Raw genomic sequence first — 922,746 nt, forward strand, 5'->3', positions numbered from 1 at the left:
TTAAAAATGATTCCGTATCTCTCTACAATTCTGGTCCTTATGTTTATCGGCTGGAAAAATAGACATAAACCACCGATTGAACCAAAAGCATTGGGACTACCATATTTTCGTGAACAGCGTTTTTAATTCTATTTGTCTATTAAAGGAGGTGATAATTCCTTAAAAAACCAGTAATTTCATTTTAAAATCTAAGGGGGATTTAGATGAAGATAAAATGGCTAGGAATGATCGTGCTTGTAATCATTTTTTTCATGTTTGCGGCTTGTTCTCAAGAAAGCTCTCAACCTGCAGAATCATCGCCGCCAGAAGAAGAAACAGAAGCTTCAACGGAAACAACAGAAATGCCAAGAGTTGCCTTTGTCTATATTGGTGTGCCTGGAGATGGCGGTTGGACATTTGAACATGATAAAGGAAGACAAGTAGTTGATGAAGCATTCGGAATCACCTCAACAACTGTAGAAAATGTACCAGAAGGCCCTGATGCTGAGCGTGTCATCGAGGAGCTCGCTCAAGATCATGACGTTATCTTTACAACAAGCTTTGGGTATATGGATCCAACTGTAAATGTAGCGAAAAAATACCCAGATGTTGTCTTCATGCATGCAACCGGATATAAAATAGAAGACAATTTAGGTACATATCAAGGTAAAGGCTATCAACCAGGCTATTTAGCCGGAATAGCAGCAGGAAATTTAACGGAAAACAACAAAATTGGCTATGTTGGCGCATTTCCAATTCCAGAGGTTATTTACACAATAAACGCCTTTACATTAGGAGCTCAAAGTGTAAATCCTGATATTGAGGTATCTGTTGTTTGGAGCAATACTTGGTTTGATCCGGCTACTGAGAGACAAGCAGCTATTACTTTACTAGATGAGGGAGTCGATGTTCTCGCAAACTATCAAGATTCCCCTGCAGGTATCCAAGCTGCTGCTGAGCGGGGAGTTTGGGGAATGGGGAATGACTCTGATATGAATAAATACGCTCCTGATACGTATGTGACAAACCCAACACTAAACTGGGGACCATATTATGTAGATGTTGTCCAAAGCATAATCGATGGTACTTGGGAACCAGGTTCATACTATGGCGGTTTAAAGGAGGAAATGGTCGACCTTGCACCATATGGAAAGAATGTTCCACAAGATGTTCAAGCTGCTGTGGAAGAGAAAAAACAAGAGATCATCGATGGTAGTTTAGAAGTTTTCACCGGGCCAATCACCGACCAAACTGGAGAAGTAAAGCTGAATGAAGGTGAAACCATGCCATTAGAAGATATATTAAGCATGAATTGGTTTGTGAAAGGTGTAAAAGGTACGATTCCGGAATAAGAAAGGATGACAACATTGATTGTAAAAGACCCAGTATTAATTCATCTATGGCATCCGGTATTATTGTCAAATGAATTAAATGAACAGCCTAAAGCTATTGAAATATTAGGAGAAAAAGTTGTGGTTTTTCGAACCTCTCAAGGTGTTTATGCCTTTAAAGATTTATGTATTCACCGGGGCGTTCCGCTTTCTCTCGGGAAAGTCGTCAATGATGAGATTATATGCCCTTACCATGGATGGACATATAATAGTTGTGGTACATGTACACGTATACCTGCCTTACCTGAAGGAAAAGCTATTCCGACAAAAGCAAAAACCATTACCTATTATTGTACTGAAGAGCTTGGTTTCATATGGGTTTGTTTAGGAGAACCGGATATGTCAAAGCCAAAAATTGGTGAACTAACATCTGACCGTTCTCAAAATAATCAGGTAAAAATGGGTCCATATGAATTGGAAGCAGCAGGTCCAAGAGTGATTGAAAACTTTTTAGATGTTTCCCATTTAATGTTTGTCCATGAAGGATTATTAGGTGATAGTCAATTTCCGGAAATTAGTGACTACCAGGTTTATCAAAAAGACGGTGTCCTGATATCTGATGAAATTGATATTTATCAGCCTGATCCTGACGGGAGAGGCCATGGTGTACATGCAAAATACACATACAAAGTGTTTCAACCCTTATGTGCCGGATTTAGAAAAAGCATTGATGATTCAGACGAATTCTTTGATTTATATCTTATTGTTTTACCCATAAATGAAAAGAAAAGCAAAGCATATATGGTCATGGAGCGAAATTATGCACTTGAGGAGGATGAAAATATATTTATACAATTTCAGGATCTATTAATCGAGCAAGATCGCATAATTGTCGAAAACCAAAAGCCTGAATTGTTGCCTTTGGACCTTCAAGCCGAATTGCACTTGAAGAGTGACCGTGTGAGCATTGCTTATCGAAAGTTCCTGATGGAAGTAGGACTAACGTTTGGAACAGAGTAAGCTAAATAGAATCTAAAAAAATAGTATGAAAAACTAATTGAGAACTTCCAGAAATGGTTGTTCTTTTTTAAGGGTTTATGTCGTTTTATGTCTAATCGAAAATAAAGTACGGAAAATAGTAAATAAATATTCAGAATAGACAATAACCACTCAAAATCGAAAATATCCCAGCAAAATCGAGAATAAGCTCGTATACTAATTTTCCTTCGACAAAAAATATACATGATCATGATCAACTAGATACTTTAGAACCAAAAATAAAAATATAATACTAGTATTTCAGTCAAATTACCTGTTTTCTATCTCTCGTCACATCCTTTTTTACTATAAAAATATAATATTAAAGATAGAAACAACCATATTTTAATTCAATAAGATCTGCTAATAATGTCAAAATGATAGGATTTCTCTGCTATTAAAACAAAATTAATATCACAGTACAATAACAATATAAATCTATAAAATATGGGAGGAATGTAATAATGAATCTAAAAAAGAAAGTAATATCTGTGTCACTATCAAGTCTATTAGCTTTTGGCGCAATGACAGTTGTTTCTTTACCAGCCGGTGCAGTCGGTAATGGGCCAAACACTGGTAATGGATCCATCCAAACATCCATTCTACATACATATGATAGTTTAGTGGAGTATTTAAAAACGCAGGATAACAAGCAGGATAAAATGGAGCTTGAAGTCATTGGTCAAACGGTCAAAGGCAGAGATATCTACATGGCGAAATACATTTCAAATCCCCAAAATCCAACTATTTTATTTCTAACACAGCAACATGGAAATGAGCAGTTGACAACAGAAGGAGCACTTGAATTTATTAAACACTTGGGAACAAATAAAACCAAAGGTGTATTAGATAATGTGAATATCCTAATCATTCCGATGCTTAATGCAGATGGAGCAATGGGAGACGTTAACTTTTCATTGGATGATTACTTAGCTGATGGAGATCGTCACTTAACTCGTTATAATGCCAATAATGTTGATTTAAACCGTGAACATGATAAAGTTCCAAGTGAAATGGAACCAGAGGCAAGGGTTCTACATGAAAATGTTTTTGCAAAGTACAACATTGATTATATGATCGACCTTCACCATCAAGGTACTCGAAGTGAAACTGAAGGTGAGCTTGTATCCGGTTCAATTTTGTATCCGACAAATGCTAACGTAAAACCTGAAGTCCTAGAGGGCTCGAAAAAACTAGGTTCAGTTGTCTATCATGCCCTTGAGAATACCGGATGGGGTCATATTGGAAAATACAATGGGGGTAACGGTGAAAATATAGGACGTAATGGTGCAGCAGTTCGATATGACATCTCTACGCTATTATTTGAAATGCGTGGAATGTCAGATCATTATATTGAATCTTACGCTCTTGGCCAAAAAAGCAATGGATATTTAATTAAACAAACAATTTCAACATTAGATACTACTGTCAGAGCCATTGCAGATGGTTCAATTGATACCGCAGATACGAGTTTTTGGGACACTTTGCCAACACAGACAAATCGTCCAAATGAAGAATCTGACGAATGATAAAACCTGATATGAGCACATCCACTATATAGGATGTGCTCATTTTGTAAGTTTGATAGAATCATGTAAATTCGATAACATCCAACCGAAAAAATACAAAACACTATGTCGAAATATCTAACATTTCATTTGACAAGCTTAATATAACCTATGGTAGTATAATGATGTGCTTTTTATACACAAATTTACCAAAAAAAGGGGGCAACACTTTGAAAAAACTTCGTAGTAGTTTTTTATTCATCATGGTTCTTTCACTTGCAATGATTATTACTGCTTGTGGCGGTGGTAATGAAGGTGGGACAAGCGGTGCTGGTGAAGAAGGCGGCACTGATGGCGGGAAACAAAACCTTAGCCTATTAACTGGTGGTACTGGTGGTACATATTATCCACTTGGTGGACAAATCGGAAATATTATTTCTGATAACACAGATGCAAATATTACACCTCAAACATCAGGTGCTTCTGCAGAGAACATGGAAACTTTGAGAAATGGTGAAGCAGAAATTGCTTTCTCTCAAACTGACATTGCTTCTTATGCTATTGAAGGAAAAGAAATGTTTGATGGCGCTGCTATTGATAACATTCAAGCAATTGCATCTCTTTACCCTGAAACAATTCAACTCGTTACAACTGCAGATAGTGGTATTAAATCAGTTGAAGATTTAAAAGGGAAATCTGTATCTATTGGTGCTCCTGGTTCAGGTGTATTCATCAATGCAATGCAAATTCTTGAAATCCACGGTTTAACAAATGATGATATTAAAGCTCAAAACTTATCATTTGATGAGTCTACTGATGGAATCCAATCAGGTAATATTGATGCAGCATTTGTAACTGCAGGTACTCCAACAGGAGCAGTTGAAGCATTGTCAGCACAAGAGGACGTTGTGATCGTTCCACTTGCAGATGATAAAATTGCGGAACTAGTGGAAAAATACCCGTATTACTCTGAAGATACGGTACCAAGCGGTACATACAAGCTTGAATCAGAAGTAAAAACTGTTGCTGTTAAAGCAATGCTTGTTGCTTCAAAAGATCTTGAAGAGAATTTAGTTTATGAGATGACAAAAGCAATGTTTGAAAACACTGACCAAATCACTCATGCAAAAGGAGAGCTCATTAAAGCTGAGACTGCATTAGAAGGCTTAGGTGATATGGAGCTACATCCTGGAGCAGCTAAATATTTTGAAGAAAAAGGCATTTCAAAATAAAAGCTTTTTACAATGTCGATAGATCGCTTGAGCGGTCTATCGATTTCATATGTTTTATGTATGTAAGGGATGGGTATTATGAAATTGAAATTAGTATTAATGATCTTACCTCTACTTTCGCTTATCGCATTTTTAATTTTCTTTCCTTATAAATCAATTATTGCCTTTACATATGAAGATAAAGACGAAATTCTCGCTTATTTACCATTAAAGAATGAAGACACCTTTCAAATTAAATACACCCATTCCATTCACCTCTCAGATGTGATTGAAACATATTTCGCCTCGGAAAATGAGATCACGCTAAAAGAGCTTTCTTACAAAGATTTTGCAGTTGGAATGCCCTCTAACGCCGAAGGAGACGAGGTATTTGAGGTAAAAAATGGTACATACTATATAACAAATATGAATCGTCACTTTCTATATATAGATTTAAGGCTCGGACAAGTGAGAGCGGATCATCGAATGATTTATAAGGACCACACATATACATTATCTAATTTTATAAAACCAGGAACCTGGATAAGAATATCACCACAAAAAATTTCATATTGGGAGCAATTGAAAGGAGTGAACATCAGTGAGCAATAAAGAAGAAATAAAGACTTTAACTGAAGAAGAGCAACAGGCACTTTTAGAGAAATATGATCCTGAGGCCGGAACAAGGAAGCTTACTGGAATTATTGGTTGGATAGCATTTTTAGGATTATTAGCATTCTCTCTATTCCAATTGTATACTGCCATATTTGGTGTGTTTACAGCACAAATACAGAGAACTGTTCACTTAGGCTTTGCCTTATCTTTAATCTTTTTACTATTCCCTGCTAATCGGAAGAAACGTCAGAAGGGGAAACTTCAGATTGCGTGGTACGACGGGATACTAGCTTTATTAAGTGTTGCCGTTGGAGCTTACTGGCCAATATTTTTTAATGACTTAGTTATGAGTGTTGGGCGTTTATCAACAATGGATTTCGTTGTTGGGATTATTGCAATATTGTTGGTTTTAGAAGCAACAAGAAGAGCTGTCGGTCTTCCTATTACGATTATTGCCGTTCTTTTCCTGTTATATGGATTGTACGGTCAATTTATGCCGGGGTTTCTGGCGCATAGGGGATTATCCTTAGAGCGACTTGTTCAAACAATGTTCTTTACAACTGAAGGTATCTTAGGTACACCACTTGCTGTATCTTCAACTTTTATTTTCTTATTCCTTTTATTTGGTGCATTCCTTGTTAAAACAGGGGTGGGTCAATATTTTAATGATTTAGCTGTTTCGATTGCGGGTCGAAGAATTGGGGGACCTGCAAAAGTAGCTATTTTCTCCAGTGCACTTCAAGGTACAATTAGTGGAAGCTCTGTCGCAAATGTTGTTACATCAGGATCTTTTACAATACCGATGATGAAGAAACTTGGATATAAGAAAGAGTTCGCCGGAGCAGTAGAAGCAGCAGCTTCAACTGGTGGACAGCTAATGCCGCCAATCATGGGTGCTGCCGCATTCCTGATGGTAGAGTTTATTGGTGGAGGCATTACGTATTGGGAAATTGCCAAAGCTGCTGCAATACCTGCAGTTCTTTATTTTGCAGGTATATGGATCATGACACATTTTGAAGCAAAAAGAATTGGCTTACGTGGTTTAACAAAAGAAGAAATGCCTGATCGAAAAGAAGTAATTAAGAAAATTTACTTATTACTACCTATTATTTCCGTAATTGTTTTATTAATGTCAGGTGTGATCGTTACACATGCAGCACTTTATTCCATTTTAATTGCGATTATTGTTGGACTAATTAATAAAGAAACAAGAATGGGACCTAAGGAATTTGTATTAGCACTTGTTGATGGTGCCCGTTCAGCATTAGGAGTTGCTGCAGCAACAGCCGCAGCCGGTATCATCGTAGGTATTGTAACGAAAACCGGACTTGGTTTAAAAATGGCTAATGGATTAATTGATCTTGCCGGTGGATACTTAATTCCTACATTAATGCTTACAATGCTGGCAGCATTAGTATTAGGAATGGGATCACCAACTACAGCAAACTATGTTATTACATCAACAATTGCTGCACCAGCTATTATTTTATTAGGTGTTCCTGATTTATCAGCTCACTTATTCGTGTTCTATTTTGGAATCATTGCTGATATTACACCACCTGTTGCATTAGCAGCATTCGCAGCAGCAGGTGTGGCAGGAGGAGAACCATTACGTACGGGAGTAAATTCTGCAAAACTAGCCATAGCTGCTTTCATAATCCCGTATATCTTTGTCCTTTCTCCACAGTTACTCATGATCGACACAACATGGTTTGAGTTAGTCTGGGTAATCATCACAGCATTCTCAGGAATGATAGCGATTGGTGCAGGTATCATCGGGTATTGGTTTAGAAAGTTACACTGGGCTGAACGAATTATCGCGATCATTACAGGATTGCTTTTAATCTATCCGGAAGGAATCTCTGATATAACCGGAATCATTACCTTCGTTGCATTACTTGCACTCCAAATCTTTTGGAAACGAGATAAAGAAAATACATTAAAAATGTCAAATTAGCAAGCATAACCTGAATTCACATTTAGTGGATTCAGGTTTTTTACTATAATACTTATTAATAATGAAGCTGGTTATTTTTTAAAATATAGGGAAAAGGGACCCAGATGATTCCAGGTCCCCTTAAAGGTACATCACATTATTGGTTTCGAAGTTGATTTTCAGCCATAGCGACTAAACGCTTTGTCATTTCACCACCAACCGAACCATTTGCACGAGCGGTTGTATCAGCTCCAAGTTGTACCCCAAATTCATTCGCGATTTCCTCTTTCATGGAATTCAGAGCATTTTCTGCACCTGGCACGACCAATTTATTTCTTGCCATTGTACAACACCCCTTTGAATGGATTAGGAACTTTAAGCACTGATATCAGATGCTCAATTTTAATTTGCCCAAAATGCTAAATAATATCATTCTGCTTTCAGAGCTCTGTATAACCCTATCATGAAAGGGAAACTTATATGTAAAGGCATTAATTACGTAATGTTATAAAGGAGGAAAACGGTCGATGGATATGTTTGAAAAATTTCCAGTTGCACATTTAGATTCTGATCAACTACAAAAAATTCTCACACTAGAAACCGAACTTCGCAATGAAACAAATGAGAACATTGTATTAATTGCTTATGATGAAAAAGGGGAAGAGTAGACTCTTTATATTTTTTTGTAAAATTATCCAAAATTATGTTGATATTTCCTATCTATTCTTATATGATGATATCTATTGAGTTAAATTTCTCTGTAATTAAAAAAATTCCCCGCTCAGTTATACTGGGCGGATTTTCATTTTTTCATTTTGTCTACTTTTGTATATACGCACGTATACTAGATTAAGAGTGACATAGTTTGATAGTCTTAAATTCATCTGATTTGAGGTGTAATAAACATGTTTTCCCAAGAAGAGAAAGATGCATTATACAAAGTGATTGCAACAAGAAGAGATGTGCGGAGTTTTAATAATAAACCGGTACCTGCCGATGCTGTAGATCGAATATTGAAAGCAGCACATCAAGCACCATCAGTAGGATTTATGCAGCCTTGGAATTTTATTTTAATTGATTCCAACGAATTGAAAGAAAAGCTTGCATGGGCTGCTGATAAAGAACGAAGAGCTCTTGCTATTCATTATGAAGGGGACGAAAGGGCATCAGCATTTCTTAAATTAAAGATTGAAGGAATTAAGGAAGCTCCGATTACGATCTGTATTACATGTGATCCAACTAGAGGAGGAGCCCATGTGCTTGGGAGAAATTCAATTCCGGAAACTGATATGATGTCAACAGCTTGTGCTATTCAAAATATGTGGTTAGCTTCATGTGTAGAAGGCATAGCGATGGGCTGGGTTAGTTTTTATAAAAAAGCAGATATCCGCGAAATTTTAGAAATACCTCCACATATCGATCCGGTTGCTCTCATTTCATTGGGTTATACAGATGTTTATCCAAAGGCACCCATCTTAGAATCGGCAAAATGGGAAAAGAGAAAGGATTTACAAAACTTAATCTCTAAAAATAAATGGGTGGGACCAGAGAAATAAACATACCTCAAGATACACATGACTTATATTTTTTTATGTGTATCTTTTTTAGAGAAAATTCACAGAAATTATTGTTATAAAGGAGTCATTATTTACATGAAAGAAAATCAATTAGTACATAAGCATGAGGAAACCCTTTTTATTATCTGTGTGATCACAACATGTTTAGCTGCTTTATATTTACTAATATCTATTGTTGGTGTTTTTATTTTTTTAGCGTTTGCTCTTCTTTCCCTTTTTTCACACGTTATTTCAATGTCACATATTCAGTTAAATGGTGTTAGACTTCGTGAAACACAGTTTCCGGATTTATATGAAAAAGTTGTACACCTTTCAACGAAAATGGAATTAAAAAATATTCCAGAGGTTTATATTCTTGAATCTGGTGGTTTATTAAATGCGTTTGCGACAAAAGTACTTGCTATCTCGGGAAAAAATATGGTTGTTTTATATTCTGATTTTGTTGATATCGCCGATGAATCCCCAGATTTTGATATTGATTATATTATTGCACACGAACTTGCCCATTTAAAACGAAATCATATTACAAAAAGTATCTTTGTATCGTTAGCTATGTGGATTCCATTCTTGGGGACTAGTTATCTGCGAATGGCTGAATATACCTGTGATCGAATGGCTGCTTTTTATACAGAAAAACCTCAAAATGCAATCAATGGATTATTAATTTTAGCAGCAGGAAGACGATTATATAACAAAGTCAACTTGAATGATTTTTTAGAGCAATATAATGAGAAAAAAGGATTTTTTGCAACACTAACAGAGTTAGTGTCAACTCATCCGCCAATTCCAAAAAGAATACATGAAATTGAAACATTTATGAATGCTGATAACCAACCAACAGTAACATTAGTAAGTAAAACAAAACAAGTTGTCTTTATCATTGTCCTGGTTTTCTTCCTGTTGCCTGGGTTATTTATAGGGTTAACCGTAGGAACTGCATTCGTAATCTCCAAGCTTGATTTCTTAAGTGGATTTGCAGATCCATATAGCTACGAAGAAGAATATAATTATGAAGACGAACCTTTAATGCAATCAATTGTTGATAATGATCCGGAAACAGTTGAACAATTATTAGAGGATGGGTCAGATCCTAATACGATTAATGAATTTGGCGAAAGTGCACTAATGGTTGCCATTATGAATGAGAAACTGGATATTGTTCCAATGCTTCTTGAATATGGGGCAAATCCGAATCATCAGGATGATTACGGATGGACACCGTTAATGTCAGCCGTTGTTGCGGGTGATCTTGAATCAGGAAAATTACTGCTCGAATCTGGGGCTGATCCAACATTACAAGATACTGATGGCTTGTCAGCAATGGACTATGCAAATGATTATGATAATCAGGAATTTATTCAGTTACTTGATTCGTATCTAAATGATCCTAGCATGTTCTAACAAGCTTCAGTTATATCATGAATAAAAATAGTGAAAAGGATGAACATAATCAGGTTCATCCTTTTTTATATAGTCTTTTTTCCGGGATGGTTTAAAGATATGATCCATCACCTTAAGTCAATTTATTTTTCATAAGAAGAAAATTATTATATGATCGTATATACATATAATGAACAATAGGAGGCTTACTTTATGGTAACTGAAGTCTATTTAAATGATACACCTATATCTATAACCAAGTACGAAGAAAAATCAGTTAATAATCTTATTCAAATATCAGTAGAATTCCTTGTTACTAGTGACGATTATCATGACATCACGACTTTATTATACAGAAATACGTTTCATGTAAAAATACCTGAAAGAAATATTACTTTTCATGGGGTTATAAATAACTATTCCACTTCCTTGACAAATTTATATAAAGAAAACCAAGTATCAACATTTTCTTTACAAATCATTGAACAGTTAAAATAGAGAGGCGATAAAATGAGGTTAAGTATATTAGATCAGGCACCTATATCTTCAAACCAGACACCTCGTGACGCGTTACTGGAATCATTACAATTAGCCCAAGCAGGTGAGCGTCTAGGGTATACTCGTTTTTGGATTGCTGAACATCATGATTTAGCAGGATTGGCATGCTCATCACCTGAAGTAATGTTAGCTTATATTGGAGCAAATACAGAAACAATTCGCATTGGTTCGGGAGCTGTTTTATTACCATATTACAGACCTTATAAGGTAGCAGAAACATATAACATGATAGCTACTTTATTCCCTGATCGAATTGATATAGGGATCGGCCGTGCACCGGGGGGTTCAGCAGAAGCAACAAATGCGTTATCAGACCAGTTTCTCCAACAAGTGTGGGATTTACCAAAATCTATAATGGAGTTACTTCATTTTATTTATAACGACTTTCCATCAGATCATGAATATGCCAAAGTTCAAGCAGCTCCACTTCCTGACAAAGCTCCAGAACCTTGGCTCCTGGGGACAAGTAAAAAAAGTGCCCTATTAGCTGCAAAAACAGGATTAAGCTATGCATTTGGGCAGTTTATGAGTGATAATGACGGTAAAGATATTATTAAACAATATCTTGATCATTTCAAACCAAAACGAATAGAAAACCAACCCAACGTAATTCTGACGGTTTCAGTGATTTGTGCAGAAACGAATGAGAAAGCGGAAGAAATTGCGTTAAGTTCTCTATTATGGTCTATTCAAAAAGAGAAAGGAGAAGGAACAAAAGGTGTTCCTTCTATTCAAGAGGCAATAGAATATCCTTATTCCGAAGAAGAACAGCAAAAAATTGAAAAGATAAAACAAAAAATGATCATTGGTAACCCGTTAGAGGTAAAACAGAAGTTAATCGATATTCAAGCTTCTTATCAAGCAAATGAAATCATGCTTGTCACAATCACACATTCGCCTGAAGATCGTCTCACATCTTATCAGTTAATTGCAGAAGCATTCATGTAACATGTATAATCCATCTTTTATCGCTCATTCTATAGTAGAGAAGAGTGTATAGATGAGGAGATGGCATAATGAAGGGTTATGATATTACACATATGATCGTAGATGATGGATTATATGGAGAAGAAACTGTGACAACTGAATTCACTCATAAAAATAAAGATTATAGTATCACGTTTAAAAAATCAGATCTCGAAATTTTAAATAAATGGGTATTTGAAAACAATACCTCACTCCCGACAAATCTTTCAGATGAATTGATTGAACTCATTCGGGATGAAGTGAAGAAGAAGATAAACGAATAACCTCAACAAGATGATGTTACCCCTTGTTGAGGCTTATCTTTATATTGAAAAAAGTAAAGAGTCTTTCAGTACAGTTATTTCATCTTTTTGTAGCCCATTATCAGCACTTTCAAAAGCTATTTTTACTAGCCACCTCGTAAATGGAGCAACATTCATTTGTTCAATTTCTTCTAGACTGTAAAAACCTGCTTCATCTGACTCAATTCCATCAGGAACCGGATCACCATTTATATAATCCATTGTAAAAGCAATATAAACATTATGAATTTGGCGTGGGAGGTCACGAAGTGCAACAATCCTATTTACTTTTGCTGTAATACCAGCTTCTTCTTTGACCTCTCTTTGAATCGTTTCTTCAATATTTTCAAATTGTTCAATATATCCGCCAGGATTAGTCCAATATCCTTTACCAGGATCATGAGCACGTTTCACAAGGAGAATTTTGTTTTCTCTAATTACTAACCCTCCTACACCGATACTATAATCTCCCCAATATACAAACTCACAACCTGAGCATGCTTTTCTTTCTACACCATCGATTACTCGCAAACCCATTTGCGAACCACATTTCATACAAAAGTTTACTGACAAATTCATCATCCTTATTCTTATAAATTCTTTTCTTATATTCTCCAATGACGTCACCATTCCCTCCTTTTGTGGAAAATGAGGAAGAATTACAACGAATCAAGAAGAAAAGTAGCATATTTTGCGCTTGCCCAGGAAATGTTCTTGGTATATTCCCATTACCTATCATGAATAAATTCATGGTAAACTGTATACTGACATTTATCTTAAAATAGTTAATCCGCTTCAAAGGAGGCCAGACATTGAATATTAAACTAAACCATCAAATCATAAAAGAAGTGTGTGGCATAACATCCTTTAAACGGGGAAGTGCTTTTTATCATGCAAATAAAGTAGTCTTTGACTCTTATCAAGACCATCAATATAATGCAACAGTCACTGGGACAGAAGACTTTTACGTTACAATTAAACATGAGGGAAAAGGAGAATTTAAAGCAGAGTGTACTTGCCCAAAGCTAGCATCTTTTGATAAAGATTGTCAGCATATTGCGGCTGTTTTGTTATCAATCTATGAGCAGCAAAGGAAAGGAACAATGCTAGAAGATTCTGAATCGTCAACCGAACAATTGACAGAAGGATTGTTTGGCTTATTTAATGGTTCTCAATTCCGAGCAAGCAGACATCAAGATCACTTTGAAAATCGTGAAGTGTTGGAAACAGAATTTGTTTGTAAGCCCATTAAAGGAGAAGACGGGCATTATTTACTTGGAATAGAGATAAGTATTCATAACCAAAAAATTCAACATATCCGTAGATTCTTAGAAAAATTAAAGAAAGGAGACGCTATCCAGCTTTCTTCTTTTACTTTTTATCATGATAAGCATTGCTTTCTGAAAGAAGATGATGTGATTTTACAACAACTAATTCAAGTTGTTCATGACGAGAAAATTTATAATGAACATAGGTTAACACAATCCAAACTTATACTAATTCCACCGACTTCATTTGGAAAGCTATTTCCTTTGCTCTTACAAGCACCACTCGTGAAGTTAGAAAATGAGAAAAAACGTTATCTAAGGATCATTCAATCAAAGGATTTGCTCCCTATTAATTTTAGTTTGGATAAGACTCACCATAACGGCTATGAACTATTGATTAACGGTTTGGAAAAAATGGTAGTCCTACAACCATATCAATGTATTTTATATGAAAATACGGTTACTTTTCTAGAGAACGAAGATTCAATTCGATTATTTGAGATGCAACAGATGCTCAAATCCTCCGGGACTAATCGACTCATGATTCCTCAAAATCAAATAGCGACTTTTCTTGAAAAGGTGGTACCAGGACTCCGTAGACTTGGAAACGTATCATTTACAACCGAAATGATAAATTTGATGATAAAAACACCATTAGTCGCAAAACTGTATTTAGATCGAATTAAAAATCGGTTATTGGCAAGCCTGGAATTTCAATATGATCATATCATTCTTAATCCTCTTGAAACTCGTGAGCCACCAACGAATACATTGCTCATGAGAGATCTGGAAAAAGAAAATGAAATTTTAAGGTTGATGGAAGAGGCTATGTTTTCTCAAACCGAAGAAGGCTACTATCTACAAAATGAAGAACTAGAATATGAATTTTTACACTATCTTGTGCCTAAGCTTCAGAAGCTTACACAAATCTATGCTACAACAGCGGTACGCTCTCGTCTCTTTAAGGAAAATGTGAAACCGCAAATACGTATTAAAATGAAAAAGGAACGGATAAATTGGTTAGAATTCAAGTTTGAAATAGAAGGATTTGTAGATAAACAAATAAAGGAAATATTGGAAGCCCTTGAAGAGAAAAGGAAATATTATCGATTAAAAAACGGCTCATTGCTTTCTTTAGAATCAAGAGAGTTTCAGGAAATACAACGGTTTCTCCAATCTCCTTTTCTCCAAAATCAACGTTTATCTGATGGATTGGATATACCTTTCGAGCAATGTATTCAACTTCTTGATTATGTTGACAGCAGTGAATCATTTCAATTAGAAGCCTCTTTTAGAGAGTTTCTTCAAACAGTGCGGGAACCTGGAAGCCTTGAATTTCAAATACCTGAGAGTTTGGAGTCAATTCTTAAGGACTATCAAAAAACAGGATACAAATGGATGAAAACCCTTGCCCATTATGGATTTGGAGGAATATTAGCCGATGACATGGGATTAGGGAAAACTGTCCAGAGCATCGCGTTTATTGTGTCAGAGCTTTCATCTATTCGTGAGACAAAAAATCCTGTTCTCATTGTATGCCCATCATCACTCACCTATAATTGGCTAAGTGAACTTCTAACTTTTGCGCCGGAGGTACAGGCTATCGTGTTAGATGGCAGTAGAGCAGAACGGGAATCCCTACAAAAGGATTTAACAAATATAGATGTTGTCATTACGTCGTATCCTTTATTACGTAAGGACATTAAGTGGTATGAGAAACAAGATTTTCATTCCGTATTTTATGATGAAGCACAATCATTTAAAAACCCTCTGACCCAAACAGCACGGGCTGTAAAAAAAATAAAAGCAATCAACCGTTTTGCTCTTACAGGTACTCCAGTTGAAAATTCAGCAGAAGAGCTTTGGGCAATTTTTCATGTTGTGTTTCCACAGCTGTTTTTAGGATTAAAGGAATACAGTCAGCTAACAAATAAGACGATATCACGCAGAATTCGGCCATTTTTATTAAGACGAATAAAAGAAGAAGTTTTACACGAATTTCCGAAAAAATACGAAGAAACAGATACTGTCGAGTTGCTTCAGGAACAGAAGAAGCTGTATGCAGCATATTTGGCAAAGCTTAGACATGACACACTTAAACATTTAGATAAAGATACAATTCGAAAAAACCGAATTCGAATTTTAGCAGGGATCACACGATTACGACAAATTTGCTGTCATCCAAAACTCTTTGTAGACGGATATAAGGGCAGCTCAGCAAAATTTGAACAGCTCTTTCACCTCATTGAGGAAGCAAAACATGCCGGAAAAAGGGTGCTCATTTTTTCTCAGTTTACAAAAATGTTAGAGCTTATAGGAAAAGAGCTCACATTAAGAGGACTTTCATACTTTTATCTTGATGGACAAACACCCTCCGAGGAGCGGGTAGAAATTTGCCAACGATACAATGCAGGGGAAAGAGATTACTTTCTCATTTCATTAAAAGCAGGAGGAACCGGCCTGAACTTAATGGGTGCGGACACCGTTATCTTGTATGATACATGGTGGAACCCTGCAGTAGAAGAGCAAGCAGCCGATCGTGCCCATCGTATTGGCCAGAAAAACTCTGTAACCGTGTTAAAACTTATTTCAAAAGGTACGATAGAAGAAAAGATGAATGAGCTCCAAGATAAGAAGAGAAATCTGGTCGAAGAAATCATTGAATCCAACAGCGAGATGTCTTCAACACTTACAGAAGAAGATATCAGAGAAATTTTAATGCAATAAGCCTTCAATCAAAGATTGAAGGCTTTTCCCTATGCTTCCTAAAATTGGCGTATTTATTCCTGTCTGCCATCTATTATACTAGAATAATAGATGAACATAGTTTTTCTAAAGAAGGAGGGAAGCGACTTACTGCAACATTATGTTAAAACAACTAAAGAGATTTGTTCTCTCAATTATGACTATTATCCTTTTATGTGTCATTGGTGTTATTATAACGGTAGAATATTGGAGTCACACAGAAGCAGGGAAGGTTCCTGTAAAAACCGGTGTTTTATTACATGCAGTCGATCAACGAATTGTAACATCCGGTATGAAGGTCCCTAAAATCTTTACAGGTTCTGGTGAATCCCGTTTTGACCGTAAAGATATGACCATTCCAATGTCAGATGGGGCAAAAATACCGGTCAGAATCTATCAACCTAAAGCAGAAGGTCCACATCCTATCATTTTATATTATCATGGCGGAGCTTTTTTAGAAGGCTATGGAAACATTCAAACACATGATAATATCGTCCGGGCACTTGCCTCTAAAACAAATAGTGTTGTTATTTCTGTCGGATATCGCTTAGCACCTACATATCCTTTTCCAACTGCAACCGAGGATAGCTATGAAGCACTGGCCTGGGCAAAGAAACATGCTGATCTAATTGATGGAGATTCTTCTAAACTAGCTGTAGTGGGAGATAGTGCCGGAGGAAATTTAGCGACAGTCGTCACGATGATGGCCCGGGATAGAAACGGACCAAAGATTACCGCTCAAGCATTATTATATCCGTTAACTACGTTTCAAGATGTTTCATTTCCTTCACGTCAAACATATGATAGCGGCTATTATTTTATATCAAGAAGTGTTATGGAAAAAGCTAGAGAAAATTATACCCCTGATGAAAAAATGTGGTCAAATCCCTATACATCACCACTTGATGCCAACCTTAACAACCTTCCTCCAGCGTTCATCATAACAGCTGAGTTTGATCCACTTCGCGATGAGGGAGAAGCGTATGGAAAACGTTTAGCTGACTATAATATTCCAGTTACGGCGACTCGGTATAATGGTGTCATGCACGGGTTTGTTTCATTATATGAGGTTATGCATAGAGGAAAACAAGCATTAGATGAAACAGCAACATTTTTAAATACAGCTTTTTGGGAACAACCAACCTATCAATCTTATAACTTTACAATCAATGAAGAGCAATCCACGATGGAAAAACTTCAAGATCGGGGAGAAGCCTATGCAATTGGAGCTTTTTTGATAGGAAAACAGGCCTTTTCATTAATGACATCTTGGTAAAATAAAAAAAGGATGATCAAGTTATATGTTGATCATCCCTTTTTCACTTATATTTCAAAATCTACAACAACAATATCAGAAAGACCGATCTCTTTTAAGTAAGAAACAGCTTCCTGGTGTTTTTCATGTGGACCATATGCTTCAAGAGCCTGCTTATCTTCAAATCGTACTGTAAGACCTACTTGGAATCCCTGGCTCCTATCTGAAAAGTTTAAACCCGCTTGAATATCGACAATTCCGGAGATTTCATTTTTTAAATTTTTCAGCTTTTCAATCGCTTCTGTTTGTTGCTCAACAGACGTTGTCTCGTTAAATTTAAATATCACTATATGTTCAACCACTGCTACTCCTCCTAATATGTACACCTATTTTACTTTTCCCTTTTATTATTGCATAATTCAGAAGAGATGTTCAATTAAAAAAGGATTGTGTATAAGAAGAAGGAACGCTATAGTTAAATGAGCTTAGAACTATTAATAAAGGAAGTGTAAACTTGATTAACATAGAAATACCTAAAAGTGATGTATCGATTATTAAAAGAAAGCAGCCAGTACAAGAGAATACACCTGTCATAAAATCAATTCAAGGATTTATTGATCTTCATGAAATCCCAAGAGATAAAGGCGGAGTGATCTTGTTTTACAACAGACAGGATGAGCTGTTATTTGTCGGCAAAGCTAGAAAACTAAGACAACGTGTAAAAAAACATCTTGAAGACACCGTTTCTCCGTTAAAAAATCATCGAGATGAAGTTTTTCGCATTGATGTTTCTATAGTGGAAGATCCGATGGAACGTGAAATATATGAAACGTATATCATCAATACATTACAAGCAAAATACAATGTAGACAAGGTGTTCTTTAATTAATAAAAAATCGGGTACTATGCAAAGTTGCATAGTCCTTTTTTCGTTTCAGGAACAATGAAAAGAGTATAATTTCTCAGGCTGGAAAATTGAGAAGCTGAATGTCTTATATTAGACTAATCAAAGAATAAAGAGTAAGAAAGAGGTGAATATCATTAAGCTAAGTGTTCTGGACCAATCAGTAATTAGAAAAGGGGAAACAGCAAGTATATCTTTTAATCAAACTCTAGAACTTGCAAAGTTTTCTGAAGATCTGGGATATACACGGTTTTGGGTAGCAGAACATCATAATACAAGCGGAATTGCAGGGACATCACCAGAGATTTTAATCTCACATATTGCTGCAAATACGAGTACTATCCGTATTGGTTCTGGCGGAGTACTTCTTCCACAATATAGTCCATATAAAGTTGCTGAGAATTTTAAGCTACTAGAAACTCTTTACCCTAACCGTATTGATCTGGGGATTGGCCGTTCACCAGGAGGGTCTCCTGCAACCCGATTAGCATTAACGGATAGTTTACGAAAAAGTATGAATGAATTCCCGAGGCAAATATCAGACCTACAAGGATACTTAGATGACTCTATACCTGACTCTCACCCTTATCATAACGTTAAAGCCTATCCTGTTAGTGATGGATTACCTGAACTTTGGATTTTAGGCGTCACACACCGTGGAGCAAGACTATCAGCAGAAAAAGGTACGGCATTTACATTCGGACATTTTATCAACCCGGAAAATGGATTGAGAGCAATGGAAACATATCGGGAGAATTTTCAGCCGTCAATTTCTCTAAAAACTCCAAAGACCAATGTATGTATCTTTGTTATATGTGCACCTACACAGGAAAGGGCAGAGGAGATCGCCATAAGTCAGGATATTTGGTTATTATCCGTAGAAAAAGGGTTAGATACACATATTCTGCCTGTTCACGAAGCGAAGAATGTCAAACTAACTAAAAAGGATAAAGAAAGAATCGTGGAAAATAGGAGAAGAATGGTAATAGGTACACCTAAGAAAGTTCGAGAGGAAATCATTCGATTACGTGATTACTATAAGACCGAAGAGTTTATGATCATCAATAATACCTATGACTTTCAAGAAAAGTTGCAAACATATAGGTTATTGGCAGAACAATTTCTCTAAAAAATGCGGGACATATGTTGTCACCGCATTTTACCTTTACCGTTTTTTCTTTTTATCATTACCTAATGGCTGATTCTTAACTTTTTTCTCAAGAACCACATTTACTTGAACAAGATCTTCAATAGTCTTTACGCTTAAAACCTTCCCTTTACGCCCTTTAATTTTTACCGCATCGTCCTCAGAAGGAACATGATTCAATAACTGACACAACAAAACCGTATTTTCTTCCACAAAATGAACAACTGCCACTTTTCATTTCTCCTTTTTATCAATTTGTCAAAAAAGGATTTCTAGAACTAATCTCCATTTGTTAGTACATTGTTATATGATATGAAACTATGTATAAAAAGACACAGATATTGTTTGAATGTTAAATCAAAGGAAAATCATGCTAATATAGATAAGGTTACATTTCCAGAATAATAGACAAAGTTTTGAGGTGCTTTTGTGGAAAACAAATTTTTAAGAGGAACTTTTTTCTTAACTGCAGCAACACTTATTTCAAAGGTGTTAGGGTTTATTTATATCATTCCCTTTACTGCGTTAGTTGGGATACATGGTTATGCATTATACCAGTATGCTTATAAACCTTATACGATTTTTTTAAGTATATCTACAATAGGATTACCCTTAGCGGTATCCAAATTTGTTTCTAAATGTAATGAGCAGGGGAATTATAAAGCAGGACTCACTCTATTGAGGTATGGAATGCTGCTTATGACGGTCAGTGGTATTATCTCTTTTACCATCCTTTATTCACTCGCTCCTAGCTTAGCCAGGGTATTATCAGATCCTGACAGCTTATCAGGGAATACTGTTGAAGATGTTGAGTATGTGATTCGCCTGGTCAGTTTTGCATTATTGATCATCCCGCCAATGAGCATTCTTAGGGGTTATTTTCAAGGAAGTCAATCCATGGGACCATCAGCTATTAGTACAGTTCTAGAACAGGTTGTCCGAATTATTTTTATTTTGGCTGGCGCATATACAGCTATACATATTCTGAATCAATCCATTAGAAATGCCGTAGGATTAGCAACCTTCGCAGCCTTTATTGGTGGAGTAGCAGGGTTTGCTGTCTTGATTGTCATACTCTTATCACGGAAAAAATTAATAAAAAAACAAATGGAAGAAAGCTCAATGAACGAGAATATAGCAATATTACCCATGTTTAAAGAATTAATTGGTTATTCGATACCATTTGTTGTAACCGGCTTAACCATTCCTATTTACCAGAACATAGATACATTCACAATAAACAAGTTATTTCGACTTATCGACTATACATTATTAGAAGCAGAGAAGATAAATTCAGTTATTGGCTTAACCCAAATTCTTATAATGGTACCAGTATCATTAGCTACAGCTTTCGGCATGTCATTAATTCCCGGTATAACATCATCTTTTACAAACGGAAAGTTCGGTGAGGTTCAACATAAGATTACCCGCACATTGCAAACTCTCATGTTTTTTATTTTACCTGCTGCAATAGGATTAACTATTCTTAGCAAACCTATATTTTTGATGATCTTTGGCAATAGAAATAGTCCTTATCTAGGTGGAGAGATTATGCAAGCTTATTCCATGGCATCTGTCGTTTTTGCTTTATTTACTGTTACAACAGCGATTATTCAGGGGTTAAATAAACAAAAGAAAGTCATGATCGGAATATTGATTGGAATCATCGTAAAAATAGTTTTAAATATTATTTTAATTCCTACTTTTAAAGAGGTGGGACCTGTTATAGCTACTTATTGTGGTTTAATCTTGTCTGTCTTGTATAATGTGTATTTTATTCAGAAAACCATTGGCTTTGACTACAGGACTTTGTTTAAAACATTGAAGCCTATTATTTTCCTTTCTGTGATCATGTCAATAGCTGTGATATCTGTGAAATTATTAACAGAAAATTGGCTTCTTGGGAGTCATAGTACATATGTCAATGCATGTATCGTTTCAATTGTAAGTATTGTGACTGGGGCGCTCGTGTACTTAGGGATAGGAGTGAAAAGCAATCTTTTGAATGATTTAGGAATAGCTAAGTATAGAAAATATAAAAAAGAGTAACAGAAGATTTTTAATCAGAGGCTGAACGAAGAATATTTATTATAATTGAGAATTATCTCTAAAAGCAAAAAGGTGATCTACACACATAATCAAATGATAGTTGAAAATGTGCAGTAGATCATAAGCTTTTAGCAGGAATGCCATTTCTTAAATCGAATTCAATTCCTCTTCAAAGTAAAAAGTATTTGGGTATTCTTTTAGCGTATAAGAATATCGCTTCATATTTGCGACGTAACTGCTATTGCTTATCGTTACAATTTCATTAGTAGCCTTAAGACGAACTTTTTCATTGACTTCATATTTATTTTGTTTATTTTTCACAACGTTCCAACTTTCTTTGTAAGAGATATTAATATTATCTCACAAAATAAGTTATTTAGTTTGAATAGAAGAAAATATTTTGCCATAATGACTATTTTGATTTTACAGGGACGCATATTTCACAATAAGGATTAGTATTTATATCACCAATGTATCTTTCCATAATGGGTTTGTTATCGATTTCAAACTCATTGTTTTGGATTGCTAAAAAAATATTTTCATATGCTTTTTGGATAGCTACTGCTGTATGATTGACTTGGTAAACAAGGTATTTTCCACCTGAAATTTCATTTTCACTAATTGTTTCATCTATCTCATAGTTTTCTGAGATCACAATACATGCGTCAAATCTGCAGTTTTCAGGTTGCGTGGTTTCAGGGTTGTCTTGTGGAATGCCGAACAGGATTGCTGATTCAAGAAGTTCATTTTCTCCAGCCCACCTTTTTAATTTCTCCATCACCTTTATGTTTTCGGGCCCATATGGACCAACTCTTCGTACATAAGCTACACGATAGTTTGGAATTGTTTCAGTTTTACATTTCATTTAGACATACTTCCCTTCATTGTTGATAGGTACATTTCGAATGTAGCATGCTTAAAAAATTATTTACACTTTATTTTTTAAAATTTTAGAAATTCTGTATAATATTGTTATTATTATTTCAAAAGCGGAAAAGCAGTAACAATTTAACACATTCACAGTCGAAACATACTACAGGGAGGATACTAGAGATGAAAATTTTTCCAAGATTAGAAACAGATAGATTAGTATTAAGAGAAATTTCAAGGGAAGATGCAGAGGGCATATTCGCTTGTTTTTCTAATGAAAATGTTATGAGATATTATGGTCAAGAAACGTTAAATAATCTAGAGCAAGCTGAAGCATTTGTCGAATTCTTTGCAAACAGTTATAAAGAGAAAAAAGGAATTCGTTGGGGAATTGAAAGAAAAGGAACACATGGAATAATCGGCACAATTGGATTTAATTCTTGGTCTCCAAAACATAAACGAGCAGAAATAGGATACGAAATACATCCAAAACAGTGGAGAAAGGGTTTCACTTCCGAATCAATCTTAAAAGTAATCCAATATGGTTTTGATGAATTAGGCCTTACTCGTATAGGAGCTGTTGTTTTTACAGAAAATGAAGCTTCTAATCAATTGCTTTCCAAAGTAGGATTTCAAAAAGAAGGGATTCTTAGGAATTATATGTATCAAAATGGAAAGCCACATGATACATATATTTATTCCTTAATAAGAAATTAGGCTAGCGGGTACATTTCAAAAAATCCTAGAGGACGATGGAGGCAATAAGTAGAATAATCTAATGTTAGAAGTGTAGGTGTGATCTTAACTATTTGGTAAGAGGATGAGAAAATAATGGATGCTACATTTAACATGGAAACAGCTGTATTTAATTATAGGGTAGCAGCAGTTATGATAGAAAAAAATCATGTGCTAGTGCACAAACAAGTAAATGGTCAACATTGGGCTTTACCAGGGGGAAGGGTAGAAGTACTAGAAGATTCACGAACAAGTATTACGAGAGAAATAAAAGAAGAGCTGGGGTTAGATATAATAGTAAATAATTTGCTGTGGTTTACTGAAAATTTTTTTGAATATAATCATAAAAATTTTCATGAAATAGGCTTATATTATGGAGTTTCATTTAAAAGTCAACCTAAATTTAGTAGCGAGGCTTTTTATGGGGATGAGGGTGAAAGACTAATTTACAAGTGGACTCCAATTGATGAACTGGGAGATCTAGTACTTTACCCTGAATTTCTTAAAAGCTCACTAAAAAAGTTACCAATGTCAACCGAGCATGTTGTTATCGGTAAAAATTTTTGAGTTTTAGACTTAGCTCCCTAGAGCTTTACTTGGTGTTAATCAATCGTGCAGAAAGAGATTGTATTTAGGAAGAGTTACAATTCTTCTAAATGATCTCTTCCTGCTTTTTATAGAATGATAAACTTATACAGCAACGAGAGTTAATTTTTCATAGAAAAAAACACAACGAGGATCAAGCATTGTTTTCAGGTTTTTACTATAATTAAAACAACTCTAAAATCATGAGGATGTAGCACATGGTTACTTCTAGCCGGAAGGAGGATAGAACTTTTATGCATTTTTAGAGTTATAAGAATTGTAAGCGTTAACATATTCTTGATGATTTATCAAAGGATGTATATCATTGTGCAAAAGTTAACCGCCAAGGAGGAATTTCAAGTGTCTTTCCACGAAAAAAAAGTATCTATTCTTGTCATTTTCGTTTTACTGGCAGGTTTAATGTCGGGTTGCAGTTTTACAGTAAATGGTGCGAATACGGGGGTTAAAGACGGGAAAATTCAGCTTCGAGTTACCTGGTGGGGATCTCAGGATCGCCATGATAAAACCTTAAGAGCTATACAATTATTTGAAAAAGAAAATCCGGATATACACGTTATTCCTGAATTTACAGGTTGGGACGGCTATTGGCAAAAATTAGCGACTGCAGCTGCAGGTAAAAACCTGCCTGACGTTATTCAAATGGATTATGCTAAATTAATGGAATATATTGATCGAGACCTTATTGTCGATATGAACTCATATGTTGAAACAGGTACACTTGATTTGAGTGATGTTGGTAAGGCGTATATTGAAGGAGGATATGTTGATGGTAAGCTTTACGCTGTTAATTTAGGCACGAATTCTCCAGCGATTGCGTATAATCCTGAAATGTTTAAAAAAGCGGGAATAGAAGAGTTTAAGCCCGGTTATACATGGGAGGACTTCGCTAAAATCTCCATGCAGCTCCAAGAAAAAATCGGGGAAGGTATGTATGGTGCAGGAGGAGTAGCAAATGTTCTGCCATGGTTTAACATTTATTTAAGACAACATGGCTTTGAAGTTTATAACAGTGATGGAACGGGACTAGGATATGAAAATGACAAATTACTCATAGACTTCCTTCAATATTGGGATGAGTTGTTAAAGGATGGCATCGCAGCACCTCCAAAGGTAACATCGGCAATACAAGGCCTTGAAGATGAGTTAATTGTTCATGAAAAGTCTCCTTTTCTTTGGTTTCACAGCAACCAAATTATTGCTTTACAGCAATCAGCCGGAAAGGATATTAAATTAGCTGTTTTCCCAAGCACTTCTGGTGGAAAAGAGGGACTCTATTTAAAGCCGTCTCAGTTCTTCTCAATCTCAAAAGATTCAAAACATAAAGAAGCGGCTGCTAAATTTGTTGATTTTATTACAAATGATATAGAAGCCAATGAATTACTTGCTGCCGAAAGAGGGGTCCCTATTTCAAAAAAAGTTCGGGAACATTTAAGACCAAAAATGAATGATGCAGGGAAAGAGATGTTCGACTATGTTGAACAAGTTGAATCCCATTCAAGTCCAATTTATCCACCTGAACCACCTGGATCAGGTGAAGTGGGTATATTGTTTGATCGAATCATAGAGCGATTAAATTATGGAAACATCAGTGTGGAAGAAGCGGCCACTCAATTTAGGGAAGAAGCGGAAGAAATATTAACTAAAAACAAATAAATATTTTTTAGACCGTTGGAGGTGTGAATATTGAAAGCGGATACAAACACAAAAGAGATATCGAATATTGAAGTAGTTACTCAACAACGTACAAAAGTCACTAATTTGAGGAAAAGTTTGAAAAAGGAATGTACAGCTCTTGCGTTTATTTCACCATGGTTACTTGGATTTCTTGTTTTTACAATTGGTCCAATGATTGCTTCACTCTATTTGTCTTTTACGGATTATGATATGTTAACAACTCCAAAATGGATTGGTCTCGAAAATTACATCAATATGTTTACAGAAGACCCGCGATTTTGGACCGCTCTTAAGGTAACGTTTACGTTTGTATTTATATCTGTGCCATTAAAGCTTGCGTTTGCTTTGTTTGTGGCGATGTTATTTGTAAAACCTCGGCGTGGAATCGGTGTTTACCGGGCTGTTTATTATGTCCCATCAATCGTAGGCGGAAGTGTAGCAGTCGCCGTTATGTGGAAGCAGCTGTTCGGTTTGGAGGGAGCAGTGAATGGCTTTCTTGGTTATTTTGGAATGGAAGGACCAAACTGGATTGCAGATCCGAACTATGCTTTGTGGACGTTAATACTTCTCGTTGTTTGGCAATTCGGCTCTCCAATGTTGATATTTTTAGCCGGACTGAAACAAATTCCAGTCGAACTTTATGAGGCTGCTGCAGTTGATGGTGCAACCAAATTTAGTCAATTTATAAGAATAACTCTCCCGATGCTGACGCCTGTCATCTTTTTTAACTTAGTCATGCAGGTAATTGGTGGTTTTATGACCTTTACGCAAAGCTTTTTAATTACTGCAGGTGGTCCACTCGACAAAACGTTATTTTATGCGGTGTATCTATATGAGAAAGGATTTACTTCTTTTCAAATGGGATATGCATCTGCAATGGCGTGGATTATGTTAATCATTGTAGCGATATTTACAGGATTGATCTTCAAGTCATCTTCTGCATGGGTTTATTATGAGTCGGAAGGCGGGAAGTAAAAATGAAAAAATCGACAAGAAGCTTTGTCTTTCACTTTTTCACAATAAGTATCGGTTTTGTCATGCTTTATCCAATTTTGTGGACATTGGCTAGTTCTTTAAAACCAGAATCAGAAGTATTCAAAAATGCAGCTTCCCTGATTCCTAACGCCCTGGAATGGGGAAATTATGTGCAAGGCTGGAAAGGTTTCGGAGGTATTACATTTGGCTCTTTCTTTTTAAACTCAGGACTTGTAACATTACTGGTAGTAATCGGTACACTATTCTCATCTTCATTAGTTGCTTTTGGATTTGCCCGTTTGGACTTCAAGTTTAAGCGTGTATTGTTTATCTGCTTGTTAGGAACAATTATGCTTCCGACACAAGTCACTTTAATCCCACAGTATGTTTTGTTCCACAATCTTGGATGGGTTAATACATATAATCCTTTAACGTTACCAGCTTTCTTTGGTGGTTCTGCGTTTTTCATTTTTTTAATGATCCAGTTTATTAAAGGTATTCCAAGAGAATTAGACGAGGCAGCCGTTATTGACGGATGCAGCACTTTCGGAATCTTTTACAGAATTATCCTGCCGTTGATGAAACCGACATTGGCAACCGTTGCTATTTTTTCTTTCTATTGGACATGGGACGATTTTATGGGACCATTAATTTATCTAAATGACCCGAATTTATTTACAGTATCTCTAGGCTTACGATTGTTTTCCGACCCATCATCTGTGACAGAATGGGGACCGTTGTTTGCAATGTCAATCGTTTCGTTGTTACCGGTGTTTATCATCTTTTTGTTCTTTCAAAAGTACCTCGTAGAAGGCATTTCGACAACCGGGCTAAAATAATCATTAGAAAGTGAGGCAGGAGAGGTAATGGTGAAAACATGTAATCTAGCTTTCTACCGAAATAGGGGCAATCCTAAATCAGATAATTTTGATTTCCATTCTCATTCGGATTTTGAAATTTATATGTTTCATGAAGGGAATTGCAACTATTTAATCAATAATACGGTTTATTATTTGCAACCAGGGGATATTATTCTGATGAATGGATTAACTCTTCACCGCGCGAATCCGTTGCCACCTGAACCATATGAACGAAGTGTTATTCATTTTTCTTCTGAATTGATTCAATCAAACGTAGACGTTCTTGACTTTCCTGAATTATTAAGCCCTTTCAATACCTTTAACAATTGCTTATTTCGTAATATACCGGGTGATCTGCTGTCACGCATTGAGAAGTTGATCGAAAAAATTGCAGATTTATATGAAGAGAGCAAGCAAACATCAATGATGTATGACATGGCATTAAACAACCGTTTTAGTGAGGCAAAAATGCAAACATTGGTGATTCAACTGTTATTTGAAATTTTCGAACTAAGTCAGACTCACTTAAATAGACTGATTCAAGTTGAATCTGAAAAGGCACAACATGTAAGAAGGATAATCTTGTGGATTGAACAGCATTATCATGAAAATGTAACATTGGACAGTATTGCGAAAAGCCTCATTATCAGTAAATATTATATGTCCCATATATTCAAAGAGGTAACTGGAGGAACCATTATAAAATACCTTATGGGATGCAGAATAAATCGAGCAAAAAGACTGTTGCAAACTGAACCAAAAAAGTCAATATCAGAAGTAGGGTTAGAAGCTGGATTCAAACACACTTCTCATTTTAGCAGAATCTTCTTAGAAAAGACTGGAATGACTCCATCAGATTATCGAATAAAATATTGTAAAACTCAACAATTATCTTCAGCAACAGAAAATACGTTTTATTTAAACGATAGAAAAGGGCAAAGTGAGAGAGTTTGCTCTACGATCGAATTAAATTAAAAAGATAATATCTAGATGGAATAAGGATTTTGGCTTACATTATTAGCATTTTCGATCGCAACCATGCATTGTACTGCCCCCCAATTATTAGACACAATCGAACAATTGGGGGGCAGTGATTCTGCTCTCGGTTTAAACTATACACACTATACTATTAAAATAACAATGGTACATCAGCTAATATAAAAGCTGACTATTAACATTTCTGGTTTATTTCGAAGACAGAGAAATATAGAGAAATGCCGATAGTCAGCTAAAAGAAAGGACTGAATAAACGTGATTTTAGAAGTAATTGCGATTTCTTTAACAGATGCAAAAGACGCACAAGAAGCTGGAGCAGATAGAATTGAACTGGTCACAGGAATAGGTGAAGGTGGATTGACACCGAGCTATGGGATGATCGAGCAGGTTTGTGGCGAAATAAACATACCGGTAAATGTGATGATCCGTCCGCACAGCCGCTCATTCGACTACAATCGTGATGATGAAAAAACAATGGTAAAAGATATTCAAGTATGCAAAAAGCTTGGGGCAAGTGGAATTGTCATCGGTGCACTTACTGAAGACCGTTCTATTAATCAAGAGACATTAAATCGACTGATTGACGCATCAGATGGGTTGGATATTACATTCCACCGTGCATTTGATGAAGTGCTAGATCCCATTAGATCTTTAGAAATTTTAATGTCCTATAAAGAAATATCACGAATTTTAACGTCAGGTGGAAAGAATAAAGTCCCTGATGCTATTATAGAAATTCAATCATTAATACAACGATCTGCTAACTCTCATATTGAAATAATGCCAGGATCTGGTTTGACACCTGGTAACTTATCGCAATTTATGGATCAAGTCAATATCTCTGAAGTTCACTTTGGATCAGGAGTTCGGCATCAATTAAGTTTTTCAGAATTTATTGATCCAAATAAAATTAAAAGCATAAAAGAAATAATGAAATCCTTCACATAAATAATGTAATCATTACGGAAATATTATTCTTTACATAAAATCCATGGTAGGCATAGATATTGGATGTACTAACATAACAATTCTTAGATTAGATGGAAAAACCTAAAATACCCAGTCTGAATAATACAAGAGGAGAAGACGGACCTGAAGTTGTTAACGAAAAAATGGCTTATTTAGTAAGAATTGATATCACTGTTTTGATGTCTAATGATTTCAAAAACATTATTACGTAAAATATAAATTTGACGTAATAAACATTGCAATTTATAATGAAAGTATCGAAAAATCGTCTCGAGGTGTATTTTATGGCTTCAGAATCACAGCAACAGCATTATAAAAAATTACAAGTGCTGCTCAAAGAATTACCTTGGTATGTTGAAGAATACATTGATCATAAACGCAGAAAGCTTTCCGCAGCATCTTTGCTTAATTACTGCCATGATTATAGGATTTTCTTCAATTGGATCATGTCTGAGCAACTATACACTGGCAATCTAAAAGATATTCCATTAGAACTGTTAGAAACATTAACCGTTCAGCAAGTTGAAAGCTTTTTATACGTATTACAGTACGAACTACATAACAAAGAAATTACCGTCAATCGTAAATTATCAGCTTTAAAGTCCCTATTTAACTACCTGCAAAACATCGCTGAAACTCGTGATCTTAAGCCATATATCCAGCGAAATGTTATGGCAAAAATAGAGTTTAATGAGCTAAAAGACAGCATGGAAACAATCGCAAACAAAATTGAAGGAAAAATTCTCCTTGGTGATGAATATGAAAAGTTCCGCCGGTTTATTGCTCATGATTATGGCGAATTAACTAAGGAAAATAAAAAGCTATTTAACTTTTACCAACTAAATCAAGAACGCGATACGGCCATTGTTTCCTTGATATTAGGCTCAGGACTACGATTATCAGAGGTTGTAAATCTGGACCTAGATGACATAGATTTCAGCAAGTATACAGCACGAGTAATCCGTAAAGGAAATAAAGAACAATTCGTTTTCTTCAGTAAAATTGCCATGGATGATCTTCAGGAATATTTAAAAATTAGAGAAAATCGCTATAAAGTCGAAAAAAACAACAAAGCCTTATTTGTAGCAGCTCCGATGGGTCCAAAAGGAAAATCCAGACGCCTAACAGCAAGATCAATTGAGAAACTGATTGAAAAATATGCTGCAGCATTCGGAAAACCATCGTTATCTGTACACAAATTAAGGCATTCATTTGCTACAAGATATCACTCAGAAATCAACGATGTACCAAAGTTACGACGCCAACTGGGGCATTCGTCAATTCAAACAACAATGATATATACGCATATACGTAATGATGATTTAAAAAGTGCTGTGGATCGAATGGATATGCCTAAGGACCACATAGATTAAAGTGGTCTTTTGGCATAATTTTTTATTCTAGTTAACATAATATATATTATACAAAGTTAATTCAAAATGATAAAATCTATCTCAAAAACTAAGATTACTTAAGTAATTGAGACAGAATAAATTTTTAGCATTTATAAAGATATTCAATAAACTTATTTATTCGGAACAATTGTAACACCTAATTCTGCAGCACGAATTTCTTTTACATTTATAAGCTCTGTTAATTCGCTCGCACTACCAGTAACAACAACACCTAAAACCTTGATATCTTGAGGAGAAATATTCGAATGTTCTCCTTTTAGATACCTATATATACGTTCATATTCTCCATAATATTTTCCACCTTCATTATTTAAACCTGCTTTAATAGATTCGATAAATCTCTCTTCATTTTTTTCCGATTCATCTTCATTAGTAAAAATGTGATCAAAACCATATATATATGTAGATATCTCCGGCAAACTAGGTATTACTTCTGTTTTATCACTTTTTTCAATCGTTACCTCCCCCCCTTTTAAACGCTCTAAATCTGTGTATGTATCAGCCCAATACCACTTTAATGTTACGTTATTTGGTAAGAATTCTCGAACTTCATTAGGTGTATAGCTTTGGTCAAATGATAGTCCCATCTCCATTAATGTTTCACTTGGGTAGTCCTTAAGATTAATAAGATCATTTCTTACATAATCATAATCTACACTTGGGTGATAAAATTGCATCATTCTTTGTTTTGTTTCTTCATCATAAGACCTATTTTGCCCATCTCTCCTATCAGCAATTTGAAACTGTCGATCTCCCTCTACACTTCTTACTCCTCCAAATATACTGTAATTAAACACTTGATCACCCCAATTAACTGGTGTTCCTTCTATTTCTTTGTATCTATTGTAGGATATTGTGCCATTGAACAAATCTCTTCCTATAAATTCCGGACCTAACTCCTCTACGTTTGGACGGGTAATTTGATTAAAAAGTTCAACATCTTTCATTGCCTTTTCTTGATTCCATCTTATAAGCGAAAGCCAACTAAATCCTAAAACCACAAATAGTATTAAAACAACTATAAACGTGATACAAATGGTTCGAAGAGTACTGATTAGCTTTGCTTTTTTCACTATTTTATCGTAGGTTTTGTTTGAATTATTTTCATTAAACAGATCATTAAGCTCCTGCTCTTTGTTAGTATTCTCTTTATCATTCATATTTTTCTAACTCCCTTCTATATATTTCTTTAAACGCTTCTCTCGCCCTGTACAAATATGTTTTTAATGTTCCTGGATTAAGATCCAGCATTTCAGCAATTTCCTCGTAGCTTAGCTCCATATCATATTTCATGACTAATAGTTGTTTATACAGGGGCTTTAATTGATCAAGTATGATTTGAATATCGTTTCTTAGTTCTTTGTTATGAATATAATCTTCCGGTAATGGTGCTTCATCAACTAATTCATAATTTTCGAACGATATTTGTATTTGTTTTTTCTGCTTCCGGCAAAGATCGTAATAACGATTAATTGCAACGCGAAATAGCCAACTAAACACTTTACTTGTATCCACAGAGTCCATGTACAACAAAAATTTGTACAATGCATCCTGTACAATATCTTCAGCATCTCGAGGGTTTGCTCCAATCTTGATTAAATACTTAAATATAATGTCTGATTTATTACGTAATAATTTGTGCAGATCTGCTTCCTCAATCAATAACTCCCCTCCTTCCGCTTATATAACGTATATAAGCTAAGAAAGTTAACATAAAAAAGAATTATTTTTCAATTAATAGTTAAAAGTCTGATACTTATGAAGTTCAAAATGATATAAAACCACATTAAAAATCACATACAAAAGAGCTTAGAAATTTTCCTAAGCTCTTTGTCATTTATCTTTATCTCAAAACCGAATGATAAATATCTACACTTCTTGAATCATTTCCACTCTGTTTCCAAAAGGGTCTCTGAACTCAAAACGATCAAAACCTGGGATCGGGACTCCTTCAATTATCTGAATTTTATTTTGTTCTAACACATTTCTCCAGTATGATATATCCTCCACTTGATAAGCTAAATGGGCTTTTGTTTGTAAACGGTCAAAACCATCTTCTGTACCTATATGTACATCTCTATCTCCGACTTTTAACCAAAATCCTCCACGCCCCTTTAGTGATTCGGGCTTCTCCCTCTCAGGTAAACCGAGAATTTCACAGTAGAAATTTCTTCCCACTTTTTCAGCCCCTTTTGGTATGGTTATTTGAGCATGATGTAAACCTAGAATCATAGAATCTCCCCCAATATCATATACTTTTCTTTTACCAATAGCATAAAAATAAAATTGACCTTTTCAGAAATGTAATGATCTAACTATTCCACTTTAAAATCAATACTATATTTATCACTTAATGACTGTTTTACGTCATTCGATATATCATATTGTAATGTTATGTTACCCTTATCGTATTTATATTGCTTAAATATGTTCTTTTCAGCGATGATCCAGTCTGATTCTTCTTTGTGAAATATAACATATAAATATCTTTTATAATTCTTTTCCGCTTCAACAGCTACATCCTCCACTGAATATAAGATAACAGTCCGATGATCAGCAAATAATGGCTTAAGTTTCTCTATAACAATTGGTCCTTTTTGGGCAGCTGTCTCATTCAAAGAATCATCAGTTAATGTAATTGAGCTTTCCTTTCCTAAAGTTCCAAGATACGTCTCATAGTCACCTATATTAAAAGCGGATATATGTTCTCTATATGATGCTTCAATTTCAGCAACAGTTTGCTCGCTTTCGATTTCACTGAGCAATTTACTATTCTTCATTCGAGATCCACTTGCCAGAAATGGTGCAAGCACTAGAAGGAAAATTAAACATAAACATACACCAGCTAGTGTCATTCTAAATGCTTTATATCTATATTTTTTTCGACGATGATTTGATTGACGAGAAATATTGCTCTGAATTTGATCTTTAAGTAAAGCTTTTCTGTCGTTGCTCCAGATAATTTCATTGTTTAACTTATGTAACTTTTTATCTAGTGAAAGACGTGATTTCTTCATAGTCTTCCTCCTTTAACAACAACTTCTCAAGATTCTTGTTTGCTCTGTGTAAGGTTGTCTTAACCTTTGATTCAGTCCAATTTAATATCTCTGCTGTTTCTCTTATAGAGAATCCCTGAACCTTTCTTAAAAGGATCACTTGTTTTTGAGCCACTTTTAATCCATTTAAGGCATCTAACAAACGTTTACTTTCTTCTTTCACTTCAACGATCTTTTCCGCAGAAGGATAAACCTTAGTTTCTTTTGAAAGTCCATTTAGTAATCTTCTTATCTTTGATTCTTTTCTAAAGAAATCCATTGTACAATTGTGGGCTATTCGAAACAAAAAATTTCTCACCTTATTTTTATCATTTATATGTATCTGATATTGATATGCCTTTAAAAATGTCTCTTGCAGTATATCTTCTGCAGTTTGCGACTCCTGCACCATAGAGAATATATATTTAAAAAGTGATACGCTATATTCTTCATACCACCACATGAATTCATCTTCATCTGTACACTTCATCAAAACACCCTCCGCGGATTACTTGCTAGCTAGACGTATCGTTCGTTTGCGTTCTGACACTTCCAAAATTTAGCACCTTCTTAAAATACCATATAATTACATTCTTTTAAACAAACATTGTATTTATATTTACAGAGAATTAGAGAAAAGCTTTAGCATATGATGTTTTTATAAAATAACAGTTGATTATTCAAGGAAGAAATATACCGTATTTAAGTTATTCAATAAAAAAATCCCGATTTATTAAATAAATCAGGATAAATGTATATTATAACTGTTTGATTTTTTCCTCATACTTCGTTTGAATTAACTTCGTCATCTCACCAGGTTTACCGTGACCAATAAGACTTTTACCTTTAATTTCAATAATCGGAGTTATTTCAGAAACTGTTGCTGATGTAAACACTTCATCACTACTTAATAAGAAGTCTACTGTTATCGTGGTTTCTTCAACCTCAATCCCAAGTTCTTTTGCTATTTCAAGAATCGTAAGTCTAGTAATTCCGTTTAATATAAGATTATTTGCTGGAGATGTATATAATTTATTATGTTTATAGACAAATACATTTGAGACACTACCTTCTGTTACAATATCTCCTCTATGTAATATCGCTTCAAATGCACCGTCTTTATTTGCTTTTGTTTTCGCTAATACACTTCCAAGTAAATTTAAGCTTTTAATATCACATTTTGTCCATCTTTCATCCTCGTGTAAAATGGCAGAGGCACCTTTCTCCATTAGTTCGAGTGGTCTTTTCGCCTCTTCAACATAAGCAACTAAATGGGGTTTTAGTTCTTCTTTATTATAAATATGGCTTCTTGGTGCAGTACCTCTCGTTAATTGTGTATACACATATCCGTTTTCTATAGAGTTTCGATTCAATAGTTCTTCAAACATCGACTCCAGCTGCTCTAAATCCAGTGCTGAATCGATATCAATTTTTCTGGCACTTTCGATATAACGGATTAAATGCTCTTTTAATTTAAAGTACTTTTTATTGTAAAATCGAATTACTTCATATACTCCGTCTCCAAATTGATAACCACGATCATAGATTGATAGTTTGACTTCATTTTCATCCAAGAACTGATCATTTACTAAAAACTTCTTCATCTTATCCACCGCTTTCTTAAAAACTGAAAATATTTATGATAAAAGCACATCTCGCCATAATGAAATGTGCTCATTCTGTATATAATAAGCTAGTTTAAAATTCTTCATATGTTGCAGGATCTTGATTATTCAATCTGCCATCAGTTCGAGACATTGAGGAGATTTGGGCCATTTCTTCTTCATTCAGGTTAAAATCAAATATTGAAATGTTCTCCAGTTGTCTTTCAGGGGAAGCGGATTTAGGAATTGATATAGCTCCTACTTGATAATGCCAACGTAATATGACTTGTGAAACAGTCTTCTTATGAGTATCTGCAATATGCTGTAATGTGCTAATCTCCAGTACATCATTTGCACGGGCTAACGGACTCCATGACTGTGTAGCTACCTGATGATTTTCATGCCACTTTCTTTGCTCCGCTTGATTAAAAAATGGATGTAATTCAATTTGATTCAAACTAGGTTTCACACCCGTTTCCTGTTCAAGACGTTCCATATGTTCAGGTAGAAAATTACATACACCGATTGAGCGGATAAGACCTTGTTTTTGTGCGTCAATTAGCGCTTGCCACGCTTCCACATAGTGATTTTGCTTCGGGTTCGGCCAATGAATAAGGTAAATATCGTAATAATCCAAATTCGCACGAAATAGTGATTCTTGAATCGCGATCATGGCTTTTTCATACTCTTGATATCTTCCTGGCAGCTTAGACGTAATAATTAATTCTTCTCTTGAAACAGAACTTCGTCTAACCGCTTCACCTACTGTACCTTCGTTTTCATAATTGTAAGCGGAATCTAGCAAACGATATCCTACTTCATCAATGGCATATTGGATCGATTGAACTCCTTGATTCCCTTTTAAATTATATGTACCTAAACCAACAACAGGTATCGTTAATCCATCATGTAACGTTATTTCAGGAATTAATTTGTCCATTTTATTCCTCTCCCTTCGTATTTTAGGTTACCATAATTTTGCATCTTTTTCATAGATTAAATGTTCTATATCATACTGTAATGAAACAATGATGAACATATCTACATTTTTATTTATTCCACAGCATCTCAGCTAATTCATACAATGAGCTTTGCTGTTTTATCCGATAGTAACGACCCTCTTTTTGTATATAACCCTTTTTGGAAAATTGTGAAACAACATGCATTAAGTGCCGATAAGATACACCCAAAAACTCACAAACTGTTACATGCTTCTCTTTATAAATACCATCGTCAGAAGTCTGTAAAATAAATTCAGCCAAACGATTTTCAAGTGGAAAAGATAAACTTTGTGAATACTTAGAAGCCATATTCGTTGCTTTCATACTTAAAAATTTAGTTAATTCCCTAAGAAAAACCACATCTTCTAATAATGTCTCACGACAGCTATGAAAAGGAATAGCAAAACATCTTGTCTGTGTAGAAGCTTGAATCCCTTTTGTATAATAAACATCATTTAATAATTCCATTTCTCCAATATAATCATTAGCATTGATAAAATTGATTAAAGAGACTTTTCCGTTTTGATGTGTGACATATATCTTTGCTTTTCCTTCAATTACATAAAATAAATAAAATGGTCTTTTTCCTTCTTGAATAATCCATTCATCCCGTTCATATTCATGTACTTCAACAAATTCTTCAATTGGGAACGAAAATAACTGGTTAATCGAATGATCTTTTATAAATCTTTGTTTTTTCTCATTTTTATAAATTTCCATTATACACCCCAAAATATGAGATATCTCCTATTATGTTACGCAAAGATATTATATCATCCAATTAAAGGAGAGAGATAGAATGAATACACAACACTGGATGAGCAGGCAATATTTTAGTTTTTTTGTAACATGGGGGATCTTCCTACCCTATTGGACAGGATGGATGATCTCTGCAAAAGGAATGACGATTTCACAGGCTGGTTTGATCATGAGTTTAGGACTTGTTGTAAGAGGCGTTTCAACATTATTTATTTTCCCTTATTTATCAGAAAAGCTAAATAATAAAACAATTTTAAATGGTACAGCAATCGGCACTCTCGTAGCTCTTATCTGCTGTATCCCGGCGAATTCGTTTTCTAGTTTACTTATTGCAACCCTTGTATTGCATATTTTTTACCCAACATTGATGCCTGCATTAGATAGTACCGCTGGCGTACTTTTGCAAAGAAAGCAATTAAAAAACTATGGGAAGAGTAGATTATGGGGCTCTATTGGATTTGTCGTTGCCGGTATCACCTTAACATTCTTTACCGGCTCTTTAGGTGATGAGGTGATATTATGGGCATTGTTAGTTGGAATAGCAGCATTTCTAATCCTTGGGTTTATGGAAACTCCAAAAGTTTTATTAGAAAAGCCTCAAAAGGATCCTTCCATAAAAGAGAGCATAATAGATTTGTTTCGGAGCAGTCACTTTGGAGTAGTACTTGCCATTGTTATATTAATACAAGCTGCACATGCTTCTTATTACAACTATGGTTATATATATTTACAAGAAATTCATGTACCAAAATATCTCATTGGATCCATTATTAACATTGCCGTACTCGCGGAAATCATTTTCTTCTCAATAGCAGATAAGTTCTTTCATAAATATTCGGTTAGTACTTTACTAACATTAGCGGCATTGGGATCAACCATACGCTGGATCATCGTGTTCAGCTTTCCAAATGTGATGATGTTTAGTATTTCACAACTATTACATGCATGTTCATTCGCGATGGCTCATTATGCTTTTATGAAATACTTAATAAAAAATATCCCAAATAGACAGATACCAAAAGCACAAGGATTATACTCTGCATTGGCACTTAGTTGGAGCACTGCAGTCTTTACGATTTTCGGAAGCTATTTATACGAAATAGAGCCAAGATTTGCATTTATTGGTATGGTTTTAAGCACCATTCCAGCACTTGTCCTCATATTTTTTTATCGAAAAGTTGAACACAAAAAACAATCTGAAGTTCCTATATCGAGATACGTAAATGAATGAAATGTTATGAAAACTTGAAGAAAAAAGAAGCCTTTTGATTTGAGGCTTTTTTTATTTGGTGTTATGATCTTTTCCTTTACCTTTTGCTTCCCTCTCATTACCCCTTTTAAAATTACCTGTAATCTTGGCCATCACTAATTGTACATCTTTTTCATTTTCTGCTTCGTTAACTTTCCTTAAAAACTTCTCCGCTTCTTTCCCTTTTAAGATTTTTACTTGGCTCCCATAGTACTCTAAAAAAATGGTCTTATCTTTATTGACTCGGTAACTAAAAGGAGTTTGATCTAATTGATTTCTTTTATCAATTCCACCCATTTTACACACCTATTCTATTAGTTTTTACGCAACCTGCTCTTTGATTAATATTTCTTAAAAAAAGATGATATCTACCAAGACATCATCTTTTTTAAGAAATGATCTTAACTAGTAATCTATCCTTAATGTTTACCCTTGATTCATAGCACTTTCATCCATATAAACGACTTCCCAAATGTGACCGTCTAAGTCCTGGAAACCCCACCCATACATAAATCCATGATCTTGTGGGTCATTTGAGATTTTACCTCCTGAAGCTACAGCCTTATTTACCAACTCATCAACTTGCTCTCTACTATCAGCTGATAAACATAAAATTGCTTCAGCAGAAGTGGTAGAGTCCACGATTTCCTTCTTACTAAACTCTTTAAAACGATCCTCAGTCATGATCAAGGCAAAGATATTGTCACTGATAATCATACTTGCTGTGTTATCAGTGGTGAATTGGGCGTTGAATTCAAAACCTAACGAACGGAAGAAGCTAGTTGAATTTTTTACATCTTTCACTGGTAGATTGATAAAGATATTCTTGGACTGAAATGCCATTTTTATCACCTCAAGGTAAGATTAAGACGTGCAAAGTAATCTATCAAAAATAGTTTGATAGATTCATAGTAGGAAACTGAAAAGGATTAAGGATATAGAAACGTTTTTAGATAAACTACCTTTAAAATCTCCGCTCCCTAAGCGCATATCTATATACAGTATTCGACTACCATAATTAAATTCCTTTAATTATTATTCTCCATTACGATTCTTTTTTTGTAACTTCTATTTCATGATTTACCTTTATTAATAAAAAATCTATTTTTAGAAAAGTATCTAATTAATGGATTAAAGACGCTCTCATATTATTAATATCATTTTCAACATAGCATTTTAAACAGGAAAGCATATATACCCAGCCTTCTTTTTGTCCCATCATTTTATTAACTACTTCAGGGTCTTCTTCTTTCAAACCGGATTCGCTAACCTCAATAATCGTACTTCCATTATCCGATTCTTTCAGTATTATTGTTACGAACGTTTCTTCGTTGTGTTCCTCGCCCCATGAAAAAGCAATTTTCTTATTTTCTTTAAGCTCTAACACATTTATTACTCCTTCTGCATGATATTCATCATATTTTAATATAACCTCCTTGCCTCGTTCCCACCTTTGGGAACTTGATGAAAACCAAAAGTTGCCGATTTTCTCCGGATCTACTATTGCTTCAAATACCACATTAGTTGGTTTAAGTATTTTCATTTTTGCAGTAACTTCTGTATTCATTAACATCACACCTTTTCTTTATTTATGTTCTAGGGATCGGTCATCTAAAAATTCTTTTTATTTCTTTAAAATTCCTTTTTTGTATCTGATGTTAGTGATGAAAAAACACTGGCGCTGAATCAACATTGTTTAACCAAATATATTCCTTGCCATCAAGCCCGTTCTTTACAAAAACATTTCCTTTAGATTCTTCATCTGTTTTTCGAATCCAAGTTAGGTAGGATTCAATCACCTGTGGATCCTTATCAAGTTCATTTTTCTTAGGACTAGTTAGTTGTTTTTGATCTTTTGTTTTTAGATCAATAAGGTAAAGTGATGTATACATTGTTGGAACTGGTCCTTCATTCCAATCTTTGTTCTCCTTTGCACGAGCCACAATTATTTTAGCTGAAGAAAACCATTCTAAGTCAAGATCTACATATCCATCTGGTGTATATTTCTTTTGTTGATTCGATACTGGCATGTCTTTAATTGTCGTGTTCTTGTTTTTCACAAAAAATCTTCCTTCACCAGAAATATAAGCCAGCTGATCAGTAGATGGTGACCACTTTACCCAATCCTCATATCCCAGCATTTTTCCCACAGATTGAAATTCGTCCCCTTGTTGTGATAATACACACAAAGTATTACTATCCATTGACCAAGATGCTGTAGGGACTGCTATAAAACTAAGCCACTTTCCATCATAGCTCCATTTGAAATAGTCAGCATAAATGGAAAATAAGTCGGGTAGTTTAGTATCTATCGTATAAAAATGTTTCATTTTTTTATGATCAAGATTTGCATCAACCGGTATTTTAAAAAGTTCAATAGGTCCCCATCCAGTCGGTAATAAATTGGCTTGTGAGGAAACAATAAAGTCTTTCCCATTCGGAAACCATTCAAACCCGCTAACACCTAATGAAACATTCTGAAATCCATGTGGACGATTCTTTTTAAACTCCGTGACATTTAACACACCATTTGAAGTGTATGCTAACTGATTGGTAATCGGAGACCACTTAAAATCAGATGTTTCAATACCTTCATATGGTTGGTAGTTTTCTTTTTCTTTTGTATCATAGATAAACAAGTTTGATTTTTCTCCATGTTGATCACCGTCAAGATAGGCTATAAATCGTCCATCATACGACCATTTAGGGGAATAAACAAATCTTCCCTTTGTAAGTTGTATTTCTTGTTCTCCGTCTATTATCCACAGTTGGTGATCGCGAATAAACGCAGCTCTAAGTGGTACTTCTGCATTCACTCCTGTAGAAAATAGACAAGATGTTAAGAATAACAGCAATAGAATCCTATGTCCCACGAAAAACCCCTCCTGCTTTTAGGTTGTCCTAAACATTTTTAGGGAATTCACCTATTGTAAGGGGTGGGTATCCTATGTAATTAAATAAAGAATGTAGCTGCATATTTAAATAACCATTCTTTGGCTATACTATTTTTAACGTCCTAAATTCTGATAGATAAAAAGGTTGAATGGAATGGAACAAATCTCAAAAAGTCAGCTATTTTCTTTGATGTTATTATATGAAGTTGGTAGTACAACATTGTTTGCCTTAGGTATTGGAGCTAAACAAGATGCTTGGATCGTGATCATCATTGCCACTGTTATTAGTTTGGGTTTGGTATGGATTTTCACTGAGCTTCAAAACCATTTTCCGAATCAAAATTTAGTAGAGATTTTACAGAGTCTATTAGGAAAGTGGCTCTCAGTGCCAATTATTCTCCTTTATGCGTTGTATTTCTTTTCAAGCGCAAGTTTTAATTTTTATGAATTTGGCGAAATTATTCGGACTACATTTCTTGTAAATACACCACAACTAGTAATTTTAGGTGTTTTTATGTTTACTACTATTTATATGATCACATTAGGATTTGAGGTCATTGCGAGAACAGGTGAAATTTTAATGCCTGTTCTTATCATCTTTTTAATGACAACTTATTTTCTGGCTAGTATCTCAGGTACACTTGATCTACAAGAGATATTGCCTGTTTTAGAAAATGGAATTAAACCTGTTTTAAAAGAAGTCTTGCCTGTCATTAACTTTCCATTCGGGGAAAGTGTTGTTTTCCTTATGTATTGGCATTTTATAAATAAGAAAGAGTCTGTACGTAAAATCGCTTTACTCGTTGTCTGTATAACAGGTGGAATTCTAATTCTAACGAACTTAATGATCATTACGATGTTAGGACCAGAACTAGCGGCGAAAGCTGAGATTCCCTTATTAAGAGTTCTTTTTGATATAAATATCGCAGACATTATTACGAATTTGGATATTATCGGGGTTATCGTCATCTTTATTGGGGGCTTCTTCAAAACTGTTCTTAACTTTTATGCAGCCGTATTAACAGTTACAACCCTTTTTAAATTCACGAATAAAAAATGGATGACAATAATAATGGGGTTAGCTTTAATTGTCTATTCAATTACTTATTTTGAAAATATTTCGTTTCATAGATGGGTGGGGTTCGAATTTAATTCAACTTATATACATGGTATTTTTAGCTTTATGCCGATATTCATAGTACTTTTGAGTTGGCTTAAACATAAAACAAAAATCTAAAATAAAAAGGTGAACTCTATGTTGAATTTACAATCTCTTTATGAAGCTGGTATAGTACCGATCATTCTGATTATTGGAGGATCGCTATATATTGCAATCCTCATATTATTAAACATTTATTATGTTATCTATTTTCTTATTAAACGTTTTTTTCACAAAACAACATCTTAATCTTCGGACTTTAATGGCTCTTTTAAAAGTTCGCGTGCCCCAATATCTGCTTGTACATTAACATTTACAGCAGCATTTTGAAATTCTCCTTCCAACCAGCTACCTTTTATTTCCTTCCACTTCTTGGGTTCTTTCTTATTCAATGTTGTCCCAAATCCAAAAATATCTGAATTATATTCTTTTTGTGCTTTTTCAACAACATGAACAACTTCTTCTTCAATTAGGTTTTTCAATTCTTTTTCTAATTGATTTAAGTATTCGTACTGCTCTTTTCTCGTTGATAACGTTCCTGCACCTTGCTGTTCAACCAGTATGCCAGATGTTTTAATATCTATTGTAAAAGAAATTCTACCTCCTTTTATATCTGGTTTTATCTTCGTTTTTGTTTCTCTGATTTCAACCGACACAAGCTTATTTTCCTCCATTATAGAGGGAATTGTAAGAATGCCACTATTCACCTCGCCAATAATCCAATTATATCCACGTGCTTCTTTTTCATTAAGATATCCAACCACTTTGTCTTCTTTAATAACAGCTCCGCCCGTAAGCTTCACTTGTTGCGTATTCTCTGACAACGTTCCATTTGATGGGGATTTTTCTGACATTTCCAATACTCCAATAACTGGATTAGTACCTTTAGATAATGATTTTTTATAGAAATCATTTAATTGGATGACTGTTACATCAAAATTTAATTTTTGATTTTCATGCAGACTCTCCAGAGAGTTTGCTGGTACTTGTTCAATGCCCTGATTATTTATACTAAGGATTTGTCGGGCCTGCATATCTTTTGCTATACAAATCCATACATATCCCCGCGATTCTTTTCCTCTCGTTATCGCATCTAGAACAGGTAGTATTTCCTCTTTTGCTAACTGTTCGCCGATAACAATGACTTTATTATGTGCATAAAAATTGTTACGATCAAATTTTTGATTCACATTTCTTATTGCTTTATAAACAGTATCCCCAGTCGAGGAAATGACTTTAATAGGAGGTGTAGTGCCCCCTCCTTCCGGCTTTAGTGCAGAAGGATTTGCAACTTGAGATGTAAAGAGTATTTCACCTGTTTCAGGATTTCTATCAATTCCAATTGCACTGACAATGCCTATCTCTTTCAATTCTCTTCGATCCCAACAACCAACTAATAAAAACAAACAGCCTAAAATGAAAACAATACGCTTCATTTCTCTTCACTTCCATTTTCCCTTGTTGAAGCTTTGGGCTTTTGGTTCGTACCCTGACGATTTGTCTCATGTTCCCATGTAATGGATTGTGGTCTTTGATTCATCTTCCAAAGCGGGGCTCTTATTAACGTATCTTTCCACTCCCGTAAGATAATTGGAGCATGTGGTGCTAAATAGGGTGTACCGAATGAACGTAAAGAACACATATGAGCTAATATGATTAAAAATCCAATTAATACACCATATAAACCAAGAATTCCTGCAAGCAATACGAAAAATAACCTTGATAATACTACAGCATCATTGATGGCAGGGACAATAAAACTTGAGATACCTGTTAGGGCCATTGCTATAACCATAGGGGCACTTACAAGACCAGCCTGTACTGCTCCTTCACCAATAATTAAAGCACCAACAATTGAGATGGCTGAACCTACAGGTCTTGGTAAACGAACCCCGGCTTCTCTTAGAATTTCAAATGCAGTACCAATTAATAATGTTTCAATCAAAACAGGAAATGGAACGGTTTCCTCAGCAGCAGCCATAGATGTTAACAAAACTGTTGGAATCATGGCATGATGATAGCTAGTAAGTGCAACATAAAATGCAGGAATTGTGACGGTAAGGAACAATGCAAGCAGCCTTAATAATCGAATCGCAGAGGCAAAATAAGGACGTGAGTAATAGTCTTCACTAATTTGAAAGTTTTCAACAAACATGTAAGGAACAGATAAAACAAATGGTGTACCGTCACATAATATAGCTACTTTCCCTTCCAATAACCTTGCAGCAATAATATCAGGTTTTTCACTATTCCCAACAGTAGGAAAAATGGATGTTGGATGGTCTTCAATGAGTTGTTCGATATATCCCGACTCTAAAATAGAATCAATATCAATTTTTTTTAATCTTGCTTTTACTTCTTGGACAACCTTTTTATTGACAATCCCCTCAATATAAGCAATACGTATTTTTGTATGAGTTTGTTTACCAATTGTAAACTTTTCAAAATAAAGCTTTGAATTAACAATTTTTCTTCGAATTAATCCTGTATTAACTTCAATATTTTCAGTAAAACCTTCTCTTGGTCCTCTTACAACTGACTCTGTATCAGGTTCTGAAACATTTCTCATTGCAAAACCTTGTGCTTCAATTATCAGGGCAGCATCTGAACCATCTATGAATAATGCAGCCTTGCCTGATAATATTTGGTTTACTACCATATCAATTGCTGAGTGTTCTGAAAGACTGCCAACATCTAATACATTATTTTTCACAATATCTAAGTTGCTTTTTTCTGAATAAGTCATCTGGTTATTGTTCAAGTTTAGTTCTTGTAATGGTTTTACAACAAATTCGTTAATGTATTCATTACTAGATAAAGTTGAAAAATAACAAATGAACACTTTTACAGGTTTCTCAATAAAAACAACAATCTCTCTAAAAACAATGTCATCATTTGTTTCAAGGAGTTCCTTTACCTTACTAATATTTCTATCAATATTTACTTCAAACTTTTCGTTATTTTCTAACACATGCTTGTTTTGAGAATTCGTATACGTAGGTTTATTTTTTTTTCGATGGGAACGGAATTTTTTAAACACTTCGATACACCAGCCACCTTCAAAACTTTGAATTATATAGTATTATTTGCCATCATAAGAAAATTTATCAAAGATTGTATTTCCTTATATAGATGACTAAGAAATACAATCCATGAGATCAAGAATAAAAAAACGCCTCAAATCCATTTAAAATAAGGATTTAAGACGTCTTAGTGCTTAGTAACTAATGATGAATCATCTATATATTACGTTTCTATAGGTGTTATTAAATTACTAACATCTTACATATTTACGTTTGAAACCAAGCTTCCCTCTATCTATTTCCTTTTGGATATTATCTGAAGCAAGGAGAATACTGCTTTTCTTCTTGTCCCGTTTGATCTCAACTGGTCCAACTGCATTCGCGGTTTGGACTGCCTTTTCATGTAGAGGCAAGTAGGAAACTGCTACTGTATACATAAAATTATTCATAGCGGATTTTGTTCGATCAGGAGAATGGTGAATTGTTTTTTCTATCTGGTCAAGCATACCGGCAATCTTGTCTGCGTTAAATTCAGCGTCTGACCGATTCCCTAAAAGCCAGCAGTAACAGCTCCAGCCTGCTGACATTCTAAGTTCCTCACCGCTTTCAATCCATTTATCTGCTACAGTTTGCGCTATATCGGTTTCAGACAAAGTAACTGCAACAACATAATCAGACAACATATAGAAATACGCAGCATCAATCCAACGGTCAAAGTCTGCCTCAGTCATGATTGTTGGATCTGCAATAATACCGGCAAAATACATAGCATCATAGTTACCTGTCTCGTATAGCTGCTCTGCTAAAGGCTGATTTTTTCCGATTTTCTTTGCGATCGGCTTCATCGCTCCTGTAGCTACGCCAAAAACCGGTTCATGTGCACCATTTCTTATATAAGTATTTTTTGTTCGTTCTTTTCCTAGAGCTTCCAGTTCCTGCATAACTGTAGTGAAATCCATTAATTGGCACAACCCTTCATGATAAGCTTCTTATTGATTTTACCACGATCTCCTTACATTTGTTCAGGAGCTTTAATTCCTAATAAACGTAAACCTTCTTTTAGAACGACCGTTACTGCCTCTACTAATTGTATTCTTGCATTTTGATTTTCGTCTTCCTCTAAAATTCGAACAGAACCATAGTATTTATTAAAAGCTTGTGCAAGATCAATCGTATATTTCGCAATTTGAGAAGGATCAAACTGGGCATGTGCCTTCATAATCACTTCTTCGAATTTCATTAATAAGGATATCACTGACCAAGCCTTCTCATCTTTATAAGCATCTATGGAAACAGAAGATTGATCTTTTCTTTTCGCCTTTCTTAAAATAGAGCATGCACGTGCATGCGTATATTGTACGTAAGGTCCAGTTTCTCCTTCAAAAGTTAACATTTCTTTTAGAGAGAATTCAACATCGTTTAAGCGGTAGTTTTTTAAGTCATGGAAAATAACCGCCCCAACCCCAACCATCTTTGCAACTGCCTCTTTCTCATCAAAATTCGGGTTACGTAATTCGATATTTTGTGCTGCAAGTTTAATAGCTTCTTGAAGCACTTCCTCTAAGAGGACAACCTTTCCTTTTCGTGTTGACATCTTTTTCCCATCCTTCAACATCATGCCGAATGGTATATGGTGCATATCTTTTGACCACTCATATCCAAGCTTGTTTAAGACGTGAAATACTTGTTTAAAATGAAGAGATTGCTCACCACCTACAACATATAATGCTTTAGAAAAATTATATTCTTTTTTTCTGTATAGAGCTGCAGCTAAATCTCTCGTAGCGTATAAAGTAGCTCCATCTGATTTTTTAATTAAGCAAGGCGGTAGATCATATTCATCTAATGAAACTACCATTGCTCCTTCTGATTCTGACAACAGGCTTTTTGTTTCAAGCTCTTTTACAACAGCATCCATCTTGTCATTGTAAAAAGCCTCTCCATTAAACGAATCAAATTCAATATCCATAAGATTATAAATTCGTTCAAATTCATTTAATGAATCGTCACGAAACCATTTCCACAGCGATAATGCTTCTTTATCACCGTCTTCCAATCTTTTAAACCAAGATCGAGCGTTATCTTCAAGCTCTGGAGTATCTTCAACTTCTTCGTGAAACCGAATATATAAAGAAAGTAACTCCTTAATCGGTTCCTGCTTAACCCTATCTTCATCTCCCCATGTTTTATATGCTGTAATTAACTTTCCGAATTGTGTACCCCAGTCACCTAAATGATTAATTCTTATTGGGGTGTAGCCACATTTCTCCATAATATTTGCTAAAGAGTTTCCGATTACAGTTGAACGTAAATGTCCCATTGAAAAAGGCTTTGCAATATTAGGAGATGATAAATCAATTGTAACTTTTTTATGATTGCCAATCGATAATTTTCCGAAATTGTCTTTTTCGTTAAGTACTTTCATGACTACTTCATTTCCTGCCTTTTGCTTTTCTAAAAAGAAGTTCAAGTAGGGGCCAACAACATCTACTCTTTCGATATACTCATTGTTAATGAGAGAACTTATCTCTTGTGCAATTTGGGCTGGAGCTTTCTTTAACTCTTTTGCTAATACAAAACAGGGAAATGCATAATCACCCATTTCTTGTTTTGGAGGAACTTCTAACTTTTTGCCGACTTCATCTTTTGATAAAGAGCTAACTCCTATTTGAGTTAAGGTTTCATAAATTGTAGAAATAACGATCTGCTTATACTTCATTATTCATGCTCCTTTGTTTTCAGTTGTACTTCATTACATGAAAGAAATTAGAAAAACGCGGCTTGTCGAAAAGTCCTAATGGCGAAAGGCTTAGTTCTTCTGATACTATCATCCATAAAATGTATATAAAAAACCCCCGTCTCTAAATATATTAGAGACGAGGGTTAAACTCGCGGTACCACTCTATTTGCTAAAATAGCCTGCTTGAAATTGTAACGGTCATGACCGGACTTATCTACATGATGAGATTTCAATAAGCCTTCTCCGAGGTGCGCTTCATAATCAAGTTCGTACCAGGCTCCCACCATTCCCGGCTCTCTATATCGAATTGTGATTACTATTCTCCTCTTCTTAGAATTATCCTTTATTAAAATGTTATTGCATATTATACATCATAGTTTACTTAAAAATCCAATTCTTTTTATTATTATTTGTTTATTTCTTTTCCTCAATTGTTCTTTTCGTTAAATGATCATTTAAAGTGTTTTGACACTAACATGATGATAAACTAGGATTAGTCTAGTAAAACTTAACAAATGGTAGGGTGTTCTCAATATGAAAATTTTATTAGTTGAAGATGATAAAACGATTGCTTCAGGTTTGGAATATTCATTACAAGCGGATGGATATGAAACAGTTACATGTCATAATGCTGAATCAGCAAAAGCAGTCGTCAGGGAAAGATTAGCAGAAATAGATTTATGCTTGTTAGATTTATCCTTACCAGATGGCAGCGGTTATGAGTTGTGTGAAATGGTAAAAAACCGGAGTGATAAACCCGTTATCTTTCTAACAGCATTAGATGATGAAGTAAATGTTGTGATGGGATTAGATATGGGAGCAGATGATTATATTACGAAGCCCTTTCGTATTCGCGAGCTTATCTCGCGGATTAAGTCTGTTTTCAGAAGATATGACAAACAAATACAAACAAAACCAAAAACAATAATAGAACTTGAAAATGTCCAAATTAATACGTTGGAAGGGAAAGTTTATAAAAACGGTGAAGAAATATTGCTTACTGCACTAGAATATCGGCTTTTTTTGATTTTTGCCAATCATATTGGACAAGTATTAACAAGAAACCAGCTTTTAGAACGGATATGGGACGTTGCTGGTGAATTTGTTAATGATAATACACTCACAGTCTACATTAAAAGACTGCGAGAAAAGCTTGAGGATAACCCCCGTAATCCTATGATTATTAAAACAGTCCGTGGTATGGGTTACAAGGTTGGTGATTAAGAATGCTGCGTAATCGTGAAATACAAGTCTTATTGATTATTCTGACAAGTATTTGTTTGACTTCAACAGTCCTGGCAATTTTCTTTTTTTCTTTGCCTGTGGCGTTATACATATTTTTAACAACAACGATCTTCGTGATTGTTTTTTTCTTTTTTACCAAATGGCGGTATCGGGAGATTGAGAAGCTTTCAAACTATTTGCGTAAAATAACAAACGGAGATTATAACCTGGATATCCGTGATAATGCTGAAGGTGAATTAAGCATTTTAAAAAATGACATTTATAAAGTTACATTAATGCTTTCTGAACAAAGCTCATATTTGCAACAAGACAAAGTACGGTTAACGAATGCGATCTCAGACATCTCTCACCAGCTAAAAACTCCATTAACATCGATGATGATGATGGCTGATTTATTAAGTCATCCAACTCTTGACGTTGCTAAACGGAAAGAGTTTACTCACAACATCCAAGCACAATTGGAAAGAATTGAATGGCTCGTCTCTTCACTATTAAAGTTAGCCAAAATTGATGCAGACATTGTTCAATTTAAAAAAGACACTGTTCCCGCTAACGTTTTAGTACAAAAAGCTGTACAATCTGTCCTTATCCCAATGGATATCAAACAGGTCTCTTTAAAGGTAAGTGGTGATGATGTTTCATTTCTAGTTGACTTGAATTGGACCTCAGAAGCCCTTATCAATATTCTGAAAAATTGTATTGAACATACTGGTGAAGGCGGATCCATATCAATATCTTTTGTTGAAAATACTTTATACACAGAATTAAAGATTCAAGATTCAGGAAAAGGAATTTTAAAAGAAGACCTTCCATATATTTTCAAACGATTTTATAAAGGCAAAAATGCCGGAGAAGAAAGTGTCGGAATCGGTCTGGCTTTGTCATATAGCATTATAAAGAGTCAACATGGGGACATTGAAGTGAAAAGTGAGATTGGAAAAGGAACAACTTTCTTAATCAAGTTTTATAAACAGATCATATAGAACTTGAACGAAAAATCTCTCTAAGTGACTAAAATGTCACTAAAGAGTCACTCAATCGTCATTTTAGGCAGATATACTAAAATCACAAATGAACTGGAGGTAATATAATAATGAGTATTCTACAAATAGAAAATCTGTCTAAAGTGTACGGTAAAGGTGAAACCGCTGTAACAGCATTAGATAATGTGTCATTCTCAGTAAACAAAGGTGAATTTGTCGTCATTATCGGCCCATCCGGATCTGGAAAATCAACTTTGCTTCATTTACTTGGTGGAGTAGATCAACCTACAAGCGGTAAAGTGTATATTGATGGTACCGATTTATACAATTTAAATGAAACACAGCTAGCCATCTTTAGAAGAAGACAAATTGGATTGATCTATCAATTTTATAACCTTATCCCTATTTTAACGGTTGAAGAAAATATCACATTACCATTGCTATTGGATGAGCATAAGGTCGACAAAAAGCAATTTGATGAAATTGTTGAAAAACTGGGTTTGAATCTTCGTCTAGGTCATTTACCTAATCAGCTATCAGGTGGTCAGCAGCAACGTGTATCAATAGGTCGAGCATTAATAAGCAATCCTGCGATCATGCTGGCTGACGAACCTACAGGTAACTTAGACAGTAAAAATAGTGAAGAAATCATGGAACTTTTAAAAATGTTTAACAAAACATTTAATCAAACACTTATTGTCATCACACATGATGAACGGATAGCCCTGCAAGCCGATCGCATTATTTCCATTGAAGACGGAAGAATTGCCAAGGATGAGGTGATTCGTTCATGAATATAGTAAATAAGTTAACAGTTAGACATTTAAAAAAGAATAAAAGAAGAACACTTATAACGATTATTGGCGTGATTATATCAGTTGCCATGATTACGGCTGTTGCAACCTTAGGAGTTTCGTTTCTTGATTTTATGAAAAGACAAACCATTGCCTCCTCTGGTGAATGGCATGTGCAATATAAGGATATAACCAAGAAACAGCTGGAATCGATTGCAGCTGATGAAACAACAAGTAAACTAGTCATTGCGAATGAACTTGGTTATTCTCCTTTAGAAAACTCACAAAATAGGAACAAACCCTACTTATTTATTCAAGAATACAATGAACAAGGCTATAACCAATTTCCGATTGAGGTCAGCGAAGGGCGTCTTCCTAAAACTGCAAATGAGGTCATTATTTCTGATGAGATTATTCAAGATGCTAAAGTCGACTACAAAATTGGTGACAAAATCACGCTGGAAATTGGACAAAGGCTCGTACCGGGAGCTGAATCTCCGTTAAAACAAAATGATCCGCTCCAACAAGATGAGGAGATCGGAAAAGAAACTCTACAAATCGAAAAAACGGAAACCTTCACCATTGTAGGAATGATGAAACGACCTATATTGGAACCGACATGGTCTCCTGGATACACAGTGATAAACTATACAAATTCTACATTATTAACTCAAGATGATTTACTAGATGCCTTTGTTGTTATGAATAAGGTGGATGGATCACTGTATAACAAGGTAGAAAAGATCAAAAAGGAAAATAAAATCGACAAAGTGGAATATAATGATGCACTACTGCGCTATTATGGTGTTACAGATAATGATAATTTAAGAACAACCTTATTTTCTCTAGCAACAATTATTATGGTCGTCATTATTATAGGCTCTGTAGCATTGATATATAATGCTTTTGCCATTAGTGTTTCTGAACGGGCAAGACATTTGGGAATGCTTTCAAGTGTAGGTGCAACGAAAAAACAAAAGCGTAACTCTGTATTTTTTGAAGGCAGCCTTATTGGTTCAATTAGTATTCCAATTGGACTGATTGCTGGACTTGGTGGGATTGCCGCTACCTTTTGGTATATTAACACATACCTTAAAGGTGCTATAGGAGATGGTGCTGAAAATCTGGAAGTTGTTGTGACACCCTATTCTTTCCTTATTGCTTGCTTTGTTTCGATCATTACGATTTTTATCTCAACTTATTTACCTGCACGAAAAGCATCAAAAATCTCTGCCATTGACGCCATTCGTCAAACACAGGATATTAAATTAACAGGTAATACGGTTAAAACATCTAAACTCGTCCGAAAAATGTTCGGGATGGAAGCCGAAATTGGCTTGAAAAACGTAAAGCGTAATAAAAAAAGGTATCGGGTAACTGTTTTCTCACTGATCATAAGTATTGTTCTCTACTTATCTGTCTCTTATTTCACAGATAGCATAAGTAAATCTGCAGAGCTATCACAAGATGGAATTAAATATGATATCCAAGTATCTGGAAGTAACATGACAATCGATGAACTAAGACCTTTCTCCCATTTCGATGCTGTCATCGATGCTAGTTTACAAACTAGAATTCAACTAAACGCAGACATCCAAGAAGAATTACTTCCTGATTTATTGATGGAGATGATTGAAAAAGATAACCTTCCACTCGATAATGGAAATTATGAGTATTACGTAAACTTGTATGGTTTGGATGAAGCAAATTTCCGGGAATATGCGGAATCAATTGGAACGGATGTAGCAAGTTTCACAGATTCAGATAAACCAGCAGCTATTGTTATCGATAAAATTTCTTATCAAGATTTTACCACAGGTAATTACATTGAAACTAAATCGATTGAAGCAAAACCTGGTGAAAAGATTGATGTAGTATTAAAAAACTATGAAACAGAGGAGCATGTATTATTACCTGAACTAAAAATTGGAGCATTAACTGATCAAGTTCCATTTGGGGTCATTTCATCTCGCCTGGGCGGTTTAGATATGATCGTACCGCAAAAAACGATGGACAAACTAACAAGTGGTAATGAACAAGTAAAACAGATGGTTGAAACTTATCTATTTTTAAATAGCTCTGATCCACTGACAACACAAAAAGAAATCGAAGATGCCACCACTTCGGATGTAAATATATACAATGTATACAAACAAAAACAAAATGAACAACAGCTTATCCTCTTTCTTTCTGTGTTTACGTACGGCTTTATCGCTTTAATTTCGTTAATTTCAATCGCAAATATTTTTAATACGATCTCTACAAGTATTTCATTACGAAAAAGAGAATTTGCCATGTTAAAATCTGTTGGGTTAACTCCAAAAGGATTTAATAAAATGATTTATTATGAAAGTATTTTTTACGGTGTAAAGGCATTATTATTCGGTCTCCCAATTAGTGGGGTTGTGATGTTCCTTATATATAAGTCAGTACAACGTACATTTGAATATGGTTTTCAGCTTCCATGGTTGAATATCTTATTCGTAATTGCAGCGATTTTTATTATCGTTGGCTCTGCTATGCTTTACTCCATCCAAAAGATAAAAAAAGAAAATATAATTGATGGGTTAATACAGGAGAATATTTAATAGTTAACCAGGTGGTCATTAAATATCCACCTGGTTTTTTCCTACTGCCTCAACCTCGTCTAATTACATGAATCTCGGACTTTCATTCTTTAAACATAGTGGTTTTAAGTGCTACTTTTTGAATGGAGTAATGAATGGAAACTCGATTATTTGATATTAGTCTCTTCCGTGTGTGCCATTAGAATTGATACCATTTTGATTGATTACTTCCCCGAGCTTTTCATCTTGTATATTTTCATTTGGTGGAGACATTCCAGATTTTTTTTCAAAATAGATAGCTATAGCCCCTATTATTAAAACCGGCATTAGTATGAATAACCAAATCATCAAAACACCTCTTTTATAAAAATATATTTCTATTTATTTTTCTTACACCCTTATGCACAGAAACCTTTTTCGACCACAGTTTTCATAAACCATATCACTTCCATAAACGCTTATAAGTTACTTTACGATTTTCAAGCTTTAATAAATACACATCAGGATTGGTTAGATTTTTCCAATCATCAAAACCAAAATTATTGTTATAATGCTTAAGAAGTAATGACATTAAATTACCATGAGTAACAATAATGGTATTATTAGCTTCATTTTCGAAAACTTCTTCCACAATCTCAAGTATTCTGTTCATTGCTTCTTGACTTGATTCTCCGCCTTCATATTTTATTTCCATATCATCAAAAGTTAATTTTAATTTATGTAACCAATCAGTAAGATTATTGCTGCTCAGTACACGCTCAGTCAAATTTTTATTTACTTCAACCTTCAAATTAAGCCTATTAGCCAAAGGTTGAATTGATTCAATTGCACGTTTATAAGGACTAGAAATAATATGGTGTATATTTATTTGAGAAAAGTAACGGGATAGTTCCAAAGCTTGTTTATGACCAATTTCTGTAAGCGGTGATTCAGGATGTTGCCCTTCTGCTTCACAATGCCTAACTAGATAGATATTTTTCATAATTTACACTCCCAATTATCTATAGTCCCCTAATTAGTTCCATACCTTTTAGCTGCTTTGATTCGAGCACGTTCTGCTTCAACCTCACGATTGCGTGGCTCTGCATTGGTTACAAGTGTATTTAGTAGATTCTTAGATACCATTGCAATCTCATTAACTGCCTGATTAAAAACTTCTTCATTTGCCATTGATGGCTTGTTATATCCACTAATCTTTCTGACGTATTGAAGAGAAGCCGCATGAACCTCCTCATCAGTAGCTGATGGGCTGAAATTAAATAGTGTCCGGATGTTTCTGCACATACGTTATACACTCCTTATTGTAATGATTATTACATAATTGTTTTCCACAAAGAATGCCTAATAACCTTTAACTCTAATTAAAATAATATTTCTATGATTGATCATTACATTTTCCAATCATACTCCATAAGATTTGCAGCTTGTATGGCTCGTTCGTTTCCTAATAATTTTTCAACCACATACAAAGACATATCAATACCAGCTGATACCCCTGCAGATAAAATAATTTTCCCATTATCGATATAACGAGCATTCTCAACGATAACAGCAGATGTAGGAGCAACTTCTTTTAGCTCATTTAGCGCATTCTGATTCGTTGTAAGTCTTAATCCTTCTAACAAATTTGCTTTTGCTAATAATAATGCACCAGTACATACAGATAATACGAGTTCGGCTTCATTAGATTTTTCATTTATCCAGTTGGTGAGGTTCCGATTATGCATTTCTTTTCTTGAACCCCAACCTCCAGGAATAATCAGAATATCAGGAGTCGGGCAGTTATGAATGGAGTAGGTGGGGTTTATACTAAGGTTACCTAATGCATGAACAGGGCGTTTTTCCTCTGCTACTGTGTACACTGAAAAGTCATGTCCTCTATTGCTTCCTACTAGAAACACCTCATAAGGACCGGCAAAATCCAAAATTTCAACATATTCATATATCAAAATCGCAACATTCTTTGGTCTTATAACACTATTCATTTCATCATCCTCATAAAGTAGTAAAGCATTTGGTAAAATTCCAAATGCTCTCCATTTCTATTAAATAAAAACATATTTTATATTTCTTATTTAAAGCGCCAAATTGTTAAGGGTTAAAAATCATATGTTCAATGGGATTATTTACAAACCATGATTATATTTCCATCCAGATCTTCAAAGTTGAACCAATGTCCATTTTCGATTTCAGTCGTTATATGAACATTTTTTTGTTTCAAGTAATCATATGTTCTTTTAATATCATCTGTTAGAAGTTGAACAGCTGGAACTTTATGTATATGTTCTGGTGCAAATATTTTACTATCAAGTATAATATTTTGTCCGTTTAACGGTAGAACATATATATGCCCAAAGTGTATTTCTCCATCTTTTGGAAAGCATAATATATCGCAATACCAATTACTTGCTTGTTCAATGTTACTAACCGGAATAAAAACACCGCCAATTTTATCTAAGAACAAATTATTCTCACCTCAAATATTGTTATATAATGACAAATCATTCACTTCAAAAAATAGAGTAAAGTTAACTAAACTTTTTCCCAATCGGTGTTACGATTCCGTCCATACTGATAGAATTTTTCTTTTTCCAGTAGTTTTCTAAGTCTTCTTCACTTTTATTTTCAGCCCACTTTTGGAGAGTATCCCGCTCACCATGATATGAATAAAAAGGGACACTAAATCCGCATGACGTTTTTACTGTTTCAATTCTTGCGTGTACAATTTGACGTGAACCAGGAAGTATTTCAAAATGTTTAGCCATATTATCCCATTCCGGCGATTCAGGCAATATTATCTTTCCTTTACCATATAGTCGTAGAATCATAGGAGGTCCTTCAAAGGCTAAGAACATAAACGTCACTCTACCGTTATCTATTAAATGGGCACTCGTTTCATTTCCACTACCCGTTAAATCTATATATGCTACTTCATTTGGTGAAAATATCCTCAGAACATCATAGCCTTTTGGAGATATGTTAACATGTCCCTCTTCATTTAGAGGTGCTGAACCTACGAAAAAGATTCTTTGTTTTTTAATAAATTCTTCATGTTTTGGAAGTATAGATGAATATACAGTTCCCAATGAAATTCCTCCTCGATACACAAATTTAATAACATTCCATTTAGAGAAGCGTTCGTCAGCGTATTATAAAATATGAAAGATGTTCTCCATACATACCTCTGATGTAAGAATGCAACTAATAATAGACCGTTGTTCTTTCCTCAAGTAAGGTGCTTAAAAAGGGACACCGCTTCTACGTTGCCCCATTTAGTACTAACCTTTGTGTATTCTTAACATTGAGTTAGCGTTTAACTGAAATTCATAAGGAACTTTAACTTCTTCAACTTTAAAACCATTACTCTCCAAATAACTAGTTACTTTTTCTAAATGTTCATATCTTTTTCCTTCTAAATCTACTAATGGAAAAATTCGAACCTCCTCTTTCGTCACCCTTACCAATTCATTTATTGAATCTATATGAAATTGGTAATCTAATCGATCTCCATACATAAATAGAAAATGGGCAGACAGAAGTATATCAAACTCTTCATTCCCAAAGGGTAAAGTTGGCAGTGTAGCGGGAATGTATTTTTTGTCGGAATCTTTCATATCCTTGGAACATTCTTGCAGAGCATTTAAACGATGATTCCTTAGCCCGTCAATATCCTTGAAATAATCCCATTTAAAATTCTTTTGGGCTTTATGCATATGTTCCATAGCATGGTCAATATCCTGAATACCTTTTCTTCTTAGGTCTTCAGTAGAATGAAAGTAGGCAATGTCACAGGCTGTTACATCTAAACCTGATCTGTTACCTACTGCTGTAAATGAACAAGCCCCAGCTGGACAATCAAGTATTTTCTTTCCTTTCAAATCTTCAACTTTAAGCAGGAACATATTCAAGTATTCTTCATATGTTCTCCCAATAAAAATAATTCTCTCTAGATCTAACTTTGTACTCTGCTCAACTTCGCTCATCTAACCTCACCTCATCTATAAGATTACAAACATTTTATCATAATTAAATGGTAACTTTAACCTTTTTTTAGTGAGTTTCCAATAATAAAAAACGCATGACTTTTAAAATATTGTCATGCGTTTTTTATTAAAACAGGTATTCCAATTTTTCAATTTTCATCTTCTTAAGGCAATGATTAAGGACATTTTTATCAATTTCATTCACTAGTGAGTATTTCTCTTTATAAATTGCATAAATAATTTCTGTTACTTCTTCCTTACTTAGTTTAGTTTTGTGTAAATTCTTAATAAAAAGATTAAGTGGTATTTCTTCCACCTCATCATGAAGTGCTGGTTGTAAATAGTTGATTTCGTCGTATATATCATAGTTATTTCTTAAAAAAAATCTATTTCTTTTAATGCAATCTTCCCTTTCTTTCTGGGTATGTACCATTTCTTGTGTTTCGGTTTCCAAGATAATAGCTCCGAGTGATGAGTTACCCGCTGAAATGGCATCTTTCTTAAGTAACTCTTCTATTTTCAATAGTGTTTTCGTACCTAACCCGTTACTTCGCACATGTGGGTTCGTTACAATGTATACAATGAATCCTGTATTCACATTAGCAAAATAGTGCCCTGTTGCAAATGATACCAGTTGATCACCATCTAACCCCATCAGGAAATGAAAATGATTGGGCTTATTTAATTTTGTCAATTGCAAACTTCTGAGAAAAACCTCTTGTGGTTCTCTCACTTCAATTGGAAATGCTTGATCATATAATTTCATAGCTGTTTCAAAGTAAAATAAATGATTCTCTGTCATTTCGATCCATTTTATTGCCATGATATATCCATCTCGTTTCATCTATTTCATGCTGGGAATTCAACTTGCTCTTTAAACGTTTAGACAAGTTACAATTACAAGTCAGCCTGTACCTCTTGTACCGTCTCTTCTACTTCAATTCGACTGATTTTTTCACGACCGTCTTTTATTGCTTTCAATGTTTTATGAGCGATTGCTAGAGGTAAACGGCAGAACAATAGTATGGGCCTTTTATTGATACTCTTCATATATTCATTTGCCATGTTTAAATTTTCATTGGCATATGCCATTAACTCAATCTGACTCCAACCATTTGGAAGAAATCTTACCCCTCGCTGATCCAAATCTTCATCCTGGTTGCGCAAAATATTAACTGCCTGTAATCCCCGTCCATATCCAATGGCTAAATTCCGATCTGTTTCAATTCCGTCATGCCATTTCCAAAGATCTGATAACATAACCCCTACAAGACCAGCAACATAATATGTATAGTCATCTAAATCTTCTCTTGTTTGGATTTTCCAATTAGCCTTTGCCCATTTCGCCATCCCTGCAGCCATTTCGCTTGTTGCTTCTTGTATATTCTTTTTCGCCCCGTCTGGAGCTAGCAATAGCCAATCTGCTAGACGCAATGTCACTTCTGGTAGTACTTCAGCATATGGGCCGACTAAAGCACTATATTTTTGATGACTAAAATTATCTTCAAGTAATAACTGGCTAATCTCTGAAAGTAAATAAGCTTTCACATCATTAGGCATTTCTTCGTGGTCTTCAATTTCATCAATAGCACGCATTGCTAAGTAAGCCACTGCTACTGCATCTTTCAATTCTTTCTTTAAAAACATAATCGGTATGTAAAATGTTCGACTTGTTACCTTTAGTACTTCCATTGCCTCTTTAATCAATACCTTTTGTTCATTCATCAATAATCCTCCGTTTAGGTCTGAAATTGGTGCATTCCTTACACAAGCATTTGTCTAGATGGTAGAAGGTGACGAAAAAAATGAACACCATAATTATCATAAGAATGTATATACTAACGAGTATATCTTTGGTAATATTTTGAAATATAATCCTACACATCTGATGTGGACTTTCCAATTACATTTCATTTGATTTTCAGAAAAAATATACCATTTTAATAACCAATTTCCTCGACTATCTACTATTTCATCATACTAATTATTTCAAATAAATGAAACGAACTCAAATATTTTCTTTAATAAATAAACGAAACTTTTAAGTTTCCAATTTTGTAATTAGATCGTTTAGTTTTTGATGTGCGTATTCCACTTAAGAAGAATTCGTTTTGCTCACATTATTTGAATAAAACAAGACTGTCATACAATTAATAACATGCTATGATTATTAAATCAGTGTGTAGAGATATTGGTCAAATAATATGTTCAAAAATATATGCCGCAAGATACATCTGCCATCTGAAATATTCATTTCGGAGGGTTCAACTATGTATAAGGAAGATAGACTTCCTCAAAATTAGAAGGAAGATAAAAATTAGAGTGACATAAAATAGAGAAACCCAAGATTAATTGGATTCCTCTATCTAAAGATGATTATTATTTAGCAACATCACGGTTCCAGTGACGATGACTAGAAATAGCTTGTACAAGGTCCTGAGCAAATTTATTCATATTTTCATCTTCAAGTATTACTCCCGGATTGTCTCCCATCACACCCTTTGGTAGCCAGCTAATGCCTTCACTTGACGCCCCGATGGCTTTGAAATGAGAGAATGCTTCATTAATAAAATAGGCAGCTTGTTCTTTGAATTTTTGACTTACATCTTTTCCACCAGCAGCATAAATAGCATCAAACAGCACTGAATCGCTAGTTAAGAATGTATGATCAACAATTAGTTCTGTGCCATCAATCCCTTTCTGAATTCCAAGTTTATCACTGATCACTTCAACTATAATTCCTTCTGCTTTTAAAGCATGACAAACCTTTACTACATCTTCCCCATTAAAATTAGAGCCGATAATGACTCCAACTTTGCGAGTATTCGGCAATATTTTTGTATTTAACTGACTTAAAGCAGGAGAGGTTTTTGTTATGTTTGATCCACCCTCTTTAGGTGGTGTAGCACCAATTGATAATGCAACGACAGAGGCTAACTCTACATTAACATTCGCAAACATATCAACTACCTGCTGCTGAACAGATTTGCTTTTCACTTTTCCCAGCTCAAAGGAAAACGCATCAATAATATGTTCTTTCTCAGGTTCGCTCATGCTGTTCCAAAACATTGTAGCTTGTGAGAAATGATCTTTAAAACTATTACTTCTACTTTGAACCTTGCGCCCCTCTACTTTTTCCTGATAATGCACATAACCTCCTTCCTCTTTACTTGCAGGATCCGGAGTATTCGCTGCTAGAGAATTTTTATGATAGCTTACCTGTCCAACGTTAATGGTTTGACGTCCGTAGCCATCCCGTTGATTATTATGAAATGGACAAACTGGACGGTTTATTGGCAGCTCATGAAAATTCGGCCCTCCAAGACGAAGTAATTGTGTATCTGTATAGGAAAATAATCGCCCTTGCAGCAATGGATCATTTGTAAAATCAATACCTGGTACGACATGACCTGGATGAAATGCTACTTGCTCCGTTTCTGCAAACACATTATCTACATTCCGATTTAATGTCATCTTTCCAATGATTTTGACTGGTATATCTTCTTCAGGCCAAATTTTTGTTGGATCAAGTACATCAAAATCGAATGTAAATTCATCTTCTTCAGCAATTAACTGTACACCTAGTTCATACACCGGATAATTTCCGGCTTCTATTGAATCCCACAAATCTCTGCGATGAAAATCAGGGTCTTTACCGGCAATTTTTTGTGCTTCATCCCACACTAGTGAATGAACACCTAAAACAGGCTTCCAGTGAAACTTTACAAAATGTGCTTTCCCTTCATCATTCACAAACCTAAATGTATGGACACCAAACCCTTCCATCATTCTAAAACTTCGCGGAATGGCACGATCTGATAAATGCCACATGATCATATGGGCTGATTCTTGATTATTTGCTACAAAATCCCAGAATGTATCATGAGCACTTGCTGCTTGAGGAATCTCATTATGGGGTTCCGGCTTGACGGCATGGATTAGGTCCGGAAACTTAATGGCATCTTGAATGAAAAAGACGGGTATGTTATTTCCAACTAGATCATAATTTCCTTCTTCCGTATAAAACTTTGTCGCAAATCCACGAACATCTCTTACTGTTTCAGCTGAACCACGTGACCCCGCTACTGTAGAAAACCGTACAAAAACTGGTGTCTTTACAGCTGGATCTTGTAAGAACTTCGCTTTTGTATACTTTTTCATTGATTCGTATATTTCAAACTCTCCATGTGCTGCAAATCCACGAGCATGAACAATCCGCTCAGGAATCCGTTCATGATCAAAGTGAGTCATTTTTTCACGAAAATGAAAGTCCTCCATTAATGTTGGTCCGCGTTCACCAGCTTTTAAAGAAAACTCATCTTCTGACACTTTAAGTCCTTGATTTGTTGTTAGTTTTTTTTCTTCATCCCTAACTCGGAACTGTTCCAATTGTTCATTTTTATTGTTCTCATTCTTTTTTCCGTTGCTATTCATAGAAACGCTCCTCCCATATGTTCGTTATATGTAAAAAACATTACATTACTTCGTACCCTCATATGAGTAGGAGCAAACGGGACTTTTGGAAAATCTCTATTTAATTATTCATAGTATCGTTTCTTTATAGTAATATATTAAAGTGCTAGTCATTTCTCTTAGTGGTTCAACTTATAAACATATTGTTTAGAGTGTTATTTAGATTCATAGCGAATCATTGTCCAAAATCCAATATCGCTAAAGCCCAATCTCTTGTATATTTTTCCTGCAGCAGGATTATCGTAAAATAAACAAAGTGATTTCCCCTCCGATAATAATTCATTGCAAAGCTTTTCCATACATTTTGTCGCATATCCCCTACGTTCATAGCCTGGTCTTGTCCCTACACCAACGATCATCGCAGATTGAGAGTTTTCCGCTGTCGAAGACGCTGAGGCCACCATTATTCCTTGTTCATTTCTGACAATATACGTTCTCCCTGTTTTATATGTTTCAGCACGTTCTCTTGCTTCAACACTAAAAGTACCTGTACTAAATTCAGGTATTGACCGTAACATCTCCACATTTTCTTCATAATTTAAAGGCTGTAATTTATCTACTTGTTTCATTTCAACTTCAGAAACCTCATAACTTAAACTTGTGCATTTAGCATAATATGTTTCACTATGTTTTCTAACCTTTCTATTTATTAATCGATGAAGAGGCTCAACTACATGCTTTAAACCACTTATTTCTATTTGATCATGGTTATTGTTAATAATTTCTGCAAAGCCTTTTATATCATAATTTTGTTCACTAAAAGGGATATAATTTTTGTCGTAACGTAATAAAACAGCAATCAATCTTTCGCTTTGAAATTGTCCCCAAATCTCTTGAATATCAGAATCATATCCAAATGCTTCAATATCACCTATAATAAATAAATTTTCTGCCGGCTTATGACCAATTAGCTCCATTACTACTTCATGGTCTTCTTTATTTAACTTACGAATCATTTTACTTCCCCCAATTTTTTGCCATTCTCTTGATAAAATTTCAAATTTACACTTTTTGTTCATTGTACCTGTTTCCAATAAGTATATGGTCCGTTACTTTTTAGAGTTGCATTTTTTGGTATCTGTTTAATGATCAATAGGAGATTAAGCATATCAACAGATGATGCCAATGAGTTTAGTAGAATTAAAAACTTCAATATTGGTGTTAACAATCCAAACACACTTAATAATAATGGTAGAATGACTGAAATAATGATGAAAGGAGCAATTGTAATGAGAATATATCTTGATTTTGATATCTCTTCTTCTGTTATCACAAAACCACCAAACATCGTTATCCCTACAAATGTTTTGTCTGATTTATTAAATTTCGGAATAAAAATCAAATGCAGCAACTCGTGAAGCACTAAAAGTAAAAATAGCCATAAAATAATACTTAAATTAATTGTTAATGATATTGAATCGGATGTCAGTCCAAAATCGCTCAAAGAAATATTGGAAAAAACATTTATTACTCCAATAGCGATAATTGCATTGACTATCATTAAAGGGACAGATAACAAAATTGAGCTAATTAGATTCTTTGGTTCTTTTATAGGTATCCACCCGTTACTAATCAGGTCCAAATGTAAACTTTCTTTACTTTTTGGAAACTTATTAAGTATCTTCATTAAACTCCCCCTTTAAGTATCTTCCAAACCACTTATCCATTTTAACATAAATATCCAATTTCCTTGAAGAAGTTATTCTAGAAAATAGCTCAAAAATATCCCTTTATAATGACAGATACTTGATAGTGAAGATCAAAATTTAGTTAAGAATTTCCTATCTTGGCAGGATTAAAATTCTTTTTGTTGAATACATTTGCATTATAGATGAATAAAGAGGAGACAAAAAATGGATAAAAATTATGATAAATATATTAACAATGCAATTGATTGGGCTAAAGGTCATTTGAATTCTAGAGAATATTGTTATATTTGCCTGGCTTTTGTAGAGGATGCATTAGAGAGAAGTAATAACATTGAAATCTTTGGTGGAGATACTGCAAAAGAATCTGCTGACTTATATGAAGCTAATATGCATACTAGTATGCCTCCTAAGGGAACCTTTGTTTTTTATGATTGCTTAGGAGTAATTAATGGTGAGAGAAAAAATTGGGGCCATGTAGGCTTGTCTATAGGTAATGGAGAGATTATACATGCTTGGGATAAGGTGAAAATTAATAACTACCTTGATGTAGAAAAATTAACTACTGCTCCAGGTTGGGAAAAACCAAAGTTCATTGGATGGGTAGCACTTGAGCGTATTATGGTTGGATATCAAAGCAAAATTTATTAATGAAAAAGCGAATGTGTAAAAATGTACTTGAACAAACATGAACGTTTAACAAGACAATATAGAAGCTTGGACTATTAAATTAAAATATATGTTAGGACACCAACTTTTTATAGACTAAAATAATGCATCCACAAATAAACGTTACTGCAATAAACGTTATTATGTATAGAAAAGGAGAACTACTCTTTCCAAAGGAAACTTCATTCTGAAGTGTATCAACCCTATCCCACGCACCCGCTATATCTGGTTTGTAATTCCTTGTTTTTATATAACCGACTACCATCATAGTAACCATATAGGCGACATGAATGACAACTGAACACATAATTGCTTGAATGACTGTTTTCATTTTAGATTCCCCTTTCTCAAATATTTCAATTTTTTCTTACTACTTAGATTATTCCTCAATAAAACTATGTATCAATTAGCTATAAAGTTTCAACTTAATATTCACTTAAATTTTTTATGATTAATACTAGTTCAGCCAAATCATTTACTGTGAAATCTGCTTTAACATTTTCCCATTGAACATCTTTTTTCCAAATTCCTTTCATACCAACATTTTGAGCAGCTTTAACATCATTTTTAGGATGGTCCCCCAAAAATATGCTTTGTTCAGGTGATGCATTAAGTTGCTCTAAGGCTCTAATAAATATTTTTGGGTCAGGTTTCTTTAATCCTTCCAATTCCGATACCAAAATCACTTCAAAATAATTCTCAATTCCTAACGCTTTAATATTATCCATTTGAAATTGTCCATATCCATTTGTTATGATACCTAATTTAAGATTGCTGCTCTTTAATTCTTCCAACATTTGAATTAAGTTATCAAATGGGACACAGTAATCTTTAAATTCATTGATATAATCTTGAAGCAAGCCTTCCCATGTTATTCCTGATATTTGGAATTCTTGAGATAATTGTTGATATACTTTGTCTTTCCAAACATACCCACGATTGTCGAGTTCTATAAATCTTGAAATGTATGTCTCTTTTGGAATATGATTTAGGCATTTATTTAAACGCTGGTACTGATTATGTATGAATCTTTTTATTGACTCATCTCGATTTAACAAAGTTCCATCTAGATCAAACAAGACGGCCTTAATCATTTAACCAACTCCCTTATTTAATAATTCTTTTTAAATCCTAAAGAGTAGTCAAATATGAAAAGCACGTTAAAAAATTAAAACGCACCTATCAAGATAAATTATTTAAGTTTATATTACTTCATATATTTAGCAACCAACTCATAGCATCTTTCTCTTGTAAGAGTTGCTTGTGTTGCTACATATTCTAATGATTCTGTCGATCCACCTTCATATTTTAGTGAAGCTACTTTTGCGGCTTCATCTCTGTGTGTTACCCAGTCCCTTTGTTGTTTTCTTATCTCTCCCATTTGACCTGTGTCAAGCTGATCTTTTAACACTCCATAGATTTCGTTCAATTCCTTATCCCACTTTTTATATCTTTCCACCTCTTGTTCTTCCATCTCAACCATTGTTGTTTTAGCTTCTGTGTATCGGTCTGATTCTTCCATTTCATTTAGTTTCTTGAGATATACATCCTTTTTACTTTCCATCACTTCATTGCTGGTATTATCGGATTTCAATGGCTCACCATCTTCATTACTTGTAGATGCCTTTTTTGACATACCTCCTTGTTCTTCTAGCTGATTTTTGCCGTTTTTCTCATCAAAGGAATTTTCAGTTTTCCTTTCATCTTTATTTGTTAAATCGCTGTCAGCATTAAGAGCGGAGTTATTATTCGAAGATTTAGCATTTGATTCAACAGATGACTCTCCACATGCAGTCAATAAACCCAATCCAACTGTAATAGATACTATTAAATATATACGACTACTAATCATTTAAATTCTCCTTGTATACAATAATTAATTCATAAATATTAACGGTGGATATCCAGCCTCCCCTAAAAAATATGTAACTAGTGTAAACATTAACATAAGGAACCCTGTTAAAATTATAGGCAATGATGACAATTTATTTGTATGATATTTTAATATTAATACTCCTACCATAAGGCTTGTTGAACTTAGGAATAAACACAAGATAGCACCTATTGCATTATTCATTTTAGATAAAATCGCACTAAAATACAAAATTAGGAACGTGGATTGTAGGATTATTCCTATTGTAAATAAACTTCTCACCATGACATCCTCACCACCCATAAGTCAATAATTCATCCCTTAACCTTAATAACTATTGTTTCAAATTTCCTGACGCTGCTCAACTGTTTAATCCAAAGATAACTAAAAAAGCACTAACCTTATATAAGGAAAGCGCCCGATTATAGTTTTTTAGTGTTTCTTAATAGCCTTTATAATCAAAAAATTAGGTTGTTTTATTAGCCGCTCATAACTCTCGGGATTTAGTGATTTGAACTCTATTGTAGGCTTAGGTTCGACTATTCCTTCAATCGAAAAATAATCCAGTGTTTTATTTATTATTTCATTCAATGGCCTTCGGTAAAAAGGAACATCTATTAATTTCCCTTGCCTTTCCCACTGGTCAACAATTAGCTCTTTAGAAAAATACTCTTGATTTTTGGAGAATTTAATATCCATAAATGGATGGTGTATGGAAAATTGTAATATTCCTCCTGGTTTGATCATCCTTTGAAATTCACTAAAGGTTTTATCCCAATCTTTAATATAGTGAATGACAAGTGAACTGATTATGTAATCAAAAGATTCATTTTCAAAGGGTAATTCTTTTTCTAAGTCTAAATTTAAAACTTTCGCTCTGTTTCCAACACGCCGTTGAGTGGCTGCTACCATTTCCTTACTTATGTCTGTGGCAGTTACTTCTGCACCAAGTTCTAGTAACTTGGCTGTATACCAACCTGCAGCACAGCCTGCATCTAACACTTTCATGTTTGTTAAATTTTTTGGGAGAAGATTTACCATTGCAGGTCTTTCGTAATGAGCATTAAATGCATTTTTTGTATCAACATTATGTTCATAATCGCTTGCAAGCTGGTCGTAAGCTGCTTTTACGCTTATTTCCATATCTATCCCTCTTCTCTATATCTATCAAATTTTTCAACACCAAGTCCCATCTTTATACTTTATACGGTTTCCATAATGCACATGCCAATGTAGATGCTTATTACTCTGATACTCTCCGATATTAGTCGATACCGTACAAGCGCCATATTGATCATTTACTTGCTTTGACACGATTTGAATAACTTGAAATAAATCTTCAACGATACTTCTCTCATTAATATTAAAGTCTACTAAAGATGTGATGTGTTTTTTAGGGATTACAACGATATGTACATCATAAAAAGGACGGGTATGATAAAAGGCTAAAGTTTGATCGGTCTCTAAAACTTTTTCCACAGTCGTCTTACCGCTTAACACCTTGTCACAATAAAAATCTTCAACACCATTCGCCATATAAACCAACTCCCATTTTTTCTTTCTACTATGATATACGGTGAATTTGTTCTTTCTCCTTCGTATTTAAAGATATATATGCATATTATTTCATTAATTATTGTTACATTTTTAAATTACAGGTTAGAAGTAAGATACTTGAGACCCTAGTTCTCTATTATACAATATTAGACATTCAAGCTCTCTTGACCAGCCCTAATGAAAAGAGCACAGGCTACTGCGCTCTTTTTATAATTTCCTTATCTTATTATAACTTACACAATGTGTTTCTTTACTCGTTAGCTGCTGTTTGTACTGTTTCGGTCTTGGAATCAACACCTAAACCCAAATCCAGCAATCCGTTCCCCTGGTGGCGCCTACTGTAATTTAATGAGATGGTTCTTTTAATTAGTTGAGCGTACACTTCAGCTTCAGTAAGAGAACGGTCAAATTCTTTTTCACATTGTTCAATAATAAGAGCAACAGCTCCTGATACATGTGGGGTCGCCATAGATGTTCCAGATAAGACGGCAAATTCGTTATTGAGATATGTTGAAATAATTTCTTCACCAGGTGCAACAAGATCGATCACCTTATTGGTATTGCTGAATGTTGAAATCTCCTTCTGTAAATTAACCGATCCTACTTGTATAACTTCAGGATATGCTCCCGGATAGGCAAACTCATCTGTTTCATGATTTCCATCCCCTTCATTACCGGCAGCACATACGACAAGAATTTCTTGGCTAATTGCTTCTTGAATTGCCTTATGAAGATCTGGATGATCATCTTTTCCTCCTAATGACATCGAGATTACTCTCACACGCTCACCATTTGGTCCTCGCCATTTTGTTGCATATCGAATGCCCTCTGTCACCCATTTTGTTTCTCCATAACCTTGACCTGAGAGCACCTTCAAAACAAGAAGTTTTGCTTTAGGTGCAACACCTACTACACCTTTATCATTTTCTTCAGCACAAATCGTCCCACATACATGGGTACCATGCCCATTATAATCTTTTATGTTTTTTGGATCTCCCATATCATCTGTTGTAAAATTATACACATCAATAATTTGATTTTGAAGCTCGAAATGACTGGAATCACATCCTGTATCAAGAACAGCAATAACATTTCCATTACCAAAATAACCTTGCTCCCATGAATTAGGTGCACCGACTAATTTAATACCTGGTGGAATAATTTTTGTATCTTTTAATACAGTTTGAATAGTAAAAGGAATTAATCCAACTTTACTCATTGTGATTCCTCCTTTATTAAAAGTGACATAATTCCATATATCCTTATTATCCAATAAAACTTCTGATAATTTTATTTTTTTCGCACCTTTTGTTATAATTTGTATTATAATTTACTTGTAAGCACTGTTTATTGACGTCTTCCTTATAGGAGGCGTCTTTTCTTTTTTGACTTTCTTTTTAAATCATCTATGTTTTTTAACCCAATTGTGATGGAAGAGAAAAGTGTGGCAGCAGCAACTAACAATTTGACAAGAAGCTCTAACCACTCCAACACGAATACCACCTCCTTTTTACACAAATAGCCCTACACAGTAACAGGATGACTGGTAAGGCTGGTTTTCTAAATGAAGAAGACTCTCACTTGGAAATAAGGATATTTATGGAATATATGTCAATTTTAATTGTATCATGACCAAGCTTATTTAGCATTACTATTATGAATTTTCATACAATTATACTGTATACTTGATATGAAATCCCTTACTTAATACCTACAACCACTAATTAAGTATATTTCTTTATAATTAAAATACATATAATTTGCTTGGAGAGAATTTCCTAGTACCAATTAATTTACGTTTATGACATTAAAGCAACCCGTAACAAAAACAACGAATCCCTTCTAGTGATTACCAAATCTTCCAAATTAAAAAATAGACACCAGCTCTTTTGTATAGGGATGACGATCATCACTAAATAGATGCTCTTGATTAAATTGATCCACAATCTCGCCTGAATTCATGACTATTATCCGTTGACTCATCTGGCTAACTGCCGCAAGATCATGAGAAATAAATAAATAAGAGAGATTTAATGTTTCACGAAGTTCAGTGAGTAAAGTTAAGATAGCCTTTTGTGAGATAACATCAAGACTTGCAGTCGGCTCATCTAATACAATGAGTTCTGGTTCTATACTTATAGCACGGGCAATCGTTACACGCTGCTTTTGTCCTCCACTTAATTCATGAGGATATCGATTAGCCAATTCTGATGGCAATCCAACCGCATCAAGAAGCTGTGAAACAAACTGCTCCTTAGAGGTATAGAAGAAATGATTTAGATTCAGCGAATGGTGGTATTGTTCATAAGGGTCAATCAGTGAATCCTTTATTTTTAGTTTAGGATTTAAAGCAGCTGAAGGATTTTGAAACACAATTTGGATTTTATTTCGATAAGGATGCAGTCGACGTTCGTCCAATTTCTCAATCGCTTCACCATGAAATAAAATGGATCCGCTATCTATTTTTTCTACCCGTAATAAGCAACGTGCCAGCGTACTTTTTCCACATCCGCTTTCTCCAACAAGTCCGAGACATTCACCCTTATTTAAGTGAAATGAAACATTCTTCAGTGCTTCCTTTCCTGATTTAAATGTCTTTTTTACCTCTTTAATCTTAAGCAGACTCATACATGCTCCACCTCCTCTAATCCTGATCGCAGACCACTACCTAAAATAGGTGCAGCAGAGATAAGCTGCTTTGTATAAGGGTGACCTGGATGATCAAGGATACGATGCTTATGCCCTTTTTCAACAATTTGTCCATCCTTCATGATGGCAAGTCGGTCAGCATACCGCCTCACATGACGCCAATCATGGGTGATAAATAAAATCGTACAACCTGTTTCTTTTTGCCTCTTTGCCAACAGCTCCAGGATTCTATGACCTGAAACACTATCAAGTGCAGTTGTCATTTCGTCAGCTATGATTAAGTCTGGTGATAACAAAAGAGCGATTGCAATGGAAACCCTTTGCAACTGGCCTCCACTCAATTGAAATGGATAACGTTTGTATAATGTTTCATCTAACCCGACAGATTCCAGAGCGTCAATGGAATGTTGTTTTCTTTCTATTTTATCCTTTATGCCATGTGTTTTCTGGTACTCGTCAAGATGCTGGCCAATTGTTCGAAAAGGGGTGAATGAGCCCTGATAATCCTGGAAAATATACGATACTTTACGTCCACGAATGTTTCTCATGTCTTTTTGTGTGTAGGTCAGCAGATCCTCACCTCTAAAAAGAATTCTTCCGGTTACCTTTAAATTCGGCGACAGCATTTGCCCGATTGCCTGAGAAAGTAAGCTTTTACCGCTACCACTTTGGCCAACAAGCGCAAACCATTCCCCTTCTTTAATCGAAAGAGATACAGTATCTACAATATTCTTTTCTTTACTCGCAATTGATAGTTGTTCAATCGATAATATCACTTACCGCACCTCTTTCTTCACATCAAAAATATCTCGCAAATAATCTCCGAGCATATTCGTTAACAGCACAACAAGTACAATAGCCAAACCAGGATAGACCATTAACTCAGGTCTTGATTGAAAATAAGAACGAGAATCGTTTAACATCGCACCCCACTCAGGAGTTGGCGGCTGTACACCAAGTCCAATATAAGAAAACGCAGAAATAAGCAAAATAATCTTTCCTAAATCAAGGCTGGCCAGAACCAAAACATGACCAACTATATGAGGAAACAAATGCTTGCGCATAATTTTCCATGAGGAAAGTCCATTGATTTTTGCGATTAAAATATATTCCTTTTGAGATTCTGATAATACTGTACTTCTTACTAACCGAGCATAACTAACCCATTTAACAAATACAATCGCAAGGACCAGATTACCAATTCCCGGGCCCATAAGACCGCTTAATACAATTGCGACAATTGTATCAGGAAATGATAGAAATCCATCAGCAATACGCATAAAAATCTTATCAACTAACCCACGTTTATAACCGGAAATAAGACCAAAAGGGACACCAATAATGAGAGCAGCAACTAGTGCCAGTAAACTATATCCAATGGTCTGCTGTCCACCCAGCAATAATCTTGTCAATACATCCCGGCCAAGTTGATCCGTACCAAACGGATGCAGAAGACTCATTCCTAGAAGCCGTCCATCCAGATTGGTCAAAAATGGATCATGCTTTAAGTATAAGAAAGTATAGATTGTAACCCACAGAAACATGATAATGGCCAAAAGGAGCACAATCATTTTCCAACTGGATTGTTTACCTTTCAGTACCTGTAACGACATTGCTTTCATCAGTTGGTCTCCATTTCTTTTAGCTTCAATTCAGGATTTAGATAGCGATACGATAAATCTACACATGTATTCACAACAAAAACGATCATTGCCATAATTAAAATATATCCTTGGATAATCGGATAATCTCGTTGACGAATGGCATCGATCACCAGCTTCCCAATTCCCGGATACGCGAATAATACCTCAATAACGACTACCCCGCCGATTAGACTTCCTAAACTAACCCCAAACACTGTAATTACAGGTGGGAGACTATGGCGAAAAGCATGCAGCACAAAAATACGTCTTTCTGACAATCCACGTGCTCTCGCTGATCGAACAAATTCCTGACTTAATGAATCTAGTAAACTTGAACGTAGTAAACGAACATAAACACTTGAAATAGCTAATCCAAGTGTAAACGAAGGTAAAATTATCGACGAGAATCCGTCCCGTCCCATTGTTGGGAACAAGCTAAATCGTACACCAAATAGATCAATTAAAATTAAACCTAACCAAAAACTTGGTACAGCAGCACCAAGTATTGATAATGTACGACTTACTTGATCAATCCAGCTATTGAGATAAAGAGCAGAGAGCGAGCCTAGTGGAATCGCCACTGCCAGCATGACAAATAACGAACCTAACGATAATTCGATTGTGGCTGGGAGACTTTGCAGAAACATTTCCATGACAGGTTGACCTGTAACATAGGATGTACCTAAATCCAACTGGATGAATTTCATTAACCAGTGTCCATATTGAGCAAGCAAGGGCTTATTAAAGCCCATATCCTCTCTCAATTCCTCTACCTGCTCCTGACTAACTGATAACTCATCGACATTTAGAATTGTTAAGACAGGATCTCCAGGAGCTAATCTTACAAATAAGAAACTAACAAATGTAAGAAATAACATAAAAAGGAGAACTTCAATGAATTTTCCTGTAATAATACGAAGCATATTACTTCACATCCAGTTTATTGGTAATCATGTAATATTCACTACGTGTGGTTACCCACTTTTCCACTTTGTTTTCGTTATAAGCAACAATTGTAGAAGGATGTAAAACAAACGAGTTAATCACATTTTCATGAACATAATCTGCTGCCTGCTCTGCAAGCACAGCACGGTCTTCTTGGTTTACTGTTTGGTTCAGCTTGTCAATAATTTCCGTTAACTCCGGCTCATGGGCACCACTAAAATTAAGTGCACCAGTTGGATGATATGTGGCATTTAAATAATAGCCCGCATCTCCACGAGGAGCTGTTAAATTACTATAGGTAGCCAAGTCCCAATCACGATTTGACGCCATATATTCTTCCGGAATATCAATCTGACGGATTTCTACATCAATTCCAATTTGTTTTGCATCAGATTGAAAGACTTGAGCAATTAAAGGTAAATCTGCTCTAGCACTATAGGTTAATAGAGTAAAAGAAAGTTCCTCTCCGTCTTTTTGCATTTTGCCATCCTCAAGTGTGTAGCCAGCTTCCTTCAAATACTTAATTGCTGCTTCTTTACCTGTTTCACTTTGTTTATATGATGGAGCAAACGGTAATGATGGAGCAAATGGACCAACCGCAGGCTCTGCATAACCTAATAAAATCGTATCCACAATCTTTTGGCGATCGATCAGTGCATCAACAGCACGGCGAACATTTACATCCTGTAAGCTTTTTCGCTCCATATTCATGGTCATCTGATGAACGCGGAATGTCTCTGTTGCTTCCACCTTCATGCCTTCTTGTTTGCTTAATGAATCTAAGCTTTCAACCTCTGGACGATACACAATATCCACTTCTCCAGACTTAAGAGCAAGAGTTCTGGCATTTGCATCCTCATTAAAGGCAAACGTAACAGAATCAAGATTCGATGGTCCGTCCCAATAATCATCATATCGTTCAAGCTTAAGATTGCTTCCCGGCTCAAATGAGGTTAAAGCGAAGGGTCCTGTCCCAATAGGATGATTTATAATGTCTTCTTCTGTAACATCTATAATAGATACATTTGGGTTTACAAGTTCAGAAATAAATTCAGGGAAAGGCTGCTTTGTTTTGATATGTAATGTATATCCATTTGCCTCAATCGTATCAATTTTCAATGCATTTTGTATCGCAACACTTTCTTTAAGGGCACGTTCAAGTGATGCCTTTACAGCATTAGCATCCATCTCTTTTCCATTGTGAAAAGTAATTCCTTCTCGAAGATTAATTGACCAATTGACTCCGTCCTCACCGCTCCAATCCTTTGCAAGCCAAGGGGCAATCGTTAAGTTTTCCTCATCTAATTTTACTAGCGTTTCTGTTATCCCTGCTCTTAGTGGGACATAACTTGTATCAACATGGGGATCAAGAGAATTTGTCGAAAAATTATATAGAAAGCTGATATGCTTACTGTCTTCTTTTTGGCTGCTATTGCTCGCGTCTGTACAAGCTGTTAAGATGCTTGCAATAATCAATAAGATACTGAGTTTCATCATAATTCCACTGTTATACTGTTTTTTACTTCTAATTAATTTCATTATTATACTCCCTTTACAACCGTAATCATTCCGTTTTAAATAATATCGTAATAATTTCGATTTATCAAGAGCTTTATATTTTAATAGAAATTTATTCAAACAACTTTAGGAAAAGCTGGTTTTCAACGATATGATTCATTCTAATGAAACTTTTCAATCAGCTAAGGTTTTAACAAGAAGCGACCTACGTCTCCAAGCCTTGTCGCTAAAAATCAAATATCGAATGAGGACTATACAATTATTAAGAATACGAAAACTGAAACAATTAGAAAGCCTCTAAGTAAACTTAGAGACTTCTTACTAACCTTTAAATTAGCCTTATAGCTTACATTAATTACTCTACCTACAAAAATTCTCCATTTATTAGCTGGTAATCTAATTTAGGATTATGATCCTATTTTTAACTTATCTACGATTTTATTAGGATCATATTCTTGAAACACAGGATTCTCTCCGCAAACCATTAAACCTTGACCCCAATCAACATGGACATTTTTCACAGGCAAATCTGAGGGATCACGATATTGAAAGAGAACATTTCTTCTAGTCCGATTACTTTTGTTACTTTGTGATCCGTGAACTGTTAAATAGTTAAAAAATAACACATCCCCCGCTTCCGCCGGACATGGTGTACCTAGTTCAATCGGATATTCCTTATGATTTAAATAATGCTGTCCCCTATGTTCAAGAGGTCCACTTTGATGGGATTTAGGTATAACATGTAAACATCCATTTTCAATGTCAGCATTGTCCAAATGTACACTAGCAGCCAACATAGTATGTTTCTCATGAGGAAAATATGGAAAGTCTTGATGCATAGGAAAGGCTGCCCCTTTTTCTGGCGGCTTTACTAACATTTTAGAGTGATGTAGTTGAACATTCGGACCGATTAGTTTTGATAAGATCTCTATCATATTCTCATGTAAAATTGCCTTGATAAAAGAAGAATCGTGGTATTCAAGATTATGAAATCCCTTTAATACAAGCTTATGAATTTCTCTTTCCGAAACAAAATCCCCTTGCCATGCATGGTTACTGTCAAGTTTTGCTTCTGCAGCTTTTTTAATAATATTGTCAACTGATTTGCGCATTTCTTCTACTTCATGACTATTAAAAACTCCTTTAACAAGCAAATAACCATTTTCATGATAATATTCAACATCATTTCTTGTTATCATTTTCTCTCCCACTTCCATCAAATAAATTTGTTTACAGCTAGTTGTAATCCCTAACGTTAAATGTCTTTCACATGGATCGATTGAGAATGCTAAAGTTTAGTCCTGATTAAGAGAATTCTCTATGTGCTTCTTCAATATGTTACATTCTAATATTTTCTTAATCTTCTTACTTAAGAACTTCATTCTGTTTTCTGATTTGCTCTTTTGATAAGCCTTTGATGTGTCACCAAAATATGCTTCTGCTTTCTATTCTAAGTTTTAGTGGACTGAAAATTTTCCGATCTATTTCTTGTAGAACCACCTCCTCCATCTCCCCAGCCAATCGTTATGAGAAACTCACAAAACTATCTTTTCTTATGTATCCTACATTCTATTGATGCTTTTTGGTGTGAATATGCATTAGACATCTTAATATAAAGATTAGCCAGTGTCTTCCACAAAATAAACCGCTTACATTCCGAGAGTTATGAACGTTTTAGTGATGTCATGTTGTTTATTATCTAATCTAACCTAATAAAAAGTCAATAATTTTCTGTGAAATTCACAAAATACCACTAAAAAACACATAAGAAACTTCATAAACCTTAAAATGGATTATCCACACCTATCCAGTTTAATTTAAACGTCATTTACATGAAATGCCTTTCTTTGCTCAACTCTATTTTTTATAATGAGTAATATGATATCTCTCCATTTCAAGATTGAAACATTTCGCACCTGGCATATATTCAATTAGCATTTTAAATAAAGATTCTCTAAAGCATTTAAAGCATTTGTTGAATGTAACTACTAATACTTTTTTTCTTGTAAGGATTAGGAAACACTTATTAGCTAATCTATTTTTTTACAATAACTCTTATGATAAAAAAAGAGACCAAATGTTTAAATATGGTCTCTTTTTTAATATAAAATAAAGATTTATATTCCAGACAATTATGAAGAATTACAGTTGACATATACCTCTTCTAATTCCAAATTTCATTAAGCTCTTTCCGGAATATCCCAATGAAACGGATCCTTAAACAATGTCCAATCTACATCAAATTCATCACTACTTAATAGACAAGCATCTAATTGTTTCGATACCTCTTTTTCATTCATATCTGTCCCAATAAAAACCAACTGAGTCATGCGATCACCAAATTCCGGATCCCATACAGCTTTAATATGAGGATTTTCATTTAAAATAAGCTCTTGCTCACCAGCTGGCATAGCGGCTACCCAATAAGCCACAGGTTCTATTCCGATAGACGGACCTGCTTGTGAGACAGAAAGAGCAAATTCATTTCTCGTTGCACACCAGGCAATTCCTTTTACCCTCACAATATTTTCAGAAAGTGAATGCATGAGTTGATAAAACCTTTCACTATGAAAAGGCAGCTTTCTTTTATAAACAAACGATGTAATGCCATACTCTTCTGTTTCCGGCTGATGCTCCTTATGGCCGATTGTCAGCTCTTTTATCCACCCTGCAGATTCACTTGCTTTCTCAAAATCAAAAAGATTTGTATGAAGAATATCTGCTGGTTGAATTTTGCCTTTGCTTGTTCTGATTATTCTTGCTTCAGGTTGAAGTTTGCGTAGCACCCTTTCTAAATGCGCCAACTCTTCTTCACTTACAAGATCACATTTATTGATAATCAGAACATCACAAAATTCAATTTGATCGAGTAATAAATCTGCGATTTCACGATCATCTGCCTCGCTTAGGGCTTCTTTTCGGTCAAGCAGACTTTCTCCCGATCTAAAATCCTGCCAAAATCGGTTCGCATCAACTACAGTGACCATTGTATCCAGCTTACAAAAACGGGTAAGATCAATCCCCAACTCCTCGTCTATGTATGAAAAGGTTTGAGCAACAGGAACTGGCTCACTAATTCCTGTAGACTCTATGACGATATAATCAATGTTCCCTTCAGACGCAAGTTTTTCAACCTCGATCAGCAAGTCTTCTCTTAAGGTACAGCAGATACAACCGTTTGACATTTCGACCAATTTTTCTTCTGTTCTTTTTAATCCCCCGCCTTGCTTGATGGTTTCTGCATCTATGTTTACTTCACTCATGTCATTCACGATGACAGCTACCTTTAAACCCTCACGATTTTGAAGGATGTGATTTAAAATCGTTGTTTTTCCCGCTCCTAGATAACCACTTAACACTGTTACAGGAATTTTTTTCATATCTAGAACCTCCTATTAATTTTTAAAATTGCTTAAGTCAATTTTTCACAAGTTATGAATATAGGTATTTATATAAGAGGAAGACAACCTAGCTTCAAATCTATTTTGATAGATCATGTAGAGACCTTTTTTTCACATCCTTTGCCGAAAACCAATGCCAGCCAATTTCTCTCTTCTCCACATAACCTAAACCTGAAATGGATAATGGCAGACAAATAGCAGGACATTCTGTCTGGATACTTCTTCTAAAAAAGAGAATCTTGTTTGCATCCCAATAACTGGAGCTACCTCTGCTGCTATGTGGGATGCAAGATGTTGAAGTGTACAGGGATCATTAAGAATATCTGAAGAAACTAACAACCTTTCTCCTTCTGACTGAATTGAGACAGTCAAATGACCATCTGTGTGACCGGGCGCATGCTGAAGGAAAATTCCGGGATAAATCTCGAAATCTGAAGAAACAAACATCAATTGGTCTTTAATGGTCTTTAACTTCCCAAATTCCATTGATAGCGGTTTGTTCATCCAGTAAGCCCATTCTTCCTCTCGTATCACATAATTAGCTTTTGGAAATACTGGAACACCTTGATGAGACACCCCACCAATATGATCAATGTGAGCATGGGTAATGATAACTGTATCAATATCCTCAGGAGATATCCCTTCATGTTGAAGGCATAGTAGTAATCTTCCTCTCGTTGGGAGATAATCTTCTCCGAATCCAGCATCCACCATTACTTTCTTCTCTCCTGTATCAATTAAAAGAAAATTAAGAGGTGCATCAAATTTATCCGGGATATGGGCAATGAGATCTGCTGGTGTATCAGCAAAAAAGAACTCTTTAGATACCGGGAATGCTCCGTCCGATAATACGGTAATTTTGAATGCTCCGAATTGAAAACTCCAGTTTTCTACTTCTTTTTTCATATAGCACCGCCTATAGAAAGAATGATGTGATGATTTTGCTACGTCTTCAAGAATCAAAACAGCCTCTATTGCAACATGATAGATGGCGCTTTGTTTCACTTTCCTCCTTCCGAGAGATATTTGTGGCAGAACAAATTTTTTTTGAAGATCTTGTTGGAATCTAAAATTAATGTTAGATTATATGTACATATTATAAATCGTAACGATTACGTTTTGCAAGAGGTAGTATTAGACTCTATCAAATTATCTACGGAGGTACTTATAAATGATTCTTTCCAATCAATCTATTAAAAGAAAATTATTAGATCAGGAGTTGAAAATTGCCCCTATTTCTAAAACACAATTTCAACCTGCTTCTGTTGACTTGCGTTTAGGCAACCACTTTTTAGCTATCGATGAAACGTCAGTACCCTATCTTTCATTAGATAAATCTTTTGATTATAGAGAGTTTTACGAAGATAAAATCCTAATTCCTCCCCATGGTTTTATCCTTGGCACTACTCTTGAGTGGATTAAGCTCCCAAACAACTTAACAGCATTTGTGGATGGAAGAAGTTCAATTGGAAGACTTGGACTTTTCATTCAAAATGCAGGCTGGGTTGATCCCGGATTTGAAGGGAACATCACACTGGAATTGTACAATGCAAATCAGGTCCCAATTGAGTTAACTTCCCGCAGAAGAATTTGCCAACTAGTCTTTGCTGAGCTTGATCAGGAGGGCCCTGCTTATTGCGGTAAATATATAGGGCAGGACAGAGCCATTCAAAGTCGAATCGATTTGGATGAAGAATGCAGAAATCAGTATCATCCTGAAAACTTATTTAAGGAGTTTGATTAAATCAAAAATTCGATTAAACGGTTATCACAAGAAAAAGCATGAGAATAAATCACTAATTCTCATGCTTTTTTGGTTGTTTCTATTCATTTTCCAGAGTAACCTCTATATTCCTGACTTTGGACTCTTAACTTCCATTTCTTAACTCACAAATATTTTTCTACGATCATATGCAAAGAAAATCATTATCACACCTAATCCTGCACAAATCATATACATAGATGAATACGAGTAAGTATCAGCTATGGGCCCCATTATGACACTACCTAGTGATACGCCTAAATCCGCCATAGCTATAAATAATCCCAATAAAACATTTCGATTATCATGAGGTAATACAAAGCTTAAATACGTGGTTAACGTAGGATACAACAAAGCCTGAGCTATTCCCATTAAACAGGCACCTACATAAAAGAGAATCGCTCCCCCATTTAGAGCAAAGCTAACACACAGTGCTGCTATTGCTAGTAGAAGCATATTTCCCATCATAAAAGATGAATGCCATTTCCCGTCAGAGGGAATTTTTTTTCTTAAAGTAAAACGGGAAATCACAACAGTCCCCGCCATAAGCATTAAAAAAATACCAGCGTTACTGCTTGTTAGTTGTTCAGCATATAGAGGTATGAAGGTAGTTATCGCACCAAATACAATAGAACCACTTAACATAAGAACACTACATTTTAATAAATACGGATTTTTTACTAACTGACCAAATGAACTGAACCTATTTACGCCTTGAAAAGAGTTTTCCCTTATCGTTTCTGTCTCCGCTTTATCTATTTGAGCACTATAGCCCACCAGCCCAGTAATGACAGCAATTGATATCATTACTAGTGCAAAGTATTCCCTTCCTCCCTGCCATATCCCTAATGCAAGTAATGGACCAATAATTCCTGGTATATATGAAAATAAAGAATAAAGAGAAATTCCCTGAGAGCGATCTTCTTCTGGCAGTGCATCAATAATTCCTAACTGTAATGCCATTGAAAAAAAGGCAGTCGAAACGCCTTGTAACATGCGAGCAACCAGGTAGCCACCTAGTCCAGTAATCGTATATAAAATCAAGGCCATACCATTAATAATTAGAATAATTCTCAATACTTTTATCGGTCCATGCTTTTGAATAATATGACCTGACCATGGTCTAAAAAACATGGTCGTAAACATATAAGCCCCCATAATCAGTCCGATTGTTGTATTAGTAGCTCCTAATGATTCTCCTTTTAAAGGAATAAGGACATTTAATAGAGAATTTGCACTAAAATAAAGAAGCACCAAAACATACAACCGTATAAAGGGCCAAGACAAAGCTCCATTCAAGATCGATTCTCCCCCAGTTCTATACCAAATCAAACTAGATAGTTGACATCATTAAATCGTTATGATCGAATGTAATAATCTTCTTGCATACGCTGACTTAACATCCTTTAAGTGTTCGATTTTAATTATTTCTTCAATCTGACCTTCCTTAAAAATAATGACTCTATCACAAATATAGGCAGCAGCTTGTATATCATGCGTAATAAATATATAACTCATGTTATACATTCTTTTTAATTCCTTAAGTAAATCAAGGACTTGTGTTTGAACTGACACATCTAGAGAACTGATTGCCTCATCTAATAAAATACAAGTTGGTTCTGTTGAGATTGCTCTTGCAATACATACTCTTTGAACCTCTCCTCCTGATAATTCATGGGGGTATTTGTTTCGATAAGATGCAGGCAATCCAACTTGATTTAATAGATTCTTACTCTTTTCTCTCATCGCTTGTTTACTATTCTTTTGAATTTTCATAGGCTCCATTATTGCCTCTTCAACGGTAAAGAACGGATTAATAGAAGATTTATAATCTTGGAAGACAGCGCTTATATGACCTAACCTCACTTTTCTATCGACTACATTTCTTTCATTGAAAAAAACATGTCCACGATCAGGCTTTTCAATCCCCATGATCAAGCGGCCTAATGTTGATTTTCCGCTCCCACTTTCCCCGATAATACCAAGACATTCTCCACTGTCACACTCAAAGCTGACATTCTTTAAAACATTCTGCCTTTTTACAGAAAACAAACCGCCTTTTTTATAGGCTTTCTCAACAGAATCAACCCTTAGCAACGACAACCCCTCCCCCTATTAACCTCTTAAAATGACTACTTAAAGCCACTCTAGTAGAAATCAAATATTTCGTATATTCATGTTTGGGTTGTACAAATATAGCTTCAGTATTACCTCTTTCAACAATTTCTCCATTCTTCATGACTAAAATATCATCCGCGATTTTTCTTACAACACCCAAATCATGTGAAATAAATATCATCGAGCATCCCATTCTTTCCCGCAATTTCATAAATTGGTCGACTACTTCAAATTGTGAAATCGTATCTAGAGCTGTTGTCGGTTCATCAGCAATAATAATATACGGCTCCAGGACAAAAGCTAATGCAATCATGATTCGTTGCAACATTCCACCTGATAATTGATGTGGATATTTGTTCATAATTTCAGTGGGGTTTTTCAACATAACGCTCTTCATAGCTACAGTCATGCTTTCTTCTATTTCTTTTTTACTCCAATTGAAATGTTCTGTTAAGGTTTCTCTTAGATGAACACCAACCACACAGGATGGGTCAAATGCACTCATCCCATTTTGTAAGATCATACAAAAATTTTTCCCCCTTTTCTTTCTCATCTCTCTTTCAGAAAGCTGGTTGATGTTTTCACCTTTAAACAGGATGTCTCCAGTTTGTTGCAGAGATGGTCCATTTAATCTCATAATAGCTCGACAAGTCACAGACTTTCCGCTCCCACTTTCTCCTACGATTGCCAGGCAACTCCCACCCTTTAAGTGGAATGAACTATCTTGAATAATCTTTTTACCAGAATGAGCGTCCCATACTTTTAAGTTGTTTACCTCTAAAATATTCATGATCTAATTAGCCACCTTTTTTTCTTGAACATTCGTCTTAGAAAACCCTAATTTATGTTTATTGGTGTTTTTAGAGTTTACTAATTTTGGATCTAAAGCAACTTGAAGTGAATCAGAAAAAAAATTAAACACCGATACAATAATCACGATAGCAAGCCCTGGAGCTACCATTAATTCGGGTCTAGTAAACATCACTTCCCTTGCTTCATTTAACATCATTCCCCATTCAGCATGAGGTGCTTGAATTCCTAATCCTAAGAATGAAAAACCAGAAATTTGCAAAATCATCGACCCAATCGATGCACTAGAAATCACGGCGATGTCAGAAAAGGTAACCGGAATAATATGCCTGCAAATGATGTTGATTTCACTTAAACCGGAGGCTTTGGCGAATTTAATGTAATTCAATTCAGTATACTGCATAACAGATGTTCTAATAATGCGAGCAAACCATGACCATTTGATTAAAGCAAATGCAATAAGGATGTTTTCAAGGCCCACGCCTAAAATACCAATAACCGCTAACGCCATCACATATCCCGGAAAAGAAAGCATGATGTCACATATTCTCATAATGACTGCATCTATTTTCCCTCTGAAATAGCCAGCCACAAAACCTAAGATTGCCCCGATTAATACCGATATAAAGAGAACAACCAAAACCCATAAGACACTTGGCCGAACACCATAGATCAATCTGGACAGGACACATCTTCCAAGGTGGTCGTTGCCTAACAAATACTTCCATGAGGGTGAGGCATAACGCAGACTCATCTTGATTTCATTAGGATCATGTGGTGAAAATACCGGTGCAAAAATGCCAACAATAATGGTGATCATGATAACGACCAAAGATATGAGAGCTAATCTATCTTTACATATGTTTTTCAATATTCTCATTTATAGATCATTCCTTAGCTTAGGATTCATCGCAACATTGATAATGTCAGAAAGTGTATTAAACAAAACAAACGATGCTGCAAGTATAAGAACATATGCCTGGATAATAGGGAAGTCTCTGCTTAGAATGGCATTAACACTCAACGTTCCTAATCCCGGCCAGGCAAAAACATTTTCTACTACGACAGTACTTCCCAATATGATAGGGATTGCCATACCAAATATTGAAATGGTTACTTGCAATGAATTTCTAAGAATATGCAGGATGATTTTCTTCTCTGATAACCCTGATGCCCTCCCATACAAAACATAATCCTCATTTAAATTGCTCAACATAGAGGTTCTCACATTTCTAAAATAAATACCTGCATAGCTGATAGTGATGACAAACACTGGTAAAATATAACTTTTATATGAATCCATTCCGTTTGTTGGCAGTAGATCTAATTGAACTGAAACATACCAAATCAAAATGGATGCTAACAAATACGACGGCATTGCCGTTAATAAAAATGATAATCCTCTGATCGATTTATCAATCATTTTTCCTTCTTTCAGTGCACATATAACACCTAGTAGAATAGACATGAAGATAATAAAAACAGATGATACGACTGTTAACTTTAACGTGTTTATAAATGCAGGACCTATTAATGACCACACTTGTTCTCCATTAATATATGAATCTCCAAAATCTAACTGTAAGGAGGCGAAAAGCCAATCAAAATATTGAAGGAGAAATGGCTTATTCATCCCTAACTCTTCTCTCGTTTGTTCTAATAATTCATCTGTTATCTGTGGAACACCTTGAGCTTGTAATACGACTTCAGCAGGATCTAATGGAGAAAGATTCATTAAGACAAACGTCAAAAACGAGATGATCAATAGTAAAGGTACAGAAATGAGTACCCTCTTGATAATGTAACTTCCCATAGACAAACCCCTTTTTTATCAAAACTAATAAAATATTTACAATTCTAAAATAAAAAAGGAGGAAATTCCCCCTCTCTATTTAAACTCCATTAACTCAAACGGCAGCTCAAATTGTGTTTGCTTGAATGAAAGCCCATTTAGGCTAGATGGGGCTACTACTGTCACACTTCCATTTGAAATAGGGATAAACACTGCTTCCTCATGAACCATTGTCAATATATCTGCATATAATGATTTTCTTGTTTCCTCATCCGTTGACACCATAACTTCATCAATCTTCTTGTACAATTCGTCTGCATTTTCCATGCCTTTGGTGGTATGTAAATATGAAGCATCTGATGTAAAAGCAGAGATAGTACTTTGTGGGTCGTAAGCTAGCCCCCAAGTTTGGTTGAATAACAAATCATAGTCACCCGTTGACCTTCTGTTCGCAATAGAGGTTGACTCCTCACCTATGATCTCCAACTCAACTCCAATTTCTTTTAATGAAGCTTGGATAAATTCAGCCTGAGTTTTTTGAGAAGAAGAATTGCTATCATAATAGAGGTTCATAACTAACTTTTTGCCGTTTTTCGTTCTAACATCACTTCCATTCTCTAAATCCCAACCAGCTTCTTCCAGTATCATCTTCGCTTTTTCTAAATCATAGCTTCGTTTCTTTAAATCAACATCACCATAATTGACGTTCTGAGAAAATAGTGTATTGGCTACTATTTCAGTACCATTCAATATATCTTTTGTAATGGTTTCCCTATCAATTGAATACCAAATCGCTTCACGAACAGCTTTTTCCGTAACTGGATAATCCGTTTTACTACTATTTGCCACAATCATTTTTGTATTCATTGGTTCACTTCTAACAAGTTGGTAATCACCTGAATCAACTAATTGATTCATCGCTTCAACATCAAGGCTATCTGCACCCCGATCATCCGTAAAGACAAAGTTGACTTCTCCTTTTTTCATGGCTAAGAACGTCGTTTCCCCTGCTGGAAGAACTTTAGAGGTAATGGTCTTTATTTTAGGTACACCACCCCAATATTGATCATTTGCTTTAAACGTCGCATACTCTTCTGTTTTATGTTCGGCCAAAATGTATGGTCCAGTACCGTTAAAACCACTTACCCCATCTTTTGTTCCATTATTAATGAAATCTTTAGGGGAAATAAATACATACGGCCTGGTCATCGATAATTCAACCAATGTAGGGTAATAAGGTTCTGATAGAATGATTTTAACTGTATATTCATCTACAACATCCACACTATCAATTTTTGTAGATAACTTAATCCAAGCATGTTTTTCTGCATTTTCTTGTACAGCATCGATATTTTTCTTTACTGCATCTGCGTTAAAAGGTTCGCCGTCATGAAATTTCACATCTTGTCTTAGTTGGAACGTGTAAACTTTTCCATCATCTGAAATCTCCCAAGATTCAGCAAGCAATGGTTTGATTCCATCTTCCGTATTTTCAACTAATGATTCGTAGACTTTCCCTTGAGCAGGCATTGAACCCGTATACATATGTGGATTCATATCGTTAATATCTTTAGCAGAAGCATAGATTAAATCTGTTACACTATTATTTTTTTTAGTATCCCCATTTTTCTCACTACTAGAATTTTCTGCAGAGCAGGCAACTAGAATAGAAAAAAACAATACGATTATGGATGCTAACTTACACTTTTTAACGATCACTGTACTTCTCTCCCTTAACGTTATAAGCTTAAAAACTGGTAACTAAAAAAATTTACATGTATAGGAACCTCTCCTTCCTTTAATTTGTAGCTATTCTTATTTGAAACTTCCTTCACATACCTTTTCAAGAATCTAGCTTTTCACATTTCCTCCTTTTTACTTAATCCTCCACATTAAAACGTAAATATTACGATTTATCGAATAAAAAATAGATACTATTACATTTATCCAACACACAAACCGTAATGGTTACTATTTAAGATAGTACTATGTAAATAAAATACTCGTCAACTACATTTTTGGATATTTTTACCGTTTTATAGATGTACCTCGATACATTTCCATAACTAACTCATTTTTACACAATAAACTCATTTACAATTCGTTCTGCTGCTTTTCTTGCTCCTGAAATATTTCTAGAGACTGGACCAATTTCCAGTTCCGCTAATGCTCCTGAGACAAATAGATGTGGACACCATTCGAGTTTTTGATTGATAATTGGATATCCACAACTTGCACATTTCAAATTTTCGGTATCAATTAATGCTTTTAACCAGGATTCTTCTGGAAGATTCGAGTTGAATCCTGTAGCCAACAATACAGTTTTAGTAGCGAGGCTATTGCCACTTTTAAGATGTAAAACATTTGACTGATCTTGAGAACTGGTCGTTACCACTTCATCACACTTCACTTTTAATGAGCCTTCTCTTTCTAGCTTTCTAATTTTTTGATAAATATCATTCGGCATGGAGCCTCTGTTTCGAGCAAGCTTAATTTGTTCTCTGCGCAAATCATAGTCAGTTATCTTTGAGAATGATTTCATAAACTTCGGACCTAACCATCCTGGGTCACTATCAAATCCGTGGACACGTAGCTTATGCCTGGTAAGAAGTGTCACTTCTCCTGGAAAAATTCTACATAGATTGATCACAGTGTGTGCTGCTGTAATCCCTCCGCCAACTACCACAATGGAAGGTGTTAGTTCACTTAGGTTCGAAAGTTTTTCACTAAAAATATGTTTTACGTCATTCGAGGATTCCTTTACCCACTCAGGAATATGTAGTTTTTCATTAACGCTCACACTAAGAACAAGATTTTTGGTGATAAATGATTGACCATCATCTGTTTGAACGATCCATTTATCAAAATCCCGATATACATGAATCACTCTTCCTTTCTTCCAACATTTTTTTAACTGAGCTTGCTGAAGAACCTTGTCACAATGTTCATTAAATACTTGAAGAGAAGGGCGTTTATATTGACCATAAAAAGCCGTATAATCAGTTGTGTTTTTAAAATTTTGCAGACTAAATACTGGAACATCAATATGATGAACAGACGGAGAACGCAGATACTCCATACCAATCTTATCAGTATATGTCCTCCATTTTTCCATCGGTTCATGATGAGGGTCAATGATTATAAGGTTTTCAATCGTTGTTTTTTCATTCTTAATTAAGTAATTGCCAATAGTACAACCATGAATCCCTCCACCTATTATTATCCATTCATACATAAAAGCTCTCCTCCAAGACAAATCGTAATAGTTACGTTTTGAATTGTACTATACTCCCTTAGATAAGAGCAAATGTTAATCGATTATCTCTTTACAGATAGCTATGAAAAAATCTTCAACTTCATGTAAAATACATGTGATCACTTCTAGAAAAAAATAGTCTATTTGCATTTCATTGAAAAAAAAGATAAAATAACTTTTAAATCGTAATCATTACGTTTTATTCCTATTCATAAATATTTAAATAAGGAGTTGTTTATAGTGGCGAAAAAATCAAAAATTGTAAAAGAAAGAAAACGACAAGAAATGGTGAAAAAATACGCAGAGATAAGGAATGAGTTAAAGGCAAAGGGTGATTATGAAGCATTAAGAAAATTACCAAGAGATTCTGCACCTACCCGATTGCATAACAGGTGTGAAATTACCGGAAGACCTAGAGGATATCTCCGTAAGTTTAAAATGTCAAGAATCGCTTTTCGGGAATTAGCTCATAAAGGTCAGCTTCCTGGCGTGAAAAAGTCAAGCTGGTAACAGCGCCTAAAATTGTTATCAGGAAGAAGGTGTTGAATTGTCATGCTCGACCATATGTATCGTCAGGCTATTATAGATCATTACCGTCATAAGCGTAATTTCAAGGAATTATCAGGTGAAAATGTCCTTAAAGTGCATTACAAAAATCCAACTTGCGGAGATGTAATCATCCTGTTTATTGAAGTTGAACATGACTTAATAAAAAATGTAGCCTTCCTTGGTGAAGGGTGCAGCATAAGTATGGCATCCTCTTCTATGATGACAGTGCTCATTCAAAATAAAACACTAAGAGAGGTTACTTTATTGAGAAAAGCGTTTGAAGAATTAATTCGTACTGGAGAGATAACAAACGAACATATTGATTTAGGAGATAGTATCTCGCTGCAGGGTGTTCATCAATTTAAACCAAGACATAATTGTGCTTTAATGCCTTGGCAAGCATTAGATAAAATGTTTAGAGTGAAGTAACATACCATCCACTCCAATTAATACTAAAAAAGGGCAGTTCCACATCTATTTTTTGGACTGTCCCTTTTTTGAAAATCTATGAAAAAATATAAGGATTTTTTGGTGTATCAATGGTCTCAACACTATTTACATGAATAACAGGTATATAATTTTGGCTCTCTTCCTTTACTTTTAACGTCCCCTTCATCCGAACCCACGTATTCTTGGTTAAGTGAAACTCATTACTATTCTCAAGCTTAAATCCACTTGCATGTGCATCAGCTACACAGTGGGTAACTTGAAATCTAGCAATCACTTTTTGTGTTTTGGTCATAAATTGATCTTCTGCAATAAACCCTTCTATTTCAATTATTTTCCCTTCAAAAACCTCTGGATATTCCGATAGAATCCCCATATAATTAGCAAAACCTATATCATCGAAACGAATAACAGGAAGACTCATCATACTTTTTATGTCACTATCCCCTAGTTTCTTTTGATCTAGACCAGCATATTGGATGCCCCGCTTCACTGCTTCCTCAGCCCCAAAGGTTTTATAAGGCATCATGAGCCCTGTTAAAAGCGGAACTGTAATTATTCCAATAGACAATATAGACTTTATTGAAAGCCCCTCTTCTTCATGATGACATCCCCAAGGACTGCAATGAGTATGATCAGGCTCTGCATCAAGTGGTCTAAAAATTCGGGGAACTTGAAAGAAAAAAAGAATCAAAAAAAGGACGGAAGCGAATTGACTAAAATGAAGATAATTAGGGTGGATAAAGTTTGTCATCTCTCCCGATTGATGCAAAATAAAAATAAAACTGGCAAATACCAATAAAATAAGAGCTTTTATTGCTTGTCTCTTTTGTAAGGTCATTGATGTGTCTCTCCTTTATATCATGGGGTGAGCTAGTAATAAAACGGCAAGAACAGTAACCGTTATAAGTATCGTTAGCGTCATAACAAAACGAAATTTGAAGACAGACAGTAACATGATCGTATTCTTTAAATCTAGCATTGGGCCATAAATTAAAAAGCCAAGTAACGAAGTTTTCGGAAGAAGGTGATCAAAAGATGCTGCAATAAATGCATCCGCTTCTGAACAAAGAGATAATAGATAAGCTAGCCCCATCATGACAAGTGTTGATCCTACTAAACCATTGCCTAGATCTAAAATAGACTTTGTTGCGATAAACGTCTGAACGAAAGCTGCTAGAACTGCTCCAATAATTAAAAATTTTCCCATATCAAAAAATTCATCAATAGCATGTTCGATCATAGCCCGTAATCTCGTTGGCAATGGTTGCTTCACTTGTTGTTCCGGACCATTAGAATTAAAAGAATTCTTCGTTAGTTTCAATTGATTTTGTTGGAATAGAGCACAGATCATGGCTGTTATCATCATAGCAATGATCAACCCTAAAACCATTCGTAATAACGCTATTTTCGTATCCTCACCAAAAGCCATATAGGTAGAAAAAATAACTAACGGATTAATTAATGGTCCTGTTAGCAAAAAACCAACACCTGCAAAAAGAGGCATTCCTTTTCCAACCAACCGGCGAACAATTGGAACTATTCCACATTCACATGCCGGAAATAGTGCACCAACAAGACAACTCATGATAATCGCTAGAAACTTGTTGCGGGGAATGAATTTGCTCAATTGTTCTTCTGACACAAAAACTTGAATAATTCCTGAGATCATAACCCCAAGTAAAACAAAGGGTAACGCTTCTAACAAAATACTAATAAACACCATATTGAAGGTTAAGAAAGAATCTGAAAAAAAAGATTCATTAAGCCTTATCCCCTTATGAAAGTAGAAGAGCAATAAGCAAGAGCCAAGAAAAGCAAAACCAATTAATTCGCTATTGGCTCTTGTCCTCATTCTATACATCCTTTACTTTTCATTTGCATAAATAGTACCTCCCGAAGTACATGCGCTTTTCTGTTTGCTGTCTGATTCAACCACTTTTTCTCACGGATTCAACCACTTTTCTCGCAAATTCAACCACTTTTTCACTCTTTCCAACCAACTTTTCTCTTTTTCCGACCATTTGGCTTGTTCTCATCCCTCCATACGTCAACTTGCTCTCGGATTCAACCACATCTTTATCAATCATTCTTCCATCCCACACCCTAAAAAAGAGAGCCAACAATGTTATGGACGCTCCTTTTGAAGTTTTATAGCCCCCATTTCCTTCTATATTTATTTTTCAGTGTATATTGGCTCCTTAAATGTTCTTTCCCAATCTTGTTTTATTTCATTCGTATCCAGATTGACACCAATCATGACTAAATAATATTCACCCTTAAATGTTGACGGTTCCCAATTCACACGATTCATGACACATTGCATTGAATATGTACCTTCTTTTATATGAAGATATCCCTTTGCCCGGAGCAAATGACTTTTCCATCTCTTTAAAAACTTCTCAATTTGTTTTGTTGTTGTTTGTGTTGTTAGGGGAAGAGAGATGCTTTTTATTCGAGAAAAGGATGTCCGCTTTTCATTTGGTATTTCGTCACTTCTTTTCATGTTCAGCCTCATTACACTCGAACTTTTGCTGAAGAAAATGTCGTTTACATCTACTGCACTGAATGTTGTGAAGATAATTGGTGATAATGCATTTTCTTTTCTTAAAAGCTTTTCTACCTTTTTCTTCTTACCCTCTGATACTAAGTCTGTTTTATTGACGATAAGATAATCAGCCACATTTATTTGTTTTTTTGTTGTTCTAACCAGATCACGGTCTGATTCAAACAAATTATGATAAGAGAGAATATTTTCTGCATCCACAATCGTTACAACCTTTTCTAAGTGAAGAAGGTGAAGTAGGTCAGGTTCTGTTATCGAGTCAACAACCTCCTCTGGATCTGCCACCCCTGTTAGCTCAATAAATAGCACATCCGGTTTACGTCTCAGAAGCGTTAGGAGACATTCCGTAACTTCACTTTTCTTATTACAGCACATACACCCGTCTAGTAATTTTTCTAAATGACTATTTTTTAACATTCCAGAAATACTTTCTCCATCTGTATCTGTCTTTCCAATTTCATTCATTAAAACTGATGGGTTTATATTTTTTTCATTACATATATGTAATAAATTCTTTAATAGTGTTGTTTTTCCACTTCCTAGGAATCCGCTTAAGATATAGACTGGTATTTTGCTCATTACTTTCCCTCCTTTACTATTACAATACATATATACCTAACACAAATCGAAACTATTCCTATTAAAAATAATTTGTTTCTTCTTGACTTATTGAGTAATACAATAAAGGTAGAAAAAATAAAAGAAGCTGATTCAAATGGGTAAGAATCAGCTTCTTGCATTTCATCTATATGAAATTAAAATGTTCTCTTTCCTTATTCTTTTACAATAATTAATTCTTTTTCAACTGAAAGTAAGTTTGAAACCATTTTGTTAATCGCACTAAATAAAGCTTTTACCGATGAAGTCATAATATCTACGTCAATACCGCAGCCCCAGTATATCGTACCATCTTCTGCAGTTATCCCTACATATGAAACAGCTTTTGAACCAGATCCAATTTCTAGAGCATGCTCTTTATAGACTAAATCTTTATAATCAATATTTAAATGATTTTGAATGGCGTTACTAATCGCATCAAGTCTTCCATTTCCCTCACCAACCAACTCATGTATTTCATTATCCATCCGAACGGAAACAATCGTCTCATATTCTCCATTTGAGATAAAATTATAATGAATAAATTCAACTGGTGTATTAATATTCACATATTCATCGATAAAAATATCATAAATTTCATTTGGCATAAGCTCTTTGTGCTTACGGTCTGATACATTTTTCACGCTATATCCAAAGCTTTCACGCATTTCAACAGGCAAGTCAAGACCATAAGATTGTTGAAGGATATAACCGATACCACCCTTCCCTGATTGGCTATTAATGCGGATAATATCTCCTTCATATTCTCTGCCAATATCCATTGGGTCAATTAATAGATAAGGAACATTCCAATGCTGACATTCTTTTTCTTCTCGCCATTTCATCCCTTTCGCAATAGCATCTTGATGGGAGCCTGAGAATGCAGTAAATACGAGTTCACCACCGTATGGGTGTCTTTCATGAACAGTCATTCTCGTCAATTTTTCATATATAGAAATAATTTTTGGGATATTATCAAAGTTCAGTTTTGCATCTATTCCATGTGAAAACATATTTAAGGCAAGTGTAACAATATCAACGTTTCCAGTTCTTTCTCCATTTCCAAACAGTGTTCCTTCAACTCTCTGCGCACCTGCAAGCATCCCTAGCTCTGAGTCTGCCACACCAGTTCCTCTATCATTATGAGGGTGGATGGAAAGGATCACATTGTCTCTGAAATGAAGATGATCACTCATGTACTCAATTTGACTAGCGTAAACGTGCGGCATGGACATGGATACCGTTGCTGGCAGGTTAATGATGACCTTATTTTCAGCGGTAGGCTTCCAAATATTTAGAACTGCATTACAAATCTCAAGTGCAAATTCCATTTCTGTACCTGTGAAGCTCTCTGGGGAATATTGAAATTGAAATTGCCCTTCTGTTTCAGCAGCATACTTTTTAAGCAATTTTGCACCATTTACTGCTATATCAATAATTTGTTCTTCAGATTTCCTGAATACTTGCTCACGTTGTGCAACAGATGTGGAATTGTAAAGATGAACAACTGCTTTTTTTGCACCTCTTAACGCTTCAAATGTTTTACTTATAATGTGTTCTCTTGATTGTGTTAACACTTGAATGGTTACATCATCTGGAATAAGATCTTGTTCAATTAACGTACGTAAAAAAGCATATTCTGTTTCCGATGCGGCAGGAAACCCTACTTCTATCTCCTTAAATCCTACTTCCAATAGCAATTGAAAATATTCTAATTTTTCCTCCAGACTCATCGGAACGACCAAAGCCTGATTTCCATCACGTAAATCGACACTGCACCAAGTCGGAGCTTCTGTAATATACTCCTTTTCAGTCCATTTCAAGCTTGTTACTGGGGGCATAAAGTATCCTCTAGCATACTTATTTGTATTTTCCATGATAACTTCCACCTTTTTTTAAATTAATTTTCAATAAAAATAAAAAAGCCTGTCATCTCATAAGAGACGACAGGCTTAGCCTACGTGGTACCACTCTTTTTGGTTCATATAATAAATAAAATGAACCCGCTTAATGACTTTATTACGGTCGTCATCCGTTAAGACCTACCTATATCAGTCTTACCGCTCCCGGGCGAGTTGGGGAATGAATTGACTGTCTTGCACCAGCCGACAGCTCTCTGAACAATTGTGAATCCTTAATACTCCCGATCAAAGCGTTTCATTATTAGATTTATCTGATTTTTCTAATCTTATAATGAATTTAGAAAATATTCAAGACCTTATTGATATTTTTTTGGGAAAATAATTTCACTCTCTACATTCTTATCATTAGTCTTCATATAAAAAACACCTACAGATTAAAGTTCTGCAGGTGTTTTAACTATTATTCTTTTAAATCTTCAATAGAATCAATGTCCATATATGCAGGAACAACTAGACCTGTTTTTGCTCCTTCAAGGTTTTCACCTAGATCTTCGAAGTCACCTTCATACTTTTCATATTGATCAGCATGTGTTAATGGTAACCATCCAGCTATATGTGCATCGACACTACCATCAGCTACACCAGCCCACATTGGACCAGCTTCAACTTGACTTAGTGTTACTTCATATCCTAAGTCAGTTAATATTTTTGCCACAACATTTGTGCTAGCAATTTCACTATCCCAAGCAACATATGCTAGTTTAACCTCTTCACCATTTCCTTTTTCAGCACCTTCTGTCCATTCCGCCACTTTGTCCGCATTGTCTTCCACCCATGCAGCTGCAGCTTCTTCAGGTGAAGTACCATCTTGAATTGCACTCATTACTACACCCATTTCATCAGGTGTCCAGAAGAATTGATCTAAGACTTTGTGTACACCAGGCAGGTCTTCTGCTAAGCCGTTACGTGCAATAGAATGAATATTTTCTGCTTCCCCATAAACACCCTTAGGATCTTCTAAGTATTTTAAATCAAACTTAGAAAACATCCAGTGTGGTGTCCAGCCTGTCACAATAATAGGTTCTTCTTTCTTATAAGCCTTTTGAAGAGCAGCAGTCATCGCAGCACCTGACCCTTCTACTAATTCCCAGTCAGTTAATTCATACTCTTCAAGAGCAGATGAAGTTGCCTTCATGATACCGGCACCTGGATCAATACCAGTGATTTTGTATTCTACGCTTTCTCCAACAGATGCTGTGCTTCCTTCTGAGTTTGATGAATCGTTTGATGTTTCTTCACCACCACATGCAGCCAGACCAAATGTAAGACCCAATGCTAATGTTGCTTTTGATAATTTTGTAAACATTCTATTGTCCCCCTTTAAGTTTTTACATCCTATTTGGATGAATCTATTAAAAACTTACACGTACAAAACGTACGGAAGTTTTTTATGCTTTTTTCCCAATATTCTGCGTAATTCGATCAAGTATAATGGCTATAATAACAATCGCTAATCCAGCTTCAAATCCCGTACCTGTTTGTAACTGTGTCACTGCCCGATAAACATCTGCTCCAAGTCCGGGAGCACCAACCATTGAAGCAATAACAACCATCGATAAAGCGAGCATGATGCTTTGATTTATACCAGCCATAATAGTCGGCATCGCTAACGGAAGCTGAACCTTTATTAATTTTTGACGAGTGGTTGACCCAAACGCTTGTGTTGCTTCAATCAAGTCTTCTGGGACTTGTTTTATTCCGAGAATTGTTAGACGTATAGTGGGAGGCATCGCAAAAATAACAGATGCTACAACTCCAGGTACAACACCAATATTAAAGAAAAAGATTGCAGGTAATAAGTAAACAAACGCAGGCATTGTTTGCATGAAGTCGAGAAGTGGTGTCACAATTTTACTGACTAACTCACTTTGCGAAGCCCAAATTCCGATCGGAATACCAAGAATAATAGATATACCAACTGATGTTAAGACAAGGGCAATCGTATCGAGCATATTTTCCCAATATCCTAAGTTATCTATCAGTAATAACCCTATAAATGTAAATAACGCAATCTTCCAATTACATACTTTCCACGCGAGTACACCAACAAGAACAGCTAAAATAATCGACGGAATGAAACCGAGACCCAACACAATTCCTTCGACAAATGATTCCAAACCAATTGCAATTCCTTCAAAAAATGGTTCAAAATGATCAACTAACCACTCGATGAAAAAATCAATCCATGCTCCTATTGGTAGTTTAGGCAATAAATTTTCCATTATAAAACCTCCCTTTCTTCAGTAACAGGGAGCTCTACTTTTTCCGTATCGTTTATATACGTATCATTGCCTGCTAGTGCACCAATGACTGCACCTCTGATCACAATTCCTTTTAACCTGTTGTTTTCATCAATTACTGTTACTGGAATTACAGCATCTGAGACATCATCAAAGAGATCAACTAATAAAGTATCAGGTGACACAGTTTTTACGTCTTTTATAATAACTTCATTTAACGAAAGTCCCTTTTCAATTGCTTGTTTTGCATCTTGTGCAGAAACAGCTCCAATTAGTCTTTTTTGCTTATCTACTACATACACAGTAGAGATGGCATGGTCCTGCATCAGTTTTAATGCGACTCGCGGACCTTTTTCTAGCTGAACTGTTTCGGGACGTTTCATCACATGTGCAGCCGTGAGTACTTTCGATAAATCCACATCTTCTACGAATCTTTCAACATATTCATTTGAAGGGTTCATAAGAATTTCTTCAGGAGAACCAATTTGAACGATGTTTCCATCTTTCATTAACGCAATGCGATCACCTATTCGTAATGCTTCATCCAAATCGTGTGTAATAAAAATAATTGTTTTCTCCATTGTCGATTGGAGCTCAAGTAATTCATCTTGCATATCCTTACGGATGAGCGGATCTAATGCACTAAAGGCTTCATCCATTAACAATATGTCAGGATCATTTGCTAAAGCTCTCGCAAGACCGACACGCTGCTGCATACCGCCACTTAGCTGGCTTGGAAATTGTTGTTCATATCCCTCAAGTCCTACAAGTTTCAAAGCTTCCAATGCTCTTTTCTTACGGTCTGATTTTTCAACACCTTGAATTTCAAGACCATATTCTGTATTTTCAAGTACTGATCGATGTGGAAACAAAGCAAATTTCTGGAAGACCATACTTAATTTTTTTCTTCGTACATTTCGTAGCTCTTCTTTGTTCATTGATACAATATCTTCTCCATCGATCAACACTTGACCACTTGTAGGCTCTATTAGTCTGTTGAACATACGAACAAGTGTAGATTTCCCACTTCCCGAGAGACCCATAATCACAAAAATTTCTCCAGGATACACTTCAAAATTCGCACGGTTCACACCAACTGTTGAACCTGTTTCTTTTAAAATCTCCTGTTTTGATTTTCCTTGTTTTAAAAGTTGTGCTGCTTTTTTGGTATTCTTCCCAAATATTTTCGACACATCTTTTACGGAGATTTTTACCGTTTTTTCTTCCATATTCATTTTTTCACCTCTATATATTCACTAGATAAAACGTGACAACCATCAATTTTATTCTGTTTAGCCCTCCATTCAAATGAATTGTCCGTCTCATGTAACTCGCTCTTCTATTATAGAAATATTACAAAAAGATTACAAAGCCCATATATGCTCATATTCGCTCGTAAACTTTGTACAGAAAAAACTGTACGTACTTTACATACTTGATTCTTATAAATCCTTCCATATGCTTCACTTTCTTTATCTTTACTTTCAGATTAGAAATGGGTAGTCTATACATATAAAGTGAGACTTCCATCAGTGGAGGTTTACTTCATCTCCACTGATGGTTAGCGAAACTTATCGGATCTTTACGGGCAATTATCAGTTATTTCCCAATATCTTCTTCGCTACTCTCGAATCTTGTAGTAGAAGACTTACTGCCCGTTAAGAATGGGATAACAGGTTTATAGGATGTGAAAGAGTTTGCAGGAAGGTAAAGACGAACTTGAGAGAGCTCGCGAACGTGTAATTGAAGCAATATCACAAAACATGAACTTATATGGTGTTACTCCTTCGATAGGAAGGCTTTGGGGTCTTCTCTATTTTCAAAATGAACCTATGACATTAGATGAAATGAAGAATGAATTAGGGATGAGTAAAACGAGTATGAGTACATCTGTAAGAACCTTGATGGATCTCCATATGGTCGATAAAGTGTGGAAAAAAGGAATTAGAAAAGATCTTTATGAGGTGGAAGAAGACTGGTACCAAACGTTTATTGATTTTTTCACCATTAAGTGGAGAAGCGGTGTCATGATAAATGTTAACGCAATTGAAAAGTCTCTTCAGGAACTAAACAAACTTCTTGAACGTCCTGGCATTTCTGCGGATGATAAAGAAACGGTAAGACGTGATATTGGGAAATTACATGACGCATTAGATTACTATAATTGGTTAAATAGATTGGTTGATACGTTTGAAACACATGAAATTTTCAAATACATCCCCAAACAGAAAGAAGACACATCGCAATAATTATGGGTCTTCTTTCTTATTTTAAGCGATTAAAATATCTTGTAAAGTTTTATTAAGCGTATCATATGTAAAATTGAATCCTTCTTTTTGAAGTCTTTCCGGTATGACCCAACGACTTTTCAAAACAAGCTCAGTTTCCGTTCGAATGAGGATTGATCCTAACTCGAGCATCCATTTAGGTGCAGGGAAACCAAAAGGAACGTTCATCATACTTCGAAGATTTTGCATCAGTTCTTGGTTTGTCACAGGGTTAGGAGCAGAGCAATTAAATACACCTTCAAGATCTTTTCTATTTTGTAAAAAGAGGACAACCCTGAACAAATCTTCTACATGGATCCAGCTGAATTTTTGATGACCTGATCCTTGATTACCTCCTAGGCCAAACTTGACTAAGTTTTGGTATGGGACCATAACTCCTCCATTTTTTCCCAAGACGATTGCAATTCGCAGAGCTACTTGCCTTGTGTTTGGCAGATTGAATGAAAAAAAGGCTTCTTCCCAAGCAGTCGCTACGTCTACGGAAAAACCGGATCCAACCTCACCATCAGTTTCTGTCATTGGACGATCCTCAGCATGACGGTAGATTGTAGCTGTACTGGAATTGATCCATAATTTAGGTGGAGCTGTACAACGTTTCATTGCTTGTCCTAATTGGTTCGTTGTCATTAATCTTGAATTCATAATTTCTTGTCTGTTTTTCTCATTATATCGGCAATTCACTGATTTTCCTGCCAGGTTTATGAGTAACTCAGCATGATTCAACGCCTCCACAATAGCTTCTTCATTTTCCCACGAAACATGCTGTGGACGTCTTGATATTATGGTTACATCATAACCGAGTTTGATAAATTCCCGCTCAAAAAATTGTCCAATAAAACCCGTTCCCCCGGCTATTACGACTTTTTTGTTCATTTTCACCATCCCTCACATACCATTAATACCTAAAGCTTACCATATGTTTAGTCTGTTAAGGAATGTTAATTGGCGACCTTATCCTTTTAAAGAGTAAGAAGTCTTTTTGTGAATGTCCAGCTTTCTCCCTCTAACATGATACCATTGAAGACAAAGGACATAGATTATTCCCAAATCAATAAGATCCCCACCATAGTACATAACCATCGCACCTATTTCAGCATCATTCCGGGAAACACCTAAAGGTGGATGCACATATATTATTTTTGAAAGTATTCCATGTGCTGCTATAGCTAAAATTAAGATCGTAGCCCGGTATGTAAACGACTTTTTATGTGCTGTTGGATCAATACATAGAATTGAAAAAGTGAATGCATAACCTGCCAAAAACATATGGAGATGAATCAGATTAGCTACAATGACATTTTCATGCATGAGCGAAAAGAGGTCTGTTGAATAAAGGAGCCATAAACCTCCCACATTTAAGATCGTTGTTACGATTGGATCTGAAAGTATCTTAAATGGCCAACATTTTAGTATGGCTGCCACCTTCCTAGCATATTTCACAGGCAACATTTTAAGAAGTAAGGTTATTGGAGCTGACAAAACTAGAAGAAACGGACCCAACATTCCTACCAGGATATGTCCAATCATATGAAACATAAAATGGTGGTGGGCTTGACTTGCTACAGGTCCAACAACTCCCAACCCTATACATACGATTCCGAATACCCAACAATAAAATTTGATGATCGGCCACTTCTTCTTTTGATAATACAAGTATATAGTTGCTGCTAAATAACCTACTCCTAGTATGAAAAGAAATAGTAAAAATAGCTCACTATAAGGAATTGCACTTTCATGGTGAAGATTCTTGATCATATTTCATTTTCCCTCTATTCGCCTTTTCTCGATCTCTAGTCTTATACACCAGTATTATTCCCAATATGATCATGATGATCGCAATACCATTCCAAATCAAATCATAGACGATCACTGTGTCGACATAACGTATTTGGTGAATTCTCATTAATTTGTGTTGAATTGTCCCATCATATAACTGAAAGCCGCCTGACCCAATCAAAGAACCTCCCCACCATCTTTTCAAAGAGAAAATCCCTTTACGGCGTAGATCTGCGAACATAAATAATCCCATCACTGTAGCAAACCAGCTAAAAGCATGAAAAAGTCCATCAGATATTAATCCAATTTCCGTTGTTGATTGATCATAGAAATGATGCCAATGTAATAATTGATGAAATAAAGTTTCATCGATAAAAGCTACAAATCCTATTCCGAAGAAGATTCCAGCCCAAAGGTTTCTTTTACTATCCAAAATGTGAGAACCCCCTTTATATTGTAATGACAATATTAAAGTATTGACTTTACAATCACATTCCTATACCAGTGTCTAAGCGAAAGAAAAAAGGCTAAACTCATTATGATAGAGCTTAGCCTTTTTCATATTTAGCGTCCTTCTTGCATATATTTCATCCACTTTTTTAATCTAATACCACAAATACCATACCCAACTGCTGAAAGAATAGTTAAACCACCAGATAACTGCCATAACAAATCCTGTGAAGAAACTATACTATAACCAACCCCAATAAGACCAATTAAAGCAAGTTGAAAGCATCGTTTCTTATTATTTTCAATAATGGTAAATTGAAAAAGTCTCCTTTGTTCCGTTTCTTTTACCATTTCGTACTTTTTAGGAGCTTGGAGGAAATCAGTAACAGAATGAATGATTTTAAATAGTGGTTGAGATTTTGCCCATTGCCATAAAAAAGACCATTTATTATTTCCTTGTGACTGTAACCATTTCATAAAAACGGGTTTACCTAGCTCTAGCAATTCTTGATCCGGAACTAAGTTGCGTAAATTACCTTCAATAGTGACAACAGCTCGCCCTAAAAATACAAACCTAGTTGGAACTTGAATCGGTAATGCTTGTATGAGATCATTCATTTCAAGTTTTAATTTGAGTAGGTCTGCTTCCATTAGCTGTGATGGATCAAAGGATACAAGCTCTTCCATCAATTTCTCCATCGTTCGGGAATTATCCTGGGAATGTAAAAATTCTAAATGATATAAACATTCTACTGCTTTCGTATAATCTTTTGCTAGTACACTACCGATTAAAGTTTGGAAGTAAGTAGCATCCTTTTTTGAAATCTCCCCGACCATCCCTAAATCTAACATAATAACTTTTCCTTCTGATGAAAAAAGGATGTTCCCTGGGTGAGGATCAGCATGAAACAAACCAGGTTCTAACCATTGTGGAAGAAAAGCACTAATTAACCGTTTAGCCAGCTCTTCCCTGCTAAATGGTAACTGATTAATTTGCTGTTCATCCGAAAGTCTTATTCCCTCAACCCATTCCATGACAAGGATTTTTGATGTACAAAGATCTTTATAAACAGATGGGATTTGCACGATATCAGAGGACGACTTATAGCGCTCCTTAAAATATATAAGTGATTTCATTTCCAATTGAAAATCAAGTTCTTGTTCAATCACCTGCTTTAATTCATTGAACAACACGTTAAAATGAATAAATCCCTTTGGAACTGGCACAAAGTGATCAGCAAACCAAATGATGATTCTTAAAGTACGAAAGTCAGTTTGAATAATGGATTGAATGTGAGGTCGCTGTACTTTAATCGCAACCGTTGTTCCATTCTTCAATACTCCTTTATATACCTCTCCAATTGACGCGGAAGCGATCGAATGTTGATCAATTGATTGTAAATGGTAGTCAAGACTTTCACCCCATTCATTTTCCAATTGTTTTTTAATCTCATCCCAGTTTGAAGGAGGGACCTTATCGGTTAAATCTTGAATTTGACTGATAAAAGCATGTGGAAGCAAATCTGAACGAATACTCAATATTTGCCCAATTTTGATTAGTAGGCCCTCTAACTCAAATAATGTTTTTCGAAACTTCTTACCAATCTCAAGCCATAATTTTTCCCAATCAGAATCAGATTTTTTCCTTAATTTATACCAGTAGATTTTGAGAAAAATCGAGAAAAATAATGTTAAAACTTTGTAGATTCTTTTCCATTTACTTTTCACTGCCATCATAATACCTCTTTTAGATTTAATGACAAACTGCTAGGTAACTCATTATCAATTATTATTCAAATTATACCATTTTTTACTAATCCGTACCCTTAGTTTATCTTTTAAAGGATGATAACCTTTTCAAAAGAAATTAACATTTGAATTCAAAACAAATGTCTTTTCAAATTGCTGAAAAAGGATTAAGATAGGTCTATGAATTGGCAAAGGGGTGAGATCATTGAGACATCGTTTGCTATTTAAATCATTCTTTTTGTTATTGATCTTCATAACTAGCATACATCTCGTTTCAATGTCGCAAGTACATCATCCTATTAGTCTAGGCAAAGTCATAGCCGTAGAAAATGAAGCAGCAACTGGATATACTTTACTTGAAGAAGATCAAAAACATTTCGATTTTTATGGCATTTTACCGGAAATTGCATACACAGTACTAATTGCAATAGCGTTATTGCTTTATAGCTATTTTACTACTTGGAATCAACGAATAAGGCAATTTTTGTATGCTGTTTATTATCAATCATCTTATTTTTCTAAAGATCGTTTATATCAATCTTCCTTAATAAAATCAGTTTAAAAATTGGAGGTTATATAAATGATGTTTATTTTAAGAATGTTACCGATCGTGTTGTTTTCAGTTACAGCCTTAAGTCTTTTTACGTACCAAGGTATTGAAATTGTTCACGCATTTACAGACTATTTCCAAAAAAAATAATGAAAATAAGGGCTGATCCACTGCTTTATGGATCAGCCCTTTTGACTTTTATTTACCTGTTTCCTCTTTCACTTCTATCCATGTTTCCTTTACAGAGCCGGCATCTTGTTCATCAATCACAAACGAACCGTTACTATATCGATCATTCGCTCTTAATGTAGAGACATCAACACTTTCAATAACACCTTTTTCTGATTCAAGGAAAAATTCCTCATTTTGATAAACAATCGCAGCACCGACAATTCGGTGTGGATTATTTTTAAGTTCTCTTAACATGATAAGTCCACGTTTTGCTCTTGAAGACTTTTCAAAGTCATTTATGGACATTTTTTTCACTGCTCCTCTTTGCGTAGCAATGACTAAAAATGCCTTCTTATCCCGTTTTAACATACTTCCGCTTACAACATAATCATCCTGCTTTAAGTTAATACCTTTAACACCTGCAGCACGAGGTCCAACGATATTCACTTCTTCTTCTTCAAACCATAATCCATAACCAAGATGTGTGACTAAGAAAAGATCTTCCTTGCCTGATGTCAGATGAACATCGACCAGGATGTCATCACCTTTAAGATTAACAGCAACAAGAGGTTTAGAATACCTCTGTGCTTTATATACGCTAAGCTCAGATTTTTTCACCATACCTGATTTTGTCACAAATGTAACAAAGTATGGTTCCTCAAAGTTTTTAACTGGGATCGCCTTGATAATTTCTTCATCGCGTTCAATTGGAATAATATTAGCAATATGTTGTCCAAGGTCCTTCCATCGTATATCAGGCAGTTCATGTACCGGACAGTACAGGTAATTACCTTTATTTGTAAACAACAGCACAACATCTGTTGTATTAATGTCGATTTTAGAAAGTAAACGATCTTTTTCTTTCATACCAAAATCCTGCCCATTTGATGCTGCATAAGATCTTTGGCTTGTTCGTTTTACATAACCGTCTTTAGTAACAGTTACGATCACATCTTCAGATGCAACCATGACTTCAAGGTTTATCTTTATTTCTTCAATTTCTGCTTCAATGACCGAGCGACGATCATCAGCGTATGTTTTCTTCACTCTTTTTAGATCATTTTTAATGACTTTAAGAAGGACTTTCTCATCATTAAGAATATTAATTAATTCTTGAATTTTTTTAGCCAGCTCTTCTGCTTCATTTCTTAACGCTGTTATATCTGTATTTGTTAAACGATACAACTGTAATGAAACGATTGCTTCTGCTTGTGGTTCTGAAAATTGATATTTCTTAATTAAATTATCCTTTGCATCTCTTTTATCCTTTGAAGCACGGATTGTCGCAATCACTTCATCTAAGATAGATAAAGCCTTAATTAGCCCTTCAACAATATGCTGTCTTTCTTGTGCTTTGCGCAGCTCATATTTTGAGCGATTTGTCACAACTTCCTTCTGATGACCAATATAGGCATCAAGAATAGAAGGTAGGCTCATCAACATTGGACGGCGATTATGGATTGCGACCATATTAAAGTTATAAGTTATTTGCAAATCACTGTTTTTATATAAATAATTTAGAACTCCAGCCGCATTGCCATCCTTTTTTAACTCAATGACAATTCGTAACCCGGTACGATCTGTCTCATCACGTACTTCGGCAATCCCTTCAACCTTACGTTCAATTCTAAATTCATCGATTCGCTTAACTAGATTTGCTTTATTCACTTCAAATGGAATTTCAGTAATCGTAATTTGCTGTTTTCCACCACGAATCTCTTCTATTTCCGCTTTACCACGAACAATAATTTTTCCTTTACCTGTTTCATAGGCCTTCTTTATCCCGTCAACACCTTGAATAATCCCACCAGTTGGAAAATCTGGACCTTGAATTACCGTCATTAATTCATCAACTGTACATTCAGGTTTATCCATTCGTTTGATGACGGCATCAATTACTTCACCTAAATGATGTGGGGGGATATCTGTTGCATAACCAGCAGATATTCCCGTCGAACCATTGACTAATAGATTTGGAAACATAGCTGGAAGAACTAAAGGTTCCTTGCTTGTATCATCAAAGTTTGGAACAAATTCAACTGTTTCCTTTTCTATGTCACGTAACAATTCTGAAGCAATCGCTGATAATCTTGCTTCTGTATAACGCATTGCAGCAGGTGGATCACCATCAATACTCCCATTATTTCCATGCATTTGGATCTGTAAATTTCTGACTTTCCAGTCCTGGCTCATCCGAACCATGGCTTCATAAACAGATGAATCACCATGTGGATGGTAATTACCAATAACATTCCCAACTGTTTTTGCTGATTTACGGTAGTTCTTATCATTTGTATTCCCGTCAACATGCATTGCATATAAAATTCTTCGTTGTACAGGCTTTAATCCATCACGCGCATCTGGTAATGCACGATCTTGAATAATGTACTTACTATAACGTCCAAAACGGTCACCAAGCACATCTTCAAGAGGTAAATCGCGATATACTTCTACTGAATTGCTCATTGCCTATACCTCCTCTGCGACCGATAAATGCTCATTTTCTAATATATTTGTTTCTTCATCAAGACCGAATGCTACATTGTTTTCAATCCATTTTCTACGTGGTTCAACTTTATCACCCATAAGTGTTGTGACACGCCTTTCAGCACGAGCTGCATCATCAATTTTGACACGAATAAGCGTTCTTGATTCCGGGTTCATTGTTGTTTCCCAAAGCTGATCTGCATTCATTTCACCAAGACCTTTATAACGTTGAATCATATAACCTTTTCCTACCTTAGAGATGGCATCACTTAGCTCATCATCAGACCATGCGTACTCAATAACTTCCTTTTTGCCTGAACCTTTACTTACCTTGTATAAAGGCGGCAGAGCAATAAATACTTTTCCATTTTCAATTAGCGGTTTCATATAGCGATAGAAGAATGTTAATAACAGTACTTGAATATGAGCACCATCTGTATCTGCATCAGTCATAATAATGACTTTATCATAATTTATATCTTCTAAAGTAAACTCTGCTCCAACACCTGCTCCAATTGCATGAATAATTGTATTAATTTCTTCATTCTTAAAAATATCTGCTAATTTAGCTTTTTCTGTATTGATAACTTTCCCTCTTAAAGGAAGTACTGCTTGGAACCTTCTGTCCCTACCTTGTTTTGCAGAACCTCCTGCAGAATCACCCTCAACAAGATATAGTTCATTTTTTAATGGATTACGTGATTGGGCAGGTGTAAGTTTACCGCTCAATGTCGTTTCAGAACGTTTTCGCTTTTTGCCGCTCCGTGCTTCCTCACGTGCTTTTCTGGCAGCCTCTCTAGCTTGAAACGCTTTAATCGCTTTTTTTACAAGAAGTGTACCTGCGTCAGGATTTTCTTCTAAAAAGTAAGAAAGGTTTTCAGAAACAATGGCATCAACTGCTGATCTTGCTTCACTTGTCCCAAGCTTACCTTTCGTCTGACCTTCAAATTGTAAGAGCTCTTCAGGAATTCTTACAGATACAATCGCTGATAAACCTTCACGAATATCAGAACCCTCTAAATTTTTATCTTTCTCTTTTAGTAATCCTGTTTTTCTTGCATATTCATTAAAGGCTCTTGTCATCGCTGTTTTAGAACCTGCTTCATGGGTTCCGCCATCTTTTGTCCGAACATTATTAACGAATGATAAAATATTTTCTGAGTACCCATCGTTGAATTGAAAAGCAAAATCAACTTCAATGCCATTTTGCTCACCTTCAAATGAAACCACCGGGTGTAGGGCATCTTTTTCTTCATTTAAGTAAGTGACAAATGCTTCAATTCCTGTCTCGTAATGGTATACCTCTGATTGATCATGTCGCTCATCAATTAATTCAATTTTAAACCCTTTCAAAAGAAAAGCAGATTCGCGAAGACGTTCACTTAATGTTTCAAAGTTATAAGTTGTCGTACTAAACATAGTTGGATCAGGTTTAAAATGAATTTTTGTACCTGTTTTGTTGGTTTTTCCTTTTTTCTCTAAAGTTGTCACAGGCTTCCCGCCGTTTTCAAAGCGTTGTTCATAAATAAAACCATCGCGTTGAATAGTTACAACAAGCCATTCTGAGAGGGCATTAACTACTGATGCCCCTACTCCATGTAAACCGCCACTTGTTTTATATCCACCTTGCCCGAACTTTCCGCCTGCATGAAGAACCGTTAAGATGACTTCAGGTGTTGGTTTTCCTAGTTTGTGCATACCAATCGGCATACCTCTACCCTTATCTTGAACAGAAATACTGTTATCTTTATGTATTTTGACTATTATATGATCTCCATGTCCTGCTAAAGCCTCGTCCACAGAGTTATCAACGATTTCGTAAACGAGATGATGCAAGCCCCGGCTATCTGTACTACCAATGTACATACCAGGTCGTTTTCTTACAGCCTCAAGACCTTCGAGGACCTGAATCGCATCATCATTATATTCAAACTGTTGCTTCTTTCCCAAGCGACTAAACCCCTTTCAGTGACAAACAATTAAATCTTTTTCACAATAGAACGCATGTTTTAGTATTTTATACAATAATTTGCAGATCGACAACCCCCACAAATGAAGAGAAAATCAAGTAAAAGTTTTCTAACATTATTATCTTACCACTTACCTCATATCCATGCTTTATTGTATATGGTAATTTGGTTTTAGGAAACATTATTCGCATAATAAAATAAAAATCCTTGTTTTTACAAGGATTTTCTTCAAAAAAGAACAAATAAATTACTTTGTCATAGCATGCTCAACCTTAATACAACGATTCATGATAACGGTTTTATGATTGTCTTTCAGCAATTGATAGGCTTCTTCGTTTTCTAACCCGAGCTGTGCCCAGTATACATCTGCATCAATTTTCAAAAATTCCTGAGCAACTTCCAACAAATGTTCTGAGCGGCGAAACACATTGACGATATCAACATGACCTTTTATATCAGTTAATGAAGCTACTGCCTTTTGACCTAATACTTCATCTACAGTAGGATTTACAGGAATAATCTCATATCCTGCATTCTGCATCGCTTTACTTACCATGTATGATGTACGCTCTGGATTATTAGACAAACCGACAACTGCTATCGTTTTACTATCCTTTAAAATTTGGCAAATTTCTTCTCTAGTTGGATTTTCAATCGACATTTTTTCCATCTCCTTTTCCTCTATCATAACAATATAGAAACTTGGCAAACAATGATTTTGCCTTCGACAACAAGGAGTTTTGCTTCCTTTGTATGGAATTGAAACTTAACTCTTATACTATATACGACGTTTGAATATTACTTATAACATGAGTGTTTTTATCTTTTTTTATTCTCTCGTAGTGTTTTTATCAATTATCATGATAGAATATAAAAAGAATATGCAAAGGAGTACATATATGATTGAAGCCATTATTTTTATATTAGCTTATTTATTAGGTTCCATTCCATCCGGCCTTATAGTAGGCAAACTAGGGTATGGGATTGACATACGTGAACATGGGAGCGGGAATTTAGGTGGAACGAATACTTTTCGAACATTAGGAATAAAAGCAGGTTTACTTGTCACAGGAGCTGATATATTAAAAGGAACACTTGCTGCTGCTTTACCTTTATTATTCGGTTTAGACCACTTGCATCCTTTATTAGTTGGGATCTTTGCCGTTGTTGGCCACACATATCCAATTTTCGCGAAATTTAGAGGTGGAAAAGCAGTTGCTACATCTGGCGGTGTACTTTTATGTTATGTACCGTTATTATTTATAACGATGTTAGCCTTCTTTTTTATTGTTCTTTATATCTCAAAATATGTTTCACTTTCATCTATGCTCGCAGGAGTTTATGGAATCATTTACAGCTTATTTACAAAAGATATTCCACTTATCATTGTGATAACGTTGTTAACTTCATTTGTTGTCTATCGCCATCGTGCAAATATTAAACGAATTATCGATAAGACAGAGCCGAAAGTAAAGTGGCTTTAATAAAGAAGATAAAGTAAACAGGATACTATTTCTGTTTTACTACATCTTCTTTTTTATTTTCGCAATGTTCATCATTAGCCCTAACAACACATCTATATTATAATTAAGATAAGTTTATAAAACATAAGGAGTGTTAGGATTTGAAAATTACCATTGATAACAAAGCAGCAGATTGGTATATAAATGAATTACAACTTGAAGAGGGTGACACTGTTCAGTTTTTTGTTAGATATGGTGGATGTAGTAATGTACAAAAAGGATTTTCACTTGGAGTTGTGAAGCAAAATCCTGAAGAAATAGGATCCAGTGTAGAAAGTAAAGGAATTACGTTTTTTGTTGAAAACCGTGATTTATGGTATTTCGATCAACATGATTTACATGTTGATTTAGATGAAGATGCTGAAGAACCTGTATTTCAATATCATTAATTCAGTGTATTTGAAAGAATTTTTATAAAGTAACAAGTGGGGAAATTTCACACGTTCTATATACTAATGAAATTCCCCCCCCCTTGTTATGTTTTTTGTATTTTAAATCGTTCAATATGGTCTTCTAAACCGTATTCTTTTAATATAGACATTTGTATGTTCCCCATTAAATCGAAGTGAGGATATTGTTTATAATGGTGAATCCATTCTCTCTTTAATCCGTATCGAGATCCCCATTGGGCTAATTTGTCAATATCCTTGCAGCCAACTTTCGTTACACAATGACTATTAGGAAACCGGTCATCTAACCAAAAATGAGTTAAAAACGCGATATTTCCATGATCAATTTCTTGTTTCCAACTATGTAATTCCTTTCGGGAAATGCCAAATGCCATTTATTTTTTCGCCTTCTCATAAGCTTCGTGCCACTCCGGGAACATCTTTTTGAATTTAACAGGTCTAAATGTTTCTTTGTTCACACAAACATGACTAGATTTTGCTTGAACAGCAAGGTCACCGCTTGGTGAAAAGATTTCATATCCATACACACTTTTTATCCCGTTATATTCCTCAATCCAGGTGTTGATTGTAGCTGTTTCACCGTAACGCATTGGCTTTTTATAAGAAATTTCCAGGTCAATAACTGGTGATATTATCCCTTGCTCTTCCATTCCAGCATAAGAAAACCCCAGATCTTGTATAAGTTTTGTTCTGCCAACTTCCATCCACACTAAGTAATTTGCATGGTATACAACACCCATTTGATCTGTTTCGGCATATCGAACTTCAATCTCTGCTTTAGATATATGCATTCTTTCTTCTCTCCTTGTTTCCGTAATCCTATTATCAATACTTCAAACAATGATAACATAAGTTTTTTTTGGGTGCTAAAGAAAACTACCAGATTGGTGAGGCTAAATGGTAAGCGTAGTTCGTAAGTTCCTTAAGAAGGTATAAAAAATAAACCAGGCTGTAAAAGCCCGGTTTATCTATTGATCATAACGATAGTTATTTTCGCGCGCTTGTGCTTCATCCTTAATTTCATTGCGCATTGCATTGATACTTTCTTCCCGGCGAAGGTTTTTAGCTTCAATGCGTTCACGCTCTTCAGAATTAGCAAATGCCATTGAATCCTGCGCTTCTTCAATATTTTCTATTGTGTTTTGTACCATGCTCTGAAGCTTTTCTACGTTATCAGAACGATCATCAGGATTTGGTTTAGTTTGTTTTGTCATCGTGTATCCTTCCCCTCATTGTGGATTGTCACCTAAAACTCATGAAACAATGTTAGTCTGCATGTTTGAAGAAGATTTTAAACACGTTTTTATATTAATAGTAAGAATTGAGTTTCCTGAAATTACTCGCCTTTTGTTTGAATCACTTGAGCATGTTTTCCCGATGTATCCTGCATTTGATTCCCTTTATTATTACCGAAACCGCGTGATTTTGTCCCTATATGACTTGGAGTAAAGTGATTCTGTTGATTATTATGATTTGCCATTGTTATCGCCTCCTCAACAAATAGAATACCCTGCGGGAGAGAAACAATAACTAGAAAAGCCTGTTAATATTAATCCAACCTTTTTAGAATACGTTGCTCCCAACGTTCCTCCAATAAATCAAGTGCTTCCCGATCCTGTAATAATTGTTGCTTATTTTCCTTTACTAACTCTTCAAATGACTTTTTTCTCGTCTTTCTCATGTTGCCTTTCACCTCCGACATATTTAATAAAAGGATACCCAATTTTCTGACATTTTAATCAATTATTTATTGAAATTTAATCTATTGGAAAAATTAAAAACCGAACCTATATTGGCCCGGTTTAAAGATTATTAAGAAATTCATTCATTTGATCATACGTTAATGCTCCAACAAATTTTGTTTGAATAACTCCTTCTTCATCTACAAAATAAGATGTTGGGTATGAAAGCACTTCGAACTGATTATTGATTTGTCCCTTTTGATCTAATAAGACAGGGAAAGTCAACCCTAGTTCACTCACAAATTTATCTACTGTATCTATATTGCTTTCAGAATTGGTAAGGTTTACAGCTAAAACAACTACATCACCATTATGTTCATCCTGAATTTTTTGCATATCAGGCATCTCAGACCGACATGGCGGACACCATGTAGCCCAAAAATTGATTATTACCTTTTTCCCTTTTAAACTTGATAAACTCATGCTGTCTCCACTAAGAGTGTCTAATTCAAAATCAGGTGCAGCACTGCCCTCAGACACACCTATTTTTGGAGAATTTGGATTGATTGCAAAATAAATCGCATATCCTATCAGAAAAACTAAAATAGAAATTGCCAAAACCTTTTTCATTTATTTACCTCCTAAAGAAAAGACAACACAACAAACCTGATTAATTGAAATACTACCGTGAAACTCACAATGATTATAAATAACGATTTGATAAATTCCTTAAGCTTTATACTTTCTTTTCGCAATTTCCACATTAAAAACAGGACACCTGCTAAAAGTCCAAGGTAAAATCCATCTTGACCACCTGTAAAGAATAACCATCGGGTTGTTAATAAAAGCTGTGGTTCAAATAAAACAATACTGAATTTATATGTAATAAAAAGAATAAACCAAAAAGTAAAATATTCTCGCTTATAAAAAGTCTTTACAATTGAATCAGAAATAAAAGCATCTAAAATAAAATATGTGGCTATGATTGAACATAAGTAAATCAGCAGGATATATTGGATTGTAAATGGTCCAAGTTGAATGGCATCGTACATACAAAAAAAGGTCCTTTCAAGTGTAATACTTAATAGTACTTCATCTCTCATTTAAGCATGGTTTTATTAAAAGGACAATGGAAACGCATTAGAATTCTCATTTTAGACATAATGTGAATAAGAGACGTCTTTTTTCAATAACATGAAGTCAATTGAGAAGGAAATTCGTCATCTGAAGACACAACAAAAAAGGGAACGATCCAACCCGTTCCCTTTTTACTTATATTATGCTTTTAATTTATCACGCAATACCATTTGAAGGATTCCGCCGTGACGATAGTAGTCAATTTCAACTTCACTATCGAAACGAACTAAAACTTCAAATGTTGTTTTGTTTCCAGCTTCATCAGTAGCTGTAACGTTCACGAAATCACGTGGTTTTACTGTTTCATCGATCTCAACTTCAATTGTTTCCTTACCAGTTAAACCTAGTGTTTCTGCACTGTCTCCGTCTTTAAATTGAAGAGGAAGTACACCCATTAATACAAGGTTACTACGGTGAATACGCTCGAAGCTTTGAGCGATAACTGTTTTAATTCCAAGAAGGTTTGTACCTTTTGCAGCCCAGTCACGTGAGCTTCCCATTCCGTAATCATTACCAGCTAATACAACAAGACCAGTTCCATCTTGTTTGTAATCCATGCACGCATCATAGATTGATTTAACTTCACCAGTTGGCCAGTAAGTTGTATAACCACCTTCTGTGCCTGGAGCTATTTGGTTTTTGATACGGATGTTTGCAAACGTACCTCTCATCATAACTTCGTGGTTACCACGACGAGAACCATAAGAGTTAAACTCTCTTGGTGTTACCCCGTTTTCTTGCAGATAACGTCCAGCAGGCGTATCTTTACCAATTGAACCTGCAGGTGAAATATGGTCAGTTGTAACAGAATCACCGAATTTAGCAACAACTCGTAAGTCTTTTAATGTTTCTACTTTACCCGGTTCTGCTTCTAAGCCTTCAAAGAATGGAGGGTTTTGAATGTATGTTGATGACTCGTCCCATACATATAATGCTTCATCAGTTGTTTCAATTTCATTCCAACGAGCATTATCATCAAATACTTGCTCATACTCTTTTCTGAATAGCTCAGGAGTTACTGTTTTGTTGACAACTTCATTAATTTCATTTGTAGTTGGCCAGATGTCTTTGAAGAATACATCTTTGCCATCTTTGTCCTTACCTAGTGAATCACTTTGTAAATCAATATCAACAGTACCTGCTAATGCATAAGCAACAACTAGTGGCGGTGAAGCCAGGTAGTTACCCTTTACAAGCGGATGAATACGACCTTCAAAGTTACGGTTACCAGATAATACAGATGTTACTAATAAATCGTTAGCAGCTACTGCTTCTTCGATTTCATCTGCAAGAGGACCTGAGTTACCGATACAAGTTGTACAGCCATACCCTACAAGGTTGAAACCAAGTTGCTCAAGGTGTGGAAGTAAGCCTGAGTTTTCAAGGTATCCAGTAACAACCTTAGATCCTGGAGCTAAAGATGTTTTTACGTATTTTGGTACTTCCAAGCCTAGTTCTGTTGCTTTTTTCGCAACAAGACCTGCAGCTACTAATACGTACGGGTTAGATGTATTAGTACAACTAGTGATTGCCGCAATAGCAATTGCACCAGTCTTCATGTTCGTTTCATCACCGTTTTTGAATTTAACAGTGATTTCTTTGTTAATTTCAGTCGCTTCTAAACCAAAGCCTTGGTTTCCAGCTGGAGCAACTAAATGTTCATGGAATTTATCCTTCATCATTGAAAGCGGAATTAAATCCTGTGGACGCTTTGGACCAGATAGGTTTGCTTCAATTTCAGTAAGATCGATTTCAACAACTTTTGTGAAGATTGGATCTTCATTATCAGGTGTGAAGAATAATCCATTCTCTTTACAATATTCTCCAACCACTTGAATTTGCTCTTCATTACGACCTGTTAAGCGCATGTAATTAAGAGCTTCTTCATCAACTGGGAAGAAACCGCAAGTTGCTCCATATTCAGGCGCCATGTTTGCGATAGTCGCACGATCTGCAAGTGGTAGTTGTGCTACTCCAGGACCGAAGAACTCAACGAATTTACCAACAACACCTTGTTGACGTAATACTTGAGTTACTTTTAATGCTAAGTCAGTAGCAGTCGTTCCATTCGGTAGCTCACCTGTTAATTTAACCCCGATAACTTCAGGTACAGGGAAATAAGATGGTTGTCCTAGCATTCCAGCTTCCGCCTCGATACCGCCAACACCCCATCCAAGAACACCAATACCATTGATCATTGTTGTATGAGAATCAGTACCAACTAATGAATCCGGGAAAGCCTCAAATTCACCATCTTCGTTTTGTACTGCATGAACAACATTTGCCAAGTACTCCAAGTTTACTTGGTGAACAATACCGGTTGCCGGTGGTACAGCACGATAGTTATCAAATGATTTTTTTGCCCAGCTTAAAAATTTGTAACGCTCGGCATTACGTTCAAATTCAAGATCCATATTGAATTGAAGTGCATCAGGAGTTCCAGCTCTATCAACCTGTACAGAGTGGTCAATAACCAGGTCAACTGGAATTTCCGGGTTAATTTTATCAGGATCTCCCCCCATATCTGCCATTGCTTTACGTAAAGACGCTAAGTCAACAACAGCTGGAACACCTGTGAAATCTTGTAAAATTACACGTGATGGTTTAAAAGGAACATCAATTTCTTTTAAATCGTTTGTTCCCCACTTTGCTAGGTTTTCAACATGTTCTTTTGTAATAACTCTGCCATCTACTTGGCGCAGAACAGATTCTAAAAGAACTTTCACAGAATAAGGCAGACGTGAAACGTTACCAATTCCCGCATCTTCTAGCGCTTGTAATGAATAGTAGTTGTACTTCTTTCCATTTACCGTAAAGTTTTTACGAGCTTGGAAAGCATCTTGTTTCGTAGTCACTTGATTAGTCATAAATTCTCCCCCTTAAAAAGATCAAGGATCGACATGTGTCGAAGGATGTTACCCCATTTTTAATATTTTTCACAATTTAATCTTAATACAACTAGTAACATAAGTAAATAACAATGATGTTATTGATATGTATAAGGTTTCCTTATGAAAGCGTACTAGTTTTACTTTTCTACTATACCAAATTTTGAACTAAAAAGGAGAAAAAACTTTTCATTTTTTTCTAAATTTTTTCATATATTTAGAATTCATCTCTTTTGGATTGTTTCCTATGAATTGAGACAAGCTAATTTTTAAGGTGGGAGGTGATGCATAAATGGCTAAACGTAAAGCAAACCACGTAAGAATGGGTATGAATGATGCAAGTGCACAGGGTATTGGTACAGGATATAATGAAGAGTTACAGAATGAACCACTAACAGCTGCTCAGAAGCAAAACAATAAGAAACGCAAAAAAAACCAATAATTATTCTTTAACAGAACAAAAGCGCAAGCGCCATGATCAGCCTCGGGCAAATAAGACGCATTTTATAATTTCCTAGACGATGACAAAAAACGACGGCATCCCGTCGTTTTACTTAGTTATTCTGACTGATTAACATCGCGGACAATTTGTTCAAGGTCACGTTGATATTGCTCTAACCGTTCCCTCTGTGTTTCAGACGCATTTTCCAAGGCATTATTAATTTGTTGATATGCTTCGTTCACTTCTTCTGTAAGGTGTTTCAATTGATGCCCGTAATCTGCACGATCTTTAACAATATTATCATAAGCATCAAAGGCTTGTGTTGCTCCTTGTTGAGCTGCTTGGAATGATTGCTGGTTATTTTTATTATAAGGCATTATCATCACTTTCCTTTCATTATCTATTAAAAACCATATATTAGGATGTGCATTTATTAAAAATTTTATTCATTCTTCACATCGCATGTTTTTTCATTTTTGACTCATCCTAATATGTAGGAGGGATGAAAATGACCAACAAAAATACAAGTAAAGATATGCGTAAAAATGCACCTAAAGGGAACAATCCTGGTCAACCGGAACCTTTGGATGGTTCAAAAAAAGTGAAAAATGCAAATCACACTCGTCAAAAGAACAATCAGGGTCATGATATGTAGAGAAGAAAGAGAATGGAAAATCCATTCTCTTTTTTCATTCACATTTTCTTCAATTGGCGGTTAAGTCTTCACCAATATCAGATTTTTTGAATATTGTAAATGTTAAAGGGATCTAGTTTTATTAGAGAAAAGTCGTTGGGGGTCAATTAATATGAACAAAAAAAAATGTTCAAATCCTATGGACATTCATGGTATTGAGGAATGGATGTCTCAGTTTTTTACAGATCCATTTACTAGTTTACTAGATGAACAAACGTTTCGACTTGATTTATTTGAAACAGGTGAAGATTTTATTGTGGAAGCAGAAATTGGGGAAGCTATTTCAACTGAAATGATCAACATAACCGTGAATAGGGAACATCTCTATATCACCGTCTTAGAGGGCAATCAAGAAAAACATGAGAAAAAAAGAACGGTTGTCCTTCCTTTTTCAATTGAAAGGAAAAAAATAACTGCGTCCTTCACTAATGGTATCTTAGAAATTAGAATATCAAAATCCATTCCTTCCAGTCCTCCGTCTCCATTTATCATCATTAACGGATAGAAATAGTAACCGATTCCATTATTGACTAAACGTATAAAAGACTCTCCATAATTAAAGGAGAGCCTTCTTATCAAATTCTTTCATGTATCATTTCCCTCGATTTGTCTTTCCTCCTGATTTTGGACACTTATTGATATATGTTTAAGATCTGAATTTCCGCATTTCATACACGGCTGCTCTTGATCATGTAATAACATACATTTGGAGCAATAATATTTTATCATCAGGAAATTCCCCTTTTTCAATAAATATATGTGAAAAAGGTGTATTTGTTTCATTCTTCAATTAAATGTTCATAACTATTTTGATACACTTTGTCTAAAGAATCAATTTTGTAAATAAAGAATTCATGGTCTGAATATTCATCAAGTTTATTTACTATTATATACTCATCTCTAGCATTTTTAGCTTTTTCATAAGATGTGAAGATCCCAAGAATATTTGAGCTTTCTCCACATTCAGAACAACCCAGGTCTAAAACGACGTAATACATTGCATTTCACCTCTGATTTTTAACTTCATCACATTGGAAGTGTAACAGATACGACGGTTCCTTGACCAACAATTGAATCGATTTCGATTCTTCCCTGATGATTTTCAATAATTTGAAAACTAGTCATCAGGCCAAAGCCTGTTCCTTTTTCTTTGATTGAATAATAAGGTTCACCAATGTTTTTTAGGCGTTCATTTGGAATTCCACGTCCATTATCTTTCACTTTGACTTTGATGATGCCATCGTTAGCAGACAAGTTTATATAAACCGTTCCTTTTTCTTCGAGTGCATCTAAACCATTTTGAATGATTTGATAAAATACCTGCTTAAGCTGATTTTTGTCACCTCTAACAAGTGGGTTAGCTGCTACATTTTCATACTTTATTTCTTTATTAACTAAAATGGCTTGTGTATTTAAAAGAGTGATGACTTGATTGATCAATTCATCTATATTGAGTGTTTCGTTTTTTTCTTGCTGAGGTCTAGCCATCGTTAGAAACTCCGAAATGATTTCCTCTACTCGATTCAATTCGTCTCGAACAATTTTCATATACTCTTCATTACATTCTTTCGTTTGAGAAAATAACTGGATAAAGCCTTTTATTGATGTTAACGGGTTTCGAATTTCATGTGCCACAGCAGCGGCAAGTTGTCCAACAACTGCTAATTTTTCAGACTTTTGTAACAGCTTGTCCTTCTCTAATCGACTTGTAATATCACGAGATATAGATATCAAGCCGGTAATTTCCCCAGTTTTTTCATCTGCTATAGAACGAATACTTGATTCCACCCAAATATATGTATCATTTTTATGTTTAAATCGATAAGTGATAAGAATAGGATGATGATTTTCCAGTAAGGACATATGCTTCTTTTGAACATAGGAAATATCTTCCGGATGAATATATTGATATGGAACATCTCCTGTTAGTTCATCAGTATCATATCCCAGAATTTGGGTAATCGATGGTGAACTGTACAAAAATCTTCCATCTGGTAAATACAAATTGATAATATCTGAAGAGTTATCAGCTAACAACCTATACTTCTGTTCATTATCCGTTAGTACCCTTTCCAGATTTTTTTGTTCCGTTATATCGTATATTTGAGCTAAAAAATATTTTTTTTGAGCATCTGGATCTTCAATCGAGGTAACGTTTAACGATCCCCAAATAATTTCACCAGATTTGTGAAAATATCGTTTTTCCATCTGATAGGATGGACGTTTTCCGATAAAAACTTCATGATATAACTGCATATCAAGTTGATAATCTTCCGGATGAGATATTTCTCTTAAGGTTACTTCATCCCATTCTTCTTTCGAATATCCAATAAATTCAAAAAAGGCTTCATTTGCCACATTATCTTTGAAATTGTATTCAAATATCATTTGCGGAATTCTAGATTGAAAAAAAACTTTTTCTAAAATTGACGATTTTAATCTCATATTACATCCGACCTTCACTTACTATTAATTGTAAATTTATTTCCACTGAAACTACTATATCAATTTTCTGATAGAATAACCATGTATTTTGTATGATATCCCAAAACTGAACTATTCTCCTAATGGCTAATAGGAAAGATGATGTGAATGAGGCTTATTGCAAATAAACAAAAAAAGTTGACATCTTCTATAGATTGTCAACTTTTTATAAAAACATTAATTATTAATCAAACCGAAACCAACCAAAATCAAAATGACACCCCGGCAAAAATATAAATGTCACTTTTTGTTTACCTGAAATCTTTTCTAAATCGAAGACCTTTTGTTCAAACTTTTCGGATTTTGTGAATTCGATGATTTGTTTCGTTTCCCCTTCTTCACCTGCAAAAGAAACTTGAATTGTGTTTTTATCATGATGGGATCGACCGTAGATGGTCAATTTTGCTGCTCCTTCACCGGTAAAAAGCATATCATCAAACTCAAGAGATACATTGTTTCCAATACCTTCTACACTGTTTTCTTTCATCGTAAAAGTATCGCCATATATATGATCACATTCAGTTGCCATAATTTTTTCAGTCGCTTTGTTCTTTTTTTCAAATATAAAACCTTTTATGTGCACCTTTTGGTTGAGCACAAAGCATATTGATGAAATACCATGAAGGCGCTTGGATAATTGATATGTTTCCTCTTGATAAACATTCCATTTTGAAGGTTTTTGATAAATAACATCTGCAAGTAATTGACTGCCTTCTTCATCTGGCATACCTTCCCAAATTTGGAGCGGGTATTGTTCACTTGATAAAGCAAAGATAGGAATTGTTATCGTATCAGAGCCGTAAGAGCCAAAATCAATTTCCCAAAATCCAACCTGTGTTTCTGCATCCCTGCTGGTTGCCACCCCCCGCTCGTTTCCATTTGTTACTTCACCTTTGCTATAATCATACAGTCCTGCAGAAATAAATTCATAAGGGTCTTTATATGCCTTCCCAAGTCCCTCTGTCTTAAATTCCAATTGGGAAATGAGCCTGATCTTACCGCTGCCATTTTTACTTGTACATCGAATCCGAAATTCTCCATCTCCTAAAGCGGTAACTAACGCTTTCCTTCCATTACCTGTAACTTTTGCAATATTTGATTTAATACCTGATTCATTTACAACGCTCCATTCAACATCTTGATATGTTGCGTTAAGAGGATAAATATTTGCATATACTTCCATTTCAGTCATATTTTCATTAAATAACTGACCTGACTCACTGATTATCTCGATTTTTCGTACAGGTATTTCATCGTTGTTTCCCAAGACAATTGGCATTTCTTGATTTTTTACATTTGCTGCAACACCTTGTAAAGATCCATTTTGAATTGAGATTGACTCAATCTCAATTGATTGAGTATCTAATCCGTTTGAGGAAACTTCGATCATAATCTTACCTGCTTCTAATGTCGACGCAATTATGGCCATTAATTTACCACTAAATAATCTCCTGCTAATTCCTTTATACTGATCATAATCTGTACTATCACCATTATCCAATCCAACTAATCTACCAGCACCAGAAACGTGTACATCCACACGATTTGACGCGTCTTCAACAGGATTACCATGTTCATCATCCAATGTGATTTCTACAAAAAGTAGATCTGTCCCGTTTGCTATTACGTTTTCCTTATCAGGCTGCAGGGAAATGTACTTTGCATCTCCAAACGACCTTCGTACATCCATAGCAATTTCTTTCCCTGTTTCATCATAGGCAATAGCTTTTAATTCGCCTTCTTCGTAAGGAATCTTCCACCACCCGACAAGGTTCTCACCTTTTTCATGGTCAATATCGTGTGTACCAATCTTACGTCCATTAAGTTGTAATTCAATTTTCGGTGCATTGGAACAAACACGAATATCAACCAATTGACCTTTATTAAAATTCCAATATGGAAAAATATGTACCATAGGTGCTGTTTTATAATTCGTCCATGCTGATTGGTAGATATAATACGAGTCTTTCTTAAAAGTAGCTGTGTCAATCTGACCGAAATACGAGTTTTTGGTGTGATATGGTGTAGGTTCTCCTATATAATCGAAACCTGTCCATATAAATTGTCCGAGTGAAAATGGTGTATCCCTTTCTGCCAGAATACAAGCTTCAGCGGACCTAGCTCCCCAACTTGTTGAACTATTTCCAAGTGCTGAACATTGCTCATCATCATCTGCGAGAATTGATTTTTCAAAAGGGAAATGATAGATTCCCCTGCTCTGCACAACGGATGCCGTTTCACTGCCATAGATCACCCAATCAGGATGTTCTTCGTAATGTTTTTGATAGTATTTTTCAGCATAATTATAGCCTGCTACCTTCACGATATCTGCACATTTTTGGGCATTTTCCCAAGGCATATAATTCGATCCAATCGTAACGCTTGCATTTTCCTTCGGATCAAATTCTTTTACATACTGCATTAACAATTTAGTAATTTCCTGACCTCTTTCATCCGCATGAGTATCATAAATCTCATTTCCAATACTCCACATTAGTAAGCTTGGATGATTTCTGTCTCTCATTACCCAGCTTTTCACATCATGATATGCCCATTCCTTAAAGAATCTGGCATAATCATAGGGAGTTTTTGGCCGCTCCCACATATCAAAAGCTTCCGTCACAACAAGAAAACCCATTTCATCTGCTAATTCCATCAATTCTTTTGCAGGCATATTGTGTGCTGTACGGATGGCATTAACACCCATTTCTTTCAGAATATCGAGTCTTCTTTTTAAAGCTGTTTTGTGAAAAGCAGCTCCTAGTGCTCCTAAATCATGGTGTTCACATACTCCGTTTAATTTCATCTTTTTTCCATTAAGATGTAACCCGTTGCTTGGATCTAAATTAATTTCTCTAAAACCAATTTTTTGTGTAATTGTCTCAATTTCTTGATAACTACCTTTACTTCTATTAACCAAAAGCAACTGCGTTTTTAGTTCATAAAGATGGGGAGTATCTGTGTCCCAGAGTACTGGATTTTCAACTTCTAAAACTTGTTGGTTAATCGAAGTTGAAGAATCTGTACTTATCTCTTCTTTAGTGATGGCAATAATATGATCTTCGTCAAGAAGAACATGTGAAATAACAACATCATGATCATGGTTGATTTCAGTGTCCACTTCTATTTGCCAGCTATGTTCTTTCTTTTTAGTAGATATATAGATTCCATCTGTCACAATATGGTTTTTGTTTCTTATCTTTAACCATACATTTCGATATATACCGGCTCCTGAGTACCACCGACTGTTTGGACTTTGATGAACAACTTTAACTAAAATTTCATTTTCACCATCTATTAATACTTCTGTAATTTCATGTTCGAAAGAAGAATAACCGTATTTCCATTCACCTACATACTGATTATTTACATAAAGAGATGAATCCATATAGACTCCATCAAAGGCTAAAAGAACTTGTTGATCCTCTTTCTTTACCTTGAATGTTTTCCGGTACCATCCAATACTGTTTTCATACAAATTTAAGGTATTATAAATTAACCAATCATGAGGAATATCAATTGATTCAAAGCTTAATGAAGATGGATCTTGAGAACTGTCTAGACTGGTTTTTGCAAACTCCCATCCATTATTAAAAAGTTCCTTTTTATTCATATTGTAAACTCACTTTCTATATTATTCGTAACAAGTAAAACTGACGAAAATTGTAAAGGTTATCATGTTACATAATAGTAAAAAGCTATTTAAAATAATTCGGATATGATCGTTTTAAATATTCCTTATCAATAACCGCCAGCATTAAATGCTCTTGCATCAACTTCTCCGCTTTATCAGGGTTTTTCTCTTTTATTCCTTCAAAAATTTCTTTATGTTGCAAGTAAATGGTATACCAGTTAAAGTCAGTCGCTAACCTGAGCATTCTGCTTCGATTAAAGTGAACATTCATTTGTTGAATAACTGACCATATATTATACTTTTGACACCCCATAAAAATGGTCTTATGATATTCCTCATCCAGTTCAAACATTTTTCGGTAATCCTGCTGTTCAATACAAACTTTTTGCATGCTGAGATTCATTTCTAATGTAATTAGTTTATCTTGAGGAAATGTTTCACAAGCTAATCGAATGACCGCTCTTTCCAAATGCTCCCTCATAAATCTTGCTTCTTCCACTAAATTTAAGTCGATTAAAGAGACAAACGTTCCTCTTTGAGGAAATACGTTTAATAGCCCCTCTCTCGAAAGGCGTAAAAAACTTTCCCGAACCGGAGTACGACTTACATTGAATTTTTCAGACATCTCCTTCTCTGAAATACTTGTACCTGGTGCGAGTTGTAAATTTAGTATTTGTGATTTTAGTTCTTCATACACTTGATTGCTTGTTGAAGATCTCGGTTTATGGTCTATATACATTTGATACTCTCCAATCATCTAATGTAACAGTTTTCTATTAATCTATTAAGAAGTTCTTACCTTATAAATTTAACGTCCCACGTTTTTTATTCTTTTGTGCTTTGACTTTTTCTAAGCTGTCCCAAATGCCAAGCAGATACATTATACCTAGTGCACGATCGTATAAGCCGTATCCCGGTCGAGCTTGTTCTCCCCAAATCATCCTTCCATGATCTGGTCTCACATATCCTTTAAAGTTTGTCTCATGTAAAGCTTTAACAATTTCATAAATATCTAAGGATCCGTCAGAGCTTCGATGGGAGCTTTCAGTGAAATCTCCGTTTTCTTCGATTTTCACATTTCGTATATGAGCAAACGGTATCCTGTTTATGCTTGAAAAATACCGCATGATCGCGGGAATATCATTATCAGGATTTACTCCAAGTGAACCAGAACATAATGTTAAACCGTTCGAAGGACTATCCACAAGATTGACAATCCTCTTTAAATTCTGAAACTTCGTCACGATTCTTGGTAATCCAAAAATTGACCATGGAGGATCATCAGGATGAATGGCCATTTTTATATCATGTTCCTCAGCCACAGGAATTACTTTCTTTAAAAAGTATTGCAGGTGTTCAAATAAATCTTCTTCTGTTACATCTTTATATAATTCAAATGCTCTCTTAATTTTTTTAATTCTTTCAGGCTCCCAACCTGGTAGTGAAAAGCCATTTGCAGAGTTTTCAACATTTTTTATTAAAACTTCATGATCTACACGTTCAATCTTTTCCTTTTCATAAGCAAGTACTGTTGATCCATCAGGTAACACCTTAGCCAGATCAGATCTAATCCAATCAAAGACAGGCATAAAGTTATAACAAATGACTTTTATTCCAGCTTGTGCTAAATGACGAATTGTTTGTTGATAATTTTCTATATAATGATCACGTGTTGGTAATCCCAGTTTAATATCTTCATGTACATTTACACTCTCAATTATATCAAGGTTTAAGCCTTTTGCATTTATCTCTTTCTTTAAATCGAAAATTCTATCCAACGGCCACACCTCTCCAGCGGCTATATCATGCAGTCCCCCGACGATGCCATCCATTCCCGGAATCTGTTTTATTTGATCAAGGGTAACACTATCATCTTGACTCCCAAACCAACGAAACGTCATTTTCATTTTTTCTGCCTCCTTATATACTTACTAAATCGAATTTATATGTATACTATTCATACTAGTATGGTAGTTTAGTTATTTTACGTTTGAAATTTATTATTTAGCATGAATCAAATTTTCATTAGATAGAAATGTTATTTGTATCGCTGGAAAATAGGACTTGAGTTTTTCCGCTAAGTATTCCATCCCGGGTTCTTCGCTGGCAGCATGACCAATCATGATTAAGAGCTTTTTCTTACCTTGAACTCCTGCGTCACGTATATATTCCGGTGTTTCCCACTCCTGACCTTCTCCAGTGATAATCAAGTCCACGTTTTCTTTTTCGAATAATGGGATGGCTGTTTCTCCACCTCCTCGAAAACCAACTGTAAGTCCTATCCTAGCGCATTCAAGGCTCAAATCTCCTACAACTCGAACAAAAGGAATAGAAAGTTTTTCTTTCACATACGCAACGATTTTTTCACCTGACATAGGTGGGATAGCCAGAATAGATGATGTGTGATTATGTCTCTCTAAATAGCCGTCCCACTCTAATCTCTGAATAAGCCCTTCTGTTATTAGATCAGGCGTGTATTTGTGAATATAGTCATGAAATCGGTAAATAGCGATTCCTGAGTTTTTAATTAGTTCAAGCTTTTCAGCATATACTCCATTATTTTTTAAGACTTTATCGTTTTGATTATGACTGTAAAATATTCCTTCATGTGTTATTATCATGTTTGCACCTATTTTTTTGGCATGTTTAATAGCAAAATGTGATGCGACAAATGTTATAAGTATTCCATTTACCTCATCATCACCATTTCCAAATAGGAGCGAGTCTACTGTTGATTCCATATTCTCAACTGGAGACTCTAATTGTTTCACAACATCTGTTACTTTTATTCCCATCATGTTCCCCTCGCATTATTGTTATCATTTTATAAACTACTCCAGTTGTTGATCTGTATGTTTTGAACTCGTTTTCAGAAAGTTAGTTTCAATATCTAAAAGCATTTCCTTTGTATTAAGGGCCAAGAGATAAAAGACAATGCTTGATACAAAAAGAATTAAAAAGTCAGTTGTAATTGTCGTAATAAATGCTAGGATAAACAGGATCAACATATTTCCCACTGTGTTTTTCACCTTCATAAAACTGTAATAAACAGATAGCTTCCATATATCTCTCATTCTAAATTTAAAGCGCGAACTTATTGCAACAGCATTTAATATCAACATAGTCCATAAGACGATCAGAACGAAAATCACTATCGATAAAATTTGATTTAATTCTGTTGGTGTTTGGCGAAGATACTGTAAATCAACGATTAAAATAAAGTAAACCAAAAGAATTGGGAACCAGATGGATAAAATATCTTTTATATTCTTTTTAAATCCGTAGAAAAAGTCATGTGTTGGAGAAAGCTCTTTCGTTCTCACAAGTTTTTCCATAGAATAGTATAAAGCTGCTACAGCTGGACCTGTGGGGATTAGAGCTAAAAAGTACAGGAGAATGTTTGAAAATGAAGGTTCTAATGTCATAAAGAAAAAAATAAACAGTCCATTAGTTAAGACAAAATAAATATTTGTTAATAGAAAAGCATAAACATAGTTAGTAAATGTATATAAAATCCCTTGACCAAATTGATTCTTTTCATCCATTATTGTTCACCTGCTTTTTAGTAGAGGTTAACTAAACGTGATATGAGTCACGTTTAGTTAACCTCTTTATTAGATTATTTATTAGCGTCTTTATACGTTTTATTTGCTAGATCTACGTATTGTTGCAAGCCTTGACCCTCTAATTCTTTTACAAATGCATCGAATTCACTTAAATCACGTTCACCTAAGATAAATTTCAATGTATTTTGATCAGTAAAATCTTTTAATGGCGTGCTTAATAATGTTACTTGTTCTCTATCTTCAACTGTGTAAGGAATTGGTGGCTCTGCAGGAACGGTTGTTTTTCTATTTGCCATATCCTCTTGGAACTTGATCTCCTCTTCACTCATCATAGATCGAAGAAGGTCAGTTGTTCCACCATAAGCAAATACTCCTCCTGAGAAACCATAATCGATACGTAAGTCTTTCGTTCCAGCAGGGTTTAAGCCATTATAATTAACCTCTTCAACCAGAGTTCTAGTTCCATCTTCAGCCTTTGTAAATGTCGTGCCTTCAACTCCCCATTTAGTAAACTCCTGACCTTCATCACTATAATATAACCAATCAATGAATTGAAGGATCGCGTCAAAGTATTCGCTTTCTTTAGCTTTAGAAGAAATCATTACCCCATTTTCTAATCTTGAACCGCCCATTAAATCTCCAGCAGGTCCACCAGGAACAGTTATTTTCGCAATAGAATAATTTCCTTCACCTAACGTTTTGTCCATATCAGTTCGATGTTGAACAACTGTTTGTGAGTTTCCATTAATGATAAATGACTTGCCTGTAACAAACTTCTGAACAGCCTGATCATCTTCTTGAGTAAAGCTTTCTTTATCCAATAGACCTTCTTCAACTAATTTATTAAAATAGGTTAGCAATTCTTTATACTCATCTGTTGTTGCTGTTGGTACGAATTCATCCTTAGATTCGTCATATGTTAAACCATTTCCAAAACCCCATCCGGCTTTTGTGCCGAAGTTAACTGCGGCAATATTTAGTGTACTATTGAAAGTAAATCGATCAGAAAAAGGTGTAACATCAGGATATAATTCCTTTAATTGTTTCATTGCTGTATACAATTCATCCCATGTTTTTGGAATCGCAATATTATGCTTTTCGAAAATATCTGTTCTTACAATTAATGTATAATCTGGCCAAACAGCTTCATGTAAACCAGGTAAAACGTAGAATTTTCCATCCTTCTGACGAAGTCCTTTTAATTCATCTTCAAGTTGCCATTTCTCCACTTTTTCCTTAAAGTGAGGCATTTTGTCCATGTAATCACTTATAGGTAATGCTGCGCCAGAAGCAACAAATGGTGCTTCTTCACCTGGATAAGTTTTTGGAATTATTAACGGTGCATCACCAGAACTAATTAAAAGACTACGTTTTTGAGGATAATCACTTAAAGGAACAATTGTTGGTTTTAATGTTACATTCGTTGTTTCTTTAATATGATCCCATAACAGCCAGTCTTCCTTGTATGGATATGTAGGTTGATCCATGTAGAGAATTGAAAGATCAAATTCTTCACTAGATTTAAAAGTATCACCTACATTGTATGATTCCATCGCTCCTTTTTGATTTACGTTCTTCTCCTCTGAACTTGATGTTTCATTGTTTGAACACCCAGCAACAACAAGTGCTGACAAAGCCAATACACTAAATGTCGACTTTAACCCTTTTAGACCTTTCCCCATTTCTTTTCCTCCCTTTTTTTGGTTTTGTCGATTTAACATAAGCGTTTTTATCTACTTAGGCGATAAGACGCTCATTAAAAGAAAGATAATCCCTTCTCTTAATGAGAGTCTCATTGCTACTAAGTAAACAATGAAGCTTTTATTAAACGCTTTTGTATTTTACTTAACAGATCCGAGCATTACTCCCGATACAAAGTATTTTTGTACAAATGGATAGATTGTTAAGATCGGTAAAATTGTTAAGACCATCGTAACGGATTTAATGTTTGCCGATATTTGAGTTAAATTATCAGCAGAAGAGGCACCGGCAGATGTTGCTCCAGTCACACCTGCTATCATATTTCTCAAATACATCGTAACAGGGAATAACTCTTTTTGATCTAAGTATAAGAATGCTGGAAACCAAGAGTTCCAATGTCCTACTGCATAAAACAAAATCATTGTTGCAATAACTGCCTTACTGAGGGGCAGAACAATTTTCAATAAAATTCCATACGTATTTAATCCATCGATAGAAGCCGCTTCCTCCAATTCTTCTGGCATATTTTCAAAAAATGACTTCATAATTAACATGTTATAAACACTGATCGCACCTGGAATGACGATGGCCCAAATTGAGTTACCAAATCCTAAACTATTAATTAACACATAGTTAGGTACTAACCCACCATTAAAAAACATGGTAAATACGGCGAAAAATGTTAAAAACTTTCTACCTACTAAACGTTTCTTTGATAATGCATAGGCAAAGATTGTTGTAAGGAACATAGAAATCGCTGTTCCTACAACTGTATATACAACTGTATTTTTATAATTGATCCAAAACATACTATCTTGTGCAATTGTCTTGTAAGTGTCTATATTAAATCCTCTAGGGAAAAGAGTAACTTTCCCTGCATTGATATAGGCCTCACTACTAAATGATTGAGCGATTACATTTAAAAAAGGGTAAAGTGTACAAAAAACGATGATGATTAAAATTGATACATTGAAAACTTTAAATATTTTATATTGTTTTGACTCTTTCATTTTATCAACCCCCTACCACAAGCTTCTTTCAGTTAATTTTCTAGAAATTCCATTAGCTGATAATACTAAGACCAAGCCTATAATAGATTCAAATAACCCGATCGCAGTTGCATAACTAAAATTACTAGATTCCAAACCAACTCGATATAAATATGTTGAGATAACATCTGATGTTTGATAAGTTAATGGGTTATATAAAAGTAAGATTTTTTCAAAGCCTACTGCCAAGAAACTCCCGATATTTAGAATTAGTAAAACAACAATTGTTGGAAGAATTCCTGGTATTGTGATATGAAGAGTTTGTTTCCAGCGATTTGCACCATCTATTTTGGCAGCCTCATACAATGATTCATCTATTGTTGTTAGTGCTGCTAAGTACAAAATTGCTCCCCATCCCATCGTTTGCCATATCTCTGAAGTTACATAAATGGTTCTGAACCATTCTGCTTGTTGAATAAAGTTAATCTTTTCACCCGTGAAAAATTCCACAATCGAATTGATAGTCCCATTAACTGCTGTTAATTGCAGAATCATTCCTGCTACAATAACGATTGATAAAAAGTGAGGTAAATATGATGCCGTTTGAACAAACTTCTTGAATTTTTTCGCTTTAATTTCATTAAGCAATAAGGCAAAAATGATCGGCATCGGAAAACAAATAATAAGTGTTAATCCACCAAGCATTAGGGTGTTTTTAAACACATTCCAAAATGTTGGATCATTGATAAACATCTTAAAATAATGTAGGCCTACCCAAGATTCCCCGTAAATTTTACCTCCAGGCATAAATCGTCTAAATGCAATAATATTCCCAAACATAGGTCCATATTTAAATATGATTAAGTAAATGATGGGTAGAACTAGCAATGAGTACAGCTGCCAATCCCTTCGTATGATAGTTCCCAAAAAAGCTAGTTTACTTCTTTTGATTACAATATTTGATTCCCCACCTGTTTCGACTTTAATTTCTGCCATATTAATCCCCCCACTCTTTTCACAAAATAATTAAGAACAAAAACAACATATCTTTGAAGCGCTTACAAACAATTCGAGAGTTTTATATGTTTCTGTTTGATTACAAATGAATATTAATAATACTAGTATGGTAGTAATATGAAATAGGATAAATTTACAACCGAAATGTTTATATGAGCAATAAAATTAGTGGAGCAGGTGTTTTATGCGACATTCTGTAAAAAAAACAATATTATATTACTGTCCTGCCCCATCCATTTGGTTATATTAATTTTTTCTACTACTTAAATACTAGATTTGCATTTCTTCTTCATTTGAGATATTTATCGCGTTAAGCTGTGCAAGTAAGCATAACTCAGCAGCTTTAAATGTATGCTCTTGAGTCATCGCATTCTCCGTTCCATTTAAGCAGTCTAAAATATGTGAACCGAAATATGGAAATCCCACTTTTCCATTTACATTAAAATGTTTTTCACCAACTTCATTGACTAGATACAAGTGACTACCGCTTTTTTCTCTTGCAATATCAACATATTTTCTTAATTCTATATAGCCTTCTGTACCTAAGATGAGTGTTCTTCCATCTCCCCAAGTACTTAGACCGGTCGGAGTTAACCAATCAACCCGGAAATAACCTGTTGCTCCATTATCAGCAATTAAATTAGCATCCCCAAAATCTTCAAGCTCAGGATATTTTGAATGTTTGTAGTTTCCTACTTTACTATGGACCACTCTTGCGTCTTTAGCTCCTGTATAAAATAAAAACTGTTCAATTTGATGACTTCCGATGTCACATAAAATTCCGCCATAAAATTCTTTTTTGAAGAACCAATCCGGTCGATGATCTGGATTAGTACGATGTGGACCTGTGCCCATCACTTGAACAACATCTCCAATTGCACCTTGCTCAATAAGCTGCCCTGCAAAAATGGCACTTTCATTATGAAGACGTTCACTATAATAGACAGCCCAAATGAGTCCAGTTTCTTTCACTTTATCTTTGGCAGCTTGTAATTGACTTAATGTTGTAAAGGGTGCTTTGTCAGTAAAATAGTGCTTACCTGCATTCATGGTTCTCAAACCTAATTCACATCGTTTAGATGTAATGGCTGCACCGGCAACTAACTGAACAGAAGGGTCCTGAAGAACTTCTTCCTCAGATACAGCAACCTTCACGTTTGGAAAAATTCCACAAAATCTGTCCACCTTTTTTTTATCAGGGTCATACACCCATTTTAATTCAGCACCAGCCTCTATTAATCCATTACACATTCCATAAATGTGTCCATGATCAAGTCCAATAGCAGCAAAAGCAAATTCACCTTCTTGAACAACAGGTTCATATTTACCTATTGGCGCATAATTCATGCCATCATGTGTTTGCATAATATCCTCCTTGACTCGCTTTATTTACTCGTATTTACCACCTGTTGTAATTTTTGTATCAGAGAAATTTTCAATGCTCGTTGTTTTCTCATAAAAACGTTTAACATGTGCAAGTATTCCTTCACGTGTATAAAAAGGATCATCTACTGAAAGAGGTAATGTTACGCGAACACCTTCATTTGCAGACTTGTAAATGGCTGTAATGAGTTCTAATGTATTACGTCCTTGAATACCATCAACAAGTAAACACTCTTGGCCATTGATGGCTTCTAAGAACTGATTAATTTGTCCAGTGTGGCCTTCATGTTCAAGTAATGGACATTCATCCCAAAATTGTTGAATCTTCGTTTCGATGTCAGTATCACTTTCTTCGTATGGAAATCCATTCGCTCGAGCCTTTTGCGCTTTCACCTTCCATGGAACAGAAACTCTTGCTTTTTCCCCTTGAAAAATAAGCTGCTGTTCTTCACCATGATGGACAACAGAACTCGTCACTTGTGCTAATCCTCCATCTTCATACTGTAAAATGGCAACCGACAGATCTTCAACCTCTGCATTATCATGTAATGTATTTGAAGAAATAGCTACGATTTCTTTCGGCATTCCCATCATCCATTGCAACATATCAATATGATGAACAGCATGATTTAACGTACAGCCTCCACCTTCTTTTTCCCAAGTGCCTCTCCACCATAAATCATAGTAACTATGACCTCTCCACCAATAGGAATCAATTTGTGCATGAGCTATTTTCCCAATTAATTTCTGGTTCAGTACATGACTTAAATTCATAATTGGATTCATAAAACGATTTTGAGCAACAACAGATAGTAGTCTATTGCTTTCCTTAGCTGCCATAATCATGTCGTCACATTCTTTTAATGAGGAAGCCATTGGTTTTTCAACCAAAACATGTTTACCCGCTCGAAGAAAGTCAACAGCTAGATTTCTATGAGTAAAAGGTGGTGTACATATTGAAACAGCATCAATTGTTGGATCATCCAATAATTCACTGTAATCGCTAACAATTTTACATTTTAAAGAGAAAGTTTCTGCAAGTGTCCTCGCTTTGTCTGGGTAGATATCTGCTAATGCAACGATTTTACATTTTTCCGATAAAGTATCATACGCTTTAACATGGGCAGAAGCTATTCCACCGGCACCGATAATGGCTATATTAATCAAGGGACCATTTCCTTTCCGAATAGAAGATTAATAATATCCTAGTAATACTAGTATGGTAGTGAACTTATAAAAAAATGTTATGTCATTTCAAAATATTAGTAAATAAGGCGACTATGTTCATCCTGGATACCGGAATGTCTAAAGAAATACGTATTGATACGATCTCTCCACTCAATTGCATTTTCTAATTGCATGTTAAATCGATCTAATACATTTTTATACCGATAGGAATCTATGTTTTGCTCAAGCTGTTTCCACTTTTGAATCATATCCTGAACCTGTTCAACCCCTAAAAAGTGTGTATCGTAAATATGTTGAATAACCGTCTTACCCGATTTTAATTGATGACGATAAGGGACATGATGGAAAAATAATAATAAATTATCCGGACACGTTTCAATTGAATCATATAGACTGGCGTTTTCAGGATAATATTGTGAAGTATATCCAGTTCCGTCTTTTATCGTTCGATTCACTCCTGTACCAAAGCAATCTGAAAAATGATACGTTCCCCACAATGAGTATTCATACCCTTCAATATTAGGTCCATAGTGATGACCCGGATTAATCATCCAGCCAACCCCAAGCGGTGCCGTATAATTCTCATAAATCTCCCAAGAATGAAGAAGCATTTTCGTAATAGTTGAAACAACTTCATCATCATGACCAAATGTAATACGAACCCACTCATTCGCAATTTCCTCTGATGTTAAGTCGGTATTCCAAATTAAACGGCCATAGCCAAAAAAGTTTGCTTGAGCAAGTGTATTTCCTGTCCAGTTCATATCATTTCCAATATTAGATACAGCTGTGATACCACTATATGTTAGGTCAAACTGTGATCCATCTACAATCGATTTGATCGTGGTTCCTTCTCCCTTTGCGTGCGTGTCAAAGTCCAAAACTTCCTTCCATTGTGGAACAAGGAAGCATAAATCTTTTTGTTGTCCCGTATATTCTTGTGCCACTTGAAATTCAAGTACATGGTTTGTGTTCTGCAGGGCACCAAATAAAGGGGAAACAGGTTCTCTTACTTGGAAATCCATTGGACCATTTTTAATCTGGAGAATAACATTATCCATAAACTCTCCGTCTAATGGTTTAAAATGATCATATGCCGCTCTTGCACGATCTGTTTTTCGATCACGCCAATCTTGAAGACAGTTGTAAACAAAACATCTCCAGAAAACAAGTCCACCAAACGGCTCAAGTGCTTTAGCCAGCATATTTGCCCCATCTGCATGTGTACGATTATATGTAAAAGGCCCGGGACGATGTTCTGAATCCGCTTTCACAATAAACCCGCCAAAATCAGGTATATGTTGATAAATCTCTTTTGTTTTCTCGATCCACCATTGCTGTACATCTTTATCCAAAGGATCTGCAGTTGGAAGATTACCAATTTCCATTGTACTTGCATAATTAACACTTAAATATGTTGTAATACCATAACATCTCATAATATCAGCAATTTCTGCAACGCTTGGTAGCATTTCTTTTGTAATAAGATTAGTCTCCACTTTGTGCACGTTTACATTATTAATGGATAAACTGTTAATTCCGACTGAAGATAACAATCTAGCATAGTCTTTGATTCTTTTTATATCATGTATAAATTCATAGTCTTTATAGAAAATGGAATCTCCAGAATATCCCCGCTCAATACTACCGTCCATATTATCCCAATGATTAATCATTCGAATTTGGTTAGACGGATTTTCTATAATGGCTAATTCATTAAGGTTTTCTCGCATTTGCATAAGTCTTAAGAGATGAAATGCTCCATATAACACACCTTTATCCTGTTTTCCAATTATCGCGATTGTATGATGGTTTTTGTATGTAATCGTTTGAATAAGGTAGCTGTCTTCTTGTAAATGATCTAAAACTGTTGTATTAATACCATAATCTTTTAATTGGTTATTTTCATAAGTTGCTAAAACAATTGATGGTTTTTCTAGTGGGACTGCATGTACTGATGGAGGGTGTATCATCGAAGTAATACCTTGTACCAGCTCTTCTTTAGCTGCCTGAATGATTTGTGAATGATCTAAAAAGATGAGAGTTTCGCAATATGTCTGATAATGTTCTTTTATTGAGCTGTCAAGCTTATTATATTGCAGCCAACAATGATACGCTGCTTCCAAAGTTTGTTCTTTGATTTGGATATTAGTGGAATTGTTCAAAGGATTACCCCTTTCCTTTTAATTTAGGATGACTCTACAGACAGAGTCATCCTCCTTTTTATAAAAAGAATTTAAACCGTTACATTTGCCAATGTTTCAATAATGTATTGGTTTACCGTTGCTTTTAAACGCTCTTGTCTACCTGAAGCATTTTTAATTTCTGTTAATTGTAGAGCATATTCTTCAAGCTTGCGAAGGTTTGTTTTTCCTTCAACAATCTCTAGTCCAATTCCTTGTGTATAACTGCTATATCTTTCTTCAATAAAGTTATCAAGAACTTTATCTTGGATTAATTTGTTCGCAACTTTTGTACCGATTGCAAATGTGTCCATTCCGGCAATATGTGCATGGAAAAGATCTTCAGCTTCAAATGATCCTCTTCTTACTTTTGCATCGAAGTTTAATCCGCCTTTTCCTAAGCCATCATTTTTGAGAATCTCATACATTGCTAATGTTGTAGAATATAAATCTGTCGGGAATTCATCCGTATCCCAGCCAAGTAGTGTATCACCTTGGTTTGCATCAACAGATCCCAGCATATTGTTTTCGCGTGCAACACGTAATTCGTGTTCGAACGTATGACCTGCAAGTGTAGCGTGGTTTGCTTCAATATTAAATTTAAAATGGTCTGTAAGATCATATTTTTGCAAGAAAGCTAATCCAGTCGCAACATCAAAATCATATTGGTGTTTAGTAGGTTCTTTTGGTTTTGGTTCAATTAGGAATGGTGCATCAAAACCGATTTCTTTAGCATAGTCAACTGCCATATGGAAGAAACGTGCAAGGTTATCTAATTCTAAGCCCATGTTTGTATTAAGAAGTGTTTCATAGCCTTCACGACCACCCCAGAATACATAGTTTTCCGCACCTAGCTCTTTTCCAACTTCAAGCGCTTTTTTCACCTTTGCCGCTGAGTAAGCGTAAACATCAGCATTGTTAGAAGTAGCAGCCCCATGAACATAACGTGGGTTTGTAAACATGTTCGCTGTATTCCAGAGTAGCTTCGTTTTGCTTGTTTTCATATATTCTTTAATCATCGCAACAATAATATCTTGATTTTTATTTGATTCAGCTAATGTTGCTCCTTCTGGTGCAATATCTACATCATGGAAGCAGAAGAATGGTACATTTAGCTTTTCGAAAAATTCAAATGCAGCTTCAACACGAGCTTTTGCTAAATCTAAGCCTTGCAAGTGATTCCATGGGCGAACAGCTGTTCCAACACCGAACGGATCGGAACCGTCAGCAGTAAATGTATGCCAGTATGCAACTGAAAAGCGGAGTAAATCCTCCATTTTCTTTCCGTTAATGACTTCCTCAGGATTATAGTATTTAAAAGCTAGAGGGTTTGCAGAACCAGGTCCTTCATATTTAATTTGGTTAACGTTTTCAAAATAAGCCATGTTTTTTGCCTCCCGATTAACTAAACTTAAAAACTCCCAAACTACTGTTAACGCTTTCAATAATAGAGCATTAACATACAACAATTAGCTTTTTGGTTGTCTTTTAATATAAGTTTTATTCTTTTGTTCCTTACACCAATATAATAACACCTCTAAGTTAGTTTGTCTATTGAATAAACTAAGTTTTTTTATTTTTTTTCAATCCTCGTCAATTATCTACAATACATGTCTGGAATTTCGCTAAAATCATAGAACTACACGTATGTTAGACACCTGAATAAGCCATAAATCCACCATCAACCGGTACACTTATTCCTGTAACGAATTTACTTGAGTTCTCATCGATTAACCATAATAATGTACCTAATAAGTCATCTGGATCTCCCAGTCTTTTCATAGGAGTGTGTGCTAGAATTTTTTTCGTTCGGTCAGTATAGCTGCCATCCTCGTTTTTCAATAATTTTTCATTTTGTTTCGTTAAGAAAAATCCTGGTGCAATTGCATTTACACGAATACCTGTCTCAGCCATATGGACCGCAAGCCATTTTGTGAAATTCTCAATTCCGGATTTTGCTGCACTATATGCAGGTACCTTTGTCATAGGGCTTGGTGCACTCATTGATGAAATATTGATGATCGTTCCTTTTGTTTCAATCATTCTCTTCGTAAATACTTGAGTCGGAATTAATGTGCCGATAATATTCAGATTAAAAACAGACTGAAAACCTTCTGTCGTAAGGTCAAAGAAAGTCGTAATATCTTTATTTTCTAAATCTGACATCTCAAAGATTTCCTTCGTTGTTACCCCCTTCGGATGATTTCCTCCGGCACCATTTATTAATACATGGTAGTCACCGTATACTTCAAAGATCTTTTGCTCTGCTTTTTTTACACTTTCAATATTAAGTACGTCACACTCGATAGCTAGTGCATCTCCACCAGCTTGAATAATTTCATTCACAACTGCCAAACCTTTTTCGTATGTACGGTTTAAAATAGCGACCTTCATTCCTTGTCGAGCTAATTCAATAGCCATACGACCGCAAAGAACTCCTCCGCCACCTGTAATAACTGCTACTTTACCTTTTAAATCTTCATATATTGGTAACATATTTTCTACTCCTTTTAAAAGTTAAAGTTCATATTATGTAATGTTTAACGCTTACATTTTTAATCATACAAACCATTTTCCAGATTATTCATAATGCATCTCTTTGTTTAACCATTAACCTAAGTATATGTGAACTTTTTCAATTTTCCAATAGAAAAAGTTATAAAATTAAAAAAAGAAAGAAAAAACTATATTAATGATTATATAAGAAAAACAGGTGAGAAGATTCACCTGTTTTTGAAAATTAGAATTAGAATTTAGATTGATAGTTATCAATTTCCCATGAATGTACTGCTGTACGATAGCTATCCCATTCTGCTTTTTTAGCAGATACGTATTCGCCATATACGTGCTCACCTAATGTTTTGCGGCCGATTTCACCATTTTGGAATTCAGCAATTGATTTTTCAAGGCTTCCTGGAAGATTTTCAATTCCAAGTTCTTCGCGACGCTCTTCTGTCATGTGGAAGATATCTTCATTAATAGAAGCTGGAGCTTTTAAGCCTTTTTCAATCCCTTCAAGACCAGCAGATGCGATAATCGCAAATGTTAGGTATGGATTTGCAGATGGATCTGGACAACGAAGCTCAACACGAGTTGCCATACCTTTTTTAGCTGGAATACGAATTAGTGCTGAACGGTTTGATGCAGACCATGCGATATAGCAAGGTGCTTCATATCCAGGAACTAAACGCTTATAAGAGTTTACTAATGGATTTGTTACAGCAACAATGTTTTTCGCATTTTCTACTAAACCTGCGATGAATGAATAAGCTTCATCAGATAATTGTAATTCATCTGCTTCATTATAAAATGCATTTTCCCCATCTTTAAAGAATGACATATTTACGTGCATACCAGAACCGTTGATTCCGAAAACTGGTTTTGGCATAAATGTAGCATGTAAGCCGAATTTTTGGGCAATTGTTTTAACAACCCACTTATAAGTAGTAGATAAATCTGCTGCACCTAAAGCGTCAGCATATTTAAAGTTAATTTCGTGTTGACCTTCAGCAACTTCATGATGAGAAGCTTCGATTGTGAAGCCCATCGCTTTTAATGCTCGGTAAATTTCTAATCGTACACGTTCACCTAAGTCTTTTGGTGATGGCTCAAAATAACCGCCATTATCATCTAATTGTTGAGTTGGGTTTCCGTCTGCATCTGTTTTGAATAAGAAGAACTCTAATTCCGGACCAACTGAGATTGTGTAACCTTTATCAGCTGCACGCTCTACTGTCTTTTTTAAAACATTACGAGTATCACCCTCGAAAAGAGTTCCATCAGGGTTCACAGCTGAACAAAGGAAACGCGCTTCAGAATATCCTTCTTCAACAGACCAAGGTAATACTGCAAATGTTGTAAGATCAGGTTGTAAGTATAGATCTGACTTGTTAATTGGAGAGAAACCTTTTACAGAAGAACCGTCAAACATTTGTTTCCCTGCAACAACATCATCGAATTGCTCTACAGTAACAGTCACGCTTTTTAAAATACCCTCTATATCTACAAATTGTAGATGGATAAGCTCTACACTTTTAGAGCTGATAATTTCTTTAATTTGTGCAAGAATTTCCGTATCATTTTTACCTTTTGAAATAACCGCTTCACTCATGTTAGATAACCTCTCATTTCTACGTCGTTTTTTATAACATGAGTTTATTATATTTAAAGATTGTAAATTTGACAAGTGTTTTTCCGTTAAATTTTCTGTATTTTTATAATATTTTTATAGAAAACGGTTACATCCATCTCACTTTTAGATAGATTGCTACATATATCATTCATTAGCAAATATCTGTAAGAGAAATTAGAGGATTCCACTAATATTTATACAGTGACTTTTATATCTTTGCATTTCACTCAAATTATTAAAGTCATATCTTTTCTGAACAAAAAAAGAACCTCTCAAAACCAAGGTTCTTCTAATCGTTATAATTAATCATCCTGATCATCAAGTTCAAACTCCAGAATCTCTTTTGTTTCAGCATCAATCGTTATTTCCGCTTCTCCTGAGGAAGTTTTAAACTCCATATCATATACGTATCTGCCATCATCTTCATCTAATTCAATTTCATGAAGTTCGCCATCAATTTTTGTTTTTGCTATTTCAATTGCTTCCTTTTCTGTAATTATTGCTTTATTTGATACGTTTTTTGAATTGACATCATCATCATTGTCGTCATCGACTTTTTCATCGACTCTGTTAATTTTAGCTGTTGTTGCATCAATGTATAATTCATAATCCTTTTGATCTTTGTCAATTTCTACTTCATAAACAGGCTGACCGTTCTGATTTTCCAGTTCCACACTTTCAACAACTCCATCAACCTTCTTTAAGGCTGCCTCTTTTGCTTTATCGATCCCTATTGTTTCATTATTTTCTTGTGCGTAGCTGTTATTAATAGCCACTGCACCACCTAATACGACTACCGCTGCTAATGAGATTGTCATCAATTTCTTCATTTCTTTATTCCTCCTTGGTTGTTTTGTTTCTTACATACTTAACTTTAACCAACCTATATGAGAGGAAAGGGAAAGGAAGATTAAAAATTGATGAGAAAACTCTAAGATTTCTTAAGAATCGTCTTCATCATCTTCCTGATCTTCCCAAGTAACGGTAATCGCCTGTTTTTTATAGGCATCTATTTGAATAGTTGCTTCTCGATCATCATCGGTTTCAATTTCAATTAAATAGTAAGGTGTTTGACCGCTACTTTCAATAAAGTCAACATCATCTACTTCGCCGTTAACTTCATCCAAAGCCAAATGTATGGCTTCTTTTTCTGATAAAAGTCTTGAAGAGGTTTTCGTTGAATTTGTAACTTCTCCTGTATAAGGATCGATGGTTAGTGTGTGTTCTTCATTTTCTCTTTGCACAATGGCCTGATAATAAGACGATGACTCAGATTGAATTAGTTCAATTGATTTGAGCGTACCCTGTGATGAAATTTTGGCTTTCACTGCATCTTCCTTTAAAAGATTATCATTATTTTTATCAGGTTTTTGTTCACTATTTTTTTCTTGTTGTGTGATAGAAACAACATCTCCACTCGTTGCATGAATGACAATAAGATATGTTCCTGTTTCTGCTTTCAAGACAAAATGATATTCGTTATCTTTTTTCGTTGTTTCAATAATTTCACCCGTATATTTTTCTAATGCCCTTTCTTTCGCTTCTCCTTCTGTTAAAGCTTGAGCTTCTGATGTCTGACCCCATAGTTGAACTGTAGCAAGAAGAACCACTCCGACAATGGCAATACTTCCTATAGTCATGAACCATTTCTTTCTATTCATATGTCACCTCCATTTTTTATAAGGTTTAGTATAAGATAGAAACATGAGAATTTACTGAGAAGGAAGAACAGGCTTTTCGAGTTCTTTTTCTAAAAGGTTAGTGTTACAGTTGTTCCTATTCCTTCGACACTTTCGACTTGGATGTGAATATTTAAAGCTTCTGCGATTTCCTTGGCCATTGAGAGTCCTAACCCACTTCCTCCTTGCTTTCTGGTTCGAGCTTTATCAACCCGATAAAAACGATCATAAATTTTAGGTAGATCATTTTCAGGAATACCAATCCCTCTGTCTGCAATTCGGATACTTGGCCTCTCCCCGTTTTTCTCTATATAAATAGAAATCTTCTCTTCACTATACTTTCTCGCATTATCTAGAAAAATAAAAAGCAATTGCTTTAACTTCTGGGAATCTGTTACTGTATTAATCACTTCATCGGTATTTACTTCCACTGTTCTGTGATATGCATTTTGAAATATTTTCGATGATTCCTTCACTAGCTCTGTAATATTTACTTCTTTTTTATCGATATTCCATTTTTCATCATGTTTAGCCAATAGAAGGAGCTGTTCGATCATGTCACTCATTCTAACAGCCTCAGAATGAATGGCCTCAATTGACTCATCCATTACTTCAGGACGTTGTTTCCCTCTTCTCTTCATTAAATCTGCATAGCTTTCAATAATCGTTAAAGGAGTTTTCAGTTCATGTGATGCATTTGATACAAATTGCTCCTGCTTTTTGAAGTTCGTTTGCAAAAGATCGATCATTTTGTTGAAGGTAATTCCCATCTCCACAAGCTCATCCCTTGATTTTTCTTCGAGTTGAATTTTTTTGAATTGTCCACTTTCCTGTATATCCTTCATTGTTTCAGTCATTGTTTTGATCGGTCGGGTGATTAAATTGCTTAAGAAATGAGTTGATAAAAGAACAGGAATAACAGAAATAATAGTGGTTGCAACTAAAACAATTCTTAAAACAGATAGAATCTCATTTGTTGTAGTTATGCTTTTTGTTACTTGCAAATTTACAATACTACCATCTGTCCAAATAATTGGACTTGAAGCGAAAGCATATTGGTTATTCTCAAATTGAATGATTTTGCTTTTTTCCCCTGTAAAATATGTTCCTTGCATATTATCTAATGTTTTTTCAGAAGGCGAAGCAATCTTTGCAACTGATTTACCCTCAACTGACAATACATGAATCATTCCATCCACAGGTACATATGCGCGCAGCAATTGGTTAGGATCTACTTGCTTTATTCCTTTACTAACTTCATTTGATATCTTCTCTGTTTCCGCTTTTATTTGTTCCAGCTCTTTTTCAATCATCATGTTGTTAAACACCATAAAAATCGATGTGTTCATTAAAAGAATAAGCAAAATAAATAGAAAGGCAGTATATAAGTTTATTTTATCTCGAAGCTTCATTTTGCTTCCTTTAATACGTAGCCGACTCCACGTACTGTATGAATTAAAGGATAATCAAATGGAAAGTCAATTTTCTTACGTATGTAGCGGATATATACATCAACAACATTTGTATCACCAAAATAGTCATATCCCCAAACCGCTTCTAGTATTTGCTCACGGTTTAGAACCTGCCTTTGGTTTCTCAGAAGAAATAGAAGTAAATCAAATTCCTTAGGTGTTAACTCTATTTCATGTTCACCTCTTAGCACTTCACGTGTTTTTTCATTCACCTTTAATTCTCCGGCAATGAACCATTCATCAAGATCCATTTGTTCATTTTGATGAGCTGGCCTGGAGCTCATTCGCAACACAGCGCGAATTCTCGCAAGTAGTTCCTCCATTTGAAAAGGCTTTGTAATATAATCATTCGCTCCTAAATCCAAGCCTGAAACTTTATCTTCAACAGATCCTTTCGCCGTGAGCAAAATAACAGGAGTATACGGATCTTTCACCCTAATTCGGCGAAGAAGCTCAATTCCGCTTAATCCGGGTAACATCACATCTAATAAAATTAAATCAAAGCTTCCTCTTCGATACGCTTCCAATGCGGTAACTCCATCCATCGCTTTTTCAATTATGTATCCTTCATAGCCTAGCTCCAGTTCAAGCAATCTTACTATTTTCTCTTCATCTTCAACAATTAAAATTGATTCTTTATTCATTAGAACCTCCTTTAATCTTTTCATTTTATCTCTCTTATATCGTTCCTTCCTCATCATATCAAATAGCAGTAGCCATTTTCTATTTTAGAACGTTTAATCATCGGCAAATTTTTATCATTAAAGCACTTCTTTTGACTTTCGATTTAGCAATATGTAAGATAAGAGCGCAAATTACATATTGAAAGGGGCCACAAAAAATGGCGCAATCTTTAAAAGGAAAAGTCGCTCTTGTTACTGGAGCCGGGAAAGGAATTGGACGTGCAACTGCAATTGCCCTTGCTCATGAAGGAGTAAATGTGGGGTTATTAGCACGAACAGAACAAGATTTAGTGGAAGTAGCGAAGGAAATTGAAGCTCTTGGAGTGAAAGCAGCCTATGCTACTGCTGATGTTTCTTCTATAGAAGAAGTAAATGCTGCTGTTGAAAAACTAAAAACTTCTCTAGGTCCAGTCGACATTCTTATCAACAATGCCGGCATCGGGAAATTCGGTAAATTCCTTGAACTTGAACCAGAGGAGTGGAAGAAAATTATCGACATTAACTTAATAGGTGTTTATTATGTTACACGTGCTGTATTACCTCAATTAATTGACAAAAATGGTGGAGATATTATTAACATCTCTTCAACCGCAGGTCAAAAAGGTGCTCCTGTAACGAGTGCTTATAGCGCTTCAAAATTCGGTTTATTAGGACTTACTGAATCGCTTGCCTTGGAAGTTCGCAAACATAATATTCGCGTAACAGCTCTTACACCAAGTACTGTCGCGACTGAGTTAGCTTATAAAGAAAATCTTACAGATGGAAATCCGGAAAAAGTGATGCAGCCGGAAGATCTTGCAGAGTATATGGTTGCACAACTTAAACTGCATCCTAGAATCTTTATTAAATCTGCTGGACTTTGGTCAACAAATCCGTAATGCTTATCCATTAATGGGCTGTCCGATTATTGAAAGGGCAGCCTATATTTTCTACTTTTTTAATCTTCTTAAACATAACTCCATGAAATGAATATTATTCCATATTTGATAAAATCAAGAGTTCGTGTAAAATTAAACATATTATCCATATATTTTTATGTAGAAACTTCATTTATCATTGCTTTTTATTTACATCACACATTGTTTTTCATACTATTAAGGAGGTATGAGTGTTGAAAAAAGCTTTAATTAACATTGATTACACCTATGATTTTGTTGCAGAAGATGGTGCACTTACCTGTGGGAAACCAGGTCAAGATATCGAAAAGGAAATCTCATCTATTACAAAAGAATTTATAGAAAAAGATGCGTTTGTTGTGTTTGCAATTGATCTTCATGAAAAAGAGGATCATTTCCATCCTGAGACAGCATTGTTTCCACCACATAATATCCGTGATACAAAAGGAAGAAATTTATATGGAGAGCTTCAAGATCTCTACAAAAGCAACCAAGAAAAAAGCAATGTTCAATGGATGGATAAAACACGTTATAGTGCTTTTGCGGGAACAAATTTAGAAATAAAATTAAAAGAACGAGGTATCACAGAGCTTCACCTAGTTGGTGTTTGCACAGACATATGTGTTTTACATACTGCTGTGGATGCATACAATAAAGGATTTTCCATTGTCATACATAAAGACGCTGTTGCGAGTTTTAATGAAGCAGGTCATGAGTGGGCTTTGCAACATTTTTCTTCATGCTTAAATGCTAAAGTGATTTAACATCATACTTAAATACATATTTAATGAACATATGGTCCCTCCATTTTTCATTAAATAATGACCACTACGGTCTATGTGAAAAATTGAACGAACTTGGAGGAGAAAAATGAATACACATTACGAAGATGATAGTCTAGCTCTACATACAGACCTTTATCAAATTAATATGGCTGAATCGTATTGGGAAGATTCCATCCATAACCGAAAAGCAGTATTTGAAGTGTTTTTTCGAAAACTGCCTTTTGGAAATGGCTATGGTGTTTTTGCAGGACTTGAAAGAATCATCCAATATCTTGAGAAATTTCAATTCTCAACTAGTGACATTGAATATTTACGTGAAGAATTAGGATATAAAGATGATTTTTTACATTACTTAAGTACCCTCCGATTCACTGGAAATGTTTATTCAGTACAAGAAGGGGAAATGGTATTTGGAAATGAACCTATTATCCGAATTGAAGCCCCTTTAGCCGAGGCACAATTAGTTGAAACAGCCATATTAAATATCGTCAATTATCAGACACTTATTGCGACAAAAGCAGCAAGAATTAAGCAAGTCGTTGGTGATGATACGGTTATGGAATTCGGTACTCGCCGCGCACACGAATTAGATGCTGCTATTTGGGGAACGAGAGCAGCATATATCGGCGGATTCCACGCTACATCTAATGTAAGAGCAGGGAAGCTGTTCAATATTCCTGTTTCCGGTACACATGCTCATGCTTTTGTTCAAGCATACAAAGATGAATATGTCGCTTTTCATAAGTATGCACGCCGTCACAAAGAATGTGTGTTCCTAGTTGATACATATGATACGTTAAAATCCGGTGTTCCAAATGCAATTAAAGTAGCAAAAGAATTAGGAGATAAAATTGAATTTAAAGGAATCCGTCTTGATAGCGGAGATCTTGCTTACTTATCTAAGGAAGCAAGAAAAATGCTCGACCAAGCTGGTTTTCATGATACAAAAATCATTGCTTCAAATGATCTGGATGAATCCACCATTATCAACCTAAAATCACAAGGTGCCAAAATTGACATTTGGGGTATTGGAACAAAACTGATCACTGCTTTTGATCAACCTGCACTCGGAGCTGTCTATAAGCTGGCATCAATCGAAGATGAAAACGGTGAAATGATTGATACGATCAAAATTAGTGGAAATCCTGAAAAAGTATCAACACCAGGGTTAAAAAAGGTTTATCGAATCATTAATACGTTAAACCATAAATCTGAGGGTGACTATATTACTTTAGAGCACGAAGATCCTGAAAGTGAAGAAAAATTAAAAATGTTCCACCCTATTCATACGTTTGTAAGTAAATTCGTTACAAACTTTGAAGCCAAAGAATTACATCATCTTATTTTTGAAAACGGATCACTTGTATATGACTCTCCTACCCTGCAGGATATGCAAAATTACACAAGGGCGAACTTAGAGTTATTATGGGATGAATATAAACGTGCCCTACATCCGGAGGAATACCCGGTTGACTTAAGTCAGGAATGCTGGGAAAACAAAATGAGAAACATCGAAGAAGTAAGAGAAAAAGTATCAGAAATGATCAAAAACAATAGGAAATCCTAAAATAACTTCAATTGGAGGCGTAAAAATGAGTTTACAAAAAAGAATTATGAGTGAACTACATGTAAAAGAAACGATAAATCCAAAGGAAGAAATCAAAGCACGTGTAACGTTTCTAAAAGAATACTTAAAAACAACAGGTGCTAGAGGCTTTGTTCTTGGCATTAGTGGCGGCCAAGACTCTACTTTGGCTGGACGTTTGGCTCAAATAGCAGTTGAAGAATTACGCAGTGAAGGATATCAAGCAACATTTACGGCTGTAAGACTTCCATATGGTGTTCAAAAGGATGAAGATGATGCACAATTAGCCCTTTCATTTATTAATCCAGACAAAAGTGTTGCTTTTGACATATCTAATAGTGTCGATGCATTTGCCAATGACTATGAAAAATCAATGGGCGAACCGCTCTCAGACTTTAACAAAGGTAATGTAAAAGCACGAACAAGAATGATTACTCAATATGCGATTGGCGGCCAGAAAGGCTTGTTAGTTATTGGTACAGATCATGCTGCAGAGGCAGTTACAGGATTTTTCACAAAATATGGTGACGGTGGTGCAGACTTGTTACCACTTACAGGACTAACAAAGCGTCAAGGTAAACGTCTGCTACAAGAATTAGATGCGCCAGAACGCTTATATCTCAAAATACCAACTGCTGATCTACTGGACAACACTCCCCTGCAGGCAGACGAAACAGAGCTTGGTATTACATATGACCAATTAGATGACTTCCTGGAAGGAAAACAAGTCGACGCCGAAGTAGCTGAAAAAATCGAAAAACGCTACCTGATTTCACAACATAAGCGCGAAGTACCGGCCTCTATGTTTGATGAATGGTGGAAAAAATAAACAAGACCATACAAAAATACTCAAGATGCAGTGTCTCTTGAGTATTTTCATTTTAAAAGACAATGTTAGAATGTAAAACAAATAAATTGACGATGTTAAGAAAAGAGCCAATAATGTTTATATGATCCCATCAAGTTACGTCAGGAGAGAACACGATGACAAATATTGAAGAAAAAACATGTAAAGAGTCCCTAGTTATTAAGACAAGTAGAGTATTTCCATTAGATACAAATAACCATAATACATTATTTGGTGGTAAATTAATGAGCTATATCGATGATGTTGCCTCGATTTCAGCAGCCATGCATTCAAGATGTGAGGTTGTAACAGCCTCGACAGACTCTGTTGATTTCTTAATTCCTATCCGCCAAAGTGACTCTGTTAGTTTAAAATCGTATGTATCGTCTGTTGGCCGTTCATCTATGGAGGTTTTTGTTAAAGTAATTGCTGAAGATTTAAAAACAGGTGAACGAAAGCTTGCAGCTACATCCTTTTTAACTTTTGTAGCACTAAATGATCAAGGCAAACCCCAACAAGTTCCAAGAGTCATTCCGGAATCAGATGAAGAAGTAATGCTATTTAATACAGCAAAACAGCGTAGAAACGTCCGAAAAGAACGCCGTGAGCATAGTGAAGCTTTCGCTAATGTAGTGACGTTATAGATGGTAAGTCAAAAAAAATGCATCCAATTGTTGGATGCATTTTAACATGAGAATAATTGAGAATAGTTTGAGAATTGAAAATTAGTTTAAATAATTATTTTACTTCAGCTGGAACAGCTAAACCTAAGCCTTCAGCTATACGAGTTCCGTATTCCGGATCTGCTTTGTAGAAATGTCCAATTTGACGTAATTTAATATCGTCTCTTTCAACTGGTTTCATTGCAGCAACAATATTAGACACTAAGTGTGCGCGTTGCTCTTCAGTCATAAGGCGATATAAGTCACCTGCTTGCGTGTAGTGATCATTATGATCATATGCTACACTTTCAGCTACTCCTGATACCGGATATGCTGCTTGTTTGTTTTCTGGTGTTTCAGTTGGACCACCTAAGCTGTTTGGCTCATAGTATACTGATTTTCCACCATTATCATCAAAGCGCATTTGGCCATCACGTTGGTAGTTCTTCACTTCATTTTTCGCACGGTTAATCGGTAGTGCCTGATGGTTAGCCCCAACACGGTAACGGTGTGCATCATGATAAGCGAACAGACGTCCTTGAAGCATTTTATCTGGTGATACATCAATACCAGGAACTAATGTACCAGGTGAGAATGTTGCTTGCTCAACCTCCGCAAAATAGTTTTCAGGGTTACGATCTAACACCATACGGCCAACTTCAATTAATGGATAATCTTTTTGAGACCAAACTTTTGTAACATCGAATGGATCCCATTTATAAGTATTCGCATCTTCTAAAGGCATAATCTGCACATATAATTTCCATGCAGGGAAATCGCCTTTTTCAATTGCGTTAAATAAGTCTTCTGTATGATAATCTGGATTTTCACCAGCAATTTGTGCTGCCACTTCAGGAGATATGTTTTTAACACCTTGTTCTGTTTTGAAGTGATATTTAATCCACACTCCATCACCTTCTGCATTTGTCCACTTAAACGTATGACTACCAAATCCATGCATATGTCGTAATGTCGCAGGAATTCCACGATCAGACATTAAGATTGTTACTTGATGTAAAGACTCTGGAGATAATGACCAGAAATCCCATACCGCGTTAGGATTTTTTAAGTGTGTTTGTGGATCACGTTTCTGAGTATGAATGAAATCAGGGAATTTAATCGCATCACGAATAAAGAATACCGGCGTATTGTTACCTACGATATCATAGTTCCCTTCTTCAGTATAAAACTTAACCGCAAATCCACGTGGGTCGCGGACTGTATCAGCTGAACCATTTTCACCTGCAACTGTTGAAAAACGAATAAATAATGGTGTACGTTTTCCTACTTCAGAGAAAAGATTTGCTTTCGTGTATTTTGTCACATCATTCGTTACTTCAAAATAACCATGTGCACCTGCGCCTTTCGCATGAACCACACGCTCAGGAACACGTTCTCTGTTAAAATGTGCAAGCTTTTCTAAAAGGTGTACATCTTGCAATAATGTTGGGCCACGATTTCCTGCTGTAATTGAGTTCTGGTTGTCCCCTACTGGAGCACCCCAGCTTGTAGTTAGTCTGTTATTAGTCATTTAAGAATCACCTCATATTTTGTTTGTCTATGAATCTATAATAACATGTCTCAATTAAAAATCAATACTTTTTTATAATAATTATAATTTAATAGTTAAAATTATATTTAATCTATTATTAAAACACGCCTGAAACACTTAACTTCTCTATATTATTTTGATAAGGATTGAAATATGACAACTATAATTTATTCTGTTTATAATCAATTAATATTTATCAATTATCAATTACTTTTACAAATTTATCTAATGTTATGTAGTATTAAGTTTATAACGAATATTTAAGTTTACATAATAATGTTATTGTATTTTTTAAATAGTTATTACAATAAAAATAAAAAACAATTACCTTTCACTCCATAAATACAAGTCTAATTCTTCAAATATTAAAATGTCTGAAAATTCATACCAATCTTTTCAACCTTGTTTAACAACAGAAGATTTAACATTTTTAAATATGGGCATTTGCTGTTGCACTCCCACAATAACCTACATACCTTTATAAAGATTACTTATTTCTTTCTGGTTGGTGATATGAAAGAAATCAATAAGGAGTGTTTGTGAAACATGTATTCATACCCCTATGTTTATAAAAATGAGCCTGTATCAAAATTCTATTATGGAAATCATTTGTCAAATCCTCTCTCTTATATGCTTTACCATAATTCAGATCAACGTCAACCGAACCTTGAGAGGAGGATAACATCGCTTGAGCGTCAATCTGATCGTCAAACTAAAGAGCTAACCAGGCTTAATAATGAAATAAAAAGATTAAATGAAGAAAATCGCAGGATGAACCGTGAAATAACCCGCTTAAATGAACAAGTCAATCGTGTTAATAATAGAGTTGAACAACATACTCGAAGACTAAACCGTCTTAACCAAAGGTTACGTGCAGTAGAAACTAAATTCAGTCTACCTTTCACTCCAGATGATGGTGGCTTCTAAATCTAAAATAAAAGCATTAGTTACAATAGGGTGAATTACACCCTATTTTTTGTTTTCATTAAACATAAGAACACATATTTAAATATCAATTGTAATACAATTACATCATTATTTAATTCTCTTAAAACAACAGCCTCCTCTTATAACACCTTTGGTCTTAGAAGCAGTTCTCTTCACATTTCCTTTTTTTCTATTTATGATTATAGGTTTACTATTATTGTCCTGGCTGCCCTCACTCTTACGATAATTACCCAAAAGTATCCCTCCATAAAATTCTTTTCTATATATTATAAACAGTGTTAATCTTTATGGATTGGACTAATTGACAATTAATATTGATTCAGTAGAACTTCGATTTTCTATTACATAACATTTTGTAACTGGATTTACTTTCTTAAATGAGACAATAATCATTTTCACGTCTTGATATGGATGATTAATTAAATCAAACTTAGAAGGGATAGGGGATGTTTTTGGGTGTGAATGATAGATACCTAGTACAATTTCTCCCTTATGAAATATTTTATTAAATGTTTTTTGAACGCTTTCCTTTCCAACAAAATAACGTTTTTCAGATTTAGATTCATTTTTCAATCTCCATACAGAAGTAACTTCACCATTCACTCCTGAAACTATACCGCATGCTTCATTTGGAAGTTCCGTTTTGCAGTGTTGTATCATTTCTTCAAATACATATCGAGGAAATGTTAAGTTATTTTTTTTCAAGGTCTTTACCTCTATGCACTGAGGGATTTGACTCTTCACGGCCACCCAGTTCTTTTTGTTGTTGGATTTCTTGAATGCTCGAGTCGTTGTTCATATTTGAAGTCGGTTTGAATGTAAGGTTATTTGTATGTTCTGAAGCTACAATTGAGTTTCCTAGCGCTTTATTTTTAGATACATCCTTTGCTTCGTCTTTATATTTGTTCCTCAATTCTATTCTCTTTGGACCTGTAGGTGGTAAAAAACTTGCTTTTTGTGTCTTTTTAGAAACACCATGATAAAAATTTGCAATATCATTGCTAATTAGTTCGGTAACTTTAGGATAAAGATTTTTAGAAGAAATTGAAGTATGAATGATGTTTCTTAATTGTTGGTAGCTATTGGGATGTAGAATTTCTTTCTTATTTCCTTTATTACTATTTATTATTACCTTTAATTCTGACAATTCTTCTTTTATCTGATCAACTGTGGATGAATCCATTAATTGCTTACCAATTTCATTATTAATTACCTCTTTTATACCTCGAATTATCTCATCTTGATCCTTATTTACCAATGTCTCCATACACTTTTGTAAATCAGTGATTGTATGATCCAATTTATTCATTTTCTCAGAAAGAGTTTTAACATTTTCCATCAATTCTTTTGTTTGACTGTTATACTGTTCAACAGCTTTTCTTAATTTTTCTTCTATCTTTAACATTTGTCCTGTTATAGATTGATGCTCAAACTTCATAGATAGGTAGTCATTGGCGACATTTCCTGATTGGGCTGTTTCTAATGTTTGTTTAAAAATAGATAGCTTTTGTTTTAAATTTTCAATACTGTTAATTTTCTCTTCGAATCTATCCAAATTTTTATCCCCCCTTTAGATATAGTCATTTTCCCTTGAGACATTAACACAATTTTACATTTTGATCCTTCTATTAAGAACCAATTTTACTACTATTCATATGCTACAAATGTATAGAAATTATCTTAATTCGGAGGTGTTTGCAATATGCAAGCAAAAAATTTAACAGGAGGACAGGAGCTCCTTTGCATTAACACGACAAAGGTATATGACTGGATTCTAAATGAGGCAACATTTGATTTAACATTTACTGATGAAACTCTTCCTATTGTTGGTGAGGACCCCTTAACATGTGATGAAATTACAGGTCCCGTTACAGTTGAAGTTACACCTGGTCCAGTCGAAGTTCTAAATCGTGAAGATAGAGAATTTGTAATTGATGGAGCGTTAGTCACTCTTCAATTGGTCACAATTCGAAAGAACTTCACTGTAACATTCTTCTTCCCAACTGCAACTGGTACTGAGGTCGCTTCGTTTGATTTCGCACGCTGTGAACAAGTTGTTTTATGTGCACCAGAAGGTACAGACATTGAAGTTACGTATAGTGAATTAGACAGCTTTATTTGCTCATTTGAATGTGATTTTCTTACAGATACATTCGATGCTCTTGTAACAGTCCGTACATGTCAAAGCATTCAGTCAACTTTCCCTGTAACACTTGAGATTGTTGCTGACTTCTGTCAACCTAGAGACATTCTACCAACACCAGCTTGCCCGACACCTACAATGCCGCCACAATGTCCGGTACTATTCCCTGATAATGGTGATGACGGGGAATAATTGTGCATATGGATAGAGAGAGGAGATGATCCTCTCTCTATTTTTACTGAAGGAGTGCCATTCATGAAACAAAACAACTTGTTAAAACTTCAAGAAATGGTGAAGGAACACGAACATAAGACAATAAATTACTTAAATGAAATAAAAAAATTAATTAATGAATCAAGAGAGGATAATAATAATGTTCAATTAATTAGCTATTTTACATATTCGGTAAATATTTCACATCGTTTGGACGATGAGAATTTAATTATCGGTTCATATATTATCCATAACATTGGACAGAAACAAATTACAAACCCTTATATTTGTTTACAATTTAGCCAAAGCCACCCTTTTCAATTGTCAGGCAAAATCATTAGCGCGAAGCAACAAAATTCAAATATAACGGACGGCTGGGAACGGCTAAACAAATCATCAGATAAAGATGTGTACTTTCTAAAGCCCATCAATAAAAATAACATTAATCCTTCTCAAATGATTTCTTTTCAAAACTTCCAACTAAAATGGCTTCCCTCAAAGTCCTATACAGGAAATATATTAGGATTTTCCTATAGCGATGAATTTAAGGAAGGTATACCTGCCATAAATTCTATTAGTATTAGCGGAAATAGTTAATGGAGGGATTTGATGGTGTTTAATGAGGAAAATGAAAAATTGATAGACGAATTAGCTAAAAGCATTGTCCAGGAATTAACCAATCTTAAAAAAAACGACAACAGTTCCATTCATATAGAAGGAAATACCCTATTACTACTTATTCTATACTTATTTAATACTCGTATATCCTCAAAAGATATGAGTACAGCAACTAAAGATATGATTATTTCTGATGAAATTATTGAACAATTTGAGAAGATGATCGATAAGACCGAAGACAAGTTTGAAGAAATTATCAAAATACTTAAGACAAATACCTAAATAGTTCCTTTTGTATTTGAAGTCAAATGGGAGTGATAACAGTGGAAAACACTATGCTTCAGCAAAAGCTTATTCATATGAAATCAGAACTTAGTAGGTATAAAGCACAAGTGGAAGACTATGAAAACAACTATCATTATTCGCAATTAAGAAAACTAAAGCATGCGAATGCGAACCTTCTCGAAGAAAAAAACTCAATATCATTGCAATTAGATATAACTAAGAAAAAAATTGAAGAATTACAAAATAGCTACCAATTGCAAGTGGGTAAAAATAAACAACTAGAATTTGAATATATCCAAACTTCTACAAGATTAAAGAAAGAAATAGAGACATTGATAGAACAAGACGTAGAAAAGAACAAAGAAATCTCTTATTTAATAGAAAATAAATCTAAATTAGAAGCTATAAACAATAAATTAAAAGCAGAGCTATATTCTCTAAAAAATGAAATAGTAAAAAAACAAGAAATAGTAAAAAAACAAGAAATAGTAAATGAAATAGAATTAAAATATACTAATCTACAAAAGGGAAATCAAAAAATCTCACAAGAATTAAGAGAGTATCGTGCGAATTACGAAGAAGCATTATTACAGAATGAAAACATCAATATAGAGAAAACAGAAATCGAACAAAAATTATTAGACTTAACGAATGCTGTGAATAATGAGAAAATGAAGCTAAAAACAGAGATAGAAACAAAAGAAATCTCTATTGAAAAACAAGCTGGAGAAATTAATCAACTTAAGGAACAAATTGACTCAACTAAATTAGATCGTCAACAATATGAGGAGTTAATTAATATAAAAGATAAAGAAATACTTCAAAAGAATAACGAATGTGATTTTCTTAAAAACATCATTACGAAACTAAATGAAGATAAACTCCAGGTGAGAACAAACGGGGAACAATTACAGGAACAAATTTACCAATTAAAAAAAGGAAATGAACAAATACTTCAAACACTAATCGAAACGAATAAAGATAAACATGAACTTAACGATATGAAAACTATCTTACACTCGATTTCAAATGAAATATATGCATTTAAATCTGGCCACTCTAAAATAAATGAGCAGATTGAGAAGGTTCAACAAGATATTGATTCATTTTTACCAAAATTTGAGTTCATTACATCTGCAAACGATGACACGATGGTCTTATTACAAATTGAAAAGCAAATAAAAAACTTAATAAATGAATCGATTGACTATGAGATAAAATTAGACACACAAATTGTAACCCTGGACAATCTTGAAAGAAACGTTCAAGAAGTAACTGAGGAACTAATGAAAATGGAAACAGATAAGAACGAAGATCAACATTTTTAAAAAATTTAATACTACCTTATGTAGTGATGTTTAACCGTACATCTGTATGTTAGAAGATAGCTGTCAGAATTGACAGCTATTTTGATCCTTTTTCTCCAAGAAATTCATTCACACAATTAATAATATTCTCCTGAATTTCTCTCGACATGGTTGGTGAGATCGGTAGAGCTAATATACGTTTAGCTATAGTTTCGGCAAGCGGAAAATCTCCCTCTTTATAATTTAAATAGCTAAATGCTTCTTGGAGATGTAATGGGACAGGATAGTATATAGCTGAAGAGATCCCTTTTTCCAATAAATAAGCGGAAAGTTCATTACGCTCATCTAATTCAATACAATATTGATGAAAAGTATGTTCCCTATTTTCATATATCTTAGGTTTTTTTAAAGACTTATGAATATTTTCTGTATAGTTTTTCGCAATTTCTTTTCTCAAATGCAGAAAAACATCAAAATATTTCAATTTCACTAATAATATAGCTGCCTGTATTTCATCAAGTCTACTATTCATCCCTATTAAGGAATGCAGATATTTTTTATCACTGCCATGGTTACGTAGCATAAACATATTTTTGTAAAGATCTTTATTATTTGTAACAACTAAACCAGCATCTCCAAAAGCTCCTAAGTTTTTTGATGGAAAAAACGAAAAGCAGCCAATATCACCAATAGAACCTACCCTTTTCCCCTGATATTCTGTCCCTATAGCTTGACATGCATCTTCGATTACCTTTATGTGATGTTTCTTCGCTATTTCCATAATTTGTGACATCTTTGCAGAAAGGCCAAATAAGTGAACAACTATAATCGCTTTCGTCTTGGGAGTAATGGCTTTTTCCATTTTGTAAGGATCAATATTATATGTCTCCTCATCTATGTCAGCAAAAACTGGTTTAGCTCCAGCTTGGGCAATGGCTTCAGCTGTTCCAAAGAAAGTGAATGGTGTTGTAATGACTTCATCACCAATACCAATACCTAGTGCTTTCAATGCAATATATAATGCATCTGTACCGTTTGCTACTCCCAGTGCATAAGATACGTTTAAATAGCCTGCTAACTCATGTTCAAGCTTTTTACCCTTTTCTCCTAACACATATGCTCCACTTTCAATTACGTCTGTTACAGATTTTATTATCGACTGACCCATTAAATTAACTTCTTCCTTTAAATCAACCATTGGGATAAAATTTTGTTGGTTTTGTTCTTCCATTATATTACCTCCTTCCATCTTCACTACCTCTCTTAATTTTTATTTACCTATGCCAGAATAACGCATTCCCAATTCTTCGATTTTCTCTTTTGATAATTTATTTCGACCATCATATACAAATGTACATTTCGTGAAACTTTCAAAATCTATTTTTTTAAATTCGTCATGATAAGCTTGAAGAATGATGATATCAATTTCAGAAGAAACTGTTTGATCATTGATATCAAATGGAATTACATCATATTTTATTATTTCTTCATTTTCAAACAAAGGATCTGCTACAAATACCTGGACATCTTTTTCTTTCAGGATTTCGATAATTGCCAGTGATGTAGACTTTGTTGTCTCCTTTACATTTTCACGATAAGATAAACCCAAAATAAGTATATTCTTTTTTTGGAGTGATCCCATTTCTTTTTCAATTTTTGAAATTGCATAATCAGACATACGATCATTTATTTTTCTTGATAAAGGTGTCAGACCTTGAACTAATCCTTTATTGATAAAAAAGTAAGGATATATCGGAATGCAATGGCCTCCCACCCCAATACCCGGTTGATGGATATGTGAGTATGGCTGACTATTACTTGAATCAATTACTTCCAATATATTAACATTCATATTATCTGCAAATTTAGCTAGGTCATTAGCTAGAGCAATATTAACGTCTCGGTAGACACACTCTGCGACTTTGGCAAACTCTGCTGTTTCTAATGAACTTACCTCAATGATTTCACAATTAAGCGTTTTTTGATAAAATGCTGATGCTCTCTTTAAACTTTTCTCTGTAAGACCACCAATTATCTTCGGATAATTTTGTAAATCCTCTATGATTCTATTTGAGTAGACTCTTTCCGGACTATAAGCTAAATCAAAATCAGTGCCCATTCGTAATCCTGAAACTTCCTCTATTTTTTTTCCAAATCTATTTCTTGTATCTCCTGGCGGCAATGTTGTCTCAAAAATTACCAGGGTACTCTTTTTAACCCCTTTCCCAATTTCTTCCACCGCAGAATCAATATACCTATAGTCAACGTGATTCTTATCATCTATTAATACAGGAACTATCACGATTACAATGTCAGATTGAGCTACAGCTTCTGATGTTATTGTAGTGGCAGTTAATGTTTTATTATGATGAGCATTAGCTACTAATTCCTCTAGACCCGGCTCATTTTTTACATGACTTATTCCATTATTTACGGATGATACGACTTTTGGATCAATGTCTGCCCCTAATACTTTACAACTGTTATTTGCAAATACTGCTGCCAAAGTAAGACCAATTTTACCAAGACCAACTACAGCTATATTATGCAATAATTGATTTTCAGCTATCACTTTGTCTACCTCTTTTCTTTGTTAATTAGTTCCTTATCATTAGTCTATGTAAAGAAAAGTAATCTGATTGGACTTTCATTTTGAAAAAGAGGCTTATTTTTAGAAATTCAATTCATTTTATATGCATAATATTATGATCTACAAATATCATAAAATAGGATCTGTAAAGCCTTTATTATTAAGAGGTGATGAAATAATGAATAATGTCGCTTTAATTGGTGAAGGTGGTCACTCTTCAGTAGTGATTGACATTATTAACCTGCAGCAAAAATATAAGATTTTCGCTGTATTTGATGATAAGTATCATACTCTTCAAAAACATAACAATTGCTACTATGGACCTGTTAGTTCAATGAAAGATCTAAAGAAAAAAAACAATTTTAAGATCATAGTTTGTATTGGGGATAATAAAATTAGAAAGAAAATAATAAACCAATTAAATATTAGTCTTGAAAGTTTTGAAACTTTTATTCACCCTTCCGCTCAAATAAGCAATAAAACCAAAATTGGCAAAGGTACAGTTATCATGCCAAATGTTGTGATAAATGCCAACTCAAATATTGGTAACCACGTTATCTTAAATACATCATGTGTTATAGAACATGATAATGATATACAAGATTTTGTCCATATTTCCCCTTCAGCAACTCTTACTGGCAACGTTAAAATCGCCGAAGGGACACATATTGGAGCAAATGCAGTCCTTATTCCTGGTGTATCTGTTGGAAGATGGACTATTATTGGTGCAGGATCAACGGTTACACAAAATATAACTGATGAGTGTACAGCAGTTGGTTCGCCAGCCCGAATTATTAAAGGAATTTAGTTGTATTCCTAATTTCTTATATAAGACGCCCACAAATTCGCAAAATCCCTTAAAATTTTATCTCCTGTGACTGTATAAAGAGCATGTAACAAATATATATGAATTGGATGGTAAGTTGCATAGATTTTAGGATCCATTTTATAAACAATATGAGCTAAATCATATGTTGAATATCCACCAATGTCATAGTATCGAAGTATTTTCTTAGTCGTTTTTATCCCTTCATAAAAATACTTCTCTGCAAGCAGTGCATGTTTTTTGTTAACACTTAATGTTACTTTCCACCAATCATACAGACCAAGAAGGGTAAATAAAAATCCGTTCAGCGTATAAGAAGAAGGTTCAACCGGATATTTTTCGAAAATTAAATAGTTAGTTAGAGACTCATCAATATCTTTTAAACTCGTTAAAGTTCCCCCTTCTTCAATTGGTTTTAGAAGAAAATCTAAACATTTATTCCCTTTATTAATATATTTCTTATTATTAGTAACTTCAAAGGCGCGCGCATATACACTTAATGCTTGACCTTGTGCCATACCAGATATCCAACCTGGTTTAAATACTTTCCTATAATAATGAAAAGTGAAAGGAAAAGGCAAAGAACCATTGGATTCCTGCAGTTCAGTTAATAGGTCAACAGTTTTAGAGAATTGAGATACAGTGACTTCTCCTCTTTTATACCTTCCATGAAGTGTGAGCGCAAACTGACTTACCATGATAGGATTGTAGTAATAATCGTTCCCATATTTGACTTTAGGTATTCCGTCTGGATCAAATAGAATGGATTGGCTTTCAATATATTTTTTATTAGCGCCCCAATTTAAATAATCTTCTGTTGGATTGTAATTTTTTATATAAGAATGAAAATTTTGCCTTCCTTTATATTCTACAAGTGTATCATCTACTAATTTTTGATAGTTAGCTTTATAAGTGAAAGGTGGCCAATTTTCCACTGTATACACCTCTTCCAATAAAAACATTAGTTTTATAACATTTTCAGTCTACCTGTTTTTTGATATAGCTTTATTCATCACATTAGCAAGTTGTGATGTTAGCTTTTTTCTACTATAATTTTGAATCTCACTAACATTCGGTGTGAATGTACCTGTTTTCGTTTTCCATTCTTGATATGCTTTCTTAATATAGTCAATCGACTTTTCAGGGTAAGAAGAATCTATGACGGTGCCTGTTGCAGTTTTTCTAATAATATCTGCTGGAACCCCTTTAGGAGGTACTAATGCAAGGATTGGTTTCTTTAAGTTGATTAATTCAAATATTTTACTTGTTACTGTTTGATTTCCTTCTTGAGGGTTAATTAATAATAGTAAAAGATCTGCAGAAGCTGCCATATTTAAGGCATCACCATGGTGGATATACCCTGTGTTTTTTGTTATTTTTGTTAATGTCGGTCCAATGTTTTTAACAGGGTCACCAACTATTAATAATTCAATTTCATGTGGGTTTATTACTTTTCTAGTTAAAGCTTCTTCAAGAAGAGTAAAAAATTTCATTGCAAATGACTTTCTAATTCCGTATAAAGATCCCATATAACAAATTGTAAATTTTTTATTACTTGATCTTACTTTTAAATTTGTAAAATCCATTGGATCGTACCCATTCATGATTGTATGAAATTTATTTCTAGGTAGCCCCCCTGATAAATTGTTTAATATATCACATATATGATCACTTACTGAAATAACACCATCTGCAACAGATAATACATGTTTTTCTAGCCTTTGATTATAATTTGTTAGTTCTGCATCAAAACGTCCTTTAATGAATGGGTTTGTCGTCCATTCGTCTCTAAAGTCAGCAACCCAAGGTGTATTCGTGCGCTTTTTTAAATTTAATCCGATAACATGCGATATATTTGGTGGAGCAGTTGTATAGATTACATCAATATTTTCTTTTTCAATGATCTGAAGTCCTGCTTTAATAGCTTGAGGGTACCATCCCTTTTTGAAATCTTCTTCTCTTACAAAAGGATTACCCGGAATTACTTCACAATTTGGTAATCTTATTACTTTACAATTGGCTGGAATTTCATTGAGCATAGTTGGATCTTTTCTTATATAGTTTGATTTTTCAGGAGCAAGCACAATTGGTAAATATCCGAAAGAAGGTAGATATTTAACAAATTTTAATGTACGCTGACTAGCACCTATTGGTGGGAAAAAATAACTGATGATCAATACTTTTTTCATATAAATAATCCTTTCTGAATCGTTTATAAACTGTTATAAACTGTTATTAACTGCCTTGCAATTTTTTCTGGAAGGTGGTTATTTTCAGCATAGATCCGTCCTTTTACACCAAGCTCATACCTTAATTTAGGATTCTTTATTAAATCATAAAGTTCTTTCTCTATCGTATGGGGGCTAGCTGAAATGACCGGAAGTCCCGATGGATACTTTTGTTTTAAGTCATCTCTTACATAAGAAATAACAGGTTTCCCCATAAGCATGCTCTCTATTGAAACTGTTCCGTAAATCCCTAATCGGAGCTGATCAACAACTATATCTGCCTTTTTATACCAGTTAACTACTTCTGCATTTGACATATTTTCAATAAGTTTAAAATCAAAGTCTACTTTCGTTTTCAAATTATCAATGGCCTTTAAAATGAATTCAGTACCTTTAATTCGGCGATCACTTGGTGCATGAACAATAAGCGGTCTAGTATTTCTTTCACTTGGATATAATGGTTGGAAATTACTGCCCTCTACAGATGCTCGAACAATATATATTTTCTTAAAATAACCATATACATACTCTAAAAGCTCATGATCAGGCACAATGACTGTATCAATATACTGAGACACATTTGCGAGTCTAGACGTAATAAGGTCTTCATTATAAAGTTTTACAATTGCAAAAGGATTTTTCTGTTTAGCAATGGAAAATCGTCTAACTTCTGAGCCCCAATAACTCATGATCATTTTCTTTCCCATTTTTTTCAAAAGCGGTAAGTCTGTATAAAAAGCACTTGTAAATGACTGTCCTCCATGAAAATGAAAAATATTATAATAATTTATTTTCTTCTTAGCAAAAGCATGCATATATTTTTTCCTTTGATTAACAGGTATATTAGATATCGGAGAGGGAATATCGATGGGATATTTAAACTTTGATTCATAATAATTACAAAAGGATGAAGAAACACCTAATTTTTTTAGTTCTAAAGATTGTGTGCTCATTTGACCTGCAGGATTATATGGTAAATGCAGAACACGACCTATTCTTTTTAAATCAATCTGTTCTGATGGTTGCGGGATAATGACCTTACTGTTTAGCTTTGACATGTTCCTTTCTCCTATCTTTATTGATGTTCACTCCTATTGGCAGGATACGAAAATTAAGTGATATTGGCACGGCATATTACCACTATCATGAAAAATCACCACTATTGTTACATACCACTATTAGGCATTGTGTTTAAAAAACAGGAAATAACATGAGTTTGTTCTTCTGCGGTTAAATTAGAACCAGACGGTAAGCAAATACCATTAGCAAATAAATGTTCAGAAACATTCTTTTCTTCATTTGAAAAGAATTCACATTGTTTAAATAAAGGCTGCAAATGCATCGGTTTCCATACAGGCCTTACCTCAATGTTATGTTTTAATAATAAGGTATTAATAATATTCTTGGATTGAATACCAGTTACTTTTTCATCAAGAGTTAATGTTGTTAACCACCTCGTAGAGAATCCATATTTTATTTCAGGCATAAATGTAATTCCCTTTATATTGGATAGTTCTTGATAGTATTTTAAATATATATTTCTTCTTTCTTGAATTCTTTTTTCTATTACATTTAACTGTGCTCTTCCGATCGCTGCCAAAATATTACTTAGACGATAATTATAGCCTATCGAACTATGCTCATAATGAATGGCAGGATCTCGTGATTGAGTTGCAAAAAAACGTGCTTTGTCTAAGGCTTCTACATCGTCAGAGATTAGCATTCCACCACCAGATGTTGTAATAATTTTATTACCGTTAAAAGAAAAAACCCCGAATTTTCCGAAAGTTCCACTCGCTTTGTTTTTATATGTTGCCCCTAATGATTCTGCTGCATCTTCAATAATCGGCACATTGTAGCTTTTACAGATATTCACTAGAGGGTCCATATCTGCACTTTGACCGTATAAGTTTGTAATGATAACTGCTTTTGGTAACTGCCCTTTGTTCTCCATACTAACAAACGCTTTTTTTAAGGATTTTGGACACATATTCCAGCTTTCTAATTCTGAATCAATGAAAACAGGAATTGCCCCTAAATATAGAATCGGATTAGCACTTCCTACAAAAGTAAGTGATGAACAAAATACTACATCTTCTTCTTTTACACCTACTAGTTTTAAGGCTAAATGTAGTGCAGCTGTTCCTGAACTTAAGGCAAGTGCACCTTTTGTGTTTACATAGTCTGCAACTTCTTTCTCAAAAGCATCAACATGAGGCCCTAATGGAGCGATCCAATTAGAATCAAATGCATCAATAACATAGTTAATTTCATCACCACTCATATGAGGAGGCGAAAGAAAAATTCGATTGTTTTTCAAATTGTCACCTTCCTTAAACATTGATCTTTATACTCTTTGCAATTATTTATGTTGAATTATGTTTACAATAACACTTCGTAATTGATCTGGATTTTTAATAATTACCTCTTCGAGTTTATTTAAATCTTGTTTAATATCAAATGAGTCCGTCTTTGTAGGTAAAGCAATCACAATATGTGGATGCTCTGTCATCTTGGATTTTTCATGTTCATAAAATAGTGTCTCAGTCAATTTTTCACCAGGGCGAATACCTGTGAATTCTATTTTTATTTCTTTTTCTGGCTCATACCCGTATAACCTAATTAACTTTTTAGCTACATCAACTATTTTAATAGGTTCACCCATATCTAATACAAAGATTTCTCCACCTTCAGATAGTGCCCCAGCCTCCAATACAAGTTGAACAGCTTCTGGTATCGTCATAAAATAACGAACCATGTCGGGATGTGTTACTGTTACCGGGCCTTTTGCTTCAATTTGTTTTCTAAAAATCGGAATAACACTTCCCCTGCTTTCTAACACATTTCCAAATCTGACAATAGAAAATTTGGTCTTACTCATTTTAGAGTAATACTGAATAATCAATTCTCCTATCCTTTTTGTCATCCCCATCATATTAATAGGCTGGACGGCTTTATCCGTTGAGATGAATACAAATCGATCAACATTAAAGCGATCTGAAATCTCTGCCATATTTTTAGTACCGAACACATTATTCCGAATTGCAGAACCTTCACTTATTTCCATTAAAGGTACATGCTTATGGGCTGCTGCATGAAAAACAATTTGAGGCCGATATTTAGTAAATACTTGCTCTACTAGTCCCCTATCTTGTATGTCAGTAATAATCATCTTCGAATCCAACTCTGGATATTTCTCTTTAATTAACATACCAATATTAAAAATACTGTTTTCACCATGTCCTAGCAGGATAATTCTACTTGGATTACATTCCGCAACTTGTTTAGAGAGTTCACTTCCAATAGAACCACCAGCACCAGTAATTAAAACTGTTTTATTTTTAAGGTATTCCTTTAGCCGTTTAGTTGGCATTATCGGTTCTCTACCAATCAAGTCCTTTAAATCGATTTCTCTTAAATTATCAAGCGAAATATCAGATTGAATTAATTCTTTTACAGGTGGTAAACTTTTTACATTTGCTCCTGTTTTTTTACACTCATTAACAATTTCAGTCATTTCTGATTTAGTTAAAGATGGAATAGCAATAATAATATCTGTTATTCTATATTTTTCTACAACATTTTTTATATTCCCCCTATTCCCAATCACCGGAATTCCGAATAACTCCATTTTTTGTTTGGATGGATCGTCTTCAATAAATCCAATTGGGGAATAATCTAAATCTTCTGACCTTAGAATTTGTTGTGCTATACGTGTACCTGCATCCCCAGCGCCAATAATTAGAGCTCTTTTTTTATTAGACTTAGTTGAAGTAAACGATTGTTTTTTTGTCATTTGTAATAATCTGCATCCACTAATTGTGACTATTGAAAATATGAATATAAGAGGTAATGTATAAAGCAAGTTAGATCCAGTTAGAAAAATAAATGAGTAAATAAGAAAAACAAAGTTAGATATTACAATTGCTGCTATAGATGTACTAAATTCTTGAATACCCGAGTATTTCCACATTGTCTTGTATGTTCTAAATTTAGATAGTGAACAATAACTAACAAACAAATAAAAAAACCAGGATAAGAAAATCTCATAGTTTAATACTATGTTATCCCCTTCAACTGATTGAACAAAAAGAAATGATAAAAAATAAGAAATACTAAGGAGTAATAAATCCAAGAAAGGTAAAAGAAATGTTTTAAATCGATAATTCATCGTTCAAAATCCCCCGTAGTTTCAGTTTTTAGTTAATAAATTTTATTCACTGATTACCATTTACGTAAGGGACAATTATCTACATGATAAAAATTTAGGTATCACTTACCTATTATTATTTATGTTAACCAAAAAGTTTAGTAACCATTTTTTCTATAAAAAATAGAATATTATACATTCTATTTTTTATAGAAAAAAGGAGGAGTTTTTTTGAAAATCCTTACGGTTGTAGGGGCGAGGCCACAGTTTATTAAAGCATGTATGCTCTCTAAAATAATAGTACAAGAGCCTGATTTACAAGAGATAATTGTTCATACTGGACAACATTACGATGTGAATATGTCTGATATTTTTTTTAATGAACTTAAGCTGCCAGTTCCAGATTATCACCTAAAAATTGGTTCTGGATCCCATGGTAAACAAACCTCTAAAATGCTATGTAAGCTTGAAGAGATTATGGTAGAAGAAAAACCTGATATTGTACTTGTATATGGTGATACAAATTCCACATTAGCAGGTAGTTTATCAGCTGCAAAACTTAATATTCCTATTGCACATGTGGAATCAGGTCTTAGAAGTTACAATAAAAAAATGCCTGAAGAGATTAATAGAGTTGTAACAGATCATCTTTCAACTTTATTTTTTTGCCCTACTCAAACTGCAGTTAACAATTTAAAAAAAGAAGGTATTAATCACGGAGTATATTTGACTGGAGATATTAATTATGATGCACTCTTATTCTATAAATCGTATGCACTAAACCATTCAACAATTTTATCAGATTTAAATCTAACTAAAGAAGAGTATTATCTTGCTACTATTCATCGGGCAGAAAATACAGATAACTATCATCGACTTAAAACAATTCTCGAAGCATTTAATGAATTGGATATGAAAGTCATCTTTCCTATACACCCTCGAACAAAAGAGAAAATTAAACAAATGAATTTATTGAATTTACTTCATTCTTCCAATATAAAAACCATTGAACCACTTCCCTATTTTGATATGATTCATATTGAAAATTTCGCAAAAGCGATATTAACTGACTCAGGAGGTGTTCAAAAAGAAGCATATATGCTACGGGTACCATGTATTACACTTCGTGATGAAACAGAGTGGACTGAAACTGTTGATTCTAAGTGGAATACATTAGTTGGTGCATCAAATTTAGGTAACATTTCACATGCTATAGCAAATGTTAAGAAACCTTCTAATTATCCTGCAATCTTCGGAGACGGTCATTCCTCCAAAATCATGACTAACATTTTATTAAACTTCAAATAACTGAGTCATTTTTAAACATTATAAATAACAAATCCAGTGTGAAACCATGTCGACACTGGTTTTGTTATTTACAATTTATTACTGCTTTTGTTTTGCTGGTACCCCAACAACGATTTCATCATCTAATATATCTTTTGTCACAACTGACCCTGCTCCCACAATCGTTCTCTTCCCAATACTTATACCTGGCAAAATAGAAGCATTATTACCAATTTTTGCTCCTTCTTTTATATAAGGACCCTTTAAATTATAATCTTTCGCTCCCATATATTTATCATTCGACATCGAGACACATGGACCAATAAAAACTTGATCTTCTAAAACAGTGTCACCAGTTACATATGCTAAAGTTTGGATGGTACACCTTTTTCCTATTCGAGTATTAAGTTCAATAATGGCCGATCTTCCAACTACAGTCTCTTCCCCTATGATGACATTCTCTCTAATACTTGCCTGATCACCAATAAAAACATTTTCATTAATGACAGTATTCGAATAGATTGATACTAAGTTACCTATCCTAACTCCATTATTAATGACTACTGGTTTATCCACTCTGTTTATTTCCCTCATTTTCCGATTGCCACCCGGGATAATACCTAATACACAATTTGAGCCAATTTCTACATTTTCTCCAATTTGAGTATCTTTCAGGATTACTGTATTGTGACCAATTTTTACATTTTCACCAATAATAGCTCCCTCTTCTATCACAACATTTTGACCTATTTTAATACTTGCAGGATAGTTTTTCATAATTGTCCTCCTATTCTTTTAAAGAAAGGCTGCTATAACTTTCAAAACAGTAAAATCAGTCTAGAAATTCAGAATCTATGTAAGACAATCGCCAATTTTTCATATGAATCCAACAAAGACAATAACTCTATTTATCCGTACAGCATAAGCTAAGAAGTAGAATTAAGGCAACTAGGAGGTATTATATGAAAGTCGGTGTAATCGGAATTGGAAATATGGGAGAAAAACATGTATTAACATATTCCACTTTAGCTCAGTATTGTAATCTGGTTGGAGTCTATGATAATGATCTAAAAAAATCAACACAAATATCAAAAAAATATAATATTTTAATGTTTGAACATGTAACAGATTTACTAAAAGAAGTAGATGCTGTAAGTATTGCTGTTCCAACCGAATTTCATTATGAGATAGGATTATTATGTATTCAACATAAAGTCCATATATTAATGGAAAAACCCATTGCCTTTTCAATTGATCAAGCAAAAATACTAAAAGAAAAAGCTGATAAAGCTGGAATAAAATTTCAGGTTGGACATATTGAACTATTTAACCCATTAATTCAAGTTCTAAAAAACAAGATGACACAAGCTGAAATTCTTGCCATATATATGCACAGAATGAGTCCATATAACGAAAAGCTAAAAAATATTGATGTTGTTCAAGATTTAATGATCCATGATCTTTATATTTTGGAAGAACTACTTGATGATGAAATTACTACATTTTTTTCGATGGGCAACATAATTGAAAGTACACCTAAACATGCAATGGTACTTCTTAAATCCTCTAAAGAAGTAGTAGCACATATTACTGCAAGTTTCAAAGCTCCATATAAAAAAAGAATGATACAAATTTTTCAAGAAAATTCATATATAGAAGCCGACTTATTAAAAAATGAAATTAAAGTGATAAAATCGAATAATGAAACAAGTAACACATCCATTATTCATACAGAAACTCATCATGTTCCATCAACATCTCAACCTCTGAAAAATCAGCTGCTAAGTTTCATTAATTGTATTAAAAATGATAACGATCCTAGAGTTACAGCAATTCATGGGATTAAAGCACTTGAGATCTCAAATGCGATAAGTCGTTCTTTACTAAAACACAAATAACTTCTATTTTGATATTGTATGTTCAATTTTTCAAAAAAGTAGTTAAATAATTCCTTGTAAATAAAACTTTAGACTATATCAATGATTTATTTGTTTAAGGATAAAAGAATATTTTTTAATTGTTCAAAATACTCATTTATTAAACTGAGTTAGAAGGGAGATTATCATGAGGGTCCTTCATTATGGTTTCGGCGGACAGATGATCACTATGTGTGAATCCCTAAAGAAAATTGGTGTTAATTCTAAATCCTATCATATGATGAGTTCAACACAGAAATTTAAGGCAGATGTTTGCTTTGAACAAAAGGAGCTTACAAAAGCACAATTAAATCGCATACTAACAGATGCAAGTAAAGAATTCGATGTATTTCATTTCCATTTCGGTAGGACATTTATGTTTGACAGAAGCGATCTTCCCCTTTTAAAGGCACAAGGTAAGAAATTAATTGTTCAACATCGTGGTTCTGATGTCCGCAGAATTTCTATTGCGAGAAACTTTAATAATCCTTATGTTCAAATAAAAAAAGGATTCTCAGATGAAAATAAGAGAATTTCAATTTTAAAACAATTATCAGCTTCAATTGATCACGCTATTGTTGCTGATCATGAACTTAAACCATATATAGAGGGTTTCTATAAAAAAATACATGTCGTTCCCCAAGCGATTCATTTAGATCATTTTCTTCCAAAATATCCTTCACTACATCAAGAGAAACCTCTAATAATCCATTCTCCAACCCATTATAAAGTTAAGGGGACAAAACATGTATTAGCAGCTGTTGATCGACTACAAAAAGAAGGGCATCGTTTTAGATTTAGACTTCTAACAAAACTTTCACATGAAGAAGCTTTAAAATTATATCGAACAGCAGATATCGTGATTGATCAATTGTTAATCGGCTCTTTTGGAGTTTTTAGTTTGGAAGCCATGGCATTAGGTAAACCAGTTATTTGTTACCTTCGGGACGATTTAATAGAGAAATATCCGCAAGAATTACCTATTGTAAATGCGAATCCTGATACATTGTATTTGAATCTCAAATCTTTATTAGTAGATGCCAAAAAGAGGCATCACTTAGGTCAACAAGGTAGAAATTATGCCGAGGCACATCATGATTCGGGAATAATTGCAAAAAAATTAAAGCAAATCTATGAGGAAATTTAAATACTATAAAGTACAATATATTTTTCTTAATCTTTATCTTCAATATTATTCATTAAAAAATTTGCATATTTTATGGGAGTAAAATAAGTAGCTTTCCATTCATTAAATAATGCTGCTTCTTTGAATGTTATCCTCAAATCACGAAAATTGCATTCGATAAACATTGGAATACCTTTTTCTGTGATTCCTATATCCAGTCCTAAATCAGCAAGGTTCGTTAATTTCCCGTCAAGATGTTGTGCAATCTTTAATGACAATGACCTAATCTTAGCTAGTATATCGTCTGTATTCATTTTTAGATGATTTAACACAATTTTAGGGTCATAACATCTCCCTCCTGAAGCTACATTCGTTGTATATTTACCTAAATTTGCAACCTTGCATACTATGCCAGTCACTTGCCAATTTCCGAGTTCATTTTTTTGGACAGAAACTCTAAAATCAAATGGTTTATCTTCATATGTTCCTAATTGAATTCTTTGTTGAATAATGTTGGTTGGATTAAGGATAATTTCGTTTACCTCACTAGCCCAGTTGCCATTTAGTGGAATATTGTATTTTTTTTTGCCATTAATTACTAAACCAACATTGTCACTATGCCTCTTTATTCGTGTAATCCCTTTACCAAGGGTTCCGTAATTTGGTTTTATGATAAGATCTTCGTACAAATTGATCATCTGTAAGAAGTTATTTTTGTTTGTCTTACGGGTTTCAGGTAAAAAACGCTTAAACTTATCCTCCGCTTCTAAGTATTGATGAATTGTAAGCTTAGAAATCTTTGTAAATGCATTATAGAATTTGATACCTTCTTTTTGAAGTGAAACTATTTTCTCTTGCTCTCTTCTATGGTACAACAAAACCCGGTTATGGATGATCATAGGTGTCTTTATTATTTTGATTGTGTAGTGATTATGTTCATCTTTAACCAATGACTTTACATGTTTTTTTCCTTTGGCAAGATCAGCTAATCGAAAAAAACATGGTGTCAATCCATATTGAGCACAAGCCTCTTCATAAAAAGGTATACATTCATTGGTCTCAATTCCCCTTTGAATTTTATTATATAGATAGGCACTTACTAAAATTCCAATATTCTTCTTCATATGTTATCACCCATAATAAATTTTTACCTTACTCTCAATTAGCCTTATAGAATTATGTTAGGAGTAATGAATATGGAAAAGTATAAGATCAATAACAAATTTCATAAAAATGAGCTCATCATGAGAGATCCCTACTTAAAGCAGCATATTCCTGAAACGAATATTTTAACAAAGAATCATCTTACAAATTTATTAATTAAACACAAAAAAGTTGTAGTAAAACCAAGTAGAGGTTCTCTTGGAAATGGTGTCATTATGATAAATGAAATCAACCCACAAGAATATGAACTTTTATATCCCGGAAAAAAAACAAAATATATAAAAGGGATTGAGGTACTCTATACGTACCTAAAAAAATTAGAACATCCTTCCATTCCATGTATTGTTCAATATTATATACCTTTGGCAAAGATTTTTGGGTCACCATTTGATCTCAGGTATATATCACAGCTATATAAGAATGAATGGCTCATAACAGGAATGTATGGCCGGATTGCAAAAAAGGGATATGCAGTAACAAATTTTGAACACGGATCTAAAATAATAACTGTAGACGAAGCTCTAAAAATTTCAAATATCAAAAATATTGAACTAATTGAATTTCAATTAAATTTAGAAAAAATTGTTTTATCTATTTCAAGATGTCTACATGTATATTTTACAAAGCAAACAATTTGGGGCTTAGATATAGGGATTGATGAAAAAGGTGAAATTTATGTAATTGAAGTAAATGCAGCCCCTCAAATAAAAGGTTTCCTTGAATTAGAATCACTAAAGCCCATGTATAGAAATATACATCGCATTCAAAATGAAACAAAAAAATAAGCAATCAATGTTTTTACTAAGTACTAATGGTGAAATTCCTTATTTCCCCACTATCACTCAAAGAATTTTTAATGTTGTTGTTTTTAAAGTATTGGCCACTAAAGGGTGTTTAAAGTGGCCCCTTCTATTTAAGAGTGCAATGGTAAATCAGCTATATTTTAATGGATTAAAAGTGGTTATTTGATTTGGTAATTGCACTTTCGGATAATGATTTGTTATGAAATCAGATGGTGACATTGATGCTCTTTTCACTTGTTGCTTTATTTTTTTATTTCTTTTATTGTGATTCTGATTTTCCTTCGAACCTACCCTTTGAATTGTTTCATTAAAACCGTCTCCACTAAGAGATGATAACTGCTTTTTATTCTTAAACTCAATTTTTCTTTTTCGATTTAATTTGCTGGGTATTTTAACTTCTTCATTTACTTTGATTTCACCTTCCGGTTTTTTTTCAAGGAGAGCTAATCGTTCCATTAATTTATGAATATTTTGTGTATTCGCTTCACTCTTTTCTTTCCATACTTTGATTGCCTCTTCGAGTTCAAAGATTTTTGCCGTATAGCTTTCATCTTTTTCATATATTCCTTGTAGCCTTTCATAAATATCTGATATTTGCTGTCCACTAATCACATCATTTTGTACGTCCTGATGAACCTGAACATCCTGCAAATGTTTAAACATATTATCAAAGTGACTTAATTTAATTTCTAATTCACTTACCAAGTTTTGTAAATTGGTTATATCTTGGCTATACTTTTGATCTTCATTAGGTTCCTTTTCGCTTCTTCCGAATCCAAACACCTATTTCACTCCCTTAAGTTCATATTGAAAAGTTCATCTTTTAAACTATATGAAGTTACTTAATAAAAAGTGATTATTATGATGACATATGACTTCGTATCGTTATTATTAAATAATGTACATGGACTATCCTTTTAAACTATTACTTTTATCTATTTTTCAAAACCAATGACACTAATACAAGCATAAATTCAAGTATTTCATATTGTATAATAGGAAAAACATTTCCTAATATTGTATTGAAAGGAGATTTAAAACTATGGGTGTTGGTGCTCTTTGTACAGTAACTGTAACTGGTACAGTTACTGGTACTCCTATTGGTCCTTTGGTTGTTCAGGTTCCGATGACAGATGATGGTTTGATAGATGTAACAATTCCATTAGGTGGTTTGCTTGGAGATCTTGTTCTAGTTAATATTCCTTGCCCAACGATTGACGACATTGAGATTGTTGTTGGAGCTGTCGTAAGTTTAACTATTTCTGTTACAGAGGGTTAAACTTGTTCTATTATTAAAGAATGGCCACCTCTATTTTTTAGGGGTGGTTACATTAGGTGATGAAAATGAGTCTAGTAGTAATTGGAATATGCATTCGTGACGATAAATTGATCGGGTTAACAACAGAAAGAATAAGAAAATACATTGAGTATTTTCCTTATGAATACGTAGATTTTATATGCTTTCACTGGGATAAAATAGACGTAGTTAATTATTCAGTAGCAGGAAAAAAATTTAATAGGAAATCTCTAGAATGGGACGATGGTATATATCCTCTACCACATGTCGCCTTTATACAAGGCTTTTTAAATAAAAATATTATAAATAAATTAAAAGATATATTCGGAGTAAATCTCTTTAATAATTTTTTATTTGATAAGTGGGAAGGGTGGGAATTTCTCTCAGCTCACAAAATAATTAAACAACATCTACCAATAACTCACAAAATTCAACTTGAGAGATTAGCTTTACAATTAAATCTATTCAAAGACTTTTTAATAAAGCCAAGTATCGGCAGTAGTAGTGGTGGGATAATCCGAGTACAGTCTCGAAATGACGGTACCTTTGATGTTTTTCACTCAATTAAGAATGAATGTGTATTGATAAAATTCGATACAATAAAAGAATTGATGAATTGGATTGAACCAAAGGTTAAGAATGGACAATATATTCTTCAACAAGGAATAGAAACCATAAGGTATAAAGATAATGCAACTGATATTCGATTAAACATGAACAAAAATTCTAACGGTGTTTGGGAAAAGTCCATTGTTTTTTTCCGGATTTCCTCTAATAACAACATTGTTGTTCCAAAGAAAGTATCTCGTATTTATACATTTGACCAATTGCGTAGTTCTTCCTCGTTCCTCCCAGAAGTTGACGTAAGAAAATTAGAATCCCAAACTGATTCCATTGGAAATAAAATCTGTCAGGCATTTGATCAAGCTGGATATCATATGGCAGATTTAGGGATTGATTTAGGGTTAGATATGAAAGGTAAATTATGGATATTTGAAGTTAATCATATTCCTTATCCGGCTTTGGGATCAATTCATGATCCTTCTGTATATAAACCTCTCGAATATGCTCTATTCTTAGCAAAAAATAAAAGTAAATATTAGTTGGTATCCTTATATTCATATAAAAAGGATACCTTTTTATTTTTTTAATCCTGACAGACATGTTTGTCAATACTTTTTTTGAGGAATATTAAATTGCTATTAATCCATTTCTACATAAATAGTAATTTACTATTTACATCATATTTCCTATTATTTACTAAAATATGTATAAAAAAATTTAATTAAAAATCATTTTTTATTTTTTAAAATATGTTATGCTTTCGATATATTGATATAAAGGAGATAAACGATCTAATGCTAGGAGCCTTACTTATTTTTGTACTCCAACTCATATATGTTCCAGTCCTAACGATTAGGACCATTCTTCTTGTAAAAAATCAGACTAAAACTGCAGCAGGTGTTGGACTGTTAGAAGGAATTATTTATATTGTTAGTCTAATTTTTGTTTTTCAAGATTTATCTAATATATATAATATCATTGCATATGTTGTCGGCTTCAGTGTTGGCCTCTTGCTTGGTGGTGCATTAGAGCGGAAATTGGCAATTGGATATATTACCTATCAAGCAAATATTCTTGATAAAAATATGGATTTAGTGAATTCTTTAAGAACCGCTGGCTTTGGTGTTACTGTTTTTGAAGGAGAAGGAATTAATACCGCTAGATTTCGATTAGACATTGTTGCAAAACGTTCTAGAGAAAAAGAATTATTACTAATAATAGATCAATTTGAGCCAAAAGCATTTTTAATGTCTTATGAAATTCGTTCATTTAGAGGTGGCTATTTAACTAAATCCATGAAAAAAAGAGCTATCTCCTTCTTTAAAAAGAAAAAAGCTATTGAAGAAACAAATAAATAATTGGTGATTAGGCGAAATGAAATTGGTTTTTTCATACCAAAAGCTCTTTTCGCCTTTTCTTTTACCCAAAATCATGAAAACCCCGCCAACGCCTTAGCATATTCTAATGGCGTCATCATCAATTTTTCATACACCCCTTTAGGCATATTTTTCTCCTTTATTTCTGCACCATACCCTCCTTGAAGCTCCAAGATCCAAATTTTTAACTCTTTATCGACAATTAAATCAAATGCTACATCACCTAAATGGTGTCCACATTCTTCAATATATTCGGCTGTTTTTATGCAAGTTTTTATCATTTCGTTTTGTATAGAGAAAATTTGTTTGTTAGATAACCCGTAATATCTTGCAAATGCATAATAACTTGGCAATACGTCTATTCTGTGATTGGCATTTGTTATAATGCTTCCCTTTTTTCCAATTCTCGCCATCATTCCAGGTGAACCCCATTGTTTTTCCTTACCCTTCTGTAAATATAAACGAAAATCAATTATTGATTCACCAACAGTAAAAGGGATGGCTTGTTGTATTAAATACTTTTGTTTCATCTTATAGGTTACATATTTCAATAGAATATGCTCCTGAAATATCATTTTAATATGACCATGTATATTCTGTAGCTTATATGCATCACCGCTTTTTTCAATTTTTATAATCCCCTTCCCTTGGTATGATTGATTTGGCTTTAAATAAACTGCACCAAACTCATTAATCATTTCCAAAAAAGAATGTTTGTTTACTAACTTTTTTGTCTTAGGAACATAGTTTGAAAGAGATGGATGCTCAGATAGTTTCTTATACTGATACCATTTGGAAAAATGATCACTATAAAAAACTTTTTGACCTATGATATTCGTAAAATAGTTATAACCTCTTCTGCTCATTGAACTTTTACTAATCATTACTGCATTTGGCAAAGGAAATTCCGCTGCAACCCAAGCTTGTTTTCGTGGATGAAAATAATACCCCTTTATCTCCTTTTTCACTGAATTCACATCATTTTCTGCAAAGACAAAAAACAAACCATTTTGTTTCCAAGAATCTTTTACCCGATATCGCAGCTTTGATAATACTTTCTTTGTCAAATATTTCTTGTCCCTGCATCCCATAATGCCAATAACCGGTCCAACCACTAGTGTGTCATGATCGAACTTACCTTCATAGTGGAAAACAGACGGAATGACAAATTCATTTATTTTTGCAGGTATCTTAACCTCACTATTCTTAATTGAAGGATCTATCTCAATACGACAGCTTTCTTTGCCAGTCCCGAAGTGAAGATTAATAGATGAGTACTTGTCTAGTTTAAGCGAATGAAAAAGTTTACTATTCACATAAATTGTTTTGTCGTTACTTTTATTTAGGATTATTTTACATTTCATATTCATACCTCCAAGTTTCTTACTAAATGTGATTAAGATGGATCGCCCTAATTGCATCTAACATAGTTACATATCCATACATCAAAATATTACGAGAATAAACTATTAGGAGTTTGAAAGTAATTAAAGGAGTGGATACAGTCTATGGAAGGTGTAGGAATCATAGTACCTCGAAAGATTTATAGACAAATTCCTAATCTAAACGGAAACCATAAAACGATGTTTATGCTTTTTGAACGTGCTGCTGCAAGGAATAATCTAATTCCTTGTTTTATTCGATTAAGACATCTTCACCCGGACAAAAAAAGTGTTGTTGCGTATGTTCGTACAACTGAAGGATATAAATTGATGAGGGTTCCTCGGCCGAAAGTTAATTATTCTAGAATACTTGATCGACATCCTGTTATAAGGAAAAGAATTTATGACCTTTACCGAGCGGGAGTAACAATTTTTAATGTACCTAACTATGACATTGAAAAATTCAACATTCACCAACTGCTTAACCGTGATAAAAGCATACAAAAGCACTTACCACATACAGAACTCCTCACACAGCAAAATCTCATGAAGATGCTGTCAATGTATAATAGTGTTATTCTAAAAAAGAATTATGGTGAACGTGGAATTGGTGCAATGAAAATTGACAAGGATATCAAGCATTGTACACTTACTTATAAGCCAACAAACAGTACTGTTTTTGAAAAAGTGAAATTTACAACGGAGATACCAAGCGTTGTTCTCGAACATATTGAAAAGAGAGATTATGTGATTCAGGAAAGAATTCCATTGGCTACTTTCAAAGGAAACTTCTTCGATATGCGTGTTGCCTTACAAAAGGACGGTACCGGTATGTTTAAAGTTACTGGTATTATGTGTAAAGTGGCTAAAGACAAGAGCTTTTTAACAAATGGATCTCAAGGCGGAAAAACATGTAGACTCGAAGATATTTGTCCGAAATCATTCCCTTCCATATCTTGTGATAGACTTAAGCGGGACATTTGCAACATGGCGTTATTGATTGCTAATAATTTAGACAAACATTTTCCGCATCTTGCAGATTTGGGTTTTGATATTTGTGTCACAAATAAAGGAACTCCTTATTTTATTGAATGCAATTTTATATCAGATTATGTTGGGGGACTTATTCATCAACAAAAACTTCTTCACGAAGAATGGGGTGCAGTTTTTTCTACTCCACTTGATTATGCACGTTATGTGTTAGATCAAAAAAATAAATCAATATAATGACGCTTTTGAAAATAGAGGACTGATCATTCAGTCCTCTATTTTTTATCCCTTGAGCTTACTTAATAATCCTCTAAATGAGTTTCTCATCGATGTTTTGATTAAGATGATGGTATTTTTGTCTGCATGGTTCTTTAAAATTCTCATTAGATGATCTTCATGTTTGACAGAGTATATACTGTTTGGGTCCATTCCCAATTGTCTTGCTTTCGTACCAATTTCTTTTGCTTGATCGCCTATTGTAATAAGGTAGTCAATATTATGCTTTACTATAAGTGTTCCGATTTTTTGATGTTCTTCTTGGGAATGTGCTCCCAACTCTTCTATATCACCTAAAACTGCAATCGATTTTTTTTCTTTCGATACTTGCTCCAACACTTCCAGTGCTGCTTCGATTGACGTTGGATTTGTATTCCACGTATCATCGATGATTGTACTGTTGTTAATACCAGGACTTAATTCTAAATGTCTTTGAACTGGTTTATACGTTTTTAACCGTTCAATCGCAGTATTGACATCAATACCTAATAACTCAGCAGCTGCAATAGAGAAGACAGCATTATAGACATTATGTTTACCAAATCCAGGTACATATCCTACATATATTCGCCCACGATTTCCGATCATATATTTCATCCCAGCTTGATCATATTTCATCTTAAGAATTTTGTAATCAGCAACATCTGATTCTCCAATGTAAATCAGCTTACCTTTAAATTTGTTCGTCCTTAGTTTTCTGGAATAGTGATTATCTGCATTTAAAATCATTGTTCCACCAGGATGAACAGCTTTCAGCATACTTTCTTTTTCTTTAAAATATTCGTGATGATTTTTAAATCCTTGTAAATGATCTGTACCTATGGTCGTAATCAACCCAATGGTTGGCTTAAAATAACTTGCTGTTTGCAAAATATGACCTGGTGAATTCACACCCATTTCAATAATTGCCGCATCGGTTTTGTCATTGATTTCAAGTAAATAGTTTAGATTATGAGATAATCCGTTTTGACTTAATACTGTTTTAACAATATTTCTTTCAGGTGACAAAATATGTGCAATCATTTCTTTCGTTGTTGTTTTTCCACATGTCCCAGTTACACCAATTACCGGAATTCGAAACATCTTGCGATAATAATGAATAAATTTATAGAATGCTACCCACACATTTTTAACATAGACAATCGTATAAGATGTTGGAAAAAATGCTTCAACCTTTTTTTGATCAGTCACAATGATACAGGAGGGTAAATTAGTTGGAACTTTAAGTTTTTCACGGTAAAACACTAACGTATCTTTTGTTATTTTATGATTATTTCGTGTAGCTACGTTTCCAATCTTTGCATCTGCATCTCCCCTTACTAAAACACCACCTATAAGAGGACCGACCTTTCTAAGCAGCAAGCTTTTCATAATAAACAACACACTCACAATGTTTTTTATTATTAGTGTATTAGCTCCCCCCTATAATTGTATCGGCATATATATCGATTTTTACCAATTCTTTATTTAAACAGACACTTTAATAGTAAATACATATAGTAATACATAAACGAAAAGGAGATAAAAGTATGATTCACATTCACTTAGATAAAAAACGTTCAATGTCTATCCATTTGCATTCATCCTTTAAAAAACACGTTCAAAGGTGGAAACAACTAAAGATTCTTTATGGAATAAAAGAAGTGTCTGTCACTCCCTTGTTCTCAGGTGCTGTTCCTGAGGATAAATGTTACTTAACGTTAGATGTTATCAGGATTCTGGATTTACCTGTTAGCACACCTTATGAAATCAAATTTGATAAGAATAAGATGATTATCGGTCCCTATATAGGAATCCTTGCTGCCGTTACAAAGGAGAACTTACAGCAAAGCATTCCTTATCTATCAGTCTATGTAAAAAATTATGAGGAAATTGGGGGTACAATCATTGTCTTTTCCTTGGATGGGATCGACCATGAAAACGAAACAATCACCGGACTTATGTTTGATCCCAATAGTAATAATTGGATAGAAGGAATTTTCCCCTACCCACGCTCTGTTTTTTCATGTGTGGAGACCAGCTTAACAGAGAACTGGTCTACGTATTTATATACAATGGAACATCTTCAACAAAAACTCGGTAAAAGAATTTTTAACTATCCTAATTTTGATAAATGGCAAATGTATCAACTTTTAAAAGGGAGATTACAAAAATACTTACCTAAAACAGTGATCTACTATGAACCCGAAGTTGTATGGAAGATGTTAAAGGAATATCCTTCACTATATATAAAACCAATTAACGGGCGGTTAGGTAAATATGTCCTGAAAGTCACGCGTATTTCTAGTGGAGTTATCGTAAAGTATGGTCGTCATTCAAAAAAAGTTAAACATTTCAAATCATGGAGTTTATTCAAATTTTATCTTCGAAGAATATTAAAAGAGGAGACTTATCTCATTCAACAAGCCATTGATTTAGTTAAATGTGATGACCAAATCATTGATTTTCGAATTATTATGGTTAAAAATAACCAAGGGAAATGGGAAAATATCGGTGCATTTTCAAGATATGGAGGAAAAAACAGTATTGTAAGTAACATTACAGCCGGTGGAAAAGCAGAGATTGGCGGAACAACTTTAAAAACAGTTTTTGAACTATCGATCAAGGAAATGATTGATTTAATAAACCATATTCATAATCTCATGATGGATGCCATTGCAATCCTTGAAGAGGATGGTTATCATCTTGGAAACCTTGGATTTGATATTGGAATTGACCAAAGCGGTAAGATTTGGATTATTGAAATTAATAATCAAAATCCTGATCATTATATTGCGGTAAAAGCTAACAAACCAAACATCTTATTTCAAGCAAAATTAACAAATATTCTTTATGCAAAAACTCTTTCAATGAGCTTCGAATAAAGATTATGTCGCTTCTTACCATTTAGGTTCTATGACAACCTTTTTCATCAAATTTATATCAAGACACTGCACAGCACAAATGCAGGTTAAATCCACCTTCACACATATTTCTGTTCGTTCAAGCCTTTCCACATCGCAAATTTCTTCAGCAGGGTATCCAGTTAAAGAAAGTGGACGGAGCAGCGAAAGGATCCCAAACTTTTCTCTTGTATCTACATGTTCGATTCTAAAAAAAGGTGTACAAAAATCATCATCTTTTCCATTATCATTAGCCTTCACTCCTGAAACCTGAAACAAACCGCTATCTGTGTATAATAAAAACGGAATCGTATCTACCTTAATAAGTTTTGAAAGAAGGGTACTAAAACAACTTGTTGGACAACCGCCCAACGAATCTTGTTGACGTTTTAATTCAAGAATTGCATGATATACTGATTTTGTTTTTTCATGTTTATTGTTGTCCTTCATCGTCTCCCTTCCTTTCCTACGCCCTTTCTTTTATGTTATTACTTGGTATGGGCATTTGTGCAGAAAAGGTATTTACTTGTTCGCCTTGGCTAAATAGACAGCATATTGAACTAGTTTTTTGGCAACATCCATTTCTCGATGCTTTGAACCGGGGCGCCAATTCACTTCATAAATCCATAGTTTTTGATTTTCATCAATACCGATATCAATTCCAAGTTCATCAAATTTATGATGATACAGACTTTCAAAATGCTGTGAAAAACAAATGGAAAAATGCTCTAATAATCTTTTCATATTATAATATTCATCACCAAATTCTTCGATTAAAAATGGTTGAAGTTCACCTCTAAACCCACCGCTTGAAATATTGCTTATCATTTTTCTATTTGCACTAATTCTTGGATATATAAGAGTTGTTTCCCATTCACCTCTTCCATTTTTTTGAACATGCAGCCTAATATCATACACCAATCCTTCTTTTGTTGAGCTTTTAATAAAAGGTTGAATGATGTAGCGAGTTGTTAATAAATAATCAAGATAAAGGATAAGTTCATTCTTTTCAAGAGTTTCGTTATGATTTCCATTAAGCACAAGATATTGATTTGTGGTTATTTTATCTATAAAAATTACTCCCTTTCCCCCACTACCTTTAATAGGCTTGATTACTAGTCTTATATGGTTCTCAAAATGATCAAAGATCTCTTCTCCCCTATTCAGAATAAAAAAAGGAATAACATAATGAGAAAATTGTTTTCCTTCTATAATTTTCTGATAAACCTTTAATTTATTTCCTACTGAATAACTTGTAAATAGACATCTATTTTTCAAATAACTCCATATTTGTTTTTGTTTATCATTCTTAGGAGATTTACTGTTTATAATAATATCCGGCAAGTCTCGTAGCTGTTGAATCCACTTTCCATTATCATATCTCCATCCATTAATTTTATGGTCAACCATATCAACTGTTCCAAAAGAAAAATAAAAGAAATCAACACCTTCCATTTTAGAAACCGCCGCACACGCATAAGCCTTTTTTACATATACAGGATCTTTTCTTGAATGAAGCATTCCAATAACAGTCATTTAATCACCCTTTATAGTGGCTCAATAATAAATTTCATTTCCTTTAATGCTTGAAGAGCAAACTGTTTAGCTTCTTCTTGAGAATGTGCTGTTGCCAGAACATAGGCATATCGGTCACCCATCGATAATGGAGGTGTTAAGATACTCCCTTTTCTAGGTTTTACATAAACCTCTTTTACACCAACATGTTTTTTTGCACGGTTTTTACCGGTAACCTTTAGAAGAACACCTTTCGTTTCAACTGTTACATATCGAACATAGACATATTCAGTCCTAGTTTTTTCGATAATAGGCTCCTTACCCAAATGCAGTTTTACGATTTCTTTTACGTAATTGATTCCTGTACCGTGATAAATGATTTTATTCATTGCTCCACCAGATATGCGCGGGTTTATTTCAATCAACTTCCATTCTTTGTTCACATAACGGAACTCTAAATGACAACTTCCATTTTCAAGTCCGATCTCTTTTATAATCGTATTTATCGCTATTTCTAAATCAGCATATTGATCCGAGCTTAAATTTGCAGGGAACTGGTAGCCTAAAACAATAAACCTTTTCTTTCTTAAAACGTCTTGTTCAAGGATGCATACAATTGTTAGTTTTCCTTTGCAAACAATAATTTCGGCCAAATATTGGGGACCGTCAATATATTCTTCTACTAAAATAGGATCCTTGTCTGACACTTTATTCAATTCTGTTAAACCTTTTTTAAATTCAAGAAGATTTGTAGCAAGAATGACATCTTTCGATCCGTTAGATTTAGGAGATTTAAGTACTAATGGTAAGTATTTTTCCTTCGATTGGGAAAATTCTCTGATAGATTGTTTTTTATCGTAAAAAAAAAATGTGGTGTGTAAGATAGAGATTTGAGTTTTTCTCTAAACAAAGCCTTATCCTCCATTATTACGATTGCTTCTTTTGTAATCCGCCCTACTTGTAAAGTTTCAGAAATATCAACTGCGATTGAAACAAATGGATCGATTAAACTTAAGCATGCTTTTACATTTTTGCCTGCAGTCATAAGTTTTTGAATTTCTTCTATTAATAAATTCTTATCTTCTAGACTCTTTATATATATTAACTGATGAACTTCAGGAAATTCCTTACGTTGGTTAAGAAATTTTAACCGATCTGTATATAATACCGTAAAATATCCCATTTCTGATGCAGCCTTTAATGCTTCTCTACTCGTGCCTGACTTGTTACATCCAATGAAAACAATCGTGTCCATTTTCTCATCTCCAATAAAAGTACCTCTTCTTATAAGAACGAATACATTAGGTATAGGTAAACCAATAAGTAGAAGTGAATGGTTGAGCTATTTCACAAAACACCCATCCTGCATCCTTATAACCACCTATATTCATCCTTTATGATATGGGTGTTAGTACTAATTTAGAATGGAGCAAGTTTATGTATAGAAGAATGATAGGTATTTTTATTCCTAAGCACCATTATGAATCAATGAAAAATGAATATTCCCTTCATCCATCCTATGCCCAATATGAATCTACTGCAGAATTTTATCAACTTTCCGTTTGTTTTCTTTGTTCAGATTGCAGATTATACTCCAATGATATCCATGCCTTACTAAGAGATACGGAAAGCAATAAGTTCAAGGAAAAGAGTATACCTATACCAAAAGTTGTTTATAATCGAGCTCATTTAAATAACAAAAAAGTACGGCAAACACTATTTCATTTTATTCAATCAGGTTCAAAGGTATTTAACTATATATCAATAATGAATAGTAAATATTTTGTTCACCAATTATTAGAAAAAGAAGAACATCTTATTCGTTACCTTCCAACTACTTTAAAAGGCAACGGCAAAAACTTAGAAAAAGCTTTACAGCATATGGAGAATTTTTTTGTAAAACCTTGTTACAGCAGTATCGGGAAAGGAATCATGAATATACAAAAAGAAGTGGACGGTGATTGGTATCTTTATAAAAAGCATACGACAAAAAAAAGCTGGGAAAAAAGTTTATTTAATTCGGTCGAGATAAATAGGGTAAAAAGACTGTTTAAACAACATCCTTTTATTATCCAAGAAAGAATACCTTTAGCGACTTTTCAAAACAGACCATTTGATTTAAGAGTTGTCGTTCAAAAAGATGGTATAGGTAAATGGGTCATCAGCGGAATTGTTGCAAAATTAGCACCAGAAGGTCATGTCATTACAAATGTGGCAAGAGGAGGAGAAATTGGATTACTTCAGGACTACTTTACACACAGAGAAATCTCTATTCAAGATATCCAAAAAAATATCAACACACTTGGTGTTGATATAGCAAAAGCACTTGAAAAGAATTGGCCTCACATAGCAGATTTAGGATTAGACGTTGGTATTACTGAAAATGGTACTCCATATTTCATTGAATGCAACTTAAGAGGTCAATATGGTGCATTTAGAAAAAAAAGGGATTACTTGCCATTTTGGGAGAAAATACATGATACACCAATTGAATATGCGAATTATTTGATGAATCAGATTGATTGAACAAAATTATCTGCGTATTATTATATTTAATTTATTTACAAATAGGCTAGCCATACTTCCAAGTATTGAACTTCTTATAATATCATATGGATAATGTACTCCTGCCCATACACGAGATAAACCGATGAAGAAAGAGGAAGTAAATAAAAATTTGCCCAAAGATTTGTTATACAAATAGGCTGTTGTTGATACAGCAAATGCCAAGAGTGTATGTTTGCTTAAATAAGAAGAGTCTTGCAAAGATGATAACAAGACATTCGCATTGCGAGTAAGATAAGGTCTGGGACGGTACTTAATTTGATTCAAGAGCTTTTTGAGACCTAATGTCATGATTACTGATGCGATAGATTCAATTGCAATCTTTTTATTTGAGTGTTTCGTACCGAATTGTAAGACGAGAACAAAAATAAACAAGTAGCGTAATTCATTTGATGCAAATACCATGAGTCGATCTAAGAAAAGATTTCTGCCTGCAAATCCATTGATGATGGAAAATAATTTTTGATCCATTTATTCTTCTCCTTATGTAAAACATTCCCCAGATATTATTCTCAAATAAAACATAGGTATGCAAAAGAAAATTCATTTCGAAATGATAAATAGCTTAGCCAACGAGCATAATAGGTATTGAAAAACAAAAGAGGAGGACATAAAATGACAAACCGTAATGATAATCGTGAACGAAAAAACAAATATCCAAATAACAAGAAACAAGATGCTGAATTTTCGAAGGATCTTTCAATTAGAAGTGAGATCACAAAGAAGGATTTAAATAAATAACTAAAAATAACGGGTATCATTTGGTACCCGTTACTTATTATCTCCTTTTTGATCGGCGATTTCTTGACACTGGTCTTTGATGATTTTGTTGATTTTCCTCTTTTCTATTACCATTGTCAGATCTGTTTTCTCTTTTCACTCTACCTCCACGCTCATTTGGCCGCTTTGCCTTTTTTACCTGCTCTTTTCTCTCTTGTTCATAATCCTCCCGATCAGGAACACTAATTCCTTTTATCACTTGTTTTTCCAAGTTTAGATGAATTCCTTTTTCAATCATTCGTAAAAAGTCCATATCCTTCGGAGCAACTAATGTATAGGCAACACCTGTTCCGCCTGCACGACCAGTCCGGCCGATTCTGTGAACATAGCTCTCAACATCATGAGGAATATCATAATTATAAACATGTGTAACACCTTCTACATCAAGTCCTCTTGCGGCTACATCTGTTGCTACTAAAAATTGAATTTTGGCTTCACGAAATCGCTTCATAGCTTTTTCTCGTTTTGCTTGCGTTAAATCACCATGAAGTTCATCTGAATCATAGCCATTAGCAAGTAATGCCTCTTGCAGTTTTTTGGCACGAATTTTTGTCCGACAAAAGATAATCCCTAAGAAAGGACGATGCTCTTGTAATAAATGCAGCAAAGTAGCTTGTTTTCTCCGGTCTGTTGTTTCAACAGCTATTTGCTTTATTTCATCAACTGTTATTCTCTTTGCCTGTACTTGTATGTTTAAAGGTTCTATCATATATTTTTTTGCAAGAGATTTGATTTCGTTTGGCATTGTTGCAGAGAATAACATCGTTTGTCTTGTTGAGAGTGTTTCATAAATAATGTCCTCGACTTCAGGAAGAAAACCCATATGTAACATTTGATCTGCTTCATCTAATACAAGCATTTGGACAGTCGATAAATCAATCGTTGCGCGGCGAATATGATCTAATAACCGACCTGGTGTTGCTACAACAATGTGTTGAGCTCCTTTTAATTTCTTCAACTGATGTTCAACATCCTGACCACCATAAACAGCCAAAACGTTGAGTCCTTCCACATTTTCAATCATCCGTTTTATTTCTTTAGAAATTTGCTGAGCTAATTCCCTTGTTGGAGTTAAAATAAGGGCTTGTACTTCGTCATTTTGTATATTAATTTTTTCAATAATTGGAAGGACAAAAGCAAGGGTCTTTCCTGTCCCGGTTTGGGCCTGTGCGATAACATCTTTACCTTCTATAACCTTCGGAATGGTTTGTTCCTGGATTGGTGTCGGTTGTGTAAGTCCTAATGATTTTAATGTATAATTAATTTCTTTTCGTATTCCTAATTGTAAGAAATCAGCCAAGGTTTATCACATCTTCTTTCTATTCATACTAATTGTTAGTTTTTCCAAACAACAGCTAAATAACTATACCATATTAACAACCTGATTTCATAAAATCTTATGGAAATAGAAAAGAGGCAGACCTTTTCAGACTGCCTAACATTACTCTTGTATAACTAAAACTGAAACTTATCTTGAGACATTGTTTCTCTTAATAAATATTTTTGAATTTTTCCGCTTGCATTTCGAGGGAGCTCGTTAACAAAAACATATCTTCTTGGTCTTTTAAATGGCGCAAGCTTATCTGAATTCTTTAAGAATTGATCAAGCTGCTCCCCTGTAATCTGCTGATCTTTTTTTACTATAACAGCAATTACTCTTTCTCCCCAAAACTCATCAGGTTCACCTAAAACGGCCACATCTAAAATTCCTTCATGCTCGTATAAAGCATCTTCTACTTCCCTTGGATATACATTTTCACCACCGCTAATGACCATGTCGTCTACTCGATCTGCCACAAACAAATAGCCGTCCTCGTCGAAGTAGCCTAAATCACCTGAATGATACCATCCTTTGTACATCGCTTCCTCGGTAGCTTCTTCTCTATTATAATACCCAATCATCATACAAGGACCCTTTACAATAATTTCTCCAATTTCTCCAGAGGGAAGGATGTCATCTGGATCTGATGGTCCTTCCTCATTTGGTTTGACTACCCTTATCTCATGATTAAAACAAGCTCTTCCAGCAGATCCTGCTTTAGATAATTGCTCATCTGTTTCTAAAAATGCAATAGCAGGTCCCATTTCTGTCATCCCGTATGCTTGAACAAGTTCGATTCCTAATTTTTCTTTACAAGCTTTGACTAATACCGGAGCCATTGGAGCTGCACCATACAAGCCAACTTGTAGTGTAGACAATTCATATTTCTCCAATTCTTCCTGAAGAAGCATATTCCACATTGTAGGAGCAGCAAAGAGCATCGTGATTTTTTCATTCTCAATTGTTTCTAATGCCTGTTCAGCATCGAAATGATGCAGGATGACATTTTTAGCACCTGAATGTACCCGTGGTAAAAAGCTGCAATGCAGCTCTGCGCAATGGAACATCGGCGCTGTTACTAATCCGATATCCTTTGAAGTAATTTGCAGCGCATTGATACAAATTAAACTTTGTTCAATCATATCCCGGTGGCGGTGCATAACCCCCTTTGGTCTTCCGGTTGTACCACTAGTGTACATAATAGCATACGTATCATTTTCACTAATTTCACAATTTGGATTTGTTGTAGGAGAATACTTGATGATGTCTTGATAAGAAGAAGCATAAGGTGATGTTGTCTCATCGATGCTCCAAAACAGTATCGTTGGAAATCGATCGTGTATTTTCGTGATTTGTTCTTCTAATTCTTTCTCGTAGATCACGATTTTTGGAGCAGCATCCATTAATATATACGAAATTTCATCAGGCTTTAAACGAAAGTTAATCGGATTAATAATCGCTCCTATTTTTGCTGCTGCAAAGTACGCTGTTCCCAATTCAAAACAGTTAAATAACAATGTAGACACCCTGTCCCCGTTTCTGACACCGGAAGCTAACATGGCATGTGCAAGTTGATTGACTTCAATATTCCATTCTTCAAATGTACTACGTACTCCTCTCGTTTTGTCTACTATAGCTTCTTTATTCTTATATTTACTTACCGTTTGTTCAAATAACTCACCGATTGTAACATACATTTTCTCTCAACCTCCACATGAAGAGTAAGCGTTTACACAAGTCTTATATATGTATTTCAAGAAAAAGAAAAAAATTCCTCTGTTTGACAAGAACATTTTTCTACGTACACAAAGAGTCTGCCTTTTATGACAGACTCTGAATGACTTTAATCTTGTTTTACATATTCTTTAAGAGGTGAATTGATTTCTACTAATCCTTCAACAACCAGTGAGGCGATCGTATATGCACCTTGTTCTTGTAAATGTGTATTATCTTTTTTTCCTTCTGGAAAATGTTTATATTCAAATGGTTCCAACCACAAAAATATTTTTTTAGTATTTTCCGGTCCAATTTTATTAAATAGCTGCTTGCTTTTAGTTGTTAAATCTATTAGTTCCACATTTTCTTCAACAGCTAATTCCTTCATTGCACTAGGATAATTTCCATGTGAATCTATAATGTTCCCCTGCTTTGAAAAATTTCTTCTTTCAACTGGAGTAACGAGTATAGGAATTGCTCCTTTTTCCCTTGCTTCGTCAATGTATTTTTTTAAATACATCTTATATGTTGTAAATGGATCTGTGTACCGCTTGACATCTGCCTTTTTTGCATCATTATGACCAAATTGTATGAATAAATAATCGCCTTTCCTTATCTCTCTTTTCACCTTTTGAAATCTTCCCTCATCATAAAAGCTTTTTGAGCTTCTTCCTGGGATGGAAGCATTGTGAACAACAACCCGTTCATGAAAAAAATCGTTTAATTTTTGTCCCCAGCCCATTCTAGGTGCTAACTTTGGTTTATAAGTGGAAACTGTCGAATCTCCAATAAGATAAATATGAATTGAATCTTTGTCTCTTTTTTTCATTATAGCAACCGAATCATCTGAAAATAGGAACAGAAAGATCATTAAACAACTAAATATAATAACAGTAAAACACCAAAACTTCCGTTTCAATCAGGATTTCCCCTCCTTTAACCTTATTTTTCTCAAATACACTATAAAAAATGTACCTTGAATAGGGCTTTAAAGTAAAGAAAAAATAGACTAAAGAGAGTTGACATGAGGATAAAATTTATATATCATATATTTGTAAACGCTTTCAAATATGAGGTGATTTTAATGTGTGAAATTGCAAAAGAAAAATCCAAATCTGAAATTATTACAGCCTTAATCGACCATAATGTATTTAAAATGCCTGATGGAAGACAATTTTATGAAGCTTCCGAAAATGAGCTTAAATCGATTCTTTATACACATTCTGATATAAAGCATATATGTTAACTTATATATTTAATCAAGGCCATAATTAAGGCTATTATTTTTTTGGGTATAGCACCTCCTTTTCATACAAACGATAAAGAATAACATGACAAGGAGGTCCATCAATGAAAAAAGAACACTGTGAGGAAGAGATGGATTATCTCAATCATTATCTCAATGAACAAATTACTCGGATATGTGTTATCGAGGAAGATGAAAGAATGAGAGAAGAATTAGTAAAAAAAGATAATGAGTAAGCACCCATTATCTTTTTTTGCTTTTTTATGTCCCAATGTAGTTGTTTTGATTCACTCATACACTTTTGCAACAAAAATAGATTGTTGTTCATTCTCTTTTGCCAATTCTTTTGAGATGGTACTTGTTAAACTATAATTGCCTTTAGCATCATGCCCTAATTCCCATATCATCATACCGCCAAATCCATGATCAAGAGCTAGATCTGTTTTCTTATTAATTGTTTGTATTCCATTATAATGATAAGTTGTTCCATGCATCTTTACAGTATCACGTTGAGCGTTTTCCGGATTTTCTTTTACAATGGCTCCATATGACATTTGGTTTATTGAGACATCTTCCGGTTGTGCATAAAAAGGAACACCTAAGATCAGTTTTTCTTTTGATAATTTGTGTTTATCAAATAATGTTGACCAGTAGACTACAATATCTTCAGCAAATGGATAGGGAGATAAATTTGCGGCATTATATTCTCCGTCCCATTGTCCGTCATATGCCATAATATTTACATAATCAACATAGTTGAACATCTCCGGTTTAAACACTACTGATTGAATTTCTGTGCCTGTTACACTATGAATCTTTGAATATACGGCGATCGATAATTCTTTATCAAGCTTAGACAACTTTTCATCTAGTGCTTGAATGAATATATTCAAGTTTTCTGCATCCTCATTCGATCTCGGATGTTCAAAATCAATGTCTATTCCATCAAGGTTTTCTGTCTTTGTTAGTGAAATAAGTTCATCTACTAATTTTGTTCGTGAAGTGCTGTTTGAAATTGCTGCCCGAAAATAATCATACGACTCTCCACCTTCAATGTGATACCAGCCACCGACTGCTAATAAAACTTTTGTTTTTTGTTCATGTGCTTTTTTTACCATCGCCTTTAAGTTCGTTTTAGCTGTTTCTCCGTTCAATAAGACTCGTCCATCCTTTGCAGGGTGTGCGAATGAAAAAATCACATGTGTAAGATCTGCATAGTCAATTGAGGACGGATCTCTAAAGTCCTGCACATAACCAATTAATACTTTTTTCTTTTCTTCTTGAATTTGGGGTGTTTCCTTTAAAGTAGGGTTTTTTTCTGACTTTGGTGCCTTTGTTAAGACCTTAGAAACATTCGATTTCTTTTCACTATTATTTTGATATAGGATACCGGAGAAGAAGCCTCCTGTAAATATGATCAAGATCATTAGAATTTTGATGATGTTTTTCCTCACATATTTCACTCCTTAGAAAAACAAAGTTATCCTAAAGATCGTAACAAAAAAACACTCATCCTTTCGATGGTAATATTAGTTAAAATCCTTACGTCTTTACAAGAAGTTCAACTATGACATTTTCAATCCGCTTCCTTTTGCGATCGGATGCCATTAAGTCGTACGCTGTAAAAGTAAACTTAGGCAGGACAAGCATGTTTTCTTTCCATAATTTCTCCAATTCTTGTAAAACCATTGCTTCTGCTACTGACTTTTCATTCTTCACTTTCAACTTAATATCAATTAAAAAAAGCTCCTTCTGTGTTACCTTATATTCGAGTATATCATCAGATGAAAGCATGATTGCTCTCCGAATAAAATCAGGGAATAGCATATGTTTCTTCCCTGTTTGTTCATGAATTCCATGAAAAATATCATCACATCGGCCATCAATCCGCTCCAAGGCTAAAAAATGTGAACCACAAGGACAAGGTGTTTTCCTCTCAATTAACACATCATTTAATCGATAGCGTATTAATGGCTGTGTCCTTCTAGTAAAATCAGTAATTATAGGAACAAAAATCCCTTTTTCTTTATCTAAATATTCCTTTTGAATAGCTATTATATCTTCGTTCATATGTAAAACTCCATGTGAGCAGGTTGTTGCTAAAAATCCTTCTGTTGCTTGATACACTTGATGTAGATTTTGTTGAAATATCTCCTCAATAAAAGTTTTATCAACATCCTCTAAAACCTCTGCAACAGAAATGATCTTTCCTGGAGTAATATCAATGAGGTTGTTTCCTTTCCACTCTGCGATCATACGCAGCATAGATGGTGGTGCAATGATAATCGTCGGTTTCAATTCATGCAACCTTTTTTGGTGAGTTTTCAGATCTTCAACTAAATCAAAAAAATGGAAACTTATTTTACTACTTTTTGTTGATTCATATAAATTATTGTTAGCACGTAAGAAAAAAGCGATTTTATGCTCATCCATTAGACTTCCTGGTAGCAGCTTTGCAAGGACCTCTCCAGCCCACATCGCTGATTCTTTTTCGCTCACTAAAAACAACCCTCGATTTCCACTTGTTCCGGAGGATAAACCAATTGAAACATGATTGATTTTCGGAGAAAAATCCCTTGTTTTCTCAGCTTTTGCTGCCAATTGAAAGGCTTCTTTTTTTGTTATACCTGCTGTGTTTAATTCGTCAAAATGATCCATCATTTCTCGCTTAGATATGACGGGTAAAGTTTCCCATTCAAGCTGATGATTCTGGTAATAGTTTTGATAAAAAGGAGAATGTGTTAAAACAAATGCTAAATGCTTTTTAATTTTTTTATTTTGATAAACTTGAATGGCCTTTCTTGATGAAAAACGCCTTATATGTTTTGACAGAAGATATTGTTTTAGGAGTACAAGTTTATTCATATATATATCCCTCTTTCACCAAGTTCCATGTCTTTTGACAATGGGTTGGCAAAATATCAATTTCAGGTGAATTTTTTGAAAGTTGATGTAGCATATTAATGTTTTTCTTATATGCCGTTCCATCCTCAATGAGCAAATTAGTGATTTTATGAGGAAATAGCAGCTCTTCATATGCCTGACTAGTCCAGACTGCATCCGCACATAGTAATACTTTTTTTCCACTTTCCAAGGAAACAAAAATCCCCAGTTGACCGATTGCATGGCCTGTTAAATCGATAGCAAAGAGGGATCCATCCCCAAATACATCAAAACCTTTATGAAACGGTTGAAACTGACTGCTTAATGATATCTCAGGAAGTTCATCAATAAAGTCCATTCTTTTATCCATGTCTTCAGGTAGTAAATAAACTAAGCAACCTTTTGTTAAAGCTTTAACTTTATTAAATTGTCTAATATGGTCATACGCCTTTTTAAAGGTTAAAATTTTCGCAGATGGAAAGTCCTTTAATCCTGCTGTATGGTCACCATGGAAATGAGATAGAATAATATATCGTATTTCTGATGAATGAATCCCTTCATTCCATAATTGGTTTTTTATCGATTGTGCTTCCGAGAAAAAAACAGGAGTTAATTTTGCATATATAGAATAAGGAAATGATTTGGTAGCTTCTAGAAACTTCATTGAATATCCTGTATCAAATAAAATGTACCCTTTAGTTGGATGCCTCAATAATGCTACTGTTGCAGGGAACTTCATTTTCTTTAAAGATCCTTTAGGGTTAACAATCTTTTCAGGATGTGTGCAATATCCGCATTCAAAGAGCTTAAGCATTTCAATTGGCATGATTTTTCCACCATTCAATAAATTCATTTGTGCCTTGTTCAATCGAAATAGCCGGTTCATACCCCAATTCATCTCTGGCTTTTTCAATTGAAAGTGTTTGTGATTGTGATAATACACTAACTGTATATCGAGTTAATAGAGGCTCTTTTCCTCCTATCACAAAGGTGGAGATATACTCTAACATGTTTGCTAGAAAAAACGCTTTGTTAAATGAAATTTCTTTGTACGTAAAGGATTTCCCTAATCTTTCCATAACCAATTCTATCATGCTATATAAATTGACTCGTTCACCATTTGTAATATTGTATTTATGTCCAAGTGTAGCATCACTAGATGTTAAACAGAGAAGTATGGCATCCACTACATTTTCTATATAGGTCATATCAATTTCGACTTTCCCTGAACCAATCTTCGGAAACATTCCTTTTTCACACACTTTAATTAATCTAGGGAAAATAGCTTGATCACCAGGTCCAAATAAAGCCCGTGGCCGAAGAGTAATTGTCGCAAGACCATTTTGAAATGCTCGATCGATTTCAAGCTCTGCAAGATATTTCGTTTTAGCATAATGGTTTACAAATTTGCTTGGTAATGCTTGATTTTCTTTTACATCTATTCGTTCGTCATAATGAAAATAAATACTTGGTGTTGAAATATGTATTAATCGTTTTACTTTCCATTTTAAACATCCTTCAATCACATTCTGCGTTCCAACCACATTTGCCTGATAAAAATCCTTGTATTTTCCCCAAGGTGAGGACAGTGCTCCACAATGGATCACATAATCCTGCTTTTCACAAAGAGCCAAGATCAAATCTCTGTTGTCCAATGCACTCGGAACAAAACGGATACCATTTTTGATTAATTCGTCACCGATCTTTTCATTTCGACCAGTCCCTGTTACGTCATATCCCATTGAAGCAAGGCGTTTAGCTACTTTCAACCCTAAAAATCCTGTTGCTCCTGTAACAAGCACTTTCATATTTCATCACCGTGTTTTAGTTCAGTTACAAATACTTTTAATCTAGTATTCAAGAATAATACCTCCGATAGATAAACCTGCAGATGTTCCTAATAATAATACTAGGTCTCCCCGTTCCAATTTTCCAGATCCAATAGCCTCATGGAAGGCCAGTGGAATAGATGCTGCTATGACATTTCCGTAATTCTCGATTATGCTCATAAACCGCTCTTCTTTAACACCCAGTTTTTTTCGGATAATTTTCATTGCGGACTTACTAGCTTGATGAGGAATGACCATTTGCATATCATGTATAGTTAATCCAGTTTGTTGAAACAATCCTTCTAGAAAATCAGGTAACTTTTTATAGGATAATTTAAATATTGCCCGACCATCCATATCAAATAAAAAATCATTCGCAGATTGATCACTATAATTTCTTGGGTGAATTTTTGTTCCACCGCCTCTTATCTCTGAAAATATAGCCCCTTCACTGTACGTTTCCATTTTCGAGGCGATGATCCCCGATGCTTCATTACTGTGAGACAAAATAAATGCACAAGCACCATCTCCAAATAATATACTGCTTTCATGTTGACTCCAATTTAAACCAACAGAGGATATCTCGGAAGAAACGATTAGCACATGTTGAAATCTTTTTTGATCAATTGCATATGACATCATGTCCAGAGCTGTTACAAAGCTAAGGCATGTTGAGTTAAAGTCAAAGCAAGGAATTCCTGAGTCTTCTAAACCTAATTGTTTTTGTATTAATGAAGCATTACATGGTATAGCCTGTTCATTTGTTCCGCTTGCACTAATAATACAATCTAGATCTGACAATGATATATTTGCATCTTCGATGGCTGACTTTGCTGCTTCTGCCCCCATGTATGATGCTGTTTCGTTCTCAACAAAATACCTCTGTTTCACACCAGATTTTTTCTCAGACCAGCCTTCTGTTTTTCCAATTATTACATCAATTTCTTGAGCATTCACGATCCGTTTAGGTACATAGGATCCAGTACCAAGTATTTTTACTTTTCGTTTCATTTTCACTTACACCTCATTCATCCAATCCATCTTATCTATATCTTTATGATTCAGATTCTTAATTTTACCATTTTTTCCACTAATTAAGGAGGGATATTTACTTAACAATAAAAGAAAAAGGACGTTTCCCATAAGGATAACGCCAAAATATATATCTTATTTAACTTTTTCACCAGCTTTAAATTGTTTCAAGATTTTTGTGAAAACATATGCAGTTATTGCAATCCCAAAATCAATGAAAAATAAAAATAGTTGATTCATTCCATTATTAAATTCAATGAATCCTATTTGAGTTTCTAATGTTGCAAAACCAAATGCAAAAATAGCACTTAATACAATCGAATATAGGATAAAACTTTTGTTATGATTTGTACAATATTGATAGACAAGTAAAAATCCTACAGGAAGTGCAGAAGCAGTCATGTTGAGAGCATAAGGCAATAAAGGCGTTAAGAAAAATTTATGAACAAATAAACCATTTCTTGAGATCATGATATCTATATATGTCCAAAGCACGTGAACAGTGTATCCAAAAAAGAATACTTCAAACAATCTTTCTCGATCTACAGTGAAGTAAAGTAGAAATAGAGGAATGATCATTAAGGAAGCAATTATCCAGAACTGCCATGTTCCAAAACCGGAATACTCATTCCAGAATGAAGAAAATAATGAAATTAACTGTTGATTATTTTCTTCAATTTTCTGCCAGTATTCATTAATAGTCATAACCTAACCACCCTAACAGCTCAATTGATGTCAAGCATAATCATGTTTTTAACTTGTCTTTGATTGAATTAATCTCCTTTATGTACGTCAAGTGTAGTAAATATAAACTTAGTTTGAATGAATGATTGTTCTTCTATTCAAAAATTACTCGCCTCTTTTTTCTAATTCATTCCCTATATCGATGTTCGTTCATTTCCTTCAATGATTACTTCACCCAATCTAAATAATTTCAAACAGTTGTATAAAATTCTTGACTAGTTTCTTCATTTCATTAGATAATACTCATAAGTAATATAATTTCAATATGGAGTTTTTCATCATGGGACAAAGAGGACGAAAACAAGGTTCAATTGGAGTAAAAAGTAAAGCGATATTACTTTCTATTGCAACCGATGAATTTGCTACAAATGGCTTTCATGAAACAAAAATTAGTACCATCGTAAAAAAAGCGGGTGTAACTCAACCTACTTTTTATTTATATTTTCATAGCAAAGAAGCTATATTTCAGGAACTAGTCTCCCATTTTCGAACTAAGCTGACAGACTTAACTAAAGAAAGCAGACTTGAATCAGGTCTAGATGTAAACACCCTTCCAGGGAGAATAGTCGTTGGACTTTCTGCTATCTTCCACTTTTTAGACGAGGATCATCAGTTAACCAAGATCGGCTTTTTTATTTCAACAGAAGCTGATGATATAAAAAGTCAAATTGCAGATCTAATAGCAAGTAATTTGGTTTCAGAACAGAAAGATGGATATTTTCGTAAAGATATTGATATGAGAATTGTTGCGGATGGATTAGTCGGTGTAATTGAACGACTTACTGTAACAAGTCTTTTTAAAGGACTTAAAAAACCTGATGAATTAGCAAGAGAAATTGTAGATCTTTTTTTGTATGGCTTGCAGAATCAATAACTTCGATACCTTATATAAATGGGGATGATCATGATGAATTCATTGGAATCGATAAAAAATGAAGGTTTGGATTTAGAGTGGATTAAACTGATGAAATTTGCTTTAGAAATTGGTTTGTCAATAGAAGAAGTTCAGAACTTTTTAAATAAAAATCGAAAAAGTTAATTTCACTATTACATATATGTATAATTAGTAATTAGCATAAAAAAAGGATCGTTATGAACAATCCTCAAGAATTTCACATTAACTGCTATATGAACTAAAAAAACCACTAGATTTCCCTTTTCTTTTATAATACTGATGCCCGTGCTTTGATGGATGATGATGCTTTGAGTATTTTCTTCGATTAAAATCACTTGAGCTATGTTTTCCATGAGATTTTTTGTCTAATAAAGATTTTAGTATTTTATTTAACATGCTATTATCTCTCCCTTTTTATACTTACTTTCAAATTTATTTCCAAAATACTTTTAACTTTAATACATCTTTTATAAACTCTTCAATTGAAGAGTTATTTCTTTGGTTATACCATCTTTGAATGGTTTCCAAAAGCCAAATCGGGATCGCCTTTCCATCAACTAAGTGATAATATTCATCATAGGCTTTTTTCAAATGTTCCCATCGATGATCATTTCCCGGTTTTAAGTATTCTGATACATCAATTACTTTTGCTCTGCCGTTCTGAAGTAAGATGTTTTTCAAATGAATATCTCTTGGATTTAGATTCTGTTGTTGTGCATAAATTCGTGCATCCTCAACATCTGCAATTGCCTGTGACGGAATATGGATACCTTGAAGTAGGCAGTCATAAAGTGTAATACCAGATTCAAAACTTAATACTAAATATCTATCATAAGCTCCAAAACATTTGGAAAAGTAAGGTGAGCCATTTAATTCTTTATAGACTTTCGCTTCTGTTTGAATTTTATCCCTTTTCTCCTCTGCATATAGCTTAAAAGCATATGATGGTTCATGAACATATTGAAAAACAGCAGCGTCTGTACCAATACCAATACAACTTAGATCATGAACATTTCCTGAAATCGTTACTGGTTTATTGTTAGTATTTGATGTAATTTTTATTTGTGACAATAGTTCATCTACTACTAATATATCTTTCTCCATACTATCACCCAATTTCTCCTATAGTAACATTTCGTTTTTGTTGGAAATTAATTATGCTGCTAAATATGCTTTTCACTCACTCCCATTCAATAGTATAAGCTAAAAGAAAGAATTCCTTACTAAAAGAAAAAGACCTTTACCGATGATGGTAAAGATCTAAAAAAAGACCTTTACCAAATTGAAAAATCAATTGGCAAAGGTCTCGCTAGCAATAATTATTGCCAACAAAGCCGGGGTATGAACCCGAAATGACGACTTTGTTTAACAGCTACTCCCCTTTGGAGGAATTAACGTTCATTTAACTTACTACCATTTTAACAGAATTTTCACATTAAGTCAATTTTGAATAAGCCAAAGAAATTTCTCATCTATTCTTTATTTTAACCAATGGGAAGGAATATCTAAAGATGAAGGTAATTTTGTATGAAGATCTCCATTGGCCGAATTAATTTGCGCTTGTGTTAAAAAAATACTCCCACTTAAATTTGCTCCACTAATATTTGCGTCTCGAAGGTCAGCACCAATAAAATCAACATACCTTAAGTCAGCATCTCTTAGATCACATGCAATAAGAAAAGCTCCCCTTAAATTTTCTCCTCTAAGATTTGCGCCCCTTAAATTTGCGCCAATCAGTTCGATTCCTTTTTTCAATTTCACCTTTTGTTTTTGACCGTTCTTTTCTGTAGTACGCACAAATACACTCGTACTATTTAATACATCATTAACAAATGCTCTATGTTGTAATAGATCTATTTTTAATATAGACTTCGGATTTAAATAGGTGAGGTGTTCAGTCTGTTCTATTGCTTGATGTATATCTTTATGTATTTCTCTTGCTTCTTTTCTATTTAGAGCTTCATATAAATAACGAAGCATTTCATGAAGTTGTTGCATGATTGGGAAGACATCAAACATTTCTTTTGCAATTTCTTTTTTGTTTTTCCACTCATTCCCATTATATGTTACTTGTGAAACCTTTTGACCTGCACCGAAACATTCGTAAACAGTACAACCGCGAAATCCATTACTTCTTAAATTCTTATGAATGCTACATCGATAATCCGACTGAAGGTTACCACATGGTATGCCACTGTCCTTATCATAGGCAAAATCTGCGGATTTCATATAAGGCAAAGCTACACAACACAAGCCAAAGCAATTTTCACAATCTGCACTTAGGTCTTTTAACTCTGTTGCTTTTATACTCAAAACTTCCACTTCCTTATTACTTCTACTGGGAAATTTTAACAATAAGAATAACCGGAGTATGTTTACCATCTCCGGTTAATTCTTCATTAAACATTATTATTGCACTAACTCGTCCACTGATTGCTTTTCGTAAATTCGTTTGATCGCTTCACTAATTAATGGCGCGACGGATAACTCAACTAATTTGTCAATACGCTTTTCTTCCGGAATTGTAATTGAGTCGGTTATAACCAATTCCTTTATTTTAGAACTTTGGATTCGTTCAATTGCAGGGCCGGATAAAACCGGATGTGTACAACATGCATACACTTCTTTTGCCCCATGCTCTACTAGTGCATTTGCGGCTAATGTTATGGTACCAGCTGTGTCGATAATATCATCAATTAAGATTGCTGTTTTCCCTTCAATATGGCCTACGATATTCATAACCTCTACAACATTTGGTCTTGGACGTCTTTTATCAATTATCGCAATTGGAGCTTTCAAACGATCTGCTAATTTACGAGCTCGTGTAACACCGCCGTGGTCTGGTGAAACAATGACAATATCCTCTAAGTTCTTATTTATGAAGTATTCCCCTAAGATTGGAACACCTAATAGATGGTCTATTGGAATATCAAAGAAGCCTTGAATCTGGGGTGCATGTAAATCAAGAGCAATCACACGAGTAGAGCCTGCTCTTTGAAGTAGATTTGCCACTAGCTTTGCAGTAATTGGCTCCCTTGCTCTAGCTTTACGGTCCTGTCTGGCATATCCGTAATATGGAATAACCAAGTTGATTGTTTTTGCAGATGCGCGCTTTAAGGCATCTACCATAATTAATAGTTCCATTAAATGTTCATTTACAGGATTGCTAATCGATTGGACGATGTACACCTCATCTCCACGAATACTTTCCTCAATGTTAATTTGAATTTCTCCATCACTAAAACGAGTAACAGAACTCTTCCCTAATTCAATCCCAAGAATTTCGGCAATCTTCCTCGCTAACTTGGGATCAGAGTTAAGCGAAAATAGTTTTAAATTAGAATCTGCATAACGACTAGGCATGGTAAAGTGAAAACCTCCAGTTGGACTTATAATTTGTGGCCATGTTATTGATAAGAATTGATTTTTTATCATTATTAAATGAAACGGAAATCAACAGGAAATTTAAACAAGCCTCAAAATGAGTAATTTACATACCTATTTTACACTATTCGGTTTGTATTCAACAGAGACTTCACTATAATTCTTTTATTTTTTGTGAACTCTTTTTCATAAAGTAGTCATTGGCCGTAAAAAATACGGGACCTAATGAGATCCCGCATTTTGACTTTTTTTTTATCTATTGTTTACAAGCAGTTTTTTTCTCGTGTACTCAGCTGCTAGTACCATTACCTTTAACGCTGCAATCGTTTCTTCTATTCCGCGTGTCTTTAATCCACAATCAGGATTTATCCAGAACAATTTTGGATCCAACACTTGAAGTGCCCGATCAATATTTCTTAAAAGCTCCTCAACTTTTGGCACTCGTGGACTATGTATATCATATACACCCAGTCCAATCCCTTTATTATATGTGGTTTCTTCAAAAGCTTGGATTAATTCTCCGTGACTTCTTGAAGTTTCAATAGAAATAACATCTGCATCAAGCTCATCAATGGTTGTAATAATATTTTTAAAATCTGAATAACACATATGTGTATGAATTTGTGTCTCATCTTGCACGGATGTTGTTGCAAGCTTAAATGCATAAACTGCTTCATTAAGGTAACGATCCCAATTTTCACGTTTTAGAGGTAATCCTTCTCTAATTGCAGGTTCATCAACTTGAATCATTCGGATACCGTTTTTCTCAAGGCTATCAACCTCTTTTCTCAGTGCCAGGGCAATTTGATTGGCCACATCGAAACGGGAAATATCATCACGAACAAATGACCAATTTAATATAGTTATCGGGCCAGTCAGCATTCCTTTAACAGGTTTTGATGTTAGTGATTGAGCGAATACCGTTTCCTTTACCGTCATTGATTCCTTCAAATCAACATCACCATAGATAAGTGGCGGCTTCACACATCGTGATCCATATGATTGAACCCATCCAAACTTTGTAAATTGGAATCCTAATAGTTTTTCTCCAAAATATTCAACCATATCTGTACGTTCGAATTCCCCATGAACCAAAACATCCAGACCTAATTCTTCTTGAATATCTATCCATTTTTTAATCTCTGCTTTTATATATTCCTCATATTCCGCATCGGTTAACTCACCTTTACGCCATTTTAAACGTTGATTTCTTACTTCTTTTGTTTGAGGAAAGCTTCCGATCGTTGTCGTAGGAAGTATTGGTAACCCAAAGGTATTAGCCTGTAATTCCTGACGAACCGAAAAATCCGCTCTCCGGCCTACATCATATACATGAATGTTTTTTATCGCATCTTGTACATCCGAATTGTTTCTAAAAGAAGAATGGTTTAAAGATTGAATAGCTGTAGTACTCTCTTTCAGTTGTTCTTGTATGGATTCAATGCCATTATTTATTGCTTTTGTTAAGACAACAACTTCATTTATTTTTTCATCAGCAAAGGATAGGGCATTTTTGAGAACCTCATCAAGTGCTTCTTCATTTTTTACAGTTACTGGTACATGTAACAAACTTGATGAAGGTTGGACGATTAAACGGTCGTTTGACACAAACTCTGATATTTCTGTCAAAAGTGAATGTTGCTCTTCGAGTTTACAGCGCCAAATGTTACGGCCATTGACTACACCAGCTGCTAACACTTTATCATTCGGAAAACCAAAGCTTTTTAAAGCATTAAGGTGATGGCCGCCATCATGGACAAAATCAAGTCCTATACCATGAACTGGTAATGAACAAACTTCTTTGAAATATTCAATATGATCAAAATACGTTTGTAAAATCACATGAACATTTGGTGCTGCTTCATGTAACTGCTGATAGACTTCACGGAGCAGTTCAAGCTCTTCATAAGTAATATTTGTCGCTACTATTGGTTCATCGATTTGAACCCACTGGACACCTTCTGTTTGTAATTGCTGCAGGATTTCAGCATAAAGCGGGACAAATCTCTTTACTAAATCATGAAACTCAGACTTTTTGTATCCTTTTGATAGTTTTACAAAAGTCACCGGACCTAAAATGACTGGTTTTCCTTCAATATTCAACTTCTGTTTTGCTTCTTTATAAAATGTAAGTGGACGGTTTTCCACAAGTTTAGGCTCAGCATTATTTAACTCAGGCACAATATAGTGATAATTTGTGTTAAACCATTTTGTCATTTCACAAGCAACTGCACCTTTATTACCTCTTGCCATATCAAAATATGTTTCTAAAGAAACTGGGCCAGTCGTGTAATCAAAGCGATCTGGAACAAGACCAAACATTACAGCTGTATCAAGAACATGATCATAAAAGCTGAAATCTCCTATCGGAATTAAATCAATACCTTGCTCTTTTTGTTTTTTTAGATGTTGTAAGCGGATCTCTTCCATTTGGTTTATAAAAGTCCCTTTATCAAGATTACCTGCCCAGTATTGTTCAAGCACCTTTTTCCATTCACGTTTTTCACCAATACGGGGATATCCTAAGTTCGAGCTTTGTATTTGACTCATTGTATTCATGCACTCCTATCATTTGTATTATTGCCCCAAACAAAAAATCTCTCTTTTCAAATTAGAAAAGAGAGATTCATACGCATAGCTAACTAGAGTTGAGACATTCCGGCTTTCTCAACACGTATTCCTCACTCCTCCCTATACATCCGTAGGTACAAGCGCATATAACAGGCAGGTCTCCTGACTTAGGTTCATGGCTTCTTATTCCTTCCCATTTCATATTGAAATAGTGGTTATTAATAAGTTGCTCCCCATTACAGTGGCGGGACCGTGCCGGATTTTCACCGAACTTCCCTTTTAAGCTGTGATAGTATTCACAGCACCTGTTACATTTGATATGTAATTTTCAGACGATTTCTTCTTCTAGTATCTAAAAGACCTCTCTATTTTAAATAGAGAGGTCTTCATTTCAATGAAATCCCCTCTTATTTGTCAAAGCCATACACTTTGCAGGAATTAGCACCTTTTCAACGAATAAAAGTTGAATGGTTGCCGGGCTTCATCGGGCCAGTCCCTCCGCCACTCTGAATAAGAGTATTTTGATAATTAATGATATTTTGAATTTAATAGCATATTAGCATGAGAAAGGTAAAACTGTCAAAAAGATTTTCATTATTTCACCAATTTAAAATAATATTTCAAGTAAATAGTAGAATCGTGAGCATTTTTACTTTTCGTTTAATTTCTTAAAATTATAATTCCCCCACTGATGAAGGCCGTTCTTTTGCCTTATCTGCAGCACTTGCATTTTTCGTTGCTTCTTCTTTATTTTCAGCCATTTCTTCGACTGTTTTAATTTTTAATCGAGCAGCACCTTTATAATTTTTCGTTGGGATAAGTTGTTCTGTTTCGAGACGATATTTTGCTTCCGAAATTGCTTTAGAATATTGTGGTAACCATTTTTCCTGTGCAACTAATAGTTCATCTGTCATTTGCCATATTTCTTTCGGATTACATACCGCTCCTACTAATGGGTCCATCATCATCGCTTGACGTAATAGAAAGTCATCTCCCTTAACAGCTGCTTCCACTGCTAATCGTTGAACAGAAATACTCACATTACATACAGCAGCACACCCAAGCGGAAGATCACCTACATGTGGCATATTGATTCCATTTCGATCGACATAACCTGGGGCTTCAATTATTGCATCGTCAGGAAGATTTGTGATAACCCCGTTATTCACTACATTAAAATGTCCTCGATAAACTCTTCCTGTTTCAAGTCCTTCAATAATGTACGAACCATGTTCCTCACTGCGGTTCTCCTGTTTATATGTAAGAGAAGGCTCCTTCATCCAATTTGGGAAATCTGTCTCAAACCAATTCCTTCCCTCTGTGCACACACGTAAATATCCACCTGTTTCACCATTTATCCATGAGCCTAAATCTATCCATTCCTTAATCTCATCCGTGCGTTTTCGATACCATGGGATATATTCACTTAAATGTCCATTTGATTCTGTAGAGTAATAGCCAAATCTCCTTAACATATCAATTCTAACTTTTTCTGTTTTACGAAACTCAGGATGTTCCTCAAATGCTTCTAAAAGATTTCCTGTTAAATCTTCTCCCTGATGTTTCACACTAATGTACCAAGTTTGATGATTGATCCCTGCACAAATAATGTCGATCTCTTCTTTTTTATAGCCTAACACTTCTGCAATTTGTCTATGTCCGCCTTGAACTCCATGACAAAGTCCGATTGTTTTCACACCGCCATATACATTACAAGCCCAAGTAATCATAGCCATTGGATTTGCATAGTTTAAAAGGATACAATTCTCCTCTGCTACTTCTCTAATATCCTTACAAATCTCCAACATTTCTGCAATTCCGCGTTGACCGTACATAATTCCACCAGCACACAATGTATCACCAACACACTGATCGATTCCATACTTAAGTGGGATATCAATATCTAATCCAAAGGCCTCAAGTCCACCGATTCTTACAACCGAAAAAATATATCTTGCTCCTCTTAAGGCTTCCTTGCGATTAGTTGTAGCATGAATCTTTATATCCAATCCATTTTCATTAATATCGCGTTGACACAGTTCTGTTACCATTTGAAGGTTTGAAGGATTAATATCTGTAAAAGATACTTCAATATCTTGAAATTCAGATACAGATAACAAATCACGTAAAAGTCCTCTAGTAAACCCTATACTTCCTGCGCCGATAAAAGAAATTTTAAATGACATATAAAGAAAGCACTCCTTTTCATTTTATTATTATCATTTTAACAACAGAAGATTGAATACGTTTCCAATATCATAACTTTCTCAAAGGATTTCATGTCAAAAATCCTAACTTTTATAATATAAAAATAGGATGACCATTCCATTGGCCATCCCAAATTCAGTAATTTATTTTTTGAATTGACTTTTTTGCTAATTTTCTGTATTCATTAGGAGTTTGCCCTGTATATTTTTTAAATAACATACTAAAATATTGACGACTATTTACACCAACATAATGTGTAATCTCAATTACAGGTATCTCTGTTTCTTTTAACAACATTTTTGCTTTTTGGATTCTGAGCCTGGTTAAATAGTCCAAAATCGTACACTTCATTTGTTGTTTAAAAATACGGTGCAGATAGCCTGAATGAAGGCTCACCGCTATGGCAACATCTTTGATTTGGATATCACGATCATAATTTTGATGAAGGTAATCAACCGCTTGTTTCACATAAACATTTGATTGCTGACTTAAGTCATATTGCTCATTTTCATCCTTGTTAATGATCATTCTCGATAGCTGAATTAAAAGCTGACTAAATAATAAATAGACCATCGGATCTTGTATAGATCTTTCATTATCAAGTTCCAAAACTAAAGTCTTTAAAGAATGATAAATCTCATCCGGGTCCTTAAAAACAACATATGGTCTTTTTAATACTAGAAATCGATTTAAACTAACGGAATGGTCGGTTAATTCCTTTATCGATGGAAAACTTTCCACTTTTGAAACAAAAGTGAATTCAATGTTTAACATTCGACACGGGCTACCTTCTTCAACAAGTAAACGATGGGGAACATTTGCATCAAGGAGAATCACATCCCCCTTTTTCATCTGAATCGTTTCTTGCTCAGCCTCTACTACACATTGACCGTTTATCACATACATAATCTCAACTTCTTTATGAGCATGGAAATCCATGTGATGAAAATCCCACTGTTTAAAATAATAAGCGTTTACTTTTGGATGATAGTGATTGGTGAGTAATTCATGCTGATAAAGACTAAAATTACTCATATGTCCTCCATATTCGAATCGATCGTATTTTCGTAACCTACTATTCTATTAAACCATTTGGATACACAATAACTTTTAAGCTTTCTTTTTTATTAAGTCTAGCCCGTTCCATCGCTTCTTTCGTTTCGTCAAGAGTATAGCGATCTGTAATTAAACTATCTAAATTGTAATTTTGCGATGCTAAAAACTCAATTCCTTGATTATACGTATTTGCATATCTAAAGATTCCGAAAATATCTAATTCATAATCCGCGATAAGTGGTACATTTAATGGGATTTCATCTTGTGGCGGTAACCCAACAATTGCTAATTTGCCACCTCTTTTTAATGATTTTAGAGCTGTTTGAAGCGCTTTGGGATTACCAGCAGTTTCAAAGCAAACGTCAACACCTTTTCCTGCAGTGATATGCGCAATTTCTTCATTTGGATCCTGCTCCAAAACGTTTATAACATGTGTAGCACCTAGCTTTTTGGCAGCCTTCAATCGATTATCCTCTAAGTCCGTTACGATAATTTTCGAAGCTCCAAAAGCTTTTACTGCCGCTATGGCTGTAAGACCAACAGGTCCCATTCCCATTATAGCCACTGTTGAACCAGGTTGAAGTTTAGACCTTTTTGCTGCATGAATCCCCACTGAAAAAGGCTCAACAAGTGATGCTTCTTCAAATGATAGTTCGTCAGGTATTGGAAATAAGAAATCTTCTCTGTGCTTTATATATTGAACAAAGGCGCCGTCGATTGGAGGGGTTGCTAAAAATTGTACATCCGGACAAAGGTTATATCTCCCTTCCTTGCAATATTCACATTGTCCACATGTAATCCCCGGTTCAATCGCCACACGATCACCGATTTTCAACCTGGAAACTTGATCTCCAACCTCTACAACTATACCTGCACATTCATGACCCAAGATAATCGGTTTTTCAACAACATATCTTCCTATTTTTCCATGTTCATAATAATGAATATCAGACCCACATATTCCAACAGCCATTACCTTGACTAAAACTTCATTTCCTTCAACCTTTGGAACAGAAATTTCTTGGACTTCAATCTCATAGGGTCTTGTCATTACTGCCGCTTTCATGATAGTTGGAACCTCTACCTTTTCTACACTTTTGATAACAGATTGATTCGACATATCTCTACCTTCCCCTTTCTTAATCCCTATAACGAAAACGCTTTCTATTTTACTTTTAAAAGAAATATCATCGCTGAATAGCTGGGTGTATCTAAGATTTTAATTCTTGTCCCTACTAGAATAACACCATTTTCAAGAACAAAAAAGTGAAAAATCATCATTCAGGTGAAACAATCGATTAACATCATTCGTTTCATAGATGAATAACAAACAAAGGGAGCTGTTTCACTTGAAAAACATTAAAAAATTATCAGCAACTGTGTTAACTGCATCTGTCCTATTATTAGGAATTCCTGCTGGGGGAGTAAGTGCTCAAGAAAATGTCAATTATTCTATTTTTGACCTATCGGGTACATTAAAAGAAGGATCCAAGGGAGAAAATGTAAAAATCATGCAACGTGCATTAAATAAAGAAATGGGTGCTGAATTATCTGAGGATGGTATTTTTGGTCCTAATACAAAAACAGCTGTAATTGCCTTTCAAAAATCAACGAAATCGCTAAAAGTCGATGGAATATACGGACCAAAAACACATGAAGAACTTTCGAAGAAAATCAACTCTTTCGGCTTTGAAAACACTATTTTAAAAATGGGCAGCAGAGGTGAAGCAGTGAAAACACTTCAAAAAGCATTAAATGATATGAGCTATGACGTGAAAGTAGATGGAATATATGGAGCGGAAACGAAGGAAGCTGTTATTACATTTCAAAAACGCTTCCCGGACCTTGTAAATGATGGAATTTTTGGACCTAAAACTAAGGCAGTTATGGATAAGGTTTTAAATGACTAATATGTAGTAAAAGGCGATCAATTTTCTGATCGCCTTCATTATTCTCTAGATGTTGTTAAACACTTTATCAAACCCTATTTTAGAACGTTTAATCAACTCTTCACCTGATTCACTCGGTTGTTTAGGAGTTAATACTTCTTGTGATATTGGACCGCTATAGCCAGTTTTCTTTATACTTTTCAAGAATAAAGGTAAATCAATTACGCCTTCGCCTGTATAAAGCCGATCATTATCCTTAAGCCCCTCCACAGGTAAATCTGCTGCATCATTTATATGAACATGAACAATTTGCTGCTCATTTAAGTTGGATAAGTCTTCACTCGAGAGGCCTGTTGTATACCAATGATACGAGTCTAACAATAAGCCTACATTCGGTAATCCTATCGCATCAATTAATTGCAGTGTTTCCTCTTGTGTCCATATAAAAGGATTTGTCCAGGTGTTTCTTAAATGGTGTGGACCAACATACTCCAAACCAAGTCTCACATCATATGAACCTAGAATTTCCGCACAAATTCTCAGACGTTTTACTGCTAAACTCATAAATTGGGCTGATTTTAAGTCAGTTGAAGGTAAAATATACGTACAACATCGAGTACAACCTAAATCTTGTGCTGCCTTAGCTGCCGAAGCAAGATTGACTAAATCCTTTGAAAATTTTTCATGAGAACTTCTCCATTCAACTGGTAATCCTATCGCTCCTAATTGAATATTATTAACTTGTAATATCTCTTTTGCTCCTATTAGTCCATAGACTTCAATTATATCCTTTGCATCAAGATCAACAGATTGAAAAGAGTATTCTGATGCTAACTCAATAAATTGTTTATCATCTGTGAATGATCCTAATCCGGCTTTTGTTAATCCCCTTAACATCAACTATCACCCTCTTTAAGGAAATTTGAAAAACATACTCGTCTTAAACCTATGATCATCATTTGCTTAGCTAAGGAATTTCTCAATAACTAAATCTCCCAATCTAAAATGACTTCACGTCCTGTTTGGGATGATTCATAGATCGCATCTAAAATAAGATTGTTCGTTAACCCTGACATTACAGAGGTAATCGGTTGTTTTTCTTCAAGAATACACTCAATAAAATGTTTGCTTAGTTGAATGCGTTCATCTTCTTCAAGATCCTTCGGGGTAAGCTCGAGATCAATAGCACGATCGAACTGTTCAGTTAAAATCTTTGCTGAATTCCCATCAAGTGATGCCCCGCCTTCAGTACCCATTAAGTGAATAAAAGGGTTATTGCTAGTAGCCATATGTACAGCCCAGCTAACTTCCAGGGAAAGTGTTGATCCATCCTCCATTTTGATTAAAGCTGTGGCCAGATCTTCAACATCATATTGTCCATTCCAATTTGGAGTTCCCCAGGTTCCTATTCCTTTCTTTCTTGGTCCGAATTCAGCATAGGTAGACCCGTAAACGGAAACCGGTTTTGGATTACCCATTAAATATAGCCCTAAATCTAACATATGAACACCGATATCAATTAATGGTCCCCCACCAGCTTCTGATTTGGTCGTAAACCAGCTTCCCCAACCCGGGATCCCTTTTCTACGATACCAGCCTGTTTTGGCATGATAAATCTTTCCTAACGAGCCCTTTTCTACCTGTTCTTTAATTTGCTGGATTTGCCATTGCCATCTCATTTGATGTGCAACCATGACGATCCTTCCTGAATCCCGCTGAGCCCTTACAATTTCTTTTGCCGCTTCGCTATCGATTCCCATCGGTTTTTCTATTAACACATGCTTACCTGCTTTTAACGCTTGTAATGCTAGTGGAGCATGCCATTTATTAGGTACTCCAATGATTACTGCATCTATGTTGGAATCATGAATTAAATCCTCTGCACTATTAAACACTTGATGTACTTTATATTCAGTTGCCCTTTGTTCTGCCAGTGGAAGATAAGCATCAGTAATCCCTTGCAGAATGATTGAATCGGTTAATTGTGAGAATGTACTTAAATGAACATTTCCAATAGCCCCTGCACCTATGATACCTAATCTAATTTTTTGACTATTCATGTAAAAAACCTCCTTACTCATAATTCCTTTTTTCAATGTAAAAAAAACGCTTACAGATATGGTAAAATATAATGGATAAAAAAGCAGATCAGTTTTTCATCTGTTTATCTCATTTTTTCTGATAGGAGGAAACGGTTAATGACCACTTTTCCCATGTATTTATCTGAATATCCTAATATGAACACATCATTTCCGTTTCATCTATCTATTCATAGAATTAAAGATCAGTTTCCTTCACACCGTCATGATTATCTTGAATTCTCATTCGTTATTGATGGATTCGGAACTGAAATGATCAACGGAAAAAACCATAAGATGGAGCCCGGTACCTTCACGTTTATTCTCCCTTACCAAATACATAAACTATCTGCTGAAAAAGAATCAACATTGGTTTTATATAATTGTATGTTTGATTTAGCATTACTTCATCATTTAGGATTACAAGACGCATTAATTAATACAGAAGATCTTTTTTTAGATCCGTTTATCAAGATAGATGCTCAAGATTTCCTAAAAATGAAGAGCATCTTAGAAGAAATGCTTGAAGAATACACACAAAATAAACCGTATAAAGACATTTTAATAAAAGCTAAGCTTGCTGAAATTATGGTCATTTTTGAACGATTGAGACGTACGCAAAATGCCTCTGCAGCCACTAGTAAAAAGGCAACAAAAAAAGGAATCATTTGGGATGTTATTCAATACATTCATATACATTATCAAGATGATATTACTTTATCCAATTTAGCAATTAAATTTCATGTGAGTGTTCCATATTTAAGTGAACTTTTTAAAGAACACGTAGGTCAAAACTTTGTTCATTTCTTACACGAAGTCAGAATTCGTCATGCATGCAGCCTATTAACATCAACAACCATTTCTGTTACAGATATAGCTTTAGAGGTCGGATATCGTTCTTTCCAGACATTTTCACGTGTTTTTCGTGATCAAAAAAAGGTTTCACCAACAACTTATCGTAAAAAAAACCTACAACATAGGAGCATGGAAATGTAAACAAGAAGCCAATTCTTCTTTTTGAAAAAACTACATCATCCAACAAAACTACTAATCTATAAAAAATGAAAGCACCCTTGTTTAGAGTGCTTTCATTTTTTAATTAGATCAATTTACTTTTGAGAGTTGATCTTTTAAATAATTAATGCTTATTTCCACACTTTCAAGTGGGGAACGTTTACATTTATCTTGTTCTACAACCACCCATTCAACTTTCGCTTCATCAAGAGTATGTAAGATTGCTTCTAGATTAACCCCACCAGTTCCTAATTCTGCAAAAGTTTTATCAGAATCAGTTGTCATATCCTTTAAATGGATCAATGGCATACGTCCTGTATATTTTTTCATCCAATCTACCGGATCTTCACCAGCTAGTGTTAACCAATATACATCTAATTCAGCCTTAACATACTCTGGATTTGTCTCATCAAATAATCTTTCAAGATGTGAGCAGCCTTCTCTTTTTTCTAATTCAAAATCATGATTATGATAGCTTAGTGCGATTCCTTCTTCTGAACAGCGTTCTCCAACTTTATTTAAAGTTTGCGCAAGTTGATCATATTCATTTCTTCGATCCTCAACTAAGTATGGACAAACAATGTTTTTACAATTAAGCGTTTTCAAATAAGCTAATTCATCTTCTAAATGTTGTTCCATTCTTTCTAATGAGACATGACTGCTCACAGCAACTAATCCAAGATTATCCAGAGTTTGTTTTAATTCAACAGCTTCCTTGCCATAATACCCAGCCAATTCAACTCCATTAAATCCCAGTGCTGCTACTTTTTCTAAAGTACCATAAAAATCTTGCTCACACTCATCTCTTAGTGTGAATAATTGAACAGCTATTAATTTTCCCATTATTTTTTCTTCCCTTCATGCTAGTCTCATTTTTATCATAACAGAACTATTTAATAAATACATATAAAAAATATCAAATCAATTTTTTGTGTTTTGTATATCTACTCAATACATTTAATCCCATAATGAAACACTTAGAATGACATTTCCTCGTATAATGTATTCAATCCATTATTAACCATATAAACAATTCTTTACATTTTTTAAAAAATTGACTACACTAACAATATCCCTTCCGAAACATTCGCTTGTTGCGGGACACTTAACCAATGTACGGATCGGAAGGGATTAGAGGAGGTTAAACATATGTTTAACCTCCTCTTTTTTCTAGAATATGTTGATAAGCATTTGTTTGTTTAATAATGGAAAATTTTTAGGAAAATTAGTGCTTATTAAAACGTTTTCTGCTATTATTAGAATATATATTTATTTTTAAATAGCCAACTTATGATTGGTGTCTTCTTTGGGAGGAGCTATTATGTCACGTACATATGAATTTGTATACTTACCAACAGATGTTGGGACGATTCGACTTGATATTTTTTATAAACATTCCATGTTTCACGTTCAAGCTGAATTGAATGATTTGATGACGTCTTCTTATGATCGAAAGAAAGTGGAAGCTGTTAAAAAGTCATTACTCCTCTTAGCGAAAGAGCATCATGCTTTTGGCCATCATGAGTAGGTCAAACAAAATATATTAAGTTAAATATCAAATAATTATAGGCAGTAATGCAATAAGTATTATTAATTGCGTTAGCTGCTTCTTTTAATCCTTTATATGGTTAGGACAAGAGGTGAATAAAGTGTTAGAAGGTTGGTTCCTTTGGTTTATCTTGTTTTGGGTTGTATTTCTTGTATCTATGCTTGCTATTGGCGGCTACTTTATGTTCCGGAAATTTTTACAAAGATTACCTAAAGAAGATGGAAAATCAGATTTGGATTGGCAAGACTACTATTTAGAAAAGACAAGACATATGTGGAATGATGATGAAAAAAACTTGCTAGAAGAGTTGGTAGAACCCGTACCGGAGCTGTTTCGAGATGTTGCAAGAGCTAAAATCGCAGGAAAAGTTGGTCAATTAGCCTTAAAAGAGCAAGCATCATCAATCAATTTAGATTTAATTATAAGAGGTTATATTATGGCAACTCCTAAACGTGATCATAAATTTCTTATGAAAAGACTTACTGAAAAACAAATTGACTACTCTGAATATAAAGCTCTTTTTTAATGACTAAAGCCAATAAAGAGATCCGAAATCTAATGATTCCGGATCTTTTTATGTAATTCAGCATGATAAATTATTTATGGTTATGGTTATTCGATAAATGATGTTCTTTCTGGACTCGTAAAAAAGCACGATACATAGCAATTCGCCATGGAACAATCATTCCAAAAGCTAAAATCCAAAACATTCCACTTAGTTCCCCTACATCAATTGTAGTGCTAAGAAAGGACTTCATGATGATTCGAATAATTAATAAACCTATTAATATGAAAGCAAATGCCTTAGATCGTTTTAAATAAATGTTATTATCTCTAATTTCAAAATTTGAAGTTTTAATTAAAAAAATAGAAAAAAACATTCCTACAAATAATGCCTCAAAAAATTCCGCTGCTGTTACGCGAAAAAAAGGATGAATAAACATCAACGCACCTGTACTCATAAAGATCGGTGGCAAAATAATCTTTTTAGCTGATGCAGGTTTTTTAGCAGATTTAAAACGAATGAATAATACAAATAAGGCCATTGCCACAGCAATGAACGATGAAACAACCGTTAACAATAATATCAATCCTTTACTAGTTAACTCTACATGTACTAGTATAAACGAATTTCGAAAGGATACCTAGAAAATCTCTAATAAAAATAACATAACACACAGAATAAAAATTTCTCCAAATAGATCTGTTCGGACTTAAAGTAGGAAAACATCTAAAGATAAAAACCATTTAAGAAATAAATATCTTAAATGGTTTTTAATCTATTATCCTAATACTCGATCAATCGCTTCTAATACACGATTTTCATCAAACGGTTTTACAATGAAATCTTTAGCTCCTGCTTCAATCGCTTCCACAACCATTTTTTGTTGTCCCATTGCAGAGCACATAATAATTTTTGCATCTGAATATTGCTGTTTGATTTCTTTTAGAGCTTCAATTCCATTTTTCTCTGGCATTGTAATATCTAGAGTAACCAAATCTGGCTTTTCCTTTTCGAAAAGTTCAATAGCCTGAATCCCATTTTCAGCTTCTCCTACAATTACATGGTTTGCCTTTTTCAATATATTTGACAAAGTCATTCTCATAAACTTGGCATCATCAACAATTAAAATTCTAGCCATGCCTAGCTCCTCCTCATACATGATGAGAAAAACCCAGCTGATCGTCTGTATATTTATCAGACGAAAGCCTTAGTTTTTCTTATACTATCAGATTTGATCTAAAATTCTGATAATATAAAAGAAAGATTGAACCCTCAATCCCTCTTATAGAAGGCGATTGACATTTGACTTAATTGGAGGCTATCTCTAATTTCTTTTAACCTTCAATGCAATATCTATCACACATATGACCATTATATCAAATTTATGTCTTAAATATAGTAAAAATGTCACTAAAATAGAGCAAAAGATTAAAAACCAGTGAATCCCCCAAAAATCCTTGTTAAGAATATAATAATAGATGTCATTATGTCAAAAAATAACAGAATCCCCATAAAAATCATGAGATATCCTCCGATTTTCATTATAGCCATGTTATGCTTTTTAATCCAACCAAGCTTCCCGATAAAAAAGGATAATACCAGAAATGGAACTGCAAAGCCTAATATATAGGCAATCATATAAAGCATTGCGGATCCTGGATTTGTTGCTGCTAACCAAATTACTGCAGAAAGTATTGGTCCCGTGCATGGTGTCCAGCCTGCTGCAAAAGCCATGCCAATAAAGAATGTACCTATATAGCCTGTAGGACGGTTTTTAAATTCAAACCGGTGCTCTTTCATTAAAAATTTCGGGTTAAATACTCCAATTATCATGAGTCCAAATACGATAATTAACAAAGCTCCAATTTGTCTTATTAAATCTTGATAATTTTGAAAAAATTCTCCTATAAAAGAGGTGCCAAACCCAAGTGCTATAAAGATTGAAGAAAATCCTAATAAAAAGAAGACTGTATGTAATAAACTTCTTTTATGTAATAATGCATTTTCAGATTTTAATTCACCAACCGATACTCCTGTTATATACGATAAAAATGCCGGATATAGTGGTAAACAGCATGGAGAAATAAAAGATAAAAAACCCGCTCCAAAAGCTAAAAATATATTCACATCTGTCATATTACTCCTCCTAAAGAGAATGTCTTCTCTATTCTAGCAAAAGTTCTATTATTTTAAATGTTTCTTTATGTGACATTTTTATGTCAATTCCATATCTTATGGTAAATTTTCCTTTTCATTCCACCTTATAACCATTTATAATAGAATCATTGCTGTTTATATCATATGTTTGAAAATGATATAATAGAAATAGCTAATCTATTCAAAGAAAGGACAAGTTCTCGTGTCTAAACAAGAAATGCTTCAAATGATTGAAAAGAAACGAGCCGAGCTAATTGACATTGTCCTACAAAATGGGCTGAATTCTAACATATCAATTAAATATAGCCAAGAGCTTGATGTATTATTAACACAATATATAAAAAAAGATTTACCTCATAAAAAACAGGTTTGTTCATAAATCAAAATGAAAAAGCACATTAAACGTGCTTTTTTTATTTTAACCAATACGTTTGAGCGTATCTTCAAATTCCTCATTCTTAAGTTCTTAAATATTATTTCCCCTTTAAAAAATGCTTCTTTAGATATGTATAATAACCATAATTAAGACATATAATCTAACAACCCATTAGGAAGGAGGAAAAACCATGAATAGTCGGATTTTCTTATTCCTAGCAACAATTTTCAGTGGTTTTGCACTTATTCGAATTCCTTTAGCAGACACATTTCTAGCTAGTATCGAACCTGTTACAACGATAATTGGTGTATTAGCGATTCTCATATTCTCACTTGTACTTATTTATTATGGTGTTAGAAATTTGTTTAGTAAATAGAAGTATGGGAAAGTACTCCTTGAGTGCTTTCCCTTTTTACATACGTGCTAACTACTAAACAAAACCGCAATCAATTGATCGCGGTTTTGTTATCTATATCATCTTTCGTTTAACTTTTTCAGAAATTCTAAAAAGTGATGATTAAACTAGAATAAGACTTCAATTAGGCATGATCATTTAAAAAAACTTCTAAATCATTTATAATTTTGACACATACGTCGCTATTGCTCTTTGCACATCATAGATACTTTTGTCTTTTTTAAATTGTTTCGAAACTGGATTTGCCGTACTAGATATCCAGATTTTTAACTCTGCATCTAAATCAAAGCTCCCAGCAGTCTCTACGCTAAAATGTGTAATACTCTTATAAGGAATAGAGTGATATTCAACTTTTTTACCAGTAACTCCTTGCTTGTCGATTAGAATTAACCGAGTATTAGTGAAAACAATTAAATCACGGATTAATTTATAAGCTTTTTCAACTTTTTCATTTTCAATAATTACTAACTCTAATTCTTTTTCCACTGATTTTATATCAACTTCTGAAACATTACCCATTAACCCATCTAAAATACCCATATAAACCTCCAATATTAAAGTGATTAGAATTAATATTCTTTATAGCTTAAATTTCCCCTTCTTTACATGATTATTTTATTCCTAAGTATTATGTTTTAAGCCTCTTACAGTATATTCATTCATATTACTGGTTAGAAAGTGAATGAATCAAAATAATATTAAGTAAAAGAAAAACTGGAACAATAAAAACCACCTTATTTGAACTGCACCCCAAAAGTTAGAGTAAAGAATCTAACTTTTGGGGTGTTTTATTAATGTCTAGATATGATGAAAAATTTAAGCTTATGGAAGTGAAAGAATATCAAGAAGGACAACTTGGATATAAACTGTTAGCTAAAAAACATTACATTAAGTCACATAAGCAAATGATTAATTGGGTGAAAAATTACGAGAAGTTTGGACCTGAAGGGTTAATGAGGAAAAAGCAGAACAAAACTTATTCTGTTCAATTCAAGCTGGATGTTATAAGCTTTATGGAAAGAACAGGATCTTCAGTAATCGACACAGCCCTGGAGTTTGGGCTAACAAATCCTCCTATGATAACTGCGTGGAAGAAAGCCTTTTTGGAGGGTGGTGCTGTGTCTCTGGATAGACCGAAAGGACGGCCACCTATGTCTGATAAAGCTAAGAATAAAGAAAGTAAAAAAACAATTCAAGATAAAGAAATGACCTACGAACAAAAGTTGGAGAGAGAAAACGAGCTTCTTCGGTTAGAGGTAGAATACTTAAAAAAGTTACAAGCTTTTCAGATGAATCCGGAAGGTTATCTCGAAAAGCACAGGCGGCATTATCGTCTGAACTCAAAGAAAAGTTCAAACTAAAAGACGTTCTAAAAATAGTAGGAATTCCGGAATCTTCCTACCATTACCACATGAAAATGATGATGAAGGAGAATCCCAATCAGGAACTTGAAGAATGTATTCAATCCATATTTGAGGATCATGAGGGTAACTATGGGTATCGTCGTATCTATTCGAACTTAAAGCAACGTGGTTTGATAATTAATCACAAGAAGGTACAGCGCATAATGAAAAAACTTGGGCTCAAATGTGATAAATTCAGTAGAAAAACACGTAAGTATAGTTCTTATAAAGGAACTGTTGGAACAATTGCCAAGAACCGCATTAACCGTCGTTTTCACACAAGTTTGTGTCATCAAAAATTAACAACAGATATCACAGAATTCAAGTGCTCAGATGGTAAACTTTATTTTAATCCAATCATGGATATGTTCAATAGTGAGATTGTTTCGTATGGGATAGGTATGCGACCAAACTTAGAATTGGCCATAAAACCTCTCGAAGAAGCTTTGGAAATTGTAAAAGAATCAAAGTACAGAACCACTATTCATTCCGATCAGGGCTGGCATTATCAACATAAGAAATGGACAAAGACCCTAAAGAAACATAAGGTGTTCCAGAGTATGTCACGAAAGGGAAACTGTTTAGATAATTCACCGATGGAAAACTTTTTCGGATTAATAAAACAGGAAATGTATTATGGGGAAGCAGCCTGCTCATTTGAAGAATTAAAAAAGAGAATTGAAGAATATATCATTTATTATAATAACAAGCGCATAAAGCAAAAATTGGCAGGCATGAGTCCGGTTCAATTCCGTATCCATACCAGCCAATTAGCCGCTTAATATAAAACTCTAACTTTTAGGGGTCACCACAATTGTTAGTTTCCAACAAAATAGTGGTTTTGGATTGGTCTAATGAAAAATACAGCAAAAATAAGATCAAAATTCCAATAAAAAACCCTTTATCCTTTTTCATGAAAGATTACGCATAATATATATCAAAACAAGAACATTATTTCTTGTTATAGCAACGCTTTTCTTATTTTTCAATTTATACATTTGTGACATCATTTGATTAATTTTCTTTTAAGATGGTTTCATTCCCATTTACATCAAAACGTTGATATAAGGGTTTCTTATAACATTTCCGACCACTTTTCTGATAAGAAAAAAAATATAACATACTGTCATTCTATTTATCCATATTATATAGTAGTTTTCGGTTGTTTATGCAGCACCATTATTTCTTATACTCTCCAAAAGCCAACAACACCTGTATGGGCTAAGACAGTTATAATAGGAGCAATAGTCTCTAAGTAGCCTTTTTTATTACGATAAAATTGAAATTTTTAAAATTAAATATTATTCCATATTTTCTACAAAAAGTTATTGTTGGATTTAATAGGAAGTTGTATAATAAACTCTGTTATTATAAATTTAATAGTATTTTAGTACTAGGACGGAGAGAGAAATGAGTCAGAATATCCATTTAAAACAGAATCTTGATCAACAACAACAAGCAATTTTAGCATCAGAGTTTGACAAAAGAAAAAAATCAAAAGTCGTTACCTTCTTATTATGGTTTTTCCTAGGCACATTCGGAGCACATCGCTTCTATACAGGTCAAACTGGTTATGCTATTGCAATGTTACTTTTAGGATGGGCAACACTAGGAATTTGGCCATTAATTGATGGAATTGTTTGTCTAGTCAGCAAAGTTGATAGTATCAACGAAGAAATCGAAAGAGATATTATCGCACAACTTTCAACAATCAATAAGGCAGGATAAGTTTTTAACACACGATTTAACAAGTCGTGTGTTTTTTTATTCCCTTCATAAATAATATCCCACCCTTAATACAATTAGGAAACATTACTCATGAAATAGTCCATAAAGTAATTATAAGTTAGGATTCAGCAAAAGTTAGCATAGTGGCCTAAATGGCTCAACTTCCTAAATCATGTGAACATTTTGTTAAAAATTTCCTTCCCCTGATTTTCGACAACAAAATCAATCTCAATATTTTACAATCAGATAGTGTTTTTTAATCAACACAATATTCAAAAGTGAGGATGGTTTGCAAATGAAAAAATTTGTCTTTACGATTGACTCCGATGAGGTTGTAATTTATGCAAATGGTATTCTTAATGCTTCTGCTGAGATAATAAGAATCGCAGATAGTAAATCAAAAATTAAATTTATAGGTGTTAGATATTAAAAATATTAATTGAATCGCTTTGGGCACATAGACTACAAACACTGTGTGCCTATTCCTCTGTAAACAAATTATCTCAACTAAAATTAGCCCTTTCCATTTTTTCTCATGACATAAATTTACAGATGATTCAATCAAAATAAATACACCCTAATTTGGGTGTTAAATAGCTCTTATAAAATTTTTATAAGTATATGTTTCTTTACCTTCAATTCCATTTTGATTTTTAAAAATGATTTGAGATCGCACAATATTCTCATCATAAGAATACACTAAATATCCTCTGGTTTTCCCACTTGGTAATACCTCAACTAGATCAAATTCCGGGTTAACCTCAGATATATCTTCAAAACGATTAATAAACCTTTCTTCTATTACTTTTAAATCCCTATCTTATAACCTTATAGGTGGAAATAATCTTAAATCAAGAATAAGAGTAAATAAGACTTTTTTCATCATTATTCCCCTCTTTATGTAAAGACATTGATAATTATACAAGAAGTAAATTTTTGTATAGTTTTGATTACTTATAAACGTGGATTTAAATGCTAAAATACACCTTTAATCATGACTAAGAGATGTAAGCAGTGAAAGACAACAACGAGTCAACAACTCAGAAGTATAAGATTAACCAATGCTCAACTATAGGTACGAATGGTATTAATATCACATGGTTCTTTACTGATATTCCAGAAGATGATCGTATGTCTAGGGAAATATTTAAGGACCTTCTTATTAAAGAAATTATGAGATAAAACACTTACTTTTTGATCTTAGGTCTTTTCATAATTACTCTTTTTTTCAACAAGGAAAATTCTAATTTGTTTTAACTGCTGACGTTTGTTTATCATATTCTTTTTGGTTTAACCTTTAGCAAAAAAATGATAAAGATACTCTTCATATACATCTTCTAATAACACAAAAAAACACCTTCCTGATTAATCTATCATCAGAAAGGTGCTCGAATCCATGCTATAAGAAAGATAAAGCAATCTATTTTAAAAATCCAGAAGAAAGATTCACCCAAAAAGGTTTTTTAACTTAGGATTTTAAATTATATAATCGCATATTATCTTGTTATACCAACGCTTTTCTTATTTTTGCATTTTATTCATTTGCGACATCATTTGATTAATTTTCTTTTGGGATGGTTTCATTCCCATTTGCATCATCATCATTTTTAGCATTTGTTCGTTAATTGGTGGATTTTTCTTCAGGTAATTCATCATATATTTACGCGCAATGAAAAATCCTAGTGCAACTCCAGCAAGTAGAGCTAGAATGCCTACTAGAATAACAACCCATAATTCCATTGGTTTTCCTCCTTCATGTTGTCTATCTTACAGTGTACTAAATCAATAGCTATTATACAACATTTGAACTATAATTTCTCTATTTTTCAGCCAAAATTTCTTTCTTTTATAGGGTTTAACCAACCATATCTTTCACCTTTAAAATCCATTGCTAAAAAACAAGGATCAAACTTTCTTAATACTTCAAAAAATATCGTCTCTGCTTCAAAACTTCCATCAGAAGAAAGTTCAAGATGCCGGTTTTTTACAATGAGGGTAGCGTTTCCGACATTTCCTTTTAATGCAATCTTATGTATATGATGGAACATTTGATAATCTGTACGTTTTGATAAATGAGTTCCTAGTAATTGATGTATAAATAAAGCTGGTACTGGTTTAGAAATATACTGAATTTGTTTTTCAATTGTACTTCCATGAGCTGAACGAGCTGTTGTCCAGTGAAAGTCTTGAAACAGATGGTAGATTTTAGATTCCCGTCCAAAATAGTGACTTGCAAACTCTTCTTCTATTAAATAAATATAATAGTGTCTCACCATTTCACTCTCCCCAACCATTCTATTTCTCTAATTATATAAGAAGTCAAAAGAAATAATTGTCTTAAACTGGAGAGAGAAGCCACTATTTTTGTCGAACAGTTCTAGTTAGAATCTGGTTAAACTCATTTTCAATAAGAAATAGGAGGAATAATAGTCCTCCTCCTGTTTTTAGTGAAGATCTTTCCTTCTCTCATTTTTGATTTTTTGAGGTGTTACATCATTCCCATTTGGATCAACAACTGTAACTCCTTTAAGTGTAGTTTTCATAGAAGAGCGAAAAGCATCTAAATATTCCCTACGTAAAGCCTGTTGTTCAACTTTTTCTTTATCTGTTAAGCCTTCTGTCTTTGATTTCTTAGATAATTTGTTTATTCGATCTATTTTAGATTTTGGTAACATCATTTTACTCCTCACATTATTAGTATATACTTTGTACATTGTGTAAATAGTTATAGAATATAAGCATTGCCACAAATGTCATCATACTAAATAGAGAAAAAAATAACAACTTTCTAAACTCATGTCTCATCTAAATTTCGATGATTTTTTTCGAGGTGCTCTTTGTATCTTCTATGGACTGTTGCTTTGCTAACATCAAATCCTAAACCTCTCAGTGTTGCAGCTATTTCCTGAAATGTTAGCTTCTTATCTCTTAGTTTAATGATTTCATCAATTGGTACCTCGATCTTCTCACGTCCTCCTCCTTGTTCTTGATTCTTTAAATTATCCTGAGGATTAAAACCATTCTCTATCGCTCTCTGCATTCCTCTTTTAATCTTGTAATTTGTCAGTTTTCTTTGAAATTCTTCTACTGTTGCAAGAATACTCAGTATCATTGAATCTGTTTCGGATAATTCAGGCTCTCCTTTTTCATTTAAGGTGAATACTGTAGCATCAAATTTCTTTATTTCATGTAAGAGTGCAATTTTAGCGTGACCACGTCCTAACCTAGTATCATCCTGAACTAATAATACAGATGCTTTCTTGTCTTTTAACAATTCAAGCGCTTCAATCATTCCACCACGATCAACATCATATCCACTATGTCTTTCTTCTATTACTTTAATAACCTCCATACTGTGAGTCTCCGCTAGTGAAAGAAGCTCTTCTTTTTGTCTATCAATTGAAGTATCCTGTGTATCTTTCTCTGTACTAACTCGACAATAAATAATTGCTTTCATTTCTGTCACACCTATCAGATCATTCTTTATTGTTTTATTCGCTCGCTATCTGTTGAAATTGATGGATTTCTTCCTTTTGTATAGGTACAAAAACGATGTCCCCTGGAGCTATGGTAGTTGAATGAATATGATTTTTCTCCTGAACCCATTTGACAAAATCCTGTTTCGAAATACTATGTTTATCTTGAAACTGATCTGCAATCGACCAGAGACTATCACCCTCTTTGATTTCGACTTGGTGATAATTCTCTAAGCTGTCTGTTTTATTTGTATAAGTAATTCCTGCTGTAATGGCTAATAGAACAACAAAAAAAGCTAGTATGTAAGATAAAGATTCTTTTTTCATAATAACACCCCGTAAGAATATTTGTTCGTATTTATATTTTAAGTATAGTGCGAACAACTGTTCTAGTCAAGCGTTTTTTCGAACTTATGTTTGTATATATAGGTAAATGATGCTATAATAAACATAAATTAGAGGATCCGAGGTGTCACAGAGGATGACAAAACTATCAAAAAGACAACAAGATATTTTAAGCTTCATAAAAGATGAGGTCCAAAAGAAAGGATATCCACCTTCTGTCCGGGAAATCGGTGAAGCTGTAGGTCTGGCATCAAGTTCAACTGTCCATGGACATTTAGCTAGATTAGAATCCAAAGGATTAATTAGAAGGGACCCAACAAAACCTAGAGCAATTGAGATTTTAGAAGAAGAAACACCCCATATTCCAAAGAGTAACGTGGTAAATGTTCCGGTTATCGGAAAAGTCACTGCAGGGCTTCCTATTACTGCTATCGAAAATGTAGAAGAGTATTTCCCTTTACCAGATCGCTATATTTCTGAAGATGAACATGTCTTTATGCTAGAAATAATGGGTGAAAGTATGATTGAAGCCGGTATCTTAGATGGCGACTTAGTGATTGTTCGCCAGCAACAGACCGCAAACAATGGTGATATTGTTGTTGCTATGACAGAAGACGACGAAGCGACGTGTAAGAGATTTTTCAAAGAAAAAGATTATATTCGTCTGCAACCTGAAAACTCTACTATGGAACCTATCATTTTACGAAATGTTAGTATCTTAGGTAAAGTAATTGGCGTTTATCGTACAGTACACTAGGCTTATCTTAAATGATAAGCTTTTTCTTGTTTTAATATAAAAACAAAAAAGCCTCAACAAATTGGCGAGGCTTTTTCTATTCTATTAATACATTGACATGTATTGTTCTCTTTCCCATGGGTGTACTTGAGTACGGAACATAATTTATATCTAAAATACACTATATAGAGATATCTATATAATAGTAGAAACTCGGATTTTATTGATAAAAAATCATCTATTCGAAAATGGGATATAAATAAAAGTGAATGGTTTTTGGTCATTGTTTGGTCTCGATTTTGGTCAGTCTAACCGATTACAAAATGGTGCCACTTTCCATTGGACGCATTACAAGTAAAGCCCGGGGGAATGCAGAAATGAATAAAAAAAAATATATATTTGTTTGGCTTTTGGTTAAAGTTACACTTGTTTTATTTACATTATTTTGCGGCTTAACAGTTTGGGCTTTGTTCCAACATGAAGCGTATGAAGTTTCCTCTGTATTTTTTATTTTGTGGTTAACTTTCGTTTTATTTATAAATTTCAAGGAGCATGAATATTTCAAAATCAAAAGCCCCTCCAATTAAGGAAGGGCTTTTTGTTTTGGCTCTGTTTGATTTTCTTGTTAAACTAACTAGCAAATTTTTTTAACAAATATGGTATATTTTTTAACCACTTCACTCAAAATATACTGAAAAGAATATGTATAAGTATCTAATTTGTTCGTAAGAAAAAATAAATAAAAAGGTGAGTTAATGGAATTCATGAAGTATGAAGGTGAATGGTATGTCTGGATATTAGTAATAATTTCGGTATTTTCTGTATTACTTATGCCTAAAAAAAATTTAACATGGGTGGGAATATTTATTACTTTTGGAGTATCAGGGCACATAACTTGGTTGTCCGATTCCATTGTAGGGGGTGCAATAGACTTATTCGACCTAGCAAAGAAAAACAGTATCGAACTTAGTGATGCTTTTTTAATTAGCTTCGTTCCTCCATGTATATCGACTATTTATGTTAATTTCTATACCCCCCAGAAAAAGTGGGCTTTTGCATTAATTTTCACATTGTTGTCTTTTGTTTTGGAAATAGGCTTAGTTAAATTCGGATACATGGAAAATAAAAATTGGGAAACACTATATGGAATACCTGTTTATTTTATATTTTATAGATTCTTTTTTCCTTGGTTTTTAGGGTTACTTTCAAAAAAGAAAGTCAAAATAGATTCTTGAACAAACGTGTGCTTTAATAAACAAGAAAAAAAAGGACTAATTGAGTCCTTTTTCTATTAAATATCAAGATTAAAATATAACAAAACAATTTATTTAAATAATGTTTCGAAAGTATTCTTACCACATATACCATCGACAGTTAAATTCTTATCTCCCTGAAATGTTCTCACTGCATAATAACATCCATTCCCAAAGATTCCATCAAAACCTTTAGGATCATAACCTAAGCAATATAGCATTCCTTGGATAATTCTTGTTATATCCCCTACTGCACCTCTTGACACTGTACGAATTTCAGACTTTGTCTTTGAACCCCATATACCGTCGATAACTAACTTTGCTCTAAATTGAAGGTTTAACTCAGTTTGTAGCCCTTTAATTGCTGCTTTTTTTGTTTTCGCACCAAATAGACCATCAACTACTAATTCAGTACGATAGTTATTATTTAACCATTTTTGAAAATTATCGATATATCCTTTTTTATCTGTTATTGTAGGATTTTTAACGACTTCGGATTTTACTTGCTCTTTTCGATTAATCGTTTTACTGCTGCCGTTCATTGTTTTCACAACATCATTAATGAATTGATCCCAAGTGATACCATGTTTATTTAAAGCATTATGTGGATCACTTCTGCGCTGTGGATCAAGTGTCGCATGTGCAACAATTTCTTTCTTTGGATCTAAATCAAACTTTTTACAAAGGTATGCGTGATACCATACATATCGCTTATAAGCTTCTCCAAAGTTAATACTACCACCATAGCAAAGCTCTGTACCAATCATACAATCATTGGCATCATCACCAAATAAACGGTTGTCATTCGGCTTAGTATATCGAACATGCCATGCTTTTTCATTAAGTGGAACAATCTCTAAAATATATTTATCATCGATGAAAGTATGTGCGCTTGCTGAAGGTTGATGATTATTAAAATAATCCCTATTATTATAAGCTGTACTTCCGGGGTTTCCGGTATCGTGAGCGACTGCTGCTCTAACCTTTTCGATTTTTTGACCACTTCTCGCTTTACCTTTTTTTATATAATCTCTAGTAATTTGATAAGACATCACTCATTACCTCCCTTTTTATCTTTCAATCTTTCTTTTACATTTGTGTTCTTCCAAACTGCATATATATTAATAGCCAAAGCTATTGTAGCTGCTACCAGAACAACAAAAGCATCAATGCTTTCCTGTGTAAACCATTCAAAAGAAATTCCAATTGTTCCAAAGAACATTAATAAAGCTGTTAAAAATCCACCTAATAAAGTAGCAATATCCTTTTTCATATTTAAGCATCTCCTTTATTTTCAATTGTGTCTAATCGCCTATGTGCTTGCTTTGCGGATTCCTCAACCCTTGTAATTCGTTCACTGTGATCATTTAATTGTATTTCTTTAGCTTTTAAATCAAGCAAAATATTATCCACACCCCTACGGATATATCCTAGTTCAACTTTTAATTCTGCCCTTTCTTGTCCATCATCTTTAACTGATTTTGTTCTATTGAGTTGGTAAACCTGATAACTAATTACCAATCCAAATGCTGCAATTAATATCCCTACTTCTATTGTCAATGTCATCAAAACCTTTCATAAAATATAAAAACCTAGCCATAAAGACTAGGTTCGATAGTTTATTCTTTTACAAGAGATACTGTTTTAACACTTCTTGAATCAATGATCACTTCACCGATTAGGACAACATGATCATTGGTTTCACTGTTCTGCGCTTCCTTTAATTGTGTGAATATCTCTTGGACATTGTAATTATCAACCTCGGTTGTATGAACTTCACCACTATGTTCAATGATGATGATTTTCATTATTTATCTTCCCCTTTCGCTTTTTCAGCTTTTAATGTATCAATCTCTTTTTTCAACTCTTCGTTTTCAACTTTTAGATTTTCATATTGTTGTAATACATTTTGTAATCTTTCTTGGAAATCTGCTGATTGTGCCGCAAAAACCGCTCTTTCTCTTGAAATTCTTGCTAGATCATTTGAAATTGCATTCATCGCTTTTTCATTTAGAATATTTTGATGTTGTAATAATAAATCCTTTTCATCGAATTGTTGTTGTGGTTGTTGTTCTGTCATTTTAACCTCTCCTTTTTATGCGATTTGTCCTAAGACTTCAATGACATCATTATATTTTTCTTTCAATTCCTCGATTTCTCTTTTTTGTATTTTTACAACATGCCATAGAGTTGAAATCATTGAATAGGTATCTACGTTGCTACCATTACTGATTGGTGCTGGCATCATTTCAGCAATTCCACCTATTCTAGGTTTATCATATACCCCGGATTCAACATCAGAAATCATGTGATATTTGGATATATTAACGCTATCCAATAACATTAGCGCCTCTTCATCGGTAAGATCTGTTATGTTAGTTTTCAATAATGCCGATGAGTTATTTCTAAAAGCAGATGCTATTAAAGCAACACCATATGTTGCTACAGGACTATCCTTTCTAGCACTAAACTCTAATTCTTTGTTTGTTCCGTCATAAAAAAATCTTCCATATGAACCATCATCATATTGAGAACTATAAGGATAAACCCTTGCATAGCCACTGATATGTTTTAAAGTACCTTCAACACCGCCACTAGAGATAAGATTACGACTAGCAACAATATCCCCATTAGTGTTGATATAAGCCTTACGTACATTATCCCAACGCCATTCATATATGTTATTAACAGAATCATCATTTCGGACTGTCCATGTTCCACCAGGTGCAGTTAAAGAAATTGTTGGATCATATCCAGAAGATTGTGAAATGATTTCAATACCACCAAATGTTGAAGGATCTAAATACTGCCTAAAAGAGCTAGAATTGATAGTTACATCATCATTTAGGTTTGTTATTCCATTAAGATTAATTGCCCCTAAACCTACATTCGGACTGTAATCATAAGGAGTTAAATTAATATCACCATATTTTGATACAAGATTAAGAGGAGCAGACGATCCCTCAGCTGATAATGTCATTTTACCGAATTGTGCATATACCTCGAAATCCCTATTAGCCCCAGAACGTATTATACCGGCTGATTGATCACTTTGGTTAGTGATGGTTAAGTTAGCATGACCATCTACATTTTTTATTTTGATTGGACCATTCATATTCGGAATTCTAACTCCGCCACTAGGAGAGATTAACCATTCAGCAGCCCCCGCAACGGTTACCCTTGATGCATCTGAAGTCATTAACATGAAATCATTCTCTTCATCACAGGCAAAACCTAATCTTTCAACCCCACCAGATACAAAATTTAATTGTTGATGGCTCAGATCATTTTCATCAGCCCAACTGTCCATGAATATGCCATCTTCACTAAAAGCAAATCCACCTCTGGACTTAAAAGCGAATCCATATCTACCTAATTCAAATTCACTATATAGATAATTTACATTAGAAGCATTTTTTCTATATCTTTGATGTAAAAATTCACCCGATGAAATTAATGATTGATCTTTTGTACCATCTGTATAGGTATAAACAGAAGTAAATTCAGCCCCTTGAATGGTCGTAGATGAATTCCCTACAATCGATTGAATAGTAGAACCTGTGATGGTTACCCCTTCTATATCAATTGCTTTTAAAATTCCAGTTGTGATCTTACTTGCATCAAGATTCGCGATCTTTGCATTCGTGATCGTTCCATTAGCAATTTTAGCATTCGTGATAGCTAAATCCGCTATCTTCGCACTATCAACTGCTAAATTAGCAATCTTCGCATTAGTGATCGCTGAACTTGCAATTTGAGCCGTTCCAACTGCTAAATTTCCGATCTTTGCATTGGTGACTGCTAGATTTGCGATTGCTCCTGTACCTACGGCTAAACTTGCAATTTTTGCAGAGGTAATCGCTAAATCATCAATCTTCCCTGTGGTAACTTCAAGATTTCCTATCTTCGCTTCTGTGATAGCTCCATTTGCGATGGCTGCATTTCCAACTGCTAAGTTTGCGATTTTGGCTGAAGTGATTGCCGTATCTGCTATTTTTGCATTGGTAACCGCTAAATTTGCGATTGCACCATTAGAAGCCGTTACTGAATTAGCCGCCATTTGATCTGCCGTTACTGAATCAGCAACGATATTTCCACCATGAATTATGGTAGAACCAGTAGGTCTAAATGGTGTTGGTATAGTTTGTGTAACATCTTCAACTTTTTCCAATTGAAAGGCATCCCAATATACTGTTCTAGCTTCTGAATCTTGGGTTCTTATATATACAGATACCTTTGCAGTATTAGCCGGAGCAGTAGCCGCTGAATATAATCTTGTCCATGAATTATTTTGGTCAATGGTTTTCGATCCATAGGTAGAAGTTAATGCATTTCCAGAAGAATCCCTAAATACAAGAGAGATAACTAATGATGCAGTTGTATCATAAGGTCTTAATGCATAAACACTAGCTATCCATCTTTCACCCGGTTTCGCATCAACAAAACCATTTGAAGTTTCTATATATTTATAAGAATTCGCCGCGCTATTTAATGTTTTTAAAGAATACCTACCAATATAAGCATGGTCTTGTGTTATTTCACAAATAGAATTATTTCCACTTTGCCCAGGTGGTTGTACTCCTAATCCGAATTGATCTAAAGTATCCCATCCCGGCGGCATCACATTACTACTAGAAGTATAAATTACATCAGCACTTATGAAATCTATCTGTGCATTGGTGATGGTAGCATTTGCAATCTTAGCACCTGTAACCGCTAAGTTTTGAATGGCTCCTGTCCCGACTGCTAATTTAGCAATCTTCGCTTCTGTGATAGCTCCATTATCGATCTTCGCATTGGTTACTCCAAGATTAGCAATCTTTGCTCCTGTAACTGCCAAATCTTGAATAGCACCTGTACCAACTGCCAAGTTTGCGATCTTCCCATTTACAACTGCAAGATCATCAATCTTTGCTGATGTTACCGCTAAGTTTTGAATCTTAGCTTCGGTTATGGCTCCATTAGCTATTGCCGCATTACCTACAGCTAAATTAGCGATCTTGGCTGATGTAACTGCTAAATCATCGATCTTACCATTCGTAACTGCAAGGTTTTGTATAGCTGCCGTTCCAACTGCAAGATTCGCAATCTTGGTTGAAGTAACTGCTGAATTCGCTAACTTTTCAGCATCAACCGCTAGATCTGCTAGTTTCGCATTGGTTACTGCATTAGAACCTAATTTCGTTTCTGTTACTGCTCCACTTGCTAATTTAGAAGCATTAACCGCCAAATCTGCTAATTTACCATTTGTAACTGCCCCAGAACCTAACTTTGTTTCTGTGACCGCTCCACTACCAATTTTCCCCTCTGTCACCGCTCCATTTGCAAGCTTAAGAGCATCAACCGCTAAATCGGCTAATCTTGAATTGGTTATTGCTCCACTACCAACTTTTAGCTCTGTAACTGCACCATCTGCGATTTTTTGAGCCGTTACCGCTAGATCATCTAACTTATCATTGTTAACTGCTCCATTTGCGATCTTAGAAGCATCAACGGCTAAATTTCCTAACTTAGAATTGATAACAGAACCATTGGCCATCTTCTCTGCTATAACTGCTAAATCTGCCAATTTCCCTGTTGTGATAGCACTATTTCCTACTTTAACCTCGGTAATAGAACCATTTGCTAATTTATTTGCATTTACTGCTAAATCAGCTAATTTTCCATTCGTAACCGCTCCACTACCTATCTTACTTTCGGTAACTGCAAGATCAGCCAATTTTGATGCATCAACCGCTAAATCGGCAAGCAAATCATTTGTGATGGCTCCAAACATGATTTCATCCGTTATAATCCTTGCCGTTTGTGCTGAAGCTTCTAAACTGAAATCACTAGCATTTCCATGAGTATTTACACCCCTCACTTTGTAATACCATTGTTGATTGGTATCAACAGAATGAGTGTAACCAGAAGATTTCCCCCGATATATGAGATTAGATGGATCTGGTGTAAAATTACTCAATTGAGAAGCATATAACTCATATTCAGCAACATATAATTCACTTTGGAATGTCCAATCTAATAAAACAGTTTGAAACAATCCACTAGCCGTTAATGTTGGAACATCTGGAATAATATCTGGAAAATCAGAACCATCAATAGGTCCCGAATCTCCCCCACTCTCCCATATGCCCTCTTTATCATTGATCTTCGCTTTAATGGCTTCAATTTCTCTTTCCTCATCGTATAATTCTATGAACTGCCCCATTTCCACCTTACCAACGTCATGGGGATTCGACACATCATACTCATAAGAAATAATTCGTAATTCTACTTCAATCGGTTCTGCAAAATTACGATCAATGGCTATATTCGTATCTCCTAAACTCACTTTCTCGAATTCATAACCATCAATATTTTCAAGTAATAAACCATCGATTGTGTAATTAGCAAACTGTTTAGATTGAATTTGAAGGTTATTCCAAGTATCAAGTAATAATTCTTCTGGATCTTCAATATCACCATTTTCATAGAACCCAAAACGATGTCTACGGCTTCCATCAGAATTCTTGTAACCGAATTGAGAAAGAGCCTTTGGATCTCCTACCCATTCCTGTCCTAAAGGCTTGTCAACAGGATCACCATTAGCAACAGACCATTCAACATCTGCGAATGTGATCTTTCTTGTATATCCACCATCTTCTGTTTCAAGACTTTTCCCACGACCATATAAAGCTGTTTTAACATAAGACTTTTTATTGCGACTGATTGCAATAATATCTTTGTCTATTTCCCATCGCTTACCTGTATCAGCTCCACGTCTGGGAAGAATATCTATATATCTCCCAACTATTTCATTATCTAGGATTTCGATCCGATCCCTTAATTCTCCACCCCATGTGTTAAGAATCTTCTCTATGGCATCTTTAACACTAATATAATAATAGTTGGTAGAATTGATCCCTAATGGTGCTACTGTTCCCCTCTGCCATCTAGTATTGATCAAAGCCCGATCTAGTGCATCTTCTGCGGTTGTATCATAAGGGCGAACATCTTCTAAAGGCTCATCCACTAATTCCATGAAAGAAGGTTCACAGATTGCATGGATCTCTGCCCCTTCTTCACCATCAACACTTTCAGTTTCCCTAATAATGAATAATCGGAAATACCCATCCTTATCCATGAATGCAACTTGGTTATCTTCCTTTACATGCACAGAATCTTCATGAGTAGCCGGTACATTAAATTCAAAAGTCGAACCTCGGTTCAATTCTTCTTTAAAGGGTGCATTCCAGAAAGGACAGGCTGCATGTTCTTCGTCTTGATCTGGTTCATTTGATAATACCGCTAATAAATCGTCGTTATCATCAAAAAGTAGTAGGTCTGACATCTTCCCACCTCCTAAAAAGAATTAAGCGAACCGAGGTTTATAGGTTAAATCACTTACCGATGTAAGGGCATCATCTATAATCAATGTGTTACTGCCTTTATCGAGAGAAAACCAAGTTGAAGAAATATCCAGAGTAGGCATTTGAACATTTCCGTTAATCAAAACTTTTCTTTTAGTAAAATCTAGTTCCAAAACATCTCCAGCAGAGAAACCGAAAATAACTCTTACAAATTCACCTGTTAAATTTTTGGTAATTTTATAGTCTGTAGCAGAAGCAGAAAATGTAGCCGTAATTATAAGATTTTTATTTTTTACACCATCATTATTTACGGTTATAGTTCCTGCATCATCAGTAATAGTTTTTTCTGGTTTGTATTTATAAGGGTTCCTCATAAATGGTATTGTCCCACTAGTGATAAAATAATGTTCATCATCATCTATATCACCATTCAAATATGCATAATATGTTGTATCTGGTTCATCTGAAAAAATAACGGGAACTACTTCACCTTCTACTAAAATGGCATTTAGTTGATCCATTTTATCTCTAATATCCTCTAAACCATCAGTTTCTATAATGTAATCAACTTCTAAAGGCTTATCAGGTAGTCTTTTTCGAACATAATAAGAACCATCCCTAGAAGGCATGGTTACTGTTTTTGTTTCTATATTGACTAATCCTCTACCTCTAACTTTCAGAACCCTAATAGGAAGAGGGATGCCCTTATAAGTCATACTTAAACTCAATTTGTTCTCCCCCTTAACTGTCTTAGTGTCCGATTTTTAGTGCCTGTTTGTAACTTTGTCATATCTCCCTGAATACTTTCGGCTATAACTCTACCGTTTAATAAAGATTGAACAATTATCTTTTCTGGTAGTTTTGAAATGGCTTCAGCTATAATACTTGCTATGTTTGTTGAATCTGCATTATTAGAAGAACTAATATTATTTATTCCAGTTGTCAATTGATCCACTTTTGGAAGGTCTGGAATTGATGCAGCCGCCATATTATCAGAAGCTTTTTGGATGTCTCTTACCATCGAGTTGATACCGATCTCAAAGCCTTCTCCAGTAAATACACCAATTTGTTTAAATACTCTTGAAGGAGAATGAATTCCTAATAATCTTTTTGCTCCGCTAATGGCATCATTTACAACACCTCTCACACTATTGACAACACTCCATGCCATGCTTTTTACACCATTTATTAAGCCTTGGATAATGTTTTTACCTATGGATCTTAAATCTACCCCATAAAGGAATGATTTTACGTTATTCCAAATATCTCTAATATTATTGTAAACACTATACATTCTCTCTCTAACTGTGCTGATCATTGAGGAAAATCTATTACTAACTGTTGAAACTATATTATTCAAAGCATTAGAAAAGAAAGATTTTATATTTCCCCAAATGTTACTAATCGTATTTTTAACATTATTAAAAATTGTTGAAATGTTGTTTTTTAAGGTGTTAAACCTACTAACTACATAATTTACGATTGTGGAAATCATATTATTAAAAATGGCTTTTATCCCATTCCAAGTATCAGAGAAAAACTTCTTAATGGAATTCCATACATCGGAAGTTGTTTTTTTGATCTTATCCCAATTGTTTATAATTAAATAAACAAGCAGCCCTACTACTCCAGTAGCTATTGAAAGCATTTCATCCCAATGTTCCGAAAAGAATTTTTTGATAGAATCCCAAACTTTTTGAGATGTTTTTTTAATAGATTCCCAAATATCAGAAAGCCATTTTTTTATAGAATCCCATGTTTCCGATGTAGTTTTTTTAATGGATTCCCATGATTCAGCGATAAATTTACTCAATCCATCCCAAGTCTCTTTCGCTTTTGCTGAAATGGTGTCCCAATTTTTATATAGTAATACTCCAATAGCTATTATTGCAGCTATTGCAGCAACGGCTATTGCTATAGGTGCTGCAATAGCTCCTATGCTAACTCCTAACGTTCCTGCTAGGCCTATAATTGCAGTAATTATAGGTGATAAAGCCAGAAACACACCCATCAAAATCCCTAATACTGTAACTATTGCTGTGATTGTTGCTGCTAATTGAGGGTTTTCAGAAACCCATTCAGCAATTTTTGTGACCACATTAGCAATCATTTGGAATAATGGTTGTAATGATTCATTAAGCTTTTGAATCGCTTGTTGCATTTGAACAGCAGGATCATTGTCCAAACCCTCTACAGATTGATTTAATTGATCCTGATTCTCTTTAGTTGTCTTTAGGTGGTTATCCATATTTAGAATAGTGTCGGTGATATTAGTCCCTTGGTCTTCCCACATTGTTCCGAATATAGAAACTCCTAAAGCGTTTCTTTTGGTCTCATCTTCCACTTTGAGCAATTCTTGGGCTACTGTTTCCATAGCCTTTCGCCCTGTTTCTCCACCTTTGGCGACCTCTTGACCCCATTTTTGAAGCTCTTGCTTTGAAATGTTAGTGCCTTCTAGTAGTTCTGCTGTAGCTTTTGGAACTTCTTGACCGAATTCTTCAAGTTTTATTCTTCCTTCTTTTAGACCGTCTAAAAGGTTATCAATATTCCAAGTTCCGGTTTCAACTCCAGCAGCCATAACTGCTTGAACTTCCTGTGCATTAAATCCTGCATCTGTAAGTTGTTTGCCATATTCTGCGATAATATCTAATTGTTCTGGAGGGAAGCCTATCTTTAAAAGTGAATTGGTTAAACCTAATGCTTCTTCATTTGTTATATTAAGCTCTTTTGATATTTCATTTGTTTCTTGAATAAGTTCGGTGAAATCAACACCTGCATAGGCAGTTGCGATAGTTCCAGCACCTTTAACGATTGCTGCATTAGCTTCATCGCTTGCATCCTTATTTAATGCCCATTGTCTCCTTACACCTTCTAAAGATGATTCTGCATCAATTCCGTATGATTCTACTGTTTTAATTGACGATCTAACAGATTCTATAGATTCTTTAGGAACTTCCATAGATATTTCTATCTTAGTATTTAGAGAAGAGGTATCAAGAGCTTTGTTGACTGCTCCTGCAATACCGCCCCCTGCTGCAATTGCACCAAGAGTAGCTGTCATTTCTGAGCTCATATCTTTCAATGAATCCTTGGCTTCTTGTGCTTCTTTTTCTACTTTATCAAGATCTTTTCGAAGATTTTTTAGACTTGATCCATCATCTACTGAAGCAAGAGCTTTTTTGAACTTATTCAATTCCGCTTCTGTAGATACAATCTCTCTTTGAAATGCTCGATATTGTTCTTCTCCTATATCTCCGCTTTTGAATTGCGCGTCTACTTGTGATTGAGCATTTTTTAGTTGTGATAGTTTTTGAGTCGTATTTTCTACTTGATCACCTAGTAGTTTTTGTTTTTGTGCTAGTAATTCGGTATTGTTCGGATCAAATTTCAATAGTTTATTTACATCTTTCAATTCTGATTGCAAATTAATAGAACGTTTATTTACACTTTGGAGTGCTTTATCGAGTCCCTTTGTTTCACCATCAAGTTCAATTGTTATTCCTTTTATTCTTTTAGCCATGTTCTCACCTACCTTTCAAACAAAAACAAAAAGCCCCAACTATTGTTGAGACTTCAAAATTTATCGAAATCTTTTTGATTGGCTTTCCTTGTTCTCTTCTTCTTGGGATTCTTTTGATCAATGTATTCCTCTATATAATCCAGAATCATACCTATTGTCATTAGTTCCATATCATCAAGGGTTAAACCAACTGACTTGACCATAAAATAAAAAGAGTCTGTAGTGATTGGATCACCGTTAGACTCTTTATTTTCTATTTTTTTTTAGTTTGTAAGGAACTCAATATCAAATCATTTAATTTCGGCAAAATTTCCATGATAGGAAATTCGTCAAATTCGTCTAACCAGTCCAAAGGCTCTCCAATAGACTTATCAGCCGTTTTCGCTAATACCCAACAAAGATTATAGAAAACTTCCATATCTAATGATTTGATTTGCTCATATGTTAGTTTTTTTCCTTTAATCTTTGACAATTGTTCCATTTTCATAATGTCAGCGAAAAAATCCTCATTGAATTGTGTTTTATATCGTAAAGGAGTTGCCCCTGTAGATTTGAATTTCACTTCTCGTCCATCTATTACTAATGTTTTTTCCATTTCTAATTACCACCTTATGCTGTTGTAGTACCTTCTACTGCGGTACTCTTAGCCGATTCAATACCAGAATCACTAACTGCTGTAATTTGGTATGAGTAAGTTGTTGAAGCTGTTAAATCACTATCCGTAAATGTAGTTGTTGCAGATTCTCCAACTTTTTCACCATCACGATAAATATTGTATTTTGAAATCCCACCCTCAAAAGTAACAACATCCCAATTTAAAGGGATTGTCGATGCTGTTGCATTTCCTGCTGTTACATTGGTGGGCGCATTAGGGTGTAGAGTAAACAGCTTTATACCAATTGTCATAAACGGTTGCAGTTGTTTCTGGAGTAGTTTTTGTTTTAACTGCTAAGTCTGTACTTCTTGCGCTTGCAATGAACGTTAATTCGTTTGGTTGTGGCTCGACTGTATCGGTAGTAGTGGAACCAGATAAATTAGGGCGGTTAGCTGCACAATTGTACATTACATGTCTTGTTGCTTTTACATCACCATCAAATTCAAACAGAAAAGCGAATGGTTTCCCCTTTGCGTTCGCTTTCTCAGTTAAAACTTTGTCCGTTTCATGTTTCTCTTCCCCTAGAACATCTATAGCAAAGGATTCTGGAATATTAGCAATACTCAATGTCCCATTATAACCTTGGTTATTTGGTGCTTTATAATAAAGCATATCATCAGCATAAAATTCGATCATATCCCCACGTGCTTCTAAACTTAATTCGACTGAACCAGGCAAAGGAATAGGTGTGTCATATGTGATAATCCCACCACTTTCAGTATATGTTGCATAATGTGCGTTCTTAATACCATAATTCACTTTGTTTTCAGGCATTCTATATCACTCCAATTTGGTATATTTTCTGAAATAAATCTTGATCTTTGATGTAAGTTTCATCACTCTCATAAGGAATATCATTAGCATCAAATATGTCCTCAATTTTCTTTTCAGCAGCGAGATCTTTTTTAACTGTGTAAAGCTCAACATTCACGTTTTTCACTTGTTTGTAAGTCTTGTTATCCGCATGAAAATTATCTGAATCGAATTCAAGATAGGTAATAAAAGGCGGATCTGGAGCAGGGTTGTTTTCAGTTACTTTAAAATGAGAATAAGCTACTGAGAAACCAGTCGCTTTTAATAATTGTGCTAATTCAGTTAAAGTCATCCTTTGATCACCTTCTCAACCTTTTTCATAAATTCATCAATTGCTTTATCCTCTGCGGGTGCAATATGCGGTGTAGATTGAGTCCTACTTCCATCCCTATTTACATGACCATTTTCCAACAAGTGTGTTAGTTGATAATCCGTCCGATTATAGACGACTTGAGCTGTACCAATCTTTTTTCTAGCCCATCCTTTGGCATAATCTCCAGTTTGTTCTGGACTAGTTATTTTGAGGTTTTTAACCGTTCCTTTTGCCACTTCTACCTTAGATTTTTCTAAACCTTCTTCTATTTCCGAAGTATATTCACTTAAAGCTTGAGCGATTTCCCTAGAAAGAGAACCTATTCCTTTTGATTTAGCCATTCTTGATCGCTCCCGTAAGACGTATTTTTTCGCCTTTTGTTTGAGTACGGATAATGTCATATATATCATTGTTGTATTTGAATTTTGTTTCTCCGTTGTACTCAAAGTTATAAACCTCAAACTTTTTTTCTGGTTTAAGACCTAGTGCGCCTGCTTGATAATATTCAGTAGTGCTAATATCGAATTCATTAGCGAAAACTTCTCGCTCTTGTGATTGTTCGATTTGATTTCCTATTTCATCTACTGTGATTGTTATAGACAATAAGAAAATAACATCTTTATGGCGCATAAGGATCACTCGCCTTGTAATCTCCATATAATGAAAGGTGCTGTTTTAGCATTATATAAGATTGATTAAAGCGATCTGCTTCTGGATTGTCATATCCAAAATTCGCTTTAGCATATGTGATTATAGCTCTTTTTATAATTGCATCTGGTTCCGCTGGAGGTGTCGGATTGACTTTTCCTTCGAGTATTCCAGCTTGGATTAAATCGATTTTAGAAGAGTCTATCAACCCTTGAACCTCCATATCGAAAACCGTATTAGATGCACTAATTCGCAATGCTGTTTTCACTTCATCAAGTAAAGTCATTTTCATTCACCCGACTTGTCTAGCTCTTTTTGAGCCTTGAAAGCTTCTTCTTTCCCTTTGACCTTCTCACCGTTAGAAAGCTCATAATAAGCTCCGCCACTATGTTTAGGGAACTCATTTTTATCTGGTTCTGGAGTTTCCTTTTTCGGATCTTCCGAAATTACTCCACCTTCTAAATGACCTTTTTCAATCAAAAAGGCGATCCTTTCCTCATCATCATGAGAATAAGAATCGCCTTCGTTGTAAGGTTTTAAATTGTCCGCTTTATCGAAGAAGGGAATTTTTACCTTATAAGACATCTAAATTACCTCCTTATGCTGCGGCTGCTTTTTGAATAACTACAAGAGAATTTTTATCTACAACTTTGCCATCTACTAACATAACAGATTTCATGATTTCATCCTCTGTATCGTTATCAGTATATTTTTTGATACCCATTTGATAGTTTGTATTTAAAATGTAATCTTTGTAGTTGAATAAGAATGCAACATTATCACCAGTTGCAGCAGTTTTGAAGCTTCCAATATAGTTACAAAGAATAACTTGTCGTCCTAATAAAGTTCTTTCAGGTCGTCCACCAATTCCATAGTTTACTCTTGCAATTGGCTGCCCATCATTATCAACCATACCGATAAAGCCCATGAACGTCTTCTTTGTCATTGTCCATACTGCTCCATCTTCGTATTCAAGTGGAAGTGCTGCTTCTGCTTCAACGATAGTTTCATATTTAAGAGTAGCCGCTGTGATTAATTGATCAGTTGCAGGAGTTTCAGCTAGAATTCCTTTTGGTTTTCCAGTACCATCACCACTAATAATTGCTTGTTCAATCGCTTTTGTCATTGCTTCTGCAATGTTATTTACAATAGTCGTTTCAAAGATTGCAAGACTAACAGTATCTACTTCAAGAGTAACAGCAACCGCACAACGTAACTTGTGGTATGCAAATGTAATAGATCCTGTAGACTTTTTCTGTTTGTCGCTTCCTGCTCCTTCAGCTACCCATGTTGCAACTGGTTTTACAGAAGAAGTTGGGACAGTTACCCCACCTTTAATAGATGTGCGAGTGACTAAAGGTAAAATCATTCCAGTAGCTTCTAATTTTTCAACGATTCTATTAAGAATAGTGTTCGGAATAACTGACCCTACATCAGTTGTAGCTGTAATTGCATCTGCTCTTAACTCTTTTGGAATTGTTTCACCAGTTAAAACGAAGTTCATGAAAGCTTTACGGTATTCCATTGTATCTGTTGGATCTATTTCATCATTACGTTCTTCTTTATTTCCACCAGTATTAAAAGTTTCAATTTTCCTTACTTCACCTTGACCAGATTCGATTTGCTTTGTTTCATCTAATAAACGCTGGCGAGTTTCTAAATCTGCTAATTCATCATTTAATTCTCGAACTTCTTTTTCTAAATCTTTTAGATTAACATCTTTGCTTCGCTTTTCATCTTTTAAAATTTCGTTGATTTCTGCTTTTCTTTCTAAGATCTCTTTAATACGGTTCATTTAAACCACTCCTATAAATTATTTAAAATGTATATTCTTGAACGCAATTCTGCTTTTTCATCTTCAATGTAATGTTTCAAAGGATCATAGCCCCTTGCACTAACTTCGCTATCTGGATAGGCAGGATAGGCAACGGCTGAAACTTCGAATAACTTTGCTTTCGTGACTGTTCGCAACATCAAATCATCATCAGGTTCTTCTATCTCTTCGTTGATCATTTGAAAGCCAAAACTTACTCCATCAACGTCACCCCGTTTAATAGATTTGAAAGAATCATCACCTAAATTAGTGTTAGGTAAATCCAATTCAAATCGAAGTCCTATAGGATCTTCAGATAGCCTTAAGGTGTTGTTTTTGGTTCGCCCTAATACTTTAGAAACATCATGTGACCATAAAAACCGCTGATCATCTTTTTGTAACGAATCAGCGAAAGCACCTTGTTTAAATTGTTCTCTGAACTTACGATAAAAGCCCATGACATGCGATTTTTGCCCCCACTTAACGGCATAACCAAATAGACTTTTATTGCCATCATCGTCTTCACGAAATTCAATTTTCTGTGTCAGTATTTCCCTTGTCTCCGTTTTCTCCATTTCCATCACCCCCTTTACTTGCATTTATTTCAGCAGTATCTAAACGTCTTAAAGGTTTATCTCCACCCTCTAAAGGTGCTAAATTAAGGATTTTCCGCCATTCGTTTGGAGTCATCGCTTGTCTATCTACCATTTTTTCTAAACCTAATTTAGTAGCCATTGAAGCATATTGGAGACTAATAGACTCAAAAACAATTTTGTTTCCAAATCCTCTTTCTCTCCTAGAAAATAACTTCCTAGTATATTCGTTTGCTAATTGCATCGCTACTGGTTCAATAACTGACTCATAATAAGCGTTCCATTGATCTTCTGTGTAATCAGATTGGACGATAGACTTATTGGTGTTGAAAAAGTTATAAATCCTCTCAACGGTTCCATTCATTTGTTTATCGTCTGGAACAAAGCTTTTAGGTTCTACTTGCTTTGCATCTGCTTTAGCATCTGTGGCGGCAGCCCCCACGACTTTACTATCAGAAGACAAGAAGTTATTAACAAAACGTTGTGTTTCTGCTTCAATGTCTTCTGGTCTTAATGTTTGATTAAACTTAAGTAACCATCTAATAATATTTGAGTTTTTAATTGCTTTAATTAGCCCTTGATCAATCGTTTTTACAATGTCCATTAGATCCGTTAATGCATCTTGAGGGCTATCACCAAACATATTATGACTGTTAAAGTCTTGCCTTAAATGAATAACATCAGCATAGGGAACAACCATTTTTGAACCATCTTCAAAATAAAAACGGAGATACATATCACCTAAAGCCCCTTCTAGCATTTCAACTTCAATGGCAGGGATAGGATATATCTCCGTTGGTAGCAATGTGTTCGTATCTCTTTTGATCAAGGCGAACGCATTATTATTTAGTTCTAACTGAACGGCTAACTTTTCTTGCAACATCTGTCCACTCATTAAAGGATTAGGATCTATCAAGAGCATTTTAATGTTGATATCTGGACTATCTAAAAAACCATTAGCATTATCTCGAATGTGCTTTCCTATAAGCTTTCCAATCGCCTTCGCTTTCGGACGTATACAAGCCCTTACGATATCACTTTTATAAATGCTGCCTTGCCAAGCATAAAACCCATCACCAAGATCATTAATGAGCTTATAACCTGTTATCGTTTGATTTGTTGATGCCTTTTTACCGAACATCCATTGTATTAAACCAATTTTAATCACCCCCTTAAATTAAATTTTCATATTCTGCTTGTTTATCATTAAACACTACATAGGCATTTAACATACACGCTAAACCATCTATACGCCTTCTGTGATTTGTACCCTTTACAGGTTGTATAGTGTTGTTCTTTTCGTCAACATGAATAGATGTATTTGTTAAACACCATTTTGTAATGGGGTTGTTTTCATAATTTATTCGTTTTTTCTCTAATTCTGCTTTTAATAGCTTCATAGGACTTGATAGGGTTTGTTTTCCTTGAGCGACTGGTATCATAGACTCTTTACCAAAGAAGTTTTGCATTTCCTCAACCCAATAACGTGCTGACCATCTATCATATCCATTCCAAGGAATGTAAACATCATATTCTTGCTGCATTTCTACGAACCATTCTGTCACATATTTATGATGGACTGTATTTCCTTCTGTGGTTCTTAACAAGCCCTTTTCATGCCATAAATCATATGGAATTTTATCTTCATTTGTTCTTTGTTCTAAAAGATCTTCTGGCAGCCAATACATATGTTTAACATAAATTGAAGGATCATTAGGAACTTTGAACATTATGCAAGCTGCTGTTAAATCTACCGTTTGTGATAGATCCGCACCACCAATAGCATAGCGTGGTTTTAATTCTTTTATATCGAATGTATTTGGATTATTCGCTTCTTCAAAACTCAACCATGCTTCTGTAGATGTTTCTCTGACATTAAAATCTTTTGTTAATAAGTTTTTAACAAGCATCGAGTTAGCTTTTGCCTTATTAACTTTCGTTTCAAGCTGATCAACCTTTTTTACAGTTCCTAAAGCTGGATTTGCTTTTTTCCACATTGCAGGATCTTGCCATTCGTTTCTATTATCCAATTCATATATGATCGGAAGATATCTGTCGTCTTTATATCCATCCGGATCATCAAAACCATTCAATAACATTTCCGCTTCTTCATACTTCATGTCAAAAACAGATTCACGAATAGTCCCTGCTGTTGTTATCATTATTATTAGAGGTTGTTCTCTCGCACTTGTACCATCAACAATTACGTCATAAAGGTTTTTATCTCTCCAAGCGTGAACTTCATCCAGAGAAGCTCCATGTACGTTCAAACCATCAAGAGTATCACTATCACTTCCTACTGGTTTAAAAACACTATCGTTAAAATCAGCATTCAATTCTTTTACTAGAGTTTTAATACGTTTAGACAAAACAGGGCTTTTCTTGACCATTCTCTTTGATTCAGACCATACGATTTTCGCTTGTTGTTCCTTTGTGGCAACTGCATATATCTCCGCTCCGCCTTCTCCATCTGCAACCTGTAAATATAAACAGATCCCACTAGATAAAGTGGATTTCCCGTTTTTCCTTGCCACGACCAAAAAGACCTCACGATATTTTCGTGTGCCGTCTATTTTGTGTACAAAACCGAATGTTGCAGCTAAAAATGCATGCTGCCATAATTCAAGATCTATAGGAGATCCAGCCCATTTCCCTTTCGAATGCTTACAGAAGTTTTCTATAAATTCAATAGCATGATTGGCTTTTTTAGGACTGTATTCATACTCAGATTTATCATCATGAATATCATCAACCAGTTTTTTATAAATCCTTCTTACTTTATCCCCTACAACTTCTTCCCCTGACTCAATTTTTTTGTAGTAATCAATAATTGGATTATAAGCAAGAGGATATCTCTTTCTAAGCTTCATTTGTTTTCCACAAACGATTCAAAACCGTCATCATCGTCAGAGGTATCAACATTTAATCCGTCTTTAGGAAGAAGGGCGAAAAGTTTCTCATATGCTGAAGTATATCTATTGATCATAGTGTTATATGACTTTTGGGCAGGGTTTTCTACTACCATTCGCTGTGATCCATTAACAAAAGTATAAGTTGCACCTTTGGTTTTAATTGTATCTTCTAAAATTTCAAGAGTTATCGTCATAAAAGCAACTCTTTCAATTAATCTTTGTACTACCTGTTTCTTATCTTCTTGCAAGTTTTCGAAAATTTTTCTATATCTCTCTATTTCTTCTTTGATTAATTCATCTTGTTTTTTCTTGCTCAATTTCGCCATGTTTTTCACCCTCCTTTTTTAAAAAATGACCATCCTTAAACCCCTCTGAAAATTGATCCCCCCCTCATATAAAAAATGACCTGTGTATTTTTTGAAAGTCCATCCATCGGTTTCCTTGAGGTGGAGTAAAAAATAAAAAATAGGGGGGAGTCCACTTTTTTTGGGTGCCAATTTTCATAAAAGTATTGTCCTAATGTAAAGCTTTAGTTATCAAAATAATCTTGTGTTGGACTTTTATTATTTAATAAAGTCTCTTTTCTTAATTACTTCTTGAATTAATGCACCTGTTACTGCAAGAAGTTTTTTTCTTCTATACTCTTTTTTACTAATACTTTTTCTTTTATAAATTGAAATCCATATAAAAGAAAGGCTTCAACAATAAAAACATACATTAGTTGAATTTTTTTCATTCGGACTAATGAAGCTACTCCAAATTTTTGCAAGTAATAAACCAACCCATAAGTAAACAATCCATCTACAACTAAATTCAGCAGCATATACCTAAGAAATTTTCCGTACGTCCATTTTAAAATCCACATAGAACCGACTAAAAATGGTCCCCACATAAAAGGGATAACCCCTGACATCTTAGGATGGAGTGTTTCATACCACCACCACCATCTCCTTTTTTTGGCGATAAAATTAACAATCCTAACCACCAAAGAAATAAACAAAGCAGCAGGAAAAAATCGTTTAAAAGCATCTTTTCCTAACAACGGTACAGAAAACCACGGAATTATCATCAGTAGTAGTAACAATGATTTCGAATACTTCATATATTTCATTTATATATGAACCTCCTATTCAATCCATCAGAAATAATATCCCCAGAATAGGAAAAATATAAAAGTAACACCATCTATAAACTCCATAAAAAAAGAGACGAATATTATTTGTCACTTTTTCATTACCTTCTTCAACAAAACTGCTTCGATAGCTCAATAAGAAAACAACATGCTTCTTTAACAGAGCCTAAAAATAAAAAATACCTCCTGTCTTTAAAAGAACGGTATTAACACCTTTGTACTAGACTTCCATCAGCATCAAACATTAATCCATCAACTACTGGACTGTATTTATCATGGTGTTCTTTATTGTGACAATCTTGACAAAGTAGCTCTAAGTTATTGAAATTCAAAGTGATATCAGGATCATTTATGTTCTGTGGTGTAATATATAGTTTATGGTGAACTATTTTCCCTGTCCCTTGGCATCTTTCGCACAATCCATGTTTTAGATTGAAATAAGACTTTCTGCACTTCTTCCAAGCTGTTGATTGGTAGAACTTCTTAGCATATTCTTTCATCCAACCACTTCCCTTTTACTAAAAAGACACCATCCATAATTGAATGATGTCCTCTTGATATATTTCGTTAATACCATATTAGCACCTCTAAAACAAAATGCTCTGCCGTTCTTCTGCCAAATATCTGCCTTTTATCTGACAATCAGATAAAATTACGAAAAATTGATATTAATATGCTAATAAAATCATTTTTAATAAAAACATAATTAATCAACTTATATTTAATAAAAATATATATAACAAAAACTACCAAGAACAACAAATTAAAAATTAACAAAGACCAAAAAAGTCTACGTATTGAATTAGTTAACTCTTTATATGGATTTAGAAGGTATATCTTTTTTATTTCCTCTACTTCGCGTTCAGGAATTAATGAAATTTCATTTATAAAATGATTAAATTGATCCCGTGTAAGTTCAAACCTTTTTTCAGAAGAGTTCTTAGTGATTACGTAAAATACAAATGAAAACACGAAGAGCACCAATAGAAAAATCAAAACAAAAGATAAACTGATATTCGTTAAAGATCTGAAAATAGTTGTAACTATGATAATCAGAACTGACAGAATGGAAGCTACAATTGAATTACTAACTTTATCTGTTTGTTCATATATTACTTTTGAAGCACTCATAGCCTCTTTCAATAACTGGTCTTTGGTCTTAAAAAAATCTTTTATATTGTCCTCAATATAATGATTATAATAATGATTTATTGTCTTCCATATGTTTTCTAACTTATTATCAAATACTGTTATGTTATCCTTATCATTCATATACAATGAAATAACTTTTTTTATTATTATGTACTTCTCAGTATATTTTTTTTGTGATATTAAAAACAAAAAAACATGTACCAAAGTTTGATAATTCTTGGTTGTAAAACCTTTTTCCTTTGACATGTTGATGTTTTTTTCACCTCTGATTACATAAAAATCACCTTCTAACTTATCTGAGAGACAATCTAGCATTGTATAATAAAACTCATTTCTAATCATATTAATCAAAGGTACTACTTCTTTCATTTGATTATTATCTTTAATGACAAAAGAATAGGGATTATAAATCATTGTTTGGTTTGACTTCTTATTATTTGACAAATAGAAATCTAAGTGATCTGTTATCTCAGGGTCTAGTTTCTTTAAATGTATAACCTTTTCAGCAATTTCGTTATTAACGTTCACGAAATTCAATAGTTGCGTTTCAAAATCAATAGTATTTACTACACCAATGTTTAATTTATTCTCTCTGTTAGAATGACTAAAATTCTTTAACGATTCTATAACAGAATTTTGTTCAAAGAATATCAAATCCAAATTCTCAACTTTTTTAAATGATATTTCTTTTTGAATATCAAGTGTGATGGAATCAATTTCCTCAATATGAGTACTTCCTCTTTTCAAATCCTCAATTACATCTTCAAATGGGTCACCAAGAGGATTTAATGAGTAAGTAAAATGATTTATACGTTTCCCTATTGCTTCAAAGAGGTCTAAAGACAATTTATCACTTAGTGAAATGACAATCATGTTGGTGTCCTCTAGGATTTCATATGGTTTGCCCTTGAGCAAAGCAAGGATATCGATATACTCTTCATATATAGTTAATACATTTACTTCACTCATGGCTCACCTCACCTTTTTATTTTACGTCTTTTTTAAATCCTAGAGATTTATCAATTGTTATTACCACGTTTTTTTCACTATCAGTTTTTACATTTATTTTCCCTATTACTCCTCGATTAAATCTAAAAAAAACTTGATTTTTTTCGGCTCTATACCTTACAACATTATCATCCCTTGTAGCTGTAAATGTTGTCTGATGATCTGGAAACTTTTCTAGATACCCATTAACAAAGTCATTTGAAGAATTTCGGATAAAAATCTCCCTATCCACCATATCATTAGGAACAGTATTCTCAAAGACATTTCGTATTGAAGTCCTTAATTCAATTCTTGATTCATTTGAAAACTCTCTGTCAATTGATTCAATTATTTTGTGGGATTCAACATCAGGAAGTATATTTAATACTTTCTCTTTTGCTTCTCTAATTACCTGCCTTGTAATTATCCTATCATTTAGTAGTTCTTGTGCTTGTAAATATGTTTCGATAAAAAAGCGAGCTGGTTCTCCTTCTTTTTGTTGTTTATCCATTACAAACAAATCCGCTTTTTTGCTATCTTCCTCATACTTTGTCTTAATAATTGCACACTTATGTACCCTGTCGTTAGAATCCGGTAGTATATTCTCTAACACCTTGACTGTTAATGTAGAAATATCAATCTGTACTCCACTTTTAGGATCTAGCTTAATTATAAATATACATGGATCTTCATTGAATTCAACCTCTAATACAAAAAAAGTACCACTACTATTTGAGCTTGAGTTTTTCATGATTTTAAAAAGATTTTCTGTGAGCTCCTTAGATAGTTTTAAGAATTCTCCATCAGATTTGCTGACTGCATATCTACTTACTTTAGTTTTTATAGTGGCATCAGTGTCAATAAATTTACAACTTTTAGTCGATTTCCCCTCTCTTGTCTCTAAAAAATGAGTAGTAAAAAAATCAATGATTGTGCCATGATCCTCATTTAAAGGAAAAATCTTTTCGGAGACTTTTGGTCCAGATTCCTGCAGATTAAGTGCATTGATTGCTAGTCTTTTTATTTCAATATTTCTTTTTTCACTCAATTTGATACCTCATTCCATTTATATTCTCCTATTAATATACCAATTACATACAAATAATTGTTACTTTCGACAAAAGCAGACAAAAAATACCCCTACAAAAGATAGGGGTATAAGTCAATTTTTATATACTTCTATTTTCAATATAAAAGCAAGCTTGTAAAATATTCTCGCTTTTAGTCGATAATACCTTCTTTCACTAAAACCAATTTCATTATAAACTTCATAATCGAATGTTTCTTCATCTTCTAAGTACCGTTTGTAAATTATCTCTCGTTCCATTTTAGTTAATCTATTTACACCACGAATGACCCATTCCAAGTAACGATAACGTTCACGTTCTCTATCCACATTGTCAATCGCTGCATCTTCTGTTGATGAATGAAAAGCATTGGTGTTAGATGGTGGGACTAGTGAATAAGTTGCGGTCACTTTGGGAAGTTTCTCATCTGGAACAGTAAGTAAATAAAAACGATATTTTTCAAGTGCAGCTTCAACTGCCTCTTTTGTTTTTTCACGATCTATTTCAGGAAGCCTAAATGATAACTGATTTCCCACCTTTAGATCCCTCCTATATGATATAATTCTATTGAGTTGATCAGGAGAAATCTTGATCTTTTTTTGTTTTTTAGATAAGTTCATCACTTTCGCTATCTTCTTTTTCTTCTTCCTCTATCTCTTCATTTTCAGAAGCTATTTGATCGATTGTAACTTGATCAACATTTGCAACCCCCTCTTTACCAACATTGTATTTAATTCCCTCACGCTGTTCTTCGTTAAAATCATCAATATCCATTTGTGATTCTACAATAGTAAGAGTTACATCTGATCCAGCTTTACGATAAAAATTGAATGATTGGTCCGAAGAAGTGTCACCTTTTACAATGAATTCAAGAACAGTTTTTTTACTATCTTTAGTAGTTTTATTGAATTCACAAGTTAGTTTTTGATCTACTCCTTCAATCTCCAGCTCAACTACTTCTCTCGTAAGCTTGCTGATTTCTGGTTTCTTTTCATCTTCTCCTTTTACCCAAAATACTACTTGTTCCTTTTTACTGTCTTTAATTTGTTTATTGAAATGTGCTTTTAAAGTTAATTGCATGTTTTTTCTCTCCCTTTTTGTTTTATTATTTCGAATTTTCCTTGAAATGCGAATTAATGTTTATAAATCCATTGAATTTTTCATAGTTCTTATGTCATAATTAAATTACATAATTATACATTTTTGTGATGAAAAGGGCTTATTATGACAACTTATCAATCCTTAACTAATAAAATTGAATCTTTAAGAAAATTAATGATTGAGACAGCTAGGATACATGGTCATACATCACCGAAAACTATTAAAATCAGTCAAGAACTAGACATGCTCTTACTTTTAATCATTAAAGAAAAGAACTCTAAAGACATATAAAGTTGCTTATGTGACTGTTTTCACGCGAACTACGAACTATTTTTGTCGAAACCCTTTCATTAATATAGGCAATGTTACATAATTGTTAAATAAACTTATAATTGAAAGGGTAGTTATCATGATTCCAATAGAGCTTATATGTCGTGAACTCAAACGATTAAGGGATGATTATAAGAAATGTGAAAATACTGAAATCAAGAAACAGATAAATAGTGATATAGAACTTTTAAGTGAAGCTCTATTTTTGTGTGACCATCCCTCAAAAAATGATAACTCTTAAACAAAACTTACAATTTAACATTTCAATTCGGAAATTACTCTGTGATTTTGAAAAAAAAACTACATTATTTTTTTATCTTTGTAATAAAAAATCCAAAAAACAAAATACTAAGCATAATTACTTTACTATTTTTATTGGAGGATCGTTTTGGAAAATAATAATCGTAACATAAAACAAACTCAGGAAAAATTCGAGTTACCCACTATATGGTCTGAATTTATGAATGATACAATGTCTATTTTTTCACTTATGGAATCGGCGGCACTAACCAAAGATGAAGAAGAATTTAAGAAGATACAAATACTTGCTGATAGTATTGGAAAATCGATACAAAAAAAATCAGCATTATAAATTCTCATTCCACCAGTGAGTTATTTTACTGGTTCTTTTTGATTCTTCCCTATTTCTCTTTTTATATCAAATGAATAGTTTAACGAAGTACGAACTAACCGTTTATTCCTTATCTCCTTCATAATTTTCCTCTTTTATAAAACCGCATCTATAAACAACCTAATATTTGGGTATTATATCTATGAGGTGATTATCATAGATAAAGAAAAACTTAAACTCACATCTGCCGAAATAGGTACCTTATGGGGCCAATACGTTAATGGTACTGCCGTTGATATTGTGAACAAATATATGCTTTCAATAATAGAAGATACAAAAATTAAATTACTTTTCGAAGATGCAATAAGCACATTTTCAAAACAGAAGCAACAAATAGCTATATTTATTGAAAATGAAGGATTTCCTGTTCCTATTGGATTTAACGAGTCAGATCTTAACAAGGGATCTAAAAGGCTTTTCTCAGACATATTCTGTTTACACTACTTACATATTATTACGTTGCACGGACTTTTAGGGCATACTACATCACTATGTTCTTCAGTTAGAAATGATTTACGCAAATTTTATGATAACAGTGATAGTGAAGGTAAAAGAATGTATCATCAAACAACTGATTTACTACTAGAAAAAGGACATTTCCAAAGAGACCCTACCATTTATCCAGAGGCAAACCCTGAATTTATTTCTGGGCAATCATTTACAGATGGATATTTCGGTGACAAACGTCCTTTAGCTGCAACCGAAATAATTGCTCTTTCTCTAAATTTAAAAAAGAAAATCTTAGAAAAATCTCTTTCAATAGGATTTAGTCAAGTAACACAAGATACAGAGGTTAGGAAATTTTTAAAAAATACACAAAAAGTATCTGATAACCAAATTCAAGCACTGGGTAAGATTCTTAATAAAGATAATTTACCAGTTCCCATGTCATGGGAATCAGAAGTTACCACATCACAAGATGCTCCTTTTTCAGATAAGTTAATGATGTATCACATTGGCTTTTTATTACAGGCTTCACAGAATTATCACGGAGCAGGACTGGCATCGGCAATGAGATCAGATCTTGTAATTAATTACGAAAAGATAATCCTAAAGAATATTATGGTTACGAAAGATTGGTTTAATATTATGACAAAGAATAAATGGTTAGAGCAGCCACCACTTGCTCCAAATAGGAAAGAGATTGCAAAAGATAAATAACTTTATTAGCCTCCTGCTATCAGGAGGTTTCTTCTTCTTTTAAAGATGTTATGTCGCAATTTCCATCTATTCCGCTTTCCGCATTTTAGCTACCCAACAAGTAGAAATTGTATTTTCAACAAATATTCTCCGATTAAAATTATCTCGATCAAATGTTTTTCCATCTGTTGTAAATTCAGTTAAAGGGTAAATAACCTCAAATCCCCTCTTCTCAAGATCCAGAATTGCTCTAGCAGCTTCTTCCTTTTTTCTCCGATGAATTACCACTGGTTTCATTTTGCCACCTTCTTTTCAGATGGGTTCAAAATTGCATTTATTACTTCGGCTTGATATTTCGTAATATCTACAAATGGGCTATTTCGACAATGTATCATTCTTGAAATTTGAGCTATTAAATAAGCATCAACAACATTATCACTAGAATGACTAAAACCAAAATGTTCTTTTACTGCATTCATAACGGCTTTCTTTTTTTCTTTACCAGTTAGTCTTTTTTTGCTTCCTTTTTCTCCTTCCCACCCAGTAACATTGACGAATTTTTTTACTGCATTTGGAGCTACTTCATGATAAGGAATTTTTCTTTTGAATAGCTCATTTCTAATGCCGTGATGAATACCTCCAGCAAACATTGCTTTTTTGTGTGTCAAAGGGAAAGCCCTCTATGCATACCGAATCATCTTTCTTTACATGCTGCATAATTCCATAAATAAGAGTTGTCATTCTTCTTGGATCAACATCACCGATACCAGTTATTTCTTTTGCTACTAAAACATATCCGTTTTCATCTAAAGCAACAAAACCAGTTTTAGTTGATGGATCAATCCCTATGAATCTCATTTTCTACTCTCCTTTACTCCAAAACTTTGAGGTTCACGAATGAAAGTTTGCCCTTCCACTTCGATTTTTGTTGGTTCGCCCTTTTTAACTTTTAGGATTTTAATTACCTTTGTCATTATGTCTCCTTTGCTTTTGATCATTGACAACCACCCTTTCAAGTTAATATTTTTTACCTCCATGTCTGTAAGATCTTTCTTTGTTACGATTCATTTTTTCAAGAATAGCTTTTTCAAGATCAATCTTTTTAGATCCACAAAGATCGAAGATTCTAATGCAAACATCTGCTAATTCTTCAACGAAATTTTCTTGATCTCCCTTTCTATCAGCTTCTAAAGCTTCGCTTACTTCGCTATGAATCAAGGCTAATAAAGTTCCTGTTTCCCTTGGTTCGTTATGCCAACCTTTGCTTTTGGCTGTTTTATAAGCTTGTGAACACAAATTATTAATCATTACAATTCTCCTCTGTTTGTCTTGTTTTAGACCTTGTTTTAAAAGTTGAATATGACATATCTAAAGCTTCGATACAGACGTTTAAATAACATGCTAATGTGTATTCACACCCAACAAGGTTAAAACTGCTGTATGAAGCTTATAAAGCTTTATTTTTCTCTCGTCTTTCTTTTAATTCTTTAACAGCCTTATATCTATCTCTCATTCTTTGAGATTCGTCATTTGCGATATCATATAATTCCTTATCGCTTAATTTAGAGAAATCCATTTGATCACTTCCTTGGCAATTCATTAAATCTTTGAATCCATCCTTGGAACAAAAGTCTGAAATCATTTAATCCTGTATCTCGACCTTTAGCGAATGTTTGTTGGATCACTTTTCCGCCCATTGCTGTATCGCTAGGATCATGCCATAAGAATTCAACCATGTCTGCATCTTGCTCAATTGATCCAGATTCTTTTAAGTGTGAAAGTTGCGGTTTCAGTTCTTTCTCGAAAGCCCTCGACATTTGGGAAAGCATTATAAAGCAGCAATCCAAATCCATAGCAATACGTTTAGCTTCTCCAGTAACATTTCCAATTGCTTGAGATCTCGATTCACCGTTCTTTTGCGGTATTCTCATGATCTGCAAGTAATCAACGGCAATAGCTGCAATTCTTCCGTATTTCTTTTTGAATTGTTTAGCTGTTGCTCTTACTTCCTCGATTGTCACTCCTGCGCTATCTTGAAAATGTATCGGCAAGTATTCGAAGTTTTCATAAGCCATTTCGACTAGGTTTCTTTCTCTTTCATTCAAATTCTTTGTTTTAATCTTGTTGAAACTTACTCCAGTTGAATTAGAAATCATCCTGTCGATTAAAGATTCTTTTTTCATTTCTTGAGAAAATATTAAAATTACTCCTTTATGCTGCTTCGCCATTCCGTAAATCCTTTGAAGTAACATGGCAGTTTTACCAACAGAAGGACGACCAGCCAAGACCCATAACCAACCTCGCCAAGCTCCATGCGCCCATTTATCAAATTGTTCAAATCCTGTTTTAATAAATTCATTTTTCTTTGCTAGATATTCAAAATAATCACTTTTACTTTGAGAAAAACTTTTCATTCTAGCGTTGTCCTGTGGTCTTAACTGTGTAACTAGTTGTTCAACATATGAAAAAAATTCTTCGTCTGATTCATAATCAGCTCTGGACATATCACCAATAATTACAGAAGTATCTTTGATTCTTCTCTCCATCGCTTTAGAACGAACTGCTTTGGCATAAAATTCAACGTTTGCTGTAGTAGGGCAAGATTCCGCTAATTGAGATAAATAATTAACCCCACCAACATTTTCAATCATTTTCGTTCTGTCTAATTCTTCTGTTACGGTTACTAGATCAATAGGCACACTATTCTTTTCTAGCTTCCTCATTGCTTTGTAAATTTCCCTGTGTCTACCAATTTGAAAATCTCGGTCTTCAAGGAAAACAATTTGATCAAGAACATTACTATCTAGGAATACCGCACCTAAAACGGATTGTTCAGCGTTTAGATCATTAGCTCCAGTCGAATTCATTAGGATCATTCCCTTCCATAATCCATTGTTGGAACTCTATTTCTTTATCTCTGGTAGCATCGTTAGGGTGTGCCACCTTTTCTATATTTCCGTTTACTTGATTTACTTTAGGTTTTTGAGCTGCATTCATTTTTATAGCAAGTTCCCCAAATTTATCTCTTAGCTTTTTAGCAGATAGAACATTGGTCTTCCAAAATGAATCAGTAGTAACCCAATCCATCACTTTTTTTGCAAGGTGTTTGTCTACTCCATCAAGTTCTACTAACTTTCTAAATTCATCCGCCCATTTCTGTAAATTTGCTTTTTTAGTTAAATGTCCAACACCAGCTTCTTGAGCAACCTTAGAAACTCGATCATGAAAGTAAACAGCCATTTTAAAATAAGTGTTTTCCTCGTCATACGTTTTTTGTTTGCGAGGTATTTTTTTAATATTTTCTTTCTTTCTTTCTTGGGGGTGTAATTGCACCCCACTTTTGCCGTGTAATTGCACCCCAGTACTGCCGTGTAATTGCACCCCACCTTGTTCTGCCGTGCTAATGCACCCCACTGAATCTATCCATTCTTCATGATTCTTATTAAATTTCAATACATTTGCCCCTCTCTTACCTCTCCCAACGACAATGATGAATTTTCTTTCAATCAAATTTTTAAGCTCTTTACCTACGTTTTTTCTATCCTTACCTCCAAGAGATTCAGATATAAAGGAACTTGATAGTTCATGTTGTTTTCGTTTGAAACCGTAAGTGTAACGCCATATAACCATGATTATTTTTAATTGTGTGCCGTTGAGATTGGTCTTTACTATTTGTTCTAAAATCTCATTGGCAATCCGAGTATATCCATTTTCAGTTTGTGGGCTTGCCATTAAGAATCATCCGTTCTTATAAATCTTTATATAATGCAGATCCCTTTATTTTTCTTCAATTTCTTTAGGATCTATATTGCTTTCAATAGCAAACATCGTAATGTTTATATTTGCTTTTTCTTTTAACTTTTCTTTCAATTCCTTGTTTTCGGTTTCTAATTTTTCAATTCGTGCATTTTTTTCTGTGATTAAACCAATAGCTTCTTTTATAAAATTAGCCATTTCTTTGGTAGTCATGAGATAACCTCCAATTTATAATTCAAATCACATATCAATCCATATTTCGATAACTCACGTTTTACTGTCATTTCTGCAAGTGCTGGCATGTTGTTTTTGCTTGATAGATGTGTTAGATATATTTTTTTTGTATGATGGTCTACAAGTCCACTTAGCGCTTTAGATGTCTGTTCATTACTTAAATGTCCTATATGGCTTAAAATCCTTGCTTTAACGCTGTTAGGATAATCACTAACTTCTACCATGTTCGGCTCATGATTTGATTCAATAATGTAATATGTTGAGTGTTCCATAACTTTCATCATTGCTTCGTCAACTTTTCCTGTGTCCAAGCAAATTGATACCTTTTCATTGCTTTCGTAGTCAGTAATTGCATAGCCTACTGGATCAAAAGCATCATGATGTGTTTTGAAGGATTCAATAAAAAAATCTTCAACATTAAAATCATTACCAGAAGAGAAAGACCAACGAAGTTCTTCATCTACTCCTTTGATTGACTTCCATTCATTTTCAGCAGCAAAAACAGGTATTTTATATTTGTTAGCTATCGGTAATCCTTTTACGTGATCCGAATGAGCGTGTGTAATCAAAATAGCTTTGATTTCATTTGGCTTAATTCCAACTTCTAAAAGCCTTTTCTCAATTTTTGTTTTGGCAATACCACAATCAATTAAGATTGCAGCATCACCAGATTTAATTGCTATTGCATTTCCAGAAGAACCGCCTGCTAAAATATCAATTTTCAAATCTATCACTCCAATTCATCAGAATCCGCTGCTTGAGCTTCTTGCATTTCAAGCTGCATTTCAAGAATATTTTTCAATCCCACTAAATCTGATATGCTAGGATTTTCACCGACTTTAGGAGCATGCTTGGAGATATAATCAGACATTTCTTCTTTTGTTTTCACTCCTATTCTTTTAAATAAATTATTGATATCCGATCTTATTTTTTTTATTTCATCATCAGTTTGATTCGTCGCTTCTTCGTTTATAGGTTTAGAATCTAAAACATCTTGATTCGGAGTGATGTCTTTTCTCTCTTTAGGCTGATATTCAGGAATATCATTTTCTTGATTGTTTAGTTGAATTTCTTCATCACCGAAATCTAAACCATACTGCTTTTTTAATGCCCGTTGCTGCACATGTTTTCCGAACATATCAGAAGTCCATTTTTTCCAGTTATCTTTATTTTGTCCAGTAAACATATGTTCAACTTCTTCTATATCCAAAATTACCGTAACTGGTCTATATCCAGCTCTATAAGCTATCGAATAAGCTCCGATGATTTTGCCCCTAGGAAAACCTATTTCATGTAGAACTACCTCTAATTCCTTTGTTTCCTTGTTCATTGCAACTTTAAATTCATCATTTTCATGAACCATTTGTGTATCTGGTGGCTGGAACCCCTCTTGCTCTCTTGCTTTTGATAGATAAGCTTCTGCCGCAAATTGAATACGAGCTGTATTTCCATATTTAATAAAGAAAATTTCATTTTTAAATGGATCTAAACCATATGCAGCAGCCTTATGAGCGAACAAAAGGAATTCTTGGTCATTAGCTGTAGGTGCGATTGAGTTACGAATCACTTGCAAAACTTCAGGCTTGAATGCTTCGTTTATTTCTGGTGTATATTGAGTAATTTGATTTTTTGACATAATCATTTACCTCCGATTTTTGGAATTACTTTTAAAGTGTTAGTAAATCTATGAACTAAATGCATTTCATCATCAAGGTTTTTAGCGACTAGCCAATTTTCATAATTCAATCCAAAGGACTTGATGATTTTCTTTTGCTTAACTGTTGGATTTTTACCTTGCTTCATTCGCCATCAACCTCTATTTTCAATTCTTGACCAGCAACTACTTTACAAATTATCAACTGTCCATTCGGTTCCTTGAATTTCGTGATTGATTCAGCATTATCAACGAATGTAGGTGTTACAATATCGCTTTGAGTGCTTAGAACGTCCCTAAGTTCTAAACCAGCTCTAATACTTTCCGAAAGCGATAGTTTGCTATATGGTTTGTCATCCATCATGATTTCGAAGTCTGGCTTTTGTTCTCCATCGCCTTTGTTTTGTTTGAATAACCGAACGGACAATGTAGTAAATAGTGATTGAACTTTTTCCGCCTGTAGATCCGCTTCTTTTGCCTTGTATTCTTTGATTGTGTCCAGAATAAGGATTGATTCATTAAGTGATTCAAGAGTTGCTTTTTCTTCTTGTTCCGCTTCATTTACTTGTTTTTGTAATCTCTCAAACTGTGAATATTTCTGAACTGCTTCTCTTAATGGCTGACCAGAAGCATTAAGTTTTTTGATCTTTTCCATAAGCTCGTTATTATCGATATATTCCATTTCATTTAGTTTTTCTCGAAGTTCCAAACGTTTTTTTAATAATGCGTTGTGATTTGCTTTATATTGTTCCATTCGCTTCTCTTTATCTTCTTTAACAGCTTCAATAGATTCTTCATCTAAAGGACGTTTGCAAGTCTTGCAGCATTCATCAATAACTTCATTTTTAAGAGGAATCCAATTGTGTTTTGAAATATCAATTTGATCTTGCAAAGATTGAATTTCAGCAGAAACTATATTGTATTCTCTGTTAACATCTGCTGAATGATCATATTGTTTTTCAAGTTCTCTCACTTGCTTATCGATTTGTGAAAGCTCTGCTTTTAAAGAGTCTAAAGGAGCTACTTCTTTAGGAAGTTGATCAAGTTGTTCTTTTAATGTTTTTGTCCGACTTTGTGCAGCAATATATTTTTTATCAAGATTTGTTTTATTAGAACTATGAATCTTTTTAATATCTTCTAAAGAATGCTTTTTCAATAGATTTCCTAATAGTTCGGATTGAGTAGGTAATAATTCTTTTAGAACTTCTTTGTTAGCTGGAGAAGGAACATATTGCAAAATCATTTCACGCTGTTTTTCCCAATGTAATTTTGGAAAATAACTAGGGTTGAATAATGACAGAAACAAATTCCTATCAAATAATTTTTCAACCATTTCATTAAAATCTTTTGCTTTGGAAGGAACCTCATTAATGAAATATTGCGCCGCCTTCCCTTTCTTTAATCCACGTCCTAAAAGAATAGCTTTATTATTAACTGAAAGAAGTAACTGAACCAATGTTTGCTCTGCTTCATAGGTAATAGGTGTCGGATCTAACTTGCTTCCAAGCGTGTCTGTGCCGTATAATAACCAACAAATGGATTCAGGGATTGTTGATTTTCCCTTTCCGTTATCAGCGAAGATCTTAGTCAGGTCGCCAAACTTAACTTTAAGATCTTCGTGGACTTTGAAATTCTCTAACTTTAATTCTGTGAATTTAATAATCATTTTTCCGATTTCCTCCTACCATTCTTTTTTACAAGATTCCAAAATGCTTTAATGATTCAAAAATCACATAACCAATTCCACCTATAACAGCTAAAGACAATAAGGCGTTAAATATGAAAATCACCCAAAACATTTTTGTTGTTTGTTTGAATTCAGTATCAAAATTGTTCACTCTTGCTCACCTCCTTCAAGTGGATTTTCAATCATATATCCAACCGTGACGATTTCTCGCAAATCCGTTGAATGTTCAACACCTTCAAGCTTTAAATGTTCATCACCATCAGCAATATAATTCAAAAGAACTTTATCAACTTTCAACGATTTCACCCCTTTCAAACTCGCTCTTAGTGATAGAGATAATAAAATCAAAATATTTATCATAGTTTCTTTGTCGTAAAAGAGCTAAATAAGTTAGTCCTTCTGAAAGAGTAGCCCACCACGAAAGCCTATATTTTTTGAAGAAACTCCTATGATCTAGTAGGACTGTATCTCTGATCAGATCATTGAAATTAAACTTATAAACGTGAGTGACTAACTTTTGATAGGAAGCTAGGCTTTCAAGCATTAATTCATCTGGTTCTGTTTGTAAAACCAGCCACTCTAAACCATTGACTCCTTCCTTGATCTTGTCTTCATACATTTCATTTTCAAGCCTGCAACAAGCTCCAATTACTTTCCATGTGGCTAAAAAACCCATTGTTTGCACTCCTTTCTAAATTTTGAGTTTGCCTTTAGATGCTGCATACAGAAACATTAACCGATGTTCTAGTGACATTGAAAACCATTGTCTAGGTGTTGTTTTCATTTGGATTCTCCCTCCAATTCAACATCGTATTTGATAGCCATTTCTTTAACGATAGCTAAATATATCTCTAGCAATCTCTTATCTTCTCCAATAACATCTAATTTGGAAACTTTATCAATTTTAAAGGTTGCCATACCTTCAAAAGCCATTTTCTTTTTCTTGTTGGTGACACGGATGGAAAGATTTGCACCTGCTCTATTCTCTAGCAATTCATAACTTTCATTTCGTATATTGCGGTATTGCTCATATCCTCCAGTTTTCTTAGCGATTCTATTGACGATTTTAGTTGTTTGCTTTCTCCAGTCATTAGGATTTAGAGCAACAATATCAGAAATATTTTCTTGCCTTTTTTCAGTTTCAACTAATCTTTTTTCGACGTGAGTTAATCTTTTTTCTTGTTCCACAAGCTGATTGATAGATATTTGGAGTATTTCTAGTTGCGATTTTGGTTGTTCGGATTGATAAGATCCATTTTTTCTTATAGATGGAATCACTTCTATTGCTAACCAATCTTGAAATTGCTCTGCTATTTCGTTTGATGCTTTGAAAGCTAATTTATAAACAAGTGGTTCTGGGATAAAATCACCTTTCCCAACATCTTGGGAAACATATCTATTTAAATATCTATTAACTGTTTCCCACCTGATATATTCTTTATTGTTTTTTATTTGAGTGAATCCCAAGCTTGTTGCAACTTGTTCAATATCGAATAAAATTTGATCCTTTTCTATTTTTGCAGCAACTTCAAATATTTCATTTTTGAATGTATGTAATTGATTCATTTTGTTTCTCCTTTCTCTTTAACTAAATTCGAACAAATATCAATGTTTTTTCTAATCCACTCAATAACCAAATCTCTTGGAAATAGAATCCTTTCTCCCACTTTCATTTTGGGGAAATCAGAACGATTAATAATATGTGCATCTAATGTTTGAGGACTCACATTAAAGATGTGCTTTGCCATTTGTGACTTGCTCAACATGAAAGGTAAATCATATTCTTTCTTACGTTCCTCAACTATTGCTTCTACTACATCAGAAAGAATTTCATGTATCTCTTTTCTTAATGAATCTGGAATTGTTTTTAATGAGAATTCAAACATCGTTTTCGCTCCAATCCTCTATTCATAATTTACGACTTGTATTTCCGTCATTTTAATTAAATTTAAATCTAAACTTAGTGTAACAGCTATCTTTGTAAGAGTTTCAATACTTGGTGAATATCTTCCGTTTTCTAAATCTGAGATGTAATTCCTAGATAAAGATGTTTCTTCTGCTAAATGATGCTGAGTTTTACCTAACTCTTTCCTTTTATCCTGGATAATTTTACCTAACGTTTTCTTGTCTATCATTTTGTGTCACCTCCTGTTTATAATGTATTGTATTTCCGTCATTTTGTAAAAGTCTAAAATAGAGCAAAATCAAGCAAATAAGCGTAAAATCAAGAAAAATACTGGTTATACCGTCATTTTACTTTAAATTACTTGTATTTCCGTCATAATATGATTTGTATTTCCGACTTTTTGATAGTATCATGGTTCTATAAATTACTGGTTTATCCGACTTTTAAGGAGCGAAAAATTATGACTGTAGGTAAAAACATTAAATTTTTTAGAAAAAAAGCTGGAATGACTCAAGTTAAACTTGCAGAAAAAGCAAACATTTCACGTTCGTATTTAGCTGATATTGAAAACAATAGATATAACGTGAGTCTAGAAGTACTAGGTAAGATTGCTAAAGCATTGAATGTAAGTACTTCAGTTCTCTTGGGTGAAGATGAAGAACTAACTAATGCAGAGGTTTTGCACATGGAAAAAAAACGCAAGATCCTTGAAATGGTTAATAAATTAACTGATGATGAAGGTTATTTTCATGGAGAATATAGAAAAGAAATTTTTAATAAGATTATAAATTCTCCTCTAGATATGTTTAGTGTTTCTGATATTAAACTTTCTGACAGATATATTGAAATGATGAAGGACTTCTTTGATTCTCCTAATGATTATTCAAGTCTAGAAGCAAAAGAATTCATTGAAGAATTCAATACTATTTTTAATTACAGAACTATAAAGAAAGCTCTAGATTCAACTTATACAGATGTCTTTGATATTGAAGATAAATTCGATAGATTTGTAAAAAAACACAATGTTAAACACATTTCCAATTCTAAAATTGAAGTTCCAATATTAGGTTCTATATCTGCTGGACAACCAATTGAACAAATAGAATATATTGAGGGATACGAATTAGTCGAAGCAGAAGATCTTAGGGGTCGAAACGCATTCTGTCTACAGGTAAAGGGGGATAGTATGATAGGTGATGGAATTTTTGACGGTGACACTGTAATTGCTGTGGAACAACAAGTGGTAACCTCTTCTGATATTGCAGTTGTGGCTATTAACGGTGAGGAAGCTACTTTAAAACGTGTCAAATGCGAGGATGGTATGTGCATTCTTATGCCATCAAATCCATCTATGCAACCTCAGTTAGTTCCAGCAAATAAAATTCATATATTAGGAAAAGTTATTCAATCAAGAAGACATTTTGAATAAGGAGAGTGTTAATAATGGCTACATTTCGAAAGCGTGGAGATAAGTGGGAATATAGAATCTCGTACAAAGATCCCTTTTCTCAAAAATATAAAGTTAAATCAAAGAGTGGATTCAAAACAAAAAAAGAAGCACAAACTGCTGCTTCTGAAGTAGAACTAGAATTAGTAAATGGTTTTGAAAAACATAATTCATTAATAACTTTAGAAAACTATTTAAATGATTGGTTACACAAATATAAAAAAGATAATATCAAAAAAAATACGTTTATCTTACATCAACAAAATATAAAAAATCATATTCTCCCCTATTTCAAAAAGATTGTTATTAAAGAAATAAAACCAATTATGTATCAAAAATTTATTAATCATTTAACTGAAAAAGGTTATAGTAAAAGAACTGTCGAAATTGTTCATGGTACAATGTATAATGCATTAGAAAAAGCAGTAACTATAGGTAAGTTAGAGAAAAATCCGTGTGTAGGTGCTACTGTTTCAAATAAAAATAACAATAAGAAAAATGAACTAGAGTATTTGCCATCTGAAGACATTACCCTCTTCCTTCAAACTGCATACAAATACAATTATATTTACTACATCTTCTTTCGCGCTTTAATCGAAACTGGAATGAGAAAGGGTGAAGCTGCAGCATTACAATGGACAGATATTAATTTAAAAGAAAACTATATTGATATTAACAAAACTTTAGATTTTTCTGCTAAAACAAAAGAAGATTTATTCGGAGAGCCTAAAACGTTCGATTCAAAAAGAAGAATTTCAATCACACAACCTTTATCATCTGCATTACACAAACATAAAAAATGGCAATTTGAAAATAAAGAAGTTTTGAAGGATGAATATAAGCACGATCTTAACTTAGTGTTTTGTCGGATGGATGGAGATATCTTACCTAAATCTACTCTTTTTAATGCTTTTAGTAGAATACTAAAACAAGCTGGGTTAAATAAACTTCCTATTCATTCTTTAAGACATACGCATGCTGTACTTCAATTAGAAGCTGGAGCAGATATGAAGTATATACAAGAACGTTTAGGTCATAAAAGTATGATGGTTACAGCAGATATATATTCTCATATCAGTAAAAATCTTGACCAAAAACGCATTAATCAATATGAGGAATACATGAACAACATTATTGAATTAGATATATAAACCAAAATTATTTTGGTCAAATTTTGGTCATATTAAAACCTCGCTTCCAATATCTCAGTTCGACCAAACAAAGAAAAAAGCCTCAATACCAGTGGTATCAAGGCTTCATGTTATTAATACATTGACATGTATTGTTCTCTTTCCCATGGGTGTACTTGAGTACGGAACATATCCCATTCGATTTCTTTCGCTTCAATGAAGTGTTCAAATAGGTGCTCACCTAACGCATGTTTCATTGTGCTGTCAGCTTTTAATAAATCTAGTGCCTGTGCTAATGTCGCCGGTAAATCCACGATACCATTTTCAACACGCTCTTCTTTTGACATAACATAAATGTTGCGGTCAATTGGTTTTGGAGCTTCAAGATTATTTTTAATTCCATCAAGACCAGCTGCTAATAAAACACTCATTGCTAAATAAGGGTTTGCTGCAGGGTCAACACTACGCACTTCAACACGTGTACTTAGGCCGCGAGATGCCGGAATACGAATTAATGGACTTCTGTTTTGCGCAGACCAAGCAACATAACAAGGTGCTTCATAACCAGGTACAAGACGTTTATATGAATTAACCGTTGGGTTTGTCACTGCTGTAAAGGCAGGAGCGTGCTTAATTATACCTGCAATAAATTGTCTTGCAGTATCACTTAATTGCAAGTCTCCGTTTGGATCTAGGAATGCATTTTCACCTTTACTGAATAAAGATAAGTTACAGTGCATACCTGAACCATTAACACCGAATAAAGGTTTTGGCATAAATGTAGCATGCAAACCATGCTTGCGAGCAATTGTCTTAACGACTAGCTTAAATGTTTGAATATCATCACATGCTTTAATTGCAGAAGCATATTTAAAATCAATTTCATGTTGCCCCGGTGCAACTTCATGGTGAGAAGCTTCAATTTCGAAGCCCATTTCTTCTAGTTCTAGAACGATATCACGACGGCAGTTTTCACCAAGATCAGTTGGTGCTAAGTCGAAATATCCGCCATTATCATTAAGTTCCAGAGTAGGCTCACCTTTTGCATCTAATTTAAATAAGAAAAATTCTGGTTCTGGCCCTAAGTTGAAATCAGTAAAGCCAAGTTCTTCCATTTCAGAAAGAAGACGGCGTAAATTATTACGTGGGTCTCCTGCAAACGGCGTTCCATCCGGATTATAGATATCACAGATAAAACGTGCTACTTTTCCTTTTTCAGCAGTCCAAGGGAAGATTACAAATGTATCTAAATCTGGATATAAATACATATCAGATTCTTCAATACGTACAAACCCTTCAATTGAAGAACCATCAAACATCATTTTATTGTCTAGTGCTTTATCTAGCTGACTTGTTGGGATTTCAACGTTTTTGATCGTTCCAAGAATATCCGTGAATTGCAAACGGATATATTTTACATTGTTTTCTTTTACCAAACTCACTATATCTTCTCTTGAATATTTAGCCACCCTTAAAATCTCCTCTCCAATTTCAAAAAGTTTATATTCAATTTTTCATTGCTACTATATTAATTAGTGGAAAAATCTCGACATGTCTCCATGTCTTAAAGTAGGTCGATTAAAACGACCTGCTTGCATGAGCTCAGATTTAAGAAGCTTTCGTAACTCTGAATCGCTTATATCAGGTTTTTCAACTGTTTTAGGTTGCTCTTGTTTTTCTTCAATATGTGAGCTATTGCGAGAAAAGATCTCTTTTATTCCCGCTAAGTTGACACCCTGTTCAATCAAATTACGAATCTCCAATAATTTATCTACATCGTTAAAAGAAAATAATCTTCTATTGCTCTCCGTTCTAGCTGGAAAGATCAATTCATTTTCTTCATAATAACGAATTTGTCTTGCAGATAAATCTGTGAGCTGCATAACAATTCCAATAGGAAATAGGGGCATTGAGCGTCGAATATTATCACTCATGTTATTCGCTCCTTTTAGTTAACTAATTTCATTATAACCTATGTAACATTATGTGTCAATCAAATGTCAGCTTACATAACATAGAATTCTATATCTATATTGGTAGTTAACTAACAATCGAGATTAAGTTTTTGTCTATTAAGGAATCAACAGCGGAACAAACCGCAATTTTCACATGAGTGTATGTTAGACCGCCTTGTACATAAGCAACATATGGTGCTCGAATTGGACCATCTGCAGACAACTCGATGCTGGCTCCTTGAATAAACGTGCCTGCCGCCATTATGACATCATCTTCATACCCAGGCATATAATTCGGGTATGGAGTTACATGAGAATTAATTGGTGAAGAATACTGGATTGCCTGACAAAAGGCGACCATTATGTCTGGATCATCAAACTGCACAGACTGTATCAAATCAGTTCTCGTACTGTTCCACATTGGACTAGTCTTTAATCCGAGTTCCTCTAATAATCCTGAAGTAAATACTGCTCCCTTCAAAGCTTGTCCAACTACATGTGGAGCTAAAAAGAATCCCTGGTACATTTCCTGAAGACTATATAGGGAAGCACCAGCTTCAGCTCCGATGCCCGGAGATGTCATTCTATACGAGCATGCTTCGATTAAATCTTGTCTTCCAACAAGATAACCACCTGTTTTAGCAAGCCCACCACCTGGGTTTTTAATCAGAGATCCAGCCATTAAATCAGCGCCAACATGACAGGGTTCTAACTCTTCTACAAATTCACCATAGCAGTTATCTACAAAAATGACAATATCTTCTTTTAAAGATTTAACAAACTTTATCATTTCCCTTATTTCTGCTATTGTAAACGATGGACGTGTGGCATACCCTTTTGATCTTTGAATTCCAATCATTTTAGTTTTGTTTGTTACAGCATGTTTTACTGCGTCATAATCAACTGCTCCATCTTTCTTTAATTCTACAGTTTGATAATCGATTTGAAATTCTTTTAATGAGCCAATCCCACTACCTCTTATCCCTACAATCTCCTCAAGTGTATCGTATGGCTTACCTGTGATATAAAGAAGTTCATCACCTGGTCTTAATACTCCAAACAACGCGATGGATATGGCATGAGTACCTGAAATTATTTGTGGTCGAACTAATCCTGCTTCACCACCAAACACGTCAGCATAAATTCTTTCTAACGTATCCCTTCCAATATCATCATAGCCATAACCTGTAGTTGGGATAAAGTGAGAATCACTCACTCTATGCTGTTGAAAGCTTTTTAAAACCTTGAACTGATTCAATTCACTTATTTTGTCTATCTCTAAATGAATAGGTTGTATCTTTTTTTCCACTTTTTCAACCATTGGTGACAGCTTGTTACCATATTTCAAAAAATCAAACATCTTTTAACCCTCTCCGTTATACTTCTCTAGTTGTGAATGAATGGAATGTTCAGGAAGAACAAAACCTTCAATTTCATACATTTCACTTTCTTCAATAAAGTGTATTTGTTCAATTAATGACTCTGTTTTTAATTGGGAAATCAGTCTCCCTTCATTTGAAGGCACAAGAACAGAGTAATGTTTCATAGAATTCTTAGCAACCATTTCAACCTTAGCTAATAAAAGTTCCAGATCTTTTTCATTAAAGGCTGAAATTTTCACATAGTCAGCAGAGGGAGAAGGTACAAAAGAATCGGGAGTAAGATCCTTCTTATTATATACTGTTAAAATTGGCTTATCCGATACTTCAAGTTGATCCAATAGTTTATAAACAGTTTTTTCATGGTTTGAATAGTCTTCGTTAGAGCTATCTACTACGTGCAAAATAAGATCAGCTTCTTTAACCTCTTCCAAGGTGGAGCGAAAGGCCGCAACCAGAGTTGTTGGTAAGTCTTGAATAAACCCGACAGTATCTGTTATAAGTGCTTGATATGTAGAAGGTAACAATACCTTACGAGTCATTGGATCCAATGTAGCAAACAATAAGTCTTCTTCAAAACTTCCTGCTGTTGTTAAACGGTTAAAAATCGTTGATTTTCCTGCATTTGTATAACCTACTAACGCAATTTGAAACGCCTGGTTTTTCTTACGACGCTCCCGGTAGCGATTTCTATGACGAACAACAGTTGAAAGTTGTTGTTTGATTTCATTAATGCGATTTCGGATATGTCGACGATCCGTTTCCAATTGTGTTTCACCGGGTCCTCTTGTACCAATTCCTCCCCCTTGACGTGAAAGAGCAATACCTTGACCTGATAATCTTGGGAGTAAATATTGTAACTGTGCCAATTCTACTTGAAGTTTTCCTTCTTTAGACTTTGCACGTTGAGCAAAGATATCTAAGATCAGCTGTGTACGATCGATAACTCTTACATTTATTATCTCTGATAAATTTCTAAGCTGACTTGGAGACAGCTCATCATTTAAAATTACTATATCAGGACTAAGTTCTTCCACAAGATTTAATAATTCATCAACTTTTCCTTTTCCAATATATGTAGCAGGATGCGGTCTCTCTCTTTTTTGAGTTAATTGAATGAGGACTTCACCGTTTGCCGTTTTCGTTAATGAAGCGAGCTCATCCATCGAATATTGAAAGTGTTCATCTTCCATTGTTTGTAACTGACACCCAGCCAATATAACCTTTTCTTTAAGTGAGTCTACTGTATTTTTCAATAAAAAACCATTCCCTTACGCTATTTTAGCAATCTAATCATACCAAATATTTACGTTGTTCACTAATTATTTCTATAGTATAGACATAATTCTTGCGGAAGTATTCCGGAGATTTCAAGTAGATTGGAACAAAATCTAACAAAAAAAACATTGACCTTTAGCTTATTTCCCATTTAAAATTGTCTGAGCTATAAAAAGAGCAACCTGGAGGAATGGACATTGACTTGGGAAGTTTTAAGTATAATTGGCACCATTGCATTTGCTATAAGTGGCGCAATTGTTGCAATGGAAGAGGAATATGATATTTTAGGTGTTTATATCTTAGGAATTGTCACCGCTTTTGGTGGTGGTGCTATTCGGAATCTGTTAATTGGAGTTCCTATTTCAGCCTTATGGGAGCAAGGACTATTATTTCAAATCGCTCTATTTGCAATGACATTGGTTTTTTTATTTCCACATCGTCTATTACAGCACTGGCACAAATGGGGAAACCTGACAGATGCTATCGGCCTTTCTGCATTTGCTATACAAGGTGCTTTATACGCTGTTGAGATGGAACATCCCATTAGCGCAACCATTGTTGCAGCTGTTTTAACCGGAAGTGGCGGAGGGATAGTTAGAGACTTATTAGCAGGTCGAAAACCTCTGGTTCTAAGGGCTGAAATATATGCATTTTGGGCGATCATAGCCGGTTTTTTAATCGGATTCAAGGTAGTGGATCAATCATACGAGTTGTATATCCTTTTTCTTCTCATTGTCGTTCTTCGAGTTCTGTCCTATACATATAAATGGCGACTACCGAACCGGAGATTTCATGTGCCATCAAATAAAAATACCATGGCAGGATAAAAAATTCCCGACTATGAGTTGATCTTGTAACTGTCCATCTTAGTCAAAAAAAGGCAACTCAAAATTTGTAGAGTTGCCTTTTTATCACTTACGCACTTAACAGCCTGTTTGGTGCTTTTTTTGTTTGATTTATTTTACATTTAATATATGTTTGAGTTGTATCAAACATATCTGCCACATATAACGTAGCTCCGTAAAATGTTTTATCATTTGACATTTCCTCGTTCACAATATATTCATAAATTGCTGATTCAATATCAATTAAAAAAGGTAGCACACGATAATTTTTTACAATTATTTGATAAAGTTGTATTATTAAAAACGGATTTTTATTGTATTTTTCAACTAAACCATTAACTCTATATTCATTAAGTGACAATCCATTTTCTACAAGATCCTTTAACTCTTCTAAAAATAATTTGTTATCACTCATTCTGATCACTCCTTCTTATACTTTGTATTCTAACATCGACGGACTTTTTTTGAAAGCGTTACCAACTTTGAATTCAATAGCTTTTTTCGATTAAATTCTTAATCTTCTATGCTGATTTCATATCACTTTGCATTGTTATTCATTAATGGTTATACATACACATTACAATGCTAGGAGCAAAAGATTTTAAGACATTACATAATTAACTCATTGGCTTTTTATACATATACTCTAAACCTTTGCTCTTATATCCTAGAAAAAGTAATTGCAAACACATTTTTATGACACGAGAATAACTTATTAAAAATGTCTTTAAAAAGGTGTGAAGAAATTTGAAATGGAGAAATTATGGATTATGGATGTCTGTTGCATCCGTATTATATATGGTTTTTAGGGACTTAGGCCTTCAAATCGACCTCACTAGTTGGGAAACATATGTCACATCTATATTAGGGATCCTTGTTACACTAGGGATTATTTCAAATCCTGAAAGTGGAAGAGGTTTTTTTAATGCAAAAACACCTTCACAACTTCCAGAACAATCAGTGAATAGTCAACAATCACTACAGCAAAATACTGTAACAAATGAGACGAATGCCGAAATTGAATCAGATGAAATGACACCTGATCGTCAGTATGTTCCTTATGAAAAATAATAAAAAAAGATAGCCTCCACATCGGGCGGCTATCTTTTTTTATTATTTTTCAATTTTCTCAACTTTAACAATACCATCAATATGATTTTCAGACTCAACATAAGCTAAAATTTTATCGTGAACTTTTATTGAATCGGTTATGGGATATTTTACACGATCACGGTGAAAATGTATTTTTGACTTTCCATCAACAGATTCCCCGAAGTATTGGTTTCCATCAACTTCTGTAATGATGTATGTAAGGGTTTTGTAATTTTCCAAGGAGTCGGAATTAACTGCAGTTTTCTTTGTTTCTCCTCCTTTTGGAAAAGGATACAATAGCACGATCAATAACGTGGTTAATATTACAACTAGAATGATTAATAAAGTAACCTTCGTTTTCATCATTACCTCCATTAAAACAATAAAAGTCTTATCAATTAGAACGTTATATGAAAGATATATTTAGAATCAAAGAAAAACAACAGGAAGCTCAAGCTACTTTTCCTGTTGATGTAGGATTAATTCTCATCTGAAATGACTAAATCCTGACTTTTTATTGTCAAGAGATCTTCTCTGTGGTACTTGTCGGTTAATAATAACCTCATGGCTTGGGATCGAATCGACTTTTCAATTATATTTCGAACATAACGACCGTTACTGAACTTTGAGGGGTGTGTTACTGATTTAACACTCATTAAATGTTCTTTCAATTTCATAGCTGCATCTTGATGAAACTTATATTCTCTTTCTGTCATCATTAAATTCGAGATTTCCATTAAATCATCAACCGAATAATCCGGAAAATCAACAACTAATGGAAACCTTGACAATAAACCCGGGTTCAATGATAAAAAATGTTCCATTTCTCGAGGATATCCAGCTAATATTAAGACAAAATCATGCTGCTTATCTTCCATATGTTTTACTAAAGTATCTATTGCTTCCTTTCCAAAGTCTTTCTCTCCACCTCTTGCAAGGGAGTATGCTTCATCAATGAACAGTATACCGCCTAGAGCCTTTTTTACGAGATCTCTTGTTTTTTGTGCAGTGTGACCGATATATTCACCAACAAGATCAGCCCTTTCAGCTTCAATAAGATGGCCTTTTGAAAGGACATTCATTTGAAAAAATAACTTTCCTACTAGTCTAGCTACAGTTGTTTTACCCGTCCCTGGATTACCTTTAAACATCATATGGAGTGCTTGTTTGCCTGCTTTCAGCCCTTGCTCTTCACGTTTTTTATTAATAAAGATCCACGCATATATTTCTTTTATCATTCTCTTCATCTCATTCATACCGACAAGCGAACTCATCTCTTCTTCTATTTCATTTAGGACTGCATGTTTAACCTCAAGCCTTGGAATTTTTAAATCATAAGAAGAAGGACTAACTTCTATCTTTTCTTTTGACTGATTATTTAAAATAATGTTTATCTGTCCATTTGTCTTGTATGTGACTGCTTGATCCCGTTCCATAGATGTCCACCTCACAATCTGCTCCGATTAAAGAAAAGGCTTTTTAACCATATGCTAGCCTCTTCTAATCTATTTATTTCGACAAGTTCATTAAGATCAAATATAAAGGAATTGTTGATTATTTACGAAAACACAAGAATCTTGTTGCTTTTTGCGCTTTCCCAAGAAATATTCATTCCTTTTATTTATATGCTGATAATTTCAAGTTACAACCTAAGCCATTAGTTTCTATATAAAATGTATGAAGTGACATGCAACTAAATGAGGACTTTTTGCAGTGGAAGGAAAGATAAATAAGAAAAGGAGTTGATGAATGAATCATCAACTCCTTTTCTTTATTACTGCTCCAGTTCAATTTGAATATTCTTTTGTGGCGAGAATGTAGAAATTGCATGTTTATAAATTAGTTGTTGTTTTCCTTCTGTTTCTAATAAAACAGTGAAATTATCAAAGCCTTTAACAAGACCTCTTAATTGGAAGCCATTAAGTAAAAAAACAGTGACAAATGTGCCATCTTTACGTAATTGATTAAGTACTTGATCCTGAATATTAATTGATTGCTTCATGTTTCGTCCTCCTCTTTTCTCTATACCTTTTAATTCGATTAAAGTTGAAGCTTTCCTGCTATGTATGAAAAAATTTCATCCACCATTTGTTCGTTTTTTATCGGTGGTATCATATCAAACCATTTTACATCCATTTTGTTCCGAAACCATGTTAATTGCCGTTTTGCATATCTCCTGGAATTTTGTTTTAACTGATTCAGCGCTTCATTATACGATACTTTCCCATCAAAATAATCATATATTTCTTTATATCCAATTGCTTTGATTGATTGTGTATCCCGCAGACCTTGATTATAAAGGCCTTTTACTTCATTAATAAGGCCATTTTCAACCATTATATCCACTCGATCATTTATACGCTGATACAGGAGGTCCCGATCCATTGTTAAACCAATAAGAGCCACATCATATAACAACTTATTCTCTTGTTGTTTTAGATGCTCATGCATTGGAATTTTTGTACAATGAAAAATCTCAAGTGCTCTTATCACTCTTCTTGTATTGTTTGGATGGATCTTCTCGGCTGATTCAGGATCAACTTGAGCTAATAATTGATGAATTGCCTGCTCACCTTTTTCACTTAGTTCCAATTCAAGTTTTTTTCGGAATTCCGGATCAGATGGGGACTCCGTAAACTGATAGTCATATAGTACAGATTGTATATAAAGGCCTGTCCCTCCGACTATCATGGGCATCTTGTTTTTATCCGTTATTTCGTTAATTAAAAATCTGGCTGTTTCCTGAAATTCGGCTACTGAATAAACATCATCAGGTTTCTTAATATCAATAAGATGATGTGGAATCCCTTCCATTTCTTCCTTGGTAATTTTAGCTGTACCAATGTCCATTCCTTTATAAATTTGCATTGAATCACCACTAATTATCTCACCATTTAAACGATGGGCAATTTCAATACTAAGTTTAGTTTTACCGACTGCTGTTGGTCCAATAATGACAACAAGTTTCTTTCTTTCCAAACATAACCACTCTTTCAAAGCAAATAGATTCTACGTTCATCATCTTATCATGGGAACGAATGGAACACCAGTTTATTGTTGCCGTTTTAACACAATTGTAAACATAGGAGGCGAATTGTTTTTTAGTTTACATAATAATATTATATTATATCCTCTACGCGTTTCAACAATGTAGTATCATTCATACTACAGATAGAATTCAATCCTATATTCCCAAATAAAAAGCCCTCATAATGAGGACTTAACGCTTCCTGCTTTTATACTTAATTTTTTGAACCAGCTCAATATAAGAATCCAACAGAACAAAAGGCCAAAAAAGGATTGTGAAAATTGCCTTAATACTAGTAACTTTTCTATATTTATAAAATGAGAAGACGATTCCAATCATCATGTAAATAATTAGTTCAATAAACATGACAATTCCTCCTTTTTCGGTATTATATTCATCCATTACTTATTCAGTTCGTTAAAAATTAGAAAAAACATCATTTATCCCCAATGAAGCACAAAAGCGGAAGCACCTTGAACAGCCTAGGGTAAATAAGATGATTTAGAATAGAAGATTTCTTTGCCTTCAGTTCTAAATTGGCTAGGCCCTGGCGTTGAATGTCGCGCACTTATCCACAGTTCAAAGAATTTTAAAGTTTTCTAAACAATAAATCGAGTAGGATGCGCCTCACGGCGCCGACCTCTCTTCTCTAGCTCTTTATCAAGTTCATTTAGAATGATATTACTTAGTAGTGGACTTAAAGGCCACCTAGTGGTGTACCTTCATGATTTTCTGTTACAACTCCATTCTCCATAATTCCCCTGATTGAAGATCTTCTGATTAATTTGAGCGTGGGTTTGTCTAGAGGCTTCTTTTAGATTCAAACGTCACCATGGATATCCTTGCTTTCAACTAAAATGGTACCTATAACCCGTTGCACATAACGGAATTTCACCGTATAGTTGATGCACATGCCTGGCACACAAAAAAAGGCAAAACCTAATTATTTAAAAGGTTTTACCTAATATAACTAAACATTATAGGTTTAAATATACACTTTCATTAAAAATTAATTAAAATCGTAAAAATATTTATAAAAGAATACTAATAATCTAACATTGAGCAGTTTGTTTATACAGCTATATTTTCATTCTTATTAAAATATTTTTTTTCGATCTCTTTCTTCTTTTAATATTTCTACAGCTTCACGGAAACGTTGTGAGTGTATAATTTCACGTTCTCTTAAAAATCTCAAACTATCATTTAAATCCGGATCATCTGAAATGTCTATTAACCATTGATATGTAGCTCTTGCTTTTTCTTCCGCTGCTATATCCTCATAGAGATCAGCAATTGGATCTCCTTTCGCTTGGATATAAGTCGCAGTAAAAGGAACGCCAGCAGCATTACTATAAAAAAGTGCACTGTCATGATTAACATAATGTTCTGTTAATCCAGCTTCTTTTAATTGCTCCGGTGTAGCATCTTTTGTTAATTTATAAATCATAGTTGCAATCATTTCTAAATGGGCAAATTCTTCAGTACCTATGTCATTTAATAATCCCACAACTTTATCAGGAATCGTATAACGCTGATTTAAATAACGTAGTGCTGCTGCTAATTCTCCATCAGCTCCTCCGTATTGCTCCATAAGATATTTAGCAAGTGTAGGGTTACAAGTACTAACTTTTACCGGATATTGTAATTTCTTCTCATAATACCACATAAACTCTCCCCTTTCTTAAACTAAATTTGCCAGGGCCATGGAGTTGTTCCCCAACTCCAATTCGCATCGGTATAACTATTACCATATTGTTGAAGAGGTCCATATTTTGTTTCAAAATTCATTTTTAATTGTTTTGCATACTGAGCACACTTATTAAATTGCACCATAGCCTGTTGATCATCAGGGTGTGTATCAAGATAAAGAGTTAATTCAACAAGTACGAAGTCAATAGCTTGAATTTCTTCTAAATCTTCGTAATATTTTGGAGGTAGTTTCTTCATAATTGATCCCTCTTTTTTTCTTTATACGGATTTTCATAATAATCCCAAAATGCTGGCCACAATGTTCCTTTTTTTAAGGCTTCTGATGGGGAGAACTGTTTCATATTTGGTGGTTGAAACCCTATATATAAATTTGGAGGGGTAGAAAAGTATTTTAATTCAATTGGACTACAGGGGTCATACAAGCCATGAAAGGGTTTATAAGCTTTAAAAGTAGTGTATGCTGATTTACTACTGTTCATATGAGACCTCCTATTTTAAAGACTTTAATAAAATTATATGCATCAAAATTCTATTCATGTTAACCACTATAGTGCAATAAAACGCATGGAATAAATGGATTGAAAAAAGCTTAATAAAAAAAGGTAAAACCCTTATAAATCAAGGATTTTACCTATTAAATATTACATCACACGCTTAAACATCTTTTCCATTTCATAAGTTGAATAATGGACAATAATTGGCCGGCCGTGAGGACATGTAAATGGATCAGAAGACCTTCTCAACGTCTCCAACAAAGCGAAGATCTCATCATTTCTCAAATGATGATTTGCCTTAATGGATGCTTTGCAACTCATCATAATGGCTGCTTCTTCTCTAAGCTTTTTAATATTAATTTTTTTCTCATCAAGAACTTGTTGTATGATCTCCTCAATTGTTTCAGCTTCTTCACCTTTTGGAAACCATTGCGGATGTGAGCGGACAATATAACTATTGCGACCAAATGGTTCTAAGAAAATTCCAATACTAGATAAAGTTTCTATATGTTCTTCAATAATCATTGCCTCGTCATTCGAATACTCAAATGTTAATGGAACTAAAAGCTCTTGAACCTCAGACTGAATTTGACCAACTTTTTCACGATAAAATTCATACTTGATTCGTTCTTGTGCTGCATGTTGATCAATGATAAAAAGACCTTGATCATTTTGCGCTAATATATATGTTCCATGCATTTGACCGATGGGATATAGAGGAGGAACACGATTTTCTTGATCGAAAATTACTTCATCCTCATCTATTTCCGGCTCCACATTATGAGTAGGCTCAATCTCTGAAACATGTTCATTATATTCAAGTGCTTTTGTTTCTTTTTCATCTTGGTCTTGCTCCATTTCACTATTATCCAATGGATATAACGGTTCTGCCTGGATAGGCTGGTTGTTTGTTGTTTCTTTTACAAAGGAACTTTTCACTGAATCATAAAACATTGGCTCTGTTCTCGTCACTGCTTCTGCATGATGTTCAAATGTGAATTGTTGTTGATGATCTGTTGGCTTTATTGCCTTAGTTTTGGGAATTTCAACTGAAGGAATAAGCTGTTGCTTCTTAAAAACGTCCTTTATTCCATTCGTAATTACTTCATTTAACTCCGCTTCCTTACTAAGTCGAACTTCAAGTTTTGAAGGATGCACATTTACATCTACTAGTAACGGGTCCATGTTAATTTCTAAGAAAACAATAGGATAACGACCAATTGGAAGTAATGTATGATACCCCTGTTGAATCGCTTTTACTAATGGATAATTTTTAATAAAACGACCATTAATTATTGTTGAAATATAATTTCTCGAAGCTCGAGTCATTTCTGGTAATGCTAAAAAGCCATTAATCTCAAAATCTAATGATTCCAACGATAGTTTCTTCATTTTTTTTGCTATCGAAAGGCCATAGATTGAAGATAAGACTTGACGAACATCACCATTACCAGTTGTATGAAGAAGCTTCTTGCCATTATGGACTAGTCGAATGGAGACCTCGGGATGTGCAAGAGCAATTCGATTGACGATATCTGTAATGTTTCCTAGCTCTGTGTGTACTGTTTTCATATATTTTAGTCGCGCAGGTGTATTAAAAAATAAATTTCTTACCGAGATATCCGTTCCTTTTCTGCTGGAGGTTGACTCATGTTTTTCAATTTTCCCGCCAGATAAAATAAGGTGTGTACCAGCACCTTCACCAGTACTTGTCTTCATTTCCAATAACGAAACAGAGGCAATACTTGGCAAAGCCTCCCCCCTAAAACCTAATGTTCTTATACGGAACAGGTCATTTTCATCTTTTATTTTACTTGTAGCATGACGATGAAAAGCATTAAGACAATCATCCGGCTCAATTCCGTCTCCATTATCAACGATTCGTATTTTACTTAAGCCAGCTTCCTCTATATCAATTTCAACGATTGTACTATTAGCATCAATTGCATTTTCAAGTAATTCTTTCACAACAGATGCCGGTCGCTCAACTACTTCCCCGGCAGCGATTTTGTTTGAAAGCATATCGTCAAGACGTATTATTTTCCCCATGTCCTCACCGCCCTTAATTTATGATCGTTTCTTTATAACTATTTAACTTTTTTCTGTAACTGATAAAGCTCATTCATTGCATCAAGAGGTGTCATCTCCAGCAAATTCAGCGATTTTAAAAGGTCAAGAACTGATTTTTCCTTTTTAGACAGAACAGGTTCTTTTACCGGTACAACTTGTTCATCAGGGAATAAAGAAAGCTGTGAATCTGTTAAGGAATCCTCTTTTATAACTGCTTTTTTCATCTTTGGCAATGTTGTTGTATCTGAACGATCTTGTTCTAATTCGGTTAATATCTGTTTTGCACGCTGTATGAGTGAAGATGGAAGATCAGCAAGTTCAGCCACATGAATACCATAGCTTTTATCAGCTGCTCCCTCTTCGATTTTATGGAGGAAAACAACTTTCCCATTTTCTTCGATCGCTTTTACGTGAATATTTTTTAATGAGCTTAATTGTGTTTCAAGAATCGTTAGTTCATGATAATGTGTTGAAAATAATGTTTTTGCACCAATATGTTCATGAATATGTTCAATAATTGCTTGGGCAAGTGCCATCCCATCATAGGTCGATGTGCCTCTTCCAATCTCATCAAAAAGGATTAAACTTTGGGATGTTGCATGGGCAATTGCATTTTTCGCTTCCAGCATTTCAACCATAAATGTACTTTGACCGGAAATGAGATCATCTGCTGCTCCTATTCTTGTAAATATTTGATCAAAAATTGGGAGCACGGCTTCAGAAGCAGGGACATAACATCCGATTTGCGCTAATATCGCTGTTAATGCAACTTGGCGCATATACGTGCTCTTACCTGACATGTTTGGCCCAGTTATGAGAAGCATTTGGCGTTCCTGACTGAAATAGCAATCATTTGCTACATATTCTTGAGAGTCCATCACCTTTTCAACAACTGGATGACGACCATCTTTTATAAATAACTCGTTATTATTTGAAAATATCGGCTTACAATAATGACGATTTTCACTAACTGTAGCAAAACATTGCAAAACATCTAGTTCACTTAAGCGTTTAGCCAATTCTTGTAGTCTTGGAATATATTGCTTAACATTCTCACGAATTTCTACAAATAATTGATATTCAAGTTCCACTATTTTTTCTTCCGCCTCTAAAATAAGTGATTCTTTTTCCTTAAGAGCTGGTGTAATAAATCGCTCAGCATTTGATAAGGTTTGTTTTCTTTCATATTGGCCATCTTCCAAAAGATGAAGGTTTGCTCGTGTTACTTCGATATAATAGCCAAATATTTTGTTATAGCCAATTTTTAACGACTTAATTCCTGTTTTTTGACGCTCTTGCTGCTCTAATTGAGCAATCCATGTTTTTCCATTACGACTGGCATCACGATATTGATCCAATTGATAATGATATCCATCTTTAATGATATTACCTTCTTTAATAGAAAGTGGCGGATGATCAATAATACTATCTTCAAGAAGTCTCGCTAAATCATTACAAGCATCGAGTTTTCTTAAAGTAAAGTGTTCATTTTGTAATCCTGAACAAAGTTCCGTAATGAAGGGAACTTGTTGCAAGGATTTTTTTAACTGTATTAAATCTCTGGCATTTACATTACCGAACGCAACTCGTCCTGCTAATCTTTCAAGATCATAAACTTCTTTAAGCAACGCTCTTAAATCTTCTCTCTCAAAGTAGTGATCTATAAGAGTATCAACAATATTCAGCCGTTCTTCTATCTGCTCTCGACTAACCAGAGGCTTGTCTACCCATTGTTTTAACAATCTGCCCCCCATCGCTGTTTTTGTTTCATCTAAGAGCCATAAAAGAGAACCTTTTTTTCCTTTTGAGCGGATGGTTTCAGTTAATTCAAGATTTCGCTTTGAAAACAAATCAATTTTCATTGCATCTTGAAGATAGTACACTTTTACATTTTGTAAATGATCCAGACTACGCTTTTGAGTCCGTTCAAGATATGTGATAAGTTTTGCAAATGTTGAAACAAGGCGTTCATCGTTTACATCTCTTACTAATGGTTTAAAATTGTCATGAATTAAGGATTCGGACTGATAGGACAAAGTTGCTTGGCATCGATCAATTAATTGTTTTTTCCATTGTTCCTGTAAGTCATTTGACATGACTATTTCTTTAGCACCTACAGAATATATTTCATTGAGTAGTTCATCAAAGCTCATGCAGAGTGCCACAAGGTTCTCGCCTGTTGTTAGATCACTAAGAGCTAATCCGAATTGAGTTCCAAAGACTGATATTGAAGCAATATAGTTATTCTCTTTTTCCTGAATGCCTTTTCCATCCATCACAGTTCCAGGTGTAATAAGTTGGACAACTTCTCTTCTTACAACACCCTTGGCCTGTTTAGGATCCTCGGTTTGCTCACAAATTGCCACCTTATATCCTTTTGATATAAGCTGTTCTATATAGTTTGGTGCAGAATGGTAAGGAACTCCACACATCGGAATTCTTTCTTCACCACCACCGTCGCGACTAGTTAATGTAATCTCTAGTTCTTGTGATGCAGAGATTGCATCTTGAAAGAACATTTCGTAAAAATCTCCTAAACGAAAAAATAAAAAGGCATCTTCATAATCTGCCTTAATCTTTAAATATTGCTGTATCATCGGCGTATAAGTAGCCATGTTGAACCTCCAATACCACAGTTAACGTGCATTTTTTCATACATTCCATTATAACATAAATCGACAAATTGCTGTGATATTGACTAAAAGGGAATTTACGTAAATAATACTCTATTATTATGTATTTAAACACTAAAAAACTAGGAGGTTGCTTTCCTCCTAGTTATTCTTCTACATCTCCAACTAAAAATTCCGGATTTAAATCTTCAAACTCGTCATCTAATTCTTCTTCCCAGTCTTCATCATCTTCGCAGCCTTCTGGATTCACGTGAACACATACTTTTGTTTCACCAATAACTTCAGCAAGGTGTTCGCGTTCAGCTTGAACGATAATCTTGTTTCCATTAGGTGAAATCGTTACTTCCAGACAGTTTGGTTGTTGAAGTGCCTTACAGATAACTTCATGCTCATCGTCAAGAAAATTATCATCTTTATATCTCAATTTTATGATATCTACATATTCTACGCGTTCTGTTACAACTTCTGTTTTTGTATTTTCGTTGTAAGAATACCATACGTTAATATCATAAGTACCTTCTACTTCAACTGTTCTGCCATTCTTTTGAGCATCATAATTATGGTTGATGATCCAGCCACCTAAAATGCTCGCTGGTTTTTGCGATGGTGCAATCGTATGTGTGCATTGTGAAAATTTACGTCCTTTTGCAACAACAGCTTTCGTAATAATTTCTCTGTATTCAGACATTCGAGCATACCCTCCTCAATAAATCTTCATTTAATCCTATGCTAGGCTAATAACAGATGTGCTAAGTAATTAAATGAATTCATGACATGTTACGCCAATACCCGTAACGTATAGTACATTGTATGCTAGGGTTACAGAATATGTGCCTAAAAATAAAAAAAGGTGCTTGGATAATAATAAAATAATGGCCTATTTTTATTGTTGAATGACACAGTAATTTAAAAGCCTTTTCAGAAGAATGTATGAGGAATTAGAAATACTTATTCCTCATTTTGTATAAAACAAAAAGGGATCCGAATAAAAACATTCGAATCCCTCATAAATGCAGTAATTTTGTTTTCGTGATCAAGAACAACTACTACCAGGAGAATTTCTTAGTTTAGATCCTGTTTCACCTTGTAGTAAGTCTCCGCCAGTTGACGTAATGATTTCATTTGTTACTTTATTAGAAATTGTATGTGAAACTAACTGAAGCAAATCATTTACTTCCAGCTGTGATTCTTTAAACTCTTGAATAATTGGAATCTCATCTAATTCGTTTTGAATTTTATCAATCTTAGCCTCAACTTGTTTTAGCGCTTCGTGTTTTCCATAATGTTGGAAGTTAACTGCTTGTTTTTGAAGGCTTTTAATACTTGCAATCATTTCACGAATTTTTTGATTTTCATTAAGTTGTGCTTCTGCACGTTTAAAGAAATCAACTTCCTTTGATTCAGAAATCATTTGTGCAAGTTCACGTGCTTTAACTACGATATCATCTTTTGTATAAGTTGTTGTCATCTTATTTCACCTCAACCGCTTCTTCTACCATTTCTCCATCTAATGTCCATGTTTTTGCTTTTGTAATTTTCACTTTAACAATTTTCCCGATTGCTGACTTAGGTGCTCTAAAGTTTACTAGCTTACTTTTCTCAGTGTATCCTGCTAAAACTTCAGGATTGTTTTTGCTTTCACCTTCAACTAATACATCGACTATTTGGCCTTCATATGCCTTTAACTTCTTGGCAGAAATCTCATTAACTACCGCATTTAAACGTTGAAGACGTTCCTTCTTCACTTCCATTGGTACATTATCCTTCATTTTCGCAGCAGGTGTACCTTCACGTGGAGAGTAGATGAATGTATAGGCACTATCAAATTCCACTTCACGATATAATGAAAGTGTTTCTTCAAATTGCTCGTCTGTTTCATTTGGGAAACCGACAATAATATCTGTTGTTAGAGATGCATTTGGCATTGCTTCTTTAATTTTCCCAACAAGCTCTAAATAGCTTTCACGTGAATATTTACGTGCCATGATTTTTAATATTTCCGAGCTGCCTGACTGAACTGGTAAATGAATATGATCCAAGAGATTTCCACCCTTTGCCAGCACTTCAATTAGATGATCATCAAAATCACGAGGGTGGCTCGTTGTGAAACGGATTCTAGGGATATCGATTTTATGGATTTCGTCCATTAAATCACCTAGTCCATATTCAATATCCTCGAAATCTTTACCATAGGCATTTACGTTTTGACCAAGAAGTGTGATTTCCTGATATCCTTGTGCTGCTAAATGGCGCACCTCTTGGATAATTTCCTCAGGACGACGACTACGCTCTTTACCACGTGTATATGGAACAATACAATACGTACAGAATTTATCACATCCGTACATAATATTTACCCATGCTTTAATATTCCCTTTACGTACTTTCGGAAGATTTTCAATAACATCTCCCTCTTTAGACCACACTTCTACAACCATTTCTTTTGAAAGATATGCCTCGTTTAAAATTTGAGGTAAACGGTGGATATTGTGTGTTCCGAAAATCATATCAACAAATGGGTGTACTTTTAGTATACGGTTAACAACTGATTCTTCCTGTGACATACAGCCGCAAACACCTAATAATAGATCAGGCCTTTGCTTTTTCAATGTTTTAAAATGACCTAACTCACCAAAAACTTTGTTTTCTGCGTTTTCACGAATGGCACATGTATTAAGCAAAATAACATTTGCATCTTCGACACCATCAGTTGGCTCGTAGCCCAGAGCCATAAAGATTCCAGCCATTACCTCTGTATCATGCTCATTCATTTGACAGCCATATGTGCGAATATAAAACTTGCGGCCTTGTCCCATTCCTTTGAATTCTTCAGGAATAGAGAAGCCATCATATTTTACTTCTTCTTTTCCACGTTTCTTCGCATCTTTTAAAGAAGGTGGCATATATACTGTTTGGAAATACTGGCTGTAGTCCTTATCGGATTTTTTGTCCGAAGGAGTTACTTGAGTGCTTTCCTTACGTTGTTGTTCGTTCATTGTGTTAATCTCCTTTCAATTTGTCTATTAACAGCAAAACATCACTTTAAATTTTAACATCAACTCATTTATTATTAATAAATCGTACGAATAAATTTAATCATTCCCACGTACAACATAAAAGTATATCGATTATCTATAAAGAATACAATAATAAACACATACTGACTTAAATTTTACACGTTTTCAACCGAAAAGGCTAATATCGTTTTATGGAAATTCACAAAATATTATTATTCCAGATATCCATAATATAATTATGTAAACTATATATTTATAGATGAAGACCCTTTAATAAAAACAAAGGCTTTCATCTATAATGGCATATAAATGATAATGTAAACTTCTTCTTTTATTTAACGCTATTCAAACAAAAAACTAATCTTTCCTGATTTCCATTCCAATCTGGCATCAAATGTTTTCTCCCCCTTTTTAAATCCTTTGATGACATTTGTTTGTCCTTCATTTAAAAGCTTCTGTACATTAGTTTGAGAGATTTTTTTGCCAAGGATCTTCTTTGAAATGGTAAATTTACAATGATTCGTTTTATAATTTGTACAGCCGTAAAACTCCCCCTTGTCAACTACATTACCTTCACATAACACACATTTCCCGGCTTTTTTTCCTATTGTAAAACGTGAAGAAGTTCGTTGTATTGATTCAATTTTTAAGCCTTCAAAACTCCATGTCGTTGAAACCTCAATTGCATCAGATACTATTTTCTTTGACAGTTTTTTCGTTTGTTCCATAAAAACAGAAGGTGATGCATGCCCGTCACCAATCTCAGATAATCTTTGTTCCCACTTTGCCGTCATTTCTGGTGACGCCAAAATATGATCACCAATCGCTTGGATTAAAACTTTTGCTTTATCTGTTGCGAAAACTTGATTTTTCTTTACCTCAATATATTTTCGATCTTTAAGCATAGTGATAATTCCAGCTCTTGTTGCTTCTGTTCCAAGACCTTCTACTTTACTTAACACTTTTTCGAGCTCATCATTATCTAAATATTTCCCCGCAGTTTTCATTAACGTGATTAATTGACCTTCTGTATACCGTTTTGGTGGTTGAGTTTTACCTTCCTTAGTATCAATTTTTTCTACGATTCCATCATCATTTTTTTGTAGATTTGGAAGTATTTCGTCTTTTTCCTTATCATCCTGGTAAATGACCTTACGCCAACCTTCTTGAATTTGTTGTTTCCCTTTTGTAATAAATTCAGCACGTCCATCAACTAAAGTGATAAGAGTCGAATAATCGAATATTGCCTGATCATAGTGAGCAGCAATTAATCTACGAACGATCATATCATATATTCTTTGTTCATCTGCTGATAGTTTCTTAGGATCTCGCACTTGTTCAGTTGGAATAATAGCATAGTGATCCGTCACCTTTTTTTCATTAACATAACGGGAATTAGTAAGAATTGATGATTTAGGTAACGGAAACATATGACTATATTCATCAAACACACTTAATTTTTGCAAAATGTCTGGAAATTGCTCGGCTTCTCCCTTAGTTACATATGTTGAATCACTACGTGGATAGGAAACAATTCCCTTTTGATAGAGCGACTGAACAATATCCAACGTTTTCTTTGGAGAAAATTTGAACGCCTTGTTAGCGGTTGCCTGTAGAGATGATAAATTAAACAAGAGCGGTGGTTGATATTCTTTTCGTTCTGTCTTTACATCTTTAATGACAGCTGGCTTTCCTTTACAAAATGCTGCTATCTTACTCGCAAGCTCTTGGTCCATTACACGTGTTTGTTGATCTTTATGCCATTTCCCTTTGTATTTTTTCCCGTTTATCTTAAACGTGGCAATGACTTCCCAAAACGGTTCCGGTTTAAACTCATCTATTTCTCTTTCACGTTTCACTATTAACGCGAGAGTTGGTGTTTGTACACGTCCTGCAGAGAAAACATCATTCATTCCATGGTTTTTAAGAAGAAGAGAGTATACTCTTGAAGCATTCATACCTACTAACCAATCTGCACATGCACGAGAATACGCTTCATAAAATAAATTTTTTGTTTTTTCATCATCTAATAATTGGTTAAAACCTTCGTATATTGAAGCAGGTGTTAATGACGAAATCCACAATCTTTTGATTGGTTTTTTCACACCAGCCAAATGAATAATATTTCGAACAATTAACTCTCCCTCACGCCCTGCATCACCTGCATGGATAATCTCTGTGATACCTGGATTAGTAAGAAGTTGTTTAACAATATAAAACTGCTTTGCTTTGGATTTCGTTACCTCGTATCGAAACTTATCAGGTATAATCGGTAACATTGGTATGGACCATTTTTTCCATTCAGGTTTATAAGCTTCTGGTGGGCTTAATTCAGTTAAGTGTCCAATCGCCCATGTGCAATAGGCCCCATTAGGAAATAGTTCATTTGGTTTTATCTCAAAATATCCATCTCGTTTTATTCGTTGAAATTGTGCACAAAGGGTTGAAGCTTGATCAGGCTTTTCGGCAATAATTATTTTCATAACTTTCCTACACCTACTAATTTACAAGTCTTTTTTCTAGTTTACTTTATTTTTTCTTTTATGAAAAATAACAGAAAATTAATTTTACACGAAAATATGTCTTATTAACATATTAAATTTATATTTTCACTTAATTAACTAACATAGTAAAAGGGCTGATGAATTACCATCAGCCCTTTTGTTATTTCACATAAATTCTGCAACTAATTTATTAAATTCTTCTTCATCTATCTCCAGGTCGGCTTTTGAAAGCGGGATATCGCTGTAACCATTGATCATATCTTGATATGATTTTTGCTCTTTATTTTGATAGATCAGTCCTGTTACTAATCCATTATTTTTCATTAGAGTTTGCATAGCCTGCTCTTTATTGTGAGGGTCATAATCTTCAATAGTACTAAGCTTAGTTAGATTTTCTTTAAACCAGTCATATGTGTTTACTTTATTGTAAGTTACACATGGGCTAAATACATTAATTAATGAGAACCCTTTATGATTAATTCCGGCTTCAATTAGTGCAGTTAAATCTTTTAAATCAGTTGAAAAACTCTGTGCAACAAAAGTTGCTCCTGCTGTTAATGCCATTTCCATGACAGAAAGTGATGATTCAATTGATCCTTGTGGTGTACTTTTTGTCACGAACCCTGCATCACTTCGTGGTGAGGTTTGCCCTTTTGTAAGACCATAAATTTGATTGTCCATAACAATATAAGTGATATCAATATTACGGCGAATCGCATGGATGGTATGGCCCATCCCGATTGCAAAGCCATCACCGTCTCCTCCAGAAGCAATAACAGTTAAATCTTTATTTGCCATTTTTACTCCTTGAGCAATTGGCAAAGATCTACCATGAATACCATGGAAACCGTATGAATTGATATAGCCTGAGATACGTCCAGAACAACCAATACCAGATACAACAGCTAAATTTTCAGGTGTAAGACCTACATTAGCGGCAGCACGCTGAATAGCTGCTTGAACAGAGAAATCACCACAACCTGGACACCAGTTTGGTTTTACATTATTACGGAAATCTTTAAATGTTGTTGCTGCCATGTTAGATCAACTCCTTGCTTCTTGTATGAATTTCATGAGGTAAGAATGGATTTCCATCATATTTTAATAGGGATGATATTTTGCCAGCATGTCCCACATTCATTTTTAATAAATTTGCCAGTTGACCTGTTGCATTATTCTCAACGACAATCACTTTTTTAGCTGCCTCTACTAATGGCAGCATTTCTTCTGTTGGGAATGGGTGAATTAAGCGAATTTGTGCATGGTTTACTTGGATTCCATCTGCTTCAAGTCTTGCCATCGCTTCTTCAATAGTCCCTCTAGTTGAAATGTAGCCAACTAATAAAACATCAGGATTTTCATGGGAAACATTTTTATGAACTGGATTCTTAAATTGTAGAGTGTTTAATTTTCTTAAACGTTTATCCATTTGATCTACACGATTACTTGCTGATTCCGAAGGCTTGCCTGTTTCATCATGCTCTACACCCGTTACATGGTGAATACCATGTTTCATACCAGGAATAACACGTGGTGATACACCATCCTCGGTTACTTCAAACCTTTTAAAATATGCCTTATTTTCAGCTTCTGGTAAGTCATCAGATACTAATTTTCCGCGACGGATTTCAATTTTACTATAATCTAATGGCTCAACAGTTTGTTTTCCTAATGAAAGTTGTAAATCTGTTAAAAGAATAACAGGAACTTGGTACTCTTCGGCTATGTTAAAAGCTTCAATCGTGTCATAAAATGCTTCTTGAACTGTACTTGGAGCCATAACTACTTTAGGTATTTCTCCGTGTGTACCATAAATCATGGCCATTAAGTCAGATTGCTCTTGCTTTGTTGGTAATCCGGTACTTGGTCCACCTCGTTGTGTATCAATAATAACAAGTGGTTGTTCAGTCATACCGGATAATCCGATTGCTTCCATCATGAGAGATAAACCTGGCCCAGCTGATGCTGTAAATGTACGTGCTCCAGCATAGTTGGCACCGATCGCCATTGTACAGGCAGCAATTTCATCTTCCGTCTGAATCACTGCTCCACCAAATTTAGGTAATTTTTTAATTAAGTATTCCATTATTTCAGAAGCGGGAGTTATAGGGTAGGCAGCCATAAAGCGTGATCCACCTGCAATAGCACCTAATGCAATAGCGTCATTACCGATCATAAACATACGCTTTTTCCCATCTGCTTTTTCTAAATATAGATCTTCACGGTTATATTCAAGCTCTTCTTTTAAATATTTTGCACCCGTTTCGATAGCTTGCATATTTTTGGCAACAATTTGTTCACCCTTACGACCATAAATTTCTTGCACCACTTCGCGATATTGGGTTGCATCAATATCTAAAATGGCACTTGTCGCACCAATTGCTACCATGTTCTTCATTAGCGATGTTCCAAGTTCAGTGGCAATTTCAGAGAATGGGACAGAATAAAGAGTTACACCCTCATTCTCAGGAATTGTTGGTTTAAACTTAGTATCTGCAAGGACAATTCCTCCATCACGAAGCTCATGAAAATTAACATCTATTGTCTCTTGATCAAACGCTACTAATATATCAAGCTCGTCTGAAATAGCACGAACTTGTGTTGTACTTACACGGATCTTGTTATTTGTATGTCCGCCTTTAATTCGAGATGAAAAATGGCGGTATCCATATAAATAATATCCTAGTCGGTTTAATGCAATAGAGAATACTTCCCCTGTACTTTCAATACCCTCACCTTGCTGTCCACCAACTTTCCAGGAAAGTTGACTAATCATGCCCTCTACACTCCTCAATTATGCTTTCATTTGTTTATCTATTTTCTTTTAGATTACATCACATTAAGTATACCAACTTTTATGTAATTGTTGCGATGCAGCCCAAAACTTAGTAAAATGATTGGTTTTACACTAAACGTATTCAATTGTAGACCTTACCAGGAAAAAATACAAGACTTTAACTAAAATATTAAAAAGAAAGATAATCAGCTAAATTTTGAAAAAGAAACTTTTTCACTTGTGAATCAGAATAATGTTGCAGTAACTCATTTCCTAAAATCTCATAACAGGAATAATTTTCAAGTCCAACTATCGTTTCATCTATTCCATCAAAATCAGAACCAAACCCAATTTGATTTTCTCCACCTAATGAACACAAATAATCAATATGTTTTAGTAGATTTGATATAGTTGGTTCAGGTTGTTCAGACGTAAAAAAAGGAACAAATGTAACACCAATAACACCTTTCTTACGAAAAAGAGCCACGATTTGTTCATCTTTTAAATTCCTTACATGTGAACATATAGTATAAACATTTGAGTGAGTAGCAATGGGGTAATCCGCAAGATCTAATGCTTCCCAGAAGCTTCTTTCACTAGCATGCGATAAATCAGTCCACATCTTTTGTTTATTTAAATAGCGTATAACTTCTGTCCCAAAGTTTGTAATGCCCGCATTTCGCTTTTCTAACACACCGTCTGCCACTAGGTTAGCATAGTTCCACGTTAACCCTACAGACCGAACACCAAGCTCATATAGGAGCTCAAGGTTACCAATTTGATCGCCTATTGCATCACATCCCTCAAGTGTTAAAATGGCACCAGTTTCTCCATCCTTTAAGCCTGCTAGATCTTCCTTCGTTTTAATAAGTTTAATCTCGGGATATTTATGAAGAATCTTTTGGTAAAAAATATTGATTTGTTGTTGTGCTACAGTTAACCTTTGGACAAATGGAATATTATCTGGAACAAAAATGGCAAAGCATTGGATATTCTTATTAGCTGTTTTAAGTTTTGATAGATCGACATGTAACCGATTATCATAAAACACATCTAGTTTTGGATTTTGCCAGAGCTTAAAAAGCATGTCACAATGTGCATCAAAGATTTTCAAGACTACTCACTCCTTTATCTCACTTTTACTAATTTTTTATAAAAAAACAGGGTTTGACTCATTGAGTCAAACCCGTTTCATGTTCTTTCATAGAGTTTATTATCTCGGCTCTACGATTAGTTTTATGGCAGTACGCTCTTCACCATCTATTTGAATATCTGTAAAAGCAGGAATACAAATTAAGTCCACTCCACTTGGAGCTACAAATCCTCTCGCAATTGCTACAGCTTTTACTGCTTGATTAAGGGCTCCTGCTCCAATTGCTTGGATTTCGGCAGCACCTCTCTCCCTCAATACTCCGGCTAATGCACCAGCAACTGAATTAGGATTTGATTTTGCTGAAACCTTTAATATTTCCATTTCTAGTTCCCCCTTTTTTCAATGAATCCTTGAGTGTTCATTAGAACAATCTTTGGTATATTTTGTTTAAAAGGACCTCCCCTAAATCCCCTTTAAACAGTGTTAGTTATATATCCATTGCTACTATATTCACTAGAGTTGGAATATATTCCTGCTTGTTCGCACATTATTTCGAAAAATTCGCACTTATACATAAATTCATGTTCTTACTCAAAGAACATGTGATCATCATTAATAAGAATACGTTCAATTTTACTGGCTTTCCCAGTTTTATCATTCACATCAACTACAACACCACTTAGCTGAGTTCTACCCTCTGCTACATCATGACGAACCGGAAGGCCCGTTAAAAAGCGCTTTAAGATCATTTCCCTGTCAACACCTAAGATTCCATCATACGGACCTGTCATTCCAACATCTGTTATGTATGCAGTTCCTTTATCTAATATCCTTTCATCGGCTGTTTGAACATGTGTATGTGTCCCTACAACTACCGATGCCTGTCCATTTAAATACCAACCCATCGCCTGTTTTTCACTGGTTGCTTCAGCATGAAAATCCACAAAAATGACTGAAGTCCGCTTTTTAGCTTGTTCTATTAATTCATCAGCTTTTTTAAAAGGACAATCTGATGGTGGTAAAAATGCACGTCCTTGTAAATTTATGACTGCTATTTCCTTTCCACCTACTGTTATAAAGGTCATTCCTTTTCCCGGATTATTTTCAGGAAAATTGGCAGGTCGTATCATTTGTGTTGTATCATCAATAAATTCAAAGATGTCACGGTTATCCCATGTATGATTTCCCATTGTGATTACATGTGCACCTTGTTGTATAAATTGCTGATACATCTTCTCTGTAATACCTCTACCATGTGCTGCATTCTCTCCGTTTATAATGACAGCGTGTGGCTGGTATTTTGTTTTTAACTTTGGTAAGTATTCCTTCACCATATCCCGACCTGGTGATCCAAAAACATCCCCGATAAATAATATTTTCATTTATGTACCCTCTTTACTATAAAGTATTACAACTAGTGTTGCACAAATTAGTGCAAAAGTGCAAGCGCCTTGGTCAGTCTAGGGCAAATAAGATGTAAATGAATAGAAGACGTTCTTTTTCTTCAATTCATTTACGTCTTATGACCTCGAGGGGCTAGGCGCTGGAGCTGGATGTCTAAGCTCTTATCCACTGTTCAAGAATTTCATCATTTCCTAAACGCGTGCAAAAATAAAGTGGCGCATCTCTGCACCACTTTATTTTGCATATTCAACAGCCCGAGTTTCACGGATTACCGTAACTTTAATGTGACCAGGATAGTCGAGCTCTTCTTCTATTCGTTTTCGAATGTCTCTTGCCAAACGATGTGCCTGTAAATCATCTATCGTATCTGGCTTAACCATGATTCGTACTTCACGACCAGCCTGAATAGCAAATGATTTTTCAACACCTTCATAGGATTCAGAAATCTCTTCTAGCTTTTCTAAGCGACGAATATAATTTTCAAGAGTTTCACTGCGTGCACCAGGTCTTGCAGCTGATAATGCATCAGCAGCAGCTACAATGACAGCAATAATTGAATTTGGCTCTGTATCGCCATGGTGTGAAGCAATACTATTAATGACAACAGGATGCTCTTTATACTTTGTAGCTAATTCAACACCAATTTCAACGTGGCTTCCTTCAACTTCATGGTCAATAGCCTTCCCGATATCATGCAATAAACCTGCACGTTTTGCTAATAATTCGTCTTCACCAAGCTCAGCAGCCATTAAACCTGATAAGAAAGCAACTTCCATTGAGTGCTTTAGTACATTTTGACCATAACTTGTTCTGAATTTCAAACGACCAAGTATTTTAATCAAATCAGGGTGGAGACCATGTACCCCTACTTCAAATGTCGTTTGCTCACCGATTTCACGAATGTATTCATCCACTTCTCGACGAGATTTTTCAACCATTTCCTCAATTCTTGCAGGGTGAATCCGGCCATCCTGAACTAGCTTGTCTAAAGCTATTCTAGCTGTTTCGCGTCGAATTGGATCAAATCCTGATAAAATGACAGCCTCAGGTGTATCATCGATGATTAGGTCTATACCTGTAAGTGTTTCAAGCGTACGGATATTACGTCCCTCTCGTCCGATAATACGGCCTTTCATTTCATCATTTGGAAGATTAACAACAGACACGGTTGTTTCGGCTACATGATCTGCTGCACATCGTTGAATAGCAAGTGACAGGATTTCTTTAGCCTTTTTGTCAGCCTCTTCCTTAGCTCGATTCTCACTTTCTTTAATCATGATTGCAATATCATGTGTGAGTTCATTTTCAACCTTATCAAGAATGATGCTTCTTGCTTCATCTCGTGTAAGGCTGGAAATACGTTCAAGCTCTGTTTGCTGTTTACGCACAATCTCGTCCACTTTGCTTTCCATCTCTTCAATATGCTGTTGTCTTTCATTCAGAGAACCTTCTTTTCTCTCTAGCATAACCTCACGTTTATCTAAAGACTCGTCCTTACGGTCAAGATTCTCTTCCTTTTGTAATAAGCGATTTTCTTGTTTTTGAAGCTCATTGCGTCTTTCGCGAATTTCTTGTTCAGCATCTGTGCGCAGCTTATGGATTTCATCCTTCGCTTCAAGAAGTGCTTCTTTCTTAGTAGCCTCCGCGTCACGTTTTGCATCTTCAAGAATCTGCTCTGCTGCACTTGTAGCGCCAGCAATCTTCGCTTCGGCAATAGATTTTCGAACAAAATAGCCAACAACTGCACCGACGATTAGGCCAAGCAAAATGGAGATGATTATTGATACTACGTCCATCATTACACCTCCTCTTGCTATGAACTTGTTTTTCTAGATTAAAGTGTCGGCATGTACATTGTTCAATTATAAGTTGTCAACATACAGCTCAAAGCCTTTTTTTCATGTGGAACTCTTTGCGTCTTTACATGAGTCGAAATAAGACAATATCAAGTACCAACATTTTCTGCTTTCAAAATGCTTCAATCATGATTCTACAAAAATGTAAAATATACATCTCAATTGTAAATCTGTGAATTTTTATTGTCAAGCCCGGTAACATAATGTTTACAGGCATTTTGAGAGCCACCTTATTATAAATAGTCGCTCCAAACCTAGAAATAAGGTTGATTTTTGTAGAAATATGTCACAATATATAATACCCTTAAAATAAATAATGTATAAGAATACTTCTTTATGATTCAGAAAGTCTTCGTTTTTTATTTATTTTTGCATAATAAAAAAGGGCAAAATTGCCCTTTTATTAATCATTATTCTCCTAATAGATCCATTTCTTCCTGACTTTCATCTGGAGCAATAACTTCTTCATCCAGACCATAGTGTTGACGAATCTTTTCTTGAATTTCTAAGCGAAGTGCAGGATTTTCCTTTAGGAATTGTTTTGCATTTTCTCGGCCTTGACCTAAGCGTTCTTCATTATATGAATACCATGATCCACTCTTTTGAACGATATCAATTTCTGAACCAAGATCAATTATTTCTCCCTCTTTAGAAATCCCTTCTCCATACATAATATCAACTTCAGCCACTTTAAATGGAGGTGCAACCTTATTCTTCACGACTTTAATTTTTGTTTTGTTCCCAACCATTTCATTTCCTTGCTTAAGTGTCTCAGCACGACGAACTTCTAAACGAACAGAAGAATAGAATTTTAGTGCTCGACCTCCAGGAGTTGTTTCAGGGTTACCAAACATAACGCCTACTTTTTCACGAATTTGGTTAATGAAGATAGCAATTGTTTTTGATTTATTAATTGCACCTGATAGCTTACGTAATGCTTGTGACATTAATCGAGCTTGCAGTCCAACGTGAGAATCACCCATCTCACCCTCAATTTCAGCTTTTGGTACTAATGCTGCTACTGAGTCAATAACAAGAATATCAACGGCACCACTACGAACAAGTGCCTCAGCAATCTCTAGTGCTTGCTCACCTGTATCAGGCTGTGAAAGCAATAATTCATCAATATTAACACCTAATTTTTGGGCATAGACCGGATCTAAGGCATGCTCAGCATCAATAAATGCTGCTTGACCACCTTGTTGTTGAACTTCTGCAATTGCATGTAGAGCAACCGTTGTTTTACCAGAACTCTCTGGTCCATATATTTCTATGATTCTACCTCGAGGATAACCACCAATCCCTAACGCTGCATCAAGAGCTAAAGAACCGCTTGGAGCAGTTGATACCTTACGATCTGTTTGCTCTCCTAATTTCATGATAGAACCTTTACCGAATTGTTTCTCTATTTGTTTTAACGCCATATCTAAGGCGGCTTGACGATCGCTCACAAAATTTCCTCCTTAAAATCAATCTATAATAAATATAACGCTTTTTCATTCGTTTGCCAAGTAAAAAGTCGAACATTCATTCGATTTTTTTCTGGGTAATAAAATATAAAAATATAATTTTCCGCTAACAGAAAACGTTAAAATAAGCACCAGCTTATCAAACAAAATTTAATTTTAACTATTTTTATATTGTTCTTTCAAAAGCTCATTCGCCTTCCTATCTCTCAAGCAATTACATTTAAATAAAAAAAAGCCTGTTAAGCTTCGCTATTAGACTTTGCATAACAGACTTCATTATATCATTCTATTTCATTTAATAGTTTGACCAAATAGTGACATCCATACTTTGCCGTTCTTGTACGGATTCCTTTTCTTGAACCGGCTAAGTTTAAAGCATAAACGTTCGTTTGATCCTTGTCGGCGATACCAATGAACACTGTTCCAACTGGTTGTCCTTCATGCGGTTCAGGTCCGGCAGCACCTGTAAAGCTTATACCAATATCACTATTAAGTAGTTTACGAACCTGTTCAGCCATTTCCTTTGCACATTGTTCACTTACAGCTCCGTATGCCGCAAGAGTTTCTTCTTGTATATGTAAAATTTGTTTTTTCACTTCATTCGTATAGGAGATAATACTTCCATTAAAAACTTGAGAGGCACCTTCCAATGAAGTGACTAGCTCTGAAAACATACCGCCAGTTAAACTCTCTGCTGCAGCAATTGTTTTTTTCTTTTTAACCAATTGTGCCTTTACCTCATTTATAAGAGTTGTTTCATTATATCCATAGAAAAAGTCACCTACACGAACATTAATCTTTCTTTCTACTTCATCTAGTAATTTTTGAGCAGTTTTTTCATCTGGATGCTTTGCCGTTAGTCTAAGAGTGACTTCACCATCAGCTGCTAAGGGAGCGACAGTTGGATTTGTTTGTCCATCAATAAGATCCTGTATATCAGTTTCAAGTTGAGATTCACCAATACCGAAATATCTTAACACACGTGAAACGATTTTATCCTGAATCCCTAGTTGGTTTTGAAAGAATTCTCTTCCATAGTTTTTGAACATTGGGCTCATTTCACTTGGTGGACCAGGTAAAAGCATATAGATCGTTTGGTCGGCTTCCAAAGCCATACCAGGTGCCATACCATAATCATTTTTTAATATCGTTGAACCCTCAATAACAAGTGCCTGCTTTTTATTATTTTCTGACATCGTCCGTTTAGTCCGGGCAAAGTAATCCTCAATACTCTCTAAAGCAGCGTGATCAAAGACAAGATTTTTACCTAATGAATTAGAAATCGTTTCCTTTGTTAAATCATCTTTGGTTGGACCAAGTCCACCTGTAAAGATAATAATATTAGAACGTTCTTTTGCAATCTTTATTGCTGACTCAAGCCGAACAGGGTTGTCTCCCACAACAGTATGGTAATAAACATTTAAACCAATCTCAGCAAGTTCCTTTGATAAAAATTGAGCATTGGTATTGGCTATTTGACCTAATAACAATTCTGATCCAACAGCAATAAGCTCAGTACGTATATCCATTACATATCCACCTCTTGCCTATATAAGTATTATTTAGAATTAACAAAGGCTTGTTTATTTTTCATAAAATAATCCCAACCTGAGATGACAGTGAAAAATGTGGCAACCCATAGTGCAATTGTTGCAAATGGGATGTTCATTAATTCAAATGGTAGATTATGCAATAATAATGCAGAGATTGCAATGATCTGAGTCCATGTTTTTATTTTCCCTAACATGTTTGCAGCAACAACTTCTCCTTCTCCAGCTAATACCAAACGCAATCCAGTAACAGCAAATTCACGGCTAATGATCAGAATAACCATCCAAGATGGAGCAAGTCCGAGCTCAACTAAGATAATAAGTGCCGCTGATACTAATAATTTATCTGCTAGTGGATCCAAAAATTTTCCGAGATTTGTAACTTGATTGAGCTTTCTTGCATAATAACCATCAATCCAATCAGTTGTGGAGGCTATGATAAAGATTATAGCTCCAACAAAATGGGTAACTAAAATGGTTTCAGTCCCAAAAGTAAGCTCTCCCCAGTTAAACGGAACTAACATGATCACCATAAAAACTGGTATAAGTAAAATTCTTGAAATCGTAATCTTATTCGGTAAATTCATTTATTTTTCCTCCGTAATCTTTTAACAATAATGATAACTAAAATGGGACGACTCTTAAAAAAGGTATAATCCTTATCCTAACATATCTCAGCAAATTAGTTAGGATAAGGACCGAGCCCCCCTTCAATTGAGTCTGTCCCTATTCTTTCGTATAAATTATGGTTATATTTTGAGGTGTTTTCTTTGTATCCTCATATTGAACAAGTTCACCATTGACCTTCAAATCAGTTCCGGGAACATTTCCCACACGAACTGTAATCTCGGATTCAGCGGTAAAATCATTTACTTGAGATTTACCTTGTGCTATTTCAGCCCCAAAGAATGTCTTACCTTTACCATTTTTTATGCCAACCCATGTACGGTCTTTTGCAATTACCTCAAGCTCAAACTTTTCAGATCCGGTTAATTCATATGTCGTTGTTGAACCTTCTACACCTTTTACTGTTAATGTCTGAGATGGTGTTTCCGGCTCATTAGTTTCAGCTTCTTCTTGAACAGCCTCCTCATTTTCCTGTGCAGGAGCCTCTTCTTCATTTTGTTCTTCATTTGTTGCTGAGTTTTCTATTTTTTCAAACTCAACATCGCTTGTTTGATTTTCTGACTGATCATTTGCTGTTTTATCTTCAGCAGCATCTTGTCTCCATAACCAGAGGAGAATTGCCACAATAATAACAACTGCTACTACTGCCAATTTTGGAAGTATCTCTATAAATTTTGAAGCTGATTTAGGTAACTCTTTATGTGTTCTCACTCTCGATAATTGCTCAGGAACATCTTCTTTGTATGTACTTGGTACTTCATTTTTGTATTCCTCAAAAAGCATTTCAGGATCCAGGTCAACAGCCTCAGCATATTGCTTCATAAATGCTCTGGCATAAAATTTTCCAGGCATCATTGAATAATTGCCCTCTTCAAGACCAATTAAGTATCTTTTTTGAATTTTGGTGATCTCCTGGAGATCATCCAAGCTCATATTTTTCTCTTCTCTTGCTTGTTTGAGTCGATTACCTAGTTCACTCAACCGTAACACCCCATAACTAAAAGTCAAATCCTGAGAGTCCTGATGTGTCAAACATCATTGGTGGATTTTCTACATCTTTATATGTAATTTCTTCATCAGGTTCATTCCGGATTTCTATTATGTAATCAAAATCATCAATTGTGTACTCTGTATTTTGGACAAAAATATCAGGATGTTCAACAACTTTCGTTGCAGAAAGCCGCATAATTTCTCTTACCAATTGAAAATGTTTTTCTGACCCTCTTCTTGTTGATACGATTCCATCAATAATAAAGACATTATCTTCACTATATTCATCCGCTATTAACTGACTCCGAATCGTTTGTTTTAACAATGTCGAAGAAACAAATAACCATTTCTTGTTAGCACATACACTTGATGCAACAATGGATTCAGTTTTTCCTACCCTTGGCATTCCTCGGATTCCAATTAATTTGTGTCCATCCTGTTTATAGAGTTCTGCCATAAAATCAACTAATAACCCAAGTTCATCTCGGACGAAACGAAATGTTTTCTTGTCATCTGCATCTCTTTGGATATATCTTCCATGCCTTACTGCCAATCTGTCACGCAGCTTTGGTACTCGTAGCTTTGTAACTGTTATATTATCCATTGTATTTAAAATTGATTCAAGTCTACGTACTTGATCATTGCTTTCACACTTAAGTAATAGGCCGCGCCTGGAATCATCGACCCCATTAATCGTAATAATATTAATTGACAGCATTCCCAATAAAGAAGATACATCACCTAATAGTCCGGGCCGATTTTTTTGGATCTCGTATTCTAAATACCATTCAAATGGCAAAGAAAGCCCCCCTTATAATAACCACTACCAACTATAATAAATGATTTTACTAAAAGAAGAAAGTATGAAGACAATGAAATCAATGAAAAAGAGAGGATCTCTCCTCTCTTAATGTGAACCGTTATTTTGAACAAGCTTTACCATCATACTAGCAATAGCATGTTGCTCTTGTTCAGATGCTACACTCCATAAATCTGCGAGGACTTTTTCTTGTGGATTTTTAGCTTCAACTTGCTTTGCTAAATAATCCCCAATCTCGAACGCTAAGTTGTTTACTACTTGCTCGTTCATACCCTCATTTTGAGCATGGTTTAGACGATCACCTAAAAAATCTTTCCATTCATTCCAATTTTCTAAGACAGACATAGGAGTTCCTCCTTTTTAATTGATACAAATTTATTGTTCCAAGAGGAGGTTCCATTTATTCATCATTTTTTAGATCCATCCACCATTTACAGAAATAACTTGTCCTGTAATATAAGAAGCATTTTCAGAAGCTAAAAAAGACACAGTATTAGCAATTTCCTCAGGCTGACAAAGTCTCCCAAGTGGAATTTCTTCTGATAAGTTCCTAATTTCTTCTTCGGTAAAATGAGATAACATTTTAGTTGCAACAGCTCCTGGTGCCACTGCATTGACTCTTATTTGACTGGGCGCAAGTTCTTTTGCCAGTGCCTTTACATATGCATTTTGGCCGCCTTTTACCATTGAATATAAGACCTCACAAGATGCACCGGTAATTCCCCAAATGGATGATATGACAATGATGTTGCCGGATTTTTTTCTTATCATAGAAGGGATGAGTTGCTGTACTAATTTAAAAGGGCTTGTTATATGTAATTGGACCATATTATCAATATCATCATCATGCAAATCGGTAACTAATCCGTATAAGCTTATTCCGCTGTTTAGCACAAGTAATTCAATTGGCATTCGGATTTGCTCCAACAAAGCTTGAACACCTGTTTTTATTGTCAAATCGGCTTGAACAGGAATAATGTTATTAGAGTAGGATTTTAATTCTTCTATCGCTTGAACATTTTGGTTGTAATGTACGTAAATAATGTAGCCATCTTCAATGAGCTTTTTTACAATGGCGGTTCCTATTCCGCCGCTTGCCCCAGTCACTAATGCATATTTATCCATAAATACTCCTTAATTATTAAGAAATCTTCCATTATTCTATCATATTCCCATTCAAAAAAGGCCTGACAATAGCAGACCTCAGTGAAATAATTATTTAGGGACGACCTGACATACTGAAAAGAGTGACTCCTCTACAGATTCGTTCAGGACATTTGTCATATCTTCTTTAGAGAGTGATTCCAGTGTTGGTACAACATCAAATAGATTCATTTCATTAAATGCATAGCGGGTAAACTGATTGGCGATATATTCAGGAGAATTAATCGCTCTTAAAAAAGCACCAATTTTTTTCTTTTTCGTCGCTTCAAAAGTTGAGAAGTCAACACCATGATTTTTTGCTTTAAATAATATATCCTTAATTTTTTCGGCTAAACGGTCCGGATCCACAGTGTCACCGCCAATCATTGCAAATCCAAAGCCACTTTCTTCTGTATAATCATAACTAAACGTATCGTCAATTAAACCTTCTTTATATAGCTCTTCATGGTTTGTTGAGCTTTTACTAAACAGCATATCAAGAAGAATATTCATGGAAAGCTCATATTTTAATAATTCTGCACCAGTTCTGTTTGGCTTTTTGGCTTTTAAACCTACTAAGCACTTTGAACTTTGTACGTTCATTTTTAAAATTTCTTTTTCTTTAAACACAGTTTCTTGTTCAGTAGGAAATTCTCTTTTTATTTCAGATTGTGCTGTAAAATTCTTTTTTTGTTGATTCTCTCGGACTTGCTGTAAAATTTTATCAGGGTCAACAGCTCCGACAACAAATAACAGCATGTTACTTGGATGATAAAAAGTATGGTAACACTCATAAAGAGAATCTTTTGTAATTTTTGCAATTGAATCGATTGTCCCGGCAATATCAATTCGAACAGGATGTTGATGAAAAAGATTTTGAATGAGCCCAAAGTATAAACGCCAATCAGGGTTATCATCGTACATATTAATCTCCTGCCCGATAATTCCCTTTTCTTTTTCTACCGTCTTTTCAGAAAAGTAAGGTTCTTGAACAAAGTCAATCAATGTTTCCAAGTTTCTTTCCACTTGACTGGTACTCGAAAATAGATATGCTGTCCGAGTAAAAGATGTAAATGCATTTGCTGATGCGCCTTGTTTACTAAATTGTTGAAAGACATCCCCATCTTCTTTTTCAAATAGCTTATGCTCTAAAAAGTGTGCGATTCCATCAGGAACTTGGATCATTTCATCTTTGTTTAATGGAACAAAAGTATTATCAATTGATCCGTATTTCGTCGTAAACGTTGCATATGTCTTATTAAAGCCTTTTTTAGGCAGTACGTACACATCTAATCCATTGTCCATCTTTTCGTAGTAAAGAGATTCCTGTAACTGCTCAAAATGAATAGGTTTTGTCATGCTGTTCCCCCCATTCCTTTTAAGAAGTAGATTGTATCAAGTTCCACTTTCTTTGCAACTTCTACAACCTCTTCCATCGTTACTTTTTCAATACCTTCTAAATATTCTTCAAAAGAGCGGTTTATAGATGCAATGACATTATGATAAACAATTTCAACTAATCCGTACGGTGTATCCACTGTTTCTAACAGCTGATTTCGAATTACCGCTTTCGTTTGTTCAAATTCTTGATCTGTAAATTCACCATTTTTCATAGCAGCCATTTGTTCTTTAATAATAGTTACGGCTTTTTCATAATTTTGAAACTCAATTCCTGACATCACCATTAAAAGGCCTTTATGACTCTCTACTCTTGATGCTGCATAATATGCCAAGCTTGCTTTTTCACGAACATTGATAAAAAGTTTTGAGTGGGAGAAACCGCCAAAAATGCCATTAAATACTTGAAGTGCATAATAGTCATCATCTCGGTAGGTACAGTTTGTTCGATACCCGATATTTAACTTACCTTGTTTTACATCTTGCTCTTCAATGACTTCATTTTCTACCACTTCATTCCTTTCAGTTGGATGAACAATATTCTGTGGTGTATTCTTTATTGAAAAATAATTTTCTACATATTTTTCTACCTCTTGGCGATCAATATCACCTACAATATATAGATCTATTTTGTTATGCAGTAACGTGTTTTTATAATAATCGAAGAGCGATTGAGCTGAGATTTCATCAATGTCTTTTAATTCTCCGTTAACATGCAATGCATAAGGTTCATTTTTACACATTTCTTGAACAAGTCTAAGATTGGAATATCTCATTTTGTCATCATATACAGACTGAATTCTTTGCTTTAATGTTCTTTTTTCTTGTGTAACATATTCTTCTTGAAAAATTCCACCATCCGTAACCGGATTTAGTAAAATGTCAGCAAGTAACTTTAAAGATTTTTCTAATAGTGGTGCAGAATCAGATAAAAACTTTTCATTTGCCACTTCCATTCGAAAGGTAATAATATGTTGTTCACCTTTTTTTGATAAATCAACATTTAGTGTTGCACCATAAAGTTCATCTAAGTGCTGTCTTAAACGGGTACTTGTGGGGAAGTTTTGCGTACCTCTTTGAAGAACATACGGTAATAACGCTCTGTATGTAACATCTTTTTCATTTAATGGCGCTAATAACTTTAAAACAATTGTATTCGTCTTAAATTTGGATGTTGTTATAGTGTGTAGCGAAATCCCATGAATATCTGTAAGTTGTTCATCAATATAAGACATGAAGACCCTCCTTTTATGAATTCATTGTTAGTAATTATATCAATACGAGGATAATAAAGGAAATAATACACATTTACTTATATCTTTACTCTAAATAATCATCCATATACCTTTTGAATGAAAGTACAAGACAGTTCTAAGTTTAGAACTGTCTTTGTTTTAAGCAAGTTTTGGAAGTTGACTTGGATCTTTTTCAAAGTCCTTATCCGGCTTTATAAAGAGCATCACAACCATGACAGCAATGACACTTGTGCCGGCAGATATATAATAAACAAGATGTTCACTAACGGACATCAGATAAGAAAATACCGGCGGTCCCGCTGCAACACCAATAAACCGCATTGAGCTGTATATAGAAGTAATTGTACCTCGTTGTTCTTTCTCGATTCCTTCCGTTATTAATGCATCCAGGCTTGGTAATGTTATCCCTATTCCAACCCCAGTTAGAACCAAAAAGGAAATTAAAAAGATTAATGAGTGTTGCACTCTTAAAGCAATAAATGAAAATGCCACTAAACACATCCCGATAATAATGACACTTTTCATCAAATGTCTATTTTGACCAATTTTCTTACCTGAAAAATATGAACTAATAGATAGGGCTAATAATGGTATGGCTAAAACTAACCCTTTTTTAACCCCATCTATTGCATATTGCTTTTCAAGCAAATCTGAAAGGAAAAATAATATACCAAATAGAACAAACATAATGGTACAGCCCACTGCAAAAATGGCAAATAACCATTTACCATCCTGTTTAAAGATACCTTTTACACAATGTGCAAATTCTTTAAAGCTTTGTTTTTCATCATCTTCCTGTTTTGGTACCTTTACTAAGAAAAATACAAGCAGCACACTGATTAAACTGAAAAATGGAATAAACCAAAAAGGCAAAAACCATACAAATGCAGCTAATACTGCACCTATGATTGGGCTTAAAACCTTTCCAGCAGTATTTGCTGTTTCAGTTAATCCAAGACCTGCACTTATTTGTTCATCATCTTCAAACATGTCCCCTATTAATGGCATAACAACAGGTGCTGCACCTGCAGAGCCAATACCTTGTAATACACGTCCTAAGAGGATCACGATATATGGATCATCCATCTTCCATGAAGCCCATCCGGAAACTGCTCCACCTACCCCAGCTATGATTAAACAAGGAACCATTACAACTTTTCTACCAAACCGGTCTGATAGATATCCCGCAATTGGGATTAATAAAATGGCCACAATTGAATATACCGTAATGATTAAAGAAACCTGAAAAGCATTTATCCCTAATTCTTTGGAGATCTGAGGTAAAACAGGAATTAACATAGAGTTTCCTAACGTCATGACAAGAGGAACAGAAGATAATGCAAGTAAATCCAGCTTCTTTCGTGCTTCCATATCGCCTTCACCTGTCTACTTTTTATTTTGTTAACAAGTTCATTTTGCGTTAAATGAAGCTAACATATACTGGAATTAAGTTACATCTAACTATCCGGTGCTTATTTAGATACAAAAGAAACTCTCTCCAACATTCGGAGAGAGCTAAATTTTATCTTTTTCCTTTTTCATATGGTGTTCCAAGAGCCTTTGGTGAATCAGCACGTCCGATAAATCCTGTTAATGCCAGGATGGTTAACACATAAGGAAGAATTAATAAATAAACGGACGGAATGTCTTTTAAAAACGGAATGGTTCCTCCAATAATACTCAATCCTTGTGCAAGACCAAAGAATAATGCTGCTCCCATCGCACCAAGTGGATGCCATTTTCCAAAGATAACAGCTGCAAGTGCCATAAATCCTTGACCACTTATTGTTGCATGACTAAAATCTCTAGAGATGATTGTAGCATACACCGCTCCGCCAATACCCGCGAATGCACCACTTAATAAAACACCTATATATCTCATTCTTGTTACATTAATCCCCATAGTATCAGCTGCCATTGGATGTTCACCTACAGAGCGTAAACGAAGGCCGAATGGTGTTTTATAGATCACATACCAAACGATAACAGCTAAGATAATAGCCAAGTATGATGTAATATATCCTCCGGAGAAGAAAATCTTACCTATGACTGGTATATCGCTTAACAATGGAATGTCCATCTTGTTAAAACTAGTTGAAATACGGTCTGTTTGACCTTTTTCATAAATGTTTTTTACGAGAAAAAGGGATAAACCTAAAGCTAAGAAGTTAATTGCTACACCACTAACTACTTGATCTGCCTTAAATGTTATCGACGCTACTGCATGAAGCAGGGAAAAAAGAGCTGCTGCCACCATTGCAGCCAAAATGGCAAACCATGGCGTTGCTTTACCCAATATATCATCAAACTGTAAATTAAATACAATACCAACAAATGCCCCAATAATCATTAATCCTTCAAGACCTATGTTAACAACACCGGACCGCTCACTAAATACGCCACCGAGTGCGGTGAAAATAAGTGGAGCTGCTACAAATAAAGCTGTTGGGATAATAATTTCTAATGCTTGCAATATGCTCACTTATTTCCCCTCCTTTTTAAAACGAAGTAATATCCAACGGATAAAATAGCTTGATGCTACAAAGAAGATAATAAGTGCGATAATAATCTCAACAAGCTCATTAGGTACTCCTGCTTCTGATGGCATATTGAGAGCACCAACTTTTAAGCCGCCAAATAATGCTGCAGAGAATAAAATACCAATAGCTGCATTCCCTCCAATAAGCGCTACAGCAATTCCATCAAACCCGATTCCAGTAAATCCGCTTTTTACAGACACATACTCAAAGGTTCCTAAACCTTCCATAGCACCAGCTACACCTGCAAAAGCACCAGAAATGACCATTGAAAGGATGATGTTTCGATTAACATTCATACCAGCGTAATGTGCGGCATCATGGTTAAATCCTACAGCTCTTAACTCAAAGCCTTTTGTTGTTTTTTCAAGAAGAAACCACATAATAAATGCAGCAATTAATGCGATAAATATTCCGTTGTGCATTCTGGAGTAATCTGTAATATTCTCAAAAAATTCTGAACGTAATGATGCAGAAGGATAAACTTTTTCTGATGTATCACTATTGTCAGTTAAAACATTTCTAATTAAATAATTTGTTACGTGCAAAGCAATATAGTTCATCATAATTGTTACAATAACTTCATGAACTTTGAATCGTGCCTTTAAAAGACCCGGTACAAATCCCCAAAGTGCCCCAGCTAAAGCTGCAACAATGATAGCAAGAGGAAGATGAATGAAAGCTGGCAATTCAAAAGCTACTCCAACCCAAACAGCTGCAAACCAACCTACTATTACCTGCCCTTCAACACCTATGTTAAATAGGCCTGTTCTGTAAGCAAATGCAACAGCTAACCCCGTTAAAATATATGGTGTTAATTGTCTGACTGTCTCACCTATATAGTAAGAATCACCGAACATTCCATACCAAAGCGCATTATAACCGGCTATTGGATTATACCCGCTTACCAACATAATAATTGCACCACATAGAATACCTAAAATTACAGCGATAACAGGGATTAACAAATTCATATAGCGATTTAAGTTCATAATTAATTACCTTCTTTCTGACGTTTACTACCCGCCATAAGGAGTCCTAATTCTTGTTCAGTTGTTTGTTTAGGGTCAACGATATCTACAATTTCCCCTTCATAAATAACTGCAATTCGATCACTAACATTTATGATCTCATCTAACTCAAAAGAAATTAACAAAACAGCTTTGCCGTTATCACGTTGTTCAATAAGACGACTATGAATAAATTCAATTGCTCCAACATCAAGGCCACGAGTAGGCTGTGCTGCAATTAACAAATCCGGGTTGCGATCAACTTCCCGGCCAATAATCGCTTTTTGCTGATTACCACCAGAAAGTGCTCTAGCTAGTGTAGAGGTACTCGGGGTCCTCACATCAAATTCTTTAATAAGGCTTTTTGCTTTATCATAGATTGTTTTAAAATTCAGTACACCTATTTTGGAAAATGGTTGTTTATAGTAAGTTTGTAAGACCATATTTTCACCGATAGGAAAATCAAGAACTAAGCCGTGTTTATGTCGATCTTGAGGAATATGACCAACACCTGTTTCTGTGATTTTTCTAGGGTGCATATTTGTGATTTCTTTATTATTTAATTTAATAGTACCAGAAGCTACTTTTCTTAATCCTGTAATGGCTTCGATCAGTTCAGATTGACCATTTCCATCAACACCAGCAATACCTACGATTTCCCCTGAACGCACTGATAAAGTTAAAGAATTTACCATGGGCACTTGACGATTATCTTTTACTATTAAATCAGTGATCGTTAATACATCATCTTTAGGTTTGGCTGTTGTTTTATCTGTCTTGAATGAAACTTCCCGGCCTACCATTAATGATGCTAACTCGTTAGGATTTGTGTTCGCTACATCAACTGTTCCAATTCCTTCACCTTTACGTATAACTGTTACACGATCGCATACTTCCATAATCTCTTTAAGTTTATGGGTAATTAAGATGATCGATTTACCTTCTTTAATAAGTGTTTTCAAAATTTGAATTAATTCTTTAATTTCTTGAGGAGTAAGAACAGCAGTCGGTTCATCAAAAATTAAAATTTCTGCACCTCTATATAAGGTTTTTAAAATTTCAACACGCTGTTGCATACCTACGGAAATATCTGAAACTTTAGCTGTTGGGTCTACAGCAAGACCATATCGCTCTGATATTTCTTTCACTTGTTTCTCTGCTTCCTTTATACTGACGGAAATACCTTTTTTGGGTTCATTTCCTAATATAATGTTCTCTGTAACTGTAAAGGTGTTAACAAGCATAAAATGTTGATGAACCATTCCAATCCCTAAATCATTTGCTATATTAGGATTTGTAATGTTCACTTTCTTTCCATTAACTCGAATTTCCCCTTTTTCAGGTTGATATAGACCAAAAAGAACATTCATTAATGTTGATTTTCCAGCTCCATTTTCACCTAAAAGAGCATGAATTTCGCCTTTTTTTACTTGTAATGTAATATTGTCATTTGCTATTATGCCAGGAAATTCCTTACGAATATTCAGCATTTCTATTACATAATTCAAATTTGTTCACTCCTTTTCCTGAACAACATTAAGGTAGGTATAAAAATTTTCCATTTTGATCACTCTCAAGCATTGTTTGCAAAAAAGTATACTGGTATGAAAATCACCAAATGTAAATCCACTAAATTATTTTTTTTACGTCTTTAAATTCCCCAAATAGTTAGAAGATTTAAATTTATTGATTTTCAGGAATAAAGGCTGACTTTTACTATGCTTCTTACCCTCTATCTAAAAGCTTGTAAATGAGCCAATGGATTGAGGATTCTGAACATTTGAGTAAGTCAGCCCTTATCTATTAATTATTTCGTTGGTACTTCGATTTCGCCATTAACAATTTTTTCTTCGTATTCTTTAACTTTTGCTTTTACTTCTTCTGATAAGTGTTCATCACTTGGAGAGATACCGATCGCTTCTTCTTCGATACCGTATTCAATCACTTCTCCGCCTGGGAATTCACCAGCTTTTGCTTTTTCAGAAAGGTCTTGAACAGCAACATCTACTCGTTTAACCATTGAAGTTAATGTGATGTTAAATTCTTCACCATCTTTTGTTTTACCGTTTCCTTCTTCATGTTGATCTTTGTCAACGCCAATTACCCATAATTCACGGTCTGGGTCTTGAACTTTTAAGTCAATCGCTTCAGAGAATACACCATTACCTGTTCCACCGGCTGCATGATAGATAATATCAGCACCAGATCCGTACATGCTTGATGCAATTGCCTTTCCTTTATCAGCTGCATCAAAAGCACCTGCATATTGTACATCTACAGTTGCATCAGGGTTTACAGCTTTAACGCCTTCTACGAAGCCTACTTCAAACTTTTTAATTAAATCCCCTTCAACACCGCCAACAAATCCAACTTTATTTGTTTTTGTTGTTAATCCTGCTACTACACCAACCAGGTATGAACCTTGGTGCTCCTTAAATGTAATGCTAGCTACATTAGGTTTTTCTACAACACTATCAACAATTGCAAAGTGAGTATCTTTTTGTTGTTCTGCAATTTCTTCAACTGCTGGCTGCAATAAGTATCCAATTCCGTATATTAAATCAAATTTCTTACGTGCCAGCGTATTTAAGTTTGTTACATAATCCGCATCACTTTGGGATTGGGAATAGTCATAACCGTCAGTTCCCTTTTCAAGACCGTTTTCCTCACCGAATGCTTGTAATCCTTCCCAAGCTGATTGGTTGAACGATTTATCATCAACTCCACCAACATCTGTTACCATTGCTACTGTAAACTGATCATCAGCTGCTTCTTTGCCGCCTTCAGAGCCAGCACCTTCATCATTATTTCCTCCACCGCAGCCTGCTAGTAAAGTACCAGCTGCTAAAAATAAAGATAAAGCTAGTCCATGTCTCTTTTTCATTTTAAAACCCCCTAAAAAATATAGTATAAGTATTAAACTAAACAAAAAGTTACAGTCTATACGAGCAAATCACCTCCTTACAATATAGACCATGCACATTCGTTATTTTAAACAACCTTTAGGTTTAAAGCACGAAACAGTGGAGATTTGCTTACAAACTTTATGTACGAATCTAATTCTTTTTTTAAAAACTGAATTTCTCTATCTATTCTGACCTATAAACGCTTTCTTACAACATGAAAACTAAAGTGATCTGCTCTAAAATAGTTTAATGAGTATAGAACCGGTTGATCTTTGTCATCATAATGCATCTGTTTTAACAAAAGCAACGATGTTTCAGGATCACATTCTAAAATGGGAGAAATTTTTTCATGATATCCGATTGGTTCAATATGAGTAACAGCATAACTTATATATATATTAGCGTTATCCTCGAGTAATTTAAATAAAGATTCCTGTTCATGGTCAAATGTATCAGGCAATACAGATGTAGGTATTTTGTCCAGGCAGTAAACAACAGGTTCGCTGTTTGCTGTTCGAACTCTTTCAAGTAAAAAGATTTCTTCATCTCTTTTACACTTGAACTTTTTAATTTCATCTTCTGTTGCCCCTGTAATAGAGGATGAAAGAAAAACTGTACCTGGCTTTAGGGTTGCTTGTTCAATCATTGCTGTCACACTATTTAGCTGTTCAATACCGGATGTGAATTTTGGTTTGGAATTCACGAAAGTACCAACGCCGTGTCGCCTAATGATAACGTTTTCTTCTTCAAGTGTTCGTAGTGCTTCCCTTAATGTGGCTCTACTGACACCTAAGCTCTTGGAAAGCTCAAATTCAGATGGAAGTTTTTCTTTTTCTCTATATGTACCATTCTCAATATCTTCTTTTATTTTATCAATCACTTGTAAATACAAATGTCGATTGTCAGACTTTATGGTCATTGATATATCCCCCATTTTACCCACTATGTATAAGAGATCAGACATCTGATGTTATACCTTACTCTAATCGAAAATACTATATCATGTTTTCACCTAGAAATAAATAGAAACAATGAAAATTGTCGAAATAATTAATGTTGTCAATATATATTGTATAGTTTGTTCCCTAGTTATATTTTCATACCGATACTGATACTTTGTATTCATCCTTACTTATCGTACTCTTATTGTCGTAAAATGTCGATAAAGAAAATTAGAAAAACAAAACATTTGTCTAGTATAAGCGGAAGTAGATCTCTTTTCTTATATCTAACTCCTTTAATAAAGTTAAACTTTTTATAGTAAAAAAACTAAACATAGATGGACTATTTCACCATTTATGTCTAGTTCTTATTTCACGATGTTAATTCTTCATGTTTTTCTTTGGAAAGTAAGACGTCGCGTGGTTTAGATCCTTCATACGGTCCAACAACTCCCCGCTCTTCCATTGCATCAATCAATCTAGCTGCCCGAGTATATCCGATGCGAAAACGTCTCTGGAGCATAGATACTGATGCCGTTTGCATATCAACGACAAGCTGTACAGCATCTTCATATAAGTCATCCTCAACTTCTGTTTTAGATTCAGTTACTTCAGTTGGAATCATTTCTTCTTGATACTGAGCCTTTTGTTGAGCAATTACAAAATTCACTGTTTGCTCAACTTCTTCATCAGATAAAAATGCACCTTGGACACGAACCGGCTTTGATGCACCAACAGGAAGGAAAAGCATATCTCCTCGGCCTAGTAGCTTTTCAGCTCCTCCCATGTCTAATATAGTTCTTGAGTCTGTTTGTGAAGAAACACTGAATGCAATACGTGAAGGTATATTCGCTTTAATAACTCCTGTGATTACATCAACAGACGGACGTTGGGTCGCAATAATGAGATGGATACCCGCTGCACGAGCCATTTGTGATAGCCTTGTAATGGAATCTTCCACATCTGACGAAGCAACCATCATTAAATCTGCAAGCTCATCAACAATCACTATAATGTAAGGAAGCTCCGGTTGTTTAGCTTCTTCTTCCAGATTATTTCTCCTGATAATCTCATTATAACCTTCAATATTTCTTGTTCCTGTATGTGAAAAAAGCTCATATCTTCTTTCCATTTCGTTTACGACTTTTTTAAGGGCCTGTGACGCCTTTTTAGGATCTGTCACAACAGGAGCTAATAAATGTGGCACTCCGTTATAAACATTTAATTCTACCATTTTCGGATCAATCATCATTAATTTGACTTCATGTGGTTTTGCTCTCATTAAAACGCTGGTAATAATTCCATTAATACAAACACTCTTACCGCTACCTGTAGAACCTGCTACAAGTAAATGAGGCATCTTATTAAGTTCAGCTAAAACCGCATCACCTGATATGTCTCTTCCTAAACCAATTAAAAGTTTTGCATCCGGACGGTCATTTGCTTTTGATTCTAGTACCTCTCTCAGAGAAACCATTGCAATTTCAGAATTAGGTACTTCTATACCAACTGCTGACTTCCCGGGGATCGGTGCTTCAATACGAATATCTTTCGCCGCTAGAGCCAATGCCAAATCATCACTTAAGTTAACGATTTTGCTCACTTTGACACCTACATCAGGATATACTTCATACTTTGTCACAGCAGGACCTAAATGAACCTGTGTTACTTTTGCTTTAACCCCAAAACTTTGAAATGTTTTTTCGAGCTTTCTTGCATTTTCATAGATGTTTTTCTTATCTGCTTGTTGCGAATTATGCTTTGGTGCTTTTAATAAGTCTAATGGTGGAAGTTTGTAATCCTTATTTTCCACTTCTACAAAAGCCATTGGTTGGATCACCTCTTGCTCTTGGTTTGATACTTCTGTTAATTGTTCATGATCACTTTTCGATTTATTAGACACTGCCTCATGTTCTTTTGGAGGACTATTTGTTGAATTCTCCATTGTATGTATAATCATTTCTTGGTGATTTTCACTATCAGAAAAACTTGAGATTATTGGCTTAAGTTCTTCCTTATCCTCCAACAATACTTCGTCATCTTCAGTTTCTTCAAGTTGTCTTTGCCGTTTTCTTTCCTTTTGTTTTGTACGCTTCTGTTTGATTGCTCCTGGAATACTTTTCATGTCATCCAAAAAACCAAAGATCTGATTCTTCATAAACATTCCAATTGGTCTGAGAATTTTTGCAACTGTTACCTGTAAAGACCTTCCAGTAATAAGGATCATACCAATTACAATTAAGACTACCGAGATGATTCTCGATCCAGCTTCTGCAAATAAGTAATAAGAAGAGGCAAATAAAATGGCACCAAGCATTCCTCCACCTAAATCAACATTACTAGCTTCACCCTTGACGTCCATCCAAAATAGTTCCAATGTATTTGAAATAACACTCGGGGAAGCAAACGTACCATTATGTGACAGCATTTTAAATAATGTGACATGACTTAATAGCAATAGTGATGCTGTAACACAATAAATTCCGACCATCTGCCTTGTAAACAACCTCGGAATTTCCCTTTTCCAAATTAAAAACAAGGAAAATAAGACGATCCCAATTAAAAATAGCATGTACCATTCACCGCTGAAAAAGCGAAATAAGTGCACAAATGTAGAACCAACAAACCCCAATTTTGATATTGAGATGAGAGAGATCGCCAATATAATTAGACCTGTCAATTCAAACTTTAGTGTTCTTTTCCAATCATCCTTTGACTTTCTTTGTCTTCTTTTTCTCTTAGTCATTTCCATCACCTGTTATTTAATAATCTTTTTTATGTAGCCAAAGGCTTTTACTATTTTATTTAATATGATCTGCAATTAAAAGAAGAAAGCAGCCGTATCTGGCTGCCTCTCCTGAATATAGTTTCTTTTATTATACCACATACCTTTTAATTGATCGAAAACGACATTGTAATTTTTTGCCCCGGGCATAATTGAGAGTCAAGATAATGTTGTGGATCACTGCTCATTAAGCGAATTATTTCATATTGGGAGTTATCCGTTTGTTGAACGAGAAGTTGAACACCATTTAATTCAATGATTGATTGCTTTTCAAAGTCAGTTCCAACCGAAGGGAACATTAGTTCTTCAGGCATCATTGTATAGTATATCATTGTAACACCTGATCTTCATTATTTTTTTCCAACATACTGTTGAGTTTTTGAATTGCTTGACCTACGCCGCCGACCTCATCAATTAAACCGTATTCAACAGCATCTCTTCCTACAACATTCGTTCCGATATCTCTTGTTAAGTTGCCTTTTGATAACATTAACTCTTTAAATTTTTCTTCACTAATGCCTGAATGGCTCGTTACAAAATTAATGACCCGTTCTTGCATTTTGTCTAAATATTCAAAAGTTTGAGGAACACCAATTACTAAACCAGTTAATCTTACAGGATGAATTGTCATTGTTGCTGTTTCCGCAATAAAAGAATGATCACAAGAAACAGCTATTGGGACCCCAATTGAATGTCCTCCTCCTAAAACAATTGATACTGAAGGTTTTGATAAAGATGCAAGCATTTCTGCAATTGCAAGTCCTGCTTCCACATCTCCTCCAACGGTATTTAGGATGACAAGCAACCCTTCTATATTTGGGTTTTGTTCAATGGCTACGATTTGAGGAATAACATGCTCATATTTTGTTGTTTTATTTTGAGGGGGCAATTGAATATGTCCTTCAATTTGTCCCACAATTGTTAAACAATGAATTTTTGAATCATTTCCCATTTGAGGGACATTGGTTTGACCTAGCTGTTGAATTTTTTCAACAATCGAACTTTCTTTATTTTCCTGTTTCTCAGTATCCTCATTCTTTATGTAATGGTCATGATTTGCCATGTTATCCATCCTTTCTTTTTCATTCTGTTTGTAGTATTTACAACCTTGTTGTTTTCATACAGAAGGAAATATAGATGACATCAACACATCACAGTTTTGTTCCTAACGTTATAGAAACAAAAAAAGCATTGAAAAATCAACGCTTTTTTAACATTTTATCCTACTACCTTAACGGGCAGTAAAATTTCACTTTATATTTCCATTATAATTGGTAAAATCATTGGACGTCTTTTTGTCTTTTCATATAAGAATTGATTAAGTGCTTCTCTAATGTTTAATTTTAGCTGTGACCATTCAATTGAATGTTCCTGCATGCTTCGATCAACGATCGTCGAAACCACATTTGTTGCATTTGTAATTAGTTCTTCTGATTCTCTTACATATACAAATCCTCTTGTTATAATTTCCGGACCGGATATAATTTGTTTTCTTTGTTTATCCAGTGTTACAACAACAATTAAAATACCATCCTGAGATAATAATCGGCGATCGCGAAGTACAATATTACCTACATCCCCAATTCCTAAACCATCGATTAATACATTTCCTGATGGAACTTTTCCGCCTGTGTACACATGGTCACCTTTAAACTCAACGACATCACCTTTCTCAACCAGAAAGATATTTTGAGCATCAATACCAACTTGTTTGGCTAATTTCTCATGTGATTTTTGCATTTTATATTCCCCGTGCACAGGGATAAAATAAGTTGGCTTTGTTAAGTTCAGCATCATTTTAAGTTCTTCTTGGTGTCCGTGCCCTGACATATGTATTTGCTTTTGCCCAAAGACAACATTTGCACCAGCTCTGCTTAATATATCAATTGTTTTTGAGAAAACAAGTTCTTGTCCTGGAATTGGAGTAGCAGCTATTAACACTGTATCCCCAACTTTTACATTTACTTGTTTATGAGCCTGTTTGGCCATACGTGAAAGAACAGCAAGCGGATCACCGTGATTGCTTGTCGTTAAAATCGCAATTTCCTTTTCAGAATGTTTGTTAATTTCATTTACTGATATAAACACATCTTCTTCAACAGAAATATACCCCAGATTAATAGCTAAGTTAAGAATATTTCTCATATTTTTCCCAACAACAGCCAATTTTCTATTATTTTTAATTGCAGCATTAATTACTTGTTGAATACGATATAAATTAGAAGCAAATACAGCAACAACAACCCTGCCTTCAGCATTATACATAACATCTGAAATTTCTCCGCCAACAATGGCCTCTGAACCAGAATACCCCGGCTTTTCCGCATTTACACTATCAGATAATAAACAAAGTACACCGTTTTCACCGAGACTAGCAATTTTCCCAATATCCATCTGACTATTTCCAACTGGTGTTTGATCGAATTTAAAATCGCCTGTATGAACGATTGCACCCATTGTTGTTGAAAAACTAATTCCCACAGAATCTGGTATACTATGATTTGTTCTGAAGAAGGAAACAGTGGTACTATCAAACGATAATACGGTTTCATTATCAACCTCTTTAACTAAAACCGTCTGTCGCATTTTATTTTCTTTTAGTTTTTCGCCTACTAAAGCAAGCGTAAGCTTTGTCCCATAAATAGGAACACTAATTTTATTTAGTAAATAAAAGATGCCACCTATACTCTCGTCATGACCATGTGTTAAAAAGATCCCTTTTACTCGATCTTCATTGTCCTTTAAATATGTTATATCCGGAATGACCATATCAATTCCCAACATTCCATCCTCAGGATACATAAGACCAGCATCCACAACAAAAATGTCAGAATTAATTTCCACAACAAACATATTTTTTCCGACTTCTCCCACACCGCCTAAAGCGATTAACTTTATATTCTCTGTCTTTTCCATGAAAATCCTCCCTACTGAAGTACCCGTTCAACGTCACTTAGAAATATTATAACTGAAGAAAGAATTGGAATACAAGGAAATTTTAGTCCTATAATATGCATTGTCCTCTCTTGATTAGGCAGGGTTAAAAAAAGGAACTAAAAAAGATGCTATATTTAAGCACCCTTTTTAGTTCCCCTTAAAAAAGGTCAAACTATTACCCTAAATTATTTTGGATAACATTCATTAATTCGCTACGTTCTGAACTTGTTAATGGTAATAGAGGAAGACGGACTGATCCGACGTCCAACCCTTTAAACTGTAATGCTGTTTTTACTGGGCCAGGGTTTGGTGAAGTAAACAACTGCTTCATAATTGGTAATAACTTACGATGTTGTTCTGCTGCAGCTACAGTTTCACCAGATAGAAAGGAATTTATCATAGCTTGCATTTCATTCCCGATAATATGAGAAGCTACAGAAACAATTCCATCAGCTCCTATTGCAAGAGCCGGTATAGTTAACGCATCATCGCCTGAGTAAACAGCAAAATCTTCTTTTGTATTTGAGATAATTTCAGCCATGGCTTCCAAGTTTCCACTTGCCTCTTTTACTGCAACAACATTAGGAAACTCAGCTAAACGAATGATTGTATCTACTGACATGTTGATAACACTTCTACCTGGAATGTTGTATAACATTACCGGTAATGAAGTTGATTCTATTATTGCTTTAAAATGTTGATACAACCCTTCTTGACTTGGCTTATTATAATATGGCACTACAAGCATTATGGCATCAACACCAGCTTCTTCTGCTTGTTTTGTCAATTTTATTGAAGCTGCTGTGTTATTACTACCTGTTCCCGCAACAACAGGGACTCTACCATTTACTTCTTTCACGGTATGTTTGATAAGAGCAATTTTCTCCTCATTACTTAATGTTGGAGATTCCCCTGTTGTCCCTGTGACTACTAATGAATCTGATCCATGATTAATGAGATAGTCAATTAACATAGTCGTTTTTTGAAAATCAATGTTATTATTTTTATCGAATGGGGTTATCATTGCTGTAGAAACTTTTCCAAAATGACTCATTATTACCTTCACTCCTTTTGCTGCACTTTGTAACTAGATGCTATCTTACTTATTCATATAATGTAAAGTAAGATTTCTATTTTTTATGTTAGAAAATCATTTATCTCTATTTTGATAGATCAAAGGCTTCATGTAAAGCATTAACCGCTTTATTCATATCATCCTCTTTGACAAGCACCCAAATTGTTGTATGACTATCAGCTGATTGAAGGATTTGTATCCCTTTTTCAGACAGAGCCGTTACAATTTTGGATGTTACTCCCGGAACTCCCATAATTCCTGCACCTACTGCAGAGACCTTCGCACACTGTCTTGTAATTGTCGGTTCATATCCGAGATTCTGTAAAACTTCAACAGCTCTGGATGTTACTTGATCTGTTACAGTATAGATAACTGACTTAGGGGTGATATTGAAAAAATCAACACTTATCCCTTCCATTGCCATTGCTTTAAATACTTCAGTCTGTACACTATACTGTCCTTCTTTTGCGGTTACTTTTATTTGTGTTACATTTGAGACATGGGCAATTCCCGTGATCAATCTCTCGTGAACATCACTGCCCTTTTTATCAGTTTGATTAGAAGAGACTAAAGTACCTGGTAATTTAGAGTAAGTTGATCTTACCCGAATTGGTACTTCAGCCTGCATTGCAATCTCTACTGCTCGGGGATGTATTACCTTTGCTCCCTGATAGGCAAGGTTGACAATTTCTGTATACGTTACCTTAGATAAAGATTTTGCATTTTCTACAATTCTTGGATCTGCAGTCATAACACCTTCTACATCTGTAAAAATATCTACAAACTCAGCGCCAACCGCTGCACCAATAGCTGCTGCAGAAGTATCACTGCCTCCTCTACCGATTGTTGTCATATCGCCATTTGTTACAGAAGCGCCCTGAAATCCGGCAACAACAACTACATCATGTTGGGAAAGAGTTTCTACCAAACGTTCACATTTCATCTCTAAAATTTTTGCATTCGTATGCTCATCATTTGTTACAAAACCTGCTTGAGCACCTGTTAATGATGTTGCTTTAATATTATTATCATTTAATAAACTAGAAAATACGATAGACGAAATAACTTCTCCACATGAGAGAAGCATGTCTTGTTCTCTATTAGAAATATTACTCAACTCACCATATACCAAGCTTAATAACGTGTCAGTTGCGTATGGGTCACCGCTCCGTCCCATTGCTGAGACAACAGCAATAACTTTATATCCTTCTTTTATCGCATCCTGTATATGACCAAGTGCCATTTTTCGTCCGCGATCATCTTTTACAGATGTTCCGCCAAATTTTTGAACAATAATTTTCAATGTTAACACCTCTACTATAGACGTGAGAGAAGAGAGCTGGTGATATACCATGCTCTCTTCTTCAAAGAGTTAAACTAGTTGTAATTTCACTAAACTTTCAGCGATTTGAACCGAATTCCATGCAGCACCCTTTAATAGGTTGTCAGAAACAATCCACATGTGGAAACCATTATCACGGTCTAAATCTTTACGGATTCTTCCAACAAATACATCATTTTTACCTACACAGTTAGCCGGCATTGGATAAATTTGTTGTGATGGATCATCTTGCAATGTAATTCCATCAGATTCTTTTAATAATTCTTTTACTTGTTGAGCAGAAACACCTTCAGCATCTACTTCAATATACACCGATTCAGAATGACCTGTTTCAACTGGTAAACGAACACAAGTTGCTGCAACATGAAGTTCAGGCATACTCATTATTTTTTTCGTTTCGTTAATCATTTTCATTTCTTCAAAAGTATATCCATTATCTTGGAATTTATCAATTTGAGGAACTGCATTAAATGCGATTTGATAATGTTTTTCGTCACCCTTTACAGGAAGAATTTCAGGTGTGAAATCATCACCATTTAATATCGCTTTTGCTTGTTCCTTCAACTCATTAATTGCAGCTGCTCCTGCACCTGAAACTGCTTGGTACGTAGAAACAATTACTTTGTTTAGGCCGAATTGATGACGGATAGGCTCAAGAGCCACAACCATCTGTATTGTTGAACAGTTTGGATTTGCAATGATACCTTTATGTGATTTTAATGCTTCTTCATTCACTTCAGGAACAACTAATGGAACATTCTCATCCATGCGGTATGCACTTGTATTGTCTACAACAATTGCCCCACGCTTTACTGCTTCTGGAGCAAGTTGTTTTGACACACTTCCACCCGCTGAGAATAGCGCAATTTGAACACCTTCAAAACTTTCAGGAGTTGCTGTTTCGACAATATATTCTTCATCTCTGAACATTACTTTTTTTCCTGCTGAACGCTCAGAAGAAAGCAAAGTTAATTTAGAAATTGGAAAATTACGTTGTTCTAATGTGTGAAGCATTTGTTGCCCCACAGCCCCTGTTGCTCCGACTACTGCTACATGATAACCTTTTGCTTCCATTAAACACTAGCTCCTTCCAGCTATATTTATTTTAAAAATACAGCTACAAATCTTTTACGTACTATTCTATCACAATAATTGTCGAATGGATGAAAAAATTTGATTCTTTGATTGAATTATGAAATTATTCTTCTAAATCTCGAAATTTCTCAACAACAACCGGTTGATATTGTTTTCCTTCTAATGCAGCTAATACAGTATCAAGTAATGCTTCCATTCTTGCAACCATTGAATTTGGTTTTTTATCAGGTGCATCCTGGCCAAATGGAATAAAATATATATCTTTTGTTGCCATTAACCTCATAAGGTTTACTCCATTTAAACCCAGTGCATCATTTGTAGAAATGCCTAAAACAACAGGTCGATGGGTTCTTAAGGTTGCTTTTGCAGCCATCAACACAGGCGAATCAGTGAGTGCATTAGCAAATCTACTCATTGAATTACCTGTTAGTGGAGCGATCACCATACAATCTAACGGAAGTTTAGGTCCTAGTGGTTCTGCTGCAACAATAGAGTCGATCACTTTGTTTCCAGTTAATTCCTCTATTTTTTCAACCCATTCTCCCGCTTTTCCAAAACGAGTTGTTGTGTTCTTCATTGTAAATGTGACGACCGGGATAACATCTGCTCCCTCATCTAATAATGATTTGATTTGTGGATACACTTCCTCATATGTGCAATGAGAACCCGTAATACCAAATCCAATCCGCTTACCTTCTAATTTCATGAAGATAACCCCTTTCCATCTATCTTTAACTCATTTAATAGCTGTGTTAATACATTCGCTACAATTTGCCCGGCTGTTTTTGGTGCCACTATGCCCGGTAATCCTGGAGCTAATAGTGCTTTAATCCCTCTTTTCTCAGCGTATCGAAAATCGGTTCCTCCTGGTTTTGAAGCAAGATCGACAATTAATGTATGTGCCGGCATATTAGAAATCACCTTAGCTGTTACGATCATAGCTGGGATTGTATTTATACACACATCGATGTCTGTTACCTTATCCTCAAGATGATCAATATGAAAAGGCTCAAGGCCCATTTCAGTAATCCTGGCTAAGTCTGCCGTATCTCTCGCACCTACTTTAACTTTCGCTCCTAGTGCAGAGAATGTTCTTGCCACACTCATTCCTACTCTTCCTAACCCTAATACAGCAACAGTTGAGCCATGTATCGTTATATCGGTATGTTGGATGACCATCATGAGCGTTCCTTCAACTGTTGGAATTGAATTGTAGATTGCCACATCATCCCTTTTAAAAAGTTGAACTAATTTTTTATTTGTCGATTGAACGAGATTATCTAAATATGCATTTGAAATACCTGAATAAATGGTACAATGAGAAGGTGTTTGATTAATTAACTCTTCAGTTAAAATAACCTCTTCATTTGAAAAAACAGTTTCTACAATCCCCTCTTGATTCGTACCAGGGATAGGCAAAATAATCGCATCTATTTCTTGAAATGGAACCTCATCCATCTTGACTTTTGTTGCACCAGTAAAGCCATGGTCCAGTTGGTCAAAACCAATGAGAAAAAGCTTTGTATCAAGTTCAGTTAATTTACGGATAACTTCTAGCTGTCTGGCATCACCACCGATTACAGCTACATTTAATCCTGTTAACATATTGTATGTTCACCTTCTTTTGCTTGTGTTTCTGTTATAGTTCCTTGAGATCCTAGGATAACTTACTTCAACATACTATGTAGAAATCGACATATGGGTGAATAAACAGATGAATAAAAAGAAAGAGGATACATATTAAATGGGAGTGATTGAACCTGCAGTTTTATCCAAAAAAAAATCGATTGGCCAAATGCCAATCGAAGAAGTGTAGTTATGATTCGATTTTATCAATTTGTTCATCAGGTATATCAAGAATGATCATATCTGTTCCTATCTTTTTAATATGATGCCATGGAACCCGTATCTCTTGGCCCTGTTTTCTTAAACCAAACCATTTTAACGAAGGGATGATTAGTGTTGTAATTTGTCCCGTTTGTTCATTAATCTCCAAATCAGTTTGACCAAGAACACCTAATCGTTCTGCACGTTTCACATCAACAATTTCTTTTCCGGATAGTTCACTAAGTCTCATGTCCATTCCTCCTTACTACTATCTTATCAATTAACCTCATAAAAAAATGCCTACAATTTATAAGAAAAATAAATCGTAGGCATCTTTAATTAGGATTGAAGTTTTTTTGGTAAAGTACCTTCAGGACTAATAAGAGCAACTGAATAAGTGTCAGTGAATACCTGATTAGCAAGTGTATTCACACTTTCTTCACTTACTTCATTTACTTTTTCAATAATTGAATCTAATGAGCGGTGATAACCAAGTAAAAGCTCATTTTTCCCATTTCGGCTCATTCGGCTGTTCGTGCTTTCCAAACTTAGCATAAGACTACCCTTCATTTGCTCTTTACTATTAGCTAATTCTTTTGCAGTAATACCTTCTGCTTTTAACGTCGCTAATGTTTCCTGAATCGTATCAAACAAGAGATTAAGTTGCTTACTTCCTGTACCGCCATAGATAGTAAGAAGACCGTTATCTTCGTATGAAGAGTGGTATGAGAAAACAGAGTATGCAAGACCTTTTTGTTCACGAACATCTTGGAACAAACGGCTACTCATACTTCCACCCAAAATATTGTTTAGTACGATTAAACTATAAATATCATCATGGCCCACTTCAAGACCGTTAAATCCTATACATAGATGAGCTTGTTCTGTATCTTTTTGTCTAGCCAGTTTTTCGTCATGAAAGCTTGGTTTTTCAAATTCACGTTTCAATGAATTTGTTTCATATGAACCAAAGAGTTTTTCAACTTCTTTAATAAAGCCTTCTGTCACGTTTCCGGCTACAGATACGACCACATTTTCGGGAGTGTAGTGATTGTTCATGTACTCTCTCAATGTGTCACCATTAAAGGAAGCTAAGGTCTCTTCTGTTCCTAATATTGGATATGCTAAAGGATGGCTTCCATATGTAGCTTTGCTTAAAATATCATGAACAATATCATCTGGAGTATCTTCATACATTTTAATCTCTTCATATACAACATTCTTTTCTTTTTTTAATTCATCTTCATCAAAAGTTGAGTTAAAAAACATGTCACCTAGTACATCCAGGGCATAGCTGGCATGATCATCTAGTACTTTAGCATAGTAACAAGTATATTCTTTTGAAGTAAAGGCATTTACTTGACCACCAATACTATCAAAAGATTCAGCTATTTCTCTTGCCGTTCTAGTTTTAGTTCCTTTAAAGAACATGTGCTCAAGAAAATGGGATACCCCGTTATTCTCAAGGCTTTCATTTCGAGAACCTGTTCCAATCCATACACCAATTGCAACAGATCGAACAGTAGGAATATTTTCTAACACAATTCTTACTCCATTTTGACACGTATATTTTTTGATCAAAAGTGTTCCTCCTTCTTAGTTGTTTAATTTGTTTTTGGATTATCTCTAAATAATCGTTCCTCATCAACGAGCATTGACACTGAACCAAAGGAATAACCTTTTTGCTTAATGGACAATATTAATGTTTCTAAACTCTCCGATGTTGAAGATGTTGGATGCATTAAAATGAGTGCACCATTATGAACTTTACCCATTACTCGTGAAACTAACACATGTGGTTCTGGACGCTGCCAATCAATTGTATCCACACTCCACATAACAGTTTTCATTTTCATCTCATCTGCAATTTTTACAACTTCATTTTTAAAACTGCCACTTGGAGGAGCAAACCAAGTTGGGGTAATATCTGTAACCGATTTTATCACTTCATTCGTTTTTGACAATTGCTCTCTTATTTTATTTGCAGAGAGCTGACTCATATCAGGATGTGTATAAGAATGATTTCCTATTTCATGTCCGGCATCAACTATCATCATCGCCATATCAGGGTTTTCTTTCACCCATCTTCCTTCTAGAAAAAAGGTAGCTTTAACATGGTATTTATTTAACGTTTCAAGCATGTCAGGAATATATTCATTTCCCCAAGCTACATTAATAATAAAAGATACCATCGGCTTGTCAGGATGACCTCTATAAATTGGCTCAGCCTTCAAATCCTCAAGGTGTACAGATGGTTTAACTTGTCGATAAACAAGAAGGTTTTCATCAAAAGTGCCCTTCGCCTTCATCTTTTTATATGACTCATCAATATCAACTTCTAATCCATTATACCCCGGGGTAGATTTCCATACTTTATGTATTTCTGCATTTTGAGCTGGAATACTGTATTCCTTGGCTTTAGCTGAAATTTCCTCATACAGCTTATCTTGGTGTTTTGCAACTGTCACATCTGCTTTTTTTATTTGATCAAGATAGGATGTGGTAAATGGATTTTTAATAAAGCCAATGGCTACAGTTATGATGAAAATAAAACCAACAACTTGAATGATTTTCCTTTGCATTATGTATCCCCCTTTTTACTAAAAAATATGTAAAAAGAGGACAAGGTAGAACAAAAATGGTGCTTGTTCCGTAATTGAGTTACAGAAGTATTAAATTGAAAAAGAAGCCTGGTTACCCACGGCCTCCTATCATGTCATCAACCTTGTTGTTCAGGTTGATTTTCTTTTTGTTCCTTAAGAACTGCTTTTCTCGATAAATTTACACGACCTTGTTTGTCAATTTCAGTTACTTTTACTAATAGTTCGTCACCAATTGACACAACATCTTCAACTTTACCGACGCGCTCTTCAGCCAGCTCAGATATATGAACTAAGCCATCTTTTCCACTGAAGATTTCAACGAATGCTCCGAATTTTTCAATTCGTTTTACTTTACCTAAGTACATTTGTCCGACTACAACTTCACGTACTAAGTCTTCGATAATTTTCTTCGCTTTCTGGTTCATTTCTTCATTGACAGAAGAAATGAATACTGTTCCGTCTTGTTCAATGTCAATTTTAACGCCGGTTTCTTCAATGATTTTGTTTATCTGTTTTCCGCTTGGTCCGATAACATCTCGAATTTTATCCGGGTTTATTGCCATCGTTAAGATCTTAGGAGCATATTGTGATAACTCACCTTTTGGTGTAGAGATGGTTGCCATCATTGACTTCAGAATTTCCATACGACCTTTTTTAGCTTGTTGTAAAGCTTCCTCAAGAATTTCACGAGATAAGCCATCAATTTTAATATCCATTTGCAGGGCTGTAACACCTTTTTCAGTTCCAGCTACTTTAAAGTCCATATCACCTAAAGCATCTTCCATACCTTGAATATCTGTTAATACTGTGTAGTGTTCACCTGATTTGACAAGTCCCATCGCAATCCCTGCTACTGGAGCTTTAATTGGAACACCAGCATCCATCATTGCAAGCGTGCTGGCACAAATACTTGCTTGAGAAGTAGAACCATTTGATTCAAGTACTTCTGATACTAAACGGATTGTATATGGAAAGTCTTTTTCAGAAGGGATAATAGGCTCTAAAGCACGCTCTCCTAGTGCCCCATGTCCAATCTCACGACGTCCTGGACCTCTCATTGGTCCAGTTTCCCCAACACTGAATTGCGGGAAATTATAATGATGCATAAAACGTTTTGATTCTTCAATTCCTAATCCATCTAAAATTTGCACATCACCTAAAGCTCCAAGTGTACAAATACTTAACGCTTGTGTTTGTCCACGTGTAAATAAACCTGACCCATGTGTTCTTGAGAGTAGACCAACTTCTGATGAAAGTGGTCTGATTTCATCTACTCCACGTCCATCCGGTCTAATTTTATCCTCTGTAATTAATCGGCGTACCTCTGCTTTCACAAGCTTTGACAATATTTGTTTGACCATTTTGATTGTAGCTTCGTCTGCCTCTTCAGCTTCAAACTTCTCGACAACACTATTTTTCACCGCATTGATTGCATCCTCACGCGCATGCTTTTCCTGAACTTGAATGGCTTGCAGAAGCTCTTTTTCAGCAAGATCACGAATACGTTTTTCTAAATCAGCATCAAGATCAAAAAGCTGAACTTCTTTTTTCTCTTTCCCTACTGCTGCAGCTACTTCTTCCTGGAAAGCAATAAGACGTTTTATTTCATTGTGACCAAACATAATTGCTTCCAACATTGTTTCTTCAGGAACTTCATCAGCACCAGCTTCAACCATGTTGATTGCATCTTTCGTTCCGGCTACTACTAAATGTATATCACTTTGTTCTGCCTGTTCTACATTAGGATTAATAACAAATTCATTATTAATTCTTCCAACTGTAACTCCGGCAATAGGTCCCTCGAAAGGAATATCAGACACACATAATGCTAAAGATGAGCCAAACATTGCTGCCATTTCTGAAGAGCAATCTTGGTCAACACTCATGACAATACTAATAACTTGTACTTCATTTCTAAAGCCGTCAGCAAATAATGGTCTAATTGGGCGGTCGATTAATCGACTTGCTAAAATAGCCTTTTCACTTGGGCGGCCTTCTCGTTTAATAAAACCACCTGGTATTTTACCAACAGCGTATAAACGCTCCTCATAGTTTACTGTGAGTGGAAAAAAATCAAGAGGTTTTGGATCTTTTGACGCAGTAGCAGTACTTAATACAGCTGTATCACCATAACGAATCAGTACAGATCCGTTTGCTTGTTTAGCAAGCTGGCCAACTTCAACTGTTAAGTTTCGACCGGCCCAGTCTATGGAAAACGTTTGTTTATCTTGTCCCATATATGTAAAACTCCTTCTCTTTTTTAATTGCGTTATGTAATAGTATGAACCATTTAATTTCAACATATCAGCATAGTTTTTATATGTAAATAGATTTTCGACAACTTTTAAAAAGCAGCTAATTTATTTACAAAAAAAGGTGTAGAATCATCTATTTTATTGCAGTTTTATATACACTAAAAAAGCGGGAGGAATCCCGCTTTTAAAGTAATTATCGACGTAATCCAAGCTTGTTGATTAACTCACGATAGCGAGTTACGTCTTTATTACGTAGGTAAGTTAATAAGTTACGACGTTTACCTACCATTTTTAATAGACCGCGACGAGAATGGTGGTCTTTTTTGTGAACACGTAAGTGATCGTTAAGATTATTGATGTCCTCAGTAAGGATAGCAATTTGAACCTCTGGAGATCCAGTATCAGACTCATGTGTTTTGTATTGAGCGATAAGTTCGTTTTTACGTTCTTGTGTGATAGCCATCCTTTTCACCTCCTTATTTTGCAAAACCCCAATTACCGAGCAAACGTTGGTGACTCGATTTGCCAAGCAATGGTTTTAAACTACATCAATTAGAATACTATTTTTCTAAAGATAATGCAAGGATTAAACCATCTTTTTCTGAAAGAATTCTTGACTCTGATCTTTATCCTTAGAAATTTGTGTAATTAACTCCTCTACATTATGGAACTTCTTTTCACTTCTTATACGTTTATACCAAAAAACTGATATAATTTCACCATAAATATCACGTTTAAAATCAAAAATATGAACTTCAATACTTGGTTTTACAGCTTTTTCATCTTTAAATGTAGGCTTATACCCAATATTACACACACCCTCATAGACTTGATCTTCCACCTTGATTGAAACTGCATATACACCAGTTGGAGGAAGTAAGAAGGTTTCTTCCACCTCTATGTTTGCTGTTGGAAAACCTATTGTTCTTCCACGTTTATCCCCATGGATAACTGTTCCTGTTGCAAAATGAGGTCTACCAAGTAAGGTTTCAGCATATGCTACATCTCCACTCCGGATGACCTCTCGTATAAGTGAAGAACTTACTTTACGGTCATGATCTGTTAACTTTTCAACTGTTGTATGTAAAAATTGACCTCTTGAATGAAATGGTATAGTCTCCATCGAACCTTTCCCAAGGTGGCCATATGTAAAATCAAATCCAGCAACAACATGTTTAACATTAAGATCAATAATAAATTCATCAACAAATTGTTGAGGTAACAAAGCAGCAAATTCTTGTGTAAATTCTACTACATATAATAGATCTACACCTAGTTGCTCAATTAATTTGATTTTTTCATTTAAAGGTGTTAAGTATTCAATGTCTTCTTGTTTTCTAAGAACTACCAGAGGATGTGGATGGAATGTCATAACAGCACATTTCATTCCAGTGTTCTCCGCAATTTCCTTTGCCTTTAAAATAACCTTTTGATGGCCTTTATGAACCCCATCAAAATACCCCAGGGCCATAACCATCTCATGTTGTTCTGAACGTTCTATATGATGTGGGTGAGACAGGTTAATTTGTTTCACAGTCAACTTCACCTTTTTCAATTATAATGCTGTCAGTAATTAATAAGTACCTTAAGCCTCATTATATAAGACTTTTATCGGCTTCATAAGGTGACTTTTTGTCGGATGCTTTGAATATATAGCTAAACATTGGTGTTCTTCATTAAAGATAGTTATTGGAGAACCAGCTTCTATGTCATGAAATTGTGTTGGTAGCTCTAATACTGCACCATTTTTCACTTTCTCTGCTAGAGTATCATGGATTAGTAGTTTCGGCAAATTATTAAGCGCATTTCCTATTGGGAGTAAATATTTTTGCAGTTCATTTTTTTCAACAGCTTCCTCAATTTGCTCAAATGTAAAACACTCACTTAAATGAAAATTACCTGATTTTGTTCTAATAAGATGTGACATATGTGCCGGAAATCCCAGTCTTTCCCCTATCATGACGGCCAATGTTCTAACATATGTACCTTTTGAACATGTCACACGAAATCGAAATGTAACCAGTCCATCCTTTTGTATTACATCACCAAGCAAAACAAGCTCATTAATTGTAATAAGTCTGGCTGGTCTATCTATTTCAATCCCGGCACGTGCATATTCATAGAGTTTTTTACCATTTACTTTTACAGCCGAATACATTGGCGGAACTTGTTCAATTGTACCGACCATCGATCGTAATACATCTTCAACCATCAATTTCGTTATCGGGGATTCTACACTTTTTCTTTCTACCACTTCTCCCGATGCATCTTCAGTTGTTGTAGAATAACCAATTGTTATTTCAGCCTCATACGTCTTCGTAGCAGCAGTTAAATATTCAACTATTTTTGTTGCTCTTCCAAGACAGATGGGAAGTACACCAGTAACATCAGGATCCAATGTTCCTGTGTGACCAACTTTTTTTGTTTTTGCAAGTCTTCTCATCTTTGCTACACAGTCATGAGATGTCATTCCTGCCGGCTTATTTAATAAAAGCACACCTTCCATTATCATACCTCCGACTTTCAGATATTCAACACAAAAGGGATAGACGAAGGTGTCTATCCCTTTGAAAGGAGTTATTCCTCCTCTTTATTCTCTGCATTTAACTCATGTAGAAGAGTTTCAATTCGATTTCCATAATCAATCGATTCATCAAATTCAAATTGAATTTCCGGTGTTTTTCTCAGGCGAATTCGCTGGCCAATTTCTGAACGGATAAACCCTTTGGCTTTCGCTAGACCTTTTAACGTATTTTGACGTTGTTCTTCATCTCCTAAAACAGATATGAAGACTTTTGCAATTTGTAAATCTCCGGAAACATTTACATCTGTCACAGTAACAAAGCCTATACGAGGGTCTTTAATTTTACGACCAATAATATCCCCTAGCTCTTTTTTCATTTGTTCTCCGACACGGTTTGCTCTTAAGCTCATGTCAATCACCTCTTAACTTAAAACCATTCAAACATTGTAACTGTTCTCTCTATTTCAGGAAAAGAATCAATAAATTGTAACACACGCTGCAATTCTTTCTCTGTTTGCACTTTAGATGTGCTTATAGCTACTATTCCAAATTTCGTATGTTGCCATGTATCCTGATAATCTATTTCAGAAATAGAGACATTGTACTTTTGTTTGATTCTTGTTAGAACTCGTTGTAAAACGGCTCTTTTATCTTTTAATGACTGTGAGTCATAAATCAAACATTCACAATCAACATATCCAATCATTTACGTTCAATTTCTTCCATAACATATGCTTCAATAACGTCGCCTTCTTTGACATCATTGTAATTTTTAATTGTAATACCACACTCATAGTTTCTTGCTACTTCTTTGACATCATCCTTGAAGCGTTTAAGTGTATCAATTTCTCCTTCAAAAATAACGATACCGTCACGGATTAAGCGCACTCCGCTGTCTCGGGTGATTTTCCCTTCTGTTACATAACAGCCTGCAATTGTCCCAATTTTAGAAACTTTGAAAGTTGTACGTACTTCTACTTGACCAATGATTTTTTCTTCAAATTCAGGATCAAGCATCCCTTTCATTGCAGACTCAATTTCTTCTATTACTTTGTAAATGATACGGTGAAGTCGGATATCCACTTCTTCAACGTCAGCAGTTTTCTTAGCACCTGCATCTGGTCGTACATTAAAGCCAATTACAATTGCATTAGATGCTGCTGCCAAAATAATATCTGATTCAGTGATGGCACCAACGCCAGTGTGAATGATTTTAACTCTAACACCTTCAACATCAATCTTTTGTAAAGCGGCCGCTAAAGCCTCAACAGAACCTTGAACATCAGCTTTAACAATTAAATTAATATCTTTAATTTCGCCTTGCTTAATTTGCTCAAATAAGTCGTCAAGACTTAGTTTTGACCCTTCACTTCGTTGTTCATCAAGTTTCTTCTGAGCTCTTGCCTCTCCTACTTGACGTGCTGATTTTTCATCTTCAAATACCATGAACTGATCTCCAGCTAATGGAACATCATTTAAACCAGTAATTTCAACTGGTGTAGAAGGTGCTGCTTCTTTTACACGGCGACCAAGATCGTTCACCATCGCACGAACACGACCAAATGTGTTACCAACAACGATAGGGTCACCAACTTTTAGTGTACCATTTTGAACAAGAAGTGTAGCAACTGAACCTCTTCCTTTGTCCAGTTGTGCTTCAATAACTGTTCCAGTAGCACGACGGTTAGGGTTTGCTTTTAATTCTTCAACTTCTGTTACTAATAAAATCATTTCCAGAAGATCATTGATACCATCACCAGTTAATGCAGATACAGGTACAAAGATAGTATCTCCACCCCATGCTTCCGGTACTAGTCCATGTTCTGTTAATTCCTGCATAACACGATCAGGATTTGCTGTTGGTTTATCAACTTTATTAACTGCAACAATGATCGGTACTTCCGCTGCTTTTGCATGGTTTATTGCTTCAATTGTTTGAGGCATAACACCATCATCAGCTGCTACAACTAAAATCGTAATATCCGTTATTTGAGCCCCTCGAGCACGCATAGTAGTGAAAGCTGCGTGACCCGGTGTATCTAAAAAGGTGATTTTTTGATCATTTGCAACAATTTGGTATGCACCAATATGCTGTGTAATACCACCGGCTTCGCCTTCTGTTACTTTAGTATTTCTTATAGAATCAAGAAGAGTTGTTTTACCATGGTCAACGTGTCCCATAATTGTTACAACTGCTGGACGGATTTCAAGATCCTCCACACGATCTTCTTCTTCATATTTTTCAAATTCTGTTTTTTCAAACACAATTTCTTCTTCAACTTCTACACCGTATTCACCGGCAATTAATTCAATTGAATCTTTATCAAGCTCCTGGTTAATTGTAGCCATCGTACCTAATAAAAGAAGTTTTTTAATAATCTCTGAAGGCTCTTTTCCAAGTTCACCAGCTAGCTCACCAACAGATAAGCTACCTGAAAACGTAATTTTCTCTGGTAGTTCTTTCTTTGGTTTAGGTTGCTGAAAACTTTGATTACCTTTATTTTTTTTATTATTCTTTTTCCCTTTTTGATTAGAAGGCTTGTTTCCAGGCTGATTTGCTTTTTTGTTTTGATTATTTTGAGTTTGTTTTTTGTTATTTGAAGGCTTTTGTGCATTATTTGTATTGTTTGTTTTATTTGTATTATTTGTATTATTTGTATTATTTGTATTATCCACTTGTTTCCCCGGTTTCTTTGTTGATTCATTTTTTGTGCTTTCATTGTTCGTTGCTTTATATTTTTGATCAAGCTTTGTAATAACATCATTTTCAATTGTTGACATATGATTATTTACTTCTACGTTCATTCCTTTCAACGTAGTAATAATGTCTTTGCTAGATACATTCGTTTGTTTCGCGTATTCATATACTCTCATTTTTGACATACGTTCACCCCCAAGAATATTAATCGAGCAAGGTTTTTAACTTTGCAGCAAAGCCTGCATCATTTATCGCTACAACGACTCTCGCTTCTTTCCCGATTGCTTGCCCTAACAGGTAGCGATCTTCAACCAATTTAAAGGGGACCTGATAAAACTTACATTTATCTGTTACCTTTTTCATTGTATTAGCGGATGCATCTTGTGAAAGAAGAACAAGCTTAGCTTTTTGTTGTCTAATCTCTTTAACAACAAGTTCCTCTCCCGAAATAACTTTTCGTGCTCGATTTGCTAAGCCCAATAAGGACGTCCATTGTTGCTGCTGTTTCATTTATTTAATGCTTCTCCTTCTCAGCCAATTGGATCAACTCTTCATATATTGATTCATCTACATTAGCTTTAAGATGATTGGCAAGAATATTTTTCTTTTTCGCAAGCTGGATGCTCTCTTTGTCAAGAGTGATGTAAGCACCTCGTCCGTTCTTTTTACCGGTTAAGTCGACAGAGACATCGCCTTCCTTTGACCGGACAACACGGACCAGCTCTTTCTTACTTCTCATTTCTCCTGTTGCTACACATTTACGCAAAGGAATTTTGCGATTGTTCATGTGATTTCACCTCTTATTCACTAAGCTCAGGTTCTTGAACACTTGTCAAAAGCGGTTCATCATCATCAACATCCAAGATTGATTCTTTTGCTTGAACTGGATAAATCCCTGCTTTTTCTGCATCAGATTCACTCTTAATGTCGATTTTCCATCCAGTCAATTTTGCAGCTAAGCGAGCATTTTGTCCCCGCTTTCCAATTGCTAATGATAGTTGATAGTCAGGTACAATGACTGTTGTTGCTTTTTCTCCTTCATCAACTAGCACCTCGACTACTTTTGACGGACTAAGTGCATTGGCAACGAACTCTACAGGATCCTGAGACCATTTGACAATATCAATTTTTTCACCTTTAAGCTCATTTACAATCGCTTGTACACGTTGGCCTTTTGGGCCGACACAAGAGCCGACGGGATCAACTTCAGGATTTTCAGAATGAACAGAAATTTTTGATCGGTCACCTGCTTCACGGGATACAGATTTGATCTCAACTGTACCATCATATATTTCAGGAACCTCAATTTCGAACAATCTTTTAAGTAAGCCCGGATGTGTTCGTGAAACGAAGATCTGTGGCCCTTTTGTTGTTTTTTCAACTTTTGTAATAAATACTTTAATCCGGTCATGTGGTCGATATGTTTCGTTAGGCATTTGTTCACTCACAGGTAAGAGTGCCTCAATTTTCCCTAAACTTACATAAATAAACTTATTATCAATACGTTGAACAATACCTGTCATGATATCTTCTTCACGATCGATAAACTCACCATAAATAACTCCGCGTTCAGCTTCCCTTACACGTTGAGTCACAACCTGTTTAGCAGTTTGAGCTGCTATGCGGCCAAAGTCTTTAGGAGTTACTTCCATTTCAATAACATCATTCACTACATAGTTCGGGTTAATACTTTGTGCTTCACCAAGTGAAATTTCTAAACGAGGATCATAAACCTCATCAACAACATCTTTTCTGGCAAACACTTTCATAGTTCCTGTTTCACGATTTAAATCAACACGGACATTTTGAGCTTGATTGAAATTACGCTTATATGCAGAAATTAACGCCGCTTCAATTGCCTCAATAATAATTTCTTTGCTAATGCCTTTTTCCTTTTCTAAAATTGTTAAGGCATCTAATAATTCACTACTCATTTTAACGGCTTCCCCCTTAAAAAATAAGCTTCATGTTAAACTACTTTTGTCTCATCTTTCATGAAATTTAGAAGAGACTATTGTAAGGTTATAAATAGCCAAGGTTATTCCTTGTCTATATTCAAAAGGTGACAGCAAGACGAGCTTTAGCCACTTTATTATAAGGGATTTCAACTTGTTTCTTTCTAGTTTTAATCGTTACAGTGACTGTAAGCGTTTGACCATCGAAATCAGTTAAGACACCTTCAATAACCTTTTCTCCATTGATAGGCTCATATGTTTTGATGTGGACTTGTTTTCCGATTGCTTTTTTAATATCAGACTCTTTTTTTAATGGTCTCTCGGCACCAGGTGAAGAAACCTCTAAAAAGTAGTTATGCTGAATCGGATCTAATTCATCAAGCTTTTCACTTAATCGCTCGCTTACAATTCCACATTCTTCAATATCAATACCTGTTTCAGAATCAATGAATAATCGTAGAAACCAATTAGAACCTTCTTTTACAAATTCAATATCAACTAATTCAAGGTTCATGTCCTCTAATATAGGTGAGACTAATTGTTCAACGATTTCTGTTACTTTTTTGCTCATTCTTTTCCTCCTTGTAAGAAAAGCGCTTTGCCAAGTTTAAAATATCTCATCATTTTTACTACGAGGCGGGACTTCATTTGCGCTACTTTACATTTGAACAATAGCAGTTAACACCTTTAGCTGCTGAAAAACCCTGCCTTGTGAGCAGGGAATGGTATGTAGTATACTATCCGAATGACGAGGGCCATTACAATACGAAAGAGTGGGTGATTACCCCACTCTTTTCCTCTGCTTATCGCTAGCATTTCCATTAAAAGCATAACATAACCATACTTTTTATGCAAATTATTTAGAAAAGCGAAAGCGACCGGTTAGCGACCTATGAATAATCTAAAAGCCAGATTAAAATAAAGATAATTGATTTTGATCTGGTAACTCATCAAGGCAACCATGGTTATTAAGATACTCAATGATGGTTTTTGACACTTTTCCACGTTGCTGTAAATCCTCTTTAGAGAGGAATTCACCGTCTCCTCTAGCTTTCACAATGTTTATTGCAGCGTTTGTTCCTAGTCCGGGAATTGAATTAAATGGTGGTATTAAACTGTTACCATCAATAATAAACTCATCTGCACTTGAACGATAAAGATCAACCTTTTGAAATGAGAACCCTCTCTCACACATTTCCAACGATAACTCGAGCACCGTTAGAAGGTTTTTCTCTTTTGGTGAAGCTTCTAATCCTTTAAGATTAATTTCTTCAATTTTTGCACGGATTGGTGTTGGACCTTTTACCATTGTATCGATATCAAAGTCATCAGCACGAACTGTAAAGTAAGCTGCATAATATAAAAGTGGTAAATGAACCTTGAAATAAGCTATTCGAACTGCCATTAATACATAAGCAGCAGCATGGGCTTTAGGGAACATATATTTGATCTTTAAGCAAGAGTTAATATACCATGAAGGGACTTCATTTTTTTTCATTTCCTCTTCCATTTCTTCTGTCAGCCCTTTACCTTTACGAACAGATTCCATAATTTTAAAAGCAAATGATGGTTCAAGACCTTGATAAATTAAATACACCATAATGTCATCACGACAACCAATTACTTCACTTAGTGTACAAGTCTTGTTATGAATAAGTTCTTGCGCATTTCCAAGCCATACATCCGTTCCATGTGACAGACCTGATATTTGTACTAATTCAGAAAATGTTGTCGGCTTTGTATCTTCTAACATTTGGCGGACGAATCTAGTTCCGAATTCCGGTATTCCAAGGGTTCCGGTTTTACACATAATTTGTTCCTCAGTTACACCAAGTGATTCCGTACCACTAAAGATTTTCATAACTTCAGGGTCATCAGTTGGAATGGTCTTAGGATCAATACCACTTAAATCTTGAAGCATACGAATAACGGTAGGATCATCGTGTCCAAGGATATCAAGTTTTAACAAGTTATCGTGGATGGAGTGGAAATCAAAATGAGTTGTTCTCCATTCTGATCCTGTTGCGTCAGCAGGATACTGAATTGGTGAAAAATCAAATATATCCATATAATCAGGTACTACGATAATTCCACCGGGGTGTTGGCCTGTTGTTCTTTTTACACCGGTACAGCCTTGAACTAGGCGATCAACCTCAGCACCACGATAGATTAGATTACGATCATTCGCATACCCTTTCACATAACCATAAGCCGTTTTTTCTGCAACAGTCCCTATCGTACCTGCACGGAAGACATTATCCTCACCAAAGAGAACTTTTGTATAGTTATGGGCTGTTGGCTGATATTCACCTGAGAAGTTCAAATCAATATCGGGAACCTTGTCTCCTTTAAATCCAAGGAAAGTTTCGAACGGTATATCATGTCCATCTTTTGTATATTGAGCCCCGCATTTCGGACATTCTTTGTTTGGTAAATCGAATCCGGAACCAACTGATCCATCATTAAAAAATTCAGAATGCTGACATTCAGGGCAAACATAATGAGGGGGCAATGGGTTAACCTCAGTAATTTCTGTCATTGTTGCCACAAAGGACGAACCGACAGAACCACGGGAACCTACTAGATATCCATCATCAAGAGATTTTTTTACCAACTTATGAGAAATTAAATAAATAACCGCGAAACCGTGTCCGATAATACTTTTTAATTCTTTCTCTAAACGGGCTTCTACCAATTCTGGAAGGTTTTCACCATATATACTTCTTGCCATTGAGTAACTCATTTCACGGATTTCTTCATCAGCACCCTCAATTTTCGGAGTATACAGGTCATCCTTTATTGGTTTTATTTCTTCAATCATATCAGCAATTTTATTTGTATTTTCTATGACAATTTGTTTCGCTTTTTCACTACCTAGAAATGAAAAGCATTCAAGCATTTCATCTGTTGTGCGGAAGTGAACATCAGGCAGCTCATGGCGGTTCAATGGATTGGCTCCACCTTGAGAACTCACCAATATTTTTCGGTAGACTTTATCAACTGGATTTAGATAATGTACATTTCCAGTTGCAACAACAGGTTTTTCAAGTTTTTCTCCAAGTTTAACAATGTTTGTGACAATCTCTTGCAGAGATGCCTCGTCTTTAATGTAGTCAAGTGCAATAAGATGCTTATACACATCCAAAGGGTGTACTTCCAAATAATCGTAATAGGCCGCTATTTCTTCAACTTCCTCGGGAGATTTTTGCATCATCCCTTCAAAAACCTCTCCCTTATCACATGCCGATCCAATAATTAGACCTTCGCGATACTTATTTAATTGAGAACGAGGTACACGAGGTACACGATAGAAATAATTAAGATGAGAAATTGAAACTAATTTAAATAGATTCTTTAACCCTGTTTCATTTTGAGCAAGTACTGTCGCGTGGTATGGGCGAGAACGTTGATAAGCATTGCCTTTTCCCATATTATCATTAAATTGATTATGGAACTCAATTCCTTTTTCAGCAGCATCCTTCAACATTTTTATTAACAAGTAGCCAGTTGCTTCTGCATCATATATGGCACGGTGATGTTGAGTAAGCTCGATATCAAATCTCTTACAAAGAGTGTTAAGACGATGATTTTTCAGTTCCGGATATAAAAAGCGACCAAGCTCTAAAGTATCTATAACAGGATTTTTAGCTTTTTCTTCACCTAGAAGCTTTTTGTATCCTACATTTAGAAACCCCATATCAAAGCTGGCATTATGAGCAACTAAAATGTCCTGGCCAATCCATTCCTTAAACTTCCGTAAAACGATATCAACATTAGGAGCATCTCTTACCATATCGTCTGTAATGCCGGTTAGTTCAATCGTTGTGGCCGAAAGAGGATGATGTGGATTAGCAAACGATTCAAATCGATCAACAATTTCTCCATTACGTACTTTAACTGCAGCAAGCTCAATTATCGTATCATAAACAGCAGAAAGCCCAGTTGTTTCAACATCAAATACGACAAATGTTTCATCTGGCAAGTAGCGGTTATCATCGTTATATGCAATAGGAACTCCGTCATCAACTAAATTGATCTCGACACCGTATAAAATTTTAATACCATTCTTTTTTCCTGCTGAATAAGCTTCCGGGAATGATTGTGCAACAGCATGGTCTGTTAATGCAATTGCAGTATGCCCCCATTTTTTCGCTTGCTCTACATGTTTGCTAATAGATGTGACAGCATCCATCTGACTCATAGGTGAATGCAAATGCAACTCTACTCTTTTTTCACCTTCAGGAGTACGGTCTTGTCTTTCTTGTGGAGAAATCTCATTAATATCATTTGCTATCATTACTAGGTCACGGACAAATGTATCATTTTGAATACTTCCACGTACTTTCAGCCACATGCCTTTTTTAACTGCTTGTACCAATACGGCATCTTCTTTATCTCTTGCAAACATTTTGACTAGTATTGAGCTTGTGTAGTCAGTGATTTTGAACGTTAATAATGTTCTACCGCTTCGAAGCTCTTTTGTCTCAGCATCAAATACATAACCTTGAATCGCAATTCTCCGCTCTTCATCCTCAATTGATGCCATTGTTCTTATCTCTTCATCGTCTTTTATTGTATAACCAATCGTCAGTGGACCTGTTAACTCCGGCTGACTTGACTCTTCCTTCTCAGCGTTTTCCATATCAGTTAAAGCTTGAAGCCCTCTTGCCTTATCCTCTTGAAGCTTTTGCTCCTGAAATTGCTTAATTTCCTCTTCAGTTACGGCCACTGTCGTATCTAATAGAAATGCCGGGAAGCCGAACTGTTGAAAGCTTTCCTGAATTAATGAAGCATATTTACGCTTTATTGTCATTGCTTCTGTATCGGTTTTCGTTTTCACAATGACTTTCACTCCTTGAAGAGTGGGCTTTTGTTCATTAAGCAGTGCTAACATTGGCGGTGAAATCCCATCCATTTCCTGAATACAAATTGACCAATAATCTTGAACTAACTTTTCATCAAAAGTAGTGTCTCTTGCTTCAAAACTAAATGAAACATCTGCTATATGTGAAAAGGCTTTTGATAATTTTGTATGAAATAAATGGTATACATTGAAGGGCAATATCTTTTCAAACTGAAAATGGAAATGCCATTTCTTTGATTGTTTATGAACAGTTAAACGAGCAATTGAACCATTTCTAAAATGGACAACTGCAGCATCCTCTGTAAGATTTATTTGCTGAAGCAAAAGTTGAAATCGATCAACTTGGTTTGCTTGCATATCCATTTTTGTTCCCCCTCTCAAATAAGCATAGAGATTGTTCTTTCACAATTGAAGAGGCTGCCTCATTTTAGACAATTCCTAAAAGGAAATAGTCCTGTTAAATCGAGTCAGCCTCTTCTTGTCATTTTATTATTTTAACATGGTTTTAACTTAGGAGTAAGCTTTTTTAGTTTCCAAGTAGTTCGGTTATTTTAACTTGAAGATCATTTATTGATACTTCAAATGATTCACCAGTTTTACGAAGTTTCACTTCAACAATGCCTTCATCAGCTTTTTTCCCCACTGTAATACGCACTGGTATTCCGATAAGATCTGAATCTGCGAATTTTACTCCTGCACGTTCTTGACGATCGTCTAGAAGCACTTCATATCCGTTTCGGGAGAAATTCGAGTATAATGTTTCCCCCAGATCCCTTTGTGTATCATTCTTTACGTTTACTGGGATGATGTGTAATTGGAATGGAGATACTGAATCCGGCCACAAAATTCCATTTTCATCATTATTTTGTTCAATAATTGCGGCTAACGTTCTTGATACTCCAATTCCATAGCAGCCCATAATCATGGGTTGAGAACGGCCATTTTCATCTAAAAATGTCGCATTCATAGCATTACTATATCGAGTTCCTAATTTAAACACATGACCTACTTCAATACCCTTTGCAAATTTAATCGTTCCCTCACCGTCAGGAGAAGCATCTCCTTCCTGGATAAAACGAAGATCTACAAATTGAGACACTGTTGCATCACGATCAATATTTACACCTGTATAATGGAATGGCTCTTCGTTTGCTCCGCACACACCATTAACAATACAAGCAACTGCGTGATCTGCAATTACTTCCACTTGATCTGATACATTAATTGGACCGACATAACCCGGAGTACAATGTAACACTTCTTTTGTTTCCTCTGCAGTTGCCAATTCAACAACAGAAGCTCCATATACATTTTTAACCTTAATATCATTTACTTCATGATCACCACGTACAAGCACAAGGACAAATTTTTCGTCAACTTTGAATAAAACTGATTTAATGCATTTTTCTTTTGAAACTTCTAGAAAACCAGAAACCTCTTCAATCGTTTTTTGGTTTGGCGTTTCAATTTTCTTTAGATCTACAAATGCTTCACTACTTTTCTCATATGTTGTGATAACAGGTGCCATCTCGATGTTTGCAGCATACTGAGATGTATCAGAATAGGCAATTGTATCTTCCCCAATATCAGATAAAACCATAAATTCATGTGTATCCGTTCCACCCATTGCACCTGAATCAGCAATAACTGCTCTAAAATCTAATCCACAACGCGAGAAGATATTCTGATAGGCTGTAAACATTTTTTGATAGCCTTCATCCAAACTCTCATTTGTTGCATGGAATGTATATGCATCTTTCATAATAAATTCACGTCCTCGTAATACTCCAAATCGCGGACGCTTTTCATCACGAAATTTTGTTTGAATTTGATATAAAGCCAAAGGAAGACGTTTATATGATTTTACTTCATCTCTAACAAGGCTTGTAATCATTTCTTCATGAGTAGCTCCAAGTGCAAATTCCCTATTATGGCGATCTTTTAATCTCATTAATTCTGGTCCGTAGGAATACCAACGTCCAGATTCTTGCCATAATTCACTTTGTTGTAGAGCGGGCATTAATAATTCCGAAGCCCCTGCCTTGTCCATTTCTTCACGTACTATTTGTTCGATTTTTTTCAGAACTTTGTGCGCTAAAGGTAAGTAGCTATATACACCACTCGTGTTTTGTCTAATAAATCCTGCTCTCAGCATAAGCTGATGGCTTTTCACTTCAGCATCAGCCGGAACTTCTCTAAGAGTAGGAATAAACGTCATACTTTGTTTCATTACGAGCACCTCTATTTTAAATTAACTTTTGTTTATAGAAATAAGCGTTGGATATCATTCCACGTCACAACTAACATTAACAGCATTAATAACGAGAAACCGATAAAATGAACGATACCTTCTTTTTGTCGATCGATAGGCTTTCCTCTTAATGCTTCAATAAATAAAAATAATAAACGTCCACCATCTAAGGCCGGAATAGGTAATAAATTTACAATACCTAAATTAATACTCAACAGAGCAGCCCATCTTAAGAGGTTCGTAGTACCTGACTCAGCAACTTGATCTGTCATGTCATAAATACCGACAGGTCCTGATAGCATATCGATTGAAAATTGACCAGTTACAAGCTTCCCAAAACTAATTAATATTTCTTTTGTCCAAGTAAATGTTTCAACAAATCCATATTTGAGGGAGCTTCCAAAAGATTTATCAACAGGATTATACGCACCAATGCGCCCAATCACATTCTCGCCTACTTTTGTTGCTTCAGGGATCACTTCATAGCTTAACATTTCACCATCACGTTCAACTTCAAAGGTTAATTCCTTGTCAGGACTTTCCTGAATAATTGAAACGACACTTTCCCAAGTAGAAGTTGCTTCTCCTTCAATCGAATGAATGACATCCCCTTCTTGTAGTCCAGCTTTATTCGCGGAACCATCTGATGTTAACTCACCTAATTTGGCTTCATTAACCGGCGCTCCTTGGATAAATCCAAGAGAAAACAAAATAACGAATGCCAGGAGGAAATTCATAAAGGGACCAGCAAAAATTGCTGCAATCCTTTGACCAACCGTCTTGGATTGGAACTGTCGGTTAAAAGGAGCAATTTGTGTTTGTTGTCCATCCACAATGAAATAAGACGTTTCACTTACTTCGAACCTTTTTAAAAATTCATCTTCCCCATGCTCATAACCCGAAATGAACATGCTATGCTCCAAATCTACATTTTCAACTTCAATGATTCTAGCATTTGGATATTTTTCTTTGTTATTTAATATGATTTTTTCTACTATTTCTTCTTTATTAAAAAGTAAGCCCACATTATGACCCGGCTTTACTTCAATTACCTCGGGATCTTCTCCAGCCATTCGGACAAAACCGCCAATTGGCAGTAGACGAATCGTATAAACTGTTTCATTCTTCTTGAAGGATAATATCTTAGGACCAAAGCCTATTGCGAATTCCCGACAAAGGATGCCTGCTCGATTCGCAAGTATTAAATGGCCGAGCTCATGAAAGAAAACCAGAGCACCGAAAATAAGAACAAACGCTATCACTGTATTCATTTTGTATGACCACCTTTATGAGATTAATGTTTGTACAAAATTTCGAGTTTGTTGATCAACTTCCTGAATTTCCTCCAACCCAGGATGTGCGATGTTCTCATGCTTATCCATTGCTCTTTCAATAAATTCCTCAATTTGAAGAAACTTAATTTTCCCATTTAAAAATGCAGCTACAGCCTCTTCATTTGCTGCATTTAGAACCGTTGGCATTGTTCCACCTATTTTACCTGAATCATAGGCAAATTGTAAGCATTTGTATCTGTTAAAGTCTGCTTTTTCAAAGTGTAATTTCCCAACTTCCCATAATTCCAGTCTCTTCGAATTTTTCACTTGAAATCGATTAGGGAAAGTTAAAGCATATTGAATTGGAACTCTCATATCAGGTGTTCCTAATTGTGCAATAGTACTGTGATCTTGAAATTCGACCAAGGAATGAATGATACTTTCTTTATGTAATAAGACATCTATTTTTTCATAAGGAATGTCAAAAAGCCAATGAGCTTCTATAACCTCTAAACCCTTATTCATCATTGTTGCAGAATCAATTGTAATCTTTGCACCCATTGACCAGTTAGGATGATTAAGTGCTTGCTCCACTGTTACATCTGTTAGTTCTTCTCTTGTTTTATCACGAAAACTTCCTCCTGAAGCAGTAACAATCAGCCTTTCGATATTTTTGGGGTTTTCACCTTGGAGGCATTGAAAAATTGCTGAATGCTCACTGTCTACTGGTAAAAGATCAACACCATATTTTCTAGCATGTTCTGTTACTAGATGACCTGCTGTTACGAGAGTTTCCTTGTTTGCTAAGGCAATCGTAATTTTGTGTTCGATTGCCTTTAATGTAGGGACCAGACCAACACTACCGACAACAGCATTAACCAAACAATCTACTCCATCGAAAATAGCTGCTTGTATTAGAGCGTTCTGCCCATAACCGATCTTTACCTCTTCATTTGGTATTTCTAATTTTAATTTTTCATATGTTTCTTTATCCTTAACAGCTACAAAACGCGGCTGAAATTGACGAATAATGTTAATTCCAGATGAGATATTGCTTCCAAAAGACATGGAAATCAATTTAAATTGATCTGGGTGTGCTTTGATTACATCCAATGTTTGTAAACCTATTGATCCTGTAGCACCCAAAAGACTAATTTTTTTCACGAAGTCACTTCCAATCAAAAATGAAATACGTTTGCTTGGACTTATAAACTAAATAGGATACTTAAAAAATGCATTAAAGGTAAAACAAATAATAAACTGTCAAAACGATCAAGAATTCCTCCGTGTCCAGGGAGGATAGTCCCTGAATCCTTTACTTGATAGTGTCGCTTAAATGCAGATTCAACAAGATCTCCTATTTGTCCAAAAATTGAGAGGAAAACGGTCATAATTATAACAATTACATAATTATCAAACACGTTTGTAAAATACTGATAGATACATGCAAAAATAGCCGCAAATACCACGCCACCTAGTGCACCCTCTATTGTTTTATTTGGACTTATTTCAGGCCAAAGTTTATTTTTCCCCAATGATCGTCCAACAAAATATGCACCTGAATCTGTCACCCATATTAAAAGTAATGCATAAAACACATGATTTAAATCAATATTTCTTGTCTCAATAAAAAAGTAAAATCCAATACCTAAATAAAATACAGCGATTACTACAAATCCTACGTCATCAAAGGTGAATTTATTTTTTGCCAGAACTGTATATGTCAAAAGTAACAAAAGCCCGAGCAATGCAAATTCAGCTTTTGAGAAAATTAAATCATTTATTAATGATATATAAGAATTTGGTATTAATAGAACCCATAATATTAATAAACTAATGAACCCGGGAAAACTTGCCAGCGATATTTTTTTCATTCGTAATAATTCATATAATCCGATTGACGCAAGCAAATAAACAAATATCGTAAACGGCAGTTTCCCGTAAATAACAAATGGAAGAAATAAAGCAGCAGCTATAAAAGCTGTTAAAATTCGTTGTTTCATTTTTTTACTTCATCACCTTTATACGCCACCAAATCTGCGGCCTCTATGTTGATATGTGTGAATGGCTTGTAATAAACATTGCTCATTAAAATCAGGCCAAAGTACATCAGTAAACCAAAATTCTGTATAAGCAAGCTGCCATAGCATAAAATTACTTAATCTTATTTCCCCGCTTGTTCTAATTAACAAATCAGGGTCAGGTAGTGTTTGTGTCATTAAATAATTCGAAAAAATACCTTCATCAATTTCTTCTTTTTTTAATTTTCCTGATTCTACCTGTTTAACAATGTCCTTTACTGCAGCAATGATTTCCGTACGGCTGCCATAGTTTAATGCAAAATTCAAAATAAGCCCATCATTATCTTTCGTTTCCTCAATTGCTTTATTCACAGCTTTTAATGTGTGCATTGGAAGTTTATTCTTATCTCCCATTACACGAACCTGAACATTTTCTTCAATTAATTCAGGTAGAAAAGTAGTCAGAAATTCCTCCGGTAATTTCATTAAATACTCTACTTCAACCTTCGGCCGTTTCCAGTTTTCAGTTGAAAATGCATATAATGTAAGAGCATTAACCCCCAGAGCATTAGCCTGCTTAGTAACTCTTCTTACAACCTTCATACCCTCATGATGGCCGGCAATTCTTGGAAGTGCACGTTTTTTCGCCCATCTCCCATTACCATCCATTATGATCGCAATATGGTTGGGTATTTCCCCCTTTAATAGTTCCTCTTGATTTATTATTTGTTCGTTGGATAGATCAGGAGATCCTCTCCATTTTTTAAATATGTTGAGCATGTGATTCCTCCATCACCCAATAATTCCTGTTTCTCATTTTACTTTGATGACGTTAACAGTATTAACAAAAAAACCCCCTGTAAACATTAGAGGGTCTTTTCATACCTATTGTACATATTTTTTGTCGATTAGGAAACTGAAAATTTCCATAAGCGAATGGAATTTTAGAATTCAATTCACGAATGAATTAAACTTCCATAATTTCTTTCTCTTTATCTTTAGCAACTTGGTCAATTTTAACGATGTATTCATCAGTTAATTTTTGTACATTTTCAGTATTGTTACGTAATTCATCTTCTGTGATCTCACCATTTTTTTCAAGCTTTTTCAACTCATCATTGCCATCACGTCTAATATTTCTAATCGCAACTTTTGCTTCTTCACCATATTTTTTAACCAATTTAACAAGATCTTTTCTTCTTTCTTCAGTTAACGCAGGAATTGATAAGCGAATTAAAGAACCATCGTTAGCAGGTGTTAAACCTAGATCTGATTTTAAAATTGCTTTTTCAATATCACCAAGAACAGTTTTGTCATATGGTTGAATGACTAATAGGCGTGCTTCCGGGACACTAATAGAAGCAAGTTGATTAACAGGTGTAGGTGCACCGTAGTAGTCAACAGAAATTTTATCAAGAAGATTTGCACTTGCACGCCCAGCCCTTACAGACGCTAATTCACGACTTAAAGAACCAACAGCTTTTTCCATTTTTTCTTTTGTGTTTGCTAATACTTGTTTAGCCATGATTATTTCCCCCTAACAATTGTTCCGATATTTTCACCAGTTACGGCACGTTTAATATTTCCTTCTTCCATAATTGAGAAAACAATTAACGGTATATCATTGTCCATACATAGAGATGATGCAGTAGAATCCATAACTGCTAAACCTTCTTTAAGAACATCCAAGTATGATAGTGTCTCATATTTTACTGCATCTTTATCAACACGAGGATCTGCACTGTATACACCATCAACATTGTTTTTAGCCATTAGAATTACATCGGCCTCAATTTCCGCAGCACGTAGAGCAGCCGTTGTATCAGTTGAGAAGTAAGGATTTCCTGTTCCAGCTGCAAAAATCACAACTCGTTTTTTCTCGAGGTGACGAATTGCTTTTCTTCGTATGTAAGGTTCTGCAACCTGCCTCATTTCAATCGATGTTTGTACTCGTGTCTGAATACCTTGTGTTTCAAGGCTATCTTGTAAAGCCAAGGAATTCATCACAGTCGCAAGCATTCCCATATAATCAGCAGTTGCACGATCCATTCCCATTTCACTGCCGATCTTTCCACGCCAGATGTTTCCACCGCCTACAACAACCGCAACTTCCACATCTAATTCTGCAATTTCTTTCACTTGTTTTGCAATTGATTGTATAACAGATGGATTTATTCCAAAACCATTGTCACCTGCAAGTGCTTCACCACTTAATTTAAGTACAATACGTTGATACTTAGGTTTACTCATGATTACCTCCAACTCTCTATCTGCTCTTAATTTACATGTCCTACATTTATCTTGTGTTCATCTCGAAAAGAAGGGAACACTGGCTGTGTTCCCTTTCTCCATTATAAGAAAATCTTCTCTAGTTTAAACACAAAATTATATCAATGTGTTTACTATTATTTTTTAACTTGGCTCATTACTTCTTCAGCGAAGTTATCTTGACGTTTCTCGATTCCTTCACCAACTTCATAACGGATGAAAGTTTTTACAGTTGCGCCTTTAGACTCAACAAATTGTTTTACTTTTTGATCAGGATTTTTAACAAAGCTTTGATCTAATAAGCAAATTTCTTCAAAATACTTACCAAGACGTCCTTCAACCATTTTAGCAACGATGTTTTCCGGTTTACCTTCGTTCAATGCCTGCTCAGTTAAAACTTTACGCTCATGCTCAGCTTCTTCAGCAGAAACTTGGTCACGTGAAACATATTTTGGGTTAACAGCAGCAGCATGCATCGCAACATCTTTAGCAGCCTCTTCATCAGTTGTACCTTCTAATAGTGTTAATACGCCAATACGTCCGCCCATGTGAAGGTATGCACCGAAAGCATCATTATCAGTTTTCGATAATACTGAAAAACGACGAAGAGTGATTTTCTCACCAATTTTTGCAATTGCTGAGTTAATGTAATCTGCTACTGTAGTTCCATTACTCATTGTTTCAGCTAAAGCAGCTTCAGCATCAGCAGGTTTCTTTTCTAATAAGAAATCAGCTAATCCGTTAATCAATTCTTTGAAACCTTCATTTTTTGCAACGAAGTCAGTTTCAGAGTTTACTTCAAGGATAACAGCTTCATTTCCGTTTACTTTCACTAGAGTAGAACCTTCGGCTGCAATACGATCAGCTTTTTTGGCTGCTTTCGCAATACCCTTTTCACGAAGATAGTCAATTGCTTGATCCATATCTCCATTTGTTTCAGTTAACGCTTTTTTACAATCCATCATTCCAGCGCCAGTTTTTTCACGTAATTCTTTAACCATTTGAGCAGTTACTGCCATAACGGTATTCCTCCTTAAGGTCATATAGGTTTGGGTTACACTAAATCATTCAATAAAAATAGAATGTTCTCATCATTATGTTAGGTTACATCTTATGCTGTAATACATAACATATTGGATTATTCACTTAGTATGTAGCTTGCTTTAAAAAAAGGTGATAAAAGGTCAAATCCCCTTATCACCTTTTGCACATTAAGCAGGTGTTACTGTTTCTTCACCTTGTTTAGATTCTAAAATTGCATCTGCAATTTTTGCAGTAAGAAGTTTTACAGCACGAATTGCATCATCATTTGCAGGAATTACATAATCAATTTCATCCGGATCACAGTTTGTATCAACGATACCAACGATCGGAATGTTTAATTTACGAGCTTCTGCAACAGCGATGCGCTCTTTACGAGGATCGATAATGAATAATGCATCTGGTAATTGCTTCATGTCTTTAATTCCGCCTAGGAATTTTTCAAGACGCTCAAGCTCTTTGTTTAGTTGTACTACTTCTTTTTTAGGAAGTACTTCAAAAGTACCATCTTCCTGCATTCTTTGAATATCTTTTAAACGTTTGATACGTTTTTGGATTGTTTCAAAGTTAGTTAATGTACCACCTAACCAACGTTGGTTTACAAAGTACATACCAGAACGTTCTGCTTCTTCTTTCACAGAATCTTGCGCTTGTTTTTTCGTACCTACGAAAAGAATTGTACCACCTTCAGCTCCAAGTTCTTTAACGAATTTGTAAGCTTCTTCAACCTTTTTAACAGTTTTTTGAAGGTCGATGATGTAAATTCCGTTACGCTCTGTAAAGATGTAACGTTTCATTTTTGGGTTCCAACGGCGAGTTTGGTGACCGAAGTGAACACCAGCTTCAAGCAATTGCTTCATAGAAATTACTGACATGTGTTTGTTCCTCCTAAATGGTTTTTGATCTCCTCCGCTTATATCATCTTTAAGCATAACTGTTCTTTTTAAGCATATGATGTAAAAATAACAGCACCAATACTTAAATCTATAAGCGTGTGTAATAACACCAAAAATTAATATACCACATTGAAATATGACAATCAAGAGTAAAGTGAAGAAACTTTACAGGTTCATCATAACTTTGTCATATAATATAGAGAATAGTCTATAATTGGCGGAATTTAAGAAGTAGTTCAACTTCTGTCTTTCCTTTATTTAACCTTTTTGCAATCTGTTCAACAGTATATCCTTGTTTATAAAGATTTATTGCCTCAATCTCAAATGGAGGCTTATTTTTATTGGGAGTTTGTGTGATTTCAACAATGTCTTCCATGTCGTCTATCCCTGACAAATGTCCAGGCAATTCTTTTGAGTTTACTTCTAACTCCGTTTTGTTGGGAGCCTTTGATTTCTGTTCCGTTTCTGAATAGGAATTTTGGTTTAATTCAATCGCTTCTTCTTTCATTGGGTCCGGTATTCGTTCATTTGAAGATCTTAACAAAGTTTTAATAAGTTTTTCGTTTTCATCCTTCATATCAATTAAAAAACTTGTCATTGAATTTTCTGTTTCTTCAAGAATTTGACGTTGTGTATCTGAAAGATTCTTCATATTTGAATACTTCATATAAAGGACGATAATAAAATAAAAAGCTACTACATGGAGTAGTAAACTTAATAATAGTAAGATAGTAGTTGGCATAGGCATCCTCTCTTAACCAAAAAAGTCAATTTTTTTCCCCTTATAAGGATGGTCAGGATTCTCCTCTTTTTTTTGTTCTTTTTTCTTTTTCTTATTTTGCTCATGATGTTGCTGTGACTGATCTTTCTTCAGTGATAATTTATCACTTTCATTATTTTGTGAAACCTGAGTTCTTTTTAAGTCTACTTCCTTTTGAATAGAGTGTGCAAGTTGATCTTGAATTTGCTGATTTCTTTGATTTAAAAGATCTTGTATCTTACCAGCATCATGTGTTCGTGGTAGAGCAATTTGCATTTCAATATTTTTGAGGCTTATATTAGTCACACCCTTATGATTAGTAAGATATCTCGTTAGACTAATCTATGGTGATTTGTATTTATCATTTATTCTTAGTGGATTACATTTTCTAATATTTTTCGTAACTTGAATAATGCTTTTGAATGAATTTGAGAAATTCTGGATGTTGATAGATTCATAACTTGTCCAATTTCAGTTAATGTTAATTCCTCTTTGTAAAAGAAGCTGATAACCAGCTGTTCTTTCTCACTTAGTTGTGTGATCACTTCCGATAATTGTGCAATCAACTCGTCGTATACCATCTTTTCTTCCGGTGTTTTTTGATTATCATCTTTGACTGTGAAACCAATACTTTCACCATCTTCTTGATCAAACAATTGATCGTCAATCGAAAGAACATTCGCAAAGAAGCCCTCATTCATTACACCAACAACTTCTGACTCAGATAAACCCAGCTCTGCTGCAATTTCCTTTGAAGATATATTTCGAAGATGCTTTTGCTCCAATTTATCAATAACAGCTTCTACACGTTTCGCTTTTTCTCTTGAGCTCCTTGGTAACCAATCTTCTTTTCTTAAACCATCAATTATTGCTCCACGTACTCTGAAAGAAGCATATGTGTCAAACTTTAAATCCCTATTAGGGTCAAATTTTTCTAAGGCATCATATAATCCGAAAAGTCCTAAACTCATTAAGTCATCTTTAGTCACATTTTTTGGGAGTCCTACAGATATTCTTTGAACATGATAAGATACAAGGGGCATATATTTTTTGATGAGTGCATTACCAGCATGTGCATCACGTACATCAATCCATTTTTGCCATATTACATGTTCGTCGGTTTGTGTCAATTGTGTCATTTTTATCCCCCTGATCAACATAAATATCATGAAAAGATCTTCATCTATCTATTCTTTGTTATTTAGTCCCGTAACTTGATTGTTCCAGGATTAAACCCTATATTATTTTTGTCCCTTGGTTGACAGTCCGAATCATTAATTCAGATGTTTTGGGATCAAATTCAATTGTTCTGCCGCTATTTCCACCCACATCTTCATTAAGAATCGGGATATTATATGTCTGTAGTATTCTTCTTACTGCTTCTACGTTTCTAGGTCCTATTCGCATCATGTCATTTGATGATTGAAATTGAAACATTTGAGCACCTCCAGCCACTTTTGCATGGAGAAGTCTCATTTTCGCTCCTGAACCTACTAATTTATTAATTAATAACGGGATTGCACTATCTGCATATTTAGCATGATTAATAGTTGTTTGATTTGCAAGCGATGAGTCAGGTAACATAATATGTGCCAAACCTGCTATTTCATTGATTTTATCAAAAAGGATTAGTCCTACACATGAACCTAAACCTGAAGTCCTTATCCTATTTGGAGATTTCACAATATTGAGGTCAGCAATACCTACTTTAACAATTTCAGACAGTTCATTTTTCATGATTAATACCAAGTGCATCAAATAACTTTTTGAAAGAATTCGGATCAGGTAATAAAAAGAAATGCCCTTTAACAGAATCTATATCAAGCTGATCTTCTTCCTTAATCGCAGTATCAATAATGATTACGTAATCACTTACATGCGATAATTCAATTAAACCATGAGTAATCACTGCACCAAACATATCAATTGTTAAAGCCGGAACAGAAGGATATATCATTAAATCTGTTAAATCTGATAATGATGATAAGTAGGATCCAGTTAAAATATTCCCGAGCTCCTGAAAAGCAGATAATCCCAACTCACTATAAGGTGTTTTTTTCAATGAAAAATCATCATCAGCTATTAACTTTTTAATAAACCGCTCTGCTTGTTCAATACTAAGAACAAAAAATAGTGAACCCGGGATATCACCTTCCATTCTTAAAAACACACTTGCAACAACCACTTCTGGTCCACCAACCAGTTCCATAAGCTCATTAAAAGAAATTACCTTTACATCGGGTACTGTCATATCAATCTTTTTGTCTAGTAACATAGATAAAGATGTAGCAGAATGTCCGGCACCTATATTGCCGACCTCTTTTAATATATCTAAATGAGTTGGCGAAATTGATTTTGTATAATCCATGTCTTTTCTAAATACCCTGAAGTGCTAGTGTTTGATCTGTTTTTAATACTTCATCAAGATCAATCATCACAATTAAACGCTTTTCTAATTTAGCAACACCTTGAATGTATTCAACCTCTACAGAGCCAACAACTTCAGGTGCTGGTTCGATAATATCCTTATGAATATCAATAACATCATTTGCTGCATCCACAATAAAACCAACTTCAATGTCTTCTTTAGAAACAATGATCATTCTTGTACTTTCAGTATCTTCAAGTTCTTGAAGACCAAATCGTTTTCGGAGATCGATAATTGGTGTAACAACACCACGCAAGTTAATTACTCCCTTAATAAATGGAGCTGTCCTTGGAACTCTTGTAATATGCTCAACTTTCTCAATTGAACGTACTTGTTGTACAGGAATTCCATACTCCTCGTCCTGCAGTTGAAAAACAATGACTTTAAGGTCTCCAACTAAATGTTCACTCATTGTAAATACCCCTCTCTAGACATACCCCTATCTATTTACTTCTCTTTAAGTCAACCTTCATCGTGCTTAGTTAATTATTTAATAAGAGCATTACAATCAACAATTAATGCGACTTGACCATCTCCTAAAATAGTCGCTCCCGAAATAGCAAAAACAGAATTCAAATAATTCCCTAACGTTTTCAATACAATTTCCTGCTGTCCAATGAAAGAATCAACGACTAATGCAGCCATTTTTTCTCCTTTACGGACAATAATTAACGAAACAAAATCTTCATCTTCATTTGCACAAGGAACTTCAAAGATTTCGGACAAAAAGACTAATGGTACAATTTTACCTCTAAAATCAATGACTTTTTGATTGTGCGCTTGTAGAATATCTTCTTTTTTAATTACAGCCGTTTCAATAATAGATGATAATGGGATAGCATATTTTTCATTACTTAATTCAACTAACATCACTGAAATAATCGACAATGTCAGTGGCAGCTGTATAGAAAATAATGATCCTTTACCTTCTTTTGCATCAACTGAAACAGTACCACCTAGAGATTCGATCGTACTCTTTACTACATCTAATCCAACACCCCGACCTGATATATCTGAAATCTTGTCAGCTGTTGAAAAACCAGATGAGAAAATCAGCTCATAAACTTGCTTATCCGTTAAAGTAGCAGCTAACTGATCTGTCACCACACCACGATCCAATGCCTTTTTAAGTACACGTTCACGATTAATACCTGCCCCATCATCCTCAATTTCGATAAAGACATGATTTCCGCTATGATACGCACTTAATACTACATGGCCTTCCTCACTCTTACCGTTTCTTACACGTTCCTCCGGCATTTCGATTCCATGGTCAATCGCATTGCGCAGTAAGTGAACAAGCGGATCTCCAATTTCATCAATTACTGTTCGGTCCAGTTCAGTTTCAGCTCCAACAATGTCCAAATGAATTTTTTTATTTAAATCTTTCGCTAATTGTCTAATCATTCTAGGGAAACGGTTGAATACTGTTTCAACTGGAACCATTCTCATATTTAAAATAATGTTTTGTAAATCACCTGAAATCCTTGACATTCTTTCTACCGTCTCATTAAGCTCTGAATTATTTAGATCTCTGGATATTTGCTCCAATCTCCCACGGTCAATAACAAGCTCTTCAAAAAGATTCATCAAGATATCTAAACGTTCAATGTTGACACGGATTGTTTTGGAACTTGTGGCAGCAACCTGTTTTGTTGCTGTTTTCACTTCCTCTTTTACCTGTTCAACTTCTTGTTTTTCAGGAGTTTCATGTTGCTCTCCTGTGCTTATTTCAGATACAGCTGCCGAGACATGATCAAGATCAATTTGTCTTACAATAACATCTTCAATTTCTGACACTTTCATTACTTTGTTAATTAGATCTTCTGAGGATTCTTTTGTAACAAGTGCTACAGTAAATTCATGGTCAAATTTTTCTTCCTCCAAAAGCTCAACTGATGGAACAGATTTAATGACCTCACCAGCTTGTTCTAAAATTTCAAACACCATAAATACTCTTGCAGCCTTTAATAAACAGTCAGTTCTTAATGTAATAGTTAATTCATATGGAGTAAAGCCTTGCTCCATTGATTGTTGAATAACAGCATTTTCATAATCGTCATAAGATCCAATTGATTGCATTAAATGTTGCGGAGCTAATGCGGTATTCGTATCAGCTGTTACCGTTTCACCGTTTTCAATTTGCTTTAACATTTCTACAACTTTTGAAACATCTTTTTTCCCGTCTCCACCTTCAGCAATTGAGAACACCATTTCTTCTAAGTCATCTACAGATGCAAAGACAACATCTAAAATCTCAGCTGTCACTGTAAGCTTTTCATTTCTAATTGCGTCAAGAACGTTTTCCATTTGATGTGTTAAGTTAGCCAAATCTTCGTACCCCATCGTGGCACTCATACCTTTTAATGTATGGGCAGACCTGAATATCTCATTCACAATTGATAGATCCGTAGGATTTTTCTCTAATTCTAGTAATTTTTCATTACATGATTGTAAATGCTCTTTACTTTCTTCAATAAATACTTCCAAATATTGATTCATTTCCATACGGTAACACCCCTAAGTTTCGAGTTGAATATCGGATCAAACAACCAGGACACTGTTGTTTAGTAAAATATAAGATTTTATTTATTAGTATGTTGGTGAAAGAAAATGTAAAATGACTTCAGCAATTTCTTCCACATTTGCAACTCTATCAACTAAATTTGTTGCAACAGCTGATTTAGGCATTCCGTAGACAACAGAAGTCTCTTCTGATTCAGATATAGCCTTCACAACTCCTTTTGACTTCATCTTTTTTAACCCTTCTGAACCATCAGAACCCATTCCTGTCATAATGACAGCAATTTTGCGATAATTGTTTAGTTCACTTACAGATTCAAACATTACGTCAACGGATGGTCGATGACCATTTCTTATGTCTGATTGGTCTATTTTTATTGTTAATGCTGAGCCTGATTTCACAATTTTCATATGTGATCCACCAGGAGCAATATATGCCGTTCCTTTTTTTACAACTTCTCCATTGACAGCTTCTTTTACATCAATCGAAGAGATTGTGTGAAGCCTGTTAGCCAGTGACTGTGTAAAGCCTTGAGGCATATGTTGAACAATAAAAATTGGTGCATTAAGATCTGATGGTAATTTTGTTAATACATGCTGTAAAGCTCTCGGTCCTCCTGTAGAGGTCCCAATACAAACGATCGATTTACCCAATCTGTCATTGTCGAAAGAAACAGGACTTTGGCTATTCTTTGAGTCTATTTTACTATAACTTGTAGTTTTTTGTAATAATTGATTGTTTAATTTCTTTAAATTTGCAGATTTCGCAAGAATAACTTTATTTTTCAGTTCTTCCTTGACCTTATGTAGGTCTAAAGATATAGACCCTGAAGGCTTAGGAATGAAATCAAGAGCACCATATTGCAATGACAAAATCGTATTTTCAGCCCCATCTTTTGTCGTACTTGAAAGCATGATCACTGGCCTTGGACATTTTTTCATAATGATTTTTAAGGCTTCTAATCCATTCATGATAGGCATTTCAACATCTAAAGTAACAACATCCGGATTAAGCTCTTCAATTTTAGTTAAGGCATCCGCTCCATTTCTAGCTGTCCCTACCACTTGAATTTGTTCATGTTCAGAAAGAAAATCAGAAATTAACTTTCTCATAAAAGCTGAGTCATCGACAACTAAGACACTTGTTTTTCTCATAAATGTTACCTGCCTTTCATGAAGAAATGCTTTAGTTTCGAAATAAAAGGTGCTTCTTCTTGAATTTTTTCAATCGTATTCTTCTTTTCTAAATAATTTTGTGAAATCATTTTTAATGCTTTGCTTGCCTGACAACCAGGTTGGAAAAGAATGAAAGGTTTTTGATCGATCACAGCCTTCATAATAGTAGAGTCATCAGGAATTGTTCCAAGTAGAGAAACTTCTCGTTTTAAGAATTGATTGATCGTCTGTTCTAATCTTTTATACGTAGTTTCACCAACTTTCTTATTGAAAGCTCGATTTACGACAATAGTGAATGGAATTGTCCTATTATTTACACAAACATTTTTTATTGCCGCGTACGCATCTGTCATAGAAGTAGGCTCAGGAGTAGTAATCACGATAATTTCATCAACAGATAATAAAAAACGCAAGCTGTCTTCTGAAATACCGGCCCCCATATCGAAAACAATATAATCGTATAATTTAAATAACAATCCAAGTTGCTGAAGAAATCGTTGAAACTTTTCTTCATCCATTGAAAAAATAATACCAAGTCCTGTTCCACCTGAAATATAGTCCAGTCCATTTGGACCGGTAGAAATAATTTCTGAGAGCAACATATCCTGATTGAAGAAATCAACGATTGAATATGCAGAACTTTCTCCAATTAATATATCGATATTTCCCATACCGATATCTAAATCGAATAATAATACTCGTTTCTTTTCTTGTTGTAATGCTAACGAAAAGTTAAGTGAAAAGTTTGACTTTCCCACTCCACCTTTTCCACTCATAACAGCAACAGATTTTGCTTCTGTTTTTAAACTTTTCAAACGTTCTCTTAGACGCTGTGCTTGATCATATGACATTTTTCTTACCTCAACATTTGTTCGACTATACGGTCTCTTGTAGCCACTTCGATATCATCCGGAACATTTTGTCCATGAGTTGTATATGCAATGCCTTTTTTCGTGTTTATCATGACATCAAATAGTGATCCTCTTGTTGATGTTTCGTCCAATTTTGTAAAGATAAGCTTATGAATTGGAATAACAGAAAACTGTTTAAATACGGCAAACATATCAGTTGGCTTTGCCGTTGCGGCTAAAACTAAAAAAGTTTCCATTTCATCATCAAAGTCAATAATTTTCTGCAAATCAGAAACATATTTAGGCTCCAGAAAATTTCGTCCTGCCGTGTCAATAAAAACATAATCATACATTGCTAATTTCTGTTTAGCTTGTTTAAAGTCTTCAGTCGTATAACAAATTTCAATTGGAACATCCAGAATCTTTGCATACGTTTTTAATTGATCAATCGCTGCAATCCGATATGTGTCTGTTGTTATAAATGCAACCTTCTTCTTTCTTTGAAGAACACATTCAGCAGCAAGTTTTGCAAGGGTTGTTGTTTTCCCAACTCCTGTAGGACCGATAACATTAATGTATTTTCGCTTGTAAGAAATACCCCCGAATTCAAGATCTGCCAGGTGATGAGCAAAAAACTCATGTTGCTTTTCAAGTAATTCTTCCTCCGATATGTCACCTTTACGTGCATACCAAAAGTCTAAAAGCTCTGCCATCAATTGACTTCTTAATACGGGTGATATTTCCTGTTCAATCATATTTTCCAGCACTTTTTTTAAAGGCTGTGGATACATATTGATTTTTTCATTTGTAGAAACAGACTTAAGCAACCTTTTCAAATCACTTAATTCATCTAATAGTTGTAATTGATCAATATTTTTTGGTGAATTTGTTTGTACTTGTTGTGCTATATCTAAACCACTATCTTTGATGAGAGGCATTGATGCTTCTTTCCTGACATTTTTTACAGTCTTCGGTTCAATTGGGCTAACATCCGGATCCATTGCAGCAATCACTTCAATTTTCTTTTTAGTGAAGAACCCCAAAAATCCTCCGGTTTGAATCATTTTCGAGTTTAATATGACTGCATCGTTACCCATTTCGCTTCGGATTTTTTTCATCGCTTCTTGCATAGATGTTGCGACATACTTTTTTACCTTCATTCTACATTCACAACCCCAATACTCTGTACTTCAACATTTGCTTCCAGCTCATTGTAAGACAAAATAGGAACTTGAGGAAAATATCGATCTGTTAATTGTCTTACATACATCCTCACAGCAGGAGAACATAATATGATCGGTGTTTGCTGCTCGAGTGATAACATTTCAACTTCCTTTGCAACTGATTCTATAATCAACTGTGAAACATCAGGACTTAATGATAAGTAATTGCCATGTTCGGTTTGTTGTACACCATCAGCAATTAATTTTTCTACTTTACCAGATAAAGTTACGACCTTCAGGATATGGTCCTGTTCAGCATATTGTGCAGTTATTTGCTTAGCTAAGGCTTGTCTTACATATTCCCCCAGTAACTCAGTGTCCGAAGTCATTTTTCCAAAATCAGCTAAGGTTTCAAAAATAATCGGTAAATTTCTAATGGACACTTTTTCACGTAATAACTTAGCGAGTACTTTTTGAATCTCACCAATACCAAGTGGAGTTGGCGTAACTTCTTCTACTAAAATAGGATAGGTTTCCTTTAAATGATCGATTAATTGTTTGGTTTCTTGTCTGCCTAATAATTCATGCGCATGTTGTTTTATGACTTCTGTTATATGTGTTGATACAACAGATGGCGGATCAACAACTGTGTAACCATACATTTCGGCTGTATCCTTTACTTCATCTGTAATCCATTTCGCAGGTAATCCAAAAGAAGGTTCAATTGTATCTATCCCTTCAATTGAATCATCTTCTATTCCGGGAGCCATAGCTAAATAGTGATCTAGTAAGATTTCTCCCTTTGCCAATTCATTTCCCTTGATCTTCAAACGATATTCATTAGGTTGTAACTGAATGTTATCTCTTATTCTTACAACAGGAATGACAATACCTAGTTCAATAGCTAACTGTCTTCTAATCATAACTACCCGATCAAGTAGATCTCCACCCTGATTTGTATCAGCAAGAGGAATTAAGCCGTATCCAAACTCAAATTCAATTGGATCAATATTTAGCAGGTTAACTACACTCTCTGGACTCTTCATTTCGTCCATTTCTATCTCTTGTTCAATTTCTTCTTCATCAGGCACGTTTTGTTCTTTAGATTTTGTAATCATATAGCCTCCAATAGCGAGCAATGCTGCAATTGGAAGTGTTAATAGAATACCAATCGGAGTAAAAATACCCAATAGAAAAATGGTCCCTGCTGCAACATAGAGCATTTTTGGATAAGCAAATAGTTGTTTTGTAATATCAGTACCAAGATTTCCTTCCGATGCAGCACGTGTTACTACAATTCCTGTTGCAGTGGATATTAATAATGCCGGAATTTGGCTGACAATCCCATCACCGACTGTCAGCATTGTGAAATGTGTGGCCGCCTCAGCAATCGGCATACCAAGCTGCATCATGCCAATAATGATGCCAAATAACATATTGATTAATACCATGATAATACCGGCGATCGCATCACCTTTTACGAATTTACTGGCACCATCCATTGCCCCGTAGAAATCAGCTTCATTCGCGATTTTATCTCGTCTTTCACGAGCCTGTTGCTCAGAAATCATCCCTGCATTTAAATCAGCATCAATGCTCATTTGTTTACCAGGCATCGCATCAAGTGTAAAACGGGCAGCTACTTCTGATACACGCTCAGAACCTTTTGTAATAACCACAAACTGAATAACAATTAAAATAATAAAAACAACAAACCCGACCAAAACATTTCCTCCGGTAACAAACGTTCCGAAAGTTTCAACCACTTTTCCTGCATCACCTTCTGCTAATATCGCTCTAGTCGTTGACACGTTTAGGCCTAAGCGAAATAGAGTCAATAGAAGAATTAATGAGGGAAAGATTGAAAATTGCAATGGCTCATTCATATTCATTGACGTAAGAATTACTAATAGTGCAAGAGATATATTTATAATAATTAAAAAGCTTAACAACCAGCCCGGGAACGGAATGATCAACATTGCCACAATTAAAATAACACTAAGTAATACAGATAAGTCTTTTCCGGACATGTTTTTTCTCTCCTTAAACCCAATCAATCTATTGAATTAGTAGATATAATCACTATTATGAAATAGATTTCGCTTGATATACATACGCGATAATCTCTGCAACAGCCTGAAAAAACTCATCTGGAATTGCTTGTCCAATATCTACCTGAGCATAAAGGGCTCTTGCAAGGGGGCGATTTTCTACCATCATGACATCATTCTCTTTTGCGATTTCTTTTATTTTTTGTGCAACCATGTCTACTCCCATAGCGACAACATAAGGAGCATCCATTTTTGTTTCATCATATTTTAACGCAATAGCATAGTGAGTTGGGTTGGTGATGACAACATCTGCTGTAGGAACATCCTGCATCATTCTTCTCATCGCCATTTCACGTTGCCTTTGCTTTATTTTTGATTTTATGAGCGGGTCACCTTCAGATTTTTTATATTCATCCTTAATGTCTTGTTTAGACATTCTTAGGTTTTTTTCATAGTCATATTTCTGATACATATAATCCAGCAATGATAATAATAGTAGAGCAATCGACGCAGATAGCCCCATCTTAACAGTTAATGACCCGATAAATTGCAGTGACTGCTCCACAGTCATTTGTGACAATCTCAATACATTATCAAGTTCTAGCCATAAAACAGAAAATGTTACAACTCCAACAAAGGAGATTTTTAATAACGATTTAACCAGTTCAACTAACGCACGTATTGAATAGATCCGTTTAAAACCTTGGATTGGATCCAATTTATTTAGCTTCATCTGAATAGCTTCAGTTGAAAATAAAAAGCCTACTTGCAAATAATTTGCTAAAACCCCTGCAACCAAAGCAACGCCCATAACCGGTGCTAAAATCATAGTTGCTTGATAAGCAAGTGTTAAAAAAACGTCATGAACATTTTGATTTGTTACATCAATTAATAAATAATCTTGGAATATACCTCTTAGCATAATAAGTATACGATCTCTCATGAAAGCGCCAATGAATAAAAATGATAAAAAAACAGTAAGAAGTGAAAGTGCCGTATTTACATCTGCACTTTTAGCTACCTGACCTTTTTTTCTTGCATCCTGTTTTTTTCGTGGAGTAGCTTTCTCGGTCTTTTCTCCAGAAAAAAACTGCAAATCTAATCTAAGTAGGTTGATTGCCTCCACCTCCGAACAACTCCATTAAACCACGCATTGTATACGTCATCGTCTCAAATAATTGTGACATTAATAAAAATAATGCGCTCATTGTTAAAATGAGCATGATAAAACTAACAATAATTTTCAAAGGCAATCCAACAACAAAAATGTTCAATTGAGGAACAGTTCTTGCAACAATTCCTAAAGCTATATCTACTAAAAAAAGCGATCCTACCACAGGAATTGACATTTGAAAAGCAATGATAAACATTGAATTAAATGAAGTGATAATAAACTCAATAATATTTTCATTACCCATTGGAAGAAAAGGTTGATTTATTGGCACAAATTGATAGCTGTAATATATACCATCCAATAAAAGGTGATGTGCGTTTGTTGTAATAAGTAATAATAATGCAAAAGTGTACAAGAATTGACCTATTAGCGGGCTTTGTGCTCCTGTTTGAGGATCAATTACATTCGCTATAGCAAATCCCATTTGAAAATCGATAAAGCTGCCGGCAATTTGAACTGCAACAAGGATAAAGTATGCGGAAAATCCGATCGCAAGGCCCAGTAATACCTCTTTTAAAATAAGCATGAAATACTGACCATCAACTTCAATAGGCGGCGGGTTTATAGAAAAAAACATGATCCATGCTAAAAAGAAAGAGAAACCAATTTTATGTGTATTAGGAATATTTCGATATGAGAAAAAAGGCATTGTTACAAAAAAAGCCGTAACCCTCATAAAAATCAGAAGAAATGCAGGATAATTTTCCAGTAAAGTTACCATTTTATCCTACAAACCTATTTAAATTTCCAAAGATATCTTGAGCATAAGATATAAGAGTAGTCAACATCCAGGGGCCAAAAAATATTAAGCCTACTAATACGGCGACGATCTTTGGGATAAAGGCCAGTGTTTGTTCTTGAATTTGTGTTGTAGCTTGAAAAATACTTACAATAAGTCCAATGACTAATGCTACTAACAAAAGAGGTCCACATATGATCAGTACAGTATAAACAGCTTTTTCAGCTAATGAAATAACAAACTCGGAGCTCATTCATTCACACCCTTCTAAAAACTTTGTAACAATGACTTCACAATTAAATACCAACCATCTACTAATACAAATAGAAGAATTTTAAAAGGCAGAGAAATCATAACTGGTGGTAACATCATCATTCCCATGGACATCAAGATACTTGCAACGACCATATCAATAACTAAAAACGGAATAAAAATCATAAAACCAATTTGAAAAGCGGTTTTTATTTCACTTATAGCAAAGGCAGGAACAAGAGCAGTTAATGGTATTTCTTCTATGGAATTAGGATTTTCTATGCCAGCATAATTTAAAAATAAAGCTAAATCTTTTTGCCTGGTGTGCTTGCTCATAAATTCTTTGAAAGGATTTGCAGCTCTTTCATAAGCTTCTTCGAGACCTATTTCCTCATTAAAAAGAGGCGTTAACGCCTGTTCATTTACTTGAGAAAATGTAGGTGCCATTATGAAAAATGTTAGAAACATAGCTATACCGATTAAAACTTGATTCGGTGGCATTGATTGTGTTGCAAGTGAAGTACGAACAAATGACAATACAATAATAATTCTTGTAAAGCAAGTCATCAATATTAAAATACTGGGTGCAATAGATAATACCGTTAATAATAATAGAAGCTTTACAGAAGTACTGACGTCTTCCGGGTTACTATTATTAAAAAACTCCATAAACTCATTCATTCTTCTTTAGACCCTTTCTTTTAATATCATTAAACTGTTTTGTTCGTTCTTCCTTTATTTTTTGTAATTGTTCATTTAACTTTGTTGAAAAAACTGGTGTATTAGAGTTTGAAATGGTTTTCTTCCCTTTTGATTGCTGAACAATTGTTGAAGCTAACTTTTGGAATATATCTTTCGAATCAATGACCGTTTCTTGTTTTCTCTCGAAGTCTTCAATAATGCTCTTACTTTCCTGCTCATCCTCAATTTCCTTTAACAAAGTAATCGACTCGCCAACTCCGACAACTAACACGTGTTTTCCGACTTTTACCATTTGAACTGATTTATTTTGCCCTAGATTTGTTCCGCCTAAATTCACAATAGTTTGCCCTTGCTGAAAAACACGATTTTTCTTGGTGACAAACTTCAATAAGATATATATAAGAAATATAATAAAACCTAAAGCAAAAATCATCTTAATAAAATCCCATGCAGTTATCGAAAGTGCATCCCCCTGTACTTCGGTTTCTTCATTTTGTTGCACTTCATCTTGTATTCCCGGGTTTTCATTTAATTGATTTTGATTATTTTCTTGCTCTTGCTTATTTTCTTGCTCTTGCTTATTTATATTTTCATATACACTTTCATTTGGTGAGTCCTCCGCAACTACAATCGCTGTAGGTTGCGGAGCAAAAAAGATAAGAGCTATTACCGTCAATAAGAGGGTTTTTCTATGAAGCAAAGTCTCTCCACCTTTAACTTAATGTTTTTCCAATAGCCTCTAAAACACGATCAGCTTGGAAAGGTTTTACAATAAAGTCTTTAGCACCAGCTTGAATAGCATCAATAACCATTGCTTGTTGCCCCATAGCCGAGCACATTATAACTTTAGCATTGCTGTTAATTTTTTTAATTTCTTTTAATGCTGCAATTCCATCCATTTCAGGCATTGTGATGTCCATCGTTACTAAATCTGGTTGATGTTCTTTGTATTTTTCTACAGCTTGTGCACCATCAGCTGCTTCAGCTACTACTTCATACCCATTTTTCGTTAAGATATCTTTAATCATCATTCTCATAAAAGCTGCATCGTCTACTATCATAATTTTGTGTGCCATTTTCCCCACTCCTACTTAACAATTTATTTTAGTTTGTTTAATCGTTCTGATTGACTAATAATATCTGTTACACGGACACCAAAGTTCTCATCAATAACAACAACTTCCCCTTTTGCAACAATCTTGTTGTTAACTAGTATATCAACATGTTCTCCAGCAAGTTTATCTAATTCAATGATAGAGCCTGAAGATAATTCAAGAATTTCTTTTACGGAACGTTTTGTTCTGCCTAATTCCACCGTAACCTTTAAAGGGATGTCTAACAGCATATCTAAGTTTTGCATTCCCTGCTGTTGATATGAAACTTGCTCAAAAGAAGCAAATTCAGCAGGTTTTACATTAACTGAAGGCTGTGGCCTTTGTTGAATATGCTGCCCGGGAACAGATTCGTACATTGGTTGTCCGAATTGTTGCTGGTACATTTGGTTATCAAAACTCGGCTGTTGTTGATGCATTTGTTGCTCATATACAGGTTGAGCATGTGAGTTACTCTGTTGAGTATCATTTTGATATGAATGTGTAATCTCAGGTATCGGTGCATGTGTCACAGCTTGTGGCTCTTGAACCTCTTTAATTGCTTCGGCAGTAGCAGCAGCCTCCTGCTTTGGATTAATTAATTGATCTATAAGATACTTGGCAAAATGTAATGGCAATAATTGCATGATATTTGAATCAATTAATGTTCCAATTTTTAACCTGAAAGATACCTGCACAAATAATTCTTCATTTGGTATTGTATTTGCATCTTCCGTTTCATTTGCATCTAGAAGTTCTACACTTGGCGGAGAGATGTCTACCTTTTTATTAAATATGGTTGACATAGATGTTGCGGCAGAACCCATCATTTGATTCATTGCTTCTTGTACTGCACTGACTTGTATTTCCCCCAACATTTCATCAGGGTTTGTTCCGTCTCCACCGATCATTAAATCTGCAATAATAGCTGCATCGCTTTGCTTAATAACCAACAAGTTGCTTCCTGAAAATCCTTCTGTATAATTCACTTCTATTGCAACATAAGGATGTTGAAATTGTTCACCTAATTTATTTTTGTGAATGATTGACACGCTTGGTGTCGTAATTTCAACCTTTTGTTGTAAAAGAGTTGATAAAGCTGTTGCTGAGCTTCCAAATGAAATATTTCCTATTTCACCAATTGCGTCTTCTTCCATTGCGTCAAAATAATCTTCATTATTTAAACGTTCTTCTGTCTCCACAGGATTTTCTTCTTCATCAATACTTGAGCCTTTTAATAGCGCATCGATTTCATCCTGCGATAACATATCATTACTCACCATCTTCGTCACCTCTCGATAAGTGGTCAATAATTTGAACCGCTAATTTTTTGTTCATTTTTCCAGGTTGTCCTGTAAACTTTGGCTTATCACCTATTTTAACCAACAATGGTTGGTCAATGGCACAATCTAATTGAATGACATCACCAAGTTGTAATTGAAGAAAGTCTTGTATTGATATATCTGATGTTCCAAGCTCAGCTGCAATTGTAAGATCAGCAAGATTAATTTGTTTTTTTAATGCATCTATCTCATATTGCTTTGGCTCTTTTCTGTCAGATTGCATCCAATAATGCACAGATAATTTCGGAATAATAGGTTCTAAAACAACGTGCGGAATACACAGGTTTATCATTCCGCTTGTTTCTCCCACTTGAATATTCAAGGATATTACAACAACCGTTTCATTAGGGGAAACCATTTGTAAAAACTGTGGGTTAACTTCAAATTCCAACATACTTGGTTCAATTTCAATTAATGATTCCCATGCCTCTTGATAATTATCTAATGATTTCTCAAAAATATTTGAAATAATTTTCGTTTCAATTTCTGTTAAATTTTCTATTTTATTAACACTCGCTCCGATTCCACCCATAATTCGATCCATCATAGCGTATGCTATATTAGGATTAACTTCCATAAGTACTCTGCCTTCTAATGGAGCTACTTCAAAAATATTTAAAACCGTCATTTTAGGAATGGATCGGATAAATTCCTCATATGGCAGTTGGTCAACAGATCCAACTGTAATCTGTATATATGTGCGTAATTGAGCTGAAAAATAAGTAGTTAAAAGTCTAGCAAAGTTTTCATGAATTCTTGTTAAGCTTCGGATTTGATCCTTTGAAAAACGTAAAGCTCGTTTAAAATCATAAACCTTTACTTTTTTACTCGACTCTTCTTTTTTCAGTTCATCTGCATCCATCTCACCAGTTGAAATGGCGGATAGCAAGGCGTCAATTTCACTTTGTGATAAAATATCACCTGCCAAAGTTTTCACCTCCTATTTTGTTTTAATGTTCAATTATTGAAGGATATAGGATGTGGTATAAACCTTTTTGACCTTGCCTTCTTGCATTAATGCATTAATTTTTTGGGATATGGACTCTTTGAGCTTATTCATTCCTTCGGTTCCTTCTAATTGTGTAGCCTCGATATTAGCTAGCTCTGAAATAATAATATCCTGTGCTTGGAAAGAACGCTGTGTTAATTCTTCTTTTGCTTTTTTTGAATCTGTTTCAATTTTAAATGATATGCGCACAATATTACCACTGGATAAATTTGTGGTTATTTCGGGTATATCAACAGATGCCTCAACAACTTCTTCTATTGAAGGTTCTTTATGCTCATCTTCATTTCCTAAAAATTTAGTAACGACTACTAGTGCTGTAACACCAATTAATGTAATAGACCCTAAAATAACTAGCATAATGGTTAAAAGCTTCTTATTCATCACCAAAAACCTCCGTGTCTTTTTTCAAAGACAAAACATTGATATCCCGATAAAAGGAAGAAATTTTCATAGTCACCTCATGCTGAGGTTCTCTTACAACATATTTATGACCATTCGTTAAGGTTATGGTTGTATCAGGAAATGACTCAATCACTTCAATGTATAAAGCATTTAATGTAAATGACTTTCCATTCAACCTTGTTAATTGAATCATATTTACAGAGGCTAACGTAAAAGTTCTAAATGTTAGCCTCTTCCCCCCTTGTTATCGTTTTAGACCCATTAATTCTTGTAAAATTTCGTCTGACGTTGTAATAATTTTTGTATTTGATTGGAATCCACGCTGTGCAACAATCATTTCTGTGAATTCTTCTGATAAATCTACGTTCGACATTTCTAGAGCACCTGCAATAATGGAGGCTGCTCCTTCAGTGCCTGGTGTAAATAGCTCGTCTAATTGAATACCATTTCCGTCTTTATCAACTGATCCAGAGTTTGAGGATTCTCTATAAAGGTTTCCACCCGCTTTTTCAAGACCTCCTGCATTCGCAAAGTTCGCAATTCGGATTTGTCCTGCAACATTTAATTGTCCACTGCTGTTAACAAACGTCACTGTTCCGTCAGGTCCAATAGAAAAGCTCTGTGCATCCAGAGGGATTTGAATTAATCCTGCTTCACCACTTAATGATTCAGACCAACTTGGTTTTAGTAAACTTTCCGCTGCATTTTCAAAGGTAACAACTGATTGAGCTACTTGCTCTAAATCAACTTTAAAGTTTGAAATTTTGTCCATTAGAGCTTTAGCCGTATCAAGGTCTGTTGTAGCAATAGTACCTGAGGCTACAACAGTTGACGGATATTCTCCAGGTTGTAGTTGTTTTACTGTTGTAGATATTTCACTAATAATTTCAGTAATAGGTTGAGTATTATTGAAACCAGTAGTTGTATTTGTAATACTATTATTTAGCATTGCCACACTTTCAGTTACTCCACCTGTATCATTAAAGCGAATTGCTATATCCTTAAAGCCTTTATTTGTATAATTACCAGCACCCTCTACATAATTTTTAAAATCAGTATGTGCTGCTGTTAATGCGTTATGAGCTGAAGTCAAATTTGAACCAGATGCGACAGCATCATTGTATTCATTGTATGCACTAATTAGAGTATCTGTTTTCTTTTCTAAAACTTTAACTGCATCTGTAATGTTTTTATAAGAACCTTCAAATTGAGTTATGCTTGTTAAAGCATTATTTCCTTTTGTAATATGGTCTGCACTAGGTAATGACTTTTCACCAGTTTCACCTACTAAAAACAAACCATCAGAGGTCACTAAATATCCCCGGTCATCTAAATAGAAGTTTCCAGCTCTTGTATAGCTAAGATTCATCGAACGGTCGATAGCACCTGTTATAATGTTGTCACCAACTTGATTACCACGATCTATACCAACACGTGCCAAATCTGAAATTGTAGCAACTGGGAAGAAACCATCACCAGATAGAGCTAAGTCTAATGTTCTTGCTGTCGTTTGTGTTGCACCTGTTGTATGAATAACATCTATTGATGATGTTTGAGTTCCTAAACCAATTTGCTGTGCGTTTGTTCCTCCACGAGCGCCATTTGCTGCACCAGCTCCAGAAATTTGTTGACTAATTAGGTCTTTGAATGTTGTACGAGATTTTTTAAATCCATAGGTATTTACATTCGCTATATTATTTCCAATAACATCCAGTTTTGTTTGGAAGTTTTTCATACCACTTATACCTGAATACATTGAACGTAACATTTTACTCTCTCCTCTTTTATTGGACAATGTTGTTTCGGTCAATCCACAACATAAGCTTCCTTATTGGACCAGCTTTTTTAATCCATAATGATCGTTCCATTTATATTTGTGAAAATCTGTGATTTAGCTTCTTCCTTATTCATTGCAGTTACAACTGTTTTGTTACTAGCACTCACAATCAAAGCAGCATCCTGCAATATAATAAGAGAATCTGTAACTCCTTTATGCCGTGCCTCTTGAATTTTCTCTTCTATTAAGTTCCATTCATTTATAGAAATATTTATCTCTCTCTCTTGGATTCTTAATTGTGCATGTTTACTTATCTTGAGTGACTGATTTTGTACATCTCCAAGTACTTCTTTAAACGAAGGTTGTGACTTTGTAACATTGGTCTTATTCGTAATTAAGCCTAGTGGGTGAGAGTGAACTTGTTTAACCTGCATTACCATCACAACTCCTCTATTCTTCAGGCTTGCTAATTTTCACAACTAAATTACTGCTTATTTCTTTTCCATTTTCAAGCTCAAGAATTATTTCATTATTTTTTTGTTTGATCGCTTTAACAATTCCAACTTCTACACCCTCAGAGTCAGCATCCGACCACTCTACTGATTTACCAATCATTTCTGAATATTTTAAAATTGAATCAGTTTTCGTTTGAGAATTAACGAATTTTTCCAACAAAGAATTCATGTTAGTCATTTGTTCTAGTGAAGAAAAATTTGCCATCTGAGAAATGAATTCTTTGTCTTCCATTGGATTCAATGGATCTTGATTTTGCAGCTGTGTCATAAGTATTTTTAAGAATTCATCTTTACCAAGATTTGAACCAGAGCTTCGAGTTTGAGTCCTGTTTGATAATAATAAACTCGAGTCGATAGATATAGTCATTAGTAAACCTCCCTAAATTGAAAAATTTAATGCTTCTTGAAGCGAGTCTTTAAAATTCATATCATTCTCTTCTTCATTATTAGAGGATGAATTTTTATTTTCCTTTTCAGTTTCCTGCTTTGTATCGTTGTTATCTCTAAAAAATTTAGGGATATCATCAGTAAAAATATCAAATTTTTCAAATTCAATATTCATATTAGGTAAAGCTTGTTTCAACTGAGATCCACTGTGTTCTAAAAGCTCTTTAGCTGATTGAGTAGCTGCAATAATTTTGGCAACCATTTCACCATTTCTTTGTTGAACAATTTTAATTGTTATTGACCCTAAATGTTCCGGTGTTAATTTGATGACGAATCTGCTTGTCCCATTATTTAATAGTGAGAATTTACTATTCTTTAATAAGTCCACCATTTTATTTGTTAATTCTTCTCTTGTTGAAGTAATTGTGGGTTTATTTTCGCCTACGGTCATAAAATGGTCTGTTTTAATAAATTTCTCAAGATGAATTGTTACAGTTTCTTCTATAAGATTAGAAGATTTCAACGGAACATTTTTGGTTTGAAGTAAAGACAAATTTGTATTATTTAATTGATTAGTAATTTTTGTCGATTCACCAATATTGACTAATTTTGACAGTAAATTTTTAATTTCCCCTAAATCATTAGAAGACAATAGTTTTTGCATGTTCTCAGTTGCATTTGAATTGTCTAAAAGATTTTTATTGAGCAAATCTATTGCAAGAGCTTTGTCAGATAATTTTCCTGTAACGCTTAAAATTTCACTTAAGTAGCGTAATTCATCCAAAACTTGCACCTTTGCATTACTAATTAGAATTTGTCCTTCAAGCAAGGCCTTATCTTCAAGTTTCATGTTATCAAGCTTAAGAAATATGTTTTGAAAGGTAAGTACTTGCGGAGGTTCATAGCTTTCAAAGTCGATTTTTAAAAGCTCATTTAAATCAGTCATTAACTGGTTTGTATCAATCTCATCATTCTTTTTAGATAGTGTCTCAATTTTTGTTACTAATGCTAACACTGTAATACCCAATGGATACTGATCTGTAGAATCAAATAAATTATTCATTAATCCAGATTGATTAAACAATTCATTTAATTTAGTTTGCAAAATTGAAAGATACTCATTAAGGTCTTCCCCTGTGATTTCTAAAATATCTAAATTCTCGTCTTGTTCATCTAAAATTTCTTTTATTACATGTTTTACTTTAGTTAATACATTATTTTTATCCTCTTGATTCGTTTTTTCAGCTGTAGACGTTCCTCCCTTAAGGGCAGAATCAACATAATTCTTAAAACTACTACTGTTTTGTACCTGATTTGTTTTCTTTAAAGGAGTGCTTTGAATATCAAAAGCAGTAAAAACCTTCACCTTATATATCCACCTCCTTTCTACTCTGAGTTTGATGATAAAAGATTAGTAAACTTTACGGCATCCTCAACAGACATTTTAGCCAAAATATCCGCAACTTGTTTGTCATCAAGAGACGACAGGATTAATAAGGCATCATCTTGCGTAAGGTTTGGAATAATCTCCGCTGCTTTTTTACTGCTCATATTATCATAGAGCTTACCAATATCTCTTGATTGGCTCTCTTCTTCAGCTTTTGCTATTTCTTCTATTTGTTTTTCTAAAGAACTAATTTCCTGTGTTAGTTTTTGAGCTTCCTTTTCTTTTGCTCCAACATCACTTTCTAATGCACTAATCATAGTTGCTTGTTCTTCGATCGTTTTCTCAAGTTTTTTGTTTTCTTCCTGTGTTTCTTGTTCTTTTTCCGCAATCACTAATTCATCAGGATTTTCTTTCTCTTTATTTACTAAGTTTTCAACAACCGGAATACTTGTGATCGTTGACTTTGCTTTTCCTATTACGTCAAAGCCTGCAACAGATAAAATAATTAATACTAGTGTTAGTGTAAAGACAACCGGAATAAAGATTACAAAGAAAAACCATTGAAGTTTACTATATTCCTGCTTTTTGGTTTCCATCTGCATTCACCTAATTTCCACGGTACATATAAGTTTGAATCGAAAGGTCATCCATAAACTTATTTTCAAGCTGTTTTGAGTGATGGACATATTCGTTAAACTGTTTTTCTTTTAGCTTTTCATACTTCTTTAATTCCATATTTTGATACAGAAGTTTCGTCTGCTTTTCATTCATTCTATTGCGAGTTAAAAAAACCAGATTTTGATAATGGGAAATGGTTTTTTCAATGTTTGTTACAAATTGTTGATAATGTCTAATTTCTTGTACAGACATTCCTGTATTAAGTTTTAAAAGCGTATTCTCCTCCAGTACCTCTTTTTGTTTTAGAGATTCATAGAGTTTGTTTGCCACTGTTTCAAAATCATTAACAGACTGGTTATACTCCGCAAGAGATTGTTCTTTTTCATTTTCTTTAATATCCATTATTTTTTGAAATCGAAAATGAATTGACATTAAAAATCACCTTTTTCAATCAACTGATTAAGCGAACTAATACTTTGTTCAATGGAAACTTTATCTTCAACATTTTGTTTCAAATATGAAATGATTTTTGGATAATACTTAATTGCTTCATCTATTTCTCTAGATGAACCTCTTTTGTATGCACCAATATTGATTAAGTCTTCAGAGTTTAAGTATGTGGATAAAAGATCTCGTAGTTTCGATGATGAGCTTTTATGCTCGGAATCAACAATTTGATTCATAACACGACTTATACTTTTCAACACATTTATTGCCGGGAATTGGCCCTTATTTGCTAGCTGCCGGTCTAACACAATATGCCCATCTAGAATTCCGCGAACAGTATCAGAGATAGGCTCATTCAAATCATCACCATCTACTAAGACTGTATAGAAAGCTGTAATTGTTCCAAGTTCATTCGTACCAGTACGTTCTAACAATTTGGGCAAAATAGCAAATACAGACGGTGTGTATCCTTTTGTCGTTGGGGGTTCGCCAACGGCAAGTCCTATTTCACGCTGAGCCATTGCAACACGAGTAACTGAATCCATCATAAACATTACGTTCAATCCTTTATCACGAAAGTATTCAGCTATGGCAGTGGCAGTGTAAGCTGCTTTCAGTCTCATTAATGCAGGTTGGTCAGATGTAGCAACAACGACGATTGATCTTTTTAATCCTTCCGGACCTAAATCCCGATCAATAAACTCACGTACTTCCCGACCACGTTCACCTATTAACGCGATTACATTTAAGTCTGCATTTGTATTTCTTGCAATCATACCCATTAATGTACTTTTCCCAACACCACTACCTGCAAATATACCCACACGTTGACCTTTACCCACAGTTAAGAGACTATCAATAACTCGCACTCCGACTTCCATTTTTTCATGGATGGGTGGACGTTTCATTGGATTTGGAGGTGATTGATCTGTTGGAACGCTAGCTAAGCCTTTCGGTAGTGATGACTCATTTAAAGGTAAGCCAAATGAATCTAGTACTTGTCCAATCAGCCCTGTACCTACTTTTACAGTTAGAGGTTGTTCTGTTGCCTCAACAATACTTCCGGGAGAAATATGTGTTACTTGCAAATAAGGCATGAGGAGAACACTTTCATCCTTAAAGCCAACAACCTCAGCAGGAATTTTTCCTTTATTCGTAGATCCAGCATAAATGTAGCACAAGTCACCAATTGAGCTTTCCGGCCCTCTTGATTCAATCATAAGACCAACCACTCTTTTTACTTTTCCGTATCGTTTATAAGAATCTAATGCGTCGATTGCATGTACTAAATCTGCTGCTCTCAGGTCATACCACCTCTTACCCTAGTAAATCCATTAATTGTTTTTTTAATTGTTCTAATTGTGTGTCAATGCTGACATCTATTCGTCCAAAAGCAGATTCTATAAAACAATCATGCTCGTTTAATTCTGCATTAGCATAGATATTAAAGTCTGTGTCATTTGTCACCAATGTTCTTAATTCGTCTTTTTGACTTAAAACGAATTCGTAATAAAGAGGATGGACGTGAATTTTAATATGTTCATATTCCTTCACTTCGTTTAGACCCTTTTTGACAAGAGGGAGAAAATGATTAGGTGATTCCGATAATTTAGCAGCTATGATTTTTTCAGCAATTTTTATCGAAAGTTCTAATATGGCATTTTCTGCTGAGTGGATTTTTTCGTCATAATCACGCTTAGACAATTCGATGACATGATTCGATTCTTCAATCGTTGACTGGTATTGTCTCAATGCTTCCTGTCTACCAAGTTCTAAACCTTCTGCATATCCTTCTTGTTTAGCCTGTTCGATTAATTGTTCATGTTCCTGATCCCAGTTACTCTTTTCGAACTGTATTTGCTGTTGAATGATTGAAGATTCTTCCATAGCCTTTTGGATCATTTGGTCTGCATCATTTTTTGCAGATTGAATGATAAAAGAAGCCTCTTTTAACATTTCAGGGTTATTTTCATTCAATTTGTCTTGGAGAAGTGTACTAATTGTTTGAACAGCAATTTTTTTTCCCTCTTCATGATGATTTGTATATTGTGACTTTATCAGCCTAGACAATAATATCATCTCCTCCACCACGGGCTATGACAATTTCTCCGGCTTCTTCAAGTCTTCTAATCACTCCAACAATTCTTGACTGAGCCTCTTCAACATCGCGAAGTCTAACAGGTCCCATAAATTCCATTTCTTCTTTAAATGTATCTACCATACGTTTAGACATGTTCTTATAAACAACTTCGCGAACTTCCTCACTGGCCACTTTAAGTGAAAGCATTAGGTCTTCATTCTCTACATCTCTGATTACACGTTGTATTGCACGGTTATCGAGCGTAACAATATCTTCAAACACAAACATTCTCTTTTTAATTTCTTCCGCCAAGACAGGGTCCTGTATTTCAAGAGAATCTAAAATCGTTCTTTCCGTAGTCCTGTCAACTCCATTTAACACTTCAACTACTGCTTCAATTCCACCGGTTTGTGTGAAATCTTGAGTAACTGTAGATGATAGCTTTCGTTCAAGAATTTGTTCAACTTCATTAATAATTTCCGGAGCCGTTCGATCCATTACAGCAATCCTTCTTGCAACATCAGCCTGTAGCTCTTGCGGCAATTCAGATAATATTTGACCAGATTGAGCAGGTTCTAAATAAGACAAAATAAGTGCAATTGTTTGTGGATGCTCATTTTGAATAAAATTTAATATTTGAGAAGGATCTGCTTTCCTTGCAAAATCAAACGGTTTTACTTGTAAGGATGAAGTAAGCCTATGAATAATGCTTGTTGCCTTCTCAGAACCGAGGGCTTTTTCCAGCACTTCTTTTGCATAAGCTATACCACCCTGTGAAATAAACTCTTGTGCCATCGCAATATCATGAAATTCTTCTATTATTTCTTCCTTCTTCTCGGCTTCGACTTTGCGAACACCGGAAATCTCTAAAGTAAGTCTTTCAATCTCTTCTTCAGATAAATGTTTATAGACAGATGCAGACACCTCCGGACCTAAAGAGATTAAGAGAATGGCTGCTTTCTGTTTACCTGTTAATGCGTTATTATCTTTTCTTGCCAAGTCTCTAACCTCCTAGTCTTCGGATATCCAAGTGCGTAATAAATTTGCAAAATCTTCCGGATTCTCTTTTGCCATTTTTTCAAGTTGTTTTTTACGGACAGTTGTCTCTGATTCAACTTCATTATTAATGTCCGGGACATTAAACGTAGTTTTAACAGGGATATCATCCTCTTCATATTCTTCTTCACTTTCCTTTTTCTTTCTTATAAGAAGAATGATAAGAATAACGATCGCTAATAACAAGACGCCTCCAATGATATACATCCATAAAGGAATCGTTTGACCTGCTTCTGTTTCCTCAGTTTGAAGTTTTCCGTCAAATGGTTGGACTGATACAACAATTTTAGAGGCAACTTCCTCATCCGATAGCGGCTCTTCTGAAAAATCCTTATTAATAGATGTTCTTACTACAGTAGAAAGAATTTGTTGAATATCTTCTTCTCGTTCTGGTGTAAATGATAGTGGATCTTCAGGATCTGGTGGTTCAACCATAACTTGAATTCCCAAATCACGAATTTTATAAGGACTTTCAACAATTTGTTTATTTATACGATTCACTTCGTTATTAATTCTTTCCTCAATTCGCTCGTAATCTCCATCACCTGAAGTTTCTGTTGTCGCTTCATATCCTGGAACATCCGTTTCACCAGTTCCATTCACACCACCTGCTGCTGCAGCTCCATTACCAGTGTAAGCCTCAGTTATTCGTTCAACACTTACAGCTATTCCTTCGTCTTCCCCTTCTACAACAGGTGAAACAAGGTTTTCTTCGCGATTTTCTTGAGTGAAATCAATATCAGTTGTTATTGCAACTACTACCTTGTCTTGTCCCATCATTGTACCTAATAGTTTCTGAACATCTCTTTGTATATCTTGTTCGATTTGTGATTTAATTTCCTGTTGTGACGCATAGCTTGTACCAGGTGAAGTATTTTGGCCACCATTTAAATCATAATAGTTAAAATTCTGATCCATAATGACGATATTATCAGTCGTAAGGTTTGGTATACTTTTTGAAACCAAATGAAAAAGTGCATTTACTTTTTCCTGATCCAGCTGAGCCCCAGGTTCTAAATTAAGAACTACTGAAGCAGAGGAACCTTCTTGTTGATCACCAACAAAAACTGATTCAGTTGGAAGGTTAATCATCACACTTGCATCTTTGACTCCGTCTATTCCTTTCATTAAATTAGCCAGCTCAGTTTGTGTTGCCTTAAGTTTTATTACATCAAACTCTTTATCCGTCATCCCAAAGCCGGAATCTTGACCAAAATATGAATAGTCAATCATTCCAGAATCAGGAACACCTTCCGCAGCTAACTCAACCATTAAAGTATCGACCATCTCGTTAGGTACCATAATTGATGTACCGTTGTTAGAGATTTCTGATTGTACACCTTTAGCATCAAGTGTTTCTTTTATTTGACCAGTTTCAGCTGGAGAGAGATTTGAATAAAGAGGAACTAAATTTGGTCTGGACATAAAGTAAGTTAGTAACCCAACAACCACAAAAAACAATATTATACTTGAAATAATGATTGATTTTTGTAACTTACTCTTCTGTTGCCATACCCCGGTTAGTTTGTCTTTAAAAGTTAATAATTTTTCGTTCATTCCATAAAATCCCCCGGTTACAATGACATTTGCTAGTTAGTAATCAAAGTATTTCAGTAGAGTTTTTATACTAAACTTGCATTCTCATCATCTCTTGATAAGCTTCTATTGCTTTATTTCTTACTTCCACAGCAGTTAGTAGTGTAATACTGGATTTCTGAGAAGCAATCATCACATCATGAAGTTCTACATTTTTCCCTGTTGCTAGTGCTTCTGTCATTTTGTCAGACTCTAACTGTGCTTTATTAACATTATCAATTGCTTGTTTCAGAGTTTCCCCAAAGCTAGTCTTACTATCTGTTTGATTGGTATTTATTGAAGTATACTTAGGTTGTATTTGAACGGGCTGATTTGTTAACTGGAAAGGATTAACACTATTTATCATAACTATCACCTATTTTCCTATTTCTAGAGCTTTCATTAACATTCCTTTGGATGCATTCATTACAGTAACGTTAGCTTCATACGATCTTGTGCTGCTAATAAGGTCGACCATTTCCTTTAATGGATCAACGTTAGGCATTGCTACATAACCTTCTTCGTTTGCATCTGGGTGTTCTGGATCATATACAAGTTCAAAGGGAGTTTGGTCCTCGGTAATTTCGGTTACCTTAACTCCCCCTTCCGTTTCTTTTGAGCCCATTGCCTTATTTAAAAAAGAAGAAAATTGATTTCCTTGAGGCTGAGTTACAACCATTTTCCTACGATACGGTTGCCATTCTCCATTCACAAATTCTCCTCTTGTCGTATCCATATTGGCCATATTTGAAGAAATAACATCCATTCTTACTCGTTGTGCAGTTAAGGCTGAACCGGATGTATTGATTGATTGAAAAATCGACATGGTTAATTGCCACCTTTTATAACAGTTTTCAATGAGTTAAATTTGCCACTTAATCTCTCAATTAGTGCATTATATTGAATTTGGTTCTTTGCCATTTCGGTCATTTCATGATCTATATCAACATTGTTACCATTATGGTTATAATTCGTATTATTCTTTGTTACGATTCGATAACTGGATGAATCTGAACCACCGAATTCTATATGCTTGCTATTTGTTTTATTTGCTTGGAGCTTTTGCATTTCATTTGATAATACCGCATTAAACCGAACTTCTTGGGTTTTATAATTCGGGGTATCAACATTTGCAATATTATTCGAAATGACTTTTTGCTTTGCAGTTGACTGTGAAATGGCTTTTTCTAGGCTTGTAATAGTATTTGAAAATAAATTCATTGATATCCCCTCACAAAAGTAAACATAGTTACGTATCATATAGTGTCGAAATGTGTTAATTCCTATCTAATTGTATGAAATAATAGTCTTAAAGTCTATTAAGACTTTGTAAAAAAAAGTCGGATTTTCTATCTATTTTAAAAAGAGGACTATTGTACTACGCTTTTTTTACTGCATGCGCGTGTACGCAAGTTTAAAAGAGGTTCTGATTAATCCTTTTATAAGGTATCATATAATTCGACAAATCTATACATATAATTTTTTTCCAATTTTAATAATTGTAATACGCCTGTAATATAAAAAGAGGATGATCATTTGATCATCCTCTTTTTACAAAATCTTTAATTTGTTTTCATTTTTTCTAATTCAACCAAAAACTTGGCATTCAATACTTTAATATACGTTCCTTTCATACCAAGTGAACGAGATTCAATAACACCGGCACTCTCTAATTTACGAAGTGCATTGACGATAACTGATCTTGTAATTCCAACACGATCAGCAATCTTACTCGCAACTAATAATCCTTCATTACCATTTAATTCTTCAAAGATATGTTCAATTGCTTCTAATTCACTATACGAAAGTGAACTGATAGCCATTTGAACGACCGCTTTGCTACGTGCTTCCTCTTCAATTTCTTCTGCTTTTTCCCTTAAAATTTCCATACCTACCACAGTAGCACCGTATTCTGCCAAGATTAAGTCCTCATCAGCAAATTGCTCTTGAACTCTTGCTAGAATTAGTGTTCCAAGGCGTTCCCCTCCACCGATAATCGGGACAATAGTTGTTAACCCATTTTCAAATAATTCACGGTTTTCCACAGGGAAAGCAGTATATTCGCTATAAACATCAATATTTGAAGATGTTTCAGTGATGTTAAAAAGATTATTTGTATAACCTTCCGGGAATTGGCGATCTTCCAACATTTTTTTCATGCGTTCATTTTCAATTTGTTGATTAATCGCAAAACCTAATAATTTACCTCTACGACTGACAACAAAGATATTCGCTTCAATTACTTCACTTAGTGTCTCTGACATTTCCTTAAAGTTTACTGGTTTTCCTGCCGCTCTTTGAAGCATCGCATTAATCTTACGTGTTTTTTGTAATAAAGACATGTATGGTTCCTCCTGTAACATATGAAATTATATGTACTATAATATAAATTGACTTAAATCTTTATTTTTTGATATTTTACCTAGTTTATCTTCTACATATTGTGGAGTAATCACAATCTTATCAAGGTTAATATCAGGGGCTTCGAATGATAGATCCTCTAAAAGTCGTTCAAGTATTGTATGTAATCTTCGTGCACCTATATTATCAGTATCCTGATTTACATCAAATGCTACTTCAGCTACTTTACGAATAGCTTCGTCAGAAAATTCTAATTCTATACCTTCAGTCTCAATTAAAGCTCTATATTGCTTTAATAATGCATTATCCGGTTCAACTAATATTTTCACAAAATCTTCAACGCTAAGTTTTGTTAGTTCTACCCGAATCGGAAATCTTCCTTGTAATTCAGGAATAAGATCGGATGGCTTCGCAATATGGAAAGCACCTGCTGCTATAAATAACATATGATCTGTCTTTACAGACCCGTACTTCGTTACAACGGTTGATCCTTCAACAATAGGTAGAATGTCTCTTTGTACACCTTCTCTTGAGACATCAGCGGATCCACCTTTTGACTTGCCGGCAATTTTATCAATTTCATCAATAAAAATAATACCGGTTTGTTCCGCTCTTATGACGGCTTCTTGACTCACTTCATCAAGATCGATTAATTTACTAGCTTCCTCGTTCGTTAATACTTTTCTTGCTTCTCGAACAGTCAACTTTCTTTTTTTCTTTTTCTTAGGCATTAAACTTCCTAAAGCATCCTGCATATTCATGCCCATTTGTTCCATACCCGAACCTTGGAGCATATCAAACATTGAAGCTTGTTGTTCCTCAATCTCAACGGTGACATAATGATCCTCAAGTTCACCTAATGCTAGCTGATGAGCAATTCGACGGCGTTTTTCCTGCATAGATGTATCATCAAATGACTGGTCATCCTGTTCATGTGATTGCTGATTAGCTGCACCGAATAACATTTCAAGTGGGTTTTTCGCAGTTGATTGTTTTTTCTTTCCGGGAACGAGCAGCTCAATTAGCCGCTTGTTTGCATTTTCTTCAGCAAGCCCTTTTACATCAGATATTTTTTCTTCCTTTACTAATCGAACCGCTGTTTCTACTAAATCTCTAACCATTGATTCAACATCTCTACCGACATACCCAACCTCAGTAAACTTTGTTGCCTCAACTTTAATAAATGGAGCATTTACAAGCTTTGCAATTCTTCTTGCAATCTCCGTTTTCCCAACACCTGTAGGTCCTATCATAAGAATGTTTTTTGGCACAACTTCTTCTCGCAGCTTTTCATTTAATAAACTTCTTCTATAACGATTTCTCAATGCAACTGCTACCGCTTTTTTTGCATCCTTTTGTCCTATGATATATTGATCTAATCGTTCAACAATTTGTTTTGGTGTTAGTTGGTTATTCATTTAGCGCTGCCTCCCTTAAATTAAAGTTCTTCAACAATAATATTCAGATTGGTATAAACACAGATTTCTCCAGCAATTGTTAGAGCTCCCTCCGCAATCTCACGAGCAGTTAACTGATCACCTGAAAATCGCTTTAAAGCCCTGCCTGCAGATAAAGCATAGTTACCACCAGAGCCAATAGCTAAGATACCATCGTCCGGTTCTATCACTTCACCTGTTCCTGATACTAGTAATAGATCCTTCTCATTCATGACAATCAGCATTGCTTCCAGACGCCTTAATACCTTGTCACTTCGCCATTCTTTTGCCAGTTCTACTGCAGCACGTTGTAAATTTCCATTGTATTCTTCAAGCCTGCTTTCAAAGAGTTCAAATAATGTAAAAGCATCAGCAACAGATCCTGCAAATCCAGCAATTACTTTTCCATTAAATAATTTTCTAACCTTTTTAGCAGTATGCTTCATTACAACTGCATTACCTAACGTTACTTGTCCGTCACCTGCCATTGCAGCCTTTCCATTGTGATGAATAGCAAAAATTGTTGTCGCATGAAATTGAGACATTTTTCTACCTCCAATATTAAGCTTTAAGCTCGAGGGTGATGGGCCATATACATTTTCTTCAAGTGTTCTTTTGTTACATGTGTATAAACTTGAGTAGAAGATAAATGTGAATGCCCTAGCAATTCTTGAACACTTCTCATATCAGCACCTTCATTTAATAAATGTGTAGCAAAAGTATGCCTAAACATATGTGGGTGAATATGCAGAATTGATGAGACATTTTTTATCATCCTATTTAGAATATGTCTTATTCCCTGGTCTGTTAGCGCTTCACCACGATGATTTGCGAATAAATAGGGATGGTCTTCCTTCTGTTTGCTCATTAATATTTTCCGTCCATCATACATATAACGTTCTACTGCATCTTGAGCATAGGCACCAAATGGAATGTATCGTTGTTTTCCACCTTTACCAGTAACAAGTATTGTTCCGATAAAAAAGTCAATATCAGAAATCTTAATCCCACAACATTCACTGACACGAATTCCGGTGCCATATAAAATTTCAACTAATGCTTGGTTTCTTTGTCCTAAAGGAGTGTGAATATCCGACACGGAGAATAATTGCTTAATCTCATCTTCATATAGAAACTGAGGGATTTTCTTCTCCTTTTTAGGGATTGAAACAAGTAAAAAAGGATTTTCATTGAGAATACTTTCTCGTATAAGAAACTTATGAAAACTTCTTAATGAGGAAATCTTTCTTGAAATTGTTTTTCTAGAATACTTTCTTGTATGTAACTGAGTTAAATATAACCTTGTATCATTATATGTAATTTCTTCTAGATGTAGGATTGCTTGTTCTTTCATAAAGGAAAAAAAATCTTCAATGTCTGTGGTATAATTCACAATTGTATATTTTGAATAATTTTTCTCAATTTGTAAATATTCAATGAACAAATTTAAATAATTCTTAACATTTGTCACTCTAGACACCTCACAACAACACAAAAGGGCTACTAAATGTTATCACAACAGTAGTAGCCCTTGCAAATTATTTCTATAAATCTTTCGAAATTTTTTGAATTGTTTCCAGCGCTCGCTTTGCATGCAATTCATTTCGTTCTTTTTTACCTTTTATTTGTTTAGGAAGTGGAGCAAATATACCAAAATTCGCATTCATTGGTTGGAAATTGTCCGCATTTGTAGATGTAATATATTTTGCCATACTTCCAATCGCTGTTTCATTAGGAAATTCAACCAACTCTTTATCTAAAATAAGATGTGCTGCATTTATCCCTGCCACTAATCCAGATGCTGCAGATTCTACATACCCTTCAACACCAGTCATTTGCCCGGCAAAGAACAGATCTGTACGATTTTTATATTGATAAGTTGGCTCTAACAGTCTCGGGGAATTGATAAATGTATTACGGTGCATAACACCATATCGAACAATTTCAACATTCTCCAATCCCGGAATAAGGGACAGCACCTCTTTTTGAGGACCCCATTTTAAGTGTGTTTGAAAACCAACAATGTTGTAAAGTGTACCAGCTGCATCATCCTGCCTTAATTGGACTACGGCATATGGTCTCTTCCCTGTTTTAGGATCTTCCAATCCTACAGGTTTAAGAGGACCAAACAACATTGTCTTCCTCCCTCTTTGAGCCATTACTTCAATAGGCATGCAGCCTTCAAAGAAGATTTCCTTTTCGAATTCTTTTAATGGCACAGTTTCTGCAGCTATTAATGCTTCATAAAAACGGTCGAATTCCTCTTCAGTCATAGGACAATTTAGGTAAGCTGCTTCTCCCTTATCATAGCGGGACTTCAAATAAACCTTGTCCATATTGATGCTATCCTTCTCAACAATTGGTGCAGCAGCATCATAAAAATACAAATACTCCTCACCAGTTAATGACATTAATTGCTCTGAAAGTTTCTTCGATGTTAACGGTCCTGTAGCAATGATAGTAGGACCATTTGGTATCTCCTGAACTTCTTCATTTACTACTGTTACATTAGGGTGTCCCTTTACTAGCTCTGTTACCTTTTGAGAGAATTCATGTCGATCTACTGCAAGTGCACCACCTGCCGGCACAGCACACTCATCAGCTGCTTTTATAATGACAGAGTCTAATAACCGCATTTCTTCTTTTAACACACCGACAGCGTTTGTTAAATTATTTGCTCTTAATGAATTACTACAAACTAACTCTGCGAATTTATCTGTGTGATGTGCAGGTGTTTGTTTTACAGGTCTCATCTCATATAATCGAACTTTTATTCCTCTTTTTGCTAATTGCCACGCTGCTTCACTACCAGCTAAACCTGCTCCTATTACATTTACCATTGGTTCATGATTCATTTTCACCTAATCCTCCAACTACTTATATGAACAATAAATATATTTATTTAATATGTATTATTCATTTATGTTTTTGAAATCATCCGTCATTACTTTGTTCCTTAAAAAAAGTGAGCGTTATTCCGCTCACCTATTGTTGCTGTTCCTCTTTATAGTCACATTCCATACATTGTACTTGGATGCCTTTTTTAAGTTTTTTCTCAACGAGCATGTTACTACATTTTGGACAATTTCTTGCAATCGGTTTATCCCATGAGAGAAATTCGCATTCAGGGTATTGATTACACCCATAAAAAATTCTGCGTTTTTTTGATTTTCTCTCAACTATCGTGCCTTCCTCACAGTTCGGGCATTTTACCCCAATTTCTTTAACGATCGGTTTTGTATTACGACAATCCGGGAAATTTGAACAGGCCATAAACTTTCCATATCTGCCCATTTTAAAGACCATTGGGTGACCACATTCCTCACAATCAACCCCTGCAGGCTCATCTTTTATTTCAATCTTCTCCATTTCATTTTCAGCCTTTTCAAGCCTCGGAGAAAAGTCTTTATAGAAATTATCGATGATCTTAATCCATTGAATATGTCCATCTTCAACTTCATCAAGGCTATTTTCCATATTTGCAGTGAATTCCACATTGATAATTTCAGGGAAAAACTCTCTAATCAACTCCAACACAATTTCGCCTAATTCAGTTGGAATAAACCTCTTATTATCTAATGTTACATACCCTCTTTTTTGAATTGTATCAAGTGTAGGTGCGTAGGTGGACGGTCTGCCTATCCCAAGCTCTTCTAACGTTTTAACAAGTCTTGCTTCAGTATATCGAGGCGGTGGCTGAGTAAAATGCTGGGAAGGCTCAATATCTTTAGAATAAATTTCATCCCCTTCCTTTAACTCCGGAAGTAATCGATCCTTTTCCTCTATTTGATCATCAGTTCCCTCAACATACACTTTCATAAAACCAGGAAATTTAATTTTTGAACCATTCGCTCGGAATAATACTCCATTGTTAACTAAATCAACACTCATTGTATCGAGTATCGCTGGAGCCATTTGACTGGAAACAAACCGTTCCCAGATTAATTTGTACAATCTTAATTGATCCCTGCTTAAAAATTCTTTTATGCTGGCAGGATCGCGTAATGTTGAGGTTGGACGGATCGCTTCATGAGCATCTTGAGCATTCGTGTTCTTTTTAGCAGACTTAGCGGTAGTACCTAAAAACTCTTGACCATATTTATCTGTAATATAATTTGATGCTTCAGACTGGGCTGTCTCGGAAATTCTAGTTGAGTCGGTTCTCATATAGGTAATTAAACCAACTGTTCCTTCTTTTCCTAAATCAATTCCCTCATAAAGTTGCTGAGCAATCATCATTGTTTTCTTTGCTCTGAAGTTTAATTTTCGGGCTGCCTCTTGTTGTAAAGTAGATGTTGTAAACGGAACTGCAGGGTTTCGTTTACGTTCTTTCTTTGTTACTTTTTCAACTGTAAATTTGTTCTCTTTTATAATTTCCAGAACTTCTTTTACTTCTGATTCTGTATTTAATGCTTTTTTCTGGCCATTTATTCCGTAAAAAGATGCTTCAAATTCTTTTTGCCCTTTTAAAAATTGACCTTCAATAGACCAATATTCTTCAGGTACAAATGCTTTGATTTCATTTTCCCTATCAATAATCAGTCTTACTGCTACTGATTGTACACGACCAGCACTTAAACCTTTTTTAACTTTTTTCCATAATATAGGGCTTATCTTGTACCCAACCAACCGATCAAGGACACGTCTTGCTTGTTGTGCATCAACTAAATCCATATTTATAGATCGGGGATGCTTAAAGGATTCTTTAATAGCGTCCTTGGTAATTTCATTAAACACAACACGACAATCAGAATTAATGTCTACATCAAGACTATGAGCTAAATGCCACGCAATCGCTTCCCCTTCGCGATCCGGGTCAGCCGCTAAATAGACTTTTTTCGCTTTTTTTGCTGCTGTCTTTAATTCTTTTAGTACAGAGCCTTTTCCTCTGATTGTAATGTATTTCGGCTCAAAATTATGTTCAACATCTACGCCAATTTGACTCTTTGGCAGATCTCGAACATGTCCCATTGAGGCCTTTACTTTATACTTTTTCCCTAAGTAACGCTCAATCGTTTTTGCCTTCGCAGGTGATTCTACAATCACTAAATAATCCGACATGCCTGGTATCCTCCTTAAGAGGTATTCTCTCTTTAGTATTTCTTTTTAAGTTTTTATCTGTTATATAAATTAACGAAGCATATTCAATACGTGAGTAAAGATTTTAATTTTGCTCTCACTTAATGCATGGAGCGTTTTAAAATGTTAATCCTATACTGAAATCTCCACTATTATTAAATATTCCTATAAGGTTTGTCAAACATATTAGAAATAAATTACCCTAATCATATACCAATTCTTAAAGAAAAAACATGAATATTTTAACTAAATTAACATTTTTTTCGTTCCTTTGTTTCATTTATTAGCATCTTTATCCCAGGAAATTCTTCTATAATATGTGAAACATCCTGTACTAGCTTTGCACCGTTTTGGATTAATTCATTTGTACCTCCACTGTATTCATCAAAAATAGAACCTGGAACAGCGAATACTTCACGATTCTGTTCAAGTGCCTGTTGGGCTGTAATAAGTGACCCGCTTTTTTTCTGAGCTTGTATAATAATCGTGCCCTTTGAAAGACCACTAATCAATCTATTTCTCATCGGAAAATGCCATTTTTGAGGTGGAGTAGATGGAGGATGTTCTGAAAGAATGAGATGTGAAGTCATGATCTGTTCTGCCAGAGGCTGATTTTGTTTAGGATATAAATGATAAAAACCTCCGGCTATTACAGCAATGGTTTTACCATCTTGATTAATAGAAAGTGTATGTGCCAATGCATCGATTCCTTTTGCCAGTCCACTTATAATCACCCAATTATTTAAAATCAATGGTTTTATTATATATTCCAGTGCAGATCTACCATATTGACTCGGGTTCCTTGTACCTACAACACTAATGCTTTGTGGTGAATGAGATAGTTCAATATCACCTTTGTAAAACAAAAATGGTGGCGGATCAGAAATCTCTTTTAATAAAGGTGGATATGCCTGGTCATATAGAGAGAGAAACATGATATTATCTTTCTTATATTGATTTTCGAGGGCTAAGAATGACAGAGAATGATATTCTTTTTTTATAGCTTGAATTTTTTCTTTTTTTAACTGAAAGTATGATTCCCATTCATGGTCTTTCAAATAAAAAAAGAGCTTGAGCGTAGGGTCTACACTCATAATTTTACGAAATAACTGCTGACTAACTCCCTTACAATGAGCTAATAAAAACAATTCTTTATTCATATTTCCCTCCAATTTTGCATGACAAATAGGAACAGGAAAAAACCTGTTCCTACTATTAAATTTATTAATGTGTTTTACATTTTTCAAGTAACCCTTGTTCTTTTAATACAGAGATAAGCGTTTCTCCCATAACAGATGGAGTATCAGCCACTTTAATACCACAAGCATTCATTGTTTTAATTTTTTCTTCAGCAGTACCTTTACCACCTGATATGATTGCACCTGCGTGACCCATGCGCTTTCCTGGAGGTGCTGTTTGACCACCTATGAAACCTACAACAGGTTTTGTCATATTTGCTTTTACCCATTCTGCCGCTTCTTCTTCAGCTGTACCACCAATTTCTCCAATCATAATGACAGCGTATGTGTCTTCATCTTCGTTGAAGGCTTTAAGGACATCAATAAAGTTTGTACCGTTAACAGGGTCCCCGCCGATTCCTACAGCAGTTGATTGACCAATACCAGCTTGTGATAATTGATGAACTGCTTCATACGTTAAAGTACCGGAACGAGATACAACACCAACATGTCCTTTTTTATGGATATATCCAGGCATGATGCCGATTTTGCACTCTTCAGGAGTAATAACTCCCGGACAGTTTGGTCCTACTAGGCGAGTTTTCTTTCCTTCCATGTAGCGCTTCACTTTTACCATATCCATTACAGGAATATGTTCTGTAATACAAATGACCAAATCTAATTCTGCATCTACACCTTCCATGATCGCATCTGCAGCGAATGCAGCAGGCACGTAGATAACAGATGCATTTGCACCAGTCGTTTGTACTGCTTCTTGAACTGTATTAAATACAGGCACCCCTTCTACCTCTGTACCACCTTTACCAGGTGTTACTCCTCCAACAATATTTGTTCCATACTCCAGCATTTGCTTTGTATGGAATAACGCTGTTGAACCAGTGATACCTTGTACAATAACTTTTGTATCTTTATTAATAAATACACTCATGTTTGTCCCCTGCCTTTCTTACTTCACTAATGAAACGATTTTTTGTGCGCCGTCAGCCATAGACTCTGCAGAAGTAATATTTAAACCGGATTCATCTAAAATTTTCTTACCTAATTCAACGTTTGTACCTTCAAGACGTACAACAAGAGGAATTTCTAAGCCGACCTGCTTAGTCGCTTCTACTACACCTTCAGCTATTACATCACATTTCATGATTCCGCCAAAGATGTTAACGAAAATTCCTTTTACATTCTGATCAGAAAGAATAATTTTGAATGCTTCTGTAACTTTTTCTGCAGTTGCACCGCCCCCAACGTCCAGGAAGTTTGCAGGTTCGCCGCCATAGTACTTAATAATATCCATTGTAGACATAGCAAGACCGGCACCGTTTACCATACAGCCAATATTACCGTCTAAAGAAATATAACTTAAGTCATATTTAGAAGCTTCAATTTCCTTTGGATCTTCTTCTTCAAGATCACGATATTCTACGATATCTTTATGGCGATATAATGCATTTGAATCAAAATTCAATTTTGCATCTAATGCCATAACCTTTCCATCACCAGTTATGACTAAAGGATTAATCTCTGCGATGGAACAATCTTTTTCAACAAACACTTGATATAGCCCCATCATAAACTTAACAGCTTGACCAACTAATTCTTTTGGAATATTAATATTGAATGCAATTCTTCTAGCTTGATAGCCTTGTAGACCAACAGCAGGATCAATAACCTCTTTAAAGATCTTCTCCGGTGTTTGTTCTGCTACTTCCTCAATCTCTGTTCCACCCTCTTCAGAAGCCATTAAAACGACACGAGAAGTAGCGCGGTCCAATACTAGACCTACATAATATTCTTTCTTAATATCACAGCCTTCTTCAATAAGGAGACGCTTTACTTCCTTACCTTCAGGACCTGTTTGATGTGTAACAAGTGTTTTTCCTAAAATTTCTTCTGCATATGTACGTGCTTCGTCAAGGTTTTTCGCAACTTTTACCCCGCCTGCTTTACCTCGTCCACCTGCATGGATTTGCGCTTTTACCACTACTACATCTGTTCCAAGTTCTTTTGCAGCTTCAACTGCTTCATCTACAGAAAAAGCAACTCGTCCATTAGGTACAGAAACTCCGTATTTGCGAAGGAGTTCTTTTCCTTGGTACTCATGGATATTCATTTGCCATCCTCCTAACCAATTTGCATAAAAATTAGACTGCGCTTTCATTTTATATAATAGTTCGAACCTTGTCTACATTTACACACAAAATAGTAAAATTCAAGTTAATTTTTATTTTTTTAGTATATAAGAAAATACAGATTCCACAGACTTTTTACCCAGATAAAACATAGAACCTATAGTATGATAGAATCAGCGAGTCACTATCATACTATAGGTCTATTAGAGATATTACTCATTCTTCGCTTTTATTTCCTTCTCTAAGTTATACACAAAAGCAAATATTTCTGCTACAGCCTCATATAATTCTTCTGGAATTTGCTGGTGTATCTCAAGTTTTGATAAAAGCTCTACAAGGGCCTTATCCTCATGTAGGTGAATATCTTTATGTTTGGCTTTCTCAAGTATTTGTTCTGCAACAAATCCACTACCTTTTGCAATTACCTTTGGTGCCTGCTCATTTTCTTTGTCATATCTTAATGCAATCGCCTTTTTTACAGAATCTTTATTCATCATATTTTCACATCAACTCCAGTATAAGGACCGAAACCACTCGTTATGTTTACTTGCTCTTTATGAGGTTGGTTTGCTACTGCATCAAATGTTTTAACATGGATAGCAGATAATTTATAGTCCATTTCTTTTAAGAGTTCTTTTAGTCCTTCAGAGTGATTGGATATAATAGGTTTTATATTTTCTAAATTGTTTGTGATGCTAATCGTGATCACTCTGTTTTGTATTTGTACATCAACCATCATTTCTTTAAGAGTCGGTAGCTGTAAATAAAAAAGAATACGGCAAAATGATGGGTCAATTTTCCCGTTTTCTTGTTTTTTACCGTGCCATTGTATGGTTAAATCAGTATTACTTAATGGAAACAAAGGAACTTGTGTGATCATCTGAGTTGTAGGACCTAAATCTTGTTGAAGTAATGTTTGGCCATTCAATCGTTGGATAAGTGAATCAATCTGATCTTTGACCTTTGCAAGTCCTTCACCTTCTTTACTAACAACCAATAGCATCTCCCTTAGTGCTTGTATCTCATTTGTAATATCTTTTATTGTCAAGCGATTCTCTCCCCCTAACTCAAATTGCTTTACTGAGAGGAGGGCATCCGAATTTTGCATGAGGTTTAATAATGATTGTTGCAATTGTCTAACAATATTTGATGGCTGATCCAGTCCTTGCAATGAATGAAATAAAGTGCCGATTTGGTTTGCTAATGAGACATTGGATTGTGTTTGCATGAGGGACTTTATCACATTTTCTGTTAGTGGATATTCTTGTTTAATTGCAAATTTTGCTGCCTCCACAAAAGCTGATGCAGCTCTTTTTGGTGTATTCTTCAGCATTTCTATAGCATCTAGCAGTTGCTCCTTGGTAAATGGAATGTGATCTTTTGCTAATTCACCAGTTAATAATATATTTTCTTTTGATGTCTTTTGCTGAAACATTGTAAGCAAATCTTTTGCGACTGACTGGTTTGTCAAATGATTTACTTGCTTAATGATCTTTAATTGTAACCCCTGTTGTTCAGATCCCTTCACACGAAACCAGTAGCGGTCGAAGGAATTTAATGGAGCTTCAAGCTGAGCAACTAACTTTGATTGACCTATTTGAATTAAGGCCTTTTGATCAGGAAAGAGTTTAAGTACTTGCCCTTGAACTACTTGATTATTTGTTAATGTCAACTTATTTGTTGACCTATTCATTTGTCCAATAGAATCATTAAGAAATCCTTTCATAGCTGAAAGTTGAATCATTTTCTTTCTCTCCTTAAATCAAGGATTTTGAAGCTCTTTAATTGGTGCGAAGCTCTTTAATTGGTGCGAAGCTCTTTCGATGGTGCTCAGTAACTCCATGTATATTTAAAGCCTCTAAATGTTGTTTTGTTCCATACCCCATATGTTGATCAAATCCATACTCGGGGTATTGATTCGCAATGTCTACCATTATTCGATCTCGAGTAACTTTTGCAATGACTGAACTTGCTGCAATTGAAATACTTTGAGAATCACCCTTTATAATTGATAATTGTGGAATCTGTACATTAAGTTTCATAGCATCTAAAAGTAAATATGTCGGTGTTTTCGAAAGATTTTCAATTGCCTTTGACATAGCAACCTTCGTTGCTTCATAAATATTAATTTCATCAATAATTGATGGAGAAACAATTCCAACACCTATTGCTACAGCCTGTTCATGAATCATGTCATAAAAGCGTTCCCTCACCGATGCTGTGAGTTTTTTAGAATCTGTTAAACCAGGAATATAGCAATCCTCTTTTAAGATCACAGCAGCTGCTACAACAGGGCCTGCCAACGGTCCTCGACCAACCTCATCAATACCTGCAATTAAATGAAATCCATTCTTTTTAGCTTCTCTCTCAAAGCGTAGCATGCTATAAAACTGACTTTGTAGATTTTTCTGCTGCTCATATTGTTTGTACCACTTTTCAACTAATTGCTGCACTCCTTTTCTATGATCAGCCTGACACTCAATTAGAAATGGATCAGCTTTATTTGTTATAGAAGAAAGCTTTTGTTTAATTTCATTTGTAGTTAATTGCATTTATTGTTTCTCCTTATTTCAGCATATTGTTGTTTTTTGATATGTATCATTTTAAATTATATATCTACTATATCGGCATATAAGATAATAAATAAAGACCCGCATCTTATCAGCGAGTCAATTAAGTATTAATCTTTTATAAAATCTGCAGGTGTTTCAAAAGATAACCTTCCTAATTTATCTGTTCGAATTTCTCTTAAAATGAGCTCAGACGTTTTATCATAATCAATATACCCACCTGACATCATACAACCACGCTTTTTACCTATTTCATCGAAAAGTGGAACAATTTCATCAGAAAGATATTCTAAATGAAACCGTTCAACCAGTCTATTTGGATAATGTTCTTTTAAAAATGTTAATGCAAATACAGTTATGTCCTGCAAGTTCAAGATAGCATCTTTTATTGCGCCTGTAGTTGCAAGCTTTTGACCTACAAGTTGATCCTCAAATTTAGGCCATAGTATTCCCGGTGTGTCCAAGAGCTCAAGCTCGTTCCCTACTTTTACCCATTGTTGGGCAGTTGTAACACCAGGTCGATCTCCAGTTTTTGCTATATTTTTCTTTGCAAGTCTGTTAATCAATGTTGATTTACCTACATTAGGAATCCCAATGATTAAAGCACGTATCGCACGAGGCTTAATTCCCTTGGCAGCCATTTTATCAAATTTTTCCTTTAATAGAAGTTTTGATAAAGAAGTAATTTGCTTTAATCCTGTACCGGATTGAGCGTCAATTGCAATTGCAGGAATATCCTGTTCTTTAAAATATTCAATCCACTGTTTTGTAATTGCTTCATCCGCCTTATCAGCTTTATTCAATAACACAATCCTTGGTCTGGATGAAACAATATCATCAATCATTGGATTTCTAGATGACATTGGAATTCTAGCATCAACAAGCTCAAAGACTATATCAATTAATTTAAGTTTTTCGGTAACTTGTCTTCTTGCTTTAGCCATATGTCCTGGAAACCATTGTATTGTCATAATTACACCTTCTTTTTTCTTACTCGACGAGACGAATTTGTGAGAATGGCCAATAGACTAAACTCGTTTTCCCCATTACCTCTTCAATTGGTATCGTTCCTATATGTCTACTATCTTTACTTTGCCGTCTATTATCACCCATAACAAACAGATGGCCTTTGGGTACCGTAGATTCCCCTGTAATGCTTTCTAAATCAAAAGGCTCTGTTAAAGGACCATCTATGAGTTCAGTTTTATATTCATCAAGATACGGTTCTTCATATTTTTCACCATTTATATATAGCGTGTCATTTTTATATTCAACATGATCGCCTGGTAAGCCAATTACTCGTTTAATATAATCCTTATCGACCGTAGCATGGAAAACAACGATATCAAAACGTTCAGGATCACCTATTTTATATGAAAACTTATTCACAATCATTCTATCTTGTGTATGTAGTGTTGGCATCATTGAATATCCATCAACTACAATAGGTGCAAAAAAGAAAGATCTTATGATTGCCGCTAAGATGACAGCGATAGCTAAAGCTTTTATCCACTCTAGAACTTCATTTTTCTTTTTTGTCATATCTTCACCTGCTTCTAGCAATCATTATGTCCACTGTTTGTTTCTTGATATACACGTATTATTTGGCATATTATTATTTCTATGTAACAGTATTTTTATTTTAAAATAATTAAGGAATGACATTATTATTGAAAAAGGAGCTTGTTAAGCAACAAGCTCCTTTTCAACTATACAGACAGTTTTAACTGACCCATATATGTTAGGCTTAGGGTAAACTAAGCTGTCTTATCGAATTTCTTTAATACGCGCAGCTTTACCACGTAATTGACGTAGGTAGTAAAGTTTTGCACGGCGAACTTTACCGCGGCGAATAACTTCTAGCTTCGCGATCTTTGGTGTGTGTACAGGGAAAGTACGTTCAACACCTACACCGTAAGAGATCTTACGAACAGTAAATGTTTCGCTAATTCCACCACCACGACGCTTAATCACAACACCTTCAAAAACCTGAATACGTTCACGAGTACCCTCAACGATACTAACGTGTACACGTACAGTATCACCAGGACGGAAAGAAGGTAAATCAGTTTTTAATTGTTCTTTTGTGATTTCTTCAATTAGTTTTTGCATCGTTTTCAACTCCTTCCAACAGATGCTCATTCCAATATTTATTGATTGCAGCGGAACATCGTTTTAAAAGACTTGCATATTATACATCAGCAAGTCACGAGATTTATCATACCATATCACTACATCGGGTGCAATAGCTAGTTTCCATTTTGCCATTTTTTAATGATCGCTTTTTGTTTTTCTGTTAGCGGGTATTTTTCCAATAGGTCCGGACGACGTTCAAAGGTTCTTTTCAGAGACTGCTCCTCACGCCACTCAGCGATTAATTTGTGATTTCCTGATAAAAGTACTTCAGGCACTTTAAGGCCTCTAAAATCAGCCGGTCTTGTGTAATGCGGATGCTCTAGTAAGCCGGAACTATAAGAATCTAAAATAGGAGAGTCCTCGTTTCCCAGAACACCGGGAAGGAGTCGGACAATACTATCTGTTATGACCATTGATGCGAGCTCTCCTCCGGTTAAAACAAAGTCACCTATAGAAATCTCATCTGTCACAAGATGTTCTCTAATCCTCTCGTCATAGCCTTCATAATGTCCACAAACAAAAAGAAGGTGATCCTCTCTGGCTAATTGTTCTGCTTTTGCTTGTGTAAACCTTTCACCCTGAGGGCAAACCAATATTACCTTCGGCTCTGAGTTATGCTGTTTGCGTATGTCCTCTACAGCATCAAAAATAGGTTGTGGAGTTAATACCATCCCAGCTCCCCCGCCATAAGGATAATCATCAACATTTTGATGTTTATTTGATGAATATTCACGAAAATTAATCACATTAAATGTAACAGCTTCTTTTTCCTGAGCTTTTCTAAGAATAGATTCATTTAATACTCCATGAAACATTTCTGGAAACAAAGTTAGAAAATCAATCTTCATTAATCAAGTAACCCTTCCATTGGTGTGATAACGATCTTCTTTTCATCAATGTTGATTTCTTTTACAATTTCTTCTATGTAAGGTACAAGCAAGTCTTTTCCTGCTTTTCTTTGAATAACCCAAACATCATTTGCACCTGTTGCCAGAATTTCACGTATTGTTCCGATTTCTTCCCCGCTATCTGAATACATCTTACACCCTATAATTTCATGGAAGTAGTATTCACCTTCTTCAAGCTCAGATAATTGAGATTCTGATACTTTTAATAAAGAACCTTTAAAAGGCTCGACATCCTGAATAGAGTGCAATCCCTCAAACGTTAATAGGTCGAAGTTTTTATGTACACGGTGAGTGTCAACAATGACTTCTATCGGATCAGTTGATCCTTCCTTAAAAATAAATAAAGTATTTCCGGGCTCATATCTTTCTTCAACAAAATCTGTTTTTGAAATAACGCGTACTTCTCCTCTAATACCATGTGTATTGACTATTTTACCAACATTAAACCATTTTTCAGCCATATTTATCACCTCAGGCGTATTTGATCCACTATACCATCTTTTATGACAATGCTCTTTTCTTTCATTAGTTCATCCCAATTGTCACCAATATTCAAATCAATTATAGCATCTACTTCTTTTTCTTTTATTTCACTTCCGATTGGCAATGTATGTACCTGCTCTAGTTGAAACTCTACTAGCTTGATTTTTTCACGTCGTTTTTCTATTTCTTTTAAAAATTGCGTCGAAAGCTGCTTACTTGTTTTCTCCACCTTTTTATATTCAAAATACAGTTGATCACATTCTTGTTCGATCAACTTTTTTCGCGAAGAAAATTCTTTTATTAATGATTGCTTACTAGTTTCCGTTATCATTTGTTTAACAGTCACGCGGTGGAGTATTTTCATTATTGTTCCTCCCCTTTTAAAGCTTAATACCTACTAAAGCGTAAGCACTCACCAACTTTTATCAAATGTTGTAAAGTATTAGAAAAACTTGGCTTGTCGCCAAGTTCTAATGGCGAAAGCCTTAGGTTTTCTAATACTATCATCCATAAAATTTATATAATTTCCGATAGTACAAAAAAAGGGGAGGAACCTCCTCACCCTTTTTTAGTCGTTAATCTCTAGTTGGATTCGTTTAGATGAATTAGATCCCGCTGCATAAACAACAGTTCGAATGGCTTTTGCGATCCTTCCTTGCTTACCAATCACTTTACCGATATCATCCTTATGAACAGAAAGGCGGTATATCATTTGATGCCCTTCTTCATGTTCAGTGATCTCAATCTGATCTGGCTTATCAACAAGCGGCCTCACAATTGCTTCGATTAACTCTTTCATCTTAACAGTCATTACTTGCTGTTTTTAGCGTTATGGAATTTTTCCATAATGCCTTCGTTAGAGAACAAGTTACGAACTGTATCAGATGGTTTTGCACCATTTGACATCCATTTTAGTGCTAATTCTTCATTGATTTTCACTTCTGCTGGTTGAGCAACTGGGTTGTAAGTTCCTACAACTTCAATGAAACGTCCATCACGTGGTGAACGAGAATCTGCTACTACGATACGATAAAAAGGAGATTTTTTTGCTCCCATACGTTTTAAACGAATTTTAACTGCCATTTTATAAAGCACCTCCGAAAATGTTTCAACAAGATAGTATATTATCAAATAAGTTATATGATGTAAAGGTTTTTTTCTTGTCAGTTTTAAAAAACCTCTAAAAACAGTGTAAATTACTACATTTTTGCACAAAAATCATCTTGCGTTTCAGTAGATTTCAAATCCAATTCATTACATAAATGGAAATTTAAATCCACCTTTTTTCTTACCTTTTGTCATGCTTGTCATTTGCTTCATCATTTTTTTCATATCTTCAAATTGCTTTAATAAACGGTTCACTTCTTGAACAGTCGTACCGCTACCTTTTGCAATTCGTTTTTTACGTGAAGCATTCATCATTTCAGGATTGGACTTTTCAGCCTTTGTCATTGATTTAATAATAGCCTCAACATGACTTATTTGCTTTTCATCAACCTGTAGGTTTTTTAGTCCCTTCACCTTGTTTGCACCAGGTAACATGCCAATAAGATCCTCTAAAGGTCCCATATTGCGAACTTGTCCTAACTGTTCAAGAAAGTCATCAAATGTAAAAGATGCTGTACGCATTTTTTGTTCTAGTTCTTTCGCTTTTTCTGCATCAACATTTGTTTGAGCCTTTTCAATGAGTGTTAATACATCACCCATCCCTAAAATTCTAGATGCCATACGTTCAGGATGAAACGCTTCAAGAGCATCCAGCTTTTCTCCTAGACCAACAAACTTAATTGGTGTATTCGTTACAGAGCGAATCGATAATGCAGCACCGCCACGTGTATCACCATCAAGTTTTGTTAAAACAACACCGGTTAATCCAAGCTGTTCATTGAAACTTTTAGCTACGTTAACTGCATCTTGTCCAGTCATTGCGTCAACAACAAGGAAAATTTCATCAGGCTTGGCAATTTCTTTTACCTGTTCAAGCTCTTCCATTAGATTTTCATCTATATGAAGTCGACCAGCTGTATCAATGATCACATAGTCATGATGCTCTTGCTTTGCATGCTCTAATGCTTTTGTTGCAATTTCAACCGGACTTACTTGATCTCCCAAGGAAAATACAGACATATCTAATTGTTTTCCTAATGTTTGCAGCTGCTTAATAGCTGCTGGTCGATAAATATCTGCCGCAACAAGCAATGGATTTCGATTATGTTTCTTTCTTAAGAGATTTGCCAGCTTACCGGTAGTTGTTGTTTTACCTGCACCTTGTAAACCAACCATCATAATAACTGTCGGTGGCCGATTTGATACCGCAATCTTACTTTGCTCTCCACCCATTAATTCGGTTAGCTCATCTTTAACTACTTTAATGACCTGTTGTCCAGGAGTTAAGCTTTTCATAACTTCTTGACCAACAGCACGCTCAGTTACGCGCTTAATAAAATCCTTTACGACCTTGAAGTTAACATCTGCTTCTAAAAGGGCAAGGCGCACTTCGCGCATCATTTCCTTTACATCCGCTTCAGTTACTTTTCCTTTGCCGCGAATTTTGGCCATTGTATTCTGCAGTCGGTCGGCTAATCCTTCAAAAGCCATAAATGCCGCCTCCTAATCTAATTTCTCAAGTTCTTGAAGTAAGACTTCATACTGATTATGATTTGCCACTTCAGCAGAAAATTCACGCAGTTTTGTCATGATCTTCTGTCGCTCTTGAAACTTTTGAAATAATAGTAGCTTTTCCTCATATTGCTCCAACATTGCTTCAGTTCGCTTAATGTTATCGTAAACAGCTTGTCTACTAACACTGTACTCTTCCGCAATTTCACCAAGGGAGTAATCATCTAGATAGTATAAGGACATATAGCTCTTCTGCTTAGGGGTTAACAATGATTGATAAAAATCAAATAAATACGTTAACCTCGTTGTTTTTTCAAGCATCATGCCTTTTCACCCCTTTGTTAAGTGAATTACCTTTACAACATATAAGTCTACATACGAAGCATTTTCTTGTCAAGTAGTATAAAGGCATATAGTAGAAAAACTTGGCTTTTCGCCATGTCCTAATAGTTAAGTCTTAGATTTTTATACGATCATCCATAAAATTTTTATATTTTTTGATCGTATAAAAAAGCTAACCAAGGTAAGGTTAGCTTAATAAGAATTTATTCTTTCTCTTGTTCCTCAATAATACCTGAGAACAGACCGTACACATATTGCTCAGTATGAAACTCTTGTAAATCATCCATCTTTTCACCTAAACCAACAAACTTCACTGGAATATCCAGTTCACCTTTAATAGCTAATACAATACCACCCTTAGCTGTACCGTCTAATTTAGTAAGAACAATTCCTGAAACATCTGTTGCTTGTGAAAATTGTTTTGCTTGTGTCATCGCATTTTGACCTGTTGTTGCATCCAATACAAGTAATACTTCATGGGGTGCTCCAGGGATCTCACGTTCTATCACACGTTTTACCTTTTCAAGCTCCTTCATCAAGTTTACTTTGTTTTGTAGACGTCCGGCTGTGTCACATAATAAAACATCTACTTGTCTAGCTTTAGCAGCTTGTACGGCATCATACATAACAGCAGCAGGGTCTGAGCCTTCCGATTGTTTGATTACATCAACGCCAACTCTTTCTCCCCATACTTCCAGTTGTTCAATTGCTCCTGCCCTAAATGTATCTCCAGCTGCTAAAAGAACTGAATTACCCTCACCTTTTAATTTATGGGCTAATTTTCCAATTGTAGTTGTTTTCCCAACACCATTAACACCTACGAATAAAATAACATTTAGTCTGCCTTTTTCAAGGTTTAATTTGTTAATAGGTTCGTCATCACTGTCACCTTCATAAATTTCAATTAGTTTTTCAGAGATGACAGCTTGGACATCCTTTGTATCTTGGATGTTGCGTCGCTTTACTTCCATTTTCAACTCATCAATTAAATCCATAACAGTAGCGACACCCACATCTGCACTAATTAGAAGCTCTTCAAGTTCCTCAAAAAAATCTTCATCTACTTTTCGATATTTCGCCACTAAATCATTCATTTTACCCGCAAAAGAATCTCGGGTTTTTGTTAAGCCCTCTTTAAATTTTTCAGTTACAGCATCTGTTTGTTGAGTGATTTTTTCTTTTAATTTCTTAAAAAAACTCATTCTGTTGTTCGTCCTTTCGGCTAAGATTGAACTAATTCCTTTGTCTCTTCTAATCTAACTGACACAAGCTTTGAGACACCTGATTCCTGCATCGTTACTCCATATAATACATCCGCTTCTTCCATGGTACCTTTACGATGGGTGATGACAATAAATTGAGTTTCATGACTGAATTTCTTTAAATATTGCGCAAATCGATGTACATTTGCTTCATCAAGAGCTGCCTCAACTTCATCAAGTACACAAAACGGAACAGGGCGGACTTTCAGAATCGAGAATAATAATGCTATAGCTGTTAATGCACGTTCTCCTCCAGACAACAGTCCAAGGTTTTGCAATTTTTTACCAGGCGGTTGAGCAACAATATCAACACCTGTGTTTAACAAATCATTGGGATCTGTCAGCTTAAGTTCCGCTCTTCCCCCACCAAAGAGGGCTTGGAATACAGCTTCAAAATGTGATCGAATCGCATTGAAGGTTTGTTCAAACCTTTTTTTCATTTCATCATCCATTTCATCAATCACTAGGTAAAGTGTGTCTTTCGCTTCCAGTAAATCATCACGTTGCTCTGTTAAGAATGTAAAACGTTCAGAAACACGTTCATATTCATCAATCGCTCCTAAGTTTACCGTTCCTAACTCATCAATTGCAAGTTTGATCAGTTTAACACGTTTTCTCGCTTCATCCACTTCAATCTCAAGTGTGAATTTCTCTTTTGCTCCTTCAAAGGATAAAAAGTATTCCTCACGTAAATGATTAAAGCGATTATCGAGTTCAACGTCCAGGCGGTTCAGCTTTACTTCTTCATCTTTAAGGATTTCTTGCAATTGCTTATCCTGACGTTTTATCTCTTTTAACTCGCTTTCTTCAAACTCAAGCTTGTCTTGTAACTGAAGACGTTCTTCTCTTCTACTTGCAATTAAATCGATTGTTTTATTCTTATCATGAAGCTTCTTTGTTGCCGCTTCTTCCAGTTTTTCTTCTCCGGATGAACTTGACGTCATTTCATTTGATAAAAGAGAGTAATCATCAGTTGCTTCGTCATGCTTTAGTTGAGCATGGTTCAGATCCTCATGAATTCTTTCTACTTTTTCTTTTTGATTTTCAAACAATTGTTGTTTTCCTGCTAGGATAACTTTTAATTCTGTTAGTTCAGCCTGAAGCTCATCTTTTGAGGTTTGCTGTGTGTTTTTCTTTTCAGACATTTCCTCAATTTTTTGATCAAGGTCAACTATTTTTGTTGACACTTCTTGAAGTTTAGCCTCAAGCTCTTTTTTGCGACGATCAATCCGATCCTTTTCAGAATCAAACGCTTCTCTTTCTGAGTCATATAATGTTAAATGATCATTAACATTTTTTTCATTTAATTCAATTTCACGGATATCACTTCGTATTCTTTGTTCTTCTAATCTAAGGGTTTCACCTTTTGAGCGTAAATCCTCTAATTGACTTTCTTGTTTTACAATGATCTCCTTCGAAGACTTTACATCAATTTCAAGTTGTTCTGTTTTTTCTTCCATTACCGTCAGCTTTTCCGCAATTTGTTCAACTTCACGTTGTCGACTTAAGAGTGAATTGTTTTTTTGCTTAACAGCTCCACCAGTCATCGAACCCCCTGGATTTACAACATCTCCTTGCAGAGTTACAAGCCGATAACGATAATTCATTAATTTTGCAATATCATTTGCACCTTTTAGATCTGATGTAACAATGACTGTTCCTAGTAAGTTTGCGATTATTGATTTAAATCTAGGTTCATACTCCACTAGACTTGTAGCGATACCGATAAAAGCCGGGTGATTTTGAATCATATTCAAATCATGCTTATTGATAGCACGCTCTTTAATAACTGACAATGGGAGAAACGTAGCTCGACCATATGAGTTTTGCTTTAAAAATTGTATCGCTTTTCTTGCAGCACTTTCATCTTCAACAACTACATGCTGCATAGAGCTGCTTAAGGCAATCTCGATGGCCGTTTCAAAGTCTTTTTCCGTCTTAATTAATTCTGCTACAGCACCATGAATTCCTCCGAGTTTGTCTTTGGCCTTTAGAATTTCTTTTACTCCTTGAAAAAATCCAGCATAATCTTCCTGCATTGATTCTAATACTTCTTTGCGTGACCTTGTTTGTTGTAATAATTGATAAGCCTGATATAATGCCGATTCTTTTTTTTGATAAGTATTTTTAAGGTTTTCTAATTTAGCTGATGTGTCTCGGAAATTTTTTATTTGATCGGATAATTGTTTCTCAACCAGTGCATAGTTTGCTTCAATCTTTAATTTTTTTTCTAAAATTACAGAGCGTTCTTCCACATAACGTTTATTTGATTCTAGTAATCTTTCATTTTTTCTTTCTTGTTGAGTTAATTGTTCATTTAAATATTGAATCTCATTTCTTGCTGTAGCTTGCTCATTTAAGAGTTCAAAGTATTCACTTTTCAATTCTTCAATTAGCTCTTCTATATTTTGATTATATGATAATGCCATCTTTTGCTTTTCTGATAATTCTTTTTTGATCCGTTCCAATTCATTTGAATAAACGTCAAGAAGCATTTCTTGTTCTGATTTTTCATGACGTAATTGGGCTATTTGCGTTGTATAGTCTGCTATTGTTTTTTCTAATTGAGCTTTATTTTGATGGGCATTTTTCTTTCTCTCTTTTAGGACTTCTTTTCTACCTTCGAGCTTTTCTAACTCCTCACTTGCAAGTAAAAGAACCTGTTGAAGGTCATTAATTGAGTCATCTAAAGCACTCACATGATCTTTCATCTGTTCAACTGCTGCTTCCTTTTTTTGCATGGTAGCTGAAAGATTTCCTTCTAAGTCCTTGTTTTTTTCTACAGATTTAGAGAGATTTTCATATTTTTGATGAAGTTCTTCTATTTCAATCACTGTTAAGGCAACTTCAATCTGTTCTAGTTCTTCCTTTTTTTCTAAATAATCCTTGGCAATAGATGCCTGCATTTTTAAAGGTTCAACTTGTCCTTCCAACTCATGAAGAATATCATTTACACGATTTAAATTTTCTTGAGTTTCAGCAAGTTTATATTCTGCCTTTTTCTTTCGAGATTTATATTTTAAAACACCTGCAGCTTCTTCAAAAATCGAACGTCTTTCTTCAGATTTACTGCTTAGGATTTCTTCTACTTTCCCTTGGCTTATGATCGAAAATGCTTCTTTTCCTAATCCTGAGTCCATAAACAGGTCAACGATGTCTTTTAATCGACAGCTTTGTTTATTAATGAAAAATTCGCTTTCTCCTGAACGGTATACACGGCGGGTTACACTTACCTCATGATAATCAATAGGAAGAAAATGATCTTCATTATCAAGCGTAAGGGTTACTTCAGCTACATTTAAGCTTTTTCTCGAATCGCTTCCGGCAAAAATAATATCCTCCATTTTTGCTCCGCGCAGAGATTTAGCCGACTGCTCTCCTAGTACCCATCTAATTCCATCGGTTATATTACTTTTCCCACTACCATTAGGTCCAACTACTGCAGTAACACCTTTGACAAAATCTACGGTGACTCTTTCAGCAAAGGACTTGAATCCAACAATATCCAAACGTTTGAGGAACATTGTGATCCTCCTTACTTATTCTTTTTTCTAATGTTTTCGTCAATTGTGTTTTATATCATCGTAATTATGACAAACTCCTCCATATTTTATCATAATTTGTCGACATAACTTAAAGTTTTTTTTATCGATAAGAGTTTTAAATAGATAAACCTTAAAAAAGGACAACTCCTTCAATTTCGTATGTTGTTTATCATACGATTCTAAGGTTGTCCTTTTTACTTGATTCTATTTATTTATTTGTTGCAGTTTAGATAGTGCCTCTTGGGCAGCATGCTGTTCCGCTTCTTTTTTTGACTTACCGCTACCTGTACCATACACCTTGCCATCCAAAGAAACAGTGGAGACAAATTCACGGTTATGAGCAGGACCTTTTTCATGAAGGATTTTATATTCTAATATTCCCTTTGTATCTCTTTGAACAAATTCCTGAAGTTGGCTTTTGAAATCCATTACATGCGAAAAGGCTCCTTCATCAACTTTCGGAATAACAAACTTATCCAAAAATTGAACGACAGCATCAAGACCTAGATCTAAATAAAGTGCTCCAATAAATGCCTCAAATACGTCAGCGAGTAAAGCAGGCCGAGAACGCCCTCCTGTCATTTCCTCCCCTTTACCAAGTAACACCAAACTACCAAATGAAAGAGAATTAGCAAAACCAACCAGTGAAGGCTCACATACGATCGCAGCACGTAATTTTGTTAATTCTCCTTCACTCATCATTGGATATTTCTTGTAGAGGTATTGAGAAATCGTTAATTCAAGTACAGCATCACCTAAAAACTCCAGCCTCTCATTATCTTCATATGGTTTTTTTCGATGTTCATTAACATATGAGGAATGAGTAAATGCTTGGTACAAGAGTTTTTCATTTGCAAACACATGTCCAATATTCACTTGGAATTTTTTAAACTCTTCCGCTTTTTTTGCAAAAGAGCGTCTCTCTTTATAATTTATATGTCTTGCCATAGCTTGGACCTCCAATTTAAATACGAAAGCAACTCCATGTTTAAACTTGTATAAGACACTTCATAATTGAAGGTAATTGTCATTGTCCCCTTGAATTATGAAGTGGCTTATGAGCTGTGCATGTGTTACCAGTAGTATACATCATGCTAAGAATAAAGCATAGAAGCCTAATACCAGCAAAAATAATTTTTAAAGGCTAAAGAAAGGGGGAAAGTCCCGTAATACCTACGGGACTTCTTTAGCAACATTACTGTTGGCTATTTATGTAGTTAACAGCGTCACCCACTGTACCGATTTTTTCTGCATCTTCGTCAGAAATCTCCATATCGAACTCATCTTCAAGTTCCATAACAAGCTCAACTACATCAAGGGAATCTGCTCCAAGATCATCTTTAAATGAAGACTCTAATTTTACTTCAGCCTCATCTACACCTAGACGGTCAACGATAATCTTTGTTACACGTTCTAAAACATCTGCCATTTTCCTTCACCTCCCCTCAAGTATTATAGATGATTTTATTATGAAAAACTAGGTTTGTTTCTAGTATTTTATTTCAATCAGTTTTCTTCACTAGTTTTCCTTATCACGATCAAGGAAATACAAAAAATTACATCACCATTCCACCGTTAATATGAAGAGTTTGCCCAGTGATATATTTGCTTTTCTCCGAAGCAAGGAATGTTACTGCATTCGCTATATCACTTGGCTCTCCTAAAGCTGCTAATGGAATTTGTTTAAGTAAATCCGCTTTGATATCGTCATTTAACTCATCTGTCATGTCTGTTGTAATAAATCCGGGAGCTACAGCATTTACAGTAATATTTCTTGACGCTAATTCCTTGGCTGTTGTTTTTGTTAATCCAATTACTCCCGCTTTTGCTGCAACATAATTTGCTTGACCAGGATTTCCACTTACACCAACAACAGATGTAATATTAATAATTCGGCCATTTCTTTGCTTCATCATTTGTCTTGTAACTGCTTTTGTACAAAGAAATACACCTTTTAAATTTGTGTCGATAACTTCATCCCATTCCGAGTCCTTCATTCTCATGAGAAGATTATCTCTTGTTATTCCTGCATTATTTACAAGAATATCTAATTGCCCAAATTCCTTAATCACTTCTTTTATCATTTGTTGAACTTCATCACCATTAGATACATCGGCTTTAATAGCGATAGCTTGTCCGCCACTTGCTTTGATCTCATCAACAACCTCATTAGCTTTCGCTTCGTTTCCGGCATAGTTAACAGCAATACTAGCTCCATTCTTTGCAAGATCCAATGCAATGGCTTTCCCAATTCCACGTGATGCTCCGGTAACTAAAGCAACTTTATTGCTTAGCATTAAGCTTCCCCCTTCATTTTGTCTACAGTTACATGTAAAGATTCAAGATCAAATATATTATAAACCGATGCTGATCGATCAATTTTTTTCACTAATCCAGTTAAAACTTTACCAGGTCCAATTTCGACAAATGTTGTCACACCATTTTGTATCATTGTTCTTATTGATTCTTCCCATCTTACAGGTGAGTATAACTGTTTGACAAGTAAATCCTTAATTTGCTCGTGACTTTCTACCGGTTTTGCTGTTACATTTGCTATGACCGGTGTAGAAGCATCATTAAAATTAATTTCAGATAATATCTGATCAAACTTTTCTGCTGCAGGCTTCATTAATTCAGAATGAAACGGTCCGCTTACAACTAATGGAATAGCTCGTTTTGCACCATTTTCTTTTGCAAGTGCAGATGCCTTTTCAACCCCTGCAGCTGTTCCGGAAATAACGATTTGGCCAGGACAGTTTAAATTCGCTAATTGAACTGAATCGCCATTTTCAGTTACATTGTTTGTGACCTTTTCCAATTCCTCTGCCGCCATTCCCAAGATGGCTGACATTGCTCCCTGTCCTGCAGGTACAGCCTCATCCATATATTCCCCGCGTTTTTTTACAGCATAAACTGCGTCTTCAAAATCCAGTACACCTGCAGCAACTAGAGCCGAATATTCCCCTAAAGAATGACCAGCAACATAATCAGCATGGATATTAAATTTCTTAACATATTCTAAAATGGCGATACTTGTTGTTAGTAAAGCAGGTTGAGCATTATAAGTTAATGTTAATGTATCTTGTGGTCCTTCGAAAATAAGTTCCTTTAATTTCTGTCCTAATTTTTCGTCGGCTTTTTCAAATATTTCTTTTGACTCAGCAATGTCTTGATAGTAGTCCTTTCCCATGCCAACTACTTGTGATCCTTGACCTGGAAATAAAAAAGCGATCTTCGTCATCTTGTGTTCCTCCGTTTCCTATCCCTTTATTGAAGAAAGAATTGTACCGGATACATCATTTGATACCATTTCTCTTGTTTGACGGATAGCATTATAAATTGCATTAGCATCCGATGATCCGTGGGCTTTTATCACAGGGGCTTTTAAACCAAATAGAGCAGCACCGCCATATTCAGAATAATCCATTTGCTGTTTGATTACTTTTAATTGGGGTTTTAACACACCTGCAGCAAGCTTTGAAGTGAAATTACTTGTTAAAGCAGATTTCAGCATCGAAAATACAGAAAGGGCTGTACCCTCGATTGTCTTTAGGGCGATATTTCCTGTAAATCCATCTGTAACGACAACATCTGCCACAGATTCCATCAAATCTCTTGATTCAATATTTCCGATAAAGTTAACATTCGCTTCTTTTAACAGTTCAAAAGTTTGCTTAGTTAACTCATTCCCTTTCTTATCTTCTGTCCCAACATTCAAAAGACCCACACGAGGGTTATTAATTCCTCTAACCTTTTCAGCATATACCGATCCCATAATGGCATATTGAAGTAAGTGTTCCGGTTTTGCATCAACATTTGCACCTACATCTAAAAACAAAAAACCTTTACCATCCAGTGTTGGTAATGTTGGCGATAATGCAGGCCTTTCAATACCCTCAATTCTTCCTACAACTAATAATCCAGCTGTCATGAGAGCACCTGTGTTTCCTGCTGAGATACACCCGTCTGCTCTCCCTTCTTTCACTTCATTTGCCATTAAGACCATTGATGAATTTTTTTTACGACGTACTGCTCGAACAGGCTCATCTGTTCCTTCGATTATTTCATCAGTATGTATAATGTTGATTCTTGTAGAATCTGTTAAATAAGTTTTTATTTTATCTTCCTGACCAATAAGCGTGACCTCTAAATCGGGAAATGCAGCTATAGCTTTCATGACACCTTCAACTACCGATTTTGGTGCATGATCTCCACCCATTGCATCGATCGCTAGCTTCATTATGTAACCTACCTTTGTGTTTGATTAGAGCGATACATTTCGAACTCACCAGAAAAAACCAATTCACTTCCGACAAAACTATTTACTTCTACCATTGTGCGTTTTTGTTCTGAATCATTTTTCACCATTTTTGCTTTGGCAATGACACGCTCATTTTCTTTGACTTGTCTTGTAAAATGAATATTCGCCTTTGCTGTTAATGCCAATTCATCATTTATCATCGCTACAGCCAGTGAGTTTGCTTGTGCAAATAAGTGGTGGCCCCTGGCAATTTGGTTCCTGCTAAATACATGCTCTTTTTTAATTTCCAAAATAGAAATTGCAGACTCATCCAGTTGTAAGTCTATAACTTCTCCAATTACTTCTTCTATCGGTAATGCCTTTACTTCATCATCCAATTTCTTTTCAGCGACATGTTTTATTCGTTCCCTTAATTCAGGTATGGATAATTCTAACCTATCCAAGCGTATCGTTTGAATGCTAACTTGAAACTTCTCAGCTAGCTCTTCATCGGTTATGAATGGTGTGTTAGTAATTGTCTCCTGTAATAAAAGCTGTCTCTCTTTTTTACTTTTTCTCATGATATCAATGACACCGTCCGAACTATTAAGACTAGGTACTAATAGTAGTATATAGATAAAGAAAACAGATTGCAACTGTATTGCCATCTGTTTCCTTAGAAAAAGTTATTAAACTATCATTAATCCAGCTTTTCACCCTCTAGTATGCCTGATTGATGTAAGTATACTCTTAATGGTTCATATTTTTCTTCTTCCCAAAAAGCCTTCGACTGAATAAGTTCTGCTGCATCTTGTCTTGCCACTTCCAATGCACGATAATCATGTACCATATCTGCTACTTTAAAGATTGGCATTCCACTTTGTTTTTTTCCAAAGAAGTCACCAGGTCCTCTAAGTTCTAAATCACGTTCCGAGAGGACAAATCCATCATTTGTCTCTGTCATGATTTTCATTCGTTCTTTTCCAGTTTCTGATTTAGGATCTGCAAGCAAAATACAATATGACTGTTCACTGCCCCGACCTACCCGACCTCTTAATTGGTGGAGTTGAGAAAGGCCAAACCGTTCTGCATCATAAATAACCATTGTTGTAGCATTCGGAACATTGACACCCACTTCAACGACAGTTGTAGATACCAATACATTTACTTCATTTTGACTAAAGCTTCTCATTACAGAGTCTTTTTCATCTGAAGAGAGTCTTCCATGCATGAGACCAATTTGAAATCTCCCTTTATAGTAAGAAGTCAACATACTGTGAACATCAAGAGCATTTTGGACATCCAACTTATCAGATTCCTCAATCAATGGACAAATAACATAAGCCTGGCGTCCTTTTGATAACTCTTTTTCAATAAATACGAGAATCCTCTCAAGCATAGAAGGTTTTACCCAGTAAGTTTCGATTGCTTTTCTTCCGGCAGGTAACTCGTCAATTATCGATACATCCATTTCCCCAAAAGCTGTTATAGCTAATGTTCTTGGAATCGGTGTTGCTGTCATAAATAATACATCTGTATGTTCTCCTTTTTCACGGAGCATTCGTCTTTGTTCCACACCAAAGCGATGTTGTTCATCTGTAATAACAAGACCAAGTTTATGAAACTTTATATCATCCTGGATTAAGGCATGTGTTCCAATCAATAATTGAATCTCATTTTTTTCAACTTTTTCTAGCAATTCTCTTCTCTTTTTCCCTTTAACTGAACTCGTCAGCAATGCTACAGTTACATTATATGGCTCAAAAAGTTGGACGAGTGAATCAGCATGTTGCTCTGCTAAAATTTCAGTTGGAACCATAAGAGCCCCTTGATAGCCGGATAACACTGCAGCATAAAAAGCGATAGCAGCTACAATGGTTTTTCCAGAACCAACATCTCCTTGTAATAATCGATTCATACGGTATGGAGATGTCATATCCTGTAAAATCTCATTCACCACTCTTGATTGTGCTTTTGTAAGCGGAAAAGGTAATGAATCAATAAATTGCTGGTGTTTCTCCCTTGAAAATTCATGCATAACCCCTTTTGACTGTTCACGTTGTATTTTTCTTAACGCCTGCATTTTAAGTTGAAATAATAGAAATTCCTCATACACAAAACGTCTGCGCGCTAATTTTAAATCTTCCTTTTCATGGGGCGTATGAATTGTGTAAAGTGCTTCTCTTCTGGTTAACAACTTATATTTTTGTAACAGATCATCAGGGAGAATTTCTTCAATATCTTTTAAATATGTTGATAAGGCAAGTGAAACAAACTTTTTTATCCCTTTTACTGTAAGTTTACCCTTTATAGAGTAAACCGGCTCTATGCCTGATTGTTCTTTCTTAGGACCGAACGATAATTGCTGGACGGTAATTGTTTGCCGATGCTTGTCCCATTTTCCAGTTACTGTAACAGTTGAATCAATGGTAAGTTTATTTTTAAAGTAAGGACGGTTAAAACAAACAACTGATAAAAGGTACTTTCCAACAAGTAAACGAAATGTTAACCGTGAACGTTTTTTTCCGAAAAAGGTAAGTGAAGCCTCACTATGTACCCTTCCTTCAACCGTTACTCGCTCATCATGCTTAACATCTTCTAAGTCTCGCAGACTGTTATCATCATATCGATATGGAAAATACTCCAGCAGGTCTTGAATTGTATAAATCCCTACATCATTTAATAATTCAGATGTTTCACTTCCTACACCTTTTAATTCAGAAATTGGTTCTAATAATTTATTCATCACCATTAAATTTGCGTCTTCCATAAGCCATAAGATCTTAGCTGTTGACCTGTAGGAGCCGCAGCTAACCCTCCTTATTCAGTTACTTTAAGCAAAGACAAAGAAGCAGAACTTGATTATGTTCAATATGCTCGTCTACCCTTTTATTTTAAATAATGTTCTTATCTTATTATTTACTATTGTTAACAGAACGGGAACATTCGTTTCCTACATTTTCATTTTAACAGAAATAAGGAAAATCAGCATGTCTATAATTCGTGGTCAGCATTCCAAAAAATATAATTAATAAAATCTTGTTAATAAACAACAAAAAACCCAGAAATCCGGGTTTTTTGTTGTTTATTATTCAACTGAAAATATATAGGAATATAAAGGTTGATCCCCTTTATGCACTTCAACTTCTACGTCCTCATACATTTCTTCAACAAATTGTAACAGCTGTTCTGTCTCCTCTTCTGTTGCTTCTTCACCTTGAATTATCGTAACAATTTCATCATCTTCGGAAATCATCTCAGTGAGAAGTTTTTTAGAGGCAGCTAATTGTTCCCGATCTGTAATAACAATTTTACCGTTTGATATACCCATAAAATCGCCTTTAGCAATATCGAGTCCATCTATATTTGTATCACGTACGGCATATGTTATCTGACCACTCTTCACATGCTGCAATGCTTCATTCATCAATCCTTCAACTTCTTCTGCCTCAGCTGTTGGATTAAACGCCAGTAATGCAGCCATTCCTTGAGGCACTGTTTTAGATGGAATAACGATAACATTTTCTTCAACTACTGATGCTGCTTGTTGAGCTGCCATAACAATATTTGAGTTATTTGGTAAAATGATAATATTTTCGGCGTTTACGTCATGAATAGCCTTAACAATATCCTCAGTGCTTGGATTCATTGTTTGACCGCCTTCAATGACTTCATTTGCCCCAATGCTTCTAAATAACTCTGCAATACCTTTACCCATTGAAACAGTTACAATACCATACTTATTTTTTTCGGCTTTCCTTACTGTTGGTGCAGTCTGTTGGTGTTCCCCAACTATATCGGTATGTTGCTGTCTCATATTTTCTATTTTCATATTGATGAGGTTTCCATATTTTTGCCCGTATGACAGTACTTCACCTGGATATTCAGCATGTATATGTACTTTTGCCAATTCATCATCAGCAATAACTAATAATGAATCACCGAATTCACTTAAGTCATTCCTAAACATTTCTTCATCAAAAGGTGTTTTGTCAGCTTCAAAGCGCACCATAAATTCAGTACAATATCCGAACTCTATATCCTCTGTATTAATATGACCTTGAACACTCTTATGGTGCTCTGCATTCACCAGCTCATCCATAGATGGTATTGTGACATGTGCGGTAGTAAGCTTTTCCCCTTTTAGAACTGCTAAAAAGCCTTCATATACAAAAACCAAGCCTTGGCCGCCACTATCTACCACACCTACTTCTTTTAATACAGGTAAAAGCTCAGGAGTGCGCTTCAGAGAAGCTTCCGCTTCTTTTAAGGTTAACTCCATAACCTTTGTGATAGATGTCTCAGTCTCCGCTACATGTACTGCAGTTTTTGCAGCATCTTTAGCAACAGTTAATATTGTCCCTTCGACAGGTTTCATAACAGCTTTGTAGGCAGTATCAACACCAGCTTGAAGAGCAGCTGCAAACTCAGTTGCATTAATGGATGCTTTTTGTTCTATGGATTTAGAAAATCCTCTAAATAATTGTGACAGAATCACACCGGAGTTACCTCGGGCACCCATTAAAAGGCCCTTTGAAAGCGCATTCCCAACTCTCCCGATATGATCAACATTATTGTTTTTTACTTCTTTTGCGCCTGATGTCATTGATAGATTCATGTTTGTACCAGTATCTCCATCTGGAACTGGAAATACATTGAGCGCATCAACTAATTTTGCATTATTGGCTAGGTGGTTCGCACCTTGCAAAATCATCTCTGCAAACTGCTTACCATCTAAGGTTGTATTAGACACAGGTAGTTTCCTCCTTAACTACGGGTTCGCAACACGAACACCTTGTACAAAAATGTTAACAGAATCAACAGCAAGTCCAACCGTCTGATCTAACGTATACTTAACTTTTGTTTGAACGTTATGTGCGACTTCAGAAATTTTTGTACCATAGCTGACGATTATATACATATCTATATTAATTGAATCGTCATCCTGACGAACGATTACGCCTCTGCTAAAGTTTTCTTTTCTTAGGATATCCGTAAGACCGTCTTTTATTTGATTCTTTGATGCCATTCCAACAATACCATAGCAGTCAATAGCTGCACCACCTGCAATGGTAGCAATGACTTCGTTTGAAATATCGATTTGTCCGTACTTTGTTTTTAATTCAATGGACATATTAGTTCCCCCTTTGGAATTGTTCGCACTGGCTACAGTTATTTTACTATAAGCCCAGAAATTTTAAAAGCGATTATAAGTCCGAAGTATAAATACAAGTACTTCTATTATATACAACAATACTTAAAATACTATGTCAAGGAAAAATTCTTGAAAGACTATTGTAGAAGTATTGCATTCTAATGACAGTTATGATAAATTATTAAAGTATCTCATGGCTATGTACATGACTATTGTAAAATATGTAGTGTTTTTTTGTAGTAAGGAGGGAATAACATGGCACGTAAATGCGTTGTTACTGGTAGAAAAACTCGCTCAGGTAACTCTCGTTCACACGCGATGAACGCTAACAAACGTACTTGGGGCGCAAACCTTCAAAAAGTTCGCATCTTAGTTAACGGAAAACCAAAAAGAGTATATGTATCTGCTCGCGCTTTAAGATCAGGTAAAGTTGAGCGAGTTTAATTTATTAAGCTTACTCAAAAACTTATTCTCTTATCTTTGAGAATATAGATACTATAAAGCGAAATAAGAAAGAAGCACCGATAATTCGGTGCTTTTTTCTTAATCTTTTTTAAACGAACCGAGCATTGCTCGAACAATTCCTCCTAAAAACTTCGGTAGCTTAATCGTATAAAATTTCATTGTTTCCCTCCTCAACCAATCATTAAACAAGGTTAAAGCTTGTTCAAAGGTGCTAGAAGCGTCAAAAAATGGTATGAATCAGTTCCTTAGCATTATATTCAGTTCCCGTATAAAAAATGACGCTATCTTACGCATAGAACAACAAGTTAATCTCGGCTTCTTATCATTAATAATATGCCCTCTTGAAAAGAAAAAGTACCTACATCACCAATGAGTTCATTACTAATACATAATGTGGAGCCAAGCCTGATATGACAGTTTTTTAATGGATATTTAAATCCATCTAATGTTAAACCATGTATATCAGAAGTTATGGCAATAAATGAGATATAGTCCCACTCAATTTTCCTCTTTACTTTATATGTACCTGATGTGTAGAGCGTGATTTGATTTTGTTGATCGATTATGTCAATTTTCGATAGAGTTGAAGTGGATTTTATAAGAAGGTGAATATTCCCAAGTAAATGGTCAAGCCTCCCCCCTGTTGCTCCAAAGATATAAATTTGATCAGGTTTTTGAGAAATTGCCCAATCTAGTGCTATTTCAGTATCAGTTTTATCCTTTTCAGAAGGAAGTGTGTTTAAGTTCGGTATTTTTGTCTTTAAGTTTTCATGTTCTTTATATGATATTGAATCAAAATCTCCAAACGCATAATGTAAAGGTATGTTGAGATCTAAAAGATAACGGGACCCTCTATCAATTCCAACCCAGATCATTTCATCTGAATGATATTTAGTCAAGTCTGCAAGGTTTTCTTTAGGTCCTCCTGCTACAAGAGATATAGTTGTCATATATGTGCCTTTCACCCATCTATATTTAATATTAAGGATATTTTTCAGTTGGTTAAAAAATAAGAAAAAAGCCTGACACTACTTTCGGTGTCAGAACTTTCATTCTCTTACATATTATCATCATAATCATATCTAAAACCATCTAATTGAGCGGTTTCCCCATTGTTTTTAAGCTTTTGTAATACTGTTTGATATTGTTCAAGTTCCTGGTAATCAGTACTGGAATTTGAAACAGCTTTTAATGCTTGTTCAATAATTACTATATCTTCCTTTGAAAAATTCATCGTAAAAAGCCCCCAGTTATATTTATTTAATCATTAAATAGGATGGTTTACTTTGTACGAATTTATTATTACTTAGGAAAGAACAGCTTGTTTTAACGTTTGAATCGCTTGGTGCCGATCAGGATTGTTGTAGATAAATGATCCTGCAACAAGGACATTCGCACCTGCTTCAACACATAATTTTGCTGTTTCTTCGTTTACTCCACCATCAACTTCAATGTCGATAGAAAGATTTTTTTCTTTTACTATGTTTGCTAATTGCTTTATTTTTGGTAAAACTTGAGGGATAAATGTTTGACCGCCAAATCCAGGATTGACTGTCATAAATAAAACCATGTCAACGTCCTCTAAAACATGAACAATTGATTCAATCGGGGTATGAGGGTTTAACACAACACCTGATTTCACACCCTCAGATTTTATTAATTGCAGTGTACGATGTAAATGTGTACATGCTTCCACATGCACAGTTATAATATCTGCACCAGCTTTCGCAAATTCCCCAATATATTGATCCGGTTTTTCGATCATTAAATGAACATCTAGAGGAAGCTTTGTAACGGGACGAATCGCCTCTACAATCAACGGTCCAATTGTAATGTTCGGCACAAAGTGGCCATCCATTACATCAACGTGGATGTAATCTGCCCCCCCATTTTCTACATCTTTTACTTCCTCTCCTAATTTTGCAAAGTTTGCCGATAAAATTGATGGAGCAATTTTTATCATACTTAATACCTCGGCTTTCTCTCTTTAATTTCTTCAACAAATGTTAAATAGTGATCATAGCGATACTGTGGAATTTCGCCTGCTTCAACAGCATTTTTCACTGAACATTTCGGCTCTCTTACATGAGTACATCCCCTGAATTTACAATCTCCACTTCTTTGTCTCATTTCAGGGAAGCAATAGGTAAGATCTTCTACCTCAATCCCTGTAAAATCTAAAGAGCTAAACCCTGGAGTATCAGCTACAAACCCCGTTCCTACCGGAATAAGTTCTACATGCCGTGTTGTATGCTTTCCTCGGCCAAGGTGAGAAGATATATCATTTGTTTTAAGCTCTAAATCAGGTCTAAGAACGTTCAATAGTGATGATTTCCCCACACCAGATTGTCCGGCAAATACAGAAATATGGTCATTAAGAAATGGTAACAAGTCTTTATCTACCGTTGATTCTACTGTTGAGGTTAAAAGAACAGTGTATCCTGCATTTTGATAGTCTTTTGCAAAAGACTCTACCCTTTCTCTTACCTTATCAGATGGAATCAGATCTACCTTACTTATAACAATAATCGGGATAATATCATTCGCTTCTATTAACACTAAAAAACGATCTAATAATGTTGGACTAAAATCCGGCTCAACAGCAGAAAAAACAAGGATCGCTTGATCAACATTACAAATTGGCGGTCGAACTAATTCATTTTTCCGTTCAAAAACTTCCAAAATATAACCTTCGAGATCATTTTCAGCCTGGTACACAACCTCATCGCCTACAAGAGGTGTGATTTTATTTTTACGAAACACACCTCTACCACGACATTGAATTAATCTTTCCTTGTCTTGCACATAGTAAAAACCACTAAGAGCCTTTACAATTTTCCCACGTGGCATGGAAAACCTCCTTGATGATCTTCATCAAAATTTTATAATTATTCTCTAAGCTTAAAATGGGAACATAATTTTTTCATACCAGTTACTCATCTGCCGGGTATTCAATTTTTTCTGATGAGTGTACTTTTCCATCAACGATTATTTGATAATACGCATCATCTCCCGGGTTGATGGTGAAATTTAATGTTTCCTCTCGGGGACTGGTTATTTTAAATGTCCTATATGCTTCAGAAATTGAATGTTCCGCATCATCAATATTGATTTCAACAGTCAATTCTGCCCCTTCTTGTTCCGGTTCATACGGTATTTCAACTTTTCTTGTCACTGTTTTTGGCGGCTTAGCTTTAGGGCCGGAAGAATAAACTAACTTTAATGTTGTATCCTTTGGAACAACTTCTGTTCCGGGTTCTGGTAATTGAGAAATTAAATTCCCTTCAGGAACTGTATCAGAGTTCTCTTCTGATATATTAGGTATAAAACCATATTGAGTCACATATTCATCTATTTCAGACCTGTTTTTCCCAACTAAGTTTTCAATCTTAATTTGTGCTGGCCCTTTACTGACAACTAATTCTATTTCGGTTTCAGAAGGTACGACTTCTTCACCTACTTCGGGACTTTGTGAAATAATCCTGCCAGCTGTTTCATTTTCGTCTGTTTCTTCCGTTACCTTTATGTTTTCAAATCCTTTTAACTCAAGAATAGATTTAACTCTTTCAATCGAACGCCCAACATAATCATCTAAAACAACCTTTTCTTTTCCTGTACTTTCATATATGGTAATTAAAGAACCTTCTTTAACGATGTTATTTGCTTCGGGTTCAGTTTTAATAACATGTCCTTCTTCAATTTCTTCATCAGTCATAAGAATTGGTTCCTCTCCGACATCAAAACCATGTTCAAGCAGGATTGTAACAGCTTCTTCATATGATTCTCCCGTAAGATCAGGTACTTCTACGTCCTTCGGTAATAAGAATTCCGGAACAATAAAGAATGCGGCAACAATTGAGATAATGATTACGATAAAAGTGGTAATAATAAATGTTGCGACCTTACTTTTTTTCTTCTTTGGCTTTTTTTCTTTCTTACCTTTTTTAGAATCATTATTTTGGGTTTGTGGACTTGGTTCGGACTGAACAGTAGGTTTTCTTACAATTGTATCGTCAGCCTTAAAATTCTCAATGTTTTCATTTGTAATGATAGGTATAGCTTTCGTTGCCTCTTCATCATCAGGAATAACAAAACGAGGCTCTGATAGTCTTTTAACATCAAAAGCTGTTTCCAAATCATTTTCCAATTCTTCAACATTATCATATCGATGAAAAGGATCTTTAGCGGTTGATTTGATTATTATATTTTCAATACTTTGAGGGATGTCTGGATTCCATCTCTTTGGTGATGGGGTTTCCGACTGTAGGTGCTTTAAAGCAATGGAAATAGCAGACTCTCCATCAAATGGTAATCTACCAGTGAGTAACTCAAAGAAAACAATTCCGATAGAATAAATATCTGATTTTTTATTTGCTAACCCGCCTCTTGCTTGTTCAGGAGATAAGTAATGAACAGAACCTAAAACAGAGTTTGTTTGTGTGATCGTAGTTGCACTTAATGCCATGGCTATCCCAAAGTCAGTTACTTTCACATTCCCATGATGATCAATCAAAATATTATGTGGCTTAATATCACGATGTATAATTTGATTATCATGTGCATGTTGAATAGCCGAAGCAATTTGAACCATAATACTTACAGCTTTTCTTGGATGCACAGGTGCAAATTGTTGTATGTACTGCTTTAATGTTTGTCCCTCTACATATTCCATAACGATATAATAAATGCCATCTTCCTCACCAACATCATAAATGCTTACGATATTTGGATGAGCCAAGCTTGTTGCAGATTGGGCCTCTCTTCTAAACCGCTTGATGAATTCATCATCATTAGAAAAATCAAAGCGCAATACTTTCATTGCCACTTCTCTCTCTAGAATCATATCGCGTGCAAGATAGACGTTCGCCATCCCGCCTCCACCGACCACTTCTAGAATTTTATAACGGCCACTAATTCTTTTACCTATCAGCACGAGTCTTCACCTAATTTATGTGCCGTCTTTTTTAGCATGATTAAAGAGATATTGTCTTCTCCACCATTATCGTTTGCTAATTGAACCAGTTCATGGGCTGTTTTTGTAAGATCATCTGATTGAGACAGTTCTTTTTCTAATATGTCATCTGTAACTTTATTGGATAAACCATCAGAACATAGTAATAATAGATCATTATCGTCCATTTCAATGGTTTTTAAGTCCAGATCAACATTTTGTTCTGTTCCAAGTGCTCGTAAGAGAACATTTTTTCGAGGATGATGTTCAGCATCTTCTTTAGAAATTTGTCCTGATTTTACCAACTCATTTACAAGAGAGTGATCCTGTGTGATCTGGTTAAAGCCACTATTATTCAATAAGTAACAGCGGCTGTCTCCAATATGACCGATTGTAGCATATGTTTTTGTTACTAAAGCTGTAACAATTGTTGTACCCATTCCTTGACATTCAGGGTGGGATACTGAGTGCTCATAAACAGCTTTATTTACTTCAGCAACCTTTTGTAGTAACCAATTTTCTGCTTCACCGGGTCCATTTATAGCAGGTTCTTCTTCCCATAGTGTCTTAAAAGTTGAGATTGTCATTTGACTGGCAACATCCCCTGCCAAATGACCTCCCATTCCATCGGCAACTATTGCTAAAATACCGGCGTTGTTTTGAAAAAACCCTACAGAATCTTCATTATGTTGCCTAACTTTTCCCCTATCCGACAAAAAAACATGATCCACCATGGTCACCTCGTCTCCTCTTTACGCTCCTTAGCTCGAAGTTGTCCACACGCTGCGTCAATATCATGTCCCTGTTCTCTTCTTGTAGTGACATTTACACCGTGCTTTTTAAGCGTATCTTCAAATAATGTGATTTGTTCTTTTGGTGTACGTACATAGTTTCTTTCAGGTACATAGTTTACAGGGATAAGATTAATATGACATTTTAAACCTTTTACTAACTTTGCAAGCTCTTCAGCATGCTCAACTTGGTCATTTTCTCCGCCAAATAACCCGTACTCAAAACTAACACGTCTACCTGTTTTGTTAACATAATATTTTACTGCTTCCATCAAGTCCGGAAGCTTATAAGCTCGATTAATCGGCATAAGCTTTGATCGCAATTCTGTGTTTGGTGCATGCAATGAAATAGCAAAATTGATTTGCAGTTTTTCATCTGCAAATTTATAGATTTTCGGGATAATACCACTAGTCGATACAGTAATATGTCTTGCACCGATATTTAAGCTTTTGTCATGATTGATAATCTTCAAGAAAGACATCATTTCATCATAGTTGTCAAAAGGTTCTCCGATCCCCATAATTACAACATGACTAACACGCTCTTCAAATTCATCAAGTGCTTGCTGTACCTTTACGACTTGTGCCACGATTTCTCCTGCTTCAAGATTTCTTTTTAGTCCACCTAATGTAGAAGCACAAAATGTACAACCAATTCTACAACCAACTTGAGTGGTTACACAAACAGAATTGCCATAATCATGTCTCATTAAAACAGTTTCTATCGAATATCCATCATGAAGTTCAAACAGAAATTTTATCGTACCATCTTTAGATGTTTGTTGAATAATTGTTTTTAATGTTGTTAACGTAAAATGCTCATTTAGAAGTGAACGAAGACTTTTAGATAAATTAGACATGTCATCAAAGCTGGTGGTACGTTTTATATAAAGCCACTCAAAAATTTGATTTGCACGAAAAGCCTTTTCTCCCTGTTCTTTTAACCAATTTTCAAGCTCATGTAGTTCTAATGAATAAATGGAGGGCTTACTTTTTTTCTCCAAGTTGTTCTCTTTCGATCTTGTTGTATTTATCTGTTCCATTTTAACCCTTCTTTCGTAAACATGCTATATAAAATCCATCTGTTTCAAAGTAATGCGGAAGTAATTGTACCTCACCATTATGAACATAAGGATGAAGTTTTTCCGGAAAATTGTTTATAGCTGATTCATCACGTTCAAAATTTGGGTGTTCATTTAAAAATGCTTCAACAACACCTCGATTTTCTTCTTCATCCACAGTACATGTACTATAAACTAACACACCATTTGATTTTAATAAAGGTGCAACAGATGCTAAAATATTCTTTTGTAGTTCTGCCAGCTTAAGAACATCTTGTTGAGACTTTGTATATTTAATATCAGGTTTTCTACGGATCACACCAAAACCAGAACATGGTGCATCTACTAGGATCCTATCAAAGCTCTCTTTTTTAAATCGATCTCCCGCTAACCTACTATCCATTGTTTCAGCTTGAATATTTTTCAGGTCTAAACGATCAGCTTGCTGCTTTATCAGCTTTACTTTATGCTCATGAAGGTCTAGAGAATGAACAATGCCCGTACCCTTCATTAATTCAGCTATATGAGTAGATTTCCCGCCTGGTGCCGCACAAGAATCTAAAATAGTCTCATTTTCTTTAGGGTTAAGAGCCCGTGCAACTAACATCGAACTTTCATCTTGAATTGTTAATAGTCCTTCAGAAAACGCTTCGGTAAGTGCAAGGTTTCCCTTCATTCCTTTTATAGCATCTACCGCCAAATCACCTTGCTCTACGCTTATATCTTTGCTTTGTAATTCGCTAATTATTTCATGAACTGTTTTTTTTATTTGATTAACGCGTGCTGTTTGTGATGGTGCCAGTAAATTTGACTCACACATCTTTTCCGCTTCATCAAAACCGAATTGTTTTATCCACTTTTGTACCAGCCATTTTGGGTGACTTGTTTTAATTGATAATCTTTCAACAGGTTCTTTTATTACGTTAATATCAGGAATACCTTCCCGCTGAACAGACCTTAATACTCCATTCACAAAGGAAGAAATTCCTTTGTGGCCTCTTTTTTTAGCAATTTCTACTGCTTCAAAGAAAATGGCACGCTCCGGCACTCGATCTAAATACACCATTTGATAAACCGAAATTCGTAGCAATACTCTTACCCATGGCTCAATTTTTTTTGACTTCTTTAAGAAACCCTCTAAATAAAAATCAAGTGTATCTCTTCTTTGTAATGTACCATACACAATCTCTGTTAAAAGTGAAATGTCTTTTGAATTTACTTGATGCTTTTTTATCATTGAATTTAATAACAAGTTGCTGTAGGCTTGGTTCTTTTCTATTTGTAATAATATTTCTACAGCAACATCACGTACAGTCATTTGTTTTTTGTTATTCATTGCCTAATCTTTCACCCACATTCATGGTTGTCCCTCGTAAGAATTCTTCTCCAGTCATCTTCTTTTTACCAGAAGGTTGGAGCTCGGTTATTTTGATCGCTGTTTTATTCCCTGTTGAGACAACGATCCCATCCTCTTCTATCAACAGAATTGTCCCTGGGTTTACATCTTCATTACTTTGTACCTTTTCTCCCCACCAAATTTTTATTAATTGATCTTGATAGGTTGTGAACGATACTGGCCAAGGATTTAATCCTCTAATTTGGTTGTAGATTTCTTCACCTGTCTTAGACCAATCGATTCGTTCTTGTTCCCTTTTTATATTAGATGCAAAAGTAGCTTTTGTATCATCCTGTTTCTGAGGTGTTATATTCCCCTTTATTAAAGGAGGCAGTGTTTCTAATAGTAATTTCACACCTGCTGTACTTAACTTGTCATGTAATAAGCCAACAGTATCTCTTTCATCTATTTCAACTTCAATTTGAGTAAGAATATCCCCTGCATCAAGCTTTTCTGCCATATACATGATGGTTATACCTGTTTTAGTCTTCCCTTGAAGAATTGAATAATGAATAGGAGCTCCTCCCCTTAGTTCAGGTAAAAGTGAAGCATGCACATTGATACATCCATACTTTGGAGCTTCCAGAAGCTCTTTCGGTAAAATTTGTCCAAATGCAGCGGTGATAATTAGATCAGGTTCTAGTGCTAAAACATCCTGAACTTCATGACGAATTTTTTCAGGCTGTAGCACTTTTAAATTGTGCTTCTCTGCTTCAACCTTTACAGGAGGCGGAGTTAAGAGCTTTTTTCTTCCTTTTGGACGATCGGGTTGTGTAACAACACCAACAATGTTATAGCCTTCTTCAATGAGGCTTTTTAAGATAGGAACTGAAAAATCAGGAGTTCCCATAAAAACGATCTTAGTCATATATGTCATCCTTCCGTGCTTTCTAATTCATCTTCCGTTATGTACCTTTCCACCTTTGATGTAAAAAGAATACCTTCTAAATGGTCTATTTCATGCTGTAAAGCCCGGGCTAGAAAACCTTCAGCTTCTATTATTCTCATTTTCCCTTTTTTATTATAAGTTCTTACCTTTATGTAATCAGACCTGCTCACGTCTCCATATAACCCTGGAAAGCTTAAACAGCCTTCCGGACCGGTTTGAGTACCACGCTGCTCTATAATAACAGGGTTTATTAATTCAATCGTTCCGTGATGATCATCTATATCAACAATCGCGATTTGCTTGGAAAGCCCTATTTGCGGTGCTGCTAATCCAACACCATCATTCTCAATCATCGTATCATACATATCTGCCAAAAGCTTTGAAAGCTTCCTATCAAAAATTTGAACCTTTTCACAAGGCATCTCTAAAACTTGTGCTGGATACATCACTATAGGTTTTACTGCCAAAAAAATACCTCCAGACAAAATAATTTCTATATTTAAGATAACTACATCATAGTATTAGGACTTAAATCAATCGTAATCATTAAATCATTTGAACTCATTTCCTGCTGAAAATGTTCGATAATTTTCCTTAACGTTTCATGTAAGTTTTTTTCCCGTTTGTATTTTACCATGCATTGATAGCGATATCTATCATTGATACGAGGGATAGGAGATGCAACAGGTCCAAGAATTTTTGATTCATTTGAAACATTTCTTCTTAAGAACTGAACAATCTTGTCAGTCACTGACACCACTTTTGTTATTTCAGGATGGGAAACCGTCACTAGGGCAAGGAAGTAGTATGGTGGGTATGCATATGATTTTCTTAAAGACATTTCATGCTCATAAAAGGCATCATAATCATATTTGCTTGCTAATTGAATACTATAGTTTTCAGGAGTATAGGTTTGAATGATGACTTCTCCCGGTAATTCATGTCTACCTGCTCTTCCACTGACCTGTGTGAGGAGTTGGAATGTTTTTTCAGTTGCTCGAAAATCGGGCAAATGCAGCATTGTATCTGCCGTTAAGACACCAACTAATGTAACATCCGGAAAATCCAGACCTTTTGCAATCATTTGAGTTCCAAGTAAGATATCCGCTTCTTTATTTCCGAATTTTGACAACAACTTTTCATGTGCGCCTTTTCGACCAGTCGTATCAACATCCATTCTAATTATTCGAGCCTCTGGCATTACTTTTACTAATTCCTCTTCCACACGTTGAGTACCTGTGCCGAAGAAACGGATATGTTCACTTTGGCATTCTGGACATACATTTGGCATATGTTCCTCATGTCCGCAGTAATGACATTTTAGCTGCTGCCCGAAACGGTGATATGTCAATGAAATATCACAATGAGGACATTGTATAACAAAACCGCAGTCACGGCACATGACAAATGATGAGTATCCGCGTTTATTTAAGAATAAGACCGATTGTTCATTTTTTTCTAACCGATCTGTTAGCTTTTCAATTAATGCTGTTGAAAACATCGACCTGTTTCCACTTCTAAGCTCTTCTCTCATATCGATAATATCAACCGACGGCATTGATCTTTTGTTTACACGTTCTTTTAATGTTAAAAGCTTGTAAACATCCTTTTGCGCTCTTGCAAAAGTTTCTAATGTAGGTGTCGCACTGCCCAGCACTACAGGGCATTGATGAAATTCAGCCCTATATATGGCCACATCCCGAGCATGATAACGCGGATTTTCTTCTTGTTTATAACTAGATTCATGCTCTTCATCAATGATAATCATCCCCAAGTTCTCAAATGGAGCAAATATAGCAGATCTTGCTCCAACAACTAATTGCACTTCTTTTCGTTGTATCTTTCTCCATTCATCATATTTTTCCCCTGTTGACAGTCCGCTGTGAAGTACAGCGACCTTAGAACCAAACCGACCCTTAAAGCGATTAACCATCTGTGGTGTAAGTGAAATTTCAGGTACTAAAACGATTGCTTCTTTACCATTATTTAAAACTGCTTCTATCGATTGAAGATATACCTCTGTTTTTCCACTCCCTGTTACTCCATACATGAGAAACACATGATGTTCATCATTTTCAACTGCCGAAAGGATTGGTGCTATTGCCTGCTGCTGTTCATTATTTAATGGCAAAGCTTTTGTTTTCTCAAAAAGACGATCTTGATAGGGATCCCGATACACTTCTTTATATTCTTCTACTAATATACCTTTGGAGATCAATGTCTTTAGTGTCGCATCTGATACATTTGTTACAGCTAATAAATCTGCAGCAGGAATGATACGAATGTCATTTTCCTTTAAATACGTCATTACTGTTAGTTGTTTCTTCGCATTTGAATTAACTGATTTGATTTTTTCAGCCAATTGATCAAACGAACAATTAAGTTTTACCATTCTAATCTTCTTTTTTTTCCCTTTTTGCTTTACCTTATAAATCAGTTCGAGATAACCGTTTTTAATATCCTTTTGAATGATCCGAAGAGGTACATCCTGTTCAATTTCTTTCATATCAACTTGATTTTTTTTGTTAAAAAAAGGTTGAAGCTGGTCCGATAAATGTTCAATAGATTGATCTGATGTAAGAGTTACAATTTTTTCATATTTCGCCTTCATTGCTGCAGGAAGCATTGCCTGAAAAGCAGAAATTTTAAAGCAAAGGGTTTTTTCTGTTAACCAATGTCCCACCTTTAATAATTCCGGAGTAAGGCAAGGTGTTAAATCTAAGCATTCTGAGATTGCTTTTAGGCGATCAAATTCAGAAGAATTCTTTGTCTCAACAACAAAGCCCTGTACTTTTCTTGGACCAAAAGGAACGATAACCCTCATTCCTGGTGTTAAAAAGTCTTGCCATTCTTCAGGAATTTTATAGTCAAAGGACCTGTCAGTTTGCATAGCCGGAACATCTACAATGACACTTGCATATTTCATTCCTTAACACCCTTTACTAAACTTTGAACCTTCTCAAGAAGCTTTCTTGCAACTTCTGTTTTTGTCAAAAGTGGAAGTTCAGTTTTAGTTAGATTCCGATCATAAATTGTTACGATATTTGTATCTGTACCAAACCCTGCTCCTTCAGTCGTTATATTATTTGCTACAATCAGGTCTAGGTTTTTGCTTTGCAGTTTCTTTTTTGCATATTGCTCAAGGTCATTTGTTTCTGCTGCAAATCCTACTAAAATTTGTTGTCTTTTTTGCATTCCCAGCTCTTTTAAAATATCTGTTGTTTTCTCCATCTCAATCACTAAGTGGTCCTGACTCTTTTTCATCTTTTGTTCAAACGTATGAATAGGACGATAATCTGCGACCGCTGCAGACTTTATCACTACATCAGCATTAGGATAGTAGTTCATCACCTGCTGATACATCTCATCTGCTGATTCAACTTTAATTACATCAACATAATTAGGGAAGTCAACAGATGTTGGACCTGTAATCAACGTAACATTTGCTCCTAATTTCGCAGCTTCTTCGGCAATGGCATAGCCCATTTTTCCTGATGAATGATTTGTAAAATACCGAACAGGGTCTACCTTTTCTCTCGTAGGTCCAGCTGTAATTAGCACTTTTACATTTTTTAATGGTTCACCATGTTCTTGCTTCTCAAAGTAGTTTGATACGAGAGTTAAAATTTTTTCTGGCTCCTCTAATCGTCCTTTTCCTATATAGCCACAAGCTAAAAACCCTTCACTTGGTTCAATAAATTCATACCCATAGTTATATAAAGTTTGGATATTTTTTTGCACAGCAGGGTTGTCATACATATGGACATTCATAGCAGGTGCAATCCATACCTTTGCAGTAGTAGCTAACAATGTAGTTGTTAACATATTATCTGCAATTCCATTGGCTAATTTTCCAATAACATTGGCTGTAGCAGGCGCTACTAATACAAGATCTGCCCAATCGGCAAGATCAATATGTGCAATGACTTTAGAGTTTTTTTCATCAAAGGTGTCAAAAAAGACATCGTTTCGAGATAATGCTTGAAAGGTTAATGGTGAAACGAATTCCATAGCTGAATGACTCATGATCACTTTCACCTCTGCACCAGCCTGTACAAGTTTACTTGTTAATGCTGCTGCTTTATAAACAGCAATTCCTCCGCTCACACATAATAATATCTTCTTACCTGATATCATTTTTCCCACCAACTTTCATGTATCCTTTTTTGTATGAATGAAACGAAAAGAAAAAGGATGACACAATAGGGTCAGCTCCCACATAATAAAGCAATATATAGTTCTTCACTAAAGGTAAAGTCTATATATTGTCTTAGTGGGATCTGACCCTAAGCTCTCCGTCATCCTCTACTACCGCTCATTATTTTTCAGTACGATTATAATTAAGAAGTCCGGCGTTGATCTCTTCCAGTGCTTTCCCTACATACTTGAATGAAACAGGTTTTTGAATTTGCTGATCACTTAGCTCCTGCATTTCTCGGGCACGTTTTGCCGCTACTGTTACAAGTGTATATTTAGAATCTAATTTATTCATAAGTACATCAATAGAAGGGTATAACATTTTATTCAACCTCCAGAATTTTTTTGTATCTAGGTGCTACACGCTCACGGCGGCAATGTTCTGCCAACACAATCGCTTTTATACGATCACATGCTAGTAAAACATCATCGTTTTCTACAACATAATCATAGGCATCCATCATAATAATTTCTTCTTTTGCCACTCTCATTCTGTTATTAATTAACTCTTCGGATTCAGTTCCTCTAGTTACGATTCGGTTTTTCAGTTCATTTAAACTAGGTGGACTTAAAAAGATAAACAATCCTTCAGGAAATGCATTTCTTACTTGAAGAGCACCTTGAACTTCTATTTCTAGAAATACATCTTTACCTTCACTTAGCGTTTTTTCAACGTAGTCAACAGGTGTACCATAATAATTCCCTACATACTCTGCCCATTCCAACAATTTATTTTGTTCAATCAAGGCTTCAAATTCTTCTCTTGATTTGAAAAAATAATCCACACCGTCAACTTCACCTTCACGTGGTTTTCTGGTTGTCATCGAAATGGAATATTCAAATGCCGTATCTTCTTGTGAAAATAGCTCTTTTCTAACCGTTCCTTTTCCTACACCTGAAGGTCCTGATAGGACGATTAATAATCCTCTTTCTTTTATCAATGCTTCTGTTCCCTACCCTTCATCTGATAGCTCATCTTTATTTGAAAGCCTCTGAGCAACTGTTTCTGGCTGAACAGCGGATAGGATGATATGATCGCTGTCCATTATTACAACTGCTCTTGTACGACGGCCATATGTAGCGTCGATTAACATACCTCTATCTCTTGCGTCTTGAATGATTCTCTTAATTGGAGCTGATTCAGGACTAACAATAGATATAATACGGTTTGCAGAAACAATGTTCCCGAAACCGATATTGATTAATTTAATGCTCATTCAAATGCTCCCCCTAATTAGGACAAAACTATTTTTGCCTTATAAGCCCTTTTATAATCAATGGTTGTTTATGCTTATTCAATATTTTGAACTTGTTCTTTCAATTTTTCAATAATACTTTTTAATTCAACAACATTTTTTGCAATTTCACTATCATTAGCCTTGGAACCGATCGTATTTGCCTCCCTATTTAACTCTTGAACAAGAAAGTCCAACTTACGTCCAATAGGTTCACTAAAAGTTAATGAATCCCTGAATTGTTGAATATGACTATGTATTCTTGTAATTTCCTCCATTATGTCAGCTTTATCAGCAAAAAGTGCTACTTCGGTAAGAATTCGATTTTCATCTAATTTTCCTGATATAAATTCTGCAACACGATTACTAATTCGTTCCTGGTAATTGCCAACAACAATTGGAGCAAACTTCTCTAACTGATCGTTAATTTGACTAAGCATAGTCAACCTTTGATTTAAGTCAGCAGCTAAATGCTCACCTTCAACTTTTCTCATTAATGATAATTCCTTAACAGCAGAGTTTACTAACTCCAGAATTCCATTTTCCAAAGCATTACTAGAAACTGACTCCTTTTGTACATCGATAGCACCATCTAAAGTAAGTATATGCTGCAATGAAAGTTGTTCATCAATTGAAAAACGACTTTTTATTTGTTGAAGAGAAGAAACATATTGATCTATTAAATCCCAATCAACTTGAATGGATTTTGTTGTTAGAACTTCCCCTTCAACATTTATGTAGACTTCAATACGACCTCGGCTTATGGAATTTGATATGAGCTTTCTTATTTTATCTTCCATATACATAAGCTGTTTAGGCATTTTTAACTGAATATCCAAAAACCGATGATTTACAGATTTCATTTCTACTGTAAATAGACAGGATTGAATATGCCCACTGGCACGGCCAAATCCAGTCATACTTCGTAACATTATGTATCACTCTCTTTCTAAGAAAAGCAGAAACGCTTGTTGGATAACTTTATTATACTTTAAGGTTGTTTACCTATTATTAAAAGGAAAGGATTAAAGTATAAGAAAAATTAAGGCTTTCGCCATTAGGACTTTAGCGAAAAGCAAAGTTTTTCTATATATAAAATAGCATGGTAGATTGTCAACAAGCAAAGGGGATGACTTTTTGGGTCACCCCCTTTTGGATTATATCATAGTCTTTGTGCTTTTTCTTGTTAAAAGTGATCCTGCAAGTAAAAAAGTTGGAATAGCGGATAGTCCAAGGATTAACAACCAATCTCTGGCTAATATAGGCAGAGTGTGGAAAATCGGCTGTAACGGCGGATAATAGATAACCACAAGCATGAGTAAAATTGACGAAATAACAGCACCAATTAAGTACATATTGCCAAATGGGTTTCGTTCAAAAATGGACTTTTCACTTCGACAGTCAAATACGTGAATTAATTGTGCCATAACTAATGTAGCAAAGGCAATAGTTTGCGCATAAGCAAGATCATCTGGGTTACGATAATATACAATCATAAAAGCTGCCAATGTTACGATACCAATTAGGAATCCACGTGATACAACTTTCCAGCCCAGCCCTCTCGCGAAAACTCCTTCTTTAGGATGTCGCGGTTTTCGATTCATTAAATCCCCTTCAGGTTTATCCAATCCTAACGCCATAGCCGGGAGTCCGTCAGTGACTAAATTAACCCAAAGAATTTGAATTGGAACCAATGGCAAAGGTAGTGCTAATAACATAGCAAAGAGCATAACCAATATTTCTCCAACATTTGATGCAAGGAGATAACGGATGAACTTACGTATGTTTTCGTAAATATTTCTACCTTCTTTTATTGCTGATTTTATTGTGGCAAAGTTATCATCAACCAATATTAATGAGGAAGCTTCTTTTGCCACATCAGTACCGGTAACTCCCATAGAAATTCCGATATCAGCAGCCTTTATTGCAGGTGCGTCATTTACACCATCTCCGGTCATCGCTACAATATGGCCTCTGCTTTGTAGTGCCTTAACAATTTTCAGCTTATGTTCAGGTGAAACACGAGCAAACACATAAACATCATCAACAATCTCCTCCAGCTCTTCAACAGATAGGTCTGACAAATCTTTTCCTTCCATCACTTTCCCATTTTGAGGGAGGATATTAAGCTGTTGTGCGATTGCCTTCGCTGTAATGATATGATCTCCAGTAATCATTACCGTTTTGATTCCTGCATCACGACATTCTTTCACAGCTTGTTTTACCTCAGGACGCGGTGGATCAATCATTCCTTGTAAGCCAATAAATACGAGGTCTCTTTCCGCTTCAAAGCTTGTATTAATTTTCTCATTGGATTTTAGAGGTTTAAACGCAACAGCAATCGTTCGTAACGCTTGGGATGCCAGTGATTCAATTGCTTGCTTTACTGTAGTATCGTATTTACTATTGAAATTCTCTTGCCGTTCATTCCATAAGATATATTTTGAAACACCTGCTAAAACATCCGGAGCTCCTTTCGTTACGACAAATTGATTTCCCGATTTATCTCGCACAATAACACTCATCATTTTTCGCGATGAATCAAAAGGGAATTCTTCTATGACTTCAAAATTTTTCAGTAACGTTTCTTTTCTTAACCCTGCTTTCATTGCAGCGACTAATAGAGCTCCTTCTGTCGGATCACCATCAAGTTGATATTGTCCATCATTTTCTTTTATCGTTGCGGTATTACATAATGAGCCAAAGGTTAAAATTTGTTGTAGCGTTTTTGTCTTTGTTGCATCAACCGGGTCACCATCCCTTAAAAATTCTCCATGAGGATGGTATCCTGTCCCGGTAATATTCCACACTTGATCACCTGACCATACATGTGTTACTGTCATTTTATTCTGTGTCATTGTCCCGGTTTTATCTGAACAAATAACAGAAGCACAGCCTAATGTTTCTACTGCAGGAAGTTTTCGTACGATTGAATTTTGTTTGATCATCCGCTGAACACCAAGAGATAGTGCTACCGTTACAATAGCTGGAAGCCCTTCTGGAATAGCAGCGACGGCTAATGACACACCAGCTAAAAACATATTATAAAGATCATGTCCTTGCAGAACCCCAATACTTACAACAAGTAATGTCAAAAATAGAGCGACAACAATTAATATCTTCCCTAATTGCTCTAACCGCCTTTGAAGAGGGGTTTCCATTGTTTCAGCATTCTGAAGGAGATCAGCAATTTGTCCCATTGCCGTATTCATTCCTGTTCCAATCACGACACCAATACCAGAACCTCTTGTAACAAGTGTTCCCATGAAGACCATGTTTGTTAAATCACCAAGACCAACATTTTCACCTGCTATCGGCTGTGTTGATTTTTGGACAGGTAAGGATTCTCCTGTTAGGGCTGATTCTTCCACCTCTAAACTCTTTGTGTCAATTAATCTCATATCTGCGCCAATTCGATCACCACTCGTAAACTTAACAATGTCACCAGGTACTAATTCCTTCGAAAGAATTTTTTCCCACTTACCATCCCGTAACACGGTTACTTGTGGAGCAGATAGCTCTTTTAAGGCTTCTAAGGAACGTTCAGCACGTCTCTCCTGAAAAAAGCCTAAAACACCATTTACAATCACTATTGCAATGATTGCAATGGCATCAATGTATTCTCCTAAAAGTCCTGAAATTAATGTTGCTGCAAGTAGTACAAGAACCATAAAATCTTTAAATTGATTTAGAAATATAATAATAGCTGAAGGTCGGTCAGCTTCTTTCAATTCATTAAGCCCAAATTTCTGTGTTCTTTTTTGTACCTCCTTATTCGTTAATCCTACATCACGATCTGAATGAATGGTATCCATTACTTCATCTGATCTCATTTCATGCCACTTCATGAATCACCTGCACACCCCTTTAAGACGAATTTTTCACTTTCAAGGATTCTTTTTCATTGATTGACCTTGTAGTTGCCAAGCCTATAAGACAACTTATTCAGCCTCGTCCTAAAACATGCTATAATCATGTAGAAAAGTTATGAACCTGAAGCTATTCAAGCTTGAAAGGTAAAAAATATACGTTCGTGACCTTTTATCTCAACATAATGTCTTTATTAGAAGGAGTTATTGCCATGTCATATGATGGTCTATTTACATATACGATTACTGAAGAGTTAAGAAATGTACTCTTAAATGGAAAAATCACAAAAATTCATCAACCTTATAAATATGACTTGATCTTTCAAATCAGATCAGGAGGAAAAAATCACAAGCTATTTCTTTCTGCTCACCCTAGTTACGCTAGGCTCCATTTAACAAATGAGAGTTATGAAAACCCTAGTGAGCCTCCTATGTTTTGTATGCTGCTTAGAAAGCATTTAGAGGGTGGTGTTATTGAGCATATTAAACAGCCTGGACTGGAGAGAATCATCATTTTTGATATAAGAAGTCGTAATGAGCTCGGTGATGTGAGTATTAAGCGATTAATGGTTGAAATCATGGGAAGACATAGTAACATTATTTTGGTCGATAGAGAAAGAGATATGATAGTAGACAGTATAAAACATCTATCGCCTGCAGTTAACCGACATAGAACTGTATTACCAGGTCATCCATACGTATTACCGCCGGAACAAGGTAAAACAAACCCATTTGAAGCTAATGAGGAGATTATTCTAAAGAAATTAGATTTTAATGCAGGGAAAATAGATCAGCAGATTGTTCAGCAGTTTTCAGGAATATCTCCTTTATTTGCTAAAGAAGTAACTCATCGTGCCGGTCTTGTTAATCGTAAAACAGTTCCAGAAGCTTTTTTAACACTTATTAATGAGATCAAAGAAAATAGAATCCATCCCGGCATCTATGAACAAAATCAAAAAGAACTATTTTATATGATCAACCTTACCCATTTAACAAACATGAAAAATAAGACGTTTTCAACGCTATCTGAACTCTTAGATCGCTATTATTACGGAAAAGCAGAAAGAGATCGTGTAAAACAGCAAGGAAATGACTTAGAACGCTTTATGGTAAATGAAAAGAAAAAGAATGAAAAGAAAATTAAAAAGTTAGCTGCAACATTAGACCAAGCTGAAAAAGCAAATGAATTTCAATTATATGGTGAGTTACTTACAGCCAATATATATGCGATTAAAAAGGGAGATAAAGTAGCTGAAGTCATTAATTATTATGACGAAGAAAACCAATCGATTCAGATTCCGCTTGACCCGCAAAAAACACCATCAGAAAATGCACAAAGATATTTCTCGAAGTATCAAAAGGCAAAAAATTCAGTCGAAGTTGTGCATGAACAAATTCAATTAGCACAAGCGGAAATTAATTATTTCGAAGGGTTAATTCAACAAATTGAATCAGCTTCCCCAAAGGATATAGAGGAAATTCGAGAAGAATTAATGGAAGGTGGTTATTTAAAACAAAGACAGTCTCGTCATACGAAAAAGAAAAAAAACCTAAAGCCAATATTGGAGCATTATCTTTCATCTGATGGGACAGAAATGATCGTAGGGAAAAATAATAAACAAAATGAATACTTGACAAATAAACTTGCTGCACGTGACGATGTATGGTTTCACACAAAGGATATTCCAGGTTCTCATGTTGTGATTCGAAGTAGCACCCCATCAGAACAAACAATAATTGAGGCAGCAAATATTGCAGCATATTTTAGCAAGGCAAAAAATTCCAGTTCAGTTCCTGTTGATTATACGGCAATAAGACATGTTAAAAAACCTAGCGGATCAAAGCCTGGTTTTGTTATTTATGATCATCAGCAAACAGTCTATGTTACTCCGAATGAAGATCTTGTCTTTCACTTACGAAAAAGTTGATTTTAAAAAACATCGTCATTCTCAGGCGGTGTTTTTGTCATTTATTTTATTTTCTTTTCACACCTTTGTTTGGTAATATGAGATTTGGATGTTTTCAATTATTTCCATTATTTTATTTTACTAAAGCCTACGCTAAGTAAAAGGAAGGATGTTTGATTTGAATAAAAATATTGCGTATGTATATATCCTTTCTGGTGCAGCATTATGGGGTATGATTGGCTTATTTGTAACGTTTCTTTATGAAGCTGGTTTTTCTCCGACCCAAGTGGTTGCGATTCGTGCAATATCTGCCTCTATTTTTCTTTTATTCTTTGTTTTCTGGAAAAAGAGAGAAGCCATTAAAATTAAACTTTCTGACAGCAAGTATTTTGTAGGAACAGGTGTAATTAGTATCGTTTTTTTTAATTGGTGCATGTTTGAGGCAATAAAAGAAACTTCAATTTCAGTATCAAGTGTACTCCTGTATACCGCTCCAGCGTTTGTTATGATTTTCTCTAGATTTTTATTTAAAGAACTATTTACAATCAGAAAAATTTTAGCGCTCCTTATTACCTTTATTGGTTGTATTCTTGTTATTGGACTTTTCCAAAACACAAATGAGTCAGTAACTATTTATGGTCTTTTAGTAGGATTAGGATCAGGTTTCTTTTATGCGTTATATAGTATTTTCGGTAAATTTGCCCTTATAAAGTATTCATCTGTAACTGTGACAACCTATACATTTGTTTTTGCTGCTATTGCCATAACTCCGTTTAGTGGACTTTGGCATGTTGGAACTATCTTTACGAATCTAGAAGTTTGGCTTTCAATTATTGGACTTGGCCTTTTCTCGACACTGTTAGCGTTTTTGCTCTATACCAAAGGGTTAGAGAGTGTTGAATCAGGTCGAGCCTCAATCCTGGCAACAGTAGAACCAGTAGTCGCTACTTTAATTGGATTCCTCGTCTTTCAAGAAAAGTTAAGCGTATGGCAATATGTTGGTATTATTGCTGTTATTATGGCTGTATTCATTGTTCACGAAAAGAAAACAAATCATACTGACATCAAGCTACAAACTTTAAAAAATGATATCTAATAAAAAACGAGGAATATGAATCTGTGATATTCATCTCCTCGTTATTTTTGTTGCTTATTTAGCTGTCTTTGATCATATAACCGATCGAGTTCGTTAATATATTCTTCGTCAAATTGACTTGATAGATGTTCACAAATTTCTTTTGCCCGCTTTGGACTAGCTCCATTTGTTGAAACTGAAATGGAAAGTCTCCCCTTTTTCACTGACTTAGGTACTATAAAATTCCCTTTCGTCATATCACTTGCTACATTTACCAACTGGTGATTATTCACATTCTCAGACACCCACTCGTTTACGGCAGGGTCATTTGTAGCAGCAACAATAATAAATGCTTGCTGTAAATCTGAAAGTTCGACCTTTTTTTGCTTCCATAAAATTTGCTTTTTTTGACTTAAATCTTCTATATCATTAATAATTTCAGGGCTAATAACAGTTATATTTGCTCCTTCATCTAAAAATAATACAAGACGTCGATAAGCAATTTTCCCTCCACCAATAACTAAAACTTGACGATTGTTTACATCAATGTGAAGAGGCAGCATTCTACTTCTCCCCTTTAAAAGTATATGATCCATCACGATTGTCAATTGCTTCTAGAACACGCTTTGTAAAAAGATCCAGAAGAATTGGGTGTGGTCCAAGATAGGAACAAACTTCGATATGACGCTCGGTCCAATCAAATGCTTTTATTGTTTGATCGATCTCTTTTTTTAATAAGCCGGTAAAAATTAAATACGGAATAATAAAAATTGATTGCTCTTTTGATTGATGAATATCCTCAATCATTTTCTTAAAACGTGGTTCTGCGGCTGTTAAGAAACAAGTGTATACTTTTTTGATTTCTGAACTTTCTTGTAAATAAGAAGATATTTTGTTTAAGTCCCGGACAACGTCTTTATCACTACTTCCTCTACCAACAAGAATAGCAATGGAAGAATTCTTTATGGGGGATTTTTCATTCACCTTGTCCATTAGCATATCTGCAAGGAGAGGATCTACTCCTATCGGTTTACCGTACGTCACATGTACATTCGGAAATGCTGCTGATACATGGGCAACTTCTACAGGAATATCACTTTTAGCATGTGCAGCTGTTAATAATAATAGCGGAATAACTGCAATAGTTGTTGCACCCTGCTCCACACATGTTTTAAAGCCCTTTTCAATCGATGGTTCAGCTAATTCCAGAAAACATACCTCTTGAATTTGTGCATGAATTCTAGGTTTAACCTTTTCGATAAATTCAACTGCCTCCTTGCGAGCTTTAGGAACTCGGCTTCCATGACAAACATATAAAACAGCTTGCTTCATAGCATTAGAGCCTCACTTTGTTCATAATCTGAGATCATATTCTCATACCAACTGAGATGTTCTCTTAGAGAAACAACTTCACCGACAATAATCATACTGGGATTTGTAACTTTTTGTTTGATAACTTGATCATAAATATCCTCAAGAGTTCCTGTTACTGTTTTTTGAGCATTTGTTGTTCCCCAGTGAATAACTGCAACAGGGGTATGTCTATTTCTTCCATGTTTAATAAGCTGTTCCTGAATATATGGCAAATTACCAACACCCATATAAATAGCGATTGTATCGATTCCCTTGGCTAATGATTCCCATTTCATTTCTTCATCATTACCTTGTTTTTTATGCCCCGTAACAAATGCAACACTTGCACTTAAATCTCGATGAGTAACTGGAATGCCGGCATAAGCAGCTGCTGCAACACCTGAAGTAATTCCCGGTATGACTTCATATGGAATACGATGTTTTTTTAACGCTTCAGCTTCTTCTCCTCCACGTCCAAAAATAAATGGATCTCCACCTTTAAGTCTTGTCACGATCTTACCCATTTTTGCATAATTGATTAAACAATAATTAATCGTTTCTTGCTTCATTGTATGATAGTTTGGTAGCTTCCCACAATATACAAGCTCACAATCTTTTTTTGCATGTTTAAGAATTTCCTTGTTTACTAATCGATCATATAAAATCACATCTGATTGTTGAATGCATTTTAGAGCTTTAATCGTTAATAATTCCTCATCACCAGGTCCTGCTCCAACTAAAAAAACCTTTGACATGAAAGCTCCCCCCATCTTTTTACTGAAAAGAAGATATTTTTTAACGTAAATGAAAGTAATAGCAATTGACCTCAGCCAATTGCTATTATCATTAACATATTAATTTTGAATTAAGCCTTTTTCTAATAAAAAATTGACAATTTGCTTTACAGATGCTTCTATATCTTGAGATTCAGTATCAACAGTTATTGCAGGATTTACCGGCTCCTCATATGGTGAATCTATACCTGTGAAATGCTTAATTTCATTATTTCTCGCTTTTTTGTATAAGCCCTTTGGATCACGTACTTCACATTCATCTAGTGAGCATTTAACATAAACTTCAAAAAATTCATTATCAGAAAGAATGTCTTTTACTTGTTGTCTGTCTTCACGAAATGGTGAAATAAATGCAGTTAGCACGATTTGGCCACTGTCTACAAAAAGCTTGGATACTTCACCGATACGGCGAATATTTTCTTTTCGATCATCATCTGTAAAACCTAAGTCTTTATTTAATCCATGACGGATATTATCGCCATCAAGAACATATGCCTGAATGTTTGATTCATACAAGTATCTTGCAAGTGCATTAGCTAATGTTGACTTTCCAGATCCTGAAAGACCAGTAAACCATAAAACATAGCTTTGGTATTTATTCTTTTCTCTTCTTTCTTCTTTTGTTACAGATGCATCATGCCACACAATATTATTCGCTGTCATGCTAAATGACCTCCTTTTTTAAGAATTAACCGTCTCTCTCATTCCTCTAATTAAAACTTCTACAACTTCTTTACGACTGAAAGTGCTTGGAGGCAGTTCTCCATTTCTTAGCATTTCGCGAACTTTTGTGCCCGATAGAATAACACGATCTTCTTTACCATGTGGACATGTTTTAGATGAAGCCATACCTTCACATTTTATGCAATAGAAGCTATGTTCAAAGAACATCGGTGTAATTCCCAGTTCATCAGCTGTAAAGTTTGAGAAGATCTTTTGAGCATCATATGTTCCATAGTAATCGCCAACACCTGCATGGTCTCTACCAACAATGAAGTGTGTGCAACCATAATTTTTACGAACTAGTGCATGGAAAACAGCTTCACGTGGTCCTGCATAGCGCATTGCAGCCGGGAAAACTGCAAGGTGTACACGATCTTCAGGGTAATAATTCTTTAACAATACTTGATAGCTCTCCATACGGATATGCGCAGGAATGTCATCAGATTTTGTTTCTCCTACTAATGGATTTAAAAATAAACCATCAACTGTTTCCAATGCAGTTTTTTGAATATATTCGTGTGCACGGTGAACAGGATTACGTGTTTGGAATCCAACAATTGTTTTCCAGTTTAATTCTTCAAATTTTGCTCGAGATTCTTTTGGATCTAAATAGAAATCAGCAAATTTTTTCTCTGGACGATTCACAAGTGTGATTTCTCCACCTACATATACATCTCCACGTTCAAACATTTTTTTCACACCAGGATGTGCTAAATCATCTGTACGATAAACATTCACAGCTTCCTTTTGTTTATCAGGTGTAAAAATATCCGAAATGTTAATTGTGCCATATGTAACTTGGTTTGACACAAGGCGAACTTCCTCACCGATTGAAAGTGTTGCTGCTTCTTCCTCTGTTACAGGTAACGTAATTGGTATGCTCCAGACAACACCATTTTTCAATTTCATATTCTCAACAACAGATTCATAATCTTCTTGAGTTAAAAATCCTTCAATTGGACTGTATCCACCAATTGCAATAAGTTCAAGATCACTAAGTGAAATGGCATCAATTTCAATTTCGTTTTGAATATGTGACACATCGGTTCCAATAGATAATTTCTGAATTAAAGTTCCTCCATGTGGAAGTAAGCTCATTGTTCAATTCCTCCAAATTTAAATGTAATATTTTGTTTGAAAAATAAATTCGTCTCCCTATCAAGACAAAACCAATGCGAATAATAGGGATTGAATTATTAAATTCCCCCGCCCTCTTCATGAACGGTACGTTTTTCCTGTTTACTTGCCTTCATAAGACTATTTGCGCCTATTGTAGCAAGTAATAAACTTCCTAACACAAAGATTGTATATAAGTCACTTTCTAAAAACAATTTCACTAAAAAATAAGACATTGTTAGTGAAACAAGTGGGGAAATTAGCCAAACCATCAACATATTTTTAACAACTTTTTGTTGAAGAACATTTGTACCTGATTTTGCAATTCCAATTCCTAATATAGAGGAAGTTGTAATTTGAGTTAGCGGGACTGGAATTCCGAAAATGGATGCGATCGTAACTAATGTAGCTCCTGTACCTGATATTAACACACCCTCAATTTTAGAAAAACTCGTGATCTTTTTTCCATTTGTTTCAAGAACACGACGTCCTAAAAATAATGCACCAAGAGCAACAAAGATTCCACCATATAAGGTCCCTTTTGAAACTGTTAGAATACCGGCACTTACTAATGGTCCGACAGCATTTGCCACGTTGTTCATTCCCGCTGAGAAGGCCTCAAAAAACCCTGCAAATATCAGCAAATAAGTAATCAGCTTTCCTTGAAAATTATACTTTTCATTAAGCTTAAATTTATGAAGTATCATGATAAATATATAGGCGATAACAAAAGCGAAGATAGGAACAATAAACCAAAACATAACAATGTAAAGTAAATTATTCACAAATAACGCCTGATAGGCAATTCCCACACCTACAACTGCTCCTACGGTAACTTCACTTGTAGATAGCGGAATACCTAATAGATTTGATAAAAACAAGGAGAAGGTTGCTGAAAAAAGGATTATAATAACCAGTTTTATCGAAATTAGTGAGGTAGGAATGATTCCCCCGCTAATTGTTTTAACAACTTCTCCACCGCCAATAACAGCTCCTAATATGACACCTATTCCGCATAAAATTAAAGCATTTCTTGGTCGCACAATTGCTCCTGATCCATATGCAACACCCATTGAGGCCGCAGCGCCACTGGCACCAATATTCATTGCAAAAAAGAAGCTGATTATGATGGCAATGATCTCTAACATTTATTTATCCTCCTACTGGTGGAGGCCGCATTCTGTTTTCATTTGCCCTGACCATCTTCCTGATCTTAAATCATTTTCATCATATGCCGGCTTCGTGCAATGAAAACAACCAATACTAGGGTAACCTCTGTCATGTAATGGATTATATGTTAGATCGTTTTTATGAACGTATCTCCATACATCTTTCCATGTCCAATGAATGAGTGGGCAAATCTTTACTGAATGAAAGCGATCATCCTTATTAATATAATTTACATGTTTTCTTGTCTCAGACTGTTCACGTCTCAAACCTGATATCCAAGCTGTCGCACCGTTTAAAGTAGCAGTTAACGGAACAATTTTTCGGATATTACAGCACTGATTAGGATTCGTTTCCCACAATTTGTCGCCAAATTGCTCAGCTTGTTCTTCCAGTGTTAATTCAGGTTTCTTTAACTCAATATTCAATGATGGATACTTTTCTTTTACTTTATCAATAAGTTCATATGTTTCCTTAAAGTGAACATCTGTATCAAGGAAAACAATTTTGGCATCAGGTTTTACCTTTGAAATTAAATCTATTAAAACGATTCCTTCAATACCAAAGCTACATGCATAGACAACCTCTTCACCGTAATGGTCGTAAGCCCAGTTTATAACATTTAAAGCACCTTTATATGTTTCATCAACTTCAAAATCATTACTTGGTTCTGACCAGTTTTCATATGTTAACATACGATTCACCTCTTTCTTCCATACTATTAAACTCGGATTTAAATACCCTTTATTCATACGTTAATACTCGGGATTAAGTGTAAAACCTATCAACATAGTATGAATTATACACTTAATCTGTGATTTGACAATACATTTGCATGGTGAAATTGAAATATTTTTATTTTTAGTAAAACTCCATTAAATGCTAGTTAATAGGACTTCAGTCAAATAACCTGTACTATTACTATGAATAAATATAATCTGTCATATTAATTCAAAATTTTAGCATAATTTAAATAAATGTCAACCCGAGTTTCTTGATCGGATTAATATTTTTAATAACTCAAAAAGCGTTTTGTTAGTATCAACAAAACGCTTTTTGAGTTATTATTTGCTTTTAACCTTCAAGCCATTTTTCAGATGCTGGATTTTCTCTCCACATCTTCAACTTATTAATATCCTGTTCTGTTACATATTCTTCTTTTGCAGCAACTTCCACAAGTGTATCGTAATCACATAATGAGTGGTTTTTTATACTTGCTTCATTAAGCTTTGATTTTCCAAGGGCAAGATCATATGTGAAAATCGATACAACCCCAAGTACATCACAGCCTGCAGCACGAAGAGCTTCCACTGCTGTAATAGCACTATCGCCTGTTGAAATTAAATCTTCTACCACTACAACTTTTTGGTTTACAGAAACCTTACCTTCTATTTGATTTCCTTTTCCATGTCCTTTTGCTTTACTACGTACATAACACATCGGTAAATTCAATTTATCACTTACCCATGCTGCATGTGGGATCCCCGCTGTAGCTGTACCTGCTACAACTTCTACCTCTGGGTAATAATCTTTAATCAAAGCTGAAAGGCCTTCTGCTATGTCTGTACGAATAGAAGGGAATGATAATGTGAGGCGATTATCACAGTAAATTGGTGATTTTAACCCACTGGACCATGTAAATGGATCGTTTGGTTGGAGATATACTGCCTTGATTTCTAGTAAGTGTTTTGCGATTGTTTGTTTCATTCCCCGATTTCCTCCCAAGCTTTTTTTACATTCAAATAGGCTTTATAAGGATTCTCAGCCTTTGTTATACTTCTTCCAACGACAATGGCTGTTGATCCTAGACGACGCGCCTGACCTGGTGTTGCTATTCTAGTTTGATCATCTGATGAATCATCTTTCATTCGAATACCTGGAGTAACTGTCATAAATGAAGTTCCTAAGTTTTGATTAAGAGATTCTACCTCATGTGTTGAACAAACAACTCCCTCTAGCCCACTTTCTTTTGCATTTTGAGCATAATGAAGAACAACTTCATTAATATCACCTTTAATAAGAAGCTCTTCATCTACCATTGATTGAGAAGTACTTGTTAATTGGGTTACAGCGATACAAGCAGGACGCTTCTTACCTTCAGGTGTTCCGGCTTCTAAGCCTTCAATTGCTGCCTGCATCATCTTTTTACCGCCAGCTGCATGAACATTGACTAAATCAACATCAAGTTTAGCTAATCCGTGCATCGCCCGCTTGACAGTATTTGGAATATCATGGAGTTTCAAATCAAGAAAGATCTTATGTCCCAATTGTTTTATATGTGAGATAATTGATGGGCCTTCTTGATAGAATAGCTCCATCCCTACTTTCACGTATAGCTTTTCATCTTCAAACTTCTTTAAAAACGTTTCAACTTCTTGTCGGTCTTGAAAATCAAGAGCTATAATGAGGGGTCTGTCCATTTACCTTCCAACTCCTTCCGATACATTCCGTTACATGTTGAAAACCTAACTCATGTAATCTCGATGGCAATTGCTCGATGATTTCAGGACAAACAAAAGGATTAACAAAGTTTGCCGTACCAACTGCAACAGCACTTGCACCTGCATATAAAAATTCAATTACATCGTCTACATTTTGAACGCCGCCCATCCCAATAATCGGTATGTTCACAGCCTGGCTCACTTCATAGATCATACGAATGGCAACCGGCTTAATAGCAGGACCAGATAATCCACCTGTTTTATTCGCAATAACAGGCTTGCCTGTTTTTAGATCAAGTCTCATTCCAATAAGTGTATTGATCATCGTTAAACCATCTGCACCTGCTTGCTCAATTGCTTTAGCCATTTCAACGATGTTTGATACATTCGGGGACAGCTTTACATATACGGGGACAGCTGATACATTCTTCACAGCTTTTGTAAGCTGTGCTGCAACCTCAGGAATTGTTCCAAATGCAATCCCACCCGTTTTTACATTTGGACATGAAATATTTAATTCAAGAGCATGAACATTTTGTGCATGACTGATTTTGTCGGCTACATAGACGTAGTCCTCAATTTGAGAACCTGCAACATTTGCAATGATCGGAACATCGTACTGCTCAAGCCAGGCTAATTCTTCAGAAATGACTTTTTCTACACCGGGATTTTGCAGACCAATTGCGTTTAACATTCCAGCTTCTGTTTCTGCTACACGTGGAGTAGGGTTACCAAAACGAGGCTCCTGTGTACTAGCTTTTATCATAATTGAGCCAAGCTGGCTTAAATCATAAAAGTTGCTGTATTCTCTCCCAAAGCCAAAACATCCGGATGCTGGCATAATAGGGTTCTTTAGTGATAATCCAGGTAAGTTAATATCTAACATGTTATAAAACCACCTCTCCAGCTTTAAACACAGGTCCATCACTACAAACTTTTTTGTAGCTGGTTCCAGTTGGATCATCACCCGTGTGACATACACATGCGAAACAAGCTCCAACGCCACAGCCCATTCTTTCTTCTAGTGAAAGAAATAGTGGTTTATGACCATGAAGTTTTTCTAATGCTCTTAACATTGGAGTTGGCCCGCAAGAAAACATTGTATCGAACTGCATGTCGTGATCTTTGATTGCATCTGTTACAAAGCCTTTATACCCAAAAGAACCATCATCAGTTGTGACAATTGTTTTTCCAAGGTTGGAGAACTCTTCCTCTAAGAACACAGCATTTTCAGATTGAAACCCCAGAACATGTTGCACTTTTACACCTTTGGCTACTAATTGTCTTGAAAGCTCAAGCAATGGTGGTACACCAATTCCGCCTCCAACTAATAAAGCTGTCTGACCGCTCTCAACCTGCTCAATCGGAAATCCATTCCCTAAAGGTCCTAAAACATCCACTACATTTTCAACGACCTTTTGAGAAAGGAGCTGAGTGCCAGCCCCTTCTGCTCTATAGATCATAGTAAATTGTTTTTTCTCTTTATTGATTTCAGAAATACTAATTGGTCTTCTTAAAAGAGGTGTTGTTCCTTCTGATACCTTTAAGTGTACAAACTGACCAGGATTACCCATTTCTGAAACTAATTCACCTTGCAGTGTTAGCTGAAAAATATGTTCGGCTATTTTTTCATGCTTTGTCACGACCATGAGTTCTTTTTTTATCACGTTAAGCTCACCTCTAGTTGCTTCTTGATCTTAGGCATTGTATCTGTTGAGAATGTCATAGATTCTAAGACTCGTAAAATGGCTACAGCTGTATCTAATGAAGTTAAGCAAGGAATACCATTTTCTACAGATTCACGGCGAATTTTAAATCCATCTCTGGCAGGTTGCTTTCCTTTTGTTAATGTATTGATGACAAATTGCGCCTCACCTTTGCGAATAACATCAAGTAAATTCGGTTCATCTGCACCAATCTTATTGACTACTTTCGCTGGGATATTATAGGTTCTTAAATAATCAGCAGTTCCACTTGTCGCAAGGATTTGATATCCGATTTGATGGAACCTTCTTGCAATCTCCAAACCTTCTTCTTTATCTTTATCCGCAACTGTTAATAACACAGATCCATGATTCTTAATTTGAATTCCAGATGCAACTAGTGCTTTGTAAAGAGCTTTTTCAAGAGTTACATCTTTACCCATTACCTCTCCGGTTGATTTCATTTCAGGTCCTAATGTGATATCAACTCTGCGTAATTTCGCAAATGAGAAGACAGGAGCTTTTACATAAACACCTTCACTCTCAGGATGTAAGCCTGTATCATATCCAAGTTCTGTTAATTTCGCACCAAGAATGACTTTTGTTGCTAAGTTTGCCATTGGCACTCCTGTAATCTTGCTTAGGAATGGAACAGTTCGGCTTGAACGAGGGTTTACTTCAAGGACATAAACTTCACCTTTTGAGAGTACAAATTGGATATTTAACAACCCAACAATATTTAAGCCTTTTGCAAGCTTGATTGTGTAATCAATAATGCTGTTTTTGATTTCCTCTGATAAAGATTGTGGAGGATACACAGCGATCGAATCTCCTGAGTGAACACCAGCGCGTTCAATGTGTTCCATAATTCCAGGAATAAGAACTGTTTCTCCATCGGAAATTGCATCAACTTCAATTTCTTTACCTGTTAAATATTTATCGATTAAAACAGGGTGCTGCGGGTTAATTTTCACTGCATTGTTCATGTAGTGTAAAAGCTCAGCCTCCTGGTATACGATTTCCATCGCACGTCCACCGAGTACATATGATGGTCTTACTAATACCGGATAGCCAATGCTGTTGGCAATCTTAACAGCTTGTTCTACTGATGTTGCTGTTTTTCCAAGTGGCTGTGGTACACCTAGTGTTGCTAAAGTGTGCTCAAATTTATCTCGATCCTCAGCACGATCTAAATCCTCGAGAGATGTTCCAAGGATTTTTACGCCTCTAGCTTCTAACTCATCAGCAAGATTTATAGCTGTTTGCCCACCGAATTGAACAACTACACCCTTTGGTTTTTCTAAATCGATAATATGCATAACATCTTCGATTGTTAATGGTTCAAAATAAAGCTTATCTGAAATACTGAAATCTGTTGAAACTGTTTCCGGGTTGTTATTTACGATAATAGCTTCATATCCAGCTTCTTTTATCGCCCAAACAGAGTGTACTGTAGCATAATCAAACTCCACACCTTGGCCAATTCGAATTGGACCTGATCCAAGAACAACGACACTTTCACGCTCAGTAACAATAGATTCGTTCTCATCCTCATAAGATCCGTAGAAGTAAGGTGTTGCCGATTCGAATTCCGCAGCACATGTATCAACCATTTTATAAACCGGGATAATATCCGCTTGTTTTCTTAACTCGTAAACTTCGCGATCATTTGTATTCCATAGTTTAGCAATCTCAGAATCTGCAAAGCCCATTTCTTTAGCTTTTTGTAATGTTGTTAATTCATAAGGATTTTCTTTAAGTTTCTGTTCAAACGAAATGATTTTTTCAATTTTCATTAAGAAGAATAAGTCAATTTTACTCCACTCATGAATGGTTTCTTTACTTACACCTCTTCTTAATGCTTCTCCGATGTAAAATAATCTCTCATCTCCAGCTTTACGAATACGTTTTTCAATGAGCTCATCCGTAAATTGATCTGAATCGTTTAATCGTAGATAATCTACATCTGATTCTAAAGAGCGAACTGCTTTTAACAGTGATTCTTCAAGAGTACGTCCTATAGCCATTACCTCACCAGTTGCTTTCATTTGAGTACCTAAACGACGGTTTGCAGACTCAAACTTATCAAATGGCCAACGAGGGATTTTAGAAACAATGTAGTCTAATGCAGGCTCAAAACATGCATATGTTCTACCTGTAACTGGGTTTTTCATTTCATCTAGAGTTAAACCGACAGCAATTTTTGCAGCAAGTTTAGCAATTGGGTAACCAGTTGCTTTAGAAGCTAACGCTGATGATCTACTTACACGAGGATTAACCTCAATAATGTAGTAGTTAAAGCTATCCGGATCTAGTGCTAGCTGAACATTACATCCACCCTCAATTTTTAAAGCACGGATAATTTTTAATGATACATTACGTAGCATTTGATATTCGCGGTCGCTTAAAGTTTGACTTGGTGCAAAAACGATTGAGTCACCAGTATGAACTCCAACTGGATCAAAGTTTTCCATGTTACATACAACGATGGCATGGTCATTTGAATCACGCATTACTTCATACTCAATTTCTTTAAAGCCTGCAATACTCTTTTCAAGAAGACACTGTGTTACAGGACTGTTTTTTAACCCGCTCGTCACGATTTCTACAAGCTCTTCGTCGTTTTCGCAAATGCCTCCACCAGTTCCGCCTAATGTATAAGCTGGTCTTACAATGACTGGGTAACCAATTTGTTTAACGAACGCAAATGCCTCATCTAAATTATGGATAATTTCACTCTCAGGTACCGGCTCATTTAGCTCATTCATTAATTGTCTAAATAAATCACGATCCTCCGCCTGCTTAATCGCTGATAGTTTTGTTCCTAAGATTTCTACACCACACTCTTCAAGTACACCAGATTCAGCAAGTTCAACTGCCATGTTAAGACCTGTTTGACCACCTAATGTTGGAACAAGTGCATCCGGGCGCTCTTTACGAATAATATTGCTTAAAAACTCTACCGTAAGGGGCTCAATATATACTTTATCTGCAATTTCTGTATCCGTCATAATTGTTGCAGGGTTTGAGTTGACAAGAACAACTTCATATCCCTCTTCTTTTAGTGCGATACACGCTTGTGTTCCAGCGTAGTCAAACTCTGCTGCTTGACCGATGACGATCGGACCTGAACCGATAACAAGAATTTTATTGATGTCTGTACGTTTTGGCATTATAGAACCCCTTCTTTCTTCTTATTAGCTTCAATCATCAGATTTAAAAATTGATCAAATAATCCGTTCGCATCTTCAGGGCCTGGTGAAGCCTCTGGGTGGTATTGCACTGTAAATGCAGGTGCTTGTTTATGTTTTAGACCTTCAACTGTTCCGTCATTTAAAGCAACATGTGTTACTTCTAATCCTGTATCCTTAATTGAATCTTCCCTAACTGTATATCCATGATTTTGTGAAGTAATATCTACTTTGCCAGTGCTTAATTCTTTTACCGGATGGTTAGATCCACGGTGACCGAATTTCATTTTTTCTGAATCCGCTCCACATGCTAAGGCAAATAATTGGTGACCTAAACAAATTCCGAATAATGGAACTTTCCCTAAAATACCTTTAATCATTTCAATTGCTTCAGGTACATCCTTTGGATCTCCAGGACCGTTTGAAAGCATAATTCCATCTGGGTTAAGTTGTAATACTTCCTCTGCTGTTACATTATGAGGAACAACAACGACGTCACAGTTACGTTTATTTAATTCTCTTAAAATTCCGTGCTTCATCCCGAAATCAACTAAGACTACACGATGTCCTCTACCTGGGCTTGGATAGGCAGTTTTTGTTGAAACCACTTGAACTTGATTAGTAGGAAGTTCTGCTCCCTTTAGTCTGCTAATAACTTCTTCCGGATTTGCATCTGCAGAAACGATCGCACCTTTTAATGTACCGTGCATACGAATGATTCTTGTTAACTTACGAGTATCAACTCCGGCAATTCCCGGGATATTTTTCATTTTAAAGTACTCGTCGATTGTGTATTCACTTCTCCAGTTTGAAGGAAAATCACAAAATTCTTTTACAACAAACCCATTGATAAATGGCGTAATTGTTTCAAAATCATCTCTATTAATCCCGTAGTTTCCGATTAACGGGTATGTTAGTGTAACAATTTGACCACAGTATGAAGGATCTGAAAGAATCTCTTGATAGCCAGTCATACCTGTATTAAATACGACTTCTCCGAAATTTTCTTTATCACTTCCAAATGCTTCACCTAAAAATACTGTTCCATCTTCTAAGATTAGTTGTCTTTTCATACTGTGATGCCTCCCTTTTCCCATACAATGTTTCCATCTACGATTGTTAATGTTGGCCAGCCTTTACAATTCCAGCCTGTGAATGGTGTGTTCTTTCCTTTTGATAAAAATTCACTTGGGTCAATTGCTGCTTCTGTTTTTAAATCTACCACTGTAATATCAGCTGTTTCTCCAACTTTAAGTACTCCTCCAGTTAAACCAAATGCTTTTGCAGGCTCAATTGTTAAGAAATCAACTAGTTGTTTTAGTGTGAATTTCTTTGTTAACACGAAGTGTGTATATAGTAACGGAAATGCTGTTTCTAATCCGACAATTCCAAACGGTGCTAACTGCATACCTTCTGCTTTTTCTTCTGCTGCGTGTGGTGCATGATCTGTTGCGATGAAATCAATTGTTCCATCTAATAGACCTTCAATTAAAGCTTCTTGATCTGCTTTTCCTCTTAGAGGAGGGTTCATTTTAAAGTTCGGATCAAGTCCTGGTATATCATCTTCACATAATAATAAATGATGTGGTGTTACTTCAGCTGTTACATTTATGCCAGCACGTTTTGCATCTTTTACAACCCGTACAGATTCTTTTGTACTGATATGGCACACATGATAGTGACAGCCTGCAGCTTCCGCAAGAAGAATATCCCTTGCGATATGTACAGACTCACATACAGAAGGAATTCCATTAATACCATGTTTTTCAGAAAATTCACCTTCATGTACTGACCCTTTATTAATTAACGTATTTTCCTCACAGTGTGCAACAATCGATGCACCGATTGAAGCTGCTAGTTTCATTGCTTCAAGCATTTTCCCGGCGGATTGTACCCCTACACCATCATCAGTAAAGGCAAATGCCCCTGCTTCTTTTATACTTTTAAAGTTTGTTAATTCTTCACCAAGCTGTCTCGTTGTGATTGATGCGTAAGGTAAGACTTTAACAACAGCAGTTTCTTTAATACGATTTTGTAACCACTCCATCTGCTCCTTTGTATCAGGAACAGGACGGGTATTTGGCATTGGTGCGATTGTAGTAAATCCGCCTCTAGCAGCACTTCGTGTACCTGTAGCAATTGTTTCTTTGTGTTCACCGCCCGGCTCTCTTAAATGGACGTGCAGGTCGATAAAACCAGCTGAAATGAATTGCCCGTCAACTGAAATGATTTCACAACCATCTGTTGAGAGTTTTTCTCCAATTTCAATAATCTTACCGTCTTCCACCTTTACATCAGACTTTTTCAACTCACCAAGCTCATCTAAAATTAACCCATTTTTAAGAACAAATAACATGTTTCATTACCTCCTGATTTTGCTCAATTTGTTGTAAAGCTCTCTTTAAAACTGCCATTCTAGCGAAAACACCATTTTCCATCTGTTTAAAGATTCTTGATCGCTCACATTCTATCAAATCTCCATCAATTTCAACTCCACGATTGACAGGTGCTGGGTGCATGATAATCGCATGCTTCTTCATAAGTTTTTCTCTTTCTTTTGTTAATCCAAATTCATACAAGTAATCTTTTGCTTGATCTTTTTCTTCATGTCTTTCATGCTGAATTCTTAGAAGCATCACAACATCTGATTCTTGGATTGCAGTATGAACATCCACATATTCACCATAGGTGTTTGTTGAATCTTGCCATTTACTTGGACCGGAGAAAAGCACCTTTGCTCCCAATCTTGTCAAAACTTCTGCATTAGATCTTGCAACACGGCTATGTCTTATATCACCATGTATTGATACTGTCAAACCTTCAAAATGACCAAATTCTTGCTTTATTGTAAGTAGATCTAACAATGATTGGGTTGGATGATGACCACAACCGTCTCCTGCATTTATAATTGGAATTGATACTTTGTCAATCAAATTCTCAAAAAAGTGATCTTGCTGATGTCTAATTACCACGGCATTTGCACCAATGGATTCTAGAGTTTTTACAGTATCATACAAGGTTTCACCTTTTTGAACACTTGAATGCTCTGCTGTAAAATTCAATACTTGAAGTCCCAATTTCTTTTCAGCTACTTCAAAACTGAATCTTGTTCGAGTACTTGGCTCAAAAAATAAGTTTGAGACAAAAACTGTATCTGACGGCCTCCAACCATTCCCTAATTTATATTGTTCTGCATCGTTTAAGATTGAGTGAATTTCCTCATTCGTAAGCTGGTTCATCGTTAATACGTTTGACATGCCCAACCACTCCTATAATCTTATTTATTTTTTAATTTCTTATAGAAAAAACACCCTGATTTTTTTCAGGGTGTTTGAAGGTAGAGCAAATGAAGGTATGGTATACCTTTGTTTGCCTTACACCCTTTTAAGCCTCTCTGGACTATTCTTTAAAAGATCTAAGTCATTCTCTTATGCTGTTTCTTTATTTATTGTTTCATCTTTATCAGCTGGCAGGACTAAGTTCAATACGATTCCAATAAGGGCTGCTAATGCCATACCATGCAAGTCTATATTACCTATTTTCAAAGTTGCTTCACCAATTCCTATGACTAAAATTACAGATGCAATAATGAGATTTCTTTTGTTTCCCAGATCTAATTTGCTGTCAATCATCATTCGTAATCCTGAAGAAGCGATAATCCCGAATAATAGGATTGATACACCACCCATAACTGGTGAAGGGATTGAACTGATTAGCGCTGAAATTTTCCCTATAAATCCGAAGATGATCGCTAGTACTGCAGCACCCGCTATAACAAAGATGCTATAAACTCTTGTAATGGCTAATACTCCGATGTTTTCTCCGTATGTTGTGTTTGGAGGACCGCCAATTAGTGACGCGATCATTGTTGCTACACCATCACCTAATAATGAACGATGTAAGCCTGGCTTTTCAATATAATCTCTACCTACAACCTTACCTAAAACTAACTGATGACCGATATGCTCTGATATTGTTACAACAACAACAGGGACCATCAACAGGACAATGTCCAGTGTTATTGATGGTGTATAATCAACAAATGGAAGAACAAAGTTCGGCACTTGGAACCATTTTGCTTCAATAACACTTGTATAATCAATGATGCCAATTGCTAGAGAATAGATATAACCTCCAACAATTCCGATTAACACTGGTATTAGGTTGAAAAAACCTTTAAGAAAAATTGAACATAAGATGGTAATTAATAATGTGACTAATGCGGCTGAGAAATATTTTAAGCTATATTCACCAGCAGGATCATTTGTTGCCATTCCAACTGCTGTACCAGCTAAGCCTAATCCGATAACGATAATAACAGGGCCGACTACTACCGGAGGGAGGATTTTCATAATCCATTTATGTCCGGTTCCTTTAATAAGCAAGGCGATTATTCCATAAACTAAACCCGCTAAGAAGCTCCCAACCATTGCTGCCCCTATACCTGCAGATGCTTTTGCAACAATAATTGGTGTTATAAATGCAAACGATGATCCAAGATATGCAGGTACTTGGCCTTTAGTAATTAATAAAAAGGCGATTGTGCCGAGTCCGCTTGAAATTAAAGCTACTGCCGGGTCTAATTCAACTAGAAACGGTACAAGGATTGTCGCACCAAACATTGCGAATAAATGTTGAAAACTAAGTGCAAGCCATGTTACTGGTTTTGGCGTATCTTTTACGTCTAAAACGATTTGATCTTCTTTCATGTATTAAACCTCCGGTGTTATTTCAATCTTTGTTAGCATGTATGTTTGAAAGAAATGTTTGACATTAAACAAAAAACCTCTTTGCTATTAGGGCAAAGAGGTACAAAAAGATAAGCAGTCTTATGTTGACTACATCTTTATGTCCCCTTTGCTGCCTCTCTGGACAAATCTTTAAAGGGTATACTTATTCATTTTCATGTATTGTAACCTGATCTTGTTGATCAGCTTCTTTTAATTCGACAACTATTTTTTCAGAGCTTGATGTTGGGATGTTCTTCCCTACATAATCTGCACGAATTGGCAATTCACGATGCCCTCTATCTACTAACACAGCTAGTTGAATATTTGCAGGTCTGCCAATGTCCACAAGTGCATCCATAGCTGCTCTTACTGTTCTGCCTGTATATAAAACATCGTCAACTAAGATGACTTTTTGGTTTGTTACATCAACCGGAATATTAGATCCCTTTACCAGCGGTTCTTGATCATCTGTTTTTTTTGACAGATCATCTCGGTAAAGAGTGATATCTAATTCGCCAATGGCAATCTTTTTACCCTCTATCTGCTCGATTCGTTCTGCAAGTCTATTTGCAAGGTAAATGCCTCTTGTTTTAATACCTACTAAGATGCTATCTTCAATCCCCTTATTTCTCTCGATAATTTCGTGAGCAATTCTTGTTAACGCTCTGCGGATTGCTTGTTCGTCTAATAAAACTGCTTTTTGAGACATCATCATTCTCCTTTCGTTTTTAACCTCTGAAAACGAAAAACCCTCCCACCGTTTACAGTGAGAGGGTCAACGAAGACATAATCATCCTAAGTCAAAAGACTTTGATGTCTTATCCGTTTTCCTTCTCAGCCTCACGGGACTGTGTTAAAGGTTCTTCTTAAGTTATTTACATTATGACAAACATGTAGAAATGTGTCAACGATTATTTTTAATCTGTTCCAAAACATTTAAAAACTCTGCTGGTAAGGGCGCTTCAAACTCAAGGTATTCCTTTGTTCTCGGATGTTCAAAACCAAGGATTCCTGCATGAAGTGCCTGTCCATCAATCGGCAGTGTCTTTTTAGGTCCATATTTCGGATCACCTACAAGTGGATATCCGATGTATTTCATATGAACACGAATTTGATGAGTTCTTCCTGTTTCAAGTTGACACTCTACAAATGTATATTGTTCAAATCGGTCTATTACATGAAAGTGAGTGACCGCTTCTTTACTGCTAACATTGGTAACTGTCATACTTTGACGGTCAACTTTATCACGGCCAATTGGGGCATTAATTGTTCCATGATCATGCTGGATGTTTCCGTGTACAAGTGCTTTATATCGGCGAGTAACTGTTTTATCTACAAGTTGTTGCACTAGGGATTCATGTGCCATATCATTTTTTGCTACCATAAGTAATCCGGATGTGTCTTTATCAATTCTATGGACAATGCCAGGTCTTAAGACACCATTAATTCCTGAAAGATCTTTGCAATGGGCCATTAGACCATTCACTAGCGTACCACTCATATGACCCGGCGCAGGATGAACAACCATTCCTTTCGGTTTATTAACCACTAACACATCCTGATCCTCATAATAGATATCCAAATCCATTTCTTCTGCAACAACATCTAGTGCTTCTGGTTCTGGAATTTCGACTACAATGTTATCATCCACTTGGCATTTGTAGTTCGTTTTTATTAATCGGTCATTTACTTTAACTAATCCGTCTTTAATCCAAAGCTGTACTTGAGTTCGAGACCATTCATTATTTACTGTTGATAAAAACTTATCAATACGTTCATTTTTATACTCTTCACTTACTTGTATTTCAACGATGTTCATTAAGCTTGCTCCTTCTTTTTCCCTTCAAAAAACAACATATGGATAAATAATAATCCAACTCCAATACATAAAGCAGAATCGGCTATATTAAAAATTGGGAAGTCATATGAAAAGATATATGTATTTATAAAATCGACAACTTCTTTGCGAAATAAACGGTCAATGAAATTACCAATTGCTCCACCCAGCATAAATCCTAACGCAACACCCATGACCTTATTTTCCTTCGTATGTTTTTGGATATAATAGATTAACCCCACAATGACGAGCGCTGTGATAATGTAGAAAAACCACATTTGTCCTTGAAGTATCCCCCAGGCTGCTCCCCGGTTACGATGGGATGTGATATAAAAGAAATTTTCAATAACAGGAATATGATCACCAATTTCCATATTCTTCACAATCAACCATTTTGTTAGTTGGTCAATAATGATAATTAAACCGGCAATTATGTAATAATACACATTCTCCCCAACTTTCTATGTTCTATTTGTACAAGGTTTATCCTTATGAATTGTACCATAATAAAAAAGAAAGCTAAAGAAGTAGTAAAATGATCTTCTTTTTTGCAATAAAAAGCCCAAATTACTTACCATCAAAAAGTAATTTGAGCTTTCAATTAATAATCGCTGCCTGTGATATATGTTCCTTCATGAGTATAGTCGTGTTGGGGAAGAGATTTTCTTTCAAATAGTTCCTGGAAAAAGAAATCATATTTTGTTCTGGCTGTTGGGAGTATTCTTAATTTTTCAAAAGGTATTTCTTCACCGGTTTCTTCACAATACCCGTAAAGTCCTTTATCAATTTTCATTAAGGCACGTTCTACATCTTGAAGTTCCTCTTTTATATGATGCATCAATGTATGACTTTTACCTTGATGATCGTCACAAGTCATTTCAAACAAACTGTGATCAAATAAACGGGCTCGCAGTTCTTCTTTCATCACTTGTAATTCATAGCGAATACCAGAAAATTTATTCAAGATGGACAACTCCTTATCCTTCTCATGATGTTAATATAGTTTTGCCCGAAAGTATCTTGACTCACCCTGATAAGAATTTTCCTGTGCATGTAAAGGCTGTTAACTTTGATTTTCGGCCAACTAATTGTTTAGATATGTATTTCTTACCCTGCTTTCATTTGCTCCAAACACTTTTGTAAAAAAATGGGCGTGTACTTCTTTATTACAATAAAAGCCATATCCTAAAATGGACATGGCTTTTTAGCGTTAATAATGTTCTTTAACAATTGACGCACATCGTGTACATAATGTTGGGTGATCTTCAACTTGACCAACTTCAGGAGTTACGATCCAGCAACGTTCACATGTTTCACCTTCAGCTTGTGAAATAACGATTTTAACAGTATCAAACGTTTGTGCATGTTGGGGAGCCACAGCATATTCTCCTGCAATTTCAAACCCGGAAACAATAAATAATTGTTTTAAATCTTCTTCTACTGAATCCAGTAATGCTTTTGCATCTGCATTTGGATATAGAGAAATGCTTGCTGTTAACGATTTTCCAATAACTTTTTCATTACGTGCTACTTCTAATGCTTTTAACACATCATCACGTAGGGACATAAATGAATCCCATTTCTTTTCTAGTTCATCTGCCTGTTCATACTCTTTTACCTCAGGCATATCAACAAGTTGAACACTCACTTCTTTAACAGAGTCAATTTGTTCCCAAACTTCATCAGCTGTATGTGGAAGGATTGGTGTTACTAATTTAACTAGTGAAAGTAATGTTTCATAAAGCACCGTTTGAATAGCACGACGCTCTTGATTTTCTTTTGATTCAATATATAGTACGTCTTTTGCAAAATCCAGGTAGAATGAGCTTAATTCAATTGTACAGAAATTGTGAACTGCATGATAAATTGCTGCAAACTCATATTGATCATAGGCTTCTCTAACTCGTTTCGTTAGCTTATTAAGCTTTACAAGCATGTAACGGTCAACATCACGTAAATTTTCCAAGCTTACTGAATCTGTAGTTGGATTAAAATCACTTAAGTTTCCTAATAAGAAACGGAATGTGTTACGAATTTTTCTGTATACTTCAGCAACTTGTTTAAGAATTGCATCTGAAACACGTACATCTGCCTGATAATCAACAGAAGCTACCCATAAACGAAGAATATCTCCACCAAGTTGGTTCATAACTTTAGCAGGAACTACTGTATTACCTAATGATTTACTCATTTTCCGTCCTTCTCCATCAAGTGCAAAACCGTGACTTAGAACACCTTTGTATGGCGCTTTTCCAGTAACAGCTACAGCAGTTGATAAAGATGAGTTAAACCAACCTCGATATTGATCAGAACCTTCTAAATATAAATCAGCAGGTCTTTGGAGATCTTCTCTTTCAAATAATACAGCTTGGTGTGATGAACCGGAATCAAACCAAACATCCATAATATCATTTTCTTTTGTAAATTTACCGTTCGGGCTGCCTTCATGTGTAAATCCTTCTGGTAAAAGATCTTTTGCTTCACGCTCAAACCAAATATTAGATCCATTGTCTCTGAACAAGTTGGACACATGCTCAATCGTTTCATCTGTAATAATTGGTTCACCATTTTCAGCATAAAATACAGGGATCGGTACACCCCAAGCACGTTGACGGGAAATACACCAATCTCCACGATCACGAACCATATTATAAAGACGCGTCTCCCCCCATGCAGGTACCCATTTTGTTTCATTTACGGCTTTCAATAGATCATCACGGAAATCTTTAATAGAAGCAAACCACTGTGCTGTTGCACGGAAAATAGTTGGCTTTTTCGTTCTCCAATCATGTGGATAAGAGTGTGTAATAAATTGAAGCTTTAATAATGCTCCAACTTCTTGAAGCTTTTCTGTGATTGGTTTATTTGCTTCATCATAGAATAGTCCTTCAAAGCCCGGTGCATCCTTTGTCATATATCCTTTTTCATCCACAGGACATAAAACATCCAAGTTATATTGTTGACCTACAACAAAGTCATCTTCCCCGTGACCAGGTGCCGTATGAACACAACCAGTTCCACCTTCACTTGTTACATGCTCTCCAAGCATTACTAATGAATCACGATCGTAAATTGGGTGTTTGGCTACAACACGATCAAGTTGGGATCCTTTTACTGTTTGATCAACTTCATAATCTTCCCATCCAATTGTTGAAGCAACAGATTCTACTAATTCTGATGCAACTAGATATTTTTCACCATCTACTGTAATGACACTATATTCTAGTTCAGGGTGAACTGAAATCCCTAAATTAGCTGGCATTGTCCATGGTGTTGTCGTCCAAATTACAATTTTCACATCATTTGAAAGAACACCTTTACCATCTTTCACAGGAAATGCTACATAAATTGATGGTGAGCGTTTGTCTGCATATTCAATCTCCGCTTCAGCAAGTGCTGATTCACTTGATGGAGACCAATATACTGGTTTTAACCCTTTATAGATATAACCTTTTTTCGCCATTTCACCAAACACTTTAATTTGTTGTGCTTCATATTCCGGCTTAAGTGTCACATAAGGGTTTTCCCAATCACCACGAACACCAAGTCGCTTAAATTGCTCACGTTGACCATTGATTTGCTCCCATGCATACTCTTCACAAAGCTTGCGGAACTCAGCTACAGACATTTCTTTTCTTTTAACTTTTTTGTTTTTTGTTAAGGCTGTTTCAATCGGTAAACCATGTGTATCCCAACCAGGTACATAAGGAGCACAATATCCACTCATAGATTTAAAGCGTACAATAAAGTCTTTTAAGATTTTGTTTAAAGCATGCCCCATATGAATGTCACCATTGGCATATGGAGGGCCATCATGTAAAACGAAAAGAGGACGATCTTTTGTTCGTTCCTGTACCATTTCATAAATCTTCATGTCTTCCCATTTTTCTTGGATTAATGGCTCTCTTTTAGGCAAATTCCCTCTCATCGGAAAATCTGTCTTTGGCATCAAAAGGGTATCTTTGTAATCCATTTAGTATTCCTCCAAATTCTTTCATTTTAATTTAGCTATTTTCTGCTTTCTATCTCATAAGATTAATTCCAACCTCATGAAAACACAAAAAACCTTCTCATCCCTACAAGGGACGAGAAGGTTATCTCGCGGTACCACCCTATTAGATTAAATATAATATTTAATCCACTCCATCATTCGTAACGTGAATGTATCGCCATAGCTTACTTATTAGATATGTTCAGCATGGAACTCCAGGGTGATCTTCATCTTTTACCCTTATTTCGAGCTTCCACCATCCCCGATTCGCTTAAATAAGGTTGCTAAAAGACTACTGTCCCTTTCACCGTTTAACTTTTGTGTTATAAGTTTTTCAAAAAATATCTACGTTTCCGTATTATATGCGATAAAAAAACAAAAAGTCAAGTTTAGCTTTTTGTTTCCTCTGCTTCACCAAAAACAGGTTCAACTTCATACTCTAATAAATGATCCCAATCGTCATTTTTAAGAAGGTCAAGTTGAGCTTCAATCAACATTTGGAACCGAGTTCTAAATACTTTAGATTGCTTTTTAAGTTCTTCAATCTCCATCGCGATTTTTCGTGATTTTGATAATGATTCATTAATAATACGGTCAGCATTTTTCTCAGCTTCTTTAATGATAAGCTTTGATTCTTTTTGAGCGTTTCGCTTCACTTCTTCTGCTGCTTCTTGAGCGATCACAATTGATTTATTCAATGTCTCTTCAATATTGGTAAAGTGACCTAATTTTTCATTTAATTCTGTTACACGAGACTCAAGTTCTTTCTTTTCGCGGATAATCATCTCGTAATCTTTTATGACTTGATCTAAAAACTCATTTACTTCATCCTCATCATATCCACGAAACCCTTTATTAAATTCCTTATTATGGATGTCTAAAGGTGTTAAAGGCATGGATGCCACCTCCAATATGTAGTGAAATAGTTAATCCTTGACAACATTATAAATCATATTTCGACATGTTTGTTGAAAATCCTGCTATTTCTTTTAAATTATTTTATTATATGATAGCACAAACTTTATTTTTGTTTCCTAACGACAATCCTAACTCGATCTTTTTTCGTTCTTCCTTCAATGGAAGTCAATTTACTTCTTCCATATCCTCGTATTGATAAAGTATCTCCTTCTTGACATTCAAACGAAGCTGAATCAACGACTTTCCAATTCACCTTTACATGGCCATTGGTGATCAAAGGTTGAATTTTTTGACGTGATAAATTATATATAGCTGCTCCTACCACATCTAGTCGTAACGAAGAAACAGTTGTGACCATTTCTTGAACCTCTTCTTTGTTAGGAATGAATTGATAAGAATCAATTTCTTTCAAAGATATCTTCGCACGGCCAATCTCGTTAAAATTCGCACTAAGATACTCAGAGATCTCGGTCGCACATATAAAGTGAACTGTATCATTATGAAAACGAATGTCGCCAAACTTACTGCGTTTTAATCCAAGGCTCATTAAAGATCCTAATACTTGCCTATGTTGCAAGGTAATAAATTTAGAGGCATATTGTACTTCAAACAAAGCCAGTTTAAAATCTTCCTCTGATACTTGATAATAATCAGGATAGAGGAAAGCACGCTTTCTTTCTGTATCCTCAACACCACCTGAAAAGGATACCTTCACATCTAAATGTTCTCCTATAACAGAAGAGACGATTTCCTGTTCACGAGGATCTAAAAAATCTGTTAATTTTGGACTGTATTGATTTAGAACGTTTTCTTTCCACTCTACTACTTGATCAATAAATTGCCGTTCTTCATGTCGAAAATGTTGATAAATTTGATTCATAATTCAACTCCGTTATATAAAAAGTGTCACATACTAAATATGAAAATTAGTTCGATCCCTTGGTCTAACCGCAGTTCAAGAAATTTATCATCGTTCCAATACGATAAAAAAGAGGGACTATACTAATAGTCCCTAGCCAATCATTCTAAATATTGAAGAAACCCCATATTGAGCAAAACGTAAAGCTAAGATTGCGACAATTGGTGAAATATCAATCATTCCTAATGGAGGAATAATTTTTCGGAAAGGCTCTAAATACGGTTCACAGATTTTAGCCAAGAATTGGCCAAAACCTGATTCTCTAGCTCCAGGAAACCACGATAGTAATATGTATACGATAAGCGCATACGAGTAGAACGTGATTAGAGTGTTAATTAAACTTAACAATATACTCATGTTTGCCTACCACCTTTGATGATCATCTTCTGATACTAATTCAGATATTGCTCCCGATACATCCACATTATCAGGGGTGCATAAAAAGATATCGGTGCCAATTCGTTGAATATCCCCACCTATTGCATAAACAGTACCACTCAGAAAATCCACTATCCGTTTTGCTTGATCTCTTTGTATACTTTGTAGATTAACAACGACAGCACGACGATTTTTTAATTGATCGGCAATTTCCTGTGCTTCTGCATACACCCTAGGCTCGCTTAAAACAACTTTAGACGATTTCTGAACACTTTGCAAACTTACAACATTTTGTTTAGTTGATTGTGGCGTTTTATTTGGAAAAGTCTGTGGCTGTGGAGCCTCATATTGCGGTTCTTTCATTTCAGGTTCCTCATATTCATATTCTTCGTCATCTAAGGCAAAAAAGCTTTTAAATCTATTTTTAATTGACATATTATACACCTCCAGTTTCGTTTCCAACAAGTGACGTACCAATTCTTATATATGTCGCACCTTCCTCAATCGCTATCTCATAATCATTTGACATTCCCATTGATAACTCGTGACAAGGTGCTGATGGTAATTGTAAAGCCTGTACATCATGTTGAAGTTGTCTTACCTTTTTAAAGCAATTTCTTATAACTTCTTTATCTTCTGTGTTTGGCGCCATTGTCATTAGCCCAACAACTTGAATATGTTGATAATGAGTTAACTGCTGAATAAAATCAACAAGTTCCTCTGGTGAACAGCCATGTTTAGACTCTTCTCCAGAAGCATTTACTTGTACAAAACATTTCATTGGTTTGGAAGATCTTTTATCAATTTCTTTCGCTAATGACAATCTGTCAAGAGAATGAATGAAATCAACTTTATCAATGATGTTTTTCACTTTTCGTGTTTGCAGTGAACCAATAAAATGCCAGATTGGATCGTTTCCTAGTTCTTTTACCTTTTCATTCAGTCCATCATCACGGTTTTCACCTAGATGACGGACACCAGCTTCAAGAGCTGCCTTCGCACGTTGAACACTTACATATTTTGTTACGGCTATGACATTTATTTTATCTGGAATTCTGCCAACTCGTTGACAAGTAGTTTGTATTGTATGCTGAATAGCTTTGTAATTATCCTGAATGTTCATTTGTTAGAGGGTAACCTCCTCATTTATTCCAATAAAACTGAGCATTCTACCTGTTTTCCCATTATCTCTTCGATGTGAAAAAAACAATTCTTTCTCACAGCTTGTACAAAGGTCTGAAACTAATACGTTTTCTTTGAGAATGCCTGCATTTCTTAAATAATATTCATTAAGAAGCTTTAAATCTAGTTGATATTTCCCATTAGCCAATGGTTTATAGGGTATTGGTTTATAATCTAATACCCTTTTATCAATTGATGATATAACACGATCATCAACGACATAGCAGCAATCTCCTATTGAAGGGCCTATGGCAACATAAATATCGTCTGCATCTATACCTTCATTTAACCGCCACTTTCTCACCATTTCACCAGCTATATCTTTTACCGTCCCTTTCCAGCCTGCATGTGCTAACCCTATAAGAGAGTGTTTTGGAGCAATAAAGTACAAAGGAACACAATCTGCAAAACAAAGGGATAGCATAACTCCTTTTTCAGTCGTATAGACGCCATCACAAGCAGCTAATCCATCTTCGTAATTGAGTCTTCCCTTCCCACAACTGGATTTGTTCACCTTCATTATCCTGTTTGAATGAACTTGTTCAGCAAAGACCCATTTTCTGATTGGAAACGACAGTGACATCGCGAGAACTTCTCGATTTTCTCTAACATCTTCCGACTGATCATGTACATGAAGACCAAGATTTAAAGATGTAAAGTTCCCAGTACTAACACCACCAGATTTTGTAGAAAAGCCAACTGACAGACCCTTTATTAGCCTATTCCAATCTGTTAAAGTTAGATGGGTAGCGTCTATTTGCTCAAAAACATTAGCTTTCATAAATGTTCAACCCTTATTTTCGACATTTAATGTATACTATTACTCTTTATTTTACCACATTTTCCCCACTACGTTTAGTATTGAGTGAGAAATTATTCATCTTGTATCTCATTTTGTCGATTCATTCTAACTAAAATGACATCTTCTCCAATTTTAACTATATTTCTCCAAGGAATGATAAATTCTTCTTCTTTCCCAAAGAAACCCAGCATTCTCCCATTCCCGTTAATTATAATAGCTTGTATTTTACCTGTTGTAACATTAATATCGAAATCTCCAATATTCCCCAACTTTTTCCCATCCGAAACGTTGACAACATCTTTTGTTTGGAACTCAGAAATATACATAAGCTTCCCTCCAATGTCCTTCATCGGTCGTCACAATTCACTAACTCCCCTCATACATATCTATGTTAGTTAGGGTACGAACTATTCAAAACAAGTAAATTATTTCTTGTATTTTATAATATAAATGATAAATATCACGATCTAGACACCACATCTTTATGTCTAGACTGACTTGGATGGATGTCCTGTCCTTCGGCAGATCTTTAGAGGCAGTTGTCTCCCAATTATCTTCTTCGCTTCTCTCTAATCTAAAGTGGAGTTTTACTGCCTGTTTAATGGATAAACAGAAAAAGGCTCCTCATAATGAGCAGCCCTAGTTTTGAATATTTTTATTCATTTGTTTGATTGCAGCTTTTTCAAGCCTTGACACTTGTGCTTGAGATATTCCGATTTCTTCGGCAACTTCCATTTGAGTTTTACCTTGGAAGAAGCGTTTTCTTAAAATTAACTTTTCCCGACTATTTAGGCGTCTCATGCCTTCTTTTAAAGCTAATTCCTCAATCCATTGAATATCGCGATTCTTTTCATCACTTAACTGATCCATAACAAAGATTGGATCTCCACCATCATTATAGATTGGTTCAAACAGTGACACCGGGTCCTGGATAGCATCAAGAGCGAACACAATCTCCTCATGAGGCACATCAAGCTCTTTTGATATTTCCTCTGCAGTAGGTTCCCTAGATGTTTCACTCATGAGTCGTTCTCTTACCTGAAGTGCCTTATAAGCAATGTCTCGAAGTGAGCGGGATACCCGGATTGGGTTATTGTCTCTTAAGTATCTACGGATTTCTCCGATAATCATTGGTACAGCATATGTTGAAAATTTGACATTCTGGCCTAAGTCAAAATTATCGATGGATTTCATTAATCCTATACAGCCAACTTGAAACAAATCGTCAACAAACTCTCCTCTGTTGTTAAATCGCTGGATTACACTAAGTACCAATCTTAAGTTGCCATTTACCAGCTCTTCTCTTGCTGATAAGTCTCCGTTTTGCATTTGCTTAAATAGTTCTCTCATTTTCTCATTCTTAAGAACTGGAAGTTTTGAGGTATCTACTCCACAAATTTCGACTTTATTTCTTGTCACATTTTTCCCTCCTAACAGGAGTTGCTGTACAGAGTTAAGTATCTCCTCGACAGGAAAAAATATGCACAAGCTATATAGGTCAATTGAAGTAGATATCCTCATCTTTATTGATATATTAGGCTTTGATAAGATAAAAAAATTTTTTACACCATTTTATTAAATTCTTTTTGCAATCTTTTAATAATTCTTTTTTCAAGTCTTGAAATATAGGATTGGGAAATTCCAAGCATATCTGCAACATCCTTTTGGGTTTTCTCTTCTCCACCCTGTAACCCAAATCGGAGCTCCATAATTTGTTTTTCTCGATCATTTAATTGCTGAAGAGCTTTTAAAAGCAATTTTCGATCTACGTTTGCTTCCAAATCCTTTGTAATAATATCATCTTCTGTTCCTAATACATCAGACAATAATAATTCATTTCCATCCCAGTCAATGTTGAGCGGTTCATCAAAAGACACCTCAGAACGAAGTTTGTTGTTTCTCCGTAAATACATTAAAATTTCATTTTCAATACAGCGGGATGCATATGTAGCAAGTTTAATTTTCTTTTCAGGATTAAATGTATTAACAGCTTTAATTAATCCAATTGTACCTATACTAATTAAATCCTCAATATTAATTCCTGTATTCTCAAATTTTCTAGCGATATACACAACAAGTCTAAGATTTCTCTCAATTAAAATTGATCTTGCCGCCTGGTCACCAGATGGTAGCTTTTGCAATAATACTTCTTCCTCTTCTTTCGAGAGAGGTGGCGGTAATGCTTCACTGCCTCCTATGTAGTATACCTCATCAGATTTAATACCAAGTTTTATTAATAGCTTATACCATAAGTAAGTAAGGTGTAATTTTAATTTCTTCATTTTCCTCCCCCTCAAATCATAATTAATGACCAGTATTACATAACATTTACTAAATAATTTTCAAAAGAAATATACTCTGACGTACTAAATGGTTCTTTACAGAGTATGATAGAAGTAACATCACTAAGATACTTGCTGAATCGATGGTCCCTGAAGCATTTTCGGATGAACAATGCATTCATACGCATCCTCAGAGGATAATGTGGTACGGTTTAAACCAATAATTGTTTTTTGAACCTTTATGGTTTCATTTTTGGTTTCGATACAAACTTCATCAGGTTTAAAGCCTAAGAGAAATTGATGCTCACTTCCTACTACGCGATAAGGGATAATACGAACCCTATGTTCCCAAGCATGACCTTCGTTTTGTTCGCTCATTGCTTTCATTACATCATCCTGGATAGCTTGATGAACTAGAAGCTTTGGAAGAAATTCCTGTACTTTTAATGTATCGATAATCATGACAGGACTTCTTGTAATAGGATCAAACAGTTGGTTTCCACTATCAATAAGTCCTTTCAATGAAAACTGAATATTATCCACAGTAATCTGTACCTTTACTAACTGGTCATAATGGATTTTTTTAGTTTCAATTCCTTCTATGCTATTTCTAGCAAACAACCATAATACAGGAAAACCAATTAGAACAAATAACCAGCTAATTGGGTGACCAAAACCAGTCGAATTTGTCATTAAAACCCCTTCTAAATATGTCATTTCCTGCTGTAAAAAATAATGTATTCCAATCATTCCACCGCCAACCAAAAAGGTTACAAAATAAAAGGTAAGCAGTCCTTGGAAGAAGAAACGGAATCTTTTAAAACCAAAAGCTGACAAAACCATTAAAACGGATATACACATTTTTCCTAATGGATGATTTGCAAGAAAAGCTAATGGTGTAAACATCATTATTACAATACTTGATCCAATAAGAGCTGCCAAAACCATTCGTAATTTATTTATTTTCCTTTTTAACACGATTGCTGTTAGAACAAGTAGAAGTAAATCAAAGGAAAAGTTTAAAAGCCAAATTACGTCTAAATAAATAGACATCTGTTACTCCTTTCCCCCGTGTCATACGAATCCCTCCTATTATCTATCCCATTTTATAGTAGATCAATAGATGAGCACCTGTTGGAACTAGTATAAATCCAATCCAATAGGAAGTCTGTCATTTACTGCCGAGAAACAGTAAGTATTTTTGATAGATTATCAGAATTTTTGTCGACAGGTTAGAATCATAGAAAAAGGGGAAGTTTGAGAAAGAATCGTTTACTGTCTTAATCAAAAGAAGGTGAAAACAGAAAAAAAGAGTGCCAAAGGCACTCTTTTTTATCTGCGTTTGTTTCTATTTCTTAAAAATGTAGGTATATCCAATGCTTCATCTGTTTGTTGTTGAACATTACCTCGACTGATTGATTCTTGAACAGGTTCCTCACGATGAGCCTCACGTTTTGGAGCTGGTTTAGACACTGTACCACCATTACTACCAAATGAACGAGTACTTTGCGGCTTTAACGGGTTCATTTCTTGTTCAGTGAATCCAGTCGCAATAACTGTAACAATGATTTCATCTTTAAGGTTTTCATTAATAACGGATCCAAAAATCATGTTAACATCTTGATCTGATGCTGTAGCGACGATATCGGCAGCTTCCTGAACTTCATATAAACTTAAGTTCATTCCACCAGTAATGTTCATTAGTACACCTTGCGCACCGTCAATTGATTTTTCTAATAAAGGACTTGAAATAGCTTTTTTAGCGGCCTCAGCAGCACGGTTCTCTCCAGTTGCAACACCAATACCCATTAATGCTGAGCCACGGTTTGACATAATCGTTTTCACGTCTGCAAAATCAAGATTTATTAGACCAGGTGTAGCAATTAAATCTGAAATACCTTGAACACCTTGTCGCAATACATTATCCGCTTCTCTAAACGCCTCAAGCATTGGCGTATTTTTATCGACAATTTCAAGTAGTCGATCGTTAGGAATCACGATTAAAGTATCAACAGATTCCTTCATAGATGTAATTCCGCCTGCAGCCTGCATTTGACGTTTACGACCTTCAAATGTGAAAGGTCTAGTTACAACACCCACTGTCAATGCCCCAAGATCTTTTGCTATCTGAGCGATAACAGGTGCTGCACCTGTACCTGTTCCACCACCCATACCAGCTGTTACGAATACCATATCCGCGCCTCTAAGCGCTTCTTCAATTTGTTCTCTACTTTCTTCAGCTGCTTTTTTACCAACCTCAGGATTTGCTCCTGCACCTAATCCTCTTGTTAGTTTTGAGCCAATTTGCATCTTTATTTCAGCTTTAGATAAATTTAATGCTTGAGCATCTGTATTAACTGCAATAAATTCCACACCTTGAACTCCGTGTTCTATCATTCGATTAACAGCGTTATTACCACCGCCACCAACTCCGATGACCTTAATGGTAGCTAAGCCGTCAATATTTGTATCAAACTCCAACATGCAAAATCCTCCTAATCCATCAAATGACTTCTAATTGATGTTAACTATTCAAAGAAGTAGCCAAAAAATTTCTTCACTTTGTTTACTTTTTTATCTTCTTGTTGCTTTTGAGGTTTTACTCTCTGTTGTGGCTGTGGTTCTTTTGAGGCAGCAACCTCTACTGCATCAACCATAACATTTGATCCTATTTTTCTGCCTTGAATTTTAGCATTTTTATATGCAAATTGGATTAGACCCACTCCCGTCATATATTGAGGCTCTCTAACACCAATATAATCAGGACTTGCGATTCTCACACTATTTTGAAGGACTGCTTGTCCTAGTTCTAAGACACCTGGCATTTTTACAGTGCCGCCAGTTAATACATATCCTCCCGGTAGTTCTTGAATTCCAAGTCTACTAAGTTCATGTAAAATAAGTTCGTAGATTTCTTCCAATCTTGCTTCAATAATGTCCGCAAGCTCTAATTGATTAAATGTTCTTTTTTGATCTGACCCAATTACAGAAGCATCAAATATTTCATCTTCTGATGCATGGTCATAAAAAGCATGTCCATACTTCACTTTAAGACGTTCAGCTTCATCAGTTGTTGTACGTAGACCTATTGAAATGTCTTTTGTGATATTTTCACCACCGACTGGAAGCACACTAGTTGCAATTAAATGATTTTGATCAAATACTGCAATAGTTGTTGAACCGCCACCAATGTCAACTAATGCAACACCCAGGTTCTTCTCATCTTTGGATAATGCAACAGAACCTGCTGCCAATGGCTGTAAACAAATATCTGTTATTTCCAATCCGGCACGTTCTACACATCGTAATAAGTTATGTAAAATCGTTTTAGATCCAGTTATGATCGCGCCTTCCATTTCTAAACGTACACCAAGCATACCTCTAGGATCATTTATTTCATCTAGCCCATCCACGATAAACTGCCTTGGAATCACATCTATGATTTCCCTTTCTGGTGGTATAGAGACAACCTGAGCAGCCTCAATAACTCTTCTTACATCCTCATTTGATATCTCACGATTTTCACTGGAAACAGCAACAACTCCATGACAGTCTTGGAGTTGAACATGGTTTCCTGTTACACCTACCACGACTCGTTTAAGGGAGATTCCAACCATTCTCTCGGCCTGTTCTACCGCTTTTTTAATAGAATGAACCGTTTCATCAATATCTACTATAGATCCTTTTCTTATTCCTTCTGATTTCACATTACCTACACCAATAATGTTTAAAGTATCATTTGTCATTTCACCAATAATTACTTTAACACTGGATGTACCGATGTCAAGACTTACAAATAATTCATTGTTGTTCATTCTAAGGCACCTCCCTATCTATCAATACTTTCTATTCTATTCTTTACAGAACAACATGACAATGAATCTAGGTTTACAGGTTTGTTACAAAATTATTTTTTAAGATAAACTTGATTTTTGGCTTCACTAGTGTTTATTCGTCAAATACTTAATATTTCCTTTAATTTATTCAACTTTTTTCAGTTTTCCACGAGAAATTGCCCACTTTGAGATTAATATCCTCCTAATTACGGCAATGTTTTGAAAAAGCCTAACACCAAACGCAAACACAGCTACTAAATATAAGTCTACACCAATATGGACGCCGAGAAAAGCTAAACTTGCAGCCAAAATGATGTTAAAGAAAAAACCGGAAACAAATACCATTTCATCATAAATATCCTGCAAATGCGCTCGGATCCCACCTAATAAAGTATCAAGAGCTGCTAATATGGCTATTGATAAATAATTAGAATATTCGGGGGGAATTCTTAATTCTGACACTAATCCTAAAAATACTCCTAATATGAGACCAAGAATTGGCAGCCACATATTAATCTCCCCCTTCAATTATCTCTTTAGGCTTCATATTCCGAACACGAATCGAATCCTCGTATGCAGGAACGGTCAATTCATCAATTGGATCAGAGATTGTTAAACTTAAATTATCAATGGCAAAATCTTCGTCCGTTGTTGAAGCATTCATACGGTTATAAAGCTTGTCCACATCTTCTGAGATGACTTTAATTTCTATAGGATAGGAGTGCAAACTAAAATTATCTATTTTTGTTTGTCCATTAATATCTCTTATTACCGTTGAATTTATCAGGCGCCTACCTTGAATAGAAATCTCTTTTGCACCATAAGAATTTAATTCATTTATCAGACGTTTTAGTAAATCGGGAGAAATATCTTGAATTTCTATCCCTAGAAGCTTTTCAGAAAACAACTTATCAATTGTTATAGTTATACCTGAACCTGTTACTTCCGTAAGTCCTGCATCTTCCTTTAAAACGGCTAAAGTTTCTTTAAGAGCATTTTCAGGATCTGCACTGTCCTTGTTTTCATGAGACTCAATAACTTCATTATATTTCCTTATTTCAGATAACAATTCTAATTGAAGCTGCTGTTCCTTTTTCAAATCCTCTCTTAATTGCCACATATCGCGTGTATCTCTTTCAATCGGATTTTTTATTGTTTGATATTGAATTCCAAGCATTAACCCAAAAACCATCGTTAAAATTGTAAAACTAAGCCCTTTTTTTCCATTTGTTCCCTTCACCCAACCACCTATCAGTCTTAGAAAAACACGACTTGTCATCTGTATGGATGAAGTCGGTATTTTTCTTATACTTTTATCCTTTATTCAGTTTATACATTTTTAAAGTATAAAATAGACATTTAAGAATCTCTTTACAAGACAGGACACGTATTATGAAGAACTTTGCTCTTGAAGTAAAGGCTCCATAATAATTTGGTCTTTTTTCTCTAAAGTAACAACAATATTATCATATGCTAGTTGATCGACAATACCTCCATTTATATTCAATGCAGGTAATAATACATTCGGATCACCTATAGCTGTAATAACAAAAGGTGCAGGATATTGATTTCCATCAACCGTAACAACAGGGCCATTGCAATATATATACGAATGACTTGATAATCTTTGACCGTTTATAGAGATTGCGTCTGCTCCTGAGATGTAAAGCTCATTAATTACATTGAATATATGACTTTCATGAACAATGTAATTGTTGACATTTTCTCCTTCGGGTACATAAGATGCATCCTCTAAAGTAACCTGTACGCCTTTTCCTTCTACTGCCAAGTCTCCTACATACATTCGAAATTTCTCTACATCTTCAACAAGATTATAGTACACCTGCTTCTCATCTTTTAAAGACTCTTCAATATTTTTAACTTCATCTTGTTTTTTGTTAAGTTCTGCTTGAAGTTCTTGATTTGTTTCTTCTTTTGCTATGAGTTGCGACCTTATCTCGTATTCACGATTCCATTGTTCAGTTGTAATGGAGCCATCACGGCTTTTCTCTTTAGTTAGCTGATACGAATATGAAATTAGAAAACCAAGAACAAGAAGAATGAGTGAGAAAATGACATAGCTACCTTTCATTTTCATTTATTGTCTCATCCTCCTCCATAGTTGTTAGTGGTGTAAAAGATTCAAAATACGTACCAACTTCAAAATGTATGATTCCTTTACTATCTTCGTCTAACTGACTGACTATTTTAGAGTAAGTATTCATTTTCTTTGAAAAAGTTCGAACAGATGCCATTACTTCATATCCATCATTCATATAAAGATGAACTAGCCAAGGATCTGTTTTATCTGGAGTATGGTGAATTTCAGAAATAGAATTGAAAATACTTGGAGACAATTTCTTTAATTCACTCATCATTTCTTTTATATGCTCTTCTTTTTTCCAACCGATTAAAACCGGAGCATCTGCTGGAATATTTACAGTTCTTTCCTTAAGAACTTGTCCATTCTCAAGTATCGGCCTATATGCCTCTTGATCCTCAAGGTATGCCATACTTTCATATTCATTAACAACCAATACAACTTGATTCGGGAATTTTTTCTCTATCGTGGCTTTTTTAATCTGTAAATGCTCTTCAATAGATTTTTGAACATTTTTTGTATTAATATTCCAGAAGCCTGATGAGGTTGTTATTTCACTCAAATTGATAATTTCTTTTGCATCAACATGAACATTTCCTTCTACTTTAATACTGCCTACTTTACTTAATGGAGATTGAAAATAAATAACTAGTAATATTAGCAGAAAGAAAATAGATAAGAATGAAATAAGCCTTCGGTTCGTTTTCTGTTTTCGCTGGTGCTGTAATTTCGGTATGCGGTCTTCTAACGAAACAACTTTTTTCTCCAATCCGTTTCACCCCACCCTAGATGAATGAGTCTAGGTAGATTTCTTTAAGTAAATAATTCTGACTTTTAAGTTAATGAAATTCTAACAATCTGATCGTATAAAATAAACGGCATTTTAAAAATGCCGTTTATAAATCAAAAAAGATCATTTAGCCATTTTTACATTAGTCATTATAACACAATAAAAGGAAATAATGGGGAGTATTGTGTCTAATTACGGCCAATTATTTCTACTTCTGTTTCCATCCTTATGTCGTATTTTTCGAGGATTGTTTTTTTAACAAATGCAATTAAATCAAGTACATCTTGAGCAGTTGCTCCGCCTGCATTTACGATAAAATTACCATGCATTTCAGAGATTTTCGCTCCCCCCAATTGGTATCCTTTCAGCCCTGCAGCTTCAACTAATTGACCTGCATAGTTCGGCAGAGGATTGCGGAAAATACTACCTGCACATGGATAGTTCCACGGTTGGGTGTCTCTTCTATAATCTTTATTTTTTTGCATGACAGCAACTATGTCTTCTTTTTCCCCTGTTTTCAATTGTAAAACAGCTTCAATACATATCCCTGGTCGTTTTTCCTGAAGTATCGACGTTCGATATGAAAAATCAAGTTCTTCATTTGATAACCATTGTATTGTACCATCATTAAATAAAATGCGTGCTTTTACAACAATATTGGACATGTCTGACCCGTGTGCACCTGCATTCATATATACGGCTCCACCAATGGAACCAGGAATTCCACTTGCAAACTCTAATCCGGACAATCCCTTTTTACTAATTATTGTTGCAAGTCTAATAACAGAACAACCTCCACCAACTGTGAGGATTTCTCCATTTAGATCAAAGTCATCCATTCCGGCTCCAAGTTTTATAACTACTCCTTCAATTCCTTTATCTGCAACAAGCAAATTAGACCCTCTTCCTATGACCGTCCATTTAACATTTTTATCTTTAATGATTTCTATTGTTTTGCATAAACTATCTGTACTATTTGGTTCTACATATATATCGGCAGGACCACCGATTTTTATTGTTGTATGTTTGGCTAATGGTTCATTTTCAAGGACTTTTCCAATATTCGCTTCTGTTAACTCATTAAATAAAGTTTTCATACTTTACCTCCTATTCACGTAAATCTTTGCTGTTTTTATTTAGATATATCTTTTAATACATCATATAGCCTACTTGCGGCATCTGGTATACCTAAATCTTTCGATGCTTTCTTCATTTTATTGAGTTTGAGTTCGTTGAGTAAAAGATTGTCTATTTGAGATATTAATTTTTGACCATTAAGATCTGATTCCTTGATCAAAATAGCTGCATCATGATCACTTAACGACCTTGCATTCACTTCCTGGTGATTTGCTGTTACGTATGGACTTGGAATAAGAATACTCGGTAAGCCCAGTGCTGTAATCTCAGCTAGTGATGTTGCACCTGCTCTTGAAACAATTAAATCAACAGAGGCTAATACTTCAGGCATATTGTGTATAAAAGGTTTAATGATTACATGTGCTGATTGGGTTAATGATTTCACTTCCTCAATCACCTCATCATAATGCACTTCTCCTGTCACATAGACCACTTGATATGGCTTTCCTTCTAAAGAAGGAATCATTTCCAATACAGCTTCATTTATTGCTTTTGCTCCACGGCTTCCCCCGAAAATGAGGACTGTTTTCTTGTTTTTGTCCAGTCCAAGAGATTCTCGCCCTTTAATTGCATTTTGCCCGATCACTTCTGAAGCACGTGGATTTCCAGTTAATACAACCTTATGTTCTGGAAAATAACTTCTTGCCTCTTCAAAACAAATTGCCACCTTATCAACATACCGGGATAAAAACTTATTTGTTATACCTGGTAAACTATTTTGTTCATGAATCACAGTTGGAATTTTCAATTTGGAAGCAGCATAAACCACAGGCCCGCAAACATATCCACCTGTTCCAATTACTACATCTGCTTTAAAATCTTTTAAATATCGTTTGCTTAATGAAACAGCTGTAATAAAACGCGTTATTGTTTTTACATTTTCAAGAGATATTTTTCTTTTAAAACCTGAGATTTCTACTGATTTAAAAGGAATTCCCGCTCTTTTCACAATATTATGTTCCAAGCCATTTTCCGTGCCAATATATAAAAACTCAACATCTGAGTGATGTTTTTTTATTTCATTAATTAACGCTAGTGCCGGATAGATATGTCCTCCGGTTCCCCCACCACTTACTACAACTCTCATTCTCTTTCCCCCATTAACTACAATTTAGGTTTTTTATAATTTTCCAATCATACACTATGTAAATATAATAAGGCTGACCATTAAGGACTGCCAGAGATTAATGAAACCTCATGGATCTGTCACTTACCTACGTCAGCCTCAATACCTTTATTTTAAATGATAAACAACCTTTGATAAAACAAATTTCGCTTAATACTTTGAATATCTGCTTACATTTAATAATACTCCCATTGCCATTAACATTAAAGTGAGTGAGGACCCGCCATAGCTTAAAAAAGGAAGTGTAATTCCTGTAACCGGCATTAAGCCTGTTACAACGCCTATATTGATCATCACCTGAATAGCAACCATTGTAATAATGCCAATGGCTAAAAAGCTGCCATATAAATCCGGGGCACCGAGGGCTATTTTTACTCCCCTCCAAAGTAACAATCCAAACAACAAAATGACTAATGACCCTCCTATAAAACCAAGTTCCTCTGCTAATATTGCAAAAATAAAGTCTGTTTGAGGTTCAGGTAAATAGAAAAACTTCTGGCGGCTTTGTCCCAGGCCTTGACCAAACAATCCTCCTGGACCAATCGCATAAAGAGATTGGATAATTTGGAATCCACTTCCCAATGGATCTTCCCATGGGTCTAAAAATGATGTAATCCTCTTGATTCGATATGGTGCAGATAATACGAGACCAACAAATCCTGCAACTCCAAGAAGTCCAAGCCATACAAAGTGAATAACTCTTGCACCGGATACGAAAATCATGACAATACAAGTACCTACCATAACTGTACCTGTTCCCAAGTCAGGCTGGAGCATGATAATACCAAACGCTGTAAAAACTAATCCTAACGATGGCAACAGACCTTTTTTAAAGGATGTAATTTTTTTCTGATTTTCTGATAAAAATTTAGCTAAAAATGCTATCATGGCCAATTTCATAAACTCAGAAGGCTGTATAGAAAAAGCTCCGACTCCAATCCAGCTCCTTGAACCGTTTCTTTCCATACCAATTCCAGGAATTAATACCGCGATTAGTAGAAAAAAACAAACAATGATGAGCATTTTTGCCCAGGTTCTCCATGTCCAATAATCAACATTCATTAAAAAAAACATAGCAATGACACCAACACCGGCAAATAAAAGCTGGCGTTTTGCAAAGAAGAACGAATCATCGAATTTATACGTAGCCCACACAGCACTTGCACTGTATACCATTATCAGGCCAATTGTTAAGAGTAATAAGGTAAGTATAACTAAGATAAAATCTGGAGTAGACCTTTTCGCTGACAACGCCGAACACCCCTGTATCAGTTTATTAAGGGCTGTATGGCACATAGAACATGTCATATTAATAGCTACTAAACTATAGCATTAAAAGAGAAATCAACAATAATATCTTACAATGTGTATAAACAACGTCCACATCACAAGTATTAAGGCTGATTCAATCGTACAAGCCCTTATTTAAGCTTATGCACGGCTTGAATAAAAATGTCTCCTCTTTCTTCAAAAGTTTTGTATTGATCCCAGCTTGCACATGCAGGTGATAACAATACAACATCATCATTTTCAGAAACATTAAACGCCGCAGATACAGCTTTTTCTACATTATCGACACGTTTAATATGTTCTATTCCACTTTCTTTTGCTATTCTCTCAAGCTTTGGTGCTGTTTCGCCAAATAAAATCATCGCTTTTACATTTTTTAAGAATGGTTTTAATTCATCAAACTCATTTCCTCGATCAAGGCCGCCTGCCAGCAAAATCGTAGGTGATGAAAAGGCTTGAAGTGCTTTACTTGTAGCAAGGATATTTGTAGCCTTTGAATCATTATAAAAGCGTCGACCTTCAACAGAATCTACATACTGAAGGCGATGTTTAACACCTTGAAATGTTGTCAGTACTTTATAAATTGCCTCATTTGAAACATCTCTTAATTTTACAGCAGTAATCGCTGCAAGAATATTTTCTAAATTATGTTCTCCTGGTAAAACGATATCTTTAATATTAATAACCCTTTCACACTTAAACCAAATACACTCATCTTTGATGTATACTCCATTTTCAAGTACACTTGATGCTGAAAAGTAGATTTTTTGCGCCCTAGAAGTTTCTGACAATGCGTAAACTTCATTGTCATTTTTATTAATTATTGATACATCGTCATTTGTTTGATTTTCATAAATTTTACCTTTTGCATATACATATTCATCTTTCGTTCCGTGATAATCTAAGTGTGCATCAAAAATATTGAGAATCATCGCAATCGCAGGTTTAAAATCAATTGTTCCCAATAGTTGAAATGATGATAGCTCCATTACAATAACATTTTCTTTCGTTGCTTTTTCTGCTACTTCGCAAGCGACAGTCCCAATATTTCCGGCAATTAATGGTTGTTTTTGATCCACTTTAAGCATTTCGTAAATAAGAGTGGTTGTTGTTGTTTTACCATTTGAACCAGTGATAGCAATAATATCTGCTTCTGATACTTTATAAGCAAGCTCCACCTCAGTTATAACCGGTAGATTTTTTTCTTTAGCACGGACAATTAAGGGATTTGAATAAGGAATACCCGGATTTTTCACAATAATGTCAACAGGGTTCTCGTCAATTAAAGATAACGGATGGCCCCCTCCAACTACTTTGATCCCCAGGCTCATTAATTCTTTAACACTAGAGTCTTCCTCTGTAGCTTTTACATCGTTTACTGTAACATTTGCTCCAAGCCGATGTAATAATTTAGCGGCCGCTAAACCGCTTTTTGCTAAACCTATTACTAATACATGTTTATGTAGATAATCTTTCACGTTTTTCAATTACAACCACACCTCAATATAAATTCCAAGTACAGCAAATAAAAGACCAACCGTCCAGAACGTTACAACAACTCTCCACTCGGACCATCCAACTAATTCATAATGATGATGAAGAGGACTCATTTTAAAGACTCTTTTTCCTGTCGTTTTAAATGAGATGACTTGAATAATAACAGATAAGGTTTCTATTACAAACACTCCGCCAATTAATACAAGTAAAATTTCTAGTTTTGTTAAAATTGCAATAGTTACAATAGCTCCACCCAAAGCCAGAGATCCAGTATCTCCCATAAATACTTTTGCCGGATGAGCGTTAAAGACTAGAAATCCTAAAACCGCTCCAACAACAGCAACTGAGAATATTGCTACATCATATTGTGACTGATTCCAAGCCAAAACAGCAAAAGCACCAAACGCAATTGCGGCTGTTCCAGATAAAAGCCCATCTAATCCATCAGTTAAGTTAACAGCATTTGAACCGCCAACTAACATAAAGATGACTAAAATCACATATCCCCAACCCAGATCAAATGAAACAGATGTTCCAGGAATTGAAATTTCTGTAGAAAAACCATATTGTGTGAACACTAAATAGAAAATAACTGCAATAATAACTTGACCAAGCAATTTTTGTCTAGACGTTAATCCAAGGTTCCGCTTCATGACAACTTTTATAAAATCATCTAAAAAGCCAAGTAAACCATATCCGAACGTTACAAACAATAAAAGGTACATTTCTACACTAAGTTGAGAAAACTTACCCGTCATGACAATCGTTGTAATGATAATTGAAATAATGATCATTACTCCTCCCATAGTAGGAGTTCCCGATTTTTTTTGATGTGATTTCGGTCCTTCTTCTCTTATACTTTGACCAAATTTCAATCTTCTTAAAAACGGTATAATGATTGGGGATAGCAATACACTTATTAGAAATCCCATAACGATCGTAATTAAAATCACCTGCTCTAACATGAGTACACCTCCCCAGGAAAACCCGATTTGTTTTCATATACAAGCGTATCTTTTACGACAATATCATATGAGGTATTTTTTTTATTATGTTTTTCTAAATGTATTTTTTTCTTCATCTTATCAACTTCTCTTTCTAATTTGTTACCTATTCTTATGAAAGGTCCTAACAACTAAATTCATTTTTTTATTACTTTAAGGGCAATTTCTCTGTCATCAAAATCAATGATATTTGTTCCTATTTGTTGATATGTTTCATGCCCTTTACCAGCTATGAGGATAACATCATCTTTTTTAGCGTTTGAGATAGCGTAAGATATAGCCTCTTCTCTATTAACAATTGATGTATAATGTTGCCCCACTACACCCTTTTCCATGTCAAGCAGTATACTTTTCGGATCTTCACTTCTAGGGTTATCTGAGGTGAAGATAGGCTCTTCACAATTTTCCACAGCAATCTTTGCCATTAAAGGTCTCTTGGTTTTATCTCGATCACCACCACAACCTATGATACAAAAGATCCTTCCTTCTGCAAATTGCTTAATAGTCTGCAGAACATTTTCCAGACTATCAGGAGTATGGGCATAATCTACGATAACAGTAAAATCTTGACCACCATCAACTAATTCAAAACGTCCCCTTACACCATCCATCGATTCAATTGCTTTTACGATTGTTTCTAAATCAATAGAAGAACATAGTGTAGCAGCGACAGCAGCTAGAACATTATAAACACTGAACTTTCCAACCATTTGAATCGTGACAAATTCAGTGCCAACTGGAGTAATAAGCTGAAATGTAGTACCTTTTGACGTCATTCTTATATCTTTAGCCATTATGTCTGCATCACTGTCAATTCCATATGTAACAATCTTAGCAATTGTCATCTTTTTAAAATCTTCTGATGCTTCTTCATCCCCATTTAATACTGCATATTTCATGCGGTCATGTTCAAATCGATTTCCTAATTGTGCAAACAATAGGCCTTTTGCATATTTATAGGCTTCCATTGTTTTATGATAATCTAAATGGTCCTGTGTTAAATTTGTAAAAACAGCTACTTTAAAGTCACAACCATGAATTCTCCCCAGATGCAGGGCATGGGAAGAAACCTCCATCACTGCATGTGTCACATCAGCATCTTTCATTTCACGGAATGTTTTTTGAAGTGTCAAACTCTCAGGTGTCGTGTTTTTCACCTCTTTTTGTTTTTCACCTATTTTCATATACATTGTACCGATTAAGCCGGTTTTTTTATTTGCTTCATTTAAGATTCTTTCTATGATATGAGTTGTAGTTGTTTTGCCGTTTGTTCCGGTTACACCTATAAGATGCATTGAATGTGTAGGCTGACCATAGAAAATATCAGCAAGCACTGCCATAGACCTTTTCGTATCCTTTACAAGAATAACAGGAATTGTAACATCCAATTCTCTCTCGGCAAGGATAGCTGCTGCACCATTTTCAACAGCTTTATGAGCATAATCATGTCCATCTACTGTGTACCCTTTTATACAGATAAACAAGCTACCCGGCTTCACTTCTCTTGAATCCATTTCAATAGAACCGATAGTTGGATTTGCTGTAGATATTGTTAAATCATCATGCAAATATGTAAGTAATTCCTTTAACTTCATCTTTATTCCTACCTTCATCACTTGTTTCAATTCGTCTTCATAGAAAGACAATAATAAATCAATCTTTCATTATGTATGTATTTTTTCTCCGTACTTATTTTATCTTACTTATGAGAAAGAAGCCATCTTTCCTTTCATTTTCTTACGAAAAAGGCAGGAAATTTATTTAACCTGCATTTTTTAACATAACAACAAAAAGAAAGCGTGCCAATGCAACTTTTTTTTGCAAAAGGCAAGCTTTCTTCATTCATTCATTTTGTTTTGATTTTGTTTCGTTTTCCTCACCTAAATATACTCTTAGTGTAGAACCTTCCTTTACTTTAACACCTTCATTCGGGGATTGTTGCACAACAACATCTCCTTCACCTGACACATCTAGATTTAAATTCACAAATTGTTCAGCAAGCTCTTTTTTTGATAACCCTATAATATTCGGTACTTCGACAAGTTTTGTGTCTAGCCAGTTATACTCTTTTTCAATTTGACCTTTTCTAGGCTTGACCCCAATTTCAGGTAATACATCTCTCATAATATTACCAACGATAGGCGCAGCAACTGTCCCACCGAATTGAACAGTATCCTTAGGATTATCAACAGCCACATACACAACAATCTGAGGATCATCTGCAGGTGCAAATCCAATAAACGAAACGATATGGTTATTTTCCATGTAACGACCATCTTTTACTTTTTGAGCTGTACCGGTCTTACCACCAACACGGTATCCATCTACAAATGCATTTCGTCCGGAACCAAGCGCCACTACACTTTCAAGAGCATAGCGAATCTCCTTTGAAGTTGCTTCTGAGATGACCTTTCTTTTTGCCTCAGGTGTATTTCTGCTAATTACTTCATTTGTAAGAGGGTCGACCCACTCTTTTGCAATATATGGAGTATAGAGCACACCTCCATTTATCGCAGCTGAAACAGCTGCAACTTGTTGAATTGGGGTAACTGATACACCTTGCCCGAAAGCGGTAGTTGCCAGTTCAACAGGCCCCACCTGTTCGGGCTTAAACATAATACCGGTTCCTTCCCCCTGAAGATCAATACCTGTTTTTTGCCCAAACCCAAAGTCTTTAATATATTTAAATAATGTTTCTTCACCAAGTCTTTGCCCTAACTCCACAAAGCCCGGGTTACAGGAATTTTGGACAACTTCCAAGAACGTTTGATGGCCATGGCCTCCCCTCTTCCAACATCGAAGCCTCGCTCCATCAACTTCTACAGATCCCGAATCATTGAACTCATCTTTCTCTAAATCTACTTTCCCCTCTTCAAGAGCTGCAGCTAATGTAATAATTTTAAAAGTAGAACCCGGCTCATACGTACTCCATACCGGCAGATTTCGATTGTAAATCATAGGATCTACTTCCTTAAAATTCGAAGGGGCAAAATCAGGTCTACTTGACATCGCCAATATTTCACCATTATTAGGATTCATAGCGATGGCTATAATTCCATCCGGATTATAGGTAGCCTGGGCATTATCCAACTCTCTCTCCACAATTGTTTGTACCCTTGAATCGATGGTTAATTTCAAATTGTCCCCATCAACAGGTGCTGTATAATCATCAGCTTCATCCGGCATCCTTTTTCCTTTGGCATCAGAATAAAATTTCACATAGCCTTTTTGCCCTTTTAACTGCTCGTCATAGTATGCTTCAAGACCTAATAAACCCTGGTTGTCTATACCGGCAAATCCTAATACATGGGACAGATAGCTTCCAAAAGGATAATACCGTACAGAATCTTCGGCAATATAGACGCCTTTAATATTTAAATCTCGTACTTCATTTGCTTTCTCATGTGATATTTTTCTTCCTTCAGGATTGATCTTCTCAATTGAAACCTTCTTCGTAATATGACTATACGCTTTTTCTTCAGACATATTTAATACTGCTGCTAATTGCTTTGCAGCATCTGCCGGATCCTCAATTTGCCTTGGTACGACATATATCGTTGGTGCACTCATATTTGTAGCGAGTTTTACACCATTACGATCCAGAATTTCTCCGCGCTCAGGCTCAAAAGGTATATTTCTACTCCATAAATCTTTTGCACCTGAGGTCAGTGTATTCCCAAGAAAAAATTGAACATATCCTAGACGTATATCAATCACTAAGAAAATGAGAAAACCGAAAAGCAACGTCAAAGCAAGACGTTTTCGAACGGTTACATTTGATACCCGCATATCCTTTTATTCCCCCTTGTCTAGGCTCGTTCAAATATATATGCTTGTACAAGGGAAGGTAGAACAGAAAACGAGTACTATAAACCACTTTCAGCTATACACCTTACTTTTCATTTTACATAACACAAAAAAAGAAGAACAGAGCATTATTGATATACTAAAATAGCGATTTAACAATCATCTATTCCGTTAACAAATTTAGCCCTGTTCTGCTTATTTACTTAATCTGTTGCTTCTTTATTTTTTTCAGTTTTTACATCGGAAGAACTTAGTGTAATCGTAAGAACGTCTCCCTTTTTCAAAACTGTACCCTTCTTAACACTTTGTTTTGTTACGTATCCGGACCCTTCAGTTTTTATTGATAAACCTAATAGATTTCCAAGCTTCATCACATCTCGTTTTGACCAGCCATTTAAATCAGGTATTTTCACATTTTCTGAGGTTTGAATGAGTATTTTTTCATTTGACATCATCGCAGTACCGACAGTTGGGTATTGAGAGATTACTTTTTTTCCACTGCCAAGTATTATTGGTTCCAAGCCTGACTCTTTTAACTGATTCACCGCATCCGTCGGACCTAAATCAACGGTGTCAGGTAGTTCAATTCCGTCTGAAGTCGTTTGTGACTGATTATTTGTGTTCACTTCTTCAGTTGGCTCAATTTGCAAATATTGCAAGCTATTTTTCATAACAGTATTAAAGATCATCGACACTGGTACTGAGCCAGCCTTCCCTTTTAAATCAGGCTGTTGGACTGCAACATAGACTACAAGCTCAGGGTCTTCCTTAGGTGCCATACCTAAAAAAGAAAAAATATAATTATCATGACCTGTCATATAGCCTTTTCCATTTGGGTTTGGAATTTGGGCAGTTCCGGTTTTTCCTGCTACTTCATATCCATCAATTCTATATGGTTTACCAGTACCACCTTCTGAACTTACAACTGTTTCTAAAATATCGAGTGTTTCTTTTGCTGTTTTTTCCGAGATCGGCTGAGAAACAACTTTTGGACTGTTTTCTTTTACAATCTCATCTGTGTCTTGGTCAACAATTTTTTCAATGACATAAGGCTTCATCATTTTCCCATTATTTCCAATGGCAGTTGCCGCTTGAACTAATTGAATTGGTGTAAAAGCAGACGCTTGTCCAAATGCAGTAGATACTTTGTCAATTTCATAATTGAAGTTCATTTTACTCTCAGCTTCGTTTGGTAAATCAATCCCGGTTTTCTTAGTAAAACCGAATTTATCTAAGTATTGATAGAACCTATCTGTGCCTAATGCATCTTTAGCTAAAATGGAGAAACCGACATTAGAGGACTTTTGGACACCCTCGTTAAATGTTATAACACCCCATCCTCCACGTTTATGATCTCGAACAACAGAAGGACCAACAGCATATGAACCTGATTGGAAAGTTGCATTTCCATTATAGACCCCTTCTTCAATCGCAGATGCCAGTGTAAATATTTTCATTGTTGATCCCGGTTCAAAAGGATAGGAAATAACATCATTATAATATGAGGTGATATCTCTTGTATTAGGATCAAAACTTGGGCGCTGGGCCATAGCTAGGATCTTTCCTGTCTTTGGGTCTGCTACGACTGCTATTATTTTTTCTGGTGAATATTCCTCCACTACTTGATTCATAGAGTCTTCTAGAAATGTTTGTATTTTTTGATCTATCGTTAAATAGACATTATTGCCATTCTTTGGAGCAACAATTTCATCATCACTATTAGGAAGTTTCCAATTATATTGATCTTTTTCGAATTTTATATAGCCATCTTCCTCATGAAGATATTTTTCCAACGTTTTTTCTAGCCCCATCATACCAACGGTTTCTCCGGTATCTTCCTGGTTTTGAGCATATCCAATTAAATGAGAAGCAAACAAACCATTTGGGTAAAAGCGTTGTGTATCCCTATTAAACGTAATTCCAGGGAGTTCTAATTCTTCAATTTTCTCCTTTAGAGTGTGACTAATATCTCGGCCAGCTGAACCAAATTCCACCTGGTACAAGTCTTTTGATAGAACTTCTTCAACTTCATTTACTTCCATATCAATCAATGGTGCGATTTTTTCAGCCGTTTCTTGAACATCAACTACATGTTGAGGGTTTTCAGGATCAGTCGTTATTTTATCATCTAATATTGCAACAAGTTTATAAGATGATTTATCTTCAGCAATTACTTCTCCTTTTCGGTCAAGAATCGAACCTCTTTTAGCTTCAATAGTCCTTTGGCTTTCATACAGCTCTTCCGCTTTTGCAGCAAGAGCTTGTCCATGAACCGAACCAGTTGATTGAATATAAAAGAAACGAATGAAAATAGTAAAAAACAGCACTCCAAATATTAACGCCAAAAAAGCAGCGCCTCTATTCATGTTCTTATTTTTTTGAGTCAATTTCATACTAAACCTCCTACGGTGTATCATACCACCTAATGTGACAATTGAATAGGATAAGAATGAAGAGGATGACTCAATATTCCGGGTCATCCTCTTCTTGTATTTTTACTATTAATTTTGTACACTTTTGACGTTATTTTGATCTAATGTAAGCCCAAGCTCTTTTGCCTTTTCCCATATGCGGTCATATGTACTTAATTCCTCTACCTGAACATGGAGGTCACTGTTTAACTTTGTTTGTTTTTCAATCTGAGCTTCAATCTCTTGAATTTCGATGTTCGATTGGTAAACAGAATAAGAATTCGTCACAATCGCAATAGCTCCGATAACAAATAAAGAAACAAATACTAAAATGAGAAATTTCTCTCCTGGTGTAATTGAGGCTCTTCTCTTAATAATAATTGGTTCTTGTTTTGGCATGTGCTGGATCTGTTCTTGTCGTTGTTGCTCTAATTTCATTGCTAAATTACTCATTTTATTGCAACCTCCTTTATTTTTTAAGTAATCTCTTCTTATAATTTTTCAGCAATACGTAACTTAGCTGATCTTGCTCGATTATTTTCTTCAAGTTCCTGTTCACTTGGCAAAATAGGCTTCCTAGTAATAACCTTCACTTTAGGCTCATATCCTTCAGGAATAAAAGGCATATTCCTTGGGAGTTCGGGTGGTGTAGCAGCTTCTTTAAATGCAGTTTTGCAAATGCGATCTTCCAGGGAATGGAATGTAATCACACTGACTCTCCCCTGTGGATTTAGCAACTCAATTGATTGAGCAATAGCTTCCTCAAACACTTTTAATTCGTCATTAACCGCAATTCTTATCGCTTGAAATATCCTTTTAGCAGGATGTCCACCTTTTCTTCTGGCTGGTGCTGGAATTGCATCTTTTATTAGTTCAACTAATTCGCCGGTAGTACGAATTGGCTGTATCTCTCTGTGAGATTCGATCTTTCTTGCAATCTGTTTTGAGAACTTTTCTTCACCATATCGAAAAAAGATTTTAACTAACTGTTCATAAGACCAAGTATTAACAACGTCATATCCTGAAATATCTGATTGCTGATCCATTCTCATATCCAATGGCGCATCATGATGATAGCTAAACCCGCGTTCAGGGGTATCCAGTTGTGGTGATGAAACACCTAAATCAAATAAGATTCCGTCTACCTTTTCTACTTCTAATTCAGCCAATTTTTCAGCCAAATATCGAAAATTACTTTTAATAAACGTTACTTGTCCTTCATACGAAGCTAGTTTTTCTTTTGCATTATTCAGTGCTACATCATCTTGGTCAAATGCATATAAATGACCTTTTTTTGATAGCTTTGAAAGAAGATAGCTGCTATGGCCTGCTCCACCTAGAGTGCAATCAACATAAATCCCGTCTTCTTTAATATTTAAGCCATCCACAGTTTCTTTTAATAACACAGTTGTATGTTTAAACATAAGTTGTACCACCTCTTCAAATCAGTTTCCTACTTTAGATGCCAAATCATTGGAAAGATATTTCTATCCTCAATTTTTTGTCTATCCTTAGCTTGTCCATTTTCATTTGTTTTCTGCAAAGTGAAGATTAGAGATCAAAATCAATCATATTTTCCGCAATTTCCTCAAAAGAATCTTCCTGTTCAGCAACATAATTTTCCCAAATGGACTTACTCCATAGCTCAATCCGATTTGAAACGCCTATGACAACACATTCTTTCTCTAGTTTTGCATATTGAAGTAATGGTGTGGCAATGTTAACACGACCTTGTTTGTCAATCTCACATTCAGTCGCACCTGAAAAGAAAAATCGAGTAAATGCACGAGCATCTTTTTTCGTTAGCGGGAGTGCTTTCAGCTTTTCTTCAATTATGTTCCATTCACTCATTGGATAAACAAATAAACATTGATCAAGACCTCTTGTAACAACGAATGTTTCCCCAAGGCCTTCCCTAAACTTTGAAGGGACGATCATTCTGCCTTTTATATCAATGGTGTGATGGTATTCTCCCATAAACATGCTCGATGTCCCCACTTTCTCTCCCTAACTCACCACTTCCCCCCACTTATCTCCACTTCTATTCTACATTTCTTTTCACAAAAAAAAAACCCTGTAATCACAGGATTTTCAAAAAACTTTTATTTAAATTTTGACAATTTTATGTTTTCCATTAAAAGAATATGACAAGTTTAGCAGTTCTCCTACAAATTCCGGGCCGAACTTGTTTAAATAGTAATAAATATTCCATATTCTTTCTTGCGGATGCAAACTTGGTAATAATTCTAATTCAATGGCTTGAAATTTTGATAGCATCACATCATGTTTTTGTCTTTTTCTTTTATCAACTGTTTTTGAAAAGAATTCGAGATGATCCTGAATAAATTCACCGTTTTTTTTCAGCACAGGTTTTAAGCTTGGATCGATTTCAAGTGCTGCTTCTACTAATGATGAATGAATCTCTGCTATATTTAATTTCGCTTTTTCAATAAGCGGGTCCATATCGATTGGTGTTTCCTTTTGAAGAAATCGCTCTATTGCGCTCTCGACTCCTTCATCCAATACTTCCTCAATCCTAATCCCTGTTTCATCGATATTTCTTTCTATTGCTCTTTCAAGAAATGTCATTTGTATTCTAGGCAATACAGGCGGCATTTTCATTTCAAACAACGAAAACACTTTTTTTAATTCTGCCCAATATGTTACTTCACCAGGCCCGGCAATAAACGCCAATGTTGGAAATAAATACTCTTGCATCAACGGTCTTGTAACGACATTATTACTAAACTTCTCTGGAGAAGTTTCAATTAAATCTATTAATTCAGCCTTCGAATACGTTAAACCAATCTCCGATATATGGTAGGCATCATTTCCTCGTCGTTCAAATAAAAATCGTTCACCATTATGATGAAAAAAGAAATTTGCACTTTGATCACCCATTTCAATAATGGGGTTATATTGATGTTCGCGCATTTCTATCTGCTGTGATTGAACCGCTTGATAAATTTCCTCATTACGATCAACGATTGCTCGAAAACAGGATTTCTCCAATAACTTTAAATCTGGATCCCCTGAATTTATAAGAACAAGTCCGGTATCACCGAAGAGCTTTAGTATGAGCTTTTCAAAAAATTCAACATATGTCTTTGAGCTTTCCACACACACTTTCATAGTACCAATTAACTGATTTGAATAATCTGTTTCTCCGAATGCTTCAAATACCTGCTCAATCCATTCAATTGTTTTATGTTTGTTTAAAGGTTGTTCAGAAACAGATTGTTTTTTCAAAGGATTCTCATTAATGGCTAATTTCTTGGCCATTTTATTTTTCTTAATAAAGATATGATTAATTTCAGCAAAATCATGATCTTCTCCAGCTACCCAAAATACCGGAATAACAGGTACACCTAATTTCTGTTCTTGTTCTTTTGCAAGTTTTATAATCGTTATAATTTTATGTATTGTATATAGAGGACCTGTTAATAATCCCGCTTGTTGACCGCCAATCACAACTAAACTGCTTGGATCTTCTAACCTATTTATATTCTCCAATGTTTTCTCATTATGGTCTAAACATCGATTTGTATATTCTCTTAAATAAGTCGACAGTTCCCTACGCTGAAAGGAGCGTTTTTTCAAATCCTCTGCCCTGCTTTGGAAAACATCAGGTGAGTAAACATGATAATCGAAAAATAGTCCGTGATTTATAGTTTGATCTTGTATGTCGTTGACTAACTGGTTCGAAGAGCGTAGGGAGAGTTCAACAATCTCCATATAAAACTTCCTTTCTCGATTAAAATCTTATGCTGGCTATTTTTGAGCGATTTTATTCCCTATAAAGGAAATATGTTTTTTATCACTCCAGATGTAAAGCCGAGTACAGTTAAAATAATGTAACCTGCAACAAAAAGTAAAAATGCAGATCTCCATGTATTTCTTGCTACCCTCTTTATAGAAGGGTTCTTAAATTTAGTCTTTTCAACATAATAGAAGAACAAGATTAAACAACCAATACCAAGAATAATAAATAGTAAAAATGATTTCTCAAAAATAGCAATGAAATGAAAATGCACTGAAACAATAAAAAAAACTGTTGAAAGATCAATTGTTAGAAGAATCGACTTTCTTTGATTATCTATAAAGATGCGTATGATAATATACAGCAAAAATAGACTGATTATTGGCAGTGTAATTAATATTGAAATAATCCAGTTTATGAAGCCACCCATATGTCCACCTCTCTACCTGACTTCGATCCCTTTAATGGCAGTGAAAAGAAATGATACATGAGGGATGCTTTTTCCGTTTGCATTTAAAATCAAATAACCTAAAATTGAATCAATTTCAGTTTTGCGTTGGTGATGAATATCTCGAAGCATAGATGATTCATTCTCAGAAGTTGAAGTACAAATTCCACACACATGGTCCCATAGTTTATCTTTATCTTCCATTCCAAGAATTAATATGACTTCTTCAAAAAGCTCATAAAATAATTTTTTATAATATTTATTGGTCAATAATTCTCCATTTTTCACTCGTAACAATGCTGTTAACGGATTTATAGTAGCATTGACAATTAATTTTTCCTTTAACATTTTTTCCCATTCAGACAAAAATACAATTGGAAAGTGATTTATCTGTTCGTTTCTCAATAGGGACAGGTCATGAATTGGCTCAACTTGATCTTGATATAACGCAAGCTTTGTTAAACCTTCTCCTGTATGGTGAACAATATATTCATTTACCTTTAAAGCTCCGTGCTCGGCTATCCCTACAAATACGCGATGATGTAATAAAGAAGCTAATTGACTTACATGTCCCATTCCATTTTGCAGAAACACAATCGTTCTAGAGCTAAGCTTTTTTAGGTGATTTATTATTGTTTCTAAATGGTATTGCTTTACAGTTATGATTAAAATGGACTCCTTATAACTTGTTTCCGATGTCGCACATACATTTGCAGTATGATAAGAATTCCCTTTAACCATCTGAATTCCTAAGTTATTAATCTGATCAGCCTGTTCTTGCCGCTTCGTATAAAGTGTAACTTTATGCTTTTTCGAAAGATAATACGCATAAAGAAGACCTAAAGAACCTGCACCAATTACACCAATTTCCATATAATTCACCTACTTATTTAATACAATAAACACCCTTCCATTATACGTAATGATCGTTTTTTTACATTAATCAGCACCATCATATCAAAAAAAACAACACTTATACTAGAATTTTGCCTATATTATTCTGATGAACAATAAACATGGATATGAAAGCGTTAAATCTTTTTCATATCACGTACTTCGCTCTGCATGATATAATAGTATTACCTATTAATTTCATCTATTTTACATGATCTTTTCTAGATTATCGCATCAAGGGGGAAAAAATATGTTAAAAGTTGAAAGATTATTAGTCAATTATAAAACATTAGAGGAGTTTAAAAAGTTTAAAGAATATGGAATTCAAGAACTATCAATGCTAGAGGATCTTCAATCAAACATAATTGAAGATGACAGCAACTCTCCATTTTATGGAGTTTACTTCGGAGATAAACTTGTGGCCAGGATGAGTCTTTATCAAGTTGACAAAAAATTCGACCAATACTTCCAACCCCAGCAAGATTACTTAGAATTATGGAAACTGGAGGTACTTCCTAATTACCAAGATAAAGGCTACGGAAGATCACTTGTTGAATATGCTAAATCTTTTCAACTACCCATTAAAACGAACCCCAGAGTAAAATCAAGTGAATTTTGGTCAAAGATGGGTTTTGAGCCTGTTAAGTATGATATGGATCGGGATAAAGGAGAAAACCCATTAGTATGGTATCCAGTTGGAACTACTCAGCAATAAATTATTTCGACTTTTAGTCCGTATTCTAACTTGGTTTTAATAGTACAGAAATACAGCACGGAAGAAGTATAGTCCCCGTGCTGTTGTGTTTTCTCTTTTATTTTTCTACCCTCTCAAGGTTACCGTTTTTGTCCATTTGAAATTTAACCTTTCTGCTCCTTTCATCTTCTTGCAGAATCACCATTTTTCTAGCTCTATCCATTATTTCAATTAAAGCTCGATAATCCTCTTCAACTATTTGAATATGATTAACAAGTGATTGTTTTTCCTGCTGAAGCTCAGCTATTCTTCTTTCCAAACTTTGGATTTTATTTTTCAATTGACTATTCTCCTCTTGGACAACCTGAAGAGATGGAGCCTCTTCATATTGTTGAAGAAAGGAAATAAGCTCTTTTATTGTATTTTTCGATTGAGAATCAGTCGGGATTGCAGGAGCTTCTCCGGCTACTTCATCATGAGATTCAGTAAGATCTTCTGTATCTTGTGAAATATGTGTTCTTAGTTCTTTTCTTTGTTTTTTCGCAACTTCAATTCCTGTTTTATATTGTTTTCGAACATATGAATTCCATCTAAACCCACAAGCTGCAGGTGTTCTGGATAGTTTGCGTCCAACTTCCTCAAAAGCTGCAAGTTGGGTAGCCCCTTCTCGAATATGTCTCAACACAACTTCAGCTAACAATAAATCTTCATCATGTGTCCACGCATCTTGACGAGTAGTTGTCATGATATCTCCCTCCATAAATTACTTTTTTCTATACATATGCAGCTAATAGATTAAGTAGACTAAATTACACTCTATTATGTATGAAAAAAGAGGGGGACAAATCTACCCTTTTATATTTAAAGCATTAAAATCAAAATGGTAGAATATTACTGATGGTTATTTAATCTCAACATATATTCCATAACTCGTTGAACTTAATACATAAAAAAGCGTAAGAATCTAAGATTCTTACGCTTTTAAGCTGTTACAAATGTATTATTTGCTAACAACGTCTTTTCCTTTGTATGTCCCACATGCTTTACATACACGGTGAGCAAGTTTGCTTTCACCGCAGTTTGGGCATTCTACCATACCAGGTACTTGTAGTTTAAAATGTGTACGACGTAGTCGTTTTCTCGTTTTAGAAGTTCTTCTAAAAGGTACAGCCATTATTCCCACCTCCTTAAAGAGCATTACGCATAAAGAAACCGATTAGAACCGGTTCAATCGCTGTTGTTAAGCTATAAAAAAATAATTAGCTTTCTTCATTTTCGAAGAAATTTGCCAGTCCAGCCAACCTGGGATCAATCTTTTTGTTTTGATCTTCTTCAGAAATAACTTCCCAATCTTTACCGGCTTGAGGAGCAGCACCTTCTTCATTTGTTACATCATCACAGAACACTTGCATTGGAATTTCAACCACTATGATTTCTTTAATAATGGGGATTAGATCAATCACGTCACCCTCTGGAAGATAAAAATCCTCTTCCGTTTCATAGTCTGATGGTTTTAATAAGAAAGTTTCCGTTGTATCAATTGAAAATGGATACGGAACATCCACTAAAGTTCGAGAACAAGGTAAAACCATTGAACCTGAAATTGATAAGTGGAATGTAGCTTTGGTCGAACTAATATCAGCTCTTCCTTTAACATTTACTAATGAGATGTCTCGAATATCCGAATGAGTTCTAACCAAATCACTTAGATCAATTTCTTCATCAATCTTTAGCCCCTTGCTTTGCAATTGATGTAGTTGACTAATTGTCCATTTCAATACATATCACCTCAAGGCAACAAAGGTAATTATAGCCTTCGCAATTATATTTGTCAATATTTTTTCTTTACAGTGTAAGTATACATGATAATCTATTTATTTCAAAATATAATTAGTACATTCATTGATGGTTTGGTATATTTAATTCATTTCTCTTTATTATTTTTCATTTTTCAGAAAAACTTTCGAACAAGATGAGATATAATGATAAGAAATTGGTTATTGTGATAGTAAATAACTATTTTGAAATTATAGTAAAATGTGGTGAGAATATGAATGTTTTAGGAATTGTAGTTGAGTACAACCCATTTCATAACGGACATTTATTTCATTTAAATGAATCTAAAAAAATGACGAATGCTGATATTGTTATAGCGGTTATGAGTGGATATTTTTTACAACGCGGCGAACCAGCAATTGTCTCAAAATGGACGAGAACTGAGATGGCTCTTGCCAGCGGTGTTGACTTAGTGGTTGAATTACCTTATGCATTTGCCACCCAAAAGGCTGAAACATTTGCTAATGGTGCTGTTTCAATTCTTGATGCCCTGTACTGTGATTTCCTCTGTTTTGGGAGTGAGACAGGAGAAATCGAGCCTTTTTTAGCTACAAAAGAGATGTTATCAAAAGCAGAAAAGAATTACGAAGAACTTATTAAACACTATATAAAAACTGGTATTAGCTATCCGAAAGCGCTAACACTAGCTTTTCAGAATCTTCAGTCTAGAGAACATGATTCATGTTTTATAGATCTTTCATTACCTAATAATATTTTAGGTTATCATTATGTTAAAGCTATACATGACCAGGAATCATCCATGAAACCAACAACAATAAAGCGTACGTCTGCCGGATATCATGATCTTCATTTCCATTCACCAACAATAGCTAGTGCAACTAGTATACGAAAAGCAATTTTTTCAGATAATCGAGAAATTGGCGCATATGTTCCTAATCAAACATTTAACCTTTTAAACGATTATGAAAGACAACATCAAATTCTTCATCAATGGGAATGTTACTTCCACCTTTTAAAATATCGTATAATGACAATGAGCTTAGATGAAATTAACGCAATCTATGAAGTTGAGGAAGGTCTTGAATATAGGTTGAAACAACAAATTCAAAAAGCTACAAGCTTTCAGGAATTTATGGAAAGAATGAAAACAAAGAGGTATACCTGGACAAGACTACAAAGATTATGTACACATATATTAACTAACACGACTAAAAATCAAATAAAAAGTCAAACCCTTCAAAGATCTCCTTATATTCGGTTATTGGGAATGTCATCTAATGGCAGGGAATATTTAAGCACGCATAAAAAAAAGATGAAGTTACCAGTTATCTCAAAACTTTCAACGTTTAAACATCCAATATTAGATCTTGATGTAAAAGCTGCAAATACATATTTTATGATTATGCCTGAGCCTTTACGTTCCGAACTTCTTCAAAAAGAGTTTGCCACACCGCCTATTCGGATTGAAAAAATTTAAGAGAAAGGAATCCCTTTCTCTTAACGATCATCTTGTATTTGATTATGCATTTTTTTGCTCCAAATTATTTAGGTATTCAATCGCTTCATCAAACGTATCCACAGGGATTATTTCCATGTCAGTCCCAATCTTTTTCCCTGTTTCAACAGCCTCGTTGTAATTTGATGCTTGATCCCCGTTTTCATTTGGTGCAAAGAAAATGTCAATTCCTTCTTTATCAGCAGCAACAATTTTCTGTGATATACCACCAATTGGACCAACTATCCCTTCAGCATTTATCGTACCGGTACCAGCAATTTGATAACCTTTCGTTAAGTCACCTTCGGTTAACTGATTGTAAATTTCAAGTGACATCATGAGTCCTGCTGATGGACCGCCTATTTCCTCTGTCTGAAGCTCAATTTCAGGCTCTACATCCATTTGTCGATCTGTCACCAGTGATATTCCCAACCCTATTTTTTCTGGTTGATTCGGGAATGCTGACAAGGTTACTCTAACTTCGTCCCGTTTTCCTTCACGCTCAAAAGTTATAATTACTTCTTCTCCCTCTTTCTTTTTCGCTACATATTCAATAAATTCTTCAGCAGTTTGAAACTCTAATGAATCTACTTTATAAATCCGGTCTCCCACCTCTAATTTTGATGCAGCAGGCATATTTTTTATCACCCCATCTACATAAATACCATGGAATGAATATTCTACTTTTTTATTTGCTTTTTCATACGCAACAGATATAGCTGCTTCTTGAGACACTTCCATCATATGTAATTGTCTGTTCATATAATCTTTATCAGACTCATCTTCCCTCTTTATGTCTTCTAAAGGGTGAATATAGTAAAATTCGTTTACCTTTGCCCACACGTATGTTAAAGGATTCGCACGACCAAAACGAACTGTTGTTAAGGAAAAGCTGCCTTTTTCATCATCAAAACCATTTTCAACCTTTATTATTGGTTCAAGTTCAGACGCCATACCAGGTTGGGTAATGTAAAAAGGAAGCTTTATGAAAGACATAATTAGCAAAACAATTGCTAATACCAAGCCTGAACGCAAAATTGTTCTACTCTTCATCAGAGTGATTCTCCTTCCACTTCTCAATCAAATCTTTTATTTTAGGAATATGCTGTTTAGCTTCCAATTCTCCTATCTCAATGATTTCCTTAATGTTAGTAAATGCCCGTGAGCTGTACTGTTCAACATGTGGTCTAATCATTACATCAGAAGCAATTTCTCTATGATGTACTAGTTCATCCTGCATAATATCCAGACTTTGGAGAATTACATCAAATATTGAGGTGATATCTTCATTTTTTTTCACATGTGATACATCGACTGCTATCACAATATCAGCACCCATAGATTTCACAACCGACACAGGCACCCGGTCAACTACTCCACCATCCACCAATAGTTTACCATCAATTTTTTCAGGAACAAAGATCCCTGGAATAGCAATACTAGCACGAACTGCTTCTGCAACAGGTCCACTATTAAATATAACCTTTTTTCCATCATATAAATCTGTTGCCACAACGGCAACAGGTATATCTAATTCCTCAAATTTTTTTTGGTGAGTAAATAATCGAATAAGTTCTTTTACTCTGTTTCCAGAAATAAAGCCCATCTTTGGAACAGTGTAATCTAGATAGTATCTTCGCTTAAATGCTAGAGCAAATTGATATAGTCTTTCCAAGCTAATTCCAGCAGCATAGAAACTTCCGACTAATGCCCCCATACTACTTCCCGCAATAAGGTTAATGGGTATTCCTTCATCTTTTAAAACCTTCAATACACCTAAGTGTGCGAAGCCTCTTGCTCCACCTGATCCAAGCGCTAGTCCTATTTTAGGATCTCGTTCCAAGGAGAATCCCTCCTTACTTTGTCTATGCTTATTAAGAAATGATTGTACATTCATACTTTAACGTTTTGTTAGGACTATATTATTCAAGCATTATCAAACTAATGTATAAACTGGTGTAACATTCTTGTGGTCTAAAATATACACCTATTTACGTATATTGAATTAATGAGAACTGTACAAGTACTTGAACTTTTATTTCTAAGGAACTTGTTGCTTAAAAGATACTAGGGGGCGTCATATTTTGAGTTTTTCATCAAAACTAAAGACAATGTTCATCGCCATTTTTATTAGTGGTTTAACGATTGCGATTATTCTCAATCCTAAGGAATCACTCGATGCTTCTCTAAGAGGCTTAACCATATGGTGGGAAGTTGTCTTTCCATCATTACTTCCCTTTTTTATTGTATCAGAACTTCTTATCGGATTTGGGGTTGTAAGATTTATCGGAGTTTTATTAGAACCATTAATGAGACCTGTATTCCGGGTTCCAGGGGTTGGTGGATTTGTCTGGGCAATGGGAATGGCCTCCGGTAATCCGGCCGGTGCCAAGCTTACAGCAAGAATGAGACAAGAAAAACAACTTACAAAAATTCAAGCCGAGCGATTAGTTTCTTTTACAAGCTCCTCGAATCCTTTATTTATCTTTGGGGCTGTGGCAGTAGGGTTCTTTGATAAACCTTCCCTTGGGATTTTATTAGCAGCTGCACACTATCTAGGAAATCTTTGTGTAGGGCTTACGATGAGGTTTTACGGAAAATCTGATGATACATTCAAAAATGGTAAGAAGAGGCTTTTTCCCTCTCCTTCTCAAGCATTTAAAGAGCTTCATTCAACAAGGGTCAACGAAACCCGACCTCTAGGGAAAATGCTTGGAGATGCTGTTATCTCGTCCATACAAACCTTATTAATGATTGGTGGGTTTATTATCCTTTTTTCAGTATTTAATAAAATCTTAGCCATCATTCATGTTACACAGCTGATCGGTGTTGTTTTTTCTGGCGCCTTATCACTTTTTCATATCGCTTCAGATCTTAGTGTTCCTTTAATTACTGGAATTTTTGAAATTACACTAGGTAATCAACTTGTTAGTGAGACAAACGCTAGTTTGCTTGAAAAAGTTATGATTGCAAGTTTTATCTTAGCCTTTGGAGGATTATCTATTCAAGCCCAAGTTGCAAGCATTTTAGCTGATACTGATATTCGGTTTAAACCCTTTTTTATTGCAAGAATTTTGCAAGGTATTTATTCTTCAATTATCGCATTTCTTCTCTTTAAGCCAATATATCTCAATCTGGAATCATTTAACACTAGCGAATTACCCGTTATGTTAATGAAACATGGACCAGGATTGGCTAAAGTTTATTGGGAAATGATTGTACAAAGTGGTCCGCTCATTACAATTATTTCGTTACTTTTCTATATTTTTCTATATAGTAAAAGAAATGTCTTTACGAAAACGAGTTAATTGCACGGCAAAAGGTGAGGGGGCCTCACCTTTTATATGTTTGAAAATTTTCTTTTCAATGCCATCTCCACAACTTCAGGGACTAATTCTGAAATATCCCCTTTGTATTTAGCTACTTCCTTTACAATACTTGAGCTTAAAAATGAGTATTGATTATTTGTCATCATAAAAAAAGTTTCAATATTGTCATCTAGTACACGGTTCATAGACGTAATTTGCATTTCGTATTCAAAGTCTGATACTGCTCGCAAACCACGTAAAATAGCTTGAGCATTTTTTTCACGAACATAGTCTATTAATAAACCCTTGTAAGATTCGACAATAACATTTGGGATTTCTTTTGTTACCTCCCGAATAAGTTCACACCGCTCTTCAACAGTAAAAAGAGGTTGCTTTGAAGAATTATTTAGCACACAAACATATACTTGATCAAAAACCTTTGCTCCCCTTTTTATAATGTCAAGATGTCCGAGGGTAATTGGGTCAAAACTCCCAGGACATACAGTAATACTACTCATGACTATTCCTCCCCCTTTTTATATTGATAAATTGAAATGGAACTCATTCCATATGTTTCATGCTTTACTTGTATAAAATGACCAATTTCATGATCCAGATGAACATCTGAACCATGTTCAGTAATAATGAAGCCATTTTCAGTCACGACATTATTATCACTCAACTTTTCAATAAGCGCTTTCAACTTTTGTTGCTTATAGGGTGGGTCTAAAAAAATTAATTGAAATTGAAGACTTCTTTTAATGATAGCCTTAAGTGCTCTTTCCGCATCATTTCGATAAACTTCGAAACTGTCTGCTTCTATCTGACATAGTTCTAAATTTTTATGTATTGTTTGAATTGCCTTTGTCTCACGATCAACAAAAACACATTTCTCAATTCCTCTACTCAGTGCTTCAATGCCTAAGCCACCACTTCCAGCAAAAAGATCTAAGGCAATTCCTCCATCAAAATAGGGGCCAACCATATTAAATATAGCTTCTTTCACTTTATCGGTTGTTGGCCTTGTTGTCACACCTGGTACAGCTTTCAACTGGCGACCTTTAAAATTTCCTGATACAACTCTCATCTGTTTCACCACTACTTCTAATTTTTACTTTTTAAGATATGTAATATGCATCAAAAAACTTGACTTTTCCCGCTTCCTATCGCGAAGATATTTGTTTCCTTATACTCTCGTTCATATTTTTACCGATCGTATAATGTGGATTGAAATCAATTAACCAAAAAGAATCCACTTTCAAGTTTCACTTTATCCTACCACAGCCATTCTATAGGATACAAACATTTCCTTTCTAGACGTACTTAGTCATTAAAGCCTTTAAATACCTTAGTATGTTAAAAGAATTTTTTTGAAATTACTATGTATACAGATAGATGAATTGGTGATAATGAGTAGTAACAACATCGATTCGTTGATGTTGTTGCCAACCGCGGAGAAGACTTACGTTTCCCCATAAGTTCTTCCTCCGGTTTCTCCTCTCCCTTTGCCTTCAGCCTTTAGGAAAAGGTATTGAAGGACCCTGCAGGATGTATCTGTAGGGTTTTTTTTGTCCTGTTCAACGATTCAACTATCTTAACAAATTTAATATAAGAATAGACACCAAAATTAGTACACTACCCTCTTAACTTTTTACTAGGTTCATGCTATAGTGATATTCGGTAAAATGTACGGATAAACAAATCTTTAGGGGGATAAATATGATTCAACGATTCATTGAACTTGGTGAAGGATATTCAGATATTTATGAGTTAATAGAAACTTCCAAGGCTAATCAACATAGAGTGACTCAGTTAATAGCATTACATACGAAACGTAACACAAAAGAAGTTACTTCACTTGTTGTTATAATGAAGCCAACAGATCCTGGAAATTTTCAAGCTATTTATATTTGTCGTGAAGGAATTTCTAATCCAAATTTTATTACAAACAAACGTTATGAGTTATTTAAAGAACTTGCAGAATTATTACATAAACAAATTATTGAAATTGAAGTAAAACCTTCATCAATGTTTAACGAAATAGACTTATATTACCAGTATTTAATTGGTATTCTCCGTTTAAATCACTTATTACCACCATTACAGTAAACACTATCTTAAAATAGCTGTAAATAAAAAGAATGTTTGAAGGTGACTTTACCCTCAAACATTCTTTTTGTTTATAGCCCTATCTTATAATCGTATTCTTTCGCTTTATCAACCTTTGATTCAAATTCAAGCTTTAGAAATGGTTTATATGAAGGTTCAACATGTTTAACAAACGAGTAGGATGACAGTCTTTGAATCGTTTGCTCCACAACATCCATATTGCAATAAAGCACAACATATTTTAATCGCTTTGAAACATAGTGTACATTGCCAAACTTCCTAAGCATTTTTAGTTGCTTTAATGTATGAAGCCAAACTACAATACCTTGACGCTTTTCAAACATACTCATTCTCCCTTAATATCTAAACAGAATGTATAATTAAATCTAATCATTAAAAGTCTAGCAAAAATTTCGACTTCAAACAATATTTTGACAAAAATTAATAAGAAAAACACGACTTACCGCCAAAGTGGAGGAAACCGATGTTTTTTCTTATACATTAAACCTTAAGTAAATAATACGAGTGCTAGACTCGTTTTATGAAACTTTACAACCGCAGCTTCCTCCGGTACCACAGCCTCCACCACAGCTTGATTCGAAAAATGGATTCCCGGTAGGAACTTTTATATGAACAGAAACAGCTTGACCTATTTGAACACTGATTTCATCTAGTAGGGACTGAACTTCGTTTTCCGCTTTTTTAAAATTTGCGACATGATCATTTAAATCCACGGTTCTTTTAACATCCCGCAACTCTTTTGTAATTTTTCGATAATCTGGATGATATTTACCGAAGCGTTGAACATCTTCATATAGATCCTTAATTTTCGTGAATTCACTGATTAGTTGCTGTGCTTCTGTATCATTTTTTAATATTTGATAACAACGGCGATACTCTTTTACAATCTCTGATTGAAGTACCCAGTTCGCAAGTTGTTCTGCTTGATCTATTATCTTTGTGCTTTCAAGTGTAGCAAACATAGAGTTTTAGCACCTCCGTTATTCATTTTAACACGAATAACAGAAAATGAAAAATAATAGCGTCATTTCATTATCGGTCTTATCTAATGTTAACGTTCCATGATTTTTTCAATTGATAATCAGCCGAATCATTATGAACAACCTCTATCATAAGATGATGTTTTCCCTTCTCTAACCCCTTTATAATAAAGGCAGCTGTGAAGATTTCATCGACTTTTTTACCGTCAACATACACTTGCATATGGCCTTCTCCATTAACATTAGTCCCGCCTTTTTCCTTAAAAGTAAAGGATGGGATATAACATTCCACATAAATATCTTGACCTCGTACATGGTGATTAACAACTATGTCTTTAGACTGTTTTAGACTAGAAACTTCAATTGCAGATTCTGTTGCTTCCACAATCTCAAGTGGCACAACGCTCATACTTCCTTTCGGTCTGGGCTTATCCTCAACACACCCTGATAAAACACATAAAAAACATGCAAACATTAAAACAAAACGATTCATATTCATAAGCCTCCTTTATTTTTATTGTTTACAGAGACTTAGAAAAACATGAATCGTTTCAAAGAACTTATTGGATAACAATACGCAAGCAAGTTTTTAATCTTGCTGTCTCATAGATTGGAACATCGCGATCATCATAGATGCCATCTGGACAGAGTTAGAAAATTGTTGAACTTTGTGTGGAATTGTTTTTTGATAATAATTCATCATATTTAGCTCCATTGAATCAAGATCACTGGGATTTCTGGAAAGTTTTCGATACCAATACGGTTGTTCTCTTATAAATCTTACACGTTCTTCATTTGCCCGAATGTATTCTTGAACATCCTTCCTCATAGCTTCCCCCTACCTTATCAATAGTTACTTTTTTAATCCTTTCTAAATGAAAAAGGATGTTGACTTGAGGTAGAAGAGTTCTGGCCGGATCCTTTAGAACCAAATTGATCAAACAATCCTTGTAATGTTGAAATCGTACTACTCACATTGGTTAGATGATGATTAACTGTATTCATATCCATTTTCTTTACAGCAGTGAATAATTGATTCATAAAATCTGCTTTACTTGTTTCATCTTTTTCTTTTGTTTCAGTAGATTGTTCGTCTTTATATTGTTGCCATATCATATCGTTTTCTCCAAGTAGATACCAATCTTCAAATACTTCTTGCCAGTCTTTATTCCCCTTTCGAACTTCTTGAATAAGTTTTGGATGCTTTTTCACAAAATCTTTAAACTGTTGAACGGATGGATGGTTTTTTTTCGATGTCATTTCCTCACCTCATTGATACATTTGCCTATAGTATCTTATTTTCTAATCAGCAAAACTGTTCGCCCAATATTTTTTAATATTAATAAAATAATGAAGAATTGAAAATCAAATGAAATATTTGGTAAAATAGCACTAACCAAAAGGAGAGGGTAAAAAGATGAAAAAAGAGAAACTGTTGCAATTAACTAAAGAAGTAATTGATCAAGCAAGTGAAGAAGATCAATATGTAATCGAACTTTTATTAAATGGGTTAAAAAAGAAACAATATCATGAACAAGGATCCTACATAGGTGCTCTCCTTCACGCCACATCTGAATATAGAGATGAGAAATTTTATATAAAAATACCCAATACACCTATTATACAAAATTCATTAAATATTGTTCATGGAGGGATTACAGCTACTCTGCTTGACTCCGCAATGGGCGGACTCGTTCATCACATTCTTCCACCTGATAAGGCTGCAGTTACGACCGAAATTAAAATAAACTATGTTGCTCCAGGTGTTGGAAAAGAACTATCTTGTATCTCACGTGTGATTCACAAAGGAAATAAAACAGTTGTCACAGAAGGTCAGGTATTTCGAGATGATGGAACTTTAATTGCTCATAGTACCGCTAGCTTCTTTATAATAAACAGGCAATAGTCGTGTGATTTTAAAAAAATAAGGTGTCAAACCATTCCCTTTAATGGGTTTTGGGTTTGACACCTCTTTAAAATACTTACTTAATTTGAATTCCAGGTTGTTATAAAATTTTGAGTGTAGTATAGACCATCTACACCGACCCCTAGATGAGTAAAATCTTCATTCAATAATGTATCACGATGTCCCTTGCTATTTAACCAACCTTCGCTAGCTGCAATACCATCAACATACTGCGCAGCAATGTTTTCTCCAGCCATTTGGTATTTTATCTCTTGTTTTGACAATCTATTGACAAGACTTCCCTCAGTAGGAGATTCGTGTGCAAAATAATTATTTTCTTTCATGTCCCTGCTGTGTAAAAATGCAACTTCTGAAGTAGCTTGATCCCATTTTACTCTTTCTAAACCATGCCTTTTACGAAGCATGTTCGTAATAGATAGAATTTGTTGTTCAGCACCATCTTCTATTCTCTCCCATTTTTCATCCGTTATTTCTTGAGGCTTAATCAACTCACCACGATAAGTCACTTCATAAGATCTCTGTTTTATAAAAGTTTCAGCGTCTAACAATCGAATACTTGATAATATACCATCAAACTTATCAATATATAATTGAACATATATATCGCCGATCTTTATCGTCGGTCTGGTATTCATATCCTCTTCTGAAAATTCAAATCGATAGGAGTTTCCTTCAAACTCTAATGACAGACTAGACGAAACAGGTTGAATTTTAAACACATCCTGTACAGATTGTCCAATTTGAAAAGGTTTTACATTAACTTCGCTACCAATTGCATAAACTGTAACAACTCTTTGATTTAATATTCCTATTTGGATATATTCGTTTTCAGATATATCGTAAATCCACCAATCATAATCATAGGCAGAAGGATCAATCCTGTCAGGTTCACCAAGAAGTGCTGTAATTTCCTCTGAAGATTTTTCCATTAAAGACAAAACGCCTTCATTTGGTACAGTTTCCTTACCCACATCCGATTGCTCTTCTTCCGAGTTTGTTAATTCCTCATTTGAGATTTGCACATTTTCTTCTTCATGTTGCTCATTCGGAGTATATTGGCCGTAATAAATAAATAGAGTATAACTAATAAAAATAATAACAAAAATGATAATAGTCCTACTAATAACACGCAGTTTGCCCACCTCCCTTTAATTACCTTCTGTTTTTCTATCATTATATGTGACCTTAAAATAGATATTCTGGTTATACATTCCAGCATCCACGAACATAAATAAGCTTAACTAAACTCTTTCTTTCATTATTACCACGACAATTAAATCTAAAACATGAACAAAAGTCTTACGAATATTGCCTTACTTCCTAATCTTTTTATTTTTATTGTACCAAAATTGTGAGTAAATGGTGATTAAAAAGCATTGTATAAGTCATAATTAAAGAGAGATTCATTAATAACTTTCTATAAAGGTGTAATTTTCACGTCTACTCTGTTTTTTGGGGGAAGGAAAACATTTCCCAATAATAGAAGTTTCACTTTGCCACACCCATAACTGGCAGTAATATTTATCTTTAATTGTATTTTTTTGGCCGACTCTGTTTCTAAGTTCTTTTGTTTTTCTTTTTTCTACAACTGCCAGTAATGGTCTGGTAAGGTCAACTAACTATTATTGGGAAGGAAAACATTTCCCAATAATAGAAGTTTCACTTTAACTTTTACATGTATTTAAGCTATAATAAATTACGTGAAAAGGCTTTAGGAGGGAATTTAGATGAGAATGGAAGATACAGGTATAGAGGGTATTAAGATAGACTTATCACGTTTAGATGAACTTATGGATGAGATTGGTTTAGTTCGTGCGGGGCAATGGGATTATGAGCGAGTTACATATGACCGTAAGATTGAAACAAAAGGTGATATTTTCTACCTCCGTGTTCAGGCATATGCTGTTGAAGGAGATATTGGCGGAAGACATGCTGTTGTAAAATTAATGACACCGCTTTTAGGCAAACATTATTATCCACACGGTGTTGAATATGGCGAGGGTGAAGATTTCCCTGCAGCAGTTGTAAACACTTCCAAGAACTTACTTTCACAAGTTGCAGAAGAACTGAAAAAAGTTCAATCCTAGTATCCACAAATTGTCCAATATGAAAAAATAATAAAGCAGGGTCTAGTACCTGCTTTATTATTTTTTGTCTATCATGTAATTTTCATAAAATTAATACTTTATATATTGTATGGTATAGCTATCACCTAACAGGAACTCTACCAAGACACATGCTGGATTTTTCTTGTTATTCCTCCTCTTTTTGAATTTCCCAAGTAAAGAATTCGCCATCTTTTTTTGTACAGATTAAACCTAATTTATCAAATAGTCGTATTGACTCCTTGTCCTGTACTTCACATTCCATTACAACCTTTTTCACAGCCATCTGATATGTTAACCAGTCAATAAATGCATCTATTGCCTCATATGCTATTGATCCATCTGTTGTAGCTTCTTCAATATGATAAGTTAATCTTACATTTTGTTCTTGAACTGGTTTCCCTTGCATAACGATATCTCCAATTATTTTTTTCTCTTCATATAATATAATCATCCATACACCACAGTCTAAATCCTTATCGTCCTTTTCTAGACTTTCGATATAGTAAGGCAAGAAACCACGCACATAAGCAGAAGGCCAACTGGCGGGAATTTCTATGGGAGAACGTTTATCAAGTTCCTTTCGATGGAAAACTAATGATTTGGCAATATCAAGTGAACAGGGTATAATCATTAACCGATTTGTTAAGATTTCAATCAATCCATCCTCTCCCCTCTTTGTATTTTCAGCATACCTGGGAGTAACTATATAATCCATACATATTCATCATTCCATATACAAATGAGGAATTTCACCTTTACATAAACTAAATAAGTGCAGGATAGAAAAAAACCTAAAGGATACCTTTAGAGGGCAAAAAAAAATGGTTTAGAATATTTTATTCTAAACCACCTTGAAAATATGTTTAAAATCCTAATATTGCTTTAATAACTGATGTTGTTTCTCCACCATGATAAAAAACATATAAAAGTAAATACACAGCAACACCTGTTATGGCAGTAAAAAACCATACGATACTTGTTATTGGACCAAGTTTACGATGCTTTTGATAATTTTTTTTGTAGCCTGTAATTAAAGATATAATACCTAATACAGCACCGACAGTCGCTAATGTAATATGAAAAACAAGAAAAACTGTATAGTAGATTTTGATTTCATCAGGACCCCCAAATGCTGTGTTACCAATAAAAATGGTTCGTGAGGCATAGATAATAAAGAATATTATTGCAGCAATCGCAGCTCCAAACATGACTTTCATATGTGCCTCAATATTACGCTGCTTTATTAAATACCATCCAATTGCAACTAATATTGCACTAAGAACGATAAACGAAGTACTTATAGTAGGTAAAATAGGTAAAGATGTATTCATACATGAAATCCTTTCTTTTAATACAGCTTTTAATTGGTATATCATATGTAAAGACTGACGAACATTTAGTCAGCCTCATAATTATTTTATAGGATCAGGTGAAAAATTCTTATTTAAATCAATTTCATCTTTTTCTCTTTCTCTACGAGCCCATTGGAAGAAGATATATGCAAGAATGGATCCATATACAATTTCCTGGATAATTTTCATAAGGACACCACCCAGTTGTTGATCTTCAACAATCGGTAATGTGTTAAACATTTCCGGTCCTGTTAAATTTAAACCTGACAGCATATCAGCTGGTACACATAACTGCAATGCATTCAACCATGCTTGTGGTTCGGAATAAGTTAAATAAAGAGGGTCACTTGCAAAAATAATTAGTGCACAAGCGGGTGTTAATAACACACCATCAGCAAATATATAGCCAACTTTTTTTATCCCTGATAGTGACTTCCAATCTGGTAATGTAGTAAGCAGTGGCCACCACATACACAATGCTCCAAAAAATATAAGCGTTGTCATGACTGAATGATAAATTGGATCAGTTTTCACAAAGTCAAATACTAATGGAACATGATAAAGAGAAAAAATTCCATTAAAGAAGATAAGTGCGACAATTGGATTAGTAAAAAGTTTTATAACAGGCTTTACAATTGGTCGGTACAATATGGATTTCCATAACCAGTCAGGGATTCCTAAAATAAGTAATGGTGGTACAACCAAATATAAAACAGCCATCTGTGTCATATGTGCACTAAACATAATATGTCCCAAAAGATCAACAGGACTACCTTTACTAATATAAAGAAAAAGTATTGCTAAAACAAACAGCAACTGTTGCTTGAGAGGAACAGTTGAGCTTTCTTTAAATTTTGTTCTCCAAGGCCCTATAATCATAAAATAAAGCGCAGTGATCAATAAGATCACAACAATAAAATATGGACTCCATAAAGCGCGAAATCCAAATATATCAAAGCTCATTAAAATATCAGCTCCTTAAGCTAGTCCTTCAAAGTTATTATACACTTCCATATATTTTGTAGCAATGAACGTTCTATGACAAATCCGTTATAAATATTGCACTAAAAAAAGCAATTGGCATCCATTTGCCAATTGCTCTTTCAAAATAATTACCACCAGATTATAGTAACAAACGTTAGTACTGTTAAGGCAGCTACTCCTACTCCTGAGAATAAGAACAGTGCTGGAGTCTCATGACCTTTGTGGCTCATATGCATGAAATAATAAAGTTGAAATATTACCTGTATCACAGCAAGAGTAATGATGAACGGAATCTTAAACCATTCCCCAATTCCATCATAACCAACAGCGATAAAAGCAACGATTGTTAAGAAGATCATCATACCAAAAGTAACCACTTGGTGTTTCATATCTTCTGCATTTTTCTTACGTCGATAGGCTAAGTCTACTTTTGGGTTTGCTGAATTGTGATTATTTGCCATCAGTTTATCCCACCATTCCCATTAAGTATACAACTGTAAAGATAAACACCCATACTACGTCGATAAAGTGCCAATATAAACTTGCTACGTAATATTTAGGCGCATTGTATAAGCTTAGTCCACGTTTTGCGTTTCTTACAATTAGTGTAGTGATCCAAAGTAGGCCGAATGCAACGTGAAGTCCATGTGTTCCAACTAATGTATAGAAGGATGAACCAAGTGCACTGTCAGTAATTGTAAAGTGAAACTCATGAACATAGTGATTGAACTCATAAATCTCCAATATTAGGAAGGCCAATCCTAAAAGAACTGTTATGATCAACCACAATTGCATTTTTCCAAAATTAAAGTTTTTCATGTGATACATTGCGTAAACACTTGTTAAACTTGATGTTAAAAGTAACATTGTTGCTGCAAATACAAGTGGTATCTCAAAAAGTTCTTGTGTTGTTGCTCCTCCTGCGTTTGATTCCCTTAAAGCTAAGAAAGTTGCAAAAAGGGTTGCAAACAACACAGTTTCTCCACCTAGAAATAACCAAAAGCCAATAAATTTATTTTTTCCTTCGAGGGTAGCTTTTTCAGGCGCAGCCGGATAGTTTTCAGCTGTTAATTTCTCTTCAACAGATGCCATTATGCTTTCCCTCCTTTATCTTCATTAAGTAAATCTTCTTTATGGATGTGATACCCATGATCATCAATTACTGAACGTAAGAACATACATCCAAACGTAATTAGGAAACCTACAATAATTGCAGGAAGTCCCCATCCGTAATCTTCGCGGTACATTAACCCAAAGGATACGATGAATAAACCAAATGACATAATAAACGGTAAGATTGAACCATTAGGCATATGAATGTCACCAAGTGGTTCTGCCGGTGTCATTTCTTTATTACCTTCCATCTTTTCAATCCATAATGGATCTAATCCACGGACAAGTGGAGTTTGTTTAAAGTTATATTCAGGTGGTGGTGAAGAAATTGCCCACTCTAGAGTTCGGCCGTCTCCCCAAGGGTCTCTTCCAACCTTTTTACCTTTGACAGCTGTAATAACAATATTAATTAGTAATAGAATTGTTGCTGCCGCCATTAAGAAAGCACCTATTGTACTTATAAAGTTCCCCATATCTAAACCTTGACCTGGCAGGAAAGTAAATACACGACGAGGCATACCCATTAGTCCAAGGAAATGTTGAATAAAGAAGGTTAAATGGAAACCTGTAAAGAATAGCACAAAAATGACCATATTTAACTTTTCATTTAACATCTTACCAAACATTGTTGGCCACCAGTAAATAGCACCAGCGAATAATGAGAATACTACCCCACCTACAATTACATAGTGGAAGTGAGCTACTACGAAGTAACTATCGTGATATTGATAGTCTGCTGCAGCTGCTGCAAGCATAACCCCTGTAACCCCACCCATTACAAACGTAGGTATAAATGCTACTGACCATACCATAGGAGATGTAAATCGAATTGATCCACCCCAAATAGTAAATAACCAGTTGAAAATTTTTATACCTGTAGGAACGGCGATAGCCATAGTAGCCACTGCAAAAATAGCGTTAGCAATTGGTCCTAATCCTGTTGTAAACATGTGGTGAGCCCAAACCATGAATCCTAAGAATCCAATTAATACAGTTGCAAATACCATGGATGAATATCCAAACAAGCGTTTTCTAGCAAATACCGGAAGAATATCTGAAAAAATACCGAATGCAGGTAAAACTAAGATATATACTTCTGGGTGTCCGAAAATCCAGAAAATATGTTCGAATATTACTGTATTACCACCTAATGCAGGATCAAAAAACGCTGTACCAAATAGTCGATCAAACATTAAGAATGCTAAACCTACTGTTAATGCAGGGAAAGCAAATAAAATAAGTGCAGATGCAACAAATGTAGTCCATGTAAATAATGGCATACGCATATATGTCATTCCAGGTGCACGCATATTGATAATTGTAACAAGGAAGTTAATCCCTGCAATCAATGTACCTAAACCTGAAACCTGTAAACCTAATAGGTAAAAATCAACACCATGCCCTGGTGAATCTAATGCAAGTGATGCATAAGAAGTCCAACCAGCATCTGGAGCTCCATCTAAAAACCAACTTAAGTTTAAGAAAACTCCTCCAAAGAAGAATAACCAAAAACCTAAAGAGTTCAAAAATGGAAACGCAACATCACGAGCTCCAATTTGTAATGGTACAACCGCATTCATTAATGCGAATAATAACGGCATTGCAGCTAGAAATATCATTGTTGTTCCGTGCATTGTTAGTATCTCGTTATACAAACCTGCACTAACAAAATCATTATTCGGAACAGCTAGCTGAATGCGGATCAGCATTGCTTCTAATCCACCAACAAGGAAGAAGAAGCCACCGGATATCAGGTAAAGGATGGCGATTTTCTTGTGGTCTACTGTTGTTAAGTAGTCCCAAATCGTCGCACCGACCCCTTTTTTCTGAGTTAACGTGCTCACAGTGTTACCTCCCTTTTCATTTTGCTCAATAATTAATTACTAGAGACTTTTAATCCCATTAAGTATTCAGTAAGAGCATCAAGCTCTTGATCCGTTAATTCATCATATGTTCCTGTCATTTTATTAGCAGGCTTATATGTCTCAGGATCTTCTAACCATTTTCGAACATTTTCTTCATTATGTTCTAGCACACCTGCTACACGGGCGCGTTCTCCAAATGTAGCTAAGTTAGGAGCAGTTCTTGCTGCAGCTGGTCTTTCATCTGTTGGAGAAACTGCATGACATGCGATGCAACCTTTTTCCTCAAATAGTTGCTCACCTTGAACAGCTAAATCTGTTGAAGCAACTGCTTTTGCATTTTCCATATCAGAGATCCATTGGTCAAACTCATCTCTTGAAACAGCTTTCACTTTAAAATCCATTAGTCCGTGTGAAGGACCACATAGCTCAGCACATTTACCGTAGAAATACTCTCCAGCTTGGTCAGCTCTTTCTGAGTCAAATGTCAACCACATTTTGTTTACATTGTCTACGTTAGTATCCATTTTCCCACCTGCAGATGGAATCCAAAATGAATGCTTTACATCTGATGCAATTAAGTTAAAGTAAACTTTCTCATCAGTTGGAACAATCAAATCTTGACTTGTAATTACTCCGTAGTCAGGATATTCAAATTCCCACCAATAAAGATTTGCACGAACGTTAACTACGATCGCTTCTTCAGGTTTACGGTTCTCATCATCAATTGCATCTACTTCTGCAAGTTTAAATGTTGCTGAAACAACTGGAACAGACAAGACAAGTAGTAAAAGAATAGGAATAACAGTCCAAATGATTTCTAGCTTATGATTCCCTTCAACTTGTACAGGAATGTTGTTCTCTTCCCCTTTACGTCTACGGAATCTAACGACAACGTAAATGAAGATTACTGTTACGACTGCAATGACAACAACCATAATAAGTGTACTTAACACCATCAGGTCATACTGCATATCCGCTACTTCACCAGCAGGCTTAAGCGTGGAAAGAAACGGTTCACCACAGCCGGCCAAGACAAGCGTCAATAATGCAAATAGTGATAATAGACGCCACTTTGTCAGCCATTTTCTCATAGCCAAATCAAACCCCTCTTTCAGTAATTTAAAATTCCTATCACTTTAACATACAGGAACTTTTTATAAGTAAATTCTTATTAAGAAAGAATTTATAAATTAAACAATGGTAAAAAGCACCATTGATACAAACAAGATTGTTAAGTAATTAATAGAGTAAACAAACATTTTTGTCGCCCATTTTAATTCCAGGTCTTTATTATTAAACCCTTTTATTCCAAGTATAATCCAGCCCAAATTCAACAAAGTAGCTAGAATTAAAAAACCAATCCCAAGTTCATATAAATAGAACGGTAAAGGTAGAAGACATGCAATCCATACCATGATTTGACGTTTTGTAATATCAAATCCATGAACAACTGGGAGCATAGGAATGTTTGCAGCACGATACTCGTCAGTCCTTCTCATTGCTAATGCTAAAAAATGAGGTGGCTGCCATATGAACATAATTAAAAACAGCACCCATGCCATGACACTTAGATTTGAATCAATTGCCGCCCATCCAATTAAAGGTGGAACAGCACCTGATATACTACCAATTACTGTATTAATTGTATAAAGACGTTTTGACCACATAGTATAAAGGAATACGTAGGTGACAACTCCAACCATTGAAATGATAGTAGCGGTTATTGTTGTCATAAGCATAAAAGCAAGTCCTACTGTTAATAGAAATATCCCAACCCATAACGCATAGTAAGGATTCATTTTTCCTGTGACAGTTGGTCTTTCTTTCGTTCTCTCCATCAAATAATCAATATCTCGGTCATAGTAATTGTTAATTGCACATGATCCTGCAATAACCAGCGAAGAACCGATTAAAGTAAATAAGACAACGTCTATATTGGCTAAAAATCCTTTATTACTAAAATAAAGAGCTAGCCAGATACCAGTAAATGTAGTGATTGCATTGGAATTTACAATCCCTACTTTTATTAGTGCAAGGAAATCTTTCCAAAGGGTTGTTTCTTGTATATCATTTGAATGGTGCGTAACAGTTGCATCATTCAATGCTTTTGTTTCAGCCAACTATATACCTCCTTCCCCCTTCATTACATTAGGAATTCGTATATTCCTCTGTAAATCACTTTCTTATTTTGATTTAGGGTAATTCTGATAATGACATCTTAGAAAGCAATATATGAAGGCGGTTCCAACATATAAATTTTCTACATCTTATGATACTAAAAAAATGATAATTTAAAAACGGTCTACTTGATATTAAAACATAATTCTTCCATCAATTGTGAATAATTTATGAAGTATTTTTGTCGAAATTGTGAAAGGTCATTCATACAAAAAAATGACTCTACGCTTAGGTTACCCTATTTATCATAATTTCTTAATGGTTTCTTTTTTAAACAAAGTGTTTATGTATAAAATCGAACACATATCTAGTTCTAGCAAAATCCTTCTGAATATTCAACCCTTTCTATCCAAATAAGAAAAATTTTTTATGAATTTTCATTATGTTTTACATTTCATATTTCTTACGTATTCAAAAGGAGTAAAGCGCTTCACAAAAATATCTAATAACTTTGTGAACTTTTCCTTCATTATATTGTCTTTTTCTTCTACATTGTGTACTATACGATGAGTATTTACTATTATTTATACCAATTATATAAGTAGGTGAACATTTTGCAACGTGCTCTTAAATGGTTCTCAATTTTCACAACCATTATTATGTTATTCGTGTTAATTGGTGGAGCCCTTGTGACAAAAACTGAGTCAGGTGCAGGATGTGGAGATTCTTGGCCATTATGTCATGGTGAACTTGTTCCGAGCCAAATTACTTTTGAACTTGTAGTAGAATTAAGTCATCGACTTGTTAGTGGACTTGCTGGAATTGCTGTTCTCATACTTTCAATTTGGTCATGGAAAAAAATAGGCCATATAAGAGAAACGAAATTTTTAGCTGTTCTTTCTATGTTTTTCTTAATACTACAGGCTTTGATTGGAGCAGCGGCAGTTAAATGGGGACAATCTGACGCTGTACTTGCTCTCCATTTCGGGATTTCACTTATATCCTTTGCATCAGTGTTGCTTTTGACATTACTAATTTTTGAAGTGGATAAAAAATTTGATTCGAAAGCGCTTATAATTGACAAAACAATGAAATTCCATATGGTCGGTATTATAGTCTATTCGTATATCGTTGTATATACAGGTGCCTATGTGAGACATAAAGGAGCAAGTCTCGCATGTCCTAAATGGCCAATATGTAGTAATAGAGCTAACGGTCTCCCTACTACATTACACGAGTGGATCCAAATGGGACACCGAATGGCAGCAGCTATTATTTTTATTTGGATCACCTATACAGCTTGGCGTGCTCTAAAATACCATAGAAACCAAAAGGTCATCTATTGGGGTTGGATAATTGCGTTTATATTAGTTTCAATGCAAGTAACCTCCGGTGCATTGGTGGTCCTTACCGGGTTAAACTTATATGTATCTTTAGCACATGCCCTTATTATTTCGTGTTTATTTGGACTACTTAGCTACTTCCTGCTACTAGTAAGCAGGAGTAATATTAACGCTGAAATAAGATCTACAAATGATCAAAACTTTTCATAATAAAATATGGTATACATAAAAGACAAAAATGGACATGAAGATAATCGCTCTGGTGCTCATGTGAATTTTTGTCTTTTTATCTTTTGTCTAACTAACAATTAAATCTCCTTTCAAGCATATACCCTTCAAATGCAAATGAAAAACACCTCGTGTTTTTCATTCCTCCGAATTCTCCTGTATAAAACTATTTAAACAAAAAGTCATATTATCGTTCAAATTTATATAATAGAACAAAAATAAAAAGACTAACTAAAAAGTTAGCCTTATACAGGTTAGAAGCTTTTAAATACCGATTTTTCTCTTGGTTGGACAGCCTTGATATCAGGTACATCTTTTTGTTCAGTTCGAGTAGGCTTTTTATATATTTCTCTGTAATTCGTAAACATTGAGACATTTACTAAAAGCCCCATTGAAATTAGCAATAATAGTATTGAAGATCCTCCATAACTAATAAAAGGTAAAGGCACCCCAGTTATTGGAATAAGCCCTGTTAAACCACCTAAATTTATCATGGTTTGTATAGCAATCATACTTGAGATCCCTACAGCCAAAAGTGTACCGAAAGGATCCTGACATTTACGGGCTACAGCAAACCCTTTTAATACAACAAAAGCCATCAAAATTATTACAAAAAGCACACCTAAAATTCCAAGTTCTTCAGCAATAATTGCCATAATAAAGTCTGTATGAGATTCAGGCAAATAACCATACTTTTGAACACTTTGTCCTAAACCAAGACCTTTAAGCCCGCCAGATCCGATTGCATAGAAAGAGTTCACTAATTGATAACCTGCTCCCCCTTCGTTCCCGAACGGATCAGAAACACCTGTAAAACGACTAAGCTGTTCATCACTGAAAAAACCTTTTATAAAAATATACGGAGTCATTAGCAATGCAAACAAAAGTAAAAAAGAAATAAGTTTTAACATACTTTTGACTGCCATACCAGATGAAACTATCATACAAACGGCTATCATTCCAATGATAAATGCAGTACCAAAATCAGGCTGAATGACAACAAAAAAACATATTAAACCTGTAAAAATAAGGGGTGGTAAAACACCTCGACCAAATTCATCAATATATGTCTGCTTTTTATCATACACTGCGGCTAAATATATAATAACACTCAATTTAACAAATTCACCTGGCTGTAGACTCATTCCGCCTACTTTAATCCAACTTTGTGCATTACCGGCAACATGTCCAATAAAAAACAAAGAAAGTAAAAGGCCAATTGAACCAAACACAATAAACTTTAAGATTCGCCCGTCTAAAAATGCTCTATATGGAAGAATCATCATGACCAAAAAAGCTAATCCGCCTGCAATAAGTGCAAGCTTTTGTCTTTGGAAAAAATGATCCGGTTCAAATCCATAACGGGCAACTGCAGTTATCATACTTGAACTGTAAACCATCACAAGCCCGAATGAGCAAAGTAATATAACAGCTAATATTAATGAATAATCATATGATTTTATTATTTTTTTCACCATTTTTATCTCTTCCTTACTTAGAAACATGAAGTCAATCTAGTTGTTTTCATTTTACTATAACTTCGACTGAAAATGAGTAAAAACCTTTAAAAACATTACTTTATTCATATATTTGAATAAATGATTAAAAAAACCCAAACTAATAAAATCAGCTTGAGTTTTTAGTCATTATTTTGTTGTAAATGCATCATGTAATGCAGACAACTCTCGCTCCAATGTATCGAGCAGATCTTTACCCTCATGTTCCTCTACAAGGCCAAGTCTTACAGCAAAGTCTATTTCTCTAGATAAACCAAACATTTGTGTATCTAAAACCTCTTCATAAAGTGGACATTGAGGCATTGTTAAATTATCCATTTGAACCTTGATCAGTCTCATGATCTTATCAGCATCTGCCTTAAGTACCGCAAGTGCTTTATCTCGATGATTAACAGCAATCTCAGACGCCAATTTAATCCCTCCGTTTCCGAGCGATTACCCTATTATATATTTTAATATTAAGCCCATTAAGAGAAAAAAGCAAGGACAAACCGCCTAAAGAAAAAGTTTTGCTTAAAATAAAAGAGATCGTTAAGTAATTGTGTTCAAATATCCCAATATATGTGACAAAATTTACATAAAAGCTTATACTTATTTTGATGAAAAGGGGTGTACATTGAATGAATTCAATTATTTTAATAAAAGGCAAGGTGGATTATCAAATCACTTTAGATCCTGGTGTTTGGATATTTGATGATAGAAAAATTGATCTAACAACATATTTTCAACAAGACCAAGTAGAAAAAGATGAACTGGAAGAATATACAAAGGCTGTTTCTAAACATTGGGAAAGGGAAATTAGAGAAGGTGCTGTTTTTCCTCCAACACTTAAAACTGAACAAAAATACGAAAAAATAAAAATTTTAACTGGAACTTTTGGAATACCGTTTAAGCCTTTCCTTTTGAATGCTGAGGTTCACGATGATGCTACAGAGGTAAAATTAATCACAAAAGATCAAGAAATTACAGTACCTCTTTCCGATGCTCATCAATTAATTTTTGGATTTAGCAAAGAAGGTAAACCACTAACAAATGATGGACCAATCCATGTCTATTTTGGAGATGGGTCAAATTTAAAAAATCCGATTAAAAACATAAAAGAAATTATAATCCAATAACATCCATCGGAAAATGAGCCAACTATGGTAGTTAGCTCATTTTCTTTTCTGCTACTAGAAAAAGATAGCCCTCAGAGCAAATCTGCTGCTAATTGTGCTAACCCCGAACGCTCACCTTTCACTAATTTTACATGTCCTGCAATTGGTTGATCTTTGAATTTTTCCACCACATAGGTTAGTCCATTGTTATACTCGTCTAAATACGGATGGTCTATTTGTTCCGGATCTCCCATTAAAACAATTTTACTACGTTCCCCTACCCGAGTTAAGATTGTCTTCACTTCGTGTTTTGTTAAATTTTGAGCTTCATCAATAATAATAATTTGGTCAGGAATACTTCTTCCCCTAATATATGTTAATGCCTCTACTTCAATAGACCCCATACCTGCCAAAATGGCATCTAGTTCACCTGGTTTTTTCGTATTAAAAAGATATTCTAAATTATCAAATATAGGTTGCATCCAAGGTCTGAGCTTTTCCTCTTTTTCTCCGGGAAGAAAACCTATATCTTTTCCGACTGGAACAATAGGCCGGGCAACAAGCAACTTTTTATAAGTGCCTAAATCTTCTGTTTGCATAAGTCCAGCCGCTAAAGCAAGCAATGTCTTTCCGGTACCGGCTTTTCCAATTAAAGTGACTAGTGGCAAGTCCGTTCTTAGCAAAAGTTCCAATGCCATTGTTTGCTGAACATTCCTGGGTCTTATCCCCCAGATATGATCATGGTCAAAAACCAGACGTTGAATTTTTTTCCCTGTATGATCTACCTTTCCAATTGCTGATGAAGATCCGCCTAAAGCATCTTTCATAATGACAAATTGATTAGGATAGAAAGGATGATTTGTAATTTCAGATAAAATCAATTCATTTTTTTCGTAAAATCGATTTAAATTCTCCCCACTTATATATAAGTCAAGAAAACCTGAATAAATATGATCAATCTCAACCACTCGATCACTTAGAAAATCCTCAGCTATTAGCCCAATAGCATCCGCTTTGACTCGAACCAACGTATCTTTACTAACTAAAATTACTGTTCGTCCATCTTCCTTCGTTTGCTCCTCTAACGACAAGTTCTTTGCTACAGCTAAAATACGGTTATCATTCGTTTTCTCAACAAAAATCTCTTGCAACTGATGAAATGACCGATGGTTAAGTTCTATTCTTAATGAGCCACCATTCGTCAATGGGATCTTTTCATGTAATTTCCCTGTTTCTCTAAGTTGATCAATCAGTTTTGAAACTTGTCTAGCATTTCTGCCGATCTCATCCATATAGCGTTTTTTTGAATCCACCTCTTCCAAAACGACTGCTGGAATAACAACCTCATTTTCCTCAAATGAAAAAATGGAATTCGGATCTTGCAATAATACATTTGTGTCTAGAACATAAATCTTCCTCAAACCTCCGCCTCCTACTCCGTTGCTATTTTTTTATGGAGTGAAACAATTAGGGTGAAAAAAGTCAAGCTGTGAATGAAGCGTTGCTAAAATATATGAAAGAATGAATAAAGATAGAAGGTTTATTAGACAATAAAAATTAAAAAGCAGGAAAAAACCTCTTTCAGCACTTTCATATTGTTCATTCTAGAAACAAAAGTGTTATATCAAAGATATTCCTGCAAGATTAACACCATATTCTACCATTTAGTTATTCAGAATAAAGGAGTGATGACATGAAATTTTTACTTACGATATTGTTAATTTTGACCCTGGCCGGATGTACTACTAATCAAGGTGCTCCAAAAACAGATCAAGAAAAAGATAATGGCAGCGAGCCGATTAACGTTAAAAATAGTGTAGAAGAACATGTAGATCGTAAGTCCGGGCAGGAAATTTCAAAACATCTTGTAGATCTTGCAAATGAAATTCCTGAAGTAAATGATGCGACCGCTGTAGTTCTGGGACCCTATGCTGTAGTCGGCATAGATGTTAATTCCAAACTGGACCGTAATAAAGTGGAGACAATTAAATATACAGTAGCTGAGAGTCTTATGCATGATCCATACGGAGCTAGAGCAATTGTAATCGCTGATGCTGATACAAACGTTAGATTACGTGAAATGGCCAATGATATACAAGAAGGGCGGCCGATTGTTGGAATACTTGATGAATTAGCCGCAATTGTCGGTAGAATAGTTCCGGAAATACCAAGTGAAATTCTTGATAATCAACAAAAACAACCTACCAACCAAAATAATGATCAGTTAAATGAAAAAGAACAACAAAAATTGGAAAAAGAACAACAAGATCAGTCCAACAATCATTTAAATAAGTAAACGATAAAAAGACTGCCTATTCCCTATCCTAAGACCTTTTATCATCTATTTGGTAAAGTGATCTCTTGATGGTGATTCATATGGCAGTCTTTGTTTTATATATGATTCTTCAATGCATCTATTACTTGTTTATCAAGTTTTGCAGCTGCTTTTTCGTCATATGTTTTTTCATATTGGGGTACGGTCGAAATTTTTGAACCATAGAACATAACATCTCTTACTTCTATAATAGATAGTTCTACCACTACTAGTTTTAATGGAACATTCTTTAATTTTTCAATATTTAGATGTGCATTTCCATTAATCGAGTATGTTGATTCGTTAGCGATTAAAGTTAAAACAACAGCAGGATGTTTCTTTATATTCTCAACAATTCTCGACTTTTGATCTATCGCAATTAATATACGATTTTGATCTGGTGCAAATACCCATGAAAGTGCACTTACATTTGGTGAGCCTGTTTCATGATCGATTGTAGATATTGTTACAAAACGTTCTTTTTGTAACTCCTGAAATAATGGATCGATGAGTGCTGTTTCTACTCTATTTGCCATTTCAACCCTTCCTTTCCACTTTATACAAATATCATACCTGTTTTTTTCACTTTGTCCAACAAAATATATTCAACTAAATCTTTTCATCCTTCTGTGGTATAATAATTTTGTATAATCAACCAAAAAAAAGGAAATCCCTTATTTATATTCATAAAGAAACAAACCAGGCAGATTATCTAATAGAGGTGTTTTATGAGAGTGAAATGTGTTATATGTGACCTTGTGGAATCAATAGTGGATGAAACTTTAGTCGCAAAAAGATTAAGAAATCGCCCCATTCATACATATATGTGTACTACATGCCAAGATCGAATTACAGAGAAAACAAAAGCCAGAGTGGCAACTGGTAAGTTTCGCTTTTACCGTGATAAAAAGAATGACGACAATTGGTAAGAAATCGATTTGAATTCTTTCAGGATTCATCAGTAGTGTTGCTTAGGGTTTATGATTAAAAGTTACTCAGTTAACAAATAAAAAGAGTAAGACCGGGTTTTGATTGCAAATCCTGGCCTTACTCTTTTTTAATTAACGAACATCTTCCGCTTCTTGATTTTTAGATTGATGAAGACGGATCTTGTAAATAATTAGAATTAGAGCTGCTACTACTAACCCTTCTGCAACAGGTAAAAAGATTCCTAAAAATGTCAGTACAGTACAGCCAAGCGCTAAAAATGTATATATAACAGCTGACTTTAATATCGGTAATTTTTTAGCAAATCCCAGCTTATAAACTAAAATGGATAGAAACAAAATTGTCAAGTACAACATCCACATTCCTACCTCTGGATGATCAATTACTCGATATAAGCTTGGAAAAAAAGACAATCTTTCTGAAACATCCATCAACTTGTCCTCCTTTATAAATAAAACGCAAGGCGCTCGAGGCTAGACACCAAAACTAAGCACAAAATTTCTTATATCAATACACCTTAAAGAAATAGGCTGATTCAAAACCAAAGAATCCTCCAGTAGAATCAGCCTTATTACTTCGAATTTTTACATACCAGCTAATTTCTTTTTCTTAGCTGCTTTTTCACGTTCATTTTTATCAAGAATTTTCTTTCTTAATCTAATGGATTCCGGTGTTAGTTCACAGTATTCATCATCATTTAAATACTCTAACGCTTCTTCCAATGACATAATACGTGGTTTTTTCATCGTACTCGTTTGGTCTTTTGTAGCAGAACGGATATTTGTCTGTTGCTTCATTTTACAAATATTAACGACTAGATCATTTTCACGAGTATGCTCTCCCACGATCATTCCTTCGTATACATCAACACCTGCTTCAACAAAAATGATTCCTCTGTCTTCAACACCTTGGATACCATATGTTGTTGATTTCCCATTCTCCATTGAAACAAGTACACCTTGACGACGACCGCCAACTTTACCTGGCTGCATAGGTTGGTAGCTATCAAAAGTGTGGTTGATAATACCAAAACCACGAGTCAAAGACATAAACTCTGTAGAATAACCAATTAGACCACGTGCAGGAACATTAAAGATCAAACGAACTTGACCATTACCGTTATTGATCATATCAATCATTTCGCCTTTACGTGCCCCAATTGATTCCATGACACCCCCTGTATGTTCTTCAGGGACATCAATTTGCACTCGCTCAACAGGTTCACATCTAACACCGTCGATTTCCTTAACGATAACTTCCGGCTTAGATACCTGTAATTCATAGCCCTCACGACGCATATTTTCAATTAATATTGAAAGATGCAACTCCCCACGTCCTGAAACAACCCAAGCATCAGGAGAATCAGTTGGGTCAACTCGTAAACTTACATCAGTTTGAAGCTGAGATAATAAACGTTCCTCTATTTTACGAGCAGTAACAAACTTACCTTCACGACCAGCAAATGGACTGTTGTTAACGGCAAATGTCATTTGTAAAGTTGGTTCATCAATACGTAAAATCGGAAGAGCTTCTTGATGTTCAACCGGACAAACTGTCTCTCCGACATTGATGTCTTCCATACCCGATACTGCAACTAGGTCTCCAGCAATTGCTTGCTCAACTTCAACACGCTTTAATCCTTGGAAACCAAATATTTTTGATACACGGAAGTTCTTAATTGAACCATCAATTTTCATAAGTGAAACTTGTTGCCCTACTTTCATTGTTCCACGGAACACACGACCGATTCCAATACGACCAACATAATCATTATAGTCAAGTAATGCTACTTGGAATTGAAGAGGTTCCTCTTGATTGTCGAATGGTGCTGGAATATGATCGACAATAGCATCGAATAAAGAAGCCATATTTTCCTCTTGATCAGCAGGATCCGGACTAGTACTAGCTGTTCCATTGATCGCTGAAGCAAATACAACCGGGAATTCTAATTGATCTTCATTCGCATCAAGTTCAATAAATAAATCTAAAACTTCATCAACTACTTCTGAGGGACGAGCAAAGTCACGGTCAATCTTATTAACTACAACGATAGGTGTTAAATTTTGTTCTAAAGCTTTCTTCAATACGAATCTTGTTTGTGGCATACAGCCTTCATATGCATCAACAACAAGCAAAACACCATCAACCATTTTCATGATACGTTCTACTTCACCGCCAAAATCAGCATGCCCTGGAGTGTCCATGATGTTAATGCGACTGTCTTTATAATTAATTGCTGTATTTTTTGCTAATATTGTAATTCCACGTTCACGCTCAAGATCATTTGAGTCCATTGCACGTTCAGCAACTTGCTCATTTGTACGGAATGTTCCAGATTGGTGTAACAATTGGTCAACCAAAGTTGTTTTCCCATGGTCAACGTGGGCAATAATAGCAATGTTGCGAATATCATTTCGAAGTTTCACTATTTCATCTCCTAAAAATGTATAATAACAAGAAAAAGCATCTAAATCCTATTCTTGCTGTATTCTGAGGTAATATATTCATTATTTCAAAATCACCTTCGATATTATACCATAAACAATCTAGAAAAGCTGAAAGTTTTTAAGTAAACTGTAGAAAGATGTAAAAATATCTGTTATAAGGTTGGGAGCTGTCTGTATAATGAAACCAGGAAAATGGATTTTTCTCGTATTAGCTATTTTAGCAGCTGTATGTATGGCTGGTATTGGAATTGCCATTGGCGAACGAAGCATTGTTGGGATCCTGTTAGCTATTATCGGTTTAAACGGTGTAATGGCTACAGGTTTTATTTTCAAAAGAAAAATGCGTGAAAAAGGTTTAATTTAAAACAAAAAGAAGGGATCAATTAGATTCCTTCTTTTTGTTTTAAAGAGGTAAAACTGAAATCATGTATTCCTTTTGTGTTACTACATCTTTCTCCACTTTAAATTGTTCAAAACCACATTTCCCTAAAAATTGCATCCAAGAATCCCGCTGAATTGGGCACCCTGCAAACAATACTCTATAACCTTTTTTCGATAATTCTTCCTTATAATGAGCTATTATCATCTTTCCAAAACCTTTGTGATGTTTTGAAGGATGAATTAAGATGGTTCCAATCCAAGGCTTTTCATTCGACGGTGACCACTCAATCATAAAGCTGACACCTACATTTTTGTCAGACTCATCACACCAGATTCTCCACTGTCCTTTATACATAGAGTAAGAAAGTAAATAAGTCTCCAGCTCGACACTCACACATTCCTCTTCCTGCCACTCCGGACTAGCATCTATTAATTCCTGAAAAAATGGGAGGTCTTTTGACTGAAGTTCGCGCGCCTTAATTCTCGTCACTTATTTAAATATTCCTCTATAATATGTTGATGCAAATGCTTTTCACCGATAAAGAAGCTGTTTTTGGAGATAATGTCTAGCGGCTCTCCATCTAGTGTAGACACGCTACCACCAACTTCCTCTATTAAGATAATGCCCGCTGCGAAATCCCATGGAGCCAATCTCATTGTTATGTAAGCATCTAATCTCCCTGCTGCAACATATGCGCATTCAATTGCAGCGGAACCATAGGAGCGTGTTCCCCGTACCTTTTTTACAATTGGTACAATAACATTATGATCAAATCGTTTATTTTCTGTTACCCAAACCGGGTTTATACTTATAACTGCTTCCTCAATTTTAACTTGATCAAGCTTAGGCAGAGGTATTTCATTCATATAGGCTCCATTACCCTTAAATGCATGATAAAGCTCTTCATGAACAACATCATAAATTAGACCTATGTATCCGACACCATCACCATAAATGCCAATTGATATCGCAAAATTACGCTGTTGGTGTACAAAATTCATCGTTCCATCAATTGGATCAATAATCCATACAACTCCATTAAGATCCGTTACCTCATCACCATAGCCTTCTTCTCCAAGAATCCGATGATCGGGATATGTATCTTGTATTTTACCAATAAGAAATTGCTCTACTTCCTTATCCATATTTGTTACCAAATCATTTGGATTTGATTTATATTGAATAGAAAGTGTTGATTCAAATGATGATCTAATGATCTCTCCGGCTTCTTTTATCCATTTTTTTGCGTGTTGATCAATTTCATGCCAATTCGTCATTTTGCTACCTCTTTTCTATGTATCAATCCTACTTACTATTTTTAGGATACTGTAATGAATTAACTGAAATCAAGTAAGAGTACCTTTATCGCGCAGATAAAAACGAACCTATTCGCGAGGTTCGTTTGCAGATAAACTTATCTCCATCTAGGCCTGGAGCTTCATCCACTCTTTTCTTAACTTCTCTAATTTTTGTTTACACTCTATTTTTTTCTTTTGATCTTTATTTTGCATTGCCTCATAAAGGGTGGCTAATTCGTAATCAAGTTCGAGTCTTAACACCCCAATACGATTATTCATCATTTTCTGACCACTCGTCTTTACAATTTGTTTCATTTTTACCGCCCCTTTCATTCTCTTGATTTTATAAGTAATAACTAAGCGATTTCAAAGAGTCAATTTAGGTTTTTAATAGTTTTTTATATAATATGTGTATATAAAAAAAGTTGGAACTGCTTAGACGAAATTGTGTATATACCTAGTAAATACCACCTAAATGAATGTTCAAAACGTCGTTTCAGTTTCATAAATAGATGATATCAACAAAAGAAATGAACACAATTCATTGTGAAAAAGCCAATCATTGTTTATAATTAATAATTATTATAAAAAGAGAATTTATCTAACTAGGAGGACGCATAAGATGAAAGAATTTAATGGTTTTACTAAAGAGGATTTTAATTCATTTACTATAGATGGTCTTGAAAATAGAATGGATGCTATTCGTGAGAGGATACAACCAAAATTTAAAGAACTTGGACAAACCTTAACAGATGATCTTTCCGCCAGCCTGCAGACTGAAATGTTTTTGCATATTGCCAAGCATGCAAGAAGATCAGTTAATCCACCAAAAGACACCTGGTTAGCGATTGCCGGAAATAAACGGGGATATAAACAACATCCTCACTTTCAAGTTGGTTTATTTGATGACCATTTATTTATTTGGTTGGCCTTTATTTATGAGTTACCTAATAAAGATGGAATTGCGAAAACATTTATAACACATATCGATGAATTTAATAAGCTTTCTTCAAAAGATTATGTCATTTCTCTCGATCATACAAAAAAAGATGCAAAGCCTTTTGAAGAAATTGACTTGAACCGTTCTTTGGAACGTTTTAGAGATGTTAAGAAAGCAGAATTTCTTATCGGCCGCCACTTTCGAGCAGATGATCCAGTAGTTCGAAACGGTAAACAATTATATGAAATCATCAGGGAAACCTTTAAAGAGTTAACACCATTATATAGACTTTCATTTAAGTAATTATTATGGGTAAAATGTTAATTGAGTTTTTATAAAATTTAAAAGTCTGATCCAAAATGATGGATTAGACTTTTAACGAGTTAAGACATTCTAATTGTATGTTCATTGCTATCTTTTGCCTTTTTTATAACCTTGTATGATGAGTATCCACTAACTTCTTCAAACTCGTTGCAAATTGTTTTTTCTTCCGCTTTACTTGGAACAATTTCTTTAAACCTTCTATAAACAGTAAGCAACTCGTTACGTTCAATTCCTTTTTCATAAACCTTTTCAATGCATTCAAAAAACTTTATCACATCGACAATTTCCTCTGTACTCCAATCAAGGGAGATAGGATATTGATAATCCATTACATAACCTCTTTCTTATGTTTTCTAACCCAATAATGTTCCCGGATGCTATGCATAACTCTTGAACAGATAGGCTCTTTTACTAACCATATAATTTGTCCCGCCATTAAGAAATCCACCATCAATCTTACCATTTTTTATATATTTTATGGCATCTTCACTAATATAATTTTTCTTTTCACCATTTTGTAGGAAATAGTATCTATTTTAAATTATTTTTATATACCTTTATCATTTTAGACTTAGTATAAAAAATGTTGACTGAGCTAATTGATAACGATATAATTCATTTGTTTTATGTTAAATAAATAGTCAGATTTCGACACAAACTCTAATAATAGAAAATGTAACCGAAACTGAAATAATTCGTTTATCGGCATATATACACAAAATTAAAATTTCATCATGTCCTTTACGTGATAAACATTAACAATAAAAAAGAAAAGAAGGTGGAAATACGTTGTCACAATATGAAACACCATTGTTTACAGGTCTAATAGAACACGCAAAAAAGAATCCAATTCAATTCCACATACCAGGTCATAAAAAAGGTGCAGGTATTGACCCTGAATTTAGGGCTTTCATTGGTGATAATGCACTATCTATTGATTTGATCAATATTGGACCATTAGATGATTTACATGCACCTAAAGGTATAATAAAAAAAGCTCAGGACTTAGCTGCAGACGCATTCGGAGCCGACCATACCTTTTTCTCTGTACAAGGAACAAGCGGAGCCATTATGACTATGGTGATGGCTGTATGTGGCCCTGGAGATAAAATTATTGTCCCTAGAAATGTACATAAATCTGTTATGTCGGCTATTGTCTTCTCCGGGGCTACACCGATTTTTATACATCCGGAAATTGATAAAAGATTAGGGATCTCTCATGGCATCACGACAGATGCAGTTGAAAAAGCACTTGAACAACATCCTGATGCAAAAGGAGTATTAGTTATTAATCCAACATATTTTGGTATTTCCGCAGATTTACAGAAAATTGTTGAGATTGCCCATTCATACTCTGTACCTGTATTAGTAGATGAAGCACATGGTGTACACATTCATTTTCATGAAGACCTGCCTTTGAGTGCTATGCAAGCTGGAGCAGATATGGCCGCAACAAGCGTTCATAAGCTTGGTGGTTCTATGACTCAAAGCTCAGTTTTAAACGTAAGAGAAGGGCTTGTATCGCCTCAGCGGGTGCAATCTATTTTAAGTATGATGACTACAACCTCAACATCCTATTTATTATTGGCGTCACTTGATGTAGCAAGGAAAAGATTGGCAACAGAAGGTCATGAATTAATTCAAAAAACAATTGAATTAGCTAATTACACAAGAGGCCAATTAAATGAAATACCAAACATATCTTGTATAGGAAAAGAAATTATCGGGACAAAAGCTACCTTTGATTATGACCCCACCAAATTAATTATTCCTATTTATGAGCTCGGAATTACAGGCTATGATGTTGAAAAATGGCTACGGGAAAATTATCAAATTGAAGTGGAATTATCTGATTTATATAATATACTTTGTATTATTACACCGGGTGATACGAAAGAGGATGTAGATATGTTAATTCGCGCATTAAAAGAATTATCACATCAAATTCAAGTAACCCAAGACCAGGCAAAATCTAAGGAACGAATCTTTTTACCGGATATACCAGTTCTTGCATTAACCCCTCGTGATGCATTTTATGCTGAAACAGAAGTAATTTCCTTTAACGAATCTGCCGGAAGAATTATAGCGGAGTTTATTATGGTTTACCCACCCGGTATTCCAATCTTTATTCCCGGTGAAATCATTACAGAAGAAAATTTAACATACATTAAGAAAAACTTAGAAGTGGGTTTACCTGTACAAGGACCAGAAGACCCCACATTAGATACTTTAAGAGTCATTAAAGAACACCGTGCTATCAGGTAAATGATGAAAAAACAAGGACAGACTCCCAAGAATATACTAGTTCTTTTAAAAGATCTAGTATATTCATACTTAGGAGACTGTCCCTTTATTTTACTTTACTATATATTATGTGGTACCTATTTAATTGATCTCTACTTTTACTACATTTTGGTTTTGGTTACAACAATCCTGATGACTACATTTCCCATACAAAGTTGTCACTTTTTCACCTTCAATATGACCAATTGTAGAGTTGCAGTGCTGACATACGATTGTTCCCATCTCCATACCCCTTTTCAATCAATTTTACACTCTCAAAACCTCTAATTCTATGAAAGCGTATAACATTTCTTAATTTCATAATAATATAACACATTTAATTCGTCAATACCTAATTTGTATAACTTAATTAATCAATTAGTCATAACAATACAAAAACGTCACATTATTCAGAAAATAAGCAAATACAAAATAGCCATTAAATATCCTTTTATACATTCGTTATGTTAGACATGTTCTTACATGAACAACAAATTTTTCATATTATAATTCCTCTATTTTCTCCAATGTGTCATACTCATACTATAACAAAGAACAATAGCACTTTGTATGAGATAACATACGTTATAAGAGATGAAATAGAAAAAATAATCGCAGCTTTTCTTTTTTCCATCAATGTCAGAGCAATCAAATAGGAGAGATAGAAAAACATCAGCAGCAAAATGGACTTAGCTAACAAACTGTCTTTATTAGATAACCATTCAATTACACTGTATCCACTCCATAATATTATATGTATACAGGATAGTAAACTTAAAGTAAATTTCATTTCACTACACCTCTTCAATATGTATGAAAACGGACTACATTATAGAATACCCTACATCAAAATAGGTAATTGAATTGGAAATTTTAAGTATTTGTATAGGTAAAACGTAATATTTTTCATTTATGTAACAAATAGATGACAAGAGAAGGTTAAACCAATATATATGATAAAATAGTTATAATTTAGTCTTATTGTACGTATCTAGTTAAATATAACCTTGCTGTACATACTATTTTGGAACTATTTAAATTATTTAGAAGAGGTGGACATGGATGAAAAGATCAATACTTATTATTTTCATTATTCCAGTCGTTGTTCTTTCCTCCTGCAAAAACATTATAAATTCAGATGTGCCCACAGATTTCACTCTTAATAGAGATAAACAAATCGTGTTTTTTTCTGATGATAAAAATATTGATAGAGAAGCGATTTACTATGATGCATTATTAGTCATTAAAGAAGATTTTCCAGAAGAGTTTGAGAATATGAGAGTGATTTCTGAAAATATGGATAAACATTTATATGAGGTCGATACATACCCTTCCCTTTTAGTTGTCTCAAAAAAGGAAATTCTTGTACAAATTGAAGGAACAGTTTTATCGAAAGAAGAAATTTTAGAGCCAGTTTCTAATGCATTATTAGAGTGAGAAAAGGCATTTCATTAGCTCCTTTTAAAAATCGAACAATAAAAAGATGCTAACTTTGAAGTTAGCATCTTTTTATGATTATTTTACAATATGGATTGGGCTACCGATTGCAACTTCAGCAGCTTCCATTGTAATTTCACCTAATGTAGGGTGAGCGTGAATTGTCATAGCGATATCTTCAGCTGTCATTCCAGCTTCAATCGCTAAACCAAGTTCTGAGATCATATCAGACGCACTTGGCCCAGCAATTTGTGCACCAATAACTAATCCATCTTCTTTACGAGTAACAAGCTTTAAGAAACCATCAGTATCATTTAATGATAATGCACGACCATTAGCAGCAAATGGGAACTTAGCAGCATTTACTTCAATTCCATCTGCTTTAGCATCTGCTTCTGTATAACCAACAGATGCAAGCTCAGGCTCAGAGAAGACAACAGCTGGAATACCAAGGTAGTCGATTTCAGCTTTTTCTCCTGCAATTGCTTCTGCAGCAATTTTTCCTTCATAAGAAGCTTTATGTGCTAATTGAGGACCTTCAACAATATCACCAATTGCATAAATATTAGATATATTAGTGCGGCATTGCTTATCAATTTTGATAATTCCTCTATCAGTCATTTCCACTCCAACTTGCTCTAAACCAAGTTCATCAGTGTTTGGACGACGTCCTACAGAAACTAATAAATAATCAGCTTCGATCGTTTTTTCTTCACCATTTACTTCAAATGTAACTTTCACGCCATTTTCGTTTTCTTCAACACTTTTTGCTGACGCTTTTGTGTGAATTTCAGCACCTTTTTTCTTAAGGTTGCGTTTTACGATAGCGCTCATTTGTTTTTCAAAACCTGCTAGGATTTCATCCGCAGCTTCAATGAACGTAACTTCTGTTCCAAAGTTAGCATATGCAGAGCCAAGTTCGATTCCGATTACCCCTCCACCGATGACAACTAGCTTTTTAGGAATTTCTTGAAGGTTTAATGCGCCTGTTGAATTGATTACTCGCTTCGTATATTTGAAAGTTGGAATCTCAACTGGGCGAGAACCTGTTGCAATGATGCAATTTTTAAATTTGTACGTTTGTGAAGATGTTTCATCCATCACTTTAACTGTTTCATTATCAACGAAGTACGCTTCACCAGAAACGACATCAACTTTATTACCTTTAAGTAATCCGGCTACACCGCCAGTTAATTTTTTTACAACACCTTGCTTGAATTCTTGAACTTTAGAAAAATCAACTGTTACGTTATCAGCTTTAATACCCATTTCTTCAGAGTGTTTAGCTGTTTCATAACGATGACCGGCAGCGATCAACGCTTTTGAAGGAATACAACCTACATTTAAGCATACTCCTCCAAGTGTTGCTTTTTCTACTACTGTTACCTTTTGCCCTAATTGAGCAGCGCGGATCGCTGCAACGTATCCGCCTGGGCCTGCTCCAATGACAAGAGTATCTGTTTCAATCGGGAAATCTCCAACTACCATCGATTACGCCTCCATTAAGATTAATTGTGGATCGTTTAGTAAACGCTTGATGTGGTTAAGAGCATTTTGAGCTGTAGCACCATCGATCATTCTGTGGTCGAAGCTTAAAGATAAAGCTAGAACCGGAGCTACAACAATCTCTCCATCACGAACAATTGGTTTATCAGCAATACGACCAATACCTAAGATCGCAACCTCAGGATGGTTAATAACAGGTGTAAACCATTGTCCACCAGCCGAACCAATGTTTGTAATTGTGCATGAAGCACCTTTCATTTCATTTGGTGCAAGCTTACCTTCACGTGCTTTTGTAGCTAGTCCATTAATTTCATCTGAAATTTCAAAAACAGATTTACGTTCTGCATTTTTAACAACCGGTACAAGTAGACCTTTTTCAGTGTCAGCCGCAATACCGATGTTGAAATAATGTTTTTGAACAACTTCTTCTGTTTTATCGTCAAGAGATGTATTAAGAACCGGATACTTTTTAAGTGCTGAAGTTAGAGCTTTCACTACGTACGGTAAATATGTTAACTTAATTCCTTGCTCTGCTGCAACATTTTTGAATTGCTTTCTGTGAGCAACTAAATTTGTTACATCCACTTCATCCATAAGTGTAACGTGTGGAGCTGTATGTTTAGAGTTAACCATCGCTTTAGCAATTGCTTTACGGATTGGGCTCATTTTTTCACGAGTTTCAGGGAAATCTCCTTCTGGAATCGCTTGTGACGCAGCTGGCTTCGCTTGTTTTTCTTGTGCTGCAGATGGTGCTTCTTCAGCAGCCGGTTGTGCTGCTACTCCTCCACCTTGAAGGAAGGAATCAACATCCTCTTTTAGTACGCGACCATTTTTACCGCTGCCTGATACTTGAGTAATATTAACATCTTTCTCACGAGCATATTTACGTACTGATGGCATAGCGATAACACGCTTGTTCGGATCTACTTCAACCTCTGGTTGTACACCTTCTTGTTTTTCTTGTTTAGGCGCTTCTTCTTTTTTCACATCCTGGCCAGCCTCGGCAGTAGATTGAACTTGTGCCTCTGTTTTTTCTTCAGCTTTAGGCTCATCATCACCGTGATCGCCTTTAAATTTCAGATTTTCATAACCAGGTGCATCAAAGGTAATAATCGTTTGACCTACAGTCGCAACTGTACCTTCTTCAACGTTAACTTCTGTTACTGTCCCTTTTACTGGTGATGGGATTTCTACAACTGCTTTATCATTTTGTACTTCAGCTAGGACATCATCTTCTTCAACTTTGTCGCCTGCTTTTACAAACCACTTTACGATTTCACCTTCGTGGATACCTTCACCGATATCAGGCAGTTTAAATTCGAATGCCAAATCATTCTACCTCCTAAGTAATTGTGTTATGTCAATTATGATTTATGGATCAAATTAAAAATTGATTACTTTTTTAGCTGTTTCAAGAATATCTTTATAAATTGGAAGCCATACATTTTCAGCTTCAGTAAATGCGTAAACAGTATCAGGTGCTGTTACACGTAATACAGGAGCTTCTAAGCTTAAGATTGCACGTTCATTAATTTCAGCAACAACGTTAGCTGCTATACCAGCTTGTTTTTGTGCTTCTTGAACAACAATTGCACGGCCTGTTTTTTCTACAGAAGCAATGATTGTTTCGATATCTAACGGACTTATTGTACGTAAGTCAACAACCTCAACAGATACACCATCTTTTTCTAATTCTTCCGCTGCTTTTAATGATTCATGAACCATTGCACCGTAAGTAATGATTGATAGGTCTGTACCTTCACGTTTTACATCTGCTTTACCAATTTCAATTGTATATTCCTCTTCTGGAACTTCTTGACGGAATGAACGATATAATTTCATGTGCTCTAAGAAAACAACAGGATCGTTGTCACGAATAGCAGAAATTAATAAACCTTTTGCGTCATAAGGAGTTGAAGGAATAACTACTTTTAATCCTGGTTGTTGAGCAACAAGACCTTCTAAGCTATCTGCATGAAGTTCTGGTGTATGTACAAATCCACCAAAAGGAGAACGGATTGTAACCGGTGCTGTCCAACGACCGCCTGAACGGTAACGCATACGTGCTAATTGACCACTTAAAGAATCCATTACTTCGTATACAAAACCGAAGAATTGAATTTCCATTACTGGACGGAATCCAGTTAAACCAAAACCAACTGTTAAACCACCGATACCTGACTCAGCAAGTGGAGTATCGAATACACGATCTTCACCAAATTCTTTTTGAAGTCCTTCCGTTGCACGGAATACGCCACCATTTACACCAACGTCTTCCCCATAAACAAGGACGTTTTCATCGTTTTTTAATTCGGTGCGTAATGCATCAGTGATGGCTTGAATCATTGTCATTTGTGCCATGGCTTACTTCGACTCCTTTGCTTTGTATATTTCATATTGCTCTTTTAAGTTATAAGGCATTTCTTCGTACATGATTTCCATCAAGTCCGTTACCTTTTGTTTTGGATATTTATCCGCTTTTTGGATTGCATCTTTGATATCTTCTTTTGCTTGTTCGATTGTTTTGTTTTCTTCTTCTTCGTTCCAGATACCTTTGTCTTCTAAGAATTTGCGGAAGCGTACCAATGGATCTTTTGCTTCCCACTCATTTTCCGTTTCTTTTGTACGATATCGTGTTGGATCATCTCCAGCCATTGTGTGTGGGCCATAACGGAAAGTTAAAGTCTCGATTAAAGTAGGACCTTCACCGTTGACAGCACGCTCACGAGCATCACGAACAGCAGCATATACCGCTAAAGGATCCATTCCGTCTACTTGCACACCTACAATACCAGCAGCAACAGCTTTTTGTGCGATAGTTTGCGCAGCAGATTGCTTTTCAACTGGAGTTGAAATCGCATAACGGTTGTTTTGAACCACGAAGATAGCAGGAGCTTTATAAGCACCAGCAAAGTTAATTCCTTCATAGAAATCACCTTGAGATGCACCACCGTCACCTGTATAAGTAATCGCAACTGCTTGTTTCCCTTTCTTTTTAAGTCCAAGAGCAACACCAGCTGTTTGGATGTATTGTGCACCAATAATAATTTGTGGTGAAAGACAATTTACCCCTTCAGGCATTTGGTTACCATGGAAATGTCCACGTGAGAATAAAAACGCCTGGTATAATGGTAGACCATGCCAAATGATTTGTGGAACATCACGATATCCTGGTAAAATCCAATCTTCTTTTTCAAGAGCAAATTGAGATGCAATTTGAGAAGCTTCTTGACCAGCTGTAGGAGCATAGAAACCTAAACGTCCTTGACGGTTTAAAGAAATGGAACGTTGATCAAGGATACGAGTATAAACCATGCGACGCATAAGCTCTTTCAATTGCTCGTCACTAATTTCAGGCATTGCCGCTTCGTTTACGACTTTACCTTCTTCATTTAAAATTTGGAATGTTTCAAACTGCTTCGAAATAGCTTCAAACTGTTTCTTACTGTCAACAACAGCGCTTTTTGTTTTTGCAGCCATCTTATAACCTCTTCCTTTCCGTTTTAAGAGTTGCCCAAATTTGAATGACTTTACATCATTTCAACTTGAACATATTTAGTATTAGTAAGAGAATTCCATTATTCACAGCAATAGGTTACCCTAAAATCTTTTGGATGACACAATTTTTTTGAATTCAACTCTTCTTACCGTTAATACCACTCATGAGATGTATAAAACGTTCTCTATGTATGGTCTATGAACTTTATAAAGTCCACACTGTATTAGTTAAAATTTTATATAAACTAATACACGTTAACAATTCATTTACAAGTTTACACTAATATTTTCTCCTCCGTCAATTAGTTTGTATAAGGATTTTTAAAGACAATTCTTTCTGAAAACTCAAATCAAATAAAACTGTATTATTACAAATGTATTATCTGTAACAGTGTTGTTGGTACAGTTGCTTCGAGGTCAACCTTTTTTCACAAATTGTTTTTCATAGTAAATCTGTTTAAAAAAAAAGAGAATGACTCTTTGTTAAAGTCATCCTCTACTCATTTTCATTTATTTCAACATCCAGTTCAGCTTGTTCATAGAACGTCATTTTTTGTTCATTATATTTCTCTGTATATTTATTGAATTCCTCATTTTGCTCCATAACGCTTTTATAAGCTGCATTAATTTTTGAAATTTGCGCATCTAATTCTTCAATAGTTAAATCCTCTTTTTGTAATATTGTATATAATTCCTTATCTAGTGTAAGAGAGGTTTCATAATTCTTGAAAAGCGTTTCATAGGATTTATATCGATCTTCCATTGTCTTTTTTAGCTGATTTGCAGATTCTCTTAATGCTTCATCTTTAATATTAGCTATATCATCAGTAATTTCTTCAAATTTTTTCTTTGATGACATAATACTATCATTCTCAGCTTTAATTTTGCTCTCACGTTCTTCAACAACCGTTATCGCTTCTTTTGACAAGATTACAACTTGATCAAATTCGGTCATACCTAAGTCCATAATTTTGTTATAAAGTTCAGATTCCTTCTTTTCAAGCTCAAGTAGTGGTTCCTGTTGTTCTTTAAATGTGTCTTCCAGTGAGGCAACCTCTTCTAATGTTTGATAGATATTTTCTTCCGGTGAGGGACCTAAACAACCTGATAGTAAAATAATACATAAAAATAGCATTAATACCGTATGTTTTTTCATCATTTTTAACAAATTCCCCCTAATCATTCAGACAGTTTCTACTATAATCTGTTCCATTTATTTGCACAATCTTTTTTTGATATTTTTGGAATTAAATGGAGAGATTTGAATTCGTCTTCTATTGTTATCAAATATATGAATACTTGTCTTTTCATTAGACCATCTTTTTAACTAAAGCTTCTTTAGGCATCTGTCTATACACTTTTACCTAAGTGACATAATGTGTACTATACGTCTCGGTATGGCGTAATGATTTCGAGGAGGTACTTACAATGCATTATTACGACTTTGGAAATCACGAAGGATGCGGAAATTATGATTACGGATTTGCAGCTCCTGTTGGCTATGGCAATGGCTTTGCATTAATAGTTGTATTGTTTATCTTGTTAATAATTGTTGGGGCAGTATATTTAGGTTGTTAATATTTGTAGAACGTGGATATCTACATTTTTGATCATCCACGTTTTCCTTTTCGTTTCTTATCCGTTCATTTATAATCTAAGTATATATTATTGTGTTATGGAGACTTTCTACATACAAAGATTAATATGTAAAAACAATAAATTTGTCACCGTGTTAAAAGGAGTGTTACACCATGATTACAATGGAAGATATTATTAGAGAAGGACATCCAACGTTAAAAGAAGTAGCAAAAGAGGTTTCTCTACCTGCATCTGATGAAGATAAACAAATATTAAAAAAGATGCTTGAATATGTAAAAAATAGCCAAGATTCTGAGATAGCTGAAAAATATGGACTACGACCTGGGATTGGTCTTGCAGCTCCCCAAATAAACGTGTCAAAACGTATGATTGCTATTCATACCTTGGACGAAAAAGGAAACCAACACAGCTATGCACTCTTTAATCCTAAGATTGTTAGTCATTCTATTGAAAAAAGTTATTTAACTTCGGGAGAAGGCTGCTTATCAGTGGATCGTGCTGTTCCTGGTATTGTTCCTCGTTTTGCTCGTATTCGTGTAAAAGCAACTACCCTCGAAGGTGAACAAATAGATGTTCGTTTAAAGGGACTTCTTGCGATCGTCTTTCAACATGAGATTGATCATTTAAATGGCGTAATGTTTTATGATCATATCGATAAAAACAACCCACTTCAAGAACCTGAAAATGCGATACCAATTGAAAGGTAAGCAAGGACAATATGTCCTTGCTTTTTTAGTTCACCTAATTATGTAACCTATCTTTCCTACCTTTAAAAGGATTTAACAACAGTAAATAATTCCCACTAATCAAAATGCAAAAGAAATGTCCCTTCTCCATATACTATAACTGCATTAATATGGGACGGCTCTTGATGAAATTAAAAAGGAGGTAATCAATTTGCTGAAAAAATTAAAAAAATCACTCCGCGAACATATAAACCAGTTACTTAAAAGAAAATTTATAGCTTAAACCTTGTCATATATGGTTTTAATGGATAAAAACAAAAATTAAAAAGTGTTCAAATATATATTCGGATAAAAAAGAACTCCCTACACTTTTGTTGATATACTTGGCTTGAATAAGAATATCGAATATAATAGAAAAAGTTAGTCTAACATTCGGTAGTTAAGGAGAGATTTGGTAAATGATTTTTAAAGTGTACTATCAAGATAAAATTACTGAGGTGCCTGTTCGAGAAAGAACAAACACTCTATATATTGAAGCAACATCTGAAGAGGATGTTCGATCTAAATTAAAAGAGCGCGGGTTTAACATCGAATTTATCACTCCAGTTGATGGGGCATATTTAGAATATGAAAAGCAAAGTGAAAACTATAAAGTATTGGAGAACTGATCGTTATGAAATTTGTAAAAAATGACCAAGTTGCAGTTTTTGCATTAGGCGGACTTGGTGAAATTGGTAAAAACACGTACGGTGTTCAGTTTCAAGATGAAATCATTCTTATCGATGCCGGAATAAAGTTCCCGGAGGATGAACTTCTTGGTATTGATTATGTCATTCCTGATTATTCGTACCTAGTTAAAAATGAAGATAAAATTAAGGGATTATTTATTACGCACGGACACGAAGATCATATTGGGGGTATTCCATATTTACTTCGTCAAGTTAATATCCCTGTTTACGGTGGGAAATTAGCGCTTGGTTTACTTCGAAATAAATTAGAAGAGCACGGCCTTTTACGTCAATCTAAATTAATTGAATTTCAAGAAGACGACATTATTAAGTTTAGAAAAACATCTGTTACGTTTTTTAGAACAACACATAGTATCCCTGACTCCTATGGAATTGTTGTCAAGACACCTCCTGGTAACATCGTACATACTGGTGACTTCAAATTTGATTTTACGCCTGTAGGTGAGCCAGCTAACTTAACAAAAATGGCTGAAATTGGCCGAGACGGTGTATTATGTTTACTCTCAGATAGTACAAATAGTGAAATCCCTAACTTCACAATGTCTGAAAGACGTGTTGGGGACAGCATCCATGAAATTTTCCGGAAAGTAGATGGACGAATTATATTTGCAACATTCGCATCAAATATTCACCGACTACAGCAAGTAGTTGAAGCAGCGGTATCTCATGGGCGTAAAATCGCAGTATTCGGTCGTAGTATGGAAGCAGCTATTCAAATCGGACAAGATTTAGGTTATATCAGTTGCCCTAAAGATACATTTGTTGATGCTCATGAAATTAATCGAATGCCAGCTCACAGAGTAACAATACTTTGTACAGGTAGCCAGGGTGAACCAATGGCAGCTTTATCACGTATTGCTAATGGAACTCATCGTCAAATACAAATTATACCTGGAGATAATGTTGTTTTCTCTTCTTCACCAATTCCAGGGAACGCACTTAGTGTAAGTAAAACAATTAATCAACTTTTCAGAGCCGGTGCTGAGGTAATCCACGGACCATTTAATGATATCCATACGTCAGGTCATGGTGGTCAAGAAGAGCAAAAACTAATGCTTCGTTTAATGAAACCGAAGTATTTCATGCCAATACACGGTGAATACCGGATGCAAAAAATGCATGCTAAACACGCTGTTGATTGTGGTGTGGAAGAAGAAAATTGCTTCATCATGGATAACGGGGAAGTTTTAGCTATCGGTGATCGTGAAGTTGGAATAGCTGGAAAAATTCCTTCGGGAAATGTATATATTGACGGAAGCGGTATTGGAGATATCGGAAATATCGTGCTTCGTGACCGTCGTATCCTTTCTGAGGAAGGTCTTGTAATCGTTGTTGTGAGCATTAACATGAAAGATTTCAAAATTGCAGCTGGGCCTGACATTATTTCAAGAGGATTTGTGTATATGCGTGAATCAGGCGATTTAATCAATGATGCTCAAACACTAATTACTAAACACTTAAATAAAATTATGGAACGTCGTACAAGTCAATGGTCTGAAATTAAAAACGAAATAACAGATACCCTTTCACCATTCTTATACGAGAAAACAAAACGTCGACCTATGATCCTTCCGATTATTATGGAAGTTTAATTAAAAATACAAAAGCCGTCACTCAAGTGACGGCTTTTGTATTTTTACCCAAGTAATCGCTTTTCAAAACGGTTGATATCTGTATCCGCTCCGATAACGATAAGGATATCATTTTTTCTAATAATCTCATTTGCTTGCGGTGAAACGATAATATCTTTATCCCTTTTCATCGCTACTATATTGATTCCATATTTTGCACGGATATCCAAATCAATAATAGAATGACCATTAAGTTTTTCATTTGCAACAATTTCTACAATACTGTGTTCATCTGACAGCTCCAAATAGTCTAATACATTGTTTGAAATAATATTATGGGCAATCCTTCTCCCCATGTCACGCTCAGGATGAACAATTCGGTCTGCCCCAATTTTAGAAAGTACTTTTTCATGATAATCATTTTGAGCTTTTACTGTGATATGTTTCACTCCAAGTTCTTTTAAGATAAGTGTTGTCAAAATACTAGCTTGTATATTATCACCTATCGCAACGATTACATGATCAAAGTTACGTATACCTAAACTTTTTAAAACTGTTTCATCAGTGGTATCTCCAACAACAGCGTGTGAAGCAATATTAGCAAATTCATTCACCTTATCTTCATCTGTGTCAATCGCCATAACTTCCATGCCTTCTTCACTTAACGCACGACAGATACTACCTCCAAACCGCCCAAGTCCAATAACTGCAAATTCTTTTCCCATAAGTACTCCTCCACATACCAACCATTAGAAAATCTCGGTTTGTTGTCAATTTGAATGGTAATAGCCAAATTTACTCCATAAGATCCTTCATAACATTTTCATGCCAAAGATCGTTTAATGCTTTCTAAAAAATCGTACCATAAATCAGAATTCTTTTACAGAAGAACTAATCATCATACAACAGGAATTATGATAAAATGGAAAGAATAAATGATGACATAACCGAAATGGTTTACATGCTTAAGTTTTGATTATTTGGTGATATTCACTGGAGGATTAGATATTGAATAAAATTAAAGCGACCATCTTCCCCTATATTATTGGTTTTTTAGGTGGATATATTTTTTATCTTTGCCACATTCCACTCGCATGGATATTAGGGCCTATGACCTTCTTGATCTTATGGCGATCTATTTTTACGGATTATGATCAATTCTCACAACCTAGTATTTTAAAAAACAGCTCTTTTATTATACTAGGAATATCTTTTGGTCTTTCTTTCACAAAAGAAACCTTTCTTCTAGTAGGACCTTATATACTACCTTTTTTAGTTGTTACAATATTATTGATTATCATTAGCGTGATAAACGGTGTCTTAATTAGTAAAATTGTCAATATCGATCGAAACACAAGTATTTTCGCATCCATACCTGGTGGATTAACTGAAATGGTTGCAGCAAGTGAATCTGTTCAAGCGAACTCATCTCTTGTAACAATTTTTCAGACTGTTAGACTTTTAACTGTCGTTTTTTTGGTACCCTTTACAATTCAACATATGTTTAGCACAAATCAAATTGCACAAACAATTGTTACTACGGATGTTAACACAAGTAATTTAGCGTTTGGTTGGTATATACTAGCTGGCTTAGTTGGATGGAGCCTTAGAAAAGTTTTACCTGCAGCATTTGTTATTGGACCACTCCTTACGACAGCTTTATTAAATATCATCGGCTTGAATTTACCTGTATTTCATGATTTTTTACTTGTTTTTGCTCAGGTATCTATCGGTGTAGGTTTTGGTTTAATGATTACATTTCAAGATCTAAAAAGCGGAGGAAAATATTGTGGACTTTATTTACTATCAACTATTTTATTAATTGGAGCTAGTTTTGGATTTGGTTATGTGTTCACTCTTATAACGGATATAGATATAGGAACGGCGATGCTATCATTCGCACCAGGCGGTCTTGTTGAAATGGTGTTAACCTCATCTACAATAGGTGCAGATCCTGCAATAGTAAGTTCCCTGCAATTCATCCGATTAATTTTTATTATTAGCTTTGTTCCTTCTATATTGAAATTCAGTATAAGTAAAGTACAAAATAAACATTTAAGTACATAAAAAGTACGCACATCTTGTTATAACCAGATGTGCGCTTCTTTTAATTTTTCACTCTATCCATTTTCAATTTACTAATTACTGCTTTTATTTGAAAATAATCGATGTGATTTGGTAAGTTTTCTTTAAGCGGCTTTAATAAATCCGCCCCAAATTCTTTAATTTTATTTTTTATTATTTCTTCTTGCTTTTCAGTAAGAATTCTTGACCAATCAATAGATTGACCTTCTTCAATAGCACGAATAATATGATTTTGAACGGTGATTTCGGTTAACTCTCGTTGTTCGCTAATTTCTTTAATCGTTACGTCTTCAATAAACAATTGAAATGTTATAAGGTGGCTTGGCGTTTTATCGTGGTTTTCAATTACTTTTTTGCTTATAACTTGAGCACTGGACTTGGTTCTTTCTACCTTAACATACTCACAAATAGCAGAAATAAATACCTCTCCATAGCGTTCTAACTTTGTTTGAGCAACACCCTTAACTTCCAGAAAATCCTCATCATTTGTTGGACATTTATTACTCATATCCCTTAAACTACTATCCGAAAATATTATATAAGGTGGGACACCTAATTCTGTTGCAAGATCTCTCCTTATTATCTTCAACTTATCAAATAATTCATCATTCACTTGGATAGCTTGAACAGTCATTTGTTCTTTTTTGAACACTTGCTTTTTCTCCACCAATACCTCTATAGCCTTCTTCGTGAGCAGTATTACAGGATATTGAGCATTTGTTAATGACAAGTATCCTTCAGCTATTAAAAAATCAATAAAATCAACAATTTGTTTTTCTGTTTTACTTTTCATAAGGCCGTATGTTGTGAGATTATGAAATTCGAATTGAGATATTCGTTTATTATTCGATCCTCTCAATACTTGTGCAACCATTGTTTTACCGAATTTCTCATTCATTCGCTTTACACATGAAAATACCATAAGGGCATCTCTGGTCACTTCAATCTTAGTACGCGTATCACGGCAATTCATGCATTTCCCACAATCCACTTCAGGGATTTTTTCACCAAAGTATTCAACTATATAGGATTGGATGCATTTTTCTGTATGACATAAGTCCACCATTTGCTGAAGCTTTTGGTATTCATGGATCTTCTTATCATGATTCAGGCTTGATTGCTCAATCAAAAACTTCTGAAGCTGTATATCTTGTCCTGCAAACAAAATAAAACATTCACTCGGTTCACCATCTCTTCCGGCGCGTCCTGCTTCTTGATAATATGCTTCAATATTTTTGGGTAGATTATGATGAATGACATAACGAACATTCGATTTATCAATCCCCATACCAAATGCATTCGTAGCAATCATAATCTGAAATTCATCAAACAGAAATTGATCCTGTTGTGCAGCTCTGGCATGTTCAGACATACCAGCATGATATTTACCGCATTCAAATCCGCTTTTCTCTAGAAAATTTGATAATTCATCAACTTCCTTGCGAGTTGCTGCATAGATAATGCCTTGTTCACTTGGATTTGCTTTTAGATATTTCAAAATAAAATCGCGTTTATTTTCACCTTTTATCACATTAAATGTTAAATTATCCCTTGTAAAACCAGTAACAAATGTATGCTCCTGATTTAGATCCAACAACTGACAGATATCTGCTGTTACTTCTTTTGTTGCTGTAGCCGTTAAGGCAACAACCAACGGTTTTATTTGTAGGATCGAAATCATATGTGCGATATTTCTATAGCTTGGTCGAAAATCATGCCCCCACTGTGAAATACAGTGTGCTTCATCAATTGCTACCATGGAAATCGGTAGAGAAACAAGCAGGTCACGAAATGAGGCAGACTCTAATCTCTCTGGAGCGATATACACGATTTTGTACTCACCTGCGCTCAATTCGATTATTCTTTCTTTCAGTTCTTCTGAGGATAAACTGCTATTTATAAAAGTAGAAGAAATACCAACACTTGTCAGTGCATCTACCTGATCTTTCATTAGAGAAATTAACGGTGATATAACAATCGTAATCCCTTCCAGTAATAATGCTGGAATTTGATAACAGATTGACTTTCCCCCACCAGTTGGCATAATAGCTAATGTATCATTGCCTGCCAATAAATTTTTTATTATATCCTCTTGTCCTTTACGAAAAGAGGTATAACCAAAGTATTCTTTTAAAAGTTCTTCTGCTTTTTGAAACATTTCATCACCCTTGTATTAATTGGTCCTATCGTTTACATAAATCTAAGTATAACACGAGAATCATTTTCCGTAATTTTAGTAATATTGAACTTTTAAATGATAAAACTACTATTTAAGGTAATCAAAACAACCAAAATATATTTTAGTTCATCGAATTATGATAGTGAATATTGTTTTTGGGTTTATTGAGAAAAAAATAACATTTATTACAGAAAAAGAAAAACTAACTCATTTCCCTCCGAATGAAGAGTATGAGTTAGTTATTAATTTATTTATAAATCCATACAGCGCCTGCCGAGTTGTCTTTTGCTTCGCCAATCACCTCAAACTTTAAGCCATGATTTGGAATAAGTCGACCAGCATCCGGGATTACAGAATCGATATACTTATTGGAATCATCAAACTTTTTCACTCCTTTGAGACCTACAAATTCGTATGCTCCACGTGTAGGAGAATCCACAAAGAAACTTGGCGTTTTATCCAATGAAAACGCAGCATCTGCAATTTGATAACGAGTACTTTGAGCTACAGTTTTCTGTCCGTTTAATGTACCATAGACCGCCTTAGGATGTGAATCAACAACACCAAGGAAACCTTGGCCCGGATGAACACCCACCCAGTTATCTGTGTAGCTTTCATCTGCGTACCAAACTAGCAAACCTGTATTATATACTGCTTCACGAGAATATGCTAAAGCTTTATCAGATCCAGCGTAGTTTCTCCACTCAAGATAGTAATGATTATTCGCTTTTGAAAACCCGTTAGAAGTAATAAATCCATCTAATGTTACTAACGCTTCACTTTCTGCATCATCTGAAAAAATTTCTGTGCCATCAGCTGTAACTGAAATGTTATCAAGAGCAAATCCTTGTGGAGCTAAGCCTCCATCTGTTACATATTCGAAAACAAGTTTAACCTTTTCACCTGCAAATTGACTCAAATCATATGTTTTTTCCACCCATTTACCATTTGTCGTTTCCATACCACCTTCAGTATTTTCATCACCGATTACGTCTAACTGAACAGTTTGTCCATCGCTTGTTACAGCATTTACATAGACATAGTCATAATCATATTCAACTTCAAACCATTGCAACGCCTTAAATTCTGCAGATGTTGCATTTGTTAAATCAAATTCCGGTGTTAGAAGATTTGTATGAAGGTCGTCACCTTTTGTGCTGTAGTAATAATTCTCCCCTCCAGCTTCATCAGGCAAGAAACCCTTAACATTTTTCTGTGGTAAATTTACTTTTACTATACCAGGGTTCTTTGATTTTGTTACACTTTGATCAATATACGATGCAATACCTAGTTTCGTAATCTGTTCATAATCTACCTCTAATATGTTTGCCCAATTACCTCCCATAGTCGTTTGGAAGAACTCCTTATTTTGCGGAGAAAAACTTGTAGGGGCTGTTCCAGCAATTTTACCATTCCAGCTTCCACCACTCATGATCGACCATGAAGCAACAGGCTCACCTTGCCCTGTATATTGTGTATCGTATTCATCTGGCAACCCTAAATCATGACCAAATTCATGTGCGAAAACACCAACGGCTCCATCCTCGGGTTGAATTGTATAGTCAAACGCACCCATTTGACCTCCCCAATAGTCAACATTAGCTTGAGATCCAGGGATAGAATAGACGCCATCTAATGTCCAGCGATGAGACCAAACAGCATCATCTCCAAGCTGTCCTCCACCCGCTTCTTGACCTGTACCTGCGTGAATAATCATAAGATGATCGACTAAACCGTCTGGTTCATTTTGATTTCCATCACCATCTAAATCGTATAAATCAAACTCATCAAATTCGGATAAATCTATTCCATTTTCAACCGCAGCATCCAACGCCTCTTTTACTAAATCACGCGGCCCCTGAGGATCCAAGTTGTCATGTCCTCCTTCAGGGTTATCATCACCATAGTCAGCTGCCTTACCTGGGACTGTCAGCCAATCTGATACCGTACCATCTACCGTATAGCTTCCACCTGACTGTTCTTCATAATATTGTTTAAACGTTTTCACTTTGTCTCCGTTAAACAGTTTGAATTCTTTATCACCAAACATTAACTTTTCATAATGCTCTCGATTAAAGTCTTCAGCATACATATATCCATCTTCTTGAACAACATTATTGTGTTTAAAATCTTCAAATTCAGTCAAAAGAACTAAAACCTTATCCTTGCGGACATCGCCATTGTAAGGTGCCTGCTTTGCTGATTTTACTTTCACTGCACCATTTGGTTTACCTTTTTTATAATTTTCATGACCTTTGCTAAGTTGTTTAGCTAGCTTGTCCTTTTGTTTTGTAAGAAAATCCTTTGTTTTCTTGTCCATTAACACTTCATCTTCATGTTTATCAGATACCTTACCAGGCTTCTCACCTTGTTTTTTCTCAACATATTCCTTTACTGCATTTTTCACTTGCTGACTACTAGCATTCTTCGAAACAAGACCTTGTTCTTTTAATGAGTTTGCTAATCTTTCTTCAGGAATAATATTCCAATCAATAGGTGCAGATTCTTGTACTTTACTCACTGCTTGGACGTTTGAACCATTAGGTAAATATGTACTAAATAAAAGTCCCCCCATAACGACCGAGCTCGCGGTAATTTTTAACGTGGTTTGCCACCGCCTGTTTTTCTCCTGTTTACCCCTATTCAATTTCCTCACTTAAATCCCCCTTCATTTAGTAGAAAGTCTTTAGAATTCAAATGATTCTACTAAAATTATTAAATACTACAACATTATTATAATCCTTATATGAATATAATAAATAGTTCGAATATTCTATTTTCTGAAAATTAAAATAAGTTCTTTTTCCCTATATTCCTCTCATTATCTAGGTCATTATAAGTAGTTTTACAACTTCAAAAATAACTTAATTTATCAATATTCCTGGCAGTTTTTCTCACGAAGAATATTACTTTGTCAGACAAACAACACGATTTCACATGGATTATTTTGATTTGGCCTCTCTACTTTAAATTACTTTAGCTTTAAAGCTTTTAACTATTAAAGAATATTATTCTAAAAAATATATTGAAAGTTAAATATTACATTTATGACAAAGGAATGACGTTCTCTTTTCAACTCGAGGAAAGCCCCCAAAAAACAACAAAGTTCTACAAACTCTATATATAAGTTATGATGAAAAGAGGTAGTATAAATTATGTTTTCAACAACTGAAATTGGAATAGATCTAGGAACAGCCAATATACTTGTTTATACAAAAAACAAAGGAATTATCCTGAACGAACCATCTGTAGTCGCTATTGATACTGTTTCGAAGAAGGTATTAGCTGTTGGTTCTGAAGCCAAAAACATGATTGGAAAAACACCAGGCCAAATTGTAGCCGTTAGACCGCTAAAAGATGGTGTTATCGCTGATTATGACATTACCACCGATATGTTAAAACATATAATGAGAATTGCATCAAAAAAGCTAGGAATGTCCGTAAGAAAACCGACAGTTGTTGTTTGTACACCTTCAGGAGCAACCTCTGTGGAAAGAAGAGCAATACAGGATGCAATACGTAGCTCAGGAGCTAAACAAGTTCATTTAATTGAAGAACCTGTGGCGGCTGCCATTGGTGCTGATTTACCAGTAGATGAACCGATCGCTAACGTAATTGTTGACATTGGCGGAGGGACTACTGAAGTAGCAATTATTTCATTTGGCGGTGTTGTTACGTGCCACTCCATTCGGATAGGCGGAGATCAATTAGATGAGGATATCATTCAATATGTACGTAAACATTACAACCTATTAATTGGTGAGAGAACGGCCGAACAAATGAAAATGGAGATTGGTTATGCATTAATTCAACATGAAAAGGAATCAATGGAAATCAGGGGTCGGGATTTAGTGACAGGATTACCAAAAACAATAACTGTCACATCTACCGAAATGCAAGAAGCAATGAAAGAGTCACTGCTACACATTTTAGAAGCAATTCGAGCGACACTAGAAGATTGCCCACCGGAATTAAGTGGTGATATTGTAGACCGTGGTGTCATCTTAACCGGAGGCGGTGCATTAATGAAGGGACTGCAAGAATGGGTAAGTGAAGAAATGATTGTCCCGGTTCATATAGCTCCTAATCCGTTGGAATCAGTTGCAATAGGTACAGGCAGATCTCTTTCTGTGATAAACAAATTACTAAGAGTAGCAAAGTAATTCAAAAATTAACAAGATAAAAGGATTAAACCTACTTCATCAAAGGAAACATGATACAAGTAGGTTTAATCCTTTTTTATTATAAATATGAGCCTCTTTTCTATCTTTCCAAGAATTTTCACAAAATAAGTTGCATCAATTCTTTTATTCATGAATACATTATATCTGGTTTACTAGTGGTAAAAAGTTATGATTTGTTTTTTATTTAATCAATAATACCTAAGGAGGTACATGAGTGAAAGATCTAAGTAGACGTTTTATCATCAGTTTAACATTAGCGGTTATTATTATGGGTGGCATGAGTGTTTCACTAGCAAATATGCCAGGTACTCCTACTGATAATGATGAAATTGTGCAAGCTGTCAGCGAATAAGAAAAAGTGAGGTTTTTAGGAAGTATGTTTATTGAACATAAAAACACTACTCAACATATCATCCCATTTTCATTTCCTATTACTGCTCTGTTTTTATTTTTTAGCGGGTGGGGAGGCTCCTATACAATTCCCGTCTTTGTTATTATTTTAATGTTTGGATTCGCATATTCATTTGTATCGATGATGAACAAAAAGGCTTTAATTGGATCGATTATAAATCTCTATGTAATCGGAATATTAATGTTTGGAGGTGCAGTATTGTATTTTATCGGGTTTGCGGCTGATATATAAAATATACATATAAAAAAAAGCATTCAAGGGGTTAATGTCTACATTACCCTACTTGAATGCTTTTAATTACTCACTAAAAGCCCGATCACCTAAAATTTTATACGTGATATCATCGGAAGGTGGATTATGCAATCCTGCCCTCACATCACGATAATACCTTTGAAGAGGATTTGAAGAGTACAAACTTTGACCGCCAACTATTCTCATTGCTAAATCAACTACTTCTACTGCTGTGTTCGTGACAATCATCTTTGTTATTGCTAAATCGTAAGCCAACTTCCCTCTCTCCTGTTGAGGTGATTCATCCCATTTATCAGCTGTGGTATATAATAATGTTCTTGCAGTCGTTAACTTAATATCTATTTCCGCGATCTTCCGCCTTACCTCTGGCACCTCTTTAATAGGATGAGGCAGGCTTGTCGGCTGATAGGTTTTTGCAAAACTAACAGCTTCATTTCTCGCAGCAAGAGCTATTCCAATGTAACAGGCTGGAATATGAAGCAGCCATCCTTGAGCTGACGGTCGCTCCTTCTTCTCTTTTCTTTCAACTAAAGCACTCTCCTGAAGGCGAACATTAGTTAAGATAAGGTCATCACTTCTTGTTGCACGCATGCCAACAGTATCCCACGTTTCTTCAATTACAACTCCCGGTGTTTCTCTAGGGATTAGAAAATCCCCGATTTCACCTGTTTCTTCAATTGTTGCAGGAACAATAAAATAATCAAGAGCTGGAGCTAATGATGTAAAGATTTTTTTTCCGTTAATAATCCAAGTATCGTTTTCTCGAACTGCTGTCGTCTCCGGTTTTCCTCCTCTCGCCGGACTTCCTGAGTTAGGTTCTGTTGCAGCACTATTAATTAATGTTTTATTTAATATGACATCTTGGCAAACACGCTTATATATCTCTTCATCCCATTTTTTTGTTGCGTGTAAATGCATCATTAACCCTAAATGCCAACCTAATGACAAAGCAGTCGCACCATCACCCTGCGCAATTTTTTCCTGAACTAATAAAAATTCATATAAACTTAATCCATGTCCCCCGAATTCTTTAGGAATGGTAAGCTGAAGGTATCCTTCTGTCTTTAATGCATCAAAATTTTCAAATGGAAATGCTCCATTCCGATCATAATAGTCTGCTCGTTTAGCGAATTCCTTAGATAACTTTTCTGTTTTCATTAGCCATTTTCTTTGATCTGATGTTTTAATAAATTGTTCATCCAAATAATTCACGTCATCACCTCGTTACTTCCTATTGTATTCATTTTCCATTCTAACTGAAAGTAATTTAACTTATGAAAGGGCTTTAACATTTCATCTATTGATTTGTTTTGTTACAATAATAATGAAATGAGTTTAGCAGTTTTTACATATTTTCCTGATAAGAAGGAGTGTTTAATTTGACAAATTTTCAAAAAAGCTTGGAGAAATATGCGGACCTTGCTGTTCGTGTAGGAGTTAATCTTCAACCAAACCAAAATTTAACAATAAACGCATCAATAGAAGTAGTTGATTTTGTTCGCCTTGTTGTAAAAAAAGCATATGAGGCAGGTGCTCGAAATGTTTATGTTGAGTGGAGCGATGATGTGATCACTCGAACTCGTTTTGAACTTGCTTCTGAAGAATCTTTAAGCGATTATCCTGAATGGAAAGCAAGAGGTCTTGAGACTTTAGCTGAAAATGATGGTGCATTTATGTCCATTATCTCTTCTGATCCTGATCTTTTAAGCGGTATAGATCCAAAGAGAATCGCTGCATCGACCAAAGCTGCCGGAATGGCACTATCAAAGTATCGAAATTATTTACAAGCAGATAAAGCTAGTTGGTCTGTTATTGCAGCTGCTTCAAAGAAATGGGCACAAAAGGTCTTTCCAAACGAACATGAAGACAAACAAGTTGAAAAGCTATGGGAAGCTATTTTCAAGACAACTCGTGCGGATCAGGAAGATCCTGTCACAGCTTGGAATCAGCATAATGAAAACTTACATACAAAAGTGGATTACTTAAATAATAAAAAGTATAAAAAGCTTCACTATAAAGCTACGGGAACAGATTTGACAATCGAACTTCATGAAACTCATACCTGGGTTGGGGCTGGAAGTGAAAATGAAAAGGGAAATTTCTTTATGGCAAATATGCCTACAGAAGAAGTTTTTACGGTACCACTACGAAATGGTGTAAACGGTATTGTGAAAAGCACAAAACCTCTAAGCTATAGCGGAAATTTAATTGATAATTTTTCACTAACATTTGAAAATGGAAGAATTGTTTCTGTACAAGCAGAAAAAGGTGAAGAAGTATTAAAACAACTTGTTGAAACAGATGAAGGTTCACACTATTTAGGAGAAATTGCATTAGTTGCACATGATTCACCTATTTCTCAATCCGGTATCCTTTTTTACAACACACTTTTTGATGAAAATGCATCAAATCACTTAGCAATCGGAAACGGTTATGCATTTTGTGTAGAAGGCGGAAAGAAAATGTCTCGTGAAGAATTAGAAAAAGTAGGTGTAAATTCCAGCATAACACATGTTGACTTTATGATCGGTTCAGCTGACATGAATATTGATGGTATCAGAAAAGATGGAACATCTGAAGCGATCTTCCGAAATGGAACATGGGCTTTTTAGTTTTATAATGGGCTGACTGTTGTCAGCCCTTTTCATAAGGAAAAACAGGACAATAGTTTATTTGTATAGATAAGGAGTTTTTTTATGAAGCAAGTCGAAGTATATATTTTATCTGGTTTTTTAGGTGCTGGAAAAACCACACTTCTTCAAAATATCCTTTCAGAGGAACAACAGAATCATCGTAAAATAGCCGTCGTAATGAATGAACTTGGTGAAGTCTCAATCGATTCAAATATGATCCCTGAAGAGACTCCTCTAAAGGAACTGCTAAATGGCTGTGTTTGCTGTACGATCCAAGGGCAGCTTGAAGTACAGTTAGAAAACATGCTTCGAGAATATGACCTCGATGCTATATATATTGAAACAACTGGTGTTGCACACCCAATCGAAGTCTTGGATGCCTGCTTGTCCCCGCTTTTCGCAGAAAAACTTGAAGTAAAAGCCATATTAACAATAGTGGATGCAAATAGGTGGCAAAATCGAACCGGTTTAAGCATTCAATTACGTAAATTACTGATCGAACAAGTTGAACATGCAGATGTTGTTCTTCTTAACAAAGTTGATTCTTTATCTGAAAGTGAAAAAGCAAAGATCGTCTCTGAAATACAATCAATAAATCCAACGGGTAAACTGTTTATGACTGAATTTGCCAGAATTCCTCTATCATCCATTCAGATAAATAAAATGAACAAGAAGCAACAACATGAACAAGCACATGTTCACAATCATCTTCACCTAAGAAGCTATGTACATACTTTTGCTAATCCGATCGATTTAGAAAAATTTGAAGATTTTTTGAGAGAGATGCCTGATACAATCTTTCGTATAAAAGGCTATATTCGTTTTAGTCATTCAAAAGAATCATTTCTTTTTCAATATTCCTACGGTATGCCTCTATATATGAAGGAGCCAGTGAATCGAAAACAAACTCTTGTATTTATTGGAGAAAACTTAGATCATTCCATGTTACAAAAGCAGCTAAATACTCTAGTGATTTAAGCTCAAAACAAATAAGCCAAGCGTCTATGTTTAGATGCTTGGCTTATTAAAACATTTTTTAAATGTAAAGTTCTTTCACTTGTTTTTGAACTTGTTCATCTTCAAGAAATTCATCGTATGTCATTTGTTTATCTACAGTCCCGTTTGGTGTTATTTCGATGATACGATTTGCAATTGTTTGGACAAATTGGTGGTCATGAGATGTAAAAATCATTGCACCTTTATAAACTGTTAAACCATTATTTAACGCTGTAATAGATTCTAGATCCAAGTGGTTTGTAGGCTCATCTAATAACAGGACATTCGCTCCGCTTAACATTGCTTTAGATAGCATGCAACGAACTTTCTCTCCCCCGGATAAGACGCTTGGTTTTTTCAATACTTCTTCTCCAGAAAATAACATTCTTCCCAAGAACCCGCGTAAAAAGCTTTCACTTTGATCATTTGGAGAATATTGACGCAGCCAATCGACTAATGTTGGCTCATCACCTTTGAAATACTCTCCATTGTCTTTTGGAAAATAAGCCTGTGACGTCGTTACACCCCATTTAAATGTCCCGCTATCAGGCTCCATTTCTCCCGCTAAAATTTTAAATAATGTAGTAATCGCAATCTCGTCACGACCAACTAACGCAATTTTATCTTCCTTGTTCATAATAAAGCTTATATTATCTAAAACTTTTACTCCATCTATTGTTTTAGATAATCCTTCTACACGTAATACATCGTTTCCGATTTCACGTTCTGGTGTGAAGTTTACATATGGATAGCGACGGGAAGAAGGTTGAATATCATCTAGGGTAATTTTGTCTAATAATTTTTTTCTTGATGTTGCCTGTTTTGATTTAGATGCATTCGCACTAAATCTAGCAATGAAGTTTTGAAGTTCTTTAATTTTTTCTTCTTTTTTCTTATTTGCTTCCTGGCCTAATTTTAATGCTAATTGACTTGACTCATACCAGAAATCATAGTTACCAACATAGATTTTGATCTTAGAAAAATCAAGATCAGCAATATGTGTACATACTTTATTTAAGAAGTGACGGTCATGTGATACAACGATAACCGTATTTTCAAAGTTAATAAGAAACTCTTCCAACCACTGAATTGCATGAATATCAAGGTGGTTTGTCGGCTCATCTAGTAACAGAACATCAGGTTGGCCAAATAATGCCTGTGCTAATAAAACCTTGACCTTATCTCCACCCGTTAGTTCAGCCATTTTTTTCGAATGAAGCTCTTCAGTAATTCCCAGACCTTTTAGAAGTATAGCTGCTTCACTTTCAGCTTCCCATCCGTTTAGTTCGGCAAATTCTCCTTCAAGCTCAGCTGCTTTCATTCCATCTTCATCTGTAAAATCTTCCTTCATATAGATCGCGTCTTTTTCTTGCATAACCTCATAAAGACGTTTATGCCCCATTATGACTGTTTTTAGAACTTCAAACTCTTCGTATTCAAAATGGTTCTGTTTTAATACCGCTAATCGTTCCCCCGGTGCCATACTCACATCACCAGTTTGAGCTTCAATTTCCCCTGATAATATTTTTAAAAATGTCGATTTTCCAGCACCATTAGCACCAATTAATCCATAACAGTTACCAGGTGTAAATTTAATATTTACATCTTCAAAAAGCTTTCGATCACCAAATCGTAAGCTAACATTTGTCACTTGAATCATATAACTCCTCCATTAATAAAGGGTTGTCTACCCTATTTCTTTAAAAGTAAGTATTTTTACTACTATATATACTTTTATGGACATGCCTATTATAATGGATAATCATAGTGATAGCAATGAATACAACAAATCAATCCACTCTTAGAAAAAAGAAGATTTTTTAATAATACCTATTCACTATTTGCTTTTCCCTTTTATTTCTGTTATGATAAGTAAGAATTATTTTTGTTCGGTCTGTAAGGAAAGAATAAGTGGTTTAAACTTTTCGCCTTTGATATCTAATTGAGCAAGGATAGTAATAAAACGTGGAATTTCCACACAGGAGGCAACAATTATGCAACAAGGTACAGTAAAATGGTTTAACGCAGAAAAAGGTTTCGGTTTCATCGAAGTTGAAGGTGGAGACGACGTATTCGTACATTTCTCAGCTATCCAAGGCGAAGGATTTAAATCTTTAGACGAAGGTCAAAAAGTTTCTTTTGACACTGAGCAAGGTCAACGCGGTCTTCAAGCAGTTAACGTTACAAAATTATAATTAACTGATTGATATAAGACATGAAGGTCTCTATTTTAGAGGCCTTCTTTTTTTTATAAAAAATCCGCCGAGTTATAGTTATACTTATACTCAACATTTAAAATCATTCATTTAGTCGATTAATCTTCGAAATTTCTTGAAAATAAAAAAGCCACTCAAAAATGAGTGGTCGAAGTCTTGCTACAAGTATTAAAATGGTACCTCTAGCATACCACATAATTAAAAATAAACCTAATTCTTATCCTTCCTTTTACTCTATTCCTCTTTTTAAGTATATTTCATCTGAAATTTGTTAACGATTTTAGGGTATAGAATGGAGGTTTACATTAATGTTTTCAACACGTGGGGATGCACATAAATTATACTTGAAATTTAAAAGGATATCAGACAACGGTGAACCATTACATGAATTAAATGAACTAAGAGAAATATCTACTATGAAAACATTTTATAAAAAAATCGATACCGCGACTTTGGAGAAAATCTATTATCGAATGTTAAAAGAAAAAAATGGAATGGGAATGATACCTGTTTTTGTTTCGGCAGGACCATGGCTGCTGTTTCTATTCTCCAAACAACTTCAAGAATTTTTATTCACAAACGGAAGTATGCCATTTTTTATTTTCATTACAGTTTATCTGTCCATTTTAATCCTTAGCGTTATCTTACACTTTAGAGAAAAGGCATGGGCAACCATACATTTGACCTTAATTGAGCATATTCTGGAAGGTCGGAATAACAGCTTTATTTAAAAAAGCATGCATAGTTTGCACGCTTTTTTAGATTGCAGCTTTTTTATTTTTCCTAAAAACAATAATGGAGAATATAATCCCGGTCACGATTGTTGTTAAAGTTGATATCATGGCATTCACATTTGTCGTGACAAACAAGGAAGGAATATCACCATATACAGTGTCCTCCATTGTTAAAAATAGACAGAGAAACATATTATTTGCTGCATGAGCACCAATTGAAAATTCGGAACTATTTGTTTTGATAGAAATATAGGTCCATATAAAGCCCATAGAAAGGTAATCTAACGCAACCCAAAATGCTCCATATTCCATCTCAGGATTAAAGAAATGAAGACTTCCAAAGATTCCACCAACAATAATAGTTAAAATAATTGGATTTTGTGTAAATTTCCCTCCCCACTGCAGTAAAAAGCCCCTAAACAATAATTCCTCGGAAGTTGTTTGAATAGGTACAAGGAAAATAACAGCTACTAATAACCATAGAAACCTCGACAAATCAAAGTCATTCAAGTGATAATCATTAGGAAAAATTATAAAATCAATAAAAGAAAAAACACCCAGAATTATAAGGAAAACCAGAAAGCCATACCCAATTTTTCCCCAATTAAGCTTATCGGCTGGGGTAATGATCGAAATAAATCTTCTTTTTAATATAAATTTAACAGCAATAAATAACCCAATAACCAATAAGATACTCTGAAGATGCAATAAATAAAGGTCTACAAGCGGATCTGTTACTAAACCTGTTTCGATATCAAGAAGGCCAGGGTTTATGACTTCACCAATGATTAAAGCAACTATGTATGCAAGAGTACCTAAAATAACCATAAAAGCTAATATAACAAGAAGTGAACTAATATAGCGTTTATGAGAATTTTTTCCTTCTTCAATTTTTATAAAATTTTGACTCATCATCAATCTCCTTCATGAATGTTTTATCTTACTAATTTTAACTTAGTTTTACATAAATTAACATCATAAAAGATTTTAGCTCCGTTTACTTTTTTTCATTAAACATTCAAATGATCTAACGATGCTCCATGTATGTTCATTTACTTTACCAAAGTCTTCAATATCCCAATATAAACTTAGGATAGAATGGCAAAAGCCCCATAAAATGATTCGATCTTTTTTTAAAAGTAATTGGTCAACTAGTATGTCAATCCGCCTTTCCAAAACCTCTAAATAATTCTCCGAAGGTACTTTATTCAAGAGAAATTGAATAACATCATATTCTCTTTCTCCAATTAGGCCTTTAGGATCGATAGCAATCCATTTATGATGATTTGAGAATAAAACATTATGATGATGAAGATCACCATGAAGCAAAAATAACTTTTCAATTGAACTTGTAAGTTCTGAGAAAATTATTTCTGCTTCAATTAACATATCAGCTGTAATCGGTCCAATTCCATCCTTATGATGGAAACGAATCTTTTTAAACTCTTCTTCTCTTTGAAAAATAGTTAATATTGAACTTTTTGGTGGAACATCAGTCCACAAATTTTTCATAACATTCGCCATAATGAATGTTGCATCTTCATCATTGTTAACGGTATATAGCTTTTCTCCCGGCGAAATATGTTCCAAAACTATTATCCCTTTATCAACCTCTACATCTAGTAATCTTACTATCGTACTACTCTGTAAATAGGTTAACGCCTCAACCTCTTGTAAAAATTCTTTTCCATGGGGCACAACAAATTTTACAACAATAAAACTACCATCTTTTTTTACTGCAGGAGCAACAAAATTATAAGATAATTCATATGGTTGGAGAATGTCACAATCCCATTTTAATTCACAGTAACGCTTTAAGTCATCAAAATCTTCTAGCCATTTATCTCCTTTTTGCTTATGAATTGACTTTATAGTCCTGACAAACTGATCTGGTAAATAACTCATCGCTTCCCCCATAACTTTTATTTAACTATATATTCGATATCCTTCTCTACAATCCTTTTCGTCTTAAATTGACCGTTATTGCCAAAAGATACGATTTACTTAAACAAAAAAACAAACTATGGTAAAATAGATTATCTTAATCATATGAGGAGCCGCAACATGAAATTACATACACTTATTGAATATTGTTTACTTATTCTTTTTTCCGGAATTTATTTTGCATTTCTTGGCTTTCAATCAAATGGAATTACCTTTATTATAGGTGTAATCTTTATTTACATCATTATCACATTGTTATTGAAACGGATTCTCCCGCATTACCATATCGAAAATAAAAAACTTTCAATATTAGTAAGTGTCGCTTTAATAAGTGGAAGTGTATTTATTACAATGCTTGTTTTAACGATTTTAGCAACTTGATGATAAACTATTCTTCTGTATTTTCAGGTGGTTCTTCTTGCTGTCTTCGCTTTCTTTTTAAAATGAACCAAATGACAATAAGAATGCCACCTAACACAATTAATACTGGTATACTACCTACAATAAATACAATAACTGAAGAAATGGCTCTTATGACGAAATTTAGAGTTTCCATGAATTGCTTTTTCGTTTCATTCCATGTATTTAAGTCATTGTTTTCAAGATCGGGAACATTGACCTTACTCTCTTGTATATGAATTGTTATGGTTGCTAAACTTACCTGATTATCTAAATAATTCATTCTACCTTTTATTTGTTCTATTTCTTCCTGAACAGCAGCTAAATCATTTGATATTTTTAATAGGTCCTCTGTTTTTTCTGCTTTCTCCATAAATTCAAGTAAACGCTTTTCAACCACTTGTTTTGATTTAAGTCTTGATTCCAAATCTACATATTCTTCTGTCACATCTTGACCATTTATGGATTCATCAATTACTTTTGTACTTTCACTTTCAACAGTCTTTAAAAATTCTTGGAATTTTTCTTGTGGAATTCTTACCGTAATTGTCCCTTCCATTAATTCATCTTCTACTGAATATGAATTTGTACTTACGATATAACCGTTATTTGTTTGTAGTTCCTGTTGGATAGAGGATATAGCTTCAGTATAGCTGTTAACTTGAATAGAAAGGTTTGCTGTATAAATGACCATTCGATCACTCATATTTGTTACCTGAGAATTAGTTTCCGTTTCCTTTTGTTCAGCAGGATCTGACGTTAACTCTGCCTTGTTTTCTGTTTCAACTGTCTTTTCTTCTACAGCATCACCTTCAGATGCATAATTAGCTTGACCTGCTTGACTGTCTTCGCTAGAAGTATTGCTGCATCCGCCAATAACCATCGCTAGTAAAAATGAACATATGATAAACATCCAACTTTTCATTACTCAACACTTCCCTTATAGGTTGTAATCTCTTAGAAGTAGACGTATGGAAAGCTCAAATGTTACAAAAATGTGAAAAAAGAACAAAAGCGCAAGCTCCTTGATCAGCCTCGGGCAAATAAGACGCAAATGAATAGAAGATGTTCTTTGTCTTCAATTCATTTGTGGCTAGACCCTAGAGGAGCTAGGCGCTGGAGCTGGATGTCGCACACTTATCCACAGTTCAAGAATTTTATAATTTCCTAGACGATTAAAAAGCCGACACCTATAGTATCGACTCCTTGTTTTACTCTGTTTTTTGAAAATGATCAAATGGATAAAAAATGAATTCAGACTTACCAAGTATCCGGCTTGATTCAATAAGACCCAATCCGTTTCGACTATCCATGCTATTTAAACGATTATCGCCCATCACAAAATAACTTCCTTCAGGTACTTCAACCTCTTCAAAGTCTCCTGTTAACATCATTCCTAACTGGTCAGCTTCTTCACGATTTTCTGTTAAATAAGGTTCCTCTATAAGCTGATCATTCACATATACTTGTCCTTCTTCAGCACGAACCTTATCACCTGGTAATCCGATTATCCGCTTTACATAACGAATATTTTCTTCTTCACCATCAATAATAACAATATCTCCCTTATTAACTTCACCGATAAATTTTAATGTTTTATTTACAAATAGACGATCACCATCATGTAATGTAGGGTCCATTGATGAACCTTCTACAAGATACGGCTCAAATAGAAAGAAACGAATAATCATTGCAAGCCCCACTGCTAAAACGATGGCCTTAGTCCATTCCCATATTTTAGATTTTGTTGTTTCAGTTTCTGTTTGTGACATGAAAAGTCCTCCTAAATTCAATCCTCTTCTATATTATAACTCTTTATATGCCTATTTGTTAAATATTTAAAAATCCTTTATCTTATATTGAATGATACTTCAGAAAAGAATATATAACCATAAAAAACAAGCCCTAATAGTTTTACTAGGGCCTGCTTCTTAATATTTTATTTGGTTAGTCAACAACCTCCAGCTCTACATCAATATTTCCTCGTGTTGCTTTTGAATAAGGGCAGAATTCATGAGCTTTATCAACCAGCTCCTTTAGCTTTTCTTTTTCAATGCCTGTCCCTTTTACTTGTAAGGTAACCCCTATTTTAAAACCATCATCTGTATCATCTTTCATTAAAGATACATTTGCTGTTACTTCAGATTCGAAATGAACTTTTTCTCTTTTTGCCATTAATTGGAGGGCACCATCAAAACATGCAGAATATCCTGCTGCAAATAATTGTTCAGGATTTGTAGCATCAGGATTTTCTTTTGCCTGAGATGAACCAGGCATAGCTAATTTTAAGTTAATTTTCCCATCAGAAGACTCTACTCTTCCATCTCTACCACCTACAGCTTTTGCAGTTGATGTAAACATTGGTTCTGACATGAATATTTTCCACCTTTCCATTTTCTTTAGTTTGACCATTACTAGAATGTACCCTATTTTACGAATTCCTAATCAAAAAAGCTGATTTGTTTCGAGTTTATCCGAGACAAATCAGCTTTTTTATTATTCCTTAACTGGTTTTTTCAAAACCCCAAGCATTATAGCTGTTATAACTGCACCAATCACAATGGCAAGAAGATATAAAAATGGATTTCCCTCTACCAATGGAATAACAAATGCGCCACCATGAGGAGCACGTAAACCATTTCCAAAAAACATTGCTAACGCCCCGGCAACAGCTGAACCTGTTACAACTGAAGGAATTACACGGCCCGGATCTGCTGCTGCAAACGGAATTGCCCCTTCCGTAATAAAGGAAACACCCATTATATAACATGTAATACCTGATTGACGTTCACGTTTTGTAAATTTATTCTTAAATAAAGTTGTTGCTAAAGCGATTCCCAGCGGAGGAACCATACCACCAGCCATTACTGCCGCATGTGGAGCAAAATTTCCTGAATCAATCATCGCAATACCAAATGTAAAAGCAGCTTTATTGATAGGACCACCCATATCAATTGCCATCATTCCACCCAACAATAATCCAAGTAATACTAAGTTTCCAGTCCCTAATCCACCTAAGAAATCACTAATTCCAGCATTTAAAGCACTTACAGGTTTGTTTACCACAAAGAACATAATCATACCAACAGAAAGGATACTTAATACAGGGTATAACAAAACAGGCTTGATTCCCTCTAAAGATGCAGGTAATCCTGAAAGTACTTTCTTTAAAAGAACAACAATGTATCCTGCTAAGAAACCAGCAATTAATCCACCTAAAAATCCTGCCCCACCTTGAGCTGCCATAAATCCACCAACCATACCGGGTGCTAAACCAGGGCGATCAGCAATACTTAACGCGATAAATCCGGCTAATACCGGCACCATTAAACCAAAGGCATTTCCGCCGCCAATCGTATTTAAAGCTTCTGCAATAACATTATGTGAAGGGTCATTAGGATCTGAAGCATGAATGCCAAATAAGAAAGATAGTGCAATGAGAATACCTCCACCAACAACAAATGGAAGCATGTTTGAAACACCATTCATTAGATGTTTATAAAAACCTGTTCTTTCACTGCTGCCCTCTTCTTTTCGCCCTTCACCTGTTCCTTTATATATAGGAGCATCTTGTTTAACAGCTCGATCTAGAAGTTCCTTTGTTTTACGAATTCCGTCTGCTACAGGAACGATGATAACATGCTTGCCTTTAAAACGTTCCATTTCAACTTGCTTATCTGCCGCAACAATAATGGCGGTTGCTTCTTCAATTTCTGACGCTGTTAAAACGTTTTTCGCTCCACCAGAGCCATTTGTTTCAACCTTAAAAGAAAGATTCATTTCTTTTGCTTTTTCTTTTAACGCGTCTGCTGCCATATACGTATGGGCAATTCCAGTTGGACAAGCAGTAACTGCAAGGATTTTCCCTTTACTAGTACCTTGTACATCTCCATCCTCATCTTGAACATCGTATTTGTCGATAGTAGCCAAAACTTCCTCAACTGATTTTACAGCCATTAATTGATCTCTAACTTCTTGTTTCATTAAAATACTGGATAATTTCGACAATGCTTCTAAATGAGTATTGTTCGCACCATCTGGAGCTGCAATCATAAAAAATAAATAGCTGGGCTGACCATCTAATGACTCGTAATCAACACCATCAACTGATCGGCCAAAAACAATGGACGGTTCTTTAACAGCTGCAGTTTTAGCATGTGGGATGGCAATCCCATCACCAATGCCTGTTGTACTTTGCTTTTCACGATCTAATACAGCCTGTTCGTAAGCAGCCTTATCAGAAAGCTTGCCTGCGCGGTCTAACACTTCCACTAATTCATTTACAACATCGATTTTTGAAGATGATTCGATGTTTAGTTTAATTGTATTTTTAGTTAATATCTCTGTAATCCTCATCTTACTTCCCCCTCTATAAAGTCTTTACATCTATCTGAGGCAATAGTTCTTCCATCTTCTCTTTTGTACAAAGCTCGAGTGAAAAAGCTGTTGCACTTCCCGAAGCTACTCCAATCTTAAAAGCCTCTTCAATTGGATGATTTGTAGAATAGGCACTTATAAAACCTCCAACTACAGAATCTCCTGCCCCAACTGAATTCAACACTTTCCCTTTTGGAACATTTGCCACAAAGCTATTTCCTTCAGTTACAAGCAATGCACCTTTTTCAGCTAGTGACACAATTACATGTTGAACTCCTTGAGAGACCAGCTTCTTCGCGTATACATGTGCTTCTTCCACCGTTTCAATTTTTGTATCGAATAATTCGCCCAACTCATGATGGTTTGGTTTGATTAAGAAAGGTTTTCCTGACACAACTTCTTTCAATGCATCTCCTGAAACATCTGCAACAACTTTTATCTTTTTTTCATTACAAATATCCATAATTCTCTTATATATGGAGGATGGTAATGTGCCAGGAATACTTCCTGCTAATAAAACAATATCATGACGATCCATGTCTTCAAATTGCTGTAAAAACTGATCTAATTGCTCATCTGACACACTTGGACCTAAACCATTGATTTCTGTTTCAACATCGGTTTTTAATTTAATGTTGATTCGTGTATCACCAGATACTTTTACAAATTGATGATTAATTTTCTCAGCAGTTAAAAAATCTTCAATAAAAGCACCTGTAAAACCACCTAAAAACCCTATTGCCTTAGATTCTACACCTTGTCGTTTCATTACTCTTGATACATTAATTCCCTTTCCACCGGGAAACTTAGAATCATCTGTCATTCTATTCAAAGAGCCAAGTTCAAATTGTTCCAGTTTAACAATGTAATCCACCGAGGGATTTAGCGTAACAGTATAAATCATGAATTCACTACCTTTATTGCTTTATTTTTTTATATGGATAAAGGTTTTTTCTTCTTATATCCATTACAGGTAATTTGTAGTTTCTCAATGCAAATAATTTTGTAAGCGAATTCACCGCTTACTTACACCTTATTATACTTTCACTTTCAGTCAAAATCAATCGAAAAATCTCAAAAACTATCAATTTTTTATATCTATATAATATTTTATCAGTCACAAACAATCATATTTCAGAATTTAAATACTATTGCTACTATATAAACGTTGGATATCACAAACTTTCGAGCAATTTCCTTATTAATGAAAAACAAAAAACCTCACACAGAAATTAATCTGATTGTGAGGTACCCTTAATTTATTCAAATTTATTCATAACGTAAAGATTCTATTGGACTTAATCGGGCTGCTTTATTTGCAGGAAGCATGCCAAACACAATTCCGATAATCATGGAGAAAAGCAGTCCACCGACAACAACTTCCCACGAAATCAATGGTGGCCATCCAGCAAAAATGGATACGATATTTGCTGCCACAGCACCTAAAATTATACCTATAATCCCTCCGATTAGAGTGAGGGTAACAGATTCAATTAGGAACTGGGTTAGAATTTGCCGCTTTGTGGCACCCAGTGCTTTTCGTATTCCAATTTCCTTCGTTCTTTCTGTTACAGAAACAAGCATAATATTCATAACACCAATCCCTCCAACAACAAGGGATATTCCCGCAATTGAGCCAATGATTAATGTCATTATTGTTGTAATTTGTCCTATTCCTTCTGCCATTTCTTCCATATTAAACACTTTGTATGACTCTTCTGTATTATGTGAGGTATTTAGTAGAGTTGTTGCCTTCTCGCCAACTTCTTTCATCACATCAGCATTCATTGCTTGTAATGTTACTTGGTTATATTCATTTTTACCAAAAGAATTACGGAAAGTGTTCCAAGGAATATATACTTCCATAGCTCCAAAGGCAAATAACCCACTAGGTTTTTCCAATACTCCAACAATTTCAATTGGCTGACCTTTAACCCAAATAACCTCACCTATTGCAGACTTATCATCGAAAATTTCTGTGCTTAGCTCATGGCTAATAACACCTACTCTCGTTCCTCCTATATATTCACTTTCTAATAGGTTTCTGCCAGATTGAACATTTAAATTATTCACTTCCATATATGCTTGGTTTACACCATAAACACTTGTATCAGCTGTTTCTTCACGGAAACTTGTTTGAAAATATTCGGTTGATGATGCAACGACTTTTTTCACTTCAGGAATCTCACTTAATGCATTTACATCATCTTGGGTGAAAGCTGCATTCATATAGGCATTTGGGTTTGATAACATTTCTTCTTCACTTGGTTCATAATATACTTCTATAGTATTCCCCGGGCCTGTTATCGAAGTTTTTAATAATTGTTCGCCCCCCTGTCCTATTGCCACAACAAGGATGACTGACGCAACACCAATAATGATCCCTAGCATAGTTAAAATGGAACGTAATTTATGAGCGAGAACTGAGCTTAATGCCATTTTAATATTTTCCATTAAACTCATCTATACTCTCCCCCGCTCTTCATCAGAGAGAATAATTCCATCTCTAACTGTGATAATTCGATTTGCGTAATCTGCAACCTCTTGTTCATGGGTAACAAGGATGACAGTGGTACCTTCTTTGTTCAATTGTGTAAATTGCTCCATAATGGAAATACTTGTTTTGCTATCCAGAGCACCTGTAGGCTCATCAGCCAAAATAATTTTCGGTTCATTCACGATTGACCTGGCTATAGCAACCCGTTGTTTTTGTCCACCAGATAATTCATTTGGCAGGTGATTCATTCTTTCACCTAAACCTACCTTTTCAAGAGCTTGTTTTGCTCGTTCCTCCCGCTCTTTCTTCTTGTACCCGGCATAAACCATTGGAAGTTCCACATTTTTCAAGGCAGATAACCTGGGTAATAATTGAAATTGTTGAAAAACAAATCCGATCGAGAGGTTTCTTACTTTTGCAAGCATTTCATCCTTGTATGTTGAGATGTCCTCTTCATCTAAAAGGTAGGTTCCTGAAGTGGGATTATCCAGACAACCTATTACGTTCATTAAAGTTGATTTTCCAGAACCCGATGGACCCATAATGGCAACAAATTCTCCATTATTAATCGTAAGATTGATATTTTTTAACACGGCTAACGTATCTTGACCTACTTTATAGCTTTTTGTAATTGATGTTAACTCAATCATTTTTCGTTCACTTCCAAGTTATCCCGGACTTCTTCTGAAGGGTTAAGAATGACTTTTGATCCTGATTTAAGACCTGATTTAATTTCCATATACTCATTACTGGCTGTTCCAGTTTCGACCTCATTATATACGGCTTTTCCTTCTTCAACGGTGTATACGTAGTAGTTTTCACCATCCTGTTTTACAGCCTCTAGTGGCACAGCTACTGCAGAGCGTTTCTCTGTTTCAATATCCATAATTAGCTTAAATCCGGGCTTAGCCTCAATATTTTTATCATCAATAGAAACTTCAATTGAATATTGAACAGCCGTTTCTTCACCTGATATCGCTGTTTCACTTTGTACTGGTAAATAGCTAACTTTCGCTACTTTTCCCTTCCATTCCTTGTCAGCAAGTACATCTGAACGCAAAGTAACGGCTTGCCCTTCATTTATTTTCAAAGAATCATATTCCGATATTGTCCCTTTCACCATTAATTCTTCCGAATTACCTATATGTAAAATAGGAGCTTGTGAAATCCCTTTTATCGCGTCTTCATTAATAGTAAGAACTGTTCCAGCACTTTCACTTTTGACGACAAGATCTTCAAGCTTATTTTCAATCGTTTCCTTTTGAAGTAGAATCTGCCTTGCATCAAGATCTGCGACCTTTAAATCCGTCTTAAGCTGATCGCGTTCAGCATCAATTTGCTTTTCAGCTTCCTTTTCTCCTACTTGTTCCTTTAAATCCTTTTCTTTATCATCTAAATCATCAATTTGATCTTTAATTCGATTAATTTGTAAATAGGAGGATTCAAGGGAAAGCGCATTTTGTTCTTTTTCTAATTGCAACTGTTCGTTTTCATATTTTATTAATGGGGTGTCCTCAGCTACCTTATCACCTTCTTTTACAAGGACCTCGGCTACCTCACCATTTTCAGGCACATAATAGACAAAGTTTTCATGACTTAAAGAAAGTGTACCGGGAACCATCACATTCCCGGTCAATTCGCGTTTCTCTACAGTCTCCGTCTCCACTGAAAGGACTTCCTGATTTGATGCCCTGTAGATGTTTACTCCAACTAATAGTATGATCAAAGACACTACAGCAATTGAAATCCAAACTTTTTTCTTCATTAAAATTGTGCCAGCCCTTCTAAAGCTCCAGAGGCTGCAGCAAAGATAAGACCTAATACAAAGAAGATAATTGTAATTGTATATGCTGCCGGTTTAGAAAGTTGCGCTACTTTCACTAGACCGATTCCAAGTAAAATATAATACCAGATTTGAAATACCTCGATTGCACCTAAAATACCACCCATAACACCTTCAGCACCTACAAAACTGTTAAGACTTGTAACCATAACCATTGAATCTGATCCAATAGCATAAATAATAAGCTGGTTTAATACTTGCCCAATAGCTGAAATAAAACTTGTAAAAATGATTAATGAAAACATTTGTTTAAATGTAACTGGTGACTTAGCGATCTTCGTGATTCCAAATAATATACCACCAACAATTAAATATCCAATCGGTGTACCGAACAATGCTCCAATGCCACCGAAGATAATCCCAAACATTTTTGAAATTTCTATTTGATCAGCCGGCATTCCTTCCATGCCCGGCATTGTTGCGTAATCAACATTTAAAGCGGCTAAAACACCCACAAGCGCACCTAAAATAGAAAGAATAATTAAAGGAATCCAAATTGTCGGTTTTTCACGCATTCTTTCAAACTGTTCCCCCGGTTGAAAAATCATTCCAAATAATGATGGTTTCTTTGTTTGTATAGTTTCTTGTTCCATCTTTTTTCCCTCCAAAATATATTTTCATATACTTATACGAGGGTGATTGGAAATAGTTTCATAAAATAGGTGTTTATTTGAAAAAAGTTTCTGAGAAACTAATTTCCATTAAAAAAACTCTTAAGTACCATCACCTATATAACCTTCAAATATACCTTCGTGAAGTTTATATAGGAAAACGAACTTAAGAGTATGAACCTATCTATTTTCTTGGAAACTATTTTCTTCTTTATACAAATCTTTTCTTGCGACACCCGATTCATGAGCAGCTTTGACAACTGCTTTTCTAACTTTTTCAACAACCTTTTGATTAAAAACACTTGGTACAATATATGTTTCACTTAATTCATCATCTGAAACAACGTCCGCGATTGCTTTTGCTGTAGCAATCTTCATCTGTTCATTGATTTCTGAAGCCCGGCAATCTAATGCACCTCGAAAAATGCCTGGAAAGCATAAAACATTATTAATCTGATTTGGATAATCAGAGCGTCCAGTGGCCAATACTTTTACATACGGTTCTGCAATTTCCGGATCAATTTCCGGATCTGGATTTGCTAATGCAAATACAATAGGATCCTTTGCCATTGATTGAACGTGCTCTACTGTTAAAACTCCCGGTGCAGATACTCCGATAAAAACATCAGCACCTTTAATGACATCTGTAAGCGAACCCTTTAAGTTATCCGGATTAGTCATCTGAGAAAAGGCTGTCCAGTTTTGATTTTCATAGGATTCATTTTTGTTGAGGGCACCTATGCGATCAACTCCAATAATTTGACGGACACCTGCTGCCAGTAACATTTTGGCACAAGCTGTCCCTGCAGCTCCCACTCCATTAAGAACAACTTTAATTTCTTCTATATTCTTTCCTGTCAACTTCAATGCATTATAAAGCCCTGCTAACAATACAACAGCTGTACCATGCTGATCATCGTGAAAAACAGGAATATTTAATTCAGATTTAAGTGTTTCCTCAATTTCAAAGCACCTCGGTGAAGAAATATCCTCCAAGTTTATACCGCCAAATACAGGTGCAATCGCTTTAACAATTTTTATGATCTCATCAGGATCTTTCGTGTCAAGACAAATTGGAAATGCGTCAACATCTGCCATTTGCTTAAACAGCATTGCTTTCCCTTCCATTACCGGCATCGCAGCCAATGGACCAATATCACCTAGGCCTAATACGGCTGTACCATCTGAAACAACCGCAACCGTATTTCGCTTTATTGTTAATGAGTGAGCTTTTTGCGGTTCCTCTTCTATCGCACGACAAACCTGTGCAACACCTGGAGTGTAGACTCTTGATAAATCATCGCGGTTTTTAATAGGATTTTTTGGTGTAACTTCAATTTTCCCTCCAAGGTGCAAAAGAAATGTACGATCGGAAACCGAAATGACTTTTACCCCTTTTAGTAACCCTAGAACATCCATTACATTTTGACCATGTTTCTGATTTTTTACTGTTATCGTAATATCTCGTACTGTTTGGGTTTTGCTTGTAGAGATCACATCAATCCCTATTATATCTCCGCCAACTTCACCTATTACTTTTGCAATTTCACTAAAGGTAATTAAGTTTTTTTGAAAATGCAATCGAATAATAATATTTGTGCTAGCATTACTTAATTGTGACATCTCTGACCTCCATATCTTTTACTTTTAAAGGGGGATATTCAAAAAAATGATACAAAACTTTCGTTGTAAGCGTTTTAAATATCCTATTCCCATTTTAGTACAAATTTTATAAATTGTAACTGTTTTCTACTTGTTTATCTAAAAACTAATTTTTACAAACAAAAAACCGGCACCCTTTTTGTTAAAGGGTGCCGGTATCATCATTTTATGGATGAACAGCTTCTAAAATTTGATCATTAAAATAGACAACATGTGAGAGAATGGTTTGACCTTTCATCTTCTTCAAAGATTGTTTTGCTTCTTCTTCATTATCAAACTCATACATTTTAATATTCTCTTCATCATACAAGGTTATGACCCACATTTTCCTGTTGTGCCTCCAATAATTAATGGATTTAAAAATAATTTTACTTCCACCAAAAATAATATCTCTAATTTTAACTATTGTAAATAGGTAGACATATATTTTACATAATGTTCAAATTTATGAACTATAGCATTGAAGCTAGATTACTTAAGTTTTATCACAGTTCAACGAAAAAGAAAAAAAAGCGTCAGGTCAACGCTTTTTTAACCTACTTCTAACATATTAAACTGTGCTTTCACTAATCCATAGTAAATACCTTTTTTCTCCATCAATTGTTGATGACTTCCCTGTTCCATAATATAACCATGATCAAGGACAATAATATTATCAGCTTCTCGAATGGTTGAGAGTCGATGAGCTATCATAATTGCAGTTCTTCCTTTTAAAAGTGTTCTCAATGCATGTTGAATTTTCACTTCTGTTTCTGTATCAATACTAGCAGTTGCCTCATCTAGGATGATGATGCGCGGATCTGCAAGCAATGCTCTCGCAAATGAAATTAATTGTCTTTCACCTACTGATAAAATGTTCCCTCTTTCTTCTACCTCAGTAAAATAGCCATTTGACAAATTTTTAATAAAATCATCCGCACCTACTGCTTTAGCTGCTTCAATAACATCTTCATCAGAAGCCTCAGGACGACCAAATCGGATATTATCAATAATCGTTCCAGAGAATATAAAAGTATCCTGAAGAACAACACTTATTTGTGACCTGAGTTCCTGAATCGATAAATCTTTTATATGAATGTCATCAATTTTTACCTTTCCAGCTGTTGCGTCATAAAAACGACTAATTAAGTTCGCGATCGTCGTTTTACCTGATCCTGTATGTCCTACAAGGGCTACTGTTTGCCCGGCATCAATGGTAATAGAGACATCATGTAACGCCTTTCGAGAGGAATCATATGCAAATTCTACAGATTCAAACGTTATTTTCCCATCCATATTTGTAAGAGAAATTGGACTATGAGATTCAACCACAAACGGTTTTTCATCCAGGAATTCAAAAATCCTTTCAGAAGAAGCCATCCCCATCAGCAACTGATTATATACCTGCCCTAAGCGTGAGATAGGCTCCCAAAACATTCCTAAATAAAAGGCAAACGAAACGAAGATTCCGATCGTAATTGATTCATCTGCTATTAAACTAGCACCGTATGCAATTAAAATCGCTGTTCCAATCGCATTCGTCATTTCAACCATCGGCGTAAACATTGCATTTCTTTTTGTTGCATTTTGCCAAGCACTGAAGTTTTCACTATTCACTCCATCAAAAAATTCTATGTTCTCTTTTTCTTGTGTAAATGATTGTGTTACACGAATTCCCTGAATGGACTCATTTAAATGAGAATTTAATTTTGATTGTTTTGATCTTACTGTTTGCCAGGAACGACGTATTTTTTTTCGTAAGCTTGTAGAAATAAAAAACATTAATGGAACAATAATTAAGATAGCTAACGTTAGTTGTGGACTTAACGTAAATAATAAGGCCACAACACCAATTAAAAGGATAAAATCCATCAATAGATTAATAACACCACTAGTAAACAATTCCTGAAGTGAATTAATATCATTCATAATTCGCACAAGAATCGAACCGGCCGAACGTTGATCAAAAAATCGGTGTGACAAGGTTTGAACATGTGTAAATAAATGCTTCCGTATATCATATATTACATTCTGCCCCAGCATATTCATCCATTTAATGCGGAATTTATTTGCAATATAAGACAAAATATACAATCCTGCAATTGTAACAACTAATACTGTTAATAGATTTATATCTTTATTAGCAATAGCATAGTCAAGTGTATACTTTCCAATTAAGATTGGTGCAACTAACCTGACAAGTGCTGAAATGAATACCGCAACAAATGCTGCTGGAAGCAAGTTTTTTGAGTACGGCTTTAAATAGCTGAAAAGTCTCCACATTTGCTTCCAGTTAAATGGTTTATCAATAATTGTGTCTGTGGAATAGTGAAACCTTTCCAAAATTTTTTCTTTTTTTTGCTTATGATCCATTATTTCACCTACCCTGCCGTTGACTGTAAAACAGCCTTTTGGTCCTTATATTGAATATCATAAATTCGTTTGTAATAGCCATCATTTCTTATCAAATCTTCATGTTTTCCTCTTTCTGTAATTAAACCGTTTTCAAGGACAAGAATTTCATCAGCATGTTTTAAAGAAGAAATTCGATGTGCAATAATGAAAGTCGTTCTACCTTTCATGACTTCTTTTAACGCTTTTTGAATATTAAATTCTGTTGTCATATCAACCGCACTCGTGGAATCATCTAAAATTAAAATACTTGGATTTAAACAAATAGCCCTGGCAATTGCAATCCTTTGTTTTTGTCCACCTGATAAACCTAACCCCCGCTCACCAAGCATTGTGTCATATCCATTAGGAAGTTCCATAATAAAGTCATGTGCCTGTGCTCTTTTTGCTGCATCAATAATGGTCTCCATTGAAGCATCTGGTCTGCCATATGAAATATTGGATTTTATTGTGGAAGAAAATAAAAATGATTCTTGTAAGACAACTCCAATATTTGAACGTAATGCATGTAAGGAATAATCTCTAATATCTTTGCCATCGATAACAATCTGCCCACTTGACGGAGTATAAAAACGTGTTATCAGTTGAGTTAAGCTCGTTTTTCCAGACCCGGTTGCACCAATTAATCCTATCGTTTTTCCAGATGTTGCGGTAAATGAAATGTCATTTAAGGCTAGCCCATCCTCATCCTTATACCGAAGGCTAACGTGATGAAACTCCACATTGCCATTTATCTTTGTCTCGGAAATTGATGTATCCATATCTCTAATCGTCTCATCGGCATCGAGAATTTCCAGCAATCTTTCTCCAGAAGCTTTTGATTGAGAGAATAGATTAATAACAAATCCCAAGTGCATAATTGGGCCCATTAAATACCAAACTAAGCTAAAAAATGCGACAAGTTCACCTGGTTGAAGACTCCCTTGAATGACTAAAATACTTCCGTATGCGAGTAAGGCAACAACACAAATATTACCTATTAGCTCCATAAGTGGGAAAAACTTCGCCCAAACATATGAAGTTGTTAAAGATTTTTCTTTATAATCCCCATTTGCTTGATTGAATTTCCCTATCTCAAATTCCTCTCGAGAAAGTGCTTTTACGGTTTGAATCCCACTAATATTCTCTTGAACATTTGTATTCAATTTCCCAAACGATTTACGAATATTCCGGAAGGCCGGATGAACTCTTTTATCAAAACGATAAACTGTCAAGGCTAAAAACGGTAATGCAGCAATTGTAGCAAAAGTTAATGGTACAGAATAAATAAACATTACCGTTAATGTCCCACAAACTAAAAGGATAAAACGAACTAGTTCTGAAAACCCGAAAGATAAAAAGAAACGAAATCCTTCTACATCTGCAGTTAGCCGGGACATTAAGTCACCCGTTTTTGCATTGTCATAATACATAAAAGGCAACCTCTGGAGCTTCTCGTACAATGCATTCCGAAGCCGGTACACAGATTGAATTCCAAACATATCTCCTAAATATTGATGAAAAAATGCAGATACCCCTTTTACAACCATTAATGCTAAAAATCCACTTACAATCCATGGAATATATTCATATTGTCCTTTTAAAACAATTTCATCAATTGTTAATTGAAGAACAATTGGATAGACCACAGTAATGGTGGTAATAAATAAAACAAAAAACAATGACCATAAAAAATACTTTTTATATGGCCAATAAAAGCTTTTCAGCTTTTTAAAGGTTTCCATATATACCCTCCCCGTTCACATGTTCCATTTATAATCACATTATCTATAAATATAACGTGATACGTTTAAATATATCGGGAATCGAAATATTTTTCCATATATTTATCTGAATCTTTAAAAAAACACAACTATAGAATGAACAGACCTACTCCAAAGGACGGAAATTAGAAAACATACTAAACCTAATTAGTGTTAACTATGTACAATATATACCCTCTAACTCCGCTTCATCACGACATTCTTAATCTGCTTATTACTATCACGATCCTCCCTTTTTTTATGTTAAACTAAGAACATGTTACTTTTTCCTGAAGGATGTGTCATATTGAAAAGGTTAAAAATCGTCATCCCTATTTCAATTATTGTCTTTATTTTTGCGATTAGAATTCTTGATCAAAATTATGGTGAGGATATTACAATCGGCATAAGAACCTTAATTGCGTTAGGAGGAGCTTTATTTTCTGGTTTAATCTCCTATTTTCTATTTCCTGGAAATCAGAATCAAAAACAACATTAATTATTATTTCGAAGGTTCATCAATTATGTTAACCTTCTAAATGATGATCCTATCCCATAATTCTTTAAAATAAAAAAACCAGCTAATTCAACAATTGTGAAATTAGCTAGTTTAGAAGATTTATACATTATAGTGATCAATAATTGATTGAAGTTCTTCAGCCATATCTGTTAATGATTTTGCAGCCATCGTAATTTCCTCCATGGAAGCAAGCTGCTCTTCTGTTGTTGCAGCAACTTCTTCAGAAGTGGCTGCACTTTCTTTTGCAATAACAACTAGTTCACTGGCTGAAGTACTTACTTCCTGTACTGCAGCAGAAATTTGCTGCACAACTGCAGATACTTCTTCAATCTGTGGAGTCATCCTATTCATTCGATTCATTATTAAATCAAACTTTTCTGAGGTTTCTGTTGAAATAGAAAGCCCTTGTTCAGCGTTTTGGGATACCTCATTCATAACCTCAACAGATTGGTCAGTATCATTTTGTATTGAAGAGATAAGTGCAGAGATTTGCCCTGCTGAGTGTTGAGATTGTTCTGCCAATTTCCGTACTTCATCCGCAACAACTGCAAATCCTTTCCCATGTTCTCCAGCTCTTGCAGCCTCAATAGCTGCATTAAGTGCTAATAAATTTGTTTGATTCGCAATATCTGATATTGCGTCTAATATTTTTCCAATCTCTTGAGAACGAATAGAAAGCGACTGAATGACCTTGTTAGATTCAGTAACCGAGGCATGAATAAATCTCATCTGTTCTAAGCTATTCTTTACATATTCCCCACCGATTTCAGCTTCATTTATTGTATCTTGTGCTAAATTCGAAACACTTTGAGAGCTTGAAGAAATGCGAATAACACCTTGAAGAACTTCTTCTAATGCTGCATTATTTGCCTCGATTTTTAAAGTTTGTTGTTCCGCACCTGCAGCAACCTCTTGGATAACTTCTGTTACTTGTTTTGTCCCTGCCGTTGTTTGATCGGCACTTGCAATTAGTTCTTCAGAAGATGCACTAACTCGTTCAGAAGCAGACTGTAAACTAGTGATCATACTACGCAGGTTTTCAACCATTATTTTAAAGCTTTTAGACAGTTTACCAATCTCATCATTTGTGTTTGTATCAACCTCTACACCTAAATCACCATTCGATATACTTTCAGATGTGTGAATCAACTTACGAATCGGCTGTAAAATTGATCTTATAATCATAAAAATGATGATCCCGCCTACTACAAAGGAAATAATAATGACAATTAAAGTGTCTTGCAGAATTCCATTAGCACTCTCTGTTATTTCACTTGAATAAAGCGTACCAGCAATTTTCCATCCAGTAAGCTCATTTGTAGTAAAATCCATTTGCATATCATTATGATCTAATTGATAGGCGAAAACGCCCTTTTCACTTTCAAATAATTTATTTACCCAAGTTCCTTTAACCTTTTCGCCTTGCATCGTTGGATGAATGATATAGTTTTTAGTCTTATCAATAATCGCGACATATCCTTCACTCCCTACCTTTACCTCACTAGTCAACTCACTTAGAGAGTTAATATCAATGTCAACCGCTATAACACCAGAGGCATCGTTAAGAACTTTTGCAAACGTAACAGATATTTCATTTGTGTCGGCATCAATATATGGATCTGTTATGACAACTTCCCCCTTATTTTCCATTGCCAGGGTATACCAAGGACGATCTCTTGGATCATAGTCATCTGGTAACTGAACAGACATAGGTGAAACAACCATATCCCCTGTATTAAACCCGATATAAATCGCCTGGGCACTTGGCTTTGTTTGGATATATTGATTAAATTTCATCATGATTTTCTCTATGTCATCAGTTTCTACTTTTGCATTAGCTGCTTTTGCTGTTTTAGCAAAATATTCGATATCCTCTTTTATTGGCTCAAGTTGTGTATTTAAAGAAGAATTAATAAGTTGTACACTTTCCCGGGCGGTTTGTAACATACTTTTTTCCAACTCTGATTGCGCAGATTTATACGAAATTAGTCCTATCAAAGAACTCGGTATCAGTAATATAGATACAAAAGCAATGATTAATTTTTTTCTTATTGTTAAATTGGAATTCCATTTTTTCAGAATTTTTTTTATACGCTCGAATAAGTCTTTCATGATGCCATTCTCCTCTTTTTAATATGTAACTTTAAAACGTTCATTTCCATCGTTATATTAGACTAACAATCCTATAGGTCAATCATACTATGTCGAACTCAATTTGACTACAAAATAATCTCAATTATGTATATTCGGAATTTAATGACAACTCATTAATATTTTACTATTATTATTTAATACCTAAGTTTTATTAAGAAAAGCAAAAAAGAGATACAGCCAGGTTATATTTTCACCTAAGACTGTCCCTCTAATAAATCAAGCAATCGTATATCGCTCATAAAGATCATTTAAAGAATAACATTCTTTTTGACGAAGTTTATTTACGTAAATACTCCAAAGTTCTGCCGTTAATTTTGCGTCATATAGAGCGTGATGTCTTCCATGGATTGGTATACCATTATGCTCACAACATTCTTCAAGAGTGACCAACTTTTGATCAGGTTCTGCAATTCGATACAAAAAAGACATATCAACAAGACGGTGTTTAAACGGAGCACGATATAACTTCCAAGATGCATGTTGAAGAAAAATTTTCTCATGATTTGCATGATGTGCGACAAGCGTATAGTCTTGAGTAAATTGAAAAAATTCAAATAGTACCTCAGATAATAATGGAGCATGATCCAACTCTTTGTTTGTTAAACCTGTTAGTTGACTTATTTCTTCAGAAATCTTTTTTTCTGATCGGACCAAAGAATAAAATGTCTCTTTCTCTTTGATCTCATCCCCCTTAACCTTAACAGCACCGATCGAAATTATTTGATCTCCTTGATCAGGGTAAAACCCGGTTGTTTCAATATCAAACACAATGACATTAAGGTCTGTAAGCGGAATATTCAACGTTTCTTCAACCTTCATTTCACGCTGCAATTGTCTCATATATGCAACTTGCTGATGAGATTGCCTTCCATGCGATCCGCCTAGCCTTCCTTTCATAAAAAAGAACGGGTCAAATGTCATGATAAACACCCTTTATCAATAATCCCTTCTACATAATAATGAAGTTTTTTTCCATCCCTCAAAATGCTTTTCATGTCACGTTTTTCTTCCTTTGACATCTTTTTTATATTCAAGTAATGGACATCATCATATGAGGTAGCACTTTTAAATAATATCACTCTGTATTTAAGTAGTTTTTCAAAGTTATGCTTGTAATAGAGCATATCATTTTTGTATCTTTCAATTTCAGATAGACAATCTAACCTGTCTATAGTTGAAGTTTTTAAAATACCTTCTTTCATTGCCAATACTCTTATAGCATTTACATAAGGTAAAAATGCTGTTTTCTTTAAATCAATCGATCCTTTGTATTGACCGCTTTGCTCCACGTAAATTTGCCCCAGTGGTCCTACGGATTGTTTAATATGTTGTATATTATCCATAAGCCGCTTCAAAAGCTTGGGCTCCTGCTGTTGATAATCATAGATGATTTTCTTCAACTCTTTCACAAGATCATTATCTCCTATCAAACTCCGGGAATCATAAAAAATTTGCAAATATCTTATCGACTCCCAACTTCTTTCATCCATCCAATGATTAAGCTGATCTTTCCAATCCTGAAATGATTTACACCACAAGGGATTTGAACTCATAACTTTTCCTTCACAATACGGATAACCGATAAGAAATAATCCTTTAGATATTTCTTCACCAAGCTTATTAAAATACTCCTTTGCCTGATTAGATTGTTCCTCATAAATTAAACCATGATCCTGATCACTTATAATTCCTTGTTCATAACGCCCTCCACTTCCTGTTATAAACCAAGAATAAGGACATGGTGGTTTTCCATAAGTTCTTTCATGATGAAAGAGTGCTAATTGACTAGCACTCCTCATCATCTCATCATGAAATTCATTCAAAACTCTAGTTTCAGACTCATAATTGTGGATATGTTCGTCTTTCCATTTTTTAATTGATTCATAGGAATCGAAATTTCCTTTCATGAGAGACACTTCCTCACGTTTTGTCAAAATGAGTGTTCTAGACCACTTATCCTGATTATGAACCAACATTTTGATCTTTGGAAGCAAATAATTCCGGATAACCATAGCTACCATGCTCACTCATGTCTAATCCCATTACTTCTTCTTCTTCAGTTACACGCAAACCGTTCATCACTTTTTTCGCAATAGCAAGGATGACAAATGATACCACAAATGCGTAAATTCCTGAAACAGCTACACCCATGAATTGTACACCTAATTGATCGAAACCACCGCCGTAGAATAGACCCGGTTTACCAACAGTAGCTAATTCGGGTGTTGCAAAGAATCCTGTTGATAATGTACCCCAAACCCCTGCTACACCGTGAACAGATAATGCAAAGATCGGATCATCAATTTTTCTCTTTTCGAAGAATCTTGCACTATAGAATACTAGAATACCGGCAATAAATCCAATGACAACTGCTGCCCATGTGTCAACAAATGCACATGATGCAGTTATTGCAACTAATCCTGCCAATGCACCGTTAAGCATAGTAGGTACATCTGATTTTCCTAAAACCATCCAAGAGATAAGAAGTGCTGCAACTGCACCTGCCCCGGCAGCTAAATTTGTGTTTAGTGCAACAAATCCAAAGAATCCATCATCAACCGCTACAGTACTACCGGCATTAAATCCAAACCAGCCTACCCAAAGAATTAATACTCCTAAAGCTGTAAAGACTTGGTTATGTCCTTGAATATTGTTTGCTGAGCCATCTTTATTGTATTTTCCGATACGAGGTTTCAAAAGAATTGTGGCTGCAAATGCTGCCATTGCACCCGTTAAGTGAACAACAGTCGATCCTGCAAAATCTTGCTTACCGTGTTCAGCCAACCAGCCGCCACCCCAGATCCAATGAGCTATAACAGGATAAATAAGTGCGGAGAAAAGAATAGTAAATACAAGATAAACAGATAATTTAGCACGTTCTGCAAATCCACCTAAAGCTATCGTTATTGAGATACAAGCAAATGCACATTGGAATACAAAGAATACTGCTGTTGAATAACTTGCGCCTTCTGCTTGAGCTCCTGAATAGAAGAAGTCTGTTAATCCAACGAAAAAGTTACCATTTCCACCAAATGTAAATGCATAACCGACTGCCCAATAAACTAATGATGCCAGACCAACTGTGAAAATTGTTTTACCAGCAATATGACCGGCGTTTTTCATTCTTGTTGATCCTGCTTCTAGTAAAATAAACCCACCTAACATAAAAATAACTAAAATTGCACCTAACATAATCCAAACACTATTCATCAAAAACAAAGTGTCTTCCATACCATTTCCTCCCGTCTGTATACATAACTTAAGATGTTAGAAAATATAACATCTGTTTCTTATTTACTATTCTATACGATATTTCATAAGTGTCAACCTGTTTTTTAAAGTTTCTGATAATTATATGTAAGAATATCTAACATGTTTATAAACACAATAAATAAAAAAACACCTCAAACAAAATGAGATGCTTCATAAGACGATTCATTGTTTTATGATTTTCTTCCTTTTCATTTCCTTACTAAAGTCCTTAAGAATTGAAAACGACATCGCTATTAGGACAAAAGTTAGAGGAAATGCACTAACAATAATTGCTGTTTGCATCGCATTTAATCCACCTGAGAGCATTAAGACGACCGCGGATGCTGATAAGAAAAATCCCCAAACAATTTTCACGATGTTTGGCGGGTTTAAGCTTCCGTTAGTGGTTTGCATTCCTAAAACAAATGTAGCTGAGTCAGCTGATGTCACAAAGAATGTGGTAATTAACATTAGCGTTATGACAATTAATAATCCTGTTAGCGGTAATTGGTGATAAACAAAGAATAGTACCGTCTCCAATGTCTGACCGCTTACATCCAGCCCTTCAAAAAACTCATAGTAAATACCGGTACCACCAAATACAGCAAACCAAAAAACACAAACAAGTGTCGGTATAACTAATACAGCTATCATGAATTCTCTCACCGTTCTCCCCTTCGAAACACGAGCAATAAATGTTCCTACGAATGGTGCCCAGGCTATCCACCATGCCCAATAAAAAATCGTCCAATCTTGAATCCATACAGCGTTTTCCTCATTAAATGGAGCAAGTCTTAAACCCATACTAGGTAAATTTTGAATATAACTACCTAAAGTTGTTGTAAACAAATCCAATAAAAAACGAGTAGGTGCCAGAAATAAAAAGACGATAAGAAGAATAACAGCCAGAATTAAATTTGCATTACTTAAATATTTTATCCCTTTTTGAATACCTGTCGTAGCTGATAACATAAATAAAACAGTCACTATTGAAATAATAACTAACTGTATCGTAAAAGAAATCGGAATTCCTGTTATATAGTTTAGTCCACTATTAATTTGTGCAGCTCCCAGACCAAGAGATGCGGCCACTCCGAAAATCGTAGCAAATACAGCTACAACATCAATAATTATTCCCAGTGTTCCGGTTGCGCGTTTCCCGAGCAAAGGAGTTAATGTTACACTCATCAAGCCAGGTTGCTTTTTTCTGAACTTGTAATAAGCTAACACTAATGCAATCACTGCGTAAATAGCCCATGCATGGAAGCCCCAATGCAAATACGTATAGCGTAGTGCCACCTTTGCAGCATCAGCGGTCCCTCCTTCTCCGATGGGAGGACTCGCAAAATGTGATACTGGTTCCGAAACTCCAAAAAACAATAATCCAATACCCATCCCTGCACTAAATAACATCGCAAACCAAGTAGGTCGTTTGAATTCCGGCTTTTCATCATCAGCACCTAGTCTAATTTTTCCATACTTACTAAATATTAAAAACAAAGCAAAAATCAAAAAGAATGTTGCCGACAACTGATAAAACCAACCAAAGCTACTTAGAAAATAAACCTTCGTTTTATTCATCATTTCCCCAAGATGAACAGGAGCAACAACACCCCAACCAACAAATAATGTTGCAATTACGATAGAAATCCAAAAAACCTTTGTTACTTTTTCCATTAGATTGTTCTCCTTTTGAAGTAAATCATAGAAAAAATTTTAAAAATTGTATGTGTATTCATTATGTAGCATTTCTCTTTTTTATAAGAATTACTAATCTCTTCTAAATTGAAAATTAACCCATTTTTCTAGAACTAACATAATACCGTAGCTTTAGAGTCAATATTATGCACCACTCCATTCAATCAATTTACTTAAATTTGGCTTAACTCAATGAAAGAGCTATAATATTAATGCAAAATAAAACCTTGTATATGGATAATGAAAGAGGTATTAATATGAACATTATTGAATCAACAATCGAAACACTGGAAGATCCATTTGGTATCCTATCTGGCGAACGTTATGAAATTTTCCTTACATTAGAAGTTGATGAGGAGGATGAGTTATATAGTGAATATGGCATTAAATTGAAACTAATCTTTGCCATTGATCAAAACGAATCAAAAATTGCTCAGTATGATTTTATCGATAACACAACAGAAGAAGTATTAGATTTCGCTTTAGAAGAAGAGGAAGAACAGCAAGTAAAAGCCTATTGCGAGAAACTTGTGGCAAGATTATAAACAAAAGAGGACAACTTAATGTTGTCCTCTCAAACTACCTGTTTATTCCGCGTAAGTTTTCTTACGAAAATTAGTTCATTCTGTTTAGGCACTTTCCTTACGATTAAAATTAGCTGGATGATAATAATAACCAATACTGATTTTTTGTAGACCAAGTATCGCGGAGTCCAATTTGTCGCAAACTTCCCTTTATATTTTCTTAAACCTTTAAAGTTATAGTATTTACACCCATTCAAAAAAGCATATCTTGCCAATTTCTCCTGGTAAGGTGAGCCGGGATCTATTCCGACATTAGATAGAGGAGACATCCCCAAACCGCAAGCTGAGTATCCTTTTTCTTTCGCCCAAAGAATAGTTGAAATGAACACCATATCCATCGTCGCTCTCGGACTGTGTTTTCTATATCTCATTAAATCAATACTTATCGTTTGCTTCTGTTGATAATCAGAAGGAAGACTAGCAAACGCTAATAAAGAGCCATTAGGATCACGAAATAAGGCCACTGAAAAATGGCCGATATAATCCTCAGAAAAAGAACTTACTGAAAAACCTTTTTCTTTACGATCATTTAACCACTCATCTGAAACAAATTGCATTTCCTCTAGTAATTCTTTTCTAAAAGGAGGATGAACAACTGAAAAACTATAGCCTTCCTTCGTAAATTTATTTCTTATGTTTCGCATATTACTGAATTTTTTTCCTTCAGTAGCAAAGGTATTTAAATCAACTTTTGCCTCTTCTCCAATTTTAAATAAACGATAACCTCGCTTTTGATAATTTAAAGAATACTGTTCAGATGCTTGATAGAAAATCGGTGTCATACGTTGCTTTAAAGCAAATTCAAAAAACTCCTCTATTCCATCATCAAGCTTTTCTTTATCACCAATCGGATCACCTAAAACGAATAGCTTTTTCCCCAGTTGTTTATATGAAATTAAGACCGAATCATCTTGCGCTAGGAATAACTGTTTATCTTCTAAAAAAAGCAAATGTGATAATGTATTTCCACCAAATCTTTTTATAAAAGATAAAGTAAAAGAAACATTGATTTTATGGTGATCCTTCTTGAGAAAATTGGTTAATAGAAAGGTTATTACGACTATGATAGTAAAAAATATGACAATTGCAATAAACAATACTCTTGATCCTCCTTTTTCCTCTATAAAAGATAACACATTCACTTATTTTAGAAAATAGATTTCAACATCAGTTTTTTTGGCATAATTTAACCGGTTTAGGAAAATGTATAGATAGGCTGTTACCTTTAATACTTTTTTCGATCTTAAAAAAGGAGTGGAGAAAATGAATGTAAATCGAGCGAAAGAAATTGCAAATATGGGAGAAATGGTGAATGTACAATACGAAGGTGAATCAATTTATATCCAATCTGTAAATGAGGATCAAGGAACTGCTCGTATTTTCTCATTGAGTAATCCCCAAGCTGAAAAAAATGTTCCAGTGGATGGGTTAATTGAAGAATAAATGGACTGACATTTGTCAGCCCATTTTAAATTATGCTTATAATTTCACTACGTCTTCTGCTTGAGGACCTCTGTTACCCTCAACTATGTTGAACTCAACTTTTTGTCCTTCTTCTAACGTTTTAAAACCTTCACTAGTTATAGCACTGAAATGAACGAATACATCATTTCCTTCAGCAATTTCTATAAATCCAAAACCTTTTTCTGAATTAAACCATTTTACAGTACCAGTTGTTTTCATAAGTAGAACCTCCAAAGATTTTTTCAACCGTTGCTCTATATTATTACTAGAATATATTATGATCAATTGTTATATATTGAAATTGCCGTTACTCAAAACAACGAAAGCCCTACCTCTCTTCCGTCCTTACGGCTCCTAGTCCGCGCCAGTGTGAATTGAAAGCACATTATATGTTTCATCCACAAATCACTATAAAGTGAGGATTTTTAACAAGCATAAAGATTTATTATAGATCAATATAATGCTGTTGTCAAATCAAATCCCCTCTTATCTAATACTCTTGAAAAAATTACGAAAATAAAACTATGGAGAAGGATTACCCGCCACTAACAGGAGGAATTAACGCTACTACATCTCCGGCTTTAACCATATCATCATCAAGAGCATACTCTTCATTCACAGCAATCATGACATTTTCTAAATTTCCTATGTCATAGGCGGATAATATATAATCTCTAATGTCCTTCACTGTTGTCTCGATTCTTTCAATACTGATGCTTTCTTGTCCAACCTTTTCTTGTAAATGAGCAAACAAAAGTACTTTTATCATTGATCTACCTCCATCGGCTTTCCTTCTGGATAAGGCGTTTTTTCTAATTGATCTCCTATCCAAGCCTCTCCGCTTTCCCAAATTTCTTTTTTCCATATTGGAACAATTTGTTTAATTCTTTCAATCGCGTATTCATTTGCTGCATAAGCATCTTTACGATGTGGGGTTGACACAGCAATTACAACAGCAATTTCTGAAATCTCTAATTTCCCGATTCGATGAGTAATCGCTACTTTCGCGTCACTCCATTTCTCTTTTATTTCTTCCCCTATTTGTTCGAGCTTTTTCACTGCCATCTTTTCATATGCTTGATATTCAAGTGATAAGGTCCGTTTTCCATATGTAAATTCTCTTACCGTTCCAGTAAATGTTGTAACAGCTCCGGCTTCATTTCGTATAACTTTATTAGTAATTTCTTCTATTGAAATTGGATTCTTTACAATTTCAAACATTTGCGTTATCAATATATTCACCTACTTCATTTATCATAAGCCATTCAATACACTTATCACGAGAAGAAAAGATTAGATATTTTTCTCTAACTTCGTGAGGTAATGAGAAACTGGCCAATACACATGTAATATTAACTGTTTTTTTTAACATCGGCAGATCTTCTTTAGATCGAAGCAATACAACTTTAGGATATTCCTCGAATTTAAAGCCCTCAATTAAAATTACATCTAAGCAAAATGTATTATACAAAGATATCATCTGGGAAAGTGTTAATTTAATCTGATTTGAAGATAAAATAAAAGATTCATTTCCTTCGACAAACGTTACTTGCGCGCCTGCTTCACGATGTTTTTGAGTATCTTTCCCATTATCATTTTGGGTTAATTCTCCACCATGCCCATGATGCTTTATGGTACCTACCTTTAATTTATATTTAACCGCTTCTTTAATATACTCAGTGACAAATGTCGTTTTTCCACTGTTTTGGTATCCGACTACTTGAAGGATTCTGCCCAATGCGTGTCACTTCCTAATTGATCTTCAAATAATAAGAGATCAATCATATCTCCTGTTTTATATCCTCTTGTTCCTCCCGGCAAGACAATAAAGACATTAGCATCAGCTAATGATGATACGACATTCGATTTATCCAAACCAACAGGACTTGCGATAACTTGTCCATCGATTAGTTGAAAAGATCCTCTAACAAACCTTGTAAAAGGATTTGGCTTTAAGAAATCCTTTCCTAAAATAGCTGTAACCTTTTGCAAATGTGGGCGGGATGAGTATAAGTAATGTCGAACAATTGGTCGAACAAACAACTCAAAACCAACATAACATGCAGATGGATTACCAGAAAGCCCGAATAATAACTTACCATTGTATTCAGCTACCGTTGTCACACTCCCAGGTCTCATGGCAACTTTATTAAATAGAACATTAGCTCCTAAACGTTGATAAATATCCGGCAAATAATCATAATCTCCAACAGAAACGCCACCGGTTGTGAGTAGAATATCTACCTCTTCCAACGCGTCTACTACAGCTTTATAGCAAGTTTCAAAGTCATCGGCTAATTTACCGAGGTATATCGGTCGTGCCCCAGCTCTTTTTGCCTGCGCTTCTATCATAAATGAATTACTATTCCTTATTTTGCCGGGTTCAAGCGGCTCACCAACTTCCAATAACTCACTACCTGTTGCAATAATGCCAATACGCGGTTGCCTTACTACTTGAACCTTTTCATAACCAAATGTAGCGAGTAATGCAATTGTTCCCGGCGTGATACATGTACCTTTTTTAACAAGTACACTTCCTTCTGGTGTATCTTCACCTTTAAAAGATACATTGTCACCTTTATGAAAGGGTCTTTTTATCGACATATATACTTTATTGTCCTTCTTATAAACCTTCGTTAATTCCAACATAACAACTGCATCACTGCCACAAGGCATTTGCGCACCTGTCATGATCCGGATCGCTTGATTTTGACCAACACTTTCCTTGCTAACACTACCGGCACCAATTTCATCAATCACTTCAAATACAACAGGTTGATCAGCTTTGGCATTAGCTGTATCATGCGCTCGTATAGCAAACCCATCGTAGGGTGAACGATCAAAAGGTGGAACCGGATGAGTTGCAATTAAATCCTCTGCTAAATACCGTCCATAACTTTCCTGAAGAGAAACTTGCTCTATGTCCCCGACAGTCACAAAACTCATCACTTTCTTTATTGCTTCTTTTACTGGTAATGGCTTTCTTTTTTCAATCATATAATCCTCTCCGCCACAAATATAGTTTACTATTTAGATTCTGATATTTTATCATTATTTAATAGCATACCATAATCTTTTGGTGAGTTTATGTTACTAAATATCTTAGGATCTATATTTAATTCCTTTTCCGTCACAAACAATACGTTAACTTGATTTAGAAGTGTCATCATTTTTCGGTCTTTATTCACTAATTGTTTTTCAATTAGTGGAAAAACGGAGTGATGATATACTCCAACTAAGGGATGTAACTTTCCTTCAATATTTGGAATAATGACTTTCTTACCTGAAGAAATATAAGCTAGTAATTTTTGAATTAATTCTCCAGAAATGAGTGGAATGTCACATGACAATATAACAAACCACTCAGACACTTCGTTTTTCATCGCAGTATATATCCCAGCTTTAGGGCCATCCCCTACAAATTGATGATCATCAGTTATTACTTTTACTTGTGTTTCTTCAGTAAATTTTGTTAAAAGATTTTGATGACTTATGATAATCTGTTTTTCAGTAGTATCTATTAAAGCCTCCATCGAATAGTGCCAGAATTTTTTCCCATGGTATTCTGCAAATGCTTTAGGTTGACCAAATCGCCTTGATTCTCCTCCCGCGAGTAAAACCCCTATTATTTGTTGCATTTTCCATCATCCCCCTGATTTTTTAACTTGGAATTAAAAAAGTCAGTTACCGACATATGGTAACCGACTAGTTTCATTTTTTACCGCTGTCCATTCACTATCATTAAAGCGTAGATTGTCCCGGCTTCCAGTTTACAGGACAGAGCTCTCCTGTTTGAAGTGCTTGAAGTACCCGTAATGTTTCATCAACATCACGCCCAATATTGTTGTGATTTACAACTGCATATTGAAGTTCTCCACCTGGATTTATGATAAACAACCCTCGAAGGGCAATTCCTTCTTCCTCAATTAACACACCATAGTCACGTGAGACAGAGTGATTTGTATCAGCCGCTAAAGAATATTTAATAGCACCTAAACCATTATCTTTTCGATCCGTTTTAATCCATGCCAAGTGCGTGTGAATTGTATCTGTTGATACACCAATCACTTCTGCATCCAATTCTTCAAATTCTTCATAACGGTCAGATAGTGCAGTAATTTCAGTCGGACAAACATATGTAAAATCCATAGGATAAAAAAACAAAACAGTCCACTTATCATTTTTCATGTTGTCTTCCAGGTTCACCTTACCAAATTCTTTCGTAGCTAATACAGCGTCCATTTCAAATCTTGGAGCTTGTTTTCCAACCATTCGTTCTGTCATTATACCATTCCTCCTAATCATATGATACCTAAGAAAAGCGCCTTGATAGCTCCAATGGCTAGTCGCTTGCGCTAGACACCAACACTAAGTTTAAAATTTTATACTTACTTACATTTTCCGGGCTTTATATATATTAGATGTAAAAGGAGACAATTATGGAACAAACCCTTTTTGTAGTTTAAGCGATATTCAAATCTACTATTCAAATTGCCCGTAATTTACGACAAATGAGCTTAAATCCTTCATTTTTGAACAAAATATGTTTAACATGGTAGATGGAGGGTATGAATAATGTGTTCTTTCTTTAAAAATTAGAGTGTATTCCAGCTATAGCGTGCACTTTGAAAGAACCTCTATTTTGAGAAAGGATGTTGAATGATGGATTTTATTGAAAATATTGAGTGGTCAGTGCTCATGACCAATGCAGGAATCATTATTTTGAAGTTACTTGGAATCATTATTGCTTTTTTAATAGTTAAAGCAATTGGAAACAAAGTGATTAGAAAGATGTTCAATAGGTTACAAGAACGTGAAAATATATCGAATGGACGAGCTTTAACGTTACACAGTTTGACCTTAAATATTTTTTCCTATGTGTTAATTTTTATTTTTATTGTCATGATCTTTCAAGTATTTAATTATAATGTTTCTGCTTTAATAGCTGGAGCAGGTGTTGTAGGATTAGCGATTGGCTTTGGAGCTCAAGGATTGGTTAGTGATGTAGTGACTGGTTTTTTCCTGCTGTTGGAAAAGCAAATCGATGTTGAAGACTATGTAACTGTCGCGGGCTTTGATGGGATTGTAGAGCAAGTAGGACTTCGTACTACACAGATTAGAGGGTTTGACGGTACACTTCACTATGTTCCAAACAGGGAAATAACTAATGTAAGCAATCATTCACGTGGAAACATGAGGGCATTAGTTGATATTGGTATATCCTATGATGATGATATCGACAAGGCAATTTCAGTATTACAAGTTGTATGTGATAAACTTTCTGCAGAGGATGAAAATATTGTGGATGGTCCAAATGTTTTGGGTGTGCAAGCACTTGGATCTTCAGATGTTGTCATTAGAGTTCTTGCAAAAACAAAGAATATGGAGCAATGGGCAGTCGAGCGTAATCTTCGTAAAGCAATTAAAGAAGCATTTGATGCTAATGAGATTGAAATTCCATATCCCCATCAAGTGAACGTGGAGAAAAAATAAATTTCATTCAAAAAGAGCCTGAATAACCTTGAGGAGACCCCCGAAAGTTAGAGTTTTATATTAAGCAACTAATTGGCTGGTATGGATACGGAATTGAACCGGACTCATGCCTGCCAATTTTTGTTTTATACGTTTATTATTATAATAATTGATATATCTTTCAATTTTCTGTTTTAATTCCTCATATGAACATAGTGCTTCCCCATAATACATTTCTTGTTTCATTAATCCAAAAAAGTTCTCCATCGGTGAATTATCTAAACAATTTCCTTTTCGTGACATACTCTGGAAAACTTTATTTTCCTTGAGTTTTTTCACCCATTTATTATGTTGATAATGCCAGCCTTGATCAGAATGTATAGTAGTTCTGTACTTTGAATTCTTCACAATTTCTAGTGTATCTTCTAGAGGTTCAATGACTAAATCTAGTGTTGGGTGACTGCTTATCCCATAAGATAGAATTTCGCTATTGAACATATCCATGAATGGATTAAAGTACAGTTTTCCATCAGAACACTTAAATTCTGTGATATCTGTTGTTATTTTTTGATGGCACACATTTGTGTGAAAACGGCGATTAATAAGGTTCTTCGCGACAGTTCCAATAGTCCCTTTGTAAGAACTATACTTGCGTGTTTTTCGTGTAAACTTATTTCCTTTGAGTCCGAGCTTTTTCATAATTCGTTGAACCTTTTTATGATTTACTTTTAAGTTACGGTTTTTCAATTCTAAATGAATACGTCGGTAACCGTAATTGCCGTCATGGTCCTCAAATATGGATTGAATACATTCTTCAAGATTTTGATCTGGATTCTCTTCCTTCATTTGCTTTATATGATAGTGATACGAAGATTCAGGAATATCAACTATCTGTAGAACATCTTTTAATCGGAATTTTTCTTTGAGTTCGAATGATAACGCTGCTTGTGCTTTTCTAGATAGCTTTCCGGATCCATCTGAAAAGCTTGTAACTTTTTTAAGTATTCTACCTCTAAGCGAAGAAGTTCATTTTCTTTCTCTAATTTTTGTTCGTACGTCAATTCTTTTTCTTCTGCAGGACTTTTGCTTTTTTTGTTCTTGGCTTTATCAGACATGCGCGGTCTCCCTTTCGATCTACCCAGGGCTTCAGTGCCACCTTCCAAAAAAGCTTTCTTCCATGAAGCTATTATTGGAGGATTTGTTAACCCAAATTGAAGGGCAGTTTCCGTCTCTGAAGAACCTGTACTCTTCATAAAGCTTAATACATTCAGCTTGAATTGAACAGGATATGTTTCCTTATATTTTTTCCTCATCAACCCATCTATCCCAAACTTCTCGTATACTTTTACCCACCGCTTAATTGGAGAACTGTTTTTTATATTATGTTTCTTTGCCAAAAGGTCATATCCTAATTTCCCTTCTAGATACTCTTTTACGATCATTAACTTAAATTGTTCACTATATTTAGTCATAAAAATACACCCCAAATGTTAGATTTTACTCTAACTTTTGGGGCGCATTACACCTCAGGCTCTTTTTGTAGTTTGCAACATTCTTTGCTATTAACGATTTACTTTACTTTCAACCTGTTGGCAGATTTCATCTGCTGATAAACCACTAGCTTGAATAACTGAACCAGCAGTTACTGCATTGCTAATCCCCATTACGTTGGAATCTTGACCAGTGATAACACAGCAATCACAGCCTTTTGCATCATTTTCATTGTTTAATTGGACAACATCATACCCTTTTTCTTGTAATGCTGAAGTAACATCAGATAATGACTGTTCTACACCGATTTTTGCCATCATTTATCCACCTCCTACAAGTATTGTGTACACAGTTGGATAAAATATACTTTGTAAATTGGTGATAATTGTGGCTATGAGCGAAATATATTAGTCCTTAAGATTTTTATCTTTGATTTTAATGATTTATCAACGATTCTCCGGTTTTATCTCCGATTATTGAATTTTATCTTCGATTTTTATGATTTATCTACTATTAGACATCATTCATCAAAATCCCACACCACGGATGAACTCAAAAAAAAGCAATTGGTTCCCACCGATTGCTTTTTCATATTATTGGTTTGCTTTATAAGAAATATATTTACACATTATATCAACTGCAACTCCAATGGCTGATTCATCTGGTTGTAATTTCGCATGATGTAACCCATATGGCGAGCCTACACCTAGCCAAAACATAAAGCCTGATATTTGATCAACCATATATCCAAAATCTTCACCTGTCATCGCTTCTGTACACTCTCTTACATCATAGCTCGTCTGATCTGAGATATATTCCATAAATTCTCTCGTTAACATCTCATCATTGTCAACTTGATGATACATTGAACCATAATCAATCATTGTTTTACATGAATAGCCTATTTCGATCCCTTTTACAATTGCTTCGATTCTTTCCTTGACTTTATCCATAGATTCTACAGATAAAGTTCGTATTGTACCTTCTAATCTTGCATTCTCGGCAATGATATTTTGTACTGTTCCACCCGTTATTTTTCCAATAGTAATAACAGCACTGTCTAATGGGTCTATATTACGGGCGATAATTGTTTGAAGCTGAGTAACTAATGAACACGCAGCTACAACCATATCATTTGTTGTATGAGGATATGCAGCATGTCCGCCTTTTCCTTTCAGATCGATAAACAATTCTGATGTGTTAGCAAAAAGCAGGCCTGGTTTTGTTGCAATTGTTCCAACTGGGAGTTCTGGAGCAATATGGAGTGCTGTGATTATATCAGGTTTCCATTCTGTAGCTATATCACTATTTAACATTGGCTCTGCTCCACCTGGCCCTTCCTCCGCCGGCTGGAATAAAAATAGGACATTATCTGAAATAGGATTCTTAACAAAATGTGTTAATATACCAATCGCTATTGTCATGTGAAAATCATGTCCACATGCATGCATGCATCCTGGATGTTCAGAGCTAAAATCATAGTCTGTTTCTTCTGTTATTGGCAGCCCATCGATATCTGCTCGATAGCCAATCGTTTTTTGTGGATTGGTTCCTTTCACCAAAGCAAATATACCCGTTTTCCACGTTTTCACTTCCAAACGGTGTTCCGGAAATTGTTTTAAGAGATTTAATAGATATTGCTGTGTTTTAAATTCCTGAAAACCAATTTCAGGAATCCGATGTAGATCCCTGCGTATTTGAATAAGGTGTTCTGTCCCCAAAATGACCAATCCTCTCTATACAGAAGAGGATGACTATACGAAATAGTCTGCTATATAGACCATCCAGAGTCATCCTCACCATTCTTATAATTGTCTTAGTTCTTGCATAATTTCAGTTTTAGATTGAGTTTGAGCATCGATATCTTTGATTTTTCGGGCTGGTGCACCGTATACAACTGTATATGGTTCAACGTCTTTTGTTACGATTGATCCAGCACCTACAACAGCACCTTTACCAACTGTTACACCTTCGAGAACAACACAGTTAGCACCAATCAAAACATCATCTTCGATAACAACCGGTTTTGCTGAAGGCGGTTCAATAACACCTGCCAATACGGAACCTGCACCAATGTGACAGTTTTTACCTACTGTAGCTCGTCCACCTAAAGTTGCGTTCATATCAATCATTGTACCTTCTCCAATGACAGAACCGATATTGATTGAAGCACCCATCATAATAACAGCATTATCCCCAATTTCAACTTGATCACGGATAATCGCACCTGGCTCGATACGTGCTTTAATTCCTTTAAGATCCAGTAAAGGAATAGCTGAATTACGACGGTCATTTTCAATCACGTAGTCTTCAATATTTGCTTTGTTGCTTTCTAATGCTGCTTCAATTTCAGCCCACTCACCAAAAACAACCCCTGTGTTACCAGTAATAAATGTTTGAGAAGAATCCCCAAAGTTAATTCCTTCAAGGTTTCCTTTAACATAAACCTTTACAGGTGTTGATTTTTTACTGTTTTGTATAAATGAGATAATCTCATTTGCATCCATCATGTTCATATGTATTTCCTCCTTGTACTATGTCAGTCATTCTTTACTGTATCAAAGGATCAAACTGTTGACAAGAGGTCTGCTAAATTTGTCATATTGTCGAATTCTTATTTTTCTAATAACATTCATCCCTTTGATGTTCTTCCACAATTTCGACAAAAGCTTTTACTTGTTTTAATTCAAAGGAGGACTCAAAACCCAATAACCAAGTATTCCTTTCAATTGGCTTCCCATCTTCTTCAAGAAGTGGTATTTTAAACACCTCCTGTTCGTCATCCTTTAATGTGACGGAAGGGAGAATGGCATATCCGATTCCATTCAACGCCATTTGTTTACAGGTTTCAATTTGATCAACAACAATCGTTCTCTTTGGTGATGTATTGAATTGGCGATGCCACCAGTCTTGTATTTCTTGATAATACGAGGAATCGCTTTTAAATTGAATAAAAGGTCTTTCAGTATGGAGGACTTCTTCAATATTCTGTATCTCGGTATCTACCAGGTAAAGCGTGTCTGTTAACAGATGTTTTTTCATCCCTTTCCATTCAGGATTTCCACGTATAATTCCTAAATGAACATGATCCTCATACATACTTTTCAAAATTTCACTACTCCACCCGGTGATGAGTGATATTTTTGCATGAGGATATTTTCTAACATATGTTTTTAATACACTTGGTAGCCAATGTTGTCCAATGATAGAAGCCACTGCAAGCTTTAATGTTCCGTGTACCTCACCTTCCAGCGCTAGTATTTCTTCTTTTACTTTGTCTTCTTTTAAAACGACTTCTTGTGCATAAGCAACAATTTTTTCACCCGCTGGAGTTAGAGTAAGGCCCTTTTGTGATCTGATAAATAATTGTAATCCCCAAGACTTTTCAATTGTTTGTAAACGCTGTGATAATGCTGGTTGAGAAACAAACAATCGTTCAGACGCTTTTCTCATATTCATTTCTTCTGCTAAAACAACCAGCATTCTAAGTTCGGAGGTTTGCATCCACTCACCCTTTTATTTAATAAGTTTTCCTTATAGCAATAATTAAAATAATGCTAATTTAGTTATGAGATATCAATTGTATCATAAGGATATAGGTGACTTTTGTAAAGGATTTTTTATACAGCTTTTAAAAAGATCATAAAAGAAGGACTGCCTAACAGATTTGGGCAGTCCACATTATATTTTTTCCTTTTTAGGCAAAAATGTGATCAAGATAAAGCTTAAAACAGCAAAAGCTAATATAACTAAAAAAACATTATGAAGAGCCATTTCAAGGCCTTCTTGGAGGATCATTTGTGCTTGTGAAGTTAGTGATGTTCTTTGTTGATGATCTAAAATAAGTGTTGTCGAATCGAGGTTTAATTCATTATTTACACCTTCACTTTTAAAGAATGAAATCAACTGACTGTTTATAATCCCGCCTAATAAAGCTGCGCCAATAGTGCTGCCAACATTTCTCATAAACATATTAGTCGCTGTTGCAACTCCTCTTTTATTCCACTCAACCGTACTTTGAATCGAAACAATAAAGGCTGTAGTAGTTAGTCCCATACCTGTACCAATTAAAAAAGAACCAAAAGCAGCAAAGACCGGGCTATCACCGCTTGATAGGAAAATGAATACAATGCTTCCCAGAATTAGTGATATTCCACCAAATATAGAGGTTGTCCTAAAGCCAATCTTCAATATGGCCCTGCCTGATATCATTGCGGCAATTGGCCAACCAATCGACATTGTTGTTAAAGTGAATCCAGCTACAATTGGCTTTTCTTCCATAACTCCTTGTACAAACGTTGGGAGGAATGACGATAATCCTATTACGATAACTCCAGTAGTTAAGGATGTAAGATTTGCTACTAAAATAGACCTCTCTTTCCAAAGCTCAAAAGGCATCATTGGTTCATCAACTTTTCTTTCATAGAAAACAAAAACAATAAAGCTAAATATTGATAGCAAACACAGCAATAAGACTGGTAAGGAAAGCCAATCAAAGCGAACTCCGCCTTCTACTAGGATAAACATAAAGGAGGTGACAGCAATTGTTAAAAAAATAGCACCACCATAATCAACCTGAGGTTTACGTTTTTCTATATTTTCTTGTAGAAATAAATACAATCCTATAATAGCAAGAATTCCAAGGGGAATATTAATCCAAAAAACAAATCTCCAACTAACAAATTCCACTAACAATCCACCTATGGCAGGACCCATAATCGCTGAGATTCCCCACACACTGGACAGATACCCCTGTATCTTCGCTCTTTCTTCTTTTGTATAAATATCACCAACAATGGTTGTGGCAATCGGCATTACCGCACCTGCACCAAAACCTTGCACAAAACGTGCAAAAATAAGCATTTCCATTGATGAAGCCATTCCACATAAAATTGAACCAATTAAAAAGATGACAATACCAATGGTTAAGACTGGCTTCCTGCCAAATAGATCAGATAACTTTCCATATATCAATACAGTAACAGCATTCATTAATAAATACGATGAAAATACCCAGCTATAGAGGGAAAAATCCGCTAATTCTGCCACGATGGCAGGCATGGCTGTTGCCACAATTGTCGCCTCAATTGCTGCCATAAACATTGCTAACATTACTGTAGCAAGCACATAGGGTCGCTTTGTTTTACGTTCCTTTTCATTTAAAACAAACTGTTCTTGTCCCATTGAAATAATACCTTCCTTTTAGAAAAACACGACACACCGCCAAGGATGGCGGAAGCGATGTCTTTTCTTATACTATAATCTATACATAGTTAAACTTTCTTAAAGTATAAAAAAGGACTGTCATTTGTATTGCAAAATGTGGACAGTCCCTTTATTCATCATTCAATCTTTCTACATAGTTATTCACTATCATTGCCATTATTAGCAAGTTGAATTTGTTTTTTTACTTTTTTTAGTATTGCTCTTCTTGTGAATATTCCTTCAAAAATGTTGTTCTCATTTATCACACAAACAAACGGATGATTCACAACAAGGTCTAACCCTTTTTCAATGGTATCATGTAAATACAACCTAGGGATATCCGTATTCATCACTTCTTCGACCTTCATATTCTCTAACTTTTCAAATTCGATTCGTTCCAATCCGAAAATATTGTCCATTATTAAATTCATCCCAATAAGACCATGTAATGTAAATGTCGAATCCAAAACAGGAATGGCTGTATAGCCTGTTTTTGTTAATACTAGTAATGCATGCTCTAAATTATTACCTATCTGGACATGTGCTACTTTATCCCCTGAAATCATTAAATCTTGTATAGTTAAACCCATCAATTCATTGGCACCTAAGCTAAACATGTTGTTCTTCCTCTCTAAAAAAGCTATTTTTATCCACAAAGAGGTGTGTTAAAGTTTCCTAATCTATCATATCATAAAATGATTTTCTATTTCTTCGTTTACTCTCCTATATTCTGAAAAAGATAAGAAAACGTAATATTTTAACTGTTGTGATCCGTTATTTACGAAACATACAGCTATACAATGTGCTTTTTCTGACGACAAAAAAATGATACTCTTCCAGGAGTATCTACTTATTCAAGACTATTTAATTCTCATTTGGTATATCTATTTGCATAACTAAAAGCTGTGTAGGATTCCGGTTTTATTTTTGCCTCGATTCCCATAGCCTCAATTCTTCCAGTCATTTCTTGAATCAATTCCTTTGTCATTCCTCTTCTACCAATATCCATGTGTATCTCAAAAATTAAATCTGCTCCCTCATCTGCAAACGGAATTAATATATCTGATAATTCCATTAAATATTTAGAAATAAAATAGTAAGCAATTTCCTGGCTAAGTGCAGTTTCCATTGAGATCTTTTCTCTAATGCTTGTAATCGGCCGCTTCACAGTATGATTTTTTAAGCAACCCCATGCACCTTTACCAACCCTATGAAGGTGGATAGCTGTAATAAACTTTGTTTCCGTTTGATGAACATGTGAATCTGACCCTATAGACAATACATATTCTGAACGTGGGTCCTTTAACATAAAGCCTTTTATACGCTCAAGCACTGTTTGAAAGGACATCTTCTTCTCAGAGACATTATAAAAGGTGAAAGAATCGTTCATCTTACAACTCCTTGTCATGTTTCATTGTTAGTATTTTCGAAAAAAAAATTTCCGTTACTATACTGTATGACGAAGACAAGACATAATATGAATAAAAAATAGCCATACCGGTGGTATGACTATTTCCCTTTACTTGTTTCAATGTTTCTAATGGACTCCTGACATTGAGTACAGGTAAAGATCACATTTTGATTAGATTGTGCTGTTAATGATTCTGAAAGTGGTCCTTTTCCTTGACAAAATGGACAAATAACAAAAGGATCTTTTTTCATTTTGCCTCCTCAGTTTTAACACTTTTATTGAAGGAGATCGAAAATTTCCATAGCAATCATATCAATATTATCGAATTGATATGATTGAGGTTTTTCACCTTTTTGATAAACCTCAAGCTCAAACGTACTATTTTTGTCAAAATATTTTACACTGCAACGTTTTTCACCTTCAACCTCAAAAAAGCGCTGGACAGGTTCTCCTGAACCAGAATTTTCTTGAAGATTTTGAAGTCTTGTAATAATACCTAAAAGTTGTGACACCAGATATCCCCCTTCCGGAAGAGTTAACGTATAACTAATTCCTTCGTTTTATTGTTTACTCTACCACTCATTCTATCCACTAAACGACGATTCAATAATCAGCATCTTACTTTTGTGCCATGTCAATTTTACACTATGTATGTAGGGATTTCCAAGGAAATTATCAAAGTATGTTAAACTTCCTTTATTTTATCCACTTTTTCAACATATTATATTAAAATGTCGTTTATTTATTTACCCTTGGAGCAGTAGCCTGTATAATTGTAACACATATTCCTATGATGTTCATAAAACAGATGATATTCTAAAAAATATGTTTTAAATAACTAAATAGGAAATATTTATTGTTTGGGGAGATAAACGTGAAAAAAATAATTGTATATTCTCAGCCAAGTTGTCCACCTTGCCAAATTGTTAAACAATTTTTAGATCATCATAATATCACTTATATTGATAAAGATATTAGTGTCGATAAAAATGCACGGAACACCCTTGTTGAAGATTTACAATCATCGTCAACACCAACTGTTACTGTTGACGACCAGGTTGTTATTGGGTTTGATTTAAAAAAACTTGAGAAACTATTAGGTTTGTAAAAGGAAAAGAAAAAAGCTTGGTGACCAGCCAAGCTTTTTTCGCTCTATTAAAGGGGTTTGGGGAAAACGAGAGTTTATGACTAATCAAGTTCCTACGTAGCAATAGGCAGTAGTTGATTATCTTTCTCATTTATAATGATAATGATTATCACTTTCAATGTCAATTGTTTTTTTCATAACTCACATAATTTTCTCATAGAAAAAATTATGTGAAATTGTTTTTGAGTAAAAATAAGGTAACAAGATCTGGCTTAAGTGTTGATTTAAAAGGTATCTTCCTTCATTATGATCATCAACTTTTTGTGTATCCTCTTCTGAATTTATTGTAACTTTAACTTCTTGTCCATTTGTTTTATTTTGTCCAATTTCTTCTAAATTTTTTGCATAGTTTTTAATATCAGTTACCATTAAACCTTTTTGTGTTTTCGTTAATTTTACCCACTCATAATGATCATCATAGCTAACAGGACCATCATTAGAGGCAGGGAAAAATTCATAAACAACAATTTGGTCATTTTCTTCTACAATCTTTGTCTTTTCGTCATAGGTAAAAAACGGAATCACGTAAATTGGAAAATCAGTACCATAAACAATATATTTCCCGTCTTCTTCAAACAGATTTTTCTTTAAATATTGGTTTGTTATATCTTTATTAAAATATTCCGAAAGAATTTGGACCATTTCTGCTTTTTCTCTTGGCTTTTCTGATAATGATTGTTGTGCTTTAAAGGCATCTTGTAGATGAGATAAGATGTTTTCTCGATTCAAACTTCCTAGATCTGAAGCAAATACTGGATGAGAAAACACTAGGAGAATAGCTATGATAAGTAAACTGCAACATACTTTATATTGTCTCATTCTTATTCCATCCTTTCTCATTAATGATTTGGACAATCTTTATCTCTTCCCTATTTTACCAACAAATTTGTCAATATAGAGGTGTGAACGTTCGCAAAATACAATCAAATTATGACAACAACTTTCATTATTCTCTACCCATTTTGACAAAGGTCTAATCAATCTTTAAAAATTAAGAACAAAAGCGCAAGCGCCTTGATCAGCCTTGGGCAAATAAGCCAATTTAGAATAGAAGGCGTTCTTTGCCTTCAAGTCTAAATTCGCTTATGACCTCGAGGGGCTAGGCGCTGGAGCTGGATGTCGTGCGCTTATCCACAGTTCAAAGAATTTTATAATTTCCTAGACGACAAAAAAAACAGTGAACTATTGTCCACTGTTTACCATGATATTGTAAAAGCCAAATAAAAAATATATGCTAATGAAAGAACTGCTGCAATCATATAAGTCAGAAAAACAGGATTACGCGAATAAGGATGCTCCTGCACCTTCTCATTTAATTGTGTATCATATTTCGCTTTTCTTTCACTAACAAGCTTACCTACTTTAAAGGTATATATTAAGCTTGTTACTAATATTAGTAATGCGATTACACCAAGAACCATTGTTAAATAGGTCATCCTGCTGTCACCCCTTTTATATATAGGATGACTCACACAATAAATAAATATGCTTTGGAAAAACTTATAAAAGACCTTCTTCTTCATAGAGGTAATCATAAGACAAATCAATAAATAGATAATGCTTTTGGTTTAAGGGAAAGGAAAATGTCCGAATCAATTCTCCCGTTTCAATATCACTGTATACATCACTTAAAAACCCTTTTTGATCAAATCTCATTCTCATAATATTTGCTAAGAAATAAGGTCGCCAACTCCAGTTATTTAAGTAATATTGGGGCTGAATTTGCCAATAATTCTGTTTGAAAATGTTAACGGATTGTTGAAAACCATCTTCATCACAAATATAAATTCTAAAACTACAGTCATCAAGCTGCTTTGATAGCTGCTGTAGCAGATCTTCGTAATCAATAAATTGCTTCCCTATTTTATGAAGCACTTGTTGCACACGGTTGTTAAAGGCTTCCGTAAAAAGATAAAGATTTTCAAGCTTCTTTTTCTCGGAGGAAATATATGTCTGGAACTCATATTTTAGCATATCTTTACAATCATCAATTTCTGCGAATTCCCGTTGTGGTTTATTTAAGTAAAATCCTTGATAATAACGGCCGCCGTTCTTCCACGCATATTGAAGCTGAAAATTGACCTCAATATCCTCATACAGCAATGTAGCCCCAATTTTCCTTGCTAAAAGGGAGATTGAATAAAGTACATCATAATATGATTGGGATGGAGAACTTAATCTTAATGGCTGTAGATCTATTTTTAAAATATCAGGGGATAAAAGACCAATCCGATCAAGATTACTGCTTGCCTTACCTATATTATCAATCGCTACTTTAATACCGTATGTTCTGTAATATAGTAAAAGATGATAAAGTTGTTCAATATCACCTCGAAAATTATGTTCGGTAATCTCTAATACAATCTGATTAAGTTTTAACCCTTTTTCCTGTTTATCCAGTAGGATGTTTAAAAAACTTTCACCATGATCCATCATTAATAAGTTTGCATCACGGTTAATAAAGAGGTGAAGATGCGATTCCTTTAATTCCAGAAACTCATCTATTGCATTATGTAAGATAGAGTCGTCGACTTCAATCCGATATTCATCTGGAATGTTTTCATCCTGGAAAAATTCACCCAAACTTTTAATTTCATGATTTAGTTTTATTCTTCCTAATACTTCATATCCGATAATTCTTTGTTCATCAGCGCTGAAAATGGCTTGGTAGTAAGGTATAACCTTATCTATATTCGTTAACACATCTAACGGATCCATTGCAATCCCCTCACATATCTCTATCTGTATCAACATTATTATAGCATATTAAGGAAATGATTAGATGTATTTATACTTTGTGAACAATGGTTTCACTTAATTTAATAGATGTGTCAACGACATTAGACTTAATTCTCAGTACTAGAAAGGATGTTTATTTAACCATTGAGCACCATCCATCGTAATACATTCTCCATTAATATAAGCTGCATCATTTGAAAGAAGGAAGGATGCTAATGCTGCAATTTCCTCAGGCGTACCCAAACGACCTAGTGGAACACTATCAATCGTTCTTTTCGCCGCTTCCTCAGATTCCCATAATCGCTCTGCTCCACCTGTTCTTTCAATTGGTCCAGGTGCAATAGCGTTCACCCTTATTCCATATTTTTTTCCCCATTCTACAGCTAAGGTTCTCGTCATTGATAACACTCCGGCTTTAGCAGCAGCTGAATGAATAACACCTGCACCGGCTCCCCATGCATATGTAGCCACAATGTTTATTATCGAACCTTTTTTTTGCTTTTCAATCCAGTATTTTCCTACAGCAGATGAACAATAGAAAGTACCATTTAGAACAATATCAATGACAGATTTCCACCCATTAATTGACAGCTTTTCAGCTGGACAAATAAAATTTCCTGCAGCATTATTAATTAATGCATCTATTCTTCCACATGTTGAATCAACGTATTGAATCAATTCTGATACTTTTTCTGGTTCTCTTATATCTGCTTGAAAAGAAAAAATTTTCCCAGTTTCCCCTTCGATATCTTTTTGAGCCTCATCAAGTCTATCCTGATTTCTCCCAACTATAACAACATTAGCCCCTTCACTTGCAAATCGCTTTGCCATCACTTTTCCCATACCGCTAGAACCACCAGTAACAATTATCACTTTATTTTTCATCTTCTTCCCCCTGCCCTTTTATGAATGACTATTCATTCATCATTTTATCATAATTTTGCCTTATTATCTAATAAAACTGAAGGTTCATCTTTACTTTTTAAATAGAACTTAGTCATAAAACCGTGCTATAATTTAGTATAAAATAAATGATCTATTGAAAAATGTTTGAGAATGGTTGGTATTTAATGAAAAAACTTTATTCAAGAAGATCTTTTCTTAAAGGACTTTTTTCCATATCCATTGGAGGGATCTTAACTGGAGCCGGCGGATATACATATGCTCGATATTTAGAACCTGGTTTCTTAGATATAAATCAACTAAAAATTACACATCCTACGATCCCAAAATCGTTCGATGGATTTAAAATTGTTCAATTCAGTGATACTCATCTTAGTGAATACTTTACGATCGGCAGACTAAGAACAATCGTCGATAAAATAAATGATCTTTCACCTGATTTATTGTTTTTCACCGGAGATTTAATGGATGAGCCTAATCAATATACACAAATAAATGAAATTGTTCCTGTACTTGAAAAATTAGAAGCTCCTTTTGGAAAATTTGCTGTTTATGGAAATCACGACCATGGAGGATATGGAACTGATATTTATCGAAACATTATTACAACGTCAGGTTTTACATTACTCCAAAACCAAGTGCAAAATATTTCCATGATAGATGGACATAAAATTTCCGTTTCCGGGATTGATGATCTAATGTTAGGGAGACCAAGTTATGAAGGAACTTTAGGTAACTTAAACAAACATACATTTAATATTTTATTGGCACATGAACCGGATGCTGCTCTTGAGTCAAAAAAATATCCAGTACATTTACAATTGTCAGGTCATAGTCATGGGGGTCAAGTGCAGGTACCTTTTTACGGCCCTCTTATTACCCCTCCATTCGCAACTGAATATTTTGAAGGAATGTATAATATTGATAATATGAAGCTATATGTTAATAGGGGCTTAGGAACAACAAGACTTCCTTTTCGCTTTTTATCAGTTCCGGAGATTACACAAATAACTCTTCATTCTGAGTAAGAAAAGCACAAGTACATATTTTATACTTTCTAAACTCAACATAAAGGACAATTTCTAAGAAATTGTCCTATTAATACTTTAAATTTTTAACTTATTAAGTTATAAGAAAAGACATCGACTCCTCCATTCTTGGTGTTAAGTCGTATCTTACTGGATTTTCAATTATTCTTCATCCTCTAGCACTTGATAGGCTTTACTAAATAATGTGAGCTGGCTATCAACTAATGCTTCATGTTCATTGCGTTTAACGTAATGGTAAACACCATGTTGATCTTGTTCTCTTGCCTTCACATTATCAGCTAAGTTCAGAGCAAGTACCTGGTTTAGACGCATTTTTATATGCCCCTCATAGATAGGGAACAAAATTTCAACACGTTTTTCCATATTCCTTGTCATTAAGTCTGCCGATGAAAGAAAGGTCTTCTCTTCACCATTATGATGGAAGAAATAGATTCTGCTATGTTCTAAAAATCGACCAACAATGCTTCGAACTCTAATATTTTCACTTACGCCCTTTATACCTGGTCGTAAGCAGCACGTTCCACGGATGATTAAATCAATCTGCACACCTGCATTCGATGCTTCATAAAGTTTTGTAATGATCACTTTATCTGTTAATGAATTCATTTTTGCAATAATACGTCCGTTGGAGAATCTCTTTTGAAATTGAATCTCTTGATCTATAAATTTTATAAAATCTTTTCTAATATCAAAAGGTGCCACTGAAAGATGATGAAACTCAGGCTTTTCAGTGTAACCACTTAAATAATTAAAAAAGTTTGTTGCATCAATTCCGAACTTACGCTTGGAGGTGATAAGTCCCATATCTGTATAAATTTTTGCTGTTTGATCATTATAATTACCTGTGCCTAAATGAACGAAACGCTCAATCCGATTATTTTTTCTTCTTACGACAAGTGTTATCTTACTGTGCGTTTTTAAATATGTCATTCCATAGATAACATGACATCCGGCCTTTTCTAATTCCTTAGCCCACTGTACATTATTTTCTTCATCAAAGCGAGCCTTTAGTTCAACTAAAACTGTTACTTGCTTACCGTTTTCAGCCGCACGTTTTAATGCATCTATAATTGGCGAATCTCCACTAACCCGATACAATGTTTGCTTAATCGCTAATACATCCGGATCATCAGCAGCATCCGAAATAAACTCTACTACCGGTTCAAATGATTCATATGGATGATGAAGAAATACATCCTGTTCTGAAACTTTTTCGAAAATATCCTCATCTGAAGAAATGTCCACCGGTGGCTGGGGAATTAGAGCTTCAAATATTAAATCTTCTCTTAGTTTTGACATTTCCTTTGCAAAGCTAAATAGGAAGGTTAGGTCAAGAGGTCCATCAATTTCATATACATCTTTTTCATGGATTTCAAGTTCTTCAGTTAAATAACGCAGGATGTTTTGGTCAAATCTATTTTTTTGAATTTCTAGCCGAACCGCAGCTCCCCATTTACGTTTCTTTAACTCTTTTTCTATCTCTTTCAGTAAATCCCGAGCACCTTCTTCATGAATTGTCATATCCGCATTTCTTGTAATCCGAAAAACTGAAACTGAAACTACTTTATACCCCTTAAAAAGCTTATGAATAAATGTACTGATAATATCTTCTAATAAAACAAACCGATTTTGATCAGAGGAAGTATGTAATTTTACAAATCGTTCGAGAACAGCTGGAACTTGAACGATTGCTGTCTTATAGCGATTTTCCTCGAACTCATCGTTATCTTCAATGACAATGGCTAAGTTTAAACTTTTATTGAGCAGCATCGGAAATGGGCGATATGCATCCACTGCCATAGGTGTTAAGACAGGGAAAATCTGCTCATCAAAATATTCCTCGAGAATTTTATATTGTTCGGATGTTAAGTCAGACATATGTAATATTTCGATGTTTTCTTCCCGTAACTGTGGGATAAGCAAATCATTGTATGAATCATATTGCAACCCAACTAGCCTATGTGCATTTTGAGCAATTTGATTTAATTGTTGTTTTGGGGTCATCCCTGCTTTATTCTCAGGCTTATTAAATCCAGCCTTTACCTGATCTTTTAATCCCGCTACACGAACCATAAAAAACTCATCTAAATTAGAGCTGAAGATAGCTAGAAACTTTAACCTCTCAAATAAAGGGTTATGCTCATCTAAAGCCTCTTCTAAAACACGTTCATTAAATGCAAGCCAGCTTAATTCTCTATTGTTATAATAAAGCGGACTTTGAAGATCCAAAGCTTTTTGATTGATTGTATTCATGTACCTTCACCCTTTTTCGACAATTTCTATTGTTTCATAATAGCACTAAGGGACTAATTCAATTGTAAATATTTTGTAAATTATTATTAATTTTTTGTAAATAGGATCATTTTTGTCATGATCCCCTTTAAAATGTCCTCCTCAGGAAAAAATAATTGTTATTGACCTTTTCAATAGTTTTTCTAAATGCTTTTTTTGCTTTTCAGCTTGATATTGTTCGGGTTTCCAATCATGATGACATGTAACAGTAAAGGTTAATCCTTCTTTATTTGTATGTAAATCAATGGATTTAATAATATTTCTTTTTGTTGCATTTAAGCTGTAAGCAAATTTTAAGATTGCCCCTAATATCCTATATGTTTGTAACTCTTCTCTTGAGAACCATTGACTATATGGAGTAACATACCGCTTAAATCCTGACTTGCTTGTATAAGAAGCGATGAGGGCAACAATCATACGATCTTTATGAAATAATCCATCAATTGTACGATTTGCTAATAAATAAAACGTGTGCTGACTGCTTGATTCAGAATCGATATATGATCCAAGATTATAAACAAATGCACCCCGTTTTAAAAACAATTTATCCTCCTTTGTTGTTGAGATAACTCCAGCTTTATTTAATAATTCCGTTATCATTACAGCACTATTTGTAACATGAAAAACAAGATTCAAATTAACATTATAGTCTGTTGCAAGCTCATAAAAGCTTTCCTCAATAATATTAGGAAAAACAGAAATACCAAATTCCTTTGTTAATTCCTCAAAGAAAACTCCATCACGTAACCCTTTTCGACTTAAGGCAAAATGGTCCGCACCTACGATGCTCATTAACTGACGAAACACCTCAACAGCAGGTATAATAATATCTGCACGATCTTTTGAAAGTCCTTCTACCTTTTGCAACTCGGTAAATGAAAGGGACTGTAGATACTGATTCATTTCAAAAACATCTACTCTACTCATTAAATATTGATGAACCCCTGCAATAGGATAGGCAACGTATTCCTGATGAATTTGGACCAGGTTACGTGCACTACCTCCGATACCGATAATTGGTAGACATTTATCTTTCACCCATTCTAACTGGTCCATTTGATTTTTAATAAAATTACGAAGGGTTATTAATTCTGATTCAGTGGGAATTTCCCCAGAAATAAATTGTTTTTTTAATGATAAAGCCCCAAAAGGAAAGCTATGATAGTTAATTAACTTCCGGTCATGAAAGTACGTTACTTCTGTGCTTCCTCCACCAATATCAATGGTGATCCCACTCTGAAAGGGTGTTGTATTGACCACAGCTAAATAACCAAAATAAGCTTCTTCATATTCAGATAGGATTTGAATTGTAAATTTAGTATCATTATATACGCGTTCAAGAATTTGCTGTTGATTTTTTGCTTGTCGAATAGTAGCAGTTGCAACACACTTTACATCATCTAAAGAATGATGGTTCGTAACTTCCCTAAAACTTAATAGTGAATCAATAAGTATGCGAATACCGTCCTCTGTTAAGTCTCCTTCATCCGAAAGAAAATTTCGTAACCGTGCAACAACCTTAACATTTTCTATTTCTTTTAATCTACCGCTTTTCTCACGTAAATAAATAACCAAACGCATTGTATTTGAGCCGATATCAACAATTGCATATTTTTCTCTATCCAAATTCAACACCCTTATTTTCAGATTAAAAAATATATTTACTTTTGCACACAAGTCATTGAGCTTCAACTTTTACAGATTATCAACTAAAAGAAAAATAAACAGTCATAAATTAATGTACATTATAACATATCCATTCATAAGGTATATTAAGTTTTAACCTACAAAATCCCTGTTCCTTGGGCAATTTAATTCCAACTGGAGTGAAATTAATGATTCATACTGTTCAACGAGGAGAGTCATTGGCCGTAATCGCTGCTAATTATCGAACATCAATACAACAGCTGATAGCTGTTAATCGTATTACCAATCCAAATTTACTTTTTATAGGTCAGAAAATTACAATACCGGGTCTACCTGATCCTAACAGTATTCCCTATTCTATAGTGATTTCAATCTCACTGAAAAGGTTAACTTTATTAATGAACGGACAGGTAATGAAACAATATCCTATTGCAGTTGGTAAAATGGTTACTGCAACTCCTGTAGGAGACTTTGTAATCGTAAATCGGGAACCAAACCCTGGAGGTCCATTTGGAGTAATGTGGCTTTCTTTATCCAAAATACACTATGGTATTCACGGTACAAATAACCCTGCTTCTATTGGAAAAGCCGTATCACTTGGATGTATCAGAATGTATAATGAGGATGTAGTGGAACTGGCTTCCCATGTTCCAAATGGAACTAAAGTTTCAATTAGACCTTAAGATTTTATTAAGATTTTGTAATTAACGTATCAAAATGAGTAATATTACCTTATAATGACAAATGGAATATTGTCATATAAGGAGCGAACCAATGAAAATCTTTCGTAATCGAAATTTTGTGAAATTGTTTTTTGCAGCCCTTTTCTCTCAAATGGGAACAACGATCGGAAACATGGCTTTTGCCTTTTATCTTTTAGATCACTTTAGTCATCAACCTTCTTACGCAACAATAGCTGAATTAATGTATTCACTACCAACCATCCTTGTGTTTTTTATCGTCGGCGTTGTTGCAGATCGATTTGATCGGAAAAAAGTGGCTGAAAATTGCGATTGGATTCGAGCTGCCTTAACAGTTCTTCTTTTTGGAGCTCTTTTCACTAATTCTATTCCATTTATTTTTCTCGTGTTATTTTTAAGAAGTGCTGTTACAAAGTTCTTTTTCCCTGCAGAGAACAGTCTTGTACAAGGAATATTAAATAAAGAGCAATATGCCCAAGCAGCAGGATTAAATCAAATGCTTTTTAGTATCTTTATGGTGTTTGGAGTTGGTTTAGGTGCTGCTATTTATAAAACAGTTGGCATTCATGGTGCGGTCATTGTAGATTTTATAAGTTTTATTTTTTCTGCTTTGTTAATAAGATCATGTCAAATCCCTACTTCTGCACGACTGCCTAATGGGAAAGTAGACTGGAAAGATGTAAACATAAAATCATCTCTTGGTGACTTTAAGGATGGTATTCTTTACATTATCAAAAATCGATTGTTATCCGTCCTTATTTTCGGATTTTTTATTTTCGGATTTTTCAACGGGGCTTTTGCTATATTACCAATGTTCACCATGAAATATGAGTTATCACCAGAAAACTATGAATGGTATGCTTCCTTATTTGCTGTTTCCTTAGGGTTTGGATTATTAACAGGTAGTGGATTAGGGACATTAATTGCATCAAAGTTCAAGCCTCATCAATTAATGATTTTCCCTATTTTCTTAACAAGTTTACTCATTTTCTTTTTAGGCTTTACAGATAAACTTTCTATCTTCCTTGTCATCGTGTTTATAATTGGGACATGCCTGGGACCAATTAATATTGCTATAGGTGGATGGATGCCAAAAATAGTACATCCGAAGCTAATGGGACGTGTCAGCGGTTGGATTGACCCTTTAATGATGTTCGCTCAATCCGCAACACTCGGATTAATTGCACTCCTTTTTCCTAAGTTTATTCAAGAAATTGATTACTTATATTATGGTATTGCATTTGTCATATTATTGGTTTCTCTATTCTATGCCTTTACCTTACCTAAGCTAAGCGAAGCTTTTGAAAAGAAACAAAAACTACTACAACGCAAACAAAAAACACAAAAAACAAGTAATATCCCATCTATGTAAAGAAAGTGTATCTGCTCAACTGTTATACAATTGAGCAGATACACTTTTATTTATATACTATCAGAAAGTATATAAATTTTATGGATGATTGTATAAGAAAAACTTAGGCTTTCTCCATTAGTACTTGGCCACAAGCCAAGTTTTCTAACCTTTTCAATTGTAACTGTTTATACAATAATACGAAATAGCTATTGAATTATTCAAAATAAATACCGTAACTTGTTGCATTTTACTCTTTACTAAGTATAATTTAAGTAAGAAAGTTATAAAATGAGAGTGTAAAACGAAAAGGAGAGAACCAATGCAGGATCATAATCGACTCGATCCAAGTCAACAACAATCTACAGAAAACCTCGCCCGTGCTATTTATGTTGTAAATAGACATGCAAAAACTGCGCCAAACCCTAAATTTCTCTATGCATTAAAGAAAAAAGCATTATTGAAACTTGTCCACGAGGGGAAAGCTGTAAAAAAAGGACTTCATTTTTCAAATAATCCTAAATTTAGCAAACAGCAATCAGATGTTTTAGTTTCAGCTGGAGAGTATTACTTTCATATGCCTCCTACAAAAGATGACTTCGAAAAACTTCCACATTTAGGTTCATTAAATAAAACCTATCGAAATCCCAAAACACATATGTCTTTAACAAAGGCTAAAATCCTCTTACAAGGTTATGTTGGTATGAAAGAAGAAAAAAAGCCGGCTCAATCCTTTCAATCAAAAAAAACACGTACATATGAAAAGCCCGTGTTTAAAAGATTAGGTGAAAGTTACAGGTAATATAATGGCCACACTTTGGAAGTACGCACTTTTATAAGGGGCTATTTTCCACATATATTCTACCATCCTAAAATTTTTCTATATTTTAACAAAAGGCTATCATGTATATGACAACATGATAGCCTTTAAATTATAGGATATGTTTGTCTATTTGCTCTACAAGAAGATTTATTTCTGGTTTGCTAATTTGCGCACTAGCTCCAACCTTTTGTCCTTTATGACGAAGGTCATTTGTGATTAACGATGAAAAAATAACAACCGGAAGAACACTTAGGGACTGATTTTCTTTAATTTGCTTTGTTAGATGGTGTCCATCCATTTGCGGCATTTCAACATCTGTAATAAGAAGTTGTACTTCATCTTCAATCGCTTTCCCAGATTCTACAATTGAAATTAAATAAAATAAGGCATCCTTGCCATTTTCAAAAAACTCAATATTTTGAAAACCTGCTTCATTTAACGTTTCCTGGAGTAACTTTCTAAGAAGTGGTGAATCTTCAGCAACTACAAGCTTCTTTTCAGATCGCTCTCTTTCGCCTAATTTTTTCACATTTTCAATGTTAATCCCAGAATCCGGATTTATGTCAACAACGATCTTTTCAAAATCCAATAGTAAAATCATTTGATCATTCATTTTTACAACACCGGTTATTTGACTTTCTAGCCCCTGGTACATTCCAGATGGTTTTTCAATATGTTCCCAAGAGATACGGTGGATTTGTGTAACAGAATGAACATGAAAAACCAATTTCGTTTGATTAAATTCAGTTACAATATATTTTTCTTCTAAGGGTCTATCACTTTGTGGATATCCCAGAGCTTTCGCTACATCCACCACAGGAAGAATCTCCCCCCGGATTTCTATAATTCCTTCCACATTTGGGTGAGAATGTGGAATTTTAGTAACTTGTACAGGCTGAATAATTTCTTTAACTTTTATTACGTTAATACCAAACTTACTTTGTCCAATACTAAATTCAACTATTTCCAGCTCATTTGTGCCACTTTCAAGTAAAATACCTTTTTGTTGATCCATTTAAAACTTCCTTCCATGAAGATACATTTGTATATTTTATATCGGCATATTATTGAAAAATTATAGCCTCTTTTTCATATAGTGTGAATGATAGGAAAGAAGTATATTAGATTTTCATCACAAGTACTTCCATAAATAAAGCTTTGTTTAACTTCCAAGTTTCTTCATCAATATAAGAAATTTAATATTCTTTCATCTGCTAAATTTGTATCAATCGGACCTTTATTCATATCTCGGCCATATTGCCACAACCAGACATTGGCTCTGCATGATGGCGTTGCAGGATTAAATCTTGGTGCCTTTCTTTCAGTTGAAGTTCCCGTTTCAGGTTCAACACTCCAAAGTATTGTTTGTGTTGCAATGTCATTATTATCTTTAACTGCCTGGCAAAATGCCTGAGCAAAACTTCCTCTTTCTGAATCATGATAAAATCCTGCTCTATAGCCTGATGGAATAAGGGTTTCCGCCCACCCACGTATCCATAAGGCATCGACATTATGTAAATTCTCTAGATTCGCAAACAATACTGTTTCTTTCGGAAAACCTAACCTCCTTGCATGATATACTGCATTTCTACATGCAACTTGAGCATGTTCGTAGCCTATTTCTTCACTAACGACATTATATATTGGCAAAATCTTAATTCCTTTATTTCTAAGAAAGTTAATTTCCGTTTTTGTTAAACCAATTGACACATTGGGGACTTCTGTTAGATATCTCCCCCAATATTTTGGTAATCCAAAATTTTTTCTTACCCAAATGAAGAAATCCTGATTAACCGGGCTAGTAGAATTTACTCCCCAAACCTTACGTGCCAGAGACATCACGCCCTTTCTCTCCAAGCTCTAAACATATATATGTATGGCTATGGTTGTCTAAAGCATGCAAACAAATAAAGTTTGATCTTTTTTTACATTAAGCTTTTTGATTTTATGCATTTGTTTCACCAACTAAGGTCATAACAATTTATTTAATCTCCTAAAATGTACATGTTTCGAATATATTAATGCCATCCTAGATGTATATGATCGAAATTTTTACACTTCATAAATTAAAAATAATGCAAAGTTGTAACACTCCTGATATAATCCATTTGTAAATTGTTTGAATTCAATTTACGGGTTGGGTTGAGGGTTACACACATAAGGAAGGGTAACATTGGAAAAGTTTTTTCGATTACATGAAAACAAGACCACTATAAAAAAGGAAATACTTGCAGGGACAGTATCCTTTTTTACGATCGTCTACATCGTTGTTGTAAATGCTTCTATATTATCAGATGCAGGAATACCTTTAGAGGCTGGAATTATCGCAACAGTTCTGACTTCAATAGCAGGTTGCCTTATTATGGGTTTCTTCGGAAATACTCCGATCATCCTTGTACCAGGCATGGGTGTCAATGCTCTCTTTACGTATACAATTGTCATGGGAATGGGACTAACATGGCAAGAAGGTTTAGCAGTTGTGTTTGTATCCGGAATTCTTTTTACTCTAATTGCATTTACAAAGCTGTCTGTCATTATTTCAGAATCTATTCCTCTTTCATTAAAAGAAGCAATTACAGTAGGTATTGGTTTCTTTTTAACATTTATTGGATTGCAAAAGGGTGGAATTGTTGTTCTTAATAGTGATACCTTTGTTGCTTTAGGAGACTTTAGTCAACCCGGAGTGATCGTGACACTTTTAACTTTACTCATTACGGTTGGCTTATTTACCAGACAAGTCCCTGGTAATTTTCTAATCAGTATTTTTGCCGGTACTATTTTAGCTGCATGCTTTGGTTTGCTGGAAGTTGATTTTTCGACTAAACCACATGAGGCTTTTCTTGTCTACAAGGATGTCTTATTTGCCATGTCATTTAGCCGTATTGTGGATCTTGCATTTTGGACTGCTACTTTTTCTTTAACAATGGTTATTGTTTTTGAGAATATTGGGCTAGTATTTGGTCAGGTTCATATGATCAATCGCCCTGATCGCTACAAACGTTCTTTTCAAGCTAATGCCTTATCTACTATCACTTCAGGCATTTTCGGATCAAGTCCAACTGTTAGTACAGTGGAGACTGCAGCTGGGATTACTGCAGGTGGAAGAACGGGTTTAACATCCATTACAACAGGTTTGCTCTTTTTAAGTTCTCTGTTATTTTTACCTATTATCAAAATAATCCCGGATAGTGCTATTGCACCAATTCTCATTTTAATTGGTAGCTTAATGATACAAAATATCCAACACATTGATTTAAATGATTTTAGTGAAAGCTTTCCAGCTTTTCTTATCATTGCTTTAATTCCATTCACTTACAGTATCGTAGATGGTATGGCATTTGGTTTTATTATGTATCCTATATTAAAAGTCATTTTAAAAAGAAAAGATGAGGTAAAACCAGCTCTCTATATTATCGCTTTGCTATTTTTATTTAATTTTGTTTTTCATATTCTTCACTAAGGCAGACACTTGTCTGTCTTTTTTACATTGCCTCTTTTACTTCTTATCTTTCGTATAAAATTTATTCCTTTTCACAAAATAAAGATACTGTGAAAAAAGTATATTAGAGGTGAAACATGCGAAGATATGTTGTATTCTTATTAACATTATTAATGATGACAGCGTGCAACAACGTGAACGAGGATGAGGCTATAAGTGAAAAACAAGAAGAGGGATTATTACAAACCGGAAATAATCGGGTCAAAACAAATGATGATCTTCTTTTAGAAGCAAGAGAAGAAGTAAATTATGATAATGATCGAGATCCTCTTCATCCTACACAAGCAGAGGAATTAGTAAAAGAGAAGCTTGGAGTTAGAAGAGATAGGAATACGATCGTACAATACGATCATGTTGAAGATGGGAATTATATAGTACATGTGTACTCTCTTGAAGGTAATCGCGAAAAAAGTGAAGCATGGTATATGGTTGATTTACAAACTAGAACAGTCGAGACGCTTGTTCGTTAAAGTTCTCGTGAATGGGGCAGCTCATGTAAAAATGAGCTGCCCCTCACTATTTTCCAATCACTCTCTCTATGTGGACATTCACCTATTTTTGACATTTGCATATTGTAACCGTGAAGGTTTTATGAGAGGAGAATTACACATGTATCCATACAATCGTCAGTTTACAACTCCCGGTTTCCCGCCATTTGGACCTCCTGGCGGCGGCTTTGATCAACAACCACCATATGGACCACCGGGTTTTCAAGGAGGACCTGGTCAAGGTGGCCCCCCACAAGGGCCTCCACCTGGTGAGATACCACCATTGCAATCCCAAAGTCAAGTAGGAACTTTTGCAGTTGATCCCGGTGGAATCCGTAGATGTTTATTCCGCTTTACGTACATTCGTTTAAATAATGGTCGTGCCTTTTGGTTTTATCCTACATTTGTAGGTCGAAATTCAGTTGCAGGCTATCGCTGGAGAAGACGTCAATATCGTTGGGTTTACTTTGGAATTGACCTTGATCAAATCCGCTCGTTTAGTTGTTAACAGCAAAATCATGAAGGATTGTCATATGTGCAACCTTCATGATTTTTTATTTTGACTCATAAGTAAAAATTGTAAAAATAAAATCACCTTTATCTGTACATAGTAATTTTGCAAGACCAAATATTTATTAGGGGGACCCTATCATGACAAAGCGTAATATTAAAACAAAATCCGGACTTCAGACGGCTAAACCTATAACAGATCTTGAAATTTCTAAAGATCTTACAACCGTTAATAAAAAAGCAGAAAAGACTCGTCCTCAAAATCAGTAATTATTACAATAAAAAAGGTTCTCATCTACATGATTCCGTAGTTATGAGAACCTTAACCTTTTACAGTTCATAAGCATATTTTGTTAAAAATGCTTGTCTTCGTTTTGCTTGTGAAATAATTGTTTGTATTTCATTTTTATAAAATTTAACATGGGCACTTGAAAGGGCAAATAGCATTTCATTTTCCAGCTTATCTATTAGCGCTTGTTCTTCTTTGGTTAATAATGTTTTTTCTTCACTCATCATTATCACCTCAATAGTTATAAAATCACATTTTTATAATTATTCGTACGTTAGATCACCTTTGTGTCGGTCATTCTAAATATGGAGGTTTATATTTATTGTTATTCTATGTATTACCTAATCTTCTTCTTACACCATTTACACTTTACCCTTTTATTTTATTTTCATACCTAAACACGTTTAAAGACATATACTCAATATCAGAAAAAAAGGTGACATGTCCAATAAAAATGGTAAAATAACTCCTATATATTTATTTTATAGATATATGCCAAGCCTTAAAGCAATCATATCAACCTTGCACACTATCTTTAGGAGGATTTATATATGGAACATTTAGTTAATTCTAAAGTAAAACAAATAGAACTCTCAGGCATTAGAAAGTTCTTTAATCTTGTAGCAGATTATGAAGATGTTATATCTCTCACAATTGGACAACCTGATTTTCCAACACCTGAGCATGTAAAAGTTGCAGGAATGAAGGCAATTGATGAAAATTTTACTACTTATACTCATAATGCCGGGTTGATTGAGTTAAGAGAAGCTGCTAGTCAATTTTTGAATAAAAAATATGGTTTAACCTATTCTCCAAATAACGAAATCATTACAACCGTTGGTGCTAGTCAAGCAATTGATTGTACGTTCCGTACAATACTTGAGACAGGGAGCGAGGTCATTTTACCTAGTCCCGTATATCCTGGATATGAACCGCTAATAAAACTCGCTGGTGGAACTCCAGTCTACGTTGATACAACGAAAACTGATTTTAAGTTAACTGCCGAACTTTTAGCTCCATACATAACAGAAAAGACTAGATGTATTGTTCTTCCTTACCCGTCCAACCCAACCGGAGTGACACTTACTGATGTAGAATTAAGAGAAATAGCAGATCTTGTCAGGGGAAAAGATATTTTTGTTTTATCAGATGAAATATATAGTGAATTAGTTTATGAAGGATCTCATCATTCTATCGCTAAACATATACGGGAACAAACTATTGTTATTAATGGCTTATCTAAGTCACATAGTATGACTGGATGGAGAGTCGGCTTTGTATTTGCTCCTGAAGCTATCGCCAAACATCTATTAAAGGTTCATCAGTACAATGTTTCCTGCGCTACATCTATATCTCAAAAAGCTGCCTTAGAAGCTTTAACGATTGGAATAGATGATGCTAATGTTATGAAGCATTCATACCAAGAACGTTTAGATTATGTGTACGATCGATTAATTCAAATGGGATTCGATGTAGTAAAACCGAATGGAGCTTTTTATTTATTTCCCAATATTAGCCAATTCAAGCAATCTTCGTTTGATTTTGCACTATCATTGGTGAAAAATGCTGGAGTTGCTTTAGTACCCGGCAGTGCTTTTTCGGAATATGGAGAAGGATACGTACGCCTATCATACGCTTACTCAATGGAGCAATTAAAAAAAGCAATGGACAGAATGGAAAACTACGTAACAACCCTTACATGATCTTTTTTATTCGTTTTCAATCAACCGTTAACTTTCTGAAACAGCGGCACTTGCCGTTGTTTCAGCTTAACGAAAAATTTTATCCACATGGCAATATAATTGTAAATATACTTCCTTTTCCTACTTCACTTTCTACATACATATTACCGTTATGGTTTTCAATTATTTTATATGTAATCATTAACCCTAAACCATTTCCCTTTTCCTTCGTCGTTAAGAAAGGTTCACCTATTCTCTCAAGAAATTCAGGAGGAATCCCTTCTCCTTCATCCTTTACAATAATTTTAACAGAGTGGTTGATTTTCTCTGTCAATACTTTTACTTTACCGCCTTTAGGCATAGCATCTATTGCATTTTTAAACAAATTAATAAATACTTGTTTTAATTGATTTTCATCGCAATTGATTTGCAATTCCGGGAAAGAATGCTCTTGTAAGATTGAAACATTATTCATATTCCCTTGTGTTTCTAGTAGAATCGCAACGTCATTGAGTAATATTACCAAATCCGTTTTTGTAAATTTTGTTTCCTGTGGCTTTGCTAACATAAGAAGCTCACTTAATATCATTTCGATTCGATTGAGCTCTGAAAAAATGATATGAAAATATTGACTATGATTAGAAATATCCGGTTGCATGATTTGCAAAAATCCTTTGATGGATGTTAATGGATTACGAATTTCATGTGCAATACCTGCAGCCAGCTGCCCTGCAATTGATAATTTTTCAGATCTAATCATTAACTCTTCTGTTTTTTTTCGGTAAGAAATATCACGCAAAATCACTTGAACTGCTTTTTCCCCATAATAGGTTGTAGGAATGCATACCATCTCAGTATATATGGTTGTTTCTTTTGAAATTAACCAAGATTGCTTTGTTAGTTGTACATCTGACGTTCCGTCTAATATATGTTTTAAAGAATTTCTCATTGTCTGATGATCGCCTGGATGTAAATATTCATAAATATTACGTCCCAACATATCTGGATAATCTTCGGCCTTAAAAAGCTTCACACCTGATTCATTCATAAACACCCATTTATCTTTATGAATAACTGCTATTGTATCGATTGAATTATCAATGAGCCTTTGATATCTTTCTCTACTTTTCTGGAGGATCTTTTGAAAGTTCCTTCTAGAGGAAATGTCATTCATAACTACCAGCTCAGCTGAGTCCCCTTTAAATTTCGTTAGCGAGGCCATTATCTCCAGATTGATTTCACGGCCATCTAACGTGTGCCAAGTTTCTTCAATAATACCGATTTTTTCCCCTTTGTATAATCGATATTCTCTATTTTTTATGACATCATGATATCCTTTATCCGTAAAATCGAATGTATGTTTCCCAATTAGCTGTTCCTTTGAATGTGCCCCTAATAAGTCCTGAAATGCTTGATTGACGAAACAAAGCTTTCCCTTCTTTGATATGAAAACAGGTGTAGGCAAATCTTCTAATAGTATACGGTCTTGACTCACAAATTCTTTATCATTCGATTTGGTTAAGCTATTCTGTTTACGGTCAGTCAAGCGGGTAGCTGCTTTGGTTAATAATCTCATTTTGAGGATGATTTCCTGCTGAACACCTTTAACTTTGCTGCGGATAAAGTCAAGATCAGCTTCAAACCAGACATATTTACCTGATTTAGTAAAAAAACGGAATGAGCAAGGATGAAGATGATGCTCATTATAAAAGTAACTTTCTACTAAAAATAAATCCTCAATATGTAAAAATTCCTTCATGTACTTACCGATCAGTTCAGAACTTGAATAGCCCAGTAATTCTAATGAATTGGATGAAATATATTGAAAGCGGCCATTTGAAGAGACAACAGCATATAGTTCTAAAGACTGACTCACTTCCTCTTGACGTACTAAGCCTCTTTCCATTCGTTCTCCCACCTTTTTCGTGACCTCTATACTAGTTCATAAGTTTTATATAACGAACAAATAACTCGATTATTTTAACCTTAATAATTCTATTTCTATAGTAAAAAATCCTTTTTTAAGCCCGTATGTTTCTTAAAAATAAGTTTACATTGTTCTGTAAGTTTGTCAATCTATCAAATTTCATTATTCTATTCTTTTTTGAAGAAATCATAAGAAAAAAACTTGGCTTTTCGCCAAGTTTTTAGCCTTTATATTCCCCATTATTTTTAGACGCTTTTTCTATTTTAGCCTTATCTTTATGAATTTTATTTGCAGCAGCACTTCCAAATTCATGGCTAAATTCCGAATCAAGTACACTGGAATCAAAGCCTTTTTTATTTTTTTGTTGTGGATCATTTTTTTTCGTTCGTTTTGCCATTTTTCTTCACTCCTTTCACATGCTTAACCTTATTTTGCGATAGGAAGAATGAAATATGTGATAAATAAATTTCCATAAATAGCAAAAGAAGAGGGAATTATTCCTCTTCTTTTGCTATTTTTTCTGAATCAATTTCGGTTGTGGTGACATATTTCTTTTGTAGGTCTATATAAGCCTTAATAACTCTGTTTGCTATATATTTGTTTACAGAATCACGGTCATTACTTGCCCATGGTACAACAACGCTAAAAGCTATTTCCGGATTATCGGCTGGATAATAACCTACGAAGTTTAAGTTGTTCGTTTTCTTACCCCAATATTCGCGTTTTGGACCATAGTAATTTGTTTGTGATGTCCCAGTTTTACCTGCAGCATCATATTTAATGTATTTTGAAGCAGTACCACCCGCTGATTGTACAACCATTTTAAATCCTTGTTGAACACGTTCAACTTCTTCCGAAGTATTGTTTATACGATTTAATACAGTAGGAGACTTATCTACAGCAATTGGCCCTAGTGTTGATTCTTCAACAGGGGTATGGATACTTGTGACGATTCTCGGTTGAACACGTGTACCACCATTAGCTATAACAGATACGTATTGAGCCAATTGAAGTGGTGTATACGTATCGAACTGTCCAATCGAAATGTCCAGAAGCTTACCAGCAGCATCAGGTGTACTTAACAAACCAGCTGATTCCTGAGGCAAATCAATACCCGTTGGAACTCCTAAACCAAATTGTGCGAAATAATTACGAAGCTTTTGGAAGTCCTCCGTTGACACATTTAATGGACCATGAGGAACATATTTTACATCTGCAATTCTTAAAGCAACATTAAACATATAAACATTTGATGACTTCTGTAATGCAGTTAAATCAGTAACATAATTGAGAGTACTATAAGAACTTTTTGGTGGAGTTCCTTTGAAATACATTGTTTTATCAACAAATCCTTGCCCAATAGGCATCCCATCCTGATAACCAGCTAGCACTGTTGCACCCTTTACAGTTGATCCAGCCTCATACTGAGTAGCAAAGGCACCATAAGCAAAGTCAAGCATTTCTCCACTTCGGTCATCTGGATCAAGCATCTTTCCAGCCATTGCTAATACATCACCTTGATACGGATCCATCATCACGACAAATGCCCGATCCATTAGAAAGTGACTTCTACTGGCTTTGCGGAGCTCTTCTTCAATGATTTTTTCTACTTCCATCTGCAATTCCATATCAAATGACAGCTTCAAATCATATCCGCGTTGTCCTTCTTCAACAACTTGTTCGGAAACAATATTCCCATTATTATCAGAAATATATTCTATTTTTGCTTTTTTAGGATTTAAATAATCTTCATATTGATATTCAAGATAACTTTTTCCTACACGTTCATTTCTTGCATATCCTCGTGCATTGTAATAATCCTGACGTGATTGAAGAATACCCTGTTCAGCTGAAGTTACTCCACCGAAAATCGTTTGTAAGGAATCATATGGGTATTCACGTCCCCAATCTGTAATAACATCCACTCCAGGAAGCTGTTCTAAATGTTCAGCAACAAGTGCAACCTCATCATCTGTCAAATTTAGCGATTTTACAACTTGTGGTTCATATTGGTAGCCTGATGAAAAACGTGTGTAAATATAAGCTAGCTCCATATCTTCCAGGCTGTTCTTAATTTTATTAATTTCAGCTTCCGGAACACGTTCTACTTGTAGTTTATATGTTTCAGATGGTTCTAACTCCAATTCACTTTCAGCTAATAATTCCTTTGCTTTTGTTGGATTTGAAGCTAACCAAAAATCGCGAATATCTCGTTCCTTAAGCTCTTCTTCTAAGTATTCGGGTTCATAGCTAATATACTCTGCAAGCTTAATGGCCGTATTGATTTTGTCTTCTGCTTTTGTCGTCTTATCAACGGTATAGGTAATCGCCGGTACCCTTTTGTTATCAACAACAACACGGTTGTACCTGTCATACATTTTCCCACGTGGAGCAGGCAGACTTGCGTAATCTGATTCAGTTTTTGAAACTTCCTTCGAAAATTCTTCCCCTTGAACAATTTGAACGACTCCTAATCGAACAATTAAAGCAACAAATAACAGGAAAACAACAAAAAAGAACACATTGGTCCTTATATACCTTGATTTTCTCAGCTTTCGTTGTTCTGATTTACTTGTGTTTTGTTCTGTCAAAGAACTCCCTCCTATCTAATGTTTTTTCTATATAAAAAAAGTGATTTATAAAATTAGGCTACCCTTTATTTTACCACTAATAAACAAGAAGAGATAGATTGCTTTATGACATTCATGTGAAAGACGAAAAAGTGAAATGAACTTAAAAGGCTGCCCATTTTTAATTGGGCAGCCTTTTATATTTAGACGACTTTATTTTAGGAAAAGTTTCAAAAAAGATTATTATTTGTGCTTTTTCTTCAAATTTCTTCCCATAATTTCACTAAAGCTTGTGTACCTTTATCTTCAAAACCAGCTTCAGCCATTTTCTCGTACAATTGATGTGCAAGTTCCAATCCAGGAGTATAAAGGTTCATTGTATTTGATTCATCAAGTGCAATGCCCATATCTTTTATAAAGTGCTTAATAAAGAAACCAGGTTCAAAATCATCTGCCAACATACGTGGTGCAAGATTGCTTAATGACCAACTTCCTGCTGCACCGGTCGTAATACTTTTCAGTACATTTTCAGGTTCCAGCCCTGATTTTTTCGCGTAAGAAATCGCCTCGCAAACACCGATCATACCTGAAGCGATAGCAATTTGGTTACACATTTTTGTATGTTGACCAGACCCGGCTTCTCCTTGATAGACAATGTTTTGTCCCATCTTTTCAAACAGAGGAAGACAATAGTCAAAAGCTTCTTTATCACCGCCAACCATAATCGCTAACCGTGCTTCTCTAGCTCCTATATCTCCTCCAGATACAGGGGCGTCAAGAGAATATATATCTTTTAATTTAGCCTGTTCATATATCTTTTTAGCCAACGAAGGTTGTGAGGTTGTCATATCGATAACATATGTACCAGGTTTTGCCGAGGAAACGATCCCATTTTCTCCCAAGTATACTTCTTCAACATCTTTTGGGTAGCCAATCATGGTAATAATGATTTCACATTCATTAGCTAGTCCACTAATAGAATCCATCCAAACGGCCCCTAATTTTATAAGATCTTCTGCTTTTTCCTTTGTTCTTGTATAGACACTTAGAGAATAACCTGCATGTAATATATGTTTAGCCATGCTTTGTCCCATAACACCTAATCCAATAAATCCAACCTTTTGTTTCATCAGTAACTCCTCCTTGTTTTTTATGGACATTTTCATTACTTATTACTCTGTAACTTGTTTTGTCTGGGTTGATTTTCGGTTAATTAAATTGACTTAACCATACCTCCATCAATTAAGAAGGTTTGACCAGTCATAAAACTATTATGATCAGACAAAAGAAATGCAACATAATTTGCGAATTCCTCAGGTAAACCATATCTTCCCAAAGGAATCGTTTTTCTCATTTTATCTTCTATTTCCTCTTTTGAAATCCCATTATTTTTGGCTGCTGTTTCATCCAGAAACGCTACCCGGTCTGTTGCAATTCGGCCGGGTGCCACCGTATTTATTAGTATTTGATATGGAGCAAGTTCTGAAGCCAATGTTTTAGATAAACCGATTATTCCAGTTCGAAATGTATTTGATAAAATAAGACCCGGAATAGGCTCTTTTACTGATGAAGAGGCGATATTGACAATTTTGCCACCATTTTGTTTCATGTGAGGTAAAACCGCTCTAATCATCCGAATATAACTAAGCAGATTTAATTCAAACGAATGCTGCCAATCTTCATCTGTCATTTGTTCAAATGTTCCTGCAGGTGGTCCTCCTGCATTATTAACTAAAAGATCAATGGATCCCAGATCGGTTACTGTTTTTGCAACCAGGCTTTCGATTTCCAGCTTGTTTTTTATATCACATGTTTGATAAATTATACGAGCATGACTTTTCTTTCTTTCAAGCTCTGCTTTTATCTTCTCCAGTTTTGCCTGGTCACGGCTGGATATCATTACATTAGCGCCTTGCTCAAACAATTTTTCAGCTATTGCCTTACCTAAACCTTGGCTCGAAGCGATTACTAAGGCATTTTTACCTTTTAGATTAAGATCCATTTTTTTCACCTCTTATGTATAATAATATATTTTATCATTACATGTATGAGTAGTGAGACTTTTTTCAGTAGAAGCTGTACTGCCCGTGAAATATAAAACAAAAACTCCCATCGTTTGATGAGAGTCTAGGATTTACGTAAAATATTCAACTTTTGCTGTAGGAAAATAATGATCAACATAATCTTCAAGTGTTTCTCGAAGTTCCTGTTCTTGATCCTTTGGATAGATATATTTTCCGATTCCATACCTGCCCCATTTATATCTTCTTTCCTCTTCATTTAACTCCAGCTTTGTTTTAGGATAATTTTTTTGTATCACTCTTTTTGCCGGTTTAGTGAAACGATGCTGAATCATCTCAAACGTGATATCATCTCGAACCTCTTTTGGCAGGGATGCATCGAGTTTTTCAAATAACACTTTGTATCCTTCTTGCCATCCTTCGTGAACATATATTGGAGCAACTATAAACCCTAGAGGATATCCGGCTTTCGCTACTTTTACGGCAGCTTCAATACGCATATCCAGCGGCGATGTTCCAGGTTCAAAATTTTTAATAACATAATCAGCATTTATACTAAAACGAAATCTGGTTTTGCCATAATGTTTCGCATCTAACAGATGGTCTACATGATGAAACTTCGTTACAAATCTAAGTCTTCCCATATCGGTTTGTCCAAAAAATTCGATGGCGGATTTTAGTGAATGTGTAAGGTGGTCAATTCCAACTATATCTGATGTACACGAAGCTTCAAAACGTGTGACTTCAGGTGATCGTTGCTCCATATAATTTTGAGCTTGTTCAAGGATTTCATCAACATTTACATATGTGCGAATATACGGTTTGCTTCCCATTGTTGTTTGTAAGTAACAATAATGACAATGCCCCATACAGCCAGTGGCTAATGGAATGGCATATTCCGCCGAAGGTTTTGAGCTATCAAATTCCAATGTCTTTCTTACCCCAACGACAAGAGTTGATTTTGCATTCCGGTATTGTTGTAAGTGATTCTTACCAGGTATATTACGAACCTGGTTATGTGAAGTCGTTTCCCGAATTTCCAATCCCATCTTCTCAAATTTTTCTTTCAATTCAACACCACGGGGATATTCCAAAGCTCTTGGTTCTATATAAACTAATTGTGGAACAAACGGTTTAATCATGATTGTACCTTCCTTTGTTAAAAGTCACTAAAAAGAACTATACATCATTAAAATTTGCATTTCGTTCCACCCTTAGTCTCAAAAATAATTTCCTATTTAATCATACGTTTCATAATCGAACAATTGGTTATACAATTCTTCTGCGTCTTCAAAGCTGGAAAAAACAGCATCATCTTCTGTAAGCGGATGGTATGCATCATGAAGAAACAGAGCAAACTCTTGGTTGTTATGAGGATGTTCTACTATCTCTGCTTTTTCAATATTCGCTACATTGACAGCATGGGGATTTCTGTAAATAACATATACCTCTTCTCCTACTCTAAAATTGTTCATTATGGCACCTTCCTTCATTTGATAAAGGTAGTTTTCCCTATTGATAAGTAAATACACAAAAAGGACAGGCATTTTCAGCCTGTCCTTCTTAAGACATTAATTTATTTGAAATGTTTCTTTTACAAATGCAATAACTTCTTCTGTAGTATCCATAGATAATACAGTTTCTTTAATGCTTTGAGCTTGTTCTTTTGATAATCCTTTAATTTGTGTACGTGCAGGTAGTATTGATGTTGCACTCATTGAGAATTCATCAAGACCTAGTCCCAGCAGTAATGGAATTGCGATTGGATCGCCTGCCATCTCACCACACATACCAGCCCATTTCCCTTCTTTATGAGCTGCTTCAATAACCATTGAAACAAGACGTAAAATTGCAGGACTATATGGTTGGTATAAGTATGAGACACGCTCGTTCATACGATCGGCTGCCATTGTGTACTGAATTAAATCATTTGTTCCGATACTGAAGAAGTCTACTTCTTTTGCAAATTGGCTTGCCATAACGGCAGTTGAAGGAATTTCAACCATGATACCAATTTCAATTGAATCAGATACTTGAACTCCACTTGCAACCAGCTTTTCTTTTTCTTCTAAAAGAATTGCTTTTGCTTCTCTAAATTCAGAAAGGGTTGCAATCATAGGGAACATGATTTTTAGGTTTCCGTAGCTGCTAGCACGTAGTAGCGCACGTAATTGAGTACGGAAGATATCTTGTTCCTCTAAGCATAAACGAATTGCTCTAAAACCTAAGAATGGGTTCATTTCTTTAGGAAGATGTAAGTATGGTAGTTCTTTGTCTCCACCGATGTCTAACGTACGAACAACAACCGGCTTATCTCCCATTCTTTCAAGAACTGTTTTGTATGCATCGTATTGCTCCTCTTCAGTTGGAAGCTGATCTCTTCCCATGTATAAGAATTCAGTACGATAAAGTCCTACTCCTTCTCCACCGTTTTCTAATACACCTTTTACATCATCAGGAGTTCCGATGTTTGCTGCAAGCTCAACGTGTTGACCATCTTTTGAGATTGTCGGTTCATTAACAAGCTTTGCCCATTCAGCTTTTTGTGCTTCGAATTTTGCTTTTTTCTCTTCGTATTGTGCAATTACATCTGAAGATGGATTGATAATGACATCACCATCAAGCCCATCTACAATAACCATTACGCCATTCTCAATAGAAGAAGTTGCCTGCTTCGTACCAACAACCGCAGGAATTTCCATTGATCTTGCCATAATAGCTGAATGTGATGTACGACCACCAATGTCAGTTGTAAATCCTTTTACAAATTGACGGTTTAACTGAGCTGTATCAGAAGGTGTTAAATCTTCAGCAATGATCACAACTTCTTCTGAAATTAAGCTAGGGTTAGGAATCTGAACACCTAACAAATGAGCGATAACACGTTTTGTTACATCGCGGATATCTGCTGCGCGCTCCTTCATATATTCATTATCCATTGATTCAAACATTGAAACGAACATGTCTGCTGTTTCTTTCATTGCAGATTCTGCATTTACACCATCTGTTTCAATTTTATCTTTCACCGGACTTAATAATTCAGGATCACTTAAAACTAGTAAGTGAGCAGCAAAAATTTCTGCTTTATCTGCACCTAATTCACGGTTAGCATGCTCTTTAATTTTTTCAAGCTCAGATTTTGATGTAGCAATTGCCGCTTCAAATCTGCTTTTCTCTGCATCTTTATCTGTTACAGTTTTTTGTTCTATCTTTAATTCTGGTTCTTCTAAGCGGTATGCCTTTGCAATTGCAATACCTGCAGAAGCTCCAATCCCTTTAAGGTTAGTACTCATTATTCGCCTAGCCCTTCATTTTTAAATGTTTCTGCTAATCCTGCAACTGCATCTTCAGCATCTGAACCAGCAGCAATAATCTTAATTTGAGATCCTTTTGGAATACCTAATGACATAACACCCATAATTGATTTTAAGTTAACACTTTTACCATTATATTCTAAGTTAACATCTGAATCGTATTTGCTAGCAGCCTGTACTAAAACTGTTGCCGGACGTGCGTGAATTCCTGAATCTGCTGTTACTGTGAATGTTTTTTCTGCCATTTTCATCAATCTCCTTTAAAATTCAACATTTTTTTCAAGTTTTTATTTTATCAGCCACACTAGTCAAATGACAAGTGTGGCATCTTTTTTCTAATCAAATTAATCTTCAATCGAAATTACATCAGCATCTTTTGCTGTTACATTACCTTGCGCTTGAAGCTTAATTGATTGACCATCTTTTAGGTTTGTAAATACGATTGGTGTCATTACCGATGGTGCATTACTCTTTACAAAATCAAGATTTACTTCAAGTATTTTTTGACCTTGCTCAACAATGTCACCTTCCTGAACAAACGCTTCAAAACCTTCACCTTTTAAGTTTACTGTATCAATACCAAAGTGAATTAATATTTCTTTTCCACCATCAGATTGGATCCCAATCGCGTGTTTAGTTGGGAATACATTTAGAATTTTACCATTTACAGGTGAAACAACCGTTCCATTTGTAGGTAAGATAGCAAAACCATCTCCCATCATTTTTCCAGAGAATACTTGGTCAGGAACTTCTGTAATTTCTTTTATTTCTCCAGTAAGTGGCGCAACAAATGTTTCATTTACAACTTCATTTTTAATTCCGTCAGCAACTACATCTTCCACTTGCTCCTGAACTTCCTGTTCTTGTGAATGTGTTCCTGTTGCTTTTGGACGTTTCCCGGACATAACGTCTTGGATTTGAGTTTTTAAGTTGTCCGATTTAGGACCAAAGATTGCTTGAATATTGTTACCAACTTCAAGTACACCAGAAGCACCTAATTTTTTCAAACGATCCTTATCAACGTTTTTACTGTCATTAACAGTTACACGTAAACGAGTAATACAAGCATCTAAGTGCTTTATATTTCCTGATCCGCCTAGAGACTCTAAAACTTGTGATGGTAAATCACCAGTAGAAGGTTTTGCTTGACCTTGATCAGAAGTCTCAACATCTGCCGCTTCACGACCAGGTGTTGCAAGATTCCATTTACGGATGGCAAAACGGAACCCAAAATAATAAATGACTGCTAGTACCAAACCTACTGGAATTACATACCACCAGTTTGTTTGAGGATTTAATACCCCGAATAGTAAAAAGTCGATTAATCCTCCGGAGAACGTCATCCCAATTTTTACATCAAGGATGTGCATAATCATAAATGATAACCCAGCAAATAAAGCATGGATACCAAATAACACTGGTGCAACGAATAAGAAAGAGAATTCAAGTGGTTCTGTAATACCTGTTAAAAAAGAAGTTAATGCAGCAGAACCCATCAAACCTGCAACAACCTTTTTGTTTTCTGGTTTTGCTTCATGATAAATCGCTAGAGCAGCAGCTGGTAATCCGAACATCATGAATGGGAACTTACCTGTCATGAATGTACCTGCTGTTAAGTCTTGAACTCCGTCACGAATTTGCGCAAAGAATATTGTTTGATCACCACGAACAGTCTCACCAGCAGCATTAACATAACTGCCAAATTCAAACCAAAATGGTGAATAGAAAATATGGTGTAAACCAAATGGAATTAGTGAACGCTCTATGATCCCGAAGATAAGGGCTGCCAATGTTCTGTTTGCGTCTAAAAGATTAGTTGAGAATGCATTTAACCCTGTTTGAATTGGAGGCCATACAAAGTACATCGCAATCCCTAATAATACTGTAGAAGCAGCTGTTACGATTGGAACAAATCGTTTCCCTGCAAAGAAACCTAAATATGAAGGTAATTCAATTGTAAAGAAACGATTGTACATTGCAGCAGCAATCATACCAACAATAATACCTCCAAATACCCCTGTTTGAAGGGTTGGAATACCTAAAACGTTTCCGTAAGCAGCTCCATTATTAGCTAAAAAGTCGGTAAGTTCCTGTCCACCTTCTGGAAGAGTCCCTACCCCTTTAAGAATACTGCTCATGGTGATGTTCATAATTAAGTAACCAATTAACGCTGCAATACCTGCAACTCCATCTCCATTAGCTAGACCGATGGCTACACCAACGGCAAATAATACCGGGAGATTTGAGAATACTATATTACCCGCGTTTTCCATTACACTCGCAATTAACACAACCCAATCAGCTGTTAAGAATGGAGCTAAATCAGTTAGTGTTGGATTTTGCAGTGCATTACCTAATGCAAGTAATAATCCAGCAGCAGGTAGTAATGCAACTGGTAACATTAGGGCACGTCCAACTTTTTGCAGGACGCCAAATGCATTTTTAAACATAAAAAAACCCTCCTATTTCATTACATATTTGCTTAATAAAAGTCTCTTGAAGCCAAAAACACTCTTAATATTAACCGTTTACAATCTCCCTACACTGAGGTATCAAATACAAAAAAGGCATGGTGAACATGGTTTTCATCTGCTATTAGGTATAGTTCCCCAAAATAGCAAATAAAAACACTTTGTTCACTCATGCCTGATCGAATCAGTAACACGTGAATAATATCGGTTACAATTATTTATTTGTTAATCGGTATAAGTGTATTGTTAAATAAACTGCTTCAGCTTCATAAACAGGTCTTTGTAGCACCTGTTGCATCACTTTTATCATTTTCCAAGAAGTATTGTAGCATAAGGGATATTCCTTTTTCAACAGAAAAGATAATTTTTCTGGTTCTGATACAGTTTCACCAGCGTTAACTCTTTCTATCGTATAACGAAGATGACGAATTAATCGAAGATAATTCACACTGTCCCGATCCACTTTCACCTTAAGTGAATCCTCAATAACCTCAGTTAAACGGCTGATTAATTGTGAATATTGATTGACTTCAGATAATGGTTTATTAGAAATGGCGCTATGAATATGAAGAGCAATAAAGCCTATTTCACCTTCCGGCAAGTCAACAGATAACGACTTATTTAAAAACTGTATAACTTCTGTTGCCAGCTCATATTCAAAAGGATAAAGCGATTTCGTTTCTAACAAAAAGGGATTTTTCAAATCCATCCCTTGTTGCAAACGCTTTAAAGCGAAAGTTATGTGATCGGTAAGTGCGATATGGATATGTTCATTAAGCGGCGTTTCCACACGTTCAAAAATATATCGAATAGCATCTTGGACAACTTCGAGCATGTCTTCATCAATGTCTGATAATAACATTTTATATTGCTCTTGTTCTTTTTGGTTTGTAAGTACAAACATTTTTTCATAGCTCTCTTCTTGAATAATGTCACCATTCTTTTTACCGAAACTTATACCTTTACCTATTAAAACCACTTCTCCGTAAGAGTCATGTGAAGCGATCAATACATTGTTATTTAATGTTTTTTTTATTTTAAAGGACTCCTTCACGAAATCCACAACTCCTTTACATTCAATCTTACATATCGTACAAAAGTTAAGCATGGACGTCAATGAATTTGTCGATTTTTGTAGTAAATAATTATTATATTGATTTTAATACTATGGAATTATTTTTGTTATATAACTTTATTACACCTGTAAAATACTAGTTATTATGAGTAGGGTTCCGCTATACCGTACATTTATTTAGGAATAAAATCAAAAGCTGGGGGAAGCTATAGAAGAGGTGACCAACATGCGAAAATCATTGATCATGATTCAGCTATTTTTTTTTATAGGAATTATGACATTAAACCACGCTCGAGCTGCAGAACAACCAGACGTAAAAGTGCTAGATATAGAATCTAATTCTGTTATACTTGAGAAAGAAAGCTCAGTACTATTTGATCGTGAAGTTCAAAGTGCAATAAAAGGTATAAAAAATATTACAATTCAAGCTAGCCCCCTTCCTAAAAAAGGGTATCTCATTAAAGTTCCTTTAACCAATCCAGTAAAAGTGAAAAATAAATGGTTTGATGACTTTATTACAGAGGCATTGATTGTTTATAATTTAGAGGATAAAACCCAGCATAGACTTATTTTATATAATGATGAAAACACACCAGTCTTTTTTGACATCTTTTTTGAATTCACAACCCTATCTAAAGAATTAAATTTAGAAATGAACGGTGAATAAGGTACAAAGATACTGCTACATCTCCCACTTTGTGTTATAATTAAATCCGGATTGACCGTGGATGTTGCCGCATCCACAGTCTGCAGTTTCTTATTGGACCTAACCTTTGGACATAAGTAGACCTCTTTCATAGGGTCTATTTTTTTTGTGAGAAGGCTAAAATAGCGATAATTAATGAGGCGAATGTAAACATTGAAATTAAACTTTCATAAATCGTCAACAAGCATCACCTCCTTCCAGAAGGGGGCTTGTTCGATCCTAATGAAACTGCAATCTAATTGTACCATACCACGCCTAAAATTAGAACACACGTTCTTACTTTGGTAATATTAGCCTACATCATATCCTTTTGATCACCACTTTTGGCTTTTTTACTTCATCTATTATGTTTGAAGCAATTTTTACTTTTGCTAAAATTCCTTTTAGAATCTCATCGTCGTCTGCATTTTTATTTAGATATATTTCTGAAAAGTCTTGAATAGCACTAGCTAATAATTCAACAGCCCTTTCCTGTTCACTTTCTTTTATTCCTTTATTATCTTTAACATAATGTCTGATCATTTCATTGGTTATCTCCTTAATTCTCCTAGCTTTTTCGATTGTTGTCATTCTCTCTCCCCCATCCATCATCAATAATTTTTTTCACTCATTACTAATACTCATCATACGCTATTCAATGTTCAATTATGGCAGAAAATAATAAGAATATACGTTCGTATTTGCGGGTAAAAGAATGTATGTTCGTATATAATAGAAATGAATACATTGGAGGTGGATGAAATGAATTATTTTTTCACACAGAGCCTGGAGCAAAACCATCCGATCACGATTATTTATATTGCTAAGGATCGTTCAATTACTCAAAGAAAAATCATCGTAAAGAAAGTCACACCAAACAGATTAATTGCATACTGTTTACTTCGCAGGCAAATAAGGACCTTTTCAATTGATCATATTTTATCAGCAGGAATCCAAACATCTTCAAAAGCTGTATAACCTTATAGTGATTACTTCGACATGTAGCCCTCTTTCCTCATTTTACATTTTCAATAGCTTGTTTATAGGTTTTACCCTGTGTTATTGGGGTAATACATAATTGAGCGCGTTACAATTGACATTACCTATAACAAACACAGCTAGACGCATAAACACGTGGCGCGGCCTAGGAGCCGCAACGATATAAGAGAGGCAGGGCTTATATCATAAAGGCGTCAATAAATTCCCTTTAAAATATTCCTCCATTTACATAGGAATTTAAAACACAAAAGAGGCTGGTCAGTACGGTAAAATCATACGTACTGGTCAGCCTCTATCAATGATTAACAACTTGTTTTTATATGGACAGCTCTTTAGAAAGTGTGTACACACCTTCCTGAATTGGATCCCTTTTCTTCAAAATTTCAATAATATCATGATCTACAATTTCCTGTTTTTGCATTCCAATCGCCCTACCTGATTTCCCTTCCAGTAAAAGCTCTATCGCTCTTGCTCCTAATCTAGATGCTAATACACGATCAAAGCAGGTTGGAGTTCCTCCTCTTTGAATATGTCCTAAAACAGAAATTCTTGTTTCCAATTGGTAATTATTCAATAATTCTGCCGCAAGCTCACCTGCGGAACAAACGCCTTCAGCCAACACAATGATGGAATGTTTTTTTCCTCTTTCAATTCCTTTTTTTAGCTTTGCAACTATATCTTGGATTTCATACGTTTTTTCAGGGATAATAATTGACTCCGCTCCTACAGCTAAACCAGAAAACAAGGCAATATCCCCGGCGTGACGCCCCATTACTTCAATAATAAACGTTCGATCATGAGATGTAGCAGTATCTCTAATTTTATCAATACTATTAATCACAGTATTTAACGCCGTATCATATCCAATGGTATAATCTGTTCCGGGAATATCATTATCAATTGTTCCAGGCAAACCTACACAAGGGAACCCTTTCTCTGATAACTTCGCAGCTCCTCGATAGGAGCCGTCACCACCGATCACAACAAGTCCTTCAATTCTTAGCTCTTTTAACTGTTTAATTGCTTTATATTGTGATTCATCCTTCTTAAATTCTTCAGATCTAGCAGAGTATAAAATCGTGCCACCTCTGTGGATAATATCACCTACTGATCCAAGTTCCAGCTTTTTCATCTTTCCTTCCATTAATCCAGCGTATCCTTGATAAACCCCATATACCTCTAACCCCTCATGGATACCTTTTCTTACTACAGCCCTGATCGCCGCATTCATCCCTGGTGAATCTCCCCCACTTGTTAGAACAGCTATTCTCTTCAAGTAAATCCCTCCATTCTTGAAACCATTTTTATTTATATCCTGGAAGAAACAAATAAGCCTTAGTTATAAATCTAGTTTTATTTCATTTTCAATAAATATATTCACCATTAGGGAGTGTATATATAACTTTTTCACCAAATAATTCCTTCTTTATAGATTTTCCTAATTTTCTTTTTCTAATCAATAGTCTTCTTTAAACGATTCACAACCATAATGGTAACTTGTTTAAATCATTGATATAAAGTAAGGAAATAAATCTTTAGTACCTAAAAAGGTGACAAGAACGTTTTTATACGCTCTTATCACCTTTTTATCTTTTCACTGGACGATATCCTGCTTCTACCGCTTCTTTTTCTGTACAAAATAACTCTTCAGGCTTTGTCACATTATAGGAAGGAGATTGCATTGTATGATAAATCTTTTCTCCTTTTGAATTTATGTTTCCTTTAATCGTACAACCAGAATTAACTGTATCGTCATTTTCAACTTGTGTTTCATCTTGAAAGCCATTTTCTGTCGCATAGTTTTCAAGACTCCAAATCCCTACTTGTTCATTTTGGGCTTGTTTTTGAATTTCATTAAATTCATCAATATATTTTGTATTTGGTTCAAACACATACGCCACCCTAGCTAACCCTTTTTCCAATAATAGTTTATTGAGCATCTGATTATCATGATAAACGTATGCGAGCAAACGCCCATACTTGTCTCTTTCTCCTATACCGAGTTCAACTTGTATTTCTTCACCATTTAATTTTTCTTTCATATAATTGCTTGCTTCAGGTCCGAATGGCTGGACCTGCTTTGTTGGATGAACGGTTTCAGGTGTGTCTACCAGCAACAGTCTAATTGTTTCCTTCTTTCCACTAATCATGACGTGAAGTGTATCTCCATCTACCACTTTTGTTACTTCAGCATCCAATAAGGTCGAATTTGTTTGTTCACTTCCACAACCGATTATTAGAGTAAAAGTTAAAACAAGAAGGAAAAAACTGTATAATCTATTCGTATTTTTCATTATCAATAACTATTACCTATTTATAACGGTAAACTCTTTCGGAAATTTTGTTAATGTTTCATACCCTTGTTCTGTAATCACTACATCATCTTCAATCCTCACGCCACCTATTTTAGGTAAATAGATTCCCGGTTCAATTGTATACACCATTCCAACTTTTAAATATTCATCATTTGTAAAACTCATCGAAGGATACTCATGAACATTGATTCCTAGCCCATGACCTAGACGGTGTGGAAAATTCTCACCAAATCCTGCATCTTCTATTATATTTCTTGCAATGGTATCTAAATCACCAATTCTAGTACCCTCTTTACTTGCTTCTAATGCAGCCATTTGCGCTTTAAGTACAGTTTCATAAATGTTTTTTTGTTCTTCAGTAGCTGTTTTATAAACAACAGTTCTTGTTATATCTGAACAATATCCATCCAACACAACTCCAAGATCGAACAGAACAAAATCCCCTTCTTTTAACACCCTTAGCCCAGGATTTCCATGAGGATCACCAGATTTTTCTCCGAATAAAACCATTGTAGAAAAAGACATCTCACGGATACCTTTTTTCTTTAATTCATACTCAATTGTTGCTAAAACTTCCATTTCGGTGACACCTGTTTGTAAGGCATCTATTCCGACTTTAACTCCAAAATCTGCAAGCCTGGCCGCTTCTCTCATGATTCTTATTTCATCTTTATCTTTTATTAAACGAAGTTGATTTAATTTTTCTTCTGCTGACACAATTAGAGGATTACCAGTAATTTCTAGTAATTCTTCTGCACGACTGTATGATGTCACATCTTTTTCGATGGCAACTTTTTGAATAGAAACTTGACGCTGTTTTAAGGCGAGTGCAATTAAATCCCAAGGATTTTCGTGGTCACTATATCCTATCACTTCAAAAGACCATCCTGCAGCCCTCGCTTGGTTCACTTCCATATTTGGACAAACAAAAAATGGATCCTGCTCTTTAAATAGAAAAACCCCCATTAAACGTTCATGTGGGTCTGTATAAAACTGCGTGAAATAGAATACATTTTCCTTTGATTGAACGAAACACAAATCGATATCTTGATCTTGTAGCCACTCCATTACTTTATCTAAACGCTGATTCATCTTGTCACTACCCTTCAAAAAACTTCATTTTTTATCATAACAATGAGTAGTAGAAAGTACAATCGAACAACTCAAAAACGATTCAATCTTCTCATATTGTATTTTTAAGCTATCTGTATACATTTTTCATCCGATAAAGAAAGAATAAATCCTTATATTGTTATGAATGTAAAAATGGTGGTTAGAATGAAAGGCAATAGAACATATCTAAAAACAAAAAAAATTATTATTTTTGGAAATAAATTAAACGAAAAGCAGGAGGTTATGGGACGTGGAAAAGAAAGTTGTCATTATTGGTGGGGGTCTTGGTGGTATGTCTGCAGGCATTCGTCTTGCCGCGGATAATTATGATGTTACTATTTTGGAAAAAGGAGGACGTCTTGGCGGTAAATTAAATAAACGCGGAGGTATGGGGTATACCTTTGATATTGGCCCCACCATCTTAACGATGCCATGGGTGCTTGAACAACTTTTCCGTCATGTAAACAGAAATCTTTCTGACTACATCCATATAAAAAGAATTGAACCTCAATGGAAGACCTTTTTTGAAGATGGAACTGTTATAGATTTAACATGCGACATTCCGGAATTAATTAAACAACTGGAATCTGTTTCAAAAGATGATGCCAATGAAGTTTTTAGCTATTTAAACTATTGCAGCAAAATGTATGAATATAGTCTAAAAAGTTTCTATAAAAAGAGTCTAACCGGTTTAACAGACTTACGATCCATGCATAGTGTAAAGGAGCTTCTATTTATGGATCCGCTGAAAACGATAAACCAAGGGACAAAAAGATTCTTCAAAAACAAAAAGCTTCAACAATTATTTAACACTCTCACCATGTATATCGGTTCTTCTCCATATCATGCACCAGCCTTCTTATCTCAATTAGCTCATATACAATTAGGTCTAGGTATTTATTATGTAGAAGGCGGCATGTTTCAAATTGCCGACGCTATGTCCAGAGTGTTGCATGAATTGGAAGCAGATGTACACCTAAACGCTCAAGTAAAAAGAATTTTAACCTCTGGAACCAAAGCTACTGGAGTTGAATTGGAAAATGGAATTGTCATTGACGCTGACCTTGTTATTTCTAATTTAGAAGTTATCCCTACATACAAGACTTTATTGAAAGATTCTTTGAACAGTAAACAACTTAAGCAGGAGGAAGAGAAATTCCCTCCAACAGTGTCAGGTTTCGCTTTATTACTTGGTATAAAAAAGAAATATCATAACCTTACACACCATAACTTTTTCTTTTCAGATAATCCCGATAAAGAATGCGATCAAATCTTCAATAAGGGTGTTCCAGCAGATGATCCGACCATATATGTTGGTATTTCCTCGAAAACTGATCAATCCCAAGCACCTCAGGGAAAGGAAAACTTCTTTGTTTTAACACATGTACCACCATTATGCGAAGGAGAGTGCTGGGAAAATAAAAAAGAAAAATATCGCAAACTTATTTTTGATAAGCTTGAACGAATGGGTATAAAAGAACTTCATAATAACATCGAGTTTGAATATACTCTAACGCCAAATGATTTTAAAAATTTATACGGATCAAATGGAGGATCTATGTACGGTGTTGTCTCAGATCGCAAAAAAAATGGCGGTTTTAAATTTCCAAGCGAAAGTACACTTCTGAAAAATCTATACTTTGTTGGGAGTTCCACCCACCCTGGAGGAGGAGTTCCCTATGTCACTCTCTCAGGTCAATTAACTGCCGATCTTATCCTTTCTAAAGATATTAAATCCAATCTTAAAAAAGAAATAAGCTAAACCTCTTGCTATCATTGACATAGGAATTTAATGGTTCTTCTACTTTTTTAGTAAGGGAGTTACAGGACGATTTCATCAAAATTAAATTGTAATCTGTTTTTAACATTTCGTTGATACTACAAAAGTTCTTTTTCTTGTATAATAATCCTATAAAGCAATCTTTCTTCCTATTAAGGAGTTGTTCTTTGTGCTTCAATGGGTAAAACGTCATTTAATTTTAGTACTTTGTATTATAGGGATTCTTTCTCCATTTGTAGGTATGATGTTAATAGATATCTTTTATTTTAGTACGATCGTCGGGTGGATCATTGGCTTTTGTTGCTTCGTTACATCCTATATCATCCTTAGCAAACGCCCTGATGAAGAAGAGATTTCCGTACAAACTTCAGAAGAGACCGTTAAAATGTAGCACTAAATAGAGAGATATCTCAAAGATATCTCTCTTATTTTATTCACCTCTTAATAAACGTAATCCATTTAAGATGACTAAAATTGTACTTCCTTCATGTCCAATAACACCCAAAGGTAAGTCCAGTACTTGAAAGAAATTTGAACAAATTAACAACGTAATAATAGACATTGAAAACACAATATTTTGTTTAACAATCCGATTCATCTGTTTAGATAAAGTAAATGCCGAGGTTAACTTGGAGAGTTCGTTTTTCATTAAAACGATATCAGCAGTTTCAAGAGCAACATCTGTTCCTTCTCCCATTGCAATACCTACATCTGCTGTTGCTAGTGCCGGCGCATCATTTATTCCATCACCGATCATCGTTACATTACCGTACTTTTCTTTCAATAACTTAATTTCTGTAACCTTATCTTCTGGTAGGCATTCACCTTTAAATATGTCGATATTTAGCTCTTTCGAAATGGCCTCTGCTGTTTCAACACTATCTCCGGTTAACATTACAGCTTTAATTCCATTGTTTTGCAACTTTTTAATAGTAGCTTTAGCCTCATCCCTTACTACATCCTTTAAAGCAATGATTCCAATGATTTCATCCTCACGTTGAACATATACAATTGTTTTTCCATCTTTCGAGAGAGTTGTATTTATACCTATATGAAAGGTGTCTGCTGCATCTCTTCCAACAAAATCTGCTTTTCCAATTTTCCACTGTACACCATGAATATCTGCCTTTACACCAAAACCTGATTTTTCATCTACAGATGTCATTTTTGCTACTTCAGTAGGGAAATCCTGATTGATTTTTGCAACAATTGCTTTTGCAAGTGGATGGTTTGATTGATTTTCAATTGATAGTACAGCTTCATAAAATTCTTGAAGATCTACATCATCTAATGTCAGAATATCCGTTACTTCCGGTTCACCCTTAGTTAATGTACCTGTTTTGTCAAAAACAACAACATTTGTTTTACTTAATCTTTCTAAATGCATACCACCTTTAAACAAGAGACCTTTTCTTGCACCATTTGAAATTGCAGATAGTGTAGCAGGCATAATTGATGCAACAAGTGCACAAGGAGAGGCAACAACCATAAGCACTAACGCACGGTAAATTGTTTCATTCCAACTCCATCCCAGTAAGTAATGAGGCAATACCATCATTAAAGCAACCATCATTAAAACAGCTTTAACATAAGTCCCTTCGAATTTTTCAATGAATTGCTGGGATGGCGACTTTTCTGACTGTGCTGATTGAACAAGGTCAAGTATTTTCTGAAACATCGTTTCTGTGCTTTTTTTCGTCACTGAAACAGTAATGGAACCATTGCCATTTACTGTTCCAGCGTACACTTCATCATTCAACTCTTTTTCAACAGGCATTGACTCACCAGTTATCGCAGATTGATCAATTGACGTTTTACCTGACAAAATATATCCGTCCGTTGCAATTCGTTCACCTGGTTTGACTAAGATTGTATCACCAATAGTTAACGTAGACACATGTACGCGACGTTCTTTTCCATTGATTATGAGTAAAGCTTCTTCAGGCTGCAAGCTCATAAGTGCTGAGATTTCACGATTACTTTTGTTCATTGTATACGTTTCTAACGCACCACTTAATGCAAAAATAAAAATTAGTATGGCTCCTTCAGCCCAATACCCAATAATAGCAGAACCAATTGCAGCAAATATCATCAGCAGTTCTACATTTAATGTTCGCTCTGCTATGGTTTCCTCAATCCCTTCCTTCGCCTTTGCAAATCCCCCAATAACAAAGGCTAATATAAATAAAGGAATTGCTACTTTCTCATTTCCTTGCGAGTTTAAGTACCAGCCAATCCCAATTAGAATACCGGAAATAATAGCATTAATTAATTCAATATGTTCTACCCATTTTGTATAAAACTGATTTTTATTTGATTCGATATGATGTTCAATTTGTGTAACATTATTTATTTCCATGTTCTCCACTCCTCTAATTGAGAATAAGATTCATCATCATCTCCTCAATATTTTCGCAACTTTTCTTTTTAAAACCACTTAAAACACTAATAAATTAAGATATAATATGATTATAACAAATGACAGTTCTTTTTCAAGTAATAATTATTATAATTATTACTTTATAATAATTATTGATAACGATAATTCTTCTCACTATTTCTCATTACCCATTTGAATAATGATTTAAGCTAATAAAAAAAGAAACAGTCCCATATGTCCTGTTTCTTAAAGTTGATCAATTAATTGTTGCAGCATGTCAGCTGTAACTGGACCTAATATCTTTTTTGTGATTATTCCTTTTTTATCAATGATAAAAGTAGTTGGTATACCAATAATATTATATTTTTTCGCAACCTCACCATTCACATCTAATGGAACAGTAAATGGAATGTTTGACTGATTAATAAATTGAAGGACTCCTTGCTTACTTTGCTCTGATGCAGTTAAGTTAACAGAGATTAATTCAACATCACCACCTTTTTCTTTGTCGAATGTTTGTAATTCTGAAATTTCTTCCTGACAGTATGTACACCATGTTGTCCAGAAGTTCAACACAATTATTTTCCCTTTTAAATCCTCTAATTGAATACTTTTATTTGAATTGGTTTCCAACGTAAAATCACTTGCTTTTTCACCTACATTTAAGGCACTTACCTTTGAGACATTACTTATTGCAAATCCAATGATCAGGTAAAGTGTAAAAACAATCTGATAACACCTTTTTTTATTCAATAGAATCACCTTCCGTTGATATACTTGTTATTACTTTTACCAACAAAAAAAAAGGTATGTATACATATCAGCATACATACCATTAAATGGTTAATTTTTTTCTTAAAAAATATACACTCACACCCAACTTATTACAAATCGTTACATAATGCATGAGCATAAGAAGTACTGCCCCCATATTCATTCCGAGAATTATACCCTTCATTTGAAGTGTTTCCATTGATCCAAGTACATACATCATCCCAAATGAGATTACATGTGACCACACAGTATGGAAAAGAGCCTCCTTAACCAGTCCTAGTCCAATTAAATAAGCCTGCATCGGAATAATAAAGAAATGAAATAGAAAGTAAGGCCATAGCAGCTTTAAATAAAAGGATGCTGCAGTAGAATCAAAGAACAAATGTGTCAATGGTTCAGCATAAACATACATGACTACCATTGAAACTGTTCCATATATCATCGTAATCATCATGGATTGCTGCAGAAGCCGAATTAGTTTATTTGTTTCATTATTCGCGTAAGCTTCAGATACATTTGGAATTAGCATGACCATTAAGGAATGTCCAATAAAAGCCGGAAAGAACCCAATTGACATCGCTACACCTGCGAGCATCCCATAATGTTCATTTGCCATAACAGTGGAAAAACCTGCTGCTATTAATGCTCCCTTGACTAAAAAGGGCTGTATTGCATGTGTTAAAGAATGAAATAGCCTTAAACCAGTTGTAGGAAATGAAACAGCAAACAAGGCACGACGAACCTTGCTGCCTCTAATAAATTTCTTTTTTTCTTTACTAAGAATTTGAACTTCTATAAAATACATGGCGACTAAATAGGTACATACAAGCAGCTCACTTCCTATTAAGGTGGCTAATGCTATTAACAGTGCTACTTCTAAGTTAAAATGAAAAGATTGATAAACCCAGTACAAAATAGCCAATTGAACAACTTTTTTAAGAAAGTTAGAAACGGCTATTTTGCCCATATGCTGAACACCCATAAAATATCCTTTTGCGATGGATGAAAACGCAATCACAGGTATAAGCAAAATAAAAAGCCATTTTACATATGGATGGTATCCTTGAAAGATCGGTAAGTACGGCAATACGATTGCTGCAAAGACCGTAAACACACAAGTAAAAATAATGGTTAGAGTTAATGTGTGTTTTAACATATGATAATGTGTTTCACGATGTTTCTCAGCAATAAACTTTGAAATAGAAACAGGGAGCTCTAGACTTGCAATTATGACAATAAAGAAGATGATCGGCAGAATAGACATGTACATCCCCATACCTTCTTCACCAAGCTCCCTCGCTAAAATCATATTAACGACAAACTCCAAGCATTCTCCAAAAAAGGCGGCGATAACTAGCAATAATGTTCCTTTTACAAAATTATTCATGATGTCTTTGTCCCCTTATCTTTTACAGTCCGTTTGTAAAGAATATGAGACAAGGTTCTTAAATAAAACAAGCTTACGTACTTTTTATTAATTTTTACTTTTGTCTATCTCATTCATCATATACTAATCAATAACACCCGTTTCGGAAATGACAACATCAGCATGAACATCTACCGCTAGCTCTGGAATCCTTTCCCTCCACTCTTTAATTTTAAATGTACGAATTTTTGAACGTAGTTCATCACCGATTCCAATTGGATCGATCTTCAGCTCCTTAAACTTTTGAATTAAAGCAGTTGATTCTTTTTCCACTTGATCCTCAAATGCCTTTGCAAGTTGTTCCTTTATTTTTGGCGTAATCATTTTTCCGGTGTATTCATTAATAAATCCCTCAATCTTCACATCAATTTTTACCTTTAGCGGATTGGTAGAAATGACCTTTAGTTTTCTTGAAGAAGATATACTTTTAACTACAGCTGATTCTTCTGAATCAGGAACTTCTACGATGTGTGAGCCCTTTGTATATTGATCTGTAAGAACTTTAAAAAACAACAATTTATTATTCGGTATTTCTCCTACCACTTTTTTATCGTCCATTAAGACAAGTCCATCAATTTCAACGCTTCCGGTTTGTTCATTTTTCTTTAAGATAGGGAGGAATGGGTCCTGTCCTTCCGAATAATGTTGATACAAAAACAAATGGAGATTTGTTCTAGGTAAATCTCTACTTAATTTATTATGTAAAATTAAGTTTGTTAAATATTTAGCCGCACCAATAGTGGCAAATTCTGCTTCCAATATGTTATTAGCATCATTTCTTGTTACAGCTAACAATAATCTTTCTCCAATGGATGCATCGCGCTGCAAGGTATCAACTATCTCAGATAATCCTTGTTTTGCTAATTTTTCGCCGAACAGGGCAATTTGCAGCTTCCCAATAACTAATGGATCTGGAGATTGCTTCTGCATTTCTGATAACACATCTCTACTAAGCTTTGACTCGGATACCATAAGATAATCTGTGACAGGTTGATCTTTCATGTATGTATTAACATTTGCAGACCCCCGGATTTTCCCATCTTCTGTTAAATCAAATCCGACTGCAACGACTAAATTCACATCATCAATAACTTCCTTTTCCACACAACCAGATAGGAGAAGGAACATAACCATCGTTAATAATAACTTCTTCCTCATCTTTTTCTCCCCTTTACTTTTCTCATAATCATATTAAAAATATAGATAAACGGGATATAAACAAACATCATATAAAAACCAAGTTGACCTACAAGATCATTTAAAACATTGATATGTTCTCTTGTTTTGGAAAAGGAAACGACTAAAAATGCTCCTAGCAGCACAATGAGGAGGACTATTTTTTGATTCACTTTAAATGTATCTTTTAAACACCTGCTGGCACACCATAAAGTTAGACAAATATTAGGCAAAATAATTAAACACCAATTCGCAATCCCTATATATTCGAAGCGTTCAACAAAAGGCATTTCAACAATTTTCCATATTGTCAATGTAGCCCATACATTTTTTTGCAGCTGCTCTTCACTAAAATAAGCAAGCGAAACCAACATAATTAATGTGTAGATGACGGTACTAAACGCAACAGCTATATGAGCCCACTTTTTTGATTTTTCAGGGTTTTTAATAAACGGATAAAAAACAAGTAATGCCTCAAATCCGACGATCGTTAACGACATATTTTTTGTGGACTGTGCAAAATCCTTAATTGAATGATTTAAAGGTGGAGCAAGGTTACTTAAATCTGAAAATTCAAGTGGAAACAGAAAGATTAACAATACATAGCCTGGAAGAATAACTCCAAAGAAGCTGATTCCTGTGACAACCCGAAATCCACCAGAAATGATATAGTATACAAGTAGTAGAAAGACAAGTGTAAACGCCCATACATTCAAATCTTGAAACATCCATACTTGAACAATTTCGATATACGTTCTGAGAACTGTTATGGCTAATAAACAAAAGTAAAGAGCTAAACCAACACTCAACAATCCTCCAATCCATTTACCAAAAAGATTTCGATGAACTGTGATTACATTTCCACCTGAATCCTTTAGAATCTTATAAAGCATCCATACGGAAATATGGACTAGGATACCAGCTAAAATAACACTAATCCAAGCATCTCTTCCTGTTTTTTCAGCCACAATTCTTTGAAACCCTAATACTCCAACTCCAAATTGAAGTGAATGAATTAAATAAAAGACTAAAAAATGAGATACTTGAAAACGTTCAGCTATCTTAATCATGGTATCACCTCACTTATTCATCAATATCCTTGTTTTGCTTGGCTTTTTTAATTGAAAAGCGAATTGGCTTTCCAGGTCGTAATTGTTGAGGACGCTTTGCCATTAAGGAAAATGGCAAACGAATTAATGAATCTTTCATATCAGCTGTCCTTGGTGGATAGATCGGCTCTAAAAATGGTCTTCCCAGCGATGTTAACTTCAACAAATGGGTTGTTAAAAAACAAAAACAAAGCACAATCCCTAATAATCCTAGCCACTCAGCAAAAAGCAAAAAAGGGAATCTAAGCATTCGAATCGTATTGCCCATTGCATAAATAGGAGTAGTAAATGAAGCTAGTGCGGATAATGCCACAATAATAAGCAAAATATTACTTGTTAATCCTGCTTCAACAGAAGCAGTTCCGATAACAATCCCTCCAACGATACCGATTGTCTGACCAACCTTTGTTGGAAGTCGTGCTCCTGCTTCCCGTAATAGTTCAATCGTTAGTTCTAAAAATAACGCTTCTAATAAAGGTGGTAATGGAACCTCTCTGCGAGATGAAATAAGTGTATTTAATAAGTCATTAGGTATTAACTCATAATGATAGGTTAAGGCAGCAACATAAATGGGTGTAATTAAAATCGAAAATGCAACGGCAAACAATCGAACAAGCCGGATAAATGACGCATTCACCCAATTGTAGAAATAATCATCAAATGCTGAAAAGAATTCAACTAAAGTGGTAGGTCCAATTAGTACATGTGGTGAACCATCTACCATAACACCTACTTTTCCTTCAGCTAGAATAGAAGCAACCCGATCAGGTCTTTCTGTATCTAATAGCTGAGGAAATGGTGAATTATGATTATCTGATATCATTTGGGTAATAAACGAACTATCACTTATTTGATCAAATTCAATTTCATTTATCCGCTGCAAAACAGTTCGGAAGTTCTCTTCATCTACAATTTCTTCAACACATAAAATGGCGACTTTCGTTTTGGAAAGATCTCCTATCTGAAGCTCACGAATTCTTAATTTCTCATCAGGTATTCTTTTGCGAATTAAATTTATGTTAGATTCAATCGATTCTACAAATGCTTCTTTTGGCCCTACAACACTAAATTCGACCTCTGGAAGTGAAACATCACGTGCTTTATTAAGGGTTGCCTTTATGAGTAAACAATGAATACCATATTCTGTTAACGTGACCATAATATATCCATCAAGCAGCTTGTCTTTAATTGTGTTTGTATCTGTCGTTAGAAGGATCTCTTCGATTGGAATAGCATTCTTCAATTCCAAAAGTGATTTCCAATCATTACTTTTTAGTGCCGGCATTACCTTCTTTTGAAGAGTCTCCGTATCAACTAATGTACGAAAATACGAGAACCAATATTGAAAATGATCATTCTTATCACTGTATTGAATAAAATCTGAAGACCTTCTCATTTTATTGACCACTTGTACAATCGGTTCCTGCACTATGTTGTTATTCGACATTTTATTATCCATTTATCCACTTTGCACGCTCCATAACATTGTTTTTTTTTAGGTTTCCAACTTTTGTTAGAATTATACAGATTAAGTCTTTTGATAGTATAGAAAATACAAAAGGAGCACCTGATTAGGTGCTCCTTTTATCCTTATATTATTTTGCAAAACGATGATTTCCAATTGTAATAGTTACTTCTCTTGAAGTAATCCAAGTGCTTTTCGCTGTTTTGGGATTATAAAAATAGAGAGAACCGTTCCCCATTCCACGAAATGCTAATGCTTCTTTCACAGCTTCTTTTGCAGAAGTATCTGCCGGTTGATTAATGGCTCCGTTTTGAACGGGAGTAAAAGCATAATAGCCTTGATCTTTTTGATATATAACACTTTTTATATCATTCGGAAATAATGAACTATCAACTCGATTTAATACAACAGACGCAACTGCAACTTTCCCTGCATAAGGCTCACCCTTTGCTTCAGCATGTACAAGCCTTGCTAATAAATCGATCTCAGCATTTGTTACATTCTGTGGTATAACTAATTTCTCACCTACTAATAATAAATGTGATGTTTTATTGTTTGTTGACATTATCGATTTAACAGGTACTCCATATTTTTTACCAATGTTCCAAAATGTATCACCTGTTTTTACTTGATGTGTTGTTGCAGCATTAGCTTTTGATTGTGGTGCAGTAATCGCTACAAGCGATAAAGCTAATGTTGAAACAGCAACAAGTTTTAAGACCATTTTTTTCATAGGTTTGTTACCTCCTAAAGATTCACAAATTAATATTTTGAATTCTTGTTGTCCTTGCCACATACACAAGCCTAACAGGATCACTCTACAATAGCACTCCTCAAAATCTGGTAGACTTACCATAAGTTAATAATAGGTTAACGGACAAAAAAAATAGAGCCTAGAAGAAGTGGTACTAACTTCTCGGCTCTTTTAAATAATGATAGACAACATGTCCACCTTGTTTCGCAATTCCGCGAAAATATTTAAAATCCTCACGCGCTACGAGAACATCACGAAATGGCAAGAATTGTTCTTTTGCAACATGATATTCGTGTAATTCTCCATCTTTTAATTTATTAAGAATGTCATTAATCGTTTGCTTGTCCATCATCTTTCCTCACTTTATAAGCATTCAATGCTTCATTATAGAAAAAGGGGTATTTATTTGCAAGGATCTTAATTAGATGTTTTTAACCAAGTTTCCAATCTCTTAAACTCCCTCTTGGCATCTTCCATTCCCATCATGTATAAATTTTCAAGTTTGGTTTGATTTCTCTCAATTCTGCCCACTTTCAATTTTGAGCTTGGCCTAATCACAAATATTTTACCTTCTTTTTCCTGTTCCTTAATATGTTCAAGTGTATCATTGTACATTTTATATCTAGCTAAGATGGCTTCAATTAATTTAGGGTATTGGCGATATGATTTATTCATTAACCACCTAATGTTTGATTTTTTCTTGAAGTAGGATTCTTCTCTTGTTAGCACAATTATATTACGTTTGTTACCATCTTCTTCCGCTTTTTTAATTGGAATAGAATCAGTGATCCCTCCATCCAATAATTGTTTTCCTTTATATTCAACAACAGGAGCGATAAAAGGTAATGAACTTGATGCACGGATTACGGTTAACATATCTTTTCCATAGTCCTTTTTATTAAAATAAACGGGTTGACCTGTTTGACAATCGGTTGCCGTTATGACAAATTCTTCTGTACCCTTATAAAAGGTATCATAGTCAAATGGAACAAGTAAGTTGGGAATTTCATCAAATATAAAATCCATGCCAAATAATTGACGATGCTTTATATAGTTTTGAAGAGAAATATATTTTGGATGTGTAACATAATCTATATTTACCTTACGATTTCTCCCTCGTTGTCTCGATAAATAAGAAGCCCCAAAGCATGCACCAGCTGATACACCAATAACATATGGAACGTACAAATCCTGTTCCATAAAAACCTCTAAAACACCAGCTGTATAAACCCCTCGCATCCCTCCGCCTTCTAATACTAAACCTGTGTCATCCATGTTGAACGCTCCTTCGCTTAAACTCTTTTTTAATATAACATAAATAACTTTTTTGATCAGTTATTGAGTTCTACTAATCATCGACTCTTTGCTTTTATGTGTGAGGTAAAAAGGCATTTGTCATATTTTTGAAAAGATAAGTAAAAACGCTTTACTTACGAAAAAAAATAGTGTTAAATAATTCTAATAGAGATTTTCTATTTATTCATTAGCGCCCTTGGCTCACGGCGTTAAGCGTATACAGATGATTAGAATTATAAAGAGATAAAAAATTTTAATCGTATAAGAATATGTAAAGGAGCGAGGCAATGAAAATCGCTAAAGTTGGCAGTATCATTGAATTTAAAGACGGTTTAACAGGTGTTGTTGAGAAAGTAAATGAAAATTCCGTAATTGTTGATCTCACGTATATGGAGAATTTCCATGATTTAGACCTTGATAGACGTACGGTTGTTAATCATAAAAACTATAAAATTATTAAAGATTCATTTTCTTAATAGAAAAGCGGCGAGAAGGATGATTGATCCTTCTCGTTTTATTTTTCACCTTTACTATCTGGAATTGGAGACAAAAAAGTTTGCCCGCATACTTTACACGCATAGTCACCAGCATATTCTCCCAAAAACCGCTGTTCAATCTGAAGATGTTTACACTCTCTGTTTCCCTTTTCCTCCCATTCCTTTCGCAATTTAGCAGCTTCATGGAACTCCATTATATACACCTCCAAAATAAATCCCTTTTTACATATTCCTATTTTATAGGTTTTTATTAGATGCTATGCTATCAATCAGAATGAAGAGAAAATTCACGATAAAAAACATTGCTGCAAAATGAATTTGGCCCATAATATTTGCAAGGAATAGATTACTTTATAAGGGGGGCAAATAAAAGATAGTTGCATACACAATATTAAGAAATAATTGTGTCAGGAGTGAAAAAATGCTTCAGTTTACAAATAATAAAACCAGCCCCTTCCCCCTTAAAAACCAAGCAAAAGTAGAGATGAATAATTCTACTAATAAATTGGGTGGCTCAACAAACTACATTAATGGAAAAAGTAATTCTCCCAAAATAAAAATGACAACTATTCCATTTTCCAGTTATATTCACATTGATTCTTTTCTTCACAATCCTATCTATGGAAATAAAATAAAACAGAATATACAACTATTTGAGGAAAAAAAAGATAATCAACACGTTGATCAACAGCAATTTACTACTACTACGTATTATCAGGATCAACCATTTTGCAAACTTGTCAGTTCCGATATCCGGTTAATGACTGATTTAAACAAAAAAGGGATAAAACAGAATCAGTTAATTGAGACTTTACCAAATAACTTTACACCGATTCACACTGGACAGTCCACCTCAACAGAAACTGTTATTGATTCTGAACTAGAGGATACTCAAGTTTATCCCCAAACACTACTACCAATTGTTCTTGGTGAGTACCAAACAGAAATAGTTATTCATACAACCATTCCGTTCAAAAAAGGGATTACAAACATTGTTGATGTTACCAAAGAAGTAGTAGTAACAAACTGTAAATTTCTACCCACGGATTATTCTCTTGATTCAAATAAAATGAAACGACATGTTTCAAAAGGAACATTATTTATTGAAGGCTTTATTGATGAATCAATAGAATTTATTCCAGCGTTAAATTCAGACCAAAAACCGCCAAGAGAATGGATTAAAAAGATCTGTTACCAAATTGATCAGGTGCTTATTATTGAGCTGCAACTTCTTTTGCTCCAGCAACAGGTTATTAATTCTAGTAGTTCGTCTAGTTAAAGCCAAAAACAGAACACCTAACAAAAAATTCCACTATTAAACTAGTAATATTCATCCAAGCATAAAAGAAGAATTTGTATATCCTATTGTATAAAGTTTAATTCTTTAAATAGTTAGTAGGAGGGAATTTTAATGGGTTTTTATCCTAAAAGTAATGGTAAATCAAAGTGTGTTGGTGCAAATAATAAGTGTGAAGTGAAGGCTCGTACAGAGACACAACTTCCTGTTTCAACAGGTCCAGCTGTTGTGAATCCAAACCTGGTTAGTCCGCTAATCAAGGTTCCTCTTGTTTTAGCTGAGCCTACTATCCAAGTCGTAGTAGAAGCGGATATTCCGCTTAATCCTCCAGCAGGCGAAATTAAACGAGTTTTAAAAGATGTATTTTTAACTCAATGCAAACTTGTACCTGTTGGACCTTTCACAGAAATTGGTGATACAGGATTCTTTACTTCTGCAGGAGCTAAATTATTTGTAGAAGGTTATATTCGTAAAAACATTGAATATGCAACAAAAGAATGTTACGGTTCAGTCCGTACAACTACAGCAAAGGTACCTTTCTCAGGTTTTGCTGATATTTCTGGGGAATTATTAAATGATCCAATCTTTGGTTTTGGAGAACAAAGAAGAGCTCAATTTATTGATCCTGTTGGTTTAGAATCACCTCGTTTAGATAAGTACTTCTTTGAAAATAGTGTACTTTACAATGAACAGCCATTCTGTGAGCTTATCGGAGCTGATTTCTTTGAATTAGACTTTTCTCCTCATAATTACAACGGACCTGCTAAGAGCTTTAGCACATTACGTGAAAAAATTGTTATGGACCTTACTTTAAAAGTCCTACAATTCCAACAAATTCCTCTTAATGGAGATGCTGATGAGTAATTTATTCCGATAAGGAATTGATTTTAATCAATAAACTTTTATAATATGACATTGTAATTTTACTAAATATAAAAAAGATAAGTTGAGTAATTCGTATACTCAACTTATCTTTTTTTGCTTATCTATTATCTACTGTTTCAGGATACAAATCATGATTCATTAAACGGTATTGTGCCATTTCCTCATATTTTGTTCCAGGCTTTCCATAGTTTGTGTATGGATCAATTGAAATGCCACCACGTGGAGTAAATTTCCCCAATACTTCTATATAGCGAGGATCCATTAGTTCAATTAGATCATTCATAATAATATTCATGCAATCTTCATGGAAATCTCCATGGTTTCTAAAGCTGAATAGATATAACTTTAGCGATTTACTTTCAACCATTTTTTTGTCAGGAATATAGCTAATATATATTGTGGCAAAATCGGGTTGATTTGTTATTGGACATAATGATGTAAATTCCGGGCAATTAAATTTAACAAAATAATCACGATTAGGATGCTTGTTATCGAATGATTCCAGAATATCAGGTGAATATTCAAATAAATATTTGACTCCTTGATTCCCTAATAATGTTACATCTTTTAATTCTTCGTTTTTTCTTCCTGCCATGATTTGGCCTCCTTACATTCTTGATTACACACCACGTTTGTTTCCCCATACTAACGTATGAAGCTGTGGTAAAACACGCACAGCATTTAAATCTGAATCTAATATCACTTGGTCAATGAGCCACTCATATTTTTTAAGTAAGTGTTGAACTAGATGCTCTGTATCAGAACCATGAACATCTTCATTTCCAACCTGCAGGTAAAATGGAATGTCTCGATAACGTTTATGAACATTCTTTGCATAAAAAAGATCTTGTTCGTTAAACACAACAACCTTTAAACTAATAGACTGAGAGGTTTCTTCTCTCGTTAACTTTTGAATAATGTGATCGAGTTTTTCAAAATCGGTCTTCATACCAGAGCTAGGCGGCTTAGGTGAAATAGTTAAATCATCAATTTGCTTTAACCACTCTTGGTAATGACTGCCTTGTGTCTCAATTGCAATCTGCTTTCCATTATCTTTTAGCAGGGTAACGAACTCTTGAAGGTTTCCTAGAAGAGCTGGATTTCCTCCTGAAATGGTGACATGTGAAAAGCGGTCTCCACCTAATTCAACTAACTCTGACCAAATCTCCTCTGCTGTCATTTGTCTTATATCATCTTTGGCTGATCCATCCCAAGTAAAGGCAGAATCACACCAGCTGCAAGAATAATCACATCCCGCAGTACGAACAAACATTGTTTTTTGACCAATAACCATTCCTTCACCTTGAATAGTTGGGCCGAATATTTCTAATACCGGTACTTTTTTCACACTTGTTCCTCCTTATTTTTCGGGCGGAACACAACATAGCTAGTCGGTGTTTCTCTTACGAAAACTTGAACACATTTAGGTTTATTTTCTTTTGTATTCAAGTCTTTTTGTATCACTTCATATATTGCTCTTGCCACACCTTCAGTTGTTGGAAAATAATTTGAATCTTTATCTGAAAAAAGATCTGTATGTTCATTTAATAGTGAGTGATCAAATCGGTTATGGATTAATTTTTTTAATGAAGCAAAATTCACTAAAAATCCAGACTCATCAAGCTCATCCCCAGCAATGGTAATGTTAACAAAATACGTATGGCCATGGACTTTTTGACATTTCCCTGCGTCCTCATGTGGTATATAGTGTGCTGCAGCAATATGCATATCTTTATTTAATTCAAATTGGAAGGGATGCTGAACTTGAGGATATATTTGTTGCATCATTGCTCCTTCACCTCACGATCAGACAAGTACTCATCAAGTCCTTTTTGACGTAATTCACATGCCGGGCATTCCCCACATCCCTCTGCAATGATGCCGTTATAGCATGTAAGTGTCTTATGGCGGACAAAATCGAGAACACCAAGCTCATCTGCCATTTGCCATGTCTCAGCTTTATTAATCCACATGAGTGGTGTATGGATGACAAACGAGCGATCTAAAGCTAGATTTAACGTCACATTACATGATTTCACAAATGCATCACGACAATCTGGATAGCCGCTAAAATCAGTCTCACAAACACCAGTTACAATATGTTTTGCCCCAATTTGATTTGCTAAAATAGTGGCAAACGATAAAAACAAAAGATTACGGCCAGGAACAAAAGTTGATGGAAGTTCTCCTTCCTTTTGTTCAATCTCAATATCCGATCTTGTTAATGCATTTGGAGCTAACTGATTTAATAAGGACATATCTAAAATATGATGTTGAATCCCCAATTCTTTCGCAATAGACTTGGCAACCTCTATTTCTAAGCTATGTCGTTGATTATAATTGAACGTTACAGCCACAACTTCCTTAAACTGCTTTAACGCCCAAAACAAACAAGTTGTGCTATCTTGTCCACCACTAAAAACAACAACCGCTTTTTCATTCTTCATCTAAACCGTTCCCTTCTACATGATCTTTCGTGTATAACAGTGAGTATTTAACATAAACTTTACATATTAGAAATTTTTAAAAAATATATTTACAAAATAAAAAAACACCTTCGAATTCATTTTCGAGGTGTTTGCTATAGTTCATCTATAATAAAACTTATATCTCAGGTAAAAGATATCATAGTTTTTTATAGAGGGTTTAGCTAGAACCTCTCCCGATTTTTCAAAATCGGATTTTTGTTAAATTTTCAACTAAGAAAATATATCACGAATATATTTTTTTTGCAATGAATTTATCTATGGAGGAGTTCGTATGTCACTGAAGCAAATCCTCATCCGTGTTCGAAGCAGTTTCTGGTACTTACCGACTGTATATAGTATCATTGCCTTTATTTTAGCAATTATCAGCATGGTTATTGATAGATTTATTCTGTTACATGATTTTACTACAATGATACCAAATGTCTTTTTATCAGATGTGAATCTTGCACAAACCATTCTTAGCTCTTTATCAACTTCACTATTAACTATGACCACTATAACGTTTTCATCAATTCTCGTCGTTTTAACTACTTATCTTTCTCAATTTTCACCCAGAACTCTACAAAATTTTATCACTGATCATCATACTCAGCGTGTACTGGGTATTTTTATAGGTGGATTTATTTATACAATCATTTTATTACTGCTCGTTAGAAATAATGAAGATCCTTCATTTTATATTGTTCCAACATTTGCTATCATTGTCTCCATTATTTGCTTAGGAATGTTCGTTTTTTTCATTCATCATGTCACAACATGGATTAAAGTAAGTAACTTAATTTTTCACATCACTCAAAAAACGATTCAATCGATTCATAAACAATTTGTTGATGAAGAAAACTATAAAGAATATCCACCTTGGGAAAATTGGGAGTTTGATGAAATTCAATCGCTTGAACCTTATTTAGTATATAGCAAACGCTCGGGCTATATTGAATATATTGAATTTAATAAATTAGTGACACACTCAACGAAAGATAATCTCATCATTAAAATAGAACAGGATTTAGGGAAATATGTTGATGAATATACCCCGCTGTTCTCGATTTGGCGGCTTAAGGATAAAAAACAAGCAGAAATATATTTATCATATATTACGATTTCAACTGATCAAGAGCCTTTCCAAGATGTTCATTTTGGTTTTCAAAAACTTGTTGAAATTGCCCTAAGAGCAATTTCACCTTCCATAAATGATCCATATACCGCAATAAACAGCATTAACCACTTGGCTAAAATTTTATCTTTACTGGGTAAAAAACATTTAGCAACACCATTTTATTATGATCAGCATCGTCAATTAAGAGTCATCTATGAAAGGCCTGGCTTTGATGACTATTTATATGAATGTTTTTATCAAATACGACATTACGCAAAAGAAGATGTTTCCGTTATGACCGCCATCTTAAAGGCATTGACATACATTGCACAAGAAAATTCTCCTTTTATTAAACAAGCTGTCTGGGATTTTTCATATTATATCGTTGAGGGTTTAAAAGAAACGAAATGGTTATCGAAGGATCAAGCCTACTTAAATAATCATCTAAAAGACATTGCCAAGGCTTGTCAAAAGTTTAACAAATCGGATGAATTGCTGTTGATAGAAAAAAGGTGAGAATCTCACCTTTTTTCTTAATGATCTTCTTTTTTACCTGCATCCTGTGCAAGCTGATCAAATGATTTTACTTTACCATGAGGATTTTGTGATTGCTTACGTACAGTCCACTGACGTTCTTTTTGGGACTTGGATTGTGTCATAATAACTCCCCCAGGTTACATTTTAGCCTCTATTATGAAGCTTTTTTATGATATCCTCAAAAGGGAAATTCAATTCTCACTTATAAATCTTTCGAGTGATGTCTCCCTCTGCCGAAAATTAGAAATAACCCGATAATAATTAAGATAGCTGGCCAAAAGGAAAGAATGTTAAAGGTAAAAAGATTTTGTATAAGAAAGACAACACCTAATCCAGATAATATAAAAATGGGGATAAGCAACCCCACCTCTTTTCCACCAAATAACCATAATTCAAATAAACCAAATGCAACGGCGAAAAGATAAAAAGGCCATGTAAAACCGGAAAATGACCAATTTGTCATCTCTTCAAACATAAAGAGCAAACTTAATACAAATAATATACCTCCAGGAACCAACAATCCCGCTTGCTGCTTTTTGCCTCCACTCAAAAAGAATCCTAAATGAAAACCTACTGAAACAAACAACAAAATAATTGGCCAGGAGACATTCCATAAATTACCTATTAGTCCAAATGATTGTAATGAAAAGAATAGTCCTAACCCAATTAAGCAGACACCATAAAAAACTTTACCGTTCTTCATAAGTTCCCTCCTCTCACTTTGTATAACTACTATCTCTATGTTACGTATAAATATGGGAAAAGTTTCAAAAATAGAAAAAAGAACCTACATGATGTAAGTTCTTTTCACCTTTATGATGTGGCTATTTTTTTATCGAGTAGACTTGTTGTCGAGACAACTTGTGGAACTGTTGTGATTTCAAGGGAACGAATGTGATGGTTTTCCATTTCATGAACTTTAAAAATATGGGAACCAAATTCGATAAAATCACCCTTCTTAATATCATATCGTTCTGTCAATACCCAGCCACCAATAGTATCAACGTCAGAATCATCGATTTCTACTCCTAATAATCCATTCACTTCGCTAACTAGAACTTTTCCATCAATAATATATCTGGAATCAGATATCTTCTGAATTAAAGGTACTTCATCCGCATCAAATTCATCACGAATTTCTCCTACGATTTCCTCCAAGATATCCTCAACAGTCACTAGACCAGCTGTGCCTCCATATTCATCAATTAAGATGGCCATATGAATTCGTTCTCTCTGCATTTTCAACAAAAGCTCATGAATTGGAATTGACTCTATCACCTGTATAATAGGTCGAACATATTTTTCAATTGAAAAGGCTTTTTGGTTTTCCACTTGTATAAGATCTGTAAAAATTTCTTTAATATTGACGATACCAACAATGTGGTCTTTATCTCCATCTACGATTGGGTATCTTGTATATTTCTCATCTTTGATAATTTCAAGCTGCTCATGAATATGTGCATCAATTGATAAAGATACAATTTCGGTACGCGGCACCATAATTTCTTTGGCAATTCGATTATCAAACTCAAAGATTTTATTAACATACTTAAATTCAGATTGATTAATCTCCCCACTTTCATAGCTTTCAGAAAGAATAATTCTTAATTCCTCTTCACTATGTGCCAGCTCATGCTCTGAAACAGGTTTAAATCCGAAAAGACCTGTAATAAATCGGGCTGATCCGTTTAATATCCAGATAAATGGGTACATTATAAAATAGAAAGCCATTAAAGGTTTTGCGAACCATAAACTAACAGCTTCAGCCTTTTGAATAGCAACTGTTTTAGGTGCCAACTCTCCGACAACTACGTGTAAAAACGTAATTGATGTAAAGGCGATTGCAAATGATAACACAGTAGCTACAGATGTAGGCAGTTCATATTGCTGAAACAAAGGTTTTAGCATATGTTCAATCGTTGGTTCTCCTAGCCACCCCAAACCTAAAGCTGTTATGGTTATCCCTAACTGACAGGCAGACAAATATTCGTCAAGATTACTAATGACTTTCTTTGCAGCGCCTGCCTTTTTGTTTCCTTCTGCAATTAATTGGTCAATACGAGAGCTCCTAATTCTAATAATTGCAAATTCAGAAGCAACGAAAAAACCCGTAAGAGCGATTAAAATTGCAACAAGCAACAAATTCACTATGTCCAAATAAGCTTCCTTTCTCCGTTTTCAACGGAAAAGGAGTCACCTCCTGAGAGTTAAATCATACATAAAATGTTTTATATTAATTCACATGATCATTATCTGCGTCCGCTTGGAGTACAATAAGGGATGCGATAATTATATTTATTTTTAACACTGCCCCATATTATCACCCCACAGTTTTAGTTAGAATTATCATAATATGAATGAAACTCTTCAGTCAAACATAACACTTTGCCGATTTCTTAAATAAATATGTGATAATTCGTTTAATAATACCTTTTCTAATGAAAAACCACTCAATATGACCCGAAATGAACATATTTACCACATTTCAAGAAATGTTGGATAGATTTTAAAAAAAAGCACTAATACCCAGTACTTAATAAAGCACCCTTTTCCTTTAACATTGAATCTTCTTTTAATCATATACTCAAACAAAAAACCCGCCAATTGGCGAGTAAGATAAGATTACAATAATTTCACAGTATTATCGAAGTCCCTATATGATTCTAAGTAAAAGTCCGCTCCTTGTGAATGATTTTGAAAAAGGCATGTCAATATTCCAATTTCCTTTGCAGGTAGTATATCCAACAATCGATCCCCTATTGCTATATCTAATTTATATTTCTCATGTAAATATCGATATGAAGCTGAATCAGGTTTTCGCGGAAAACCATCATCACCTGCTACAATTTCCTGAAAATAATCATTCCAATGATAGTAGTCTAAAATTAACTTTACTTCATCTCTCGGCTTATGTGTCATAATCACATTAACATCTGCTTTTATAAGAATGTTTTCAACATAAGGAAATGGCTTTTTCATTTTTGGAGAAAGAGATTTTTCTTTCTTTTTAAACGTATTAATCTGTTCTTCTGACAAATTAAAGTGATTTGCCGCATGACGAAAAGATACTTTAAGCTGTTTAAGAATGTCTTTTTTCTCTGCTCTCTCACGCAAAAGGTCATGCATAACAAGAGTAAATGCAGGATATGTATCAAATAAAGTTCCATCAAAATCCCATAAAATGTTCATTTTACTCACCTGTTATTACTTAATTTTTCATTCCACGGTATGTGCCGGTAGTTAATTCTTTTATATATGGTTCCAGATCCGGCATATTTACATCTTTCGCCAATTTTATTGCATATTGAATATCATACGGTACTCTGACAAATTGAATAGAAAAAGGAGCTTCATCTTTTGACTCGTATTCACCTTCTAAAATAACATATGCTGCAGAAGTATGGTCAAGAGGGTTGCCAACACTTCCCGTATTAAAAAGAGTTTTTCCGTTAAGATGCTGAATAAAAGCATTATGAACATCACCATAGCCCACAACATCAGGATTACCCATCGAGTGTCCTGTGTATTCTGTGTTTTCAAACATACTAAGACGCTTTTCTATCGAATCCCAAGGTTGTATACGAGTATATAAACTGAACGGTGAGGCATGGAATAATCGGATCGTTTTGCCACTCATATAAAAATCAATCGAAAAGGGTAAAGATTCCAAATAAAGATTCTGTTCGTCTGATAATTGCTTTTGATGCCATTTTAATGCCTCAAATTCAGTATCCTTGGTAATAAAATCATCCCAATTCCCCTTCAATACATGCTCACAGGTTTGTTTGATTTTTTCAATTGATCCAAAAGAGTCCGGACCTTTACCTACTAAATCTCCAAGACAAAAAATCCTTTTAATTCCTCTTCTTTCAATGTCCTCCAATACAGATATCAACGCCGGCATGTTTCCATGTATATCAGAAACTAAGGCAATTCGTTCCATATAATAATGCCTCCTTATCACGTCTATAGCAGCTTGTCCTTTTATTTTCCTGAAGTGGAATGCAACATTAACTGCACGACGACTTCAGTATATTGGTTTCTTTAGTGTAGCACAAACCTATGATTAATCCGGCACTTTTTTAACGATTAATAACACAAGCATTCCTAAGCAAATATATCCAAATATAGGATACAAAGATGAAATTAAATAACTATATCCGATCTTACTGATAAATGCCGCCAAACACAAGATCCCACATACAATAATCATTCTCGGTACATTTATAATTGAAACAATTTGTCTTTCAAGACCATACAGATTTCCAATAACTGATGTAAAGACCTCTCCATATATAACGGCTATGTATATATAGTAGACGGCATATATTGTTGATTTCATTACCTCTGCCATCGGTATATCAAATTCAACTACATTTGGTAATGTAGAGAGAGCAATATGACTGCTTACTAAAATAACTGTTAATAAAAACCCTCCCAACATGCCCCCTCTTTTTAATATTTTTTCATCATTTACTTCATTAGCTAAAGGGACAAGCACAGCTGAAGCCATCGTTAAGTTAAAGGCAGCATATGAAAAACTTGAAATAATCCATTTATATGAATCAGATGATTTGTTTGGTCTGAATTCAAATGATTCAATTGAAAATGCTTGTACAGCTAACAATAAACTAAAAACAACTAGCATTGGAACTACAATTAGATTAACACTAAAAAGACCCTTTACTCCGAAAGTCATGACTGCAATCGTCAACAATATAGTAATGATCACACCAAGTCGAACTGATAGGCCTAGCTGTTCTCTAAAAATAGCTCCTGCTCCTGATAACATGATGGAGGTTAAACCTAATAACACGATAAGCATAAATATATTTACAAATCTTCCAAATCTAACCCCAAATAAATAAATCATAACATCCTGGTACGAAGTAGCTCGTATTCTTTTTGATAAGATGAGCAGTTTTGTTCCAACAAACATAAAAAGTATTCCAGCTAACAGGATACCAGCAAGTCCAAATACGCCGTATTTTGTAAAAAATTCAACAATCTCTCTTCCTGTCGCAAAGCCAGCTCCCACAACAGTCCCTATATAAACAGCAGCAATTTGGAAAGGAGCAATCCACGATCTTCTCATCCAGCACACCTCACTATAGTTAACAGGCTTGTATCATTATATGAAAGAAAAACAGGAAGATTCTAGTTCCTTTTGAATACCATTTAGAAAAAATTTCTTGAATCAAAATAGTTGAATGTCAAATTTGGTCAAAGTATACTATAGTCAAACAAGGTCAAACAACTGATCATTTTTATCCCATTGGTCAAAGTTGGTCAAGACCTCCATCATCAAAACTATTTGAAAAAGGAGTTTTTAATATGCAATGCGAAAAATGCAAAACAAACAAAGCTACTATTCATTTAAATATTCAAATAAATAAACAACAAAAACAACTAACGTTATGCCATGAATGCTATTCATCGTATAAACAAGCAATTCCTATTGGTTCTGGAGGATTTTCTTCTATTCCTTTTGAGCAATTTTTTAAAGGGTTTCAGCCTGATCCAACTGAAATGGAACAACCACAAAACAAGCAAGTCGGCGGCGGCATCCTTGATCAATTAGGCCGTAACTTAACTTCTGCTGCACGTGCAGGTCTCATTGACCCTGTCATTGGGCGCGACGAGGAAGTAGACAGGATCATCGAGATTTTAAATCGACGCAATAAAAACAATCCTGTACTAATTGGTGAGCCAGGTGTCGGAAAAACAGCTGTTGTGGAAGGACTTGCCTTAAACATTGCTAATGGAACTGTACCTGCAAAGCTTGCTAACAAAGAGGTCTATTTATTAGATGTTGCATCACTTGTCGCAAGCACTGGTATTAGAGGGCAATTTGAAGAAAGAATGAAAAAGTTACTTGACGATTTACAAAATCGTAAAAATATCATTCTATTTATTGATGAAATTCATCAAGTAGTCGGTGCAGGATCTGCGGAAGGATCTATGGATGCGGGAAACATTTTAAAACCCGCTTTAGCAAGGGGGGAATTACAATTAGTTGGAGCTACTACCTTAAAGGAATATCGTCAAATTGAAAAAGATGCAGCCTTAGAAAGACGTTTTCAGCCCGTTATTGTTCATGAACCATCTCTTGAAAAAGCAATCGAGATCCTTAAAGGTATTCAAGGTAAATATGAGGACTTTCATCAAGTTAATTATTCGGAAGAAGCCATCCAAGCCTGCGTAAATCTCTCACACCGCTATATTCAGGATAGATATTTACCAGATAAAGCCATTGATTTACTTGATGAGGCCGGTTCAAAAAAGAACTTAATGCAAGTCACTCCTTCAGTTGCTGAAATAGAAAAACGATTAATTCAACTTAGAAAAGAAAAACAGGAAGCAACAAATACTGAAAACTATGAAGTTGCAGCAAAATTACGCGATGAAGAAAATAAATTAACAGAACAATTAAATCATAGTGAAGACAAATCCGACAAGCTTACGGTTACTATTGAAGATATTCAAACAATCGTCGAAAAGAAAACAGGTATTCCTGTAGGCCAACTTCAACAACATGAACAATCACAAATGAAGTTTTTAGAACAAAACCTTTCCAATAAAGTAATTGGTCAAGAAGATGCCGTTAAAAAGGTGGCAAAAGCTATTAGACGAAGCAGAGCTGGTCTTAAATCAAAAACCAGACCAATCGGCTCCTTCCTATTTGTTGGTCCTACAGGCGTTGGTAAAACTGAGCTCACAAAATCATTGGCAAAAGAATTATTCGGATCAGAAGATGCAATGATACGCCTGGATATGAGCGAGTATATGGAGAAACATGCAGTGTCTAAAATTATTGGTTCTCCTCCGGGTTATGTTGGTCATGATGAAGCAGGACAACTAACAGAAAAGGTTCGTCGCAACCCATATAGTATTATCTTGTTAGATGAAATAGAAAAAGCACATCCTGATGTTCAGCATATGTTCCTTCAAATATTAGAGGATGGCCGTCTAACAGATAGTCAGGGACGGACGGTAAGCTTCAAAGATACTGTTATTATTATGACAAGCAACGCCGGAGTTGCAGAAAAACGTGTGACTGTTGGCTTTGAAACTCAATCGAATACTGCTGTTGAAGAAAGCAAACTATTAGAATCATTAGGTTCATTCTTTAAGCCTGAATTTCTCAATCGATTTGATAACATTATTGAGTTTTCTTCATTGGGAGAAGAAGATCTCTTAAAAATTGTTACGATAATGCTTGACGATTTGGCTGTAACTTTAGCAGAACAAGGTATTTCAATGACTGTTTCTGATAAAGCAAAAGAAAAGCTAACTGGACTTGGTTATCATCCGGCATTCGGAGCCCGTCCACTACGTAGGGTTATTCAAGAGCATGTAGAAGATAAAATTACAGACCTTTTATTGGAACAACAAAAAATCAATCAAATTATCGTTGATGTAGAAAAAGATAACATCATTATTAGATAAATTGTTTACTGAAGGATTGTCTTAACTGGCAATCCTTTTTGTTATTGTTTTTTCTTCGAATCTTCTCCTTTATCAACTAAAAAAAAGATCCATTTTATGTTAATATTTTCATAATGTAATGATATTTAACATCTTCGACACCGGGAGGGATAAACCATGATTTTGATTCGATTTTTTTTAAAAGCACTTCAAATGAATAGTTGGATACTTATTCTCGCCACAGTAACTCTTATATTATCAAGTAGTTATATTATTTACTTTATTGAACCTGAAACGTTTACTAGCCCTTTTGAAGGTCTTTGGTGGACAATGACAACCGTTGCTACTGTGGGATATGGAGATGTTTCACCCACGACAGTTAGCGGGAAAATTTTTGCTATGTTTTTATACATTATAGGAATTGGACTTATGAGTATTTTTATCGGAAAAGTGATTGACTTTTTTAGCATTCGAAAGCGATTAAAGGAGGAAGGAAAATTGACTATTTCAACAAAAAATCACATTCTATTAATCAATTGGACAAAAAAGGCAGCTATTACACTTGATGAACTCTTAAAAGCATTTGAACATATCCAGGTCGTTATCATTGATGAGCATCTACCTAAAACACCGATTCAGCATGACAGAGTAGAATTTGTAAAAGGCAATCCTGCAAATACATCTATCCTTGAACAAGCTAACATTCTTCACTCCAAATCAGTTATGATTTTTTCACCAGATGACTTACAAACTGCATCTCAAGCTGATGGTCACACATTATTAATTGGTTCAATGGTTAAAGGAATTGAAAAGGAGAGAAATAAACCTATTTATACTCTATGTGAAGTAACGAATTCTGCACATATTAAGGCATTTGCCCATGTAAATGTTAATGAATACATAACGGCTAACGACACAGCTGCACATCTCGCGGCACGATCAATTCTTTTTAATGGATCAAGTGAAGTTATTCGGCAGCTTACGAGTAATGAAGGCTATGACTTATACTCTGTTCCTAAAAAACCGGAATGGAAAACGTATGAAGATGCAAGGAAAGCCCTTTCTAAAAAAGGTGCACTTCTTATTTCAAATGGAAATGACCTTTCTATCATTAATAGACTACAAGAAACAATCCCTGAGGACGCAAATTTATTTATCATTTGTAATGACGATAGTTATATGGATATAGTTTCATAAAAATCAAGAAACAAGTGAGAACTTAGTAAGAACACCCTACATTCTCACTTGTTTTTATCACTTTATCATTCTTTTTTCATCCTTTCGTTAATCTTGTCATGGCCTGTCTTCATTGTTCATATACTGCAATGAGGTGTTGTTCATGATGAAAAGTACAACGTTATTTTTATTCATTTCATTTTTTTTCCTCTTCTTAAATGGCTCTGCCATTGGCTTTATCTTTTTTCAAGCAAGATTGGGTGAGGGATTTGGGATTGCATTATTTTGCGGTACAAGTTTATTTGGAGCACTTTTAGCATCTATCGCATATGAAAATAAGTCCAGTTACTACTCCCGTTTATTTTTCTACAGCAACCTGGTCATCACTTTCCTCCCCTTCTATTACTATGGTTTTTCACTTATCTTAAGTTAGTGCCGCTCAGTCAATAGACTGAATAATCTCCACCTCTTAGATGACCAATAATTCCTTCAAGCTCCCGACGTCATTTTTTCATTTCTCTTCTATGATGAACTTAACAAATTCATTGATAGGAGATGAAAAATGATGTTTTTTAATGAATATAGCCATAAGCTGTTATACGATTTTTTTCTTTACGAACTTGAAGTAGAACAAAATAAACTGAATGACTACCTATATGAAGATGAGGAAGTGTTAAAAACATCACCCCCAAAAACCTGAATATATGCAGAATATGATAAAGAGCCTCCCTTTGTCATATTCTTTTCACAACTTCTTTGAAGAAACTCTAAAGTTTTTCCTTTTTCCTCCGATATAATATATAAGAAAAATAAGAGGAATTTGGTGATTTACAATGGATAAAACGTCATTAATAGGTTTAGTTTTAGCAGCGATTGCAGTTGGAGTCGGTATGTTTATGAAAGGTGTTAGTCCTGTAGTACTAATTAATCCGGCTGCATTATTAATTATTATTTTAGGTACAGCTGCAGCGGTTGTTATCGCATTCCCTACAAGTGAAATTAAAAAAGTGCCAAAATTATTTGGAGTTATTTTCAAAGAACAAAAAACATTTACTATTCAAGAATTAATACCATTATTTTCTGAGTGGGCTCAAGTTGCCCGTAAAGAAGGATTACTTGCACTTGAAGCTAAAATTACAGAAGTTGATGACCCTTTTCTAAAAAGTGGATTACTAATGGCTGTTGATGGTCAAAATGCTGAATTTATTCGCGATGTTATGACAGAAGAAATTGAAGCAATGGAAGATCGACATCAAACCAATGCTTCGATTTTTACTCAAGCAGGGACTTACGCTCCAACCCTTGGCGTACTTGGTGCCGTAGTTGGTTTGATTGCAGCACTTTCTGATATGAGCAATACTGACGCATTAGGACATGCTATCAGTGCCGCTTTCGTTGCAACTCTGTTGGGAATTTTCACAGGATATGTACTTTGGCATCCTTTTGCAAACAAATTAAAGCGCAAATCAAGACAAGAAGCAAAGGTAAAAGAGGTAATCATTGAAGGTGTTCTTTCTGTATTAGAAGGACAAGCACCTAAAGCAATTGAACAAAAATTATCCACATATTTACCTGTTGCAGAAAGAAATAAACTAAATGCTGCTATCGCCGGGGGAGAGAGCATAGATGGCTAAAAAGAAAAAACATAAACACCATGAAGAACATGTAGATGAGTCTTGGCTTGTCCCCTATGCTGACTTATTAACATTACTTCTTGCCCTTTTCATTGTGTTATTTGCCATGAGTTCAGTTGATGCTCAAAAGTTCCAACAAATAGCTAGATCTTTAAATGCTGCTTTTACCGGTGGTACTGGTGTATTGGAATACCCGAGTCCAACACCTGAGGCACAAATGGAGCAACTAAATGTAGAAAAAGTGCAATCTGAAGAAAATATAGAAGAAGCACAAAAACGTATGGAACAACAAAACTTACAAAAAATTCAGGAAAAAATAAATACGTATATAAAAGATAATAATCTTGAAACGAAATTACAAACTACCTTAACTGACGAAGGATTAATGATTACAATTTTAAATGACATTTTCTTTGATTCAGGAAGTGCGGATATACGATCAAAAGATGTCCAGCTGGCAAGAGGAATATCCGAACTACTTGTTATGAATCCACCCCGGAATATTATTGTAAGTGGACATACAGATAATGTACCTATTAATAACTCGGATTTTGATTCTAACTGGCATTTAAGTGTAATGCGTGCCGTTAATTTTATGAAGATACTAATTGAAAATGATAAGCTGGATGCTAAAGCATTTAGCGCTAAAGGGTTTGGTGAATACAAGCCGGTTGCCAGCAATGACACTAAAGAAGGCAGACAGAAAAACCGAAGAGTTGAAGTTCTAGTTTTACCTTATGAACAGAAAGAATAAACTAAAAAGGATCATCCTATTACTCAGGATGATCCTTTTTAAGATAATTACTCACCTTTCATGATATCATTAGCATGAAAGCCGACTTTTTTAAGTAGCTCTGTAACAAGATTTTTCTCTTCGTCTGTTAAGACGCTGACTATTTCATCTATTTTCTCTTGATGAGTTGGGAATATCTCTTCGATTAATTGCTGTCCTTTTTCAGTTATTTGGGCATGTGTAACACGGCGGTCATTTGGACATGCTCTTCTTTCCAGTAATCCTTTTTGCTCTAATTTATCAACTACATATGTGATGCTTCCACTTGCAAGCAGAATTTTCCCGCCAATTTGCTGCAAAGGTTGTGGTCCCTTATGATAAAGCAACTCAAGTACAGCAAATTCAGTTGGATTTAAATTAAATGTGGATATATGTTTATTCACGACATCATTAAAAGCTCGATGTGCACGTGAGAGAACGATAAAAAATTTTAATGATTCTTCAATATTCTTTGTATTAGCCATTTTTTCTCAACCCTTTAAAATTATCTTGAATTCAAAATATTGATTATGCATAATAATAGACTATGTTAATCAGAATGTCAAATAGAACTACATAGCTCCTCTGCTTGGCATTGGTTCCTCGTTTAAAAATATCTTACACAAGTTTTTCAATTGTATCAACACTTCATAACTCCCCTTATCATACACAGAAGGAACACTGAGCCCACTTCAACATATACTTACATAGAGTCGTGTTTACTCCAAGTATTACAGAATGTCACACCATTTGTGAATTCTTTGTTCTAACTAAAAGAGTAACATAAGTAGTATAATTTTAAAGGAATTTGTTTCCTCGTAGTAAGGGATTCGGCTATAATAGTTCTAAATGACAATTAATGAACAAAGGGTATCCATATTAAAAGGAGAAAACTCAAATGTCTGATGTATTATTAGGTAGTATTTTATCAGCCCTATCAACAGGATTAGGTGCTATTCCAATCCTTTTTTTACAAAAAACCATTACACATCGTTGGAGAGACATTTTATTAGCCTTTACAGCTGGAATCATGATGACTGCTGCAATGTTGGGATTAATACCTGAATCGTTAAAATATGGAGGCATAATAGAGGTCTCAATCGGGCTATTTTTAGGTGTATTAGTTCTTACCTCACTTGAAAGAGCCATTCCCCATATTGATTTAGAACATACCAAAAGCGGGATAAAATTTGATGAAAAAGCACTCCTTATTATTGCTGCTATAACATTGCATAATATACCAGAGGGACTTTCGGTTGGGGTTAGTTATGCTTCATCAGGCAGCAGTGCAAATGAAACCGGAAATCTCATTGCATTTGCAATCGGGTTACAAAATGCTCCTGAGGGCTTTTTAGTGGCACTTTTTTTAATTAATCAAAGCATTAAAAGAGGGAAAGCATTTTTAATTGCAACCGCAACTGGTGCTGTAGAAATTGTTGCTTCATTATTAGGATTTTATTTAACTAACTATGTAGGTTTTCTTGTCCCATATGGATTAGCATTTGCAGCAGGAGCTATGCTATTTATTATTTACAAAGAACTTATACCCGAATCCCATGGTGATGGAAACGAACAGTTTGCCACGTATTCCTTTATTACAGGGATCCTCTGTATGGTCATCTTAATCAATAGCTTTTAATAATTAAAACAAAGAAAAAATACAGTGGTGTCCACTGTATTTTTTTAAAACGAAAAAGTATCTTGAAACGAAAACAATTTCATAGTTGGAACAAAATGCTGAAAAGTTCCTCTTTTCGGTTTTTTTTCATCTAACAATAACCGTTGATACTCATTTAATAGCTTGTCCAAATCTTGACTGCATTGAATCGCTAATACACTTGTATAACCTTCTCTATTTGCTGTTTCAATCATTTCTTCTCTTTTATTGTTTATTAATTCAAGTAAACTCTTTTTCATGCGTTCAGTATTCATTACATAGCCTCCTAGTTATTCATTTATACGAGAATCTAGGACTTCAAATAGTTATGCATTATCAAAATCCATTTTATTATGACAAAAATTATTACAGAATTTCTCAAATCTGTAAAGACTAAAGCATATTTAAATATGACAATATTGCAAACATCTCATTAGTACTTGGTTATATTTTCTTTATTCCCACATTCTGTAATCTTTAAACTTCCCATTCATAATCATTTCAACCATATATACACATTGATTTTTCTCGATTGGATAGACTATAAAAAAGTTAGGCTGTTTTCCACATACTTTGTTGTTTTAAAGGAGTTAAGGGTGAAATTTAATCAAAAGGAGTATCACAATGAAGATTTTAATGATCTTTACTTTTCTTTTTTTGAATATTGCAAGTCCAATGCTTTCTGAGGCTTCTCAGCCTACAGGTCCAAAACATGTCGCCATTGTTATTGATGATTTTGGAAATGACATGAAAGGAACAAAGGAAATTCTTTCTTTGCCTATTCCTTTAACAGTTGCAGTGATGCCTTTTTTGTCAACCACAAAAAAGGATGCAGAGCTTGCACATCAAAAAGGTCATGAAGTGATTCTTCACCTTCCAATGGAACCATTACATGGAAAAAAAAGCTGGCTAGGGCCAGGTGCAATCACCAGTGATTTATCAGACGAGGAAGTACGGGATAGAGTCATAAAAGCTATCGAAGATGTTCCCCATGCCGTTGGAATGAATAATCATATGGGGTCAAAAATTACAGCTGATTCACGCATTATGAGAATCATTTTAGAGGTATGCCAGGAGAAAGGTTTATATTACTTAGATAGTAAAACAACTGGAAAAAGTGTTGTTGAAAAATTGGCAAGTGAGTTAGGTGTCCCTTACCTTGAAAACGAATTATTTTTTGATGAGCAATATACGACAAGTCATATCGTTAGACAAGCAAATTTATTATTAAACAGGATTGAGGATGATACTGATATTATAGCAATCGGTCATGTTGGAATAGCTGGAGATAAAACAGCAGCAGTTCTAAGACAATATGTACCAAAGGTCAAAGAGAAAGCAAAAGCTGTTACACTATCAGAATTATTTCTTCATCCAGAGGACGTAACAAATTTTCAATAATAGACAACCATAGGGACTGTTCTATATTCGAACAATCCCTATGTCATTAATTTGTTTTGGCAATACGGTCAATTGCAGTTACACGAAAATCTTTGTCTTCTAATTTCTTCACGACTTTTTGAAGTTTTTGATCAGATAAATCCCCAGATAAATTTAAAATGACCCTTCTAATATACTCATCACCATTATCTAATGTTAACAAACCTTCGATATTAATATCTTTTACAGCTGTTACTAAATCCTTTATTGCACCTTTGTGCTCCTTCGTACCAACTGTTAAAAGAACTCCTCCAGTTTTCATTCCAAAAGAATCTTCTAATACATCCATAATATTTGAATGAGTTATAATACCGGAAAATTCATTTTGTTCATTGATTACAGCTAGGAAAGGTAACCTGCGAATGGATAAAAATGTTTTAAAGAAAGAATCGTCTTCAAATATGTATGCATCTTGATTTTTAATGAATGGCTCAATTTGATCTGTTTCCTTTCCATTATGTTCAACAAAATGCTCCAATAAATGAACTTTATAGATGAAACCAACAAATGTTTTCCCATCATCCTTTAAAACGGGTATTGACCTATACCCTGTTTCCTTTAAATATTCATATGCTTCCTTGACAGTCCATTGACTTTCACAATATTTAACTTCAGCTTTGTTCACATAATGATAGCGAACTTTCATAACATAGCCCCCTTGAAGTGTAATTGATAAAAATTTATCATAGCCCAAATTATTAGTAAAGGGCATTTGAAAATATCCGTCTCCCAAGTATATGATATGTTGTTGCATTTTCTTTCCTTGTTACATATAATAATAGTAATTAAGACGGAAAGGGTGAATGTTGAGACAATGAAGTTCTAATCTTTTTTTTCAGGCTATTATTTTTCATTTATTTATTGAATCTTAATATTACCTAGAGAAATTGGATTAGTCTGCATTCTTCAACATTATACATCCCTTATGAAACTTTTTGATATGTTCTTCCATATCAGAAGCCTTTTTTCATATGCATATGTATTTTTTAAGAATGATCTCTCTAGGGCTAGGGAGGTTTTTTTATGCTTACAGTACGAAATATTCACAAACATTTTGGTGATCAACAGATTTTAAACGATGTTTCCTTTGAAATAAAAGGCCAAGATCGAATTGGGTTAGTTGGTATAAATGGTGCAGGAAAATCAACACTTGCCAACTTGATTTACGGCAGAATGGAGCCTGATAGCGGCACAATCGTAAAAGCCCCATCACTTAAAATTGGTTATTTAAAGCAATCCGTCGATTTTCAATCAGCAGAAATCTCACATCCTTCTAGTGAATTTCTTGAAAAGACAAGTGAATTAGGACTTTCAAAATACCAATCGTGGGATCATGATCGCCTCTCACATTTAAGTGGAGGTGAAAAACTTAAAATTGCTTTAGCTGAAGTTTGGTCATGTCATCCACATATCCTTTTACTTGACGAACCTACGAACCATCTGGATTTTCAAGGAATTAATTGGTTAATCGAACAACTTAAAACCTTCAAAGGAGCTATCGTTGTCATTTCTCATGATCGGTACTTTTTAGATCAAACTGTTGGTCAAATTTTTGACCTGGAGAACGGACATCTTACAACTTATGAAGGAAATTACACTTCTTACTTTAATGAGAAAAAGAAACACAGAGAAGTTCAATTACACCATTATCATAGCCAGCAAAAGGATATCGCAAGAGTTGAAGCTCAAATGGAGCAATTACAGCATTGGGCAGGAAAAGCTCACCGAACAATGCGAGATCAAGAAGGAATGAAAGAATTCCATGGTGTAAAAGCAAAGAAAATAGATCGTGCAATGAAGTCAAAAATGAAAAGACTAAAAAGTGAATTAGAAAAAAATAAGGTTGAAAAACCTTCTGAAGAGAAAAACATTGCATTTCAATTTAAGGCAAACGAAAAAAGAGGAAACCGTATCATTGAGGCAAAAGACCTTATGAAAAAGTTTCAAACAAGAATGTTGTTTCAGCCCAGTCAGTTTTTTATTAAACATGGAGAAAAAATTGGTATCTACGGACCAAATGGTTCAGGCAAAACAACATTAATAAATATGCTAAGAGGAAAAGAAACAATCACATCAGGTTATTTAAATATTAGCTCCTCACTTAACATCGCAAGCTTAAGTCAGGATGTTGCAGATATGGATATCTCGCAAACAGGTTTAGAAGCATTACAGATCTCAGACCGTACACAACTGCTTAAAGCCAGAACAACTCTGGCAAATATGGGAATGGATGCTGAAAAACTGAGTCAACGAGTTGGAACTTTAAGTCTCGGAGAGCGGACAAGAATTAAATTAACAAACATGCTCGTTAATGAATATGACCTCTTAATCCTGGATGAACCGACAAATCATTTAGATTTAGCAAGCCGCAATCAATTAGAAAAAACATTAAAAGATTTTACCGGTACGATTCTTATCGTTTCACATGATATCTATTTTTTACAACATGTTTGTGATAAACTGTTAGTTTTCGAAGACAAAAAAATTAAACGTGTAGAAATGTCGATTGAAGAGTATGAAAAGAAACGAACTACACCTCAAAAATCTATATCATCTACACAAAAGGAAATAGAAGAAGAATTATTAAGAGTGAACACAGAAATTTCTGCGGTACTTGGTGAGCTTAGTTTATTAACTCCGGATTCTGAAAAATATGCAATATTAGATCAAAAATTTCTAAATTTAACTAAGAAAAAACAAGACTTATTAAAAATAGCGGAGAAGTAAATTTCTCCGCCTTTTTTCGTATTATTTAGTTAATTCTTGTTCTTCTTTAAAAGGATGTGCCACCCATCCCTCAGTTTCAATAAATAAACGAACAGCCACAACTTGACGATCTTCCATTAATGTAAAGAAATGCGGATTTCCTTCTGGTACAGAAATAACATCTCCCGCTTCCAATTCTACATCAAAATATCCTGTTTGATCGTCTCCTTTGATTATGAAAATACCATGTCCGGCAGTAATTGCACGAACCTCATCTTCAGTATGTGTATGAACATTTTCAAACTTCTTTAGTAGCTCTTCAAGGTTTGGTGTTGCATCTGATAATGCCACGATATCCCAAGTTTTGTATCCTCTTCTTTCAGCTAAATCTTCAATTTCCGTTTTGTAAGTTGTTAATATTTCTGATTTTTCTTCATCATTTAGAACAAATTTTTCAACTAAATGTGACGGAAGTTTGCTCATATCCCAGTGCTCATATAAAACACCTTGCTTTTCTAAAAATGAAGAAACCTGCTCTTGACCTTCTATTACTTCTTTTGTGTTTCTTACTTTAATAACTGCCATTATTTTCTCCTCCAGTTTTCAAATTGTTATATGACATTCTTCCTCTAGCGAACAGCTTTCAAAGCCATCAATTTCAGATGATAGGAAAATAAAAACTCACTAGCTTCTAAGAATTTCTTCGCTTCTAATGCATCCCTTCCCCATACAGTAATACCATGATTACGAATAAGGACTGCACCTGCATCACCTTTAACAAATTCACTAAAGTCCTCTGCCAATGTAGGAATATGAGCGTGATTATAGATAATTGGAATTGTAAACTCTGCATCTTCTTCCCACAAACCATACGCTTTAATGATTTCCTGACCTTTAAACGTGATCTTTCCTTGATCTCCGTACAACTCGGAGATTACATTGTTATCAACGGTATGGACATGAAGGCTGCAACCTGCATTGGTTTTATTAAATATTTCAACATGTAATAGCGTTTCAGCTGATGGCTTTAAATGAGAGTCATGAACCGGCTGACCGGTGCTATCTACAAGCAAAAAGTCTTCGCTCGTTTCCTTTGTTTTATCCTTACCACTTGCCGTAACAAGAAATGAAGTTGGATCACTATTCACTTTTATAGCCAAGTTTCCACTTGTTCCCGGGAACCACTCTCTCTTAGCCAGTACTCTTTTTATATCAGCTAATTCCTCCCAGCGTTGTTCTAGCAAACTCACACACTCACCTCCTCTAATTGATCAAGGATATTCACCACATCATAAAACGTAGTAAAAGACTGATGTGGTAATTCTAATTCTTTACATTTATTTAATAACAAATCTCTAGCAATCACGAAATCTGCCAATTTTGCAGCTTGTAAATCGGTTATCGAGTCACCTATGACGATTTTCTTTTGATCTTCTTGTGTAAGCTGACGGATAAGTGAAGGCTTACAGCATCCACATTCATTGGCACAAAATTCATCACAACTGTTTGGCCATTCAATTTCTATATGATCGTGTGAGAAATTGGCCACATTACAATATATTTGATCTTCTTGAACTATTCCGTGCAGAAGAGGATAAACAAAAAAGTCAATTCCTCCACTGACAATATAAAGTGGAATATTTTTGTCGACTGTATATTGAACGAACTCTTTAAATCCTGATCGGATTTCAGCATGATTGAGAATATAGTCCACAATTTGCGCCTTTGATGAAGAAGGCAGTAAATGAAACATCTTGCCGACTCCTTCTTTAATGGAAATCTCCTGGGATAGAACTCCTTCTTTTAGAGCATTCCATTCAGGTGGTGCGAACCTTTTCATGATAGCTATAATGTTGTCTGTCTCAGTGATTGTCCCATCAAAGTCACAAATAAGTACTGTGTTACTCATTTGCCCACCTCTTTGGCACCCCAAAGATCAATGGCAAGCTTAAGGTCCTCATTTGTTTCAGCAGCTTGCTTTAAGGAAATACCTGAAAGGGTAGCATCGATCGCTGCACGGAATGCTTGTCCTCCACCAATTGCTCCATTTGGATGTCCGTGTACACCGCCACCGGCATTAATCACAGAATCGATTCCAAAATCGTTTACTAATAAAGGGACTAATCCAGGGTGAATACCTGCAGACGGAACCGGGAAAGCTTGCTTTAGCCCTTCTTCTTTCAAACAGTATTCAGCAATTCCTAGTGCTTCATTTCGATCTAAAGCTACACTTCCATATGGAGATGGAAATAAAGAAAAATCAGCACCAGACATTCTAACTAGTTTTCCTAATAGTAAAGAGCTGGAAAACCCATACAAACTTGATGCCATTAAAGCACCACTAACAGCCGGATGTGCCATAATCGGTATATTAATTTCCGGATCTTCCACTAAACTTTGCATCACATCCAAACCATATGCAAACACATTAAAAAGCAACACGCTGGCTCCGAGATCAGTGGCCCTTTTCGCTTTGTCTCTCAGCTCAAATGTTTTTCCTGTTAAGTTTACCGCGTATAATGCTTTATGTCCTGTTTCTTCAAATACTTGTTGTAATACTTCTTTACCAGCTGCAATTCTAGCTTCAAAAGGTGTTAAAGGATTATCAAAGAGGATTTCATCATCCTTTACTAAATCAACACCACCCAATATTTGCTGCTTCAATTGATCTTTTAAGTAAACCAGATCTCTACCAATAACACCCTTGAAGATACTCATTAGTAGTGGTCGATCATAGACTCCTACCAAGTCACGGATCCCGGGTATACCGAATTTTGGACCTGGAAAAGCTTTCTGCACCTCTTCAGATAACTCTAAATCAAGAAGCTTCACTTCCCCATCAAGAGATAATTTTCCGAAAACGGTTGTTAAGATGGCAGGTATATCATGGCTATAATTTACGCTTGGATAAGCAATTTTGATGATTCCTTTTGTAACATGTTTTCCTAAAAATTGATTTGTTTTTTCACAACTCTCAAGCTGACTGACTTCTAATACACGACCTTTATGGGCTTTTAATTGTTCTTGCTCAAGCAATGGCAGATCGGTCCATGAACCAACCGTTAAGCCCAATGCAATGCCTTCGGCTTTTTTATTTAAATTACCTTTTGCATCGTGTACAAGGTATGTAGCAATAACTTCACTCACTGATAACCCTACTTTCTCAATACATCTGACATTTTCTGAATCTTTCTATTAATCATACTAATTTTAACATCTTTTATTAATCTATGCCATTTGATTCCTTCTGTAAATCTTGAACATTTCGTTTCATATACGGATTCAAAATTAATATTAAAAAAGCCCCTTTGAATAGATCAAAGGAGCTTTTTGTACGTACAAATGTATAAAGCAATTTCCCTTATCTATCAGCTAATGCTGCAAGAATTAGCACCGTGCTTAACATGTAATGTTTAAGTCGGTTGCCGGGCTTCATCGGGCCAGTCCCTCCACCTGCTCTTGATAAGAACGAACGTTCAATATATTAAATTAATAAGATTATGACAGAACAAAATATAATCTGTCAAGATTAGAAAATATTTAATTTCTTTATTCTTTCAACTGCTTCTTTTAATCTTTCTTCGGATGTAAGTAAACCAACCCTCACATACCCTTCACCATACTCTCCAAATCCCACACCTGGTGCTACAACAACATGGGCATTCTCAAGCAAAAAATCCGAAAATGCTTGAGAAGAATCAAATTGTTTCGGTACAGGCAGCCACGCAAAAAACGATCCAGCTGGTGCAGTTACTTTCCACCCGATATCAAGGCATGCTTCTATTAATACATTTCGTCTAGACTCATATAATTCATTTAATTCTTCTACACATGTTTGCGGACTTAATAAAGCATGTGCAGCTGCTTCCTGGATTGCACTAAATACACTTACATACATATGATCCTGCAGCAAGTTTATCGCCTCAATAACAGAAGGGTTTCCTACTGCAAATCCAACCCTCCAACCGGCCATATTGAATGTTTTAGAAAATGTGTATATTTCAATTCCAACTTCTTTTGCACCCTTTGTTTGTAGGAAACTCTTCGGTTTCTTCCCATCAAAGCCAATCGCACCATATGCAAAATCATGAACAACACAAATATTATGATCATCTGCAAACTGAACAGTCTTTTCGAAAAATTCCTCTGATGCTGTTGCTCCGGTGGGATTATTCGGATAGTTAATAAACATTAATTTTGCTTGTTTTACGACTTCTTTTGGCAAACTTTCATAATTCGGTAAAAACTTATTCTCCTCCAACAAAGGCATAACTTCCATTTTTGCACGAGCTAATTCCACACCTGACCAATAATCAGGATATCCTGGATCTGGTACAAGCACCACATCCCCTGGATTCAGAAGACATTGAGGAACCTCGACTAACCCTGCTTTTCCTCCAAAAAGAATGGCCACCTCTGATTGCGGATCAACATCCACTCCATACTCTCTCTTGTAAAAAAGAGAGACGGCTTCCTTTAAAAAGGTCTGACCGCGAAACGGAGAATACTTATGGTAATTTGGATTCTGCACTGCCTTTTCCATCGCTTCTACGATATGTGCCGGTGTTGGCTGATCAGGATTTCCCTGCCCTAAATTAATCACATCATGTCCTTGTTCCATAATATTGTTTACCTTTTCGACAAGACTTGCAAAAAACTGCTTTGGTAATGAAGTTAATAATTCTGATTGCTTATATATTTTCATTTTTAGCACCTACTCAAAAAATTCTTGAAATTCTAGTCACAAATCATATATTGTTAGAAACAACTTGTAAAGTAAAAATTTTATAAATGAAAGTGTGAACGAAATGAAATCTATCATTACATGTATTCAATTAGACATTAAATTCGGTGATCCAGACTTTAATTATCAACAAGTAGAAGAAAAGATTGCACAAGCTGTTCAACAAGAAGATTCAACAACCGTCGTACTACCAGAGCTATGGACAACTGGATATGATCTAACTCGCTTAGATGAAATCTCTGATGAAAATGGTGAAAAAACATGCTCATTTTTACAAAAGCTTGCAAAAAAATATAACATACACATCATCGGTGGGTCCATCGCAAAAAAGAGTGACAAACATGTTACAAATACGATGTTCATTGTGAATAATAACGGGCAGCTTATCCATGAATATAGCAAACTTCATCTATTTAAGCTTATGAATGAACATCACTACCTAACAGCTGGAAAGGAAAAAGGACTATTCGACCTTGGCGGCATGAAAAGTGCTGGAGTCATTTGTTATGATATTCGTTTTCCAGAATGGATTCGTGCACATACCACAATGGGAGCAGAGGTATTATTCGTTGTAGCAGAGTGGCCAATGCCTCGCCTTCACCATTGGAAAACACTGCTGCTCAGCAGAGCAATAGAAAATCAATGCTATGTAGTAGCATGCAATCGGGCAGGAAGTGACCCGGATAATGAATTTGCAGGACATTCACTTATTATTGACCCATGGGGAAATATCTTAGCCGAAGCAGATGAAAATCCAGGTTTGATCTCAGCTGAACTGGACATCGACATGGTGAAACAAGTTCGCAGTCAAATCCCTATTTTCGATGACCGTCTCCCAAATTATTATCGTTAAATTCACAAATATTTAGGCAATTCTTTAGATTTACTGTTGACAAAATCTTATGAACATTGATAATATGCTAATCAAGCGTTATATTTTGCTAAAAGCATTACTACCTAAAAACAATTAAATGAATCTATTATTTTTATAATAATCTCTTATCAAGAGTTGGCAGAGGGACTTGGCCCAATGACGCCGCAGCAACCGACCATATTTCATTTTCATGAAATAAATCTGGGCAACTACCAGTAGGGCACGGTGCTAATTCCATCAGAAAGGACACTTTCTGAAAGATGAGAGGTGCGAAGCGACGACTTCAAGCCTCTTTCAATCTGGAAAGGGGCTTTTCTTATTTTTCAGAAAAGCCTCCAACACTATTATTACTTGGAGGTCATTCAAATGTGTGCAAACAAAAAATCATCTGCATATGAACCATTAAATGAAAACGGAGCAATCGCTTTAGCAAAAAAGCTGCAGCTTTTTGAAGAGAACAGTCAATTAACTTGTAATGAAATTGGTGACGGGAATTTAAACCTTGTATTTAAAGTAAAAAACATTGAATCTGGTGAGAGCATCATAATTAAACAGGCTTTGCCCTATGCAAAAGTCGTTGGAGAAAGTTGGCCATTAACTTTAGATCGTTCAAGAATTGAAACAAATGCTCTTTTAAAGCAAGCGGAATTTGTTCCTCAATATGTACCTAAAGTGTTTTATTCAGATGAAGCCCTCGCGATTACAATCATGGAAGATCTTTCACATTTACAAATCGCCAGAGCAGCTTTAATTGAAGGTAACGCTTTACCATTTTTATCCCAACATATCGGAGAGTTTTTAGCTAAAACATTATTTTATACATCTGATTACGGACTAAACCAGCATTATAAAAAAACATTGGTTAAACAATTTATTAACCCTGATCTTTGTAAAATTACAGAAGATCTTGTCTTTACAGATCCTTTCTTTAATCACGACACAAATGATTATGAGCAGGAGCTGCAACAAGATGTAGAAAAAATCTGGGAAGATCAAACGTTAAAACTAGAAACAGCAAAGTTAAAACAACTATTCCTTACCAAGGCCGAAGCACTCGTTCATGGTGACCTACATACAGGTAGTATTTTTGCGGATGAAAACGAGACAAAAGTCATCGATCCTGAGTTCGCCTATTTTGGACCTATTGGTTTCGATGTTGGGCAAGTATTTGCAAACCTTCTCTTTAATGTATTGGCTCGTAATCCCGAACATCAAGGCGTCATCTATAACCATATTGAAACTACATGGGATGTGTTTGTAACGGAATTTTCCAATGCATGGAACAAAGATGCACTCGAGATTTTCGCAAAAGTCGATGGCTATTTGGAGCATGTTTTAACTGAAATCTTTGAAGAAGCAGTCGGGTTTGCCGGCTGTGAAATCATTCGTCGTACAATCGGATTGGCACATGTTGCAGACTTAGATACAATTGAACCCTTTGAAAGAAGAATTGCAACAAAGCAAGTTGCTTTATCTTTGGGAAGCGAGTTAATCAAAAACAGAAAATCAATTACAAAACCACACCAATTCAAAGAATATGTAAAGCAAACTGCTGTATCAGTCAACTAAAGAATTGCAAAAGGAGTTTTACAAAATGCCAACACAAAATTTCGTTATACCTCGTTCTGTCATCTGGAAGGAAGAGTATATTTCTTTATTAAATCAACAAAAGATCCCTCAAGTCACTGAGTATCTCGAACTGAGAACAGTCGAGGATGTTTGGGAAGCTATTCAGTCATTAAAAGTAAGAGGAGCTCCTGCAATTGGTATAACTGCCGCTTATGGTTTAGCGTTAGCGGCTAACCAGGAACTTTCACAAACTTATGAAAGCTTCCTAAACAACCTGAAAAAACATCGTGATTATCTGGCAAGTTCAAGGCCAACAGCTGTTAACTTATTCTGGGCATTAGATCGATTAATGAACAGTATAAAAGAAGTGACAAATATAGTTGAAGCAAAGAAGACAATCCTAAATGAAGCAAAAGCTATTGAAGCGGAAGATGAAAAAGTGTGCCAATCAATTGGAGAACATGCTCTTTCTGTTTTTAAAGACGGTGACCGGATTATGACAATCTGCAATGCCGGATCTATCGCAACAGCTAAATACGGAACAGCTCTTGCACCTTTTTATCTTGCCAAAGAAAAAAATATAAACTTAAGTGTCTATGCCTGTGAAACAAGACCAGTTCTGCAAGGAGCACGTCTTACAACATGGGAACTGATGCAAGCAGGTGTTGATGTAACATTAATTACTGATAATATGGCAGCACATACCATTAAATCAAAAAACATCACCGCTATCATTGTTGGTGCTGATCGAATCGCTGCAAATGGTGATACTGCAAATAAAATCGGAACTTTTAATCTAGCGCTTTTAGCTAGTGCCTTCAACATTCCATTTTATGTTGCAGCACCATTATCTACGTTTGATCCTGCCATTACAGATGGAAATCAAATACCGATCGAAGAACGTCATTCAGAAGAAATTACACATATTCATGGCGTTCAAGTAGCCCCTGAAGGTGTTAAAGTGTTTAATCCTGCATTTGATGTTACTCCGAATAAGTTAATCGCAGGAATTATTACGGAAAAAGGCATTTTATCTGGTGATTTAAAGGAAGCTATTTCATCTTTATTTAGTAAGTAAACAAAAGAACAAAGTTTTCACTCCCCGTGATTACTTTGTTCTTTTTATTAACTAATTCTTCTTTTTTTGAAGAAGTGTGTTTTTTTCCTGTTCTGATAAAATGTGTAATTTTGATAACAGAACAGAATAAAAATACACCTTTTTAGACCGTTTCTTTTGTACCCACATATACCTTGCCCCTTTCTTTACCTTACGCAACTTTTTTCTCTTAATGAAATAATATGTTGCAAAGTCAAAAGTGTGACAAGTTATGAATTACTCTTTAAATGTGATTTTTTCATGTGTTAAAAGGGTTGCTTTTAACTCGATTTTTGTCCCAGCATAACCAGTAAGTTTTTTGTTCTTACCGATTACTCTGTGACATGGAATAAAGATGGGAAGTTTATTTGCTTTATTAGCCTGACCAATTGCTCGTACAGCATTTTTTTGCCCAATAGCTACTGCTATATCCTGATAGCTGTATACCTTTCCAAAAGGAATGTCTCTTAATTTTCTCCATATCTTTTTTTGAAAGTCTGTTCCATTTAGTTCCATAGGTATGTCAAATTCTTTTCGATCTCCATGAAAATACTCGTGTAATTGTTGATTGCCGCTCCGCAGAACATCACATTTTTGTTCTTGATCATGAACAATCTCTTTTCCAAAGCGAAACGAATTAAATAGTTCTGTTGTTAAAAACAAGTTTGTTAGCTTGTCTTTTTTTGCGACGATCGTTAATGTTCCTAATGGTGATTCATATAATTGATAATAATACATAAATAAAAACCCTCATTCTTCTCAAGCTTTTTCAGTTACCAAAAAATAACCTATTATTCTATTGTCTAATAGGTAACATAATATGAAAAGTTGTGCCTTTTCCTTCTTCACTTTCTACGTCTACTTGTCCCTGATGCTCTTCAATAATTTTGTAACTAACCATTAGACCAAGGCCGGTTCCTCTCTCCTTCGTTGTATAAAAAGGCTGCCCTAACCGTTTGATTTTATCTTCTGAAATACCTGAACCTCTGTCTGTAATAGATACTAGAAGATTATCTTCATCTTTTTGTTTTATTTTCACGTCAATTTGACCGCCATTCGGCATAACTTCAATTGCATTTTTTAACACATTGATAAAAACTTGTTTTAATTGGTTTGGTTCACAATATATTAACGGAAGATTGTCTTCGATATCAAGGATCATTTGAACATTGACTAAAATGGCTTGAGCGTTCAATAATTCAGTTGTTTCCTTCATGATAATACTGAGATCTTTCTCAGAGAATTTAATTGCTTGCGGCCTAGCTAAAATAAGAAACTCAGTAATAATCGATTCAATTCTACTCAACTCTGAGGTGATCACATTAAAATACATAGAAAAATCGTCTTTCACACTTCCCTCTAAGAGCTGGATAAAACCTTTCAAGGCCGTCATTGGATTTCGGATCTCATGGGCTATTCCAGCCGCAAGTTCTCCAACAACATTTAGTGTATCCGATTTCCGCAATTGTTCCTCTAGTTCTCTCTTTTCTGTTACATCACGAAAAACCGCCAAATTCATATCTTCATTTATATGATGTTTTAAAGAAATCTCTAAAATTTTCTCTGCACCATTAGAAAGAGTGTAGATGGTCTCCTTTGTTTTGGCCTCGTAAAAATCTAATTCTTCCTCCTGATAAAGATCATCCATCTTTGAAAAAAGAATATCACATATTTTATACGATTTTATATCACTTGATGATAGATTCAGTATTTTCCTTGCTGCAGGATTTGCTTCAATGATTTCATAATTATTATTAAAAAGGATGATACCGTCCATAGATGCATTAAATATATTTCTAAATTTATGCTCACTTTCTCTTAAGACTTTTTCCATTCTTTTTCTTTCACTAACATTACGAAAAATTGTTAAATGATGTCCGTCTAAAATGTCCATTTTTGAGGTGAACTCAAGTTCTTTATTTTGACCGTTCGGCATGTGAAAAAGCAATTCTTCTCTTATGGCACCTGTTTCAAAATACTCTTTTTTCACTCGTTGAAAGCTTACTGAATTCTGATCCACAAAGTCTAAAATATTTCTTTGTACAAGTTCTGTCTCACTTAATTCAAATGTTCTGCTTGCTGCTTGATTTACCTTTTGAATTTGCCCATTTTTCCCCCAGATCATGATGGCATCAATGGCATTTTCAAATACTTCTCTAAAGCGCTCCTCACTTTTGTATAGCTTCATTTCCATTGATCGTTTTTCAGTTATATCCCGCATAATCGCCATATAAAAACCATTTATAATATTTGAAGTTGTTGTAAACTCAAAAACCTTTTTACTGCCATTTCTAAGCAGCACTGGAAGCTCACCTTTTGCACTTCCATTTTCTTTTAGCATCTTCCATAAACGATCCAATTTATAAAGATCCGGCTCATCAATAAAATCCCCTAAAACAAATGAGTTCAACTGACTTTTATTAATTTCAAAACTTGTACAAAAGGAGCCATTTGCATCTATAAATGCTCCATCTTGATCAAATATAACAATTCCATCAACAGCCCGGTGAAATAGGTCTTTAAAAAGTTGTTCATTAATTGTTCTTTCCCGTTCAAGCATTTTCTTGAATGAGACATCTTTGATCATTGCAAGATCATACCCATTTATCGCCTGCTTACGTACAGAAATTTCCAAAAACTTCACTTGTCCATTTTCTAATTTTACGATTAATTCGTTTCTGCCAGGGTCATCTTGATAGATTGCCTCCATAACTTCACTCAATTGATTTTTCGGAATTAATGACAGAAAATCATAAAGGCTTTTTTGACATAATTCCTTTTTTTGTAGTTGAAACATATGACATGCAGCCGAGTTTACATCTATAAATTTCATATTTTCATCAAAAATAGCTACCGCATCTAATGCACCTTCCAATATATTTTCGTGCTGCAGTAACTTAAATTTTAACATTTCATTTTCTTTTTCTAATTTAGTTAATTGTGCTTTTAAGGTAACGATCTCGAAATCCTCCATCGTTTGTTTCAATTCATTCACCCCTACCTGACTCACTTTCTTCTATAACTTCTATTCTACAAGTTCCTTCATTGTCCTTCACCTATCTACAAAATGATAGAAAATGTTTCTTTTTTACTGTGAACGGTGTAATATATTAAAGTATTTTGTTTAAGAAATAGCGAATTGTTGAATTTACCCACATTAAAGCTGTCATCGTTTTACAAATAGATGACAGCTTTGTTACGTCCCTAATAAAAAATCAATTTTAATCGAAAGTAATGTAATAAGCTCATCTTATTTAAGTTCATTTAACGTTTATTTCCACCTTTATTCGGGAATAAAAAGGATAATTTTACGATTAATTACTTCAAAGGGAATGATAAAATAATGACTAATCGTTTGAGTTATTTTGATAATGCAAAATTCTTTTTAATTTTTTTAGTTGTTTTTGGTCATATTATTAGGCCATTTATCGATGAAAGTGATGTCATGTTGACCATTTATAAGTTTGTTTATACGTTTCATATGCCAGCATTCATTTTAGTATCCGGTTATTTTGCCAAGGGATTTAATAAGAAGGGCTATGTAAGTAAAATCGCCAAAAAGCTTATATTGCCTTATTTAATTTTCCAAGGAATTTACTCTGTCTATTATTTTGCGATTGAAAAACAAGGAGCAAGTGTTTTGGATCCATTAGATCCCCATTGGTCATTATGGTTTCTTGTCAGTTTATTCTTTTGGAATGTTTTCTTATTTGGAGCAACAAAACTTTCTTCAAAATGGTCATTAACTTTAGCTTTTGCGATCGGAATTGCAGTTGGATATTTTGACATAGTAAGTAATTATTTAAGCTTATCAAGAACATTTGTGTTTTTCCCATTATTTTTAATCGGTTTTTATTTAAAGAAAGAGCATTTTACGTTCATTACTAAACCAAATATCAGAGTTATTGCCGTGTTATTGTTAACCATAACATTTGTATCGTATTTCTACCTTGACTTTGATTATGAATGGTTATTTGGTTCAAAGCCTTATTCACAGTTTGGTGATGTATCCATTTTTAATGCAATTATTCGAATGGGCTTTTACACTCTAACATTGATCACGTCTCTTAGTTTTTTGGCTCTCATTCCTACCAGACATGCTTTCTTCACTGAGTGGGGAACCAGGACATTCTATGTATATCTTCTGCATGGGTTTATCATACAATTTATGAGAAAAGGCGATACGATTGAGTGGTTGGGCGATTATCAAAGTATTGCTACTCTTACGCTGTTAGCAATCTTGCTAACAACGGTATTATCAACAAAAACAGTGAAAGAAATTGCGAGCCCTTTTATTGAGTTAAAGCCATCTCATTTATATATTAAGCCTTTTTCTTTGAATAAATAATGATATGAGACATTTTCCTATCAAGGATAATGTCTCATTTTTGTTTAAATGCCTGGCATTCCTTCCATACTGTGGTTATATACCCAATCGAAGCATTATGTTAAAATAAATAATTGATTAAAAGCTTACGCAATTTGTTTTTATAAAATCAAATAAAAGTGGTGTAGAAATGAAAACTGTTTTATCAACATTAAATGCAAAATATATTCATACAAGTTTATCAATTCGTTATTTAAAAGCATACGCAGAGCCTGATTATGATATAGAGTTAGCAGAATATACAATCAAAGATCCTGCAATGAATATCGTTACAGACCTTCATGCAAAAAAACCTGAGATTATCGGATTTAGCTGCTATATTTGGAATATTGAAGAAACCATAAAAGTAATAAAAATGTTGAAGAAGATTAACCCCTCCTTACTGATTGTATTAGGAGGACCAGAGGTAACATATGACACGAGAGAATGGATGGAGAAGATTCCGGAAGTTGACTTTATTATTATCGGTGAAGGAGAACAATCATTTAAGCAATTATTAGATGAATTACATGGTGAACATAACTATGAAAATGTTAGTGGGATTGCTTACCGCAAAGACGCAGCATTACAAATTAAGCCGCAGCGAAACAAAATTGATTTAAAAACATTACCTTCTCCATTTCGTTTTAAAGAAGATTTATCACAGCTTTCAAAGCGTGTTACGTATATTGAAACAAGTCGTGGTTGCCCTTTTAGCTGCCAATTTTGCCTATCTTCGATTGAAGTAGGTGTACGTTACTTTGATCGAGAAAAAGTGAAAGAAGATATTCGCTTTTTAATGGAACATGGTGCAAAGACAATTAAATTTGTTGATCGTACATTTAATATTAGCCGTAGCTATGCCATGGAAATGTTTCAATTTCTCATTGATGAGCACAAGCCTGGTACTGTATTTCAATTTGAAATAACAGCAGACATTATGAGACCTGAGGTTATTCAATTTTTAAACGACAATGCCCCTAAAGGTTTGTTCAGATTCGAAATTGGTGTTCAATCAACAAACGATGCAACAAATGAACTTGTGATGAGGAAACAAAACTTCAGTAAGTTAACACGTACTGTCACAATGGTAAAAGAAGGACAGAAAATTGATCAGCATCTGGATTTAATTGCTGGTTTACCTGAGGAAGATTATCATTCATTTAAGAAAACCTTTAATGATGTTTTTGAACTACGTCCAGAAGAGCTTCAGCTAGGATTCTTGAAAATGTTAAGAGGAACGGGTCTGAGACTTCGGGCCGAAGATCATGGTTATGTATATATGGATCATTCCCCTTATGAAATTTTAAAAAACAATATCCTATCATTTGAAGATATTACAAAAATTAAACATGTGGAAGATGTATTAGAAAAATATTGGAATGATCACCGAATGGATGAAACTGTTGAATACTTAGTTTCAAATGTATTTGCATCTCCTTTTGACTTTTTTCAGGATTTTGGAACCTTTTGGGATAAAAAAGGCTGGAGTCGAATTGGTCATCAGTTAGAAGATCTTTATAAACATCTATTTGAATTCCTAGCAAGCTCCAATCATGACGTTGTAGACATTGTTAGTGGATTTATGAAATATGATTATTTACGTAATCAAAAATTCAAACCACGTAAACCATGGTGGGATGATGCACTTTCCAAACAGGAACGCAGCAAAATTTATCACTCCATATTAGAAAACCCTCTTCTTTTGGGTGAAGAATTTGCAAGAAAACAACTAACAGAGAAGGATCTATTCAAACATACAGTGCTTGAAACCTTACCATTTAATTTAAATCACTACCTTAAAACAGGAAAAATGGTAGAAGAAGGCTCTTTCATTCTTGTTCACTATGATACCGTCCATTCAAAAACAACAGTTTATACAGCTTTATCACGTGAATTCGAATCTAAAGTAGGGTGAAGGAAAAAGTGAGAGGATTATCTCTCACTTTTTCTTTTTTTCCTTTTTATTACCTGCTAGTGCGCTATATAGTTGAGATGCATTAACATCTCCCATTTCATGACCAAATTCTTCTTGTAGCAAATCCTTTTCAGTAGGAATTTTATGGTTTTGCATATCTTTACTTTTCATCTTTTTACGTGTCATGATGATTTCCCTTGCTTTCCATGTTTAGAATTTCGATTTGCACCCTTCATCGGGTTTTCATCATCATTAATTTCAGCAAATTCTACATCTGGCAGACTTTCTGTTGGTGTATTATTATGTTTTACAGCTTGATTTCGAAATGCTTTTCTCTTCAATCTTCTCACCTCAATGATAAGTTTCGACTTATTCAAGATGTTACTTTTTTACTTTCTCCATTTTCGAGTTTTCTATCATAGGTAGAAATCGGAAAAAAGATCAGTTACTAATTGGACATTCTAAACATAAATAAGATTGAGGTGAAAAATGTGAAGAAGGAAAATGAAGGCAAGTTTTCACTTGATGAATCATTACCACATCAAATAGATGCTCCATCTTGGAAAGGAACAGGAGTGACAATGAAGAAACCGTTTTTAAACGACTATGGGGTGGTGATTGGAGATAGCAACTATAACTCCGAGCATTCTCCATTAAACAAATGGAGTGATAAGATTGATCCGGCAATTATGTCTGGTGAACAGTGGGTTCACCCTACAAATGATATCGGCTGGAATACTCCTGAAAATAAAGAATTACTTGAAGAAATGAGAAAACCAAATGGTGTTCCCTTTACACATCCTGATAAAGATGTAAGTTATAGCAGTGACTAATTTAGATAAAAAAAAGATGACTCAAAATATCAATCCATTTGAGTCATCCATTTTTTATTCATTCGAGAGATATTGCTTCATGACCTCTTTTACTTTAGGAACTACGTAATGGCTCCCTCCCCTGTCTTTTACATCTTCAATCATCATTGTAACCATGAGTTTAGGATTATCTGTATTAACAGCTACAAACCAGCCATTTTCTTTACCTGTCTTATCTTCTTTTGACTGTTTTAATTCAGCTGTTCCAGTTTTTCCTGCTATCTGTAGGCTATCTACTTTAGGCTTATAAGCTGTACCATTTGGATTGTTTACAACTTCTTTTAAGTTTGACAGTAGAATATCGTTATTTTCCTTCTTTGTAATACTTTCTTTCCAAAAACTTGTTTTTGCTTCTTCTGTGACCTCGACATACGGCTTTATCATACTGCCATTATTTACATAGGTTGTATATGCTGCTGTCAAATGAAAAGGACTCATCAATATTTCTCCTTGTCCATAACCAGAATCGGCCAAAAGCTGTTCATTTGAAAGATTTTCATTTGAAATAGAAGATGTTGTGATTGGAAAAGGAAAGTCAATATCTTCTTCAAATCCAAACTGTTTTAATCCGTTTACCATTCCCTCTGCCCCTATATCCAATGCTAATTGAGCAAAATAGATATTGTCAGAATAGATAAGAGCATCCTTTAAGTTAACATTTGAATCTGAATCTGAAACTCTTGTTATGCTATAATTTCCCCAACTAGCATCTTTTTTCCACGTTAGTCCTGTTATTTGTTTTTCAGTATCAGGATCTAACTTTCCAGCATTCATTCCAATCGATGCAATAATCGGTTTCAAAGAAGATCCTGGAGAAAAGGTTTTATTAAAACGAGCCATTAATGGCTTTTGTGGATGATCTGATAAGGCTGCATATTGTGATGAAGATAGTCCATATATAAATTCATTAGGATTATAAGAAGGACTGCTCACTAAAGCTAATGTTTCTCCTGTTAAGGGATCCATTGCAACAGCTGTACCTGCTTCACCCTTAAGCTGATCAAACAGTTGTTTTTGCAGCTCACCATCAATGGTTACTTGTATATCCTCACCATTTTCTGGAGGCTTTTCAGCAATAATTTTATCTGTACCATCGACGTAAATGGTATAACCTGTTTCTCCTTTTAACCTTGCTTCAAATACTTGTTCTAATCCTGCTTTTCCAACTAAGGATTGGCTGGAATACCCTTCATCTTTTAATTCCTCAAGCTGTTCTGCTGTAATACTTCCAATATACCCTGTTAGATGTGCTGCAGCTTCTCCGTAAGGATAAAACCTTGCTGGAACATCTTTCTTTTGAATAGATGGAATTGAAATTAATTCAGCAAGTAATTCCTGTTGTTGTGGATCAATTTTTTTAATAGGAACAAATAATTCAGGCTGAACCCAACTTTGTGAAAGCTTATCTTCTATTTCTTTCACGTCCATCGAAAGTATTTTAGCAATCTTTTCGATCGTTTCATCCCGATTTTCCGGAAGATTGCCGGGAACAATTCCAATTTCATATGCTAAACCATTCACTGCAAGCCCTTTATTCTTTTCATCAAAAATTTGTCCACGCTCAGGTGATGTACTACTCACTCTTACTTCTTCATTACCTTCTAATTGCGGGAAGATCATAGTAGGTGACCAGGAAATAAACCAATCCTCTCCATCTTCTGTTTCTTCCTGGACAATTTGCACATCTTGTTCAAACGATATTTGGCCAGCCACGGTTTCCATAGATAATGAAAAAGGGTAACTTACCTCTGTTGCCTTATCATCTATCTTTTCTTCTTCCGGTTTATCAAACTCAACCTTCAACTCATTAACTGACACACCATCGTATATACCTTCATAGCGACTAACAAAATCTTCTTTTGTAATCTCCTCTTTCGTATTTGACGATAGTTTATCGTACATTTCTGAAAACTTTTGATCATTCCATAATTTTATGTATTCAGAAAAACGGTCTGCAGCAGTTGGTGCTTCTGAGCATGCACTTAATACGATTAATAAGACAAAAAAAACAAATGCAATTAAACTTTTTCTCATATCGCTCCCTCCTCCTTACATATTGTACCAAAGATTACGAAGCCATCAATTAATAAGATTGATTTTTTGTTAAATGAAAAAAGAGCCGGATTTAACACCAACTCTTTTCCTTTCCTATCCAATAATGACTCTTTCCTTTGGATAATGAAAATTATCTTTTTTCTCTTTTGTACCTAACAAATATAAGAATGTTAAAATCCCAATACGACCGATAAACATTAAGATCATAATGATGATTTTGCCTATTATACTAAGTTCTGGTGTAATTCCTATTGATAATCCGGTTGTTCCAAATGCAGAGCATACTTCAAATAAAATAGAAACAAACGGGAAAGGTTCTGTTATTGATAAAATGACGACTGAAGTAAAACATATTAAGAAGGCCATCATTGTGACGACAACAGACTTATTAAGGTCTGCTTCATGTAGCTCCCGTTTAAATATTTTGATTGATTTATGCCCTCTTGCGAAATGGAAAAGGAATAATAAATTTAAAGCAAATGTTGTAGTACGGATACCTCCTCCAACTGAACTGGGAGAAGCACCAATGAACATTAAAGCACATAATATTAAAATGGTTGTCTCAGTGAATAAGCTTACATCCATTGTTGCTAACCCGCCACTTCTAGTAGCAGTTGATTGAAACAATGAATAAAAGAAGGTTTCGTGCCATTCTTTCCCCTTAAAGAAGTGTGAATATTCTAAAATATAGATAGCAATTGTTCCAAACAAAATAAGGGCAAAGAACGTAATAGTTGTTAGCTTAGTAAATAAGGTAAACCGATGTCTTTTATTTTTGTTAAATAAAAAATCCTTTACTTCAATCAAAACAGGAAAACCAATAGCTCCCAATACTATAAGAATCATGGTGATAAACTGAATAAAATAATCATGGGCAAACGGAATCATTGATTGACCTGTTATATCAAAACCACCATTGGTTGTTGCACTGATTGATGTGAAGAAACCATGTAAATAGGCTTCTTGCCAAGTCGGGTAATATTTTAGGAAATAGGTCCCAAGTATTAAGCCACCAAGAAATTCGATCAAAAGAATGAGCACAATAATTTGGCGGATCAGATTTACAATTCCTGATAAGTTAACTTGATTTTGATCTGCCATAATAAGTTGCCGTTCTTTTAAGCCAATCTTTTTCCCCATAATAAGCCATACAAATGTTCCGAGTGTCATAATTCCAATTCCACCGAATTGCAATACAAAGGCCAAGATAAATATGCCGGGAACACTAAATGTTTCAGCAGTAGACACTGTTGTTAATCCTGTTACACTAACAGCACTTACTGCAGTAAATAGTCTGTCAATAAAGGCAAATTCAACACCAGGCTTATGGGCCACTGGTAAACTCAGCAATAAAACAGAAACACTTACAGCTAAAAAATAATAGGCAACAATTAGTTGTACAGGTGTTAATGATTGTAATCTAAGCTTTAATTGTTTCATATCCATTCATTCCTATCTTACAGTTCAAATACTATGAAATAAGGTGCTTTGATGCACCCATGTTTTCTATCATAACGATTATTCATGGAAATGAAAAGGCTAATTACTATCAACCAATTAACAACCATGTATCTCTAATATCTGAAAAACACGACTTACCGCCAAGAGTGGCGGAAGTCGATGCATTTTTTGTATATTTTAATCCTTTAATATAATTTCTTAAAGGATTAAAAAGTGAAAAGGATGACAATTATGCCATCCTTTTCTTTTATTTCGCTTCCAATCTATTAATACGATCATCTAAGTCAGGGTGTGTTGAAAATAGTGACATCCCTTTTTTACTGTTAATCTTTAATGTGGATAAAGACGCCTGATCATCTCTTACTCGTTGAGTATATTGTTTAAGTGAACGCAGAGCATGAACCATCTTATCTTTACCGGCTAAATCGGCTCCACCTCTGTCTGCATGATATTCCCGGTATCTAGAAAACGCAAATACAACTAGGCTTCCGAGTATTGAAAAGACTAACTGGAAAATAATCACAGCCACAAAATGCACAATCGGAGCCAAGTCCTCTCGAACAAATCGTGAAACTAGCCATGCTGCTATACGTGCTAAGAATACAACAAATGTATTAACAATACCTTGTAATAATGTCATCGTCACCATATCACCGTTTGCGATATGAGCTACTTCATGTGCAACAACACCTTCAATAGCATCATCGTCCATTTCATGTAACAGACCTGTTGATACAGCTACTAAAGAACGACGCTTGGAAGGACCTGTAGCAAAAGCATTAACTTCAGGAGACTGATAAATTCCTACCTGAGGCATTTTCATAAGCCCAGCTGCTCTTGATAGGCGATGAACTCGTTCTACTAATTCTCTTTCTGCCGGAGAGAGCGAGCTCTCAGGATTTAATACCTTGACACCCATCATCATTTTGGCCATCCAACGAGACATAGCCAATGATACAAATGACCCTGTAAAGCCTACAACTGCACTAAAGATGAGGAGACTAACTAAATCGAGACCACCACCTGCTGTTTGATAAGGTGATATATTCAATAGGGATAAAACAATGCCAATTGTGGTGATAACTAAAATATTTGATAATAGAAAAAGAAAAATTCTTTTTGCCATACAGACCTCCATCTTTCAAGTTCACATGAACTTATATTATAATAAAAATTATAGAAACATTTTTCATAAAAAGCAAGATAGAATACTTACATTTAATAAATCGTTCACGATTTTGTTAAATCCCTTACAATAAAGATCAAACCGTCTTTTAGATTCATAAAACGAGGTGTTAAGATGTCTTTTCAATTAACTCGAGTACAAATGACGAAACTTTTATATGCGTTAAAAGGTGAGTCAGTAGAGACTCCTATACATATTATACAGGAAGCCTTAAAAACATCGACCTTCACTGAAGAAGTGATTCCAAACTTCTTAATAAAGGCTAGCAACCGAAAAAACCAACTTGAATATGGCTTATCAACAAATGAAATTGTTTCATTAGCCAATCTATGCGAACTAACGTCTTTAAAATCTACCTCCATTCAAAATTGGATTAAACGTGATGTAAAGGAATTAATCGGACAACCGGAGCTTGGTAAAAAATATTCAATAGAACAAGCAGCTATGCTATTAATTGTGAGAGATTTAAAAGCAATTTTTGATTTTGAGCGAATTCGCAATATCTTGACGGAGGTATTTAACACACTTTCAGACCGAAGTGATGATTTAATGAGCCCGATTACTTTTTATGAAATATATGGATCTGTGTTGGAAAGCTTAGACACAAGTTCAGGGAATGATATAACATTGGAAAAACGTATTAATAGCAAAATAAAGTTCCCCTCACAAATTATTTCTAACTTGACAAATGATCAATGTTATACAATTCGTAGAATCTTGGTGACAACTGTATTGGCAGTATTAGCCTCACATATCCAAACAAGGGCACAAACTTATTTAAATGATATATAAATTTTAAGCACCTCTAAACATTTCCAGTATAGAAATACATACGCAATGAAACCTTATGAGTAAGGCTATAAATGAAACTCTTTATAGACTGAAGCAATTAATATAAAAGGGGTGCTAAAAAATGGCAAGAAGTAGTAATAAATTACTTGTACCGGGGATCGAACAAGCTCTGGATCAAATTAAATATGAAATCGCACAAGAATTCGGCGTGCATTTAGGATCAGATACTGTTTCTCGATCAAATGGGTCTGTTGGTGGAGAAATCACCAAACGTCTTGTGGCACAAGCGCAATCCCAGTTAAACGGACAAAAAACTGAATAGTATGGTTAGAAAAACTTGGCTTGTCGCCAAGTCCTAATGGCGAAAGCCTTAGTTTTTCTTATACTATCATCCATAAAAATTTATATACTTTCTGATAGTGTAAAAAGGCTGATCCGATTTGATCAGCCTTTTGGTATATAAAACTGTACGTTATTTAATCGTCGTCACGGTCTTTCTTTCCTCGTTTGTTATCATCTCTATCTTGGCGGCCGTTGTTATTTTTACCTCTATTGTTTTCTTTGCGATCATCATCGCGATCGTCGTTGTCATCATACCTGTCTTTTTTCTCTTGCCATCGTCTTTTACTTTCGGTACGCTCTTTTTTCCGTTCCTCTTGGTTAAACTTAGCCTGTTGATTATTATGTTGTTTATTCTCATTTCTCTTTTGTTGAATTTGATGAGCATTCTCTTGTAGCTTTTCCTTCGCTTTAGTTAACTTTTCTTTAGCTTCAGATTTATCTTTTTGCACAGAAGTTGTATTATCAGCAGGTTTAGTGTTCTGCTGTTCTTTTACTTGGCTCGTAATGCTCGTACCCTTCTTTTCCGGAACAATTGGAGCTGGTGTAACTTCACTCTGTACTGATTCATCTGCTTCTTCAGGCGCTTCCGTTTCTTTAGATTCTTCTTTTTGCTCAACAAGTTCAATATATTTACCGGTCGAAACCCCTTGTTTTTGTGCTTTATCTCTTGTATCTTTATCTGAATTAATCGTTTTTACGACCATATCCTCTTCTTCAATCACTGTACTTATTTCTGTCAAGCCTTCATGCAGCTCTTTTTCAATTTTCTTGTCAGTATCATTCATTACCGTAGTGATGACAATTTCTTTACCAGGATAAACGTATCCATCTGACTTACATTCACTAATAATTATTTGTACGATTTCATTTAGTGGCTTTTTCTCCCACTCATTAAGGCTTTTCATAATGTTATTAGCCTCGTCATTAAGCGGCACTAATGAAATTACCTTTAAATGATCATCAAGACTTACTTCAAAGCTAGGGTTTATGTCAATTGACATGTATGCATAAACTTTATCATTGTTAAATAAAGGTAGAAAACTAATCATAAAAAATATGATGGCTACTGCTGATAAAGCACCTACCCTAGCTGTACGAGTACGTATAGATTTAAGAAAGGTATGATCGATTGCCCTTTTTGTTCTTGTTGCAGCTTCTTCACGTTTATCCGCTAAAGGAAAAAAAGAAATTTCTTCACCTAGTTCATAATTACCCTCTTTATTTGAAGTCTTTAGAAATTGCCCATCTGGGGTAAGCAATGTAACAAAGTCATCATCGAGATCTACGACGACCCCTTTTTTCATGAATCTAGCACCCCTTTTATATAATCTTTTAAATAGACGAAGTTTCCCGAAAGAATGATAGCCATAGCTATGATGTATTTTCTATTTCTCTCTATGGTTTTACGACTTACTGAAACTTTTGCCTCAAGCTGTTTTACCGGCAGCTGTCGTTTAGTAAAAAGAATATTTCGCAGTTTCTCATCATTTACCAACTCAGTTGCCACTAACATCGCATTTTGTCTGGCATCAAAGTGTTTTGGAGATTGTTCCACAATTTCAGCAAAAGTTAATTGAAAATCGCTTAGACAGTGCTGAAAATAAATAATTTCTTCTCTACGGTGTTCTTGTTCAATTGCTTTTGTATATTCTTCAATTGATAAGTCTGATTCAATTTTGCTTTGGGAAAATTCTCCCTCTTCATGCTCTTGCAGCTCTAGGTGGACCGTATAAGGATGACGTGCTTCCTTTCGAATATAGTCAATCACTTTTCTTTTAATGACAAGCTCAGCAAAAGCTAATAATGAGCTCCCCTTATCAGTCGAATATTTCTCAATGGCATCATTAAATGCGATAAGACCTATACTAAATTCATCATCAGTTTCGCTAATATATCGTTTACAAACAGATGAGACTGTTTTAGCAACAAATGGTTTATATTGTTCGATTAGTTCATTTTGTAAATGTAGATCTCCCTTTTGTATTTGGAGAACTGTTTCTTCTAATGTTCGCTTCTTTTTACCTAATTTAAACAAAAGGCTAAGCATTGGGATGTTCACCTCTGTTTCCCCTATATTACTTTGTATATCATAGCTAATTTAATAGGGGATCGCAAAGGAAGATATATGAAACTATCTTTCTAATTTTCTACAAAAGAAAGTCAATTATTACAAAACAAACAACTTTAGACCTATTGATTTCAACCTATTTTAAATTAACAAAAAAGCAAAGACTAATCAAATTGACAGGTCATATCAAACAATACATCACATTAGCAAAACAATGAAAAAACAGAAAAATATTAGAGAAATTCCCTATTGTCACATTCCCCCTCTCACGATTTTATTAATTCTCTACATAGTTACGTCACCCTGATTTATCTTAAGGGTGTTAAAATACTATTTTGTAAAAAAAATGTTCAAATATGATTTTAGACCTACAAAATGTTACACATTTGATATATTTGTGTGTATTTTTTCTTTATTTAATATAAAAAGGAATCCGAATCGGATTCCTTTTTATTATTTAATAATCGTTACTTGCTTTTGCTTTATCTATGGTCTTTTCTTCAATGACCTCTTCTTCATTGACATCTTTAGATAAGAACCATCCACCTACTGCAATAGCAGCAAGGATAATCCAGAAAATGATTTTCCAAGTGGCAGATTCTATAAAATGTTTTGAAATGACATCAATTTGTGGATGTGCAAGTGTATATAAGGAAAGCTTCACACCTACCCAACCAACAATTAAAAACGCAGCCGTTTCTAAATTCGGTTTTTTCTTTAACAGTTTCACAAAATACGTTGCCGCAAATCTCATGATCACAATTCCAATAATACCACCTGCTAAGATAACAAGGAATTGTCCGCCATCAAGTCCACCTATAGTAGGTAAATTTGTTGCTGGTAGTGTAACGGCAAGTGCTACTGCAGCCAAAATGGAATCTACTGCAAAAGCCAAGTCTGCAAGTTCTACCTTTAGGACTGTACCCCAAAAACCAGATTCCTTCTTTACAACCTTGTGCTGCTCACTTTTCTTTAAAATAAACTTCTTCACGATATGGTTGATTGAAATATAAAGAAGGTAAATGGCACCTATTGCCTGAACTTGCCAGACATTGACAAGAAATGAGATGAGGAATAGTGCACCAAATCGTAAAACAAATGCACCTGCCAACCCGTAAAATAAAGCTTTCTTTCTTTGCTCCTCTGGAAGATGCTTAACCATAACAGCCATTACTAACGCATTATCAGCTGCTAAGATCCCTTCCAGGGCCACTAACACTAATAGTACCCAACCGTACTCTAATAATAAAGTTACATCCATTATTTCTCCTCCTATGCTTAAGGTATTTATCTTCTTAACCCCTTTATTAGCAATAGGACAACAAAAAAAGACCTTTGCCGCTAAAGGCAAAGGTCTTGCTGAGCATGTTAAACCGATCCGATCATGCCAACAAAGCCGATGGAAAATATCCATGAAATGACGACTTTGTTTTCAGGTTTCCCTGAACGCTACTCCCCTTTGAAAGAAGATTATTATGTTACCTTTATCATACGTGCTAGCATGTTTTCTTGTCAAATGTTTTTTCTTTGTTCCCTCATTATATTCTTTAATAAAATGTTCTACACAAGGAACTATCCTACATATTCATAAATACAGACAAGCTTTGTTTTGAGGGGGATGAACATGGACTGGATACAGGCAGTTATTTTGGGAATTATTCAAGGTTTAACAGAGTTTATTCCGATTAGTAGTACAGGGCATCTTTACTTGGGCCGTAACTTTTTTGGATTAGAAGAAGCAGGTTTATTTTTAGATACAATGCTTCATTTGGGTACACTTATTGCTCTTATTGTCTTTTATAAAGAAATACTAATAAAATTAATAAAAAGACCATTTAGCCGGATAACAGCACTGTTAGTTGTTGGTACAATTCCAGCTGTTATAACTGGTGTACTTTTTAGCGATTATTTTGATGAACTATCAAAATCCGGTGTTTCCATTGGTTGGGAATTTTTAATTACAGGGCTTTTTTTGTGGTTTGCTGATTCAATTAAAAACGGATCAAAAAAAGTTGAAAACCTTTCTTTATTTGATTCATTTTTTATTGGCAGCTTTCAAGCACTGGCTATTTTCCCTGCAATTTCCAGATCGGGTATGACGATTGTAGGTGCGCTCTTAAGAAAAATGGATAAAGAAGCTGCAGCCTATTTCTCGTTTCTCCTATCTATCCCCGCTATTTGTGGAGGAGTTATCTATCAATTAAAAGATATGATTTCAGGGTCAGTACCTCAAATCAGCCTTACATCTATGTTTATAGCCACATTATCTTCTGCGATTTTCGGTTATATAGCAGTTAGATTTATGATTGCATTTGTTAAGTATAGATCTTTAAAAATCTTTGCAGTTTATGTGTGGATTTTAGGTATTATCATTATTGTTCTTCAGCAATTATCTATTTTTTAATCATAATTGGCAGCTATTGCTACTAATGAAACCCTTGTCTTAAGTAAAAAATAAAAGCAGGAAACTTATAACTTAAGGCAGGGGATTATATGCATACAATGTGGAAAGGCTCCATTAGTTTCGGTTTAGTTAACATTCCGATTAAACTTTATGCAGCAACAGAAGATAAGGATATAAAACTGAGAACCCTTCATAAGAAATGTCATAGTCCTATTCAATATGAAAAAACATGTCCGAATTGTGATGAAGAAGTAAAACAAGATGAAATTGTGAAGGGCTATGAGTATGTAAAAGGAAAATATGTTGTACTAACAGATGAAGAGCTTAAGGAATTAAAGGATGAGCACGAAGATAAAACGGTAGAAATAATTGACTTTGTCAAAATGGATGATATTGATCCAATCTATTTTAACCGTTCTTATTTTATTGGTCCGGGAGAGAATGGTGGAAAAGCGTATGGTTTACTTAGAGAAGCGCTAACGAAATCAGAGAAAATTGGAATTGCAGAAATTACGATTCGTTCTAAGCAACAGCTTGCAATGGTACGTGTTTATCAGAATTGCATTGTCATGGAAACTGTTCATTATCCGGATGAAGTCAGAAACGTAAAAGAAGTGCCTAGTGTTCCTGAAAATGTAGAAGTCGGTGAAAAAGAACTGGATACAGCTATCATGCTTATTGATCAATTAACCACCATCTTTGAACCCGAAAAATATAAGGATGATTATCGTTTAGCTTTACAAGAATTAATCGAGAGAAAAGTCAACCAGGATGAAGGAAAAACACCAACAGAAGCGGCACCTCGTCAAAATGTAGTTGATTTAATGAGTGCTCTTCAAGCAAGTATTGAAAAAACAAAAAAACCGCAAACAAAAGCAAAACCAGCAAAACCAAAGGCAAAGTCCGCAAAAGCAGTTGGTGATGATAGCCCACCAAAAAAAGCTCATACTGGTGGGACTACCGAAAAGAAGACAAAAACCGTTCGAAAAAAAGCCTAGTTATTAAACTTCATCATTTTTCACTTGGATCTCACCCCTATATTTTCAAAACAAAAAAACTTGGTGATTATGCTTATCACCAAGTTTTATTTCGCCTTTTCAATTACCTTTCTACTTTTCTTCTTTGAGCAAATACATATACACTTCCAATTAATATCATAATTACTCCTACAATTAACCAGTTGTAATGAGAAGATGCAGTTAATGGTAAATAGTTCCCTTCTTTTGACGAAGAAACTGGTGTGTTGCCTTTGCTGCTGTCATTCGGTTTATCACTAGGATTGTTACCAGACTTTTCATCAGATTGGTCCTCTGGTTTATTGCCTGGATATTCTGAATTATCATCTCCAGTATCTCCTACCGGTTCTTCTTCCTGATTATCTCCCGGTGGTTTTTCTCCAGGATTTTCTCCAGGTTTTTCGGTAACATACGTTAATACTGCTGTTCCGCCGTTGTCTTTCGAGGGAAGTTTAATCGTTACTTCTTGCTTGTCGTTTACAACGTATTCTTTGTTGTTATATAGGTCTGTCAGTATTGTATTAGCAGCATAATCAACCGGAAAGGTTGCTTGTTTTTCTTCGGTTGCTGTATTTAAACCTACCAAAATATTTTCATCATCATATTGTCGCTTAAAAACAATGTATTTCTCTGCATCTCCACCTGCTATTTTTTCCCTAGTTCCTTTTGAAAAGACTTTTGAGTAATCTTCTCTGATATTTAAGAGAGTAGAATAGTGTTTGTGAAGAGCCATAGCTTCCGGATTCCCATTTTCATAAAGGTCCCAAGGCATATCATCACGATTTTGACCAAATGCCAATACATTTCCATCAGCGTCTTTTTCCCAATCAGACTTACCAGATCTACCTAATTCTTCACCATAGTATATAACCGGCTGACCTTTTGATGTGATTTGTAAAGCAGATGCAACTTTCAATTTCCCTACATCACCATGGACATATTCTGTTAAGAAGCCATTTTGATCATGACTGCTTAGGAATTGGCCAAGTGTTGCTGAATTTGTCAGCTTATTGTTTCGATCTTGTAAATAAGATTCCACACTATCAATATTTCCGTCTACAAATGCTTTTGCTTTTTCTTTAAAATCAAAATCTAATAGAGAATCCATTTGACCTGTACCTAAGTAGCCTCCATCATTTGCTATGCTTGCACCCCAATATTCTCCGATCATTTTGAAAGACGGATCAATGGCTGTTAGCTCATTTTTTAGTGCTTGCCATGTTGCATCTTCAACATGTTTTACTGTATCAATACGGAAATAGTCGATTGTATCTCCACGATCTGTTCTTGCCTTTTCAAGCCATTCTGTTTGCCAATTAATGATTTTTTGTCGTACTGCTGGATCTTCTGTTTTGAAGTCTGGAAGATTATCAAGTTCTCCCCTTACCGTAGGGTCCTCATCCACTGTTCTTAACATTCCATTAAACGCTGCTAATTCGTCCTCTGTAGGAAGATTTTCTGCATCAGCTTTCCATGTATCCCAAATATCTCCATCCATTCCATAACCAGCATGATTTACAACTACATCAAGCATGATTTTAATTCCACGATCATGAGCTTTTTCAATAAGCTCTTGGAATGTTTCCATATCACCTAAATGTTCATCTAAAGTAGTAAAATCCTTTGCCCAGTATCCATGATAGCCATACTGCTTTGGTTCAAGACCTGCAGCGGTTTTAAAATCTAAACCTTTGTTGAATTCAATATTATCGACAATTGGCGAAATCCAGATTGTATTGATTCCTAAGTCATCAATATAATCTAATTCATCAATAATCCCTTGTAAATCACCACCATGATATGCTTCTGAGTGAGCTGGATCATATTCTTCCTTACCATTATTAGATGGATCACCATCTTTAAAACGGTCTGTTAGCATAAAGTAAATACGTGCTTCATCCCAATTAAAGCTTATTTTTCCACCAATAGATTGCTCTGGTTTAACGGTTACTTTTGCTGATTGCTTATGCGTGTTACCAAATTCATCGATGACGACGATTTTAATCTCTTTTTCACCAGCTGTAACGGATTGATTAGCAGCTATTGAAACAGCGCCTACATTTGGATCAATATCAACCTTTTCCTTGCCACCAAGTGCCTCAAAGTCGGCATATATTTCTCTAATGTTTACCTTGTCTTCAGAAGTTACCTCTACTTTTAAAACAGCATTTTCATCAAAAGAGATTTCAGAAGGAGAAACGTTTGTCTTAATTGTAAGATTTGGACGTGTGTACGTAATCGTTGACTTACCATTCTTTGTATTTTTTGGATCAGTTACCTCGATTGTTTCATCATCTTTTGTGACCAAGAATTTATACGCATGTGTTCCTTCCTCTAAGCCTTCAAGCTTATATGAAAAATACTCATTTTCCTTACTGTATTCTAATGGATATTCTTTTCCATCGATTTTCACTTTTACTTCTTCGATTGAATGCATTTCATCACTTTGGAATAATTCTTCGTCTCGATAATAGAACGTAACATTCCCATCCTCTAAAACAGGTCCGTTGACAGATGGTACAACTGTTTGTCCCGGGACACCAGTGACAACGGTCACTTTAGTAATAATATCATCCCTGTTAATTTGAACGTTATGGTCATCACTGTCAGGAGAAATTTTTGCTGTATTCCAATCAGTACCTTTACGTATTAAGAACCCAATTGATTCTGTTTCAGGAGCAATCTCAACGTTTGCTACTGCTGTATCACCATCAATTGTTTCAAAATCGATTTGATCGTTTTTCACACCAGTGTTCCATACCCAGAGGTTCCAAGCACCAAAGTCACCTGTAAACTCTCCATCAGGACGAACATATTTTATGCGAACATAACGCTTTACATTTTTCTTTACGTCAATATCAAATGTTGCATCTGCATCACCTGAGGTAGCAGTGATTGTAACGTTACCTGGTTTAATTCCAGTAACTTTCCCCGTGGTATCAACGGTTGCAATAGATTTATCAGACGATGACCATACTACTTTTGCATGAAGCATATCTTGGTTAAATTGGTCTTTTACGTGAGCTGAAAGCTGAGTTGAATATGTCTCAAAAACAGAGTTATTACCTACAATAGAAATTGTATCAGCAGCTAATTTTTCCACCGTTACTTCTATTGAAGCAACAATGTCACCAGCTTTAACCTTTATTGTAGCAACACCTTCAGCTACTCCGACAACTCGTCCATTGTTTACAGTTGCTACTTCTTTGTCAGAAGTTGACCAAATAAGCTCTTCTCCGAGCATCACACGACCGCTTTGATCCTTTACATATGCAGTTACACCTTTTGTGTCGCCCGGGTTAATAGCAAATGTATCAGGATTTATCTCAATGCTGGTTGGTACAGGTGTATATTCTGCTTCAGATTGATCATATAGTACCATCATTGAAAGACCCTCAACAGATACTTTGTCTGATTTTACTGTACGTATTGTTTCTGTTCCAGCTGAAGTATGGTCAACGACAATATTCCAGTTTCCGACTGTTGGTAGAGCTACTTCTTTTGTTGTTTTATTTGCATTATAAATCACAACAATATTTTTCCATGTATCATTGTTTGCATTGTCTTTTAATTGGTATGCGACAATGTTATCCTTCTGATTAAAAACTTGAAGATGTTTTTCGATTTTTTCTTTTGACTCCATTTTAAAAGCGGCGTGTTTTTTTCGTAATTCTATTAAGCCTTTGTAGTAGTTAAAGACTGATTGATATTCATCTTTTAGTTCCCAACGGATTTTGTTAATTGTATCAGGACTCTTGTAGCTATTGTGTACACCATATTTACTTCTTAACATTTCTTCACCGGCATGAAGAAATGGAATACCTTGTGAAGTTAGGACGATTCCGTTGGCCAATAAACTGCGTTTAACCCATTCATTGTTCAATGCATTTTCTTCTGTGACGACTGCATGGGGATCATACTGCTCTGACTCGTGATTACCATCAGTTCCGGCAACTCTCATTAATTTGTCCCAAAGGTTTAAATTATCATGTGCTGTAACATACGTAATACTTTCTTGAGGCTTACTTGTAAATTGATCGATAGCACCTTTTAAGCCGGCAACGATATCTCCTTCTTTACCCGAAGCACCTGTTGCAAAACCAGTCCCAGCTCCATCACTGTCTCCTTTGATGGCACCTCGGATATTATCGTTAAAAACAGCATAGCCTTGATCTTTTTGTGAGCCTTTTACATGCTGCATTGAATTTGGCAGGCTAGTTGTACCACCAGTCCAAGGTTCACCATAAATCAACATATTCGGATCTACATTGTTCTTCAATTCTTTCGTTAATTCCTGCATTGTTTTTTGATCAATTAAGCCCATTAAGTCAAAACGGAAGCCATCAATACCAAATTCTGTAGCCCAATAATGAACAGAATCTTTAATATATTTACGAACCATCGGTCGTTCTGAAGCTACTTCATTTCCTGTTCCTGAGCCATTTGTAATTTCCCCTGTATCATCTGTACGATAATAATAACCTGGAACAATCAAATCAAATGGGGAACTGCCTTCCAATTGTGTTGATTCGTTCATATACGTGTGATTATACACAACGTCTGAAATGACACGTATTCCATGATCATGTAAAGATTGAACCATTTGCTTGTATTCTATTATTCTACTAGTCGGATCAGCAGGGTCAGTAGAATAAGATCCTTCCGGCACATTAAAATGTATTGGATCATATCCCCAGTTAAACTTTGCATCTGTGGAGTTAGGATCATTAACCGTTAGTTCGTTTACAGAACCGAAGTCATAGGTTGGTAATAAGTGCACATAGTTCACACCTAATTCCTTTAAAGAATCAATGCCTGTTTTCACACCATTTGGTCCTGTTGTTCCCGTTTCTGTAAATGCTAAATATTTTCCTTTATTGTCCATTCCGGATTGCTCATCAATCGAGAAATCTCTTACATGGAGTTCATAGATGATGGCATCAGCTGGTGATACAATAGCCGGTTTGTCTGTCGGGTCAAATCCATTAGGATCAGTGCTATTTAAATCAACAACAGCTGCTCTTTGGCCGTTTGCTGACGTTGCACGCGCATATGGATCGAGCGCATAATGAAAAGTTCCATCAGCGAATTCAAGCTTGTACATATAATATTTATTTTTCAAATTTTCATTGATTGTAACAGACCATACACCATTATTTTCTCTTTTCATGTCTGTTTCAGAACCACCTGAGTGGTCTTTAACAAAAGCACCTTCATATGTACCCTCATCTTCATAGATTGCCAGATTTACCTTAGTTGCTGTAGGTGCCCATAGCTTGAAGGTTGTTTGACTGGAAGAGTAGGTGTAACCTAAATCATCTCCATCATAATAGAAACTATCATCATTCAAGACATTACGCATCGTTACTTTTTGGCCTTCTGATTGCCCCAATGAAACTTCATACACGTTCCGGACATCGATACTTTCGCCATCGGCAATTGTAAGTTGTGCTTTTTTATTACCTATAACTGTTGTTATCGTATCAATGACCTCGTTAGTTTTATTGTCCGTTAACACAAATTCTTGTTTCCCAATTTCTTTATTTGTTGTAACCAAAATTTCATTTAGTGAATCCATTAATGCAGATTGAACCATAACCGGCTCCGATGATTCTATTGTGAAAGTCGAATTTCCGTCTGTTGTATTTGGATTCAACGGATCTGTACTGTTTTCATTCCAATTGCGATTGTTAAAAATAAATTTATACTGGTACTCACCTGGTTCAAGGTCTAATATAGTAGTAGAGAAAATACCATCTTTCTCTGTTAATTCGACAGCATTTGTTAAATCCCAGTTATTAAAGCTTCCAATTACGTATACTGCGGTTTCCCCATTACTTTCGTAATTGAATGTAACCATGTCATCCTCATTAATGACAGGGCTTTTCATAGCTGGTAATTCGGGTGGCTCACCAATCGTAAATACAGAATTCCCATTTGCTTGTTTAGAATTAGACGGATCCATTATCCATTCATCATCTACAATAAACTTATACTCATAAGTTCCTTCTGTAAGCTCTTTCGTCAGAGTCCATATTCCATCATCTGACTCTTCTGTCATATCAATAGCCCCATTTTGCCAATCTGTAAAGCTGCCTGCAATCTTAACAGATGTTGCTTTCCCCTCATATAAAAATGTAACAGTCCCATCATCATTGATTAGTGGACTCGTCACTTCCGCGCTAACGCTTTCATATGGAAGAAATCCCGAAAAAAGTTGTATAACGAAAGAAAGTACAGCTAACAAAGATAACGCTCTCAATTTTGACCTCTTCAAGTTCCTTTGCCTCCCCTTTAAATCTATCGTTTTTTGCGAAAACGATTGCACAATAATAAAGAAATAAAAAACATATTTTATCTATATAACCCCTTATGCAAACGCTTTCTATCTAATTTAGAATATCACCTTCAAAATATTGTTGCAATACCTATTATGAATCCATCAACATTTTATCACCTCATTAGAGCAATCAAATTCGTGTAGATTGCTCGTCATTGAGTTAAAATCCATTGAGATGCCATTAATAATGAAGGAAATCGGGCATCTGCTAATCCTTCTTTATCACCAATTAGAATAGTTTTGGTACCTGCCTGTTTACCAGCAAATATATCAACATCTCGATCTCCTACCATATAACTTTCCTTCAAACTTACCTCATGTTTTTCCGCTAATGTATAAAGCATTTCTGGCTCTGGCTTTCGACATGCACAACCAGAGTTCGGTTTGTGTGGACAATAGATGATATCATCAATTCTTCCTCCATTTTCTGCAATATCCTGCTTCATTTTTTCATGAACCTTTCTTAGCATACCTTCCTTCATATACCCAAAACCAACACCACCTTGATTTGTCACCACAAAGACAAGATAACCTGCGTTGTTTAAGAGTTTTATTCCTTCAACAACTCCTTCTAATAAATGCATTTGCTCAGGTTTGTTAACAAATTTTACACGGTTACTTAACACCTCATTAATGACACCGTCTCGATCAAGGAACACAGCTTTTTTCATAATTAGAATTCTCCTTTCATGAATCGTCACGAATTTGATCATATTAATGATAAAGAAAATAGTCTAAATTTTGAAGGATGATGCTCTTTGAAACCAATGCTACCAACATTACATACTGATATCCCTAAAGGTTCCGATTGGATTTATGAAACAAAGTATGATGGATTTCGTTCAATCTTATATGTAACCGATTCAACAATTGAATTAATGAGCCGAAATGAAAAGTCATTAAACAGGCAATTCCCGGAAATTATTTCTGAAATTGAGAGAATGAAAGACACTTTCAAACCATATTTGCCCATCATTTTGGATGGAGAAATTGTCTACCTTACCTCAAAACATTTCTCAGATTTTGAACAACTCCAAATTAGAGGAAGATTAAAAAATCAAGACAAAATCGAAAATGAAGCCCAAAAACACTCTTGCCGGTTTCTAGCCTTTGACCTTTTGGAGATAAGCGGAGAAACGCTATTCACCAAGTCACTTAATGAGCGAAAAGAACTGCTTTATAATTTATTCAAAACGTTTGAATCTGAATATGTAGATCCAACTTCATCCAATCTTTTACAGTATGTTCCTTATACAACGAACTATTCCAAGTTGTGGGAAGAAATACGACTTGAAAATGGAGAAGGAATTATTGCCAAACAATTAAAAAGTAAATGGGAGGCCGGGGTACGTACACAACAATGGTTAAAAATTAAAAACTATAAATATGCAACCTTTTTTATTACGGGTTATGACAAAGAGAATGGATATTTTCATGTTGGTGTTTTTCAAAACAAAAAAATTGTTCCATTAGGGGTGTTCTCACATGGAATATCAAGTACCGAACGTGAAGCACTTCTTACAATAGTTCGTGAAAATAAAACAGATGAAACAACTTCTTTTATTGAGATAGAACCAGCTATTGTTGTAGAAATTCAATTTTTATCTCTGTATAAAAATCAATTACGTGAACCTTCTTTTTCATCGTTTCGATTTGATGTCCATATTAATGATTGTACATGGGATCAATTATTAATTAAAACTGCGCCTATTCGTGACGAGATTTCCATTACACATCCCGATAAACCATTGTGGGAAACGGTTGATGTTAAGAAAGAGAATTTTTTAAGTTATCTTTATCAAATATCACCATTGATGCTACCTTTTTTACAAAAACGTCTACTTACAGTTATTCGTTTTCCTCATGGAATGTTTGGTGAAGCTTTTTATCAAAAAAACTGTCCTGATTATGCTCCTTCTTTTATAAAAACGAGTAAACACGATGGAATCGAATATATTATTTGTGAAGATCTTTCAACATTGATGTGGTTAGGGAATCAACTAGCATTCGAGTTCCATATTCCTTTCCAGACAATTGATACAACACACCCAACCGAAATTGTTTTTGACTTGGACCCTCCTTCTAGAGAATATTTCTCTTTAGCGATAAAAGCTGCATTAGAAATGAAAAAAATTTTTGATCAATTTCAACTTAAGACATTTCCTAAATTGTCTGGAAATAAAGGTTTGCAAATTCATATACCACTTACCAAAAATTCACTTACTTATGAGGAAACTCGTATATTCACAGAATTTATCGCTCATTTTCTTGTTACAAGTTTTCCTGACGATTTTACGATTGAACGGATGAAAAAAAATCGTGGCAACCGACTTTATTTAGACTATATTCAACATGCTGAAGGCAAAACCATTATCGCTCCCTACTCTCTCCGAGGGAAAAAAGAAGGAGCATTTATCGCATCACCCCTGTTTTGGGATGAAATAAATGAACATTTGTCAGTAGAACAATTTACAATTGATGAGGTCCTTCGTCGATCAAAAACAATTGGTTGTCCTTTTCAAGATTATTTTGAATCACCTCAGGATAAAACGCTACGTACATTAATTGACCAAATCAACAATGTACAATAAGGGGAACTATAATTCGTTTGCTCTTAGTTGGAGGTCGTTTTAATTCTAAATCTTCATTTGCTCTATAATGAAAGACAATCTGATTCGGTTTCATTTCAATTTTGTCTTTCATATGCTCTATAAGAGACAATCTGAATTAGTTTCTTTTCCATCCTGTCTTTCAACATACAATAAGATCAAAAATGTAAAGCAAAGTGGACAGTCTACATTGACTGCCCACTTTGCTTTACTTCTTTTTATCCTTCACAATATCTATCATTTGTTCAAGCATGTTGACCATATCATCCTTGTCAAATTTAGAGGGTCCAGGCAATTCTTCTTTCTTTGAATCATGTTGTTCATTTTGATGGAAAATTGGATCTTCTATTCGATAGGCTGATACAAGATGACCATCTGGTGTAACGTATTTTTTATTCATTCTTCTTGTTTCACGATCAACTAAACTATAGACAATCGGGATGATGAATAGTGAAAGGAATGTGCTTGAGATTAACCCTCCAATGACCGTTACACCCATAGGTCGATTGATTTCTGTTCCCTCACCTAAGCCAAGTGCTAAAGGTACCAACCCCAATATAGTCGTCAATGCTGTCATTAAAATTGGACGAAGCCTTACTCTTACTGATTCCACTAGTGCATCATATGTTTTGAAACCTTGTGCCTTTTTCTGATTGATGAAGTCAACGATCACTATTGCATTATTTACAACGATACCAGCTAACACAATAAGACCAATTACGACTGTTAAACTGATTGGAGATTTTGTTACAGTTAAAGCTACAGCTACACCAATTAGCATTAAAGGTACAGTAAACATAATAACAAATGGATATTTAAAGGACTCGAACTGTGCAGCCATTACTATGTAAATAAAAATAACCGCCAGAATAAAGGCAAGTAACATATCATCCATTGATGACTCGAGCAACTCTCGATCTCCACTAAAACTAATGTCCGTTTCTTCAGGTAAATCCAGCTCTTTAATTTCTTTATCAACTAAATTTGAAAAATCACCTAAGTTTGTTGAGTTACTATATCTTACTGTGTATTGTACGGCAGGCTGCTTATCTATTCTTTGAATGGATACCGGTCCTTCGCCAACTTGAATTGTGGATATATCCCCAAGCTCTACAAAGCTATTATCTGGTTTTTTAATTAGTAAACCCTTTAAAGCATCAACATCCTCGCTTACAGTCTCATCATACCGGACATTTACCATATAAATCTCATGATCATGTTCATTTGTCATCTGTATGGCATCTGTACCTCTTGTTACATCATTTACGACCATCCCGATTTGGACAGGTGATAAGCCGTTATCGAGTGCTTTATCTCGGTTAATTGTAATCTGTATTTCTTCAACAGTTTGTGTAAGATCATTTGATAATTCATCAACATCTGCCAACTTAACAAGTGCATTATCAATTTGAGCAACAGATTCTTTTAAACGAGTTTCATTCGTATCTTTTACATGAAATGTTAACGTGTTAGGTGTAGATCCTGTTGAAGATTGAGTATGAAATGAGAGCTTAGCGGTTTTATTTTCTCCCCTTGCTACATTCTCCAATGTTTTTTGAACATTATCGATCAAATCAAATGTCGTAACATTGCGAGACTCCAGATCTTTTAGTTTCACATATATTTCAGCGATATTTGTTCTTCCGGTTCCTCTAAAGGATTCCTCCTGTGTTGTTCCAATCAGACTAACATATAAATCTACACCGTCTTCTTCCTCAAGCTCTTCTTCGATCGCTGTTACTACTTTAGACGTTTCTGATAATGATGATCCGTTTTCTAGTTCAACGTCAATTGAAAAAAACCCTTCATCAGTATTTGGCAAAAATACTGTGCCAACTCTAGTTAACCCATATACACTTCCTGCAAAAACGACCAACGTTATACTTAGCACAACTGTACGATTACGCAAAGACCATTTAATAGCATTGTCTAGAGAATGCATAAATGTAGACTCTCTACGGACCTTTTCTATGTTTTTAGCAGGTTTTTTTAATAGTTGACTTGCAAGCATAGGCACGATTGTCAAGGCAACAAATAAAGATGCAAACAAACTAAAAGCAATTGTCAAAGCAAACTCTGTAAAAAGATCACCGATAATACCTGTAATAAAGACGACAGGTATAAATACCGCAACAGTTGTTAAGGTAGAAGCAATAATAGCAGGACCAATTTCTTTTGCTCCTTGACATGCTGCATCTTTAGGATTTTTCCCCATTGAGAGATGACGATAAATATTTTCGATAACCACGATGGCATTGTCGACAAGCATCCCGATTCCAAGAGCTAATCCACCTAGAGTCATAATGTTTAACGTAAAATTCGCAAAATACATGAGAACAAATGTCACAATAACAGAATATGGAATTGCAACTCCAATAATAAGAGGACTTTTCATACTTTTCAAAAAAACAAAAAGAATAAGCATGGCCAAAATTCCACCTATTATTAGGGTATTGAACATATTTCCAATTGCTTGATCAACATATTCTCCTTGATCAAAAATGATATCTGCATTAATGGATTCATATTTCTCCTCAGAAAGGATATTTGTCAATTTCTCCCGAAAGGCATCAGAAACTGAAGCTGTATTTGCATCAGATTGCTGTAAGATACTAACTAGCAAAGATGGATTTTGATTGGCACGTGTTGTGGTATTAGACTCCTCTTTAGCCATTTCAACATCCGCTATATCTCCAACCGTAATATTGTCACCAGTTGCAGGATCTTTCTTCACAATTAAACTTTTTAATACGTCAATAGAATCGATCGAACTGATAACTCTGGTTGTTAACTGTTTTCCGTCCGACACGACTGGATCTCCAGGTGTTGTGACAGAGTTAGCTCTAATTGTATCAACAATATCTGATTGACTAAGTGAGTATTGTTCCAGTTTATGTTGATCGAGCTTTACACTTACTTCATCCGTTTGTAACCCTGATAGGTTAACACTTGCTACACCAGCCGTTTTACTTAATTCTTGTTCTAATTCCCCCGCTAAATTCTGAAGTTGCTCTGTATCTTGTGATGACGATAAAGAAAGCTGTATGATCGGAAACTGAGAAGGATCAAATTTTAAAAATCTCGGCTCCCCTGCATCATCCGGTAAAGGTGCATCCTCCATCCTTGTACGAATTTCATCTTGAATATCATCAATATGTGTTGTCCAAGTAAATTTCATGATAACAAGACTTGCACTTTCCTGTGATGTGGACGTTATTGTGTCAATACCTTGAACGGTTGATAGTACTTCTTCTAACGGTTTAGAAACTTTTTCTACCACTTCATTTGGGTCAGCCCCCTCATAATTGGTAACAATCACTCCGATCGGCGGGTTTATTTCCGGTATCAACTTTAACGGTATATTTATCACTGATACAGTACCTAATATTACTACTAAAAGCATTGTTACAATGGTAAACACAGGTCTATTAATTGAAAAATGGCTAATCTTCATCCCGTTCCCTCACATTCCAACTGCTTTATGTACAACCCTTATGGTCTAATCAGCATTTAGGTAATAATTTCTAGTTTTAACAAATTTAAATCAATCCATTCTTGAATTAACATCCAAGAATTAAGCAATCATGAATGGAATTTTATTTCGATGCCTATCTTTCTATTAAGGACACAAAAAAAGAGTGACCATTAAATGATCACTCTTTATAGGTAAACGTTTACAAACAAACTGTTTAGCAATCTACCTAAATAGTAAATGCTGGCTATGTACTCCAGCTTTCTTTAATAACGCTTTCAATTCTGCCTGTTCTTCAGCACTTAATCCAGAAAATGCACGAGCCATCCGAATTGCATGAATCGGATAGATTTCATCTAAGTAAGATTGACCTTTATCAGTTAATTTTGCATAGATCGAACGTTTATCCTTTGGATCCTGTTCGCGATAAATGTAGCCGTTTTTTTCAAGCTTATCAATCACATACGTAACATTTCCACTAACTAACAGCAGTCTTGAACCAATTTGTTGAAGCTTTTGCGGACCTCTCGTGAACAATAATTCCAAAACAGCAAATTCTGTTGGGTTAAACCCATGTTCCTTACTATCACGGATAGAATGCTCAGATACACTTTTGAAAGCCCTTGCAAAAACTCGAAACAAATCTAATGCATTCTGTAATTCTTCTTCAGTAAATGATCTCATCCCATCGCCCTCTTGTTTAAAATTAGCCAAAGTAAAATGATTATTAGGAATTTTGGATGGAGCCAAGTCCTAATAAAAAAGCCCAATAGTATAAAAAATAGCACTCCCTTTTCATTTTACTATTATTTAACCTAAATTTGAAGGTTTTAAATAATAAAAGTATGTAATTATAATAATAGGCAGACAGAAATGAGGGTAAAGCATGTACAAGGAGATACAAAATATCTTATATGAATTAGAAAAACAAGAAAAAATACACATTTTATTCGCTTGTGAATCTGGAAGTCGAGCATGGAATTTACATGAAAAGAAAAGCGATTATGATATTAGATGCATTTATAAGCATGAAAAAGAGTGGTATTTGCAATTATATGAAGGTCGAGATGTTATAGAGAGTTCGTTTAATAGTTTTGAGATTGTTGGATGGGATCTCAAGAAGGCCTTGCGATTACTGAATAAGTCAAACCCTACTCTTATGGAATGGCTTTATTCACCTATCATTTATCGAAACAATTTAATGTTTACCGAAGAATTAAAAAGCTTAGCCAGTCAATCGTTTTCACCTTATTCTGTCCTTCATCATTATCTTAGTATGGCTAAAAAAAATCACATACGTTTAAAACAAGCTGACAGTTGTACAGCTAAAATGTATTTGTCCGTCTTAAAACCTTTGCAAATTTGTTTTTGGATTATTGAAAAAGATGATTTTCCACCTATCGGCTTACACATTTTTTATACGAGTCACGCAACCCCAGTCATTGAAGAGGAAATGAAAAAAGTCATTCTTCAGAAACAATCGGGACAAAATTTCACCTCAAAACCCTTGCTGCATTATATAGAATCAAGCATAAAGACACTAGGAGAAATTGCAAAAGAAGGGCGAAAAAATGATTCAAACATATCGAAGGAATTAACTGATTTTTTTATTAGGATGATCAATTAAGGAAAGGACTCCACCCTAATAAGGAGTCCTCAGGTTGTAGAAGCTTTTCTCTTTACCTTAGGGATGTTGTGATAAAAATAATTATACTCATTTTTCAATTCGGTTAATGTCATTTTATTCATTACCTGACTATTATAAACGCCAATTGCCAGTAGTTTTTGTGAGTAGTAATTTCTTTGCTCCTCAAGTGCAGTTTGTAACACTTTGCTCATAGCACTCAACTCCATATAATTTTTTACAACTTTAAATTTACCTCAAAATTGTTATGTGACAGTTAACGCAATGTTAAGATTTTCTTTAGAGATATTAAGATTGTATTAAGTGAGACTTACCGGACCTTAACGGGCAGTTACCTCCCACTCAACTTCTTTGCTTCTCTCGAATCTTTCGTTAAGAGTTTTACTGATGAATTTGTTTAAATTTTCAAAACTTTGTCGAGAATAGTTTCAATAACACATGGAGTTGAAACTAATGACAATTAAAGTGATTGCTTTGAAACAACATCTTTCTCAAACAAAGGTTTATTATCTTAACTTAGCTGAACCAAAAAACCAACAACTATATATGATGATTTTTGAAAAAGGAGAATTATTGACTTTAACCTCCTACAATACACGTAAAGATCAATACGAAGAGGTTACTTCTTTATTCCCGAAATCCTTCCTTCAAAACCTTTCAGAACATATCTATTTTCAAATAAATAGTAAGTCCTATAGCGATGAAGCAGACCCACATAAAAAATCTATCCTCTAATGTTATAAACCTCAACTAAGCGTATGCCCTTTTACCTCTAACTATGATTCATTTACTCCTACTGTAAAAAAACCTCACATCTTTTTACAAATATATATTTCCATGTTAGAATTTCTTACATAAAAGAAGTCATTAATGACAAAACAGGATATACTTGTAAAAAGAAATGTTTAAGGGGTGGAGATATTGAATCATCAAGACCGCTCTTATAAGGATAAAAAGGTGATTTCTATAGGAACAGTAAGCGAACTAACCGGATTAACTTTAAGACAAATTCGTTATTATGAAGAAAGAAAACTAATTGCTCCGTATCGAAATGATCGTGGTACGCGTAAATATTCGTTTTCCGATATTGAAACATTGATGGACATTGCTGATAAACGAGAGGATGGTGTACAAACAACAGAGATCTTAAAGGAAATGCGTTTAAAAGAAAGGAAAAGGGAAAGTGAAGCAGATGTTCGGAAAAAGATGCTTCAAGGTCAGTTAAATGCACAATTCAGATATGGACGTGGAGGACATTGATTACAATAGGCTTCCCTCATAGATATTCAGGAGAAATCCCTGGTTTTTCTTATATGATCATCCTTAAAAGGGTAATGATATTAGTAATAGGAAAATAGACGCTACAGCGAATCATCATACTTCCTGTAGCGTTTTACATATTCAATCCCTCTTTACAGGACATTCCTCATATACACACTACACCATCTCCCTCATCTTCTACTCCCCAACACAAGATCTGCATCCCACTTACTTTTTGGTTACTAAGTATAGTATTTCGACTTTTTTTTGCGAAAATAGGAAAAAAAACACAGTAATCTATTTACTTTTTTAAATATTATCAGATAATAAAGGTACTAGGATCATTTTACCTAGATGTTTACTGTGAGGTGTTCATTGTGAAAGCACTAGATACCCTAATAGAAGAATATCGAAACAAAATGTTTTTGATTGCCAGAGAAGATGGTTTAAATTCACATCGAACATTAATAGCAAGTCAATACTTAGATGAATTATTGAATATAAAAATGACTGAATGTAAAACTACAAGTAAGCAAATAGAAAAACATTAGAAATCAAATGAAATAACAGAAAAATACATCAATGGGAAACCTTGATGTATTTTTTATCCTATCAGAAATTAGGACTAAGTCCTTCCCTATCTTTCCACTCTAATTTTAGAATTTTGTAAAGGAAGTGATATCATTGGATCGTGAAATTGTTTGGTTAAGTAAGGGAACACCCTCTACCCTTACTTATAAAGGAAAGGAATTCAAATCAGGTATAGCAAAAAATCAAGTAAATGAACTAAAAGTCATGTCAAATGGAATTATCGGTGATGATGTTGAAAATCATGATTTTCATGGCGGTTCTGAACGGGTGATTTGCGTATATGCATATGAACATTATGGTTTTTGGGAAAAGCTTTATCAAACTGTACTTCCCAAAGCAGCATTTGGTGAAAATCTAACATTAACTGGAATGACAGAAAAAGATGTATGTGTTGGTGATATTTTCCAAATAGGTGATGCAATTGTTCAGGTTTCTCAGGGGAGATTCCCATGCTCTACTATTAATAAATACACAAACATTCATACCCTTTTAAATAAAATTATTGAATACGGCCACACAGGTTATTTTTTTCGTGTGTTAGAAGAAGGAGTAATTTATTCTAACTCCTCTATTAAATTACTGGAAAAACATTCAGAGGAAATATCAATTAGCACCGTCCATCATACTTATTTTCATGAAAAAAATAATATTAAAAGAATTGAATCGATCTTAACATTAGATGTTCTTTCTGATGAATGGATGGTTCGAATGAAGAAATTACATAAATCGTTAGTAGAAAAGTCCATTTAACCTATAAAATGGAGGCAAAATGCTGTCTATCGTTCAAATTTACTATCTAATTTTTTGAAAAATGTCAGGCTTTCCCTCATTTATGAGAGAAAGCCTTTATGTATTTCAAAACATTCAGATAGTACAAAAGATTCTGTTGACTTACCTCTTTACTGTGATATGATTAACCTTGTTTAAAACCAAATTACCATTATCTACTAGGGGAGTCCATTAGCCTGGACTGAGAGAAGAACGCGTTTGAAGTTCTTTGACCCTTTGAACCTGATCTGGATGATACCAGCGTAGGGAAGTGGGAATAGACTAAAAAAGGGTTTTTGCATGCACCCCTTTTTATTATTTTTCCTACATCTACCGAACGGGTTCTGAATTTCAGAACCCGTTTTTCTATTCTTCCGTTTCAATCAAGTAGATGAATTTTTAGGAGGAGATTTAGATGAAGATTACGGTAAAGCAACCTTTTCCGGGCAGCAAGAAAATTTATGTACAAGGTAGTCATTCTGACATTCAAGTACCTATGAGAGAAATTTCACAAGGAGAAACACTTAATACTTTCGAGAAAAAAGAGAATCTACCTGTACAGGTATATGATACTAGTGGACCTTATACAGATCAGCATGTTGAAATTAATATTTCGAAGGGGCTACGTAGAATAAGGGAAAATTGGATAAAAAATCGACAGGATGTTGAACATTATGCAGGTCGGAAAACAAAACCAGAAGATAACGGGTATAAATCGGCACTTCCCAAAACAATCGATGTATTCCCTTCAGAAGCTATAACACCACTTGTAGCTAAAAAAGGCAAAAGAGTTACCCAGCTTCATTATGCACGACAAGGAATTATTACACCAGAAATGGAGTTTATTGCGATTCGTGAGCAAATGGATCCTGAATTTGTTCGGAATGAGGTTGCTTGTGGCCGTGCTATTATACCGTCAAATATTAATCATCCCGAAAGTGAACCAATGATTATCGGAAAAAACTTTCATGTCAAAATTAATGCAAATATCGGAAATTCTGCTGTTTCTTCTTCAATTGATGAGGAAGTTGAAAAAATGACATGGGCCATTCGCTGGGGTGCTGATACGATTATGGATTTATCAACTGGAAAGAACATTCACACAACAAGAGAATGGATCATACGTAATTCTCCTGTTCCTGTTGGTACCGTACCAATTTACCAGGCATTAGAAAAGGTAAGCGGAATTGCCGAGGATTTAACATGGGAAGTGTATCGTGACACACTTATTGAACAAGCAGAGCAAGGTGTCGACTATTTCACTATTCATGCAGGTGTGCTTTTGCACTATATACCTCTTACTGCTAACCGGACAACAGGAATCGTATCTCGAGGAGGTTCCATTTTGGCCCAGTGGTGTTTAGCTCATCATAGAGAAAATTTCTTGTATACTCACTTTCGTGAAATATGCGAAATTTTATCAGCATATGATATTGCCGTTTCATTAGGTGATGGGTTACGTCCCGGCTCAATTGCTGATGCAAATGATGAAGCACAGTTTGCAGAACTAGAAACACTAGGAGAGCTTACGAAAATCGCTTGGGAGTATGACGTTCAAGTCATGATTGAAGGACCTGGACATGTTCCTATGCACTTAATTAAAGAAAATGTCGAGAAGCAACAAACTATTTGCCAAGAAGCTCCCTTTTACACTTTAGGACCGCTAACAACTGATATCGCCCCAGGTTATGACCATATTACTTCAGCGATAGGGGCAGCAATGATCGGTTGGTTTGGAACTGCGATGTTATGCTATGTGACACCTAAGGAACATCTCGGCTTACCAAATAAAGAGGATGTTCGGGAAGGAGTTATTGCTTATAAAATCGCTGCACATGCCGCCGATTTAGCCAAAGGGCATCCAGGTGCCCAACAACGAGATGATGCACTTTCAAAGGCACGGTTTGAATTTAGATGGCGTGATCAATTCAATCTTTCTCTTGATCCTGAAAGAGCAATGGAATATCATGATGAAACATTACCAGCTGAAGGGGCAAAAACAGCCCACTTTTGTTCAATGTGTGGACCAAAGTTTTGTTCAATGAGAATTTCTCATGATATTAAAAATAAAGTTAATAATCTAGATTCAGATGAAGAAATACGTCAAAAGGGTATGGAAGAAAAAGCAAAGGAATTTGCCGAATGGGGTTCACAAATATACAGATAACATGTTAGGGATTTATCTGCTTGGGTAAATCCCTTCCTTCTTCACCTTTTTAGCATTTTTCTATAAAACTTCTAAAAAATGGATCCACTCCAACTATATCAAGCGTTCGACCAGAAAACGTGTGATCATGTTTCGGACGTTCACTATTCCCATACATTACACCACCATACTGAGGTAAAACAGCCTCATCATAGTTATAATATGTACGGCTCTCAAACAAATGATAGTGGCCACCATTTTGTAAAGGAATTGCAGGACCTGTTTCTCCATAAAAGCGGTGATAATGGTTATTCGTACTCATCGTCACACCTCTAAAGTAATGCCGATGACGATCAAAGCTATTTCCATTTACAGTTAAGGTAAAGCCCTTTAATAGATGATCATGCTCTTTCGATACCGATGTTTTCGCTTCAAACCGATGTGCGTGATGGGGCTTAACTGTACCTATTTGCATCAAATGAATCAACTCCTTATTTTGTTATTACTTCATATGAAGTAATAACAAAATAAGGAAGTTGTCCATACTATTCATTCCAAATAAATTATACAGTTATTCCGGATACCCTTCTTGGTCCTGAATGATTCCAACATTTTTCATTTTCACTTGTGTATTCACCTTAATATCAGCTAATGGATAAATACGTTCCCATTCCTCTATCTTTGCAGATTCCTTTCCTGTATGTGAAGCGCGGTACCTCAATCCAAACCCGACTGGGTCAACTTTTTCCTTTTGAAATAAACGCAATATATCTTCCATTTGACTTGTCACTTCTTTTTCGATATTTTTTTCATATTCCGTTTTTTTCTGATCATCTAACACATCAAAAGATTCTTCTACGACTCCGCTTATTTCTATATTAAGATCGATGTTTGTTGTCTTATTTTCAGATTGTATTTCATATGTAGTTCGAACCTGATCAGTCGAGAAAACAAAGTATGGTGCTTGATTTTCTTTTTCTACTTTTATTTCTGTTTTTGATGTATTATTGGTGATCATATTAAAGTACTTTGTTTGCTCCCCTTCTAATAGTAGAACTTGTTTTGAATCAGAAAAAACAGCTAACCGGTTTGTTGAAAAATTTTGGTCTTCCGCATCAATAATTGGTAATATCGGATCAATTCCCCGTTCATTACGAAGTCTTATTAATTTATATAAATAAACAGAACTAATATATGGTGTTTCTGTGCCTTCATTTCCAAATGTTAAAAACAAAGAATTTGAAGGAAGTCTCTCCCCCATAGGTTTTGCTTCAAGGATTTTTTTTGCACTGGGACTCCCGATAGCCGTCCATGCAATTTCTTGTATATCTCTTCTTCTGCTAAACCAATCTACAATATTTGATAAATCTTCTTTCACTAACGAACTACCGAATATAATCATCTTGGCATGACCAAAGTCAAGTTCCTTATCAACTTTGGATTTTATCATTCTAACAGCTTCAGATACCGTTTGTGCTGATTCAGTCAAAATCTCAGCTTCATCGCTTCCTGTTTTCACATCACTGCTTGGAACTGCTAGTTTTAAGGAAATTTCATACATATCGTTTTGACCTTTATCTACACCTATCGAAACGACAAAATATCTCTTGTCGATATCTTTGTAACCGCAACCCGATAAAAAGAAGATAGAACATGACACAAACAATACTAATACTTTATTCATTTTGCCGGCTTGTCCCTTCTTTTTAAAATGACTTTTAATAAAACGATGCCCATTATTTGTGCAGGTAATAAAACCATCATCCAAATCCTTGCTATCCTTCCAACCATCTCAACATCAAGAAAGTATTGGCTTATTAGTCCCAATAAAGAAAAAACAACCAATATGATCATTGGTGTATAATCCTTTTTCTTTATCTTAACGCTTGGAAAAATCGATTTTAACTGCTCCATCCCCACATGCCAATGCAATGTTACACTCGCAATTGAAATATTAATATACAAACCTAAGAATAAAAAACTTACCCGTTCAATAAAACCAAGTTCTATTCTTAAAGCTTCAGTTGTGGCAATCCAAGGAAAAGTGTATATTCCTATTCCGTCAAATCCATGCACACCGATAGGTATGAAAAAAGTAGTAACTAATGTAATGAAACCAAGAAAACTTAAAATAAAAATTGAAAAACCAACTTTCACCTCTTTAAAGTATCGATTAAAAATAACAAGATTTGCATATCCAGTATAAACAAACGATGCTGTTGAAATCGTTTCAAAATTCGGGATTTCCTGATAGTATGTCAGTGCAACACGGGCTGAATCCCAAATAATTTCATGGTTTGTATAAGTCTTAAATATGATAAACGCAATAAAAGGGAGGTTTAATAATAAAATGATTTCTATAGCATACAGAACGTGTTTGGAATTCATTAATGCTCCAAAGAAGATTATAACCAAAAAGGAAATCATAATAACCAGTTCATCTAATTCCGGATTGATATATTGTTTTGAAATATGTGTAAATATGGTTAACGTTACAAAGCCGGCAATAAACCATAAAAACCCCTGAAAAAATAAATAAAAAAAACGAAACCATTTTTTTGTATACTTTTCGAGAATTTCAGGTATACCCTGTTCCGGAAATTCACTGATATATTTCACAAAAAAGAATATCAGTAACATTCCAATCGGTAGACTGATAAACATGCCAAGTAAAGCACCATTACTTCTGTTTTCAATTAAAACAGTTGGAACATATGCGACAATATTTGTGAGCATATTTAAAATGAGCATAATATAAAAGTATCGTTTCGACATCATCAACTTCCTAATCTATTTTTAAGCTTCATATGCATTTTTATTTTCTGAATTGTTCTCCATTAAAAAATGCCAAATAAGGCCTGCCAAAGCTATTTAAACTTACCAAATAATAAATGATCCCGATTAAACCAACAATCACTCCAATTAAGCCAGTTAAAGTGGAGACTATTAACAGCAAATACTTTGTGACCCTCATTGCGAAGCCCATTTCATTAATCGGGATCACAAAATTGGAAATGGCTACTGCTGAAACAATAATAATCATAATATTACTTACCAGACCTGCCTCTGTTGCAGCTTGTCCTAAAATAAGCCCACCAACAGTTGTAGCAGTCGGACCAATTGCTTTTGGTAATCTGATACTGGCTTCTGTTAACAATTCCATCATAATAAGCATAAAAAATACTTCGATATAGGCAGGATATGGTACAGACATTCTGCTGCCAGCAATGGACAATGCCAATTGAACACGAAATAGCTCAGGATTATAAGCTGTTATACCAACATACATTGCCGGCAGTAAAAGGGCAGTTCCCAACCCCAGATATCGTAGTAAGACTAAAAATCTTGCAACCCATGAAGGTAAATAAAGATCATCCATGGAACTCATAAAATCATAGAAAACAGAAGGTAAAATTAACGCAAATCTTGTCCCTTCCATAATGACAATTACCTTACCTTTTGAAAGATTATAAGCGATTCGGTCGGGTCGTTCTGTTATAACTATTGTCGGAAACAGAAACGACTTATGCCTAGTAATCATCCTTGATAGCTGTGAAACGGATTGTACAACATCTTTATCGATTTCATTTAGTCTTTGATAAAGTTCTTGTAATACTTCTTCATCTACTTCTTTCGAATCATAGAGAATCTTTAACCCCATCTGTGATTTCTTTCCAACTCTATAATCATCAAATGCAAGTGAAGATTGATGATACCTGTGGCGAATTATATTCATATTTGTTTCGAGGTCTTCACTTAATCCTGTTTGTGGACCTTGAATAGTCGTTTCAATTGTTGTATCAGGTATCGCCTTATTAAGTATTTTTTTAACATCAAGAATGAGATGAAGATTATTTAAAAAAATAAGGACTGAACCTTTTAGCAATAGCTCAACGGGATTGTCACTATCCTCAATCTTTCGAATTCCCGATAATGATAACAAATAGTCCGTATATCCCCCATTCTCTATTTCCTCATAAAAAGGTACATAAAGATCTTTGTGAATTTTCTCTACATCACAAATGCTACTTATATAACATAACTCACATATCTTCCCCCCAGCTTCTATTCTTTGGTTCACCAAATCAGGAGAGCCTGTTAATTCTTTTTTTATATCATTTATCATTTCTTGCTTAGATTTGAACATAGCTTAAACTCCCCACCTGGTCTTACTTTAGATTTATCGTTTGCTATAAATGGTAAATCATACATTAAAATCAAATTATTCACATTCCTTCCTTTTAAATGAATAAATCAAAACATTAAAAACACATACTATCATCATCTATGTATGCCGGAGGGAAGACTAATGAAAAAGTTTTTTGTAGTGAATCTTTTTTTCCTATGTTTCTTATGTCAAACAACTCAAGCAGCACCACCGCAAGATGAAGTAAACAAAATCCTTTCAGAAATAAATTGGACACAGCAAGAATTAACTAATTATCTCGAGTATTATGAATTAACCCTGGATGATTTTGAAACTGGTGATGACCTGCGCATGATTTTAGGCACAGCAATTACTCCAGAAAACTTAGCGGAACTTTTACAACAATATGAAATGAACAGACAAGAATTGGATATTGTTCTAGCTGAATTCGGTGAAACAATAGAGGATTATTATTTTATTGAGGATCTTGATGTTGCCTTGAATTTTTACTTAGATCATGATGGTGAAATGGCTGAAATTGAAGAATTTTTATCTTTAATCGGGCTAACGGAGGAAGAAGTAGATGCCCTTTTTACCCACTTTATGGAGTTAGATGAAAAAAAACTCGAACAACAGATGGAAACTATTATATCCCGTTTAAATCCTTACTTAACGATGGGCGATATGACTGTATTATCAGAAGCACAGCAAGATGAAATGATTGGTCTCTTTCAAGAGATTATGAATGCATTAAATCTAAAAGCCCAGTTTACTTTGGTAGATAACAATGATGTTGAAACCGACGTCACATTCAAGCAATTAATGAATATGGAGGAATTATACAATAATGACCTACTTATTGCTCTCTATAGTCTTCAAGGAGAACTTATTTTAGATATGCGGTTATCCGAAGATATGCTTAGCTCAGAATTTTTTATTGAATCAGGAATTGAATTTGCTAAGCTAGGAGATTTAGCAGGAGAATTAACGAATATACTGCATGATCGTCTACCTGATACAGCCTCTTCTATATGGATAAATTTGATAATCGGTTTCATACTAGTAGGTATTGGTGTTACGGGTATCTTGTTTATAAGAAGGGGAAGACAGGTGGGGTAAAATGATCACTCGTTTTGTTTCATTTCTATCCTTTGGGTTCATAATTGTTGGATGTAGCTTTATTATCTATCAATCCTATTGGCTATCAAATATGTTTCTATCTGTTGAACAGGATGTTCATGCCCCTTATTCAAAACCTGGTATAGGGAAAGCATTTCAGACAGTGACTTCTTTTCCTATTGAAGAAGGTGAAAAAATAGGTATCCTCTCCATTCCAAAACTTGAGAAAACTCTACCTATTTATGAAGGGGTAGGTGAAGACATACTAAAAAAAGGAATTGGTCACATTCCTTCTACACCCCTACCTGGTCAACAAAGTAATGCAGTATTATCCGGTCACCGAGATACATTTTTTCGAGGGCTTGATCGCTTAAAAATAGGTGATTCACTCATTGTAACAAGTAATAATAAAACATATATTTTTAAAATTAAGAAAATCCGAATTGTCGATAAGAATGATCAAACTGTTATCGTTCCAAAGCCAAGAAGTACATTAACACTTACAACTTGTTACCCTTTTACTTATATCGGCCCTGCACCTCAACGATATATTATTGAAGCACAACTACTGACTAAGCCAAAGATCGAACAATAAGTAATGTAGTGAGGAGAAAATAGATTTTCGATAACAATCAATACTAGTCTAGGAGGACACAAAGGATGACACAAAAAGAACAACTATCTATTTTTGCATTAGGCGGTGTTAACGAAATTGGAAAAAACATGTATGTTGTTCAATATTCGAACGAAATTTTCATCATTGATTGTGGAGGGAAATTTCCTGATGAAAGTTTATTAGGAATAGATTTAATTATTCCTGATCTCTCTTATTTAGAGGAAAACCAAGATAAAATTAAAGCGCTTATTGTTACACATGGACATGAAGATCATATAGGAGGTATCCCCTATTTCCTTAAAAAATTGAATGTTCCTATATATGCAACACGTTTTACATTAGGCTTGATTGAATTAAAACTGATAGAGCATAACCTTTTAAGAGATACTGAACTGATACAAATTGATTCTACATCACAAATTCCATTTGAGAATGTAAATGTGAGTTTTTTTAAAACAAATCACAGTATTCCAGATTGCTTAGGAATTGTGTTTCATACACCTGAAGGAAATGTTGTTCACACAGGTGATTTTAAATTCGATTTAACTCCAGTGAATAACCAACATTCAGATATTCACAAAATGGCTGAAATTGGGAGGCAAGGCGTTCTAGTACTCTTATCAGAGAGTACTAATGCAGAGCGTTCAGGCTTAACTCCTTCTGAAAAAATGGTTGGCGAGCACATGGATGAAGCGTTTATGAAGGCAAATCGAAAGGTAATCGTCTCTACATTTGCTTCCAATGTAAACAGAGTTCAGCAAGTTGTCGATGCTGCAAGGAAAACAAACCGAAAACTTGCTTTATTAGGTAGAAGTATGGTAAATGTCATTGACGTTGCTATGGAGCGCGGGTATGTAAATATCCCTGAAGGAATGTTGATACAACCACAGCAAATTCATGAACTTGAACCTGAAAATGTAGCCATTCTTTGTACAGGAAGTCAGGGAGAGCCGATGGCAGCACTTGCCCGCCTTTCGACCGCAAATTACCGCGATGCAGAAATACTTGCTGGTGATACGGTTATTTTAGCAGCATCTCCTATTCCAGGTAACGAACGGAATGTATCACGGATTATTGACAACTTATTTTCATTGGGGGCAAAAGTTATCTATGGATCTGGTAGCTCAACAGGTATGCATGTGTCAGGTCATGGATATCAAGAGGACCTAAAGCTAATGCTTACGTTAATGATGCCAAAATACTTCATTCCAATTCACGGCGAGTACAGAATGCTTCATCAACATCAACTGCTAGCTGAATCGGTGGGAGTAGAAAAAGGTCATACATTCATTGTCAACTTAGGTGATGTTGTTGACATTGCCGGTCAACAGGCTTATCAGACTCGGAAAGTTCCAGCTGGTAATACATATGTCGACGGTATAGGTGTTGGAGATGTAGGTGACATTATCTTACGGGATCGCAAACAACTTTCAGAGGATGGAATGCTTGTCATCGTTGTTACACTAAGCAAAACAGATCGAAGTATCATCTCTGGTCCAGACACAATATCAAGAGGATTTGTATACGCTAGAGATTCTGAAGCATTATTAAAGGATGTCAATCGTCAAGTTGAAAGAATTGTAAAAGATCTGCAAAAAGAACGAGTGCATCAGTGGAATATCATGAAACAAAGCATCAAGAAAACACTTGGACAATATCTTTATAAACATACGAAAAGAAAGCCAATGATTCTTCCAATTATTATTGAAGTATAAAGAGGCGGTTATATCGCCCTTTCTCTTCGCTATACATCTTGACTTTTCCAGACTTTCACTTTATAATATTACACTGTTTGTTATTAGCACTTATTATCTAGTCTAATAAAATCGTGAAATCAGATAAATGAGAGGAGTGGAGGAGATGTATAAACTACTTGAAGCCGATCATCATTCTAAAAATCCTGACGTATTAAAGGAAGAATTAGAGGATCTGGAGTTTCAGGTATTTCGCATGCAAGATAATTTAAAAGAGATTGCGAAAAAAAGTAAAGTTTTAGGTGTTGACCAAGCAAATAATGAAAAGCTTGTGATTGTTTACACACCAGAAGACGATCAATCATGTAAAATTATGTTATGTGATTGTGAAACATCTTATAAAGGTAGTTGGGACTTTTCAATTCAGGCAACATATGCTGATGAAAGTACAATTCATATCGGTGACATTAAAGGACCTGCAAATAAAGGCTACGGTACAATCTGTATGGATTATTTAAAAGAGCTGGCTATTGAACAAAACATACCAAAGATTACCGGTGATATCGCTGAAAGAGACTGGGACCATGTTGATCGACTTGTTCATTTTTATGAAAAAAATGATTTTTACGTTAAAGTAAATGACAAAGACAAGTCAGGCGAAATCATATGGATATCAAATCTATAATAATAGGAATGGATCATTTTGAATCAGTTTACGTCTGCACCTGAATTAAAATGATCTATTTTTGTATAAATTAAACTAAATTCAATGAATCTTTATGTTAATTCTTATAAAAACATTTTCAATAATGAAACCTTCTTATATTATAATCGTATTACATGTATCACATTAAATAGTGATGCTATAACCTACTAGGAGGAAATCAACAACATGTTTAAAAAATTATTTTCGGCAATGTTAGCACTCACTTTACTTCTTACCCCTGTTGGCGGATTTATGTTAGGAGACCAAGTTTCAACAGTCCAAGCAAAAGGCTACAAATCAGGAAAAAAGTCGTTTAATTCAAACACAAATTCTAACAGTCCTTCCTTATTTAAAAAGGAAGATTCTCAACAAAAATCTTCAACAACAAAAAGCACAACAACAAAACCTAAAACTGGTGGAATCATGAAAGGCTTATTTTTAGGTGGACTAGCAGGTCTATTACTTGGCGGATTATTATCGAATCTTGGAGTATTAGGTTCTATTATCGGCTTATTAATTAATGTGTTCGCAATTATGGCGGTTATCATGATTATTCGTAAGATTTTCACTTATTTTATGAAGAAACGTAAAGATAAGGAAGAAACTGCATGGGGCAAATAAAGATTTCCGAGCAAGATATTGTAAATGCGTTATGTTTACACATTGCCCATAAAAGACAAATTAGCCCTCAAGAGGTTGAAATCGAATTAATGTTTGATGATGATTATGGTTTTTCTGCTGAAGCTTATGTGAACGACCGCAAGCAGGTATTAATTACAGCAAATATCATTGAAGCTTTAAGATTCTGGCTCGAAAATGAAATGAATATTGATCCATTCTCTGCTGCAATTGAACTGCTTTTAGATGATAATGAAGGAATTATAGCCTATATAAAATAAAAACAGAGTCTGACTCTGTTTTTATTTTTTCCTGTTAAATCTGCTATATTGTAATAGTCTAACTTTTTTCAAAGGAGCTAATGATGTATGAGATCCCCAAAAGGACTTCTTATCGGTTCAGTAATCACAGATATTGTTTTAATAATCTATCTTTTTACTTTAATAGAAGAAATCGGATTAGGCTTTGTTATCTTACTATCAGCTTTACTTTTAGGAGCCACATTTCTTACCTATAAATTAACCTCAAAGATATAAATGTGTTAAATATTCATTTCTGATAAAACATAGCAATAAAGTAGTTTGGCTGTATGTTCTAATGAAGTAGTGTGAGTTCTTTCAAAAGCATGTGAAGCATCAATACCAGGTCCAATTAATCCGTGTACAAGGTCATGGCCTGAGCGGATAGCTGCTGAAGCATCTGAACCATAGTATGGATAGATATCTACTTTGTATTCAATATTATGCTTTTTCGCAAGTTCTACTAATTTTTTTCTTAACCCATAATGGTACGGCCCGCTTGAGTCCTTTGCACAAATTGATACCGTATATTCGTCTGTTGCTTGCCCGTCCCCTATTGCTCCCATATCTACTGCCAAATACTCGATTGTTTCAATAGGTATATTTGAATTACCTCCATAACCAATTTCCTCATTATTTGAAATAAGAAAATGGGTCGTATATGGTAGTTCGATCGATTCAAGCGATATTTTCTTGATTAAGTCTAATAATAAAGCAACACTTGCTTTATCATCCAAGTGACGGGATTTAATAAAACCACTTGTTGTGATTTCGACTCGTGGGTCAAATGAAATAAAATCTCCAACTTCTATACCTAATTCTCGGACATCCTGTGCATTATGTACACGTTCATCAATCCTGACTTCCATATTTTTCTGATTTCTCTCCAACTTCCCTGCTTCTTTATAAACATGGACAGATGTTTGATGCATTAAGATCGTTCCAGTATAAACTTGACCATTTGATGTTTCAATCTGACAATATTCACCTTCAATCGAGTTATAATTAAACCCTCCGATGAGATCAATCATTAATCGTCCATTGGATTTAATATCTTTTACGATTGCACCCAATGTATCGACATGTGCAGTAAGCATCCGGTGCAGGCTATCATTTTTTCCCGGTATTGTAACAATTAACCCACCTTTATGATTTCTTTTCATTTTCACCTGAAAGTCTTTAAGATACGATTCCACAAATGAAATTACTTTTTCGGTATTTCCTGAAGGACTTGGAATTTTCACTAATTTCTTTATTAATTGAAGTGTTTCTTTCATGAACATATCTCCTTTTTCATCATGTTGAATTATATTGTAACGCAGATTGGTAAAGAAACAAATTATTCAATTGTTATTATTATATTCCTTCCTGCTATTTCACTTTTCCCCCATGAATTTAAAGTACCGGATAATTTTTCTAGTTAAGGGAAACATTATAAATAGTTTAATTTAATGTAAAAGGAGATATCGTCATGGATTTACATCATAATATGGAATTTAAATTAAGCGGAAACTTCCTGCCGAATATCAGTAATTCAGATAAGCTTAAAATTGTTGAAATCTCTGATAAAAGTATTGTTATCCAAATGAATAACTCAAAAAGAAGAGGTGTTTTCCCAAAAGATAGTTTCCATTACTGGATTAATCGAAAATCACTAATCGCTATACAAGAAGACGAGAAAAAAACATCATAAATAGTAAAGCAGAAAAAGGACCTGAGAAATCAGGTCCTCTTCACTTGGTTCATCTTATAACCAAGCAGCACCAACGATAATCAATAGAATGAACAATACAACGATTAACGCGAATCCTCTACCATATCCATATCCTCCACCATATCCGTAACCACATTGACCATGACCATAACCATATCCGTACATAAAAATTCCTCCTTTATATAATAATTGAAATCAGCAGCAAACTAATATACAACGTAAGCAGAGCCCACAATAATTAGCAGGATGAATAACACAACGATCAAAGCAAAGCCACCACCGTAGCCATAACCTGGAGTTGCACCACTCATTTACAACACCTCCCTTTCGTTGTACTAATACACTATGTATATAGGTACTTGTCTGTAAGGGCGGATGCACAGTTCCTATAAAAAATTTTTTTATTTCAATGAGCATTAAGGATCAACACATTTTGTTTGCTAATTTGTTAGAAATCGTTTATGAATAAAGAAGGAATTCAATGTTAAACTGTATAGTATAAAAGTGTTAAAAGCCGATAGTTCACGTAAAACACTTTTCTAACAAGCCTATTTCTTATATGTAAAGGATGATTTGATGAAAAAAATAGTATTTCTTATTAGCTTTCTATGGATGCTTCCATTCATGGTCTCTGCCCATACAACAGTATCAAATTCCACCCCTGCGGAAGGTCAAGTAATTACAGAAGAATTATCAAGCATGAAAGTTGAATTTGCCGGTGAAATTGAAAAACAAAGTACACTTAACTTAAAGCAAAATGATACAGAAATTCCTTTAGATTCCGTTACAGTTAATGAAAAAGAGATTATTGGTACAGTTACTGCACCATTAAAAAATGGAAACTACGTCTTAACATGGAAAATAGCCGCAAAGGACGGACATGCAATGACAGGAGATATCCCATTTACTGTGGAAATTCCTGAGACAAAAAAAACTGAAACTGAAGACACAGAAGATACAGAGAGTGAAGCACCAGAACCCGAGGAATCAACAGAACAAAGTGATGAAGATATTCTTGAAGAACCCCAATATAACGGGACAAGCTCAAACGAAGATTCGAATACTTCAACATTTGCAACAGTTTCGGTCATTGTCCTGATTGTCTTATTAATTGGTGGAATATGGGTTATTTTTCGCAAAAAGAGGTAAAGTATGAATCAACTAATTCCAATTACAGAGTATGCTACATATATGCTCTTTTCTTATATAGTCGGGTATATCTTCTTACAATTTATACCTCAATTTAGCAAACCTGTTATTCAAGTAACAAAACAGAGTCTATTATTAAGTGTATTAGGTATTATTGTGTTAACTTTTTTACCTGTTGTTCAGGTAATTACTTTCTTTTCTGAGGATGGGTTATTTAGTTTAACTGCCTATTCTATATTAACTGAGTTTCAAGTTGGCATTGCCTGGCTCTACGGAAGCTTTTTCGCGGTTTTATTATGGATGACAATTTATGTAGAAGGTCCAAAGTATTTGCAGGCATTTTTTATCCTTGTCATGATTATTTCAGTTGGTTATGCAAGTCATGCTTCAACACTTGATGCTTTACCAGGCTTACTTTCACATTCCATCCATTTTTTAACGATCACCATATGGTTTGGTATACTTCTTCATGTTGGTTGGTTAGCAAAAGAGATAAATAATTTGCATGCATTTCTTCGATGGTTTACACCTTTATCGATCGTATTGATTGTCATTTTAACGATATCTGGGATCAGCCTCATGCTTTTTGTGGTTGAACCACGCGATTATACAAACTCATGGGTTCTGACATATGGACAGATGCTTTTACTTAAGCATATAAGTATTATTCCTATCCTTGTCTTTGGATTAATAAACGGATTTTTATCTCGAAAAACAAAGCATGATGAGAATTTCAATCCAATTAAATGGATACAAGCAGAAACATTTATCCTTATGATTGTTTTTTTTATTACAGGAGTATTAGGGACACTACCTCCTCCGCATCAAGTGAATGCAACATTTTTACAGGAGGGCCCTGCAAATTGGGTTGAGCCTATATTAGGGCTAAATATTCAAGCACCATTTAACGTGCAACTTAATATAGGTTTACAATCGATTGTTCTACTAATAATTGCTGTGTTATTTATCATGATGATGATTGTTAGTTTTTTCAAAAAAATTTCACCTATGTTTGCTTTAAGCTTTGGTATCGCCTTTATCATTGCTACCTACCTGGGTTTAATGTTTTCGATTGTTATTAACTAACAATCATCCATATAGGAATAGGGACAATTCCTAATTATCATTTTACAAAAGTTGACCAGTTCTTTAAGTAATATTAATTTTCTGAAAATATAAGCAGATAATATTAAAACACCTCTAATCATTGAATAAGAAAGCATTAGTTTGCTTATCCTAACAATGAAGGAGGTGTTTTAATATGGCACAAGACGTATTATGTGAAGTTAGTAGCTGCGTCCATAACATTAACAACGAGAACAAATGTGGTGCAACTCAAATTTATGTAGTGAATCATAAAGAAAAGAACGCTTCCACAAGCAGTGACACAGACTGTAAAACATTTGAACCTTCTGACATGTAATGCTATTAGAAGAGGCGACCGATTAGGGGTTGTCTCTTTCTTTTATAGTATTGAAAATAATTATCATTATTATTCATGTTATAACAATAAAATAAAAGCAGCTGATATTTTTTTCAGTCGCTTTTTATCATTAAATTATTCTTTTTTAATTATTTGATCACGATCATCTGTTTGTGGAGGCTCTTCAAGCCAGCTATGATTAATCATAATATTTGCGCCATCTTCTGCGTAAAGGGCAATTTCAGGTACTAAAGAGGCATACCTTAGAGCAAGATCTCTCCTAGGACTGCCTGACATAGAGGCACCATAATTTCCAATTCCTGCTGCAATCATGGCTGAAATATGAAACATCATAATCTTATCAGAAAATACAGGAACCGTCGAATCTGTAAGTGCTGTATCCCACGTCATTGGGGCAGGCAAATCCTCTTTCTTTAAGATATCACTAAAAAGATCTATATGTTTTTGAGCAATTCGCTTACCTCTTAAAAAATACTCTTTCACTTCTTTCCTTTTAGCAGTTTGTGCAAACCCCATAATTAACGTTTTCCCGATTGCATTTGTTTGAATATTATTAAATAGCATTGTAATTTCATGTGCTGTTAATGGCCTTTTATCCCCCATAAATCCTGCTAAGAAATGTTGTTTCCCCACAAAATCAACTTTATCAGGTACAGAGATATATGGAGGTCTTATATATGTCCCTTGCTTTAACATTATATCCCTTGTTAAATCTTGTAGTCCAACAGCTGTTTTAAGTACACTCTTAAAAAACGATACAACATCAGATCTAGTTGAAAATCCAATTGCCCCACTTGCCGCTGCCATCCCTAATATGGACATATTTCTCAAATATATAAGTGAAAAAGTATCAGAAAATAAACGAGGAGCATCCTTATTAACATCCTCTTTTGTAAAACCAAGCGGTATTGGGAACTTCTCTTTTTGAAATAATTCTCTTAGAAAAGCAAGATTTTTTTTCGAACCATCGAGTGTGAATTCCAAAACAGGACGAACCTCTTCATCTTCTACTTTTTGTAAAAAATGACTCACAACACATACAGAGGCTGTATCATTTATATATTGAGTCCATAACACCGACATTTCAGCAGCCGTTAATTGAATGTTTGTTTTTTTCTCCATTACGTACACCTGCTTTTTTTATATGTGTTATAAGTTTTCACCACCTTTATAAAATTATGTATTTTATAGAAATTCTTAGATAAAAAAAGCAGGACCCACCGTAAACGGGTAAGTCCTGATCATTTATTATCTGGTTTGACCATTTCCTGACATAAGAAATTTTACTGTCGTTAACGCAGGTAATCCCATTGGACCACGTGCATGTAACTTTTGTGTAGAAATTCCAATTTCTGCACCAAATCCAAGTGCACCACCATCCGTAAAACGAGTCGAGGCATTATGGTACAGAGCGGATGCGTCCACTAAATTCATAAAGATTTTAGCAGTATCTCTATTTTCAGTTACGATTGCTTCTGAATGCTTCGTACCATATCTTTCAATATGATCTATCGCTTCTTCCACACTCTCTACTGTTTTTATCGCAAGATCCAAGCTTAAATACTCATTAGCCCAATCTTCTTCATTGGCTAGCATAGCATCCGGAAAATAGGATAATGCTGTTTCATCACCATGAACTGTAATACCCTCTTCATTCAATGTGTTAATTAATTGTTCTTTGTTTTTATCAAGCCACTCTTTATGAATAATAGCTGTTTCTAATGCGTTACATACAGCTGGTCGGTCTGTTTTTGCATTAACAAGAATATTTAATGCTTTCTCAACTTCTGCTTCTACATCAATATATAAATGACAGTTTCCAACGCCTGTTTCAAGGACAGGAACAGTCGCATTGTTTACAACGGCATTGATGAGAGAGCCGCCACCACGTGGAATTAACACATCAATATGTTCCTTCATTGTAAACAACTGTTGTGTTGCTTCACGATCCGTACTCGCAATAAATTGAACTGCATCTTTTGGGATTTTTGTTGTGTTTAATGCTTCATGCATAACCTCTACAATTGCTTTGTTTGATGATAAAGCAGAAGATCCGCCTTTTAATAGAATGGCATTTCCTGATTTAAGTGCGAGTCCTGTTGCATCAACTGTCACATTTGGACGTGCTTCATAAATCATACCTATAACACCTAAAGGCACTGTCACCTTTTCAACCAATAATCCATTATCTAAAGTCCAATTTGATAATATCTTTCCTGTCGGATCCTCAAGTTTTGCTACTTGTCGTAATCCCTCTGCAAAATCAAAGATCCTCTCCTTTGATAAAGCAAGACGATCCATGTAAGCTGCATCATAGCCTTTTTCTTTCCCTAATTGTAGATCACGCTCATTTGCATGAAGAATGCGCCGCGTATTTTTCTCCAGGGTATCAGCTATAATATGCAATGCTTCATTTTTTTCTTCTGTCGATAATAAGCTTATTTTTTTTGCTGCTTTTTTCGCTGCTATTGCTTGTGCTTCAACTGATGTATGTTTTTCAATGACAGACATCCAATTCCTCCTTTTAAACTCCTACAGGTAATGATAATTCAAGCTCACAGACTAAATCATCAAAATGAACAACTTCTTGCCTTTGAATATCCCCATCTGTTATGCTCTTCATGTTTTCTAATTCCTCTGTCGAATAATTAACAACCCCTAGGCCAACTCTCTCACCCTCATGATCCAGGATTCGAATGACTGCACCTTTTTCAAATTGACCGTTTACTTGCTCAATATCTGATGAATAAATACTATGTTTATGATCAGCAATGGACATTTTGACATTTTGATTAATGACAACTTCTCCTTCCGGACCAGAATGGAAGGCAATCCATTGTTTCTTTCTATTTAAGTTAACAGTCTCATTTGTGACTTCAAAATATGTGCCCTTCGCATCGCCTCGGACTGCTTCAGTAAGAATATTAGCAATGCTTGCTTTCCCAAGAAAGGTAGAAATACCTGATGCCATTGCTATTTTGACTGCATCGATTTTTGATCTCATTCCACCTGTACCAACATTACTACCGGAATCACCAGCCCCCTCTTCGATTTCAGGGGTAATTTCATATACCTTTTCAAGTAATTTTGCTTGCTCGTTTTTACGTGGATCCGAATCATATAATCCTTCGATATCAGAAAGAATAATTAGTTGATCTGATTCAATTAAACCAGCTACTTTTGCAGACAATGTATCATTGTCGCCAAATTTCAATCGATCGACTGTCACTGTATCATTTTCGTTAACAATTGGGATAATCCCTCTTTCCAGCAGTACATTTAACGTATTTCTTACATTGTTATAGCGGGTTTCATCTGAAAAATCACTGCGGGTTATTAATATTTGAGAAGCCACATATCCGTGTGACAAGAATATTTCCGAGTACGCTTCAATTAATAAACCTTGACCAATAGAAGCTGCTGCCTGTTTTTCAGGTAAAGATGTCGGACGATTAATACACCCTAATTTTCGGTAGCCAGCTGCTACAGCTCCAGATGATACAAAAACTATTTCATGTCCTTCATCTTTTAATAATGCAATTTCATCTGCTAATTTCTCTAGTTTCCGTCGACTAATTTCACCGTGTCGACTTGTTAAGGAACTGCTTCCAACCTTTATTACAACCCGTTTTTTCTCATTTTCAAGGGTCGCCATTATATCACTCCTGAATCTTTTTTATCTCTATATTTAATCTATTATTTAGAATTGACTAAAAGACTTTCTTGGATTTGCTCACTTATTTCTTTTGAACGTATTGCAGCATGCTCAACAGCTTTGGCAATTGCCTTGCCTCCGCCATTCTCATCAAGTGCTTTTAGACCTGCTGCTGTCGTACCGTTTGGTGAAGTTACCTTTTCTCTTAAGATGGTTGGTGTTTCACCTTGTGCTTGAACCATATTTGCAGCACCTTTAATAGTTTGAGCAATGATTTTCCTCGTTGTCTCCACATCAAATCCAGCCTTTGCACCTTGCTGCTCCATATGCTCCATTAAATAGTAAAAATATGCGGGTCCGCTTCCTGCAAGACCTGTAAAGACATCCATATCCATTTCATCGATTGTGTAGACTTCACCGATGCATTCTAATAATGTTTTAGTTAAAATGACATTGTTTTCTGATGTTTCATGACCTGGGGATATGGCAGTAGCTGATTCACCGATAGCACTTGATGTGTTCGGCATGACTCGGACTACCTGCTGGCCAATATGAAGGTTTTGTTCAAGATATGTTGTTGTAATTCCAGCTAGTACTGATAATATGAGTTGGTTTGATTTGATATGTTGCTTGATTCCACTTAATGCCTGCTCAACATCTTTTGGCTTCATTGCCAGAATAATGACATCTATTTGGTCAAACTGTAAGTCTTCTAATTTACAACTGTTAATACCATAAATAGCTTCTAAAGCAGCTAATCGTTCTACATTTGAGCGGTTTGTGGCAACAATCTGATGTGTTGGAAATTTTTCTGATTTTACAAATCCCGATATCATTGCCTCTGCCATAGAACCTGCGCCTATAAACGCAACTGTTTTATCGTGTAGCATCTCATCTCTCCAATTTCGTTCGTATTTTTGTTCGTATTTTTGCTCACGTTTTAATACTAACACGATGATTTTCATAATCAAGGTGTTCAAGTAATGTTGTGAGTATTTCTTCCAATTAGTTAGTGTAAGCGTTACCATTTATCCGTATATTCTTTTAAAAGCGTCTCAGACGTCTCTAAGGCTTCTCATCCCCTTATATCAAGATTTGGTTTTTTAAATTTTCATACAATTGTCTAGTTGCCGGGTTGTTTGGATACATTGTTTTGTACTTTTTAAGAAGTTTTTAATCAGGACTTGTTTTTTCTTATTTTTTCATTAATTAAACCAATTTGGGTTCTTACTCCGATAACTTTAACCACTTAAAAACTACTATCTTCTATTAAATAATTTGAAAACCTTTCATTTTTTCGTTAACTATTATACAATTCCTAGTATGTACCTATGTCTTGAATGTTTCGTAGGATTGAAAGGAGTTTTTCAAGTTGAAAAAAATTTTACTAGCACTATTTGTTGGAATACTTTCTTTATCACTTGCTGCTTGCAACAATGATGAAGATAAAGCAAAAGAAAAGGAAAAGGAAACAGAAGAAAAAGCTACCGGAGAAGAAGAAGCAGCTGTTGATCCTGAGGAGATGCAAAAAAAGCTTGATGCACAAAAGGTAGAAGAAGATACAGTTGTTGCGATTGTAAACGGCAAAGAAATTAAAGGTAATGAATACAACGACGCTTTAAGTATGTCACAAATGCAATTTACTAGTATGGGACAAGACCCGACAACTGAAGAACTAGCAACACAATTGAAAGACTATACACTTGAAAGCCTTGTAGGACAAACTCTTATTATGCAGGAAATTGAAAAAAAGGGCTACGAAGCGAAAGAAGAAGATATTAATAAACAGTTGGATACCTTAAAGGCTAATTATGAAAATGATGATGCCTTTAATGAAGCATTAAAGGCAAATAACCTTACTTTAGATGAACTTAAGTCTCAAATTGCAGACACAGTAAAATATGATCAATATGTCAAGAATGACTTAAAGGTAGAAGAAGTGTCTGATAAAGAAGTAAAAGAATATTATGACAAAATGACAAGTTCTGGTGAAGAATCAGCAGAAACTCCAAAGTACGAAGATGTTAAGGATACATTAAAAACTAACCTTGAAGGTCAGAAAACACAAGAAAAACTTGCAGCAAAAGTAGAGGAGCTTCGTGAAACGGCGAAGATTGAGTTAAAATTATAAACAATGAATCAAAAACGGTTGTTCAAATTGAACAACCGTTTTTGATTTGCTATGTTAATTTTGATCACACTATTCACTTGTATAAAATGAGCTTAAATGTACACACTATCACTAGGACTTGTAGCTCAATGTGTAGAGCGGTCAACAGTTACACCGTTAACTTGTTGTACATTTTGTGGGTTCAAATCCCACCAAGTCCTTCTATTCCTCACCTGCGATATTCACAAAGATATCCTCTACAATAGGTTCTTTTTCGATTAATCCTGCATCCTTCAACCATTTAATTGTCTCTTCCCATTGTTGTTGATCCTGACTACCAAATCCTTCTTCTGATTTCATCAGAGGCAATAAGATATCTAAGCTCTGAACTTCAACATCTTTTACCAGCGGAAAGTTCGAATCATCTTGGTTTTTTAATAATATCTGTAAGGCTTCATCTGGATTTTCTGCAGTAAATTCATATCCTTTCGTTGCAGCTCTCCAAAAAGCCTCGATTGATTCCTGCTCTTTTTCCCATGTTTGATCACTTGTTACCGCTACGAGCTCATAGTAGTTTGGCACTCCATACTCGGTGGGATTGATGTTACGAGTTTCATGACCCTCATGAGCCAGCACTGGTACCTCATGATTAATATATGCACCAATGACCGCATCTACTTTCTTACTGACAATAGAAGAGCCCAGCTCAAATCCGACATCAATCATTTCAACTTTTTCAGGGTTTCCTCCATCTGCTTTTACCATTGAATTTATTAGAGATTCATTTAGAGGGATTCCCGGAAATCCCACAGTTTTCCCTTCTAAATCCTTCGGAGATTGTATCTTGCTATCCTCCAAAAAAATGACACGATTTAAAGGTGATCGAACGATTGCACCTATTGATTTTATCTTAACATCTTGATTTGCTCGAGCAATGATCACATCTGGTTGATAGGAAATTCCTAAAGTGATTTTTCCTGCAGCAGCTAAATTAATAGGGTCTGTAGGATTTGCCGGGAATTGAATATCTACATTCAGTCCTTCTTCTTCAAAGTAACCCTTTTCTTTTGCAATGTATAAAAAGCTATGAACAGCATTCGGATACCAATCAAGCATAATACTAACATCCTTTAATTCTTCTTTCCCTGCTTCTCCACCTGTATCAGTTGTACTAGTTGTGTTAGAACATGCTGATAAAATAACTAAACATAAACCTATGAACCATACGAAAGCTTTTTTCAATCTGTTTTCCTCCATTTAAGCATATTTTTTTCTATTAATGTTACGATAAGGAATAATCCAATTCCTACTAATGATAGAATGACAATTGGAGCAAAAACACCAGCTCCATCAAATTGAGTCATCATTCTTCTACTAAAATAGCCTAAACCCGCTTGAGCTCCAATCCATTCACCAATAGCAGCACCTATAACACTTAATGTAACAGCAACCTTTAACCCTGATAAAAAATACGGCACACACCCGGGAATCTGAAGCTTAAAGAAAATATCTTTTTTACTCGCTCCCATTGTCAATAGCATTTCTTTATATTCCTTGCTTGTTGCTTTAAGTCCATCATATGTATTTACCGTTATAGGAAAAAACGTAATAAGAATAGTCACAACAACTTTACTCCAAATCGAGTAACCAAACCAAAGAACAAATATCGGGGCAAGTGCAATAATTGGTATGGTTTGAGATGAAATAATCAAAGGATATAACGTTTTTTCAACCGTACTACTTACACTCATCCAAATTGCCATACCTACCCCAAAGAAAATCGATAAACTTAACCCTACGATGATAATTAGAAAGGTAGCAGGTAAATGCTCTAAAAATAATGGTTCTTTTAGGTCCCAAATTTTCACAATTACATCTGTTGGAGTAGGAAGGATAAAACCCATATCCAGCAATTCTGCACCTATTTCCCAGATGACTAATAGCAGGATGATTAGACAAAATGATGCACCATATTTATGTATCAATTTCATAGTTTCTGCCTCGTTCGCAACTCATCCAATAGTTCATCTTTTAATTGGAGAATCTCTGGGTGATTCAAGTCTTTTATATTTCTTGGTCGAAGTAACGGAATCTTTATTTCTTTTAATTTCGTTGTAGGTGATTCAGAAAACACAAAAATACGATCTGATAAAAATAATGCCTCATTCACATCATGAGTAATAAACAAAATCGTTTCGTTCCGCTTTTGCCATTGAGCTAATAACCATTCCTGTAATGATAATTTTGTAATCGCATCTAATGCACTGAAAGGCTCATCAAGTAATAGAATGTTAGAGCCGCTTAATATTGTTCTTAAAAAGGATACACGTTGCCTCATTCCCCCTGATAAATCACTTGGAAAATGATTTTCCACTCCTTTAAGACCAAACTCATCTAATAGCATGATCACTTTTTTATATGCCTCCCGCTTTTTCAAGCCTTTAATCTCAAGTGGGAGTGCTGCATTTTCTACAATTGTCCGCCAAGGTAAGAGTAAGTCTTGTTGAGGCATGTATCCTACCTGTCCCAGTCTATTGATAACAAGCTGATTCCGCAGGAAAATCTCACCTTCACTTGGTTGTTCCAATCCTGTGATTAATTTAAATAATGTACTTTTTCCAGATCCGCTTGGCCCAAGAAAACTGATAAATTCTCCCTCATATAGTTCCAAATTCAGGTTTTTAAGAATCGGCTTTTGTAAGGCATCTTTTTCGTAATGAAAACTAATATTATTAAATTGGAGTATTTTATTAGCCATTATTTGGCCACATCTCTTCATGATAAGCCATATCCCAAAACATATATTCAAAGCGAGTAGTATTCAGAAAGATTTCTTCTAATTTACGTAACTCGGCTTCTGGTTTCCCTTTTGCATGCTCATCCATTAAATCAATGCACCAAGTGGCAAGCTGACCAAACTCAGCTGATGCATACATTGTAATCCATTCACCGTAGAATTCATGGTCACACGCGTCCTTCTTTTTTGCCAAATCCTTGCCTATCTCCCAATAGCTCCACATGCATGGAAGCAAAGCAGCAACTAACTCAGCAAGTGTTCCGTTTTGACTTACATGTAACATATAATGCGTATAGGCAAGAGTTGTTGGAGAAGGTTTTGCTTCTTCTAGTTCTTGAGTTGTGATCCCGAATTTTTTCGCATATTGTCTATGAAGTTCCATCTCTTCACTTAATGTAGAATGCAACAATTCAGCAAAGCGTGCCATTGTCTTCACATCTGTTGCTTTAACTGCACCTAATGCAAATACCTTCGCATATTCAATTAAGTACAAATAATCCTGAATCATATAAAATCGGAACTTTTCTTTTGAAAGTGTTCCATCTCCCATTCCTTGAACAAAAGGATGAGCATGATTTTGTTCCCAGATAGGCTTCACTTTATCATAAAGTCTTTGACTAAATTTCATTTAAGACATTCTCCTTCTCTTTTTTATCTGTATGACTCCACTCATAAATAAACATTAAAATCGATTTTGTGAATTTAACTAATTCATCTATAGACAATTGTTCGTTTACAGAATGGGCATGATGCAATTTTCCCGGTCCATATATAACTGTCGGGATTCCTGCCTCTGCCAACCATCCCCCATCTGTTACAGTTGGAGAAACATCTACATTTGCTGATTTTTGTAAGACTGACTCATGTGTGGAAACTAATAGCTTTACAGCAGGATGGGCTGGATCTACTTCTAATGAGGGAAAAATCTCTCCATAATCAACAATCATTGATTTGCCACCCCATACAAAGTGTGGTGGATGATCTCTAAGCCACGGATCAGACTTTGCAACATGCAGAATATGCTCTTCAATTTCCTGAATAATCTTTTGATGTGATTCGTTCGGATAATAGTGAACCGTGATCCATAAACGACATTCATCAGCTATAAACGCAGCATTTCGTCCACCTTCAATTACTGCCGGATTAATCGTATTTGTGCCAGGTAAAAAACCAGGATAGCTTTTTGTCACAGCCCAATGACGTTCAAGCTCCTGAAGTCCTTGAATAATCTTTGTCATTTTTTCAATTGCACTTGCTCCAAAAAGATTTCCACCTGCATGGATCATTTGACGTCTTGTTGCATCATGATAAGTTTGTGAGCTTTTGACTGTAATCCATCCAGTAATAACTCCACCTTGACCTTGAATATGTAAATCACTTGTATCAACAACAACAGCGAAATCAGCTGTATATCCTCTATTGCAACATTCTAAAGTCCCAGCCTCTCCTACTTCTTCTCCAATGACAGATTGAAAAATCAGATCACCGGGAAGTTCAATACCTTGCTCATGTAATAATTGAATAGCAAACAATGCTCCAGCCAATCCACCTTTCATGTCTGCCGCACCGCGACCAACAATCACCCCATCTTTTACAATTGGAATAAAGGGGTTCGTTTCCCATTGCTCATCTTCATGCACCTCTGCTACATCAATATGTCCATTAATAATTAAGCTTTTATAAGAAGCAGACTGAGTGCCTTTCTTAATACCAACAACGTTTGGATCATTTGGATATACATCCCACATATCAATAGAAAAACCTTTTTGCTTTAAAAAATCCGCAATGAACAGCTGTGCTTCCTCTGTATTTCGAGCCGGCGGTGCCGGGGTTTTAAATTCAATTAGCTTTTGAACGAAAGAAACCAACTCGTCTTTACGGTCATGAACACTTTCAACTAATTGTGTAATCGATTTTGTCATGCTACCTCTCCTCCCTTTTTCCAAAGAACAAAAGCGCAAGCGCCTTGATCAGCCTCGGGCAAATAAGACGCAAAGGAATAGAAGACGTTCTTTGTCTTCAATTCCTTTGTGGCTAGACCCTAGAGGGCTAGGCGCTGGAGCTGGATGTCGCGCACTTATCAACAGTTCAAGAATTTTATAATTTCCTAGACGATAAAAAACCACTTCTACTCGAGAAGTGGTTTGAATGGCATAAAATAATGGTAAAACCTATAGCATCAAGTCTATAAATCTACCAAATATGTACTCAAACACCTCTTCCCTCCGCTAGTATTATCTAGATCAGGTAATAAGGGTCAAGGCTTTTGCCTCTCTCAGCTTTAACAGCTCCCCTAGTGGTGAATCTATTGATATAAAATTAGTTGATTCTCATTATTTTTAACATAATCTTTCCTTTTTGGCAATGTTATATTGTTATGGAGTAGCTGAAAAATGATCTTTTACAGCTTGTTTTTGATCTAATATGTGAAACAAAAAACCAAATAAGGAGGCTAATATTTGTTGGAATAACATCCCCAGTACAACGGGTACCGCAACAGCTGCCGGAAAATACTGAACAGCAATGACTGCACCGGCACTAATGTTGCGCATACCGCCTGTAAACAACATCACAACCTGTGTCTCCCTGTCTCTTTTAAGGAAAATTCCTAATCCCCATGCAATAACATACCCTAAGCATGCCAGAAAAAACACCGTTAACGCGATTAACATTAATTTAACACTAAATTCTTTTATATAAGGAGAGATAACAGCTCCGTTAATCATAACGACAGTGGCAAGAGCAAGCTTTGAAAACGGTGCTAATGTTTTGCCAGCCTTTACACTTTTCCCTTTCGTAAGATGATTTGTCAACATACCTAGAAGCGAAGGAATAACAACCATAAAGAATAATCCATACATAATATCCATGACATTAATTTGTACATTTTGACCAACAAAAAGAGATAGTGTAAATGGCACTAAAAAAGGTGACAGCATGGTATCAAATAAAATAATGGATAAAGCAAGTCCAATATTCCCTTTATAAATTGTTACCCATATAAAGCTTGTAATTCCTGTTGGAATGACAGAAGCTAAGACAAAACCGGTAATTGTTAAATGATCATTCGGATAAAAACTTTGGCCGACTAACCAAGCAATTAAAGGCATAATTAAATGCAATAACAAAATAATCACAAATAATGGCAGGGGTTTTTTAATGACTCCTTTAAGTGATGAAAAATTTGACCCGAGACTGCCTGATAACGTCATAAAGGCAAATAACCATGGAATGAGAAATGTTAAAGCTAACAGCTTATCTGCCAGTAACACACCTGTTACTACACTGATTGGTGTAATGATAGGCATCCACTTTTCAAGCTGTCGATTTATTTTATTTAGCATAATGCATTCTCCTATTTGGAAAAAATCATGATGAAAACTATGTCTATGCAATTGTACCAGAAAGTAGAGGTCTTTTGTGTTTTCAAATGAATATGATCTACAAAATGTAAAAAGTTTCTATATTTTTCCTTCTTTAAATTGCGATGATTTACGAAATTTTACACAAAATAACCGTAATGAATGCTTGCAATGGAGTTGAAGGAAATTGAAAAAAACCTTAGTTATCTGCTTATTTCTTTTATCCCTAACTTATAAACATACATATGGAATAACAGGGGATAAGGCATCTGTTCATCCCATTAGCTTTGAACCTGAACTACCTAATTGGGAAGAAGTGAAGAAAGTAATACCCCGTCAATCTACGTTCACAGTAATTGATGTGGATACTGGAAAGAAATTTGATGTTCAAAGAAGAGCTGGAAGCGGTCACGCCGATGTACAACCTTTAACAAAAGAAGATACTGTTATTATGAAAGCAATTTATAACGGCAATTGGAGCTGGCGGCGACGTGCGGTTCTTATTCAAGTCAAAGACCGTCTTATTCCTGCTTCAATGCATGGAATGCCACATGGAGCTGGAGCACTCCAAAATGGTTTTCCCGGGCATTTTTGCATCCACTTTTCAGAAAGTAAAACACATCGAACAGGTAAACTGGATTTGTCACATCACATTATGATCTTAAAGGCTGCAGGGAAATTTGATGAATATATCACAACACTGACACCTGAACAATCATTAGAAGTATTTCTGTTAACTGTTAAAAACAATGATAAAGAATTAAGTAAGAAAATGGTCTTATCCAATCATAGAAATCTAAATCAATCATTTGTATTTTTAAATGATATAGAAGGAATGCAATGGACAGTAAAAGAGACAAGCCAAGATGCTCCACTCTCTCTATCCGAAAAAGTCTCTGCTGATATGAAAATTTACTTAAAGACTATAGGTCCAGTGAAAGTGAAACAAACCTTTACCTTAGTGAGAATTTCCCCGTTTTCTTCATGGAAGGTTATAGTTGATCCTTTCTTGGAAAAAATACCGAAATCCTAGATCCGGGAAGAAATCGGAGGTTGAATTTATTTGTATATGTTACTTGCACTATTCATGCTGATCGCACAACCTGTAGAAGTATCAGATAATCTGTCGATCACTTATGAAGGAAAAGAAATCAAATCATTGCATCGTTCTGAAGTTGCTCTTTCTCCTTTTCATTATGATTTTATTGATGAATCTAAATTTATTGAGTTAACTGATTCATTAGAATCCAACGTATTCAGAGAACCAGTAAACGCGTCTCTAGATCATCATGGACGACTAATTAGTGAAAAAACGGGGCTGAAATTAAATCGTGAATTGTGGAAGAAAACATTTTATACACGCTATTTTTCCGAAGGTCCTGCAACAATTGAATTACCAACAGAAACACTTTATCCTAAGGTAGATGGTGAGCTCCTTTCTTCTATTAAGGAAAAGATGGTTGGTCAATATATCACTTTTTTTAATAGCAGAAATGGAGAACGAACTCATAATATTAAATTAGCGTCAGATGCTATAAATAATTATGTTATCTTTCCCGGAGAGATTTTCTCGTTTAATGCAGTAGTAGGTAAAAGAACAGTCGAAAAAGGATACTTACCAGCTCCAGTAATAGTTAGAGGAGAATTATCCGAAGGGATTGGCGGGGGAATTTGTCAAGTATCATCAACCCTTTTTAATGCAGTAGATAAAGCAGGTGTCAAGATTCTCGAGCGATACTCTCATAGTCGGAAAGTTCCATACGTACCTCCAAACCGGGACGCGACTGTTAGTTGGTATGGCCCTGATTTCACATTTAAGAACGAATATAATCAACCTTTACTTGTCCGTTCCAAGGTAATTGGTGGACAGCTTATTGTCACTATTTTTTCTTCTGATACGATTCAAATTAATTAAAGAAAAAGGATCAGGTCTCCCCTCTACCATGAGCTCCTGATCCTTATGTTTTACTTTCTAAAGGCTTTCAGCCCTTCATTTAGTGATTTTGTCTGGTTGTAAACTTCTTTATATAGAGTAAAAAGTTCTTTATATTTTTCCACATTCTCTGGAATTGGTTCATATGTTTTCTCAGGCTGAATGAAGATATCAGCAATTCCTTGTAATGATTCAGCCCAACCTGCTCCATATGCCGCAAGAATGGCAGCACCTATACCCGGTCCTTGCTCACTTTTTAACTTGATAATTTTAGCGTTGAAAACATCTGCTTGAATTTGCAGCCATGTATCATTTTTTGCTCCCCCGCCTATTGAAATTACACTTCCTATTTCTTTTCCACTTTCACGGAAAATATTTATTGACTCATTAAGTGAAAATGTAATTCCCTCTATAACAGCACGAGCAAAATCCTTTTTCTTATGTGATCCTTCCATTCCAATAAAGCTGGCCCGTATCGTAGGATCGGCATGAGGAGTTCTTTCACCTACCAAGTATGGAGTAAACAGCAAACCATTTGATCCGACTGGTACATCTCCAATCCCGTCTAACAATGCTTCAAATGATTCATTCTCAGCAAATACATCCTTAAACCAGCTTAAACTATATCCAGCTGCGAGTGTAACCCCCATGGTATAGAAGGCATTTTCTTTTCCATGATTAAAATAATGAACTTTTCCTGAAAAGTCACGATCATTACGTTCTTCGTATGATAGTACAACACCTGATGTACCTACACTACAAAGGGTATTACCTTCCGATAAAATACCGGAACCAATTGCTCCACATGCATTATCAGCACCACCTGCAAATACCTTTGTTTCTGTTGAAAGACCGGTTTGTCGGGCATATTCCTCTGTAATTTGACCCACACATTCATGTGATTCAACCAATGGAGGACAAAAATCAATATTCAGTTCGAATAAATCACAAATATCTTGACTCCATGTCTTCTCTCCGACATTTAACAATAATGTGCCTGCCGCATCTGAATATTCACTATGTACCTTTCCAGTCATACGAAAACGAAGATAATCCTTCGGTAGCATAAATAAAGCTGCTTTTTCAAAAATTTGAGGTTCATGCTCTTTAACCCATAAAATTTTAGGTAGTGTAAAACCTTCCAATGCCGGATTTTTTGTTATGTCTAGTAAGCGCTCAGTACCGACAACCTCATAAATTCTTTGACATTGATCAGTTGTTCTTACATCATTCCAAAGGATAGCATTTCTTAAAACTTGATTGTTGTTATCAAGAAGAACTAGTCCATGCATTTGTCCTGAAAAACTAATCCCTTCAATATCGGCCACATTACCTTTGAAGTTTTGAACAAGTTCGGCAAGTCCTTCTCTTGTTTTTTCAACCCATTGCTCGGGCTCCTGCTCACTGTAACCTGACTTTTCATGAATCAAAGGATAGGATTTTGAAACTTCTTGTGCGATTGTTCCTTGCTGATCCATTAATATCACTTTTACTGCACTTGTACCTAAATCGACCCCAATTACATATTTCATATTGTCTCCCCCATTGTTTCTTATTTATCAAAATAAATATATACTTCTTATCAACGGTATAAATCTAGCGTAAGTAAACCCTTACAATACTGATCTGTTGACATTTCTACTACTCCAAAAACTAGTTAAAATTATATCATTGGGAGCAAAGTTTGTCTATCCATTAAACTAAGTTTGTACTATAATAAAAAGTAGAATAACATTGAAAATAGGTGAAGCATTTGAAGTCGATTACTTGGAATCAGCAAGTTGTAAAGAAAAATAATACATCGCTTGTTTTTCAAACGATTACCCAGCAGGAGCCCATTTCAAGAGCAGATATTGCCCAGCAATCTGGATTAAATAAAGCAACAGTCTCCTCACTTGTAAATGAGTTGTTAGAAAAAGAGTTAGTTTATGAATCTGGTCCAGGTGAATCTAGTGGTGGACGCAGGCCGGTTCTCCTTCACTACCATGCAACAGCTGGCTATTCAATTGGAATTGATCTAGGCGTTAATTATATTCTGGGTGTTGTCACTGACCTAAAAGGAAGTATTGTCATTGAACATCATGTGAAAGTGAAAAATACTGATTTTCTGGCAGTGAACGAACAGATTAGAAATATGATTATTTTTTTAATGAAAGATCTACCAAAAACACCTTATGGAGTTGTTGGGATCGGGATCGGGATACCAGGAATTGTCGATAAACAAGGAAACATCCTCCTTGCACCAAACCTTGGTTGGAAAAATTGCGAAATAAAATCATTATTAGAGGAAGAATTTCAGTTACCGGTTATCATTATGAATGAAGCCAATGCAGGAGCATATGGTGAAAAGCAATTTGGTGTTGGTCATGATTATAAAGATATTGTGTATGTAAGTGCAGGGATTGGAATTGGTGTTGGTTTAATTCTTAACAATGAATTATACCAGGGCCTTAATGGATTCTCTGGTGAGCTCGGTCATATGGTTATTGAAATAAATGGTATTCCTTGCAGATGTGGCAGTAGGGGCTGTTGGGAAACATACGCTTCTGAGCATGCACTCCTAAAACGAGCAGAATCAGATATTAGCCTAGAAGAATTAATTACCTCGGCAAAAGAAAAAGACGAAAAGGCTATATCACTTTTTAATGAAATTGGAACTTATCTCGGCTATGGAATTAATAACATTATCAATACTTTTAATCCAGAGCAAATCATTATTGGTAATCGATTAGCAATGGCCGAAGAGTGGATAAAACAGCCAGTTTTAGATATTGTTTACTCTCAATCACTCTTTTTCCAACAACAGGATTTACAGATTGATTTTTCAAAGCATTCTACCCACTCAGCTGCACTAGGTGTTGCAGCACTTACAACAGAGAGTTTTATCCATAGAGAATTACAGGAATTTTAAAGTTCTTGCTTCTCTGAAACGACTCCCTCTTAATAGTACAAAAAAATCCGGATTCCTATTGGAAACCGGATTGTTTGTTATAAAGGGTTTTGCCGCGATTGCCGCATCGTAAAATTATAGAGTTTTAAACCACCACTCCTACAAGTGGGTGTTCGCAGAAGGTTTCGTATCGTCCTCAACATAATGGAGGCATGATATTCCGACTTCAATGTAAAACTCCCTATTTCAGCTTAAAGGTTAAAACTTTATAAAGGATGCGTACAGCGCAGCTTGTATAGTTATAATACTAGAAATAATAGATGAATGCAATAGGATATTTTGACATTTTTTATGTTCATGTTGATTTTATCGTTTCGATTAGTAGCTTCATAAGCTCTTCTGTAGGTAGTACACTTTCTCCTCCTCCCTGGACAAAAGAAGGTCTTCCTCCTCCTTTTCCATGAATCAATGGTAATACTGCCTTTAACACTATGTTCAAATTAATGTCTACATCATCAGTACGTGCACAAACGATCAGAATTTTATCTTGTTGCTTACAAACAAGAGTAACGATAAGGTTAGATCGGGTTGTTACCAGTTCCTTCGCAAGATTTTGCATGTCATCGATTGGTCTGTCCTGAAAAACTGCTTTAACTAAAAATTGTTCAGATAAGGGTTCTGCTTTCAAAAAAAGCTCCTTTGCTTCAAATTGAATAGCCTTTGTTGTTAGTTCATCAACTTTGTCTTCTAAATGTTTTGTTGTTTGCAGAAATCTATCAACTGCCACATTTAATTGTTCCTGTGGAGCACTAAGTTGTGAGCTTAGTTTTTGAATGATTTCATGCTTCTTATTCAGTTGTTTCAGTACTCTATTACCACAAACAAAATGAACACGTACTAGCTTTTTCTGTTTTTCAATATGGAGAATCTTTAAAGCACTGATCTCACCTGTAGATTTCGGATGTGTACCACCACAGCCGTTATAATCAATTTCGGGAATGACTACAATGCGAATATTTTCAGAGACAGCCAGTTCTTTACGAAGAGTATATGTCAATAATTCTTCAGTATCCTTAATCCACTTCGTATGAATAGGGCGATTTTCCAAAATAAGTTGATTTGTTAACTCCTCAGCCTTCTGTATCTCTTCGGTTGTAAGAGTTTTAGTATCAAGATCAATTGTAGACAGTTCCTTTCCGAGGTGAAAACTTTTCGTTTTATACCCAAGCTGATCCTCAAAAACTGCTGTTAAAAGGTGTTGTCCTGCATGTTGCTGCATATGATCAAAACGGCGATTCCACTCAATATGACCAACAATAGCTTCCATTTCTGTTGAAGGTCCTTCAAGGTAGTGTCGCAACTCTCCTTCTACTTCTTCTACATCTATAACACTGTTTCCATTTATTGTTCCAGTGTCATGCGGCTGTCCCCCTCCAGTCGGATAGAAGGCTGTTTCCTTTAAAACAATATAATTTCTACCATTATCATCGATCCCTTTTTTCACTACTTCTGAGTTAAAAGACGTTTGGTAGGCATCGTCATAAAATAATTTTCTCGTCATATATTAACACTCACTTTAATAGAGATTTATTTTTACTATAGCATAGATTCAGCCTATACTAGAAAAACTATATACAAAGGGGGGAATGTGATGGCAAAGCGAAACAAGTTACTTGTCCCTGAGTCGAGAGAACAAGTAAATCAATTAAAGGCAAAAGCAGCAAACAGTAACACTGCAAATGAAGCAAAATTTGAGGCAGCAAAAGAGCTGGGAATTCCATTAAGTGATGGAAATAATGGGGATTTAACATCTAAACAAGCCGGCAAAATAGGCGGAAAGCTCGGGGGCAATATGGTTCGAGAAATGATAAAATTAGCAGAACAGCAGTTGAAGCAGAAATAAAGTAGAAAAAGGATGAAATGTTTTTAACACTTCATCCTTTTACACGTTGTTATTTTAATTGTAATAACTCATCAATTTCTGTAACTGTTTCATTCGGGTGATGATGTGTTTGTGGTTTTCTTTTTCGGTGATTGAACCAAATACATTTCCACCCTGCTTCTATTGGTGGGACAATATCATTTTCCCATGTATCACCAATATATAGACATTTACTTGGAGTAAGATTTAATTTTGTTTGGACATATTCGAATACCCGTTTATCTGGTTTAGCAATCCCTATACCATCAGAGATAAAAATTCGTTCTTCAGGTATGATACGATCAATCCCTAAGGCGATTAATTTCTTCATCTGATGAGCAACAGGTCCATTTGTAATAACTCCAACAACCTTCCCCTTGTCCTGCAGAGACTTAAGAAGTGACGGTATTTCTGAAAATGGTGTAATTATCTTTTGCTCATATTCATAACGTTCTTGAATAGCTATGGCTTTTTCTTTTGATAATAAGATACCGAAGTCTTTACATGCAGAAGTTAGCCTCTCAATTCTAAGCTCTTCTAAATTAAGTGATCCTTTTACATGAAGCTTCCATAGCACATCACTATAATAGCGTACTTGTTTATAAAACGGTACGATTTGTGATTTTTCCAGTTCTATTTGCTGGTTTATTAACGCTTTTTCGAAAGGTAATAATTGATCATATAAAGTATCATCCAAATCAAAAAAGACAGCATCTGCACTTGTAAAACTATGCATGTTGATGCGCTCCAGTATGTTCATTCCAAAATTTCAACATCGTGTAGCGGCTTCTTATTTTATGAGCATTCTTAAGACTTTCGATCACTAACTGTTCGTCAATCCCTAAATCCAGTGGTTTAACTGCACCACCCAGCTTTCCTAGTTGATCACCCATGTAAGAACTTTCCGGTAATGAAGCTAAAACAGTTAATATCTCATCTCGGTTTTCTAACACTTTCAATAATTCGTCTGTTTTTCCAGCAGGAAGTGCTTCTAACTGTTGCTTACTAGCAACAAGTTCTTTGAATCTCTTTTTATACAAATCTAGAATAACCTGTGAAGAAACACCGACCTTAGCTCCATGCAATACCTGTGGTTTTTGTTGTTGAAGAAACTTCATTTCCCAAAAATGTGACACATGATGTTCACCACCTGATGCCGGAGATGAATGTCCGACGATTAGCATAGCATAGCCTGATTGAATCAAAGCTTCAATGAGAATCCTGATTCCTTTACGATCACCTTGAGCAATTTCATTAACATGATTTTCGCATTCTTTCAACGCATCTCTCGTTAATCTAGCAGATAACGGGCAATATGGCTCTCCATTTACCAGATGAGAAAACCTCCAATCCGCTAGTGATGTATACTTACCAATCATATCCCCAAATCCGGCAGCAATCATTTCTTTTGGAGCAGCTTGTAGGATTGATATATCAGCAAATAATGCAATAGGAGTTTGCATTTGATACGTGGTTTTCATTCCTTTAATAACAACAGGTGCTCCCATTGAGTTAAATCCGTCCACTGACGGTGCTGTTGGGACTGAGATAAATGGTTTTCCCATTTTATAGCTGGAGAATCTCGCGATATCATGAATTGTTCCCGCTCCAACAGCAATAACAACATCAGTCTCTTGTGGTATACCAAGCATGGCCTCAATTAATGAGACCTCATCAGCAACTACATCACCTTGATCATTTGGTTGAATAACAACAACTTGATGAGGAATAGTAGATTCGATAAGCAGAGAGGTAAGCTTTTCTCCTGCGACTTGATAAGTTGTTGAGTCAGCAACAACTGTTACATGTTGAAAGTTTTTTTCTGACAGATATGTTATTGTTTCTGTTAAGGCATTTTGGCTAATAACCACCTTTTCGATGACCACATCAATATGCTTGTTTCCACATGTACATGCTTTCGATTGTTCCTTTAAATCATTTAGTGTAATCACTACACATCCCCCTTAGTTTTCCGGTTTTCGGTCCAAAATCAAAAGATAAATCAAATTAGATGATTAGTTGTGATAGATCTTGTTGAATTTCGAATAACTAACTCAGGCTCATAGATTTTTTGATTATTTTCCACGATTTTTCTTTCGCGGTTTTCTACTGCTGCAACAATCCATTGTGCCGCTTCCAATCCCATCTCCGTTTTTGGATGAGTAACAGATGTAATTTTCGTTTCAGATGCTTCTGCCAGGTACGAATCATCATATCCTACAATTGAAATATCTTCAGGTACCTTTAATTCAAGTTCCCGTAAAACATTCAACACACTAATTGCTATTTCATCATTGTAGCAAACAATTCCTGTTGGCTTCTTTTCTTCTGAAATGAGGACATCTTTTAGTTTATTGACTAAAATTTTGTCTTTTTCTTCAGTGGTATATGTAATGATCATCTCGGGAAAAAACGAGATTTCATTTTCACGAAAAGCTCTAATAAACCCTTGCATCCTGTTTAACCCTTGAATATCATCACTTTTAAAAAGCCCAATTATTTTTCGATGACCCTGCTTGATCAAATGTTCAGTTGCTATAAAACCGCCTTTCTCATCGTTAAGAATGAGATGAGGGGGATTTAATTGTGGATAATATTGATTGATCATTAAATAAGGAATTTCATTTTGTTCCATTTGTAAATAGTAATGAAGATTAGGATTATAGCTGCTGCTTCTCGTCGGCTCAACAATTAACCCATCAATATTACGGCTTAACATTGATTCCAGACATGTCCTTTCTTTATCAGGGTTGTTGTCAGTACAAGCAAATGTTAAGGAGTAGCCGTGATCTGATAAATATGATTCAATTCCTTTTATAATAGAAGGAAAGATATAGTCTGTTACATAGGTTGTTATCACACCGATGTTTTTGCCTGTTGGGCTTGGATTTTTTTTCCGGCGTTGCGAGACAAAGGTACCCGCTCCCTGCTCACGGTACAACCACCCTTCATGAACTAGGTCACCAACAGCTTGTCTTACCGTGTGTCTACTCACTTCAAACAGTTTCACAAGTTCATTTTCCGAATGAATTTTTTCTCCCGGCAAAACCTTTCCCTCAGTAATCCACTCTTTGACTTTTTGTTTCACCATGCTGACTTTCGTTTGCTGCGCCATTCTGTCACCACTTTCAGCTTGTATGTTTCCGCACTAACTTATTCGTACAACTAATTTCATTATATACTATGAGACAGACATTTAAAATGACTTGTTGCGAATATTAGTAGAAGATGATTCCGAAAAAGTAAAAAGGGATCCGTATCAATTGACCGAATCCCTTTTACTTATTTAAGAAGCTTTATTTTTATTATAGATATCAAATGCTACAGCAAGTAGTAATACCAATCCTTTAATTCCTTGCTGCCAGTCAATTCCCAGTCCTAGTAATGACATCCCGTTATTCATGATTCCCATAACAAGACCGCCGATAATAGCACCAGGAACAGTTCCAATTCCTCCATATGCAGATGCTCCGCCGATAAAGCATGCAGCGATTGCATCTAGTTCAAATAAGTTACCCGCTTTAGGTGTTGCAGCATTTAAACGTGCTGCAAATAAAAGACCTGATAGTGCAGAAAGTACACCCATATTAACGAAAACCCAGAATGTCATGCGTTTTGTTTTAATTCCTGATAACTGTGCAGCTTTTTCGTTACCTCCAATTGCATAAACATGACGACCTGCTTTTGTTTTATTTGTAACAAATGTATAGAGAATAATTAAAACTCCGAGGATAATTAAAATATTTGGAATTCCCTCATATGTTGCTAATACATACGTGAAAATGTTTAAAATTGCCACAAGTCCAACAAGTTTTAAAACAAACATACCTGTTGAGGAAACTTCAACATTATATTTTATTTCTGTTCGTCTGCTTTTTATTTGGGTGAAAACATAAATAATTGATAAAGCAAATCCAATAATGAGTGTTAAAACATGGATTGAACCGCTTCCGATATCAGGGATAAATCCTGAGCTTATTTTTTGGAAAGACTCAGGAAATGGTGCAATGGATTTCCCTTCAAGGACAATCATCGTCGCACCTCTGAACAATAGCATTCCTGCTAACGTTACGATAAACGCCGGAATTTTCACATAAGCGATCCAAAACCCTTGCCATGCGCCGATAATGGCACCTACTAGTAATGAGATGATAACAGCCAGAAAGGTTGGAATTTCATAGTTTACCATCAAAATAGCTGATATTGCTCCAACAAAGGCTGCAACAGAACCAACGGATAAGTCAATATGCCCTGTAATAATAACTAATACCATTCCAATAGCCAGAACTAAAATATAGCTATTTTGCAAAATTAAGTTTGTAATATTTAGCGGTTTTAATAGTAACCCATCTGTTAAAACTTGAAACAAAATCATAATAAAGACTAATGCAATGATCATGCTATATTGACGCATATTGTTTTGAATTACTGATTTCCAAATTGAGTCATTGTTTAATCCCGGTGTTTTTTGTAGTTGATTTTGCGGTTGCATCATAACTACCTCCTTACCTTACTTTTTGTCATATAAGTCATAAGCTTTTCTTGATTTGCTTCTTCTTTTGTTACTTCACCAGTGATACTTCCCTCATTCATCACATAGATTCGGTCACACATTCCTAATAATTCCGGAAGCTCTGAGGAAATCATAAGAATTCCTTTTCCGGCCATCGCCAGGTCATTGATAATAGAGTAAATTTCATATTTGGCCCCTACATCAATTCCTCGTGTTGGCTCATCTAAAATTAAAATATCCGGTTCAGAGAAAATCCATTTACTTAATACAATCTTTTGTTGATTTCCTCCACTTAAATTTCCTGCCTTTTGATAGATACTCGGTGTTTTTATACGTAATTTCTTTTTATATTCTTCAGCGACCATAATCTCTTTATTTTTGTCTAAGATTGATTGCTTTGAGATTTTATCTAAGCTTGCTAGTGTAATATTTTGTCTAATATCATCCATTAGGATGAGACCATTTCCTTTACGATCCTCTGAAACATATGCCATCCCTTGGTTGATCGCTGATGTAACATCGTTAAATTCAACTTCTGCTCCATCTTTGAAAACTTGTCCAGTAATCTTCTTTCCATATGATTTACCGAAGATGCTCATAGCAAGCTCTGTACGACCAGCCCCCATTAGTCCGGCAATTCCTACAATTTCTCCCTTTCGAATGGAGATCGTAACATCATCGATAACTTTTCGATCTGAGTGTAAAGGATGATATACATTCCAGTTTTTCACTTCAAAGAATGTTTCTCCGATTTTAGGAGTTCGTTCAGGGTAACGGTTAGTTAAATCCCTTCCAACCATGCCTTTGATAATGCGATCTTCCGTAACATTGTCTTTTTTCACATCAAGTGTTTCGATTGTTTGCCCATCACGTAGGATTGTGATTGAATCCGCTACTCTTTCAATCTCATTTAATTTATGAGAGATGATAATTGCCGACATCCCTTGTTTTTTGAACTCTAACAAAAGATTTAATAGATTTTCACTATCATCTTCATTTAATGAAGCTGTTGGTTCATCAAGGATAAGCAGCTTCACTTCCTTTGATAACGCTTTCGCAATTTCGACTAATTGTTGCTTTCCGACTCCAATGTCATCTACCTTGGTATTAGGTGATTCGGTTAGGCCTACCTTTTGCAGTAGTTCACGTGTTTTCATCGTAGTGATATTCCAATTAATGACACCCTTTGAAGCAATTTCGTTTCCGAGAAAAATATTTTCTGCGATTGACAACTCCGGGATCAACGCAAGTTCTTGGTGGATGATGACGATCCCAAGCTCTTCACTTTGTTTTATATTCTTAAACTCACAAACAGAGTCTTTAAATAAAATATCACCTGTATATGATCCATGCGGATAAACTCCACTTAATACCTTCATTAAGGTGGATTTACCTGCCCCATTCTCACCGCAAAGAGCATGAATTTCTCCTTCTTTTACTTTTAGGTTAACGTTTTCAAGCGCTTTTACACCTGGAAACTCTTTTGTGATATTCCGCATTTCTAGAATGATCTTTGACATTTTTTCCACCTACATTCAATGTTTTTCTTTCGAATGATTGATCATTGTCCAAGCTGTTCTTCTGTATAATATCCACTATCAACTAGTACAGAGTCATAGTTGGTTTTATCAACAGAGACTGGCTTTAAAAGGTAGGCTGGAACGACTTTTTCACCATTGTGATATGTTTCAGTATCATTAACTTCTGCTTGTTCGCCGTTCAATAGGGCACTGGCCATTTCTACCGCCTTTTTCGCTAGTTCTCTTGTATCCTTGAACACGGTTTGTGTTTGTCTTTCATTAATGATTGATTTAATTGATGCAAGCTCTGCATCTTGTCCTGTTATAACAGGCATCGGCTGGTCTTCACTTCCATATCCAACACCACGTAAGGATGAAATAACACCGATACTAATACCGTCATAAGGTGATAGCACAGCATCCACTCGTTCTGATGAGTAATAAGCACTTAATAAGTTGTCCATTCTAGATTGCGCCAAAGCACCATCCCATCTAAGTGTTGCTCCCTGTTGAAATTTTGTTTGTCCACTTTGCACAACCAATTTACCTGAATCAATATATGGCATTAGAATGGACATCGCTCCGTCAAAGAAGAAGTACGCATTATTATCATCCGGTGAACCTGCGAAAATCTCAATATTGAACGGACCCTCTTCTTCTTTTAAGTTAAGTTTTTCTTCAATATATGTTCCTTGTAAAACCCCAACTTTAAAGTTATCAAACGTAGCATAATAATCTACATATTTACTGTGCTGGATGAGGCGGTCGTAAGAAATGACTTTAATGCCTCTTTTATTTGCTCTTTCTAACACACTTGATAAGCCTGAACGATCATCAATTGGTGCAATAACTAGTACATCAACACCCTTTGTAATCATATTTTCAATTTGTGCTGTTTGATTTTCTATTATATCTTCGGCATATTGTAAATCTGTTTGATAGCCAAGCTCTTCAAACATTTGCTTCATATTTTCGCCGTCCTTCACCCATCTTTCAGACGATTTGGTTGGCATAGAAATTCCAATAAATCCTTTTGACTCTCCTGCTGTCTTTTCAACTCCACATCCTGCCAGAGAAAAAATGATGACAAATAATAGAATTATTGATAACGTTTTCTTTCCCATGTAGGATTCCCCCTTTCTAAACGAAAAGTGTTCATTCCTTATAGTCGGAACTTCACTTCATTGCATTCATATATTTAATGAATTACTAAAAATATATCACCGCTTACATTTTTGGTCTTTTTAATAAATTAACTATTTTTATAATTATTTAACTTAATTTAAAACGCTTTCAATAATTCTTTTATTCTCATAAACTAACCGTCCTTTAATAAAGAGTCATAGGTAAAACTTATTCGTTCTATTGCGCTCCACTATAAAGTAATATTTATAGGCTACAATCTTTGAGAATACAGCTAAAAAATGAAGTTTGTAAGAGTTATATAAACACAAAAAAGGCAGATAAATTTTTACCTGCTTTTCATGTGACTTCTATTCCCATTTGTTTTCTGTATTTATTTGGTGAGACACCCATGACTTTTTTAAATGCTGTACTAAAGTAATGTTGTGTGTCATAGCCTACTTGTTCGGCAATCTCAACAATAGGGAGATTGGTTGTGTTTAATAAATGAATCGCCCTTTTTATTCTCATGTTTGTTACAAGGTTGACAAAGGAGATGCCTAATTCTTGTTTAATCGTTCTACTTAGATACACTGGTGAGACTTGCAAAGTATTTGCGACAAAATCTAAATTAATGGATCGTTCCGAAAAGTGTTCTTCAATATAATCTCTTGCCCTTCGGACGATAGGTGAAATGATAGACTCATTTTCTAAAGATTCCATACAATGCTTATAAGCCTCTGTTAAAGATGTTTGGCTAGAATTCACTTCCCCTACGGTAAAATGAATGGTCGTTTTAAGACTTTCTTTTAGTGTTTGTTCGGTATTCTCAAATAAATTTCCTGCATGGTCGTTCCATATGAATAAAATAAACATTCCCAACTCATCACGAAATAAGACATGATCAGCCGTTCCCAACAGTTCTTTTACTTGATCATTAAGTGCTTTTTCAAATTTCTGTTTCTCTTTTTCACTCATTAGCGGTTTATTTGCAAGGTATTCAGAAGCCTGGATGACAGCAATTTGTGTTGGAAAAGTTGGCGGTAGCTGTAAAAAAGAAAGCTGCCTTCTTACTTCCTCCTCAGAAAAATTCCCATGTAGCCACTCCTGGCAAAATTGCTCTCTGAAGAGCGATTTATTTCGTTCAATTTGTTGATTTGCTAAATCTAGATATTGTTTCTGTTGCAAGGTCTCTTCCAGCTCTTGTCGTACCCGCTCAAGCACTTCTCTTAATTGATTTGGATCAACAGGCTTTAAGATATAATCAACTACGTTTAATCTAACTGCTTCTTGCGCATAAGAAAATTCATCATGGCCTGTAATGATGATGATTTTACAATCAGGCAGCTTTTCACGAACTTGTTTAATTAAAGTAATTCCATCTATGATAGGCATGTTTAAATCTGCCAGAAGGATATCAACAGAATGTTTCACCGCTAATTCAAACGCTTCTTCCCCGTCCTCTGCCTCTCCTTTTACTTCCATTTGAAGTGATGCCCAATCTACTGATTCGCGAATCCCTTCACGAATAACCGGTTCATCATCTGCAATTAAGACGTGTAATAAATGATGATTCACTTTTTGTTCCTCCATTTGACCCTTTATTTCCTATGAATTGGCAGGCGGATAGTCACTGTTGTACCAACATCGGGAAGACTATCAATCTGTAATCCATAATTTTCTCCATATGTTAATTTAATTCTTGCTTGAACATTCATCATGCCATAGCCGAAATTAACCTTTTGATCTTGCTCTTTATAAAGAGAATCGAGTCTTTCATTTAGCATTGTCAGTTTATCCTTAGGAATTCCCTTCCCATCATCTGAGACCGTCAATAATAGACATTCATCAACCTCTTTTGCAGTTATTGCTATATGACCAGGTCCTTTCCGCTCTTTTATTCCATGGTAAATTGCATTTTCAACAATTGGTTGAAGAACAAGCTTTAGGATTTGAACATCTTGAAAAGCCTCTTTAACGTCAATAGAATATTTTAGTTTATCCCGATATCTCGCTTTTTGGATGCTCAAATAGCTTTGTATATGAGTGATTTCCTCTTTAAGATAAATAATATCATGCCCTTTATTGAGACCAATTCGAAATAATCTTGATAATGCTGTCACAACATCAGAAACATCTTCTGCTCCACGTTTACGCGCCATCCAGCTAATTGTATCCAATGTGTTATAGAGAAAATGCGGTTTAATGTGTGCTTGAAGACTTCGAAGCTCTGCCTCTCGTTTTTGGCGTTCTTGCTTTTCTGTTAATAATAGCAATTCATTTATTTTCATTATCATATGATTGAAACTTTTACCCAGCATGCCGATTTCATCTTGTCTCCCGCTTTCATATTGAATGGATAAATTTCCAGACTCTACCTCTTTCATCGACGACATCAACTGAAATATAGGCTTTGACATAGAGTTAGACAGATAATATGAGGCTGTAATCCCAAATAAACAAACAAAAAATACAAAACAGATAACATAAAAGTGGATGGTTCTGACCTCATATACGGATTCATCTGTAGAAAAAATGCCAACAGTTGTCCAATTAGTAAACGGAAGTTTTTGATAAATAAATTGAAAACCTTGATCATCTATTGTTTCAGAAAAGTCCCCCGAATCTTCTTCCTCTAATAAACGAGTTGGAGGGTTTACGACTAAAGGATTTGCCGGCGTGTATATGCTCTCTCCATTTTGATCAATGACCATTAAATAACCCGACTTCCCTAAACGGATATTTTTGGTTGCTTCAGCTATAACACGCAGTTTTAAGTCAATTAATACAACACCCATTACTTTTTGGGTTTCCGGCTCTAATATTGCTCTCACTACCGTCACAACTTCATCATCTTCATAATTTATATGACTTGTTATGTTCCTGTCCTTTGGATGACCGACAATAGTAAAAATCCCTTCGTTTTCAACCGCCTCTTTATACCATGACTCTTTTGACAAATTATTATCGCTCTTAGGATAAAGCTCATTACTGATAAATTGACCGTTGCTATTGACAACCAGTATTCCTGCAATTTCGGGATACAAAGTTGAAAGCCCTTGCATAAATTGTTTTATTGAATACCGTCCATCCTCAGTATTGGGTTGGGTGGAAGTTGTAAGAAACCTTTCGATCTCCGGATCCATTGAAAGTAGATAGCTCACATTTTGCATATTATTCATATATGATTCGAGTGTTTTATTTACTTGTCCGATCAATTGCAGGGTATGATCAGCTGCCTGTTTTTCTAAAATGCGTTCGACAGTATATCCTGTCAACAACCCTAACCCTATCGAAGGTACAATACTAATCACTAGTAATAACGCAATGACTTTGTGTTTGATTGATAGATTATTTAATTTATAAAAACGTTGTTTCATCACTTCATCCACTCATTCTTTCCTGAATCAGTTTGCATAATATTCTTGGATATTTTCTTTCGTCACGATCGACACACCTGTATCTACATAATCGGGTAGTTGTTGGTCTTTCTGAATGTCCAGTAATTCATTGTTTTGTTGAAACAAAAATTGAAGAGACCAATATCCCATATTCCAAGTTCCTTGTGCCACTGTTGCTGATATGGATCCTTCACGGATTTTATCTAAGGTTGGTTTATCTGTATCAAAGCTAATGACCTTCATTTCATTTTTATTTTCATCAGTTTGGATCGCCTCAGCTATTCCCACACCACCATTAGCTTCCGTTGCAAAAATCCCTTGTATTTCCGGGTCATTTTTTATCAATTTGGCAGTAACTTCTTCAGAATACAACTCATCACCTTTTCCATCCTTTATCGCAACAACATCCATCTCAGGATAGTCAGATTGAATTGTCTCCACAAAACCATTTGTACGTTCCTGATGATTCAGTTGATTTGGCAGAGTGATAACAGCTACCTTCCCTTTTCCATTCATAAGTTCCGCCATTTTATGAGCGCTAATCTCTCCTGCTGCAAAATTATTTGTACCTACAAACGAAAGCGCTTCACTTGAAGGTGCATCTGAATCAAATAAAACAACAGGAATCCCGGCATCCACTGCTTTATTTATCGTTGTATTTAATTTATAGGGATCGATTGCAGAAATAGCAATTCCGGCCGGTTTTCTCGCGATTACCTGCTCTAAAACAGTGATTTGTTCATGAACATCATACTGGGTAGCTCCGCGATACTCGACAGACACATCTAGCTCTTCCGCCGCATCTTCAAATCCTTTTATAGCACTCTTCCAATAATCGATTCCAGCTAAGAATGTAACCATTACATATTTTTCACTTCGGTCTCCCTGAAACCGTTCACTTGAATTTGGATTTGATAAACTATCCTTTAAGTGGAAATTATACAAGTAGAGAAAAAAGAGTAAAAATAAACATCCATAAACATATAAGAGCTTTTTCAAAAGTTTTCACCTCTAGATGTATAGAAATTACATTTTCGTTTGTGAGTTCATTATACATTTGTACGTACATTCTTGCACTAAAAATTAATGACAAGGAATATTTCATATTCTAATAAAACTATTTATACTCAAAAAAATCTGTTCAATTGAATTTTAAATTTAGTGAAACTTTCTAAATTGTCATACGTAATATTAAGAGGAAACATTAGCACAAAAAGTTGAGGTGGATAGATGAGTTTTTTCAGTAGATTATTTGGCAATAAAAACACAAATCAAAAGCCTGTAAAAGAACGAAATATGTTAAACCTTCAAACAGATGATATTGTCACATATGATTTAGAGGATTATAAAATAGTCGGAAAAATCAGCTATGATGATCATGGCTTTAAGTGGCATGCCTATCAGCTTGAAGGAACTTCAAAAACACTTTGGTTAAGTGTCGAAATGGATGATGAGCTTTATTTAGGAATGTATGAAAAAATAAAACTAAAGCTTCAGGAACCAATTCCTAAAAAAATTGAATTTGAGGGAGTAACCTATTATCTAGATGAATCAGGAACAGCTAGAGTAACAGGAATCGGCCGAAATCAAAACATAAATGGTATGGTATGCCAATATTATGACTATTGTGATGATGATGAAGAAAACTACCTGTCTGTAGAAAAATGGGGCAGTGAAATTGAAGTAAGCCGTGGATATGATATTGAGCAATATGAAGTGAAAATTATTGCAAGTAAATAGGAGGATATTATGTTTAAATTATTTAAAAGAGTAAAAACAGTTGTGGATTCAGAATTAAATGCCTTATTGGACAAAGCTGAAGATCCTGTAAAAATGCTTGATCAATTTATGAGAGACATGGAAACTGATATTAGAGAAGCAGAATCAGCTGTTGCAAAACAAATTGCCAATGAAAAAATGTTACAAAAGAAATTTGAAGACGCAGGGAAAATGGTTCAAAAACGTGATGAACAAGCGATTAAAGCCATTGAAGCCGGTAATGACGACCTTGCCAGACGTGCATTAGAAGACAAGAAAATTCACCAGCAAACACTGGACACATTAAAAGAATCATATGAACGTGCTAAACTTGATTCAGATACATTAAGAAAAAAATTAGACGAAATGAAAGCTGAATATAATGAAATGAAATTGAAAAAGGATTCTCTAAAAGCACGTGCAGAATCTGCAAAAACTAGAACAAAAATCAATCGCACTCTTTCAGGTATCGGCAGTGATGAGTCAAAACGCGGCTTTGAACGAATGGAGGAAAAAGTCCTTCAATATGAAGCTGAAGCAGAAACGAGTGAAGATATGAGATCTTCTAATAAAAGTTTAGATGATGAATTTGCTGCATTAGAAAACAATGATATTGATGATGAACTTGCTGCTCTAAAGAAAAAACTTGGCAAAGAATAAGGAATAGTTTGTAGAGAATAACACTCTTGACCTCCGATGCTTTCGCATTAGAGGTCTCTCGAGTTTTCAATAAAAGCTTACCCGGAAAGAAGGTGAATCAATGAAAAAGTCACTTCTTTTTATTTTTCTATCTTGTATTCTCCTTTTATCCGCTTGTGGAAGTGAAACACAAGGCTCAACTGGAGGGTCATTTTTTAAAGACGGAATTGCTGACTTCATTAGTAGTACATACATTTTACAAGACGTAGTCTCAAGTCAGGAACGCTCTCAAGAGATTTCTGAAATATATGTAGCTGAGAATAAGTCCATTGATGATGTGGCAAATGAATTGCAAGATTATGAAAAACCTAGAGAAGTTAGTGAGAAAAAAGATGACAAACAAGTTCTGATTTATCAAGATACATTTGTTATCTTAACACCTGATAAAGATAACTCAGCTAATACAATGGTTGAAATCTCCACCTATGACTTTGTACGCAATAATTATAGCCCTGATTTTTTTGATGGATTATTTGTCCTATGGCTATTAGACGATGTTCTTGATGTAGATGATTGGGGTAAAAAACAGCGTAATAAGTGCACCTCAAACCAAGATGATTGCTATCAAGGGTACAGTTCTTCCGGTGGATCATTTAAAACAGGCGGTACATCAACAGTAAGAGGTGGAACCTCATCTGTCCGTGGTGGCGGACCAGGTACTGGAAAATAAATTAGGAAGGGAATGAAATAATATGGAGCCTTTTATTTTAACGGCTGTTTATTTTATTATTGCAATAGCAATTGTACTTATTGGCTTAATTTTATTTGAATTTATGACGAGAAAATATAAAGATTGGGATGAAATCTTAAATGGTAATCATGCCGTATCCCTTTCAATTGGGGGAAAAATTGTTGGAATTTGTATTGTTCTAGCATTCTCTATTTATCATAGCGCAAGTGTTGTAGATACGCTTATTTGGGGTGCTTATGGTGTACTACTTCAGTTAATTGCTTATGTATTATTCGAGCTTTTCACTAGGAATTTTTCTGTAGAGGAACAACTACAAAAAGGAAACATTTCTGTAGGTATCATTAGTATGTGTGTATCAATCGGATTAGCCTTTGTTATTGGGGCATCGATTACGTAAAGAATATGAACAAGGAGACAGTTGTGTGATTGAACAGAATATCAAACAAAGCAAAGCGATCTATTGGGCTTCAGGAATCGTATCTGTCTGTGGAATCATTTTTGAAGTATTATTTGGTGCAGCTGGCTCTTACTTACTTGGTGATGGTGTAAAACAATACACCCTCACCATTTCTCTTTTTCTAACAGGCATGGGCATCGGTGCTTCCATTAGCGAGAAAGTAACAAAGAATTTAATCTTGTCATTTGTATGGATCGAATATCTAATCGGGATTATTGGCGGGCTTTCAACCTTTTTATTATTCGGAGTTTCTGCTTTTCTGGAATCAGGAATGGATGCGTTCTTTCTTTACTCCATTACGTTAATTGTAGGTGCACTAACTGGAGTGGAGCTTCCGATCTTAATTAGAAAAGCAAATGAGATTGGTGTCACTCTACAAAAAAGCACAGCAAGGGTGCTATTTTCTGATTATGCCGGGGGCCTGATCGGCGGGTTACTTTTCGTGTACTTGCTAAGACCGGAATTTGGGCTTGTAAAAACAGCTTTTCTTGTAGCCATCATTAATGTAGCCATTGCCCTGTGGATTTTACTCTATTTTAAAAAGGAAATAAAAACGTTCAAACGTCATTTATCAGCAGGTATTGTGATCTTCCTAATCCTTATTGGAGGTATTTTCTTTGGGGAAGAAACAGCTTTTACATTTGAACAAAAGCTATATAGAGATCCAATTATTTATACGGAACAAACTGATTATCAACAAATCATATTGACGAAGGAACAAGGAGATTTACGGTTATTTCTCGACGGACAGCTTCAATTTAGTTCGAGCGATGAATACCGTTATCACGAAACTCTCGTCCACCCTGCGATGAGTACAGCCAACAGAAGAGAAAACATTCTGATCCTTGGCGGTGGAGATGGTTTAGCTCTAAGAGAGTTACAAAAATATGATGAAGTAAAGTCTATGACTTTAGTTGACCTGGATCCAAGCGTCGTGGAGTTAGGGAAAACAAATCGGGATGTTGTTACCTTAAATCAAAAAGCATTTGAGGATAAACGAGTTCAAGTCAAAAACGAAGATGCCTTTCAATTTTTAAAACAAAATCGAGGAAGCCTCTATGACGTGATACTAATAGACTTGCCAGACCCAAATAATGAATCCTTAAATAAGCTATACACTCTTGAATTTTACCAGCTGGTACGCAATCGTCTGGCACCGGGTGGTTCAATTATGATTCAAGCAACAAGTCCAACCTTCGCAACAGAAGTATACTGGTCCATTAACAAAACCGTACAAGCTGCAAACCTTTATACAGAAAACCTCCACGTTGATGTACCAAGCTTTGGTGATTGGGGCTTTGTCTTAGCGAAAAGAGAAGAAGTCAACTTGAACGATGCTAACATAAATGTTGAAACGAAATTCTTAACAAATGAAGTTTTAGGCGGCTTAACTTCATTCGGCAAGGATATCGATCAGGAAATTTTAGATGATAAAGGAAACCAACTTCCAATCGATACGAATACCTTAACAAGGCCAACAATTATTGAAAAATACGAGAAGGCTTGGAGAAGTTATTGAGTGTAGTGCTCTTTCATACTTTCTCTTTTAAATTGTGAATACAAGAAAAAAACACAGTTCAGAGCCACTTCTGAGCTGTGTTTTCATTTTTCTATTTAAAATTCCGGTAAAGAATCAAGATTGTTTTCTTTGTTTCCATCTGGTTCACTTCTTAAGATATCGCGGCCGTATTTATGAAACACATCAACATGAGCGAGTTTGCCTTCCTTCGCTTCTGAAAGTGCCTGAACGTAATCCAACTGTCTGCCTGACTCTGTTTGAAAAGCAATTAAATCCCCATCATCATTCCTTTTCACTGCAACGATTCTCTCTTGATTCGGGCTCATCCCCTCAATAATTTCTGCTTGAATTTCATCTTGATTCGCTTGATTTTTGTACTGGTTAAATGCTTGTTCGAAACGATCCATTTTTATCACCTCATGATTTGTATGTCCAATTGAAGTGATTTTATTCAATAAGGCTATCATCGACACTCTACATGCAAAGGATAGCTAATAACAAATTTAATTGCCAATATAAATTTTCTTTATTTTTCTAATTCCTTTAAATCTAAGCTTTCTGTATAAGGCTTAATAAGTTCATCAAATTTCTCAAGCTTTTTGCTAAAACTATACAATACAACTAACGCACTTGATAAAGGTCTTGCTTCTGTATGTACTATTTTTTCTTTTTGATAAGTCAAATAAAAAACATCAAATGTTTGATTTTCCTCAGCTAAATTAATAGCTCCTTCTTTCTCATATTTTAGAGAAAAATTGACTTCTTTTATTTTTTTTGAAGAATTGCTTTTCCATCCACAAGATTTTTCTCTACTTTCCTTAATTCACTTTTAACAAGATTATAACCTTTGACTTTTTCAAATTTCCCTTTTACAGCAATATATAGTGCTAAAAGACCAATTTCTTTTGTAGAAAAGTTATCCAGTTTATAATTTTTATTTCTTGGGATTTCGTAAAGACACCATATTTGAGTGCCCTTCGTGTTCTCTATTTTAATACCAACATCAAGATTAGCACTACCTTCATTATTTTTTGGATACACATAAAAAATTGTTTCCCCATCCAACTCTTCCTTTTGAAAACAATATTCATCTAAGCTATTTACTAAAACACGATAGTTCAAATTTCAACCACCTTTTTATCTTATTCAAGGGAAAGAGCTTTATCCAATCAAGGACCATTAGTAATAATAATCACTATTCTATTAAATGTTTTAATATCATGATAGTTTTTCAATTACTTTCTTTTTTTTATAAACTATAATGTTTTTTATTTTCAGTAATTTCAACTTCCCTTTTTGAAACAATTTTTGAATAAAGATATTTATCCGTTTGCTCAAACCCCAGTTTCCTTGCTATTTCTATATTATTAGTATCTAATAATATATTTCCTTCTGACGATTTAGACGCTGGAAACTCATAGCCCATATAAGTAGCAAAAGGAGTTATATATACTAAATAGTCTGTTTCTTCTACAACCACAATTTTGCTGTAAACATTATTATTTTTACTTGAAGGTGTGAATCCAAGCTTACTATCATTAATATCATTGCTAATTAATTTGATATTATTTTCACCCTCTATAAATCTAAATTCCTTCCCTTTATACCCAGCGTATGTTCCTTTTCTCAAGAAACTCATCTCCTGTTAATAGTTGTAAACTCAAACTTTTGAACTTCTTCATCAAAGATTGCAACTAACTTTTCCTTTCCATTTACAACCTCATATAACTTGCACCATCTTTTGGCATAGTCCTATTAGTAAACTTATACTCTGGCACGGTAATACCATTTCTTGAACCTGTAAATCCATTTAAAGTACAAGGTGGACCGTCTGTGTTACTACCTCCAAATTTATCTCCATATGGTATTGTAATCATCAATTGCATTTGTTTTAAATCTAATTATTCCGTAAGAATTACCTTCATCAAGAAAAGGTCTATTTCCATTCCAATCCTTATAATCCAATCTTAAACTTTCAACAAAGTCTAAAACCCAGGAATTAACTTTTTTTAAAAAACTTTTTTAACAAAAAGACTATCATCCACATTTCACATGTAAATGATAGTCTTTTTAAAATTACTTACCAATATATAATATCTTCATTTTTTCTAATTCCTTTAATTCTATGTTTTCTTCATGAGGCTTTATTAGCTTATCAAATTCCTCAAGTTTAATACCAAAATTATACAAAACGACTAGTGCACTAGATATTGGTCTACCTTCTGTAATCATTATTTTTTCTTTTTGATGAGTCAAATAAAAAACATCAAATGATTGATTATTTTCAATTAAATTAATTGTTCCTTCGTTTTCCTTAAGTAGAGAAAAATAATTTTCTTTTATACTTTTTTGAAGAATTGTTTTCCCATCTACAAGATCTTTTTCTAGCTTCCTTAATTCATTTTTTACAAGATAATCGCCTTTGACTTTCTCAAATTTTCCTTTTACAGCAACATATAATGCTAAGTGGCCAATTTCTTTCTTAGAAAAATTATTAAGTTCAAATTTTTTATCTCTTTGAATTTCATAGAGGTACCATTTACCATCAGAGCTCTCTAATATAACGCCAACATCAAGATTTGCACTTCCATCATTATTTTTGGGATATACATAAATTATTGTATCCCCACTTAATTTGTCCTTCTTAATATGATAATTATCTAATTTATCTAATAAATCATTATAGTTCATAATTTTATCCACCTTTTTTAACGGATACAAACTCAATTAACTCAAGTTCTTCTAACTCTTCCATTGAATAAGCCTTACCGTTACTATGGTATTTAATAAATTGAGTTCCACCACCAGGTCTATCGAACCAAGGAGCTATTTTTCCGCCAGTAACTTCAAAGTCTTCAAGTACTATATAGATATAATAATCTGCCTCATCACTATGAAGTGCTAAGGCTCTTTGCTCGTAAGGAATTCCTTCTGGCGAAAAGAAACCACCACCAGGCGCGCCAAATCTATCAATAAGCATTCCTTTTTTGAGTTCTGTAGGCATAGGTTCCCCATCAAACCCATCATTAGGTGGCCAATTTATATTTCCAGTTTTCTGATCATAATATATTTAGGAATATCATAAATCTCTAACAGCCTGTGTTATTTAAAGTAAAAAACTAGAAAGAATCAATTTTTTTATAGCATCACGTATATTATCTGCTATTATAAAAGCAGTATATACTAAATGCATTTACAGGGAGATATTCTTAAATCACCATCTTAAATTTTTCTAGTTAAATACCACTTAGATTTGTTTATTTGTATACATATTCAATATTCTTAAAAAGAAAAAAACCTGATCTATATTTCAGATCAGGTTTAATATTTTAAAGATATTTCAATAGATTGTTTAAAAGATTAAAGTCCCTGTTCTATCTCTTAGTCTAATTAATTACAATTTTATAGTATGATTAAAAATACGCAAGTTTATGTTTTTGCATTGAAAGAGATAAACTATAGAATATTACCAATAAACTCTAAGACTTCTAAACTTTATCGTGCGACACCTAGCTTTTCAAGTGTTCCAGATTCAAAATTTACACCGAAAAAGAAATCAGACCATGATTCATCTGAATTTTCTACATCTATAACACCACAAACAACAGAAACCTCTGCTTTAGGATGTGTTGTTAGGTACACAAATTGATATCCTTTAGGTCTAGATAAGTTTAATAGTAATTCACCATTTAAATTAAATATTTGTAGAGTATCTGGATTTGTTGGTTCTTTTCCAACTAAATAAGTTACAACATTAGCCTTTTCATAATGTTTTGCATTTACAACATTGTCTAGATCAATTCTTACTTCTTTATCATTAATTTTCCAAGACGTTTTATTTTCATTTACAAAAATCATATTTTTACCTCCACTAATTAATAGTCCTTACTTCAACTACCTTTAAATGCTTCATTCTATCAGCTGGACTTACAAGCATTTGTACTTGGTGTCCTCCTCCAGATAAATACTTACCAAGAGGTTCATCTATTTGTGGTCCTACTTCACCAGAAATAACAGGGAGGTCATCAACCACTTCATATGTTACCACCCTGTCAATTTCAGGTTTCCAATCCGCTTTTACAGCAAGTTGATTTCTAACGTAATCAACATCTTTAATATTATCAAATGTTCCAAAACCACCTGGTCTTTCTTCAATTTGCCCCGGGCTAATAGCCATTTCGATTCTTGTACCAGGTTTCAATGTAGTTTTTGCAGTATCTTTATTAAATCCTAATGGCCAAGGGTCCTCCTCTTTTAAAATTTTCATAAATACATTTCCTTGTTCTTCAGTTGAACTATACTGGCCCTTGGTCGCTTGGAAAAACTCCTCAAAAGCTTGCCTTCTTAATGGTTTAATAGATTCATCTGCATCTTCAAGGATGATTTTGTTTATTACATCATCAATATCTTCTGAATGATTTTTACTTGGAACATCAAGCACTCTACTTCCATCCTGCAACCTATTCACATAATAAGCCCCACCACCAACAGCTAACAATCCAAGCGCCTGAGCCAGACTATTCTCCTGCTGTTCAAGCGTTAACTCATTCCCAAACATATCCTTACCAGTAATATACTCACTAAACCCATTAGCAGAGACAAGTCCGTAAATTCCCATTTCGGCCATTTCGAGATTCGAGAAGGTTTTGGATGTGCGGTAAACGTCAAGAGCACGATCAGCAGCGTTCATGCCTTTGGCGGTTTTGTAGATGGCACTTCCGCCTTTGAAGATTCTTCCTGCCCATCCGACTACCGGAATAAAGCCAGCTGTTGCCATGGCACCAGCAGCGACTCGTTGCCCTGCTGTTAATTTTTCGCCAGTGACAGGGTCAACTCCTTCTGAGGCACGTAAATAATCATAATAACCGGTTATTTCTCCTGTAAAGGTTTTGACTCCATCCCATGCTTTTTCATACCATGGTCGGTTTTCGAGTTCTTCGGCTTTTTTGAGTTCTTCTCTAAATTTTTCTTGTTCTTCTTTGAAGGTGAGGTATTCGTTTGCGTATTGTTCAACTTCGTCTGTTAGTTGATAGGCTTCGCTAGCTTTATAGGCTTGTGAGTCGAAGTTGATTGGTTGGATGGTATTACCTTGGGCCGTTGCCTCCAGCAATTGTTGGAAGAGGGCTGCTATATGATATTCGGCACTTTCTGATACCATATATTCTTCTTTTAATTGTTGATCTAATGAATCTACAGCTTTTACTGTATCTTCCCGCTTCTTTTTTGCATCTGACATGGCCGTATCAAATTGATCGGTAGAAAAAGCATCAAGGGAGACGATATCATCAATGCCTCTAAAAATTTTCTTAAGGTCTTCCTGCTGACTTTCGACCATTGCAATATGATTCGTCGCTTGAATAGAAAGATCTGTTTCAAGAAAATTCACATCGACAATTGTGTCACCCGATAAATTAGATTCATCAATAGAACCTGACACACCATTAAAAAAGGCAATTTGCATGTCGACAAAACGAAGCAAGGCTTCTACCACATCAACTTGTGCCTGGTAAAAGCCTTTGATGGCATCTGCTCCCTTTCCTGTTAGGTTGTCATCGAGCTGAACGATATCTGTGAATTCCACTTTTAACTTATCTAGCTTCTCTCTCAAATCCTTATAGACTGTTGAGCGGTCCTCCATTGATTCAATTAACGTTTTTGATTCAAGTACTTTCACGTTAGCCATCTGCCCTTCCGTTAGTTTCTCGTAATGGCTTCATCCTGATCCTTCAATGAACGTACATTTGCTTTTGTATCTTCAATGTTTTTTCCGACAATTTGAACATAATCATTGATGAACTGATGAATCCTTTCTTCTCTCTCAAGAAAATAAGTGGTGAAGTCCAAGAGATTTCTTCCGATGTCACCAGAGGCAGGGACTGTAAGTTTAACGGATGATAGGGCTGATTCTGCCTCATTAAGCTCCTTTGTTACGGCTTCATAATTTAATTTGATTGTTACCATTAAAATAACCGCCTTTTCAAATCACTTATCCGGTCGGACAACTCATCAATGGCGTCCTCCCCCATATTCACTAAATCTCCTGCTTCATGTGCTAATGCACTAGCAGTATTTAAGGCCATTCTCTCTAATTCCAGGACATTGATTTTACTTTCAATTGTATATTGATAGCTATTATAGCTGTACTGCCCAATGTTTTTCATGATGGTGTATGCTTGCTCTCTTTCCTCATCAAATTCCTCAGAACGCTTACCTGTCCAGTCTTTACCTAGGTCTGGTTGTTTAATTTTTTCTATTTCTTGCAATAGAATGGATTGTTCGCTACTAATCTCACTTTTGGCTTTTTGGAGTCGTTCGATTTTTTCATTTACATCATTTGATCGAGACGAAATTGTGTTTTGAATTGAGTATAACGTGCTTGATAAACTCATAACGTTCACCTCACTAGCTATTTTTAACAAATTTTTGCTTTGTTGATTTGTTCCAAAACATAATGACTGTGATAAGTGATATGAAACAGATCACAACGAGTACCCAAATGAAAAGAGATAAAGGCTTTGTAGAGGAAGCTGTTTCTTCCCCTACGGTTTGCCCTTGGGATACCCTTTCTGTTGAAGAAAATAAGTGTAAATTTTCTGCTTTTGTTTTAATTGTATTTAAATTTTTTGCGTTTTCTTTAAATAACGAGGAAACAACTTTCGTATCATTAGACGATTTTTCACCTTCAAATGTTAATCCTTTTTGCTCTTCAGGTATATTTGTGCGCTGTTGATTTTGTTGTTTGTCTAATAGTAAATCTTTATTAATTTTCACATTTTCTTTTTGATAGTCGTTTGGAACAAGCTCATCAATATTCGTTTCTGCTACTGCAGTTTGATTTTGTAATAGCAGAAAGCTTGCGACAAAAAATAAAAACGAAATCAACATTACCAAATGCTTACGCATCATATGTTTCCGATCCTTTGTCAACTGAAACGATTTCAGATCTTCCAATAAAGTATTGCAGTGCTCCCAGTCCTAACAGAATACAGCAAAGTGCAATCATTGCTTGGGTAAACAGTGATTCAGTTCCATACTGGATACTCATGTACACCTTCGACATCGGATCTTGGAAGCTGAAGTTTGGTGTTGTCAGAGCAAGCAATGGTGTCACATAGAATATAACCATCCCCACTGTAATAAATGTTCCGACAAGCTGGTGAACCGCAAATCCGACTCTTACTAAGGCAGAACCAGCCATTAATAGGAAGATCGTAAACACAGTCCATTCCACTGCACTTTCTTCTCGTAATGGATATATTTCAAGTCCAAATAGGCTAATGACAAATCCAACAATTAGATTCAATAGTACAAATAAAATCGCCTGAATCCATAATGGTGGTTGTTTGAAATAATAGCTTATGTATCCTATTAATAAGCTGGATACTAAGACTATAAACAAGACAACAACCGGTGGGATATTTTTAACTGTTGTACTTTCTGTTTGTTCTGGAACATCTCCACTTATTTTTAATGGATTTGTTAAAAAGTCATACACATAACCATTTGATTGGCCATCAACAAACGCATTTCCCAGTACACTAAATACGTCGTCACGAATAAGCTCAGTTGATGCCACATTTGTTGCCCATTTTTGATTTAGCTTATCAGCATCTGCCTGAACATCATTGATTCTTCCTTGTAATTCACTCGTGTAATCAACAATACCCCCTTGACTTTCTTGAACTGAATCCAGCCAAGTATGGATAGAATCCATTTGATTGCTAATTTGTTCTGAACCTAAAATCATTTGTTGTCCTTCGACAGTTGAAGTAGGAGTTGATGTTGACAGCATTTTTCCAGGTTGTTGAATTTGTTCAAGAACCGTTTGTGCTTCCTGTTGAATAGCATCTAAGCTTTCCATAAGCTTCGCTTGATTGTCATCAACCGCTTTACGGTATTCAACCATAAAGACTGTGAAGTTATCTTCAATTGTCGTTAAAGCATCTTGCGTTGTTGGGATTTCTTCTCTCATTACATCCCAGTTTCCTTGCTCCTCTTCCGTAATCGCAACGATTTTGTTTGCTTCCTGTTGTAGGTATTCATCTGTTAATGTATCTTTTTTAGCTTGATCCTCAGAAACCATGCTTATTAATATTTGGTGATAACGGTCTAAATATGAGTAGTAGAACATCATTTCGAGAAGATCTTTACTATTTATTTTCTTTTTGCGTATTTCCTCAATTTTTCCTTTTCTTGTATCTGACAATGCATCTGAAGCTAAAATTTCATCTAATTTATATGAAATTTCCTTCTTAATATCAGATTCATAGTCTTTGTATAGTTTGAGTTCTGCCTCAACTGCTGTAAACTTTTCAAAAAGTTCTTTATAGAGGTCTTGCAGTTCTTTCTTTTCTACTTTCAGTGTATCTCTTTCATCTTTGACAATAATCAATTCTTCCTCTAAATCCTTTATCTGTATTGCCGTTGACTCGATTGTGTCCGATAGTTTTTTCTGTAATTCAACTAACTTCTCTTGAAGTGGATTTACTCCATCACTCTCTTTTTCTGCTAAAGAGTTATTTAATTTAGAAAGCCTTTCGCCTAACATCTCTAACCCATCAACTACAATTGTAATACTATCAGGAGTTATTTCTTCAAGCGCTGCAATTTCAGTTTTTAGCTTATTCATCTCCTCTGATATTTTCACGATCTCTGCTTTTTCTTCCTCTAAATCTACGTATTTACTATCTTTTTCATCTGAATCAGAAGGAGTTGTATGTTCTGTTGTTGACTCTTGATTTTCCGAAGATTGCTGAACGTTATCTTGCTCCTGCTCACCATCTTGCTTTTCTGATTTGAATTCTGCAGTAATATCATAGTTAGAAGATTCTATTTTATTTGATCTCTTTTCATTTTCTGTTTCAGATTCTGTTTGCTCTTCTTCGGAACCTTCTTCAAGAGAATCACTATATTTAGAGATTTTATCCTCCAAATCATTAAGCCTCGGTGTACTATCAGTGAGCCCCATGTAAAAATCTAAAACCTTTTTCTGAAAATCATAGTAATCACTTATCTGTCTTGCTACCTGGCTGTACCTTTGTTCCTCAAGCTGTGTAAAAAGCTGCTGTGACTGAGTCATGCGAGTGTTTAACTGTTGCATGCTTTCTACAACGGAACTTCCTTCGTCCTCAAAGAGTCGAATGGATTGCACAAATAAAGGCTGCTGATTATTGGTTGCTTCACTTACTGTTTGAATTGCTTGTGATTGAATTTCTGCTAAGATTTTCTGCTGATTATCCTGGTATTCTTTATACGTCTCAACATATTCTACAAAGCTGGATAAGCTTTTTTCATATGTTTCCAGCATTGATTTCTGGTCAGGTGTTTCGCTACCAGCTTGTTCGATTGATGATTGGAGACTAGCAAGCATCACCTTTTGTTCTTCAATTTGTCCTGCTAAATCTTTTGAGCTGGGCTTGTAGAATGCTGTCATTGCTTCCTGAAAAGCAATTTCTTTTTGAAGAATTTCATCAAATTCAGCACGAACATTTTCTAAATCGGCTGAAACATAATTCCAGTATAGAGTTGAGATTTTTTGATTCACTTTTTTCGTTGCTTTTTCTAGCTCTAGTAACACTTTTTCTTTATTTACTGCATTTAGCTGACTTTGAACTTTATATTCAAAGTTTGTTTTCACAGGGTTACTTTCATCATAAGACATAACGTTTTCAGAGAAGTTTGATGGCAAATAGACAACAGCATCGTATTTCTGACTTAGCAGCCCATTTTCACCGGCACTTCTGCCAACAACTGTCCATTCAAAATTTGAGTTTTCGCTTAGTATGCTCGCAACATTTTCACCAAGCTGAATTTTTTCTCCTTCTTCTTCTACACCTGTATCTTCGTTAATAATCGCGATCGATTGCGCTGCACTTGCTTTTTCAACCTTGAACGGGTTATCACCGATTGCGCGAAAGAAAAGAAGGGGTGTAATGACGATTAATGTAATCGCGACTAGTAGTTTAATAATAGTTGATGTTTGCTTCATACTTATATTTGCACCTTCCGTTCTACATGAACAAGCGGAATTTGAATGCTTTGTTCTTTTCCGTTTTCAACATAATAACCGTAGCCCGGTTGAATTTCCGGTTCCTTCCGGTCATATGTAAGAGTGAACATAGTTTGTTCTGATTTTTTCATTAACACGACTGCTTGACGAATTTGTTTTATTTCAAGTGTTAGTGGATCATATCCTTTTGTTAATTCATTGTTGCTGCCGGATACAATGATGTTAAAACCTAAATGGCTGTAATTTTTCATCAATCGAACAAGTTTATCTTGTAAAGGATTATCCAGCTTTGTCAGGAAGTTTGCATATCCATCCACAATGAGTAACACTGGCTGATTAGCCGTCAATGGTTTTCCTTCTTGAATCAATTGCTGGTAATTGGCTTCTCTATCTACCATTACCTTTTCAATTGCTTCAAGCCAGGATGCTACGTGATCCTTACCTTCCAAGTAAACGAGTCTGTTATCTCCAATAAAAGCAGACAAGCCTCGATCAATGGAATCAAAGATCGCAACATGTTCCAATTGTTGCTCCAATGCGGTATGAATAAAGGCCTTTAATGTATTTGTTTTTCCTTTTTGCGCCTGGCCGAGTACGAGACAATGCTTAGCCCTAGTAAGGTTGACATAAACAGGCTTAACTGTTTCTTCATGTAAACCAATTGGTAGTAAGCCCTCTTTTCCGTCTATATAAGCAGCAAAATTGGCCATCGTTAGTTCAGTCGGAAGCATCGGTACAGGAGCAGGTTTCTCAACATGATTATAATCATCTTTTAGATACTGCACTAATTTTTTCACATTTTCCATCTGCTCAAAATCATCTTTTCCTTCAACTGGAAGATAGACTTGCGAAAAGAATGCTTCATCCTTCTTCACGATTGCTCTTCCCGGTATTGATTCCGGAGCAAATGGTAATCGTCCCAACATTGTGTAAGCTTCTGTTTGGTCCATTAAGTAATGGACAATTTTTGTTTGTAAGTTATTCATCAACGATTGACGAACAGAGTTAATTCGTGTGGCTGTCAACATGAGATAAATACCTAATGATTGGCCATCACGTGCAAAAGTATTCAGTTGCTGCTCCAGATCAAGCATTTCTTCCTTGACGAGGTCAAAATTATCAACCACTAAGTAAAGAAGCGGAAGCTGATCTTCACTTAGGGCATTGTACATTTTTATTGAGCTAACCTCTTTCTTTTGAAAGAGCTTCTTCCTGCTTGCCACTTCGTCTTTAAGAATATTCATGAACTTCTCAATTTTCCGCTCCTGATCCAACAAGAAATAATCTGCTGTATGCGGAAGCTGCCTTAATGGTAATAACCCACCATTTCCAAAATCCATTAAATAAAAATGAACTTCCTTTGGAGTAAGCACCTTTGCCATACCAAGCACCAATGTTTGCATTGTACTTGTCTTACCATAACCAGCGGAACCGAATATCCCGATGTTTCCATCTTCTAAAACGTTATATGAATAATCAGATTGGCTTTGTTTTTCCGGTTCATCAATTCGAGTAAATATGATACTCGCTTTATCTATTGGTTCCTTTTGCTTGACTGGGTATAGTCGAGCTGGCAGTGGAGGCAACCAAGGACTTTGTAACTTTTTCAGCTCTAATTTTTCTTGTAACTCGTTTATTTTTGAAACAATAACGGCAATTTCACTTAGTACTTCTTTTTGCTTATGATCTTGAACCGTTACCTCGGAAAGTGGAATTAATCCAAGGTCTGTGACAATCGCGATTTCATCCTCGATATCAAGAGACTCTTCTTCATGATATGGTGCTCCACTCCATGCAGATTGAAATAGTTCATATACTTCGTTGTTTCCAACCTGCAAATATCCACGACCTGTTTGTGTAATAGAAGCTGCATCACCATTCTTTAGGATCTCCCGGCTATCCTCTGTGTTCTGAACTTTTAATGCAACTCTGAAACGTGCATTACTCCAAATCTGGTTATCGATAACACCACCAGGCTTTTGAGTGGCAAGAATAAGGTGGACACCCAAGCTTCTTCCGATACGTGCAGCACTGACTAATTCCTTAATAAAATCAGGTTCTTCGGCTTTCAGTTCTGCAAATTCATCAGAGATTAAGAACAGGTGCGGCAATGGCAGTTCTGCTTTTCCACTTTTATAAAGTCTTGTGTAATCATTAATATGTGTCACACTATGTTGGTCAAATAAGCGCTGACGTCTTTTTAGCTCACTTTTAATAGAAGCAAGGGCCCGCATACTGAAATTTTTACTTCCTTCAATATTCGTAATGGTCCCAAGAAGATGCGGCATATTTTTAAACGGTTGTGCCATTCCACCACCCTTGTAATCGATAAGAAGAAAGGCTACTTCATGTGGATGGAAATGGACAGCAAGTGACAATATATACGTTTGTAAAAACTCACTTTTCCCTGAACCAGTTGTCCCTGCTAATAGCCCATGTGGTCCATGTGCTTTCTCATGGAGGTTCAAATCAACGGTTTCTGCTTTTCCTTTTAATCCAACTGGAACACCTAATGATTTCGCTGACTCTCGTGTTAGCCAATTTTGTTCAATTGGAAGCTGATCAACATTTTTCACATTCATCATTTCCAAAAAGGAAACAGAGTCCGGAATCGAGTTTGTCATCCCTGTTTGATGATCAAGTGTTCGCAGCATCCTTGCATACATTTCATTATCGGATCGGTTGTGATCATCCAATGCAAATGGAATTTTGACTGCTTTTTTCTGCTGAATTAATATATCACCTTGTTCAACATTGATATAACGAATAAGTGTGTGAATATTATCTGATAAGCTTTCCTTTGCTTCTGCTGCAAAAATAACCGAAATCCCTAGATGCTGATGATTTCCTTCCAAATACTCTAATATGACATGATCAGAAATTAGCTGTTGGTTTGTAACAATAAACACATAATGTGGAGAAAATCTTATTTTTTCTTTTTCCTCTTCAAGATCCCTCTCTCTTACCATTTCGTAAAGAGAAGATAATAACTGATCCCTTGTTCTTTCATTATAGATAAATCCTTTGGCATGAGATCCTGCCAATTGAAAATGTGGCAGCCACTTCATCCACTCCCATTCCTTGTATTCTTGTTCATCAAAGATAAATACAAACCTTAGGTCATGGTAGCTATGAAAAAAGGCCAGTTGACCAACTAGTTGATGTAGTTCATTCTTTAATACACGGTCTTTTCCGATTAATCCAATTGCTCCTTCAGATAAATTGGCTGTAATCGGTAGGTTTGAAAGCTTTTTGTATGCTCTTTCAAGTTTTTGGGATTCTTCGAGCAACTCATCCATTTCACGATTGGACATATCTGAAGCAGAAGAAGAAATCGTGTAACTCGCTTGAACTGTTCCTGTCCCAAGACGAAATTGGAGAAAGTCAGGACTTTCCATCGTTCTTTCCCATAGCCTATCTGACAGTTGAGTTGTTAAATACTTCATTCTTTCAAAAGCAGGAAAATGGAAGTCAAGCACGTCTTTTTGCTTATCAGCAAGTTGCTGAAGCTCTTGTCTTTTCGAATGTAAATAGTTCGAGTAAATTCGTTTACGACGTTCCTTCGATTTTTTCTGATTTCCTCTATCTTTAAAGTATTGGACCGTTGAAGTCACAAGCGTCGTCATAAACATCACTAATGAAACAATGATGAAAATGCCTCTTGGTATTAAAAATGCAACAAGCCCCATGACGATCAGCATCACAAGTGGAGGCAAAATAATTAACCACAAGCTCCGATTTGACCCTTGAGAATCTTGTGTTGGAAACGATAGCTGTACCTTCTCATCTGGCAAATCATATACCATACGAGGTGTTCTGCGGTAGGCTGGATACTTTTTTTTCATTTCAGATAAAGGGATAATTGACTCAGGTAAACTTGTTTGATACGTTTCCGGACTTTCGATTTGAATAAAATCCTCTTCAAGCAAGGTGATTTTCATCGACGCCCACATGATCATATCGCCAGTTTCTAATAAACTTGTTATCTCCATTTTTTGACCGTTTTTAAATAACTCACCATTTAGACTTGATAGCTGAAATCCATTTGATTGGTGTATAAGAGAAAAAGAAGCTTCAAGATCATATTTCTTATAAAAGCTTGTGCTTTGATCAAGGGTAGAAAAAGATACTTCCCTTAAATGTCCGACATAGTAGGTTTTTCTTTTCAAAGATGATGCCAAGTAAATCCTTAGCTTCTCTCCGGCGTCATCGATTGAATACTCCTTATTATGTTCCAGTTTTGTCTCTATCTGATCCACATTATTTCGCATCCAATATTGACCATCATGAAACCTTACAATAAAGGTATTTGATATACTAGGGATGGTAACTGCATGCTCTTTGCTTGGACCTATTGTTATTTGTTGTTTTGGACCTTTATTTAATTGAATTTCCTGGTATGTATGCTTCGTAAAAACCCAAAGCGTTGCCATATGATCACCACCTGTTATTTCATTCATTAGACAATTCTATTACTCCGTTTGTGTTTTCTTTTGTGTGCTTTCTTGTTTTGTCTGTGTTGGCTGCTTTGTATTCTGTTCAGTCGTTTCACTTTCAGTTTCAGAGCTTAAAGTTTCTTCTTCAACTGAATTCGATACAGGTTGATCTTGTTCTTCATCTGCAAGTTCCGCCTCTTCTGCTTCTTGCTGATATTCCTTTATTTCGTTTTCTATGTCAGCTAACGCTTGCTCTCTTTCCTCTCGATCTAAACTATCATCTGACTTTAATTGTTCTTTATGCTTTAATAATCCAAATAAGATAAGGTCGCGATCCTCCAGAAATCTTGCAATATCAAGTGCATCTTCAGCTTTACCACGGCCAATTTGAATCCAATATTCATAATATTGAGGATCTGTTTGTAAAGTTATTGTGTTTCGAACAGTTTCTTTTTGATCTTCTGTTAATGATTCATTCACAATATAAGATAAGGACAGTTGATATTGAGTCACCTTTGGCATTTCTTCAATGCTATACGGCTGAAGTTCTGTTACAACCTCACTAAAATTATTTAGCAGAAACATCTCCTGTGCTTGAATAAAGCTAGCTTGCTTTGGCTGCAATGAAAATAATGAATATAAACTGTAAATAAAAGCAGGAATAAACAATAAGGTAACTCCAATTAACACATATCGATTTAGCTTCCATGTTTTCTTATTAACAGTCATTTTAAGTGATTTTTCATGGTTAACTCTTTGAATTTCACCATCGATTATGTCAAGTAAGTCTTGGTATTCCTTTGCTTCCATGATTTTTTTCACTAATGATGAAAGCTTTAGTGTTTGAGAAAACTGGACGTATTGATCAAATGTATACGTTGTATCCACAGCAGAAGCAACCGTCGCCTTTACCTCCTGAAGCAATTTCTCTTCATTATGTTCATAAGGAGGTAGACTTTCTTTTACTCCATAATGAAGAAAATAAGGATGTAGCCCTTGGTCCACAACGATATTTTCAGGACACACAACAAGATGGATTCTTGAAAGTTTATGACTCTTCACTGACTGCACGATTTTATAGGCAAGAACAAATCGCTCTTTCTCATCTAATCGTTTCAATTGGGAAAGGAGAAAAGAATAGGTATTAGGGAGTTTATATTGGATGGTGAGCTCATCGTCCTTCATCACTATGTCCTTTTCAATCGTAGGATTTAATTCAGTTAAAAAGGAGATTTCTGCAGGATTATCTAATTTCACTTTTTCCTTCTGAAAAGTGAATGTCATGTTCCGCTCTTTACGAGTAATAATAGCTTCCAGTTGCTTTGTTAGATATGAGGTATGAGTGTTTTCTGTTGACATGCCTAATTCTCCTTTATAAGATTTCAATTCTGTCTCCTGTTCGTATTCCTGCATCAAGAAGTCGTTCTGTGCCTTGAATTACCTTTTGTTTATTAACTACTCTTACCCAGGCACCTTGTCTTGGCGGCTCAGTCAAACTTTTTGCTTGCCACACAATATCGATTAATTTTTTGACAGAATGATAATTAGATAGTCTGATATCAAAGTTTTCTTGTTGGTAGTTTTTTAGGTCAATTGTGATTTCTATGTACATTCGCGTGTCACCTCATAAGGAAGGAGCGCGTCCGTTAAAGAGCGCCCCTGCTTTTTTCTTAGGAAATTTCGTCTATGAGCTATATAACGTGCTCGTTGACATCCAGCTCCGAAGCACAGGATGTGCAAGTGCAGTTGTTGCGACAGGACGTCGCGTTCTTAGACTGCCAGTGCCTAGCCCCTCGAGGTCATAAGCCACAAACGAATTGAAGACAAAGAGCACGTCTTCTATTCGCTTGCGTCTTATGCTTGTCGGGGCTAAACAAGGCACTTCCGATTTTGTTTCATTATCCTCTAATTTGACTAGCAATTTGCTGATCAGCGTCTTCAAGTGCTTTAGATGTGCTGTTAAGCTGAGTTGAGATGTCCTCAAGCAATTGTTGCATTTGAATGAATGATGGTCTTAAAGACTGATATTGTTCACTGAACGCTCTGCTTGATTCACCTTCCCACATACCTTCAAGCTCGCGGATCATTGTATCAAGACGAGAAACTTGCTCTCCTACTTGGCTGCTTTCACTAGAGTAACGGTTGGCCATGCTCACTAACTCTGCAGGGGTAACACGAATAATTCCAGACATTTACTTCCTCTCCTTAACTAGTTATATTTCGGTATTCATCTATTTAAATTGTGAGTACCCAAAATCAATTGGATAAAAAAACATATCCTGTAAAATTTCTACTATATACCAATATCATATCTACCCGGATAAATACAGGTTTAAACCAAAATGTAAATAAAAAGGAAACTTTTATCCTAATATTTTCAAAGTCTACGGTAATATTTTCATAATTTCTTTTAAAGAAAACCAGGTATTTAGATTCATTTGTCAATATCGGAAATAGGTATTCCTACACAGTGGTTTTTACAGTAAAAAAAGAAGACTAGATCCTCTTTCATCTAGTCTACCGGTGTAAAACACAACTTTTATCCTTCTACAACAATCATTACGATCTATTAATGATTTACAAAGCTTTTAAAGGCTTTACGTTGTTTATAACATTCAATACTCCCTAAAAACTCATTTACTTCAAGTTCCATTTTTTCCAAATCCCTTCGTGTAACAACAGGATCCTCTCGATTCCACCGCACGGTTCTAATAAAATAGTATTTTTTTATAGGAGAAAACACTACTTTAGAATGAGGAAATTCTTCGAACATAAACTCAATTTGACCTCTTCTTTTATAGGAATGTTGAATGATTTTCATTTAAAATCAATCTTTCTCATAAAGTTGGACAATTTTTATTAGCTCCTTTAAATGATTAATTGTAGTATGATACCCCAATTGAGATGTGTCAATCAATTGATTGCTTTCATGATAGTTTATAAGAAAAATAGGGACAGTCTTACTATTGAAGACCATCCCTGGAAAGTGAATCAATTATGCTAAGACCTGCTTGATTCTTTCGATCGCCCAATCAAGCTCTTCTTTTGTTATGACTAATGGCGGAGCAAAGCGGATAACTGTGTCATGTGTTTCTTTACATAATAGTCCCTTTTCTTTAAGCTTCTCACAATAGCCACGAGCAGGTTCCGTTAGTTCAACACCAATAAACAGTCCTCTACCTCTTATCTCCTTAATAAACGGGTTCTTTATTTCCTTTAATTGTTCCATAAAATAAGTACCCAATTCTAAAGAGCGTTCCACTAGTTTTTCTTCTTCCATAACATCGAGTGATGCAAGTGATACCGCACAGGCTAATGGGTTTCCTCCAAATGTTGACCCATGAGACCCGGGGTTAAACACGCCAAGAACATCCCTGTTCGCTACCACACATGATATAGGAAACACACCCCCACCAAGCGCCTTACCCAAAATGTACATATCAGGTATTACGCCTTCCCAATCACAGGCAAATAATTTACCTGAGCGTCCTAAACCTGCTTGAATTTCATCTGCGACAAATAAAATATTATTTGCTTTACATAATTCAGAAGCTTCTTTCATAAAGCCCGATGGTGGTATATTAATTCCCGCCTCACCTTGAATAGGTTCGAAAAGAAAACCCGCTGTATCGGGTGTGATAGCTGCCTTTAAAGCCTCTATATCACCATAAGGTATGATCTTAATACCAGGCAACATCGGACCAAACCCTTTTCGGTATTCTTCATCAGATGAAAGGGAGACAGCAGTCATTGTTCGACCATGAAAGTTTCCTTCACATGTAATGATTTCCGCTTTGTTCTCTAAGATACCTTTTACCTGGTACCCCCACCGCCGGATCGCTTTCACAGCTGTTTCTACTGCCTCAGCTCCAGTATTCATCGGCAATGCCATTTCTTTTTTCGTTAGGCTGGTAATTCGTTCATACCATGGCCCAAGTAGATCATTATGAAATGCACGAGATGTTAAGGTCACTCGGTCAGCTTGATCTTTTAAGGCTTGGATAATCTTTGGATGACGATGACCTTGATTTACTGCAGAATAAGCACTTAACATATCCATATACCGATTCCCCTCAGGGTCCTCCACCCAAATGCCTTCTGCTTTTGAAATAACAATTGGTAATGGATGATAGTTATTTGCTCCGTATTGCTCTGTTTGATCAATGACTTGCTCTGATCTAGTTTTCATCATCATTCCTCCTTACTTTTATAAAAGCTTTTCCCCAAATAGTGAACCCATTAACGCAACTGCCACTTCAGCTGTTTTATTTTTTTCATCCAAGATCGGATTCACCTCAACAAATTCAGCTGATGTAATCATTTTTGATTCTTCTAAAATTTCCATTGCTAAATGGCTTTCACGGTAACTAATTCCCCCTAAAACGGGAGTACCTACACCAGGTGCATCACTTGGATCAAGTCCATCCAAATCAAGTGATAAATGAACACCATCTGTTTTATTTTTCAAGTAAGCGATTGCATCTTCCATTACCTTTGTCATCCCGAGTCGATCAATTTCGTGCATCGTATATACTCTAATTCCTTTTTCACGGATAAGTATTTTTTCTCCCTCATCCAATGAACGCGCACCGATAATGACGATATTCTCCGGCCTTATTTTTTCCGTATAACCTGCAATTGTTATTAAATCAGGGTGTCCAATTCCGAGACTTACTGCCAATGGCATTCCATGTATATTTCCTGAAGGTGATGTTTCACCTGTATTTAAATCTCCGTGTGCATCATACCAAATCACACCTAAATTTTGATAATGTTTAGAAATTCCGGCAAGTGTCCCAATCGCAATGCTATGGTCACCACCAAATACGAGTGGAAACGAACCTTTTTTTACGACTTCGTCCACTGCTTCTGCTAATTTTTGACTAGCATTCGAAACAGCCTGTAAATATTTCAAATTACTTCCGGCAGAAGTTTCCTCATCTTTTCCGGGCCTTCCGATTTGAATATCCCCTTTATCTTGAATCTCATAATCTAGCATTTCTAATCGTTCTACAACGCCAGCATAGCGAATTGCACTTGGTCCCATATCAACCCCTCGTCTGGATTGCCCTAAATCCATAGGAGCACCAATGATTGTTATATGCTTTTTCATAACCCACTCCCCCTTTTTTTCATTGTATCTTAGAGGTGAGTGATGACTCAACTTGACATTATTTTGTATGTTTATTCATAAATATACAAAATATAATATATTAATATATATTTTTCTAGCGTACAATTATTGTTTTTTATTGAAATGTTAAGAATATTGATATTCTAATATAAAACACCAAGAACAAACACGATCTATTCTTCGCTTTATTTTCAGTAGATTATTTTGTGATTTTCATCACCGAAACATTAATACCCTTCCATTTATGAATGATGTCTAATATTCGAAACTTGAGTGGGCAGATTTATTTTCGATTTTGGGAATATATTTTCGATTATTAGATCTTTTTTTCGATTCCAAGAATATATTTTCGATTTTGCTCCTTTTATTTTCGATTTGACATTATTCGCTAAAATTCGAGCGTATTTCCATAAAAAAGAGGCAACATCTCTGTTAGCCTCTTTTCTACATTATTTTTTAAAAATACCAAATGGTTTACCAACTGGTAAAACAACTTGGCCAAAATGTGTATTTAAAACAATTGCCGCAGATCCATAGAAGGACAGCAATGCGATGATCAACTCAGATACAGCTGCCAGCATATGAGTAGCTTCATGCATAATGCCAAATGTGCTTAATGATAGCCCAATGAATAAGAAATCAATAAAAACAAATATAAAGAATAATACTTTATGAGTTTCCATAGCACCTATAGTCATATATACACTAAAAATCAAATAGCCGATAAACGCAACACCTAGTTGCTTTGGATCAGCATTTGCTGCTAAATTCTCGCCAAAAGCACCTAATTGGATCAGCCAGGACATACCAACACCAAACCAGAATAACCCGAATGCGCCGAATGCAGTTGTTCCGAAGATATTATTGTGCTTTGCATCTTGTACACAGGCAAACAGTTGGGCTAGTCCGCCTAAAAAGAATGCCCAGGGTAAAATAAACGATAAACCTTCTGTTAGCCCTAGTTTTTGTGATGATGCAACAAGTGTCACCATTGCTAAACCAAATAGTCCTATTGCGGATGGATCTGCTGTTGTAATTTTTACTTGATGATTATTCATAAATTCCTCCTAAAAAGACATACTCAAATACAATACAGAACAGAGGAATCGGTGTCAATCTGTTTTTAGAAGTCGGATTATTTAAAAAATACGAGGTTTACCAGTGGTTTCTTGGTACTTATATGTTGTAATCGCAACCACACATAATTGCTTTTTTTTGCCGCATTTGAAAATATTTTTTTAAATTTAAAAAAGCGGAACATTTCTGTTCCACTTTGTTATATTACCTCTGAAATTGCACTCGATGAAGATTGGCAAAAATTCCACCTTGTTCAATTAATTCATCGTGCTTACCCTGTTCCGCAATGCCATCCTCCGTCACAACAACGATACGGTCCGCGTTTCGAATTGTTGCAAGACGATGTGCGATCACCAAAGTTGTCCGGTTTTGTGATAATTCTGTTAAAGCTTGCTGGATTATTAGTTCTGTTTCAGTATCTAACGCTGAAGTCGCTTCATCTAATATTAAGATCGGCGGATTTTTCAAGAACATTCTTGCTATAGCAATACGTTGCTTTTGCCCTCCAGATAGCTTTAAACCGCGTTCACCAATTTGTGTCTCATAACCAAATGGAAGTGATTCAATAAAGCTTTCTAAATGAGCCCTCTTCGCTGCTTCTTCAATTTCTTCTTGTGTGGCTCCAAGTTTTCCATATGCAATATTTTCTCTTAATGTGCCTGTAAAGAGAAACACATCTTGTTGCACAATTCCAATTTGGGAACGAAGTGATTGTTTGGTCATATTACGTATATCAATACCATCTATTTTGATCGAACCTTTATCAACATCATAAAAACGAGGAATAAGAGTACAAATGGTTGTTTTACCTGCACCAGATGGTCCTACAAATGCAATCGTTTCTCCCGCTGAAATGTTCAAATCAATTCCATTCAACACCCGCTTATGTTCATCATAGCCAAATGTAACATCTTTGAATGCAATATCTCCGCGCAGTGTTTGAACTTCAACAGCATCTTTAACATCCTGAACATCCGGATCCATATCAAGCAACTCAGTAAACCGTTTAAAACCAGCCATTCCTTTCGGATAAAGTTCCATAAGAGCACTAATTTTATCAATCGGTTTAAAAAGGACATTGATATATAAGACAAACCCGACTAACTCACCGTATGTAAGCTGCCCTGTATAGGTTAACCATGCTCCAACAACTAAAACTGCCAGTGTGACAAATCGAGTCATCATATAAATTCCTGATAAGCTAAAGGACATGACTTTATATCCACCTAACTTAGCTTGACGGAATTTTAAGTTATTCACTGAAAAGCGTTTGTTTTCAAAGTTTTCATTTGTAAAAGATTGAACAACCCTGACACCTGAAACACTGTCTTCCACACGGGCGTTTACATCAGCAATTTCTCCGTACATTTTTTTCCAAGCCTTGTTCATCTTTAAGTTACTAACGACAATGAGCCAGCCTAAAAACGGTAATATTATAAGTGCTACTAGTGCAAGCTTAACGTTTACTGTGAACATAATCCAGAAGGCACCAACAAACGTCATGATGGAAATAAATAAGTCCTCAGGACCGTGGTGGGCAAGCTCACCAATATCCATTAAATCATTTGTAATCCGACTCATAATATTTCCTGTCTTCGTGTTGTCAAAAAACTTAAATGACTGTTTTTGTACATGCTGAAACAGTTGCTTTCTCATGTCTGTTTCAATATTAATTCCAAGCTTATGTCCCCAATAATTGACAATATACTGCAGGAATGTACTAAAAATATATAAAACTAATAATGTGATACTTACAGATACGATTGCTGACCAATTTTCAGTTGGTAATAAAGAATCTATAAACCATTGAACCGCAAGTGGAAAGGCTAACTCTAATAGAGCTACTATGATCGCACTGCTAAAGTCAAATATAAAAAGCTTTTTATGAGGGATATAGTACGAAAAAAACCGCTTTAGCATCTTCCTTCTCCTTTTCTATTCCATATAAATACTATTATAGTAGCATATTTAGTCAAATAGCTATATGAAAATGTTGTTGTTTCCAATTAACTAACGATATAATGAGAGGTATTACAAATTGAAAGGAGAATGACTCTTGCCAAAATTAATCGGTTATATCGGTACATACACAAAAGGTGAAAGTAAAGGAGTTTACAGCTTCACACTTGATACTGATGCTGCAAAACTCGGTGATGTAAAGCCAGCAGCAGAGTTGGACAACCCTACATACGTAAATATAAGCAACGATAATAAAAATCTTTATGCTGTTGTAAAAGAAGGAAATCAAGGTGGAGTTGCTTCCTACTCGATCAACAAGGAAACAGGTGAGCTTTCTGAAATCAATCGCACATTACTTGATGGCGCTTCTCCATGTCATGTGAGTGTAGATTATCAAAACAAGCAGGTTGTGACAGCTAACTATCATAAAGGGACAGTGGAATCATTTATAGTAAATGAAGGTGGAACAGTATCTTCAGCTGTTACGGTAGTTGAGCATGCAGGTCAAGGCCCGCACGAAAGACAAGAAAAGCCTCATACTCACTATTCCGGCTTCACACCTGATGGGAAATTCGTTGTGGCTGTTGACTTGGGAATTGATAAAATTATTACTTATAAAATTGAAAACGGTAAATTAGAAGAAGTTCACACATTGCTGGTGAAGGCCGGAAGCGGTCCAAGACATATTGCCTTTCATCCAAATGGCAAGTTTGCTTATGTAATGACAGAGCTGAGCAATGAAGTAATTGCTTTAAGCTATAATCCGGAATCAGGAGTATTCACAGAACTTCAATATATCCCTGCCATTCCTGAGGATTTTACCGAAAACAGTCAGGGTAGTGCGATCCAGATTTCTTCTGACGGCCGCTTTGTTTATGCAGGTAACCGCGGGCATGACAGCATTGCGCTTTACAGTGTGGCTCCAGATAGTGGTGAGCTTACATTCATTGAATATACTTCAACAGAAGGTAATTGGCCACGTGATTTTGTTCTGGATCCTACAGAAAAATTTGTTGTCGCATCAAATCAAGAAAGCAGTAACCTTGTCCTATACGCACGTGATACAGAAACAGGAAAATTATCTTTATTAGATTCTAGTGTATCTGTTCCTGACCCTGTATGTGTGAAATTTTTAAATAGTTAACATCAAAAGGATGAGCAAAACAATCATGCTCATCCTTTCTTCTCATTACCACTCCGCGATACTTCCATCCTTATGGCGCCAGACTGGATTTTTCCAATTATGACCTACACTACTCAGCTTTCGAACATGCTCTTCATCCAATTCAATTCCCAATCCGTGACCATTCGGAATTTTCACATACCCATCTTTATATTCAAATACATTTTTCTCAACGATATAATCTAATAGGTCACTTCCTTCATTATAGTGAATACCTAGACTTTGCTCTTGGATAAATGCGTTATGGCATGTAGCATCTACCTGTAAACAAGCAGCTAATGCTATGGGACCCAATGGACAATGCGGAGCTGCGGCAACATCATATGCTTCTGCCATTGATATAATTTTCTTACATTCAGTAATTCCGCCCGCATGTGACAAATCAGGTTGGATAATATCAACATATCCATCGTTAAATAACTGTTTATAATCCCATCTTGAATACATTCTCTCCCCTGTTGCAATCGGAATACTTGTTGCCTGGGCAATCTCTCTTAAAGCTTCATTATTTTCAGATAAAACAGGTTCTTCAATAAACATTGGCCTAAATACTTCTAATTCTTTAGCAAGTATTTTTGCCATTGGCTTGTGAACACGTCCATGAAAATCAATCCCTATACCGATATAAGGACCAACAGCTTCGCGGACTGCTGCAATTCGTTCTATAGCTTGATCAACTTTTTCATAGGAATCAATGATTTGTAGCTCTTCTGTTCCATTCATTTTAACGGCGGTAAATCCAGACTCAACGGCTTCTTGAGCAGCAATACCAACATCAGCCGGCCGATCACCACCAATCCATGAGTATACTCGAATTAAATCTCTGCAAGCACCACCTAAAAGTTCATAAACAGGTGCTTCGAAGTATTTTCCTTTTATATCCCATAAAGCTTGATCAATTCCAGCAATTGCACTCATTAATATCGGTCCGCCGCGATAAAATCCTGACCGGTACATCATATTCCAATGATCTTCTATTCGATGTGGATCTTTGCCAATTAATCCTTCCATTAGTTCTTTTACCGCAGCGGCAACTGTGGCCGCTTTCCCCTCAATAACAGGCTCTCCCCACCCAATAATCCCTTCATCGGTCATGATCTTAAGAAATAACCAACGTGGTGGAACTTGGAACAACTCATACCCGGTAATCTTCATTCAGATCTCTCCTTTACTTTCGAAACAAACTGCCTCGCTTTTGATGTAAGCTGTTCTATATACTCCTCATCTACTTGCTGATTCGAATTAACAAGGGCACTTCCTATTCCACAGCCTACTGCACCTGCATTAAAAAACGCATGAATATTTTCGAGATCAACCCCTCCAGTAGGTAAGAGAGGAATTTGAGGAAGCGGACCTAATATATCCTTTATGTAACTTGGGCCGAGAATCCCCGGAAAAACCTTAATAATATCTCCACCATTTTCATATGCTGAAAGAATTTCTGTCGGAGTAAAGGCTCCTGGTATACTGACTGCTCCATACCTTTTCGTTAAAGTAATCGTATCGCTATTAACTGTAGGCGAAAGGATAAATTTAGCTCCAGCCAATATTGCATGTCTGGCAGTTTCAGCATCCAATACTGTTCCGGCACCAACTAATACTCGATCACCAAATTCTTCTGTTATTTTTTCAATAACAGTCAATGCTTTAGGAGAATTCATTGTCACTTCAATCGTGGTCACTCCACCATTTAAAAGTGCTTCGGTTATTTTCATCACATCGTTTGGATCTGCTCCACGAATGATGGCAATTATCTTATTTTCCAGTATTCTATTTAACGTTGTCATTCCGATTCACCTCATTTTAAAATTCACTTTACTAACTCCAATTTATGAGGTACTATTTCAAGTTCTGACTATCTTTCCATTGTTTAAATACTCACTTAATTGAATAGGCTTCCCTTTTTCAGCAGAATGCAATGCCGCTACAGTCACTGCATGTGTTTTATATGCATCATGATAGTCTGAAAGAATCATTGAACGATCACCTGTTTTGACTGCGTGTATAAAAGCATTGTTTTCTTTTTCATAAGGATTCGCTTCATCTTTAAAAGAAGATGTTGTTCCTTTTTTTGAAGAATTCATCCCATCAAAGCCGACATGAAACAGCCCTTCATTTGTGTAATAGTCTAACCCGACACTTGAATCTCCTTCTGGTAAAATACATGTATTAGAAAGGTTGGCAATTACTCCATTTTGAAACTTTAGTGTAACAGTACCAACATCATGTACAGAGACATTCTCATATTGCTCAGAAAGAGACCTTTTTCCGAATGAAGAATAAACTTCATCAACTTCGCCGACAGTATAGCGTAATAAATCAACTAAATGAGTTGTCTGTTCAATAAATTGACCTCCTGACGTACTTTGGTTACGCCACCAAGGTACTAAAGGCATAGACCCCATCCAACCACCTGTCACCATTCCAAGTGTACTGCTATTCAGCTCTTTTTTTAGTAAAGCAATCGAATCACGGTACCTGAAGTGATACCCTACAGATGTAATAAGAGTTTGATCTTGGAGCTTGGACAGGATGTCTGCAGGTAGATCCAGATCAACCCCTAGTGGTTTCTCTACTAAAAATGGAATCTTTCTATTTAGTAATTCTAATTCAATTTCTCCATGAGCAAATGGCGGAACACAAATATAAACGGCATCAAGTATTTCACTATCAAGCATATTAACAACAGAGCTATATCCCTTTACATCATTGAAATCTTTAGCAAATTTATCTGCTTTATCCTGACTTGTTCCACAAATTGCCTTAATTTGTACTCCATCCATTTTATTCAATATCTTTGCATGAACCCCGCTAAACCAGCCTGTACCAATTATCCCTACGTTAAGCATGATCATCATCCCCTCGATTTATAAAATAATCATTTATTCTATCAGTTTACCTTATTTCGAAAACCCTTACATTATTATTACTAGATTAATTTTTAAAAAGTTTAAATATTCACCATACAAGTTCCCAACACAAAAAGCTGACCATATCCCGGTCAGCTTTTTATCGTTTATTCATTCAATTAAGAACCACTAAATATCGCTTCTTTTTTACCCAACTTAAGGTTTTTTTCTTGTTCATCAAGCCATAATATACTTGTTACTCCCCTAGGATAATACTTACTCCCGGATATTTGACCGGATATAATTTGATCACTCCAGCTCCAAACAGACAAGGTGGGATGTGTTAACCATTCAACATGGGCAGCATCAGCCTTCGCTCCTGCTTCATCCCATTCCCAGCCTAGTAGTTTCCGAGCAATAAATTGACTTAGATAGATTTTACTTAACCAAGAGTTATTACTAGTTGATGAGATTTTCCACCCACCGTCTTCAAATAAGCATACACCTTCCACTAAAACAGTTTTTAGATGTTTCTCAAGAGCTCGAATATAAGGTCCAAAGCGCCCATTTGGATCAAGTGCATCTTCACAGTTAGTAAAATAAGGGAAGATTAACCCTTCGATAGCTGGGATAATTTTAGAATCATTGTTTTCACCCACAACAGCCGGGATATATCCTTCTTCTGTTACATAACCAACGAGAGTTGCTGCACATTTCTTTGCCTGCTCACCTGATTGTCTTGCAAGGTCAGCTTTTCCATTTTCAGCAAAGATTTTTTCTAACGCAACATATGATGCCCAGCATTTCCCTGCCATATAAATGTTGTTTCTCGCCTGACCTAGCGATACGTCTAAACTGTCGTATGTTGTTATTTCAGCTCCACCCATCACACGTGTAGAATCAAGCCCCATCATCCCGTTACGTTCTTCTGGAACCGGGTGGTCACGATTTAGTAAACTTTCAAAACACTTGGTAATAATCTCCATATTTTCCTCTAGCCATTTTGTATCTTTTGTTTGTTCTACATACACTGCTGCACATAAGATCCAATTCACAAGTTGTTCATGTGTCATATGTGAGAAACATCCATCTAATCCATATAATTCATAGGAAGAAAAATGAGGACGAGAGATTGTATTAGCTACGCCCATGTCATGTGTAAAGCTTATGCCGCCCGGATACTCTGTTTCATCATTTGGAAAACGAACATTGTCTTCATAACTAAATCGCTTCACAAACATATCCAACTCGTTTTTTACTGTCCATGGGTTCATTTTCATTTCAAAAAACAGTTGGTCGACTGTTAAATCAAAGGTATTCATCATGCGGTATTCACCTTCATTTACAATCCAAAAAGGCTGACCCTCCGTTTCAAGAAATTGTGTACATCCATAATAACTGCGGATGGAATGAGCCATCATAAACTTCTGATCTTCTGATAAATGTGTGGCATTATCTACTAAAGTGTTTGCTTTCTCAGCACGTTCAATAATAGCAGCTGTATTTTCTAAAGCATATGCTGCGACGGACTCAATGTTTGAAAAATATTTTGTATAATAATATGAAGCATCGAGACCTGCTGTCACATATCCAGAACGGTGAAAACAAATAGCGAATTGATATGTACGGCTGGTCCCTGCTGGTACGTCCATAATCAGTGCCGCAATTGGCCCTAATCCAAATGTCCAGTTTTCCTCAAATGGTGTTGTTAATATATTTTCCATACTGAAATGCATGGCTGACCTTACATCAGGACTTGCAGACACAATGCTAGTTATTCGACCTTGACCTACCCCTGAAATTCCTTCACATGTATCATCCAATCGTCGCATCGAACTATATGGGTCATTTCCTTCATAACCAAAAAAGGCACGTCTTGTTTTTGTTCCTTTTGTATTATCGATTGTTAGCTCAGCAATAACAGCAGGTACAATTGTTAATTTTATCTCTTCATCTTTAGCTTTTTGTGGATCTGGTACAGATTCTGCCTGAGAATACACCGTAAATGTAATATCTCCCGCTTTCCAAGTATCTGTTCCAAGCTTAAAATCACGAGTTACTTCATTTGTAGGAAATGGGAATATGATTTTAGGTTTATTTTGCTCCGGATCTGGGTTTTCAATATCATAACGCTTACTCTCATCGTCTCCAGCGTCGAAAAATGGCAGTGCATCATACAATCCCTCTTTTTCTTTTGACTCGACACCGATAAATACACTTTTTCTTGGAGAACGTCCCAATTCAACGTCAAGTCCACCCCCACTGCCTGGAAAACCTAATGTAAAGCTGGAAAAAGACCCAATTGGTGAATGATGAGCATTAAAAAACTGATTTTTTGGCATAAAATCCCTGCTTTCTTAGTTATTAAAGATAAGAATTATCCTTTCACAGAACCAGCAGCAATTCCTTCTACAATTCGATTACTAAAGAAGAAGAAGGCAATTAAAATTGGAATAATACTGATCATTAGTGTTGCACCGATTGCACCCCACTCTGTCATGTATTGCCCGATAAAGTTTTGAATTCCGACAGTTAATGTTTTATATTTATCAGAACTAATGAATGTGTTGATAAAAATAAACTCATTCCAGTTATATATCATATTGATAATGACAGTAGTCGATAAAACAGGAGCTGTCATCGGTAATGTTATTTGAAAGAAAATACGATGAATGGAACAACCGTCAATAACAGCTGCCTCTTCTACCTCACGTGGTAATGTGTAATAAAAGCCCATTAAAATCATGATTGTAATTGGCAGGTTAAAAGCTACATATGATAAAACAACTGACAATGGATGATCAATTAAATTAAGCTTCAAGAAAAAATCAAAAAGCGGAATTAATGTTGAATGAACAGGAATCATCAACCCTACCATAAATAAACCTAATACTAATTTATTTAACTTCCATTTCATTCTCGTAATCGCGAACGTAACGAAGCTCGCTAAAAGTACTGTTAAAACAACCGCTAATACGGTTATCCAAACACTATTAAAGAAATATAAACTAATATTCCCCTCTGTCCAAACGGTTGTGTAATTCTCCCATTTTGGATTTGTTGGGAGAGCAAATGGAGAGTTGCTAAAAACCTCTTGATTATCTTTTAACGAGAAGAAGAATAACCAAATAAGTGGATATACTTGAAAGACAGCAATAACTGCAAGAACAAGATATAGCAGTCCATATCCAATTCGCTTTCCTATCAAACTTTCTGACTTTTTGGTAGTGGCAGTAACATTTGAGTGTGTTTGTTGTTTCACTTCTATGCTCATGTGGATCCCGCTCCTTTCTTAATACTGAATTTCTTCGCCAGTGGCTGTTAGTTTTCGAATAATCCATGTTACGACTAAACAGATTAGTAGTAAGAAGAAGCCAACTGCGCTACCGTAGCCGAAGTCATATGTCCCAAATGCCTTTTGGTACATATAGGATGCCATAACCTCACTTGAACCATTAGGTCCCCCACCAGTCATAACATAGATAAGGTCAAAATATTTAAGTGAACCAACAATCGCTAACACAATTGTTACCTTAATGACACCTGCAATAAGCGGAACTTTAATTTTATAAGCAATTTGAAAAGCATTTGCTCCATCAATTCTTGCTGCTTCAATGAGAGACTCAGGTATGTTCTTTAAAGCTGCATAATAGATTAAGATATAAAACCCTGCATATTGCCAAATAATCGGAACAAAAATAGCTCCCAGCACATACTTAGGTTCTGCAAGCCATGCAGGCGGGTTATCTATACCCAATGACATAAGTAAACTGTTCACCAATCCGTTTGAAGGATGATAGACCTTTAACCAAAGCTGAGCTATGGCAACTGAAGAAAGCAGCATTGGAATGAGATATATTTTCCTTAAAAAATTAGCTCCTTTAATCTTTCCGGCAAGTACTAATGAAATGATTAGATAGCCTACTAAACTTAAAGCTGAAAATAACGCTAGTAAAAAAGAATGATACGCACTAGTCCAGAACTCTCCATCTGATAATAATTTAATATAATTTTCAAGACCGATGAAGGTCATCTCTCCTATTCCATCCCATTTCATTAATCCATAGTAACCCGTTAAAGCGATTGGCACATAAATTAATACCAAAATGAGTAGTAGTGCAGGTAAAACATATAGTGCAATAACTAATTTATTGGACATCACTTTATCCATTGTTTTCTCACCTTTCTTTTTAAAGGTTGGTATGATCAAATCTTTTAGGGCTTACATCCCCGTCATTTATATTTCAAAAAAATGAAATTTGAAGTTTTGTTTTGCGGAGAGATTACTATATTGAGGCTATATGGGTATAAAAAAGGACATATCGATCAATATTGATATGTCCTTTTTCACTTCACATGCTTCTAAAAACCGTTAGCTTACTCTTCACTAGCAAGAGCTTCTTCATGCGCTTTCGCAAATTCTTCCGGTTTTACTTCTCCACCAAATAATGCTTGAATCATATTTAAGTGCTCTTCTGCAACAGATGCACTCATTTGAACATCGGCGTATAATGTAATATTACTTGCATTGCTTAGCTCATCTAATACATCAATATACATTTGTGGTAAATCAACTGAAGCTGTGTCAACTTTTGTTGCAGGGATAACACCAGCATCTGTTACTGAACGCTCACCCCATTTTTGCACAAAGAATTCCACGAATTTTTTCGCTTCTTCTTTCACTTCTGAATCTTCAGAAACGAACAAACCTACTCCAGGACCCCCAACAAAGCTGTTAATATCACCTTTTCCACCTTCAACAGTTGGGAATTTAAAGAATCCAACTGAATCTCTGAATTCCTGTGGAACATCTTCATTTGTAGTGTAGTTTGGTAATTCCCAAGAACCCATTAAGTACATAGCTGCTTGTTCATTCATAAACGGACCTTTTGCTTCATCATTGGATAACCCGTTGAAACCCTTTACAAATGCATCCATACCAACTAAATTTTGAATTTCTTCCGCAGCTTTAACTAGAGCTGGATCTTCAAAAGTTCCAGAACGATTGATAGCATTTGTTAAAGTTTCAGGACCACCAAGACGGTCAGCTAAATACATATACCATAAAGACCCAGTCCAACGATCTTTGTTTCCTAATGTAATTGGCGTCACACCATTGTCTGCAAGGGTCTTTACAATCTTTTTAAAGTCTTCGTAAGTTTCAGGTACTTCTAGATTGTATTTTTCAAAGATTTTCTTATTGTAATACACAGGTGAAATGTTTAATTCAAGTGGTAAACCATATGTTTTTCCATCTACAGCATAAGCTTCAGTTGTTCCTGCGATAAAAGAATCTTTTAGACCACCTTCTAAAATATCATCAAGTGGTGCAAATTTATTTCCCTTTACGTATGGATCTAAGAACCCTGCTGCCCATGTCATTCCGACATCTGGTAACTCATTTGATGCTGACAGTACTTTTAGTTTTTCCTTGTATTGCTCATTACTTAAAATTTCTTGCTCAATTTTAACCCCTGGATTTGCTTTTTCATATTCGGCTGCAATGTCATTGACAATCATATTATGTTGTTTCGAGCTTCCCGAAGGCCAAAGGTGCATGAGTTTTACTGTAACATCATCTCCACCAGAGCTTCCTTCACTTGACTCTCCTGAGCTGGAGCTTGAACAACCTGTTAATGCGAGCCCTACAATCATTGTAAGGACAAAAAATATTGATATCGCTTTCTTTTTTAACATGAATCTTTCCCCCTCTTACTTTTTATCATTCCTTTGTTATGCGCTTACAACGTAATTATAGCAACGTTTTTTCTGAAGAATAAGGTAACGATGGTTGGGGAAAATTCCACTTATTTTAGAAATCCTTCATCATTGCCGTTTTTCGATATTTACTTGGGGTTTGTCCCTCGTATTCCTTAAAAATTTTAATAAAGTATTTAGCGGTATTATATCCAACCGCTTCTGCAATCTCTGATACAGGCAAATTTGACTCTATTAAAAGGTTTTTTGCTTTCTGCAGACGGCTTCTCGTTACATATTCGCTAAAAGTCATTTTTGTTTGATCCTTAAAAAGCACGCTAAAATAACTGGAATTCAGGTGAACAAATGCTGCCACTTCTTTTAGTGTTAGTTGCTCATTAAGATGTTGATCAACATAATTCATCGCTCTCTGAATATGGGAATCTTCCGCCTTTTCCTCTACCTTTACATCAACTAACCTCTCATCAATAATCCTTGTCAGTTTTCCTTCTCTTTCACGTTTCTTTTGAACTTCAACAGCTTTTTCAACGGCTTCTATTAATTTCTTTTTACTAAGAGGCTTTAATAAGTAATTTAGCACACCTAATTGAATAGCTTCTTGTGCGTAATCAAATTCTGAGTATGCAGAGATAATAATTACAACAGGGTAATGCTTTTGTACTTGAAGTCTTTTGAGCATTTCTATTCCATTCATTTCAGGCATTGAAATATCTGTAATTAAAATATGGATTTCTTTTTGTTTTAAAATATCTATTGCTGCAGATGCTCCATCTGTGCTGATAATTTCAAACTGTCCATTTGCCCAATCTTCAAGAGTTTTCTTCAATCCTTGCCTTGTTTTAGGCTCATCATCCACGATTAAAATTGTTTTTTTCAGCATATGCCCCACCTCTATTTATCGGAATTTGAAACGACACACATGTTCCTTCGTTTGGTTTGCTTGAAATGTTAATTCCATTTAATTCATGCTGTTTATAGTAAAGATTTAACCGTTTATTCACATTACTAAGTGCCATACCATTCCCCTTTAATGATGATACCTTCCCTTTGTCCAGCAAGCCTTTAATTTTCTTTATGGTGTCAATCTCCATACCAGGACCTGTATCAAGGACTGAAATCATGATATAACCTGGATGAGAAGATAATTCCACAATGACATGTACAAAGCCACTTCCAACTTTATTGCCAACTCCATGTAAAATAGCATTCTCTACAATCGGCTGAATGAGCAACTTAGGAATAGGAACAGTTTCCAATTCTGAAGGTATACTTACCTGCCAGGTAAATCGCTCTCCAAATCTCATTTTCATGAGCTGCATATACAATTCAACATGCTCTAACTCCTGATTAATGGTTACCCATTCATCTTGTTTTTGGTTACTGATGGTATAACGAAATAATTCCGACATAGCTAATACCGTTTCCGCCAATTCATCTTCACCTTTTTCATCCAAAGACCAGTACATTGCATCCAATGTGTTGAAAAGAAAATGGGGATTTATTTGGGATTGCAAAGCTTTTAATTCTGCATGACTTTTTAATATTTCTTTTTCATAAACGACTTGAATTAGTTCATTCGTATTTTCGACAAGCTGATTATACGATTCATTAAGTCTATTAATTTCAATTGTCGAAGAAATCTGCGGATTCAACGTAAGTTCTCCCTCACTTGCTTTCTTCATTGTTTTTGTTAATCGAAAAATCGGCTTCGTAATCATAGTAGATAAAAACACCGCAAAAAAGGAGAAAATTAAAAACCCGAAAACACCTGATAGAAGAATAGCTGCCCGCAATACAGTAATACCGCCCATGACCTCATTAACTGGTGTTAGAATATACAGTGTCCATCCTGTTATAGAAGATGTTTGTTTCACTAACATGAAATCGCTTCCATTTAATGTTAGTGTTTTTTCTTTTTCCTTAATAATCGGTGAAATATCTCCATTGTAATTACTAGAAATTTGCTTATTATTTTGATCCACCAGAATCATATATTCATTGTTTAGACGGGTTTCACTGAATTCAAAATAATTAGGATTAATTTGTAATACGATATACCCACCATTTGAAAACCATCGATCGATTAAGCTAACTCTTCTTATTGCAAGGTAATAATACGGTTCATTGGGATCTTGTCCTATCCAGACCAATTTTCCTTCGGCCCTGTCAGCTTCTGAAATCCATCTCTGACTTATCCGCTTATTTAATGTTTCACCATCAAGAGGGATTAACTTTCGATTATCAGATGAGTAAATTTCTAAATTATTAATACCATTTGTATAGGTTAGATATTCATTACTAAGCCGGACTAATGCTTGTCTTTGGTGAAAAGAAGCCAGTTTCCCCTGTGATTCATCTTGAAGCATCTGTTGTATGGTTGAATTTGTTGCAACTTGTCTTGTTAATAAATCAATTTGCTGGTGCAGAGATTCCATCCTTCCGTTAGCTTCGACTGCAGTCTGCTGAATTTGTTTTTCAGCATTGTCTTGTAATAATGTTGAAACAATAAAATACGTCATGATACCAACAAAACACAAAACAATTGTCATCACTGTAATAAAAACTAGTAATATTTGATTACGTAATGTATTGTATCTACCTAATTTAATCCACATTCAAGCCCATCCCCAAGCAATTAATGAAATAAACTGTTTTTGCATGTTTTGTTGTAATGTAAAGGTGAAAATTAGTTCGTTCCATTGCTCTCCAGACACTCGCTTTCCGCGGGGAGGAAGCTGAGCCTCCTCGGCTTCGCCTGTGGGGTCTCAGCCTTTCCTCTACTTCCCGCAGGAGTCGAGTGTCTTCCGCTCCATTCCACTATAGAGTTAAAATAACTTTTATATACAACAAATTTTGCAAAAACAGCCATATAATAAAAATAGTAAAATACTACTTAAATACTTTATCATATCTTCATTTACTTTATCTACTGAATAAACTAAGTACAATTACTTATCGTTATTATTTTTTCGCCATAAGTAAGTTGAGTGGGAGGTCCTATTACTTAATTATGAATTTTAGATAGAATGATAAATATTTTTAAACATTAAAATAACCTTGTGCATGGAAAGAAAAATAATTGCACAAGGTTATTTGCATAAAATTATTATCAAATTTGCATTACATTATTGTTTATTTTAACCCTACCGAAAAATCAATTTTTTCAGCAATTTGAGGTAAGTCTATTAATGGGTTTCTATTCTTTTGCTTTTCAAATACAGCTTTGTTTCGATGCTTTTCATATGTTGTTACCGTAAACTCATTATGCCATTTTAAAAGCAATTTAATATCTCTTTGGTCATAATGATTAATTTCATTTGGATATCTCAATAAAAAATACAATGTTGCTCTTGCTACTTCCCCTTTTCCACTTTCAGGTTCAAACTTTTGTTCTTCATATTTCCCACATTCTGATGCAATTCCTTTTAACGAAAATTCAGGAGAATAGTCAGTAAAATCATGATAAGGATAATTAGATCTTAACGAGTTGCATGTTTTTTCACATGTAAATAAATGGTGTAAATCCCCTCTCATAGGATTATCTTTATCAAACCAAGATTGTGGGACAACGTGCTCACAATTATACATATTTTCCTTTTCTATGACCTTGATCATGTCCTGTATGACAACTTCATGTCCTAATGTCATTTTCTTTAGCTTTCTATAGGCCATCTCTCTACTCAACTCAGTCTCAAAGTCTTCTTTTATAAGCTGCTCAGGGTCCTTATTTTTTCCGGAATAGATGCTCCTTAACGTGCCATCCATTTGTAAATCTACCCAGGAGTATAGATAATTTCTAGTTGTTGAATTGTATGGAAGATGGATTTCATGTGTTTTAGTAATTAATTCACTTAATTGCAAAAACAATTCTTTTTTATCTGTGGTAAGGAATGAGATATCCCGATAGTATTGATTGATTATTTTTTGATCTTCTTCTTTATCGTAATACTCTTCTTCTTTATTATTAATTCTAATTTTATTATGCTTTACTTCTACTAAAAGTTCGTCTAAATCTACTTCTTGATACAATAATTTATGATTTACCTGGTCCATGATTTTCCCTCCCTTAACATTAAAAGCAATATCGCAAACTTTGTTTTTTTATTAAGAGTTAAAGGTAATATTTAGTTCGTTTCATTGCGCTCCAGACACTATGTGAAAATAGCCTAATAAAAAAAGCCCACACTTTAGAGTTTCATAAGGCTCTACTATGCGGGCTAATTGATGTAAAACCATTTACTTTTGTTGTAAAGGTATATTCAATCGTGCTACATTAATGATTTCATAAATTTTATCTACTAAGTTAAGGACAATAAAACCATTGCCTTCTGAGCTTTTTCTGTAGCCTAATGGCAACGTTCTTCTAACGAGCTGGGCATATATTTCTGATTCGATTAGTGATCGATTAAACTCTCTTTCACTTAAATTTATAAGTAAAGCGATTGCTCCTGCTACATGTGGGGTAGCCATTGAAGTGCCGGATAGAGATGCGTATTTATTATCCGGGAATGTTGACACGACATCCACACCAGGTGCCACTAAATCTACTTCTGAATTTGTATTTGTAAATGGTGCAAGCTCTAAATTATGAGTCACTGCACCTACCTGAATAACCTCGTTATAACTTCCGGGATAAGAATACTCAAATGTATCTTCTCTGTCGTCCCCTTCATTTCCTGCTGCAACTACGACAGATATACCGTGATCTACCGCATTTTTTACCGCTTTATGAAGCTCAGGAACATCTTCAGGACCACCAAGTGACATAGAAATTACCCGAACTCGTTGATTTTGAGGTCCCCGCCAATCGACAGCATAGTTAATTGCATTTATAATCCATTCATAATTACCCGATCCTTCACCAGATAACACTTTTAAACTTAATATTTTCGCCTTTGGTGCTACTCCTACAACACCATCATTATTTAAAGAAGCAGCAATTGTACCAGAAACATGTGTACCATGACCATTATTATCTTCAAACATGTCTGGATCGGCATTAAAATCAGTTGTAAAATTTCTTCCACCAATAATTTGATTCTTAAGATCGGGATGGTCTGTATCAACACCAGTATCAATGACAGCTACTACAATACCTTCTCCTTGGTTGCTCTCCTCCCAAATCTCAGGAGCCTGAATTAAACTAACGCCCTTCGGAGTTTCATTTGTTTGATCCACAATTGAATTGATTGTAAAAGGAACTAATTTAACTTGTGGTGTTTGAGCCATTTTTTTCCTCCTCATTTAGTGAAATTAAAAACTGACCTACTTTATATATACTAAATTCCGGATACAATTAAAATGGAAATATTGGAAATTTTTATTTTTGATAGAAATGACTCATACCTATTTTAATAGAATAAGTAGATTGGCACGAATAAAATAGAGGACATATAACTAGCTCTTTTTATATCAATTTTCTTTATAAAAGTTTACGATCTTCCAGTGTTTCTTGATCAACATTAAATTCAATTAAATTGTGATCGGGATCCATGCAAAATATTTGTGCAAATCCGCTTGTACTATTAGGATTTTCCTTTATTTCTATACCAACTTTTTTTAAGTAATGTAAAGTTTCCTTATAATCTTTTACTCTTATAGCAAAATGTCCATCTCTTGAGTCAATTTCATCAGTATTGCGAATTGTTGTGGAATTATTATGTACAATTAAATGCAACTGTTGATCTCCAATTTGATACCATGTCCCCGGAAAATCAAAAGGTGGCCTCTTTAATTCGTTAAATCCTAAAAGTGTCCCATAAAAGTGTTTAGCTTTTTGTAAATCTGTTACAGATAGACTAACATGATGAATACTTTCTACTTTGATCATAAATCCAACTCCTTCTATAAAGTTTCATCTTCTACTTGTTGTTTTCGTTCAAACTCTAAAAATCTGGTACCTTGAAAAGTCAAGATTCCAACATCGCCTTCAACAAGATATCCAAATTCCTTGCCTGACATTTTTAATTCTGAACGATCACCACTGGAAAACTCAAATGTTACAAAATATGAAGTACTTGAATGACCATCTTGACCAACTCTCCTTACATGTGTACGCTTAGTCTTTACTTCCGCAGGAACAGATAAGCGTGGTGATTGCTCATTTTTCTTCCATTGACCAATTCCCTTAAACACTGTAAACAGAATACTTCCAAACACAATAATAAAAATAATACCAATGAATATTGGAACAATTTGAAATAAGACATCACCAGAATAATATGGATCTCCCATCAATTCCCCTCCTCTCTTTATATTATACGAAACTACTGAATAGAAAGTTTCAATACAATTTGTTATGCCAAAAAAGCGACCAACTTCTATTCTAAATAGAATTAGTCGCTTTTTCTTTATTTTACTATTGCCTTCTGATTCGCAAACTGCGGCAACCAATCTCCATGTGCTTCAATTAAGTCATCACACATTGCAATAATATCATCCATTGAAAGTTCTGCAGCAGTATGCGGATCAAGGAGGGCAGCCTGGTAAACCGCTTCTCGTTTTCCTGTCATCGCTGCTTCAATTGTTAACAGCTGTGTATTAATATTTGTTCTGTTAAGTGCTGCTAATTGCTCTGGCAGATCTCCTACATAGGTTGGCATAATACCACTTCGATCAACCACACAAGGTACTTCAACACATGCATTTTCAGGCAAGTTGCTGATAAGACGGCCGGTATTTAGGACATTGCCACCAAACTTAAAGGGAATGTTCGTTTCCATTGCTTCTAGTATACGAGAGCCATATTCATGTGAACGTGCATGAGAAAGCTGGCTATTGTTTACCATATCTTCTCGCATCGTTTCCCATCTTTCGATTTGTTCAACACAACGACGAGGATATTCATCTAATGGAATATTGAATCGGTCAATCAACTCCGGATAGTTACGTTTAATAAAGTAAGGGTGATATTCCGCATTATGCTCAGAAGATTCCGTCACATAGTATCCGAATTTATCCATCAACTCATAACGGACCATATCATGATGTTTTGTTTTCTGTCTTTCTTTTGCACGGCGCTTAATTTCCGGATATAGATCCTTGCCATCACGCTTCACTTCAAGAAGCCATGCCATGTGATTTATACCTGCAATTTTTTCTTCAATTCCTTCATGATCCATCCCTAAATCTTTGAATAGATGCTCGGTACATATTTGTACGCTGTGGCACAAACCTACTGTTTTAATATTTGTAAAGCGAAGCATTGCACCTGTTAACGCTGCCATAGGATTTGTATAATTTAAAAATAAGGCATCAGGGCAAACTTCTTCCATATCTTTTGCAAAATCCAACATAACAGGTATCGTCCGTAATGATCTAAAAATACCTCCAATTCCTATCGTATCTGCAATTGTTTGGCGTAACCCATATTTCTTAGGTATCTCAAAATCAATGACCGTACTCGGCTTATACCCGCCTACCTGAATCGCATTAATCACATACTTTGCCCCTCTTAACGCTTCCTTTCGATCAGTATATGATTTGATCGTAACATTACTCTTGTAATTTTGTTTTAAGTTATTAAGCATATTCTCCGAATCTCTTAAACGCTGTTCATCAATATCAAACAATGCAAATTCAAATCCGGCTAAAGTAGGAACAAACATACAATCTCCTAATACATTTTTAGCAAATACTGTACTTCCTGCACCTATAAAAGTAATTTTTGACATTCTTCCTCATCCCTTCTTCAATATAAATATTCCATTCAATACAACTAGTTAGCTCTTTGAACCTGTTAATGCAATACCTTCAATAATTTGTCTTTGAGCAAAGATGTATACAAGGATTACTGGTATGACGGAAATGGTTGTTCCTGCCATCATCAGTGACCAATCTGTGAAGTAAAGACCCTTAAATGTATTTAATAGTAAAGGAACAGTAAATTTCTCAGGTGATGATAAATAAATGAGAGGCTCTAAGAAACCATTCCAAATTCCCATGAAAGCAAAGATACCAAATGCCGCTAAAGCCGGTCGAATTAACGGCAGGATCACACTCCAGTAAATTCTAAGGGGGTTCGCCCCATCAATGACTGCTGCTTCTTCTAATTCATTTGGAATTCCTTTAATAAATTGCCTTAATAAAAACACACCGAATGCATTAAACAAGCCGGACGGTATAATTAGTGATAAGTGAGTATCGATCCATCCCAGGTTATCCATGATGATATAAAGAGGGACCATTGTTACTTGCTTCGGAATCATCATGGTTGCTAAAAACAAGATGAATAAAAGGTTTGAGCCGCGGAATCGAATCTTCGCAAAAGCATAGGCGGCCATTGAACATGTTAATAAGTTTAATACAACCACAATGAAGGTAATATAAAAACTATTAAAGTACGCGACATCAAAAGGCATTGCTGTAAGAGAGTTAGGATAGTTTTGAAATGTTACTGGATCCGGCAACCATTTTGGAGGTATAAGAAAAATCTGTGACATATCCTTCAAGGAACTACTAACTGTCCATAAAAATGGAGCAACCATCAAAAATGCGCCAATAATTAATACAACATGGAGTAAAACTTTTGTTGGCTTTATTCGTTTCCCAATACTTAATGATACATTTTGATTAGGTACCGTTTTCGTTTGAACATCATTGATCTTCATAATGAACCCACCTCTTTGACATCTTGAACTGGAATAGTGTAAACATTAAGATAATGACGAATAAAATCATTGCAGCAGCAGAGCTTACTCCCATATCAAAATCAACAAATGCCGCTTCGTAAATGTGATACACGAATGTATAGCTTGATTTTGCCGGTCCTCCACTCGTCATGACATAGGCTTGGTCAAAAACCTGAAAGGATGAAATGATTGCCATGATTGTAATAAAGAAAGTTGTTGGAGATAATAAAGGCAAAGTAATATGACGGAACTTCTGCCAGTTTGACGCACCGTCAATATCAGCTGCTTCATAATATGAGCGTGAAATTCCCTGCAGACCTGCTAAAAAGATAACCATATTGTACCCTAAGCCCCACCAAATACTTAGCATTGCAATAGATGGCATAACCCATTTTGTATCTGTTAACCACATCGGACCATCAATACCAACATTTGCAAGAACTTGGTTTAAGATTCCGAAGTCACCGTTTAAAATCCACATCCAAATGACACCGATTGATACAGAACTAGTGACCACAGGCATGAAGAAAAATAAACGATAAAAGTTTTTTCCTTTAATCTTATTAAGTGCTATTGCTACCACAAGGGAAATAGCGATTTGAACAGGTATAACCAACACTGTGTAATAAGCTGTGTTCATAAGTGCTTTCCAGAAATCAGGATTTGTAAATTGATCCGTATAGTTTGCTAGACCAATAAACTCTTTTGTTCCGAATCCATCCCATTTCATAAAGCTTAAGGAAAATGTAAAAAGAACTGGAATTAATGAGAATGCAAGTAAACCAATTAATTGAGGAGTTAGAAAGATAAAACCCCACAGATTTTGCTGACGTCTATTCAATGTTTTCACCTTCTTCTGCTAAAATGTAAGGAGGAGATAGGAAAAGCACATAACACCTATCCCCGCCCTTTTCTGAATTAGTTACTCACCTTTGTGCTCAGCGATCATTGCTTTTGCTTTTTCTGCGTATTTTTCAATTGTTGTCTCAGCATCGTCTTTTCCAAGATACAACAAGTCCATGATGTCATTAGCCTCTTTATCCAATCCTGGGATTGTTGATTGGATAGCGTTTGCATAACCTTGTTCACGCGCTTGAATGATATAATCAACATGTTCAGGAACATTTGATTCTGTTACAATTTCATCAATTCCACCAATTGATGGAATGGCATTTCCAATTCCAGCTAAACGAGCTTCTTGTCCTAATGTAGAAGTGTAATAGGATGCAAATTTTTGAGCTGCTTCTTTATTCTTTGAGTCATTGTTTACAGCCATATATGCTGTAGGGATAGCAACTGGTTCTGTTTTATTTTCAGTATTTGAAGGCCAAGAAATGTAATCCCACTCTAATGCTTTATTTTCATGAAATAATGGAGTAAACCATCTACCGGCACTTACCATTCCTACTTGACCTGACATAAACATTGCCTCAGCTCCCTGACCCTTAGGCAATGAACCGGAATAAGTAAAGTTCTCATCCTTCACCATTTTCTCAAGGAATTTCATTGCCTCAATTCCTTTATCATTTTGGTCTAAAATGAAATCTCCAGTCTCTTTATTATAAACATCTCCTCCATTTGCCCAAATCCAGCTGAAAAGGGTATTCCATGAGTTATCTACAATAAAGCCATACTTACCACCATCACGTAATTGATCTGTCACTTCTTCCATTGCAGCAAAGTTCCATTCACCAGCATCAAAATATTCCTGTGGAGATTTAATCCCCAGTTCAGCTAATAACTTTTTATTGTAGTAAAGTAACATAGGGTTACAATCCACTGTTATACCATAGATCTCATCATCTTTTTTTGCAGCACCCCATAGTCCTTCTGCAAACTCATCAGGTTTAGCATAGCTTTCAGAGCTATTCATGAATTCACTTAAAGGAGCGAGCTTTCCTGTTTCCACAAGTTTAGATATGTCTCCATCACCTACATAGAATACGTCAGGAGCCTGGCTGCCTTGAAGTTGCGTTTGAAGCTTTTGGATATAACCATCACTAGGAATCGGAACAAGTTTCACCTGTATATCCGGATTCTCTTTATTAAATCCATCCACTGCTCGTTGGTATACTTTTATTTCAGCCGGATTCCCCCATGCGGAAAATGTTAAATTAATCTTCTCACCAGATCCGGAACTTCCCGAAGCACCAGAATCTGATGAACCTGAACTTGAATTGCTACAGGCTTGTAAAGCAGGAATCATGATAAGTAAAACGGCAAACAATAAAAATGCTAGCTTCTTTTTCATTACATTTACCCCCATTTTCTTAGTGAATGAAATCCTTTTGTTATGCTGATTGAAAGCACTATTAATCAACTGGTAAACATGTCTATGTAGAACATCACCTCCTTAAAATCAACAAGTACGTCTTCAACATGTATCATCCTCACATCCAGCGCAAAGACGTTAAGCAAACGCTTTCATATACACACCTGCAAATTATTAATGAATATACTTGCAGTAAATCTGAATTTTGAGTTCAGATTTACCAAATGTATGATTCATTTTTTAGAAATTTAACATTTTTTGAACAAACGTTTTCTTTTTTAGCAAAACGAGAATATATGAATCTAGCAATTCTAAGCAATATCTAATATTCTCATATTTATAAAGTAGATCTCTTTACTCTTTGCTTCCATCCACAACTTTCACGGATGATTAGTCTAGTTGGAACAATTGCTTTTATAGGAATATCCCTGCCTTCAAAGCGATCTAACAGCAGTTGAACTCCAAGCTTTCCCATTTGTTCTGTATAAATTTTTACTGATGTTAATGGAGGACTTGCAAACTTTGCAAATTCAACATCATTCAAACTGACAATTGCGATATCTTCAGGTATGCGGAGATTTTCTTCACATATAGCTCGTATAGCTCCCATTGCCATAGAGTCACTTGCAACAAAGAATGCTTCTGGAAGATCATGCAATTGTAAAGCAGTTTTCATCAACTCATATCCTTGCTTCATTGAATACTCACCTAAAAACACATATTCCTTTCGAAATAACCCTTGTTCTTTAAGTGAATTTTCAAAGGTTTCTTGACGTACGCCCTTAATTACCTGTTTTTTTCCTGTCATGGATTCTCGTTCTTGTCCACCAAGGAACCCAATTTTTTTATATCCCAATTTCACTAAATGATTCACTGCCTCACAGGTTGCATTTTTGAAGTCTACTACAATGGAATCAAAGTCATTTTCGTTTAACGAATAATTCACAAAAACAATATGCTCTACTTGATTTTTTATTTTATTTAACTGCAAAAGATCCATACCTGAAAGAACAATCAATCCATCTAGTTCATTATTTAGGGATGCTTGCTGAATATCGCTTACTCTCATCAATCTTGTTAGGAAAAGTCCTCGTAACATGCATTCATTTTCAATAGCCCTTCTAATGGAAGCAAAATAAGGATCGTCAATACCATCAACAATTTCTTCATCTGTACAAGACATGAAGATGCCGATTTTCTGATGAGCAGCTCTCTTCACTCTTTGTTTTTCAGTTTTTCTTATTTTTAATGCAGTGTAGCCAAGTTCCTTTGAAATTTTTAAAATCCGATCCCTAGTCGTATCAAGTACGGTAAGGGTAGGGTCATTGTTCAATACCCTCGATACTGTTGAACTAGATACATTCGCAAGTGTTGCAATGTCTTTGATCGTCGCCATAAACAATTACCTCACTACACTTAATTTAGTAAATAAACTTTGTTTGTCGTTTTTTTATTTCACTAAATATTTACTTGATAATTCGAGGTTACCAAATTTTAAAAGCGCTTACAATACTTTTTTTAGAAATTCATCCATTTTATTTTCGTCATCTTTCGTCAAAAACACTTTAATTTCATTATATTCCAACTAAATACTCATCTAATTCATTTATTTAGTAAATCGAAAGTAATGTTTACAGTAATTATAGAAACCGTTTTCGAAAAACCTCTCTTAATTTTCATTTTCCATTGTATGACCAAGTGTTATTTGATGAAAACTAATGGTTAAGGAGGGATAAAAACATGAATCAACCAATTTTACTTTTCATAAAATTCATCACCTGTTTGATTGCTTTTGGAATAGGACTGGATCTTTTTTTCGCTGCAAATTTTGTCGATATTTTATCGTTTAGCCTATTTGTTACTTTTGCCTCATATGCTGTAGGTGAATTAGTCATATTACCACATCTAGGAAGAAGGGCTGCTGCGGTTGCGGATTTTTTTCTTAGTTACTTAAGTGTATGGATTTTTGGAAGTATTTTATTTGAGAACTATCTTCAAATTGCATGGGGAAGTATTATTTCTGCTATTATCATCACCGGAGCAGAAATAGTTATTCATCTTATGGTACAAAATCGAGATGAACATACAACCTATAAAAGCAAAAGGAATTCTATACTGAATGCAAATTTAGCTTATGGAACAGAAATCTCTGAAGAAGAATATATAAAAGATGTTAATAAAATAAAAAAGTAGCACAATATAAGCATAAGGACAGTTTTTCTAAACTGTCCTTATCTTCTGTCTTCTCTCGTAAGTCTCAAGCCTTAGATAAAATAAAGCTTGAGTTCATTGTCGCGATCATTCTTTTTCTATAAGATAAAAGTAAGTTAAATGAACGCTATATGCGACGAAGAAGGAAGGGTTTATGATGAAAAAACTGTTTTTACTTTTATTTTTTATTGGTGGCTTGTTATTAATTATCAAGACAAATACTACATGGTTTGTATTTGGAGAAAATAAATCTTCTGCTGAAGTCACCGGCAATACGGAGAAAATTGAACTACATGTTTCAGGTGCAAGTACAACAATTATTCCGGAAAATACAGATGAAGTCCGTGCTGAAATAAAAGGAAATGGAAAAGTAAATGTCGAAAAAAACGGGGATACAATTCTAGTTGAATCTGAAACAAAACGTTGGTTTAACGCATTTTCATTCTTTAATAAAAGAGAAATCACCATATATATCCCAGATGATTTTAATCAGGAACTATTAATTGATAGTGGATCAGGAAGCATCGTATTTGACGGCGAATCAATGACCCTTGATGATTTATTAGTTGATATGAGCTCCGGAAATGTAAAATTAAATCAATTATCTATTAAAAACTTTATACTTGATGGTTCATCAGGTAATGTCTCTATTTCTTCTTTGACAACTGAAGAAAGTAAGTTTGATATGAGCTCCGGAAACCTGACAATTACGGATCATACCGGAAAGGTTATGGCTGATTTATCTTCTGGTAAGATAGACTTACAAATGGAAAAGGTAACCGATTCTCTTGAGATCAAATTAAATTCTGGATTTGGCACGGTAGAGTTGCCATCAGATGCGGATTTTACTCTCCGAGGAGAAGCAGGCAGCGGTATTATTACATCTAATCTTACTTTAAAAGATCTTCAAAAAGATAAAAATAATATTTATGGTATTTCAGGCTCAGGAAAGCATGATGTAAAGATAGATGTCTCAAGTGGAAAAGTTGAAATTAAATAAATGACTATAAGCTCACCGGTAAATCTTTCGGTGAGCTTTTTCATATTTAGGACTGGTTTTGCCTCACCTTCCTTTTTTCCTTTCTTTTCTGTCTCTCAAAATGACACTCATTGCAAACATCAAATTTAAATTTATTAGCTAGTGTTTTTCCGCATACCTTGCAAGCTTTCCGTGTTATTTGCACACCTGATTTTAACTGTTCATGGATTTTGTCACTAATTTCTTCCCGCATTCTTTCCCAATAATGGGCTTCGGTATTTCTGCCTAATTTATATAAAAATAATAAATGGAGACCAACCGATTTATATGATAATTCAAGTTCTTCAAGTCCTGCTTCCTTAATCAGCGGATCAGGTAGTTCTTCCCCCTCAACAATAGCCTCAAGCTTTTGCTTCCACTGATTTCGTAAAGTTGGTTCATTCGTTGAAAAAGGCAGATGCAAAAAGCCGTATAAATCAGCCATCGAGAGTTTTGCTTCAATCATTGTATCTTCAATCATTTCATACAAAAGCTTTTCCTCTGCCAGTGAGGCTTTTTTTGTACCTTTAGGGCTTTTAAACTGTTCCCATAAATAAAAAAACAACCCTAGTTTACGAGAATATTTTTGAAATCGCTCAAGCACTCCTGTTGTCGGAGCAATGGCAAAACCTTGAAGTGGTTCATCCTCTTGGTCAAGCAGTCTTGCCATTGACTTGGGATTGTGTACAAATGCTACCTTCCCAATGTTATAAAGTCCTCTTCGACCAGCCCTGCCTGCGATTTGTTTGACTTCTTGTGATGTTAACCATCTTCTTCTTGTTCCATCAAATTTGTCGTTTTCTAAGAAAACAATTCTTCTTATCGGTAAATTCAACCCCATTCCGATCGCATCAGTTGCTACTATAACAGTTGCTTCACCACTAATAAATCGTTCCATCTGTTTCTTTCTTGTTTCAGGCGGCATACTCCCATAAATCATGCTCACTTTACGACCAGTTCTTTGTAGCTCTGCAGCAGTTTCAAGAACTCTTTTTCTTGAGAAACAAACAAGAGCATCACCTTTTCGGGTTTGATTTAATCGGAACAGCTGCGGTTCTACCTCTAAAGGAACCTCTCTAATATATTCATGGATCGTAATATTCGAATCCCCCAAAAGCTGCAGGATCATCTGTCTTGCATTAAAGCTGCAAATAATATGAACTTCTTTTGCATTTGCTTTCGTTATGGCTTTATACCAGGAAAATCCTCTATCTTTATCTGCAATCATTTGAGATTCATCAATGACAACAACTTCATGAAAGTCTTTCTCATAAAACATTTCAACTGTACAAGCAATATGATTAGCACCTGCTACAAGCTTTTCTTCTTCACCTGTTTTTAATGAGCAAGGGACACCTTCCTGATTTAACTTTTCATAAATCTCCAGGGCAAGCAATCGAAGTGGAGCTAAGTAAATACCACTGCCAGCTTCTTTCATACGTTGAATGGCATGAAATGTTTTTCCTGTATTCGTTTCCCCAATATGCAAAACATATTCTATATTCCGTCCTCCCGGAGGATTATATTCTCGTCCGAAAACATCCTCTACCATTCGGGCTTCCTCTTCTTTACGACGCTTGATTTCCTCAAGCTCAGCAACTATTTTCCGCTCTCTTTCGGAAATATCTGTTTCATAAATCTTTTTATGTGTTTCAAGATCGAACGGTGTATCTATTAGTTTTATTAAATCTGTGACAAATTCCTCAAGCAGGTCAGCAAAAAACTCATTAGATAAGTCCAAAAATAAATCATATGCAATTTCTTTTATAAAGTTATCTGGCAATTTTTCATGAAATGTTTCAAGATATTCATCAAAAAGATGGGAAGAAAGTCGATCCTTAATCCAATTAGGACCAAAATCAAATAAATATCCAGATATTAATCTTTCATACATCTCAGTCATATCTTCTTCATATTGATATCTGTTATATGCAAAATGGGCTTCATCATATAAATAATCAGAAAAAGTCATTTCATCCGTAGGAAGGACAACACCCTGTTGTTCGACTTCAATTGCAAGATGTGATCCGATTAAATATCGAATATATAAATAGAGATCTTCATAATGGTCCCCAAGTAATTCTTCCATGTAAAACTCAAATTTCTGCATGAGCTTTCGCGTCTTCTCACGATGTTCCTGCATCTTAACTCGAGCCTCGAATAATTCCATTGATTTGTTATATTTTTCACTCCATACATCTTCTTTGCCCAAAAACATTTCGTCAAGCCAGTCCAACACATGGAAAGGAGTTACATTTCGTATTTCACTACGAAACATTTGATTGACCAGCTTTTTACTAACTCCTTCCAGATCATAGTCCTTCTCCAACAGATATTGTCTTTTTACTGTGTTTGAGGCATGGCTTGTGGCAGCATTTAACCATGAATTTAGCCATATCTGATCAATATATTCTCCTCTTTCTCTTACATATTGTTCATAAGTTGGTACATTATCTTTTCCTTCAAAATATCGATCTATATCCTCTAAAACCTTTGACTTTGTCCGGTCAATGGCTAACATATAATATTCTTCTAGTAAGTCACTCATGTACGCACTCCTTTTCACAATGGTTATACCTTAGTGTTTATTATTTATTTGTAAACATGTATCTTTCATTGTAGTTCATGTGAAGTAGGATGTGTTAATGTTATGAATTGAAAAATAGAGCTGATATCAGCTCTATTGGAGTAATTCGTGTACTATTGGACATTATGACGAAATCGATCTATTTAAACTTCACTTGACTTGTTGTTACTCACTTCGGCTTCGTCTTTCTTTACAAAATATTCTTCCTTTACAAACTGAAATCCATACAATAGCACTGCTTTAAACATAAAGATAAGCAATAATTTCACCCTTGATAACCGAACTAATGAACCAAATCCCAATTTCTGAAAAAAGTTAAGTAATGGATAAGAAAAGAAAGCATCAATTATGAGGTTAAGCAACATATATAGATAGAATTTTCCATATGTAAATCTTAGTATCCACAATGAGCCAACAATAAATGGTCCCCACAAAACCGGTGTTTCCCCTCTCAATCTAGGGTGAAGCTTTTCATAAATCCACCACCACCTCCTACTTTCAGCAAGATAACTTTCTAATCTCACGACGAGTGAGATAAAAATACTTGCGGGTAAAAATCGTTTAAATGTTCTTCTATCCATTAATGGAATAGTAAACCACGGCAAAATCATCATGATTAATAGTAATATCTTCGAATATTTCAGCAATTTACTATAACCTCCTTAATCAGAGAGTTTTTATAAAAGAATTAGGTACCTTGTTAGTATGTCAAAACCATGATATTTTTTACATTAACAGGAAAATAAAAACTCGTTTCCGTCACGGAAACGAGTTTTTATTAACTATTTCTTTAGCTCTTCAACTAAACTGATAAGGATATCTGCTTGCTCATCAGAAAAAGATTTATTTTTTTGAGCCTTTACTTGATTAATATATGCTCCAAGTTGGCCATCTCTTGCTTTCGTTTGACCTTTTTCCTGTGACTTTTTAGCTGATTCAAGTTTCTTTACAAATGATGTTGCTGCTTTTTCCTGACCTTTTTCAGCTAAAAACTTCTTTGTTAAGTTTGCCAGATGATCATAATCTACAAAGATCTGTACTGTAATTGTTTTTTCACTCTTATTTCCGGCTTTATCAATTGCTTCTGCTGTGAACTCTGTTGGACCAACACCTAATTCGTATGCATGTTTAGTTAAGTTCTCACATGTTGTTGAGTCTAAGCCTGATAAAGAATCATCAGCTTGACATGAAAGTGAAATGATCTCATCAATCCCAATTTCTGTTTTATCTTCTAGATTAAAAAGTATATCTGGACCTGATTTGTCAATATTCACTTTTAATTCTTGCTTTTCTTCCACATTACCTGCAGTATCTTCACTCCAGTAATGTATACTATACTTTCCTTCGTTTTTCAGTTCGATAGATGTTCCGGACTTTATATCCCCGTTATTAATTGAAAAGTAAGTCCCTTCAATTTCCGATTCATTGTCAATAGAAGTGAAGCCTAATTTCACCGTTTCTCTATACCATCCATTTTGAGCCTCACCATCAATGTTAAAAGATGTCTCAGGTGCTGTTTCATCAGGCTTTTGTGCTGAAACAAGATATATATTTGGAGCAGGAGGTTCTTCCATTCCTTCTCCTATAAAGAAACTAGGATGCGGCGGCTGGTTATAACCAACATTTTGCCATGCAATAGCTGTTCGGTATTGCGGGTCGTTCATCAGTGTATAAATTTTATGTTCTGTTTCATTAGTAGTCATAAAGACACGTAGCGCACTGCTATCCTCTGTTCTCCATACAGCTTCCTCTCTCCAGTCTCCAAGTATATCTGCTTGTAATGAAGGACTGCCTTTTGTTGAATTATTAGAGTAAGTTCCATCAGCAACTAAAAGATCTTTTAGTGTTTTACTCTTATAATCCCATTTTTCAATCGTCCCTGTTCCAACACCCTTGTTGGCATCCCAATTATGATCCAACAATTCTCTTAATAAATCTCCATCCCACCATATACCGAAATTTGAAGAAGGAATCGTATCAGCTATTTTTTCTCCTGTTGCAGAGTGTAATCCCCCAACTTTACTATTCCATTCACCTGAAATCGCCCAGGCTTCTGCACCTTCGTGGGTCGGATCGATATCAGCAGTCATACCTCTACCTGTATCTTCACCGGTTTTGACTCCCCAGATAACTTCTCCCGTTTCTGCATCTCTAAGATCATATCCAAATTCCTCATCTTTATGTTCTTGAACGGAAAAGATTTCCAGACCATCCCGATTAGGATTTAGATCTCCTACATGTAATGCATCACCATGTCCTAGACCGGTATTATAGAGTCCTGATCCATCATCATCAATTGTGATCTGACCATAAACAATTTCATCTTTTCCATCATGATCCACATCCGCTACACTAAGGCTATGATATCCTTGACCAGCCCAGTCGCTATAGCCTTCGTTGTTAGTATCAAAGGTCCATTGCTTTGTTAACTTACCTTCTTTAAAGCTATAAGCAGAAACAACTGTTCTTGTATAATATCCGCGTGCCATAATGAAACTAGGCGTTTCTCCATCAAGGTACGCAACACCGGCCAGAAAGCGGTCCACACGGTTGCCGTATCCATCTCCCCATGAAGAAACATCACCTCTAGGAGGCGTATAATCTGTTGTCACAAGTTCCTTGCCTGATTCTCCTTCGAAGATCGTTAAATACTCAGAACCTTGTAACACATATCCTGACGAGTTTCTGTGATCTGCATCTTCTTTTCCTATGATTGTTCCTTTACCATCCTTTGTGCCATCTGCTGTTTTCATTGCTATTTCCGATTTACCATCTCCATCAAAATCATAAACGATAAATTGGGTATAATGAGCACCTGCACGAATATTTTCACCTAAATCAATTCTCCACAATCTTGTTCCGTCTAACTTGTATGCATCAATATAGACATTTCCTGTATAGCCGGCTTGTGAGTTATCCTTAGAATTTGACGGGTCCCATTTAAGAATAATTTCATATTCTCCATCTCCATCTAAATCTCCAACACTTGCATCATTTGCAGAATATGTGTAAGGATCTCCTAATGGTGTAACCCCATCTTTCGGCTTTTGGAGCGGGATATCAAAAAAGTTTTCGGCAATAACTGATGTCTGATCTTTTTGTTTCTTTTCTTTGCCATCAATAACAGCTCTTACCTCATACACATCGTCTACTTTTCCTTTAGAATCCACATAATTGGTGCTTGAAGTAATTGGACTAGAATTGATTTTTTCACTATTACGGTAAAGATTAAATGAAACATTTTTAGAATCTGTTCCTAAAAATCTCCACCCTATATAAACACCATCTTCTGTCTTCATCGCCACTAGACCGCGATCAAGTGTTTCCATTTGCTTTTTTAATACTGTTACAGCCGGAGTTTCAAGGCTAGTTGAAAGCTCAGAAATGCCGCCTGCACTTACAGCCGCAACTTTATAATAGTACTTAATCGTTGTTAATACCGTTTCATCTTTGTAATTTAACTTATTTGTTTTACCTATATACTGGTATTCTCCATCTTTCTTTTTTGATCTGTACACATTGTATGTTTTTGCACCATCTGTTTTGTCCCAGCTAAATGAAACGTCGTTTTTGTTTACTTCTCCAAGTTTCAAATTTTCAGGTGCAGAAGGTACTGGAACAGACGAATCAATCATTGAAACCGTTAACGGCATAGACGGAACTGTTTCAACATTTGAACGATCAACCGTAGTTGCTGTGTATTCGTACTCCATTCCAACATCAACGTTTGTATCTGTATAAGAATTTGTATTTGCAGTACCAATTAACTCACTATGACTTGTACCTGCAACTTTACGGTAAATATTATATTTCACTGCATCCTCTACCGCTTTCCATGAAAGCTGTACAGAAGAGTTTTCCGGATCAGAATTCACCTTGTCAGCCTTTAGTTCTGAAGGAGCAAGTAAAATAGGTGTGAGCTCAAGACCATTTGCAATACCTGTTGATCCTTTAAAATTCACATTCATTTGTCCATCCTTAACAGACACATCTGAAAAGACCTTAGATGTATAATTACGGTTAGAAGCGTTTACAGGTCCTAAATCCTTCCCTTCAATGGATACATCCGTTCTCGCACTCCCAAGAAAATCAGCAACATGAACTTTTACAGCATATAACCCATTTGGTACATCTACTTGAAATTCCCACCCTACATTAAAATAACCAAGCCAATCACGTGTTACATCTCTTAAAGGTGTATCACCGTCACCACGGTCACGAGTAATCATTCCTGTATTATCTTTTATTCCATAACCTTTTTCTTTTGTATAAACAGTATTTAAATCAACATTTGTATACCCCTCTGCAACAGGGCTACCTACCGGTCCAAAATCAAACTTAAGATTCGCTTCTTTTGTTTTAATGACAACAATTTCCGATTGTTCAGATTCTCCCTTTGCATTAACAGCAGTTACAACTACATCATAGGATTTTCCTTCTTCCATACCCATTAAACTTATTCTGGAAATAGTAGAAGTTCCTACTAATGTATAGTCTTCATTAGGTGAAGTTGAAAGCTTACGATAAATTTTGTAAATATCGGTATTCTCCACTTCATTCCATGTTAATACAGCTCCAGCATTACTAATACTGCTTGCCGTGATACCTGTGGGCTTGTCAGGTACATTTGCCGGTGGCTCAACGTCTGTTACGTAAGAAGCCAATGAGCTATCTAACTCTTTAATTCCGCTAGATAATAAACGAGCTATCTGAATAGCTCCATATTCTTGAAAATGGGTATCATCCTGAGAGCCATTTGGAAAAGCAGTATATATTCCCGGTTCCGTATGAAGGAAAACTGCTTTAGTTCCAACTGGACCAATCGTGTCATAATATTCACGACTTAATGTGCTTAAATCAACTAATTCAACATCTAGTTCTTCTGCTACTTCTTTCATTCCTTGAACATAATCAGGAAAGCTAACATTGAATACGCCTGTCTCAGCATTAAAATCCCGTCGTCCAACAGGTGTCACTAATATTGGTTCAGCACCACGTTGTCTAGCACCATTGATATAAGTTTTTAAATAGTTTTTATAATCTGGAACAGAGGCATATCGCTCAGGCCTGCTGATTGTTGCATCATTATGACCAAATTGAATAAGGAAAAAATCTCCTGGACGTATTTCAGTCAAAATATTATCTAATCGTCCTTCAAAAATAAAAGACTTAGAGCTTCTTCCACCAATCGCATGGTTATCAAATATTATTGATTCATTGAAAAAGCGAGGAATCATTTGTCCCCAGCCTGCTTCCGGTTTCCAATATTCATCATATGTCTGGACAGTAGAATCACCTGCAAGATAAACTGTTGGTATCTCACCCGGAACCCGCTCTGCTAATTGTGTAATAATGAGTCCATTAATCTTTGGAGTTGTTCCAGTAAACTCAAACGTTAATTGTCCATCTACCAACGCTATCGAAAATGTCCGTTCAATAAATTGTCCTGGTGATACTGTCGTATCTTGAATCTTTTGAATCGTCTCAGCAACGACACCGATATGTGCAGATTCATTGGCATCCCCTGCAATTACTGTTACCGAATAATCACCATTTGGTAAATCCACCTGGAAACTAGTCTCTTTTGCCACAATAAAATCAGATTTTAATGCATCAGCTGTTCCTTGATCTGCAGCCTCAACATTGGAAGAATCCTTAAAACCAAATCCCGTTTCCTCACTATAAACAGAGTCGGGTGAAACTTGGTCATATCCGTCTTCTAAGGCACTGGAAGAGGTACCAAAATCATACTTTTTTGTAATTAAACTCTCCTCAGCTTTTACATTTGTCGAATAAAATGGAAGACTTCCTGCAAATAACAAAACACTTAAAAAAACGGCAAATATTTTTTGACCATTTCTTTTCATAAGTTTACTACCTCTCCTTCTCGATAATAGTCACCTTATGTTTCATCTTGATGAGAACCTTCCTCCTTTCTATCATTTTGAAAACCCTTACAAATTTAAATGATAATATTTGTCAGAATTTTTAGATATATAAATATCAGACATAAACGTATAAAAAACCGATATTCGCTTCATATGAACGACATTTCCATTATTAATAGAGTTAAAAACAAAAAATCCCACTACTAGAGTGGGAAATTCTTTTCTTTTACATATTCATTAAAGCTAATTGATCCTTCGATTCTATGCCTTCAACCATTTTCATCCAGGAATCAGGCTTATTTGGTAATACCGCATAATAACGGATTAAGAATTTAGCTACTAAATCAGCTTGTATCGTCGACTTATTGTTTTCCATGGGGAGGAAACAAAGATCTAGACCAGTAACAGCTTCACCATCGTTATTCCATGATGGATGGACATAATTGATATCGATTTTTTTATAACCTAAATGTGCCAATACTTCTCTGCGAACATATGGATCCATTGGTTTTACACCACCAAATTCATGGTGCTCAACTCGGTATGGATCATAAATTTCAGCAAACATTCCTGATAAGCTCTTGCCATTCGCAGCAGCAAGCTCATGTAAGTCTTGTTCCCTGTGGTTAGCTAGAAATGGTCCGATTCCTAAGCCCGGGTTTCCGATAATCGTGAAATCCGTCATCGCGACATTAAAATCTTCATAGTAACGATATTCTGTAGCACCAACAACTTTACCTTCGTGAACAGCAACAAAAACGCGTATACCCGGATCCTCTAACGGCTCTTTCCAAAGATCAAATTCCAACACTTCCTCAGGAGGAAAGATCTCCTGCATAAGCTGGTGCATTTGTGTAAATAAAGGGTCTTCAATCTTCGTAATACGATGATAATCCATTCTTCATTCTCCTTACTTATGATTTTCATTTCGAAAAGGGTTTTTCCATTCCATCAACGTTCCATAATGACACGATTCTTGATCATCCAAATAATGAGGAACAACTCCAATTGGTGTCCGACTACATCGAAGTAAAAACGTTAGAACAGGGTCTTTTAATGTCCCATTTACGACCGCTTCTACATATTGCTCTGCTGACATATTTTCTGCTTTTTTATGATAGCCCGGCATGCGCCCTCCACCTAAAAGTCGATCTAATCCTAAGTGGATTACAACATCATACATGGAAAGCATTAACCATTTTCCAAGACCAAATTTCCGATATGATGGCTTAACACAAATATCCACAACATAGAGTGTATTTCCGTAGGGATCATGATTTCCTATATAGCCGCCATCTGTTATCTCTTCCCAAGTGTGAGTAGGATGCTCAGGGTCAAAATGTACGATTAATCCGGTCATAGACCCTGCCATTTCTCCATCAACTTCAATACATAGAGCTCCCTCCGGAAACAGATTGACATGATTTTTCAGCTGATCTCTATTCCACCATAAATCAGAAGGGAATGGGGGTGGAAAACTTTCTTGTTGAATTTGTATTAGTTTTTGAAAATCTTCCTTTTTATAATTGCGAATGACAGCTTTTATCGGTTTGTCTTGATCGAACACATAAAATTCTTTCCGATACATAGAAACCTCCTATTAATACGTTAGTTTTTCAGGCTCCCAATCAGGATATAGATCTGTTCGTCTGTCTCTCCATGTTGTCACCGAACCACTTTGACGCACTTTATATAAAAGCTCAAGATTCAAGTCCGCTGTCACAATCATATCTTGATTAATTTCCCCTTGTACCATGATTCCCTTTGGTGGAAACGGTACGTCATTTGGAGTAATAACTGCAGCCTGCCCAAAGTTCCCTCTCATAAAATCAACTGTTTGAAGGGAACCAACTGTACCAGTTGTGACAACATACACTTGATTCTCGATCGCTCTTGCATGACTTGTATAACGAACTCGGTGAAAGCCGTGACGATCATCAGTACATGATGGACAAAAGATCACATCAGCACCCTTTGCCTTAGCCATTCTCACAATCTCAGGAAATTCAATATCATAGCAGGTTAGCATTGCAACTGTACCTTTATCCGTTACAAAAACCTGCAGACTGTCACCAGCACTCATATTCCATTCCTCTACTTCTGTTGGAGTAATATGAAGCTTCGCTTGCTCTGCAATTCTTCCGTCAGGATAAAACATATGGGCCACATTATACAGTTTGCCTTCTTTTTCTATAACATGTGTTCCTGCAATAATGTGCATTCCTGTTCTTATAGCATGCTCTACAAATAGTTCACGGTATCTATCTGTAAAATCTGGAAGGCGTTCTATAGGCAATGCTTTTCCGTTCTCATCTCCAATTGATAATAACTGGGTTGTAAAAAATTCTGGAAACAATATAAAATCCGATCCGAATTCTTCTGCTGTTTTAATATAATGTTCAACTTGACTAGCAAACTCTTCAAACGATCTTATTGTATGAAGGTGGTATTGAACGGCGGAAACTCTGATGTTCATGTACATTCCTCTTTCTATCATAATTATAAAAAGTTGTTTTCGTATAATTTGTTTTTTATTTATGCAATTCTTAAATACGTGTAAATTTAATCGTACTACCCACATTATTCGATAACTTGAAACGAATCACAAGTACACACTTTCTTTTCACTAAGTATCAAAAAGTATACTATCGGATTTTACAAGGTTGGGAGAATATATTCAATAAAAAAACCACAAAAAAATATAATGTGGTTTTTGAGTGTTTTCATATTAAATATTCCTATATTCAAAACATTTCTTTTTTAGTGATAAAGCTCTTTAACTTTCTTTAAATCATTTAATAATTGATAGATTTCATCTTGACTTAAGTGTACTGGTAACTGATCATACAATGTGATAAACTGTCCGCTTTCTTCGTGTTTATGTTTCTCTAAATAATCATAAAGAAGGTTCAGTTGACTTTGTCTTAGCGTGGATTCAGTGTAAAATTGTTTTACTTTTTGAATTGAAAACTCATTCATTTCATCATCAAAATCACCCGAAATAATGACACCATCTACCTTCATAAATTCACCTCATTTTTAGTAGTAGGATATCCTTATTTAAACTATATTACTAATGATTATAAAAAAGAGGCTATAAACATAACCTCTCTCCCTAATACCTGCCAACTATTTTGTTTTTGCTAATTCAACTATTTCATCTGCAGATATTGAACCTCTGTAAATTCTTAGTTCATCCATAAGCCCTTTATATGGCGTATCCCACCAATTGACTCCTAAACTGAATACTCCATTTGTTGTTGTGAACACATGTGGAAAATCAGTCCCTTTAAATGTTTCTTTTCCATTCACATAAACAGTAATTGTACCTTGCTTCACCGTAAATGCAAGATGTGCCCATTTATTTGGTTGAATTGACTGGCCTGTATTGGCATCATACCAATTTGTTCCTGCCCAAACCATCGTATGATGACTTACCCCGGAATGCCCCTTGGGTACCAGGCTGATCCAATGATTCGAATCTCTTGCACCAAAAAATGCGGTTGTATATTCAGTTAGCGCATCGGGTTTTAACCATAGCGCAACCGAATATGAATCACTATCAATTAAACCATCTGGTAATCGAATTCCTGATTGCCCATTAAACTTCACTGACCTTCCAAACTCAGTTTCAATATAATCGATAATGCCACCACTGTTGTCTACTCTGTCACCAGTTATGATTCCTTCTTTATCTTTTTGTGTACTGTCCGATAAATTCCCTTCAAATTTATAATGTGCGACAATACCATTTGGTTTTTGGGGCAAAATTGTGATCGTGAATTGTTTTTGAGTAGATACATCACCTTTTGCGATCGTTGCCGTCAAGGTCAGGGTTACCGGGTCTTTTCCAGCTTCTGGTCTTGTAATGACTCCTTTATCTGTCATTACATCATGATTCGATGATACCCATGTAATAGTCGTTCCTCTTGTTCCTTCAATTGGAAGAGTTACATTACTCATTATATTGCTTGTATCTCCCAAATTCAGATCTGCCTTTACATCCTCTATGATTTCCTGATCTGTTCTATCTTTCGTTTTACTTCCCCAAAGGGCTATACCCTCTTTTGAAAGGACACTAAATGTCATCACATGATCTTGTGCTACTTCATCCCACTGACGTAAAAATATACCACTATACACTTTTCCACCTATTTTTAGCTCGGCATTGTAATGCCCTGTTTTCTTCCAAGTTCCATTTAAACTTCCGCTGATTTTGTTGTTTTTCTCAAGTGTTATAGACACCGGCTTTTTCACTTCAGCTGATATATCTTTTTCATGGTTAATCATTTGATAGGTTCCGATAACATTGTCCCTTTTTATCTTTTCAATTGTTTCCCCTGCAAAACGATACGGTGCGATAACAGGCCAGCCATTTTTATTCATAAACATTTGGTGAACGCGAATTTCATGATGTTCACCTTTTTCTGGAAAACGTGTATGGAAGATGATAAATTGCTTGCCTGTTTTTGAATCATAGTAAGTTGAATTATGGCCTGGCGAGACATAGCCAGCACCAATCCCTTCTCCCGGATCCCCGATCTTTCGTTCGAACAAATGATTACCCATTAACTTAACGGCATAGGGTTCAATTGATTTATCATCAAATAATGGTACAGTTGGATCTGCTTTTACATTGATCATCTCATTTCCTTCGGCATCATAATAAGGTCCATCCGGTTTTTTTGAACGAATGACTCTTACATTGTAACCACCAGTCGCGTCCAGCCCTCCAAAAGATAGGTACATATAATAATAGTTTGTATCAGGGTGATATTGAATGTATGCCCCTTCAATTCTACTATGATTTCCACCTATCAGCTTCTTCCCATAACCTTGATCCGGTAACGGGAACCCTGTTTTTGGATCCATTTCTAAAATAAAAATTCCACCTGAGTATGATCCGTACAACATCCAAAGCTTCCCCTTTTCATCAAAAAATGTATCAGGGTCTACAACATTAGGATGCTTAGTAGCATCATAGATTGTTCCGTCTTCACTCGGTTCTCCCCACATTCCTGATTTTAAGAAAATTCCTTTGTCCTTATACGGTCCTTCAATATTATCAGCAACCGCAATACCTAAAGCAGATCTTGGTGAATCTCCTTTACATGCATTGTAATACATATAAAACTTTCCATCCTCAAGCTGAATAACATCCGCTGCCCAAAGTGTATCTGTTTGTGCCCAATCAAATGTATCCTTTAATTCCTTTACTACATCCTCAAACAATGGATTTGTCACATTTGCACCAGAAGCTACAAGTTCCCAATTCATCAAGTCTTTGGATTTTGCTGCTGCTAAATGAGACCCGAACACATAGTAATCATTTTGTACTTTTATAATAGAAGGATCATGAACAGATGCATTTGTAAATTTAGGTTTATCTGCTGTATTCACCTTTTGATTCATCATTTTTTTCTCCTTGGTTGTATCTGCCTCCATGGCGATCACTAAGGTTGGAATCATAATCACAAACACTAGTAAAACTAGCCATTTTTTCACCATACATCCCTCTCCTATCTTTTAACTTCAAAAAAAATAGAAGATCACTACGTTAAATCTTCATTAACATTCATAAGTAGTGATCTTCTAAAGTTGTTACCATTTTGGTCCATTTGGATGTGGACATTGTTTATATGATAGTTTTGTTCGAAATTCCACATAACACCCGCAATGTAAACATGTTGTTTCACTTGAAAGAGAAGGACAGCTTAAACAGATGTCCATTCTCTTTTGATACAGCGAATCATTCACTAAATTGATTTCAAGCTCTAGTTGCTCTTGAACTAGCTTAGAAATTTGTGGTTTTGATCTATGTTCAACCTGGAAACAGCCTTTACAGTTTCTTTTTGATTCTATTTCTATCATGATGCTGTTATTAAAAGAACTGACATAGGCGGTATTTCAAATGACAGTTCATTCTCATTTACATTTAATCCTTCAAATACAGCAGGTTCTACAGCATTTGGATCTTCAAATGTATTTCTGTCATTCATATTTTCAGATGTTAAAATTTTCCCTCTAACCTGTGTCACATTTTTATCTAGTAAACCTCTTAATTCAATTGTTACAGGTGCTGAGTCCTGATTGCTTACATTACATAATGTAATATTCACTTCACCTTTCGTATTTTTTGAAGCTGATAGATGAACAGAAGGGATTTCTTCTTCCTTCCCCTTAAATGTTGATGTTGCAGCTTCAACCGTTAGACAAGCAGCATCTTGATGAACCTTATACATATCAAAAACATGATAAGTCGGAGTTAAAATCATATTTTCTCCTTCTGTTAAGACCATTGCTTGAAGAACGTTTACTGTTTGGGCAATGTTAGCCATTTGGACACGATCACAATGGTTGTTAAAAATATTTAGGGTAATACTCGCTACAAGCGCATCACGAATCGTATTTTGTTGATATAAAAACCCCGGATTTGTACCAGGCTCTACATCAAACCATGTGCCCCATTCATCTACAATCATGCCCACTCGTTTTTCCGGATCATATTTATCCATGATCGTACCATGTTTTGTTACAAGCTCATCCATATGTAGAGCCTTTTTCATCGTAGTGAACCATTCATCTTCAGTAAAGTCTGTTGCAGAGCCTTTCCCTAACCAAAAGTCACCTGGAATTGTATAGTAATGAAGGCTTAACCCATCCATAAAACGACCTGCAGTACGCATTAACACTTCTGTCCAGTTATAGTCGTCTACATTTGCTCCTCCGGCAATTTTGTAAATTTTATTATCTCCATAGTTTCTTACATAGGTCTGGAATTGGCGATAAAGATCTGCATAATATTCGGGACGCATATTTCCACCACAGCCCCAGTTTTCATTACCTACTCCGAAATAAGTTAATTTCCATGGTTCTTCTCGGCCATTTTCACTTCTCCAGTTAGCCATTGGAGATTCTCCATCAAATGTCATATATTCAACCCATTCTGACATTTCCTGAACTGTTCCGCTTCCAACATTCCCGCAAATATATGGCTCACACTCCAGTAACTCACAAAGAAGCATAAATTCATGTGTACCGAAATGGTTGTTTTCTACAACTCCACCCCAGTGGGTATTAACCATTCTTTTTCTGTTTTCTCGCGGACCAACACCATCTTTCCAATGATACTCATCAGCAAAACAGCCACCCGGCCAGCGTAGTACTGGAATATTTAAATTTTTTAGCGCTTGAAGAACATCATTCCGAATTCCTTTTGTGTTAGGAATAGCAGAATCTTCTCCCACCCAAATTCCTTCATAAATACAACGCCCAAGATGTTCTGCGAAGTGCCCGTAAATATTTTTATTTATTTTTCCCTTTTCAATATCTGCATTGATAATAATTGAATTACCCATTTCAATCACTCCTACACTATTAGTCTATTTATTTTTTACTAACTTCACGATCCGGAACAGGGTTTCCGAATACAGGTAGTCCATCTTCTCTCCAAGTAAACACCTGTGCACGTGTATGACGATTTGGATCGTATAATGGATCACCTTCAATCTCTTTATAATTTCTTGCATGATACACCATTACATCTTCATTTCCATCCTCTGAAACCGTAAAACTATTATGCCCAGGGCCATATTGACCTGTTTGCTCATTTGTTTGGAAAACAGGTTCAGTTAATTTAGTCCATGAAGCCGGATTCAGTAAGTCTGCATCCGCAGAGGCATACAATAACCCCATACAATAATGATGATTTGTCGCACTAGCTGAAAAGGAAACAATAATTTTTCCATTTCGCTTTAATACAGCAGGACCTTCATTAACGAGGAATCCTATTTTTTCCCAATCATATTCAGGAGTTGTAATCATCACTTGTTCACCTGTAATTGTCCAAGGATTTTCCATCTTTGCGATATATAAATTAGAATTACCTTTAATGCCCGGATCTTTCTGAGGCCAAATAAGATAACGCACGCCTTTATGCTCAAAGGTTGTTGCATCAAGAGCAAATGTTTCCCATTTTGTTTTAATCTGGCCTTTTTCTTCCCATGTTCCTTCTAAAGGATTTGCCGACTTATTTTCAAGCACATACATACGATGATCAAATAATCCTTCATTTGTTTCAGCTGTTCTAGCTGCGGCAAAATAAATGTACCAAGCTCCATCGATATAATGAATTTCAGGTGCCCAAATATTCGCACTCATCGGACCACGATCATATTTTCTCCAAGCCACAACAGGCTCTGCCTCTCCTAAACCTTGAATAGTGGTTGCTCTGCGAACTTCAATACGATCATATTCAGGGACAGATGCAGTAAAGTAATAATAGCCATCAACATGCTTATATACCCAAGGGTCTGCACGCTGATCAATAATTGGATTTTGATACTTATTTGACATAATAAACTCTCCTTTTCCGGAAAACTATTTATCCTTTAATTCCAGTCATTGTAATCCCTTCTATAAATTGCTTTTGAGCAAAGAAGAACATAAGAATTGTTGGGATTAGCGCTAATACGGACCCGGCCATAATGAGTGTCCATTCTGATGTATAATAACCATTAAAGGATGCCAATACCAATTGAAGTGTAAACTTTTCAGGCGTATTAATGTAAATTAATGGTCCAAGGAAATCATTATATCCAGCCAAAAACCATAAAATAGCTTGTGTGACAATTGCCGGCTTTGCCAACGGTAAAATGATTCTGATAAAAATTCCAAAATAACCTAAACCATCGATTTTCGCAGCCTCTATTAATTCATCAGGAATGGTCATAAAAAACTGTCTTAGAAAAAAGATTGCCATTGCCGTACCAAACATTCCCGGTATAATTAATGGCATCCACGTGTCCAGCCAACCTAAATCTCTAAAAATGATAAAAGTCGGTACCATCGTAACAACACCTGGCAGCATAATTGTCGCTAAAAGAACGAGAAATAACTTATCCCTTCCTGGAAACTTTAATTTCGAAAACCCAAATGCTGCTAATGAGCTTGTAAACACCCCGATTACAGTAGGCGGGATAATGACCGCAAACGTATTCATAAAACCTCTTAACAAATTTGCTTCAGTTAAAACTGTCCAATAATTCTCCCAAACAAACTTTTCAGGAATCCATTGAGGAGGCATTGTAAAAACTGCCCCTTCCGGCTTTAGGGACGTTGATAACATCCAGAAAAATGGTATAGCCATAATAAAACCACCAATAATTAAAAACACATATGCAGCGATCTTTTGAATGAGTCGTATGTTCTTTACGTTTTTATTCCAAGCAACACTTGTCGCAGACATATTCTTCACTTCCTTATTAATAATGAACCCAACGTTTACTTAGTTTAAAATTAATTAATGTAATGATTAAGATAATAATTCCTAATACCCAAGCCATTGCTGATGCATAGCCCATTTCCATGTAACGGAATGCATTTAGGAATAAGTAGTAAACAACAGTCGTTGTGGAATAATTCGGACCACCTTCAGTCATGATCATAAATCGTTGGAAATCCTGAAGAGCTCCAATGATAGAGGTAATCAGAATAAAGAATGTTGTCGGTGATATAGATGGAATCGTGACAAACCTTAACTTTTGCCAAATGTTAGCTCCATCGATATCTGCTGCTTCGTAAAGATTTTTTGGTACAGACTGAAGTGCTGCTAAATATAAAATCATATTGATTCCCAATCCGCCCCAAACACCTTGAATAATCATTGCAGGCATCGCCCAATTTTCATCACTCAGCCAAGGCGGCCCTGTAATGCCGATATAACCAAGCAGGACATTTAATAATCCGAAATCCGAGTTAAAAATCCATTTCCACAGCAAAGATATTGCAACGATGGAGCACACTGTTGGTAGAAAAAAGGCTGTTCGAAACAAAGATAGTCCCTTTACTTTCTGGTTTAAAGCTATGGCAATAAACAAAGCAATCACCATACCAAAAGGAATTCCTAATGCAGCATAAAATGTATTAAAAACTGTCTTCCAAAACAAATCATCTTCAAAAAATAATCTCTTGTAGTTTTCTAAACCATTGAATTGAGCTGGTGTATATAAATCAAACTTTGTAAAACTGACGTAAACGGAAAATAACATTGGGATAAAAGCAAAGCAGAGAAATCCAATTAAAGGCGGGGCAACAAACAAGTATCCCCACATATATTCTGATTTGAATCTTCTTTTCTTCTTCACGTTTATCTCAGCTTTCTTCGTCTTTGTTGCTGTCTGCGTTATCATGTTATCACCCTTTCTATCACAGATATTTCAAACCTAGAGGGGAATGTACAAATTCATTTCCCCTCTATACGCAGTGTGTTACTCAAAAATTGCTGGATTACCCTCTTTTAAATGCTTATCTACCTCAGGCTTAATTTCATTTAATAGTTCTTCAGCTGATTTTTTTCCATTCCAAAGGTCAGCAAGCTTTTGATTGACTGTATCAAGCCATTTGTTATTTGTCGTCATTGACCATGGACCCGGGCGCTGATTTTCTGCAGCTTGAATAAACACTTCAGGATTTTTAGGTTTTTGACCAGGCTGTAAGAATACATCTGTATTTGATAATGATTTATAAGTTGGAATAGCAAATCCTAATTCTGTTTGAATGGTTTGTCCTTCTTCACCAGCTAAATATTCTACTAATCTAAAGGACTCATCTACAAATTTTGTTTTCTTATTAATGGCGTATCCTACTGAACCTGACCAACCAGATGATTCACCGGTTTTTCCAGCTGGGAAAGGAGCAACATTCCAATCGAAGTTCAATTTACGATATGTTGGTACCATCCAGCGACCATTGAAGACCATTGCCACTTTACCTGATTCAAACATTTGATCTGCTGACATCGCTTCCAAAGCACGGGAATCAGGAGCGACATTGTGCTTATTTGACATATCTGCAACAAATTGCATCGCTTCAACTGCTTCCGGACTGTTTAACACAAATTCTTTTCGATCTTCACTTAAAACATTACCACCATTTGACCAAACAAATCCTTCCCACCATAGTGGCCCCATACCATATTGCTCAGGCTTGCCGTCACCATTTTCATCAATTGTTAATTTTTTCGCAATTTCTATATATTCCTCCCAGCTCATTGGTTTCTCAGGTGATGGATAAGGAATACCCGCTTTATCGAAAAGTTCTTTATTGTAATATAAAACAGAAGGTCCAATATCCTTAGGTAAAGCGTATAAGTCACCCTCTCCTAATGTTTTTCCATTGTATTTATATCGAACTAATGCTGATTCCCACATATCATCAGTGTTAATGTCACTGTTATCGATCAATTCCTGCATATTTAAAAATAAGTCTGCAGATACCCATCTACCAAAGTCACCGTCACTAGCAAAAACAACATCAGGTGCTGTTCCACCAGCAAGCATTGTATTCATCTTTCCTGCATAATCATCTGGAATATGTGTAACTTTAACCTTAATATCCGGGTTATCTTCTTCGAAATTACTTACTAATTCTTTAAATACTTTCAATTCATCCGGAGATCCCCAAGTTGAAATCCCAATTGTTGTTGTGCCATCTTCATTTTTTCCGGATTGTGTTGCTGAATCGCCACCATTTTCAGAACCTGTAAATGCTGAACAGCCTATTAAACTACCAAATAGCATCATAGCAATTCCTAAAGAAATCAATTTCTTAACAAACATGTTAATCCCCCTCAATTTTTATTAAGCGCTTTCAATCATAGCCAAAAATTCCATCCTGACAAACACAATTAGTTAACTCCTAAATGTAAGTTCTAATCTTTACATCTCCTTTTTATCTTGATTGCTAATTCGATTAATAATATAAACATTAACATTTCATTGTTTTCGTTAATATTAATGTTATTAATGATTAGTATATTTATTAACTATATAACTGTCAACTATTTTTGAAAAAATAAATTTTATCCTTAATTTAACTATTAAACTAAGCATTGTTGAATTCTTTGTTAGTTATTTATTGATTTATTGCAATCTTACCATGTTATCACTAATCATTAATAAATTTATTATTAAATTAAAAATAAACAAAATGGCTTCTTTGTTATGTTTTTCTCTTATAAAACAGTAGATTAATAATATAAGCATAAAATAAAAATTGAAAGGTTAACATACTTGTATACTAATTAACAAACGTGTATATTATATGTAAACTGCACGAAATGATGGAGGACTAATTTCATGAAAATAGATACAACAGATGAATATTTACCTATATATGAAGCTTTAGCAAGCACAGTACGTTTAAAAATTATTCAATTACTATCACTACGCCCTATGAACATTAAAGAATTAGCAGAGGCCGCCGAACTAAGCAGTGCAATTATGACCATGCATGTTAAAAAGTTAGAAAAAGCAGGAATAATTAGAACTGACATGGTTCCAGGGAAGGCCGGATTACAAAAATTGTGCGTACTTGATGTTGATCAAATTGAAATAAATTTTCCGGCAGCACTTAGTCAAATTAAAGAATTTCATCAAACTGATGTTTCAGTAGGTCATTATACTGACTTTCAAATTGAACCAACATGTGGTTTAGCAACACGGGAGAAAATAATAGGAGAGTTTGATGAGCCACGTTATTTTCTTGATCATGAACGGGTAAATGCGAATATTCTATGGTTCGGCCAAGGCTATGTTGAATATAAAATCCCTAACTTTCTGTTATCAAGCAACCGTCCCGAAGAACTTGAAATTTCTATGGAATTATCATCTGAAGCACCTGACACAAATAACAATTGGCCATCAGACATTTCATTTTATTTGAATAATGTATTTTTAGGTATCTGGACAAGTCCCGGAGACTTTGGAGATAATAAAGGAAAATATACTCCTTCCTGGTGGCCGAGTATCATTAACCAATACGGATTATTAAAATACCTCCGCATTACTTCTAACGGGACTTATATGGATGGTAATAAAATCTCAGATGTGACAATTCATGATGTGGGAATTCGTGATAAACAATGGACATTCAAAATCGCAGTTGAAAAAGATGCAGAGCATGTCGGAGGAGTTACCCTTTTCGGTTCAGGATTTGGAAACTATAACCAAGATATTATCTTTAGACTATATTATTCAAAGGAACAAAAGGCATAAAATGATTCCCACCTTTCAACAATAGTGAAGGGTGGGATTTTAAATGAGAAAAAATCGGCTTATCACCAAGTCTTAATGGCGAAAAAACCTTCGTTTTCCTTATTCTATCTGATAGTAAAATAAACTTTTCTACAAGGCATTGTACTTTTAAGCACCTCAAATATCCTCACTACATCTAATAAATTGACTTTTTCGATCTTACTTTGGAAAAAATTACCCTTAGCAAATATCAACTACAACAAGTAAAATGATAGCTACTACATATCTTAAGATACTCTACTATTGCATATCATAAGAAAGGGGTTCACTATGGAAGAATTCTTTGCCCAAGTAGAAGTGTGGCGTCAAAATAATACACTTCTTCGTGTCGTTTTTACGAAAAGAAAAGTTGGAAGAGTAACCTTCTCCGGCCGAATTATCCAATTATCACAAGATCAGTCACAACTTTTATTTTATAATGTCGATTCTAAATCTGTTTTTTCTCTTGAAGTTAATGAAATCGATGATATTAACGCTTTCTCTTAGCTGTTAACTGCTTATATCCACAGTAAAAAATACCATTCAACTTTAATCTGCTTAACATCATTAATAAAATAAAAATCAACTCTTTTACCCTAACTCCACTAATTGTTTTCCTTACTTTTTTACTAGTTTTCACTAGTTTTTTTACTTTTTTTGTCTAATTGTAGGATTGATCGTCGAAAGCCTTATCTTTTTCATGAGTTTTGGTTAAAATAATCTTTATGTTAGATACTTTACAAGGAGTTATTTGAACTATGCCCTATCAAACTACCCTAAAACTAATCTCTAATTTGACACTTTATAAAGCCTACATAGATGCGCTTAAATTAAATGTATCAGAGGACTTTATGCAAATATTACTTGAAGAAATGAAATCCCGCTCTATGCCATTGCCTATTACATTACAGGATAAATCGTTTTAAATTATTTAGTTTTCCAGAAGTACAAAAAGCACAAATCTATCATTATAAGATTTGTGCTTTTTGTTATTTATTAAGAAATAAAACAAAACCCATGTATTATATTATTCCTCCGAAGAATCATAAAGCTCATATGCTCTGAGTGTTTTTTTCATTTTTACTTGTTCAAGTTGCGGATTTTCTTTTCTTTTTTTATTCATTTCCTTATGCTCGTTTACATGATCCTCTCTTGAAATCCATGCTTTGAAATCTGCTTGAGATTCCCACTTTGAGACATAGACAAATTCTACAGTTTCTGTGTTTTCTCTTTTCCAGCATTCAAATGAAATCAGACCTTTTGCTCCAGCCAATTTATCTTTGTCTTTTTCTCTTTTCATTACTAATCTTTCTTCATACGCTTTTTCAATTTCAAACGTTGCAGTATTTACAAACATTTCATTCATCCTTTCATTAAATAGCCATTTGTTTTGAATATAGCTCATAGTAAAAACCGCGCTGATTTAATAATTCATGATGGTTCCCACTTTCTATAATCTCACCATCTTGTATAACTATAATTTGATTAGCTAGCTCAATTGTTTTTAAACGATGAGCAATTACAAAGCTGGTTTTACCTTTTATTAAGTTGCGAATTCCTCTTTGAATATCAATTTCGGTTTTTGTATCTATATTTGATGTTGCTTCATCTAAAATTAACAAATCAGGATTTGCTAATATGGCTCTAGCAATGGATAGAAGCTGTTTTTGACCTTGACTTATATTTTGACCACCAGAAGAAATGGTTGTTTGATATTGGTTAGGCAAATGCTTAATAAATCCATGTGCAGAGGCTGTTTTTGCTGCTTCAATCACTTCTTCATCTGTTGCATCAAGGCGGCCGTAGCGGATATTTTCCATAATCGTTCCTGAAAATAAATAAGGATCTTGAAGGACAATACCAATTCTTTTCCGTAAATCTCGTAGTTTATAATCCTTTATATTTCTTCCGTCCAGTAAAAGTTCACCTGATCGGACATCATAAAACCTCATTAACAAGTTAATAATCGTTGTTTTACCAGAACCGGTTGGACCAATTATAGCAATCATTTCCCCTGGTTTTGCTGAAAAATGTATATTTTTTAAAATAGGCTTGTTTTGTTCATATTGAAAATCAACATGTCGAAATTGTACCTCACCCTTCAATGAACTAACTTGAAGCGCATCTCTTTTGTCTACTAAATCAGGGACTTCATCCATTGTTTCAAAAACCCGCTCTGCTCCGGCTAATGCTGCTTGTATTGAATTGAGCAATGTTGATAACTGATTAATCGGCCTTGTAAACTGCCTGGAATACGTAACAAAGGACGCGATAATTCCAATTGTTGTATGCCCATTAAGAGCCATTAAAGCACCGACAGCAATCACGATCGCAAGCCCCATATTACTTAAAAAGTTATTAAATGGACCGAGTGTTCCAGAAAACATATCGGCTTTAATCGCAGATTGGCGCAAACGTTCATTTACCTCATGGAATTGTCCGAAAGTATCTTCTTCCTTACCAAATAAAGCGATAACCTCTCCACCACTTATCGTTTCTTCGACAAAGCCATTTAACTCACCAACATCTTTCTGTCTTTGCGAAAAGTTTTTCCGACTAATACTTACAATTTTCTTCGTGACATAAAGCATAACCGGAATGATCAAAAAAGACACGATCGCCAATACCCAATTCAAGGAAAACATAGCGATGGTAACACCGATAATTGTTAGTAGTGAGGATACAAACTGAACCACACTTTGACTAAGGGCTTGATTTAATTGCTCAAGGTCATTTGTAAATCTACTCATTAGCTCACCATGTTTATGCTGGTCAAAAAAACGTAATGACAAAGTTTGTAATTTTGCAAATAAATCCTCGCGTAATACTTTAATCGTATTTAATGAAATATCCACCATAATATAGCTTTGAAGCCAGGTAAGAATGGATGTACCGACATAAATCCCAACAAGCAACCATATCATGCGTATGGTACCAGTTACATCTTTTGGAAGGATGTAATGGTCAATAATCACCCCAATAAAATATGGACCTAGAAGACTTAAGCTTGAAGATAAAATAACAAGAATAACTGAAGCAACTAAACTCTTTTTTTGTTTTTTCATATACAACCAAATTCTTAGCAAAGTTCCTTTAGGGTCCTTTGTTTTTTCAACAGGTCCTGACACCCTTCCCCCCGGACCCGCTCCTCTTGTTGTTTGCTGCATTCTTGCCACACTATTATTATTACTCAACCATTACACCTCCAGTCTGTACTTGAGTTTGATAGATTTCCTGATAAACAGTACACGACTCCAGTAATTCATCATGTGTTCCTACTCCCGCTATGGATCCTTCTTCCATAACAAGAATTTTATCTGCATCAAGAATGGAAGAAATCTTTGATGAAACCATAAAGATTGTTGTCTTTGGGTATGAGGATTTTAATGCATCAAGAATTATTGCTTCTGACCGAGCATCAACCGCAGATGTGGCATCATCCAAAATAAGGATAGACGGCTTTCGCACAAATGCTCTGGCAAGTGATAATCGTTGCTTTTGTCCTCCAGATAAATTAGTAGCTTCTTGAGTTAAAGGATGTTCATACCGGGCATCAAGCTTCTGAATAAACTCTTCTGCACATGCATTCTTACTAGCCAATTGCATCTCGGTTTCTGACGCACCCTTTTTTCCATAGGTCAGGTTGGATTTAATGCTTCCTGAAAATAAAAATGGTTTTTGCGTAACATACCCTATGGATCCGCGAATATGCTTTAAACTTATGTTTTTACTATTCTGTCCATCTATTAAAATCTCCCCGTGATCCACATCATATAATCTTGGAAACAATTTAACCAACGTTGTTTTCCCACTACCTGTTGCTCCAATAATGCCAATTTTCTCGCCGTGACTAGCAGAAAATGAGATAGAATTTAGTACATATTCACCGTTTTTACTATATGAAAACGATACATTTCGAAATTCTACATCTCCTTTAATCGGCATTTCATCAATTGTACTTTCAACTCGGTCTGTACTAATTTCTAAAACTTCTTGAATTCGATCTGCTGAGGGTAGTGCTCTCATAAGCTGCATCAGAACCATACTACTTGAAGTGAGCGCCATTAAAATGATGTTTAGATAATTAATAAACGCCAGAATTACACCCACTTGTATAGTGCTTCCGCCAATCGGAAAAACTCCAAAAAGAAGAGCAATAGCCATTCCAATATTTATCACAAAAAGTAAAACCGGCATAAGGATTGTAATAATTTGTTCAGCAACTTTTGTTTTATTTGTTAGCGAAACGTTCACTTTATGAAATAAATTTATTTCATATTCCTTTCGTACAAAAGCTTTTACAACCCTAATTCCTGCAATACTTTCCTGAAGCTTTGAATTTAGCTGATCTAACGCTTCTTGAACACGTTTAAACCAAATACCTGCTTTTCTCGAAAGAAGGATAATGACAAAGAGAAGAATTGGAATAATTATAACTAAAATCGGAAACAGCTCTCTTGCTTGAAAAAAAACGATTATGACACTCCCAATAAAGAGTAGAGGCCCCCTTACAAATACACGAAGTGTCATCATAACCGCTTGCTGAACTGAATTAATATCACTCGTTACATTTGTAATTAGTTTACCAGTACCAATTCTGTCGCGATTCTCACTAGATAAATGTTCGATCTTATAAAATAAATCTCGTCGAATATCAGTAGCAATATTAATGGCAGATTTAGTGCTAAATATTGTACAACCTATTCCACCAATCAAGCCAATAATTGCCGCAATGATCATAAACGTTCCCATTTGGATAACGTATGTTGTATCATTCTCAGCAATTCCGTAATCTATGATTTTTTGTAAAAGAAGAGGCTGTAACAAGTCCATTGTTACCTCTAAAGCCATTAATAAAGGAGCGAGGATAACAAATAGCTTGTATGGCGTCGCATAAGGTAAAAGTTTTTTAATAGATTTCATTACATCTCACCTTTACTTTTTCCTTTTTTATCAGACCAATTAATAAGCTCATCCCTGCAACTATTCAGAATAGATAGAACATCCTTTGCAAGGTCCGGTTCAGAAAGTACTCTTTTCATTGCATAATGAAATTCAAGCTGAAGCTTACCCATTTCTTCCCGAACAAGTGAAGCTTCTTCAGACTGCTTCCAACGCAACCTCATTGCCCATTCCTGCCAAAAGATATCGTCTTCTTCACTTATTAAATCATTTATAAATTCTAACCCCTCCTCATTTAAAGCATATATTTTTTTATCTTCATCTACTTTAACTTCAATCAGTTTCTTTTCAACCAAATCCTGTAATGCAGGATAAATGGTTCCTGCACTGGGAGAATAATAGCCGCCACTTCTCTCCTCCAGTTGCTTCATTACCTGATAGCCATGTCTCGGTTCTTCTTTTAATAGCTGTAAAATCGCAAGCTGAATAATACCTCTACGTTTTGTAAATTTAGACTTCATTTTCTCTCTTAAATGTGGCTGTTTATCAAAAAATTTTAGTGCTGTTTTTAACCCTTTATGTGTTATCGATAGAACTTCCTGTTCATCTTTTTGTACAAAACCTTTTTCTATTGCTTCAAAAAGACAACTACTAGAATCGGTTAATTCATTTCTAAGAGATAGAAATAGTTCTCCTTGCTTTATTGGTTTTCTGCTTATAAATGTAAGCAATGTCAACATTTCCTGGCTAATATTACCTAACATACTAACCCTCCATCCATTTCGACTATTACGATAAATTTTAATCGATATAGTTTCGAAATACAACAAAAAAGAATGAAGCCAACTGAATTATTTAATGAAGCAACAGATTATTTTTGCTAAAAACACAAAAAGGTTAGTTTCATAATTGAAACTAACCTTTTTACTGACGCGCCTTAGAGGATTCGAACCTCTGACCGACGGCTTAGAAGGCCGTTGCTCTATCCTGCTGAGCTAAAGGCGCATATTTTGTTATTCCTTGCATTTCCATAAGAATGGCTCCGCAGGCAGGACTCGAACCTGCGACCGATCGGTTAACAGCCGATAGCTCTACCACTGAGCTACTGCGGAACACTATCATGGTGGGCCTAAATGGACTCGAACCATCGACCTCACGCTTATCAGGCGTGCGCTCTAACCAGCTGAGCTATAGGCCCATTTTTTTATCGAAATATGTATGTATGGAGCGGGTGAAGGGAATCGAACCCTCATCATCAGCTTGGAAGGCTGAGGTTTTACCACTAAACTACACCCGCATATTAAATGTTTTGGAGGCACCACCCGGATTTGAACCGGGGATAGAGGTTTTGCAGACCTCGGCCTTACCACTTGGCTATGATGCCTCAAAATGGCTGGGCTAGCTGGATTCGAACCAACGCATGTCGCAGTCAAAGTGCGATGCCTTACCGCTTGGCTATAGCCCATTGAATAATCTTCATAAATAAGCTTCTTTCGAATCTTCTTCATGAAATCTCATCGCAAGAGGTTATTTTGTGTTATTCCAGACAGGAAATAACGCGAAATATCGTCGACAACCAAGTGCTTTTTTGGATCTAAATTTAAAGATCAACTGATCTAATGTATCCTAGTTATTAGCTATATAATTGGGGCGGCTGATGGGAATCGAACCCACGAATGTCGGAACCACAATCCGATGCGTTAACCACTTCGCCACAACCGCCATGGTTTTCTTGGCAGGGGCAGTAGGAATCGAACCCACACCAAAGGTTTTGGAGACCTCTATTCTACCGTTAAACTATGCCCCTATTTTAACAAAATGGTGGAGGGGGGCAGATTCGAACTGCCGAACCCTAAGGAGCGGATTTACAGTCCGCCGCGTTTAGCCACTTCGCTACCCCTCCACATAAAGGTGGCTCGGGACGGAATCGAACCGCCGACACATGGATTTTCAGTCCATTGCTCTACCAACTGAGCTACCGAGCCATAATTAATGTGTATTTGAAAAAAGATGCAAATTCACTTTTCAAGTACCTATTTTAAGATCTAATACTTTTTAAGTATTAGTGCTTTAACAATTTGTATATCGTACTCATCTCAGGATGATTATTCAAGAAGCAGCTCGATGAGTACGCTGAAGTATATTCAGGGTAGCTTATTCGGGCGTGCTCTACCAACTGAGCTACCGAGCCAATATAGTTTTCGGCTTCCACTAAGCTTCGAATCTCTTCGTCAGCTCCCTCACTCACATCCTCACGTATTTTCATACGCTCCGGTGTTCATTCAGTCGCTTCCTCGACCTTCTCGCTTATTGAAACCCTCTTACTCTGAATTAAGGCTATAAGAAATATTTATTAAAGATGTAGTAATAAAAATGGCGGTCCGGACGGGACTCGAACCCGCGACCTCCTGCGTGACAGGCAGGCATTCTAACCAACTGAACTACCGGACCTTTATTTGATCTTAAAGATATTAATTGACGTTATATCTATCACTTTAATTGGTTGCGGGGACAGGATTTGAACCTGCGACCTTCGGGTTATGAGCCCGACGAGCTACCAGACTGCTCCACCCCGCGGTAATAATAATTACTTAGAAATCGTATGCTTTTTTATACTGCTATAACGGACCGTCCCAATTGATCCAATCGGTACGCTGATGTAAATCAATGAAGCAGATTAGATAAAAAAACATATGGAGGAGGAAAGGGGATTCGAACCCCTGCGGGCTTTGACACCCCTGTCGGTTTTCAAGACCGATCCCTTCAGCCGGACTTGGGTATTCCTCCAATATTCATATGTGAAAATGGTAGCGGCGGAGGGAATCGAACCCACGACCTCACGGGTATGAACCGTACGCTCTAGCCAGCTGAGCTACACCGCCATAATTAGATGAAAAATTAAAATTGGTGGAGCCTAGCGGGATCGAACCGCTGACCTCCTGCGTGCAAAGCAGGCGCTCTCCCAGCTGAGCTAAGGCCCCAATTTAAATGGTCGGGAAGACAGGATTCGAACCTGCGACCCCTTGGTCCCAAACCAAGTGCTCTACCAAGCTGAGCTACTTCCCGTACTATGGCGCGCCCGAGAGGAGTCGAACCCCTAACCTTTTGATCCGTAGTCAAACGCTCTATCCAATTGAGCTACGGGCGCTAAATTTCTTGGTGCCGAGGACCGGAATCGAACCGGTACGGTAGTCACCTACCGCAGGATTTTAAGTCCTGTGCGTCTGCCAGTTCCGCCACCCCGGCACTTACTGGAGCGGAAGACGGGATTCGAACCCGCGACCCCCACCTTGGCAAGGTGGTGTTCTACCACTGAACTACTTCCGCTTAACTTTAATGATGCGGGTGAAGGGACTTGAACCCCCACGTCACAAGGACACTAGATCCTAAGTCTAGCGCGTCTGCCAATTCCGCCACACCCGCATGGTGTGTATTTCCAAATAATGGTGGAGGATGACGGGATCGAACCGCCGACCCCCTGCTTGTAAGGCAGGTGCTCTCCCAGCTGAGCTAATCCTCCGAAGTATGATGTACAAGTAGAAATGTTTCGACAACAGATCTTGTACTTAAGATATAAAATAACCTGGTGACCCATACGGGATTCGAACCCGTGTTACCGCCGTGAAAGGGCGGTGTCTTAACCGCTTGACCAATGGGCCAACTATCTTATTTCAACCAAATATGGTCTGCCTGGCAACGTCCTACTCTCACAGGGGGAATCCCCCAACTACCATCGGCGCTGAAGAGCTTAACTTCCGTGTTCGGCATGGGAACGGGTGTGACCTCTTCGCCATCATTACCAGACAATTTAGGACAACTTTTATTATAGTAAGTTTTTCTAAAAAAGCAAGAACTTTTTTATTTCATTTCAACCACTACAATTTTCTAGTTGATGACACAGGATTTATAATGTATCACATCATAAAATATAGTGTCAATCCTTTTTTTCACCAATTTATCAAGTTACCTTCTCTTGAAGACAAAAAATATAATAACATCCTTTTCAAAAAAATAAAAGACCTATTTTAACTTTTTTTAAAAAAGCTTTTAATAGTGATAGAAACAAAAGCTCTCTCTTTGGACATAAACTCCTTATTAAAGGAAACACTAACAATGAAAATTATAGGGAGTGATTCAAATGAGAGAACGCGATTTAATTACAGTTCTTGATGAATATAAACAAGAAAAACAGCTTTCAGTAGAAGCTTTAATTGTTATAAATTCTGAAACTTTCGCCCTATTAACACCGAAAGAAGATATTTCTGTCACCTTCGTTATGCAAGTTAAGGATGAGTTAGATGGTCAATATCTATTCGGGATTGATGACCCCGCAATGACAAATATGGTTTTAGATGCTTATGAAATAGCTGTCGATGCAAACCCTGCTGATTAAGTTCCGGAGGTGCCCGTTTGTCGAACAAAAAAGTTATAGAAGGTATAAACGAAAATCTTAAACACAAAATTGACCTTGAAATTAAAGGAATGACGTTCACCAAAAATTTTCGATCCCCGACTGCTGAAGAGTGGTATATTTTTTTACCCTCATATAAGGATCCAGTAACAGGTGGTGCACCTGGAAAGGCAATTATTCATTACAACTTGTATGACACGAAGCACATCTTTATTAATACAACAATTATTTTTGATGATCCTGAATTACATAATAGCAAGAATCACCAGCTTGTTTATTTCATTGCAGATGAAATTGTCAACCGACTTGTAGGATATGCTGACACCTTATTATCAGTACATTCAGGTGATAACTCCTACAATGCAGAATACAAACAATAATTGAGGGATGAAAATGAGCGTAAACCTAATTCAATCTATTAAAGAAGAATCACACCCTTTCCACAAGCAGGAAGGTGTTGATGCCTTAGTTAGTAAAGTAAAAAACGAAACGCTTGTTCTGCTAGGTGAATCTTCACATGGTACATCAGAATTTTACAAGATAAGAGCAGAGCTCTCGAAAAAGCTAATTACAGAAAAAGGGTTTATGTATATAGCTGTAGAAGGAGATTGGCCAGCTTGTCATCAAATTAATAACTATATTAAAGGTTATGACGACACTTTTTCCAACACAAGAGAAGTCTTGGCATCTTTTCACCGCTGGCCAACATGGATGTGGGCCAATGAGGAAATGATTGAGTTAATCGATTGGTTAAAAGATTACAATAGCAACAAGCCAAATGATAAAAAGGTAGGATTTTACGGTATTGACGTCTATTCATTATGGGAATCAATTGATGAGATTATCGCTTATTTAGAAAAAATTCAATCCCCACAAATCGAAATAGCAAAAAAGGCATTTTCATGTTTCGAACCTTTTAATCGTCGCCCTGAAAAATACGGTCTATCTGCTTCCTTCTATGGTGAAGACTGTTTGAACGAAGTGACCAAGCTATTAACTGAGATCATATTAAATAAACTGACGATATCTGACTCTGAAGATAGTTTAAACCTTGAAGTTAATACAATGATCACAGCCAATGCTGAGAATTACTACAGAACGATGGTCGTTAATGATAATGAGTCATGGAATATTCGAGAGACAGGCATATGGTAGAAGTCTTAAATAAAATACACGAATTCTATGGTGCACATGCAAAAGGAATCGTATGGGAGCATAACACTCATGTTGGTGATGCGCGGGCAACAGATATGGCCAATGAAGGGGTTGTCAATGTGGGTCAATTGCTCAGAGAGGAAAAAGGAGCTGAGACCATCTTCATTATTGGATTTGGTACACATAGAGGCACAGTTATCGCTGCTGACGAGTGGGGAGTTGCCCCTGAACAAATGCTCATTCCTCCCGCTCAAACAGGTAGTTGGGAGGATGCTATGCACAAAGCTGGCCCCCATGATAAATTCATTCATTTTACTAAACATAACCGTCATTTATTTCAAAAACCTATAGGACATCGTGCCATTGGAGTAGTCTATAACCCAGCTTACGAGCAATACGGAAATTATGTCCCTTCCGCCATGTCAAATCGATATGATGTCTTTATTTATATAAATGTGACGAACGCTCTCCATCCACTAACGGTTGAAGAAGTGATTTTATAAAATGTAAAAACACTTCTTCTTGGTCCATAAAAAAAGATGAATTTCAATTGGTTACTCCAACCTTTGAATTCAACTTTTTTCTTTTATTCGAATTGAATTAACCCAGCTTAATCCTTCCCTTTTCACATAAAAGTTTCACCTTTTATTTATCTTCCTCGACAGCTCATTACCAGTAAATTCTTCTATACCTTGAATTGCTAATGTTACATGTTTTTCGATGTAATTTGCCAATACCACTCTTTGAAAAATCACTTGTTTTTTTGCCGGTTCATTCACATTTGCATTTTTCGCCCATTCATTAAAGGCATTTTTGAACGCAACATAACTTCTAAATAAAACTGTTAATGCATGACGCAAACGCCGCTTCGCAACCACTTCCTGTTGAGATATCATGATTGTTGACCTTGTTAAAGAGACAAGTTCCATTAATAGAGATGAAATATATAAGTCATTAGGATGTTGACTATAAGAGTAATGCTTTAATAACCTTTTCATATATTTGTAGCTATTAATAAGTTCATCTTTCACGTTCATCTACTCCTCTCACACTATAATTATGCTTAGATTAAAGGAGACATGTTGCTACTGGAAAACTTGCAAAACATTTAACAATATTTGTATCTACCAATTCCTTCACAAGCCACATATAATTACCTGTTGAGAGGGGGAATATGAATGGCGGACATCAAGCAATTTGTTTTTTTTGACTTTGAAATGTTGTGCTCGGATACAGGGATGGCTTTCGAAGCGATGGAGGCCATTCGTTTAGGTGCAGTTAAATATGAACTTGAGACAGAGGAAGTATCATATTTTGATCAATTTATTCGTCCCCAAAGCACCGAGCCACTAACTGACTTTTGCAAGACCCTGACAGGAATAAATGATCATGACTTAACTGATGCAGCTAATTTTATCGAAGTTTTTATCGAGTTTCTTGAGTGGATTGGCGGAATTAAGAAAACAAAGTATTTTTCATGGTCTCCAAGTGATCTCTTTCGCTTAAAAATGGATGCAATAAGACATGATATCCCCGAAAGAACGCTAAAAAAGATTGAGCAACGGTACACCGATTTTCAGAAGGTATTCACAAATCGGGTTACCAAAAATCCAGTATCAGTTGAAGATGCTCTAAACCTTTATGATTTAGAATTTATAGGTGACATGCATAATCCAATGTATGATGCTTTTAATACTTTCCGTATCTTTCAAACCTTTATGAATGAACCTATTCAGTCTGATCTGATTATGGTTCAAAAAATTATACTAGAAGATACAATGCCTGTTACTATCAAAAATGTTAATGATAAAATACAATACCAACTACACAATGATGCCAAACAATTAACTGAGCAACTTCGCCATACTTATCGTTTGCGTGATATAAAAAAACTGCTTAAACCAATTAGACGAACTGCATTAAAGTATAAAAATTTGATCTTCAACCGCTCCGGCATTTTTTCAGAGAGTAATATTCATCACGCACGATGCTTTCTCGCCTTTTATCAGGATTTCGTTCAGACTTGTGAAGAACATATTGCTTATTCTTCTAAAACAGTAATACTGCATGAACATCTGCTTCGTCCTATAGAGCAGATTACCTTATACGAAAAAGCGAAAATAACAGCTAGTTAATATACTTATGCTAAAGGGAATGTCCTTAGATGGAGCTGTTGACAAAAGGGATTAGAAACATTTTCTATTCCCCTTTTATAGACAGCTCCTTTGTTTTATCCAAAATCCCCCATTCTCGTTACTAGCATTTCATAAAACCTTTCCGGTTCGTCCGGTGAAAGATGAACTTTTGTTACTTTTTTCTTAAAACCGTACATAAAGCCTACTTCTTGAGGGTGATAAAATTCAATTTCAAAAATAGGTTTTTCTTTCATAAAATCTGCTAATACTGCATCAAATACTTGTTTACTTTCTTCCTTCGACAATTTCTCAGGACCTTTGTAATAGCAAATCTCTTTTATCTCTTCAAACGGTACGACCAACTTCGCTTTAATTCCAACCTGTATATAAAGGAGATTTTTTGTTAGTATAAACGGACTAAGTCGAATAGCTTGAATATCAGCAATCAAATATACAAGCGTGTAAAGATTCATCACAAGCAAAACGTAGCTTATCATCTCATTCCAAGAATGCAGCAAAAAATGAAACCCTACCGATTCAAGTATTAAAGCATGAATAAGCATGACTGAGAAAGCAATATTACTCGTTTTTTTATGATAGGTAAACACGTTTGAATCATTAGCATTCGGAAGCCCCTTTTTATTCCAGGTAATGAAGCTATAATAAAACATTGTTAACTCAGATGTAATGACATCTAAAAAACGAGATGGCTTTAATTTTCTTTTCAACTCGATTTCAAATCTATATGAAAATGCAGGAATTTCTGTCGATTTATCTAGTTTTAAGCCCTTAATGATAGAAGGAAATTTGGTCACAATTTTATAGACAACAAACAACTCAAGAAGGATGAATGCCCCCTCTCCTGCAAAGAGAATATATTTGATAAATGAATATGATGACAATAAACCATTTGGGACAATGAGGAGTGCTACACCATAACCTGCTAATGCAACTGGAAGTATATATTTTAAAGAGTAGCGCTTTCTAAGAATGAATAGATATGTTATAAGAGGAATAATAATCATACAATCAAATAAAGTTGCCAAAGCAATCCCATCAGGAAGCGGTTGCGCAATGGGTACACGGTAAAGAAGTGTATTGGAGGCAATAATGAAAAACAATAGAAAACTAAATATGATCAAATTTCTTTTGGATATTATACTCATCAGATACACCCTCCTTTACTTATAATTATACCTTTCACCAGAGGGAAAAGGAGGTGATTCCACAGGATAATTTTGACAAATTAGTGTAGTTCATTATTGAGGATTGACAAGAAGAGTCGAATTCAACAAGTTTCATGTTTATTAAAAATTCAAGAGACCGACACTGTACAGTCCGCCTCTATCAAATGTTTTTTACTAACGCTCTACTCCGCACCAGTCAACAACCGTTAATGCAATAATTTCTGCTGCTTCAAACACTTTGTCTATTTCAATATATTCATTTGGAAAATGGGCTTTTTCTGTCACACCAGGGCCAAAGACAATTGTCGGAGTTGACCCTACCTGTGTTAACAAACCACCATCAGTCCCCCATGGTGATGCTTCAATGACAGGCTCTTTCCCTATTACTTCAGAGTAACTAGCTGATAATGTTTTGATCATTTCATGACTAAGGTCTACCGCGCCTGGTACCCACCGTGCACCAAACCATTCGAGTGAAACCGGGAAATCATAAAACCATTGATCAATATTCTTAAGCTCCTTGATCCAGGTCTCTAGTTCCATCTTAGCATGATTCATTGTTTCATCTGGAGAAATGCCCATTCTTCCTTCTAATTTCACAAGGTCAGCAACAGAGGATGGCCAATCACCTCCTACTATCTTTCCGATATTGATTGGAATTGGGATTGGAATTTTTTCATATAGAGGATCATGTATTCTCTTATTTCTTCGTTTCTCCAACTCTCTTATATGTTCCACAACAAGCATAGCTTTCTCAATTGCACAAACTCCCTCGTAACGTGTTCCCCCATGTGCAGATCTTCCCTTAACGGTTAACCGAAACCACATAGACCCTTGTTGTTTTGGGAAAATCTTCATATTAGTCGGTTCCGGAATAATCGCTGCATCTGCTTTATATCCCTTTAAAATAGCAGCAAGTGTCCCAGCCCCTCCACTTTCTTCTTCAATGACACTCTGAAATATAACATCTCCTTTTAAAGGTATTCCAAGAGCCCGAATGGCTGATAAGGCTAAAAGGAGAGAAACATTCCCCCCCTTCATATCTGTTGCACCACGTCCGTAAAGTTTTCCTGCTATCACTTTCCCGCTATATGGTTGATGATCCCACTGTGCATTATCTCCCTCAGGCACAACATCAATATGACCATTTAATATAATTGAGCGGCCCTCACCCGTGCCTTTTAATATACCGACAACATTGGGACTGCCTTTAAAATCCTTCCGGGGTGAAGCAAAGTACGGATGTGTAGCTAGAAATTTCCCATCAGGCTCCCACACTTCCACTTTTAACCCAATCTTTCTAAGTTTTTCAATGACAATGGTTTGCGCATATTGCTCATTTCCTTGTGTACTGTTGGCTTGAACGAGCTTTTGCAGCAATTCTATTCCATGGTCACGGTTATGTTGCAGCCAATGATGAATTTGTTCTCGAAGCATATGCTTTTCATCAGTCACCCTTCATCCCTCATCTCTTTTATATACCAATAACCTTTATTTCGTCTGAGATTTGCAGAGGTGCATTTGTTTTTGACATCACATCATGAACTGTAAATGGCGCCATGACTTCTGTTAATCGTAACCCTTGTTCTGTTACTTCCATTACTCCCATTTCTGTAATGATTAAGCTGACACACTCTTTAGCAGTTAATGGTAAAGTACATTCTTTCACAATTTTCGATTCACCTTTTTTATTACAATGATTCATTAATACAATGACACGCTTTGCCTTTTTCGCAAGTTCCATTGCTCCACCAATTCCTGGAACTCTTTTTCCTGGGACAATCCAGTTAGCTAAATCTCCTTTCTGACTAACTTCAAGTCCTCCTAAAATCGTAATATCTAAATATCCTGACCGAATCATGCCAAAAGCTGTTGAACTATCAAAATAGGAAGCTCCTGAAACAACGGTAACCGGAAAGCCTCCTGCATTACATAATGTTGGATTTTCCATACCCTTTTCAGGTGATCCACCCATGCCGAGAATTCCATTTTCCGCATGAAACATAACTTGGAGGTGCGGTGATAGATGATTCGGTACAAGGGACGGGATACCAATCCCTAAGTTGACAATCATACCCTCTTTAATTTCCTGAGCTGCCCTCTTTGCCAAGCGATTCCGTTCATCAAGTGAATTCACAATTCCATCACTCTCCCTATCATTCCCAGGCCCATTTCCAATCAATTCCCTGGCTATTTATCACCATATCTACATAAATACCCGGGGTTATAATATGTTCCGGATCTAGTTCACCACGTTCGACAATTTCTTCTGCTTCAACAATCGTATACTGACCCGCCATAGCTACTAAAGGATTTGTGTTTCTCGCACTCGTTTCATAGAGAACGTTTCCGAAAGTATCGGCTTTTTTTGCATAAACAATAGAAATATCGGCAGTTAGTGCAGTTTCTACTAAAAATTCCTTTCCATCGACTAAGATTTTTTGCTTTCCTGTTTCGATCATACTATCAAGCCCTATGTCTGTTAAAATCCCTACTAGACCAACTCCTCCTGCACGAATCCTCTCGGCGAGTGTTCCCTGTGGCGAAAACTCCACTTCCATTTTCCCTTCCATCATGAGCTGACCTGCAATAGGATTTGAACCAATATGAGAAACGATTAGCTTTTTAGCTTTTCCCTGACTAACCAATTTTCCAATCCCAATAGTAGGAAAACCCGCATCATTTCCAATTAATGTTAGGTCCTTTACACCTTTCTGAAGTATGCCATTAATTAAAGTCGGGGGATTACCAACACCGCCAAAGCCTCCAAACATGAGGGAACAGCCACTGTGAATATAGGATAAAGCTTCATCTAAGGTGCCTACTTTATTCATTCTTTTCATCTGGTGTGTTTGTTCCGTCATGTCCGACACCTCCTACTTCTTTTTGAATCTCTAATACTACTTCCTTTAATATGGAAACAAGTTCATCCATTTGACTTTTCGTAATAATAAACGGTGGTGAAATAATAATGGCATCACCATGGGCACCTTCTTGGCCGGCTGAGGATGGATAAACGAGCAAGCCTTTTTCTCTTGCCTTTCCTACGATCTTATTAGTTATCATGAGCTTTTTATCAAATGGTCGTTTTGTTGACTTATCGGATACAAATTCAACACCAATCATAAGACCTATCCCACGAATATCCCCTATAATCTTCGACTCTCCTAATTCAAAAAGTAGCTTTTGAAGCAAATACTCTCCCTGAACCTTCACATTTTGAACTAATTGATATTTTTCAATGTATTGAAGAACAGCCAAGGCTGTAGCGGCAGATTGAGGATTTGCACTATACGTATGACCGCTCATGACAGAGTTTGAGCCTTGCAGAATTGGTTTCATTACTTTTTCACTAGCTAAAGTGGCCGCAATAGCTGTATAGCCTGCACTCATCCCCTTCCCCAAAGCGATAATATCCGCTTGTACTCCCCAATGATGTAAACCAAACATTTCACCTGTTCGCCCTATTCCTGTCATAACTTCATCGGCAATAAAGAGGATGTTATACTTGTTGCAAATTTCTTTAACTTGCTGATAATATCCATCCGGAGGAATGATCACACCACCTGCCGCCCCAATAATCGGCTCCGCAATAAATGCCGCGATCTGCCCGGGACCAATTCTTTTTATCGCAGTTTCAATTTCATTTGCACAGGCTAGCTGACAAGAGGGATATGTTTTCTTTAATGAGCATTGATAGCAATATGGTGCTGAGACTGCGGGATAATCTTCAAGTATAGATACAAATCGTTCACGACGACTCACATGTCCGGACATTGATAAAGCACCAAGTGTAATTCCGTGGTAACTCACCCATCTGGACAATATTTTATTTTTCTTTAAATACCCTTGCTCCTGCCAGTGTTGAATCGCGATTTTCATCGCTGTTTCTGTAGCTTCCGACCCGCTGTTCACAAAAAAGGACCAATAATCCTCATCAGCATTCAAAAGTTCATTTAATTTTACTGCAAGCTTTTCTGCCGGTTCTGATGTGAATTGTGAGCGATAAACAAATGAAACTTTGTTTGCTTGCTCATGCATAGCCTCTATTATCTCAGATACTCCATGACCAATACTTGTTGTCACGGCTCCTGAAGATCCATCTATATACCGCTTGCCATCTTTGTCATACAAATAGATTCCTTCACCATGTGTCACAGTAGGATACTCTTCCTTCATACTCGGCTTGATTAACAAAGATCGATTCATACAATCGCCTCACTCTCTTGCTGACAAGCTTAAAATTTAAAGTAATTCCTTTTTAGTAATCTAGGTTGTGACATTAAGACATCAAATTCAATTGTATGTTTTAATCTCTTTGTATCTATTAACATAAGCTGGTCTTCAAGTTCTTCAATCGTTTTCTCTGTTTGATATTCCATCCCACATAATGAACAATAGACACCAGGTGTGTTAGTTATTTCAATCGCTCTTGTTCCATCCGGCAACTCCCAGTAAACCGTACATGCTTTCTCTTTGGCTCCTTCAGCTTCACACCATTCACATTTCATCTGTAAAGATTTCACCTCACGTTTCATCCTGAGCTGTCTTCTTTTGCTGTGCCAAATACTTCTTTTCCTTTAATTCATCGCGTTTTTCACGCTTATCTTTTAATGTTGAATATGCAGGGTTTTGTTGAAAGCTTTGTCTGCGGTTATAACGCTCAAGTGAATTCGGGACAAGATTAAATTGTTCATCATTTAATAATGATGTAATCCCTGTTTTTGAAGGCTTTAAATCATGGCCAGAATAAATTTCTCTAAAATAATCATCAGCTCGGCCTGCGATATAATTTTCCGGTTCCGGATATGTTGTAATGACTCCTTCAAAATTTCGTAGTACTGTTTTCGTTGGACTTTGTGAAATTAAATAGTTTGGCTGCAAGGTGATTTTTCCACCTCCACCAGGAGCATCGACAACAAAGGTTGGTACAGCATATCCACTTGTGTGACCTCGCAGCCCTTCTATAATTTCCAACCCTTTTGAAATAGGTGCCCGGAAGTGACCAATTCCCTCCGAAAGATCGCATTGATAAATATAATAAGGACGAACTCTGATTTTCACTAGATCATGCATAAGCTTTTTCATGATCGGTACACTGTCATTAATACCGGCTAAAATAACAGCCTGGTTGCCAACCGGTACACCGGCATTAACCAACATTTCACATGCACGCTTTGATTCTTCAGTAATTTCAATTGATGTATTGAAATGAGTATTCAGCCACACCGGATGATACTTTTTTAAAATCTTGCAAAGATTTTCTGTAATTCGTTGTGGAAACACTACAGGAGCTCTCGTACCAATTCGAATGATTTCCACATGTGGAATTTCGCGTAAATTTTTTAATATATATTCAAGTATATTGTCATTTATTAGTAGGCCATCACCGCCCGAGAGCAGAACATCACGTACCTCAGGTGTATGTCTAACATATTCAATTGCCGCATCTAATTGTTTTTTTGGTACACCCATGCCGATTTGTCCTGAGAATCTTCGACGAGTACAATAACGGCAATACATTGAGCATTGATTGGTCACGAGGAAAAGAACGCGATCAGGATAACGGTGGGTTAACCCGGCTACAGGTGAATCTTCATCCTCTTCCAAAGGATCTTCTAGATCATATTTCGTTTTATGAATTTCTTCGCCAATTGGGACAGATTGCATCCGAATTGGACATCTTGTATCTGTAGGGTTCATAAGAGCAGCATAATATGGAGTAATATTTAATGGGATCGTTTTCGTGGAGATTTTAACTCCTTCTTCTTCTTCAGGAGTAAGATCAATGACTTTTTTCAAATCATCAAGTGTACGAATAGTATTTGTTAATTGCCAAATCCAATCATTCCATTTTTCTTCCGGTACATCCTTCCACAACTCAATGTCCTTCCAATGACGCTTTGGTTTATATAAATCATATAACATGATTCTTTCCCCCTTACTTTTGCTATCAACAATAGATATGCAAATTCTATGCCAAAAACGAAAGTGAGGGGTGACTTTTTAAATTTTTTCGTACCATTAGCTATTTTCTGCAAAAAAAGAATGATATTAGGACATTATGATATTATGCGAAGATTGTAATAAGAATTTCGAATCGAATATTTCGCCAAAATTTCAGCAGCTTTTAGTAGATTGCAACTGCTGAATTTTCGGCAATAAGAAGAAAATTTGGCATCTTCTTTTGCTAAGATGATAAATCCTTCCCCCAGATATTCATATCTTCAAGCTTATCGTATATATAGCAATTATTTATGAGTCTTCCATGATATTGATATCCAAGTTGATAAAAAGCATAATTCATCCCGAATGATAAAGCTCGTGCCAAAGAGTAAGTATAATATATTCCATTTTTTCTCAAATCTTGTTCTAAATACATAAGCAACTTTTTCATGAGCCCATGTTTGCGGTGAACTTTTAATGTTGCACAATCTGTAAGCTCAGCATTATGATAAATAGAGTTTACATCAGCAGAGGCAGCACTAACAATTTCATTTTGATACTCAACAAGGTAAAAATAAGTTCCACCTTCAATCATGGTTTTAACATATTGTTGATCATTCATTGGCGTTGGATAAACTTGAAAGACCTTTCCGTATAATTCAGCAAGCTGCCGGGTATCACCCACTTCTGCTTTCCGGAAACTATAATCAGTTGGTACTAACTTATCATTCATGTTACGCCCTTTATTTTTAATATCCTGAAGAATTTCATTTTCTTTCACCCAGTATTGACTTGTTCTTCGTTCATTTTTGGTATATAAAGTCATAACATAATTGTGCGTCCCACTAAAATATCCAGGAATCACTCCTTCGAGTTCATATCCATGACTTAATAATTCTCGCCAATGCTCGGGATGTGAATAAAATAGTACTTTTTCACAGAAATCTTCATTAGAAATATGACTAATTTCCTGCAAAATTTGTGTCATATTTCCCCGGTAATGATCAATTCTAATTCTTTTGTTAAAATAATCCAGAAAGAGCTCAAGTTGATAATCAGAAGTTGATAATTTTACGGTCTTATAAGGTTTTGCCATCTCTGGATCCCTCCCTTTCTTTCAAATAAACCCTTTTACAAAAGCCTGTATTTCTTCATCTTATATTGTAATGTTTGCCTGGGAATTTCCAGAAGAATCGACGCCTTTAGTACATTACCTTTAGTTGTGTTTAATGCCTGTTTAATCATATTTTTTTCGGTTTGTTCTACGATTTTCCTCAAAGGTTGAATACTTACTTTCTCCATCAATTTTTCTTTTTTCATAAATGAAGGTAAATGTCTAACAGTTAATAAATCTTCTTTTTCGACCATATTCATCGCAAACTCAATGGTATGTTCAAGTTCCCTTACATTGCCCGGCCAATCATGTTGATTTAATGTATCTAGTACATGCTCTTCAACACCTATCACAAGTTTATTAAAGAGGTAGTTATATTTTTGAATAAAGTGATGTGTTAATAAAGCTATATCCCCTTTACGATCTCGTAGTGGTGGAAGCTCCAGAAAAAACACATTTAGTCGATAATATAAATCTGTACGCAAAGCTTTCTTTTCTATGAGTATGGAAGGATGTTCATTCATAGCCACGATAATTCGTACATCAACTGCATATGAGTCTGTTCCGCCTACTCGACGTATGATGCCATCTTCCAATACACGCAAAAGCTTTGTTTGAAATTCAAGTGGCATTGTGTGAATTTCATCTAGAAATAATGTTCCACCGTGAGCCAGTTCAAATAATCCCGCTCGATCAACTGATCCGGTAAAACTACCTTTCTTTGTTCCAAATAAGATGCTTTCAAGTAAAGAGTCTGGCAAAGATGAACAGTTTTGGGCTATGAATGGACCATTTTGTCTTGAGGATGCTTGATGGATAGATTGGACAAGCAGTTCTTTTCCGGTACCTGTTTCTCCAAATATCATCACAGGTGATGAACTATTGCCTGCTTTCTTGGCAAGAGTAATGACATCTCTCATGGCATCCGACGCAGTAATAATATCATCCCAATTGTACTTTGCACCTGTATTTTTTACAGGCTTAGATTGTTGTCCATTTACTTTTTCCTGAAGCTCAAGGAGCTTTTGTGACAGCTGCTTAACCTTTGTGAAATCCTTCGCAATCTCGATTGCTCCAACTATTTTATCGCCAACTTTAATCGGCAGTGTCGTATTAACTGTATCAATTAGCAATCCTTTATTATTTTTATAGGTTTGGGATTGCTGATAAATAGGTCTTCCTGTTTCGATAACCTTTAATAAAGTACTTGTTTGTTTACTTAATGAAGGAAACACATCTAACACATGCAATCCAAGAACTTCATCAATCTCAACACCATCGTGTTCTGCAGCCACCTGATTATAAAATATCGTTATTCCTTCGTAATTTACGGCATGAATGGCTTCATCTATGCTACTTAAAATGGCTTCAAGCATTTGCTTCGTTTCAAACGTTTTTAATATCACATGAAACCACCTCTATTCCAGCCAAACTATGGAGTTAATCGGTCCATATTCCCATTTTATTAAATGAAGGAAAGATGTATGCTGTGTCCTGAGAGCCCTCTATTACCAAAAATATCTTTTATCGTACCCTTATGTGAAATGAAATGACCTTAATCTAATATCCGCTTGAAAAAAGCAAATTTAAGCAATATTTATTTCTTTCTTAAACTTGCCCTTCCATTTTCCCATGTAACTGATACTTTACATTCAAAGAGCTCAGTAAGCTTCTCATCTGAAAGCATATCTTTTGTTAGACCAGAATCAAATACCTGACCATTTTTTAATAAAAGTGTGTGTGTAAAGATTGGTAAAATTTCTTCGACATGGTGTGTAACATAAAGAAGAGTTGGCGCAGTGCTCTTTTCTGATATGTGAGTTAATGCGTCCAATAACTGCTCACGGGCTAAAAAATCCAACCCTGTAGTCGGCTCATCAAGAATGAGTAATTCAGGGTCTGCCATTAGCGCGCGGGCAATAAGTACCCTTTGTCTCTCTCCTTGGGAAAGAGTTTCATATGGCCTATCAGCATAAGAAAGACAATGTAGTTCCTCTAATAATCCAATTGCTTTTTCTCTTATTTCTTCAGTCGGCTTTTCATATAAGCCGATCGATGCATAAGCTCCACTTAATACAATTTCAAAAGCACTGTCAGAAGGATAGAATTTTTGTTGGAGTCTAGAAGAAACGAGACCAATCTTTTGGCGAAGCTTTTCTGCTAAATAATCGCGGCCAAAGACCTTATCTAATACCTTTATAGAACCTTGTGTTGGAAAATAATAAGCACATAGCATGTTTAATAGCGCCGTTTTCCCAGCCCCATTCAATCCATATAACACCCAATTCTCATGTTGGTTAATGTGCCAATTGATATTTTGCAATATCCACTGTCCATTTCTTTTTAATGAAACCTGATCTAACTCAATTATTTTCTCCATAAGTACTCTCCTGAATTTTTTGATTATTTTGATCGTACCATAGATATTTGGGCTAGAAAAAGAAAAATAGACGATTTAATAATCGTCTTCATTAAAAACCAAATAACGCTTTTAAGCCTTGATATCCAAAATATCCACCAAACCCTAACAAAGATAATCCTGAAATAATGGATATGATTTTTAAGCTTGTATCATTTAAAAGTTTTCGAAAGCCTGTTGTCAGTCCCGCAACAAATATATCCCATAACGTAAGCCCTACAAATATCATACAACTATAAATAAGAAGCTGGCTTGTACCGCTTTCATGTGCTGTTTTCGCCAAAACTGAACCATATATCCCAAGCCAAAATAAAATTGATAAAGGACTTGTTATCGACATCATAAATCCAGTAAAAAAACATTTACTCAGTGAATCTTTTTTTCTGCTGTATGTAAGATTAACGCGATTAACACCTAAAATACTTTCAAACCCTGAATATAAAAGAATAAATCCTCCAAATAACCATAAAAAAATTTGTACAAAGGGAATATCTAAAAAATTCACCATTCCTAAGTAAACAAACAGCATAAAAATAGCATCTGCTATCATTGATCCTGCTCCTACGATCCATGCATGCCAGAATCCATTTTTAATTCCTTTATCAAGACGGGCCGAATTGACGGGCCCAATTGGAGCAGCAAGTGATAACCCTAAAAGAATATAACCGACCAAAATGCTAATACTCAAATATCCTTCTCTCCTTTTAATGGACTTGTACATTATATGAAAAAAGTTGTCCACTATGAGTGAATATTCGCTCTTTCTTTTTTAAAGAAATATTTGATGTTTAACTTATAAATTAAGGGCATGATAACTATACCAATATTATTGATCAGAGGTGTTAGGTTATGGCAAAAGAACAAACACAAATGAGTACAAATGATGCAATCATGTTAATGTTTTTAGATTTAGTTGAACAAGATGGAATTGAAGTAGATATAACACTTACAGTAAATGGTTCAATTGTATCTGGAACATTAATTGGTGCTACAGCCTACTACGAAGGAGTTACAGAGGCATCAAAAAACTTTGAGGATAGCACAATGTCTAAAATCATCTCAAAAAAATTTCATGATTTAAAAGAAGAGTATGCAAAACAGAAACAACAAGAAGCAGAAAAGGAATCAAAGGAAAAAGAAAATTCTTTTACCTTTATTCATCTAAAGAATGCAAAATATGTAACTAACCAACATGAAATTGCACATACAAATGGAACATGGTGGAGGGGAAAAATTGCGTCTATCGATGGATTTTCGTTTAATTCATTCGTTTAAACATAGTTTTTTGTCCCCCTATAAGGGGGACTTTTTAGGGGAGTTACCTTTTAAGAGGTGTTGAGGAAGCCCCTCCCCTCTATCTTGATCACCACACGATCGAATTTTTCTCTTGCTTTACATAATCAAACTCATCCTATCCAACAATAAGCGTAGGGAAGTTCGAGGAGGTTTTATTGATGAGTAATACAGGACAAAAGAAAAAATCAACACAAGGTGATTTACAGTGGTGGCAGCTTTCTTTAATTGGGATCGGATGTACGATTGGGACGGGATATTTTCTTGGATCTGCAATTGGAGTAAGTATTGCCGGACCTTCAATCGTTTTTTCCTTTTTACTAGCTGCTTTGGGCACTTATATTGTATATAATGTTTTAGCCAAAATGACAGCACAGGATCCTCAAGAAGGGTCATTTTGTTATTATGCTGGTAAAGCTTTTGGAAAATGGGCAGCGTTTGGATGCGGATGGAATTATTGGTGTTCAAATATTCTAGTGATGGGTAGTCAATTAACAGCTTTGGCTATTTTATCACAATTTTGGTTTCCTAATGTTCCTTTGTGGATATTTGCCGCTGGCTATGCAATTCTTTCAATTTTAGTTGTGATTACAGGAACAAAAGGCTTTGATAAGATGGAGAATTTATTTGCCATTATGAAATTTGCTGCAATCCTTATGTTCATTGTCCTCGCTTTTGCCGCACTATTTGGCTGGATCAATGGAGATGGTACGAAGCCACCAGGAGTTCCTCTAAAACTTGATGAGCTTTTTCCTGAGGGATTTCGTGGTTTTTACGCTTCTCTCATTTATGCTTTTTATGCATACGGAGGAATAGAAGTTATCGGAATTATGGCGATGCAATTAAAAAATAAAGAAGATGCTCCAAAAGCAGGAACGTTCATGCTTATCAGCTTAACAACGGTTTATGTATTGTCGCTCGGACTGGCAGTCTCCTTATCAGGGATCGATGCGTTTCATGACAAGGAAAGCCCTTTTGTAACAGCACTGGCAAGTTTTAACCTTCCATTTTTCCCTCACGTGTTTAATGGAGCGATTATTATTGCCGGATTTTCTACAATGACGGCTGCATTGTACGGGGTAACAAATTTACTTGTCACCCTGGCAAATGATGGAGATGCACCAGCAGTGTTTTCAAAGAAACTAAATTTCAAAAGCCTGCCTTTACCTTCTTTAGGTCTTGCGACAATTGGGCTTAGCGCTTCTATTATTACAGCATTATTGCTTCCTGGTAAAATTTACGAATACATCACAACAGCAGCTGGTATTCTGCTTTTATATAATTGGTTGTTTATCGTGTGTTCTTCTTTTAAACTTTTGGAGCTCAAAATTTGGAACAAACTGCTCGCCATTCTTGGACTGGTCTTGATCCTTGCAGCAATCAGTGGAACTTTACTTGAAAAAGCTATCAGACCCGGTTTTTTTGTTAGTATTTTGGTTGTGGCCTTAATAGGCATCGTTTGTTTATTTATGCGAAAAACGTGGAAGAAAACAACTGGGGATGGAAATATTAAATATTACTAAACAAGCCGAGTGGAAATTCGGCTTGTTTTACTGTGAGTTTACTTCTTTAGCTTTTTGCTCATTGCGAATAGATTCTGCATACACCTCTGCAAATGCATCAATTGTTCGTTCTAATTCATCTAAATGATTGTCTACCCCTCCTATTTCAACTAATAACGCTTTATTTGATATATCTTGATTATAAACACCATTACCCTCACTTTTTGTTTTTAAGAACACTCCTCGACTAATACCCGGAAACTTCCCCTCTAACTTTTGGTGAATTTCTTTTGCAAAATCCAGATTTTCCTGATAATCTTTATTCTCTTTTCCCACAACAAAATAGAGTCTTGCATAACTTTCTCCATTAATCGTTTTTGTCGTAATTTCTTTACGAGCAGAATCACGATGTAGATCCAAATAGTACACAAAGTCATTCTCCTGTGTTGATGCTGCTTCATCAACGATATCACCTGAAAGTGTATATGCTTTTGTAGAGCTCCATCCCTTGCTATGGAGTTTCTGTGTCATATTTGTTTTGTCATGCTCTACACCAATTCCTTCTTTCATTAAATTTTTAGCTAATCGGCTTCCGAGTCCAATCACATTTGCTCTTTCATCAGAGCTTATTGCATCATTTGGTTGTGTAGCCCCCTTTAATAAAGGTAAAAAAGACTCCCAACTATGACTTTGATAAATAAATACAGTTTTATTCTCAGCATTTGTAACAGGATCTTCTTGCTCTAATTCTCTACCTGCCAATTTTTCTTCCGCTACTTTTCTTTCCTTTAAGAGAACTTCTGTTGGTGGTGGTGATTCAAATGGGATATTAGTTAAATCTGTTCCTTCTCCGGCAACTGCAATTTCAGTATCATACAGCCTCATACCCGGTAATTCATTCCCTAAAAATGTTCTTGCATCAGTTGGTTTAATACTTGTAGCAAGCTGAATAGCCAGAGTTGAAATATTAGAGGCATCCATGAATTGGCTATCAGAATCTTGATAAAAATAATGATTTTCAGACTGAAGAAATTGAGCAAATAATTGCTCAGTATTCATTGAACCGATTGTTCTTTGAATACTATAAGAATCGATCGTCACTTGCATAGTGATGATGATCCCGATTAAGCAAAAGATGAAGACCAGCACAAGTATAGGTACATAAATGAGTTTAAAGAAGAATTGAATTGTCGATTTCACCGTACAACCTCCTTAAATCTATGTATATGAGGAGGGGACAATAGTATGGCTTAATTATTTTCCTTATACTTACTAATTATTTACAAAAAACCTCATCGATCTCCGTTGTAATTTTAGAGTCATCATTCTCATAAGTTTTTCCCTTTAATCTCCTATTGCTCCTACTAACCTCTCTTTTGTATGATTCTCCCTGTAATACTATTAATCTTTTATTCGAAGGAGAATGAGTATATTTGAAAAGGAATAGTTTATTTTTCATGGTTATTATCCTATTTTTCTCTATTTTTCCTTTTTCTAAATCTTCAGCAGCTATTTCAGAGCCTCAAGTACAAGTTAAACTTGTCAATTATATTGGTAATCAACCACAGCTTTCTTTAGAAATTCATGGAGAGTTTTTTATTACAAATCATAATTTACGTTTACTTGATAAGAAAACGTATGTGGCAAAAGTTGAAAATGGAAAAATCTCATTATTTGATGGCTCAACGAAATTAATAACCGTTGACCAGCTGGAGCTAACTCCTGTGTCATACACAAACTATCTGGAAGTCAATAACCGTCCTTATCTTGGATCATTCCGATTTGTTGTTGAACAGGCAAAATATATTCGTCCAATTAATACTGTCTATCTGGAAGATTATTTAAAAGGTGTTGTTCCATTTGAAATGATGGCAAGCTGGAACAAAGAAGCACTCAAGTCTCAAGCAGTTGCTGCTCGCAGTTATGCAATTGGTTATCTGTCACGAGTGATAGACGATACAATTAACTATCAAGTTTATGGCGGCTATGCTTGGCATCCAAATACTGATGCCGCAGTAAATGAAACCTATGGTGAAGTGTTAAGACAAAATGGTCGTCTTGTGAGCACTGTTTTTTCAGCGAGTAATGGCGGACGAACAGAGTCAAATGCTAATGCGTGGGGTAGCACTGCATTATCGTACCTGCCTATTAAAACAGATACCTTTGATGCAAAAACTCCTTGGCAATTTACAATAAAAAAACAGCAAATTAATTCTTCATCACTAAATTTAAAGAAACCCTCGTTATGGTGGAATACAACAACAGAAATGGATCGTTCACTTACGTCTACTATGAAAAATTGGCTTTTCCAAAATGGTTATGCAGGAAAGGATATCAAAATTGTTTCAATTCCTAAGCTAATACTTCATACACCAACATCAGGCGGCCGAGTCTCTAAAGGAGATATTACGATTGAATTTTATGTAAAAGACAGTGTAAATAAAGATGGAGAGCTAGTTCTACAAAAGGTCGAATATGTAAACATTCCAGCTACCCGTATTCGTGCTATGATTGGAAACCGGGTAATCCTAAGTTATCTCGTTACAAAACAATCAGAAACAAATGATAGCTTCACTCTACACGGTTTTGGAGATGGACATGGTGTTGGTTTGAGCCAATGGGGTGCAAAAAACCGCGCAGATGCAGGACATTCCTATCGTGAGATTTTAAACTTCTATTATGACGGGACAACTATTGTCAAAGATTACGCAGAAAGACACCAAGCATCTGGTACTACACCACAACCTGTTGTAAAGGAAGATTCATCTGTTAGTACTATACAGCCCGTTCAAAAAGAAGAACCACCTGCTAGTACTACAATACAACCTGTCGAGAAAGAAGATACACTTAAAGACACAAATCAGCCTGTTGTTACAACACCAATCAAACCTGCAACACCCGCTAAAAAGCCAGTAATCGATAAAAAAGCTCCAATCATTAGCCAGGTAAAAGTAACAAGTGATCAAACTAAGAAGAAAGCAACCATTTCCTTTCACACTAATGAATCAGGAAAAGTCACAATCTATATTAAAAATGCGCAAGGGAAAATTTTGCATTACCTCTTAAAGGATTCCTCAATAAAAGCAGGCTCAATTAAGAAGGAATACAATTTCTCTTCATTAGCAAATGGGACATATTTTGTAGGGATTGCAGCAGTCGATAGCAGCAATAACCGTGCTTCTACATTACCATCTTTTACAGTAAAAAAGCCTGCACCTGTAGTGAAAACAAAAACAGGTAAAGTTAATGCCACAAAACTAAATGTCCGTGCTGCTGCTACTACTAAAGCAAAAGTTATAGGTTCTTTAAAGAAAAACCAAACCGTTACCATTGTTACTACAAGTGGATCATGGCATAAAATTAAGTATGGCAAGTCATATGGATATGTGTCAAAATCTTACATTAAGTAGTAATACTGCTCTAGGTTAAGCACTTTTTGCAAAAGCTAATTATACGATTAACATTGAAATGATAGTAAAACAAAAGGGACTTTTGCTCATATACAATGAGCATAGTCCCTTTATTATGGTTTAATTAGCTTTAGATTTTTTGAACGTTAGCAGCTTGTGGTCCTCTGTTGCCTTCTTCAATGTCAAAAGTGACCTCTTGGCCTTCATCAAGTGATTTGTACCCTTCACCTTGAATTGAAGAGAAATGTACGAATACATCATCTCCACCTTCAACTTCAATAAATCCAAAACCTTTTTCTGAGTTAAACCATTTTACTTTTCCTTGTGCCATCTCAATATTTCCTCCTAGATCAATCAAAACACGTTTGATGATAATTTCGATATCTAGTATTACCTTTAGAATAAAAAATAAACATCAAATTTCATTTTTCAATAAATTATTTTAAAATGAATATCCCCGATAAAATGTAATGACAAAATTTTCTATGATAAAATAAAGAAAAGAGAGAAAAGACTAAAAAAAGGACTGTGAAGTGACGATGACAGATTACAAGGTTTTATTTTTGGATATTGATGGGACCATTCTCAAACCAGATGATACGATTGAAGACTCAACAAAAAAAGCTGTAGCAGAAGTAAAAGAAAAAGGTATTGAGGTTTTTCTAGCCACAGGCCGACCGCTACATGAGATCTCACATATAGCAGAGGAATTAACTATTACTTCATTTATCGGCTACAATGGAGCATATGCTATATATAATAATCAGGATATTTTCAGATCTCCTATGAACAGGACGACAGTTGAAAGCTATGTGAATATTGCAAAGAACAACGGACATGAGCTGGTTCTTTATACACATGAGGAAAATATCTTTTCAGACATAGATAGCCCTGTGGTAAAAGAGTTTATTTCAGCTTTTCACTTACAAAAAAACAACAGTTACTCTGTTGATGTACTTGATAAAATACTCGGAATCACTCTTATAAATCTAAGTGAAAATGAACCGGCACTTTATGAAAAAGCAGATCCCTCCATACACTTATCACAAGTAAATGTTGATGGACTCCGTCATTGCTATGACGTAATCCGGGATAATGTGAACAAAGGGATTGCTGTACAGCATATTTTAGAACTTTTACAAATCCCAAAGGAAGCATCAATTGCATTTGGGGACGGCATGAATGACAAGGAAATGTTAAGTGTTGTTGGAGAAGGATTTGCGATGGGAAATGGACACCCTGATCTTTTCCAATATGCAAAATATAAAACAACAAAAGTGACAAACTCAGGTATTTATAATGGATTAAAATCATTAGGACTAGTCGATTAGTTAGGAGGATCTTCATATGTACGAGCTAAAGACCAAGGAAAATGACAGTAGTGTAATCGAATTTATTGAAGCCGTGGAGAATCCCCAAAAACGTGAAGATGCCTACAAGCTATTGGATATTTTTACTGAGACATCTGGTTATCCCGCCAAAATGTGGGGTCCAAGTATTATCGGATTTGGAAAATACCACTATAAATACCCAACAGGTCATGAAGGAGATGCACCGCTCGTCGGATTTTCACCTAGGAAAGCAAAAATTAGTCTTTATTTTGCCACCGGTGATACAAAACGTGAAGAATTACTTCAGAACTTAGGTAAGCATACGTCCGGTAAAGCCTGTGTTTATATCAATAAAATTGCCGATATTGACGTGGATGTAGTAAAAGCACTTATTACACAATCCATTGAGTTTTTGAAAGAAACCTATCCAGATCAACCTGAATAAAAAACACAGTCACCCTATTGATCTTTAATCAATGGGGTGATTTTTTTTAGCAATCGGTCTTCCATATCTGCATTACTTTAATCTATCTCCGGTAAAAATGGTTCATTTCACCAACATCGTACCCTACCTATCTTTTCTTTTGCTCACCATCAAATCAAGATAAAGCTGACATTTTTGATTAAAATCATTAAAATCAATTGTTGTTAACTCAGTAATTTGTTTCACTCGGTAATTTAGTGTATTAGGATGAATAAACATTTGCTCTGCTGTTGGCTTAAGCTTACAGTTATTCACTAAATAATATTCCAACGTTTTGACAAGCTCTGTTTGACTTTCTCTATCTTTTTCTTGAAGAATCCGGATATTTTTATTCGTATAATTCGTTCTTGCATTCTTCTCATAAATAACATCCAAATACCTTAGAACTCCAATCTTGCTATACTCATACGGAAGGTTTTCTTGTGTCCTTAATTCCTCTGTAATTGTAACAACCTCAAGTGCTTCCTTGTAACTTCTATGAAGAGATAGAATAGGCTGATACTCATTTCCGATTCCGATATATATATTAGAATATCGCTTGACATCAAAGTTTGTTAGTAAATTTTCTACAATTTGAAGAGAAGCTGTTACAGGTGAATATTTAAAAGAATAACAGCCAACAATGATGACAATATTTGTCCGATACACCAACACATGACTTGTGTTGTCTTTTAAATTTAAATAGGAACGAATTGTTTCCTTTAATTCCTCGATAAGCTCTTCGTCTGCATGAATCGCATTCACAACCATTACACAAAAAATAGAAGGTAACACAATATCTAGCTCCGCAGCTTCCCACTTTAATTCCTTTTCATTTGTAAACTCATTATTTATAACCTTTCTGAAAAAGCACTCAATTTCCTCTGCCTTTTGTTGCTTTAGCTTATTTTTCTTGTGAATTAACTTTCCAACATGAAAGGAAATATCAAAAAGAAAATCTAGTTCTTCTTCTGTCAGATGATTGTTCATTTCCTGCACCCAAATATAGCCCATAATACTATCCTTATATTTTGCATTAACAACAACTCGACGATTTAAACCAATTTCCTTCATTTCTTCAATCCGGAAAGGCCTGTCAGTTGTTTTCAATTGGTCGATAATGCCTGTTTCAACAAATCGTTCAAATATATTTAAAGGACACTTTTTTGAGAAAATGGTTTGTTGGTTTGCATAATCAAAGTGATTTACATAATAAGAATTATAAGCCAAAAGAAAAAAATGATCGCTCTCTACAATGACAGGCTTTTTTAATCCATCACTGATCACATCAACAACATCATTCAAATCAGTTAATGATAAAGCACGCTCTAATAGCTCATTCATATAAAAACTCCTACCTCATATTTCGTTAACCTTATGATACTTTGCTTTAGGATTACTTGTATAGTTCATTGTAGGAAATCTTTCATAGAAAATAAAACACGAGTTCAAACACATTATTTTAATGCTTATGTTTATCATTTTTTTACATAGAAAAAACGGACAATATTTGCCCGCCTTCTCTTTTTATTTTTCAGGTTGATCATCAACAACCGTGATTGCATCTGAATCATTGTCTCGTTTTACATCTTGAAATGTTATATGATTGTCTGTACGATTGGTACGGTTTGCATAAGACTTTAATAGCTCACCCATATCAATTCCTGTCATTTCTTTTAATGGTTCCTGAATATCGACCATTGTTTTTGTGATGCTTTTTCCAAAAGATGACACACCCTGACCATTACCAGAATCTATAATTTTCACAGAATCAATATTACTTAGTGGCTGTGCAATCTTCTCAGCAAAGACTGGCAACATTTCAATTAATTTTTCAGTAATGATAACATCACCATGTTTTTCCATTGCTTCTGCTAATAGTTTACGAGCTTCTGCTTCTGCTTTCCCTCGTTCCCGTATAACGTCTGCTTCAGCAGAACCTTCTTCACGTCGGATTTTCGCCTTTGCTTCCCCATCGATCTCAGCTTTACGAGCTTCGGCCTCTGCGTTACGAGTTGTTTCATAGTAATCTGCATCTGCTTTTGCTTTACGAACTTTACTTTCTTCCTCTTCCAGTTTAACCGCACGTTCACGTTCTAAAAACTGAAGCGTTAATTCCTCTTCTTTTACTTCTTTCGCAAGCTTAGCTTTTTCTAATTCATAAGATTGTTCTGATTTTGCACGGGCACGTTCTGTTTCCTCTTTGAAGGCAGCGTCTTTAATATCTTTTTCTTTCTTTGACTCTGCTATCGCAATTTGGCGCTTGTATTCCTCTTCTTTAGCCGCTTGATCTGTTTGTGCTCTATGAATACGCGTTTCACGCTCACTATTCGCTTCAGCAATTTCTGCCAGTTTACGAACCTCTGCGATACGTGGTCTACCGAGGTTTTCCAGATAGCCGTTTTCTTCATCAGCGTCACGTAAATCCGTTAACCCTAATGATGTAATTTTAAAGCCCATAAGATCTAGTTGCTTTTGTGCAACCTCTGATACATCATGATTAAATTTTTCACGATCACTATTAATATCTTCAACTGTCATCTTTGATAAAATGGCACGAAGATTACTTCCAAGAACCTCAATAATTTCAGCTTCAATTTCTTCCTGCTCTTTTCCTAAAAATTGTTCTGCATAATTTGCTATACCATTTAATGTGTCAGCTACCTTTACCATAGCGACTGCATCTGCCACAATCGGCACCCCGCCGTTTGTGTACACTCTCGGTGTTGAAAGCTTTAATTGAAAGGAAGTTAAATTTACAGGTGTAGCAGTTTGAAACCTTCTAAGTCTATAACCGCCACCTCGAATAATTTTCATCGACCGACCCTCTTGGTCTGCAAAAATATTCGTTTCTTTTTCAGGATCACCTAACTTGGGACCTGTAATAATTAGCGCTTGGTTGGACTTGGCTGTACGGTAACGAATTTTTACCCAAAAGAAATAACCAATCCCAGCAAGTGCTGCAATAATTAATAAGGGAATTAAAATAACAATAACTCCAAAAAACCCAGACATCTTTCTGCCCCCTAATAGTGTATTAAGCCTTTTTTTCCACGTGGTAAGACTTTTTTCGGTAACTAGTTACCTTTGTTAAGTAATACGAACAAGATAGACGAAAGTTTCAGGAAATTAGGAATTGTTTATTTTCTTTTCGCGATCTACGTTTAGTAACATGGAAAGATGAGGCTATACATGCATTAGAAAAACTTGGCTTTTCGCCAAGTCCTAATGGTGAAAGTCTTAGTTTTTCTTATACTATCATCCATAAAATTTATATACTTTCTGATAGTATAAAAAAGAAAGCAGACTCTAAATCTGCTTTCTCACAAGTTAATTACAACATCTCACTAATTGTTTTTGCTTGCATGTGAAGGGCTAAGTAGTCTGGACCACCTGCTTTAGAGTCTGTTCCGGACATTTTAAAGCCTCCAAATGGATGGTAGCCCACGATGGCTCCTGTACAGTTCCGATTGAAATAAAGGTTTCCAACATGAAACTCTTGTTTTGCACGTTCGATATAATGCCTGTTTCTTGTAATTAAAGCACCAGTTAAGCCGTATTCTGTGTTATTTGCAATTTCAAGCATTTCATCGAAATCTTTTGCTTTAGCAAATGCAACAACAGGTCCGAAGATTTCTTCCTGCATAAGGCGGGCATTTGGGTCAAGATCAGCAAAGATCGTTGGTTCAATAAAGTATCCCTTCACATCATCCCCTTTACCACCACTCATTAAACGACCTTCTTCTTTTCCGATTTGAATATATTCCATAATTTTATCATATGAAGCCTGATCAATAACCGGCCCCATATATGTTTCATATTTTTCAGGGTTGCCAGTAATCTTCTGCTCAGTAATTTCCACAACCCGCTGAAGCACTTGATCGTATACATCTTCGTGAATGACTGCTCTTGAACCTGCTGAGCATTTTTGACCAGCAAAGCCGAATGCAGATGCGAAAATAGATTGAGCAGCTAATTCAAGATCAGCATCCTTATCAACAACTACCGTATCTTTTCCACCCATTTCAGCAATCACACGCTTTAAGTGCTGCTGCCCCTCCTGAACTTTTGCTGCACGTTCAAAAATGCGGGTTCCTACTTCTCGAGATCCTGTAAAGGTAATAATACTCGTTTTTGGATGATCTACTAAATAATCACCAACTTCAGCTCCGCTTCCTGGAACAAAGTTAACAACACCTTTTGGTAATCCTGCTTCTTCTAATACTTCTACAAATTCAGCAGCTATGACCGGTGTGGCACTTGCAGGCTTTAACACGACCGTATTACCAGTTACAATTGGTGCAACTGTTGTACCTGCCATAATCGCAAATAAAAAGTTCCAAGGTGGAATGACAACTGTTACTCCTGTTGGTGTATAGACGTATTTATTGATTTCTCCGTCACGGCTGTTTACAGGCTTCCCTTTTGCCAGTTCAATCATTTGACGGCCATAATATTCCAAGAAATCTATTGCTTCCGCTGTATCTGCATCAGCTTCATTCCAAGGCTTTCCTGCTTCTTTTACTAATAATGCGGAAAAGTCGTGTTTTTTTCGGCGAATAATGGCAGCTGCACGGAATAAAATATTGGCACGTTCTTCGGGATTCCAATATCTCCATGTCTGAAAAGCTTTATCTGCTGCTTGAATGGCCATTTCCGCGTGCTCTTGAGTCGCTTTCCCTACTTTACCCACAATTTCATCTTTGTTTGCCGGGTTATAGGAGACAATTTGACTTTTCGTTGTAATCCGTTCTCCATTGATGACAAGCGGGTATTCTTTTCCCATTACCTTATTCACATTTTCTAAAGCAGCTTCAAAAGCTTTGCGGTTTTCCTCTTTTGAAAAATCAGTGAATGGTTCGTGTTTGTAAACTGTTGTCATGATAATCGACTCCTTTTTACTTTTTAGTCATACCCTTTAAAACAAAGGCAAGATTAGCTGGACGTTCTGCAAGACGTCTCATAAAGTATCCATACCAATCAATCCCGTATGGCACATACACACGCATTTTATAGCCCTGATTAACTAATTCCTTTTGAGTTTGTGTTCTCATTCCATACAGCATTTGAAACTCAAATGAATGTTTTGGAATTTTATATTCCTCTACTAATCTCTTAGTATATTCAATAATGGCATCATCATGAGTCGCAACTCCTGTATAATGACCATTTAATAAACGGGATTTGATTAATTTTTTGTAATTTTCATCCACATCCGCCTTCTTCGGAAAAGCAACAGTAGGTGACTCTTTATATGCTCCTTTAACAAGTCGTAAAAATGGTTCATAACTATTTAAATTGCGGATATCTTGTTCAGCACGATACAAATATGCCTGGATTACAGTACTAATATAAGTATAATCAGCTTTTAAGCCTTTAAAAATTGAAAGTGTTTCTTCACACCTTGTTTCATCTTCCATATCAATTGTGACCATAATTTTATACTTTTCAGCTATATCCATAATCTTTCTCATATTTTCAAAAACTAGTTCTTTTGAAATATCTAAACCTAATGATGTTAGTTTTAGAGAAACATGAGAATCTAATCGTTGAGCAACAATCGTTTCTATTGTTTGGATGCATTCTTTTGTCCGCTCTCTTGCAATTTCTTCGCTTGTAACGAATTCACCTAAATGATCAACTGTTACCGAGAAACCCTGTTCATTTAACTCTTTAATAAATTTAATGGAGCTTGGAAAGTCTATCCCACCGACAATCTTTCCGGAGGCGATATTGCTGCCCCAATTCTGGGCGGCTCGATTCAACGTTTTATTATTTGATAGATATAAAAATAAATCTCTTGAAATGACTGACACGAAAAACACCCCCATTAAAGGTTGAGTAAGAGTTTTCTTACTATATATTGTACGATTACATAAGCTTAAGCGACAATGTATCAAATCCACAAAGATTTAAGGAAATCATTGTGTCATAAATACAATGACATATGAAGCGCTTCTGTCATTTTCTAAGTATGTCCCTATATATGTACCCTTCCACACTTTTACCTTGTTGAAACATATATAGTAAAACAAAAATGAGACCTGCTCTATTATAGAGCAGGTCTCATTTGACATTTTTATTTTTTCAATCCTAAACGGATCACATTCCAAGAATGCTTCGCTAACGGTGCAATAATATTTCCACCTTCAAGTACCGCTTTTCCTCGGTTATGTGGTACAACTGCTTGTTGTTCGAGTGTGTTAACTGCTTTTAAGTTTTCATTTTCCAACACAGTATGTTCAATGATTTGATAGTCTGAAAAACTACGAACATCACATTCTAGTGTTAAGCTATCTTCAAGACTGCGGTTCAAGGCAAAAATCGTTAGTTCTTCTTTTTCTGGGTTATGAACAGCAATTGAATCCAGATAAGGAACATCTGTGAACTCTTTTGAATCATATTTAGGTGAGGAAATAACCGGTTGTAAAGCAATCCCACGCCCGTACATGGATACATGCTGATAAGGATAAAAGATTGTTTGCTTCCACGCTCCACCTTTTGTATCTGTCATAATTGGTGCTATAACATTAACTAACTGAGCCATACATGCCATCTTCACACGATCAGAGTGCTTTAGCATTGTCATAAGCATGCTACCTACTAATAATGCATCTTCAAAGTTGTAAACATCCTCTAATTGTGGAGGAGCAATCGACCATGGTTCTATTTTTTTATCTGCTTCATTTGAATGGTACCAAACATTCCATTCATCAAAGCTTAAATACATTGTTTTCTTACTACGTTTTTTCGCTTTTATATAGTCACATGTTGAAATGACTGTTTTAATAAAATGATCCATATCCAGCGATTTAGCTAAATAGCTAGCTGAATCGTTATCGCGATTTCCGTAATATTGGTGAAGTGAGATATAATCTGCAGCTTCATATGTATGCTCTAACGTTGTAGCTTCCCACTCAGGGAAAGTTGCCATTGAAGAACTTGAACTACCACATGTAACAAGTTCAATCGTCGGATCTACCCACTTCATAGCTTTTGCAGTTTCAACCGCAAGTCTGCCATACTCTTCTGCTGTTTTATGACCAATTTGCCAAGGTCCGTCCATTTCGTTTCCTAAACACCATGTTTTTATTTTGTGGGGATCTTTATACCCGTGCTGTTTCCGTAAATCACTGTAATATGTCCCCCCTGGATGATTACAGTATTCCACCAGGTTTCTTGCTTCATCTATTCCCCTTGTACCTAAGTTGACAGCCATCATCACTTCTGAGTTAACTTTTTTTGTCCAGTCTACAAACTCATTTGTGCCTAATTCATTTGTTTCAGTCGTTCTCCAGGCAAGATCTAAACGTCTTGGACGCTCTCCTATAGGTCCTACTCCATCTTCCCAATTATAGCCTGATACAAAATTCCCACCCGGGTAGCGGATAATCGGCACATCTAATTCTTTCACTAGTTCAATAACATCTTTTCGAAAACCGTTTTCGTCAGCAAGTGGATGATCCGGTTCATATACACCACCGTATACCGCACGACCTAAGTGCTCAATAAATGATCCATATATCCGCGAATCCACGTCAGATATTTTAAAATCCTTATCAACTACCATTTTTGCTTTTAATGTCATGATTTACCACCCATCCCCAATTTTCATTTTATAAAAACCTAAATCTTTTTATAACTTTATAATAATCGCCCATCATTTTAGTTGTCAACGAAAAAGTGTATTCGTTTTCAAAAACTTATTATCCCCCATTTTTATAAATACACTTTTTCTTGAACCACTAAAAATAATGACTTTCTCATTCATTTGATTTATTTTATAATGTACTAAAATAAACTTCACTCTACAGGGGGTACACCTTTGATTCATATTAAAGATTTGCGGTCAGGTCTAACCATATTTAAAGCATTAAGCTCTGAAACTAGAATTGAAATTATCAATTTATTAAGACAACATGATCGATTAAACTTAAATGAGCTAGCAGAAAAACTAAAATTAACAAATGGTGCTGTTACAATGCATATTAAAAAACTTGAAGAAAGCGGTATAATTGATATTACAACTACAGTAGGGAAACATGGAATTCAAAAGATGTGTTATTTAAATGAAGATTCGCTAACAGTGGATTTAAGAAGTAAAGAAATCGAGCATTGCTATGAATATGAAATCAATGTTGGACATTATATTAATTATAGTGCTGAGCCAACCTGTGGATTAGCTACAAAAAATAGTATTATTGGAGAATTCGATGACCCCCGTTATTTCGCTGATCCAAGTCACATTCATGCCGGAATTATTTGGTTAAACAATGGTTTTCTGGAATATCGAATACCTAACTACTTAAAACGATTTGAAGAGTTTAAAGAACTTCAATTTATTTTTGAAATTAGTTCCGAAGCACCTGGATACAATGAGGATTGGCCTTCTGATATCTACTTTTATTTAAACAATATTGAGCTGGGATTCTGGACATCACCTGGTGATTTTGGAAAAATGAGAGGCACAAATAATCCAGACTGGTGGCCGGGTTACTTAAATCAATATGGAATGGCCAAATTACTGCGTATTAACAAAGACGGTACTTTTATAGACGGAAGTCGCATTTCAGATGTAACGATCGATCACATTAACCTTACGATGAAATCTGAGATAAAATTCAAATTAGCTGTTTCAGATAATAGAGAAAATAGTGGTGGCCTAACATTATTCGGAAAGGACTTTGGGCATTTTAATCATGAAATAATTGCACGTGTTTTATATGATGTTATAAAATAAAAACCTTCACCTCTTTGTAATGAGGTGATATTTTGTTTTTCAGTCATTATTTTACATTCTAATCATTAACTTTATAGTATGATAGAAAAAAGTATGTGATGTAAGGAGGAATTTATGATGAAGGTTGCCATTATCCTCGTCATTTTAATTGGTGTTCTCGCTTTACTAGGTACTATTTTAATTGGTGGCAAGGGAGATAAACATTATGATACAAAAACAAAAGCAAACCTCTCTCGCTTATCATGGATTTATATTATTTTAGGAATTGGAATTATAATCGCTTTTGCATTTTATTTATGATAAATGCCGAATTAACCATTCTTCTTAATTCGTTTAATTGTGAACAAATTAAGAAGAATTTTTTTATTGTAAAAAATAAAATAGATTACTCCTTGACATAGGTCTTTTGATGCAATAAAATGAAAGCGTATACAAATTTACTTAAAATTTTATTGAAACCGTTTTCCAATAACGAACATAAAATATATAAACTATTAATCAAAGGAGTGCCACAAAGCATGAAACAATTTGTCTTTTTAATTGACACCGGAAATGAGAAAACAGAATATAAAATCACAGCATCTGGAATGACAGAAGCAGTGGCAAAAATCAAAGAAGTAAAAAACGAAATAAAGAAAAGTAATCCCCCATCTTTTAAAATTCAGTTTAAAGGCGTTATTTATGAAAACGCTTCCTGATAAAACAGAGACCTTTCCACGTGAAAAGGTCTTTTTCTTATTTAGATTTTTATTATTCCAGACCATTTTCTCCTGCTCAACAAAAAAGTACGTTCTTTTCATTAGAACGTACTTTTTTTAAAACTTTATTTTGTTTCGACAACCGATTTATTATTTATCTTCTCCATTTTTTGATAATATGCAGCAAAACCTACATACGTGATAAGTGTTCCCATGAAGAATGGAACAAGGAAAGTAAATACACCTAAACTTATATACAAAATCACACCACTGGTTACCAATACAACCAAATTAATTAATGGATAGACCATTGTAAGAAAGAACGCATTCTTTACACTTGTCAAAAGCTTTAATTCAGCATGTACAGTGTTTGAGAAAAAGAAAAGTGTCATTAAGAAAAGAAATAAAAATCCGATTAAAAAGAATGCACTAACCAAGACATTTACCTTTGAGAAAAAGAAAAAGTCAACAGTCCAGATCACCCAAAAAAGAGTGAGCAATAAACCACCAGTTAAACTTCTTCCATAGTTTTCTTTGTAAAAACGCCAGTATGATTTAACTAGCGGTACGTCATCCTCTCCCATCACCCATTTTCTCACAACACCAAACATGGCTGTTGTCGCCGGAAAAAACATAAATGGAGCTAATACAGCAATCGTTCCCAGCAATAAAAAGACCGAGGCTTCATCTTCTGCAAACAAAAGTGACATAGCTAAATAACAAATAGGCAGATTAAATATAATCCACATTATATTAATAACAGATAAACGCATAATCCATTCAAATAAACGGTTTAAACCACCCATTACATTTGTCATAAATACATCCTACTTTCTTTTTTGTAAGCTCTTTCTTTCTATTATATCACTAATTTTTCTTTTTTTCGTCAATAAAAATGAATCTCCTAATTTATCTTTATCTTAATTAGTTGAAACATTATGAAATAAAAAAACTCCACTTGCCCTAATAGAGAAGCCTTAGTTTTCTTTTACTATTACCTAGAATAAATTTATACTTTTTAAAAAGTATAAAAAAATGCGAGTTTTTCATTCATTCATTCGATATAGATAGTGAAAAAGCTTTTTCAATAAAATAAGGAGAATCAATAATGACATGTAATGCTGTGAATTTTATTAAACTACTACAAAAACAAAATGAAGAGGCACTCGAATACATCATTGATGAATATTCAGCTCTTGTAAATGCCATAAGCTACAAAATCTTACACAATGTAAGCAGTGATGCGGTAGATGAATGTGTGAATGATGTATTCTTAACAGTTTGGCAGAATGCAAATACGTTTAAAGGAACAAGTATGGAATTCAAGAAATGGATCGCGATGCTTACAAAATACAAAGCAATTGACCGTTTTCGTCATATAAAGAAAATACAAAATCGAGAGCAAAGTGAAGAGGAACTTCATATACAACCCCATATAGATGATGTACAAATGCAAATAATTAAAAAGGAAGAAACAAACACGCTTCTCCTTGTTCTCAGTACATTACCAGAGATCGATCGTGATATTTTTATGATGAAATATTTTCTTTATTTAACAAGTGCTGAAATTGCAGCATCTCTAAAAATTTCGGTGTCAGCAGTAGAAAATCGATTATATCGCGGCAAGAAAAAACTTGCACAAAACGAACATCTGAAGGAGCGGTTTTTATGAATAATGATTTACAAGACTTTCTTGATATTGATATTAATGATATTGAACCAAGAGCATTAACAACAAAAAGGAAAACAGAAATAAAACAACATGTATTGAAGAAGAAAAAAAAGGTAAAGAAACGGACTTTACTACATACTTTAACCGCCGCAGCATTGATTGGAGTTACGGTTTTTACTGGCAGTATCATAAGCGTTCCTGTATTAGCAAAACATATTCCTTTTATACAAAATATTATGGGGCACTTTAAAAAAGATACTCTCCCCAATGAATACGTTGATTTAGCTACAGTAGTCAATCAGGTGGAGTCTAGTAATGGAATTGATATTATGATTGAAAATGCAGTCTATGATGGAACAAATGTGATTATTACTTATGCAATCCAGACTACGTTGGACCTTGGAAGTCAACCTAGATCAGAAGGTTTTATAGATATACAGAATGTTAAAGCAATAGGTGGAACAGGATACATTGATAAAATGAATGAAACAACATATGTAGGTGTCGAAAAAATCACTCCACATTTTGATGGAAAAAGTCCTGAAGAAATTATCATTAAGTGGCAGCCAAAAGTCTTTGAAAACAGTAGTGATACTAAACAATACGAAGGTGATTGGTCATTTGAATTTTCCTTAACCCAACTACAAACAAGTACGCAGTTGCTTAACGAAAAAGAAGAGTATCCCGGGATTACTCTAAGCCTAAAATCTTTTGAGCATTCAAAAATGGCATCTGTCTTACAATATGAATTTGTTGTTGATCGGGATATTTTAAAGGAATCACCTTTTATTTCAATTGAAATGAGTAATGTAATGGACAACTTAGGAAACAAATATGACGTAAATAGTAATGGTGGAGTAAGTCTTGATGATGGGGCATTTCATAAAAGTGAAGCTTCTATTTACTCCATACATCCTGATGCCCGTTCTTTAACATTTACACCGCAAATCTATTATTCAAAAGGATCAGGAATGGTTCTCAATGTTGAAGAAATGCAACCAATCTCGATTGACTTAAAATAAACAATTCCCATATGAAAGAATCCAGAAGGAATTTTCTCACCCATCTTAGGAGTGAGCTCGTCTCATGACCCCACTCCCTAAGATGTCTTGTAGTAGATATACTTTTATTTATCGATAAAAACTAAAAAAGGCAAGCACAAATGCTCACCCTTTTATATTAAGAATTAAAATCATATATACGGCCTTTAATTAAATAAGCCGCACTTTCTGCAATATTAGTTATGTGATCTGCAGTTCGTTCCAGGTATCGATTGATGAAAAGTAATTGCACTAATTGATCTGTTTCTTCTGGATGTTCTTTTAAATACTTAGTGATTGCTTTGTATGTTTCACCACTATATTTATCAACTTTATCATCCAAATCGCCAACTTCTTTAGCCAGGACCATATTTTCTTCAATAAATGATTGTAATGCCTTTTCAAGCATAGTAATTGATAGATCTTTCATTTGATCAAGATTTGTGATTTTCACTAAAGAGTGTGTTTGACCAATTTTTATTGTGGACTTTGCGATATTTACAGCAAAATCTGCAATTCGCTCAATTTCAGATGTAATCTTTAAAGCACCTATAATTCTTCGTAAATCTCTGGCAACTGGTTGCTCTTTTACCATTAGCCATATTACAAATTGGTTGATTTCCGTGTCCAGGTTATCGATTACTGTATCTTCATCAATTACTTTTAATGCAATCTCCACATCTTGTTTTTTTAAGGCTTCAAATGCTTTCTCCATTGCAGTGATTGAAAGCTTAGCCATCATTGACATTTTGCCTTGTAATTCCTGCAAATTATTATCAAAGCTCTCACGAACGACCATTTTCTACTCCCCCAAAATCTTACCCAAATCTTCCAGTTATATAATCTTCTGTTCTCTTATCTGTTGGCATTGAGAAAATATTGTTTGTTGAATCAAATTCAATGATTTCCCCATTTAGGAAAAAGGCTGTTTTGTCTGATACTCGTGCTGCCTGCTGCATATTATGGGTCACAATAACAATTGTGTAATCTTTTTTCAAGCGTTCAATTAATTCTTCTACTTTTAATGTTGAAATTGGGTCTAATGCTGATGTAGGCTCATCCATTAAGATGATTTCCGGCTTCATCGCAATTGCACGTGCAATACAGATCCTTTGCTGTTGACCACCAGATAGTCCGAGTGCTGATGTTTTCAGGCGATCTTTTACTTCGTCCCAAATTGCAGCACCACGTAAGCTTTCTTCAACAATGTTATTTAAGACTTTTTTATTTTTTATCCCCTGCATTCTTGGACCATATGCGACATTATCATAAATACTCATTGGAAACAGGTTTGCCTTTTGGAAAACCATTCCAACTTTTGTTCTTAATTTTATCACGTCATTTGATTGATAGATGTTTTCTTTATCTATAACAATGTCACCATTAATCTTCACACTGTCTATAAGGTCATTCATGCGATTTAATGTTCGTAGAAAAGTCGATTTCCCACATCCTGAAGGTCCAATTAAAGCGGTAACTTCCTTTTCTTGAATATCCAATGAAACTGAATAAAGTGCCTGTTTATCCCCATAAAATAAATTTAAGTCTCTTACACTGATTTTGACATTGCCGTTTGTTTGCTGGTTGTTTTGTGATTGGTCTTTCCTGTTACTTTGTTCAATCTCTGTTGTACCCATGTCAATACACCTCTTTTAATAGTCAGCTTTATTTAATTTCTTGGAGATAAACGTCGCCGAAAGGTTCAGTACCAATATGATGACGATTAAGACAATCCCAACCGCAGCAGCAAGCTCAATGTCACCTGATTCCTGTGTAACCAAAAAAGAATGGACCGTTAATGTCCTTGCTGAGGAGAAAATACTGTCCGGCATGGCAGCCACCGTCCCAGCAGTTAAAAAGATTGCTGCAGATTCTCCAACAATTCTCCCGATGGAGAGAATGATACCTGATAATATTCCAGGCATCGCACTCGGTAAAATAACCTTATATAAAGTTTGCAGCTTTGTTGTTCCTAAAGCTAGAGAGCCTTCACGATACGTTTTTGGTACGGTCTTTAATGACTCTTCTGTTGTTCTGATAATAACTGGTAATACGATAATTGTTAGAGTTAAAGAAGCAGCTATAATCGACATTCCCAGTTTTAACGTTGTAACAAAAAACACTGCACCGAATAATCCATAAATGATTGATGGGATCCCTGTTAAGCTTTCCGTCGCGAAACGGATTATCCTAACTAAACGACCTTGTTTTGCATATTCCTGCAAATACACCGCAGCTAAAATTCCTACCGGGGTAGCAATTAATAATGAGATCACTATTGTATATATTGTTGTAATAATCATCGGCCAAATTCCGCCATGACCTGTTGGAGAATAATCCCCAAAGATAAAATCTATGCTAATTAAGCGATACCCTTTATAAAATATATATCCAACAATCGTTACAAGGATGGCAATAGTTAAGAACGCTGAAAACCAGAGAAGTCCACGCAATACGTTATCTTTTACCTGTCTCAACTCAATGACCACCCTTCGCACTGATTTTTGATAGAACGAAATTTAGTAAAAGGATAAAAGAGAATAAAACGATACCAGTTGCAAATAACATTTCCTGGTGTGTCCCATATGCATAGCCCATTTCTAAAGCGATATTGGTTGTTAATGGACGTACACTGTCAGTTAAGCTTGTCGGGATAATTAAACTGTTTCCAGCTACTAGGATAACTGCCATTGTTTCTCCGATCGCTCTCCCTAAACCTAAAACAATTGCTGCCATAATACCCGATTTCGCTGCAGGAACAACAACCTTAAAAATTGTTCCTATCTGAGAGGCACCTAAAGCCAATGAACCCTCACGATACGTTTTAGGCACTGCGCGAATAGCTGTTTCTGCAACTGTTACAATTGTAGGTAACATCATAATTGCTAATACCAAAATAACTGCAAATAAGCTTTGACCCTTAGGTAATTGTAAATTATCTTGCAAAAATGGGACGATGATAGCGAGTCCGAACACTCCATACAAAACTGATGGGATACCGGCCAATAATTGAACAGCTGGTGAGATGAGCTTCGCTATACTTTTGGGTGCAATTTCTGATAAAAAGATGGCTGTAAATAAACCAACCGGAACTCCAATGATTAAGGATCCAATTGTTGCAAATATAGATGCTACAATCATCGGCAATATCCCAAATTTATCTTCACTGGGAACCCAATCTACCCCAAAGATAAAATCAAGAAAACTATATCCTTCAGCTATAAATGGTAGTGACCCTTTATAAAAAACAAATCCTATAATGACCAATAAGCTGATAACTGAAAGTAATGCACAAAAAAGAAATAACTTTGCTGATAATTTCTCAAGAAAGTACTTCCTCTTATTTGATTTTCCAATATCTATTGTTTGGTCCTCAACAGGTAGTCGCGGCATACTTCATTCCTCCATGTTTGCTCTAACACATGATGTTTTATGTCTGACATGTCGATTTGACATCAGTGATTGAAACGTTATTTTATCGGTATTGCACCTGACTCTGCTGCAATCGCTTGTCCTTCAGGCCCAAGAATATAGTCAATAAACTGTTGTCCGGCACTCGATAGTTGATTATCCTTGTGAACAAACAAAAACGGACGTGATAAACTATACTTTTGCTCGAGAACATTTTCGGCTGTAGCTTCTACTCCATTAATTTTTACTGTTGAAATCGTTGAATCAATATATTCAAATGAAATAAATCCAACTGCATGCTTATTTGTTGCCACGGTTGTTTTTATATTACCGTTTCCGCTAGCAATTATAGAACTTCTAACTAATTCCCCTGACGAATACCCTACTATTTCTTGAAATGCATCACGGGAACCTGATCCGTCCTCCCTGGAAACAACGACAATTTCCATGTCATCTCCCCCAAGCTCCTTCCAATTGGTAATCTCACCTGTAAAGATTTCCTTCACCTGATCCAATGTAAGGTCTTTAACTTTATTGCTGGGATGTGTTACAACAACGATCCCATCATAAGCAATAATTGTCTCAGTTAGCCCTTGTGCTTTTTCTTCTTCTTTCAAATCACGTGAAGACATACCAATTTCAGATACACCGCTTATAGCATTTGTTATGCCTGCTGAAGAACCTATCTGATTAATCTCTATATTTACATTCGATTTCTCTTTGTATTTTTCTGCAATTTTTTCGGCCAATGGTCCTACGGATGTCGAACCTGAAATAGCAATTGTATCTGAACCTTCATTGGTTGACTCCATTCCATTATCACTGTTATTGCATGCTACTAGTGCAGCGGCAAAGAATAACATCAATAATCCAAATGTTGTCTTTCTCATAAATGTCATTTCTAAACCTCCAAGGTGATCTACTGACAATTTCTTTCTATATAATACCCATTGTTAAGAATAAACATAGATTGTAAATTCTCTATTAAGCAATTGTAAAGGTTTTGTAAATTTTATTAACTAGGTGTTAATCCTATGTAAATTTGTGATATATATCCAAATTAAAAAAATAGTCCCTTTGAAAGATTAAACCGTAATCAGTTAAGTGATACATACTTTTCTTACTTCACACTCTATTATATTTCTCTCCTTTTTATTTTGTTACATCCACCAGATAGTCATAATACTTATTTACAAAACATATTCCCATTCTTCATTACCAAAATTGCGTGATCTAAATAGTATTTAACAATTACAATGGTATATACCTTTTCTTATCTACTTTTGTTATATATGTAAATCATAAAAAAAGCCCAGCTATTATAGGTAAAATGATAAAATACAAGTATGTGTTAACTTATTCAACACATAAGTTAACATACTTACAACTGTTAGAGGAGGTAACGATGTATAAACTACGAGGACATCATATATTTTGCCTATTAGGCTATCGGGGCATGGGTTATTCTAAAGACTATATTGAAAATATGACGCGCTTGCATCAAACTTTGAGAGAGATGCCAAAGACAAGCGTGCAACTTATATCAGGCCCTGATCATTTGTGTGATAAATATCCGAACAACGGGAAATACCATTGTCAGGATGACCATATTTATGAAAGAGATGCTGTTATATTAGAGAAATTAGGGCTCCAAATTGGACAGATTTTGAAATGGGAGGAAATTGAAGCTATCATAAACAAGCGTATCATCCCTTCAGATATTCAAACAGTTTGTAAATCTTGTTATTGGAGAACATATGGTGTTTGTGAAGAAGGTGTGCAAGATATTCTTAATGGCAAAGGCTTAAGGAAAGTGAAGTAAATTCTCCGCAACATCTTTAGTATGTTTCCTTCAATCTATAAAAATAAATTCATACAGCAGGACTTTTTCTATCTCTCTTGAATAATTTCACCTTTTAAAAGCAATCTAATATGTGTTTAGGAGGTGAAATTTTTGACAAATCCAACTAGAGACAATAAAAAGCAAAAAAACAACCTGCAAAATTCTGAAATTGGTTCAGGGTCTGCATATATTAAAGAGCACGCCGGTCATGTTGAAGGGTATGGAGAGAATTATCCAATAGAAACTAACTCAACTAATACGAATCGTCCTGAATAATCATATTTATTTTAAAGAGTGAATGAGTTCATCGTTCACTCTCAACTTTTTAGCACAATTAAAAGCTTACCGTGAACTGAACCAAAATTGTTGGACATAAAACTAACAATAGAGGTACAGTTTTTTTATTTTAGGAAAAAATCGATACATACTTACACAAAAAAAGGATAATTCCCAACTAATAAAGGAACTTTTTTCCTTTTTCACATAATTGTAAAGATTTATTAAACAAATTATTAGCACAAATAAGGTATAATCCTAATTTGATACATTATTAAAGAGATAAATGAGGAGGATAAAATGGGTGAATTAGATATTCTATATACATTGAAAATGATCATTATTGGGTTAGTGCAAGGATTTACAGAGCCTATACCTGTGTCATCGAGTGGTCACGTAATGATTGCAAGTGAAATATTGGGAATAGGTGAACAAGGATTTACTTTTGCTATATTAACCAATACTGCTTCATTACTTGCAATTCTTTATATTTACAGAAAAGATATCTTTAGGCTCATGAACAATTCTATTGCCTATTTAAAAACGAAAAATTCTCGTTATAGAAGTGATTTTTACTTTATTTGCTTTATTGTCATAGGTACTATACCTGCGGGAGTTCTGGGTATTTTGTTAAATGACTTTATAGGGGAAAATGTCAGCATGACTACAATTGCCCTCATGTTATTTGTCACAGGAATTGCATTATGGTTAATTCGTAATATGAAAGGTACTAAAGACGAGAGTGACCTTTCCATTAAGGATGCATTCATTGTTGGTTTAGGGCAGGCAGTAGCCTTAACTCCTGGTATAAGTCGTTCAGGAGCAACGATTATTTCAGCCATTGCTGTTGGAATGAAACAAGATACGGCACTTCGCTTTTCATTTATGTTATATATCCCTGTTAGTCTCGGTGGAGTAGTTCTTGGGTTTACTGACTTTCTACATGAACCAAATAAAGCTGACTTGGCCGTCCCATATTTAGCGGCATTTATTTCAACTCTATTGATGACGTATTTTGCGATGAAGTGGTTTATGGGAATTATGAAGAACGGCAAACTTGTTTATTTTACATATTATTGTTTCATTGTCGGAACGTTACTTTTAATCTTCTTTTAATATTCTATGGAAGGACTATTTTCATAGTTCTTTTCAAAGAATATTATCATCCCTGTAATTCATAACAGGGATGATAATTAGCCCATTTTTTTAGTTCTTGTTATACTTTTTATATAGCAAAATTATGATAAATGGGGGCATAAAGATGAGCAAACACGAAATACAGCAAAAAATCGATGAATTAAAAATGGAATATGTGAGGATCCAAGGAGATATTGAAAAATTGGAATCCACAGGACATTCTGTTGGGAAACTTGAGGAAAGACTGAGTTTAATTGAAGAAACGCTTTCAACATACAGGAAAGAACTGAACAATCTTTAATGTCATGAAGAACATTCTCAAGTAAGAAGCAATGAATGGCTTAATAATGTAAATAATATTGAAAAGGGTAGATCTTATCTACCCTTTTATTATCTTATTAAATTCGGAGGTGTTTTTCCCTCCAGAGCAATAGCCATATTTTCTGCAGCTAGCTTTGCCATCTTTGCTCTCGTTTCAGCTGTAGCTGAACCGATATGCGGGAGTGTGACAACATGAGGCATTGATAATAATGGATTATCCTTCTCAACAGGCTCAATCTCAAAGACATCTAACCCAGCGCTGAGTATATCTTTTTTCTGCAGTGCTTTAATTAAAGCTTCTTCATCAACGTTTTTTCCTCTTGATCCATTAATGAAGATCGCTGAATCCTTCATTAAGTTAAATTCTCTCTCTCCAATCATTTTTTCTGTTTGAGGTGTGTGTGGAACCATTAAACAAACAAAATCTGACTTCTTTAAGAGCTCATCTAATGAGCAATATGTTGCATCAAATTTACTTTCTGCTTCCTTATTTCTCGAACGATTATGGTATAAGATTTCCATATCAAAGCCGAAGTGTGCTCGTTTAGCGACCGCTCTGCCGATACTTCCCATTCCGATAATACCTAATGTTTTATGATGTACATCTACACCAAAAAGGTCTTCCCCCTTTGTTCCTCCCCATTTTTTAGCCTTTACATAATGATCAAGCTCGGGCATTCTTCTTGCCGTTGCCAGTAAAAGTCCAAAGACTGTATCTGCTGTTGTATCATCAAGCACCCCGGGTGTATTGGTTGCTATTATGTTTCTTTGCTTAAGCTCTTCTATATTCAAATTATCATAACCAACTGAAATATTTGAAATGACCTTTAAATTTGGAGCTTGATTTAATAGCTCTTGCCCTATGTTCATACTAGCACCTAACAATCCATGTGCAGTTTGTAATTCAACTAGAAAATCCCGGTAATTTTCATCATTAAGAGTCGGAAAATAACTTACATCAAATTTATTTTTCAAGAAATATAAAACTTGATCTGGTAATTCACGATAAACCACAACTTTTTGTTGCATACTGCTCCTCCTTGTGTAAAAACATTATTTTAATAACTTCAAGGAAAGTTGGAAAAGTCCTGCATACGATTAATTATATAAACAAAGGTATTTCTTAAATTGAAATAAAACAAAAATACCCCAATGGATGAAAAATATTGGGGATTTATAAATATGAACTTCAAATTAAATATTTAGAGGAACCTTTCTCCAGCTCCTTGAATCAGAAATATCTTCTGCATCTTCTGCTGCATAGGCTTCACAAATGAATCCCGAAACCTCAGTGCCATCTTGGAGCTCCACTTTTCCGATCCCAAGCGGGGCTGGAATTAATGTTAAAAATTCTCCAAAGGAGGAAACCGGCATTTCCCAAATTTCTAATTCAATAGCATCTCCACCTGATTTTTTCTTGATCAAACCCGGCTTTGCAGGTTCTGATGGCAGCTTAATAAATTGATATTTGTCAGCAGTTACATCTTCGCGAACAAAGTATGCACCAAATTCAAGCATTTGCTTTTCAAGTGGGAAACCTCGCATATGCAGACCACATACTGCGATAGGAATAGTCTTTGTTATTTCTTTATTGTTTTTAACAAATACCTCTGCTGCACCGGCTATTAATCCTTCCTCATGAGATAACGCAAAGAAGGTTATACCAAATGGAAGATTCTTTTCTGCTTCACCTGCCTGAACAGCAATTGCACTTAAATCTAGTAAATTACAGTGATTTGTATATAATCCCATATCACTATTCGTTTTTATTGGATCTTTTCGGACCTGATCACGTGTCCAAGTACCCCCGGCTGTTGGTGTAACAAGAACAGCATCTTTTAAAAGACTCTGAGTTTTTCTTTTGAACTCTTGTAATTTGTGCAAAGAATGAAACACAGACGTAGCATTATATTTTGGAAGATCACCGGAACGAAGCACCTTCTCAGTTACAGGGAATGTTACATCAGGATGATTACGAATAAATTCTCCTAAATCAGCCCACCTTTCTGCTACAAATGGTCCGTCATAAAGGATGGCTGCTGCCTCGCGGAAAAATTCATAATCAATATATTCAATTGTAATAGGAAGCTGTTTCAGTTGTTCAACAGCATTATTCCAAGCCTGTTGATACTCAGATGCATATGGGCCATAAAAAGGGATGTTATCCTTAGGTAAACATATTTTTTTCGGAAGCTTATTAGCAAAAGGTATCGGCATTTCCCGGGACCATGGATCCTCCTGATCAAACCCTCTAACCACTGCATCTACTTGATAAGCCTCATCTAAACTATGGGAGAATACGGTCACACAATCCAGACTTGCACATGCCGGCACAACACCTTTTGTTGGCCAAGCTCCTAAACTAGGCTTTAAACCAACCAGATCGTTTAGCGCTGCAGGTACGCGTCCTGAACCTGCTGTATCTGTTCCTAAAGAGAAAACTGCCTGACCTCTTGCAACAGATACAGCAGACCCAGAGCTTGAACCTCCACTTATTAGCTCTGGTCGCAAAGAGTTGTGGGTTTCACCATAAGGGCTGCGGGTCCCAACTAAACCTGTTGCAAATTGATCTAGATTGGTTTTTCCAACTGGAATTGCCCCTGCCTCTATTAATCTCTCAACTACAGTAGAATGTTCTGCTGGAGTATAGCTGAATTCCTCACAACCAGCTGTTGTTGGTACATTAGCTAAATCGATGTTATCCTTTATGGCAAATGGGATTCCCCATAATGGAGATGTAACAAAATCTATTTCTGATAAGCGTTCTAAATACGGATGAATCTTTTCCATTTTTGGCGGTGTAATCCAAATGTTCATTTCTTCGTCTCGTTTGGAACGTTTAACGATTTCTTCCATCACTTCTTCTGGTGATAATTGATGATTTCCATATGCTTCACGTAGCCAGCTTAGTGTTAATTTGGCTGGAATCTTCATTTTGCTCATTGTACGGCACCTACCTTATTTTCCTTAAATAAACTAGCTATTAATTGTCCAGCATGCACCGAATCACCAGACTTCACATAAATTTCAGCGATTTCTCCATCACAAGGTGCTGTTTGAGGAAACTCCATTTTCATACTTTCTTCTATAATAAGAACATCACCCTTTTTCACCTGTGCTCCCGGTGAAACAAGGACCTTCCACACACTTCCCGGCATTGAACAGTTTACAGGAATTGCACCTTCAGGAAGTACATCTTCTTCACTTGGGGCTAATGTATCATCTTCTGATACATGTTCTTCAATACCTTGCTCCTTCCATCTTTCACGTTCCTCATTGAAGGAGGCTTGTTGACGTTGTTTGAATTGGTAGGTACTTTCCTTAATCTCCTCTTGTAAGTTCAAGTACTCTCCAAGATCAAAGGTTGTTTCTGTAATATCAACTTCAAATCTCCCCCTTAAAACATCCTCACGCATTTGAAGTAATTCATCTGCATCAACTGGATAAAATTGAATTTGATCGAAAAAGCGTAATAGCCAGGGCTTACCCGGTTCAAAGCTTTCAGTTGATCTGAGCTTATTCCACACTTGAATGGTACGCCCAACAAATTGATATCCTCCCGGGCCTTCCATTCCATACACACACATATATGCTCCACCAATTCCAACTGCATTTTCCGGGGTCCAGGTCCGAGCCGGGTTATACTTTGTTGTAACGAGCCGGTGACGGGGATCAATCGGTGTTGCAACTGGTGCCCCCAGGTAAACATCACCCAAACCAAGAACTAAATAGCTAGCATCAAACACAATTTTTTTCACATCTTCAATACTTTCCAAACCATTTATTCGTCTAATAAATTCAAGATTATCCGGACACCATGGGGCGTCCTGACGAACATTTTGCTTATATCGCTCTGTAGCTACTTGTACAGAGGGGTCGTTCCAGGATAGTGGCAAACGGACGATTCTTGATGGTACTTGTATTGATTCAAGTGGTGGTAAACTGCGATCAATTTCTAATACCTTTTTGGCTGCATCTTTTACTGTCATTTTTGATGCGTCGATATGAATTTGTAAAGAACGAATTCCTGGAGTTAAGTCTAAGACAGGTATTTCATTGGTTTTTTGTAGGCTATCCATAAGCGCATGTGCCTGGAAACGAAGGAGTAAATCAAGTTCCATGTCTCCATATTCCACAAGAATATTTTCGTCACCGCTACAACGAATCGTTATCGGAATTTGACGATCAGCAGACTCACTGGCTAAAACCGGATAAGTTGATGTAATCTCAATTTCAGGATCTGCTAATTCAATCTCTTGTAGCTGTGAAAGATGTTTTTCCCCAATTGCTTGCAAATTCATATCTTGCAGTTTTCGTAAACGATCTGCTTCTTCGAGTGTGATAAGCTTAAATTGGACTGTATCTCCAGGATGCAGTTGACCAATTTTCCAAAACTCTGCTGAAGCTGTGGTCACAGGGCAAACAAACCCACCAAGACTAGGACCATCCGGACCGAGTAATATCGGCATATCACCTGTTAAATCAAGTGTCCCAATTGCGTACGCATTATCATGAATATTGGAAGGATGCAAGCCTGCTTCTCCTCCATCTTCACGTGTCCAGAGTGGCTTTGGCCCTACAAGACGAACACCCGTACGGGAGCTATTAAAATGAATTTCCCATTTTGTTTCTGTTAATTGTTTTAAATAATCTGGTTGCAAAAATTCTTCTGTACAGTGCGGCCCGGGAATAACACCAATCGTCCATGTTGTGTTGATCTTTGGTTGATGTACTAAAGAAAGCCCCCCTTTTACAACAGGTGAACAAGAGTTATGAACACCGAGAACATCGCCTGTTCGAAGCGCTCTGCCACCGTGTCCCCCAAAGTTTCCGAGTGTAAAAGTGGAAGAGCTTCCTAAAATCTTTGGCATATCAAATCCCCCAGAAACAAGCATATAGGTTCTCATTCCCACTTTAGCTTCGCCAAATGATACTACCTGGCCTTCCTTTGCTAATACTGGTTTATATAATGAAATTTTTTCACCATCTAGCTTTGCTTCCATATCAGCGCCCGTTAAACAGAACCACATATCATTTCTAAATTGATAAGATCCACCTCGAAGGGTAAATTCAAGTCCGGGTGCGTTGTCAGCATTTCCTAATAATTTATTTCCAATTCGGAAGGACAATGGATCCATTGGACCACAAGGTGGAACCCCTACGTCCCAATGCCCTTTTCTTCCCGGCCAATCCTGAATTGTCGTTTGAATACCACCATCTATGACTTCAATAGCATTTTCAACTGGTTTAAAACTATTTAGCATTCTTGTGTATACTTCACCTGATATACAATCCTCTTCTTTCAATAGCTCCTGTAAATATTGAAGATTTGTGGTAACCCCATACATTCGTGTTTCACGTAAAGCCTTAATCAATGTTTGGATAGCCTCTATGCGGTTTTTACCACGCACGATGATCTTTGCAAGCATTGGATCGTATAATGAGGTAACGGTTATCCCATCTCTTACCCATGTTTCATTACGTGCAAGGTTTGATAAAATGACTTGATCCAGCTGTCCGGCACTTGGGCGGAAATCATGATGACAATCTTCAGCGTAAATTCGAGCTTGAATACTATGTCCTGTTGGTTCTGGAACAAGATTCTGTAAATTTTTCAGCTCACCAGCAGCCTCTTTGATCATCCACTCCACTAAATCAATACCAAAGACCTCCTCTGTTACACCATGCTCTACTTGCAAACGAGTATTTACTTCCAGAAAGTAAAATTCATAAGAATCTGGATCATATAAAAACTCAACCGTTCCTGCACTTTTATAGCCAACTTCTTCAGCTAAACTTTTGGCAGCAGCAAACATGTTCTGACGAACGTCTTCAGATAATTTTGGAGCAGGACTTTCTTCAATTACTTTCTGATTTCGACGTTGAATTGAGCAATCTCGCTCACCTAAAGTAATAACTTCTCCGAATTCATTCCCGAAAATTTGCACTTCAACATGTCTTGCCCTTGCGATGTATTTTTCTAAGAATAGCCCGCCATTATTAAAGTTTGTTTCTGCTAAGTGACGCACCCCATCGTAAGCAGCGCGTAAAGCTTCTTCAGTGTCGCAAACACGCATCCCAATACCGCCGCCACCAGCTGTACTTTTTAGAATTACCGGGTATCCGATTTGACCTGCCTGTTCTAAGGCAGTTTCTAAGCTGTCAATTAATTTGGTACCTGAAAGCATTGGTACTCCAGCTTTTTCAGCAATTTCCCTTGCAGAATGTTTCAAACCAAACATTTCCATTTGCTCTGGTGTCGGTCCAATAAATATAATTCCATTTTCCTGACATGCACGGGCAAAATTTGCATTTTCACTTAAGAAACCATAACCCGGATGGATCGCCTCCGCACCTGTTTCAATGGCCGTTTTTAGAATTAAATCTGAATTTAAGTAGCTTTCCTTTACTGCTCCTTCTCCGATCAAAACAGCTTCATCTGCACCATCAACATGTAAGCTGTCTTGATCAGCTTTTGTATAAACTGCTACAGATGAAACTCCTAGTTTTTTTAATGTTCGCTCTATTCTTACCGCAATTGCCCCACGGTTTGCGATTAGTACTTTTTTAAACATGTGACACACTCCTTCTAGCGATGTTTTTTATATGAACAACCTTTCTCGTAAGCATTTATTCTTCATTGAACATTATGAAAACTTTTCTCGTCCCTCTCCGCTGAGTTTTGTCCTTCAACCCTACTATGAAGGACTTTTCTCTTCTTTCTCTACCGAGATTTGTCTTTCAAGACCCTCAATAAAACAATTCCATCCTATTTATCCCAAATCAACACTCGTACCGGGGTTGGATTATATGCATTACATGGATTATTCAACTGTGGACAGTTACTAATTAACACAATTGTCTTCACAATCGATTGGACTTCCACATATCGTCCCGGAGCTGAAACGCCATCAGCAAATGTAAGACCTCCCTCTGGTGTAACAGGTACATTCATAAAAAAATTAATATTTGGTGCTAAGTCACGCTTCGTAAAACGTACATCATATTTTGTTAGCTGCAACATGAATGTGTCGCGACAGTTATGCATTGGCAATGTATCATGTGAATAACGTACTGTATTACTTTGCGCCGAACAGGCACCACCTAACGTATCATGTCGACCACAGGTATCTGCCACAATTCTTAATAGCTCTTTATTTGACTCAGACCGCAAAACAGTACCGGTCGATAGATATATATTTTGCTGTCCTGCAATCGTTGCAACTGCACTATAGTGATCTTCAGGATCTTCTGCATGATAAAAGAGTGTATCTGCCGCTTGGTTTCCTTCTACATCTATGATTCTTACAACCTGACCAGGTTGTAATTCATGCATCCACCCATCTCCTGCCGGAATCACATGATCATAGATTGCTTCTTCTACTTTTCTTGGGCTTTCTGTATAGTTTAAAACTGCCATAATCTCTTCCTCCTTTTACTATCTTCCGAGTTAATCGATTAAAAATTCCGTTCCCATTTATATCCTTCTAGAAGTCTATTATTTAAACATAACTGTTTTTATTGATTCACCTAACAATGCGTGGTATTCCCATGTGTTTTCAAATGCTCTACGATTTTCCGGACGGAAGTTTACACAAACATCATCTTCTTCTACTGGATTAGCCTCAAGGACTTCAATTTTAATCGGTACAGAAGAATATTGATGTCTTTGGTCCAAAGGGTTTGGTGTATTTGAAAAAACAAATAATGTGTGCATTTCAGTTCTTAGTGTTACAGTTGCTCCTTCTTTGCAATGGTCTTCCACAAAGTGCATATTGCCATTTTCATCACAATACACTTTTGAAAATAAATTCAAAACCGGTACAATATCACGTACTCCCAGCCCATTTCTTACGAGCTCAATAGAGAAATTTTCTTCACCACTTCTCAACCAATTGTTTCGTAATTCCTGGTAAGTCGTAACACCATATTTTTCGTCCGTTTGCTTTCGTGTTGTATAACCGGAAATACTATCATGCCAGCCTAGACTATCCTCAACAATGCTTGTTAATACTCTTCCATTATCACTCATAAGAACATGGCCTTTCGTTAAATGTGAGGTATGCTGTGCCTTCAATGTATCAGGCATGTTATATCGTTCAGTTAAGTTTTGGCCGTTGTACATGAGGGTTGATAAATTTGCTCTATCACCTAATGCTGTGAAACGAACTAATTTCCCCTTTCCTATTGTTCCTGACCATTTTCCACCAGCAGGGATTGTTTTATTAAAAATGCTATTCATATGAAGTTTCCTCCTTATTTTTTGTGTATATAAAAAAGATAAAAGCCTGAGAGATCAATGTCTCCCAGGCTTTTATCCTTCCGTGTATATAGCTACATGCTCATATAGCCATACGCTCTCTCTCGGTCCAGACCACTTGTTTGAATGAGGGGAGATTCATAACAAGAACGGAACCCTAGAAAGCTTTTTTCTTCTCAGTTGAGAAGCTTTATTTAATTATTCTGTACGTTCAGTATAGTTTACATTGTTAGATTTCCAAACTGTTATGTCAGACTTTCTTACATACTTTTTTCGGTTAATTGATTTCGGATTGCTACCTTATCTTCCACCAAGTCAGTTACAGGCTTTTTAAATACAACTGTTCGAATTCCCAAATATACAAATCCTAACACAATCCATCCAATGCCTATGAGAAGTGTTTGTTTTTCAAGTAACGTTAACAACCATCCAATAAAACAAGCACCGACCAGTGGAAAGATTAAATATAAAAATGTCTCTTTAAATGATCGATGTTTTTGACGAACATAGTAATGTGCAATCACAGAAATATTTACAAACGTAAATGCTGTTAAAGCACCAAAGCTTACAAATGTGACAGCTGTATCTAAATCAATCGCAATTGAGAAAAACGAAATCATCGTAACAAACACGATATTTAAGACTGGAGTTTTAAATTTTGGATGGATATATCCAAATACTTTGTTCGGTAGTATTGATTCCCGACCAAGAGCAAATAAGAATCTTGTTACACTCGTTACAGACGAAACACCTTGAGTAAAAGTTGCAACAATTAATACTGTTGTAAAGATCGCACTTAGTAAATTGCCTCCCACCATTTGAATCAATTCAGCTGAAGCGGTGTCGCTATTTACAAACGTGAAGTCCGGATAAGCGATCTCAGTTAAATATGCAATCGCAATATATAATACAGCGGCAATACAAACAATTAAAAAGATTGCTCTCGGTATCGTTTTTCGGGGATTAACTGTTTCTTCTGCCATTGTTGTCACAGCATCAAACCCTAGAAAACAAAAGCATATTAGAGCTGCCCCAGAGAAGATTGTTCCGATTGAAAAATCACTGGAAATGAAAGGTTGCATTGAGAATAACTCCATGCCATCCCCACCGGTGAGAATATCCTTAGTAACAAATACACAAAAGAACACAATAAAGATAACTTGAAAAATAACAGAAAATCCACTTACTCTTGCAACAGATTTAATTCCTATAATATTAACAAAAGCTAAAATCAAGTTTAATACTATAATCCATACATACACCGGGATACTTGGAAACTGTGCATTTAAAAAAAGGCCAAATGTCAAACACGCAATGATCGGGGAAACAATATAATCTAAAAGCAGGGCCCATCCTACTAAAAACCCCATCTTTTGATTAACTGCTTTTTTTGTATATGTGTACGCTGAGCCTGAAATTGGATAAGCCTTCACCATTCTACTGTAGCTATACGCAGTAAAGAAAATAGCTATAAATGCTACAACATAGGCAGCAGCAAGCATTCCTCCAGCTGCTTCAAATGCAACCCCATAAACTGTAAAAAAGATCATTGGTGTCATCCATGCAAGCCCTAGAAAAACTACACCAAATGTATTGAGTGATTTTTTTAATTCTGGAGTTTCTGCCTTCATTAAATCCTCTCCTTTATATTTGAATATTCTGAATTTAATACTTAGACTAATAACTGCTGTGTGGAAACGATCAACTGCTAGCTGTTAAAATAGTTGAGTTAAAAAGGGATAAATGTTTTTTGAGGAATAAATAAAAGCCTGGGAGAGGTCATCTCCCAGGCTTTTGTCCTTCCGTGTATATAAAAAACAAATTTGCTTTTTATACGCTCCCTCTCGGACCAGACTTGGTCATATGACCAACGGAACCCTAGGTAGCTTTTTCGTTCATAAAATAGTTAGTGAACCTTTATGCAGTTAATTGATTGGCTTGTTAACATGTAGTATAGAGGGGAAAAAGATGTCTCGCAATTAGTATGTAACAAATTCTCACATAGTTTCTTTCTACTATTTAAAGTTATTGTTAGACTCAATAGCAGGGTTTTCACATATTTCCAAATCCTTAGTTTTTTTAACTATTATCATTAATCCTTCTCATAGTACAAAAAGAGTGCTAATATATGCACTCCTTTGTAATACTTTCATAAGTTTTTTTAAAAAGTCTTCGCGAGATCCTTTGCACGTGCAATTCCATTAGCTTTTATCTCTTCCGCTTTATCAGGCATTGCGTTGTGACCTTCAATAAATAACCCTTCAAACGACGGTACTCCGAAGAAATTCATAATCACATTTAAATAGCGATGTCCCATTTCAACTTCTGCTGCTGGTCCCTCAGAGTAAATACCGCCTCTTGCTTGGATATGAAGTGCTTTTTTGTCTGTCAACAAACCGATAGGTCCTTCTGCCGTATATTTAAATGCTTTTCCCGCTACAGCAACTGAATCAATATAAGCTTTCATAACGGGTGGAAAGGAGAAATTCCAGAACGGAGTAACAAATACATATTTGTCACCGGATATGAACTGTTCACTTAATTCATTAAGTCTGCTTACCTTTGTTTTTTCTTCTTCTGATAACTCGTCAAACCCTTTTCCTGTTTGTAATTTCCCCCAACCACTAAACACGTCCACATCAATATGTGGAATATGCTCTTTATATAAATCAATATGAACGATTTCATCGTTAGGGTTAGCTTCTTTGTATGAATCAATAAAAGCTTTTCCTGCTGCCATACTAAAAGAAACCTTGTCATCATGAGGATGTGCTGTAATATACAAGACTTTTGTCATTTTCATCTTACCTTTCTTTTATTAAGTCATTATAGTTTGATACAAAACGGCGAAAATAAACAACAAGTTAAAAGTTTTAAAAACTAATGCTGTTTTCACAGAGAAAGATAGTAGTAACAAGTATGCGGTATAGACAAAACTAAAAAGATTTCCTTTGACTAAACCAGTAACCAAGTAAATATAAACTAGTTAAAATAAAGAAAGAGTATGTAAGGTGCCAATCATATGTTTTATAAAGATCAATACTTTCTAGCAATGGTAACCCAATAAAAGCACCGAAACCACCATATAAAACTGCCTTAATAAAAGGATTTACATGAGGCTTAAATTGTAACAACAGCATAAATATTACCGGTAAAAGTGAAAGTCTATAAGAAAAGCTTATATTAGCTATTGGGATTACCTTTACTGGATATGCCCATTTCCCAAGACCTACGCCTATTACATCCAGAATTTCAGATATAACCATGATCAGTAACCCTGCAGAAAATAAATGTGCAGATTTTTTCCGATCACGGAACATTGTCCAAAATATCCATGGAACAATTATCATAGCGAGCGCAATCCACCATTGCCATGTGAATAAAAAAGCATTCATAACTGCTTCTATTGTTAACTGTGTTGCATCACTGATTTTTTGAGTTGCTTTATCTATTTGATCTAGACCCTCTTGATATGTCACATTGCCCACCTTCTTATGTCATAATTTGTTCTTATTTTAAACAGAGGGTTTTTGAACTATACTCTGAGAGGAAAAAAAAAGGACTCGCAATAATAAGCAAGTCTTTTTACAAAATTAATCATTTATATTTATAACGTATGGGTTACCTGCAATGTTTTTTCTCATTCCATCCGTTATCTCAAACACTTGATTTTCTCTTGTTTCATTTATTGAAATAAATACAGATGAACTGCTTCCATCGTAATGAAGTGGTTTTTGATTCATAATTATACCCCCAGCCAGTTATATTATTTCCAATGATAGTGTTTGCATTCACCTTACATATTATGTAAGAAAAGAAAAACACTAGAGGATATTTAAGAATTTTCAAAGAATAAATTCTTGCTGGGCTTTATGAAAATGTAGAAAGATTAGACACTAAGTATGGTAGATTTTATTACAACTTGATGTTTTTTCTTGTAAGAAAAACTTATACTTAAGAAAAAAAGACTGCCGATTACTCGACAGTCTATTCTTATCGTTTTATATCAGCCTGTATTTCGTAACCCTGCTGCAATACCGCTTATTGTTAATAGAACTTCTGTTAATAACTCTTCATTAGGCTCTTCCTGTTGACGAAGCTGCTTAATAAGTTCTACTTGTAAGAAGTTTAACGGATCAACATACGGGTTTCTACGATGTACAGATTCTTTAATATTTGGTGTATGATCTAACAGCTCTTCATCATCTGTAATTTGCAGAAGAATTGTTTTTGTTTTTTCAAATTCTTCCAGGATGTTCCCAAAGATACGATCTGCAATTTCTTGATCATTCACTAAAGATGTATATTCTTTAGCTGTTGTAATATCAGCCTTCATAAGAGCCATCTGCAGATTGTCAATTGTGGAACGGAAGAATGTCCACTCATTGTACATACGTTTTAATAGCTGTAAGTTTTCCTCACTTTTTGAAGCAAAGCTTTCCAAACCAGTCCCTGCAGCATACCAAGCTGGTAATAGCTGACGGCTTTGTGTCCATGCAAATACCCAAGGAATCGCACGTAAATCTTCAAAGCGATTGCGATTTTTACGTTTCATAGGACGGGAGCCGATATTTAATTCAGCCAACTCATTTAATGGGGTTGCTTCTGTAAAATATGTTAAGAAATCAGGATCTTGGAAAACTAGTGATTGATACTTTTTCAAGGAAACATTCGAAATCTCTTCCATTGCATTTTCCCATGCTAGTTCACGTAAATGCTGTTGCTCTGATTCTTTTGAAAGATTAACAGATGCTTCAATTAAGGTAGAAGTTGCTTGCTCTAAACTACGATAAGCAATATCCTCTACTAAATAGCGAGATGATAACACTTCTCCCTGCTCGGTAATTTTCACTCCATCGCCTAGCGTTTCAGCAGGCTGTGATAAAATACTGCGGTTTAGCGGACCGCCGCCACGACCTAATGAACCACCGCGACCATGGAAAAATTTCAACCCTATTTGATAACTTTTCGCCATATCATGAATTTCAAGCTGAGCTTTGTATAATTTCCAGTTCGCTGTAAGTGTTCCACCATCTTTACTACCATCTGAATATCCAAGCATGATTTCCTGAGAATCACCGTGGATTTTCAAATGATTGCGGTATACATCCATTTCAAATAATGTTTCCATAATCTTAGGACCCGCAATTAAATCATCAACTGTTTCAAGAAGCGGAGCAACATTTAGATGGCTTTCCACAGATCCGTCTGCATGTAAACGATAGATACCGGCTTCCTTTGCAAGAACCAACACTTCTAAAAGGTCACTTGCCGCTTGTGTCATACTTACGAGATACACAAGAATGGATTTTTCACCAAATGTTTCATGTGCTTTCTTAATCATTGTAAAGACTTTAAGCATTTCCTGTGTTTCTTTTGAATAGTCTTCATTTAAAAGTAAGACAGGACGCGGATCTTGTAAAACACTTTCTAACACATTTATTTTTTCTTCTTCACTAAGTGCTGAATAATCTTCAGTTACTTTTACTTTACGCAGGATTTCTGTAATCGCCGCCTCATGTTCACCGCTGTGATTACGAATATCAAGTGTTGCTAAATGGAAACCAAATAGCTGTACTTGGCGAATAAATTTCTTGAGCATTTTCAATTCTCTTCTTGCAGGTTGATGTGCATCTACACTTCTCTGAATTAAATATAGATCCTCCAGCAGCTCCTCTGAAGCTTTATATCCAATGTCAGATTTCCCAACTGCTTCAAGTCTCGCTATTATAATCGCGATTTTACGGCGATAGACTTCTTGTTCAACAGACCATCTTTTTTCAGCTGGTAAGTATAGTTTCTCTTCTTTTTCAACATTTGAAAGAAGCTCTTCACTAATCTCAACACGTGTAGAAGAATGGCTGAAGCGTTTCATTGCTTCAATTAGTGAATCTCTATATTTCTTAAGTACAAGCTCCCGATGGCTTTCCAAAGTTTCCCACGTAACCTCTGCTGTTACATTCGGGTTTCCATCTCTATCTCCACCAATCCAAGACCCAAAACGCAGAAAATTCGGTACATTCCAGGCATGACCAGGGAATTGCTCAGTAAGTCCTTCTTCCAGATCTTGATGAATATCTGGCAATACATCAAAGAATGTTTGGTCAAAATAATATAGACCATTACGTACTTCATCCATAACAGTTGGCTTGCGATGACGCAGTTCATCTGTTTGCCATAGAATTGTTACTTCATTTAACAAACTGTCTTCTAATTTTTTACGCTCTTTCTTTGTTAACATTGTATTGTCAAGGTCTTTCAATATTTTGCCGATTCGTTTTTGAATCTCGATCACTGAACGTTTAGTCGCTTCAGTCGGATGCGCAGTTATGATTAGCTCAAGTGATAACGTGTTCAAGACATTTTGAATTGTTCCCTCTTCAATTTCATTTTCTTTTAATGAAAGAAGTGCACTTTCAATTGATACGGGTTGAACAACATGATCATCTTGGAGCTGATATTCGCGACGACGACGAATGCGGTGATTAGACTCTGCGGCATTAATTAGATGGAAATAGATTGAAAAGGCGCGAATAATTTGCTTACGCATTGGTGGATCTAAATTCACGATCTCTTCTTTCAGTTCATTGTATACTTGGCTATCAAAGTTATTTCGAAGAGACTTCGCCATCATTCTGAATTTTTCAACTTTATCTAGTAGCTCCGTTCCCCCATGATGAATGATAATTTCACCTAGAATATGTCCTAGTGATTTTACATCACGACGTAACGGAAGACTGCTGTCATTTGCTTCTATTCTTGTTGTCATTTTGTCACCTTCCCTAAGATTTTATTATTCTATTAAATATTAAGATAATTCTATCATATCATTATTCGGAGAAAATTTCATCTAAATTTCATGAAATTGATATCTATATAAGATGAATCAGGTCTCTTTCATCTAATTCATATATATTTATCTCAAATTTTATGTAAAATTATCCTTTTATTACTATTTGTTGAAATTTTATAATAAAATTGCTTAGTTCAAAGTTATGTAAAAATACACGAAAGACAGTTCTTAAAGAAGAACTGCCTATCCTATATCATGAATCCAACGCATCTAAAATAATCGTTACTTTAAATAAATCACCATCAACATCAATATCCAGCTGTCCCTCATGCAAGTCAATGATTGATTTTGCTATAGCTAAACCAAGACCTGATCCTTCCGTATGTCGAGATTCGTCTCCACGTTTAAATCGTTCAAATAATTCATTGACATCTTCACTAAGTTCATACTTTGATACATTTTTAAATGTTATGATAATTTGTTGTTTTTCACGCTTGATTGCTAGATATGCTCTTGTATTTTCCAACGAATATTTCAGAATATTTCCTATTAGATTTTCAAAAACTCTCCACAGCTTTTGTCCATCAATATAAGCGAATAAAGGGTTATCAGGATTTGTTACACGAAATTGCACAGTTGATGCTTGAATGGTTTCATTGTATTCGGCTAAAGCCTGTTGCAGCAGTTGAACAACATCAACCTTTGCTTTTGATAATTCAATATTTCCACTGGCCATTTTCGATGCTTCAAACAAATCATCAATAAGTACTTTCAATCTTTTTGATTTACGATCAATAATCTCAATATATGTTGAACGCTCATCATTTGTAAGCTCAGCATTCTTTAATAACTCGGAATACGTAATGATTGATGTTAAAGGGGTCCTTAGGTCATGGCTTACATTTGTTATTAATTCTGTTTTTAACCGTTCACTCTTCACCTGTGCTTTTTGTGAGGTTTTTACACCATGTTTTAATTGATTAATATCTGAAGCCAAAGTGGAAAGTGACGTTTTTCCAACAACCTTTAAATCTGATTCAAATTTCCCCTTTGTTAAGGCAGATGCATGACGGGTAATCTCATTATAATATCCTATTCTTCTTATCATAAAAAAGAATATTGGCAAGGCAACGACAACAAATGCAGGAAAGTAAATAATTAAAAAGCTTGGCTCTATAACCACTACTGCAGCTCCAAGACCATACATAAACACAATAGCCAGAACCAAAAACACTTGTGTTCCAACTCTGCGATTTGCAAAAGCATCCCGGATCATTTTTAATAATTGATATGATATTGATCTTTTAAGTACCCCTTTTTTTAACGGCAATTCTTTTATCAGTGGAAATAAATAAATCCATTGGACAATGGTTACTCCTAGAAAAAAGACCATCATAAAAAATCGGTAAAGAAGATCTCTAAATGAAAAATAGTTATAATAATGAGGAAACTCATCAATCAATAATAATGAAATGATGGCTGAGATTCCAAAAAGTCCTAACGCGACATCAATTGGTAGACGATCGTAATAATTTTTTACACGATGAGATTTTATTCTTTGAAAAATAGCCATTTTCCAAGCCATAATCCCACTTATTATGAGTGATATGATTGCCCCAATCGAATAAATCCAGAATACAATTCTATGGTCATTAAAATTATGGTAAGACGCCATAATGGCATTTGCATTTGAAACATCTTTACGAAGTCCGATTTTCCCTTCATATAAAACATTTGTATCAACATCTGGCAGGACATCTTCATATCCATAAATAATTGATTCTTCCCGAACACCTAGATAATTGACATCGTCCGTTGGATAAGAATTTACATATAACATTTTTTCTTTCGTGAAGGCCGATTTTATTGATTCAGATGGTAGATTTGTGTAGATCTCTCCGGTAGATGTGTTTTTTAAGTAATAAGCAAAAGCTTCATTATATACTTTGTAGTCTTTCCTATACCCTTCTAATTCTTTGTAATATTCATCTACTCTTTTTTCTTTTTCTTTTATGATTTTTTCTTCAACATAGTCGTCACTCTCAAAGTTTTTGGTTATATCCTCAATCTTCGTGTCACGTTCTTTTATATAAACATTCGCTATATCCTCATTACCACTTGCTCTTGCCTCTTCAACTTTATATTGATACTGATCCTTTATACTTTGGATTTGATCTGTTAATTCACCATAGCGGTATCGGTATTCTTCAATTTCTTCATTAGAGACAGTAAGTTTCTTTATCACATCTTCCTTAGGTTGATAGGAAAACTCATATGCTTGAAGATAACTAACTAACGCTCCAACTGACTCTTCATACTGAGAGGTCTTAAAGTAACTCGGCTTTAAATAATCATTATTATTTACTAATGCGGTTAACACTCCACTAAGCCCGTATGTAAACAAAACAAGCCATAGAAGCATTACCCCTCTATTTTTCCATTTTGTATCCAATGCCCCATACCACCTTTAAATATCTTGGATTTTTAGGGTCGATTTCAATTTTTTCGCGAATTTTTCGAATGTGGACAGCAACAGTATTTTCAGCATTATAGCAAGGCTCCTGCCACACACGTTCGTAAATTTCCGAAATGGAGAACACACGACCAGCGTTCAACATTAATAATTCTACAATCTTATATTCTATCGGAGTTAGTTTTACTGCATCTCCGTTCACTGCCACTTCCTTCGCTTCTTGATCGATCGTTAAACCATTTAAATCAATTGTTCGGTTTCTTCCTTCAAAATGACCCAGTTTTACATATCTTCTAAGTTGTGACTTAACTCGTGCTATTAGCTCTAATGGATTAAAGGGCTTGGTCACATAATCATCCGCACCAACCTGTAAACCGAGAATTTTATCTGTATCTTCACTTTTCGCACTCAAAATAATGATCGGAATGTTTTTTTGTTCACGAATTTTAAATGTTGCAGAAATTCCATCCATCCTTGGCATCATCACATCCAGAATGATTAAATGAACTTCATTTTCTTGCAATCGCTCGATTGCTTCTACACCATCACTGGCTAATAACACTGTCAAACCTTCATTTTTCAAATATATTTCAATTGCTTCTCTAATTTCTTTATCATCATCTACGACCAGCACAGTATAATTGTTCATGTATCTAACCTCCTTTCGAAAGTATACCATGTGTTAATTTGCTTCGGATGTTCTAAGTATAATCAGAAGTTCTTAATTTAAAGGTAGGGGAAATATGAAGAATTTCTTAAGAAAACAGCTCTCTTAAATGTGGTTGTTTTTTCAACACAAATTAATTAGTTTCCATACTGATTAATGATGCTAAAACTAATATTAGTTATTATATTTCAAACAAAAGAAGTGAGCCATAAAAGACTCACTTCTCTCATTTATCTTCTTATCCCTTAACAGCTCCACCAGCTAAACCTTTTACAACTTTCTCTTGAGAGAAAAGATAAACAACTAGAATAGGCAAGCTTGCTAGTGTTAAGGCAGCCATAAGACCAGGTATATTAACTGAGAACTCACCTTTAAAGTCTTGCAAGCCTAATGGTAAGGTCATATTTTCTGGACTTGAAATTAATACCAGTGCAAAAATAAACTCATTCCACAGGTGGATAAAGTTATAGATCAATACTGTCATTAATGCAGGTGTTAACATCGGCAGAATCACTCTCCAGAAGATTCCAAAATGATTACTGCCATCCATTTTTGCTGCTTCTTCCAATGATTTTGGAATCTCCTGCATAAACTGAGTCAAAATAAAAATGGAGATTGGCAGACTAAAAGCGATATATGGTCCCAATAAAGCCCAAACCGTATCAAAAACCCCCATGCTTTGTGTAAGTTTAAAAATCGGAATAAGAGTAGCATGTATAGGCAACATCATTCCTGATATAAACAGTAAGAATAATACTTTGTTGAACTTAAATTTCATTCTACTTAAAGGATAACTTGCTAACGCTGCTACAAGCATTACAACAAAAACAGCTACAATAGAAACCAATATACTGTTTAAGAAATACCGGGTTAATCCCATTTCAAACACCGATTGAAAATTTTCCAGGTTAAACGATGAAAATAGAGCAAATGGTTCTTCAAAGAATTGGCTACGTGATTTAAGTGAAGTTGAAATCATATAAATGAAAGGAAAGCCAGTGAAAACTAACAACATAATAGCAATAATATATAGAGGTACTTTTTTAAATCCCATCGTCATATTCCGTAGGCTCCTTTCTTTTTACGCAAATGATCCATCACCTGAATAATGATCGTAACGAATAAGGCTAAAAAAAACATAACAAAGGCAATCGCACTAGCATAACCCATATTAAAATTGATAAACGCCTGTTTAAACATATAAGTCCCTAATAGTTCAGTACCGTGGTTAGGACCTCCACCTGTCATGATATAGAAAATATCAAACGCTTTTAATGATCCTACAATTGCCAAAATAGAAGAACTTACAATCGTTGGCATGAGAAGTGGTAATGTAATTTTAAAAAACTTTTGAAATGGATTTGCCCCATCAATTTCAGCGGCTTCATATAATTCGTCAGAAATTCCTACAATGGCTGCTTTAAAAAGAATCATATAGAACGGAGAGAATTGCCAAACGATAACTAATAACACAGCAAATAATGCGGTATTTGTTTCACTGAGCCATGAAACATTTTCAAAGCCAAAAAGATTAATAATACTGTTAATAATCCCATTGATTGGATCGAACATTAAGACCCATAACAAACCGATTGCTACAGTTGACATTAGAAATGGAAAGAAATAAACACTACCAAAGAATTTAATTCCTTTAATTGGTGCAAATAGCATTAGAGCCATGACTAAACCTAAAGGAATTTGAGCAAATACCGAAGTTAATACGACCCATGTATTGTTTGTGAGAGCTCTCCAAAAAATTGCGTCTTTAAAAAGGTCTATATAATTTTGTAATCCAACAAATACTCCTACACCCATGCCGTCCCATTTATAAAAGCTGTACATTAAGGTTGATATAATCGGAAACAAAACATAAACAGTATAAATAATAATCGCAGGTGCAACAAAAGCTCCAATTGTTAGAGCACTCCTTAATTTTTTATACTTGGCAGCTGAATTCTGTCTAACCATCACTTGACGATCAGCAACTTTTACATGTGTATCCATTTCAGTCACTCCTTTTGTTACAACAAGAGGGGGAAATACCCCCTCCTACTGTATTACTCTAAAACCTCTTTCGCTTTCTCTTCCATTTTCTTCGCAGCCTCTTCAGGTGTCATATCTAGACCAAAGATCGCTTGAGTCGTATCTTTATGTAATTCCGCTAACTCAGGTGGAAGTGTTTGGTCATAAGGCATTTGTAAGTGAGTTGCTTGTTCCACCACATCGTAAAAACGTTTTGTAAATTCATCATTTGGAACAATGTCTTTAACACCTGTTAGTGCACCAGTTCGATCTGTATAATTTTGAGCCGTTTCAGCACTAGCTAGTTCATTAGCTAGTTCAGCAGCTAGGTCAGGATTTTTACTGTTTTGTGCTACTGACCAAACAGGACCAGTATTTGCGCCTACATGTGTTTGATCTCCTTTACCACCAGGAACCGTTGGGTATAGGAAGAAATCTAGCTTTTCTTCAAATTCAGGTGCTTCTTGTCTTACGTTATTTACGAATGAGATTGTCATGTCCATCATTGCTGCCTGACCAGTATACAGTAACTGACGGCCTTGACCTTCATCATATGGAACACCATTAAATCCTGGGTTGAATGCATCTCTTTTTACTAGATCTTGAATATACTTTCCTGCCTCAACATATGCTGGGTCATCGAATCCTCTTCCTTCTCTATTCAAAGCACTTTCGAATAATTCAGGACCTGCAATTCTGCTTGCAAAATTCATAAAATGATAGGCACCTGGCCACTTTGTTTGATTAGCTAAAGCAATAGGAATAATGTCATTTTCTTTAAGCGTATCAATAACATTTAACCATTCATCATATGTTTTGGGTGCTTTTAATCCATATTCATCAAAAATCTCTTTGTTATAGAAAACAACATCCAATGATAAACCTAATGGCAAGCCATAAATTTTACCGTCATATGTCGCATTGTTAAGAGCAAGCTCATTGAAATGAGATTTATCCGTTGATTCTGTAATATCATATACTTTTCCTTGGTCAACAAAGTTCTTTAACCAGCCGCCGCCCCAACTATGGAATACATCTGGTGCCTTATTACCAGACATAGCGACAGATAGCTTTTGCTTATAGGCATCATTTGGAATTTGAAGCATTTTCACTTCAACATCTGGATGATTTTCCTCAAAACGTTTCACAGCCTCTTCATAAACAACTTCTCTTTCGCCTGGATCAATATGCCAGAATTCTAGTGTCGTTTTGCCACCATTTGACTCACTCTTTTCAGTTTCAGAGGTTGCTTGCTCTGTTGAACCACCCCCGTTAAGTCCACATGCAGCTAGTAGTAAAAGCGCTATAATTGTGAAAACAGATAATAGTTTCTTCATTCTTCCATCCCCTTTGTTTTCGTTATCAGCTTTAATTTGTTATCAATTGCTTATTTTTCAAATAATTCATGCTAATCTCAATGCTCTCAAACGGCGATCTTCTCGACCTGTCCTGTTCAACAACAAACCACTCTACATTTGATTGTTCCCCTTGATTTAGCACACCGTCTAGATTAACCCCACCAGTTCCTAATTCCGCAAAAAACATCTCCCCATCTGTTGTCATATCCTTTAGGTGAACAAGTGGTGTTCTTCCTTCATAACGTTTTAACCACTGAACTGGATCTTCACCAGCTTTCGTTAACCAATACACGTCAAATTCTGCCTTCACCCATTCAGGATTGGTTTCATCTAATAAAAGTTCTAAAGGTTTTTTTCCGTTATCTAAATCAACTAATTCAAAGTCATGATTGTGGTAAGAAAGAGTAATCCCAGCTTCATGACATTTTTGACCAATATCATTCAAGATAGGTATAAGTTCATAATAGTCTTCTTTCGATCTTCTATCGGCTGGAAGAACTGGACATGCAATATGTCGGCTCCCTATTATTTGCTGATATTCAATAACCTTGTCTAATTCATTTTCAAGCATGGCAATCGGCACATGGCTAGAACTTGCTTTTAATCCTAAACGATCAAGTTCCTTTTTCAATCGACTCGCAGTTAGTCCTCCATATCCAGCAAATTCTACTCCTTGATACCCAAGTATGGATACTTTTTCTAATGTTTTTAGAAAGTCTTTTTCAGCCTCTTCACGTAATGTGAATAACTGTAAGCTAAATTGATAGTTCGCCATAACAAATCATCCTTTCCATGCCTAAATATATGTAACCGGTTACAATTTCTTGCCTATTTTCATAAGATATTTAGATATTCACCTCCTTTAAGTGTAACCGGTTACATTTTATGTGGTCAGTTTCTCATTTAGCACCTTTTCCTTCTTTTTCCCACCACATGAATCTCTAACAATCAATTCACATTCTAGTACATATTGTGACTTCACTAACGGTTCTCCCTGCATTTGCAAGAGTAGTAAATTCATTGACTTTTGCCCCATTTCAAAAAGTGGTTGAGCTACTGTTGTTAAGGCTGGATCAAATCTAGAAGAAAAACCGATATTATCAAATCCCACTACAGCTATATCTGTTGGGACATTATGTCCTAGCTCTTTTGCTGCCTTTATTGCCCCCATAGCCATATCATCGTTTGCTGCAAAAATAGCCGTTGGTGTTTTCTCAATTGCCATTATTTTCAACATTTGATTATATCCAGATTCAAACGTGTAGTCTCCCTCTTGAACAAGCATATTACGAACCTCAATATTATTTTGCATCAAGGCTTGCTTATAACCTTTATATCTACCTCTGGACATCGCAAACTGTAATGGGCCGGTAATATGAGCTATTTCACGATGCCCTAAATTAATAAGGTGTTCAACTGCGTCACGACTACTACTAACATTGTCGATTGAAACCGAGGGTACCTTTAAACCTTCGATATAAGCTGTAGCTAAAACAAGAGGATATTCTTCACTTAATGCCTTTATATAGTCAGCATCCATTCGCTCTGATAGCAGTATCATTCCGTCTGTTTGTTTTTGCTTTAATAATTCAACGAGACCATACTCGTTTTCTACATTTCTATTCGTATTCCCCAATAAAACCCGGTATCCATGCTTGGATGCTTCGTACTCAATTCCTTCAATAATACCTGAGAAAACTGTATTCATAATACTTGGTACTACTACGAGAATGATTTTAGTTTCATTTCTACGGAACTGGCGTGCTAGCATATTAGGTTGATAATTTAACTGTTCAATAACACTTAGTACTTTCTTTCTTGTTGCTTCTCTTACAGTTTCAGAATTATGCAGCACCCTTGAAACGGTAGCAACAGAGACGTTTGCTAATTTAGCCACATCACGCATTTTCACCATGTAACCATTCTCCCTGCGGATAACTTTTCTTTTTGTATCGTATTTGTAACCGATTACATTTTCAGTATAAGCACTTAATTTTTATCTTTCAACACCTAATTTCCAAATCAGGTAAAATGGCCCATTTTTTATCAACTACAAAAAATAAACCTCTATACAAAGTACAGAGGCTCCTCAAGTTTTTCATATAGAAAGTATCAGGGGAGATACTGTCTTTTTCTACATTCCCTAATAAACAAAAAATAAACCTAAAAATATATAATTTTTTCTACTTTCAAGTAATTTCCTATTTTCATAGATTTCATATTGACATTTACTTCAAAACAAGAGAAAATGAACGCGTGTACATAATATGTTTTGGGGGTGAATACATTAGCTAATAGAAAAGATGTTGCCAGATTAGCAGGCGTTTCTGAAGCGACTGTTTCCCGGGTGTTCAACAATGTTTCTCCTCTGCGCGAAGAGACAAAACGTAAAGTACTTCAAGCTGCAAAAGAGCTTAATTATCACCCTAATGTCATTGCACAAAACTTTGCAAAGGGAAAAAGCCATAACATCGGTGTGATCGTTCCCTATTTACCAAAGGTGAATGTCATGTCCACTCATTATTTCTCAGAGTTAGTCAGTGGTATTGGTGCAAAACTTGGAGAATCTGGCTATGGCTTACTTTTACTTTTTCAAACTCCAGATGAGCGAAAAAATTATGTACAGCTTTTTCAATCACAACGTGTTGATGGATGCATTATTTTAGGTTCCAGTGATAATGCTGCAGAAATAAAAGCTATAGAAGAACTTCATCAATTACAATTACCTTATTGCCTTATTAACCAAACCTATTCCGGCTATTCCTTTCACACGATTGATGCAGATCATGTAGGTGGTAGTTTCCAAGCAACATCCTTTTTACTTGATAAAGGATTCCCACATGTTATTTTTATAAATGGACCAAAGGAATATTCAAATAGTCTTGACCGTTTCAAAGGTTATAAACAAGCTTTCGATAAAAGGAATGTGCAAATTTCTAAGGAATTCGTTTTCGAAGGTAATTATAGTCGAAAAAGCGGTTATCAAGCTGCTAAAGAAATTTCAAAGTTACTACCTATATCTAAAGCGATCTTTTCTGCAAATGACCGAATGGCAATTGGACTTATACAAGGCTTGGGTGAATTAGGGCTTCAAGCAGGCACAGATTATGCAATCATAGGCTATGATGATTCTGAAATTGCAAGAATGACATCACCTCCACTTACAACTGTAAGGGTTCCACTGTATGAAATGGGAAAACTGGCAGCAGAAAAAATATTAAATTTTATCACAGGTAACGAATCTGAACAACAAATTCGACTACCGGTAACATTAATTGAACGCAAATCAACCTCACTTGACATGTACTAGTACCAGATGATATCCGGCACTAGTACTGATCATAGATTTTAAAACCAATTCTATAAAACTTTTAAAGGGGATATGTTATGAACAATATTAAAGTTGGTATGATTGGCTATAAATTCATGGGGAAAGCTCATAGTCACGCATATCGTGACCTTCCACTTTTCTTCCCAAATACCGTTCATCCTGAAATGAAAGTAATTTGCGGACGTAATCCAGAGGGTGTTGCAGAAGCTGCCAAACAATTTGGCTGGGAGGAATACACAACTGACTGGAAGGAACTTATTCAACGCGATGATATCGATTTAATCGATATAAATGCACCGAGTGATGTACATAAGGAAATTACAATTGCCGCTGCAAAAGCAGGCAAGCATGTTTTTTGCGAAAAACCGTTAGCGCTTACACTTGAAGATTCCAGAGAAATGCTTGAGGTTGTTGAGGCTGCTGGTGTGAAGCATATGGTTGGCTTCAACTACCGTTTCGCTCCTGCCGTTATGCTTGCAAAAAAATTAATTGATGAAGGCAGGTTAGGTGATATCTATCATTTCCGTGCTTGGTTCTTACAAGATTGGTTAATCGATCCGAACTTCCCTCTTGCTTGGAGACTCCAAAAAAAAATCGCCGGTTCTGGTTCCCACGGAGATCTAGGAGCGCATTTAATTGACCTGGCACATTATTTGATAGGCGATATGACAGAAGTAATAGGTATGAGTGAAACGTTTATAAAGCAAAGACCTATTACAACAGGTACTTCCGGTTTATCCGCAGGGGGAAGTGATGAAAATGCTGAAAAAGGTGAGGTAACAGTTGATGATGCTACCTTATTCTTAACACGCTTCGCTAATGGTGCTTTAGGAAGCTTTGAAGCAACACGATATGCTGCAGGACATCGTTGTACGAATTCATTTGAAATCAACGGCAGTAAAGGAAGTGTTATCTTTGATTTTGAACGAATGAATGAACTTCAAGTATACTTCACAGATGATCGTGATGATGTTCAAGGATTCCGTCGTGTTCTAGCAACAGATCCGGCTCACGCATTTGCAGAAAACTGGTGGCCACCAGGTCACACAATTGGATATGAACACACATTTATTCATGAAGTAGTCGAATTAATGGAAGCGTTTAAAGAAGACCGTCAGCCTGTTCCAAACTTTCGTGATGGTGTGAAATGTCAACAAGTTTTAGAAGCTGTTGACCGCTCAATTGAAAAACGCCAATGGATTAAAGTGTCTGACGTTTAATATTTTTTACTTAACCTATTAAGGAGTGTTTAACTATGAAAAAAAATGCATTAATCGTTTGGGGCGGCTGGGACGGTCATGAACCGGAACAAATAAGTCAAATTTTTAAAGGAATTCTTGAAGAAGAAAATTTCAATGTAGAAGTATCTGATTCATTAAATTCTTACGCTGATCCGGAAAAATTAAAATCTTTAGACCTTATTGTTCCGCATTGGACAATGGGAGAAATAGAAAAAAAATATGTACTAAATATTTCAGAAGCTGTCATGAACGGTGTTGGCTTAGCAGGATGTCACGGCGGGATGTGTGACTCATTCCGAAATAATGTAGACTGGCAATTTATGACCGGCGGAAACTGGGTTGCACACCCTGGAAATGATGGTGTTGAATACATGGTGAACATCAAGCATTCAACAAGTCCGCTTTTAGAAGGACTTTCTGATTTTAAAGTCGTAAGTGAACAATACTATCTCCATTTCGATCCAGCTGTTGAAGTGTTAGCCACAACACGTTTCCCTGTTGTTGACGGACCTCATGCAGCAAATAAAGCAGTTGATATGCCAGTAGTCTGGACAAAACGCTGGGGACAAGGAAATGTTTTTTATAATTCATTAGGTCATAAAGCAAACATCGTCTCTATGCCTGAAGTTACACTCATGATGCGTCGCGGTTTCTTATGGGCAGCAGAAGGTAAACAACGTGCTGAAAGTTTAGCTGTTGCAGCAAATGGGCGTTCTTATACAGGTATGGGTGATAGTCAATAAATCTATTAAAATATGGAGGTTTGAATATGAAAAAGGTAAAAATCGGAATTATTGGGTGTGGAAATATCAGCTCTATCTACATGGAAAATTGTCAAAATTTTGAGCACCTTGAACTTGTAGCTTGTGCTGATCTAGATGTGGAACGTGCACAATCACAAGCAACAAAGTTTGGAATCCCAAAAGCATATACCGTTCAAGAGCTTCTTGAAGATTCTGATATTCAACTAGTGATCAACTTAACGATTCCAAAAGCACATGCAGCCGTATGTATTCAAGCTCTAGAAGCTGGCAAACATGTTTATACAGAAAAACCGCTTGCAGTCACACGTGAGGAAGGAAAGCAAATTTTAGAGACAGCAAAAAAACACAATCTCCTAGTTGGAAGCGCTCCAGACACGTTTTTAGGTGCAGGTATTCAAACCTCCGTCAAGCTTATTGAACAAGGCGAAATTGGTGTTCCAATCGGTGCTTCTGCCTTTATGATCAGCCGCGGCCATGAACATTGGCATCCAGATCCAGCCTTTTTCTATGATATTGGTGGCGGTCCGATGTTCGATATGGGACCATATTATTTAACTGCCCTTGTTTCGTTATTAGGACCTATTCAACGAATCTCAGGTTCTACCAGAATCAGTTATCCAGAGCGAATCGTTTCAAGTGAGCCAAAAGCTGGTGAAAAAATCAACGTACAAACACCAACCCATATTTCAGGTGTGATTGATTTTGCATCAGGAGCGGTTGGAACCATTACGACTAGCTTTGATGCAATGGGCGGCTCTTCACTTCCTCCTATTGAAATTTATGGAAGTGAAGGAACATTACTTGTACCAGATCCAAATACATTCGGTGGACCTGTTAAAATTCACAAAAAGGGTGAAAAGGAATTTGTAGAAGTCCCATTATCCTATGGATATGCCCAAAACAGCAGAGGACTGGGTGTAGCAGATATGGCAAACGCTATTCTAAACGGTGGGATATATCGTGCAAGCGGCGAACTTGCCTACCATGTATTAGAGGCTATGCACGGCTTCCATGATTCTTCTGATCAAGGAAAACATTATCAAATGGAAAGCACGTGTAAAAGACCTGATTCTTTAGATGTTGAGCAGGAAATTTCCCAGTAAGATCACTGTGTTGATAAGATTTAATTTCTTCAAAGTCCTTCAATGTTTAATGAAGGACTTTTTTCTTTTGTTTCTCACCAATTTTGTCCTTCATCCCCTTTATGAAAGACAGTTCCTTTTACTTTCTCACGAGCTTTGTCCTTCATTCCCTTTATGAAGGTCGTTTCCTGGTACCCTGTCCTTCATTGCATTTCGCCATAAATGACAAAAAAGCAGTCAGATGATTTATGTTCATCAGGCTGCCTTGCCTACTATAATGTATGTCCTACTTCTTCTCTTCTAACCCCTCCAAATACTCAACCGCTTCTGACAGAGTACCTACCGGGACAATTTTAACGTTATATCCATTATCCTCAGCTTGGGCAATAGCTTCCTTTTCATTTTGGTCAAGCCCGGTTAAGTCTTTTGGAGCAAAAAAGATGTCAGCTCCTTCTTCTTCAGCAGCGATAACTTTATGGGTGATACCACCAATTTGACCGACATTTCCGTTATGATCGATTGTTCCTGTACCTGCAATTTTGTATCCCTTTGTAAGGTCATCAGCTGTTAGTTGGTTTAGTATTTCTAATGAAAACATAAGTCCAGCTGACGGACCTCCTATATCTTCACTTGTGATGCTGACTGTTTTTGGGATTGTTGCGGTAAATTCCTCTTCAGGCGCAATTCCGATCCCTACTTTATCAGTAGACTCGTCTAACATGATAATGTCCACTGTTTTTTCAAGTTCTTCGTTTCCTCGTAAAACAGTTAGTGCTGCACGATCACCTACGTTTTTATTCTGTTGGATATAATCAATAAACTCAGGTGCTTCAACGATTTTGTTTCCATCTACACTTGTAATAATGTCGCCTACTTTCAGAATATCCTTTGCAGGTGAATCAGCTACAATACCTCTGACAAATATACCTTTATAATCGATTGTAACCTCTTCATCAGCGGCTCTAAAAGCTGCAACCAGTGCATTCTGCTGTGAATCCTTCATCATGAAATCTAACAATCTATTATACTCTGTATCTGATAGATCTCCTTTTACACTCTCTTCCTCCATAATATCTGTATTTGGTGCTATCAGACCATATGCTAATAAATAAGGGTTAGCTTTTATTTGTAGGACAGTTGTTAAGTGAAAACTTCCCTCTTCGTTATCATAACCATCCTCTACCTTGATAATCGGTGCCAATTCTTCCATTGGTCCTGGTTGATATAAATAATAGGGTGTTGGTATAAAAGCTATTATGACTAGTACTAGCAAGATGAGAATATATCTTTTTACTCTTGGTTTAAATGATTTTTTTGTCATGTGGTATCCGTGCTCCTAAAAATTTTTTCGTTATTTTTATTATAGTCCTTTCTACCTCTGTTTTGGCGAAAAAAAAGAGACGATATTAAAAATCGCCTCTTTTCCATTTATATTGAACGACTATATGCCTTCTTCGCTTGAAGAGTAAAGTCCTGCTGCAGAAGATTTACTTCAAAAAGTTTTAATGGATCATAGAAGACTTCAGGATTATCCCTCATATTCGCTAACTCTTCATTGCCGTTTTGAATAGTTTCTTTTGTTTCTATTATCGTGTTTTCAACCTCTTTAATCGGACCTTGAAAAAACGACGAAACATCTTGATTTAGTCCTTTTTCAAATAGTTCAAATGGCAGAAATAATTTATTAGCAATTGAATTAGTTACTTCTTCATACGATTCATTTTCAACATATTTTTTATATTGATTAAATAGCACGTGATTGCTTTGATTCATCGTACCGAATAGTTTTCCGGCACCTTTTAATATAAGCTGTGTTGGTTTATTTTTCAAAAGAATGTTTTCCTTTTCATAGCGAACACGGCCAGTCATTCTGGTTATATCACGGTTCCAGTCTTCTAATAACGAAAAATCACACTGCAGGGAAAGCTTCTTTTCTTCATAAATATCATTGAATGTGTCACTCATTTCGTTCAAGTATGATTGACTTTCAAGAAGCTCATCATGTGAAGCAGAAATCCATGTTTCAAGTTGATTAAATACTGTAGGCAGTAATTTATCTTCGACATAGTCCTGTATTTTTGCATTCATTTTTTCATTCAGAGTAATGTGAATTTGCTTGAAATCACTATCTTCTTTAATAAGAGCAGAGCTTTCTTTTAGTAGCTTAGGGATTGTCTCTGTTAATTCTGCTTTCGATACTTTTAATAATGTTTTATACGCAGAAATAACTGTGTCTACTTTTTCATACTGTAAATCTGATAACTTGTTTGTGAGACCCTTTAACCTAACTAATATATCTTCATTCCATTCAATCGAGTAGATGAGACCTTTTTCCATATCCACACGTTTTTGAAGGAGATCAGCTAGAACTTTTCTTATTAATGTTAAAATATTTGCTGTCCGTTTCTCCCTCTTCTCCTTTATTTCATACGGGAAATGAGTAGAAAGGAAGGCATTTAATTGACTTAATTGCTGTCCAAATGGATGTAATGAAGAATAAGGAAGAATTTCTGCTTCCGGATATATATCTGCAATTTTCGATTTGATCTCATTCATAACAGCTTGAGTATGAGCATCACTCGCAATTAAATCTACCTTATTTAAAATAAAATGAACCTTCACATCAGGTGCAAACTTTTTCAATTGATATAAAATATCACTTTCGTTTTCTGATAATGGTGATGATCCATCAAGAATGTAGAGTACTCCATCTGCCAATAAAGAAGTATTGAAGAGCTCATTGCGTGTTTCCTGATTTTTATGAATGGATGGTGAATCAATTAAGGCACATTGATGCTCATTCAAAAAGATACATGGTCTCTTTACTTGGAACAATGAGGATGGGTTCACTTCCATCTCTTTCACTAATTCCCTTTGATCTTCAAGATAGCGATGACCGCTACTTGTAATTTGACTCATTGTAAGTTCATCGTCATCATGCAGAACAACAAAAGCTGAACTTGAGCCTTTAAAGAATTTATCACCTAGTAGTGAATTAACAAAAGTTGTTTTTCCACTGCCTTCCTCACCCATAAGCAAAAAATGCTGTTTAATGTTCGAGTTGATTAATTCCTCTAACCACCAGCTCACTCGTTTATCTACTTCAAGTGAATGAGTTTCTGCCCAATTTTTTATCGTTTTGAACAACTGAAGTGCCTGCTCTGATCCATTTTGGTTATGTTCCACTTCAAAAATAACTTCCTCTGCTGTATACACAGCATCTTGAATAATCTGCCCAGGGAAGATTTCATTCCATGCAAGCACAGTAGCTGCAGGTGATAATGATGTTGCTCTTGTTGAAAGCTTTAACCAGCAAGCTAGCAAATGTGGAATAACTACTTGTAACTCTTTCAGATAATATCGACCATCTGTTAGTTCCTTAAATGTTTGTTCATAGAGTTCTACAATTTGATTCCAGTCTGCATCCTCTTTATATTCGACTGTTGAAAGAACCATTTCATTAATTGTTTGGATCCAATGAAGATATGAATTTTCTTTTTTATAGCTATCCCATAATGCTCCGATAAATGAAATAAGAGACGGCCTGCTAGCCTCATACATTGCGAGCAGTGCTTCCGCAAAATAATCCGGGCTAAAGATTTTGGTTTTACCTTCTTTTACATAAGAAGTCAATACTGAAAACCATTCTTCTTTTTGTGTACGTATCGCTTCTCTTACAGCTAACTTGACTGCATGTTCATCGTCGTTTTGTTCCTCATAAAAATCCCGTGCTGTCCTTGTTACCTCAGGATAGTCCGGGTCAATTATTACAGCCTTTTGAATCGTGTCATAGGCATGTTCAAGCTTTTCACGTTCTGTATATAAGAAAAATAACTTAAGAGTTACTTCACTTTGTAGTGTCAGTTCTTCTGTTTCAATAGAAGTATACATATCCTCAGCGGCAGAGAGTAACCCCAACTGATAATAGGCATCTCCAATATTCATTTTTGCCCAAGGTTCTAGTTCATTTTTAATATTTTCCCATTTAAAAATAGCTGTTTCGTAATCCTGTGCATGGAAATAGTATTCCCCTTGTGCATATCGTATGTATGACAAATCAAAGCTCTCTTCCCTGCTTTGTTCATCATAATACACCTGTCCCAGTTCATGTACAGTATGTTTTTCATCACGTTCTTGCAAATAGGTCCGATAAAATGTCTTTTCAATTAGCTGTTCTTCTCTCGTCATCGTCTTCCTCCTACAACCCCTCATATAGTGACTATTAATATATAGTTTATCTTATTATTAACTCCCCTGCACTTTATAACATGAAACATTAGAAAAACTTGGCTTGTCGCCAAGTCCTTATTGCGAAAGCCTTAGTTTTTCTTATACTATCATCCATAAAATTCATATACTTTCTGATAGTATTAGAAAAACTCGCCATCTGGCGAGCCTGAAAGGCAAAAAGTAGCATAGTTGCACTAATTAACTAACTATTCACTAAAAGAAAAACCAATCTCTTCATATAATAATACGCATAGAGGCTTGGTTTTATTAGGGTTTTTATAAAAATTTCTACTCTTTTTTTCTGCTATCAAGCTTCCTTAAAAAGTACATAATCAGTGCTCCAATCCCTAAGCCGGGAATTAAAGAGAGTATTGGAAAAAAAATAGGTCCGATAGATATTCCGTTGAATTTTACAATAGGTGCATACATAGTACCAACTGTAACAGTGTAAGCACTACAAACATAGGGTAAAAAAGAGTAACGGGGCATTTTTCCTTGTTCCGAATCCTTTACAGCATCCCACATGGCAAACATGTAAACACAAGGATAAAACATAAGCCATTGATAATTAAGTGTTTCAAAGGCTCTATCCATTTCTCCTAAGAAGCTAGACATTATCGCAGAATTAAAATGACTATTAACATTTATTAGAAATTCAAGAAAAATAAAGACAAAACCTTTTAATAATTTTTTATTAAGTATTTGAGCAAACCCAGGTAAGGCAATACTCCAAAGAATCGCTTCTGTTTTTGACGTCATCTGTATGCTTCCCATCATCATTTTTAAAGTAATCAATTACTTCCCTCGTTTTATTACTATTTACAATCACTTCCAAATCTATTCCAAAAGTGACCGTTTTTGATGAGTGGAATTTTGACAATTTTCGCTTACATATTGAAAAGCAGCATCCAAAAATACCCTATCTCTTTAATATGTCAAAGACGCAGCAATGATTAATCCTATTGAAACAGATAGAAAAAGTAAAAATAATCCAACTGCCTGATTATCATCATCGATTGCTTTTGTTATATTGAATTTTGGTGTTAAAAGTTCTGCGAGATAAAAAATAACAATCTGCATAATAATGGCAACACTGCCCCATACGACCATATCAAATACGTTGACAGAGTTTGCAATTGAGGAATACAAAACAATGGCTAAACCTAAAATACGTCCTCCAAATGCATAGACCGCAGCTTTATTCCCACTTTTAATTAGTTGCATTTCTTTATTTTTGGTTGTAATTTCAAATAAAATAATACCGACAAATAGAAGTACAATGGCTACACCAATATACGATAACGTTGCTAAAAACAAATCTAAAAATGTCATCTCTTTAATCCCTTCCTTCATGTTTTATACCAACTGGTAAAAAATAAGCATTATTATCTGTTATTTGATTTCCTGCTCTTAACCCGATTCCACTTGCTTGACCATTGATAAGAAAACTGCCAATTAACAACTTTGCTTCCTTATAACCGTCTACAGTTTTTATCATTTTAGTTGGAAGTTCAACATATTTTTGATATACAGGTAAAGATTCTTCATATGTTTTATGTTGATCTTCGTAAAGCTTTCTTTTTCCCTGAAAAACTGAAACCGTGTCACCTTCTCTTCCGAAACTTGGTTTTTTTACATACTTCCAATTATTTGTCACAAACGCCTCATCTTCTAGGTAAGTTGGTAAGAAATACTGTTTAATCCATTGTTTTTCATTATTTGTATAAAACGGATGATCAAGTTCCATCATTCCCCATATTACTGATTGAACCGCTTTAGATTGAAGAAGGAATGAAGAAATGGGATTTAACATTATTAATTTATTTGAACAAACTAATTCTAAAAGCTGAATGCCAATTGGATCACCTGCTTCATTACCAACATCTTCAATCAAATGCTCAACAGGATATGTTTGCCGATATAAGATATCAATTTTGTTTCCTTTATCATCAAACAATCCTACTCCTTTTTCGATGGTTAAATTATGCAGAGGCACATATTTTGCCTCAACATTTGCTACTTCCTTTAAATAATGGGTGGTATATTTATCTTCCTCATGGTCATCATGAGATGTGAACACTATTGTTGGTTCGCCTTTAAATTTCCCCCGATGTAATACTTCAGCTAAAGCCTTTCTCATCCCACTTCCTAATTTTTCAGCAAAACCGGCATTAGGATCACGAACACCAAACTCCTTACACATAAGACCATTTACTAGAAATACTTCTTTTTCAAATGTGGGTGTATCACTGTTAAGCTCAAGAACTTTTAATCCTTCATTTGTTTGGACCAGATCTATTCTAGATATAACAGATTCAATAGGTAGTGCTCTATGTCTGATAAAAGGTAGTATTTTTTGAGGAATATCCAATTGAAGCAATGTTTCATCAGGTAAGCTTCTTAATAAATGACCTGTTTTAAAGAAGATAGAACCAATTCGATTGGTTGCTTGTCGAATGTCGGCCACCTCTTGGTGTGACAAATAGGCAATATCATATAATGCGTATTCACTGTCATAAAGATCTTGCCAAAAAAAATCAATTGCTCCATATGCTTTTTTTCGTTTTATTTGATGATCAAATAAGTTGTAATTCTTTATCATTACCCACCAAATCCTCCGCTGGATCCTTTCCCAAATCCAGAGCTAGAACTGGCGGTTTTGCCTCCTCCTTTGAAAGAGCTGCTGGATTTATAGCTTTTATATGCTGAACTCGTCTTTAAGCTACTTTTCGTTGAGTAAAACCGTCCCCCATAAAAATAATGGCCGTAATGTGATGAATAGTCATCATCACACTCCCATACTCCCTCATCAGCTTCCCATTCCCAGTCATCGCAATCAGTGTCCTCTGGAACAGGTGGTAATGATTCGTTATTACCGCAACCAGCAGCTGTAATCATTGTTGCTGATATAATTCCTGTTAATAGCTTATTGGTTTTGCTCAAGTGTTAACCCTCCTTATAAACCTCAATACTTCAATATAGAAAAGATAAAAATGGAAAAAAACAGTCAATATCCACCTTTTATAGTATAGTAAAAATAATCATAACTTTGGAGGTTTATTATGAAAAAAAGTTATAAATTGGAATATCGATTAAATGATGAACGTAATCATTATCCAGCTATTTATCATTATTCGTTTTCAGATCCATATGAAATCTTTTGCCGTCGACTATGTGATTTCTTTATTAAAGAAAAAAAAGTCTACAAGCGTACCTCCTCAAGTCTTGAAGATGAATATTATGTGATTTATGTAGAAGAAGAAACTGATGAATATATTTTTGAACAAGCTGAGAGTTATACACATGTATCACTTGAAGTTAGAGAATATAATGAGTATAGTGTGTCACCACTAATCTTTACATATGATTTATATTCACATGAAGAAGCTTTATCCTTAATAGGTAATGATTATTTATGGATTGAAGAAGAAGAATATGAAAAAATTTCTGCAGAAATTGATGAAGACCGCTCAACATATGTACTTTATATGATTAGGACTTAAGTACAGGCTCCTTGAACATCTCGGTGGCTAGGCGCAACAATAAAGCAGCACTGTATGCTGCTTTTTTAACCATATATGACTTGTGACACGTATAAAACGATCGGTATTGTAATGACACTCAAAACTGTACTAAACAATGTTGCTGAAGAGACAAATTGTGGTTCTGTGTCATATTTTAACGCATACATTGTTGTATTCGCAGCTGTAGGCATTGCAGATAAAACAATCATGATTTGCTTTAATAAATCATCAATGGGCAAAATAAGTGTAAATGCAAATGCAATGACAGGTGATAAAAACAATCGAATTCCTAAAGATAATGATAATGGGGCTAAATCCAGTTTTTTAACTGATATTTTAGCTAACTGCATACCCAGGATAATCATAATTGTCGGTACAGCTGCATTCCCTACCATTGAAACGGCTTCCATAAATGTTCCTTCAATTGGTAGCTGAGAAAAATGAAAAACAATACCTAGCAGCGCTCCGTATACAATTGGAACTTTTACAACTTCTTTAAGCGCAATTTTTACTCCCCCACCATTTGGTGAACCTTTTGCTGCATAATAAATCCCAACGGTACACATTAATAATTGTTGAATAACCATTAAGATTACCGCATATCGCAACCCCGTTTCTCCGAAAGCAAAGAAAATCAGCGGCGTTCCATAGTTTCCGTTGTTCATAAATGCACTGGCAAGAATCATTCCACATGTCTTTTTCAGCGAATAGCGCTTCAAAAAAGCAATTCCATAGATGACTAAAATCAAACAAAAAGCTAGCCCAATTGTATAAATAGCCATCATAAGATAATCAAATGAAAAGTCTGTAGAATAAAATGTCTCAAAAGCAAGGAAGGGAAGCATTAAGTAAATGGCCATCATAGATAATGGCTTAGTATCAAATTTAAGTAACTTTTCCCCTACAAAACCTATGCCAAAAATAAAAAATATCGGGATTAGAACCACTACAAATTCCATTTGCTCACCTTTTCTACTAAAATATGTATAAAGTAATATTGCACATGTACTTAGGATATTCCGGTTAATAAAAGATAATGAGCGTTATACCCCCTTTATCTCAACACCGTTTTCCTGAAGAGTATTGTATATCAATCGGGCAAATGAAGCAGCATATTCACCATCTCCATGAATACAAATCGTATCTGCCTTTATTGATACTTTTTCTCCATTCGTAGCAACCACTTTTTGCTCCAGAACCATGGTTAAAACCTGTTTAATAGCCAATTCATCTTTTTTAATTAATGCATTTTTTTCTACACGAGGTGTCAGCATTCCGTTTTTTTTATATGTTCGATCTGCAAATACCTCACTCGCAGTTCGCAATCCTAGTTTTTCACCTGCTCTAATTAATTCACTTTCAGAAAGTCCATATAAAATTAGCTCTGGATTTACTTTATATACTGCCTCTGCTATCGCCTCGGCAAGCTTTCTATCTAGTGCCGCCATGTTGTAAAGAGCACCATGTGGTTTCACATGATGTAAAGTCCCACCCTCTGCCGTAACAAAACCTGATAGTGCACCAATCTGATACACGACTAAGTCAAATGCCTCTTCGGGTGAAATCGAAATATTTCGTCTTCCGAATCCTTTCATATCCTCAAAGCCGGGATGCGCTCCTATTTTGACAGAATATTTTTGTGCCAGTTTCACTGTTTTTCTCATTGTTGCTGGATCACCTGCATGAAAACCACAGGCGATATTTGCTGAACTTATAAAATGAATAATTTCTTCATCCGCGCCTATTTTATATGCTCCAAAGCTTTCACCCATATCACAATTTATATCTATTTTCATTTATAAGACCTCCTTATAGCTAAGGCTATTCCTATTTTTAACTGTTTAATCTCTTTTTCTCTTTGTAAAAGTAAATGTTGAGCCTCTAATACTGATACTTCCTTAAACCTTACGAGCTCACCAGGCATCACCTGTGACATTAAAGGTAAATCCACACTTATGACATACCCGATTTTAGGATAACCGCCAATTGTCTGGTGATCAGACATTAGGACAATCGGTTGCCCATCATTCGGCACCTGAATTGTTCCCATTGGCACGGCCTCAGAAAGCAGGTTAAGTTGTGATGTAACATCAAGTTTTGCACCTGATAATCGATAACCCATTCGATCTGATTGTGGTGTAACTTTGTAAGCCTCTGTTAGAAACTCTTCTTGAGATAATGAAGAAAACATTGAAAATTGTGGACCTTTTATGATTCTCAAAGTTGGATTTTTGTGATTGGTAGTTCTCTTATGAGTGGGAATCGTCCAATTTACAGATTGAAAAGGAGTTGAATGCTCTTCTCTTCTAAGTGACCCAATTATGGCCCGAGCGAATAAACTTTCTTGCTTTCTCTGGTTAAGACGATCTCCTTCTATCAATGCCCTACCATGTATCCCACCTATTTTGCCTCTAATATATGTACTCCTGCTATTCATAACAACCGGAACATCAAATCCACCTGCAACTGCAACATAACTGCGACATCCATTTTTGGGACGACCAAATGTTAAACAGCTTCCTTTTTTCACAAGCACAGGCCTCCATAATGGTACTCGTATATTATCGATTTTTGCAGATAAATCTGCACCACAAATTGAAATGAGATAATCTTGTTCGAACATAAGACTTGGCCCAATGACCGTTAACTCTAATACAGCCTCATCTTCCGAGTTTCCGACCATGATATTGGCCAACCTGGCCGCTGCATCATCCATTACTCCTCCAACAACCACACCATATTGCTGGAATCCTTTTCTCCCCAAATCTTGAATCGTTGTTAAAAGCCCCGGCTCAGTTACCTTTATCGCCATGTATGATCTCCTACCTCCCAGTCTTCAAACTTCTCAGGTGTGATTTGTACAAACCGAACGATATCTCCTGCTTTTAATAAACTTGGCTGTGCCTGGTACTGGTCAAAAAGTTTTATGGGGGTTTGTCCGATTAATTGCCATCCTCCCGGGCTATCAATAGGATATATTCCTGTTTGCTCGCCTCCGATCCCAATACTACCTGCAGGAATATTCACTTTTGGTGTATCTTTACGTGGAGTCGCAATTGTTTGCGACATTCCTCCTAGATAAGGAAATCCCGGAGCAAAACCTATCATATAAACTAAATATTCTGTATGAGTATGTATTTCAATAACTTCCTGCTCTGAAAGATTATGATATGCAGCAACATATGATAAATCCGGACCATATTTTTCACCGTAGCAAACAGGTATTGTTACAATATTTGACGGAAATTCATTTAGTTCATTTTGTCTTGAAAGTTGTTTTTTTAGTATGGTCACAACTTCTTCATATGGTGATACTGATTTCATTTTAATTGGATCATAATAAACGGTTACGCTTGTATAGCCCGGAACCACTTCAACCATTCCATCAAAAGAATTTCCCATTAAATATGAGGAGAAATGGCGAATTTGACTATGTGTTTGTCTGTTTATTTTATTGTTAAATACGACTGCAACAGCATGATCCCCTTGTGGAAAAAATGTCACTTCCTCCATTTTCATTCACACCCTTCCCATATCATCTCGTTATTTATAGTTTACCATTTCTTACGCATAAGATTATTTAAAAGATTCTGAAATTCAATATGTTCTATAAAATGTTATTTTAATTGATACCTTTTAGGGAAATCTATCCATGAAAAAGTGAAGCCCTTTCAAAAAAATATGTAAAAAGCTTTGACATCTGATTAAAAATAATGTAAATTACCAAAGGGACGAACATTTTAAAACGAATTTAAATCAATATTCGTGTTTAGGGGTGTATAACATGGAAAATGTATTTGATTATGAAGATATTCAATTAATTCCGGCTAAGTGTGTGGTAAACAGCCGTTCTGAATGTGATACGACAGTAACTTTAGGTGGACATAAATTTAAGTTACCAGTGGTACCTGCTAATATGCAGACAATTATTGATGAAAAAATTGCTGTATATTTAGCGGAAAATGGCTATTTTTATATTATGCATCGTTTCCAACCGGAAACACGCATCTCATTTATTAAGGATATGAACTCACGCGGATTAATCACTTCTATTAGTGTTGGTGTGAAGGACGAAGAATACGATTTTATAAGACAATTGGCTGAAGAACAACTTTCACCTGATTTTATTACAATCGATATTGCCCACGGTCATTCAAATGCAGTTATTAATATGATCAAGCATATAAAAGCTCATTTACCCAAAAGCTTCGTCATTGCAGGAAACGTCGGAACTCCTGAAGCTGTTCGTGAACTTGAAAACGCTGGGGCCGATGCTACCAAAGTAGGAATTGGACCTGGTAAAGTATGTATTACGAAAATAAAGACTGGTTTCGGTACAGGTGGTTGGCAACTTGCAGCACTTCGCTGGTGTGCAAAAGCCGCAACAAAACCTATTATTGCTGATGGAGGTATTCGTACTCATGGTGATATCGCAAAATCAGTTCGTTTTGGAGCATCAATGGTGATGATCGGGTCATTATTTGCAGGTCATGAGGAATCACCGGGCCAAACGATTGAAAAAGACGGTAAACTTGTGAAAGAGTACTTTGGATCAGCTTCAGAATTCCAAAAAGGTGAAAAGAAAAATGTAGAAGGTAAAAAAATGTACGTGGAGCACAAAGGAGCCCTGCAAGATACACTAACAGAAATGGAACAAGATCTTCAATCTTCTATTTCATATGCGGGCGGAACGAGCATAGAGGCAATTCGACACGTTGATTATGTTGTTGTAAAAAATTCGATTTTTAATGGTGATAAGGTATTCTAATCTTTTTAGAGGGACTGATTTAACAGGTCCCTCTTTCATTTGAATTAAGCCTTTCTCAATTTCTTCTCATCATTCACTCACTTCTTTAACCCTTCCTACAATACCTGATTCCAGCATTACCTTTATACCATGAGGATGTACTGCGGAATTTGTTAATATTTTTGAAACTATGCCGTCTGTTAATTTTCCTGATCGTTGGTCTTGCTTTTGTACGACTTTTACTCTAGCACCAATTTGTATATCAGCACGTTTTGTTCCCTTCATACCTTTCCACTTCCTTTTGTATATACTAGTATAGAAAACAGCCTCTTTTTCTAAGTATGACTCAACTCACTAAATTCGTATTGTGGCAATGTTACCCGAAATGTCGTTCCATTCTGACTGCTTTCTAGAACAAAAATTTCGCCGCGGTGTTCAAAAATTACTTTCCTGACAAACGGGAGACCAATTCCCATTCCTAATTCTTTTGTAGAGATAAATGGATCAAAAATACTTTCCCATCGATCTTTAACTATCCCATTTCCACTATCAGAAATATCAATAATTATCTTATCGGCAACAATATCTGTTTTTATTGCAATATTACGCTTTGGATTAACGTCATCTATTGCTTCACAACTATTTTTTATAAGATTAATAAAAACCTGCTTTAAATAAGTAGAGCTTGCAAATGCCTTAAGCGGTTTATATTTTTGTTCAAAGCAAATATCTATTTGCTTCTCTTTTCTTAACTCTGTCGTAAAATCAATCGCTTCTTGAATAATTTGATTTAAGTCTGCATCATTAAACTCAACAGCTTTCTTTTTTATGTATTCTGAGTAATGATGTGTTAATTCTTCTAGTTGACTTGTACCTAATTGAATCATGCTCACGTGATTTTTACTTTGCTTTGGTAAATCTGCCGTTTCTGCAACCATCTTGGAATAACCTTTTATTATTTGAATATTATTTTTCACTTCGTGAATAAGGCTTGTCGAGAGATTTCCCATATAATCAAGCTTCTTTTGACGCTCTATCAATAAATTATAATTTATGGTAACAATATTATTCATTTTCACAAAAGAAAAAATAATACTCGATGAAAAAATAATAACCCCAATACTGCTAATGACTGCACCTGTACCAGGTATGAAGTTCAAAAATCCGGTTAGTAATAAAAACATGGAACAATATGAAAAGGTTCTTAAAAATGCTTTTAAGGACGCATTTTGAATCCCTCTACAAATAATTACGACAATGATGAGTAACAAAAGGACTGTACCAGTGTGTAAAAGGTACAGAAAATGATAATCTCCGTAATCAGGAAAATAAAGACTAGTATTTGGATCAGCAATTTGAACAACCCTTAGCCCTTCAATTCCCCATTTTGTCCAGTTAATTGCATAGATTCCCACACTCCAAACAACTAAACCCCAAAATATTTTCAGATTAAAAAAAGATTGAAAAAAATTATATCCTGTTTTATTTTTTATATTCGGTGTGTGCTTGTTAAGCAAAAGATAAATTAAATAGAATATAACAGGTACAACACCAGTTGTGCCAATTCGAAATAAACGGAATAAATTCAAAATCCATTCCTCCGGGATAATCCCTTTTAAATAGAGAACCCCGATATCCATTTGCCACAATGTAATAGAACACATAAATAACAACAAGGCTATTCCCAATTGTGATCCTTTATATATCCTTGTTACATTCACTGCCAGAACTAATGGCAGCAATCCAATTGTAAATATTAATAATGACGTTATCACGTTGTCTCTTCCTTTTTGTACCTTTTAATGTAAGCCGAAGCATTATTGCCCCCATATCCATGATTTGTGATGGCTACTTCGTTTATTGGTTTGAAAATTGGCTCCATAACAATGTTCATCTCTTCATACCCACTTTTATCTGTACGAATAGTTGGCGGTATAAAGTTGTTATTAATGCTTAATAGAGATGAAATAACCTGAATGATCCCAATAGCCCCAAAAGGATTGCCAATCATACTTTTTATTGATGTAAAAGGTACAGTATGATTAAACAATTCTTTTGAAGCTTTTTTTTCAATTCTATCATTTATTTGAATGCCTAGAGCTTGGCTATTGACATAATCAGGTACCCTATTATTAACAGCTTCTCTTAAGGCCTTTATCATTTTATCACCTGATGCATCTAAAGAATAGATATGTACACCATCATTATTTGACACGATGTTGTCTATTTCCCCAAAAATATGCGCGCCTCTATGCAACGCATCGGAATCCCGTTCCAACACAATGACTCCAGCTCCTTCAGCCATCGCAAAACCTTTACTACTAGATTGAAAAGGAACAGCCCCCTCTTCTAAACTCTGATTGATCGGCAGAACCTTTGTTTTGGAAAATGAATAAAACGCTGCTTTGCTTATTGGACTGTCAACTCCACCAACAATAGCTATATCAATTAACCCGCTTTTTAAATAAACAATTGCATCCTGAATAGCTTCCAAGCTTGATGTACATCCAGTTGAAATTGTCTTGGTGACATCATTTCCACCTAAAAAATAAGATATCGATGAGGTAATACTATGATAGTTTCCTATGTGGCCAAAAGTTATCGGTATTTCTCTTTCATTATGTTGATTGGCATTCACCAATGCCCTTTGGAACTCATAATCTCCTATGTTTCCTACAGAAATACCAAAAAACACACCGACTTTCTTTTTTACAGTATTACCTATTTTTGCATAAGTTAGTGCTTCCTTTCCTGCAGCTATCCCTAACAGAGCTGTACGTGGTAATCTTTTATAGAGCTTATCTTTAGATGGTTGTAACGTTTGATTGTCTATTAAACCAACAATGGTAGATTTATGCTTTCCACTTAAATTTGTTACTATCTCCAGACAACAAGTTCCATTCTTTAAATGATGAAGAAATTGATCTATATTTGCAGTATTTGGTGCTTTTATTCCATATCCTGTCACAACCATCTTACTCATACTCTACCAACCTTTTAATCGTACTATTTTCCTATTATTATATAAGAAAAAGGAACGAAATCATAATATTAGGAAAGGTATGTGGAAAATTTAACTTTGTAATGAGGAAGAGTGAAAAGGAAAATAAACAGGCACCTTCAACTTGAAAACTGGGTAAGATAGGTATATGATAGGGGAAAGAACATATACTAATAGACGATTGGTGCTCTAACACCAACCGCCCTTATAAGCTTTAGTTACTCCGCATTGTAAAGTTGCGGTGGCTGAGGCAAGTAGAACACAGACTAGCTCCACTACCCTCATCGCCAAATGTCAGGGTGGGCTAGTCGTTTTTATTATTCCCGCTATTTCTTGTTGCGACAATAATCGAAACGACCAAAGCAGCAAAAGCAATCATTGTATCTAATTCATCTCTTGTGATATACACGGCACCACCACCGATCTGCCTCGGGAGTACCACCGCTGCCCATACCCAGCATTGTAACTTTCTAAATTATACCATATGAAATTCAAAAACTTTTTATCAACCTATTTATTACTCAAAATCACATCTTTTGTCTTAGTTTCAGGATCGAATAAAATGCAAATGCCATCTTATAAAACAAAACGCTGCAAGATAATATAATGCTGAATACCATATGTTCCATTCAAAGTAATGGATAAAATCTGTATAAGCCAATAAACTTTCAAATAAAAGGGAAAAAATTAACCAGTACACACAATATACAATAAAGCGTTTCATTGTCTTTGGCATAAAATTCAAGAAGATAATTCCATATGATGCACCTAATGTGAGTTCAATAATATGGACACTAAGCTGGACACCATCACCATTTAATTCATACAACCTAAAGTATAAACTGAGGACAATATCTGAACTTAAGTTAATGAGTGCCACAACAAACCATGAAATATATATTTCTATTTTCGTTAAATGTTTTGGCATAAAACGGATAATAACAAGATTAATAAATAGAGAAAGATACGGTAGAAGCCACCACATTTTCATCACCAACTTTAATCATACTTTTACAATTATGATCATCTCTTTATTAAAATATAGGTATCTCCAAAAAAAAATCTTCTAAGGGTCCAATCCTTAGAAGATTTTTTTATTATCGTATTTGTCCTGAACCGTAAATATAGAATTTACTGGATGTTAATGCTTGTAATCCCATCGGACCTCTTGCATGTAATTTTTGCGTGCTGATTCCAATCTCAGCACCATAACCAAACTCAGACCCATCTGTAAAACGAGTTGAAGCATTATGATATACAGCTGCAGCATCTACCTTATTCAAAAACAATGTAGCATTCTGTTTATTTTCAGTTACAATGGCTTCAGAGTGATTTGTACCATATGTGTTGATATGCTGAATAGCTTCATGAACATCCTTTATTACTTTCACACTTACTGATAAAGCAAGATATTCAGTATACCAGTCTTCCTCAGTAGCTAACTTGGCCTTTTCAAACCCATTCGCCACTTTATCATCTCCGAAGATCTCAACTTGATGTTCATCTAATTTTTCAAGTAAACTTTTCCCGTATTGTGAAAACCAATTTTCTTCTACTAAAATTGTCTCAATTGCATTACATACAGAAGGACGCTGTGTTTTACCGTTTATGACAATATTTTCAGCCATTTGATCATCAGCAGTTTCATCAATAAATATATGGCAGTTTCCGGCACCAGTTTCCAGGACCGGAACTGACGCTTCCCTTACAACAGTATCAATTAAATTCTTTCCACCGCGTGGAATTAGTACATCTAAATACTCCTTAAGATGAAACAGCTCCTTCGCTGTTTCTCTGCTTGTATCTTCAATTAATTGAACAGCATTGACCGGTACAGAACTGTTCTCAAGTGCTTGATGAATCGATTGAATAAGAGCTTGATTTGAATAGCTCGCAGAAGAGCTTCCTCTTAAAATGACCGCATTTCCTGTTTTTAAAGCAAGTGTTGCTGCATCTACTGTTACATTTGGACGTGCTTCGTAAATCATTCCGATTACACCGATCGGTACTCTTTTTTTCTTGATAAGCAGTCCATTTTCTTTTTCAATTGTTTCAATTGTTTCTCCAATAGGATCTTTGAGATCAATTAATAAACGAATTGCCTCAGCTATATCGAGTATTCTCTTTTCGTTTAGCATAATTCGATCTAAGATACTTTCAGTTAGACCATTTTTCTTTCCAGCTTCTAAATCTTTTCTGTTCTCTTCAATAATCATACCTTGGTCAACTAAAAGCTGATCAGCTATTTTAGCTAATGCCTCATTTTTTTCTTCGGTTGAAATATCTACCAATGAAAAACTTGCTTCCTTTGCTGCTTTTCCTTTTGCAAGTACCTCACTCATAACCTTTCCTCCTCTACGCTTTTACCCATTTATTTCGATGTATCACCACAATTGATGATATAACATCATCTTTGTTTAACTCTTCACTTCTTTTCCCCATTGCATCCTTTAGTTCTTCTGATGAAAAAAGCACTTCACCTTTACCAAGTAAACCTTGTGGCCCAACTACTTCTACAACGTCATTTTTTTCAAATGTACCTTTAATGTCATAGACTCCAGCTGGAAGGAGGCTTTTCCCTTTATATACAAGGGCATCTTCTGCACCTTGATCAACATAAATAGTACCTGAAATTTCTGAATGGAGCGCAATCCATTGACGACTGTTGTTTACAGCTTGAAGTCCTTCATTCCCTATATATGTGCCGTCTCCATTGCCAAGCATAATATCCACAAGCTTATTTCTGCCTTTGCCAAGACCTATAAACACTTGTACACCTAATGAGAGTGCTGTTTTAGCAGCCATTAACTTGGACTTCATGCCACCTGTACCAACCTTTGAACCAGATCCTCCTGCAACATCCAGCATGTCTTCTGATACATCTGGAAGAAAATCTATTCTTTTTGCGAATGGATTTTTATTTGGATTTGAATCATAAAGTCCGTTAATATCTGTTAAAATAATGAGCTGATCCGCATGAACGAGTCCACTTACAAGTGCTGAGAGCATATCATTATCACCAAAAGTAAGCTCCTCAACAGAAACAGTGTCATTTTCATTAATAATCGGTAATATACCACGCTCTAGTAATTCTGTTACAGTTGCATAGGCATTTTTATACCGATCTTGTTTTGAAAAGTCATTTCGAGTAAGCAGAATTTGAGCAGGAACAATATGATGATAACTGAATTGTTCAATATAAGATTGAACCAACAAGCTTTGCCCCACAGCTGCTGCTGCTTGCTTTCCTTTTAAGGTAATCGGTCGGGAAGGATATCCTAAGCGGGCAAATCCAGCAGCTACCGCACCTGATGATACAAGTAACACTTCATGCCCCGCCTCTCTGAGTGCCGCAACAGCTTCAACATGATCTGTGAATTTTTCCTGATCGATTTGTCCTTTTGCATTTGTTAAGGAGCTGCTCCCAATTTTGACAACAATTCGCTTCTTATCCATATCTTCTTCCTCCATTTGAAGTTGCAAGCAATAACAAAAGCGCAAGCGCCTTGATCAGCCTCGGGCAAATAAGACGCAAATGAATAGAAAACGTTCTTTGTCTTCAATTCATTTGTGGCTAGACCCTAGAGGGGCTAGGCGCTGGAGCTGGATGTCTCGCACTTACCCACAGTTCAAAGAATTTTATAGTTTCCTAAGCAATAAAAAAGCTCCCATCATCCTTAAGAAATAAGGACGAAAGGAGCTTAGCTTCCGTGGTACCACCTTGATTGGATATGAAGTAATATACATTCACATCCCACTTTACCCTTTTTAACGCCAGGGGTGCGCCTATGTTTTCATAGGACTCAAGAGGTAGGTTCAACGGGCTTTTATATGAAGTCTTTCAGCTTATAAACTTCACTCTCTGTGATAAAAGATACCGTATACTAGTCCTCTATAAATACGTTCACTGTGATTTTTATTTATTATGCCGAGTATTTCACCGACTGTCAAGACTGATTATGTAATTATTTTTCATTTGTCACCAACATAATTTTGTTCCATTTTCCATACTTATAATAACCAAATGCAATTACACTGCTAATGACAAAACTAAGACCCATTCCAACTGCAATTCCTTGTTCTCCTAGCCATTTTGAACATAAATACGACAACGGATATCTAAGTATCCAAAAAGAAATAACATTTAAAATTAATACCTGAAACATAGCACCAGCTGCACGAACTATTCCATTTAAAATAAAATTAATTCCGAGAAATGGATAGAAAAAAGCTATTACGATTAAATAATTAGTCCCGAATTGTACGGCTTCTTTTTCACCGATGAAAAGTTTTATTCCCCATTCAGCAAAGAGCACCACAACCGTGCTTATTAGAATCATAATCATTAAATTAAATATAACACCATACTTTGCAATATCATGGACACGCTTCCACTGGTTTGCACCAATATTTTGTCCTGCCATACTATTAACTGCTGTCCCAAGAGCCATAGCAGGTAGCATAATCAGACTATCAAGCCTCTGGGCTGCACCAAATCCTGCTACAACATCATTGCCAAAGGAGTTGACCACACTCATAATGGCCATTACACCTGCTGAAATCACAGTCATTTGTAAGCCTGAAGGCAATCCGAGCTTCATAATTGTTGCCACTTCATCACCGGAAGGCAGCTTTGGTTTTATAAAAGGAACTAACTCTCTTCTTAAAGTATCCCAAACTCCATAGAGAAAGGAAATTCCCTGAGAAAGAATCGTTGCATAGGCAGCGCCGGCAATGCCGAGCTCGAACACGTAAATGAATAACGGGTCTAATAGTGCATTTAAGACTACTGCAATCATTACATAGCGGATCGGTGTCTTGCTATCACCAAGTGCTCTAAGCACAGTGCTAATAAAGTTATAGCCAAATAAAAATAGAATTCCTATGAAATTAATTTGTAAATAATCCGCAGCATCCGGAATCATTGTTGCAGGAGTTAACATCCATATTAAAATCTGCTCTGAAAAAAAATACCCTGCTATCCCTAAAAACACAGATAAGGCAGTTAACACGACAACAAAGGCATTAAGATAGTTTTTTAGCCCTGTATCATTTTGTTTACCCTTTTGCTGAGATAAGATTGTAAGAGTCGCATTATTAATACCGATGATGAATGATAAAATTGTAAAAATGACCGTACTTGAAACAGCGATTGCTCCTAAAGCATTGGCACCTAACAAGTTTCCTACCCATAAGCTATCTATAAATTGATATGAGATCTGAAGCAGATTTGTTAGCATAATAGGAAGGGAAAACGTCCACACCTGCTTCATGATGCTTCCACTTGTAAAATCTTGTTTCATCTTGTAACTTCCTCTCATGTTGAATCAATGATTCAACATTTTGTTGCTATTATGTTATCACAGCCTGTAATGAACATGCACAAGGTATGTTTTACGCATAAAAAAAGGATCCTTTCGATCCTTTTTTAGTCTGCTTGGAATTTATCTACGATTCTACTGCTTTATCTTCGATTTCTGGAATTTATCAACGATTTTGGAGATTTATCTTCGATTCTTGATATTTATCAACGATTTTTAACATATTTCTTCGATTAGACTTTTCTCGACAAACTCCGACTATTTCTCCTTCATTTTAT

Annotated in this window: 912 protein-coding genes, 23 tRNA genes, 1 rRNA gene, 3 pseudogenes, 9 riboswitches and 4 other annotated features (2 of these 952 only partly in view); of the genes and pseudogenes, 221 read left to right on the plus strand and 718 right to left on the minus strand. The window is 35.2% G+C overall.

Annotated features, from left to right (window positions below; all coding sequences use genetic code 11):
• The 7 genes from BK577_RS16805 to BK577_RS16835 all read left to right on the plus strand — a co-directional run.
• Nucleotides 1-126 carry the final stretch of an ABC transporter permease gene (locus tag BK577_RS16805; RefSeq protein WP_078434016.1) on the plus strand. 804 nt of this gene lie to the left of the window's left edge, so 126 of the gene's 930 nt are visible here — the last part of the coding sequence; its start codon lies off the left edge, out of view; the stop codon is at nt 124-126.
• 77 nt (nt 127-203) lie between these two features.
• Nucleotides 204-1,331: a BMP family ABC transporter substrate-binding protein gene (locus tag BK577_RS16810; RefSeq protein WP_078434017.1), complete on the plus strand. Its 1,128-nt coding sequence runs from the start codon at nt 204-206 to the stop codon at nt 1,329-1,331.
• A gap of 6 nt (nt 1,332-1,337) precedes the next feature.
• Nucleotides 1,338-2,330 (plus strand): aromatic ring-hydroxylating dioxygenase subunit alpha, encoded by a 993-nt coding sequence (locus BK577_RS16815; protein WP_139367374.1) that lies wholly within the window; start codon nt 1,338-1,340, stop codon nt 2,328-2,330.
• A gap of 482 nt (nt 2,331-2,812) precedes the next feature.
• Nucleotides 2,813-3,877, plus strand: coding sequence for a M14 family zinc carboxypeptidase (locus tag BK577_RS16820; protein ID WP_078434018.1), 1,065 nt, complete (start codon nt 2,813-2,815; stop codon nt 3,875-3,877).
• 209 nt (nt 3,878-4,086) lie between these two features.
• Nucleotides 4,087-5,088 (plus strand): TAXI family TRAP transporter solute-binding subunit, encoded by a 1,002-nt coding sequence (locus tag BK577_RS16825; RefSeq protein WP_180321223.1) that lies wholly within the window; start codon nt 4,087-4,089, stop codon nt 5,086-5,088.
• A gap of 78 nt (nt 5,089-5,166) precedes the next feature.
• Nucleotides 5,167-5,679, plus strand: a complete 513-nt coding sequence (locus tag BK577_RS16830; protein WP_245823533.1) for a DUF1850 domain-containing protein — start codon at nt 5,167-5,169, stop codon at nt 5,677-5,679.
• Nucleotides 5,669-7,639, plus strand: a complete 1,971-nt coding sequence (locus tag BK577_RS16835; protein ID WP_078434021.1) for a TRAP transporter permease — start codon at nt 5,669-5,671, stop codon at nt 7,637-7,639. Before BK577_RS16830 ends, BK577_RS16835 begins: the two co-directional genes overlap by 11 nt.
• Nucleotides 7,640-7,775: 136 nt before the next feature.
• Here BK577_RS16835 and BK577_RS16840 read toward each other — a convergent pair whose 3' ends face one another.
• Nucleotides 7,776-7,961 carry an alpha/beta-type small acid-soluble spore protein gene (locus BK577_RS16840; protein ID WP_026562562.1) on the minus strand — a complete coding sequence of 62 codons (186 nt, stop codon included), beginning with the start codon at nt 7,959-7,961 and terminating at the stop codon, nt 7,776-7,778.
• A 184-nt stretch (nt 7,962-8,145) separates the two neighbouring features.
• On the opposite strand from BK577_RS16840, the gene BK577_RS26080 reads away from it, so the two are divergent.
• The 6 genes from BK577_RS26080 to BK577_RS16865 all read left to right on the plus strand — a co-directional run bounded on the left by BK577_RS26080 (nt 8,146) and on the right by BK577_RS16865 (nt 12,383).
• Nucleotides 8,146-8,286: a hypothetical protein gene (locus tag BK577_RS26080; protein ID WP_169908340.1), complete on the plus strand. Its 141-nt coding sequence runs from the start codon at nt 8,146-8,148 to the stop codon at nt 8,284-8,286.
• A gap of 237 nt (nt 8,287-8,523) precedes the next feature.
• Nucleotides 8,524-9,174: a 5,6-dimethylbenzimidazole synthase gene (gene bluB / locus BK577_RS16845; RefSeq protein ID WP_078434022.1), complete on the plus strand. Its 651-nt coding sequence runs from the start codon at nt 8,524-8,526 to the stop codon at nt 9,172-9,174.
• 96 nt (nt 9,175-9,270) lie between these two features.
• Nucleotides 9,271-10,596 (plus strand): M48 family metallopeptidase, encoded by a 1,326-nt coding sequence (locus tag BK577_RS16850; RefSeq protein WP_169908342.1) that lies wholly within the window; start codon nt 9,271-9,273, stop codon nt 10,594-10,596.
• 192 nt (nt 10,597-10,788) lie between these two features.
• Nucleotides 10,789-11,073 (plus strand): DUF3219 family protein, encoded by a 285-nt coding sequence (locus BK577_RS16855; protein WP_078434024.1) that lies wholly within the window; start codon nt 10,789-10,791, stop codon nt 11,071-11,073.
• 12 nt (nt 11,074-11,085) lie between these two features.
• Nucleotides 11,086-12,081, plus strand: a complete 996-nt coding sequence (locus tag BK577_RS16860) for an LLM class flavin-dependent oxidoreductase (RefSeq protein WP_078434025.1) — start codon at nt 11,086-11,088, stop codon at nt 12,079-12,081.
• Nucleotides 12,082-12,149: 68 nt separating this feature from the next.
• On the plus strand, nt 12,150-12,383 hold the full coding sequence (locus BK577_RS16865; protein ID WP_078434026.1) for a hypothetical protein: 234 nt from the start codon (nt 12,150-12,152) through the stop codon (nt 12,381-12,383).
• Between the two features lie 39 nt (nt 12,384-12,422).
• On the opposite strand, the gene BK577_RS16870 is transcribed toward BK577_RS16865, so the two are convergent.
• Nucleotides 12,423-12,938 (minus strand): NUDIX domain-containing protein, encoded by a 516-nt coding sequence (locus BK577_RS16870; RefSeq protein WP_245823534.1) that lies wholly within the window; start codon nt 12,936-12,938, stop codon nt 12,423-12,425.
• A gap of 275 nt (nt 12,939-13,213) precedes the next feature.
• Here BK577_RS16870 and BK577_RS16875 point away from each other — a divergent pair, with 275 nt between their 5' ends.
• A complete protein-coding gene (locus BK577_RS16875) occupies nt 13,214-16,396 on the plus strand; it encodes a DEAD/DEAH box helicase (protein WP_078434027.1) in 3,183 nt (1,060 codons plus the stop codon).
• A gap of 175 nt (nt 16,397-16,571) precedes the next feature.
• Complete coding sequence (locus BK577_RS16880; RefSeq protein ID WP_245823535.1) at nt 16,572-17,690, plus strand: alpha/beta hydrolase; 1,119 nt, start codon at nt 16,572-16,574, stop codon at nt 17,688-17,690.
• Between the two features lie 47 nt (nt 17,691-17,737).
• On the opposite strand, the gene BK577_RS16885 is transcribed toward BK577_RS16880, so the two are convergent.
• Nucleotides 17,738-18,031 carry a Dabb family protein gene (locus BK577_RS16885; RefSeq protein ID WP_078434029.1) on the minus strand — a complete coding sequence of 98 codons (294 nt, stop codon included), beginning with the start codon at nt 18,029-18,031 and terminating at the stop codon, nt 17,738-17,740.
• A 152-nt stretch (nt 18,032-18,183) separates the two neighbouring features.
• Here BK577_RS16885 and BK577_RS16890 point away from each other — a divergent pair, with 152 nt between their 5' ends.
• Both BK577_RS16890 and BK577_RS16895 read left to right on the plus strand, forming a co-directional pair.
• A complete protein-coding gene (locus BK577_RS16890; protein ID WP_078434030.1) occupies nt 18,184-18,558 on the plus strand; it encodes a nucleotide excision repair endonuclease in 375 nt (124 codons plus the stop codon).
• 148 nt (nt 18,559-18,706) lie between these two features.
• On the plus strand, nt 18,707-19,702 hold the full coding sequence (locus BK577_RS16895) for an LLM class flavin-dependent oxidoreductase (RefSeq protein ID WP_180321238.1): 996 nt from the start codon (nt 18,707-18,709) through the stop codon (nt 19,700-19,702).
• Nucleotides 19,703-19,738: 36 nt separating this feature from the next.
• Here BK577_RS16895 and BK577_RS16900 read toward each other — a convergent pair whose 3' ends face one another.
• Nucleotides 19,739-19,951, minus strand: a complete 213-nt coding sequence (locus tag BK577_RS16900) for a hypothetical protein (protein WP_078434031.1) — start codon at nt 19,949-19,951, stop codon at nt 19,739-19,741.
• Nucleotides 19,952-20,149: 198 nt separating this feature from the next.
• On the opposite strand from BK577_RS16900, the gene BK577_RS16905 reads away from it, so the two are divergent.
• Complete coding sequence (locus BK577_RS16905) at nt 20,150-21,769, plus strand: putative polysaccharide biosynthesis protein (protein WP_078434032.1); 1,620 nt, start codon at nt 20,150-20,152, stop codon at nt 21,767-21,769.
• A gap of 412 nt (nt 21,770-22,181) precedes the next feature.
• Here the strand turns inward: BK577_RS16905 and BK577_RS16910 are convergent, their stop codons facing one another.
• A complete protein-coding gene (locus tag BK577_RS16910) occupies nt 22,182-22,634 on the minus strand; it encodes an AraC family transcriptional regulator (RefSeq protein ID WP_078434033.1) in 453 nt (150 codons plus the stop codon).
• Between the two features lie 194 nt (nt 22,635-22,828).
• Here BK577_RS16910 and BK577_RS16915 point away from each other — a divergent pair, with 194 nt between their 5' ends.
• From BK577_RS16915 to xerS, 8 genes are all read left to right on the plus strand, one after another.
• Complete coding sequence (locus tag BK577_RS16915) at nt 22,829-23,356, plus strand: GNAT family N-acetyltransferase (protein WP_078435299.1); 528 nt, start codon at nt 22,829-22,831, stop codon at nt 23,354-23,356.
• Nucleotides 23,357-23,470: 114 nt separating this feature from the next.
• Nucleotides 23,471-23,941 carry an NUDIX hydrolase gene (locus BK577_RS16920; RefSeq protein WP_078434034.1) on the plus strand — a complete coding sequence of 157 codons (471 nt, stop codon included), beginning with the start codon at nt 23,471-23,473 and terminating at the stop codon, nt 23,939-23,941.
• Between the two features lie 378 nt (nt 23,942-24,319).
• Nucleotides 24,320-25,633 carry an ABC transporter substrate-binding protein gene (locus BK577_RS16925; RefSeq protein WP_139367375.1) on the plus strand — a complete coding sequence of 438 codons (1,314 nt, stop codon included), beginning with the start codon at nt 24,320-24,322 and terminating at the stop codon, nt 25,631-25,633.
• A 105-nt stretch (nt 25,634-25,738) separates the two neighbouring features.
• On the plus strand, nt 25,739-26,629 hold the full coding sequence (locus BK577_RS16930; protein WP_245823578.1) for a carbohydrate ABC transporter permease: 891 nt from the start codon (nt 25,739-25,741) through the stop codon (nt 26,627-26,629).
• Between the two features lie 2 nt (nt 26,630-26,631).
• Nucleotides 26,632-27,468, plus strand: a complete 837-nt coding sequence (locus BK577_RS16935) for a carbohydrate ABC transporter permease (RefSeq protein WP_078434036.1) — start codon at nt 26,632-26,634, stop codon at nt 27,466-27,468.
• A 30-nt stretch (nt 27,469-27,498) separates the two neighbouring features.
• Nucleotides 27,499-28,464 (plus strand): AraC family transcriptional regulator, encoded by a 966-nt coding sequence (locus BK577_RS16940; protein ID WP_245823536.1) that lies wholly within the window; start codon nt 27,499-27,501, stop codon nt 28,462-28,464.
• A 276-nt stretch (nt 28,465-28,740) separates the two neighbouring features.
• A complete protein-coding gene (locus tag BK577_RS16945) occupies nt 28,741-29,433 on the plus strand; it encodes a copper homeostasis protein CutC (protein WP_078434038.1) in 693 nt (230 codons plus the stop codon).
• 305 nt (nt 29,434-29,738) lie between these two features.
• Nucleotides 29,739-30,827: a tyrosine recombinase XerS gene (gene xerS / locus BK577_RS16950; protein WP_078434039.1), complete on the plus strand. Its 1,089-nt coding sequence runs from the start codon at nt 29,739-29,741 to the stop codon at nt 30,825-30,827.
• Nucleotides 30,828-30,979: 152 nt separating this feature from the next.
• Here the strand turns inward: xerS and BK577_RS16955 are convergent, their stop codons facing one another.
• The 8 genes from BK577_RS16955 to yeiL all read right to left on the minus strand — a co-directional run bounded on the left by BK577_RS16955 (nt 30,980) and on the right by yeiL (nt 37,229).
• The gene (locus BK577_RS16955; protein ID WP_078434040.1) at nt 30,980-32,029 is read right to left on the minus strand and encodes an anti sigma factor C-terminal domain-containing protein; all 1,050 of its coding nucleotides are present in this window, start codon (nt 32,027-32,029) and stop codon (nt 30,980-30,982) included.
• Entirely contained in the window at nt 32,022-32,531 is a 510-nt protein-coding gene (locus BK577_RS16960; protein WP_078434041.1) for an RNA polymerase sigma factor, read from the minus strand. The genes BK577_RS16955 and BK577_RS16960 overlap by 8 nt, the downstream gene beginning before the upstream one ends.
• Before the next feature lie 207 nt (nt 32,532-32,738).
• On the minus strand, nt 32,739-33,101 hold the full coding sequence (locus BK577_RS16965) for a VOC family protein (protein WP_078434042.1): 363 nt from the start codon (nt 33,099-33,101) through the stop codon (nt 32,739-32,741).
• A gap of 83 nt (nt 33,102-33,184) precedes the next feature.
• Nucleotides 33,185-33,886, minus strand: a complete 702-nt coding sequence (locus BK577_RS16970) for a hypothetical protein (protein WP_078434043.1) — start codon at nt 33,884-33,886, stop codon at nt 33,185-33,187.
• Nucleotides 33,858-34,394, minus strand: a complete 537-nt coding sequence (locus BK577_RS16975; protein WP_078434044.1) for an RNA polymerase sigma factor — start codon at nt 34,392-34,394, stop codon at nt 33,858-33,860. The genes BK577_RS16970 and BK577_RS16975 overlap by 29 nt, the downstream gene beginning before the upstream one ends.
• 268 nt (nt 34,395-34,662) lie before the next feature.
• Nucleotides 34,663-35,508, minus strand: coding sequence for a D-amino-acid transaminase (gene dat / locus BK577_RS16980; protein WP_078434045.1), 846 nt, complete (start codon nt 35,506-35,508; stop codon nt 34,663-34,665).
• Nucleotides 35,509-35,602: 94 nt separating this feature from the next.
• On the minus strand, nt 35,603-36,448 hold the full coding sequence (locus tag BK577_RS16985) for an aldo/keto reductase (protein ID WP_078434046.1): 846 nt from the start codon (nt 36,446-36,448) through the stop codon (nt 35,603-35,605).
• Between the two features lie 109 nt (nt 36,449-36,557).
• Nucleotides 36,558-37,229: a transcriptional regulator YeiL gene (gene yeiL / locus BK577_RS16990; RefSeq protein WP_078434047.1), complete on the minus strand. Its 672-nt coding sequence runs from the start codon at nt 37,227-37,229 to the stop codon at nt 36,558-36,560.
• 79 nt (nt 37,230-37,308) lie between these two features.
• Between yeiL and BK577_RS16995 the strand changes: the two genes are divergently transcribed.
• The gene (locus BK577_RS16995; protein ID WP_078434048.1) at nt 37,309-38,499 is read left to right on the plus strand and encodes an MFS transporter; all 1,191 of its coding nucleotides are present in this window, start codon (nt 37,309-37,311) and stop codon (nt 38,497-38,499) included.
• Nucleotides 38,500-38,550: 51 nt separating this feature from the next.
• Here BK577_RS16995 and BK577_RS17000 read toward each other — a convergent pair whose 3' ends face one another.
• From BK577_RS17000 to BK577_RS17015, 4 genes are all read right to left on the minus strand, one after another.
• Nucleotides 38,551-38,814, minus strand: coding sequence for a hypothetical protein (locus BK577_RS17000; protein WP_078434049.1), 264 nt, complete (start codon nt 38,812-38,814; stop codon nt 38,551-38,553).
• Nucleotides 38,815-38,943: 129 nt separating this feature from the next.
• Nucleotides 38,944-39,360 carry a VOC family protein gene (locus tag BK577_RS17005; protein WP_078434050.1) on the minus strand — a complete coding sequence of 139 codons (417 nt, stop codon included), beginning with the start codon at nt 39,358-39,360 and terminating at the stop codon, nt 38,944-38,946.
• 280 nt (nt 39,361-39,640) lie between these two features.
• The gene (locus tag BK577_RS17010) at nt 39,641-40,084 is read right to left on the minus strand and encodes an SRPBCC family protein (protein ID WP_078434051.1); all 444 of its coding nucleotides are present in this window, start codon (nt 40,082-40,084) and stop codon (nt 39,641-39,643) included.
• 91 nt (nt 40,085-40,175) lie between these two features.
• On the minus strand, nt 40,176-41,390 hold the full coding sequence (locus tag BK577_RS17015) for a translocation protein TolB (RefSeq protein WP_078434052.1): 1,215 nt from the start codon (nt 41,388-41,390) through the stop codon (nt 40,176-40,178).
• Between the two features lie 175 nt (nt 41,391-41,565).
• Between BK577_RS17015 and BK577_RS17020 the strand changes: the two genes are divergently transcribed.
• A complete protein-coding gene (locus tag BK577_RS17020; protein ID WP_078434053.1) occupies nt 41,566-42,648 on the plus strand; it encodes a GerAB/ArcD/ProY family transporter in 1,083 nt (360 codons plus the stop codon).
• 167 nt (nt 42,649-42,815) lie between these two features.
• Here the strand turns inward: BK577_RS17020 and BK577_RS17025 are convergent, their stop codons facing one another.
• The 4 genes from BK577_RS17025 to argS all read right to left on the minus strand — a co-directional run bounded on the left by BK577_RS17025 (nt 42,816) and on the right by argS (nt 48,312).
• The gene (locus BK577_RS17025) at nt 42,816-44,006 is read right to left on the minus strand and encodes a Ger(x)C family spore germination protein (protein ID WP_078434054.1); all 1,191 of its coding nucleotides are present in this window, start codon (nt 44,004-44,006) and stop codon (nt 42,816-42,818) included.
• A complete protein-coding gene (locus BK577_RS17030) occupies nt 44,003-45,610 on the minus strand; it encodes a spore germination protein (RefSeq protein ID WP_169908344.1) in 1,608 nt (535 codons plus the stop codon). Before BK577_RS17030 ends, BK577_RS17025 begins: the two co-directional genes overlap by 4 nt.
• 234 nt (nt 45,611-45,844) lie before the next feature.
• A complete protein-coding gene (locus tag BK577_RS17035) occupies nt 45,845-46,552 on the minus strand; it encodes a DNA alkylation repair protein (RefSeq protein WP_078434056.1) in 708 nt (235 codons plus the stop codon).
• 53 nt (nt 46,553-46,605) lie between these two features.
• Nucleotides 46,606-48,312, minus strand: a complete 1,707-nt coding sequence (gene argS, locus BK577_RS17040) for an arginine--tRNA ligase (protein WP_078434057.1) — start codon at nt 48,310-48,312, stop codon at nt 46,606-46,608.
• A 150-nt stretch (nt 48,313-48,462) separates the two neighbouring features.
• Nucleotides 48,463-48,674, minus strand: a binding site (T-box leader).
• 193 nt (nt 48,675-48,867) lie between these two features.
• On the opposite strand from argS, the gene BK577_RS17045 reads away from it, so the two are divergent.
• From BK577_RS17045 to BK577_RS17060, 4 genes are all read left to right on the plus strand, one after another.
• Nucleotides 48,868-49,557: a response regulator transcription factor gene (locus BK577_RS17045; RefSeq protein WP_078434058.1), complete on the plus strand. Its 690-nt coding sequence runs from the start codon at nt 48,868-48,870 to the stop codon at nt 49,555-49,557.
• A 2-nt stretch (nt 49,558-49,559) separates the two neighbouring features.
• Nucleotides 49,560-50,561 carry a sensor histidine kinase gene (locus BK577_RS17050; RefSeq protein ID WP_078434059.1) on the plus strand — a complete coding sequence of 334 codons (1,002 nt, stop codon included), beginning with the start codon at nt 49,560-49,562 and terminating at the stop codon, nt 50,559-50,561.
• Between the two features lie 110 nt (nt 50,562-50,671).
• Nucleotides 50,672-51,355 (plus strand): ABC transporter ATP-binding protein, encoded by a 684-nt coding sequence (locus BK577_RS17055; RefSeq protein WP_078434060.1) that lies wholly within the window; start codon nt 50,672-50,674, stop codon nt 51,353-51,355.
• Nucleotides 51,352-53,943 (plus strand): ABC transporter permease, encoded by a 2,592-nt coding sequence (locus tag BK577_RS17060; RefSeq protein WP_078434061.1) that lies wholly within the window; start codon nt 51,352-51,354, stop codon nt 53,941-53,943. Before BK577_RS17055 ends, BK577_RS17060 begins: the two co-directional genes overlap by 4 nt.
• Before the next feature lie 156 nt (nt 53,944-54,099).
• On the opposite strand, the gene BK577_RS26085 is transcribed toward BK577_RS17060, so the two are convergent.
• The 12 genes from BK577_RS26085 to BK577_RS17115 all read right to left on the minus strand — a co-directional run bounded on the left by BK577_RS26085 (nt 54,100) and on the right by BK577_RS17115 (nt 64,005).
• Nucleotides 54,100-54,270 (minus strand): hypothetical protein, encoded by a 171-nt coding sequence (locus BK577_RS26085; RefSeq protein ID WP_169908346.1) that lies wholly within the window; start codon nt 54,268-54,270, stop codon nt 54,100-54,102.
• A gap of 94 nt (nt 54,271-54,364) precedes the next feature.
• Entirely contained in the window at nt 54,365-54,904 is a 540-nt protein-coding gene (locus tag BK577_RS17065; RefSeq protein WP_078434062.1) for a histidine phosphatase family protein, read from the minus strand.
• Nucleotides 54,905-54,933: 29 nt separating this feature from the next.
• A complete protein-coding gene (locus BK577_RS17070; protein ID WP_078434063.1) occupies nt 54,934-55,206 on the minus strand; it encodes a DUF2277 domain-containing protein in 273 nt (90 codons plus the stop codon).
• A 104-nt stretch (nt 55,207-55,310) separates the two neighbouring features.
• Nucleotides 55,311-55,907 (minus strand): DJ-1/PfpI family protein, encoded by a 597-nt coding sequence (locus tag BK577_RS17075; protein ID WP_078434064.1) that lies wholly within the window; start codon nt 55,905-55,907, stop codon nt 55,311-55,313.
• Between the two features lie 137 nt (nt 55,908-56,044).
• Nucleotides 56,045-56,386 (minus strand): VOC family protein, encoded by a 342-nt coding sequence (locus BK577_RS17080; RefSeq protein ID WP_078434065.1) that lies wholly within the window; start codon nt 56,384-56,386, stop codon nt 56,045-56,047.
• A 64-nt stretch (nt 56,387-56,450) separates the two neighbouring features.
• Complete coding sequence (locus BK577_RS17085) at nt 56,451-57,008, minus strand: pyridoxamine 5'-phosphate oxidase family protein (protein ID WP_078434066.1); 558 nt, start codon at nt 57,006-57,008, stop codon at nt 56,451-56,453.
• 192 nt (nt 57,009-57,200) lie between these two features.
• The gene (locus BK577_RS17090) at nt 57,201-57,905 is read right to left on the minus strand and encodes an SAM-dependent methyltransferase (RefSeq protein ID WP_078434067.1); all 705 of its coding nucleotides are present in this window, start codon (nt 57,903-57,905) and stop codon (nt 57,201-57,203) included.
• Between the two features lie 127 nt (nt 57,906-58,032).
• Nucleotides 58,033-58,728, minus strand: coding sequence for a GNAT family N-acetyltransferase (locus BK577_RS17095; RefSeq protein ID WP_078434068.1), 696 nt, complete (start codon nt 58,726-58,728; stop codon nt 58,033-58,035).
• 74 nt (nt 58,729-58,802) lie between these two features.
• On the minus strand, nt 58,803-59,630 hold the full coding sequence (locus tag BK577_RS17100; RefSeq protein WP_078434069.1) for a squalene/phytoene synthase family protein: 828 nt from the start codon (nt 59,628-59,630) through the stop codon (nt 58,803-58,805).
• A gap of 654 nt (nt 59,631-60,284) precedes the next feature.
• Entirely contained in the window at nt 60,285-62,339 is a 2,055-nt protein-coding gene (locus tag BK577_RS17105) for a catalase (RefSeq protein WP_078434070.1), read from the minus strand.
• Nucleotides 62,340-62,533: 194 nt separating this feature from the next.
• A complete protein-coding gene (locus tag BK577_RS17110; protein ID WP_078435301.1) occupies nt 62,534-63,334 on the minus strand; it encodes a GNAT family N-acetyltransferase in 801 nt (266 codons plus the stop codon).
• A gap of 59 nt (nt 63,335-63,393) precedes the next feature.
• The gene (locus tag BK577_RS17115) at nt 63,394-64,005 is read right to left on the minus strand and encodes a DUF3267 domain-containing protein (protein ID WP_078434071.1); all 612 of its coding nucleotides are present in this window, start codon (nt 64,003-64,005) and stop codon (nt 63,394-63,396) included.
• Between the two features lie 226 nt (nt 64,006-64,231).
• Between BK577_RS17115 and BK577_RS17120 the strand changes: the two genes are divergently transcribed.
• Nucleotides 64,232-64,675 carry an NlpC/P60 family protein gene (locus BK577_RS17120; RefSeq protein WP_078434072.1) on the plus strand — a complete coding sequence of 148 codons (444 nt, stop codon included), beginning with the start codon at nt 64,232-64,234 and terminating at the stop codon, nt 64,673-64,675.
• A 91-nt stretch (nt 64,676-64,766) separates the two neighbouring features.
• On the opposite strand, the gene BK577_RS17125 is transcribed toward BK577_RS17120, so the two are convergent.
• The 15 genes from BK577_RS17125 to BK577_RS17195 all read right to left on the minus strand — a co-directional run bounded on the left by BK577_RS17125 (nt 64,767) and on the right by BK577_RS17195 (nt 79,284).
• Nucleotides 64,767-65,024 carry a hypothetical protein gene (locus BK577_RS17125; RefSeq protein WP_078434073.1) on the minus strand — a complete coding sequence of 86 codons (258 nt, stop codon included), beginning with the start codon at nt 65,022-65,024 and terminating at the stop codon, nt 64,767-64,769.
• 94 nt (nt 65,025-65,118) lie between these two features.
• A complete protein-coding gene (locus BK577_RS17130; RefSeq protein ID WP_078434074.1) occupies nt 65,119-65,787 on the minus strand; it encodes an HAD family hydrolase in 669 nt (222 codons plus the stop codon).
• 113 nt (nt 65,788-65,900) lie between these two features.
• Nucleotides 65,901-66,545: a lysozyme inhibitor LprI family protein gene (locus tag BK577_RS17135; protein WP_078434075.1), complete on the minus strand. Its 645-nt coding sequence runs from the start codon at nt 66,543-66,545 to the stop codon at nt 65,901-65,903.
• 453 nt (nt 66,546-66,998) lie between these two features.
• Nucleotides 66,999-67,709 (minus strand): class I SAM-dependent methyltransferase, encoded by a 711-nt coding sequence (locus tag BK577_RS17145; RefSeq protein WP_078434077.1) that lies wholly within the window; start codon nt 67,707-67,709, stop codon nt 66,999-67,001.
• A 33-nt stretch (nt 67,710-67,742) separates the two neighbouring features.
• Nucleotides 67,743-68,102, minus strand: coding sequence for an HIT family protein (locus BK577_RS17150; protein WP_078434078.1), 360 nt, complete (start codon nt 68,100-68,102; stop codon nt 67,743-67,745).
• Nucleotides 68,103-68,373: 271 nt separating this feature from the next.
• Nucleotides 68,374-69,342, minus strand: coding sequence for a S8 family peptidase (locus tag BK577_RS17155; protein WP_078434079.1), 969 nt, complete (start codon nt 69,340-69,342; stop codon nt 68,374-68,376).
• 143 nt (nt 69,343-69,485) lie between these two features.
• Nucleotides 69,486-69,617 (minus strand): hypothetical protein, encoded by a 132-nt coding sequence (locus BK577_RS26635; protein ID WP_264195905.1) that lies wholly within the window; start codon nt 69,615-69,617, stop codon nt 69,486-69,488.
• A 372-nt stretch (nt 69,618-69,989) separates the two neighbouring features.
• Entirely contained in the window at nt 69,990-70,751 is a 762-nt protein-coding gene (locus BK577_RS17160) for an ABC transporter ATP-binding protein (RefSeq protein ID WP_078434080.1), read from the minus strand.
• Nucleotides 70,748-71,548 carry an ABC transporter ATP-binding protein gene (locus BK577_RS17165; RefSeq protein WP_078434081.1) on the minus strand — a complete coding sequence of 267 codons (801 nt, stop codon included), beginning with the start codon at nt 71,546-71,548 and terminating at the stop codon, nt 70,748-70,750. Before BK577_RS17165 ends, BK577_RS17160 begins: the two co-directional genes overlap by 4 nt.
• The gene (gene nikC, locus BK577_RS17170) at nt 71,549-72,394 is read right to left on the minus strand and encodes a nickel transporter permease (RefSeq protein WP_078434082.1); all 846 of its coding nucleotides are present in this window, start codon (nt 72,392-72,394) and stop codon (nt 71,549-71,551) included.
• The gene (gene nikB, locus BK577_RS17175) at nt 72,394-73,338 is read right to left on the minus strand and encodes a nickel ABC transporter permease (RefSeq protein ID WP_078434083.1); all 945 of its coding nucleotides are present in this window, start codon (nt 73,336-73,338) and stop codon (nt 72,394-72,396) included. The genes nikC and nikB overlap by 1 nt, the downstream gene beginning before the upstream one ends.
• Nucleotide 73,339: 1 nt before the next feature.
• A complete protein-coding gene (nikA, locus tag BK577_RS17180) occupies nt 73,340-74,899 on the minus strand; it encodes a nickel ABC transporter substrate-binding protein (RefSeq protein ID WP_245823537.1) in 1,560 nt (519 codons plus the stop codon).
• Between the two features lie 386 nt (nt 74,900-75,285).
• Complete coding sequence (locus BK577_RS17185; protein WP_078434084.1) at nt 75,286-76,077, minus strand: phytanoyl-CoA dioxygenase family protein; 792 nt, start codon at nt 76,075-76,077, stop codon at nt 75,286-75,288.
• 981 nt (nt 76,078-77,058) lie between these two features.
• Nucleotides 77,059-78,258, minus strand: coding sequence for a GTP-binding protein (locus BK577_RS17190; protein WP_078434085.1), 1,200 nt, complete (start codon nt 78,256-78,258; stop codon nt 77,059-77,061).
• 186 nt (nt 78,259-78,444) lie between these two features.
• A complete protein-coding gene (locus BK577_RS17195) occupies nt 78,445-79,284 on the minus strand; it encodes an MBL fold metallo-hydrolase (RefSeq protein WP_078434086.1) in 840 nt (279 codons plus the stop codon).
• 166 nt (nt 79,285-79,450) lie between these two features.
• On the opposite strand from BK577_RS17195, the gene dcd reads away from it, so the two are divergent.
• Entirely contained in the window at nt 79,451-80,023 is a 573-nt protein-coding gene (dcd, locus tag BK577_RS17200; protein WP_078434087.1) for a dCTP deaminase, read from the plus strand.
• A 138-nt stretch (nt 80,024-80,161) separates the two neighbouring features.
• Here dcd and cntE read toward each other — a convergent pair whose 3' ends face one another.
• From cntE to BK577_RS17235, 7 genes are all read right to left on the minus strand, one after another.
• Complete coding sequence (gene cntE, locus BK577_RS17205) at nt 80,162-81,340, minus strand: staphylopine family metallophore export MFS transporter CntE (protein ID WP_078434088.1); 1,179 nt, start codon at nt 81,338-81,340, stop codon at nt 80,162-80,164.
• Between the two features lie 51 nt (nt 81,341-81,391).
• Nucleotides 81,392-82,138 carry an ABC transporter ATP-binding protein gene (locus tag BK577_RS17210; RefSeq protein WP_078434089.1) on the minus strand — a complete coding sequence of 249 codons (747 nt, stop codon included), beginning with the start codon at nt 82,136-82,138 and terminating at the stop codon, nt 81,392-81,394.
• On the minus strand, nt 82,125-82,949 hold the full coding sequence (gene cntD / locus BK577_RS17215; protein ID WP_078434090.1) for a staphylopine uptake ABC transporter ATP-binding protein CntD: 825 nt from the start codon (nt 82,947-82,949) through the stop codon (nt 82,125-82,127). Before cntD ends, BK577_RS17210 begins: the two co-directional genes overlap by 14 nt.
• Nucleotides 82,950-82,952: 3 nt before the next feature.
• Nucleotides 82,953-83,849 (minus strand): staphylopine uptake ABC transporter permease subunit CntC, encoded by an 897-nt coding sequence (gene cntC, locus BK577_RS17220; protein ID WP_078434091.1) that lies wholly within the window; start codon nt 83,847-83,849, stop codon nt 82,953-82,955.
• Entirely contained in the window at nt 83,850-84,782 is a 933-nt protein-coding gene (opp1B, locus tag BK577_RS17225) for a nickel/cobalt ABC transporter permease (protein ID WP_078434092.1), read from the minus strand.
• Nucleotides 84,783-84,857: 75 nt separating this feature from the next.
• Nucleotides 84,858-86,480: a staphylopine-dependent metal ABC transporter substrate-binding lipoprotein gene (gene cntA, locus BK577_RS17230; protein ID WP_078434093.1), complete on the minus strand. Its 1,623-nt coding sequence runs from the start codon at nt 86,478-86,480 to the stop codon at nt 84,858-84,860.
• A gap of 358 nt (nt 86,481-86,838) precedes the next feature.
• Nucleotides 86,839-87,996 (minus strand): SidA/IucD/PvdA family monooxygenase, encoded by a 1,158-nt coding sequence (locus BK577_RS17235; RefSeq protein WP_078434094.1) that lies wholly within the window; start codon nt 87,994-87,996, stop codon nt 86,839-86,841.
• A gap of 261 nt (nt 87,997-88,257) precedes the next feature.
• Here BK577_RS17235 and rpsN point away from each other — a divergent pair, with 261 nt between their 5' ends.
• Both rpsN and sufU read left to right on the plus strand, forming a co-directional pair.
• Complete coding sequence (rpsN, locus tag BK577_RS17240; protein ID WP_078434095.1) at nt 88,258-88,527, plus strand: 30S ribosomal protein S14; 270 nt, start codon at nt 88,258-88,260, stop codon at nt 88,525-88,527.
• 42 nt (nt 88,528-88,569) lie between these two features.
• A complete protein-coding gene (gene sufU, locus BK577_RS17245; RefSeq protein ID WP_078434096.1) occupies nt 88,570-88,995 on the plus strand; it encodes a Fe-S cluster assembly sulfur transfer protein SufU in 426 nt (141 codons plus the stop codon).
• A 76-nt stretch (nt 88,996-89,071) separates the two neighbouring features.
• Here the strand turns inward: sufU and BK577_RS17250 are convergent, their stop codons facing one another.
• The 8 genes from BK577_RS17250 to BK577_RS17285 all read right to left on the minus strand — a co-directional run bounded on the left by BK577_RS17250 (nt 89,072) and on the right by BK577_RS17285 (nt 97,573).
• Complete coding sequence (locus BK577_RS17250) at nt 89,072-89,854, minus strand: TIGR03943 family putative permease subunit (RefSeq protein WP_078434097.1); 783 nt, start codon at nt 89,852-89,854, stop codon at nt 89,072-89,074.
• 15 nt (nt 89,855-89,869) lie between these two features.
• Complete coding sequence (locus BK577_RS17255) at nt 89,870-90,868, minus strand: permease (protein WP_139367378.1); 999 nt, start codon at nt 90,866-90,868, stop codon at nt 89,870-89,872.
• 76 nt (nt 90,869-90,944) lie between these two features.
• Nucleotides 90,945-91,103 carry a hypothetical protein gene (locus BK577_RS26090; RefSeq protein WP_169908348.1) on the minus strand — a complete coding sequence of 53 codons (159 nt, stop codon included), beginning with the start codon at nt 91,101-91,103 and terminating at the stop codon, nt 90,945-90,947.
• An 86-nt stretch (nt 91,104-91,189) separates the two neighbouring features.
• Nucleotides 91,190-92,158 (minus strand): CobW family GTP-binding protein, encoded by a 969-nt coding sequence (locus BK577_RS17265; RefSeq protein WP_169908350.1) that lies wholly within the window; start codon nt 92,156-92,158, stop codon nt 91,190-91,192.
• A 194-nt stretch (nt 92,159-92,352) separates the two neighbouring features.
• Complete coding sequence (locus BK577_RS17270) at nt 92,353-94,053, minus strand: 2-isopropylmalate synthase (protein WP_078434101.1); 1,701 nt, start codon at nt 94,051-94,053, stop codon at nt 92,353-92,355.
• Between the two features lie 59 nt (nt 94,054-94,112).
• Nucleotides 94,113-94,336: a binding site (T-box leader), on the minus strand.
• Nucleotides 94,337-94,498: 162 nt separating this feature from the next.
• Nucleotides 94,499-95,404: a glycine betaine ABC transporter substrate-binding protein gene (locus tag BK577_RS17275; RefSeq protein WP_078434102.1), complete on the minus strand. Its 906-nt coding sequence runs from the start codon at nt 95,402-95,404 to the stop codon at nt 94,499-94,501.
• An 82-nt stretch (nt 95,405-95,486) separates the two neighbouring features.
• Complete coding sequence (locus BK577_RS17280; protein WP_078434103.1) at nt 95,487-96,320, minus strand: ABC transporter permease; 834 nt, start codon at nt 96,318-96,320, stop codon at nt 95,487-95,489.
• Nucleotides 96,320-97,573: a quaternary amine ABC transporter ATP-binding protein gene (locus BK577_RS17285; protein WP_078434104.1), complete on the minus strand. Its 1,254-nt coding sequence runs from the start codon at nt 97,571-97,573 to the stop codon at nt 96,320-96,322. Before BK577_RS17285 ends, BK577_RS17280 begins: the two co-directional genes overlap by 1 nt.
• Before the next feature lie 462 nt (nt 97,574-98,035).
• Here BK577_RS17285 and BK577_RS17290 point away from each other — a divergent pair, with 462 nt between their 5' ends.
• Nucleotides 98,036-98,587: a GbsR/MarR family transcriptional regulator gene (locus BK577_RS17290; RefSeq protein ID WP_078434105.1), complete on the plus strand. Its 552-nt coding sequence runs from the start codon at nt 98,036-98,038 to the stop codon at nt 98,585-98,587.
• Nucleotides 98,588-98,608: 21 nt separating this feature from the next.
• Here the strand turns inward: BK577_RS17290 and BK577_RS17295 are convergent, their stop codons facing one another.
• The 4 genes from BK577_RS17295 to BK577_RS17310 form a co-directional block, all read right to left on the minus strand.
• Nucleotides 98,609-99,499 carry a TIGR01777 family oxidoreductase gene (locus BK577_RS17295; RefSeq protein ID WP_078434106.1) on the minus strand — a complete coding sequence of 297 codons (891 nt, stop codon included), beginning with the start codon at nt 99,497-99,499 and terminating at the stop codon, nt 98,609-98,611.
• Nucleotides 99,500-99,577: 78 nt separating this feature from the next.
• A complete protein-coding gene (locus BK577_RS17300; protein WP_078434107.1) occupies nt 99,578-100,381 on the minus strand; it encodes a cytochrome c oxidase assembly protein in 804 nt (267 codons plus the stop codon).
• Complete coding sequence (locus BK577_RS17305; protein ID WP_245823579.1) at nt 100,359-100,838, minus strand: DUF2243 domain-containing protein; 480 nt, start codon at nt 100,836-100,838, stop codon at nt 100,359-100,361. Before BK577_RS17305 ends, BK577_RS17300 begins: the two co-directional genes overlap by 23 nt.
• 128 nt (nt 100,839-100,966) lie before the next feature.
• The gene (locus BK577_RS17310; protein WP_078434109.1) at nt 100,967-102,586 is read right to left on the minus strand and encodes an ABC1 kinase family protein; all 1,620 of its coding nucleotides are present in this window, start codon (nt 102,584-102,586) and stop codon (nt 100,967-100,969) included.
• Between the two features lie 220 nt (nt 102,587-102,806).
• On the opposite strand from BK577_RS17310, the gene BK577_RS17315 reads away from it, so the two are divergent.
• Entirely contained in the window at nt 102,807-103,163 is a 357-nt protein-coding gene (locus BK577_RS17315) for a hypothetical protein (protein WP_078434110.1), read from the plus strand.
• Nucleotides 103,164-103,349: 186 nt separating this feature from the next.
• Here BK577_RS17315 and parC read toward each other — a convergent pair whose 3' ends face one another.
• The 3 genes from parC to BK577_RS17330 all read right to left on the minus strand — a co-directional run bounded on the left by parC (nt 103,350) and on the right by BK577_RS17330 (nt 108,440).
• Complete coding sequence (gene parC, locus BK577_RS17320) at nt 103,350-105,788, minus strand: DNA topoisomerase IV subunit A (protein ID WP_078434111.1); 2,439 nt, start codon at nt 105,786-105,788, stop codon at nt 103,350-103,352.
• A 3-nt stretch (nt 105,789-105,791) separates the two neighbouring features.
• Complete coding sequence (gene parE / locus BK577_RS17325) at nt 105,792-107,759, minus strand: DNA topoisomerase IV subunit B (protein WP_078434112.1); 1,968 nt, start codon at nt 107,757-107,759, stop codon at nt 105,792-105,794.
• Nucleotides 107,760-108,026: 267 nt separating this feature from the next.
• Nucleotides 108,027-108,440 carry a CoA-binding protein gene (locus BK577_RS17330; protein WP_078434113.1) on the minus strand — a complete coding sequence of 138 codons (414 nt, stop codon included), beginning with the start codon at nt 108,438-108,440 and terminating at the stop codon, nt 108,027-108,029.
• 238 nt (nt 108,441-108,678) lie between these two features.
• Here BK577_RS17330 and plsY point away from each other — a divergent pair, with 238 nt between their 5' ends.
• Together plsY and BK577_RS17340 are read left to right on the plus strand one after the other, a co-directional pair.
• Entirely contained in the window at nt 108,679-109,263 is a 585-nt protein-coding gene (gene plsY, locus BK577_RS17335; protein WP_078434114.1) for a glycerol-3-phosphate 1-O-acyltransferase PlsY, read from the plus strand.
• Nucleotides 109,264-109,403: 140 nt separating this feature from the next.
• Nucleotides 109,404-109,691, plus strand: a complete 288-nt coding sequence (locus BK577_RS17340) for a HesB/YadR/YfhF family protein (RefSeq protein ID WP_078434115.1) — start codon at nt 109,404-109,406, stop codon at nt 109,689-109,691.
• An 86-nt stretch (nt 109,692-109,777) separates the two neighbouring features.
• Here the strand turns inward: BK577_RS17340 and BK577_RS17345 are convergent, their stop codons facing one another.
• From BK577_RS17345 to acnA, 8 genes are all read right to left on the minus strand, one after another.
• Nucleotides 109,778-110,086 (minus strand): hypothetical protein, encoded by a 309-nt coding sequence (locus BK577_RS17345; RefSeq protein ID WP_078434116.1) that lies wholly within the window; start codon nt 110,084-110,086, stop codon nt 109,778-109,780.
• Nucleotides 110,087-110,503 (minus strand): acyl-CoA thioesterase, encoded by a 417-nt coding sequence (locus BK577_RS17350; protein WP_078434117.1) that lies wholly within the window; start codon nt 110,501-110,503, stop codon nt 110,087-110,089.
• 177 nt (nt 110,504-110,680) lie between these two features.
• Nucleotides 110,681-110,926: a small acid-soluble spore protein Tlp gene (gene tlp / locus BK577_RS17355; protein WP_078434118.1), complete on the minus strand. Its 246-nt coding sequence runs from the start codon at nt 110,924-110,926 to the stop codon at nt 110,681-110,683.
• Between the two features lie 122 nt (nt 110,927-111,048).
• Nucleotides 111,049-111,192: an acid-soluble spore protein N gene (locus BK577_RS17360; RefSeq protein WP_078434119.1), complete on the minus strand. Its 144-nt coding sequence runs from the start codon at nt 111,190-111,192 to the stop codon at nt 111,049-111,051.
• Between the two features lie 69 nt (nt 111,193-111,261).
• Nucleotides 111,262-111,393: an FbpB family small basic protein gene (locus tag BK577_RS17365; protein ID WP_078434120.1), complete on the minus strand. Its 132-nt coding sequence runs from the start codon at nt 111,391-111,393 to the stop codon at nt 111,262-111,264.
• Nucleotides 111,394-111,514: 121 nt separating this feature from the next.
• A complete protein-coding gene (locus tag BK577_RS17370) occupies nt 111,515-112,024 on the minus strand; it encodes a TlpA family protein disulfide reductase (RefSeq protein ID WP_078434121.1) in 510 nt (169 codons plus the stop codon).
• 11 nt (nt 112,025-112,035) lie between these two features.
• A complete protein-coding gene (locus BK577_RS17375; protein ID WP_078434122.1) occupies nt 112,036-112,446 on the minus strand; it encodes a hypothetical protein in 411 nt (136 codons plus the stop codon).
• 225 nt (nt 112,447-112,671) lie between these two features.
• Complete coding sequence (gene acnA, locus BK577_RS17380; protein ID WP_078434123.1) at nt 112,672-115,398, minus strand: aconitate hydratase AcnA; 2,727 nt, start codon at nt 115,396-115,398, stop codon at nt 112,672-112,674.
• 313 nt (nt 115,399-115,711) lie between these two features.
• Here acnA and sspO point away from each other — a divergent pair, with 313 nt between their 5' ends.
• A complete protein-coding gene (gene sspO / locus BK577_RS17385) occupies nt 115,712-115,861 on the plus strand; it encodes a small acid-soluble spore protein O (protein ID WP_026561654.1) in 150 nt (49 codons plus the stop codon).
• 116 nt (nt 115,862-115,977) lie between these two features.
• Here the strand turns inward: sspO and BK577_RS17390 are convergent, their stop codons facing one another.
• The gene (locus BK577_RS17390) at nt 115,978-116,238 is read right to left on the minus strand and encodes a hypothetical protein (protein ID WP_078434124.1); all 261 of its coding nucleotides are present in this window, start codon (nt 116,236-116,238) and stop codon (nt 115,978-115,980) included.
• A gap of 131 nt (nt 116,239-116,369) precedes the next feature.
• On the opposite strand from BK577_RS17390, the gene BK577_RS17395 reads away from it, so the two are divergent.
• Together BK577_RS17395 and BK577_RS17400 are read left to right on the plus strand one after the other, a co-directional pair.
• Nucleotides 116,370-116,516, plus strand: a complete 147-nt coding sequence (locus tag BK577_RS17395) for a small acid-soluble spore protein P (RefSeq protein ID WP_078434125.1) — start codon at nt 116,370-116,372, stop codon at nt 116,514-116,516.
• Between the two features lie 151 nt (nt 116,517-116,667).
• Complete coding sequence (locus BK577_RS17400; RefSeq protein WP_078434126.1) at nt 116,668-117,060, plus strand: Hsp20/alpha crystallin family protein; 393 nt, start codon at nt 116,668-116,670, stop codon at nt 117,058-117,060.
• 274 nt (nt 117,061-117,334) lie between these two features.
• Here BK577_RS17400 and BK577_RS17405 read toward each other — a convergent pair whose 3' ends face one another.
• The 20 genes from BK577_RS17405 to BK577_RS17500 all read right to left on the minus strand — a co-directional run bounded on the left by BK577_RS17405 (nt 117,335) and on the right by BK577_RS17500 (nt 142,627).
• Entirely contained in the window at nt 117,335-117,553 is a 219-nt protein-coding gene (locus tag BK577_RS17405) for a hypothetical protein (protein WP_078434127.1), read from the minus strand.
• 28 nt (nt 117,554-117,581) lie between these two features.
• Nucleotides 117,582-119,000 (minus strand): PAS domain S-box protein, encoded by a 1,419-nt coding sequence (locus BK577_RS17410; protein ID WP_078434128.1) that lies wholly within the window; start codon nt 118,998-119,000, stop codon nt 117,582-117,584.
• Nucleotides 119,001-119,223: 223 nt separating this feature from the next.
• A complete protein-coding gene (locus BK577_RS17415) occupies nt 119,224-122,652 on the minus strand; it encodes a glycoside hydrolase family 2 TIM barrel-domain containing protein (RefSeq protein WP_078434129.1) in 3,429 nt (1,142 codons plus the stop codon).
• A gap of 85 nt (nt 122,653-122,737) precedes the next feature.
• Nucleotides 122,738-123,412, minus strand: a complete 675-nt coding sequence (locus BK577_RS17420; protein ID WP_078434130.1) for a GntR family transcriptional regulator — start codon at nt 123,410-123,412, stop codon at nt 122,738-122,740.
• A gap of 61 nt (nt 123,413-123,473) precedes the next feature.
• Nucleotides 123,474-124,580, minus strand: coding sequence for a mannonate dehydratase (uxuA, locus tag BK577_RS17425; protein WP_078434131.1), 1,107 nt, complete (start codon nt 124,578-124,580; stop codon nt 123,474-123,476).
• Nucleotides 124,581-124,673: 93 nt separating this feature from the next.
• Nucleotides 124,674-125,468: a Nif3-like dinuclear metal center hexameric protein gene (locus BK577_RS17430; protein ID WP_078434132.1), complete on the minus strand. Its 795-nt coding sequence runs from the start codon at nt 125,466-125,468 to the stop codon at nt 124,674-124,676.
• Between the two features lie 36 nt (nt 125,469-125,504).
• Nucleotides 125,505-126,218 (minus strand): DUF624 domain-containing protein, encoded by a 714-nt coding sequence (locus BK577_RS17435; RefSeq protein ID WP_078434133.1) that lies wholly within the window; start codon nt 126,216-126,218, stop codon nt 125,505-125,507.
• 74 nt (nt 126,219-126,292) lie between these two features.
• The gene (locus tag BK577_RS17440; protein ID WP_078434134.1) at nt 126,293-127,921 is read right to left on the minus strand and encodes an ABC transporter substrate-binding protein; all 1,629 of its coding nucleotides are present in this window, start codon (nt 127,919-127,921) and stop codon (nt 126,293-126,295) included.
• A gap of 159 nt (nt 127,922-128,080) precedes the next feature.
• On the minus strand, nt 128,081-128,950 hold the full coding sequence (locus tag BK577_RS17445; protein WP_026561665.1) for a carbohydrate ABC transporter permease: 870 nt from the start codon (nt 128,948-128,950) through the stop codon (nt 128,081-128,083).
• A gap of 12 nt (nt 128,951-128,962) precedes the next feature.
• A complete protein-coding gene (locus BK577_RS17450) occupies nt 128,963-129,925 on the minus strand; it encodes an ABC transporter permease (protein ID WP_078434135.1) in 963 nt (320 codons plus the stop codon).
• A gap of 291 nt (nt 129,926-130,216) precedes the next feature.
• Complete coding sequence (locus BK577_RS17455; RefSeq protein ID WP_078434136.1) at nt 130,217-131,311, minus strand: Gfo/Idh/MocA family protein; 1,095 nt, start codon at nt 131,309-131,311, stop codon at nt 130,217-130,219.
• Between the two features lie 24 nt (nt 131,312-131,335).
• Nucleotides 131,336-132,496, minus strand: a complete 1,161-nt coding sequence (locus BK577_RS17460; RefSeq protein ID WP_078434137.1) for a Gfo/Idh/MocA family protein — start codon at nt 132,494-132,496, stop codon at nt 131,336-131,338.
• A gap of 95 nt (nt 132,497-132,591) precedes the next feature.
• Nucleotides 132,592-134,643 carry an alpha-glucuronidase family glycosyl hydrolase gene (locus tag BK577_RS17465; RefSeq protein WP_078435303.1) on the minus strand — a complete coding sequence of 684 codons (2,052 nt, stop codon included), beginning with the start codon at nt 134,641-134,643 and terminating at the stop codon, nt 132,592-132,594.
• Between the two features lie 110 nt (nt 134,644-134,753).
• A complete protein-coding gene (gene xylA / locus BK577_RS17470; RefSeq protein ID WP_078434138.1) occupies nt 134,754-136,085 on the minus strand; it encodes a xylose isomerase in 1,332 nt (443 codons plus the stop codon).
• Between the two features lie 265 nt (nt 136,086-136,350).
• Nucleotides 136,351-137,196 carry an SDR family oxidoreductase gene (locus BK577_RS17475; protein ID WP_078434139.1) on the minus strand — a complete coding sequence of 282 codons (846 nt, stop codon included), beginning with the start codon at nt 137,194-137,196 and terminating at the stop codon, nt 136,351-136,353.
• Between the two features lie 250 nt (nt 137,197-137,446).
• On the minus strand, nt 137,447-138,811 hold the full coding sequence (gene glnA, locus BK577_RS17480; protein ID WP_078434140.1) for a type I glutamate--ammonia ligase: 1,365 nt from the start codon (nt 138,809-138,811) through the stop codon (nt 137,447-137,449).
• A gap of 323 nt (nt 138,812-139,134) precedes the next feature.
• Nucleotides 139,135-139,662: a PepSY domain-containing protein gene (locus BK577_RS17485; RefSeq protein WP_078434141.1), complete on the minus strand. Its 528-nt coding sequence runs from the start codon at nt 139,660-139,662 to the stop codon at nt 139,135-139,137.
• Between the two features lie 111 nt (nt 139,663-139,773).
• The gene (locus BK577_RS17490; RefSeq protein WP_078434142.1) at nt 139,774-140,493 is read right to left on the minus strand and encodes a PepSY domain-containing protein; all 720 of its coding nucleotides are present in this window, start codon (nt 140,491-140,493) and stop codon (nt 139,774-139,776) included.
• A gap of 89 nt (nt 140,494-140,582) precedes the next feature.
• Complete coding sequence (locus BK577_RS17495; RefSeq protein ID WP_078434143.1) at nt 140,583-141,923, minus strand: sensor histidine kinase; 1,341 nt, start codon at nt 141,921-141,923, stop codon at nt 140,583-140,585.
• Nucleotides 141,920-142,627 (minus strand): response regulator transcription factor, encoded by a 708-nt coding sequence (locus BK577_RS17500; RefSeq protein ID WP_078434144.1) that lies wholly within the window; start codon nt 142,625-142,627, stop codon nt 141,920-141,922. The genes BK577_RS17495 and BK577_RS17500 overlap by 4 nt, the downstream gene beginning before the upstream one ends.
• 197 nt (nt 142,628-142,824) lie before the next feature.
• On the opposite strand from BK577_RS17500, the gene BK577_RS17505 reads away from it, so the two are divergent.
• From BK577_RS17505 to BK577_RS17525, 5 genes are all read left to right on the plus strand, one after another.
• Nucleotides 142,825-143,544, plus strand: a complete 720-nt coding sequence (locus BK577_RS17505) for a 3-ketoacyl-ACP reductase (protein WP_078434145.1) — start codon at nt 142,825-142,827, stop codon at nt 143,542-143,544.
• A gap of 233 nt (nt 143,545-143,777) precedes the next feature.
• On the plus strand, nt 143,778-144,326 hold the full coding sequence (locus BK577_RS17510) for a cysteine hydrolase family protein (RefSeq protein WP_078434146.1): 549 nt from the start codon (nt 143,778-143,780) through the stop codon (nt 144,324-144,326).
• 106 nt (nt 144,327-144,432) lie between these two features.
• Nucleotides 144,433-145,914: a nicotinate phosphoribosyltransferase gene (locus BK577_RS17515; RefSeq protein ID WP_078434147.1), complete on the plus strand. Its 1,482-nt coding sequence runs from the start codon at nt 144,433-144,435 to the stop codon at nt 145,912-145,914.
• Between the two features lie 25 nt (nt 145,915-145,939).
• Complete coding sequence (gene nadE, locus BK577_RS17520; protein ID WP_078434148.1) at nt 145,940-146,761, plus strand: ammonia-dependent NAD(+) synthetase; 822 nt, start codon at nt 145,940-145,942, stop codon at nt 146,759-146,761.
• 155 nt (nt 146,762-146,916) lie between these two features.
• A complete protein-coding gene (locus tag BK577_RS17525; protein WP_078434149.1) occupies nt 146,917-147,423 on the plus strand; it encodes an acyl-CoA thioesterase in 507 nt (168 codons plus the stop codon).
• 94 nt (nt 147,424-147,517) lie between these two features.
• Here the strand turns inward: BK577_RS17525 and katA are convergent, their stop codons facing one another.
• Complete coding sequence (gene katA / locus BK577_RS17530; RefSeq protein WP_078434150.1) at nt 147,518-148,972, minus strand: catalase KatA; 1,455 nt, start codon at nt 148,970-148,972, stop codon at nt 147,518-147,520.
• A 567-nt stretch (nt 148,973-149,539) separates the two neighbouring features.
• Between katA and BK577_RS17535 the strand changes: the two genes are divergently transcribed.
• The gene (locus tag BK577_RS17535) at nt 149,540-149,920 is read left to right on the plus strand and encodes a coiled-coil domain-containing protein (protein WP_078434151.1); all 381 of its coding nucleotides are present in this window, start codon (nt 149,540-149,542) and stop codon (nt 149,918-149,920) included.
• A gap of 318 nt (nt 149,921-150,238) precedes the next feature.
• On the opposite strand, the gene BK577_RS17540 is transcribed toward BK577_RS17535, so the two are convergent.
• Nucleotides 150,239-150,646 (minus strand): M67 family metallopeptidase, encoded by a 408-nt coding sequence (locus BK577_RS17540; RefSeq protein WP_078434152.1) that lies wholly within the window; start codon nt 150,644-150,646, stop codon nt 150,239-150,241.
• The gene (locus tag BK577_RS17545; protein ID WP_078434153.1) at nt 150,633-151,496 is read right to left on the minus strand and encodes a hypothetical protein; all 864 of its coding nucleotides are present in this window, start codon (nt 151,494-151,496) and stop codon (nt 150,633-150,635) included. The genes BK577_RS17540 and BK577_RS17545 overlap by 14 nt, the downstream gene beginning before the upstream one ends.
• Nucleotides 151,497-151,643: 147 nt before the next feature.
• Here BK577_RS17545 and BK577_RS17550 point away from each other — a divergent pair, with 147 nt between their 5' ends.
• The 4 genes from BK577_RS17550 to BK577_RS17565 all read left to right on the plus strand — a co-directional run bounded on the left by BK577_RS17550 (nt 151,644) and on the right by BK577_RS17565 (nt 154,528).
• On the plus strand, nt 151,644-152,276 hold the full coding sequence (locus BK577_RS17550; RefSeq protein ID WP_078434154.1) for a BMQ_0737 family morphogenetic spore coat protein: 633 nt from the start codon (nt 151,644-151,646) through the stop codon (nt 152,274-152,276).
• Between the two features lie 63 nt (nt 152,277-152,339).
• A complete protein-coding gene (locus BK577_RS17555) occupies nt 152,340-152,894 on the plus strand; it encodes a hypothetical protein (RefSeq protein WP_078434155.1) in 555 nt (184 codons plus the stop codon).
• Nucleotides 152,895-152,906: 12 nt separating this feature from the next.
• Nucleotides 152,907-153,197, plus strand: coding sequence for a hypothetical protein (locus BK577_RS17560; protein ID WP_078434156.1), 291 nt, complete (start codon nt 152,907-152,909; stop codon nt 153,195-153,197).
• 41 nt (nt 153,198-153,238) lie between these two features.
• On the plus strand, nt 153,239-154,528 hold the full coding sequence (locus tag BK577_RS17565) for a coiled-coil domain-containing protein (protein ID WP_078434157.1): 1,290 nt from the start codon (nt 153,239-153,241) through the stop codon (nt 154,526-154,528).
• A gap of 76 nt (nt 154,529-154,604) precedes the next feature.
• Here BK577_RS17565 and BK577_RS17570 read toward each other — a convergent pair whose 3' ends face one another.
• The gene (locus BK577_RS17570) at nt 154,605-155,738 is read right to left on the minus strand and encodes a DegT/DnrJ/EryC1/StrS family aminotransferase (RefSeq protein ID WP_078434158.1); all 1,134 of its coding nucleotides are present in this window, start codon (nt 155,736-155,738) and stop codon (nt 154,605-154,607) included.
• A 39-nt stretch (nt 155,739-155,777) separates the two neighbouring features.
• Nucleotides 155,778-157,079: a nucleotide sugar dehydrogenase gene (locus tag BK577_RS17575; RefSeq protein WP_245823538.1), complete on the minus strand. Its 1,302-nt coding sequence runs from the start codon at nt 157,077-157,079 to the stop codon at nt 155,778-155,780.
• Between the two features lie 196 nt (nt 157,080-157,275).
• On the opposite strand from BK577_RS17575, the gene BK577_RS17580 reads away from it, so the two are divergent.
• Nucleotides 157,276-157,905 carry an acetyltransferase gene (locus BK577_RS17580; protein WP_078435305.1) on the plus strand — a complete coding sequence of 210 codons (630 nt, stop codon included), beginning with the start codon at nt 157,276-157,278 and terminating at the stop codon, nt 157,903-157,905.
• A gap of 8 nt (nt 157,906-157,913) precedes the next feature.
• Here BK577_RS17580 and BK577_RS17585 read toward each other — a convergent pair whose 3' ends face one another.
• From BK577_RS17585 to BK577_RS17605, 5 genes are all read right to left on the minus strand, one after another.
• Nucleotides 157,914-158,858 (minus strand): D-glucuronyl C5-epimerase family protein, encoded by a 945-nt coding sequence (locus BK577_RS17585; protein WP_169908352.1) that lies wholly within the window; start codon nt 158,856-158,858, stop codon nt 157,914-157,916.
• Nucleotides 158,859-158,906: 48 nt separating this feature from the next.
• Nucleotides 158,907-160,112 (minus strand): glycosyltransferase, encoded by a 1,206-nt coding sequence (locus BK577_RS17590; RefSeq protein WP_078434160.1) that lies wholly within the window; start codon nt 160,110-160,112, stop codon nt 158,907-158,909.
• Between the two features lie 23 nt (nt 160,113-160,135).
• Complete coding sequence (locus BK577_RS17595; RefSeq protein WP_078434161.1) at nt 160,136-161,209, minus strand: glycosyltransferase family protein; 1,074 nt, start codon at nt 161,207-161,209, stop codon at nt 160,136-160,138.
• 107 nt (nt 161,210-161,316) lie between these two features.
• Nucleotides 161,317-162,492 carry a DegT/DnrJ/EryC1/StrS family aminotransferase gene (locus BK577_RS17600; RefSeq protein WP_078434162.1) on the minus strand — a complete coding sequence of 392 codons (1,176 nt, stop codon included), beginning with the start codon at nt 162,490-162,492 and terminating at the stop codon, nt 161,317-161,319.
• Between the two features lie 21 nt (nt 162,493-162,513).
• Nucleotides 162,514-164,322 (minus strand): polysaccharide biosynthesis protein, encoded by a 1,809-nt coding sequence (locus BK577_RS17605; RefSeq protein WP_078434163.1) that lies wholly within the window; start codon nt 164,320-164,322, stop codon nt 162,514-162,516.
• A 210-nt stretch (nt 164,323-164,532) separates the two neighbouring features.
• Between BK577_RS17605 and wecB the strand changes: the two genes are divergently transcribed.
• Nucleotides 164,533-165,609 carry a non-hydrolyzing UDP-N-acetylglucosamine 2-epimerase gene (wecB, locus tag BK577_RS17610; RefSeq protein WP_078434164.1) on the plus strand — a complete coding sequence of 359 codons (1,077 nt, stop codon included), beginning with the start codon at nt 164,533-164,535 and terminating at the stop codon, nt 165,607-165,609.
• Nucleotides 165,610-165,687: 78 nt separating this feature from the next.
• Here wecB and BK577_RS17615 read toward each other — a convergent pair whose 3' ends face one another.
• Nucleotides 165,688-166,365 (minus strand): acyltransferase, encoded by a 678-nt coding sequence (locus tag BK577_RS17615; RefSeq protein ID WP_078434165.1) that lies wholly within the window; start codon nt 166,363-166,365, stop codon nt 165,688-165,690.
• Nucleotides 166,366-166,550: 185 nt separating this feature from the next.
• Between BK577_RS17615 and BK577_RS17620 the strand changes: the two genes are divergently transcribed.
• Both BK577_RS17620 and BK577_RS17625 read left to right on the plus strand, forming a co-directional pair.
• On the plus strand, nt 166,551-167,486 hold the full coding sequence (locus BK577_RS17620; protein ID WP_078434166.1) for a Gfo/Idh/MocA family protein: 936 nt from the start codon (nt 166,551-166,553) through the stop codon (nt 167,484-167,486).
• A gap of 166 nt (nt 167,487-167,652) precedes the next feature.
• On the plus strand, nt 167,653-168,651 hold the full coding sequence (locus BK577_RS17625; protein WP_078434167.1) for a glycosyltransferase family 4 protein: 999 nt from the start codon (nt 167,653-167,655) through the stop codon (nt 168,649-168,651).
• Nucleotides 168,652-168,677: 26 nt separating this feature from the next.
• Here BK577_RS17625 and BK577_RS17630 read toward each other — a convergent pair whose 3' ends face one another.
• Nucleotides 168,678-169,754 (minus strand): YheC/YheD family protein, encoded by a 1,077-nt coding sequence (locus tag BK577_RS17630; protein ID WP_078434168.1) that lies wholly within the window; start codon nt 169,752-169,754, stop codon nt 168,678-168,680.
• A gap of 72 nt (nt 169,755-169,826) precedes the next feature.
• Here BK577_RS17630 and BK577_RS17635 point away from each other — a divergent pair, with 72 nt between their 5' ends.
• The gene (locus tag BK577_RS17635) at nt 169,827-170,579 is read left to right on the plus strand and encodes a YheC/YheD family protein (RefSeq protein ID WP_169908354.1); all 753 of its coding nucleotides are present in this window, start codon (nt 169,827-169,829) and stop codon (nt 170,577-170,579) included.
• A 147-nt stretch (nt 170,580-170,726) separates the two neighbouring features.
• On the opposite strand, the gene BK577_RS17640 is transcribed toward BK577_RS17635, so the two are convergent.
• Nucleotides 170,727-171,380, minus strand: a complete 654-nt coding sequence (locus BK577_RS17640; protein ID WP_078434170.1) for a hypothetical protein — start codon at nt 171,378-171,380, stop codon at nt 170,727-170,729.
• Nucleotides 171,381-171,639: 259 nt separating this feature from the next.
• Here BK577_RS17640 and BK577_RS17645 point away from each other — a divergent pair, with 259 nt between their 5' ends.
• The 3 genes from BK577_RS17645 to BK577_RS17655 all read left to right on the plus strand — a co-directional run bounded on the left by BK577_RS17645 (nt 171,640) and on the right by BK577_RS17655 (nt 173,816).
• Nucleotides 171,640-171,876, plus strand: coding sequence for a hypothetical protein (locus tag BK577_RS17645; protein ID WP_078434171.1), 237 nt, complete (start codon nt 171,640-171,642; stop codon nt 171,874-171,876).
• 59 nt (nt 171,877-171,935) lie between these two features.
• Nucleotides 171,936-172,997 carry a YheC/YheD family protein gene (locus tag BK577_RS17650; RefSeq protein WP_245823582.1) on the plus strand — a complete coding sequence of 354 codons (1,062 nt, stop codon included), beginning with the start codon at nt 171,936-171,938 and terminating at the stop codon, nt 172,995-172,997.
• A 255-nt stretch (nt 172,998-173,252) separates the two neighbouring features.
• Entirely contained in the window at nt 173,253-173,816 is a 564-nt protein-coding gene (locus BK577_RS17655) for a DUF2179 domain-containing protein (protein ID WP_078434173.1), read from the plus strand.
• A gap of 71 nt (nt 173,817-173,887) precedes the next feature.
• Here the strand turns inward: BK577_RS17655 and BK577_RS17660 are convergent, their stop codons facing one another.
• Nucleotides 173,888-175,198 carry a YheC/YheD family endospore coat-associated protein gene (locus BK577_RS17660; RefSeq protein ID WP_169908356.1) on the minus strand — a complete coding sequence of 437 codons (1,311 nt, stop codon included), beginning with the start codon at nt 175,196-175,198 and terminating at the stop codon, nt 173,888-173,890.
• A gap of 144 nt (nt 175,199-175,342) precedes the next feature.
• On the opposite strand from BK577_RS17660, the gene BK577_RS17665 reads away from it, so the two are divergent.
• Complete coding sequence (locus BK577_RS17665; protein ID WP_078434175.1) at nt 175,343-176,443, plus strand: YheC/YheD family protein; 1,101 nt, start codon at nt 175,343-175,345, stop codon at nt 176,441-176,443.
• Between the two features lie 45 nt (nt 176,444-176,488).
• Here BK577_RS17665 and BK577_RS17670 read toward each other — a convergent pair whose 3' ends face one another.
• Nucleotides 176,489-177,853 carry a UDP-N-acetylmuramoyl-tripeptide--D-alanyl-D-alanine ligase gene (locus BK577_RS17670; RefSeq protein ID WP_139367380.1) on the minus strand — a complete coding sequence of 455 codons (1,365 nt, stop codon included), beginning with the start codon at nt 177,851-177,853 and terminating at the stop codon, nt 176,489-176,491.
• 158 nt (nt 177,854-178,011) lie between these two features.
• Here BK577_RS17670 and BK577_RS17675 point away from each other — a divergent pair, with 158 nt between their 5' ends.
• Nucleotides 178,012-179,346, plus strand: a complete 1,335-nt coding sequence (locus tag BK577_RS17675) for a YheC/YheD family endospore coat-associated protein (protein WP_078434177.1) — start codon at nt 178,012-178,014, stop codon at nt 179,344-179,346.
• A 15-nt stretch (nt 179,347-179,361) separates the two neighbouring features.
• Here the strand turns inward: BK577_RS17675 and BK577_RS17680 are convergent, their stop codons facing one another.
• The 4 genes from BK577_RS17680 to BK577_RS17695 form a co-directional block, all read right to left on the minus strand.
• A complete protein-coding gene (locus BK577_RS17680; protein ID WP_078434178.1) occupies nt 179,362-179,814 on the minus strand; it encodes a CotY/CotZ family spore coat protein in 453 nt (150 codons plus the stop codon).
• 72 nt (nt 179,815-179,886) lie between these two features.
• The gene (locus BK577_RS17685; RefSeq protein ID WP_078434179.1) at nt 179,887-180,900 is read right to left on the minus strand and encodes a YheC/YheD family protein; all 1,014 of its coding nucleotides are present in this window, start codon (nt 180,898-180,900) and stop codon (nt 179,887-179,889) included.
• Nucleotides 180,901-180,911: 11 nt separating this feature from the next.
• Complete coding sequence (locus BK577_RS17690) at nt 180,912-181,769, minus strand: ATP-grasp domain-containing protein (protein WP_078434180.1); 858 nt, start codon at nt 181,767-181,769, stop codon at nt 180,912-180,914.
• Nucleotides 181,679-182,134 carry a hypothetical protein gene (locus tag BK577_RS17695; protein ID WP_078434181.1) on the minus strand — a complete coding sequence of 152 codons (456 nt, stop codon included), beginning with the start codon at nt 182,132-182,134 and terminating at the stop codon, nt 181,679-181,681. The genes BK577_RS17690 and BK577_RS17695 overlap by 91 nt, the downstream gene beginning before the upstream one ends.
• Before the next feature lie 182 nt (nt 182,135-182,316).
• Here BK577_RS17695 and BK577_RS17700 point away from each other — a divergent pair, with 182 nt between their 5' ends.
• Nucleotides 182,317-183,405 carry a YheC/YheD family protein gene (locus tag BK577_RS17700; RefSeq protein WP_169908358.1) on the plus strand — a complete coding sequence of 363 codons (1,089 nt, stop codon included), beginning with the start codon at nt 182,317-182,319 and terminating at the stop codon, nt 183,403-183,405.
• 6 nt (nt 183,406-183,411) lie between these two features.
• Here BK577_RS17700 and BK577_RS17705 read toward each other — a convergent pair whose 3' ends face one another.
• A complete protein-coding gene (locus BK577_RS17705; protein ID WP_078434183.1) occupies nt 183,412-183,915 on the minus strand; it encodes a phosphatase PAP2 family protein in 504 nt (167 codons plus the stop codon).
• A gap of 144 nt (nt 183,916-184,059) precedes the next feature.
• Between BK577_RS17705 and BK577_RS26640 the strand changes: the two genes are divergently transcribed.
• A complete protein-coding gene (locus BK577_RS26640) occupies nt 184,060-184,185 on the plus strand; it encodes a hypothetical protein (protein WP_264144011.1) in 126 nt (41 codons plus the stop codon).
• A 37-nt stretch (nt 184,186-184,222) separates the two neighbouring features.
• Here BK577_RS26640 and BK577_RS17710 read toward each other — a convergent pair whose 3' ends face one another.
• The 3 genes from BK577_RS17710 to BK577_RS17720 form a co-directional block, all read right to left on the minus strand.
• Nucleotides 184,223-185,524: a DEAD/DEAH box helicase gene (locus BK577_RS17710; RefSeq protein WP_078434184.1), complete on the minus strand. Its 1,302-nt coding sequence runs from the start codon at nt 185,522-185,524 to the stop codon at nt 184,223-184,225.
• Nucleotides 185,525-185,679: 155 nt separating this feature from the next.
• A complete protein-coding gene (locus tag BK577_RS17715) occupies nt 185,680-187,242 on the minus strand; it encodes a fatty acid--CoA ligase (RefSeq protein WP_078434185.1) in 1,563 nt (520 codons plus the stop codon).
• A gap of 146 nt (nt 187,243-187,388) precedes the next feature.
• A complete protein-coding gene (locus BK577_RS17720; RefSeq protein WP_078434186.1) occupies nt 187,389-188,180 on the minus strand; it encodes a rhamnogalacturonan acetylesterase in 792 nt (263 codons plus the stop codon).
• Between the two features lie 165 nt (nt 188,181-188,345).
• On the opposite strand from BK577_RS17720, the gene BK577_RS25795 reads away from it, so the two are divergent.
• Nucleotides 188,346-188,507, plus strand: coding sequence for a Fur-regulated basic protein FbpA (locus tag BK577_RS25795; RefSeq protein WP_139367381.1), 162 nt, complete (start codon nt 188,346-188,348; stop codon nt 188,505-188,507).
• Nucleotides 188,508-188,611: 104 nt separating this feature from the next.
• The gene (locus tag BK577_RS26645) at nt 188,612-188,743 is read left to right on the plus strand and encodes a hypothetical protein (protein WP_281252615.1); all 132 of its coding nucleotides are present in this window, start codon (nt 188,612-188,614) and stop codon (nt 188,741-188,743) included.
• Between the two features lie 51 nt (nt 188,744-188,794).
• On the opposite strand, the gene BK577_RS17725 is transcribed toward BK577_RS26645, so the two are convergent.
• From BK577_RS17725 to BK577_RS17750, 6 genes are all read right to left on the minus strand, one after another.
• On the minus strand, nt 188,795-189,961 hold the full coding sequence (locus BK577_RS17725) for a glycosyl hydrolase family 18 protein (RefSeq protein WP_245823539.1): 1,167 nt from the start codon (nt 189,959-189,961) through the stop codon (nt 188,795-188,797).
• A gap of 88 nt (nt 189,962-190,049) precedes the next feature.
• Nucleotides 190,050-191,372 carry a F390 synthetase-related protein gene (locus tag BK577_RS17730; RefSeq protein WP_078434187.1) on the minus strand — a complete coding sequence of 441 codons (1,323 nt, stop codon included), beginning with the start codon at nt 191,370-191,372 and terminating at the stop codon, nt 190,050-190,052.
• The gene (locus BK577_RS17735) at nt 191,365-192,216 is read right to left on the minus strand and encodes an MBL fold metallo-hydrolase (protein ID WP_078434188.1); all 852 of its coding nucleotides are present in this window, start codon (nt 192,214-192,216) and stop codon (nt 191,365-191,367) included. Before BK577_RS17735 ends, BK577_RS17730 begins: the two co-directional genes overlap by 8 nt.
• Nucleotides 192,206-193,198, minus strand: a complete 993-nt coding sequence (locus BK577_RS17740; protein ID WP_078434189.1) for an NAD-dependent epimerase/dehydratase family protein — start codon at nt 193,196-193,198, stop codon at nt 192,206-192,208. Before BK577_RS17740 ends, BK577_RS17735 begins: the two co-directional genes overlap by 11 nt.
• Before the next feature lie 42 nt (nt 193,199-193,240).
• Entirely contained in the window at nt 193,241-194,230 is a 990-nt protein-coding gene (locus BK577_RS17745) for a beta-ketoacyl-ACP synthase III (RefSeq protein WP_078434190.1), read from the minus strand.
• Between the two features lie 156 nt (nt 194,231-194,386).
• Nucleotides 194,387-194,956 carry a hypothetical protein gene (locus BK577_RS17750; RefSeq protein WP_078434191.1) on the minus strand — a complete coding sequence of 190 codons (570 nt, stop codon included), beginning with the start codon at nt 194,954-194,956 and terminating at the stop codon, nt 194,387-194,389.
• A gap of 319 nt (nt 194,957-195,275) precedes the next feature.
• On the opposite strand from BK577_RS17750, the gene BK577_RS17755 reads away from it, so the two are divergent.
• Nucleotides 195,276-195,869, plus strand: coding sequence for a TetR/AcrR family transcriptional regulator (locus tag BK577_RS17755; protein ID WP_078434192.1), 594 nt, complete (start codon nt 195,276-195,278; stop codon nt 195,867-195,869).
• A gap of 30 nt (nt 195,870-195,899) precedes the next feature.
• Entirely contained in the window at nt 195,900-196,034 is a 135-nt protein-coding gene (locus tag BK577_RS17760; RefSeq protein WP_245823540.1) for an anti-repressor SinI family protein, read from the plus strand.
• 288 nt (nt 196,035-196,322) lie between these two features.
• On the opposite strand, the gene BK577_RS17765 is transcribed toward BK577_RS17760, so the two are convergent.
• The 7 genes from BK577_RS17765 to BK577_RS17795 form a co-directional block, all read right to left on the minus strand.
• On the minus strand, nt 196,323-196,994 hold the full coding sequence (locus BK577_RS17765; protein WP_078434194.1) for a serine/threonine protein kinase: 672 nt from the start codon (nt 196,992-196,994) through the stop codon (nt 196,323-196,325).
• A gap of 375 nt (nt 196,995-197,369) precedes the next feature.
• Complete coding sequence (locus BK577_RS17770) at nt 197,370-198,119, minus strand: pentapeptide repeat-containing protein (protein ID WP_245823584.1); 750 nt, start codon at nt 198,117-198,119, stop codon at nt 197,370-197,372.
• A 180-nt stretch (nt 198,120-198,299) separates the two neighbouring features.
• Nucleotides 198,300-199,253: a ribose-phosphate diphosphokinase gene (locus BK577_RS17775; protein WP_078434196.1), complete on the minus strand. Its 954-nt coding sequence runs from the start codon at nt 199,251-199,253 to the stop codon at nt 198,300-198,302.
• A 273-nt stretch (nt 199,254-199,526) separates the two neighbouring features.
• The gene (metE, locus tag BK577_RS17780; protein WP_078434197.1) at nt 199,527-201,824 is read right to left on the minus strand and encodes a 5-methyltetrahydropteroyltriglutamate--homocysteine S-methyltransferase; all 2,298 of its coding nucleotides are present in this window, start codon (nt 201,822-201,824) and stop codon (nt 199,527-199,529) included.
• A 156-nt stretch (nt 201,825-201,980) separates the two neighbouring features.
• A riboswitch (cobalamin riboswitch) is annotated at nt 201,981-202,169 on the minus strand.
• Between the two features lie 80 nt (nt 202,170-202,249).
• A riboswitch (SAM riboswitch) is annotated at nt 202,250-202,362 on the minus strand.
• Between the two features lie 157 nt (nt 202,363-202,519).
• The gene (melA, locus tag BK577_RS17785; protein WP_078434198.1) at nt 202,520-204,031 is read right to left on the minus strand and encodes an alpha-glucosidase/alpha-galactosidase; all 1,512 of its coding nucleotides are present in this window, start codon (nt 204,029-204,031) and stop codon (nt 202,520-202,522) included.
• A gap of 157 nt (nt 204,032-204,188) precedes the next feature.
• Nucleotides 204,189-205,088 carry an AraC family transcriptional regulator gene (locus BK577_RS17790; RefSeq protein ID WP_078434199.1) on the minus strand — a complete coding sequence of 300 codons (900 nt, stop codon included), beginning with the start codon at nt 205,086-205,088 and terminating at the stop codon, nt 204,189-204,191.
• Nucleotides 205,089-205,128: 40 nt separating this feature from the next.
• The gene (locus BK577_RS17795) at nt 205,129-206,229 is read right to left on the minus strand and encodes an NAD(P)-dependent alcohol dehydrogenase (protein ID WP_245823541.1); all 1,101 of its coding nucleotides are present in this window, start codon (nt 206,227-206,229) and stop codon (nt 205,129-205,131) included.
• Between the two features lie 229 nt (nt 206,230-206,458).
• On the opposite strand from BK577_RS17795, the gene BK577_RS17800 reads away from it, so the two are divergent.
• Entirely contained in the window at nt 206,459-207,019 is a 561-nt protein-coding gene (locus BK577_RS17800; protein ID WP_169908360.1) for a peptidoglycan-binding domain-containing protein, read from the plus strand.
• A gap of 45 nt (nt 207,020-207,064) precedes the next feature.
• Here the strand turns inward: BK577_RS17800 and BK577_RS17805 are convergent, their stop codons facing one another.
• Both BK577_RS17805 and BK577_RS17810 read right to left on the minus strand, forming a co-directional pair.
• Complete coding sequence (locus tag BK577_RS17805; protein ID WP_078434201.1) at nt 207,065-207,895, minus strand: sugar phosphate isomerase/epimerase family protein; 831 nt, start codon at nt 207,893-207,895, stop codon at nt 207,065-207,067.
• A gap of 89 nt (nt 207,896-207,984) precedes the next feature.
• Nucleotides 207,985-209,058 (minus strand): Gfo/Idh/MocA family protein, encoded by a 1,074-nt coding sequence (locus tag BK577_RS17810; RefSeq protein WP_078434202.1) that lies wholly within the window; start codon nt 209,056-209,058, stop codon nt 207,985-207,987.
• A gap of 138 nt (nt 209,059-209,196) precedes the next feature.
• On the opposite strand from BK577_RS17810, the gene BK577_RS17815 reads away from it, so the two are divergent.
• The gene (locus tag BK577_RS17815) at nt 209,197-210,072 is read left to right on the plus strand and encodes a helix-turn-helix domain-containing protein (RefSeq protein WP_078434203.1); all 876 of its coding nucleotides are present in this window, start codon (nt 209,197-209,199) and stop codon (nt 210,070-210,072) included.
• Nucleotides 210,073-210,180: 108 nt separating this feature from the next.
• On the opposite strand, the gene BK577_RS17820 is transcribed toward BK577_RS17815, so the two are convergent.
• On the minus strand, nt 210,181-210,933 hold the full coding sequence (locus BK577_RS17820; protein ID WP_078434204.1) for a sugar phosphate isomerase/epimerase family protein: 753 nt from the start codon (nt 210,931-210,933) through the stop codon (nt 210,181-210,183).
• 478 nt (nt 210,934-211,411) lie between these two features.
• Here BK577_RS17820 and BK577_RS17825 point away from each other — a divergent pair, with 478 nt between their 5' ends.
• Nucleotides 211,412-211,618: a hypothetical protein gene (locus BK577_RS17825; protein WP_078434205.1), complete on the plus strand. Its 207-nt coding sequence runs from the start codon at nt 211,412-211,414 to the stop codon at nt 211,616-211,618.
• 121 nt (nt 211,619-211,739) lie between these two features.
• On the plus strand, nt 211,740-212,165 hold the full coding sequence (locus BK577_RS17830) for a DUF2621 domain-containing protein (RefSeq protein ID WP_078434206.1): 426 nt from the start codon (nt 211,740-211,742) through the stop codon (nt 212,163-212,165).
• Between the two features lie 70 nt (nt 212,166-212,235).
• On the opposite strand, the gene BK577_RS17835 is transcribed toward BK577_RS17830, so the two are convergent.
• From BK577_RS17835 to BK577_RS17845, 3 genes are all read right to left on the minus strand, one after another.
• Complete coding sequence (locus tag BK577_RS17835) at nt 212,236-212,721, minus strand: CcdC family protein (protein WP_078434207.1); 486 nt, start codon at nt 212,719-212,721, stop codon at nt 212,236-212,238.
• A gap of 201 nt (nt 212,722-212,922) precedes the next feature.
• Nucleotides 212,923-213,282, minus strand: coding sequence for a response regulator (locus BK577_RS17840; protein ID WP_078434208.1), 360 nt, complete (start codon nt 213,280-213,282; stop codon nt 212,923-212,925).
• 290 nt (nt 213,283-213,572) lie between these two features.
• On the minus strand, nt 213,573-214,280 hold the full coding sequence (locus BK577_RS17845) for a cytochrome c biogenesis CcdA family protein (RefSeq protein WP_078434209.1): 708 nt from the start codon (nt 214,278-214,280) through the stop codon (nt 213,573-213,575).
• A gap of 238 nt (nt 214,281-214,518) precedes the next feature.
• Here BK577_RS17845 and BK577_RS17850 point away from each other — a divergent pair, with 238 nt between their 5' ends.
• The gene (locus tag BK577_RS17850) at nt 214,519-214,680 is read left to right on the plus strand and encodes an aspartyl-phosphate phosphatase Spo0E family protein (protein ID WP_078435308.1); all 162 of its coding nucleotides are present in this window, start codon (nt 214,519-214,521) and stop codon (nt 214,678-214,680) included.
• Nucleotides 214,681-214,867: 187 nt separating this feature from the next.
• Nucleotides 214,868-215,053: a hypothetical protein gene (locus tag BK577_RS17855; RefSeq protein WP_078434210.1), complete on the plus strand. Its 186-nt coding sequence runs from the start codon at nt 214,868-214,870 to the stop codon at nt 215,051-215,053.
• A gap of 198 nt (nt 215,054-215,251) precedes the next feature.
• On the opposite strand, the gene BK577_RS17860 is transcribed toward BK577_RS17855, so the two are convergent.
• The gene (locus BK577_RS17860) at nt 215,252-215,632 is read right to left on the minus strand and encodes a PH domain-containing protein (RefSeq protein ID WP_078434211.1); all 381 of its coding nucleotides are present in this window, start codon (nt 215,630-215,632) and stop codon (nt 215,252-215,254) included.
• A gap of 254 nt (nt 215,633-215,886) precedes the next feature.
• Here BK577_RS17860 and BK577_RS17865 point away from each other — a divergent pair, with 254 nt between their 5' ends.
• The 5 genes from BK577_RS17865 to BK577_RS26095 all read left to right on the plus strand — a co-directional run bounded on the left by BK577_RS17865 (nt 215,887) and on the right by BK577_RS26095 (nt 219,405).
• Nucleotides 215,887-216,453, plus strand: a complete 567-nt coding sequence (locus BK577_RS17865) for a helix-turn-helix domain-containing protein (RefSeq protein WP_078434212.1) — start codon at nt 215,887-215,889, stop codon at nt 216,451-216,453.
• Complete coding sequence (locus tag BK577_RS17870; RefSeq protein ID WP_139367382.1) at nt 216,354-217,277, plus strand: IS3 family transposase; 924 nt, start codon at nt 216,354-216,356, stop codon at nt 217,275-217,277. The genes BK577_RS17865 and BK577_RS17870 overlap by 100 nt, the downstream gene beginning before the upstream one ends.
• A gap of 628 nt (nt 217,278-217,905) precedes the next feature.
• A complete protein-coding gene (locus tag BK577_RS17875) occupies nt 217,906-218,223 on the plus strand; it encodes a TM2 domain-containing protein (RefSeq protein WP_078434214.1) in 318 nt (105 codons plus the stop codon).
• Nucleotides 218,224-218,518: 295 nt separating this feature from the next.
• Nucleotides 218,519-218,653 (plus strand): hypothetical protein, encoded by a 135-nt coding sequence (locus tag BK577_RS26650; RefSeq protein WP_281252617.1) that lies wholly within the window; start codon nt 218,519-218,521, stop codon nt 218,651-218,653.
• A 584-nt stretch (nt 218,654-219,237) separates the two neighbouring features.
• Nucleotides 219,238-219,405, plus strand: a complete 168-nt coding sequence (locus BK577_RS26095; RefSeq protein ID WP_169908362.1) for a hypothetical protein — start codon at nt 219,238-219,240, stop codon at nt 219,403-219,405.
• A gap of 339 nt (nt 219,406-219,744) precedes the next feature.
• On the opposite strand, the gene BK577_RS17880 is transcribed toward BK577_RS26095, so the two are convergent.
• From BK577_RS17880 to yneA, 5 genes are all read right to left on the minus strand, one after another.
• Nucleotides 219,745-219,963: a YneF family protein gene (locus tag BK577_RS17880; protein WP_026559250.1), complete on the minus strand. Its 219-nt coding sequence runs from the start codon at nt 219,961-219,963 to the stop codon at nt 219,745-219,747.
• Nucleotides 219,964-220,049: 86 nt separating this feature from the next.
• Nucleotides 220,050-220,499: a sporulation inhibitor of replication protein SirA gene (sirA, locus tag BK577_RS17885; protein ID WP_078434215.1), complete on the minus strand. Its 450-nt coding sequence runs from the start codon at nt 220,497-220,499 to the stop codon at nt 220,050-220,052.
• A gap of 168 nt (nt 220,500-220,667) precedes the next feature.
• Entirely contained in the window at nt 220,668-220,898 is a 231-nt protein-coding gene (locus BK577_RS17890; RefSeq protein WP_078434216.1) for a DUF896 domain-containing protein, read from the minus strand.
• A 119-nt stretch (nt 220,899-221,017) separates the two neighbouring features.
• Nucleotides 221,018-221,680 carry a YneB family resolvase-like protein gene (locus tag BK577_RS17895; protein WP_078434217.1) on the minus strand — a complete coding sequence of 221 codons (663 nt, stop codon included), beginning with the start codon at nt 221,678-221,680 and terminating at the stop codon, nt 221,018-221,020.
• A gap of 34 nt (nt 221,681-221,714) precedes the next feature.
• The gene (gene yneA, locus BK577_RS17900) at nt 221,715-222,026 is read right to left on the minus strand and encodes a cell division suppressor protein YneA (RefSeq protein ID WP_078434218.1); all 312 of its coding nucleotides are present in this window, start codon (nt 222,024-222,026) and stop codon (nt 221,715-221,717) included.
• Between the two features lie 154 nt (nt 222,027-222,180).
• Here yneA and lexA point away from each other — a divergent pair, with 154 nt between their 5' ends.
• The 3 genes from lexA (at nt 222,181) to BK577_RS17915 (ending at nt 224,015) form a co-directional block, all read left to right on the plus strand.
• Nucleotides 222,181-222,801, plus strand: a complete 621-nt coding sequence (gene lexA / locus BK577_RS17905; RefSeq protein ID WP_078434219.1) for a transcriptional repressor LexA — start codon at nt 222,181-222,183, stop codon at nt 222,799-222,801.
• A gap of 356 nt (nt 222,802-223,157) precedes the next feature.
• Nucleotides 223,158-223,367: a hypothetical protein gene (locus BK577_RS17910; RefSeq protein ID WP_078434220.1), complete on the plus strand. Its 210-nt coding sequence runs from the start codon at nt 223,158-223,160 to the stop codon at nt 223,365-223,367.
• 177 nt (nt 223,368-223,544) lie between these two features.
• Complete coding sequence (locus tag BK577_RS17915; protein WP_139367383.1) at nt 223,545-224,015, plus strand: hypothetical protein; 471 nt, start codon at nt 223,545-223,547, stop codon at nt 224,013-224,015.
• A gap of 89 nt (nt 224,016-224,104) precedes the next feature.
• Here the strand turns inward: BK577_RS17915 and BK577_RS26655 are convergent, their stop codons facing one another.
• The 28 genes and pseudogenes from BK577_RS26655 to BK577_RS18050 form a co-directional block, all read right to left on the minus strand.
• Nucleotides 224,105-224,575 (minus strand): peptidoglycan-binding domain-containing protein, encoded by a 471-nt coding sequence (locus BK577_RS26655; protein WP_281252643.1) that lies wholly within the window; start codon nt 224,573-224,575, stop codon nt 224,105-224,107.
• Between the two features lie 3 nt (nt 224,576-224,578).
• Nucleotides 224,579-225,088 (minus strand): annotated as a pseudogene (locus BK577_RS26455) (peptidoglycan recognition protein family protein); the annotation flags it as partial.
• Nucleotides 225,085-225,306, minus strand: coding sequence for a cation diffusion facilitator family transporter (locus tag BK577_RS17925; protein ID WP_078434223.1), 222 nt, complete (start codon nt 225,304-225,306; stop codon nt 225,085-225,087). The gene BK577_RS17925 and the pseudogene BK577_RS26455, both read right to left, overlap by 4 nt.
• Before the next feature lie 2 nt (nt 225,307-225,308).
• Nucleotides 225,309-225,593, minus strand: coding sequence for a hypothetical protein (locus tag BK577_RS17930; RefSeq protein WP_078435309.1), 285 nt, complete (start codon nt 225,591-225,593; stop codon nt 225,309-225,311).
• Nucleotides 225,594-225,652: 59 nt separating this feature from the next.
• Nucleotides 225,653-225,841: a hypothetical protein gene (locus BK577_RS17935; protein ID WP_078434224.1), complete on the minus strand. Its 189-nt coding sequence runs from the start codon at nt 225,839-225,841 to the stop codon at nt 225,653-225,655.
• Nucleotides 225,841-226,113 (minus strand): hypothetical protein, encoded by a 273-nt coding sequence (locus tag BK577_RS17940; RefSeq protein ID WP_078434225.1) that lies wholly within the window; start codon nt 226,111-226,113, stop codon nt 225,841-225,843. The genes BK577_RS17935 and BK577_RS17940 overlap by 1 nt, the downstream gene beginning before the upstream one ends.
• A gap of 15 nt (nt 226,114-226,128) precedes the next feature.
• The gene (locus BK577_RS17945; protein WP_078434226.1) at nt 226,129-231,363 is read right to left on the minus strand and encodes a phage tail spike protein; all 5,235 of its coding nucleotides are present in this window, start codon (nt 231,361-231,363) and stop codon (nt 226,129-226,131) included.
• Between the two features lie 21 nt (nt 231,364-231,384).
• Nucleotides 231,385-232,110 carry a distal tail protein Dit gene (locus BK577_RS17950; RefSeq protein WP_078434227.1) on the minus strand — a complete coding sequence of 242 codons (726 nt, stop codon included), beginning with the start codon at nt 232,108-232,110 and terminating at the stop codon, nt 231,385-231,387.
• The gene (locus tag BK577_RS17955) at nt 232,107-234,902 is read right to left on the minus strand and encodes a phage tail protein (RefSeq protein ID WP_078434228.1); all 2,796 of its coding nucleotides are present in this window, start codon (nt 234,900-234,902) and stop codon (nt 232,107-232,109) included. Before BK577_RS17955 ends, BK577_RS17950 begins: the two co-directional genes overlap by 4 nt.
• Nucleotides 234,903-235,155: 253 nt before the next feature.
• The gene (locus BK577_RS17960; protein ID WP_078434229.1) at nt 235,156-235,497 is read right to left on the minus strand and encodes a hypothetical protein; all 342 of its coding nucleotides are present in this window, start codon (nt 235,495-235,497) and stop codon (nt 235,156-235,158) included.
• A 14-nt stretch (nt 235,498-235,511) separates the two neighbouring features.
• Nucleotides 235,512-235,808, minus strand: a complete 297-nt coding sequence (locus BK577_RS17965; RefSeq protein WP_078434230.1) for a fibronectin type III domain-containing protein — start codon at nt 235,806-235,808, stop codon at nt 235,512-235,514.
• A complete protein-coding gene (locus BK577_RS17970; protein WP_078434231.1) occupies nt 235,771-236,331 on the minus strand; it encodes a major tail protein in 561 nt (186 codons plus the stop codon). The genes BK577_RS17965 and BK577_RS17970 overlap by 38 nt, the downstream gene beginning before the upstream one ends.
• 1 nt (nt 236,332) lies before the next feature.
• Nucleotides 236,333-236,662, minus strand: a complete 330-nt coding sequence (locus BK577_RS17975; RefSeq protein ID WP_078434232.1) for a hypothetical protein — start codon at nt 236,660-236,662, stop codon at nt 236,333-236,335.
• The gene (locus BK577_RS17980; RefSeq protein WP_078434233.1) at nt 236,659-237,024 is read right to left on the minus strand and encodes a hypothetical protein; all 366 of its coding nucleotides are present in this window, start codon (nt 237,022-237,024) and stop codon (nt 236,659-236,661) included. The genes BK577_RS17975 and BK577_RS17980 overlap by 4 nt, the downstream gene beginning before the upstream one ends.
• On the minus strand, nt 237,017-237,313 hold the full coding sequence (locus BK577_RS17985; RefSeq protein WP_169908364.1) for a phage head closure protein: 297 nt from the start codon (nt 237,311-237,313) through the stop codon (nt 237,017-237,019). Before BK577_RS17985 ends, BK577_RS17980 begins: the two co-directional genes overlap by 8 nt.
• On the minus strand, nt 237,303-237,617 hold the full coding sequence (locus BK577_RS17990; RefSeq protein WP_425435951.1) for a head-tail connector protein: 315 nt from the start codon (nt 237,615-237,617) through the stop codon (nt 237,303-237,305). The genes BK577_RS17985 and BK577_RS17990 overlap by 11 nt, the downstream gene beginning before the upstream one ends.
• 2 nt (nt 237,618-237,619) lie before the next feature.
• Complete coding sequence (locus BK577_RS17995; RefSeq protein ID WP_078434236.1) at nt 237,620-237,916, minus strand: hypothetical protein; 297 nt, start codon at nt 237,914-237,916, stop codon at nt 237,620-237,622.
• Between the two features lie 13 nt (nt 237,917-237,929).
• A complete protein-coding gene (locus BK577_RS18000; RefSeq protein ID WP_078434237.1) occupies nt 237,930-239,126 on the minus strand; it encodes a phage major capsid protein in 1,197 nt (398 codons plus the stop codon).
• 11 nt (nt 239,127-239,137) lie between these two features.
• Entirely contained in the window at nt 239,138-239,719 is a 582-nt protein-coding gene (locus tag BK577_RS18005; protein ID WP_078434238.1) for an HK97 family phage prohead protease, read from the minus strand.
• Nucleotides 239,676-240,896, minus strand: a complete 1,221-nt coding sequence (locus BK577_RS18010) for a phage portal protein (RefSeq protein WP_078435310.1) — start codon at nt 240,894-240,896, stop codon at nt 239,676-239,678. The genes BK577_RS18005 and BK577_RS18010 overlap by 44 nt, the downstream gene beginning before the upstream one ends.
• A gap of 13 nt (nt 240,897-240,909) precedes the next feature.
• Nucleotides 240,910-242,607, minus strand: coding sequence for a terminase large subunit (locus tag BK577_RS18015; protein WP_078434239.1), 1,698 nt, complete (start codon nt 242,605-242,607; stop codon nt 240,910-240,912).
• Entirely contained in the window at nt 242,604-242,975 is a 372-nt protein-coding gene (locus BK577_RS18020; RefSeq protein ID WP_078434240.1) for a P27 family phage terminase small subunit, read from the minus strand. Before BK577_RS18020 ends, BK577_RS18015 begins: the two co-directional genes overlap by 4 nt.
• A 287-nt stretch (nt 242,976-243,262) precedes the next feature.
• On the minus strand, nt 243,263-243,760 hold the full coding sequence (locus tag BK577_RS18025) for a hypothetical protein (protein WP_078434241.1): 498 nt from the start codon (nt 243,758-243,760) through the stop codon (nt 243,263-243,265).
• Between the two features lie 227 nt (nt 243,761-243,987).
• Nucleotides 243,988-244,281, minus strand: coding sequence for an HNH endonuclease (locus BK577_RS18030; RefSeq protein WP_078434242.1), 294 nt, complete (start codon nt 244,279-244,281; stop codon nt 243,988-243,990).
• A gap of 142 nt (nt 244,282-244,423) precedes the next feature.
• Nucleotides 244,424-245,902 carry a hypothetical protein gene (locus tag BK577_RS18035; protein WP_078434243.1) on the minus strand — a complete coding sequence of 493 codons (1,479 nt, stop codon included), beginning with the start codon at nt 245,900-245,902 and terminating at the stop codon, nt 244,424-244,426.
• Between the two features lie 16 nt (nt 245,903-245,918).
• Nucleotides 245,919-246,968, minus strand: a complete 1,050-nt coding sequence (locus tag BK577_RS18040) for a nucleoid-associated protein (RefSeq protein ID WP_169908366.1) — start codon at nt 246,966-246,968, stop codon at nt 245,919-245,921.
• Nucleotides 246,969-247,082: 114 nt separating this feature from the next.
• A complete protein-coding gene (locus BK577_RS18045) occupies nt 247,083-247,523 on the minus strand; it encodes an ArpU family phage packaging/lysis transcriptional regulator (protein ID WP_245823542.1) in 441 nt (146 codons plus the stop codon).
• Nucleotides 247,524-247,593: 70 nt separating this feature from the next.
• Nucleotides 247,594-248,067 (minus strand): hypothetical protein, encoded by a 474-nt coding sequence (locus BK577_RS18050; protein ID WP_078434246.1) that lies wholly within the window; start codon nt 248,065-248,067, stop codon nt 247,594-247,596.
• A 144-nt stretch (nt 248,068-248,211) separates the two neighbouring features.
• Between BK577_RS18050 and BK577_RS18055 the strand changes: the two genes are divergently transcribed.
• From BK577_RS18055 to BK577_RS18065, 3 genes are all read left to right on the plus strand, one after another.
• Complete coding sequence (locus BK577_RS18055) at nt 248,212-248,379, plus strand: Spo0E family sporulation regulatory protein-aspartic acid phosphatase (RefSeq protein WP_078434247.1); 168 nt, start codon at nt 248,212-248,214, stop codon at nt 248,377-248,379.
• A 427-nt stretch (nt 248,380-248,806) separates the two neighbouring features.
• Nucleotides 248,807-249,010, plus strand: a complete 204-nt coding sequence (locus BK577_RS18060) for a hypothetical protein (protein WP_078434248.1) — start codon at nt 248,807-248,809, stop codon at nt 249,008-249,010.
• Between the two features lie 195 nt (nt 249,011-249,205).
• The gene (locus BK577_RS18065; RefSeq protein WP_078435311.1) at nt 249,206-250,210 is read left to right on the plus strand and encodes a DUF3231 family protein; all 1,005 of its coding nucleotides are present in this window, start codon (nt 249,206-249,208) and stop codon (nt 250,208-250,210) included.
• Nucleotides 250,211-250,276: 66 nt separating this feature from the next.
• On the opposite strand, the gene BK577_RS18070 is transcribed toward BK577_RS18065, so the two are convergent.
• From BK577_RS18070 to BK577_RS18130, 18 genes are all read right to left on the minus strand, one after another.
• The gene (locus BK577_RS18070; RefSeq protein WP_078434249.1) at nt 250,277-250,486 is read right to left on the minus strand and encodes a hypothetical protein; all 210 of its coding nucleotides are present in this window, start codon (nt 250,484-250,486) and stop codon (nt 250,277-250,279) included.
• A complete protein-coding gene (locus BK577_RS18075) occupies nt 250,483-250,857 on the minus strand; it encodes a hypothetical protein (RefSeq protein WP_342743310.1) in 375 nt (124 codons plus the stop codon). Before BK577_RS18075 ends, BK577_RS18070 begins: the two co-directional genes overlap by 4 nt.
• Nucleotides 250,808-251,047 carry a hypothetical protein gene (locus BK577_RS26755; protein WP_342743311.1) on the minus strand — a complete coding sequence of 80 codons (240 nt, stop codon included), beginning with the start codon at nt 251,045-251,047 and terminating at the stop codon, nt 250,808-250,810. The genes BK577_RS18075 and BK577_RS26755 overlap by 50 nt, the downstream gene beginning before the upstream one ends.
• 159 nt (nt 251,048-251,206) lie before the next feature.
• Nucleotides 251,207-251,497: a MazG nucleotide pyrophosphohydrolase domain-containing protein gene (locus BK577_RS18080; RefSeq protein WP_078434250.1), complete on the minus strand. Its 291-nt coding sequence runs from the start codon at nt 251,495-251,497 to the stop codon at nt 251,207-251,209.
• Nucleotides 251,498-251,636: 139 nt separating this feature from the next.
• Nucleotides 251,637-251,765, minus strand: a complete 129-nt coding sequence (locus BK577_RS26660; protein ID WP_281252618.1) for a hypothetical protein — start codon at nt 251,763-251,765, stop codon at nt 251,637-251,639.
• A gap of 4 nt (nt 251,766-251,769) precedes the next feature.
• On the minus strand, nt 251,770-253,056 hold the full coding sequence (locus tag BK577_RS18085; protein WP_078434251.1) for a replicative DNA helicase: 1,287 nt from the start codon (nt 253,054-253,056) through the stop codon (nt 251,770-251,772).
• Nucleotides 253,037-253,921: a replication protein gene (locus tag BK577_RS18090; protein WP_078434252.1), complete on the minus strand. Its 885-nt coding sequence runs from the start codon at nt 253,919-253,921 to the stop codon at nt 253,037-253,039. The genes BK577_RS18085 and BK577_RS18090 overlap by 20 nt, the downstream gene beginning before the upstream one ends.
• A 45-nt stretch (nt 253,922-253,966) precedes the next feature.
• A complete protein-coding gene (locus BK577_RS18095; RefSeq protein WP_078434253.1) occupies nt 253,967-254,158 on the minus strand; it encodes a hypothetical protein in 192 nt (63 codons plus the stop codon).
• Entirely contained in the window at nt 254,155-254,904 is a 750-nt protein-coding gene (locus BK577_RS18100) for an MBL fold metallo-hydrolase (RefSeq protein WP_078434254.1), read from the minus strand. Before BK577_RS18100 ends, BK577_RS18095 begins: the two co-directional genes overlap by 4 nt.
• A 5-nt stretch (nt 254,905-254,909) precedes the next feature.
• Nucleotides 254,910-255,815 carry a RecT family recombinase gene (locus BK577_RS18105; RefSeq protein WP_169908368.1) on the minus strand — a complete coding sequence of 302 codons (906 nt, stop codon included), beginning with the start codon at nt 255,813-255,815 and terminating at the stop codon, nt 254,910-254,912.
• A 2-nt stretch (nt 255,816-255,817) separates the two neighbouring features.
• Nucleotides 255,818-255,982, minus strand: coding sequence for a DUF6906 family protein (locus BK577_RS26100; RefSeq protein ID WP_169908369.1), 165 nt, complete (start codon nt 255,980-255,982; stop codon nt 255,818-255,820).
• A complete protein-coding gene (locus tag BK577_RS18110; RefSeq protein WP_078434256.1) occupies nt 255,979-257,499 on the minus strand; it encodes an AAA family ATPase in 1,521 nt (506 codons plus the stop codon). The genes BK577_RS26100 and BK577_RS18110 overlap by 4 nt, the downstream gene beginning before the upstream one ends.
• A gap of 28 nt (nt 257,500-257,527) precedes the next feature.
• Nucleotides 257,528-257,671 (minus strand): hypothetical protein, encoded by a 144-nt coding sequence (locus BK577_RS26105; RefSeq protein ID WP_169908370.1) that lies wholly within the window; start codon nt 257,669-257,671, stop codon nt 257,528-257,530.
• Nucleotides 257,668-257,817, minus strand: coding sequence for a hypothetical protein (locus BK577_RS26110; RefSeq protein ID WP_169908372.1), 150 nt, complete (start codon nt 257,815-257,817; stop codon nt 257,668-257,670). Before BK577_RS26110 ends, BK577_RS26105 begins: the two co-directional genes overlap by 4 nt.
• Nucleotides 257,807-258,196 (minus strand): hypothetical protein, encoded by a 390-nt coding sequence (locus BK577_RS18115; RefSeq protein ID WP_078434257.1) that lies wholly within the window; start codon nt 258,194-258,196, stop codon nt 257,807-257,809. The genes BK577_RS26110 and BK577_RS18115 overlap by 11 nt, the downstream gene beginning before the upstream one ends.
• A gap of 104 nt (nt 258,197-258,300) precedes the next feature.
• A complete protein-coding gene (locus BK577_RS26460) occupies nt 258,301-259,086 on the minus strand; it encodes a BRO-N domain-containing protein (RefSeq protein WP_078434258.1) in 786 nt (261 codons plus the stop codon).
• A complete protein-coding gene (locus BK577_RS18125; RefSeq protein WP_078434259.1) occupies nt 259,083-259,406 on the minus strand; it encodes a helix-turn-helix domain-containing protein in 324 nt (107 codons plus the stop codon). Before BK577_RS18125 ends, BK577_RS26460 begins: the two co-directional genes overlap by 4 nt.
• An 18-nt stretch (nt 259,407-259,424) precedes the next feature.
• Nucleotides 259,425-259,655: a helix-turn-helix domain-containing protein gene (locus tag BK577_RS18130; protein ID WP_078434260.1), complete on the minus strand. Its 231-nt coding sequence runs from the start codon at nt 259,653-259,655 to the stop codon at nt 259,425-259,427.
• 231 nt (nt 259,656-259,886) lie between these two features.
• Here BK577_RS18130 and BK577_RS18135 point away from each other — a divergent pair, with 231 nt between their 5' ends.
• Nucleotides 259,887-260,855: a helix-turn-helix domain-containing protein gene (locus tag BK577_RS18135; RefSeq protein WP_169908374.1), complete on the plus strand. Its 969-nt coding sequence runs from the start codon at nt 259,887-259,889 to the stop codon at nt 260,853-260,855.
• A 14-nt stretch (nt 260,856-260,869) separates the two neighbouring features.
• Nucleotides 260,870-262,024 (plus strand): site-specific integrase, encoded by a 1,155-nt coding sequence (locus BK577_RS18140; protein WP_078434262.1) that lies wholly within the window; start codon nt 260,870-260,872, stop codon nt 262,022-262,024.
• A 113-nt stretch (nt 262,025-262,137) separates the two neighbouring features.
• On the opposite strand, the gene glnA (BK577_RS18145) is transcribed toward BK577_RS18140, so the two are convergent.
• The 4 genes from glnA (BK577_RS18145) to hflX all read right to left on the minus strand — a co-directional run bounded on the left by glnA (BK577_RS18145) (nt 262,138) and on the right by hflX (nt 266,593).
• A complete protein-coding gene (gene glnA, locus BK577_RS18145; protein ID WP_078434263.1) occupies nt 262,138-263,472 on the minus strand; it encodes a type I glutamate--ammonia ligase in 1,335 nt (444 codons plus the stop codon).
• Between the two features lie 63 nt (nt 263,473-263,535).
• Complete coding sequence (locus BK577_RS18150; protein WP_078434264.1) at nt 263,536-263,937, minus strand: MerR family transcriptional regulator; 402 nt, start codon at nt 263,935-263,937, stop codon at nt 263,536-263,538.
• 106 nt (nt 263,938-264,043) lie between these two features.
• Nucleotides 264,044-265,318, minus strand: coding sequence for a methionine gamma-lyase family protein (locus BK577_RS18155; protein ID WP_078434265.1), 1,275 nt, complete (start codon nt 265,316-265,318; stop codon nt 264,044-264,046).
• A gap of 3 nt (nt 265,319-265,321) precedes the next feature.
• Nucleotides 265,322-266,593, minus strand: a complete 1,272-nt coding sequence (gene hflX, locus BK577_RS18160; protein ID WP_281252619.1) for a GTPase HflX — start codon at nt 266,591-266,593, stop codon at nt 265,322-265,324.
• Between the two features lie 219 nt (nt 266,594-266,812).
• Here hflX and BK577_RS18165 point away from each other — a divergent pair, with 219 nt between their 5' ends.
• Complete coding sequence (locus BK577_RS18165; protein ID WP_026559260.1) at nt 266,813-267,442, plus strand: trimeric intracellular cation channel family protein; 630 nt, start codon at nt 266,813-266,815, stop codon at nt 267,440-267,442.
• 88 nt (nt 267,443-267,530) lie between these two features.
• Here the strand turns inward: BK577_RS18165 and BK577_RS18170 are convergent, their stop codons facing one another.
• Nucleotides 267,531-267,875 (minus strand): hypothetical protein, encoded by a 345-nt coding sequence (locus BK577_RS18170; protein ID WP_078434266.1) that lies wholly within the window; start codon nt 267,873-267,875, stop codon nt 267,531-267,533.
• A gap of 332 nt (nt 267,876-268,207) precedes the next feature.
• Between BK577_RS18170 and BK577_RS26255 the strand changes: the two genes are divergently transcribed.
• Complete coding sequence (locus tag BK577_RS26255) at nt 268,208-268,531, plus strand: hypothetical protein (protein WP_180321226.1); 324 nt, start codon at nt 268,208-268,210, stop codon at nt 268,529-268,531.
• A gap of 42 nt (nt 268,532-268,573) precedes the next feature.
• On the opposite strand, the gene BK577_RS18180 is transcribed toward BK577_RS26255, so the two are convergent.
• From BK577_RS18180 to BK577_RS18850, 136 genes and pseudogenes are all read right to left on the minus strand, one after another.
• Entirely contained in the window at nt 268,574-268,915 is a 342-nt protein-coding gene (locus tag BK577_RS18180; protein ID WP_078434267.1) for a hypothetical protein, read from the minus strand.
• Between the two features lie 116 nt (nt 268,916-269,031).
• Nucleotides 269,032-269,988 (minus strand): stage V sporulation protein K, encoded by a 957-nt coding sequence (gene spoVK / locus BK577_RS18185; RefSeq protein ID WP_078434268.1) that lies wholly within the window; start codon nt 269,986-269,988, stop codon nt 269,032-269,034.
• Between the two features lie 338 nt (nt 269,989-270,326).
• The gene (gene hfq / locus BK577_RS18190) at nt 270,327-270,554 is read right to left on the minus strand and encodes an RNA chaperone Hfq (RefSeq protein ID WP_026559264.1); all 228 of its coding nucleotides are present in this window, start codon (nt 270,552-270,554) and stop codon (nt 270,327-270,329) included.
• A gap of 38 nt (nt 270,555-270,592) precedes the next feature.
• A complete protein-coding gene (miaA, locus tag BK577_RS18195) occupies nt 270,593-271,531 on the minus strand; it encodes a tRNA (adenosine(37)-N6)-dimethylallyltransferase MiaA (RefSeq protein ID WP_078434269.1) in 939 nt (312 codons plus the stop codon).
• A 241-nt stretch (nt 271,532-271,772) separates the two neighbouring features.
• Entirely contained in the window at nt 271,773-271,946 is a 174-nt protein-coding gene (locus tag BK577_RS26115; RefSeq protein ID WP_169908376.1) for a hypothetical protein, read from the minus strand.
• Between the two features lie 266 nt (nt 271,947-272,212).
• Nucleotides 272,213-272,394 (minus strand): annotated as a pseudogene (locus BK577_RS26465) (group II intron reverse transcriptase/maturase); the annotation flags it as partial.
• Nucleotides 272,395-272,676: 282 nt separating this feature from the next.
• Nucleotides 272,677-273,246 (minus strand): spore coat protein CotJC, encoded by a 570-nt coding sequence (cotJC, locus tag BK577_RS18205; RefSeq protein WP_078434270.1) that lies wholly within the window; start codon nt 273,244-273,246, stop codon nt 272,677-272,679.
• A gap of 20 nt (nt 273,247-273,266) precedes the next feature.
• Nucleotides 273,267-273,527: a spore coat protein CotJB gene (locus BK577_RS18210; protein ID WP_078434271.1), complete on the minus strand. Its 261-nt coding sequence runs from the start codon at nt 273,525-273,527 to the stop codon at nt 273,267-273,269.
• Nucleotides 273,524-273,769, minus strand: coding sequence for a spore coat associated protein CotJA (locus BK577_RS18215; protein ID WP_078434272.1), 246 nt, complete (start codon nt 273,767-273,769; stop codon nt 273,524-273,526). The genes BK577_RS18210 and BK577_RS18215 overlap by 4 nt, the downstream gene beginning before the upstream one ends.
• Nucleotides 273,770-273,931: 162 nt before the next feature.
• Nucleotides 273,932-275,833, minus strand: a complete 1,902-nt coding sequence (gene mutL, locus BK577_RS18220; protein WP_078434273.1) for a DNA mismatch repair endonuclease MutL — start codon at nt 275,831-275,833, stop codon at nt 273,932-273,934.
• Between the two features lie 38 nt (nt 275,834-275,871).
• Nucleotides 275,872-278,469: a DNA mismatch repair protein MutS gene (mutS, locus tag BK577_RS18225; protein WP_078434274.1), complete on the minus strand. Its 2,598-nt coding sequence runs from the start codon at nt 278,467-278,469 to the stop codon at nt 275,872-275,874.
• Between the two features lie 163 nt (nt 278,470-278,632).
• A complete protein-coding gene (gene cotE, locus BK577_RS18230; protein WP_026559268.1) occupies nt 278,633-279,175 on the minus strand; it encodes an outer spore coat protein CotE in 543 nt (180 codons plus the stop codon).
• A gap of 345 nt (nt 279,176-279,520) precedes the next feature.
• Nucleotides 279,521-279,955 carry a regulatory iron-sulfur-containing complex subunit RicA gene (gene ricA, locus BK577_RS18235; RefSeq protein WP_078434275.1) on the minus strand — a complete coding sequence of 145 codons (435 nt, stop codon included), beginning with the start codon at nt 279,953-279,955 and terminating at the stop codon, nt 279,521-279,523.
• A 1-nt stretch (nt 279,956) separates the two neighbouring features.
• A complete protein-coding gene (miaB, locus tag BK577_RS18240) occupies nt 279,957-281,483 on the minus strand; it encodes a tRNA (N6-isopentenyl adenosine(37)-C2)-methylthiotransferase MiaB (protein WP_078434276.1) in 1,527 nt (508 codons plus the stop codon).
• Nucleotides 281,484-281,845: 362 nt separating this feature from the next.
• Nucleotides 281,846-283,987: a DNA topoisomerase III gene (locus BK577_RS18245; protein WP_078434277.1), complete on the minus strand. Its 2,142-nt coding sequence runs from the start codon at nt 283,985-283,987 to the stop codon at nt 281,846-281,848.
• A 186-nt stretch (nt 283,988-284,173) separates the two neighbouring features.
• Nucleotides 284,174-285,046 carry a 2-oxoacid:ferredoxin oxidoreductase subunit beta gene (locus BK577_RS18250; RefSeq protein WP_078434278.1) on the minus strand — a complete coding sequence of 291 codons (873 nt, stop codon included), beginning with the start codon at nt 285,044-285,046 and terminating at the stop codon, nt 284,174-284,176.
• Nucleotide 285,047: 1 nt separating this feature from the next.
• Complete coding sequence (locus BK577_RS18255) at nt 285,048-286,784, minus strand: 2-oxoacid:acceptor oxidoreductase subunit alpha (RefSeq protein WP_078434279.1); 1,737 nt, start codon at nt 286,782-286,784, stop codon at nt 285,048-285,050.
• Nucleotides 286,785-286,974: 190 nt separating this feature from the next.
• Nucleotides 286,975-287,898: a dipeptidase gene (locus BK577_RS18260; protein ID WP_078434280.1), complete on the minus strand. Its 924-nt coding sequence runs from the start codon at nt 287,896-287,898 to the stop codon at nt 286,975-286,977.
• Nucleotides 287,899-287,997: 99 nt separating this feature from the next.
• On the minus strand, nt 287,998-288,258 hold the full coding sequence (gene spoVS / locus BK577_RS18265) for a stage V sporulation protein SpoVS (RefSeq protein ID WP_003181955.1): 261 nt from the start codon (nt 288,256-288,258) through the stop codon (nt 287,998-288,000).
• Nucleotides 288,259-288,464: 206 nt separating this feature from the next.
• A complete protein-coding gene (locus BK577_RS18270; protein ID WP_026559275.1) occupies nt 288,465-289,259 on the minus strand; it encodes a TIGR00282 family metallophosphoesterase in 795 nt (264 codons plus the stop codon).
• Between the two features lie 255 nt (nt 289,260-289,514).
• Entirely contained in the window at nt 289,515-291,077 is a 1,563-nt protein-coding gene (gene rny, locus BK577_RS18275; RefSeq protein ID WP_078434281.1) for a ribonuclease Y, read from the minus strand.
• A 470-nt stretch (nt 291,078-291,547) separates the two neighbouring features.
• Complete coding sequence (gene recA, locus BK577_RS18280) at nt 291,548-292,588, minus strand: recombinase RecA (protein WP_078434282.1); 1,041 nt, start codon at nt 292,586-292,588, stop codon at nt 291,548-291,550.
• Between the two features lie 299 nt (nt 292,589-292,887).
• Nucleotides 292,888-294,135 carry a competence/damage-inducible protein A gene (locus tag BK577_RS18285; RefSeq protein WP_078434283.1) on the minus strand — a complete coding sequence of 416 codons (1,248 nt, stop codon included), beginning with the start codon at nt 294,133-294,135 and terminating at the stop codon, nt 292,888-292,890.
• 29 nt (nt 294,136-294,164) lie between these two features.
• Complete coding sequence (gene pgsA / locus BK577_RS18290) at nt 294,165-294,743, minus strand: CDP-diacylglycerol--glycerol-3-phosphate 3-phosphatidyltransferase (protein ID WP_026559279.1); 579 nt, start codon at nt 294,741-294,743, stop codon at nt 294,165-294,167.
• Between the two features lie 139 nt (nt 294,744-294,882).
• Entirely contained in the window at nt 294,883-295,764 is an 882-nt protein-coding gene (locus BK577_RS18295) for a helix-turn-helix domain-containing protein (RefSeq protein WP_078434284.1), read from the minus strand.
• Between the two features lie 16 nt (nt 295,765-295,780).
• Nucleotides 295,781-296,572: a DUF3388 domain-containing protein gene (locus tag BK577_RS18300; RefSeq protein ID WP_078434285.1), complete on the minus strand. Its 792-nt coding sequence runs from the start codon at nt 296,570-296,572 to the stop codon at nt 295,781-295,783.
• Nucleotides 296,573-296,680: 108 nt separating this feature from the next.
• Nucleotides 296,681-296,938 carry a DUF3243 domain-containing protein gene (locus tag BK577_RS18305; RefSeq protein ID WP_078434286.1) on the minus strand — a complete coding sequence of 86 codons (258 nt, stop codon included), beginning with the start codon at nt 296,936-296,938 and terminating at the stop codon, nt 296,681-296,683.
• A gap of 69 nt (nt 296,939-297,007) precedes the next feature.
• Nucleotides 297,008-297,718 carry an elongation factor P 5-aminopentanone reductase gene (gene ymfI, locus BK577_RS18310; protein WP_078434287.1) on the minus strand — a complete coding sequence of 237 codons (711 nt, stop codon included), beginning with the start codon at nt 297,716-297,718 and terminating at the stop codon, nt 297,008-297,010.
• Between the two features lie 90 nt (nt 297,719-297,808).
• Complete coding sequence (gene yfmH / locus BK577_RS18315) at nt 297,809-299,095, minus strand: EF-P 5-aminopentanol modification-associated protein YfmH (RefSeq protein ID WP_078434288.1); 1,287 nt, start codon at nt 299,093-299,095, stop codon at nt 297,809-297,811.
• A complete protein-coding gene (gene yfmF, locus BK577_RS18320) occupies nt 299,092-300,369 on the minus strand; it encodes an EF-P 5-aminopentanol modification-associated protein YfmF (RefSeq protein WP_078434289.1) in 1,278 nt (425 codons plus the stop codon). Before yfmF ends, yfmH begins: the two co-directional genes overlap by 4 nt.
• Before the next feature lie 159 nt (nt 300,370-300,528).
• Complete coding sequence (gene bcbE / locus BK577_RS18325; RefSeq protein ID WP_078434290.1) at nt 300,529-301,761, minus strand: bacillibactin exporter BcbE; 1,233 nt, start codon at nt 301,759-301,761, stop codon at nt 300,529-300,531.
• A gap of 151 nt (nt 301,762-301,912) precedes the next feature.
• The gene (locus BK577_RS18330; RefSeq protein WP_372496277.1) at nt 301,913-302,866 is read right to left on the minus strand and encodes an ABC transporter permease; all 954 of its coding nucleotides are present in this window, start codon (nt 302,864-302,866) and stop codon (nt 301,913-301,915) included.
• Nucleotides 302,867-302,872: 6 nt separating this feature from the next.
• Nucleotides 302,873-303,919 carry an ABC transporter permease gene (locus tag BK577_RS18335; protein WP_078434292.1) on the minus strand — a complete coding sequence of 349 codons (1,047 nt, stop codon included), beginning with the start codon at nt 303,917-303,919 and terminating at the stop codon, nt 302,873-302,875.
• 2 nt (nt 303,920-303,921) lie between these two features.
• On the minus strand, nt 303,922-305,445 hold the full coding sequence (locus tag BK577_RS18340; RefSeq protein WP_078434293.1) for an ABC transporter ATP-binding protein: 1,524 nt from the start codon (nt 305,443-305,445) through the stop codon (nt 303,922-303,924).
• Nucleotides 305,446-305,744: 299 nt separating this feature from the next.
• Entirely contained in the window at nt 305,745-306,821 is a 1,077-nt protein-coding gene (locus BK577_RS18345; RefSeq protein ID WP_078434294.1) for a BMP family lipoprotein, read from the minus strand.
• A 215-nt stretch (nt 306,822-307,036) separates the two neighbouring features.
• The gene (locus BK577_RS18350) at nt 307,037-307,762 is read right to left on the minus strand and encodes a GntR family transcriptional regulator (RefSeq protein ID WP_078434295.1); all 726 of its coding nucleotides are present in this window, start codon (nt 307,760-307,762) and stop codon (nt 307,037-307,039) included.
• Nucleotides 307,763-308,157: 395 nt separating this feature from the next.
• The gene (locus BK577_RS18355; RefSeq protein WP_078434296.1) at nt 308,158-310,530 is read right to left on the minus strand and encodes a DNA translocase FtsK; all 2,373 of its coding nucleotides are present in this window, start codon (nt 310,528-310,530) and stop codon (nt 308,158-308,160) included.
• Between the two features lie 146 nt (nt 310,531-310,676).
• Complete coding sequence (locus BK577_RS18360) at nt 310,677-310,901, minus strand: YlzJ-like family protein (protein WP_078434297.1); 225 nt, start codon at nt 310,899-310,901, stop codon at nt 310,677-310,679.
• A complete protein-coding gene (locus BK577_RS18365) occupies nt 310,898-311,632 on the minus strand; it encodes a ClpP family protease (protein ID WP_139367386.1) in 735 nt (244 codons plus the stop codon). The genes BK577_RS18360 and BK577_RS18365 overlap by 4 nt, the downstream gene beginning before the upstream one ends.
• 191 nt (nt 311,633-311,823) lie before the next feature.
• A complete protein-coding gene (locus tag BK577_RS18370; protein ID WP_425435977.1) occupies nt 311,824-313,491 on the minus strand; it encodes a ribonuclease J in 1,668 nt (555 codons plus the stop codon).
• A gap of 190 nt (nt 313,492-313,681) precedes the next feature.
• Nucleotides 313,682-314,560, minus strand: a complete 879-nt coding sequence (gene dapA / locus BK577_RS18375; protein ID WP_078434300.1) for a 4-hydroxy-tetrahydrodipicolinate synthase — start codon at nt 314,558-314,560, stop codon at nt 313,682-313,684.
• Nucleotides 314,561-314,666: 106 nt separating this feature from the next.
• Complete coding sequence (dapG, locus tag BK577_RS18380) at nt 314,667-315,884, minus strand: aspartate kinase (RefSeq protein ID WP_078434301.1); 1,218 nt, start codon at nt 315,882-315,884, stop codon at nt 314,667-314,669.
• A 69-nt stretch (nt 315,885-315,953) separates the two neighbouring features.
• The gene (gene asd / locus BK577_RS18385) at nt 315,954-316,997 is read right to left on the minus strand and encodes an aspartate-semialdehyde dehydrogenase (protein ID WP_078434302.1); all 1,044 of its coding nucleotides are present in this window, start codon (nt 316,995-316,997) and stop codon (nt 315,954-315,956) included.
• A gap of 124 nt (nt 316,998-317,121) precedes the next feature.
• Nucleotides 317,122-317,724: a dipicolinate synthase subunit B gene (locus BK577_RS18390; RefSeq protein ID WP_026559299.1), complete on the minus strand. Its 603-nt coding sequence runs from the start codon at nt 317,722-317,724 to the stop codon at nt 317,122-317,124.
• Nucleotides 317,721-318,623 carry a dipicolinic acid synthetase subunit A gene (dpaA, locus tag BK577_RS18395; RefSeq protein WP_078434303.1) on the minus strand — a complete coding sequence of 301 codons (903 nt, stop codon included), beginning with the start codon at nt 318,621-318,623 and terminating at the stop codon, nt 317,721-317,723. Before dpaA ends, BK577_RS18390 begins: the two co-directional genes overlap by 4 nt.
• 211 nt (nt 318,624-318,834) lie before the next feature.
• Entirely contained in the window at nt 318,835-319,095 is a 261-nt protein-coding gene (locus tag BK577_RS18400; protein WP_026559301.1) for a YlmC/YmxH family sporulation protein, read from the minus strand.
• Nucleotides 319,096-319,184: 89 nt separating this feature from the next.
• Entirely contained in the window at nt 319,185-320,426 is a 1,242-nt protein-coding gene (locus BK577_RS18405; protein WP_078434304.1) for a M16 family metallopeptidase, read from the minus strand.
• A gap of 23 nt (nt 320,427-320,449) precedes the next feature.
• Nucleotides 320,450-321,427 (minus strand): polysaccharide deacetylase family protein, encoded by a 978-nt coding sequence (locus tag BK577_RS18410; protein WP_078434305.1) that lies wholly within the window; start codon nt 321,425-321,427, stop codon nt 320,450-320,452.
• A gap of 137 nt (nt 321,428-321,564) precedes the next feature.
• The gene (gene pnp, locus BK577_RS18415) at nt 321,565-323,685 is read right to left on the minus strand and encodes a polyribonucleotide nucleotidyltransferase (protein ID WP_078434306.1); all 2,121 of its coding nucleotides are present in this window, start codon (nt 323,683-323,685) and stop codon (nt 321,565-321,567) included.
• 211 nt (nt 323,686-323,896) lie between these two features.
• Nucleotides 323,897-324,166, minus strand: coding sequence for a 30S ribosomal protein S15 (rpsO, locus tag BK577_RS18420; protein ID WP_026559305.1), 270 nt, complete (start codon nt 324,164-324,166; stop codon nt 323,897-323,899).
• A gap of 123 nt (nt 324,167-324,289) precedes the next feature.
• A complete protein-coding gene (gene ribF, locus BK577_RS18425; protein ID WP_078434307.1) occupies nt 324,290-325,237 on the minus strand; it encodes a bifunctional riboflavin kinase/FAD synthetase in 948 nt (315 codons plus the stop codon).
• Between the two features lie 51 nt (nt 325,238-325,288).
• Nucleotides 325,289-326,209, minus strand: a complete 921-nt coding sequence (gene truB, locus BK577_RS18430; RefSeq protein ID WP_078434308.1) for a tRNA pseudouridine(55) synthase TruB — start codon at nt 326,207-326,209, stop codon at nt 325,289-325,291.
• A gap of 71 nt (nt 326,210-326,280) precedes the next feature.
• A complete protein-coding gene (gene rbfA / locus BK577_RS18435) occupies nt 326,281-326,637 on the minus strand; it encodes a 30S ribosome-binding factor RbfA (protein WP_078434309.1) in 357 nt (118 codons plus the stop codon).
• Nucleotides 326,638-326,654: 17 nt separating this feature from the next.
• Nucleotides 326,655-326,933 (minus strand): DUF503 domain-containing protein, encoded by a 279-nt coding sequence (locus tag BK577_RS18440; RefSeq protein WP_078434310.1) that lies wholly within the window; start codon nt 326,931-326,933, stop codon nt 326,655-326,657.
• A complete protein-coding gene (infB, locus tag BK577_RS18445) occupies nt 326,930-329,110 on the minus strand; it encodes a translation initiation factor IF-2 (protein WP_078434311.1) in 2,181 nt (726 codons plus the stop codon). The genes BK577_RS18440 and infB overlap by 4 nt, the downstream gene beginning before the upstream one ends.
• Nucleotides 329,111-329,129: 19 nt before the next feature.
• A complete protein-coding gene (locus BK577_RS18450; protein ID WP_078434312.1) occupies nt 329,130-329,435 on the minus strand; it encodes a YlxQ family RNA-binding protein in 306 nt (101 codons plus the stop codon).
• A 4-nt stretch (nt 329,436-329,439) separates the two neighbouring features.
• Nucleotides 329,440-329,712, minus strand: a complete 273-nt coding sequence (rnpM, locus tag BK577_RS18455) for an RNase P modulator RnpM (protein WP_078434313.1) — start codon at nt 329,710-329,712, stop codon at nt 329,440-329,442.
• Between the two features lie 13 nt (nt 329,713-329,725).
• The gene (gene nusA / locus BK577_RS18460) at nt 329,726-330,859 is read right to left on the minus strand and encodes a transcription termination factor NusA (protein ID WP_078434314.1); all 1,134 of its coding nucleotides are present in this window, start codon (nt 330,857-330,859) and stop codon (nt 329,726-329,728) included.
• Between the two features lie 121 nt (nt 330,860-330,980).
• A complete protein-coding gene (gene rimP, locus BK577_RS18465; RefSeq protein ID WP_078434315.1) occupies nt 330,981-331,451 on the minus strand; it encodes a ribosome maturation factor RimP in 471 nt (156 codons plus the stop codon).
• A 342-nt stretch (nt 331,452-331,793) separates the two neighbouring features.
• Complete coding sequence (locus BK577_RS18470) at nt 331,794-336,107, minus strand: PolC-type DNA polymerase III (protein ID WP_078434316.1); 4,314 nt, start codon at nt 336,105-336,107, stop codon at nt 331,794-331,796.
• Nucleotides 336,108-336,270: 163 nt separating this feature from the next.
• Nucleotides 336,271-337,974: a proline--tRNA ligase gene (locus BK577_RS18475; protein WP_078434317.1), complete on the minus strand. Its 1,704-nt coding sequence runs from the start codon at nt 337,972-337,974 to the stop codon at nt 336,271-336,273.
• 32 nt (nt 337,975-338,006) lie between these two features.
• Nucleotides 338,007-339,266 (minus strand): RIP metalloprotease RseP, encoded by a 1,260-nt coding sequence (rseP, locus tag BK577_RS18480; RefSeq protein ID WP_078434318.1) that lies wholly within the window; start codon nt 339,264-339,266, stop codon nt 338,007-338,009.
• 15 nt (nt 339,267-339,281) lie between these two features.
• A complete protein-coding gene (gene dxr, locus BK577_RS18485; protein ID WP_078434319.1) occupies nt 339,282-340,433 on the minus strand; it encodes a 1-deoxy-D-xylulose-5-phosphate reductoisomerase in 1,152 nt (383 codons plus the stop codon).
• Nucleotides 340,434-340,474: 41 nt separating this feature from the next.
• Nucleotides 340,475-341,272 (minus strand): phosphatidate cytidylyltransferase, encoded by a 798-nt coding sequence (locus BK577_RS18490; protein WP_078434320.1) that lies wholly within the window; start codon nt 341,270-341,272, stop codon nt 340,475-340,477.
• Nucleotides 341,273-341,290: 18 nt separating this feature from the next.
• On the minus strand, nt 341,291-342,070 hold the full coding sequence (locus BK577_RS18495; protein ID WP_078434321.1) for an undecaprenyl pyrophosphate synthase: 780 nt from the start codon (nt 342,068-342,070) through the stop codon (nt 341,291-341,293).
• A gap of 187 nt (nt 342,071-342,257) precedes the next feature.
• On the minus strand, nt 342,258-342,815 hold the full coding sequence (gene frr / locus BK577_RS18500) for a ribosome recycling factor (protein WP_078434322.1): 558 nt from the start codon (nt 342,813-342,815) through the stop codon (nt 342,258-342,260).
• Nucleotides 342,816-342,817: 2 nt separating this feature from the next.
• Nucleotides 342,818-343,540 (minus strand): UMP kinase, encoded by a 723-nt coding sequence (gene pyrH / locus BK577_RS18505; RefSeq protein WP_078434323.1) that lies wholly within the window; start codon nt 343,538-343,540, stop codon nt 342,818-342,820.
• Nucleotides 343,541-343,695: 155 nt separating this feature from the next.
• A complete protein-coding gene (tsf, locus tag BK577_RS18510; protein ID WP_078434324.1) occupies nt 343,696-344,577 on the minus strand; it encodes a translation elongation factor Ts in 882 nt (293 codons plus the stop codon).
• A gap of 192 nt (nt 344,578-344,769) precedes the next feature.
• Nucleotides 344,770-345,474: a 30S ribosomal protein S2 gene (gene rpsB, locus BK577_RS18515; protein ID WP_026559324.1), complete on the minus strand. Its 705-nt coding sequence runs from the start codon at nt 345,472-345,474 to the stop codon at nt 344,770-344,772.
• Nucleotides 345,475-345,703: 229 nt separating this feature from the next.
• The gene (locus tag BK577_RS18520) at nt 345,704-346,237 is read right to left on the minus strand and encodes a hypothetical protein (protein WP_078434325.1); all 534 of its coding nucleotides are present in this window, start codon (nt 346,235-346,237) and stop codon (nt 345,704-345,706) included.
• Nucleotides 346,238-346,249: 12 nt separating this feature from the next.
• Nucleotides 346,250-346,561, minus strand: a complete 312-nt coding sequence (locus BK577_RS18525; protein WP_139367387.1) for a hypothetical protein — start codon at nt 346,559-346,561, stop codon at nt 346,250-346,252.
• Between the two features lie 65 nt (nt 346,562-346,626).
• On the minus strand, nt 346,627-347,394 hold the full coding sequence (locus BK577_RS18530) for a FliA/WhiG family RNA polymerase sigma factor (RefSeq protein ID WP_078434327.1): 768 nt from the start codon (nt 347,392-347,394) through the stop codon (nt 346,627-346,629).
• Between the two features lie 97 nt (nt 347,395-347,491).
• Nucleotides 347,492-347,992 carry a chemotaxis protein CheD gene (locus BK577_RS18535; protein WP_078434328.1) on the minus strand — a complete coding sequence of 167 codons (501 nt, stop codon included), beginning with the start codon at nt 347,990-347,992 and terminating at the stop codon, nt 347,492-347,494.
• Nucleotides 347,982-348,623: a chemotaxis protein CheC gene (locus tag BK577_RS18540; RefSeq protein ID WP_078434329.1), complete on the minus strand. Its 642-nt coding sequence runs from the start codon at nt 348,621-348,623 to the stop codon at nt 347,982-347,984. Before BK577_RS18540 ends, BK577_RS18535 begins: the two co-directional genes overlap by 11 nt.
• 7 nt (nt 348,624-348,630) lie before the next feature.
• Nucleotides 348,631-349,095, minus strand: coding sequence for a chemotaxis protein CheW (locus BK577_RS18545; protein WP_078434330.1), 465 nt, complete (start codon nt 349,093-349,095; stop codon nt 348,631-348,633).
• Between the two features lie 74 nt (nt 349,096-349,169).
• Nucleotides 349,170-351,191 carry a chemotaxis protein CheA gene (locus BK577_RS18550; RefSeq protein ID WP_078434331.1) on the minus strand — a complete coding sequence of 674 codons (2,022 nt, stop codon included), beginning with the start codon at nt 351,189-351,191 and terminating at the stop codon, nt 349,170-349,172.
• Nucleotides 351,192-351,275: 84 nt separating this feature from the next.
• Nucleotides 351,276-352,361, minus strand: a complete 1,086-nt coding sequence (locus BK577_RS18555; protein WP_078434332.1) for a protein-glutamate methylesterase/protein-glutamine glutaminase — start codon at nt 352,359-352,361, stop codon at nt 351,276-351,278.
• Between the two features lie 5 nt (nt 352,362-352,366).
• Nucleotides 352,367-353,233 (minus strand): MinD/ParA family protein, encoded by an 867-nt coding sequence (locus BK577_RS18560; protein WP_078434333.1) that lies wholly within the window; start codon nt 353,231-353,233, stop codon nt 352,367-352,369.
• Nucleotides 353,234-353,238: 5 nt separating this feature from the next.
• Entirely contained in the window at nt 353,239-354,393 is a 1,155-nt protein-coding gene (gene flhF, locus BK577_RS18565; protein WP_078434334.1) for a flagellar biosynthesis GTPase FlhF, read from the minus strand.
• A complete protein-coding gene (gene flhA / locus BK577_RS18570; protein ID WP_078434335.1) occupies nt 354,390-356,426 on the minus strand; it encodes a flagellar biosynthesis protein FlhA in 2,037 nt (678 codons plus the stop codon). The genes flhF and flhA overlap by 4 nt, the downstream gene beginning before the upstream one ends.
• A gap of 55 nt (nt 356,427-356,481) precedes the next feature.
• Nucleotides 356,482-357,564 (minus strand): flagellar biosynthesis protein FlhB, encoded by a 1,083-nt coding sequence (flhB, locus tag BK577_RS18575; protein WP_078435313.1) that lies wholly within the window; start codon nt 357,562-357,564, stop codon nt 356,482-356,484.
• Nucleotides 357,551-358,342 carry a flagellar biosynthetic protein FliR gene (fliR, locus tag BK577_RS18580; RefSeq protein WP_078434336.1) on the minus strand — a complete coding sequence of 264 codons (792 nt, stop codon included), beginning with the start codon at nt 358,340-358,342 and terminating at the stop codon, nt 357,551-357,553. The genes flhB and fliR overlap by 14 nt, the downstream gene beginning before the upstream one ends.
• A gap of 1 nt (nt 358,343) precedes the next feature.
• Entirely contained in the window at nt 358,344-358,613 is a 270-nt protein-coding gene (gene fliQ, locus BK577_RS18585; RefSeq protein ID WP_078434337.1) for a flagellar biosynthesis protein FliQ, read from the minus strand.
• A 14-nt stretch (nt 358,614-358,627) separates the two neighbouring features.
• Complete coding sequence (fliP, locus tag BK577_RS18590; protein WP_078434338.1) at nt 358,628-359,293, minus strand: flagellar type III secretion system pore protein FliP; 666 nt, start codon at nt 359,291-359,293, stop codon at nt 358,628-358,630.
• Complete coding sequence (locus BK577_RS18595) at nt 359,286-360,014, minus strand: flagellar biosynthetic protein FliO (protein WP_078434339.1); 729 nt, start codon at nt 360,012-360,014, stop codon at nt 359,286-359,288. The genes fliP and BK577_RS18595 overlap by 8 nt, the downstream gene beginning before the upstream one ends.
• 13 nt (nt 360,015-360,027) lie before the next feature.
• Complete coding sequence (gene cheY, locus BK577_RS18600) at nt 360,028-360,390, minus strand: chemotaxis protein CheY (RefSeq protein ID WP_026559341.1); 363 nt, start codon at nt 360,388-360,390, stop codon at nt 360,028-360,030.
• Between the two features lie 23 nt (nt 360,391-360,413).
• On the minus strand, nt 360,414-361,688 hold the full coding sequence (gene fliY, locus BK577_RS18605; RefSeq protein ID WP_078434340.1) for a flagellar motor switch phosphatase FliY: 1,275 nt from the start codon (nt 361,686-361,688) through the stop codon (nt 360,414-360,416).
• A complete protein-coding gene (gene fliM / locus BK577_RS18610) occupies nt 361,678-362,676 on the minus strand; it encodes a flagellar motor switch protein FliM (protein ID WP_078434341.1) in 999 nt (332 codons plus the stop codon). Before fliM ends, fliY begins: the two co-directional genes overlap by 11 nt.
• A gap of 33 nt (nt 362,677-362,709) precedes the next feature.
• A complete protein-coding gene (gene fliL, locus BK577_RS18615) occupies nt 362,710-363,138 on the minus strand; it encodes a flagellar basal body-associated protein FliL (RefSeq protein ID WP_180321227.1) in 429 nt (142 codons plus the stop codon).
• Nucleotides 363,131-363,352, minus strand: a complete 222-nt coding sequence (locus BK577_RS18620; protein ID WP_078434343.1) for a flagellar FlbD family protein — start codon at nt 363,350-363,352, stop codon at nt 363,131-363,133. The genes fliL and BK577_RS18620 overlap by 8 nt, the downstream gene beginning before the upstream one ends.
• 51 nt (nt 363,353-363,403) lie before the next feature.
• The gene (locus tag BK577_RS18625; protein ID WP_078434344.1) at nt 363,404-364,927 is read right to left on the minus strand and encodes a flagellar hook-basal body complex protein; all 1,524 of its coding nucleotides are present in this window, start codon (nt 364,925-364,927) and stop codon (nt 363,404-363,406) included.
• A gap of 77 nt (nt 364,928-365,004) precedes the next feature.
• On the minus strand, nt 365,005-365,370 hold the full coding sequence (locus BK577_RS18630) for a TIGR02530 family flagellar biosynthesis protein (protein ID WP_078434345.1): 366 nt from the start codon (nt 365,368-365,370) through the stop codon (nt 365,005-365,007).
• Nucleotides 365,371-365,386: 16 nt separating this feature from the next.
• A complete protein-coding gene (gene flgD, locus BK577_RS18635; RefSeq protein WP_078434346.1) occupies nt 365,387-365,818 on the minus strand; it encodes a flagellar hook assembly protein FlgD in 432 nt (143 codons plus the stop codon).
• Nucleotides 365,819-365,830: 12 nt separating this feature from the next.
• Nucleotides 365,831-367,204, minus strand: coding sequence for a flagellar hook-length control protein FliK (locus tag BK577_RS18640; protein ID WP_078434347.1), 1,374 nt, complete (start codon nt 367,202-367,204; stop codon nt 365,831-365,833).
• Nucleotides 367,205-367,224: 20 nt separating this feature from the next.
• Nucleotides 367,225-367,821: a MotE family protein gene (locus tag BK577_RS18645; RefSeq protein ID WP_169908378.1), complete on the minus strand. Its 597-nt coding sequence runs from the start codon at nt 367,819-367,821 to the stop codon at nt 367,225-367,227.
• 10 nt (nt 367,822-367,831) lie between these two features.
• Nucleotides 367,832-368,275 carry a flagellar export protein FliJ gene (gene fliJ, locus BK577_RS18650; RefSeq protein ID WP_078434349.1) on the minus strand — a complete coding sequence of 148 codons (444 nt, stop codon included), beginning with the start codon at nt 368,273-368,275 and terminating at the stop codon, nt 367,832-367,834.
• Entirely contained in the window at nt 368,275-369,594 is a 1,320-nt protein-coding gene (gene fliI, locus BK577_RS18655; protein ID WP_078434350.1) for a flagellar protein export ATPase FliI, read from the minus strand. The genes fliJ and fliI overlap by 1 nt, the downstream gene beginning before the upstream one ends.
• 13 nt (nt 369,595-369,607) lie before the next feature.
• Complete coding sequence (gene fliH / locus BK577_RS18660) at nt 369,608-370,360, minus strand: flagellar assembly protein FliH (RefSeq protein WP_169908380.1); 753 nt, start codon at nt 370,358-370,360, stop codon at nt 369,608-369,610.
• The gene (gene fliG / locus BK577_RS18665) at nt 370,353-371,369 is read right to left on the minus strand and encodes a flagellar motor switch protein FliG (RefSeq protein WP_078434352.1); all 1,017 of its coding nucleotides are present in this window, start codon (nt 371,367-371,369) and stop codon (nt 370,353-370,355) included. Before fliG ends, fliH begins: the two co-directional genes overlap by 8 nt.
• Before the next feature lie 12 nt (nt 371,370-371,381).
• Nucleotides 371,382-372,983 carry a flagellar basal-body MS-ring/collar protein FliF gene (gene fliF / locus BK577_RS18670; RefSeq protein WP_078434353.1) on the minus strand — a complete coding sequence of 534 codons (1,602 nt, stop codon included), beginning with the start codon at nt 372,981-372,983 and terminating at the stop codon, nt 371,382-371,384.
• Nucleotides 372,984-373,053: 70 nt separating this feature from the next.
• Complete coding sequence (gene fliE, locus BK577_RS18675) at nt 373,054-373,368, minus strand: flagellar hook-basal body complex protein FliE (RefSeq protein ID WP_078434354.1); 315 nt, start codon at nt 373,366-373,368, stop codon at nt 373,054-373,056.
• Between the two features lie 9 nt (nt 373,369-373,377).
• Complete coding sequence (flgC, locus tag BK577_RS18680) at nt 373,378-373,827, minus strand: flagellar basal body rod protein FlgC (protein ID WP_026559357.1); 450 nt, start codon at nt 373,825-373,827, stop codon at nt 373,378-373,380.
• Between the two features lie 2 nt (nt 373,828-373,829).
• Complete coding sequence (gene flgB, locus BK577_RS18685; protein WP_078434355.1) at nt 373,830-374,222, minus strand: flagellar basal body rod protein FlgB; 393 nt, start codon at nt 374,220-374,222, stop codon at nt 373,830-373,832.
• A gap of 341 nt (nt 374,223-374,563) precedes the next feature.
• A complete protein-coding gene (gene codY / locus BK577_RS18690; RefSeq protein ID WP_078434356.1) occupies nt 374,564-375,343 on the minus strand; it encodes a GTP-sensing pleiotropic transcriptional regulator CodY in 780 nt (259 codons plus the stop codon).
• Nucleotides 375,344-375,379: 36 nt separating this feature from the next.
• Entirely contained in the window at nt 375,380-376,780 is a 1,401-nt protein-coding gene (hslU, locus tag BK577_RS18695) for an ATP-dependent protease ATPase subunit HslU (protein WP_078434357.1), read from the minus strand.
• A 20-nt stretch (nt 376,781-376,800) separates the two neighbouring features.
• On the minus strand, nt 376,801-377,343 hold the full coding sequence (gene hslV, locus BK577_RS18700) for an ATP-dependent protease subunit HslV (RefSeq protein ID WP_026559361.1): 543 nt from the start codon (nt 377,341-377,343) through the stop codon (nt 376,801-376,803).
• A 23-nt stretch (nt 377,344-377,366) separates the two neighbouring features.
• On the minus strand, nt 377,367-378,269 hold the full coding sequence (xerC, locus tag BK577_RS18705; protein ID WP_078434358.1) for a tyrosine recombinase XerC: 903 nt from the start codon (nt 378,267-378,269) through the stop codon (nt 377,367-377,369).
• A 73-nt stretch (nt 378,270-378,342) separates the two neighbouring features.
• Nucleotides 378,343-379,653, minus strand: coding sequence for an FADH(2)-oxidizing methylenetetrahydrofolate--tRNA-(uracil(54)-C(5))-methyltransferase TrmFO (trmFO, locus tag BK577_RS18710; protein ID WP_078434359.1), 1,311 nt, complete (start codon nt 379,651-379,653; stop codon nt 378,343-378,345).
• 130 nt (nt 379,654-379,783) lie between these two features.
• Nucleotides 379,784-381,859 (minus strand): type I DNA topoisomerase, encoded by a 2,076-nt coding sequence (gene topA / locus BK577_RS18715; protein WP_078434360.1) that lies wholly within the window; start codon nt 381,857-381,859, stop codon nt 379,784-379,786.
• 269 nt (nt 381,860-382,128) lie between these two features.
• Nucleotides 382,129-383,037, minus strand: a complete 909-nt coding sequence (dprA, locus tag BK577_RS18720; RefSeq protein ID WP_078434361.1) for a DNA-processing protein DprA — start codon at nt 383,035-383,037, stop codon at nt 382,129-382,131.
• A 64-nt stretch (nt 383,038-383,101) separates the two neighbouring features.
• Nucleotides 383,102-384,004: a succinate--CoA ligase subunit alpha gene (gene sucD / locus BK577_RS18725; protein WP_078434362.1), complete on the minus strand. Its 903-nt coding sequence runs from the start codon at nt 384,002-384,004 to the stop codon at nt 383,102-383,104.
• 18 nt (nt 384,005-384,022) lie between these two features.
• Entirely contained in the window at nt 384,023-385,183 is a 1,161-nt protein-coding gene (sucC, locus tag BK577_RS18730; protein WP_026559366.1) for an ADP-forming succinate--CoA ligase subunit beta, read from the minus strand.
• Nucleotides 385,184-385,414: 231 nt separating this feature from the next.
• Nucleotides 385,415-385,699, minus strand: coding sequence for an EscU/YscU/HrcU family type III secretion system export apparatus switch protein (locus BK577_RS18735; RefSeq protein ID WP_342743313.1), 285 nt, complete (start codon nt 385,697-385,699; stop codon nt 385,415-385,417).
• Nucleotides 385,696-386,946: a hypothetical protein gene (locus BK577_RS18740; RefSeq protein ID WP_078434363.1), complete on the minus strand. Its 1,251-nt coding sequence runs from the start codon at nt 386,944-386,946 to the stop codon at nt 385,696-385,698. The genes BK577_RS18735 and BK577_RS18740 overlap by 4 nt, the downstream gene beginning before the upstream one ends.
• Nucleotides 386,947-386,983: 37 nt before the next feature.
• Nucleotides 386,984-387,754 (minus strand): ribonuclease HII, encoded by a 771-nt coding sequence (locus BK577_RS18745; RefSeq protein WP_078434364.1) that lies wholly within the window; start codon nt 387,752-387,754, stop codon nt 386,984-386,986.
• Nucleotides 387,755-387,882: 128 nt separating this feature from the next.
• On the minus strand, nt 387,883-388,743 hold the full coding sequence (gene ylqF, locus BK577_RS18750) for a ribosome biogenesis GTPase YlqF (RefSeq protein WP_078434365.1): 861 nt from the start codon (nt 388,741-388,743) through the stop codon (nt 387,883-387,885).
• A 19-nt stretch (nt 388,744-388,762) separates the two neighbouring features.
• Nucleotides 388,763-389,314 (minus strand): signal peptidase I, encoded by a 552-nt coding sequence (lepB, locus tag BK577_RS18755; RefSeq protein ID WP_078435315.1) that lies wholly within the window; start codon nt 389,312-389,314, stop codon nt 388,763-388,765.
• Between the two features lie 225 nt (nt 389,315-389,539).
• On the minus strand, nt 389,540-389,884 hold the full coding sequence (rplS, locus tag BK577_RS18760) for a 50S ribosomal protein L19 (RefSeq protein ID WP_026559372.1): 345 nt from the start codon (nt 389,882-389,884) through the stop codon (nt 389,540-389,542).
• Nucleotides 389,885-390,021: 137 nt separating this feature from the next.
• Nucleotides 390,022-390,756, minus strand: a complete 735-nt coding sequence (gene trmD, locus BK577_RS18765; protein ID WP_078434366.1) for a tRNA (guanosine(37)-N1)-methyltransferase TrmD — start codon at nt 390,754-390,756, stop codon at nt 390,022-390,024.
• Nucleotides 390,756-391,277, minus strand: a complete 522-nt coding sequence (gene rimM / locus BK577_RS18770; RefSeq protein WP_078434367.1) for a ribosome maturation factor RimM — start codon at nt 391,275-391,277, stop codon at nt 390,756-390,758. Before rimM ends, trmD begins: the two co-directional genes overlap by 1 nt.
• Before the next feature lie 5 nt (nt 391,278-391,282).
• On the minus strand, nt 391,283-391,663 hold the full coding sequence (locus BK577_RS18775) for a YlqD family protein (RefSeq protein ID WP_078434368.1): 381 nt from the start codon (nt 391,661-391,663) through the stop codon (nt 391,283-391,285).
• 204 nt (nt 391,664-391,867) lie between these two features.
• Nucleotides 391,868-392,098, minus strand: a complete 231-nt coding sequence (locus tag BK577_RS18780; RefSeq protein ID WP_078435316.1) for a KH domain-containing protein — start codon at nt 392,096-392,098, stop codon at nt 391,868-391,870.
• A gap of 11 nt (nt 392,099-392,109) precedes the next feature.
• Nucleotides 392,110-392,382, minus strand: a complete 273-nt coding sequence (gene rpsP / locus BK577_RS18785) for a 30S ribosomal protein S16 (protein ID WP_078434369.1) — start codon at nt 392,380-392,382, stop codon at nt 392,110-392,112.
• A 171-nt stretch (nt 392,383-392,553) separates the two neighbouring features.
• Nucleotides 392,554-393,897 carry a signal recognition particle protein gene (ffh, locus tag BK577_RS18790; protein WP_078434370.1) on the minus strand — a complete coding sequence of 448 codons (1,344 nt, stop codon included), beginning with the start codon at nt 393,895-393,897 and terminating at the stop codon, nt 392,554-392,556.
• 12 nt (nt 393,898-393,909) lie between these two features.
• Nucleotides 393,910-394,242: a putative DNA-binding protein gene (locus BK577_RS18795; RefSeq protein WP_078434371.1), complete on the minus strand. Its 333-nt coding sequence runs from the start codon at nt 394,240-394,242 to the stop codon at nt 393,910-393,912.
• A gap of 221 nt (nt 394,243-394,463) precedes the next feature.
• Nucleotides 394,464-395,462 (minus strand): signal recognition particle-docking protein FtsY, encoded by a 999-nt coding sequence (gene ftsY, locus BK577_RS18800; protein ID WP_078434372.1) that lies wholly within the window; start codon nt 395,460-395,462, stop codon nt 394,464-394,466.
• Nucleotides 395,463-395,482: 20 nt separating this feature from the next.
• The gene (gene smc, locus BK577_RS18805) at nt 395,483-399,046 is read right to left on the minus strand and encodes a chromosome segregation protein SMC (protein ID WP_078434373.1); all 3,564 of its coding nucleotides are present in this window, start codon (nt 399,044-399,046) and stop codon (nt 395,483-395,485) included.
• 225 nt (nt 399,047-399,271) lie between these two features.
• Nucleotides 399,272-400,015, minus strand: coding sequence for a ribonuclease III (gene rnc / locus BK577_RS18810; RefSeq protein WP_078434374.1), 744 nt, complete (start codon nt 400,013-400,015; stop codon nt 399,272-399,274).
• A gap of 247 nt (nt 400,016-400,262) precedes the next feature.
• The gene (gene acpP / locus BK577_RS18815; RefSeq protein WP_026559383.1) at nt 400,263-400,496 is read right to left on the minus strand and encodes an acyl carrier protein; all 234 of its coding nucleotides are present in this window, start codon (nt 400,494-400,496) and stop codon (nt 400,263-400,265) included.
• Between the two features lie 127 nt (nt 400,497-400,623).
• The gene (fabG, locus tag BK577_RS18820) at nt 400,624-401,364 is read right to left on the minus strand and encodes a 3-oxoacyl-[acyl-carrier-protein] reductase (RefSeq protein WP_078434375.1); all 741 of its coding nucleotides are present in this window, start codon (nt 401,362-401,364) and stop codon (nt 400,624-400,626) included.
• Nucleotides 401,364-402,308: an ACP S-malonyltransferase gene (fabD, locus tag BK577_RS18825; RefSeq protein WP_078434376.1), complete on the minus strand. Its 945-nt coding sequence runs from the start codon at nt 402,306-402,308 to the stop codon at nt 401,364-401,366. Before fabD ends, fabG begins: the two co-directional genes overlap by 1 nt.
• An 18-nt stretch (nt 402,309-402,326) precedes the next feature.
• Nucleotides 402,327-403,307, minus strand: coding sequence for a phosphate acyltransferase PlsX (gene plsX / locus BK577_RS18830; RefSeq protein ID WP_078434377.1), 981 nt, complete (start codon nt 403,305-403,307; stop codon nt 402,327-402,329).
• An 8-nt stretch (nt 403,308-403,315) separates the two neighbouring features.
• Nucleotides 403,316-403,888 (minus strand): transcription factor FapR, encoded by a 573-nt coding sequence (gene fapR, locus BK577_RS18835; RefSeq protein WP_078434378.1) that lies wholly within the window; start codon nt 403,886-403,888, stop codon nt 403,316-403,318.
• Nucleotides 403,889-404,007: 119 nt separating this feature from the next.
• Entirely contained in the window at nt 404,008-406,053 is a 2,046-nt protein-coding gene (gene recG / locus BK577_RS18840; protein WP_078435317.1) for an ATP-dependent DNA helicase RecG, read from the minus strand.
• Nucleotides 406,054-406,395: 342 nt separating this feature from the next.
• Nucleotides 406,396-408,060 carry a DAK2 domain-containing protein gene (locus BK577_RS18845; protein WP_078434379.1) on the minus strand — a complete coding sequence of 555 codons (1,665 nt, stop codon included), beginning with the start codon at nt 408,058-408,060 and terminating at the stop codon, nt 406,396-406,398.
• An 18-nt stretch (nt 408,061-408,078) separates the two neighbouring features.
• Entirely contained in the window at nt 408,079-408,441 is a 363-nt protein-coding gene (locus BK577_RS18850) for an Asp23/Gls24 family envelope stress response protein (protein WP_078434380.1), read from the minus strand.
• Between the two features lie 276 nt (nt 408,442-408,717).
• Here BK577_RS18850 and rpmB point away from each other — a divergent pair, with 276 nt between their 5' ends.
• The gene (rpmB, locus tag BK577_RS18855; RefSeq protein ID WP_026559391.1) at nt 408,718-408,906 is read left to right on the plus strand and encodes a 50S ribosomal protein L28; all 189 of its coding nucleotides are present in this window, start codon (nt 408,718-408,720) and stop codon (nt 408,904-408,906) included.
• A gap of 99 nt (nt 408,907-409,005) precedes the next feature.
• Here the strand turns inward: rpmB and spoVM are convergent, their stop codons facing one another.
• From spoVM to BK577_RS18940, 18 genes are all read right to left on the minus strand, one after another.
• Nucleotides 409,006-409,086 carry a stage V sporulation protein SpoVM gene (gene spoVM, locus BK577_RS18860; RefSeq protein ID WP_003328987.1) on the minus strand — a complete coding sequence of 27 codons (81 nt, stop codon included), beginning with the start codon at nt 409,084-409,086 and terminating at the stop codon, nt 409,006-409,008.
• A 146-nt stretch (nt 409,087-409,232) separates the two neighbouring features.
• The gene (locus tag BK577_RS18865; RefSeq protein ID WP_078434381.1) at nt 409,233-409,877 is read right to left on the minus strand and encodes a thiamine diphosphokinase; all 645 of its coding nucleotides are present in this window, start codon (nt 409,875-409,877) and stop codon (nt 409,233-409,235) included.
• 107 nt (nt 409,878-409,984) lie between these two features.
• Nucleotides 409,985-410,161, minus strand: coding sequence for a hypothetical protein (locus BK577_RS26120; protein ID WP_169908382.1), 177 nt, complete (start codon nt 410,159-410,161; stop codon nt 409,985-409,987).
• A 72-nt stretch (nt 410,162-410,233) separates the two neighbouring features.
• Nucleotides 410,234-410,890 carry a ribulose-phosphate 3-epimerase gene (rpe, locus tag BK577_RS18870; protein ID WP_078434382.1) on the minus strand — a complete coding sequence of 219 codons (657 nt, stop codon included), beginning with the start codon at nt 410,888-410,890 and terminating at the stop codon, nt 410,234-410,236.
• A 2-nt stretch (nt 410,891-410,892) separates the two neighbouring features.
• Entirely contained in the window at nt 410,893-411,777 is an 885-nt protein-coding gene (gene rsgA, locus BK577_RS18875) for a ribosome small subunit-dependent GTPase A (RefSeq protein WP_078434383.1), read from the minus strand.
• A gap of 82 nt (nt 411,778-411,859) precedes the next feature.
• Nucleotides 411,860-413,860 (minus strand): Stk1 family PASTA domain-containing Ser/Thr kinase, encoded by a 2,001-nt coding sequence (gene pknB / locus BK577_RS18880; protein ID WP_078434384.1) that lies wholly within the window; start codon nt 413,858-413,860, stop codon nt 411,860-411,862.
• Entirely contained in the window at nt 413,854-414,609 is a 756-nt protein-coding gene (locus BK577_RS18885; protein WP_139367443.1) for a Stp1/IreP family PP2C-type Ser/Thr phosphatase, read from the minus strand. The genes pknB and BK577_RS18885 overlap by 7 nt, the downstream gene beginning before the upstream one ends.
• Before the next feature lie 5 nt (nt 414,610-414,614).
• Complete coding sequence (rlmN, locus tag BK577_RS18890) at nt 414,615-415,712, minus strand: dual-specificity RNA methyltransferase RlmN (RefSeq protein WP_078434386.1); 1,098 nt, start codon at nt 415,710-415,712, stop codon at nt 414,615-414,617.
• 1 nt (nt 415,713) lies between these two features.
• Entirely contained in the window at nt 415,714-417,066 is a 1,353-nt protein-coding gene (gene rsmB / locus BK577_RS18895) for a 16S rRNA (cytosine(967)-C(5))-methyltransferase RsmB (RefSeq protein WP_425435956.1), read from the minus strand.
• Nucleotides 417,059-417,994 carry a methionyl-tRNA formyltransferase gene (gene fmt / locus BK577_RS18900; protein WP_078434387.1) on the minus strand — a complete coding sequence of 312 codons (936 nt, stop codon included), beginning with the start codon at nt 417,992-417,994 and terminating at the stop codon, nt 417,059-417,061. The genes rsmB and fmt overlap by 8 nt, the downstream gene beginning before the upstream one ends.
• 5 nt (nt 417,995-417,999) lie before the next feature.
• The gene (gene def, locus BK577_RS18905; protein WP_078434388.1) at nt 418,000-418,482 is read right to left on the minus strand and encodes a peptide deformylase; all 483 of its coding nucleotides are present in this window, start codon (nt 418,480-418,482) and stop codon (nt 418,000-418,002) included.
• A gap of 41 nt (nt 418,483-418,523) precedes the next feature.
• The gene (priA, locus tag BK577_RS18910; protein ID WP_078434389.1) at nt 418,524-420,941 is read right to left on the minus strand and encodes a primosomal protein N'; all 2,418 of its coding nucleotides are present in this window, start codon (nt 420,939-420,941) and stop codon (nt 418,524-418,526) included.
• On the minus strand, nt 420,938-422,152 hold the full coding sequence (gene coaBC, locus BK577_RS18915) for a bifunctional phosphopantothenoylcysteine decarboxylase/phosphopantothenate--cysteine ligase CoaBC (protein WP_078434390.1): 1,215 nt from the start codon (nt 422,150-422,152) through the stop codon (nt 420,938-420,940). The genes priA and coaBC overlap by 4 nt, the downstream gene beginning before the upstream one ends.
• A 181-nt stretch (nt 422,153-422,333) precedes the next feature.
• Nucleotides 422,334-422,534, minus strand: a complete 201-nt coding sequence (gene rpoZ, locus BK577_RS18920) for a DNA-directed RNA polymerase subunit omega (protein ID WP_078434391.1) — start codon at nt 422,532-422,534, stop codon at nt 422,334-422,336.
• A 1-nt stretch (nt 422,535) separates the two neighbouring features.
• The gene (gene gmk, locus BK577_RS18925) at nt 422,536-423,150 is read right to left on the minus strand and encodes a guanylate kinase (protein WP_078435319.1); all 615 of its coding nucleotides are present in this window, start codon (nt 423,148-423,150) and stop codon (nt 422,536-422,538) included.
• Nucleotides 423,151-423,165: 15 nt separating this feature from the next.
• A complete protein-coding gene (gene remA, locus BK577_RS18930; protein WP_026559405.1) occupies nt 423,166-423,429 on the minus strand; it encodes an extracellular matrix/biofilm regulator RemA in 264 nt (87 codons plus the stop codon).
• A gap of 74 nt (nt 423,430-423,503) precedes the next feature.
• Complete coding sequence (locus tag BK577_RS18935; protein ID WP_139367389.1) at nt 423,504-424,379, minus strand: YicC/YloC family endoribonuclease; 876 nt, start codon at nt 424,377-424,379, stop codon at nt 423,504-423,506.
• Between the two features lie 225 nt (nt 424,380-424,604).
• Nucleotides 424,605-427,295 (minus strand): calcium-translocating P-type ATPase, SERCA-type, encoded by a 2,691-nt coding sequence (locus BK577_RS18940; RefSeq protein WP_078434392.1) that lies wholly within the window; start codon nt 427,293-427,295, stop codon nt 424,605-424,607.
• A 233-nt stretch (nt 427,296-427,528) separates the two neighbouring features.
• On the opposite strand from BK577_RS18940, the gene BK577_RS18945 reads away from it, so the two are divergent.
• Nucleotides 427,529-429,244, plus strand: a complete 1,716-nt coding sequence (locus tag BK577_RS18945) for an Rqc2 family fibronectin-binding protein (protein WP_078434393.1) — start codon at nt 427,529-427,531, stop codon at nt 429,242-429,244.
• Nucleotides 429,245-429,401: 157 nt separating this feature from the next.
• Entirely contained in the window at nt 429,402-430,319 is a 918-nt protein-coding gene (locus BK577_RS18950) for a DMT family transporter (RefSeq protein ID WP_078434394.1), read from the plus strand.
• A 41-nt stretch (nt 430,320-430,360) separates the two neighbouring features.
• Here BK577_RS18950 and BK577_RS18955 read toward each other — a convergent pair whose 3' ends face one another.
• The 51 genes from BK577_RS18955 to BK577_RS19205 form a co-directional block, all read right to left on the minus strand.
• Nucleotides 430,361-430,861, minus strand: a complete 501-nt coding sequence (locus BK577_RS18955; RefSeq protein WP_169908384.1) for an NAD(P)-dependent oxidoreductase — start codon at nt 430,859-430,861, stop codon at nt 430,361-430,363.
• Nucleotide 430,862: 1 nt separating this feature from the next.
• Nucleotides 430,863-431,630, minus strand: coding sequence for a sirohydrochlorin chelatase (locus BK577_RS18960; protein ID WP_078434396.1), 768 nt, complete (start codon nt 431,628-431,630; stop codon nt 430,863-430,865).
• Nucleotides 431,627-432,406, minus strand: coding sequence for a uroporphyrinogen-III C-methyltransferase (cobA, locus tag BK577_RS18965; protein WP_078434397.1), 780 nt, complete (start codon nt 432,404-432,406; stop codon nt 431,627-431,629). The genes BK577_RS18960 and cobA overlap by 4 nt, the downstream gene beginning before the upstream one ends.
• A 99-nt stretch (nt 432,407-432,505) precedes the next feature.
• Nucleotides 432,506-433,108, minus strand: coding sequence for an adenylyl-sulfate kinase (cysC, locus tag BK577_RS18970; RefSeq protein WP_078434398.1), 603 nt, complete (start codon nt 433,106-433,108; stop codon nt 432,506-432,508).
• An 18-nt stretch (nt 433,109-433,126) separates the two neighbouring features.
• Nucleotides 433,127-434,266 (minus strand): sulfate adenylyltransferase, encoded by a 1,140-nt coding sequence (sat, locus tag BK577_RS18975; RefSeq protein ID WP_078434399.1) that lies wholly within the window; start codon nt 434,264-434,266, stop codon nt 433,127-433,129.
• A 98-nt stretch (nt 434,267-434,364) separates the two neighbouring features.
• Entirely contained in the window at nt 434,365-435,432 is a 1,068-nt protein-coding gene (locus tag BK577_RS18980; protein WP_078434400.1) for a sulfate permease, read from the minus strand.
• Between the two features lie 12 nt (nt 435,433-435,444).
• Complete coding sequence (locus tag BK577_RS18985; RefSeq protein ID WP_078434401.1) at nt 435,445-436,146, minus strand: phosphoadenylyl-sulfate reductase; 702 nt, start codon at nt 436,144-436,146, stop codon at nt 435,445-435,447.
• Nucleotides 436,147-436,525: 379 nt separating this feature from the next.
• Complete coding sequence (pyrE, locus tag BK577_RS18990; protein WP_078434402.1) at nt 436,526-437,158, minus strand: orotate phosphoribosyltransferase; 633 nt, start codon at nt 437,156-437,158, stop codon at nt 436,526-436,528.
• Entirely contained in the window at nt 437,155-437,871 is a 717-nt protein-coding gene (gene pyrF / locus BK577_RS18995) for an orotidine-5'-phosphate decarboxylase (RefSeq protein WP_078434403.1), read from the minus strand. Before pyrF ends, pyrE begins: the two co-directional genes overlap by 4 nt.
• On the minus strand, nt 437,843-438,778 hold the full coding sequence (locus tag BK577_RS19000) for a dihydroorotate dehydrogenase (protein ID WP_078434404.1): 936 nt from the start codon (nt 438,776-438,778) through the stop codon (nt 437,843-437,845). The genes pyrF and BK577_RS19000 overlap by 29 nt, the downstream gene beginning before the upstream one ends.
• Before the next feature lies 1 nt (nt 438,779).
• Nucleotides 438,780-439,556 (minus strand): dihydroorotate dehydrogenase electron transfer subunit, encoded by a 777-nt coding sequence (locus tag BK577_RS19005; RefSeq protein WP_245823589.1) that lies wholly within the window; start codon nt 439,554-439,556, stop codon nt 438,780-438,782.
• Nucleotides 439,556-442,768 (minus strand): carbamoyl-phosphate synthase large subunit, encoded by a 3,213-nt coding sequence (gene carB, locus BK577_RS19010; RefSeq protein ID WP_078434406.1) that lies wholly within the window; start codon nt 442,766-442,768, stop codon nt 439,556-439,558. Before carB ends, BK577_RS19005 begins: the two co-directional genes overlap by 1 nt.
• A complete protein-coding gene (locus tag BK577_RS19015) occupies nt 442,768-443,859 on the minus strand; it encodes a carbamoyl phosphate synthase small subunit (protein WP_078434407.1) in 1,092 nt (363 codons plus the stop codon). Before BK577_RS19015 ends, carB begins: the two co-directional genes overlap by 1 nt.
• Complete coding sequence (locus BK577_RS19020) at nt 443,856-445,142, minus strand: dihydroorotase (protein ID WP_078434408.1); 1,287 nt, start codon at nt 445,140-445,142, stop codon at nt 443,856-443,858. Before BK577_RS19020 ends, BK577_RS19015 begins: the two co-directional genes overlap by 4 nt.
• A complete protein-coding gene (locus BK577_RS19025; protein WP_078434409.1) occupies nt 445,126-446,043 on the minus strand; it encodes an aspartate carbamoyltransferase catalytic subunit in 918 nt (305 codons plus the stop codon). The genes BK577_RS19020 and BK577_RS19025 overlap by 17 nt, the downstream gene beginning before the upstream one ends.
• Nucleotides 446,044-446,214: 171 nt before the next feature.
• Nucleotides 446,215-447,495, minus strand: coding sequence for a solute carrier family 23 protein (locus BK577_RS19030; RefSeq protein WP_078434410.1), 1,281 nt, complete (start codon nt 447,493-447,495; stop codon nt 446,215-446,217).
• A 184-nt stretch (nt 447,496-447,679) separates the two neighbouring features.
• The gene (gene pyrR, locus BK577_RS19035) at nt 447,680-448,225 is read right to left on the minus strand and encodes a bifunctional pyr operon transcriptional regulator/uracil phosphoribosyltransferase PyrR (RefSeq protein ID WP_078434411.1); all 546 of its coding nucleotides are present in this window, start codon (nt 448,223-448,225) and stop codon (nt 447,680-447,682) included.
• 195 nt (nt 448,226-448,420) lie between these two features.
• Nucleotides 448,421-449,335, minus strand: a complete 915-nt coding sequence (locus tag BK577_RS19040; RefSeq protein WP_078434412.1) for an RluA family pseudouridine synthase — start codon at nt 449,333-449,335, stop codon at nt 448,421-448,423.
• Nucleotides 449,335-449,799 carry a signal peptidase II gene (gene lspA / locus BK577_RS19045; RefSeq protein WP_078434413.1) on the minus strand — a complete coding sequence of 155 codons (465 nt, stop codon included), beginning with the start codon at nt 449,797-449,799 and terminating at the stop codon, nt 449,335-449,337. Before lspA ends, BK577_RS19040 begins: the two co-directional genes overlap by 1 nt.
• 155 nt (nt 449,800-449,954) lie before the next feature.
• Nucleotides 449,955-450,278, minus strand: a complete 324-nt coding sequence (locus BK577_RS19050; protein ID WP_078435321.1) for a TraR/DksA family transcriptional regulator — start codon at nt 450,276-450,278, stop codon at nt 449,955-449,957.
• Nucleotides 450,279-450,563: 285 nt separating this feature from the next.
• Nucleotides 450,564-453,326 (minus strand): isoleucine--tRNA ligase, encoded by a 2,763-nt coding sequence (gene ileS / locus BK577_RS19055; RefSeq protein WP_078434414.1) that lies wholly within the window; start codon nt 453,324-453,326, stop codon nt 450,564-450,566.
• A gap of 105 nt (nt 453,327-453,431) precedes the next feature.
• Nucleotides 453,432-453,661, minus strand: a binding site (T-box leader).
• Nucleotides 453,662-453,733: 72 nt separating this feature from the next.
• Nucleotides 453,734-454,240, minus strand: coding sequence for a DivIVA domain-containing protein (locus BK577_RS19060; RefSeq protein ID WP_078434415.1), 507 nt, complete (start codon nt 454,238-454,240; stop codon nt 453,734-453,736).
• Between the two features lie 125 nt (nt 454,241-454,365).
• The gene (locus BK577_RS19065) at nt 454,366-455,142 is read right to left on the minus strand and encodes a YlmH family RNA-binding protein (RefSeq protein WP_078434416.1); all 777 of its coding nucleotides are present in this window, start codon (nt 455,140-455,142) and stop codon (nt 454,366-454,368) included.
• A gap of 132 nt (nt 455,143-455,274) precedes the next feature.
• On the minus strand, nt 455,275-455,538 hold the full coding sequence (locus BK577_RS19070) for a YggT family protein (RefSeq protein WP_078434417.1): 264 nt from the start codon (nt 455,536-455,538) through the stop codon (nt 455,275-455,277).
• A 6-nt stretch (nt 455,539-455,544) separates the two neighbouring features.
• Complete coding sequence (locus tag BK577_RS19075) at nt 455,545-455,994, minus strand: cell division protein SepF (RefSeq protein ID WP_078434418.1); 450 nt, start codon at nt 455,992-455,994, stop codon at nt 455,545-455,547.
• Between the two features lies 1 nt (nt 455,995).
• Entirely contained in the window at nt 455,996-456,682 is a 687-nt protein-coding gene (locus tag BK577_RS19080; RefSeq protein WP_078434419.1) for a YggS family pyridoxal phosphate-dependent enzyme, read from the minus strand.
• Nucleotides 456,683-456,685: 3 nt separating this feature from the next.
• Complete coding sequence (gene pgeF, locus BK577_RS19085; RefSeq protein WP_078434420.1) at nt 456,686-457,522, minus strand: peptidoglycan editing factor PgeF; 837 nt, start codon at nt 457,520-457,522, stop codon at nt 456,686-456,688.
• A 92-nt stretch (nt 457,523-457,614) separates the two neighbouring features.
• Nucleotides 457,615-457,893, minus strand: a complete 279-nt coding sequence (locus BK577_RS19090; RefSeq protein ID WP_026559437.1) for a YlmC/YmxH family sporulation protein — start codon at nt 457,891-457,893, stop codon at nt 457,615-457,617.
• 289 nt (nt 457,894-458,182) lie between these two features.
• The gene (gene sigG, locus BK577_RS19095; protein WP_180321228.1) at nt 458,183-459,064 is read right to left on the minus strand and encodes an RNA polymerase sporulation sigma factor SigG; all 882 of its coding nucleotides are present in this window, start codon (nt 459,062-459,064) and stop codon (nt 458,183-458,185) included.
• A 41-nt stretch (nt 459,065-459,105) separates the two neighbouring features.
• The gene (sigE, locus tag BK577_RS19100; protein WP_078434421.1) at nt 459,106-459,825 is read right to left on the minus strand and encodes an RNA polymerase sporulation sigma factor SigE; all 720 of its coding nucleotides are present in this window, start codon (nt 459,823-459,825) and stop codon (nt 459,106-459,108) included.
• 123 nt (nt 459,826-459,948) lie between these two features.
• Nucleotides 459,949-460,878: a sigma-E processing peptidase SpoIIGA gene (gene spoIIGA, locus BK577_RS19105; protein ID WP_078434422.1), complete on the minus strand. Its 930-nt coding sequence runs from the start codon at nt 460,876-460,878 to the stop codon at nt 459,949-459,951.
• 279 nt (nt 460,879-461,157) lie between these two features.
• Nucleotides 461,158-462,309 (minus strand): cell division protein FtsZ, encoded by a 1,152-nt coding sequence (gene ftsZ / locus BK577_RS19110; RefSeq protein WP_078434423.1) that lies wholly within the window; start codon nt 462,307-462,309, stop codon nt 461,158-461,160.
• A gap of 44 nt (nt 462,310-462,353) precedes the next feature.
• The gene (gene ftsA, locus BK577_RS19115; protein WP_078434424.1) at nt 462,354-463,640 is read right to left on the minus strand and encodes a cell division protein FtsA; all 1,287 of its coding nucleotides are present in this window, start codon (nt 463,638-463,640) and stop codon (nt 462,354-462,356) included.
• Nucleotides 463,641-463,805: 165 nt separating this feature from the next.
• Entirely contained in the window at nt 463,806-464,171 is a 366-nt protein-coding gene (locus tag BK577_RS19120; RefSeq protein WP_078434425.1) for a small basic family protein, read from the minus strand.
• A gap of 1 nt (nt 464,172) precedes the next feature.
• Complete coding sequence (locus BK577_RS19125; protein ID WP_342743315.1) at nt 464,173-464,901, minus strand: DUF881 domain-containing protein; 729 nt, start codon at nt 464,899-464,901, stop codon at nt 464,173-464,175.
• Nucleotides 464,902-465,051: 150 nt separating this feature from the next.
• Complete coding sequence (locus BK577_RS19130) at nt 465,052-465,753, minus strand: DUF881 domain-containing protein (protein ID WP_078435322.1); 702 nt, start codon at nt 465,751-465,753, stop codon at nt 465,052-465,054.
• Complete coding sequence (locus BK577_RS19135) at nt 465,743-466,531, minus strand: cell division protein FtsQ/DivIB (RefSeq protein ID WP_078434427.1); 789 nt, start codon at nt 466,529-466,531, stop codon at nt 465,743-465,745. The genes BK577_RS19130 and BK577_RS19135 overlap by 11 nt, the downstream gene beginning before the upstream one ends.
• A gap of 209 nt (nt 466,532-466,740) precedes the next feature.
• Entirely contained in the window at nt 466,741-467,649 is a 909-nt protein-coding gene (gene murB, locus BK577_RS19140; RefSeq protein ID WP_078434428.1) for a UDP-N-acetylmuramate dehydrogenase, read from the minus strand.
• 35 nt (nt 467,650-467,684) lie between these two features.
• Nucleotides 467,685-468,776 carry an undecaprenyldiphospho-muramoylpentapeptide beta-N-acetylglucosaminyltransferase gene (gene murG / locus BK577_RS19145; RefSeq protein WP_078434429.1) on the minus strand — a complete coding sequence of 364 codons (1,092 nt, stop codon included), beginning with the start codon at nt 468,774-468,776 and terminating at the stop codon, nt 467,685-467,687.
• Nucleotides 468,777-468,965: 189 nt separating this feature from the next.
• A complete protein-coding gene (gene spoVE / locus BK577_RS19150) occupies nt 468,966-470,111 on the minus strand; it encodes a stage V sporulation protein E (protein WP_078435323.1) in 1,146 nt (381 codons plus the stop codon).
• Between the two features lie 125 nt (nt 470,112-470,236).
• The gene (gene murD, locus BK577_RS19155) at nt 470,237-471,592 is read right to left on the minus strand and encodes a UDP-N-acetylmuramoyl-L-alanine--D-glutamate ligase (RefSeq protein ID WP_078434430.1); all 1,356 of its coding nucleotides are present in this window, start codon (nt 471,590-471,592) and stop codon (nt 470,237-470,239) included.
• Nucleotides 471,593-472,567 (minus strand): phospho-N-acetylmuramoyl-pentapeptide-transferase, encoded by a 975-nt coding sequence (gene mraY, locus BK577_RS19160; protein ID WP_078434431.1) that lies wholly within the window; start codon nt 472,565-472,567, stop codon nt 471,593-471,595.
• A 176-nt stretch (nt 472,568-472,743) separates the two neighbouring features.
• Nucleotides 472,744-474,201 (minus strand): UDP-N-acetylmuramoyl-L-alanyl-D-glutamate--2,6-diaminopimelate ligase, encoded by a 1,458-nt coding sequence (locus tag BK577_RS19165; RefSeq protein ID WP_078434432.1) that lies wholly within the window; start codon nt 474,199-474,201, stop codon nt 472,744-472,746.
• A gap of 247 nt (nt 474,202-474,448) precedes the next feature.
• Entirely contained in the window at nt 474,449-476,395 is a 1,947-nt protein-coding gene (locus BK577_RS19170; RefSeq protein WP_078434433.1) for a stage V sporulation protein D, read from the minus strand.
• Nucleotides 476,396-476,616: 221 nt separating this feature from the next.
• Entirely contained in the window at nt 476,617-478,800 is a 2,184-nt protein-coding gene (locus BK577_RS19175) for a penicillin-binding protein (RefSeq protein WP_139367444.1), read from the minus strand.
• A gap of 114 nt (nt 478,801-478,914) precedes the next feature.
• A complete protein-coding gene (ftsL, locus tag BK577_RS19180; protein WP_026560471.1) occupies nt 478,915-479,277 on the minus strand; it encodes a cell division protein FtsL in 363 nt (120 codons plus the stop codon).
• Nucleotides 479,278-479,315: 38 nt separating this feature from the next.
• Nucleotides 479,316-480,248 (minus strand): 16S rRNA (cytosine(1402)-N(4))-methyltransferase RsmH, encoded by a 933-nt coding sequence (rsmH, locus tag BK577_RS19185; protein ID WP_078434435.1) that lies wholly within the window; start codon nt 480,246-480,248, stop codon nt 479,316-479,318.
• A 127-nt stretch (nt 480,249-480,375) separates the two neighbouring features.
• The gene (mraZ, locus tag BK577_RS19190; protein ID WP_078434436.1) at nt 480,376-480,807 is read right to left on the minus strand and encodes a division/cell wall cluster transcriptional repressor MraZ; all 432 of its coding nucleotides are present in this window, start codon (nt 480,805-480,807) and stop codon (nt 480,376-480,378) included.
• 123 nt (nt 480,808-480,930) lie between these two features.
• The gene (gene bshC / locus BK577_RS19195) at nt 480,931-482,559 is read right to left on the minus strand and encodes a bacillithiol biosynthesis cysteine-adding enzyme BshC (RefSeq protein WP_078434437.1); all 1,629 of its coding nucleotides are present in this window, start codon (nt 482,557-482,559) and stop codon (nt 480,931-480,933) included.
• 59 nt (nt 482,560-482,618) lie between these two features.
• On the minus strand, nt 482,619-483,014 hold the full coding sequence (locus BK577_RS19200) for a DUF3397 domain-containing protein (RefSeq protein WP_078434438.1): 396 nt from the start codon (nt 483,012-483,014) through the stop codon (nt 482,619-482,621).
• A 12-nt stretch (nt 483,015-483,026) separates the two neighbouring features.
• Nucleotides 483,027-483,905, minus strand: coding sequence for a 2-dehydropantoate 2-reductase (locus tag BK577_RS19205; RefSeq protein WP_078434439.1), 879 nt, complete (start codon nt 483,903-483,905; stop codon nt 483,027-483,029).
• 271 nt (nt 483,906-484,176) lie between these two features.
• Between BK577_RS19205 and BK577_RS19210 the strand changes: the two genes are divergently transcribed.
• Nucleotides 484,177-484,641 (plus strand): N-acetyltransferase, encoded by a 465-nt coding sequence (locus BK577_RS19210; RefSeq protein WP_078434440.1) that lies wholly within the window; start codon nt 484,177-484,179, stop codon nt 484,639-484,641.
• 97 nt (nt 484,642-484,738) lie between these two features.
• Here the strand turns inward: BK577_RS19210 and BK577_RS19215 are convergent, their stop codons facing one another.
• The 3 genes from BK577_RS19215 to BK577_RS19225 form a co-directional block, all read right to left on the minus strand.
• Nucleotides 484,739-485,365 carry an RsfA family transcriptional regulator gene (locus BK577_RS19215; protein ID WP_078434441.1) on the minus strand — a complete coding sequence of 209 codons (627 nt, stop codon included), beginning with the start codon at nt 485,363-485,365 and terminating at the stop codon, nt 484,739-484,741.
• A gap of 255 nt (nt 485,366-485,620) precedes the next feature.
• Complete coding sequence (rpmF, locus tag BK577_RS19220) at nt 485,621-485,794, minus strand: 50S ribosomal protein L32 (RefSeq protein ID WP_026560479.1); 174 nt, start codon at nt 485,792-485,794, stop codon at nt 485,621-485,623.
• 85 nt (nt 485,795-485,879) lie between these two features.
• Entirely contained in the window at nt 485,880-486,398 is a 519-nt protein-coding gene (locus BK577_RS19225; RefSeq protein WP_078434442.1) for a YceD family protein, read from the minus strand.
• 272 nt (nt 486,399-486,670) lie between these two features.
• Here BK577_RS19225 and BK577_RS19230 point away from each other — a divergent pair, with 272 nt between their 5' ends.
• Entirely contained in the window at nt 486,671-487,894 is a 1,224-nt protein-coding gene (locus tag BK577_RS19230; RefSeq protein WP_078434443.1) for a nucleotidyltransferase, read from the plus strand.
• Nucleotides 487,895-487,936: 42 nt separating this feature from the next.
• Here the strand turns inward: BK577_RS19230 and BK577_RS19235 are convergent, their stop codons facing one another.
• On the minus strand, nt 487,937-488,965 hold the full coding sequence (locus BK577_RS19235; RefSeq protein WP_078434444.1) for a SepM family pheromone-processing serine protease: 1,029 nt from the start codon (nt 488,963-488,965) through the stop codon (nt 487,937-487,939).
• The gene (locus tag BK577_RS19240; protein ID WP_078434445.1) at nt 488,955-489,809 is read right to left on the minus strand and encodes a patatin-like phospholipase family protein; all 855 of its coding nucleotides are present in this window, start codon (nt 489,807-489,809) and stop codon (nt 488,955-488,957) included. The genes BK577_RS19235 and BK577_RS19240 overlap by 11 nt, the downstream gene beginning before the upstream one ends.
• Nucleotides 489,810-490,023: 214 nt before the next feature.
• On the opposite strand from BK577_RS19240, the gene ylbJ reads away from it, so the two are divergent.
• The gene (gene ylbJ / locus BK577_RS19245) at nt 490,024-491,220 is read left to right on the plus strand and encodes a sporulation integral membrane protein YlbJ (RefSeq protein ID WP_078435324.1); all 1,197 of its coding nucleotides are present in this window, start codon (nt 490,024-490,026) and stop codon (nt 491,218-491,220) included.
• Between the two features lie 32 nt (nt 491,221-491,252).
• On the opposite strand, the gene coaD is transcribed toward ylbJ, so the two are convergent.
• The gene (gene coaD, locus BK577_RS19250; protein WP_078434446.1) at nt 491,253-491,738 is read right to left on the minus strand and encodes a pantetheine-phosphate adenylyltransferase; all 486 of its coding nucleotides are present in this window, start codon (nt 491,736-491,738) and stop codon (nt 491,253-491,255) included.
• A gap of 2 nt (nt 491,739-491,740) precedes the next feature.
• Entirely contained in the window at nt 491,741-492,307 is a 567-nt protein-coding gene (rsmD, locus tag BK577_RS19255; RefSeq protein WP_078434447.1) for a 16S rRNA (guanine(966)-N(2))-methyltransferase RsmD, read from the minus strand.
• Nucleotides 492,308-492,939: 632 nt separating this feature from the next.
• Here rsmD and BK577_RS19260 point away from each other — a divergent pair.
• Nucleotides 492,940-493,329 carry a DUF7147 family protein gene (locus BK577_RS19260; RefSeq protein WP_078434448.1) on the plus strand — a complete coding sequence of 130 codons (390 nt, stop codon included), beginning with the start codon at nt 492,940-492,942 and terminating at the stop codon, nt 493,327-493,329.
• 71 nt (nt 493,330-493,400) lie between these two features.
• On the opposite strand, the gene BK577_RS19265 is transcribed toward BK577_RS19260, so the two are convergent.
• The 5 genes from BK577_RS19265 to ylbD all read right to left on the minus strand — a co-directional run bounded on the left by BK577_RS19265 (nt 493,401) and on the right by ylbD (nt 495,590).
• Nucleotides 493,401-493,673, minus strand: coding sequence for a YlbG family protein (locus tag BK577_RS19265; protein WP_078434449.1), 273 nt, complete (start codon nt 493,671-493,673; stop codon nt 493,401-493,403).
• Nucleotides 493,674-493,868: 195 nt separating this feature from the next.
• Entirely contained in the window at nt 493,869-494,312 is a 444-nt protein-coding gene (locus BK577_RS19270) for a YlbF/YmcA family competence regulator (RefSeq protein WP_078434450.1), read from the minus strand.
• A gap of 79 nt (nt 494,313-494,391) precedes the next feature.
• Nucleotides 494,392-494,823 carry a hypothetical protein gene (locus BK577_RS19275; RefSeq protein ID WP_078434451.1) on the minus strand — a complete coding sequence of 144 codons (432 nt, stop codon included), beginning with the start codon at nt 494,821-494,823 and terminating at the stop codon, nt 494,392-494,394.
• Nucleotides 494,824-494,919: 96 nt separating this feature from the next.
• Nucleotides 494,920-495,159, minus strand: a complete 240-nt coding sequence (locus BK577_RS19280) for a YlbE-like family protein (RefSeq protein WP_078434452.1) — start codon at nt 495,157-495,159, stop codon at nt 494,920-494,922.
• Between the two features lie 32 nt (nt 495,160-495,191).
• A complete protein-coding gene (ylbD, locus tag BK577_RS19285) occupies nt 495,192-495,590 on the minus strand; it encodes a YlbD family protein (RefSeq protein WP_078434453.1) in 399 nt (132 codons plus the stop codon).
• 157 nt (nt 495,591-495,747) lie between these two features.
• Between ylbD and BK577_RS19290 the strand changes: the two genes are divergently transcribed.
• Nucleotides 495,748-496,236 (plus strand): PaaI family thioesterase, encoded by a 489-nt coding sequence (locus BK577_RS19290; protein ID WP_078434454.1) that lies wholly within the window; start codon nt 495,748-495,750, stop codon nt 496,234-496,236.
• Nucleotides 496,237-496,316: 80 nt separating this feature from the next.
• Here BK577_RS19290 and BK577_RS19295 read toward each other — a convergent pair whose 3' ends face one another.
• Nucleotides 496,317-497,390 carry a CAP domain-containing protein gene (locus BK577_RS19295; protein WP_078435325.1) on the minus strand — a complete coding sequence of 358 codons (1,074 nt, stop codon included), beginning with the start codon at nt 497,388-497,390 and terminating at the stop codon, nt 496,317-496,319.
• 594 nt (nt 497,391-497,984) lie between these two features.
• Here BK577_RS19295 and BK577_RS19300 point away from each other — a divergent pair.
• Entirely contained in the window at nt 497,985-498,344 is a 360-nt protein-coding gene (locus BK577_RS19300) for a YugN family protein (protein ID WP_078434455.1), read from the plus strand.
• Nucleotides 498,345-498,510: 166 nt separating this feature from the next.
• On the opposite strand, the gene BK577_RS19305 is transcribed toward BK577_RS19300, so the two are convergent.
• The 8 genes from BK577_RS19305 to cyoE form a co-directional block, all read right to left on the minus strand.
• Complete coding sequence (locus BK577_RS19305) at nt 498,511-499,023, minus strand: GNAT family N-acetyltransferase (RefSeq protein WP_169908386.1); 513 nt, start codon at nt 499,021-499,023, stop codon at nt 498,511-498,513.
• A 205-nt stretch (nt 499,024-499,228) separates the two neighbouring features.
• Nucleotides 499,229-499,696 (minus strand): DUF420 domain-containing protein, encoded by a 468-nt coding sequence (locus BK577_RS19310; RefSeq protein WP_078435326.1) that lies wholly within the window; start codon nt 499,694-499,696, stop codon nt 499,229-499,231.
• 81 nt (nt 499,697-499,777) lie between these two features.
• Complete coding sequence (gene ctaG, locus BK577_RS19315) at nt 499,778-500,686, minus strand: cytochrome c oxidase assembly factor CtaG (protein WP_078434457.1); 909 nt, start codon at nt 500,684-500,686, stop codon at nt 499,778-499,780.
• Between the two features lie 143 nt (nt 500,687-500,829).
• The gene (gene ctaF, locus BK577_RS19320; RefSeq protein WP_078434458.1) at nt 500,830-501,162 is read right to left on the minus strand and encodes a cytochrome c oxidase subunit IVB; all 333 of its coding nucleotides are present in this window, start codon (nt 501,160-501,162) and stop codon (nt 500,830-500,832) included.
• Nucleotides 501,163-501,166: 4 nt separating this feature from the next.
• On the minus strand, nt 501,167-501,793 hold the full coding sequence (gene ctaE, locus BK577_RS19325; RefSeq protein ID WP_034332400.1) for a cytochrome c oxidase subunit III: 627 nt from the start codon (nt 501,791-501,793) through the stop codon (nt 501,167-501,169).
• Nucleotides 501,793-503,658, minus strand: coding sequence for a cytochrome c oxidase subunit I (ctaD, locus tag BK577_RS19330; protein WP_026560500.1), 1,866 nt, complete (start codon nt 503,656-503,658; stop codon nt 501,793-501,795). The genes ctaE and ctaD overlap by 1 nt, the downstream gene beginning before the upstream one ends.
• Nucleotides 503,659-503,690: 32 nt before the next feature.
• Nucleotides 503,691-504,770 (minus strand): cytochrome c oxidase subunit II, encoded by a 1,080-nt coding sequence (coxB, locus tag BK577_RS19335; protein ID WP_026560501.1) that lies wholly within the window; start codon nt 504,768-504,770, stop codon nt 503,691-503,693.
• 99 nt (nt 504,771-504,869) lie between these two features.
• The gene (gene cyoE, locus BK577_RS19340) at nt 504,870-505,799 is read right to left on the minus strand and encodes a heme o synthase (RefSeq protein ID WP_078434459.1); all 930 of its coding nucleotides are present in this window, start codon (nt 505,797-505,799) and stop codon (nt 504,870-504,872) included.
• A gap of 612 nt (nt 505,800-506,411) precedes the next feature.
• On the opposite strand from cyoE, the gene BK577_RS19345 reads away from it, so the two are divergent.
• Nucleotides 506,412-507,350, plus strand: a complete 939-nt coding sequence (locus tag BK577_RS19345) for a COX15/CtaA family protein (protein ID WP_078434460.1) — start codon at nt 506,412-506,414, stop codon at nt 507,348-507,350.
• Between the two features lie 272 nt (nt 507,351-507,622).
• Here the strand turns inward: BK577_RS19345 and BK577_RS19350 are convergent, their stop codons facing one another.
• Both BK577_RS19350 and BK577_RS19355 read right to left on the minus strand, forming a co-directional pair.
• On the minus strand, nt 507,623-508,846 hold the full coding sequence (locus tag BK577_RS19350; protein WP_078434461.1) for an FtsW/RodA/SpoVE family cell cycle protein: 1,224 nt from the start codon (nt 508,844-508,846) through the stop codon (nt 507,623-507,625).
• A gap of 168 nt (nt 508,847-509,014) precedes the next feature.
• Entirely contained in the window at nt 509,015-509,296 is a 282-nt protein-coding gene (locus BK577_RS19355) for an Fpa/YlaN family protein (protein ID WP_078434462.1), read from the minus strand.
• A gap of 209 nt (nt 509,297-509,505) precedes the next feature.
• Here BK577_RS19355 and BK577_RS19360 point away from each other — a divergent pair, with 209 nt between their 5' ends.
• A complete protein-coding gene (locus tag BK577_RS19360) occupies nt 509,506-510,003 on the plus strand; it encodes a hypothetical protein (protein ID WP_078434463.1) in 498 nt (165 codons plus the stop codon).
• 71 nt (nt 510,004-510,074) lie between these two features.
• On the opposite strand, the gene BK577_RS19365 is transcribed toward BK577_RS19360, so the two are convergent.
• The gene (locus tag BK577_RS19365) at nt 510,075-511,403 is read right to left on the minus strand and encodes a PhoH family protein (RefSeq protein ID WP_026560506.1); all 1,329 of its coding nucleotides are present in this window, start codon (nt 511,401-511,403) and stop codon (nt 510,075-510,077) included.
• Nucleotides 511,404-511,675: 272 nt separating this feature from the next.
• Between BK577_RS19365 and BK577_RS19370 the strand changes: the two genes are divergently transcribed.
• Complete coding sequence (locus BK577_RS19370) at nt 511,676-512,278, plus strand: YhcN/YlaJ family sporulation lipoprotein (protein ID WP_078434464.1); 603 nt, start codon at nt 511,676-511,678, stop codon at nt 512,276-512,278.
• A gap of 95 nt (nt 512,279-512,373) precedes the next feature.
• Here the strand turns inward: BK577_RS19370 and BK577_RS19375 are convergent, their stop codons facing one another.
• Entirely contained in the window at nt 512,374-512,832 is a 459-nt protein-coding gene (locus tag BK577_RS19375) for a pyridoxamine 5'-phosphate oxidase family protein (protein ID WP_078434465.1), read from the minus strand.
• Nucleotides 512,833-513,024: 192 nt separating this feature from the next.
• Here BK577_RS19375 and BK577_RS19380 point away from each other — a divergent pair, with 192 nt between their 5' ends.
• A complete protein-coding gene (locus BK577_RS19380; protein WP_078434466.1) occupies nt 513,025-513,225 on the plus strand; it encodes a YlaI family protein in 201 nt (66 codons plus the stop codon).
• Nucleotides 513,226-513,357: 132 nt separating this feature from the next.
• Here the strand turns inward: BK577_RS19380 and BK577_RS19385 are convergent, their stop codons facing one another.
• Nucleotides 513,358-513,675 (minus strand): YlaH-like family protein, encoded by a 318-nt coding sequence (locus tag BK577_RS19385; protein WP_078434467.1) that lies wholly within the window; start codon nt 513,673-513,675, stop codon nt 513,358-513,360.
• Between the two features lie 153 nt (nt 513,676-513,828).
• On the minus strand, nt 513,829-515,670 hold the full coding sequence (gene typA, locus BK577_RS19390; RefSeq protein WP_078434468.1) for a translational GTPase TypA: 1,842 nt from the start codon (nt 515,668-515,670) through the stop codon (nt 513,829-513,831).
• Between the two features lie 199 nt (nt 515,671-515,869).
• Between typA and BK577_RS19395 the strand changes: the two genes are divergently transcribed.
• Nucleotides 515,870-516,055 carry a YlaF family protein gene (locus tag BK577_RS19395; protein ID WP_078434469.1) on the plus strand — a complete coding sequence of 62 codons (186 nt, stop codon included), beginning with the start codon at nt 515,870-515,872 and terminating at the stop codon, nt 516,053-516,055.
• Between the two features lie 39 nt (nt 516,056-516,094).
• Here the strand turns inward: BK577_RS19395 and BK577_RS19400 are convergent, their stop codons facing one another.
• The 3 genes from BK577_RS19400 to BK577_RS19410 form a co-directional block, all read right to left on the minus strand.
• Nucleotides 516,095-516,562, minus strand: coding sequence for a GNAT family N-acetyltransferase (locus BK577_RS19400; protein WP_078434470.1), 468 nt, complete (start codon nt 516,560-516,562; stop codon nt 516,095-516,097).
• Nucleotides 516,559-517,350 carry an inositol monophosphatase family protein gene (locus BK577_RS19405; protein WP_078434471.1) on the minus strand — a complete coding sequence of 264 codons (792 nt, stop codon included), beginning with the start codon at nt 517,348-517,350 and terminating at the stop codon, nt 516,559-516,561. The genes BK577_RS19400 and BK577_RS19405 overlap by 4 nt, the downstream gene beginning before the upstream one ends.
• Before the next feature lie 147 nt (nt 517,351-517,497).
• Complete coding sequence (locus BK577_RS19410; RefSeq protein WP_026560515.1) at nt 517,498-517,686, minus strand: hypothetical protein; 189 nt, start codon at nt 517,684-517,686, stop codon at nt 517,498-517,500.
• Nucleotides 517,687-517,993: 307 nt separating this feature from the next.
• Here BK577_RS19410 and BK577_RS19415 point away from each other — a divergent pair, with 307 nt between their 5' ends.
• Nucleotides 517,994-518,614 (plus strand): YktB family protein, encoded by a 621-nt coding sequence (locus BK577_RS19415; RefSeq protein ID WP_078434472.1) that lies wholly within the window; start codon nt 517,994-517,996, stop codon nt 518,612-518,614.
• A gap of 80 nt (nt 518,615-518,694) precedes the next feature.
• Here BK577_RS19415 and BK577_RS19420 read toward each other — a convergent pair whose 3' ends face one another.
• A complete protein-coding gene (locus tag BK577_RS19420) occupies nt 518,695-518,964 on the minus strand; it encodes a UPF0223 family protein (RefSeq protein ID WP_078434473.1) in 270 nt (89 codons plus the stop codon).
• Nucleotides 518,965-519,424: 460 nt separating this feature from the next.
• Here BK577_RS19420 and BK577_RS19425 point away from each other — a divergent pair, with 460 nt between their 5' ends.
• Nucleotides 519,425-520,900 carry an aminotransferase class I/II-fold pyridoxal phosphate-dependent enzyme gene (locus BK577_RS19425; protein ID WP_078434474.1) on the plus strand — a complete coding sequence of 492 codons (1,476 nt, stop codon included), beginning with the start codon at nt 519,425-519,427 and terminating at the stop codon, nt 520,898-520,900.
• 120 nt (nt 520,901-521,020) lie between these two features.
• On the opposite strand, the gene BK577_RS19430 is transcribed toward BK577_RS19425, so the two are convergent.
• Nucleotides 521,021-521,161, minus strand: a complete 141-nt coding sequence (locus BK577_RS19430; protein WP_078434475.1) for a GapA-binding peptide SR1P — start codon at nt 521,159-521,161, stop codon at nt 521,021-521,023.
• Nucleotides 521,162-521,980: 819 nt separating this feature from the next.
• On the opposite strand from BK577_RS19430, the gene BK577_RS19440 reads away from it, so the two are divergent.
• Complete coding sequence (locus tag BK577_RS19440) at nt 521,981-522,355, plus strand: hypothetical protein (protein ID WP_051475548.1); 375 nt, start codon at nt 521,981-521,983, stop codon at nt 522,353-522,355.
• Nucleotides 522,356-522,433: 78 nt separating this feature from the next.
• Here BK577_RS19440 and lpdA read toward each other — a convergent pair whose 3' ends face one another.
• From lpdA to BK577_RS19465, 5 genes are all read right to left on the minus strand, one after another.
• A complete protein-coding gene (lpdA, locus tag BK577_RS19445) occupies nt 522,434-523,843 on the minus strand; it encodes a dihydrolipoyl dehydrogenase (RefSeq protein WP_078434477.1) in 1,410 nt (469 codons plus the stop codon).
• A gap of 3 nt (nt 523,844-523,846) precedes the next feature.
• The gene (locus BK577_RS19450; RefSeq protein ID WP_078434478.1) at nt 523,847-525,190 is read right to left on the minus strand and encodes a dihydrolipoamide acetyltransferase family protein; all 1,344 of its coding nucleotides are present in this window, start codon (nt 525,188-525,190) and stop codon (nt 523,847-523,849) included.
• A gap of 54 nt (nt 525,191-525,244) precedes the next feature.
• The gene (locus BK577_RS19455) at nt 525,245-526,222 is read right to left on the minus strand and encodes an alpha-ketoacid dehydrogenase subunit beta (RefSeq protein WP_026560523.1); all 978 of its coding nucleotides are present in this window, start codon (nt 526,220-526,222) and stop codon (nt 525,245-525,247) included.
• A 3-nt stretch (nt 526,223-526,225) separates the two neighbouring features.
• The gene (pdhA, locus tag BK577_RS19460) at nt 526,226-527,341 is read right to left on the minus strand and encodes a pyruvate dehydrogenase (acetyl-transferring) E1 component subunit alpha (RefSeq protein WP_026560524.1); all 1,116 of its coding nucleotides are present in this window, start codon (nt 527,339-527,341) and stop codon (nt 526,226-526,228) included.
• 514 nt (nt 527,342-527,855) lie between these two features.
• Nucleotides 527,856-528,518, minus strand: a complete 663-nt coding sequence (locus BK577_RS19465) for a YkyA family protein (RefSeq protein WP_169908388.1) — start codon at nt 528,516-528,518, stop codon at nt 527,856-527,858.
• Nucleotides 528,519-528,856: 338 nt separating this feature from the next.
• Here BK577_RS19465 and BK577_RS26470 point away from each other — a divergent pair.
• The 4 genes and pseudogenes from BK577_RS26470 to rnjA form a co-directional block, all read left to right on the plus strand.
• Nucleotides 528,857-528,937 (plus strand): annotated as a pseudogene (locus BK577_RS26470) (YjcZ family sporulation protein); the annotation flags it as partial.
• A gap of 173 nt (nt 528,938-529,110) precedes the next feature.
• Nucleotides 529,111-529,665, plus strand: coding sequence for a peptide deformylase (gene def, locus BK577_RS19475; RefSeq protein WP_078434481.1), 555 nt, complete (start codon nt 529,111-529,113; stop codon nt 529,663-529,665).
• A 437-nt stretch (nt 529,666-530,102) separates the two neighbouring features.
• A complete protein-coding gene (locus BK577_RS19480) occupies nt 530,103-530,312 on the plus strand; it encodes a DNA-dependent RNA polymerase subunit epsilon (RefSeq protein ID WP_026560527.1) in 210 nt (69 codons plus the stop codon).
• A gap of 5 nt (nt 530,313-530,317) precedes the next feature.
• Nucleotides 530,318-531,985 carry a ribonuclease J1 gene (rnjA, locus tag BK577_RS19485; RefSeq protein ID WP_078434482.1) on the plus strand — a complete coding sequence of 556 codons (1,668 nt, stop codon included), beginning with the start codon at nt 530,318-530,320 and terminating at the stop codon, nt 531,983-531,985.
• Between the two features lie 44 nt (nt 531,986-532,029).
• Here rnjA and BK577_RS19490 read toward each other — a convergent pair whose 3' ends face one another.
• A complete protein-coding gene (locus BK577_RS19490) occupies nt 532,030-532,689 on the minus strand; it encodes a potassium channel family protein (RefSeq protein ID WP_026560529.1) in 660 nt (219 codons plus the stop codon).
• A 283-nt stretch (nt 532,690-532,972) separates the two neighbouring features.
• Between BK577_RS19490 and BK577_RS19495 the strand changes: the two genes are divergently transcribed.
• The gene (locus BK577_RS19495; protein ID WP_245823544.1) at nt 532,973-534,031 is read left to right on the plus strand and encodes an AbrB family transcriptional regulator; all 1,059 of its coding nucleotides are present in this window, start codon (nt 532,973-532,975) and stop codon (nt 534,029-534,031) included.
• A 40-nt stretch (nt 534,032-534,071) separates the two neighbouring features.
• Here the strand turns inward: BK577_RS19495 and recQ are convergent, their stop codons facing one another.
• A complete protein-coding gene (gene recQ / locus BK577_RS19500; protein WP_078434483.1) occupies nt 534,072-536,207 on the minus strand; it encodes a DNA helicase RecQ in 2,136 nt (711 codons plus the stop codon).
• A gap of 268 nt (nt 536,208-536,475) precedes the next feature.
• The gene (locus tag BK577_RS19505) at nt 536,476-538,803 is read right to left on the minus strand and encodes an immune inhibitor A domain-containing protein (RefSeq protein WP_078435328.1); all 2,328 of its coding nucleotides are present in this window, start codon (nt 538,801-538,803) and stop codon (nt 536,476-536,478) included.
• Nucleotides 538,804-539,383: 580 nt separating this feature from the next.
• On the opposite strand from BK577_RS19505, the gene mreBH reads away from it, so the two are divergent.
• From mreBH to BK577_RS19515, 3 genes are all read left to right on the plus strand, one after another.
• Nucleotides 539,384-540,391, plus strand: a complete 1,008-nt coding sequence (gene mreBH / locus BK577_RS19510; protein ID WP_078434484.1) for a rod-share determining protein MreBH — start codon at nt 539,384-539,386, stop codon at nt 540,389-540,391.
• Nucleotides 540,392-540,626: 235 nt separating this feature from the next.
• The gene (locus tag BK577_RS26125) at nt 540,627-540,764 is read left to right on the plus strand and encodes a protein YkpC (protein WP_169908390.1); all 138 of its coding nucleotides are present in this window, start codon (nt 540,627-540,629) and stop codon (nt 540,762-540,764) included.
• Nucleotides 540,765-540,788: 24 nt separating this feature from the next.
• Nucleotides 540,789-541,055 carry a hypothetical protein gene (locus tag BK577_RS19515; protein ID WP_078434485.1) on the plus strand — a complete coding sequence of 89 codons (267 nt, stop codon included), beginning with the start codon at nt 540,789-540,791 and terminating at the stop codon, nt 541,053-541,055.
• Between the two features lie 66 nt (nt 541,056-541,121).
• On the opposite strand, the gene BK577_RS19520 is transcribed toward BK577_RS19515, so the two are convergent.
• Nucleotides 541,122-542,288 carry an acyl-CoA dehydrogenase family protein gene (locus BK577_RS19520; RefSeq protein WP_078434486.1) on the minus strand — a complete coding sequence of 389 codons (1,167 nt, stop codon included), beginning with the start codon at nt 542,286-542,288 and terminating at the stop codon, nt 541,122-541,124.
• A 167-nt stretch (nt 542,289-542,455) separates the two neighbouring features.
• Here BK577_RS19520 and BK577_RS19525 point away from each other — a divergent pair, with 167 nt between their 5' ends.
• Together BK577_RS19525 and BK577_RS19530 are read left to right on the plus strand one after the other, a co-directional pair.
• On the plus strand, nt 542,456-543,688 hold the full coding sequence (locus tag BK577_RS19525; RefSeq protein WP_078434487.1) for an aminopeptidase: 1,233 nt from the start codon (nt 542,456-542,458) through the stop codon (nt 543,686-543,688).
• 84 nt (nt 543,689-543,772) lie between these two features.
• On the plus strand, nt 543,773-544,687 hold the full coding sequence (locus BK577_RS19530; protein WP_078434488.1) for a CobW family GTP-binding protein: 915 nt from the start codon (nt 543,773-543,775) through the stop codon (nt 544,685-544,687).
• 58 nt (nt 544,688-544,745) lie between these two features.
• On the opposite strand, the gene BK577_RS19535 is transcribed toward BK577_RS19530, so the two are convergent.
• Complete coding sequence (locus BK577_RS19535) at nt 544,746-546,365, minus strand: ABC-F family ATP-binding cassette domain-containing protein (protein ID WP_078434489.1); 1,620 nt, start codon at nt 546,363-546,365, stop codon at nt 544,746-544,748.
• 334 nt (nt 546,366-546,699) lie between these two features.
• On the opposite strand from BK577_RS19535, the gene BK577_RS19540 reads away from it, so the two are divergent.
• Both BK577_RS19540 and BK577_RS19545 read left to right on the plus strand, forming a co-directional pair.
• Nucleotides 546,700-546,900 carry a cold-shock protein gene (locus tag BK577_RS19540; protein ID WP_026560538.1) on the plus strand — a complete coding sequence of 67 codons (201 nt, stop codon included), beginning with the start codon at nt 546,700-546,702 and terminating at the stop codon, nt 546,898-546,900.
• Nucleotides 546,901-547,229: 329 nt separating this feature from the next.
• Nucleotides 547,230-547,652 (plus strand): hypothetical protein, encoded by a 423-nt coding sequence (locus BK577_RS19545; RefSeq protein WP_078434490.1) that lies wholly within the window; start codon nt 547,230-547,232, stop codon nt 547,650-547,652.
• Between the two features lie 27 nt (nt 547,653-547,679).
• On the opposite strand, the gene BK577_RS19550 is transcribed toward BK577_RS19545, so the two are convergent.
• Together BK577_RS19550 and BK577_RS19555 are read right to left on the minus strand one after the other, a co-directional pair.
• Complete coding sequence (locus BK577_RS19550) at nt 547,680-548,567, minus strand: CPBP family intramembrane glutamic endopeptidase (RefSeq protein WP_078434491.1); 888 nt, start codon at nt 548,565-548,567, stop codon at nt 547,680-547,682.
• A 75-nt stretch (nt 548,568-548,642) separates the two neighbouring features.
• Nucleotides 548,643-549,560 carry an aminoglycoside phosphotransferase family protein gene (locus BK577_RS19555; protein WP_169908392.1) on the minus strand — a complete coding sequence of 306 codons (918 nt, stop codon included), beginning with the start codon at nt 549,558-549,560 and terminating at the stop codon, nt 548,643-548,645.
• A gap of 159 nt (nt 549,561-549,719) precedes the next feature.
• Here BK577_RS19555 and BK577_RS19560 point away from each other — a divergent pair, with 159 nt between their 5' ends.
• A complete protein-coding gene (locus BK577_RS19560) occupies nt 549,720-549,980 on the plus strand; it encodes a hypothetical protein (protein WP_078434493.1) in 261 nt (86 codons plus the stop codon).
• 7 nt (nt 549,981-549,987) lie between these two features.
• Here BK577_RS19560 and BK577_RS19565 read toward each other — a convergent pair whose 3' ends face one another.
• From BK577_RS19565 to BK577_RS19620, 13 genes are all read right to left on the minus strand, one after another.
• Nucleotides 549,988-550,923, minus strand: a complete 936-nt coding sequence (locus tag BK577_RS19565; protein WP_078434494.1) for a DUF4349 domain-containing protein — start codon at nt 550,921-550,923, stop codon at nt 549,988-549,990.
• A 286-nt stretch (nt 550,924-551,209) separates the two neighbouring features.
• Entirely contained in the window at nt 551,210-551,770 is a 561-nt protein-coding gene (gene lepB, locus BK577_RS19570; protein WP_078434495.1) for a signal peptidase I, read from the minus strand.
• 175 nt (nt 551,771-551,945) lie between these two features.
• Nucleotides 551,946-552,371: an organic hydroperoxide resistance protein gene (locus tag BK577_RS19575; protein WP_078434496.1), complete on the minus strand. Its 426-nt coding sequence runs from the start codon at nt 552,369-552,371 to the stop codon at nt 551,946-551,948.
• A 123-nt stretch (nt 552,372-552,494) separates the two neighbouring features.
• Nucleotides 552,495-554,354 (minus strand): PTS fructose transporter subunit IIABC, encoded by a 1,860-nt coding sequence (locus tag BK577_RS19580; RefSeq protein WP_078434497.1) that lies wholly within the window; start codon nt 554,352-554,354, stop codon nt 552,495-552,497.
• 13 nt (nt 554,355-554,367) lie between these two features.
• The gene (gene pfkB, locus BK577_RS19585) at nt 554,368-555,279 is read right to left on the minus strand and encodes a 1-phosphofructokinase (RefSeq protein WP_078434498.1); all 912 of its coding nucleotides are present in this window, start codon (nt 555,277-555,279) and stop codon (nt 554,368-554,370) included.
• A 365-nt stretch (nt 555,280-555,644) separates the two neighbouring features.
• The gene (locus BK577_RS19590) at nt 555,645-556,838 is read right to left on the minus strand and encodes an ABC transporter permease (RefSeq protein WP_078434499.1); all 1,194 of its coding nucleotides are present in this window, start codon (nt 556,836-556,838) and stop codon (nt 555,645-555,647) included.
• A complete protein-coding gene (locus BK577_RS19595) occupies nt 556,839-557,522 on the minus strand; it encodes an ABC transporter ATP-binding protein (RefSeq protein ID WP_078434500.1) in 684 nt (227 codons plus the stop codon).
• The gene (locus tag BK577_RS19600) at nt 557,519-558,637 is read right to left on the minus strand and encodes an efflux RND transporter periplasmic adaptor subunit (protein ID WP_078434501.1); all 1,119 of its coding nucleotides are present in this window, start codon (nt 558,635-558,637) and stop codon (nt 557,519-557,521) included. Before BK577_RS19600 ends, BK577_RS19595 begins: the two co-directional genes overlap by 4 nt.
• Entirely contained in the window at nt 558,637-559,308 is a 672-nt protein-coding gene (yknW, locus tag BK577_RS19605; RefSeq protein WP_078434502.1) for a YknW family membrane protein, read from the minus strand. Before yknW ends, BK577_RS19600 begins: the two co-directional genes overlap by 1 nt.
• A gap of 198 nt (nt 559,309-559,506) precedes the next feature.
• Nucleotides 559,507-560,949: an NAD-dependent malic enzyme gene (locus BK577_RS19610; RefSeq protein WP_078434503.1), complete on the minus strand. Its 1,443-nt coding sequence runs from the start codon at nt 560,947-560,949 to the stop codon at nt 559,507-559,509.
• A 205-nt stretch (nt 560,950-561,154) separates the two neighbouring features.
• Nucleotides 561,155-561,313, minus strand: a complete 159-nt coding sequence (locus BK577_RS26130; RefSeq protein ID WP_169908394.1) for a hypothetical protein — start codon at nt 561,311-561,313, stop codon at nt 561,155-561,157.
• A 206-nt stretch (nt 561,314-561,519) separates the two neighbouring features.
• The gene (locus tag BK577_RS19615; protein WP_078434504.1) at nt 561,520-563,340 is read right to left on the minus strand and encodes an ABC transporter ATP-binding protein; all 1,821 of its coding nucleotides are present in this window, start codon (nt 563,338-563,340) and stop codon (nt 561,520-561,522) included.
• Nucleotides 563,341-563,348: 8 nt separating this feature from the next.
• Nucleotides 563,349-565,103: an ABC transporter ATP-binding protein gene (locus tag BK577_RS19620; protein WP_078434505.1), complete on the minus strand. Its 1,755-nt coding sequence runs from the start codon at nt 565,101-565,103 to the stop codon at nt 563,349-563,351.
• A gap of 325 nt (nt 565,104-565,428) precedes the next feature.
• On the opposite strand from BK577_RS19620, the gene BK577_RS19625 reads away from it, so the two are divergent.
• Entirely contained in the window at nt 565,429-565,620 is a 192-nt protein-coding gene (locus BK577_RS19625; protein WP_078434506.1) for a hypothetical protein, read from the plus strand.
• A gap of 120 nt (nt 565,621-565,740) precedes the next feature.
• On the opposite strand, the gene BK577_RS19630 is transcribed toward BK577_RS19625, so the two are convergent.
• The 5 genes from BK577_RS19630 to BK577_RS19650 all read right to left on the minus strand — a co-directional run bounded on the left by BK577_RS19630 (nt 565,741) and on the right by BK577_RS19650 (nt 572,724).
• Entirely contained in the window at nt 565,741-567,753 is a 2,013-nt protein-coding gene (locus tag BK577_RS19630) for a methyl-accepting chemotaxis protein (protein ID WP_078434507.1), read from the minus strand.
• A 258-nt stretch (nt 567,754-568,011) separates the two neighbouring features.
• A complete protein-coding gene (locus tag BK577_RS19635) occupies nt 568,012-568,716 on the minus strand; it encodes an exonuclease domain-containing protein (RefSeq protein ID WP_078434508.1) in 705 nt (234 codons plus the stop codon).
• On the minus strand, nt 568,713-569,702 hold the full coding sequence (locus BK577_RS19640) for a DUF294 nucleotidyltransferase-like domain-containing protein (RefSeq protein ID WP_078434509.1): 990 nt from the start codon (nt 569,700-569,702) through the stop codon (nt 568,713-568,715). The genes BK577_RS19635 and BK577_RS19640 overlap by 4 nt, the downstream gene beginning before the upstream one ends.
• Before the next feature lie 55 nt (nt 569,703-569,757).
• A complete protein-coding gene (locus BK577_RS19645; RefSeq protein ID WP_078434510.1) occupies nt 569,758-571,026 on the minus strand; it encodes an ammonium transporter in 1,269 nt (422 codons plus the stop codon).
• Nucleotides 571,027-571,230: 204 nt separating this feature from the next.
• Nucleotides 571,231-572,724 (minus strand): glycine betaine uptake BCCT transporter, encoded by a 1,494-nt coding sequence (locus BK577_RS19650; RefSeq protein ID WP_078434511.1) that lies wholly within the window; start codon nt 572,722-572,724, stop codon nt 571,231-571,233.
• A gap of 278 nt (nt 572,725-573,002) precedes the next feature.
• On the opposite strand from BK577_RS19650, the gene BK577_RS19655 reads away from it, so the two are divergent.
• On the plus strand, nt 573,003-573,290 hold the full coding sequence (locus BK577_RS19655; RefSeq protein WP_078434512.1) for a DUF6509 family protein: 288 nt from the start codon (nt 573,003-573,005) through the stop codon (nt 573,288-573,290).
• Nucleotides 573,291-573,319: 29 nt separating this feature from the next.
• On the opposite strand, the gene BK577_RS19660 is transcribed toward BK577_RS19655, so the two are convergent.
• Nucleotides 573,320-574,426 carry a phosphatidylglycerol lysyltransferase domain-containing protein gene (locus BK577_RS19660; protein ID WP_169908396.1) on the minus strand — a complete coding sequence of 369 codons (1,107 nt, stop codon included), beginning with the start codon at nt 574,424-574,426 and terminating at the stop codon, nt 573,320-573,322.
• Between the two features lie 166 nt (nt 574,427-574,592).
• Between BK577_RS19660 and BK577_RS19665 the strand changes: the two genes are divergently transcribed.
• Entirely contained in the window at nt 574,593-574,772 is a 180-nt protein-coding gene (locus BK577_RS19665) for an H-type small acid-soluble spore protein (protein ID WP_078434514.1), read from the plus strand.
• Between the two features lie 36 nt (nt 574,773-574,808).
• Here BK577_RS19665 and BK577_RS19670 read toward each other — a convergent pair whose 3' ends face one another.
• The 7 genes from BK577_RS19670 to BK577_RS19700 all read right to left on the minus strand — a co-directional run bounded on the left by BK577_RS19670 (nt 574,809) and on the right by BK577_RS19700 (nt 579,077).
• Nucleotides 574,809-575,012 (minus strand): cold-shock protein, encoded by a 204-nt coding sequence (locus BK577_RS19670; RefSeq protein WP_078434515.1) that lies wholly within the window; start codon nt 575,010-575,012, stop codon nt 574,809-574,811.
• Nucleotides 575,013-575,328: 316 nt separating this feature from the next.
• On the minus strand, nt 575,329-575,562 hold the full coding sequence (gene moaD / locus BK577_RS19675; protein ID WP_078434516.1) for a molybdopterin converting factor subunit 1: 234 nt from the start codon (nt 575,560-575,562) through the stop codon (nt 575,329-575,331).
• Nucleotides 575,559-576,014 (minus strand): molybdenum cofactor biosynthesis protein MoaE, encoded by a 456-nt coding sequence (locus BK577_RS19680; RefSeq protein ID WP_078434517.1) that lies wholly within the window; start codon nt 576,012-576,014, stop codon nt 575,559-575,561. The genes moaD and BK577_RS19680 overlap by 4 nt, the downstream gene beginning before the upstream one ends.
• Nucleotides 576,007-576,531 carry a molybdopterin-guanine dinucleotide biosynthesis protein B gene (gene mobB / locus BK577_RS19685; protein WP_078434518.1) on the minus strand — a complete coding sequence of 175 codons (525 nt, stop codon included), beginning with the start codon at nt 576,529-576,531 and terminating at the stop codon, nt 576,007-576,009. The genes BK577_RS19680 and mobB overlap by 8 nt, the downstream gene beginning before the upstream one ends.
• On the minus strand, nt 576,510-577,790 hold the full coding sequence (locus BK577_RS19690; protein WP_078434519.1) for a molybdopterin molybdotransferase MoeA: 1,281 nt from the start codon (nt 577,788-577,790) through the stop codon (nt 576,510-576,512). Before BK577_RS19690 ends, mobB begins: the two co-directional genes overlap by 22 nt.
• A 29-nt stretch (nt 577,791-577,819) precedes the next feature.
• On the minus strand, nt 577,820-578,431 hold the full coding sequence (locus tag BK577_RS19695) for a molybdenum cofactor guanylyltransferase (RefSeq protein ID WP_078434520.1): 612 nt from the start codon (nt 578,429-578,431) through the stop codon (nt 577,820-577,822).
• Nucleotides 578,432-578,534: 103 nt separating this feature from the next.
• Nucleotides 578,535-579,077 carry a peroxiredoxin gene (locus BK577_RS19700; RefSeq protein ID WP_078434521.1) on the minus strand — a complete coding sequence of 181 codons (543 nt, stop codon included), beginning with the start codon at nt 579,075-579,077 and terminating at the stop codon, nt 578,535-578,537.
• 375 nt (nt 579,078-579,452) lie between these two features.
• Here BK577_RS19700 and BK577_RS19705 point away from each other — a divergent pair, with 375 nt between their 5' ends.
• A complete protein-coding gene (locus BK577_RS19705) occupies nt 579,453-580,286 on the plus strand; it encodes a mechanosensitive ion channel family protein (RefSeq protein ID WP_425435957.1) in 834 nt (277 codons plus the stop codon).
• A 60-nt stretch (nt 580,287-580,346) separates the two neighbouring features.
• Here the strand turns inward: BK577_RS19705 and BK577_RS19710 are convergent, their stop codons facing one another.
• The 11 genes from BK577_RS19710 to BK577_RS19755 form a co-directional block, all read right to left on the minus strand.
• The gene (locus tag BK577_RS19710; protein ID WP_139367393.1) at nt 580,347-581,270 is read right to left on the minus strand and encodes an IS3 family transposase; all 924 of its coding nucleotides are present in this window, start codon (nt 581,268-581,270) and stop codon (nt 580,347-580,349) included.
• Nucleotides 581,171-581,737: a helix-turn-helix domain-containing protein gene (locus BK577_RS19715; RefSeq protein ID WP_078434523.1), complete on the minus strand. Its 567-nt coding sequence runs from the start codon at nt 581,735-581,737 to the stop codon at nt 581,171-581,173. Before BK577_RS19715 ends, BK577_RS19710 begins: the two co-directional genes overlap by 100 nt.
• Before the next feature lie 90 nt (nt 581,738-581,827).
• Entirely contained in the window at nt 581,828-582,073 is a 246-nt protein-coding gene (locus BK577_RS19720) for a YkuS family protein (RefSeq protein WP_078435329.1), read from the minus strand.
• 276 nt (nt 582,074-582,349) lie between these two features.
• Complete coding sequence (locus BK577_RS19725; RefSeq protein ID WP_078434524.1) at nt 582,350-583,477, minus strand: N-acetyldiaminopimelate deacetylase; 1,128 nt, start codon at nt 583,475-583,477, stop codon at nt 582,350-582,352.
• An 84-nt stretch (nt 583,478-583,561) separates the two neighbouring features.
• Nucleotides 583,562-584,272, minus strand: a complete 711-nt coding sequence (gene dapD, locus BK577_RS19730; protein WP_078434525.1) for a 2,3,4,5-tetrahydropyridine-2,6-dicarboxylate N-acetyltransferase — start codon at nt 584,270-584,272, stop codon at nt 583,562-583,564.
• A 106-nt stretch (nt 584,273-584,378) separates the two neighbouring features.
• Nucleotides 584,379-585,260: a transcriptional regulator CcpC gene (locus BK577_RS19735; protein WP_078434526.1), complete on the minus strand. Its 882-nt coding sequence runs from the start codon at nt 585,258-585,260 to the stop codon at nt 584,379-584,381.
• Between the two features lie 177 nt (nt 585,261-585,437).
• Nucleotides 585,438-586,940, minus strand: a complete 1,503-nt coding sequence (locus tag BK577_RS19740; RefSeq protein WP_078434527.1) for an MDR family MFS transporter — start codon at nt 586,938-586,940, stop codon at nt 585,438-585,440.
• A 179-nt stretch (nt 586,941-587,119) separates the two neighbouring features.
• Complete coding sequence (cbpB, locus tag BK577_RS19745) at nt 587,120-587,578, minus strand: cyclic-di-AMP-binding protein CbpB (protein WP_078434528.1); 459 nt, start codon at nt 587,576-587,578, stop codon at nt 587,120-587,122.
• Nucleotides 587,579-587,832: 254 nt separating this feature from the next.
• Nucleotides 587,833-588,351, minus strand: coding sequence for a ribonuclease H-like YkuK family protein (locus tag BK577_RS19750; protein WP_078434529.1), 519 nt, complete (start codon nt 588,349-588,351; stop codon nt 587,833-587,835).
• A gap of 119 nt (nt 588,352-588,470) precedes the next feature.
• Nucleotides 588,471-588,623: a hypothetical protein gene (locus BK577_RS26135; protein WP_169908398.1), complete on the minus strand. Its 153-nt coding sequence runs from the start codon at nt 588,621-588,623 to the stop codon at nt 588,471-588,473.
• 24 nt (nt 588,624-588,647) lie between these two features.
• Nucleotides 588,648-588,884: a YkuJ family protein gene (locus BK577_RS19755; protein WP_026562808.1), complete on the minus strand. Its 237-nt coding sequence runs from the start codon at nt 588,882-588,884 to the stop codon at nt 588,648-588,650.
• A 362-nt stretch (nt 588,885-589,246) separates the two neighbouring features.
• On the opposite strand from BK577_RS19755, the gene BK577_RS19760 reads away from it, so the two are divergent.
• A complete protein-coding gene (locus tag BK577_RS19760) occupies nt 589,247-589,480 on the plus strand; it encodes a glutaredoxin domain-containing protein (protein WP_078434530.1) in 234 nt (77 codons plus the stop codon).
• A gap of 180 nt (nt 589,481-589,660) precedes the next feature.
• Here the strand turns inward: BK577_RS19760 and BK577_RS19765 are convergent, their stop codons facing one another.
• The 4 genes from BK577_RS19765 to fadH form a co-directional block, all read right to left on the minus strand.
• Entirely contained in the window at nt 589,661-590,338 is a 678-nt protein-coding gene (locus BK577_RS19765; RefSeq protein WP_169908400.1) for a DUF3993 domain-containing protein, read from the minus strand.
• A gap of 377 nt (nt 590,339-590,715) precedes the next feature.
• Nucleotides 590,716-590,955 carry a hypothetical protein gene (locus tag BK577_RS19770; protein ID WP_245823545.1) on the minus strand — a complete coding sequence of 80 codons (240 nt, stop codon included), beginning with the start codon at nt 590,953-590,955 and terminating at the stop codon, nt 590,716-590,718.
• A 64-nt stretch (nt 590,956-591,019) separates the two neighbouring features.
• Nucleotides 591,020-592,237, minus strand: a complete 1,218-nt coding sequence (locus BK577_RS19775) for an EAL-associated domain-containing protein (RefSeq protein WP_078434532.1) — start codon at nt 592,235-592,237, stop codon at nt 591,020-591,022.
• Nucleotides 592,238-592,378: 141 nt separating this feature from the next.
• Nucleotides 592,379-593,143, minus strand: coding sequence for a 2,4-dienoyl-CoA reductase (gene fadH, locus BK577_RS19780; protein ID WP_078434533.1), 765 nt, complete (start codon nt 593,141-593,143; stop codon nt 592,379-592,381).
• Between the two features lie 185 nt (nt 593,144-593,328).
• On the opposite strand from fadH, the gene BK577_RS19785 reads away from it, so the two are divergent.
• Nucleotides 593,329-594,189, plus strand: coding sequence for a metallophosphoesterase (locus BK577_RS19785; RefSeq protein WP_078434534.1), 861 nt, complete (start codon nt 593,329-593,331; stop codon nt 594,187-594,189).
• A 162-nt stretch (nt 594,190-594,351) separates the two neighbouring features.
• Here the strand turns inward: BK577_RS19785 and BK577_RS19790 are convergent, their stop codons facing one another.
• Nucleotides 594,352-596,463 carry an RNA degradosome polyphosphate kinase gene (locus BK577_RS19790; RefSeq protein ID WP_078434535.1) on the minus strand — a complete coding sequence of 704 codons (2,112 nt, stop codon included), beginning with the start codon at nt 596,461-596,463 and terminating at the stop codon, nt 594,352-594,354.
• A 141-nt stretch (nt 596,464-596,604) separates the two neighbouring features.
• Nucleotides 596,605-598,083 (minus strand): Ppx/GppA family phosphatase, encoded by a 1,479-nt coding sequence (locus tag BK577_RS19795; protein WP_078435331.1) that lies wholly within the window; start codon nt 598,081-598,083, stop codon nt 596,605-596,607.
• Between the two features lie 254 nt (nt 598,084-598,337).
• On the opposite strand from BK577_RS19795, the gene BK577_RS19800 reads away from it, so the two are divergent.
• From BK577_RS19800 to BK577_RS19810, 3 genes are all read left to right on the plus strand, one after another.
• Nucleotides 598,338-598,832 (plus strand): L,D-transpeptidase family protein, encoded by a 495-nt coding sequence (locus tag BK577_RS19800; protein WP_078434536.1) that lies wholly within the window; start codon nt 598,338-598,340, stop codon nt 598,830-598,832.
• A 91-nt stretch (nt 598,833-598,923) separates the two neighbouring features.
• Entirely contained in the window at nt 598,924-600,222 is a 1,299-nt protein-coding gene (locus BK577_RS19805; protein WP_078434537.1) for an MFS transporter, read from the plus strand.
• 301 nt (nt 600,223-600,523) lie between these two features.
• Complete coding sequence (locus tag BK577_RS19810; RefSeq protein ID WP_078434538.1) at nt 600,524-601,003, plus strand: YkyB family protein; 480 nt, start codon at nt 600,524-600,526, stop codon at nt 601,001-601,003.
• A gap of 130 nt (nt 601,004-601,133) precedes the next feature.
• Here BK577_RS19810 and BK577_RS19815 read toward each other — a convergent pair whose 3' ends face one another.
• Both BK577_RS19815 and BK577_RS19820 read right to left on the minus strand, forming a co-directional pair.
• Nucleotides 601,134-602,039: a chemotaxis protein gene (locus tag BK577_RS19815; RefSeq protein WP_078434539.1), complete on the minus strand. Its 906-nt coding sequence runs from the start codon at nt 602,037-602,039 to the stop codon at nt 601,134-601,136.
• Between the two features lie 167 nt (nt 602,040-602,206).
• Nucleotides 602,207-602,857, minus strand: coding sequence for a glycoside hydrolase domain-containing protein (locus BK577_RS19820; RefSeq protein ID WP_078435332.1), 651 nt, complete (start codon nt 602,855-602,857; stop codon nt 602,207-602,209).
• A 340-nt stretch (nt 602,858-603,197) separates the two neighbouring features.
• On the opposite strand from BK577_RS19820, the gene BK577_RS19825 reads away from it, so the two are divergent.
• The 4 genes from BK577_RS19825 (at nt 603,198) to BK577_RS26665 (ending at nt 605,791) form a co-directional block, all read left to right on the plus strand.
• Nucleotides 603,198-604,484 (plus strand): NCS2 family permease, encoded by a 1,287-nt coding sequence (locus tag BK577_RS19825; RefSeq protein WP_078434540.1) that lies wholly within the window; start codon nt 603,198-603,200, stop codon nt 604,482-604,484.
• Between the two features lie 116 nt (nt 604,485-604,600).
• Nucleotides 604,601-604,993: a hypothetical protein gene (locus tag BK577_RS19830; protein WP_078434541.1), complete on the plus strand. Its 393-nt coding sequence runs from the start codon at nt 604,601-604,603 to the stop codon at nt 604,991-604,993.
• A gap of 139 nt (nt 604,994-605,132) precedes the next feature.
• Entirely contained in the window at nt 605,133-605,519 is a 387-nt protein-coding gene (locus tag BK577_RS19835; protein ID WP_078434542.1) for a transporter, read from the plus strand.
• Between the two features lie 143 nt (nt 605,520-605,662).
• Nucleotides 605,663-605,791: a hypothetical protein gene (locus tag BK577_RS26665; RefSeq protein WP_281252621.1), complete on the plus strand. Its 129-nt coding sequence runs from the start codon at nt 605,663-605,665 to the stop codon at nt 605,789-605,791.
• A 60-nt stretch (nt 605,792-605,851) separates the two neighbouring features.
• Here BK577_RS26665 and BK577_RS19840 read toward each other — a convergent pair whose 3' ends face one another.
• Nucleotides 605,852-606,034, minus strand: coding sequence for a hypothetical protein (locus BK577_RS19840; protein WP_078434543.1), 183 nt, complete (start codon nt 606,032-606,034; stop codon nt 605,852-605,854).
• Between the two features lie 327 nt (nt 606,035-606,361).
• Here BK577_RS19840 and BK577_RS19845 point away from each other — a divergent pair, with 327 nt between their 5' ends.
• Nucleotides 606,362-607,513: an aminotransferase A gene (locus BK577_RS19845; protein ID WP_078434544.1), complete on the plus strand. Its 1,152-nt coding sequence runs from the start codon at nt 606,362-606,364 to the stop codon at nt 607,511-607,513.
• 79 nt (nt 607,514-607,592) lie between these two features.
• Here the strand turns inward: BK577_RS19845 and BK577_RS19850 are convergent, their stop codons facing one another.
• The 11 genes from BK577_RS19850 to glcT all read right to left on the minus strand — a co-directional run bounded on the left by BK577_RS19850 (nt 607,593) and on the right by glcT (nt 620,849).
• Complete coding sequence (locus BK577_RS19850; protein WP_078434545.1) at nt 607,593-609,398, minus strand: PAS domain S-box protein; 1,806 nt, start codon at nt 609,396-609,398, stop codon at nt 607,593-607,595.
• A gap of 241 nt (nt 609,399-609,639) precedes the next feature.
• Entirely contained in the window at nt 609,640-609,816 is a 177-nt protein-coding gene (locus tag BK577_RS26140) for a hypothetical protein (RefSeq protein ID WP_169908402.1), read from the minus strand.
• 97 nt (nt 609,817-609,913) lie between these two features.
• Nucleotides 609,914-612,010, minus strand: a complete 2,097-nt coding sequence (locus BK577_RS19855; RefSeq protein WP_078434546.1) for a peptidoglycan D,D-transpeptidase FtsI family protein — start codon at nt 612,008-612,010, stop codon at nt 609,914-609,916.
• A 239-nt stretch (nt 612,011-612,249) separates the two neighbouring features.
• Nucleotides 612,250-613,119, minus strand: a complete 870-nt coding sequence (locus BK577_RS19860; protein ID WP_078434547.1) for an NAD(P)-dependent oxidoreductase — start codon at nt 613,117-613,119, stop codon at nt 612,250-612,252.
• Between the two features lie 83 nt (nt 613,120-613,202).
• Nucleotides 613,203-613,991, minus strand: coding sequence for an SDR family oxidoreductase (locus BK577_RS19865; RefSeq protein WP_078434548.1), 789 nt, complete (start codon nt 613,989-613,991; stop codon nt 613,203-613,205).
• Nucleotides 613,992-614,123: 132 nt separating this feature from the next.
• Nucleotides 614,124-615,152, minus strand: a complete 1,029-nt coding sequence (gene splB / locus BK577_RS19870; RefSeq protein ID WP_078434549.1) for a spore photoproduct lyase — start codon at nt 615,150-615,152, stop codon at nt 614,124-614,126.
• A gap of 96 nt (nt 615,153-615,248) precedes the next feature.
• Nucleotides 615,249-615,485, minus strand: a complete 237-nt coding sequence (locus BK577_RS19875; protein WP_078435333.1) for a transcriptional regulator SplA domain-containing protein — start codon at nt 615,483-615,485, stop codon at nt 615,249-615,251.
• A 96-nt stretch (nt 615,486-615,581) separates the two neighbouring features.
• Nucleotides 615,582-617,303: a phosphoenolpyruvate--protein phosphotransferase gene (gene ptsP / locus BK577_RS19880; protein WP_078434550.1), complete on the minus strand. Its 1,722-nt coding sequence runs from the start codon at nt 617,301-617,303 to the stop codon at nt 615,582-615,584.
• A complete protein-coding gene (locus BK577_RS19885; RefSeq protein WP_026559909.1) occupies nt 617,303-617,569 on the minus strand; it encodes a phosphocarrier protein HPr in 267 nt (88 codons plus the stop codon). Before BK577_RS19885 ends, ptsP begins: the two co-directional genes overlap by 1 nt.
• Nucleotides 617,570-617,668: 99 nt before the next feature.
• Entirely contained in the window at nt 617,669-619,774 is a 2,106-nt protein-coding gene (ptsG, locus tag BK577_RS19890; protein WP_078434551.1) for a glucose-specific PTS transporter subunit IIBC, read from the minus strand.
• Nucleotides 619,775-620,009: 235 nt separating this feature from the next.
• The gene (glcT, locus tag BK577_RS19895; protein ID WP_245823546.1) at nt 620,010-620,849 is read right to left on the minus strand and encodes a glucose PTS transporter transcription antiterminator GlcT; all 840 of its coding nucleotides are present in this window, start codon (nt 620,847-620,849) and stop codon (nt 620,010-620,012) included.
• 247 nt (nt 620,850-621,096) lie between these two features.
• Here glcT and BK577_RS19900 point away from each other — a divergent pair, with 247 nt between their 5' ends.
• Complete coding sequence (locus BK577_RS19900) at nt 621,097-621,537, plus strand: hypothetical protein (protein ID WP_078434553.1); 441 nt, start codon at nt 621,097-621,099, stop codon at nt 621,535-621,537.
• 339 nt (nt 621,538-621,876) lie between these two features.
• Here BK577_RS19900 and BK577_RS19905 read toward each other — a convergent pair whose 3' ends face one another.
• Nucleotides 621,877-622,146: a hypothetical protein gene (locus BK577_RS19905; RefSeq protein ID WP_078434554.1), complete on the minus strand. Its 270-nt coding sequence runs from the start codon at nt 622,144-622,146 to the stop codon at nt 621,877-621,879.
• Between the two features lie 171 nt (nt 622,147-622,317).
• On the opposite strand from BK577_RS19905, the gene BK577_RS19910 reads away from it, so the two are divergent.
• Nucleotides 622,318-622,533, plus strand: coding sequence for a WYL domain-containing protein (locus BK577_RS19910; protein WP_078434555.1), 216 nt, complete (start codon nt 622,318-622,320; stop codon nt 622,531-622,533).
• 337 nt (nt 622,534-622,870) lie between these two features.
• Here BK577_RS19910 and pfkA read toward each other — a convergent pair whose 3' ends face one another.
• The 3 genes from pfkA to BK577_RS19925 all read right to left on the minus strand — a co-directional run bounded on the left by pfkA (nt 622,871) and on the right by BK577_RS19925 (nt 625,961).
• Nucleotides 622,871-623,830 carry a 6-phosphofructokinase gene (gene pfkA / locus BK577_RS19915; RefSeq protein ID WP_078434556.1) on the minus strand — a complete coding sequence of 320 codons (960 nt, stop codon included), beginning with the start codon at nt 623,828-623,830 and terminating at the stop codon, nt 622,871-622,873.
• A gap of 310 nt (nt 623,831-624,140) precedes the next feature.
• Nucleotides 624,141-624,848 carry a thermonuclease family protein gene (locus BK577_RS19920; protein ID WP_078434557.1) on the minus strand — a complete coding sequence of 236 codons (708 nt, stop codon included), beginning with the start codon at nt 624,846-624,848 and terminating at the stop codon, nt 624,141-624,143.
• A 12-nt stretch (nt 624,849-624,860) separates the two neighbouring features.
• Complete coding sequence (locus BK577_RS19925; RefSeq protein WP_078434558.1) at nt 624,861-625,961, minus strand: M24 family metallopeptidase; 1,101 nt, start codon at nt 625,959-625,961, stop codon at nt 624,861-624,863.
• A 271-nt stretch (nt 625,962-626,232) separates the two neighbouring features.
• Here BK577_RS19925 and BK577_RS19930 point away from each other — a divergent pair, with 271 nt between their 5' ends.
• On the plus strand, nt 626,233-627,744 hold the full coding sequence (locus tag BK577_RS19930; RefSeq protein WP_078434559.1) for a phytoene desaturase family protein: 1,512 nt from the start codon (nt 626,233-626,235) through the stop codon (nt 627,742-627,744).
• A 187-nt stretch (nt 627,745-627,931) separates the two neighbouring features.
• Entirely contained in the window at nt 627,932-628,153 is a 222-nt protein-coding gene (locus BK577_RS19935; RefSeq protein ID WP_078434560.1) for a hypothetical protein, read from the plus strand.
• Nucleotides 628,154-628,192: 39 nt separating this feature from the next.
• Here the strand turns inward: BK577_RS19935 and BK577_RS19940 are convergent, their stop codons facing one another.
• The 9 genes from BK577_RS19940 to BK577_RS19980 form a co-directional block, all read right to left on the minus strand.
• Nucleotides 628,193-630,121 carry a heavy metal translocating P-type ATPase gene (locus tag BK577_RS19940; RefSeq protein ID WP_078434561.1) on the minus strand — a complete coding sequence of 643 codons (1,929 nt, stop codon included), beginning with the start codon at nt 630,119-630,121 and terminating at the stop codon, nt 628,193-628,195.
• A 267-nt stretch (nt 630,122-630,388) separates the two neighbouring features.
• On the minus strand, nt 630,389-630,895 hold the full coding sequence (locus BK577_RS19945; RefSeq protein ID WP_169908404.1) for a TlpA family protein disulfide reductase: 507 nt from the start codon (nt 630,893-630,895) through the stop codon (nt 630,389-630,391).
• Nucleotides 630,896-630,977: 82 nt separating this feature from the next.
• Nucleotides 630,978-632,303 (minus strand): polysaccharide biosynthesis protein, encoded by a 1,326-nt coding sequence (locus tag BK577_RS19950; RefSeq protein WP_078434563.1) that lies wholly within the window; start codon nt 632,301-632,303, stop codon nt 630,978-630,980.
• A 123-nt stretch (nt 632,304-632,426) separates the two neighbouring features.
• Nucleotides 632,427-633,500, minus strand: coding sequence for a Ger(x)C family spore germination protein (locus tag BK577_RS19955; RefSeq protein WP_078434564.1), 1,074 nt, complete (start codon nt 633,498-633,500; stop codon nt 632,427-632,429).
• Nucleotides 633,497-634,588 carry a GerAB/ArcD/ProY family transporter gene (locus tag BK577_RS19960; protein ID WP_139367394.1) on the minus strand — a complete coding sequence of 364 codons (1,092 nt, stop codon included), beginning with the start codon at nt 634,586-634,588 and terminating at the stop codon, nt 633,497-633,499. The genes BK577_RS19955 and BK577_RS19960 overlap by 4 nt, the downstream gene beginning before the upstream one ends.
• 13 nt (nt 634,589-634,601) lie before the next feature.
• Nucleotides 634,602-636,086 (minus strand): spore germination protein, encoded by a 1,485-nt coding sequence (locus tag BK577_RS19965; RefSeq protein WP_078434565.1) that lies wholly within the window; start codon nt 636,084-636,086, stop codon nt 634,602-634,604.
• Nucleotides 636,087-636,222: 136 nt separating this feature from the next.
• Complete coding sequence (locus tag BK577_RS19970) at nt 636,223-636,825, minus strand: cell wall hydrolase (RefSeq protein WP_078434566.1); 603 nt, start codon at nt 636,823-636,825, stop codon at nt 636,223-636,225.
• A 175-nt stretch (nt 636,826-637,000) separates the two neighbouring features.
• On the minus strand, nt 637,001-637,195 hold the full coding sequence (locus tag BK577_RS19975; RefSeq protein WP_078434567.1) for a hypothetical protein: 195 nt from the start codon (nt 637,193-637,195) through the stop codon (nt 637,001-637,003).
• Between the two features lie 68 nt (nt 637,196-637,263).
• The gene (locus tag BK577_RS19980) at nt 637,264-638,121 is read right to left on the minus strand and encodes a patatin-like phospholipase family protein (RefSeq protein WP_078434568.1); all 858 of its coding nucleotides are present in this window, start codon (nt 638,119-638,121) and stop codon (nt 637,264-637,266) included.
• A 308-nt stretch (nt 638,122-638,429) separates the two neighbouring features.
• Here BK577_RS19980 and BK577_RS19985 point away from each other — a divergent pair, with 308 nt between their 5' ends.
• Nucleotides 638,430-638,618: a YkvS family protein gene (locus tag BK577_RS19985; RefSeq protein ID WP_026559928.1), complete on the plus strand. Its 189-nt coding sequence runs from the start codon at nt 638,430-638,432 to the stop codon at nt 638,616-638,618.
• A gap of 38 nt (nt 638,619-638,656) precedes the next feature.
• Here the strand turns inward: BK577_RS19985 and BK577_RS26145 are convergent, their stop codons facing one another.
• A complete protein-coding gene (locus BK577_RS26145; protein WP_169908406.1) occupies nt 638,657-638,833 on the minus strand; it encodes a hypothetical protein in 177 nt (58 codons plus the stop codon).
• Nucleotides 638,834-639,060: 227 nt separating this feature from the next.
• On the opposite strand from BK577_RS26145, the gene BK577_RS19990 reads away from it, so the two are divergent.
• A complete protein-coding gene (locus BK577_RS19990) occupies nt 639,061-639,918 on the plus strand; it encodes a BC_2427 family protein (protein ID WP_078434569.1) in 858 nt (285 codons plus the stop codon).
• 132 nt (nt 639,919-640,050) lie between these two features.
• Nucleotides 640,051-640,800: a CsxC family protein gene (locus BK577_RS19995; RefSeq protein ID WP_078434570.1), complete on the plus strand. Its 750-nt coding sequence runs from the start codon at nt 640,051-640,053 to the stop codon at nt 640,798-640,800.
• A gap of 118 nt (nt 640,801-640,918) precedes the next feature.
• On the opposite strand, the gene queF is transcribed toward BK577_RS19995, so the two are convergent.
• From queF to queC, 4 genes are read right to left on the minus strand one after another with little or no spacing between them, the layout of a single operon-like run.
• Nucleotides 640,919-641,416, minus strand: a complete 498-nt coding sequence (gene queF / locus BK577_RS20000; protein ID WP_078434571.1) for a preQ(1) synthase — start codon at nt 641,414-641,416, stop codon at nt 640,919-640,921.
• Nucleotides 641,417-641,440: 24 nt separating this feature from the next.
• The gene (gene queE, locus BK577_RS20005) at nt 641,441-642,169 is read right to left on the minus strand and encodes a 7-carboxy-7-deazaguanine synthase QueE (RefSeq protein ID WP_078434572.1); all 729 of its coding nucleotides are present in this window, start codon (nt 642,167-642,169) and stop codon (nt 641,441-641,443) included.
• Nucleotides 642,166-642,609 carry a 6-carboxytetrahydropterin synthase QueD gene (gene queD / locus BK577_RS20010; RefSeq protein ID WP_078434573.1) on the minus strand — a complete coding sequence of 148 codons (444 nt, stop codon included), beginning with the start codon at nt 642,607-642,609 and terminating at the stop codon, nt 642,166-642,168. Before queD ends, queE begins: the two co-directional genes overlap by 4 nt.
• Nucleotides 642,606-643,268 carry a 7-cyano-7-deazaguanine synthase QueC gene (queC, locus tag BK577_RS20015; RefSeq protein WP_078434574.1) on the minus strand — a complete coding sequence of 221 codons (663 nt, stop codon included), beginning with the start codon at nt 643,266-643,268 and terminating at the stop codon, nt 642,606-642,608. Before queC ends, queD begins: the two co-directional genes overlap by 4 nt.
• A gap of 313 nt (nt 643,269-643,581) precedes the next feature.
• Between queC and BK577_RS20020 the strand changes: the two genes are divergently transcribed.
• Nucleotides 643,582-644,922 (plus strand): DUF2254 domain-containing protein, encoded by a 1,341-nt coding sequence (locus BK577_RS20020; protein WP_078434575.1) that lies wholly within the window; start codon nt 643,582-643,584, stop codon nt 644,920-644,922.
• Nucleotides 644,923-644,939: 17 nt separating this feature from the next.
• Here the strand turns inward: BK577_RS20020 and BK577_RS26475 are convergent, their stop codons facing one another.
• The 6 genes from BK577_RS26475 to BK577_RS20045 all read right to left on the minus strand — a co-directional run bounded on the left by BK577_RS26475 (nt 644,940) and on the right by BK577_RS20045 (nt 650,038).
• On the minus strand, nt 644,940-645,065 hold the full coding sequence (locus BK577_RS26475) for a DUF6254 family protein (RefSeq protein WP_226530086.1): 126 nt from the start codon (nt 645,063-645,065) through the stop codon (nt 644,940-644,942).
• An 80-nt stretch (nt 645,066-645,145) separates the two neighbouring features.
• Entirely contained in the window at nt 645,146-645,646 is a 501-nt protein-coding gene (locus BK577_RS20025; protein ID WP_078434576.1) for a LiaI-LiaF-like domain-containing protein, read from the minus strand.
• A gap of 110 nt (nt 645,647-645,756) precedes the next feature.
• Nucleotides 645,757-647,100, minus strand: coding sequence for a hemolysin family protein (locus BK577_RS20030; protein WP_078434577.1), 1,344 nt, complete (start codon nt 647,098-647,100; stop codon nt 645,757-645,759).
• A gap of 465 nt (nt 647,101-647,565) precedes the next feature.
• On the minus strand, nt 647,566-648,132 hold the full coding sequence (locus BK577_RS20035; protein ID WP_078434578.1) for an HAD-IA family hydrolase: 567 nt from the start codon (nt 648,130-648,132) through the stop codon (nt 647,566-647,568).
• Nucleotides 648,133-648,151: 19 nt separating this feature from the next.
• The gene (locus BK577_RS20040) at nt 648,152-648,886 is read right to left on the minus strand and encodes a metallophosphoesterase family protein (protein WP_078434579.1); all 735 of its coding nucleotides are present in this window, start codon (nt 648,884-648,886) and stop codon (nt 648,152-648,154) included.
• A 123-nt stretch (nt 648,887-649,009) separates the two neighbouring features.
• Entirely contained in the window at nt 649,010-650,038 is a 1,029-nt protein-coding gene (locus BK577_RS20045) for a YkvI family membrane protein (RefSeq protein ID WP_078434580.1), read from the minus strand.
• Nucleotides 650,039-650,277: 239 nt separating this feature from the next.
• On the opposite strand from BK577_RS20045, the gene BK577_RS20050 reads away from it, so the two are divergent.
• The 6 genes from BK577_RS20050 to motB all read left to right on the plus strand — a co-directional run bounded on the left by BK577_RS20050 (nt 650,278) and on the right by motB (nt 655,935).
• A complete protein-coding gene (locus BK577_RS20050; protein WP_078434581.1) occupies nt 650,278-652,392 on the plus strand; it encodes an ATP-dependent Clp protease ATP-binding subunit in 2,115 nt (704 codons plus the stop codon).
• A 156-nt stretch (nt 652,393-652,548) separates the two neighbouring features.
• Nucleotides 652,549-653,568 carry a potassium channel family protein gene (locus BK577_RS20055; RefSeq protein ID WP_078434582.1) on the plus strand — a complete coding sequence of 340 codons (1,020 nt, stop codon included), beginning with the start codon at nt 652,549-652,551 and terminating at the stop codon, nt 653,566-653,568.
• Between the two features lie 142 nt (nt 653,569-653,710).
• Nucleotides 653,711-653,980: a hypothetical protein gene (locus tag BK577_RS20060; RefSeq protein WP_078434583.1), complete on the plus strand. Its 270-nt coding sequence runs from the start codon at nt 653,711-653,713 to the stop codon at nt 653,978-653,980.
• Nucleotides 653,981-654,109: 129 nt separating this feature from the next.
• Nucleotides 654,110-654,247, plus strand: coding sequence for a hypothetical protein (locus tag BK577_RS26150; RefSeq protein WP_169908408.1), 138 nt, complete (start codon nt 654,110-654,112; stop codon nt 654,245-654,247).
• 133 nt (nt 654,248-654,380) lie between these two features.
• Nucleotides 654,381-655,181 (plus strand): flagellar motor stator protein MotA, encoded by an 801-nt coding sequence (gene motA, locus BK577_RS20065; protein ID WP_026559945.1) that lies wholly within the window; start codon nt 654,381-654,383, stop codon nt 655,179-655,181.
• On the plus strand, nt 655,174-655,935 hold the full coding sequence (motB, locus tag BK577_RS20070; protein WP_078434584.1) for a flagellar motor protein MotB: 762 nt from the start codon (nt 655,174-655,176) through the stop codon (nt 655,933-655,935). Before motA ends, motB begins: the two co-directional genes overlap by 8 nt.
• Nucleotides 655,936-655,982: 47 nt before the next feature.
• Here motB and BK577_RS20075 read toward each other — a convergent pair whose 3' ends face one another.
• Nucleotides 655,983-656,438, minus strand: a complete 456-nt coding sequence (locus BK577_RS20075) for a MarR family winged helix-turn-helix transcriptional regulator (protein ID WP_078434585.1) — start codon at nt 656,436-656,438, stop codon at nt 655,983-655,985.
• A gap of 413 nt (nt 656,439-656,851) precedes the next feature.
• Between BK577_RS20075 and BK577_RS20080 the strand changes: the two genes are divergently transcribed.
• Nucleotides 656,852-657,592 (plus strand): ZIP family metal transporter, encoded by a 741-nt coding sequence (locus tag BK577_RS20080; RefSeq protein WP_078434586.1) that lies wholly within the window; start codon nt 656,852-656,854, stop codon nt 657,590-657,592.
• Nucleotides 657,593-657,636: 44 nt separating this feature from the next.
• Here the strand turns inward: BK577_RS20080 and BK577_RS26670 are convergent, their stop codons facing one another.
• The gene (locus BK577_RS26670; protein ID WP_078434587.1) at nt 657,637-657,885 is read right to left on the minus strand and encodes a Spo0E family sporulation regulatory protein-aspartic acid phosphatase; all 249 of its coding nucleotides are present in this window, start codon (nt 657,883-657,885) and stop codon (nt 657,637-657,639) included.
• Nucleotides 657,886-658,234: 349 nt separating this feature from the next.
• Between BK577_RS26670 and BK577_RS20090 the strand changes: the two genes are divergently transcribed.
• A complete protein-coding gene (locus BK577_RS20090; protein ID WP_078434588.1) occupies nt 658,235-659,011 on the plus strand; it encodes a divergent polysaccharide deacetylase family protein in 777 nt (258 codons plus the stop codon).
• A 46-nt stretch (nt 659,012-659,057) separates the two neighbouring features.
• On the opposite strand, the gene cbpA is transcribed toward BK577_RS20090, so the two are convergent.
• Nucleotides 659,058-659,696 carry a cyclic di-AMP binding protein CbpA gene (gene cbpA / locus BK577_RS20095; protein ID WP_078434589.1) on the minus strand — a complete coding sequence of 213 codons (639 nt, stop codon included), beginning with the start codon at nt 659,694-659,696 and terminating at the stop codon, nt 659,058-659,060.
• Between the two features lie 377 nt (nt 659,697-660,073).
• Here cbpA and abc-f point away from each other — a divergent pair, with 377 nt between their 5' ends.
• Nucleotides 660,074-661,777, plus strand: a complete 1,704-nt coding sequence (gene abc-f / locus BK577_RS20100; RefSeq protein WP_078434590.1) for a ribosomal protection-like ABC-F family protein — start codon at nt 660,074-660,076, stop codon at nt 661,775-661,777.
• A 21-nt stretch (nt 661,778-661,798) separates the two neighbouring features.
• Here abc-f and BK577_RS20105 read toward each other — a convergent pair whose 3' ends face one another.
• From BK577_RS20105 to BK577_RS20125, 5 genes are all read right to left on the minus strand, one after another.
• On the minus strand, nt 661,799-662,341 hold the full coding sequence (locus BK577_RS20105; RefSeq protein ID WP_078434591.1) for a 1,2-dihydroxy-3-keto-5-methylthiopentene dioxygenase: 543 nt from the start codon (nt 662,339-662,341) through the stop codon (nt 661,799-661,801).
• Between the two features lie 44 nt (nt 662,342-662,385).
• A complete protein-coding gene (locus BK577_RS20110) occupies nt 662,386-663,006 on the minus strand; it encodes a methylthioribulose 1-phosphate dehydratase (protein WP_078434592.1) in 621 nt (206 codons plus the stop codon).
• Nucleotides 663,003-663,665: a 2-hydroxy-3-keto-5-methylthiopentenyl-1-phosphate phosphatase gene (locus tag BK577_RS20115; protein WP_078434593.1), complete on the minus strand. Its 663-nt coding sequence runs from the start codon at nt 663,663-663,665 to the stop codon at nt 663,003-663,005. Before BK577_RS20115 ends, BK577_RS20110 begins: the two co-directional genes overlap by 4 nt.
• Nucleotides 663,662-664,903 carry a 2,3-diketo-5-methylthiopentyl-1-phosphate enolase gene (mtnW, locus tag BK577_RS20120; protein ID WP_078434594.1) on the minus strand — a complete coding sequence of 414 codons (1,242 nt, stop codon included), beginning with the start codon at nt 664,901-664,903 and terminating at the stop codon, nt 663,662-663,664. The genes BK577_RS20115 and mtnW overlap by 4 nt, the downstream gene beginning before the upstream one ends.
• A 211-nt stretch (nt 664,904-665,114) precedes the next feature.
• Nucleotides 665,115-665,225, minus strand: a riboswitch (SAM riboswitch).
• Nucleotides 665,226-665,285: 60 nt separating this feature from the next.
• Entirely contained in the window at nt 665,286-666,461 is a 1,176-nt protein-coding gene (locus BK577_RS20125) for a pyridoxal phosphate-dependent aminotransferase (RefSeq protein WP_078434595.1), read from the minus strand.
• Between the two features lie 103 nt (nt 666,462-666,564).
• On the opposite strand from BK577_RS20125, the gene BK577_RS20130 reads away from it, so the two are divergent.
• The 3 genes from BK577_RS20130 (at nt 666,565) to mtnA (ending at nt 670,021) form a co-directional block, all read left to right on the plus strand.
• The gene (locus BK577_RS20130; protein ID WP_078434596.1) at nt 666,565-667,353 is read left to right on the plus strand and encodes a carbon-nitrogen family hydrolase; all 789 of its coding nucleotides are present in this window, start codon (nt 666,565-666,567) and stop codon (nt 667,351-667,353) included.
• A gap of 143 nt (nt 667,354-667,496) precedes the next feature.
• Nucleotides 667,497-667,641, plus strand: a riboswitch (SAM riboswitch).
• 99 nt (nt 667,642-667,740) lie between these two features.
• On the plus strand, nt 667,741-668,943 hold the full coding sequence (mtnK, locus tag BK577_RS20135) for an S-methyl-5-thioribose kinase (protein WP_078434597.1): 1,203 nt from the start codon (nt 667,741-667,743) through the stop codon (nt 668,941-668,943).
• A gap of 25 nt (nt 668,944-668,968) precedes the next feature.
• A complete protein-coding gene (gene mtnA, locus BK577_RS20140) occupies nt 668,969-670,021 on the plus strand; it encodes an S-methyl-5-thioribose-1-phosphate isomerase (RefSeq protein WP_078434598.1) in 1,053 nt (350 codons plus the stop codon).
• A gap of 255 nt (nt 670,022-670,276) precedes the next feature.
• Here mtnA and BK577_RS20145 read toward each other — a convergent pair whose 3' ends face one another.
• Both BK577_RS20145 and BK577_RS20150 read right to left on the minus strand, forming a co-directional pair.
• The gene (locus BK577_RS20145; protein ID WP_078434599.1) at nt 670,277-670,777 is read right to left on the minus strand and encodes a methylated-DNA--[protein]-cysteine S-methyltransferase; all 501 of its coding nucleotides are present in this window, start codon (nt 670,775-670,777) and stop codon (nt 670,277-670,279) included.
• 58 nt (nt 670,778-670,835) lie between these two features.
• On the minus strand, nt 670,836-673,025 hold the full coding sequence (locus tag BK577_RS20150; protein ID WP_425435958.1) for a PAS domain S-box protein: 2,190 nt from the start codon (nt 673,023-673,025) through the stop codon (nt 670,836-670,838).
• 354 nt (nt 673,026-673,379) lie between these two features.
• On the opposite strand from BK577_RS20150, the gene BK577_RS20155 reads away from it, so the two are divergent.
• Entirely contained in the window at nt 673,380-674,387 is a 1,008-nt protein-coding gene (locus BK577_RS20155; protein WP_139367395.1) for an acyltransferase family protein, read from the plus strand.
• A 169-nt stretch (nt 674,388-674,556) separates the two neighbouring features.
• The gene (locus BK577_RS20160; protein ID WP_078434601.1) at nt 674,557-676,323 is read left to right on the plus strand and encodes a B12-binding domain-containing radical SAM protein; all 1,767 of its coding nucleotides are present in this window, start codon (nt 674,557-674,559) and stop codon (nt 676,321-676,323) included.
• A 24-nt stretch (nt 676,324-676,347) separates the two neighbouring features.
• On the opposite strand, the gene BK577_RS26155 is transcribed toward BK577_RS20160, so the two are convergent.
• Together BK577_RS26155 and BK577_RS26160 are read right to left on the minus strand one after the other, a co-directional pair.
• On the minus strand, nt 676,348-676,509 hold the full coding sequence (locus tag BK577_RS26155) for a hypothetical protein (RefSeq protein WP_169908410.1): 162 nt from the start codon (nt 676,507-676,509) through the stop codon (nt 676,348-676,350).
• Nucleotides 676,506-676,664: a hypothetical protein gene (locus BK577_RS26160; RefSeq protein WP_169908412.1), complete on the minus strand. Its 159-nt coding sequence runs from the start codon at nt 676,662-676,664 to the stop codon at nt 676,506-676,508. Before BK577_RS26160 ends, BK577_RS26155 begins: the two co-directional genes overlap by 4 nt.
• 111 nt (nt 676,665-676,775) lie before the next feature.
• On the opposite strand from BK577_RS26160, the gene BK577_RS20165 reads away from it, so the two are divergent.
• Entirely contained in the window at nt 676,776-677,156 is a 381-nt protein-coding gene (locus tag BK577_RS20165) for a DUF3905 domain-containing protein (protein ID WP_078434602.1), read from the plus strand.
• A gap of 54 nt (nt 677,157-677,210) precedes the next feature.
• Here the strand turns inward: BK577_RS20165 and BK577_RS20170 are convergent, their stop codons facing one another.
• From BK577_RS20170 to htpX, 3 genes are all read right to left on the minus strand, one after another.
• Nucleotides 677,211-679,229 (minus strand): penicillin-binding transpeptidase domain-containing protein, encoded by a 2,019-nt coding sequence (locus BK577_RS20170; RefSeq protein WP_078434603.1) that lies wholly within the window; start codon nt 679,227-679,229, stop codon nt 677,211-677,213.
• Nucleotides 679,230-679,343: 114 nt separating this feature from the next.
• Nucleotides 679,344-680,696 (minus strand): TrkH family potassium uptake protein, encoded by a 1,353-nt coding sequence (locus BK577_RS20175; protein ID WP_139367397.1) that lies wholly within the window; start codon nt 680,694-680,696, stop codon nt 679,344-679,346.
• A 262-nt stretch (nt 680,697-680,958) separates the two neighbouring features.
• On the minus strand, nt 680,959-681,837 hold the full coding sequence (gene htpX, locus BK577_RS20180) for a protease HtpX (RefSeq protein ID WP_078434605.1): 879 nt from the start codon (nt 681,835-681,837) through the stop codon (nt 680,959-680,961).
• A gap of 174 nt (nt 681,838-682,011) precedes the next feature.
• Here htpX and BK577_RS20185 point away from each other — a divergent pair, with 174 nt between their 5' ends.
• Both BK577_RS20185 and BK577_RS20190 read left to right on the plus strand, forming a co-directional pair.
• Nucleotides 682,012-682,689, plus strand: coding sequence for a DUF1836 domain-containing protein (locus tag BK577_RS20185; protein ID WP_078434606.1), 678 nt, complete (start codon nt 682,012-682,014; stop codon nt 682,687-682,689).
• A 121-nt stretch (nt 682,690-682,810) separates the two neighbouring features.
• Nucleotides 682,811-683,011, plus strand: a complete 201-nt coding sequence (locus BK577_RS20190) for an alpha/beta-type small acid-soluble spore protein (protein ID WP_026559969.1) — start codon at nt 682,811-682,813, stop codon at nt 683,009-683,011.
• Nucleotides 683,012-683,165: 154 nt separating this feature from the next.
• Here the strand turns inward: BK577_RS20190 and BK577_RS20195 are convergent, their stop codons facing one another.
• The 3 genes from BK577_RS20195 to BK577_RS20205 form a co-directional block, all read right to left on the minus strand.
• Complete coding sequence (locus tag BK577_RS20195; RefSeq protein WP_078434607.1) at nt 683,166-684,335, minus strand: anti-sigma-I factor RsgI family protein; 1,170 nt, start codon at nt 684,333-684,335, stop codon at nt 683,166-683,168.
• Entirely contained in the window at nt 684,332-685,078 is a 747-nt protein-coding gene (gene sigI, locus BK577_RS20200) for an RNA polymerase sigma factor SigI (protein WP_026559971.1), read from the minus strand. Before sigI ends, BK577_RS20195 begins: the two co-directional genes overlap by 4 nt.
• Before the next feature lie 478 nt (nt 685,079-685,556).
• On the minus strand, nt 685,557-686,360 hold the full coding sequence (locus BK577_RS20205; RefSeq protein WP_078434608.1) for a TerC family protein: 804 nt from the start codon (nt 686,358-686,360) through the stop codon (nt 685,557-685,559).
• A gap of 100 nt (nt 686,361-686,460) precedes the next feature.
• Nucleotides 686,461-686,569, minus strand: a riboswitch (yybP-ykoY riboswitch).
• Between the two features lie 154 nt (nt 686,570-686,723).
• On the opposite strand from BK577_RS20205, the gene BK577_RS20210 reads away from it, so the two are divergent.
• Nucleotides 686,724-687,503, plus strand: coding sequence for an undecaprenyl-diphosphate phosphatase (locus tag BK577_RS20210; protein WP_078434609.1), 780 nt, complete (start codon nt 686,724-686,726; stop codon nt 687,501-687,503).
• An 89-nt stretch (nt 687,504-687,592) separates the two neighbouring features.
• A complete protein-coding gene (gene ku / locus BK577_RS20215; protein WP_078434610.1) occupies nt 687,593-688,501 on the plus strand; it encodes a non-homologous end joining protein Ku in 909 nt (302 codons plus the stop codon).
• Nucleotides 688,502-688,604: 103 nt separating this feature from the next.
• Here the strand turns inward: ku and pulA are convergent, their stop codons facing one another.
• On the minus strand, nt 688,605-694,796 hold the full coding sequence (gene pulA, locus BK577_RS20220) for a type I pullulanase (protein WP_139367399.1): 6,192 nt from the start codon (nt 694,794-694,796) through the stop codon (nt 688,605-688,607).
• A 215-nt stretch (nt 694,797-695,011) separates the two neighbouring features.
• The gene (locus tag BK577_RS20225) at nt 695,012-695,530 is read right to left on the minus strand and encodes a D-glycero-alpha-D-manno-heptose-1,7-bisphosphate 7-phosphatase (RefSeq protein ID WP_078434612.1); all 519 of its coding nucleotides are present in this window, start codon (nt 695,528-695,530) and stop codon (nt 695,012-695,014) included.
• A 96-nt stretch (nt 695,531-695,626) separates the two neighbouring features.
• Here BK577_RS20225 and BK577_RS20230 point away from each other — a divergent pair, with 96 nt between their 5' ends.
• Nucleotides 695,627-697,450 carry a DNA ligase D gene (locus BK577_RS20230; RefSeq protein WP_245823592.1) on the plus strand — a complete coding sequence of 608 codons (1,824 nt, stop codon included), beginning with the start codon at nt 695,627-695,629 and terminating at the stop codon, nt 697,448-697,450.
• Between the two features lie 226 nt (nt 697,451-697,676).
• Here the strand turns inward: BK577_RS20230 and BK577_RS20235 are convergent, their stop codons facing one another.
• Together BK577_RS20235 and BK577_RS20240 are read right to left on the minus strand one after the other, a co-directional pair.
• A complete protein-coding gene (locus tag BK577_RS20235) occupies nt 697,677-700,922 on the minus strand; it encodes an efflux RND transporter permease subunit (protein ID WP_078434614.1) in 3,246 nt (1,081 codons plus the stop codon).
• 243 nt (nt 700,923-701,165) lie between these two features.
• Nucleotides 701,166-701,624 carry a MarR family winged helix-turn-helix transcriptional regulator gene (locus tag BK577_RS20240; RefSeq protein ID WP_078434615.1) on the minus strand — a complete coding sequence of 153 codons (459 nt, stop codon included), beginning with the start codon at nt 701,622-701,624 and terminating at the stop codon, nt 701,166-701,168.
• Between the two features lie 202 nt (nt 701,625-701,826).
• Here BK577_RS20240 and BK577_RS20245 point away from each other — a divergent pair, with 202 nt between their 5' ends.
• Nucleotides 701,827-702,567 carry a nucleotidyltransferase domain-containing protein gene (locus BK577_RS20245; protein WP_078434616.1) on the plus strand — a complete coding sequence of 247 codons (741 nt, stop codon included), beginning with the start codon at nt 701,827-701,829 and terminating at the stop codon, nt 702,565-702,567.
• 29 nt (nt 702,568-702,596) lie between these two features.
• Here the strand turns inward: BK577_RS20245 and BK577_RS20250 are convergent, their stop codons facing one another.
• Nucleotides 702,597-702,779: a Fur-regulated basic protein FbpA gene (locus tag BK577_RS20250; protein WP_078434617.1), complete on the minus strand. Its 183-nt coding sequence runs from the start codon at nt 702,777-702,779 to the stop codon at nt 702,597-702,599.
• A gap of 259 nt (nt 702,780-703,038) precedes the next feature.
• Between BK577_RS20250 and BK577_RS20255 the strand changes: the two genes are divergently transcribed.
• The 5 genes from BK577_RS20255 to thiC all read left to right on the plus strand — a co-directional run bounded on the left by BK577_RS20255 (nt 703,039) and on the right by thiC (nt 707,371).
• Nucleotides 703,039-703,320: a hypothetical protein gene (locus BK577_RS20255; protein WP_078434618.1), complete on the plus strand. Its 282-nt coding sequence runs from the start codon at nt 703,039-703,041 to the stop codon at nt 703,318-703,320.
• Between the two features lie 186 nt (nt 703,321-703,506).
• Nucleotides 703,507-703,845, plus strand: a complete 339-nt coding sequence (locus BK577_RS20260) for a MerR family transcriptional regulator (protein ID WP_034332213.1) — start codon at nt 703,507-703,509, stop codon at nt 703,843-703,845.
• A 377-nt stretch (nt 703,846-704,222) separates the two neighbouring features.
• The gene (locus BK577_RS20265; RefSeq protein WP_078434619.1) at nt 704,223-704,396 is read left to right on the plus strand and encodes an aspartyl-phosphate phosphatase Spo0E family protein; all 174 of its coding nucleotides are present in this window, start codon (nt 704,223-704,225) and stop codon (nt 704,394-704,396) included.
• Between the two features lie 133 nt (nt 704,397-704,529).
• Nucleotides 704,530-705,186 (plus strand): MOSC domain-containing protein, encoded by a 657-nt coding sequence (locus BK577_RS20270; RefSeq protein WP_078434620.1) that lies wholly within the window; start codon nt 704,530-704,532, stop codon nt 705,184-705,186.
• Nucleotides 705,187-705,375: 189 nt separating this feature from the next.
• Nucleotides 705,376-705,491: riboswitch (TPP riboswitch) on the plus strand.
• A gap of 128 nt (nt 705,492-705,619) precedes the next feature.
• Nucleotides 705,620-707,371: a phosphomethylpyrimidine synthase ThiC gene (gene thiC / locus BK577_RS20275; protein ID WP_078434621.1), complete on the plus strand. Its 1,752-nt coding sequence runs from the start codon at nt 705,620-705,622 to the stop codon at nt 707,369-707,371.
• A gap of 49 nt (nt 707,372-707,420) precedes the next feature.
• On the opposite strand, the gene BK577_RS20280 is transcribed toward thiC, so the two are convergent.
• The 4 genes from BK577_RS20280 to BK577_RS20295 all read right to left on the minus strand — a co-directional run bounded on the left by BK577_RS20280 (nt 707,421) and on the right by BK577_RS20295 (nt 711,497).
• The gene (locus BK577_RS20280; RefSeq protein WP_245823593.1) at nt 707,421-707,825 is read right to left on the minus strand and encodes a YmaF family protein; all 405 of its coding nucleotides are present in this window, start codon (nt 707,823-707,825) and stop codon (nt 707,421-707,423) included.
• A gap of 96 nt (nt 707,826-707,921) precedes the next feature.
• Nucleotides 707,922-709,034 (minus strand): Ger(x)C family spore germination protein, encoded by a 1,113-nt coding sequence (locus BK577_RS20285; RefSeq protein WP_078434623.1) that lies wholly within the window; start codon nt 709,032-709,034, stop codon nt 707,922-707,924.
• Nucleotides 709,031-710,125, minus strand: coding sequence for a GerAB/ArcD/ProY family transporter (locus BK577_RS20290; RefSeq protein WP_169908414.1), 1,095 nt, complete (start codon nt 710,123-710,125; stop codon nt 709,031-709,033). Before BK577_RS20290 ends, BK577_RS20285 begins: the two co-directional genes overlap by 4 nt.
• Before the next feature lie 40 nt (nt 710,126-710,165).
• Complete coding sequence (locus BK577_RS20295; RefSeq protein ID WP_078434625.1) at nt 710,166-711,497, minus strand: spore germination protein; 1,332 nt, start codon at nt 711,495-711,497, stop codon at nt 710,166-710,168.
• A gap of 162 nt (nt 711,498-711,659) precedes the next feature.
• Here BK577_RS20295 and BK577_RS20300 point away from each other — a divergent pair, with 162 nt between their 5' ends.
• The 7 genes from BK577_RS20300 to BK577_RS26165 all read left to right on the plus strand — a co-directional run bounded on the left by BK577_RS20300 (nt 711,660) and on the right by BK577_RS26165 (nt 716,786).
• Nucleotides 711,660-712,616, plus strand: a complete 957-nt coding sequence (locus BK577_RS20300) for a processed acidic surface protein (RefSeq protein WP_169908415.1) — start codon at nt 711,660-711,662, stop codon at nt 712,614-712,616.
• 1 nt (nt 712,617) lies between these two features.
• Complete coding sequence (locus tag BK577_RS20305) at nt 712,618-713,211, plus strand: class D sortase (RefSeq protein ID WP_078434627.1); 594 nt, start codon at nt 712,618-712,620, stop codon at nt 713,209-713,211.
• Between the two features lie 65 nt (nt 713,212-713,276).
• Nucleotides 713,277-714,947: a ribonuclease J gene (locus BK577_RS20310; protein ID WP_078434628.1), complete on the plus strand. Its 1,671-nt coding sequence runs from the start codon at nt 713,277-713,279 to the stop codon at nt 714,945-714,947.
• Nucleotides 714,948-715,092: 145 nt separating this feature from the next.
• Entirely contained in the window at nt 715,093-715,611 is a 519-nt protein-coding gene (locus BK577_RS20315) for a hypothetical protein (RefSeq protein WP_078434629.1), read from the plus strand.
• A gap of 207 nt (nt 715,612-715,818) precedes the next feature.
• On the plus strand, nt 715,819-716,253 hold the full coding sequence (locus BK577_RS20320; RefSeq protein WP_078434630.1) for a hypothetical protein: 435 nt from the start codon (nt 715,819-715,821) through the stop codon (nt 716,251-716,253).
• Nucleotides 716,241-716,531, plus strand: a complete 291-nt coding sequence (locus BK577_RS20325) for a YxcD family protein (protein WP_078434631.1) — start codon at nt 716,241-716,243, stop codon at nt 716,529-716,531. The genes BK577_RS20320 and BK577_RS20325 overlap by 13 nt, the downstream gene beginning before the upstream one ends.
• An 87-nt stretch (nt 716,532-716,618) precedes the next feature.
• Nucleotides 716,619-716,786: a hypothetical protein gene (locus tag BK577_RS26165; protein WP_169908417.1), complete on the plus strand. Its 168-nt coding sequence runs from the start codon at nt 716,619-716,621 to the stop codon at nt 716,784-716,786.
• A 5-nt stretch (nt 716,787-716,791) separates the two neighbouring features.
• On the opposite strand, the gene BK577_RS20330 is transcribed toward BK577_RS26165, so the two are convergent.
• The gene (locus BK577_RS20330) at nt 716,792-717,832 is read right to left on the minus strand and encodes a M42 family metallopeptidase (protein WP_245823547.1); all 1,041 of its coding nucleotides are present in this window, start codon (nt 717,830-717,832) and stop codon (nt 716,792-716,794) included.
• A 188-nt stretch (nt 717,833-718,020) separates the two neighbouring features.
• Here BK577_RS20330 and BK577_RS20335 point away from each other — a divergent pair, with 188 nt between their 5' ends.
• A complete protein-coding gene (locus BK577_RS20335; protein ID WP_026559995.1) occupies nt 718,021-718,242 on the plus strand; it encodes a hypothetical protein in 222 nt (73 codons plus the stop codon).
• A 54-nt stretch (nt 718,243-718,296) separates the two neighbouring features.
• Here the strand turns inward: BK577_RS20335 and BK577_RS20340 are convergent, their stop codons facing one another.
• Complete coding sequence (locus BK577_RS20340; protein ID WP_078434633.1) at nt 718,297-718,428, minus strand: YjcZ family sporulation protein; 132 nt, start codon at nt 718,426-718,428, stop codon at nt 718,297-718,299.
• Between the two features lie 41 nt (nt 718,429-718,469).
• On the minus strand, nt 718,470-718,574 hold the full coding sequence (locus BK577_RS20345; RefSeq protein WP_078434634.1) for a YjcZ family sporulation protein: 105 nt from the start codon (nt 718,572-718,574) through the stop codon (nt 718,470-718,472).
• A gap of 265 nt (nt 718,575-718,839) precedes the next feature.
• Between BK577_RS20345 and BK577_RS20350 the strand changes: the two genes are divergently transcribed.
• The 3 genes from BK577_RS20350 to BK577_RS20360 all read left to right on the plus strand — a co-directional run bounded on the left by BK577_RS20350 (nt 718,840) and on the right by BK577_RS20360 (nt 720,835).
• Nucleotides 718,840-719,412: a copper resistance CopC family protein gene (locus BK577_RS20350; protein WP_078434635.1), complete on the plus strand. Its 573-nt coding sequence runs from the start codon at nt 718,840-718,842 to the stop codon at nt 719,410-719,412.
• 3 nt (nt 719,413-719,415) lie between these two features.
• A complete protein-coding gene (locus tag BK577_RS20355; protein ID WP_078434636.1) occupies nt 719,416-720,498 on the plus strand; it encodes a copper resistance D family protein in 1,083 nt (360 codons plus the stop codon).
• 175 nt (nt 720,499-720,673) lie between these two features.
• Nucleotides 720,674-720,835 carry a DUF1540 domain-containing protein gene (locus BK577_RS20360; RefSeq protein WP_078434637.1) on the plus strand — a complete coding sequence of 54 codons (162 nt, stop codon included), beginning with the start codon at nt 720,674-720,676 and terminating at the stop codon, nt 720,833-720,835.
• 135 nt (nt 720,836-720,970) lie between these two features.
• Here the strand turns inward: BK577_RS20360 and BK577_RS20365 are convergent, their stop codons facing one another.
• From BK577_RS20365 to proC, 4 genes are all read right to left on the minus strand, one after another.
• The gene (locus BK577_RS20365) at nt 720,971-721,978 is read right to left on the minus strand and encodes a DUF3231 family protein (RefSeq protein ID WP_078434638.1); all 1,008 of its coding nucleotides are present in this window, start codon (nt 721,976-721,978) and stop codon (nt 720,971-720,973) included.
• Between the two features lie 126 nt (nt 721,979-722,104).
• Nucleotides 722,105-723,367, minus strand: a complete 1,263-nt coding sequence (locus BK577_RS20370; RefSeq protein WP_078434639.1) for a glutamate-5-semialdehyde dehydrogenase — start codon at nt 723,365-723,367, stop codon at nt 722,105-722,107.
• 13 nt (nt 723,368-723,380) lie between these two features.
• Complete coding sequence (gene proB / locus BK577_RS20375) at nt 723,381-724,511, minus strand: glutamate 5-kinase (RefSeq protein ID WP_078434640.1); 1,131 nt, start codon at nt 724,509-724,511, stop codon at nt 723,381-723,383.
• 41 nt (nt 724,512-724,552) lie between these two features.
• Nucleotides 724,553-725,401, minus strand: coding sequence for a pyrroline-5-carboxylate reductase (gene proC, locus BK577_RS20380; protein WP_078434641.1), 849 nt, complete (start codon nt 725,399-725,401; stop codon nt 724,553-724,555).
• Between the two features lie 482 nt (nt 725,402-725,883).
• Here proC and BK577_RS20385 point away from each other — a divergent pair, with 482 nt between their 5' ends.
• Entirely contained in the window at nt 725,884-726,642 is a 759-nt protein-coding gene (locus BK577_RS20385; RefSeq protein WP_078434642.1) for a SurA N-terminal domain-containing protein, read from the plus strand.
• A gap of 114 nt (nt 726,643-726,756) precedes the next feature.
• Nucleotides 726,757-726,842 (plus strand) — tRNA-OTHER (locus tag BK577_RS20390).
• A 1-nt stretch (nt 726,843) separates the two neighbouring features.
• On the opposite strand, the gene BK577_RS20395 is transcribed toward BK577_RS20390, so the two are convergent.
• The 6 genes from BK577_RS20395 to BK577_RS20420 form a co-directional block, all read right to left on the minus strand.
• Nucleotides 726,844-727,878, minus strand: coding sequence for an ABC transporter substrate-binding protein (locus BK577_RS20395; protein WP_180321230.1), 1,035 nt, complete (start codon nt 727,876-727,878; stop codon nt 726,844-726,846).
• Entirely contained in the window at nt 727,860-728,612 is a 753-nt protein-coding gene (locus BK577_RS20400; protein ID WP_078434644.1) for an ABC transporter permease, read from the minus strand. Before BK577_RS20400 ends, BK577_RS20395 begins: the two co-directional genes overlap by 19 nt.
• On the minus strand, nt 728,609-729,379 hold the full coding sequence (locus BK577_RS20405) for an ABC transporter ATP-binding protein (protein ID WP_078434645.1): 771 nt from the start codon (nt 729,377-729,379) through the stop codon (nt 728,609-728,611). Before BK577_RS20405 ends, BK577_RS20400 begins: the two co-directional genes overlap by 4 nt.
• The gene (gene tenA / locus BK577_RS20410; RefSeq protein ID WP_078434646.1) at nt 729,372-730,046 is read right to left on the minus strand and encodes a thiaminase II; all 675 of its coding nucleotides are present in this window, start codon (nt 730,044-730,046) and stop codon (nt 729,372-729,374) included. Before tenA ends, BK577_RS20405 begins: the two co-directional genes overlap by 8 nt.
• Nucleotides 730,036-731,340, minus strand: a complete 1,305-nt coding sequence (locus BK577_RS20415) for an acetylornithine deacetylase (protein ID WP_078434647.1) — start codon at nt 731,338-731,340, stop codon at nt 730,036-730,038. The genes tenA and BK577_RS20415 overlap by 11 nt, the downstream gene beginning before the upstream one ends.
• Before the next feature lie 281 nt (nt 731,341-731,621).
• Nucleotides 731,622-731,723: riboswitch (TPP riboswitch) on the minus strand.
• A gap of 70 nt (nt 731,724-731,793) precedes the next feature.
• Nucleotides 731,794-732,762 carry a bile acid:sodium symporter family protein gene (locus tag BK577_RS20420; RefSeq protein WP_078434648.1) on the minus strand — a complete coding sequence of 323 codons (969 nt, stop codon included), beginning with the start codon at nt 732,760-732,762 and terminating at the stop codon, nt 731,794-731,796.
• A gap of 205 nt (nt 732,763-732,967) precedes the next feature.
• Here BK577_RS20420 and BK577_RS20425 point away from each other — a divergent pair, with 205 nt between their 5' ends.
• Nucleotides 732,968-733,813, plus strand: a complete 846-nt coding sequence (locus BK577_RS20425; RefSeq protein ID WP_078434649.1) for a hypothetical protein — start codon at nt 732,968-732,970, stop codon at nt 733,811-733,813.
• 36 nt (nt 733,814-733,849) lie between these two features.
• Nucleotides 733,850-734,695: a VanW family protein gene (locus tag BK577_RS20430; RefSeq protein WP_078435336.1), complete on the plus strand. Its 846-nt coding sequence runs from the start codon at nt 733,850-733,852 to the stop codon at nt 734,693-734,695.
• Between the two features lie 50 nt (nt 734,696-734,745).
• Here BK577_RS20430 and xylB read toward each other — a convergent pair whose 3' ends face one another.
• Nucleotides 734,746-736,245, minus strand: a complete 1,500-nt coding sequence (xylB, locus tag BK577_RS20435; protein ID WP_078434650.1) for a xylulokinase — start codon at nt 736,243-736,245, stop codon at nt 734,746-734,748.
• Between the two features lie 221 nt (nt 736,246-736,466).
• On the opposite strand from xylB, the gene BK577_RS20440 reads away from it, so the two are divergent.
• The gene (locus tag BK577_RS20440; RefSeq protein ID WP_078434651.1) at nt 736,467-737,624 is read left to right on the plus strand and encodes an ROK family transcriptional regulator; all 1,158 of its coding nucleotides are present in this window, start codon (nt 736,467-736,469) and stop codon (nt 737,622-737,624) included.
• Between the two features lie 334 nt (nt 737,625-737,958).
• Here the strand turns inward: BK577_RS20440 and BK577_RS20450 are convergent, their stop codons facing one another.
• A complete protein-coding gene (locus BK577_RS20450) occupies nt 737,959-739,164 on the minus strand; it encodes an alanyl-tRNA editing protein (protein ID WP_078434652.1) in 1,206 nt (401 codons plus the stop codon).
• A gap of 90 nt (nt 739,165-739,254) precedes the next feature.
• Between BK577_RS20450 and BK577_RS20455 the strand changes: the two genes are divergently transcribed.
• Nucleotides 739,255-739,506: an alpha/beta-type small acid-soluble spore protein gene (locus tag BK577_RS20455; protein ID WP_078434653.1), complete on the plus strand. Its 252-nt coding sequence runs from the start codon at nt 739,255-739,257 to the stop codon at nt 739,504-739,506.
• Between the two features lie 49 nt (nt 739,507-739,555).
• Here the strand turns inward: BK577_RS20455 and BK577_RS20460 are convergent, their stop codons facing one another.
• From BK577_RS20460 to BK577_RS20500, 9 genes are all read right to left on the minus strand, one after another.
• A complete protein-coding gene (locus tag BK577_RS20460; RefSeq protein ID WP_169908419.1) occupies nt 739,556-740,260 on the minus strand; it encodes an HAD family hydrolase in 705 nt (234 codons plus the stop codon).
• Nucleotides 740,253-741,476 (minus strand): sn-glycerol-1-phosphate dehydrogenase, encoded by a 1,224-nt coding sequence (locus BK577_RS20465; protein ID WP_245823548.1) that lies wholly within the window; start codon nt 741,474-741,476, stop codon nt 740,253-740,255. The genes BK577_RS20460 and BK577_RS20465 overlap by 8 nt, the downstream gene beginning before the upstream one ends.
• Nucleotides 741,477-741,526: 50 nt before the next feature.
• Nucleotides 741,527-742,639, minus strand: a complete 1,113-nt coding sequence (locus BK577_RS20470; RefSeq protein WP_078434655.1) for a GntR family transcriptional regulator — start codon at nt 742,637-742,639, stop codon at nt 741,527-741,529.
• Nucleotides 742,640-742,810: 171 nt separating this feature from the next.
• Entirely contained in the window at nt 742,811-743,938 is a 1,128-nt protein-coding gene (gene mmsB / locus BK577_RS20475) for a multiple monosaccharide ABC transporter permease (protein WP_245823594.1), read from the minus strand.
• Between the two features lie 83 nt (nt 743,939-744,021).
• Nucleotides 744,022-745,557 carry a multiple monosaccharide ABC transporter ATP-binding protein gene (mmsA, locus tag BK577_RS20480; protein ID WP_078434656.1) on the minus strand — a complete coding sequence of 512 codons (1,536 nt, stop codon included), beginning with the start codon at nt 745,555-745,557 and terminating at the stop codon, nt 744,022-744,024.
• A gap of 41 nt (nt 745,558-745,598) precedes the next feature.
• Nucleotides 745,599-746,681: a multiple monosaccharide ABC transporter substrate-binding protein gene (chvE, locus tag BK577_RS20485; RefSeq protein WP_078434657.1), complete on the minus strand. Its 1,083-nt coding sequence runs from the start codon at nt 746,679-746,681 to the stop codon at nt 745,599-745,601.
• A 358-nt stretch (nt 746,682-747,039) separates the two neighbouring features.
• Nucleotides 747,040-748,257 carry a response regulator transcription factor gene (locus BK577_RS20490; protein WP_245823549.1) on the minus strand — a complete coding sequence of 406 codons (1,218 nt, stop codon included), beginning with the start codon at nt 748,255-748,257 and terminating at the stop codon, nt 747,040-747,042.
• A 23-nt stretch (nt 748,258-748,280) separates the two neighbouring features.
• The gene (locus tag BK577_RS20495) at nt 748,281-750,059 is read right to left on the minus strand and encodes a cache domain-containing sensor histidine kinase (protein WP_078435339.1); all 1,779 of its coding nucleotides are present in this window, start codon (nt 750,057-750,059) and stop codon (nt 748,281-748,283) included.
• Nucleotides 750,060-750,086: 27 nt separating this feature from the next.
• Complete coding sequence (locus BK577_RS20500) at nt 750,087-751,079, minus strand: substrate-binding domain-containing protein (protein ID WP_078434659.1); 993 nt, start codon at nt 751,077-751,079, stop codon at nt 750,087-750,089.
• A 231-nt stretch (nt 751,080-751,310) separates the two neighbouring features.
• On the opposite strand from BK577_RS20500, the gene BK577_RS20505 reads away from it, so the two are divergent.
• The 5 genes from BK577_RS20505 (at nt 751,311) to BK577_RS20525 (ending at nt 755,204) form a co-directional block, all read left to right on the plus strand.
• Entirely contained in the window at nt 751,311-751,820 is a 510-nt protein-coding gene (locus BK577_RS20505) for a DUF4178 domain-containing protein (protein WP_078434660.1), read from the plus strand.
• A gap of 9 nt (nt 751,821-751,829) precedes the next feature.
• On the plus strand, nt 751,830-752,498 hold the full coding sequence (locus BK577_RS20510; RefSeq protein ID WP_078434661.1) for a PspA/IM30 family protein: 669 nt from the start codon (nt 751,830-751,832) through the stop codon (nt 752,496-752,498).
• Nucleotides 752,499-752,598: 100 nt separating this feature from the next.
• On the plus strand, nt 752,599-753,207 hold the full coding sequence (locus BK577_RS20515) for a DUF4247 domain-containing protein (protein WP_078434662.1): 609 nt from the start codon (nt 752,599-752,601) through the stop codon (nt 753,205-753,207).
• A gap of 22 nt (nt 753,208-753,229) precedes the next feature.
• Entirely contained in the window at nt 753,230-753,625 is a 396-nt protein-coding gene (locus BK577_RS20520; RefSeq protein WP_026560025.1) for a DUF350 domain-containing protein, read from the plus strand.
• A 25-nt stretch (nt 753,626-753,650) separates the two neighbouring features.
• Nucleotides 753,651-755,204, plus strand: coding sequence for a polyamine aminopropyltransferase (locus BK577_RS20525; RefSeq protein WP_078434663.1), 1,554 nt, complete (start codon nt 753,651-753,653; stop codon nt 755,202-755,204).
• 95 nt (nt 755,205-755,299) lie between these two features.
• Here the strand turns inward: BK577_RS20525 and BK577_RS20530 are convergent, their stop codons facing one another.
• The 20 genes from BK577_RS20530 to BK577_RS20625 form a co-directional block, all read right to left on the minus strand.
• Entirely contained in the window at nt 755,300-755,611 is a 312-nt protein-coding gene (locus BK577_RS20530; RefSeq protein WP_078434664.1) for a DUF3892 domain-containing protein, read from the minus strand.
• A 119-nt stretch (nt 755,612-755,730) separates the two neighbouring features.
• Nucleotides 755,731-755,886: a hypothetical protein gene (locus tag BK577_RS26170; protein WP_169908421.1), complete on the minus strand. Its 156-nt coding sequence runs from the start codon at nt 755,884-755,886 to the stop codon at nt 755,731-755,733.
• Nucleotides 755,887-755,969: 83 nt separating this feature from the next.
• The gene (locus BK577_RS20535) at nt 755,970-756,326 is read right to left on the minus strand and encodes a hypothetical protein (protein ID WP_078434665.1); all 357 of its coding nucleotides are present in this window, start codon (nt 756,324-756,326) and stop codon (nt 755,970-755,972) included.
• 127 nt (nt 756,327-756,453) lie between these two features.
• A complete protein-coding gene (locus BK577_RS20540; RefSeq protein ID WP_078434666.1) occupies nt 756,454-756,834 on the minus strand; it encodes a hypothetical protein in 381 nt (126 codons plus the stop codon).
• A 446-nt stretch (nt 756,835-757,280) separates the two neighbouring features.
• Nucleotides 757,281-757,895 carry a hypothetical protein gene (locus BK577_RS20545; RefSeq protein WP_078434667.1) on the minus strand — a complete coding sequence of 205 codons (615 nt, stop codon included), beginning with the start codon at nt 757,893-757,895 and terminating at the stop codon, nt 757,281-757,283.
• Between the two features lie 4 nt (nt 757,896-757,899).
• Complete coding sequence (locus tag BK577_RS20550; protein WP_078434668.1) at nt 757,900-758,208, minus strand: TNT domain-containing protein; 309 nt, start codon at nt 758,206-758,208, stop codon at nt 757,900-757,902.
• A gap of 491 nt (nt 758,209-758,699) precedes the next feature.
• Nucleotides 758,700-759,062: a hypothetical protein gene (locus tag BK577_RS20555; protein WP_078434669.1), complete on the minus strand. Its 363-nt coding sequence runs from the start codon at nt 759,060-759,062 to the stop codon at nt 758,700-758,702.
• A 13-nt stretch (nt 759,063-759,075) separates the two neighbouring features.
• Nucleotides 759,076-760,887: a ribonuclease YeeF family protein gene (locus BK577_RS20560; RefSeq protein ID WP_078434670.1), complete on the minus strand. Its 1,812-nt coding sequence runs from the start codon at nt 760,885-760,887 to the stop codon at nt 759,076-759,078.
• A gap of 11 nt (nt 760,888-760,898) precedes the next feature.
• Entirely contained in the window at nt 760,899-761,165 is a 267-nt protein-coding gene (locus BK577_RS20565) for a YwqI/YxiC family protein (protein WP_026562747.1), read from the minus strand.
• The gene (locus BK577_RS20570; protein WP_078434671.1) at nt 761,165-761,593 is read right to left on the minus strand and encodes a YwqH-like family protein; all 429 of its coding nucleotides are present in this window, start codon (nt 761,591-761,593) and stop codon (nt 761,165-761,167) included. Before BK577_RS20570 ends, BK577_RS20565 begins: the two co-directional genes overlap by 1 nt.
• 13 nt (nt 761,594-761,606) lie before the next feature.
• The gene (essA, locus tag BK577_RS20575) at nt 761,607-762,110 is read right to left on the minus strand and encodes a type VII secretion protein EssA (protein WP_078434672.1); all 504 of its coding nucleotides are present in this window, start codon (nt 762,108-762,110) and stop codon (nt 761,607-761,609) included.
• A complete protein-coding gene (gene esaA, locus BK577_RS20580; RefSeq protein WP_078434673.1) occupies nt 762,100-765,192 on the minus strand; it encodes a type VII secretion protein EsaA in 3,093 nt (1,030 codons plus the stop codon). The genes essA and esaA overlap by 11 nt, the downstream gene beginning before the upstream one ends.
• A gap of 2 nt (nt 765,193-765,194) precedes the next feature.
• Nucleotides 765,195-769,646, minus strand: coding sequence for a type VII secretion protein EssC (gene essC / locus BK577_RS20585; protein WP_078434674.1), 4,452 nt, complete (start codon nt 769,644-769,646; stop codon nt 765,195-765,197).
• A 39-nt stretch (nt 769,647-769,685) separates the two neighbouring features.
• Nucleotides 769,686-771,008, minus strand: coding sequence for a type VII secretion protein EssB (essB, locus tag BK577_RS20590; protein WP_169908423.1), 1,323 nt, complete (start codon nt 771,006-771,008; stop codon nt 769,686-769,688).
• A 13-nt stretch (nt 771,009-771,021) separates the two neighbouring features.
• The gene (yukD, locus tag BK577_RS20595) at nt 771,022-771,261 is read right to left on the minus strand and encodes an ESX secretion system protein YukD (protein WP_078434676.1); all 240 of its coding nucleotides are present in this window, start codon (nt 771,259-771,261) and stop codon (nt 771,022-771,024) included.
• Nucleotides 771,262-771,547: 286 nt separating this feature from the next.
• On the minus strand, nt 771,548-771,841 hold the full coding sequence (locus BK577_RS20600; protein WP_026562742.1) for a WXG100 family type VII secretion target: 294 nt from the start codon (nt 771,839-771,841) through the stop codon (nt 771,548-771,550).
• An 803-nt stretch (nt 771,842-772,644) separates the two neighbouring features.
• Nucleotides 772,645-773,838, minus strand: a complete 1,194-nt coding sequence (locus tag BK577_RS20610; RefSeq protein ID WP_281252625.1) for an ornithine--oxo-acid transaminase — start codon at nt 773,836-773,838, stop codon at nt 772,645-772,647.
• Between the two features lie 18 nt (nt 773,839-773,856).
• Nucleotides 773,857-774,762, minus strand: coding sequence for an arginase (gene rocF / locus BK577_RS20615; protein ID WP_078434679.1), 906 nt, complete (start codon nt 774,760-774,762; stop codon nt 773,857-773,859).
• A 470-nt stretch (nt 774,763-775,232) separates the two neighbouring features.
• Nucleotides 775,233-775,841: an acetate uptake transporter gene (locus BK577_RS20620; RefSeq protein ID WP_078434680.1), complete on the minus strand. Its 609-nt coding sequence runs from the start codon at nt 775,839-775,841 to the stop codon at nt 775,233-775,235.
• 223 nt (nt 775,842-776,064) lie between these two features.
• Nucleotides 776,065-777,780, minus strand: coding sequence for an ABC transporter ATP-binding protein (locus BK577_RS20625; protein ID WP_078434681.1), 1,716 nt, complete (start codon nt 777,778-777,780; stop codon nt 776,065-776,067).
• Nucleotides 777,781-777,916: 136 nt separating this feature from the next.
• On the opposite strand from BK577_RS20625, the gene BK577_RS20630 reads away from it, so the two are divergent.
• Nucleotides 777,917-778,963 (plus strand): lactonase family protein, encoded by a 1,047-nt coding sequence (locus tag BK577_RS20630; RefSeq protein ID WP_078434682.1) that lies wholly within the window; start codon nt 777,917-777,919, stop codon nt 778,961-778,963.
• Between the two features lie 45 nt (nt 778,964-779,008).
• Here the strand turns inward: BK577_RS20630 and dgoD are convergent, their stop codons facing one another.
• From dgoD to BK577_RS20720, 18 genes are all read right to left on the minus strand, one after another.
• Nucleotides 779,009-780,157 (minus strand): galactonate dehydratase, encoded by a 1,149-nt coding sequence (gene dgoD / locus BK577_RS20635; protein ID WP_078434683.1) that lies wholly within the window; start codon nt 780,155-780,157, stop codon nt 779,009-779,011.
• Nucleotides 780,154-780,789: a bifunctional 4-hydroxy-2-oxoglutarate aldolase/2-dehydro-3-deoxy-phosphogluconate aldolase gene (locus BK577_RS20640; protein WP_078434684.1), complete on the minus strand. Its 636-nt coding sequence runs from the start codon at nt 780,787-780,789 to the stop codon at nt 780,154-780,156. The genes dgoD and BK577_RS20640 overlap by 4 nt, the downstream gene beginning before the upstream one ends.
• Nucleotides 780,790-780,846: 57 nt before the next feature.
• Nucleotides 780,847-781,851, minus strand: coding sequence for a Gfo/Idh/MocA family protein (locus tag BK577_RS20645; protein ID WP_342743316.1), 1,005 nt, complete (start codon nt 781,849-781,851; stop codon nt 780,847-780,849).
• Nucleotides 781,852-782,030: 179 nt separating this feature from the next.
• Nucleotides 782,031-784,193 (minus strand): glycoside hydrolase family 52 protein, encoded by a 2,163-nt coding sequence (locus tag BK577_RS20650; protein ID WP_078434686.1) that lies wholly within the window; start codon nt 784,191-784,193, stop codon nt 782,031-782,033.
• A 35-nt stretch (nt 784,194-784,228) separates the two neighbouring features.
• Complete coding sequence (locus tag BK577_RS20655) at nt 784,229-785,125, minus strand: carbohydrate ABC transporter permease (protein ID WP_078434687.1); 897 nt, start codon at nt 785,123-785,125, stop codon at nt 784,229-784,231.
• Nucleotides 785,126-785,143: 18 nt separating this feature from the next.
• Nucleotides 785,144-786,022 (minus strand): carbohydrate ABC transporter permease, encoded by an 879-nt coding sequence (locus BK577_RS20660; protein WP_078434688.1) that lies wholly within the window; start codon nt 786,020-786,022, stop codon nt 785,144-785,146.
• A gap of 206 nt (nt 786,023-786,228) precedes the next feature.
• Complete coding sequence (locus BK577_RS20665) at nt 786,229-787,548, minus strand: extracellular solute-binding protein (protein ID WP_078434689.1); 1,320 nt, start codon at nt 787,546-787,548, stop codon at nt 786,229-786,231.
• 115 nt (nt 787,549-787,663) lie between these two features.
• Nucleotides 787,664-788,449 (minus strand): response regulator transcription factor, encoded by a 786-nt coding sequence (locus tag BK577_RS20670; RefSeq protein ID WP_078434690.1) that lies wholly within the window; start codon nt 788,447-788,449, stop codon nt 787,664-787,666.
• The gene (locus BK577_RS20675) at nt 788,418-790,184 is read right to left on the minus strand and encodes a sensor histidine kinase (protein ID WP_078434691.1); all 1,767 of its coding nucleotides are present in this window, start codon (nt 790,182-790,184) and stop codon (nt 788,418-788,420) included. Before BK577_RS20675 ends, BK577_RS20670 begins: the two co-directional genes overlap by 32 nt.
• Nucleotides 790,185-790,701: 517 nt before the next feature.
• Nucleotides 790,702-791,622, minus strand: a complete 921-nt coding sequence (locus BK577_RS20680; RefSeq protein ID WP_078434692.1) for an endonuclease I family protein — start codon at nt 791,620-791,622, stop codon at nt 790,702-790,704.
• Nucleotides 791,623-791,805: 183 nt separating this feature from the next.
• Entirely contained in the window at nt 791,806-792,798 is a 993-nt protein-coding gene (locus BK577_RS20685; protein ID WP_078434693.1) for a S8 family peptidase, read from the minus strand.
• Nucleotides 792,799-792,991: 193 nt separating this feature from the next.
• The gene (locus BK577_RS20690; RefSeq protein WP_078434694.1) at nt 792,992-793,399 is read right to left on the minus strand and encodes a VOC family protein; all 408 of its coding nucleotides are present in this window, start codon (nt 793,397-793,399) and stop codon (nt 792,992-792,994) included.
• Between the two features lie 14 nt (nt 793,400-793,413).
• Nucleotides 793,414-793,803, minus strand: coding sequence for a DUF2500 domain-containing protein (locus BK577_RS20695; protein WP_078434695.1), 390 nt, complete (start codon nt 793,801-793,803; stop codon nt 793,414-793,416).
• Nucleotides 793,804-793,919: 116 nt separating this feature from the next.
• Complete coding sequence (gene melA / locus BK577_RS20700; RefSeq protein WP_078434696.1) at nt 793,920-795,242, minus strand: alpha-glucosidase/alpha-galactosidase; 1,323 nt, start codon at nt 795,240-795,242, stop codon at nt 793,920-793,922.
• A gap of 48 nt (nt 795,243-795,290) precedes the next feature.
• Nucleotides 795,291-796,178, minus strand: a complete 888-nt coding sequence (locus BK577_RS20705) for a carbohydrate ABC transporter permease (RefSeq protein WP_078434697.1) — start codon at nt 796,176-796,178, stop codon at nt 795,291-795,293.
• Entirely contained in the window at nt 796,165-797,040 is an 876-nt protein-coding gene (locus BK577_RS20710; protein WP_078434698.1) for a carbohydrate ABC transporter permease, read from the minus strand. Before BK577_RS20710 ends, BK577_RS20705 begins: the two co-directional genes overlap by 14 nt.
• 81 nt (nt 797,041-797,121) lie before the next feature.
• Nucleotides 797,122-798,450, minus strand: a complete 1,329-nt coding sequence (locus tag BK577_RS20715) for an ABC transporter substrate-binding protein (RefSeq protein WP_078434699.1) — start codon at nt 798,448-798,450, stop codon at nt 797,122-797,124.
• A 358-nt stretch (nt 798,451-798,808) separates the two neighbouring features.
• Nucleotides 798,809-799,867, minus strand: a complete 1,059-nt coding sequence (locus tag BK577_RS20720; RefSeq protein WP_078434700.1) for a LacI family DNA-binding transcriptional regulator — start codon at nt 799,865-799,867, stop codon at nt 798,809-798,811.
• Between the two features lie 344 nt (nt 799,868-800,211).
• Between BK577_RS20720 and BK577_RS20725 the strand changes: the two genes are divergently transcribed.
• The gene (locus tag BK577_RS20725; protein ID WP_078434701.1) at nt 800,212-800,664 is read left to right on the plus strand and encodes a YndM family protein; all 453 of its coding nucleotides are present in this window, start codon (nt 800,212-800,214) and stop codon (nt 800,662-800,664) included.
• 175 nt (nt 800,665-800,839) lie between these two features.
• The gene (locus tag BK577_RS20730; protein ID WP_169908425.1) at nt 800,840-801,682 is read left to right on the plus strand and encodes a DUF4097 family beta strand repeat-containing protein; all 843 of its coding nucleotides are present in this window, start codon (nt 800,840-800,842) and stop codon (nt 801,680-801,682) included.
• A 46-nt stretch (nt 801,683-801,728) separates the two neighbouring features.
• Here BK577_RS20730 and BK577_RS20735 read toward each other — a convergent pair whose 3' ends face one another.
• From BK577_RS20735 to BK577_RS20795, 14 genes are all read right to left on the minus strand, one after another.
• Nucleotides 801,729-804,248, minus strand: coding sequence for a DEAD/DEAH box helicase (locus BK577_RS20735; RefSeq protein ID WP_078434703.1), 2,520 nt, complete (start codon nt 804,246-804,248; stop codon nt 801,729-801,731).
• Between the two features lie 182 nt (nt 804,249-804,430).
• Nucleotides 804,431-804,934: a hypothetical protein gene (locus BK577_RS20740; protein ID WP_078434704.1), complete on the minus strand. Its 504-nt coding sequence runs from the start codon at nt 804,932-804,934 to the stop codon at nt 804,431-804,433.
• A gap of 135 nt (nt 804,935-805,069) precedes the next feature.
• Nucleotides 805,070-810,154, minus strand: a complete 5,085-nt coding sequence (locus BK577_RS26675; RefSeq protein ID WP_078434705.1) for a rhamnogalacturonan lyase family protein — start codon at nt 810,152-810,154, stop codon at nt 805,070-805,072.
• A gap of 247 nt (nt 810,155-810,401) precedes the next feature.
• A complete protein-coding gene (locus tag BK577_RS20750; RefSeq protein ID WP_078434706.1) occupies nt 810,402-811,073 on the minus strand; it encodes a GNAT family acetyltransferase in 672 nt (223 codons plus the stop codon).
• 12 nt (nt 811,074-811,085) lie between these two features.
• Nucleotides 811,086-811,763: a GNAT family N-acetyltransferase gene (locus tag BK577_RS20755; protein ID WP_078434707.1), complete on the minus strand. Its 678-nt coding sequence runs from the start codon at nt 811,761-811,763 to the stop codon at nt 811,086-811,088.
• Between the two features lie 12 nt (nt 811,764-811,775).
• Nucleotides 811,776-812,651, minus strand: coding sequence for a carbon-nitrogen hydrolase family protein (locus tag BK577_RS20760; RefSeq protein WP_078434708.1), 876 nt, complete (start codon nt 812,649-812,651; stop codon nt 811,776-811,778).
• A 284-nt stretch (nt 812,652-812,935) separates the two neighbouring features.
• The gene (locus BK577_RS20765) at nt 812,936-813,199 is read right to left on the minus strand and encodes a hypothetical protein (protein ID WP_078434709.1); all 264 of its coding nucleotides are present in this window, start codon (nt 813,197-813,199) and stop codon (nt 812,936-812,938) included.
• 105 nt (nt 813,200-813,304) lie between these two features.
• Nucleotides 813,305-815,683 (minus strand): arabinan endo-1,5-alpha-L-arabinosidase AbnB, encoded by a 2,379-nt coding sequence (gene abnB, locus BK577_RS26680; protein WP_078434710.1) that lies wholly within the window; start codon nt 815,681-815,683, stop codon nt 813,305-813,307.
• A 93-nt stretch (nt 815,684-815,776) separates the two neighbouring features.
• The gene (locus BK577_RS26830; RefSeq protein ID WP_425435963.1) at nt 815,777-816,046 is read right to left on the minus strand and encodes a DUF6171 family protein; all 270 of its coding nucleotides are present in this window, start codon (nt 816,044-816,046) and stop codon (nt 815,777-815,779) included.
• Nucleotides 816,043-817,533, minus strand: coding sequence for an alpha-N-arabinofuranosidase (locus BK577_RS20775; RefSeq protein ID WP_078434711.1), 1,491 nt, complete (start codon nt 817,531-817,533; stop codon nt 816,043-816,045). The genes BK577_RS26830 and BK577_RS20775 overlap by 4 nt, the downstream gene beginning before the upstream one ends.
• Nucleotides 817,534-817,561: 28 nt before the next feature.
• Nucleotides 817,562-818,530, minus strand: a complete 969-nt coding sequence (locus BK577_RS20780) for a glycoside hydrolase family 43 protein (protein ID WP_078434712.1) — start codon at nt 818,528-818,530, stop codon at nt 817,562-817,564.
• Between the two features lie 28 nt (nt 818,531-818,558).
• Nucleotides 818,559-819,422, minus strand: a complete 864-nt coding sequence (locus BK577_RS20785) for a carbohydrate ABC transporter permease (protein ID WP_078434713.1) — start codon at nt 819,420-819,422, stop codon at nt 818,559-818,561.
• A 16-nt stretch (nt 819,423-819,438) separates the two neighbouring features.
• Complete coding sequence (locus BK577_RS20790) at nt 819,439-820,365, minus strand: carbohydrate ABC transporter permease (protein WP_078434714.1); 927 nt, start codon at nt 820,363-820,365, stop codon at nt 819,439-819,441.
• A 78-nt stretch (nt 820,366-820,443) separates the two neighbouring features.
• Nucleotides 820,444-821,793, minus strand: a complete 1,350-nt coding sequence (locus BK577_RS20795; protein WP_078434715.1) for an ABC transporter substrate-binding protein — start codon at nt 821,791-821,793, stop codon at nt 820,444-820,446.
• 519 nt (nt 821,794-822,312) lie between these two features.
• Between BK577_RS20795 and BK577_RS20800 the strand changes: the two genes are divergently transcribed.
• From BK577_RS20800 to sda, 3 genes are all read left to right on the plus strand, one after another.
• Entirely contained in the window at nt 822,313-823,230 is a 918-nt protein-coding gene (locus tag BK577_RS20800; protein ID WP_026561741.1) for an ArsR/SmtB family transcription factor, read from the plus strand.
• Nucleotides 823,231-823,539: 309 nt separating this feature from the next.
• On the plus strand, nt 823,540-823,755 hold the full coding sequence (locus BK577_RS20805; protein WP_078434716.1) for a hypothetical protein: 216 nt from the start codon (nt 823,540-823,542) through the stop codon (nt 823,753-823,755).
• Nucleotides 823,756-824,006: 251 nt separating this feature from the next.
• Nucleotides 824,007-824,174: a sporulation histidine kinase inhibitor Sda gene (sda, locus tag BK577_RS20810; RefSeq protein WP_078434717.1), complete on the plus strand. Its 168-nt coding sequence runs from the start codon at nt 824,007-824,009 to the stop codon at nt 824,172-824,174.
• Between the two features lie 101 nt (nt 824,175-824,275).
• Here sda and BK577_RS20815 read toward each other — a convergent pair whose 3' ends face one another.
• From BK577_RS20815 to rrf, 27 genes are all read right to left on the minus strand, one after another.
• Nucleotides 824,276-824,605: an antibiotic biosynthesis monooxygenase family protein gene (locus BK577_RS20815; protein WP_078434718.1), complete on the minus strand. Its 330-nt coding sequence runs from the start codon at nt 824,603-824,605 to the stop codon at nt 824,276-824,278.
• Nucleotides 824,606-824,621: 16 nt separating this feature from the next.
• The gene (locus BK577_RS20820; protein ID WP_078435340.1) at nt 824,622-826,415 is read right to left on the minus strand and encodes an ABC transporter ATP-binding protein; all 1,794 of its coding nucleotides are present in this window, start codon (nt 826,413-826,415) and stop codon (nt 824,622-824,624) included.
• A gap of 19 nt (nt 826,416-826,434) precedes the next feature.
• Complete coding sequence (locus BK577_RS20825) at nt 826,435-828,171, minus strand: ABC transporter ATP-binding protein (RefSeq protein WP_078434719.1); 1,737 nt, start codon at nt 828,169-828,171, stop codon at nt 826,435-826,437.
• Nucleotides 828,171-828,914 carry a PadR family transcriptional regulator gene (locus BK577_RS20830; protein WP_078434720.1) on the minus strand — a complete coding sequence of 248 codons (744 nt, stop codon included), beginning with the start codon at nt 828,912-828,914 and terminating at the stop codon, nt 828,171-828,173. Before BK577_RS20830 ends, BK577_RS20825 begins: the two co-directional genes overlap by 1 nt.
• A 167-nt stretch (nt 828,915-829,081) precedes the next feature.
• Nucleotides 829,082-829,155 (minus strand) — tRNA-Arg (locus BK577_RS20835).
• A gap of 32 nt (nt 829,156-829,187) precedes the next feature.
• A tRNA-Asn gene (locus tag BK577_RS20840) sits at nt 829,188-829,262 on the minus strand.
• A gap of 9 nt (nt 829,263-829,271) precedes the next feature.
• Nucleotides 829,272-829,348: transfer RNA gene (locus tag BK577_RS20845), tRNA-Ile, on the minus strand.
• A 25-nt stretch (nt 829,349-829,373) separates the two neighbouring features.
• Nucleotides 829,374-829,447 (minus strand) — tRNA-Gly (locus BK577_RS20850).
• A gap of 13 nt (nt 829,448-829,460) precedes the next feature.
• Nucleotides 829,461-829,534, minus strand: a tRNA-Cys gene (locus BK577_RS20855).
• Nucleotides 829,535-829,540: 6 nt separating this feature from the next.
• Nucleotides 829,541-829,615 (minus strand) — tRNA-Gln (locus BK577_RS20860).
• 181 nt (nt 829,616-829,796) lie between these two features.
• Nucleotides 829,797-829,872: transfer RNA gene (locus BK577_RS20865), tRNA-His, on the minus strand.
• A gap of 11 nt (nt 829,873-829,883) precedes the next feature.
• Nucleotides 829,884-829,957 (minus strand) — tRNA-Trp (locus BK577_RS20870).
• Nucleotides 829,958-829,969: 12 nt separating this feature from the next.
• Nucleotides 829,970-830,053 (minus strand) — tRNA-Tyr (locus BK577_RS20875).
• Nucleotides 830,054-830,062: 9 nt separating this feature from the next.
• A tRNA-Phe gene (locus tag BK577_RS20880) sits at nt 830,063-830,135 on the minus strand.
• Nucleotides 830,136-830,524: 389 nt separating this feature from the next.
• Nucleotides 830,525-830,601 (minus strand) — tRNA-Asp (locus tag BK577_RS20885).
• Between the two features lie 49 nt (nt 830,602-830,650).
• Nucleotides 830,651-830,727: transfer RNA gene (locus BK577_RS20890), tRNA-Met, on the minus strand.
• Between the two features lie 117 nt (nt 830,728-830,844).
• Nucleotides 830,845-830,937: transfer RNA gene (locus tag BK577_RS20895), tRNA-Ser, on the minus strand.
• Nucleotides 830,938-830,955: 18 nt separating this feature from the next.
• Nucleotides 830,956-831,032, minus strand: a tRNA-Met gene (locus BK577_RS20900).
• 23 nt (nt 831,033-831,055) lie between these two features.
• Nucleotides 831,056-831,131, minus strand: a tRNA-Ala gene (locus BK577_RS20905).
• Between the two features lie 8 nt (nt 831,132-831,139).
• Nucleotides 831,140-831,216, minus strand: a tRNA-Pro gene (locus BK577_RS20910).
• A 5-nt stretch (nt 831,217-831,221) separates the two neighbouring features.
• A tRNA-Arg gene (locus tag BK577_RS20915) sits at nt 831,222-831,298 on the minus strand.
• Nucleotides 831,299-831,307: 9 nt separating this feature from the next.
• Nucleotides 831,308-831,396: transfer RNA gene (locus tag BK577_RS20920), tRNA-Leu, on the minus strand.
• A gap of 6 nt (nt 831,397-831,402) precedes the next feature.
• Nucleotides 831,403-831,477, minus strand: a tRNA-Gly gene (locus BK577_RS20925).
• A gap of 13 nt (nt 831,478-831,490) precedes the next feature.
• Nucleotides 831,491-831,573 (minus strand) — tRNA-Leu (locus tag BK577_RS20930).
• Nucleotides 831,574-831,594: 21 nt separating this feature from the next.
• A tRNA-Val gene (locus BK577_RS20935) sits at nt 831,595-831,670 on the minus strand.
• A 64-nt stretch (nt 831,671-831,734) separates the two neighbouring features.
• Nucleotides 831,735-831,809: transfer RNA gene (locus tag BK577_RS20940), tRNA-Glu, on the minus strand.
• A 29-nt stretch (nt 831,810-831,838) separates the two neighbouring features.
• Nucleotides 831,839-831,954: ribosomal RNA gene (gene rrf / locus BK577_RS20945) — 5S ribosomal RNA — on the minus strand.
• A 334-nt stretch (nt 831,955-832,288) separates the two neighbouring features.
• Between rrf and BK577_RS20950 the strand changes: the two genes are divergently transcribed.
• The 4 genes from BK577_RS20950 to BK577_RS26765 all read left to right on the plus strand — a co-directional run bounded on the left by BK577_RS20950 (nt 832,289) and on the right by BK577_RS26765 (nt 834,219).
• Nucleotides 832,289-832,543: a DUF1292 domain-containing protein gene (locus tag BK577_RS20950; protein ID WP_078434721.1), complete on the plus strand. Its 255-nt coding sequence runs from the start codon at nt 832,289-832,291 to the stop codon at nt 832,541-832,543.
• An 89-nt stretch (nt 832,544-832,632) separates the two neighbouring features.
• Nucleotides 832,633-832,941, plus strand: a complete 309-nt coding sequence (locus BK577_RS20955) for a hypothetical protein (protein WP_425435978.1) — start codon at nt 832,633-832,635, stop codon at nt 832,939-832,941.
• A gap of 13 nt (nt 832,942-832,954) precedes the next feature.
• Nucleotides 832,955-833,716, plus strand: coding sequence for an erythromycin esterase family protein (locus BK577_RS26760; RefSeq protein WP_342743318.1), 762 nt, complete (start codon nt 832,955-832,957; stop codon nt 833,714-833,716).
• Entirely contained in the window at nt 833,710-834,219 is a 510-nt protein-coding gene (locus BK577_RS26765; RefSeq protein ID WP_342743319.1) for an erythromycin esterase family protein, read from the plus strand. The genes BK577_RS26760 and BK577_RS26765 overlap by 7 nt, the downstream gene beginning before the upstream one ends.
• Before the next feature lie 135 nt (nt 834,220-834,354).
• Here the strand turns inward: BK577_RS26765 and BK577_RS20965 are convergent, their stop codons facing one another.
• Nucleotides 834,355-834,747, minus strand: a complete 393-nt coding sequence (locus BK577_RS20965) for a hypothetical protein (RefSeq protein WP_078434723.1) — start codon at nt 834,745-834,747, stop codon at nt 834,355-834,357.
• A 147-nt stretch (nt 834,748-834,894) separates the two neighbouring features.
• Here BK577_RS20965 and BK577_RS20970 point away from each other — a divergent pair, with 147 nt between their 5' ends.
• Entirely contained in the window at nt 834,895-835,851 is a 957-nt protein-coding gene (locus tag BK577_RS20970; protein ID WP_078434724.1) for a 3'-5' exonuclease, read from the plus strand.
• A gap of 95 nt (nt 835,852-835,946) precedes the next feature.
• Here the strand turns inward: BK577_RS20970 and BK577_RS20975 are convergent, their stop codons facing one another.
• The 11 genes from BK577_RS20975 to BK577_RS21025 all read right to left on the minus strand — a co-directional run bounded on the left by BK577_RS20975 (nt 835,947) and on the right by BK577_RS21025 (nt 847,205).
• On the minus strand, nt 835,947-837,017 hold the full coding sequence (locus BK577_RS20975) for a hypothetical protein (protein ID WP_078434725.1): 1,071 nt from the start codon (nt 837,015-837,017) through the stop codon (nt 835,947-835,949).
• A 195-nt stretch (nt 837,018-837,212) separates the two neighbouring features.
• Nucleotides 837,213-838,475 carry a peptidase gene (locus tag BK577_RS20980; protein ID WP_180321240.1) on the minus strand — a complete coding sequence of 421 codons (1,263 nt, stop codon included), beginning with the start codon at nt 838,473-838,475 and terminating at the stop codon, nt 837,213-837,215.
• A 37-nt stretch (nt 838,476-838,512) separates the two neighbouring features.
• Complete coding sequence (locus BK577_RS20985; protein WP_078434727.1) at nt 838,513-839,175, minus strand: 3-oxoacid CoA-transferase subunit B; 663 nt, start codon at nt 839,173-839,175, stop codon at nt 838,513-838,515.
• A gap of 19 nt (nt 839,176-839,194) precedes the next feature.
• A complete protein-coding gene (locus tag BK577_RS20990; RefSeq protein ID WP_139367401.1) occupies nt 839,195-839,902 on the minus strand; it encodes a CoA transferase subunit A in 708 nt (235 codons plus the stop codon).
• A complete protein-coding gene (locus BK577_RS20995) occupies nt 839,865-841,247 on the minus strand; it encodes an aspartate aminotransferase family protein (RefSeq protein WP_078434728.1) in 1,383 nt (460 codons plus the stop codon). The genes BK577_RS20990 and BK577_RS20995 overlap by 38 nt, the downstream gene beginning before the upstream one ends.
• 29 nt (nt 841,248-841,276) lie before the next feature.
• Complete coding sequence (locus tag BK577_RS21000; protein ID WP_078435342.1) at nt 841,277-841,549, minus strand: YokU family protein; 273 nt, start codon at nt 841,547-841,549, stop codon at nt 841,277-841,279.
• Nucleotides 841,550-841,565: 16 nt separating this feature from the next.
• A complete protein-coding gene (gene kamA / locus BK577_RS21005) occupies nt 841,566-842,966 on the minus strand; it encodes a lysine 2,3-aminomutase (RefSeq protein ID WP_078434729.1) in 1,401 nt (466 codons plus the stop codon).
• Nucleotides 842,967-843,228: 262 nt separating this feature from the next.
• The gene (ablB, locus tag BK577_RS21010; protein WP_078434730.1) at nt 843,229-844,080 is read right to left on the minus strand and encodes a putative beta-lysine N-acetyltransferase; all 852 of its coding nucleotides are present in this window, start codon (nt 844,078-844,080) and stop codon (nt 843,229-843,231) included.
• Nucleotides 844,081-844,115: 35 nt separating this feature from the next.
• Nucleotides 844,116-845,504 carry a sigma-54 interaction domain-containing protein gene (locus BK577_RS21015; RefSeq protein ID WP_281252626.1) on the minus strand — a complete coding sequence of 463 codons (1,389 nt, stop codon included), beginning with the start codon at nt 845,502-845,504 and terminating at the stop codon, nt 844,116-844,118.
• 191 nt (nt 845,505-845,695) lie between these two features.
• Entirely contained in the window at nt 845,696-846,478 is a 783-nt protein-coding gene (locus BK577_RS21020) for an ABC transporter ATP-binding protein (protein WP_078434731.1), read from the minus strand.
• Between the two features lie 91 nt (nt 846,479-846,569).
• Entirely contained in the window at nt 846,570-847,205 is a 636-nt protein-coding gene (locus BK577_RS21025; protein WP_078434732.1) for a LysE family translocator, read from the minus strand.
• Nucleotides 847,206-847,366: 161 nt separating this feature from the next.
• On the opposite strand from BK577_RS21025, the gene gvpU reads away from it, so the two are divergent.
• A complete protein-coding gene (gvpU, locus tag BK577_RS21030; RefSeq protein WP_078434733.1) occupies nt 847,367-847,792 on the plus strand; it encodes a gas vesicle accessory protein GvpU in 426 nt (141 codons plus the stop codon).
• 179 nt (nt 847,793-847,971) lie between these two features.
• Entirely contained in the window at nt 847,972-849,333 is a 1,362-nt protein-coding gene (locus tag BK577_RS21035; RefSeq protein ID WP_078434734.1) for an amino acid permease, read from the plus strand.
• A gap of 27 nt (nt 849,334-849,360) precedes the next feature.
• Here BK577_RS21035 and spoIIP read toward each other — a convergent pair whose 3' ends face one another.
• Nucleotides 849,361-850,512, minus strand: coding sequence for a stage II sporulation protein P (spoIIP, locus tag BK577_RS21040; RefSeq protein WP_245823550.1), 1,152 nt, complete (start codon nt 850,510-850,512; stop codon nt 849,361-849,363).
• Between the two features lie 233 nt (nt 850,513-850,745).
• Between spoIIP and BK577_RS21050 the strand changes: the two genes are divergently transcribed.
• Nucleotides 850,746-852,722, plus strand: a complete 1,977-nt coding sequence (locus BK577_RS21050; protein ID WP_078434736.1) for a SpoIID/LytB domain-containing protein — start codon at nt 850,746-850,748, stop codon at nt 852,720-852,722.
• 130 nt (nt 852,723-852,852) lie between these two features.
• Here BK577_RS21050 and BK577_RS21055 read toward each other — a convergent pair whose 3' ends face one another.
• Nucleotides 852,853-853,053: a cold-shock protein gene (locus BK577_RS21055; protein ID WP_026562521.1), complete on the minus strand. Its 201-nt coding sequence runs from the start codon at nt 853,051-853,053 to the stop codon at nt 852,853-852,855.
• 208 nt (nt 853,054-853,261) lie between these two features.
• Here BK577_RS21055 and BK577_RS21060 point away from each other — a divergent pair, with 208 nt between their 5' ends.
• Entirely contained in the window at nt 853,262-854,053 is a 792-nt protein-coding gene (locus BK577_RS21060) for a Cof-type HAD-IIB family hydrolase (RefSeq protein WP_078434737.1), read from the plus strand.
• 16 nt (nt 854,054-854,069) lie between these two features.
• Nucleotides 854,070-854,498, plus strand: coding sequence for a DUF1801 domain-containing protein (locus tag BK577_RS21065; protein ID WP_078434738.1), 429 nt, complete (start codon nt 854,070-854,072; stop codon nt 854,496-854,498).
• Between the two features lie 123 nt (nt 854,499-854,621).
• Here BK577_RS21065 and BK577_RS21070 read toward each other — a convergent pair whose 3' ends face one another.
• From BK577_RS21070 to arfA, 5 genes are all read right to left on the minus strand, one after another.
• Nucleotides 854,622-855,860, minus strand: a complete 1,239-nt coding sequence (locus tag BK577_RS21070) for a PucR family transcriptional regulator (RefSeq protein ID WP_078434739.1) — start codon at nt 855,858-855,860, stop codon at nt 854,622-854,624.
• A gap of 183 nt (nt 855,861-856,043) precedes the next feature.
• Nucleotides 856,044-857,531, minus strand: coding sequence for a flotillin family protein (locus tag BK577_RS21075; protein ID WP_078434740.1), 1,488 nt, complete (start codon nt 857,529-857,531; stop codon nt 856,044-856,046).
• 319 nt (nt 857,532-857,850) lie between these two features.
• Nucleotides 857,851-859,398 (minus strand): L-glutamate gamma-semialdehyde dehydrogenase, encoded by a 1,548-nt coding sequence (gene pruA / locus BK577_RS21080; RefSeq protein ID WP_078434741.1) that lies wholly within the window; start codon nt 859,396-859,398, stop codon nt 857,851-857,853.
• Nucleotides 859,399-859,414: 16 nt separating this feature from the next.
• The gene (locus BK577_RS21085; protein WP_078434742.1) at nt 859,415-860,332 is read right to left on the minus strand and encodes a proline dehydrogenase family protein; all 918 of its coding nucleotides are present in this window, start codon (nt 860,330-860,332) and stop codon (nt 859,415-859,417) included.
• Nucleotides 860,333-860,595: 263 nt separating this feature from the next.
• Nucleotides 860,596-862,104 carry an arabinosylfuranosidase ArfA gene (arfA, locus tag BK577_RS21090; protein WP_078434743.1) on the minus strand — a complete coding sequence of 503 codons (1,509 nt, stop codon included), beginning with the start codon at nt 862,102-862,104 and terminating at the stop codon, nt 860,596-860,598.
• Between the two features lie 237 nt (nt 862,105-862,341).
• Here arfA and BK577_RS21095 point away from each other — a divergent pair, with 237 nt between their 5' ends.
• The 3 genes from BK577_RS21095 (at nt 862,342) to BK577_RS21105 (ending at nt 863,954) form a co-directional block, all read left to right on the plus strand.
• On the plus strand, nt 862,342-863,256 hold the full coding sequence (locus BK577_RS21095; RefSeq protein WP_078434744.1) for an ArsR/SmtB family transcription factor: 915 nt from the start codon (nt 862,342-862,344) through the stop codon (nt 863,254-863,256).
• Between the two features lie 117 nt (nt 863,257-863,373).
• On the plus strand, nt 863,374-863,556 hold the full coding sequence (locus BK577_RS21100) for a hypothetical protein (protein ID WP_078434745.1): 183 nt from the start codon (nt 863,374-863,376) through the stop codon (nt 863,554-863,556).
• 218 nt (nt 863,557-863,774) lie between these two features.
• Nucleotides 863,775-863,954, plus strand: coding sequence for a hypothetical protein (locus tag BK577_RS21105; RefSeq protein WP_078434746.1), 180 nt, complete (start codon nt 863,775-863,777; stop codon nt 863,952-863,954).
• Nucleotides 863,955-864,079: 125 nt separating this feature from the next.
• Here the strand turns inward: BK577_RS21105 and BK577_RS21110 are convergent, their stop codons facing one another.
• Entirely contained in the window at nt 864,080-864,772 is a 693-nt protein-coding gene (locus tag BK577_RS21110; protein WP_078434747.1) for a YesL family protein, read from the minus strand.
• A 290-nt stretch (nt 864,773-865,062) separates the two neighbouring features.
• Between BK577_RS21110 and BK577_RS21115 the strand changes: the two genes are divergently transcribed.
• Nucleotides 865,063-865,626: a sigma-70 family RNA polymerase sigma factor gene (locus tag BK577_RS21115; protein WP_078434748.1), complete on the plus strand. Its 564-nt coding sequence runs from the start codon at nt 865,063-865,065 to the stop codon at nt 865,624-865,626.
• A complete protein-coding gene (locus BK577_RS21120; RefSeq protein WP_078434749.1) occupies nt 865,623-866,648 on the plus strand; it encodes a DUF4179 domain-containing protein in 1,026 nt (341 codons plus the stop codon). Before BK577_RS21115 ends, BK577_RS21120 begins: the two co-directional genes overlap by 4 nt.
• A 157-nt stretch (nt 866,649-866,805) precedes the next feature.
• Here BK577_RS21120 and phoU read toward each other — a convergent pair whose 3' ends face one another.
• The 5 genes from phoU to BK577_RS21145 all read right to left on the minus strand — a co-directional run bounded on the left by phoU (nt 866,806) and on the right by BK577_RS21145 (nt 870,976).
• Entirely contained in the window at nt 866,806-867,465 is a 660-nt protein-coding gene (gene phoU / locus BK577_RS21125; RefSeq protein WP_078434750.1) for a phosphate signaling complex protein PhoU, read from the minus strand.
• 19 nt (nt 867,466-867,484) lie between these two features.
• A complete protein-coding gene (gene pstB, locus BK577_RS21130) occupies nt 867,485-868,303 on the minus strand; it encodes a phosphate ABC transporter ATP-binding protein PstB (RefSeq protein WP_078434751.1) in 819 nt (272 codons plus the stop codon).
• A 15-nt stretch (nt 868,304-868,318) separates the two neighbouring features.
• Nucleotides 868,319-869,143 (minus strand): phosphate ABC transporter permease PstA, encoded by an 825-nt coding sequence (gene pstA, locus BK577_RS21135; protein WP_026559581.1) that lies wholly within the window; start codon nt 869,141-869,143, stop codon nt 868,319-868,321.
• A gap of 1 nt (nt 869,144) precedes the next feature.
• Entirely contained in the window at nt 869,145-870,059 is a 915-nt protein-coding gene (gene pstC / locus BK577_RS21140) for a phosphate ABC transporter permease subunit PstC (protein WP_078434752.1), read from the minus strand.
• A gap of 77 nt (nt 870,060-870,136) precedes the next feature.
• Nucleotides 870,137-870,976 (minus strand): phosphate ABC transporter substrate-binding protein, encoded by an 840-nt coding sequence (locus BK577_RS21145; RefSeq protein ID WP_078434753.1) that lies wholly within the window; start codon nt 870,974-870,976, stop codon nt 870,137-870,139.
• A gap of 506 nt (nt 870,977-871,482) precedes the next feature.
• On the opposite strand from BK577_RS21145, the gene BK577_RS21150 reads away from it, so the two are divergent.
• The 4 genes from BK577_RS21150 to BK577_RS26180 all read left to right on the plus strand — a co-directional run bounded on the left by BK577_RS21150 (nt 871,483) and on the right by BK577_RS26180 (nt 873,634).
• Nucleotides 871,483-871,899: a DUF1284 domain-containing protein gene (locus BK577_RS21150; protein WP_078434754.1), complete on the plus strand. Its 417-nt coding sequence runs from the start codon at nt 871,483-871,485 to the stop codon at nt 871,897-871,899.
• A 132-nt stretch (nt 871,900-872,031) separates the two neighbouring features.
• On the plus strand, nt 872,032-872,196 hold the full coding sequence (locus tag BK577_RS26175) for a hypothetical protein (protein ID WP_169908427.1): 165 nt from the start codon (nt 872,032-872,034) through the stop codon (nt 872,194-872,196).
• A 300-nt stretch (nt 872,197-872,496) separates the two neighbouring features.
• Entirely contained in the window at nt 872,497-873,312 is an 816-nt protein-coding gene (locus tag BK577_RS21155) for an undecaprenyl-diphosphate phosphatase (protein WP_078434755.1), read from the plus strand.
• Nucleotides 873,313-873,457: 145 nt separating this feature from the next.
• The gene (locus tag BK577_RS26180) at nt 873,458-873,634 is read left to right on the plus strand and encodes an SE1832 family protein (RefSeq protein WP_169908429.1); all 177 of its coding nucleotides are present in this window, start codon (nt 873,458-873,460) and stop codon (nt 873,632-873,634) included.
• 89 nt (nt 873,635-873,723) lie between these two features.
• On the opposite strand, the gene BK577_RS21160 is transcribed toward BK577_RS26180, so the two are convergent.
• The 17 genes from BK577_RS21160 to BK577_RS21235 form a co-directional block, all read right to left on the minus strand.
• Entirely contained in the window at nt 873,724-874,683 is a 960-nt protein-coding gene (locus BK577_RS21160; protein WP_078434756.1) for a 2-hydroxyacid dehydrogenase, read from the minus strand.
• A 165-nt stretch (nt 874,684-874,848) separates the two neighbouring features.
• Nucleotides 874,849-876,597: an allophanate hydrolase gene (gene atzF, locus BK577_RS21165; protein ID WP_078434757.1), complete on the minus strand. Its 1,749-nt coding sequence runs from the start codon at nt 876,595-876,597 to the stop codon at nt 874,849-874,851.
• On the minus strand, nt 876,594-880,229 hold the full coding sequence (gene uca / locus BK577_RS21170; RefSeq protein ID WP_078434758.1) for an urea carboxylase: 3,636 nt from the start codon (nt 880,227-880,229) through the stop codon (nt 876,594-876,596). Before uca ends, atzF begins: the two co-directional genes overlap by 4 nt.
• A 194-nt stretch (nt 880,230-880,423) precedes the next feature.
• Nucleotides 880,424-881,074: an urea amidolyase associated protein UAAP2 gene (locus tag BK577_RS21175; protein ID WP_078434759.1), complete on the minus strand. Its 651-nt coding sequence runs from the start codon at nt 881,072-881,074 to the stop codon at nt 880,424-880,426.
• A gap of 78 nt (nt 881,075-881,152) precedes the next feature.
• Entirely contained in the window at nt 881,153-881,896 is a 744-nt protein-coding gene (locus tag BK577_RS21180) for an urea amidolyase associated protein UAAP1 (RefSeq protein WP_078434760.1), read from the minus strand.
• 59 nt (nt 881,897-881,955) lie between these two features.
• A riboswitch (guanidine-I (ykkC/yxkD leader) is annotated at nt 881,956-882,086 on the minus strand.
• Nucleotides 882,087-882,174: 88 nt separating this feature from the next.
• Complete coding sequence (locus BK577_RS21185) at nt 882,175-883,545, minus strand: APC family permease (protein WP_078434761.1); 1,371 nt, start codon at nt 883,543-883,545, stop codon at nt 882,175-882,177.
• Nucleotides 883,546-883,695: 150 nt separating this feature from the next.
• A riboswitch (guanidine-I (ykkC/yxkD leader) is annotated at nt 883,696-883,807 on the minus strand.
• Between the two features lie 268 nt (nt 883,808-884,075).
• Complete coding sequence (locus tag BK577_RS21190; RefSeq protein ID WP_078434762.1) at nt 884,076-884,711, minus strand: FMN-dependent NADH-azoreductase; 636 nt, start codon at nt 884,709-884,711, stop codon at nt 884,076-884,078.
• Between the two features lie 139 nt (nt 884,712-884,850).
• Nucleotides 884,851-885,393: a CBO0543 family protein gene (locus BK577_RS21195; protein ID WP_245823551.1), complete on the minus strand. Its 543-nt coding sequence runs from the start codon at nt 885,391-885,393 to the stop codon at nt 884,851-884,853.
• Nucleotides 885,394-885,507: 114 nt separating this feature from the next.
• Nucleotides 885,508-885,657: a hypothetical protein gene (locus BK577_RS26185; RefSeq protein WP_169908431.1), complete on the minus strand. Its 150-nt coding sequence runs from the start codon at nt 885,655-885,657 to the stop codon at nt 885,508-885,510.
• Between the two features lie 263 nt (nt 885,658-885,920).
• Nucleotides 885,921-888,683 (minus strand): phosphoenolpyruvate carboxylase, encoded by a 2,763-nt coding sequence (gene ppc, locus BK577_RS21200; protein ID WP_078434763.1) that lies wholly within the window; start codon nt 888,681-888,683, stop codon nt 885,921-885,923.
• A 277-nt stretch (nt 888,684-888,960) separates the two neighbouring features.
• Nucleotides 888,961-891,159, minus strand: a complete 2,199-nt coding sequence (locus BK577_RS21205; protein ID WP_078434764.1) for a sensor histidine kinase — start codon at nt 891,157-891,159, stop codon at nt 888,961-888,963.
• On the minus strand, nt 891,137-891,829 hold the full coding sequence (locus BK577_RS21210; protein ID WP_078434765.1) for a response regulator transcription factor: 693 nt from the start codon (nt 891,827-891,829) through the stop codon (nt 891,137-891,139). The genes BK577_RS21205 and BK577_RS21210 overlap by 23 nt, the downstream gene beginning before the upstream one ends.
• Nucleotides 891,830-892,085: 256 nt before the next feature.
• Nucleotides 892,086-892,907 (minus strand): carbohydrate ABC transporter permease, encoded by an 822-nt coding sequence (locus tag BK577_RS21215; RefSeq protein WP_078434766.1) that lies wholly within the window; start codon nt 892,905-892,907, stop codon nt 892,086-892,088.
• Nucleotides 892,904-893,851 (minus strand): carbohydrate ABC transporter permease, encoded by a 948-nt coding sequence (locus BK577_RS21220; protein WP_078434767.1) that lies wholly within the window; start codon nt 893,849-893,851, stop codon nt 892,904-892,906. Before BK577_RS21220 ends, BK577_RS21215 begins: the two co-directional genes overlap by 4 nt.
• Nucleotides 893,852-893,904: 53 nt before the next feature.
• Nucleotides 893,905-895,206, minus strand: coding sequence for an extracellular solute-binding protein (locus tag BK577_RS21225; RefSeq protein ID WP_078434768.1), 1,302 nt, complete (start codon nt 895,204-895,206; stop codon nt 893,905-893,907).
• A 31-nt stretch (nt 895,207-895,237) separates the two neighbouring features.
• On the minus strand, nt 895,238-896,002 hold the full coding sequence (locus BK577_RS21230) for a sugar phosphate isomerase/epimerase family protein (RefSeq protein ID WP_078434769.1): 765 nt from the start codon (nt 896,000-896,002) through the stop codon (nt 895,238-895,240).
• Between the two features lie 108 nt (nt 896,003-896,110).
• Nucleotides 896,111-897,142 carry a LacI family DNA-binding transcriptional regulator gene (locus tag BK577_RS21235; RefSeq protein WP_078434770.1) on the minus strand — a complete coding sequence of 344 codons (1,032 nt, stop codon included), beginning with the start codon at nt 897,140-897,142 and terminating at the stop codon, nt 896,111-896,113.
• A 363-nt stretch (nt 897,143-897,505) separates the two neighbouring features.
• On the opposite strand from BK577_RS21235, the gene BK577_RS21240 reads away from it, so the two are divergent.
• The 4 genes from BK577_RS21240 (at nt 897,506) to BK577_RS21255 (ending at nt 901,666) form a co-directional block, all read left to right on the plus strand.
• Complete coding sequence (locus tag BK577_RS21240; protein WP_078435346.1) at nt 897,506-898,537, plus strand: LacI family DNA-binding transcriptional regulator; 1,032 nt, start codon at nt 897,506-897,508, stop codon at nt 898,535-898,537.
• 77 nt (nt 898,538-898,614) lie between these two features.
• Nucleotides 898,615-899,778, plus strand: a complete 1,164-nt coding sequence (locus BK577_RS21245; protein WP_078434771.1) for a Gfo/Idh/MocA family protein — start codon at nt 898,615-898,617, stop codon at nt 899,776-899,778.
• A gap of 35 nt (nt 899,779-899,813) precedes the next feature.
• Nucleotides 899,814-900,542 carry a ThuA domain-containing protein gene (locus BK577_RS21250; protein WP_078434772.1) on the plus strand — a complete coding sequence of 243 codons (729 nt, stop codon included), beginning with the start codon at nt 899,814-899,816 and terminating at the stop codon, nt 900,540-900,542.
• Between the two features lie 26 nt (nt 900,543-900,568).
• Nucleotides 900,569-901,666 (plus strand): Gfo/Idh/MocA family protein, encoded by a 1,098-nt coding sequence (locus BK577_RS21255; RefSeq protein WP_078434773.1) that lies wholly within the window; start codon nt 900,569-900,571, stop codon nt 901,664-901,666.
• 265 nt (nt 901,667-901,931) lie between these two features.
• Here BK577_RS21255 and BK577_RS21260 read toward each other — a convergent pair whose 3' ends face one another.
• The 6 genes from BK577_RS21260 to BK577_RS21285 form a co-directional block, all read right to left on the minus strand.
• Nucleotides 901,932-902,966, minus strand: a complete 1,035-nt coding sequence (locus BK577_RS21260) for a SepM family pheromone-processing serine protease (RefSeq protein WP_078434774.1) — start codon at nt 902,964-902,966, stop codon at nt 901,932-901,934.
• 107 nt (nt 902,967-903,073) lie between these two features.
• A complete protein-coding gene (locus BK577_RS21265) occupies nt 903,074-905,833 on the minus strand; it encodes a hypothetical protein (RefSeq protein WP_078434775.1) in 2,760 nt (919 codons plus the stop codon).
• Between the two features lie 330 nt (nt 905,834-906,163).
• A complete protein-coding gene (locus BK577_RS21270) occupies nt 906,164-906,649 on the minus strand; it encodes a hypothetical protein (RefSeq protein ID WP_425435979.1) in 486 nt (161 codons plus the stop codon).
• A gap of 153 nt (nt 906,650-906,802) precedes the next feature.
• Nucleotides 906,803-907,207, minus strand: coding sequence for a DUF350 domain-containing protein (locus BK577_RS21275; RefSeq protein ID WP_078435348.1), 405 nt, complete (start codon nt 907,205-907,207; stop codon nt 906,803-906,805).
• Between the two features lie 4 nt (nt 907,208-907,211).
• The gene (locus BK577_RS21280; protein WP_078434776.1) at nt 907,212-908,477 is read right to left on the minus strand and encodes a glutathionylspermidine synthase family protein; all 1,266 of its coding nucleotides are present in this window, start codon (nt 908,475-908,477) and stop codon (nt 907,212-907,214) included.
• On the minus strand, nt 908,477-908,818 hold the full coding sequence (locus BK577_RS21285; protein WP_078434777.1) for a hypothetical protein: 342 nt from the start codon (nt 908,816-908,818) through the stop codon (nt 908,477-908,479). Before BK577_RS21285 ends, BK577_RS21280 begins: the two co-directional genes overlap by 1 nt.
• Before the next feature lie 119 nt (nt 908,819-908,937).
• Here BK577_RS21285 and BK577_RS21290 point away from each other — a divergent pair, with 119 nt between their 5' ends.
• Nucleotides 908,938-909,378, plus strand: a complete 441-nt coding sequence (locus tag BK577_RS21290; RefSeq protein ID WP_078434778.1) for a hypothetical protein — start codon at nt 908,938-908,940, stop codon at nt 909,376-909,378.
• A 65-nt stretch (nt 909,379-909,443) separates the two neighbouring features.
• Here BK577_RS21290 and BK577_RS21295 read toward each other — a convergent pair whose 3' ends face one another.
• The 4 genes from BK577_RS21295 to pxpB form a co-directional block, all read right to left on the minus strand.
• A complete protein-coding gene (locus BK577_RS21295) occupies nt 909,444-910,358 on the minus strand; it encodes an AEC family transporter (protein ID WP_078434779.1) in 915 nt (304 codons plus the stop codon).
• Between the two features lie 84 nt (nt 910,359-910,442).
• Entirely contained in the window at nt 910,443-911,195 is a 753-nt protein-coding gene (locus BK577_RS21300) for a 5-oxoprolinase subunit PxpA (RefSeq protein ID WP_078434780.1), read from the minus strand.
• Entirely contained in the window at nt 911,192-912,211 is a 1,020-nt protein-coding gene (locus tag BK577_RS21305; RefSeq protein WP_078434781.1) for a 5-oxoprolinase subunit C family protein, read from the minus strand. Before BK577_RS21305 ends, BK577_RS21300 begins: the two co-directional genes overlap by 4 nt.
• Nucleotides 912,202-912,912, minus strand: a complete 711-nt coding sequence (gene pxpB / locus BK577_RS21310; RefSeq protein WP_078435349.1) for a 5-oxoprolinase subunit PxpB — start codon at nt 912,910-912,912, stop codon at nt 912,202-912,204. The genes BK577_RS21305 and pxpB overlap by 10 nt, the downstream gene beginning before the upstream one ends.
• Before the next feature lie 271 nt (nt 912,913-913,183).
• On the opposite strand from pxpB, the gene guaC reads away from it, so the two are divergent.
• Entirely contained in the window at nt 913,184-914,167 is a 984-nt protein-coding gene (gene guaC, locus BK577_RS21315) for a GMP reductase (RefSeq protein ID WP_078434782.1), read from the plus strand.
• A 69-nt stretch (nt 914,168-914,236) separates the two neighbouring features.
• Here guaC and BK577_RS21320 read toward each other — a convergent pair whose 3' ends face one another.
• The 8 genes from BK577_RS21320 to BK577_RS21355 all read right to left on the minus strand — a co-directional run.
• Nucleotides 914,237-914,431 carry a YwbE family protein gene (locus tag BK577_RS21320; protein ID WP_078434783.1) on the minus strand — a complete coding sequence of 65 codons (195 nt, stop codon included), beginning with the start codon at nt 914,429-914,431 and terminating at the stop codon, nt 914,237-914,239.
• Between the two features lie 50 nt (nt 914,432-914,481).
• Complete coding sequence (locus BK577_RS21325; protein WP_078434784.1) at nt 914,482-915,921, minus strand: sensor histidine kinase; 1,440 nt, start codon at nt 915,919-915,921, stop codon at nt 914,482-914,484.
• Nucleotides 915,918-917,129, minus strand: coding sequence for a beta-ketoacyl-[acyl-carrier-protein] synthase family protein (locus BK577_RS21330; RefSeq protein ID WP_078434785.1), 1,212 nt, complete (start codon nt 917,127-917,129; stop codon nt 915,918-915,920). The genes BK577_RS21325 and BK577_RS21330 overlap by 4 nt, the downstream gene beginning before the upstream one ends.
• Nucleotides 917,130-917,694: 565 nt before the next feature.
• Nucleotides 917,695-918,132, minus strand: coding sequence for a hypothetical protein (locus BK577_RS21335; protein ID WP_078434786.1), 438 nt, complete (start codon nt 918,130-918,132; stop codon nt 917,695-917,697).
• A 112-nt stretch (nt 918,133-918,244) separates the two neighbouring features.
• The gene (locus BK577_RS21340) at nt 918,245-919,489 is read right to left on the minus strand and encodes a glutamate-5-semialdehyde dehydrogenase (RefSeq protein WP_078434787.1); all 1,245 of its coding nucleotides are present in this window, start codon (nt 919,487-919,489) and stop codon (nt 918,245-918,247) included.
• Nucleotides 919,490-919,502: 13 nt separating this feature from the next.
• Entirely contained in the window at nt 919,503-920,603 is a 1,101-nt protein-coding gene (gene proB / locus BK577_RS21345) for a glutamate 5-kinase (RefSeq protein WP_218970498.1), read from the minus strand.
• 227 nt (nt 920,604-920,830) lie between these two features.
• Nucleotides 920,831-921,055 (minus strand) — a binding site (T-box leader).
• Between the two features lie 57 nt (nt 921,056-921,112).
• Nucleotides 921,113-922,450, minus strand: coding sequence for an MATE family efflux transporter (locus tag BK577_RS21350; protein ID WP_139367404.1), 1,338 nt, complete (start codon nt 922,448-922,450; stop codon nt 921,113-921,115).
• 276 nt (nt 922,451-922,726) lie between these two features.
• Nucleotides 922,727-922,746, minus strand: the 3' portion of a protein-coding gene (locus tag BK577_RS21355; protein ID WP_078434789.1) for a TetR/AcrR family transcriptional regulator. It continues 550 nt past the right edge of the window; only the last 20 of its 570 coding nucleotides appear in the window; the start codon falls outside the window, past its right edge; the stop codon is at nt 922,727-922,729.

Origin of the sequence: Metabacillus halosaccharovorans, from assembly GCF_002019635.1 — a bacterium.
GTDB classification, from domain to species: Bacteria; Bacillota; Bacilli; order Bacillales; family Bacillaceae; genus Metabacillus; species Metabacillus halosaccharovorans.

What these genes read in the sequence shown, in the direction of transcription:
- dapA (WP_078434300.1), bottom strand. Translation starts at nt 314,560, where the DNA reads ATGAGTCATTTTGGAAAAGTTTCTACAGCAATGATAACCCCATTCGAT.
- proC (WP_078434641.1), bottom strand. Translation starts at nt 725,401, where the DNA reads ATGCTACACGATAAAACAGTTGCGTTTATAGGCGCAGGTTCTATGGCA.
- BK577_RS17660 (WP_169908356.1), bottom strand. Translation starts at nt 175,198, where the DNA reads ATGAAATGTAAAATAATCCTAAATAAAAGTAACGACAAAACAATTTAT.
- mutL (WP_078434273.1), bottom strand. Translation starts at nt 275,833, where the DNA reads ATGGGGAAAATAATACGTCTTGACGATATGCTTTCAAACAAAATCGCT.
- BK577_RS19715 (WP_078434523.1), bottom strand. Translation starts at nt 581,737, where the DNA reads ATGACTAAATATAGTGAACAATTTAAGTTAATGATCGTAAAAGAGTAT.
- BK577_RS17925 (WP_078434223.1), bottom strand. Translation starts at nt 225,306, where the DNA reads ATGAAAAAGGATATTGCTACTTTATTAGGTGGATTTTTAACAGCTTTA.
- BK577_RS26665 (WP_281252621.1), top strand. Translation starts at nt 605,663, where the DNA reads ATGACAAAGCGTAATATTAAAACAAAATCCGGACTTCAGACGGCTAAA.
- coaD (WP_078434446.1), bottom strand. Translation starts at nt 491,738, where the DNA reads ATGAGTAGTATTACTGTATGTCCTGGGAGTTTTGACCCAATTACCCTC.
- BK577_RS17605 (WP_078434163.1), bottom strand. Translation starts at nt 164,322, where the DNA reads ATGAATTATCGATTTAAAACATTTCTTTTACCTTTCTTGGATTTATTA.
- rimP (WP_078434315.1), bottom strand. Translation starts at nt 331,451, where the DNA reads ATGAGCAAAAAAGTAACAGAAATCGTTGAACAATTAGTCTCACCTATA.
- BK577_RS20990 (WP_139367401.1), bottom strand. Translation starts at nt 839,902, where the DNA reads ATGACGGAACAAACACACCAGATGAAAAGAATGAATAAAGTAGGCACC.
- BK577_RS19375 (WP_078434465.1), bottom strand. Translation starts at nt 512,832, where the DNA reads ATGGCAAATAGAGTAGAAACAGCACTCATCGATCCATTATTTCAGGAG.
- ppc (WP_078434763.1), bottom strand. Translation starts at nt 888,683, where the DNA reads ATGACAACAAGAATAGAAGCAAATGACAGCAGTCTTCCGTTACGTCGT.
- BK577_RS18070 (WP_078434249.1), bottom strand. Translation starts at nt 250,486, where the DNA reads ATGAAACCAGTGGTAATTCATCGGAGAAAAAAGGAAGAAGCTGCTAGA.
- rsmD (WP_078434447.1), bottom strand. Translation starts at nt 492,307, where the DNA reads ATGAGAGTTGTATCAGGAAATTTTAAAGGTCGCCAGTTGAAAGCTGTA.
- BK577_RS20210 (WP_078434609.1), top strand. Translation starts at nt 686,724, where the DNA reads ATGGACTGGATACAGGCAGTTATTTTGGGAATTATTCAAGGTTTAACA.
- BK577_RS17860 (WP_078434211.1), bottom strand. Translation starts at nt 215,632, where the DNA reads ATGGGTATTTTAGATGGGTTAATGGGTAATGTTTCAGAAGTTGATATA.
- BK577_RS18935 (WP_139367389.1), bottom strand. Translation starts at nt 424,379, where the DNA reads ATGTTACGAAGTATGACTGGATTTGGCCGTGCCAGTGGGCATATTCAA.
- BK577_RS19230 (WP_078434443.1), top strand. Translation starts at nt 486,671, where the DNA reads ATGAATGTTTTAGGAATTGTAGTTGAGTACAACCCATTTCATAACGGA.
- BK577_RS20255 (WP_078434618.1), top strand. Translation starts at nt 703,039, where the DNA reads ATGACAATTAAAGTGATTGCTTTGAAACAACATCTTTCTCAAACAAAG.
- BK577_RS17765 (WP_078434194.1), bottom strand. Translation starts at nt 196,994, where the DNA reads ATGGAGAAAGATATATTAGTAGTAGATGAACTATTGTCACAAATAAAA.
- BK577_RS17255 (WP_139367378.1), bottom strand. Translation starts at nt 90,868, where the DNA reads ATGAGGACAAGAGCCAATAGCGAATTAATTGGTTTTGCTTTTCTTGGC.
- BK577_RS18400 (WP_026559301.1), bottom strand. Translation starts at nt 319,095, where the DNA reads ATGAGACTTAGTGAACTATCCGGAAAAGAAATTGTTGATGTGAAACGT.
- BK577_RS21190 (WP_078434762.1), bottom strand. Translation starts at nt 884,711, where the DNA reads ATGACAAAAGTCTTGTATATTACAGCACATCCTCATGATGACAAGGTT.
- nikA (WP_245823537.1), bottom strand. Translation starts at nt 74,899, where the DNA reads ATGAAATTAATTAGAAGTAAAAAACAGTATAACAGTGGAATTATGATG.
- BK577_RS18215 (WP_078434272.1), bottom strand. Translation starts at nt 273,769, where the DNA reads ATGAACAGTAGTAAATCAGCATACACTACTTTTAAAGCTTATAAACCC.
- BK577_RS20315 (WP_078434629.1), top strand. Translation starts at nt 715,093, where the DNA reads ATGTATAAACTACTTGAAGCCGATCATCATTCTAAAAATCCTGACGTA.
- BK577_RS18250 (WP_078434278.1), bottom strand. Translation starts at nt 285,046, where the DNA reads ATGGCAGCAACAACATTTAAAGATTTCCGTAATAATGTAAAACCAAAC.
- BK577_RS17400 (WP_078434126.1), top strand. Translation starts at nt 116,668, where the DNA reads ATGAACAAAAAAAAATGTTCAAATCCTATGGACATTCATGGTATTGAG.
- BK577_RS17630 (WP_078434168.1), bottom strand. Translation starts at nt 169,754, where the DNA reads ATGAAGAAGAATATTGGAATTTTAGTAAGTGCCTATCTATATAATAAA.
- BK577_RS20695 (WP_078434695.1), bottom strand. Translation starts at nt 793,803, where the DNA reads ATGGGAGATCCATATTATTCTGGTGATGTCTTATTTCAAATTGTTCCA.
- esaA (WP_078434673.1), bottom strand. Translation starts at nt 765,192, where the DNA reads ATGAAGCAAACATCAACTATTATTAAACTACTAGTCGCGATTACATTA.
- BK577_RS17435 (WP_078434133.1), bottom strand. Translation starts at nt 126,218, where the DNA reads ATGGATGAAAAGAATCAATTTGGTCAAGGGATTTTATATACATTTACT.
- BK577_RS18625 (WP_078434344.1), bottom strand. Translation starts at nt 364,927, where the DNA reads ATGTTACGTTCAATGTATTCAGGTATAAGTGGTATGAAAAACTTCCAA.
- BK577_RS17160 (WP_078434080.1), bottom strand. Translation starts at nt 70,751, where the DNA reads ATGAGTCTGCTTAAGATTAAAGAGGTAAAAAAGACATTTAAATCAGGA.
- BK577_RS21245 (WP_078434771.1), top strand. Translation starts at nt 898,615, where the DNA reads ATGAACAATATTAAAGTTGGTATGATTGGCTATAAATTCATGGGGAAA.
- BK577_RS21160 (WP_078434756.1), bottom strand. Translation starts at nt 874,683, where the DNA reads ATGCAACAAAAAGTTGTGGTTTATCGTGAATTACCAGATCAAGTTTTA.
- BK577_RS21060 (WP_078434737.1), top strand. Translation starts at nt 853,262, where the DNA reads ATGACAGATTACAAGGTTTTATTTTTGGATATTGATGGGACCATTCTC.
- BK577_RS19970 (WP_078434566.1), bottom strand. Translation starts at nt 636,825, where the DNA reads ATGAAAAAAATGGTCTTAAAACTTGTTGCTGTTTCAACATTAGCTTTA.
- BK577_RS20090 (WP_078434588.1), top strand. Translation starts at nt 658,235, where the DNA reads ATGAAGATTTTAATGATCTTTACTTTTCTTTTTTTGAATATTGCAAGT.
- BK577_RS20825 (WP_078434719.1), bottom strand. Translation starts at nt 828,171, where the DNA reads ATGAAATCTATTAAAAAACTTTTACCTTATGCGACGCCATACAAGCTA.
- BK577_RS17590 (WP_078434160.1), bottom strand. Translation starts at nt 160,112, where the DNA reads ATGAAAAAAGTATTGATCATCAGTTATTTTTTCCCACCAATAGGTGCT.
- BK577_RS21350 (WP_139367404.1), bottom strand. Translation starts at nt 922,450, where the DNA reads ATGAAACAAGATTTTACAAGTGGAAGCATCATGAAGCAGGTGTGGACG.
- BK577_RS19300 (WP_078434455.1), top strand. Translation starts at nt 497,985, where the DNA reads ATGAGAATGGAAGATACAGGTATAGAGGGTATTAAGATAGACTTATCA.
- BK577_RS18090 (WP_078434252.1), bottom strand. Translation starts at nt 253,921, where the DNA reads ATGGCAAGCCCACAAACTGAAAATGGATATACTCGGATTGCCAATGAG.
- BK577_RS17560 (WP_078434156.1), top strand. Translation starts at nt 152,907, where the DNA reads ATGGTGTTTAATGAGGAAAATGAAAAATTGATAGACGAATTAGCTAAA.
- coxB (WP_026560501.1), bottom strand. Translation starts at nt 504,770, where the DNA reads ATGAGAAAATGGCTGACAAAGTGGCGTCTATTATCACTATTTGCATTA.
- BK577_RS20245 (WP_078434616.1), top strand. Translation starts at nt 701,827, where the DNA reads ATGTACAAGGAGATACAAAATATCTTATATGAATTAGAAAAACAAGAA.
- fliP (WP_078434338.1), bottom strand. Translation starts at nt 359,293, where the DNA reads ATGAATGAGTTTATGGAGTTTTTTAATAATAGTAACCCGGAAGACGTC.
- BK577_RS17125 (WP_078434073.1), bottom strand. Translation starts at nt 65,024, where the DNA reads ATGAAAACAGTCATTCAAGCAATTATGTGTTCAGTTGTCATTCATGTC.
- BK577_RS19020 (WP_078434408.1), bottom strand. Translation starts at nt 445,142, where the DNA reads ATGTTATTTGTTCTTAAAAATGGGTTAATTTTAGATGAGCTTGGTGAG.
- BK577_RS17620 (WP_078434166.1), top strand. Translation starts at nt 166,551, where the DNA reads ATGAAAGTCGGTGTAATCGGAATTGGAAATATGGGAGAAAAACATGTA.
- BK577_RS20325 (WP_078434631.1), top strand. Translation starts at nt 716,241, where the DNA reads ATGGGGCAAATAAAGATTTCCGAGCAAGATATTGTAAATGCGTTATGT.
- pdhA (WP_026560524.1), bottom strand. Translation starts at nt 527,341, where the DNA reads ATGGCTGCAAAAACAAAAAGCGCTGTTGTTGACAGTAAGAAACAGTTT.
- cobA (WP_078434397.1), bottom strand. Translation starts at nt 432,406, where the DNA reads ATGTCAAAGGTTTTTTTAGTTGGAGCAGGACCTGGTGATGAGGAATTA.
- BK577_RS17025 (WP_078434054.1), bottom strand. Translation starts at nt 44,006, where the DNA reads ATGAAGCGTATTGTTTTCATTTTAGGCTGTTTGTTTTTATTAGTTGGT.
- essC (WP_078434674.1), bottom strand. Translation starts at nt 769,646, where the DNA reads ATGGCAACGCTTTGGGTTTTTACGAAGCATACATACCAGGAAATTCAA.
- flhA (WP_078434335.1), bottom strand. Translation starts at nt 356,426, where the DNA reads ATGTCCGGAAAAGACTTATCTGTATTACTTAGTGTTATTTTAATTGTG.
- BK577_RS17875 (WP_078434214.1), top strand. Translation starts at nt 217,906, where the DNA reads ATGAGTCAGAATATCCATTTAAAACAGAATCTTGATCAACAACAACAA.
- pfkB (WP_078434498.1), bottom strand. Translation starts at nt 555,279, where the DNA reads ATGATTTATACTGTTACGCTAAATCCCTCGGTGGATTACATTGTTAAA.
- sat (WP_078434399.1), bottom strand. Translation starts at nt 434,266, where the DNA reads ATGAGCTTACTTCCACATGGAGGAACTTTAATTCAGAAATTATCTATT.
- BK577_RS19080 (WP_078434419.1), bottom strand. Translation starts at nt 456,682, where the DNA reads ATGAACATTCAGGATAATTACAAAGCTATTCAGCATACAATACAAACT.
- flgB (WP_078434355.1), bottom strand. Translation starts at nt 374,222, where the DNA reads ATGAATTTATTTTCAAATACTATTACAAGCCTAGAAAAAGCCATTTCA.
- BK577_RS21115 (WP_078434748.1), top strand. Translation starts at nt 865,063, where the DNA reads ATGACATGTAATGCTGTGAATTTTATTAAACTACTACAAAAACAAAAT.
- BK577_RS20295 (WP_078434625.1), bottom strand. Translation starts at nt 711,497, where the DNA reads ATGTTCAAATCTAAGCAAGAAATGATAAATGATATAAAAAAAGAATTA.
- yknW (WP_078434502.1), bottom strand. Translation starts at nt 559,308, where the DNA reads ATGGAACAAGAAACTATACAAACAAAGAAACCATCATTATTTGGAATG.
- BK577_RS16935 (WP_078434036.1), top strand. Translation starts at nt 26,632, where the DNA reads ATGAAAAAATCGACAAGAAGCTTTGTCTTTCACTTTTTCACAATAAGT.
- BK577_RS19845 (WP_078434544.1), top strand. Translation starts at nt 606,362, where the DNA reads ATGGAACATTTAGTTAATTCTAAAGTAAAACAAATAGAACTCTCAGGC.
- BK577_RS21100 (WP_078434745.1), top strand. Translation starts at nt 863,374, where the DNA reads ATGAAGGTTGCCATTATCCTCGTCATTTTAATTGGTGTTCTCGCTTTA.
- rbfA (WP_078434309.1), bottom strand. Translation starts at nt 326,637, where the DNA reads ATGAGCTTAAGAGCAAACCGTGTCGGAGAACAAATGAAAAAAGAGCTA.
- BK577_RS17845 (WP_078434209.1), bottom strand. Translation starts at nt 214,280, where the DNA reads ATGACAGATGTGAATATATTTTTAGCTTTTGGAGCGGGTTTTTTATCT.
- pyrR (WP_078434411.1), bottom strand. Translation starts at nt 448,225, where the DNA reads ATGTCTCAAAAAGCAGTTTTATTAGACGAACAAGCAATCCGCAGAGCG.
- sucD (WP_078434362.1), bottom strand. Translation starts at nt 384,004, where the DNA reads ATGAGTGTATTTATTAATAAAGATACAAAAGTTATTGTACAAGGTATC.
- BK577_RS16860 (WP_078434025.1), top strand. Translation starts at nt 11,086, where the DNA reads ATGAGGTTAAGTATATTAGATCAGGCACCTATATCTTCAAACCAGACA.
- spoIIGA (WP_078434422.1), bottom strand. Translation starts at nt 460,878, where the DNA reads ATGTCTATTTATTTAGACGTAATTTGGCTTTTAAACTTTTCCTTTGAT.
- BK577_RS20105 (WP_078434591.1), bottom strand. Translation starts at nt 662,341, where the DNA reads ATGGCAGTTATTAAAGTAAGAAACACAAAAGAAGTAATAGAAGGTCAA.
- BK577_RS20470 (WP_078434655.1), bottom strand. Translation starts at nt 742,639, where the DNA reads ATGGCGCAGCAAACGAAAGTCAGCATGGTGAAACAAAAAGTCAAAGAG.
- BK577_RS20370 (WP_078434639.1), bottom strand. Translation starts at nt 723,367, where the DNA reads ATGTCTGTCATTGAAAAACATACATCAGTTGAAGCACAAGCAATAGCA.
- fabG (WP_078434375.1), bottom strand. Translation starts at nt 401,364, where the DNA reads ATGCTAAGCAATAAAGTTGCTTTAGTTACCGGAGCATCACGTGGAATT.
- BK577_RS20530 (WP_078434664.1), bottom strand. Translation starts at nt 755,611, where the DNA reads ATGGATCGTTTCGAACAAGCATTTAACCAGTACAAAAATCAAGCGAAT.
- BK577_RS26155 (WP_169908410.1), bottom strand. Translation starts at nt 676,509, where the DNA reads ATGACACGTAAAAAGATGAAAAGTAAAGATATGCAAAACCATAAAATT.
- smc (WP_078434373.1), bottom strand. Translation starts at nt 399,046, where the DNA reads ATGTTCCTCAAACGTTTGGATATTGTTGGATTCAAGTCCTTTGCTGAA.
- BK577_RS19015 (WP_078434407.1), bottom strand. Translation starts at nt 443,859, where the DNA reads ATGAAAAGACAACTAATCTTAGAAGATGGAACAGTATTTTTAGGTGAA.
- hslV (WP_026559361.1), bottom strand. Translation starts at nt 377,343, where the DNA reads ATGTCTCAATTTCATGCGACAACAATTTTTGCTATTCATCACAATGGA.
- BK577_RS19515 (WP_078434485.1), top strand. Translation starts at nt 540,789, where the DNA reads ATGTTTATTGAACATAAAAACACTACTCAACATATCATCCCATTTTCA.
- flgC (WP_026559357.1), bottom strand. Translation starts at nt 373,827, where the DNA reads ATGTCGATTTTTCAATCAATCAATACATCCGGTTCAGCCTTAACTGCA.
- BK577_RS19785 (WP_078434534.1), top strand. Translation starts at nt 593,329, where the DNA reads ATGAAAAAACTTTATTCAAGAAGATCTTTTCTTAAAGGACTTTTTTCC.
- BK577_RS17550 (WP_078434154.1), top strand. Translation starts at nt 151,644, where the DNA reads ATGCAAGCAAAAAATTTAACAGGAGGACAGGAGCTCCTTTGCATTAAC.
- rsmB (WP_425435956.1), bottom strand. Translation starts at nt 417,066, where the DNA reads ATGAATAACAAAAAACAAATGACTGTACGTGATGTTGCTGTAGAAATA.
- BK577_RS20285 (WP_078434623.1), bottom strand. Translation starts at nt 709,034, where the DNA reads ATGAATAAAGTATTAGTATTGTTTGTGTCATGTTCTATCTTCTTTTTA.
- BK577_RS20280 (WP_245823593.1), bottom strand. Translation starts at nt 707,825, where the DNA reads ATGCAAATAGGTACAGTTAAGCCCCATCACGCACATCGGTTTGAAGCG.
- BK577_RS20570 (WP_078434671.1), bottom strand. Translation starts at nt 761,593, where the DNA reads ATGAGTTTATCAAGCACGTTATACTCAATTCAAAACACAATTTCGTCT.
- asd (WP_078434302.1), bottom strand. Translation starts at nt 316,997, where the DNA reads ATGGAAGCAAAAGGTTATCATGTAGCAGTAGTCGGAGCAACAGGGGCT.
- BK577_RS16910 (WP_078434033.1), bottom strand. Translation starts at nt 22,634, where the DNA reads ATGAAATGTAAAACTGAAACAATTCCAAACTATCGTGTAGCTTATGTA.
- BK577_RS18850 (WP_078434380.1), bottom strand. Translation starts at nt 408,441, where the DNA reads ATGTCCATTGAATTAAAAACAAAGTACGGACAAATCGATATTTCAAAC.
- BK577_RS18530 (WP_078434327.1), bottom strand. Translation starts at nt 347,394, where the DNA reads ATGACACAATTGACACAAACCGACGAACATGTAATATGGCAAAAATGG.
- BK577_RS19555 (WP_169908392.1), bottom strand. Translation starts at nt 549,560, where the DNA reads ATGAGTTATTTACCAGATCAGTTTGTCAGGACTATAAAGTCAATTCAT.
- BK577_RS19840 (WP_078434543.1), bottom strand. Translation starts at nt 606,034, where the DNA reads ATGAGTGAAGAAAAAACATTATTAACCAAAGAAGAACAAGCGCTAATA.
- BK577_RS26460 (WP_078434258.1), bottom strand. Translation starts at nt 259,086, where the DNA reads ATGAATCAATTACATACATTCAAAAATGAAATATTTGAAGTTGCTGCA.
- fliL (WP_180321227.1), bottom strand. Translation starts at nt 363,138, where the DNA reads ATGAATAAGAAGCTTTTAACCATTATGCTAGTTATTTTAGGGTCTATT.
- BK577_RS17295 (WP_078434106.1), bottom strand. Translation starts at nt 99,499, where the DNA reads ATGAACAAAAAAGTCGTAATAGCCGGGGGAACGGGTTTTATTGGACAA.
- pyrH (WP_078434323.1), bottom strand. Translation starts at nt 343,540, where the DNA reads ATGAGTAAACCTAAGTATCAACGTATTGTACTTAAATTAAGTGGTGAA.
- BK577_RS17985 (WP_169908364.1), bottom strand. Translation starts at nt 237,313, where the DNA reads ATGCGCCATAAAGATGTTATTTTCTTATTGTCTATAACAATCACAGTA.
- lepB (WP_078434495.1), bottom strand. Translation starts at nt 551,770, where the DNA reads ATGTCACAAACAGAAACTGAAACAACAAAATCTAAAATATGGGAATGG.
- bcbE (WP_078434290.1), bottom strand. Translation starts at nt 301,761, where the DNA reads ATGGAAGCACGAAAGAAGCTGGATTTACTTGCATTATCTTCTGTTCCT.
- BK577_RS17390 (WP_078434124.1), bottom strand. Translation starts at nt 116,238, where the DNA reads ATGCCTTATAATAAAAATAACCAGCAATCATTCCAAGCAGCTCAACAA.
- BK577_RS20980 (WP_180321240.1), bottom strand. Translation starts at nt 838,475, where the DNA reads ATGCTTCGAGAACAAATTCATCATTGGCTGCAACATAACCGTGACCAT.
- BK577_RS21330 (WP_078434785.1), bottom strand. Translation starts at nt 917,129, where the DNA reads ATGAGTAAGATGGTTGTGACAGGATATGGAATAAAAGCACCAAATACT.
- BK577_RS18180 (WP_078434267.1), bottom strand. Translation starts at nt 268,915, where the DNA reads ATGAAAACGAAGGTTACTTTATTAATCATTCTAGTTGTAATATTAACC.
- bshC (WP_078434437.1), bottom strand. Translation starts at nt 482,559, where the DNA reads ATGGAGATTGTTGAACTCTCCCTACGCTCTTCGAACCAGTTAGTCAAC.
- rpsP (WP_078434369.1), bottom strand. Translation starts at nt 392,382, where the DNA reads ATGGCAGTTAAAATTCGTTTAAAACGTATGGGAGCAAAAAAATCTCCT.
- pgeF (WP_078434420.1), bottom strand. Translation starts at nt 457,522, where the DNA reads ATGAAAGCTAATGTTTTTGAGCAAATAGACGCTACCCATCTAACTTTA.
- BK577_RS20025 (WP_078434576.1), bottom strand. Translation starts at nt 645,646, where the DNA reads ATGAAGAACGGTAAAGTTTTTTATGGTGTCTGCTTAATTGGGTTAGGA.
- BK577_RS19480 (WP_026560527.1), top strand. Translation starts at nt 530,103, where the DNA reads ATGATTTTTAAAGTGTACTATCAAGATAAAATTACTGAGGTGCCTGTT.
- BK577_RS17300 (WP_078434107.1), bottom strand. Translation starts at nt 100,381, where the DNA reads ATGATCAAGAATCTTCACCATGAAAGTGCAATTCCTTATAGTGAGCTA.
- BK577_RS20820 (WP_078435340.1), bottom strand. Translation starts at nt 826,415, where the DNA reads ATGCAGCAAACAACAAGAGGAGCGGGTCCGGGGGGAAGGGTGTCAGGA.
- BK577_RS19165 (WP_078434432.1), bottom strand. Translation starts at nt 474,201, where the DNA reads ATGAAGTTAAAGGAATTACTTACATATTTGCATGATGATTTAACAATA.
- flgD (WP_078434346.1), bottom strand. Translation starts at nt 365,818, where the DNA reads ATGACTATATCTATCGACTCGAGTTTATTATTATCAAACAGGACTCAA.
- BK577_RS19575 (WP_078434496.1), bottom strand. Translation starts at nt 552,371, where the DNA reads ATGTCAGAACCAATGTTTACATCAACTGCAAAAGCTGTAGGTGGTAGA.
- BK577_RS20290 (WP_169908414.1), bottom strand. Translation starts at nt 710,125, where the DNA reads ATGTCGAAACGATACTTTTATATTATGCTCATTTTAAATATGCTCACA.
- ku (WP_078434610.1), top strand. Translation starts at nt 687,593, where the DNA reads ATGCATACAATGTGGAAAGGCTCCATTAGTTTCGGTTTAGTTAACATT.
- BK577_RS21235 (WP_078434770.1), bottom strand. Translation starts at nt 897,142, where the DNA reads ATGGTGAAAATGCGTGATGTGGCTAAATTAGCAAACGTCTCTGTTGCT.
- BK577_RS18130 (WP_078434260.1), bottom strand. Translation starts at nt 259,655, where the DNA reads ATGATAGACAAGAAAACGTTAGGTAAAATTATCCAGGATAAAAGGAAA.
- BK577_RS26145 (WP_169908406.1), bottom strand. Translation starts at nt 638,833, where the DNA reads ATGGAGTTCCATGAAGCTGCTAAATTGCGAAAGGAATGGGAGGAAAAG.
- BK577_RS17755 (WP_078434192.1), top strand. Translation starts at nt 195,276, where the DNA reads ATGGGACAAAGAGGACGAAAACAAGGTTCAATTGGAGTAAAAAGTAAA.
- mraZ (WP_078434436.1), bottom strand. Translation starts at nt 480,807, where the DNA reads ATGTTTATGGGAGAATACCATCACACCATTGATATAAAAGGCAGAATG.
- BK577_RS19130 (WP_078435322.1), bottom strand. Translation starts at nt 465,753, where the DNA reads ATGAAAGGTAGCTATGTCATTTTCTCACTCATTCTTCTTGTTCTTGGT.
- BK577_RS18795 (WP_078434371.1), bottom strand. Translation starts at nt 394,242, where the DNA reads ATGATGCTTGAAAAAACAACGAGGTTAACGTATTTATTTGATTTTTAT.
- BK577_RS18355 (WP_078434296.1), bottom strand. Translation starts at nt 310,530, where the DNA reads ATGACTAAGAGAAAAAGAAGACAAAGAAAGTCAAAGGATGATTGGAAA.
- BK577_RS18350 (WP_078434295.1), bottom strand. Translation starts at nt 307,762, where the DNA reads ATGACCATAAAGTCTGACAATCGACATTTGTATTTACAAGTGATTGAT.
- BK577_RS20250 (WP_078434617.1), bottom strand. Translation starts at nt 702,779, where the DNA reads ATGAGCAAAGTGTTACAAACTGCACTTGAGGAGCAAAGAAATTACTAC.
- BK577_RS20780 (WP_078434712.1), bottom strand. Translation starts at nt 818,530, where the DNA reads ATGTCAAATAAGTATCAAAATCCAATTATTGATCAGCGTGCAGACCCT.
- BK577_RS19385 (WP_078434467.1), bottom strand. Translation starts at nt 513,675, where the DNA reads ATGGATGTTTCAGAAAGATTGTCTTTTTTTCCAAGCTTATATCGAGTA.
- BK577_RS17135 (WP_078434075.1), bottom strand. Translation starts at nt 66,545, where the DNA reads ATGATTAGTAGTCGTATATATTTAATAGTATCTATTACAGTTGGATTG.
- yukD (WP_078434676.1), bottom strand. Translation starts at nt 771,261, where the DNA reads ATGTACATAGAAATCACAATTGACCTAAAAAACTACCAACAAGAAAAC.
- BK577_RS17430 (WP_078434132.1), bottom strand. Translation starts at nt 125,468, where the DNA reads ATGGGAATAAAAGTAACAGATGTTGTGAAACAATTAGAGTCTCCAGTT.
- pyrF (WP_078434403.1), bottom strand. Translation starts at nt 437,871, where the DNA reads ATGGACAGACCCCTCATTATAGCTCTTGATTTTCAAGACCGACAAGAA.
- queC (WP_078434574.1), bottom strand. Translation starts at nt 643,268, where the DNA reads ATGAAGAATGAAAAAGCGGTTGTTGTTTTTAGTGGTGGACAAGATAGC.
- BK577_RS19025 (WP_078434409.1), bottom strand. Translation starts at nt 446,043, where the DNA reads ATGTCAAACGTATTAACGATGAACCAGCTTACGAATGAGGAAATTCAC.
- pgsA (WP_026559279.1), bottom strand. Translation starts at nt 294,743, where the DNA reads ATGAATTTACCGAATAAGATTACGATTTCAAGAATTTTACTTATACCA.
- BK577_RS19775 (WP_078434532.1), bottom strand. Translation starts at nt 592,237, where the DNA reads ATGGATCCGTTAGATGTGTTAACGAATATAGATAAGGTTATACCTTAC.
- melA (WP_078434198.1), bottom strand. Translation starts at nt 204,031, where the DNA reads ATGTCATTTAAAATTTCTTTTATCGGCGCAGGAAGTATAGGGTTTACT.
- BK577_RS17980 (WP_078434233.1), bottom strand. Translation starts at nt 237,024, where the DNA reads ATGGCTAAATCAAAAGGAATAGGTTCTCTTTCTAGGGAAATCGCTCAA.
- lepB (WP_078435315.1), bottom strand. Translation starts at nt 389,314, where the DNA reads ATGACAAAAAAGAAAAATGAAGTTCTAGAGTGGATAAAAGCTTTAGCT.
- BK577_RS20185 (WP_078434606.1), top strand. Translation starts at nt 682,012, where the DNA reads ATGTCTTTTCAATTAACTCGAGTACAAATGACGAAACTTTTATATGCG.
- BK577_RS21340 (WP_078434787.1), bottom strand. Translation starts at nt 919,489, where the DNA reads ATGAGTGAGGTACTTGCAAAAGGAAAAGCAGCAAAGGAAGCAAGTTTT.
- BK577_RS20055 (WP_078434582.1), top strand. Translation starts at nt 652,549, where the DNA reads ATGATTTTGATTCGATTTTTTTTAAAAGCACTTCAAATGAATAGTTGG.
- nadE (WP_078434148.1), top strand. Translation starts at nt 145,940, where the DNA reads ATGAGTTTACAAAAAAGAATTATGAGTGAACTACATGTAAAAGAAACG.
- BK577_RS26755 (WP_342743311.1), bottom strand. Translation starts at nt 251,047, where the DNA reads ATGAGATTCATAGGGATTGATCCATCAACTAAAACTGGTTTTGTTGCT.
- BK577_RS18150 (WP_078434264.1), bottom strand. Translation starts at nt 263,937, where the DNA reads ATGAGTGATAATATTCGACGCTCAATGCCCCTATTTCCTATTGGAATT.
- BK577_RS19645 (WP_078434510.1), bottom strand. Translation starts at nt 571,026, where the DNA reads ATGGAAGACACTTTGTTTTTGATGAATAGTGTTTGGATTATGTTAGGT.
- BK577_RS19090 (WP_026559437.1), bottom strand. Translation starts at nt 457,893, where the DNA reads ATGAAGGACATTGGAGGGAAGCTTATGTATATTTCTGAGTTCCAAACA.
- metE (WP_078434197.1), bottom strand. Translation starts at nt 201,824, where the DNA reads ATGAGTCAAATACAAAGCTCGAACTTAGGATATCCCCGTATTGGTGAA.
- BK577_RS18005 (WP_078434238.1), bottom strand. Translation starts at nt 239,719, where the DNA reads ATGGAGAAAACGGAGACAAGGGAAATACTGACACAGAAAATTGAATTT.
- BK577_RS17855 (WP_078434210.1), top strand. Translation starts at nt 214,868, where the DNA reads ATGAATAGTCGGATTTTCTTATTCCTAGCAACAATTTTCAGTGGTTTT.
- BK577_RS17645 (WP_078434171.1), top strand. Translation starts at nt 171,640, where the DNA reads ATGGGTGTTGGTGCTCTTTGTACAGTAACTGTAACTGGTACAGTTACT.
- BK577_RS20715 (WP_078434699.1), bottom strand. Translation starts at nt 798,450, where the DNA reads ATGAAAAAGAAGCTAGCATTTTTATTGTTTGCCGTTTTACTTATCATG.
- BK577_RS17235 (WP_078434094.1), bottom strand. Translation starts at nt 87,996, where the DNA reads ATGTATGAATGGATAATAATAGGTGGAGGGATTCATGGTTGTACTATT.
- BK577_RS20160 (WP_078434601.1), top strand. Translation starts at nt 674,557, where the DNA reads ATGAAAACTGTTTTATCAACATTAAATGCAAAATATATTCATACAAGT.
- moaD (WP_078434516.1), bottom strand. Translation starts at nt 575,562, where the DNA reads ATGATAAAAGTACTTTTGTTTGCTCATTTACAAGAAAAGGTTGGACAA.
- BK577_RS17095 (WP_078434068.1), bottom strand. Translation starts at nt 58,728, where the DNA reads ATGGCAATAAAATGGATCGAAATGACAGAGAATCATTTATTTTACTTT.
- glnA (WP_078434140.1), bottom strand. Translation starts at nt 138,811, where the DNA reads ATGAGTGAAGCGGTTATTTCAAAAGGTAAAAATGATACGGAAATTCTT.
- BK577_RS19650 (WP_078434511.1), bottom strand. Translation starts at nt 572,724, where the DNA reads ATGGAAAAAGTAACAAAGGTTTTTTGGATTTCTATCGTAATTGCAACA.
- BK577_RS26830 (WP_425435963.1), bottom strand. Translation starts at nt 816,046, where the DNA reads ATGATAGAAATAGAATCAAAAAGAAACTGTAAAGGCTGTTTCCAGGTT.
- katA (WP_078434150.1), bottom strand. Translation starts at nt 148,972, where the DNA reads ATGACTAATAACAGACTAACTACAAGCTGGGGTGCTCCAGTAGGGGAC.
- BK577_RS19545 (WP_078434490.1), top strand. Translation starts at nt 547,230, where the DNA reads ATGTTTTCAACACGTGGGGATGCACATAAATTATACTTGAAATTTAAA.
- BK577_RS18285 (WP_078434283.1), bottom strand. Translation starts at nt 294,135, where the DNA reads ATGGATATACGTACTGAGCTTATTGCTGTTGGATCAGAATTGTTATTA.
- BK577_RS17790 (WP_078434199.1), bottom strand. Translation starts at nt 205,088, where the DNA reads ATGAGTAATTTTAGTCTTTATCAGCATGAATTACTCACCAATCACTAT.
- BK577_RS19065 (WP_078434416.1), bottom strand. Translation starts at nt 455,142, where the DNA reads ATGAATCAAATTTATCAACATTTTCGACATGAAGAACGGCAATTTATT.
- BK577_RS21270 (WP_425435979.1), bottom strand. Translation starts at nt 906,649, where the DNA reads ATGGGAAGCATACAGATGACGTCAAAAACAGAAGCGATTCTTTGGAGT.
- BK577_RS17070 (WP_078434063.1), bottom strand. Translation starts at nt 55,206, where the DNA reads ATGTGCAGAAACATCCGGACACTATTTAATTTCAGCCCATCAGCTACT.
- cbpB (WP_078434528.1), bottom strand. Translation starts at nt 587,578, where the DNA reads ATGTTTAGCTTAGGTGCCAATGAATTGATGGGTTTAACTATACAAGAT.
- atzF (WP_078434757.1), bottom strand. Translation starts at nt 876,597, where the DNA reads ATGAGCAAAATGAAGATTCCAGCCAAATTAACACTAAGCTGGCTACGT.
- BK577_RS16955 (WP_078434040.1), bottom strand. Translation starts at nt 32,029, where the DNA reads ATGAATGATAAAGAGAATACTAACAAAGAGCAGGAGCTTAATGATCTG.
- tsf (WP_078434324.1), bottom strand. Translation starts at nt 344,577, where the DNA reads ATGGCAGTAACTGCTCAAATGGTTAAAGAATTACGTGAAAAAACTGGC.
- BK577_RS26475 (WP_226530086.1), bottom strand. Translation starts at nt 645,065, where the DNA reads ATGACACAATCCAAGTCCCAAAAAGAACGTCAGTGGACTGTACGTAAG.
- BK577_RS18035 (WP_078434243.1), bottom strand. Translation starts at nt 245,902, where the DNA reads ATGAGTGAAGTAAATGTATTAACTATATATGAAGAGTATATCGATATC.
- BK577_RS18245 (WP_078434277.1), bottom strand. Translation starts at nt 283,987, where the DNA reads ATGAAAATAATTATTGCCGAAAAGCCTGATCAAGCTTCAACCCTTTGT.
- plsY (WP_078434114.1), top strand. Translation starts at nt 108,679, where the DNA reads ATGATTGAAGCCATTATTTTTATATTAGCTTATTTATTAGGTTCCATT.
- BK577_RS16965 (WP_078434042.1), bottom strand. Translation starts at nt 33,101, where the DNA reads ATGATTCTAGGTTTACATCATGCTCAAATAACCATACCAAAAGGGGCT.
- BK577_RS18735 (WP_342743313.1), bottom strand. Translation starts at nt 385,699, where the DNA reads ATGATGAATAAAGATTCTGTAAAAAAGGCGATTGCATTAAGATATGAC.
- BK577_RS21070 (WP_078434739.1), bottom strand. Translation starts at nt 855,860, where the DNA reads ATGAATGAGCTATTAGAGCGTGCTTTATCATTAACTGATTTGAATGAT.
- BK577_RS18495 (WP_078434321.1), bottom strand. Translation starts at nt 342,070, where the DNA reads ATGCTCAACATATTTAAAAAATGGAGAGGATCTCCTGATCTATCCAAC.
- BK577_RS20830 (WP_078434720.1), bottom strand. Translation starts at nt 828,914, where the DNA reads ATGTTAGGTAATATTAGCCAGGAAATGTTGACATTGCTTACATTTATA.
- BK577_RS20765 (WP_078434709.1), bottom strand. Translation starts at nt 813,199, where the DNA reads ATGAAGGTAGATGGTGTCATTATTTCGGGTGATTTTGATGATGAAATG.
- BK577_RS17330 (WP_078434113.1), bottom strand. Translation starts at nt 108,440, where the DNA reads ATGTCGATTGAAAATCCAACTAGAGAAGAAATTTGCCAAATTTTAAAG.
- BK577_RS17105 (WP_078434070.1), bottom strand. Translation starts at nt 62,339, where the DNA reads ATGAATAGCAACGGAAAAAAGAATGAGAACAATAAAAATGAACAATTG.
- ftsA (WP_078434424.1), bottom strand. Translation starts at nt 463,640, where the DNA reads ATGAACAACAATGAATTATTTGTAAGTCTTGACATCGGTACATCCAGT.
- BK577_RS17975 (WP_078434232.1), bottom strand. Translation starts at nt 236,662, where the DNA reads ATGACTTTAACTGAATTAGCACAATTATTAAAAGCGACTGGTTTCTCA.
- ylbD (WP_078434453.1), bottom strand. Translation starts at nt 495,590, where the DNA reads ATGACATCGAAAAAAAACCATCCATCCGTTCAACAGTTTAAAGATTTT.
- BK577_RS18410 (WP_078434305.1), bottom strand. Translation starts at nt 321,427, where the DNA reads ATGCAAAGGAAAATCATTCAAGTTGTTGGTTTTATTTTCATCATAACT.
- BK577_RS25795 (WP_139367381.1), top strand. Translation starts at nt 188,346, where the DNA reads ATGTGTGAAATTGCAAAAGAAAAATCCAAATCTGAAATTATTACAGCC.
- BK577_RS21020 (WP_078434731.1), bottom strand. Translation starts at nt 846,478, where the DNA reads ATGGAGAAAATAATTGAGTTAGATCAGGTTTCATTAAAAAGAAATGGA.
- BK577_RS21055 (WP_026562521.1), bottom strand. Translation starts at nt 853,053, where the DNA reads ATGGCACAAGGAAAAGTAAAATGGTTTAACTCAGAAAAAGGTTTTGGA.
- uca (WP_078434758.1), bottom strand. Translation starts at nt 880,229, where the DNA reads ATGTTTAAAAAAGTACTAATCGCAAACCGTGGGGCAATTGCGGTAAGA.
- BK577_RS17275 (WP_078434102.1), bottom strand. Translation starts at nt 95,404, where the DNA reads ATGTTTACAAAATTATCAAAAGCAACATTAGCATTGGGTCTTACATTT.
- yneA (WP_078434218.1), bottom strand. Translation starts at nt 222,026, where the DNA reads ATGAAAAAAGAATCTTTATCTTACATACTAGCTTTTTTTGTTGTTCTA.
- BK577_RS17915 (WP_139367383.1), top strand. Translation starts at nt 223,545, where the DNA reads ATGAAGTATGAAGGTGAATGGTATGTCTGGATATTAGTAATAATTTCG.
- BK577_RS19590 (WP_078434499.1), bottom strand. Translation starts at nt 556,838, where the DNA reads ATGAGTTTAATGGAAAATATTAAAATGGCATTAAGCTCAGTTCTCGCT.
- BK577_RS17935 (WP_078434224.1), bottom strand. Translation starts at nt 225,841, where the DNA reads ATGAAAATCATCATCATTGAACATAGTGGTGAAGTTCATACAACCGAG.
- BK577_RS17715 (WP_078434185.1), bottom strand. Translation starts at nt 187,242, where the DNA reads ATGTATGTTACAATCGGTGAGTTATTTGAACAAACGGTAAGTAAATAT.
- BK577_RS20640 (WP_078434684.1), bottom strand. Translation starts at nt 780,789, where the DNA reads ATGACAACGTTAAATAGAATACTGGAAAATAAGATAATTGCCATCATT.
- BK577_RS21275 (WP_078435348.1), bottom strand. Translation starts at nt 907,207, where the DNA reads ATGACATTTTTAGATTTGTTTTTAGCAACGTTATCGTATATTGGTGTA.
- BK577_RS19750 (WP_078434529.1), bottom strand. Translation starts at nt 588,351, where the DNA reads ATGAACGATTCTTTCACCTTTTATAATGTCTCTGAGAAGAAGATGTCC.
- splB (WP_078434549.1), bottom strand. Translation starts at nt 615,152, where the DNA reads ATGATTAAACCGTTTGTTCCACAATTAGTTTATATAGAACCAAGAGCT.
- BK577_RS19275 (WP_078434451.1), bottom strand. Translation starts at nt 494,823, where the DNA reads ATGAATCGTTTTGTTTTAATGTTTGCATGTTTTTTATGTGTTTTATCA.
- BK577_RS21290 (WP_078434778.1), top strand. Translation starts at nt 908,938, where the DNA reads ATGAAAAAAAGTTATAAATTGGAATATCGATTAAATGATGAACGTAAT.
- rsgA (WP_078434383.1), bottom strand. Translation starts at nt 411,777, where the DNA reads ATGCCACGTGGGAAAATTGTAAAGGCTCTTAGTGGTTTTTACTATGTG.
- mmsB (WP_245823594.1), bottom strand. Translation starts at nt 743,938, where the DNA reads ATGCGTCAATATAGCATGATCATTGCATTAGTCTTTATTATGATTTTG.
- BK577_RS26765 (WP_342743319.1), top strand. Translation starts at nt 833,710, where the DNA reads ATGGTAGAAGTCTTAAATAAAATACACGAATTCTATGGTGCACATGCA.
- BK577_RS19770 (WP_245823545.1), bottom strand. Translation starts at nt 590,955, where the DNA reads ATGACCTATTTAACAATGGTTCTTGGTGTAATCGCATTACTAATATTA.
- BK577_RS19695 (WP_078434520.1), bottom strand. Translation starts at nt 578,431, where the DNA reads ATGCAACAAATAATAGGGGTTTTACTCGCGGGAGGAGAATCAAGGCGA.
- BK577_RS17615 (WP_078434165.1), bottom strand. Translation starts at nt 166,365, where the DNA reads ATGAAAAACTATCCTGCAAGTATTAAAATAGGTCAAAATGTTGTGATA.
- BK577_RS20125 (WP_078434595.1), bottom strand. Translation starts at nt 666,461, where the DNA reads ATGAAAATATATAAGCAATCAGAATTATTAACTTCATTACCAAAGCAG.
- BK577_RS26760 (WP_342743318.1), top strand. Translation starts at nt 832,955, where the DNA reads ATGAGCGTAAACCTAATTCAATCTATTAAAGAAGAATCACACCCTTTC.
- acpP (WP_026559383.1), bottom strand. Translation starts at nt 400,496, where the DNA reads ATGGCAGATGTTTTAGAACGTGTAACAAAGATTATCGTTGACCGTCTA.
- BK577_RS19370 (WP_078434464.1), top strand. Translation starts at nt 511,676, where the DNA reads ATGAAATTTTTACTTACGATATTGTTAATTTTGACCCTGGCCGGATGT.
- BK577_RS20520 (WP_026560025.1), top strand. Translation starts at nt 753,230, where the DNA reads ATGGAGCCTTTTATTTTAACGGCTGTTTATTTTATTATTGCAATAGCA.
- BK577_RS18540 (WP_078434329.1), bottom strand. Translation starts at nt 348,623, where the DNA reads ATGGATTATACAAAATCAATTTCGCCAACTCATTTAGATATATTAAAA.
- BK577_RS17005 (WP_078434050.1), bottom strand. Translation starts at nt 39,360, where the DNA reads ATGGCATTTCAGTCCAAGAATATCTTTATCAATCTACCAGTGAAAGAT.
- sufU (WP_078434096.1), top strand. Translation starts at nt 88,570, where the DNA reads ATGCTCGACCATATGTATCGTCAGGCTATTATAGATCATTACCGTCAT.
- motA (WP_026559945.1), top strand. Translation starts at nt 654,381, where the DNA reads ATGGATAAAACGTCATTAATAGGTTTAGTTTTAGCAGCGATTGCAGTT.
- BK577_RS17535 (WP_078434151.1), top strand. Translation starts at nt 149,540, where the DNA reads ATGTATTCATACCCCTATGTTTATAAAAATGAGCCTGTATCAAAATTC.
- chvE (WP_078434657.1), bottom strand. Translation starts at nt 746,681, where the DNA reads ATGGGAAAGAAAACGTTATCAATAATTCTATTATTTGTCATCATTTTT.
- mraY (WP_078434431.1), bottom strand. Translation starts at nt 472,567, where the DNA reads ATGTTAGAGCAGGTGATTTTAATTACGATCGTTATGGGATTTCTAATA.
- BK577_RS20650 (WP_078434686.1), bottom strand. Translation starts at nt 784,193, where the DNA reads ATGCCAAAAAATCAGTTTTTTAATGCTCATCATTCACCAATTGGGTCT.
- ileS (WP_078434414.1), bottom strand. Translation starts at nt 453,326, where the DNA reads ATGGATTACAAAGATACCCTTTTGATGCCAAAGACAGATTTTCCGATG.
- BK577_RS20035 (WP_078434578.1), bottom strand. Translation starts at nt 648,132, where the DNA reads ATGAACATTTTATGGGATTTTGATGGAACTTTATTTGATACATATCCT.
- BK577_RS19600 (WP_078434501.1), bottom strand. Translation starts at nt 558,637, where the DNA reads ATGAAGAAAAAAGTTTGGATTTCAATTGCTGTAGTGTCTTTGATCATA.
- BK577_RS17415 (WP_078434129.1), bottom strand. Translation starts at nt 122,652, where the DNA reads ATGAATAAAAAGGAACTTTTTAATAATGGATGGGAGTTTGCAAAAACC.
- BK577_RS19420 (WP_078434473.1), bottom strand. Translation starts at nt 518,964, where the DNA reads ATGGATTATCAATATCCTATCTCCCTTGATTGGAGTACAGAGGAAATT.
- BK577_RS20505 (WP_078434660.1), top strand. Translation starts at nt 751,311, where the DNA reads ATGAGTTTTTTCAGTAGATTATTTGGCAATAAAAACACAAATCAAAAG.
- ptsP (WP_078434550.1), bottom strand. Translation starts at nt 617,303, where the DNA reads ATGAGTACTAACCTTAAAGGGATTGGAGCTTCTGCAGGTATTGCAATT.
- BK577_RS17365 (WP_078434120.1), bottom strand. Translation starts at nt 111,393, where the DNA reads ATGAGAAAGACGAGAAAAAAGTCATTTGAAGAGTTAGTAAAGGAAAAT.
- rpmB (WP_026559391.1), top strand. Translation starts at nt 408,718, where the DNA reads ATGGCACGTAAATGCGTTGTTACTGGTAGAAAAACTCGCTCAGGTAAC.
- BK577_RS18440 (WP_078434310.1), bottom strand. Translation starts at nt 326,933, where the DNA reads ATGATTGGATATGTTGATTGTGAATGTTTGATTTATGACTCACAGTCA.
- abnB (WP_078434710.1), bottom strand. Translation starts at nt 815,683, where the DNA reads ATGGTGAAAAAATGGCTAGTTTTACTAGTGTTTGTGATTATGATTCCA.
- BK577_RS17055 (WP_078434060.1), top strand. Translation starts at nt 50,672, where the DNA reads ATGAGTATTCTACAAATAGAAAATCTGTCTAAAGTGTACGGTAAAGGT.
- BK577_RS21035 (WP_078434734.1), top strand. Translation starts at nt 847,972, where the DNA reads ATGAGTAATACAGGACAAAAGAAAAAATCAACACAAGGTGATTTACAG.
- BK577_RS18865 (WP_078434381.1), bottom strand. Translation starts at nt 409,877, where the DNA reads ATGACAACTATATCTCTTGTAGCAGGAGGACCTAAAGAAAACCTTGCA.
- BK577_RS19595 (WP_078434500.1), bottom strand. Translation starts at nt 557,522, where the DNA reads ATGATTGAGTTAACATCAATTACAAAAAGCTATAAAGTAGGTCAAGAT.
- BK577_RS20800 (WP_026561741.1), top strand. Translation starts at nt 822,313, where the DNA reads ATGAAAATAGATACAACAGATGAATATTTACCTATATATGAAGCTTTA.
- BK577_RS21300 (WP_078434780.1), bottom strand. Translation starts at nt 911,195, where the DNA reads ATGAAAATAGATATAAATTGTGATATGGGTGAAAGCTTTGGAGCATAT.
- BK577_RS26180 (WP_169908429.1), top strand. Translation starts at nt 873,458, where the DNA reads ATGAGCAAACACGAAATACAGCAAAAAATCGATGAATTAAAAATGGAA.
- BK577_RS21065 (WP_078434738.1), top strand. Translation starts at nt 854,070, where the DNA reads ATGTACGAGCTAAAGACCAAGGAAAATGACAGTAGTGTAATCGAATTT.
- fliY (WP_078434340.1), bottom strand. Translation starts at nt 361,688, where the DNA reads ATGGTGAGTAATGATATGTTATCGCAGGATGAAATCGATGCGCTATTA.
- rpmF (WP_026560479.1), bottom strand. Translation starts at nt 485,794, where the DNA reads ATGGCTGTACCTTTTAGAAGAACTTCTAAAACGAGAAAACGACTACGT.
- BK577_RS20355 (WP_078434636.1), top strand. Translation starts at nt 719,416, where the DNA reads ATGAATCAACTAATTCCAATTACAGAGTATGCTACATATATGCTCTTT.
- BK577_RS18520 (WP_078434325.1), bottom strand. Translation starts at nt 346,237, where the DNA reads ATGCCAACTACTATCTTACTATTATTAAGTTTACTACTCCATGTAGTA.
- BK577_RS20665 (WP_078434689.1), bottom strand. Translation starts at nt 787,548, where the DNA reads ATGTTAAAAAAGAAAGCGATATCAATATTTTTTGTCCTTACAATGATT.
- BK577_RS17570 (WP_078434158.1), bottom strand. Translation starts at nt 155,738, where the DNA reads ATGGAAGAACAAAACCAACAAAATTTTATCCCAATGGTTGATTTAAAG.
- BK577_RS19800 (WP_078434536.1), top strand. Translation starts at nt 598,338, where the DNA reads ATGATTCATACTGTTCAACGAGGAGAGTCATTGGCCGTAATCGCTGCT.
- BK577_RS20790 (WP_078434714.1), bottom strand. Translation starts at nt 820,365, where the DNA reads ATGATAACGCAGACAGCAACAAAGACGAAGAAAGCTGAGATAAACGTG.
- BK577_RS20760 (WP_078434708.1), bottom strand. Translation starts at nt 812,651, where the DNA reads ATGAACATCAGAGTTTCCGCCGTTCAATACCACCTTCATACAATAAGA.
- BK577_RS19610 (WP_078434503.1), bottom strand. Translation starts at nt 560,949, where the DNA reads ATGTCACAATTAAGTAATGCTAGCACAAATATTATTATTCGATTGCAT.
- BK577_RS26120 (WP_169908382.1), bottom strand. Translation starts at nt 410,161, where the DNA reads ATGAATTTTTCAAAGGAAGATATAGTAATTATTGAACAAGCATTAAAA.
- BK577_RS18055 (WP_078434247.1), top strand. Translation starts at nt 248,212, where the DNA reads ATGACAACTTATCAATCCTTAACTAATAAAATTGAATCTTTAAGAAAA.
- BK577_RS18475 (WP_078434317.1), bottom strand. Translation starts at nt 337,974, where the DNA reads ATGAAACAAAGTATGACGTTTATTCCTACTCTTAGAGAAGTTCCGGCT.
- BK577_RS18170 (WP_078434266.1), bottom strand. Translation starts at nt 267,875, where the DNA reads ATGAGTGATAACAAATTATTTTTAGAAGAGTTAAAGGATCTTGTAGAA.
- cbpA (WP_078434589.1), bottom strand. Translation starts at nt 659,696, where the DNA reads ATGAAAGTTCGCTATCATTATGTGAACAAAGCTGAAGTTAAATATTGT.
- sigI (WP_026559971.1), bottom strand. Translation starts at nt 685,078, where the DNA reads ATGCTTAGCCTTTTGTTTAAATTAGGTAAAAAGAAGCGAACATTAGAA.
- BK577_RS19060 (WP_078434415.1), bottom strand. Translation starts at nt 454,240, where the DNA reads ATGCCTTTAACACCTTTAGACATCCATAATAAGGAATTTAATAAAGGG.
- BK577_RS21260 (WP_078434774.1), bottom strand. Translation starts at nt 902,966, where the DNA reads ATGACAAAAAAATCATTTAAACCAAGAGTAAAAAGATATATTCTCATC.
- mreBH (WP_078434484.1), top strand. Translation starts at nt 539,384, where the DNA reads ATGTTTTCAACAACTGAAATTGGAATAGATCTAGGAACAGCCAATATA.
- BK577_RS18550 (WP_078434331.1), bottom strand. Translation starts at nt 351,191, where the DNA reads ATGGAAATGAATCAATATTTGGAAGTATTTATTGAAGAAAGTAAAGAG.
- BK577_RS18555 (WP_078434332.1), bottom strand. Translation starts at nt 352,361, where the DNA reads ATGAGAAAAACAAGTGTCTTAGTTGTCGATGACTCAGCTTTTATGAGA.
- BK577_RS26675 (WP_078434705.1), bottom strand. Translation starts at nt 810,154, where the DNA reads ATGAAAAGAAATGGTCAAAAAATATTTGCCGTTTTTTTAAGTGTTTTG.
- BK577_RS20330 (WP_245823547.1), bottom strand. Translation starts at nt 717,832, where the DNA reads ATGTTCATGAAAGAAACACTTCAATTAATAAAGAAATTAGTGAAAATT.
- BK577_RS20020 (WP_078434575.1), top strand. Translation starts at nt 643,582, where the DNA reads ATGTCACTGAAGCAAATCCTCATCCGTGTTCGAAGCAGTTTCTGGTAC.
- BK577_RS19205 (WP_078434439.1), bottom strand. Translation starts at nt 483,905, where the DNA reads ATGGAAATTGGTGTAATTGGTGCAGGTTCTTTAGGTCTTCTTTATGCG.
- BK577_RS20645 (WP_342743316.1), bottom strand. Translation starts at nt 781,851, where the DNA reads ATGCTTAACGTAGGGATAATTGGTACAGGCTGGTTTAGCGGGGTTCAT.
- xylB (WP_078434650.1), bottom strand. Translation starts at nt 736,245, where the DNA reads ATGAAATATGTAATTGGGGTCGATTTAGGTACAAGTGCAGTAAAAGTG.
- mutS (WP_078434274.1), bottom strand. Translation starts at nt 278,469, where the DNA reads ATGGCTACTTATACGCCGATGATACAGCAATATTTAAAGATTAAGGCA.
- BK577_RS20995 (WP_078434728.1), bottom strand. Translation starts at nt 841,247, where the DNA reads ATGAATCGATCTTTGTTAATCAAGCCGAGTATGAAGGAAGAGTATCCT.
- BK577_RS19310 (WP_078435326.1), bottom strand. Translation starts at nt 499,696, where the DNA reads ATGAATACATCTTTACCTATTTTACCTACTATAAGTACTTCGTTTATC.
- BK577_RS17895 (WP_078434217.1), bottom strand. Translation starts at nt 221,680, where the DNA reads ATGAAAGCAATTATTTATTGTCGAGTTAGTACAGAGAAAGATACACAG.
- BK577_RS21155 (WP_078434755.1), top strand. Translation starts at nt 872,497, where the DNA reads ATGGGTGAATTAGATATTCTATATACATTGAAAATGATCATTATTGGG.
- BK577_RS16880 (WP_245823535.1), top strand. Translation starts at nt 16,572, where the DNA reads ATGACTATTATCCTTTTATGTGTCATTGGTGTTATTATAACGGTAGAA.
- BK577_RS17595 (WP_078434161.1), bottom strand. Translation starts at nt 161,209, where the DNA reads ATGTCAAAGCTAAACAGTAAGGTCATTATCCCGCAACCATCAGAACAG.
- BK577_RS18535 (WP_078434328.1), bottom strand. Translation starts at nt 347,992, where the DNA reads ATGAAAAATGAACTGTCTGAAATTGTTAAAGTAGGTATTGCTGACCTC.
- BK577_RS19000 (WP_078434404.1), bottom strand. Translation starts at nt 438,778, where the DNA reads ATGTTAGATATTAACTTACCTGGATTATCACTAAAGAACCCTATTATG.
- BK577_RS20815 (WP_078434718.1), bottom strand. Translation starts at nt 824,605, where the DNA reads ATGTTTGTAAATACTGCAACGTTTGAAATTGAAAAAGCGTATGAAGAA.
- BK577_RS20190 (WP_026559969.1), top strand. Translation starts at nt 682,811, where the DNA reads ATGGCAAGAAGTAGTAATAAATTACTTGTACCGGGGATCGAACAAGCT.
- BK577_RS19700 (WP_078434521.1), bottom strand. Translation starts at nt 579,077, where the DNA reads ATGACAGAACGAATGGTTGGAAAACAAGCTCCAAGATTTGAAATGGAC.
- BK577_RS17695 (WP_078434181.1), bottom strand. Translation starts at nt 182,134, where the DNA reads ATGGACACGATTGTTTTCATTGGATGTAACAAGTCAGGCACGAGTAGA.
- BK577_RS17600 (WP_078434162.1), bottom strand. Translation starts at nt 162,492, where the DNA reads ATGTTTAAGGAAGGTGACAATTTGAAAAACAATCGAATTTTTCTTTCG.
- BK577_RS17495 (WP_078434143.1), bottom strand. Translation starts at nt 141,923, where the DNA reads ATGAAGCTTCGAGATAAAATAAACTTATATACTGCCTTTCTATTTATT.
- xerS (WP_078434039.1), top strand. Translation starts at nt 29,739, where the DNA reads ATGGCTTCAGAATCACAGCAACAGCATTATAAAAAATTACAAGTGCTG.
- BK577_RS17965 (WP_078434230.1), bottom strand. Translation starts at nt 235,808, where the DNA reads ATGACAATTGGTATAAAGCTGTTTACTCTACACCCTAATGCGCCCACC.
- pyrE (WP_078434402.1), bottom strand. Translation starts at nt 437,158, where the DNA reads ATGAAACAAACAATCGCAAAACACTTACTAGAAATCAAGGCAGTATAT.
- BK577_RS20805 (WP_078434716.1), top strand. Translation starts at nt 823,540, where the DNA reads ATGGAAGAATTCTTTGCCCAAGTAGAAGTGTGGCGTCAAAATAATACA.
- BK577_RS19075 (WP_078434418.1), bottom strand. Translation starts at nt 455,994, where the DNA reads ATGTCAATTAAAAATAGATTTAAAAGCTTTTTTGCCTTAGATGACGAA.
- hfq (WP_026559264.1), bottom strand. Translation starts at nt 270,554, where the DNA reads ATGAAGCAATCAATTAATATTCAGGATCAAGTACTTAATCAATTACGT.
- BK577_RS20775 (WP_078434711.1), bottom strand. Translation starts at nt 817,533, where the DNA reads ATGGGTAATTCAATTATTATCAATGCAGATATTGAAAAGGGAAAAATA.
- BK577_RS20610 (WP_281252625.1), bottom strand. Translation starts at nt 773,838, where the DNA reads ATGAAAACTAGATCAGAGCAAGTCATTGATCAAACAGAGCAATACGGA.
- BK577_RS21150 (WP_078434754.1), top strand. Translation starts at nt 871,483, where the DNA reads ATGTATAAACTACGAGGACATCATATATTTTGCCTATTAGGCTATCGG.
- codY (WP_078434356.1), bottom strand. Translation starts at nt 375,343, where the DNA reads ATGTCTTTATTACAAAAAACACGTAAGATTAATGCGATGCTTCAAAGA.
- BK577_RS17150 (WP_078434078.1), bottom strand. Translation starts at nt 68,102, where the DNA reads ATGGCGAATGGTGTTGAAGATTTTTATTGTGACAAGGTGTTAAGCGGT.
- BK577_RS18390 (WP_026559299.1), bottom strand. Translation starts at nt 317,724, where the DNA reads ATGAAATTAGAAGGTAAGCGGATTGGATTTGGTATTACGGGTTCTCAT.
- yeiL (WP_078434047.1), bottom strand. Translation starts at nt 37,229, where the DNA reads ATGGAAATTTATAAAAATGAGAAAAAACAAAGATTTATAAAAGATCAT.
- BK577_RS17760 (WP_245823540.1), top strand. Translation starts at nt 195,900, where the DNA reads ATGATGAATTCATTGGAATCGATAAAAAATGAAGGTTTGGATTTAGAG.
- BK577_RS20145 (WP_078434599.1), bottom strand. Translation starts at nt 670,777, where the DNA reads ATGTATTATTATCAATTATATGAATCACCATTAGGAACATTAACGATC.
- BK577_RS20130 (WP_078434596.1), top strand. Translation starts at nt 666,565, where the DNA reads ATGAAATCTATCATTACATGTATTCAATTAGACATTAAATTCGGTGAT.
- BK577_RS18105 (WP_169908368.1), bottom strand. Translation starts at nt 255,815, where the DNA reads ATGTCAAAAAATCAAATTACTCAATATACACCAGAAATAAACGAAGCA.
- BK577_RS17650 (WP_245823582.1), top strand. Translation starts at nt 171,936, where the DNA reads ATGAAAATGAGTCTAGTAGTAATTGGAATATGCATTCGTGACGATAAA.
- BK577_RS19410 (WP_026560515.1), bottom strand. Translation starts at nt 517,686, where the DNA reads ATGAAACAAATTGTAAAGACGAGTGGTCAGAAAATGATGAATAATCGT.
- BK577_RS18955 (WP_169908384.1), bottom strand. Translation starts at nt 430,861, where the DNA reads ATGCTGCCTCTTCACATTGATGTAAACAATCGTCAAGTTTTAGTTATT.
- BK577_RS26165 (WP_169908417.1), top strand. Translation starts at nt 716,619, where the DNA reads ATGAGATCCCCAAAAGGACTTCTTATCGGTTCAGTAATCACAGATATT.
- BK577_RS20040 (WP_078434579.1), bottom strand. Translation starts at nt 648,886, where the DNA reads ATGGAACGAATTGCCTTAGTTTCTGATATACATGGAAACATGCCGGCG.
- BK577_RS19620 (WP_078434505.1), bottom strand. Translation starts at nt 565,103, where the DNA reads ATGGAAACCTTTAAAAAGCTGAAAAGCTTTTATTGGCCATATAAAAAG.
- BK577_RS20565 (WP_026562747.1), bottom strand. Translation starts at nt 761,165, where the DNA reads ATGGTAACAATCAAATTAAATTATGAAGCCGTAACAAAGGAGCTTAAT.
- BK577_RS19040 (WP_078434412.1), bottom strand. Translation starts at nt 449,335, where the DNA reads ATGAACATCGTTGAAATACAAGTAAGTGAAGAGTATAAAAATGAACGT.
- BK577_RS16815 (WP_139367374.1), top strand. Translation starts at nt 1,338, where the DNA reads ATGACAACATTGATTGTAAAAGACCCAGTATTAATTCATCTATGGCAT.
- BK577_RS16865 (WP_078434026.1), top strand. Translation starts at nt 12,150, where the DNA reads ATGAAGGGTTATGATATTACACATATGATCGTAGATGATGGATTATAT.
- cntC (WP_078434091.1), bottom strand. Translation starts at nt 83,849, where the DNA reads ATGAGAATATTGAAAAACATATGTAAAGATAGATTAGCTCTCATATCT.
- BK577_RS19960 (WP_139367394.1), bottom strand. Translation starts at nt 634,588, where the DNA reads ATGATTAAGATAGCTGAACGTTTTCAAGTATCTCATTTTTTAGTCTTT.
- BK577_RS17635 (WP_169908354.1), top strand. Translation starts at nt 169,827, where the DNA reads ATGGAAAAGTATAAGATCAATAACAAATTTCATAAAAATGAGCTCATC.
- BK577_RS17685 (WP_078434179.1), bottom strand. Translation starts at nt 180,900, where the DNA reads ATGACTGTTATTGGAATGCTTCATTCAAGAAAAGATCCTGTATATGTA.
- BK577_RS17145 (WP_078434077.1), bottom strand. Translation starts at nt 67,709, where the DNA reads ATGGAAATAAGCGTAAAAGCAGCTTACGACCAGCTTGCAAGCGATTAT.
- BK577_RS19200 (WP_078434438.1), bottom strand. Translation starts at nt 483,014, where the DNA reads ATGGGTGGCTTCATAAACTGGATTATTTCAATATTAATTACACTGCCA.
- pstB (WP_078434751.1), bottom strand. Translation starts at nt 868,303, where the DNA reads ATGGGTACAACAGAGATTGAACAAAGTAACAGGAAAGACCAATCACAA.
- rpoZ (WP_078434391.1), bottom strand. Translation starts at nt 422,534, where the DNA reads ATGTTATACCCTTCTATTGATGTACTTATGAATAAATTAGATTCTAAA.
- BK577_RS17100 (WP_078434069.1), bottom strand. Translation starts at nt 59,630, where the DNA reads ATGAATGAACAAAAGGTATTGATTAAAGAGGCAATGGAAGTACTAAAG.
- pruA (WP_078434741.1), bottom strand. Translation starts at nt 859,398, where the DNA reads ATGACAACAGTTTACAAACACGAACCATTCACTGATTTTTCAAAAGAG.
- BK577_RS17050 (WP_078434059.1), top strand. Translation starts at nt 49,560, where the DNA reads ATGCTGCGTAATCGTGAAATACAAGTCTTATTGATTATTCTGACAAGT.
- BK577_RS20515 (WP_078434662.1), top strand. Translation starts at nt 752,599, where the DNA reads ATGAAAAAGTCACTTCTTTTTATTTTTCTATCTTGTATTCTCCTTTTA.
- BK577_RS18125 (WP_078434259.1), bottom strand. Translation starts at nt 259,406, where the DNA reads ATGTTTGAATTCTCATTAAAAACAATTCCAGATTCATTAAGAAAAGAG.
- BK577_RS17405 (WP_078434127.1), bottom strand. Translation starts at nt 117,553, where the DNA reads ATGTATTACGTCGTTTTAGACCTGGGTTGTTCTGAATGTGGAGAAAGC.
- BK577_RS18620 (WP_078434343.1), bottom strand. Translation starts at nt 363,352, where the DNA reads ATGATTCAATTAACAAGGTTGAATGGAAAGTCATTTACATTAAATGCT.
- rocF (WP_078434679.1), bottom strand. Translation starts at nt 774,762, where the DNA reads ATGAAAAAGCATATAACAATCATTGGTGCTCCTATGGATTTAGGGCAA.
- BK577_RS17285 (WP_078434104.1), bottom strand. Translation starts at nt 97,573, where the DNA reads ATGAATATGGAAGAAAAAACGGTAAAAATCTCCGTAAAAGATGTGTCG.
- dprA (WP_078434361.1), bottom strand. Translation starts at nt 383,037, where the DNA reads ATGAATAAAGAATTGTTTTTATTAGCTCATTGTAAGGGAGTTAGTCAG.
- fliE (WP_078434354.1), bottom strand. Translation starts at nt 373,368, where the DNA reads ATGATAAATAGTGTTAATCCTTTCCAGTTAACAAATCAGCCCGTTCAA.
- ftsL (WP_026560471.1), bottom strand. Translation starts at nt 479,277, where the DNA reads ATGAGTAATTTAGCAATGAAATTAGAGCAACAACGACAAGAACAGATC.
- BK577_RS20975 (WP_078434725.1), bottom strand. Translation starts at nt 837,017, where the DNA reads ATGAGTATAATATCCAAAAGAAATTTGATCATATTTAGTTTTCTATTG.
- BK577_RS19430 (WP_078434475.1), bottom strand. Translation starts at nt 521,161, where the DNA reads ATGGGAACAATCGTATGTCAGCACTGCAACTCTACAATTGGTCATATT.
- BK577_RS17750 (WP_078434191.1), bottom strand. Translation starts at nt 194,956, where the DNA reads ATGACTATTAATGAATACTGGCAGAAAATTGAAGAAAATAATCAACAG.
- rnc (WP_078434374.1), bottom strand. Translation starts at nt 400,015, where the DNA reads ATGGCAAGACATATAAATTATAAAGAGAGACGCTCTTTTGCAAAAAAA.
- BK577_RS18560 (WP_078434333.1), bottom strand. Translation starts at nt 353,233, where the DNA reads ATGTCATATGATCAAGCACAGCGTCTAAGAGAACGTTTGAAAAGTTTA.
- nikC (WP_078434082.1), bottom strand. Translation starts at nt 72,394, where the DNA reads ATGAAAGCAATGTCGTTACAGGTACTGAAAGGTAAACAATCCAGTTGG.
- BK577_RS17045 (WP_078434058.1), top strand. Translation starts at nt 48,868, where the DNA reads ATGAAAATTTTATTAGTTGAAGATGATAAAACGATTGCTTCAGGTTTG.
- htpX (WP_078434605.1), bottom strand. Translation starts at nt 681,837, where the DNA reads ATGGCAAAAAGAATTTTTCTTTTTCTATTATCAAATATTTTAGTTATC.
- murG (WP_078434429.1), bottom strand. Translation starts at nt 468,776, where the DNA reads ATGAGAGTTGTAGTAAGTGGTGGGGGAACCGGAGGACATATCTATCCG.
- BK577_RS20625 (WP_078434681.1), bottom strand. Translation starts at nt 777,780, where the DNA reads ATGCTAAAGCGGTTTTTTTCGTACTATATCCCTCATAAAAAGCTTTTT.
- BK577_RS19535 (WP_078434489.1), bottom strand. Translation starts at nt 546,365, where the DNA reads ATGATTCAAGTGACAAATGTTAGCTTACGATTTGGTGATCGAAAGCTT.
- BK577_RS17000 (WP_078434049.1), bottom strand. Translation starts at nt 38,814, where the DNA reads ATGGGTGGAATTGATAAAAGAAATCAATTAGATCAAACTCCTTTTAGT.
- BK577_RS17675 (WP_078434177.1), top strand. Translation starts at nt 178,012, where the DNA reads ATGATTCACATTCACTTAGATAAAAAACGTTCAATGTCTATCCATTTG.
- BK577_RS17955 (WP_078434228.1), bottom strand. Translation starts at nt 234,902, where the DNA reads ATGGCTAAAAGAATAAAAGGAATAACAATTGAACTTGATGGTGAAACA.
- BK577_RS21110 (WP_078434747.1), bottom strand. Translation starts at nt 864,772, where the DNA reads ATGACAAATGTAATGGGTGGTTTAAACCGTTTATTTGAATGGATTATG.
- BK577_RS17060 (WP_078434061.1), top strand. Translation starts at nt 51,352, where the DNA reads ATGAATATAGTAAATAAGTTAACAGTTAGACATTTAAAAAAGAATAAA.
- BK577_RS20735 (WP_078434703.1), bottom strand. Translation starts at nt 804,248, where the DNA reads ATGAGTGACTTACTAGAAGAATATTATATGTTAGCCATTGACCGGACA.
- BK577_RS20115 (WP_078434593.1), bottom strand. Translation starts at nt 663,665, where the DNA reads ATGAGTAACACAGTACTTATTTGTGACTTTGATGGGACAATCACTGAG.
- BK577_RS19795 (WP_078435331.1), bottom strand. Translation starts at nt 598,083, where the DNA reads ATGCGTTTGGTTATTTATTTACGTGAGAAAAGCGGTAGATTAAAAGAA.
- BK577_RS19505 (WP_078435328.1), bottom strand. Translation starts at nt 538,803, where the DNA reads ATGGGGGGACTTTTATTTAGTACATATTTACCTAATGGTTCAAACGTC.
- pnp (WP_078434306.1), bottom strand. Translation starts at nt 323,685, where the DNA reads ATGGGACAAGATAAACAAACGTTTTCCATAGACTGGGCCGGTCGAAAC.
- tenA (WP_078434646.1), bottom strand. Translation starts at nt 730,046, where the DNA reads ATGAAATTTAGTCAAAGACTTTATGATAAAGTGAAGCCTATCTGGGAA.
- BK577_RS20050 (WP_078434581.1), top strand. Translation starts at nt 650,278, where the DNA reads ATGCAATGCGAAAAATGCAAAACAAACAAAGCTACTATTCATTTAAAT.
- BK577_RS18450 (WP_078434312.1), bottom strand. Translation starts at nt 329,435, where the DNA reads ATGAAACAGCAGCAACAATGGACGTCCTTATTGGGCTTAGCAAATCGA.
- BK577_RS17775 (WP_078434196.1), bottom strand. Translation starts at nt 199,253, where the DNA reads ATGCCTAGTCGTTATGCAGATTCTAATTTAAAACTATTTTCGCTTAAC.
- BK577_RS17670 (WP_139367380.1), bottom strand. Translation starts at nt 177,853, where the DNA reads ATGAAAAGCTTGCTGCTTAGAAAGGTCGGTCCTCTTATAGGTGGTGTT.
- BK577_RS20495 (WP_078435339.1), bottom strand. Translation starts at nt 750,059, where the DNA reads ATGAAACAACGTTTTTATAAATTAAATAATCTATCAATCAAACACAAA.
- pxpB (WP_078435349.1), bottom strand. Translation starts at nt 912,912, where the DNA reads ATGGAGGAAGTGACATTTTTTCCACAAGGGGATCATGCTGTTGCAGTC.
- BK577_RS20955 (WP_425435978.1), top strand. Translation starts at nt 832,633, where the DNA reads ATGACGTTCACCAAAAATTTTCGATCCCCGACTGCTGAAGAGTGGTAT.
- BK577_RS26660 (WP_281252618.1), bottom strand. Translation starts at nt 251,765, where the DNA reads ATGGATTTCTCTAAATTAAGCGATAAGGAATTATATGATATCGCAAAT.
- BK577_RS19910 (WP_078434555.1), top strand. Translation starts at nt 622,318, where the DNA reads ATGAATTATTTTTTCACACAGAGCCTGGAGCAAAACCATCCGATCACG.
- BK577_RS20705 (WP_078434697.1), bottom strand. Translation starts at nt 796,178, where the DNA reads ATGAAGATCAATGATGTTCAAACGAAAACGGTACCTAATCAAAATGTA.
- BK577_RS19290 (WP_078434454.1), top strand. Translation starts at nt 495,748, where the DNA reads ATGAAAAAAGAGAAACTGTTGCAATTAACTAAAGAAGTAATTGATCAA.
- BK577_RS19170 (WP_078434433.1), bottom strand. Translation starts at nt 476,395, where the DNA reads ATGCGGGTATCAAATGTAACCGTTCGAAAACGTCTTGCTTTGACGTTG.
- BK577_RS20350 (WP_078434635.1), top strand. Translation starts at nt 718,840, where the DNA reads ATGAAAAAAATAGTATTTCTTATTAGCTTTCTATGGATGCTTCCATTC.
- sucC (WP_026559366.1), bottom strand. Translation starts at nt 385,183, where the DNA reads ATGAATATCCATGAGTACCAAGGAAAAGAACTCCTTCGCAAATACGGA.
- BK577_RS18360 (WP_078434297.1), bottom strand. Translation starts at nt 310,901, where the DNA reads ATGATATACTATACAATGATGCCTGAAGAACTAATGTTCCCTTCGGTT.
- BK577_RS17700 (WP_169908358.1), top strand. Translation starts at nt 182,317, where the DNA reads ATGTATAGAAGAATGATAGGTATTTTTATTCCTAAGCACCATTATGAA.
- flhF (WP_078434334.1), bottom strand. Translation starts at nt 354,393, where the DNA reads ATGAAGGTAAAAAAGTATGTCGCAACATCTATGCAAGAAGCGATGAAA.
- BK577_RS18630 (WP_078434345.1), bottom strand. Translation starts at nt 365,370, where the DNA reads ATGCAGGTTAAACAAGTTCACTCTCACCCACTAGGCTTAATTACGAAT.
- BK577_RS26100 (WP_169908369.1), bottom strand. Translation starts at nt 255,982, where the DNA reads ATGAAGCAAGGTAAAAATCCAACAGTTAAGCAAAAGAAAATCATCAAG.
- BK577_RS20335 (WP_026559995.1), top strand. Translation starts at nt 718,021, where the DNA reads ATGGATTTACATCATAATATGGAATTTAAATTAAGCGGAAACTTCCTG.
- BK577_RS16870 (WP_245823534.1), bottom strand. Translation starts at nt 12,938, where the DNA reads ATGGGTTTGCGAGTAATCGATGGTGTAGAAAGAAAAGCATGCTCAGGT.
- BK577_RS19790 (WP_078434535.1), bottom strand. Translation starts at nt 596,463, where the DNA reads ATGAATACAATCAATCAAAAAGCTTTGGATCTTCAAAGTCCGCTTTAT.
- BK577_RS16840 (WP_026562562.1), bottom strand. Translation starts at nt 7,961, where the DNA reads ATGGCAAGAAATAAATTGGTCGTGCCAGGTGCAGAAAATGCTCTGAAT.
- BK577_RS17990 (WP_425435951.1), bottom strand. Translation starts at nt 237,617, where the DNA reads ATGACTTTACTTGATGAAGTGAAAACAGCATTGCGAATTAGTGCATCT.
- BK577_RS19265 (WP_078434449.1), bottom strand. Translation starts at nt 493,673, where the DNA reads ATGTTTGAAAAGCGTCAAGGTATTGTAGTTTGGCTTCATACATTAAAG.
- BK577_RS17655 (WP_078434173.1), top strand. Translation starts at nt 173,253, where the DNA reads ATGCTAGGAGCCTTACTTATTTTTGTACTCCAACTCATATATGTTCCA.
- spoVE (WP_078435323.1), bottom strand. Translation starts at nt 470,111, where the DNA reads ATGTGCCATACAGCCCTTAATAAACTGATACAGGGGTGTTCGGCGTTG.
- BK577_RS19260 (WP_078434448.1), top strand. Translation starts at nt 492,940, where the DNA reads ATGATTCAACGATTCATTGAACTTGGTGAAGGATATTCAGATATTTAT.
- essB (WP_169908423.1), bottom strand. Translation starts at nt 771,008, where the DNA reads ATGTCAACAGAAAACACTCATACCTCATATCTAACAAAGCAACTGGAA.
- xylA (WP_078434138.1), bottom strand. Translation starts at nt 136,085, where the DNA reads ATGGCTTATTTTGAAAACGTTAACCAAATTAAATATGAAGGACCTGGT.
- BK577_RS20620 (WP_078434680.1), bottom strand. Translation starts at nt 775,841, where the DNA reads ATGAATAATCATCAAGTAAAAATTACAACAGCAGATCCATCCGCAATA.
- BK577_RS21175 (WP_078434759.1), bottom strand. Translation starts at nt 881,074, where the DNA reads ATGGCAGTTTTAAACTATACAGAAAGCCCAAGAAAAGTAGAAGAAGCA.
- BK577_RS17345 (WP_078434116.1), bottom strand. Translation starts at nt 110,086, where the DNA reads ATGGCATTTGGCATTTCCCGAAAGGAATTACATAGTTGGAAACAAGAA.
- fabD (WP_078434376.1), bottom strand. Translation starts at nt 402,308, where the DNA reads ATGACGAAGATCGCTTTTTTATTTCCAGGTCAAGGATCACAAGTAGTT.
- rnpM (WP_078434313.1), bottom strand. Translation starts at nt 329,712, where the DNA reads ATGAACAATCGCAAAATTCCTTTGCGTAAATGTGTAGCAACAGGAGAA.
- BK577_RS20600 (WP_026562742.1), bottom strand. Translation starts at nt 771,841, where the DNA reads ATGTCTGGAATTATTCGTGTTACCCCTGCAGAGTTAGTGAGCATGGCC.
- BK577_RS18020 (WP_078434240.1), bottom strand. Translation starts at nt 242,975, where the DNA reads ATGGCGAAATTGAGCAAGAAAAAACAAGATGAATTAATCAAAGAAGAA.
- BK577_RS21295 (WP_078434779.1), bottom strand. Translation starts at nt 910,358, where the DNA reads ATGGAATTTGTAGTGGTTCTAATCCCGATATTTTTTATTTTTGGCATA.
- BK577_RS17445 (WP_026561665.1), bottom strand. Translation starts at nt 128,950, where the DNA reads ATGAAAGAGTCAAAACAATATAAAATATTTAAAGTTTTCAATGTATCA.
- mtnA (WP_078434598.1), top strand. Translation starts at nt 668,969, where the DNA reads ATGCCAACACAAAATTTCGTTATACCTCGTTCTGTCATCTGGAAGGAA.
- BK577_RS17065 (WP_078434062.1), bottom strand. Translation starts at nt 54,904, where the DNA reads ATGAAAAATATCTATCTAGTTAGGCATTGTGAAGCAGAAGGGCAACAT.
- rpe (WP_078434382.1), bottom strand. Translation starts at nt 410,890, where the DNA reads ATGATAAAAATTGCTCCATCAATTTTATCGGCAAACTTTGCAAAATTA.
- ricA (WP_078434275.1), bottom strand. Translation starts at nt 279,955, where the DNA reads ATGACAACAACTTATACAAAAGATGATATCGTAGTTAAAGCACGTGAA.
- phoU (WP_078434750.1), bottom strand. Translation starts at nt 867,465, where the DNA reads ATGGTCGTTCGTGAGAGCTTTGATAATAATTTGCAGGAATTACAAGGC.
- BK577_RS20450 (WP_078434652.1), bottom strand. Translation starts at nt 739,164, where the DNA reads ATGACGAGAAAATTATTTTATGACGATGCCTACCAAACGTCTTTTAAC.
- BK577_RS18985 (WP_078434401.1), bottom strand. Translation starts at nt 436,146, where the DNA reads ATGTTAACATATGAAAACTGGTCAGAACCAAGTAATGATTTTGAAGTT.
- carB (WP_078434406.1), bottom strand. Translation starts at nt 442,768, where the DNA reads ATGCCAAAACGTACAGACATCAATAAAATTCTTGTTATCGGTTCAGGT.
- BK577_RS18305 (WP_078434286.1), bottom strand. Translation starts at nt 296,938, where the DNA reads ATGTCTGTCTTAGAAAATTGGAATGAATGGAAAGATTTTTTAGGTGAT.
- acnA (WP_078434123.1), bottom strand. Translation starts at nt 115,398, where the DNA reads ATGACTAATCAAGTGACTACGAAACAAGATGCTTTCCAAGCTCGTAAA.
- BK577_RS21250 (WP_078434772.1), top strand. Translation starts at nt 899,814, where the DNA reads ATGAAAAAAAATGCATTAATCGTTTGGGGCGGCTGGGACGGTCATGAA.
- BK577_RS19950 (WP_078434563.1), bottom strand. Translation starts at nt 632,303, where the DNA reads ATGAATAATTTTGTAAAAGGAACATTATTGCTAGTTATCGCCGCCTTT.
- BK577_RS20510 (WP_078434661.1), top strand. Translation starts at nt 751,830, where the DNA reads ATGTTTAAATTATTTAAAAGAGTAAAAACAGTTGTGGATTCAGAATTA.
- BK577_RS16850 (WP_169908342.1), top strand. Translation starts at nt 9,271, where the DNA reads ATGAAAGAAAATCAATTAGTACATAAGCATGAGGAAACCCTTTTTATT.
- BK577_RS26085 (WP_169908346.1), bottom strand. Translation starts at nt 54,270, where the DNA reads ATGATTTGGTTATTCATACTAATGCCGGTTTTAATAATAGGGGCTATA.
- BK577_RS19920 (WP_078434557.1), bottom strand. Translation starts at nt 624,848, where the DNA reads ATGAAAAATACGAATAGATTATACAGTTTTTTCCTTCTTGTTTTAACT.
- BK577_RS26140 (WP_169908402.1), bottom strand. Translation starts at nt 609,816, where the DNA reads ATGGCAAAACGAACGAAAAAAAATGATCCACAACAAAAAAATAAAAAA.
- BK577_RS20400 (WP_078434644.1), bottom strand. Translation starts at nt 728,612, where the DNA reads ATGAAATTGATACATAAATATGGTGCATCATTTTGTCTAATCATCCTG.
- BK577_RS18210 (WP_078434271.1), bottom strand. Translation starts at nt 273,527, where the DNA reads ATGAAGAAACTACCTCCAAAATATTACGAAGATTTAGAAGAAATTCAA.
- def (WP_078434481.1), top strand. Translation starts at nt 529,111, where the DNA reads ATGATTACAATGGAAGATATTATTAGAGAAGGACATCCAACGTTAAAA.
- remA (WP_026559405.1), bottom strand. Translation starts at nt 423,429, where the DNA reads ATGAGCATTAAATTAATCAATATCGGTTTCGGGAACATTGTTTCTGCA.
- BK577_RS19235 (WP_078434444.1), bottom strand. Translation starts at nt 488,965, where the DNA reads ATGAAGAGTAGAACAATTTTGCGTTCAGGCTTGGTATTAGCAATTGTT.
- queF (WP_078434571.1), bottom strand. Translation starts at nt 641,416, where the DNA reads ATGGCAGGAAGAAAAAACGAAGAATTAAAAGATGTAACATTATTAGGG.
- BK577_RS19985 (WP_026559928.1), top strand. Translation starts at nt 638,430, where the DNA reads ATGAAAATCGCTAAAGTTGGCAGTATCATTGAATTTAAAGACGGTTTA.
- BK577_RS20460 (WP_169908419.1), bottom strand. Translation starts at nt 740,260, where the DNA reads ATGCATAGTTTTACAAGTGCAGATGCTGTCTTTTTTGATTTGGATGAT.
- rpsO (WP_026559305.1), bottom strand. Translation starts at nt 324,166, where the DNA reads ATGGCTATCACACAAGAACGTAAAAACGAACTTATCGCTCAATACAAA.
- BK577_RS20080 (WP_078434586.1), top strand. Translation starts at nt 656,852, where the DNA reads ATGTCTGATGTATTATTAGGTAGTATTTTATCAGCCCTATCAACAGGA.
- BK577_RS17035 (WP_078434056.1), bottom strand. Translation starts at nt 46,552, where the DNA reads ATGGATTTCACTACAGTTATGCAGGAACTGGAAGCTCTAGGAAAAGAA.
- BK577_RS19280 (WP_078434452.1), bottom strand. Translation starts at nt 495,159, where the DNA reads ATGAGGAAGGATGTTCAAGAATACATTCGGGCAAATGAAGAACGTGTA.
- BK577_RS20195 (WP_078434607.1), bottom strand. Translation starts at nt 684,335, where the DNA reads ATGAAAAAAGGGGTCGTCGTAGATCTCGATGATGACTTTGTTACATTG.
- BK577_RS19955 (WP_078434564.1), bottom strand. Translation starts at nt 633,500, where the DNA reads ATGAGGAAGAAGTTATTATTAACGATGGTTATGTTCCTTCTCCTATCT.
- BK577_RS20320 (WP_078434630.1), top strand. Translation starts at nt 715,819, where the DNA reads ATGTTTAAAAAATTATTTTCGGCAATGTTAGCACTCACTTTACTTCTT.
- rnjA (WP_078434482.1), top strand. Translation starts at nt 530,318, where the DNA reads ATGAAATTTGTAAAAAATGACCAAGTTGCAGTTTTTGCATTAGGCGGA.
- parC (WP_078434111.1), bottom strand. Translation starts at nt 105,788, where the DNA reads ATGAGCAATTCAGTAGAAGTATATCGCGATTTACCTCTTGAAGATGTG.
- BK577_RS17580 (WP_078435305.1), top strand. Translation starts at nt 157,276, where the DNA reads ATGAATAATGTCGCTTTAATTGGTGAAGGTGGTCACTCTTCAGTAGTG.
- BK577_RS19030 (WP_078434410.1), bottom strand. Translation starts at nt 447,495, where the DNA reads ATGAAAGAAGATCAAATCGTTTTAGACGTAAAAGATACGCCAAAACCA.
- BK577_RS19850 (WP_078434545.1), bottom strand. Translation starts at nt 609,398, where the DNA reads ATGGAAAGAGGCTTAGTACGTCAAGAGGAAGTGAGTCAGTCTTTAGAA.
- BK577_RS18080 (WP_078434250.1), bottom strand. Translation starts at nt 251,497, where the DNA reads ATGATTAATAATTTGTGTTCACAAGCTTATAAAACAGCCAAAAGCAAA.
- topA (WP_078434360.1), bottom strand. Translation starts at nt 381,859, where the DNA reads ATGTCGGATTATTTAGTGATTGTAGAATCACCTGCGAAGGCAAAAACG.
- BK577_RS17010 (WP_078434051.1), bottom strand. Translation starts at nt 40,084, where the DNA reads ATGAATACAGAAGTTACTGCAAAAATGAAAATACTTAAACCAACTAAT.
- pstC (WP_078434752.1), bottom strand. Translation starts at nt 870,059, where the DNA reads ATGCCGCGACTACCTGTTGAGGACCAAACAATAGATATTGGAAAATCA.
- BK577_RS19360 (WP_078434463.1), top strand. Translation starts at nt 509,506, where the DNA reads ATGAATTCAATTATTTTAATAAAAGGCAAGGTGGATTATCAAATCACT.
- BK577_RS17420 (WP_078434130.1), bottom strand. Translation starts at nt 123,412, where the DNA reads ATGTATATAGACCATAAACCGAGATCTTCAACAAGCAATCAAGTGTAT.
- BK577_RS20395 (WP_180321230.1), bottom strand. Translation starts at nt 727,878, where the DNA reads ATGGAGGAAAACAGATTGAAAAAAGCTTTCGTATGGTTCATAGGTTTA.
- bluB (WP_078434022.1), top strand. Translation starts at nt 8,524, where the DNA reads ATGTTTTCCCAAGAAGAGAAAGATGCATTATACAAAGTGATTGCAACA.
- BK577_RS18115 (WP_078434257.1), bottom strand. Translation starts at nt 258,196, where the DNA reads ATGGGTTTTTTAGCCACATGGAAAGTAATTGGAGCTTGTTGCAGGCTT.
- BK577_RS17770 (WP_245823584.1), bottom strand. Translation starts at nt 198,119, where the DNA reads ATGAAATCCGCAGATTTTGCCTATGATAAGGACAGTGGCATACCATGT.
- yfmF (WP_078434289.1), bottom strand. Translation starts at nt 300,369, where the DNA reads ATGTCTTATATTGATGAACAACTTACAGATATTCATGGGATTTCGCTA.
- BK577_RS19995 (WP_078434570.1), top strand. Translation starts at nt 640,051, where the DNA reads ATGGGTTTTTATCCTAAAAGTAATGGTAAATCAAAGTGTGTTGGTGCA.
- BK577_RS26650 (WP_281252617.1), top strand. Translation starts at nt 218,519, where the DNA reads ATGAAAAAATTTGTCTTTACGATTGACTCCGATGAGGTTGTAATTTAT.
- BK577_RS18490 (WP_078434320.1), bottom strand. Translation starts at nt 341,272, where the DNA reads ATGAAACAACGAATTTTAACAGCTTTTATAGCTGCTGCTTTATTTCTT.
- BK577_RS18345 (WP_078434294.1), bottom strand. Translation starts at nt 306,821, where the DNA reads ATGAAAAAGAGACATGGACTAGCTTTATCTTTATTTTTAGCAGCTGGT.
- BK577_RS17555 (WP_078434155.1), top strand. Translation starts at nt 152,340, where the DNA reads ATGAAACAAAACAACTTGTTAAAACTTCAAGAAATGGTGAAGGAACAC.
- BK577_RS20685 (WP_078434693.1), bottom strand. Translation starts at nt 792,798, where the DNA reads ATGGCTCAAACACCACAAGTTAAATTAGTTCCTTTTACAATCAATTCA.
- BK577_RS21105 (WP_078434746.1), top strand. Translation starts at nt 863,775, where the DNA reads ATGAAACAATTTGTCTTTTTAATTGACACCGGAAATGAGAAAACAGAA.
- BK577_RS17810 (WP_078434202.1), bottom strand. Translation starts at nt 209,058, where the DNA reads ATGAATAGTCAAAAAATTAGATTAGGTATCATAGGTGCAGGGGCTATT.
- BK577_RS20235 (WP_078434614.1), bottom strand. Translation starts at nt 700,922, where the DNA reads ATGAAGATTAGCCATTTTTCAATTAATAGACCTGTGTTTACCATTGTA.
- thiC (WP_078434621.1), top strand. Translation starts at nt 705,620, where the DNA reads ATGAAGATTACGGTAAAGCAACCTTTTCCGGGCAGCAAGAAAATTTAT.
- BK577_RS17350 (WP_078434117.1), bottom strand. Translation starts at nt 110,503, where the DNA reads ATGCATATATCTAAAGCAGAGATTGAAGTTCGATATGCCGAAACAGAT.
- arfA (WP_078434743.1), bottom strand. Translation starts at nt 862,104, where the DNA reads ATGACATTAAAAGCAAAAATGGTAGTTGATAAGGATTTTAAAATATCT.
- BK577_RS20230 (WP_245823592.1), top strand. Translation starts at nt 695,627, where the DNA reads ATGCTACCAACATTACATACTGATATCCCTAAAGGTTCCGATTGGATT.
- BK577_RS18335 (WP_078434292.1), bottom strand. Translation starts at nt 303,919, where the DNA reads ATGAACTTAAATCGCTATATGAATTTGTTAATCCCTGTTATCGCTGTA.
- hslU (WP_078434357.1), bottom strand. Translation starts at nt 376,780, where the DNA reads ATGAATAACCAACTAACACCAAAACAAATTGTTGAACGATTAGATCAA.
- BK577_RS19680 (WP_078434517.1), bottom strand. Translation starts at nt 576,014, where the DNA reads ATGTTTGAAATTGTAAAGAATCCAATTTCAATAGAAGAAATTACTAAT.
- BK577_RS21120 (WP_078434749.1), top strand. Translation starts at nt 865,623, where the DNA reads ATGAATAATGATTTACAAGACTTTCTTGATATTGATATTAATGATATT.
- ptsG (WP_078434551.1), bottom strand. Translation starts at nt 619,774, where the DNA reads ATGTTTAAAAATGCATTTGGCGTCCTGCAAAAAGTTGGACGTGCCCTA.
- BK577_RS20405 (WP_078434645.1), bottom strand. Translation starts at nt 729,379, where the DNA reads ATGGCTAATAAAATACTCCAATTTAATAATATTAGTTTTCATTACGAA.
- BK577_RS17740 (WP_078434189.1), bottom strand. Translation starts at nt 193,198, where the DNA reads ATGAAAGTGCTTGTTACAGGAGCAACAGGATTTTTAGGGTTGAAAGTA.
- BK577_RS19885 (WP_026559909.1), bottom strand. Translation starts at nt 617,569, where the DNA reads ATGGCAGAAAAAACATTCACAGTAACAGCAGATTCAGGAATTCACGCA.
- BK577_RS21210 (WP_078434765.1), bottom strand. Translation starts at nt 891,829, where the DNA reads ATGAACAATTATACTGTGCTGGTCGTAGATGATGATAAAGAAATTAGA.
- truB (WP_078434308.1), bottom strand. Translation starts at nt 326,209, where the DNA reads ATGGAAGGTGTGCTTTTATTAAATAAGCCGGCAGGAATGACATCTCAT.
- spoVK (WP_078434268.1), bottom strand. Translation starts at nt 269,988, where the DNA reads ATGGAACGGGATCAAGCAGTCACATACAAGACAAATGGACAGATAAAC.
- ymfI (WP_078434287.1), bottom strand. Translation starts at nt 297,718, where the DNA reads ATGGATAAATATGCATTAGTGACTGGGGCAAGCGGCGGAATAGGAACC.
- BK577_RS20175 (WP_139367397.1), bottom strand. Translation starts at nt 680,696, where the DNA reads ATGGATATGAAACAATTAAAGCTTAGATTACAATCATTAACACCTGTA.
- kamA (WP_078434729.1), bottom strand. Translation starts at nt 842,966, where the DNA reads ATGTTATATGATTTATATAAACCAAAGCGTCATTGGAAGGACATTGAG.
- BK577_RS17190 (WP_078434085.1), bottom strand. Translation starts at nt 78,258, where the DNA reads ATGAAAAAAATTCCTGTAACAGTGTTAAGTGGTTATCTAGGAGCGGGA.
- cntD (WP_078434090.1), bottom strand. Translation starts at nt 82,949, where the DNA reads ATGAATATTTTAGAGGTAAACAACTTAAAAGTATGGGACGCTCATTCT.
- recQ (WP_078434483.1), bottom strand. Translation starts at nt 536,207, where the DNA reads ATGTTTCAAAAAGCAGAAGAACTTTTAAAAGAATACTTTGGTTATACC.
- BK577_RS20060 (WP_078434583.1), top strand. Translation starts at nt 653,711, where the DNA reads ATGATGAAAAGTACAACGTTATTTTTATTCATTTCATTTTTTTTCCTC.
- BK577_RS21075 (WP_078434740.1), bottom strand. Translation starts at nt 857,531, where the DNA reads ATGTCTGGGTTTTTTGGAGTTATTGTTATTTTAATTCCCTTATTAATT.
- BK577_RS19900 (WP_078434553.1), top strand. Translation starts at nt 621,097, where the DNA reads ATGCGAAAATCATTGATCATGATTCAGCTATTTTTTTTTATAGGAATT.
- BK577_RS18135 (WP_169908374.1), top strand. Translation starts at nt 259,887, where the DNA reads ATGACTGTAGGTAAAAACATTAAATTTTTTAGAAAAAAAGCTGGAATG.
- BK577_RS21220 (WP_078434767.1), bottom strand. Translation starts at nt 893,851, where the DNA reads ATGGATACACATGTAAAAGTTGCTGATCGTCAAGTGATGGTTAGACAG.
- BK577_RS17110 (WP_078435301.1), bottom strand. Translation starts at nt 63,334, where the DNA reads ATGATTCGTAAGTTAAATAAAGAAGACCATGAAGTAGTAATGGAGCTA.
- BK577_RS20720 (WP_078434700.1), bottom strand. Translation starts at nt 799,867, where the DNA reads ATGGCGACGATCAAAGACATTGCAACACTTGCGAATGTATCTAGTTCA.
- BK577_RS16855 (WP_078434024.1), top strand. Translation starts at nt 10,789, where the DNA reads ATGGTAACTGAAGTCTATTTAAATGATACACCTATATCTATAACCAAG.
- queD (WP_078434573.1), bottom strand. Translation starts at nt 642,609, where the DNA reads ATGATGCAACAAATATATCCTCAAGTTCAGCATCCCTTCCAATTTGAA.
- BK577_RS20430 (WP_078435336.1), top strand. Translation starts at nt 733,850, where the DNA reads ATGTTACTTGCACTATTCATGCTGATCGCACAACCTGTAGAAGTATCA.
- ftsZ (WP_078434423.1), bottom strand. Translation starts at nt 462,309, where the DNA reads ATGTTGGAGTTTGATACAAATATTGACGGCTTAGCTACCATTAAGGTC.
- BK577_RS18945 (WP_078434393.1), top strand. Translation starts at nt 427,529, where the DNA reads ATGTCATATGATGGTCTATTTACATATACGATTACTGAAGAGTTAAGA.
- cotE (WP_026559268.1), bottom strand. Translation starts at nt 279,175, where the DNA reads ATGTCTGAATACAGAGAAATTATTACGAAAGCTGTTGTTGCAAAAGGA.
- BK577_RS18780 (WP_078435316.1), bottom strand. Translation starts at nt 392,098, where the DNA reads ATGAAAGAGTTAATCGAAGCAATTGTGAGGCCGCTTGTTGATAAGCCA.
- spoVM (WP_003328987.1), bottom strand. Translation starts at nt 409,086, where the DNA reads ATGAAATTTTATACGATTAAGCTACCGAAGTTTTTAGGAGGAATTGTT.
- BK577_RS17795 (WP_245823541.1), bottom strand. Translation starts at nt 206,229, where the DNA reads ATGTCGAATCAATCTGTTATCAAAAGTGTAGAAAAGGTAGAGGTTCCA.
- BK577_RS17995 (WP_078434236.1), bottom strand. Translation starts at nt 237,916, where the DNA reads ATGTCTTATAAGGTAAAAATTCCCTTCTTCGATAAAGCGGACAATTTA.
- BK577_RS19630 (WP_078434507.1), bottom strand. Translation starts at nt 567,753, where the DNA reads ATGAAAGACTTATTCGAGCGTATAAAAAAAATTCTGAAAAAATGGAAT.
- BK577_RS18110 (WP_078434256.1), bottom strand. Translation starts at nt 257,499, where the DNA reads ATGATTATTAAATTCACAGAATTAAAGTTAGAGAATTTCAAAGTCCAC.
- ctaE (WP_034332400.1), bottom strand. Translation starts at nt 501,793, where the DNA reads ATGGCATCTGTTGAAGAGAAATTAACAGCTGAAAACTATCCGGCTGCG.
- BK577_RS17945 (WP_078434226.1), bottom strand. Translation starts at nt 231,363, where the DNA reads ATGTCAGACCTACTACTTTTTGATGATAACGACGATTTATTAGCGGTA.
- BK577_RS19765 (WP_169908400.1), bottom strand. Translation starts at nt 590,338, where the DNA reads ATGAGACAATATAAAGTATGTTGCAGTTTACTTATCATAGCTATTCTC.
- BK577_RS19350 (WP_078434461.1), bottom strand. Translation starts at nt 508,846, where the DNA reads ATGGTGAAAAAAATAATAAAATCATATGATTATTCATTAATATTAGCT.
- BK577_RS21265 (WP_078434775.1), bottom strand. Translation starts at nt 905,833, where the DNA reads ATGACGAGAGAAGAACAGCTAATTGAAAAGACATTTTATCGGACCTAT.
- BK577_RS17265 (WP_169908350.1), bottom strand. Translation starts at nt 92,158, where the DNA reads ATGAGCAAAATACCAGTCTATATCTTAAGCGGATTCCTAGGAAGTGGA.
- BK577_RS21280 (WP_078434776.1), bottom strand. Translation starts at nt 908,477, where the DNA reads ATGATAAAGAATTACAACTTATTTGATCATCAAATAAAACGAAAAAAA.
- BK577_RS17525 (WP_078434149.1), top strand. Translation starts at nt 146,917, where the DNA reads ATGACAAATATTGAAGAAAAAACATGTAAAGAGTCCCTAGTTATTAAG.
- BK577_RS18365 (WP_139367386.1), bottom strand. Translation starts at nt 311,632, where the DNA reads ATGGCAAATCATGACCATTACATAAAGAATGAGGATACTGAGAAACAG.
- BK577_RS20725 (WP_078434701.1), top strand. Translation starts at nt 800,212, where the DNA reads ATGAATCAACCAATTTTACTTTTCATAAAATTCATCACCTGTTTGATT.
- BK577_RS17455 (WP_078434136.1), bottom strand. Translation starts at nt 131,311, where the DNA reads ATGCAAACACATGATGGCATGAATTATGCGCCAATAGGTAAATATGAA.
- BK577_RS18980 (WP_078434400.1), bottom strand. Translation starts at nt 435,432, where the DNA reads ATGTTAGAGATCATTGCCATCATAATCAGCTTCTTTTTTGCAATGAAT.
- BK577_RS20670 (WP_078434690.1), bottom strand. Translation starts at nt 788,449, where the DNA reads ATGCTGAAAAAAACAATTTTAATCGTGGATGATGAGCCTAAAACAAGG.
- BK577_RS26645 (WP_281252615.1), top strand. Translation starts at nt 188,612, where the DNA reads ATGAAAAAAGAACACTGTGAGGAAGAGATGGATTATCTCAATCATTAT.
- BK577_RS18745 (WP_078434364.1), bottom strand. Translation starts at nt 387,754, where the DNA reads ATGCAATTAACTACAAATGAAATTAAACAAAAGCTTTCTTCTATAACA.
- ylqF (WP_078434365.1), bottom strand. Translation starts at nt 388,743, where the DNA reads ATGACAATACAATGGTTTCCAGGACATATGGCTAAAGCAAGAAGACAA.
- BK577_RS19940 (WP_078434561.1), bottom strand. Translation starts at nt 630,121, where the DNA reads ATGGAAATAAATAATGTTACACAAATTGAACATCATATCGAATCAAAT.
- motB (WP_078434584.1), top strand. Translation starts at nt 655,174, where the DNA reads ATGGCTAAAAAGAAAAAACATAAACACCATGAAGAACATGTAGATGAG.
- BK577_RS17940 (WP_078434225.1), bottom strand. Translation starts at nt 226,113, where the DNA reads ATGACAGAACAACAACCACAACAACAATTCGATGAAAAGGATTTATTA.
- BK577_RS17910 (WP_078434220.1), top strand. Translation starts at nt 223,158, where the DNA reads ATGAATAAAAAAAAATATATATTTGTTTGGCTTTTGGTTAAAGTTACA.
- cheY (WP_026559341.1), bottom strand. Translation starts at nt 360,390, where the DNA reads ATGGCACACAAAATTATGATAGTAGACGATGCAGCTTTTATGAGAATG.
- BK577_RS17270 (WP_078434101.1), bottom strand. Translation starts at nt 94,053, where the DNA reads ATGGAAAATACAAATAAGTATGCTAGAGGATACTTTATGCCCCCAGTA.
- spoVS (WP_003181955.1), bottom strand. Translation starts at nt 288,258, where the DNA reads ATGGAAATATTAAAGGTTTCAGCAAAATCAAATCCTAATTCAGTTGCT.
- essA (WP_078434672.1), bottom strand. Translation starts at nt 762,110, where the DNA reads ATGATGCGTAAGCATTTGGTAATGTTGATTTCGTTTTTATTTTTTGTC.
- BK577_RS19530 (WP_078434488.1), top strand. Translation starts at nt 543,773, where the DNA reads ATGAAGCAAGTCGAAGTATATATTTTATCTGGTTTTTTAGGTGCTGGA.
- coaBC (WP_078434390.1), bottom strand. Translation starts at nt 422,152, where the DNA reads ATGATATCAGGTAAGAAGATATTATTATGTGTGAGCGGAGGAATTGCT.
- gvpU (WP_078434733.1), top strand. Translation starts at nt 847,367, where the DNA reads ATGGCAAAAGAACAAACACAAATGAGTACAAATGATGCAATCATGTTA.
- BK577_RS19615 (WP_078434504.1), bottom strand. Translation starts at nt 563,340, where the DNA reads ATGGATCATAAGCAAAAAAAAGAAAAAATTTTGGAAAGGTTTCACTAT.
- rimM (WP_078434367.1), bottom strand. Translation starts at nt 391,277, where the DNA reads ATGGCTGAAAAATGGTTTAATGTTGGTAAAATAGTCAATACACATGGT.
- BK577_RS26670 (WP_078434587.1), bottom strand. Translation starts at nt 657,885, where the DNA reads ATGAATACTGAACGCATGAAAAAGAGTTTACTTGAATTAATAAACAAT.
- BK577_RS19635 (WP_078434508.1), bottom strand. Translation starts at nt 568,716, where the DNA reads ATGACATTTGACCCGTTCTTTTTTATGAAAGGAAGGCTAGGCGGATCG.
- BK577_RS17865 (WP_078434212.1), top strand. Translation starts at nt 215,887, where the DNA reads ATGTCTAGATATGATGAAAAATTTAAGCTTATGGAAGTGAAAGAATAT.
- BK577_RS20750 (WP_078434706.1), bottom strand. Translation starts at nt 811,073, where the DNA reads ATGGATTATCATCGTATTACGAAGATTGAAGACCCTTTATTTACACAA.
- BK577_RS21000 (WP_078435342.1), bottom strand. Translation starts at nt 841,549, where the DNA reads ATGAAATGTGAATGGTGTGAAGCTGAAGGAGCCAAAGAGAAAGCATGT.
- sspO (WP_026561654.1), top strand. Translation starts at nt 115,712, where the DNA reads ATGGCTAAACGTAAAGCAAACCACGTAAGAATGGGTATGAATGATGCA.
- BK577_RS19705 (WP_425435957.1), top strand. Translation starts at nt 579,453, where the DNA reads ATGATGGATTTTATTGAAAATATTGAGTGGTCAGTGCTCATGACCAAT.
- fliQ (WP_078434337.1), bottom strand. Translation starts at nt 358,613, where the DNA reads ATGAGCTCCGAGTTTGTTATTTCATTAGCTGAAAAAGCTGTTTATACT.
- mmsA (WP_078434656.1), bottom strand. Translation starts at nt 745,557, where the DNA reads ATGTCAAAGATCATTCTAGAAATGCGGAATATCACAAAAGAGTTTCCA.
- BK577_RS18740 (WP_078434363.1), bottom strand. Translation starts at nt 386,946, where the DNA reads ATGATTCAACTTTCAGCTATGAAAGGATTTCTTAATGATTCTATTGGA.
- BK577_RS19240 (WP_078434445.1), bottom strand. Translation starts at nt 489,809, where the DNA reads ATGAATGTACAATCATTTCTTAATAAGCATAGACAAAGTAAGGAGGGA.
- BK577_RS17730 (WP_078434187.1), bottom strand. Translation starts at nt 191,372, where the DNA reads ATGAATAAACTTGTACTCCTAAAACAATATCTTCTGTCAAAACATATA.
- BK577_RS21230 (WP_078434769.1), bottom strand. Translation starts at nt 896,002, where the DNA reads ATGGCGAACTATCAATTTAGCTTACAGTTATTCACATTACGTGAAGAG.
- BK577_RS20655 (WP_078434687.1), bottom strand. Translation starts at nt 785,125, where the DNA reads ATGAGCATAGAAGTGAAACAACAAACACACTCAAATGTTACTGCCACT.
- BK577_RS17890 (WP_078434216.1), bottom strand. Translation starts at nt 220,898, where the DNA reads ATGTTACCAAAATCTAAAATAGATCGAATAAACAAATTATCTAAGAAA.
- BK577_RS19965 (WP_078434565.1), bottom strand. Translation starts at nt 636,086, where the DNA reads ATGGATAATAAAATGTCGAATAACAACATAGTGCAGGAACCGATTGTA.
- dcd (WP_078434087.1), top strand. Translation starts at nt 79,451, where the DNA reads ATGATTCTTTCCAATCAATCTATTAAAAGAAAATTATTAGATCAGGAG.
- BK577_RS19050 (WP_078435321.1), bottom strand. Translation starts at nt 450,278, where the DNA reads ATGAAAGAAGAACTGCGAGCCCGTTTATTTGATCACAGTTTGTTTGAA.
- BK577_RS17515 (WP_078434147.1), top strand. Translation starts at nt 144,433, where the DNA reads ATGAATACACATTACGAAGATGATAGTCTAGCTCTACATACAGACCTT.
- BK577_RS19270 (WP_078434450.1), bottom strand. Translation starts at nt 494,312, where the DNA reads ATGTTTGCTACACTTGAAAGCACAAAGATAATAGATCAAGCAGAACAA.
- BK577_RS19740 (WP_078434527.1), bottom strand. Translation starts at nt 586,940, where the DNA reads ATGGGACAAGAACAGTTTGTTTTAAATGAAAAGGAACGTAAAACAAAG.
- BK577_RS17280 (WP_078434103.1), bottom strand. Translation starts at nt 96,320, where the DNA reads ATGGAAAATTTATTGCCTAAACTACCAATAGGAGCATGGATTGATTTT.
- BK577_RS17395 (WP_078434125.1), top strand. Translation starts at nt 116,370, where the DNA reads ATGACCAACAAAAATACAAGTAAAGATATGCGTAAAAATGCACCTAAA.
- BK577_RS19860 (WP_078434547.1), bottom strand. Translation starts at nt 613,119, where the DNA reads ATGAAACAAAAGGTTGGATTTATTGGATTAGGTGTTATGGGACAAAGC.
- BK577_RS17440 (WP_078434134.1), bottom strand. Translation starts at nt 127,921, where the DNA reads ATGGGGAAAGGTCTAAAAGGGTTAAAGTCGACATTTAGTGTATTGGCT.
- BK577_RS20795 (WP_078434715.1), bottom strand. Translation starts at nt 821,793, where the DNA reads ATGTTTGTTAAGAAATTGATTTCTTTAGGAATTGCTATGATGCTATTT.
- BK577_RS19865 (WP_078434548.1), bottom strand. Translation starts at nt 613,991, where the DNA reads ATGGATCTTAATCTAAAAGGTAAAAATGCCTTAGTAATCGCTTCGAGC.
- BK577_RS19550 (WP_078434491.1), bottom strand. Translation starts at nt 548,567, where the DNA reads ATGAGTCAAAATTTTATAAAAATTGAAGAAGGAAAAAATTCTCATAAA.
- BK577_RS19925 (WP_078434558.1), bottom strand. Translation starts at nt 625,961, where the DNA reads ATGAATCAGCGTTTAGATAAAGTAATGGAGTGGCTACAAGATCAAGAT.
- BK577_RS20730 (WP_169908425.1), top strand. Translation starts at nt 800,840, where the DNA reads ATGAAAAAACTGTTTTTACTTTTATTTTTTATTGGTGGCTTGTTATTA.
- BK577_RS19215 (WP_078434441.1), bottom strand. Translation starts at nt 485,365, where the DNA reads ATGACAACTACTCGTCAAGATGCGTGGACACATGATGAAGATTTATTG.
- rsmH (WP_078434435.1), bottom strand. Translation starts at nt 480,248, where the DNA reads ATGTTTAAACATACAACTGTGTTATTAAAAGAAACTGTGGATGGCTTA.
- BK577_RS19465 (WP_169908388.1), bottom strand. Translation starts at nt 528,518, where the DNA reads ATGATGAAAAAACATACGGTATTAATGCTATTTTTATGTATTATTTTA.
- BK577_RS17825 (WP_078434205.1), top strand. Translation starts at nt 211,412, where the DNA reads ATGTCACGTACATATGAATTTGTATACTTACCAACAGATGTTGGGACG.
- dpaA (WP_078434303.1), bottom strand. Translation starts at nt 318,623, where the DNA reads ATGTTAACAGGATTAAATGTAGCTGTAATCGGTGGTGATGCCAGACAG.
- rseP (WP_078434318.1), bottom strand. Translation starts at nt 339,266, where the DNA reads ATGAATACAGTGATAGCGTTTGTTCTTATTTTCGGTGCTCTGGTTTTC.
- BK577_RS21145 (WP_078434753.1), bottom strand. Translation starts at nt 870,976, where the DNA reads ATGACATTTATGAGAAAGACAACATTTGGATTATTGATGTTATTCTTT.
- BK577_RS20415 (WP_078434647.1), bottom strand. Translation starts at nt 731,340, where the DNA reads ATGACAAAATCGATTACACAATTAGTTGAAAGTGTTCATGACCGTAAA.
- ablB (WP_078434730.1), bottom strand. Translation starts at nt 844,080, where the DNA reads ATGGCAAAACCTTATAAGACCGTAAAATTATCAACTTCTGATTATCAA.
- BK577_RS19395 (WP_078434469.1), top strand. Translation starts at nt 515,870, where the DNA reads ATGAAACCAGGAAAATGGATTTTTCTCGTATTAGCTATTTTAGCAGCT.
- tlp (WP_078434118.1), bottom strand. Translation starts at nt 110,926, where the DNA reads ATGACAAAACAAACTAAACCAAATCCTGATGATCGTTCTGATAACGTA.
- BK577_RS20225 (WP_078434612.1), bottom strand. Translation starts at nt 695,530, where the DNA reads ATGAAAAAAGCTGTGTTCCTTGATCGAGACGGTGTCATTAATGAGGTG.
- lpdA (WP_078434477.1), bottom strand. Translation starts at nt 523,843, where the DNA reads ATGGTAGTTGGAGATTTCCCGATTGAAACAGATACTCTTGTCATTGGA.
- BK577_RS20365 (WP_078434638.1), bottom strand. Translation starts at nt 721,978, where the DNA reads ATGGAGAAAAAAACAAACATTCAATTAACGGCTGCTGAAATGTCGGTG.
- BK577_RS17960 (WP_078434229.1), bottom strand. Translation starts at nt 235,497, where the DNA reads ATGGAAAAAACATTAGTAATAGATGGACGAGAAGTGAAATTCAAATCT.
- fliF (WP_078434353.1), bottom strand. Translation starts at nt 372,983, where the DNA reads ATGAACGAAAAATTATTAACTTTTAAAGACAAACTAACCGGGGTATGG.
- BK577_RS20660 (WP_078434688.1), bottom strand. Translation starts at nt 786,022, where the DNA reads ATGGATAAAGTGATGTCCAATAAATTAGTTATTGCACTATATGTTTTA.
- BK577_RS17625 (WP_078434167.1), top strand. Translation starts at nt 167,653, where the DNA reads ATGAGGGTCCTTCATTATGGTTTCGGCGGACAGATGATCACTATGTGT.
- BK577_RS19735 (WP_078434526.1), bottom strand. Translation starts at nt 585,260, where the DNA reads ATGCAAACCTCCGAACTTAGAATGCTGGTTGTTTTAGCAGAAGAAATG.
- BK577_RS17680 (WP_078434178.1), bottom strand. Translation starts at nt 179,814, where the DNA reads ATGAAGGACAACAATAAACATGAAAAAACAAAATCAGTATATCATGCA.
- cotJC (WP_078434270.1), bottom strand. Translation starts at nt 273,246, where the DNA reads ATGTGGTATTATGAGAAGAAATTACAATATCCGGTAAAAGTTAGTACT.
- BK577_RS19980 (WP_078434568.1), bottom strand. Translation starts at nt 638,121, where the DNA reads ATGGATGACACAGGTTTAGTATTAGAAGGCGGAGGGATGCGAGGGGTT.
- BK577_RS16920 (WP_078434034.1), top strand. Translation starts at nt 23,471, where the DNA reads ATGGATGCTACATTTAACATGGAAACAGCTGTATTTAATTATAGGGTA.
- fmt (WP_078434387.1), bottom strand. Translation starts at nt 417,994, where the DNA reads ATGACTAAGATCGTTTTTATGGGAACTCCTGATTTTTCAGTTCCTATC.
- plsX (WP_078434377.1), bottom strand. Translation starts at nt 403,307, where the DNA reads ATGAAGCTAGCGATCGATGCAATGGGTGGAGATCATGCACCAAAATCG.
- trmFO (WP_078434359.1), bottom strand. Translation starts at nt 379,653, where the DNA reads ATGAATCATGAACCAATGGTAAATGTAATAGGAGCAGGTTTAGCTGGT.
- BK577_RS19540 (WP_026560538.1), top strand. Translation starts at nt 546,700, where the DNA reads ATGCAACAAGGTACAGTAAAATGGTTTAACGCAGAAAAAGGTTTCGGT.
- BK577_RS19560 (WP_078434493.1), top strand. Translation starts at nt 549,720, where the DNA reads ATGAAATTACATACACTTATTGAATATTGTTTACTTATTCTTTTTTCC.
- sigE (WP_078434421.1), bottom strand. Translation starts at nt 459,825, where the DNA reads ATGAAGAAATTAAAATTACACCTTACTTACTTATGGTATAAGCTATTA.
- BK577_RS20240 (WP_078434615.1), bottom strand. Translation starts at nt 701,624, where the DNA reads ATGAGATCATTTACTGAAGAAGAATTACAGAATGCATTAGATTTGTTT.
- BK577_RS21180 (WP_078434760.1), bottom strand. Translation starts at nt 881,896, where the DNA reads ATGAATAGCATTTTTAATAAAACAATCCCTGCTGGTGGAAAATGGTCA.
- BK577_RS16820 (WP_078434018.1), top strand. Translation starts at nt 2,813, where the DNA reads ATGAATCTAAAAAAGAAAGTAATATCTGTGTCACTATCAAGTCTATTA.
- BK577_RS20755 (WP_078434707.1), bottom strand. Translation starts at nt 811,763, where the DNA reads ATGTATCGGAAAGAATTTTATGTGTTCGATCAAGACAAACCGATAAAA.
- BK577_RS18545 (WP_078434330.1), bottom strand. Translation starts at nt 349,095, where the DNA reads ATGAGTGAACATTTAGTTGGAGACCTTAAAGTCATTGTTTTTCAACTG.
- BK577_RS21335 (WP_078434786.1), bottom strand. Translation starts at nt 918,132, where the DNA reads ATGTGGTGGCTTCTACCGTATCTTTCTCTATTTATTAATCTTGTTATT.
- BK577_RS19380 (WP_078434466.1), top strand. Translation starts at nt 513,025, where the DNA reads ATGAGAGTGAAATGTGTTATATGTGACCTTGTGGAATCAATAGTGGAT.
- BK577_RS18960 (WP_078434396.1), bottom strand. Translation starts at nt 431,630, where the DNA reads ATGAAGCAAGCTGTTTTATATGTTTGTCATGGAAGCCGAGTTCCTAAA.
- BK577_RS18050 (WP_078434246.1), bottom strand. Translation starts at nt 248,067, where the DNA reads ATGCAATTAACTTTAAAAGCACATTTCAATAAACAAATTAAAGACAGT.
- BK577_RS17505 (WP_078434145.1), top strand. Translation starts at nt 142,825, where the DNA reads ATGGCGCAATCTTTAAAAGGAAAAGTCGCTCTTGTTACTGGAGCCGGG.
- BK577_RS19975 (WP_078434567.1), bottom strand. Translation starts at nt 637,195, where the DNA reads ATGGACAAGCAAACGATTAATGACATTCTTAATAAATTAAAAGATGGA.
- BK577_RS18645 (WP_169908378.1), bottom strand. Translation starts at nt 367,821, where the DNA reads ATGGAAACCAAAAAGCAGGAATATAGTAAACTTCAATGGTTTTTCTTT.
- cysC (WP_078434398.1), bottom strand. Translation starts at nt 433,108, where the DNA reads ATGACAGCGAATAATATTGTGTGGCATGATGCATCTGTAACAAAAGAA.
- fliJ (WP_078434349.1), bottom strand. Translation starts at nt 368,275, where the DNA reads ATGTCAATTCATTTTCGATTTCAAAAAATAATGGATATTAAAGAAAAT.
- BK577_RS20310 (WP_078434628.1), top strand. Translation starts at nt 713,277, where the DNA reads ATGACACAAAAAGAACAACTATCTATTTTTGCATTAGGCGGTGTTAAC.
- rpsB (WP_026559324.1), bottom strand. Translation starts at nt 345,474, where the DNA reads ATGTCAGTAATTTCTATGAAGCAATTGCTTGAAGCTGGTGTTCACTTC.
- BK577_RS19640 (WP_078434509.1), bottom strand. Translation starts at nt 569,702, where the DNA reads ATGAAAGGAAATTTCGATTCCTATGAATCAATTAAAAAATGGAAAGAC.
- BK577_RS21305 (WP_078434781.1), bottom strand. Translation starts at nt 912,211, where the DNA reads ATGGCGATAAAGGTAACTGAGCCGGGGCTTTTAACAACGATTCAAGAT.
- uxuA (WP_078434131.1), bottom strand. Translation starts at nt 124,580, where the DNA reads ATGAAAATGACGTTTCGTTGGTTTGGGAGTCAAGATGATAGTGTTACC.
- sda (WP_078434717.1), top strand. Translation starts at nt 824,007, where the DNA reads ATGCCCTATCAAACTACCCTAAAACTAATCTCTAATTTGACACTTTAT.
- dat (WP_078434045.1), bottom strand. Translation starts at nt 35,508, where the DNA reads ATGAAGAAGTTTTTAGTAAATGATCAGTTCTTGGATGAAAATGAAGTC.
- trmD (WP_078434366.1), bottom strand. Translation starts at nt 390,756, where the DNA reads ATGAAGATTGATTTTCTAACTTTGTTTCCAGAAATGTTTCATGGAGTA.
- BK577_RS17745 (WP_078434190.1), bottom strand. Translation starts at nt 194,230, where the DNA reads ATGAAACGAAAAGTAAAAATACTTGGTACTGGATCCTATGTACCTAAA.
- infB (WP_078434311.1), bottom strand. Translation starts at nt 329,110, where the DNA reads ATGTCAAAAATGAGAGTATATGAATACGCGAAACAAACGAATGTATCT.
- BK577_RS21215 (WP_078434766.1), bottom strand. Translation starts at nt 892,907, where the DNA reads ATGACGATGGGATTTAAAAAAGTACCTCTATATATTATTGCTATTATG.
- BK577_RS20545 (WP_078434667.1), bottom strand. Translation starts at nt 757,895, where the DNA reads ATGAACTATAATGATTTATTAGATAAATTAGATAATTATCATATTAAG.
- BK577_RS17805 (WP_078434201.1), bottom strand. Translation starts at nt 207,895, where the DNA reads ATGTTAAGGGGATTAACAAAAGCCGGATTAGGATCATTCACAGATGAT.
- BK577_RS26655 (WP_281252643.1), bottom strand. Translation starts at nt 224,575, where the DNA reads ATGAACGGCAGCAGTAAAACGATTAATCGAAAAGAGCAAGTAAAATCC.
- BK577_RS18030 (WP_078434242.1), bottom strand. Translation starts at nt 244,281, where the DNA reads ATGAAAGAATATGCTAAGAAGTTCTACCAATCAACAGCTTGGAAGAAG.
- mtnK (WP_078434597.1), top strand. Translation starts at nt 667,741, where the DNA reads ATGTGTGCAAACAAAAAATCATCTGCATATGAACCATTAAATGAAAAC.
- BK577_RS18775 (WP_078434368.1), bottom strand. Translation starts at nt 391,663, where the DNA reads ATGAAAATACTCCACCGCGTGACTGTTAAACAAATGATAACGGAAACT.
- BK577_RS19905 (WP_078434554.1), bottom strand. Translation starts at nt 622,146, where the DNA reads ATGACAACAATCGAAAAAGCTAGGAGAATTAAGGAGATAACCAATGAA.
- BK577_RS17735 (WP_078434188.1), bottom strand. Translation starts at nt 192,216, where the DNA reads ATGCCAATTGAAATGCTTAAGCTCTTTGAATGCGGATATTGCACACAT.
- BK577_RS20205 (WP_078434608.1), bottom strand. Translation starts at nt 686,360, where the DNA reads ATGGATGTAACTTTATTATTAGAGTACGGTTGGGTACTATTAGTGTTA.
- abc-f (WP_078434590.1), top strand. Translation starts at nt 660,074, where the DNA reads ATGCTTACAGTACGAAATATTCACAAACATTTTGGTGATCAACAGATT.
- BK577_RS17130 (WP_078434074.1), bottom strand. Translation starts at nt 65,787, where the DNA reads ATGATTAAGGCCGTCTTGTTTGATCTAGATGGAACTTTGTTAAATCGA.
- BK577_RS19490 (WP_026560529.1), bottom strand. Translation starts at nt 532,689, where the DNA reads ATGGGAAAAGAATTTGCAGTTATTGGACTTGGGCGGTTTGGAGGTAGT.
- BK577_RS19120 (WP_078434425.1), bottom strand. Translation starts at nt 464,171, where the DNA reads ATGTGGCTGCCAATTCTTGGTCTCATATTAGGAGTATTTTTAGGATTA.
- frr (WP_078434322.1), bottom strand. Translation starts at nt 342,815, where the DNA reads ATGGCTAAACAAGTATTAGCAAACACAAAAGAAAAAATGGAAAAAGCT.
- BK577_RS19455 (WP_026560523.1), bottom strand. Translation starts at nt 526,222, where the DNA reads ATGGCACAAATGACAATGATTCAAGCCATCACTGATGCATTACGCACC.
- BK577_RS21255 (WP_078434773.1), top strand. Translation starts at nt 900,569, where the DNA reads ATGAAAAAGGTAAAAATCGGAATTATTGGGTGTGGAAATATCAGCTCT.
- BK577_RS19815 (WP_078434539.1), bottom strand. Translation starts at nt 602,039, where the DNA reads ATGGATCAACAAAAAGGTATTTTACTTGAAAGTGGCACAAATGAGCTG.
- BK577_RS18015 (WP_078434239.1), bottom strand. Translation starts at nt 242,607, where the DNA reads ATGAAGCTTAGAAAGAGATATCCTCTTGCTTATAATCCAATTATTGAT.
- BK577_RS21185 (WP_078434761.1), bottom strand. Translation starts at nt 883,545, where the DNA reads ATGAAGGCAGAAACTCCAGAATTAAAAAAATCACTCAATACATTTGGT.
- BK577_RS26640 (WP_264144011.1), top strand. Translation starts at nt 184,060, where the DNA reads ATGACAAACCGTAATGATAATCGTGAACGAAAAAACAAATATCCAAAT.
- rplS (WP_026559372.1), bottom strand. Translation starts at nt 389,884, where the DNA reads ATGCAAAAACTAATTGAAGAAATCACAAAAGAACAATTAAAAACTGAT.
- BK577_RS18255 (WP_078434279.1), bottom strand. Translation starts at nt 286,784, where the DNA reads ATGATTAGTCAACTTTCCTGGAAAGTTGGTGGACAGCAAGGTGAGGGT.
- BK577_RS26080 (WP_169908340.1), top strand. Translation starts at nt 8,146, where the DNA reads ATGGATATGTTTGAAAAATTTCCAGTTGCACATTTAGATTCTGATCAA.
- BK577_RS16810 (WP_078434017.1), top strand. Translation starts at nt 204, where the DNA reads ATGAAGATAAAATGGCTAGGAATGATCGTGCTTGTAATCATTTTTTTC.
- lexA (WP_078434219.1), top strand. Translation starts at nt 222,181, where the DNA reads ATGACAAAACTATCAAAAAGACAACAAGATATTTTAAGCTTCATAAAA.
- BK577_RS17815 (WP_078434203.1), top strand. Translation starts at nt 209,197, where the DNA reads ATGACCACTTTTCCCATGTATTTATCTGAATATCCTAATATGAACACA.
- BK577_RS18085 (WP_078434251.1), bottom strand. Translation starts at nt 253,056, where the DNA reads ATGAATTCGACTGGAGCTAATGATCTAAACGCTGAACAATCCGTTTTA.
- BK577_RS20690 (WP_078434694.1), bottom strand. Translation starts at nt 793,399, where the DNA reads ATGATCAAAGTAGAAAGTATTCATCATGTTAGTCTATCTGTAACAGAT.
- miaB (WP_078434276.1), bottom strand. Translation starts at nt 281,483, where the DNA reads ATGAACGAACAACAACGTAAGGAAAGCACTCAAGTAACTCCTTCGGAC.
- BK577_RS16830 (WP_245823533.1), top strand. Translation starts at nt 5,167, where the DNA reads ATGAAATTGAAATTAGTATTAATGATCTTACCTCTACTTTCGCTTATC.
- BK577_RS20045 (WP_078434580.1), bottom strand. Translation starts at nt 650,038, where the DNA reads ATGAGAAGATCGTGGATTGCTCCTTTCCAAATTGCTGCTGTTTATATA.
- BK577_RS19990 (WP_078434569.1), top strand. Translation starts at nt 639,061, where the DNA reads ATGCTTCAGTTTACAAATAATAAAACCAGCCCCTTCCCCCTTAAAAAC.
- dapD (WP_078434525.1), bottom strand. Translation starts at nt 584,272, where the DNA reads ATGAACATGATGGATGCAAATGAGATTATCTCATTTATACAAAACAGT.
- BK577_RS17820 (WP_078434204.1), bottom strand. Translation starts at nt 210,933, where the DNA reads ATGGGAAAATTAATAGCTGTTCAATTATTCACACTAAGAGATGAGTGT.
- BK577_RS19830 (WP_078434541.1), top strand. Translation starts at nt 604,601, where the DNA reads ATGCGAAGATATGTTGTATTCTTATTAACATTATTAATGATGACAGCG.
- BK577_RS17705 (WP_078434183.1), bottom strand. Translation starts at nt 183,915, where the DNA reads ATGGATCAAAAATTATTTTCCATCATCAATGGATTTGCAGGCAGAAAT.
- BK577_RS17665 (WP_078434175.1), top strand. Translation starts at nt 175,343, where the DNA reads ATGGAAGGTGTAGGAATCATAGTACCTCGAAAGATTTATAGACAAATT.
- BK577_RS20340 (WP_078434633.1), bottom strand. Translation starts at nt 718,428, where the DNA reads ATGTACGGATATGGTTATGGTCATGGTCAATGTGGTTACGGATATGGT.
- BK577_RS20075 (WP_078434585.1), bottom strand. Translation starts at nt 656,438, where the DNA reads ATGGCTAATACAAAGAATATTGAAGAATCATTAAAATTTTTTATCGTT.
- BK577_RS20345 (WP_078434634.1), bottom strand. Translation starts at nt 718,574, where the DNA reads ATGAGTGGTGCAACTCCAGGTTATGGCTACGGTGGTGGCTTTGCTTTG.
- BK577_RS18270 (WP_026559275.1), bottom strand. Translation starts at nt 289,259, where the DNA reads ATGAAAATATTATTTATCGGGGATGTTTTTGGATCACCAGGTCGGGAT.
- ctaF (WP_078434458.1), bottom strand. Translation starts at nt 501,162, where the DNA reads ATGGCAAATAATCACAATTCAGCAAACCCAAAAGTAGACTTAGCCTAT.
- BK577_RS20305 (WP_078434627.1), top strand. Translation starts at nt 712,618, where the DNA reads ATGATCACTCGTTTTGTTTCATTTCTATCCTTTGGGTTCATAATTGTT.
- fapR (WP_078434378.1), bottom strand. Translation starts at nt 403,888, where the DNA reads ATGAGAAAAAGTAAAAAAGAGAGACAGCTTTTATTACAGGAGACAATT.
- BK577_RS17490 (WP_078434142.1), bottom strand. Translation starts at nt 140,493, where the DNA reads ATGAATAGAAAGAAATGGTTCATGACTATAGGAAGTATTGCCATTGTC.
- nikB (WP_078434083.1), bottom strand. Translation starts at nt 73,338, where the DNA reads ATGCTTCGTATTATTACAGGAAAATTCATTGAAGTTCTCCTTTTTATG.
- BK577_RS19655 (WP_078434512.1), top strand. Translation starts at nt 573,003, where the DNA reads ATGAACATTATTGAATCAACAATCGAAACACTGGAAGATCCATTTGGT.
- BK577_RS17120 (WP_078434072.1), top strand. Translation starts at nt 64,232, where the DNA reads ATGGATAAAAATTATGATAAATATATTAACAATGCAATTGATTGGGCT.
- nusA (WP_078434314.1), bottom strand. Translation starts at nt 330,859, where the DNA reads ATGAGTAGTGAATTATTAGATGCCTTAACAATTTTAGAAAAGGAAAAA.
- BK577_RS17090 (WP_078434067.1), bottom strand. Translation starts at nt 57,905, where the DNA reads ATGAGCGAAGTTGAGCAGAGTACAAAGTTAGATCTAGAGAGAATTATT.
- BK577_RS26185 (WP_169908431.1), bottom strand. Translation starts at nt 885,657, where the DNA reads ATGAATCAAAAACCACTTCATTACGATGGAAGCAGTTCATCTGTATTT.
- BK577_RS20970 (WP_078434724.1), top strand. Translation starts at nt 834,895, where the DNA reads ATGGCGGACATCAAGCAATTTGTTTTTTTTGACTTTGAAATGTTGTGC.
- BK577_RS17375 (WP_078434122.1), bottom strand. Translation starts at nt 112,446, where the DNA reads ATGTACGATGCCATTCAACTTGGACCATTTACAATCCAATATATCCTG.
- BK577_RS20680 (WP_078434692.1), bottom strand. Translation starts at nt 791,622, where the DNA reads ATGGACCAGGTAAATCATAAATTATTGTATCAAGAAGTAGATTTAGAC.
- BK577_RS20555 (WP_078434669.1), bottom strand. Translation starts at nt 759,062, where the DNA reads ATGATTTTTGTAAATGAAAATAAAACGTCTTGGAAAATTAATGATAAA.
- priA (WP_078434389.1), bottom strand. Translation starts at nt 420,941, where the DNA reads ATGAAATATGCAAGTGTCATTGTAGATGTTCCGGCTATGCAAACTGAC.
- sirA (WP_078434215.1), bottom strand. Translation starts at nt 220,499, where the DNA reads ATGGTGAGACACTATTATATTTATTTAATAGAAGAAGAGTTTGCAAGT.
- BK577_RS19835 (WP_078434542.1), top strand. Translation starts at nt 605,133, where the DNA reads ATGTATCCATACAATCGTCAGTTTACAACTCCCGGTTTCCCGCCATTT.
- BK577_RS20550 (WP_078434668.1), bottom strand. Translation starts at nt 758,208, where the DNA reads ATGCCTACAGAACTCAAAAAAGGAATGCTTATTGATAGATTTGGCGCG.
- BK577_RS16970 (WP_078434043.1), bottom strand. Translation starts at nt 33,886, where the DNA reads ATGAAGAAATCACGTCTTTCACTAGATAAAAAGTTACATAAGTTAAAC.
- BK577_RS16975 (WP_078434044.1), bottom strand. Translation starts at nt 34,394, where the DNA reads ATGAAGTGTACAGATGAAGATGAATTCATGTGGTGGTATGAAGAATAT.
- BK577_RS20170 (WP_078434603.1), bottom strand. Translation starts at nt 679,229, where the DNA reads ATGAGAAAAAGTTTAATTGCATTTGTTTTTTTTGTCTTATTAATCGTA.
- BK577_RS18025 (WP_078434241.1), bottom strand. Translation starts at nt 243,760, where the DNA reads ATGAAATATATGAAGTATTCGAAATCATTGTTACTACTACTGATGATA.
- BK577_RS21320 (WP_078434783.1), bottom strand. Translation starts at nt 914,431, where the DNA reads ATGAAGGGAACAAAACGTGCTGATATACAAATTGGTGCTAGAGTAAAA.
- BK577_RS19580 (WP_078434497.1), bottom strand. Translation starts at nt 554,354, where the DNA reads ATGAGGATTACAGAGATATTAACTAAAAATACAATTAAACTAAACATC.
- guaC (WP_078434782.1), top strand. Translation starts at nt 913,184, where the DNA reads ATGGAAAATGTATTTGATTATGAAGATATTCAATTAATTCCGGCTAAG.
- BK577_RS19690 (WP_078434519.1), bottom strand. Translation starts at nt 577,790, where the DNA reads ATGATTGAAAAAAGAAAGCCATTACCAGTAAAAGAAGCAATAAAGAAA.
- BK577_RS20675 (WP_078434691.1), bottom strand. Translation starts at nt 790,184, where the DNA reads ATGTGGATTAAATTAGGTAGATACAATACATTACGTAATCAAATATTA.
- BK577_RS17880 (WP_026559250.1), bottom strand. Translation starts at nt 219,963, where the DNA reads ATGGAATTATGGGTTGTTATTCTAGTAGGCATTCTAGCTCTACTTGCT.
- argS (WP_078434057.1), bottom strand. Translation starts at nt 48,312, where the DNA reads ATGAAGTATAAGCAGATCGTTATTTCTACAATTTATGAAACCTTAACT.
- BK577_RS17970 (WP_078434231.1), bottom strand. Translation starts at nt 236,331, where the DNA reads ATGCCTGAAAACAAAGTGAATTATGGTATTAAGAACGCACATTATGCA.
- BK577_RS19565 (WP_078434494.1), bottom strand. Translation starts at nt 550,923, where the DNA reads ATGAAAAGTTGGATGTTTATCATATGTTCATTTTTACTAGCGATGGTT.
- recG (WP_078435317.1), bottom strand. Translation starts at nt 406,053, where the DNA reads ATGAATAAATTATTAGAACCAATTTCTGAATTAAAAGGTGTAGGAAGT.
- BK577_RS16995 (WP_078434048.1), top strand. Translation starts at nt 37,309, where the DNA reads ATGAATACACAACACTGGATGAGCAGGCAATATTTTAGTTTTTTTGTA.
- BK577_RS18940 (WP_078434392.1), bottom strand. Translation starts at nt 427,295, where the DNA reads ATGAAGTGGCATGAAATGAGATCAGATGAAGTAATGGATACCATTCAT.
- BK577_RS19210 (WP_078434440.1), top strand. Translation starts at nt 484,177, where the DNA reads ATGTTAAAAGTTGAAAGATTATTAGTCAATTATAAAACATTAGAGGAG.
- BK577_RS26090 (WP_169908348.1), bottom strand. Translation starts at nt 91,103, where the DNA reads ATGATTGATAAAGATGTGGTTGAATCCGAGAGCAAGTTGACGTATGGA.
- fliR (WP_078434336.1), bottom strand. Translation starts at nt 358,342, where the DNA reads ATGGTAACTTTACTGGAAAATTATCCTGCATTTCTTCTGATTTTTATG.
- proB (WP_218970498.1), bottom strand. Translation starts at nt 920,603, where the DNA reads ATGGATAAGAAGCGAATTGTTGTCAAAATTGGGAGCAGCTCCTTAACA.
- BK577_RS17310 (WP_078434109.1), bottom strand. Translation starts at nt 102,586, where the DNA reads ATGGCAGTGAAAAGTAAATGGAAAAGAATCTACAAAGTTTTAACATTA.
- BK577_RS20420 (WP_078434648.1), bottom strand. Translation starts at nt 732,762, where the DNA reads ATGCTAAATAAAATAAATCGACAGCTTGAAAAGTGGATGCCTATCATT.
- opp1B (WP_078434092.1), bottom strand. Translation starts at nt 84,782, where the DNA reads ATGGGAAGTTACATTATCAAGAGGGTACTCATTTCTGTACCTTTACTA.
- BK577_RS17250 (WP_078434097.1), bottom strand. Translation starts at nt 89,854, where the DNA reads ATGACCTTACAAAAGAGACAAGCAATAAAAGCTCTTATTTTATTGGTA.
- BK577_RS19665 (WP_078434514.1), top strand. Translation starts at nt 574,593, where the DNA reads ATGAATGTAAATCGAGCGAAAGAAATTGCAAATATGGGAGAAATGGTG.
- BK577_RS17370 (WP_078434121.1), bottom strand. Translation starts at nt 112,024, where the DNA reads ATGAAAAAGGTTTTGGCAATTTCTATTTTAGTTTTTCTGATAGGATAT.
- BK577_RS19070 (WP_078434417.1), bottom strand. Translation starts at nt 455,538, where the DNA reads ATGAGTATATTGTTAAGTTTAATTAACACTCTAATCACGTTCTACTCG.
- dgoD (WP_078434683.1), bottom strand. Translation starts at nt 780,157, where the DNA reads ATGAAGATTACCGGGTATGAGTTGTTCCAAGTTCCACCACGTTGGTTA.
- ffh (WP_078434370.1), bottom strand. Translation starts at nt 393,897, where the DNA reads ATGGCTTTTGAAGGATTAGCCGACCGACTGCAGAATACAATGGCCAAA.
- BK577_RS19670 (WP_078434515.1), bottom strand. Translation starts at nt 575,012, where the DNA reads ATGAAAACAACTGGTACTGTAAAATGGTTTAATTCAGAAAAAGGTTTT.
- sigG (WP_180321228.1), bottom strand. Translation starts at nt 459,064, where the DNA reads ATGAGGATATCTACTTCAATTGACCTATATAGCTTGTGCATATTTTTT.
- melA (WP_078434696.1), bottom strand. Translation starts at nt 795,242, where the DNA reads ATGTCAAAAATTACTTTTATAGGTGCAGGAAGTACAGTATTTGCTAAA.
- ftsY (WP_078434372.1), bottom strand. Translation starts at nt 395,462, where the DNA reads ATGAGTTTTTTTAAGAAATTAAAAGAAAAAATCACTCAACAAACAGAT.
- BK577_RS18155 (WP_078434265.1), bottom strand. Translation starts at nt 265,318, where the DNA reads ATGTTTGATTTTTTGAAATATGGTAACAAGCTGTCACCAATGGTTGAA.
- BK577_RS17500 (WP_078434144.1), bottom strand. Translation starts at nt 142,627, where the DNA reads ATGAATAAAGAATCAATTTTAATTGTTGAAGATGAAGAGAAAATAGTA.
- BK577_RS20950 (WP_078434721.1), top strand. Translation starts at nt 832,289, where the DNA reads ATGAGAGAACGCGATTTAATTACAGTTCTTGATGAATATAAACAAGAA.
- BK577_RS26135 (WP_169908398.1), bottom strand. Translation starts at nt 588,623, where the DNA reads ATGAAAAAAGATCCTTTTGTTATTTGTCCATTTTGTCAAGGAAAAGGA.
- BK577_RS26150 (WP_169908408.1), top strand. Translation starts at nt 654,110, where the DNA reads ATGATGTTTTTTAATGAATATAGCCATAAGCTGTTATACGATTTTTTT.
- BK577_RS19720 (WP_078435329.1), bottom strand. Translation starts at nt 582,073, where the DNA reads ATGGCAAAAATCGGTGTAGAACAGTCATTATCTGATGTTACTTCAGCA.
- BK577_RS19810 (WP_078434538.1), top strand. Translation starts at nt 600,524, where the DNA reads ATGCAGGATCATAATCGACTCGATCCAAGTCAACAACAATCTACAGAA.
- BK577_RS19805 (WP_078434537.1), top strand. Translation starts at nt 598,924, where the DNA reads ATGAAAATCTTTCGTAATCGAAATTTTGTGAAATTGTTTTTTGCAGCC.
- BK577_RS17475 (WP_078434139.1), bottom strand. Translation starts at nt 137,196, where the DNA reads ATGTTACCAATATATGAAGATTTAAAAGGTAAAGTAGCAGTTATTACA.
- BK577_RS26115 (WP_169908376.1), bottom strand. Translation starts at nt 271,946, where the DNA reads ATGTTTATTGAACTAATTATTTACATGATGATTGGAATCGTCTTCTCA.
- BK577_RS17020 (WP_078434053.1), top strand. Translation starts at nt 41,566, where the DNA reads ATGGAACAAATCTCAAAAAGTCAGCTATTTTCTTTGATGTTATTATAT.
- BK577_RS19405 (WP_078434471.1), bottom strand. Translation starts at nt 517,350, where the DNA reads ATGACGAATTGGCATGAAATTGATCAACACGCAAAAAAATGGATAAAA.
- BK577_RS16985 (WP_078434046.1), bottom strand. Translation starts at nt 36,448, where the DNA reads ATGGACAAATTAATTCCTGAAATAACGTTACATGATGGATTAACGATA.
- BK577_RS20455 (WP_078434653.1), top strand. Translation starts at nt 739,255, where the DNA reads ATGGCAAAGCGAAACAAGTTACTTGTCCCTGAGTCGAGAGAACAAGTA.
- BK577_RS17075 (WP_078434064.1), bottom strand. Translation starts at nt 55,907, where the DNA reads ATGAATAGTGTTATAAGACCAAAGAATGTTGCGATTTTGATATATGAA.
- BK577_RS21225 (WP_078434768.1), bottom strand. Translation starts at nt 895,206, where the DNA reads ATGAAGAAACTATTATCTGTTTTCACAATTATAGCGCTTTTACTACTA.
- BK577_RS17115 (WP_078434071.1), bottom strand. Translation starts at nt 64,005, where the DNA reads ATGAAGATACTTAATAAGTTTCCAAAAAGTAAAGAAAGTTTACATTTG.
- BK577_RS17485 (WP_078434141.1), bottom strand. Translation starts at nt 139,662, where the DNA reads ATGAAGAAATTGATGACAATCTCATTAGCAGCGGTAGTCGTATTAGGT.
- BK577_RS18140 (WP_078434262.1), top strand. Translation starts at nt 260,870, where the DNA reads ATGGCTACATTTCGAAAGCGTGGAGATAAGTGGGAATATAGAATCTCG.
- BK577_RS17360 (WP_078434119.1), bottom strand. Translation starts at nt 111,192, where the DNA reads ATGGCAAATCATAATAATCAACAGAATCACTTTACTCCAAGTCATATA.
- ylbJ (WP_078435324.1), top strand. Translation starts at nt 490,024, where the DNA reads ATGTTCATCGCCATTTTTATTAGTGGTTTAACGATTGCGATTATTCTC.
- BK577_RS17850 (WP_078435308.1), top strand. Translation starts at nt 214,519, where the DNA reads ATGCTTCAAATGATTGAAAAGAAACGAGCCGAGCTAATTGACATTGTC.
- fadH (WP_078434533.1), bottom strand. Translation starts at nt 593,143, where the DNA reads ATGAAAAATAAAGTGATAATTGTTACTGGTGGTTCTAGCGGTATGGGA.
- BK577_RS19440 (WP_051475548.1), top strand. Translation starts at nt 521,981, where the DNA reads ATGAAAAGATCAATACTTATTATTTTCATTATTCCAGTCGTTGTTCTT.
- rlmN (WP_078434386.1), bottom strand. Translation starts at nt 415,712, where the DNA reads ATGGAACAGATAAATACAACAAGATCGAAAGAGAACAACTTGGAGAAA.
- proB (WP_078434640.1), bottom strand. Translation starts at nt 724,511, where the DNA reads ATGGCGACCCTTGAAAATGAGAAAAAACGGGTTGTAATAAAGGTTGGA.
- BK577_RS20360 (WP_078434637.1), top strand. Translation starts at nt 720,674, where the DNA reads ATGGCACAAGACGTATTATGTGAAGTTAGTAGCTGCGTCCATAACATT.
- BK577_RS20560 (WP_078434670.1), bottom strand. Translation starts at nt 760,887, where the DNA reads ATGGCTAACGTGAAAGTACTTGAATCAAAAACGTTAATTGAATCAATG.
- BK577_RS17155 (WP_078434079.1), bottom strand. Translation starts at nt 69,342, where the DNA reads ATGAGTAAAGTTGGATTAATTCCTTTTACTATTCAAACTGTATTAAAA.
- BK577_RS20785 (WP_078434713.1), bottom strand. Translation starts at nt 819,422, where the DNA reads ATGTCTGCGACAAGTGTTGCTTGGAATAAAAACGTAAAGAACATACGA.
- BK577_RS19875 (WP_078435333.1), bottom strand. Translation starts at nt 615,485, where the DNA reads ATGAACAATTTTAGAGTAGGAGAAGAGGTATATGTTATTTACAGAAAT.
- BK577_RS19415 (WP_078434472.1), top strand. Translation starts at nt 517,994, where the DNA reads ATGAAAGAATTTAATGGTTTTACTAAAGAGGATTTTAATTCATTTACT.
- BK577_RS17450 (WP_078434135.1), bottom strand. Translation starts at nt 129,925, where the DNA reads ATGGCAGAAATTAAAGTCGAAACAGGTGGGGAATCAAATATTGTAATC.
- BK577_RS17185 (WP_078434084.1), bottom strand. Translation starts at nt 76,077, where the DNA reads ATGATAACAAGAAATGATGTTGAATATTATCATGAAAATGGTTATTTG.
- murB (WP_078434428.1), bottom strand. Translation starts at nt 467,649, where the DNA reads ATGAAAACTTTATTTAATGAGTTAACAGAAGCGAATATTGGAAAAGTC.
- BK577_RS18000 (WP_078434237.1), bottom strand. Translation starts at nt 239,126, where the DNA reads ATGAACCGTATTAAAGAGATCTTAGAAAGAAAAGCAGAAATCAACGAA.
- BK577_RS17840 (WP_078434208.1), bottom strand. Translation starts at nt 213,282, where the DNA reads ATGGCTAGAATTTTAATTGTTGATGATGCCAAGTTTATGAGAATGACT.
- BK577_RS18470 (WP_078434316.1), bottom strand. Translation starts at nt 336,107, where the DNA reads ATGGATATGCAAGCAAACCAAGTTGATCGATTTCAACTTTTGCTTCAG.
- yfmH (WP_078434288.1), bottom strand. Translation starts at nt 299,095, where the DNA reads ATGACAAAACCTATTCATTTTGAGCAGTTACAGGAATCTCTTTACTAC.
- BK577_RS17410 (WP_078434128.1), bottom strand. Translation starts at nt 119,000, where the DNA reads ATGAGATTAAAATCGTCAATTTTAGAAAAAGTTTTTTTTCAATCTAGA.
- rny (WP_078434281.1), bottom strand. Translation starts at nt 291,077, where the DNA reads ATGGACGTAGTATCAATAATCATCTCCATTTTGCTTGGCCTAATCGTC.
- BK577_RS26130 (WP_169908394.1), bottom strand. Translation starts at nt 561,313, where the DNA reads ATGTGGGTCATAACCTTGTATGATGAAGAGAATATTAAAATGTATGAG.
- BK577_RS20300 (WP_169908415.1), top strand. Translation starts at nt 711,660, where the DNA reads ATGAAAAAGTTTTTTGTAGTGAATCTTTTTTTCCTATGTTTCTTATGT.
- BK577_RS18095 (WP_078434253.1), bottom strand. Translation starts at nt 254,158, where the DNA reads ATGACTACCAAAGAAATGGCTAATTTTATAAAAGAAGCTATTGGTTTA.